Raw genomic sequence first — 922746 nt, 5'->3', positions numbered from 1 at the left:
GGCACCGCCACCGTGGGGTCCGACGGCAAGTGGACCGCGGAGCTCGATACCCTGACCGACGGCTCCCACACCTTGACGGTCACCGCCGAGGACGCCCTGGGCAACACCAACACCACCAGCTCCGGGGCCTTTACCGTCGATACCGTCACCGAAGTGGCCGTTGATACCATTGCCGACACCAGCGACAACACGCCCCAGATCACCGGCACCGGCGAGCCCGATCTCACCATCACCATCATGGACGGCGACACCCAGGTTGGCACCGCCACCGTGGGGTCCGACGGCAAGTGGACCGCAGAGCTGAGCACCCTTACCGATGGCTCCCACACCCTCACGGTCACCGCCGAGGACGCCCTGGGCAACACCAAGACCACCAGCTCCGGGGCCTTTACCGTCGACACCGTCACCGAGGTGGCCGTCGATACCATTGCCGACACCAACGACAACACGCCCCAGATCACCGGCACCGGCGAGCCCGGTATCCACCATCACCATCATGGACGGCGACACCCAGGTTGGCACCGCCACCGTGGGGTCCGACGGCAAGTGGACCGCAGAGCTGAACACACTCACCGATGGCTCCCACACCCTCACGGTCACCGCCGAGGACGCCCTGGGCAACACCAAGACCACCAGCTCCGGGGCCTTTACCGTCGACACCGTCACCGAAGTGGCCGTTGATACCATTGCCGACACCAGCGACAACACGCCCCAGATCACCGGCACAGGCGAGCCCGGGGATCACCATCACCATCATGGACGGCGACACCCAGGTTGGCACCGCCACCGTGGGGTCCGACGGCAAGTGGACCGCAGACCTTGATACCTTGACCGACGGCTCCCACACCTTGACGGTCACCGCCGAGGACGCCCTGGGCAACACCAAGACCACCAGCTCCGGGGCCTTTACCGTCGATACCGTCACCGAGGTGGCCGTTGATACCATTGCCGACACCAGCGACAACACGCCCCAGGTCACCGGCACCGGCGAGCCCGGCGCCACCATCACCATCATGGACGGCGACACCCAGGTCGGCACCGCCACCGTGGGGTCCGACGGCAAGTGGACCGCAGAGCTGAACACACTCACCGATGGCTCCCACACCCTCACGGTCACCGCCGAGGACGCCCTGGGCAACACCAAGACCACCAGCTCCGGGGCCTTTACCGTCGACACCGCCACCGAAGTGGCCGTTGATACCATTGCCGACACCAGCGACAACACGCCCCAGATCACCGGCACAGGCGAGCCCGGATCCACCATCACCATCATGGACGGCGACACCCAGGTCGGCACCGCCACCGTGGGGTCCGACGGCAAGTGGACCGCAGACCTTGGTACCTTGACCGATGGCTCCCACACCCTGACGATCACCGCCGAGGACGCCCTGGGCAACACCAAGACCACCAGCTCCGGGGCCTTTCCAACCTCCACCACCCAAGCTGGCCGTTGATACCATTGCCGACACCAGCGACAACACGCCCCAGATCACCGGCACAGGCGAGCCCGGATCCACCATCACCATCATGGACGGCGACACCCAGGTCGGCACCGCCACCGTGGGGTCCGACGGCAAGTGGACCGCAGACCTTGGTACCTTGACCGATGGCTCCCACACCCTGACGATCACCGCCGAGGACGCCCTGGGCAACACCAAGACCACCAGCTCCGGGGCCTTTACCGTCGACACCGTCACCGAAGTGGCCGTTGATACCATTACCGACACCAGCGACAACACGCCCCAGGTCACCGGCACAGGCGAGCCCGGCGCCACCATCACCATCATGGACGGCGACACCCAGGTTGGCACCGCCACCGTGGGGGTCCGACGGCAAGTGGACCGCAGAGACCGATACCCTCACCGATGGCTCCCACACCCTCACGGTCACCGCCGAGGACGCCCTGGGCAACACCAAGACCACCAGCTCCGACGTCTTTACCGTCGACACCGTCACCGAGGTGGCTGTCGATACCATTGCCGACACCAGCGACAACACGCCCCAGATCACCGGCACCGGCGAGCCCGGATCCACCATCACCATCATGGACGGCGACACCCAGGTTGGCACCGCCACCGTGGGGTCCGACGGCAAGTGGACCGCAGACCTTGATACCCTCACCGACGGCTCCCACACCCTCACGGTCACCGCCGAGGACGCCCTGGGCAACACCAAGACCACCAGCTCCGGGGCCTTTACCGTCGACACCGTCACCGAAGTGGCCGTTGATACCATTGCCGACACCAGCGACAACACGCCCCAGGTCACCGGCACAGGCGAGCCCGGCGCCACCATCACCATCATGGACGGCGACACCCAGGTCGGCACCGCCACCGTGGGGTCCGACGGCAAGTGGACCGCAGAGCTCAATACCCTCACCGACGGCTCCCACACCCTCACGGTCACCGCCGAGGACGCCCTGGGCAACACCAAGACCACCAGCTCCGGTGGCTTTACCGTCGACACCGCCACCGAAGTGGCCGTTGATACCATTGCCGACACCAGCGACAACACGCCCCAGATCACCGGCACCGGAGAGCCCGGCGCCACCATCACCATCATGGACGGCGACACCCAGGTCGGCACCGCCACCGTGGGGTCCGACGGCAAGTGGACCGCAGAGCTGAACACACTCACCGATGGCTCCCACACCCTCACGGTCACCGCCGAGGACGCCCTGGGCAACACCAGGTCCACCAGCTCGGGCCTTTACCGTCGATACCGTCACCGAGGTGGCCGTTGATACCATTGCCGACACCAGCGACAACACGCCCCAGGTCACCGGCACAGGCGAGCCCGGCGCCACCATCACCATCATGGACGGCGACACCCAGGTTGGCACCGCCACCGTGGGCTCCGACGGCAAGTGGACCGCAGAGCTGAATACCCTCACCGACGGCTCCCACACCCTCGACGGTCACCGCCGAGGACGCCCTGGGCAACACCAAGACCACCAGCTCCGGGGCCTTTACCGTCGACACCGTCACCGAAGTGGCCGTTGATACCATTGCCGACACCAGCGACAACACGCCCCAGGTCACCGGCACAGGCGAGCCCGGCGCCACCATCACCATCATGGACGGCGACACCCAGGTCGGCACCGCCACCGTGGGGTCCGACGGCAAGTGGACCGCAGAGCTCAATACCCTCACCGACGGCTCCCACACCCTCACGGTCACCGCCGAGGACGCCCTGGGCAACACCAAGACCACCAGCTCCGGTGACTTTACCGTCGACACCGCCACCGAAGTGGCCGTTGATACCATTGCCGACACCAGCGACAACACGCCCCAGATCACCGGCACCGGCGAGCCCGGCGCCACCATCACCATCATGGACGGCGACACCCAGGTTGGCACCGCCACCGTGGGGTCCGACGGCAAGTGGACCGCAGACCTTGATACCCTCACCGACGGCTCCCACACCTTGACGGTCACCGCCGAGGACGCCCTGGGCAACACCAAGACCACCAGCTCCGGGGCCTTTACCGTCGATACCGTCACCGAGGTGGCCGTTGATACCATTGCCGACACCAGCGACAACACGCCCCAGGTCACCCGGCACAGGCGAGCCCGGCGCCACCATCACCATCATGGACGGCGACACCCAGGTTGGCACCGCCACCGTGGGCTCCGACGGCAAATGGACCGCAGAGCTGAATACCCTCACCGACGGCTCCCACACCCTCACGGTCACCGCCGAGGACGCCCTGGGCAACACCAAGACCACCAGCTCCGACGTCTTTACCGTCGACACCGTCACCGAGGTGGCTGTCGATGCAATATCCGACACCAGCGACAACACGCCCCAGGTCACCGGCACCGGCGAGCCCGGATCCACCATCACCATCATGGACGGCGACACCCAGGTTGGCACCGCCACCGTGGGGTCCGACGGCAAGTGGGCCGCAGAGCTGAATACCCTCACCGATGGCTCCCACACCCTGACGGTCACCGCCGAGGACGCCCTGGGCAACACCAAGACCACCAGCTCCGGTGTCTTTACCGTCGACACCGCCACCGAAGTGGCCGTCGATACCATTGCCGACACCAGCGACAACACGCCCCAGATCACCGGCACCGGCGAGCCCGGGTCCACCATCACCATCATGGACGGCGACACCCAGGTTGGCACCGCCACCGTGGGCTCCGACGGCAAGTGGACCGCAGAGCTCAATACCCTCACCGATGGCTCCCACACCCTGACGGTCACCGCCGAGGACGCCCTGGGCAACACCAAGGCCACCAGCTCCGGGGCCTTTACCGTCGACACCGTCACCGAGGTGGCTGTCGATGCAATATCCGACACCAACGACAACACGCCCCAGATCACCGGCACCGGCGAGCCCGGCGCCACCATCACCATCATGGACGGCGACACCCAGGTTGGCACCGCCACCGTGGGGTCCGACGGCAAGTGGGCCGCAGAGCTGAATACCCTCACCGATGGCTCCCACACCCTGACGGTCACCGCCGAGGACGCCCTGGGCAACACCAAGGCCACCAGCTCCGGGGCCTTTACCGTCGACACCGTCACCGAGGTGGCTGTCGATGCAATATCCGACACCAACGACAACACGCCCAGATCACCGGCACAGGCGAGCCCGGCGCCACCATCACCATCATGGACGGCGACACCCAGGTTGGCACCGCCACCGTGGGCTCCGACGGCAAGTGGACCGCGGACCTTGATACCTTGACCGACGGCTCCCACACCTTGACGGTCACCGCCGAGGACGCCCTGGGCAACACCAAAACCACCAGCTCCGGGGCCTTTACCGTCGACACCGTCACCGAGGTGGCTGTCGATGCAATATCCGACACCAACGACAACACGCCCCAGATCACCGGCACAGGCGAGCCCGGCGCCACCATCACCATCATGGACGGCGACACCCAGGTTGGCACCGCCACCGTGGGGTCCGACGGCAAGTGGACCGCAGAGCTGAATACCCTCACCGACGGCTCCCACACCTTGACGGTCACCGCCGAGGACGCCCTGGGCAACACCAAAACCACCAGCTCCGGGGCCTTTACCGTCGACACCGTCACCGAAGTGGCCGTTGATACCATTACCGACACCAGCGACAACACGCCCCAGATCACCGGCACAGGCGAGCCCGGGTCCACCATCACCATCATGGACGGCGACACCCAGGTTGGCACCGCCACCGTGGGCTCCGACGGCAAGTGGACCGCAGACCTTGGTACCTTGACCGATGGCTCCCACACCCTGACGATCACCGCCGAGGACGCCCTGGGCAACACCAAGACCACCAGCTCCGGGGCCTTTACCGTCGACACCGTCACCGAGGTGGCTGTCGATGCAATATCCGACACCAGCGACAACACGCCCCAGGTCACCGGCGAGCCCCGCACCATCACCATCATGGACGGCGACACCCAGGTTGGCACCGCCACCGTGGGCTCCGACGGCAAGTGGACCGCGGAGCTGAATACCCTCACCGACGGCTCCCACACCTTGACGGTCACCGCCGAGGACGCCCTGGGCAACCCAAGGCCACCAGCTCCGGGGCCTTTACCGTCGACACCGTCACCGAGGTGGCTGTCGATGCAATATCCGACACCAACGACAACACGCCCCAGATCACCGGCACCGGCGAGCCCGGCGCCACCATCACCATCATGGACGGCGACACCCAGGTTGGCACCGCCACCGTGGGGTCCGACGGCAAGTGGGCCGCAGAGCTGAATACCCTCACCGATGGCTCCCACACCCTGACGGTCACCGCCGAGGACGCCCTGGGCAACACCAAGACCACCAGCTCCGGTGTCTTTACCGTCGACACCGCCACCGAAGTGGCCGTCGATACCATTGCCGACACCAGCGACAACACGCCCCAGATCACCGGCACCGGCGAGCCCGGTCACCATCACCATCATGGACGGCGACACCCAGGTTGGCACCGCCACCGTGGGCTCCGACGGCAAGTGGACCGCAGAGCTGAATACCCTCACCGATGGCTCCCACACCCTGACGGTCACCGCCGAGGACGCCCTGGGCAACACCAAGGCCACCAGCTCCGGGGCCTTTACCGTCGACACCGTCACCGAGGTGGCTGTCGATGCAATATCCGACACCAACGACAACACGCCCCAGATCACCGGCACAGGCGAGCCCGGCGCCACCATCACCATCATGGACGGCGACACCCAGGTTGGCACCGCCACCGTGGGCTCCGACGGCAAGTGGACCGCGGACCTTGATACCTTGACCGACGGCTCCCACACCTTGACGATCACCGCCGAGGACGCCCTGGGCAACACCAAAACCACCAGCTCCGGGGCCTTTACCGTCGACACCGTCACCGAAGTGGCCGTTGATACCATTACCGACACCAGCGACAACACGCCCCAGATCACCGGCACAGGCGAGCCCGGGTCCACCATCACCATCATGGACGGCGACACCCAGGTTGGCACCGCCACCGTGGGGTCCGACGGCAAGTGGACCGCAGAGCTGAATACCCTCACCGATGGCTCCCACACCTTGACGGTCACCGCCGAGGACGCCCTGGGCAACACCAAGACCACCAGCTCCGACGTCTTTACCGTCGACACCGTCACCGAAGTGGCTGTCGATGCAATATCCGACACCAACGACAACACGCCCCAGATCACCGGCACCGGCGAGCCCGGCGCCACCATCACCATCATGGACGGCGACACCCAGGTTGGCACCGCCACCGTGGGCTCCGACGGCAAGTGGACCGCGGACCTTGATACCTTGACCGACGGCTCCCACACCTTGACGGTCACCGCCGAGGACGCCCTGGGCAACACCAAAACCACCAGCTCCGGGGCCTTTACCGTCGACACCGTCACCGAAGTGGCCGTTGATACCATTGCCGACACCAGCGACAACACGCCCCAGGTCACCGGCACAGGCGAGCCCGGATCCACCATCACCATCATGGACGGCGACACCCAGGTCGGCACCGCCACCGTGGGGTCCGACGGCAAGTGGACCGCAGACCTTGAGTACCTGACCGATGGCTCCCACACCCTGACGATCACCGCCGAGGACGCCCTGGGCAACACCAAGACCACCAGCTCCGGGGCCTTTACCGTCGACACCGTCACCGAGGTGGCTGTCGATGCAATATCCGACACCAGCGACAACACGCCCCAGGTCACCGGCACCGGCGAGCCCGGATCCACCATCACCATCATGGACGGCGACACCCAGGTTGGCACCGCCACCGTGGGCTCCGACGGCAAGTGGACCGCAGAGCTGAGCACCCTCACCGATGGCTCCCACACCCTCACGGTCACCGCCGAGGACGCCCTGGGCAACACCAAGACCTCCAGCTCCGGGGCCTTTACCGTCGACACCGCCACCGAAGTGGCCGTCGATACCATTGCCGACACCAGCGACAACACGCCCCAGATCACCGGCACAGGCGAGCCCGGCGCCACCATCACCATCATGGACGGCGACACCCAGGTTGGCACCGCCACCGTGGGCTCCGACGGCAAGTGGACCGCGGACCTTGATACCTTGTACCGACGGCTCCCCCACACCCTGACGATCACCGCCGAGGACGCCCTGGGCAACACCAAGACCACCAGCTCCGGCGCCTTTACCGTCGACACCGCCACCGAGGTGGCTGTCGATGCAATATCCGACACCAGCGACAACACGCCCCAGGTCACCGGCACAGGCGAGCCCGGATCCACCATCACCATCATGGACGGCGACACCCAGGTCGGCACCGCCACCGTGGGCTCCGACGGCAAGTGGACCGCAGAGCTGAATACCCTCACCGACGGCTCCCACACCTTGACGGTCACCGCCGAGGACGCCCTGGGCAACACCAAGACCACCAGCTCCGGGGCCTTTACCGTCGACACCGTCACCGAGGTGGCCGTTGATACCATTGCCGACACCAACGACAACACGCCCCAGATCACCGGCACAGGCGAGCCCGGCGCCACCATCACCATCATGGACGGCGACACCCAGGTTGGCACCGCCACCGTGGGCTCCGACGGCAAGTGGACCGCGGACCTTGATACCTTGACCGACGGCTCCCACACCTTGACGGTCACCGCCGAGGACGCCCTGGGCAACACCAAAACCACCAGCTCCGGGGCCTTTACCGTCGACACCGTCACCGAAGTGGCTGTCGATACCATTGCCGACACCAGCGACAACACGCCCCAGATCACCGGCACTGGCGAGCCCGGATCCACCATCACCATCATGGACGGCGACACCCAGGTCGGCACCACCCTGGGGTCCGACGGCAAGTGGACCGAGAATCTCGCGACCTTGACCGATGGCTCCCACACCCTGACGATCACCGCCGAGGACGCCCTGGGCAACACCAAGACCACCAGCTCCGGCCTTTACCGTCGACACCGTCACCGAGGTGGCTGTCGATGCAATATCCGACACCAGCGACAACACGCCCCAGGTCACCGGCACAGGCGAGCCCGGATCCACCATCACCATCATGGACGGCGACACCCAGGTTGGCACCGCCACCGTGGGCTCCGACGGCAAGGACCGCGGACCTTGATACCTTGGCCGACGGCTCCCACACCCTCACGGTCACCGCCGAGGACGCCCTGGGCAACACCAAGACCACCAGCTCCGGGGCCTTTACCGTCGACACCGTCACCGAGGTGGCCGTTGATACTATTGCTGACACCAGCGACAACACGCCCCAGATCACCGGCACCGGCGAGCCCGGATCCACCATCACCATCATGGACGGCGACACCCAGGTCGGCACCGCCACCGTGGGGTCCGACGGCAAGTGGACCGCAGACCTTGATACCCTCACCGATGGCTCCCACACCCTCACGGTCACCGCCGAGGACGCCCTGGGTAACACCAAGACCACCAGCTCCGGGGCCTTTACCGTCGATACCGTCACCGAGGTGGCCGTCGATACCATTGCTGACACCAGCGACAACACGCCCCAGATCACCGGCACCGGCGAGCCCGGATCCACCATCACCATCATGGACGGCGACACCCAGGTCGGCACCGCCACCGTGGGGTCCGACGGCAAATGGACCGCAGAGCTGAGCACCCTCACCGACGGCTCCCACACCCTGACGGTCACCGCCGAGGACGCCCTGGGCAACACCAAGACCACCAGCTCCGGCGTCTTTACCGTCGACACCGCCACCGAAGTGGCCGTTGATACCATTGCCGACACCAGCGACAACACGCCCCAGGTCACCGGCACAGGCGAGCCCGGCGCCACCATCACCATCATGGACGGCGACACCCAGGTTGGCACCGCCACCGGGGTCTGACGGCAAGTGGACCGCAGAGCTGAGCACCCTCACCGATGGCTCCCACACCCTCACGGTCACCGCCGAGGACGCCCTGGGCAACACCAAGACCACCAGCTCCGGGGCCTTTACCGTCGACACCGTCACCGAGGTGGCCGTTGATACCATTGCTGACACCAGCGACAACACGCCCCAGATCACCGGCACAGGCGAGCCCGGCGCCACCATCACCATCATGGACGGCGACACCCAGGTTGGCACCGCCACCGTGGGGTCCGACGGCAAGTGGACCGCAGACCTTGATACCTTGGCCGACGGCTCCCACACCCTGACGGTCACCGCCGAGGATGCCCTGGAACACCAAGACCACCAGCTCCGGGGCCTTTACCGTCGACACCGCCACCGAAGTGGCTGTCGATACCATTGCCGACACCAGCGACAACACGCCCCAGATCACCGGCACCGGCGAGCCCGGCGCCACCATCACCATCATGGACGGCGACACCCAGGTCGGCACCGCCACCGTGGGGTCCGACGGCAAGTGGACCGCAGAGCTGAATACCCTCACCGATGGCTCCCACACCCTCACGATCACCGCCGAGGACGCCCTGGGCAACACCAAGACCACCAGCTCCGGGGCCTTTACCGTCGATACCGTCACCGAAGTGGCTGTCGATACCATTGCCGACACCAGCGACAACACGCCCCAGATCACCGGCACAGGCGAGCCCGGCGCCACCATCACCATCATGGACGGCGACACCCAGGTCGGCACCGCCACCGTGGGGTCCGACGGCAAGTGGACCGCAGAGCTGAATACCCTCACCGATGGCTCCCACACCCTGACGATCACCGCCGAGGACGCCCTGGGCAACACCAAGACCACCAGCTCCGGCGCCTTTACCGTCGATACCGTCACCGAAGTGGCTGTCGATACCATTGCCGACACCAGCGACAACACGCCCCAGATCACCGGCACAGGCGAGCCCGGCGCCACCATCACCATCATGGACGGCGACACCCAGGTTCAGCACCGCCACCGTGGGTTCCGACGGCAAGTGGACCGCAGACCTTGATACCTTGACCGACGGCTCCCACACCCTGACGGTCACCGCCGAGGACGCCCTGGGCAACACCAAGACCACCAGCTCCGGGGCCTTTACCGTCGATACCGTCACCGAAGTGGCCGTTGATACCATTGCCGACACCAGCGACAACACGCCCCAGGTCACCGGCACAGGCGAGCCCGGCGCCACCATCACCATCATGGACGGCGACACCCAGGTTGGCACCGCCACCGTGGGCTCCGACGGCAAATGGACCGCGGACCTTGATACCTTGGCCGACGGCTCCCACACCCTCACGGTCACCGCCGAGGACGCCCTGGGCAACACCAAGACCACCAGCTCCGGGGCCTTTACCGTCGATACCGTCACCGAAGTGGCCGTCGATACCATTGCCGACACCAGCGACAACACGCCCCAGATCACCGGCACCGGCGAGACCGGATCCACCATCACCATCATGGACGGCGACACCCAGGTTGGCACCGCCACCGTGGGGTCCGACGGCAAGTGGACCGCAGACCTTGATACCTTGGCCGATGCGGCTCCCACACCCTGACGATCACCGCCGAGGACGCCCTGGGCAACACCAAGACCACCAGCTCCGGGGCCTTTACCGTCGATACCGTCACCGAAGTGGCCGTTGATACCATTGCCGACACCAGCGACAACACGCCCCAGATCACCGGCACCGGCGAGACCGGATCCACCATCACCATCATGGACGGCGACACCCAGGTTGGCACCGCCACCGTGGGGTCCGACGGCAAGTGGACCGCAGACCTTGATACCTTGGCCGACGGCTCCCACACCCTGACGGTCACCGCCGAGGATGCCCTGGAACACCAAGACCACCAGCTCCGGGGCCTTTACCGTCGACACCGCCACCGAAGTGGCTGTCGATACCATTGCCGACACCAGCGAACACGCCCCAGATCACCGGCACAGGCGAGCCCGGTCACCATCACCATCATGGACGGCGACACCCAGGTTGGCACCGCCACCGTGGGCTCCGACGGCAAGTGGACCGCAGACCTTGGTACCTTGACCGATGGCTCCCACACCCTGACGATCACCGCCGAGGACGCCCTGGGCAACACCAAGACCACCAGCTCCGGGGCCTTTACCGTCGACACCGTCACCGAGGTGGCTGTCGATGCAATATCCGACACCAGCGACAACACGCCCCAGGTCACCGGCACAGGCGAGCCCGGATCCACCATCACCATCATGGACGGCGACACCCAGGTTGGCACCGCCACCGTGGGCTCCGACGGCAAGTGGACCGCGGAGCTGAATACCCTCACCGACGGCTCCCACCTTGACGGTCACCGCCGAGGACGCCCTGGGCAACACCAAGGCCACCAGCTCCGGGGCCTTTACCGTCGACACCGTCACCGAGGTGGCTGTCGATGCAATATCCGACACCAACGACAACACGCCCCAGATCACCGGCACAGGCGAGCCCGGCGCCACCATCACCATCATGGACGGCGACACCCAGGTTGGCACCGCCACCGTGGGGTCCGACGGCAAGTGGGCCGAACAGCCTGAATACCCTCACCGATGGCTCCCACACCCTGACGGTCACCGCCGAGGACGCCCTGGGCAACACCAAGACCACCAGCTCCGGTGTCTTTACCGTCGACACCGCCACCGAAGTGGCCGTCGATACCATTGCCGACACCAGCGACAACACGCCCCAGATCACCGGCACCGGCGAGCCCGGGTCCACCATCACCATCATGGACGGCGACACCCAGGTTGGCACCGCCACCGTGGGCTCCGACGGCAAGTGGACCGCAGAGCTGAATACCCTCACCGATGGCTCCCACACCCTGACGGTCACCGCCGAGGACGCCCTGGGCAACACCAAGGCCACCAGCTCCGGGGCCTTTACCGTCGACACCGTCACCGAGGTGGCTGTCGATGCAATATCCGACACCAACGACAACACGCCCCAGATCACCGGCACAGGCGAGCCCGGCGCCACCATCACCATCATGGACGGCGACACCCAGGTTGGCACCGCCACCGTGGGCTCCGACGGCAAGTGGACCGCGGACCTTGATACCTTGACCGAGGCTCCCACACCTTGACGATCACCGCCGAGGACGCCCTGGGCAACACCAAAACCACCAGCTCCGGGGCCTTTACCGTCGACACCGTCACCGAGGTGGCTGTCGACACCGTGGCCGATACTAACGACAACACGCCCCAGATCACCGGCACCGGAGAGCCCGGCGCCACGATTACGATCTTCGATGAAAATGGCAATAACGTCGGCACCACAATAGTCAACGATCAGGGATCCTGGAGTGCAGAACTTTCAGGCTCCCTGGCTCACGGTGACCACACACTCACTATCACGGCTGAGGACGCCCACGGCAACACTAACCAAGCCGAATCCAATGAGTTCTCGGTGGACCTTGAAGCATCGGCCACAATCGCTGTCAACCCCATCACCAACGACGATGTCATCAACGCTTTGGAAATGGAAAGCACCATCGAAGTTACCGGCACCGTCGGTGGAGACGCCGCCGAAGGCGATGTGGTCACCTTTACCGTTAACGGCAACGACTACCGGGGCACGGTGAATGCTGACGGCACCTTCACCGTAAACGTGGCAGGTACTGACCTGGCCGCGGATACTGAGTTCACCGTAACGGTCACCGGTACCGATAACGCAGGTAATCCCTTTACCGCCTCTACTGAATCCACCCACACCGTGGACATAACGGCAAGCGCACCGCGCCGCGGTGGACAGAACCCGATGTCACAGGCAATGAGGACACAGATATTCCTCTGGACATCTCTGCCGCCCTCACCGACACCGACGGCAGCGAGACCTTGTCGGACATCACCATCGGCGGCGTGCCTGAAGGGGCAACTCTCAGCGCAGGCACCAACAACGGCGACGGCACATGGACCCTGACTCAGGACCAGCTTGACGGCCTCACCATCAAGCCGCCGGCCGACAGCGATGTGGATATTGACCTGACGGTTACAGCTACAGCCACGGAAATCGGAGGCGATACAGAAACTGTCACGAAATCTCTCCATGTTACAGTAACGCCTGTTGCGGATGCGCCTGTGATCGATTTTCAGGTGAGCAGCGACAATGTGGTGAGTGACGGACTGGTGGGACATTGGGTCTTTGAAGAAAATGGTACCCCCGGAGGAACAACCCACGACCTTGTGAATGACCAGGAAGGCACCTTGATCGGTGGTGCGCATTCTGCAGGATCGGACCACAACAACGGTGCCCTGGTCTTGGACGGTGACGGGGACTACGTGGATGTCTCCGGGGATTACACCGAGCCGCTTTCCGGCACGGCGACTCTTTCTGTCTGGGTCAAGCTCCCGGACGGGTATACGGGAGGAGACGGGACCAACACCATTGGGTGGAACTCTCCGAGCATCATCGGCTCCGAGAAACACGGGGGGACAGACGACATCCAATGGGGGTGGATCGACGATGACGGGCAGATCAACATGGGGGTTGGGGACAGCACCGGAGCCGGATCCACCACGGCCGTAAACGACGGGCAGTGGCACCATGTGGTCATGACCCGGGATCATGAAACCGGTGAGACCAAGATGTACGTCGACGGTATCCTTGAGGACACCAGAGTAACAGAGCCCGGCATCAGGGATGGCATGGATCTCAGCGGATTCGGTGCGACCTTCGGATCCGACGGCAACCACACCTACCTGGAAGGCCAGCTCGATGACATCCGTGTGTACGACAGGGTATTGACGGATAAGGAGATCTCCCAGATCCACACCTATGAGTCCAATCAATCTCAGTATGACCTGATCGGCATGGAAGGAGACCCGGTTTCCATTACCCTTGGTGCCCAGCCGACAGACACGGACGGATCTGAGTCCATCACCTCCATCGTGCTCTCGGGTATCCCCACAGGTGCGGTTCTCACCGACGGGACCAACACCTTTACCGCTACGGATGCCCTCCACGAAATGGACGTCACCGACTGGGACCTGTCGAACCTGACCATCACCGCCTATGCCAACTCAGGAGGTTTCGGTGAATCCTATACGCTGACGGCCACGGCAACGTCCACCGAAGCTGACGGGGGAGCCTCGGCATCAACCTCCTCATCCCTGAAAATTTACGTCATGGACTCTGCACCCGTTGCAGTGGATGACACGGACAGTGTCGGCTTCAGGGGCACAGCCACCGGTAATGTCATCCTGGGTGAAGGGGGCGAAGACATGGGGGCCGACGATGTCGATGCCGATGACGTGACTCTCACGTCCATCACCTACAGAGGGGAGACCTATACCTTTGCCGAAGACGGTACCCTGATGCAGGGATCCCACGAGGTTCCGGACAACACCATCTCCGGCCGACACGGAGACCTGCAAATCCATCAGGACGGAAGCTACACCTACACGTCCTCAGAACACTGGCATCCCCACTGGTGGAACCTCGAAGACAGCTTTGACTACACCATCACTGACTCGGACGGCGACAGCTCCACGGCTTCCGTCACCATCCGCCATGATAACCTGTCTACGGTCGCCGACAGCGCCGTTGCCCACGAGGCAGGCCTGCCCGAAGGAACCGAGGCAGCCACCGATTCAGAGACCGTTACCGGCAACCTGTTGGACAACGACATGGGTGTGGACGGCGATGCCTTCATCTCAAGCATCACCAGCGGAGCCCACAGCGACACAGAGGCATCCGGCGGCCAGCTGAGTATTCAGACGGACTACGGCACCATCACGGTATACACCGAATCCGACGGCCTTCACCGAGCCGGTGATTACGAGTACACCCTGGAGCATCCGTCCCAGGGTGACGATGTGGTGGACACCATAAGCTACACGATCTCGGATTCCGACGGAGAACGACTGACCGGATCCCTTACGGTAAACATCCAGGATGACGCCCCGACAGGTGAGACTGTAACGGCAGATATCCATGAAGACGCGGCGGACGTAAAAACCACCAACCTTATTATAGTGCTGGACCGATCCGGCAGTATGGCTTTCGATATGGATGGAAATGAATCTTGGGAGCATGACTTTGATCCGAACAACGTCCGAATGGATGTTGCCAAGGAAGCTCTGTCCGCCATGTTCGATTCCTACGACAACCTCGGCAACGTCAACATTCAGTTTGTCCGATTCGAGAACTCTGCCGTGAAATCAGAGTGGTTCATGGACGATAAAACCGGGGCCAACACATATCTGAACAATATCCACGCCTGGGGCGGAACCGACTATGACGGTGCGCTGGACACGGTCAGGGAGGATTTCGATCCTCCTAAGGCAGACAGCACACTGCTCTACTTCATCTCTGACGGAGAACCCAACCAAGGCGATGAGTGCAACCAAACCGAATGGGAAACCTTTCTCAAGGGCGAAGGAAGCAGCATCGACACAGTCTTTGGAATCGGCATCACCGAGTCTTCAGACCTCGAAGAACTGAAACCCATCGCCTGGCCCAACCCTGCAAACTCGAACGACCCCGACCCACACGTTGTTCAGGTCCACAACGCCTTTGACCTGAAGCAGACCCTGCTTGAAACGGTATCAGAAGGGATCGTCAAGGGCGATGCCACCCTCCTGGCCACCGAAGGAGACGACGGAATCCACCTGGGCGCGGACGGCGGTCACATCCAGTCCATCCTGGTGGACGGTGAGCTCCACACCTACGATCCGAACGGGTCTGCCACGGAAAGCATCTCCACGGCCCGTGGGGGCACCCTCGACATCAACTATGAAACAGGGGAATATTTCTACACCATCAACCCCAAAGACACCATCTCCGGAGAGCAGGAGTCCTTTGTCCTCACAGCCGTTGACGGCGACGGCGACACCACGTCTGTGGACCTCATCATCAATCTGGACTACGTGGCCGCCATTGATGCCAACCACGACACCATCATCACCAACGCGGCCCTGGGGGATGACCTGGCCATCGACTTTTCCGCCCTTCTGGCAAACGACTCCGGGGCAAACAGCATCGATGACGGAAGCATCCATGCCCAAGGCAGTACCCAGCTGACCCAGTCATCCGATCAGGTGACCCTGCACGATCTTTCCGACGGTGATGCCTTCACCTACGACATCTCTTCGGGGGACGTCTCGGACACGGCCAAGGCCGAGGTTGTGGTAGAGGATAGTGCAAATCTTTACGGCACCATCGGCGACGATATCCTTGTGAACACAAGGTCCAATTCCGGTACGTTTTCTATCCAGGCTGATGTCGAAAGGGGCTGGACCGGTGATTCATCAAATCAAATGGGCATCCAGTTTACGAGCAATACGTCCCTGTCCATCCTGGCTGTGACCATCGACCTGAGTGCCGGAGGCGATTTGAATGCGGTGTTTGATCCATCCGACTACTATGATTTCGATAGTTACGGTCCGTTTATTGGAGATGAGACCAGGGGGATCTCCTCCAGCGATGTGAACTTTTCGCTATCCGATGATCACTCAACAATGACCATCACCTTCGAACCGGGAAGCTTTACCTCACAGGACCAATTCCGGTTTGGTATCGACACAGATTTTCTAAGTAGTAACCAATTTGATAAAGGCAATGCTTTCGGCAAGCAGGATGTCGGCATCACGGTCTCTTTGAGTGACGGCAGCGAGGTGTCCGGTACCTATAACCATCATGGCAACACGAGCAGCGTCACCCTGGAAGGCACCACCGACAACGCCCCTGTCCATCTCTACGGCAACGAAGGAGATGATGTGCTGATCGGGAACGACGCCAATGAGATCTTCGACGGCGGCCAGGGCCACGACACCATCCACGCAGGCGGAGGGGACGATACCATTGTCTTTGATGCCCAGGACGCCCATGTGGACGGTGGGGAAGGCACCGATACCCTGAGGATCTCCCAGCAGGTCCTGGACTTCAGCGCCCTGGACAAGGACGCTGTCACCAACATCGAAGCCCTGGATCTTACCTCGGACAGTGCTCAGACCGTCTCCCTGACCTTGGAGGATGTGCTGGACATGACCGGACCGGAGAACGTGCTCCACGTCTCGGGTGGCGACGGTGACCAGATCACCGTGGACCTCTCCAACTCCGGCGACGGGTGGACCCACGACGGCAACGGGCTCTTCTCCAACACCGACGGCACCCAGGTGCAGATCGTCTCCGTGGACGATGCGGACAAGCACATCCCCATCTTCACCGACGACGGCACGGCCATCCAATAAAGCCGTACCTGTCCAACGTGTCTCCGGTGGGTCGTTTTTCAAAAGCGGCCCACCGGAGTCAAAACCTCCCGTCGAACGGGAGGCTTGAATGTTAAGCCTGTCTCTGCGCCTAAAGGCCCCATACCCCACTACCGGTTAGGTTTCTTTTTGACCTTGGTCATCGTTTCGACCATCGGCGTATTTTCATCACCATTTAGTCCCCCAATCCCCTGGGCGCTGCATCCGGCGCCAGGCTGCACCCAAAAAGCCGCACAGGAGCGCGCTCCATTTCAGTGCATCTCGCTTAGCCCGGATATTTCACGCGCCGAGGGGTGAGAAAATCGATCAGAAAACCGTGAATTACATTTTGTGTTTTTAAAGCACCTAACTTTCTGTAATAACCAATTGTAATAGTTCATCATTGTCACACCCAGCCCGTTTTCTCATGAAAGACCCGGGATAGCGCGATGAATCGTTCATATTTATGAAAAGTTATCTACTTTTACTGGTGGGACTGTCGAACTTGGGGAGCCCCCCTGCCCCCTCTTGTGACATCATGACCACACATGCTCAACGTGCCTTTCGGTATAACGGATGCCCCGGGCCCCTGAACATTGACCTGCCGCCAGCCCCTATAGTATTGTGGTGCTTTTGAAAACACAAAGCAGCGACAGGATGACGATGAATAAACCAGAGGTTATTAAGAAACGAACGCGCACGGCTCAAAAGAAAAGCAAGGGACAGGTGGAGGCTGAAATAAGCAGTGCGCTGCTCACGTTTGAAAAAGAGCATATGGGACGCGGTCCGGTGGATGTGAGGAGCCATATCATCGAGGACATGGTGCTGATTCGCTTGAAAGGCGTATTGACACCGGCTGAGCGACATCTTGCAACGGATGACGCCGGTACGCAGCTCATCAAGCAGGTCCGGGCAAAACTTCTGGAAAATTCCTGCGACATTCTGGGGGATGTCATCACCGGCATTACCGGCATCAATGTGGTCAGCTTTCATACAGACATCAGCACCAAAGCGGGAGAGCGGATTATTGTCATTACCTTTGAGCAGGATGTGGAAGAAAAGTTTTCTTACAGCTGATGGTGGCAGTATATAAATAAAAAAACTGCGATGAAAGGCGCCCACCGACTGAGCTCATTCGTACTAAGGGTCCATAAGTGGGGCCTCCGGCCATGCAGATAAAATAAGAATGACACCAAAATGAATCTTCCATATGCTCTGGTCAGAAAAATTAAAGGTAGTTTGGTAGACAAAGATACTGTACCTTCTTTAAAGGGGATCGAGCTTCCAACAGGCGTAACAGTGGTCGCTGTTGGCCTTTTTTTATGCGTAAACCAAAGGCCTTTACTTTACCGGAGGGGCTTGCGAAAGCCTCAAATATATTGAATAATTGGCAATAAACAAAACCAAGAACGTAGAAGCAGGATAATTTCCCTGCCCCCTTTGGACATAAACCGGTTGGCCCTGATGTACGGGGAAAACCCTTGCGCACCTTGGCCCTTTGAATACATCAGCCCAGCCCGGAGATTCCACGAGTCGAGTGCGCCCATATTCAAGGCATCAGAGCTGCAGATGTCGTTGTTTACCTCAAAGCTCTGATAACGCAGAAGATGGGTGCACTCGGCTTGCCCGAAGGGTGTGAAAATCGGGCAGAAAACCGTGAATTACATTTTGTATTTTACAAATGCTTTAATTTTTCACAGTTACCACCTGCAATAACCCTTTATTGCTTTAGCTCAATCGTTTTCGCATGAAATATTCGGGATAGACGAAACGGGAAGGTTAACCAATGGCCGATACAATTTTGTGGGGCACCGGCATAGAGGATGTTGCCGAAGGCATCGGCCCCGGTCAATTGCGGGACATGTCCCGTGTCTGCGGGCCGGATGTTGAATCTCCCTTGCACTGGAGCCGGGCATGCCTCGTTTCGGAAGGCCCCGGAAGCAGATGCTGGGTCTCAGGAAAAAACGAAAACCTGCCTGTGTTTGTGACCGGCCCCTGTGCCTCCAGCATACAGCTCGCCTGGTGTTTCCACAGGAAAAACCTGTTGCCTGAATGGGGATCGGTACTGGCAGCAAGCCAGTGGGCCGGCAAGGGGCAGCTGGGAAGGCAGTGGCATTCACCGACGGGAAATATCTACGGCACAATACGCCTGCCCTCATCGGCCTTGCTGGAGGTGGACTGCCTCCCGCTGCTTGTGGGGTATGCGCTGGTCACAGCCCTTGGAGCCATTGGCGTGACAGTGCAGCTGAAATGGCCCAACGACCTGGTCATGGGCAACAAAAAAGTAGGGGGAATCCTCATCGAAGAAAAGGGGGGCGTGAGGATGGTGGGCGTCGGCGTCAACCTCATCTCAAGCCCGCCCGAAAAGAGCCTTCGCAGCGACAACGCCCTTGCCGCTGCGTGCTTGAAGGACGTTGGCCATAAGGGCCTGTCTCCCCTTTCCCTCTGGCGACACCTCGTGACAACGACACGGGATAGTTTACGTACGTTCACTTCATCCGATCTGCCGGAACTTATGGCAAAGATCCAGCCACATCTGGCATTTGCGGGAGACATGGTGCGGGTTGAAGACTACGCAAACCCGCCTTATGAAGCGAAGATACTCGCTTTATCATCCAACGGCGGATTAAAGCTGCTTACACGCAGCGGAACAACCGTCGTCCGGTCAGCAAGCATCTACCCTCTTTGTATGTTTGACGCAGAAAAGGAGAATCACGTTGAAAGAAACGACATTTAAGCAGGTTGTCCAAGACTTAAAAGGCATGAAAATATTGGTGGCAAACCGGGGAATCACGGCCAGGCGCATCGCGCGCTCCATACGGGAGCTCGGAGCCATCCCGGTGGTAACGGCTACGGATGTGGATAAGACCGCCCCCTTTACCGCCGGCGCCCAGGAACTCATTTTGTTGGGTGAAAACCCCAGGGCCTACCTCAATATCGACCAGATCATCGCCGAAGCCAAAGCAAGAGACATCACCGCGATTCACCCCGGCTGGGGCTTTGCCTCGGAAGATGACATCTTTCCCAGAAAATGCGCCCAGGCGGGCATCCTGTTTATCGGTCCGGAAACCGATGCCATGCGCCTTCTCGGCAACAAGGTGGCGGTGCGAAAACTCGCCCGGGAACTGGGGGTTCCCATCGTGCCCGGCTCCGATGGCGCCGTGACCATCGAAGAGGCAAAAACCATTGTTAAAACCATCGGGCTGCCCGTCATGCTCAAGGCAGAAGGCGGCGGCGGGGGCCGGGGGATCTATGAAATCACCCGTGAGGACCAGCTTGACAGCGCCTTTGAAAAGGCCACTGCCCTTGCCCACGCCACCTTTGGCAACCCCCGCCTGTTTGTAGAAAAAATGTTAACCCAAGTGCGCCATATCGAGATCCAGGTGATCGCGGACAAATACGGAAACGTCTTCGCCTTTGACGAACGGGCTGCACGGTCCAGCGAAATCACCAGAAGCTCATTGAGATCACCCCCTCCCCCTGGGCCGGGATGACCCCTGAGATTCGAAGCCAGCTCAAAGAGTACGCCCGAAAGCTGGTCCGGGAAATCGGCTACCACTCACTGGCAACGGTGGAGTTCCTTCTGGATGCCGACGGCACCCCCCACCTCATCGAGGTCAACACCCGCCTTCAGGTGGAGCACGGGATCACCGAGTGCCGGTACGGGGTCGACCTGGTGGAAGAACAGATCGCCGTGGCCTTCGGACCTGCGCTTGAATGATGAGACCTGCAAACCCAACAACTACGCCATGCAGCTTCGGGTCAACTGCGAGGATCCCCAGGATAACTTTGCCCCCAACGCCGGAAAGATCACCCGGTACATCTCCCCGGGGGGCCCGTCCATCCGCCTGGACTCCTGCATCTCATCCGGCTATGAGTTTCCTTCCCAGTATGACTCTGCGGCGGCACTGCTCATCGCCTACGGCCAGAGCTGGCCCAAGACCCTGGAGGTGATGAACCGCGCCCTCACCGAGTATATTGTGGGCGGACTCAAAACCACCCTGCCCTTCCACGCCAACATCATCAACCATCCCACGTTCAAGGCCGGAGAGTGTGACACCAAATTTGTGTTGAACACGCCGGAGCTGCTTCACTACAAAGACAATGAGCAGGATCTGTCAGGCTGAGCCGACTTGTCTATCTTCTGGCCTTCGGACACAACCCCTTTGTCGAGCTGGGAGACTACAGGGGGCGAGAAGACAAGCGCCTTGGAAGCTTCAAACCGGTGTTGCCGGAGGTCAGGCCCGGCAATGCCCCCTCCCCTTACCCGCGGTGTGACCGAAAGGCCCTGCTGGATTACGTCAGAGACACCGATCATGTTCACTTCACGGACACAACGGCCCGGGACATCACCCAGTCCAACAGCGGCAACCGGTTCCGCCTTGCCGAAGACATGATCGGGGCCGCGAATCTCGACGAGTGCGGTTTCTTCTCACTGGAGAACGGAGGCGGCGCCCACTTCCACGTCGCCATGCTTGCCAACATGACCTACCCGTTCAATGAGGCCCGGGAGTGGAACCGCTTTGCCCCCAAGACCCCAAAGCAGATCCTGGTCCGGTCCACGAACCTCCTCGGGTACAAGCCCCAGCCCCCCAAACTCATGCGGCTGACAGGCGAAATGATTTGCGAGGACTTTGATGTGGTGCGCTGCTTTGATTTCCTGAACCATGTGGACAACATGCGCCCCATTGCCGAGGTGGTCATGAACTCCCCGGGCAACGTCTTCGAGCCCGCTATTTCTCTCTCCTGGGCCAAAGGGTTCGACGTTCCCCACTACATGAATGTCCTTGAAGAGATCATCGCCATGGTCTCCTCCGTCAGCGGCCTGACCAAGGCCCAGGCGGTGAGGAGCTTCATCATCGGCTTAAAGGACATGGCCGGTGTGTGCCCGCCCAGGTTCATGCGGCAACTCGTTACAACCATCAAAGAGCGTATAGATCTGAGCCGGTGATCCATTACCACAGGCATTGCACCGACGGCCTGTTTGTCCCCGCCGTGGGCGAGGCAGCCCTTGCCGGAGCCCATATCGTCGACACTCGCACCGCGCGCGCATGCTGGTGCACGGCCAGGGCGAAGTCCTGTCCACGGCCGCCTACATGGAAGGCGAGCTGGGCCTGAAAACCAATCTTAACAAAGAGATGATCCGTGACACCGGCTTTGTCCTCAAACAGATCATGCCGTATTATGACCGCTACACCGCCCCCTACTTCCAGGGCATCGACCATGACGTCGTCTCCCATGCCATGCCGGGGGGGGCCACCTCCTCCTCCCAGGAAGGAGCCAGACAGCAGGGCTACATCCACCTTCTGCCCTACATGCTTCGTTTCCTTTCTGGAACCCGCAAGATCGTGCGCTACCACGACGTGACGCCGGGGTCCCAGATCACATGGAACACTTCCTTCCTGGCAGTGACCGCCGCGTTCAAGCGAGGTGGCGAAGCCGAAGTGCGGCATCTCATCGATATCATGGATGCCGTGGCAGGCGTCCCCGAAGAGGAGATCGACGAGGTCTACAAAAAAGAGCGCCTGATGCTCTACCGGGAAAGCAACGATGCCTTCCGCAACCTCCTGTCTGGAGGCTTTGGCCGCCTGCCCCTGGGGTTCCCGCCGGACTGGGTGTATGAAAGTGCCTTCGGAGCCGGCTTCAAGGAGGCCCTGGAGCAACGCACCGAAGACTCCCCCCTGGCGTCCATTGCGGACATCGATATCGAGGAAGAGACCCGGCAGCTAAAGGCCCACCTGAAGCGAAACCCCTCCAGGGATGAGCTGGTCATGTACCTCAACCACCCCGGAGACGCCCGACAGGGTCGACGCGGTTCCGGCCAACAGTTGAAACCCCACAGGCTGCCCCTAATAATTTGGTTCGAAGGCCTCAAGGTGGGCTCAGAGCTGAACTTCAAAGACAGCGACGGCAAACCCCATCAGATGTCCGTCATCGACATCTCCGAGCCCGATGACCAGGGCCTGAGTTTTGTGCGCTACACCCTGGATGCCGAAACCTACAGCTATCCGGTGAAGGTCGGTGAAGCCGTCAACGGCAAGGCAGGCGCCGTGGAGATGGCCGACAAAGCCAACCCGGCCCAGGTGGCCTCCCCCACCAACGGCGACTTGTGGATCGTCTACGTCCTCCCCGGAGACATCGTCAAAAAAGGGGAAGAGCTTTTCAACATCACCATCATGAAACAGGAAAAGGCGGTTCTCTCCCCCATGGACGGCGTGGTCAAACGAATCGTCAAATACGCCGACTACAAAGAAGACAAAAAAATGGTGCCGGTACGGGAGGGAGAACTCATCGTCGAACTTGGCACTGTGCAGAGCACCTGCCCCAACTGTTCGGAACCCGTCACCGGAGACGGATTCAAATTCTGTCCTGCATGCGGACATAAGTTAAGCTGATCCCCCTGACCCGGATATGTCTAAAATGCAAAATACAATGTAACTGTTTAGCACTTGAAAAGCTGCCTCCGGCGGCAAGGGTGGCGAAGCCACGGTAGCGAAAACACATTGAAAGCAAATTGCGAATGCGCTTTGCCCCCATGTCACGGCGTAGCCGCAGGCGAAGACGGATTGCCTGACGCGCCGTAGCCCATTGATGATGGTCGAATGGGGACGCATCGACATGGGCGTAGGCGGATTCCGCGGGTCAAAGCGCATCCGCCTTTCAAGCAAACGTCGACCTTGGTCATCGTGAGGCCGCAGGTCTGTTTACTTCCCCTGAGCACCCTTATCCTCTGGAGCGCCGCATTCCGGTGCGGCTCGGGTAGCGACGGACTAAAAAGCCGTCCCATGGTTTCATGGGACGGCTTTTGTTATTTTAGCGGCCTTAATCATCATTTGGGCCGCGACCTGCAAAGAGTCGATTCATCGGCATTCGCAGTGGAAAATCCACTGATTCCTGAACAGCCAGTGCGTATTTCTTATGAATTGATGGAGTGGAGCGACACCTCCGTCAGCACGGTTAGCTGTCGCGCCACTTTTTATCTGAAAGGCTTTAATATCGGATACAAATTTGATTTCAAGCACATTGCTTGTAGCAAAAGACCAGGCCTCACAAATACCTTCTTGCAATTATAAGATCCAAAGAGTAAGAATTTAACAGCTTGGCTATATACGGACAGTCGCTTTTGTATTCAGCATACAGCTGAATGCCCTAGAAAATGATGTGTGAATTTAAAAGTAACAATATTAATAACAACAAACACCGATGACATCCTGCAAGGATGTCTAAAAATGCCAGAAATATAAGAATATGCGACAAATCAGTCCCGTATTCCAGCATATGGTGGATTATGGGACAACGTTGTCGGTTTTTCCCTTTGAGAAGGTATTATGGGACAGATCGGTTCCCAATAAATGGAATACGGGACATGCTGGTCCCATATTCCCGAGGATCTATGGAATATCGGACAATATTGTCCATATTTACCCCTGAGAGGGTGTTATGGGACAAAAATGTCCACTAATAATTGTTATGTATCTTCATGTAACTCTCAAATTGATTTGAAAGTAGATAACTATGCTCACACCAGAAGAAATTAAAATATATAACGAATCCCTTAAAATTGTAAAAAATTATTCCGACGCAATTTTATTAGGCCCATTAAACCAGCTTGGTGGAATTCTTAGTGAAACAATTGGCTTCTGGAGGCTCAAAAATCAAGTTCGCATAATGCTCAAGACCAAAGAATTGTTAGAGGAAAAAAATATAAAACCCGAACATATTTCTCCGAGTATATTTGTACCACTACTTGAAAATGGTGCAAATACAGATGAAGAAAACCTTGTGAATATGTTTTCTTCATTAATGGCGTGCCACCTTGACCCTGAAGCTCAAAACAAAGTACATCCTTCTTATACAAAAATTCTGAGCGAAATGTCTCTGTTGGATGCTCAAGTCATGATTGAGTATCGAAAAACAGCATCGGCAAAACAGTATCGTGACCTGGGTCTTCGAGGTGCGCCATTAGTTGTGTCTTACGTTGCAAAACTTGTAAATAAATCAGCGGAGCAAATATACCTTTCTTGTCTAAATCTCGAGCGCTTAGGTGTAATAGTTAAGACTGGGTTTCGACCACCAGATGATCATTCTGTACCTAAAATTTTTGAGGAAAGTACAGAGCATCAAGAATTTAGAATAACAGAGTTTGGTATTTCATTTTGTGATGCTTGCCATCACAATAAAGAAGATACGAATGATATTTATTGGAAAAAAATACATAACAAATAAATTCAGGGACGCAAAAAGCCGCGCCCCTGATTTAAAACGTTAGAGGCACAAATACTATTATGAATTGTCCACACTGTAATAAGCCTGGAGTAAGTGTTTGGTCAAAAGCTATGGCAGGTACATCCCTTGCTGCTAAGTGTAGAATATGCGGTAAACCATCATCTATTAGTGGCGGTATTTTATGGGGAGTCGGTGCATTATCCCACTTCATTTTCATTGGTGCTGCGATAGCATCATTATATTATTGGAATTGGTTGCCGCTCATAGCCGCACTGGTAGTGTACGTTTTGTTTCACATTTTCTTGGTTAAGTTTGCACCACTTAAGGCAATAGAGGATAAACAAACGTCAAAAACTCAAAAATTCTTTTGGTTATCTGTAATTGCTTTAATTTTCGTGATTTTTTTATTGCGTATGACCTGATAACTCAGTCCTCTAACAAGCGCTTCCACGCCGACCGGGCGCAAGCGCCGTTTTTCTTGCTGTTTCGCCTTTTGTCGGTCGCCATATTTCAACACTTTCGCGCTTCGGCGCCCGTCGGGTGAAGCGCGGCGTTAAATTTTTATCGAGAGAACTATGATTGTTTATCATTACACGTCAGTAGATGGTTTGTTGGGTATTTTAAATTCTCAAAAGCTATGGGCGACTCACTTTGAATATTTAAATGATAGTACTGAATATACATATGCAAAAGACATCATAAGAGAATCCGTTGATCAAATTGATAATGCTCTTGTCCATAGACACAGAGAAATATTTGATATTTGCGTAAGACAAATCTACGATATTTATGATGTCTATACATGCTCATTTTCTAAAAAATCAGATACTCTTAGCCAATGGCGAGGATATTGTCCTTACGAGGGTGGATTTTGTATCGGCTTTGACAGCCAAAGTATAAATACTATTTTTCAAAACTCACTCATGGAATGTGTATATGATTATTCCGAACAGAAAAAAATAGTTGAAAATTTGGCTATTGAATTTTGTTCTAATGTAGAAAAATTAACAACTGGTGTTAAGCTAACATTTCCAGATGAATGGGAATCCATTTTTAAAGTTTTACCAATCAAATCTTATTCCAATGTTCCAACGAAACATCCTTTAGATTTAGAAAAAAATCATATCTTTGTAAGATACGAACTCGCAAAACTATCGGCAAGACTAAAGCATCCAAGTTTTAGTGAAGAATCCGAGATTAGGTATATCAATATTAAAGAGAAAGATGATAACGCAAATGTAAAGATTCGATCTAAAGGTAACTTACTTATTCCATATATCGATTTGTCATTTCCATCGAATTCTATTAAGGAAATACTGATTGGGCCAAGTGTAAACAAAAACTTGAATATAATGCCTTTGAACATATTGAAAAATCATAACAAATATGATTTCAACATTTTAAAATCAACCATACCCTTTAAAAACTGGTAACAATCACAAATTTAACAAATCATTACACCGGATCGGGCTACAGCTGCACTTCGTTGAGCGACTTCGGTTTTCGAACGATTTTTACCTATCCACCGTTGTCGGCCTTCGCCGCCCTCACCGGTGAATTCAATCGTTAAATGACTTAATTTGCATATGAATATAGCCTCAAAAGAAGAAGCTTTAGAGTTTGTAAATCCATATTTCGGTAAACCCGTTAGCCGTGTCTGGCAGGGCTATGGAAGTGCAATCTTCTTAGAAGTTGGGAACCTTACGAATCATAAAGGCGAACTCACTATCATGATCCAGTGGAGTTGGCGAGTAGAAAAAGGTCATGAAATTGCATTTGGAAGTTGGTCGTCAAGAACTCCTGATTTTTCTGAGTACCTTAAGCAGTTAAATGGCCTATCCTAAGATGATTCATTCGAGTCCCGGTTACCAGAAATTGTCGTTGAACTAACCAATCATATATGGGTTTGTTCCTTTTCAACGGTAGAAGTGTCATCCAAGTAATTGGCATTGATGAACCGAAAGCAAACATTAGTGTCTTCAAAAGGTAAGCTTGTATTTGAATAGCGGCATTTAACAATTGCTTTCACGCCGACCGGGTGCAAGTGCGGTTTTTTCAGTCTGCTTCGTCACCCGATTGTTGTCAAATATCAAGCACTTTCGTGCTTTGACCGTTGGGTGAAGCACGCGTTAGCCATTGGATCTCATCATTATGGATTACAAAATTGGTTCCAGAGACTATTTAAAAAGAGCAAAAATATGTATAGATGCAAATAAACTTGAAACTCTATTTTATGCAGCATTCGAACTTCGTTGTGGCGTCGAAGCGGAAATAATGAACAATATCTTGAAGTTCAGAGAAACATATTTCAAAAAAGAAAAAACAAGGTTGGCAAGTTGCCAAACTGGCGAAGAACATATTGAGTCCGTTTTTAGCACTGGAGAAAAGAGAAGAGACTATTTTAGATATTTATAACTTTGATAAAAGCGAAATCCTATTACAAACAAAATATACCCCTGTAAAAAAATCTCTTCGAAAAAAAGCCGAAATGCTTGGAAACTATCTACACAATGCAAAAAAATACAATAATCCTACGTCTGAATACTGGATTGAGTTTCGCAAATTATTGAATCAAGCAGTCTCTGAATTAGAATATGGGAAACTCCGTAGTATTTTAGGCCCTGTATTAATGCATAAAAACAAAAAATATATAGATGTAAAACTGGAAGTTCCAACGCAAAAAGAACAAGATTTTGCTCAGTCAGTTCTACTGAATAACAAAAAAATAATCGCTAACATTCGATACGAATAAGTGGCTAACATGTCATTTCACCGGACGGGCTTACAGCTGCTCTTCGGCGAGCGACTTCGGTTTTCAAACAATTTAACCTATTCACCGGTGTCGGTCTGCGCCGCCCTCGCGGTGAATTCAGCATTTGTAACAATCGGTAATGGAAAAATCAATTAGAAAATATGAAATTGGTGAAGGATTGAGCCAAGATAATTCGACCTTTCCTTATGGAATTCATTATGTTCCAGATATGGAAAAGCCTATATATTTTTGGAGTGGTTACACTTGGCTTTTGAATGGATGTTATTGTTCCGCCAAAAAGGCATTATTTCCTTCATGGAAAGAGCATTTCGTATTGTCAAAATCCGTATGGTTTATTCCAATAGTTGAAAAAATTGCTTCTGGGCAACACGTTTCTATTGATGAAATCGAGAAAGCTAAAGGCAATAAACTCAAATACTTTGATAAAACATTAAAAGTTCAACAAACGCATTGTAAGGGATCGCTGGCGCTCCGCGCCAGTGCCCTGGCTTCACTCGGCGGCCCCACATGCGTGGCGTTAAATGACCAGGGAATCTAAACATTGCCGTATTACATAGATAAAATAAGCCAGTTTCTTCCTTTAGCCATAGAACAATGCCTTTTGGGAAAATGAATGCTTTAGCGTACTTCGGGGAAAAATTGGTTATTTTCAACCTCATCTTCTTGGCGAGTCAGCTCACAACAAGGTATCGAATTTGGAGCAGAGTCATATCCAAATGGTGCAGAACTTAACTCACTTATAGGATTAAAGATCATTCGCGCAAGAGCCTCTGGTTTTGTAGCTTTAGATATTCAATTGGTTTTAGAAAATGGGAAAGCCATCGAATGTTTCTCGGCAACTCATTTTGAGCCATGGGAATTACGCCTGCCAGATGAACGTTATTAGTTGCTGATGGTAATGATTCATAAATATAGCCATTTAACAAGGCTATTTCAGCCGACGCAAAAAGCCGCGCGGCTGAATAGAAACGTTAGCTTTCATTCTCAATATGGAAACAAATCACATAAAATACAAATACGCATTATCCGAATTTGGTATGTGCTATATTGATTCCATAACTAAAAATGACAGAAAAGATTATTCGTGTATCGGATGTGGAAAACCGCTAATACCTGTTTTGGGTGAAATTCAAAGATGGCATGGGAAACTACAAGCACATTCAAGATTGTAATTTTCAATCATATTTACACAGGCTTGCAAAAAAACTCTTCATAGAGCGTTATAATAAATGTCTTTTTAGCAATTTGCCATTTTATATTGAATACGAAGTACCAGTAATCTTCATTATTTAGAACACAAACTTTATGTTAAAAAAGCAAAGAACTAAAAACTTACGATCTTACAAAACAGTTCATTTCAATATTTGAAGAAAAAAAGGATGGCTTCTTAATTCCAGACTTACAGTTACATACAGCAAAAGGTATTAAATTGTATATCGAGATCGCTGTTACACACCAATCTACAACTGAAAAAATAAATTCTGGTGTTAGAATTATTGAATTTTCAATAGAGAATGAGCAGGACTTAGAAATTTTTAAATTTGGATCCAATATCGGTGACTCATGACCAAATTAAATTTTATAATTTCAATCCAAGACCCATAAATCAAAACTTAAAAGATAGTTGTCCCTATTATGTTACTTATTTCTCAGTTTTTTCAAATGGAAAATGCATAATTGGAAATGTTCCAATTTTTGAGTTTGAAAATTTAAAAAACAACCCAAGTAATTACATTACTCAAATTCAAAAAGCATCTTCATCTGTTTTTGTAGAAGAAACAGAAAGAGCCTTTTGTAATGGAATCAGAGTAAAAAACTGTTTTCTCTGTCGTTACCATGCAATAAACACAAGCCTTAAAAAAGACAAACAGAAACCAATATTTTGTAAATATTTCAAAACATCAAAAAGTTCAAATTTCGCTGCAAATTGTGAAATATATTTACCTGACAAAAAAGTATTTAAATTCAACCCAAAAAGCTAACAACGGCATAAAGGGCGACGGCAAAAAGCCGCCGCGCCTTATGCCAAGCGTTATGCATGTAAATAAGGACACATGGAACACAAGTTAAGCAGAGATCCGTTATTTATTAGTTGTTTTTGGGGAGGCCTCATTCTTGGAGGCCTTATATCTCTAATCTTACTTGAATAACAACCTTAGAGTTTGTTTTGAACTACAATGCTTTAGCACATTCTTGGAGATATTTTCTCTTCCAATCCGTACGGTAGCGGAGGATGGCTCTTGCGGCGTTTAGAGCGACTATTTTCAGAAGTAACCAAACTAAATTGCAATTAGAAGAAACTATAAGGCAAAATACATTTAAAAATTTTATAGAGCATAAAAAAGAATTCATGAACGTCTTAGATATGCTTGAGTCTGCACATGCTATTAAAATCGATGATAAAGGATATTTATATAAAAGTGTTTTCCCTGAAAACAATCCTGTTTGTGTTAAGTTCAACTCACAGGAACTTGATTGTGATAGATCTTGGTTAGACTTTAAGTTAGATAAATTTAACATACTAATTGAAACATATAATAAAATCGGTTCCAGAATCTGCTTAGATGACAAATCCTTACTCCACAGGGAATTGCTCGATGGTTGGGAGATTATATTTTTTTAGATAAAATACTTGATATAACGTTCCCAGAAAGCAATGTAGTTTCAAAAAAATACAAAGGCCTATTTTTCGATTCTGACGAATTCAATATGATTCCATCAAATATAAGCAAAAGTTTTTATACAGTATCTGAATACTTTAATCAGCTCTTTGCATTTTCATTACCAAACCGAGATGAAAAAATTAAAATAGCTGGAATAAGAACTTTTGATTCAAGATTTGATGAACAACTCAAAGTTTTTACTACAGATAGCGCATAACAAGGCTATTTCAGCCGACGCAAAAAGCCGCGCAGCTGAATAGCAGCGTTATGTGGTCAAGCCGCTATTTTCTATGGGAAAGACATGTCCATTAAATGAAGACGAAATACAATTTGATTCTTGTACGAATGAAAAGGGTTGGTCAAAATACGAAAAGCCTCTTTTCGATTTTTGGCCATACTTTGATTCATTCAGAGAGGATTTTGATGGTTTTGACTGTGCTGAAGGCTGTGTAAGCTATGTTTGGCGCGACTCGACGAGAGCCTTTGATCATGTACTGATTAATTCCGATGTCAAGAATGTATTTATGGTTCTTGTTTTAGACATCAATCACAAAAAAGTTGTTGGCCATCGTCTCCTAAATTTGAATAAAGAATACGCAATCGGCACATAACAATTGGCTCATGGCCGACCCCAAAAAGCTGGCCACGTCTTTTGTAATTTCAACCGCTGTCCCTATCAGCTTTTTGGGTCGGCATAGCCATGCGTTAGGCAACAGGGTAACTATGATTCGAAAAGTCTTCCATTTTTTTAAACCTCGTAAAGTTTTCGAAAATGTACTACTTGTTAGAATCAAGTACATCATCAAATTACTCTTTAAATCATACAGCTATGGTGCAATTAAAATCATTGGGACACAATATTCTATTTCGATACTGAAAGTTCCAACTGGAAAGAACCCTATAGTTGTAAAACCGGTACAAGACAAAGATATATTTGCTGAATTCTTGAATACATACGAACTCGAATACTTCTTTGTAAAAGATTCATGTAAAATTTACATTCACTACTCCGTGCGTGAGCGTGGAAACTCAAATTACGTATCAGTTCAAGATTTTGTAGAAATGATAATTGCGAAGCTTTTAACCAAGCAAAGTAGCTATCAAGTTTTTGTAAAAGTATTTGATATTGAAACAGAATCTAAAATAATACAAAAATTGGGCTATGCCTAACAAATGCATGGTAACGGACCGCCCTCCGCTGCGCTCCGGGTTCCCTCGCTACGCTCGGCGGCCCCACATGCATAGCGTTAGACAACTACCATGAAATCTATGAAAATAATTAAGATTTTTTTACTTATTTTATATTTCTTACTTAGCCAAGTAAGTCATTCTGTGGCCAATGACTTTTGGATTCGATCTGATGCCTATGTTACTGGGGCATATACAGTTGTCGTGGAAATTGAGACGAACATACCTGATTCTTCAATTTTATCAGCAAATATCGGTCTTAAAGGGCTTAACCCTGAAGGAGTTTTTATCGGCACGAACTACTCGGAGGTTCCTGTCGTGAACAGTCAAGCTAAGGTGATTATCGATGGAGCCAACAGGCCATTTCCAAAAGGTTCTAAGCTGCCTACGGGTGATTATGATGTATCAGTAGTCTTCTTTCCATCATTGCCTGAAAATCAGGATATCGCTTGCGAAGCTAAAATTAATGATCCAATAAGAGCATTATCATCTGTTTTTCTTGAAGCATCAGGAAAGAGCTCTGATGATGCAAAAAGAGCAGCTGAAGCTTTAGGGTGGGCCAAAGCAAATTTATATTATGGCTGCCCACTGGAACCTACTTTTTGGCGTAATAAATATGGCGGCTTTGAACAAGCGGATTGCAGTACAAAAAATCCCGAAGTACTTAAAGTATATTATATTAAATCAATTGATATGTCGCTTTTGGTTGATGTCGTAAAAGGAGAGATTTTGGAGTATGGAACTGGCCTACAATGCAAGCCGTAGAGTGAAACGGTTTTTTGTCTAACAATTACTTGCACGCCGACCGGGTGCAAGTGCGGTTTTTCGGTCGTATTCGTCGCCCAGTGGTTGTCAAATATCAAACACTGTCGTGCTTCAGCACCCGTCGGGTGAAGCATGCGTTATGTTTCAAAAGGAGCACACAATGGATCCAATCATAATCAAACTAATAGCAGCTCTTTTTGGGCAGTGGTCGTTGGCCTTCTTGCCAAACGTAAAAATCTAAACCCTATCGGCTGGGGAATAGCGGGAGCATTATCTTGGCTAATTGCCCTCATTATATTGGCATTTATGCCGTATGTGTGTCCTAAGTGTGGTGGTAAATTATCAAATGCTGACGCTAAATCTGGCTCATGTCCAAGCTGTAATGCTCCTGCCGAAAATGAAGCAGGAGCGCAAAGTTAGGTTGTGAAAAACATAAGAGGAAAAATTTCTTTAGTGGTAAGCATTATAGCCTTTGGTTTCATTTATTTCGGCCTTGATACGACTGCCGACGCAATTGGTGTTCCTACGTATATTGACTTTGATGGAACTATTACAGTCACAAGAGGGTCAGGTCGGTATTCCTAAGTGGAGGACATAGATGGCGAAAGTACAGACGTAGGTATCTATATTACGATCGCAAGCATTATGCTTGCGTGGTGAATTTATCACTGGGTACTGACCGAGAAAGTTAATGGTGAAATATCGAGAGAAAGCCATATAACTTGAATGCATTGGTTGTTAGGAATGATGGAAGTAAGCCATGGTGGTTTCGAGGTTGCTATGCCCCATGTAACGTTGCACGACCTTAGGGTTGACTCCAGCCTCAAGCAGGTGGGTGGCATAACAATGGCGCAATGTATGGATGGATACCCTGCGTTTCATGATGCCCGCGGCATATCGGGCCTTTCGGGAAGTGCGGCAGTTCGATGGACATGACCTTATCGGTGGTGGGGGCTTCTGTGTTCCCACGTCCCCGAGCAGGGAAAATCAGGGTGGGGTTGCGGTGGTTACGCCAGTATTGCCTCAGGACACCCAGTGTGTGTTTCGGCAAAGGCACATAACGATCCTTGGCCCCCTTGCCGCGATGGACGTGAAGCATCATTCGGGCGCTGTCGATATCTGAAACTCGGAGATTGAGGCCTTCGGATAACCTGAGGCCGCATGCATAGACCGTATGATAAAACGCCAGGTTGTGTGGGGTTGTCACATGATTCAATATGCGGAAGACCTCTTCACGGCTGAGGATACACGGCAGTTTTTTTCCCGCCTGGCCTTCAGGTAAGAAAAGTAGATGGAAGTCTTGCTTTAACACATTGGTGAAGAAGAACTTGATTCCGTAATGGGCGATACCCATGGTGGAGGCGGACCACCCGTCAACGTTTCGACGATGAAGAAAGTAGGCTTCAATTTCTTCTTCCGTGATTTTCTCAGGCGTCTTGCCACAATAATCGACAAGCTTGCGAACAGCGCGTGTGTATGCCCTTTGGGTGCTCTTTCCCAAACCTGCCAGTTGCAAAGCGCGCATTGATTTTTCATAATAGTCGTGCATCGTAGTCTCCATTGGTTAGAATTGGTTGAGTTACCGGAAGGCTACGATGTTTTTCTTTCGTTTTAAATATGCTGGTATGCAGGGATATTGATTTTTGATATGCAGGTTGAGGAATGATTTGCCGCGTAGCAGCTTTCTTGAACAAACGATTGAACACCGATCGAGCACAACTCAGTCGGCCGAAGGCTTTCACATTTCAAGCTCAGTCGTGCTACCCGCCCGCCGGATGAAGCGCGGCGCTCGCTATATAAAATATGATTTTCAAACGACATAAAATAATAAAAAAATTTGGATCAAGTATGAAGAGCCCCTTGAAATTGACCATATGCGATCTTAATACATCAGTCCTCGATACATTTAGTGCGGAATTTCAGGATATAAATGAAGTTTCAGTTGTTGAGGGGGATATTACCAAATTCAAGTGTGATGCTCTTATAACTGCTGGAAACAGTTTCGGGGATATGGGTGGTGGAGTCGATAAAGCGATAGATGATAGTTTTAATGGGGAGGCTCAAAAATTAGTCCAGAAAAACATTACAGATACTTTCTTTGGAGAGTTACCCGTTGGAGCGGCCCTAACAGTTTATCCAAATAAAAAAAGGCCAGCATTGATATATGCTCCGACAATGCGTATTCCAGGCCATATCCCCAATACTATCAACCCGTACTTGGCATTGCGAGCTGCGTTGATTGTTGCAATACAAAATAATTTTGAACATGTTGTTTGTTCAGCATTTGGTTGTGGTATTGGTGGGGTTTCTCCTGAAGATTCCGCTGAACAAATGAGGACGGCATTTATTATTATAGCATTCAATCAATGGAGAAAAATTGTTCACCCAGCTCAAGCACCATATGCTATGAGGCAATGTTAGCGGCAAGTAGATCTGAGGTTTTGTTATATTGAAAAGTCGATCGCTAAATGAACAGCTCGAGATAGGTAATCTCTCTGAAGTTATCAATATCGACTTCGACACTGAGACGTTTGTGATTACAGTATCAGTTGATAATTATAGGTTCGATATTGCCTTTTATAGCACCCTCGGCTTTAGAGTCCTTGACGAAGGCGATTTATTAGAATTTTGGCCGCATTGTTCCACAACAAATGGATGGCTTTTTGAAATTGAAAGTGGTGGATGGTTCGACCAAGAAAGCCAACGAAAAGGTTTTTTATCAATGGAAAACGTGAAGTGGCGCAAAACTTTTCATTGGAGGTGACGGTACCATCGCTGTTAACGCGCTTTGTTTTGAAAAACCTGACGTGACGGAAAGTATCCGCTAACAAGCACGTGCTCACGACCGGGCCCACGTGCTTCTTTTTCGGCCTTATTCGTTATCTGAAGTATTCCAAATATCAAGATATCATTCCGTATTCATAGTCCAACATTCGTCATCTTTCCTTACATAAATCGGCGAGATGAGTATGGCACGATACACAAGTGACTCTCAATTCCAGTCGCTTTATATTCTGTCCGCCTTGAGGAACAAATCATTCCAGCCATATTTAGTTTCTTTTCCTTCAGGAGAAACAGTTTTTACGTAGGCAAATTCCCCCTTCACAAACCCGATAGACCAATCATCCCTTTTTCATCTTCACAGCCAACTCCAGGCGATCCCGAAATCCCGTTTTGGCAAAGATCGAAGTCAGATGGGCCTTTACCGTGCGCACGGTAATGGCCATCTTTTCGGCGATCTCCTTGTTGGAGAGGCCTTCGGCTACAAAACCTGCCACCTCTTCTTCCCGTCTGCTCAAGGGCTCCAGGGTATCGGGCAAGGCCTTTTCGGGCAATGTCGGTGTAAGGGAGGCGATCATCCGGGTCACGAACTCAGGGGGCATCCAGACTTGGCCTTCCTTGACGGCCGTAATGGCCTGGGCCAGGTTTTCGCGGTGCATGTGGCGGTTGCCGTAGCCGCGGACACCGCGCCGCAAGAGCCTCATGCCCTGGTCGTACAGAGGCCTTTCGGCAAGGGCAATCATGGGGGGGGCAACCGCATCCAGGTTGTCTTCGCCGCAGGATTTCAAGTCGATGAGGAGCAGGCTCACAGAATTCGGTTCCACATCGGACAGCCCCTCAAGGCCTGTCACATGCACGAAATTGTCGTCATCAAGGGGAAGACCGGCGAGGGATTTCACCCACCGGCTATCGCTACTGCACACACAAATCATGAACTACCTCTCCCCCAACGCATTTTCTTTGGCCCTTAAAATCGGTTTCAACAGATAGGCCATCACGGTTTTGCTGCCCGCTACACGTCCACCCGTCATTCCAACAATAATCTCTTTTTTGTTCTCGTCCGTGCCGAGGTAGTTCCGGTCCGTCTCGATGCGGACCAAGTAGTACTCTTCCCTTCGGTCATCGGTGATGGTGTCCGCGCTGATGTGGGTCACCTGGCCGTCAAGGCCGCCGTAAATGGCAAAATCGTAGGCCGTGATCTTTACCACAGCCTTCAGGCCGGGATAGAGAAAGGCGATATCCGAGGGCTTGATTTTCGCTTCTACCACCAGGGATTCTTCATCCGGGACAATCTCCAGGATGTCCATGCCCGGCTTCACCACCCCGCCCACGGTGTTGATGAGGATCTGCTTGACCGTGCCGTTCACGGGGGACCGGACGCTTGTGCGCTGAACCCGGTCCTCAATGGCCAGGCGGCTCTGGTTGAGGCGCTCGATCTCTGCCATCACCTTGTTGTACTCTTCCTGGGCCTCGCTTCGAAACCGCGCCTCCAGCTCACTGTTCTGCTCTTTGGCCTCCACAATACGGGAATTGAGGGTTTCGACCTTTTTCCGCGCGCTTTCCAGCTCGTGGTTCCTGTCCAGGGATTTTTGCTTGAGCTGAATATACTCCAGCTCCGAGACCAGCCCTTTCCTGTACAGAGGACGCGTGAGCTCCATCTCCCGGGCGATCATCTGAGTGCTGCTCTCCAGCATGCGGATGTTCATCTCTGCTTCGGCCAGTTCGATCTCGCGCTGGCGAAGCCGTTCGCGCATCACCTCGATCTCGCTTTGCTTGCGCCGGGTGTTGGTCTCGTAGAGGCGCTTCTCCTTTGCAAGCAGGTCCTTGACCTCCTGGGCTTCGGCCACGCCCTCCTCAAAGGAAAGAATTCCGGCTTCAGCCGCCAGACGAACGGAGCGGGCCGTGAGTTCGTTGATCACCGAGCTGCTCTCCGCGTAAGAGCTGCCCACGCCCGTGTCGTCGATGGCGATGAGCACCTCCCCTTTGGTCACCTTGTCCCCTTCCCGGACCCTGATCTCCTTGATGATGCCCCCTTCAAGGTTCTGCACCACCTGGATCTGGCGGGAAGGAATCACCTTGCCGATGCCGCGGGTTCGCTCATCCAGGCGCGCAACGCTCATCCACCCGAGAAGGGAAAACACCAGGGCGGCAATGATCCACAAAAAGAAATTTGATTTTTTAGGGTTTCCCGCAAGGACGGCAGCGCTCAAGCTGTTCATGAACTCAATGTCCTGGCTGCTGTATCGCCCGGACCGCCCCAACAGACGGCGCCCCTGGACGCCTTGTTTCCGCACACTCTTTTCGGTTGCCATTTACTGCGCCCCCCCCAGCTTTGCCAGCACCTCGGCCTTGGGGCCATCCATGGCAACGGACCCGTTGTGCATCACGATGATGCGGTCCACCACCTCCAGTATCGAGGGTTTGTGGGTAATGATGACCGTGGTCTTGCCCTGGGTCACCTGCTTTAAGTTGGAAATCACCTGAAGCTCCGTATTGAAATCCATGGCGTTGGTGGGTTCATCCAGCAGGACCAAAGGGGTGTCGTCGATGAAGCAGCGGGCCAGGGCCACGGACTGGCGCTGCCCTCCCGAGAGGCTGGCGCCCCGCTCCCCCACCTGAAGGTCCATGCCCAGGGGGTGACGGTCCGTAAAGGTGTTCACCCTGCCGATTTCGGCCGCCCTGATGATGGCCCGATCGTCCGCATGGGGAGATTTCAGGGTCATGTTGTCCCGCACCGTACCGGAGAACAGAACCACATCCTGGGGCACATAGCTGAAATGATGCCGCAGGTCCACAGGATCGATCTGCCGGACATCCAGGCCATCCACAAAAACCGAGCCCTGGTCTTGTTCGTAAAATCCAAGGAGGATCTTGCTGATGGTGGATTTACCCGAGCCCACCTGACCGATGATCCCCACCCGCTCGCCTGCCTTGATGCGAAAGTTCACGTCCGACAGGGCATTAATCTGCTCGCCCGGATAGGCAAAACTCACGTCCTTGAACTCAATGTCGCCCTTGATATCCTGACGCCGGACAAACTGCTTGGTTGCGGGACGCTCCACTTCCTTGTCCATCAACTCGTTGAGGGATTTGAGTCCGGCGCGCATCTGCTCAAACCCGGAAAGCAGCGCCACCACCTGGGACATGGGGGCAATGGTGCGGGAAGAGAGCATGTTGATGGCGATAAGCCCGCCCATGGAGAGTTCGCCCGCTTTGATGAGGTAGACCCCCACCACGATGATGGCAACGGAGCTGAACTGGGTCAGAAAGGCGGAAAAAAACGGAGATGAAGAAGAAACCGGACATGATCGGGATCGAGGCCTTTTGTCGCAATATCCCCGGTGCTCTCCTCCCAGTGCCACTGCATGGAGCTGCCTGCGTTGAAGGCCTTGATGGTCTCCAGGTTGGCCAGGGCCTCCACCAGGATCCCGTTTTTCCGGGCCGCGGCTTCATGGGTGCTTTCCACGATCCTGTAGATGGGCTTTTTCAAGCAAAGACTCGTCAGAAGGATCAGGACCATGACCGTAAGCGGCACTCGGGCCATCACCGGATGGATCGAGTAGATGACGATCATGAAGAGAACGGCAAAGGGCACCTCGATGAACGCGGTGACCGCGCTGGAGGTAAAAAAGGAGCGGATGCTTTCAAAATCCTTGATGTTGTTGGCAAAGGAGCCCACGGACCGGGGCCTCTCCTTCAGCTTCAGGTTCATGGCCTGTTCAAAAAGAAGGGACGAGAGGATGATGTCGCTCTTCTTGGCCGCTGTTTCAAGGAACGAGGTGCGGATACACTTGATGACCAGGTCAAAGAGATAGACAAGACAGATCCCAGACGCCAGGACCCAGAGGGTCTCCACGGCGTTGTGGGGAATGATCCGGTCGTAGACGTTCATGGTAAACAGGGGCCCTGCCACCACAAACAGGTTCACCAGGAGCGTGCCCAAAAGCACCCGCGCATAGATGCCCTTAAAGCGCTTCATGGTCCCGAAAAACCAATGCCCGTCCGAAGGGCGTCTCACCTCTTCATCATCCCCGGAAGCCCCGTCATAGGTGCGCTTCAGAAAAAAAACATAGCCCAGGTACTCCTCGGCCAGACGCTCGATCTCGATCTCCCGGGGGGTGTCGTCCACCTCCGGCACGATGATCTCGGCCATACCGCTGCCGTGGGAAATCCGCGTCAGAACGCACGCCTTGTCATCTTTGAGCATCAGGATCACGGGCAGGACAACGGCCGGGATTTCGGAGAGGGACCGCTTCTGAAGACGTAGCTGCAAAGCTTGGCTGCTGCCCGGGAGACGTTGGACTTGCCCTTGTCCAGGCTGAAGAGCCGCTGCTTCTCCACCGTGGGGTCAAAGGGCAGCCCCTGAGCCAGGGCTTCTGCCGAGGCGGGTTTGTTGTTTATCTTTGTCAGCACGACCAGGCACTGCATCACCGGGTCTGTGGATATATCGTAACTCATGACGGATTCCCCAACGGTTCGACCTCGGCGATGGCACGGCCCTGGAAGAAACGGATGTTCCTCCTCTCCAGCATCTCCCGTTGGTCCTCTGATTCAATTTTCGATGCCACGAGCCTGATCCCCAGGCTGTCCGCAATGGTGGCAAGGGCATTGAGGGCAACATCCGACACCCCACCCTGCTCTGGATCATCCAGATAATCGGCATCCACTTTCATGTAGTCGGGCTTCAGGTCTTTCAAAAGGGTCAGGGTGGCATCCTGCATCGTGCACTGGTCCAGGCCGAACCCGTAGCCCATGCCCCGGAAAAGCCCGGCAAGGTCCATGCAGATCTCCGGAGAGCTCAGAAGGGTCGCCTCCTGAAGTTCGAAGACAACCCGGTGCCGCACGGGCCGCTGGGCAGACAGAAACTGCCGGAGCCACAGGAACGACTCCCGGTCCCTGCAGAATTCACGGGTCAGGTTGACGGCGAAAACCCCGTGGCGATCCCGGGCGATCTGCTCTGCCACGGCATCAAGCACTACCCGATCCAGTCGGGCCGCATACCCCAGGGTAATAATCATGGGCATGAACTCCCCTGCCTTGTGGAGCACCCCGTCCCCGTCCATCATGGAGACATACACCTCCCGATGAAGCTCGCCGTCGGCCGACACAACGGCCTGGGAGTCCACAGGAAACCGTCCGCTGTCAAAGGCATCTTCGATCATCCGCTTCCACTCGTATTTCCCCGAAAGGCAGGGGGCGGACCGGCCGCTGTAAGTTTTCACCATCCAGGGGGCCCCGGATTTGGAGACAGAAAGGGCGTAATCGACCTTGGACAGGATGCTGCCCACGCGCTCTTCGGCACCGTAGGCTGCCAGCCCTCCGCTGACGGTCACCTCGCCCTTGAAGGTGGGGTGGCCGGAGGTCAGGGCATGGGCTCCTTTGATGATGGCATCGGAAACGGCCAGGGCATCTTCCCGAAGACACCCTGGAAGGGCCACGCCGAACTCCTGGTGGGACAACGGGCGACCCGCGTGCTTCAGGGACCTTTGCGGCACGGACTGATCATCTCCGCAGCCGCTGTCGAGCAACGCACCGGATGCCCACCGGACAGACCGAGGCGCTCCATGCCGTCGAGGCTGAGAATCATCACCGCCCCCACCGAGCCCCCGGAATCGCTCTCCAGAAAATGCCCCAGCTGCTTTACGAAATAGGAACGGTTGTACACCCCGGTATCGGGGTCCTTGAAGTGAAGAGCCTGATAGTCCCAAATCGTTTGGGCTCCGTGAGAAGATGGCCTTCACTTTTTCCACCATGGTGTTCATGGCAAGAACCACCTCTTTGAGTTCCGGGGTACCGGGAAGATTGCTGTTGATGATAAACTCGTGGTTGCTGATGGCCTCGGCCTGGCGCCGGATGTCCGTCAGGGACCTCATGAGATACCGCAGGATAACCCAGCAGACGAAAAGGGCCGCACCGCCCACCAGCACAAAGGTGAGGCAGAGCTGCTTGAAGGTGTCCCAGAGCCGCAGATAGGCGTGTCCCGGATGCCCTTTCACCTTGAGGGTTCCAAAAACGGACCACCCGTTCATGACACGGGCCTCGGCCACCGGCGGGTCCAGGGCCACCATGCGGATAAACAGCTCAGGCACCCCTTCCACGCGCACGGCCTCATGCCGCTCATAGACCGGCACACCGTTTGACCGGATGAGCTCGATGCGTTCGTAGTATCCCCCGTCAAACATGGCGTTCACAGCCGACTTCGTAAACCCCGCGTCGGAAGGTGCGGAACTCAGGGACAGGGCCAGGACATTGGCGGTGTTTTTCGCGCCGGTGTAAAGCTGCATCCCGGTAAAATCACGGGCACGGTCAAAGTTGATCTTCATGACAATGCTCAGCATCACCACAAGGACCACGGTTATCAACACCTGTATCTGTTTGAAAAGACTCATGACCTTCCCCTTTCACGGATCTCCGGATCAACGGCTTTCAGCTTCTTCTGGTTTTTCAAGGGTTTCCTGTTTATCCGCTTGCCCAGGCCCTGCTGTTTCTGAAGGTACAGGTCATCGGCTGTAAAACTGTAGACCGGGATCAAATCGGGACGTTCGGTGGCGGGTTCGATGGTGGTCTTGTAGTTGTCCAGAACGAGGGGAACGGCGCCGGGCGCGGCGTCGTTGACGACAGGGCGCGAACCGATGGCCTTGGCGTCCAGTAAAGACCTTCTCTTCGGGCACCCCCACCTGCACCATGGTCAGGTACTTGGCCACCGCGAAATCCTCGCAGTCGCCCCGCCCCTTTCCCAAAAACTCAAGGCGGCTTGCCCAGTAATCATCACGATTCCACACGGTCCTGTCCGTGGCGTAGGTTACCTGGTTGAAAAACCGGTTGATCTCGGCCACCTTCTGCTCTTCAGTGGCATTCACCAGGCTTTCCATAAGGGCAAGAAGGCCGTTGAGGCGTTTGGTGGCCTGTTCTCCGTAGGTCTCCCGGTAACGTGCGGCTGCATTCTCGGGCACATAGAAACGGTTGGCCTCCCGTGCAGCCACAAGCTGTGAACACACCAGAAGTATCAAAAAGGCTCGACGCACGAAGCCTCCGGTGGGGAAAGGACTCCCCGCCAATTTACGAACGGACCTTTCTGGTCAGCTTGAACTCGGTCCGTCGATTTTTCCGTTTGCCATCCCCGGTGGCGTTGTCCGCCACGGGCTCGCTCTCCCCTTTGCCTGACCAGGAGAGGATCTCACGATTCACACCCAGCCCCACAAGGGCGTCACACACACTACGGGCCCTTTTCCGGGAGAGTTTGAGGTTGTAAGCCTTGGAGCCGTCGGAATCGGTATGCCCCACCACTTCAACGGAAAACCCCTCTGTGGCCTTGAGCTGGTCCGCAACATAGGTGAGCTGCTTTTCAGCCTCTTTGGTCAGTGAACCCGAGTTGCGCTTGAAGCTGATTCCCTCAAGGGCGATGGTCTGCTCCTTCCGGGAGGTATCGATCTTCAGGTCAAAGGCATCCGGTGTCCCGGTCACGATGTACGGGGCCACGACGTCTGTCTCCTCAAACCCCACGGTCTGCATGGCATCCCCGGCGCAGCCCGATGCCGGTGTACTGCTCTTCGGAACGGAGTTGTCGCACTGATCACAGGGGTCGTCCACGGAGTCCTGGTCCCGGTTGTGCTCCAGGTCGTCATCCCCGGCGCATCCCAGGGATGCCTCCAGGGGAAGCCCCATGGCCTTGCGAAGGCCCGGATCGTATTCCCGGAGCATCAGCCCGGTTGTGCCTGCGATCCTGTAGGGTGGCCATCGCCAGGGTGCGCGGACTCCACCAGGGCGGTTTCCGCCGAGTTGTATTCGTTTTCCATGTTGAGCAGGTCAAGGAGGGTGCGGCGGCCTAAGTGGTACTCCTCTTTAAAGGCGGACAGGGTGTCCAGGGAGAGCCGAACATGGTCACCGAGGTATTTTTCCCGCTGCTTTTCAGCCTGAAGGATATTCCAGGCCAGCCTCACGGACTCATTGACGTTGCGCCGTTCGAGGTACGCCCGGTAATTTTCCCCGTGCAGGTTCCTGTTGCTTTTCAGGGTTTCCCCTTTTCTTACGCCGCCGTCAAAGAACGTATAGTTCAGCTTCAGCATGGCCGAGGCCTGGTCTGTATCCCCTTCGTCTCCACCGGTATCGGAACGACGCTGGGCCTTGAGCTCAAGGTCCAGGGAGGGCCAGTACGCGGCCTTTGCTTTTTCCACGGCCTGTTTTCGAACCTGAATATTGGACTGGGAGACCCACAGGGCCGGATGGTTTTTCAGCGCGATATCCACCGTGCCCTCGACGGTCTCGGGAACGAGAAAGGACGGAGCAGGACGCACCATGCTGTCAGGGGAGACAAACCGGCCAAACTGCCTGTGGAACTTGACCACCGCCTGATTCAGGTTCTGCTGCCTGGAGATGTAATTGCTCTGGGCCAGGGCAAACCGGGCCTCGGAGTTTTTGAGGTCGGAGACCCTGTTGAACCCGGACTCGGCCTTTTCCCTGACCTGGCGAAGAATCTGCTTCTGGGTGGCCACGTTCTTTTTGGCCAGGGCCAGCATCTCTTTGGCCTGGAGCACACCGAGGTAAGCCTCGGCCGTATCCAGATAGACCCGGTTGCTGACATTGAGCACTTCGTAAGCGGCCGAGAGGATCCGGGCGTCGGTCTCCCGCACGGTGGCCCGTGTTCTACCGCCGTTGAATAAATTCATCCGCGCATAGACCGTTGCCGTTGCTGCAGTCAACTCCTCGCGCTCGTCGTTGGTATCTTCCCCGTCCGTTACCTCCGGACCCGCGGCAAGTTCTGCGCCGATGGTGGGACGATACCCGCTTTTTGCGATGGATCGCTCAGCAAGAACGCTTTCGTACCTCTGCCTGGCCTCCAGAATTTCCGGGTTTGTGTTTGTAACAATTTCGAGCGCCTGACGCAGTGTCATGGCCTCAGAGACAACCCGCTCGCCTTCTGCCAAAGCGACGGTCGTCAACGATAAAACAAAAACAGCCATCGGGATCACCCGACGGAACAACCTGTTGCGCATGCCTGAACATTCTCCCACCACAGTTTAACTTATTGATTTTAAGACCATCGAACTCCGCTCCAAATCATCACGGAGTATCGCTAGTTTTAAAACCAGCGAACACATATTCAATAAAACAGCACCTGTCAATAGACACATTTACAGCAGTTACGTAACCCCTCGAACCTTTCTTTATTTTTCTATAGTATTAGAAATATCCTTTTAACAATTTCACACAAAAGACTCAAGTCAAAGAGTCATCTAAACAGGAACCTCACAACAAAACCACTGCCGCGGCAAACGGCCACATCACATCCAGACGCCGCACCCGCACGCCGCAATCACCTGCCACCCCTCAGCTACGCTGGAAAACAACAGAAAATGCTTATCCGGCAGCCCCCATTCGGCTGCGTCGCGAAGGCGACAAACCATGGATTTTTTGAGATGCAGCCTTTAATCGCCTTGCCGTATCCCACGGACCCGCGTGAGGTTTTGACATTCCCCCGGTCGGCATGTAAAGTAGAAAAAAATCGACCGCATCTCCGCAATCCCGCCATCTTTAACAGATGCTTAAAAAAAGCCTCCCCCCAACCACCTGCAAACGAGAAGGTAATGACCCATGTCCATGATCTTCCCAGATACGTTTACGCGTCTTTCCGGCACCGAGGTACCCATCTATGTATCTCCGGACACCCCTCACTGGTTCGTTCCCAACACGGCCGGGGACCGGTTGCTTCAGGCTTTGGGCGAGGCGAAAAGCGCCCCCCGGGACAACAAGACAAAGGGCCCCCTGGAGCAGCTCAGGACAGAACAGTTTTTATCCCTTATGCCCCGGGGCAACCCCGCCCCCTACTCCGGGCGCGGAGAGATTCTCTCCCTGAACCGCCTGTCCGAATGCTGGATTCACCTGACGGATCACTGCAACCTGTCGTGTCGTCACTGCCTCTTCTCCTGCTCCCCAAAAACAAGGCAAACCCTCAATTTTGAGGAGATCGAGGCTGTGTACCGGGCAACCGAGCCCTTAGGCACAGAGACCTATTACATCACCGGGGGCGAGCCCCTGCTCCACCCAGATTTTCAACGCATCTGCCGCCTTCTCCTGAGCAAGGAAAACACCCGCCTTGCCATCCTCACCAACGGATTGCTTATTCCGAAGCACCTGGATTTTCTCACCACGCTCCCCACAGACCGGCTCCACTTCCAGATCAGCGTGGACGGCCTTGAGGAGAACCACGACGCCATGCGTGGCCAGGGGGTCTTCAACAAATTACTCGCCGTTTTTGACATGCTGTCCCAGGCAGGACTCAACACCTCCCTTGCCATGGCCGTTCACAAAGGCAACGTCCACCAGATGGCCGATAAGCTGCCGGTCGGTTCGGCATTGCCGACGTCCATTACCTCTGGCTCTTTGCCGCCGGAAAGGCGCGAGACACCGCCCATGTCCCCCCGGAACAGCTTTTTTCCCACCTTATGGAGGCTGAAAAAGCCGCCGCACCATTGGGAATCACCATCGACAACCTCAAGAGCATGGAGGCCCGGGTCTTCTCCTCTCCGGGCATCCGCCACGACCTGGGCAACGCCGGATGGGAATCCCTTGCCGTGGGTCCCGACGGGCACATCTACCCCACCCCGGCCCTCATCGGCAACAAACCGGCATGCTGCGGCCACATGCGGGACGGCATCGAGAAGGTGTGGAGACACAGCAAAGCGCTCAGCGACTTGCGAGGACTATCCGTTGTGAATGACGAAAGCTGCCGCACAAGCCCTTTTCGCTACATCGTGGGGGGCGGCGATATCGACCACAGCTACTATGCAGGCCAACACTACATCGGCCACGATCCTTACATGGCGCTCTACGAAGCCATCGCCGTTCACCTTATTGAAAAGGCGGCGGGTACGGTTGCCGACGCCCATGGCGTGCCCGGCATGCGAATCCAGATGGGCGACCGCCTCACCGAATGCAGCCACGCCGAGGGTGATGTGGCCCTCACCCACTCCAACTGCGTGCTCTCCTTAGCCGGTACCCGGGGCACTGTGGGCGCCTTTTATGCCGATGCGGCCGACGCCCCCAACACCGACATCACCAACCCGGTCTGTTACGAAGAGGAGTTGATCCACCACATCCCGGAGTCTGCCAGGGTGCGTTCCTACGGATTCGGGAAGCCCGGTACCCGGTGCGCGGACCTTGACCGGGGCTAAGCTTATGAGGACTTCCAGCTCCGGGGCCGGGGTGGAGTGCTTTATCGCCGCCAAGATCACCGGTGCAGCGGGGAGCGTCTACGGTATCGACATGCTCGACGACATGCTCTCGCGGGCCCGTAATGCAACGGACGAGGTGGGAAGGCGGCTGGGTTACCGAAACGTGGAGTTTAAAAAGGGATACCTGGAAAGCATCCCCCTGGACCGGGAGACCGCCGACGTGGTGATCTCAAACTGCGTGGTGAACCTCTCCGAGGACAAGACAAAGACCTTTGCGGAAATTTTCCGCATCCTGAAGCCCGGGGGACGAGCCGTCATCTCCGATGTGACCACCGACGCCCCCTTCCCCGCTTCCATCCAAAACGACCCGACCCTTCGGGGAGAATGCATCGGCGGGGCCATGGTGCAGTCCCGCCTCATGTCCATGCTGGAGGCCACCGGTTTTATCAACATCCGAATCATCAAACGCTTCTTCTATCGCGAGGTCCAAGGGCACACCTTTTATTCCCTCACCTACCAGGCCGTCAAGCCCGATGAGACCCGCACGGCTGTTCTCTATCCCGGCCCCTTTGCAGGGGTCATCACCGATCAGGGCAAAATCATCCCCCGGGGCGGTATTCTGGATGCCCCCTGGCCTTCGGCCACCCACTCCGACCCGTCCGCCTTTGTCCTGGACAACGACGGCAACATCACCAACCAGGACGCGGAAAACAGCTGTGCCTGCTACCAGCCTGTGGAAAAGGAACAGAAGCCAGCCCAGCCCGCCGGTGCCACCATCCTGAGCACAGGAAAAAAAGCGTCGGGCTGCATGCGCTGCGGCAAACCCCTTGCCTATCTCGACATGGAGCAGGAAGAGACCTGCAGCTTCTGCGGAGAGACCGCCATGGCCAACGCCCTCTGCGAAAACGGCCATTTTGTCTGCGACCTCTGCCACAGTGAGGACGCGCTCTCCGTGGTCAAGCACCTCTGCCTGACCACCAGGGAGACCGACATCATCACCCTCTTTGACAAGATAAAAAAGCACCCGGCTGTGCCCCTCCACGGACCGGAGCACCACTTTATCGTTCCGGGTGTGATCACCGCAGCGTACCGCAACGCCGGAGGCGCCATCGGAGACGAGGAGATCCTCTCGGCCATCCGACGCGGCGCGGATATCCCCGGCGGCACCTGTGCTTTCTGGGGAGGCTGTGGCGCGGCCCTGGGGACAGGGATCGCCTTCGGCATCATCCTGAAGAGCAACCCGGTGAAAGCCACGGAGCGGCAGATTATCCAGAGGGTCACCGGCCGGATCATCACAGCCTTAGGTGAGCTGGAAGCAGCCCGCTGCTGCCGCAGGGAGACCCTCACCGCCTTCAAGATCGCGTCGGGCCTCTCCACGGATCTGCTGCCCATCCCCTTGCAGGCAAACGGCACCACCCACTGTTTCCAGTTCAATATTAATAAGGAGTGCATCAGGTCCGGGTGTCCCTGGTACGTGGCGGGAAAAAGCGACATCAAGGGAGAGTGGCTGAAGGTGAAAGGATAAAAAGGCCGCCCCATGCGACCCTTAGGATTCGCAGGCAAACCTGAAGGAACCAGCATACTTGAAAACCGGATTCGTGCCGACGCTGATAGCATATCCCACGGACTGTGCTAAGCGATATCACCCTCAAACATTGAATTCGCCGGTGGCCGAATTACCCGGAACCCTATCAATCCATCCCTCATACATATGGCATGAATCACCCGCAAACAAGCTGACACCGTGATGACGGTAAAAACGAAGAGAATCACCGCGTATCGTCTTTTCATGGTTCCCCCAGCCCAATTCCGCGTGAAAACCGAACAGCCGCCAGGTGGCGGCTTCATACCTCATTCAACATAGCAAAAAGCAATCATGGGCGTCTACTCAATCTCGCTATCCCGGGTATTTCATGAGAAAACGGGCCGGTTGTAATAGTGGAAAATGTAATTCACGGTTTTCTGCTCGATTTTCTCACCCCTCGGACTACAGGGCCACACGGAGCCGGCACCCCAGGACCCACAAGGTATCCTCATCGCTGGTGAGGGCTGGATCTTTGATGTATTGAAGAGACGGGGTCACGGCCACCTCCTTTGTCAGCTGATACCGCCAGAACACTTCGGTGGTGTACTGATCATCTGCCCCTTTGAACGACACGTCATTGGGGCGTCCCCAGTTGAACCCGACCCCGATGACACCGCGCATGGGCACCGGCTGACAGCCGATGCCCGCCGATACCGATCGCTCAAGGAGGCTGCCGCTGTGAGTCGCTGTCCCCGGACAAAGGGCAGCCATGTGTCGTCGATCCATCGTTGCCAGGAGAGGTTCACCCCCCAGCCGTCATCCGTTCCGTTTGCACGTTCGTCAATCTGCCAGAGTGTGATGTGGGTGTTGTCGAAGTAGATCTTATCCTTGCCGGGGGTCCAGCCGATTTCAACCCATCTGAAAAAATCACTGTCGTCGATGACGGACTCAAACCCTTCAAACGGATCCCTTGGGTCGGCGTTGGCATCTGCGATTCCGGCCTGAATATAGAGTGAGCTGCTTACCATGGCACCGGCTGCCGCGCCCAGGGTGGCATCATTGGGCAGATCCATGGAGGCGGACCCCGTTGAAAAAACGAAGTTGGCAAACCCCGTCCACGGACTGGAGAGCAGGTAGACATCGATAAAATCCGTGGTGTCCAGAAACCCTCCCACAAACACGCCCTTGCCCTCGGATACATACTGTTTCCAGTAGAGGTTTGTCAGACGTGCCTTCTGGTTGCTGAACGGAGGTTCGATGATGCCCGCATACCCGCTTTCAAACCCCAGGGCGCTGGGCGGAATGTCCGAGTACTTGTGGCGGTTTTCAATTTTCCAGTTCAAGCTGCCCTTGTTGGGCCCCCCGCGGTTCACCAGGTCCCAGTAGCCATAAAACCGCGCAATGCCGCTGGAGGCGCTATCTTCCCCCGGGCTGTCGCTCACGTGCATGAAAAGGACTGAATAGTCGGCCGCCAGATGCAACCCCATCTGTTCTGCCACGCCATCCCGCCAGTCCCTTACCGGAGAGAACCACGCGATTCGTTCCGGGGCTGGATAATAACGCCCTGCTGCTGGTCCAGAGCAATCTGGTTTTCAACCTCATCAGGAGAAAGCCTCGGCCTGAGTTTGCCCCCGGTTGATGCAACGGCGACCCCAAAACCCAGGAGAAGTCCCACAGAAACGATCATCATGACAGTGCACGGTTTTGTCGTCGCCTACCTGGCTTCAACCCCGTTTTTTCACGTAAGGAAAGAAAAACAGATAGACACCTGTTGCCCAGACACCGGCCAGGAGAATGGCGGTGGGCAGAAGAACCCACAGCTTGACATGTTCATGGAAAAAGCTGCCGTCATGGATGCTTTCGATGAGGTCGGAACGCCGCACGGCGACGTGAAGGACTTCACCGGTTTTCGTATCAATCTGGATTTCCCAGCGGTTCTTGGCCCGCACCTTCACCAGGCCTTTTCCGGGTCGCACGTCCAGGCGATCGATATCCTCCCAGCTGTGGATCCCCACGTCCGGAACGGAGGTGGCGATGGCCAGAATCTCATCAAAACTGAGCATCAGCTCATGCCCCACCCCCTTCTGGGTCGCAGGCTGAATCCACTCCAGCTTCTTTTTCATCAGAAGGACAGCACCGCTGAGGACGACGACAAGGACCGGTAAAGCCGTTGCAATGGCGGCCCACCGATGTATCTTCCTGTTCATCACCACGGCTCTCATGTTGCCCCCCTTGCAATGGGGGGATGAAAACGCCGAAGCGTCCGCATCGCCCCATCACCTGCTGTTCAGCTATTGAGCATGTGCCACCGTCGTTCCCTCGTTTTGCAAAAAATCAGCCCATGCAGCGAGTTCGGTATCGATCTCTTTTTCCAGCATATCCACCACATCGTAGGCAGACTGGGGCGGGCGGCCTTCGCTCTGGAACAACACCCAGTGGACCGTTTGAAGCTTGGACAGCAGCTTGGACGGCTCATTGGCGATCTGGGACAGGTTGGCCCCCATGGGGACCAGCTTTCCGATAAACACCGAGGACTCTTTTGCAATGGCCGAATCCTCTCCGGCGTCCTCGGACAGTTCCATGGCGGAGATAATGGTCTTATTGGTTCTCTCGAAAATGTCCCGGATGCGCCACCACAATTCAAAACGGGCATCCGCATCTTTCTGACTCCACGTCTCGTTGGGGTTCATGCGCAGTTCAAACGCCTGATCCTGGGACTGGCCGTCAACCGTCAACCTGGCGGTGTAGGTGCCGGGCCTGGCTTCCACCACAATCCCTGCAGGCGGCTTGCCCGGTACAGAGACCACATCCGGATAATTCATGTCCCAGACCATCCGGTTCAGGCCCGTCTCCCGGCTCAGGATGTCCCCCTCGTAGGTTTTGATCAGCTCACCCTTGCTGTCGGATTCAGGCTGACATCCCGGGCACCTTCTCCGATCAGATAGTAAATAATGGCACCACGGGGCCGGGCACCTCCGGCATCGATGAACCTGCGCTTGCGTTCTCCGTTGACCACCCCGAGTTCGATAAAGGTGTGCCCCATGCGCCCGTTCTGGACAAAGTAGTTCTTCTGGCCCCCTCCCACGCCCCCACCGTAGAGAGCCCACCAGTTGATGCCCAGGCGCGTATGGGTTCGCGGTTTGAACAGATGAGCCGTCTTGGCCTGGATTTCGTCTGAGGTCTGCCGCAAGGGGCTGATGTCATCCAAAATCCAAAAACTGCGCCCAAAGGTGGCGATGCACAGGTCCTCATCCTTGATTTTGATGTCGTGCACCGGTACCGCCGGCAGGTTGAGGTTCAACCGTTTCCAGGTGACCCCGTCATCCAGGGAGGCAAACACCCCCGTTTCGGTTCCCACGAAGAGCAACCCTTTGCGCACCGTATCTTCCCGGATGGTCCGCGTGATCTCCGTCTGAGGAAAATTCTCACTCAAATTCGTCCATGTCTCTCCGTAATCAGAAGTCTTGAAGAGATAGGGCAGGAAATCATTGGCGGTGCGGTACCGGCTGATGGCCACATACGCCGTCCCAGCGTCATGGGGCGAGGCCTCGATCTCGTAGACATCCGAGTCTTCGGGAAGGCCGGGCGGGGTGACGTTGGTCCATTTCCGGCAATTGTTTCTGGTCACATGGATCAGGCCGTCATCACTGCCCGTCCAGAATACACCTTTTTTGACCCTGGAGGCGGCCATGCGGTGGATGGTGTTGTAGGCTTCCTGGCCGGACGTCTCCAGGGATGAAGGAGAGCCTCCCGGCTGCTGCTTTTCCGGGTCATCCCGGGTCAACACCGGGCTGACAACCTCCCAGGTCTGTCCCCGGTCTTTGCTGCGGAACACCACCTCGGCGGCGGTGTACAGCACCTTCGGCCTGAAGGGGTCAAAAAGGACAGGGGCATGCCAGTTAAAACGGTACTTTGCCTCGTCCTGCCCTCTTCCGAAGGTGATCACGGGCCAGACATTGACCTGCTCCCACTGCCCTGTTTTCAGGCTGACCCGCTGGATCGGGCATCCACCGGCGGCAAAGGTGCTCTGGGCCAGGTGATAAATGGTATCGGGGTCATTGGGATCCGGCACCGAAGCACCGGACTCCCCGCTGCCGATGACCGTCACATCAGCTTGCGAAATGCCGCCGTAGATGGACGCGGAGGGGACCTTGTATCCGATAAGGTCCTGGCAGTTTCCATACAGGTTATACGGAAATTCATTGTCCACATCGAGGCGATAGACCTGCTGATTGGGCTGGGTATAGGGCCCGGACCAGGTGACCCCGCCGTTTCTCGTCACCATGGCGCCGCCGTCGTGGGTGACGATCATGCGATCGGGGTCTTCCGGATCAAAGGCCATGTCGTGGAAATCATCCTTGGTCCCGGAACGCTGGGTCCAGGATTTTCCCCCGTCCAGGGATTGCCACATCTTGTTGGAAAGCACCCACAGCTCGTCCCCGTTGTGGGGGCTGGCGTGGAGGTGCATGTAATAGAAAGGCCGCTGAATGATGTTGACGTTATCCGAGACAAAGGCCCACGTCTCGCCGCCGTCCTCGGACTGATAGAGCCCCGGCTGCTCCTTGGAGTCCACAAGGGCACTGATGCGCTCGGGGTTTTTCCTGGAGTGGGCAAGGCCGATGCGGCCTAAGTCGTCGGTGGCCATGCCCGGGTTCCGGGTGATCTCGGCCCAGGTTTCCCCGCCGTCCGTTGATTTGAAAATGCCGGTGTTGGGGCCTCCGGCCTTCAGCCCCCAGGTCCGCCGGAACACCTCAAAGGTTGCGGCATACAAAATATTCGGATCGTGCTCGCACAGCACCAGGTCGATGACGCCGGCCTGTTCATGCTTGAAGAAAACCCGTTCCCAGGATTTACCTCCATCCTTGCTGCGGTACACGCCGCGATGCTGGCTCGGCCCAAAAGGGCTGCCGATGGCGGCCATGTAGACCAGGTCCGGATTGGTCGGGTGCACGCGCACCCGTGAGATGCGCCTTGTCTTGGCCAGCCCGATGTGTGCCCAGGTCTTGCCCCCGTCCGTGGACTTGTAGGCTCCGTCACCCCAGGTGGAGCAATCGCGAAGCTGCGGCTCGCCCGTTCCGATGTAGATGATGTCCGGGTTGCTGGGTGCCAGGGCAATGGCCCCCACCGGCCCCACGTTGATCTGGCCGTCGGTAATGGGATACCAATAGGTGCCATTGTCATCGGACATCCACACCCCGCCCGATGAATGGGCATGATAGAACCGGTTCTTGTCCGTGGGGTGCACGGCCACACCGCAACCGCGAACGCCCACAAAAGGCCCCACACACCGCCACTCCAACGATCGCATCTCCCGGTCCACTTCCAGGTCGGCCTGTTGTGCGAATTCCCCGGGAGCGACAGGCTCAGGCGCCTCACCGGGCCGCCATTCAGCATGGCCCATACCCGACCAGATCATGACGCATACAGCTGTTGCAATGGTAACCACGCGCTTTTTCATACCGCACTCCTTCACTTTGAGTTTAGCGGGCACATTCGAAATAGCAGAACAATAAACCGTTGTTACAACGAGTTAGCGAAAAAAGTTAAGGCATCACAAAAATACAAGCCACCATTTTGGCGCTATTTTTTCACCCTTCTGACGAACCGAGAGAACCCATCTACAGCATTATCAGAGCTTTTATAAAACAACGCTTTCTGAAAGCTCTGATGCCTTGAACAGAGTCCATGAATATGTAAACGAAGGGATAAGGTGAAGAGGAGTGACAAGATGCTCTGCTTTTTTGACATCAGCTCCAAGGGCGCGAACCAATACGACAAAAATACAAGCAACAAAAATACCACGGGTCATCGATGGCGATTTAATCGCCCGGCACAACGGATATCAACATCTTGTAAGGTATGATTGTCTTTTGGATTGGACGGGGAAAGGCAAAAAATCATTATACGCTTTAATTTTGGAAGTTTATCAAAGCGATAATTTTCATACAAGCCATTTTTTGTTCTTCAGTGAAGCGATTTGCCGGGTGCACTCTGTGCCCCCAAATCAAAGCCCTGGATGCGGGTCCCAACACGCACCCTACGGGCCGACGGACTTTTGGGACAATATCATCAGCAACACCCGCAGGCCGGGACCGCCGCAGCGAGTTAGCCGTCAAGGTGGCATACCTTGCCGCTGGAGGCATTGCTTTTTTTAGGCCCTTAGATCATACCGAAAAGGCGTGGAAGAAACAGAGTTATGCTTGGAAAAAGGGCCAGGATCACGAGCCCGGCAAGCATGGCCAAAATGAATGGAATCACGGCCTTGAAGGTCTCCTCCACGGGAATCTCAGCCAGGTGGGTGGTCACGTAAAGGTTGACGGCAACCGGTGGCGTGAACTGCCCGATGGCCAGGTTGAAGGTCATCATAATGCCGAACCAAATGGGGTCCCACCCGAACCGCGCCATGATGGGCAGGAAGATGGGGATAAAGATATAAAATATCGAGATGGCATCGATGAGCATCCCGGCACAGAACAAGATGAGGTTGATGACCAGAAGCACCACATACGGATTGTCGCTGATGGCCAGGAGCGAAGCCGAAATGGCGTCCATGGCCCCCAGGGTGCTTGCCGTCCATGAAAACAATCCGGCAAAAGTGATGATGAGCATCACCACGGCCGAGGCGTTGGAGGCCTCCACCAGGATCTCGTACAGGGCCTTTAAGGTGAGGGTCCTGTAGAGGAAAAAGCCCAGGATCAGACCGTAGAAGACTGCCACCACGGCCGCCTCCGTCGGCGTAAACACCCCGCCGTAAAGCCCCCCCAGGATAATCCCCGGGGCCATGAGCCCCCAGAACGCCTCACGAAAGGCCTGGAACAAGCCCATGTCCGACTCCATGGCCGTCCTGCTGCCATATCCCCTTTTTTTGGAGATCCACCAGGCGGGCAGGATCAGGCAAAGCCCGGCCAGGGCACCGGGGATGGCGCCGGCGGCAAACAGGGTGGTGATGGAGGTGTTGGTGAGAGCGCCGTAGATAATCAGGGCAATGCTCACGGGCACGATAATGGCGGTGGAGCCTGCCCCGGCGATGAGGGCGGCCACAAAGCCGCGGTCGTACCCGTCCCGGATCATGGCGGGGATCAAGATGGCGCCGATGGCCGCGGCATCGGCCGGACCCGAGCCGGAGATACCGCCGAAGAAGACACACACCAGCACCGCCACAATGGCCAGGCTCCCTTTTTTGCGCCCCACAAGGAGGTTGGCAAAGCGCACCAACCGCTCTGAAATGCCGCAGCGCTCAAACAGAAACCCGGCAAAAATAAAGAGCGGGATGGCCAGGAGCTGAAACTTGGCGATACCCGAATAGAAGTTGGGCGAGACCACGGCAATGCCCAAGTCCGCCAGCCAGATGACGACCACCGAAGAGAGCCCGATGGCCACGGCAATGGGCACGCCGGAAAGGAGCAGCACCATGAAAAGAAAAAACAGCAGCAATCCCATGGTCATACTCCTTTGAGTTTCGCCTTTTCGGCGATGAGCACCTGAACGATACGGACAATAACAAGAGCGGACCCTGCGGGAATGGCCAGGGCATAGATCCACTCCGGAAGCTCCAGGGCCTCGGTGGTGATCTCAAGATCGATAAGATCGTAGATGTGAAACCAACTGAGACCCGCAAGGGTGGCAAACAGCACGATGGCCAGGACAAGGCCGCCCATGCGGACCAGGGTGGCCGCCCGAGGGGAGAGCTTTTTTTCGTAATACTGGAGGTTCAGGTGATGGCTCTTCTTGAAAGCCGCGCTGGTACCAAGCATGGTGAGCCAGACCAGGCCGGCCACCTCCAGCTCCTCGGTGAAGGCCAGGGAAAACTCGAAAAAGTAGCGGGTGACGACGTTGGCCAGCCCCAGGACAAACATGGAGCCCAGAAGCAGGGCTCCCAAAACTTCTTCAAAATTGCGCACACAATATTTCAGGGTGTTCAAGGCTTAATTCCCCATGTCCGCTTTGGCCTTCTCCACCAGCTCTTCACCGATGCGGGGGACCCACTTTTTGTACACGGGCTCGGTGAGCACACGAAAGGCCTTCTTCTCTTCGGGGGTGAGCACGGTCACTTCCATGCCGTTTTCCCGCATCAGCTCGTGGGCGGAAAGGTCCGGGGCCACCAGGCCCTTTCTTACGACACCCTTCTGCATGCGACCGGCGTCCATCGCTGCCTGACGGATGATCTCACGGTCTTTTTCCGAGAATTTTTTCCAGGTTTTCTGGTTCACGGTGAACATGAGGGGATCGATGACATACCCCCAGAAAGACACGTGATTATGGAACTGCCAGATCTTCAGAGGAATCTCGATGCCCACGGCGGGGTTCTCCTGGGCGTCCACAACCCCCTGCTGAAAAGCGATCTTGGCCTCGCCCCAGTTCATGTTCACGGGGTTGGCACCCATGGACTTCATGATGTCGATGAAAATGGGGGTACCCACCACACGGACTTTCAAGCCCTTTAAGTCTTCCGGGGTCCGGATGGCCCGCTTGGAGTTGGTGATCTCGCGGTACCCGTTCTCTCCCCAGCCCAGGACCTTAACCCCTTTTTTGGCGATCAGGGCTTCAATGGCTTTTCCCGCCTCCCCTGAGGTCACCTTGTCCAGGGCCTCGTAATCTTCAAAAAAGAAGGGAAGGTTAAACAGGTTCAAAGGCTTCAGGGTAGACGACCAGTTGATGGGGGAGGCAAAGGCAAAATCGGCCACGCCGCGCTTGAGCAGCAGGAACTCGTTGGTCTGCTTGCCCGCCATGAGAGAACCTGCCGTATACACCTTGATGTTGACCCGGCCCTCGGTGCGCTCGCGCACCAGATCGGCAAACAGGGTCGTCCCTTCGCCCCAGGGCATCTTGGGTCCCACCACACAGCTTAATTTGTATTCCTTTTTATACCCCGCCTCGGAAAGAGCCGGGAGCATCAAAAGGCACACAACCGCGATCGTCCATTTTTTAAGCGCTGTCATCATCACACGTGTCCTTAACGTATCCGGTTACAAAAAAAGGGGCCCGGCGGCTTTGACGAGCCTGCCCGCCCCATCACATTTTTCAAGGATTGCGGTTTCTTTCTTAGCCGGGGCCATTCCGGGCTGTCAAGTCACCAGCAGGCTCTATCCCACCGCCCACAGGCCCTCTCGGCCGTTTCGCTTCGAAGAGGCGTTCCCCCTCAAGGACCCTAAGCCTCCCATACGCCCCTGGTGCAACCCACCCGCCAAACCAAGCCCCACAAGCCTTAAACCCTCATGATATCAGTCATATAAAAACATGCCACTCACCAGAATCGCCATGACTGGCGCCCCCTCCCCTCCCACGCCGAAAGGACAAACCACCCCTTTCATGGCAGGCCCTCCGCAATCAAAAATATCTAAAAAAAAATGCCGCCCATCTTCATCTTTTAATGAAAACGAGCGGCACTTTTTTATATTTCATTAATTAAGGACCGCAAGGCAAGCACGTCAGACATGGCCAAAACAAGACAGCAACAGGATCAGGCCCACATGGAGAAAACGCTCCCCAATCCGGTCACCGATTTACTATCGCCGATAACCTGCTTTACCTATGACCTGTTTGGCACCTTGCCTTTTAGTCATTCAACTGAATGTCTTTGCCCTCATGGACCCGCTTCATGTTACGCACTGCGCACATCTTGCCGCACATGGTGCAGCTGTCCTCAAACTCGGGCTTGGAGCTGTTGCGGTAGCTTCTTGCCTTCACGGGGTCCATGGCCAGGGAGAACATCTTTTCCCAGTCCAGGTCGGCGCGGGCCTTGCTCATGGCGTTGTCCCAGTTTCGGGCACCGGGGATCTTCTTGGCGATGTCGGCGGCGTGGGCCGCAATACGCGTGGCAATAACGCCCTCTTTCATGTCCTCCAGGTCGGGGAGACGCAGGTGCTCGGCCGGGGTGACGTAGCAGAGAAAATCCGCGCCGTTGGCCGCTGCAATGGCCCCGCCGATGGCGCTGGTGATGTGGTCGTAGCCGGGGGCCACATCGGTGACCAAGGGCCCCAGGACGTAAAAGGGCGCGCCGTGGCAGAGGCGTTTTTCCATCATCATGTTGCCGGTGATCTCATCCATGGCCATGTGGCCCGGCCCTTCGATCATCACCTGCACATCCTGCTCCCAGGCGCGCTTGGTGAGCTCACCCAGGGTGATGAGTTCCTCCACCTGGGCCGCATCCGTGGAGTCGTTGATGCTCCCCGGGCGGCAGCCGTCACCGAGGCTCAGGGTGAGGTCGTACTTGGTGCAGATCTCCAGGAGCCGGTCGTAGTGCTCGTAAAAGGGGTTTTCGGCGTCATTGAGCATCATCCAGGTGTAGAGAAGAGAACCGCCGCGGGAGACAACACCGGTGAGGCGGTCGTTGCGCTTGATCTTCTCGGCGGTGGCCCGGTTGAGCCCGGCGTGGATGGTGGCAAAATCCACCCCGTCCTCGGCGTGGCGCTCCACCACCTTGAAGAACTCGTCCACGGTGATGTCCTTGATGTTCTTGTCGTAGAAACCCACGGCGTCGTACATGGGCACCGTACCGACCATGGCGGGGCATTCGGAGATAACGCGGGTGCGGAACTCACGGGTCTTGCCGAAGCAGCTGAGGTCCATAATTGCCTCGGCCTTCATGGCAACCGCCGCCCGGACCTTGGCCATCTCCACCTCCAGGTCGCAGCAGTCCTTGGAGATCCCCAGGTTGACGTTCACCTTGGTGCGGAGCCCCTCCCCCACGCCTTCGGGATCGATGACGGTGTGGTTCTTGTTCACCGGAACAGCGATCGTACCCTTGGCCATGCGCTCCATGAGGGTTTCGATGGGCATGTTCTCTTTTTTGGCCACGGTCTCCATGGCGCCGGTAACGATACCCTTTCGGGCCGCGTTCATCTGGGTTGTGTAGCTCATTTTAGTTTCTCTCCATGGCTTTGCGGATGGCTTTGACCCGCTTTGAAATATCTTCGGCTCCGACGATCTCCGTCACCAGAGCAATGGTTTCCGCGCCGTGGGCTTTCACCTCGGCAATGTTGTGTTCCTTGATCCCCCCGATGGCCACAAAGGGGATTTTTTCGTTTTTCACCACATGATCGAGGTAGGTCAGCCCCACGGCGTCGCAGACATCCTTTTTGGTCTGGGTGGTGAAGATGGGGCCGACACCGATGTAATCGGCCCCCGCCGCAACGGCAGCCGCGGCCTGGGCCGGGCTGTGGGTGGAGAGCCCGATGATCATGGATTCCCCCGCAAGCTTTCGCACAACGGGAATGGGCAGGTCGTCCTGTCCCACGTGGAGGCCGTCGGCTTCCACGGCCAGGGCCAGGTCCACATGGTCGTTGACAATAAAGGTGACCCCCGCATCCTGTGTCAGCCTGCGCACCACCTCACACTGCCGGTATCGCTCCAGCATGGATTTGTCTTTTTCCCGGTACTGGATCAGGGTAATACCGGCGTCGATCATCGCCTTCACCACCGTGATGTTGTCCCGGCCCAGGGAGTACTCCTCCCCGGTAATGCCGTAAATATCGGCACCTGCAATAGATCTCATGGTTTCTTATTCTCCTGTAAATAGCGCCCCCCGGCGGCCAGGGGATTTTCCTTTAGCCTTTGGCCTTTGGCCTTCAGCCTTTATCCTTCCCACCATTCACCACCCTACCAATATGAAATCCGCCTGTTTGGCCGCCGCAATGAATACGACCGCAGACATGGGAGGGGCGGCCTCATCCGCTTCAGTGACCCCGTCCCCCACCACATAACAGGTGGGGGTGATCTTCCGGGTCACGATGCGATCGGCATCTCCCCAGCCGCCGATGCCGGAGGCGGCCACGAGAAAGGTCCCGCGCGCCAGGTACCGTTCCACCAGAAGCTGCTTGGACTCCACCCGGTCAAAGGCTTCCACCACGGCATTGAAGTCGAAAAGCCCCCCGATGTTCTCGCCGGTCACCTGCACGCAGTGGGTTTTAACCTCTGCCTCCGGCTCGATGGCGACCAGATTCTCTTTCAGGGCATCCACCTTGCTCTCCCCCACCTGGCGGGCAAAAAAGAACTGCCGGTTGAGGTTGGAGGGCTCCACCCGGTCAAAATCGGCGATGACGAGGTGGCGGAACCCCATGCGCACCAGGTGCATGGCACAATTGGACCCCAGGCCCCCGGCCCCTGCAATACCGATGCAGGCCGAAGAGACACGCTCCATGGGATCTTTCCCCACGCGGCTCACAAGGGACCCTCCGAGGGTGTCCATCAGTGCATCCTCCAGTCCTGGTACACGGGCTGGTACCCGCGCCCCCTTAAGTTGGCGTCCATCTCCACCACGCTCCGTTCGTCATTGATATCGAACTGGCCGGAGCCCTCCTCTTCGGTATGGCTTCCCACGGATGTGCAGGAACCTGCCGACAGGCGGGTAATGCCCAGGGGAAGCACGTTGTCGCGAAACGAAGCGCTCTCCCGGGTGGACAGGGTGATCCCGGCCCGGGGCAAAAAGAGACGGAAGGCGGTCATGGCCTGGACCATACCGGCGTCCAGATGGCTGTTTATAGCACCGGGCGCGGGGGTGCATGCCAGGAAGGAGGGAAAGGCCCCAAAGCCATCTTGGAAGGCTGATCCAGTTGGGCGCGGTGGAGCCCTCTGCGTTTGCCAGTGGTCCAGCACCAAGCCCGCCAAGATTGATCCCGCGCATCCTGGCCCGGGCCCCGCGCTCCAGGGCCTCCAGTCGAAACCTGAAATCCCGCTTGGGTCCGGCCGGGTGCAGGGTCTTGTACAGATCTTCGTTGTAGGTCTCCTGATACACGGTGAGGCTGTCGGCCCCAGCCGCCACAAACCGGGCATACCCATCCTCGTCCACGGGGTAGATCTCAATCCCCACCGACGTAAAGTATTTGGAGATGATGGACAGGCTCTCTTCGATGTAGGCCGGAGTCGCCACGTTGGGTGCCTCGCCGGTCAACAGGAGGATATGCTTGAGCCCGGTCTCGGCAATGGCCGCAGCCTCGAACTCCACCTCTTCCAGACTCAGCTGGCGCCTGTGGATCTTGTTCTTGGCGTTGAACCCGCAGTAAACACACTGGTTGATGCAGTGGTTGGAGATATAAATGGGAGTAAACAACAGGATCTGCCGGCCAAAATGGCGCAGGGTCGACTCGTGGGCTTTTTGGGCCATTGCCTCAAGGAAAGGCACTGCCGCAGGCGACAGCAAGGCCATTAAATGGTCGGTCGAACATCTGTGTGCGTCCAGGGCGGCTTGCACGTCACGCTCCGTGGCTCCGTTGATGCGGGCAAGGGTCTCGTCCGGGTCCAGGGACTTCCATACATCGAAAAAGCCCATCACGCCCTCCCCTGCCCGAGGAACCCGGTAAGGGGGGACGAAGCCGATGCCTCTTTGCGTGTCGAACCAAGGCCTGCAAGGTAGGCGGCACGTCCGGCGTCAACGGCCCGGCCAAAGGCACGCCCCATGGACACAGGATCACTGGAAGAGGCAATGGCCGTGTTGACGAACAGCGGCAGCTCCATCTCCATGGCTTCGCACGCCTGGGAGGGCTTTCCGATGCCCGCATCCACAATAATGGGAAGGGAGATTTCATCGATGAGGATCCGTATCATCTCACGGTTGCATCTCCCGGTTGGTGCCGATGGGAGCGCCCAGGGGCATGACCGCGGCGGCCCCGGCATCCACCATGCGCCGGGCATCCATGAGATCCGGGTTCATGTACGGAAAAACATGAAACCCTTCTGCTGCGAGGATCTCCGTGGCTTTTGTGGTCTCCAGGTTGTCCGGGAGCAGGTAACGCTGGTCGCTGATCACCTCGATCTTGATCCAGTCCCCGCACCCGGCGGCCCGGGCAAGGCGGGCGATGCGCACCGCTTCTTCAGCGTTTCGTGCGCCGGAGGTGTTGGGAAGGAGCACCATGTTCTCGGGAATGTGCTTCATCACGTTGTCGGTCTCCGAGGCAAAATCCACACGGCGCAGGGCCACGGTGATCACCTGGGCGCCGGAAGCCTCGCACACGTCGGGGATCAGGCCATCGGCCGGGTATTTCCCGGTTCCGATGAAAAGCCGGCTTGAAAACTCTCTTCCCCCAATTTGAAAACAATCGTCCATCAGCACCCCCCTCCCACAAATCGCAGGATCTCAAGTTTATCGGTTTCGCTCAGTGTCACCGCCCCGAACCGGGACCGCTCCACCACCTCGCCGTTTCGCTCCACCACGACACTGCCGGGGTGAAGCCCTTTGTGCTCCAGGAACCGCTCCAAGGTCATGTCACCTTGGGACAGGCTCTCTTCGCTGCCGTTAACCATCATAGACACACCTCCTGGAAACCCCGGAAACGCGCATGGTCCGTAAACGCAGACAAAAACCGCGCCACAGGCACACCGAACCAGGGCCATAAGCTGGAGGACAGGTATTCTTGTATGAAGGGGAGATACCAAGGAAAGGGCTTCCAAGGCGCAGGACCGATGATTCCGGAGCGGCACCGAGGCCTGTGAGCCTGGGCCAGGTACCGGACCGCGAGCGGCCAAAAAAAAAGGCCGCCCGCAGGCAGCCTGATACGTGAGGTGTCGGGGGGCTTTGAAGCGCCGCGACAAAAATCGTGTATGTGGCTTCCCTACGGCAGTACAAACTGCGTCAGGTTCAAAGGGTTGGAATATCTCCGTCTCAGCCCGGTTAAGGGCACCCCCAGCAAAGTTACAACTGATTGTGAGATTCTTTTAGCATCATCCGCCCCGCCCGCGCAAGGAAAACCGACGAGTCTGTGGACGAAGGGTTCCGCAACGACTCCCGGGAATGCCTGCAGGTCGTCCAGAGCCTGTTTTCACGGCTCGGCACCCAAGCTAGCCCATGATTTTTCCGACACCGGTGCCCTCCCCATGGGCGGCTGCCGGGTCGGGCTTTCCGAACCGCCCCTGCTTTACCCCATTGACCCGGAGGTACCATTCCAGTATAACTATTGAAGATTTCAAGACTTGGGGCCACTTTTTATCATTTTTCAAAGCACCTTTTCACCCCCTCAGATCCCTGCACCGGAAACCTCCGGATCTCTCGATTTCAGCGCCTTCTCCGTTCCCTTTTGCGTCCACTTTTCCCCTTGCCGCACCCGTTTTCGGAGAAAAAAAGGTTCCCTCATGAGAATTTAAGATTGACAATCGTATGCTTTTGTATATATTCGGTGCCCTTGATTGCTCCTGACGCCGGCCTTTTGTCTGGTCTAAGCAAACAAACCACCATGAGCAAAATCTGGAAAGGCTCGTTAAACCGGGGTAACGTGTGACTTACACCCACCGGACAGGGAATGATACGTCTTCATTCCCTTTTGGGTTGTCATGTGCTGCCTCGATCGTTTTTTCAAGAAGGATACGTGACAATGAAGACCGACTTGCAGAAAGTTAGAAACATAGGCATCAGCGCCCACATCGACTCCGGGAAGACCACCCTGACCGAGCGCATTCTCTTTTACACCGACAGGATTCATGCCATCCATGACGTAAAGGGCAAAGACGGCGTCGGCGCCACCATGGACTCCATGGAACTCGAAAAGGAGAGGGGCATTACCATTGCCTCGGCTGCCACCTACTGTGAATGGAAGGGCCACGAGGTCAACATCATCGACACCCCCGGCCACGTCGACTTCACCATCGAAGTAGAGCGCTCCCTGCGTGTTCTTGACGGTGCCATCCTGGTTCTCTGCTCTGTGGCCGGTGTCCAGTCACAGTCCATCACCGTTGATGCCCAGATGAAGCGCTACAAGGTTCCCTGTATCGCCTTCGTTAACAAGTGCGACCGAAGCGGCGCCAACCCCTTCCGCGTTATCGACCAGCTCAACGAGAAGCTCGGTCACAACGCTGTTGCCATGCAGATTCCCATCGGCCTTGAGGACAACCTCCAGGGCGTGGTGGACCTCATCGCCATGAAAGCCTACTACTTCGACGGCGACAACGGTGAAAACATCCGCGTGGAAGAGATCCCCGCTGAGCTCCTCGACGAGGCACAGGCCAAGCGTGAAGAGCTCATCGACCAGGCTTCCCTCTTCTCCGAGGCCCTCACCGACGCCATCCTCGAAGAGGCTGAGATCACCGATGAGATGATCGTTGACGCGGTTCGCATCGGCACCATCGAGCGCCAGATCACCCCCGTTTTCATGGGCTCCGCTTACAAGAACAAAGCGATTCAGCCCCTTCTGGACGCGGTAACCCGTTACCTGCCTACCCCCGACGACATCACCAACGAAGCCCTGGACCTCGACAACGAAGAGGCTCCCGTGGTTCTCGAAGGGGATTCCGAGAAGCCCACCGTGGCCCTAGCCTTCAAACTTGAAGACGGGCAGTACGGGCAGCTGACATACATCCGTGTGTACCAGGGCTCCCTGAAAAAAGGCGACACCGTAAACAACGCCAAGAACGGCCGTAAGATCAAGATCGGTCGTCTGGTCCGTATGCACGCCTCGGACATGGAGGACATCAACGAGATCCCGGCTGGTTACATCGGCGCCCTCTTCGGCGTGGACTGTGCTTCCGGCGACACCTTTGTTGACTCCGCCGTCAACTACTCCATGATGAGTATGTTCGTCCCCGAGCCCGTTATCTCCCTGTCCATCACGCCCAAGGACAACAAAGCTCAGATCAACATGAGCAAGGCCCTCAACCGTTTCACCAAAGAGGACCCCACCTTCCGCTCCTTCATCGATGATGAGACCAACGAGACCATCATCGAGGGCATGGGCGAGCTTCACCTCGAAGTATACGTCGAGCGAATGAAGCGTGAGTACAACGCTGAAGTGGAAACCGGTCAGCCCCGCGTTGCCTACCGTGAGACCATCACGCGCCGCGCCGAGTTCGACTACACCCACAAGAAGCAGACCGGTGGTTCCGGTCAGTTCGGTAAAGTCATGGGTTACATTGAGCCCCTCGAAGACGAGCAGTTCTCCTTCGAGAGCAAGGTTGTGGGCGGTCGTATCCCCACCCAGTTCATCCCCTCTTGTGAGAAGGGCTTCGAAAGCTGCATGGCCAAAGGGCCCAAGCTTGAGTTCCCCGTTACCGGTATTGCCGTTACCCTTGAGGACGGCGGCTTCCACGCGGTTGACTCCTCGGAAATGGCTTTCCAGGCTGCAGCCAAGGGTGCCTTCAAGCAGGCCTATGAAAGAGCCAAGCCTGTTATCCAGGAACCCATCATGAAGGTTGAGATCGAAAGCCCCAATGAGTTCCAGGGACCATGTATGGGCTTGATTAACCAGCGCCGTGGTATTATCCTTGGTTCTCAGGACGAAGGGACCATGAGCCGTATCGAAGCTCAGGTTCCCCTCGCTGAGATGTTCGGTTTCTCTACCGTTCTGCGTTCTTCCACCCAGGGCAAGGCCCAGTACACCATGGAGTTCAGCACGTACAAGACCGTGCCCTCCTCCGTGTCGGAAGATATCGTTAAGAAAGTGAACGAAGAGAAAGCTGCCAAAAAATAGCCTTGATGGAACACATCACCCGGCAGCATATCCGAACATCCGATTTTTGGTTGGAGGAGACTGCCGGGTTGACACCATGGGGTCATTTTTGAGTTCGAACCTCAGCGACGAGAGAGGATACTATGACAAAAAAAGAATTGATCTTCAGGAACCCCTTCGGTGCACTGGGCATCGATTGCGATGACATGATCAACGGAGGAGAGCTCGGTGCCGTTATGGCTCGTGCCGGTCTCGGCAAGACCTCCCTGGTTGTTCAGATGGCACTCCACGCCATGGCTTGCGGCAAGAAAGTTCTCCACGTCAGCCTGGAGGAACCCGTCAACAAGGTCAGCGTCTGGTACAACGAAATGTTCGCCAACCTGGCGGATCTGAATCGTGTGGAAGAGCCTCAGTCAGCCTACGACGAGATCCTTCCCAACCGCATGATCCTGACCATGAATGTGGATGGCTTCTCCATGGCCCGCCTGGAAGAACGCATCAACGACCTCGTCGAGCAGGACCTGTTCAACCCCGACATGATGATCATCGACGGGTACCCCTTTGAAGAGAAGGGTCGCGAAGACATGGAAGAGCTCAAAGCCCTTGCCTCACGCATGGGTTACTTTGCCCTCTTCACCGTCAAGACCCACCGCCACGAAGCCCTTGCTGAAAACGGCCTGCCCGTTCAGCTCGGCGGCGTGGACGATATCTTCTCCACCCTGCTCCAGATCGTTCCGGAGAACAACACCATCTATGTCAAAGCTGTCAAAGGCTCCAAGGCAGACAAAGAGTCCGCCGTCCTCGACCCTGAGACCATGATTATCCGCTAAGCCAATCCCCTTTAAGGGGATTGTTCTTGGATTACGGACGCAAAAAAGGCACCCCGAACCGGGGTGCCTTTTTTATTTTGATGCCATCCGAGCCTCTTTCACGTCAGGAAAACAATTCCTATACCTCCGCTTCCCCCCAGACCACACAGCGATTCCGACCGAGTTCTTTGGCCCTGTATAGCGCTTCGTCAGCCATGTGCACAAGCTCTGCCTCCCGGGTCCCACCGTGGGGAGTCATGGCAGCCACGCCCAGGCTCAGGGTGACGTGGGTTACGAGGTCGGCCCGTTCATTCGTCACAGCCAGCCCCTCAATGCAGCACCGCATAGTCTCGGCCAGGTGCCGTGCCCCATTGAGGTCGGTACTGGGCAGAATCACCACAAACTCCTCTCCCCCGTAACGCGCCACGAGATCTCCGGGTCGGCGGGCACAGGAGACAAGGGCTTCGGCCACCCGGGCCAGGCAATGGTCACCGGCCTGATGGCCGTGTGTGTCGTTGTAGCGTTTGAAATGATCGATGTCGCAGAGGATCAGGGAGAGTTCCGATTGCTCACGGAGATGGCGGTTCCACTCCGTCACAATGCATTCGTCGAAGTGCCCCCGGTTGGCAATGCCGGTGGTGGCATCCATGATGGACGCCCTGCGCAGCTCTTCGTTGACGCGCTTGAGCTCCTGCTCCACGCGCACGGTCATGGAGATATTGATACAGAACCCGTAAAATCCGTTCACGCGCTCCTTGGCATTGCGGGTCACCTGGCCGTAGCACAAGGCCCAGGTCAGCCCCCCTTCCCGCCTGCGCAGCTGACAGCGAAACCGGTTGAGCTGCTCCCCTTCGTAGAGTTGAAAAAGAAACGACTCGGCCTGGAGCGGATCGGAAAAGAGACAGGAGACATTCTGAAGGCTTTCTGTGAGATGGGTGGGGGATTCATATCCAAGCATCCAGGAGAGTTCGGGATTGACCACGAGAATGCGGCCTTTGATGTCTGCCTGGAAGATACCGATGGGAGAACTGCTGAAGAGGCTCCTGGCCTGGCTTCTGGCCCGGTTGAGCTCATTGACGGCCAGGGTCTGGGCCGTGACGTCCTTGACCATGACGGCCAGGCCGGTTTCACCGGACTCACGGAGGGCGGGCACCGCATACCAGCGACAGAAACACATATCCCCCTGCCGGGTCACGCAGGCCGTGGACACGTCGGAGACGCATGCGCCCCGGAGGCACGCCTTTAAAAAGCCCTTGAGAGTATCCCCCTCCTCCGGAGACGGAACCAGGGAGGTCACCTCACGGCCGATCATCCGAGACGCGTCATAACCGAACAATGCCTCGGCCGAAGCCTCCCACTGAGAAATGGACCCATCGGGTTCCAGCCCGATGCTCGCAACCCCCGCTTTGGCCTGAAGAAGGAGGTGAGCCGGCATGGCACCCTTCCCCTCCCCTCTTCCTGTGGCCCGGTGAAACTCACCGGAGCAGCAACCACCGTCCTTTACAAGCCATTTTTCCAGCACCCTTTCCCTCCAGACCAGGCCCTGCCTGCCGTAGCCCGGGTACACACCCCGAGCCCCGAGCGGTCCCGCCCATAAGGAGTCTGAGAAATAAAACCGGGATTACAAAGCCGGCAGCCGCTCAACGTGTCTGTTTGAACGTTCCCTGTTCAAAAACCACCCAAACCAAGGAAAGACCTACCACAATAACTGCCCCATGGCAAAGAGAGCATAAATAAAGAGGGCGATGCTCAAGCAAAATGAGCACCGCCCCTGCGGATCCCCCATCCCGGCCACAAAGGCATCTCTGCCCAGCAACACGGTAAATCATTAGCCAGCCTGTCCCGCCCCTGTCATGGAGCATGACAAGGGCCTTGCTTACTCGCCCTGTTTTTTCAACCCCCGGGACACGGCATCGGCAATTTTACCGAGGTTTCCAAAGTAATCCTCCGCCAGGGGGTCCAGGGGAACCACCGCCCCGTCAACGGCGGCCGCCACCTTTTCCGCGGTGTGGCGATCAAACTGGGGCTGAACAAAAATCACGCGAACCCCATCTGCCCTTGCCTGGGCAATGTACCGTGAAAGGGCCTTGCCCTTGGGACTCTTTCCCTCCACCTCCACGGCCTTTTGAACCAGCCCGTAGGCATCGGCAAAGTACCCGAAGGCCGGATGAAACACGTAAAGGGTCTCACCTTTAATGGGGGCAAGCGCCCGGGCAATCTCAGCGTCCAGAGCGTCAAGGTCCTGAAGCAGGGCAGCACACCCGGCCTCGTAAACCGATCGGCCGGACGGGTCCAGGGCGATGAGGGCGTCCCGCATGGTCACGGCCTGGATCCGAACCCTGCCCGGGTCCAGCCAGATGTGGGGATCCATGCCTTCGTACTCATCGTGGCGGTCGTGGTGCCCCGATGCCTCGTGGTGATCATGGTGGTGGTGGTGATCCCCGTCATGGTGATGATGGTCACGGGCCATGGCCAGCAGGGGCACCCCTTTTCGGGTATCCACCACCTGAAGGTTTCCGGACATGCTCGTGATCTTGGGCATGAGGTGGGTTTCATAGGGAACCCCCATGCGGAAAAAAAGGTCTGCGCCACCAAGCCCGGCTATCACGGAGGGTTTGGGACGATACATGGCAGGGCTCTCCCCGGGGGTAAGCAGCACCTTTACCTCAACCCGATCCCCGCCGATGCGCTCCACAAAGACCTTTTGGGGCGGAATACTGACAAATGCCGTCACCGCCTTTTCGCCTGCAACCGCCCTTAAGGGCAGACTCAAAAACATCACACCAGCAACCCATTTCACCCACGTTTTCATATTCCCTCCTTAAGGTCTGTTTCTTTTACGGCCGTACCACTTGTCACAAGATTGCCTTCAGTGGTCTTTTTCCATCTCCTTGATCTCCCGGCGCCTGTCATCCTCTGCCTTCTGCAACACAGATTCCACCTCCCGGGCCTGCTCAAGGGCATCTCGCTGCGCATCGTACATCCGGGTGTCCTCCTCCTTCTTCCCGTCACCGGAGCAGGCAACAAAAAGGGCCACCACACACGCAGCAGCCATAATCACCACATGCTTCTTCATCATGTTCGACATCCTTTCCAAAGGGTTGGCGGAAATAAGGCAGGCAAGGGCTGTCTCCGAACCGGGCACAGCCCCTTCAAAACCGGGAACGGCACATCATAACTAGAGTGTGCCATTGCAAAATGATCCGTTCATAGCGAAATGTCAACAGAAAGTCAGGATGAAAAAACAGCGGTGAAAGAACAAAAGCAGAGAGGATTGGAGGGGGAGCCCGCTCCTGGGGCTCCCCCGATTTCAGAGACCTACCGGTGGGAGACTGGGAGTCCTCAGGCCATGGACCCCACGGTATCCGGGACAATCAGCACGGCCTCGGTCTTTGCGAGCACCTCTTCCACGCTGACCCCCGGAGCGGTCTCTTTGAGCAGGAGGCCGCCTTCGACAACCTCCATGACGGCCAGCTCCGTGACGATCAGGTTGGCTTCCTTAACGGCTGTGAGCGGCAGGTTGCACCGCATGAGGATCTTTGACTCTCCTTTGCGGTTGGTGTGATCCGTTGCAATGATTACCTTTTTTGCCCCGGTGCACAGGTCCATGGCGCCCCCCATGCCGGGCACCATTTTTCCGGGGATGATGTAGTTGGCGATGTTGCCCTCCTGATCCACCTCAAGGGTCCCCAGGACCGTGGCGTCGATGTGCCCGCCCCGGATGATGCCAAATGAGGTGGCGCTGTCGAAAAAGCAACCACCGGGAAGAATGGTGACGGGCTGGTTCCCGGCGTTGATGAGATCCGGATCCGCCTCCCCTTCCGCCGGTGCAGGGCCGATGCCGATGAACCCGTTTTCGGATTGCAGGAGCACTTCCACACCGTCTGGGATATAGTTGGCCACCAGGGTGGGCATGCCGATGCCGAGGTTCACGATGTCGCCATCCTTGAATTCCCGGGCAATGCGCCGGGCAATGAGTTCCCTTCCTGTCGGTTTATCAGCCATCTTACACCTCCCCTGCCTGTACAACGGCATCCACAAAAATCCCCGGAAGCATGACATGGTCGGGATCCATGGTCCCGGTGTCCTCGATATGCTCGGCTTCCACAACAACGTACTCGCAGGCCATGGCCATCAGGGGGTTGAAGTTCTGGGCCGACTTGCGGAATATCACGTTGCCGGCCCGGTCCGCCCTGTGGGCCTTGATCAGGGCCACGTCCCCTTTGATGGGGGGCTCCAGCAGGTAAGGCCGCCCGTCCACCTCGATTTTTTTCTTTCCGTTCTCCACCTCGGTGCCCACCCCCGTGGGGGTCAGGATACCACCGAGGCCCACACCGGCTGCACGGATTCGCTCAGCCAAGGTGCCCTGGGGCACGAGAATGGCTTCAATGCGGCCTTCGGTCATGGCCTTGCCGAACTCGGGATTGAGCCCCACGTGGGAGGCGTAAAAGGTTTTCACCGACCCCTGGCGCACGAACTTGCCTGCCCCTTTCCCGGGGACGCCGGCGTCATTGCAGACGATGGTCAGGCCGGTCAGGTTTTTGGCCACCACCGCGTCCACGAGCAGCTCAGGGGTGCCGACGGTCATAAACCCGCCGACCATAATCACATCATCGTTTTTTATGCTCCGGACCGCCTGGTCCAGCGTCTTTACCTTGTTCATCGTTATGCCTCCAAAGGCCGTTAGATATGTCCTCAAAGTCTTGAAGCGTAAGCGTTGTTAAAGGAACATCAGCACCACCGAGGTAACAAGACCTCCCCAGAGCAGGGCCACGGTGCAGTAGCCCATGATGTCCCGGATGGTGAGCCCGGCGATCCCCAGGAGGGGCAGGGCCCAGAAAGGCTGAATCATGTTGGTCCAGGCGTCACCCCAGGCAATGGCCATGGCCGCTTTCCCCAGGGGAACCCCCAGCTCTTGTGCAGCTGGCATCACAATGGGGCCCTGGACGGCCCACTGACCGCCGCCGGAGGGTACGAAGAAGTTGACGATGCCTGCGGAAAGGTAGGTGAAAAAGGGGAAGGTGGTGACCGTGGAGACCTCCACAAACCACTGGGAGATGGAGGCGGCCAGGCCCGAATGGACCATCATCCCCATGATGCCTGCGTACAGGGGGAACTGCAGCACGATGCCGCCGGTGTTCTTGATGGCGTCGTTCATCACGCGAAGGTACTTGGCCGGGGTCTTGTGAAGGATAATACCGGCAAAGAGAAAGATGAGGTTCACGCTGTTGAGCCCCAGCTTGCCGCCGGTGGCAAAGTAGTAGATGATGTATCCGAAACCCATGGCGCCCAGGAGCATGGAGATCACCATGGAGTTCTCCAGCCGTTCGGCAGGTGTCATCTCGGATCGGGGCTTCAGGGGCTCTTCTTCGTGCTCATCGGCAAAGAGGGCAGGATCGACCTCCACCACATCCTCGGCCTTGGGCATCATCATTCGGTTGATGATGGGAAGGGAGGCAAGGAGGATCACGCAGATCAGAAGGCTCTGCCAGGAAAAGATCGTCTCGGATACGGGAATCTGCATGCCCCCGGTGATCTGCGCCATGAAGCCCTTGGCATCGGCCACCTTCAGGGGAATGGACCCGGAGAGCCCGGCGTGCCAGACAATAAAGCCGGTATAGGCCGAGGCCACGAGGAGACCGTAGTGGACCCCCTTGACCTTTTTAACCATCTCACGGGCCAGGAGTGCGCCCACGATCAAACCAAACCCCCAGTTGACCCAGCAGGCCACCAGGGCCACGAAGGTGGTCACCGTGATAGCCTGGGACGGTGTTTTGGCAACCCCTGCGATGGCCTTTAAAAACGACTCCACCAGTTGTGTCCGCGCCAGGGTGTGGCCGGTGACCAGCACCAGCACCATCTGCATGGCAAAGGCGAGGAGTTTCCAGAAGCCCTCCCCCCAGTACTTGACCATGGAGACAGGGGACTGGCCCTGAAAGATCATGCCGAAAATAAAAACGAGAAACGTCAGGATGGCGGCAAACAGAAACGCATCCGGCAGCCAGCGACGGACGATTTTGCTGAAAAAGGCAGCGAGACCTCTTATCATGGTGATTCCTCCCTTGTTGTGATGCGGCCCGAAACACCCTTGTGACGATGCCGCACCCACGGTTAAACCCAACTCTTGCCACAGGGTTAGCACCATGCATGCCAAGCCGTGGACTTCAGCCACAACAATCCTGTTTAATAAGGGATACAGGCATAGCCCAGGTATCTGACCAGGAGGATAAATCGAAAAGGTGTGCAAACTTCGGGAGAGGGCTGTGTAAGGTTTACACAGCCCTGTCAAGCAGAGGAGATCGAAAAGAGATGAACCGTCAGTGTTGTGTCAATCCGTACTTATCAATTTTATAAATCAATGCCTTGCGGCTCATCTTCAGCATATCGGCTGTTTTCACGCGGTTCCAGCCGGTGTCGTCCAGGGCGCGTTTCAGGATGTCCGCCTCCACGGCGTCCATCTTCTCTTTCAGGGAGCTTCCCTGCCCCGGCACCCCAGTCCCTGACGTACCGGGGGTTCCACCCCGGAGAGAAACAGGCAGGTCTTCGGCCATGATCACCCCACCCTGCCCCATGACCACGGCCCGCTCCACGGCGTTTTCGAGCTCACGCACGTTCCCGGGCCAGGGATAGGCCATAAGCTGGTCCAGGGCCCCGTGGGAGATCTGCTGGACCTGTTTACCCGTCTCCTTGTTGGACCGTGCAATAAAATGGTCCACAAGAAGGGGAATGTCTTCCCGCCGATCCCGCAGCGGCGGGATATCCAGCAGGACCACGTTGAGGCGGTAGTAGAGGTCTTCCCGGAAGCTCCCCTGGCGGATGGCCTCGGCAAGGTCCTTGTTGGAGGCCGCGATCACCCGGACATCGGCATCAAGGGTCCGGGTTCCCCCCACGCGTTGAAAGGTCCGGTCCTGAGAAGACTACAGTTTGCCTGAAGGTTCGGGCTCATCTCACTGATTTCATCGAGAAAAATGGTTCCGCCCGCCGCCAGTTCAAACTTGCCGGGATGGGGCCCCACCGCCCCTGTGAAGGCACCCTTTTCATGGCCGAAGAGCTCGCTCTCAAGGAGCCCTTCGGGGATGGCGGCGCAGTTGAGATTCACCAGGGGCCCCTGGCTCCGACGGCTGTTGTAGTGAATGGCCCGGGCCACCAGCTCCTTGCCCGTACCGCTCTCGCCCTGGATGAGCACCGTGGAGTTGGTGGGGGCCACCCGGCCGATGTTTTTGAAGACCTCCTGCATACCGGCCGATGTGCCGATGATGTTGTTGATGGAGTACCGGGTCCTCACCACCCGCCGCAGGTCTTCCACCTCACGGGTCAGGCTCTGGATCTCCAGGGCGCGACGGACATTGAGGATGATTTCCTCGTTGTTGAAGGGCTTGGAGATGTAGTTATACGCCCCCAGCTTCATGGCCTCCACGGCGGTGTCCACCCCGGCAAAGGCCGTGGTCATGATCACCGGCACCTCGGGCCAGGCGTCCCGCATCACACGAAACGCCTCCATGCCGTCCATCTCCGGCATGCGGATGTCCATGAGCACAAGGTCCACCGACTCCGCCTCCATGCGCGCCAGGGCATCCTTGCCGTTGACCGCATCCACACAGGCAAACCCCTCCATTTTAAGGACCTCGCACAGGAGAATCCGAACATGGGCCTCATCATCCACCACCAGCACGCGTTTTTTATCCGTTCCCATGGGCCTCCCCTCTGGTCTTCACAGGCAACACCACCGTAAACCGGGTCCCCTTGCCCGGCCGGCTCTCCACCTCCACCACCCCGTGATGGAGGTCCACAATCTTCTGCACGACTGCAAGACCCAGGCCAGTGCCGTTGCTCCGTGTCGTAAAAAAGGGGTCGAACAGCCGCGGGACCTGTGAGGGGTCGATGCCCTTTCCATTGTCTTCCACCACCACGGCAACGCCCCGGTCAACGACCAGGCTCTCCACACGGACATGCCCCCGGGGTCCCACCGCCTGCAACGCGTTGATCAAAATATTGAGAAAGACCTGTTTCATCTGCTCCTGGTCCACCACCACCTGGGGCAGGCCCTCTCCATAAACGGTCTCGACCTGCACATCCTGGCGGCTGGCGTTGAGATTCACCAGAAGCAGGGTATCGGTCAGGATGCCGTTGATGTCCACGGCCAGCTTCAGGGATTCGGATGGTCGGGCATAGTAGAGAAGCTCCCGGACCATCTTGTTGAGGCGATCTACCTCCGCCGTGACAATGCCCGTGTATTTGCGCCTTGGGTCACCGGCCTCCATCCCGGTTTCAATGAGCTGGACAAACCCTTTGATGGAGGTCATGGGGTTGCGGATCTCATGGGCCACGCCTGCTGCAATCTCTCCCAGTGCAGCCAGGCGGTCTGTTCTCTGCATCTGCTCTTCCAGGCGCCGCCTGGACTCCAGCACTTCTGCAAACTCGTTGACCGAAACGGCAACCTCCCCCAGCTCTCCGCCCATGGGGGCGATGCGGTGGGTGACATCGGTTTCAATGGCCTTTATGCCCCGCTTGATCTCCCGAATCCTCAACCCCACGGCATGGGCGATAAACGCCGTACCGGCAAAGGAAAAAATGATACCGGCGGCAATGGCCACATAAAAACGATAGAGCATCTTGCGGATCTGGTCGTTGATATCGTCCATGAGCTCGTTGGCCCAGATGTAGCCGATGACCTCACCGTCCCTGTTGATGGGGAGCATGCAGTTCATGATCTCACCGCGAACCAGGGCGGCTGTCTGTACCCGTGCCATGCCCGTGGCCATGACAAACCGCCCCTTGTGATCCGCACTGATGCTCTGCCCCACTTTGTGGCCCAGGGTCTTGCTGGGACCGTAGGTGATGATGGCGTCCAGGTCCCGCGAGTAGTACCCCACCCCCACCCCGGGCTCGGACAGGGCCACCCGATCCGTGATCTCCCTGAGCCGTCGGTTCAGGGCACCGATGCGGGCGGCCCGGGAAACCGTGGTCAGGCCATCGGCCTCAAGGATGGATTCGAAGGATCCGGCCAGACTGGCGTCCAGCATGCGGGTCAGGGCAAAGAGCTTGCGCTGCTTTTCCTGAAGCAGGGAGTGTTCTGCCTCGCGCATCAGGACAAACCCGGTGCCGATGGAAGAAATCGCAATGATAATGGAGACAAAAAGAAAGATGAAAATCCGGATGGGTATACGTCTCATGCAAACACAGCCGTTGGGGTAATGGGGGGTTGCCGTTTGGGACGCTTCAGCCTGGAGCCGCAGTCAAAAACGGCACCTTATTTCTATTAAACCCAAGGGCCCTGTGCTTGTAAACACTTTTCACACCCCCATGACCGATATTTGCCCAATAAATACCAGAAATTGTTTTCCTTAAAAAACAACGACTACAAAACTCAACATACAGCCGAACATATGAGCATTGAGCCGACACAGGGAGGCCGTGGCGATATTGACACCCCCCACCAGACCCGGTACGATAGAGAGCTTTACAATCAGGGACCGACCCCATTACCCCGGGCATCCGAAGGGCCTGAGGCCCATCTGGCCTGCGGGAATCGTCGCGTCCCCATGAGCCGGTGTGAACCGAAATCGATTCGCCGGTGAACTTTTTTACCAGAGCAACAACCTCGGAGACCCGACCCGTGCAATCAAAAATATTGATTCTTAAGTTCCCCAAGGAGGCCTCCCCAGAGCCGGTGGTCTGCTACCTTGCCAGAGACTATGAACTGACCTTTGCCATCCTGCATGCCAACATCTTCCCCCGTCGGGAAGGGATCATGGTTCTTGAGCTGAAGGGCACCCGGGAAAACTTCAAAAACGGATTGGAATACCTGAAAAGCAAGGGCATCAAGGTGAGCCGCTCGGATCAGGAAGTGACCCGCGACGAGGCGCGATGCACCCACTGCGGGGCCTGCACCGCCGTCTGCCCCACCGGGGCACTGGCCATCGAACGTCCCTCCATGGAGGTAATCTTCGACCTTGAAAAATGCAGCGCCTGTGAACTCTGTGTTCCCACCTGCCCGTCCAACGCCATGAAGGCCAATCCCAAGGACAAGAATTTCTTCTGATGAACAGCCACACCACAGCCGTCGCAGTAAGCGGCGGCATCGATTCCCTGTATGCGGCCTGGCGTCTCAAAAAGGCAGGCCACAAGGTGGTCGGCATCCATTTTATCACCGGCTACGAGCCCGTAAGGGCGGCGCACCAGGCCGCAAGCCCGTCCCCACGGCTGACCCTTCATTCGGAAAGCTGCCGGGTGGCTATTCCCGCCATGAACCACGTGGCGGAGCAGCTCGACATCCCCATCCACATCATCGACATCAGAGATCGGTTCGAGGCAGAGGTGGTCTCCCATTTTGAAAAGGCGTACCGGGACGGGCTCACCCCCAACCCCTGCCTTCTCTGCAACCCCACGGTCAAATTCGGTTACCTCCTGGACGTGGCCGAATCCTTAGGCGCCCGGGACCTTGCCACTGGCCATTATGTCCGCACCCGCACCGACGAGGATGGTGGCCTTCACCTTTTAAAAGGGGAAGACCCTTTCAAGGACCAGTCCTATTTCCTTGCCATGGTGCCACCGGAGCGTCTTGCAAAGGCCGTGTTTCCCCTGGGAGGCCTGCGCAAGGAAGAGATCAAGAAAGAGGCCGCTCTGGAAGGGCTTACCTCCTTTGCCAAGGGAGAGAGCCAGGATATCTGCTTTATCCAGGACGGCGATTACAAAGCCTTTCTCCTGTCCCGCCCCGGCTTTGCCATGGAGCCGGGCCCCATCGTGACCCCGGACGGCACCGAGGTCGGGCGGCACCTGGGCCTCCACGGTTTTACCGTGGGCCAGCGCCGGGGCATCAACTGCCCGGGCCCTTACCCCTACTACGTCCTGGCCCTGGAGCCCGAGGCAAACCGCCTGGTGGTGGGCAAAAAAGAGGACCTCTTGTCCGAGGCCTGCACGGTGGCCCGAATCAACTGGATCCGCCCACCGGCCAGTGACTCCTTTGAGGCCACCTGCAAAATCCGCTACAGCCACAAGGGAAGCCCCTGCCGCATCGAGCTGGCCCCGAGCCGTAAGGGAGCCACCGTAATGTTCGACTCCCCGCAGTCCGCGGTGACCCCGGGCCAGGGGATCGTGTTCTACGCAGGAGACGAGGTCCTGGGCGGAGGCTGGATTACCCGTTAAAGATCATGAGTTGAGTACAATGATCAACATGACCTCCGGCGGCTCTGCCGGGGGGCAGCTTTTCTGCGACGTTTTTTCCCTTTGCACGCCCGACCAACGGACGATGCAGGGACACGTTGCGCTTTTATACCCAAACACCATCGCCATGTAATCATGGCGACCATCACAGGTCGATATTATGCCACGCTATTTCATCAACACCCTGGGCTGCAAGGTGAACCGGTTTGAATCCGACGCCGTGGGCATGGCCCTTACCTCCCGGGGCTGGCAGGAAACCCAACAGCCCGCAGACGCCGACGTCTGCATCATCAACACCTGCACCGTCACCGGCAAAGCCTCGGTGGAGTCGCGGAACCACATCCGCCAGACCATCCGAAAAAACCCCTCCGCCAAGATGGTGGTCACCGGATGCTACGCCCAGACCGAAGCCGAAGAGATCGAAAAGATCGACGGCGTGGACGCCGTCATCAGCCACACGGAAAAACACAAGCTCCCCGAGCTGATCATCGCTCTCGTTGAAAAAGGAGAGGCCCACTTCTCCGAAGACCGGAACAAGAGCTGCCGGGAGACCGAGTTCAAGGGCATTGACGTAGACGCCCTGGGCACCCGCACCCGCCCCTTGCTGAAGGTCCAGGACGGCTGCAACGCCTTCTGCTCCTACTGCATCGTGCCCCACACCCGGGGCCGCTCCCGCAGCATGCCCATGGCCGAGGCCGTTTCCCGGCTGGCGTCCCTTGGGGCCCGCGGGTATCAGGAGGTGGTGCTCACCGGCATCCACATCGGCTGCTACGGCCAGGACCTCACCCCCCCCACCAGCTTTTACGCCCTGCTCAAGCGCCTGGAAGAGGAAAAAGCGGTGAAGCGGGTCCGCCTGAGCTCCATGGAGCCCATGGAGATCACCGACGAGGTCATTGACATCATCACCGGGTCTCCCTTCTACTGCGACCATGTCCACATTCCCCTTCAAAGCGGGGACGACACCGTGCTCTCCCGCATGAAGCGCCCATACACCACCGAGCGTTTCCGCGAGCTGGTAACCCGGATCCACGCTCTTTCCCCGTCGGCAGCCATCGGCGCGGACGTCATCATCGGCTTTCCCGGTGAGACCGAAGAACAGTTCGAGAACACCTGCGCGTTCTTAGAGTCCCTGCCCCTGGCCTATCTCCACGTCTTTCCCTTCTCCCCACGGGCAAAGACCCCTGCGGCCACCTTTGACGGACGCCTCGACAAAGAAACCATGAAGCACCGCACGGCTCGCGTGCGCGCCATCGGCCAGGCCGCAAAAAAACGGTTCATGGAAGCGGCCGTGGGAACCCGCGCCGAGGTCCTTGTGGAACGGGAGCGGGACCATCAGACGGGCCTTCTCAAAGGGGTGACCTCAAACTACATCCCGGTGCAGTTTGAAGGGGACGACAGTCTCATGAACCAGCTGGTGCCGGTGATTCTGGAGGCCGTCACCCCCGACGGCCACCTCACGGGGAGACGAGAGGAGAGCTGATGATTCGGCGCGGTCTCTTTTCCATGGCGTGTCTTATCCTGCTCCTGGCCGGAACCCTGGCCCAGGCAGCCCCCCCGGAGCGCATCGTCTTCGGGGGAGACGCCCAGTACCCACCCTACGAATTCCTGGATCAGGACGGGAACCCCACGGGCTTTACCGTGGAGCTGACCCGGGCCCTTGCCGAGGTCATGGGCATGGAGATCGAGATTCGCCTGGGCCCCTGGGAAGAGATCATGGAGGCCTTTAAAAAAGGAGAGGTGGATGTGATGCAGGGCATCTCCTACTCCGACGAGCGGGCACGCCGGGACCTGCAGCTCCACCACCTACACCCTGATCCACCACTCCATCTTTACCCGGGAAGAGACCCTGGGCGTGGGCAGCCTCTCCCACCTGGCGTATAAGCAGGTCCTTGTGCAGCACGACGGAATCATGCACGAGACCTTAAGGCAAAGCCCCCTGTCCATCACCCCGGTGCCCGTCCCCTACCAGACCGACGCCCTGCGCATGGTGGCGTCCGGCGCCTACGACTACGCCATTGTGGCCAACCTGCCCGGCCTCTATTACATCCGGGAACACAAGCTCTCCAACATCCGCAAGCGTGGAAACCCAGTGGCGGTGCAGCTCTACTGCTACGCCACCTTAAAGGACAACACCGAGCTGATGGCGCAGATCAGCGAGGGCCTTGCCATCCTGAAAAAAACCGGCCGCCTCCGGGAGATCCACAACCGCTGGCTCGGGGTCCTCTCCCCGGGGATCCCCACCCGAAAGCTTGTCATCGCAGCCGGTTTGCTCTTCACCTTCATGGCCATGGTGGTCATCGGCAACATCCTGTGGTCCCGGACCCTCAAACGGGAGGTGGCCCTGCGCACCCGGGAGCTGGAGACCCGGCAAAAGCAGCTCCTCCAGGCCGATAAAATGACCTCCCTTGGTTTTCTGGTCTCGGGCATCGCCCACGAGCTCAACAACCCCAACGGCCTCCTCCTGCTCAACATCCCCTTGCTGGTGGCCGCCTTCAAGGAGATGCACCCCGTGCTGGAGCAGCACTACAGGGAACACGGCGATTTCAAGGTGGCGGGCCTTCCCTACTCCCGCATGCGAGACGAGATCCCCCTGATCCTGGACGAGACCAACGACGCCGCCCGCCACATCAAAACCATTGTGGAGGACCTCCGGGATTTCTCCAGACAGAGCGACGATGAAAAGGAAGAGACCAACCTCAACACCATCGCCGTCAATGCCCTGAGGCTTGTCCGGCCCACCGTGGAGAAATCCACCCGGCACCTGGGTGTGGAACTCCGTGAAGGCATCCCCCCCATCCAGGCAAACCCCCAGCGCATCGAACAGGTGGTGATCAACCTGCTACTCAATGCCTGCCAGGCCCTGGAATCAACGGAATCCGCCATCCTTTTGAAAACCGACAGCGACCCGGCCAAAGGCCTCGTCACCCTGTCGGTGACCGATGAAGGATCGGGCATTGACCCAAGCATCAGACCTCACCGATCCCTTCTTCACCACCAAGCGGTCGGTGGGCGGCACCGGCCTCGGATTGTCGGTCTCGGCGGGCATTGTCAGAAACCATGAAGGCAACCTGACCTTCAAATCCCAGCCGGGCCGGGGCACCACCGCCACCCTTGAACTCCCCGCCCTGGACAAGGAGTAACCCATGACCGGTGTGTTGACCCAGGATTTCCCCATTCTCCTCATTGATGACGAGCCCTCGTGGCTCCGCAGCTTGGGCTCCTTCTGGAGCGCGCCGGGTTTACCAACCTGCGCAAGCTCAGCGACGGACGCAAGGTGCGCGATATCCTGGCCGAGGAAGAGATCGGAATCGTGCTCCTGGACCTCATGATGCCCGACATCCCCGGTGAAGAGCTGATCTCTGTCATCCGGGAAGAGTCCCCGGACACGGTGATTGTGGTGGTCAGCGGCATGAATCAGGTCAGCCTTGCCGTGCAGTGCATGAAAATGGGCGCCAACGACTACATCGTCAAAACCGGCGCCGAGGAACGCATCGTGGCCACGGTGAGAAACGCCGTGAACCTCTGGGAGCTGAAACGGGAAAACCGGGCCATCCGTTCCACCATCAGCAAGGCCCCGAGCAACCCCGAGGCCTTCAGTCATATCGCCACGGCCAACCGGTACATGATCTCCATCTTCAGCTACATCGAATCCCTTGCGAGTTCGCGCCAGCCGGTCCTCATCACCGGAGAGAGCGGAACGGGCAAGGAGCTCGTGGCCCGGGCCATCCACCGCGTCTGCAACCCACCCGGCCCCATGGTGGCAGTGAACGTGGCCGGGCTGGACGACACCATTTTTTCCGACACCCTCTTCGGCCATGTGCGGGGCGCCTTCACCGGAGCCGATGCACGGCGTGCAGGCATGGTGGAGAAGGCCTCGGGGGGCACCCTTTTCCTGGACGAAATCGGCGACCTCTCCGCCCCTTCCCAGGTGAAACTCCTTCGCCTGCTCCAGGACGGATTTTCTCCCCGGTGGGAAGCGACCACTCGGAAAAGATCAACGCCAGGGTGGTCTGCTCCACCCACGGGACCCTCAAGGTCAAAAGGAAAAGAGAGCAAAGAGCGACGCTTCCGCAAGGACCTCTTCTACCGTCTCCAGACCCACCACATCCATATGCCCCCCTTAAGGGAACGGAAAGACGACATTCCCGTCCTTCTGGACACTTTCCTTGCCATGGCCGCCGAAGAAACCGGCAAGAAGGTCCCGGCCTATCCCCCGGAGCTGCCGGTCCTCCTGGCCACCTATCACTTCCCCGGCAACATCCGGGAACTAAAATCCATGGTCTTTGACGCCGTGGCCCGCCATGGGGGCGGCACCCTCTCCATGGCATCCTTTAAAGAGGCCATGGAAGGACATGCTCCGCACCACCCCGACGCACAGGCTGTCTCCAGGCAAGCGGACGGCAACCCCTTTTCGGGCCTGGACCCCCTGCCCACCCTGGCCGATGCATCCAGCCTCCTGGTGATGGAGGCCATGGACCGCGCCGAAGGCAACCAGAGCATCGCGGCCCGAATCCTCGGGATTTCTCAGCCAGCCTTGAGCAAGCGCATGAAGCAGCTCAGGGAAAAGCAGGATGAGTAAGCAATGGCCCCATCGCCTCCGGGCAGAAAGGGTTTAAGAAGCAAAAAAACAGGAATCGATGCGCGTTCCTTAAAGACCCGCCCCAAAGGGGTATAACCAAAATTATAGCCATAACTTTGGTTATATAAGAAAGTCTTCCCCTGTTTTTTGAGCTTTTCCACAATCTGCCGCCACCATCTATTCCTTTGGTTATAGCCCCTCACGCATATTAGAAGCCCCTCAAAATAAGACATTTCATCCATTCAATCAGTTTGTTACGAAAATTAGTATATCTTGGCACCGACCTTGCTCTTAAAAAAACTGACTCAGCACCGGAGTCACGGTTTATTTGCGTTTTCCGTTTCTCCGGACATCAGGATGGAATGCTGCCCTTAAAATCAATCGGATTTCGAAAGCGCTCACTTGTACACCGTCGTGTCATTGCTTTCCGGGGGTCGCCAGAACTCGTAACGTGTAACAGGCAGGGGGACTTATGAAACTTTGGATGAAAATTATGATCGGTCTTGGCTTAGGTATTGTGGCCGGACTTATCTTTCAGGAAAAAGCGGCGCTGGTAAAACCCATCGGTACGCTCTTTATCAACGCCATCAAGATGCTTATCATCCCGCTTATCTTCTCGTCCCTTATCGTTGGCATGACCAGCCTCAAGGACAGCAAGCAGCTGGGTCGCATCGGTCTCAAGACCCTGGCCATCTACCTTGTCACCACAGCCTTTGCCGTCTGCATCGGCCTTCTGGTGAGTACCCTCCTCCAGCCCGGCGCAGGAATGATGATCGACATGGGACAGGCCGTCTCCGCCAAGCAGGCGCCCCCCTTCATCGACACCCTGGTGTCCATCGTTCCCAAGAACCCCCTGGGCGCTCTCTCCAGCGGCCATGTGCTCCAGGTCATCTGCTTTGCCATCTTCCTGGGCATCGCCATCAACATCACCGGTGAGAAGGCTGAGCCCTTCAAGAAACTCTGCGAATCCGTGGCAGAGATCATGTACACCCTCACCGCCATTGTCATGGAATTCGCCCCCTACGGCGTCTTCGCATTGATGGCCTACGTTGTGGGACAGTACGGCGCATCCACGCTGCTGCCCCTGCTCAAGGTGATCCTGGCCGTCTACATCGGCGCCATTGTCCATGTTATTTTCGTCTACGGTTCCGGCGTCGGCCTTGTTGCACGCCTGAGCCCCGCCAAGTTCTTCAAGGGCATCGTTGACGCCCAGGCCGTGGCCTTTACTACCACGAGCAGCTCCGGCACCCTTCCCGTGACCATCCGCTGCACCCAGGAGAACCTGGGCGTTTCCAAGAGCGTCTCAAGCTTCGTTCTTCCCATGGGCGCCACGGTGAACATGGACGGTACCGCCATCTATCAGGGCGTGGCCGCTCTCTTCGTGGCCCAGGCCAGCGGCATCGACCTGACCATGTCCAACTACATCACCCTGATCCTCGCCTCCACCCTGGCCTCCATCGGAACGGCCGGCGTACCCGGCGCGGGTCTCATCATGCTCTCGGTGACCCTCTCCTCCATCGGCCTGCCCATGGAAGGGATCGCCCTCATCGCGGGTATCGACCGAATCCTCGACATGGCACGTACCAGTGTCAACGTCACCGGCGACGCCATGACCTCCCTGATCGTTGCCAAGAGCGAAGGCGAGTTCGACAAGGAGATCTTCGACGCCACCGAGGCGGTATAGCCTCAACCCAAAAAGGAAAACCCAGGAGCGTCCGGCCCGCGGAGTCCCCATTCCGCGGACCGGGCTTCGAGACCTTGCGGGGTCCCCATCCCGCAACGAATCGAACTATCCCCTCCTGATTTTCATACACATCTCAGAACACTGACACACTTTCTTCTATCCCCATAGAGAAGTGAAAGAGAAAAGGGGCCTTCCCGGGAAACCGGTGGAGGCCCCTTTTCTTTTTTGCACCCTTGCGGCCTTTCTCTATCCCGGACATTTCACGATAACCACCTCATTTATAATAAGATGCCATTGCTTCGATCCGATGGTTTTCTCGTGAACTATTCGGGCTAAATGAATGAAAAGAGAGGGGTAAAGAATAAGGTGGGGAGGTCAAATGGCAGGCGCGGTTGGAAACGTGAGCACCTTACCATTTGACCAAGGAGGTAAACCGACTCAGAGGGCACCCTTGCCGGAGGCAAGGTCTGACCAAAGAGGACTTATAGTTTAAGCAAAATAGAGCATTCAAAATGTGAGTCCAGAAGCATTTTCACTGTATCCCCTTTATGAAAATTTCGCCTGGAAACCTTAAATCCGTCCTTTGACACAAAAAGGACATCCTTGGCAAAGGAGTGGTTCACATCACCCATGGTGACAATCCAGGCATCGATGTAATCAATTTTTCCTGTGTACCATCCTCCGCTTACACTTTTCACGTACGCCATGACGTTCTCACCCTGTGACTTCCGAGCCCAGGCCAGCCCCGGGGAAAAAACCCCGTTCGAATAAAACCCCACAACAAAAAACGCCAGGGCCATGACGTAAGCGACCGATTTCTTCATGATCGTATCCTCTTTTAGAAATCCTTTGCATTGGTGACGACATGGGGGGCTGAGCCCCCATGAAAACCCTGTAACATCAGTCGACAAACCGCCAGTAATAAAGCCCCAGAACTTCTTTTTCGATGGCCATGGACTGCGCGGTTCCGGCCCCGTCATCCTCTCCATAGATAAGGACGTCCGTGGCATTGCCCTTCGGTTGAGAATCGCAGGGGAGTAATAGATATCATCTTTAAACCGCCTGCCCGAAAGCGTGCCGTCGGCATCGTCCACATCCCCGTCGCCATCGGAATCAAAAAAGGGTTCGTCCGGCTGAGACCCATCGCAGGCATTGAGCGTGTAAAACACGGACCCGCCCCCTGCCGTGCAGGGAGACAGCTTGGGAACGATGGAGGCCACGATGGCTTTGCCGTCGAGCAACTGGGTCTTGGTCACCACGCGCTCACCGGTCAACGGCAGGTCCAGGTACCACCCCACATGGTTGCTCGTAAGCACCCGCTTTCACCCACTCTTCGGGCACCAGCCAGTCAATGTCATGGGAAGTAGAGTGGAGCAAGGCAGACGAATCAGATGATGTCACGGACTGCTTTAATAAGGTGGCGTCTGTAAAATGCGAAAGGGTCCGCTCGGCGGCGTTGCTTGTGGGCTGCTGCAATGTTCCCAGGTATCGGGAATCCGGAGATTCCCACTCATCCGCCCAGTCCCAGATGCCGTAGATGCTTTGAGTGTCCGTATTGGATGGATCTTCATTGGCAAGGTAACGACCGGTCCCGAAAATAACCATGACCCCTTTGCGACTCCTGTCACAATGGGACATGACGGCCGGTTTTCCCAAAATGGGCTGTATCTCGCCGTCCTTGTTCTTTGCGGTAAACAGGGGGTGACCACCGTAGGCAACATGCCAGGCCCCGGCACTTGAGGACGAAAGGTCGAACTTCCACAGGTTTCCCAGCATATCCCCTGCATAGACGATATCCACGGTGCCGTTAAAGTCCGTATCAATGGGCACCGGAGAACTCAGGCCATTGCATTTTCCATCGGCGGGCACAGCGCTTCCCTCGTTGGTGCCAATGGCGGTAAACAGAGAACCGTTCATGTTCAGCGCATACAAAACGGCCTTTCCGTTCAGGCTGTCGTATCCGTTGCCGACCAGAATGATGTACTGACCGGTGTTGGCCTTGACGATGGCAGGCGCGCTGTAGCTGAAGCCCATGTCAGAATCCGTATTGCCATAGGCCGGATACTCCCAGATTGCGGGGATCTGATGTTCTGAAATTTTCGTGGGGTTGGTGATGTCCATGCCATAATACCCCCTGCCCCCTTTGCCCAGCCCACCCACCAGCCAGGTCTTTGCGGAGATGCCGTTTTTGATGGTTCGGAGTTGAACGGTGTTGTCCACAAAATAGGTGTGGGTGTACTCGGAATCGGCGAGGTAGGCCAGATTCTCGGTGACAAAGGAAGGAATATAGGCAAAGAGCTCGTTGCCGTCGGCAGAATCAAAGGCGTGAAGCATGCCGTCATTTGCCCCCACGTAGACCACGCCGTTTTCATACGTCGGCGACGAATTCACGATATCACCCAGGATAAGCCCATCCCGGTCGCGATATGTTCCGCCTCGCCTTTTCCCTGCTGGAGTCACCCCGGACAAAATCCAAAATGCCCTGGGCTCTCCTTCTGCACGTCGGACAGGTTGTCGTACCGAAACGCCGTGCCGCCGCTCTCCCCATTGGTGAGGATGCATCGCGATGAGTCCCACCAGGTCAGGGACTTGGCCGCTATCACCTCCTGGGCGTCCCAGGCCTTGGTGGTGGTCAGCTTCCCGGCTCTTGTCCCGTACCCAGGTCAAAGGCTTTCAGGTTCCCGGTCCAGTTCGACGAATCAAAATACCCCTGGTAGAACTCGGTATCCTGTTTGAGTTCCTGGGAGTTCATGCTCACACCCGCCCCGCTGATGACCTGGTTCTGGATATCACCGATCACACTCACCAGGGCGTTCAGGGCTGCTATTCCCGGCTGTCATGAATTTTCCCCGGCCGTTGACCGCTGCATGGAACAAATCATCAATTTTTGTCTTGTCCGATGTGGGGGCGGGCCATGCCAGTTCATCCTCCATGCCCGGGCAGTTCGTCGGACAGTCGTAATCACTGTCTTTCAAGGTTCCCGAAACCCCGAAGGCCACCGTGTAGGTCACCATGTGCTGATGCCGTGCGGTACCCTTAACGGTTGTCGGCACGTTGTCAGCCAGGTCGGTGCGCAGGTCCCTCTCGTAAAAATACATGGCGATGTCAGCAAGGGTGTCAGACGATTCGTCGGCATACGGCACCCCGTCCCAAGTGGATGAATCGGACGTGGAGTTTTTGTCTGCGTTGCCCACAGAATAGTCAAAATCCCCATTCGTAGAGCCCATCGGTCATCACGATGGTGAATGCTTTCTGGCACGTCCCGCCGACCTCCTCGGTTAAAGGGGGACGCCCCGAGCCCTCCTCCCCAGGCCTTGTCGTAACACGCTCTGAACCAGAAGGGCATTTTTCAGCTCGGTCCCTCCTCCGGATTTTATGGCATAAAGCTTTTGCAGCAGGGTATCGGTCAGGTCAGTTCCATCGACATGAATCGATTTTACCCCGGACACCGCCCCGGTGTTGATGGCGTAAAGCCCCACCTTGACCCCGCTGACCTCGCTGATTACTTGGGCTACCGCCGACTTGGCGGCAAGTTCTCGGTTTCGGCTGTACTGATACCAGTTGGCCATGTTCTGAAGGGCAGCCTGGTAATCGGTAACGGCGATGGCCGAAGGCACGGAGTTGAGAAGCGTCAACGAAGCGACCTGATAATAGTTGTCTTCCCCGAAATCCGTCACCTCGTAGTACTTTGCGCTCCCACCACTCAGATTGACGAGATACACCTTGTCACCGGAAGTCTGATAATAGTGGGCATAACTTAAATCCACGTCATCAATCACGGCGAAATTACCGGCAGCATCCATATCACGGGTTCCATCATCAAAGTAGGGATGCTCTCTCGTGCTCTGGGGGTTGGCATTGGTATGCAGAGGCCAGGGCGTGTAGGTCACCTCCGGGTTGTAATAAACCTTGTTGTAACCTTCGGCCCACTGGGTTTTCCAGTACGATTTCGCCTGGGACACGTACTGGGCCCAATTGCTCCCCCAAGAAATCTTGCGATAAAAGACACCCGTCTCGCACATAATATCGAATTTCATATGCTCCCCGAGTCGTCAAGGAGAAACATCACCAACGGGGGCGCCGCCGCAACCTGGGTCGTCAACGGGGCATCAGCGATGTCCACGCACACCGTGCTCGTGCCACAGACCCTGTCCGCGCCGGAACAGTCCTGATCGACACCATCCCCGCAGATATCGATGGCATCGGGGTTGACGGATGAATCCGAATCATCGCAATCACCGCGGCGGAACGACCGACACGGCCCCCTCGGGTATGGTGCAGGCAAGATGCGTGTTATCGGCATCGCCATACCCGTCACCATCCATGTCGTCATAGTAGAGGACCTTGGCCGAATCCGGGGCGTCCTCGTCCGTGAGGCCGTCACAGTCATTGTCCATGTTGTCGCACTGATTGTCCTCGGCACCCGGGTGAATCGCGGGGTTCGTGTCATCGCAATCACCGGACTGGGTCACCCACCCGCCACCGGATGGGAAGCTGTGGTAATGTTCGGGTCACCCCATCCGTCGCCGTCACTGTCCCGGTAATGCGTCGGCCCATCCGGTTCAAACTCCAGAACCAGTCGGTACGCACCGATGTTCTTTTCTTTACCCCGCGAAGCATGGTATAGTACGAACCGGCTGAGCCCAAATACCGCTCAATCCGAAAATTGTCTTTATAGCCATCGTAATTGTCATTCACGATCATCGAATCATTGTTGTTCGTACGATAGAGAAACCCCACGGTCCTAAGGCCCGAATTGGATACAGGGACCACAGAATATATTGTTACCGTCCCGGGGGTATTGACGGAAAACCGGTAGTAATCCCTGTCAAAGACATCAAGCCCGTTCAGTCCTCTCAACGTCAGAATCCCATCCCTCACGATACCTGCATCGGTCAACGTGCCCAGATCGTGGGCATGGGCGATGACATCGGCAAAACCCGTTTCAGCGTCCACCGAAGCGCTCCCCCCCATCACACAAAGGAGCAGGCCACCCAAGCAGCCGGCAAACACCATCGTTGAGCCATCTTCTTACAAACCATCCAAATATTAACGAGCCCCATGCATCCCCTCCGTCAATTCGTCTTTTTACAATAGCCCGCCGCCATCTCGACCTTGCCGGAGGAGAGCACGGAACGTCCGTAAACCACGTATTCCCATTTGAGCGGGGAGGTCATATCCAGGCTGGAGCCAGAAGCCACCCCCATGCGCAAGGCGCAGAATGCGGCTTTTCCGTCCGTATAGAATGTGGACACCGCAGCGTTTGTATCCGACCCTGAGGTCTGCCATGCGTCCTGTTCCGGCTTAAAACGCGTCTCCTCATCGATTCCGTCGGAGAGCCACGACAACCCAGCCGTGGCCGGATCGACGTCATCTGCATGTTCGAGGGCCAGTGCACCCTCCTTGATGGCCGACTCCGCCCGATAAAAATTCCGGGTGTAGCTTTGATCGTTGCCGGAAATCTTGAGTTCGGTCTGGGTTGTTGTCAACGCATTGACTCCCAGCAGAGAAACCAGAAAAAGAACGATCAATACAATGAGGAGGACCGATCCCTCACCGTCCCTATGGGCATACCTGCGACGCATCGAATTCTCCCGATTCAAATAAATGGTCCATGTGCTTGATGGCACAGACACACAATGGCTTTTGGAGGGGTCAAATACCCCGGGCTTTTAAAAACCGATAATCGAAGGAGTGGGCCCTGTCCCCCTCTTTCCATGCAACGGTCACCGTGATATCCCGCCTGTCGGGATCGGTTGTCGGCGAAACAACAACCCATTCCACTCCAAACCCACTAACCTTTTCTGAGCCGTCCGCAAGGTCGGCTGAGCCGAAGTCAAGGGCCAGAAGCTGTTCGGCACGCTCGGAAGCGACCATGGAGGCCTCGGTGATTTTGTAGGCCGTCCCGTTGCCTTTAATGGCAGTAATCTGCATGGATGCCGCCCCCAGGATACCCACCGCGAGAATAAGCAGTGCGACCACTACTTCGATGAGGGTAAACCCGTCAGCAGCCCATGAGGAGCCATGGGAACTCGCGTTTGTGGGCCGACACGGTATCGTCTCCATCATTGATCGCATCACCTTTCTATTTGTCTTTACATATTCCGGCAATTGAAGACCCCCGTAACCATTTGACGATAGACCCCGTCAGAAGAGAAATTCAGGGTGTTTTCCGTATGATCGTCCGGAAAAGGAAGGGCAAAGGCAGTGGGCGTCGGGTAGTCGGCCACGGAACTTTCCGTTCTCGCCACGATGGTTACCCTGATGCTTCGAATGTCATTCAGGTGTTTGGCTTCGGGTGCCCAGGTGGTGCTCCCGCTTTTCAGTACATAGATAAACTGCAGGGTTTCAATATCGTCAGCAATGGGTGCCGCCACCCCGGAAACGGTGCGGACAATGCGCTTTAGTCCGTCGTCTGCAACGAGATCAAATGCCACGGGGATCAGGTTATCCGTTCCTTCTTCAACATAGGTAAAGGTCAACGCACTCTTGGTCGCCCGAGTAAAACCGGGCTGAAATTCACTGACAATATTGCTGCAGTACCCTGCTTTCATCAGCTCCCTGCCCAGGACATAGTGACCGGCTCGCCAATTCTGGCGCATGGCGACAATTTTGTCCTGGGTATTTACCGAGTGCAATTGGCTGATATAAACGGCATAGACCGCCGAGATCACCACAGAGCCGATGGCCAGCGCAATGAGAAGTTCCAGCAACGTAAGCCCGGTGTTCATTGAAAGGGTTGCGGTTGATTGAGGACATTGCCGTTTCTTTCATAATCCCCGCTTCAACTTCACCCCCCCGGCAGCTGCAAGGATCACATTATGAATCTTGACGCCCTCCGTGTTGGTGACGGAGATGATTCCCGAACTGGCAGGAAGCCCTCGGGCGTTAAAACAGGCCTTTTCATCGGGCAATTCCGTCTCCGCGACGGTAATGCCGGACGGCATTTTCCCTTGCTTCACAACGTCCTCCCCGGAGTCTTGAACCAGGTTTCCGTTATCGACAAACACCGTGTACCCACTGTTGCTCCCGGTTGTAAACGCCACGACAACAGATGCATTTTTCGCGATGGCCGTGGAGCGGGCCAGCACCAGCGCCGAGCGAACATCGGCGCTGCCGTTTTTCAACCGGCTGGTTTCAACCCATGCAGCGAACTGCGGTGCAGCCAAAGCAGCAAGAATAGAGACAATCGCCACAGTGACCATCAGCTCTAATAAAGTAAAACCCGTGGTGCCGCCAGTGGCCCTTTCCTCATTCTTAAACAACCCAAACCCATTCATTATAAACGCCTCTCCATCCCGAAAGTATTCCAAGGGCATGCCTTATATTTAATTCGATTATAAAAACAGATATTCACGAGAAACGCACGAAAACTAAGCGTTAAAGAATGTTACTTTGAAAGAAACTTTGTTATTTACCATAACTCAAACCGTCATTACCCATTCGATAGTTCTAAAACTATTATTATAGTCAAACAATTTGTTTGACAATATTTTTCTTACTCAAAAGAGATTCAGATGGCTTACTTAACAAGCCAATGATTGAGTAAATAAATCAAGAGCCGCATATTTCATACGTCTTCGCAGTTAGAAAAAAAAGAAGAAAAAACGGATAGAGACAAGCTCAAGGGTATCGGACAGGCGCACCGGAGCAATGCCTTATTTCTTGCCCGCGTATGGACCATAAAGGAAAGGGACCGGCCAAGGCCGAAGGAACTTCAGGGGTGAAACCACAAAGGTCACGTTTTGGAGAGAAACCAGGCAGACACAGAAAACGCCATAAAAACGGCAGGGCCCCAAGACAATGTTCATGGGGTCAGCCGGATTCACCACGGCCCCGGAGGGCAACGCCTGAGCCTTTGGTGATGGAACATGAAAAACCCGTCTCCCTTGCGGGGACGGGCCACTATATCAACTCAACCGTCACGCGAAACCCATGGCATGAATCGTTTCGCCATACCTGCCTTCGCCGTCAGGTTTCAAGCTGCCCCCCACATTGCTGTTGGGGGCAAACTTGAACCGAGTTGATTACGGTTGCTTTATATACGCTGAATACGAAAGTTGATACCAAGGTGGGAGGGAAGGCAAATCGTTACACGGCTCTACTTGGAAATGAACCGTACCCTTGAGGTTAACCACTTATTAGCACACTACAAGGAATCCACGGCGTGGAGAAGGGCCGTGTTCTCCTCGGCCGTGCCGATGGTGATGCGCACAAAGGGGGTCAGCCCCTCTTTGTTAAAGAAACGCACCAGCACGCCCTGGGCTTTGAGGCCTTCGTAGACGGCTTTGCCGTCGCGGTCCGGGGCCCCTGCAAAGACAAAGTTGGCTTCAGAGGGCAGCACCTTCCACCCCTTGGCGGAGAGGGCCTCGGAGGCTCGCTCGGCCATGATCGGCTGCGGTGTTCGTCAAACCATTCCCGGTCCGCCATGGCGGCCATGCCCGCTTTCTGGGTCAGGGTGTCCACGGGGTAGGAGTTGAAGGAGTCCTTCACCGCATAAAGGGCCCGGATCAGGGCCTCGCTGCCCATGGCCCAGCCAAGCCTGCTTCCGGCGAGGGAGTAGCTCTTGGAGTAGGTCCGCACCACCAGGAGGTTGGGGAACCGGTCGATGAGGGCAACGGCGCTTTCGCCCCCGAAGTCGATGTAGGCCTCATCCACCACCACCACGCGATCTTCTGGCCAGCGCTCCATAAGGCGCGTCACCTCATCCAGAGAAAGGAGCATTCCTGTGGGGGCATTGGGGTTGGGAAAAATAAGCCCGCACCCCTGCTCAGCCAGAAAACGATCGATGTTGACGAGGTAATCCTCGTCCAGGGACACCTTTTTGTAGTCGATGCCGTAGTAGTCGCAGTACACGGGGTAAAAGCTGTAGGTATGTTCAGGGAAAAGAAGGGGCCCCTTCGACGAATCAAAGAAGGCGAAAAAGACAAAGGAGAGGATCTCATCGGACCCGTTGCCAACCATCACCTGCTCCCGCTTGATACCGTGGGTCTCTGCGATGAGGCGGCACAGAGCGTCTGCATTGGGGTCGGGATATCGACGGAGGCTTCCAGATCGCAGAGGGATCGTAGTGCTCGGCCACACCCGGTGCCGGGGCATAGGGGTTTTCGTTGGTGTTGAGCTTGATGTAACTGCGATCCTGGGGCTGTTCGCCGGGAACATAAGGGGTCAGCTTCGTGAAACGTTCGGAGTACATTCTGGTGGGGCTCCCATCTGTCGTCATGGTCGAAAACCTGCCCCGTCAGCCGTCTGGCCAACGGAACAGGTGGTGTCTCGTGCGTTTTAGAGCATCCTTTATAGCACCGACCATACGTCCCGGCAAGGCAACCCCACGGGCGCACGGCCAAAAAGCCCCGGCCCGTCCATTGCCCTGGCCCCCGCGCCCCCATGATTGAAAGAGCAAAGTCTTATCGCTTTTGGATCACATAGGCAAAAAGAGTGCCGTCCTTGCGGGCCACTCCTTTAACATAGACACGGTCTCGACGCTTGAAGCGAGAAAGCTTCGCCTTATTCCCCGACGCATCGAGGAGCTTCGTCTTGGTACGGGTGCCGTCATGGAACCAGGAACCGATCACAAAGGTGGACTCACCGATGAGCATCCACGTGCCGTCGGCCGCGACCTCCATCACTTCCGACTTTTTTTCCACCACCCGCTTATCATCATAGACCCTGGCGTCCGCCCCCGGATCCATTGAAGCAGGCACCTCAAGAACGAGGGTACGGGAATCCCCAGCCCAGGCAAAGGCGGCCGCACCGGCAGTTGCAAGAACCGCCGCCAGGAGAACAACTCCGATTTGTTTCATCATCATGATGTCTCCTAAAGTCTCTGTTTCCAGTAAAAATAATCCACCCGGTCATCCTTGGCAGCATCCCAGCTCATGGGCCCCACCTGGATCTTCGTTCCGTTGAATATGGGTTTGGCGATGGGAAGGTTCCCCGGAAGCTCAGTGGACCGAGTCTTCGGGATCCGCCCCAGGTGGTCACAGCCTTGCCGTCAAAGGCGCTCACCGCGTAAAGGTGCCCGACCCCGCGGGCCCCCGCCCCTGCACACGGATCCGCATCTGAATCCGGCAAGAGCTGCTTTCCGAGGTAGGTGTATAGGTCTGTAAAATACACAACACCTGAATTAACAAGGGCCCTGGAAACCACTTTTTCGTTGGTATTGGGAAGGTTGAGGTACCACCCTTTTTTGGTTTTCAAGACATCTGCGTACGAAGCAGACTCATCGGTGATATTGACCAAGTCGCTGTCCGTCAAGTCGCTGTCCCAGAGGGTGTTCCGAACCCCATAGAACCGGTTTGATTCGGAGCCCAGGGGGTTGGCCCGGTTCCCGGTTCCGAAATAGAGGGTCTCCACCCCGAACACCTCCGCCGGTACCGGCGCATAGAAAAGCTTTCCGGAATTACACGAAAACAAGCGGTTCCGATACGCCCAGGTACCGTCCGGGGCCTTGGCCTCCACCACGCGGCTCCCGTCTCTTACGGTATCCAGCACATCGTCGGCCACCACGAACACCTGCCCTGCCATGTCCCCGGCGTAGACGCGGGTGGTGATGCCGTCGGCGTCGGTATCCACGGCATACAGATCCACGATGCTGTGGGTCATCTTGCTAAAGTTACCATGGTTGACCTTAAGCCCGGTAAAGCTTCCGTCCGAGGCTTTCACGGCAAACAGAGCCCGGCCCATTTCCGGAACGGTGCCGACGCCAGAGCTCGCCTCCTGCTTGACCTGATTGTAGCCCCCGGGCAGGACAAACACTTTGGCATCAGTGGTGGAACTCAGCTTGATACGGCAGTAGGCCGGACGACCCCAGGTTTGTCCCAGGGCTTCGCCCCCTGCCGTTGTCACCTCATATTTCCACTTTGGCTCACTGTACGATGAGATATCCAGGGCGTAATACCTGTACCCGCCCCTGCGTTCCCCCACCAGACGCATTGTGAAAACAGAGTGGTACCGCTCATGAGGCTGCCGTAGGAGACAGAAGGAGACCCGTCCACATAGTAATCGTAATTGTTGTCCGACAGACGATCCAGCCGATCCAGCTGTCCCGGCGGAACAAAGGCCCAGAGTTCTTCCCCGTTGGCGTCGTTGATGGCCCGGAACAAGCCGTCGTTGGAGCCAAAGTAGATCACCGACGAGGTGGTGGAGTAATGCACCACAACGGGTTCGGAGTGAATGATGAAACCGATGGGCCACCGTCCATGAACGCCCTCCTTCACTGCGGTAATGGCATCGGTGGTTACCCCGAGATCCAGCAAATCAGAATTGGAGGCATCAAACCGGTTGGCAATGTTTGTCAGGCTCTTTTCACTGCCCCCCGTAGAACGCAGCAAAATTTCGCGGGAAGTCTGTTCCTGAACTCCAGCGAGCTGCCTCCTTTCCCCCTTCAACACATCGGCGCCGTCGCTTGTCGCCTGTGTCCAACTAGGGACCCGCCGTCTCTTCATGGTGCCGTCTGTGTTGACCGCGTTGTTGCCCAAGGCATCCAGGACATCGCCAGACTCGGAGAGGGTATACTTCTTGAGGTTACCTTTCCAGTCGCCAGCCTGAACGGGTTTGAAAAAGGCAAGGTACGGAGTCGGCTTCTGCCGTCCGGTATCCCGGTTTACCGGCACCACCGGAGCCACGAAGGTGGAGGACTCTTCGTACTTGGTGCTGATGATCTGCTGAAGCTCTCTTCAAATCCGAAGCCCTGGAGGCCGTATGGAGACTCTACTGCTCAATGGCCGCCCGGTTGAGCAGGTGATCGAGAGGAGAAAAACCCGATGGTGTGGGTGATGACATTCTGCTTGGCAAAAGAGGTTCCCGTCCCCATGGAGCTCACCAGGTCCTCGTTGTAAAGGAACATGGCCACGTCATCCAGGAAATCGGTGGTCCCGTAGTAGGAGTCGTCCGAGGGGTAACGATGGACACTTCCGTCGGCGTTGAGATCCCGGCCATCGTTGTCGTAGTCCCCGATGGTCTTGCCCATGTACTTGTTGTTTCCGTAGAGGAGGCTGGACTCGTCGCAGGTGGCCTCTCCATCGGTAAAAAGGATCACGTAGTTCTTCTGGCAGGAGTACTCGATGGGGCTGACGTAATTTGAGCTGGTGTGGCTGAAGTAGCCAGTCTTTCCGGCGAAATAGAGCCCGGCCTCGGCAAGGGCTTCGGCAAGGGGGGTGCCGCCATTGGCTGTGAGGTCATCGACTTTGGAGGAGATGACCGAATCGTCCGTGCCGCAGGAAGAGATGATGTATTCTCCGTTGCAGCTGTTCAGCTTCATCAGACCAAAACGGACCCCGGTGGTCTCGGCGAGGAGTTCCCTGACCACATCCTGAGCAATTTCCAGTCGTGCTCCAGGTCGCCACGGGCCGCTCCAGAAAATTCCTGTAGTTGCCGATGCGCATCCATGTTTTCCACTGTCGCCGACCCGGAGCGAACTGCCACTTTCTGCGTACCCGACGCTCAACAGGGTTGCCTCGATGGCGTCGTTACCGATGTCGTCCACATCATTGCTGTACCACTTCCAGCGAGAACCGGACTTGAAATAGACAGCCCTGCTCGGATGCGAACCCGAGTAGGCCGTGTCCGGATCATACGTATCGCTGACGCCGTCGGAGGGGGCACTGCCTTCGACGGTCTCAGACATACTGCCCGAGGTGTCGAAAATGATCAGCACGTTGGGCTCAATGGTCACGGACTGGGTGCCGTAGATGGCAATATCGTCGGCCAGGGCGGTCAGGGGGCAGGTGAGAACCAGCCAACACAAGATGAGAGCATGCCTGAATTTCATTGTTTCCTCCGTGGGATCAAATTCCCTGCAAATGTTCCACTTTAACCAGCTCTTCCTGCATATCCACGCCGCACTGAAGAACCACGCCCGTCAGCGACGCCTTGGGATTGGCGGCACTGTAAACCGTGGGATCGATGGCTGTGGCGGTGACAGCATACCGCCGCGTGCGGTACACGCCCTTTTCAGAGCCCTTGGGCGCCGGCCCGATATGGGCCACGGAAGGAATGTCGTCGGCAGACGCCGACAACGTGCTTGCCTGCTTGTTGGCCAGCAGCACAATGGCACGCACCTCGATCCAGGCCACGGGATCCCCCGCATCGTTTGTCACCGGAGAGGCAAATTCAACCCCGGCGTTTCTCGGATCGCGGTCCCTTAATGGTAGATGGGTGGAATCCTTCAGGTAAAGCCGGTTCCCGTCCGAGTCCGCCTCGTTGGCATAGATCCGGTCAAATATGGCCACAGCATCGAACAGGCCCGCTTCCGCGTTATAGAAATTACGTTTGCTCACCCTGTCGTTGCCGGCAATCTTCAACTCCGTGACGGAGCTGTTCATGGCCGATATGCAAATAACGGTCACCAGCACAAGAAGCACCAGAACCACGAGCAGGGCACTGCCCTCCTCTCCTGAGGGGTGTACGCCCCGTTTTATGCCCTTCGTCATGCACCCTCCTTTCCGCGCCAGAGGTTTGTGAATGATATGGATGTTCAATGCATTGTCCTCACCACCACCTGGGAGACCCGATGCGTTTTCCCCTCTTCCGTCCAGAGCACCGTGAGGTTCACGGTCTTGCTCATTTTGTCCGAGGCATCGGTCACGACCCAGTTGACGGTATACCCGTCGGCGGTGGCCGTATGCATGTCTTCCGGCGTGTCCGGGTCGTTTGCGGCCAGGTCGCTGTCAACGGTCTCTTCCGTCCACACAGCGCTCATGATCTGCTCCACGCGGTCGCTCGCATAATTGGCGGCTTCCGTCATGGAGCGGGCCTGGGCATTTGCCTTCATGGCATGGACCTGCATCAGGGCAAGTCCCAGAAGCCCCACCAGCAGAATAACCGAAGCCACCATCACCTCAATGAGGGTCATGCCCGCCTCGTCCTGTCCAATGGAAGTGCAGCGCACCGGTTTCGTCATTGGTCTATCCCCCGATTTCTGCAGCGCACCGTTCGCCTCAGGAGGCGACGCCGATACCCGTCATTGTATGGCCCCCACGTACTGGTGTAGCCCCTGTACGTTACACTGTTGGAAAAACCCGAATCTTTGGTCCGGCTGCGCGCCAGAAGCGCCATGCGCACGGCAATGACACGTTCTCGATCCGTTGGGACGGAGACAGTGCTTCCGTCGTCAAGCACGTAGTTGAACTCCAGGGCCTCCATGTTTTCCCCCACAACAACCCGGCTCGTTCCGACGACACGCACCAAATCCTGATCGCCGTCTCCGTCTTCGTCGTTCAGGGTGTAGCTGATGGTTTCAAGGGTCATGGGCAGGGCGGCTTCGCCCGCTTCGTCGGTGTCCCCGTCCCCGTCGTCGTCCACGCCGTTGGCTTCCGCCTCAACCGAGGTGGTGAAAGTCAACGTGGAGGCCGTTGCAGCCGTGATCCCCGCATCGGTCGTTCCCTCGGGGTCGTAGCCCGCCATGCGGATATCAGAGCCCATCATGACCATGGCAGCCCTCAGGTTCTGCTGAATGTCGAGGACCCGTTCCTGGGTCAACCGGGTTTGAACCTGGGTGTTATAGAAAAAATACGCCGCTGCAACGATAATCACGGAAATTGCAACAGCCACGAGCAATTCGAGAAGTGTAAAGCCCTTCCGGCAGGTCATCGCGTTCATCCTGTGCATCCTTACATCATTTCAACCCGGCTGTTGCCGGCGCTGTTGAGAACCACGCGCACCGCTTTGCCGTAAACGTTCGTCATTCGGACCTCACCGTTTCGTCCGGTGGTGAGCCCCCGGCTGTCAAAGTGGGTTTTCAGTTTGTCCAGGGTTCCTGTTCCCCCCAAATCAAACCGGGCACTGCCGATGGTGACCTGATTCGAGAGGCTCCCGGAGGCAATAACCTTTTCGCCGGTGTCCTGGTCCCTGTCCCCGTCTTCATCCACAAAGGCGGCGTAAGTCCCGCTGGGCCCCGTGCCCTCGGAAAAGGCGACAACCACATTGCCCCCCACCTTGATGGCCTCCAGCCGAGCCAGCTGAAAAGCCGAGTGGATGCTCCGGACAGATGCGGAGAGTCGCTGGGACGCGGCCCACTGCTTGAGTTCCGGCGCGGCCAGGCCTGCAAGGACCGTGATAAGCCCCACGACCACCATCAATTCCAGCAGGGTAAACCCCTTATTATTATCCATATGTATTTCCTCGGCCGAAACGACCCTGAGATTCCGAATAACCGACGCCCAATAAGATGAAACGTTTCCAAAGTTTACTTATTAGCCGGTCGGCCCAACGGCTTGAAGCAGAGAGGATCATTGAAATTTTTGACTTAATTCACAAACTCACGCGCAAAGCGTGATCACAGTGCCCAGGCTGATTCGTTGCCGGCGACAAAAGCCCTGTAAAGGCTAATCTTACGTTGAGTCACCATTTATAATTCTACATTTCTAAAATTATCACTATCTCGTAATAAGTCGTTTGACAACACTTTTTTTAAGTCGCAGGGAACAAAAAAAGGCCCACGGTAAGGAAAACCTTTCCGAGGGCCTTTTACTTGTCTGTTTTATTGCATAATCTATCAGGGAGATGTCACCCAAAACCCCTGAAAAACATTGTCTGAACCCACATCCTGATTCACGGCCGTAAGGAAAAGATAGTCGTTCAGCACAAACGGTTGTTTCGCATTAAGTAAAGGACGTCCGTAATAGTCCAGCACCGGTCCCAGGGTTGCCCCGCGAGCTTTATAGAGGCACCGTTTCCCTTCCACGGGGTGATCCGCCAGAAAGTAGAGAGCATCGCCAACGGTTCGCAGGGAACTGACGAGTCCTGTGATCTCCCCGGGTGCCAGGGACGAAAGAGGGGTTGCCTGAAGGCTCCCGGCCGGGAGCTGCCATATGCCCCGGCTCCCCGATACATCGGCAATCACCCACAAGAGCCCCCCGACACCGCAGAGTTCGTCGGGGTTGATCAGGCCACGGTCCTTGCTATCTGCGGGAACGGTCACGGTGTTGTCCGAAACGGAGAATCGAATGAGGCGATGCTCGGCCTGCCCTTCAGGAAGGGCGGAAAAATAGATCAGATCCCCGGTGCGATGATAGTTCTCCGGTGCCTGAAGGACGCCTTGGGGGCTTTCCAGGGGATCACCGGCCTCGCTTTGGCCAGCAGCCAGCAGCCAAAGGCGCGAAGGCCCCGAGCCTCCGGCGACCTGGGCGGCAAAAAGCAAAGATCCCTCCACAGGGTACAACGCCTCAGGGTTTTCGACCCCGAGGACCCGAGCCACCTCACCGCTGCTCTCCCGAACCCGCAGGTCCCCGCCAACCCTGAAGAAAACCCGGTCTCCCGCTGTGGCAAGGGCAAGACCGGCATCGGAGCCTTCCACATACGGCCCCACCACCACGACGTCATCGTTTTCGTCTGTGACGGTCTCGGTGCTGTCCTTGGTTCCGGAGGTTTTCCAGAGTTGCCACTCGTCGCTTTTAACGGCAAGGAAAAAGACCGCATCCGGGCCCGCCGCGAAAAAACGGGGCGAGACAACCGTCTCTCCGTTGCGATCCGTCAACCGCTCGGTGGACTCCAGGGTCCCGCGGGTGACCCACAGGGAGCGGCCGTTCTCTTCGTCCCGGGCCGAAAAATAGAGGCGATCGTCATGGACAAACAGCCCTTCAGGGGCGCTGCCCCCGTAGCCGGGAAAGATATCCGCAAGCACCTCCACCCCACCTTCGGCGTTGAAGGTAAAAAGTTCGCGTCCGTACTCTCCGGAGGTGCCCACCATAACGGCCCGTCCCCCCACGCGCACCATCTGGTCCACATCGGGGTCCACATAAGGGTTCAGGTTATCCGTCAGTCGGGTGCCCGCCTCTGTGCCGTCGCTCTGCCAGAGTTCGCTCCCTCGGACGCCGTCATCGGCCCGAAACCACAGGGTGCCGTCCAGGTTTTTCAACATCTCGGGGTAACTCCCTTTTTCACCGGCACGGATATCCCGGAGCCTGAAGGTGGTGTTAACCTCGCCTTCGCTGAACCAGAGTTCCTTATCGAATGCCCCCTCCTCGGCGGGAAACATCACCCCGCCACCAAAGGGGACCATGGGGCCGATGCCGCTTCCTGCCTCTCCGGACCGGATATCCCGGACAAGGACGGTTCCCTCTTCGGTGCCGTCGCTCTTCCAGAGTTCAAATCCTTCTCCTTGGGTTTGTGCCTTGAAATAGAGCACGCCGTTTGACCCGGCAAGTTGGGCGGGCTGGCTCCCCAGGGACGGCTCCGTCAAGATGTCCTTCACGCAGACCGTGCCTTCACCGGTGCCGTCACTCCGCCAGAGTTCCCGGCCATGTTCCATGGTATCAGCGGCGAAAAAGAGAGTGTCATCGGCCACGGCAAACCCGCCGGGCGCACCGGAAGCTCCCCCCGGAGCGATCTCTTTGAGCAGGGCAGGCCCGGCGTCCCCGTCCACCACCCACAACTCCGACCCATGTCCGGCCAGGGTGGCTCGAAAATACAGGCAGCTCCCGAACACAACCATTTCCTTGGGGCTCCCGGAGGCGTCTCCGGGGTTGATGTCCAGCAAAACGGCGTTGGTGCCCTCCACCCGCCAGAGTTCTCGCCCGGCATCGGAGGTGAATGCGGAAACATAGAGGCGACCGTTGTACGCCGTACCGAACTCGGGGTTCTGCAGCGCCCCCTCCCCTTCGGCCCGAGTCACTTCCTCGGCAGCACTTGCATCATCTCCCTGCCGCCACAGGGTGACCTCTTCTTCCACGGTGCCGTTGGCAGCAAAATAGAGGGCCTCCCCCACGGCCGTAAGGTAAGTGGGGACACGGCCAGGAACCGGCTCGTCATCGTCGTCCTCACTGCCGGGGGCGGGCGCTTCCGGCCCTGCCAACCGGGGTGCCTGACCGGCCCTCATCACCCACAGCGCCCTGCCGTGTGTGCCGTCATCGGCGGAAAAATAGAGGCACGGGCCACACACCGTGAGTTCCATGGGCAAACTGCCCTTGTCCCCGGCATGGATGTCCGCCACCTGCTCAGCCGGAGCATTGCCCTGTTTACGCCACAGCTCCCGGCCATACGCCGGGGAGTAGGCTGAAAAATAGACGGCCCCTTCAAAGGCCGTGAACCCGTCGGGGGAGCTGTGGCGGTCCAGGGCACCGTCAAAGGGAAGCATCCGGGTAGGAAAGGTATGAAACGACCACTCCTTGGAAGCGGCAAGGCTCTCCCCATCGTCGTTGAGTGCTTCCACTTTCCACGTGTAGGTCGTGTTGTCGGACAGCTGGAGCGGGCGATAGGACTGAGCCGTTGTGGACAGGGTCATCACGGTCTGTTTGATTCCGTCCACCTCCGTAGATACCGTAACCCCCCACCGGGACTCCCCTTTGGTTTTGCTGGGACTCCAGGCAAGGGAAAACTCTTTGTTGAGAAGCGTGGCACCATGGACCGGTGACTCCAGGGACACCTCGTCAGAACTCCCGACGGGATCCGATGTCCCCGAGGACCCGCCGCTGCTTCCACAGGCAGCCACTGCCAGGGACATCAAAAACAACACTCCGAATCGTAGGATGAAAGCCATGGTTATCTCCGGAAATGGGGAACAGGTAACGGGCAAAATCAGAACAGGGACGCCACACAACAAACACTAAATCTATTACACAAACAATGTTCGCGAACAAGACAAAAAGAAACAGTACTCTTCCACAAGGAAAACCCGCACCATTGACCATTCATAAAGTTCCCCGCCCGTTGGACATGACAAAGAAACGTCAAAACCCACTATCCTGTTGTGTCTTGCCCGTTTTCACAGAGGAAGCGAGTCTTCTTTTTCTACTTTTTTAAAGCAACAAGTGTTGAATTTTTCATCTAAAAATGTATGATATTTAAAAACAACGAGCCCACCGGTACCACAACACCATGACTGCGACCCGTGTTTGTCGGGGCCGAGGAAAAACCATGCAACCTTCACTGTTTTCCCGAGCCCTGCTCTCCTGCGATTCCTGACCACCCCTTTGGAAAGGAGCACGTTGATGTCAACACCCCGTGGAGTCACACCAGACGCCTTCGACAGTCCCGCCGATTCCCTCAGTTGCCTTATTCCCCGCCCCGCCGATACACCGCCGGATCGGTTTCCCTTCTGGAGAGCCGTTGCTTCCAGAGACGGCACCCGACTTGCCATTCCCATGCGCACCGAACCTGAGGAATGCTGCCTCTACACCTTAAGCATCGACAAAACCGAACCCGACATCTCAGAACCCTTTGTCTCCATCACCGACCTGAGGCCCATGGGAAACCGCGACTTTGCCTACCTCTGCCAGGGCGACGAGGGCTGGACCGCCGTTGCCGCTTCAACCCCCTGGCAGCTCACCGCGGAAATCGCCTGGAACCTTTCGGTCACCGACCAGGACACAACGGCCTGTGAAACCCAGGACCAACGACGCTACACCCCGGTCGTGGACGACACCCCCTGGCCGGAATCCTACGAAAACACCATCTCCCTCACCCTTGCCGAAACAGGCTCACGGTCCGCCGCTGTGGTGCAGACCGCCCCCATTGCCGAAGGCGACCTGGAAACTTTTCTCTCCGGGTGCTTCACCCTGGCAACGGACCAGGGCGCCTGGGCCGGTCGCTACGTAGGGGCCTTCAACCCGGTCCTCTCTGCAGACGGAGCCCTGAGCGCCGTGGATGTACGCCTCAACCAGTACGACTACACCATCTGCGTCAACGACCAGTGCTGGGGAGAAACCTGGCCCTCGGTCTGGGCCCCGGTGGTCCACCCGGAAGGAACCATGGTGTGGGCACCGGTGAAAAGCCCTGAAGGGTGGATCCTGGCCTGTGACGGGGAGCAAGCATGGCCGGAGACCTATTTTCAGTTATGGGAGGTGGCTCTCTCCCCGGCAGGGGACCGCATTGCCGCCATCATCGCCCCGGACTTCGGCAAATGGGCCGTGGTCCTGGACGGCACCCCCTGGAAAACAAAAGTGGACGGATACCTCGCCAAACCCGTGTTCAGCCCCTGCGGAACCCGCCTGGGCTGCTGCGGCCACCACCGCGGCAAAGCCGTCATCCTGGTGGACGACCACCCCATGGGCAATGGGTTCGACACGGCATGGGACCCCATCTTCAGCCACCACGGAAACCATGTGGCCGCCAAGGTCAAACGGGGTGCCTCCAGTTCTCTTAGACGGCATGGAGGTCAAGCGCCCCTACATCTGGATGGCCCCCCCCGCCTTTACCCCGGACAGCAAGCACCTGATGATCTGCGGCATTGAAAAACAAGGCCCCGAGTATCGCTACACACGGGAGTTCATCGTCCTTACATAAAATCGGAGTGATCGCCATGCACTACACCCTCTACGCTTTCATGACCGGCATCGGATTCCAGGCGGCGCTCACGGTCTGCCTTATCGGAACCGCACTGAAGCTCATCCTTTTTTTCAAGCGCGCCGCGCAAAAGGACAGGGCGTTCTTCGCCTTTTACTCATGGAAATACGCCGGGCGTTCCATCCTCTTTCACCTTATCCCCTATGTCAGCCGGACCACCCGCACGCACCCGGTGATGACCGTGGCCACCACCGCCTTTCACATGGCCATCCTCACCCTGCCCTTTTTTTACTCGGCCCACGGGGTCCTCCTGTCGGACAGCAGCTTTTTCCGTCTGCCCCGCTACCCGGAGGCGGTCTCGGACGTGTTGGCCGTCATCGCCCTGTGCGCCCTGCTCTTCTTCCTGGGCCGACGCCTGTTCCTGCGCGCGGTGCGCTACATCACCACACCTGCGGACCACATGCTCCTGGCTTCACTGATAGCCCTGGTGCTCTCCGGCCTCTGGGCCCGATTTCAATGGCCGGGATTCCTCTGGGCCTCCCTCATCCACATGACGGCAGGCAACCTCATCATCGCCGCCATCCCCTTCACCCGACTGAGCCACATCTTCTACATGCTCATCACCCGCGGCTACGCCGGATCCGAGTTCGGCGGGGTGCGCATGGCAAAGGACTGGTAACATGACCGAGACGACCCAACGCCTGTTGGCTATCATGGACGACGGCATTGAAGCCGGGTTGGCCCGATTTGATGAAAAGAGGGTCAAAGAAATCATCCGCACCGTCATCCACAAGGAGGCGAGCCCTCGCCTGGACGCCTACCTCTCCACCTGCGTCCACTGCGGGCTCTGCAGCGAAAGCTGCCACTACTACCTTTCCCGAGACAAAGACCCAGCCTACTCACCGGCGGGCAAAGTCAAAAAAAGCCTGCTAGCCCTGACCCGAAGCAGGCGCATCACGCCCGAAATCCTGAAAGAAGCGGCCATCGTGGCCTTCACCCACTGCAACCTCTGTCGCAGGTGCACCCTCTACTGCCCCTTAGGGGTGGACATCGCCTACCTCATCGCCATGGTCCGGCGCATCTGCTTTCTCTGCGGGGTGGTGCCCCACTACATTCAGGACACGGCCAACAGCCACTCCGCCACCTTCAACCAGATGTGGATCAAAAACGACGAGTGGCTGGACAGCCTCTACTGGCAGGAAGAGGAAGCAAGGGAAGAGCTGCCCGACCTCACCATCCCCGTGGAGCGCGAAGGGGCGGAGATCATGTACTCGGTCATCGGCCCGGAGCCCAAATTCCGCGCCCAGCTCATCTACCAGGCCGCAGTAATCATGGACAGAGCGGGCATCAGCTGGACCTATCCGGGCACCCGGGGCTGGGACAACAGCGACATGTGCATGTACACAGGGGATTACGAGATGATGGGCAGGCTTAAAAAAGCCCACTTCGACACGGCCATGCGCCTCAAGGTCAACCGCATCGTCATGGGCGAATGCGGCCACGCCTTCCGCAGCGTCTACGACACCGGAAACCGGTACCTCGGCTGGAAAACCCCGCCGGTCCCGGTGGTGCACGCCGTGGAGTTCTACCACGAGATCCTCACCGAAAAACGAATCACCATCAAAAAGAAACTCGACACTCCCGTGACCTTCCACGACCCCTGCAACATCGTGCGGGGCAGAGGGCTCCATGAGCTGGCCCGGGAGGTCACCCGCATGTGCTGCACCACCCTCATCGAGATGGAACCCAACCGGGAGCACAACTTCTGTTGCGGCGCAGGCGGCGGGGTGATCAACTGCGGCCCCAACTTCAAAAACGAACGGGTCCTGGGCAACCGGGCCAAGGCCGAGCAGCTTATGGAGGCCAAAGCCAAAGGGGCCGACACCGTCATCACCCCCTGCCACAACTGCCACGGAGGCCTTGAGGACATCATCCACCACTTCGGCATCGACATGAAGATCAAGTTCCTCAGCGACATCATCTACGAAACCATGGAGATCTGACGATGACCCGACTTCTCACCCCCTGCCTTCTGGCACTCGCCCTGGCCCTTGCCCTTACCGGCGCAGCCTTTTCCTCCGTCCTGGAAGAGAGCGTGGACGCCCCCCGCACCCGTCCCCTCTCCCGGTTCGATCACGACACCCACAATGAAGCCGCCGACCTGGAAGAGTCCTGCGCCCTCTGCCACCACCTCTTTGATGACGAGGGAATGCTCCTCCCGGACGAAAGCTCGGAAGAGACGGCCTGCCGGGAATGCCATGATGACGCGGCCAAAGGCGTCCCCAAAACAGAAGCCGCCTTTCACAACCGGTGCAAGGGCTGCCACCTCTCCGTAAAATCCGGCCCCATCACCTGCGGGCAATGCCATGCAAAAGATCAACCTTGAAAAAGGGGCCTCCGGCGGCCCTGCCGGGGGCTAAACTTTTAAAAAGTTTAACAAACAGGTTTTAAAAACAGATTCAGGCCAATCATAATAAAAGGCGCATTCGCAACCTGATTTCGAGGTGTTTTCGCTATCGTGGTTTCACAACCCTTTCCGCCGGAGTTATTCCGGTTAAAGTCAAGCGAATCCCAAAAATTCTTCAGCGTGTTTTTAGAAGAATGAAATGGGCTTCTCCTGCAAAGACGGTTGCCAGATGTTACACATCACGCGAATGCCCCGATAACGCAGGTAGAATGGCTACCTCCATGCATTCGCCTCAGGGTTTCAAGGTGCCCGCACCTTGCCGCCGGAGGCTTGCTTTTGAGCCCGACGTTGACCATCGAATCCATTCCACGTGATGGGCTGTCCCTGCATATACCCCCATGGCCCCTTTCCCCTGCCTGTAGTTTGCGGTTGAACCCCGGGCTGCCCAAAGAGTATAACCATACGGGCGTAGCAAACCATGAGGCCCCCGCATCGCCCTTGCCAATCGCCGTCTTCCCGGGCGCCTCGCCATACCTTGCCGTATAAGGAGCCCTGCATGGAATCACGCGTTCACGAACTCATTGACGCCCTGGATCTCGTCCCTCACCCCGAAGGCGGGTACTACCGGGAGACCTACAAATCGGACCTCTTCTTCGACGCCATGGACGAAGACGCCTCCTTTCCGGGGCGGCGCAGCACAGGGGCCGCCATCTACTTTCTCCTGGAAGGCAGGGACATCTCCCGCATGCACCGCATCAAGGCCGACGAGCTCTGGCACTTCTACGAAGGCACGACCCTCACCGTCCATGTCATCCACCCCGAAGGGACCCTGGAAGACATTCGCTTAGGTGCCGACATCGCCCGGGGCGAAACATTCCAGGCCCTTGTCAAGGCGGGCTGCTGGTTCGGTGCCTCCCTTGAAGGGGAAGGCCACGCCCTGGTGGGCTGCACCACCCACCCCGGTTTCGAGTTCGAGGACTTTGAAATGGCCGAACGAGACGACCTTCTTTCCCAGTGGCCCGAGCACGAGGCGGTAATCCGTAAACTCACGCCATAGCATCCATGATGACTCCTTTTGAAATCCACCTGATTGTCCATGGAGAGATCGGCTGGTTCCTCACGCGCAGGAACAACACGGCCGACCTTCGCCTGGTGCGGGACAGGCGGGCCTCCCTCAAGGACACCCTGGAAGCCCTTGGCCTGCCCCACACCGAGGTGGGCCGCCTTCTCGTAAACAGGGCGGAGATGGGGTTCGATCATGTACCGATGCAGGACTGCCGCGTGGACGTTCACCCTGTTGAACCGCCCTTAGACGTCACCCGACCAACCCAATTACGGCCCGAGGCCTGGGACAAAGTCCGCTTTCTCGTGGACGACAACGTGGGACGGCTCGCAGGCCTCCTGCGTGCCGTAGGCGCGGATGCCCTGCATGTCCGTGGAACAACGGATTCCGACCTTGCCGCCCGCTGCGAGGCCGAACGCCTCATCCTCCTCACCCGGGACCTGGGGCTGCTGAAACGCAAAAACATCCTTTTTGGACGATACATCCGGGAGACGAACCCCTACCGGCAGCTCAAGGAAGTTCTCACCGTCTTCGGCCTGACCCCACCCTACGATTTTTTCTCACGCTGTTTTCTCTGCAATTGCCCCCTTAAGCCCGTGGAGAAAGAGATCGTCTCCCACCGTCTCAAGGCGGAAACCCGCAGGTACGTCTCCGCCTTTTCCACCTGCCCCTCCTGCAAACGGCTTTACTGGCACGGCCCCCACGTCCGGCGTATGCTCGGTAAAATGGCCGATGCAGGCATCGATGTCTCCGGGGCAGGCACCGGCCCCGGAAGGTGAACGCCCCGCGAAGGCTGAAGAGAACCATCAGCAAAATTTATCGTTTGAATGCCAAGAATTTCGACACGTTAAAAACCCACCGATATTTCATCGTTCCCAATCCTCTTTTCCCTTGATTTTTCTCCCCACACCCCCTATTTAACCAAGCTCTTTTCCCAAAAATGAACGATCGCCACGGGCATGGTCCTCATTGCGAAGGCCATGCCCGTTTTGTTGTACCCCTGTGGCACTGATGCGCAGAAGCGAAAGAGAGATTGATGGTTGACCTGATCAAACGAAGCACGAGCAGCGTAAAAAACGATGTCACCTCCGGACTCACCGTGGCCCTGGCCCTGGTGCCCGAGGCGGTGGCTTTTTCCTTTGTGGCCGGAGTCGATCCTCTGGTGGGGCTCTATGCCGCCTTTATGGTGGGCCTTGTCACCTCCATTTTCGGCGGTCGGCCGGGCATGATCTCAGGGGCCACCGGCGCCCTGGCCGTGGTCATGGTCTCCCTTGTCCGGGAGGGCAACGCCCTGGGTCTTGCCATGGCACACCCCGTTGCCAACATGGGGCTGAACTACCTCTTTGCCACGGTCATCCTCATGGGCCTGATTCAGGTGGCGGCCGGGACCTTTAAACTGGGAAAATTCATCCGCCTCATTCCCCATCCGGTCATGCTGGGCTTTGTCAACGGCCTGGCCATCGTGATTTTCCTCTCCCAGCTCAACATGTTCAAGACCGTTGACGCAGGTGTCTCCCAGTGGATGCAGGGCCAGGACCTCATCACCATGGTCTCCCTGGTGCTTGCCACCATGGGCATCATGATCCTCCTGCCCAAGCTTACCCGAAAAATCCCGGCGGCCCTCACCGCCATTCTGGTGATCACCGCGGTCACCGTCTCCATGGGCCTTGATGTGCCCACCGTGGGCTCTTTTATCCGCGACGGCGGAGGCGAAGGCCTCAAAGGAGGGCTTCCCGTCTTCCAGGCCCAGATCTTCAGCCTCATCCCCCGGAACATGGAGACCCTTAGGTTTATTCTCCCCTATGCCGTCATCCTGGCAGGCATCGGTCTCATCGAGTCCCTTCTCACCCTCAACCTCCTGGACGAAATCACCGAAAGCCGTGGCAACAGCAACCGCGAATGCGTGGCCCAGGGCGCGGCAAACATCGTCACCGCCCTGTTCGGGGGCATGGGGGGATGCGCCATGATCGGCCAGTCCATCATCAACGTCAATGCAGGCGGCAGGGGGCGCCTCTCCGGCATCACCGCCGCCCTTGCCCTGCTCTGTTTCATCCTCTTCGGGTCGGCCTACATCGAGCAGGTTCCCATTGCGGCCCTTACCGGCATCATGTTCATGGTGGTCATCGGCACCTTTGCCTGGTCAAGCCTTCGCATCATGCACAAAATTCCCAAATCAGATGCCCTGGTGCTCATCTCGGTGTCCGTGCTCACCGTGGTGTTCGACCTGGCCGTGGCCGTCTTTGTGGGAATCATCATGTCCGCCCTTGTCTTCTCCTGGGAAAGCGCCCTGAGAATCCGTGCCCGCAAGCGAATAAAAGAAGACGGCACCAAGGTGTATGAAATCTGGGGGCCGCTATTCTTCGGTTCCACCAAAATGTTTGTCTCCAAGTTTGACGTTAAAAACGACCCCGACCAGGTGGAGATCGATTTTGTCGAATCCCGGGTATCGGACTACTCCGGCATCGAGGCTATCTCCGGCATCGTTGAAAAATACCACAAGGCGGGCAAAGAGGTCCGACTCAAACACCTGAGCACGGACTGCAAAAAGCTCCTCAACAAAGCCGACGACAAATACCGGTCCATTATCCTGGAAAAAATCGATGACCCCAGGTACCACGTGGTGGCCGACCCCAACGCCTTTCACTAATAAATTACGAGGTGAGCCACCTCGAAAGCATATTGCCATTGCGCTTTGCCCTTCGTTCCTCAGGCCAAAGCGCAATGGCCTTCGGCTCGGGCTACGCCCGACATAAACGCTGATGGTTTGTGCGGACTGACTCACAAGTTTCGAAGTTTCAGGGATTACGTTGTTGCCGATAGTCCATTATCGATGTAACCGCAATGTCTCCGGCGGCAAGGCGAGGCCAACGCATGTAACAATTCAGTTGCCCTAACGGGTCGCTGTGCACACCCAAAAAACGAAGCCTGTTTGTCAAACTTTCCAAAAGTTTTGCCCCCGGCAGGGCCACCGGAGACAAAAATCTAAATGCGTTGGCCCTGGCCGGCAAGATGAACCACCTTGACAACAGATTTTGGATTCGTTTGGGCCATCGGCGTATTTGTCTCCCCCCGCTCCCCCTTATCTCCTGGAGCGTCGCACTCCTGTGCGGCACAGGTAACGACGGACTAAAAAGCCGCACCGGAGTGCGGCGCTCCGTCGGTGGATCTTTCTCGATTTTTTTGAAGCTCGCGGCCCAAACGGTAACCAAAGCCCAAACGCCATTCAAGAAGGGCTATCAAGACCTGTTTATGTTTTTTTAAAAGCTTAGCCTCCGGCAGTGCTGCCGGAGGCATTGGCTGAGTCGAACCCTTTCCCCTGCCTCTCCCATCCCGAAAATGTTCCACCCCGCCTGAATGTTTGTAACTTCCCGCCTTCCGCGAACGAATTATTCATACAGAGAACATCGTTCTTACAAACAAACACAAAACCATAAGGAACCATCCCCATGCGAACGAACCGATGGTTTGCCGTGGCAGGGGCCCTGATTGTCCTGTGGGCCACGGGCTGCGGCTCCGAAGACGAAATGGAAGGGGTAAACATCCAGAAGAACGAGGCCTCCGGCTTTACCCTCATGGACATTTTCGAAGGCGAAGGCGCCCTTGAAGAGGCATGGGATGCCATCGACGGAGAGATGGTCAACGAGCTCTTTGCCGACACGGTAAACGACAACCCCGAGGCCTTCGTCATCTTTGCCTCAGGGGTTGACGACCTCATGACCGTCAACCCCACCCTCATGCCCGACATGTGCGGCAAAGACACCCGGGGCCTCCTGGGCGTCCTCATGGCCCCCTCCCCCGACCACAGGACCGCCCAAGGGCTGGAGACCTTTTATTCGGGAGCGAGGAGACCGCGACGCCGCGCGGGCCTTTTTCCGGTTACCTGGACGATCTTTCAACGGACGTCCCCCTCCGGGACGAAGGGTATACCAACCAGATATTCGCCAGCATCCTGGGCTACTGGCGGGATACCGACACCCCCGAAGAGTTCCTCGACGACCTCCGGGACATGGTCGATACCATCACCGACCCGGACTTCGACGAGGACTTCCATGATTTTTCACGGATCATCGGGAAAACTCCTCATCCGGTCCGACTACCCCATGTGGAAGAATGCCGACGGCACCCTTCTCAACTGCCGGGAAATAGACCCCATGGTCCACGAAAACATGGGGATGGGTAATGTCGTGGCCGGGGTCCATGCCCTGCTAAAAGGCCTTGACGAGGTTATGGGTGATGAGCAGGCACGCCTTTCGATCCATCAAATGATCAACGGGTTGGGGGAGATCTTTGATCCGGGCATCGACACCCCCCGAATGATCCGGAACCTCCTCTGCGGCATCAAAGTCACCGCCTCACCAGGGGGTGAGGTTTACGAGGCTGACGCCACATACCACAGGCATGACGGGGAGATCTACTCCGATGCGGAACTCGGCATTGGCCTGCGGGAGGTGTTTCCCTACCTCATGCAGTATTTCCTGCGAGCCGACAGGGAGATGGGCATGATTTCCGATCTCTTCGGCAACACCCCCTACCCCCTTGGGATCCTCTCCCAAAACCTCCACACCATGCAGTGGGACATCCCGAACGCCCGCATTGAGGAGTCTCTCTACGACATGCTGCGATACGACCTCTGGGGCAGGGACCGCATCACCGACCCCGAGGCCTTCCACACCTCGTTCCTTGAAAACCTGATGTTCTTCGCGGCGTTAGGGGCCCACACCCACTACTTGAGCAGACGGGGGCAAGACAGGGGAAATAACGGACAGCGGCAACCCCAACTTCGACCACGGTCACGGGAAAGGGTGCGGCACCCTCACCGTCAACGACACCCTCTTTGCCATGACCACCCACAAAACCCTGGGCATGGGCATGTACGACATCGCCCTGCAATCCAAGGATTACAACTACATGTTCCGGGGTCGTGCGCCCTTTTATGCGGACGGGCCGGAGATGGACGATTATCGCTTCCGCTACGACCAGAACTACCCCATCGGCCTGATGGTGGCGGGCACCCCAGGGGACATGGGCTCTCAACAAGGGGGCAGACCCAGGCTGGAGGAAGACGGCACCCCGGTACTCAACGGTTATCGCCCCTACGGAGCCACCGGAGTGGAAGACGACAACATCGCCCTCAACACCATGAGCGCGTCGGTTCGCGCGGCATGGCATGCGGAAGGCCCATACTACTATGCCCCCGAGACCCCGCAAACCGTCACCTTCCACAATCGCACCTGGCAGGTCACCCACACCCCCGGGGGCCTTGTGTATGCCTGGATCCACAAGCCCTCTGCAGACCCGGCCACCTGGGAGTACCTCTACCCCGCCCAGTTTGAAGGCCAGACCATGGAAGAGCAGGCAAGCCTTGCCGTGCAGTACGGTGTCCCCACCCACGCCCTCTTCACCTCGGACATCGACCTGAAAGATGGAATCGACAACAGCATCTGGACAGGAAGAAAGCTGGAGATCCTGCTGGGCCCCGACCGCAGGGCCACCATAGACTTTGATAAAAACCAGAAATACTTCCGGAACGACATCGTCTCCATGATCAACGAGGCCTTTGGCGAAGCTGTCTGCTTTCCCCACGACGAGGGCGACGGGGAATACCTTCATATTGTCAGCGACTGCGGCCCCATCCACCTGGACAACGCCGCCTACAACCCCCTGGGGGCTTACTTTAAACATGGCGCGGGGCTCCTGGACGATGTCGACGTGGCTGTCGAAGCATTTCGGGTCTCAGGGGACGCCACCGTCTCCATAGCCGTGGACAGCGCCCCGCCCGTGCCCGTTTCCTTTGAAAACCCCTCCCGGACCTGGACCGCCGACATGATCCTGGACCGGCTGCGTGGCCAAGGGCTCACGGTCCGCCCCTTTGGAACCGGCATCGAGATCCTCGGGGCCAGCCCTGACCCCAGCATCGGACGCATTGACATCACCGATGTGTCGGGACAAGGCGTCATCGATTTCGGGGGCGCCTGCGTTTCCACTGTCACTGGCTACATCCATCGCATGGAGCATTACAAGGACGCGTGGCGTTCCGACTACTACCTGGGAAAACTGGGCGGCACCTACTACACCGTGGGCTACGACGCATCGGGGAACCTTACCATGCCCGAGGTGCAACCGGGTGAGGAGGCGGGGGCCCTCATTGTAAACGAGCTCATCGGCGACAACGACCCAGTGCGGGAGTGCGCCAGCCATGAAGAGGCCCTCTTCCGGAACTACCAGTTCTTTTTTGCCGAACGGAAATTCGTGCTGGTCATGCCCATTCACGTCACCGTCCTGGGGTCTGAAGCGGCCTTTATCTTCCAGGTGATGGAGGCCAACGGATACACAGGGTTCATGAACGGCCGCAAATACCTGGGCAACCAGGTGTGGGCAAAAAAACGAGCCCACGGCCCATCCGAGCTGCCCGGGGACTACCGCATGTGCATCCGGGTGATCAGCGAGGGGCTCATCGGGAGCATCGCCGTCACCGAAGAGTCGGTCTACAACGACACCATCGACTGCGGCGTGGCTTTCAACGCCATTTTTCCCCACAACTCACCGGTTATCTACCGCATGGGCTTTCCACGGGCGCCCCTGATCTGCCACGGCACCGACGCGGAGGGCAACCCGGTCACCGACGCCCTGGTGGGCTCCCGTGAATTCGAGGTGGGCGACGAGATCTGGCAAAATCGCAACGCGATGCTGGTGATCCTCCAGGCCCTGTGGGGCAGCCTGCATCGCCACACCGAGGTGGGGTACGAGTCCACGCGGGGCGGGATGCTCTCCTTCTTCGACATGATGGCCTACCTGCTGAAACCCCTGTTCTACTACCAGAAAGACGCCGGCCAGTGGCCGCGTGAATGCTGGAAACCGCGACTGATTGAAGGCCGTGATTTTCTTTATCCCAGTGCGGGCTTTTACGACGATCAGCCCATGGACACATGGTACGGAAGTGAAGAAGAGCGCGGGTACTACCGCCCGGCAAAGGTTCAAACCCTTATCACCCTGCTCACGGACAGTGATCCTTACGGAGAGATAAACCCGGACGGCACGCCCCTGCGGTGCGACGGGCTCCTTGCCAGGATGACGGAGTACGACCTGGAAAACGGACCTGCCCGCTCTCGCCTCCTCACCGGACTTTTTGCCTTTCTCCAGCGCCTGGGCGATCCCGCCTTTGACGACGCCTCCTCTCCCGCCTGCGCCGACGAAACAAACGCCGCCTGCGAGCGGTGGGGCCCCAGGCGGGATATCCTCTTCGGCCTGGAGCAGATCGTCAGCGCCGTCCGCATGACCAAGGCACCGGCCACGGCATTAAACGAAACCAAAAACGTCCCCATCGTCTTTCCGCCCTGGCTCTTTGCCCAGGGGGACCTGGACGCCCCGACTCACCTTCGGGAAGAGGACCTTCTTCTGGACTGGGGCATCGACCTCATTGTGGGGAAAGACGAAACAGAGGAAGAGGAGGGCCGGGGCCTGGCCGACTACCCGGACGACAAACTCACCGACGCGGACTGGGATGAACTCTACGACACCGTCCACCTGCTGGAAGGGATCCTCCACCCCGGCAGCCCCCACAGCATCACCGGCAACCTTCTGGGGCTCCTTGACTCCGTCATGGCAAAGCCCACCCCCTGCGACAGCTTCGAGCTTGCCGGGACCCTCTACGCCCTGGGGCGCCTGTTTGCGCGCTACGATGCCGAAAGAGGCCAATGGATCCACCAGGGCGACGAAGGATTCGACGATCTCTACAGACTTCTCAAACACAGGTTCCCCGAGATCCACGCCATTTTGGACGACGACACCGGAACAACCTACCACGCCTTTCTGGTTATCCTTGCCGACCTGCTCAAGGAAAAAGGGCTGGTGGAGTGCCTTGTGGACGATGTCACCATCCCCTCGGGCTGGGACAAGATCCTCACCGACCTGTACGCCTTCCTGGGCAAGCCCGTCATCACGGAACACGACCCCTTCTGGTCCACCCTGGCCTCTCTTTTAGGCGACCTGGCACATGCCGTGGACCTGGCCCGGGACGTCACGCTCCTGTGGGATGTCTATGAAAAGTACGGCCTTCAGGTAAACAATTCGGAGCACGCTGCCTTCTATGGTTTTGATGAAAAAGCGGCCTCCGGCGGCGAGGTGAGCCACCTCGAAAGCTGATTGCCCTTGCGCTTCGTCCCTCGTTCCTCGGGCCTAAGCGCAAGGGCCTTATTCTGGCTTCGCCCGGTAGAAAAGCGGATGGTTTGCGCGGGCTGGTCCACACACCTCGAAGCAGCAAGATACGTTGCCGTAACGTCTTTATTATCTTCTGCTTTCAAACAAGCCAAAACCGTTATCAAAACCTGTTTGTCAAACCCAAGGCATCTAAATTGGCAAAAGTTTGGCCCCCGGCACGGCCACTGGAGGCATGCTCTTGCTTTTTAATTCCACCCCACCCTTACAACGACTCTGGAGCAACAATGAAAAAACTGATTGCATGCATGGGAACGATTCTGTTGATGATCACCTTCAGCCGATCCGCCTTTGGGAGCAGCTTCGGCACCACGTATGGGTTTTCCCCACGGGGCATGGCCATGGGCAACGCCATGACCGCCCATGTGGACGACTGGTCTGCGGTCTACTACAACATGGCCGGTTTGGGGCGAACCCTCGCCCGCATCGAACGAGCCGCCGGAACCGGTGAAAAAAGCGGCATCAACCAGATCTCGGTGAACTACCTCCACGCGGTGCCCTCCTTTGACCTCGATATCAACCGCTTCGACCCGGACACCGGAAGCCCCCTGCCCACCCACGGTGCCGACGACCTTGACTTCGGGACCTATGTCTTGGGCATGGCCATGGACCTCAACATCATCTATGAGATGCCGGAATGCATCTCGTCGGCCCGCATGGGACTCTCCATGGGCATCAACAATGATCTCACCGTGGTCAAGATCAACGACATCGACCCGCGCACCCACAACTTCATGCGGTACGGACGGGAAGCCCAGCGGGCGTTGATTATGACCGGGGCGGGGTTCGGGTTCATGGAGGACCTCTTCGGCCTGGGCCTGGGGCTCAACATCTCCTTCGGCGGTTCCGGCACCATCGACCTGTCCGACCTCCAGATCACCGAGGATGAGCAGATCCCCGTGGACAACGCCATCATGGACATCTCCCTGGAGCCCACGGTGGTGGCCGGTTTTTACATCAGCCCCGGAAAAAAATTCGACGCCCTTGAGGGACTGGAGCTTGGTTTTTCTTACAGGCAGAAGTCAAAGCTCGACATCTCCCCGCTGCAGACCGTGGCTGTCCTCGAAACGGGCAATGTCCTCCTCAACCTGAGGCTGGCCCTGCTGGATTACTTCCAACCGGACATCTACACCTTCGGCACCTCCTACGCCTTCTCCGACAGGCTCATGGTCTCCCTTGAGGCGGAGTTCCAGAAGTGGTCCGGGTTCGAAGTCTCCCTCAACCACGAAGAGAACTTCGGGGACGTGCTCCCCGAGCTGGATGACATTGTCGTTCCCAAACTGGGCATCGAATACCGCCTCACCCGGCGGCTGGCGTTTCAAGGGGGCTACTGTTTCGAGCCCAGCTTTATCCCGGACGAAGGCCTCACCGACACCATCAACTTCCTCGACAACGACAAGCACATCCTCTCCGTGGGAACAAGCTACCGCCTTCCAAGCTTCGGCCGCATGAAACGGGACATCAATTTTTACGCCGCCTACCAGCACCAGATCCTCGACGACCGGGAGGTCACGAAAACCGAGCCCACGGGCGTCAACCCCGACTACAGCTTCGGCGGGACGTGCAACACCTTTTATGTGGGCATCACCATCGATATGTAACCGCGCCATCACACCGAAGGGGTTTCGACAGCACAGTGTGCAGGGCTGTTCATTCGTGCCATGGAAAGGAGGATCCCCAGGATGCTCAAGGCTGCGAACACCAGAAACGCATCGTGCATGGCAAGCAGGAACGACTCCCGGGTGGCCTGCTCGACGGCTTTATCTCCCAGGTGCCCTGAGACAACCAGGGTGGCAATCGTCATGCTCACGAGCATGCCCAGGGTGCGCATGGTGGAGACCAGGCTCGATGCCAGGCCGTAATGTACGGGCTCCACGCTCCCCATGACCGTCAGCATGTTGGGTGTGGAAAACAGAGCAAACCCCACCCCCATGACAGCAAGGACCGTAACGATCCGTCCGAAACCGGTGCCGCCGTCCACGGTGGAGGCAAGGGCCAGGCCCACCACACAGATGGCCATACCTGTGGTGGCAAGGGTCGCTGTCTGAACCCGTGTGGCCAGGGCTCCGGCCACCGGCGACAGGGCCGCCTGGAGAAGGGGCTGGCTCACCAAGATCAGCCCTGCGGTGTGCGGAGCCACGCCCTTAACGACCTGAAGGTAAAGGCTGAAAAAAAAGGTGAGGCCAAAGGACGCGGCATAGTTGATGAGGGTCGCCAGGTTGCTGAAGGCAAACACGCGCCGGGAGAGCAGCAGGCGGACATCGAGGAGCGGCGTCTCCTTTTTGTATTCATAGAAAAAAAACAGGGCCAACCCGGCAATACCCAGGGCTGCCATGGCCTGGAACCGAGGACCGGCGGCCTGGTTCACCACCCCCACGATCAGCAGGAACAAAGCCCCCATATACAAAAAACTGCCCAGGGTATCGAACCGCGTCCCCGCAGCCTCCGCCCACTCCCCTTTGAGCTTTAAAACGGTAAGGAGCCAGGCCGCGCTTCCAGCCCCCGCCCCCGCATAAAAAATCCACCGCCACCCCAAGTGCGTGATGAGAAATCCCCCCACCACCGGCCCTGCCGACACCCCGAGGTAGACACAGCCCACCACCGCACCCATGGCCCTGGCCCTTTTCTCCGGCGGAAACACCGAGGAGAGAATGGCCAGGCTCGTGCCCGTAATCATGGCGGCGCCGCTGCCCTGGATAAAACGAAACAGGATAAACAGCGCCACGTCACCTGCCAGGGCCGCCGCCAGGGTGGCAGAGGTAAACAGGAGGATGCCCAGAACAAACACCCGCCTGCGGCCGTAGATGTCCCCCAGGCGCCCGCAAGGAAGCAAAAACAGAGAGACAGCCAGGATGAACACTGTCTCTATCAGCCCCAACTGCACACCGCTCGCACTGAATTCCCCACCGAGAACGGGAAGGGCCACCCCCACCGCAGACATCATAAAAGGCGTCAAAAACTGAACCGTACAGACAATGCTCAAGGTGACCCACCCCGAGGCCTGACCCCGGGCCGTCGGCACCGCTGTTGCACTTTTTCTGTTTTGATATGCTGAATCCATTGGCATCGATCCTTTTTCGATTTTCTCCACGAAAAACCTGCCGATCAATTTTTCTGTCGGGGCTTCGACCCGTTGCGAGGCGTGACTCATGGATGCCTCACACCGATTATGTTCCACAGAGCATGCCAACATTCATTCAGCCATGAATTCAGGCTATTGGGAAAAATCCTCTGATAGTGTGTCGCATACGACGCCCTTAAGGTGCCTGATATACCACCTTAGACAAAAAAAGCCCTGATACGGCACCTTCGAACCGCAAAGGAAACGGGTGGAAAAGAGCCGTGGGTTCCTTCCAACGAAGCGCGTTGCAACATTGCATTTGAACGAGGAAACGGAATCGTATAAGAGATGTAGTCCCACAGAAAAAGAAGCACTAAGGGGAGAGACACATGGATTTATATGACATGACCTTTTTTGGGGAGGCCACCAACAGGATCTGCGGAAGCCTCGACATCCACACGGCCCTGGAGCGATGCTTTCACTACCTCAAGGACTACCTGCCCATCAACGGCCTCGCCATGAACACCTACGACCCCGAAAAAAAAGAGGTCCGGAACATTGCCGTTGTCTCCGACCTCGACAATGGCCGAATCCTCTCCTTTGACCCGGTGAAGCTCACCCCCGAGGCCATATCGTTCATCGAAAATTACCCACCGACTCCCGGCCCGGCCCTTATTCTCAATGTGCCCAACCAACAGGTGGTCGCCAACCTCGTCTGGAAAGCCATGGGTAAGCCGGAGATCTCCCTGCTGTTGCTTCACCCCATTGTGGATGAGGTCAGGCTGGGGGTGGTCTTTATCTTTGCAGAAGGGTTTGACCGCTACGAGCCTGAACACTCCCGGCTGCTGACCCTCCTGCACGACCCCTTTGCCATGGCCTTTTCAAACACCCTCAAGCACCGGGAAGTGGTCAGGCTCACGGAAATGCTGGCCGACGACAACCGGTACCTGGCCCGGGAGCTCCACCACCTGGCCGGAGACCAGATCATCGGAAGCCGACACGGCCTCAAAGAGGTCACGGAGATGGTCCGCCAGGTGGCTCCCCTCTCCTCCCAGGTGCTCCTGCTGGGTGAAACCGGGGTGGGAAAAGAGGTCATCGCAAACGCCATTCACCGCGCCTCGCCCCGTGCGAACAAGCCCTTTATCAAGGTCAACTGCGGGGCCATTCCGGACGAACTAATGGACAGCGAGCTCTTCGGCCATGAGCGCGGGGCCTTCACCGGAGCGCTCCAAAAAAAAAGGGGACGGTTTGAACGGGCCGACACGGGAACCATCTTCCTGGATGAAATCGGCGAGCTGCCGCCCCGGGCCCAGGTACGCCTCCTCCGTGTCCTGCAAACCCGCGAAATCGAGCGGGTGGGGGGCACCGCACCCATTGCCCTGGACATCCGGATCATCGCGGCCACCAACAGGGACCTGGAAGAGATGGTTGCCCGCGGGGAGTTCCGACAGGATCTCTGGTTCAGGCTCAATGTCTTTCCCATCCATATCCCAGCCCTGCGGGACAGGCCCGTGGACCTTCCCGAGCTCATGGACTACTTCATCGAGCGGAAGGCAAAGGAGATGAACATCCATCCGGTACCGGTACCGGCCCCCTGGGCCCTGGCGGACCTGTCCCGCCACGACTGGCCCGGCAACGTCCGGGAACTCGAAAACCTCATCGAACGGGCCCTGATCCTTCATATCACCTCCCCTGCCGGAACCCCGTTGCGATTTCCCGACCTCGATTCACCGGAGACGACGTCTCCTGCAACGCCCCCGCCCCTTCCCGAGGAGACCTCCCTCAACCTGGATGATGCCATCCGCCACCAGATTCGCAGAGCCCTTGAGGCAACCCATGGAAGGGTCAAAGGAGACAACGGTGCCGCAGCCCTTCTTGGGGTCAACCCGAGCACCTTGAGAAACAAAATGAAAAAGCTGGGCATTCCCTTCGGAAAGAGCCTTAAAAAATAGCCTTCCATGGCCAGGGTAAAAACAATCCTTCGGCGAGTCGCTTTTTTGAAAAAAAGCTCCGCAAAAGACTTTCTTACTACCGAAACAGGCAAAATTACTTCGGCTGAACCTGGAAGGCCTGCTTAAAATTTGTTTGTCTAACTTTTCAAAAACTTGGCCCCAGGCAGGGCCGCCGGAGGCTTTTCACCCCCACAAGCCACGGTGTTTCGTTTATCGCTTTGGGTACCCGACGGGCACGAGATAAAGAGGGCTTGCTTCCTTCGGAAGCTTGAGAATCTCTGCGATGCGGTCGTCATGAAAAGCCCCCACAGGAACGGCCCCCAGGTTAAACGCCGCAGCCTGGAGCAAAAGGTTCTGGCAGGCATGCCCGGCCTCCATGTCCACGTAGCGGGTGGCCCTTCCTTTGTATTTGACTGCCACCCGTTCATACACGGCGGCAAACACAAACACGGCCGGGGCATCGCCCACGGCCCCCTGGTTCAGGGCGGCCTTTTGAAGGGCGTGTCGCAGGTCCCCCGGTATCTTCAGGGACAGCTCATGGCGCTGCGGGTTGTACCAATACACCCCCTCGGGCAACACCACAAAGGTCTCCAACGGGTACAGCGCCCCAGACGACGGGGCCGTTCGCAGCCCCCGTACCGCATCCGTCATGCCCTGGGCAGCCCAGAGCAACTGGCCGATCTGAGCCACAGTAAGCGGCTCTTCCGCAAAGGAGCGAACCGAACGACGGGCAGCAAGACTCATGGAAAGGGTGGCCCCTCCCGTGGTGTCCGGTGGGGGAAGCCGGATCACCTCCCCTGTCCCTGCCGCTTGCGCCATCACAACCATGGTCATCCAACCCAGAAGATTCATCTGCGTGCCTCCTTCATGCATGTCTTGGGATATTGTTGTTGATCAGGCAGCGCCGGTGAAGCACAACGCCCTGAAACCAAACGGGGGCCGCGGCCTGTTCGGCCACGCCCCCCTGGTCTTTGTCCTTAAAGAGGATTATCCCTTCATGATGCTTGCCCTAGCCTCAGCGTCTGTGCCTGCCTGAAAATCCGGATCAATGAAAATGCATGGGCGATAGAAGCATCAGGAAAAACCGAAACATCGGGCGGTTCATGCCTTGATGGGAGGGGTCCCCTCTTGGAACTCCTTCAAGATCATTTCCCTGAACTCGGGTGTATCTTTATAGCCGTGGCACTGTGTTCCGTGCTGCACAACGGCTTCAAGCAGCTCTTCCTTTGTGTCCGCCGCAAGGGCGACGGTACACTTCGTGTCGCTCGGATGGTTGCGGCAATCGATGAAATATCGTGACATGGTCCTTATACTCCTGTGCTTTGTGTGACCATGATGCGGGAAACGGTCCAGAATCGGGCCGCCCGCCCTTCCGTACACGAAATGAGAGGCTCAATGAATCGCCTGTGGGTCTTGGCACCGCATGTTGATGCCCCGCATCCAAGGCACCGATTATACAGTACTTCACAGAAAAAGAATCGCTATCAAGAGGCCACCCGTGAGGGGCTCAAAAGGCTTCCGATATTCCGACGTAGAGCCCATGAGAATAGTCTTCGCCAACCGCATAATCGATGCGAAAGTTCAGCCTGCGCTCTTCGCTCAACAGGTACCGCAGCCCCGTGCCTGCACTGGAATAAAAACTGTCCCGACTCAGGTCCCCCGGGTCAAAAAGCACCGCTTCCCCCACAAATCCCACCACGGCCCACTTGGGTCTGCACTGCCACCGATACTCCACCTGAACGCTAATCAGGTGCCGTGCGATGTTCTCACCTGCTATATATCCCCGCAGGTCTGCTCTCCGACCGAGGGTCGACAGATCCGAATAGGGCGTGTCACTCGGCGTGAAGCGCCCGTAGAGACGCCATGCAATAACATGTCCGGGTCGATACTGATCGTATCCGTTAATAAACCCGTCCAAGACGCCGTAGGACTCGTCACTGCCCAAAATGGTGGGATTGAGCATCAACGTGGCCTCGGCATAAATCCCTTCGTAGGGGAAAAAACGATTATCCCGGGTGTCGAAGGAGAGTACCGGCCCCAGGGATGCGCTGAGATCATCGGTGGCATTGACAGCGTCGAGGTACTGCCTCCCAGCCTCGTTGTCCGGAGAATAGCCAATGTCTTTGACCACCCCCCGCATCCCGGCAAAAAAATGCTCTCCAAAACCATACAGAACGTTCAAATGGATCACACGAACGGCGGTGGTAAAATCCGCCCGTTGGGGCAGTTCATCCACATTCAGTTCGCTTTTCACACCGATATCGGCCACGGCGGTCTTGATGCGCCATGCCTCGCTTGGCAACACATTTCCCCCCAAGGCAAGCAAATGGCTCCCCCGATCCGTATAGATACCTGTCAATCCAAGGGAAGACGACTGCACATTCTCATTACCGGGAGCCAAATCAAAGAGTCCCATAAGGGTAGCCCCTCCCCCATTGCCAAAATTGGGGTTGGATACGACCATGGGAGCGGTCACAAATTCAAGATTGTACCTGTCTTCGGGCTCCTCACCACGCAATTCGCCGGGAGCAGTGATGAGTGTTGCCAGCACAAGGAGCAGCCCACGGATGAAGATAGCATGACGCATGTCAACCTTTTCCTTTGAATATGCCATGTAAAGACAATGAAAACAGAGCACCTGGTCTCCGAGTCTCAAACGGAAATGCATCACAAAAAGAAAATTCAGAACGGTATGATCACGCTGGATACAATAGGCAAAAACGATGCCCACATTTGAGCTGCTTTCCCCGAAAAAACGCTACGCGCTGACATCATGGGACCTTATGAAATTCAATCTCACATGCTCAATATCAGTCTGAGGTGATACTCATCTGCAAGCTGTAATCTGTTCTTTTATGTATCACAAATTATGAATGGGCAGTTATTACGATTTTTGTTACACTCATCCTGATTAGGATAGGTCTGGCAAAACAAAGGCCACCAGGCACAAACAAATAGAATTAATGAATAATATGAGGCAGAAACAAACGATCTAAAATCATAAAATAGGCATCCTGTTTCCCTGGTAACAAGCAATCTTGCGACAAACACATCTATGCTTTTCGTCGTGCCATACACCTAATCCTTTTTTCACTTGTCACGATACCTTTACCAAAGGAATAAACCCGCATGCCGCCCACCTTCAGGACTATTGTGTACAGCGTTTCAATTCTCATATGTTTAAGTGGTTTCTGCCTGGCAGAAGTGAAAACCCTGTCTGAGAGCCAACTTGATTCATGCATCGCAGCAGAAGGAATTCGAAATGTTCGGTTTACAGGCACTGAAAGGTCACAAAAGCCCTCTGAACTCAAAAGAGATTTCCCCATCGGGAGCACTCCGTCTCACATACATCATGGTACTGTCCGTTCCAGAATCAATCCCCCTGAACCGGTGCCACCGGAGTCAGGTCATATTACCATCTTGCATCACACCTTAGAGCATCCGACACAGGCCCAGATAAATCTGCCGGAAAACTTCCCCGTCCAGGTAAACCATGAATCGTTTTCTCCTGCGATGCCCCATTATCAACTTTCTACCGGGGGAATGTCCGGTGTTTCTGCCGTAGACTAATTCATTCATTAGCCATCACCCTATTCACCACATCACTAAACGTTTAACAAGGTGACAGCATGCCCAAGAAATACTCTCTCCTGCGGCTCATCCTCGGAGACCAGCTTAATCGCAGCCACTCCTGGTACAGGCAAAAAGACGACGACACCTTGTATGTCATTGCTGAACTGCTCCAGGAAGCATCGTATGTATGTCACCATGTCCAGAAGCTGTGTGCGTTTTTTGCTGCAATGTCCAACTTTACCGAAACGCTCCGCAACGCCGGTCATCAGGTACTGTACTTGACACTGGACGATACAGCGTCCTTTGCAAGCTATACTCTTTGCGGAGCTGCTCAGCCATTTGCTCGAAAAACACCAGGCAACACAATTTGAATACCAACGGCCGGATGAGTACCGCCTGCGAGAACAACTCGCTCAATTTTGCCAATCCGCGGCGATAAAAGCCGTGGGCACCATGGTTTATGATACGGAGCATTTTTATCTTTCAGACGAGGAGATCCATCGCACATTCAGCCGGGGCAAACGGCACCGTATGGAAGCTTTTTACCGAAAAATGCGGGTACGATTTCACATCCTCATGGATGGAGAGGAGCCGGAAGGGGGCAGCTGGAATTATGATGCGCAAAACCGCAACAAATTGAAGGCCGACGACCTGAAGCTGGTGCCCGAACCGTTGCTGTTCGCAAACGATGTCCGGGATATCCTGACGCGAATCAAACGGCACGGCATCCAGACCATCGGGAAAGAATCTCCCCACCTTATCTGGCCGGTCAATGTCCAGCAGGCATCAGAATTGCTGAATTATTTTTGCCATAACGGCCTGGAGCACTTCGGCCGGTTCCAGGATTCAATGACCGGTAAGCTTGGCGCGACAGACATGAAAAGGCAGTTCGGGCTGTTTCATTCAAGGTTGTCCTTTGCCTTGAACAGCAAAATGCTCAGCCCGCAACACGTTGTCAACACTGTCATTGAGCACTACCACACCAGAAAGCCCGAAATGGACCTAGCACAAGTGGAAGGATTTGTGAGGCAAATCCTCGGGTGGCGGGAATTCATTCGCGGTATTTACTGGGCCAACATGCCCGAATACGAATCCTGCAACGGCTTGGATGCGACTCGCCCACTACCTTCCTGGTTCTGGACCGGAGAGACCCGGATGTATTGCCTTCGACAGGCCATCACCCAGTCCCTTGACATGGCTTATGCACACCACATCCAGCGCCTGATGATCACGGGTAATTTCTGCCTTCTTGCAGGCGTAGATCCCGACCAGGTTGACACTTGGTACCTGGGCATTTACATTGACGCCATCCAATGGGTGGAACTGCCCAACACCAGGGGCATGAGCCAATTTGCCGACAATGGCATCGTGGGCTCCAAAGCATACGCGGCCAGCGGAAACTACGTCAAAAAAATGAGCGACTACTGCAGTGACTGCCACTATCGCGTTACAGAGACAACGACCCCAAACGCCTGCCCTCTCAATGCCCTGTACTGGGGCTCATACACAAGCAACCAAGTCGTTCCGGTGGTCCAACCCCAGAAATAAAATGGTGTATGCTGTGTGGGGCAAAAAACCCGAAGACCAGCGGCAGGCGATACTGGAACGGGCAGAAGCCTGTTTGGATGGTATTGAGGAGCTTTGACCCCTCTCCGTTACCATGGAGGCAAGCGGCAAAAGATACACACCGGGCGGCCCCCATGCCTTGCTCGACTCCGAAAACGTCTCCCGCCTACTTCACCCCTTCAATAAATTTAGGTACATGTTTGACCTAATTCCAATCCATGTGTTAAATTTTGGATTTCATTCTGACGCCACAAAAACGTGATCCTGTTGGAAGTCAGCCCCTTGATTTTGAGAGAATGACCGGTGCAAAGGAATATGGTTTATGAAAGGCCTGGAACTCAGTGAGGCGTACTACGCTGCATGTGCCAAAGAGATTTTCGAGCAGACATTCAAGTCCCTCATGGACCGTGTTGCCATCGGGCTCGTTGGACCCGGCTCTGAATGCTTTGGATTTGATGATGAATACTCACGTGATCACGACTGGGGCCCTTCCTTTTGCCTGTGGGTTACCCGAGAGGATTACCAGCGCTACGGCAAAGAGCTTCAGGCCTGCTACAATGCCCTGCCCGAAGAATACATGGGATTTGGCCCACGGGTCGTGAGTCCGGGCGAAGAGGGCCGCGTGGGCGTTATGGCCACCAGCAGCTTTTACGCCCGCTACACAGGGTTGGATCACACACCGGCTTCCATGAAGGATTGGCAGATACCTTCAGAAAATTTGGCCCTTTGCACCAACGGCAAAATCTTTTCAGACCCCTTGGGAGAGTTCTCCTCATGGCGAACAGCCCTTCTTGAGTTTTACCCTGAAGACCTCCGGCTTAAAAAAATCGCGGACTGCTGCATGCTCGCAGGGCAGGCAGGTCAATACAACTGGCAACGGGGTATTTTAAGAAACGACCCCTATGTAACACATACCGCCACGGTAAAATTCTGCACAGAGATCATGCACCTGGTTTACCTCCTGAACAAAGCCTATGCGCCCTTTTACAAGTGGCTGTTCAGAGGCGTTGCCCAGTTGCCGATACTTGGGGCAGAACTCTCTCCCCTGATTGCACAGGTTCTCAACGAACAGTCCCAAAATGACGGCTGGAAGAATCAGCAGGACACCATGGAGATGATTTGCCGGAAAGTCATCGCCGAGCTTCAGGCGCTCGGATTCACCGATGACAACATACCCTTTTTAGCAGATCACGTCCCATCCATCCTCGGCCGCATCAAAGACCCGGAATTCAAACACTTTATGGGGCGTGGAAAAAAAGACGCCCCATAAAAAAGAGATCATCAAACAAATTCTGGAAATCGAATGGGAGATGTTTTCCACAGTCAACGACAAGGCCGCTTCAGACCCACGGAACCAGGGCCAACCCACCTGCCGGGACTTCCCTGACGAATTCAAACTCCACAGGACGGCAAAATTCCTGGCCTGGCCCGAGACCACCCTCCTCAGTTACCTGAAGGATCTCAAAGAGGCAAAACAAACCAATCGCAACCTGATGACCTATAAATACGCCAGGATGGACAACCTGATCCCAAGCGAAAACTGCAGCCCCTATGTTGATAAAATCACGGGGATCATGGTTCAGTGGCAAAAAGAGTTCATGACCAAGTACCCGCGCATCATGGCCGGAGGCCGTGCTTTGACCGGCGGAGAGGCGGGCATCGACTGGGCCTCTTTTGAAAATTACCTGCGTTGCGAGCTGGAGTCCTACTCCGAAAACACACTGAAATCTCTTTTCCTTCACACGGAAACACTGAAAGATGCCGGCAAAAGCATGTCCGAAGAGGTCTATAAAACGCTGGTTCGGGAAAAAGGATACAACAGTTTGGAGGAGGCGGAGGGAAAGCTGTCTACGTAGGGATCAGGCCTGCACAGTCGACAAAATTATTTTTTTGCATGTGTTCAGACATTGTTGAACACTCCTATCTTCATTGGACAAGACATCAAACCGCCCGCACACCTGGCAAACTGCCGATTCACTCAACCCAAAGGGTTCTCCGATCGCCTTCAGCGTGGCTCCTGAATATCTCTTCATCAGGTAGATTTTCATTTTACGGGCGAGCTTCACATCCTCAACATGATCATCTACAACACTGGCTATGACCGAAAATGACGGCCTGCTGTTCAACGCACTCAGAGCAGGCAATTCCCGATCGCTGCGTCGTCCTTCGAGGTACTTCTTGCTACATCCCTCGTAGAACTTTATCCGGCCCCAGAACGGTATCCGCCGATGCATTTCCCAAAGGGTTCGGGCAATGAAGCGCCTGCTCTTCTTTTCAACGAACCTCTCATATTCCCTTCTGGCCTGTGAAACCCGTTTTCCGAAATACCCATGAATGTAATCCGTCTCAAGCCATTCAGGTGACGCCTCTTTGCCGACAAATGCCCTGTAACTCGACCAGGGATAGTCGATCACTGAGTCAACCATGGCCGCCCGGACAGGATTCAAATGAATATATCTCGACAGCTTCAGGGCGTAATCGTCCTTATAAACGAGAAAGGCCTTGTAACGCCCCTGAAACAAGTGCCCTGAACGCTTCCGTTTGATATTGAAATACGTCGTATAAGAGCTGTTCACATGCTTCATGATCTGTGGAAGATTGGCATCGGGCGTCTCAATAAGGAGATGATAATGATTGGTCATGAGGCAATAAGCATGGATGATGGCCCCGTAACGTTCACTGGGCCTCGCCGAGATACTCCAGAAATTTCTCCCGATCCCGCTTGCTCTTGTAGATGTTCTTCTGCCGTCGCCCCGGGAAACGTAATCCGTAAGGGTCGTGCCATGGGCTGCCTTATTTTGAATGTTTCGAAATGGCGAAAGGGGCTGCAGATCGCGTCTATGAGCATAAACAAACTAAATCAAATCATTTTTTATATTTTGTCAAATATGTAGACTTGCCCCCTTATCTCTCCTTTACAAGATATTAAATGTGTGATCCCTATCTCAAGATAGCATTCTGCAAAACGTCCATTTGATCTTTACAAAAATACCCCCGGGCCACAGCATCCGGGGGCATATTGCACGTTTACATTTGACACACGTGAATTCTATGGGTTTACCGTAACTGAAATGTCATCCCACTCTCTTCCGTCGGATGTGAATGAGTAATTATCGTACTGCTGAAATCTGATTCGAAACTCAGAGGTATAACCAAAACTTGCATCATAGCCGTTTCTGATTCGTTCAATTTCCGCATCAAGATCAATGATGGTTTTCCCTGCGCTTCCCACATCTATATCTACGGCATTTAATATACGATACCATTTGATATTATCCATACTATACATCGCATTCATGTGCCCAGTAAACATTTCTCCCATCCAAGAAGCTTTTATCCGAAGATTGAGCATGGAAAAAGCTTAGTGTCACATTATGAAGTGAGTTCAGATCGATTGTCAGTACTGCCTCATTAAGATTGTATTGACCATTGGTATTTACGTCCATCCGCAATCGCCCATTCAAAACATCAATTCTTCCTATGGACGTATCAGACGAATAATAATCCCATGAGTTATTAACGCCGGGCAGGCCGCTGGAAAATTCCTGAAAATAGGGTGGGCGAAGCGTATCGCCTTTCATCCGTAAGGTAAGGCTACGTTGTTGGGTAACGTTAATAGAGTCTGAAAATTCAACGATCCCGGTATGGCAAACTCCCGAAGCAAGCCCTGCAGCATCCCAACACGCGTCGACAGTTGTCGTTTCTCCCGGTGCCAGCTCGCCCTGATTTATACTAAATGTCAGCCATTCTTCTGCTGTCGTTACTGTCCAGTCCACACTCACAGTACCGGTATTCGTTAAAACAAAGGCCTGGCATTCTGCCATTGTTGGATGATCAGCCGGGACTAATATTTCTGCCAGTTCTACCGGATTGATTTTCAAGGCAGATTTTACGCCGGTAATCTGAATAGTATCCCACTCCCGACCATCTGAAGGATAAATATAATTATCATATTGTTGAAACTTCAGTTTAATATCCGCTGAATATGCAAAGTCCGGGTCAAAATTTGAACGTATTCCTGAGATCGTTTCATCGAAAAACGGAATTCTGTCCGCTGCTACTCACATCAAGGCTGGATGAACTTATAATACGGTACCAGGTGTTCCCGTCACTGCTGATGGCAACTCCATCTCCATTAAAATGCCCGGTAAACTGCTCAGGAATTACAGTCACTTCATCACCGTGGTCTGCCTGAAAAAAACTGAGCATTACATCACTTGCACCTTCCAGATCAACTGACAATATTGCTTCATTTAAATTATAGTTACTATTCTGACTGACATCCATTCGCAGCCTTTCACCAACGATCTGAATGCGGCCATACTGGTGAGAAGAATAATACGTCCAACCGGTTTCTGCGTCGGGTAAGTCATCTGAGAAGAAATATTCATAAGGCAGAGTATCTTTCTCTTTATCAACCATTATAGAGATATCGCGTGTTACGGATAGCCCACTTGATGTTTCAAAAAAAGTAATACGTGCACTATAATTACCTGCCTGAAGCGCCTTTGCTGATGACGTCAGACATAGCTGAACATCCTGACTTCCGCCTCCAGTAACCCTCCCTGCATTTACGGATGCCTCGATCCACGGTTCAGAAACCGTGAGTGTCCAGTCAACCGAATTTACAGACTCATTCGAAATTGTGTAAACAGCACATGCAGGAGTAAAAATGCCCCCTTCAATACCGTTGAACTCAAAAGGCTGATCAGGTGAAACATCAAGAGAATAGATTGGTAACACTGTAACAGTCAACGTATCTTCGCCAACACCACCATCATCATCGGAAATCCTCAGAGTAACAACAAAGGTTCCGGGCCTTGTGAAGGTATGCTCTGGTGTCAGTGTACCCACTCGCAACCCGTCGCCGAAATCCCACACGATTGTATGGGTATCGAGACTCCCTTCGTCACTGTACTGTCCGGCAAAGCTGACGGGTGAATACATACTCGTACTGATATGATAGCCTGCGTCAACCAGAGGAGCTGAATTCGTCACGGATACAACTTGGCTGTCACTACCTGACAGCCCGTTATTATCCAGTGCGGTAAGCGTTATCGTATAGTCTCCGTCGTCAGCATATACATGATTAACCGTACCGGTACCCGTAGCGGTAAAGCCATCCCCAAATCCAAAGCTAATGGGTATCGGCAATGTTCGGGTCATAAAGATAATCCAGTTCCACTTCAACCGAAGAGCCTTCAATAATGGTACCATCAGGGTTAACGTGAGTATCTCAATCGGAGGCTGGTTCGACATTGGAAGCACCTGAATATCCTGACGGCTGTATTGTTTTCATAATTATTGTCAGTTTGCTGAGTTGATATCGTTGCTGCAAAATTATGGACACCGCCTGTTTTAGGAGTGACAATGAACTCTTTTTCACCCGATGATCCTGCCTCAACACTTCCGACATAGCAGGTAAATGTGTTTCCAACCCTCTCACAACCCGGAGATGCGCTAACAACATATACATCCTGAGGCAGGGTGCCGGAAATAACAACTCCGGATGCTTTTTCACTACCGGTATTTCCGTAATAAAGGGTATAGTTCAGCTCTCTACCGGCTTCTATCTGGTACGGAAAATCGCTTTGAGTTAACCCAAGGTCCACTTCGGCATCCCGTGGCGTACCTGTAATTAAAAAGTCCCCCCAGTCGCGGCCGTCATCATAAAAAAACGTGGAGTTATCATACTGCTGAAAACGCAGTTTAAATCCAGAGGTATATTGAAACAAAGGATCATAATTACTCCTGACACGAGCCACTTCAGCATCCAGGTCAACGGTAAACGTATTTCCCCTTGAACCGACATCCAGGTCTTCTGCAGAAACAATCGTATACCAGGTTGCTCCGTCTGAAGGATGATACCCCATCACCATTGACTGATCCGGTGAATGTTAAGGGCAACCCATCAGCTTCGTCTCCGTGGTCTGCCTGAAAAAAAGTCAGGAAAACATTTGCAGCCCTGCAGATCAGCAGTCCAGTCTATTTCATTCAGTGTATATGAAAATGGCAAACTCTGATCCATTCTTGAGCGACCCGTTGACAAACTGGAACCGGCCATAACTATTACTCGACTGAAGGTTAAATCCATAATCACTATCGGGGTAAGCCCAATCAAAATGGTGCTGATAGATTGTATCGTCGGGAGTGATAATCTCACCCGGTTCATCACTCAGGGTGAGGCCTACACCATAGAAGACCTGATTACGAGTCCGATAGCCATTAAAAATTAGTTCATCATCATATGTATTATTGATCATACCTTCGCTCGCTACGCGCACATTCAAGCCCAGATACCGGTACCCTTGATGAATCAACTCTCTTATATAAGGTGCGAGCTCTACCTGGTGACTTCCAGCCCAATCCAGAACCACAGATGATATTAACACATCTCCTTCGTTTGAATCCGAGAGATCTGCAACCCCGTTTCCTTTCTATATCCCCAGAATTGAATCTCAGGCCGATTGGAAAGCTTTGTCGCATAAAATTTTAAAAGCGCAGATTCAACTCGGCTTTCAAGCTGGAAAAGCTGAAAGGTCAACTTCAATAATCCCTCTACTTTTTATATCGCTGGTTCTGATAGTTTACATTTCGCCATATAACACGAATCTGTGACGTTGATATTACAGACTCAAATGTATCATCCCCACCTGAATCGTAGACACTCACATTTCCGACAATTGCAGCTTCATACTCTGTTGCGTTCGTTATTACAACCGACAAGATTAAAAAAAGACAAGTGAATAAAAACAGTTTTTTTTTTCATTTGATCCTCTTTAGCCTTCGTTAAAGTTTTTTTACTTACATTCGACGCAAACGAGTTCATGAACATGTGCCCATGACTTATAAAATATATGCTGGCCCGGAATAATCTGGGGAAGCCCGGTTTCGTTGGATTTGAAAAGAAATCACTGACAAAAGTTGAGCAGGAATTGGTCAAGGTGGCACCGGCAGATTCTAAAAAGGCCAAGTGTTTTTTGCAAATCAGTCGTTCTGAAGTGCGCGTTTATAGATCTTGAACGCTAACCATTCAGATCCTCGTTCCCTCAAGAGGTCCAACCGGGGCAAAGCTTTAAAAAAATAGGCAAACAGGTTTTGAAAGCTGCTTCGTATAAGCAAACCCATTAGTTTGACACAATTTTCGATTTAACGAGTAAGCATTCCCTACATAAACCCCAATGTTAAACTCACTTGATTAATCAAACAGTTACTAATAGGGTCATTTTGCACCCGACATTTGATCACCTGTACTAACCGAACATACGGGTCGTTGAAGCATTTACTACGTCGAGTAAACTTCGATCTTATTAGTAAAAAAACGAGAACCGGTAGAAATGACACAACGAACTAAACCACTCGAAAACAAGTGAGACAATCAACGCAACCCGATATAAGCACGTAAAACCCTGCTATTTATTTCAATCAAGGGCATGTAACGGCTCCATTGGGTCTAATTACGAAATGCGGATAATTAAAAAGTGAACGCATCAAAGCCAAATCAACACAAAAAAGAGTTAAGTAGATTGGACCGTCGCAATCTAAATAAGGTTGGAATCTAAGACTGGGAAGCGACTGCTCTCAATTCTCAACCAATTGACAAACAGCTAATTATATACAACTTTTGGCCACCCATCATTATTCACGTTTCCCAAGACGTATTTTTTACAGGAAAGATCACAAAACAACAAGATGAAATTCCAAGCTCTCCCATTAGACACCATGGACCACAACCATCGGCCAAAGAATGAAGGCCCCACCCACCAAACATAACACCATAGCTCAAAAAACATTAGGCCAAAGATCATTCCAAAACAACATGCTGCTCAACAAAAACATCCGTCAACAAAAGGAACTTATTCCACTAAACGACCAGCACAAGTTCAACATAATCCATTCAAAAATAAAAGCAGACTTCCCCTCAGTTTTTCATGCAATCTCATGAACAAAAATACTGGACAAAATGACAGTTGATTGAGGGAAAGAAGGTCTTAAAGAAAGAAACATAGACAGAAGAATTGAATCTCAGATTGACCCACGAAGCCCTTGATAAACAGGCTTCGTGGGGATTTGGGGTCAGGGCTACTGGCTGGCCCAGTCCGCAGGATACGTCACAAACATAAACCGGGCCGAATCCGGGGTGCTGAAGGTGATGGAGGAGTCTTTGGGGATAAAGAGGATATCCCCTTTGCAGGCCGTGACTTTCCGGTCGTCCAGGAGAATTTCCAGGGTGCCGTCGATGATGTAGTCCACCTCGTCGTAGCGGAGGGTCCAGTCAAAGGCAGAGCCTTCCTGCATCTCCATGATGCCGAAGCCGAGACGGGGGCTCTCTTCCAGGGTCGCCACGTCGGTGATAAAGACTTTGTCTCCTTTTTTGCCGGTGTCAAAGGGCTCGGGGGTGACGGTTGCGGCTTTGACGCAAAACACCCCGCTCTCTTTATCGACGATTTTTTCAAACTCACCGGCCTTGCCTGTGAGCTGCTCGGCGACGATCTTACGAATCAGGGCTTCGATATTGACTTCTTGTTTATCCATGACACACTCGCTGCAGTTCATGCACACCGGGGCACCACAAGGGGCCAGGGGCGCGATTTGGTTGTGGGCGCTTGTCCCCGCCATGAGCAATACCCGGTTGTCCCGTAACAGGTCCCGGGCGGCCGGGGTGAGGATGATCTCCTCGTTCAGGTGGAAGACGCCGTCCGTCACGTGGTTCATGACGGTCTCGGTGCCGATCAGTTTCTTCTTCATTTAGTCTCCCTTTCATGACGCCTTGTATGGCGCGAACATGCCGCCCAGGGCACTCATCTCCCGGACACCGCGCTCATCTTCTTGAGCTGCTCCATGATCATGTGGGTCACCGCCTGGACGTCGACGGTATCGCCGGACCGAGCCGGGACGGTGGCCGCATCATCAACGCCGTAAGCCATGCGCCGGATATTAAAGAGGTGCTGGGGACCGACGTTCTCCGAGGTGGCGCTGCCCCCCACCGTGCCGCACCCCAGGGTGAAGGAGGGAGAGAGGTTGGTGGTGATGCCCACGGCGCCCTGGGTGGTGGGGGTGTTGACCAGAAAGCGGGAGACGGGTTTTTTAAGGGCAAACTCGCGGATCACGGTCTCGTTGTTGGAGTGGATCCCCATGGAGTGCCCCATGCCCCCGTTTTTGAGGAGCTTGTAGCAAAGCTCGCAGGCCTCCTGCCAGTCGTTGACCACGTAGAAACCGAGCAGAGCGGTGAGCTTCTCCTTGGAGAAGGGGAATTTGGGACCCACGCCGGGCTCGTCGCAGAGCAGCATGGTGGTGCCGGCGGGCACGTCAATGCCGGCCACCTTGGCAATGTCCGCTGCGCAGCGGCCCACGATGGCGGGGTTCATGGAGCCGTTGGGGCGTTCCATGACGCGCTTGACCTTGGCCAGCTTCTCCCCTTCCAGGAAGTAGCCGCCCTGGGCGATGACGCTGGCCTTGACCTTGTCTGCGATGCAGGCTTCGGTAACGATGGCCTGCTCGGAGGCGCACACGGTGCCGTTGTCAAAGGTCTTGGAGGCAAAAATCTTCTGGACGGCCACGTCCACGTCGGCGCTGCGCTCGATGAAGGCGGGCACGTTGCCGGAGCCCACGCCCAGGGCGGGGGTGCCGGAGCTGTAAGCCGCCTTGACCATGGCGTTGCCGCCGGTGGCCAGGATCATGTCGGAGATCTTCATCAGCTCGTCGGTGCCCTCCATGGTGGGAACGCTGATGACGCCCACGAGGTCCTCTGGAAGGTCCATGGCCTTGAGGACGCTCCGGATCATGTTCACGGTGGCCGTGATGCACTTCACCGCGCTGGGGTGGGGCGAGAACACGATGCTGTTGGCACTCTTCAGGGCGATGATGGCCTTATAAAGCGTGGTGCTCGTGGGGTTGGTGGAAGGAATGAGCCCAGCGATGACCCCCATGGGCATGGCGATCTCGACGATTCGCTTGTCGGTGTCCTCGTTGACGATACCGACGGTCTTCATCCCCCTGAAATAGGCGGCCAGCTTTTCGGTGGCGTGGATGTTCTTCTGGGTCTTGTCTTTCCACTTGCCGAAACCGGTCTCTTCGGCGGCCATCTTGCCGAGTTCTTCGGCCATCTCTGCGCCCACCCCGGCAATGGCGTCCACCAGGGCGTCCACACGCTCCTGGCCGGCCTGTTCAAGGGAGGGCTGCGCTGCCCGCGCCGCTCGAACCAGTGCCCGTGTTTCCTGAATGGAGAGTAAATCCTTGTCTACCATAGTCTGTCTCCCTACCTACGACTCCGATGTCGTTATGTACTGAACAAATGCTTCGAGAAGGTCTTTTTTCCTGGCGTATTTGATTTCGCTCCGTGCCAGGGGAAACCCGGGAATTCCCCGGGCAATCCGCCTCAGTGCGGTAACCTTCTTCTTCTTGAGATCGTCCATGTCCGGGGCAACGGATTCCCCTCCATCGGTTCTCCCGTCACCTGATTTTAAACTTGGCCCCGGCAAAGGGGCCTGGACGGTGTCACACGCCGCCTCTCCCCTGGGCCCTGGGCCCGGGTTTGCGGGAGCACGTTTTTTGGGCCGTGCCCGCTCCCGGACCAACACCTCCTCCAGCCCTTCTGCGGTGCGGGCGATAACGGTCACCGAGTGTACCTCGCCCAGGCGTGCCGCCGCCGTGCTCCCCGCATCCACCGAGGCTTTCACCGCGGCCACGTCCCCTGTCATCAGCACAGAGACGAGGCCACCGCCCACTGCCTGGCAACCCAGGATGGAGACGTCGGCGGTCTTCACCGCCACGTCCCCTGCCTCCACCGCAGGGACAAGCCCCACAGTCTCGATCATGCCCAAGGCCTTACCCTTCATGGCATCCCCCCGTTATCAGTATTTCAAAGGGTTGTCCGCCACGTGCTGAACGGCATCGGCAAAGGCATCGCAGGCTGCTTTGCAGGCGGACTGGCTCCCGGTGAGAAGCGCCCCGCCAAAGTTGGTCTCCGAGGGAGGGCCGTAAACAGCCATCTTCACGTCTGCTGCTTTCAGGGCCGCATCCACCGCATACACCGCCTCGATGGGAGGGGCGATAAGATACGCCATGGCCTCCCCTTCCTGAATTCCCCCTTCGGCAGAGAGAAACGAGCCGGTGCGGGAGATGCAGTGGGCGTAGTAGCAGATGGAGTCGTCGTCGTTGCAGCTGTAGAAACAGGCGTCGTTCTCCAGGAAATCCACGGCCGCGTTGAGGCCGCTCTTCACCTCCGCCGGATTCGGCCCGGAGAGAATGGCGATAAACTCTCCGGCAAGCTTGGTGTTGGCGTTGACAGCCCCGCCGTAGAAACTCTTGGCGTAGGCCACCTTCACGTCTGCCTTTTTGGTGGCCTCGTCAATGGCGGTGTAGCCCACGTCGTCGATATCGCAGGTGAGCATCCCCACGCTGCGATGCCCGTCGGGAAGCGAAAGCTCCCGAACCATGTCCCGGTCCACGTTTGGTATCATTTTTATGCTCAGTACCTTGGACTTCAGGGCATCCCCTTTCATATCTCTCCTCCTTGCCGGTCTGTGCCGGTATCATTCATCGATTGAAGCCACATCTCACCACCATGCGTCATTGCACGGAAACGAATCGGTCGTCGTATAAGCGTCGCAGGAGCTAAATCAGCTCGTCTCACCCTTTTGTTATGCGACATCCTGCAAGGCTTGCTTGCGCATCATGTGTTCGGAAACCCAACGCGTTTTGCCATTTTGATGTTCTCTGAGCATCATCCGGAGACATGATCGTTACGACCTTCGGCGGTGCGCAAGCGCACCCTACCTCACATCACCCGCACCGTCGGCTTCGCGTCACCCGTCACTTAAAAAGACAGGTTGCCTTCATGTCCACTCACGACTGCCGGGTCTCGAACACCAGGGTCTTGATCACCACGGGCACCACCGTGCCTCCGGCCATGGAGCGGCCGATGTCGATGTAGTCCCCTTCGCTCACCTCGATCTGATCCACGCAGATGACCTGAGCCCCGGGGTTCAGGGCCCGAAGGCTCTGCCCCAGGACCTTGCCGCTGTCCTGCTCCATCACCACCACAACGGGGTGACCGGCCCGGATCAGGGGGGCCAGACCGGAGAGCAGCCCCCGGGCGAGCACCTGCACCTTTTTATAGGAGAGGTACCCGCCGCCCTGGATCCCGATGGCAAGGGGCTCCAGGTCCATGGCCTCGTAGAGGCTGGAGACGCTGCGGCCCACGGCCTCGGCCATCTCTTCCGGGGTGTCTGGAATGCCCTCCCCAAAGGGAATGACCACGGGAACGTTCTTCATAGGCAGGCGCTCATCGCTCACCACAATGGTGCTCCCGCTCACATCCACGGTCTGGGCACCGGCGCCGATCACCGTGGCCCGGATGGTCTCGGCAGGACGGATCATCTCCATGCCCTTATCCCGGAACACCTGCCGGACCTGACGGCCCAGCAAGGGACCGATGTCGCCATAGCGGGCAATCTCATCCAGGGTGTCACATGGGGCTGTTGTGTAGGCATGATCGGCCACGCCACCTGAGATCATCACGCAATCCACCTCGTAATCGAGGCGCAGGGGCGTGGTCATCATCAGCGCATCCTCCAGGCCGGTGAGGTGGTTTTGCTTCAGGGCGTTTGCCACCACCTCGGCCATGCGACGGCAAAGGATCTCCAGACGCGACGGGTCCACACGGTCCCCGGGTGAAAGGGAAAGGCCCAGGTCATCCAGCACGCGGGCCATGGGCTCGCTCACCTGAACCACCCGCCCCTCAACCGGGCCCACCCGGAGCAGGCGACCGCCGACATTGATGCAGCAGCTGTCGATGGCTTTGCCGCTCCGGTAAATCCCGATGTTGGCCGTGCCGCCGCCGATGTCGATGTTGGCCACGGTGAGAAAATGCCTGCGGGAGTAATCCGAGGCCCCGGACCCGCGCCCGGCGATCACCGACTCCAGCTTGCCCCCTGCCGTGGCCACCACAAAGTCGCCCGCGTAGCTCGCCATCTCGCCGGAGATGCGGCGGGCGTTCTCTTTTTTGGCGGTCTCGCCGGTGATGATCACCGCCCCGGTGTCGATGTCCGAAGGGGAGATCCCGGCCTTGGTGAACTCTCCGTTGATCAGGCGAAACACCGCATCCGTATCCACGAGGTTGTTCCCGGTAATGGGGGTAAAATGGATGCCGCTGCGGTAGACCACCTCCTTGTCCGTGATCTCCATGCGCGGCACCAGGGTCCCTGGAGCCGTGTTCTTCACCGTCAGCCGGCTCACCACGCACTGGGTGGTGGTGGTGCCGATGTCGATGCCCACGCTGGTCACCACCTCGGCGGCGGAGGACTCCGCCGCACCGCTCAGGTGAGCCGCATAAAGGGACGATATGGTTGAACTCTCTGACATGGCCGCTACGCTTTCATGGCCTCGGACAGGGCCACGCCGCTGGCCTTGTGGGCGAGCATCTGCTTGACCACGGTGGCCATGTGGGCCCCGGCCTCGGCAGGGGGCGTCCCGCCTTTGTGAATATTGGAGATGATGGTCCGATCGGCCTCAACGGTTTTCTCACCGGCCTTGTAGACCATGTAGGCGCTCATGGACTCGGCGGTGATCAGCCCGGGACGCTCGCCCACCAGCTCCACCACCACATCGCAGCCCAGGAGGGCGCCCACCTCGTCCATGACGCCCACGCGGCCGTACTTCACGAAAAAAGGCGTGCCCACGCTCAGTCCCTCGGCCTTGAGCCCCTGGATCAGGGCGGGGACCGTGTCCCCGATGTTGGCTTCAATGGCCGTGGAACTCAGGCCGTCCACCACGATGATCTGCACCTGGGCACCCTTTTCGCAGCGCTCGGAGATCATCTTTTTGGCATCTTCGCTGAGCCGCTTGCCCAGCTCCGGCTTCATGAGGTACTCGTCCTTGTCCTTCACCACAGTCTGGACGCCGAACAACCCGTTCTCGGCCAGGCAGGCATCGGAGACATCCAGAAAAACAGCGTCCACGGCGGCTGCGTGGTCGGCCTGGAAGTGGAGAAACGAGTGGGTCTTCTGGCGCGCGCCGCATCGGCCCATGAGGATACGGGCCGGGGTGGTCTTGCGCATGGCCTCAAGGGCCGCCATGTTTTTGGGGCTGTCCACCTTCACCTCGTCCAGCGGAGGCAGGGTCACGGGGTCTCCGGAAGAGAGGCCGGAGCCGGAGGAAGCCACCGGCGCAGCCCCCCTGTCCCTTGCCGAAGGGGCGCTTTGAAGCACTCCCTGCTCCACCAGCTTGCCGATGACGCTTTGAATCAGTTCCTGTTCGTTCATTGCTCTGTGGTTCCTTTGCTATTTGTCAAACATTGAGGCGTCGCCGGCAGCCTCGGTAAGGCAGCCGTCTTCCATGATACCCATCTTCTCAAGCCAGGTTTCGAACTCGGGGGCCGGCCTGAGGCCCAGGATCTCCCGGGCGGACGCATCATCGTGGAAACTGGTGTCCTGATAGTTGAGCATGCAGTCGTCGCCGCCCGAAACCCCCATGAAAAAGTTGGACCCGGCCATGGCGCAGAGCATGGTGCCGATCTCCTGATCGTCCTGGTCAGCCTTCATGTGGTTGGTGTAGCAGGGGGCGATGCCCATGGGCAGGCCGTGCATCTTGCCCATGAAAAGGTCCTCCAGGTCTGCCCGGATCACCTCTTTGCCTGTGTAGATGGTCTCCGGGCCGATAAACCCGGAGACGTTGTTGAGCATGAAGGGGGCATAGCGCCTTGCCAGGCCGTAGGTGCGGGCCTCCAGGGTCATCTCGTCCACGCCGTGGTGGCAGTCCAGGGAGATCTCCGAGCCCTGGCCGGTTTCGAAATACATCACGTTGGGGCCGGTGGAGGTGGCCCGGTGCAAAGCCAGGTCCCGGGCCTCGCCCAGCATGGCGGCGGAGATGCCGAAGGCATCGTTGGCGGTCTGGGAGCCTGCGATGCTCTGAAACAGAAGGTCCACGGGCACGCCCTTTTCCATGGCCTGCATCTGGGTGGTGATGTGGGCCAGGACAACACACTGGGTGGGCACCTCGTAGAGATCCCTGAAATCGGTAATGGCCCGCATCACCCGTGAGTACCCTTCCACGTTGTCTTCCACCGGGTTCACCCCGAAGCAGGCGTCCCCGGAACCAAAAGAGAGGCCCTCCTTCAGGGAGGCCAGAATCCCTTCGATGGCGTCCGTGGGGTGGTTGGGCTGGCACCGGAACGACAGGGTTCCGGGCAAGCCGATGGTTGTGTTGCAATGGGCCGACACCTTGATCTTCTTGCTGGCGTACACAAGGTCCATGGTGGACATGAGCTTGGCCGCGGCGGCAATCATCTCGCTGGTGAGGCCCCGGCTGATGTTCAGCAGGTCTCCCTGGCGGCGGCTCTTGAGAATGGTTTCCCGCAACTCGGCCACGGTCCAGTTCTTGATGCTCTCGTAGATGGTGGTGTTCAGGTCGTCGTAGATCACCCGGGTCACCTCGTCATCGTCGTAGGGGATGACCGGGTTCTCATAGATGTCCTTGAGCTGCAGGTTGGCCAGGCAAAGCTTGGCCGCAACGCGCTCCGTGGCGGACTCCGCCGCGATACCGGCCAGGGCGTCGCCGGATTTCTCGTTGTTGGCCTTGGCCAGGACATCGCGGACCGATTGAAAGGCAAATACCTTATCGCCGATCTTGCTTCTCAGATTCACGTGTGTATCTCCTTACTTGATTATGGCAAATGCCTTGATAACGCCTTCATACACACGTCACCAAAGCACTCGCCCAGAATTTCAAGGCGCCCCCCTGCCGCCGGAGGCGCGCTTTTACTCGTCCCCCTGCTCCTGTTCGATCTTCACAGCAGCGGGAACCGAAAGAATGTAGGCCAGGCAGAAGCCTGCAATGCCCCCCGCCAGCTTGCCGCTCATGACGGGCAGGATCATGTTGGGCTGGAAGTTGGCGGTAAAGGCGAGATGATCACCGAACATAAAGGCCGCGCATACGGAAAAGGCGATGCACAGGACTTTGTCCTTGGCCCGCATGTCGGCGATGAGGCGGAACATGGCCAGGATGTTGGCGGCGGCGGCCAGGATGCCTGCGGCCCCTTCGCTCTTCAGCCCGAGCTTTCCGCCCACGGCCTCCATGGGCCCGGCCAGATAGTGTTTGATAAGGTAAACCATGGGAAAGGCGCCGCAGAGCATGATGCCGATGTAACCGGCGATCTCAAGGGCCCGGAACTGATCGGCCTCGTCGGCGATAATAGGATCAAATCCCCAGCCACCCAGAACCGTGGAGAAGATGCCGGTGAAGTACTCCACCACGGAAAAGACCAGAACCAGGGTCAGGCCGATGCCCATGGCCCGGCCAAAGACAAGAAACCCCTTGATCATGGCCTTGGGGGCGAGCTTCAGGCCCACGGCAAGGGCCACGCAGAAGATGGTCAGGGGCAGCAGGTTGGCAAAGATGGTTCCGAAACTTAACGAGAGGATATAAGCGGACTCGGCGTTGGCCGAGATCACGCCACGTACGGCAAGATCCGTGACGGAGAGGATGGCGCTGCTTACAAAAACACCCACGGGGATGCTCAGGATCCCGGACATCACCCCCAGGGCCATGTACTTGTGGTCCTTCTTCTCCAGCATGGTCAGCCCCACGGGGATGGAAAAGACGATGGTGGCCCCGGACATGTAGCCCACCACCATGGCCATGATCCAGCTCTCCTTGGTCTGGGCCAGGACCTCGGCCAACTGGTACCCGCCCATGTCCACGGCGATGAAGGTGGTGGCGGCAATGGCAGGGTCCGCTCCGATGGCGGAAAAAAGAGGCCCGAAAACGGTTTTTACAAACGCAGAGATGTACGGCGTGGCCGCCATGATCCCGGCCACGGGGACAAAGATGGGGCCGATGCTGTTGAGGCCCTCGATGAACTCCCGGCCCAGGCCGCTCTCATCGTCCTTGATGTAGGCAAAGGCGCCTAAAACTGCACACCCCATGATAATGTAAATGATAATCGTACCGATGCTTCCCATAAGGCAATTCTCCTGATCTGTGGTGTCACTTCATCATGACGGTTGGTCAGGGCCGGGGGAAAATGACCGAAGGTGCGCTTCCTCTCCCGCGGTCGGAAAATCTTTGTGCCCCGCTCCCTCCATGCTTTAAGCGGCACCCCGGTATCATTCCGGGGTCGGTGCACGCAAAGCCCGGTGCGACCGGCCCCTTTGCCTGTCACGCCGAACGGAAGGCGCCCCTTCCCTGCACACGATCGCCACCCATGCCTGAGGTCCCCGCAACGCATCCATCCCGTTGCAGGTACACCCCTTCCTCAATCAAAATGCATACCAACGCCGAAAAAATGACTTTTTAAGAAGAATTACGAAGAATTAAACTCAGAGAAGAAACAAAGGCGGGTTACCGGCGTTCTATCTGTCCGGCAGGAAAAAGGATGTATCCACTTTTCGTGAACGCTTGTGCAGGGGAAAGGGAGAAAGGGAACGGTTCAAGTCATAGGGGGAAAATAAGCCTCTCGGCGGCAAAGGGCTACAGCCCCTTGACCCCAGGGTCGGGAATGCTCTTTCGCCTTTCGTTGTGGCGCCGTAGCCCGGTGACGTTGGCTGAGTGGTGACACGCAGGCACGGGCGTAGGCGGATTCCTCAGGCTCATCACATTCCCTGACGGGCTTCGCCCGTGTGGAATACGGAACCCTTGCCGGGATACTGTTATCTTTCGTTCCCAGGCTCTGCCTGGGAATGCACCTCGGAGGCTCTGCCTCCACGATCGATACCCACGGATCCTGTGACAAACGCCACCCACGGAATGATTTTGCATACCGGCAAGGCGAAGCCTTGCTATTCACACTCCCAGGCAGAGCCTGGGAGCGATACGATAAAAATCGACCGAAACGGAACGCTGCACTCCAGTGCGGCTTTTTAGTCCGCCGCTACCCGAGCCGCACCGGAGTGCGGCGTTCCAGAGGACAAGGGAGCTCCCAGATAGATAAAATGGACCTCTCCTGCAAAGACAGCTACCCCATGTCACACATCACGCGAATGCCCCGAGAACCATGGCATAATGGCGGCCTCCATGCATTCGTCATAGGGTTTCAAGGTGCCCCCACCTTCTTTCGTTCCCAGACTCCGCTTGGGAATGCCCCCCGGAGGCTCTGCCTCCACGGTTGATACCGACAGACCCCGTGACGTGTGCCACCCACGGGATGATTTTGCATACCGGCAAGGCGAAGCCTTGCTATTCACACTCCCAGGCAGAGCCTGGGAGCGATACGATAAAAATCGACCGAAACGGAACGCTGCACTCCAGTGCGGCTTTTTAGTCCGCCGCTACCCGAGCCGCACCGGAGTGCGGCGTTCCAGAGGACAAGGGAGCTCCCAGATAGATAAAATGGACCTCTCCTGCAAAGACAGCTACCCCATGTCACACATCACGCGAATGCCCCGAGAACCATGGCATAATGGCGGCCTCCATGCATTCGTCATAGGGTTTCAAGGTGCCCCCACCTTCGTTCCCAGGCTCCGCTTGGGAATGTCCCTCGTAGGCTCTGCCTCCACGGTTCGATACCGACAGACCCCGTGACGTGTGCCACCCACGGGATGATTTTGCATACCGGCAAGGCGAAGCCTTGCTATTCACACTCCCAGGCAGAGCCTGGGAGCGATACGATAAAAATCAACCGAAACGGGAACGCCGCACTCCGATGTGGGATTCAGTCCACCGCTACCCGAGCCGCGCCGGAGTGCGGCGCTCCAGAGGACAAGGGAGCTCGGAGGGAATGTAAACAGGCCGATGGCCTAATGATGATGAAAGTCGACGTTTGTTTGAAAGGCGAATGGCAAAGGGCATTCGCAATCTACCTTCAAGGTGGCACACCTTGCCGCCGGAGTTATTGCAGCTACACCGATAATGGACCAGTGGCAACAACGTATCCCGTGACTTCGAAACTTGTAAGTCAGCCCGCAGCGTTTATGTCGGGCGTAGCCCGAGCCGAAGGCCATTGCGCTTTGCCCTGAGGAACGAAGGGCAAAGCGCAATGGCAATATGCTTTCGAGGTGGCTCACCTCGCCGCCGGAGGCTTGCTTTTGCTCCCGAGGTTAACCATAGACACCGTCTTACGCCTGCACGCCCCACCCCATGCGATCCACGCTGTGTTTTTTAAGGAGGGTGTACAGGCGGGTGCGGCCGAGGCCGGAGATGGCGCAAGCCTCTTTGATGGACCCACGGGTGGCTTTCATGAGTTTCTGGAGGTATTTTTTTTCTGCCTTGTTGAGGACCGACTCCCGGTAGGCCTTGTAGGTGGACAACGGAAGATCCGAAACGTCCTCGGCGTCCGCAGCAGGCTTTGGCTCCGATGGCAGGTCTACCGGTACGGCAACGGAGACTGACTCTTTTTCCTCACCAGGGTCTCCGAAGGTTTCGGCCACCGACGATCGGGCCATGGTGATGCGGATCTGTTCGGGCAGGTGCTTGGAGAAAAGCTCGGGCTCGTAATAGGCATCGCTGATGGAGGACTCCAGGGTGTTCACCAGTTCACGCACGTTGCCCGGCCAGTGGTAGCTGCCAAGGGCGGCGATGAAATCCTGGGAGACCCCCTTGGGCTTGATGCCCAGGGAGCCGTACACTTTGGCGCTGAGCTGCTTCACCAGGCCGGGCAGGTCTTCGAGGCGCTCCCGAAGAGGGGGAAGGGTCAGAGAGACGGCGTTGAGTCGATAGAGCAGGTCTTCCCGAAACAGGCCCTGCCTCACCATGTCCGAAAGCTTCCGGTTGGTGGCAGCCACCAGCCTGAAGTCGCTCTCCACCTCCTTTTTGCTCCCCACGGGACGATAGCGCCGCTCCTGGAGCACCCGCAAAAAGGCTTTCTGGAGGTTAAGGTTCATCTCCCCCACCTCGTCCAGGAACAGGGTGCCTCCGTTGGCAAGGCCCACCAGCCCTTCGGCGGCCTTGTCCGCCCCGGTAAAAGAGCCCTTCTCATGGCCGAACAGGGCGCTCTCCACCAGGGTTTCGGGCAGGGCCGCGCAATCCACCACCACAAACCGGTGCCGGGAACGTCCACTGTTGGCGTGGATGGCCCGGGCAAACAGCTCCTTGCCCGTACCGGTTTCCCCGGTGATCAGCACGTTGGAAAGACTCTGAGACGCCTTGGCCACGGTGTCCAGGCACTCCTGAACCTGGTGGCTGTTCCCCACGATCCCCGCCCGCTTGAGGGTCCTGGCGGGCCGGGCCGCGGTGCGGATGTTGTCCCGGTACTGGAGCACCCGGTCCAGAGGCTGGATGATCTTTTTGGGGGACAGGGGCTTCTGGATGTAATCCCAGGCCCCGTTTCGGATGGCCCGCTCCGCACCGTCGGAATCACCCATGCCGGTCATGACGATGATCTCCGGCGGAAAGTCGATCTCCAGAATCTCTTTCATGGCCTCAAGGCCGTTGCCATCGGGCATGCGCACGTCCAGGAAGACCACGTCAAACCCGCCGGAAAGGGCCAGTCGCAGCCCCTCGGCCAGGGTCTGGGCGTAGGCCGCTTCATGGTCCATATGGTGGACAAGGTCGCACAGCATGGTGCACATCTGCAGGTCATCATCTATGATCAATACATTGGACATCTCTTACTCCTCCGGTATCCGGTTCCCACTTCGCCTCCTGCCCGGAGACCTGATCCATCATGCCACCGGCTCGCGGCGCAGCACCCGGGAGACCAGATCGGCCAGCTGTCGCGCCCCGATGGGCTTTTTCATAAAACATCGTATGCCCGCGGCCCGGGCCTCTTCCTCCAAGCGGGATGAACTGAATCCCGTGCAGAGCACCACAGGCAACTCGGGCCTCACGGCCATCACCTCCAGGGCAAGATCGAACCCCGTCATCTCGGGCATGGTCTGGTCCGTGATGACCAGGTCAAAGGCGCCGGGGTCCTGCATGAACCGCCTGCGGGCCCGGATGCTGGAGGTCTCTGCCGCCACGTCGTATCCCAGGTGGGAGAGGATCTCCGAGCTGAAGCTCACCAGCTCCTCTTCATCATCCACAAAAAGGATCTTCCCACGCCCCCGGGACATCGTCACGCGGGCCTCCTCTGGCACCGTTTCTCCGGCGTCGGGGCAGGAGGGGATCAACACGTGAAAGGCGGCCCCCTCCCCAGGCTCGGAGCTCACCGTAACGGCTCCATTGAAGTGCTTGACGATGCCGTGCACCACGGCAAGGCCCATGCCCGTGCCGTCCCCGGTCTGCTTGGTGGTAAAAAACGGGTCGAAAATCCGATCAATCACCTCGGGTTCGATGCCAGGCCCCGTGTCCACAACCGAGAGCTGAACATGGGGCCCTGGGAGCACCCCGGAGAGGCCCCAGGCCTGATCCGTATCCACGTCCACGTTGCACAACGAGACGGTGAGGGTCCCGCCCCTCTCATGCATGGCGTAGGATGCGTTGGTGCACAGGTTCATCAGCACCTGATGCACCTGGGTGGCGTTGGCAACCACGGCGTCGTCGGGGCAGTCGATCTTCTCGCAGATACGGATAGTGGACGGAATGGATGCCCTCAGGAACTTCAGGCTCTCCTTGACGATGGGGGACAGGGAGAGCTGACTCTTCTCCTGCTCGCCGTGACGGCTGAAGGTGAGGATCTGGTCCACAATCTGCTGTAATAATGCTCCTTTGAGGATGTGCTCGATGCGCACGGCCACCCGGTCGTTGCCCTCCACGTCAAACATCTCGATCATTTCGGCGTACCCGATAATCCCCCCTAAGATATTGTTAAAATCATGGGCAATGCCCCCTGCCAGGGTGCCGATGGCCTCCATCTTCTGGGATTGCTGAAGCTTGGTCTCAAGGGTCTTCTGTTCGGTAAGGTCCCGCTCGTTGACCACCACCCCGCTCACGGCCCCCGCCGCATCAAAGCTGGGGTAGAAGGTAAAATCCACAAAACGAAGGCCCCGCTTCGGAAACCCTACCCAGGCCCTGTGCCGGACGTTCTTTCCCAAAAGGCAGGCCTCAAGATAGGGTTTTACGTGCTCTGCAAAGAGGGGCTCACCCAGCACCTCTGCCACGGGCCGGTTGATGAGCTCGTAGCGATCCCGACGCGTGGCCAGCAGGTAGGCCTTGTTCACCGCCTGCATGGAAAGAGCCCTGTCCACCAGCCACATGCAGTCGCTGGAGGCGGCCACCATCTGCTCGTATTTCCGCAACTCGTCTTCCGAGTGCTTTCGCCGCGTGATGTCCCGGGCAATGCCCATGGCCCCCATGGGGCTGCCGTCGAAATCCTTCTGGATGGTGATGTTGAGCTCCATATGAATAAGGGAGCCGTCTGCCTTGATCAGCTGGATCTCATGCAGGTTGGTCCTGCCCTCAAAGGCGCCCTGCTTCAGCCGCTCAAAGTCATCCGACCCGTATCCCGAGGCCAGGAGTTCGAAAAAGGGTACGCCCAGGAAGTCGGTCACATGAAAGCCGGTCCATTTCTCAAAGTTCTGGTTCATATAAACCAGGCAACCTTCCAGATTAGTTCGAAAAATAATATCCGTTGTTCCCTCCACCAGGTTCCGGTAATTGGTCTCGCTCTCCCGGATCCTGCTGTCCCGCAGGGCCACCTGCTCCACCATGGTGTTGAACTCATGGGCAATGACCGAGAGCTCGTTGTTTTTCCTCAATCGCACCCGCCTGGAATAATCCCCTGCAGAGATGCGGTGAAAGGCTTTCTCCATCACCCCCAAGGGCTTTAAGATCTGTCGGTTCAGGAGGATCCAGGTGGTGCCAACCACCGCAAAAAGGGCCGAAAACATGATGGCAAGGTCGGAAAAAATCATCTGCTGGGTCAGTCGCCACACATCGCTGTTGGTAAAGGTCATGACCACCCGGCCGATGCCCTTGCCGTTGTAGGTCACTGTGCGATCAAGCTCCCAGCGGATACGCGCCGTGGCCGGGGCATCTCCCGTGCGGTCTTTGACCACCAGGGTCTTGCCCTGCTCGTCAAAGACCTCCAGGTGGACCAGGCTGCTGTCGTTGGCCAGGATATCGGCAAAGGTCCGGATAAAATCCACGTCGTAGTGCCAGAGGGGCTGCTCCAGGGTCTTCACAGCCCTTTCCATGGTGCTCCCCGCATTTTTCTCCAGCATGCGGGTGTTCCGCACGTAGACCATGTAGCAGTCGATGATGGTCACGATGATGCAGGTGATCCCTAAGACCATGAAAAACGCATAGATAAAATCGGACCGCAGGGAGGTCTGCTTGCCCGACTCGCTGTGAAACGGCCTCATCGCCCCTCCCCGGCCCATTCAGACGGTCTCGTCTTCATGGCCTCGCTCCATAAAAATTTAAAAGCATTGCGATCCCGGGTCTCCAGGATCTGCCAGGGAATCCGCTTCTTCAGCAAGAGCCTCAAGGTGTCCCCGGACGCCGTGTCCGGAAGGGAGGCCACATAGTCTGAAAGCCCTTTGCGGGTCACGGGATAGGTCCCAAGTTCCATGGCAATGGACCGGGTCTGTACCTCATCGGTAAGCAGATAGTTGATCCACTCTTCGGCAATGCGGCGCAACAGGGGCTTCTTTTTCAGGGTATGACTGATGAGCATGGCATCCACCCACCAGGGGGTGCCCTCTTCGGGACATTTTTCGCGATGCGCCATCCGTCAAAGGCGTCGTCCGCCGTTGGAAACATGCACCGCCAGGTGGTGGAAAGGGCCAGCCCCCGATAGTTTTCAGGCTTGTCAAACCCTTGCCAGAACGAAGCGGACTCGGCGGCAAGGTAGTCGATCTTCTCCTCCAGCGGCCTTCCCTTGATGGCGTCAAAGCGGAAAATGTCCGGGCTTCGGTGGCCCAGGGCCAAAGCGGAAATATAGACGTTCAGCTCGTAGTAATCCTTGTGAACCATGAATTTTCTTTTCCAGGCAGGCTCCCAGAACACCCGCCAGCTGGTAGGCTCATTCCGCACCAGGGCCGTGTTGTACGCCAGGGCGTAAGGCCCCTGCACCACGGGCACCGCATACACGTCGCCCCCTTCCATGGCCCAGGGCTGGCGGTAGAGTTCCGGGACGAGGTGCGCATAATTAGGGATGTTTTCCAGCCGAATGGGCAGGGTCAGGCCGTTGGTGGTGAGGTTGTAGCGAAAATCCTTGGGCAGGTTGTGGGCAGGGGAAATCAGGTCCACCTTGTCGTTTCGCAGGGCATCAAAAAAATCATCGGGGTTGGAGGCATACGTAATGGAAAAGGCAAGATCCACGCCGTAGGTTTTCCGGACATGCGTCACAAAGGTGTCCTGAACCGCCTTGGGGGCGTATCCATCCCAGATGAGGAGCCGCAGGGTCATCCGCTCCGGGGAGGCCACGCCATCCCGACCGGCGAACGCAGCGCCGCAACATATGACCAGGCACAAGACGGCTCCCACAGCCGCCACACACCACTTCAGATTCATACCATTCATTCCCCGTTCCCCCGGCGACCTGCACCGATGTGGTCACCTTGATAACACCATAACCCGGGCTTGCCATGGGCTCGTAAATCATCGGCCAGCGACGGGTCTGTTTGCCGCGGCCACACATCCAGCGACACGAACGCCTGGCCTGATCACAGCAAAAAACCTGCCGTCCACCCTTAAAGCCGACACGATTTTCCAAACCGCTTTCATTGCATCGGTTTTTTAACCACACCGGCAAAAAGAATGTTCCCCCTGGACGCACCACTATCCACTATTTGTGAACATTCCGCCAGCCCTGAAGAACATCCGGCCCATTTCTCTCACCTCGACCGGCACTCAGACTCCGCAAATTGAAGCGAAGCAAAAGGAACGAACCCGTCAAACGGGGATCCGGGCCGCCCGCCTACGCAACGAACCCACTGATTTGGTGAGCAATTCGATTTGACATCCAGCCTGCCACATGGGATATGTAGGGTATACGTCAACACGACCCAAAGCTTGCCTGTCCCGCAACACCCAAGTCCAGCAAGTAACACCGATTTTTTTAGAATAGAAGAATGAAGCACCCTGTCCGAGGCCCGGATATGTCACGGGGCGAGTGCACCCATTACCTTCCATTTGTTTCGGGGAGACAAACATGCTGAAGAGATCCCTTCGATCATGTGTCGTGGTTATCGCCGTCACCCTCTGGCCCCTTGGCACCATGGCCTTCACCCCCATGTCCGCAGACGCGCTCAAGGCAGCCACCGGCAGGGCCCTCACGCCCTCGGCGGAACACAGCGCAGACACACTCCTGCAAGCCTATTACGACCTCTTCGACACGTGGGACTACAACCTTTCCGCAACCACCTACGAAGAAAATGAGGCCTTTGCCAACGGTGAAGAGACCGACGAACTCGGCGTCATGGGCTGGGCCTACCGCATGCTCACCCCAGACCCTGCCGGCTCCCCTTCCCTGTTCGACCGCATGGGCACCTTCAATGCATCAGCAGCAGCCCATCGGATCCCCCTTGTGACCATGGACATTCCCCGCCTGGTCATCATCGCACCCAAGACCTCCTATACCGTCATGTTCCGCTCCGATGACAAGAGTGACGACAAGGATTTCCTGACCATCACGCGGGACACCTCCCTCATGGCCCTCCAAACAGGCACCATGGAAGTGGCGGCGCGCTGCAGAGGATAGCCGCGAGTATTTTTCCAGCCCCCTCACACTCCAAAGCGGCTGAACCCATCAGGGAACGCCGCGCCATCAGGAAGAAACCAATCCACGGCTTTCTGCCGTCGGCCTTTCGTATCCCTCTCGCCCCTTAAACGGCTTCACAGGTCGGTCCGTTCGCCTCTCCCACATTGCCCCCCTTGGGCCTGCCATATGAGTCCACCCACCTTCTGTGTTATCAGAGCGTTGAGGTAACAACGACATCAACAGCTCCGATGCCTTGAATATGGGTGCACTCGCCCCGTGACATATCCAGGCTAAAACGCAAAGCACAACGTGACACGTTTTGACTTACTCACTTTTTCGCCCAAGGGTTTACCATACGTACAAAATTGACTTAATTTTATTGTACGCCCATACAAAAACTTCCCATCACCCCCCCCCACCACCCGCACCAACGCCTCCGCAGCCAACAAATATATTCTTTATTACTTTCAATACATTAGAGCAAAGACACACAATTCAGAGCATCACCAAGAAGGGCCACCCAGACGCCCAACTATCCAGAATAGTGGACAAAATCATCTTTCCACCGTTCTAAAATTATTTTCAGTTTTACTTTCAATAAGTTAAAAGCATTCCCTTGCCTTTATACCAAAATAAAATTTGACACGAAATATCATGCATGGCATATGAAAAACAAATCATACAAACTCTATCGACGTTCTAATATTAAAACAGAGTTCACCCCATGATGCGACCGACAACAGCCCCGCATCATGCCGTTTTCAAGCATTCCAAACCAATGAGGTGCATGTGACGGCCGCGTTACCAAAACACCCCCACGATGTGAACTTGTTTTCCATTGCCCCACGTTTTCATGTGGGAATGATTTCCCCCGCAATTGATACGCAATGCCGTCGCCAACGCTGGTTTTAAACACTTTCGTGTTTTGACGTTTCATAACAGGTTGTACCCAGGCATACCACACCACAGCCACCGACAAAGCCAAACCCGGAGCAATCCGGCGACGGAAAGCCACGAGTCCGCATTCCTGAAAAGTGCGGATCGTCGGGCCGCCTCTGGCACCATCTATTCACTTATTTATTTTGGAGGTAATTGTAGATGAAGAAATCAGTTCTTTCCCTCATCGTTGGTGCTGCCATCACCATCGCCCCCATGACGGCCTCTGCCCTCTCCCCCATGTCCACCGACAGCCTCAAGGACGCCACCGGTCAAGCGGGTGTAAGCATCGCCCTTGACAACATCGTGCTGTATCAGTCCGTGGGTGCCACCACCTATACCGATACCGACGGCTACTACGACATGGACGCGGCCAGCGGCAAGGGCGGCGTGGCTGAGGGTGCTGCGGCTTCAGTTGTTATCGGTAACAAAGAAAAGGTAACCACCATCTACGCCATTTTGGATGACACCGATCGCGGCGGCAAGCTTGCCAGGTCTTACAGTTCGGCTTCCCTGCTGAACAACGGCGACGCCTTCGGCGCCATCGGCATTGACCAGGGTGACATCCGTCCCCTGAACATTGACGTGGCCTCCCGCACCCAGGCACTCTCCTCCGGCATGATGTTCAACGCCTCCGGCATTGCCGTGGCCGACCAGGATGCTGCTGTGGCCGCATCCACCACCGACATTGCTGCCGCCGTCCAGGCTGACTTCCTCGCCTCCGGTGCTGGCGACTACGACACCTGGGCTGCCACTGAAGTCTCACCCGGCGTCACCAATTACGATGCCTCCGTCGCAACCTTTGCCGCAGGCGGCGGAAACACCGCAGCCATTGCTTACGCAGGCACCCAGGTCGCCGGTGTTGTCATCGGCCTCCCCACCGTTGAAATCTGCACCACGGCTGATTCCTATGACGTAGGCATCGCAGCCTCCGGCGCTCACAATGACGGCGCCAAGTTCATCCACATCTCCAAGGGCAAGTCCGTTATGGCCATCCTCGGCGGAACCGTTGAGATCGCTGCTCACTAAGGGCCTTACCCGTCTCACGTTTCGCATCGTATGACGCTTGACGCGGGCCCCTTTCACCTGAAAGGGGCTCGTTTTCACGCACCGAGCCAGACAAAGCCAAACCCGGAGCAATCCGGGGACGGAAAGCCAACGAGTCCGCAAGCGGTAAAGCCACCTGAGCAATGCGTGGAGCGGATGGTCGGGTTGCCACAGTGTCTGAGGATATCATGCCCATGACAAAGCCCCTGGTACCAACCGGCACATCCCCGCGCCATTGTTTGCCCGGCATGGCAAAAAGCCTCGCCCGCAAAAGCCATGGCGTCTTCACGTTCCTGGCCGTACTCTTTGCCCTGCCTTGCACTGCCCTGGGGCTGCACCCCCTTTCCAACGACCAGATGAAAAGGGCTACCGCCCAGGCGGGAATCAGCATCGCCATGGATGATGTGGCCATCTACCACCACGTCGACGCCTTCCGTCTCACCGACCCGGACAACCCGTCCGGCACCATGGAATTCCAAAACATCGAATCCCTCACCACCATTGATGTGGGAACCTCGGATGTGAACGGCGACAATGCCATGGGCTGCATCACCCTGGACATGTTCACCGTCTCCGACGCAAACAGCCCCATCAACGGGACTCCCCTGATCTACCTGGCGGGAGAAGATATCGATTACCACAAAGACCTCACCGTCGAATCCATCCTTGTCTGCGGCAACGACATCGGCTCGGCATCCGTCGACAACCTCTCCAAAACGTCTTTTCATCTCACCCTCGGCGCCCACGACGGCCATGGAGTACGGGGCCAGCATCACCATGGACCGGTTCTCCTACGGCACCGGGCCAGGCGACGAGCTGGCCCTCTCCGGAATCACCCTTGCCGGCTCCTTTACGGACAACCCCACAGACACCCCCAGCGATCCGTCCACCTGGCAGGCAGGCGGCGAATTCGTCCTGGGAAACATCGCCTCAGGCAATCCCATGACCATCGACGTGGCAACGGACACCACCGCCTCCTGGGCCGACGACGCCGACGGAAACCCCATCCCCAACCCGCGCCTGGGAAGCGGGTTCATCGCCATCAACATGCCCATGGAGGGATCGTTGCGCATAGAGAACCTGGCATTCGGTGGCAACGATTTCGGGGCCCTGGCCCTGGATAACATCAAGGCCCACAAACTCTACATCGAAATCCCGGGACGGGGGTTGGGGGTACCGTAAGTCAGGTCATAGGTCATAGGTCATAGGGAATAGGGAATAGGAAAAAATAAAAAAACAGTGGTGAAGGGCAATAACAAACACAGGCTCACGGGATCACCCATGCTGAAACCGACTCTTCACATAGCCTTGGCGGGCGTTTTTCCAGCAGTCAGACGAGCTGCCAGGTGGCGTGCGGCAGCCTTTGTGCTCCTCTGGTTTTTCTGTGCTGCAGCCCCGTCCGCGGCCAAGCTGAAACCACTGGCTCCGTCCGAGATGAAAGAGACCACGGCCCAGCAGGGGTTCACCCAGTTCGTCATGGACAACAACACCGCGCGGATGTTCCTGGATATCCACATGGAAACCTACACCACGGTCAATGCCTTTTCCGCCGGTTACTATGAAAAAAACGGCGTCACAGCCTGGGACCAGCAATGGTCACAGGTCTCCATCGGAAACTCAGTAAGTGATGACATGGACATCGACGGCCTCATGTTCATGGCTGATTTCAACAGCTCCACCAACGAACTCCAGCGCGTGGTTTTAGGAAGCAACCGGCTCCAGGGCGATTTGACAGCCACCTTCAACAGCTACTCCGGGACCTACAACACCGCCCTCACCGGCGGAGACTGGGAGGCTGCCGACCTCACCCGGGCCCCGGTGACCGAACCCGCCACCCCGGGGGACCCGGTTCCGTCCACCACCTTTGCCTTCAACTCCGACGGATACGCAGACAAAGACATGGGGCTCTTCTTCATCATCAACATGGAAGGCCCCCAACAGGGCGTCCAGGTGGTGGCCGGATTCGACGAACAATCCCTGACGCCGGGCCAGTGGTGGGACAGACCATAGCAAAAAGGCCCAAAACCAAGGGCGAAAGGCCAAGGGAAAAAAAGAACGCCCGGCGGTTCATGCCACCGCTGCCGGGTAACTTAGTTTTAAAAACAACGCGTTCGTTCACAAACAAACAGATCACGCGACCACACACGAGAACACGGGTTTCACCGCATCACACAAAGGAATGGTTTCATGCACGCTGCCCTGGGCATTATCCTCTGCATCTGCTTTTTTGCCGGGTTCCATCCCCAAGGACCTCCCGCAGGTGAAGCCAGTTTGCCGTGGGAAACGAGCACCAATTCAGGGTGCGCCAGGAGGTCTCCCCCCTCTCCGAAGACCTTTTCAAAAACATCGTCAAGCAGCAGCACGATTACAGCTGCGGGTCCGCCTCCCTGGGCACCCTCCTCAACCATTGCCTGGGGGAAAACCTCACGGAAACCCAGATTATCAACGGCCTCATGAAATTCGGGGACATCGAGCAGATCAAGCGGCTCAGGGCCTTTTCCCTCTGGGACATGCAGCAGTTCGTCGGGGCACTGGGCTATGAGTCCGGGGGGTTCAACGCCGAACTCGAAGACATCAAGGACGCTGAAAACTGGCCCTGCATTGTCCCCCTGGAGCTCTTCGGCTACCGTCATTTTGTCGTCCTCAAAGGAGTGAACAAGGACCACGTCATCGTGGCAGACCCCTGGCGTGGCAACGGAAGCTACACCATCAGCCAGTTTGAAAAGATGTGGTACAAGAGCATCCTTTTTAAAATTTTCCCGGACAAAGGATGCGTGGTTTCCGGCCTGCGCCTGAAGGATGAAGACATGCGATTCATCGATCAGGACATGCAACGGAGCCTCATCATTGACAAGGAAACACCCTTTGACCTCCCCAAAGAACTTGAAACGGATTTCTACGTCGGGCCGTCGCAGCGCTACAAGCCGTGACGCCGATTTTCGCTATTGCAGGGCCCGTAACCGAAGGTCCGCCACTGTTGCCCCAGACCAAGGAGATTCTATTGACGAGGCGCTTACACATACTCCCCTTTCTGATTTTCGCGGTTCTCTTCTCTTCCGTTGCCCTGTGCGAGGAGTCGCAGGAGGTGCAGCAACTCAAAGAAAAGCTCCAGCTCCTCGAAGAGAGGCTCTCACAGATGGAAAAAGAAAACGACGTCCGAAAGGAGCTGCAAAGCACGGAAGAAGAAAAAAAAGGCACCACGGAGGATGTCCTCTCCGCCGCTGGCAGGGCCTACACCCTCATGCGGGAGGGAGCCTTGGGGCTGGAGTACAGCTTCCGTTACACCGGTTACACCTACGACGCCATCGTCGAGGCCTCAAAGGTCGAGCACAACGCCATGCACAGCATCACAAACGCCGTCCTCGTGGAGTACCCCCACAAGGACAACATCACCCTGAGCATGAACGTTCCCTTTGTGTACAAAAAAAACAGTTCGAGCGGGTCGGACGCCAAGGACGTCACCGACCTGGGGGATGTCTCCTTCAGCGCCCAGTGGCAACCGGTGAAAGCCGGAGGAGGTACCACCTCCAAGATCCTCAGCGCCTCCCTCATCGTCCCCACGGGCAGGAGCCCCTACAAAATCGACAGCACCACGGAGATCTCCACGGGTTCGGGGGGCTACGCGGTCTCGGCCGGGTTGAGCCTGAGCAAGCCCATCGACCCCCTGGTGGCCTTTGGTAGCATTCTCTACCAGCACGGCTTCGACATCACGGGCCTTAACTACAAAACCGGCACCCAGGGCGAGGCCGGGATCTACTTAAGCGAAGTCCAGCCCGGCGACACCTACTCCCTGAGCATGGGCATCGGCTATTCACTCTCCTACAAGGTCTCCCTGAACTTGAGCTACCAGTACAGCTACTCCATGAAAACACACTACGACTGGGTGGGCATCGACGACACCCGGTCCGAGTCCACCATGTCGTCCACCTTCAGCGTCGGCACCGGATGGAATTTGTCTCCCAGGCGATCGGTCAACGTCAAACTCAATTTCGGCCTGACCAACAACGACCCTGATTTTTCCGTTTTGGTGCGAGTTCCCTTTGAGTTCGAACTTTAGCCCGGATCGTCCCGGGTCGGGTGCGCTTCCACGCAAGGCACCCCCTACAGGCGCGGAGGAATAATGGACGTGTTCCGTCACAGCAAAAAAGGCCCCTCACCCAGAACAGGCTCCAGGCCGGGCCATACCTGGCGATGCGCCGCATGGATGGCCTGTGCCCTGCTGATTCTCTGGGGCTCCCCTCCCCTGTGCCGCGCCGCCTTCAACGAACAGGTGGCCACCGACGCCCTGGCCCTCTCCCTGGCCAACACCGTCACCGCCGATCCCCCGGGCATCATGTCCATCCACTACAACCCTGCCGGGCTGTCCCTGCTACCCGAAGGCAAGACCTTCGGCAACAGCCTGGTGCTGGCCCGTATCGAGCGTACCGGTCGGTTCAACGCCGACCCCGACTGGCCCGGGCTCATGAGCGGCCAGTGGGGGCCGGACCCCGAAAAATGGCCGGACACCTACTCCAAGGAGACGGACCCCAACAGCAACCACGCCGGTCCCGACCCTCTGGACGGCACCGAGGGCACCAACTCCGCCAACCAGATGTACATCCCCTTTGTGGGCCCGGTGGAGGTCCCGGTGATGCCCAGCCCCAACCTCGGCATCGCCTCCCGGAAAAAAAACAGCCCCTTGACCTTCGGCATTGCCAACTACGTCCCCTACGGGGCCGGTTTTGTCCACGGAGACGAGGACGACGACCCCTACCGGTACAGCGCCAAGAGTGTCTACACCCAGCACCTGGTCTATGCCGCCCCGGCCGCCTCCCTGAGGCTGTCGGACACCCTGTCCGTAGGGGTCTCCGTTGGCTTTGCCCAGCGGGCCATGGGCGTGGAGGTAGACCTCAGGACCCCCAACGAGCTGGTGGCCATGACCCGCGTCATCGGCGACGCCACCAAGGACCTTGAGATCCCCGTGGTCTCCGAACAGACCCTCCCTCCGCCCTGGCTCGGGGGCGGCCTGGGCCCCTATGAGCACGTCCTGAGCCTCCAGCTCGACGAGCTGCGGGACGATTTCGTGCCCTCCTTCAACCTGGGGCTCCTCTGGCGTCCCAAGGATTGGTTCTCCTTCGGTATCTGTTACCAGAGCGAGTCCGTGGCCGAGCTCACCGGGGAGTACACATGGACCTACAGCGACCAGTTCCAGCGCCATGTGGAGTGGAACGGTAAAACCGAGATGACCATGCAAAGCGCAGGCATGCTGGACCTTCCTTTCATCCCTGTGGAGACTCAGACGGGCACGGTCACCGCCACCCAGACCCTGCCCATGCGCGTCCAGACCGGTATCATGGTCAAACCCTTCGACCGCCTGAAAATCCTGGCGGATCTCCACTGGGCCAACTGGTCCGTGGTGGAGGCAGCACAATTGTCGACCCTTCACCTAGCGAATCCAGATCTTACGAATCGCCAAGCTCCTGGGTTACGCCCACGGCGACAATGACTACGTGGTGGAGCGAGACATGAAGGACACCTGGCACTGGAGCGCTGCCATTGAGTACCAGGCCACGGACAACCTCGCCTTCCGCCTGGGCTACGAACGACGCCCCACCTCCCTGAACCAGGACCAGATGGACGCCCTCTACTTTCTCCCGGACGCAACCCTCTACGGGGCAGGCGTGGGCTTGAAACTCGACAAGGGGATCAAGCTGAACCTCACCCTGGGCCTTCTCCTCTCCGACGAACTCAAGCTGGCCAACAACGAGAGCACCAAGCCTGGACTCAAACGGGTACTCACCAAATAGGCAACCACTATGCGGGCCTCCACTATGAGCAGGAGGCGGCCATCTACATGGCCGGGTTCTCCATTGAGATGCCCCTGGAGGTCCAGATGGAACTCCTCCACCACCAGATGGAGACCGTCAAGCACCTGGTTGGAAAACTCAACCCGTTTAAAAAGGACAAAAAGGAGACCCATGAAGAAGTGGAAATACCGTCCCATGAGATGCACTGACAGTCGCCCATGGTTACGGGCCCTTGCGCTGGCCCTCATCCTGAGTCTGCCCGGCGCGCACATTGCCCTGGGCTCGGAGATCCGGTTGAAAGAGACTCCCGTCTCTTTGGGAAAAATCCCGGCCAATGCCAAAATCTTCGGCATCCGGGTCAACCTGCCCGACGCCGATCACCTGGCCTACGCCACCCGGGTCAACGACATCATGGCGGTCTATGTGGACGGTATCAAAGGCCCGGATGCCAAGGCCGTGGCCAAGGGCACCCCCATCTTCAGCCCGTACACAGACCGCGTGGCCTATATCGTCTATGAGGGCGACAAAGCCCGCACCGTGGTGGACGGAGAAAAAGGGCCGGCCTCGACAGATATCAGATCTGAGCTTCTTCAGCCCGGACGGCCTCTCCTGGGCCTGCAGGATCCAGGAGGGAAAAAAGCAGGCCGCCATGGTCAACGGCAACATCGGAGAGCGCTTCGATTTTGTAAGCGGCATGCCCCTGTTCAGCCCCGATTCGCAAAAAACAGCCTTCCTGGCTGCCAACAACAAGGCGTGGTTCGCCGTGGTGGGGGATAAAAAATACGGCCCGTACGAAGGAGTGAGAGACCACCTTCACCCGGACTCACCGGCGTTAGCTTGCGGCCAGGACGAAAGGAAAGTGGGCCCTTGTCTGCGACGGCGCCGAGGGCAAGGCCTACGAAAACATCAGCGCCGTCACCTGGAGCCCGAACTCCAGCCACCTGGCGTGTGTGGCCCAGGCAGACAACATGCTCCTCATTGTTGAAGACAAGAAGGAACACGAACCATACCGAACGGTAAGTGCCCCGCTCTTTACCCCCGACTCGGCCCGTCTCGTTTACTCTGCCCAAAAGGGGAAAAAATGGATGGTGATCACCGATGGTAAAAAGGGCCCGAAATTTGACCAGCTCGGCCCCACCATTACCAGCGCTGACTCGGCCAGGCTGGCTTACGTGGGCATTAAAAAGAACAAACCCGTTGTGGTGGTCAACGACAAAAAAGAAAAAAAATACGATTCCGTGGGCATGCCCGTCTTCAGCCCCGACGGCAGGCACCTGGCATACAGGGCCATGAAGAACAACCGATGGTTCATGGTGCTGGACGGCACCAGGGGCACCCCGTACGACGAGGTGAGCCGACCGACCTTCAGCCCGGACTCCTCATCCGTCGCTTATACGGCCTCCCTGGACGACCGCAGGATCATGGTGGTCGACGGCAAAGAGCAGCCCTCCTTTGACGACATCGGCCCCCCCTGCTTCAGCCCCGACGGCACCACCCTGGCTTACAAGGCCCTGGTGAACAGTCAATGGGGCATCTGCATCGACGGTACCCTCACGGACAACCGGTACGCGGGCTTTCTCAAATCCGTGCCCATCGTCTTCGGGTCCGACACCCGCCTCCACGGCATCGCCCTGAAAAGGGAACCCGAGGCCGAGTTTTTTCGGCTTGAGGTGGAGATAGAAAGGGCTGAAAGCTAAAGGCTAAAGGCTAAGGGCTAAGGGCTAAGGGCTAAGGGCTGAGGATAGCGGACAAAGCTGAGAACGAAAGGCTAACGTGGATATATGATGGACATTCGGTACACACGAGCACTCTTCACAACCGTCATGCTGCTGCTTGTTCTGCACGCAGCCACGGGACGGTGCGCACCCGTGGGAAACATCGGAGACCCTGCCCTGTGGAATGGCAACATGTTGCCGGAGCCGGGCTCCCGCCTGTTGGCGGTCCATGCAACATCCAGGACAACACCCTCGACGACCAGCAGCGAAGGATTCGATGGGACGATCCCAGATCGTCCACCGAAGAGGTGAGGCACTATGAGCAGATCCGCTCATCGGAAAGCACCTTCACCTGCATGGGCCTGCGCATCGGTGCGGTGATGTCCGACGCATGGACCCTTTACGCCCTTACCGGTACCTGCGACACCGAGCTCACCTTCCACTACACAGACACCACCATCAACTTCGGTTTTGATACCAGCAGCGATTTCGAGTCGTCGTCGGATCTCTACTTCGGCATCGGCACCACAGTGCTCCTGCACAAGGGGACCTTTCGCGAGGAGGTGCCCTTTACCCTCGGCATGGATATCACCTACCGGAGGTTTGACATTGAAGACGACAGCTTAAGCGACAACGGTACATTTTATTCCGCCACCCTGGATGAGATTCAGCTTGCCGTGGTGCTCGCCGCCGAGCTCTGGGGGATTCATCCCTATGCCGGAGCACGGATTTCCAGTATCACGGGCAACGAGCGCTACATCAACAAAACCATCCGGAGCTACTGGTACCCCCACGGGTACATCGACTACGAAGACGACATCACCTGGTCAAAAAACGTGAACTGTGGTTGGCGCCTCGGTGCAGCTTCCCGGGGCAGTCTCCCTGACCGTTGAATCACGGCTCGGCGACGAGGAAGCCCTTGGGATCTCCGCCGCCGTTGCCTTCTGACCATGGCCGGTCCCATGTGTCATGCAACCCGTCGGCCCCCGGGCCGAGAACCCAGAACCCGCTCCTTCACGGTGGATCGCATCATGAACCTCAAACACTGCACCTTCGCCCTGCTCCTCCTCTGCACCGCCACCACCCAGGCCCTGGCCTCCGCAACCCTGAGCGCCCTGGCCCGATGGCCCTACACCCCGGTGGCCTCCTTTTTAAACCCGTCCCCCAATGCCGTGACCTCGGGGGACCATGGGAACTATGCCCAGCCCCTTGTCGCATGGTCCGTGGGGGACACCGTCTCCATCCTCCAAAGCGACACCATGGCAACGGTGAGCGCCATGCGTGTGGAAACCAGCACCGTCATCCACGACATCCACTACAATCCCGCCCCTGGCGCGGAAACCCTTTACGTGGCAGCAGGCCAAAGCGGCCTGCTCATCTACGACCTGTCGGGGCTCAACGGAACACCCTCCGCCTCAGCGCCGGTCCTCAAGGGCAGCTTGAGCCAGGCCCCGGGAAACCCGGGCTCACGGCTCATTTCAGAGACCCAGACCCAGGCCGTGCCGCAGATCGACGCCAGGGGCCTGGGGTATCATGACGGGTTTATCTTTCTTGCGGACATGAACTTCGGCCTGCGGGTCATCAACGTCACCGACCCGGAAAACCCCGTGGAAGAGCCCCTGACAACCCAGACCGCAGACCGGATCTCCGGGTACAAGCAACCCGACATCAACGGCACCTACAAAACCACCGGCGGCTATACCAACGCCACGGCATGCCGCTTCGACGGAAAGACCTTCGCCTTGGTCCTCGACTACTACCACGGTCTGCGGGTCTTTGACGTCACCGATCCCAAGGTGATTGCCGACCCGGTGTCCAAGGACATGCGAAGCAATCTCCTGTACGGATCCATCGCCCTGGTCACGGGCCTCTTTGCAGCAGAGGCACCGGACGGAAACCTCTATGCCTACGTCACGGCCATGGACGCCTACGCCGAATATTCCGTGGCCTCCAAGCTCAAGGTCCATACTCCCGGAGCCGCCCTGGGAGCCAGCCCCATCGTCAACACTGGGCGAAGCCTCAGCCCGGGGGATGCAACAGGGATCGTGGTGGCAGATGTCACCGGCTTTCTCGCCGACGGGGACAAGGGCCTTCAGGTCATCGACTTTTCGGCCCCTCCGGTGGACGGCGTGGTACTGGACTACCCCATTATCGGAGCCTACCATACCGACACACGCGGCTCTTACAGCGTGGACCTCATCGGCGACGACGCCTTCATGGCCGCAGCCCAAAACGGCCTGCAGAAAATCGATGTGGCCACCCCTTCCGCCCCGGCCCACATCCAGACCGTCGCCTCTCCGGTGAGCGGGGATGCGGTGTGGTACCATGCCGGATATGTCTATCTTCTGGACGGCGACAGCGGCCTCTTCATCTTTAACGCGGCCGAGCCCTCGGCCCCGTCCCTTGAAGGAATGTACGAAAACGAGGGCCCCGCAAACGACGTGGCCGTCACCGGAAACACCGCCTGCATCGCCGACGGCGCCAAGGGGCTCACCCTGGTGGACGTCTCCACCAAATCCGCCCCGGTCCTCTTCTCCACCACAACCACCTCAGGCACCGCCACAGCCGTGGCAACCTTTGTCTCGGCTTCCAGAACCTATGCCTGCGTGGCCAATGGCGCCGCACAGCCCTATGTGGTTGTCGAGATCACCGACCCGGCATCTCCCGGCACGCCCCGGGCCGCAAACCTCGCTGGCTTTACCCCAGGCACGGCCCGGGATGTGGCCACCATGGGCAACCATGCCTTCTTTGCCGACGAACGGGGGCTAAAAATCGTGGACATCACCAACCCGGGCGCCCCTGTGGTCATTGCGGAAAAGGCCACCCCCGGCACCGCTGTGTCCGTTGCGGTCTTTGCCCACGAGGGCCGCACCTATGCTCTCATCGCCGACCAGGGCCGGGGCATTGCCGTGGAAGATGTGACCAACCCCCTTGCCATTCCGGGAACCGTCGCCCTGATCCCGTCACCAGGAACCGGCAGCTACCAACACCTGGCCGTCCAAAACCAGGTGGCCTTTGCCGCCGCAGGGGCGGGAGGCCTCTTCACCTTTGGCCTGAACGACCCCGAAGCACCCGAGGCCCTTGCCTCCTACACCACCAAAAGCAGCGCCGAGCAGGTCTCTGCCTTTGCGAAAGACGGCACCGTCCACGGGGCCTTGGCCGAAAAGTACAATGGGCTGGTGATAACTGCTCTGAGCCAGACCACGCCCCAGGAACCGGCCCCTCCCATGGAGAGCCCCTCCTCGTCCTCGTCCAGCTGCTTCATCAACAGTGTCGAAGGAGCCGCAGGGTTTTAACATACCTGTTCATTGGATTGGGTTGCGGCCGGGCCGCTCTATATGGATATGAGGCGATATCAACGCTGGAGGGGATGTAAGATCAGGGTTAACGCATTTAGGTTTCGTCGGGGCGGCCCTGCCGGGGGCCAAACGTTTGAAAAGTTTGACAAACAGATTTCGTTTTTTGAGGATGCATCCCTACAGGGCATAGCCCCTCTTCTTTTTTAATTACCGGAACGTTTTTGCGGCTTGTCACGGCGTAGCCGAAGGCGCAGACGGAAGCTTTTTTCAAAAAACGACCCGCCGGAGGCAACTGATTTTTTAAATACGTTGCCCCTGGATGGAAGGTCGGGTGCGCTTGCGCACCGCAAAAAAGAAGGGGAAGAGGCAGACACAACGCCCCACGCGGCTCAAAATGGCCTGCGGCGTGTCAGGGCTTGGCGCCACCCGCCGATCCGCCATGCCTCGCTGCCTGCACTCAGGAGCACCCCGGCGATAACAGCTGTCACCGGGGCCACCATGACCAGGCCGATGCTGCCGATCAAAATCCGGAAGACCTCGGCGGCCACCAGTTTCATGTTGGCGATGCGGGAAAAACTTGTACCCTGGGAGACAAACACCATGAGCATGGTGAGGTAGCCCCCTGAATAGGCGAGCAGAAGGGTTGTTGCCATGGTGCCAATGACCATGCGGCCCACATTGAACCCGGAGGCGATGAGCTCGCGCACCCCGATATCGGGCCGCTTGGCCTTGACTTCCCCCATAGAGACGCTCACGTCCATGGCAATGTCCATGGCCGCACCCGAGGCCCCCAGCAGCACCGCGGAATAAAAAATATGCTGCATGTTCAGGCCGTAACCGCCCTGGACCAGAAGCAGAGTGGAAAAAGGCGTGGTCATGCCCCCTAAATGAAGACGGGCTCCGAAAAAAAGGGTCAGCCCCAGGGTCACGCCCAGGCCGCAGACAGTGCCCAAAAATGCAGAAATCCCCTGGCGGGTGATGCCGGACACGGTAAAGATGATCACCATGGAAAGAAGCACAAGGACCACAAGGCTCAAGGGGAGAGGCGAGGCACCATCGAGGAGGTTGGGGATGTAAAAACACCACAGCACCCCCAGGGCCCCCACAAAGGAGAGCAGGGCCTTTACGCCCACCAGGCGGGAGTAGATCACCAGGGCCGCGGCAAAAACACCGAAGAGGGCCAGCTCCCAGTTCTGGCGATACATGTTGATGGCCTTGGCATCGGTGATGGTTCCATCCACCGCCTGCACGGCAAGAAGGATGCGGTCCCCCGGCGCATAGATCTCATCCATGTCCAGTTGCCCGTTGAGGTGATTGATGGCCCTCACCTGCCGACCTTTAAACTCACCGTCCACTATCACCACGGTGGCGGTCTGTATCCCCACAGCCCCGGCCCCTGCCCTGAGAATCTCCCCGTTATCCACAGAAATGACGGTTCCGGCCGTTTCGCAAACAGGTCGCCCTTTCCCGCCATGCAGCCAGCGCTGGCCACCCAGGCACACCGCCGCCAGGATAATCAGGAGAAGAATCCCCTCCAGTGACCTTTTCAATACTCGCATGGGGCCTCCGGGCCGTTGGGGGGCGGAAAAACCCGCCCCCTTTTTAGCATGGATATGCGTTAGTTCTTCCCTGCCACGTTCTCGGTATGGCCGTAGGGAATTTTAGAGTACTTCTCGTTGGGACCGACGGTCTTGCCCAGCAGGGCCTTGGAGGGATCCACATCAAAGGAGGAGAGCTTGACCCCCATGATGTCCGCCATGATGCGGGGCAGATCCGTGTTGTCCCTGAAGCCGTTGAACTGCTCGGCCTGGTAGCCTGTTGCGGACAGGGCGATGACCGACGAGGTGTGGACATAGGAGGTCCAGCTGATGCGGGCACGCTCGGACACCAGGTGTGCCACGGCGATCATGGTGGGGGTGTAGGCATAGCCGTAGGTGGTCTGCTGCTCGGGTTTGAGGGTCTGGTTGCGATCCTCTACGGCCATGGCCGCCTCCAGCTGCTTGAGCTCCCGGGGGTTGAGGTCGGTGAGACCAAAGTTCTCGGCCACGTAGGCCAGGTAGGCTTTGCGGCGGCTCTTCACATCTGCATACTCCTTGATCATCCCGGGGTACACATAGGCCAGAACGTCTTCCACAGAGGCTTTCACCTTGAAGAGTTCGTCCAGCTTCAGGAAGTAGCCCTTGGAATCGAGGCTGATGCCCATGGCCATGCCGCCGGTTTCATGGTCGGCAGCCACAACGATGAGGGTCTCTTCGGGGTGTTTTTTGTAGAACGCGTAGGCTTCGGCCAGGGCGGCGTCCAGGGCCAGGGTATCGTAAATGGTACCGGCGGCGTCGTTGCAGTGGGCAGCGTAGTCGATGCGGCCCCCTTCCACCATCATGAAGAAGGGCTTCTCCTGGGCAGCCAGGAGCTCAATGCCCTTTGCGGTCAGCTCGGAAAGCGCGGGCATGACGTTCTCTTTTTTCGTGGTGAAGCGGCGGTCAATTTCCATGCCCAGGGCACTGTATCCCAGGGGAGCCAGGACTTTCTCGCCCTTTTTCGGCTGGTAGGCACGGAAGGCGTCTCGGGCCTTGTCACCCACAAAGGTGGTGTACCCTTTGGCCTTGAACTCGGCTACGAGGTCGCGACCGTCCTTACGCTTGGACTTCAGGCCCTCGGTGTTGCCCTTGGCCACGAAGTGACGGAACCCGCCGCCTGCCAGGTAATCGAAACCGGAGTTCAGCTGATCCACGGCAATCTCGTTCTCGTTGCCGCGGCTCATGTTATGGGCGGAAAACGATGCGGGGGTGGCGTGGGTGATGCGGGTGGTGGTGGCCAGGCCCACGGCATAACCGGCGTCGCGGGCAGCCTCGGCAATGGTCGTGACGTTCCTGCCGTCGGGAAGCTTGGCAACCAGGCCGTTGGTGGTTTTAAAACCCGTGGCAAGGGCGGTGCCGCCCGCGGCGGAGTCGGTCACCAGGGTGTTGTCCGAATGGGTGGTTACCAGAGCCGAGGTATCCAGGCTGTTCATCACCAGCTTGGCTTCGGGGTCTTTGGTTTCCATCTTGTAAAAATACTCGGCGGACTGGCGCTGGACAGGCCCCATGCCGTCTCCAATAAAATAAAACACATACTTGGGAGTCCCTGCTGCAAAAGCTGCAGAAGCCATCAGGATCAGCCCGGCGGACAGCACCATGGTGCGGACCGCTTTTTTACCACGTCGATAGAATGTCATGTATGTCTCCATTATGTAGTGTGTTACGGATTGCAGCCGACGGATGATTTCACCTCACCCGCCGACATCTCCTCTCAACATTGTTTCTCCAGTTCTCATCGTTACCATTGTTCACAACCAATGGTAAAAACGACGGGCCACGGATCCCCGCCCACGGCCCGCCTCAACACATCAGGCGTTCATGACAATGACCTTTGCGATCTCCTTCATGGAACAGCGCTTGTCCATGCTGAGCTTGCGCAGCCTCTTATAGGCCGTATCCTCGCTGATATCGAAGGTCTTCATCAACAGGCCCTTGGCCCTGTCCACCAGCTTCCGGGCCTCCAGCTGACCACGGGCTTCCTCAACGTCGCCCTCCAGCTCGGCGATCTCGGCAGCCCGGGCCACGGCGATCTCCACCATGGGAAGAAGGGCCTCCTCCTTCACAGGTTTCACCACGTACCCGATGACGCCCGCTTCTTTGGCCAGGTCCACGCTCTCCTTGCCGGTGTTGGCCGTCACCAGGAGGATTCCCCCTGCTGTCTTTTCCGAGCGGATCATACGGGCGGCCTTCAAACCGTCCAGAAGGGGCATGTTGATGTCCATCAACACCAGGTCGGGCCTGTGCTTGTGGCAGACCACCACCGCGTCCAGGCCGTCGGAGGCTTCGGCCACCACATCGTATCCCGCGCCTTCGAGAATCTCCCGGATGCCCTTGCGGATCAAGGGCTCGTCATCGACTACGACAATTCTGTATTTCATGCCTGTTTCAACACCTTGCGTTATGTCATGCACCACGGGCCGTCGGTACTCGCACCGGCTCCGGGTAATCTGTTTTTGTTTTTGGGTTCATGCTCTCACCGTCCGGTCACGAGCGCGTCATCTCAACGGAGGCGTACCGAAGCACCCCGTCGAAGAAATCCAGCACCCCTTCAAGGGCCGATTCCACGCCGGCTACATCCCCCACCAGCACCAGGGAACCGCCAAAACGGTCCAGAAAACCGATCTCCACAGCGGCCGCCTTGGTGGCGATGTCCGCTGCGATGATCACCCCCTCCGGCGGGGTAATGGTGAGAATGCCGATGGCGTCCCCGGCCTCGTCGTCGAGGCCCAGTTTCATGTAGATCCCCTGCTGGGGGCTTGCGATCACATGGGCCAGGGTCACCTGCTTACCCGGCACATACTCCTGGATGACCCGCTGTTTGTGTTCGTTTGCCTCTGTCTTCACATCATCTCCAAAAATGTTGGCCTTACCCCGGATATTTCACGAGTCGAGTGCACCCATATTCAAGGCATCAGAGCTGCAGATGTAGTGGTTTACCTCAAGGCTCTGATAACGCAGAAGATGGGTGCACTCGGCTCGCCCGAAGGGTGAGAAAATCGAGCAAAAAGCCATGAATTCATTTTGTATTTTTGAAATATCTATTTTTTTACAGTAGCGGCCCCTATGAACACTCCATTACCTCGGTCTGGCCGTTTTCTCATGAAATATCCGGGGTAGAATCAATCCAACATGGTACGGCTGATGATTTCGTCCTGCACCTCTTTGCAAAGTTCCACGAAAAAGGCGCTGTACCCTGCAACCCGAACCATGAGGTCACGGTACTCCTCGGGTGACTCCTGGGCCTTTTTCAGGGTGTCGTTATCGATATAATTGAACTGCATCTGCCCGTTGCCGAAAAGAGAGGCCGTGCGGAGCAAGGCGATGAGCCCGGCCTCGCCCTGGGGTGTCTCCAGGGAGCCTTCCATCAGCTTGAAGTTGTGAGCCATCCCCAGGCTCATGGACTCCACGTTAAGTTTTCCCACGGACTTGATGACGGCCGTGGGGCCCTTGGCGTCGGCCCCCTGGGAGGGACTCATGCCGTCTGACAGGGGCGCTGCGGCGGCCCTGCCGTTGGGGGTGGCCCCCACCATCTCACCCAGGGGGGTGTTGAAGGACTGTGACAGGGTGCCGTGGATCATGCGGGCGTAAAGGGTGGTGAACCCGTTGATGGTTTTCTCGGTGTAGTCCACGATGTCCCGGGCGATGAAATCAGCATAGTCGTCGTCGTTGCCGTATTTGGGGGCCGAAAGGCAATCCCGGCGCACCTCTTCATACCCTTCCCAGTTTGCGTCCATGGCTGCTTTGAGCTCGGCAAGGGAGACCTTTTTCTCATCAAAAACGAGTTTTTTCACGGCGGCCATGCTGTCCACGTAAGTGCCCAGCCCGGCAAAGATCGTTCCGGGCCCTTCGTAGAGGACTGCGCCCCCTGCGGTCACGTCTTTTCCGCTCTGCATGCACCCGTCCACGAACAGGGACATATAGGGGGTGGGCATCATGTCCCGCACCAGGGTCTGATTGATCACCGTTCCCCTGGCTGTGAGGGCCATGATGTGGTCCAGCTGCTTTTTCACGGCCGCATCAAACTGCTCGAAAGTGGTGAACCGGTCCAGGTCACCGGTATCGAGCCCCTGCCTGTCGGGGCCGTAGGATGCCAGCACACCGCGGTTGAAAACAAACTCAATGGCAATGGGCCACTGGGTAAAGCCCCCGGCCGTCCACTGGTGGATCCGGCCGGATTTCTGAGGTTCAACGCAGCCCATGAGGCTGTAATCCCGGGCGTCCTCAAAATCAAAGCCCTTCCTCAGCATCATCTTGATGTGGGCGTCGTCGAAGTGGCAGGCGGGCATGCCGCCCCCGGCCTTGATCACCTCCACCACCTTTTGAAGATACGCCTGGGGGGACTGGTTGTGGATGCGGCAGGCCAAAGAGGGCTGATAGACCCCCACCCTGGCCACGGCGTCCATCACAAGGTAGGTCAAGTCATTGGTGGCGTCCCCGCCCTCGCGCTTCTGGCCGCCCACGCACAGGTTGATAAAGGGCATGTACCCGGCAAAGTACGTGGCGGTGGCCTCCGGGGTGTACCAGATCATCTCCGAGCACTTGATGATGAAGCAGCCCATGAGCTCAAGGGCCAAGGCGTCGTCCAGGGTCCCCGCCTTGAGATCGGCCTCGTAACAGGGATAGACATACTGATCAAAACGGCCCAGGGAGGTGCTGCACTGGTTCTCTTCCATCAAAAAGAGGGACTGGATGGTCCAGATGGACTGGAGCGCTTCCTGAAAGGTCTCGGGCGGATGGGCCGGAACCCGGGCGTTGACCTCAGCGATCTTTTCGAGTTCTGCCTTGCGTGTTTCATCCTGCTCCCTGCCTGCAAGCTCCCTGGCATGGGCCGAAAGGCGGTCCGCATAGATGAGGATGCCCTCGCAGGTTTCAATGGCCGCCTGATAAAAGGATATTTTGTCCTTGTCTTCGGGGGCGTCGCCGGAGAGCTCTGCCAGATGGGCCTCGGCTTCGGCCTTGATGCCGCCGATCCCTTTGGTAAAGAGAATGATATCGTAGCCGGGGCTGGTGTCTCCGCCGCCGCTTGACATGTGATAGGTCAGATCGCTTACGCAGGACTCGGCACCGAACTCCCACAAGCCCTCTTTGCGAAACCAGTCTTCGCAGGCTTCCTCAAGGGACTTGCCTTCCCAGAAGGGAAAAATCTCTTCCCTCAGAATTTTTTTGTCTTCCTCGCTGATCACATACGGGTCCTGGGGACGGGAACCGATGGTGTCGAGCTCATCACGCACCCACTTCCAGGCGGTATCCGGTGAAAAAGCCCCGGCCCTTGCCCTGCCGCAGGGGTGCCCCACAACCAGTTCGTCGTCCTGAATCAGCATGGGTGCTGTCTCACAGGCCCTTTTGAAGCCCATGGCCCTGCGCAGGTTGTTGGGCAGCTCGGGGTACTCTCCGACCACGGCCGTATAGGCCTGGGCACGGCCGATGGTCATGCTCGGCTTAACGCTGAGATATGCCTCTTTCAAGCGCGCAAGGCGCGCCGGAAGCTGGGCTCTCTTTTGACGGGGGTCTGTTGTGGGGTTCATTATCACGTTCCTCGAAAATGGGGGGTACATACCGTAGTGCATGATCCTGATCCGCGATATGCGAATAAACGCATATCGCGGATCAGGATCATGGGGGAACCGCAAGGCTCCCCCATGACGGAAACCGGTCCAAGGAAATAAACCGGTCGGCTGCGTTACACGAGCTGTGCCTTGAGGTCGTCGCTGGGTGAGGGAATGACCACATGGCTGTAGACGGGGCCGGACTCGCCCACCCCTTCGATGCCGGCGGCCACAGAAGCCTTCACCGAGCCCACGTCACCGGTCATGGTGACAAAGGACTTGCCTGCAAGGCCTGCGGCAAAACGAATCTCGATGAGATCAACCTGGCCGGACTTGGCTGCGGCATCGGCGGCAAGGATGCAGGAAGCCACGGTGTAGGTCTCGATGACCCCCAGGGCGTTGATGCGGGGCACGATGGTGGCCCCGGAGAGAGCGGGCAGCACCATGTGGTGAACGCTGGGAATCACGAACCAGTCGATGACCAGCTCCCCTCCCATCTCACGACCCACTTCCACGGAGCTTTTGACGGATCCGGTGTCCCCGGCCACCATGATCAGGTACCGTCCGGGACAGGTGGGGCGTGCCATCACCAGGTCAACGGTGGCGGCCTTGCTCATTTCGTCTGCGGTCTGGATCCCCAGGGCGATGCTGTTCATTTCGACAACACCGATTGTTCTGTAATTCATACATTTACCTCATTGATCTTCACGACGCCGAGCGCTCGGGCGTGACGTGTCGTTTTTTTGCTGCGGATATCTATTCTGGTGCGCACAGTGCACCCTACCTCTCTGGAAATCCTCACCACACCGCCCTCGACGGAGGTCACCACGCCGTCGATGCTGGCGTGGATGCGTGCCCCAAGGGCCCCTTCGGGGATCTCGCCGATGAGGTCGCCTTTGGCAACGCGGTCGCCCTCCTTCACCACGCAGGCGGCGGGAGCGCCGATGTGCTGGGCAAGGGGAATGGCCACGCGCTCAGGCACGAAACGCTCTTCGGGCATGCCGGGGTGGGTGTCGTATTTCAGCACGTCCAGGCGCTGCATCAGACGCTTGGTGGGAATGTAGCGCACGTCGCGCAAGGGGTGGTTTTCCGGCTCTTCGCCGGTGCCGTTCCAGCGGATCCCCTCTTTCATGAGCTCCTTGCGAATCATGGCGTTTACCTCACGGGGCGAAAGGCCCATGGGGCACGCGAATTTCTCGCAGGCACCGCATTCGCAGCAGAGAAGGGCTGCCTTGCGGGCCTCGGGATCGGCCACCAGGGCCGACAGGGAGCGCATGAGCTTGTGGGGTGCGATGGCGTGCCCCAGGAGGTGCCGGGGGCAAAGGTCGGTGCAGTGGGTGCACTGGCAGCAGATCGTCCCGGTGATGCGCTTGATGGACGCCGGGTCCTTGATCTTGCCCTTGACCACGTTGTGCTCGGGATCAAGGACAATGAGACCGCTGGTGGTCTTGGTCACGGGCTGATCGGTATCAGGGAGCACGCGCCCCATCATGGGGCCGCCGTCCACCACGCGGTAGTCGGAAATTTTGGAACCGCCCGCAAACGCCAGGAGGTCGGAGACAATGGTGCCCACGGGCACCTTCACCACCATGTCGCGGCCCACCTCACCGGTGACGGTGACGTAGCGCTCGGTAAGGGGAATATCCTTCATGGCGTTGGCGATGTTGTACAGGGACTCGGTGTTGCTCACCACCACGCCCACCTGAAGGGGAATCCCCGCTTCGGGCACGGTGCGGCCGGTGACCTCACGGACCAGGACCTGCTCGTCGCCTGCCGGATAGAAATCCTTCAGCTCAAAGGCTTCCTGCGGGCAAGGTTGGTCAGTGGTGTCCTTGGCCACAGCGTCCTTGATGGTCTGAAGGGCCTTGGCGTGCTTGCCCTTGATGCAGATGACCCCGCGGGAGGCGCCTGTGGCGTCCAGCACCGCGTTCAATCCCTCGATCATGATATCGAGCTCATGCTCCATGATGTAGGGATCGCTCATCAGAAGGGGCTCGCAGGAGGCACCGTTCACAAGGACCGTGTCCACCGTCGCGTTGATCTTCACATGCGTCGGGAACCCAGGCACCCCGGCGCCTACCACGCCGGCGTTTAACCTTCTCTACAATCTGCTCTCTCATATGACATTCCATTTTTGTTAGTAGGCTTTGCGCAGCAACTGCCGGATGTCCCTCAGGGAGGGGCGCCTCGGGTTGGTGGACGTGCAGGCATCCTCCATGGCATGGCGGGCCATGGTCTCAAGGGATGTCTCGAACTCGTTTCGTCGATGTCCAAATCCCGGATGCGGTTGGGGATGCCCATCTGGCTGTTGAGCCAGCGCACCGCCTCAATGAGGCTCTCGTTGCCCTGCTCCACGGTCTCGCAGGGGAGTTCGAGCTTCTTGGCGATGGTGCGGTAGCGGTCCCGGACGTCAAAGCTGTTGAAGCGGATGACGTAGGAGCAGCACGGCGTTGGCCTTGCCGTGGGGGATGTGGAACAGGCCCCCCAGGGTATGGGCGATGCTGTGGGCCACGCCCAGGCCACTGTTGTTGAAGGCCATGCCTGCCATGCACGAGGCAAGGAGCATGTTCTGGCGTGCTTCCATGTCGTCGCCGTTGCGGTAGCAGCGCAGCAGGTAACGGAACACGTACTTGATGGCGTGCACCGCGTACAGGTCGGTGAAGGCGTTGGCCGGGGTGGAGACAAAGGCCTCCAGGGCGTGGGTCAGAACATCCATGCCCGTGGTGGCCGTCACCGACGGGGGCACGGACCGGGTGAACCGGGCGTCCAGCACGGCCATGTCCGGGACCAGCAGGGGATCGATCAAAGGGATCTTCATCTGCTGCTCGGTGTCGGTGACCACGGTGACCGCCGTTACCTCGGAGCCGGTGCCGCTGGTGGTGGGAATCACCACAAGCTGGGGCTTGCCCTTGGCCGGGTCCGCCTTGTCGGGGCGAAGTACATGATGGCCTTGGCCGCGTCGATGGAGGAACCGCCCCCTAAGGCGATGATCATGTCCGCACCGTCGGCCAGGAGTTTGACCGTGCCCTCACGCACGGTCTCCAGGGAGGGATCGGGCTCCACCTTGTCGTACACGCTGCTGGTGATGTTGGCGCGCTCCAGCCCGCTGATGATGCGGTCGGCAAAGCCGATCTTCACCATGAAGGCGTCGGTGACGATAAAGGCATGTTTGCCCTTGAGCTTCTCCAGGGTGTTGATGGCGTTTTCGCCGTAGCAGATCTGGGTGCGTCCGTTAAATTGTGTCAAAGCTGCGTCCTCCGGTTACTGCGATTCCCAGTCGGCGGGATAGGTGACGTACATGAAGCGTGCGGACTCGGGAACGCTGAAGGCGATGGAGGTGTTTTTGGGGATGAAGATGATGTCCCCTTTGTTGCCCACTACCTTGCGGCCGTCGATGACGATCTCCAGGTGACGTCGATGATGTAGTCCACCTCGTCGTACTTGAGGGTCCAGTCAAAGGAGGTGGCCTCCATCTCCATGATGCCGCAGCCGAGGCGGGGGCTCTCGTCCAGTGTCACGATGTCGGTGAGAAAGACTTTGTCTCCGGCCTTGCCCGTATCAAAGGGCTCGGGCTTGACGGTCTCGGTCTTCACGCAGAGCACACCGCTTTCTTTGTCCACGACTTTTTGAAAGGCCGGTGCCTTGGCGCCACCCATCTGCTCGGTGACCACTTTTCGGATCAGCTCTTCAAGGACTTTTTCATTGATATCCATGCTCGGACTCCTTTTTCTTCGGTGTGGTGTATAGGATAACTCAGGTCGTGGGTGTCCCGGTGCCTGGTTCGTCGTCCCATCAAAGGCGTGCGCGCCCCTTGTGGAACGAAAAGCCACGAATCGGGACCCTGCGGCCGGCGGCATGGGAAATCCCCACGCCGCCGGTCACGGGCGATTTATGCTTCCTGCTTCTTGGGGAGGATGAGCTCCACCTCAGAGTGGGGACGGGGAATCACGTGAACACTCACGAGCTCGCCCACACGATCGGCGGCGGCTGCACCGGCGTCGGTGGCTGCCTTGACGGCGCCTACGTCACCGCGAACCAGGGCAGTGACAAGACCGGAACCAACCTGCTCACGACCCACCAGCTCTACGTTGGCTGCTTTAACCATGGCGTCCGCTGCTTCGATGGCGCCCACAAGACCTTTGGTTTCTACCATTCCCAATGCTTTCATTGTGCGTATCTCCTTTTTTAAAAAAGTAGGTATCCTGCTTTTAAAAAATGTTGCGTTCTACCTTATTATATAGATCCGCTTGCAACATACCGCCGTTGGCTGAGCGTTGCCTGTGATGCCGTACCGGAAATCAAAAGAGCAGCGACGGTGGTTTCAAGTTGATCACGTGGTACCGCCCGAGGGCTTCAAGCGCGCCCCGAGCGATGGTTACATGGGTTTTCAAAAATCAAACGATTGGCCCTTACGGGCGCTTCACCAGGGCGTTGACCACCGAGGTGTCGGGGGACGGAATCACCACCGCCTCCACAAGGGCCTTGCCCAGGGACTCCCGCGCCGCGTCCACAGCTTCCCGGACCGACGCCACATCGCCCGTCAGGACAAAGTAGGACTTCCCGTTGATGCCCTGGCCGGTGACGATGCGGGCCAGCGCCACGGCAGATCGCTTCACGGCCTCATCGGCTGCGGCGATGCCCGATGAAGCGGTGCGGCATTCCACCACGCCGATGGCACCCTGACCCTGCACGGCCAGGCCCCTTTTGAGGGCCTGAAGCACCTGGGGCGAAACGCCCCCGATGGTGTAGCTTCCGGCCAGGGCATAGCCCGCGGCTTCAGCGGCCGTCACCGAGGCGGCCACGGCCGCCCGGTCGCCGCCCACATGGATCATGTACCGACCGGAACATATGGTGCCCGCCTTTGAGGAGGGTCACCTCTGCTGCCTTGACCATGATATCGGCAAGGACCGCACCGGCGGCGATGCTTCGGCTCTCTATGATGCCCAGGGAATCCATGGCCCTTACATCCCCTCCTGAACCTCGACCTCGTCGATGATGCCGACGATGGTGGCATCCACGGGCGCATCAGAAATGGAGCCTGCGTTACGGGCGGAGCTGCCGGTGGCCACGAGGACCCGGTCTCCGATGCCCGCGCCGATGAAGTCAACGGCCACCAGGGAGTCAAGCTCTTCGTTGGTGCAAGCGTCCAGGCGCCTGACCACCATGAGTTTCATGCCGCTTAAGCCGTCTTCTTTTCGTGTGGCCCACACATTGCCGATCACTTTTCCAACGATCATCCTGGTCGCCTCGTAAGGGTTGGGTCCGGCCCAGTGGCCATGACCCGTTGGTTGTTATCCCCGGGTAAGGGTGATGCCGAGTTCCTTGGCGCTCTCCACGGCAAGGGGGGTGACCTGGGCGTCTGCGGGAAGCCAAAGCTCCGTTGCGCCCCTGCGGCCAGCCTCTGCCACGTCCGATTCGGTCACCAGGGGTTTCCTGATCCGGACGGTGTCGCGTTTCGTCATATCCATGGCGGACAGGCCGAAGGAGGCCAGTGCCGCCTCCTGTCCCTCGAAGAGCCGCATGAGGCCTTCGGGGGCGGTATCGGCGTACCGCTTGTATTCAAACTCCATCACTTCCACCGGGTGACCGGCCAGAAGGGCTGCCAGGACCTTTTCCATCAGGGGTCCATCGGCCTTGCCCGCGGCCATGTCCGCCATGTGGCGAGTGGGAGAAAATAGCACAATGCGCCGCAGGCTTCTTAAAGCCCCGGGTCTTCATCCGGGTAGAGAAAGGCGTGCCCGTCGCCCAGCCGCTTTTCGGCGGCCTGGCATTTGGGACAGATCTTCTCACCGATGATGAGTACCCTGGGTGCCTCGTCACGGCCGTCGATCTGCTTGAGAACCTCGGCGGCGATGGCTTTTACCAGTGCTTCCACATCCATGGTGTCTCTCCTATTCGCCCTGTGGCACCGAGCTCAGGGCAATGCCCATGGGGGTCACAAGAAAGGGGTTGGCCGGTTTGTACACTGGGATCCCGAGCTCTTTTTCAAACACGGTCTCCATGTCCGTAAGGCAGCAGGTGCCGCCCACAAGGTAAACGGCTTTTATGTTCCGCCCCTCGATGTGCCCTTTCACGATGGTGGCCATCTTCTGGATCACGGGACGGACCGCGGCAAAGATCTCCTTGTGCCGCCCGTAGTCCCGTTTGATCTCCTCGGCCTCTTCGAAGCTCACCTTGTAAGCGCCGGAGAGGACCAGGGAGAGATGGGTTCCGCCCGTGGCTTCGTCGGCCACGTAGACCACCTTGCCCTTCTCCAGGATGGAGAGGCCGGTGGTACCGCCGCCGATGTCCACGATGACACCGTCTTCAACCCCCAACACGGCGTTGGCCGCCGTGGGCTCGTCCAGCAGGTTGGTCACTTCCATCCCCGCGCCTTCCACCACATAGCCGTGGGTCTTGCAGTCCGACTCGCCGGTTCCGGGAGGCACGGCAATGGCCGCCTTTTCCAGTTCCCGTCCGAGGCGTTCCTCAAGCTGGGCCTTGAGACGCCTGACCACGGTCATGGCGCCCATGTAGTCCACCACCAGGCCGTCTTTGATGACCTGGGCAAACTCCATGGCACAGGCCACGGGCTCCCTCTTGCTGTTCATGACGACCAGCACGATGAAGGCGGTACCCAAGTCCACCCCCACCAGAAGCTCTTCGGTGGGAGAGACCTCCCGTGTGGTGTCGAGGCACGTTTCCAGATCGGCGATGAGCCGATCCACGGATGAAAAGTCCAGCATTACGCCTCCTGGGTGACGCCCACGATACGGCCGGTGGCGTTTTTGCCCAGGCCGCAGCTGTTGGCTTCGTCAAAGTCGATGTGCATGGCCAGTCGGAAGTCCTTGTTCACCCGCACAATGACATCCTTGAACACCGCAGGGCGGGATCCGTCCATGTGGACATCCACCTTCTGGTTGTCGGACACGCCGAAACGGGCCGCGTCCGCAGGGGACATGTGGATGTGACGGGCTGCAACGATGACCCCCTCTTCCAACCCGGCAAGGCCGCTGCCGGAGGTGAGGACGACACCCGGGGTACCGGCCACGTCGCCGGACTGGCGAACCGGTGCCTTGACACCCAGGATGCGAGCGTCGGTGAGGGAAAGCTCCACCTGGCTCTTGGGTCGGGCGGGCCCTAAGACTGCCACGTTGTCGATGACGCCGCTGGGACCGATAAGGCGGACCCGCTCCTTGCAGAGATACTGACCCGGCTGGGAGAGCTCCTTGACGTGGGTCAGGGAACCGCCGAACAGCTCTTTGATATCTTCTTCACACAGATGGACATGGCGACCGGAGAGCTCCACGGGGATGGCTGCGTCGCAGGACGCCGCCGCCTTTTCCGCCGGGGTCTCTCCCATCTGGTCCATGACCTTCTTGATAATGTCTTCTACGATAGTCTGTTGCATCGGATCTCCTAGATGTACATGCCGCCCTTGTCTTTGAGCATCATGATGTAAATGGCGCTGCTCATGCGGTTCAGGGCCTGGACCATGTCGGGTGTGCCCAGCTGAAAGGACTCTTTGAGCACACTGACGGCCGACACCTCCAACTCACGAACCAGGGCTCGCAGGCGGTTGAGCTTCAGAATCATCTCCCCCATGTCGTACGTGGGGAGAAGGTGACCCACCCCGTAGTATTTTTTGGGGTTGTGTGAGTGGGCCCGGAGCTCCCCGTCGGTAAGCCCCAGGATGGGCTTGTCCGGCATGGGGGTGTCCAGGACATCGCGGCGCATGATGTCGCGGGTCCACTCAAGGATCTCAGAAAGATCCGCCACCAATGCCTTTTTACCGGCATCGTGGGCTTTGGCCTGCAGCAGGAGAATCTCCCCCTGGCAGGTATCGAGGCGGCCCCTGAACACAATGCGCGGATGGTCCTTGGGGACCAGCCGGTTGCCCGTGAGCTGGGTCATGTGCTCGGGCTTTGTGTCGTAGAAGCTGCCGTCAACGGCCGACACGTATGTCGGGCCGGTTTTCCCTTCCGCCTCTGTTTTCTCCGGGGCGGCCTCGGGCTGCGAGGCGCATGACGCTTCTTCCCCCCTGACGACCTTGACCCCCTTCTCACCGAGAAGCTGGGATGCGGAGGGGGTCAGGATCTGACCCTCCTCCAGCTTGAAAGTCTCAGGAACGTCCTTTCTGAAGATCTCCCTCAGATAGGTTTCCGATATGACTTTCATGGCTTATTATCCTTCAATTTTGGGGAGAATCAGCTCCACTTCACCGTGGGGACGGGGAATGACGTGTACGCTGACGAGCTCGCCCACGCGGTCGGCGGCTGCTGCACCGGCATCGGTGGCCGCCTTGACGGCGCCTACGTCACCTCGGACCATCACGGTCACGAGACCGGCACCCACCTGGCTGCGGCCGATGAGGGTAACGTTGGCAGCTTTTACCATGGCATCTGCTGCTTCTACTGCGCCTACGAGACCTCGGGTTTCGATCATTCCAAGTGCATTCTGTGAACTCATGATTCTTTTCTCCTAAAAATAAAGTATCTGTGACTATCTGTCGCCGGGGCCCCGCGTAAAGACCTGAAGGGCCCCGGTGCAACATCGTGTTTGGTTCAGGCCGCCGGCAAAGGCGACCTTGTCTTGCAATTAAACAGTGCCGCTCATCTTTTTGAGCTGCTCCATGATCATGTTGGTCACGGCCTGCACGTCCACGCTCTCGGTGGAGGCGTTGCAGGTGGTTGCAGCGGCGTCGTCCAGACCGTAGGCCATGCGACGGATGTTGAAGAGCTGCTGGGGACCGACGTTCTCGGAGGTGGCGCTGCCGCCCACGGTCCCGCACCCGAGGGTGAAGGAGGGAGCCATGTTGGTGGAGATGCCCACGGCGCCCTGGGTGGTGGGGGTGTTCACCAGGAAACGGGAGACGGGCTTCTTCAGCGCGAACTCACGGATCACGGTCTCGTTGTTGGAGTGGATGCCCATGGAGTGGCCCAGGCCGCCGTTGTGGAGGAGCTTGTAGCAGAGCTCGCAGGCTTCCTGCCAGTCGTTGACCACGTAGAAACCGAGAAGTGCGGTGAGCTTCTCCTTGGAGAAGGGGAATTTGGGTCCCACGCCGGGCTCGTCGCAGAGCAGCATGGTGGTGCCGGCGGGCACGTCGATGCCGGCCACCTTGGCGATGTCGGCTGCGCAGCGGCCTACGATGGCGGGGTTCATGGAGCCGTTGGGGCGTTCCATGACGCGCTTGACCTTGGCCAGATTCTCCCCTTCCAGGAAGTAGCCGCCCTGGGCGATGACGCTGGCTTTTACCTTGTCTGCGATGCAGGCTTCGGTGACGATGGCCTGCTCGGAGGCGCATACGGTGCCGTTGTCAAAGGTCTTGGAGGCAAAGATCTTCTGGACGGCCACGTCCACGTCGGCGCTGCGCTCGATGAAGGCGGGCACGTTGCCGGAGCCCACGCCCAGGGCGGGGGTGCCGGAGCTGTAAGCCGCCTTGACCATGGCGTTGCCGCCAGTGGCCAGGATCATGTCGGAGATCTTCATCAGCTCATCGGTGCCCTGGAGGGTGGGAACGCTGATGACGCCCACGAGGTCCTCGGGGAGGTCCATGGCCTTGAGGACGCCGCGGATCATGTTGACGGTGGCCGTGATGCACTTCACCGCGCTGGGGTGAGGAGAGAACACGATGCCGTTGGCGCTCTTAAGGGAGATGATGGCCTTGTAGAGCGTGGTGCTCGTGGGGTTGGTGGAGGGGATGAGGCCCGCGATCACACCCATGGGAGCAGCGATCTCAACGATTTTGTTCTCGGTGTCTTCGTTGATGATCCCCACGGTCTTGACGCCGCGGTAGTAGCTCACCAGCTTTTCGGAGGCGAGGATGTTCTTCTGCTTCTTGTCCTGCCACTTACCGAAACCGGTCTCTTCGCTGGCCATCTTGCCCAGCTCTTCAGCCATCTCGGCACCCACTTTGGCAATGGCCTCCACAAGGGCGTCCACGCGTTCCTGACCGGCCCGTTCAAGAACGGGCTGCGCAGCGCGTGCCGCACGGACCAGGGCTCGGGTCTCCTGAATTGAGAGCAAATCCTTATCTACCATCTTACGTCCTCTCTTACTTCTCTAATGTCTTCATGTATTGAACAAACGCCTCAAGAAGATCTTTCTTCTTGGCATACTTGATCTCACCCCTCGGGATGGAAAAGGTGGGGATCTGCCGGGCGAGGCGCCGCAGTTTGGTCACTTTCAGTTTTTTCAGGTCTGCCATGTCAACGGTCAGGGCATCCTCGGCTCCGCCCTCATCTGCAGGGCTGGGGCTGTCGGTGAGGTCGGGTGTCGCCGTATCGGGCAGTGCCGCGGGCTCCGGTTCCGGTTCAACCTCGGGTTCAAGGATGATCTCCGGTTCCTCGGCCTCGGGGGCCTTGCGCTCGGGAACGCAGGTGGGCCGCTTGGCCTCTTCAATCAAAATGCCGTCCAGGCCTTCTGCGGTGCGGGCGATCACGGTGATGGAGAGAACCTCCCCAAGACGCGCGGCCGCCGTGCTTCCGGCGTCCACCGACGCCTTGACGGCAGAGACGTCACCGGTCATCAGGATGGAGACAAGGCCCCCACCCACGGCCTGGGAACCGAGGATGGAGACATCGGCGGTCTTCACCGCCACGTCACCGGCCTCGATGGCGGGGACAAGACCCACGGTCTCGATGATCCCCAATGCCCTGCCGTTTAGCTTCATGACTCCGTGTGCCTTCATGGCTTACCCCCTCTACTCTACGACGTAGGTGGCGAAAAAGACCTTGGCCTTGTCGGGGGAGCCCCAGACGACCTTGGCGCCGGAGGGGACAAAGAACACATCCCCGGCCTTGGCGGTGAAGGTCCGGTTGTCGATGCTCACGGTGAGGGTCCCTTCGATGACGTAGTCGATCTCTTCGTACCCTTCCATGACCCACTCAAAGCGGGAGGCGTCGATCTCAAGGAACCCGGCACCCATATGGGAGCCGTCGTCACCGCCGACGACCTCACGGAAGCAGGCCTTGGCATCGGGCGTTCCGGTGTCGAGGACTTCCATGGCCACGGACTTGCCGCGGACCAGCTTGACCCCGCCGCCGGTTTCGGCGCAGTAGGGTTCGGAGGCGGCGGTGCCGTCGGTCATGATGCCGTTTAAAAGCCCCTTGTTCATCATGGCTTTCAGGGCCCCGTAGATTGTCTCACAGCTGATCTCGCCCTCTTCTTCCGAGGCGGCGGCGTCACCTGCGGCGGCGCACTCAGGTGCCTGGGCCTTGCACGCGACGCACTCGGCTTCGGTCTTGCCCTCGCACAGCGTCAGCTTGGCGGCTTTTGCGGCGTCTTTTGCCGACGGGGTCAAAATCATCCCCGGTTCGACGCAAAGGGTGGTCTCCCCCTGCTTCACCAGCTTTTCGATATCATCCGCACAAATCAGTTTTTTCATGTGTTTTTCAACCCTTTCATGTATTTGCGCACGTTCCTGTTACCAACCTTGTATAAAATATCCATCCATGGGACCGTTTTTCAGTGTCTCACCACGGTCACCGGAAAATCTGAGTTCTTAATCCACGATTCAATACGGTCCAGATCTGCGTCGGAGAGGCTCGGATCTCCCTGGATGGGATAATCCCAACCCAGCTGCTTGTATTTGTTGACCCCCATCTTGTGGTAGGGGAGCAGGTCAATGCCTTTGAAGTTCTTGTAATCCCGGTACGGCATCAGAAAATCGATGAGGGCACGAATCTCCCCTTCGCTGTCGTTGACGCCCTTAAGGAGCGGCATCCGGATCTGGACGTTGTGCCGGTTGTCCAGCAGGGTTTTCAGGTTGCTTAAAATCATCTCGTTGCGGACCCCGGTCAGTTCATGGTGGCGATCGGAGTCCATGTGCTTCATGTCAAAGAGAAAAAGGTCCGTGAACTCGGCCACCTTCATGAGGGCCTCGGGCTTGGCGTAGCCGCAGGTCTCGATGGCGGTGTTGATGCCCACCTGCTTGCAGACCATCATCAGGTTGGCCGCGGCATCCGGCTGCATCAGGGCCTCGCCTCCCCCTAAGGTCAGGCCGCCTCCGGACATCTCGTAAAAGGAGCGGTCCTCCTCCACGATCTCCAGCAGCTCCGAAATCGTTTTCACATCCCCGACAACGGAGAGAGCGGACTGAAGGCAGGCCTCTTCACACTTGCGGCACCCGATGCACTCGCTGCCCTTGACGAACTCGTGGGCCCCGGTGTCCGGGGAGAGCCTGTGGACACCGGTGGGGCACACCGAGACACATGCCCCGCAGTTGACACACAGGCTCTCCTTAAACAGGACCTGGTGTTTCTTCTTCTGACTTTCGGGATTCGAGCACCACTTGCAGCGCAGGGGACACCCTTTGAAGAACACGATGGTCCTTACGCCGGGCCCGTCATACATGTTGTATTTCTGGATGTTGAATATCAGTGCTTTTCGTTCAATCATGGTTCCGCCTGTGCTGCTCATGGTGCTAAAAATCCCTATGTGTCTGTCAGTCTCGGTGTGATCCCCTTAGATCTCGTGCAACATGGTCCTGCTGATGATCTCGTCCTGAACATCCTTGCAGAGTTCCACGAAGAAGGCGCTGTAGCCAGCCACGCGGACCACGAGGTCGCGGTACTTCTCAGGGGTCTTCTGGGCTTCCAGCAGGGTCTCGTTGTCGAGGTAGTTGAACTGCATCTCCCCGTTGCCCAGCATGCAGGCGGTACGGATCAGGGTGATGACGCCGTTCTCCCCTTCGGGGGTGTCCAGCAGGCCGCTCATCAGCTTGAAGTTGTGCACCATGCCGATGTTCATGCTGTCGTTGGACATCTTGGACACGGACTTGATGATGGCGGTGGGGCCCTTGAAGTCGGCGCCCTGGGTGGGGCTGATGCCGTCTGAAAGGGGCATCCACGCATCACGGCCGTTGGCGGAAGCTCCCAGGAGCTGACCGAAGGGCGTGTTGTTGGAGATGGAGAGGGTCCCGTGGCTCAAGACAGAGTAGAGGGTCTTGTACTTGCGGTGCTCCTGCTCGGTGAAGCTGACGAGGTCGGCGGCGATGAGGTCGGCGTAGTCGTCGTCGTTGCCGAACTTGGGAGCGGCAAGACAATCGGCCTTCACCTGATCGTAGCCCTTGAACTCGGCCTTGAGGGCTTCGTTCATCTGCTCCAGGGTGTACTTCTTGTCGTCAAAGACCAGCTTCTTAATGGCAGCCATGGAGTCGGCGTGGGTGGCCAGGCCGCTCCAGATAACACCGGGGCCGAAGTTGTACATGGCGCCGCCTGCGGAGACGTCCTTGCCGGAATCCATGCAACCCTCGTACATCATGGACATGAGGGGCTTGGGTGCCAGGTCACGGTGGATGCGCTGGGAGATAACGGTGCCCACGCTGGACCACTTGGTGACGTGCTTGATCATCTCTTTGACGGCCGCGTCGAACTTCTCGTAGGTGTCGTACTGGCTCAGGGGGCCGTAGTCGGGGCACACCTGCTTCTCGTACCAGAGGGGCACACCGTGGTTGAGGACCATCTCGATACAGATAGGCCACTGGGTGTAGGCCGTGGAGGTCCACTGGTAGAGACGCCCTGCTTTCTGGGGCTCAACGCAACCCATGAGGCAGTAGTCGCGGGAGTCTTCGATGGAGCATCCCTTGGCCAGCATCATCTTGATGTGGGTGTCGTCGAAGTGGATGGCGGGGAAGCCCATGCCGGAACGGATAACATCCACGATCTTCTTCAGGTACTTGTGGGGGGACCTGTTGTGGACACGGGTGGCCAGGGAGGGCTGGTACACTCGCACGTGACGCACAGCGTCCATGAGCAGGTAGGTGAGGTCGTTGGTGGTCGAGCGCCGCCGGCCACCCGCTACCACACACACGTCGTCGACGAAGGGCTGGTACCCGGCAAAGAACTTGGAGGCGTCTTCGCTGGTGAGCCACATCATCTCGGACATCTTGATGAGCATACAACCGGCCAGGTCAAAGGCTTCGTACTCGGTCATGCGACCGGCGTCGATGTCCGCCTTGAAGAAGGGGTACATGTACTGGTCCACACGGCCGATGGACATACCGGTCTGGTTCTCTTCCACCACCAGGAGGGACTCGATGGTCCAGACCGCCTGGATGGCTTCCCAGAAGGTCTCGGGCTTGTGGGCGGGAACGCGGGCGTTGACCTCGGAGATCTTCAGCAGCTCGGCCTTGCGCTGGGGATTGGTCGCCTTGGCGGCCAGCTCTGCGGCGTAGTCGGAGATGCGCTTGGCGTAGATCATCACGCCTTCGGCGGTGAGGATCAGGGACTTGTAGAAGTAGATCTTGTCAAAGTCTTCGGGGTTCTCGTAGTCCAGCTCGGCCAGCTTCTCCTCGGCATCCTTGACGATGTCGAGCATCCCCTTTTTCATGAGGATCACGTCGTAGCCGGGGTTGGAGTCACCCCCGCCGTTCACGGCGTGGTAGGAGCAGTCGGTGACATAAGACTCACCGGAGATCTCCCACATGCCGGCTTCGCGGTACTGCTGTTCGCAATACTCGTCCACGGACTGGCCTTCCCAGAAGGGGAAGATCTCATCTTTCAGAACCTTTTTGTCCTCTTCGGAAATAAAGAAGGGGTCCTGGGCACGGGTACCAATGGTGTCCAGCTCGTCGCGGACCCAGCGCCAGGCAATGTCGGGAGAGAAGGCACCGCTTCGGGGAGAGCCGCAGGGGGAGCCCACGATGAGTTCGTTGTCCTGGATGACCAGGGGCGCGGTCTCGCAGCAGCGCTTGAAGCTCATGCCGCGGAGGATAGCCTTGGGAAGACCGGGGTTCTCCTTGGCGATCTGGGTCATCACCTTGGCGCGGTGAATGGTAATGGAGGGCACCTGCTTGAGGAAATTCTCCCTCAGCTGTGCGTGACGCTCGGTGGGGCCGTCGGGAATACCGGGGCCGTGGGTTGTAGCGATACCTGCAACGCCAGGGGCTGCCTTGGTGATCTCAGAAGAGATGCCCTCAAACATCTTTTTGAGCGATGCGCGCTCTTGAGGGGTCAGGTTCTTAGTCGCTTCTGCAAGCTTGCTTGAAAATTCATGAAGATCCAAAAGTATTCCTCCCTTATAACTGATCCTCTTCCAATGGTATCTACTTTGCGCCACCGATGGTTCGGATGGCCTCGTCCAGTAGCCTCTGGAAGGTCTGCATATTCACTAAATTGTCCTCTGCCCCATGTGCAACGGTGCCCGGGGAGGGGTTATCGTCGTGTTTGATATCGCTGTCGATCTCTTCCATGCGCCTGACCCCGTAGCCCACCTTGCGGGTGTAGATCAGGTTTAAGGGGGAGACGTTGTCCGAGGTAATGCCGTCCCCCGCCGATCCGCTGCCCAGGGTCATGGAGGGGACCAGGTTCGTGGTGGCCCCCAGGCCCCCGAAGGCAGCCGGTGTATTCACAAGCAGCCGGCCCACGGGTTTTTTCAGGGCAAACTGGCAGATGACATCCTGGTCGTTGGAGTGGATGACGAGGGTGTGGCCGTTGCGCTCGGTCACCAGAAGCTCGATGCACTTTTCACAGGCGTGCATCCAGTCGTCTTCCACGTAGTAGGCCAGCACGGGGCAGAGCATCTCCCTGGCAAAGGGGTCGGTGTCGGAGACGTATTTGCGCTCTGCCATGAGCACGGAAACATCGTCCGGTACCTCAAACCCTGCCCTATGGGCCAGGGTTTTGGCTGAGACCCCGACCATCCCGGGGTTAAGCTTGCCGTCGGGACGGAAAAAGAGAGCGGTAAAGGTCCGGGTCTCCTCTTCGGTCATGAAATAAGCGCCCTTTGCCCGGAGGGCTGCCTTGACGTCCCGGTCAATGCAGCTGTCCACCACAATGGACTGTTCGGCAGACGGCACGATACCGTTGTCAAAGGTCTTGCTGGCGATGATGTCGGCAACGGCCCGGGTGATGTCGGCGGTGCGTTCGATAAACGCAGGCCCGTTGCCGGTACCCCCGTAAATCACCGGTTTCCCGGCCTTGTAGGCTGTCTTGAGCATCCCCGGCACCCCGGTGTTCATGATCAGGGAGGTGCCCTTGTGCCTCATGAGCTCCCGGGTGCCGGAAGCGGTCACCGTGCCCAGGTAGGTCAGGCACCCTTCGGGCAGCCCCTTGGACTCTGCGGCCTCAATGAGGATGTCCAGCACCTTGCCCATGGTCTTGCGTGCCCTGGGATGGGGTGAAAACACGACGGCGTTGCCGGACTTTACGGCAATGAGCGCCGTGTAGATGGTGGTTGAAACCGGGCTTGTCGCAGGACTCAGCGCCACCACGACACCGACGGGAACGCCGATGTCCATCATGCGGTTCTGGGGGTCTTCGCCGATGACGCCCACGCAACGCATGCCCCTCAAATGCTTGCGCGCGTACCCGCACACAAACCGGTTCTTGACGGCTTTGTCCTGACATGAGCCGTAATCTGTTTCTTCATGGGACAACACGGCAAGCGTTTCAGCGTGCTCCTGGGCGGCGTCCGCCATGCACTCGACGATCTCGTCCAGCTTCTCCTGGGAAAAGGTGGCGAGTTTCTTCTGTGCTTCAAACGCATTCTCTGCAAGAATCCGTGCTTCCTGGATGGAGAGTAAATCATTGTCGATGATCGTCATGCTGTCTCTCCCTCTCCTTTGCTTCATGGTCGTCTATCGTAAAAGTCCCCTCTGCCGAGCCCGTCAAAATCAGGGCAGCAGCTTGTCGAGGGCGTACTGGCTGGTAATTTTTGTCAGCGCAGGATGGGGCGTGGGGATCACGCAGGAGCTATGGGGGTCGACGCCCATCTCTTTGACGGCGGACTCGCCTGCCTCAACGGCAGCCTTGACAGCACCCACGTCACCTGAAACCAGAATGGAGATGTAACCCGACGCGGTGTTCTCGTAACCGAGCAGGTCCACATCCGCGGCCTTTACCATGGCATCCGCCGCTTCAAGGGCAAACACGATACCGAAGGTCTCCACCATGCCCAGGGCCTTGGGCCGGGGAAGGTCTTCGGCGTCATCGATCTGGGCATCCACATCGTGTACGGAGACAATATCGCCGACAGCGCTGATGGGACGCGGCATGACGTTGTGCGCGGTAAGGGGTCCGATCTCCTTTGCCGCGGCAGCACCGGCTTCCACCGAGGCCTTGACGGCGGCGACGTCGCCCTTCACAAAAATCGTCACCAAGGTGGAGCCGATGTTCTCGTATGAAATCAATTCAACATTGGCAGCTTTGAGCATCTGGTCGGCGCCGTAGATGGCCGGAACCATGCCCGTGGTTTCGATGAGTCCTAACGCCTCTTCTCCGTAATATCGCATTAAAATCCCTTCCCTGATTTGATCCTTAATTTTGAACGATTCAGCCCTATGCTGGCAGTACCTTAACCCTTCCCCCATAGGGGAAAGTCAATGGTTTTTTAGGCTAAAATGCAAATTGGTCCGGCCAGTTTTCAAATCCGACACCGCCAAGCCTAACCCCTTGGTTTCAAGGAGGATAATCCGTATAAAATAAAACCCTTTCGAGGGTAAAAACCATCATGTGTGCTTAAAAAGCTGATTTTTCAAATGCAAAAAAGAAACCCTGCTTCGTCATAGCCGTTACCCAGGGGGCACCCTCCCCCGGAACAGACCCACTGCCCCGGAGGCGGCAACCTCAAACCCGCTTGCAGGGCCCTGTCCGCTTCGTAAAAAAACGATGCGCAGCCGCCTGTCGCGCAACAAAAAAAAGGGCCCTGCCCCCATGGTATGGGAACAGGGCCCTTAAGGGCCGGCTGAAAACTCAAGCCTTCTATCGGCGACGCGACGATGGAACCGAAGCCACCGACGCGTCAGAGCGTCATCAATCCTTGATGTAGTGGTTGATGGTCTCCGCCCCTTCCTCGTGGGCACGATAGTAGACGCGCAGCTCGTTGTTGGCGTCCATGTCGTAACGGGTCTCCTCAAGGAGGCCGTTGGCCTCGGCGGTCATGATGGCCGCGATCATGTCGGGCTTATTGAAGGCCTTGAAGTTGCTGTATTCACCCTTGAGAGCGGCCATGACATCGTCGGCACACGCCTCTTCAACCGTGGTGAAAAACTTAAGAATCGCGTAGTTAAGGGGTTTCATCTTATTTATCCTCCTTGCCTTTGAGCAGGTCCAGGGGGTTCAGGGCAATGGTAAAGATACCGGCAACCATAACAACAGCTGCGATCCAGGAGATGGGAGCCATGGCCCAGCCATCGAGACCGAAGATCATGCCGAGGACAACCCAGCAGCAGAAGGGACCCCAGAAGGAGAAGGTGCCGTTGCAGGACATTCCGAGGGCGGCACCGCACATGCTGTTGCCTTTGTACCAGAACATGAAGGCGCCGTAAGCAGCAAGACCGGCACAGGCAAACCAGACAATGGATCCATCAGGGTCACGCCGTCACCAGCGCGGCGGTGTTGCCGCCACCGGAAATCATACCGAAAAGGGGAACGAGGATGATGAAGTTGGAGAGGCCGGAGGTGACCTGACGGATGGTGATACCCACTTCGGAATCGATGAGGGCCGTGCCGTAACCGCAGACGCACCCTTCAAAACCCCAGCCGAAAGCGGCAAGGAAACCGAAGAAGATACCAAGGGCCATGCCTTCGGGGGCGTCGCCACCGAGGGTGGGGTAGGCGATCATGACGCTGGCGCCGAAGCAGATGGCAATACCCAGCATCATGCGGGCATTAAGCTCCTGCTTGAACCAGAATCGGGCCAGGATAGCGCCGATGGCGGGGCACAGGGCGCTGATGGGAACCACAATGGAACCGGCTTTCTGAAGACCGATAACATAACAGGTACTTGCAAAGGGACCGCCGATAAGAGCGCCTACCATCATCACCACACCAGGCTTGGTCTTCAGGCAACGGAAAAAGTCGCCGAGCTTGCCTCTGATAATGGCGATCAAAATGGACCAGCAGGCGCTGCAGGAGTCAGTCACTGCCGCGCCAAGGGCACCGAGAAGATAGGTGATGGCAAAAGCGGACAGGCCTGCTGTGTTTGCGCCATACCAATCAATCCAAGGCCCCTTGGACATGCCAAGAGTCATAAAAGCAGTATAAAATCCGTAACATAAGCCGGAGAAGAGAGCAATCAACACGCCCTTTCTCTTAAAATCGGCTGCCATCTTGTTTTTGGCCTCCATCGCGGCCAAATTCTGTGAACCTGATGCTTCAAACATGAATGAACTTTCCTCCCTAAAAACCAAAACTTTTTTGGATAAACCCGGACACGCAAAACATACGTCTGCTGCATGATCAACACGGATTTCAGCTTTTCGAGGACTATAACTGTGCCCCTAAGGGGAATGTCAAAACCTTTTTTACCGAAAAATTGAGCCGTTCCGCGGGGTCCGGGAGAGGCGGGAAATTTCTTCTTCGGGCCACCCTAGTATAATAAAGAGAATGTCCATGTCAGAGGTGCCTCAGCACGTCATGTCACCGCATTTTTTTTGTGACGTCTCCCCAAAAATTTGCTCATTGCCTCCCCATGTCGGAGCCTTTGGCCACCGGCTCCGGACACCGGCCCATGCAATGCCTCCCCCTTTGTTCCCGGCGGCAAGGCGGCATCACCCCACCACAAGCCCGGGTTTCCACAGTCTTTAACCCCGGACTCAGGCTTTTTTAGCGAGAAAAAGGGCCCATTCCGGACACGCCGGGCATCCCCAAGGGAACATCCACCTTTTTTGCACTAAAAATCGGCAATCAGTTGACTGAAAAGGGATACATGGGTATCATCTTTTCCATCATTTTCTACAAAAAGTGTCCCCCGTCATATGAAGGTTTCCTGTTTTTTGTTGGAGTTCGGAACCTTCAGGACAGCGCCGGTCCGACACAGGCAGCCTGTATCATCGGAAACATGTACAGGATTATAACAGCATGGCATACCTTTAAAAGGAACATCGCCGTTTTTTTTGGGTTGGCTGACATGCTGAACGGGGTATGCAAGGGAGGGATCGGTTTCCGACGGCAGGATACGCCGGTCCGGGTCAGGGCTTATGGGAGAGTTCATTCCCCGAGCCTTCATCAAGCCAGAAGGATGGTTCATGAAGTACAAAGACAGATATTCCATTGGCGAAGTCAGCCAGATCTGCAATGTGTCCAAAAAGGCGCTCAGGCACTATGACAAAATCGGACTTATCAAGTCCGAGCGCTCCTGCAACAACAACTACCGGTATTATTCCAACGAATCCTTACTGGCGGTCCGTTAAGTCAGTCTTCACAGATGGGGTTCAAGCTTGATGAAATGAAAGATTTCATCGAGGGCACTGTGGACGCCCGCCCCAGCAGATCTACCTCCGGTCGGGACGCCTTCAACGCGAAGATCGAAGAGTTGAAAAAAGCCCAGGAAGAAATCCGGAGGCAGTACGAGTCCGTCAGGGACTGGCATGACCTGATCTTAGAAGCCGAAATGGTCATCGACAACAACATCCAGGAAGTCGCCGTCAAGTATGTGGAGGCCTCGGACTACCTGTTCCATGAGCAGGTCTTCACCAACGACATTGAGGCATCCATCATCAACATCGAGTTCACCAATTACGTGGAGAAGGTGAACAACGAAATCACCGGACCGGTGATGATCAATTTTTCATCGCTTGAGGACAGGGTCAAAAACAGGCATCAACCTGTCCGGATCATGCAGAAAACACTGAAGGAATGCAAAGAACACGAAAAAATGTCCTTCGGCGGGCAGATGATGATCACCTGTTACCACATCGGGTCCCATAAAAACATCAACGAAACCTACGAAAAGATCTGCAAATGGGCCCGAACGCACAATTACGTGCTGGGGAAAAAATCATACGAGCGGTACGTCACCGATTACTGGACCACCCGAAAGAGCTCCAAATTCGTCACGGAAGTCATGATCAACGTATCGCGCAATTAACCGGGAACGCCCAGCCCCCTGGGCATTCCCGGATCATTCCAAGATACCTTGCCGCGGCCGCGGCAACGCCTCACGTTTTTAAATCTTAAAGGTTTCCACCACCTGCTTCAGGGCAAGGGACATCTGGGACAGCTCTTCGGCATTGCCGTGGACCCTCCTGCTTCCTTCGGAGATGTCTGCGGCATTGGTGTTCACCTCGGAGATTTCCCGGGTGATCTCAGTGATCACCCCGGAGCTCTGGGCCACCATGCCGTTGACCTCCTGGATCCCCTGGGACGCCTGGGAGATATTCGCCGCGATTTCGCGCGTGGCAACAGACTGCTCTTCCACGGCCGTGGCGATGGTCCCTACGATGTCGTTCACCTCGGAGATCACCCGGGTCACCTCTTCGATATCGTCGACACTTTCGCCGGTGACTCCCTGGATCCCGTCCACCTGGGCCTTGATGTCCCGGGTGGCCTCAGCGGTCTGGTTGGCCAGGGCCTTGATCACCACCACGGCAAATCCTTTGCCCGCTTCCCCTGCCCGGGCCGCCTCAATGGTGGCGTTAAGGGCCAGCAGGTTGGTCTGCTCGGAGATCTCGCTGATAGCTTCGGTGACGCTTCCGATGGCGGCGGCGGCTTCACCCAGGCGAGCCATTTTCGTGGAGGCTCCCCCGGCCTGTCGCACGGCTTTCTCCGATATGTTTCGTGCCGTCTCCGACTGTTTCGCCACTTCGCCGATGGTGGCGGTCATCTCCTCGGCAGCGGTGGCCACCATGTCGCTGTTGGCCGAGGCCTGCTCCATGGAAGCGGCCACCCCGTTGATATTGGAGGTCATCTCTTCGGCGGCCCCGGACACGGAGGTGGCTCGTTCTGACGTATTGTCTGCACGGGTGGAAAGGTCTCCGGCCACATCGAGAAGAGCCCCGGACGCCCCTTCCATGGCACCTGCCTGGCCGGACAGGTCCCCTACGATGCGCTGGAGTTTTTCAATGAAGCTGTTAAACCAGGTGGAAAGTTCCCCGATTTCGTCCTGGGTGTTGACGGGCAGGCGAAGGGTGAGATCCCCCTCCCCTTCGGCGATATCGCGAAGGCCCTCCACCACGCCGTTGATGGGTTTCACCACCAGGGCAATGGCGATGAACCACACCACGGCCACCAGCAGGAGGAAACCGGCCAGGCCGATGACGATGCTGGTGTTCCGGAGCTTAACCGCCCCTTCCATCACCTTGGCAAGGGGCACGACGATGCCGATGGCCCAAGGTGTATTGGTCTTACCCACGGTAATGGGCGCAAGCACCTGGAAGGTCATCTGGCCGTCTTTGACCGTTTTCCGCTCCACGGCAAAGACCTGCCCCTCTTCCAGGGCGCTCAGAAGTGACGCCTGGACCTTTCCCGTCACGAGCTCTCTCAGGTTTTTTCCCACCAACTCATCGGCGGGGTGCGCAACGATATAGCCACCGCTGGAAACCAGGTAGCCGTATCCCGTGCCGAAGGGTTTCACCTTCTCCATCATCTTTCCGAAAGTGTCCAGAGCGATGTCTGCGGCCACGATGCCTAAAAACCGCCCCTCCACCATGATGGGGGCCACCACCGTGGCCATGAGCACATCCTTGCCGCCCACCGGATAGACGTAAGGTTCGGTGATAACTTCATGTCCCGTCCTCTTGGGATCCTGGTACCAGGCCTCGGTATCGAAGTTTACCAGGGGCTCCACCTCGATGGTCCCGCTGCCGCGGTTCCAGTAGGGCACGAAGCGGCCCGTATCGTCATGGCCCGGCACACCGATGAACTCGGCGTCGCGCCCGTCCAGGGCGTGGGTGCCCCAGCAGGTGTCGATGGCTATGAGATCGGGATTCTGACGCAGCACGTTCTTAAGCATGGCGTTGATCTGCCCCCGATCCGGGGCGGTGTCGCCTTTTTTGATGCCTTCAAGGGAGTGGGCCACGGTGCGGACCACGTCCATGGCCCGGTCCAGCTCCGATTTGATCATCCGGCCGTGGTTGGAGGCGATCTCAAGGGTCTTCTCCTCCGCCTCGGCACGGGCCATCTTCGAGGCATTGTAAGTAATGTACGAGATACTCACGGAGTAGGATAACAACACCACCCCACAAATACTAAGCAGCATTTTGCCGCGCAGACCCATTTTTCCAAACATCATCAGTCTCCTTCAAATATACTCAAACCACATTTCTATCACGGATACGTCACGGGAAAGCGAGCCGTTAGTCGCTACAAACGGTTTTTATAGATAGGCCCGTGGATACCCGGAGTTATGCCTGACGCGTTTCAAACACCAGGGTCTTGATCACCACGGGCACCACCGTCCCCCCGCAAGGGGGCGGCCGATGTCGATGTAATCCCCTTCCGCCACCTCCAGCTGATCCACGCAGATCACACGGGCGGACGGGTTCAGGGCCCGAAGGCTCTGGCCAAGCACCTTGGCGCTGTCCTGCTCCAGCACAACGATAACGGGCAGTCCGGCCCGCACTGTCCGTGCCAGGCCACCCAGGATCCCCTTTGCAAGCAACTGCACCGTCGGGTAATTGAGGTAAGTTTGCCCCCGGATCCCCACGGCGATCTGTTCCGGGGCCTCTTCTTCTTCGTACTGATTTGCGCTTTGGAAGACCGCCTCGGCGATGTCGTCGGCCTGCTCCGGGATCCCTTCGGCAAAGGGGACCACCACCGGGATGTTCGTCAGCGGCAGCAAGGTGTCGTCTGCCGAAATGGTGCTGCCGCTCACATCCACGGTGCGGGATCCGGCACCAATAACCGTGGCCCGAATCGTCTCGGCAGGCCGGACGAGCTCTACCCCTGCGGCGTCGAAGACCCGACGCACCTGCTGCCCCAGCATGGGGCCGATGTCCCCGTAGCGGGCAATCTCAGAGAGGGTGTCGCACGGGGAAGAGGTGTAGGCGGAGTCGGCCACGCCCCCTGAGATCATGACGCAATCCACCGTGTAGTCGAGCCGGAGGGGGTCGGTCATGAGAAGGGCTGCCTCCAGCCCCCGGGGCTCGGGGTCCCGGAGGACCGATGCCACCACCTCGGCCATGCGGCGGCAGATGATGTCGATGACCACGGGCTCAGCCGCATCGCCGGGCCTAGCCCTTACCCCCAGGTCCTCCAGAATCCGCTGCATGGGCTCCGCCACATGGAGAATCCGTCCCTCTGCGGCGTCCACCTGCATCAACCGACCGCCCACATTGATGCAGCAGCTGTCGATGGCTTTACCGTTTCGGTAGATGCCGATGTTGGCCGTGCCGCCGCCGATGTCAATGTTGGCAACGGTCTTGAAACGGTTTCGGGAGTAATCCGAAAACCGACCTCACCAGGCAATGATCGACTCCAGGTTTCCCCCGGCCGTGGCCACCACGAAGTCTCCGGCATACCCGGCCAGCTCGCCTGAGATCCGGCGAGCGTTCTCCTTTTTGGCGGTCTCTCCGGTGATGATCACCGCGCCGGTGTCAATGGACGAAGGCGACACCCCGGCACGAGCAAATTCACCCTCCACCAGGCGAAACACCTCCTCTGTGTCCACCAGGTTCCCGTGGGTGATGGGGGTAAAATGGATGGCGCTGCGGTAGACCACCTCCTTGTCGGTGATCTCCATGCGCGGCACCAGGGTCCCCGGCGCCGTGTTCTTCACCGTCAGGCGGCTGATGACGCACTGGGTGGTGGTGGTGCCGATGTCAATGCCGACGCTGGTCACCACCTCGGCGGCATCGGACGCCTCCGCGCCGCCAAGATGGGCTGCATACAACGACGCTATTTTGGGGCTGTCGGGCATAAAATGAACGCCTCCCTCCCATGGAATCGGGTTTGTTAAAAAAAGCCTCCGGCGGCCCTGACGGGGGCCAACCGTTTAAAACGTTTGACAAACAGGCCTTATGCAAGGTTTTCCAGGCTTCGCCGAAATCATTTCGACGTTATCGCACCCACGCTTCGTTTTGATCACCCTTCAGGGCGATCAACCGAAGCGTGGGTGCATGAAGACCGTTTTTTGCGGAGCTTTTTTTCAAAAAAGCGACCCGCCGGAGGCAACGCTCCGGGTCCCACAAAAACACCCGTAACTTAGAGGCCCTTGCCTTTCATGGCTTCGGAAAGGGCCACCCCGCTGGCTTTGTGGAAAAGCATCTGCTTGACCACGGTGGCCATGTGAGCCCCGGCCTCTGCCGGGGGCGTGCCCCCTTTGTGGATATTGGAAACAATGGTGCGGTCGGCTTCCACGGTCTCTTTCCCGGCCTTATACACCATGTAAGAGCTCATGGACTCGGCGGTGATAAGACCCGGGCGCTCTCCGATGAGCTCCACCACCACATCGCAGCCCAGCAGGGCACCCACGTCGTCCATGACGCCCACCCGTCCGTACTTCACAAAAAAGGGCGTCCCCACGGAGAGGCCCTCGGCTTTCAGGCCCTGGACCATGGCCGGAAGGGTATCGGCGATGTTGGCCTCGATGGCCGTGGAGCTTAAGCCGTCCACCACGATAATCTGCACGTTGCAGCCCTTCTCGCATGTGTCGAGGATGGTCTTTTTCGCCTCCTCGCTGAGCCTCTTGCCCAGCTCAGGCTTCATGAGGAACTCATCCTTGTCCCTGACCACGGTCTGGACCCCGAAAAGGCGGTTCTCGGCCAGGCAATCCTCTGAAACATCCATAAACACGGCATCCACGGCAGCGGCATGATCGGCCTGAAAATGGAGAAGGGAATGGGTCTTCTGGCGCGCTCCGCACCGTCCCATGAGGATACGGGCCGGGGTGGTCTTTCGCCATCAGCCTCAAGGGCCGCCATGTCGAGATCCACCGTCACCTCGTCCAGGGGAGGCAGGGTCACGGGCGATTCGGCTTGTGCTGCAGCGGTGTCGGCGGCAGGCCCCTCGGCTGACGCCAGGGCCCCCTCTTCCACCAGCTTTTTGATGATGCCTTCAATCAGTGCTTTCTCGTTCATGGTGCCTGCTCTCCTTATTTATCGAAAATGGACGGGTCACCGGCCGCCTCGGTGAGGCAACCCTCTTCCATGATGCCCCGGCTTTCCAGCCAGGTTTCAAACTCCGGCGCGGGCCTGAGCCCCAAAATCTCCCGGGCAGACGCATCGTCGTGGAAGCTGGTGTCCTGATAGTTGAGCATGCAGTCGTCTCCTCCGGAGACCCCCATGAAAAAGTTGGCCCCGGCCATGGCGCAGAGCATGGTGCCGATCTCCTGATCGTCCTGGTCGGCCTTCATGTGGTTGGTGTAGCAGGGGGCAATGCCCATGGGCAGGCCGTGCATCTTGCCCATGAAAAGATCCTCCAGGTCGGCCCGGATCACCTCTTTGCCCGTGTAGATGGTCTCAGGGCCGATAAAGCCGGAGACGTTGTTGAGCATAAAAGGGGCGTAACGCCTGGCCAATCCGTAAGTACGGGCCTCCAGGGTCATCTCGTCCACGCCGTGGTGGCAGTCCAGGGAGATCTCCGAGCCCTGGCCGGTCTCGAAGTACATGACGTTGGGTCCGGTGGAGGAGGTGCCCCTGCAGGCCGCCGCTCTCGGGCCTCGTCCAGCATGGAGACGGAGATACCGAAGGCGTCGTTGGCGCTCTGGGACCCAGCGATGCTCTGGAACAAGAGATCCACGGGCACGCCTTTCTCCATGGCCTGCATCTGGGTGGTCACGTGGGCCAGGACAACACACTGGGTGGGCACCTCGTAGAGGTCCCTGAAATCGGTGATGGCGCGCATGACCCGGGAAAAGCCTTCCACGTTGTCTTCCACGGGGTTCACGCCGAAGCAGGCGTCGCCGCATCCGAAGGAGAGGCCCTCCTTCAGGGAGGCGAGGATCCCTTCAATGGCGTCTGTGGGGTGGTTGGGCTGGCAGCGGAACGACAGGGTGCCGGGAAGGCCGATGGTGGTATGGCAGTGGGCGGAGACCTTGATCTTCTTGCTGGCGTACACAAGGTCCATGGTGGACATGAGCTTGGCCGCGGCGGCAATCATCTCGCTGGTGAGGCCGCGGCTGATGTGGAGCAGGTCCCCCTGGCGGCGGGTCTTGAGAATGGTCTCCCGGAGCTCGGCCACGCTCCAGTTCTTGATCTTTTCGTAGATGGTTGTGTTCAGGCCGTCGTAGATGGTCCGGGTCACCTCGTCGTCATCGTAGGGAATCACCGGGTTTTCATAGATGTCTTTAAGCTGCAGGTTGGCCAGGCAGAGCTTGGCGGCCACGCGCTCGGTGGCGGACTCTGCGGATATGCCGGCCAGGGCGTCGCCGGACTTCTCGTTGTTTGCTTTTGCCAGAACATCTCGGACCGATGAGAAGGTATACACCTTCTCACCGATCTGGCTTCGTAAATTCACACGCACTCCTCCTTAAGTGACTGATTGGCAGGCCCGTCCCCGTTGACGCGCCCTTCACCGGGTCCCCGAATGCAGGGTCCCTTACGTGATGCCGAAAGCCCGGCCTGTGACAGCGGACCTTCGGATTGTATCCAACACCCATGGCCCGGGAGGCACCCCGGGCCATGTTTATCTCTTTTTTTCAGCGCGCTTTAGAATGCCTTCAGTGCGCCGTTCTCTTCGAGGAAGCCTGCAACCTTCGCCGTCTTTTCAATGGCGGAGGGTTTGGGTGCCAGGCGCGCGTCCAGATCCGCGCGGGTGGAGACAAACCCGGGGGATTTTTTGTAGAGGACAGGCTGGATCATCCAGTTGCCGGGAAGGGAGTCTCCCATCTGCTCAACGAGCCCCTTCTGGTACCCCATTTTTTCAAGACGGGTGATCCAGAGGCGGTTCTCAGCGCGGTCCAGCATGGGCAGGTCGTTGGAGCTGTCCCCGCCGATGAGGTAGGGGCGTTCTTTCGTGACATACTTGATGATGTTGGCGCAATTTCTCCCCGAAGTACCCGGTGATGGGGTAGACCACCTGGGTGGTGAGCTCGTAGTTGGAAAGCTCGTCACGGTCCAGGGCAGCGTATTTCGGGTTGTTCTTCACAAGGAGACGGTCCTTGTAAAGCTTGCCGTCACGCTTGTCTTTCAGAAGCACGTTGACGCCGATGACATGGTCCGGGGCAATGGCCACCCCTTTACCGAACTTGGCTTCAAGAAGCTTGTTGAGGTTGGCAGCCACCATCCAGCGCACGGTCCAGACGTTGGATGCAGAGCAGACGTAAACCTCGTACCCGTTTTTCAGGAGGTTGCCGTAGAGGTCCACCATCTCGGGATAGAAGAAGGGCATGCGGTAGCCGTTGATCTTGGTCTCTTTGAGGTCGGCAGCTCCGGAATCCTGCTTGGCGACATTGTTGCCGAAGGCTTTTTCGCTGTAAGGGAGGATCTGGTCGGGGGTCATGCCGGCCAGGATCTGGACCACCCAGGCGTAGCTGTTGGAATAGGGAGTCTTTTCGCCTTTCTGGTGCTTGGTGGCGGAGAGAAAATCTTCGTAGAACTCGGGAAGGTTTTTCACGGTCTCAAGGGAGACCTTCTTGTCCCCAAGGACAAAGGAGGGGGTGATGTCCCGGGAGATCCCGTCCAAGCTCAGCTGACCGGCCTCCACCATGGCGGCAAAGGTGGCTTCGCCGATGTCCCGGCAGATGGTGGTGTTGTCAAAATCGAAAACAGCTTTCTTTCCCTGGAAGGCCCCTTCGGCGATGAGGGTTTCCAGTTTTGCCTTGACCGCCGGATTCCAGTGACCTTCATCCAGCTTGACCACGGGCTTTGCAGGGGCAGTCTTCACATCGGCCTTGACGCCGCAACCGGTGAGCAGTGATCCGCACACGAACAGTGTCCCCACCATCCATGCCATGTGTTTCTTGAACATCATACGTCGAACTCCTTTACGATTGAATATAACAGCAGGCATGCACCCGTCGGATACGGCCGCATGCACATCAGAATCAGCGTTCGTTTTTTCAAAGAGTCTTGGTATTGCCGTGAACCTGAGCCCCGATACCACTGCGGGCATCGGGGCTCAGGTTCACGGGGGGAGGCGTATGAGTCCCCCCGTGAGGCGGACCGGTTCAGGGAAGAGACCGGTCCGCGCATATCTGGGCCGGGCCTTACATCAGCTGGGCTTTCAAATCGTCGCTGGGTGAAGGAATGACCACGTGGTTGTAGACGGGACCGGAGTCTCCCACGCCTTCCACACCGGCAGCCACAGAGGCCTTCACTGAGCCCACGTCACCGGTCATGGTGACAAAGGACTTGCCGGCAAGGCCAGCGGCGAAGCGGATCTCGATGAGATCCACCTGGCCGGATTTGGCTGCGGCGTCGGCGGCCAGGATACAGGCGGCCACGGTGTAGGTCTCGATGACCCCCAGGGCGTTGATGCGGGGCACGATGGTGGCACCGGACAGGGCGGGAAGCACTGTGGGATGGACGCTGGGGATGACGAACCAGTCGATGACCAGGTCCCCTCCCATCTCACGGCCCGCAGCCACGGAGCTCTTGACGGAGCCGGTGTCCCCGGCCACCATCACCAGGTACCGTCCGGGACAGGTGGGGCGTGCCATCACCAGGTCCACGGTGGCGGCCTTGCTCATTTCGTCTGCGGTCTCAATGCCCAGGGCGATGCTGTTCAGCTCGACAACACCGATTGTTCTGTAGTTCATACATTTACCTCATTGTTCTTCACGACGCCGAGCGCTCGGGCGTGACGTGTCGTTTTTTTGCTGCGGATCTATGGCGGTGCACACGGTGCACCCTACCCTCTGGAAATCCTCACCACACCGCCCTCGACGGAGGTGACCACGCCGTCGATGCTGGCGTGGATGCGTGCCCCAAGGGCCCCTTCCGGGATCTCGCCGATGAGGTCGCCTTTGGCAACGCGGTCGCCCTCTTTGACCAGGCACTGCGCCGGGGCGCCGATGTGCTGGGCAAGGGGAATGGCCACGCGCTCAGGCACGAAACGCTCTTCGGGCATGCCGGGGTGGGTGTCGTACTTCAGCACGTCCAGGCGCTGCATCAGCCGCTTGGTGGGCACGTAGCGCACGTCGCGCATGGGGTTGTTCACGGGCTCCTCTCCGGTGGCGGGCCAGCGGATCCCCTCTTTCATCAGCTCTTTTTTGATGAGCATGTTCACCTCCCGGGGGGAGATGCCCATGGGGCAGGCAAACTTCTCGCAGATGCCGCACTCACAGCAGAGGAGCGCTTCCATGCGGGCCTGGGGGTCCTGAACCAGGGCCGACAGGGAGCGCATGAGCTTGTGGGGATGGATGGAGTGGCCCAGAAGGTTTCGGGGGCAGAGCTCGGTGCAGTGGGTACACTGGCAGCAGACTGTCCCGGTGATGCGCTTGATGGCCGCGGGATCCATGACCTTGCCCTTGACCACGTTGTGCTCGGGGTCCAGGACGATGAGGCCGCTGGTCACCTTGGTGACGGGCTGATCCGTGTCGGGCAGGACGCGGCCCATCATGGGCCCGCCGTCCACCACGCGGTAGTCGGAAATTTTGGAACCGCCCGCAAACTCCAGGAGGTCGGAGACGATGGTGCCCACGGGCACCTTTACCACCATGTCGCGGCCCACCTCACCGGTGACGGTAACGTAGCGCTCGGTAAGGGGAATATCCTTCATGGCGTTGGCGATGTTGTACAGGGACTCGGTGTTGCTCACCACCACGCCCACCTGAAGGGGAATCCCCGCTTCGGGCACGGTGCGGCCGGTGACCTCACGGACCAGGACCTGCTCGTCGCCTGCCGGATAGAAATCCTTCAGCTCAAAGGCTTCCAGGCGTCCGGTGGTGTCCTTGGCCACAGCGTCCTTGATGGTCTGAAGGGCCTTGGCGTGCTTGCCCTTGATGCAGATGACCCCGCGGGAGGCGCCGTGGCGTCCAGCACCGCGTTCAATCCCTCGATCATGATATCGAGCTCATGCTCCATGATGTAGGGATCGCTCATCAGAAGGGGCTCGCAGGAGGCGCCGTTCACAAGGACCGTGTCCACCGTCGCGTTGATCTTCACATGCGTCGGGAACCCGGCGCCACCAGCGCCTACCACGCCGGCGTGTTCTTTACCTTCTCTACAATCTGATCTCTCATATGACATTCCATTTTTGTTAGTACGCTTTGCGCAGCAACTGCCGGATGTCCCTCAGGGAGGGGCGCCTCGGGTTGGTGGGCGTGCAGGCATCCTCCATGGCATGGCGGGCCATGGTCTCAAGGGAGGTCTGGAACTCGTTCTCGTCGATGCCCAGGTCCCGGATGCGGTTGGGGATGCCCATCTGGCTGTTGAGCCAGCGCACCGCCTCAATGAGGCTCTCGTTGCCCTGCTCCACGGTCTCGCAGGGGAGTTCGAGTTTCTTGGCGATGGTGCGGTAGCGGTCCCGGACGTCAAAGCTGTTGAAGCGGATGACGTATGGGAGCAGCACGGCGTTGGCCTTGCCGTGGGGGATGTGGAACAGTCCCCCTAAGGTATGGGCGATGCTGTGGGCCACGCCCAGGCCGCTGTTGTTAAAGGCCATGCCCGCCATGCACGAGGCCAGGAGCATGTTCTGCCGCGCCTCCATGTCGTCCCCGTTGCGGTAGCAGCGCAGCAGGTAACGGAACACGTACTTGATGGCGTGCACCGCGTACAGATCGGTGAAGGCGTTGGCCGGGGTGGAGACAAAGGCCTCCACGGCGTGGGTGAGCACGTCCATGCCCGTGGTGGCTGTGACCGACGGGGGTACCGACCGGGTGAACCGGGCATCCAACACGGCCATGTCCGGGACCAGCAGGGGATCCATGAGGGGGATCTTCATCTGCTGCTCGGTGTCGGTGACCACGGTGACCGCCGTCACCTCGGAGCCGGTGCCGCTGGTGGTGGGAATCACCACCAGCTGGGGCTTGCCCTTGGCCGGGTCCGCCTTGTAGGCGAAGTACATGATGGCCTTGGCCGCGTCGATGGAGGAGCCGCCCCCTAAGGCGATGATCATGTCCGCGCCGTCGGCCAGGAGTTTGACCGTGCCCTCACGCACGGTCTCCAGGGAGGGATCGGGCTCCACCTTGTCGTACACGCAGCTGGTGATGTTGGCGCGCTCCAGGCCACTGATGATGCGGTCGGCAAAGCCGATCTTCACCATGAAGGCGTCGGTGACGATAAAGGCGTGCCTGCCCTCAAGTTTCTCAAGGGCGTTGATGGCGTTCTCGCCGTCGCGGTCTCGTTGGGTGCGTCCGTTCATCGATCAAGGCTGCGCCCTCCGGTTACTGAGATTCCCAGTCGGCGGGATAGGTGACGTACATGAAGCGTGCGGACTCGGGAACGCTGAAGGCGATGGAGGTGTTTTTGGGGATGAAGATGATGTCCCCTTTGTTGCCCACTACCTTGCGGCCGTCGATGACGATCTCCAGGGTACCGTCGATGATGTAGTCCACCTCGTCGTACTTGAGGGTCCAGTCAAAGGAGGTGGTCTCCATCTCCATGATGCCGCAGCCGAGGCGGGGGCTCTCGTCCAGGGTCACGATGTCGGTGAGAAAGACTTTGTCTCCGGCCTTGCCCGTGTCAAAGGGCTCGGGCTTGACGGTATCGGTCTTCACGCAGAGGACGCCGCTCTTCTCGTCCACGACTTTGGTAAAGGCCGGGGACTTGGCGCCGCCCAGCTGCTCGGAAACCACTTTTCTAATCAGCTCTTCAAGGACTTTTTCATTGATACCCATGTGAAACTCCTTTTCCGGTGCGATGGTTCGGGGTGATGACAACGGCCGGTGACCTTCCATGCGCTCATGGCCAAGGTCACGGGTCATGCCGCCTCCCGCCGCGTCGGTTCATACAAAGCGGACATCCGTCCCACTTCGGTCGGCATGTCGTTTAGATGGCAGTACATGGCGTCTCTGCCATCGCGTGACTGGGGAAAGGGACAACCGGCAGGTCCTCCCCTTGCCCGGACACGCGAGGGCTGCCGGCGGCACCCCGAAAGGGGCCGCCGGCACACATCCCTATGCTTCGCGCTTCTGGGGGAGGATCAGCTCCACCTCAGAGTGGGGACGGGGAATCACGTGAACACTCACGAGCTCGCCCACACGATCAGCAGCTGCGGCACCGGCGTCGGTGGCGGCCTTGACGGCGCCTACGTCCCCGCGGACCATGGCAGTAACAAGGCCGGAGCCTACCTGCTCACGACCCACCAGCTCGACGTTGGCTGCTTTGACCATGGCGTCCGCTGCTTCGATGGCTCCCACAAGACCTTTGGTTTCAACCATTCCAAGTGCTTTCATTATTCTCTCCTCTTATGTATAGATTGGGTTGTCTGCCCGAAGGCGTTTCCGCACCCTGTGCACCCACGTGCCCAAGGTGCCCTGTCTCGGGCATCACGCCCTCAACACCTAAGCGTTGTTCTTGATTGCCTCGACCACCTTGCAGCACACCGCCTTGACCTGGGCATCGTCGGTGATGCCGTACTCTTTTTTGAGCAGGTCGGCGACCATGGCTGCAAGCCGGTCTTCTTCACACGTCTCGGGCCTGGGGCCGTAGACGATGGTGACGCCTTTGTTGCGTAAAACATCTTTGGCGCCGGGAGTCAGGATCATGGAGCCGTCCATGTAGACGGTACCGTCCACGATGATCTCCTCCACACCCTTTTTAGTTTCGCAGAGTCTCTTGCAGTGCATTTCGCTGGTTCTTGTTGCAAGGCCCCCGCAAAATGGCTACGGGCGCCTCACCAACGCATTGACGACCGAGGAGTCGGGCGACGGCATCACCACCGCCTCCACAAGGTCTTTTCCAAGGGTCTCTCTTGCCGCCGCAACCGACTCTTCCACGGAGGCCACATCACCTGTCATCACAAAATACGACTTGCCGTTGATGCCGTTGCCCGTAACGATCCGCGCGAGACAGGCCGTGGACCGCTTGACGGCCTGATCGGCAGCCACCACCCCCGAAGAGGCGGTGCGGCACTCCACCACGCCGATGGCGCCGCAGTGGGTAACGACGGGGCTGTGCTTCAGGGCATCGAGGACCTCCCGGGAGACGCCTCCGATGGTGTAGCTCCCCGCAAGGGAGTAACCGGCTGCTTTGGCTGCTTTCACCGAGGTGTCCACAGCCTGACGGTCACCGCCCACATGGATCAGGTACCGGCCGGAGCAGATGGTCCCGGCCTTGAGGAGGGTCACCTCGGCGGCCTTGACCATGATGTCGGCAAGGACAGCGCCTGCGGCGATACTCCGGCTTTCTATGAGTCCCAGGGAATCCATGTCCTACAGTCCTTCCTGGACCTCGACCTCATCGATGATCCCGACGATGGTGGCGTCCACAGGTGCGGCGTCGAGGGTGATGGCGGCTCCGCGCCGAGCTGCCCGTGGCCACGAGAACCCTCTCGCCGATGCCCGCACCGATGAAGTCGACGGCCACGAGGGTGTCGAGTTCTTCGTTGGTGCAGGCGTCCAGCCGCCTGACCACCATGAGTTTCATGCCGCTCAGGCCCTCTTCCTTTCTTGTGGCCCACACATTGCCGATCACTTTGCCAATTATCATCCTGGTCGCCTCGTATGCTGATGGAAAGGCCGGGTGGTCATGGCCTCTCCGTTGTTATCCCCGGGAAAGGGTGATGCCGAGTTCTTTGGCGCTCTCCACTGCCAGGGGAGTGACCTGGGCGTCGGCGGGAAGCCTAAGTTCCTTGGCACCCCGCTGCCCTGCCTCGGCCACGTCCGCGTCCGTCACCAGGGGCTTCCTGATCCGGACGGTGTCGCGCTTTGTCACATCCATGGCCACAAGGCCGTATCCGGCAAGGGCCGCTTCCTGGCCCTCGAAGAGCCGCATGAGGCCTTCCGGGGCGGTGTCGGCATGGCGTTTGTATTCAAACTCCACCACCTCCACGGTCTGACCGGCCAGAAGGGCGCGGAAGGCCAGCTCCATGAGCGGTCCTTCGGCCCGTCCTGCGGCCATGTCCGCCATGTGGCGGATGGAGAGGTAGGGCACGATGCGCCTGACGGGCTCGTTGGGCCCGGGATCCTCATCCGGGTAGAGAAAGGTGTTCCCCTTGCCCAGACGCTTTTCAGCGGCCTGGCATTTGGGGCAGCTTCTGTCCCCGATGATGAGCACCCGGTTTTCGTCTCCCCGCCGATCTGCTTGAGAACTTCGACGGTAATGGCTTTCACCAGTGCTTCAACATCCATGGTCTGTCTCCTGTTCGCCCGTGCTCACGGAGCTCAGGGCAATGCCCATGGGGGTCACGAGAAAGGGGTTGGCCGGTTTGTGTACCGGGATCCCGAGTTCTTTTTCGAACACGGTCTCCATGCCGGTAAGGCAGCAGGTGCCGCCCACAAGATAGACGGATTTTATGTTCCGCCCCTTGATGTGCCCCTTCACGATGGTGGCCATCTTCTGGATCACGGGACGGACCGCGGCAAAGATCTCCTTGTGCCGTCCGTAGTCCCGTTTGATCTCCTCGGCCTCTTCGAAGCTCACTTTGTAAGCACCGGAGAGGACCAGGGAGAGATGGGTTCCGCCCGTGGCTTCATCGGCTACGTAGACCACCTTGCCCTTCTCCAGGATGGAGAGGCCGGTGGTTCCGCCGCCGATGTCCACGATGACACCGTCTTCGACCCCCAGGACGGCGTTGGCCGCCGTGGGCTCGTCCAGCAGGTTGGTCACTTCCATCCCCGCGCCTTCCACCACATAGCCGTGGGTCTTGCAATCGGACTCACCGGTACCGGGGGGCACGGCAATGGCCGCCCTCTCCAGTTCCCGTCCGAGGCGTTCCTCCAGCTGGGCTTTCAGGCGTTTCACCACCGTCATGGCGCCGATGTAGTCCACCACCAGGCCGTCTTTGATGACCTGGGCAAACTCCATGGCACAGGCCACGGGCTCTTTTTTGCTGTTCATGACGACCAGCACGATGAAGGCGGTACCTAAGTCCACCCCCACCAGGAGCTCTTCGGTGGGAGACACCTCCCGAGTGGTTTTGAGACACGTTTCAAGATCGGCAATGGTCCGATCAACGGATGAAAAGTCCAAGGTTACGCCTCCTGGGTTACGCCCACGATACGGCCGGTGGCATTTTTGCCCAGGCCGCAGCTGTTGGCTTCATCAAAGTCGATGTGCATGGCCAGGCGAAAATCCTTGTTCACCCGAACGATGACATCCTTGAACACGGCCGGACGGCTTCCGTCCATATGGACATCCACCTTCTGGTTGTCGGACACGCCGAAACGGGCCGCGTCCGCAGGGGACATGTGGATATGACGGGCAGCCACGATCACGCCCTCGTCCAACCCGGCGAGGCCGGTGCCGGAGGTGAGGACAATGCCCGGGGTGCCGGCCACGTCGCCGGACTGGCGAACCGGGGCCTTGATCCCGAGGATACGAGCGTCGGTGAGGGAGAGCTCCACCTGGCTCTTGGAGCGGGCGGGTCCCAGGACGGCCACGTTGTCGATGACACCGCTGGGCCCGATGAGACGAACCCGCTCCTTGCAGAGGTACTGTCCCGGCTGTGAAAGCTCCTTGACATGGGTCAGGGATCCGCCGAACAGCTCTTTGACGTCCTCTTCACACAGATGGACATGGCGGCCGGAGAGCTCCACCGGAATGGCGTCCCCGGCTGCGGGGGCCCCCTGGGTACCGGTGCTGCCCACCTGGGCCATGACCTTCTTGATAATATCTTCTACGATTGTCTGTTCCATCTGATCTCCTACGTGTACATGCCGCCTTTGTCTTTGAGCATCATGATGTAAACGGCGCTGCTCATTCGGTTCAGTGCCTGGACCACATCGGGCTTGTCCAGGTGAAAGGTCTCTTTCAGCGCACTGACGGCCGATACTTCCATTTCCCGAATCTGGGCTCGCAGGCGGTTAAGCCTCAGAATCATCTCCCCCATGTCGTATGAGGGGAGCAGGTGCCCTACCCCGAAGTATTTTTTCGGGTTGTGGGAGTGGGCCCGGAGCTCCGCATCGGTCAAGCCGATGATGGGCTTGTCCGGGATGGGGGTGTCCAGGACATCGCGACGCATGATGTCGCGGGTCCACTCGAGGAGCTCTGCGAGATCCTCCACCAATGCCTTTTTCCCGGCATCATGGGCTTTGGCCTGCAGCAGGAGAATCTCCCCCTGGCAGGTGTCGAGGCGGCCCCTGAAGACAATCCGGGGGTGGTCCTTGGGGACCAGCCGGTTGCCCGTGAGCTGGGTCATGTGCTCGGGCTTTGTCTCGAACTGACCGCCGTCCACGGCCGATACGTATCGGGGACCGGCCGCTTTGGGTTCTTCTCGTTCTTCCCTTCCGCCTCTGTTTGGGGCGGCCCCGGGCTGTGAAGGGCTTGGCTCTTCAGCGCCCCTGACGACCTTGACCCCCTTCTCACCGAGAAGCTGGGATGCGGAGGGGGTCAGGATCTGACCCTCCTCCAGCCTGAAAGTCTCAGGAACGTCCTTTCTGAAGAGATCTCTCAGATAGGATTCCGATATGACTTTCATGGCTTATTATCCTTCGATCTTGGGAAGGATCAGTTCAACCTCGCCGTGGGGACGGGGAATGACGTGTACGCTGATGAGCTCGCCCACGCGGTCGGCGGCTGCGGCACCGGCGTCGGTGGCTGCCTTGACGGCGCCCACGTCACCACGAACCATGACGGTGACGAGACCGGCACCCACCTGGCTGCGGCCGATGAGGGTAACGTTGGCAGCCTTTACCATGGCATCTGCTGCTTCTACTGCGCCTACAAGACCTCGGGTTTCGATCATTCCAAGAGCGTTCTGTGAACTCATGTTGTTTTCTCCTCGTGTTATCGTATGAAAATCGTTCGTTTTAAAAACCTGCCACTGAGCAAAGCAATTTGCTTGCCAGCGTCCTTGGGAAACCGGCCGGAAGCGGCAGGTTTCAAAAACCCCGCAAGGGGTGTGTCACGCCGTAATTAAACGGTGCCGCTCATCTTCTTGAGCTGCTCCATGATCATGTTGGTCACCGCCTGCACGTCGATGCTTTCAGCAGGGGCAGAGCAGCTGGTGGTGGCTGCGTCGTCCAGGCCGTAAGCCATGCGACGGATGTTGAAGAGCTGCTGGGGGTCCACGTTCTGCAATTGTGGCGCTGCCGCCCACGGTCCCGCACCCGAGGGTAAGGGAAGGAGCCATGTTGGTGGAGATGCCCACGGCGCCCTGGGTGGTGGGGGTGTTGACCAGGCAACGGGAAACGGGCTTTTTCAGGGCGAACTCACGGATCACGGTCTCGTTGTTGGAGTGGATGCCGATGGAGTGACCCATGCCGCCGTTCTGGAGGAGCTTGAAGCAGAGCTCGCAGGCTTCCTGCCAGTCGTTGACCACGTAGAAACCGAGCAGAGCGGTGAGCTTCTCCTTGGAGAAGGGGAATTTGGGTCCCACACCGGGCTCGTCGCAGAGCAGCATGGTGGTGCCGGCGGGGATGTCGATACCTGCAACCTTTGCAATGTCCGCTGCGCAGCGACCTACGATGGCGGGGTTCATGGAACCGTTGGCACGCTCCATGACGGCCTTGACCTTGACGAGATTCTCCCCTTCCAGGAAGAAACCGCCCTGGGCGATGACGCTGGCCTTGACCTTGTCGGCGATGCAGGCTTCGGTGACGATGGACTGCTCGGAGGCGCACACGGTGCCGTTGTCAAAGGTCTTGGAGGAGAGGATCTTCTGCACGGCCACGTCCACATCGGCGCTGCGCTCGATGAAGGCGGGCACGTTGCCGGAGCCCACGCCCAGGGCGGGGGTACCGGAGCTGTAAGCCGCCTTGACCATGGCGTTGCCGCCGGTGGCCAGGATCATGTCGGTGATCTTCATGAGTTCATCGGTGCCCTGCATGGTGGGAACGCTGATGACGCCCACGAGGTCCTCGGGGAAGTCCATGGCCTTGAGGACGCCGCGGATCATGTTCACGGTGGCCGAGATGCACTTCACCGCGGTGGGGTGAGGGGAAAACACGATGCCGTTCCCGCTCATCAGGGCGATGATGGACTTGTAGAGCGTGGTGCTCGTGGGGTTGGTGGAGGGAATGAGGCCGGCGATGACGCCCATGGGAGCGGCAATCTCGACGATCTTCTTCTCCTTGTCCTCGTTGATGATACCGATGGTTTTGGTGCCTCGGTAGTAGCTGACCAGTTTTTCGGAAGCGAGGATGTTCTTCTGTTTCTTGTCCTGCCACTTGCCGTAGCCGGTCTCTTCGCTGGCCATCTTGGCCAGCTCTTCAGCCATCTCGGAGCCCACCTTGGCAATGGCCTCAATCAGAGCGTCTACACGCTCCTGACCAGCCTGGGGGAGCGTGGGCTGTGCAGCGCGTGCCGCACGGACCAGGGCTCGAGTTTCCTGAATTGAGAGCAAATCCTTATCTACCATCTTCACGTCCTCTCTTACTTCTCTAATGTCTTCATGTATTGCACAAACGCCTCAAGAAGATCTTTCTTCTTGGCATACTTGATCTCCCCCCTCGCAATGGAAAAGGAGGGAAGCTGCCGGGCGAGGCGCCTCAGTTTGGTCACTTTCATTTTTTTCAGGTCCGCCATGTCGAATCCCGGTGCATCGTCCGCATCGGGAGCCGGTGCCGCTTCCTTCGCCTCGGAAGCTTCCCGGACAGGCTCGGCAACCTGGACAGGGCCGTCGCCTGGCTCCGCCCCAGGGCGGGCGGTGGGTTCAGACGGGGCATTGCAGGGGGCCTTGGGCTCGGGAACACACTTGGGGCGTTTTCCCTCTTCGATCAAGATGCCTTCAAGGCCTTCGGCGGTCCGGGCGATGACGGTCACGAGAGCCTCACCCAGGCGGGCAGCCGCCGTGCTGCCGGCGTCGACAAGAATGCCTTGACGGCGAACATCGCCTTTGGTCGGGATGAAGTACGGGCCCCACCCCCACCGCCTGGGAGCCCATGATGGTGACATCGGCGGTCTTCACCGCCACGTCACCGGCCTCCACGGCGGGAACGAGTCCCACGGTCTCAATAATTCCTAATGCCTTGCCGTTCATAAGGACCTCCCGTGATTAGTATTTCAGGGGATTGTCGGCCACATGGATCACGGCGTCGGCAAAGGCGTCACAGGCTGCCTTGCAGGCAGACTGGCTCCCGGTGAGCAGGCCCCCGCCGAAGTTGGTCTCTGAAGGGGAGTTGAAACTCCACCATCTCCACGTCGGCTGCCTTCAGGGCCGCATCCAGGGCGTAGATCGCCTCGATGGGAGGGGCGATGAGATACGCCATGGCCTCGCCTTCGGGGATGCCGCCCAGGTCGGACAGAAAAGAGCCGGTGCGGGAAACGCAGTGGGCGTAATAGGGGATGGAGTCGTCATCGTTGGCGCTGTAGAAACAGGCGTCGTTTTCGATGAACTCGATGGCCGCGTTGACCCCGCTCTTGACCTCGGCCGGGTTGGGCCCGGAGAGGATACCGATGAATTCACCGGCGAGCTTGGTGCTGGCGTTGTCGGCCCCACCGTAAAAACTCTTGGCGTAAGCCACCTTGACGTCGGCCTTTTTGGTGGCTTCGTCAATGGCGGTGTATCCCACGTCATCGCAGTCGGTGGTGATCATGCCGATGCTTCGGTGCCCCTCGGGGAGCTCCAGGCGCTTGATCATGTCCGAATCCACGTTGGGGATCATCTTGACGCTCAAAACGGTCGTGCGAAGTGCATCACCTTTCATGTGTTCGTGTCTCCTTGGTCTTCCTAAATTTGAAGATCGATGCCGCTTGCTTTCTGCTCGAGCATCTTTTTAACGATATCCGCAATCTGTGCACCGGCCTCAACGGCAGGGGTCCCGCCCTTGTGGATGTTGGAGATGATGGTGCGCTTGGATTCGGAGATCCCTTCGCGGCACTGGTACACCATGTAGGCGCTCATGGACTCGCCGGTGGCCAGGCCAGGACGCTCGCCAACGAGGGCGACGGTTACCTGGGGCTGGGTCACTTCGGAGGCGCTGTCCATGGAGGGCACGCGGGCGTATCGGACGAAAAAGGGCGTGCCCGCTTCGATGCCGAGGTTCTTCAGGCCCTGGAGAGCCGCTGCCATGGTGTCCTTGGCGTTGGTCTCGATGGCGGTGGAGCTCAGGCCGTCGATGACCACAAACTGAACCGTGGGGTTCATCTTGCACTCGGCCTTGGCCTTGGCGATGCTCTCGTCATCGAGCTTGCGCCCCAGGTCCGGACGGGTGAGGTACTCGTCTTTGTCGGCACACTGGGTTTTGAGCTCCAGCAGGCCCCAGTCCTTGATGAACTCGGAGCAGACGTTGTTGAAGACCGCATCCTGGGCCACGGCGTGGTCGGCGCGGAAACGAAGGGAACTTCCGGTCAAGTACCGGGCTCCTGTGCGCCAGATCCCGATACGGGCCGGGGTGGTGGCCTTCATCTTGAGGTAGGCCTCGCGGTTGTTTGGCTCGGGAACCAGAAGCTGCTTGCGAAGGTCGACAGCGGCCAGGTCCTCGCCCACTTCGCAGGAGGCTGCGGCACGAGGCTCGTCTGAAGCAGCCGGAGCCGCATCAGCGCTGTCCATGGTGGTCAGCACCTCGGCGATGATATTTTTAAGTGTGTTTTCTGAAATCACGTCGATCCTCCCTGCTATCGAATGAAAAGGGACGCGTCGCCTGCGCGGCGGGTCATTTTACCGTTTTCCATGAGGCCCATCTTCTCGAGCCAGGCTTCGAACTCGGGAACAGGACGCAGGCCCATAATCTCACGCAGGGCGGGGGTCTCGTGGTAGCCGGGGCACTGATACATAAGCATGATATCGTCGCCCTGGGGTACGGAGATGAGGTAGTTCACGCCCGCTGCGCAGAGGAGCATGCCGAGGTTTTCGATGTCGTTCTGGTCGGCCTTCATGTGGTTGGTGTAGCAGGCGTCCACACCCATGGAGATGCCGGAGAGCTTGCCCATGAAGTGGTCTTCAAGGCCTGCACGGGTCACCTGCTTGGCGTCGTAGAGGTACTCGGGACCGATGAACCCGACCACGGTGTTGACCATGAAGGGGTTGTAGTGACGTGCAAAACCGTAGCAACGGGCTTCCATGGTGAGCTGGTCCACGCCGTGGTGGGCGTCGGAGGAGAGCTCGGAGCCCTGGCCGGTTTCAAAGTACATGACGTTGGGACCTACGGAGGTGCCCTCTTTCAGCATCAGGTCATGGGCTTCGGAGAGAAGCGCGGCGGAGACACCGAAGTCTTCGTTGCCCTTCTGGGAGCCTGCGATGGACTGGAAGATCATGTCGCAGGGGGCGCCTTTACGGATGGCGTCCATCTGGGTGGTGACGTGTGCCAGCACGCAGTTCTGGGTGGGGATCTCATACTCATCCATGATCTCGCGGAACATGGTGAGGATGTTCAGGCAGGAATCCGTGGTGTCGTTCACCGGGTTCAGGCCGATCACCGCGTCACCGGAACCGTAGGAGAGGCCCTCCAGGGTGGAGATGCGGATTCCGTCGGGATCGTCGGTGGTGTGGTTGGGCTGAAGGCGCCAGGCCAGGGTGCCGGGCATACCGATGGTGGTGTTGCACTTGGCGGTGACGGTGATCTTCTTGGCGCCGTATACCAGGTCCATGTTGCTCATGAGCTTGGTGACGGCCGAGATCATCTCAGAGGTCAGGCCGCGGGAGGCACGGAGCAGATCAGCACCGGTGGTCTCGCTTGCAAGGATCCACTCGCGAAGCTCGGCCACGGTCCAGTTTTTCATGGCGCCGTAGATCTTCTCGTTGAGGTCGTCCTGGATGATCCGGGTAACTTCGTCCTCTTCGTAGGGCACCGCGGGATTGTTTCGGATATCAGCCAGGGTGATATTGCTCAGGACCTCTTTGGCGGCGACCATCTCCGTGACGGAAGCAGCGGCAAGGCCGGCAAGGCGGTCACCGGACTTCTCCTCATTGGCCTTGGCCATGACATCATAGAGATCCTTGAACTCATAGACGGCCCCGAAAAGGGTTGTTTTCAATCTCATGTGTACGTCCTTATCTTAAGTAGAGTAAAACGCTGCGTCTTTATTTCCTGCGCACGCCTCAACCAATGACGAGTGCACAGAGTGCGGGATCATGCCTGACGGACATGGAAGTCTCCCATGAGCAGGGTGTTTCGTTGGAGTAAGGAAACAAGGCACACACCTCTTCCGGTAATGCGGCCAAAGTCATCGGGCAAATTGGAGTTTGCAGGCCCCACCCGGTCAAGGTCGGCCTGTTCCCTTACATGACGCAGAAACGGCAAAACACCTGCGCTGCATGGCGCTTCATCAGCCCGGCGCATCTTGCGATGCTGCGGGTCGCCTGCGTGTCGAGTCGCCATTGAGTCGAACGCGTGCGCTCCTTCCGAGCTCGGCGGGGGCGCGGACATGGGCCCGTCCTTCCACCGTGCACTTCTCCCGAACGCCTTTGTAAGGGAATCCGCTTTGGGCGCCCCCGCCAGAGGCGGGGCCGCCATGTCATCATATGTTGCTTCATCGGTCGGCCCCGGCTGTGACAAACCAGGGCCGGCCGATGATGTAAAACCTAGTTCAAATCGTCTTCGGACGGGTCGTAGTCGATGAGGTGGTGCCGACTGTAGACCAGGTAGTAGATGATCAGCAGCACGAAGACGAGGGCTGCGATCATGGTCATCTTGGCGTTGGCCAGGTAGCAGCGCAAAAGCGAGCAGCCCCCCAGGACCGCGTGCTCACGCCGGAGGTGATCCTGCCGCCCGGGGTTCTGTAGGGACGGTAGAGATCGGGTTCCTTGACGCGCAGCACATAGTGGGATGCCGTCATCATGATGTAAGAGATGGAGGCACCGAACACCGCCACCACCAGCAGGCTGTCGCCGTCCACCACAAGGGAGAGGGCAAACCCGATGGACCCGATAACGATGAGCGAGACATACGGGGTCTTGCGCGTCCCGGTGAGGGACAAAAACGTGGGCAGCATGCCCGCACGGCTCATGGCAAAAAACTGCCGGGACGCGCCGTAGATGAGCGAGAAGAAGCTGGCCACAAGCCCGGCCAGGCCCACCACGTTGATCATGCGGCTGACAAAGGTCGGCCCGCCGTACGCGTTGGGAGACTGGATGGCCCCGATGAGGGGGTCTGCCGCGTCACGGATCAGGAAAGCCGAGGAGCCGCCGGGCCCGAAAAAGAGAATCAGGGCGGCAAAGATCAGGAGCGTGGTCATGGAGACGATAATGGCTTTCGGCATATCCTTGGTGGGATCCTCGCACTCTTCAGCTGCCAGGGGCACCCCTTCCACGCCGAGGAAGAACCACATCCCGAAGGGAAGCGCCGCCCACACACCGAGCCAGCCGTTGGGCAGGAAGGTGGTGGCACCGGCCACATCGGCAGCGGGCTTCATGTCAAAGAGGTTGGCCATGTTGAAATGGGGGATCATCGAGACGATGAAGGCCACAAGGGCTGCAACGGCGATGACGGTGACCACCATGATCAGGGTCAGGGCCTCACCCACACCGTAGAGGTGCACACCCACAAAAATGCCGTAAAAAAGGGCCTTGGTCATCCATGTGCCGCCCAGCAGCATGGAGACACCTCCCTGCATGGCCTCGGGGACCATCCCGAGAAGAGAGCCTCCGGCTCCGAAGAGCGAGCCGCAGTACCCGGCAATGAAACATGCAATGGCCGCAGGGGCGATGGCGTATTCCAGAAGAATGGCCGTGCCTGTGATGTAGCCGCCCAGGGGACCGAAGGCCCGCTTGGCAAACTCAGACCCACCGCCCGCAGAGGGCATGATGGTTGCCAGCTCGGCCTCGGAGAGAACCATACTGGTGTACATGACCGCCATGAGGACCGTGGCGATGAGAAGACCGCCCCACCCTGCTTTTTCGATACCAAAGTTCCACCCGGCGAAGTCGCCGGAAATTACGTACGCGACGCCCAGAAAGGAGAGAAGGACCCAACCGGCCGCTCCTTTTTTCAATTCCCTCTGCGCGTAATAATCGTCTTGAACTTTTACAGCACTCTTGCCTGACATAACGCCTCCTTGAAAAACAGTATTCTTGAAAAAATCATCTCGTCGACTTCATCAATAAAACCGTCCGCTCTGTCTCGTCTCTTCTATCGCCCTCCTTGTCTCGTTTGACGGGGCGGTTTGCCCGGCATAGGGCCTCACCGCCTCCGGATGATTCCTGTGGGTTGCGTCGCCGTGTTAGTAGCTGAACAACAGTGTCTTGACGATGACGGGGACCACATTGCCCCCGGCAAGCTTGCGACCGATGTCGATGTAGTCTCCGTTTTCCACCTTCACCGTATCGATGCAAATCACTTCCTTGCGGTCCCCCAGCTTCACCTGGAGGGTCTGGCCCAGGGCCTTGGCCAGGTCGTTTTCCACCACCACGGTGAGGGGAGCCTCCTCCTGCAGCACCGCGTCCATGCCTTCCAAGATGCTCTCGGCAAGGCAGTGGATATCCTGGAACCCGATGTCCCTGGGGCCTTTGAAGGCCAGGGCGGGCATCTGCTTCTCTCCTTCCTGGAGCCTGAACCAGGCCACCTTGTCCCGGATGATCCCGCCCCAGGACTCGAAGGGAAGGGCCTCGTCCTCCCGTGAAAGCTTCAGCACCGGGATGTTCTGGATGGGAAGGGTGGAACAGCTCACAGAGATGGTGCTTCCGCTGATATCCGTGGTGTGGGAACCGGCCCCTACCACCGTGGCGCCGATGGTCTCGGCCGGGATAAGCACGGGGATCTTTTTGCCGATGAGAGAGTGTGCGATGGCCTGGCCCAGCAGGAGGCCGATGTCCCCGTATAAAAAGGAGTCGCAGGTAATCTCGTCTTTCAGGCAGTCGGCAACGCCCCCTGAGATGGTCACGTAATCGATGGTGTAGTCCCGGCGCAGGTCCTTGTCCGTGCAGATGAGGGCCAGATCGTCCGTGGGGGGCCGGATGCCCACCACCTCTTCCAGGAGTTCGCTCATGCGGATGACGATCTTGGTGAGAAAGCCACGGTCAACGGGCTGCCCCACGGCAATGGGCACATGGTTGGCCTCGGCAAGTTTTTGCATCTTCTCGGAGATGTAGGCGATCTTACCGCCGTCCACCTTGATGAGCCGGCCGCCGATGTCCAGGCAGCTGGTGTCGATGACCTCCCCGTTGTCGAAGACGGCGATGTTGGTGGTGCCGCCGCCGATATCAAGGTTGGCCACCACGGCCCCCCGCTTCTTGGACTCACCCGAGGCGTTGGCCCCCTTGCCCGCGATGATGCCTTCAAGGGCAGGCCCTGCCGTGGCCACCACAAACTCCCCGGCAAAATGGGAGAGGGCTTTCTGGACCTCGGCGGCGTTCTCTTTACGGGCGGTCTCTCCGGTGATGATGACGGCTCCGGTCTGGACCTGCTCGGGGATGACCCCAGCCTTTTCATACTCGTGCTTGACGATGAGGCGCACCTTCTCCCCATCGATTTCGGTGTTTGACTTCAGGGGGGTAAAGTGGATGTCGCTTCTGTAGACCACCTCTTTGTCGGCAATGGTGATACGGGGGACGGATATCATGGAGGCTGTATTTTCAATGGTAATCCGGCTGAAAACCAGCTGTGTGGTGGAGGTACCGATGTCGATACCGACGCTTAAGATGCTCTCTTTCATGAATAAACTCCGTCCTTTTCTACGATCCTGACCCGTTCCTGCGGTCCTGAAACAAAAAAAGCCTGAAGATCTCCGCACCACATCCGCGGGTTCTTCAGGCTTCATCGCCTTTAAGGCGCCCCCACCCCATTGTGGAGGCTTCAACTTGTATACGTGTCGGGTTATGCCGATCTTGCCGGCCCCGTTTATGTTCAGCTGGTTTGCGGAATCGAGGGATACTCCGGTCGTTCCTGGCTGGTGGCCTCATCCAGGGGAAAATCAAAGAGCACCTTGGTTCCCCCCTCACCCGATTCCGTGGTGAGGGTCCCGTGGAGCTTGTCTTTCACAATGCTATTGACGATCCGTGTCCCAAGGGCCCCTTCCCGGACCTGGCCCAGGTCAAAGCCCACCCCGTCATCGGTGATGATGATGTTTCCGTAGGTGGACGCCTTGCAGATCTCCACACAGATAGACCCCTTTTCCCGGCCCTTGAAGGCGTGCTTCAGGCTGTTCTGGATCACCTCGTTGGCCACCAGGGCGATGGAGGTTGCCGTGTCGGAGTTGCACATGAAGGTGTCCCCCTGAATAAGGATCCGCACCTCCTTGCCGCCCACCACCGAGTAGTCCACGATGCTGCTCTTGATGCGCTGGAGCATGGTAAGGAGGTCCACGTCATCCACGCCGTTCTGGGCGAGGATCTCGTGGGTGGCCGCGATGCTCAGCACGCGGCTGATGCTCTCGCTGAAGGCGGTCTTTGCCGAGACGTTGTCCACCCGGCGGGATTGCAGCCGAAGCAAGCTTGCGATGGTCTGCAGGTTGTTTTTCACCCGGTGGTGAATCTCCCGGATGGCCACGGATTTAAGGATCAGCTCCTTTTCCTTGGCTTTGGCGTCCGTCTCATCCCTCATCAGCATCACCACACCGGAAACCTTGAAATCCCGGCTCTTCATAACAGCGTACTTCAGGTTCAACACCAGGCTGCCCACCTTGACCTCATTGTGGCTCAGCTGCCTTTTTTCAAGGACATCCTGAAAGACCACCTGGTCCAGGGCCATGTTGGAAAAATGGATCCCTTCCAGCTTGTCCAGATACCCCAACTTCCGATAGATGGTCTCGGCAACGGGATTGACGTAGGTGGAGATCCCGGTTTCGTTGAACATCACGATGCCGTCGCTGTCGTGGTACGGCAGGTTGTGATCCCGGTGACGCGACGTCATCAGGGCTTCCATGAGCTGCTCGGTGGTGCGGGAGAGGACCGAAATGTTGTTCTTGGTCTTCACATGATCGGTGATGTCCTTTTCCGCAATAAGCACCCCGATGACGCGGCCTTCGTCGTTCTTGATGGGCGAGACGTTCTGGCGGACGTTCTTGTTCTCCTGGGTCACGGCCCACATGTCGGAGGTGGGCATCCCCACATCCATGGTCCTTAAGACCGCGGGTTCCTTGCTGCGGTAGGCAAGCTCCCCCACAACCGAGCCCTTGTAGAGGGACTCCTGGCTGTTGGGCTTGGCCTGGGCCACCACCACGGCCTCGTCCGGGTCGCGCGTGATGCAATCGATAAAGATATCGGCACCCGTGCAGTCGGCGATCATGCCGAGGTTCTCCGCCACGGACTTCAGCTTAGCGATGTCCCTGGCGGTGAGGTCGTTGTGTTTGCGGCAAAGTTCTTCGATCATGTGAATTCCCATCGATTTTCGTCCACCGGTCAACCGTTCAGAACGATGACCTTGGCGATCTCCTTCATGGAGCACCGCTTGTCCATGCTCAGCTTACGAATTCGGTTGTAGGCGACATCCTCGCTGATGTTGTAGGTTTTCATCAGGATGCCCTTGGCGCGTTCCACCATCTTGCGGCCTTCGAGCTGGCCCTGGGCCTTCTGCATGTCGCTTTCCATCTTGGCGATCTCGGCGCCCTTAGCCACGGCAATTTCCACCATGGGCAGCAGGGACTCTTCTTTCACGGGCTTAACCACATACCCCATGACGCCGACATCCTTGGCCTGCTCCACAAACTCTTTGCCGCTGTAGGCCGTCAACAGGAGAATCCCCCCTGCGGTGCTTTCATCCCGGATCATCCGGGACGCCTTGAGGCCATCCAAAAGCGGCATCTTGATGTCCATCAACACCAGATCCGGTTTGTGCTTGCGGCACATCTCCACGGCATCGAAGCCGTCAGACGCTTCACCCACCACTTCGTAGCCGGCCCCTTCGAGAATTTCCCGAATGTCCATGCGTGTAATGGGCTCGTCATCCGCTATGACAATTCTGTACCCCATGCTTTCTAAACTCCTGCGTGTCTCGTGTGCTGCCTTAAACTCAAAAATAAGGAGAGGTACCCTGGAATCAGGCCAGCAGCTCCTGCAATTTATCAAGGCCGACGTTCGTCTTTGAACTGGACCGGATAATCTCTTTGACCCCGGCGTTTGCCAGGAATCGTTCCGCCCTCTCCACGTTGCACCCCTCGACATCTACCTTGGTCACGATACCGATGACCTTTCGGGTGAAGATGGAAGAAAACTGCGGCGGAAACAGGCTGCTGATCCGCGTGGCGTCCTGCACCATGGCCACCACGTCGCAATCTGCCGACGAAGTGATCAGGGCGGGATAAAAACGCCTGTTTTCAAGGAACTCCCCGGGGGTGTCAATGAACCGACCGCAGAACTCTACGGCCTGGGTCTTCTTCGATGAAAAGCCTTCGCCGGAGAGCACCTGAATCAAGGTGGTCTTGCCAACCCCGGACTCCCCGATGAGCATCATCTTTTTCTGTTTCGTTTCATCTGCCATGGATCAGGACCTTGTCATTTCAACGGAGGCGTAATGCAGCACCTCGTCAAAGTAATCAAGGACCCCTTTCAGGGCCGACTCCACGCTGGCCACATCCCCCACCAGAACCAGGGACCCGCCGAACCGGTCGAGAAAACCGATCTCAACCCCGGCAGCCTTGGTGGCGATGTCTGCGGCAATGATCACCCCTTCGCTCGGCGTAATGGTCAGGATCCCGATGGCGTCGCCTGCCTCGTCGTCCAGCCCGAGCTTCATGTAAATGCTTTTGTGGGGGCTGGCAATCACATGGGCCAGGGTAACCTGCTTACCCGGCACATATTCTTGAATGACCCGTTGCTTCTGTTCGCTTGCGTCAACTATCACTTCATCCCCCAAAAACAAAAAAAGCCTGTAACGGGAATCTGAAACTTCCAACCCCGATACAAGCATCATCGCTGACATTACACGCCGTTGTGTAACAAAATAAGTTGTTTAGTGCGTACCATAACCACATAAATATTGACAAGCCTTTTTTTCAACACAGACGTCTCGCCTTGATGTCCAGCCCTTAAGAAGAATCAAACACCATAGGTGTACAAGCCTGAATTTACGTACCATTTCTCCGACACAACCATTAACTAACCCGTGACAGGGCCGTATGTATTTCAGCAAAAAAAATCAGCCACACCCCCCATGGGGCAACCCGCGGGCTGCCGAGGCCATCCGATGTGACATCAGGGAGTTAGCCGATAACAAGCATAAGCAATTCACATGCCAACGATTCACTGTATTTTCTTTTCCATCACCCGAGCCAGATATTTTCCCGATAGATACACACCAATCAGCCCCGCACAACAAAAAAAAAGGCCGCGCACGTTTTCGTGCGCGGCCTTTCATAGCCTTACAGCGCCGTGTCCGGAATTTGCGAACAGATGTTACTCACGCGATGGCGAGATTTCTCTCACCACATATTCAGGACACATGCTGTGCTTTAAGCCGGGATCAGGCAGCAGCGCAAACCTCTTCGGAAGCAACGCCGTTTTCCTGCTCCTCTTTCTCCAGAGCCAGAGCCGCGGGAACAGAGAGGAGGTAAGCCAGACCAAAACCGGAAGCCCCGCCGAGGAGCTTGCCTGCCATAACGGGAAGGATCAGGTTGGGCTGGAAGTTGGCGGTGAAGGAGAGGTGGTCGCCAAAGGTGAAGGCGGCGCATACGGAGAAGGCCACACAGAGAACCTTGTCCTTGGGACGCATGTCGGCGATGAGGCGGAACATGGCCAGAATGTTGGCGGCAGCGGCGAGGATACCCGCAGCGCCTTCGCTCTCGAGACCCACCATACGGCCAATCTTGTCCATGGGACCGGCAGCGTACTTCTTGATCAGGTAAACCATGGGGAAGGCACCGCAGAGCATGATACCGATGAAACCGGCAACCTCCAGGGCACGGAAGTTGTCCGCCTCGTCTGCGATGATGGGGTCAAAACCCCAGGAACCGAAGACGCTTGCGAAGAAACCGGTGAAGTATTCAACGATGGAGAAGACAAGCACCAGGGTCAGGGCAATGTTCATGCTGCGACCGAAGAAGAGGAAGCCTTTGATCATGGTGTTGGGAACCATTTTCAGACCGACGGCCAGGGTCACACAGAAGATGGTCAGAGGCATGAGGTTCAGGAAGATCATCTTGAACGTCAGACCCAGTGCGAAGGCAGACTCTGCGTTTACAGAGATCATGCCACGAACCATCATATCGGAGATGGAGAGCATGCTGCAGGAGATGAATACGCCGATGGGAATACTCAGGAGACCGGCCATAACACCGAGTGCCATGTATTTGTGGTCTTTTTTATCCAGCATGGTCAGACCCACGGGGATAGAGAAGACGATGGTAGCACCGGACATGTAACCGACAACCATGGCCATGATCCAGCCTTCACGGGAAAGGGCCAGAACATCGGCAAGCTGGTAGCCGCCCATATCAACTGCGATGATGGTGGTTGCCGCAATGGCGGGGTCAGCACCGATGGCACCGAACATGGGGCCGCATACGCTTTTTACAAAAGCAGACAGGTAGGGGCTGGCGGCAAGGATACCGGCGGTGGGGATGAAGATGGGACCGATGCTGTGGAGGCCTTCGAGGAACTCCTGACCGAGGGGGCTCTCATCGTCCTTGATGTATGAAAATGCGCCCAGCACAGCGCAGATCATAATAATGTAAATAATAAACTGACCAATATTGCCCATGACAAAACTCCTAAATTCTACAAAAGTCTGTGGTGGATCGCCTGCCTGCTCCGCCCAATAGCGTCTGAACGGATATCAAAGGTGCGACCAAAAATTATCCTCTTGTTGTGCAATTACCCGATAATTTTGGCCAAAAAAAAACTTGCAACTGGGTATTCCTCTCCCGGTAGCAAGCTTCATCGACTCTCTTCAGCAGCACGCCATTGTGCCGCCCTACTCCAATTTTTGAGAATCTTTAACACAGATAAACTCACATTGACAAGAGACCTTAGTGAATAATTTTATTTTACAAACAATGTTCATAGTTGGTCCGTTTATTGCTTTAGCCCTTCCCCTATAGGGGAACCCCCTCACAGCCGGGGATTTCAGAGCTCGTTTCATGAAAAAAACCGCATCTCACCATCCCCTTCCTGCCACTGCCCCCCCTTTTTCCGACGTGGGGCCTCTGGCCTTCGTCGACTCGAATCGCCACACGCTTTGCAAGGGCACCCGTACCCACGGTCCGAAACCCGAGGACTACTGAATTGAATAATTATTTGCTACGGAACCCTTATGGCTTTTCATCCACACGAGGCTCGCATATGATAGGAGAAAAACTCACCCGAAACCAAGGTTGGCTCACATGACGAATCACCCGGAAAAACGAGACCATGAGCGCTACCAGGCGCGCCAGACCATTTCCTACCGCTTGGCATCAAGTACCGAGTACAAAAAGGGAACAACCCGCAACCTGAGCAAAACCGGTTTTCTCCTTGAATCCGACGAAACCATCCCCGAAGGGGAATCCCTTGACCTGGCCATACAGATTGACGACACCCCCGTCCATTTCAAAGGCCGATGCATCCACAGCGTAAAGCCAGAGACCGGCCCTGCCCTCTCCGGTATCCTGGTGATGAAGATCAGCACAGCCGGCATGGCCCCCTTTCTCTCTTTCATCGACAGCCTTGAGAAACAGCAGCAAACCAACCGATCCGCCATGGACAACGTTGTCCAGCGCATCGCCTCCGAACACAAAATCATCACCCAATACGTAATGGTCGTCCAGGGCATCCTGGCCGACGCCAAGACGGGGGGCAGCTCCATGGAGCTCGACACCGTCCTTGACCTGATGCAGAAAGAGCTGTCCACCCATTTTTATATTGAGGAAAAACTGCTCTTCAAAACCGGGCTGATCCACCTTCCCGCAAAATTCCATGGCCTCATTGCGGAGTTGACCCATGAGCACTCGGAACTGGAAACTGCCCTGGCCCAGATTATCGAAGCGGTTCAGGGGCTCGGTGCCGATGAAGGGATCCTGCCAAAAGGGCTGGACGTACAGATTGAAGACTACCTGACCGCATTAAAACACCATGCCACAAGGGAACTCATGGAGCTTTTTCCCATTCTGGAATCCAATGAAAAAGCCGTACAAAAGCTGACACAGGCCGTGGGTGAGATTGTGAATGGATAGACGGGGGCTAAGGGCTAAGGGCTAAGGGCTAAGGGCTAAGGGCTAAGGGCAGGATATGCTGGGGGAGTTGTCCGAACAAGGGAAATCGGGCGCGGACACCCTGCGGATGAAAAAAACCGACCGTTCGAATCTCTAAGGTTCGAACACGGCGTCGTCCAGGGGACCGTCCACCTCCAGGTCCCGGAGAAACACGGTCTCCTGGGAGCTGTCTGCGTAAAGCTTGACCACCTTGACGGGGAGCAGAAGCTCCGGATGAACCCACAGCAGATAGGTGACCTCGCTGCCCTCCACCAAAAGCCGGGGACACAGATGAGACTGCACTGATTCGGGCGCAAGACGCGTCACCGAGCCTTCCCGGGCGTATCGCCGCACTGAGCGAATGAGGGCGCCGATATCGGAGCGGTCCACGGTGTGCCCCTTGGGATCGGTAATCAACGGGTTGTTAGGTGACAGGGTAAAGGCCGGCAGGCGGGTGGCAAAGGGACGAAGGGACACCTGGTTTTCACGGGGGTTGTAGATCAGGCGGGCGCCCTTGTGGGGATGGATAAAATCCATGCGGATAAAGCCCGGTTTCTTGTAGGTGTAGACAATACGGTTGCGCTTTGTCTCCCCTTCCGAGTCCAGCAGGGTGACATAGTTGTTCAGGGAATTGAAGCGCTCCTGCATCTGGTCAAGGAGAGGATCCTGTCCACCCCACACCGTCCCTGCATCCCCAAAAAAACACACAAACAGCAAGGCCGGCAGTAACAAAAAAAAGGCGGGGTGTTGGCGTTTCACCCTGCTCTCCTTGTGCACCGGGGAGACCCTCACAGAACGACGGCTCCGCCGCCGCGACACTCTTCCTTCCACGTCGCCTCCCCTCTTCCTGTTGCCATGGTATTTTTGCTCCGGGCGGTGTCCCATCGTCGGACACCCGAGCCCGGCACAGTAGCACAGACAGAATCGGGAGAGAAGACGTTACCTCGTTGGGCCCGTTTTTGTCTGCCACTGCCACCGGCATGGCACAGGCTTCCCATACGGCAAATCAAGTCCGCGCATTGGGCGAATAAAAGCCCTGCCACCCCAGGATCAGAGATAAACAGCCCTGGAGTCACATCCCTTGAAAAAAAGCCCCAGGGCTTGACAAGCCCCGGGGTCCGGGAGCAAGGTGATCTTGTCGCCTCCACCTCTTGCAAGGACGACACCCGATCTGGGGACACCAACGATGACGCAGACCGCCACCGCCGGAGCCGATTGAAAGAGGAAGACTTCCATCAATACGCCGAGGACATATGTCGAAATCAGTTGATTCAAAGCGAAACGTTAAAAAGAAACCCCAAAAAACCCTCAAGGAAAAGAGACAGGCCAAACATGAGAAAAAACTCAAAAAGGCCGCTCACTCAGACATCTAAGAGCCCGGGACCGCAAAAAAGCAACAGGTAGACAGCGCGGACGGTTTGCCATCAGGCCATGACCGACGCCGAGCGGGCACCCCGCGGGGCCATGTCTCCGGCTGCCAGACACCACACTTTTTTTAAGGTCCCACCGCCTGACCCGCCCCCTGATGATGGGTGCACACCCCGTAAGGGGCGGGTACCAGACCCCAGGACACAGATACGGAATCCCCCCATGCTTACGTACAGATCCATCTCGGTAACCGACTGGCCCCGTATTCTTGATATTCAACGTGAAAGCTACTCTCAGTCTTTCGTTGAGAGCCTTGAAGCCCTCCAAAGCCGATGGGTCGTCTCCCCGACCACATGCCTTGTGGCCGAAGGCCCGTCGAATATTTTAGGGTACGCATTGGCCCACCCCTGGAAACAGGGTCACGCTCCGGCCCTGGATAGGCCCCTTGATGGAGGCCTCAGCCCGGAGCTTCTCTATATCCATGATCTTGCCGTTGCCAAATCCGCCAGGGGCTCCGGAGCCGCATCCATTCTGGTTCGCGCCCTTGCCTCCTGTGCTGCCGAGGCAGGCATGACCCGCATGGCCCTCACCTCGGTCCAGGGCAGCGTCCCTTTTTGGGAACACCATGGTTTTGCCCCCACACCCCTTGAAAATTCCCTTGCAGGTTATGGTGCAGATGCCGTTTACATGACCGCCACCATCCCTCGCCACTGACATTCCCGCATTCTGCAAAAAACAGCTACGATTCAGGGTGTTTCAGCCTTCTATGGTTAAAATGGGTGATAAAAGAAGGCCTCCGGTGGCCAGGTGGGTACACCCAACCCTATGGCGAATGCATGGATGCTGACTCCATGCAGCCGTTTGCGGGGCATTCGCGTGGTGTGTGACATGTGGCGGCCGTTTTTGCAGGGGAGGCCCATTTCATTCTTCTGGATACACGATGAGGAGCACTTGAAATGCCCTTGACGTTAACCGGAATAACTCCGGTGGACCTGACGGGGGAAATAAATTTGAGCCCAATATCCCTGCCCCCACCAGCCTGCCCATACACGCGCTAAGGCACCCCATAACAACAAAGGGGGGCCGTAAAGGCCCCCCTTCTTTCGTTCGCTGCGTGATTCGAACCCTATAAAACAGTCAAGGATTTCATGGTGCGGCATTCTTTTCTTCAAGGGAGACAACAACATCGGAATCCCAGGCCAGCCAGTCCCGCCACTTTTCGTCCATCTCCCTGTGCAGGACAAAGTGGTGATCCTTTTTCACCCGCTTTCCCTGTGCCTCCGTTTCAGGAGTGGCAAAGGCGATGCCCCCTGCAATCAAGGTCTCAAAGGATTCGGAGGAGATTTTCATCTTTGTCATGAGGCCGCCCTGAATGCGGATTCCGCTGACATTCCAGAACCGTGTATCGGCGCTGACAAGGTCGGCGAACTGCTCGTATATATTGATATACACATAGACTTTATCCCTTTTTTCAGACAGTTCGGAGCCGGTCACATGCCCCACCTTGACCTGCCTGTAGGTCACCGGGCGATTTTTTTTCAAAGAGCCTAAAGTCTCGCTCTCCAGAACAAGATTCAACCCGGCAGGCTCATGCATGCGGACCGGAGGCTGTTCATACACCCTGAATTTGCGAGCCGGTTTTCCTCGCCCCGGTTCCATCTTCAGGTAAGCCCCTTTGATGATACTGCCGACGTTGCGGATCCCAGACACGGATATCTCTGGGGTCACTACCCAGAGTATAAGAGCCTTTGCGTAAAAGGGCCGCTGATTTTTTTGTAATGCTGGCAGTGGCCACCAACCCCTGCATGTCTTTGGCCAGGAACACATCGGTGACCGTTCCGATGGTGACATTGCGATAGGTGATCTTCGCACCGGTGTTGACGCCATGGTGCTGCGGCATGTAGAGGGTCACCTCGATGTTATCCGCATGGCGGGCATCGTCAATATCCTCATAGAGCGGAAACGATTGATCGGGAGCCACCGCTTTGCCCCCTGCAGGGGTTTCAAACTCGATCCCCCCTGCAAAAATAGACTTGAAGGTTCCGATCTTCAAATTGATGTTGGGCAAACTGGCCTTCAACTTGATGCCACTGACATCCCAGAAATAGGACGTGGTGGTCACAAGGTGTGAGTATTGCTCGTACACAAGGATCTCCACAAGAATCGTCGCGTCCTCTGAGAGCCATGACTTAAGCACCTCACCCACCTGGATTTTCTTGAAAAGAACCGGGGCCCCCTGGTCATGCATACTGGACGCTTTGGTCTGAAGACGAAACGAGTTCCCCGGCGCGCTTTCCATAAGGGCCGGCGGTTCCTTCTCCACGACAAAAAAGGAGGAAATAGCCGTAGCCTCGCCCGGTAGCACACCAAGGTAGCTGCCGGACACAAGGGTATCGAGGCCCGAGATCTGATTAACGGACACCTCCGGGCGAACCACCCAGAACAAGGTGTCCTCAACGATATGCTCCCTGGACGCCTTTTTCATTTCAATGATGGACCTCCTATAACAGGTTCCCGCGAAACGGTCAACCTCTTGACCATGCCTACGGGAAGGCCCTTAAAAAGCACCTGGGTTTTCCCCGGGGTGATCCCCACCGCGTCTTCCATGCGCACAACAATCTCGTACCCGGCCTCACGAACACTCTTAAGCACCAGCCACCCTCCGATCATCAACGCGATAATGGGGAGAATCCACACGGGAGAGATGCTTTTCCTGGTCTTCACGACGGCTTTGTTCATGGTGTTCATTCCTTGACTGAAAGATGACTGTAGAGATAGGCCTGCCCGCCCCTATAAATCAGGATTTTTCATGACGTTCGTCCCAAAGGAGACGCGCGTCAAAGGTCAGGGCCGCAAGCATGGTAAAGGTCACCACCCCGGCAAAAAACGGGGCTCCGATGGCCGCATGGGTGGAGGAAAACTCTCCGAAATTCACAAGCACCGCCATCAACGCAATGACAAAGATATCGAGCATGGACCAGCGCCCGATAAACTCGATAAATCGAAACATCAGGGTTTTTTGACGCCGTTTGCCACGCCACCCCAGCTGCACGGATAACAGTGCCAGGCCCAGGCCGATGATCTTATAGACGGGCACAAGAACCGAAGCGGTAAAGATAACAACGGCAATTCCGTATTCCCCGGAGTGCATAAAATAGATAATCCCGTCCATGATGGTGGAGTATTGAGAGGCCCCGAGAAAATCCACCCGCATGATGGGCAACACATTGGCAGGCACCAGAAAAATCGCGGAAGACGCCACCAGAGCCCAGGTCCTGCTGAGGCTGTCTGGCTTGCGATAATGCAGGTCTGCTCCGCAGCGGGGGCACTCTGGCTCCTCTTCTGTGGCGACATCATCGCCCTTTGTCAATTTCCCGCACTCGTGGCAACACATCAGCCCCGCTTCCATGGCGGTCTGCATCTCGGCGACAGGCCCGGAAATGCACCCATCGCCTTCCAACCCCAACTGTTCGTCTATCTGAAGCCAGAGACTGGATTTATCCAGGACGGACAATGCACAGAGGTTCATGACAACCATCACCAGAAAGCAGAAAAATCCGATATTAAAGGTGATACTTGCCATGGAGTACACCTTGATAATGGTCACCAGGACCCCGATGAGATACACCTCACCCATCCCCCACTCCTCAAGGGACTGAAAGGTTCTCAGGAGCCATGCCTGAAAACGGGGGAAACGTTTTATTCTGGCCAGAGCGGCAAGCAGGAAAAGCAGGGCCGGGTTTAAGAATGGAAGCAGGATCGCCGTGAGAAATACCATAGAAGCCACGGCAATATACCCCTGCCGGTACATGAAGATGCTGTTGTCCAGGATACTGCCGCTGGCCTCCATTCCCAAGGCATTCAGGGTCATGAGCGGCGTAAAAACAGCAGGGACGTACACGAGAAGGACGATAAACGTAAAGGCAAGCGTGCGGTTGAGCGAGTCCGTCTTGGGGGTATGGATTTTTGAACCGCACCTCGGGCAAAAAGCCGTACTGCCCGGCAGGACATCCTCTGTTTCCAAAAGCAAATCACAGCCATGGCACGAGGTTACGTATGGGGAGTTCATCGGTCACCTTGAATTGAAGGCCCCGTGGACGAGGCACATCATGGTGCATCGGTACCCACGGATAAAGGAATGCTCTGCGAAAGGGGGAAAAGCATGACGTCTTGGCATGGACACACATCGTTTTAATTCTACCAAAGATATAAGCATCTTGTCACGTCCCATGATCACAACAGGAGAATGGACGCCCCCCTTTGGCTAATCGTTCCGCCATCGGACTTGAAACTCGATCTCTTCCTCGGCGCCTTCCCGTTCATGTTCCACGGTAAAGGTGGCTCGCACCGGGACGTAAATCCGTTCCCCGGCTATCTGAATCTCAAATTTCTTCCCCGTTTCCAGCGCATCGGCCAGCCGCCTGAGCTTGGCCACGAATTCCGAGGTGCTGTAGGCTTTTTCAATATCGCGTTCTTTACCATGGTGCTCCTTCTATCCATGGATTGTCCCCCTGAAGGTGGCGGGCTGCTCCCCGGCCACCCGATAATCTTTTGCAGGGGCGTCCCATGCCTGTTAAACATGCTATCCTCTGGTCACGTCCCGGGTCATCCTGCACCCCAAAGCAAACGCTTTTTCACAATCTACGGGAAACACATCCCGACGCCGACGCATTTTGGCGTCCACATCCACCCTGTCGCACACGACCTTGTCATGGTCTTCAAACTGGAGAGTATCGTAACAATACTGGGCCTCCGAGGCACCGAATATCATGGCAAGGGTCATCTCAGTGGATTCAAGGGCATATCGCATGCGCATCTCGGTCATCTCCTCTTCCGTGATGTTCATGGTGTAGATGAACCCGGTGGCCATGGTGCGGGAAAAAAGTGTCCGCCAGGGATCCCCATACTCCAGGTAGGGGAACATAAGACGCTCCATAAAGGACCTCATCTCCCCGGTGACCCGCCCAAAATAGATGGGCGAACCCAGGATCAGGGCATCCACATCACGGATAGCGTCCAACACGGGAGCCAGCCCGTCTTTCACCGCACAGGCACCATAGCTTTTGCCATCTTTCTGCTTGCAGGCAAAGCAACTGCGACACCCCTTGTAATCCAGGTCGTAGAGATGAATCAGCTCGGTCTCCGCCCCTTCCGAAGCGGCCCCTTCCAGGGCTTTTTCAAGCAACGTCGCCGTGTTCCATTTCTTCCTCGGACTGCCGTTGACTGCCAGAACCTTCATGGGGCCCTCCTTCGAATGGGTATGGCCCGGCATCCGCAACCCGGCTGCCGGGAAAGCCTTCTAAATTTCGCGAGGATTTCTCTTGCGCCTGTGTCTCTGTGGCACCATCAGGTCATGCCCCGGTACATGCCCGGAGCATCGGGCTCCCTTGGATGGAACCCAAAGGAAGCATAAAAAGGCCCCAGCCCCTGAGACGCCATGAGCCCGACAAAGGCACCGGGTGGGGCCTCGGCACCGATGTACCCCATGACCTTTTGCATCAACTGCGTTCCCAGGCCTTTGCTCTGAAACGACGGATGGACCATCACATCCTGGACATAAAAATAGAGTCCGCCGTCCCCCACAACACGCCCAAGCCCCACCAGTAAACCGTCGTCCTCGGCGACAACGGAAAACAGGGAATGTCCCAAGGCGCGGTCAATGGCCTCATCATCCGGGATGTTCCAACCCACGGACGCCCTCAACGTCTTATACTCTTCAACCGTAGGAATCCTTTGCTGAAAATGCATTGCACTTAGCCCTTTAAAACCATATGACTATGATGAGTCATGGAATATGTGTCGCGCCGAAGTGTAATTCGGAGATAATATGAGATAGCATTTTTTACTTCTTTACCACAAATCAAGCCAGACAGGTCCTAAAAAATATAAAAGCTCAGCATCTTCTTCCACGTCACCACGGTGAGATAAAATGGTTTCTGATTTTTTCTCATTGAATTCTTATCCCTCACACATCATCACCTCACAACTCGCTGAACATATTCACAGGACAGTCCCCCCGGCAACTGACAGCAAACTCCCCACATCATGAAACGGCCCTTACCCCACAGGAGGTTACGATGCAAAAACACCTTACACCGCATGCCGCATGGGCGGTTCTTTTTCTCTCCGCGATCCTGGTATTGGCAACACGACACCCGGCATCCGCCGACTTCGGCCGGAACACCGGCCTGGACTTCATTGTGGCCCCATACCTTATCAAACCCGGCCCCGATACCATGACGATCATGTTCGAAGCGTTTTGCCTCTCGCCGAGCCTCCTTGTTCAGGAGGGAAGGGGAATAACACCTGGAACCGCGTGGAAACCAGGGTCACACCGGTCCTGCCCACCCTCCATAAAGCACGGCTCACCGGGCTCAAGCCGGACACCACCTATCTCTACCGTGTGGAAACAATCTTTCGCAGAAGCCCGGTATACCGCTTCCATACATGGCCCCGTACCGGAGGAGACACCACCGTCGCTAAACTCGTAGCAATCAGCGACAGCCAGGGGGATCACCCGGAACGCCTTGCCGATATCATCACCAACGGAATTATCGCCGTGGAAGGAAATGGCAGCGCGGACACCTGCGCAGAAACCATCTCCGCCCTTCTCGTAACCGGGGACCTGGTGAAAAACGGCGACAACAAGAGCCAGTGGACCGATGAGTTTTTCGCGAACCTCCAGCCCCTTGCCTCCAGGGTCCCCCTGATTCCGGCTCTGGGCAACCATGATATGACGCCCTTCTTCTATGCCTGCTACTTTGACATGCTTCCCGACGGCAGCCTTGAGCACTGCATGAAGCTCTCCCGTTACAACCTGCTGAACACCATGATCCTCACCCTCAACAGCAACGACCTGATCCAGATCGACGCACTACCGGATACAGGGGGACTCCTCCAGCGGGAATGGCTCCTGGACCACCTCTACGACGCCCAGGACGACCCGGCAACGGACTTTGTCCTTACCCAGTTTCACCACCCCTGCAAATCCGAGCTCTGGCCCCCGGGTGAAGCCGAAAGGTCCTGTCGCTTTGTTGCCATGCTCGAACGGTTCACCGAAGACACCGGTAAACCAAGCTTTCACCTTTTCGGGCACACCCACGCCTACTCACGGGGCCAGAGCCGGGACATGCCCCATGTCTGGCTCAATGTGGCTCCCACGGCAGGTGACATCGACTATTGGGGCGAATACGACATGACCGATTACGATGAGTTCCAGAAATCGGTGGATGAATTCGGCTACTGCCTCATCACACTGCACGCAGGAGAACGCCCCGCCGTGCAGGTGGTGCGCAGATCCGGTGGAAACGGCATCCAGTGGTTTCACTACACCGACGACACCATCAGCGATGCCTTCACGATCCGCTACGACAACCAGCCCCCCGAGATGCCTAAGATCTCAGCAACGGAACATGCGGGCGCCCTTCTCCTCCGAGGGACAGCCTTTAGCGACCCGGATGGGGATTCTCACCTGGAGTCCCATTGGCAGCTCCTTGCAGAATCAGGAGAGAAGCCCATGGACATTTGGGGCAACCGCACCCGGGCGGAAAACATCTGGATGGGAGAAAACATTCAGAAAGATGTGGACATCACGACCCATCGGGTAACAGGCCTCTCACCCGGTACCTACGACGCGCGTGTGCGATACAGAGATGAAGGCCTTGTCTGGTCGCCTTGGTCTGAGACGGTATCCCTCACCCTGCCGGACACAAAACAGTAGTAAGGAATATGCCTGCCCGCGTGTCGAATAAACAAAGCCCACCTCGAGATCACGAGGTGGGTCTCATTCTTCACCAAAACGTATGTGAAAGCTCGCTCGCTTCAACTCAGAGGTAAGCTATTTCACCTGGCATCCATATCAATGCTTATGGTCACATGGCTTTGTGAAATCACAGCATCCCAGGTTGCTTGAGCCGCCGATATCTTTGGGCAGTACGTAAAACGTTCTGGTCCAGTGGTCTGCATCAAGTTGTTGAAACCTGCCTTTTTCCTGCGGCTCAAAACGAATTGCCTGCCCGGCGTCAAAACGCTTCAGCGGCACTTCATCCCTCATAACAATAATGCCGCTGACAATGACATGCGGAATCCCCGACGAGGGGAGCGTTCCCGTCTCATAGGTGGCATTGTCGGTGATGGTTTCGGGATTGAACATGGTGATGTCCGCAACCATGCCCTCCTGCATACGGCCCCTGAGCTGCATGGCTTTCAGCCCCATGTCGCCGAGGGGCTTGGCATAGTTGTAGCTGGACATGGACACGGCCTGCATCAGGGGAATGTTGTTTTCCCGGGCCATGCGAAAAACCTTGGCAAAGGAACCTGAAAATCGTGGGTGGACATTGGGCAGCTCATCGTAAGGAGTCTCCCATGTCAGGCCCTCATCGGGAATCATGGGCATGCCGTCGCTGCCGATGGCAACACCCGGCATCTTGATCCAGTCCAGAATGGCTTTTTCGGGCATCTTGAATATCACCACAAGACGAGTGGGCTCTTTCTTCAACATCTCTTCGCGGCTTTCCCGGGTGTAAAACTCACCGGTCGCCACATCCATCAGGGTTTCTTCATATGTGTTGCCGAGCTTTTCAACCCACACCTCCGGTTCAAGGAAGACGGCATTCAAGGCCGTGGAGCCTGCGTGATAGGGATAAACCTCACCCCAGACATTGTAACCCTTTTCACGCATACGGAGCATCAGCTCGTGAACCATGGCGTAACCGGGGTTGTTAAAGTGAAAGGCAATGCCCGGTGACCCCAGAGCCGCTGAGTTGGCAAGCATCTCCTGAATGCCGAGCACTTCTTCAACATCATTTCCCGGCGTGAACCTGAAATGCATCCCGATCTGACGCCCATAATAGCCCCCGAGCCGCTGCAACTCAAAGATCTCGCGCGAAGAGACGCCATCCCGCATGTAGCCCACGGTAGAGCCGATACCGATGGCCCCCTGGCGCAGTCCTTCATCGATAATGGCCAGGATTTCGTTTCCCTGTGCCAGGGTGGGGCGTGTTTCTGACCATCCCTGTTTCACGCGGGACGCGATGGCATCGGGTGTGTGGAGGTATTTCCAGTCCTTAAATCCGTCCAGGACCTCTGCGCGCGCAAATTCGTGGGATACCGAAACCCCAAGGTTTAGCGGTGTATTCCCCTCGATTTTAGTGTAAAAATCAGCCACCTGATTACCGGGAGCCCCCACTTCGAGATCCATGATGGTTGTGCGGCCGTCGCGCACCATCAGGCGGTAGGCATAGGGCTCCAAACAGTGCTGGTGGCCATCGATAAACCCGGGGGCGACAACCAGCCCTGTGGCATCGATTACCTCCTTTCCCTTGATCTCTTTGGGCGTGATCAATCCGATAACCCCATCTTTGATCCCGACATTGCGTATGGCGTCAAACTGGGTTTCCGGGTCCATCACCCGGCCATTGAGGATAACGATATCAAAATCGGTATCGGCCGACATCGGCTTCACTTTGGCTCCTTGTTGGTTAACGCACCCGACCGTCATTCCAACCAGTAGCAAACAGAACATCCGGACAACACGTCTTCTCATGATCATCTCTCCCTGGGAGCTTTTTCATCTTTCACCATAAACGGTGGTCCAACGCAATTCGACGCCTACAGATTCTACGCAGGACGACGAAACAAGAAATTCGCAAAAGCCTTCCTTTCGCGAATTCCCGAATCCTCAGTTAAGCATGGAATTTGACATACGGATTTCAACAACACTTTCAAGACATGGTTGTAGTCATATCCGTTACACTGCCCAAATGATTCTGTCAACAACCAGAGATGTGCCTTGGTCTAGCTCTATTTACCCCTGACACGTGTTGTGCCAGGGGATCATACACTCTCAAAAAAGTGCCGCCACCCCATAGATAACTTGCAGGGCAAGGAGTGAGCGCAATATCAGCTTGTTTCTCGTGGCGAGCTCCATAGCCGGAGTTTCCTTTCTGAGCCTGAGAGCCTACTCGATGGTATTCTTGTAGATCTTTCCGTCTTTCATGATCAGGGCGAGGTGCTCTTCAGGCTTTGTCAAAATACGTATATTTTCCAAAGGATTCCCGTTTATCAGGAGAATATCGGCCAACGCCCCTTCTTCAATAACACCAAGCTTCCCTGGGTAGGGGTTGCGTGGACCGGACAGCGCAAGCACCTCGGCGTTAACCGATGTGGCCTGCCTTAAAATTTCAGCATTGGAGAACCACTGGGTACGGTTGGTAAACTCCGTAACCTGGAGCTTTTTCAGCTCCATAGAGCCCACCATGTCGGTCCCGAACAGCACCTTGGCCTTGTATTTTTTGCAGGCCTTCATCAGGTTGTCCAGTCCCTGCTTGGCCTGCTGCTGGCGATCCCTCTGGGCCGGGGTGAAGCTCTCGGGTGCAGGGCTCATAAAGAGAGCTGTCTGTGCGCTGATATAGACCCCTTTCTTGGCTGCCATCTTTACTGTTTTTTCGCTTATCAGGTTGGCGTGTTCCAGGGTCATGGCCCCGGCTTCAATGGCCATCCTGGTTGCGGCATCGGTGTAGGTGTGCACGGCAACGTAGGTGTTCCACCGCTCTGCTTCCCCGACTGCCGCCTTGAGCTCTTCAAGGGAGTATTCGGCGATATCGAGGGGATCGTAAAGCCCGGAAACGGCCCCGCCGGTAAACACTTTCAGAAAGTGCGCCCCTTTTCGAAACTGCACCCGGCTGGCAGCCAGAACTTCAGGAACGCCGTCAGCAAAGACAATCAATCCCGCATACTCGAGGTCGGTTACTCCGGGGCCACCCATCATTCGGGGCATGGTGGGCGGGGACCTGAAGTCGCCATGGCCGGTGGTCATGCTGAGGGCTGCACCGCCGGAATAGATGCGGGGTCCCGCAAAGTAGCCTTCGTCTACGGCTCGTTTGACACCGAAAACGGTCCCTGCAACATCCCTGATCGTCGTAAACCCCCTCATCAGGGTACTTTCCGCCTCAACCAGGCTGAGGGCGGCCTGATAATCGAGCGGCTTAAACATATGATCCGTCACGCCCATATTCCACTGAAGATGGGTGTGGGCATCGATAAAGCCAGGGGTTAGGGTCCTCCCGTTTCCATCAATCACCTTGGCACCTTCGGGTGCATCGATTTTCTGGCCGATCTTTTTGATGATATTGCCCACCACCAGCACATCTTTGTTGGGAATCAGTTTATCGGTTTTTCCGTCAAACACGTTGACATTTTTAATCAGAACACCAGAGGCGGTTTCCTCGTCATGCGTTTCGGCATTCACCATGCCGGCAAAGCAGAGGAAAAGGGACAGGATCAAGACAGAAACAATCTGTTTTCTCACCGGGGATCTCCTTGTCTTTAGAATGGTTTGAGAAGTATTCGCCTTTTAACGGGAATGGTGACATGGTGTACTTGATTTGTAGGAACAGCGTCAATACCACTTAAGTGGTAGAAGCGATGTTTACCCCTTGCTTTTGCTTCAAAAAGTTGGTGTTTCATTCAAAAGGTGAGTCGATAAATCCCATTTCACAAGCTTTGCTCACGGCACCGATACGGTTTGTCGCATTCAGTTTCTTAAACACATTTCGCAAATGGACTTTTACCGTGGCAACGGAAATTGACAGCTCGTGGGCTATTTCCTTGTTGCTCATCCCTTCTGCCAGATAGGGAAGGAGCTCTGCTTCACGCAGGGTTAAAAGGTCGGAAGAAGGTAGCTTCAGGATGGGACGTTCCGGTTTACAGGGAGGTATGTTGGGAGAGGTTGAAACAGCAGCCTTGCGGCAAGCAGCAAGGGCAACGCCGGCAAAGGCGTGATCGGGGTGGTGAGTCACATAACATTCCAACAGGGGGACCATGGGCTGACCCATGTCTATAAAGGAGCGGATCCACCTGCCGCCCTCAGCCAATTCCAAAGCGGTTCGAAGACTCGCCACCGCCAGGGAGTCCTCTTGCCTTGACCGGTGTAAAATTGCCTGAAGAACCAAAACGTTGATACGCACATTGCTGCGATGGATCCTTCGCATCTCTTCGTCCATTTTGGTCAGTCGCTCGCAGGCCTCTTCACGGCTTGTGTCGGTACCTTCGACCAGCAGGCATTTCACGTGTGTGAGAAGGGGGACATAGAAGAACCACCGAGGCGGGCCGGCGTCGAAGCACGCCTGGTCCCGGAGTTGAAGGGCCTGCCGGACATCACCCCGCCGAAGGCAGAATTCCGTTTCAAAGGAGTGGATCAAGTCCCCTGCCCTCATATGGTCATTTTCACGAAAATATGCCTTTAAGTCGTCCAGGACCTTTTCAGCCTTGGCCTCGTTGCCCTGGGCAAGGTAAATACAAGCAAGGATGCACCCGCCATCGGCAAGATAATTCGGATTTGCCGAATAGGGATTTGACTGAGCTTTAAGAAGGTAATATTCAGCGGCTTCGAGGTTATTGCGCATATACAACGCCGAGCCATAAAAGTAATACGCATAGACCTTGGTATGGCGAAACGGCCCATCATTCACTGAACCCAGGCATGCCTGGGCAGCATCTATTACGCCCGCCGGGTTGGCATTCAGGTAATGGACATAGCTTAGACATATATGCATTCGTGCCCGGATATTCTCTGGTGTAAACGGATGTGACGCGGCCTCTTTGACCACGTTCTCTGCCATGAAACTGTCTCCTGTCATCTGGAACCCGGCAGACAGCCCAAACACAAGAAGGGATCTCACCATATAGGCATCGTCACGAAGATGGACCGACGCACCTTGCCCGCAGGCAACAGCTTTTACGGGATCGCCCTCAAGGACACTTATAAGACCTTGAAGAACAAGCACTTCGCCTTTCAATTCATTGTAGATGCCAGACTCGGGAGAAAGCCCTGCAAGCAAATGTTCGGCTTTCTGGGTGCAGGAATAGATGTCGATATTTCGCCCCAGATCGGTTCCCAAAACAGCTCGTGTTGTGAGCAACAAGGGGTCCTTCTCCAAAACGGCAGCGGGAAATGTCATCAACCAATGGCCAAGCCGCGTAAACTGAGAGGCGTTCATGAGCGCGTGGCGATTGCTCCTCACCACGCCAACCGCAGCGCCGTTGTCCCCGGCAGCCACATAGTGCTGGATGGCCTCTTCAAACAAGCCGTTATCGGCAAACCACCCCCCCACGATACGGTGCAATTCAGCAACCTGCTCTGCGGATCTTTTTCTATTCAGCTCCTTTCTCAAAAAATCTTGGAACAGGTGATGATATCGGAACCAATACCCGCGATCATCCAGACCGACAATAAACAGATTCTGTTGGGTAAGCCATCGGATGAACCCTTCCGCCCGGGTGCACGGAGCCGGTTCTTTTTGCTTGTCGTGAAGTGTTTGGCACAAGGGCGCGCAAAACCGGTCTAAAATGGCCGTGCTTAACAGAACCGAGACCATGTCAGGGCTCAACCGAGAAAGAACTTCGGCAAAAAGGTAGTCGGCAATATGAACGGAACTTCCGCTCAGGATCTCGGCCTTTGACTTCAGGTCCTTTTGCCCCTTCAGGTACAGCCCTGTCAGGCGCAACCCGGCAGGCCAGCCTTCTATTTTTTCTTCCAAGATGGCGGCCGTGGCATCATCCACGGAAAGCTGTCCCATCTGTTTTAGAAAAAGACGAACTTCCTGGGGAGTAAGGCGCAATTCATCCCCGCGGATTTCATTTACAAGCCCGCGCGCTCGCATCCCAGCAACGGACAAAGGAGGATCTTTTCGCGAAAGTATCACAAGGTGCAGCGCCTTTGCCGGGAAATCCATGAGCCCTGCGACCAGGTCGTGGACCCGATGGTCCGTGATGCAATGATAGTCATCCAGCACAAGACAGAAGGGCTCTTTGAGCTTATTCAGGTCATTGAGAAGAGACCGCGTCAGGGTTCCCACAGGCGGAAGGGACTGGGCTTCAAGCAGCGACTCGGTCTGAAAGGCCCCTTGAGGCAAAACAGGTTCAGTTGCGGCCAGAACATAGTACAAAAACTGCTGTAAATCGTTGTCTTCGGCTCCAAGGGAGATCCAGCCGCAGGCAGCCCCTCGTACCCTGGCCCACCGACTCGCAAGGGTGCTCTTCCCGTATCCGGCCGGTGCGATGATCAGGGTCAGGGGCCTTCGGGTTCCTTCATCAAGGCGCAGGAGCAGGCGTTGCCTCGGCACAATGTCCCCCGCCACATCGGCTCTCTGGAGTTTGGTACTCAAGGCAGTGCGTTTTTCATATCTTTCCCAGCGGTTGACAATGCAGATTCAAAGAGTAAAAGGGAGCGTCGTCTTTATGTGGCCGCATCTTACAATTACAGAGAGTTAGCAATAAAAACCCGGCATTAAAAAAGCAAAATGTTACGGCAACATAAACCCCTGACGCGGGCTGCTCTCAGGCCTTCGCCAAGCGCTTTACAGGCCAAACGCGCGAGAGCCTGCCCATTCACTATCCATTACTCACAATTTCCTATTTTCCAACTACCCACCACCAGTCTTTCCTATTATTACTATTTACTCTCCAACCATCCACATCCCAACCCCATTCATTACTTTGCCTTGATCGAAACATCTATTGCAAGCCACATCTGACAGGAGAACAAAAAAAATCACACCATCAGCATTTGGCAAGCAAGAACGTTAACCCTCACAACATCAAAACAAAAAAACCACACTAACTACCTATGATACGTGAATTAAATAGCACCACTGATTATTCATCACTGGAGAGATCCCACCCCATAAAAAAACGTCACCTACCCCAAAAGGGGTAGTCCCAAACACTCAAAAATACCCCTTTTGGGGTATTGACGCTCACACATGAATATCTTACTCAGTACGCCACAAAAAATCCACTTTCACAAATCAAAAGTACTTCTCAGACACCACAGAACCGACTCAAGGGGACGTTATGCAGGCTTACATGAAGAAAAACGTGGCAAGAAAAGCAAAACAAGTTGCGTGCTCTCCTTTTAGCATCATGGCTTATTATTACTTCGGCAATCTCCGCATCAGCAAAGATCCCCGACGCTATCGTGGATACACCGGAAGAACTGCTCACAGTAGAGCAAAAACCGGAGAGCCAGTCCTCCGAGGCCCTCTCAAAAGAACTCTCAAACCCGAACAACCCGCTGGCAAAGTTAACCCTGGAAAGCATCACGACCTTTTATCAGGGGGATCTTCCAGACAGCGACGATCAGGTGGGCAACCTGACTCTCTTTCAGCCGATTTTTCCTTTTCCGCTGACTGATGACGGTACCACCAACCTGTTTGTCCGACCGGCATTCACGTTCCTGACTGGTCAACCTACGTACGACCAAACCCAAGGCACATTCAACGAAACCACAAGCCTTGGTGACATGGGCTTTGACGTGGCGCTGGGACAGACCTATCCCAGCGGCTGGATCCTCTTAGGCGGCATCCAGGGAACGGTCCCGACGGGAACGAAAAGCGAACTCACCGGAGGTCAACTTCGGTTGGGCCCGGAACTGGTTGTGGTTTATATCAACACAACAGGGTTTATCGGTGCGTTTCCTGCACACCAGTGGGATGTTACCGGCTGGAGGGATGAGTCCTTTTCAACCTCCACCCTTGAGCTGTTTGGCGGGCTGTTTCTGGGCAATGGCTTAAACGTACAGACCAACCCGGTGCTCTCTTACAATTGGGAAGATGAACAATGGACCGTTCCGCTGAATATCACGGTCAAAAAAGTCATAAAAATGGGCAATCTTCCAGTGCAGGTCGGAGCGTCCATCGACTATTTTCTTGAAGCAAACGATGACTTTGGACCGGATTGGGCGTTTAGCCTGAGCTTTACACCCATCGTACCTAATTTTGTTTATTCATGGCTGACAGAGTAACGCAGGAAGCATGAAGAGACGCTGCCATCCCTGGCCACAGTAAAAAACTCGCATGTTCTCTCAAGTGCGTTGAAAACGCGATACACCGCCCATCGTACGAATAATACACACACGGCAATTACCCCCATAAAAAGGAAATCATGATGAACATGAACAGCTCCCGGAAACGGCCGCCTCGACACCTCGTGGTGACAGTCCTTTTTTGTTTTGCTTTGCTTTGTTCCAACGCATTCGCAGCGGAATCGTTGCAAAACCTGTACGACACGCCTGCCCCTCCCCCTCCCGGGGTGACCGTGTATATCGCCAAAGAGGTGGTGACCATGTCTCCCACCGTCAAAAAGGCATCCGCCATCGCTGTTCGAGACGGACGCATTATCGATGTCGGAGACAAAGCAACCTTACTTTCCCGATTCGAACATGCCAAGGGGCTGGTCGTGGACAAGACCTTTGCCGATAAGGTCCTGACCCCGGGCCTTATTGACCCTCACCTGCATTTCTGGCTGTTTGCCCTCGTGAGCAACACGCACTTCATTACCCCGGTGAGCTGGCAGCTCCCTTGGGGAGACGTTGAGGGGGTTGTGGGAGAGGCAGCTTACCTCAATCGTCTGAAAGAGCTTGAGAAAAGCCTCAAAAGCCCTGACGAGCCTCTCATTACCTGGGGATACCATGCGGGCTTCCATGGAGAATTAAACAGAAAAAAACTTGATGACATCTCACGCACCCGTCCCATTATTGTCTGGCAACGATCGGTCCATGAATTTTATTTCAACAGCAAGGCTTTGGAGTTCCTGAAAATTAAAGAGTCCGACTGGAAAGGCCAAGGTGAAATGTCGGCCATGGCAAACTGGAAGGAGGGGCACGTCTGGGAAAAGGGCATGTATTTGGTGGTGTCAAAAGTGCTGCCGGTGATCGCATCAGAAGAGAAATTCAAGACAGGCCTGAAGCGCACACTGGACTATGTGCATGCAGGGGGTGTTACCGCAGCCAGCGACCCGGGAGTTCAATTACCGGAATCCATGATTATGCAGATGATCAGCACCCTGGAAAACAGCACCATGCCTTTTGATTACTACCTGATCCCAGCGGGCAACGCACTTTACGACAAAAACGGAAAGGATGCCGACAAGGCCATCGCGGCAGCACGCAAGCAGGTAAGCAAACTGAGCAGCGAACACGTCAAATGGGTACCTGATCAAATCAAATTATTCACTGACGGCGCAATTTTTTCTCAGCTGATGCAGATGAAGGACGGCTACCTGGATGGACATAAGGGCGAATGGATCCAGACACCGGAGGATTTTGCCGACAGTGCCTGGGCATTCTGGAAAGAGGGGTACCAGCTTATTGTGCATCAAAACGGAGACATGGGCATGGAGCTCTGCCTGAACACCCTGGAGGGGCTGTTGCACCGAGCCCCTCGATACGACCACCGTTTTCGCATCGACCATTTTGGCTATTCCGAAAAGCCGCAAGTGCTGCGGGCGGCCGAAATGGGCGCTGAAATCAGCTCCAACCCGTTTTACATCCACATGCTGGGAGAGTTGTACAGCAAGGTCGGTGTCGGCCCCGAGCGCTCCGAAGTGATGGTACGCGGGCGAAGCGTCGTCGATGCAGGGGCCCATCTGTCATTCCATTCAGATTCCCCCATGGCACCGGCCCGCCCCATGCTTCTGGCCTGGGCCGCCGTGAACCGCATCGGTTTGTCCGGCAAAAAAGTCCTTGGGCCCAAAGAAAAGATGACCGTAGAGAGGCTTTCAGAGCCATAACAATCGAAGCCGCCCACGCTATACGCAAAGAAAATGAAATCGGCAGCATCGATATCGGTAAAAAAGCCAATTTTGCCGTCTTTTTTGAGAACCCACTGAAGTCATCCCCTAAAAAATTGAAGGACCTGGCTATCTGGGGAACCGTTTTTGAAGGAAAACCCTACCCTGTAAAAAAGATTGCCAAAGGACTGACCTTCACCCCGGGTGTTCAGCAAAGACTTCTGGAACTTGCCGAAACTGACGCCAACCTGTTTCACCACCAGGGAGATGCCTGCGTCATCAACCAGATGTTCCAGGCATTCCTTGCCATGCAGGATAAAAAGTAATCAATCTATTTGCCCTTGTGGCGGGATGTTTTCTGGTATTCCCGCCACACGTGGGCAATGTGGAGCCCCCTGCTCTATTGGGCGTGAAGGAAACCAGCCACATCGCCTTGTTCGGTTTGCCCGATATTTCACGAGTCGAGGCCCCCTCTTCAACGCACAAGAGTTTCAGACGTGGCCTGTATATTTCAACACACTGATAACGCGGACGATGTGTGCGACCGTCCCACAACACACCATACCCTTCATACACCAGCGGTTCCCGGTAACCATACCAAGAGCATGACCTGGGTCACAGGGCATCCCCTACTCTCCTTGCAAAAACCACACACCACCCCCTACGTTCTTTCTCTCCCTCTGCAAAAACTCTTGAGAGCCTTATAGGATAAAGCAATACAGTACACAAAGAAATACCTATCACCGTATCCAGCCTTCGCTATATTGAGATAAACCCCCGAGTTTTGTTGACAAGGCATTTCAATTTGGTTAGTCATAAACCATTGTTCACAAATTCTACGCATAACCACTAAAGGACTAACCAATGAACAAGATACTTTATATTCTTACAGCTGTACTTTGTTTATACTCTTCACCCTCACTCGCATTCGAAAATAAAAGTTGCGAGACAATACCCCATTGTATTTGCCCACGGGTTTGCGGTTCAGGAGGATATGCTGGGGGTACTTGATTATTTCTATGGTGTGGAAGAAGCGGTTCAGGCAGAGGGAGGCAAGACGTTGACCACCAAGGTTAACAGCATGGACAGCGCGGCCAATAAGGCCAGAGAATTCTCGCGTCAAGTACGCGAATATGTGAAGGCCAACAACCTTGAAAAGGTCAATATCATCGGACATTCCCACGGAGGTGTCTACACGCGCTATGCCATCAGCCTGTTGGGGCTTGATGACGTGGTGGCATCGCTCACCACCATCGACTCCCCTCACAGAGGATCGTCTGGGCCGGATATCGTTCTTGAGCTCTGCCGCGCAGCAGACCTGGCCCTGGGATCATCCCCAAAACAGTCGAACGGATTGTCGGGAAAACCATCACAATGATTTACGGCAGCTTTCTGGGCGACAACGACCACGCGCTACGAACGCCTACAACATGACCACCGATTACATGGTCAACGAGTTCAACCCCAAGGTCCCGGACCATGCGGATGTCTACTACCAAAGCTATGCCGGCGTCATCAAGTACCTCTCCCTTCGAATGCCTGGGCAACGATTCTGTGGCCTGCCATCGGTCTACGAGAAGGCGCAAATGACGGATGCGTGTCTGTCTGGTCTGCCAAGTGGGGAACATATCGTGGACGGGTCAAGGGAGCATGGTGGTCCAATGGTGCAGATCATATGCGAATCATCGGGCACCCCTTTGGCGTAACCCCCGGTTTTGACGCACCTGCGTTATATTGGAGCGTTCAGAAGACCTCAAAAAACGCGGATTTTAGGCACGATTGAACCCGTAAGATCCACGGGAATGTTTGACACCTCCTTCGATGTCTGGATACACGATGAAAAAAAAGGCCACCGGCATAGTTGTCCTTTTCTTAGTGGGGCTTGCATGGTCTGTGTTAAGCCTGCAGACGAGCTCGCCCATCAGCTTTAAACTCAAAAACGGCCATCTCTGACCCTGCGCACGCACGCGGACAGAACGGTGGAAAAGAGGCCTCAAGTTCCCTTTTGCCGTCCATAAGCCGCAAGGCAGAAACAATGGCGGAGGAGCTGGACACAGGCTCGATTTCCCTGAACCTCTTTCGTTTCATCGATAAAGAGTTCAGCGGAAACCCCAAGGACCTTCACGGGTCTTTTGAGCAAATGAAAGAACTCCTGGCATCCTTCATGCCCGAAGAGAAGGCCTCAGAATTCATGGAAGCTTACCGCGCTTATGTGGAATGCGAAATGTCACTGTCGGCGCAAGGCGTTCCGGGCCTCATGTCCGGAGACGTTGACACGGTTGTCGATGCCCTCAGGCAGGTTCAGAATTTCAGGCGTAAACACCTTGGTACAGAGCTTGCCGATACCCTTTTTGCTGCTGAGATAAAGGCACAAGAGTATGCCGTACGACGAGGCGGAATTGTGCATGCCCCGGATTTGTATGGCAGTGAAAAAAAAGCGGCACTGGAGCAGCTCAACCTGAGCATGTGGGACAATGAGGTGTCTCCCGGCGACGCTGACAGGCCAAATTTCGACCTCTATCGCGAGGCGCTCACGATTTATGGAAAAGACCTGTCTGACTTGGATTCCCGGGGTGACAAGGATGCGCTCATCGCGAAAATACGAGCGACATACCTGCCCCAGGATGCTGTCGCGCAGCTGGAAGAACTGGATGGGCAGTTTGAGGAAACCTTGCGGCGGGAAGACGACTATGCGCAAAAAGAAAAACAAATAGTAAGCGACGGGTCCCTGACCGACCAGGAAAAAGAGGAGACCCTTTACCGCCTCCAAAATGACATCTTCGGGCATGAGGCTGACCATTTCAGGGCGCGGCGGCATTTGAGCCGCCTCGACAAGCTTCGGCTTACCCAAAAAAGAGAGAGAGAGAGAGAGGGGGCGCGGCCCAACGACCGGATACCGCTAAAGATGGTGCCTCGTAACCCGAACTTAAGAAACAACCATCTAAAAGAAACATATCATGATTTCAGACACCAATGATAAACATACGCAATCTGAAAAAAGCCGGAATAACCCATTTGTGCGTCATGGTGCAGCATCCACAAGGCGGTTTTTTCAGAACGCACGGACAGTTCCCCTACCCAACGCCACATAGCCCAATGTCATCTGCAGAGGCCTTCGATACTGGGCATCATGCGTTGAATGCCTTACTCCTGATTAGCCTCTCCGAAGAGCCTTTTCCGCGGGCTGGTACCCCGGTACAGTGCCTGGGGACAGTAAAGCAACACACCCACTGCTTTTTAGATCATGGAAAGTGGCCCCCTTTCTGCTGTTTCCCTACTTTACACAACACTTTGGAGGATATGGTATGAAGAGAGACAGATCATCACCACTGCCTTTTCGGTTTGTTGATTTTTTTCCCCTTCGGCACTGGTACTCCTTACCACAACTACCCAGCCGTCGGTAACCAGGCAGAGTGGATGGCCCTGTCTGGGAGCATCCCGAGTGAGTGAACTGTCCCTTCCCGGAACCCACGACTCAATGTCAATAAGCCCCGGTGATATATGGCAAAACCAGACCATGACATTGAACCAGCAATTACACTCCGGTATTCGTGTATTTGATATGCGAACTCGCCATATCAACAACACATCCGAATGCACCACGGAATAATTCCGCAGCCCACCTATTTTGACGATGTACTCAACGATATAGATGCTTTTCTCACAGCGCATCCTACCGAAGCCATACTGTTCCGTTTGCGACCCGAGCATACGGCATCCGGCAACAGTCGAAGTTATACCGAGACCCTGGATGAGTACCTTGCCGATCACGGTTCCCGCCGCTATACCGGCCTTAGCGACAACCCCATGCTGGATGAAATTCGTGGGAAATTCGTTATCCTGCAAGAATTTGTCGGAGACGACTATGGTATTCCGTACGGCAACCTCGATATCCAGGATCGCTACGCCCTGTCTACGAACTGGGACCTTTACGATAAGTGGGAGTCGGTGAAAACCCATATCGACAAAGCGACCAATGGCTGCAGAAACACCATTTACATGAACTACCTGAGTGGTAGCAACGGGGCCTTCCCCTATTTTGTCGCAAGCGGCCACTCAAGCCCGGGGACATCCGCCCCACGCCTGGCGACGGGGTTAACCACCCCGGGCTGGCGACATTCTTATCCTGATTTTCCGCGAACCAACTGCTTTCTCGGGATGTGCACAATTTCGTTTGAAGGTACCAACACCCTGACCGCCGACTACATTGAGCACGGTGGTTTCACGGGCATGATTATGACGGACTTCCCCGGAGAGCGCTTAATCAACAATATCATCAACTTGAACGACCTGTCCGATTATGCGTATACAGAATTTCCCTGGGGGCAAGCCACGGATCAATGTGTCAATCTGTGTGCCGGAGGCACCTGCCTGGTCGAAGGAGATCACTTCTCTGAAGGCGAACCGACACCGAAAAGCGCATTAACCGTTGTCAGTTACAATGTACTGCGCCCTACAGCCGAACGGATTCAACAGCAAATAAACTGGATGAAAGAGACATTTGGGGACCAGGGCCCGGATGTCATCCTCCTGAGTGAAACCGTTCGCGGAAAAAGCTGCGGTGACAGTAGCAACACAGCCCGAGAATACGCCAAGGCGTTTCAGGCCTATTATGTGAACGCCAACGAAGATGGCGCACATGCCGGTATAGACCGGCAATGCCATTGTCTCCCGCTTTCCATGGGCAATGTGGCGAAAGTTCGCTTTAAGGCGCAACACTCTGACTTTGGGGGCAAAGCGGAAACAGACAGTGGCCGTTCATTTGTCACTGCAGATATCAAGGTAGGGGATGATTTGGTTCATGTCTACTCGACCCATTCCGCCTCCCCCTTTTGGCATCGCCGGAGACAAAGCACGCCGTGCTCAACATGCCGAAATGGTCTACCACGCCAAGAGCAAGCCCTTTACTCGGATTCTTGGAGGCGATTTGAATGCCGTTGGTCATATATTCGCCGACCCTTTGGGTCTGCATGACATCTCATTAAATCCCTTTTTTGATGATAACTATACAGATGCGCACGATGATCTGCCGACCCATCGCCGTATCACCTCCGAAGCCGGACTTGTGGAAAACGACTGGACATTATTGCTTGATTTTATTTTCATCAAAGGGGGAAAGGTTCTGAACTCCGACCTATGTGGCCCGGAGTGTCGTGACAGCAGTGTCCTGTCCGACCATGTGCCCATCTGGGCAGACATTGAATTTGAAGAGAGTAACCTGGCATCATTGGGTGGTGGTATCCATATAGCCGATGATTATCGTCTTCCGGTCAAGCATGCTTCTGGCTTTGACTGCATCTGGACGGATGCAGGCTCCGGTGCGGATGACGATGTCTCCATCTGGCGACCCAATACACCGGAAGGATACTACCCATTGGGCGATTACGCTATCGCAAACCACCACCAGAAGGGAAACCCATCGGTGTTGATTGCCAAAGACGATGGTAGTGGGGCACTGGCAAAGCCGCTGTCGTATACACGAGTCTGGACCGACAAAGGGTCCGGCGCAGATGAAGATGTCACTTTCTGGCGTGCTGTGCCCCCGGCCGGCTATCGGGGGTTGGGCCTGGTGGCCACAATTGGGGAATCACCAGGCAGCGACGACATGCGCTGCGTATGGCGCGGATTTTTGACCCAAGGCGGTCATGCCCAGATCTGGAACGACTCTGGTTCCGGTGCAGATGAAGACGTCGCTATTTTCCAGGCTTACGCTTACAGCAGCGAGTATGCCGTTGCGCCGGGAACCTTTCAAGCCACAGGCAGTCATAACCATGCCGGCAACTTCAAAGCCTATCAAACACTAACCCGAGGCAAGATCACATTTTCAGAGGAGACCGAGGTACACTAGAGGGGGTCGCACCATCACTCCGACCGGAGGCATGTCAGTTGGCAACCCATGATGAAACGCTGTTTGGATCTTTTGAGACATAACCCGAATATTTCACGAGTCGAGCACACCCATATGCAACACCATAAAGAGCCTGTCCCTGTTTCTGCTGTCTCTGCGGCGGGTCGACCCCCGCCGCACAAGGCAACTCAAAATGCCTGTCCCCGGATTGCTGCCACACGAGCGGCAGTGTTCACTCACCGCCGCTGGATACGGTTTATCCCATCGTTAAGAAAGGTGGCCTCGTTCCATCAGGGCCTGAGCAGCTGCCCCAACTGTTTTTTTCATTGTTTTTGAGAAAGAGTACCTCTTTAAAGCATACGCCAGCGCCCAGGTACACAGTTTGTTTGACGGTCTCATTGGGCGGCTACCTTGCCCATTTAAAGGGCAAGGCATTTTACCTCTCTCTATGGGGAATTCCAGTAAAGGCCTCTCCGGAAGTCAGATTTTTATTCCGGCAAAGGTAAGCGTAATGCAGTGAGTCTCCATGAAATAAAACCATACCTTTTGAATATCATTTTTACGGGGTCTTCGGGTAAGTCCTTTTCTTTGACCGTAACTACAAAGCTATTAAAATTGCCATACTTCATTGTTATTTCGGTGTTTTTATCTGTGTTATGATTAACGTTTTCGTCTTCTCCAGATATGTTATCTAGCTCAGGCTTTCCGCCTTCCATAATCATCGCCAAGCTTTCAGGCGTTACAAGGTTATCAATCATAGGATTTATGAAAGCCGCAGCTAATGAGGCACCCAAAGCGCCAAAAGGATTATCACTCATGTCTATTGCCATCATGGCATTAAAGTTAGCCTTTAAACTTTCTTTGAGAGCCGGGAAATCGACATATTCAGACAGCGCATCCGCATCTCGATTTTCTGCGGCCTCTTTCATATTATATACAGCCCAATATGGTGTAAAATAAAAGCAAACACTTAATACGATTACAGTCAGCCAGATCAGTACAGATTTAAATCTCTTATTCATCCTATCCCCTTATTTCTCTGCCAATACCTGCTTCACCCAACAGGAATCTAAGTACGACAGTGTTTCATTTTTGACAACCTTCGAGCGACGAAGATGGCCAAAATACATAACGATAGCCCAGTAGAAGACTTGAAATTGCTTAAAAAAGCCGCCACACGGTAAACCATCCCTCTACCTGAACAGCAAAATCAGCATCCCTTCATACCAACACACTCAAACCAAAAGGAAAGCATCGCAGCCTTCCGGTAACTTAACCAAGTAAAAACGAAGGAGACCACGATGCAGGGCTATTATGAAAAATCAATGCGCGCTTTGCAACCGGCAAATGTGGAAAAGATCAGCCAGAAGGCTTATACACGATCTGTCCGCAAGTTTACCGGTTATAACATAAGGAGCCTGTTTCTTACTGCTGTTCCTCCTGTTCCGGCCCCCTTTTTCCCTGCCCACATCTCAAAAGGCTCACCTCGTGAGCCCGAGGTGAGCCTTTGTTTGACAGCGCGTACTATCCTTCAATCTGCGAGACAGAAAAATGAAGAACGACAAGTTAATGGATTGCCTTCGCTCCGCATCAGCCACTACCTCAGTTACAGTCAATCCCCCGGTTTGCAAAGGCTGAAGATCGAACACCAAAATATGACATCACATCAAAAACATCTTCCACTGACATCCGTGTGCTTATGAGGCTCTCACTCCTCAACTCTTCGAATGTCTGACAGAACAAAGCTCTTATCAAAAAAAGCTTGCTCAGGACCATACAACCTGAAAAGCACGAAGAAGTCCTCCCCCTTGAGAACAGGCATGGAGTTAATCTTGCCATTGCAGTCGCTGGACCAGTTAAGGATTGTAGAACCATCACTCTCTCTTGTGATCTCCTGCTCGTTGGAAGCAATGCCCACCCTGTCTGACTCTCTGATGTAGCTGCCATCCTTTGTCGCGTAGGTCAACATGGACCAAAAACGTTTTGCAGGCACTTCAGCTGGGATGACGATGGTGTAGTCATTGTCTCCATTCAACTTATTCCCTTGAACGTCCAGGGCACCTTTTATATAAGTTGTTGATTTGCTCTCAGCTAATGAGGCTGGTGGTGCGAAATAAAAAAAGAATGTTGCTCCTCTGGATTGATAATCATTCCAGTTCGGGCTGACATAGGTTGCCATTGTGCTCACCATTTCCACAGGCACTGGAAGTGCCCACCGTGATTGACCCGGCCAAAGCTCAGGCGCAAAATAAACCACATCGTCCATCATTTCTATATGAAGTTGTTTCGCCGCAGCCTCAAGCAGACTTCTTTGTTTCGGAGAAGGCTCGAAGGGCTTTCCCTTCTCTATACCGAGTGATTTCATCATGCCATAGAAAGCTTTTTCGTCTGCCCTGATAACTTCGCTCTGAATCATAGCATTTGCGGCTTCCCAGAAGCGCATATCAAACTTAATCGTAGCATCGTAGACTTTTCCATACAGATCTATGAATGTTGTCTCCGTCGAAGGCGCTTCCAACGGATAGAACTTAAGTTTTCGAACATATTCCTGATGCTTTTGCATGTCAGCCACTGACGTTGTTTTTGTCAGGGAACGAAATGAGATATAGCCTTTATTTGTTTTCTGCTCAACAACGATAAACCCGTCGACTTGCCCTTGATACCCCTCCGGAACAACAAGGTATTTCCCCCCTTTGCCCTGATCTGCGCCATCCGGACCGACATCTACCATCGGTTTATGCCAGGAGTCCAGAAAAGTCCCAAAAAATGAATTTGTCTCCGTGGCGGGTGGTACTTCCAGAACCACTGGGCCGGTCTTGCTCAAATCATGATACGTATGGATATAGGGTGAATTGTTGTTTCCGGTAACCATGCGAGCACGCCAATCCATTGGCTGACTATAGAAATAAATAGTAAGTTCGTCACCACCGTATGTCTGGAATGCTCCTTGCGCCATTTGGTAGTACATAACTTGAGGCATAATCCAGGTTCCTGCCTCAACGGCCCGCCTCTGGTATCGCTGCTCTAAAATCTCGTCATGGGTTATGTTTGTGGTTGAAGGAAGTTCAGGGCCTGAGGCACAGGCAGCCACAGAAACAAAAAAAGATAATACCATTAAGATCCTTGAAAAAGGCATCTTTTTCCCCATGAATTGACTCCTTCTTTTTTTGTACCTGCTGTGTCAGGTCAGTTATCCCGTTTCCCCATTGGCTTTGCGGCTGATCCAAATCCTATCCAGGTCAATTCTGATACGGAAAATGCGGATGCGTCTTCATCGTTGCAATTTATTGTAATCCTGCCGCAGGCCTGCTTATTCGACCAACTCAATATCGTTCAGCTCGAAGCTTCCGTCGAACAATGCAGGCTTGGGCCCGTAAAAGCGGCCAAGCAGGAAAAAATGCCGATCAGGGTCGGTGCGAAGCCAATTGCCCTTTTTATCTTTCTCCGGCTTGGGGCCGAAATAAATATCGACAGAGCCATCGCCGTTTTTTTTCACGTCTTTCATTGTGGAATCGATGCTGCTCTTTTCAATGTTGCGCAGGTAAGAAGCCGTCTTCAAATCATATGTCGTGACGGACCAGAAGTTTTCTACCGGAACATTGGGCGGCATCACAAGCTTGTAGTTCTTGCTGCCGTCAAGCCATTCGCCATCGGGTGTCTCCGCCAGATCCAGGTAAAAGGTTGCTGTACCATAGTTTTTGATGCTGGTGATGATCGCGTAATAGAGAGCACCCCGGGCCTGATAATCATAGTAGGAAGGAAACTCATAACGCCACTCGGTCTCACGGGACCCGGGCTCCGGCACCAAGCTTGACCATTTTTTGCCTTTCCACATCCATGGATTCAAATTCCGGTGATATTGCTCAATCATGTAATCCAGTGCTTCTGGGCCAGCCTTATCGAATATGGCCTGTCGCTTTGCGTCCGGCTTGTATGCCTCGCCCTTTTTGATCCCGAGGTGCAAGATTGTCATCATCATGGTGAGGTCGCGATCCAAAACAACTTCCTCCTGGATCATCTCATGGATGTGCTGATAAATGGTTCCGTCCATCTTGGGCGTCATCTCAAGCATCTTGCCGTAGACGTCCACGTACTTTGACTTTGTGGGGCTGTCAGCATTTGCTAAAGGATAAATCTTAATCTGCTTCGTGAGTGCCGTTGCCTTGGCCAGGTTGTCCGGGCCTGCCCCCAGCCAGAATGGGACGCAGGACCGCAAAGCCGTAAAAAGTCTCCTGCTCGTAAACCATCGCTTTTGGAAGAAGCTTACCGTCATACCCGGGTGGAATCAGCAAATACTTCGCTCCCAGTCCCCGGTCACGCCCTTTGGCACCCACATCCTCAAGGGGACGCTGCCAGGCATCCATGAGCGTGCCGAAAACGCCCACCCCGTCGGCAGACGCCGGCATCTCAACCACCACAGGGCCATTCTTGAAATTCCAATACATATGGATATAGGGTGTTGTGTTGTTGGGTGTCGCGGTCTGGAACCTCCAGTCCTGAAGCTTTGAGTTATACCCCACATCGTTTGGGCCTACCCCGTTGTCGGCCAGTGAATCCCGGTAAAACTTAAAATTCATCAGCGGCATGGCCCAGACGGCGGCATCAATAGCACGATGGTAGGTCATTCGATCAGCCAGGTTGGCCTTGGATATATCAAACCCCTCCGCCCCTGCTCTGGCGGTAACGGTTACCGCCATCGTCATCAGAAAACCTAAGATCACTATACTGCTTACGCTCCCTGGGCCTTGTTGTTTCATTTTTGGCTCTCCCTCATTTTGATTTACTTGATGTCGAAATGCTCCCGTAACCGCAACGCATATTGGCCCCCGCCGAGCAGACCAATGAAGCGTACCCCAGGCTTCGTACAGAAACCGTGGTTAACACGCTGCAAACCGATGCCATTGAATGTATAGAAGGGCCCATGAAAAACGGATCAAAGAGTAAGGAAGGGAGATCGAAAGGAGACGAAACCAATGTCACGTCAGCAGGCGCGAAACTGCACGCAAAAGGAAATTTATTCCATGGGTTGAAAAGCGCCCCAAAAAGGCCTTGGGTTTCCAAAGAGAATACCACACCATCAACAAAACCCAAACATCCCATTGAAAATATAAGCACCTCATATAGCATGAATTACGATGATTTATCTGAAATAACACCAGCAGCTGGATGGGACGATGGAACCTCTTCGGTGGTTAACCTGTCGATGATGGGGACGCTTCGGGTTTGCCAACCCTACCCATGGCCACGACAGCATCCAGACAGGCGTTTTCGATGGGGCACTCTGGAAAAGAAGATTGCCCTTTGTCACACCTATCCCGTCCCCCCAACAGCCCATTCCATCCATTCGTTATATGCTTAACGGTGCTCCACGAGCGCACCCCGTCAGCACATGCGATGCCCCTGAGGAGCAAAGGGACAAAGCATGTGAAACCTGACGCCCCAAAATGCCCGGTTTCCAGAAACCTCAACGTCTCGTGAATGGCTGTTTTGTTTTTCATGATAAAGGGATGGGTGGCGGGGATGGTGAGGAAATCGGTCATGCCGGCGACAGGAGCCTTGCTTACAGCCACTTTGCCATCGTCGGGACCGGGAATCAGGGCGGAGAGGATAAAATTGATGGTGCGGGTGCCGGTGAGGACGCCCAGGGGGAAAGTCACAGGCCCTAGGGTGGCAGGGAGCTGATGGGGACCGGTGCCGAGCTGGTTTCCGGCGGGGCCGTTGATGAGCGTAAAGAGACGGAGCCGCCCCAGTTTGTCCACCACCTCGCTGCCCTGGTTGGGAGGACTGAGCATGACGGCGCGATATGGCAGGTCGATAAGCTCCTCTTTCACCAGATACCGAAGGACAATCCCGCCCATGGAATGGGTGACAAAGGCGATGGAGCCGCCGTTGGCTCCAGAAAAGACGTTCACCATAGGGGCCACGTGGTCCCGGCAGAGGACCTCCACCGGGTAATCGGTGGAGGGGTAGTCGATGTTGAGGGTCGGATAGCCTGCGGCCTGGAGGGCTTTTTCCATCTTTTCCATGGACGAGGCGGACCGCGCCAGGCCGTGGAGAAGAACCACGCCGCTGGGGCGGGTCGGGGCTGTATCCGCCGGATGAGCAGATGCCGTGGAGAGAATTAAAAGGATACTGAAAAAACAGGCCACGCCATGTTTCATCACTTAACCTCCAAAAAGAATGTTCCCGTGTTAACGCAGGCACAACAACGCAACATAGCGATGCCCCCCTCCCTCGCCTTTAGCCCTTAGCCCTTCGCCTTTCGCCTTTAGCCCTTAGCCTTTAGCCCTTTCCCTTCCTCCCTCGAACAGCACCCATCACCGCCTCTTCCACCACACAGGCCCGCTCGGGAAGCAAGGGATCCACCAGCACCCGCACCGTGCTGCCCCTTTTCTTTCCGTGCCAGCTTTCGTCAGCCACCACCACGGTGGAGCCCTTCACGGCCCTGCCCTCTTCTGTGACGCCGGTAAAGGCGACCTGCATTCGGGTTGCGGTAAAGGGCACGCAGTAAGCCGAAGAAAAGGAGTCCACGGTGCCGTTGATCAAAGCGCCCCGACGGTAGAGCCGCCTTTTGGCGGCAGCACCCGCCCAGGCATAACCCAGAAAAGGAAGGCCCATCATGGCAAAGATGCCACTGATGACGGCAATGGCCCACCCGGGAAAGACCACCGGAGGAAAATCGGGAAGAATGGAATCGCCATTTGACACGAGGGCTGTCACGGCCTGGCCGGGTTTGAGGCCGTAGCCTGCCTCAGCCATGGTCTGGACCGTGTCGATGACAGAAGCACCGTTTTCCCTGTAGCTGTAGGTGATACGCACTGGATTGCGGTGCTCGATGGTGATGCGTGTCACCGGCTTGACATCCACCACCGTGGCGGTAACCGGTCTGCCCTTTTCAAGGAGGGAATCAAAGTCCGGCCCCTTACCGTCCATGGAGGTGATGAGCCAGCTGAGCAGAACAAGGGTAAGGACGGGACAAACCACCAGCATGAGCCCCACCCCAAGGGCACGGGGTCGGTCCAGTAAAAACCGAATAAACAGACCGGCGGACACATGCCGGGAACTCGAACGGTTCATTACAGGGTCTCCTTAAATAAGAATAATGCAACGCCCCCCACGCTGAGGATCGCCAATGCTTTAGGGTTATGCCATCATGGCCCATCGAGGCTCCAGGTAACGCTGCATGCCGAAACACACTCGTATCACAGCTAACGAAAAAGACAAAAGGTGTTCTTTGTTCCAGCGCACATTGAACCCATCTCGCGGCCACAAAAAAAACGCACAGGAACAAAGGTGCTCCGGTGCGTTTCTTTGTGGTGTTCTTATATAAGGTCCAGGGCAACGCATCACCCGAGCTTGCCGCCCGGGAAATCATGTTTCTCCCCTGGCCCTGTCACCTGTAAATCTATACCCTATGACCTGTTTCTTTAGGCCGTATACAGGTTGTTGGACGAAAAGAGGGGGTCGGTGGTGAGGTAGACACCCAGTCGCCTCAGACCGGCCTCGTCGCCGGGTGTGGGCATATGGGTCATGTGCATCTCACAGCCTTTGAACTCCTTGAGCCCTTCCATGGCCAGCTGCACCGCGTGGTTGCTGGTGGCGCTGATGGCCAGGGTGATGAGAGTCTCCTGGAGGTCCAGGGAGAGGTTCTTTTCTCCCAGCACATCGGTCTTAAGGTTGTTCACTGAGTCCACGGTGGCCTGGGGAAGGAGCTGGATCTTGCCGGGGATCTCCGCCAGGTATTTGAGAGCACGCACAATGGCGCTGGCTGCGGCGTGCATGCGGGGAGAGTTGGAGCCGGTGATGATGGTGCCGTCTTTCAGCTTGATGGCGGCACCGCAGTGGAGCCCTTCGTTGCCCAGACGTGGGTCGGACTTGGCTTCTTCTGCGGCTCTTCGTGCAGGACCCACCACGGAGCGATCCTCTTCGGTAAGGTCAAACTCCTTCATCAGGAGTTCGGCGCGCTGAACCGTGTCTTTGTCCACCATGCCCAGGACATACTCACAGCGGTAACGAAGATAGCGCCGGATCAGCTCCTGCTTGGAGGCATCCTTGGCCCCCTCGTCATCAGCGATGGCAAAGCCCACGCGGTTCACGCCCATGTCCGTGGGAGAGAGGTAGCAGGACTCATCGCCGGTGATCTTCTGGAGGATCCTCTTGAGCACGGGAAAAACGTCCACGTCCCGGTTGTAGTTCACCGACTTGGTGTCGTAGGCCTCCAGGTGAAAGGGGTCGATCATGTTGACGTCGGCCAGGTCTGCCGTGGCCGCTTCATAGGCGATGTTCACCGGGTGCTTCAAGGGCAGGTTCCAGACGGGGAAGGTCTCGAACTTGGCGTAACCGGCCTGGATACCGTGCTTATGATCATGGTAAAGCTGGGAAAGGCAGGTGGCCATCTTACCGCTGCCGGGACCGGGTCCGGTGACGATGACCAGGGGCTTTTCGGTCTTTACGTAGTCGTTGACCCCATAGCCCTCGTCGCTGACGATGGTCTCCACATCTGTGGGGTAGCCCTTGGTGAAGTAGTGGGTGTAGACGTTGATCCCGCGGCGTTCCAATTTGGTCTTGAAGAGCACGGCGGCAGGCTGATTCTCAAAGCGGGTGATGATGACGCCCCGCACCTCGATGCCCCACTCGGAAAGGTCGTCGATGATCTTGAGGATGTCGGTCTCGTAGGTGATCCCGAAGTCGGCGCGGACCTTCTTGCGTTCGATGTCCCCGGCGTAAATGCAGATCAGTACCTCGGCCTGGTCTTTGAGCTTCTGCAGAAGGCGTATCTTGATGTTGGGGTCATAGCCCGGAAGCACGCGGGCGGCATGGTAGTCAAACATCAGCTTGCCGCCGAACTCCAGGTAGAGCTTGTTGTCGAATCGTTCAATACGCTTCCGGATCTCACCGGCCTGCTCCCGCAGGTACTTCTCATTATCAAAAATCTGATTTGCACTCATAATCAAAACCTCAAGGGATCGGTTCTCAAGCCGTGATGAGCACGCAGGAATTCTTTAGACACAGCAAAGCTGTGCCGCAATACCGGCATGTATCATTCAAACGACTCTTTCAGGGGGTTGGCACGATGGTCCCAAAAAACGCAGGACCCCGCCGCAACGGAACACTGCATGATGGCCGCTCCGCCACAAGTCACTGCCTGGACGGTGCGGTCGTCTCATCGACTTTGCAAGACGACATCTAAACTCAGCCCGGAACCGGGTTAAGGGGTGGTGAACGGGTTATCTATTGCCATAACGTTTGGGGATTACCATAGGTGGGAGGCAACTGCAAAGAAGATTCTTTGCCTCCCTCCGAGGAGCGTTCCTGTAAAAATCCTGTAGAAAGCCCAATGACGGGCGGTCCGGGGTTTGAGCCTGCAACGGGGAAAAAATGAAAGAGACACCCGGGGCCCCCTGGGCAGGGAAACACCGGTTCTGTAAAGGGCCGATGACGCCACCCGAAAGGGGGAATCCACAGGCCTTCCCCCAGGAAAAATGGATACTTCCGGCGACCATGCCTCCATGACCACGCCCTGGTCCACGGGACGCGCCCTATCATTGACCCCATTTCCAAGCTTGTGCTAACGTATAGTCATCTCAACATATCTCACTCAGCACGTCCCGACATCCCAAACCCGTTCAACCCGCAAAGGACACCCCATGAAGACACGCATGACGGATCTCTTCGGATGCAGGTACCCCATTCAGTGCGGCGGTATGCTCTGGATCGCCAAACCCTCCCTGGCCGCGGCCATCAGTAACGCGGGTGCCCTGGGAAACCTCACCTCGGGAAACTACAACAGCGCAGACGACCTGCGGGCCGCCATCGATGACACCCGGCGGCTCACGGACAAGCCCTTCATCGTCAACATCACCACCATGCCCTCCATCCGCCTTCCCGTGGAGCTGCTCCAGGACTTTTTCCGGGTCTGCTGTGAAAAAAGGGTCACGGCCCTGCATCCCGGTGCCCGGCGAACCGTTCGGGCCCGAATTCATCCCCATGGCCAAAGAGGCCGGGGTCAAGGTGCTGCACAAAGTCGGAACCGTCAAACACGCGGTGCACGCCCAGAAAGTGGGCTACGATGCCGTCACCATCGCAGGGTTCGAGGAGGGGGGCTTTCCCCACATGGACAATGTCTCCACCCTGGTGCTGGTGCCCCGGGTGGTCTCCGAGGTGGACATCCCCGTCCTGGCCGCAGGGGGCATGGCCACTGGCCGGAGCCTGGCAGCGGCCCTTTCGTTAGGTGCCGACGGCATCATGATGGCCACGCGGTTCCTTGCCACCCGGGAGAGCGGGGTCCACGCCAACATCCACAAGGTGCTCATGGAAAAAAAAGAGAACGACACCTCCCTGAACCTCCAGTCCCTCTTGAGCGCCTTCGGCCTTCAGGTCCGGGCCCTGTCCAACACCGTCATGCGCCAGGTGGCGGAGGTGGAGCAGAAAGGCGGGGACCTCACCGACCTTTTGCCCCTCATCTCCGGTGAACGTGCCAAGGCCGTCTGGAAAGAGGGAAACGCTGAAGAAGCCATGCTCACCATCGGTCAGTCCGTGGGGCTCATCGAGGACATCCCCGGTGTTGACGAACTCATCCGACGCATGATCGAAGAGGCCCGGCAGGCCCTTGCTGAAGCCGTAGGTCTCTTGTCCGACCCCGAAGAGACGTTACGCCGGAAAAACTCGGCTTGAGGGGTTTGAGCAGCCCCTTTTGTAAGGGTTCGGACCCTTGTTGCCCCCGACGGAAGCAGGCTGAATGGTATCAGAAAATGCACCTGATTTTTGCGGGAACTGCATGAAAAAGTTATATATGACAGCCACAGCCCTGGTTCTTTTACTGATGACCTCCTGCAGCGTGGGGTCGGCCATACGCAGTGGGGCTCGGACCGTCTACAAAACCGCCGTGGACGAGCGGAGCATCAAGCACATCCTGAACGACAAAAAGCTCACCGCCCTGCTCATGGAAAAAATCCTGGCCGATGATGTCACCATGGTCCTGGATGTCTCTGCCAAGTGCTACTACGGCTACCCCTTTATCGTGGGGCAGTGTGACACCCTGGGGGAGGCCGAGCGCCTCGTGACCATCGCACGACAGGTCACGGGCAAGCCCCCGGTGCCCTACATCCTGAAAAAAGGGGACGAGCGATTCTGCGCCATCACCGACGACCTGCGCATCACCACGGAGCTCAACGCCAGGCTGGTTGCCGACAGCGCGATTTTCTCCACCAACGTGTATGTCAAATCCGTGCAGTGCCATGCCGTGCTCCTGGGGGTGGTCGGCTCGGACAGGGCCGTGCAGGCCGCCGAGTATCACGCCCGCCACACACCGGGAGTCAAAAAGGTGCGCTCCTTTCTTCTGTCCACGGGAACCGGCAGGTCCTGGGAATCTGTCCTGGACACCATCGCCGAAATGGCCATGAAAGATGATGAGGAATTGATCACCGACGATCAATCCGAGGCACCGGCCCCCCAGCCCCCTGGCCAAGCCCCTGTAGAGAAGGCCGTTCCCTTGCCGTGACGTGGCCATCCCCATGTCAACCACCCGTTTTCAATGCGGTACACCCATCGTTTTTTCATTGAATCGCCAGGCCATATCGCGTATGTTTTTTCTTAATCAAACTGAGAAGTTAAAGCAATCCAGCCATTCCATACCGTGACAACAGAGTCGACTCACGGTGTGACCCCGACACAAAAAAGAGCTTTCAAACCCACCGCCCGACCCGGCCATTGCCCTGTCCCCTGGCATCCCCCCCTTATTTCTGCGCCTGCCGGGCCGTCGCACCTAAGTACCACTCAGCATGTTTGGCCAATTTACGCATGACAGAAGTCTCTTCACCCCAAAAGAAGGACAGCGTGCCTCCATGAAAAAAACTGCCTTTGTGTTCACCCGTCTCGTCATCGCCTCATCCGTTGCCATTCTGTGCGTCTCCTGCGCCGGGCACCGGTCTCACCCTGACATCCCGTCAGACAGAATGGTCATCGGCGAGGTGGAACCGGTGACCCTCGTCAAGGCGGGTATCACTCTGCCTGCACGTATTGACACGGGTGCCACCAGCTGCTCACTGGACGCCACGAACATCAAACACTTCGAACGCGACGGCAAAAAATGGGTCCGTTTTACCCTCACCGTAGTGAAGTTACGTGCGCACAAGCTGGATAAGTCGTCCCGAACCGTCAAAATCACCAGGCATGGAAAGGAGAGCCAGAGGCGGCCCGTGGTCAAAATGAAGGCCTTGCTCGGCGGCGTTGCCCTCTACAAGGAGTTTACCCTTACGGATCGTTCAGAGTTTACCTACCAGGTGCTCATCGGGCGCAATTTTCTGGAGGGTGAATTCATTGTCGACGTGACCCTCAAAAACGTCACCACCCCCTTGGGCGAGGAGTAACTCATGAAACAACGTATCCAGATCATCGCCATCATCGTCGTACTCATTGCCCTTGGGGCAGGGGCCGCCGCATACAAACACATCAAGCTCGGCTTTCCCTTTTTCCCGGAGCAAAAAGAGACGGTCTGGACCATTGAGGCGACCATCACGTTCACTGCCCTCGGCGGCCCCGCACAAGTCTCGGTCAACATGCCCAAAACCGACTCGCTCTCCATCACGGGCAGGCAATCCGTGACCAAAGGGTATACATTCGAACGGATGAAAGACCAGGGCGTCTGGACCACCGACAAAGCAGACGGCGATCAGAAAATCTTTTTCCGCACCACGGCATACCGCCATGCAAAGGACGTCAGGCTGAAACCCGGCGCCATGCAAACAACGCCTCCCCTCTCCTTTACGGGCCCGCAGCAGGCCGCTGCCACCAACATTGTATCGGAAGCAAAAAAAACAGAGGACCAACCGGTTGATCTTACCGATACCATCCTCAATGCCCTCAACGATCCCCTGAACGAGGACGCTGCATTGCTCCTCTCCCATGCGGAGGAGCACGGCGGCAAGTACATCCTTGCCAGCGGCCTTATCAACATGGCGGGGGTCAAGGCAAGAAAGGTCAAAGGGCTCAAACTATCAGAAGGAAAGAAAAAACAGACCCTCAAAAGTTACATCGAGTTTCTTGACGGCGACAGGTTAAAGCTCATCAACCCAAGAACCGTCGAAGTTGAAGAACGAAACGAATTTCTTCTCTGGAGATACGGCAACGACGCCATCCTCGATATCACCGGTGGCACTGGGGGAAAGATCACCTTTGCCACCCTTGAAAGGACCGTCTCCGCACAAAGGGCCGCCGTCACGCACGGGAAATTCAACAAACACATGCTCATCGATTTTTCCATCTACAGCCTCCCCGTCTCCCAGCAGAACACCTTCAAGCTCCTGCTGCTCATCCCCATCGGGGCACTCATCGTGGTGATCCTTCGCAACCTCGTGGGAATCCAGACCTCAGGGACCTTCATGCCCATCCTCATCGCCATGGTCTTTCTCCAAGTCAACCTCCTGGCTGGGCTGGCCCTGTTTCTGCTCATCGTCGGGGTCGGCCTGTTTCTGCGCTCTTACCTCAGCAGCCTCAACCTCCTGCTCGTGCCCAGGATTTCAGCGGTTCTGGTCTTTGTCATCATCATCTATGTGGCCATCAGCGTCATCAGTATCAAAATGGGATTCGAAGCGGGCCTGAGGGTCACCTTTTTCCCCATGATCATCATCTCATGGACCATCGAACGCATGTCGGTGCTCTGGGAGGAAGAAGGCCCTCGGGATGTCCTGATCCAGGGGGGAGGCAGCCTCTTTTCCGCTTCCCTTATCTTCCTTGCCATGCAGAGTAAACTCATCGGCCACCTGGCCTACTCCTTTCCGGAGCTGCTGCTGGTGGTCCTGGCCGTGATCATCATGATCGGGAGCTACTCAGGGTACCGGCTCACCGAACTGCGCCGGTTCGAACCCCTTGCCGGAGGGAAATGACCATGTTCTTCACCTCTCCTTCAAAGCTGAAAAAGGCGGGCATTGTGGGCATGAATCGCCGCAACGTGGTGATGATCGCCCAGAACAACCCCAGGCGGCTCTACCCCCTCGTGGACGACAAGCTCAGGACCAAAATTATCCTGGAAAAGGCGGGTATCTCAGCGCCAAAGCTCCTCGGCGTGATCAAAACCCAGGGCAATGTGGGGGAACTGGAAGATTTTCTGGAAGGGTGCCCGGCCTTTGTGATCAAACCGGCCAGGGGAAGCGGCGGGAAGGGGATCCTCGTCATCAGCGGCCGCCAGGGGCGGGATTTCCTGAAACCCGGCGGCGGTCTTGTTACCCTTGCCGAGGTCAAACGTCATGCGTCCAACACCTTGAGCGGCCTTTTCAGCCTGGGCGGCAGCAATGATGTGGCCATGATCGAAGAGATGGTGGAGTTCTCCACTGCCTTTGACGGGTTCTCCTACCAGGGAGTCCCCGACATTCGCGTCATTGTGTACAAAGGATACCCTGTGATGGCCATGACCCGTCTCTCCACCGCAGCATCGGACGGCAAGGCCAACCTTCACCAGGGGGCCGTGGGGGTGGGCATCGATATCGGGACAGGCAAGGCCCTGAAAGCCGTTCAATTCGGCCGCCCCCTCACTCACCACCCGGACACGGGCAAAGACCTCTCCACCTTTGTTGTGCCGGACTGGCCCAAATTTGCAGAGCTGGCAGCCCGGTGTTACGATATCACCGACCTGGGGTACCTCGGTGTGGACATTGTACTGGACAGCACCAAAGGCCCCATGATCCTGGAATTGAATGCCAGGCCCGGCCTTGCCATCCAGATTGCCAACGGCACCGGTATCCAGCCCAGGGTCACCTGCATTGACGGTGAACGCCACACACCTCGAACACCGCCGGAAAGGGCCCTGTTTGCCATGGACACCTTTTCGGCCCATGGCAACGCCCCCCAGCTGCCATCCGAAGCTCAGCTCTGACCCTGCCTCTTTTCCCGACTCCGGGCACCGGTCCTCGACGCCTCTGTGGAGGACCGGTCTCTTTTTAAAACTTGTAATTAAAATTCACGGCAAAGGCATGGATCTCATTGGTGGCGTAATCACCCCGAAGGGTTCCGCGCAGGGGCTCGCTCTCAAGATCAATATTGGCCGCCCCCGCATCAATGAACTCATAGGCCGCCCCCACGGTCATGTCTGCGTTGATATCATACTGAATCCCGGTACCGATCCGTACCTGGCGATCCAGCGGGGCGTCCGGTGTTCGTGTGGTTCTGTCCAGGGGCGAGGTGTCGTAGGCCATGCCAAAGGACCAGAGCCAGGGGTCGTCAAAACGGTACTGGGCTCCCAGGGCAAAATGCCAGGTGTCGTCATAATCATGGTCCTGGGTCAGGCTCGTGGACGTGTTCGAACGAAACGTCAGGGTCTGCTGTCCGAAGGCGCTCCAGTCCTGCCAGCCGACATTGGCCATAATTGCCCATTGGTCCGAAAGCTCAAACACCCCGCTGGCCATGATCGCCTGGGGAATATTCAACCCCAGATCCACGGTGCTCCCTACGAGCCCCAGGCTTTCCAGCAGCGCCTGCAACCCCGGCCCCACATTGGTCAACGTCGCGGAATCCTTAAACTCCATCTCCACCTCCGAACGGTAGGTCAGCCCAAGGCGGAGCTTATCCATGGGCTCCACGAGAACGCCCAGGTTGAAGCCAAATTCGGTGTCGTCCTCCTCAATACTCAGCTGACCATCCGCTCCGGGCTCCAGATTGGCCAGGGCCACCTTCTGGTCCAGCTCTCCGTAGACCAGGCTGATGCCGAACCCCACGGACAGCATATCATTGACCCGGTAAGAGACCCCGGGGTTGACCGCATAGGTGATGAGTTCAGCCTCCTGGATAAAGTAACGCCCGGCCCAGTTGGCACCGTAATCCAGCCCCAGGCCGAAGTAGGACCCGGTGGAAATGCCCAGACTGACATCGTCGTTGAGCTTGTGCACGTAATTAAAACCAAAAATCGGAACAAACCCCCCGGCATCGCCGCCGTCCCCCCCGCCCTTGCTCGACTCATACGAAGAAAACTTGGCTTTGACCTCGAGCCCCACCAAGGCGAGCATAAGCTGGGACCGATCAAGGCGAGACATGCCGGCCGGGTTGAAACTAGCCGTGGAGGCATCATTTGCCAGGGCCGCGCGACCGGCCTGGGCCGTGCCCATATCCGGTGTCCCGGCCTCATAAAGCCAGACCCCCCCGCCAAAGGCCGCCTGTGCCGAAAGAAACAACAACCCAATACCCACCCATAGCCATCCCATAATTTTCATAGCGTCACCTCTGAGGAAATGATGGATTCAAATAAACAATCTCGCGTATTGGCCGAGGAGCAGAGCATCCCATGATCAGCCCCTTAGGCACACCGACCAATCAGTATTGCCATGCAATCGGACACGGTCCGCCTGAACCGGCGCCCGCACAATAAAGTGGGGAGCCAAACGCTTTGTTGATGATTTATCGGGAATACATTCGTGCTGATCGCAGGGATACGATCCAGCCATGGAAATGGCTACAGAAAGAGGTATCGGACAATGGAATGGACAGAACCAGAAAGACGTTGCGGGTCATCCCCCCAAATGAAGAGGGAGTCCATGGCGGCTTGATGGAAACCTACCCGCGGGTGTGGCAGGCATTCCACACGACATCCCGCAGGTAAAAAAAGGGGTAAAACAAACCAACACAGCTTTCACTAATACTCTGTAAATATACGCAATACATCGCCATTATTCAAGCGATAAAACCTATTCACAGGAAACCGGCCGACGGAATCGCCATCCGATGGGCGGTCTCCGACCACACGACCGACCACGCACCTGAGAAGTAATGATCCCCGGCATCAGAAACTTCAACGGCGGTCAGCCTTTCCGAACACCCGTCGAGGGTTTCCCTGTGGGGATACCAGTTATCCCGGGCCGGAAAAAAAAGGGTCACATCGGCTTCCCGGTATTCCAGCTCTGGCATGGCATCGACCCCGGGGATAAAAAGCTCACGGAGGAAACTGCCCATGGGAAAAGAGCCATTGCCCCCGTTTAAGACATGCTCCAGGTTGTGTGCATGCCAGTACTCCGGGTCCAACCAGGCGGTGTCGGCAAGGATGCGTTTGAAATGGGCAGGATCGGCGGCAAGACGGGAGGTTACGAAGACAAACTCCCCGATGGTCCCGGTCTCGTACATGTAAAACAGGGACCTGCGGGAATTGAGCACCGGAGCCGTAAAGAAAAATTCCTTCACAGCGAGCCCGGCAGCCGAGGCCTTGAGCCATGCGAGCCGCACGCAGAGTGCCCAATGGCGGTGAGGGGCAGCCCGGAAATGTCAAAACGGTCCAGGAGGCGCTTCAAATCCTCCCCTGCCGTTTCAAGGGAAAGATACCCCGTGGACCCGCCATGGCCTCGCGGATTGTAGAAAAGCACATGCCAGCCCGCTGACGCAAAGGTCTCCACGGGCATGGCATACATGCGGCAATCGCCCCCCATGCAGGGCCAGAGCACAACGCATCCTTTGGGCTGCGGCGTGCTGCAGGGGCTCCATGCGGCCTCTATGGTCACGCCGCCGGGCATGGGATGGTGGGTCCAGGTCATGTTCATGTCAATACGTGAAGAGCATCAGAAAAAAGAAGGCGTTCATCCATAGCGTCTGTCATCATTATGATGCAGACGCCCCACGGGTCGATTTACGGCCGATTCGGGAACGGCTTTACGACTATCTGGTTATGCGCCGACAAGCAGCCCGCCAACCCCCATGGCGTACACATCCTCGGGCGTGACGTCCATGCCGGCCAAAAGCCGCGGCAGCACCAGATCAAATGCTGTTTTTTCCGAGGCCAGCGCCCCTGCGGGGACTCCCACCACGGCGGTATCCCCCAGGCTCCCAAGGAGCGTCATGGCTCCAGGGAGAACGGGAGACCGTGAAGAGGTGACGGTGACGCCCGCCTTTTCCAGGCCACGCTGGGTGACATCGTCAGGGTCCACGGAAAGTCCGCCCGTGGTGATGATGAGTTTGATCCCCTCCCCTGCCATACGGGTCACCTCGGCAGCGAGCCGGGCAGGCTCATCGGGCACAAAGGCAGACGCGGCAACACCGGCCCCGTAGGTTCCGAGGATGGACTCCACGTAGGGAAGGAACCCGTCCTTTATGCGGCCTTCGTAGACCTCGGTGCCTGTAACAATGACCCCTGCCTCACGGATGATGTAGGGAGCCACATGAAATAGCGGCGTATGGGCAAGGGCCATGCACCGGGCAAACTCGGGCCGAGACAGAAACAGAGGAACGGCCCGGGTCCCGGCAAGGAGCTGTCCCCCGGAAACGGGCGTGCATGAAGGGAGGGTGGACAGAATCACGTTGGCCATGGAGTTGAGCCTGTTGACCCGCTGGGTATCCACATAGAACAGGCCGTCATGCGCCGCCCGGAACTCCACTTTTCCCTCTTTGGGCGGCCCGGCAACCCACCCTCCGCCCAGGGTATCGCCGAAGGCAATGGCCACATCGTCTTCGTGGACAAGGCTCTCCCGATGATTCTGCTCTTCGAGGTAGACCCTGTTTTTTCCCATGCGCTTCAGGACCTCCACGTCGGCATCGGTGATGCGCTGTCCCTTGACGATGGCCGGCCCTTTTTGCTTACGCGGTACGATGAGGGTCATGTCGTGGAGGGCGTGGCCGCCCACGGCCTCTTCCAGGGCAGTGGAGGTCAGGGTCACCTCATCTTCGGTGCTGCGGACATAAAGGGTCGCTTCCCCGGAACAGGCCGGACAGATCTCGGCCCGGTCAACAGAGCGGAACCCCTCGCCGCAAAGGGAGCAGCGGTGGATATGGCTCACGTGCTTTTTCTTGCCGCCCAGAAACGAGGGGTCCAGGGAAACAGGCTCACAGGTAAACAGGGAGATGCCCCCTTCCCTGATCTCATTCATCAACGCAGGGGTGTCCTGCTCTCTTTTGGGCACCAGCTTGAGCAGCCAGGCCTTAAACTGGGGCCACTGATCCAGGATATCGTAATCGGGGGCCACCCGCACGCCCTTGCCGGTATGCTTGTCGTAAAGCGAAAGGGCGAAACGCCCGGTGGGGACAATCTTGAGCCATCCGTTGCCGATGGTACAGGGGGTGAGGAGCTGAACCGCGTCCGGAATACAGGCCCGGGTCTCACTCACCGCATCGTAGAGCCCGCCGTCCGGCAGGCGGGACAACGCCAGCTCCACCATAAAGCCGCCGGCCACCATCCCCGGGGCCACATGACCGTGAAATGCCTTCACCTCATCCACATACCCGTCAAACGAATACCCACGAATTGTCATAAAAAACCTCTCATCAGAACAGGAATTAGAATCATCCACAGAGTCACCAAGGTAGGCCAGAGACATAAAAAAGCATCTTTTGTATACTACCTACCTCGTGCAGACTCAAGGCCAGATTTTTTTACTATACCGCCTCCACCCGGCAAGGCACGTAACGGTGCAGGGGTGTTGCGGCAAAGGAATCCCTGTGGGTATTCTTGGTGAGGCGGTTGACGTTCACACCAGAGGCCTCTCCGTTGTGCACAAGGCCAAACCCATGGGGAATGGCCACCTGGCCTTCGCGCATGTGGTCGGTGATCTCCAGTTCTATCACCTCGGAGGCCGCCTCGGTGGTGATCGTCACCATCTGGCCGTCCGTCAGGTTGAACCGCTCAGCATCCGCCGGATGCATGGCCAGCGTGCAGGGGCGCCTTCCCTCGTTCCAGGCGGGATCGCGCATGAGGGTGTTGCTGTTGTTTGAGGTGTGCCGCCCGGCCATGAGCACAAGGGGGGCCTCCTTCGTTCTTTCAAGGGCTGCGGCCTCGGCCTCGGGGGTGACGGTCTTCACCCACGAATCCATTTCCGGGACATGGAGATGCATCTTCCCGTCAGGGTGCCGGATCTCGGTCAGATTCCCGTCCAGATCCATCTTGCCCACCCACAGGCCGCCGGGGTGATCGACAATGGCCTGGAACACCGCCTCACTCTGGGCAATCTGCGGGGTCAGAAGGGCCACCGGGGCCAGGGCGCGATACCGCACCATGCCTGCAAGGGCCTTTGCGAAATTGATAGGGTTCAAGGCGGTCTGCCAGGCTTTGGGCAGGCCAAACCCGGCCCGGGCCGCGTTCTTCCGGTTGGTCTTGGGCATGGCCAGGGTGATACCCCAGAGGGCCGCCAGGTTGGCTGAGCCCAGCTCTTTCCCTAAGGTTTTGGCCAGCACAAAGGGCAGCACCTTCATGGCTTTTTTGTTTTTGGAAGCAAAACTGAACAGGGCCGCGGCAAAGGTTTTCCGGTCTTTTTTGGCCGCTTTGTACACATAGGCAGGGATCTCGGGGATGTACCCGGCAGCCTCGGCGATGCCGGTGTAGATCTCCCCAACCTCCTTGGGGTCCCCCTTGGCCGTCACCACGGGGGGACGCATCTGAAAATAGACTTCCGGATAGTTCCAGGGAAAAAAGGTGCCATCGTAGGACTCGTAACCGCTCTTGGCCGGAAGCACGTAATGGGCCAACTCGGCCGTCTCCGTCATGGCAAGCTCCGAGACCACCAGCAGGTCGAGCTTTTTGAAAGCCTCCTCGTAGGCCGTGGTGTCCGCGTAACTCCGCAGGGGATTGGACCCGGAACAGAGCACCGCCCGGAGTCGCTCGGGATGATCCGAAAGGATCTCCTCGGGCATGACGTTGGGAGGGTAGGCCCCATTCAAAGCGGGGAACCCGGTCTCCACGGTGCGCCAGTTCTTTTCGTCCCGCTCGTCGGTGTGGCTGCCCAAGGGCACGATGGTACCCGGAATGACGTTGCCGCCTGCCACCCCGCATCGGCCGCACACAGCCGCCAGGAGCATGTAAAGGTAGCTGGTGAGGGTGCTGTGGCGGTTCATGTAAACCCCCAGGTCAAAGTGCATACACCACTTCAGGGTCGCCAGTTTTTCGCACAGGGCAAGGACATCATCATAGGAGACCTCACACACGGCAAGGGCCCCGTTGATATCGAATCCGCGGAACCAGGGCTCGATGTCGGCAAAACCGGTGCAATACGCATCAAGGTAATCGCGTTTTTCCCATCCCTTCTCCAGAATGATGGCTATCATGGCCCTGGCCAGCAGGGCATCGGTGCCGGGCCGCACCGGAATATGCAGGTTGGCCACCCGGGCTGTCTCGGATTTCCGGGGGTCGATAATGGCCAAAAACTTGTCCGGGTTCTTTGAAAACTCCTTCAGCACCAGAGGAGCCCTGGGCATCTGGTGACTCTCCATGCCGTTCCAGCCGATGCCCAGGATCATTTCTGAATGATGCTCGTCGGGAATGGCAAAACGGTTCTGGCGCCCCATCATGCGACCGCAGGCCCAAAAATATCCGGTGAGCTCCTGGCCCAGGGCGTTGTAGGAAAACTATGCATAGGCTTCATGAGGGTCATGCCGAAGGCCGCTTCAAAATGGCAGCCCTGCCCCCCTCCCCCCATGTACGCGTAAGACTTCGGCCCATGCTCGTCCACGATCCCCCGGAGCCTGGAGCCGATCTCGGAAAACGCCTGCTCCCAGGAGATCTCCTGAAACCCGTTTTCTGTGCGCTTCAGGGGCTGGGTCAACCGCCCCTCGTGGTTCTGGTGAAAGGCCACGTTGGCACCCTTCCGGCACATGTACCCCCGGCTCCTCACGTTCTCCTTGTCGGCACGGACCTTCACGATACGATGCCCCTCGGTCTGCACCTCAAGCCCGCAGTTCTGCGCACACAACACACACCCCGTCTTCTTCCACTCGCCCATCTCTCTCTCCTTAGCCCTTAGCCCTTAGCCCTTAGCCCTTAGCCCTTAGCCTATTTTATTTCACATGCGTAATACACAATCAAAAAAAAGAGCATCCGACAAGTAAAAACAGCGTCCAGACACCTCACCGGCATCGGTTTATGAGCAAAGCACGTGCATTGGAAGCAAACCCGAGCCCTCTCCAACCGCAGGGAATCATAGAACCTTGAGCAAAAAAACGGACCGAAGCACCATGTTAAGAAAAATCCACATACACACAGAAGGGAATCAGGCTTTTGAATATATGCGTGGAAGGAATCCGTGATGTTTCCTGTCCATGGTGTTCCGGTCCCTTGCCAGACCGGGCTTCGGTCTTAAGGAACCAAAAAGATGCGGAAAGAGGTGTCCGGCCCCTTTCCGCATCTTCGTAGAAGCCCTTTCATGCCCGCCGAGGTGGACACAACAGTCTAGACAAGTTCAAACACACCGGCAGCGCCCATGCCACCTCCGATACACATGGAGACAATGCCGCGCTTGGCCCCCACCCGCTTCATGTTGGCCAGCAGGGTGGCAGTGAGCTTGGCGCCGGTGCAGCCCAGGGGGTGGCCCAGGGCGATGGCGCCGCCGTTGAGGTTGATCTTGGATTCGTCGAGGCCCAGCTCCTTGATGCAGTGAAGGGACTGGGTGGCAAAGGCCTCGTTGAGCTCAATGACGTCGATGTCGTCCAGGGTGAAGCCGGTCTGCTCCAGAACCTTGGGAATGGCGTACTTGGGGCCGACCCCCATCTCATCGGACTTGCACCCGGCAACGGCGTAGCCCACGAGCCTGGCCAGGGGTTTCAGGCCGAACTTTTCGCAGGCCTCCTTGCTGGCAAGGAGGGTGGCAGCAGCGCCGTCCGTGGTCTGGGAGGAGTTGGCGGCCGTGGCCACCCCGCCGGCCTTGAAGGGGCTGTTCAAACGGGCGATACCCTCTACGGTGGTACCGGCACGGACGCCATCGTCTTTGTCCACGATGAACTCTTTCTTCTCATAGGTCCCGTTTTCGCCAAGCACAAAGTTGTAGGCCGGGGTGGGGACGATCTCAGTGAACCACCCTTCCTCCTGGGCCTTGGCAGCCTTGGATACAGACCGTACGGCAAACTCGTCACACTCCTGTCGGGTGATGCCGTAGCGATCGGCCACGTTCTCGGCCGTCACGCCCATGGAGATGTACATCTCGGGATTGGTGGCGGCAAACTCGGCGTGGGGGCGCGGTTTGTTGCCACCCATGGGGACGTAGGTCATGGACTCGATACCGGCCCCCAGGGTCACCTCGGACCACCCGGCGGCGATGCGTAAATGGGCCAGGGCGATGGCCTCGATGCCCGAGGAACAGAACCGGTTGACGGTGGCCCCGGAGACCGACTCGGGGAATCCGGCCATCTGGTTGGCCACGCGGCCGATGTTGAGCCCCTGCTCCGCTTCGGGAAAGGCGCACCCGCACATGACGTCGTCGATCTCCTTGGGGTCGACGCCGGCCCTCTCCACACAGGCCTTCATGATAAAGGAGAGGAGGTCTTCGGGACGGGTCTCCTTGAACTGCCCTCTCTTGTTTTTGCATCCGGGGGTTCGTACGGATTCAACGATATAAACTTCGCGCATATGTCACTCCTTACCTGGTGTCGTTTTTTTTCATCTACTTGGTCGCTTCACGCAGGCTGCGCTTAAAGCGCACGCCAAGGGTCCCCCTTAGTTGCGCAGGGGAGCGCCTTTCTTGAGCATGTGCTCGATACGGGCGATGGTTTTTTCTTCCTGGGCAAAGTCGATAAAGGCTTCCCGCTCCAGCTTGTACATGACGTCTTCGTCGATGGCCGTGCCCTCCTTGACGGAACCGCCGGAGATGACCGTTGCGATGCGGGTGGCGATGAGAGCGTCGTGCTCGCTCAGGAAACCGCCCTTGAGCATGTTGTAGATCTGGGCGTGGATCATGCCGGTACCGGCCTCACCCATAACGGGAACGGGCTTCTTCACGGGCGGTGCGTACCCGGCATCCACCATGGCCAGGACCTCTTTTTTGGCCTCGCCGATGAGCAGGTCACGGTTCATGACGATGCGGTCTGCCCAGGGATGCATGTGGCCGAGGCTGAAGGACTGTTTGGCGCTCATGGAGTACTTGGCCATGCCGATGGCCATGAAGACCGGCACGAAGAGTTTGGAGAGATCCGTGTCTTTCTGGACAGGATCGGGCAGGGCAAAAACAAACTTCTTCCAGAGGTTGGTGCAACCGCCGCCTGCAGGCAGGAGCCCCACGCCCATTTCCACGAGGCCCATCATGAGGTCGGCGGCACCCACGATCTTGTCGGCTGCGCCGATGCACACCTCGCAGCCACCGCCCAGGGTCATGCCGTAGGGGGCCGCCACCACCGGAACGTTGGCATAGCGGATCTCCTTGATGCCGTTCTGGGCCAGGGAGAGAAACTCGTCCATCTCTGCGAATTTCTTGCCTTTGCACAGCCCCAGCACATAGTCGAGGTCGGCACCGGCGGAAAAAGCCCCGGGCATGCCCCCTGCCTGGTTTCCGATGACGATGCCCGCCGCGTTCTCCTGGGCAAACTCCTTGATTTCGCCCATGAACTCGATGATTTCACGGTTCAGGGCGTTCATCTTGGTGGTGAACTCCACACAGAAGACGTCGTCTCCGATGTCCACCAGGGAGACGGACGGGCAGCTCTTGACCACCTTGCCGTCGGCCTTGCAGGTGGCAAGGGAAAGGGCCGTTTCGCTGAGTTTCACGGGCTGGTAGCTCTCGGTGGCAAAGTCGTAGAAATACTGGCGCCCGTTTTCCACCTTGTAGAAGGAGTCGTTGCCGGCGGCCAGCATGGCCTTGACCTTCTCGGGAACGGGCAGGCCGTCTTTTTCCATGCGGGCCACGGACTCTTTGACACCCACCAGGTCCCAGGTCTCAAAGGGGCCGGTTTCAACGGCGTAACCCCACTTCATGGCGTTGTCGATCTCCACCACGGAGGCGGCAATCTCCGGGATCCGGTTGGCGGCGTAGATGAGGCCGTTGGCCGAGCAGTCCCAGGCAAACTTGGCGCCCTTGTCGTCGCCGTAAACAACGGCCTTGATCTTTTCAGCAGGGGTGGAGGCTGCCTTGGCCGCGGTGAGGCAGGGAAAGTCCGCCTTGACGAATTCTACGTACTCGCAGGTGGCCGGATCGAGCATCAGCTTGACCTTTTTGCCGTCGGCGTTCTTCTCTTTCTTGAAGAAGCCGCCCCTGGTCTTGTTCCCCAGCCAGCCCTTCTCCACCATGGTGGTGACGAACTCGGGGAGCACGTGGGTCTGACGCTCTTCGTCGTCGGGGCAGAGGTCATAGGAGTTTTCCATGACATGGGCCATGGTATCCAGGCCCACCAGGTCGGCGGTGCCGAAGATGGCGCTTGAGGGCCGGCCCATGGCCGGACCGAACAGGGCGTCCACCTCGGCAAGGGTCAACCCCTGCTTCACCACCTCCTGCATGATCTTGCCCATGCCCTGGATGCCGATGCGGTTGCCGATGAAGTTGGGGGTGTCCTTGGCCCAGACAATGCCTTTGCCGAGGTTAATTTCACCGAAACGCTCCATAAAGCGGAGCACCTCGGGGGCGGTCTCTTCCCCGGGGATCAGCTCCAGAAGATGCATCCAGCGAACGGGGTTGAAAAAGTGGGTTCCGAGAAAGTGGGTCTTGAACTCGGGGCTCAGGCCCTCGCTCATGGCCTTTAAGGATGCCCGAGGTGTTGGAACTCACGATGCAGGAGGGCTTTCGGATGCCCTCGATGCGCTTGAAAAGCTCCTGCTTGATCTTCAGGTTCTCCACGACCACTTCACAAATCCAGTCGCAATCAGCCAGTTTGTCGAAGTCGTCGGTGAGGTTACCGATCTCGATGAGCCCTGCGTCTTTCTTGTTGTAGAAAAGCGGGGGCTGAGCCGCCAGGGCACCGTCCATGCCCGCCTTGACAATGCGGTTACGGGCTGCGGGATCGTTTTTCTCTTCATCCGAAAGGTCAAAGGGAACGATGTCCAGGAGCAGGACCTTCACCCCGGCACCGGCGAGGAGTGCGGCAATTCCGCCGCCCATGATACCAGAACCGATAACCGCAGCTTTACTGATCTTTCTAACCATAAATCCCTCCTACGTGTATATTTTGTTGACAATCATGATAGGCGAGTAAAAACAGTTCACACGGTTTTTGGATCCTACGGAGGGAGAGAAGGGGCTGGGAAATGGAAAGCGACGAATGGTCGTATACTCTGACGGCCGACTGTATATTATGACAAACGATGTTTATCACGCAACCACAATGAATTTACATTCACCACCATTCATTCGGAAAAACAAACCAACTTCGGCGCATTGTCATAGAGAAGGAAAGAAACAGATCTATTGCGCGGCACCTCTTTGAAGCAGTGCCGAATCAGGAGAGGCCCTGCTACATCTGCTTGAATAAGTGGGAATAGCTGCGACTGACGGTGAGGATTTCTGAAGAGCCCTTCAGCTTGACGGCAAGGCGGCCGGTGAGGGAGTGACTGATCTTGTCGATGCACCCGGCATTGATGATGGTGCCGCGATGAATGCGCCAGAAGGTCTCGGGATCCAGCTCTTCGCTCAACTCCTTGATGGGCTTTTTGATAAGGGACTCCCCTTCGGCGGTGAGCACGGAGGTGTATTTGGCGCTGGACTTGAAGTAGATCACGTCATTGACATAAATCAGGCGGATGCTGTCCCGGTGCTGGGCCTTGATCCACTTCAGGCAGGGTGCGGGGGCCGACCGGCCCACGGCCCGGATCACCTCTTCGATGGCCGCCGTGAGTTCGGCAGGGGGCGGCGTCTTGGCCACCCGTTTTTTCAGGCGGGTAACGGTTTTTTCCAGGCGGGCATTGGTGACGGGCTTTAACAGGTAATCCATGGCCCCGTTTTCAAAGGCATCCACCGCATACTGATTGAAGGCCGTGATGAACACCACCCGGGTGGAGCCACCGCACCGCGCCGCCACCTCCATGCCGGTGAGACCGGGCATCTTGATGTCGAGAAAGGCAATATCCGGGGCGTGGGCTTCGATGAGCGCAAGGGCGTCCCGGCCGTTTCCGGCCCTGCCGCAGATCTTCAGCTCCGGCCAGATCCGGGAAAGCATGGACTCCAGATAGATGACGAGCTGCTCCTCGTCGTCTGCGATGATGGCTTTAACCTGTCCCATGGGGCACCTCAATGGTGGCCAGAAATCCGTTGGGCCTGTTCCCCCCCAGGCGAAGGCTGGCCTTGCCGTCGTAGAGGGTGTCGAGCCGTTCCTTGATGTCGTCGCCCACTCCCCAGTGGCTGCCTTCGTGGAACCCCAGGCCGGAATCGGCCACGTCGATGCGCAGGGCCCCCGGGCGATGCGAGGCGGTGACACGGATATCCCCCCCTTCAATGCGTGGCTCCAGCCCGTGCCGGACGGCGTTTTCCACAAGGGGCTGAATCAGCATGGGGGGAAAGGGGATGCACCTCAGGGAATCGGGGACGTCAATCTCGTAGGAGAGCCGTTCCCCCATCCTGATCTTGAAGATATCCAGGTACGCCCGGATCATCTCCATCTCCTGACCGATGGTGGCCATCTCCTCCCGGCTCGTGCACAGGGAGATGCGCAGATAGGCAATAAGATCGCTGATCATCACCTTGCCACGGTCTACATCGGTGTCCAGAAGGCTCAATATATTGGAGAGGGTGTTGAAGAGAAAGTGGGGTTCGATCTGGGCCTGGAGCATGCGCAGGTTGGTCTCCACCACCTTTTTCTCGATGGTGAGACGCTTGATCTTCTCCCGCTGGATCCGCTCCCCGGCCTGCCTGATCTTTTCCTGGGAGTTGAGGATAAACCGGAACAGGGAGCCGCCCATGACGGTTAAAATCACCACCTGGACGATGAGTTCGCTCCTCTCCGGGAGGTAGAAAAACAGATCCTTTCCCGAAAAAAACGCCCCCAGGATGATGCCGGTGCAGGCACCGGCCGCCATGGCAAGGGCAGCGCCGGTCATCTGGGCCAGGGGGCCCTTCCACCGGAGGCACACCAGGGCGGTGAAGGTAAAGGCGAAGGCACAGGTCCCCACGCACTGCCCGATGATGAAATTGGTGGCAAAGCCCTCCCCAAACCCCATCATGGTGCTGAGCATCACAATGACGGTCACCGTGAGCACAGCCGACACATACTTACGCGCTATGAGCCTTGCGTGGTCACGCAACACAAACGCCTTTCCGGGTTCAACCTCACGCATCTCGCACCTTGATGTCGGGCCCGGGAAAAAACGGTCGGTCAGGCAATGGGCGGCCAGCCCCTGTGAAGGCCATGGCGCCATGCCAAAGGCAGGTGACAGCGACCCGTTGCCCGGCATGGCGAGGGCTTCGAAGCCCTCGCCTTGAGTCAATCTTGTCTATTCCAATCCGTGTGGCAGAGTGCAGCGGAAAAAATCACGGCGCCTGCAAGGGGTGCCCATGTTTTCCCCGCCGTCCCCAGGAATCAGTTCTTGCCGTCCATCATGGACTGAACGAATTCAAGGGTGCCGCGCACTTCCGGCTTGGTGAAGATGTCGAAACCGGCTCGCCAGGGCTCGCTGGCCAGGCGGCTGCGGATGCTGTCGGCGGTGTCCTGACGCATCATCTTCTTCATGACCAGGAAGGGCCGGTTGGGGGTGTCGATCCAGGAGGTGACGATCTGCTTGGCGCGTTCCACCAGCTGATCCTCTTCCACGATCTCGTCCACCATGCCGATCTCAAGGGCCTTCTCCACGCCCACCATCTCACCGAAGAACATGACGTTGCGGTAGGTGCGGTCGTCGTTGAGACCAAAGCGGACCACGTGGTACTGGGCAATGGACAGGGGCAGGCCGATCTTGATCTCGCTCATGCCCATGCGAATCTTGGGATGGTTCTTGACCAGGCGGTAGTCGGCGGCAAAGGACCAGATGAGGCCGGCGGCGGCGCAGTGGCCGTTGATGGCGGAGACCACGGGCTTTTCGCAGGTGAAGAAATTGGTGAGAAGCTCCTCCTCCTCCTCGAACCAGGCCACGGCCTCTTCGTGGGACTGAAACCCGATAAAATCGGGGAGGTGGAACCCGCTGGAGAAAAAGCGGCCATCCCCGGTCAGGACAATACCCTTCAAGGCGTCATCTTCGTTGACCTTTTTGACGATGGCATCCATCTGGCGCAGGGTGTCAAGGGTAATGGAGTTGGTGGCACCATGGGACAGGGTGATAATGACAATTCCGTCTTCGACTCTTTCCTTAATCATAATTCCCTCCGAAACGACCAATGGTCACAAAATACACAAAAATACCTACATAAACACACAGAACTTTGTTCACCTGCCGCCTGTCGTTTTTTTACAGGCGGCAAAAAATGGATATACCCGACTTGCCCTGAAAAGTCCATCCCGCATTTCGGAAAGCGCTGGCTGTGAGACGGACGTCTCAGGGATTCCGGAGAGAGCCCGCATGGGCCATTTTCATGTAACGCTGCCTCTGATACATCGCTTTTCGCCTGACCTGGTCCACAAACATGGATCGGCGTTCCCTGCCGGGTTCCTCCACCACCATCCGCTCAATTTCCATGGAGAGGCTGTGCAACTCCCCGAGCACCGAGGGGTCTGTGGTGGGAAGCTCTCGCATGAGTCGCTCCATGCGGGTGGCGGCCCGCCCCAACTCAGTGATATAGCCCTCAACGTTTTCGTTTCTAAAGGGGTTTTTAGGGTTCATGCATCCTCTGCAGCAACCTGGTATTTGTCTGGAAGCGTGACGGTAAAGGTGCTGCCCACTCCCGGCCGGCTCGTCACCTCCACGGCCCCGGCAAGTCCGTCCACCAGCTGGCGGACAATGGAAAGCCCGAGCCCCGTCCCTACGATAAACCGCCTTTTATCATCTTTGATGCGGTAAAACTTGTCAAAAATCTTTTCCAGGTGCTTTTCTTCGATGCCGAAGCCGTCGTCGGTGACGGCCACGCAAAGCCCGCCTCCCTCCGGCACGGACACGGACACCGTCACATGGCCCCCGCTGCCCGTATACTTGATGGCGTTGGTGATGAGGTTGCCGTAGATGCTCTCAAGGGCCGTGGGGTCGGCGAAAAGCACGGGCAACTCTTCTTCGGGGAGGGCAAGGGTCAGTGAAACCCCCTGCGCCTGGGCACGGGCCCTTAAAAAGTCCACCATGGCGGTGAGAAGACCCGCGGGTTCCACCTCACGGGGGTGGGTAAACTCGGCCCCCCCTTCGATGCGCTGAAGGTCCAGGAGATCGCCGATGAGGGAGATCAACGCCCCGGCCTTGTCCCGGGCCCTGCGCACCATGCCCCGGTTCTCCTCCCCCAGGGCCGCCCCAGCCTCCTCGTCCACCATGCTGAGCTGCTCACAGATTGCCGTCAGGGGAGAGCGCAGTTCATGGGAGACCTTGGAGACAAACTCGGATTTCATCTGGTCGAAGGTCTTGAGATCGGTGATGTCTGTGAGGGTCACCACGGCCCCCAGGCACTCCCCCTCGGCCGAAAGCACATGCTGGCCCCGGGCAAGGAAAAATCCTTTGTCCACTACCTGGAGCTCGCACGAGGGAATCTTGCCGTCGGTCATGAACACCCCGGTGGAGATGCTGTTGATCCAGAGGCAGAACTCGGCCTCCTCAATATAGCGAGAGATGTGGTCCGGGGACCTCAAGGGCGCCCCCCCGGCAAAGAGGCGCTGGAACACCGAATTCATCAGCACCACCATGCCGAAGGCATTGGTCACCACCACGCCGTTGGGCAGGGATTCCAGAATCGCCGCCACCCGGCTCTGCTCCGTCCCCAGGTCCGCCAGGGTGCGTTCCCGCTCCCGTTTGAGTTCTTCGGCCCGCCGCACCACCCGGATGTGGGCCAGGGCACGACCGGCCACCAGGCGCAGCTGCTCGGGTTCAAAGGGCTTGGCGATAAAGTCGTAGGCCCCGCTCTTCATGGCCATGATGGCAGACTCCACCGTGGCAAACCCGGTCATGATGATCACCAGGCAGGCCGGAGCCGTCTCCCGGATCACGGCCAGCACCTCCATGCCGTCCATGCCCGGCATCTTCAGGTCCAGGAAAATCACCCTGGGGGCCTCCGCGCCCAGGATCTCAAGGCCCTTACCACCGTCCACCGCCGTGAGCACCTCGCACCCCACCTTGGCAAGCGAACGCCGACACCCTTCCCGGATGTCCTCCTCATCGTCGATGATCAAGACCTTGACGGCATCCTCATCCATGGTCTTCATGGCTCCCCTTGTGGCGGGCTGCAGGGAATCTCCACATGGAAGGTTGCCCCGTTCCCTTCGTTGTTGGACGCGGTAATGCTTCCCCCATGGCTCTCCACAATCCCGTATGCCAGGCTCAACCCCAGGCCCGTGCCCTCACCGGCCGCCTTGGTGGTGAAAAAAGGCTCAAAAATCCGTTCGAGAAGCTCCCCGGGAATGCCGGAACCCGTGTCGGACACCTCGGCGAACACGCGGCCGTTTTCGGCCACGCCGCTTTTCACCGTGAGGGTGCCTTCGTTGTCCATGGCATCGGCGGCATTTAAAATAATGTTCATGAACAGGTGATTCATCTGCTGGCCGTCGGCCAGCACCTGGGGAAGGGAGGGGTCCAGCTCCGAAACGATCTCGATGTTCTGGAAGATGGTCTGGCTCTCCAGGAGGTAGAGGGTCCGCCTGATGGCCCGGTTGATGTCCAGGGGGGCCATCTCCCGCCGGGTCTGCCGGGCAAATTCGAGGAGTTCCCGCACGGTGTCCCGACACCGGCCTGCGTCGCGCAGGATCCGGTTCACATCCTGCCGGGCTTCCTCGGGAAGATCGTACTCTTCCAGGAGAAGCCGGGCAAAGAGCAGGATCCCCCCCAAAGGGTTGTTGATCTGGTGGGCGACCCCTGCGGCCAGCTTCCCCAGGGAGGCCATCTTTTCGGCCTGGAGGAGCTGGAGCTGGGTCCCTTTCAACTCGGCCTCCATGCGCAGCACCTCGCGCATGTCCCGGAAAAACCCGATGGTGGCCACCTCCCTGCCCTCTTCGTAGACAATGGCCGCGTCCAGGTTGATGGGCACGCGCGCCCCGTCCTTGTTCATTCCGTCCACCGGAAGGGCCTTGACCATGCCCGGCCCGCCGTATTCCGAGCCGCGCATCTTCTTCATGATCTCCTCGGCCACACCCGGCGGGTAGACCTTGCGGATGTTCATGCCGTCCAGGGCTTCGGAAACGGGAAACCCGCAGATGTCCGAGGCCGCATCGTTGAAGATCACGATGTGTCCCTGCATGTCGGCGGCGATGACCCCGTCCACGGCGCTGTTGATGAGGTTCTTCAAAAACGCGTTGGAACGCATGAGGTCCTCTTCCATCTCCTCAAAGGAGGAGACGTCGTAGTCCAGGAGCACCACATAGGCCACCTCATCCCCGCTGTAGAGGGGGTAGGCATAGTGGCAGGCCTCATGGACCGCCTTGCCGTCCACCGCATCCACCTTCCGAACCGCGCGCATGCCTGTGCGGAAGACCTCCACGGCAAGGCAGGGGCTGCAGGGCAGGTCCCGCCGGTAGAGAAGCTCATGGCGGCCGGCGCTCATGCCGTCCGGCGGAGGCCCGGCCTGAAGTTGGTGGCGATCACCCGAAGATCCTGCGAAACCAGCATGAGGTTTCGCTTCTTCTCCTCAATGGCCCGTATGGTTCCATCTCGTTTGTCCGGATACACAGTGAGTCGGCTCCATCAAAAAAAAGGCCGCGTACAACGGTCTTCCTATTGCATCGCGGCCTTATCATTTATTCCGGTGGTTGTCTGGACACTCACATCATGCACACACCCGCTACTCGACGACAGGCCTGGGAAGCACACCGGCGCGTTCGGCAATCTCCGGCACCCTGTGTTCCCACTCAATGGCCATGAGGTGCACGCCATCCACGCCCTTCATCTCCTTGAACTCCTCGATCTGTTCGCAGGCAATCTTGATGCCCTCTTCGGCCACCTTGCCCTTGCCCGCACCCTGGAGCCGCTTGATGAGCTCGTCGGGGACCTCAATGCCGGGCACCTTGTTCTTCATGTATTTGGCCATACCCACGCTCTTCATGGGGGTAATACCGGCCAGGATGTGTACCTTTTCGGTGAGGCCCATGTCCACGGCCTGCTTCACCCACTCCCGCATCTTGTCCATGTTGTAGACACACTGGGTCTGGACAAAGTCGACCCCGGCCTCCACCTTCTTGGCCAAGCGGTGGACCCGCCACTCAAAGGGGTCGGCAAAGGGGTTGGCCGCGGCGCCGATGAACATCTTCGGGGGCACGTCGATCTCCTCGCCGGAGAGGAAGGTGCCTTCATCGCGCATGGTCTTCACCGTGTTGATGAGCTGGATGGAATCGATATCAAAGACCCCCTTGGCGTTGGGGTGGTCCCCGAACATCTGGTGGTCGCCGGTGAGGCAGAGCATGTTACGGATTCCCATGGCCGACGCCCCTAAGACATCGGCCTGGATGGCCAGGCGGTTACGGTCGCGGCAGACCATCTGGTAGTTGGGTTCCAGACCCATCTCGTTGACCAGCAGCGCGGCGGCCCAGCTGGACATACGCACCATGGCGGTCTGGTTGTCGGTGATGTTCACAGAATCCACATGGCCGACCAGGTGCTGGGCTTTCTCCTTGACATGCTCGACATTGGAACCGCGTGGGGGACCCAGCTCGCCGGTGAATGCAAAGTGTCCTGCTGCGAGAATTTTTTCAAGATTGCTTCCTGATTTCATATCGGCACATTCCTTCGCTGTGTGTTACGTTTCCATGGCCTCGCACAAGAATAGATCAAGCCATATCGACGTGTCTGTTAACCCGCGTGTTTCTGCTCTTTCTCAAAATCTGGAAAGACGCCCTGCTCGCGACAGATGGTGCGGGCAAAGGCGAGCATTTCCGGGATGTCGATGCCGAAGGGACAGTAGCAGCGCGTGCAGAGCACACACCGTTCCCACACCACATCGCGGATATCCTGCAGGGTAGCCCGGTCCACCATCCCCTTTTTCTTGTACAGCACCCCGATGGAGTTGATGAACTTGTAGGAGGGCATGTAGGTGGGGTCTTTGTCCCTGGCGTTGAAGAGAAAGCAGCTCTCGGCGCAGAGGGTGCAATGGGCACAAGCGGCCAGGGAAAGCTTCATCTTCGCCTTTCTGCTGTCGAGCCGTTTCTTGATCAGGTCGGTATCGACCCCGGCTGTGTTTTTTTTGAACATGTCGACTCTCCGTATGGAAGGGAGCCCTGTGGGGGCTACCAGTTTCTGTTGCCACTGCCCAGTGCCCACTCACTCCTGACGGTGAAGCGCACCGCAAAGAAGTAGACCATGTGGACAAATTTCGTAAAGGGCGCCAGGATCAGCATGGCCTCACCGGCCAGGATATGCAAAACGATCATCAGCTTGTAATCGAGGACCTGGTGGTAGGCGAGAAACCCTGTAATGAAGGGTGCCGTGGCCAGAAGCAGCATCAGGTAATCGTACCCGCTGGTGATGATCCGCACCCGGGGCAGAAAGAGCCTGCGGTAGAGAAAAAAGGCGCCGCAGAGCAGGAAGACCACAGTGAGAATATCCGATGTTCTCTCGCTGAGGGAGAACAGGGAGAACCCGATGGCCCGCTCGATGAGGATGTTGTGCCCCAGAAGGGTCAACGGCACAGCCACAAGACAGAAGTGAAACACCGTGGTGACGATGATCATTCCCGGGCTCGTCTTAAAAATGGAGAGCTTCAGGGCATGGAAAAATCCCCCTGCCCCGGCAGGCGGCACCTCGGCCGCCAGGCCAGCCGGACGCTTCAGCTTCGGGTCCTCGACCGAGCGGGAGAGGGAGAGAAACCGAACCACCTGCCAGATGATGCCAGCGAAGAAGATCGCAATGGAAATCCAGACCATCGGACCCCTTATAAAATCATACATGAGAGCCCCACTTTCCTTTTCAATGGGTTGACGTCTGCGTGAAAAGGGACACCCTTTTCACCGGTGCCCGGAGCCGATGACACGCATCGGGTAAAGGCCCCGTGCAACAAGGCATCACTTGTAATAGCGTTTCTCGTATTTGGGCTGGACCACGGTGCGCTGCATCTGGTTCTGCCACTGCATCACCTGCTGGAGCTTCAGGATATCGTCCAGACGGTCCTGGGCCTTGAGCCGCTCATAGATGTCCAGCCATGCACAGGGAATCTCCTGGCTCACCTCGCACATGCCGTTGTTGGTGCCCCCGCAGGGCCCGTTGAACAGCCCCTTGGCGCATCGGGTCACCGGGCAGATACCGCCGGTGTAGGCCAGCACGCACTCACCGCAGGCCCGGCACTTCTCTTCGTACATTCCCAGGCTCCGGTCCACCCCGATGAACATGGTGTTGACCGCCGGGAACACCGGCTTGTCCGGGTAGCGCTCGGCCATGAGCTGCACCCCGGCCCCGCAGGCCATGGAGAGTATGCAGTCGTAGCCATCGGCGATGTCGTCGAGTTCCTGCATCAGATCCATGTTGCACTGACGTTCCACCGTGTAGTTGCCCAACTGTTTGGAGGTGCCGCTCTCCTTGAGCGTCAGCTCAAGCTCGGCATTGAGTTCGTAAACTTCCCGCTGCCCTCCGGCCAGACACACCGATACGCAACCGCCGCACCCCACGGTCAACACCTTGCCGTACGGGGATATGGCATCTGCGATCTCTTCCAACGGTTTTCTCTTGGCTTTAACCACGGTTCCCTCCCAATTATAAGTTGTCTCAACCCCACTTTCGGATGGGGCTGTCATCTGGCATAATCCACAGGCCAACGAATGACCCTTGCCGTCGGCATCGTCCGTTATTCAAGCGTTTTCGGCCTCACATGGCACTCACCGCACATGACCGGGCCGGCTTTTTCCGCCTCATGGCAGGAGATGCACTGGTTGTGATAGGCGTCCATGGGCCCAGTTTTCGCATCGTCGTTGTGGCAGGCGATGCAAGAGACAGCGCTGAGCTCTTCCCGGTTGATGCTGTCGAGTTCCATGGTCTCCTCGGGCTCCGTCTCCATGAGCAGGTCCTCATCGAGAACATTCTCCCCGTCCTGATAATCGTGATGGCAGGAGAGGCAGTCATCGGCCACATCGAAATGCATCTCATGGGGAAAGGAGACCGTGGGCCTTTGCTTGGTTGCCGCCTCCTGGGCCCCGGCAGACGACGCCACGGTAAACAGGGCCAGCACGGCGAGAATGAAAAGCGACGGTACGCAAGATCGTGTTCTCATTTTATCCATGGGATTGTCACACTCCTCGCAGGTATGGATGATCATAATGATGATGGGAGGAAGCACCCCTTCCAGCCATCACAACCAGGTGTCGTCAAAGGAAAAAACATAGAGAGAGAGAAAATGCACGGATCGTGTCCTGAATCGCAACGAGCGACGCCGGGCCCGCCATTCGCGTACACCGTTCAGCCTCAAGCACACCTATCAGACACGTGATACTTTCAATACGCAAATTGACTTCTGATGTCAAGTAACTATAAAACTCAACTTTTGATTTCTTCGTAGCCAATTCGGAAATGCCCTCAAAACAAGAAAGAATTTCATATTCATAACATAAACACCACGTAAGGAACACCTGAACCAATAGCTAAACATTTGTCTTCACGGTCCCTTTGCACGCCTCCCGTTCCAGGCGTGGCCCCGGGCCGCCGACCCCACGCAACAACGGGCAACCCCCTTAAGGCCTGGTGCGAAACGCCGCCCATTATAGACGTCTCCAAAAATTTTACAATCGGACAATTCGCCTCCCCTTTGCTCAACACACCGAGCAAAGGGTCACTCTTCCCCCTCCATCCTGTCGCTTTCAAAGCATATATCGACCAAGCTGTTCCACAGGGGAAATCCCCCCACGCGATGAAACGCCGTGTGATCTATATCACTCGAAATTCACACAACATTCACGTCACACGGACGACTTTCCGGGAAACCATTTTTCATGTTGACATCACTTGATTCCGCTTCCTATAATTTCTAAGTTTGCAGGCGGGGAAACCGCAAGATTGCAACGGAAAGTCCCCCTCGGTACAGAGTGAAAACCGATGGTTATCCGACACACGTCGTCGTCTTCCCCACGGCCTGCACCATGCGTCCCGGGACGTCCCCGGCGACTTGTTTTCATGCAACCGTAAAAAATCGTACCCCGGTCAGGACACCGGCGTGCCCCGAGATTCGAGACCGCCACACCTTGCGCAACCGGAGTTCAGGTGACCTGATCGAATGATTTTTTACGAAGCCGTCATGTCCGGCACAGAAAAAGGAGAGACCCGTGAACACCGCAACGGCAGGCACCTTGCCTCCTGCCCCTCAAAACAAGCCATGGGTTTGGTGTTGTCTCCCTCCTTTTCCGCGCCCCAACATCCAGACCCAAATTCAAGGAACCTTAAACATTATGAAAAAGAGCGCCCTTCTTGTTGCCTTTGCCCTGCTTGCCCTTACGACGGCATGCCAGACCATGTCCACCCAGCGGGTCGAGACCGACAGCGTCACGGATGTGGGGGACAAATGGAACGACACAGACTCCCGACTTGTTGCCGATGAAATGATCGACGATGTACTCTCCCGGCCCTGGCTCAACAAGTTCTACAAAGAGAACAACGGCGAGAACCCGGTGGTCATCATCGGTTCCGTAAAAAACAAAAGCCACGAACACATCAACGTCAAGACCTTTGTCCGCAACCTGGAGCGGGCCCTGCTCAACTCCGGTCAGGTGGAGTTCGTCGCGAGCCGCGGCGAGCGCGATGAAATTCGCGACGAGCGCCTGGACCAGGCCTCCCATGCTTCGGAAGAGACTGCCAAGTCTGCCGGTCAGGAGATCGGGGCGGATTTCATGCTCAAGGGGGAGCTCAACAGCATCGTCAACAAGGACGGGGGAAAATCGGTTCGTTTCTACCAGGTGGACATGACCCTTATCGACCTGGAGAAGAACAAAAAAGTGTGGATCGGGGAAAAGCAGATCAAAAAAGTGATCAAGCAGAGCCGTTTCAAGTTCTGATCTGCCTGCTGCTCCGACATTCCATTGACGACACGCCGCCCGACCCTCCAGTGGAGATCGGGCGGCCCTTCGCCTGGTCGGTCTACGGCCGTACCGGCTGCCCGTTCAGACGCTCCGTGTAATGCTCTCATGAGGAAGGTGTGACCCCCATGAAACGACTTGTTCTCCTTGTGGCGCTGCTCATCGCCACAACAGGCTGTGCCCCGAAATTCGACTACGCCAACCTTGACAGCCTTCTCAAGGCAGGTGACTGCGTCGCCTCCAAAGAGATGATCAAAACCAGGCAATCCGACTACGGCAGCCACGCTCAGCTGCTCTATCACCTCGACTGCGCCATGATCTACTATGAATGCGGCGACCTGAAAAATGCCGCCGCTGAGTTCAGTGAGGCCGATGAGATGGCCCAGGCCCTCTGGACCAAAAGCATAAGCGCAGGGGCCGCCTCCTACCTGGTCAACGACCTGGTCATCGACTACCCCGGCGAAGATTTTGAGCGAGCCCTCATCAACCTGATGGCCGCCTTCACCTACATCCGGGACGGCAACTACGAAAGTGCCCTTGTGGAGTGCCGAAAGCTAAACACCCTTTTGACGGAGTACAACGACCAGTACGAAAAGAAAAACGTCTACAAGGAGGACGCCCTGGGCCGCTACATCAGCGGTATCCTGAGCGAGATGGACGGCGAATACAGTGAAGCCTACATCTACTACTACGAGGCCCTCAGGGCCTACAAAGACTACAACACAGCCTACGGTACCCCCACTCCGCCCTCCCTGTACGCAGACCTGCTTCGCGTGGCGGTTCCCGCAGACCGGCTCAGTGAGGCCAAAAAGCTGACAAAGGGCTTCACCGGCACCACCCCCTCCTACCGGACTGCACGGAAAAAGGGGCGTGTCATCTATGTCCAACTCAACGGAAAGGCCCCGAAAAAGGTGGAGGACAAGATCACCCACATGGCCCCCACGGGCCCCATCTCCATTGCCTTTCCCCGGTATGTCACCTTTCCCAAGGGCTGCACGGACAGCAGCCTGACCCTGAAGGACGACAAGGGCAACACCCTGACATCACCGGCCACCGTGGCTGAAGACATCACCGCCATCGCCGTCAAGAACCTGGACGACAGAAAGACCCGTATCTGGACCAAAACCATTGCCCGCGCCGTGGCCAAACAGGTGGCCGTCCATGCCGCGGCCAAAGAGATCGAAAAAGAGCAGGGCGAGTTTGCCGGTATGCTGGCCCAGCTCGCCGGCCAGGTGGCTGCCAGCGCAACGGAAAAGGCCGACACCCGCTCCTGGCGCACGCTGCCCGGTCAGATCTTCCTGACCAGCCGGTTTGTGGAGCCCGGCGAATACAAGGCCTTTGCCGGCAACTGCTCCGTGGTCGACACCTACCTTGAGACCATCAACGTCAAGGCAGGAGAAACCGTTTTTGTTTTCAACCATACCATGCACTAACCGGCGCTCCGCCCGGGCCCCCGACGCCGGGGCTCCGGGCGAGCCATGATGCCGCTGACCATGCCCGGAGATTTCACGAGCCGAAAGCGCTGAATTACATGGTGCATTATGAACATATGTAAATGCGTCTCACTAACCAGCTGCAATGACATCTTACTTATTTTGGCCTGGTGGTTTTCTCATGAAATATCCGGGCAAGGGAGATACATGACCCCATGAAACAACTGATACCCCTGATACTCGCCGCCTCTCTGGCCCTTTCCGGTTGCGTGGCCTCCTCGCCCACCAAGGCCCGCAGCGGCAGCAGCGCCGACGCCCAACGCGAACGGGCCCGGCAAGCCTTCGACGAACTCGACGGATAAGGAGTTGTCCCCCGGCCCAGACCGCAACGTCCGCACCGGCCCCTGCGCCCCGGCCGACAAAACCGGTGGAGGCCGCCCCCGCCACCGCTCATGCGCCCCAGGTCTCCGAGGCCACCCACCTCATGGCCACAGGCTACGGCCAGTCCCGCCCCGAAGCCGTAAGGCGGGCCAAGGCAGAACTCTCCAACATCTTTGAATCCCGCATTGAAAGCGACATCTCCTCTGTGACCCGGTCTGTCACCGACTCCGGCACGGGGGACACCCTGTACAAAAACGTGCAGTCCAAAATCCGTGTGGCTTCGTCGGTTGAGCTGGAAGGTGTGGAGGTAGGCCCCGTCACCAAAGAGGGACGGGAATATGTGGCCGTGGCGGGCCTGGACAGGGCCCGTGCCGCAGAAAAATGGCAGCGGGACATCAACCGGCTCAACGCCCGCATCACCGTGGAAGAAAAAGCCGCAGCAGCAAGCCCCGGAAAGTTGATGCAGCTGAAACACCTCAACGAGGCCATGGACCTGTTCATCGAGCGGGAAGCCCTGGTGAGCCGCCTCCGGGTCATCAACCGGCCGGCTCACGGGGCCGGGCACAAAGAGTTTGAAGCCCTTGTCTCCCAACTCCAGGAGGTCAAGACAGACTTCCGGATCAACCTGGAGGTCAATGCCCCCAGCGGTCAGGACCTCACCTCCAAACTGGCCAGGAAGCTCACAGAGGCCGGGTACCTGGTATCAGCCAACGGGCGCAGCGGGGATGTCACCCTGCGCATTGCCCTGTCCCTGTCCCGGGTGGAGCTTAACAACCCCAACTTCAAATTCATGCGGGCGACGGCGGATGTCGCCATAATTTCAGTCCGTGACGGGCACCATGGTGGGTAACTTCAACGAAAACAAGCGTGAAGGCCACCTCACCTATCAGGAAGCCGGCGTCAAGGCCACTCGCAGCCTCGCCGGGGCCCTGTCAAAGAAAATCGTCGCCTATTTTAACTGACCCTCGAAAGGAGAACCCCATGACAGACGGCACCATGCGACCCATGGATATCGACGACACCCCGATTTACGGTCCCAAGGGCCTGCTGGTCTGCGGCCTTGATACCAAAGCGGCTGACGCCCTTGTGGCCCTTGTACGCACCCTTGGGTGGAGCGATGTCCCCGTTTCCTTTGCCGGACGAAAGGACCTGAAGACGTCTGTTGGATCCCTTTTTGAAGACCACCCGAACAATCGGGAAGACCTGGGCGGAGTGGCCGTGATCATGGCCGGCATCACAGGCAACCAGCTTCAGCAGCTGATGAAAAGCTGGCGGGAACATGCATTTCCGCGCCCCCTGTGGGCCACCCTCACGGAGACCAGCGAAACCTGGCCTTTGGGTACCCTGCTCAAGCATCTTGCCGAAGAGCAGCGGGAGATGGCCGAAGCGGCCCGCCGCGGCTGATCCCCAGGGACATTAGGACAAAAAAAACCGCTTCGATATCATCGAAGCGGTTTTTTTATGCGTTCATGTACAGGGGCCGTCACCCATGGGTGCCGCAGATGCCCGTGCGGGTCACCGGTTGCACCTTCAGGTCAAAGGCGACCCGATCCACGGAGGCGGTGAACAGATTGGATCCGTAGCAGTCAAAGCGCTTATCCGGGCGCATGCCCACCTTGGTGAGTACGGCCACCGAGGCCTTGTTCTCCGGCATGGCCGCCCCGAAGATCCGGGGCAGCTGCAACCCCTGAAAGCCGTAGGTCACAACCCGCATTGCCGCCTCAAAGGCAAGCCCTCGCCCCTGGGCCGACTGGACCAAGCCGTAGCGCAGGTCGATGAAGGGGGTCTCCGTCACATGCTCGAGGCCGCAGTATCCCACGGGCCCCTCCCCGTCCCTCTCCTCCAGCACAAAGGTCCCGAAACCGTGCTGGTCCCAGTGCTCGAGCCGCCGGTCCACATGGAGGTGAACCTGTTCCATGGGACAGGGGTAATCCACGGGAAGCCAGCGTGTCAGCTCCCCATCGCTCAAAAAACGCCGCATAAACCGCCGGTCCCGCTCCTCCATGGGGCGAAAGAGCAACCGAGAACTGATCAGATCCATACCCACCTTCGAGTCAAAGGTTCCGGGGACCCAAGGCCGACAACACGGCCCCGGGCCCCTCGGCTCGTCCGGGCTTCAGCAGAACATCCGCTCAAAGCCCCGTCTTTTCGTAAACACGGCCATGCCCCGGTGGAAAAGCTCGGGACTGAGCCGTTTCATCCACCACATGACCTTTCCGTCCCACTGGGGGATAACATAAAGCCTTTTTCTCCGCACGGCCTTTTCGATATCCCGGGCCACATCCTCTGCGGTATACCGGGTCTTGGCAAAAAAGCCCTCGGCCACCTTGCGCTGCTGGTCGTCCGTGGAGTGAAACCTCTCCATGAGATTCGTCTTGAAGAAGGTGGGAGCGGCCACGGTCACCCCGATGCCCTTGGACGCAAGCTCCGAATAGAGGGTCTCGGACAGGGAAATCACACCGGCCTTGGTGACGTTGTAACTGCTCATTTCGGGAAAGGAGACAATACCGGCGCTGGAGGCAACATTGACGATGTGCCCGCTTCCCTGGGCCTCCATGAGGGGAGTAAAACGACGGCATCCCCGAATCACCGCCTTCAGGTTCACATCCATGATCCACTCCCACCGGTCTTCGGGGATGGCATCCAGGGTCCCGGCGGCTCCCACACCGGCATTGTTGACGAGGACATCCAGGCCGCCCCAGCACTCCTCAACCGTTTGAGCCAGCTCTTTGAATGCCCCTTCCACGGTGACATCGCACTGCCGGGTCAGTGCTTCGCCGCCCCTTTCGTCAATCAGTCGCCCCGTCTCCTCCAGGGTTCGCGGATCCATATCCGCGATGCAGACCCGCCATCCTTTTCGCGCATAGACAAGGGCCAGCGCCCTTCCCAGCCCGGAGCCTCCTCCGGTGATCACGATTCGCTTCTTCTGAGACATCTCCGCTCCTTTACCGTGCGATTTATATTGAGAATAACCCATTAAAAATCAGAGAGAAATACTTCATCACAAAACGATCACTACCCGGACAAACCACACGGTCCAGCCATCCATAGGCTAAAGGCTAAAGGCTAAAGGCTAAAGACTAAGGGGATCATACACCATGCGCCTGAGGAATCAAGGCATTCGTCACGACGCGTCGCGACAGGGGAGAAAAAGGGAAAAGGTGGTGCCGGAATCCGGCGAAGAGGTAAAACTGACGGTACCCCCGAGGTATCGCTCGGCAAAGAGTTTCATGGAGTAGGTCCCCACCCCGCGGCCGCTGCCCTTGGTGGAAAAGGAGCGCTGAAAAATCCCGAGCTGCACCTCACGGGGAATATAGCCGGGGTTGGACACGGAAAAATAAACGGCATCACCCCATGGGGAGCAGCCGGCATCCACCCGTCCCCCTTCAGGGGTCGCTTCCAGGGCGTTCTTGAACATGTTGATGAGGATGCGCCGCAGAAGGACCGGGTCGGTCTCAACCACGGCATCCCGTGCCTGGGGAGAGAGAACCAGATTGCGGGAGTGGGTGGACTTGTTGCGGGTGTAGAGGCCCAGGCACTGCCTGAGGGTCTCCAGGGCGGAGACTGGCATGAGCTGGGGCTGAAGCTCTCCGGCTTCGGCCTCCAGGAGTTTTTTGTGGGAACGGATCTCATCCAGGAGCCACTGGGAGGCGTAAAACACCGTCTCCATCTCTTCGGTCTCCCCTCCGGGGCCGGAGTTCTCCATGAGCAACTCGGCCGTGCCGGAGATGGCCGCCGCCGTGTTGGAGATATCATGGAAAAAGGTGCGTTCCAGGCTTTTCCTCCGGTTCTCGTCGGAGATGTCCACGGCAGAAAAAACGGTAAACAGCTCCCCGTCCCGCCAGATGGGTGAGGTCCGGACCCGCAGCTCCAGCACCTCGCCCCCCTGGGCCGTGATGACGCACTCCATCACCGACGGCTGTTCGTTCTGGGACGCCAGGATCGACTTGACGGCACCGCAGACACTGCAAAACTCGGTGGTGCCGCAGCCAGCGCCCGAAGAGAGGGCGTTGACGCAGCCCAGGGCCTCCCCGGGCCGCTTTCCGTACACCTGTTCCGGCTCCGTAAGCCCCACGACCTCGACAAACCGTTGGTTGGCACAGACGATCTGCCGGCAGCGGTTGAGAACCAGAAACACCACGGGAAGGGCTTCGGACAATTCACGCATCTCGAAACTGGTGAAAAGCTCGCTCTGGGACCTGATCTCCAAAGGCCCCAGCCTCTCTGCAGAAGCAAATTGCGTCACCGCCTCATTCACCGGCCGCCCCTCCATTCTCGTGGTTAAGGAAAGCCATGCCGCCGGGACCCGGGGAAAAGCGCCTCACCCCGGGCCCCAGGGCACACCATACTTATGTTGCCCGGCCGAACACCACCTTGAAGACATCCCGGTAAGCCTTGGCAAAATGAAAGGTCATGCCAGAGCAGATGTAATCGGGCAGCTCGTCCACGTCCCGCCGGTTGTCGTCGGGCAGGACCAGCTCCCGGATCCCGATACGACGCGCGGCAATGACCTTTTCACGGATGCCCCCCACGGGAAGGACTTTTCCCGTAAGGGTGATCTCCCCTGTCATGGCCAGGGGGCGGTCGATCTTGCGTCCCGTGGCAAGGGAGATCAGTGCGGTGGTCATGGTGACACCGGCGCTGGGGCCGTCCTTGGGCGTGGCCCCTTCCGGCACATGGAGGTGCACAAAGGCCGTATCAAAATAGGCCTTGTCCACACCAAAGTTCTCAATGTGGGAGGAGACAAAGCTGTAGGCGAGTTCCGCCGACTCCCTCATGACATCCCCAAGCTGTCCGGTCTGTTTGAACCCCTTGGCGAGATCGTGGATCTTGGTCGTTGCCGCCGACGGCGGCCCCTCCATGGTACTCCGGCGAGGCCCATCCCGACGATACACCCAGTCCGGCTGGACTTTCTTTCCTGAAAATGGGGGGCCCCAGATACTCGGGGATGTCCTTGACCCCCACGGATATCGGCTTGTCCCCGTTTGACAGGAATCCCACCACTGCCTTGCGGACAATACGGTTCATCTGCTTTTCCAGGTTCCTGACCCCTGCCTCCCGGGCGTATCCGTCGGCAATGTTTCGAATAGCCGCATCGGTGATTTTCAGCTGTTTCTTAGGAATCCCGCTTCGCTCCATGAGGCGCGGCCAAAGGTGCTTGCGGGCGATCTCCACCTTTTCGGCGGTGATGTAGCCCGAGAGCCTTGTCATGTCCATGCGGTCCAAAAGGGGCTGGGGAATGGTGTCCAGCTGGTTGGCCGTGCAGATGAACAGCACCTTGGACAGATCCAGCCTCAGATCGAAGTAGTGGTCGAGGAACTCGCTGTTCTGCTCAGGATCCAGGGCCTCCAGAAGGGCCGAGGCCGGGTCCCCCTGGTAAGAGGCGCCCACCTTGTCGATCTCATCGAGCATGATCACCGGGTTGGAGACACCGGTCTCCTTGAGCGCATGCACGAATTTGCCCGGCAGGGCGCCGATGTAGGTCCGCCGGTGGCCCTTGATCTCGGCCTCGTCGCGCATGCCCCCGACGCTGAAGCGGTAAAATTTCCGTCCCAGGGCCTCTGCAATGGACTTGCCGATGGAGGTCTTGCCCACCCCGGACCCACCAGAAGCATGATGGAGCCCGAAACCTGTTTTTTGTAGACGCCCACGGCCAGAAACTCGATGATGCGATCCTTGACATCGCCGAGACCGGAGTGATCGCGGTCGAGGATTTTCCGCGCGGCCTTGATGTCCAGCTTGTCTTCGGAAGAGACCCCCCAGGGCACAGAGGTGATCCAGTCAAGGTAGTTGCGGCATACCGCATACTCCGGCGACCCTTTTTCAAGGACCTGCATCTTGTCGATTTCGCTCTCCACCCGCTCCAGCACGTGCTCCGGCGGGTCCAGCTTTTCCAGGCGCTCCCGGAACTGGTCGATGTCGGCCGTGCGATCGTCCTTGGCGATGCCCAGCTCCTCCTGAATCACCTTCAGCTGCTCCCGCAGGAAAAATTTGCGCTGATTCTCGTTGAGGCTCTTGTTCACCTCCTGGCTGATCTCACTCTGGAGCTTTAACGCCTCATGCTCTTTTTTCAAAAGGACCAGCACCTTTTTCATGCGGTCCATGAGGGACGTGGTCTCCAGGATATCCTGGATCTCCTTTCCCGGCGCCGTGGTGATGGACGCCCCGAAATCGGCCAGGGGGGGCCGCGTTGGGGCTGGAGCCGGATGGTGAAGACTTGACCTCCTCCCGTACAGGGGGTTCAGGGGGATGATCTCCCGGATGCCCTTGATCACCGCAACCGAGTAGGCCCGGAGTTTTTCCGTGTCCCCCTTGATCTCCACGGGGTACGTCACCCGGACATGGAACGGGGCCTCTTTGGATAAGAAGTCTTCAATGGCAAATCGCCGGACGCCCTGGGCCACCACCTGAAGTTTTTCTCCGTCGGCCATGACGTTGTGAATCTGCGCCACGCACCCCATGCGGAAAAAACTGTCGGGGCCCAAGACCTCTCCGGCATCGGGCCTTACCAGGACAAGCCCCACCAGCCCGTTGCTGTCGTTGATGGCTTTTTCAATGGTGGGCTGCCACTTTTCCTGATTGATGATAAGGGGCTGGGCCTGAAACGGCAGGAAGGGCCGTCCGGTCACCGGCAGGACCACCAGGTTGTCGGGCATGATCTGGTGAGGAATGGCAAGGCTGGAGGTCTGGTCATCCTCGTTCTCGGATACGACTTCAGGAGTAATAGGCTCATCGTTTTCCATGGTCAGGCTCCTTTCACGAATAAGCATCGGTTGTCTGCGTAAGGAAATGATGCAACGATTCAGCGGGACCGTAAAATGGATTGACGGGAGTCGGGCTTTCCTGAGATTTGCCATACCAAGTCTTATGGATCCCGTTTTTCTAATAAAAAAGTAGGCACTCTTGATTTCAACCAGATCGCTGCGTCTGCACAACCCTTTTGCATCTGTAAACTCGCAATGCGGGCATTTGAACTGCAAATAGACCCGGAACCCCTTCTGAAAAACGCCCTGCCTGTTTTTTCCGGGCTTCTCCGGCTGCCACAAAAAAACCCCGCCGCTTTAAAAAAAGCGACGGGGTTTTCAGTAAACGAAATATCTCTGCGAATGCTTTATAGAATGGAGTCCACAAAGCTCGCCACACGGGAGTGGGTCATGCAGGCCCCGAAAAACTCATCGGGAGGCGCCTCGGTGACAAACTGTCCTTTTTCCATGAAGATCACACGATCAGCGATCTCACGGGCAAAGCCCATCTGATGGGTAACGATGATCATGGTCATGCCTTCATCGGCCAGGCCCTTGATGGTGTTGAACACCTCCCCCACAAGCTCGGGGTCCAGGGCGCTGGTGGGTTCGTCAAAGAGCATGATCTTGGGCTTCATGGCCAGGGCGCGGGCAATGGCCACACGCTGCTTCTGCCCCCCGGAGAGGGTCGCCGGGTAGACCCCGGACTTCTCCGGACAGGCCCACCTTCTCCAGCATGTCCTCGGCCAGGATGTGTGCCTCTTCACGGCTCTTGCCCTGGACCGTTACGGGTCCCTCCATGATGTTTTCAAGGACAGTCATGTGGGGAAACAGGTGAAAATGCTGAAACACCATGCCGATCTCGGCCCTTAAGGCACAGATGTTCTTCTGGGTGTCCAGGACCCGTTTGCCCTTCTTCTCCACGTAGCCCACGGAGCGGCCCTCAAAGACAATATCCCCGTCGTCGATCTCTTCCAGAATATTCACCGACCGCAGCAGGGTGGACTTACCGGATCCCGACGGCCCGATGATCACCACCTTCTCCCCGGGCATGACGGACAGGTCCACGGCGTCCACGGCCGTTGTCTTTCCAAATCGCTTGGTGATCTTCGACAGGCTGATGATGGGGGCATCCGCCGGGGTCGGGTTTGATTGGTTATCTGTTTTCATAAGCTCCGACTCGTTTTTCAATTTTCTCGAAGGTCACCGTGAACACGGTGGTAAAAAGCAGGTAGATCATCGCCGCAATAATCAGGACGTTCACGTTGAAATAGGTATTGAACATCTGGTTTGCAGAGCGCATCAGCTCCACCATGGCGATGGTGGAGACCAGGGCGGTGTCCTTGATCAGGGCGATGAATTCGTTGCCCACAGGGGGCATGAGGCGCTTGTAGGTCTGGGGAACGATGACCCGCCGCATGGCCTGGGTATAGGTCATGCCGATGGCCTTGGCTGCCTCCATCTGGCCGCCGTCGATGCTTTCGATGCCCGCGCGGATAATCTCGGCCAGGTAGGCTGAGTAGTTGACCCCCAGGCCGATGATGGCCGAGGTGGTCGGGGAGAGCGTTATCCCCAGGGACGGCAGCCCGTAGTAGATGAAAAAGAGCTGGAGGAGAAGCGGTGTTCCCCGGAAAAACCAGATGATAAACCAGCAGACCCACCGAATGGGCGGCACGCCGCTGATGCGTCCCAGGGCGATGAGAAGCCCTCCCAAAGGCGAAATAACCATGGTGATGAGCACAAGGAACAGGGTGATGCCCGCCCCCTGGATCAGGGACGGCAGAAACATCCTCATGTCGTCGATGAAAAGAACCCACTTGGGCTTTTTGGCCTTGGCAAGGGAGGCCAGCATGTTGGTGGCTTCCACGTGATCAGGGAAAAGGGCCAGCACCTCCTTGCAGGATGCCTCCGCATCATCCGCCATGCCGAGGGCATGGTAGAGTTGAGCCTTCTGGATGCGGCTCTTGACAAAATCCCCGGCGTTGTCGGGGCCCTCCGGGGCCGGGATTCGATCCAGCACCTCCAGGGCAGTCTGGTAGTCACCGGAGGCAATGAGGTTGCTTGCCTCCCTGAACACCTTGTCCGGGTTGATGTCGCCTGCGGCAAGGGCCGCAGTCGGCAGGGCCAGCAGAACCAGCCATATGAAAAGCAGAAAGCCTCTGCGTATCGTGGGTTTCATGGATATGTCTCGCCTTCGTTGGACGGCTGTAACGTGGAAAAACGGCATCAATCTACACAGAGCCCCCATGGTGGTGCCGTTCCCACCAAACAGGAGAGGACGGCATCGCCGCCCTCTCCCCGGAATCTGACTATGGTCGGGTATCCACTACCACTTGGTGGGGTCGGTGATGTCCTCGCCAAACCATTTTTCGGAAATCTTGGCCATGGTGCCGTCGGCGACCATTTCGTCGAGGGTTTTCTGGACAGCAGCGCGAAGGGCATTGTCCTCTTTACGGAAGGCTACGCCAAAGGGCTCTTTGCTGATAAAACCGGGAAGGGTCTTGAAGGAACCTACCTGCTTGGCGATGGCGTCGCGACCGGTGACGTTGTCGATGACAACGGCGTCAAGACGACCGGCTTTGAGGTCCAGCAGGGCCTTGGGGTTGTCTTCGTACTCGTTGATGGCCTTGGGGGCGTTGGGAAGCTTCTTGGCTGCGGTAACGGCAGGGGAACCTTCCTGGCAGCCGACGATCATGCCGCCGAGGTCTTTGTAATCGGTAAAGCGTTTTTCAGTGAAACGAACCACCACAACCTGGCCGTCGAGGATGTAAGGCTTGGTAAAGTTGACCCGGGCGACACGCTCCTTGGTGATGGTCATGCCGTTCCAGATGCAGTCGAACTTGCCTGCATACAGGGAGTTGATCACACCTTTCCATGCTGTGGGCTGCAGAGCCAGCTCGATGCCGAGACGCTTGCAGACCTCGTTGGCGGCGTCGATGTCAAACCCGACAATGGTGCCGTCGGCAATTTTGTATCCCATGGGAGGGAACGAGTCATCCAGGCCGAGCACAAGCTTGCCTTCTTTCTTGACACGATCCAGGGATCCGTCTCCTGCAAAGGCCATGGTCGACATGGCAAACAGACAAATCAGGAAAACAACCGCTCTCTTCATAACATTCTCCTTAAGGTGTAGTGGTTTAATCTGAAACGTATGGGAAATATACGATCAGGCCTTATTTTGCAAGGTATTTTCGTTTTCGGGCCTTCTCGAATCCCTTAATTTTCAAAACAAAAAAGTCATTTTACACCCTGTATTCAGATGCGTTGAAAGCCTTAAAAGAACAAAAAAGGGAGGCGTTTTCACGCCCCCCTTGCCTACCATTTCACCGGGCGACTACTGCGCCCCGCCAAAGGCGCGCAGCCAGCCAACCGCCTCCGCAGACATGGCACCGTACACAACAGACCGGTTTCACGCCCCATCCGCACAGACAGGCCCCCTGAGGTGCATCCGTTAACGTTCAGAATCCGTTTTCTTGGCCATCTCTTCGTCTCTCAGGTCCTTGCGCAGGATTTTTCCCACCGTGGACTTGGGCAGGTCCGATCGAAAGGCAACGGCCACGGGCCACTCTGCACGGCTTGCCCGCGCAGTAGTCGATGAGTTCCTTTTCCGTTGCGGTCTCACCCTCTTTAAGGACAACAAAGGCCTTGGCCGCCTCCCCCCGATGGGCATGGGGAATGCCGATGGTACACGCCTCCTGAACCTTGGGGTTCTCGTAGAGCACCTCGTCGATGTCCCTGGGGTAGACATTGTAGCCCCCGGAGATGATCATGTCCTTTTTGCGGTCCACAATGTAGAAATAGCCGTCTTCGTCCATCCTGGCGATATCTCCGGTGTGGAGCCAGCCGTCACACAGGGTCTCGGCGGTGGCATCCGGACGGTTCAGGTAGCCCTTCATCACCTGGGGACCACGGACGACAAGCTCTCCTATCTCTCCCTGGGGCACCTCGGTTACCCCGTCGGCAATGTCCACGATACGGGCTTCGGTGTTGCTGATGGGCACCCCGATGCTGCCCACTTTCCGGGGACCTCCGTGGAAGGGGTTGACGTGGGTCACCGGCGAGGATTCGGTCATGCCGAAGCCTTCGGCGATCACGGAGCCTGATCGCTTCTCAAACTCGCGGATCACCTCCACGGGCAGGGGCGCGCTGCCGGAAAAACAGCCTTTAAGGCAGGAGAGATCGGTCTTCTCAATGGCGGGGTCATGGACCATGCTGATGTACATGGTGGGCACCAGGGGCGCAAAGGTGGGGCGATACTTCTGAATCGCCTCCAAAAGCTGGGGGCCCTGGGGCTTGGGCACAAGAACAATGCCCCATCCCATGGAGACCGGCAGGTTCATGGCCGTGGTGAGGCCGAAGATATGGAAAAACGGAAGGGCCCCCACAAAGCTCTCTTCCCCCTCTTTCAGCCCCGGGAACCATGCCGTGGCCTGCTGGGCCTGACAGCTCAGGTTCCGGTGGGTAAGCATCACCCCCTTGGAGACACCGGTGGTCCCCCCGGTATACTGGTACATGGCCACATCGTCCCAGTCCAGCTCTGCGCGGAAGTCGGACGGCGCGTGGGAGGCGACCATCTCCTTCCATTTGTAGAGATCAGGTGCCGGGGCAACGGAAGCGGCCATTTTTTTGCGCTTGCCCACCAGGGGAAAAAGCAGGTTTTTCGGGAAGGGGAGGTAATCGCCGATGGAGGTGTAGATGATTTTTTTGATGCCTGTCTTGCTTCGCAGAGCCACCATGCGGTCCGCGAGCAGATCCAGGGTGATGAGCAGCATGGCACCGGAATCGTTAAACTGATGGCTCAGCTCCCGATCGGTATACAGGGGGTTGTTCATGACGGCCACGGCCCCCATGCGCATGATGGCGTAATAGGCCACCACGCAGGGAATCATGTTGGGCAGGAGGATGGCAACGCTGTCCCCTTTCTTGACCCCCATGGCCTGAAAGCAGGCCACCATGGAGCGTACCATGCGGTCCAGCTCCCGGTACGAGACCTTGTACCCCTGAAAGTTCAATGCGGTGTTTTCAGGGAATCACTGGACCGAACGGTCCAGGAAGTCCGAAATAAAAAGCTTTTCAAAATCAAGAAACTCCGGAACCCCTGCTTCGTAGCTGCTCAGCCACGGCTTGCTCTGGTAAGTCACTTTGTCGGTCACGCGTCTGTCCTCCATCTGATTTTCATACTGGCGTTGAAACTCATTTCTCAGAGTGTATGAATTAAGGGAGTGACGATGCGCTGTCAACAGGATTCGAACCTGGCGGTTCACATTATCAAGTTATTTTTATTAAACATCTTTTACGCGCATTAACAACCGATTAAACAAGGCATTTTCTTCGTCGCGGCCATGGGTTCGCCCCTCGGCAAAGATCAATTTCCCCCGGCTGATGGTGCCTGGCCCATAACCTCCTGGCGAAGGTCTTTTCGCAGGATTTTCCCCACCGTGGACCTGGGGAGTTCGTCACGAAATTCCACGGCCACGGGCCACTTGTACTTGGCCAGCTTGCCGCTGCAAAAATCGATCAACTCCTGTTCGGTGGCAGTCTCCCCCTCTTTGAGCACCACAAAGGCCTTCACGGCCTCTCCCCGGTGGGCGTGGGGAACCCCGATGGAGCAGGCGTCCTGGACCTTGGGGTGTTCGTAGAGAACCTCGTCGATATCCCGGGGGTAGACATTGTAGCCGCCGGAGATGATCATGTCTTTCTTGCGGTCCACGATGGAGAAGTAGCCGTCCTCGTCCATCCTGGCGATGTCGCCTGTGTGGAGCCAGTCTCCTGCCAGCGCCTCGGCGGTGGCCTCAGGGTTGTTCAGGTACCCTTTCATCACCTGGGGCCCCCGGATGACAAGTTCTCCAACCTGCCCCACCGGTACGTCGGTCACTCCGTCGGCAAGGTCCACGATACGGGCGTCGGTGTTGCTGATGGGAATCCCGATGCTGCCGGCTTTGCGTGGCCCGCCGTCAAAGGGATTGATATGGGTCACCGGGCTGGACTCGGTCATGCCGAAGCCTTCGGCGATGACAGCCCCTGAGCGCATTTCAAACTCACGGATCACCTCCACGGGAAGGGGGGCACTGCCGGAGAAAAGGCCCTTGATGCAGGAAAGATCGGTCTTCTCAATGGCCGGATCATGCATCATGCTGATGTACATGGTGGGAACCAGAGGGGAAAAGGTGGGACGAAACTTTCGAATGGCTTCGAGGAGCTGGGCTCCCTGGGGCTTGGGAACCAGAACAATACCCGCTCCCATGGCCACGGGAAAGTTCAGGGCGGTGGTCAACCCGAAGATATGGAACAGGGGAAGCCCGCCGATAAAGACCTCTTCCCCGTGGGTCAGCCCGCGAAACCATGAGGTGAGCTGCTGTACCTGATAACTCAGGTTCCGGTGGGTCAGCATGACTCCTTTGGAAACACCGGTGGTGCCTCCGGTGTACTGGTACATGGCCACGTCGTCCAGATGGAGTTCTTCACGGAAATCAGACGGTGCATGGGTGGCCAGCACCTCTTTCCACCGGTACACATCCGGGGCCGGGGCAACGGAGGCAGCCATCTTCTTTCGCTTGCCCACCAGGGGAAAGAGAATATTTTTGGGAAACGGCAGGTAGTCGCCAATGGAGGTGTAGATGATCTTTTTGATGCCGGTGTGCTCCCGCAGGGAGACCATGCGGTCGGCCAGCAGGTCCAGGGTGATGAGGAGCACGGCCCCGGAATCGTTGAACTGATGGGTCAGCTCCCGATCCGTGTACAACGGGTTGTTCATGACGGCCACGGCCCCCAGGCGCATGATGGCATAATAGGCCACCACACAGGGGATCACGTTGGGCAGAAGAATCGCCACGCTGTCCCCTTTTTTAACCCCCATGCCCCGGAGGCAGGCCACCATGGACCGCACCATGGTGTCGAGTTCACGGTACGAGACCTTGAATCCCTGGAAGATCAACGCGGTGTTGTCCGGAAACCTTCGCACCGAGCGTTCCAGAAAGTCAGCAATAAAGATATCTTCAAAATCAATGAATTCGGGAACGCCTGTCTCGTAGCTGCTCAACCACGGTTTGCCCTGGTAAGTCACCTTGCTGGTCACGCCCTGTCCTCCACTCTTCTCACTTGGGGTTAAAATCATCATCGCAAGGCGTATGAATTAAGGGAGTGGCGAAGCGCTGTCAACAGGATTCGATCTGTGGATTCACATTATCAAGTTATTTTTATTAAACATTTTTCACGACCCCTAACGCTCCATGAAACCTGATGGATCCCTTTCAGGGTCATCGGCGTTACTATCGAGAAAAATGGATCAAGCTCCCTTTGCCTCAGCACTTTTTGCCACCTCTTCCTCCCGGAGATCCTTCCTCAGAATCTTGCCCACCGTGGACTTGGGAAGAGAGTCCCGGAACTCAACGGCCACCGGCCATTTGTACTTGGCCAGCTTGTCGCTGCAAAATTCGATCATCTCCTGCTCGGTGGCGGTCTCCCCTGCCTTGAGCACCACAAAGGCTTTCACGGCCTCCCCCCGGTGATTGTGGGGAATCCCGATGGAGCAGGCTTCCTGCACCTTGGGGTGTTCGTAGAGGACCTCGTCGATATCCCTGGGGTAGACGTTGTAGCCGCCGGAGAGGATCATGTCTTTCTTGCGGTCCACAATATAAAAATATCCCTCCTCGTCCATGCGGGCGATGTCGCCGGTGTGCAGCCAGCCGTCGGTGAGGGACTCGGCCGTGGCGTCGGGGCGGTTGTGGTAGCCCTTCATCACCTGGGGTCCCCGCACGAACAGCTCACCAATCTCGCCAACGGGCATGTCGGTCTCTCCATCGGCAAGGTCCACCACCCGGGCTTCGGTGTCCGGTGCGGGAATGCCTACACTGCCCACCTTCCGCTTGCCGCCGCTGAAAGGATTCATGTGGGTCACCGGGCTGGACTCGGTCATGCCGAAGCCTTCCACGATCACCGAACCGGAACGCCTCTCGAACTCCTTGGTCACTTCCAAAGGAAGGGGCGCGCTGCCGGAAAAACAGCCTTTGATGGAACTTAAATCGGTGCGGTCGATGGCCGGATCGTTCAGCATGCCGATGTACATGGTGGGCACCAGGGGCGCATAGGTGGGCCTGAATTTACGAATGGTCTCCAGGAGCTGCGGCCCCTGGGGTTTGGGCACCATCACCATCTCCCACCCCATGGAGACAGGGTAGTTCATGGCGCAGGTAAGCCCGAAAATATGAAACCACGGCAGGGCGGCGATGCAGCACTCCCCTCCCCTTTCAAACTCGGAGAACCAGACGCTGGCCTGCTGGATCTGAAACGAGAGGTTCCGGTGGGTAAGCATGACCCCCTTGGCCGCGCCGGTGGTCCCCCCCGTATACTGAAACATGGCCACATCGTCCAGGTCCAACGTCTCGCGAAATTCCGTGGGGGCGTTGGCCGCCACCATCTCTTTCCATTTTATGACGTCCGGGGCAGGCGCAACGTCCGCAGCCAGTTTTTTGCGTTTTCCCACCAGGGGAAAAAGAAGGTTCTTGGGAAAGGGGAGGTAATCGCCGATGGAGGTGTAGACGATCTCCTTGATGGAGGTCTTGCTTCGCAAGGCCGTCATGCGGTCGGCCAGGAGATCCAGGGTAAAGAGGACCCGCGCCCCGGAATCGTTGAACTGGTGCAGCAGCTCCCGGTCGGTGTACAGGGGGTTGTTCATCACACAGATGGCCCCCACGCGCATGATGGCGTAGTAGGCAACCAGACAGGGAAGAACGTTGGGAAGCAGGATCGCCACGCGATCACCCTTCTCAACGCCTATGGACTTCAACCACGCGGCCACGGATTTGACCATCCGATCCGTCTCCCGGTAGGAGAGCCTGAATCCTTGGAAATTGAGGGCCGGATTGTCCGGGAACTCCCTTACGGAGCGTTCCAGAAAATCGGTAAGGAAGATCTCTTCGTAGCTCACCTGAGAGGGAACACCCTCCCCGTAACTGCTGAGCCACGGTTTATCCTGATAGGTGGTCTCGGTCATGGGTCCTCCATGGAAAGTGGGTTGAGCAGGTCAAAACGCGGTTTATAGAAGCAAACTTATGTTAGCCTCTCGCGGTAACATTATCAACCCAATTCCTCAATTGCCTTCCATTTATAAGCCCTGTGCCCTCAACGCAAAACAGCTGCACCGCCCCAAAACAACGAGGAAAAGTGCAGCTGTTTCATACGTATCGACAGGAGTCAAGTTCACGTCCCCATACCGGAGCATGAAAGGGTCAGCAATGCAAAAACCACCGTGCCGCCAATGACGTGGCCACCTTATCTGTTTTTTCCGCCACGAACATTCGCATGCTCATGCCGCAACGGATGCGTATCATAAATAATTCGTAGCGACTCAAATCGTCCATCGCCCCGGGATATGCCAAATACATCCACACACTCGAACTCAACCACGCGTCCGCCCTGCAGCGTCCACCTGTAATGAAAATGCAGGGCCATGGAGTCATCAGGTTCCGCACGGTCGAACACATGCAAAAGCGTGGTCTCCGACTGACGGGTGTCAGCAAATAACTCCCTGTAAAAATCAGCAGCAGGGACCTTTCCGTACAGGGGGGAATGGACCATGGCATTTTCTGTGAACAGGGCCAGGACTTTATCTAAATTTCCCTCGTTAAGTGCTTCAAGATAGGCTTCACACATCTCTTTCATCGTCAACGTCCTTCTAATACTATTGCACATCCCCGACAACATCAGACCATGGACTTCAGAATTTTATTGGATTCCTCAAGGCCCGCCTCAGCCGATTGGGACCTAAAAAGGACCGGATCTCCGCCATATAGTCCAGCTCCCCGTCGGCTCCCACCATACACCACTGCGGTCTTTTTCAGCAGGCACCCCGAAGGCCTCCACCATCTCGCCCACGTAAGGATTGTCTCCCACCATGGCCGCATACAGGTCCGGGTCCTGGGCAAAAAGACGCCCGATGAGGTCGTTTTTCAACTTGAAGATGGGCGTGGCATAGGACTGAGCGTCATCCGGGGTGACCCCCAATTTTTGAAGGGTCCGCCCCATGGCAATGGTCACCACGTGGGTCAGCCCCTGGGCCAGGGCCATGGCCCGGTCATGGTCTTCGGCGGCCATGCGCGACACCTGGGCCCCGCCCGCTGAAAACTCACCTTCAAGAAACGTTAGCCACCGCTCCCCTCGCCCCGGGGTGAGGATGATGTTCTGGCCGACGACCCCGTCGGTATGGGGCCCGAACATGGGGTGGGTCCCCACCACCTCGCAGGAGGTGGCCGAAAGCATGGCACCGGTGATCTCTTCTTTGAGGGAACAGATGTCAAAGAGGCCCTGCTCCCTGGACATGCGAGGTCCCAGCGCTTCGGCCACGGCAGGGGCCACGTCCATGGGCGTGGCGATCATGATGAGGTCGCAACGACGCGTCAGCTCCTCGGCCGTGGTGGTTGTGTCCACATCCGCCAGGAGCACCCGATGGCCCCGCCTCACAAACCAGGCGTCAAAGAGCCGTCCCATCCCCCCCTTGCCGCCGACGATCCCAAGGGTTACCTGTTCCATGACACCGCCCTCTGCCTTAAGAAATGATCCACCAGAACCAGGGCCACCATGGCTTCGCACACCACGTTCACCCGGGGAACGGCTGCCACATCGTGGCGACCGCGCGTGCGGATGGTGGTGGCCTCTCCACGGGTGTTGATGGTCTCCTGCTCCCGCGTAATGGACGGAATGGGCTTCACCGCAACGCGCATCACCAAAGGCGCCCCGCTGGAGATCCCTGCAAGAACGCCCCCGGCGTGGTTGGAGGCAAACCCGTCCGGGGTGATGGGATCGTTGTTCTCAGAGCCCGTAAGCCGGGCCGCGTCAAAGCCGTCTCCGATCTCCACCCCCTTGACGGCACCGATGCCCATGAGGGCCCCTGCCAGGGCTGCATCGAGCTTTTCAAACACCGGCTCCCCAAGGCCTGCCGGAACCCCGTCGGCGATGATCTCCACCACGCCACCCAGGGAATCGCCCTTCCGCCTCACCTCGTCCACCCGGGCGTCCATGGCCTCGGCAGCCTCGGCATCAGGACAGAGGTAAGGGTTTTCCGCCATGGTCCCGTAGTCGCGCTTCAGGGCCCGCACCCCGCCCAGTTCAATGGTGGCGGCACGTACGGAGATCCCGGCGGCGGCCAGGATCTCCCCTGCCAGGGCCGCTGCTGCAACCCGGCCCACGGTCTCCCGGGCCGAAGCTCGTCCACCGCCCCGGTAATCCCGGATTCCGTATTTTGCGTCGTAGGTGATGTCCCCGTGGCCGGGCCGGTAGAGATCCATGATGTCGGCGTAGGAACTTGACCGGGCATCCTTGTTGGCCACCATGATGGAGACCGGGGTGCCCGTGGTCTTGCCTTCAAAGGTCCCGGAAAGGATCCTCGCCCGATCCGGCTCCTTTCGGGAGGTACTGGTCTTGGCCCCTCCGGGTTTTCGTCGATCGAGCCACGCCTGGACGTGCTCCTCGGTAAAGGGAATGCCTGCCGGGGCGCCGTCGATGACCACGCCCACGGCCTCTCCATGGGATTCTCCCCATGTGGTTATGCGAAACAAACCGCCAAGGGTGTTGCCTGCCATATATCTCTCTCCCTGGTATGCAAATGGGTTCCCACTCGCGTCGGGCATCGCCCGGGTCAAAAATCAAAGTAGCTATTCAAATCAAAAAAGCCTCCGGCGGCCCTGCCGGGGGCCAAACTTTTAAAAAGTTTGATAAACAGGTCTCAAGTGATCATTCATAGGCTCCGCCGAAACAATTCCGACATTTTCTTAGAAACGTTTTTTGCGGAGCTTTTTTTCGAAAAAGCGACCCGCCGGAGGCAACTGAACAGTTACAAATCAAAATAGATACGAACGGCTTTCGAGGTGGCACACCTCGCCGCCGGATACTTGCCTTACGCGTCTTTCACCTGCCGCAGGATCTCTTCGGCCACCTCGTCCGGGGACATGCCGTCGGTGTCGATGACGATGTGGGCGGCCTCCCGGTACAGGGGTTCCCGCTCGGCAAGGACCGAGGCGATCTCATCGGCCACCTGCCCTCCGGTGAGGGAGGGGCGCTGCGAGGCCGTGGTCTCATCGTCGGTGATGCGCCGGGCCAGGGTACGGACCCGGGCCTTGAGCCAGATCACCACACCGGACTCACGCATGAGGCGCCGATTTTCAGGGCTTAAAACAATCCCGCCCCCGGTGGCCACCACTGCCTTTTCCCCATCGGCCACCTGCCTTAGGGCAAACCGTTCCAGCTTTCGAAAGCCCTCCCAGCCATCCCTTTGTACGATCTCATCCACGCTGGCCCCGGCATAGCCGACGATAAACCCGTCGGTATCCACGACATGCCGGTGCATGCGCTCGGCCAGAATCCTTCCCACGGTGGTCTTTCCCGTGCAGCGATACCCTGTCAGGTAGATGTTGTTTCCCATGGCGTATTGCCTCGCTGTCTCTTGGCACCAATGTTTACTGCAAGGTCTCGAACACATCCCAATAGGTGGGAAACGACTTCTTGACGCAACCGGGATCCAGGATGATCTCGGCCGTGGCGAGGCCCGCCACGGAAAAACTCATGGCCATGCGGTGGTCGTCGTAGGTCTCCACGTCGGAGCCTGTCAGGGTGCCGCCGGTGATCTCCAGGCTGCTCTCCTTTGCCACGGCGTCGATGCCCATTTTTCGGAGTTCGGTGGCCACGCAGCCCAAACGGTCGCACTCTTTCTCGCGCAGGTGGGCCACGTTCTCGATAACCGTGGTGCCTTTGGCGTGGGCCGCCACAACAGCCAGGGTGGGCACCACGTCCGGCATCAGGGCCATGTCCACGGTGACGGCGGAAAGTTCGCCCCCGGTGACCGTGGTGCCGTCGTCCTCGTGGGTGACGGTGCAGCCCATCTTCTCCAGGACGTCCACAAGGGCCACGTCCCCCTGGCGGGATTTTTTGGTGACGTTAATCACCTTGACGCTCTTGCCGGTCACGGCCGCAGCCGCCCAGAAGTAGCTGGCGTTGGAGCCGTCGGGCTCGCAGTGGTAGGCTCCGGGACGGTAGCTCTGGTTGGGCGCCACTCTAAACACCTTGAAGTCGTCGTGGGTCACCTCGACGCCGAAGCGGCCCATGATGTCCAGGGTGATCTCCACGTAGGGCCTGGAGACCAGCTCACCTGCCACCGTCACCTCGATCCCCTTCGGGGCATAGGGCCCGGCCAGGAGCAGGGAGGAGAGGAACTGGCTGCTGATGCGGCAGTCCAGGGTCACCTTGCCCCCTTCAAAATGCCCCCCCGTTACTTTTACGGGCGGGCAATCGGTGGGGTTCACGCACTGGGCCGGGACCCCGGCCTGGCGCATGGCCACCAAGAGGTCCTCAATGGGCCGCTCCCCCATGCGCTTGGTGCCGGTAAGCACCGTCTCCCCCTCACCCAGGGCGGCGATGCCCGTAAGCAGCCGCATGGAGGTTCCCGAGTTGGCCAGGTAGATGGGCTCGGCACAGGCTTGAAGCCTGCCGCCGGTGCCGGTGACCACCATGGCCTCCCCGTCGTCTTCAATCACCGCGCCGAAGGCCCTCAAGGCGTCACGGGTCAACAGGGTGTCCTCGCTTCGCAAAAGACCTGTAATCCGGCTCTTTCCATCTGCCAGGGCCGCTGCAATGAGCAGCCGGTGGGAGTAACTCTTGGACCCCGGAAGGGTCACCTCAACCTTATCTCTGCCCATGCCGGGCGTAATCTCTCTCATGGTCTGCCTCATCTGCAATCTGAGAATCTATTTATAAAAATGCCTCCGGCGGCCAGGGGATAATCCCCTGGACCCCAGGTTCGCGAATGCTCCAGCCCTTAGGCCTCGGGTTGTCACATTCGCTGACGGGCTGCGCTGATATTTTTTACAACATCCCTCAGAAAATCCGAAGGGCGCTCATGCCACGGCGTTGCCATTCACTACTCACTACTCACTACTCACTATTCAATGCCTCCAGCACAGTACGCCGCATCAGCTCCACCGGGGCCGTTTGGCCTGTCCAGAGCTCACACTGGGCAACGGCCTGGAAGACAAACATGGCCGTGCCGTCCACCGTGGGGCACCCTTTGGCCCGGGCCGCAGCCAGAAGGGCTGTCTCCAGAGGGTTGTACACGATGTCCATGACCAGGGTCCGGGAGGTCAGGCCCTCCACGGATACGGGCATCGCCTCGGTGCGGGGCTCCATGCCCACGGATGTGGCGTTGATCAGGATATCCACCCCGGCCAGGTCCAGGTCGTCAAGGGCGGTAAACCCGGCGCCAAGGTCCCGGGCCAGGGCCTGCCCCTTCTCTTCACCGCGGTTGGCGATCACAAGGGAACCGCCCCTCTGCACGATGCCATACCCCACGGCACGGGCAGCGCCTCCGGCGCCGATGAGGGCCACCTTTTTCCCGGCGATGGAACCCCTGGTCTCCAGGGCCCGCATGGCCCCTTCCGCGTCCGTGTTGAACCCCACAAGCCTGCCGTCGCGATTAACGATGGTATTCACCGCCCCGATCTTCCGGGCGGTGTCGTCCACCTCGTCCAGATGGGCCATCACCTCGGTCTTATGGGGAATGGTGACGCTTGCCCCGCCCATGTTCAGGTGGCGCATGGCTAAAGCCGCCCCTTTGGCCTCATATAGGCCGAAGGCAAGGTAGACGGCGTTTACCCCGAGGGCGTCAAAGGCGGCGTTGTGCATGGCCGGACCCAGGCTGTGGGTAACGGGATTCCCAAACACCCCGAAGAGCTGCGTTTTTGCATCGATTCCCATGACATCACACCTCCAGGGAGCTTTCATCGGCGCTGCGGTACCCGCCGTGGGCCCCTTTGGCGTAGGAGCCCAGGACCTTGAGATAAAGGCAAAGCCCCTTCATGGTGGCCAGCACCCGCTTCACCCGGGCGTCGTCTTTGTGGCCTTCGATGTCCATGATAAAAAAGTAACTCCAGTTTTCCCGCTTGGTGGGCCGGGACTCCAGCTTCACCATGTTAAGCCCGGCGTCGGCCACCGGCTCCAGGGTTGTAAACAGGGCGCCTGGGATATGGGAGGTCACGAACATCACCGAAGTCTTGTCGTCCCCTGTGGGGCCCTGCTCTTCTTTTCCCAGGACGAGGAACCGGGTTTCGTTCCTGGAAGAGTCCTCGATCTTGGACTCCACCACCCGCAGGCCGTAGACCTGGGCCGCCTTGGAGCTGGCGATGGCCGCGGATTTGGGGTTGGCCGCCGCCTTCAAAGCGGCCTGGGCCGTGCTGCTGCACTCCTCCAGCACCACGTCGGGCAGGTTCCGCTGGAGCCAGCTCCGACACTGGGCAAAGGGCTGGGGATGGGAATAGACCACCTCCACCTCATCGAGGTTCCCCCAAAGGGAGAGAAGGTCGTGGCTGATGGTCTGATAATACTCCGCCGTGATGGTGACCTCCGACTCAAAAAGAAGGTCCTGGGTATGGGTCACCGCCCCTTCAATGGAGTTTTCAACGGGCACCACCCCGTACTGGCAGCCTCCGCGCTCCACTTCCGCGAAGATTTCAGCGATGTTGCGGTAGGGGGCAAAGCGCCCCGAATGGCGAAAGTGGTTGAGGGCCGCCAGGTGGCTGTGGGTGGCCTCCGGCCCCAGGTACGCGATGGTCAGGGGTTTCTGGAGCTCCCTGGACGCCGCCATGATGACGCTGAAAATGTATTGAAGCACGGTGTCGTCCACCGGCCCCTCGTTGAGGCGGCAGATGCGGTCCATGATCAGGGATTCCCGGGACCGGTCCAGAACCTTGCTGTCGTAGCGGCGCTTGAGCTCCCCCACGGCCGCGCTCACGCCCAGCCGCTGGTTGATGAGGGCCACGATCTGGGTGTCGATGCCGTCGATTTTCTCCCGCAGACCGGCCAGCTCTTTTTCAAAGGAGTCCCCATCGGGGTGAGGCTTTTCCATGGTGGTTACTTCTCCGTAATGGTTTCGTCGACCTTGTGACCGAAATGGCGACCGCCCTCTTCATGGTAGGCCAACACGCGATCCCCCGGTGCAAGGGACACCACGGATACGGGCTCACCCTCGGGTGAGGTCAGGCGAATGGTCTCGGCGTTTTGGACGATGGTGGCAACGCCCTTGTCCCCGATACGCGCCTTGATAAGGAGCATGGGGCGTTTCTCGATTTTCAGGCGTCCCACCACGGCGCTTGAAACGGAGCCGTCGTGGTTGACGATCTCCACCTCATCACCGGCCTCCAGCTCGCTCAGGTACCGGGTGCGCCCGCCGGGGACACGGGTGTAGGCATGCACTGCGCCGGCGTTAACCCTGAAGGGCCTCGGCGCCACATAGGGGTTGGAGACGGTCTCGGCATGGACCAGAAACAGGGCGCTGCTTGAATTGCCCACCAGCATGCCCTGGCCTTTCTCCATGTTCAGGCAGGTGTCCACACAGACGCGATCGCCCATGCCGATGTTCTTCACGTCGATGACCTCGGCCTCCACCAGGGAGAGACTCCCGGTCTCGCCCTTGAGAAGCTCCAGGGTCTTTTTCAGCTCCATGGGATCCCGGGTGTCGAGCATCACCTGCTTCACCCCTTTTTCCAGGATGCCGAAGGCCAGCTGGGCCTCGTCAAAGGAGTGTACCAGAGCCGCCACGTCCGCGCCCTTGGCGATGAGGTTCTCCAGGGGGATGATGGTCCAGTCCGTGCATTCCAGGATCACCAGCTTCTGGGCGGCAAGGCGACAGATAGCCTCCTCGTCGTCACCGCTGGTGATGGTGAAGATCTCCACGTCCTTGCCGGGGACCAGATCACCGTCGTCACAGATGGTGACGACGCGGCCCAGCTCCTTGACCTTTTCCGAGCATCCGTCGGGGACCATGATCCCGTCAGCACCTGACTCCAGGGCCGTGAGCACCAGTTCTTTGTCCCAGGGGTCTGCTTTTACCCATATTTTTCTCATCATCAAACCGTCCTTCATGTTTAAATGCATACATTCCGTTTCAGGAAGATATAAAATATCAATACCCTTGCAGGATAGCCCTGCGAATTAGGCGTTGGCAGCGGGTCATCCCTAAGCCGACGCCATTAAGCCATGGACTCCAGGTGATCCAGTGCCTCATCCACGGAGAGGTCCTGATGGATGATCATGTGCATGGCCTTGACGAGGTTTTCCGGGTCACGATGCTGGAACACGTTGCGGCCGATGGAGATACCGGCACCGCCCGCGTCGATGGAGCCCTTGACCATCTCCAGGATCTCCCGGTCGGAATCCATGGTTTCGCCACCGGCGATGACCACGGGCACGTTGCACCCCTCGGTCACTTCACGGAAACTCTCCGGGCTTCCCGTGTAGTTCACCTTGACGATATCCGCCCCCAGCTCACCGCCCACCCGGGCCGCATGCTTGACGAAATTCACATCGTAGCTGTTGGTGATCTTTTCGCCGCGGGCGTAGCACATGGCCAGGAGGGGCAATCCCCAGGTTCGGCAATCCGCGCTGACCCGGCCGAAGTCGTGGAGCATCTCCTTTTCGTCGGCGTCCCCCAGGTTCAGGTGAAGAGAGACGGCGTCGGCCCCGAGCTTGATGGCTTCTTCAACACTGCACACCAGGGTTTTTGCGTTGGGAAAGGGGGAAAGGCAGGTGGAGGCGGAGAGGTGGATGATCAGGCCGATGTCAGGGCCGGTGCCCCGAAGCCCTTCAGCCACAAGACCCTTGTGCTCCACAATGGCGTTGGCGCCTCCGTTGGCGACCTTCTGAATGGTGGATTTCATGTCGATGACCCCTTTGATGGGGCCCACGGTGGTCCCATGATCCATGGGGACGATGATGGTACGGCCGGTGGTTCTGTTGAAAATCCGTTCAAAACGAATCATCTTGCCGATGCTGCTCATGGTGTTCTCCTTCAGCGAATGGCCCCTCTCACAAGAGGCGCCCGAGGGTTTGAAGCATAAAAAAAGGCCGTGAAAGGTATCTTCCACGGCCTGGGTGCTTCTTTTTTGCTGATCTGGAGTGCCGTGGGACCTTGTGTTGGTCTACCCACGGCTGTTTTACGCTTACAAGTGTGTGTGGTTCAGCGCATGCCTGGGTACACCGATGTGATACCAGTAATAAAAATAATAAAATGCGCTGAAAAATCGAAACATTTTTTTTCTCTTTGCCGAATATCTGTACGTTTCACATGCGAAAGGCGGGTGTCGCCTTCCGTCACTTTTAGCGATAAAACTTCGTGAAGAATTAATCTATGGAAATGAGGTTGTCAAGATGTTATTTACCGAAAGATACCGGCCGGGGGTGCTTCCCGGCCCCGGCGAACAGTTACTACAGACAGTAACAATGCGCATATCCGGCCGCTGACCCCTGCGGATCGCGCCCACCATTTTCCCGAGAAAAAAGGAACATAACGAGCCCATGAGACGCTTTTTCATCAACAAAGAGGACATCACGGACACCCACGGCACCATCACAGGAGACGAAGCGCGTCACATGACGCGGGTACTCCGGCTGAAGCCCGGGAGCACCGTCATCCTCCTTGACGGCCAGGGTGGAGAGTACGATGCCGTCATCGACGAAATCCGGGAACAAAGCGTCTCTGTCACCCTCTCCGCCTCCCGGCAGGAGACCCCCTCCTCCGCACCGTCCATCACCCTCTGCCAGGCCTTTTTAAAAGAGAAAAAGATGGACGACCTGGTGCGCCACCTGACCGAACTGGGCATGGCGGCCTTTCAGGCCTTCTTTTCCAGCCGCGTGGTGGCCCGTCCCAAAGGGGACAAGCTGGAAAAACGCGAAGCCCGATGGGAAAAGATCGCCGGAGAAGCCGTCAAGCAGTGCGGACGCACCACGGCCCCTGCCATCTGCCGCACCACCGAGCTGAAAACCCTGCTTGAAGGGCTGCCCTCCGGCCCCCACACCCTGAAGCTCTTCTTCTGGGAAGAGGCCCAGGTCTCCTTTAAAGAGCTGGGCGCCATGAACGCGACCATCACCAACCTCACCCTGATCATCGGCCCCGAGGGAGGATTTACCGCGGAAGAGGCCGAGCTGGCCAGGGAAGCGGGGTGCCTCGTTGCCGATTGGCACGCGCATCCTCCGGGCGGAGGCGCCCGTTGGCCGCCCTCTCCATCGTCCAATACCTGTTCGGGGATATGTAATGTAGCCCGGGAATTTCATGGGAAACACCAGACCGAATCAATAAGGGGACACCCATCCTCACCGTTATCAGATCCTTCGACTCGTGAAATGCCCGGGTTAAGGGCGCCCCTTCACAAACCGCCCTTGACAAGTGACCAATCACCCCTATCTTTAACTGAAGTTCATGTCCTGCGGAACATTGCCGTCCCGGGACTCATCAATTCTTTTGCCGACGAGCCCCTTACCCAGGGGTCATCAAGGGTTGGATACCTATGGATGCCCCGGACCCCGCCGTCACCCGGTCTGGTTGTTCCCGGGCCATCGCAAGTCTTCCAAAAAGGAGACCCCATGGAAAAAGTAGAAAACGGATTGTTCGTTCAGGTCGCATATAAAGGAACCCTTGCCGACGGCGAAGTCTTTGACAGCAGTGAAGGACGCGATCCCCTTGAAGTACAGATGGGAACCGGCCAGTTGATCCCCGGGTTTGAAGCGGCCCTGATGGACCTTTCGGTGGGTGACAAAAAAACCTTCACCTTAGGGCCTGAAGATGCATACGGCGAACGTTCCGATGATCACACCATGGACTTTCCCGCTTCCGACGTTCCCCCGGAAATGAACCCCCAGGTGGGCCAGGCCATTGCCCTGTCCACCCCCCAGGGCCAGCAGGTACCGGCGGTCATTACCCACGTGGACGACGAAAAGGTCAGCGTGGACCTGAACCACCCCCTGGCCGGCAAGACCCTCACCTTTGAGATCGAAGTGGTGGGTATCTCCAAAGAGGCCACCCAGCAGCCCGCGGGAGGATGTTCCCCCAGCGATTGCAGCGGGTGCGGAGGCGGTTGTCACTGATCCGAACCGGGCCCTTTCTCCTATAGGGCCCGTCCGTATAGCAAGCCGATGCCCCGGGGCCACTGGCCGCGGGGCTTTTTTATTTTCTTCTCCCTTTGCTCCCTTCCGCGTCAAGGCCAATCGTTGACGCCTCCCTCCAGAAAGAGTACTATCCTTTCAACATTCCTACGCATTGAACCGTCGGCAACCACCCCGGAGCCCCTCCCCTGCCGGCAGATTCCCCAAGGTCGATCGCCCTTCCAACGACACAGGACTCACTCACACAGAGGTGTGCCATGCTCAGCCAACGGATGAAACTCTATTTTCTCCTGGCCATTGTCAGCTCCATCGCCATCGCATTGGTCGGCTTCGTGTACACAAAAAAAGACCTTCCCCCCTACCCCGGCACCGTCAAATCCATGTACGGCCAGACCCTTTCAAGCAAAAACGCCATTATGGCGGGCCAGCAGGTATGGCAACGGTTCGGCCTCATGGACCTGGGCCACATCACCTAACCGTTCTGCCGGGGGCCCGGACTTCACGGCCCAGGCCCTGCACAACATGGGCGTCACCATGCGGGAAGTGATGGCCCTTCAGCGTTTTCGCACCAGCTATGACAGGCTCCTGACAGAAGAAAAAGGGGCCGTGGACGCGGTGGTTATCAACCAGATCAAAACCAATCGCTACGACAAAGAGAGCGACACCCTGACCCTGACCTCCCTTCAGGTGGCAGCCCTGTTCAAAAACCGCGACTTTTATCACAGGCTCTTCACCGAAGGGGACGAAAACGGCCCCATCAACCCCGGCACCATTACCGACCCTACCCAGCTCCGGGACCTGGCCGACTTCTTCTTCTGGACAGCCTCATCCGCACCCGGACCATACGCCCGGGAGACACCCACACCTACACCAACAACTGGCCCCACGACCCCAGCGTGGGCAACATGGTCTCGGGCAAGTCCCTGGTCTGGTCGGCCATCTCCCTGGTGGCCTTCGGGCTCTGCCTGGGGGGCATGGGTGCCCTCTGCCCCACAAATACGGGTTCAACAAAGGCGCCCAGGGCTATAAGCCGGAGCCTGCCATGGCCCTGGCCGGTGCCCCCATCTCGGCCAGCCAGAAAAAGGCCGCCAAGTTCTTCCTGGTGGTGGCAGCCCTCTTCTTTGTGCAGGTCAACGTCGGGGGGCTCATGGCCCACTACACGGTGAGCCCGGACTCCTTTTACGGCCTCAAGGCCATCGCCGCCTTTATCCCCTACAACTGGGTCAAATCCTGGCACCTGCAGCTGGCGATCTTCTGGATTGCCGTCTCATGGATCGGCATGACCCTGTTCGTGGCTCCCATGGTGGGCAACCGGGAGCCCAAAGGGCAAGGCTTCCTCGTGGATTTTCTCTTTATTGCGGTTCTCATAGTTGCCGTTGGCAGCCTCACAGGGGAAGTCCTGGGCATCAAGGGAATGCTTGCAGACTACTGGTTCTGGCTGGGACACCAGGGGTGGGAATACCTGGAGCTGGGACGACTTTGGCAGATCCTTCTCTTCATCGGCCTCATCCTCTGGCTCTTTCTGGTGGTCAGGGCCCTGAAGGATCACTTCAAGGCAGGCCAGGACAAGTGGGGGCTTCCCAATTTCCTGGCTTACTCCGGGGTGGCCGTGGTGGGATTTTTCAGCTTCGGCCTCACCTACGACCCCCAGACCCACATCACCATCGCCGACTTCTGGCGCTGGTGGGTGGTCCACACCTGGGTGGAGGGAGCCTTTGAGTTCTTCGCGGCTGCGGCCGTTGCCTTTGTCATGGTCAACCTCGGGCTGGTGCGCCTCGAGGCCGGTCTCCGGGCCGTCTACTTCACCGTGGGCCTTGCCCTTTTTGCGGGCATCATCGGGGTGGGGCACCACTACTACTGGTTCGGTGAGCCCTCCCTCTGGCTCGCCCTGGGGTCCACCATCTCCGCCCTGGAGCCGGTGCCCATCCTCCTTCTCCTCTCCGAGGTGTGGCACGGCCAGAGCGCCCTGGTAAAGGGGGGCAGCGACTTCCCTTACAAATACCCCCTGATGTTCCTCATGGCCGCCATCTGCTGGGAGTTTGTTGGGGCCGGTGTCATGGGGCTCTCCATCACCACCCCGGTGGTCAACTACTACGAGCACGCCACCTACCTCACCGTCAACCACGGCCACACCGCCCTGTTCGGGACCTACGGAATCCTGGGTATCGGCCTCGCCCTGTTTTCCATGCGCGGGCTGGTGGAAGACAAGGGATGGAGCCCCACCCTGCTCAAGCTCAGCTTCTGGAGCATCAACATCGGGCTCTTTGTCATGTTCACCGCCACCCTCCTGCCCACGGGGATCCTCCAGGTGCTGGACAACATCAACCACGGGTTCTGGCACGCCCGTTCCAACGCCTTCTGGTCCAGGGACATCATCCAGCTCCTCGGCAACACCCGCATGGTGCCCGATGTCATGATCATCATCGGGTCCGGGGCCTTTCTCCTGTTTATGCTCAAAGCCATGGGGAATCTGAAAAAGGTAACCATCGGCTCAGGCGAGCCCTTTGCGTAAAGTATGCCTTCTATGGTTAAAGTGCATGGAAAAACCTGCCTCCGGCGGCGAGGTGAGCCACCTCGAAAGCTTATTGCCATTGCGCTTTGCCCTTCGTTCCTCAGGGCAAAGCGCAATGGCCTTCGGCTCGGGCTGCGCCCGACATGAACGCTGATGGTTTATGCGGACTGGATCGCAAGCTTCGACGTTACAGGATACGTTGTCACCACTTGCCCTGTGTTGATTTAACCGCACGGCCTCCGGCGGCGAGGTGTGCCACCTCGAAAGCTGGTTGCCATTGCGCTTCGCCCTTCGTTCCTCAGGGCAAATCGCAATGGCATTCGAGTGAAGTTTGTTGAGGTAAAACGTGGCAGGCACGGTGCATGAAAGCCGAAACAAACATACCCAGACAATTCAATTGCCTGGGTATGGGGCTTGCTTCGATCAGGCCCGGTGATTCAGGTCGGCACCAATCAAAAAAACTGTTTATCAAACGTTTGGGCTCCGGCAGGGCCGCCGGAGGCTTTTTTTTTATGATTTCTGCGTGGCAGCGCCCGACTCAAATGCCGCCTGCTTCACGGCTTCGGCAACGCGCTTGCCCACGCGCCGGTCCAGGGCATCGGGGATCACATACTCGGCAGTGAGTTCGTCGTCACCGATGATGCCTGCGATGGCATAAGCGGTGGCAAGGGTCATGGCGCTGTTGATCTCCCGGGCCCGGGCGTCCAGGGCGCCGCGGAAGATGCCGGGAAAGGCCAGGACGTTGTTTACCTGGTTGGGAAAATCGGAACGGCCGGAGCCCACCACAGCGGCCCCTGCGGCCCGGGCGTCGTCGGGCATGATCTCGGGGGTGGGGTTGGCCATGGCAAAGACCACGGCGCCTTCGTTCATAGAGGAGACCATCTCCTTGCTCACCACGTTGCCTGCAGAGACACCGATGAACACATCGGCACCCGCCATGGCGTCGGCAAGGTCACCCGTGCATTTGGCCTTGTTGGTCAGGCACGCCAGGGCCTCCAGGTGGGGCGGGTTGTCCCCGCACTCCCGGCAGAGGATCCCGCTCTTGTCACAGGCCAGGATGTCTGTGACGCCCAGCTCCAGGAGAAGCTTGATGATGGCTCCCCCGGCGGCACCGGCCCCGTTGACCACCACACGCACCTCGGAAAGGTTTTTCTTCACCACCTTCAAGGCGTTGATGAGGGCGGCGGCCACCACAATGGCCGTGCCGTGCTGGTCGTCATGGAAAACCGGAATCTCCAGTTCGGCTTTGAGCCGCTCTTCGATCTCCATACAGCGGGGTGCGGAGATGTCCTCAAGGTTGATGCCGCCGAAGGTGGGGGCGATCATCTTCACGGACTGGACGATCTCTTCCACGTCGGTGCTGGCAAGGCAGATGGGAAAGGCATCCACATCGGCAAACTCCTTGAAGAGAATGGCCTTGCCCTCCATCACCGGCATGGCGGCCTCGGGCCCGATGTCCCCCAGGCCCAGGACAGCGGTGCCGTCGGTAACAACAGCCACAAGGTTCCCCTTGGCCGTGTAGCGGTACACCTCGTCTTTGGTGCCGCTGATCTCCCGGCATGGCTGGGCCACCCCGGGGGTGTACGCCAGACTCAAATCATCCCGGTTCTCGACGGCCACCTTGGAGACCACCTCGATTTTACCCACACTCTTCTCGTGAAGCGCTAAGCTCGCCGCGTTGTAATCCATTTTCAGTTTCCTTCCCCTCCGGTCGGTTCCGCTCCGAAGTGCTCATCATGGGACCGGAGTCATTGCGATCATTGATAGAACAAACTGTCCGAATCCATGGATTCGGGTCTCTCTTTACCTCAAGGTGGGTGCCATGTCCCGCCCTTATTTGCTCCGGCCCGGGGTATTACCATGACCCCGCAGGCCATCCATGAAAGAGACCTGTGAGATCACAGCGTTTTTTTGTCATTCCCGCGCGATATCCGCCGCCATAAAAAAAACGTGTACGATTCAGCTTGCCTCCGGCGACAAGGTGGGGGCACCTTGAAACCCTGTGGCGAATGCATGGAGTTTGCCATTATGCAATCGTTTTCGGGGCATTCGCGTGATGTGTGACATAAGGCAACCGCTTTTGCCGGAGAGGCCCGTTTCATTCGTCTGGAAACACGATTCAAGGCACGTTGAACTCGCTTGACTTTAGAGGAAATACCCCAACGACAAAACACCCCCCGGCATCATTGCCGAAGGGTGTTTTGATGGGGGGATAGCCCGGGAGGTTACCTTACATAATCATCTTCAGCAGGGCGGTTGCCAGGATCAGCATAAAGGCCCCGCCGATTCGTGAGGAGATCTGAGCAAAGGGCATGAGGTCCATGCGCTTGGAGGCGGAGAGAACCGCCACGTCGCCGGTGCCGCCCATGTTGGCCATGCAGAGCCCGCCGGTGATGGCGGCTTCGATGGGGTAGAACCCGAAGAGACGGCCCACAAAACCGGAGCCGATGATGGAGCCCACCACGGTGACGGCCACCAGGACCACATACTGGATGGAGAAGGCGTCGATGACCTGGTTCAGGTTGGTGTAGGCCACGCCGATGCCCACGAGAAGGGCCGGGGTCATGCTGACCATGACGAAGCGGAACCACTGGAAGGCCCCCAGTTCGTATTTACGGGGAAGAATCCCCAGGGCCTTGACCACGGCCACGCTGATAATCATCAGGGCATAGGAGTGCAGGGGAATAAAGCTGCCGAGGAGTTTGCCGAAGACGAAGAAGGTGGTGGCCATGAGCAGGCCGATGCCCATGAGCTGATAATCGATGGAGGTCTCTTCCTCGGTCTCCTCGGCCACGGCGTCCTGATTTTTCATGAGGGTGCCGTTGCCCGTGAGGGAAGGAGAGGATTTGCCGATCCTGTCCAGGATCCCTGCGGCCACGATGGCAAAGGCGTTGCCCAGGGCCAGGGCGGGCACCATGCGGGACATCATGGCCGCAGGGTCGAGGTTCAGGGTGCTGCCGAAGATCTGGGACAGGGGAACCGCCCCTGCGCCCATGCCGCCGCCCATAATGGGAATGGCGATGTAGAGAATGGCCTCTTTAAACCCGTAGCCCATGAGCATGCCCACGGTCCCGGTCATGAGAATGGAGACGAGCACGCCCCCCAGGATCACCGGCAGGTACCTCACCGAGGCGCGTATCAGGAGCTTGCGGTCCATGCCCAGGATACTGCCCGTGATAAGGGCCGCGATGTAAAAGCTCAGAAAGCTCTCGCTCTTCATGAAGCTGGTCATGATCTTCACCGAGGGCTGGGGAAGCACCCCGTAGGTGACCAGGGCGGCAGAGCCGAAGATAATCAGGATGGGTCCACCCCCCAAGTAATCCTTAATGCCGGGGGTGCGGTCACCGATTTCATTGAAAATGGCGCCCAGGGCCATCATCAGGGGCAAGGCCCCCACCATGCCCTTGGGAAGGACCTGGAGATAGGTGGTGAGAAACACCACGCCGGTTAACACGAGAAAAAACGGAAGGGGAATCCCCATGATCTTGTAGTCACGAAGGCCCTGTGCGGGCATGACGGCGGTCGTTGCTGTAGACATCTTCATCTCTCCTAAAATAAAACGTTATTTCCTGATGGCTGCACCGGATTCATACGCCGCCTGCTTGACGGCATCGGCCACCTGCCTTCCCACGCGCCGGTCCAGGGCGTCTGGGATCACATACTCGGCAGTGAGTTCATCGTCTGTGATGATCCCAGCGATGGCATACGCCGCGGCCAGGGCCATGGAGGGGTTGATCTCCCCCGCGCGGGCGTCCAGGGCGCCCCGGAAAATCCCGGGGAAGGCCAGGACGTTGTTCACCTGGTTGGGAAAATCAGAACGGCCGGAGCCCACCACGGCGGCTCCTGCGGCGTGCGCGTCGTCGGGCATGATCTCCGGGGTGGGGTTGGCCATGGCAAACACCACGGCCCCTTCGTTCATGGAAGCCACCATCTCCCTACTCACCACGTTCCCGGCAGAAACCCCGATGAAGACATCGGATCCCACCATGGCATCGGCAAGGTCCCCTGTGCGTTTGTCCCGGTTGGTCCTGCGGGCCAGGGCCTCAAGGTGGGGCGGGTTCTGGGGATCCCCTTCCCGGAGAAGACCGCTTTTGTCGCAGGCGAGAATGTCTGTCACGCCCAGGTCCAGGAGCATCTTGATGATGGCGCCCCCGGCGGCTCCGGCGCCGTTAACCACCACCCGAACGTCGGAGATCTCTTTGCCCACCACCTTCAACGCGTTGATCAGGGCCGCGGCCACCACAATGGCCGTGCCGTGCTGGTCGTCATGGAAAACCGGAATATCCAGCTCCGCCTTGAGCCGCTCTTCGATCTCCACGCAGCGGGGTGCAGAGATGTCCTCCAGGTTGATCCCCCCAAAGGTGGGAGCGATCATCTTGACCGACTGCACGATCTCATCCACATCGCAGGTGGCAAGACAGATGGGGAAGGCGTCCACATCGGCAAATTCTTTAAATAAAATGGCCTTGCCCTCCATCACGGGCATGGCCGCTTCGGGCCCGATGTCCCCCAGGCCCAGGACCGCGGTTCCATCGGTGACCACGGCCACGAGGTTGCCCTTGGCCGTGTACCGGTACACCTCGTCCCGCTCATCGCTGATCTCCCGGCACGGCTGGGCCACCCCCGGGGTGTACGCAAGGCTCAGGTCATCCCGGGTCCCGATGGCGACCTTGGAGACCACTTCGATTTTGCCCACGCTTTTGGCGTGAAGCGCTAAACTCTCAGCATTGTAATCCATCCTGTATCCTTCCCCTTCGGTTCATCCTGCACCGTCATGGTGCGAATGGTTCGTGTGATCCGATGTATTGCAGCCCCCGTACCAAAAAGCATATTTTTTCATATCCCCTTCCGTTCCAGGATGTTGCACAAAGACGCAAAAACCCCGCTTTCTCCAAAGCGGGGTTTTTTCTTGCCGGACAGGAATCTTTCCCGGGGGACAGGAAGCTCGTCCCCCACATCCCTTCACGTCACCGGTTGTTCGTTGCCTCCGGGTTCAAGACCTTTCGAATGGTCCTGGCGAGCTCTGCCCGATTAAAGGGTTTCTTCATAAAGGCACGGATGCCGTGCTCTTCAAGATCACCTGCCGGGGGGCTCCCGGTGCCGTCCTGATAGCCGCTGTACAAAATGATGGGCATCTCAGGGCACAGGGCCCTGATCTCGCTGGCCAGCTCCATGCCGTTAAGGTAGGGCATCATGTGATCGGTCATCACCAAATCAAACCCGCGGGGGTCCGTGCGGACCGCTTTTAAGGCGGCCAGGCTCTCGGTATGGGCCACCACCTCGTACCCCATGCGGCACAGCATCTTCTCGGTGCCGTAAATCATCTGCTCGTCGTCATCCACCAGGAGGACCCGCTCCTTGCCCTTTGGAATCGGCGGTGCCTCCCCCCCGTCCCTGGCGGGCTCTGCGGCGTGGGCACAGGGCAGGTACACGGTAAAAATGGTCCCCCGCCCCGGATGGCTGGCCACGGTAATGGCGCCCCGGTGGCGCTTAACAATGCCGTGGGACATGGAAAGCCCGAGACCCGTGCCGCCCTGCTCTTTCTTTGTGCTGAAAAAGGGATCGAAAATCCGCTCCATGTCTTCGGGGGGAATCCCCTTTCCGTTGTCCCGCACCCTGAGGCGGGAGTAGCGCCCCGGACTCAGGTCCGGGTGGACCAGGGTCGCGTTTTTGTCCAGGTCCACGGCGTCCAGGGTGATCTCGATGATCCCCTTCTGGTTTTCCACGGCATGGGCGGCGTTGGTGCACAGGTTCATGATCACCTGATGGATCTGGGTGGGGTCGGCAAGCACAAGGCCGGACTCGGCCTGAAGGTCCAGGCGAACGTCGATGGTGGCCGGGATGGAACTCTTCAAAAGCTGGCGGCACTCCGTCAGAAGCCTCGCCATCTGCACCGGCTGCTTCTCCTGCTGTTTGTCCCGGCTGAAGGCAAGGATCTGACGAACAAGGCCCTTGCCGCGCCGGGCGGCCTTGAGTACATGGGTCAGGTCTTCATGGGCTGGTTCCCCTTCGGTCACCTCCTCAAGGGCCAGTTCCGTGCAGGTGGTGATCCCACCCAGGATGTTGTTGAAGTCATGGGCAATGCCCCCGGCAAAGGTGCCGATGGCCTCCATCTTGTGGGACTGACGGAGCTGCGCCTCCAGTTTCTTCTCCCGGGCCTCGGCCCGTTTGCGGCGCGCAATGATCCGCATCAGCACCACAATGGTCACGGACTGGTAGGCAAGAAAGCCAAGGGTGGCCCAGATGATGTATTTGTACTGATAGTAGACCGTCACCGGCTCGTTTCGGATCACGCTTCCCCTGGGAAGCCGGTTGTGGGGAATGGAGAAGTGCCGAAGGATCCGGTAATCGAAGATGGGCTCGATGGCGCTGTGGCGAAGGACGGGAATCTCACCGGGGGCTTCCCCGTTCAGGATACGCAGGGCAATGCGCGCGGCCTCTTCGGCCTGCCTTTGGCCGCTGAGCATCAGGCCGCCCAGCACCCCGCTGCCCAGGGTATACTCCCAGGGGGAGTAGACCGGGCACCCGGAGTGGGTAAAAACCAAGGACGTGCTCTCCTGCACGGTGAGCCTCACCCCGTCGGGGGTCAGGTAATAGGAGAGGTAAAGGATCAGGGTCTCGTCGGGAAGGGAGGAAAGGGAGGCCTTCAGGTCATCAATGGATTTCATGGACAGGTCCAGGAAGGTCACGCGCTCTTCATAGGCCGGTATGAGTTCGAGGAGCCGCTGCCGATTGATACGGCTGGAGGTGGAGGCCCCGCTCACATAGGCGACGTAACGCGCCTCCGGATGCATGGTAAGGGCCAGGTCCAGGGTGCCCGCCAGGTCGTAATCTTCGGCAACGCCGGTGTACCCCGCATGGCCGGCAATCATCGCCTTATTAAACCCGTTGATTCCGCAGAACACCACAGGGGTCCCGGGAAACAGTTCATTGCGATGGAGCAGGAGAAAGTTGAGGGCGTTGTTGTCTGCGGCCACGATCACATCAAAGCGCACCGCCTCGTACTTCAAGCGATACACCTCTTTCAAGGTGCCGAAGATCTCCTCCGGGCGATACCGTTTGGTGTCCATGTACTCAAAACTGACCCGAAGGGAACTCCCCCGGGTGTCGAACACCGACCGAAGCCCCTCGGTGACTGAGTCCGCCCACACATACCCGGGATGGTATGAGTTCAGGACCAGTACCTGACGAACAGCAACCGCCTTTGCAGGCTCCGCAGCCTGTGCCTGCCCGCCCGAAAGAAGCAAACACACGACCAGCACCAAGATAAAATTCAGACGCCCCATTCGGTCACCGAGGGGTTTGCATGTAATAAAAAGAGTTAAGACAGCACCCGTCATCCCTTTTCGATCCCTTTTCCCGCCTCATCCAGAAGCCTTCGGACGACCCGCGCCAGCTCTTTTTTGACAATGGGCTTGATCATAAAGGCCTTAACGCCCATCTCCTCCAGGGCCTCTTCGCTCAGCCTGGTGCTGTACCCGGTGCAGAGAATAACCGGTAGGCCCGGCCGGATACGCAGCAGCTCCTCGGCCAGGAGCTCGCCTGTCATGCCCGGCATGGTCATGTCCGTCATCACCAGGTCAAAGTGCTCCGGCCCCGACCGAAACAACTCCAGGGCCTCGACGCTGTCCGTCCTGATCACCGCTGTGTACCCCAGGCGCCCCAGGATCTTGCCGATCATCCTGGCGATGGGCGGCTCGTCGTCAACCACCAGGATCCTCTCGCCGCCCGTGGGCAGGATGCCGTCATCCGAGGGTGGCTCAGGCTCCTCGCGATCCGCCTCGGTGACGGGCAGGTAAACGGTAAACACGGCACCGCGCGGGATGTTGTCCTCCACCTTGATCTCTCCCCCCCACTTTTTGACAATGCCGTGGACCATGGCAAGGCCCATGCCCGTGCCTTCCCCAGGGCCCTTGGTGGTAAAAAAAGGCTCGAAAATGGAGGATTTCACCTCAGCGGGGATGCCGCACCCTGTGTCGGCGACCCTCAGGGTCAGGTAGTTTCCCGGAAGGAGCGAAACCGGAACCGGCGTCCCCCCATACCCCAGGGCCGTGTCAAAGAGCTTTACATCCAGAACCCCGCCGTCCCCCTCCATGGCGCTGGCCGCGTTGGTGCACAGGTTCATGAGAATCTGGTGCACCTGGGTCTCATTGCCGAGGATCCTGGATTCGCTTTCAATATCCCGTGTAATCTCCACCGTGCTCGGGATGGAGGAGCGGATGAGCTTAAGGGCCTCTTCCACAACGGGTTTCACCCGGATGGCCACGGTGGCTTCGTCGCCCTGGCGGGCAAAGGTGAGGATCTGTCGAACCAGCGTCACGGCCCGGGTCCCGGCCAGGTAAATCTCCTGCAGGTGGCCTTCCAGCCGCGTGTCCGGCGTCACATCATCCAGGGCAAGCTCGGCATAGCCCAGGACCGACGAGAGAATATTATTGAAATCATGGGCAATCCCCCCTGCGAGCCCTCCGATGGCTTCCATCTTGTGGGTCTGGCGAAGCTCCTCCTCCATCTTTTTGATCTGCGTGATATCCACCCCGTGATGGAACCTCACCTGCCGTCCGTCCACCCACTGGATGCTCCGCTCGTAGTTGATATAAAAGGCAGGGCCTGGTTGGGCTCTCCCGCCCGGCGCCCGGACGGTGTCCCAGGAATCCCTCCCCGGGGGGAGCTCCCCGGAGGCCCTTCCCTCTCGCGACCGGCCATAAAGAGGGCATGGTACTCCTGCCCGGTGAGCCCCTCTCCGAAACTCTCAATCATGGCCTTGTTCATAAACAAAATCTTGAAGGTCTTCGTATCCGATACACAGATGATGGCGTCCACGCTGTCCAAAACGGTCTTCAAGGTCTTGAGGGACCGCCTCTGGGCCTCCTCCGCCTTGACGGACTCGGTGATATCGGGTGCCGTCTGCCCACCACGCGGACCACCTACCCCGTCGAAAACCAGACGCTCCCGTGGTTCGAATCCACTTCTTCTCCCCTTTGTGGGTGGTGATCTCACCATAATGGGACGACCCAGCTCGACACACTGGGAAAACGCCTTGGCCACAGCCTCCCCGTCGTCTTTGCAGTAACAGGACATTGACGCCGTAAAATGGTCCAGTGTCGGATCCACCTCCAACCCGTGAATTTCATAAAGCTGGTTGGTCCAGAGAAACAGCTCATCGTCCACGTGGAACTCCCAGCCCCCGATGTTGCTCAATCTCTGGGTTTCGTCCAGAAGGGCCCGGTTCCGCGCCAGCTGATGTTCCACCGCCTTGCGCCGCTCCATGTCGTGATACAGGCGCTGTCGCATCTGGTTCAACGCCGATACCAGTTCGTCGATCTCGTCCGGGCATTCGGGGTCGGCCTTCCTGTTGGGCAGCTCCAGGCGCGTGCCCAGCTCCCGGGGCCGTATGGACGTGGCGTACCCTGCAATGGCCGTTATGTGGCGCGTCACCAGGCGGTGAAGGACCGCAAGGATCGCCATGGAGACCAGCAGCGTTTTCAGGGCCTGGGTCACCAGGACCACAAAAAGCCGTTCAAACAGCCGGCGATGGACCCCCTCTAAGGAGGCATAGACGTCCAGCACACCGATGTGCCGCTCCCGGCTCCCGTGGGAAAAGAACATATCGAAGCCCCTGCGCACCCACTGCTCGCCCTCCTTCAACCGACCCGCCGTAAAGAGCACCTCCCCGTTCTCGCGAATCTCCAGGTAGATGAGGTCCCGCATGGTGAGCATGTCATTGAGATGGGTGGTGATCTGAAGGTCATCGAGCTGCCACAGGCTCCCCGACAGACTCTCCAGGTGCCCTTCCCTGACCTGCGTGAACTGGTCGTCCACGGCGCTCAGGTCTTTTCTGTACTCCAGGAACAGGTTGAAGCTGGTCCCGATAAAGGTAATGAGAAAGCTGAAGACAAGGATATAAAACAGCTGCTTTGCAGCCAGGGAACCTTTAAGGCGACGCGAGATGGTCTTGATGCGGTGAAAGGGCATACACACCTCTGTTGGGAGTCAGGATCCCTCGGCATGTGGAGAAACATCCCGGCCACGGGATGCACGATCCCCAAAACATAAGGGGGGATGAACGGGGGTACGAACCGCCGAAGAGACAGACACGGTCAACGGGCGGGGTGCGGAGAAACAAGCAACAGGAAAAGACAGGGCAGAGAAAAGCACATGGTGCGGAAAAAACGGCAGGCTACCCATAGCATGCCGACATCCGCACCATCTGCCATCACGTCAGAGGTGTATCGATAAAACGGATGCCCGCCTTAAGCCGCAGGTCGCGGCCCAACGGGCGTCCGTATGGGCAGGGGTCAGACAACCCCCTGGTCTATCATGGCATCCACCACCTTGATAAAACCGGCAATGTTGGCCCCGGCCACATAGTTGCCGGGCATGCCGTACTGTTCGGCCGCATTCAGGCAGGTGGCATGGATGTTCCGCATGATGTCCTTGAGGCGCCGGTCCACCTCCTCCCGGCTCCAGGAGAGACGCATGCTGTTCTGGCTCATCTCAAGGCCTGAGGTGGCCACCCCGCCTGCGTTGGCTGCCTTGGCAGGGCCAAAGAGGATGTTGTTGTCTTTGAAATAGTGGACCGCCTCCAGGGTGCAGGGCATGTTGGCCACCTCCACAACGGCGCGGCAACCGTTCTTCACAAGGGTTTCGGCGTCCGAGCGGTCCAGCTCGTTTTCAAGGGCCGTGGGCATGGCCACATGGCAGGGGACCTCCCAGGGACGCCTGTCCGGGACCCACTCGCAGCCGAACCTGTCGGCGTAATCCTTGGCGGGCCGCCTATAAACGGTCCAGAGATCGGCCATGTAGGCGAGTTTTTCGCCCTTGATCCCCTCGGGGTCATGGACGTAGCCGTCCTCGTCAGCAATGGTAACCACCTTGCCGCCCAACTCATTGACCTTCTCGATGACATAGGTCCCGACGTTGCCGTATCCTGAGATGGCAACGGTCTTGCCCTCCATGGTCTCGTTTGTGAGCTTGAGCATTTCTTCAAGGAAATAGACGGCGCCGTACCCCGTGGCCTCGGGCCGGACCAGGCTGCCGCCCCAGTTGAGGGCTTTGCCGGTGAGCACCCCGGTAAATTCATTGGTCAGCTTCTTGTACATCCCGAACAGGTAGCCGATCTCCCGGGCGCCCACCCCGACATCCCCTGCAGGCACGTCGGTGTTGGGGCCGATGTGGCGAAAAAGCTCGGCCATGAAGCTCTGGCAGAACCGCATCACCTCGTTGTCCGATTTGCCCTTGGGGTCAAAGTCGGACCCGGCCTTGCCGCCGCCCATGGGCAGGGTGGTCAGGGCATTTTTAAACACCTGCTCAAAGGCCAGGAACTTCAGTATCCCGAGGTTCACCGACGGGTGAAACCGGCACCCGCCCTTGTACGGCCCGATGGCGCTGTTCATCTGAACCCGAAAGGCACGGTTGACCTGCACCTGCCCGTCGTCATCCACCCAGGGCACACGGAACATGATGACCCGTTCGGGCTCCACGATCCGCTCCAGGACATTGTGCCTGCGGTATTCGGGATTCTGCTCCAGGACGGGGGCCACCGACTCCACCACCTCGGTGACGGCCTGGTGGAACTCGGGTTCGTGGGGATCTCTGCTCTTTACGACCTCTAAAATGTCTGGCATATCGCATCTTCCTGTTTGATGAATAAACGAACGCATCAAAACAATGCGTCAGAATTTCGTATTGCGTATTTTTCCAATACAAAAATCCCGATCTTAGAAATGGCGTATGCCAAACAGCGCAAAGGGGTCAAGGAAAAAGGTCGCTGATCATGGCAGGTTGCCGCAACCACGGGGAATACGTGGAAATCTAAAACCGTGCCAAACCAAATGGGAGCCTGTCGGCCACTCTTTCCTTGTTTTTTGGTAATGTTCAGCCCTTTTATTTCACGGCCAGTCTTTTCTTGTCCGCATAGTACTTCATAAACTGAGCCCGCTCGTTGATGGTTGCCGCCTCCTGGGAGAGGCGCCCCCTGAAGTCGGCAATGGTCTGGATCCCCTTGCTGCCCATCCACGTCTCCAGCTCCTCGATCATCACGCCCAGGTGCTTGACCCCGTTCTTGTACAGGGTCGAGACCACCTGCACCACGTCCGCACCTGCCAGGATCTGCTTGACCACCCCTGCGCCGTCATGGACGCCGGTGGAGGCCACCAGGGCGCAGTCCACCTTCTCGGCCATGATTGCGACCCAGCGAAGGGACAGGGCCATCTCCGCAGGCGTGCTGAAAAGGTACGAGGGCACCACCTCGATTTTCTTGATATCCACATCGGGGCTGAAGAACCGGTTGAAAAGCACAAGCCCGTGAATCCCCGTCCGGGAAAGTTTCTGGATCATGGGGCCAAGGTCGGTGAAGTAGTGGGAGATCTTCAGCACCACAGGGATGGAGAGGACCCCAAGAATCTTTTCGATAATCTTGGAGAGAGCTCTTCCTTCTCCTTATACGCCCCTGGTTGAACTGGGTCGGGAAGATGTCCAGCTCCAGGGCGTCGGCCCCTGCCCTTTCCAGCTCCCGGGCAAAGGCGATCCACTCCAGGGAATCGGAATAACAGTTGATACTGGCGATAACGGGTATATCCACCGAGGCCTTGGACTCACGTATCAGGGTGGTGTACCGGTTGAGGTTGTCTTCCCGGACCTTGTACCCGTAGAATTCAATGGGATTTTTCCTTCCATCGTAGTCAAAATACTGAACCGAGGCGTCCGCGGCCTTGGTGTCCCGGATCACCTTGTCGCTTTCAAGGTTGATCTCCTCCTGGAAAAGGGATTTCAACACAATGGCCCCGGCCCCGTTTTCCGCAAGGCGCCTGACCCCTTCCACCGTGCCGGACAATCCGGAGCTTCCCACGACAATAGGGTTCTTGATCGACATTCCCAGGTACGAGGTGGACGTATCCATGCGTCATCTCCTTAGATTTGGTGGTGATCGGACAGGAGCCGTCCCGTCCCGAAGGCCATGGGCCTCGCCCGGGAAGGGCGGCACATGTATTGGAATAAGCACCGCAATGAGGCGTCGGTGATGGAGCATGATGCCCCGGTGGATATGGGGGCGTGCCCTGCCGGGGACAAACGCAGGCGAGATATGGAGAGAAACGAACAGAGGGCACGCGATGTCAGGGGGAGGGTAGCGTAAAGGCGCAACCGTAACCCCTTGGTTGAACAGACTTACATCTTACCCGATGCCAATTGGAGAATCAAGTTGCGGTGCCCGGCCCGACACTGGAAGCTTCAGCCCATCCGTTGACAGAAGCTGGCGGCCTTGATACGAATACATCCATCGCAAACAACAACATTGTTACCAATGCAAAACAAGACACCACGGTCATTGTAACCCATCACCGGCCCCGCCAACCCAAAAGAGGACACACCCATGAAAGCATGCCGACCCGTCTATTGGATGTTGCCGCTCCTGATGCTCGCCGCCGCCACCTGGACCCATGCAAAACCTCTGCGGGAAAAGCCCGCCCTGGTACTCCAGATCACCATCCATAATATGCGCGGCGACTTTCCCATGCGATACAAAGACCGCCTGGGCAAGGGGGGCCTGCGCTACCTGATGACACAGGGGACCCATTACACAAACGCCGGCTTTCCCCATGCCGGAACCGAGCCCACCGTGGGCCATGCAGCCCTGTTCACCGGCACCTCCCCTTCCCGCAACGGCATTGTGGCCGGAAGCTGGTTCGACCGGAACAAAGGACGTGTCATTACCAGTTGCGAGGATGACCGCTACCCCCTTATCGGAAAAACACCGGTAGAAGGAGAAGGCCGGGCCCCCTCGCAGATGCTCGCGGCCACCATCGGTGATGAGCTGACAATAGCCACCAACGGGGGAGCCAGGGTGTTCAGCGTCTCCCTCAAGGATCAGGGCGCCATCCTCCCGGGAGGGCACACCGGCAAGGCGTTCTGGTTCTCCACAACAGACGGTTCCTTTATAAGCAGCAGCTACTATTTCACCCAGTACCCCGACTGGGTTGCGCAATGGAACGCGAAAAAACATGCCGACGCTTACAGAAACAGGTCGTGGCAACTTCTTTACGCCCCATCCACCTACCTCTTCGGCACGGATGACAGGCGCCCCTTTGAGGTGGACATGTTCGGCCTGGGCACGACCTTTCCACACCCCCTCAACGCAGAGCCCTCGCATTTCTACGCCAGCCTTGCCGCCACACCCTTCGGAGACGAGCTCACGGCGGACTTTGCCAAAACCCTGATCAGGGAAGAAAAACTGGGGCAAGGGCCCCGCACCGACTTTCTGGCCGTGGGCTTCTCGGCCACCGGTTCCATCGGACGCCTCTTCGGAGCCTCAAGCCTTGAGGCGGAAGACACCATCCTACGGGTCGACAAGCTGTTGGCCGACCTGTTCCGATACGTGGACAAGGAGATCGGCCTGGACCGGACACTTGTTGTTCTCTCATCCAACCACGGCATGTGCGAGACACCCCAGCACCTGGCAAGTCTCGGCTTTGACGTGGGATGCCTGCCCTCCGGTCCCATAATCCGGGAGGTCCTGGCAAAGGCCCTGAACAAGCGGTTGGGTGTGCCCGAATCAATCGTCCGGCTCTACGACCACCCGTACGTCTATCTCGACGAAGAAGAGATCGCAAAAACCGGAGTCAGCCTTGCCCTGGTGGAGACAACAGCCGCCGAAGAAATCATGAGCATCCCGGGCATTGCCGGAGCCCTGACCCGCACGGACCTTCTCAAAGGGACCGTGGCCCCCACCCCCACCAACATGGCGATCCTCGACAGTTTCCATGCCGGTCGCTCCGGCAACATCCACGTCATCGCTGCGCCATCCACTTACGTTACCGGCAAAACGCCCTCCGCCTTACCCCAGGGCGACGACACCTATGTTCCCCTCTTTTTCGCAGGCTGGGGCATCCCCGCCCAACGTATCACGCGCCCCGTCACCCCCTACGACATCGCCCCAACCCTTGCAAGCGTCCTTGAAATCAAGGCACCCTCGGGCGCTGTGGGGATTCCCCTGGAAGAGGTGCTGAAGGAGGATACGCCTGCTGAAAACTGGATCACGGCAAGCCGCACCGCACTGCCATGAGATAAGGGCGAATGTGTTGACAACCTCGCCTGACCACCCTATACAAACTGCATCACACGATGCGGCTTTCCACAAGCCGTACACGCAGGGGTGGCTTAAGGCCTGAGATCATACCCGTTGAACCTGATCCGGATCATGCCGGCGAAGGGAATTGCGAAGCGCATCGATCTTTCTTTTTGGGGGGCAGTCGCCCCCCTCTCAAGCCCTCCTCAGCCGTTTTTCAACCAATGCATAAGGATTTAGGATTGTGAACGACCTTGCCCTAAAAGCAGCTGAGAACCTATCAAAAATCAGGGAATCCAACCCCCTTGTCCACAACATCACCAACTACGTGGTGATGAACTACACAGCCAACGCCCTCCTTTCCCTGGGGGCCTCGCCGGTGATGGCCCACGCGGAAAACGAGGTGGAGGAGATGGCCTCCTTTGCCGGTGCCCTGGTCCTCAACATCGGCACCTTGAGTGACCCTTGGATCCGGGCGATGATCTCGGCAGGAGCCAGGGCCCGATCCCTGGGCACGCCGGTGATTTTAGACCCCGTGGGCTCCGGGGCCACCACCTTGAGGACCCGCACCGCCACCCGCCTCATCCGGGAAGCGGGGGTCACCCTTATCCGTGGCAACGCCTCGGAGATCCTCTCCCTGCAACAGGCAGGCTCCGGCACCCGCGGCGTGGATGCCGTGGACACCGTTGAAGACGCCGCGGCCATGGCCTCGACCCTGGCAACGGAACTGGGAGCCACCATCGCCATCACCGGCCCGGAGGACATCGTCACCGACGGCGCACGCACGGCAAAGATCCGGGGCGGCCACCCCCTCATGGCACGGGTCACGGGAACGGGCTGCACGGCTACGGCCATTACCGGGGCCTTTGCGGCCGTGGACCCCGACCCCTTTACCGCGGCCTGCTCTGCCCTGGCCTTCTTCGGAATGGCCGGGCAAAAAGCGGCCGAAAAAGCCTCGGCACCGGGAAGCTTTATGATCGCCCTTCTGGACGCCCTTTACACCCTCACCCCCGAGGAGCTGCACACCGGATGCGCCATGGATGTCATTGGCTCTGGCCCAAAGGAACAGCGCCCATGAACCGCCCTTCCGACGTGGACTACGCCCTGTACCTGGTGACGGACCAAAAGCTCTCCAGAGGACGCAGCACCCTGGAGATCGTCCGTGGGGCTGTCTCCGGGGGCGTCACCTGCGTCCAGCTTCGGGAAAAAGAGGCCTCCACACGCACCTTCATCGAGGAGGCCCGCGCCATCAAGGCATGGCTGGATGATAAAGGGGTGCCCCTGATCATCAACGACAGGGTGGATGTGGCTCTGGCCGTGGGCGCCTCCGGCGTCCACCTGGGACAGAGCGACATGCACATCCGCGATGCCAGAAGCCTTCTGCCCCCGGAGGCCCTCATCGGGATCTCTGCGGAATCCCTGGAGGATGCCCTGGCCGTAGAGCGCGAGGGAGCGAACTACATTGGCATCAGCCCTGTGTTTGCCACCCCCACCAAAACCGACACCGCCCCGCCCCTGGGCCTTGACGGGGTGAGGCGAATCCGCGCAGCGGTGGGCATCCCCGTTGTCGGCATCGGGGGCATCGGCCTTGCCAACGCAGCCGAGGTGATGGCGGCAGGGGCCGACGGCATCGCCGTGGTCTCGGCCATCGTGGCCGCAGATGATCCGCAAAAGGCCGCAAGGGGCCTTAAAAAAAAGATTGGATAAAACGAGGCGAGCGGGCGTACGGCTGGGACTGCTGCGCAGGGTAAAACGGGCTTCAGCGCCCTGCTCGGGTAGCCATTGGGGAATAATGGTTACGATTCAGTTTATGCCTCCGGCGGCCCTGCCGGGGGCTAAACTTTTGCCTGATCTTACAACGACGGGTTGAACAAGCAGGGCTTCACAGTTCTTCGAAAATGACGTTTGGGCCTTGATTATCGTTTGGCCGCGACCTTCAAAAAAAACGGGAAAATAGACCGAAACGGAGCGCCGCACACAGGTGCGGCTTTTTAATCCGTCGTTACCCGTGCCGCACAGGAGTGCGGCGCTCCATAAGGACAAGGGTGTTTGGGACGTGATGCAAATAGACCGATGGCCCAAACGATGATCATGTTTGAAGGGCAACTGCGATTTTCTCTGAGGAACGAAGGGTAAGCGCATTGGCTACCGGCTTTCGAGGTGGCACACCTCGCCGCCGGAGGCTCTTTTTATGATGCCTTACTCTATGATGTGATACCTGGCCCGTGCTTCTGATTTGGGCATGCCGTTAAAATGCCACCACTCAAAGGAGAGTGGCAAAAATCCGGCACCCGTCATGACATCGGCCAGAAGCTTTCGGTTGTCGCGCTGTCTTGGGGAAAGTTTTTTGCCGAGTTTTTTCATGGCAAACATGGCGCAGAGTTCAAGCCTGCTCTTGCGAAACGGGGTAAATCCCATGTCCAGCTCCTTGCCCCGGCCGTCCACGATGGTGATGTCCACGGCAATGCCGTAGTTGTGCATGGACCCTCGGGCGGGGTTTGCCACGAATTTTTCAAACCGGGTCCCCTTCATTTTATCGTACATCCTCTTTGAAACGCTCCGTGGGCGCGCCGCATCCAGGATAAGGAGAGAGTACTCCGGATGCCCTCTCTTCAGCCCGTCCTGGGCTTTGGCGAGTTTGGCGGCAACCTCTTTTTGGAGGTAGGCCGTCTTAAGGCCGGAGTAGAAGTCTTCCCGGAAATAATTTTTGAGGGGATCCGAGTTCACCAGGTCCACCTGAATGGTCTCATCCATTTGATTCACGTCCACAAGACCGGCTTGGATAAAGATCTCCTCGATCCCATTTGCGTGGGCCCCGCCCGCGGCCCACAGCATCACCATGCTCAACAGCACATATTTTTTCAAAACAGTCATCCGGCCTCCTTACCACGGGCAGAACGGATCACGCGCAGCCCCATGAGCCCAAGGGCCAGCCCCAAAACCGACATCCAAAAATCGGCCTCCACGGTCCATCGCCAGTCTCCGCGTTCCTTGTGAAACGTATAGGAGGTTTCAACCGTTTTCCCCCGAATATACCCCGTATAATCCAGATACGAATCCACATCGATAAAGCACAGCTGGCCGGTCTCGGTGGTCCCCCACACGGTATACGACTGCCGGGAGGGGGACGCCATGGTGGAAAACCGGGTCCCCCCGCTTCCCCCGGGCCTTCCCGGTTCATACAGCGACATGGTCAAGGTGATGGTCACCGGCCCTTCACCCCGGCAACGGCCTTTGTCGTAACAGGCATACACAACAAGAAAGAAAAGGGGGATCAGAACCACCCCCGCATACCCCAGGATAAACACACGCTGACTCTGCCACACCGATGCCGGTCGCTTCCCGGCCCCCACGTCCATCATTTCCTCTACCACCTGATCCCTCTCCCCCATGACCTTTTGTTCCCCAGGTCGCCTCTTGCCTGTTTCCCCTATGACCTGTTTTTCCTATTTCCCCTATCACCTGTTTTCCCTGTTTCCCCTGCCTTATCAACCTTCTTCCTCACCCCCACCCCCAGCTTCTTCATGCGGCTCCTCAAGGTGGACGGGTGCATCCCCAAAAGCTCGGCTGCGCCCCCCGGCCCCTCCACCTTGCACCCGGAAAGGGACAGGGCCTCGCGGATATGGTTTCTCACGGCCTCATCCATGGACGGGAACCCTTCCACGGCGTTATCCGGCAGACGGGTCTCGGACAAGGAAGCCCTGGGGCTCCCAGAGAAGGTTGTCAAAGGAGAGATGGCGGCCCCTGCCGACGATGAGGGCCCGTTCGATGACGTTCTGGAGTTCCCGGATGTTGCCGGGCCAGTCGTAGGCAGTGAGCTGGCGAACCGCCGATTCGGTGAGCCCGGGCGCTGGTTCCATGTTCAGCTCCCGGGACTTGCGGGCAACAAAGCAGGTGGCCAGCTCAGGGATATCCTGTTTCCTGGCCCTCAATGGCGGCACCCGGATGGGAAAGACGTTGAGGCGGAACCAAAGATCCTCACGGAACCTTTGCTCTTTGACCATGGCAAACAGGTCCCTGTTGGTGGCCACCACCACGCGCACATCCACGGAGACGGGCCAGCTGCCCCCCACCCGGTTGAACTCCAGGGTCTGGAGTACCCTTAGGAGCTTGACCTGGGCGGCAGGGGGAAGCTCCCCGATCTCATCTAAAAAAATGGTGCCGCCGTCGGCCTGCTCGAAGTAGCCCCGCTTCAGGCGGGTGGCTCCGGTAAAGGCCCCTTTTTCGTGACCGAAGAGCTCGCTGTCCAGAAGGCCTTCGGCAATGGCCCCGCAGTTCACCCGGATCATGGGGCCCCTGCTGCGCCCGGAGGCCCGATGGATGGCGTTGGCCACCACCTCTTTGCCGGTGCCGGTCTCTCCCAGGATCAGAACCGGGCTGTCCAGGGCCGCCACCTGATTCACCATGGCCGAAACCTCCCGGAGCCCGGAGTCCACCCCGATCACCTGGCTGTCCCGGTTATGCCCCAGACGATGCTCCAGCTGTTTTTTCTCCGATGAGAGGCGCTCGTTCTCGCACACCAGGTCCCTGTGGTGCAACAGGTTCAGCACCGCACCGATTAGGGGCCGCCGGATAAGCTTCATCAGGGCGACGTCCCTTGCCCCGTAGGCATGGTCACCGCCCACCACCATGCCGAACCCACCCACCAGGGGCGGCACGATATCAAACCCCATGGTCACCACGGAAAAGTCGTTCTTCCGTGAATAGAGGGGTTTTTCCACATGGCTTAAAAAATGGGCATGGATGCTCTTGAGCATGGGGCTGTCCGCACTCTCCAAAATCCGAACCACCCCGTGGGCCTGGTCCCTGATCTCTTTGAAGTGCTCCCAGGAGAGCTGAATGTGCTCGTCGATGAGCCTGCCGCGCTTCACCGTGGCTTCGGCGAGGTACCGCATGGTCTGGGCCGAGGTGTCCAGCACAAAAACGTGGACCAAATCCAGGGGCAGGAACTCTTTGAGTAAAAGAAGGGTTTCATGGAGCGACTTGTCGATCTCAAGGCTGCTGTAGAGGCACTGGGTGATGTCCCGTACCAGCCTGCTCTCGTCCTGTGTCATGGGCTCTCCCGCGAAATACAGTGGATAGTCTAAATACCACCGAAAAGAACTACTACATATCGCGGATATTCACCAGAAACAATCGCAAGGTGGGCGAAAGGCAGGGAAAACGCGCAACCATTCAGTTGCCTCTGGCGGATCGCTTTTTTAAAAAAAAGCTCCGCAAAAAACGACACATGGGGGCGAACTTTCGACGGAACTTGGAAATAATGATTTGTGACCTGGTTGTCTCATTTTTTAAGAATTTTGCCATAGGGCGATAAGGAGGGCCTCGCTGAAATGGCATGCAAGTTGCTGATCACAATAGCACCATCTTCTTGCTACGTTGACCATAGAAGGCTGTTTTTTATGAGCTGAAAGGATAATCATGGCGAACAAATTCGTGAGTATGCGCAACCTGAAATTTACCCTCCACGAGGTTGTGGGCACCGACGCCCCAGCCTCGGGGACCCCAGCAAACGGTCACACCCGAAAATCCATGGACATGGTTCTGGATGCGGCCTTTGACTTTGCCAAGAAAGCCCTGCACCCCATCTTCGAGGAGATGGACAGGAACCCGCCGGAGCTTGTGGACGGCACCGTGGCCGTGCACCGGGATGTCCGCGCCATATTGGAGACCCTTGGAAAAGACGGCTGGATTGCGGCGACCTTTCCCCAGGAGTGGGGTGGGGAGGACATGCCAGCAAGCCTCTTGCACGCCGTGTACTTTATCTTTGCGTCGGCCAACTACTCGGCATCCGTCTATTCCGGGCTCACCATGGGGGCCGCCAACCTCATCCTCACCTTTGGTTCGGATGAGCTGCGCAACCAGTTTCTTCCCCCCATGCTGGAGGGAAAGTGGCAGGGCACCATGGCCCTCACCGAGCCTGAAGCCGGTTCTTCTCTGGGGGACCTCACCACCTGCGCCACTCCCATGTCCGACGGCACCTACCGCATCAAGGGGGAGAAAATCTTTATCTCCGCAGGGGACCACGACGCCGTGGACAACGTGGTGCACCTCATGCTGGCCCGCATGGACGGGGCTCCGGCAGGGGTCAAAGGGATCTCCCTGTTTGCCGTGCCCAAGTTGAGACAAAGCAGGAACGGGGAACTCATATCCAACGACGTCACCGTCACCCAGATCTTCCACAAAATGGGGTACCGCGGGGCTCCCATCACCGCCCTTGCCTTGGGTGACCGGGACGACTGCACGGGCTATCTGGTGGGCGAGCCCAACCGGGGCCTCTCCTACATGTTCCAGATGATGAACGGCGCTCGCCTGGAGGTGGGCATGGGAGCCACAGCCATTGCCACGGCAGCCTACCACGCGGCCCTGGACTACGCCAAAAGTCGAAAACAGGGCCGCCGAATCACCGACGGCCCCGGTGAGGCACCGATCCCCATCATCGAGCATCAGGATGTCAAACGCATGCTCCTGTTCCAGCGGGCCATCTCCGAAGGGGCCCTCTGCCTCATCCTGCAATGCAGCAGATACGAGGAACGCATGCACACCGGGCCTGAAGAAGAGAGGGCAGACCACAAGCTGCTTTTGGAGCTGCTCACCCCGGTGGCCAAGACCTTCCCCTCTGAACTGGGGATCCACTCAACCAGCGCCAGCATCCAGTGCTTCGGAGGGTACGGGTACTGTGAAGACTTTCCCGTGGAGCAGCACTTTCGCGACATGCGCATCCACGCCATCCACGAGGGCACCACCGGTATCCAGGGCATGGACCTTTTGGGCAGGAAGGTGATGATGAAAAACGGAAAAGCCCTTCAACTGCTGGATCGGGAGATAGAATCCACCATGGAACAGGCCAAGGCCTGCCCGGAGCTCCTCGACCATGTTCAGGCCCTTTCCGACGCCAAAAAGACCCTGGCCACCACCACCATGGGCCTGGGCGGCGTGGCCATGGAAAAGGGGCCCGAGGCCTTCCTTGCCAACGCCACCGTCTACCTCGAACTCTTCGGGTACGTCGCCGTGGCCTGGCAGTGGCTGGCCCAGATGACCGTGGCCTCCCAAAAACTCTCTGAACAGAAAATCCGCACGTCGGACCGCCTCTTTTACCAGGGCAAACTGGCGGTGGGCCGCTACTACTTCACCCACGAACTGCCGAAAACAGGCCCGCTCACCGTTACCCTCACCCGGCCACCCGTCTCCCTCGAAACAGAGACGGCCTGCTTTACAGACTGATAAAGGGTCCCCACCCCGTATCGCAACAATCGAAGGAGAACCACATGGAACCGTTTGTTTACAAAAAAGAAGGAAAAATAGGCCGCCTGACCTTCAACCGGCCTGAAAAATACAACGCCTTTGACTTAGAGACAGTGGAGGCCTTTGAGACCTTCCTGGCCGAGCGACGGCACGATGAGGAGACCACGGTCCTTGTTCTGGACGGAGGCGAATCCAAGGGCTTTTGCGCGGGCCTGGACACCGAGGCCTATGCCCCGGAGATCTTCAAGATGACCCCGGTGAAGGCCTACGACGCCCAGGCCCGCATGAGCCGTTTGTTCCTTGCCATGCGCCGCATTCCCCAGCCCGTTATCGCCTGCGTCCACGGAGCGGCCGCTGGCATCGGGTTTTCCCTGGCCATGGCCTCGGACATCCGGATCCTTGCGGAAAACGCACGGTTCTCAGCCGCCTACATCAACATCGGCCTGGGCGGAGCAGATATGGCCTCCAGCTACTTTTTACCCCGGCTCATCGGATCGGGAAGGGCCTATGAATACCTTTTGACCGGAAACTGGATGGATGCCCCCACCGCCCTCTCCCTGGGCTTTGCCTCCCGTGTGGTCCCCAAAGGGGAGATGATCGACACCGCCATGGAGCTGTCCGTTGCCATGACCGAAAAGAACCCCATGGGGGTCCGCATGACCAAGGAGGCCATCAACGCCAACCTCGACTGCGCCGGGCTGGAGGCCGCCCTGCAGATGGAGGACAGGAACCAGATGATGATCGCTTACACCTACAGGATGAAATAAAAACAGGTGGTAACCATTCAGCTTGCCTCCGGCGGGTCGCTTTTTTGAAAAAAAGCTCCGCAAAAAACGAAGAGAGTGAGCAGAAAAATTAGAACAGTCAAAATCGCTGGAATTCATGCCAAAGCTTTCAAGACCTGTTTGTCAAACTTTTCAAAAGTTTGCCCGGCAGGGCCGCCGGAGGCATAAGCTGATTGCCGCACCCCGTCAAAAAAAAGCGGACGCAACCATGCGCCTCACATACCTTATTAATAAGGGGACTCAAAACGATGCAACCCTTTGACACGTCCAGCGGCGAGGTAAATCATCGGCCCCACATGGCCCACGGCCCATGCGGGTTCCGCTTGCTCTCCTGCGCCGGAGAGTCGGCCGTGGTCGCAGTCGCCCAGATACCGGATGCCATGTGCGGGCACGGCAAACTGATTACAAGCGGTCTCCTTGTAGCCGTACTGGACGAATTGATGAACCGGACGGCCCGGGTGTATCTCGGGCCGGGCTTTACCATGAGCAACATGCGCGTTGTCTTTCCCTCTCCCCTCTTCAACACAGGCCCCCTCAAAGGAAAAGGCCGTGTGACCGATTTCGGGAAGCAGGGCGAGGCAGCCGTGGAAGGGATCGTCTTCGACCACGGGCACGGTATCGCCGCCAGGGCAACCTCCCGGTGGGTAAGGCCATGATCGAAAAGGCGTTTTAAGGGCAATGGCCCTTTGCGTCGCTTCATCCCACCAAAAAAGGCGGCACGGCCAGTTTTCGCTCAAGCTTTCATGCACCTCATCGAAGACGGATTCTCTTGTCACTTGTCACGAGTCCGTTTGTCTCCGGCAGGGCCGCCGGAGGCAAACTCTCGTTGAAAAGCCCTTGCCGAAGCTACATCGTCGCCATGGCAAAATCGGACTGCACCTCCCCCAGGATCACGTGGCGCTTAAACACCTGCCTCATCTTGTTGGCGTCCATGAACTGATACGCCACGGGCTGTTCCCCGTCGATCTCCACGGTGACGTTGGGCTCACTGCTGCACATGCCCAGGCAGCCTGCGGCCATAACGCGGATGTCGCTTCGATCGCACGCGTCCATCTCTTCCATCAGGGCATCCATGACGGCCCGGGCACCGGAAGCGATGCCGCAGGTCCCCATGTGCACCGTCACAAGCACCCTGGCCTTTCCTTCACGAAGTGAAATATCCTTGGATACTTTTTCTTTGAGTGCTTTGAGGTCTGCAACAGAGAGCTTTGCCATATCAACGTCTCCTTCCCAATAGGATAATCGTAGGTAATGTAGGTCATAGGGTTCAGATCATAGATCATTGGGGCCAGGGAACCATGCGTCCTGGCCATGGCCCGTCATCTATCATCTGCCCGTTCAGTTCTGAGGGTTTCAAGTTCCTCTTCGATACCGGCTTTCAAGTGCCTGAGCACGGCGGGTTCATTTAAGGGGATCCCTTCCAGCTCCTGCCGAATGGTTCGCGTGTCAAACAGAAATTCGCGCCCATTGTACAGGTGACGATAGAGAAAATCCACCTCCGGGTACCCGGCCATGAGAACTTCCATGGTCATGGCCATATCCCCCAGGGGGGCCCGGTCGATATGATCATACACAAAGGAGCAGAAAACACGGGAGCCTTTTCCCTCCTCGGAGGCAAAGGAAAAACGCCCGTCACACCGTTCGGCCGCGGCCTGGAGCAGGGAGAGCCCCATGCCCACGCGCCGGGTGGTGCGGGAGGTAAAAAAGGGATCCGCCACCTTTGCCTGCTGCTCGGGCGAAAGCCCCTTGCCGTTGTCCGACATGGTGATGGACAGCCAGTTGTTTTCAACATCCTCGTCCACCACAAGGGTCATGAGGTTGCCCCCTGCGGCGATGCCGTTTTCCACCACGTCCAGAATGTGCAGGGAGATCTCTCTCACGCAGACCTCCACGATGACGCCACACCTTGCAGCCCTTCAAAGCCTTGCACGGCCCGTCCGGCCTCACCGCGAAGGGCCATGGAGAGCTCGGCAAAGGCCGGTGCTTCCACGTCCAACAAGGTGATCCAGCGCCCCACATCCTCGGGGTAGTGGGCATCTGAGGCCGTCACCACAGGAAACCCGGCGGCCTGGGCAAGATCAAAGCCTCCGTGAATGCCGGGCAGGGTCACCTCCACGGCGTCCGGGGCAAAATCGGGGGGCATAAAACCGAGCTGGGAGATCACGGAAAAACTGGGCCGATCGATGTGGGCACAGATCACCAGCCCGCCTGATCTTCGCACCGCCTCCGCCACCTCCCTTAGCCCCTGGTCCAGGGCGCCCATGAGCAAATCGGTGCACTCCTCGATAAACCGGCCCTCGGCGTCGGCTTCAATCTGGTACCCGAACACCTCCGGGGTGTTGGTCCCCGACAGGTGGGCATCCAGGTACCCCTGAAACCCGCGGGCCTCTTCAAGGCCTTCAAACAAAGCCACCACATGGACCTCTTCGGCCGTGCAGATCTCGCAGCCGGGAAGCACGCAGAGTTTTTTTCCCCGGGCAGCCTCCATCACGGCGGCGCAATTGCCTGTGCTGTTGTGATCGCAGATGGCGATGAGGTCGAGCCCTGCCTGAAGGGCCCTGTCCACCACCCGCTTGGGATCCATGGAGAGATCCCCACAGGGCGACAGGCAGGTGTGGATATGCAGGTCGGCGGTTACGCGCCTCATGGGCAGCCGAGCCCTTCGCTGTAAAGTTGTCCGGCAAGCTCGTAGGCATTGCCCTTCCAGGTGAGAAGCGGGATCCCTTCGGCTTCGGCCTTGGCACAGGTCTCTTTGTCGGGGGCATTTCCCGAGGCGATGACCACCGCCGCAAACTCACGGAGAACAGCCACGGCCACGATGTTCTGGTGCCCCTGCACGGTGATCCAGACCGAGGCCTGGCCTGCGTGGGCGATCACTTCACTTAACAGGTCGCCGCAATATCCGAACCGAACCTCCCGGTCCAATCCTTTTTCTCCGGCCACAACTTCCAGGCCGTATCGTTCAACCAAGTCCCTGACACGCATGCCCGCACTCCTTGCTGTTGATAAATGTCATCACCTGCTCGCCTGTCATGCCCCTGGCCCGGAGCAGCAGGCAGGCATCCACGGGCACTTCACCACGCACCACGTCCTCTGCAAAGGTGCGACAGTCCGGGGCGCCGCAGGCAGCGCAGTCCCGGCCGTTGATCAGCTGGATCAACCCGTCGATCTTTCGCATCTCCTCAATGGTAAAGGGGGTGCCGGTAAACCCGTCCCCTTCGCTCCCCTTCTGCTCCGAACGCTTGGAAAAAAACCACTCTTTTTCGTAGAGCCTGTTGATGCGATCCCGGTTGAGGCGCTTGCCCGTACCCAGAAGGTTAATCATCCGGAGGCTGGCGCTCTTGGCCAGGTATTTATCGATGGCTGCCAGGGCACCGCCGATGCACCCTTCGGTGCAGGCGCGAAGCTCAATGTACTCCGTGTCGCGAAACAGGCCCATCTCAATTTTCTCAAGCATGCTCACGGTCTCTTCCAGCCCGGAAACAGACAGGGATTTTTCGATATCCGAGGCCACGGTCTCCCCCCCGCTCATGCCCCAGAGAAGGCCGTCGCCGGAGGTGCACTGCTCGAATTCGTAACTGGCAAAGGCCATGGGGATGGCCTCGATGTTTCGCACATGTTCCACCTCTTTTGCCAGTCGGGAATAGATATCACAGATACCCATAGCGTATGGGCCGTCATTGGTAAAGCTCTGATCCGGCAGCGCGGGGTCGTCCCCCTTTTTCGTGGGGCAGGGGTTGATGTAGACCATGTTGATAAACCCCTCGTTGACCCCGTAGTGCTTGCTCAGGATGCGGGTCACCTTTTTGGCCATGATGGCCACGGGGCGCTTGATGGGATGGATGTGGGGGATCAGGCTCGGAAAGCGGGCGTGGATCAGGCGCAGCACCACGGGGCAGACAGGCGAAATCAGGGGCCAGGGAGCCTCTCCGGTGCGCCGGTTCTGACGGACAAACTCTTCAGTGGCAAACTGGAACATCTCGAAAAAATAGGACATGTCCACGGTGTGGTGAAACCCGAGGCGCTTGAGGCCCTTTAAGATATCTTTGGGGAGGACGCCGGGAAACTGGGCGTAGAGGATGGGTGTCACAAGGGCCACGGAGATGTGGCTCTTTTTCAGTCTCGTCAGCTCGGTGGTGGCGGCACGGACGGCGCCCATGGGGCAGATCCTCAGGCAGTTGCCGCAGCCGATGCACGCCTCCTGCTTGTGCACGACCTTGCCGTTCCGGACGCGCAGGGCCTTGGTGGGGCACCCCCTGACGCACCGTGTGCACCCGTCGCACAACGTCACATCAAAGCTGACGTAGCAACCCGCGGCCCCGGCATGTTCGGTGCTCATGGTTCTCCTCCGCCGACGGTGAACCGCATGGTCACGGCCGTCCCCCGGCCCGGCACGGAGTCTACCACAATGTCGTCGGAGTTTCGCTTCATGTTGGGCAACCCCATGCCGGCGCCAAATCCCATTTCGCGAAAGGCGTCGCTGGCCGTGGAGTATCCCTCCTGCATGGCCAGCTCGGTATTTTCGATCCCCGGCCCCGAGTCCTCCACATCCAGCCGGATCTCCTGGGGCGAAATCACCACCTTCAGCACCCCGTCTCCCCCGTGCATCACCAGGTTCATCTCCGCCTCATACCCGCAGATGGAGACCCGCCTGACCAGCTCCGGGCGGAAATTCAGAGACTTCAACGTGTTCTTCACATGGATGGACGCTTCACCGGCGTGGTTGAAATCCCCGTACCGCACCGCATAGGTCCGTCTGAGTCGATTCATAGTTGCATAACTCCAAAAAAGCCTTCATCTATGACACACCCTCGAAAACACATGCGGGGACGGCCCATCCCGCCTTTCCCAGGCAGGCCCGGCCCCAATTGCAAACACTGCAGCCCGAATAGTTCATGAGAAAACGGCCACATCAAGACAATACGATATCATTACAAGCTGTTACCCGAAAAAATTCAGATTTCTGAAATATCCGGCGTAGATCTATCGCTCCCCGTTGTGCCCCGCCATGCCGCTTGAGTAGAGCCTGCCGCAGGCCACAAACATGGAAAGCCGGGTGATCATCAAGGGAATCTCCTCTTTTTGCGCCAGGGCCACCACGTCTCCTGCGGGCTGCTTGCCACGAACGAACACGAGGCCCCCCACGCCGGACACGGCGGCGGTGCGCACGGCCTGCTTCGTGGGCAGGCCCGTCAGTACAACGCCCCCGTCCGCAAAATAGGCCAGGATGTCGCTCATGAGGTCGCTGCCCCGGCAAATCTCAAACTCCCTGTCCAGATGCTGCTCGCCCGAAAGCAGTGTCGCATCCAGCACATCGACGATATCGGCAAGTTTCATGGTTCGACCCCGGTTGATCTGTCGTGGGAGACACCCCGATAAACCGGGATGCCCATATTAAACGCCGTTTCACCTTGAAACAGCAGTCAAGTCCAGGCCGGCAGAGGGAAGACAAGAGGCCCCCCGGCATCTCAATCGGATCATTCACTAACAGAACAAAAAAGAAGGACGGTCAGGCGCAACAGGTCCGGAGGAATGACCTTTCATCCTATATTTCATTGACCTACCACTGTCAATGGAAAGTAATTCCCCGGAAGGTATTCAATTTCTAATGCCAATTCCAATTTTCCCTTGCATTCTCCTCGACAAGCAATTATTCATCTTTAATGATACATAATAAATGACATTGAACGCCCTGAACGGCGTTCATACCGTAAACCACAGTCATCGTATGACAACCTTACTAAATCACACGTAATCGAAGAGCACGGTTCTTCGGCTTGGAGACTTGCCCATGGCTATGGATCACCATCCCGAGCATCCGGATATCACCGCTGAGATGTGGACCCGCATCGACACCATCCTTGATGAGAACAGCCCCGTTCCCGGTTCGCTTATCACCGTCCTGCGCCTCTGCCAGGATACCGTAGGCTACCTTCCACCCATCCTTCTTGATTACATTGCCCAGGGCCTGGGCCTGGCATCGAGCCAGGTTTTCGGTGTGGCCACGTTTTACTCTCTTTTCTCCCTGAAACCCAAAGGGCGAAACATCATCAAAGCCTGCACCGGCACAGCATGTTATGTCAAAGGCATCAAGGAGGTCATGAACCATATCGGCAACAAATACGGTGTTTCCGAAGGCGAAACCATGGAGGACCGCCGTTTCACCCTGGAGGGTGTCCGCTGCCTGGGTGCCTGCGGCCTGGCCCCTGTCATGATCGTCAATGAGGACATCCACGGCAACGTTGACCCCAAAGATGTCACGGGAATCTTGGAGGAATACAAGTAACCGTATCGCCTCGAACGGCCTGACCGGGCAGCCCCTGCCGACGACAGGCCAAAACCCAAACTGCATGACGCCCCTGTCATCCATACCGTGAAGGCAAACGTCCACAAGGGCCCCAGGGCCTTCACAAGCGATTCCAACCCAGGAGAAAGAGATGAGTAAAACAAGAATGCAGCTGATGCTGTGCGGCGGCACGGGATGCCACGCCACCGGCAGCAAGCCTTTCCAGGAAGCGCTCAACGCCGAGCTGATCAACCGCGGGCTCGCAGACGAAATAAAAGTGGTGGAGACCGGCTGCAACGGCTTCTGCGCCGTGGGCCCCGTGATGCTGGTTCAACCCGAAGGAATTTTCTACCAGAAACTGTCCGTGGACGACGTCCCCGAGCTGGTGGAGGAGCACTTCCTCAAAGGCCGCCCCGTCCCCCGTCTCTTCTTCAAAGAGCACATGAGCAAGGAGAAGATCCCCCATATCGACGACATCCCCTTCTTCTCCAACCAGGTCTACCGGGCCATGAAAAACAAAGGGGCCATCGACCCGGAGGTCATCGACGAATACATCGCACGGGAGGGATACTTTGGTTCGGCCAAGGCCCTGAACGAAATGAAACCCGAGGAGATCATCGAAGAGATGCTCACCTCAGGCCTCAGGGGCCGCGGAGGCGCCGGTTTCCCCACGGGCCTTAAGTGGAAATTCGCCAACTCCAGCATCGGGGATGAAAAATACGTCCTCTGCAACGCCGACGAAGGGGACCCGGGTGCCTTTATGGATCGAAGCATCCTGGAATCCGACCCCCACGTGGTCCTGGAAGGGATGACCATCGCGGCCAAGGCCATCGGCGCCAGCAAGGGTTACATCTACTGCCGCACCGAGTACCAGCTGGCCATCCACCGCCTGGAGATCGCCATTGCCCAGGCCAAGGAGTACGGCCTGCTGGGAGACGATATCCTGGGATCGGGATTCAACTTCGACATCGAAATTTACCAGGGTGCAGGCGCCTTTGTCTGCGGCGAGGAGACCGCCCTGATGCGCTCCATCGAGGGCAAACGCGGCATGCCCCGCCCCCGTCCGCCCTTCCCCGCCCAGAAAGGCCTCTGGGACAAGCCCACCATCTTGAACAACGTGGAGACCTTCGCCAACGTGCCCCAGATCATCATGAAAGGGGGCGAATGGTACGCCTCTGTGGGCACGGAAAAGAGCAAAGGGACCAAGGTCTTTGCCCTCTCCGGCGATGTCAACAACATCGGCCTCGTGGAAGTACCCATGGGCCTTCCCATCCGCACCCTGGTCTACGACATCGGCGGCGGCATCCCCAACAAGCGCAAGTTTAAGGCGGTCCAGCTGGGCGGCCCCTCCGGCGGCTGCGTTCCCGAGCAGCATCTGGACACCCCCATCGACTATGAAGAGATCGCCAAGGTGGGAGCCATCATGGGCTCGGGCGGCGCCATCGTCATGGACGACCGCACCTGCATGGTGGACATGGCCCGCTTCTTCATGGATTTCATCCAGGAGGAGTCCTGCGGCAAATGCACCCCGTGCCGGGAGGGCACCCGCAGGATCCTTGAGATACTGGAAAAAATCTGCGAAGGTAAGGGGGAGGAGAGCGACCTCAAAGCCCTGGAAGAACTCAGCGAAGTGGCCAGCAACTCTGCCCTCTGCGGTCTCGGCCAGACCGCCGCCAACCCCGTGCTCTCCACCATGCGTTTCTTCATGGACGAGTACAAGGCCCACATCTTCGAAAAGCGCTGCCCGGCAAAAACCTGCCAGGCTCTCCTCAAGTTCACCGTGGACCCCGACAAGTGCAAGAAATGCGGTCTCTGTTACAAGGCCTGCCCGGCAGATGCCATTGCCTGGCAGAAAAAAGAGGTGGCCGTCATCGACACGGACAAATGCGTGCAGTGCATGAGCTGCTACGACAAATGCCCCTTTGACGCCATCGATTAATGCATAACAGAAGGTGAGATTTTTGGAGATGGAACACAAAGAGAAGAGAGTCGTCATTGACGAGACCCCCCTTCCCTTTTCCGAGGGAGAGACCATCCTTGACGTTGCCCGACGCAACCACATTGATATCCCCACCCTCTGCCACCTCAAGGGGAGCACACCCACCGGGGCCTGCCGCATCTGCATGGTGGAGGTCAAAGGCGCCCGCACCCTCCTGACCGCCTGCACCGTTCCGGTGGAAGACGGCATGACGGTGCGCACCGAGACCCCCGAGATCATCCGCTCACGGCGCATGACCATTGAGCTGATGCTCTCCTCGGGCCGCCACGACGACTGCCTGGTATGCCCCTCATCCGGCGCCTGCCGCCTCCAGGAGCTCGCCTTCCGTTACAAGGTCAAGGGGACCGCTTTTAAAGACACCGGGGTCACCTACCCCATGGAAGCGGTGAACCCCTTTATCCTGAGGGATTTTTCCAAGTGCATCCTCTGTGGGCGCTGCGTCCAGGCCTGCAACGAGGTCCAGGTGAACGAGGCCATCGACTTCGGCTACCGGGGCGCCCGCACCAAGATCATCACCAAAGGCGACCTGCCCCTGAAGGACTCGGACTGCGTCTTCTGCGGGGAGTGCGTCCAGGCCTGCCCGGTGGCGGCCCTGGTGCCCAGGGACGCCCGCATGGTGCCGCGCCTCTCAGAGACCGATGCCGTCCGGACCACCTGCTCCTACTGCGGGGTGGGCTGCCAGGTGAACCTCCACGTCAAAAACAACCGGGTCTGGCACGTCACCGGCTGCGAAGACGCCGCCCCCAACTTCGGGAGCCTCTGCGTCAAGGGGCGGTACGGGTTTGACTTCATCGCCTCGGATCGTCGCCTCACCACCCCCCTCATCAAAGAGGACGGAGCGTTCCGGGAGGCCTCCTGGGACGAGGCTTTGGACCTTACGGCCAGGCGCCTCAAAGAGATCGCCGGTGCCCACGCCGATGCCGTGGGGGTCCTCACGTCCGCCCGCATCACCAATGAAGAGAACTACGTGGCCCAGAAGTTCACCCGCACGGTGCTGAAAACGAACAACATCGATCACTGCGCACGATTATGACACAGCTCCACGGTGGCCGGTCTGGCCGCCTCCTTAGGCAGCGGTGCCATGACAAACCCCATCTCGGATATCGAGAAGGCCGATGTGATCCTCGTGACGGGTTCCAACACCACGGAGACCCACCCCGTCATCGCGGCGGCCGTGAAACGGGCCGCCAAATTCGGCGGGAAAAAGCTCATTGTGGCAGACCCCCGCGAGATCACCTTGAAACAACACGCCCACCTCTCCATGGCCCCCAGGCCCGGCGGTGATATTGCATGGATCAACGGCATGATCCACGTGATCCTTGAGGAAGGACTTCAGGACAAGCGATACATCCTGGAGCGCACCGAGGGCTTCGACGCCATGGCCAAATCCGTGGCTCCTTTCACCCCGGACTACGTGGAAACCATTACGGGCATCCCCAAAGAGACCCTGGTTGCCGCGGCGCGTCTCTACGCCGGGGCGGAAAAGGGCTCCATCCTCTATTGCATGGGCATCACCCAGCACGTCAACGGCACCGATGCCGTAAAAGCCCTGGCCAACCTGGCCATGCTCTGCGGCAACGTGGGTATTGAAGGCGGCGGGGTCAACCCGCTGCGCGGCCAGAACAACGTGCAGGGCGCCTGCGACATGGGGGGCCTGCCCGACGTCTACCCCGGCTACAGAAAAGTCCATGAAGAGGCCCATGCCCAGACCATGGAGAAAGCCTGGGGCGTCACCGGCCTCTCCCGCACCCCCGGCCTCACCGCCACGGAGATGGTGGACGCGGCCATCAAGGGCGACCTCAAGGCCCTGTACGTCATCGGCGAAAACCCCCTGGTCTCCGAAGCCGACCTCACCCACACGGAAAAAGGATTCGGCAACCTGGAGTTCCTCGTGGTCCAGGACATCTTCATGTCCGAAACCGCCCGGGCCGCCGACGTGGTCCTTCCGGCCCTGTGCTTTGCCGAAAAAGAGGGGACCTTCACCAACACGGAACGCCGCGTGCAGCGGGTGCACAAAGCCGTGGACGGCCCCCAAGGGGTCTCCACAGACTGGCAGATCATCTGCAACATCGCCCGCCGCATGGGAGAGGAGATGGGCTTTGGGTCCGCCGAAGCCATTTTCAGCGAGCTGGCAACCGTAACCCCGACCTTCTCCGGCCTCTCCTACCCCCGCATCGAAAAGGAGGGCATCCCCTGGCCCTGCCCCACGGCAGACCACCCGGGCACCCCCCGCCTCCACGTCGGGACCTTTGCCAAGGGCAAAGGCACCTTCCACCCCATCGCGTGGACACCTCCGGCCGAGGTCACGGACGAGGAGTATCCCCTGGCCCTGACCACCGGCCGGGTCCTTCACCCACCACCACCGGCACCATGACCCGGAAATCCAAGGGGCTCAACGAACGCTCACCGGAGTGCTTCGTGGAGATGGAGGGCACCGACGCCAAGGCCCTCGGCCTTGCCGACGGCACCATGGCCACCATCACCTCCCGGCGGGGAGAGATCACCGCCAAGGTCAAGGTCAGCCGCCGCATGGGCAAAGGGACGGTCTTTATCCCCTTCCACTTTGCCGAGGCTGCCGCCAACCGCCTGACCAACGCCAAGCTGGACCCGGTTTCCAAAATCCCGGAGTTCAAGGTGTGCGCGGTGCGCATCGCCCCGGCTCCCGGAGGCCTGGGAGAAACCTGAGACCTTCCAGGTGACAGGTAGAAAAAACCGAAGCCCCATGCCCCTCAACCCATGACCTTCAGAAACCGACCTCCTGCGCCTTGCCGCAGGAGGCGGTTTCATGTAGGCTGTGGGTCTTCAACACAGAATATAGAAGCGATCTGGTGCTCACAGGTGGCCGCTGTTCGGCCCCAAAACCCCGGTTCAGGAATTCAACAGATGATTCCGTGCCCGGGGCTGCGTGCCCCTTGTGGAAGCCCATCGCACCAAACGACAGACCGGGGCGTCACCCCTTGCGGATGACGCCCATTCGTTTATATACCCATTTGTTACCTGAATGTTTCCGCCGGTCCGAGACCTTCCGGCACGGAGTGATGTATGGCCAAGTTAACCATCAACGGCGTCCACGTAGAAGCCGATGAGTCCAAGACCCTGCTCGATGTAATCCGAGAGCACCGCATTGCCGATATCCCAACCCTTTGCCATGTGGAGAAGACCGCTCCCTTCGGGGCCTGTTCCCTCTGCGTGGCCGAAGTGGAAGGCGCCCCCGCCCTTCGACGCACCTGCGCCACCCCCGTTGCCGACGGCATGGTGGTCCGCACCGAAACCGATGCGGTCAAACGATCCCGGAAGACCAACCTGGAGCTCCTCCTCGGTCGCCACACGGCCGACTGCTACGCCCCCTGCCGCCTGGCCTGCCCGGCCAACGTGGACATCCAGGGCTATGTGGCCCTTGCCAAGCGCGGCCTCTACAAAGAGGCGGTCAAGCTCATGAAGGAGACCAACCCCCTGCCCATCGTCTGCGGCAGGGTGTGCGCCAAGCCCTGTGAAAGCGCCTGCCGCCGGAACCTCATGGACGAGCCCGTGGACATCAAAAACATCAAACGTTTTGTGGCCGACCGTGAGCTGGCCTTGGGCGATATCTACGTCCCTGAGCCGGGCAAGGCCACGGGCCGCTCCGTGGCCATCATCGGCACCGGCCCTGCCGGGCTCTCCGCCGCCTACTTCCTGCGCCTTGCCGGACACCGGGTGATCATGTTCGAGGCCATGCCCGAGCCCGGCGGCATGATGCGTTACGGCATCCCCGAGTACCGCCTTCCCAAAAAAGACCTTCGGGCCGAAATCGACGCCATCTTCGCCATGGGCGTGGAGGTGCGCTACAACGTGGCCCTGGGCCGCGATTTTACCCTTGCTGAGCTGCGGGAAGATTTCGACGCCGTCTTCATCGGCCACGGGGCCCAGGTGGGCTCGTCCATGGGCACCACCGGCGGCGACCTTTCCGGGGTCATGCAGGGTGTGGACTTTCTCCGGGAGGTCAACCTGGGCACGGCCAAAAAACTCAGCGGAAACGTCTTTGTGGTGGGCGGCGGCAACACAGCCATCGACGCGGCCAGGACCGCCCTGCGCTACGGCGCGGACAAGGTAACCATCATCTACCGCCGCACCGAAAAAGAGATGCCCGCAGCCATCGAGGAGATCGAGGACGCCAAAGAAGAAAAAATCGAAATCCGCATCCTCACCAACCCCGTGGCCTACACAGGGGAACACGGACGCCTTAACGGGGTCACCTTCGTGAAGATGGAACTCGGTGAACCCGACGCCAGCGGCCGACGACGCCCCGTTGTCATGAAAGACAGCGAGTACACCGAACACGCCGACCATGTCATCGAAGCCATCGGCCAGAAGGTGGTCACGGACTTCCTTGGCGGTATCGGCCTCACCCGGTGGAACTCCATCGACGCAGACGGCGCCCTCTTCTCCACCAACATGGAAGGGGTCTACGCCGGGGGCGACGCCGTCACCGGTCCCAGCGTCATCATCGAGGCGGTGGCCCACGGCCGCAAAGCCGCCTTTGCCATGGACCGCCTCCTCTCAGGACGCGCAGCCAAGGCCGAAGACCGCCTGGGCTTTCACGTGAAAAAGGAAGACTTCGGGGCCCTTTCCGCCGACGACCTCAAGGGAAAACCCCTCCTTCCCCGCCGCCGCATCGAAAAAGCCGACCCCGAGACCCGGGCGGAGAGCTTCACCGAGGTGGAGCTGGGATTCACCGAAGAGAACCTCCTGGCTGAAACCGGGCGCTGCCTTGAATGCGGCTGCCAGGATGTATCAGGGTGCGACCTGAGGCGCTACGCCACGGACATGGAAGCCGACAAGACCCGCTTCATGCCCAAGGAGCCCCTAAAACAAACGTTTTCCGCCCACAAATCCCCCCACGGCATTGAAGAGGTCAACCCCTTCATCATCCGGGACTTCAACAAATGCATTCTCTGCGGATCCTGCGTCCAGGCCTGCAACGACGTCCAGGTCAACGAAGCCATTGACCTGGGCTTCAGGGGCATTGGGGCCAAAATCGTGGCGGGCATCGACCAGCCCCTGAAGGACTCGTCCTGCGTCTTCTGCGGGTCCTGCGTCCAGGCCTGCCCCGTGGGCGCCTTAACCGAGAAGAATGTGGTCTACAGAGGAAAGCCCTGGGACGAGACAAAAACGCGATCAACCTGCGGTTACTGCGGGGTGGGATGCCAGATCGATATCCACGCCAAAGCAGGTAAGGTCACCCGCATCACCGGGTCCGAAGAGAGCGCGCCCAACTTTGGGAGCCTCTGCGTCAAGGGACGCTACGGCTTTGACTTCATCGGTTCGGATGAACGCCTCACCACGCCCCTCATTAAAGAAAACGGAACATTCCGGGAAGCCACTTGGACCGAGGCTCTGGATCTCACAGCCAGGCGCCTCAAAGAGATCTCTGAGGCCCACGGCGATGCCGCAGGGTCCTCACCTCGGCCCGCATCACCAACGAAGAGAACTACGTGGCACAGAAATTTGCCCGCACCGTGTTGAAAACGAACAACTTAGATCACTGCGCACGATTATGACATTCCTCTACGGTGGCCGGTCTGGCCGCCGCATTCGGAAGCGGTGCCATGACAAACCCCATCTCGGATATCGAGAAGGCGGATGTCATCCTTGTTGCGGGCTCCAACACCACGGAGACCCACCCCGTCATCGCCGCGGCCGTGAAACGCGCGGTGAAATTCGGGGGAACCAAGCTCATTGTGGCAGATCCCAGGAGGATCGAGCTTAAAAAACACGCCCACCTCTCCCTGGCCCCTGCCCCGGGCAGTGACCTGGCCTGGATCAACGGCATGATCCGCGTGATCCTTGAAGAGGGGCTCGAAGACGCGGCATACATCGAAAAGCGTACCGAAGGCATCGACGCCTTACGGGAGGCCGTGGCCCCCTATACCCCGGAACACGTCAAAGAACTCACCGGGATTCCCGCAGAACAGCTTGTCCAGGCGGCCCTGGTCTACGCAGGCATGGAAAAAGGGAGCATCCTCTACTGCATGGGCATCACCCAGCACACCACGGGCACGGACAACGTAAAGGCCCTGGCCAACCTGGCTATGGTCTGCGGCAACGTCGGCATCGAAGGCGGCGGGGTTAACCCCCTGCGCGGACAGAACAACGTCCAGGGTGCCTGCGACATGGGAGGCCTGCCCGACGTCTACCCCGGCTACCGAAAGGTCCACGACGAAGCCCACGCCCTTGCCATGGAAAAAGCCTGGAGCGTCACCGGCCTCTCCCGCACGCCGGGCCTCACCGCAACAGAGATGGTGGACGAAGCCATCAAAGGGAGTTTAAAGGCCCTTTATGTGATCGGGGAAAACCCCCTTGTGTCTGAAGCGGATCTGAACCATGCGGAAAAAGCATTCCACAATCTTGATTTCCTCGTGGTCCAGGACATCTTTATGACCGAGACTGCCCAGGCCGCCGATGTGGTGCGCTCCCAGCCCTCTGCTTTGCGGAAAAAGACGGCACCTTCACCAACACCGAAAGGCGCGTGCAGCGCGTGCGCAAAGCCGTGGACGGCCCTGAGGGCGTGCCCTCGGATTGGGAGATCACCTGCGAGATCGCACGGCGCATGGGGACCAACATGAGCGCCCCCATCGGCCGAAGCTATCCATGAGATTGCCTCGGTCACCCCCGCCTTTGCCGGACTGAACTACGAACGCCTCGACGGCGAGGGCATTCCCTGGCCCTGCCCCACGGCAGACCACCCCGGCACCCCGCGCCTCCACGTGGAGCGCTTTGCAAGGGGCAAAGGCATCTTCTTTCCCGTGACCTTTACCCCGGCAGCCGAGACCCCGGATGCCGACTACCCCCTGGTCCTCACCACCGGCCGGGTGCTCTACCACTACCACACCGGCACCATGACCCGAAAATCGGGCGGTCTGAACCAGCAGGTGAGTGAATGCTTTGTGGAGATGAGCCGGGAAGACGCACTGGAGAAATGCCGTGATGCGCAGATGGAAGGCTTCGACGGCTTTGACGCGGAGATCAAAGCTCGGGTGAACCTCTCCGACCGCATGGAAAAAGGGACGGTCTTTCTGCCCTTCCACTTTGCTGAAGCCGCCGCCAACCGGCTCACCAACGCCGCCCTGGACCCGGATTCCAAGATTCCGGAGTTCAAGGTCTGTGCTCTTGCGGATTCGTGGTGAAGGTCAACGAAAGCTGGCCTCCGGCTGCACTGCTGGGGGCCAAACTTTTCCCGATTTAGTGAGTTGAATTTGACATACAGGTCGTTAAAAAACGGCTTGCCGATGACCACACCACCAAAAAGCCCCGCTTTCCTGCCGGGGCTTTTTGGTGTTCCGTGACGCGCCGTGTTGAAGCAGCTCAGGTTTCGGGAACGCAATGACATACGGCCATTTCAGGCCAATCTGAGCTCTCGGTGCCAGGGCCGCCTACCACTCACGCTGATCGTCCGCTTCGATGAGGCAATGGGGAAGCAGTTTTATTAATTTGCCCAGTTCCTCTTCGTTAAAGCAGTTGCGCCTCACATTGAGGTATTTCAAATTTTTCATTTCGCCGTAGTAATCCCAGACCCGCGAAACCGTCGCCATATATGAGAGATTCCAGGTTTGGCAACCGGCAAATCGTCTCCCAGAGGTCACACAGCTGGTTGTCGGACAATTCCAGGTGCCTGAGCTGCTGCAGCCCTTCAAAGGGAATATCGCTGAGATCGTTCTCCCGCATGTCGTTTGAAAAAAAAGTCAGCGACTGGAGATTAGGATACCGATCCAGTCTGGACAATTCATCGGCGATATCTTCGATGAACATATCCCCATAGTGGATACAGTAGACATGTTCCGGCGCTTCCTCCAGGTTCTCCAAAACATGGTACATGCCCGGATTGGGGACCGAACAGAGAATGGATTCCCACACGTTTCGGGGGTTACCGGCAAAGACCGTTCTCCCCTCCCGGGTAACCCCACCGATGGTCTCTGCCAACTCCTGAAACAGCGGCTGCAACGCTTGAAACTGTGCTTCGGATTCAAACGCAAGCTCAATGGGGGAAAAACTTCGACGATACCCTATCTCGGCATCTTCCAAGACCCGCCTTGCCTTATCCACTGCATCAGTCTTCTTTGATAGTGATCTTAGGGTGCCCATCGATATAATCCATCATGGACCCCGCCGCCAACAGGATGGTTTCCGGCCGCATGGCAGCCACCGGATGGGGGCATCGACGTTCATTGCCCTGAGGATGTCTTTGACCTATTTTACGACCGTACAATGCAAGCAGTTTAGCCAGAATTCTCAGCATGTGAAACACCCTTATATTCGATTCATGATCAGCATAGCGGCGTTGTCGCAAGTGCCGGTTAACAGACAAGGTCATACCAGAAATGACCGACTTAAGATAATTCAAATAAGGGCAGGTTTTACCGGACACGCCCAAGCGAATGCCTTGTTAAGGATCAAAGTTACGACACCCGTCGTGCATCCTCCTCACAGCCGGAGGCAGGCTTTTCCATGCTTACTTTGTGATTTGAAGGCAATTTGAGTGACCACAAAAAATCCCCCCGCCCCCACAAAAGACATCCCTGAAAGTACACTATCCCCTCATGACACCACCAAAGCATAAAGAGTGATTGCTTCACATGCCACTGGGTGTCCCGGTGGTATGCGCCAAACGAAAAAAACTGCCCACCGACCCCTCCCCCTTGCCTCCATGCATATTCCCCCTTGCATTTTCCTTTGCCATATGTAAAAAAAACTTTGTTTAAATTGCTGCACAGCAACCGTCACCCGGCCTTTTCGGGCGTGAAGATTCCTTCCGGTGGCACGTTTAATACCGGATTTTTTAAACCCCGCGCACCGACCATCCTTTCAACCTGAGCCGGCTGACAAATCGGGCACGCATCAGGTGGCCGGATCCAAACCCACCACGCCCGTGTATTAAAAAGCACCTTATATTAAAAAGCTATTGTTCAAGGAGGAATCCATGATCAGGGTTGACGATGTCACCAAAGACTACGGCGCATTCCGCGCGGTGGACGGCATCAGCCTGGAGATTCGCAAAGGGGAAATCTTAGGACTTCTGGGCCCCAACGGCGCCGGCAAGACCACCACCCTTAAAATGCTCACCGGCTACTTCCGCCCCACCAGCGGAGAGATCTACTACAACGATACGCCCGTATCCAACCAGCCCTTGGAGCTCAAAAAACGCATCGGCTACCTGCCGGAGTCGGCTCCCCTCTACCCCAACATGCTGGTGTATGACTTCCTTTGCTACACGGCGGACGTCCGAGGCATCCCCAAGGCAAACCGCCTTGCACGCATCAAGGAGATGTCTGCCCTGTGCAGCCTCACGGACATCATGGACAAACCCATCGGCGCCCTCTCCAAGGGCCTCAAGCAGCGGGTGGGACTGGCCTATGCCATGATCAGCGACCGGAACACCCTTGATGGGATGATGATCTCTGGGCTGGATCCCAACCAGATCGTGGAGATCCGAAAAATCATCCGGGACATCGGGGAAACCCGCACCATTATTTTCTCCACCCATATCCTGAGCGAAGCCGAGGCCACCTGCGACCGCATCGCCATTGTCCACAAGGGGAAAATCGTGGCCGACGGCACCACCGATGAGATCCGCACCGGCGGCAACGGCAGCGGCCCCTGCCTGAAGATGGACGTAAAAGGGGCACCGGCCGACGAGGCAAAGACCCTGTTCCAGGGCCTCGGCAGCGTGGCAAAGGTGGAGGCAGCCCAGAGCAAAGAGAACCGCTGCGAGCTTGCCGTTACCTTCAAAAAGGGGCAGGACGGCCGGGAAGCCGTGTACAACGCCGTCAAGGGGACCGACGGGCGTCGATCAGCCGCCCGGCGATGGAAGCCAACACCCTTGAATCCATCTTCCGAACCCTGACGAAGGAGAACTAAAAGCCCATGCAGACCCTTCACATCATGAAAAAAGAGCTGAAAGACTTCTTCACCTCGCCCATCGCCTACATCGTCATCGCCATCTTTCTCTTAGTGTACGGTCTGTCCCTCACTTTTTTGAAACGGCCAGGCAAGCCTGCGGGACTTTTTCGCGCTCTTGCCCCTGATCTTCTCTTTTGTGATCCCGGCGGTGACCATGCGCCTCTTTGCCGAAGAGCTGGCCATGGGCTCCTTTGAGGTGGTCATGACCCTGCCGGTCACCCCGCGGGACATTGTGGTGGGCAAATTCCTCTCGGCCCTGGTCTTTGTCTGCGCCATGCTCACCCCCACCTTTGCCTATGCCGTCACCGTGGCCCTCTTCGGCGACCTGGACTGGGGGCCGGTCATCGGCGGGTACGCAGGGGCCATCCTCCTGGGCGGGGCCTTTGCCGCCATCGGGCTTTTTGCCTCGTCCCTGACGCGCAACCAGATCATCGCCTTTATCCTGGGGACCCTCATCTGCTTTGCCCTCACCCTGGTGGACAAGCTCCTGGTCTTTTTTCCCACGGCCATCTTGGGCTTTTTCAGCCAGATCGGAGCCGATTACCATTTCCGGAACATCGCCCGAGGCGTGGTGGACTCCAGGATCCTCCCTCACTCTGCTTGGCGGCGTGATTTTTCTCTTCCTTTACGGGGCCTCCATCTCAGTGACGGATAAAAACTAAACAAGCCCTCTCGGCGGCCAGGGAATGCTCCGGGGTTCTGCTCCTGCCATCTTTCACATTCGCTGACGGGCCTCGCCCGTGATGTTTACACATATGACCAAAACTTCATCGAATTAGCCTGGCAGTAAATAAAAACCTGTTTATCAAACTTTTCAAAAGTTTGGCCCCCGGCAGGGCCGCCGGAGGCATAACCATAGATAAGGCAACCATGAAAAAAGAAAAATATCTCAAAGGACTGATCTACATAGTGGTGGTGGTGCTTTTGAATGTGGCGGGTGCCACCCTTTTCTTTCGGGCGGACCTCACGAAAAACAAGGTCTACTCCCTTTCCGACGCCAGCATCGAGGCGGTGAAGAACCTTTCGGAACCGCTGACCATCAATGTCTTCTTCTCCGAGGACCTTCCGGCCCCCCACAACACCACCGAAAAGTACCTCGCCGACCTGCTGGAGGATGTGAAATGCCAACCGCTACTTCAACTTTCGATTCTATTCCATCGGCGGGGACATGGAGACCAACCCCACGAGCAAGCGCAACGCGGAGCTGGCGGGCAGCTACGGCATCCGGCCGGTGACATCTTCGAACCGTGGAAAGCCACGAGGTGAAGGTCAAGACCGCGTACATGGGGCTTGTGGTGATCCACGGGGACCTTATTCAGCGTATTCCGGCCATCACCTCCACCGAAGGGCTGGAGTACAAGCTCACCATGTCCATGATGAAGCTGGGCAACAAGATCAGCACCCTGCTTTCCCTTGACGGAAATTGAGCCTGCACCTTCACCTCTCCCGCTCCATGGCGGAAGGGCTCCTCCATGGCTCTGCACCTCCATGACCTGCCGGTCTGCGTGGAGGAGCCGTCACCCAAACTCTCAGCTGGACGCAGCTACGACCGCCTCACCTTCAACCGCTTTGATCCGCAAACCACCGAAGAAAAGCAGACCCTGGCCGAGCGCTACGGGGTGCTCCAGCTTGGGTGGCCGGATCTCTCAGGCGGCAAGATCAAGGCGGGCTCCGGCATCATCGGCATGGTGATGCGATACGGAGACAAATCCGTCACCATCCCCATCCTTGAGGTGAACCGCATTCCCCTTTTCGGCACCCAGTACAAGCTCATGACCGATCAGGAGATGGAAGAGGCCGTGGGCGGGGCCGTGGAGTCCCTCATCGACATCAACGAAAAGGTGGGGTACCTCACAAGCAACGGCACGGCACCACGCTTCGATCGCAACCCCGCCAACCCCATGGCCCCCGGCACGAACGCCCTGAACAACTTCAGCGCCACCCTCTCCCGCAATTACGCGGTGTCCGATGTGGACCTCAAGGCAAACGGTATCCCCGAGGACATCAACAGCCTCATTATCGCCGGGGCCAAGGAGACCTTCACCGACTACGACCTCTTCCGCATCGACCAGGCCCTCATGGCAGGCAAAAACGTGGCCGTGTTCGTGGACGCCTTCAAAGAGATGCAGAATCCCAACCCCCAGATGGCCTTCATGCAGCCCTCCACCTACAGCCCGGTTCGCACGGGCCTCGACAAGCTCCTGGCCCACTACGGGGTTCGCGTTCAAAGCGCCTACATCATGGACGAGAACTGCTACAAGCAAAACCTGCCCAGGCGCATGGGGGGCGGTCAGCAGAACGTTTACTTTGCCCCCATCATCGAAAACGACACCATCAACCACGACGTCCCCTTCATGAACAACATCAAGGGGCTCGTCACCTTAAAGGCCTCACCGGTCATCGTGGACGAGAAGACCGTTTCAGAGCAGAACCTGTCGGCCGCCACCCTCTTTTCCACCTCCGAACGTTCCTGGCTCAAGGAGAGGAACATCTCCCTGAACCCCATGTTCCTCAAACCGCCCACAGACGCGGGCTCCTTTGCCAGCCGTCCCGTGGCCGCCATGGTGGAGGGCTCCTTTACCAGCTACTTCAAGGGAAAGCCTATCCCGGAAAAACCGGCCCCCGCCCCCCCCGAGGGAGAAGAGGCCAAACAGCCTGAAAACAAGGCCGCGGCCATCTCTCAGACAGGCGCCGTGATCGAGCACGGCAAACCGGCCCGCCTCATCGTGGTGGGCTCCCTGGACATGCTCACCAACAGCCTCTTTGATGAGCAGGGAGAAAGCGCCAACGCCACCTTTGTCATGAACCTCATGGACGGGCTCAACGGCCGCGAGGGCATTGCCGTCATGCGAAGCAAAAAGCAGCGGTTCAACCCCATCGACAAGGTGCCGGACAGCGTCAAGACGCCAGTGAAGGCCTTCAACATCGTGGGCCTGCCCCTGCTCGTCGCTCTCTTCGGCATGGCGGTTTACGCCAAGCGCCAGTCCCGAAGAAAAACCATCCGGGCCATGTTTCAATAACACCACCACCACAGGAGGACACCTGACGTGAAAAAAGAAACCATCATTCTCCTTGCCCTCATCGTGGCCCTGAGCGCCTACCTCTTCCTTCGGGACACCGACGGCACCAGCTATGAGCTGCCGGTTCTCGACACCGTGTCCGCAGGGGATGTGGACCGCATGGAGATTAATACACAAGCAGAGACCCTGCTCTTTGAAAAAGAGGGAAATGAGTGGACCGTTGATTTGGAGGGGTTTCCCGCCAAACAGGAGCAGGTCACAAAACTTGTGGAGACCGCAGGGGAGATGACGCTGACAGCCATGGTCTCCGAGGCCGAAAGCTACAACCGCTACGACCTGGACCCGGCGACCGCAAAAAACGTCCGCCTCTACAAAGGCGAGACCGTGCTGCGGGACGTCACCGTGGGCAAAGCCGCCCCCTCCATGGGCCACACCTTTGTGACCATTGAAGGCGACAAAAAAGTCTACCACGCCAAGGGGAACTTCGCCTCCCAGTTCACAACGGATTCGAACCGGTTCATCGACAAGACGGTCTTTAACCTCATCGCCTCCGAGGTGAACGCCCTTGCCGTCACCATGGGAGAGACCGACCTTGCCCTCACCAGGGCCACGGAGCCGGGCGAGGAAGGCGCGCCCCCCAAAACCATCTGGAAAGACCAAAACGGCAACACCCTGTCAGCCGAAAAAGTGGACAAACTCATCGCCTCCCTGTGCCGCCTTTCATGCGACACCTGGCTGATGGAAGAGAAAAAAGATGAGACCCCGGCCCTTACCGTTGTCCTGACAACGGACCGCCCCTACACCCTTGAGCTCTTCGGAGACGCCCCCATGCACGGCACCGCCACCGACCAGAGACTCGGGTTTACCCTCACCGAGGCAAAAGGGGCTGACATCCTGGGCGCGGTACAGGCCCTTGAAGAGACACCCCAGGCCGAGCTGAGCCAGGCCGATAAGTAACCAATGAATGGGCAGGCCGCATTCCGGTCTGAAAAGCCATTGAACAGTTGCCCTTGATTTCCTACCGAAACCGTGATGTTATCGTCACATATCAATGGCGATTAAAAACAAACGGGTGCATGAGGTTCATCACCCCATGTACCCGTTCTTTTTTCGTAACTATTCAGCTCAAAAAAAACAGCCTCCGGCGGCAAGGTGTGCCACCTTGAAAGCAGGTTGCGGATATGGCTAGTCTCCGCCCCTCGTTCCTCGGGTCAAATCACATCCGCCTTTAAAGTAAACGTTCACTCAAAAAGATGTTTTTAAACCTGTTTGTTAAACTTTTTAAAAGTTTAGCCCCCTGCAGGGCCGCCGGAGGCATAAGCGGAATAGTTACCATTTTTCCAACCGCACACACACGAGAGAGGCCCCACATGAGAGCACTCCTGTCCATGCCGCGACGTCTCACCCTTGTCCTGGCGATCCTTGTATTCACCCCCGTCCTTGCCGCAGCAAACGAAGAGCAGCCCATGATGAAAATGCCCGTGGACGGTGCCTGCGAAGAGCCTTACATCCTCTTTGAAGGGGTCTGCGCCATCCCGGCGTTCATGCAGGGCCAGCCCGCCACCATCATGGAACAGATCAAGGCCTTTAAGCTGGCCCATGCCAATGAACCCGCAGAGCCCGAACCGGAGGCGGCCACCGAGTCTGTCCATGAAGACCCCTTGTGCGCCAGGTACAGAAAAATGATCGAAGAGCACTCGAAATCCAAGGTCGCGACATACAACCCCGAAACTGCCGAAATGGAAAAGGCCATGAGCCAGGCCGAAGGGACGTCCATTGAAGAGGCAAGGGAGTACCTGATCAACTTTTGCCAGGAGTGATGAAAAGACGGATCAGGACGTTGGCAAAGGGGGCTCGGAGACCTTACGGCATTCTGCGTACGAGAGATGAGCCCCCATATCGTCCGGTTTTTCAGGTATGGACCGCGTTCCGTTCCAATGCCTCGCATATGATATCCAGAACGTGTGCTGCCGCATCGGGCCGTGCAATCTGTGCGGCTTTTTCCTTCATCTCACCTATTTTGTCAGGACGATCCATAAGCCGCTTGATTTTATGTTCCAAGGACGTCGCATCCAGCGCTTTGAGTGCTGCGCCGTGCTCAAGAAGGTAATCGGCATTTCGCTCTTCCTGGCCTGGAATCGGAGAGATGATGATCATGGGAAGCCCCATGGCCAGGCATTCGGCACTGGTCAAGCCTCCGGGTTTGGTCACGGCAATATCGCTCACGGCCATCACCCGCTCTATGGTGTTGGTAAATCCCATGGGGATCAGTCGTCCCCCATGGGATTCAGATAGCCGGGTAAGGGAGATGAAAAGGTCTTCATTTTTACCTGCAAGGGCGATGACCTGGCACAAGGGGTCCGTCTCTAACATGCGCTCGGTCAAGGTGAGCATATCCCCCAATCCCTCACCACCGGACATCATAAGAACGGTTGGTTTGTCAAGGCCCACACCCAGCTCGGCCGCCCAGGCCTCTCTGTCATGGGCCTCGGCAAACGACGGGACGATGGGAATACCCGTCATGTGTATGTTTGACGGCTGAACACCAAACGCCGCAAGTTTCCACGACGCTTCCTCACAGGCCACGAAATAGCCGTCCATCCGGTTCTGGAACCAAAGCCCGTGAACATCGAAATCCGTCACTTGAATCCAGCACGGAACCTCCATCCGGCCTTTTCTGATTTTTCGTGAAATCAGTCCGGCGGGAAGAAAATGGGTGCAGAGGATCCCGTCGGGATTGATCCGCTCGATTTCATCCATCAATGCCCGGGCACTGAGCCGCTCCAAGGCAAGCCGTACATTTTTCATCTTTGAGTCGTCATTTTCGGCCCGATCGCTTTTGGAAAACATGTATCCCCACAGGGACGGATGGCGTTCAATGATTTTTAAATAGCTCTCCTTATACGCTTTCCTGAACGCTCCCGACACATACTCCATGGCATCCAGATGCACGACCTCCAGCTCCGGGCAATGGAGCAAAGCGGTCTTACGAATCGCTTCGGCCGCACGAACATGACCAGACCCGATGGAAACACTTATCACCAACAGTTTTCTTTTTTTACCCATGATTGTTTTAATACCTTCCCTTAGAAAATAAGCCTTTCCGTCCAATCCAGAATACGACCGAATAACTCGTCTCGATTCACCTCATTGAAATTCTCATGGTAATTCGCCTCGTATGTGGTGACGTCGGCAAGTCCTGGCGGGACATCGGCCATGGCCTGTTGACTCACCGCCGGATCCGCCAGCCTGTCGTCTCCTGCAATCACGCAAAAAATGGGAACCCTCTCCCAGGTTTTCATGCGGGCCACCACCCACTGCTGGGTCTTCTCTGACTCCACGCCCAGACTGGCTGAGACCTTTGTGCTCCTTAAGCCACGTTTCTCGTCGTCAACATGGCGCTTTGTGATCTTTTCATCGTGGGTCAGGTGATGCGTCAATGCAGGGGGCGTAACCGAAAACGTCGGATGCACCCAGGCAACCAGCCTGGAGGCATGGTTCTGCACCTTCGGCACGGCCACCTTGTTCTTCAGCCACGGAGACGAGAGGATATACCCCTTGATGTCCGCTTCTTTCCCCAGGGTCAGCCCGTAATAGAGTGCGATAAGGGCCCCGTTTGAATGGGAGAGGATAAACACAGGCACACCGGGATGGCGCTCTTTCACCCAGCCGATGTAACCATGGATATCCCGCGCATAGGTATCGTATGAATCAATATGAAAAAAGTTTCTGCCCCCAGGATTGTGCTTCGGGTAGGTTCCGTGAAACCTCAGATCCGGGGCGTAGGTGGCAATCCCTTTTGTTTTAAAGTACTCCGCCGCCGTGACCCAGTCTCCACCGTGTGCCATGCCGCCGTGGATCCCGATAAAAATCGCCGTCACCTCTGAGTCGGGAAGCCATGCACGAGAGAGCAACGTTGTCACCTCATCTGCCTGAAAGCTCGCACGTTGTTTCGCCGTAATTCACTGTGTCTCCTGATAGTGGTTGGCCTTTAAAAAAACAGGCAGGTTGGCATCTGATCTTCGTAAAGAGGAGGTATTCCCTTTGCACACCGGCGTCAAGGCCTTACTTAGAGCGAGTGTTTTATAAGAATAATGATGAATGGCTTTCGCTTTTCCAAAGTAACCGATCATTATCTCATGAAATGTCTGCACAAAACGCACCACACCGTAAATACCTTCCGTTACCACCGCTGGGCAATCATATATACGAACTTACTGCCTTGACAAATTGCTGGCGCTGTAACTATAAAGTCCAATCAAGACAGTAATACTGAGTAATTCAAAACATCAAGCCATTACAATAAACACGAAGAAACTAACACACAGGTGATTGCTACACAAAACGTGCAAACACCAAGCAATCCCCCCTCTCTGCCCCCCAACCGAGTAAAAATTGACAAAGGCACTGCTTTTGTATCGTGGGCCAGAATCTTGGCCGTATATGCCCCCCCTTGATCCCCCCCAACGCGTCTTTGCATCAACATGCAATACCGACTTTTCCGTCAAGCTGAAGAGACAGGCTTTATTGATTGTGCCATGGCCTCAGCAGCATACCCCGGGTGTTTTCGCCCGTAAACCTTAGAAATACCAGAGTCAAGGACAGGTCTGACACCATCAACCAAAGGAGAGTAAGTGTATGCGTCACGTAATTGTCGTATTTTTTGTGTGTTTGTTTATGGCTCAAAGCGCCTTTTCCATGGGTTCGCTCACCACGTGGCAGGACCGGTACGCCCAAAAAAACGCCGCGACATTAGAGGACGGGCTATGCGGCTGGAACGTGCTATCCGAAGATTACCGGCAACCCCATGTGCTGGACGGACTCTCCCTTGAATGGGACTATTTCAGCATCCACGATAAAGACGGGAAATTTACCGGTGTCGTGGCCTATCTTGTGGCCGACCCGGAAGGCCACCTGGGGGATCCGGACTATGTCTTTGAGCCCAACCTCATGCCTTCAGGGGCAAACATGGCGTGCTTCGGCAAAGTGGGAAAAACCGGTGCCCGGTATGCCGATTATGTCAATTTCGGACTCGATTTCGAAGCGGGCACCTCGGAGCGATCATTTTTCGCGGAAAAGCCTGGGGAAGAGATATTCGGGAAGATGGTGCCCATGCGAAAGGGAGACGGCAAGCCGGACAGGTTGATCCTTTCGGGCAAAACCGAGCACTTTGAGTGGGAACTTGAAGTCAGCCAGATCTGGGCTGGGGAAAAGGCGCCAGAGGGATTCTCCTACCCCGATTACCATGCACACAAAGACAGGACCTGGGAAGTTGGGAATGACCTCCACCTAAAGCTTGAGCGAACGGAGCACTGGACCGTCAACATGAACTGGCCATCCACCAAAGTCGACGGCTGGATCAGGGACCTGACAACCGGCGAGCGCATGCAGATAGACGGACACGGCTACCGGGAAAACTCATTCGGCAGGTGGGCCTTTGCCCTGGGTGGCTGGGACTTCTTTTTCATGTCCGACCTGAAAAACAAGGTCCAGTTCGGCTTCCAGACCTATCACCACGGCACCGAGGACCTCGATTACCTGGATGTGGACTTTCTGGATAACGGAACGCCTAAAAGCGTTAGGTTCCGGGCAAACCGCGGGGAGCTGGGCTGGCACCACGCATCCTGGGCCTGGAGCCCTGAGGTGTTTCAATGCAGGCCCCTTGCATCCCTCCACGATTATCGGGATCAATGTAGCAGGCACCACGGTGGACTATGTGGACATTGGAGACAATTTTGCGAGCCTTCTTTCTAACGTCACCTGGGTAACAGGTGCCTACCAGATAACCACCATGTTCCCCATGTTTTCAGGGGCCGTCACCCGCACGGGGACAGGAGACGTCGTCGCCGAATTTTTCGGCCGGGGAGGCGGTGAATTTCCCTGCTGAAAAGCCCGGTAGAAAAAAGTGATTCCTGGTGCAACCGGTGCACGAACACCTATAACCGGGACATCGGATACAAATAAAGGATATTTTGAGATAACGGGCAAGCCGGGCACTGGGCATTGAGCGGCTTGCCTCAATCATCACCACAAGACCTATAGTGCAACCCTGGTTGCTGTGCTCACCTGCCAGGGAGAAGCCCAAAGCCAGCTCACGACCTGAAGGAGAAAGGTGGCATCTACCCCGCCACCATCAGCCCGAGGCCGGAAAAAACGGACAGGATCACAAATACAGGGATGACCATGGGAAGCGGTGAGTTCGTGCCCTTGCTGTTTTCCAGCAACATAAAAAGCAAAAGCCCGCTGAGGCAGACAAGGAGCCCGGCAACGGGAGGAGAACAAAACATCAGCACCACCCCCAAACCAAGCCCATACACGATGGCACATATCCCCATGAGAATCCCGACACCTGCCAGGAGAAGATCTGACCTGCTTGACACAACAATGTAAAACGCACCGCAAAAAACGTAGATGGCTGACACCCCATAGGCACTCACCAGGAAAAACGAGGATACAGGGTTGGCCCCTGCTAAAAGCGTAACCCCGTCCAGCGGGTTCTCACCCCTTACCCACAGGGCTGTCCCCACTCCCAGCCCCACGGCACACACATACTCAAGAAGATTCTTCAGCATGGCCCTTTTGATGCCTGTAATTTGGCAGCACCCCCGCTCTTCTAACTGGTCACCTCTGTCTTCAGAAAAATATATGCCCACGTCAAGCAATAGCTTGTCGCAGAAACCACAGCCACAGATTCCCGGCAGGCTGTGCCTGATTTCAGAGCCACGGCCTGCAGGACAAAGGCCCCAAACACGACAAAAAGAAGCCTCTTGCACCATGACGGGAACCAGTAGCCGACCCATCTGGCCAGGCACATGCCGTAAAGATAAAAGAGAACCCGCGATAAGCCAACCTGGATACCAAACAGAAGCAGTCCATAGCCGACAAGGTCATACGCCGTCATTGCCACCCCCTCGGTTTCCCATGGGTTGAAATAAGTAACACCAACACCTCGCCTCCAGCCACGCGTCCTGATCAAGCAAAAAACTGAGTTTGCCCGTTGAGATGCTTTCCGCGGCCAGCACGCTCCCGTGCGATAGGGAAAAAACGCTGCGGGCTGTTTTTCTTCAGGTGCCGGGAGGAGGATGGCTGCCATGCCCATAGAGCCAACCCTTCGCAGACGGAAGCAACGTCTCCCCTGGCCCTCGCCACATGAACGCTAACCCGGATATTTCATGAGAAAACGGCCAAAGCGAAGAAATAGACAATCATTATGGGAGGTTATCGCGAAAAACTGAGGCATCTCAAAACCGCAAAAAGCGCCCATTCAACTTCCCGCTCACTTTCTCACCCTTCGGGCGAGTCGAGTGCACCCATCTTCTGCTTTATCAGAGCCTTGAGATAAACAACGACACTGCAATGCATGCTTTCCGAATATGGGTGCGCTCGACTCGTGAAATATCCGGGCTAAAACACGAAAGAAGTACGTCATGACCAAACGAGTATCCGCGCTGCTGGCCGCCATCCTGCTGGCCATTTTTGTCATCGGGGGCAATCACCCATGTGCCGCCTCCGAGATGCGCCCCATTGTCATCCAGGGTGCCATGGATGTTGAAACACAGTTTATGATCGAGAAGCTCACTGATGTTGAGGAGATAACCATCGGCGGCTGGCGTTTTTTCAAGGGAGCCCTCGAAGGCCGCCCCGTGGTCGTTGCCAAGACCGAGGTCGGCATGACCAACGCCGCGGCATCCACCGTCCTCGCCATTGAGCGATTCAACCCGTCTGCCATCATCAACCAGGGTACCTCCGGCGGCCACGCCCCTGAGCTGCACCGCTACGACATTGTCTTAGGAAAAACAGCCGTGAACTTCGGAAACTTCAGGACGGAACACGGGGACGCCGGAAAGGGTGTGAAGCCCGAAAAATGGCTCCCCATGACCATCACCGTCAATGTGAAGGGAGAAGCAAAAGAGTTCACCGATTTTAAGGGGGATGCCCACCTGTTGGATGTCGCCGAAAAAACCTCTGCAGCCTACAAACACGGCAAGGTCGTCACAGGCGTTATTGGCTCCGCCGACCAGTGGAACCGCGAGCTCGACCGCATCGCCTGGATCCATGCCACCTACAACACCTCCGCGGAAGAAATGGAAACCGCTTCCGCAGCCCAGGTCGCCGAAGCCTACGGCGTCCCCTTCCTTGGCATCCGAATCCTCTCCAACTCCGAACTCCACGACGAAGGGTTCGATCCCAAGGCAGGCATCTACTGCCAGGAGTTTGTGCTGGATGTTGTGAGACGTCTCAAAAAGTAAACTACAATGCCCCGGCTTCAAGGCGGGGCATCTTAAGCATGATGTTTCCAAAGCACTTCAGCCTGCACTATTCTTATGAGACGTCAATTACCCTGACACAGAAATGTAAATGTCACTTTTTTCACAAGGCAAAAAGCATTCCAAAACAAAAGCACTCCATAATTACTTACTCAATTGGGAGAGATTTACCCTCGTAAGATCCAATCACTTAAGATTATTGTAGGATTATCCATAAACGTTAGCTTCTTGAATGATGTGCCATCTAATTTTGTATCTTTCAAAATTATCTTCCGTATAATTACGGAATTTGAGAAATCTGCTTCTGTCAAATCACAATGACCTAAATTCAATCCACTCAAATTGGAATTAGAAAAATTAGCACCTTTTAAATAAGCACTCTGTGCATCAAGAAGTTCAATATTCGAATTTGAAAAATCAGCGTTTTCCAAGTCAGCATCAAGCATAGAAACTCCGTACATATTACAATTACTGAAATTTATATCTTTTGCTTTCGCATCCAAAAAATCAGGATCGCTGAAAAGCCTCCCCTTGGTCTTTGAGCCTGAAAAATTTGTTCGGATAAGAGTTGAATCACTAAAAGATGAACTCTCGACTATAGAACCCTGGACAATTGAGTCCGTTAAATCTGATCCGATAAAATTGGTGTCGTTGATTACAATATTCAGAATTTTACTGTTCATGATTTTACAATCCTGAACTTCCGATTTAATAGAAAAAACACCATCGTCAATCATTATTCCGATTAAATTCGATCTACCCAGTGTGGTTTTTTCAAATTGAATTTTATTGAATATTGATTCATGAAGATCAGCGTGCTTCATCTTACAATCCTCAAAAAAAACGGTACTAAATCGAGATTTTATAAATCTTAACCTCGCTCATTTGACAGGCATTAAAAAAAGTATGGTCCAATGTCGCGCCGGAAAGGTCCGCTTTCTCCAAATTGCATTTTTTAAAAACAGTTTTCGTTAAATTTGAACCTTTAAGATTAGCTCCTGTCAAGATTGCTTCTTTTATTATCATTCCTCTTAAATCTGAATAAGAAAGATCAACCTCTTCACCTTTATAGGTCTCATTGAATTTTTTCTCACTTACCCTTAATATTTTTAAAAAGCATCGTTATCCATATTCTCTCCTCGGGTGCACGAAACGGTCAAAAAAAGCATTAAAACTATAAGAATTAGTTCTTTTTTAATATCCACAGACATCGTTATCCTTCCTTTTCAAAAATCAGGAATGATCCTAAATTCCAATAGCATGCCCCTAAAATCATCTTTTATATACTCCTGATATTGCGGATTATAGGTTTTCGAAACTTTTCTGCCAACCATTCTTTCGATGCTTCAAAAGGATTATTTGTTTTTGATCTTCGGATATTCTTTGACATCTTCAAATCTCTGTTTCCCTAATATTGATCTCACGATCCCAAAAATCTAACTCATTGAATGAATATCTTACAAATGCAAAATCGCTTTCATGTGTTGCAGCATTTTTCAATTTTCTAAAACATTTCTTTCCAATTTCCTGAACAACCCTTTTTTCATAAATATTATCAAAAACACTTTCCTTAACGAATTTAAAAAACTTATTTGAATATTCTTTTGAAACAAGTTGAACCGCACTATCACCGGGCAAAACACCTGTTTTGAGGTAATATACTTTACCCTTGATGGAAATTCCATATGTCCATAATAAGTAAAGGGTTCTGTACTAATAATCTGAATGGGTTTTTCTGTCTCATCCCAATCACTAAATTCTTCATAGCTATTGATATCTTCCAGTTTCATATCATCGATAAATATCTTCTGTTCCTCACACATCACTGCTTTTCTGGGTTTGTTTTTTTTATCATCAGTCACAACAGATTGGATTTTCAGTTTTCCAGTATCATCAAAAATTAGTAGGTTTCCACCAGGCCTATGTCTCTTGGCAGGTTTTCTGACCATATCACCTGCTTGCATATGACAATGAGGACACTCATTTGAGTTTATTGCTTCTTTTTTAGAATCATCTTGCCCAGAATAAAGCTGCTTTGTGTGTAACTCTTTTAGAAAAAATCCCGTTCACAGTAGAACCCTGTGTTGTACTTATTTTCCTTAAAGCAAGCACAAATCATGGGGGCACCCGGTAGGTATTTAGGAAACGGACCACCGCTGGAGGTCACCATAGCAATATGTTCCGGTTCGATAAACTCTGTTCTGATCCTTTCTCCTGCAGCAAGTACAGTTGCATGGTCCTTTTTCTTTTCACCAACTTTCATCACTAAATTTCTGTGACTATGCCCTCCTACAGCGATATGAAGCTTGCCATTTTCAACATCTTTTATCACTTCATCTCGACGGTAATCGAACGTTCCGTAGCACAGTTCAGGTTCTTTCCACGAATAATCATTATTGATCTCTCCTACCGTCACATTGTCTTTAGGACATATTACTGTAGCATGAGTAAATAACATCCTTACCGCTGCAGGACGATTAATCCATGATTTGTAAATAGTAAAATTCTTAACAAGAAAGGGCATTTTCTTTTTTCTATAAGGGTCTGTCAGTTCAACTTCATTTCCATCTTCATCCTCGACTTTTACCGTTATGACATTACCCTGTTTGTCTTTATATTGTAGGGGCTTTTCATACTCATTTTTTTCTCGAAACAAATTGGCTGCGTGATGAAGTGAGCCTGGATGCCTAAAGGGACTTTTTTACCGACCAAATTTTTAGTCACATCGTCAATACCCCCAATACGTGAAATATTTGCTCCTCCCCCATAGAACCATAAACATGCTTTGATCTCCGTAGTCGATTACATAGTCTGGGAATGGGTTAATAAAGAACGTATACCACTCAACACATTTTGATGATGTTTTACTATTAAATACAAATTCTTTATTGTCATTATATCCTTTCCGAAGCAAAGGGCATTTTCATATCGGGTTAGGTTCATATCATACACCCCATTCCAAGTAAGACCGAAAACCGGCCATGGAGCCATCGCATGCTTCACGTCATCATGGTTACCCAACATTGTAAATATCGGTTTTCCATGTTTGGTATAAAGTTCAACAAGAAGCTTGTAAAAAAGAAACCAATTCCGATCTTCCAAATGATTCTCGTTATCTAAGGAAAACCATTCACCTTCAGTTCTTCCCAAACTTTAGATGGTGTTTTATCCTTATCTGAGAAAGTTTGATCTGTGTGGATGCCCTTATTAAAATCAATCAAGTCGCCTGTTACGACTAAGGCATCAGCCTTGCTTAGTAGCTTGCCACTGATACTCGTAAACGACTGGTTAAAATTCGCCACAAGATTTTTTATTGGCTGATAAAGTTCATCATTTTCCACAACCCGCTTATCATCTTTAATTCTAACCTGGCAGTTCTCTGACCTCAATAACACTTGCGACAGACTTGCTATAGAGTTCCATTCGAGTATCGAGATGAATATCGGTAATGTGGCCTATAGAAAGTCGATTTTTCTTTGAAATATATACTGGGTGATATAGCTTAACTAGTACATCCTGTGCTTCCGCCACATCACCTCCAAATTCTGAAAGTCTGGTTTTAACTTCTTTTTTTTTCTTTTTTAAGAAGGTATTTATACCATCCAGTTTCAATTTCCATCAAACTGGGTTTACCCTTTAGACTTTTCATAAAGTTCTTTTTCGAGCCAAATGAAATTCAAAAGTTTTCCGGTGTTCCCCACCGTGCGGCGAACCCGGTTCATACTTTAGATTAACTGCTATTTTATAAAGATACATATACCCTTCCTTTTTGTACATTTCCAGGACCCAGGGGAAGGCATTCATGTGCGCTAATTGAATTTGAAAGTTATCACTTTCAATACTTTCTACATTAATTCGATTATCAGCATTAAAATATGCTTCGGATATTCGTATTAAACTGGTACTGTTCTTTGAATCTTGCAGACTCAAAAAATATTTTTGTATAGATCGAGCATTTTATACCTCGACCTATCTCCAATAGTTGAATTTTGCTTCTTATCCCCATGAAGCATTCCCCATTCCACATATCGAAGATGAAATGCTATTTCAGCCAAACATAAACCATTATTTTTACATGCTACGACCATCTCAACCCATGCATTATCTCCTTCAATCTTAACTAAGGAAGGACACCCCAAGGACGGATATAATATTTTTGCATCACAGGGCTCATGAGAAACTATATACTTCTGATTATTTTTAATATTTACATTTTTTTCTATAGCCATTCCTTAGTCCCCCTACAACATGTGACCTATTATTCTTTTTCTTTCAAATCCATGTTGGGATTTTTTACAACCACTTCTTCCATTTCTGAAAGGTGAACTATCTGCCCTATAGACTGAGTCACCGGAACACGCAGCTTTCGCCGTCAATCTCCACATCAAGCTCAAGTCCTTCCATGGGTTCCCCAAAGGGGTCGAGAAAACGCATTTCCACCTTCCCCTGTTCCGGTATCACCGGTGTCTCATCCATAATATCCTGCACAAGGGGAGCCTGCATCAACGGGGCAGGAGGGGTGTTTTTGTTGTTGTGAATCATGGTGTCAAAGGCTCGTGCCACACCGTTTCCTTCCACCTGGACATCGAATGAAGAGCTGGTGAACTCCGCCTGCTTCTGGATGGTGCCGGATGCCGTTCCTTTCTTGTCTCCAGCCTCGTCGCCGATGCTTTTTTTGAAATTTGACTTGGCGTGCCCCGAGAGGATTACCATCGGCTTTGACCGTTTGAGCACCGCCGTCAAGATCAGACGACATGGCTGTGTTTGCGTATGGAATGGGCACCACCACCGGACCGATCTGTGTGCGGCATATGTCCGGCGAAGCAACCGATGTGCCGCCGCTGCCCATTATGAACCACCGTTCGACCATTTGCACCTACCGTAACGCCCATCGTCAATCCCCCATGTTGAATGTCATGAAAAGAGCCCCCCTCTCACCGGAGTCCGATGAAGAGAGAACCAGACACCGGGCAATTGGTGTCGCTCTTAAACCCGCCCCGGGCCATGGTGCGAGAAGCAAGACACATGGAAACCAGGGCTGAAGCGGCCCCGTGTCTCCGATATTCCGAGCGGGGCAGAAGGGGCATCTTCTTTCTCCCCGTCCATCCGGCTGAAAACCCGCGCATGCATCATGGACATCTCATCGAAACGGTAAGGTTCTCCGTTCAGATCGGTCATGATCGCCCTGACATCCACGGGCCCGTCATCATCCTGCGGCAACAGAGTGAAAACGGTATCGGACAGCCCGGAACCAGCGTGTCTCCCTTCAAGGCAATGGGTCGACTCAAACCCGACGCCCACACCCTCTAAAATCCCCTGGATCGCCGCCTGTCGCTTCTCGGCCCGGGTAAGCCCTTCCAAAAGTACGACCGCTGAGGCCTCTCCAGGGATCAATCCATCCGAATTGATCTCGGTTCTTCAGCCGCTTCATCCGGTTCAACCGGGACAGGTTGGCAAAACCAAGGAAGAGAAAATCCGCTCCGGCCACAAGGGCCTGTTCACACTGGCCAGCCTCAATTGTTTCTGCTGCACGTTCCAACGCCATCAGGCCCGCGGCGTTGCCAGTGGAGGTATAACCTCTTCCCACACGTGAAAGCGTTCCTTGTTTCTCGCGAAAATTGTCCATGGTCTCGTCGGGGAACAGATCCCTCTCTTTTCCGGGAAGAGCGAGGAACAAAGGAACGGCATCTGATTCGCAAAGCCCGGCGTTATCCGCGATATCTTCCAAGGCATCACCCAGCAGCCTGCAAATTCGGTCTTCGGTCTCGTCCACATCCCCATCAAAGACCGGGTGACCCGTCACCAGTCCGTCTTCCCAGTCGTCATAGCCTCCGGGTGACTCAGCATAAAAATTCTGCAGTTTTACAGGGCGTTTCAGGCCCGCACGGATAGACGAGCAGGCGGTCTTCACGTCATGGCCCACCGAGGTGACCATGCCAAGACCCGTAATGGCTATGGAATTGGAGCTGTTATCCGTCATGGCTGACTGTCACTTGTTTCAAATGCTGTCAGGCTGATCCCGGTCTGGAAAAACAGATCTCCATACAATGGAAAACCTGTTTGTGTCTGGCTCGATCAAAAGGGTATCGAGCCGCACATCGGGTTTGTATGTCTGATCACGGAGGATAAATGCCGATGTGAGATTGATACCCGGAAGGTTAAACTGAATTTTTTCGTTATCCGGGTGAAGATTAATAAGGGTCACGGTCTCATCCCCGGCAATCCACTCTTCAAGTGCGAGATCGGAAGAGCCTGTGTTGTAAAACCCGGGGTCAAAATCCTCAGGCAAAAAGGGCATGCGCCGCCGTTCCCACTCCTCGTCATAGGTTCCGCACCGGGATCCCCTGGGCTCCCAGTGGCTACACAAACCCGTATCCTGGAGGACGGTTTGTCTTTCCATGCCTGTATCGAACGATTCGCCCACTCAGGCTTCGGCAACGGATGACCGTCCAATGTTTTTTTTTTGTCCTTGCCATTCAAACCCCGTGCCAACGGGATTTTCCAGGCAATGCCCCTGCTTTTTTGTCTTGTGCGACGTGTCGGCACCACCGAAGGCTCTCTCATAGACAAGGGGCATTTTAAGGAAAGGCAAAGGGGAGGTTTTGGTGACGCTCTCCCAGCCGATAACGCCAGGCACGATCTCCGTACACGCGCACACGCTTTTGATGCGGTCCAACCATCAAAGCGGTATGGAGCTTGCGGACCGCTTTTTTCCCGGGTGCATAGGCATGCCCGTTCAGCACAATATCCGTGCCTTTTTTTTCCGGGACAAGATCTGAGGCGTACCGAAGGCTGCTCTGAGCCCCGGCTTTCCGTAATACTCATCGGCATAGCACAAGGGAAGCTGGTCGGGAGCATCCTGCACAAAGCCCTGTTCGTAGTACAGAAAAGTCCCCTTGATGATGGCAACCGCCTGGCGGGTTCCGTGCTGATCACGAAGGACAAAGGTTTCTGCAGCATAGGGCGTTTTGTTGTGTAAGAGATGCATGGAAAAACAAGCCTTTTATGGTCAACGTCAGGTCTCAAAACGGAGTGTTCAACATTGCCTCCGGCGGCCCTGCCGGGGGCCAAGCTTTTGAAAAGCTTGACAAACAGGTTTTAAAATTTCCCAACACCTTTGGAAACGGTCCGGTTTAAGCAAAATAATCAACACGTTACGATAACGAATCTTAGCCCTTGAAGGCTTGTCGCATCGCTCGTACAAACCACCAGCATATGTTTCGGGCGAAGCCCGAGCCGAAAGGCCGTTGCAATGTGGCCCGAGGAACGAGGGACACATTACAACGGCAGGCAGCTTTCGAGGTGTTTTCGCAATGGTGGCTTCGCCACCCTCGCCGCCGGAGGCAGGCTTTTCCTTGCACTTTAACCATAGAAGGCAAGCTGAATCGATACTCCTGAACCTTTAATTCAACTCAACACTGCCACCTTTGATCTTATTGGTACCCGAGGCCCTGGAAACAATCTCCCTGCCGCGAATCACAATGCGGCCCTCTTTTAATGGAAATGCTGCCCTCTCCGCATCTCAGCACCATCTCCTTGTCGGCTTCGACCACCGTACGCCCATTGCAGGAGGGATCTTCCATGGAGGAGGGCCGGCTATCCGCCTCCATCCAGGCAGACAAGGGTTTCCAAGACGTTTTCAAGGACGCCGACCACGATGGGCTTGTCTGCCCTGCCACCGTCAAACACCAGAAGCACTTCTCGCCCCACGAAGGAGTCCGACAAAAGCTCCAAGCGACTGATCCCTGAAAGCAACCTCGCCGAATAGGCCCCTCCCCGTCATAGGTTACAAGAATCTCACCCGGGTTTCGAGGATTCAATCCGCCCCGTCCTGGGATGGAGCAGAGCAAGGGTCCCCTCGTCGGCTATGCGTTGCCCGGATGGCTTAGTCATGACGGCCCTCTTTTCTGCGCATGGCATGGTTCCATGATGTTTCCCCCGACATACCATTCACCCGCTTCAAACCTGTCGGTGGCTGCCTGGCTCCACGCTTTGTATTTATCCAGTGCATTCAACTGGGCTTCGACAGGCATGCGGAGATCAAAGGAAAAGTCCACCGCGTAACGAATGGCGAGCTCTTCCTAGGCTGCCTCGCGAACCCTTGCAGGAACCGACTCAGAGCCAAGGTTTTCGATCAGGCATTCAGGGGAGAACAGCCTGCCGTTTTTGGATCCGTCTGGACGAATCAAACCGCTCCCCGTGTTCCTGCACCCAGGAATTCCACTCTGCGGCCTGCCTGGACAGCCTCGTCACTGTCTCACCCGGCTCTTTACCGGGAGGCCAGAGCGCCTCCCCCGTGCAGACTTTCTTCTTTCGGCGTCAAACAAAAGATCTTCATCAACGGCCTCCGGGATAAAGACCGTTTCGTACAACGGGGCCCCTGTCACCAGATAAAGGGAAAGAGATGCCGCCTCGGCGTGGTCCTCATGGTCAAGCACCCGGACCATAAATGGAATCGCTGTGACATCACCCAACAGGCCCATGGCAAAAAGAACATCGTTATCAACCGGCATTGTCTTCAGCAGATCTAGGGCCTGCTTGTCTCCGCAAAGCCCACAGCACATGGGCACTCCTAGCAGCATCGATTCATCAACCGCCTGCCCGGAACGGGCTCGGATAAGGGACACAGGAGATGGGTTAAGCTCCCCCACCCTTTCCAAAGCAGTCCGCGTTCAAAAGATGCCGTGGGGGTTTAAGGGGCACAAACTCCCTGAAAATGGTTGCCTTGGTTTCCTCGTCAAGGCTTTCGCTGCCCAGCAATCCCCAAAGTTCGCCAGCCCACCCCTGGCACCTGCGATAACCCGCAAGGCGCGATGCCACCCGTGCTTGGGAAGCGTTAACGGGACTACTTTTCAACAGCAGCTTGAGACAATCCTCTTCGTCGCTTTTTCCAAGATCAACGCACAAAGCGTCGGAAATGGCTTGAAGACGGGCTGTGTCCGATTCATCCACATCGTCGACCAGTTCACAGACATCTCCGTGAAGACCATGACGCACCAAAACCCTTGAAGCAGCGTAACATTCCCCTGCATCGCCTTGCCGGGCCTTCTCACGACATAATGCCAGGGCATCTCCCTCCGATAACCAAAGCATCCAGATGCGCCTCAAGACGCCGCTCAAACGCAACAACGCGTCTCCAGGCCCCCCACTGGCGAGACACAAGGCGATGCCACTGCTCATAGAGCATGGACGACTCCTCGAGATGCTCCGTATAAAAGCTAAGGTTTAAATCCGTTGTCATGCCTTAATTCCCGGTGATGTTCTGGCCTTTGGTCACCAGTTTCCCACTTGCATTGATCTTGATATCCCCGCCGCTGATCAATACGGTGCCGTCTTTTTTCATGGTGATACTCGAACTTCCACAGACAAAGGTAATCTGGTCTTCCGTGGTCAACACGGTTTTTTTCCCCACCATCACGGAGAGATCCGCGCCGACACTCACACCGGTTTTGTCCCCCACATCAAGGGTCAATTTCTGTCCGATGGTTTCCGGTCATATTATTCCCCGATGTCCGTAACGCCGTTGCTCCCGATGCTCAGGGTCCTGTCTGCTCCAATGTTAACCGTTTCGTTTTCTCCCACGCTTTCCTGGCTGTTTTCCCGACGGATACGGTTTTGTTCTCCACCGTACTCTCATCCAGATTCTTGCCCACGGACACCGCCATGTTCTCCCCCACGGATTCTGTGTGGTTCTTGGCAACGCTGATGTCCTTGTTGTTGCCGATGGATTCCTGCTGATCGTTGCCCACGGTTTTGCGGCGGTCGTTGTCCACGGCAAGGGTTTCATCGTGGCCGATGTGCTGGCCTTTGTCGTTTTTGATCTCGATGTTCCAGTCTTTTTCGCCGTGGATGTAGATCTCTTCCTCGCCCTTTAAGTCCTCGAACCGAAGTTCGTTGAACCCGTCGCCGTTGGGGGTGGAGCGGGTCTTGATGGTGCTTTTGGTCTTCTCGGCAGGGAGGGGATACGGGGGCATGTTGGCCCCGTTGTAGACGGCACCGGTGACGATCAGGGCATCAGGTGACCGTCGATGAAGCTGACGATGACTTCCTGGCCGATGCGGGGGATGAACACCGCTCCCCAGCCCGGGCCGCTCAGGGACTGGGCCACACGCATCCAGCAGCTGCTCCGGGCGTCCCGGTTGCCCAGGCGATCCCAGTGGTACTGCACCTTGATGCGGCCGTAGGAGTCGGTGTAGATCTCCTTGCCTTCGGGGCCGGTGACCACGGCGGTCTGGACCCCGCTCACCGTGGGCTTGGTGATGGGGGCCGGTCGAAATGGGATCTCGGAGGGGATGCAGGAAAAGGTATTGGCGTAGGTGTTGCCCTTGCCGTTGGGGGCCAGCTCCTGAAGGGACTGGGGCTGAGTGCCCCGATGGGTGATGCGGGTGAGAAGGTACTCCCGGTTGCTCTCATCGTAGGGGTAATGGGCCAGGGTAAAGAGATGGCCCACGGCAAAGCCTCTGCAAAGGCTCTTGCCCGAGTATTCGTTTTTGTTTAGCCGCGCCCTTTCAAGGCCCACGGAGGCCAGGCGGGTCCCGGTGGCTTCGTCGGTGAGAAGGCCGGGGTAATCGTAGAGTTCCAGATTCTCATAGCTCTCTGCCGGTTTCTCCGCAGACGGCCTGTAAGAAGGGGTCTTAAACGCATAATCCTTAAGCACGTGTTTTCCCGAGACCACGTTTTCGGCCACAAGAAACTCGTTGACGTACTCCATCTGGTCCACCAGCTGTCCCGGCGGGGTAAAGAGCACCTCGGCCTTTCCGGCGATGGGCTTGTGGCACGCCGGAGTGTCTCCGAACACCAGCACATGGTCGGCCTCGGTGAATTCATAGTAAAAGAAAATCCCCTCCTCGGCCAGGAGCCTTGCCACAAAATCCCAGTTGGTCTCCCGGTACTGGACGCAGTACTCTCTGGGAGAATAGGTGCGGTGGGTCCTGAACTCAAAGGTATTGGCCTGCATGCCGCCTGTCTGGAGCACCTCGGCAACAATTTCAGGCACGGTTTTTTCCTGAAAAATCCGAACATCCGAGATAAGGGTCTGCTCCCAGGCTCGGGGAACAAGGGTTACCCCGTAGAGATAGAAGCGCCCCCTTTTCTCCAGCTCTTCAAAACGGCTGACCACCCCGTGGACATACCGCTCCTGCTTTCGACCGATGAGGGTAACAAGCCCCTCTTGCCCCGTAAAATCAGAGCTTAGCCGACGTTTTTCCGAGACCACCGTTGCCTGCACCGAGAAATGATCGGAAACGGCCTCAGCCGCAGAGAGTGTGTATACGTCCAGCTTCGTCCCGTTCAGTGTGCAGTCGAACTGCCGCATGGTTTCGAATATCTCTACCGGTGAGATCATCGTTTTCCTCCCGTGCATGGTAAATGCCTCCGGCGGCCCTGCCGGGGGCCAAACTTTTGAAAAGTTAGACAAACAGGTCTTGAGCAACATTCACGAAAATCTTCGCGGAAGCTCTTCCCCTGAGGAACGAAGGGGGAGGGCTTTCGCAACCTGGGGTCCAGGGGATTTATTCCCTGGCCGCCGGAGGCACGCTTTTGAGCCCACTTTAACCATAGAAGGCACGCTTTTTAACCGACATTGAAGGCGCCCCCTGCATCAGTCTCCAGGGTCATTTCAGAGGGCAGTTCGCCTTCGCTCATGCGCTCCAGAAGTTCCCGGGAAATCAGGGGCAGCACCGTACCGTTCATGATGTGGTCGATATTGCGGGCACCGGTCTCCACCTCCACGCACCGGGCCGCGATCTGGTCAATGACGGAGGGCGCCACGGTCAGGGCGATGTCGTGGGTCTCCCTCAGGCGGTCCGCGACCTTGTTGAGCTTGATGCCCACCACCTCCTGCATCACATCCGCGGGCAGGGGCAAGAACGGGACGATGCTCATGCGGGCCAGAAGGGCCGGTTTGAAATGCTGGCTCAGGGTCGGCCGAATGGCGGCAATCAGCTCCTCGGTCCCAGGAAGGTCCCCGGACTCTACGGCGCCGGAGATGAGTTCCGAAGCCAGGTTGCTTGTCAAGAAAATCACGGTGTTGCTGAAGTTGATGAGGCGCCCCTCTCCGTCGGAGAGAGCCCCTTTGTCAAAGACCTGATAGAAGAGGTTCATCACTTCGTCATTGGCTTTTTCCGCTTCGTCCAAAAGCACCACGGAATAGGGTCTCTGGCGGACAGCTTCGGTGAGGATCCCCCCCTCTCCATAGCCCACGTACCCCGGAGGCGAGCCAATGAGACGGCTCACCGTGTGTTTTTCCTGGAACTCGCTCATGTTGACGGAGATGGTGGAACGCTCGCCCCCGAACAGCAGGTCGGCCACGGCCAGGCCCGTCTCGGTTTTGCCCACGCCGCTGGGCCCGGTGAGGAGAAACACGCCCAGGGGCTGCTCCGGGTCCCCCAGACCGGCCTTGGAGGCCTTGATCACCCGGGAGATGGCCTTGATGGCCTCATCCTGGCCCTTGATGCGAGCCTTTAAATCCTCTTCCATGTGGATGATGGTCCTGGCCTCGTCGTGCATCACCTTGCCTGCGGGAATACCGGTCCAGTCCGAGACCACCTCGGAGACGATGCCGGGATCCACCTCGGTGCGCACCAGGGGATCGGTGCCCTGGATATCGGCAAGCTCCGATGCCTTCGTGTCCAGGAGAGCCTGCAATTCCTCCACGGACAGGGCGACCTCGGGCTCATCCCCTGCGGTTTCTCCCTGGGCTGGGTCGACGGGCAAAGGCGAGGCGTCCATGGCTGCATCGGTCTGGTCTGTGACAGTCCCTTCCGGCTCAGCCCCTTCTGTCTCAAGCATTTCCATTTCGAGTACAGGTGTTCCCTGGGCCACTTGCGCATCCGGAGCCGTTACCCTCTCCCAGTATTGCGTCCTCAGATCGATGAGTTCCGCAGCCAGAGCCTGCTCCATGGCCCAGCGGGCCGTCAGCTCTGTGAGCCGGGTCTCCAGGGCTTCGATCTCTACCTCCACGATCGCAAGCCGTTCGGTATCCGGGTCAGACCCGTAGACTCCGTCCCGGCCCAGGGCCTCTTTTTCGCGCTGCGCGGCCTGGAGCGTTCGTTCGATATCCTCCACGGCCCCCGGCTTTGCCGTGAGCAGTACCTTGACCCGGGCTGCGCTTGTGTCGAGGAGGTCAATGGCCTTGTCCGGAAGATAGCGCCCTGAAATGTAGCGAGCGGAGAGCTCGGCCGCGGCCTTGACCGCATCGTCCCGGATCACCACCCCGTGGCTCTTTTCATAGTTGGCTTTGAGGCCCCTTAAGATCAGGGTGGCGGTCTCCTCCGACGGCTCATCCAGATACACCAGCTGAAACCGCCGGGCCAGGGCCGCGTCTTTTTCAAAGTATTTCTTGTACTCGGACCAGGTGGTGGCGGCCACGGTCCGCAGCTCCCCCCTTGCCAGTGCAGGTTTCAGCAGGTTGGCGGCATCGCTTCCCCCGGCGAAGCCCCCGGCCCCGATCATGGTGTGGGCCTCATCGATGAAGAGGATGATGGGGGTTTCAGAAGCCTTGACCTCCTCGATCACCTGCTTGAGGCGGTTTTCAAACTCCCCTTTGACACCGGCCCCGGCCTGGAGGAGCCCCATGTCCAGCCCCATGAGGGTGACGTTTTTCAGAAAATCAGGCACATCCCCTTCCACGATGCGCAGGGCCAGCCCTTCGACAATGGCGGTCTTGCCCACACCGGCCTCCCCCACCACGATGGGGTTGTTTTTCCGCCTTCGGGCAAAGATGTCCACCACCTGTCGAATCTCCACATCGCTGTCAAGACCGCGATCGACTTTCCGGCCGGGCCTCGCGGAAGTCTCCAGACTCTGCCAGAGCACCGCCCTTGGGGGTGTCAACGGCATCGGAAGGCGTGCCTTTCCCAGCCTCTACCGAGCCTTTGGTTAATGAGGCAAACTCCTTGGCAAGCTCTTCACGGTTGATCCCGAGGAGCAGATCCCCGATCTCCACGGTGGAAAACTGCGTGGGCCGATTTAAAAAGGCGAGCAGGAGCACCCCTGAGCGAATCCGGGGCTCGCCCATCTCCACCGAACCGATGAGCTGGGCCTCCTGGAACCAGTCCATCAACCGGGGAGAAAACACCGGCTTGGCTCCGTTTCCCGTGGAAAATTCCTCCAAGGTTTGGTCCAGATTCCTTCGCAATTCCTCTACCCCCACCCCGCTTTGCGTCAGAATCCGGGAAATATCGGACAAAGGCTCGTCCAGGAGCTGCCACAAAAGGTGCTCCACCGTCACCTCGTAATGGGTTCGGGACACACACACGCCCGCAGCAGCCTCAAGGGCCTTCCTGCAGCATGGGTTCAGCCGGTTCAGCAAGGACTTCATGTCAACGGTGATCATTATCTATTCCCATGGTTGCCATTGAATCGTTACGGGTAAAACCGGGTGACAAGCTCCCCGGCACTCTCCCCTGAAAACAGCCAGGTATCCAGGCCCAGGCTGGCCCACCGCGTATGCCCGGGGCGGGTGGTCTCTTTTTTCGCGTCGTCTTTCATCACCACATCCAGGACAAAGGTCACCGGGGAGGAGAGGTAGAACCGGGTGAGGTCCACCACCAACCGGTAGCCGTCCGTTCCAGGGAGAAACCCTCGGTATGCCTCTTCCGAAATGGGCCCGATACGAATAAGAATGGCCCCCGTGCCGTCCTCAAACTCCGTCCCCAGGTAGCTCGTCTCTCCCAGGATATTACCGGAGAGCCCCAGTACACATTGCTGGTCCGCACCGATGGGCACCTTCTGTTTCAGGGCCTGGACCACCTTCACCGGAAGCCCGCCCAGGGCATCGGTGAGGAGGGTCTTCAATCCCGAAGCCGACCTGTTCTTCTGGGAAAGGAGCCCGCTGTAGCGCACCAGCCCCCAGGGCGTATCCAACCCGGCCCTCAGGGCTTTGCGTCCCAGGCCGGAGAGACTGAAAAACCGGTCTGCGTAAGGGACATCGTCCTCTTCCATCACCTTCATCATGGCCTGGGACCTGGCCCACCCGTCGTAGAGCAGCTCGTAGAGGCGCTGGTTGATGATGTCCAGAAAATCCCGCGCCGCGTCGTGGTCCCACTCCCGCCCCTCAAGGAGGTCTTCGGTGTAAAAAACCGGCAGGGGCGATCCGGTGCCGTAAAGCCCTAAAATATTAGCCTGCTCAGAGCTATCTGACCTGCGGAGGTCTCTTCGTCGCCCTCATCCCCGGCCCGGCAAAGAAAAGGGAGAGGCTGGGCCTGACCCGAAAGACATCCACGGGCCGTGGCCCGTTGATTCGGTCGCCCCCCTCTTCGGCGGTGAGGTTTTTCAAGTGTCGCACGGCCTGGAAAAACGAGAACGAACGCCCCCGGGAGAGGAGCGCCGCCCTTATCCCAGGGCCTCCTCCCCCATTCGTTCCTGCCATGTAAAGACCTCCCCGGTCCCGACTTCGGTGACCACGAGCTGTGTGAATGTATTCAAGGCCGCAGAGAGCCCCAGAAACCGGTCCAGGACCGTAGAAAACAGGTACAGGTCCCCCATGCCGGCAAAATGATCCCTTCGCATGGCCACCCGAAACACGACCCCGCTGACCATCACCCCCCGAAACAGGCGACGGGTGTTCTCGGTCTCCAGCCCCACGATGCCCTCGATGCGTTTTTCGCTTGCCGCAAACACCCGCCTTCCGCCGTGGCCGTCCAGCAAAAACAGGCCCAGCATGGCTTTGAAGTTCTCAAGGCGGCTCAGGCAGAACTGGTTGAGGTTCATCATGGAGATAAGCGGCCACAGAGCGTTGGTCCCCAGGGGAGGCAACACAGCAGAGGTGGGCTTTCGAAGGTTACGAAACGCAACCCCTTCGGGCGACCTGGTGGTTGCCACACTGATGTCCCCTGCCAGGAGTTGCTCCGGGAGAAAACCGTTGGTGCAGAGCACGTCAAAGGAGAGGGACTTGAACTCCGGCATCTCCCTGCCACCGGGGGTGGCGATGGAGATGCTCACGTCCATGGCCTGCCTCACCGGAGAGGTGGTGAGAATTTCGCTGTAGACCACGTCCGTCTCGTCGATGGCCAGGCTGTGAAAGGGCTTCATGGGACGCACCTCGCCACTGCCCGCCATGTACGCAGACACCCCCACAAGGGAGTACACCTGATAGTGGGAAAGATCCGGGGCTGTGGGCCTTACGCGGTATTCGTTTTTTTCAGCCCTGAGGAGCACCGGGTCCGCATCGTGGGAGAACACATTGACCGCCGGGGCCACCGAGAGCATAAACCGGGAGGCGTCCACCCGCAGGGGAACCTCCGGGGCCGCCTCCAGCTCGAACCAGATATCCACCTCTCCGTCGTCCTTGGGCGCCCTCCAATCCGAGAGCCCCGTCAACTCAACAAAAAGAAATTTTTCAGGAAGCACAAAGAACTCTTGAAGAAGGCGGTACCCGTCAAAGGAGGTGGACGGCCAGGGAATCAGGGACTCCCCCTCGGAAAATCCCTTTGGCCTCAAGCTCTCGGGCCCAAGGACAACCCCATCAGGCAGGGAGCCGTCACCCACCACCACCCGTCGCAAACCGGTGAGCAGCAGGCAGTAAAGGTCCGATGCCTCGGCGTACCCTCCGCCGATATAAAACCGCAGGCTGTCGGCTTTCCAGTCATCGCGCCCCGTGGCGGAAAGGGTCACCCGGATACCTGCCGTGCCGTCCGCCGTCTCCTCATACCCCGCCCGAACCACGCTCACCGGAGGCAACACCACATCGGTGCAGGTGCGAAAACGGCAGGCGGTGCCGTCCACGGCCACGGAGTCCACTTCCGCACCGGAGGGAACCGAGGCCACCGCATCCGTCCCTTCCCCGGGTGAAAAGACCATCATGGTGGTGGCCGGAATGGGTCGAAGGTAATGGGGCCATACCTGACGGATGACATTGTGGATAATCTCCGGGAACTCATCGTCGATCTTCTGCCGAATGGACCCGGTGAGAAAGGCGACCCCCTCCAGGAGGCGATCCACATCCGGGTCTGCCGACGGCTCGCCCAGCATGGGGGCAATGGCCGGGTTTTCCCGGGCAAAGGCCGTCCCGATCTCCTTCAGGTGACTCAGCTCATTTTGAAAATAGTAATTAAACAAAAAAATTCCTCATCTCATGAAAATAACCTAAGGCACATCCTCACCATTCACGTGTCTCAATATCCCTTGAATACGCTTTTCACCGATGCCGCCATAATACCCGGCGAAGCGAGATAAAACGGCTTATACGCGGCATGTTACCTGTCTCCCCGTCTGCCCCGGCTTTCAAATGTACCCGGAAAGGCAGGTCGTCAAACGTTCACTCGTTGCGTAAACCATCTATCAACGTAAGCAAGTGATGGTTCACCCTTGATTTCCTCCCCTGTTTCAGGGTAATTATTCTTGGTGGAGAGCCTGCCACCGACATCGGCGGCAGGCTCGGTTCAGTCTGTCCCCGGGACTGTGTTCGCCGCTTCGTTCGGATGCACCGCCTGGAGCCGGGTGATTGCGGTCACCCCACCCCTTGGCGCACCCGCGGCGTCGACAGGCCCGGGAGGCAGACCTCACGTCCGAACGGTCATCTTTCCGTAGGTATCCACCGAACTTTCCAGGATAATATCCTGATCCCCTTCTCCCATATTCAACCGAGCGTCGATCCGAAAAAAAAGGCGCAGTGTCCGGTCATCCTGGAACACAAAGTTGACGTCCACCTGGGAAAGCCGTGGTTCATAGGTTTCGATGGTTCGTGAGATGGTCTTTTCCATGTCCTGAACGGAGTCGGGATAGGTGACCTTCAAATCCGACAGGTCGGGCAAACCGAACTGGCCGTCCATGAGCGTCGTGCCAACCCTTGAGTTAAGCAAAAGCTGGAGATGCTTCACCACGGATTTTACCCGTGTTCCGACATGGTCCCTCGCACGCTCTCCGGGAGCGTCCTGCCATTGCCGAAGGCGTTCAAGAAGTCTCAAATCACTCACATCGCCCCCTCACGTTAGACCGGAATCTTCCATGAATCTTCGGACTCGATCCCATCCACTTCCCAGGTCCACTTGATCTTGGAGTAGGTGAACTTGAGTTCTTCCATGTGACGGAAGGGCTCGTTCTCCGCAAGGAAGGCCATGGGCATGTAGGGCTTCATCTCTACGATGATGGCGTCTTCCAGAACGATGGAGAAGTAATGCTCCTCGGCCCCGGTGGGATCGATGCGAAACTTCTTGAGGATAACGTTGGACAACTGCTCTCCGGTGCAAAGGGCCTGATACAGCTTGGGAGACGACTTGTCGATCTCCTTGACCACGGTCAGGGGACCATGGATACGTTTGCCGCTCGGGAGCCCGGACTGGGGATCCCTTGGAATATGCACTTTGTGATCAAAGGCATAGACCAGCATCGTGTTCTCGCGACCTTCCATATCGCAAGAGCCGTCAATCTTCCCTTGCGTATTTCCGGTCACTTCCATGTGCGATGTCATTGGCATAAGCATTTCCTCCGTTGTTTAAGGATTATTCTTTGTCCAGTTTGCCAACCAGGGACAAAGTAAATGATGCGCCCATGTACTTGAAATGAGGGCACACCTTCAAACCGACCTTGTACCATCCGGGCTCACCCGGAACGTCATCGACGGTGATCTCGGCCTTTCGCAAGGGGCGCCTGCTTCGAACGCCGGGAAGGGGGTTGTCCATGTCTACCACGTACTGCCGGATCCAGTCGTTGAGTTCACGCTGCAGATCCACGCGCTCCTTCCAGACCCCGATGTTCTCCCGCTGGATCACCTTCAGGTAGTGGGCCAGCCTGTTGATCACCAGCATGTAGGGCAGCTGGGTCCCCAGGCGGAAATTGGTCTCGGAGGCTTTGCCTTCGGCGGTGTTGGGAAATTTCTTGGCCTTCTGGATGGAGTTGGCGGAAAAAAACGCGGCGTTGTCGCTGCCTTTTCTCATGGAGAGGCCGATGAAGCCCTCTTCTGCCAGCTCGAACTCCCGTCGTTCGGAGAGCAGCACTTCGGTGGGAATCTTGTTCTGAATGGCCCCCATGTCTTCGAAGTAGTGAAGGGGAAGGTCTTCCACGGCGCCGCCCCCTTTGGGGCCGATGATGTTCGTGCACCAGCGGTATCGGGCAAAGCTTTCGGAAAACTTGGTGGCAAAGGCAAAGGCGACGTTCCCCCAGAGATAACTCTCGTTATCCAGGGAGACATCCTCTTCGTAATCAAAAGATTTCACCGGCTCGGTGTCCTTGCCGTAGGGAAGCCTCAGAAGGAACCGGGGCATCACCAATCCGATGTAACGGGCATCCTCAGACTCCCGAAGGGACTTCCACCGTGCGTACTGGGGGCCTTCGAACAGGGAGCGGAGGTCCTTGATCTGGGAGAGTCCTGCAAAGGAATCCAAACCGAACATGGAGGGTGCCACAGCTCCGATAAAGGGAGCATGGGCCATGGCGGCCACGCTGCCGAGGTAGCCCAGCAGCTTGATGTCCCGGGCCGAGGACCCGAACTCGTAGTTGCCGATCATGGTGGCGTAAGGCTCGCCACCGAACTGCCCGTACTCCTCGGTGTAGACCCTTTTGTAAAGCCCGGACTTGATCACCTCCGGCGAGTCCTCGAAGTCGTCGAGGAGCTCTTCTTTGGTCACGTTGAGGATCTCAAGTTTGTTGTTCTCCCGGAAGTCCGTCCGGTCCACGAGGAACTTCAGGGATCGCCAGAGGGACTCCACCTTCTGGAACGCCTCGTGATGAATGATCTCATCGAGTTGGAGGCTGATCTGGCGGTCCAGCTCCGCGATCATGTCGTCCACCACCGATTTGGTCACCTTCTCGATGCCTGCGTCGGGGGAGGCAATTTTCGCAATAAGCGCATGGAGCCCCTGCATGGTCAGGGCGTAGGCATCGTCCTCGGGCTTGATATGGGTGGACTCGATGATATCGTCCAGAAGGGACGCTCCCTCCAGGGTGGCCTCCGCCTCAGGGGTTTCTACAGATTCCCGTACCTCACTCATGATGATCCTCCTTTAAACATGCGTGCAAAACTTACTCTTCATTGAGTCCGAGTTCTTTCAGGAGCTTCTCGCGCTGGGTCTCATCGCTGATGAGTTCCTGGATGGTGTTGCGAAACTCCGGAATGTTGCTCAAGGGCCCTTTAAGGGCCTGGAGCGCTTCCCGCAGCTTCATGAGCTTCTGAAGCTCCGGCACCTTCTGGGCCACGGCTTCCGGGCCGAAGTCCTTCATGTTCTTGAAATCAAGGCTGACGCTCATCTCCGCGTCCGGGTCCTCCGAGAGCTTGTTGGGAACGCTCAGATCCACCGACACGTTCTGGGCACCCAGCACCTCGTTGAAATTATCCTTGTCGATGGCGATGGAATCCCGGTCTTCGATGCGTTTTTCCCGACCCGATTCGGAAAAATGCCCCAGCACCAGCTGCTTCATGGGCAGCTCCACCGCTTCTTCTGCGTCGCCCACCGAGGTCTTGTAGACGATGTTCACGCGCTCTTTGGGTGCAACGGATGCGTCTTTTGCCATGTCCTACCCCCATTTCCTGTTTAATTAAGGTATTGTTTTGAAGTTATTTTCGCTTGCTCTGCAGGTTCATCGCGTCCACCGTGCTGATCTCCGCGATCATGGACAGGATCTCAGCGGCCCGCGCCGCGTGTTCTTTTCCGGGAAGTTTTTTCATGACGGTGTAGATCACCTTCAGCCCGGCCAGGGCGTGTAACGGGTCCCACTGAATGAGCCCGGATCCCGTGATGTCCGCACAGGCCCGCTCCAAAAGCAGCCGCGCGACTGCCCATCTTTTCTGGCGGTGCTCTGCCAGAAGGCGAATCAGTCCCAGGCGAAACGCCAGGGCTGCCAACCACACGACCGAAGGTGCCGATCCAGCCCCTCCACAGCCTCCTGGAGCTTGCCCTCCTCCCTCGCCAAGACCCGGGCGCGCTGGATCTCATCCGTCACCGTGTCCCCGCCGTCGGCGCCCTCTTTCCGGCATTCATCGTCGGCCTCATGCTGCCCGTCCAGAAAGCCCTGGAGCCCGGCCATCCAGGCCAGGGCCTCGTCCGAGGCAAAGGGCGTGCCGTCGGAAAACCGGAGCCCCTCGATGCCGTCCAGGCGCCGGAGCAGCAGCAGGGTCTCGCGACACACCATGTCGTGGGCCCGCTCATACCGCTTTCCAAGGTGCGACAGGGCGTCGGCGGAAAAGTAGTTCAACGTCAGCAAAAAGGTGTGCTGGGGGTTGTAAAGCTGGCTCTCCGACCTGGAAACCAGCTCCTCCCAAGCCTCCTCATCCTTGAGCTTTTCCAGGTGCTCCGTCACCTGGCGCTTGGGGGGCGGAATCCTCGTAACGCCCCCGTCGGCAGGGGGCAGATCCTTGATGGGCTCCCAGAGGGCAAACCGCAACCAGCGATAGGACTGCGGGCTCTGCATCTCCCCTTCACGAACCATTTTGGAGGCCTGCTTGACCGTCTTGAACAGGGGGGCCATGCTCCGCAGGAGGTTTCCCGCGTCCAGGGTCACCTCTTCGGTGGTAAGTGACGATTCAACTACGGGTTTGGTTGCTTCGGAGGCGCCGCCTCGGGCTCCCGTGGACTTCCTGGGCCGGAGCCACACGCTCCACGGTTGCCGCCAGGGGACCGAAGGTCAGATCAAAATCCGTGTGGTCGTCCAAAAGTCGATCGATCCTGTCCAGGTTCCCCCGGACCCGGCCCACGGCTTCAGCGTCCGCAGTCCCCTTCATGGGACCGGCAAGGGCCTCGTCGGTCTTTTCCATCCACCACTGAACAGCCGAAAGCCTGCCGCCCATACGCCGCATCGGCGGATACATGGACTCCCAGAAGGTCTCCAAAAGGTCCGCGTACACCCCTGTTGCGACCCCAAGGCCCGGCCACCCCTCAAGGTGGACAAGGGCCGCGCACAGATAACTTGCCACCAGAAGATCCTTGGAGTCCTCGGCAAGGATCCCGGTGGCCAGCTTTGACACGGTCTCCCAGGAGAAGCTGTCCCGGGAGGTGGGAGAGCTGAGCTTGTCGATCTCTTCCTGAAGCGCTTCGAACCGCTCCTCATACCGAACGTCTTCACCGGCGGGGGCAGCCTCGCTGATGGGCTCTTTGCCGAGCAGGGCAATCTCTTCCATCACGACGGCTCCTTAGAAGAACCCCACAGGGTATGAAAATCTTCCAGCATCAGGGGGCGCTTCAGGCACATCAGGTAACGATCCGCCTCCGTCCCCCCGATGAAGACCATGGCCGGTTCCAGGGGCGAGCGTTTTTTAAGAAGCCGAAGCAGTTTGGCGGCAGGTGCCAGTGCCTCTTTCATCTCACAAACATCCAGGGGCACGAGAAAATGGTCCTTTCGCGCAAGCCCCTCGATGTTGTTCATCTTGTCCATAAATCCCGACGTTCTCTGATGTCCCTCATGCAATATCAACGTATCCTTTTCCGTTTCCCGCTTCCGGTGAAGCTTGTCCCAACGCGGCTCGGGGCAACCCGACCGCCGCCACCTCTTGCGCCTCCAGCTTGTTGATTGTTGTGGACTGTCGGTCTCCAGGGCCTCCAGGCTTCCACGTTCCCGAGGAGGATAGGGGTAAAAGGTCCCAATGGCGGTTCCTCTCGGCCACGGCCCCGGCCCCCACAATCATCAGAGGATATCGCCTCCCGTGGTTGTCCCGGCTCTCTTTGATCATGCCGCAGACAAGCTCCCCGTTGGGCCCCAAGGCCCAGAACCGCCATGCCACGGCAAGGCCCGGGGCGACCTTGGGGGCCACCCCCTCGTAGCCCGTCTCCATCCATCCGGAGAACCCTTTGAGCAGGGGCGTCGCCTTGCCCAGGCACAGGTAGTCGCCGGCGCTGGGATGTTTGCCGGCGAGATACCAGCTCCATTTCTGTCTCCAGATCAGTCCAACCACGCGACAATAACCTCCGGGGGCTTTCCCGCCACATTGTTCATCATCCGGAGGATGGGCTTGGTTCACTTGGGACTCGACCCGGATATAGCGGACGCCTTTTCGTTTCAGGGATGCGCGCTCTTCGGGAAAATCCCGGATTCGAAACTCGTGGCGACCGTTGGAAAAATCCTTGATGAACTTTGCAAAGGCCCAGCCGCCGGTGTATTTTTTCTCAAGGACCAGATCGCCGACCCCGATGGTGAGGGTCACGGCCCCGCCCTCTTTGGGCGACCAGTTGAACACCTCCTGGGCCCTGTAATTCCGGTTGGTCAGCACCTGGGTCTTGTCCACGCTCTCCAGTTCCAGGGTGGTGATGTGGGGCTGGATGGTGGCCTCGGGGTTGATGTCCGTGGGAAGCCCTTCGATGGTGACTTTGAAAACGGCCTTCTCGGATTTCACCGAGTAGCTGCCGCGGGTCACATAGGTAAACAGGGAGTCGGTAAAGGGTATGCTCCGCCCCGCAACCTCTTTGGCGTAGTACCCTTTTTTGCTCTTCTTCCCGATGAACGGCTTGGCGGGCCCTGCGACAAAGCGCTTGACGGCCCCGCCTTTTCCGAAAAGCAATCCGCTGATGCTCTTCTTATTGTAGACCCCCTGGATCTCCGAGAGCACCGTCTCATCCCACACGTCCTGAAGGTATCGGCCGGCGGTATTGCAGGTGTCGGCCCAGAGGTAATCGAAGGGCCCGCGAAGGAGGGTACGGAACAGGGCCCGGGGTGTTCGGTGGGTCTCCATGACAATTTTCAGGGACTCTTCTCCATGGATGGCCGTGCGCACGGCCGAGCCACCGGAGACCGGGTCTTCGGTAAAGGCGGTCCCTGCCAGGGCAAAGGCACCGGCCGGGGACAGGGCTGCCGTGGACATGCCGGAGAGCCCCTCGGCATAGCGATTGAAAGCGTCGGCCCCGGCGGCTATGGCCTCGGGTACCTGGTCCTCCTTGCCCACCGGACCGGCGACCTTCTTGATCCGGTAGAGGAACCTCGCCCCCTTGCCGGGGACCCTCACATTGGGTGCCCCCTTTTTTTTCTGCGTGGATAACAAAGCATGCTGCCGAATGGCCTCGAACTCAAAGATCGGCTCCATCCACAAGGGGGACTCCTCAACCTCGGACTGAAAAAAGGAAAGCTCCAGGGCCATCTCGCTTAACAGCGAAAAGTAGGGGTTGTCCTGGGTGCCCATCCTCACCAGGGTGGAGATGCTCTCCTCCTTTCCTGTCACGGTCTCCTGCCCCTTGGGAAAATAGGTGGCAAAACGGTGCCACGCCTGGGCATAGGCCTCGTGATACCACGCCAGGAAGGTCGACTTTTTCTGGGCGATATCCAGGGGACTCTCCAGGGCCTGCTCCAACTCCGTGATCATCCCGAACACCTGCTCCCGCCCCTTGAGGGTAAAGGCAGGCCCCACAAAGGGCTCATCGGAAAGGCGATGGCTTCCCTCCCAGAACTCGGCCAGGGTCAGGGAAGGAATCCCCCCCAAGCCGTTGCACCAGGTCACGACCCACGAAAGGGAGAGGTCCTCGTTTTTCATGCCGTAGGAGAGCCAGGAAGCCAGCATGGCCTTTTCCCCGGCCAGCATTTTCGGACTTGCCCAGGTGAGGTAGTCCAGATATTGGGCCGACACCGCCTCCAGGACAGACGGGTTGTCCCAGCGCCCCTCGGGAATCAGAAGGCTCCTGAAATCAGGCTGGGGCAAAGCATTCAACGATTCCGGGGCCGCCCCACGGCTCCTTGCGGCAATGAGGTTGATGCGGCGGATATAGTGGGGAAACACGCCTGCCAGCTCTTCCTCTGAGGTGTCCAAGGAGAAATTCACCACGGCATCGCCCATCTTGGTGTCGTAAAACGCCAGGAAAACCCCCTGGAACCGATCGCAGAACCGAGCCTTGAGGTCCCGCTCCAGGGCGGTGCAATGATCCAGCCCGAAATCGGGGAGCAGACGGCTCTCGTTTTTCTCTTCCACGCTGCGAATAAGCAGCCGGAGCCGCTCCAGGGTGTCGACATCCTCGGCCAGCTCACCCCGCAGAGAGGGGACCATGGCGTACTCTCGCTGCACCTCTCTGACCATGGAAAGGTTCAGGGAGAACGAGTAACTCAAAAGCACGCCCAAGGTCAGGCTGGCCAGGGCCAGACAGGAGAAGGCCATGACCTTGAGGCGCCTTTTGCCTTCAAGGAGGCGCCGTGTGGGTACATGGATGTTCCGATCCGTCGGAAGGATTTTGGAGAAGAGGTCGTGGAGGAAATAGCTGGTGTCCGTTGCATCCTGTTCCCCGTCGGAAGCCCTCCCCTCAAGCATGCGAGCCGCCTCGGGGAACTTGGAAAAAGGACGGCCGGACTGCCGGGCGCTGGAGAAAAAGAGCCCCCTCAAAAACGGAGCTTCCTGATAGACGTTGCCACTGAAGGCGGCGTCCGCAAAGGTCTTGAGTCGGCTTTCGATGCCCTGGAACTCCTCAGGGAAAAAAAGGACCCGGGCCTGGGCACTCTCCGCCCCCAGCGAACGCGCCACCTGCAGACGGTAGTTTCGAAGTTTTTTCGTCACCTGGGCAAAGGACGAAGAGAGATAAAACGCAGCATCGCACTGCATGTCGCCGTTGATGGACCCGAAAACCTGCTCGTACACGGCGTCGGGAAGCTGCTCGCAAAACTCCGTCATGCCCTGGATCAGATCGCACTTGGTCACCAGCAGATAGATGGGGAACCGCGCCCCGATCATCTTCATCAGCTCATTGATGCGATCCCGGATCTTGCGCCCTTCTTCCTCGATTTCATCCCGGGTTCCCGTCAACAGTGTTTTGGCTGATACCGTAACCACAAGCCCGTTCAGGGCTCTTCCGATACCTGGCCAGCTGCTTGAGAAAAGAGTGCCACTCCCGCTTGTCCTGGGACTCGTCCTGGTGGGTGGCGTAGCGCCCTGCCGTATCCAGGACGATGGCCTCGTTGAAAAACCACCACTCGCAGTTGCGCGTCCCGGAAACCCCGGAAACGCGGGGTGGCTGCGCGAGGTTGGTCACAAGGCCGGAGTTTTCGATGGCCGTGGACTTGCCCGTGCCCGATTCCCCCATGACCATGTACCAGGGCAGGACATACAAGGGGTCCCCCTTCACACGGAGGTGGGATTTCTTAAGTTCGGCAACGGACATCTTCCACTGCTTGCGCTGCTCGCTTGCGATGGCCTTGTCTTCGGCGGATGCGCCCTTGGCCACCAGCCCGTTGACGAATTTACGCTCCCGGTAACGGCTCCAGAGAAACCGCATCAGAAAAAAAAGCAGGAGCAGTCCCAGGGCCCCCGCAGACACAGCCGCCCCCGCCCATACGGAATACCCAAGCAATATGGCCACCACGGGTGGCACCAGGATAAGTGTCATCAACAGGCAGAGAATCAGAACCGCTTTCAGAAATGTTCGCATTTATCGCACCAGTCCTGTCAGAACTTCGCTGTTTAAAATAAACCCATAGACCACGAACAATATGCCGCACAGCACCGCAGGGGACAGCACAAGCAGGAAGCTCAGCATCGACGAACCGCTTTTGACCCGGGGCTCCATCCCCACGGGCATCTCCCCCTTGTACGGCGCCGGAAACCATTTTTCCCGACCGTCGGAGGTCAACCGCTCGTCATCGTTCACCAGCCGCCTGCAAAGCCCTGCCTTCAGGTCCTCCAGGGTCTGCTCGTCCTCTTCCATGCCGTATCGTCCGCGAAACCCCGCCATGAGGCAGAGATAGAACACCTCAAATACCTCCCGCCGGGAAGGGTCTGTCTCCTTGAGCCGGGTAAAGAACTCGGCACCGCCCTGGGCGGTTTTAAAATGAATCCGCTGCAGGGACTCCTTCTGCCACTGGGCCTTCCCGCTCCAGCCCGACTGCATGACACGGTCATCCACCCAGCAGAACACGGCGAACCGGGCCCCCTCAAAATCCTCTTCGGAAAATTCGCTGCGTGCCGGATGGCGCCCACACGCATCCACATGCACCATGATGGATGCGCGAAGCTCTTCGTAGGGCGTCTGTATGCTGTCGCTCCCGGCCTTGGGGGCAGGGCATAGGCCACACAGGCCATCAACGGGATAAAACAGTCGCTCAGATGCATGCTATTTCCTCCTGACAATCATGATCTCCACCTTCATATCCGAAGCAAGCCCTTCCCAGTAAAGGGAGATGTGCTTTTCACGTTCCACGCGATGCCAGCGATCGTCCTGGCTGTCGATGCGAAAGTAGGACGAGTTGCCGCGTCGCGGGAGTTCCTGTGGGGGAGAAGCGAGATGCTCCAGGCCAATGCCCGGCAGGGAGCGCTCCACAAACGCGGGTACCGATGCCTTGGACCCCAGCTTGACCCCGATCTTGACCGCTTCGAGGATATGGTCCTGCTCCTCGGGCCCCGTCACCACGAGGTAGTACTGGCTGTTGGCCTCCAGGTGGGGAGGCAGCAGCACGGCATTGAGGTAAGGGTCTTCCCGCTGGAACTCGATAATGTACTCGGGACCGGAGGTGATCTCATCCAGCAGGGCGGAAAGGATCATCCCGGCCTGGGAGTAGCAGTGCCACAGGTTGTCGTGGTCGTAAGCCGGAAGCCCCGCCCCCCCCTCTTCACTCTGTCCCAGGACATTGATGCGCTCAGAAAAAGAGGAGAGCTCTCCGATGGCCTGTCTCAGCACCACGTACAGGTCCCACGGGTGGGCCTCTTTGTGTTCGATGAGGTGTGCAATTTTGGGGATATAGCGATTGAGGGTTCTCAGGGCCAGGAGGAACACCATGTCCCGGGAGCCGAACTCCGCGTTGTGGACGCCCCGCTTCTTCTTGTAACTCTCCAGCTCGTGCCCTTTGTAAGACAGCTGGTCGTAGACATCCTGGACCAGGCCCCAGAGCACCCTGGACCCGCTCAAGGCGTAAACAGGGGGAATAAACCGGGTGGACAGCACGATGTCGTCGCCGTTTCTCTCCAGCATGGCGATGGGAATCAACTCGTAGCCCCCCAGCTGGTCCAGCTCGGAGTGGAAAAAAACCTTGAGCAGCAGGGTCAGGGTTTTCAGCTGGGCAGGCGGGCCGTCCTGGTGCAGGTCCCTCACATTTTCGGGTTCCTCCCGGGCCAGGTAGCGGGTGGTGACCTCCGCGGGAAGCACGCCGGGCCCCAGGGTGGTGACGTTGCCCTGGTACCGGTTCATCTTGCGGACGCCCACATACACCGTCAGGGGCTTGCCGCCGTCCACCCAGGACTCCTGGAACCGCCTGGGCTCCATGAGGGCGTTTTCCCCGATGACGGCGTAGGTACCATCCCGGAACCAGAATGCTCCGGCGTCGATGTGGATGGACGAGCCCGCCACGGCGGAACTTCGGATGGAAACATTGCCCACCCCTGTGAGATGGGGTTGGATATGCCGGTTGTAGGGCGTCAACGCGGATTCGTGATAGCTGTGATTCAATTGCAGGTGCTGCGGCTGGAGAAAAAGCCCCTGGTGCCAGAAAAGTGGTTTTTCCATGCCTATTCTTCCTCTGCCTCTGCGCCGACGTCGACAATCTGATCGGGGCCCAGCACGAAATCCGCCTGCAACTTCCCTGGAACCAGTTTCTTGTTAAAGCTGAGCGCACTCTCTCGCTCAATAAACACGGGGATCTCAAGCAACCGAACCATGCGCTCCTGGGTCAACATGCCGTATCCCGCCACAATCCCCAGGTATCGCGTTCCTTCCGCGCGCTCCATCCGATGGGTCACGTCACTCCCCGGGTAGATATAGATACTCTTTACGGAGGTCACGCTCTCGTCGTACACCTTGCACTCCAACAACTTGGCGAGCCCGTCTTCATCCTGGCAGAGCTGGTTGAAGGAGTTGGGGTCGTTGAGCTGGTAGAGGACAACGTACAGGGTGTAGGCTTTCCCATGCCGTTGGTTGAGCTGGTTGTCTGCTTCGAAGTGAAGGACGATGCCTTCTTGTTCAAGTTTCCACTCCGGTGGTGATACGGGAGAAAATCCGCACCCGCATACGGACCAGGCCAAAAGGGACAGCACGACAAAAAAAGTCTTTTTCACTTCCTAACTCCTTAACCAGATAGGGTTCACACATCAAAAAAAGGCAGGGATATCCCAGGGTATCGCAACTCGGCCTGTCGCGGTTCATCGCAGGCTCGTCTCTCGTGTGGCGAGGCTGCCGGGGACACCACGGAGGCAAGGCCCGGGAACCGGTCGGGTCGGCCGAAACAATCGATTGTCTGTTTATCTTTTCAGGCCAGGCCCCTTAATAAAGACCGGGGTAATTCGCTGCGTGGCCTTGAAATGCATGACTGGAGGGTACGAATGGTCATGGGTCATCCGGAGGCACCATGGCTCCCCGTCGAAGCCCATCACCGTGGGCTCCGCCTGTCAGCCGGAAGTGCATCACCGGAAGTGTGAAGGAAGAAAGCGGCATCAAAGGCATCAGTCAGCTCAAGGGCAATGGGGAGGCGTCCTCGGTGTTCCCTTTGCCGGACCGCACAAAACAAGCGCCAAGCTTTTGAGATCTTACGAACGGTGCCGACCGCCGCCTCTTTGGTGATGGCGACACTCATCTGTCGCCAATAGTGGGTGCTTCTGCCCCATCATGTCGGTGCATGTCTATTTCAAGCATACACTTCACCTTAGCCGTTACTTCAGTTATATTTTTAAGTAAAAACTGTTTTAATTTTACTATATTTTAAAATCATATCGCACAGAGATTAACTCTTCATCGTGTGTGAATAATTTTCATATGACACTTTACATCATTATTCAACAAATAATTACTCTCAAAGTAGAATAAAATAAAACCCAATCATACATCACGTCATTCACAGTCTCAAAACCAGACACATCAATCTCCGACATTCCAGGGCATTACATACATACGCAGTCAATCACAGGAGGATCGCAAACGCCCACACGCCCGTCAAACAGCAGCCGCATGGAAAGTATTTGGCATATTGCCACTGCAACTCGACCCATAGATAAAAAACACTCAAAACGCAGGACACATCGCCTTTATTAATGGCTCATGCGAAAAAAAACTCTAGAACATAGATCGCAGCGATCGAAAGCAGTTCGATAATATCAAATCCATATCGCCATAAACGAAAACAGGCCATGATCTCACCAGATCATGGCCTGTTCGTAAAACACCTGTTGTTTCGTATCCAAAAACCTTATGAAGGCGACCGTCAGCTCGCCACGATCTTCAGGAAGGCCGACAGACTGTCCGCCTCAAGCCTTCCCGCTTTCCACTCTTCAAGGGCCAGGGCAAGCTGATCCGGGCACGAGGTGGCCTTTTTCCCGCAGGTAATCCCCTTCAGACGGGCAATCACCTCATCCACGGACATGCCTTCCACAAGGCGCCCGATCCCCAGGAGATTTCCAGGGCACCCTCCGGTAAACACGAGATTTTCAATGGCGTTGTTCTTGATATCAAAATCTATTTTTTTGGCGCAGACGCCCGAGGGCACGTACGTGTACATGATACATCCATCTCCGATTTTTTTTCCGGAACGCAGATCAAGCCCATGGGGCTTAGCGTTCCTTATAAAGCCACAAACAATGAAAAACGAAAATGACCATACACCGCTCCGCGTCCCATGAAAAGCCCGTTACGCACGGGCAGGCGTTTTTTTGCATCACAGCACACGTCACCGACGCAGACCCCGTCAGTCCAGAGCGTGGTATCGGTCTGCCCAGGGAAAAGCCCGCTCAAGCTGCCCGGCCAGCTTGAACAAGGTCACCTCATCGCACATCCGCCCGGTAAAGAGCATGCCCAGGGGCAGCCCTCTCTCGGTCCAGTGCAGGGGAACGGAAACGCTGGGAAGACCGGAAATATTTCCAAGAACCGTAAAAGCCATACGACTCAACGTGGGTCCGGCAAAATGCTTCACAAGCCCCAGCTTCATGAGCAGACGCCCCGTTTTGACGGGACTGCCCATTTTCAACAGAAGGTCCTCAAATTTTGTGGGCGGCAGCACCCCGAGGGGGTCGGGAGGACCGATGAGGGTGGGAGTGAGAAACAGGTCGTGCCGTGTGAGGAACCGCCCCATGGCAAGTTGCACCTCGTGCCACCCTTTTTTTGCCATCACCAGATCGCAGGCGGAAAAAGACCGACCGATCATGGCCATGTTGAGGGTGGAAGGCTCCAGGGCTGCGACAGCCTTTTTCCCATACTCTTTTCCGGTAAAGGCCACCTCCGCTGCCACATGGGCACAGACCACCATAAAAAAGTCACGCCACAACGCGTCGGTGTTGATGGGGGGATCGGCCTCTTCCACCCGGTGGCCGAGGCCTTCCAGATGCTTGACGGTGGATTCCAGACCCCGCAGCGCCTCCGGGTGCAGGGTGGCGTCGGTCAGGGGGCGGCTGGAAAAGGCAATGTTCAGCGGCCCCGGATCGACCTGGCAGGCGTCAAGGTAGGTTTCATGCCCACGGGCAACCCGGTAGGGGGCTCCCACCTCCGGTCCGGCCGTGGCATCAAGCATGGCAGCACTGTCCCGAACGCTTCGGGTGATGACATGCCCTGCCACGGCACCATCCCAGGCCTCGCCCGATTCCGGCCCCAGGGGATTCAGGCCCCGGGAGGGCTTCAGGCCGAAGACACCGCAACAAGCCGAGGGAAACCGGATGGACCCACCGCCATCGTTGGCCGACGCCATGGGCACAATCCCTGCGGCCACCGCAGCTGCCGACCCGCCGGACGACCCCCCGGTACTGATGCCCCGTTTCCATGGATTGTGAGCAGGCCCTGAGGACTTGGGCTCCGTGGTGATGGTGAGGCCGAACTCCGGGGTGTTGGTCTTTCCGAAGGGCACCACCCCGGCGGCCATGAACCGATTGACCAGCTCACTGTTCTCCCCGGGGACGGCACGGATTCCCCGGCTTCCCTTGCACAAGGGCTCTCCTTCATAATTGTCCATGAGATCCTTGAAAAGAAAAGGCACGCCCGTAAAGGGGCCGTCGGGCAGGGTCCCCGCTGCCTGGGCCCTGGCCCGCTCACAAAAGGTGTGAACGATGGCGTTCAGCTCCGGGTTTATCCGCTCCGCCCTTGAAATGGCACTTTCCAGAAGTTCGCGGGGGTGGACGTCACCTTTCCGTACAAGCTCCGCAAGGCCCAGGCCATCGTATCGGGTGTATTCGTTCAACATGGGGCAACTCCAGTCTCGGGGTTATGATGGTCTTGCGCCCGAACCAACAGGAAAAAACGGTTCTGCTGTCGGAAATCGGACCGTGGTGGCCGAATTGTAAGTCAAGCCATCGAATAAACTTGATTTACTACATAAACTATGATCTTATCAAGTAATACTCGTCCATAGGATGGGTACCGGCCATATTCAGATCGATACATCAGCGTTCCTCCGAGCCTCGGCAACATGCTGATTGTATGAAACAAACAGATCACCATCAGTCATACCCCAACCGCATCCCCGTTTTTTCACCCGGGGACAAAACAGATGAGACCCCCCCATGACATCACGACTCAATCTACCCGGACTCGCATGCTTCCTCCTGGCGGCTTTGGTGTTCTTGCCCTCCCCGTCCATGGCATCGGACGAGGCCGCCATGAAAATGCCGGTGGAAGGCACCTGTGACGCCGCCTATGTTCTCCTTGAAGGTGTGTGCGTCTCCCAAAGCGCCCTGCAGACCGACCCCGTCACCCTGCTGGAGAAGATCAACGCCTTCAAGAAAAACGCCGACGACCCTAGCGCCTCAGTACCGATTTCGGCCACAACCGACGACAACCCCACATGCGCGCGGTACAAAAAAATGATCGACGATTACCTGAAACAGGGCGTCATGACCTACAACCCGGAAACGGGAAAGATGGAAAGCATGAGGGGAGAGGCCGCAGAAGAGGCCATACGCGAGGCCCGAGAGTATGTAGACACCTTCTGCAATGATTGACGATGATGAGGTGCAAAAAATGATTCCAGTCCTTACAACCCCTGGTCAACCATCGGAGGCAGCCATGTTTGAAAACCGCAGCGGCGACACACCGATTTTTTCATGTTACCGATCAGGCGCCATTGTGCTGTTGCAACTGAAGAACGACCTGGTGAACACCATCAGCGAGATTGACATCAAAGAGCTGATGTTCGACTACTTCAAACGCTTTACATCCGACGCGTCGGTAAAAGTGATTATCCTCATGGGTGCCAAGGGGAAAAAAGGAAGAGATGAATACATCGATTTCTACCGGAAGGTAGCCTGCGGCAGCATGAGTTACGACAAGCTGGAGCGCCTCTACTGCGCCCTGAATCAATTTATCCTCAAGCTTGCCACCGTCAACAAATACGTCATCCACGCCGATCGCGGCCAGATCGACACCATCTTTCTCAGCATGGCCCTGGCATGCGACTACCGCATCCTCGCCACGGGAAGTGTCTACCAGAACCCCTACCACAACATCGGACTGGTCCCCAAAGGGGGCCTCGCCTATTTCCTCCCCCGCATGATCGGATCCGCCGCAGCCTCGAAGTTTCTCTTGAGAAAAGACGACATCACCGCCAAGGAGGCCCTGGGCATCAAAATCGTGGATCGCATTGTTCCCCCCGATCGCCTGGAACAGGAAACGGTGAACATGGCACGGTCCATTGCCGAGGTCCCGGCCGAAACTCTCTTTGGTGTGAAAAAGCTCCTGAATCTCTCCCAGGAAGACCTGCAACAGGGTCCTTGAGGTGGAGAGCATCGAACTGCGCCGCATTGTCCGCTCCGACGCTTTCAAGCAAGAACTTTCCGGGGCGTTGGACCGGTTTGGGTTGAGGTATTGAAGGGGCTAAGGGCTAAGGGCTAAGGGCTAAGGGCTAAGGGCTAAGGGCTAAGGGCTAAGGGCTAAGGGAGCATACCCTTACAGGCACGATATGCACAGTGCTTTCAGGGCTCGAACAAAAAAATACCGCCGGGCTTTAACCACAAGGGTTAAGGCCCGGCGGTAACCAACATTCGAGGTCTTTTCCATAGCGTCACGTTGCTCCCAGCTGGCCGCCAGAGGCATGCTTTGGACGCCCCCCCTTATGTCTTCGTCACCGTGGGAAAAAGATCGGGGTCGGTGTGGGGGATGAACTTGGCCCCGCTGAAACGAATCATGAAATCCTGGTCGACGTTGAGTTCCACGTAGGTGATCCGGTCCCTTATGGCATCGGCCTCGTCCATGTAGCGATCCCCGTAGAGCATCAGGGTCGCCCCCTCCAGGGAGCTGTTCCCGATCTTTTCATACCGGTTGCGATCAAGGTCCGGGATCATGCCGATGGAGATGGCGGATTCGGGATCGATGTAGGCCCCGAAGGTCCCGGCCACATAGATTTTTTCCAGATCTCCGAACCCCACCCCCACCTTCATGACAATGGTCTCCAGGATGGTGTACATGGCCGCCTTGGAGCGGATCAGGCTGTCCAGGCTGGCCTGGGAAACGGTGATGGCGCTGCCGGTTCCCGACATATCCTCCGCCACAACAATGAGGGCGGGCAGGCCGTGTTCCATGGTGTACCGATCCTTGCAGGCGGACTCCACGAGCTTTCCCTTGGCATCGATCATGCCCGTTAAAAAAAGGACGGCCGCCAGATCGATAAACCCCGACCCGCACACCCCCAACGGCGGCAGGTCGCCGATGGTGCCCACGGTAAAATCGTCGCCCTTCCTGCGCACCCGATCGATGACCCCGTCCCCGGCGGTCATACCCATGGAAGAGACCCCCCCCTCAAGGGCAGGACCGGCAGCCCCGGCACACCCCACCAGCCAGTCCCGGTTGCCCAGAACCACTTCGGCGTTGGTCCCCACATCCACAAGGAGCGAGGTCTCCTTTTGCCGGTGAATACCGGAAAAAAGGATCCCGGAGATCAAATCGCCCCCAAAATAGCTGCCGATGTTGGGGAAGAAAAAGACGCGCCCCTCCGGGTTGGTATGCTTCAGGAACAGAGACGCCCTGTGGGTCCCCGGGGTGTTGGTCACCGGAATGTAGGGTTCGCGGATGATATGCTCTGCAGGGAGCCCCATAAACAGATGAGTCATGGCGGTGTTCCCCGAAACCGCCACGATGTAAACCTCCTGCACCGAGACCCCAGCCTGGAGACAGAGGGTCTCCAAACCGTCGTCCACGCCCCTGCATACCAGGGTTTTCAACTCTTCGGCCCCTTCGTCCGTGGCCGCATGGTGAATCCGGGTCAGGATATCGCTGCCCAGGCTGACCTGGGGATTGTCCATCACCGTCTCGGAGAGCGTTTCCCGGCTCTCCAGATCCACAAGGCGCATGACGATGCGGGTGGTTCCCAGGTCCACGGCCACACCCAGGGCCCGGGTCTCTCCCCGGGGGCTCAGACGTCCAGGCAACCAGAAGTCGCCCGCCCCCCTGAAACAGAACGCACCTCGCGGAAAAGTCCCATTTCCTCAACAGGCGACTCACCCGTTGAAAAAGAGAAAAGTCCACCGCCGGGCGATTGCCCGTGACGGAGAGCGCTCGAAGCAACCGGTCCATATCCGCGCTGTTATCTGAAAGGGAAGGCATGGAAAGTCGAACCGGCCTCACCCACCCCAACCCATGGTCGTGTCGTGTCATCTGGTCAACCCCGGTTAAATGGTTTTCGTCCCCATGGGACGTCTCTCATCGGTGTGGTGAATCAACGTCGTCATAAAGCAAAAAGACTTATCCCGACGCCCAAAAGGAGGCGTCCCCCGCCTCCCGGCACAGGAGGAGATCCGCCCCCAGCAAAGGCGCCGGATCGTGGAAACACACCGCCCCTTCTGCTCCCATGGTGGCCCAGCGCAGGGCCTTACGGGAAAGCCCGTCCGAAAAAGTCATCAGTGAAAAATGGAGATGGCAGGCAATACGAAGATGCCGCCGTAAAGGATCTGCCAGCGCGGCGAGGGGCTCTCCCCGCCCAAGCATATCGCCCCGGGCCAGGCCCTTTCTCGGGGTCACATGGGCATAAGCGGTAAAAAAAGGGCCTTTGGGCCCCTCGTGGCGTACAAAAAGGGAGGTCCCGATAAAATCGTCGTCGGAGACCTCCCAGACTTCTCCGTCAAAGGCTGCCGGGACACAAGCCCCCGGGCCCAGGGTCCGGGGCTCTCCACCTTCGGAATAGTAACGGCACAGGTCCACCCCTTCATGGGGAAAGGGCCGCGCTTTACCGCTGCCCCACCAGCTCTTCCGCGTCCCGAAGAGCATCGCCTCATGGGCGGCAAACCGAACCTGCCCCAGGCCGTTGGCTCCGGCAAGGCCCTTGAGGTAACGGCACGGGGGCATGCACGCAACCTGCTCAGGAAGCATGCGTAAAGACGATGCGATGGGCCATGAGGTTGATATCCGCAAGGACCCCCTTGACCTCTTTGACCTCACCCAGGAGGCCGCGGAGCACGTACACCCCGTTATCGGCCGGCGTGATGGCGGCCACGTTCTCCATGACCAGCTCTTCCTGATCACCGTGCTTCAGGTACACATTGGATTCGCACATGGTATTGCTCCTTTCAGGTATGTTCAATGGGCAGGGCCGAAAAGACGGGCTGAAACGCAACAAAGGCCGTTTTTTTTAAAGCCTCCGGGATTTACCGCGCAACGCTCCCCGACCCTCCGTAACGCTCCAGCTCCCAGATGATGCACTGGGTCCGGAACTTGCAATAAAGCTTCGGGTCCGCACAGGTAGCACACTCATCGCAAAGATAGCGACCGTACTTGCTGCAGTAATAGCGCCCTTCCCGCTCAGGGTGGCGGGCACACCGTCTCTCGTCGTGATCCGCGGTTGCACTCATGACGTCACTCTACCCCAAGGACTGTGTGATTTCAAGAAAATGAGCCCGAAATCCCAAGTTGTCGATGCCCCCGTCCACACCGGACGATAGCATCGAACCGGAATGAACTCATCAATATAGTTTTACCTTTCAAGGAATAATCATTCAAAAAATATTTGACTTCCTCATGTTATTACATTACTGTTTGTAGCAAAGAACATGATTCACATTCTTCCAATGCATCTCACCTCGAACACCTCCTGAGCAGAGTTTGACGCACCTCTTCTTCAAACGGCCGCTCGACGCCCCGGGTAATGCAACACACCCACACCATACCAACGCACACGGCCCATGACCCAGGTGGTTCTTTCGCCTGATTTCAGGAATACCAACCCACGCTGGCCGCCCATCCAAGGAGGCATTCATGGATGAATGGACCTACGACCCGGAAAAGGCACGGCAATTCGCCGTTGAGGTGATGGAACGCTCCAACCAGAATATTTTTGCCTGCTATCAGTGCCGACGCTGCGCATCCGGGTGCACTGTGGGTGAAGAGATCGGCTTCACCCCGGACCGACTTATCCGCATGGTGATCACGGGCAATCGCAAAGCCGCCCTTGAAAATGCCCTGGTCTGGCAATGCGTTGCTACACCTGCGGCACCCGCTGCCCCAACGACATCCAGGGTGGACGGGTCACCGAAACCCTCAAGAAAATGAGCCGCGAAGACAACCTGGTCCCCATGAGCCCCACCATCGCCTACTTCCACGACTCCTTCGTCACCGGATGCACACGGTGGGGACGGGTCAATGAAGTCCAGTTCATGGGATCCTACGAAATGAAACACATGGCCAAGAACCTCGTCAGCTTCAAGTTCGGTGCCGTGTGGAAAGAGATTCGCCAGCAGACCCTCCTCATGGGTGCCATGCTGAAGCAGCGCCGTCTCCACCTCAAGCTCCAGACGGCAAAAGGCCGCAACGAAGTCCGTTCCTTTTATAAACAAGCCATGGAAAAGAAAAAAAAGAGCAGAAGCACCCCGCAGCCCCGGTAATGGCAGAAGCCATTTCGGGCGGCCCGGGATACCCACCCGGCACGGATATCCAACAACCTTCAACCGGAGGACCCCATGGAGCTGGCTTACTACCCCGGATGTTCCCTGCACCAGTCGTCGCAGTTCTACGACCACCAGACGCGCCTTGTCTTCTCCACCCTGGGCATCGAGCTCACCGAGATCTCCGACTGGAGCTGCTGCGGGGCAACCTCCGCCGGCAAGTTCGATGATTTCCTCGCCGTGGCCCTTCCCGCCCGAAACCTGGGCATTGCCGAGGCCTCCGGCTTCGATGAGATGGTGGTCCCCTGCTCGGGCTGTTACTCCAGCCTGCTCATGAGCCAGGTCCGTTTAAAGGAGAACCCCGCCCTGCTCTCGGAGATCAACCGGGAGCTCACCAGCAAGGTAGACGGCGCCCTCAAGCTGCTCACCATTCTGGATGTCCTGCTCAAGGCCACGGCAAAGCCCGGGGTCAAAGAACAGGTGGTCCACCCCTTAAACGGCATCAAGGCGGCCTGCTACTACGGCTGCATGACACGTTTTGCCTACGACGTGCCCATCTCCGATGATGTGGAAAATCCCAGGGGGATGGAAACCCTGGTGGAATTCTTCGGCGGGGAGACCATGGACTGGAGCTACAAAACCGCCTGCTGCGGGGCGTCCGCCGCCATCAACGACCCGGACACGGCCATGACCCTCATGGCAAAGATCATGCGGGACGCCCTGGCCCGCAAGGCCAACTGCATCGTCACCACCTGCCCCATGTGCCAGCTCAACCTGGACGCCTACCAAGAGCGATTCTGCAATACCCACGGCATCTACGAAAGACTGCCCGTCTACTTCATCACCGAACTCGCCGGGCTGGCACTGGGGCTCCCCATGGACTCCCTCAACATGAAACAGCACTTCATCGACGTCACCGGCCTGATCAAAGAAACCGGCATCCTGGAAGAGACCCGAACGGCCTGACACCTCAACATCCGAAGCAGGCACAGGCACACGCCTTCTACGCGGCTCCGGAACACGACCACTCGAAGGACTTCGACAACAACACCTTCAGACTTCGCACGGACCCGGCACCTGACCTCACACGCACCGGGTTCCCCATGACAGGGAGGCATCCATGACGAACACAAGCTCCGTACTGGTGGTGGGCGGGGGCATCGGCGGCATGCAGGCGGCCCTTGACCTGGCCGACAGCGGTTTCAAGGTCCACATGATCCAGCGGGAATCCTCCATCGGCGGCACCATGGTCATGCTGGACAAAACCTTCCCCACCGGGGACTGCTCCATGTGCATGATCTCCCCAAAAATGGTGGAGGTGGGCCGTCATCCCAACATCGAGATCCACCCCCTCTCCGAGGTGGCGAGGATCGACGGCACCCCTGGAGACTTCACCGCCGTCATTCACCAGAAGGCCCTGTACGTCGACCCCGACAAGTGCACGGGGTGCGGAAGCTGTGAAGAGAAATGCCCCAAAAAGGTCCCCTCGGAATTCGAGCAGGGCCTGGCTCCCCGCAAGGCCATCCATGCCCTCTTCTCCCAGGCCGTTCCCTCCACCCGGGTCATTGACGCCTCCCAGTGCATCTACCTCACCAAGGGCAAATGCCGGGCCTGTGAAAAAGTCTGCACAGCCGGGGCCATCCGCTTTGACGACACGGACAAGGAGTTCACCCTGAGAGCAGGGGCCGTGATCCTTTCCCCGGGCCTTACCCGCCACGACCCCACCATCCATCAGGAGCTGGGCTACGGCAGGTGGCCCAATGTGGTCACCTCCCTGCAGTTCGAGCGCATCCTCTCGGCTTCCGGACCTTTCCAGGGCCACATCACCCGACCTGCCGACGGCACCCACCCGAAAAAAATCGCCTGGCTCCACTGCGTGGGCTCCCGGGATCCCCATAACTAGTTCCGTCTGTCTGCTGCATGTACACCACCAAGCAGGCGGTCATCGCCAAGGAGCACGACAGCGCGGTGGAGCCAACCATCTTCTACATGGACATGCGGGCCCACGGCAAAGACTTCGACCGCTACATTGAGCGAGCCAAAACCGACTACGGGGTGCGCTACATCCGGGCCATGATCTCCGACGTGCGGGAAACGGCCGAAGACGGCAACCTCACCCTGCGCTACGAGCGCCCGGACGGCTCCCTGATCTCCGAGTCCTTCGACATGGTGGTCCTCTCCGTGGGCCTTCAGCCCAGAAAAGACGCCGCGGACTTTGCCGAAACCTTTGGCATTGACACCGACGCCCACCTGTTCCCCAAAACAGGTCCCTTTTCTCCCGTGGCCTCCTCACGGCCCGGGGTGTACGTCACCGGCTGCTATCAAGGCCCCAAGGACATCCCGGAAACCGTGGCCCAGGGCAGCGCTGTGGCAGGGGCAACCATGGCCCTTCTCAGCGAGGCCAGGGGCACGGAGATCACCACGCGCACCCTCCCCCCGGAAACCGTAACCGCAGAGGACGAGCCCCGCGCCGGTGTCTTTGTCTGCCACTGCGGGGTCAACATCGCCCAGACCGTGGACGTCAAATCCGTGGCCGAGATCGCCTCGGGCATTGAAGGCGTTGTCCACGCCGAGGACCTGGTCTACGCCTGCGCCCAGGACAGCCAGGAGATCATCCGGCAACGCATCACCGACAAAGGCCTCAACCGCGTTGTGGTGGCCTCCTGTACCCCCCGCACCCACGAGCCCCTCTTCCGGGAGACCATCCGGGCCGCAGGGCTCAACCCCTACCTCTTTGAACTGGCCGACATCCGGGAGCAGTGTTCCTGGTGCCACATGGGGCAAGGGGAAGAGGCCACCCAAAAAGCCAAAGAGCTCGTCTCCATGAGCATTGAAAAGGCCTTGCGCCTCATGCCCGTGGCCACGGCCACCGTGCCGGTCACCCCCCGGGCCCTTATAGTTGGCGGCGGCATCGCAGGGCTCACCTGCGCCCTCTCCCTTGCCGACCAGGGGTACGGAGTGGACCTGGTGGAAAAAGAGACCCAGCCCGGCGGGCTCCTGGCCGGTGTCTCCACAAGCTGGGACGGGGGCGATGTGGCCGAGTGCATCCGGCAAAGCCTGGAACGCGTGGCAACCCATGAACGGATCACCGTGCATGCCGCAACCGAAGTGGAGACCAGCGAAGGCTACGTGGGCAACTTCACCACCACCCTCACCGACGGAGCCACCGTGGAGCACGGCGCCGTGATCATGGCCACCGGCGGCACCTGGCACGAACCTGCCTCTTTTCTCTACGGAGAAGACCGCCGGGTCATGATCCTGCGGGACCTTGAGGCATCCCTGGAGCAGGCCCCGCCAAAGGACGGGGAACAGGTTCTCTTTATTCAGTGTGCGGAATCCCGGTGCGAGCCCCGTAACTATTGCTCCCGCATCTGCTGCCAGGAGTCCGTCAAACACGCCGTGGCCATCAAAAAAGCCAACCCCAAGGCCCACGTCACCATCATCTACCGCGAAATGCGCACCTACGGCATGCGGGAAATGCTCTACGCCGAGGCCAGGGACTTAGGGGTCCTTTTCGTGCGCTACAGCCTGGACAACATGCCGGAGCTCACCCCGTTAACCGACGGCATCGAGGTCCGCCTCAACGACGAGATGGCCGGGTTCCCCATCCGCTTCGTGGTTCAGCGCCTTGTGCTGGCTGCAGGGCTGAACCCTCACCCCTCCACCGGGGAGATGGCCGAAAGGTACAAACTCACCACCAACAGCGACGGCTTTCTCCTGGAAGCCCACGTCAAGCTCAGGCCCGTGGACTTTCCCAGCGAAGGCTACTACGTGGCAGGCCTGGCCCACGCCCCGAAAAACATCGATGAAACCATCAGCCAGGCCCTTTCTGCCGCAGGCAGGGCAGGGGTGCTCCTCTCCAAAAAAGAGCTGGCCGTCTCCGGGGCCGTGGCCAAGCACAACCGGGACCTCTGCATGAGCTGCCTGGCGTGCGTCCGCAACTGCCCCTACGGCGCCCCCTTCATCGACACCGACGGCAAGGTGAGCCACAACGAGGTCAAGTGCGTGGGCTGCGGCATCTGCGCCGGGGTTTGCCCGGCCAAGGCTTTCCAGGTCAACAGCTTTAAAGACGATCAGATCGCGGCCATGATCGAGGCGGCGGCGCCGGGGAAAGTGGCCAATGGCGAGCAGTAATAAGTAGCAACCCGTTTCCAATGGATATCCAAACACATGGAGGCCCCATGGCAGATTCGGTAACAAACATGGAGACCGAAGCGCACGGCACGGCACCGGCATGGCAGCCCAAGATCCTTGCCTTTGCCTGTCACTACTGTGCCTTTGCAGCGGCCGACCTGGCCGGAGTAATGCGTCTCTCCTACCCCACCAACGTCAAAACCATCCGGCTTCCATGCACGGGCAAGCTGGACCACGGCTACGTTCTCCAGGCCTTTGAACGGGGGTTTGACGGCATCTTCGTGGCGGGTTGACTCCAGGACCAATGCCATTTCCTGGAAGGAAATACAAACGCTGCCAAACGCGTCACCCGTCTCAAGGGTCTCATCGCCCAGGTGGGCCTGGAGCCGGAGCGCCTGGAAATGTTCAACCTCTCCGCCGCCATGGGACCCAGGTGGGCGGAGATCTGCCGTGATTTTACGGAAACCGTACGAGAACTCGGGCCATCGCCCTTCGGAGAACCCCATCAAGGAGACAAGCGATGATCGTCGGACAGCAGAAACCGTTGGAAGAGATCTGGGAGATGGTCAAGGACCAGAAACGCCTGCTCGTGCTGGGCTGCAACACCTGTGTGGCGGTCTGCCATGAGGGGGGAAGCAAAGAGGCCGGGATCATCGCCTCCCTGCTCCGCATGAAGGCAACCAAGGAAGGCGTCACCATGGAGATCACCGAAGGGGGCGTGGAACGGCAGTGTGAAGAGGAGTTTTTCGCCCCCATGCTGGGAGCCATTGCCGACACCGACGCCGTGCTCTCCACGGCCTGCGGCATCGGCGTGCAGTTCATCGCCGCCTTCTGGAAAGACAAACCGGTCTTTCCGGCCCTGAACACCACCTTTTTAGGAGGGGTGGAGACCGAAGGGATCTTTTCCGAGCGCTGCCAGGCCTGCGGAAGCTGCGTGCTCGGACGCACCGGCGGCATCTGCCCCATCTCGCGCTGCGCCAAACGGGTCTTGAACGGCCCCTGCGGCGGATCGGTGGACGGACGTTGCGAGATCAACAAGGACACCCCGTGTGCCTGGCAGCTCATCGTGGACCGCCTCAGGGAGCTGAACCAGATGGATCGCTACGAAGAGCTCTCCCCCATCCAGGACTGGTCAACAGACCGGGCCGGCGGTCCGAGAACCCTGGAACAGGAGGACCTGAAAAAATGAGACCCAAACGAACCCCGCGCACCGCAAGCCGCCTGGAACACGTCCTGGCCCAGGGTCATCTGGCCGTCACCTCCGAGTGCGGCCCCCCCAGGGGCACAGACGGCAACGTACTGGAGACCAAGGGAGCCATGCTCAAAGGTTACGTCGACGTGGTGAACGTCACGGACAATCAGACCTCCATGACCCGGCTCTGCAGCCTGGCCGCCTCCATCCGGCTGAAACAGGCAGGGCTGGAGCCTGTTCTCCAGATGGTCACCCGGGACAAAAACCGCATCGCCCTGCAAAGCGATATCCTGGGGGCCGCCTCCTTTGACATCAACAACATCCTCTGCCTCACCGGCGACCACCAGAGCTTCGGGGACTGCAAGACCGGTCAGAATGTCCACGACCTGGACTCCATGCAGCTCCTCCAGGTGGTCCGGCAGATGCGTGACGACGGCACCTTCATCGGTGGCGATGCCATCAGCCGTCCGCCGGAGATGTTCATCGGAGCGGCGGCCAACCCCTTTGCCGACCCCTTTGAGATCCGCGTCCCCCGCCTGGCCAAGAAAATCGCCGCAGGGGCCGAGTTCATCCAGACCCAGTGCATCTATAACGTCGATAAATTCGAAGCGTGGATGCAAGGAGTCCGGGACCGGGGCCTCCACGAGCAGACCTACATCCTTGCAGGGGTCACCCCCTTTAAAACCGCGGGCATGGCCAAGTACATGCGCAGCCGCGTCCCGGGCATCGACGTCCCCGAAGAGCTGGTCAAACGCATGAGCGACACCCCCAAAGAGAAACAGGCCGACGAAGGCATCGCTATCTGCCTGGAAACAATTGAGCGCCTCAAGGAGGTGGAGGGGGTCTGTGGCTTCCACGTCATGGCCATCGAATGGGAAGAGAAGGTTCCCGAAATTGTTAAACGGGCAGGACTCTATCCCAGGCCGGAGCTGGAGGAGCCCGCACCGATGCCCGCATCGGCGGCCGCCCCCTGACCCGATTATATTGATTGAACATTCAAGAAATTAAGCCAGCTCTGTGTTACCATAACAGAAGCCCCAAGCCACCTGCAGGCGTCAAGACCGAACAACCCCGGAGCATGACCGCAAGGGCCTGCCCTTGCCCCCCATACCCCACATCCTGGCCGGGCGGGAAACCGCCCGGAAAGGCGCGACCGGCCTCGGTGGGATACCACGGATACCGGACCGCACCTGAGCCATCAACCCATGCCGATCAAGGAGGTTGCCATGACTGAAAAGAAGCGTGTTCTTGTGGTGGATGACGAACCCGATATGACCCTCGTCATCAAAAAAAGGCTCGAAAGAGAAGGGTTCCTCACCGAGGTGGCCTACAACGGAAGCGAGGCCATCGCCAAGGTGGAGGCCAACCCTCCAGATGCCATTGTCCTTGACGTCATGATGCCGGAGATGGATGGCTACGCAGTCTGTGACCAGTTGAAAAACGACGAAAAGTACGAGGGCATTCCCATCCTCATGCTCACCGCCGTGGCCGACCACGTGGGCTCCACCCGCTACTCCCATTACGACGGGCGGGCCATGGAGGCCGATGACTACATTCCCAAGGGCCCCGATTCCACCGAAGAGATCGTTGCAGGCGTCAAGCGGCTGCTGATGTAATCCATCGCCACAAAAACGGATTCCCCGGGCAAGCCGACATCGTGTTAACGGCGTTGCCCGGGGTATCTCCGCTGGGGAAACACAAAATGCACCCCCTTTGGGTGTCATGCATGCCATCAGGACACTGCCATGGAGATCAGAACATTCGAACCCAAGGAGAGATGCGGTCTTGTGGTGGTCATCACCGGCTACGGCAAAGGCAAGACCACCAGTGCCATGGGCATGGCCCTGCGGGCCACAGGCCACGGCATGAAGACCTGCATCATCCAATTCATGAAGGGGGATCTCTACTCTGGAGAGTGGGACGGGGTCAAAAAACTCGGCGGCCTCGTGGAACTTACCGCCACCGGCAAAGGCTTCTGCGGCATCGAAGGCAACCCATACTCCCACGCCGAACACCGGAAAAACGCCCAGGATGCCGTGACCCTTGCCCACGACAAAATAGCCTCGGGCCGCTTTGACCTCCTCATCCTTGATGAAATCAACAACGCCCTTCACCTCAACCTCGTGGACCTTGATCAGGTCCATGCCCTCCTGGACAAACGCCCTGCCCTCCTCCACCTGGTCCTTACCGGCAGGGACGCCCACCCCGAAATCATCGACAGAGCCGACACCGCAAGCGAAGTCCGAGAAATCAAGCACGCCTACAGAAAAGGCATTGAACCCCAGCCGGGGGTAGATTTCTAAAGCCTCTGGCCTTGCGTACCGTTTTTCGGTGCGGGAGCCGCACCCTACGCTTCGCAACCCAGGCGGGACCGGGGGGTCCGTGGGACAGGAATCGTTTTCGTCGACGGACAAAAAGCCGATACCTCGGGAGGGTGCACCGTGCGCACCGTCAATTACCGAAGAAAGCGAATGGGTTACGGCGCTTTGAAATGACATTGGCTATAGACCAAAGCCGATGGTCTCGCGTTACGTTTGCGGTGCGGGGGCCGCACCCTACGCTTCGCAACCCAGGCGGGACCGGGGGTTGGCGGTCCCAAGGAAATCGTTTTCTTGTCGTACCAACAAAAAGCCGATACCTCGTTGGGTGCGCCGGTGCGCACCGCCAATTACCAAAGAAAGTGGACGAGTTACGGCGTCTTGAAATGGTGTCGGCGTGGCGAAAGCCGATGGCCTCGCGTTACGGTTGCGGTGCGGGGCGACCTGAAACGTTCGCAACCCAGGCGGAATCGGGGATTCCGTGGAGACAGGGAATCGTTTCTTGTCGTGGCGGCAAAAAGCCGATACCTCGTTGGGTGCACCGTGCGCACCGCCAATTACCGAAGAAAGCGAATGGGTTACGGCGTCGTAGAATGGCGTTGGATGTGGCCAAAGCCGATGGCCTCGCGTTACGTTTGCGGTGCGGGGGCCGCACCCTACGCTTCGCAGCCCAGGCGGGACCGGGAGTTCCGTGGGGACAGGGAATCGTTTTCGCCATGGTGGCAAAAGGCCGTTGTCCCGTAGGGTGCGCCGTGCGCACCGTCAATTACCGAAGAAAGCGAATGGGTTACGGCGTCGTAGAATGGCGTTGGATGTGGCCAAAGCCGATGGTCTCGCGTTAAGTTTTCGGTGCGGGGGCCGCACCCTACGCTTCGCAACTCAGGCGGGACCGGGGGGGCCGTGGGGACAGGGAATCGTTTTCGCCATGGAGGCAAAAGGCCGTTGTCCCGTAGGGTGCGCCGTGCGCACCGCCAATTACCCAGAAAGCCAATGAGTTACGGCGCTTAAGATGGGCTTTGGCGTGGTGATAGCGGTGGCATCGCGTTACGTTTGCGGTGCGGGGGCCGCACCCTACGCTTCGCAGACACGGGGGGGGGGTTGGGATTCATACGATGGAGGAAAAGGCACAAACTCACCAACCCCGCGACTAATTTTCACCCCCGGAGGGTAAAAAAGCAGGCCAAAGGCTTTCGGGTTTTCCCATCAGTTTTGGCCTGCTTTTTTATGAAAATGCTTAATCGGGGATGAGGTCGTAATAGTAGCGCATCACGTCGGTGCGGGTGACAATACCGATCATCCTGCCGTCTTCCACCACCGGCACCCGGCCGATGTCGTGTTTGATCATGAGCCGTGCCGCCTCCAGGGGGCTTTTTTCGGCTTCGATCTCCACCACGGACGGGCTCATGTAGGCTTTGACCGGGGATTTGAGTTGCTTTTCCTTGCGGATTTTTTTGAAGTCGCGTCGGGAGATCACCCCGCCAGGGACCTCTCCCCTGCCGTTGTCGGTGACCGGCACCCCGGTGCAGCCGCGTTCCCGAAGGAGCTCGCCCAGGGTTTCCATGGGGGTGGTGGCCTCCACGGAGACCACGGGAAAACTCATGATATCCCCAAGCTGCACCGAAGCCACCTGGTCGTTCTCCACGAGGTTGCAGAGCATGGTAAAAACGGCATCGGGGTTGTGGAAATCGGATTTGAACTGGGCTGCCCCGGCGCCGGGATGGCCGCCGCCCCCCAGGGTACGCATGAGTTTTCCCATGTCCAGGTTCTCGGCCGTGCTGCGACCGATGATCATGCACTTGCTGCCCTCCCCGTCGTAGAAGACGCCGAAGGCCGCGTCGCTGTTTTCCAGGTCCAGGAACATGTTCACAACCACGGAGAGGTTGGCCACATGGCCCTCGATGGGCACCGCCGCAAAGGAGAGGGTGTACCCGTTGACCTTGCGCCTCTCCGGGTTCTTCATCATCTCAAAGAGCACGGATTTCTGTTTTTCACCGTACACCTGCTTGAGAAAACCGCTTAAAACGGAGAGATCGGCCTTTCGGTCCAGGAGCCAGGCAACGGCCCGGGCATCTTCGGGGGTGGTGGATAGGCGGTAGGCTTCCGGTGTCCTCATAAATGCCGATGAGAAACAGGGTCGCCAAAATGGGGGTAAGGACCATGCGCCGGGCTTCAAGTTCGAGGATCAGGTGGGTGACGGCAGAGCCGTATCCCTCGTTTCGAACCATGTCGGCCTTGATGTCGCCGCCGTGGTGATGGTCCCAGATATGAATGGTGAGATCGTCCCGCTCCTGCAGAGGGGCAAACCCGTCCAGGCGCTTCCAGCTGTTGGTGTCCACCACAATAAGCTGGGTCACCTCATCCAGATTGATCTCCCGTGGGTGGAGGATCTCGAACAGATCCTTGTGAATGGCCATGAAGGCCCGAACATTGGCGTTGACGCTTTTGGGAAGAACCGGAACCGCATCCGGGTAAATCATGGTGGCGGCAATAAGGGAGGCCAACCCGTCAAAGTCGGTCCCCTTGTGGGTCGTCACGATCTGCATGGTATCTCCTGTGCCACAACTCTCCAGTCTTTAGAGGTCGGATTGAATGGTTTCCTTTAGGTTTCGTCCATATCGTACCGACAGCAGAGCCCTTTATGAATCTCCCTCAAGGCCTTGCCGAGCATCCGGCCTCCCCCATGGATCCATGAAAGTTATACCCACTGTATCAAGCATATTGTAAAAAGGATCACGGATTTTTCAACCCCTGCCCCAACATTTCCTCCACAAAAAAGGAAAGCCCGCAGAAACAGCTCCTCCATAAGGATCGTGGATTCCGCCCGGCCCGGCATCCGTCCTCATCCCACTGCGCAAATACGCAACCCACTTTTCATGAGGTATCCTATCCCACCAAGCAATCTCGGTTTAAAGAGGCATTTGGCCCTTGAAACAGCAGGGAGTCTCGAATCACAGCCCGGCCATTGAGGTTTTCCGCAACGCCATAGGCCACTCCCCTTGCGCCCCCCGCCCCCGCCACCCCGAAAAGCCGCTATTTGGTAATAATAATGGTGTTCATGCTGGTGGGTTCATGGTACATAACACACATCGTGTCAACCCGAAGGGAACGACGCGATTGATATTTCAAGGCTGAAATCACGGATCGGGCTTCTGATTTACGCAATCACAAACCCATATCTTGCCGAAAGGCACGGAACGAGACGTTCCCGACAGCCCATTTTCTTACGGTGACCGACCCTTCGGGCGGCCACACCAACATCACAGAGTCAGGTTGTGCACATGAGCAAGATCATCATCACGGTAATCGGAAAAGACCGGCCCGGCATCGTCTCATCGGTGGCCCGGGTTCTTCTGCAGCTGGACTGCAACATAGAAAATGTCAGCCAGACCATCCTTCAGTCCGAATTTGCGGGTCTTTACATTGTCTCCATGCCGGCGGGTACCGATCTGGAAGCGGTCACCGAGGCATTCAACGGCGCCTTTCAGGAAGATGGCCTCCAGGTCCACATCAGCCCTCTGGACGTTAACGCACCCCAGGTCGAGTGTGAAGGCGAGCACTTCATCATCACCACCATCGGACCGGACAGCAAGGGGCTGGTGTACGACATTTCCAACGTCATCGCTGAAGCGGGCGTCAACATCATCAACCTGACGGCCGTGTTCGAAGGCGGGGACAACCCGGAGCGAAACATCATGGTCTACGAGATCCTGGTCCCAGACACCGTGGACCGGCACATTCTCTCCGCCACCCTCAAGGAGAAGGCCGCCAGCCTCAACCTGGCTCTCACCTTCCAGCACAAGAACATCTTCGACACGGTGAACCGCATTTGAGTGTGAACCACCGCCGTCTTTTTACAATGAAGCAAAAAAACATGTCAGGAACAGACCATGCTTAGCGATAACGAACTGATATCCACCGTGGAGATGCTCAAATACGAGCACCTCGACGTCCGTACCGTGACCCTCGGGATCAACCTCTTTGACTGCGCCAGCCACGACCTGGAGACCTTCAAGTCCAACCTGCGCAAAAAAATCACCCGCCTTGCCGGCCCCCTTGTGGCCACCTGCAACGCCATCGGAGACAAATACGGCATCGAGGTGGTGAACAAACGTATCTCCATCAGCCCCATCGCCGTGGTGGCCGCCCCCTTCAACGCCGACCAGATGGTTGAGATCGCCAAAACCTTGAACGACATTGCCGTGGAAGTGGGCGTGGACTTCATCGGCGGCTTCTCCGCCCTGGTGGAAAAAGGCATGGCCAACGGAGACCGGGCCCTCATCGAAGCCATCCCCGAAGCCCTCACCCAGACCGAGCGCATCTGCGCCTCGGTGAACGTGGGCTCCACCCGGGCAGGCATCAACATGGACGCGGTGCTCCTCATGGCCCAGGCCATCAAGCGCGGGGCCGCCCTCACCGCCGACAAGGACGGCCTTGCCGTGGCCAAACTCTGCGTCTTCTGCAACATCCCCCAGGACGTGCCCTTCATGGCCGGGGCCTACCTCGGCACCGGCGAAGCCGACGCCGTCATCAACGTGGGGGTCAGCGGCCCCGGCGTGGTGAAGCGTGCCATTGACCGAGCCGTGGAAGCCAAGCCCAACCTGGGCCTCGGTGACATCGCCGAGATCATCAAGCGCACAGCCTGCAAGGTCACCCGCGTGGGCGAGCTCATCGGCCGTGAAGTGGCCCAGACCCTCGACATCCCCTTCGGCGTGGTGGACCTCTCCCTGGCCCCCACCCCCACCGTGGGAGACAGCGTGGGCGAGATCTTCCAGAGCCTGGGTCTCATCAGCATCGGCGCACCGGGCAGCACCGCCGCCCTTGCCATGCTCAACGACGCCGTGAAAAAAGGCGGCGCCTTTGCCAGCTCACACGTGGGCGGCCTCTCCGGCGCCTTTATCCCGGTGAGCGAGGACCTGAACATCGAAGAGGCCTCCGAAGGGCTGCAACATCGAAAGCGAAGCCATGACCTGCGTCTGCTCCGTGGGCCTGGACATGGTGGCCATCCCCGGTGCCACCTCCGAGGAGACCATCGCAGGGATCATCGCCGACGAGATGGCCATCGGCATGATCAACAACAAGACCACCGCCTGCCGCCTCATCCCCGTGCCCGGCAAAGTGGCCGGAGAAAGCGCCCACTACGGGGGCCTCCTGGGCCACGCCACCATCATCGACGTGAAAAACTGCCAGGGCCGCAACGACTTCGTCCTCCACGGTGGCCGCATTCCGGCGCCCATCCACAGCCTGAAAAACTAAGGGATGGTGTAAAATTTGGCCTCCGGCGGCCCTGCCGGAGGCCAACGTTTAATCCGTCTTCGCCTGCAAAGACGGTTGCCCCATGTCATACATCACGCGAATGCCCAGAACGATGGCATAATGGATGCCTCCATGCATTCGCCATAGGGTTTCCAGTGCCCCCACCTGGCCGCCGGAGGCTGCTTTCGTCAATCGGTGCGCACGGCGCACCCTACCATTCCCCCGCAGCAATCCTGGCTACTGATCCGTAGAGTGCGCCCCCCCCACCGCCTTCGCCGCGCAAATCACCGCCCCTCTCCCCCAAATAAAAAACGGGCACCCCGAAGGGTACCCGTTAATTTGTTTCACAGTCGTTCGAGTGGGTCTATGCCGTATAATTGGCCCACTTCGAATCGATCATGCCTTGCATCTCTTCGATTACCGCATCGGAGAGGGAGCTGAAGCGACGCTGGGTCTGGAAGTACTCGGTGACGGGGGTGCGCTCTTTGCCCACGCACTTAGCAGACTCACCGGTAAGGGAGAACTCGCCCTTGACGATCTCGTAGAGGTCGAACAGGCCGGTGGTGACCCCCAGCTTGCCGATCTTCACGGTGTTGCGGGTGGGAAAGCCCCAGCCCGAGGGGCACGGGGTGTGGACGTGGATGTAGCGGGTCCCGCCCTTCATGGAGGCGGCCTTCTTCACCTTGTCGTAGAGATCCAGGGGGTAGGCGGCCGAGGCCGTGGCCACGTAATCGATCCCATGGGCAGCGATGATGCTCGGCACGTCCTTTTTGTGCTGGAGCTTGCCCTTGATGGGGGTGGTGGTGGTCATGACGCCCTTGGGGGTGGTGCCGGAACGCTGCACACCGGTGTTCATGTAGGCTTCGTTATCATAGCAGATGTAGATGATGTCCTCACCGCGCTCGCAGGCGCCGGAGAGGGCCTGGATGCCGATGTCCCCGGTGCCGCCGTCGCCGGCAAAGGCCACGACATTCAAGTGATCCCGCCCGGTGGCGCGCAGAGCGGCCCGTACGCCGGTGGCGGCCGCGGCCGTGGAGGCAAAGGTGACGTTCACGCAAGGAAGCTTGGTGGAGGCCACGGGGTAGAGCCCCTGGAGAACAGTCAGACAGCTGGGAGGAACGGCCAACACCGTATCCTTGCCCAGGGCTTTCAGGGCGGTGCGGTACACGATGCCCAGACCGCAGCCGGAGCAGGCGCGGTTGCCCGGATTCATGATCTCTTCATCCGTCAGGCTCAAAATCGTTGTTTTCTTGTCATTATCCATGGCAGCCACCCTCTACAGCTTCAGGCCGATCCACCGGGGTTCATCCCCGACAGCGGCTTCTTTGTTGATGGATTCGGTCAGGGCGTCGTACAGGTGCTGGGTCTTGATCTCCCGGCCCCCAAGGCCCACGATGTAGTTGTGCACGAACGGCCGGGTCTCGGCGCTGTAGAGCGCGGACTTGACGTCTGCATAGAGAGCGCCCTGGTTGCCGTAGGAGAGAGCCTTTTCAAGCACGATGACGCCCTTGAACGCGGAAAGGGCCTCGCGCACGGCGGCGTCGGGGAAGGGCCGGTAGACCTTCAGGCCCATGACACCCACCTTGATCCCCTCTTCCCGCATGGCATCCACCACGTCGCGGAGCTGGTAGGAGAGAGATCCCATGCAGAAGGCCACGTAGTCGGCATCCTCACAGCGGTAGGGCTCCAGGAAGGGCTCTCCGCCACGGCCGAAGATCTCGCCGAACTCCCCGTCGATCTTTTCGATCTCGGAAAGGGCCGCGCGCAGGTCCGTGTGCAGGGTCTTGCGGATCTCCATGTAACCGGGGGCCGTGTTGCCGTGGAGGTCGGGCCGCACGTCCGGCAGGGTCACGGTGTTGAAGTTCCGGGGCTTCTCCGGGTTCAGGAAATGGGTGGGCTCAAAGCCGGGCAGAAAGGCGTCCACCTTCTCCTGCTCGGGCACGTCAAAGGGCATGTAGGTATGGGACAGAAGGTAGCCGTCGTAGCACACCATAACGGGGATGCTCACGGTTTCGGCCAGCTTAAAGGCCTTGAGCACCGTGTCGTGGATCTGCTGGTGGTCGGCGCAGTAAAGCTGAATCCAGCCCAGGTCACGCTGGCTCACCGTGTCCTGATGGTCGTTCCAGACGGTCCAGGGCGCGCCCACGCCGCGGTTGGCCACACACATGACGATGGGAAGACGGGCCCCTGCCGCCCAGTGGAGCTGCTCGTTCATGTAGAGCAGGCCGTTGGCGCTGGTGGCGGTAAAGGAGCGGGCCCCTGCGGTGGAGGAGGCGATGCACACGGCCATGGCGCTGTGCTCGCTCTCCACGGGAATGTATTCGGCAGGGAGGTCACCGGACTCGACGAACTCGGACAATTTTTCCGTCAGAGGGGTCTGCGGCGTGATGGGGTAGGCGGCGATTACCTGGGTCCTCGCCAGTTTGACCCCAGTTGCGGCAGCCACGTTGCCTGATTCAATCACATGCATGGTCTATTTCTCCTCCTTGGTAAAGCTCGCCTCGGGCACCATGGAGATGGCCCCGGCGGGACACTCCTCGGCGCAGATGCCGCACCCCTTGCAGTAGGTATAATCAATGGTGGGCGGAATGGTCTTGGTGACCACCGCGTCGGGGCAGTAGAGCCAGCAGTTGAAACACGACGGCTTCCCGGTTTTGGCGGGAATACACTTCTCCGTATCGATGACGGGACGAACCACCCGCCAGGATCCGGTGTTGCCCCCGTCCCCGGGGCCCGGTTCACTGACAGAGATCATGTTGCAGAATGCGTCTTTGGACATCAGGCACCTCCGATGACTGTGCGATCATAAGTAAGGGCGGCCGCCCGGGCGTTCTCCTCGGGCTTCATGACGGAAAACTCGTTGAGGATGGCTTCCCTCAAAAGGTCACGGCTCACCAGACCGGTGGCCTTGGCAAAGGCACCGATGATCCCGGTGTTGACGATGCCGGGGGCCAGGCCGGCCTCCAGGGCATGGGATGTCACATCGGAGATGGAGAGTTTGTGGGCGCCGAAGTCGTAGGTGTCTATGGCTTTCGGGGTGTTGAGGATAATCTGCCCCCCGTCCTTCAGGCCATGGGTGACGTCCACTTCCTCAAGGAGGGTGTGGTCCAGAACCACAACCATATCCGGGGTTTCAATGGGAGAGAGATCGTAGATTTTCTCCCGGGAGATCTTCAGGGACGTGAAAACGGGGGCTCCCCTGCGCTCCGTTCCGAAGGTGGGGGCCATAACCACACCTTTGTAGCCTGCCTTGAACACGGCGTTGGCCACAACCTTGGCGGCTGTGATGGCACCCTGACCTCCCCGGCCGTGCCAACGGATTTCAATGATGTCCTGTCTCATGTTTCACCACTTTCAGCACGTGATGTGCCTTGATCATGCCTGGCACCTGCCCGATAGCGCCCGGGAAGGTGCAGAATATCCAAAGATATCCGACCCGGAATCATTCCGGGCCAGGGGGATACGATACCACCTGCGCCGTCCTTCCGTCTACCCTCGGAAAAGCGTGCTGAATCAGGGAGCTGCCGTATCCTTTCACATTGCTTGGGCTGCCTTTCACTTGACGTTAACGTCAAGATCAATCAAGAAGCAATATCGCAAACCAAATTCCCTTGTCAAGCCCCTTTGCACAAGTTGGTCCGTCCCAGGCCGAAAACTTTGTTAATATGCGTTTTTCAAGGACATTGGCCACATTCTTCTTGATTTACCCCTCGGATACCGCTATCTAAATTTTAAAACCTGTGCGCACTTGCCGCTCAAGGCGTCACCATGCCGAGACCGATTCGACACCCAGCCGTTTGGTCCTCTACCCCGGCCCATGGCCAGAGCCTGTCCGTTCTGCGCATCCGAAACATATTGAGGCACCCGGCAAAGACATTGCGTGACGAGCCGTCCCTGAAAATCATCAATTTTCAAGGACATGATTCAAAATCCGATACGGCTTACCTGTCACTGCAACCCTTGCCCTGCCCCCGACACACGGTTCACTCTGCATGGCGTTTCGCCATACTGATATATCAACCTTCAATGGCCGCGCATGTCACAGCCATTGCCATGACTTTTTTGAGGTCTTCCATGGATATCACCATCAACAAAATCGACACGCCCAAGGCACACCCCGATGAATCCAACCTGGGATTCGGGACCATCTTCACCGACCACATGTTCTGCATGGACTACACCGAAGGCATCGGATGGCACGACGCCCGCATCGTGCCCTACGGTCCCTTTGAGGTGAGCCCCGCCACCATGGTCCTCCACTACGGCCAGACCATCTTCGAAGGCCTGAAGGTCTACAAGAAGGAAGACGGCTCCGCACAGCTCTTCCGCCCCCGCGACAACTTCGAGCGCCTCAACCGTTCCGCCCACGCCCTCTGCATCCCCGAGATCAACGTGGACGACTGCCTGGAGGCCCTCCAGGCCCTCCTCAGCATGGAAAAGGGCTGGATCCCTTCTGCTCCCGGCACCTCGCTGTATGTCCGTCCCTTCATCATCGCCATGGACCCCTACATCGGCCTGAAGTCCTCCCCCACCCACCGGTTCATGATCATCCTCTCCCCGGTGGGCGCGTACTACCCCGAAGGGTTCAACCCGGTGAAGATCTGGGTCTCCCCGGAACACGTCCGTGCCGTCCGCGGCGGCCTCGGCGCAGCCAAAACCGCCGCCAACTACGCGGCCAGCCTCTACGCCACCGAGATCGCCCAGGCCGAAGGCTACACCCAGGTTCTCTGGCTCGACGGCGTGGAGCGCAAATACGTCGAAGAGGTGGGCTCCATGAACATCTTCTTTGTCATCGACGACGAGATCGTCACCCCCGAGCTCAACGGCAGCATCCTGGCAGGCATCACCCGGGACTCCGTGCTCAAACTGGCCCGCCACCAGGGCAAAAAAGTCGCGGAAAAACGCATCTCCATTGACGAGGTGTTCAAGGCCCACGAAGAGGGTCGTCTCCAGGAGGTCTTCGGCTCCGGCACCGCAGCGGTCATCTCCCCGGTCAACAAGATCAAATACGGTGACCGCGAGATCACCGTGGGCGACGGCGGCGCAGGCCCAATCTCCTCCGGCATCTTCAACGACCTCATGGACATCCAGTTCGGTCGTTCCGAAGATCCCCTGAACTGGATCGTTCCCGTGGCCTAAGTCCCTCGCACGGCTGAGGCAGACGCCACCCTTACGACATAAAAAAGGCGGTATCCGATGATTCGGATACCGCCTTTTGGTAACGATTCACTTGCCTCCGGCGGGTCGCTTTTTGAAAAAAACTCCGCAAAAACGTTCCGGTCATCAAGGCGCTTAGCGTCAGTCCTGAGGTGTGAGGCAGTCTGCATAAACCCTCAACGTTCATGTCGGGCGAAGCCCGAGTCGTAGGCCTTAGCGCTTTGCCCTGAGGAACGAAGGGCAAAGCGCTAAGGCAATGGCTTTTCGAGGTGGCTCACCTCGCCGCCGGAGGCTGCTTTACGAACAGTTCCACCAGGGTGCTACTCCGGACATCCACGAGGCCCTTGTCTGTAAGCTTCAGGGCCGGGCTCACCGGCAGGGTAAGGGTGGCAAAGGACATCAGCGGGTTGGGGTGAACAAAGCCGAGCTCTTCCATGGCCTGCTGGATCCGGGCGACCCGGTCGGCAATCTCGGGCATGGGCTCTTCGGAGAGGAGGCCTGCCACGGGAAGGGCCAGGGAGGCCACCACCTCCCCTTTTCGCACCACGCAGATCCCGCCCTGGTTGGGCGCGGACTCCATCTTCATGTCCGAGGCCCGGTCCCCTGCCACCAGCAGGTTGTGGCTGTCGTGGGCATAGGAGGTGGCCACGGCGCCCCCTTGAAAGATGCACCCGGTCATGATCCCCTTGCCTGCCCCGGCCTTTCCGGTGTGGCGCTCGATGACAAGGGCCAGGTTGCAGGGCGCCTCCTCCCAGGACACCCTGCCCTCTTCCACCGGCAGGGTGAGTCGCCCTTCACGGGTGTAGGTGGTGAGGTTGTTCTTCTCCATGGTGCGGCAGCAGACTTTTGAAGCACCCTGTGGGGCCGCCAGCTCAAACAGGGTGTCCGGGAGTTCCTCGGGAAGGCGGATGCCCTCGTTTCGAGAATCCCTCGGGAAAGGTTTCACCACAGCCAGCCTCTGCCGTTTGGCACCAGGACACGGGGACTCCGCCTTTAAAGACCTCCTCCACGGTAAAATCTGCTGACCGGTCGGCCAGGAGCACGGCATCGGCGACCTTGCCCGGTGCAATGGCCCCCCTGTCCCGAAATCCCATGCGGCGAGCCGGGGACCAGGTGGCGGCGATGACAGCCTTCTCTAAGGGCATGCCCGCCTCAAGGGCATTTCTCACCACATGGTCGAGGTGCCCCTTTTCCACCAGAACGTTGGGGGGCACATCATCGGTGACAAAGCAAAAGAGACCCGTCGGTATCGTGGGCCAGGAGGCAGTCGACAATCTCCGGGGTCACGGCTTTTTCCTGGATTTCCACAAACATGCCGTTTGCCAGGCGCTGCTCCAGGCCCTCGACGTCCTGAAGGCAATGATCCGAGTCCACGCCCATGTAGAGCACCTTGGCAAGGTCCAGGCCCTTGTAGGAGGGGCAGTGCCCCTCCACGGCGGCAAAGGGCTGTTCGTTGCGCATGTAGTCGATGAACTCTGCGGCACGGGACGGGCCCATGGCAATGAGTTCCGGGCAGTTCATCACCTCCCCGAGGCAGATGACCTTCGGTTCGTCCCGAAAAAGCCGGTCCAGCTCCTCCAGGCCCACCACGCCTCCGGAGGTCTCCAGATCAGATGAGGTGGCGGGTACGGAGCTGGGAACCCCGTAGTAAACATCCGCCGCCGCCCCCTGGAAGCCCGAATCATCTCCTGGATGCCCCGAATCCCGAAGACGTTGGCGATCTCATGGGGTTCGGAGACCACGGTGGTCACCCCCCGCTCCGCAACGGCCCGGGCAAAGGGCACCGGGGTGCACAGGGTGCTTTCGATGTGCAGGTGGATGTCGATGAGCCCCGGAATCAGGGGTTTTCCCCCACAGTCCCGGGTCTCTTCAGGCTCAAAGCCCATGTCCTCCACCTTGCCGACATACAAAAAGCGCCCCCGGTGAATCACCACGTCGCAGCGGTCCCACCGCTTGAGAAAAACGTTGAACACCAGGGCATCTTTTAACAGGGCATCCACAACCATGGTGTCCGCCTCCTTTTTCTTATCATTTTGCAACGATTCACCCCCACATGCCTCCGGCGGCCCTGCCGGGGGCCAACCTTTTGAAAAGTTTAACAAACAGGTCTTAAGCCATCATTCCAAGGCTCTGACGGAGGCGCGCTGAATGGTTACATCATTTTCATATCAGTGAGTTGCGATGATCCTGAAATAGTAGATCATGAGAAGGGCGATGGCGTAAACCGACCAGTGGGCGTCCCGCACCGACCCGGTGACGAGCTTCAAAAAGGCAAACACCACCAGGGCCGCTGCGATGCCGTTGCCCGCGTTAAAGGAGAAAATGGTCACCGTCACACAGACAAAGGCGGGGATGTACTCCGTCATGTCGCTGTAGTCGATTTTTCGCATGGAGCCCAGCATGGAGATACCGATGTACATCAGCACCGGAGAGGTGGCGCAGGACGGAATCATCAGGGCAATGGGCGAGAAAAAGAGGGTCAGCAGGAAAAAGAAGGATGCGGTCACGGTGGTCAAGCCGGTTCGGCCCCCTGCCTCCACCCCGGCGGAGGACTCCAGGTAGGTGGTGAGCACCGGGCAGGAAAAAAAGGACCCGAAGGCGGTGGCGCCGGAGTCCACATAAAAACATTTGTCGATACCCGGCATGTCCCCTTTCTCGTCCAAATACCCGGCCTGTGCCCCCACGGCAAGGAGGGTCCCCAAGGTGGAGAAGAAATCAGGGATGAAGAACGCCAGGAGATAGGGAAGGTATTTCGGGCTCAGGGCCCCTGTGATGTCGAGGTTGAACATCATGGAATCGATGCCCGACGGCATGGACACCAGGCTCCCAGGAAGCCGGGTCACCCCAAAGGGGATGCCCGCCAGCGTGGTGAGGAGCACAGCAAAAATGATGCCCCCCTTGACCTTGCGGGCAGTAAAGAAGAGCACCAAGAAAAAACCGAGGATGGAGAGAAGGGCCTTGGCCGAGGTGAGGTCCCCGAAGACCAGGACATTCTTGCCCGGATTGGCCACGATGATCCCCGCATGCTTGAACCCCAAAAGGGCAATGAACAAGCCAATCCCTGCCCCCACGGCCACCTTCACACTGGGAGGAATCACCGTCACGATAAACTCCCGGACCCCGAAGACCGAAACGAGGATAAAGATCACCCCGCTGATAAAGACGATGCCCGATGCGATGCTCAAAGGGACACCCCCTTTGAGCAGGGTAAAGGAAAAAATGGCCACGCTGCCAAGCCCCGGCCCCAGCATAAAGGGCCGGTTCGTATAGAGCCCCATGACAAGGGACGCCAACACCGTCATCACCACGGTGACCGTAAAGGCCTCCCCCTTGGGCACCCCGCCCGAGCTGAGCATGCCGGGCACCACCGCGATGATGTACGCCATGGTCGCAAAGGTGGTAAACCCTGCGATGAGTTCTGTTTTCAGATCAGTCCCGAAGTCGGAACACTTAAAAAAGGCGCTGAGCCGCCCTTGGCCTATACCCTGTCCATCCATCCTCACTGTCCCCTTTTCAAACAAAAAATCCTGTCACGTAAAACAAATGAAAAAACGGCCCCTTTGCGCCGAATCCCTCTCGGCAGGGCCGCTCTGGATACACCTCAATGTGGTTTTTCAAAAAAACAAGCCTCCGGCGGCCCTGCCGGGGGCCAAACTTTTAAAAAGTTTGATAAACAGGTCAGGCTTCGCCAAAACAATTCCAACATTTTCGCACCCGTGCTTCGTTTTGATCGCCCTTCGGGGCGATCAAAACGAAGCACGGGTGCATTAGAAACGTTTTTTGCGGAGTTTTTTTTCAAAAAAGCGACCCGCCGGAGGCAACTGAACAGTTACGAAATATCTAAATATTTCCAAGTAACCAGCCGTAATAATAACTTATTAATTTAGCCCAATCGTTTTCTCATGAAATATCCGGGTTAAGCGTACTGCAACTTGACGGATACCTATCCCAAAGCCCGGACCGACGCCCGCTCTGCCAGGGTGCTGCGGATCATCACCTTGTGGCAGGTGGAGGTCACCTCCCCTGCGGCCACGTTGAGCAGGAGCTCGGCCGCACTCTTTCCGGCGTCGGCCATGTGCAGGTCCACAGTGGTCAAGGCAGGGTAGAGAAAAGGCGAGAAGGTGACGTTGTTGCGCCCGATGACGGAGATATCCTCGGGGATGCGGAGCCCGGCCTCCTGAACGGCGGCATAGGCTCCCATGGCCATCTGGTCCGACATGCAGCAGATGGCCGTGGGCGTCGGCCCGGTGGTCAGACGCTCTTTTATCGCCAGGTAGGCGGATTCGGCCTGGTAATCCCCGTAGCAGATATTCTCCCCGCGCACCTCGATGTCCGCCTCGCGGCAGCACGCGTTGTAGGCATCGATCACTCCCAGGGCGTTGACGTCGTTCTCGCGGCCCAGGAGCAGAACGATCTCCCGGTGCCCCTGATCGATCAGGAAAGAAGCCCCAGAGGCTTTGTCCAGGTCCTGGAGGATGACCTGATGAACGGGCAGGTCCAGCGCCGGGATGTTGATGGTGACAAAGGGCTTGCCGCTGTTTTGGAGGGTGGAGATGTTGCGGTGCACCTGCTCGGTGGAGCAAAAGCCTGTGCTGAAGAGAAAATACCCGTCGCATCCCGCGCTGTTTTGAAGCTGGTCTTTCACGATCTCCTCGGAGGAGGCTCCGTTAACGGGCAGAAAGAGCATGCTGTATCCCCTTTCCGAGAGGACCTGTTGAATGCCCGCCAGGATGGCGTTGGTAAACTCATTGACGAACAGGGGAAGTGAAGTGGGGATAATCACGCCGGTGATCTTGGATTCGTGTCGCCCCAGGCTGCTGGCAAAGATGTTTTTGCGGTAATTGAGCTCGTCCACCACCTTGTCGATACGCTCCTTGGTGGAGGCACTGACCCGCGTCGTCTCTTTGTTGTTCAGGTAAAGGGAGACCGAGGCAATGGACACCCCGACCCGTTTGGCGATCTCTTTGATGGTTGCTGCCATAGTGATTCCCCCAATAGGTTAAACGTTCAACCTCACCTACTATGAAGCTTCCGTGCCTGTCAATATCTTCCTGGGGGACAGATCACCGGGGCCGCGACGGCCACTGTTCAAGATGGGGGGGAAAACCCGGGAAAAAACCGGGCTGTGACGGCAGCACGGAGGCGATTAGCGTTCCGGTCAGCGCCGTTTGGGATACAGGAAGGCATAAAAAGGGGGGGGGAAAGGTGACAATCAGGCCAGGTGAGCTGCCAGGCGTCTTCCCAGGCCAAGGAGGGTGAGCGTCGGAGGAAGTCCCCAGGCCTCCGGCACCACAGAGCAGTCGCAGACGTAGAGGTGTTTTCAGGTCGGAGTCCACCATGTGATTGATCTTGACGGTCCCTCCGGGATGGGCGGCCACCTTCCAGCCCGTATAGACACCCTTGGCTCCGGCCTGCCTCAAAATGGCCTTTGCCCGGGACACTCCCGTCTTCATCTTCAGGTGGTCCCCGGGGCCTATGCTCTTCCGAATGCCCCCTTTCCAGGTAAGGCGCCCCCCGAGCTCATCTTTGATCTTGATCCTCACCATGAGGGTATCGGGCCGGGAGAGCATACGGTGAAATTTCAATTTCGGCGCGATCTGGGCGGCAAAGACCGGGGTCGGAAAGTGAAGGTCCACCATGAGATACCCCTCATCTTCCATGTGGACACCCGCGGTCATCTGGGTCTCGCCCTTGCTGCCCAGGCCGTCCACAGAGCCGAAGACCATCACCAGGGGATCAAAGAAAAAATCGTACCCTGCGCTGTAGAGCCCGCTGTGCCGAAGGATATGCGCCGATCCGATGCCCCCCGCGGAGAGGACCACCTTGTCGGCGTAAGCCGAATGGGTTTGAAAGCCTTTTTTGTATATCACGCCGATGGCGGTGTCCCCTTCAAAGATAACCTTCTCCACCTTGGCCCCGTTGACCAGGGTCGCCCCTTGTTCAACGGCTTCATCCACGTAATCGCGGGCAGTCCACTTGGCCCCGTAGGGCAAAGTAGCCGTAGGTACATTTCAGGCAGTCGGGCCGACAGGCCTCCTGATCGATGAGCTTATTGAATTTGTTCCACTCATAGCCCAGGTTACGGGCGCTCTCCATCAGCCTCAGGGAACCGGGACCCATGAGTTCGTCTTTCAGGGGGGCGATGGGGAGTTCCCGCTTCAGCGCGTCCACCTCCCCTCGGATATCAATTCCATAGGACTCAAGCATCTCAAAGGGCGGGTCAAAGGCGGTGGCGCAGTAAAACATGGAACTTCCGCCGGTACATATGCCCCGGACCATACCAAGGAGGGTCTTGTTGCTGAACAGGATATTTCTACCTGGAATACCGGCATTTTTCACCAGTTGAGAGAAGGTCCCCTTGACGGGTTTGTAATCACCCCATTCCAGGATCAGCACATCCTTCCCCTGTGCCGTCAGCTCCCTGGCGACGGTGGCTCCACCCGGGCCGGTTCCCACGACAATCACATCGGCCTGTGTCTTCATGGTTTCCATAACGCCTCCCTGTTAAAATTGTCGACAATCCACAACCGTCATTGATACATAGAGACAAGACACCTGTCAACACTCATCAACACTGTTTATTTTACAGCCTTTCAGGGATTTACAGAGCCATCAACAACTATCGGTCCACCCACCGAAAACAACGCCGCCGCCCACCCTTTCGACCAGCAAAGGATACGCGGCGTGTTCTCATCATCTCAACCGTGACGCCGATGACGCCCCGAAGGATGCCAGGGCGTAAGCCTTTTCCGACGCCACATAGGCCTCCATGGCCTGGACGCCCCTCTCCACATCCCGCGCTTCGAGGCTCTCCACAATGGTTTTGAAATAGGACAGCTTCGCAAGGTATCGTTTACGGTCCACCACCAGGGAGAGGTATTGCAACCGCTGGGCGTTGGGCATCAACCCCTGGAGGATCCTTGCAAGAACCGGGTTTTCCACGGTCTCCAGACCGACGGCGGCAAAACTGAAAATCGCATCATAGACGCCGCCGGCATCCCCCTTTTCAGCCGCGGCCGCCATCTGTTCGTAGGCGTGGACCAACTGCATGCGGTGAGACTCACCGCACCGTTCGATTCAGCGGCGCACCACCAGGCCGTAGAGGACCTGGAGGACATCGGCGTGCCCTTCGATCACCGCCTCGGTCACCCGGCTCACCCGCGCCCCGCACCGGGGCACGATCTCCACCAGCCCCCTTACGAATCGCCTCTCGAATGGGGGAACGACTCACCCCCAATTCACCGGCGATGGCCTGTTCACGGACCCACTCCCCAGGCGCCAGCTCCAGGCGCACGATCTTCTCAGTAAGGTAAGTGGCGATGCGATCGGACAAATTTTCAGGTTTCCCGGCTTCCATGGCCCTCCACTGGAATGGTTGACGTGGTGTGGTGCAATAGATCGTGATGGCACATTGGGCCTTACAGGCGACCTTCCCTCTTGAGCTCTTCATACCAGAGGGGGTGATGTTCCCGAACCGCGTCTGCGCTCATCAAGCCGTCCCTGAAAATCGCCCGCAGCCCGTGGCGGTTCATGGGAATCAGGGATAGATATGAACAGGCAGCAACAGGGAAATAATAACAAAGGAGACGGCATGGACAAACCGGGCCTGCTCCTGAAATGCCTGGGAAAAGAGATCCCGGAACATCAGAACCATCCCGCTTCCGGTGATGGCCGCAACCGCAAGGATCATGAGCCAGGCAAACCCCTTCTGGCCTGTGTTGAACTTGCCGAACCGACCATGTTCCAGGCGCACATAGGTCGTCCACAGCTCCCTCAGCCCCCGGAAGAGCGCACGGGGGCCCCAGCTCTGCTCCGGCCAGATCTTCCATCTTCGCACGGAAGCCAGCATGGTGAGGCAGAAAGGCAGGGCCGTCAAGACAAAGAAGAGCGCGGTAACCCGGTGAAGGATCCTGGCCACCTGCAGGCCTCCGGCCAGACGATCCGCAGGGGTTTCCCCAAGGGCGGGCCCTCCTGCCCCGGCAAAGCTGATGGCATCGTGGGGTGCGGAAAACATCGACGCCAGGAAGCTGAAGTTCGTTGAAAAGACGGGGAGCCCCGTGATGAAAAACAGCACCATAAAATGGATGATGTGTTTGTGAAACCACCGCTGCATGCCACTAAACGCCGTAATATACGTCTCGGTATTACTCTCCATGCTCCTCCTCCCGTACCTTCTTTTTCCGTGCGCTGAGCCAGTGCAGGGAGTGAAGGGCCGCACCGGCGCCGATACCGGCCAGCCCCATGGTCCCCAGGGTCTTGCTGCCCTGCCTGGCGGCCATGGTTCGCTTCACGGGGTTCTCCGGCAACAGGTACGCCTCGGCCAGGGCCTTCGGCGCCAGGGTCAGCCAGCCGGTGCGCCCCACGGTGGCGTTGACCGCCTCCTTGCCGTAGAGCATGTACTCCCCGCCCAGCCTCTCGGCATAGCGGGCCAGGCGCTTTTCCCCTTCGGCGATCACCTCCGCTTCCGACCCGGAGACAAGGGCCCCGGCCGGACAGGCGGAGACACAAACCTGCTGCCTGCCGGATTCCACGCGGTCGTAGCATCCGATGCACTTTTTTGCCGTGTTGGAGACGGGATCGTAGCGGGGCACATCATAGGGGCAGACATCGATGCAGGTCCGGCAGCCGATGCAGGCGGAGGCGTTGATCACAACCTGGCCACCCGGGCGACGCTCAATGGCCCCGGAGGGGCAATTGGCAAGACAGGGGGCATGCTCGCAATGACGACAATGATGAAAGGCCACCACCACCCGGGCCTTGGGATACGCCCCCACCTCCCGCCGGACCGGTGTGAAGTAAAAGGTCTCTGGAAGAAGGGCGTTTGAGGAGCGTTCGATGTGGATGCCCTCATCCCGGGCCATGCGCATGCGGTTTTCCGCCGAGCATGCGCTCATGCAGGCAAAGCAATTCAGGCAGCTGAGGGTGTCGTACAGCATCAGGTGACGCATCAGGAAGCCCTCCGTAATTTAAGGATTACATCCTGGGGAAGATGTCCGGCGACCCCCGGAGAAAACTGAAGCCGTCCGAAATGATTGATATTCAGACCGTCATGGCGAGCAAACCGAAGTTTTTCAGGTGTCTGCATGCACCCCCTGCCGAAGCCGTGGTAGTAGAAGAGCACATCGGGATGAACCGTACGGCTCAGGGAGACCACGGCCCGCTGACGCTCTTCGGGGTAGTCTTCCAGCCACACCTCCACGGTGTCCCCTTCGGACACGCCCAGGTTCCGGGCCCGGGCTACGTTGATGAAGACATTTGCATAGCCCATGTCGTCATGGAGGGGAACCAGCACCGGGTTGTTGCGGGTCTGTCCACCGCAGAACGACCCCAGGGGAGAAAAGCCCGAGGCCGGAATGAACTCGTCGGTTCCCAGGGCCTTTTTCTTCCCGTACCAGCGGCAGGTCAGATGAGGAAACAACGGGGAAGCGTGATCTCTTGCCCCATAGTCCGGATGCTCCGTGGCCAGGCGGTGATGAATACCAGCCAGCCAGAAGCTGTAGACCTCGTGTTTTCCCGTGGGGCTCTTGGGGGCATGGTCCGCCATGGTGCGGGACCCGCCCCAGCTCCCCTTTTCCAGGAGGGCCTCCACGGAGTCTGGCAGGGTCGCGGCCTCGTCCGGGGTAAGCCCTGAGATGCCCTTGAACTGACTGCGCCACAGGGGCATGAGCCCCTCTTTCTCCAGGTGAAGAAAATAAGCATCGTACTCTTCAGGCTCCAGCACCCGTTTGGCGAGCTGGCAGAGGATCCGATACCCATCCCGGCTTCCCAGCACCGGGTCCACCGCCTTTCGATTCACTCCGATGACCGGGATCAGGGATTTGTAGCCGGTATAGAGGGGCTGGTCCTGCTCCAGAAAGGTGCAGCCCGGCAAGATCACGTCGGCAAACATGACGCTGTCCTGCCAGAACGGGGAGACCGCCACGATGGTCTCCACCTCCTTCATCATCTTCACCACATCCGCGCCGCCGGCCGTGCCTCCCACCAGGTCCTGGCCCCAGAAGAAAAGAAGCTCCGGGACCATGGGTTTCTTCTCAAGGAAGGCTTTGACCACGGTGGAGCGGCCCTCCACAGGGCTTGCTGCCCAGCGCCCCGGGTCATGGGCGTTGTGCCAGGCAAGGATGCTCGTGCCGCCGGGCTCCGGCGAGTCCACCGGAAGCCCCCCGAGTCCGGCGTTGCGATTCCTCTGGATTCCCCCCTCCTGCCCATAGAGCCCGAGCAGCAGGTTGAGCATCTGGATGGCCACCTGGGCCCTGAAATCCGTGGTGTGCCGGGTGAAGCGATACCCGATCTCCACAAAGGCCTTTGGAGCCGCGGCGTGGAGCCTGTCCGCCACAGACTCCATGGTTTCTGGGGAGATCCCGCATACGGCGGCCATCTCCTCGGGACTGTTTGCCAGGGCACTCTCCTGAAGAAGCGCCAACGCTGGCCGAACGGTTTTCCCCTCCCAGGCATAGGTCCCCCCGTAAGCCGGAACGCGGGCTTCCCGGGCAGGCCTCACCCTGTTCTCCGCCGTATCGAACACCAGGTAATCCCCCGGGGAATCGCCTTCGCCTTCAAAAAAAGGAAGCAGGGTTTCCGGGTCAATGAGGGCATCTGCGTTGGTTTTGCTTAGGAACCCCGCATCCACATACCCTTTTTTAAAGACAAAATGGATCACCCCGAGCAAAAACGAATAGTCGGTCCCCGGCCGGATGGGAAGCCACTCGGCCGTCGCCTGGGCCATCTCATTGGGATGCCGGGGATCCACAACGGTCAGGGGCAGCCCGTGCCTCAACCCGTCCCCGAACTGAGCGCCCCACCCGTGGGCGATGATGGCGCCCCCTAAGTTCTTGCCGATGACCAGGCCGTAGTCTGCGTGTTCAAAATCGCTGGAATGGGAACCCGGCCCCCCGAAGTTCAAAATGGCCCTGGAGCTGCTGGACACCACGCTGAAGCAGGTGTCCCCGTACCCCACGATATTGGGGCTCCCGAACACGTTAAAAAAGAGCTCATCGTATTTCGCCGCCGAAGTAAAGCGGGAGAAAAGAACCGCCCTGTCCGCTTTTCCAGCGTCTCTCAGAGCCTTCATTTTCCCGGCCACCAGGTCCAGGGCTTCGTCCCAGCTCGCTTTCCTGAATTCGCCCTTGCCTCGCTCTCCGATTCGGATCAGGGGGGTTTTGATGCGATCCTCGCTGTACAGGGCACTCACCGCAGCCCGTGCACGCCCGCAAGTCCCCCAATTTTCATGGACCCTGCTCGCCTCCAGGCGAACCACCTTGCCCTCTTTGACCCAGGCGGTTGCCGGGCAGTGCTGAGCGCACATCTGACAGAGCACCGGAACGCCCTTTTCCCGTGCGTATTCGGAATCCGGCACATGCAGTGACGTGGCCGCCGCCTCCTGCCCTGCCGCCAGTAAAGCCCCGGTGGCCCCCAGGGCCGAAGAGACTTTGAAGAAATCCCTTCTGGACAGCTTCGTTCGTTTATCCATGTGTCTTGGTATCCTCAATAAATGGAGTGCTGAAGCGGCATACACAAAGCAACACAAACCCCAAGGAACGGCACGCCGCCCTCTGTAATCGAAGGCCACCCACATTGACTTGTTCGTTTCCTAACGAGGGATACAGCTGGAAAGAGGCCTCCCGGGTTACACATCGCAAAAAATCGCGAGAAGCAATAGACAGATATTTTTTACTGAGAAAAGCAGAATATGAAGTTTATTTTTTATCTACTCAGGGGCAAAAAAGCAACACCCTTCTTCCGGTGCCATTGAAGCGCCGTCCTCTTTTCGAGAGTGACAAGGGAACAGGTAGAAAGAAGAAATAACGAGAAAGGATGGTCATGGAGGGAATGAATGCACTCGGCCCGCCGGTGAGCGGGTAGCAAAAAAAACGCCCCGTCGTCCTTTGGCCCCCTTAACGGATTCAACAGGGAGCCAAAGCATGGCGGGGCGCTGAAATAAAGGCCCTTTTCGCCGAAACGGCAGAAAGGGGCCAATGACTGTTACTTGTCGCTGTTCCCGTCCCAGATCCCCGGTTCCAGCTGGTCACGAAGCTCGGGGTATTCGTTGGCATCAAAGGTAGGCAGCTTGCCATCTTTGAGCTGCTTGTTGTAATCCCTGGCCAGCTTCACCACCACGCCGGAGAGAAGCACAATGGCCACCAGGTTGGTCAGGGCCATGAACCCCATGGAGAGGTCTGCCATGGACCAGACGATGGGCAGCTCGGCCACGGCGCCGAACATCACCATGCCCAGGACGAGAAACCGGAACACCGTCAGGCCACCGGGGTGGTTTCGCTCAAGGAAGATGAGGTTGGTCTCGGCATAGGAGTAGTTGGCGATGACCGAGGTAAAGGCAAAGAAAAAGATCGCCACGGCCACAAAAGCGTTGCCCCAGTCCCCAACGCCGGAGGAGAGGGCTTTCTGGGTCAGTTCGATGCCACTCATGCCGGAGTTGCTCTCCAGGGCACCGGAGACGAGAATCACGGCGGCCGTTGCGGTACAGATCACCAGGGTGTCGGCAAACACGCCCAGCATCTGGACATACCCCTGGGAGGCGGGGTGGGGAGGATAAGGCGTGGCCGAAGCAGCTGCGTTAGGAGCGGAACCCAGGCCCGCTTCGTTGGAAAACAGGCCGCGCTTGATGCCGTTCATCATGGCCTGGGCCACGGTGTACCCCAGGGCACCTGAGACCGCCTTGTCCCATCCGAAGGCACTGTTGATAATCAGAGAAATCACATCCGGAAGCTTTTCGATCTGGGAGCCCACCACAAAGGGCGAGGATCAAATAGGCAAGGGCCATGAAAGGCACGATGAGTTCGGCCACCCGTGCGATGGTGCGAAGACCGCCGAAGATGACGATGCCGGAGAGGACCACGAGGATTCCCCCCATGACCGCAGGGGACACCCCGAAGGCCACATCCATGGCTTGAGCAATGGAGTTGGCCTGCACAGCGTTGAACACCAGGCCGAAGGAGATGATGAGAAAAATGGAGAAGAGCACACCCATCCAGCGCATGCCCAGACCTTTTTCCATATAGTAGGCGGGGCCGCCGCGGTAGTTACCGGCGTCGTCTCGGGTCTTGTAAAGCTGAGCCAGGGTGCTCTCGGCAAAGGCGCTGGACATGCCCACCAGGGCCACCAGCCACATCCAGAAGATGGCACCGGGCCCCCCAAGGGTGAGGGCCACGGCCACGCCGGCAAGGTTACCGGTGCCGACACGGGCGGCCAGGCTTGTACACAGGGCCTGAAAGGATGAAATCCCGGCGCTGTCCGCCTGACGGCTCTTTTTCAGCACGGAGAACATGTGCCCGAAGTGGCGAAACTGGATGAATCCCAGGCGAAGGGTGAAGTAAATCCCCACGCCGATCAGAAGATAAATGAGGACAGAGCCCCAGATCAAGCCGTTCAGGTTGTTGATGATAGTGTTTAACACGCGTTGCTCCTTGTGAGTTTAACAGGGACCGGCTTCCCGTCGATGGCATGGACAAACAAAAAAACGCACGAGCCCGGGCATTGGCGTCCAAGCCGCCCCGTTCGTGCGTGTATGTGTGTGGGTAATGCCGTTCCCGCTCATTCATACGTTCATATTTCGGCCCGGAATATAGTACGATTCACCCTAAATTGCAATCACGTAAAAGGGATGGAAATCCCTCGCCAAATCAAGCCTTAGCCAAGGTTCCTTCCTTGCTGAACAGACCGGCACCTGGCCCTGCCCCGATGGCTTAACAACAGGCAACCTTACGCTTATTCTCGGTTTCACCCCCACGGACACCCGAAGCAGCACCTCCATGCAACGCCCCGCCTTGCCCTTGGCATGGCCGCCTCCCAGGCACGCTCACGGCCTATTTTACTGACACATGCAAAAAAGACATACCCTCAATTAGAAAAATGGAATACAATAAAAGTTTTCGCACTAAAAACAGACATAGACAACGAGGGACATCGATGCTGGACATGTGGAACGAATCATTGCCGTATATCATTCGCATCCTGACGGCCGCCGCCTTAGGGGGGCTGCTCGGGCTGGAACGGGACATCCACGGACGGGAGGCGGGCCTTCGGACCCACCTGCTGGTCTGCGCCGGGTCCGCGGTGTTCATGACACTCTCCACGGCGGTCTCCACCTTCGGCGTCCTCAAGCCCGAGGCCTTTTCGGGGGTCACGGATCCCGGGCGCATCGCCACACAAATTGTCACGGGTATCGGCTTTCTGGGGGCCGGGGCCATCATCAAGGACGGTCTCTCCGTGCGGGGGCTCACCACAGCGGCCTGCCTCTGGATCACCTGCGCCATCGGTATGGCCGCAGGGGCCGGGCTGTATATCCTCTCCGTGGCCACCACGATCATCGCCCTCTTCTCCCTGTCGGTACTCAATTACGTGGAGCAGTTCTATAAAAAGGATGTCTACCGCAACCTGACCCTCTCCCTGCCCGAAGGGGAAAAGCCGGAAAGGGCCGTCGAGGTGATGAAGAAAAACGGGCTCCGAATCATCTCCACGGAACTTCTGAAAGACTACGACACGGGCGTCACCCGCCTCACCCTGGGGCTCCAGCTCTCATCCCGGGGGAACGTGGACAAGCGATCCTACGATATCATCGACGCCCTGGAGGAGAGCCCCATCATGCTCAACTCCATCAAGTGGTACAAAATTTAACACACCATAGACCAAGCGAGGTGACCATGGCCCCAGACGACCTGTTCGCCGCCCCAACCCTTGCCGATGTGCTCCGGGAAATGGACATTGAATTTCTCGTTGCAGGGGAATACGGCATCACCGTGGACGACGCCGCAAATTTCATCGGCAACGACCACTTCCTCTTTCTGGATGTGCGAACCCGGGAGGAGAAAGACCACCTGGCCTTCTCCTTTGCCCGGCACATCCCCTTGCATGAGCTTCCCGACCGTGTGGACGAACTCCCCCGGGACAAGTTCATCATCACCTTCTGCGTCTCCGGGTTTCGGGCCGCCATGGCCTACGCCTTCCTCCGAACCCAGGACTTCGACGAGATCAAGGCCCTCAAAGGACGCCTGGACGAGCTGGCCGGAGCCATGACCCCAGGACGATTCTACCGCCTGGGGCCATGATGCCAGCTGTGCTCGGGACCTACTCCCCTGAGAATCGCCTTGTCTCTTTCCGTGGGCTCGATCTCTTTATAGAGTGAGGGACAACTTCCGATGGGGTCGGCCACGGAAAACCCGCGGTCGCCCCAGGGGTGGTCTTCCAGGGGACTCAGGACGGCAAGGCCCTCCCCTGTCAATCGCGCATGCTCGGCGTCCACATCCTCCACCATGAAGTTCAGGACCACCCCGGCTCCGCCAAAGACAGGCCTGTCGTCCCGGGGCTCCATAAACTGAACTGTGGGGCCATCCGATCCAAAGCGAAGGCTCAGATACCAGCCGCAATCAAAGGCGATGGAAGCGGCAAAGTGTTTTCGATAAAACGCGCGGCATGCGTCAACATCCGGCGTGCAGAAACAGGGTGAATCGCCTGTCGATTGAGTCTTCTCTCCTTTAAAAACTGTATAGATAGTCCATGCGCCAAGGTGATACGTCACCACCACGGCAAAGGAACCGATTGAACAGAAAAAACCGGTCAGGCCACAGCCCGGCCACATCCGAAACCGGCAGCCAGCACACCGGCATTGCCCAGGATCAACGCGGAAAAAACGAGCAGGCCGGCGCCAAACCCGCCATGGTCCGAAGCCGTGCCCAGCAGCATCGGCCCCGTAAAAAACCCCGTCCCCCAGGCCAGGTAAAACGCACCGGAGACGGTCCCCCTGCGGGAGATCGGAACCGACTCACTCAAAGCGGCCATGGCCGATACGCAGAAAACACCCAACCCGAACCCGGCCATGGCAAGAGAGCTTAAAAGGGCCGGGCCGCTGGCCCAGACGGCAAGGGGCAGGCAACTCCCCGCCAGGATAAGCCCCAGGATCATGGTCGCCACGCGTCCGGCTTTGTCGGACAAGGCGCCGCCCATAAACTGGGCCAGCCCCACGGCAACATAAAACAGGACGAAAAAAAGCGACACAGCATTCTCCCCACCCCCACGGCCCGCCACAAGGGACATGGGAATCACGGTGAGAAACACGCCGTAACCGCATCCGTAGAGAACAACGCCGAAGAAAACAGCCCGCGTCTCCCGGGTGGCCACAAGGGCCCACGCCGATGTCAGGTGCCAGCCCCCGCTTCGGGGACTCCCGGTCCCTTCGTTTTTCTCCACGCCCAAAAGCACCACGATCCCACCCGAAAAACCGGTTGCCGCAAGCAACCAAAAGGCGCCGGTGCCCCCCCAGCTGTCACACAAAAGAAGGCCCAGGAGCCCTCCTGCGGTCAACCCCAGGTGCATGGATGCGTTGTACAGGCCCAGGATCTTCCCCCTGCCTTCGGCCCAATCCATGGAGAGCAGCGCCGGGGCCAGGGCCCAGACAGGCACCTCCCCCACCCCCTGGAGAAACCGTCCCAGATAAAGAATACTCGGGGTTTCGGCCAGGCCGTAGGCCAGGGCCGCAAAACCGCAGACCGCGTACCCGGCCACCAAAAACCATGTGCAGCCATAGCGGTCGGCAAGGGTCCCCATGGGGACCTGAAGCAACACAAAGGGAAGGGCAAAACACGAGGCAAGGCACCCCACGTCGGAATACGATCCAGACAGGGCAGCCATTCGGGCGGAAGACGATGAAACGGTGAGACCGACGCCCACCATCAGAAAAAACACAGAGACATTCAACGAAACAGCCGATTGAAATCGAGCCATACCATCCTCCTTATCCGCTGACATATCAGCAGAAAGTCCACACTCAGAGCGGACGGATGGCCGGGGGCCCGGATTTCACGCACGGCCCCCGTTCTCTTAATCACACCCGGATACCGGGCAAATCAGGAGCCATCGCCACTCACTCTACAGAGAACGCCAAAAAAATTCAGGCTGTCTGCGGAGGAGGCGGAGAGAGAAATCGTATGGTATGTAAAGGCATGTGTCTCCTACCCCGGATATTTCATGAGAAAACAGCCACCCAAAAGGAAAGCAATATGATTTCGGATGGCTACAGTAAAAATGTCAGCTATTTTGAAAATGCAAAATGTAAATCAACGTTTGCTGTTTGATTTTCTCACCCTTCGGGCGAGCCGAGTGCACCCATCTATACCGTTATTCCGACTTTATAAAACCACGACTTCTGCAGCTCTGATGCCTTGAATATGGGTGCACTCGACTCGTGAAATATCCGGGCTACACTGGTAACGGTTTTACAGGGTATTCTTCTTGATTTTGAAACGCGTGTCAATACCGCGTGCAGGCAAGATAAGGGCAAGACCACCTACGGGTCCGGGGATCAGTAGTCATACCACCCCTTGCCGGCCTTGCGCCCCACGCGCCCGGCGTCGAGATGTTCGCGGAAAATCCCGGGGGTCTTGAACCGGTCGCCGTAGGTATCGGTGAGAATGGTATGGACCTTGTCGAGAAGATCCAGGCTGATGTTGTCGCTCAGGCGAAAGGGACCCACGGGGTGACCGAGGCCGAGACGGCATGCGGTGTCGATGTCCTCTTTGGTGGCGACCCCCTCGTCCAGGAGCCTGTAGGCCTCGTTCATCAGCGCCAGGAGGATGCGGTTCACCACAAACCCCTCCACATTTTTCACCTTCACCGGCTCCTTGCCGATGGCCCGGCAGAATCCCATGGCAAACTCTGCGGTTGCCGTGGAGGTGACAAGCCCGGGGATCACTTCCACCAGCTTCATCACCGAGGCCGGAGAAAAGAAGTGGAGCCCCACGAACCGATCGGGGCGGGCCGCGGCGGCCAGTTTCGTAATGGAGATGGATGAGGTGTTGGAGGCAAAGACGCACTCGGGCTTACACAAAACGTCCAGCTCTTCAAAGAGGGCCCGCTTGGTTTCAGGCACTTCCAGGATCGCCTCGATCACAAGGTCCACCTCGTCGAACCCGTCATACATGTCCGTGGCTTCGATGCGGGCAAGGGTATTCTCTTTTTCCGTCCCATCCAGCCTGCCCTTGTCCACCGCACGTGACAGGATCTTGCCTGCAACCGCCTTGCCCCTGTCCGCCAGGTCCTGGCTCACCTCTTTTAAAATGACATCCATGCCGCTTTGCGCGCAACACAGGGCAATCTCAGCCCCCATCATCCCCGCTCCCACAATCCCGACTCGCGTCACCTTGCTCATGGTCTCTATCCTTTCGGAAATCCGGTCTGTTCACAAAAAAACCAACCTTCTGGCCAAAGCTAAACTTCACGTTAACGTAAGCCGACAAACCCGATCACGTCAAGACATATTGTACTCTTTTCGAAACGTCGTTATCAGACAAAGCACGATCGGTCCCCCACCTTTCCATGCCGGGCGCAACAGGGCATCCATGTTCCCTCGCCCATCCCCCCGGAACAGCACCGTATTTTTTCATCACGACGCCCCTTGACCCCACGCGCGAAGTGTCGTAAACCCTCGTCATGAATGCCCGCACGGGGGACGGCATTGTCATGTCCCCCTTGGCGCCGGACCGCCAGTGACCGTGCGGCCGGTATTAATGCTGACTTGCCGTCCGGGTATTGCCCATGCAACCCACCCTCGGTCTCAAGCTCATCCTCACCCCCGGCATCATCGCAGCCGTCACCTACGCGGGAAAACGCTGGGGTGCCCTGGTTGCCGGATGGCTCTCCGCCTTCCCGGTGATCTCCGGCCCCATCCTGCTCTTTCTTGCCCTGGAGCACGGCCCGGCCTTTGCCGGAAACGCAGCCACCGGAACCCTGTCCGGGGTCCTGGCCTTTGTCGCCTTTTACCTGGCCTACGCCTGGAGCGCCACGCGGTTCAACTGGCCAGTTGCCTTGGGCCTTGCCCTTCTGGCCTACACCCTGTCGGCCCTTCTCCTGCTGGCCTGGTTTCCTCCCCTTGGCATCGGCCTTCCCCTTATTCTGGCCGTGCTGTGGTTCTCCCCGAGGCTGTTTCCGGCCACATCCCCCGGGGCACCGACTTCGGTCTCCCACCCCCATGAGCTCGCCTACAGGATGATCGCCGCCGTGATCCTGGTGCTGGCCGTCACCTGGGCCTCAGCCACCATCGGCCCCCGGGCAAGCGGCATTGCCGCCACCTTTCCGGTAATGGGCTCCATCCTGGCCGTCTTCTCCCACCGGAAGCAGGGCACGGGATACGTGGTAAAACTCCTTCGGGGCATGGTCTTTGGTCTCTACTCCTTTGCCGCCTTCTGCATGGCCCTGAACCGAACGATCACGGCCCTTCCCATGGCTGAGGCCTTTTTCCTCTCCCTGGCCGTGGCCGTGCTCGCCCAGGCCATCGCCTGGCGCCTGCTGAAGCAATGAAAAACAACCCCCGGCGGCAAGGTAAAAACCCCGTCATATCCCGAATACCTCTGTAAAATCGAAATCTTGGATGACCCGAACACGGTGCACAGAGTGCACCCTACCGCGCTATCGGCCCTTGAAACGGTGTCATCAAGAACACCCTTGATGACCGAAACGATGGCCCAGAGGCCCCCCATCCCCATTCCCCATTCCCCATTCCCTATTCCCTATTCCCTATCCCCTATCCCCTATTCCCTATTCCCTATTCCCTATTCCCTATTCCCTATTCCCTATTCCCTATCCCCTATTCACTATTCCCTATTCCCTATTCACTATTCACTATTCACTATTTCCTATTCACTATTTCCTGTTTCCCCTGCTTTCCCCGCCCCTACCCCGCCTCCCTCAACGTCATGTTCTTCTCCACCCTCACCACCCGGTTGGTGGCGTCCAGGCAGACCCAGTCCCCGGTGCGGATCACGGCCATGGGGTCGATGTCCAGGCGATCCATCATGGGGATGTTGTTCATGACGGCGCTGATGGCGACAACGGGCTCCGCCTCCCGTACGATCATGCCCAGGGGCCCTGTTTTGAACAGGCAGGCGTAAAACCCGATGAGGGCACCTGTGGTGGAACCCCGCCCTGAAGGAAACACAAGGATCTTGCCGGAAATATTGGCTCCGGCCTGATCGTGCAGGTCGTTGAGCCTGCCGGTGGTAAGGTCGAAGTCCCCCAGAAAGGAGAAGGGCATGCTCAGGACCAGTGCCTCCCCTTCCACGCATCCCTCTTTGATGGTGTGTCCTTTGATGTTCATCGTTCCTCCCATGTTCCGGTAAGGGCCGCATCGATACATTGACCGGTGCTGCCGTAGTACGTATCCATCACCTTTCCCCCGGCCACCTCGCCGGCCCCCCCGCGAAGCAGGTAATGGGCACAACGGGCTGAGTTGGTCGCCACGCGGGATACAGGTTCCTTCATGTGGGCAAAGGGAAACACAGCGATGCACGAATCAGTGATGACGAGGCCTCCGGCCTTTTCGATGGTGTCCACATACCCCATGCGACGGCACAGCTCCAGCACCCCCTCGTTGGTGGCCAGGACCAGCCGCACCCCGTCGAACACCCGTTTCCCGTCCAGTCGCATGGCGATATCCCTGATTTCGCGCATGGTCAGATGGGGACACCCCAGGGCCACCACCTCCACATCCGAGGCTGTGTAATGACAGAGCTGGGCCGCCGCATCTTTCAGCTCAAAGGGCGAAAGGCTCAACGTCATATCGGGCTTGCGGTTGCCCAGGGTCGCCTCAAGGCTCGGGGCCTCCGGCGTGATCCCGGTCAAATGACAGAGGCTCACCGCCCCGGAGACAGGCATGGGAGAAAGCAGGTATTTCAGTTTTTCAAAGGGAACGGTGGGCGGCAGCCCGTCCACCACCACATTCCGTGTTTCGGCCAGTGCGCCGACGTGGTAACCGATCGCGCCCGCTCGGCTTCCGAGAGCTTTGCCGTATCCACTTTCTGGAACTTCACCACCACCTCGGCATAGCGCTCGTCCTTTCGTATGCGCCCGAACTCGGGGGTTCGGCCGGTGATGGCCGAACAGGTCATGGCAATGCCTGAATCCCGGTTTCCCCGGGCCCCGAACAGGGAGTTGTTGATGATGATGCCGGAAGACCCCGCCCAGGAAAAAACGTTGCCTTTTTTCAGTATGTTCCCCATGAGGTAGGGGGCGCAGCTCAAGGTCATGAAGCATCCCAGCCCCTTGTAAAGTTCCACGGCCTTTGCCGTGTCCTGGATCACCGGACCCGCCGAGTCTTCCCGAAGCCCGAGCTCCGTCACCCATCGGGCGGCAAGGGGAGACAGGGAGTGAATGGTGGACAGGGTCGGCACAACATCCACCCCTTCCATGAGCTCCTGAAGCATGTGCACGGGATCCGGCAGAATATGGGCGCTGTCCACCCGAACCAGCCGCTGAGCGTCAAAGGCCTCCCCGTATTCAACCAGAAACGCCAGGGCCTTCTGGACTCCGGGGCCGAACTCGCCCCCCAGCATCTTTCTCTCTTCTTCCGTTAAAAGCATAAAAACCTCGAATTCAGGTATCACAGAACGTTTCAGGTGTGTGCCCGTGCGGGTTGGAGCGCTTCAGCCCCGCAGCACAGGCACGTGGTCCGCCCGAGACCGGTCATGCGGCCCTCGGAGGGATACAGAGAAGCTTCTTTTCAGGTGCCACGTCCCGGATATCCAGGCCCAGGCCCTCCACCAGGCTGTCCACGGTCACGTCCATCCCATTGCTGAAAAAATGGGGGTAATGCTTTTTCACGGAATCGAGAAGATCGTACACGGGGAGGTCGGGAAAGCTTCCGTAATAATGGATGTACTCCATGTGCTTCTCTCCCGAGAGGGTGTAGGCCGGATAGGTCGTGTCATGGATGCCGTCGAACTCCGGGATGTAGTACCCGGATTTTTCGCACAGCCCCAAATCAAAGGAGGGAGTGGCCTTGACCCATTTGCCTTCCAGGAAGATCTCGGCAAACCCGTGAAAGGCAAACACGTCGGTCTGGAGTAGCTCGGTGATTTTCGCGGGGGTCTGGTGGTTGATAAGATCGGCAAACCCCATGCGGGCGGGAATCCCCACGGACCTGGCCGCAGCGCACAGGACCAGTCCCTTGGACACGCAGTACCCGCTCGCTTTTTTCAGGATATTGCTGGCCTTCATGTACAGGGGATTGATCTCGTAGCCGAACAGGTCGTACTTGATATCGTCCCGGACAGCGTAAAACAGACGAATCGCCTTCTCTTGGTCGGTATAGGCTCCCCGGCACGCTTCCCGGGCGTAGTCCGCAATCTCAACGCAGTCAGAGTCAATGAAAAAGGTGGGCTTCAGGTACAGTGAAAACTCTTCGGGTTCTGTCATGGTATCGGTCTCCTGTGATTTGAATGAAGGCTGCGCAGTCTCCCGGGCTGTCCGGTCCGGGAGCTGCAGGGAGTCAGAGCGGGTGCGCTACAGCAACATCGCGATTCACCGGGCAAAGGGGCCCTGGGGCAGAGGCCGGGCGGGACCCTGCCGTCAATCCATCTTCATGTATGTGCCGATCATGCCTGAAATCCCCTTGGCAAGGGGACGGAGCTGGGCCACATCCACCTTGTCCAGGGTGTCGTCGGAGGTAAGAAGGTAATAGGGCTGGCCGATCCAGTGAATGAAGTCGACCCCCGTATACATATGGTAATGCCCGGCCTCACCCGGGGGCACGGGTCCCAGGAGGGTGGAAGGAATCAGCAGGGTCCGCTCCGGTTCGGTGCGCTTCATCATCCGAGATGCCGTGGCAATGGCTTCGTAGTTTTCGTTGACAAAGACGATGGAGAGCCTGCTGCTGCGGTTGCGGAACACCCCGTTGCCCTGCCCGTCGTCCACGTAGTTCCGGGCCGCCAGGTGCTCCAGGTTGATGTCCAGAACGGCATTTTTCAACAGGTCCTCCGCATGGGTATGGGCAAAGGTTCGGGACCCCTTGCCCCCGTAGAAATGCCCCGTGGTGGTGATAAAGAGCAGGGTCTTTTCACGCTGGTCCGGGGGAACCTGGGCCCAGGTCTCTGCCATGGCAAGGACCATGCCCACGCCGGTGCCGTCCTCGGTGGCCCCTTTGAAGGCCGAGTCGTGGTGGGTGCTGATGATGATGGTCTCCTCGGATTGCCCCGGCAGGATCCCGTAAATATTGCGCCCGTGGCCCGGCTCCAGGCTCCCGGTGATGGTCAGGGTGGCGTCGCCCCCGGCCTGGGCAAGGGCCTTGATGCGGTCGTTCTTGTAATGGGAAACATACATGCAGGGCATGGCCTTCATCTTGCCCGCATAGGGGCCCCAGTGGGTGTTGATGTCAAAGGGATGGTCCTTGAGCACCAGCACGAGTCCTGACCCCGGTCGCTGGCGAGCCAGTAGACCGAGTTGGGATTGTTCTCCTCTGTATACTCCGCCGGAAAGTTGCTTCGCACAAAGGTCAGGTCCTGGGTGGTCAGCAGGTTGAAAGACCCGGTGGGATCCGAGGTGTAATACCCGTCGTCATAGAGCATCTGGATGAGCCCCACGGGAAAGGAGGGAAAGGGGCACTGGGCCACCACGATCTTGCCCTGGATGTTGCCCAGCTTGTCGAACTCTTCCCGGGTGCCCTTACCGGCCCAGACCATGGAGCCCGTCACGGACCCACCGTTGGGCTTCTCCCCGTAGACCATGCCCGTGTTCACCGTATAGAAGGCGGGAAACTCCGTCATCACACCGTCCTCTTCCACCTGGAGATTCCAGGACTCGGCCTTGTAGACATCGCACTCAACCTCTTCGACACCCACATTTGCCGCCCCCAGAATCGCCGACATTTCGCCGATGATGTACTCTTCGGCGATCCGGGCCTCAGGGGAGCCGATCCTGCGATGCTCGGTGGCACACACCTGCTCGACATAGGAGAAAATTTCGTCTCCGGAAGGAAGGTAGGCGTCGGTGTCGATGGGCTCGGGCAGGGTCTCTTCCACTTCTGAGGCCGCTTTCTTGATACGCATGAAGTGAGGAATGTCCATGATCACCCGGGTAAGCAGCTCCACGGTGGTCTCCTCCCCGCTGGGCATGAAGAGGGCAGCCCACCCGTTGGCGGGCTCACTGGCCGGGCTGTGGAAGATGTAACGCCAGGCGATGATTTTGTACCAGTAGTACTTCCCCACGTCGGCCTTTGTGTCGTCAAAGGTCGCATCTTTCAATACAGGGCTGATGGGGTAATAAGGCCCTGCCACGTTACGGGCCCTGAACACGCTGTACCCGGTGGCGCGGGCAACGGGGTCCCACTGAAGCCTTACCCTGTTTTCAAAGCGCCCGGAGCTGGCCACGACATTGGCAGGCGAGGCCACCTTGCTCAGGGACTCCAGGCATTCCTGAACAACCTCGGTTCCGGCATCGTCGGCGAAAACCGGCGATACAAAGAAAACAAACAGGGCCAGCGCAAGATGCCACAGGACATTCTTCTTCATGCATTCCTCCTTGAAATTCACAGTATAGTAGGTTGATATTCCTTAAAAAAACGATTCAAACAAAGAGACTGGAGACATTGCCACCGAGCACATCAGCCCCGGATGTTCTGCTCAAGCTGTATCAAGGGATAGAAAAACATCGGTTCGGCGCCTGCTGCCCCGGGCGATACGCATGAGTGGTTTCGCATTCCGAACACTGCTTGGATTACTGCACAGAGTATGCCACCTGTCGCACGCAACAACTCAACCGCGGCAAGTAAGGAGAAAAGGAAAACATTGTTCGTACTCAAACAAAAAAAAGGGCGGGGAATATTTCCCCACCCTTTCTCTGCGAGCCGTCAATTATTCGATTTTTCTTATTGCTTAAATTGCAAAGAGGAGACATTCCGTAAATTGGGGAATTATTCCTCATCCACGGGAGCTATCTTGAATTTCTTAATCTTGGATGCCAGGGTTTTCCGATCGATCTTAAGGACCTGGGCCACCCGGCTCCGGTTCCACTGGTACCGGTTCAGGTGACTCTGAATGATCTCTTTTTCAAACCGCTCCACCTGGGAAGCCAGGGTACAGGAATCGCCACCCGATACGGTATCGACCCTGGCCCTTCCGGGGGCGATGGATGTCTCCCCTCCGGGCATACCCGTAAAGTCGACCTTGTTCAGGGCAAGAAATCGGTTGAGGACATTCTGAAGTTCCCGCACGTTGCCCGGCCAGGTATAGGCCATGAACGACCGCCTGACCTTGGAGGAGATCCGAGGCAGGGGCTTGTCCGTCCCCGCCTTCATGAAAAAATGGTCGATGAGAAGGGGGATATCCTCGGCCCGGTGACGCAACGGAGGCAGGCGGATGGGAATGACATGGATGCGAAAAAAGAAATCTTCCCGCATTTTCCGAATGCGAACCAGCTCTGTAAGGTCCCGGTTGGTGGCGGCCACAATGGAAAAAGAGGCGTGCTTTACCCGGTTGCTCCCGATGGGCGTGTAGCCGCCCCCTTCAAGGGCCCTCAACAGCTTGACCTGCATGTTGAGGCCTATCTCACCCACCTCGTCGAGGAAAAGGGTCCCGCCGTCGGCCAGGTCCAGGAACCCCGCCTTGTCACATATGGCCCCGGTAAAGGCCCCCTTCTTGTACCCGAAAAACTCGCTTTCGATGATGCTCTCCGGTATGGCTCCGCAGTTCACCGGCACAAAGGGTTTGTCGGCCCTGGGGCTCATGTCGTGGATCGCCCGGGCCGCCAGCTCCTTTCCCGTGCCCGACTCCCCTGAAATCACCACGTTGGCAGGGGACGACGCCGCCTGGATGATCAACTCGTAGACCCGCTGCATGGCCTCGCTCTTACCGATGATGTTACCGAACCGCTCGCTCTTCTGGATGGACCGCTTCAGGTAGATATTTTCCACGCTCAGCTGCTGTTCCCTCTCTTTCAGGGCCGCCTCGGCCTGCTTTCGCTGGGTGACATCCCGGGCGACACATTGAAGGAGAATCACCTTTCCCCCCTCGGAGATGGGGTTGCAGGAGACCTCCACGTAAAAGTCGGGTCGGTCCTTGGCCCGGAACCGGAAGTCGTAGGTGGTGGAGGTGGCGTTGCCGGAGAAGGCCTGCTCCAGAAGCACGATGGCTGTATCGAGCTCCTGGGCATTGTCCAGGTACTGGGAGACATGGGTATGGGTCATCTCCTCCGGCGAATACCCGCTGAATTCCGAGACCACCGGGCTGATATAGTCGATCCGCAAATCCGGCGTCAGGCCGAAGACCACGTCCTTGATCTCCTCGGTGAGCATGCGGTATTTGATCTCGCTGCGCCGCAAGGCCTCCTCGGCCTGTTTCCTCTCCGTAATATCCCTGGAGGCTCCGGTAATTCCCACAGGATGGCCGTACTCCGTCAGAATCAGCTTGGTGATGGTTTCGATCCACCGGCTGGTGCCGTCCTTGTGCCAGCATATCGTAGTGGGCACGTGGGCGTTGTACTCGCCCAGAAGTCCGTCCTTGAGCATCTGCTTTGCCCGGAGATAGGATTCTTCGGAGAAAAACTCCTGAAGCTTCAACAGCTTGAATTCCTCCTGGGTGTACCCCGTGACCCGCTTCACCGAAGGGCTCACATAGGTCACGGCAAGATCGAGGTCGGTGATAAAGACGACATCCGTAGAGTTCTCCGCGATCAATCGGAAAATTTCGTCCATGTTTCGTGCCGGAGGGGTGGCGGGCGCCTCGGTCATGCAGCCCTTGATGGCCACAAGGCTCCTGCCCGTCCCGGGAATCATGGAGACCTTGACGGTGCGCTCACGAATCGCACCCTTGCTGTCGATAAGGCGGCACGGGTAGGCCTCCGGCACACCGCCCTGCTGCTCACGACGCATCCTGTGATACCGTTTCAGGGTTTCCATATCCTCCCGGTGAATGAACTGCGAAAGCCCCCCCGCTCCGGCCGCCTCCGCTTCGCTGTACCCGGAGGCCTCCTCGAAAATCCGATTGACCCTGAGGATCCGCATCTCTTCGTCCAGAACCACCACGGCCTCGCCCTGTTTCTCGAACTGTGTCTCAAGGGACTCGGTGCGCTGCCTCAAGGCCACCCCCATGTTGTTCTGGCGGGTCATGTCAAAGGCGGTGCACGTCACCGCCCTCACCTCGCCGTCCCCCCCGCAGATGGGCGATGATGAGACATCCGCCCAGAACACATCACCACCCTTGCAGATGAACCGGCGGGTCATCCGAAGGGAGGCCAGCTCGCCGCGAACCAGTGACATAAAGTTCTTCGCCACCTCCTCATAGTCATCCGGTGCGATGATGTCCCGGATGGAAAGGTTCCTGAGTTCGTCGTCAGCGTAGCCGGAGACTTTTTTCAACGACTCGTTGTATTCGAGAAAGGTCCCGTCACAGGAGAGGATTCCGATGATGATCGGGGTGACGTTGAAAACGGACTTGAATAGTGAGTACTCCTTCATGGCTCCCTTTCGCACATGGTGTTCAAAGTGATACGACTGCACTTCCGGAGTTCGCGCATCGGCCCCGACGAAAAATGATCATGATATGGATACGACGGCTCATTCAAGCCTGGTGACTCATAGAAAAAATGCTGCGTGTGCTGGTATGACGTGTCTTCGATGATATGCCGGGCCACCTGGCGAAGGGCCCTGGCCCGATTTTTTTGTACGACTGTACTATTTTTTACATCTATCTCACTGAAGGGGGGAACGGGGTCCCCTCAAAGGGGCCTCAAAAAAACACTGTTTTTCCTACTATACACCGGCAAATTTACTTTCTGCAAGAAGATTGACACAATTCCTCACACGGAAACACCGCAAGGCATAAACAGAGCTGACTTTACGTACGACCCTGCGTTTAATAAACCGCCATGTAGACGTCATCAACAATACTACTTTTTCGATTTTCCTCTTCAGCCGACCTCATGGTGAAGGGCCATGCCCTGCCCGGATATTTCATAAAAAAACAAACAGCCAAAATGAAAGCCACATGATTTCAAAATGCTATAGAAAAAATGTCAGCTATTTTGAAAATGCAAAATGCAAATCAGGGTGTGTTGTTTGATTTTCTCACCCTTCGGGGGAGCCGGGCTACCCGGCCCGTCGCCGTCCCCACACAGCCTGCAGGGGATCCGCCTCCCGCTTTTGCGGGAAATAGGGATCCGACACCGGCCTTGGCCAGCCCCGGCGGCTTTCCGTGTGATACTCGGTAAACGCCTCTGCGGCACGAAAATATTCAAGGACAAGCCCCATACGCTCAAAGGGATGAATCTCGGGCCAGGGCTGGGTGGCCTTGGGAGGAAACCAGCGATCGGAAAAGGTCAGGGCAAAGAGCCCGCCGGGCCGGAGCACCCGGGCAACCTCTTTGAAAAGAGCCACGGGATGGATGGCATACTCCACGGAAGCAGTGCACACCACGGCATCAAAGGACGCGTCGTCATAGGGAAGCACGGGACGGGCGTTGAGGTCATGGACGGTACGAACCCCCAGTATGGCATTGCGGTCGAGCTCCTCGCCGTTCATCCCCAGCCCCGTGACCCGACAGGACCCTAAAGCGTCCGGCAAATGGGAGTCCCAGGAGGCCATGAGGTCCAGAACGTCCGAGCCGTCGGTGAGCAGACAGCCGTAAAGGGCCCGCACCTGGCCCTCGGCCTCGGCGTCCAGATGCTGCACAAGTCGGGGCGAGGCATAAAATACGGCATCATCCGGCCCCTCCGGCCGTTGCAGCGGGGTTCCGTCCACGCAAAGGTCGGGAGCTTGAAACAGCGCCTGCATACCGGGTCCGTCACCAGTGACGGATTCTGCTATCTCACGGCAACGCCCGGCCATGGACCGGTTCGACTCCTCGACGCGGTGAAGGCGAATGCCCAGGTCCAGGGGAAGCCCTGCCAGGGGGTGGTTCAGATCCAGGGTCACCCGCGTTTCGGTGACCTCCAGCACCTGCATGGGGCGTATGTCCTGGGGAAAAACGCCCAGGGCCCCGGACGCCACACCCCGGGGCAGGAAAAATCCCGGAACAATCCCGAAGGGGAGCCCCTGGGGAGGAGGCGAGACCTGACGGCGTGGGATGGTCCTCACCAGCTCCCCTGATCTCAACGGAAGCAACTCACCGGGTTCAAAGGCATGGCGAAGGGTCTCTCCCACCTGCCAGCCCTTCATGCCGCGGCGCAGAGCCGCCGGGATGATGTCCCGCCACACGTTCACCGCCGGAATAAACAGGCGTTCCGTGTGACAGGCGTCGTCGCTGACCCACTTCAGGATGACCTCCACATCCGCATCCCCTTCAAGGATTGGCTCGCCCATACCATGCCTCCCAAACAAGGAAAAGTTCAGTAAACCTTGAAATAATTATTCCAAGGCGCTATAGCCACCATGGATTCCAGTATATAGCCAATCGCCGGGAGAAGACACCCGGAACATAGCGATACCATAATAAATAAGGATCATCCCACGTGCCTCGCAGCACCTCAGGTGAAACCGGCGGGGCCACCCAATGCATGTCAGGAGGAACCATGAAGGAACTGTTCGACACCATTCGCCTTGGCAACCTTGAACTGAAAAACCGATGCATCCGCTCCGCCACCTGGGAGGGCATCGCCGACGAGAGCGGTCACATCAACGACAAGGTCATGGACCTCTACAGGGACCTCGCCAAAGGTGGGGCGTCAGCCATCATCACCGGCTACGCCTTTGTACTGAAAGACGAGCAGCCCAACCCCAAGATGTTCGGCGCTTACGACGACACCTTCGTGGACACGTACAAGCCCCTCACCGACATGGTGCACGACAACGGCAGCAAGATCTTCCTCCAGCTTGTCTACGGCGGCTCTTTCACCTGGTTCGACACGGAAAACAGGGAGATCTGGGGACCGTCCGCCGTGACCAACAAAATCTCCGGTGTCACCCCCAAGGAGATGACGCCCCTGGACATCCAGACCCTCATCGAGGCCTTTGGGGACGCTGCCAGGCGAGCTGACGGCGTGGAGATCCACGCCGGGCACGGCTACCTCCTCAACCAGTTCCTCTCCCCCTTCTTCAACCGGCGGGAGGATGTCTTCGGCGGAAGCAGCGAAAAAAGGGCCCGGGTCATCTTTGATGTCTTCGAGAACATCCGCAAGAAAACCGCCCCGGATTTCCCCGTGCTCATCAAACTCAACTGCTCGGATTTCATGGGCACCAAAGGGTTCACCTTTGAAGAGTGCCTGGCCCTGTGCAAAAAGCTGGACGCCATGGGCATCGACGGCATCGAGATCAGCGGCGGCCCCGTGTTCCGTGCCCCAAAAACAGAAAAAGAGACCACCTATGAGGTGACTCTTTCCGCAAACGATTCCTATTTCAGCGACTACGCCCGGGTCATTGCCGAAGCCGTGGACACCCCGGTGATCCTCGTGGGCGGCAACCGCTCCACGGCCACCATGGAACAGCTCCTGGCCGACACCGATATCGCCGCCTTCTCCTTCTCCCGGCCCCTGCTCTGCGAGCCCGACCTCATCAACAAATGGCAGGCCGACAAAACCGTCAAACCCCGCTGCACCTCCTGCGGCCAGTGCTTCACCCTCGGCGCGCGGATTTCCTGTATCCAGAACCGGGAAAAGGCGGCGTAGCGTCAAAGCAGCCTCCGGCGGCGAGGTGAGCCACCTCGAAAGCTTATTGCCATTGCGCTTTGCCCTTCGTTCCTCGGCAAAGCGCAATGGCCTTCGGCTCGGGCTGCGCCCGACATAAACGCTAATGGTTTGTGCGGGCTGGCTCACAAGCTTCGACGTCACAGGATACGTTGTCGCTACTTGCCCATTGCCGATTTAACCGCACTGCCTTCTATGGTTAAAATGCATGGAAAAGCCTACCGCGGCGGCCAGGGGATTTTTGGCCTAAGTGGCTTCCATGAGATGGCCCGTCAAGTGCTTTGAAATATGTTTGTCAAACTTTTCAAAAGTTTGGCCCCCGGCAGGGCCGCCGGAGGCGTCTTTAACCTGGCTGCCCCGGAGCCATGGCCAGGCTCCGTGTGGCCACCTGCTGCCGGACGCCCTGGTCGTGGAAAATGCCCAGAAACGCGGTGCCGTTCTTCCTGGCCTCTTCCATGAGGTCACAGACGGTACGTGTGTTGGCCGGGTCCAGGGATGCGGTGGGCTCATCCAGGAGCATCACCGGGTAGGGCACGGCAAACCCGCGGGCGATGTTGATGCGTTGCTGCTCGCCCCCGGAAAAGGTGGTGGGGGACAGCTCCCAGAGCCGCTCCGGGATCCTAAGCCGTTCCAGCAGGGTCCGGGCCCTCTGCCCGGCAAGATCTGACGGCATGCCCCGCCCCAGCATAGGCTCCATCACCACGTCCAGGGCCGAGACCCTGGGAATCACCCGGAGAAACTGGCTCACATACCCGATGGTGGTGTTGCGCACCGCCACCACCTCCATGGGAGTAAGCCCTCCCATCTCAACGACCTGCCCCTGGTGGCGAACCCACACCCGTCCGGTCTCCATGCGGTAATTACCGTAGACCAGCTTCAACAACGTGCTCTTGCCTGCCCCGGACGGTCCCTCAAGGACCACGGCTTCCCCGGGTGCAAGGGAAAGACTCACTTCATCGAGGACCGGGATCGTCACGTTCCCCTGGGTGTGCAGGCAAAAGGTCTTCCTGATTTTCTCTATATTGACAACCCATTCCATACATATACTCCCTGTCATGTTTCCAAAGCGTGTGCCTGCAGGGTACAACCCGGCAAGGTGTACCCCCTTCAAAGCATTTTGAAAATGCGCTTTGCCCCTTGTCCCCTGGAGTGCGGCGCTCCATTTCGGCCGTTTTTTCAACCGTTTTACCCATAGAAGCAGCCGAGGGTATGCGGTAGGGTGCGCTTGCACCGCCGAAAAATGGTAGAGGTCTTAAGAGCAACTCAATGGGCCAAAACCGAAGAGACCAGCAGCTGGGTGTAGGGGTGCTGGGGGTGATTACCAAGAATCTGGTCCGTGAGCCCCTCTTCCACAACGCGCCCGGCCCGCATCACCAGGAGGCGATGGGCCAGGAGCCTGGCCACGGCCAGGTCGTGGGTCACGATGACCATGGAGAGCGAGAGCTGGGTCACGAGGTGCCGCATGATGTCCAGGACCCTGGCCTGCACCGAGACGTCCAGGCCGCTTGTAGGCTCGTCCATGAAGATGAGGCGCGGGTTGGTGATGAGGTTCCGGGCGATCTGGAGGCGCTGCTGCATGCCCCCGGAAAAGTGGGCGGGAATATCGTCCACGCGGTCCGCCCCGATCTCCACCCGCTCCAGCCACGCCATGGCCTTGCGGCGAATCCCGCCGTAGTGGCGCTCGCCGTTGGCCATGAGGCGCTCGCCGATGTTGCCCCCGGCGCTGACATGCATGCGCAGGCCGTCCCGCGGGTTCTGGTGCACGATGCCCATCTCCGTGCGAATCACTCGGCGCACCAGCTGCTCCGGGGAGCGGTTCATATCCACCGCCCCGCAGGCGGCCTGGTAGACCACGGTGCCGGAGGTGGCCCGAAGCTGGCCGGACAGGCACCCCAAAAGGGTCGACTTGCCGGAGCCCGACTCCCCCACGATGCCCAGGACCTCCCCGGGGTGCATGGTAAAGCCCACGCCCTCGCACCCCAACTGCGGCCCGTAGGTCTTGCACAGGTTCGTTACAGTGAGCAGTGCCTCATCGCCCATCTTGCCCCCCTTCCCTGCGTTGCCGGCAGTAATCGGTGTCCGAGCAGACATGCATGGTCCCTCCCTTGTCGTCGGTGATGATCTCATCCAGGTAGCTTTCCGTTGCCCCGCACAGGGCGCAGCTCATCTCCCAGGACTCCACCTCAAAGGGATAGTCCTCAAAATCCAGGCTCCGAACCTCGGTGTACGGTGGCACGGCGTAGATCCGCTTCTCCCGCCCGGCCCCGAAGAGCTGGAGGGCGGGCATGCGGTCCAGCTTGGGGTTGTCGAACTTGGGGATGGGGGACGGGCTCATGACGTACCGGCCCGCCACCTGCACGGGGTAGTCAAAGCCGGTCATGATGCGGTCGTGTTTGGCGATGTCCTCGTAGAGCTTCACCTGCATGGCGCCGTACTCCATGAGGGCGTGCATCTTTTCGGTTTCGGTGCGGCTCGGCTCGATGAAGACCAGGGGCTCGGGCAGGGGCACCTGGTAGACCATGATCTGGCCTTCGGCAAGGGGCGTCTCCGGGATGCGGTGGCGCGTCTGGATCACCGTGGCCTCGTCCGTCCGGGTGGTGGTGGCCGCTCCCGCGGTCTTGGAAAAAAAGGAGCGGATGCTCACCGCGTTGGTGGTGTCGTCTGCCCCCTGGTCGATGACCTTCAGGGTGTCGTCCGGGCCGATGATGGAGGCGGTGATCTGGATGCCGCCGGTGCCCCACCCGTAAGGCAGGGGGATCTCCCGGCTCCCGAAGGGCACCTGAAAGCCCGGGATGGCCACCGCTTTCAGGAGGCTTCGGCGAATCATCCGCTTGGTCTGCTCATCCAGAAAAGCAAAGTTGTAGCCCTCCAGGGGGCCGTTTTGGTCCGTCTCCGGTGCCGTGGTCTCAGTTGGGGATTGCATCGTGGATTCTGTGTCCTTCTCTATGGTCTTTCCGAAGGTCTCGCAAGAGCACCAGCTCGGATTGAAAATCGACGTAATGGGGCAGTTTGAGGTGCTGCACAAACCCCGAGGCTTCCAGGCTGTCGCAGTGGCCGAGGACAAACTCCTCATCCTGGGCGGGGTATGCCACCGTCTCTCCCAGCTCCCGGCTGCAGAGGGTCCTGTCCACAATGGCCATGGCCATGGCCTTGCGCTCGGACCTTCCGAAGGTCAGGCCGTAGCCCTGGGTAAGGGTCGGGGCCTCCCCTTTCGTCGAGGGGCCGGGCGGGGTGATCATCACGCACTCGGTGACGGTGATCTCCCCGATCACCACAGGAAACCCCAGCTCTTCGGGCACCATCTCCAGGGCCACCTCCCCCATGCGGATCTCCCCTGCAAAGGGGTGGTCCGAGGAGCCGAAACCCCGCTGGGCTGAGTAGGCCATGGAGAGCAGAAAGCCTTCGTCTCCCCTACTCAGGGCCTGGAGCCGCACGGGCCGCTCTGCAGGAAACGCCAGGGGCTGGCGGGTCATGTCCCCGGGCTCTTCGTCTCCTTCCTCGTCACCGGCCATGAGCCCTTCGGCGGCCAGAAGGTCTGCCACCCGGGGGCAGGAAACGTCATCCACGGCAGGCTCCGGGGGCGCTTGGGCCACCCGGAGGGTCTTGGCTCCCTGGCGGGGCCGCTCCAGGGAAAAATCCAGCAACCGGTGGGTGTAATCGTAGGTGGGCCCCAGCATCTGGCCCCCGGGCAGGTCCTTAAAGGTGGCCGAGATCCGCCGCCTCATGTGCATGGCTGAGGTGTCCAGGGGCTGGGTAAAGCCGATGCGCGGCAAGGTGGTCCGGTACGCCCTCAACAGAAACACGGCCTCGGCCAGGTCCCCTTGCGCCTGTTTGACAGCGATGGCTGCCAGGCGCCTGTCGCAGAGCGACCCTTCGTTCATCACCCGGTCCACGGCAAGGCCCATCTGCTCTTCGATCTGCTCGACGGTCAACTCCGGCACCGACACATCACCCCTGCGCTCCTCGGCCAAGAGGGCGTGGGCTTGTTCGATGGCCTTCTCCCCTCCTTTTACCGCTACATACATGGCGTCTCTTCCCAGTCTGTTGTCCGCGGCATGGCCGCGATACGGTTGTTGCAGGCAAAAAGGATATCCACCCCCATGGGAAACAGGGCCCGGGCGTTTTTCCGACTGCTCCAGAAATGGTCGGGCAGTCCCCCGGCGTCCAGATCGCAGGACCCGTCGATGCCCGGCCCCATAAGCCGTTTGCCCGGGCGCGCTTCCAGGTGCTCCACCTGGAGGATCAGGGTGGTGGACTGATGGGGGCTCCCCTCGCTGCCCAAACAGAAGCTCTCCAGCCGGGGCATGGACTCCGGCCGGGTGACAAGGGCAAAGTCGGCCTCGGAGACCGAGGTGCCCATGGGAGACCCGCAGTGAAAGGTCACCCACTGAAGGGCCGACGCCCCCCTGGGAAGATCCGTCCACAACGAGGTTTCAAAATCCAGCAGGGTCAGGGCCAGGGCCGTGGTGGCCTCGTCCAGCCCCTCCACCGGGACCCACTCGTCCAGCTCGATGATGCGGCCCGGATGGGCCATGGCATCCAAAACCTGCCGGAAGACCTTCTGGGTACCGAGGGCCGGGTTGGCAAACCCTTCGGCGATCTCGTTTAAATTCATGGCTGTCTGCATCTATTCTCCCCTTACCATGGTGAAAAAATCGACACGGGTGGCATCCGTCTTTTCCGACGCGCGCCGCCTCTCCTCTGCCAGCTCACCGGCCAGGGGTTCCACCACCCTGGCCATCACCTCGCCATGGGCCCTGCTGTCCTGCAGCAAGGCGTCAAGAACCGCAGCGAGCTCCGCGTGACGCCCCCGGGTGCCCCTGACGTAGGCACACCCGCTGAAGCCGGTCTCGGTCTGCACCGCGCATCGGGTGACGGGCACCTCGCCGAAGTTGAAGGGACGCCCCTGCCCCCCGGTGCGGGCCCGCACCATCACCATGGCCGTCTCCGGGGGACGCAGGAAGGTGTATGCCGGTTTGCCCGGCACCTCCTGCCAGGCCGCCTCCAGGGACGCCAGGGGAGCCCGGGCAAGGATCCCCATCCACTGCTGCCGCTCTTGTTGTTCCTGTGTGTTCTGCATCATCAGATAAATCTGCTCCTCAGCTTGCCGCAGGCATAATCCAGAAGGCTGACGCTGACGATGACCATAATCATCATGGTGGCCACCTCCCGGTACTCAAACCCGTTGATCTTGTCGAACATAAGAAACCCGATGCCCCCGGCCCCGCAGAACCCCAGAATGGTTGCGCTGCGCACGTTGGACTCGAACCGCAGGAGGCTGTAGCTCACCACCAGGGGCATCACCTGGGGCAGCACGGAAAAGGAGATCACCTGCAGGTTCCCCGCCCCGCTGGCCACCAGGGCCTCCATCTGGCCGGGGTCGATGGCCTCGATGGCCTCGCTCACCACCTTGCCCAGGATGCCGAAGGTGTGCCAGAACCCAGGGCAAAGGGCCCCAGACCGATGACCGCCACAAAAATCAGGGCCATGACAAACTCGTTAAAGCCCCGGCAGAAGTCCAGGAACCGCCGCACTCCGACGTGGCAGAGCCAGCGAAGGGCCCGGTGCCGCCGCCCCTCCCCCTGGACCAGCAGGGCCAGGGTGTTTTCGGCGGCGCACATGGCCGCCGGAATGGCCAGCACCACGGCAAAGAGGGTTCCCCACACGGCCATGGCGATGGTCTCCACCAGTCCGTGGCCGTACTCCGAAAGGGCCGAAGGCGAGGTCTCCGGCGGAAAAAAGCCCCCCTTCTTGTCCCGGAGGATCTGGCGGTATTCCCGCTCCACAAAGGCCTCGCGCTCGGCTTCGGGTTTCCTGGATAGGAGCTCGTCGGCCAGGGCCTCGGTCTCCTTGTGCATGACCATGCCCAGGGGCATCTCCTTTCCTGCGCGGGCCAGCCGTTTTTTCAGCTCCTCTCCGGCCTCTTCCATGGCAACGATCTTCAAAAGGTTCTCCGCCTGGATCCTGGCGTCCTTTCGGTCGAACTCGGTGAGCTCGCGGCCGAAGAGATAGGTGGCGGCATTCTCACGTTTCTCGATAAAAGCCATGGGGTCGATGCCCACGAACCGGTGAGCCATAGACACGCCGCCCACCAGCCACAAGGGCGAAAAGCCCCCGGGTCACCTGCTGAAAAGGCGTCTTGACCGGCTTCAGGCTCAGTCGTGTGATGACCTGGGTTCCGCTCATTTGGCCGCCATCTTCTTTTTGAGGTATTTCAGGTACCGGATGGTGTCGTAGGTGCTGTCGTCGGCAAAGCCGTACCCCCCGTTCTGGAGATGGGCCATGCCCTCTGTGTCCCCGTTGAAGGAGAGAAGGGCCCCGGCAAAGGCGGCTTTCAGGCTTTCAGGCAGGTCCTTGCGGGCGGCCATGGGGGCCCCGGGGATCAGCTCCGAGGTCCAGAGGACCCGAAAATCATCCAGGGTGGCCTGACCCTTCTGGATCATCCGGTCCAGGTCGATGTTGTTGGTGGCGGCCACCTCCACGGTTCCGTTTTTCACCGAGAGGATGGAGGCCCCGTGGGAGCCGGAGAACTTCACCTGGCGAAAGTAGGCTTCGGGTTTCACCTTCAGGTCCCGGGCAAAAAGGATGTTGGGCACCAGGTAGCCGGAGGTGGAGTTGGGGTCGGTAAACGCAAACACCTTTCCCTTGATCTGGGAAAGGGTCTTGATGGGCGAGTCCTTGCGGGTGATGATCACCCCGTAGTACCCGGGTTCCCCCGCTTTGTTCAGCTCCAGGGCGATGGCCTGGGCGTCGGCCTTCTTGGCGGCCTCCACGTAACTCTTGGGACCGAAGTAGGCAAAATCGAGGTGCTTGTGTGCCATGGCTGTGATCACGCCGGAGTAATCGCTGGCGCTGATGATCTCCACCTCCACGCCCAGGCTCTTCTTCACGTGGTCGGCCAGGGGCTGAAACCGCGACTCCACGGCCGAGCCCCCTTCCGTGGGGATAAAACCGATACGGATCTTTTGGGGCCACTGGGCCTGGGAAGCCGACGCCGTCCCCGAAAGGATCAGGCCGATACACATCACACACACCACGGTCAATCGTCTTGCGTTGTCAAACATGGGATCTCCTTTGTGCTGTTCGTTATGTTACGGATAAATCGTATCGATGCCATTGGCAGCCGGAGGCTGCCTTTTTCAATTCAGGCGCAGGCCGCCAGGGTGGGATCATCGGAGCGCGGGCCGTAGACGTCCCGGATGATCGCGTCGGTGAGGGCCTCCGGCGGGCCGTCAAAGACCATGCCCCCTGCTGAGATGCCGATGATGCGTTTGGCGTAGCGCCTGGCAAAGTCGATGTGATGGAGGTTCACCACCACGGGGATGCCCTGCTCCTCATGGATTCGCCGAAGCAGCCCCATGATGACCTCCGAGCTTTTGGGGTCGAGGCTGGCGATGGGTTCGTCGGCAAGGAAGAGGGCCGGGTTCTGGGCCAGGGTCCGGGCGATGGCCACCCGTTGCTGCTGGCCGCCGGAGAGGGAATCGGCGCGCTGGTAAGCCAGATTTCCGATGCCCACCTGATTGAGGAGGCTGAAGGCCAGCTCCTGCTCTGCCTCGGAGAAGAGCCTCAGCAGTGATCCTGTGTGGGAGAGCAGCGTGGTGCAGAACCGGAGCCGCCCCACCAACACGTTTTCCAGGACCGTGAGCCGCCGGACCAGGTTGAACTGCTGAAAGATCATGCCCACCTGCTGGCGAACCCGACGAAGCTGGCGCCCGGTGGCCCGGGTGATCTCCTCCCCGTTCAGGAACATGTCGCCGCTGGAGGGGTTCACCAGGCGGTTGAGGCACCTCAGGAGGGTTGACTTTCCCGCCCCGGAGGAGCCGATGATGACGATAAAGTCGTCCTTTCGCACGGCAAGGGAGATCCCCTGTATCGCTTCGGTGCCGTTGGGGTACACCTTGCCCAGGTTCCGGGTCTCCAGCACGGTGTCGGCCAGGGTTGGATCAAGCGGCCGGATGGTGTCGCTCATGGCGCGGCCCTCCTTTGGCGGTTTCCGTGACGCAGGCAGGGGTTCCCTGCCCCTCCCCCGATCCGGGGGCGGCGTAGTGCACCATGCGGCCCCCCACCCAGCTCTGGATAATCCGCGCCCAGGGTTCGCTGCGGTCTACCACCAACAGGTCTGCCTTTTCCCCGGGGGCCAGGGTCCCCAGCCCTTTACGGATAAAACGCCCCGGCCCGGAGGTCACAAGGGAGAGGGCGTAATCCGGGGAGGTGTCCAGGGTCTTTGAAGGGTGCCTGGAGCATGCACTCGGGGTAGTAGTCACTGAGCAGGCCGTGGCAGAGCCCTCGCGAGACGGTCTCCGCCGCCTTGAGGTGTCCGCCGGAAGAGCGCCCCCTCACCAAGTTGGGCGCACCCATGAACACCCGCATCCCCTCTTTCACGGCCCGTTTTGCCGCATCCACGGAGAGGGGAAACTCACTGGCCGTTGCGCCCAGGGCCTTAACCAAGCCGACCTTCTCGGGGGTGTCGTCGTCGTGGCTCAAAAAGGGAAGCCCTTCGGCCGAAACCCGCCGGGCAAAGGAAGAGAGGGCATTCCACCCGGCCTCCCGGCCCGCTGTTTTGCGATGGGCCATGCCCACGATCTCCTCATAGGCATCCCCACCGGCTCCGGCGTAGTAATCCACAAAGGCGCCCAGGGTGGTGAACTGTCCCTGGCCCGGAGTGTGGTCCATGACCGAGACCATATCGATAAGGCCCTCGTCCAGAAGCCGGGTAAGGACCTTGCATCCCTCTTCGGCCCCCACCTCGTACCTGGCATGGACCAGATGACGGACCATGGCCCCGGAGGAGCGGTCAAAGGCTTTGACCATGCGAATGATGCGCTCCACCTCCCCCGGGGACCTTAAGCCCAGCTCGTTGTCTGCAAAGCTGAGGGCATGGCAGTAGGTGGTGATACCGCAGGAGGCGATGCGCCGATCCAGGTTGCGCAGAGCAAACTCAAAATCAAAATAGACCCCGGGGCGCATCTCGATGCTCTGCTCCAGGGCGTCGGAGTGGAGGTCCACCAGGCCCGGCATGATCAGCCGTCCCCCGGCGTCCAGGGTCACGGTTCCCCGGGGGGGCTGATCCCCTTCGGTCACCTCGAGCACCCCCTTTTCGCTGAAAAGAACCGATCCACGCTCCAGCAGGCACTCTCCGTCAAACACCGCACCACCGGTGAGGCATATCGTGCTGTCCATAATCTGCTCCTGTTGTGATCTCCGTTTCCGGCAGGATGACGGAAGAGGTCAGCGCCCCGCCGCATCCGGCCGTTCGTCTTCAACTGTCATAAGGAAAATAGAGGGGAAATGTTGGGAAATGACCGCGAAACGGTTAGCACTGTGTTAAACGAAATATCGCCGTGGGCGATATATAAGGAGAGGATCGGAAAAAAGGCTATGCCCTTACCTGGTGATGGCAGCCGGGCACAAAGTGCGTGAGGAGATCGATGAAGTGTGAGACCGAGGCCTCAAGGGAGTCGTTGTTCCGAGGGGTCTGGGTTAAATGTCGAGAAGCGGGGCAAGGGTGTCCGAGTGGCTAAGCCTGGCTTCAATCTGGGCTTCGGTTTCCCGGTTTCTGCGCAGGAGCCTTTTTTTGAGGATCTCGCGATCCGCCTCGATATGGATCACCACCATCTCGGGATAGCGCCGGGCAGCCTCGCCAAGGTAACCCCGGGAGCCATTAACCACCACGCTCACGCCCCGGTCAAGCCAGCCGTCGATTTCGGCGCCGATGCCGTAGCCGTTGCCGTGGCTCTCCCAGGACAGGGCAAACAGCCCGAGCTCCCGCCTCTGGCAGAACTCTTCACGGGACAGGGCCACATGGTTCTCGCCCCCCGCATCTGCAGGACGGGTAATGTATCGGTGGGCAAACAGCACCGGTGCCGAGCCGTTGAGCTCAGAGCGTGCCTCGGTGCACAGGGTATCTTTTCCGGCGCCCGACGCGCCGGTGACGTAAAAAAGTGTTCCGTTTTCCATGGGAAGGTATCCTCTGTTCGGGGTCAAGGCCCGAATGAACGGACCGGGATCTGCATGGATCAGCATGGGCTCCCATGGTGAGGTTTATATTACAATCGGGTGATAAAATCATGTTGCAATGGGCTCATTCGTTTCAATCGTCCTTCAATGGATGTATAATTCGGCACGACCTGCCCGGACGGGCCATGGCAGCCATCACTGTTCAGCCCGCCTTCGGCCTGGCAGAAAACCCAACCCAACAAATGGAAAAAAGAGACCATGACGCATATCATCAAGGCCACCCTCCTCTTCGACGGCAAGGGAGGCACCGCCACCGACCGATACATCACCATTGAAAACGACCGCATCGCAAGCATCTCTGAAACCGCCACCCGCTGGGACTCGGAAGGGATCGTGACCCCGGCCTTCATCGACCCCCACTCCCACATCGGCATGGAACGCGAAGGGGAGCCCTCCCGGGAGGGAGAGGCCAACGACGAAATCGGCCAGATCCTGCCCCTGGTGGACCCGGTGGACAGCCTCTACTTCGACGACCGCGCTTTCTCCGATGCCGTGGACTTCGGGGTCCTGTACAGCTGCGTGGTGCCGGGAAGCGGCAACCTCATCGGCGGCAAGGCCAGGGTGATCCGAAACTTTGCCCGCTACCGGGACGAGGCCGTGATCAAAGACTACGGCTACAAGATGGCCCTGGGCTACAACCCCCGCTCCACCACGGACTGGAAAGGGGATCGCCCCACCACCCGCATGGGGATCTACGCCATGCTCGAAAAGCGCTTTGACGAGGTGCTCCTTAAAAAGGAGAAGGCCGCCCTTGCAAAGGAGAAAAAACTCAACGAACTCTCGGACAAGCAGGCCAAGGGCGAGATCAACGAAACCGACCACGCCTTTGAGGCCGATGTCATCGAACGCGAATACCTCCTCTCCTTCGATCCCGAAGACAGCGCCCTGCTGGAGCTTCTCAGCGGCGAAAAAATCGCAAAAGTCCACGTGCACAAGGAAGACGACATTCTCTATCTCATAAAGCTCGTGGAAAAATACGGCCTCTCCGTCACCTGCGATCATGCCTGCGATGTCTTCCACACCGAGATCTTCAACAAGCTCGCCGAACGGGAGATCCCCGTAGTTTACGGCCCCATCGGCTCCGTGGGCTACAAGGTGGAGCTCAAGCACGCCGTTTACAAAAACACGGCCAAGCTCATGGCCTCCGAAGCCTTTTACACCCTCATGAGCGACCACCCCGTGACCCTTTCAGCCTCCCTCCGGGACGGGCTGAAGTTCTTCCTGATGCACGGCATGGACGAAGCCGAGGCCATCAGCCTGATCACCGGCAAAAGCGCGGCCGTCCTGGGCATCGACGACCAGCTCGGCACCATCGAAGAGGGAAAGCTCGCGAGCCTCCTGGTCTGGGAAAAGCACCCCTTCCATTTAGGAGCGGTTCCTTCCGAAGTGTTTGCGGAAGGGAAGAAAATCAGATAGAAAGCCCCCGCCCCTTTGCCCCGGACTGCCCATTGCAGGCGCAGTCCGGGGCCCACTCCCTGCCGCGAAACACCCCGCCCACACCAGTCTATCAGCAATACCCGACACGCCATCCAGCCAGCCCGTTAGATATCAGGACATGGGCCGTACGAGGCGCCGCCGCGCCGGAAAAACCCGCCAAAATACCCCATGACACAAACTAATTTCCAGACAATCCCCAAACCATGGCAAACCCGGAACCATCAATAATAAATTGAAATAAAAATCGATTTAAAAGATGATCATTGTCTTTTTTTGGAAACATACAGAAAAAATCATAACAACTCAAAATATCTTTTAATCACACCTCCGCCACAAGCGATTGCTCTTGAAAAAACCGTTGAAGCAATTTGACACAGGCTTTCGCCGCCTCTATGGTAGGCATCGTTTTGAACACAACCGAGGGTGAACCACATGACAAAAATTGAAGTGAGGGACCTGGTCAAGATTTTCGGTCCCTCCCCGCGACGGGCATTGTCCATGCTCCGGGACGGGTCTGACAAAGAAGAGATATTGGAAAAAACCGGCCACGGTGTCGGCGTGGGCGGGGTAACCTTCGACGTCAAGGCCGGAGAGATCATCGTTATCATGGGTCTTTCAGGGAGCGGAAAATCCACCCTGGTGCGCTGCCTGAACCGGCTCATCGAGCCCACGGCGGGATCCATCCTCGTGGATGGGGTCATCGCCAAGGTAAGCCATGGGGAACTCCTGGATATCCGGCAGAAAAAATTCGGCATGGTTTTCCAGAACTTTGCCCTGTTTCCCCACCGCACCGTGGCGGAAAACGCCGCCTTCGGGCTTGAAATCCAGGGGGTTGAACGGGAAGCCAGGCTGGAGAAAGCCCACGAAGTCCTGGGCCAGGTGGGCCTGTCCGGCTGGGAGCAGAGCTACCCGGATCAGCTCTCCGGCGGCATGCAGCAGCGGGTGGGCCTTGCCCGCGCCTTGGCCGTAGACCCGGATATCCTGCTCATGGACGAGGCCTTCAGCGCCCTGGACCCCCTCATCCGAAGGGACATGCAGGACGAGCTCCTGGACCTTCAGGACCGGCTCCAGAAAACCATCGTCTTCATCAGCCACGATCTGGACGAAGCCTTGAAAATCGGCGATCGCATCGTGCTGATGAAAGACGGCAAGGTGGTCCAGGTGGGCACACCGGACGAAATCCTCATGGAACCGGCCACCCGTTACGTGGAAAAATTCGTGGAAGACGTGGACATCTCCAAGGTCCTCACGGCCGAATCCGTGATGAAGCGCCCCTTTGCCGTGGGCCATGTGCGCAACGACGGGCCCAGAGCCGCCCTTCGCAAGATGAAAAACGAAGGGATCTCCAGCCTCTTCGTCACCAAGCGGGACCACTCCCTTCTGGGGATCATCTCGGCGGCCGACGCCAAAGAAGCCGCAGAGCGAGGCGACGACAACCTGGAGACCATTTTGCAGCGGGACGTCACCACCGTCCCCCCGGAGACCCCGGCCTCCGAGCTGTTTGAGATCCTCAAGGATCTCCCCTACCCCCTGGCCGTGGTCACGGAGACCCGGAAACTTGCGGGCGTCATTGTCCGCGGGACCCTGCTGGCCGCCCTGGCCGAAGGAGGACGCAGTGCTTGACCTGGACATCCCGAGGCTCCCCATCGGAAAGGCCATCGAAGCTGTCATCGATTTTCTCGTGGCCCATTGTTCCGGTGCCACCAATGTCTTCTCGGACATCATGGAGGCGTTCATCGACTTCATGGTGGACGGTATGCTCTTTTTGCCGCCCTGGCTTTTTATCCTGGGAATCGGGGCCCTGGCCTTTGCCATCACACGCAAGACATCGGTATCGGCCCTGGCCATCCTGGGGCTGTTCCTCATCGTGAATATGGGCCTGTGGAAGGCCACGGTAAGCACCCTGGCCCTGGTGCTCATCGCCACCCTGGTCTCCATCCTCATCGCCATCCCCACGGGGATCCTGGCGGCCTTGAACCGCACCGCCTATCGCATGGTCATGCCCGTTCTGGACTTTATGCAGACCATGCCGGCCTTCGTCTACCTGATCCCGGCCATCCCCTTTTTCGGGCTGGGCAAGGTATCGGCCATCTTCTCCACCGTGATCTTCTCGGTGCCACCGGCCATCCGCCTCACCTGCCTCGGGATCCGCCAGGTTCCGGCAGAGCTCATCGAAGCAGCGGACGCCTTTGGCTCCTCACCGCGCCAGAAGCTCTTCAAGATCCAGCTCCCCCTGGCCACCCCCACCATCATGGCCGGGGTGAACCAGACGGTGATGCTGGCCCTCTCCATGGTGGTCGTGGCCGCCATGATCGGGGCCAAGGGCTTGGGGGGCGAGGTATGGAAAGCCATCCAGCGGCTGCAGCCCGGCAAGGGCTTTGAAGCCGGAATCGGAATTGTCATCGTTGCCATGCTCCTGGACCGCATACTTCAGCAGCTGGGAGCCAAGAATGGAAAACCTGAAGGAGGAAATGCATGATTCGCCGTATCGCGTCCCTTTGTCTCGCCCTGGCTGTTGCCGCTCTCATCGCAACCCCGGCCGCGGCCAAGGAAAAAATCAAAATCGTTTACGTGGAGTGGGCCTGTGCCACAGCCAGCTCCAACGTCATGAAAGCCGTCATCGAAGAGAACCTGGGCTACGACGTGGAGCTTACTCCGGTCTCGGCCCCGGCCATGTACGCGGCCCTGGCCTCCGGTGATCAGGACGCCATGACCACCTCGTGGCTCCCCGTGACCCACAAGGACATGGTCAAACGCTATCAAGGGAAAATCGAAGACCTTCGGCCCCAACTTCCACGGAGCCCGGATCGGCCTCATTGTCCCCACCTACGTGACCATCGACACCATTGCAGAGCTCAACACCAACGCCAAGGCCTTTGACGGAGAGATCATCGGCATCGACCCCGGCGCCGGGGTGATGCTCAAGACCGAAGAGGCCATGGACCACTACGGCCTGGACAAAATCGAGCTTATCTCCTCCAGCGGCGCGGGCATGACCGCCACCCTGGCCAACCGCTACCGCCAGAAGAAATGGGTGGCTGTCACCGGCTGGGTGCCCCACTGGAAGTTCGCCAAGTTCGACCTGAAGTTCCTTGAAGACCCGGACAAGGTGTACGGCGAGGCCGAGACCATCAACACCTTTGCCCGCAAGGGGCTCAAGGCGGACCACCCCAAGGTCTACCACGTGCTGGATACCTTCTCCTGGACCGCCGCCGAGATCGGTGAGGTGATGGCCATGAACACCGTGGACGGCTCCGACGTGTATGAAAATGCCAAAAAATGGGTCGCCGCCCACCCGGATCGTGTCAAGAGCTGGTTGCCGTAACAGATCCAGGAAAAGCCAGCCTCCGGCGGCAAGGTGGGGGCACCTTGAAACCCTATGGCGAATGCATGAAGGGCATCATCATGCCATCACTTCCAAGGCATTCGCGTGAAGGGTGATCGTTGACAACCCGTCTCGAAAAGAGACCTGTTGATTCTTCAATAAACAGACAGATCGGAGCAGGAACGTTTTTGCGGAGTTTTTTCAAAAGCGACCTGCCGGAGGCAAGCTGAACAGCTGGATAAATACCAAAGCCCGCTCAAGGTTCCAAAGAACCATGGACGGGCTTTTGATTTTTGCCTGACACCATCTTCCCTGTTCAGTTGGGCACTTATGCCTGACCCGAGCCCTTCCCCAAAGCCGCTTTCCCAAGCATGGATGCCGCGATAATCACCCCATCCCCAGAAGCACCTGCCCCGACACCCTCTGCCCGTGGATAAGCGCCACCAGAAGCACAGCCAGGGGCGGTGTAAGGTAGCTTAGAAACCCAATAACCGAAAGATTCCGTTGCCACTCCCCGGTTCCACAGGAAAAAGGAGAGCCCCAAAGGCACAAGGCCCACGTAAACCGCCGAGGCAAGGGCCCGGCCCCCTGGTGCCGGATGGGGACCGGTAATGAGATAAAAAGCCGCGGAGATCACGGCGGCGTACACCGTAAAAGCGGTCATGGGACTGCGACAAGTGTTCAGCCTGGGAAGGGCCACGGAAAAACTGCTCCAGACCAACCCGCAGAGCAGGGCCTGGAGATAGCCTTTCATGTAGGCGGCATCAAAGGAGAGATCCGCGTTGGAAGCGATCACAAGACCAGCACCCACCATGCCCATGAGCGCCGTGGCGAAAATGCTCCCTTTGAGTTTTTTGAACGCCAACACCGAAGAGAAGACCACGATCCAAAAAGACCATGTGGTGGCAAGGATGGCGGCTTCGGCCAACGGGGCGTTGTCCATGGCCATGTAGTAGACCCAGTGGTAGCCGAAGATCCCGGCCACCCCCCAGAGGCTGGCGGCAAGCCCCGGAAGGTAAAGCCTCACAGAACAGTACGTCACCACATCCTGGAGGTAGAGATAGAGAGCCGCCGACGTAAAACTGTAAAACATGAGGGACTCGGTGGAGAGGCCGTCAAGGCCCGCCCCCACGGCAGCCGGGAGACTCGCCCAGCATAAAATCGCCCCAAGGGCGTACAGATAAGGAACCACAACCACACTCCCGGACGCGGCGCGCGCGCCTTTAAAAAGGTTTTCTATTATCCGGCTCAGGGCCGGGTGCCATCCATGGGAGACGAGGGTAGCCCGACGGGATACGGCTGTGTTTGAACAAAATTGACATGGGATAAGGGGAGGGGGAGGCTAAGGGCGAAAGGCTAAAGGCAAAGGGCTAAAGGCGAAGGGAGGGGGATGGGGGAATCAGGATGAGCGCTGGTAGGCGCCGGGGGGAAGGCCGTAGCGGGACCGGAAGGCTCGGGTAAGGTGGCTTTGATCGGAAAAACCAGAGGCCAGGGCGCTGTCTGCGATGGACTCTCCCCGTTCCAGCATGCGGCGGGCGTTTTCCAGGCGAAGCTGGGTCAGGTAGGCATGGGGCGCTGTGTAGTTCCCAGGGTTTTCCGAAAAAGGCGGATCAGGTGGTAGGGGGTGCATCCGGCAAGCCCGGCAAGGGTCTCCAAGGTCAGGGGCGTATCGAGATTCTCCCGGAGGCACTCCAGGACCCGGTCGATACGGACATCTCGTGCCTCCGGTGCCTTCGGCAAAGTCCCCAGTCGGCCGTGACGCCTGAAGAGGTCGCCGAAGACCCGGGTCACCCGGGTGGAGAGCTCTAAATCGGGCGCATCGCCGAGCATCAGCTCATGGAGCCGGGCCAGCTCTGTCCAGAGGAACCTGTCGGTTATGGGCCCGCCAGTGAGGCCAAGCCCCTCGGCACCGGAGAGGCCTAACTGTTCGCCCATGGCCTGGAACACCCCGGCCTCCACATAAAAGCTCCGCAGGTGCCGGGCCGTCTCCGAGCAGGGACGGTTGCCATGAACCGCCCCGGGCTCGATGACGCTTATGCTGCCCGGTGTCAGGATGTCCGTGGAGCCGCCAAGGCTGTAGTGCTCCCCCCCGGCCGTGTTCAGCCACACCACATACCGGTCGTGAATATGGGGCTGGAACTCAAAGGGGTCGGTGCAGGAGAGCACCTTGAGGCCCGGGATGCGTTCCGGTCTGTAGACCATGGCCATGGCAAGGGGCTCCTTTGCAAGGCAGGGGTGGGTCAGAGACGAAGCATCAGGCGTGGCTGTTGGCGGTGAGCTCCTTGGCCCACTTGCCTTTGTCGGACTCAACCGGGGTAAAGCCCCTCAGCCGCGAGATGAGGCCATCGGGCTTTTCATCCATGAGGACGATGTTGCTGTAGTCGGCTTCGATGAACGACTGGTCGGCCATGTGGTTGAAAAAGGCCATGAGCTTGTCGTAGTAGGCGTCCACATTGAGAAAGCCGCAGGGCTTTTTGTGGATGCCCAGCTGGGACCAGGTGATGATCTCAAAGATCTCCTCCATGGTGCCGAACCCGCCGGGAAGCGCGATGAACCCGTCGGAGAGATCGGCCATGAGGCCCTTGCGCTCATGCATGGTGTCCACCACACGCAGATCATCCAGGTCGGTGAGGGCCACTTCCATGTCCACCAGGTGACGGGTAATGACCCCGGTGACCTTGCCGCCGTTCTCCTTGACGGTCTTGGCAAGGGTCCCCATCATGCCCAGGCTGCCGCCTCCGTACACCAGACGGATATCGTTGGCGGCCATGGTTTTTCCAAGCTCCCGCGCCCCTTCAAGGTAGGCGGGGTTGGACCCGGGGCTTGCCCCGCAGAACACACAGATATTTTTCATTTTTTCTTCCTTGTATTTCTTTTTTTTTTGTAACTCTTCAACTCAAAAAAGCCTCCGGTGGCCCTGCCGGGGCCAAACTTTTACCAAATTAGATGCTTTGGGTTTGCCAAACAGGTCTTGACAGCTCCGGCATGAATTCCAGCGATTTTGACCGTTCTAATCTTTCTACCGGAACGTTTTTTGCGGAGCTTTTTTTCAAAAAAGCGACCCGCCAGAGGCAAAGATGAGCTGAATCGTTAATTTTTTTTTAACGCGCCCGGGTCCATCATGCCACGTTCAGAACCGTCGCCCCCATGCACCATCGGTTCCGGCCCTTCTCCTTGGCCCGGTACAGGCCGTCGTCGGCGGCCTCGAAAAGGTCCCGCTCGGATCCCATTCTGGTGGGAGCCACGTGGCCACACCGATGCTTGTGGTGACATACCCTGCGACAGAGGAGCGCTTGTGGGGAATGGCAAGGTCGGACACGGCCCCGAGAAGCCGCTCGGCCACATGAACAGCCCCTTCTGCCTCGGTTTCGGGCAGAAGCACGGCGAACTCTTCGCCGCCCACCCGCGCCACCTTGTCCGTGTGCCTCCTGGCCGCATCGGAGATGGCCAGGGCCACTTTTTTCAGGCAGTCGTCCCCCTGGGCATGCCCGCAGGTGTCGTTGTAGGCTTTAAAAAAATCGATATCCAGCATCACCAGGGAAAGGGGCGCCTGGGTCCTGATCCCCCGGATCCACTCCCTTTCGAAGATGACCTCAAACTCCCGTTTGTTAATAAGCCCGGTGAGGCCGTCCGTGGTGGAGAGCAGGCGAAGCTGCTCGTTGGTCTCTTCAAGCTGCTGTTGCAACTCTTCAAGCTCCACCAGTTTTCGGTCGAGCTCCCGGGTCTTTTTGCTCAGGGCATCCTTGTGGCGGAACAATTCGATGAAGACCCCCACCTTGCTCTTGAAGACCCGCTCGTCCAGGGGCTTGAACAGATAGTCCACCGCCCCGCTCTCGTACCCTTTAAACACCTGGGCATCCGCCCGAAACGCCGCCGTGATGAAGATGATGGGGATGTGCTTTGTCTTTTTGTTTCCGCGCATCAGCTCCGCCACTTCATAGCCGTCCATGCCGGGCATCTGGACGTCGAGGAGAACCAGGGCAAAATCGTGGTCCAGGGTAAGCCCCAGGGCCTCCATGCCGGAGGTGGCCCGAACAAGCTCGATATCCGGCTCATCCAGAAGGCTTTCCAGGGTCAGGAGGTTCTCCGGACGATCATCAACGATCAGTATCTTGGCAATTCCCATGACAAACCTTTGTGGTATTGATGGAACATAAACAATCAACAGCCCGTTTTCAGAAAGCCCCCGCACACCACGACGGGGGCTTCATCTTTCTGTCAGGCCAGTGTTTTCAAAAAAGGGCCGATGCGTTCCAGGGGAAGCACGTCCATTGCTGGGTCACCGCCTTGATGGCGGCCCTGGGCATGGCATCTGCCGCGGCGGTCTCCGGATCCTGCACCACCACCAGGCCGCCCAGTGCCTTGACTCTCGCAACACCGGCCGCACCGTCTGAGTTGGCGCCGGTGAGGATCACCCCCACCAGCCCTTTACAGAACACCTCGGCGGCCGTCTCAAACAGCACGTCCACCGACGGCCGTGAGAAGTTTACCCGCTCCTCGGTGGACAGGGCAATGGTCCTGTCCGCCTCCACCATAAGGTGGTAGTTGGGAGGCGCCACATAGACGGTCCCCGGCTTCAGGGGCTCTTTGTCTTCGGCCTCCTTGGCGTGCAGCGCACACCGGATGTCCAGGTGCTTCGGCAGGTAGCTCTCCGTGTTCGGGCTAAGATGCTGAACCACAAGCACCGGCACCCCGAATGATTCGTCCAAAACCGGAAGGATCGCCTCCAGAGCGGCGAGGCCTCCGGCTGAAACGCCGATGACAACAGCTTCAAATGACTTCATGCGTTTCATCCTTTGCCATGGCCTGCCTGCCGGGTTCTCACAGGGCGGACGGACCACGCTTTTTTCGGTATATCTTTTCTCGCTCGGACACGACCTCAAACCGGTCGGCCACGTTTGAAAACCGGATACTCTCCTTGGATCCAAGGCAGAGAAACCCGCCGGGACACAGGCTGTCGTAAAAAAGGTTCAACACCCGGTTCTGCAACTCCCGGTTAAAATAGATAAGAACGTTCCTGCAAAAGATCAGGTTCATCTCCCCGAACACCCCGTCGGTGACCAGGTTGTGGGAGGAGAAGAGCACATGCTCCTTAAGGGACCGTTTCATGATCACGTTATCATAATCGGCCGTGTAGTAATCCGAAAAAGAGCGGTCCCCGCCAGCCTTCTGGTAATTGGCCGTGTACTCACGCACCAGGTCCATGGGGTAGATCCCCTCCTTGGCCTTTTGAAGGATCAGCTCGTTGAAATCCGTGGCGTACACCTGCACGCGGTCGCCCATGCCCTCCTCTTCCAAAAGGATGCACATGGAGTAGACCTCCTGGCCCGCCGAACACCCGGCATGCCACACCTTGGCAAAGGGGTAGGTGCGAAGATGTGGAAAGACCACCTCCCTCACCCGCTTGTAAAACCACGGGTCCCTGAACATCTCCGTGACGTTGATGGAGAGGTCCAGGAGCAGGGTGTTGAAAAAGGCCTCGTCATGGATGGCCCGGTGCTGCATGTCCGAGAACGTGTCCAGGCCCTCCAGGGACCGGCGATGCTCCAGGCGACGCTTGGTATGGGTAAAGGCGTAGCTTCGGAAATCGTAGCCGTATTTCCGGTAGATGGCCTCAAGGAGCATCTGGATCTCAAGGCGTTCGTTTTCGATGCGTTCGGATTCATTCATATCAGTACAACCAGACCCTCAGCATGGATAGAAGTTTTTCCGCGTTCACGGGTTTGGCCAGGTAGTCGCTTGCACCGGCCTCGATGCACTTGCTCCTGTCCCCCTTCATGGCCTTGGCCGTCAGGGCGATGATGGGCAGCCTGGAGAAGGCCTTTTTCTTGCGGATCTCCGTCATGGCTTCGTAGCCGTCCATTACCGGCATCATGATGTCCATGAGGACCGCGTCCACCTTCTCCATGGCCTTGAGCTTGTCCAGGCATTCGATGCCGTTCCTGGCGATGACCACCTCCATGTTGCGCTCCTCCAACACACTGGAAAGCGCAAAAACGTTGCGCATGTCGTCGTCCACCAGCAGGATGGTTTTGCCGCTCAGCACAGCCTCCTTGTCGTGGACCATCTTGAGCATGTTGCGTTTCTCCTCCGGCAGGTTGGCTTCCACACGATGGAGAAACAGGGCGGATTCGTCCAGGAGCCGCTCCGGGGATTTCACCCCCTTGACGATGATGCTCTCGGCGTAGCGGTTGAGTTCTTTTTCCTCATCCCTGGTCAGGTCCCGTCCCGTGTAGATGATGATGGGCACCCGGGTGGAGGTGGGGCTCAAGCGGATCTTCTCCAGCAGTTCAAAGCCCGTCATGTCCTCCAGGCCGAGGTCCAGGACCATGCAGTCGTAGCCCCCTTTGTCCAGCTCCGCAAGGGCTTCCCTGCCGGAACTGACGGCGGTGGTCTCCACGTCTCCGGTGCCGATGAGGGTCTCGATGCTCTCCCGGTGGATCTTGTCGTCTTCCACCAGAAGAAGCCGACTCACGGGCTTGGAGGCAATGTCCTCCAATTTACTCAGGGCGTCTTCCACCTTCTCCATGCTCACCGGCTTGGTGAGGTAGCCCACCGCCCCCATGCGCATGGCATCCAGGCAACTGTCGTTGGCGGACATGAAATGCACCGGAATGTGCCGGAGTTCGGAGTTGCCCTTGAGGCGTTCCATGACGGTCCAGCCGTCGATGCCCGGCAGGCCGATGTCCAGAATGATGGCGCTGGGCTTGTAGTAATCGGCAAAATGGAGCCCGGTCTCCCCGTCTTCTGCCACCACGCACTTGAACCCCCGCTCCCGGGCAAAATCCCGCATGATCCTGGCGGAGTTGAGATCATCCTCAATGATAAGAAGGCTCTTTGCCTCCGGGGTCAGGGTTTTACGGTCGTCCTCCACGTAATCGCTCTCGCAAGGAGGAGAGGCGGCTTAGGGGGCAGTCCGGGACGCTGCAGTCGACAGACGGAGGAATCGGCGCTGGTGAAGAGACCGGTGCGCTCTCCTGCCTTGCGGGTGAGGGCTCCGGCACCGGAGACGGCTCGGCCGCTGCGGACGGTGTCGTCCCCTGGTACGCCTCGGGGAGAAGCACGGTAAAGGTGCTGCCCTTGCCCTCTTCGCTGTCCAGCAAAATCGTGCCGCCCAGCAGCTTGGCCAGCTCCCGGGAGATGGACAGGCCCAGGCCGGTGCCGCCGTACTTGCGGCTCGTGCTGCCGTCTGCCTGCTGGAAGGCCTGAAAGATGGCCACCTGCTTCTCCTTGGCGATACCGATGCCGTCATCTGTAACGGCAAAGGCAAGAACACCTTCGGGCTCCATCTCCGCCCTGGCGAGGAGGTCGGGGCCGGGACGGGACACGGTGAGGGCCACCGAGCCCCGATCGGTGAACTTGAAGGCATTGGTCAAAAGGTTCCGCAGAATCTGCTGGAGCCTCTGGGAGTCTGTGCGGACCATCTCCGGCACGCCCGGGGCAACGCTTAAGCCCAGGGCAATCTGTTTGTCTTCGGCCACATCCTTGAACAGCCGCCGGATATCGCCCATGAGCCCGTCCATGGTCACGTCCTCGATGACCAGCTCCACCTTGCCCGCTTCGATCTTGGAGAGATCCAGGATCTCGTTGATAAGGGCCAGAAGATCGGCGCCGGAGGCATGGACAGCCTTGGCGGACTCCACCTGGCGCTCCGAGAGGTTGCCGTCCTTGTTCTTGGAGAGCATCTGGGAGAGGATCAGGATACTGTTCAGGGGTGTCCGCAGTTCATGGGACATGTTGGCCAGAAACTCGGACTTGTACTTGCTGGCGATCTCCAGGTCCCGGGCCTTCTGCTTGACCACCTCCTGGGCGGCCTCCAGGTCGGTGTTCTTGCATGAGATGGCCTCTTTCTGTTCCTCCAGGGCCCGGGTCCGTTCCTCCAGCTCCTCGTTGGTGACCCGCAGCTCTTCCTGCTGGGCCTGGAGTTCGGACTCGGACTCCTTCAGGGCCTTGGTCTGCTCTTCCAGCTCCTCGTTGGTGACCCGCAGCTCCTCCTGCTGGGCCTGGAGTTCGGACTCGGATTCCTTCAGTGCCTTGGCCTGCTCCTCCAGCTCTTCGTTGGACACCCGCAGGGCCTCCTGCTGCTCCTGAGCCTTTTCCAGAAGATCGTGGATTGTCTGGCGGGACTTGGCGGCGTTGAACAAGATGGCCGCGTTTTCCATGTTCTGCTCGATGAAACGGCGCTGCATATCGGTGAAACGGCTCACCGAGCCCAGAAGCAGCACGCCCACCACCGCACCTTCAAAGGAGACGGGTGCCGCGATAAAATTGGACGGGATGGTCTCCCCCGCCCCGAAGTTCACGGCAGGTGCGCCGCTCTGCATGTCGCTGAACACCAGGATCTCGTTTTCCATGGCGGCCTGTCCCACCATGCCTTCCCCAAGGGCGAATCGGTTGAAGTTGCCGCTGCGGTCGGTGAAGGCATAACTCGCCTTGAGTTCCAGGCCCTTGTCGGTCATAAGGTACAGGGCTCCGAGCTGGGCATCCATGTGCCGGGCCATGAAGGAGGTAAAGCGACGTGCCAACTGGCCGCTGTCGTGTTCACCGCGCAACTTGTCGTCCAGCCCCTCTTTTCCGGATTTGAGCCAGTCCAGATTCTGGAGTTTCCGCGCCATGTTGTTCAGCGCCCTTGCCAGGGCCCCCAGCTCATCCCTCTGGTTGAGCTTGAGGGAGGCATTGAGCTCCCCGTTGGCAATGGCCTCGGCAAACCGGATGTCCGCAATGAGGGGCCGGGTGATGGCGCGGGAAAAAAACAACGCGCCGATACCGATGCAGGCAAGGAGGAACCCGGCCACCAGCCCGATCATCCGATAGATGCCCCTCACCGGTGCGGTGACCTCGTGCCTGTCGATTTTGGAGATGAGGTACCAGTCAAGGCCGGGGATCTCCAGCCGATGGTAGGCAACCAGAACGGCCTGCCCGATGCTGTCCATGTAGGTGGCGTGGCCGCCTTCTATCCCCCCCCGGACTGCGTCATTCCAATACTCTGGCGGGTTCTTGAGGGTCGACCCCACCACGAATTTCCCGCTGCCGATGGTCTTCACATTGCTCCGCAACTCGAAACGATCCGTTTTTGCATTGATCCCGAGAAGAGTTTCTGCCCGGTGCTGCCCATTCCCTGGCGGGCGTCCACAATGTGTGTCACCTGCTCCGGTGAAAACTGGAAAATCAAGACCCCTTTGACGGTGTCGCTGTCGTATCGGATGGGATGCCCCATGAACAGGGACTGAAGCCCCCCGCTGGGCCCGAAGGCAGCAAAATCGGACACAGCCGTTTTGCCGGTGGCCGCCACTTCCCGCCATACAGAGGCCAGGCCGGTCTCCTTGTAGGCACCGTGGCGCAGGTTGGTGCCGAGGTCGTCTTCGCCTGCAACGGAAAAGAGGACATCCCCCTCGTCGGCATCCACCACAAAGATATCGTGGTATCCGTAGTTGCGGGCATAGACATCCATCATCTTGCTGTAGGGCTCAACCTGACGCCAGTAATCGGCGGACCGGCTGTCCAGCCCCACGGCCGCGCCTTTGCGAGACAGGGCCCTTTGGGACTTGAGAACCGCCAGCAGCTCACGGGTCCGCTTGGACTCGGCCATGAACGCGATCCCGGCATGACGATCCGCGAAATACTCCTCGATCTGCCCTTTTCGGATCACCTGCACCGTGCTGAGCTGATCGAAGGACTTGTCCAGCAGAGAATCCGTGGACAACCGGGCCCCGAAATAGCCGATGACGACCAGGGGAACGGCACCGGAGATGATAAAGAGCAGGATAAGCTTGAACCGGATCCGCATATCTGAAAAACGAAACATGTGTACTCCAAAAACCAAATAACAGGCGCCCACAGCCCCCACGTAAAACACTCACACCAGCACACGCCCGGAACCCCACAGGCCCCGTGCCGATACGCACATCACCCCATCTTGAGAAAGCCACGACGACGCAGGCAGAAAAAAACGCGTCGACCCGGCCCGTTTCCTCACTTGGGTTTACAGGTCTTGACATGAAAAAGTCAACCGCTGATACCGGGTGATGCCTTATATTGTCAAGTCCGTAAGACTCCCCGCGGGCATCCCCCACAACCGGTAACGCAAAAAAGCCTATTCTGTCACGGATTCGGGAGAGAATAGGTACCGAGCTCTCGCCTCGGCCTGAACTCGATCACACCCACCTCACGGGCCTCCGCAGTGCCGGTTACGGCGCTTTGACGGCACAGCTCCATGGTCTTCATGGCATCCGGGCCGGAGAGTTCTTTGGAAAGGGTGCAGTGGGGAAGCCATCGTCCGGGAATGTACCGCTGGAATGGAGGGTGGGCGCAGGCATCCAGAAGGCTGTATAACCGTTGCTGCAGGTCAAGAAGGGGCCGGTTCGGGACCGGAGAAAGGATTACGGTGTGCTGCTCCCCGGGAATCAGGGAGATGGCGGGAAATGTGATGGGAAATCGGAAACACTCCTTGGAAAACGCCTTGACCAGGCTTAGAATCATCGCCTCATCAATGGAGGAAAGGACCGCCAGGCTCAGGTGGGGCCGCCCTCCGATCTGCTGGAGAACGGACGGCACCCCGGATGCGGCGAGGACATCCCACGTTCGCCGGATAGCGGCCTCAAAGTCCGGATCAAAGTAAAGTTCGATGGAGTATCCCATGCTGACCTCCAGAAAAAGCGATGTAGACAGATTTTGCGTTGCCTCAACTGACTAAACGGTTGGGCCACAAAAGGCAAACACGGGTTAAAAAAGGCGGAACCCGGCGGTGATCATGAACCGGTGCAGGACGGGATCATCCCGGGCAAAATCTTTGACCAGATTGTACTCCACGCCCACGTACCCCACCTCGTCCAGGTTGAAGCGCAGCCCGGCTGCTCCTGTGGCCCCCGCGCCGAACTCGGAGAGCCCCGGCTCCGGGTTGAGATCGCCGATGATGCCCCCGCCCTCCAGAAAAGGCTTCGGGAGCCAGACCTTTTTCGGGTTAAACTCCACGCCGGCACCGGCCGTGAGGGAGGTCACCGGATCGCTCACCTCGGCCCGGCCCAGGCCGTAAAGTCGAAGCTTGGCACCCAGGAGCGAATAAAATTGATGCCGATAGGAGAGATCCAGACCGAAGGTCCCTGCCCCTGCCTTGCCCGGAGCCGAGGTCCCACCCGTGACGCTGGTGCCGAGCTGCAGAGCGTGGGTCCGCATCCAGGAGTCCAGGGCGTTGGGGCTGTCCCAAACCAGACCGAAGCCACCGAAGGACTGCCCGGCAGCGGCCAGCACGCGTTTGACAAAGGTGGTGCACTGCAAACCAAACAGATTGTAGTTGGGTTTGGACCGGCAGGTTTTCCGCGCTTCCTTCATGGCCGCTGCAAACTGGGCGGCGGTGAGGACAAAGCGCTGGGAGGCTGTGGGTGTGTGGCGCGTATCCGGGTGATGCACGCACCCTTTGACATCTTTGGTGATGTTGGAGCCGTCGTAGCCCCACTGGGGCCAGAACCCGTAGGTCCAGGAGGTCCCCTTGTCGTCCTCCAGCCTCACCCAGGAGTGCCCCACCTTGTGGGTTAACGGAAGCAGAAGGAAGGTCCCCTCTTTGTCCGCGTACACGGTAATGGAAAACTTACCCGTGGCCGGATGTTTGACAGGGTCCGGCTTTGCGCAGTCCTTAGAACAGTCCTTGGGACTGAGCCGGGCCACCACCGAAGCGGTGCCCCGCTGCTGAACCACATGGGTCAGTTCATGGGCCATCACCTGACGCCCCGCAGACGAGTCCGACGGCGGCAACCCCTTGCCCAGCACGATATGGTTCCCCAGGGCAAAGGCCCGGGCATGAAAGGATGAGGCCAGCTCAGCGGCCTCCTCCCCCTTGTGGACCCGGACGCCGGAAAAATCCCGTCCGAAGCGCGGTTCCATATAGCCCGGATCCCGGTGCAGATACCGGAGGACCTCAGCCCCAACGGGCCTGTAAAACAGGCATCCCTCGGCCCGGCAAGGGCCGTTTCAACACCTCCCGGTGACGGCATGGCCGTCACCTGCCGGGCCACCCGATGGGCCTCTTCCTCAGCCCTCTCCCCACCCGCGCCGCCGACGGTCACCGAGGGCAAAGGGGAAGGGCCCCGTGGGCCGGATGCCGTGTGTTCGCCTCCGCGCGCCATCCATTGCTGCATCCCGTGGTTCCCCACGGCCCGCTGCGGCCCTTCCTCAGGGCAGATATTCCTCCCCGGGCCGGGGGCACACTGCCGCCGGTATGGGTCGCCACCGCCTCCTTGACCTCTTTGGCCTGACGTAAAAAAGTACACATATGGAACGCTCTCCTATATCCAACAGAAACCGCGCAGACATTGAAGGATCATCACGCCTTCCACAGACGACATAACGGAGGCTATCTGACGCAGAACCTACCCCTTGAATACACGGTTACGGGCAATACGAAGGCACCTGGCTGGGAAACAACCCCTCCCCCGCGTTGCATTCCCAGAAAATATGCCCCTCGTCGTCCATGGAGGGAACGAACAGAAGCTCCCCCTCTTCCATGTCCACGGTGAGGGTCATGTTGGACGCGTCCACCGACAGATGACTCCCATCCGGCAACGAATCCAGCACCCCGATGTCCTCCAGGGTGGGGATCTCTTCCGTCGTCTTGTAATAGGCTGCCATGGCTTCGCGCACCGGCCGGGTCTCGTGCATCACCGCGGTGGTATGGGCCTTGACCTTGTAGGTGGAAAACTGCGGGACGCTCACGGCAATAGTCGCGAACACAATATAAATCAGGATAATCAGGCTGGTCCCGGCCCCAAGGCGGCCGGCGTAGGGCAGGAAGGCGGCAAATACATAGGCGAGCCCATGGCGCTGTGGATCTTTGGCTTCGGGGGCCACCACCCGGGCCACACGCTTGGAGACCCAGGGATAGCCGGAAATGAGCTCATGAAGAGACATCCAGAAGCCCGACGTCTGCCGACTCTGGCGCAGGTAAGCCTTGAGGTCCATGTCTTTCCATCGCTCAGCCCCCGCGGCCAGAGCGGCCAGGGCCCGTCCCGCCCCTTCCGGCGTCTTGCAGCAGGCCAGGCCGTGCCGGTCGCATGTGGTCTCCCGAGCCCGGGAATAGGCCGCCCCCAGGAGGGGAAGCCAGAGAACCGGCCAGCGAAGCATGGTCCCGGTGAGGTGTTTCATCCTGATGTGCCCGAGTTCATGGCCGATGTAAAATTTCACCCCGTCGTCATGGGCTGCCATGGCATCCACCACATCGGAAAAAAGCACCACGAAATGGGTGCCAAGAAACCGGGTGGCAAAGGCATTGAAACCGCCGTCACCGTTTAAAATGTAGGCTTTCGGAGCCTCCTGGAATTTCAAAAGGTTGCTGCAGTAGACAAACTGGGCGTAAAGGTCGGGGAACTGCTCCTGGGACAGCTCGATGCCGTTGCCCTTGATATGGGCGATGAGGGCGGATTGGGCAAAAAGATAAAACACAAACCCCACAAGCAACACGACCAGCGCGACCCCGACAGTACCAAGGATCAAAAGGCCCCACACCGTAATCCCCAGGACAAGGGTAAGTGTTCCCAGAACGCGCTCGCGCGGACAGACTAGTTCTTCCATACCATCTCCTTTGCTCAGCGGTAACAAGATACAGACTCAAATGACGACACGAATTAAGCAGATGAGAGCGGGTCGATCCGGGCTATGGCTACTTGATGAGTTTGTCGACACCGATCTCCGTCAACATGTCCCGCCGGAAAAAGTTACAGCCAGGGGAAACGCGATAATGATACCGAGCTTGGACGCCCAGTTCCTGTCCAGGGGCCAGAGCAGCTGCTTGTGGTACGCCTCGATTTTGTTCCTGTCCTCCTCCTGGCGGATCACAGACCAGAGCGCCATGACCTTTTTCTGTCTGGCGATGATGGTAAAAAGCATGGGTGAAAGAAACAGGAGCGGCACAAGCCATTGGATCATCTTCTGGCCCATGTCCGAGGCTCCGGTTGCACTCTGGGAAGCCTTGGAGACAATGGGAATGACAAGGGCGGGGGACAGGGCCCAGTAGATCATGTTCAACGCCTGGTTCCAGCGTTCCAGGCCGAACTCACGGATGGATACGTAGAGGATAGAGCCTTCAAGACGATCCCATGCCGCCGGGCAAATGACATGCTGTCGAACCAGACAAACAAGGCAAGATGGGCCCAGATATGAAACAGAGACGCCACCCCCACGACAATGATGATGTATTGCTGGGTATAGGCCAGGCACACAAAGATCAGGTTGCTCCACTTGCCCGGGTTCTTTTCACCCGGATGGCGCCTGAACAACCACGCCTCCGTCCAGGAGGCGTCCTCAACCCGGTGTGTCACCTCCGGCAAGGGAATTGTCCCGTCTGATACCTCGCGCCAGCCTTGTGGCTCGGCCAGGAAACGGCCACCTGTAGACTTGCCGCTGCCCTCTTCCCCCTTCAACAGGTACACCTGGTCGGGCGGGTCAAGATAGAGCCCCACCAGGTCTGCCGTGTCCAAGGCCATGATGACAACGGCCAGCAGGGAGGAGAGAATAAGGATATATTTCCGGTAGCGGTCGATATGGTTTACAAAGTCGTCCCTGCACGCGGGCACCCCGCCGTCGCCGCTGTTCACGACACACCCGTTGGCAAACAGGTCTTTCCATGACGCGATGAACTGGTCCCAGGTCGACCGGTACAGGTACACGACAGGAAGCCAGAACAGGGGGAAGAGAAACCAGTTGGGCTTTTGAAGGTAGCCCTTGTAAATATCCCCCGTGGCCAGGCCGAACAAAACGGAAAGCGGAAGCAGGGTCAGCGAGTACCCCATCAGCGCAAGGAGCAGGACACGGGTTCTGCTTTCAGCAAACCTGCCGATCATGGGGCGCCGCACTCTTTGAAAAAAACCGGTTCCATCGCACGCTCCTTGGAAGGACGAATACAGATACCCTGTTCGCATCCTCGAAACAATGTTCAACAAAACGTCGCTATACTACCCATTTCGTCCCGGCAACGCAAGGGTCATTTTACTACCAGTCGATACCGTTTGGCCCACGATCCGCCGGAGACAATTTTGAGCTGAAGAGGATGCATAAGAATAAGTAACGATTGATGTCGCCCCTGGCAGGCCGTTCCCGCTTGTTCCTACATCTTCATCAATCTGTCCAGCGTTTTTATCACATCATCCCGGTTCTTTTTACTCTTCATCCACGCGGGGAGATTCGTGATGATGGCGTATTTTCCGGCATGATCTCCCCGTTCCCTCAGGGAAGAAGAGATATACTCCCTGAGATACGTCAGATGCGCCATATTGTATGCCCATATCTCATTGCCCCTGACGTCATCAACATACCAGAGCCGCTCCCCGTTGTAGGGATCAAGGGGTCTGCCGCTGAAAAAATCAATGGACCACGAGATGTCCACAACATTGACGGCACCACACTCCGGGCAGGGAGCCTCAACCGTGTTGAAGGGCCTTTGCGGGGTCGATTCACAATTCACCCGTGCGTTCACCCACTTGTGACCACACGCGCTGCAGGGACGACGGCCGAAGCCTTTGACAGGCCCCGACCAGGAGAATTGCTCACACGTCCTGGTGTACGAACACCGGGTGCAGACCACCCGCGTGCCTGTGGGGCACCAGGGGAGCAGATACTCGGATTTGCCCCTGGAGATGGCGTGCCCGTCGCATTCCGGGCACCGGATGTCGATATCCTGTTGAAGAAAGTAGTAAGCGGTGTACCAGGGCTCCGTGAACTGTTTCGAATTCCGGGGAGAGGACATAACCAAAACGCCTTTGAGGTTTCCATACGTAATAAAGGAGGATCAACCCTTCCAGACAAGGGCATGATTGAATCGCCTTTTTTACTCAATCCAAAAAGCTTAAGCAATAAAAAACAGCGTTCAAAATCCAACCGCATTGAACGCCCCACCGGGATCCGAGGTTAGTTTTTCAGCAACCAGCCATTATTGACGGCGGTTTCCAGATTCTGGAGAAACCAGGCGTAGATATCCGGTTCTACGTCTTTTATGAAGGCATGGGCTTCCATGACCTGGCTTTTTGTGATCCCGTGGTCCTTCCATGCCTGCCCATGGCTTGCCAGGTTATGCAGAAAAGGGAGCAACCGGTCCACCACCTTCAACAAGGCGGCTTCCCTGGAGTTCCCGAGTTCCTGCTCGTCCCACAGCTCGGCAAGATCGTTGATGGTGTTTCCACCATGGGCCGCAAGCCTTGCCACGCATTTCCTCTCCAGATCCGGCGCTGCATTTCGCGCGCTGTCGTAGAGAAAGGTATCCCCGGGGTCAATCTCCCCCAGGTCATGGACGAGGGCTAGCTTGATGAGTTTTTCCATGGAGACGTCTCGCTTCAGATGATTGGCCATCAGCCAGCAGGCCATGGCCAGGTGCCAGGAGTGCTCAGCAGAATTTTCAAGGCGCTTGCCGCCGGCAATGTAGGTTCTTCGGTTCACGAGCTTCAGGGCATCGAGTTCCAGCAAAAAATCGGTCAGTGCGTCCATAACTGTCTTTGGTCTCCCCCAATTGGTGTGACGGCAGCTTCCACAGCAATCGTCTGTGTGTAGAATTTCGTGTCCACGGCCATCTTCGGGAACGAAGGGGGCAGCGCAGATGCCGGGATTTCAAGAAACCCGTATTTTTCGTAAAACCGATGGGCTGCCTTAAATGCCGACGTCGTCCCAAGGTAGATACCGTCGATTCCCGTTGAGGCCCCCCATGCCAGAAGGGTTGTGAGCAGGCGTTCCGCCACCCCGTGCGTCGCCCCCCGGAAGGCTTTCCTGACGAACATTTTTCGCAAGGCCGCTTTCCCGCCGCCGATATCCAGCAGCGACACGGTGCCCACAACCTCTTCTTCGCTTACGGCCACCCAGAAGTTGCCGTTTCCTTGTTGATAAAAGGACGGGATCTCCAGCAGATCGGGTTGATGGTAAGGGGTAGATCGACTGCAAATTCCTCTGCGTCGATGGAACAGGATGATCTCCACTATCGTCGCGGAAATATATCTCTGAATAGGGCACGATTTCTGTCATGAATATTTCCGCCTGGTTTCTGATTTTTCCATTTCAGCACCCTCCCCCACCGTACACGGGCGGGCAAACCGGTCAGGGCCGGGGGCAAACCCGGGTAACAAGCCTTTCAAGGGCTGGCCTGTCTCCTCCCATGAGAACGGGGATCATTGGTTTCAGAATCTCTTCGTCAAGGTCCCACCACGCCAGCCGGAGCAGAAGGTCCACGACCTCCTTGTCAAACCGCATGGAAATGTGCCGGGCCGGGACGCCGCCCACCACCTCATAGGGTTCCACATCCTTGGTGACCACGGCCCGTGCGGCGATCCTTGCGCCGTCTCCTATGGAGACTCCCGCCATGATAACGGAACCGTTTCCGATCCACACATCGTTTCCTACCACGATATCGCCTTTGTTGCCCCCCAAGTCATTGACGGCAACATCTTGTTCCCACATATCCCGAAATATGGCAAAGGGATAATTTACAAAGCTCTCGTTTTTGTGGTTGCCCCCGTTGAGGAGGAAAGTAGCACCGGAAGCAAGGGAGCAGTACTTTCCGATGACCAGCTTATCGTTGTTGACGGGGTAATGATACAGCACGTTGGCGGTTTCGAACTGCAGGGGGTCCACCATATTGTAATCGCCGACGATGATGGATGGGTTTATGGTGTTTTTTCTAATAAACAGGTGTGGGTGTCGTTGGGCATGGGAAATATAACGCTGCGATCCATGATTCTCCTTCGCGTGCTTTGAAAATACTCAGGCTCCGGGCCATACGCCAATGAAGGCCCCCGGCCTTTCAAAGCCAGGAGTACCACCAAAAAGAGCAAAAATCCACAGGCCCCTGCCAGGATATTTCCATGCCGTTTTCGCTGAATATGCTCCTGCATCAAGCGGAAGATTACCGCACCTGCCGCCCTCCGGAAGAGGCTTTCATTCTCTGCTGTTCCTCCTTGTAAAATGAGACAATCCGGTCGATCATCCCAAACTGCCGGGAGAGAAGGTCTTCGGTGATGGTCCGGATGCCCCACTTCTTGAAATCGATCTGCAGGCCGTTGCCACCGGGGTCTTCGGCCCCGTCAAGTTCGGAGTAAAACCCGCCTACGGAGACCAGCAGGCGGTGGACATCCTTGATGGCGTCGCAAAGCTCGGACACGTCGGAACCGGAAAACATTCCGGGGATGGGTTGGATCTCGGGCAAGGTCATGGCGACCCTCCTTTTTTGTTAGTGCGGTGTGACGGAAGCGGCATACAACAACGGCTGAAGGCGCTCATCCTGCAGGAGCAAACGCACCGCCGCCGTGCCGTTTTTCTGCTAAATGCCCGGGCAACGCGCATCCTTTCGCAGTCTTTACGGATCCGTGGCCATGGGGACACCCGTGGCGTAGCGCCCACAATCCATCGCCCAAGAAATCACATAAGCAAATCCGGCGATTTTTCTGTGCGCGTGACACGGCTCAAGGAAAATGAGACAGCCCCGGGCATATCGGTGAAAGGCAAACGCACCTTCGGTGAGATCAGGAGAGGAAAAACCCTGACGACAGGGCTTTGAGACATGGCACCGAATTCCGAAGATGCGTCTTCCCGCCTGTTAGTCAGGCACAGGCGCACCCACGGGCCACAAAACGCGGCAACACGGTGTGTTGAAAGGGGTTAACGTGGAATGGGGTAAGTAAAATACGACTTGAAATGGATTGGGGGGTGGTGTAAAAAACCGCTTAGCCATGACGACCTCCTTTTAAGGTTGTTCTGGTTAGGCCTGGCAGGATGGGCCAACATCCTGTCGGGTCGCTCCACACACATGCAATAACTAGTTATTACCGCTCGCCATAAGTTCCTCCTTTGGGAATGTCAACATTTTTTCATCACAAAATGCAGGATGTTGCATCCCGCCACACCGATCACGACCACGGCACCTTTCCCCAGAAAAAATTGTTTGTTTTCATGGCCTGAACGGGCCTGCGAGAGGTTGCCCCGGACAGGTCACGCATCCAGAGCACCCATATTCAAGACATATGCGCTGAAAATACGGCAACCGGCTTTGTATGCCTTGCCAGCTCTTTAGCCTTCATGATCAAAATCGTCAGGGTACTCCCCCTTTTTGAATGCGTCATACCAGATCTGCCTCGTCTCCGGTGTGGACAGCGCCAGCTCTTCCAGCACCTGCACCGTAAAATCCACGGCGCCCAGCCCGCTTGCGGTAATCACCTGCCTGTCCCTGACGACAAGGGCTTCCACATAAAGCTTCGGATCGGTGTGGCCGGAGGCCATTTTTTCCAGATAGACGGGCGAGTTGCTGGTATGCTCCCTGTCCCTGAGATCCCCGCCCGTGCAAGAACCGTGGTGGCCGCGCAAATGGCGGCAATGGGAGTACCGGACGCTTCCAGGCTTTTGAGGAAAAGCTCCAGCTCATCCCTTGGGTACCCCTTTTCCCACAGGTAGCCCCCGGGCAGGATAAACAGGGAGATATCGCCCGGCTCGACCCGGGAGAGAGACATATCCGGGATCACGCGCAACCCTCCCATGGAAACGACAATGCCTTCGGTAAACCCCACGCTTACCACCTCGGGTCCTGCCCAACCGCCGAACTTCGGCAAGGACGTTGCCCAGCTCCCAATCCGCATACCCGTCAAACACAAGCACATACACGCGTTTCATGCACACAAGTCCTTTTTCTTATGCCATCCCGGCCGATGGCCAGCCTGACAGATGGAAAAATGACGCCACCTTCGGGTGGCAACATCAATGCTCCTGGTCCAAGCCTGCCGATGGATGCCATCTTCCAGGCCAGAGGGGTTGCGTTTTTCAAAGCGATCAGTCACCCCTCATCAACTGCAACTCTGATGTCTTGCAGTGTATCGCCCCCGGCTACACCTTTGACATTTCGTTCACGGCAAACAGCGCAACCGCATCTTCCGTTGCCTTCAGATACTCGGCAAGATGGGCGCTGTTCATATGCACCTGCCATAATTCGCGGCTTTCCCATCGTTCGTAGAACAGGAAAACCGCCGGGTTTTCGTTGTCCTGGTGGAGATCATACTGAAGGCAGCCCTCCTCCTTCCGGGTCGGAACAAGAAGCTTTAGCAGCTCCCCCTTGACCAGGCCGATTTGTTCACTTTTTGCCTCGATTCTGGCGACAATGATCAGTTCTTGTGACATGTCAAGCCTCCTTGGGAATAATGCCGGGGCATGCTTTAAAGAAGGACTCGCCCCCCAAAAGCAATGGGTAAACAGCTGAACGTACTCTGCCCGTGGACCATCCCCACTAAAGATACGTTTTAAGAACAACGGCATCGGCACCGTCGGATCGCATATGGTACTGCATGGCGGTGGGTACAAAGCCCAACCTGACCAAAAGGCACAGCATGGCCGCGTTGTCCGCGAACACCAGGGCGCGAACATCCTTAAAGCCCAGAAAGATCGCAACCTCCACGGCGTGCTTCACCAAGAGCCGCCCGAGCCCCTCTCCTTTTCGATGCGGCAGCACGCCGACACCATAAATTTCAAACCCATCCAGCGAATTCACCTTAACGACCAACACGCCCAGGATCTCGCCCAGATCGTCCAATGCGCAGAAATATCGCCCCCCATGCTCTTTGTGGTGTTGAAGCCATGACTCAACGACGTCCGGCTCAAACGGGAGCAGGGTCGGGGATAAATAAGTCAGGTTTTCCAGGGCATTCCAAATCTCAAGGAACACCGGCAGTAACTTGCTTTTTTCTTCGGGGCGGTCCTGGGGGGCAAATTCCTTGATGGTTACAGGCGACATATGATGATCCTTCTTGATAACGATAATGCCAATTGGACGAAAGCACAGAAACAAAGTCCTGACGGGACTATTAATTATCTATGTCCATATAAAAATTGTTATGTAACTTTATTACCGGACCACCTGATTCGCATTGTTACTCTAATATAAATGCACCCTCGTATCGGTTCATCTTTAATTTACTTCAACAAAACTACACCCACCTTCAAATAGTGATTACTCTCGATATCGCGATTCTAAAAAATCCAAGTTCGCTACAAAACCCCAAAACAAAAAAGAGCTTTATCTTAGCAGAACACCACCTAAACATTCATTTTTTACTTGCACTCAACATTTCTCACAGGTATACATCTTCGTTATCTTAGCCTGTTAGAGCACATTCCATTACAGACCACTGTCAAATCACATTGATATTTATCTCATACAGGAGAATGTAATGAAGACCAGATTTATAGTATTGACGCTATCAGCCCTATTACTATTCAGTTGCAAAATATCAGGAAAAGTTTCACATAACAACGAGCCCCTCAAGGGTGTTAAGATTATATTATCTGATGGATTATCGCGCAAGACGATTACCAACATGGACGGGAATTATTCTTTTGAATTCAAAAAAGAGGACGCCACAGGTCAACATTTCACAATAACGCCTGAATTGGATGGATATATTTTCACTCCAGAGAAAAAACAAGTAAAGTTCACAACAGAACAAGAGATAAGCAATATTAACTTTTCAGCAAAAATTGATATTCGACCTGCGCTTATTGATCTATACAACAGCACAGATGGTGATTCATGGAGCAATAACGCGGGATGGAAAGAGCCTCCTCTCGAATCAGACGGTTTCTCAAAACGTGGATCTGAGGAAAACTGGTATGGAATAGAGTTTGATACAACCTCAAGTTCTCCCCTTATTGGAATAGACCTTTCCAACAACGGACTAACAGGAAGCATACCTCAAACAATTTCAACTTTTTCCGAATTGGTATCCATTAATTTAAGCCAAAACAACTTATTGGTAGCTATTCCGGATTCCATCGGATCTATCACACGTCTTGAATCCATTGATTTAAGTTACAACCGACTCAGAGGAACAATACCTTCAACCATTGTAAATCTAAAAAAACTCTCCAGCATTAACCTAAGCCACAACCATCTTTGTTCAGACAATGCTAACACTATAGCATTTCTCAACTGTTTCAATAAATCCGGTCGGGGGACATGCACAAATCGACACGCCCTGCCACCCCATGAGAGATGCATTGATAGATATTTACGATGCAACCAATCGCTGAATCGACAACAACGGTGGGTGGGAAACCAGTGACGATCTTTACAATTGGTACGGCGTCCAATACGACATGTATACGTCGACCTTTTCCCTCAACTTGCAGAATAACGACCTAAGGCATCTACGGCCTCCCTCAGCCAGCTCAGCAACCTCACGTCCCTTAACCTATCATGGAACCAGCTGACGGGAACTCTGCCTGAAAATATCGGCAACATGAGCCAGTAGAGCCTCCACCTTGGAGGAAACCAACTATCCGGACCCATCCCCCAAAGCATCGGAGAGCTCACTGACCTTTACTCTCTCCAGCTTGACAGCAATGAGCTTAAAGGCATTATCCTTCAAGTATCACAAAACTTAAAAACCTTTCACACCTCATGCTTATGCTCAACCACCTCTGCACCACAGATGAGGAGACCGATATCCTTTTTGGATGGCATAAATCCAAGCTGGCGACAAGGCCAGATGGATACCCCCTGCCTGCCCATTCGTGATATTCTCGCGGAACTCTATCAAACCACCAATGGCCCGCAATGGACAAACAACGACGGCTGGGGCACCGATAACGAGATCTTGAGTAATTGGTACGGCGTCCAATACGACATGCATACATCAACCTTTTCACTCAACTTGCAGAATAACGACCTCCAAGGCATGCTCCCGGCCTCCCTAAGCCAGCTCAGCAACCTCGCCCGTCCCTTGACCTCTCATGGAACCAGCTGACGGGAACTCTGCCTGAAAATATCGGCAACATGAGCCAGTTGAGAGACCTCCACCTTGGAGGAAACCAACTATCCGGACCCATCCCCCAAAGCATCGGAGAGCTCACTGACCTTTACTCTCTCCAGCTTGACAGCAATGAGCTTAAAGGCATTATCCCTTCAAGTATCACAAAACTTAAAAACCTTTCACACCTCATGCTTATGCTCAACCACCTCTGCACCACAGATGAGGAGACGATATCCTTTTTGGATGGCATAAATCCAAGCTGGCGACAAGGCCAGATGGATACCCCCTGCCTGCCCATTCGTGATATTCTCACAGAACTGTACTCAAACCACCAATGGCCCGCAATGGACAAACAACGACGGCTGGGGCACCGATGACGATCTTCGTAATTGGTACGGCGTCCAATACGACATGCATACATCAACCTTTTCCCTCAACTTGCAGAATAACAACCTCCAAGGCATGCTCCCGGCCTCCCTCAGCCAGCTCAGCAACCTCACGTCCTTAACCTATCATGGAACCAGCTGACGGGAACTCTGCCTGAAAATATCGGCAACATGAGCCAGTTGAGAGACCTCCACCTTGGCGGAAACCAACTATCCGGACCCATCCCCCAAAGCCCAACGGAGGAGCTCCACTGACCTTTACTCTCTCCAGCTTGACAGCAATGAGCTTAAAGGCACTATCCCTTCAAGTATCACAAAACTTAAAAACCTTTCACACCTCATGCTTATGCTCAACCACCTCTGCACCACAGATGAGGGGACGATATCCTTTTTGGATGGCATAAATCCAAGCTGGCGACAAGGCCAGATGGATACCCCCTGCCTGCCCATTCGTGATATTCTCACGGAACTCTATCAAACCACCAATGGCGCGCAATGGACAAACAACGACGGCTGGGGCACCGATGACGATCTTCGTAATTGGTACGGCGTCCAATACGACATGCATACATCAACCTTTTCCCTCAACTTGCAGAATAACAACCTCCAAGGCATGCTCCCGGCCTCCCTCAGCCAACTCAGCAACCTCACGTCCCTTGACCTCTCATGGAACCAGCTGACGGGAACTCTGCCTGAAAATATCGGCAACATGAGCCAGTTGAGAGACCTCCTCCTTGGCGGAAACCAACTATCCGGACCCATCCCCCAAAGCATCAGGAGAGCTCAGCTTACTCTCTCCAGTTAGACAGCAATGAGCTTAAAGGCATTATCCCTTCAAGTATCACAAAACTTAAAAACCTTTCACACCTCATGCTTATGCTCAACCACCTCTGCACCACAGATGAGGAGACGATATCCTTTTTGGATGGCATAAATCCAAGCTGGCGACAAGGCCGTGGATACCCCCCTGCCTGCCCATTCGTGATATTCTCACGGAACTCTATCAAACCACCAATGGCCCGCAATGGACAAACAACGACGGCTGGGGCACCGATGACGATCTTCGTAATTGGTAGGCGTCCAATACGACATGCATACATCAACCTTTTCCCTCAACTTGCAGAATAACAACCTCCAAGGCATGCTCCCGGCCTCCCTCAGCCAACTCAGCAACCTCACGTCCCTTAACCTATCATGGAACCAGCTGACGGGAACTCTGCCTGAAAATGGCGACACTGGCCCAGTTGAGACCTCCACTTTGGCGGAAACCAACTATCCGGACCCATCCCCCAAAGCATCGGAGAGCTCACTGACCTTTACTCTCTCCAGCTTGACAGCAATGAGCTAAAGGCATTATCCCTTCAAGTATCACAAAACTTAAAAACCTTTCACACCTCATGCTTATGCTCAACCACCTCTGCACCACAGATGAGGAGACGATATCCTTTTTGGATGGCATAAATCCAAGCTGGCGACAAGGCCAGATGGATACCCCCTGCCCTGCCCATTCGTGATATTCTCACGGAACTCTATCAAACCACCAATGGCGCGCAATGGACAAACAACAACAGCTGGGCACCGATGACGATCTTCGTAATTGGTTCCGCGTCCAATACGACATGCATACATCAACCTTTTCCCTCAACTTGCAGAATAACAACCTCCAAGGCATGCTCCCGGCCTCCCTCAGCCAACTCAGCAACCTCACGTCCCTTGACCTCTCATGGAACCAGCTGACGGGAACTCTGCCTGAAAATATCGGCAACATGAGCCAGTTGAGAGACCTCCTCCTTGGCGGAAACCAACTATCCGGACCCCATCCCCCAAAGCATCGGAGAGCTCACTGACCTTTACTCTCTCCAGTTAGACAGCAATGAGCTTAAAGGCATTATCCCTTCAAGTATCACAAAACTTAAAAACCTTTCACACCTAGCATGCTTATGCTCAACCACCTCTGCACCACAGATGAGGAGACGATATCCTTTTTGGATGGCATAAATCCAAGCTGGCGACAAGGCCAGATAGATATTTCCCAGAACATGCCATTCGTGATATTCTCACGGAACTCTATCAAACCACCAATGGCCCGCAATGGACAAACAACGACGGCTGGGGCACCGATGACGATCTTCGTAATTGGTACGGCGTCCAATACGACATGCATACATCAACCTTTTCCCTCAACTTGCAGAATAACAACCTCCAAGGCATGCTCCCGGCCTCCCTCAGCCAACTCAGCAACCTCACGTCCCTTGACCTCTCATGGAACCAGCTGACGGGAACTCTGCCTGAAAATATCGGCAACATGAGCCAGTTGAGAGACCTCCTCCTTGGCGGAAACCAACTATCCGGACCCATCCCCAAAGCATCGGAGAGCTCACGGACCTTTACTCTTCCAGTTAGACAGCAATGAGCTTAAAGGCATTATCCCTTCAAGTATCACAAAACTTAAAAACCTTTCACACCTCATGCTTATGTTCAACCACCTCTGCACCACAGATGAGGAGACGATATCCTTTTTGGATGGCATAAATCCAAGCTGGCGACAAGGCCAGGTAGATACTCCTTGCGAGGAATAGCGTCCTTAAAGCCATTAGGTTGCAAGCAAAGGCATGTCCTGCAACCTAATGGCCACCATTATTAAAACTCAAAACAGATATTTGAATTTCAGGGCCTGGCTCATATATGAAATCAATGGCCAGGGCCGTTTTATGTGTAAAACGCTCAGCCCTTGATCTGCAACTCCGGCGTCCGACACGACCATGCTGAAAACACACGTCATCACACCCGGCCTTATGTATGGGCCTGATATCCAAAAGGACTAATAAGGAGGGACAGGCTCTTTTTTGCCCATCATAAAGATCCTGCCCTCTGCCTTTCTACCTGATTAACGCCTGATTTTTATTTTAGCGGGCGGGCCCTTACTCTTCCCGTTCCACGAGCCCCAGCTGGTTGACACCCCATATGTGCATCATTTCAAGGATCGGGAACACACTTTTACCCAGTTCAGTCAGAGCGTATTCCACACGGGGCGGGACTTCCGGATGAACGGTTCGTATTATCAAGCCGTCCCGTTCCAATTCTTTCAGCTGCTGAGTCAGCATCTTCTGGCTAACTCCAGGAACAACTCGTTCCAATTCCTTGTAGCGCTTGTCCCCATCATGAAGGTGCCACAACATAAGGCATTTCCATTTGCCGCTGAGCACCTCCATCGTGACTTCAACCGGGCAACGATATTCCCGGCCGTTCCATTTAATCATTTCAGAGCCTCAAAAAAAATGTGCCTGTTATCCGCCCATCTGACGGCAATTCGCACCGATTGGTTCGTGTCGAACTGAAAAGTGCCTTCTTGCGCACTCACTCCAATCGCCTTATTTTACATATTGTTACAGAGAACACCACCAAACACAAACCATTATATACAGGAGTACAACAATGACATACCCAAGAACTTTTTCACATATAGGACTATCCGTGACAAACCTGGAACAGGCTGTAGATTTCTACACGAACGTCCTTGGATGGTATGTGATCATGCCCCCCACAGAAATCAAGGCTGATGATTCTGCCATAGGCGTGATGTGTAACGATGTCTTTGGCGAAGGCTGGGGCAGTTTTCGTATTGCGCACCTTGCCACAGGTGACAAGATCGGCGTCGAAATTTTCGAATTTCGAAACTCTGAGCAGAGGGAAAACAACTTTGAATATTGGAAAACGGGCGTCTTTCACTTTTGTGTACAAGACCCGGACGTGGAGGGGTTGGCCGCCAAAATCGTAGAAAATGGCGGAAAGCAGCGAATGCCCGTGCGCGAATACTACCCGGGCGACAAACCCTACCGCATGGTGTACTGCGAAGACCCCTTCGGCAATCTCATCGAAATCTATTCCCACAGCTACGAACTGACCTACTCCGCTGGCGCATATCAGGAATAACTCGCACAATGTCCGCACTTCCGTGCGGGCATTGTTTTATATACGCCTGATACCATGTCCTACTCTATCCAGTATTCACTATAATCAAAATGACATTGGGGACACCCTACTTTTTGCTATCCGGTATAACGGACCCGCCAAAGCCCCAAACGGCGCATTAACCCACCAACCGAACCAGAGAGACAAGAATAAAAGTTCGATTTTTAGGAATCGAACAGCGAAAAAATCAATTATATATCAACACAAAACCAACGCATTATCACTGTGACTTTCAAGGATAGCCTCTATCGGTAAGCCTTCGGAACCTCCCTTCCTCCTTCCACCCTCCCATGGCATCAATTTTGCTATTTTTCAGCACAAAAAAACGTCACCACCACAAAGACAACACCTTTTTGATATGAATCCGCTCCGGCACCGTTTCACCGCGCACAGGGAGACACGAATGCACCGTTTCACATGCATCACCATCATCTTTACGCCTCTGATTTTATGTTGTTTAGCACTTTCGCCACCCCCTACAACATCAGAAACACGCCCAAAAGTCCTTCTCCTTCACAGCTACCACACCTCCAACCCGTGGGACATGTCTATAGAGCAAGGCGTCCTGGACGCCCTGGCGGATGAGTACTATATCCCGGACGAAAACCTCGCCTTTGAGTCCTTCTACATGGACACCAAGCGGCGTACTTCCCGTGAGTGGAAAGAGGATGCAGGTAAAATGGCCCGTGAAGCCATCGGTCGCCTTCGACCGGCAGTGGTCATCGCCCTGGACGACAACTGCCAGGAATACGTTGTCCGGCGGATGAACACGTCAGGTTGTGCGTTTGTTTTTGCAAGGGTCAACCGGGCCCCGGAGGAATACGGAATCATCACCAACCGGGAGAACCCGGAGGGCAACATCACAGGGGCCCTGGAAAGGGAACGGTTCCCTGAAAGCCTGGCCTTTATGAGACGCATCGTTCCAGGCATCAAACGCCTGGCCATTATCTCCGATGCATCCCCCACAGGGGCCCCTGTGGTTCAACGCATCAAAGCCCTGGCCCCGACCCATGGGGTGACGGTTGTCGATTCCCTGGAGACAGACGACTTCACCGCCTGGAAAGACTTTGTCACCAAAATCCAAACCCGGGCCGATGCCTTGGCTGTCGTCGTCTATCACACCGTAAAGGATGACAACGGCACCCATGTGCCTGCTGAAAAGATCCTGGCCTGGACAACCTCCCACAGTAAGCTTCCCGACATGGGATTCTGGCCCTGGGCCGTCTCCCAGGGCCTCCTCTGCTCAGATGCCATCTCCGGCTATGACCAGGGGTACTATGTGGGTACCATCACCTCGTATATCCTTGGCGGTCAGTCCCCCGGGGACTTTCCCGTATCCGCCCCCCGAACCGGCCAACCTTGCATCAACCAGGCACGCGCCGATGAGCTCGGCCTTGCGATTCCTGCCCACCTGACCAAAACAGCCAAGCTGTTTCCCACCATGACGGCTCGATCCCCTCTTTCATCCCCGCCGGACTGATACGCCATTGGCCCCATGCCACGCTTAAAGAAACTGTTCACGGCTTATTCACATGCTGCCATCAAAAAGGAAATGCCCCCATGATCATTTCATGCACTCACTGCGGCAAAACGTACAGCATAAAAGCACAAACACTGCACTCCGACCGCTCCAAAGCCAAATGCCTGGCCTGTGGCAACTGGTTCGTCATCACCAAGCAAAAGGAGCCGGTCGCCACCGCAACATCACCCCTCACGCGTGAAGAAAATCAAATACTGTCAGGGGACCTGTCTCCCGGCACCGAGCCAGAGACGCCGTCTTTCGACACTGAGCCGCCGGCGCCCATGCAGGGCCGGATTTCTCAGTCCAGCCCAGAGGATAAACCGCCCGGAAAAGGCATTGGGCTCACAGGTAAATTTATTCTGTTCTCTATTCTTCCCTTTCTGCTCGTCTGCGCAGGCAGCCTCTGGTACTTCACACAGCTGGTCATGCCGCGCATGGACACCCAGGTCACCGAAACCATGTCCGATGCGATATGGAACATCGAACAAAGGCACCTCCGGGAGCAGAGCCGTTCCAACGCACGGCAGGTCCGCCAATATCTCTTCAGGCACCCGGACCTTATCAACCGCAACTTTAACCGGGACATCTACTTTAAAAAAATCGCCATCAAAAAAATAGGGACCTCCGGCTACACCTTTCTCTACGAACGGCCGCGGCCCGGCGGGATCTGGCGCAGCTGGGCCCACATCGACCCGAACATCGTAGGAAAAGACCTGTCTGAACTGAAGGCAGACCAACCTGATTTCAAAGCCTTCTGGAACATCCTCACAGCAGTCGAGACGAAACCCTCCGCAGAAGGATTTTACCTGTGGCAGGACAAAGGGCAGACCAGCAGATGGTACCTAATCGTCACCAAAGTTCGCGGAACCCCTTATGTGACGGGAACTGCGTTCAAGACCGAAGAGATAGAAGAAAACGTCAGCCTGCTCCGAAAGCAGGCCCGGCAGATCACCACAGAAGCCCTGCAGGGAACCCTTCTGGCCATGGGACTCGGGGCCCTTTTGGCTGCGTCTATCTTCATCTTTTACGGTCGCCGCACCACACGACGGATCATACACCTTTCCGAGGTCGCCGATCGTATCAGCCTGGGGGATCTGACAATTCCCGTCCATGTGGACTCTCGCGATGAGATCGGGGAATTGGCCGAAGCCATCTGCCGCATGCGGAACAGTATCAGTGTGGCCATTAAGCGACTGAGGAGTAAAAACAACCGGTAGCAGCCCCTCATAACGCTCATGAACCCATCCGGTGGGCCTTGCCCGCCGGTTTTCCGGAGACTCAATGATGAGAATAAAAAGTCTGTTTTATGCTCTGGTTGCCGCACTGTGTCTTACTGCCTGGGCAACGGATTCTACCCATTCGAAGCGAGTGCTGATCCTCCAGAGTTACCATGCGGAATACCCCTGGGTAAGGGACGTAAGTCAAGGGATACAGGAAGCCTTGGAAGAAGAGCGTTTCATACAAGGGCACAACATGGATCTGGCCTTCTCTAGGAGTCCGCCACCCAACGCCATCCAGAAGGAATGACTGGAAGCAACAACAAAGCCAGAAGGCCATGGACCTCATCAACAGGCTGGAACCGGATGTTATCATTGCAAGCGACGACAATGCCCTGCGCTACGTGGTCACTCAACCCACAGACACCCATTGGCCCATTGTGTTTACAGGGATCAACGCCGACCCGACAGAGTATGAATGCATCGACAGCCTTATGGCTCCTGGGCACAACGTCACAGGCTGCATGGAACGGGAACGCTTCAAGGGCTCCATGCGCCTTCTGAAACGCGTCCTCCCCGACGCATCGCGTATTGCCGTCATCAGCGACAACGGCCCCACCTCGCGCCCTATCCTGGAACGCATCACAGCGCAGGCCAACAAGGCCCATGTCACCATTGCAGGTATCAAGGCAGCAACAACTTTTCATGAATGGCAACACTTTGTTCGAGACATGCAGGAAATGGCTGATGCGCTGGTTGTGCTCACCTACCATGTGGTGAAAGACGACAGAGGAAATGAAATCGCCCCGGAAAAGGTTTTGCGATGGACATTGGAAAACAACCGCCTGCCTGAGGTGGGATTCTGGAAATGGGCCGTTGAGGACGGCCTGTTGCTCTCCGAGGCAATCTCCGGGTTTCAGCAGGGCTACCACGCAGGCACACTGGCCGCATACATATTAGAGGGCCAGCCGCCAAGTGAATTTGCCGTTACCACGCCTCGCCGGGGTGAACGGTGCATCAACCTGGGACGGGCCAAGTCACTTGGCCTGACCATCCCCGAGGACCTGCAGACATTCACAACCCTGTTCGCCACCCAGCGGGTTCTGCAAAAAGGGAGTAAGTAATAAGAGGGGCAGGCTCTTTTGAAAATCAAGATCACCACCGTTCATGGCACACCGCATCATTCCATGTTCCCAGGTTCTGTCACGTCACCGACTTACCACCGAACGTCAACATCATGCCTGTACTCCGCATTGAACTTCCCCTCTACCCCGAAAGGGGGAGATAAACACACCCTCCTCCCCTTTTTGGGAGATTTACCCATCATCTAACGTTGCCGAATTTTGATAAAACGAATGCTGCCAACGTCCAATACGTTATCGACATGTCCTCGGTCCGCAACTAACACGCCCAAGAAATTATCGACCATCCCAACGATCCTTTTATTCCAGGCAAGAAACCATGAATCTCAACGGTATCGCTGACACGTCCCTTCACCATACCCTAAAATCCATTGCCTCCGTGCAAGAACAAATCGAAAACAAAATTCGTTTTTCGACCATAATCCCCTTCTAAGGAAAGATCATTAATTTCGAAAGATTACCGCACAACATACCCCAAAATAGGTAGAAAAAAGTCATAAAAAATCTCTCTTTGGGGGATTTACGCATCAAATTCATTGGCTTAAAAGAGAGCCATAAGCACCACATCGCCCTCCTGAAATTTTATTGCGTCAGCATTTAGCGAAAAAGACATAAGCGGTTCAATACAGCCAAGTAGATAAAGGGCACCTGAAAACAAAATCAAACGGTTTAGAACTAGATCTTAAAAAAAAGAGAACACACCTTAATTCATTATTCGACGATTTCTACAGGCCCCATTCGCTTTAAGGGTCAGGTCCATCAATCCCGATGCTCGATCCGGGGCGATAATTCATCAACACCATAACGTGAAAGGAGTCAAAAGTCATGAAACGTAACCTGGTTATCTTGAGCAACAAGCATTGGCCCTCCGAGACGCCCTTGAAACAACAGCGTCTCTGAAGAATTCGTCAAAACGGAAAGCCCCCTGGACGTCTCAGGTCTGATGGCCAGCAATCTTTTGTTCGTCGATACCGAATCTTTCGGTGAAGCCGAAGCCATTCGGGATGAGCGCGTAGCCACCGCTCTGAAAAGAGGCATTCCCATCATCATCGAAAGCCCTACGGTCAAAATTCTTACTGAGCTGAGCGGCTGTGGTTCAGACAAGGTCGAGGCAGCACTTATTGTCCAGGGAAGAGGCGAGTTCTACTATTCCATGTCTTACATGGATATAGGCACAACAAGAGAGGACTGCTATTTTGCTGATTCCGAAATTCCCAAAGGACAATACGGAGACGAGAAGTCGCAGTTTAAGCAATCTCTCGGCCTAGTCACCCTACGTAACAACCGACGCTGTTGATATTGAAGGAAAGAGTCCTTTGCGCTCTCAAAAACATTCAGACCGTAGAAAAACTCAGGTGTTACAACAAGACTCACCCTTCCAAAAAAGCGAAATTCCCAATAATCGTAAGTGGTCTCATCACCGGGATATGGAGTGGCAGAGTTGGGTCTTCGCAGACCCTTCAGGTGAAACAGATAAAACTAAATAGACCCAGAAACGACTTCTACTCTAACTCCAACCTGCTTGCTGCCAATAGCCCAGCGAAGGTAAAGGTTCTCAATGCCATGGTGGGTGGTAACTGGGCTTTCGAAGCCGTGGTCACGGCGAACAAATGATTCGAAACCATCATAAGCACAGAGGCTGGGCTCAGGGGTTGACAGGCATTGAGTTCAAACCAGATAGCGATGCGTTCGGAAAAATCCAGCAGCACGTTCCCATCAACCAGGCCAACTCTACATCAATTTCTGCCGGGTATAAATGGGATATTGGCTTTACCGGAGGGGCGGCCCCGAAGGGCCTGAGGGAAGCCTCAGCTTCTCCTACGGCCAAGATTCAGGACACACCAAACAATCAATGGATTACAGAACGTTAACCGAGTCAGTTGAAGACAACGGCATGGTTTTCTATCTCAATGTGAAGATTGTGGGAGGCGACACCGAAATTGATGCGATGAAGCTGTTCTATGAAAATGGGAGTAACGAATTTACAAAATTTTTCTATTTCCATTTCCCGTCCGGGCAACGGGTTCGCGGTTGGCCCACGCTTTCCACGGAACTTCGTAATCCTACTCCGAATGCGTCTGGTTCGCCAACCCCGACGAATCACGAGCGGGAACGATGTCTATGAGAGGCGTACATGGCGTAGCCTACATGTTCCAAACGCAACCCAAGCACAAACCGATTCGAAGGCTGTCGTCTTTACTATGAAGACCGCATGACTGTCAATTTTCAATCTGTCAACTACAATGATCCAGAAGACTAAGTATTAAACCCGTTAGCACACCAAAGCAGAAAGTGGATAAACAGGTATTTTTTGTTTATTCATTTTACTAAAAGATCGGTCCGGCACCCGGCATCTGGCCCTTCACATTTAACAAAATATCCATTTTTGTTTAAATAATTGCCATGTCGGGTGCACTTCGTTTGCATTAGCAAGTGAGATACAGAAGCCACCTGTGAAGACGAGCCTTAGGGGACTGTGGAAGTCATTATTTTACCAGAAAAAAGGCACAAGAGCTTTGAATGTAGACTATTTTAACGTATTACAGGAGAAACTGATAAGATTTCAAGCATTCTTTTCGAAGGAGTTACCCAATCCAAACCACTAACGCATTTAGCACACCAAAAACCTCAAGAGCCGAACCGCTTTACGCAAATGACGATGATCAGTATGACATACACGAACAGCAACAAGGGCTATAAGCTATCAGGCATGGCCGTATTCCCTCGGCGTTGGTACCGCACACCACAGTGCTCACAAAACTTGATTGAAAAAAAGACTCTTATAAGAAAAGACACGTCATCGGTAAATTGTGAATGCTTCGCGCTTTAATGCTTTTCAGAAGTCGATTCATACATACGCCGCCTTTTGCGGTGATGAATTCGAATTTACAGTATCTTGCCGAAATCCGAGGAAGGATTAGCCTGCGCCTTTTGAAAACCAGCTCCCGGATTTCATCAACATGTCCGTCGTCAAATTTTTTTTGCTTCTGTGGGGGCGATTCCGTGTGGGCCCTATCGACTTATCAGCCCAAGCCTCAATGACGCCAACAAAGCCTGATTCTTTTGAAGTGAAAGGAAACCAATAATGAAAACGCCCGTATTAAAAGCTCTTATGACTCTTACAGCTTGCGTTCTGGTATCCACAGGGTGCCAGTCGTCAATCAGCGACAGTTCGTTATCGAGAATTGGTGACAACCAGATTTCCTTTGGCAGTGGAGACAATACCAACAACAGCAGTGTTGCCCCAAACGGGGGAACCGCCAACAATCACAGCAATATCATAACGAACCACTATACGATCAATAACCCAACGGCGAATATCATCGAGAAGAACAATAGCCCAAAGATTGACAGAAGCAACTGTACGTTCCCGGTATTGGGGACCCTGTCTGTCATGGTAAAGCCAACAGATAAAAGTGGAAATTACTGGGATATGTACCGTAACAGTCACCGATGAAGCCGGCGCACCAGATATCGGCTATCTGATCACGTTTTCCGACAACACCCAAATTGCTTACCCCCCAAAGAATAAATCAGGGGAGCATGGATGGGGTAACATCGGTGATATGGAAAGCAGAAACATGTTCAACTATACGTTCAAAGATGTCTTGATCAAATCTGCAAACTTTAACGTGGATATTTTTGATATCGATCAAGATCGAGCCACTCTCATCGCCTCGGGTGAAGGAAAAATCAATGTCCAGCGTGACTTTGATTTAGCCAGCGTAGAAGTTGTCGTACCGTTAAATAAGGACGTCAGGCGTTAAAGGGCTGTCTCTTTTAGGGTCACAACACGCAAGTTCGCCTGTTCCTCTTCCATTACGATATATGTGGCGATACATAATTTTTCAAGGGGATATCAGGAGAAGTATTGCACTGGTCATCAGGACGAGCCTGTCTCTCTTTCTATTTGATCTTCCGGGACACTTCTGGAAAAACGAATTTATACAAATGATGGGATTCATTTGGCCACCCGTCATTGTGTTGCCGTGAGTGACGCAACAACCGGACAGCTCCCAGGGGAAAACCGGCTGCCGCCTTTTAATTCGCAAGCCCCTTTGATCAACACCAGACAATCAGGGGATCCTGAGGTTTTTGATCCCGCTCTCTTCGAACTCACGTGAGTACTTCTCGGCGCATTGATTGATTGCGGTAAATCGGTCGATGGAATCCATTTTTTCTGCCTCTTCCCTACCAACCTCTTCTAAAAAATCACGTTTACCGAGTTCTTGGCACAATGATTCCCAAAAGCACTCATCATCGTACTCATCTATGTAGTGATGAACATCCTCGTCCATTTCAAACCGGTTTGTGGGGAAAAACCCTTCAAGCTGCTTATTATATTCAATCAGACTTTCGTATTTAAAATCTTTGGCAAAGGAATATACTTTTTGAACAAGCTCCTCGTATTTTTCTGTTCCAGCGTCCTTCTCAATTTTTCGAGCGTTCATTACCCAATTGGCAATATATACAAGATCAAGAAGAGCTGCCTGAACTCTTTTTTGGTAAAGTTTATTTTCACGTCGTGAACTCCTGAATTTATTATAATGGCAGGAACCGGATTTTCCTTATGAGCTCACACTCGCACAAATTTCTCAAGATTGTAAAGACTCTTCAAAAAGAAAAAAACAACCCCAGTCCATCATTGAAGAAGGGCTGGGGCGTTTTACGTGTATAGCGGACAGCTTCTATACAGAGGGGGTTATATCCCAGACATCCTGCTCTTTTTTGGAGTCCAGGGTGATGTGCCAGATCCTATTTTTGGTAAAATCGATGCGGTCCAGGTCCACTTTTCGAACCCGCCGGTTGTGTTGCGTATGGAAATACAACTTGTGCTCACTCTGGTCCCAGGCCGTGGTCCAGAGGGTTGTACTCCTCATCCCTTTCAGGTCAACCGTTTCCTCATTGGAGCCTTCCCCTGATCCCAGGGGCAGGTTAAAGTTATCGAGAATCCGAAACACTTCGTAGACGGTTTCACTGGAATGCTTTGTCGGGCGTGCAGTCTGAGTCCAGGCAACGGCCCGGACGAAGCGCGAGGGCGGCGTAAAATCACCGGGCAGCCCGATCATCCCACTTGCTCCGCCTGTGGGATTCACCGCAACACCTTCAAGCTCTTTGCCCGAGGCCTCCTCTGAAGTGAGCTTTACATAGTTCCTCAGGTTGGTCATGTGCCAGTCGTAGGAAGGCGAATTGGTTATCACGCCCAATGGGTTGTCAAAAAAACGAATTTTCCCTTTCAGGCACTCGATAACCACGGACTTGCCCGAGGGTTCGGTGCACTGATCGAATGGACGTTCTCACAGGTATCTCCAGGGCCTCTTCCACTACGGCCACAAGGCGCACCCCTTCCATCCCTTTTTTGACCTCGTCCACGGTGGCGTATTGCGTAAGGATATAGGCGACCACATCCACTGCGGTGATTGTATCCTTTGCATTGACGGGGTCGTAAGCCATGTACTCGGCAGTACCGGGGTGGTAGAACAACCCTGCCGTGAGCCCCTTTTCATTCATGCCGTCTGAGAGCGTATCCTTTTTGAGCATATCCAGGGCAACAACCCCGTACACCGATTCCCAGGCTTTGCCGTTGTTACCATCCGGAGTCAGTCCCCTGAATGCATACCCGCGGGGTACAATGGCCACCCTTGAGTTCAAATCAAAGGCACCCCATTCCATGGAACGACCATAGACGCACGATCCGTCTTCCGCCACCAACCGAACCCCGGTACACGCCTCCGCAGAGGCAAAGCAAAACAAGAACAGCAGCAGGATACCTGTCAACCAACCCGTCAACTTACGTCCGAACATGAATCGATCTCCCGTATTATGGATTTTTATTATCGCCGGTACGGTCACCGGCACACGTGACTGCACACACCTGTTTCACGACCACCCCCCACCAAAGCCAATGCAATGAAACGCCTTTGCGTCGCCCATGCCATGGCTATCCTCCACGGCTTTCCATGCGTTGATCGTGCAGCAGGTAATTGCAGCCAGCATAGACCGCATTGAACTGCCATGATAATTCCCCGAATGGGATATTTTGCGAAACGCCCTGCCTCCATTTCTGGGAAAAACATTTTTTGGTCATATGAACGAGGAAAACCGCAAGGGACACTGATAAATCAAAGCCCTTCAGGTTTCGATAAGCAGGCTCAACCTCCGCTCTCTTTTCAGCGTATCGATGCGGCTGTTAGTCCCGACTTTTTTTTACATATATTTTTCAGGTGTATCTTGACGCTACATTCAGAGACATACAGCGTCTCAGCGGTCTTTGTCATCGGCCAGTAGCGAAACAATTTCTGTTTCGCGTGGCATAAGCAGGTTGACAGGGGGGGGGGAGAACTCTAAAAGTTTTGACTTTATGATAGCTATTTTTTCTTCCTTGCGAAAAGAAAGCATTTCACAAGGAATCAGGCTTGTAAATAAAAAAGAAAAAACGGGACAGGCTCTTCATATCCTGAGTGTAATACTCAAAAAAGAGCCTATGTCAGCTTTTTATCTAAAATCAAATTTTACCGGTGAGGTGAAAGTCCGATGTGACTATTTATTTTGGGAATCCTTAATGGACTGGACCAGGGCCTTAATATGGGCGTTATAACCCTTTATCCTTAAAATCGAAGCGTCGGTCAGGGGAGAAGACGTCGTTTGAGCAACGGCCTGGATGGCTTTCAGGTAACTGGGCAGGATTTCGGACATGATCTTGTGCCCTTTTGGCGTCAGACTGACCATGGCAGAGCGTCGATCGTTGGGGTCGGTTTTTCGATGAACAAGGCCGTCTCGTTCCAACACATCAAGGTTGTGGGAAGAGGACGCCCGGGTCATCTCGGCCACGATTGCAAGGTCAGCGGGCCTCATGATTCCTTCCGGGTGAAGATAAAGCCCCCTGAGCATATCAAAACGCCCCTTGGGTTGGCCGCTGATGGTTTCCGTCAGCAGCTTCAGCATCTCATGAAGTTTCTCCACTTCCAAAAACCAATTCATGGTCGTTTCAAAAAGGGAGTCATCAATGTCTTGCTGTTCACGCACATAAGAAAGTTGTGCTTGGAGCATCTCTTTTTTTATCATGTTGCCGTCCGCCTTTTACAGTTTTTTGGAGCTTCGCCTTGAAGCGCCTATATGTAAAAATCTTAACGGGCGGTGTCAACGAAAGATATCCCGGCCTCCTTGCCGGTCCGTACAGCGATTCAGGTTACGGAGGTTATGACGGCGTATGCGTCAAGGCAAGCTGACCTGCATGATCACGATAAATCCTGTGCAGTTCGGTTGAGGCCTGCATAGACGCACCATCCATGACTCCGTCGCGATTGTGTGCCCCTTTGTCATAAGTCAATCCGTGGGCCAGGGACCTTGAAAGGCACTCCGCAGCCAACGCCGCCATGGCAGCATGGTTTGCCTGGACGGAGCACATCCCACGGCTGGCAGGCCCTGCCCATGCCAACATGAGCTGAGCATGTCGCCGGGCGATGCCAAGTTTTTCCATGGATTCATGGGGCAATGGCGTAGCAAGGGCCAGCCTGATCTGCTCAAAGCAACAGGACGCGTGCCGCTGAAACCGCCCCTTGGGGGACGAGGGATAAAAAAGGGCAATGAGAAGACCGGAAACCAAGGTACCTCCAACCATACACCAGGCATAACTTGTGACCACTGCGAATGAAGCCATGGTCGCGGCATAACTGTAGGCACAACTGTTCATCAGCACCCCCACCAGCATCCCCAAACCCCGAACGCGTGGATTTGGAGCGTGCATGAACCAACCCCAGAACGTAAAAATCGATGCGATCACGAGAAAGAAAAACTCGGTACTGTGGATGACCGGAAGAACAAAAAAAAGAAGCAATGCGCTTAAAACCATTGCAGCGAATTGGATGACAATAACAAAGGGCAGTGTCAGAGCCGGCCCTGCTGTACAGAAAATAATCTGAAGCGTCAAGGGGATGGCGAAGCCCCTCCGGGCCAGCCTGTAAACCGCCACAAAACCATACCAAGGGTTGTTGCTCCTCCGGCAAGCAGTGCTTTCCATGCACTGTGAAAGGGGCCGCCGTAAGGATCCTCCCGCATGGGGTGATAAGCTTTCTTAATGCAGTCGGCTGTGGTGTCCTCAGCAAGGAAGCAGCGCCTGGTTTCATATTCAAGGCGGTCCATGCACTCATGGGCCAATGAAATAAGTTCACACCAGGGCCCCTGGAAGGATTTAGACGGAACAGGCCCGGCATCGTTGTCGTCATGGCGCTGGCATGATGCGTCACCACAACAGGGAAGGTCCGCTCGAAGGGTACCTCTTTGCAAGAGTGCGAAGGTAGCATGCCGAAAGGCTTGGAAATAACATCAAAGGAGGCTGAGGGAGGCTCGGTACAAATCAGGGTAAGATGAGCGGCCAGGTCGTCCAAAATGGCAAGAACGCGTTCATGACTCAGACGTTTTCTACGGAATGCATTTGTGTCACGGCAGGCATGGCGCAGCTCATCCCGCAGCAGGGCAACGCCACCGCAAAGCTCTCCCGGTTGAAGCAAAGGCGAAACGCTACCCTGGGCAACCTGTTCGGCCCGTTGACCGGACAGCGCGGAGAGCTTTTCTATGAGACGACCGAGGTTGTTCCGATAATCTTCACCGGCATATCTCGGAAGAACCACCTGGTGGGAGAGAGCTGCGGCCACGAGGCCTATGGCCACACCGCAGACACGGTCCACGGCCAGATAAAACGCAAGGATCGGTGCGTTGACACGGGTGAGGGTCACCAACCCGGCGGCCACAACGGCCCATCGCCAAAACTGAGGGTGCCGTGTTTCGAGCATGGCGTAGGTCCCCAACATGGCCAGAGAGCCGCAGGCCAGAGCGTACACCAGGCCAGTAAAGCCAACGAGAAGAAGCCCCGCAAGTGTTCCCGCGATATTTCCTGCGAGGCGCTTAAAAAGTTTGTCTGAGACGGCACCATAATTCATCCCCTCAACCACAAGAATTGTTGTGGGAGCCCAATAGGGGTTTTCCAGTCCGAGCCACAGCGAGGCATACAGAGCCCCCGCCACAGCAAGCCCCATACGGAACGCATACCCCGCCTGCCTTATCTGCATGTTGCTCTCCTTGCCCTGTATCAGGATCCGGTGCTGATGGCCACGGATGCCGTGGTACCGGGAATAACCCTCAAGCCCTTGATTGTTGATGAAAAAGTTATCTCCACGGGCACCCTCTGGGCCAGGCGAACCCAGTCAAATACAGCAGGAAGGCTGGGAACGAGTCCTGCTGAGGCAGAAAATTCACTTGGTGAGATGGCACAGCCAATGCTCTTGACCTGGCCCTTTAACGGGGTATCGGGCATGGTCATTAGAGACACCGTGACAGGACTCCCCATGCGGATGGATTCCAGCTGGGTTTCTTTAAATGCTGCCATCACATGGATACTCTGGTCATCCACAACCGCCATCACAGGCTGACCTGTCACCGCGTAGTCCCCGGGGTTGATCCTTACGTTGACAACATGCCCGTTCACCGGAGAGCTTACTTCTGTATAGGAGAGGTCTAATTCCGCCCTCTCAAGGCGAAGGCGGGCGCTTTCGATGAGCACGTTGTCCTCCCCTGTGGCCCCAAGCCGCATTTTTGCTTCCTTCAGTGCGGCCCGTGAGGCTTCAAGTGCAGAGGCCGATTCGTCAAAGGCCATCACCGCATCATCCAGGCTCTTCTGACTGATGCTGTTATGCTTCAAGAGAAACGCGTACCGCTCCTTGTTTCGTTTGGTATTAACGTATGTTGCCTCGGCCGATTTAACTCGGGCCGTGGCAATGTCCACTGTGGCCCTCAGGGTTGCCACCTCCTGCCGTGCCTTCCGAAGGGCGGACGCAGCACTGTCCCGGGCCAGGATATATGGCCTTGCGTCAATTCGAAAAAGGACGTCTCCTTTGCGGACCTCTGCGTTGTCGGTAACCTTTACGTCAGAAATCTTGCCGTTGACCTGGGGCGCCAGGGCTACGATATCTGCTTCCACAAGACCATGGCGGGTCCATGGTCGAAGCTCATATCTGCGGTACGCCGTCAGCATAAGAAGCCCTGAGATAAGAACCAGTCCACCGGTTGCGAGCAGCCGATGAAGGCTGTTTTTTTGTAACTTCATGCACTCTCTCCTTACGGTGTTGTGGTGATAAGGGTCAACAAAGCGCTGTATCCTGCTGCCAGGGCTGTTACCACAAGCATCGGATGCCAGAACCGCTGCATCAGGTTGCATGCCTCTAAGACACGGCGTGTTACCATCGCCCCGGCAAGACCACCGGTGACAATGGGAAGTAGCGGAGGAAAGTAAAGGCCGCAAAAGGGGATCTCCATGAATGAAACGGGCATGGTTTAAACTCCACATATGGGTTCAGGTGCCTTGCAAGGCACTGGGTTTTCATTGTAACACCACGAAAAAGGGGCATAACATGCCCCGGCAGTTCAAAGCAGGAAGGGCATTGACAATGCCCTTCCTGCTTGAGCTGGAGATTTACCCTCCAAAAGGGTGTTCGGGCCTTTCGAAGTCAATGGGCGGCACCTGAATGACGGTTGCAGCCAAAGAGTGGCGCTCTTGTGTTGAACCACCTGTAATCGATCTGTGTTGTGCTCTTCATCCAGGCCCTTCACCAACCAGTCCCGAAGACATAATGCATGATAAAGGGCCATTAGATCAGTGCTCACGCATTGCCTTCAGGGTCGCTTAAACATCACGGAGAACCTAATTAGACGACTGATAATTAGATGTCAAATTATTTTTCAAAACATATTCCAAGCCTGGGAAAAGCAGCAGGTCGACTTGAGAAAGCTGCGAACAACACAGAACGTGTCAAGGGATTACAAGACCGGATAGGACGGATGTTGGGTAATCGTTTATTCGTCGGAGGATTTGGTCAGAGGGCGGGGTACAGGCTTTTTATAATTGTTGTCATTTCGTGTGTCCTTAGCTGTTGCCCCATCAATGAAAGGAACACCAAAACGCTTGCAAAACACTCCAAAAGGGGCTGTTGCTTCCACCACACGCATATCATCAAGAATAGAACGCAAGAAAAACGATAGATCCATACGTGGACAGCGCTTCCATGAGCATGAAGGAGTGAACCTCGCAGACAATCGGTGCTAAAGAAACACAGGGAAATATACACCCGAGTTACCTTGTGTTGCTGTGCCCTTTTTCACCCAAGGTGTATAACACGCCCATGTCGAACCAGATCCCTTTGTCTGTAGCCAGTTCGGCCGTTTCAGCCATGTGCTCTTTTTTAAATTGTAAAAAATCTTTTTCGGAAAGTTGACTTACCAATCCGCGAAAGCCCCCGTTCCATATGATGTACCACCAATCCGAGGCATCTCTTAAATAATACCCACACCCTTTCTGCTCACAGTGTATATTTTGCAATCCTGCGGCCTTAAAAAGAGTGATGCATTGTTTTTTAGTTGAAACGCCTTTCCAGGCCATGCTTGATACTTCAATGCCGTACTTTGCAAGACGATTGAGAAATACATTTACAAGAGGTGTAAAGGCATTATCCGAAAATGTTGTTATAAGCACCGCACCTCCGGGTTTAACTTTACTGGCTATATGGATCAGCTGTTTTGCCATGTCCTGAACAAAAAAAATACTGAAAGAACTCACCGCAACATCGAAATGATTATCCTTGTAATCAATCGCCTGCATATCCATTTCAACAAATGTAACATTCGGTATCCCCAGTTTATTTTTGTTTTCCATGGCCTGTGCGAGCATACCTTCTGAAAAATCTATGCCCGTCACATGTCCATCCGGCAAATCCTTGGCAAGGGCAAACGCAACATACCCAGTGCCCGTGGCCACATCAATGACATGCTCATCTCCCCTCATATTCAATAAAGAGGAGACTTCATCAGGGGCCTCAGAAAAAAACCGCATTGCCGAATGCCCATACCCAGCAGAAATAGCATTAAACGTGTTCTTGTAAGCCTCTTTCAATCCGGGGTTCTCCATCATGAGATCTCCTCGTATCATTAAGGCACAACGTAACCTTAAGGGCACAACAGCAGGTTCTATTGCCGAATATATGATTACCTTTCAGAGAGAGTCCACGGTTTAGTAAAGTAGGTTTCACGAACGTCAAGAGCCTTTGATTTAGCCCAGTTTTCCAACCCCATCCTGTTTATCAGGCACAAATTAAAGACCTTCATATTGTGCGGTAACTCAGCAGCCCTGTCAGCATAAGGGTGCAAATTGTCGCACGGAAATTCGTCACAATCTCCACAAAAATCAACTTCCCTGGTTTTAGAGCATTCATATGCGGCACAGCGATGTGAATCACCGAAGATATGCTTTTGCAATGGTATCTTGCCATCGTGATGTCGACATCCTTTGCACAGCATGATCTCAACAGGCACATTGTATTCTTCGGACATTTTTTCTACAGCGGCTCTTACCTCCTCGTTTTCGCGGGCTAAATAGAAATGGCAATTAAAGCAATCGAGCCCACAGGGCGCAGTCATCTGAAAATAGTCCATAAGTGATCCTCCTCATCGGCTTTGGATTCATTTTGGCAGGAAAGATTATAATCCAGCCAATAAAAATAAAGCATCCCCCATTTGGGGGATATGGATAAGATTTATGAGATGAAAAGAGCCTTTCCAGCCCGGCCCTTTTCGACACGACCAGGCGAAAGACGGGCTGATCATCTGAGTGAGCACACACACCTTTTCATGGTGGAGAGATGGACAGTGTGATAGATAAGGGAACTCTTTTTATGATCTACCGCGAGCGCATCGCTTGATATTATAGGTTATATAAACGATACAGCCTGAAAGGAGAGTTTTTTTGAAAGCAGGTAATAAATTCGTTTTTTGTATGATCGTAGCTTTCACCGTAGGTTGCACGAGCCTTCCCAGGAAAAGCCCTTCGAACTGGATTGGTTATACCGAACGCGGCAAAGCCTCTTTTTACGCCATGAAGTACCAATTCAGAAAAACAGCAAGTGGTGAACGGTTCAATCAGTTATCCAAGACAGCCGCCCATAAAAGGCTTCCATTCGGATCAAAGGTCAAAGTAACAAATGTAAAAAACGGCAAAAGCGTTATCGTCAAAATCAATGACAGAGGGCCCTTTGTTAAAGGGCGCATCATTGACTTGTCCCGTTCTGCATTCAGCAATATCGGCAACACCGCTTCGGGTGTGATCAACGTCAGGATCGAAGTGATCGAATAGCCCATGCCCCCCTACCCGACCATCGGGCGGTTCGCCGATTGGTGTCCACTGGGAACTGTCTTTCTATGTGGACTCCTCAAAATCATCTTGGAGCACACAAAAAAGCATTCCCTGAGACACAACTTGGCTCTGCCATATAAACCGACTATTTCAACAAGGCTAACCGCATACGTTCAGGCACTCCTTTGCAGCCCACCGCCTTGAAAACAGTGTGATTATCCGTGTTGTTCAGTAGTTCATGGGTCACAGCGACGTCAAAACCACGAAAATGCCCCCCATGTCATGGACAAGGGGGGCGCAGCACTGCTTCTACGGTGGGGGTTATTATGATGGGATAAAAAGGGGAAAGGAAAGACGGACATGCGCATCGTTTTTCACCGAAAAACCGATGGCGCGTACACGGCTTCCGAAGTGTGTTGTAAAAGGATGGCTTTCCCACCCTCGTGTCCGGAACGAATCCGGTTCGGTTGGAGGGAGAAAACGCTGGGGTTGGCCCTGAGGACTGCGGGCCAAACCCCAACGGTAATCTGATGTCAAGGTGGAACACCTTGCCGACGGAGGCATCGCTTTTATTCTTTTTTATCGTTCCCAGACTGAGCCTGGGAACGAAAGGTATCCTGATATCAGAGAGTGCCCTCTCCCCTGCCCGCCGAAGGCTTGCTTTTTGCTCCACGTTGGCCGTCGAAGGCGTTTCTTGTTGGCTTTATTTACCTAATCCCGCTCCACAGCCGTCATGTCCACGGTTTTCGGGTAGGTTTCATTGCCGAGGGGTTCCAGGGCATCCAGATCCACGGGGGTGGATTCGGGAGTAAGCCAGGAACCCTTCTTTTTCAGGATATCCACGGCTTTGTTCCAAGGATAGGTGATAACCAGGGTGTCACCTGCGCCGTTGACGGAAAGGCTTGAAGGGTAACGGGTCAGCACCTTGCCCCCGAGCCATACCTGGCTCCCCAGGGGCATGGTTTCAAAGGCGGAGAGGATGTACTTGCCGTCGGTGATGTCGGCCATGTCCGTGCCGAGACCGGCCACGGAAGCGATGACCATGTAGCAGGTGTTGCCCACCATGCAGGCGTCGGCGATGCCGTAGAGCTGTAGGGGATCCAGGATGTCTCCCACGGTGCTGCTGAGGTTACCGGCCACCCAGGTGATAAAATCGTCGTAGATAAAATCCACGGTGCTGTGGATAAAGGGATCGGGATCACCGGCCAGGATCTTGCCGACGTTGAGCACGGAGCAGACACCGCCCAGGTTGGTTGTCCCGGGAAGATAGACCCCGGAGGAGGTGATGTAAACCACACTGAAATCCTCTGCAAAGAGGACCTTGACCTTGCCGTGATAGGAGAAGTCTTCATCTTCGTCTCCGGCGATGGGCGGCAGGGGAACGAGGCCTTCGTCGGTTGCCTCAAAGGGATAGATCTTGTCGGACACCCCGATGAGCAGCCTGCCGTTTGAAGAGACGCCGAAGCCGTAGTTGTAATCCCAGTGGTCTGCGTTCATGGTCAGGTCTTCGCCGAGAAATGCGCCGTCAAACCCCAGGGCCCGGATGCGGACGTCCTGAATCTCGTCGCCTTTGACCATGGCATAGAGTTCGTCTCTCACGGGGTTTACCGCCAGTTTCAAGCCGATGCGGTAATAGTCGGCCCAGAACCGCTTCAGGGAAAAGCTTGCCAGACGGGACAGGGATGCTGCGTCGTAAATTTCCACCTCACAGCTGGTAAAGGCAGAGTTGCGCGTGCCCACCAGAAGCTTGGCGCCGTCGCCGGAAAGGACCATGTCCCAGATGTGGCGCACCTGAAGGGTGTGTGTCTCAATGGCCAGCTCCGTTGCGGTTGGAGAGAGAGAGAGAAAAAAAAGTTGGCCGAACGTTGTCGGGGTCGTTGGTGTTGAGAAGAAGGGTCTTGCCCTGGGTGCCCCCAAGGTTGGTGATAACGGCAGTGTCTTCGCGGCATCCTGCAAGGACCGCTGCGGCGAAAAGCAAAAAGGCCATGAACCATGCATGTTTTTTCATCATACCTCCCTGATATGGATAAACAGTCTGTCCGTGGCCACCGATGCAAGGGTGGCATCTTCGATACCCAAGCCGGATATGTCATCAATGGAGAGAAAATCGATCAAAAAAACGGTGCATTCCATGTTGCCTTTTTGACATGCCTGTTTTTTCAGCGTAACCAGCTGTAATACCATCTTATGAACTGATCGTTTTCCCACGGAATATCCGGGCCAAAGGATCCGGCACCTGCCGTGTGGTGAATCCCGGCGACGTCGCTAACGTGTTGCCATTGACCGGCCGGTTTTCCGTCCCGGACGGCATTCCTGCCGAAGCCAAACATCGATACATTTGATTAACGATGTTTACCACAAAACTGACCCGCGGGTACGAATCTCGTTTGGTCTAACACAACTGGTAAACCACTTGATTTTTTATGTATTCACACAACGTCCTTACCTATAGAGAAAAGCCTTACTTGAAAAACAAGCCGGACAAACGTGATGAAAACAGCTTCTGGAGACCGGCAAACAGACCAAAGACCGGGCCAAAAACTGGCGGCAACCGATCAACGGATCTGCCTGTCACTTTTTGTGTTTCAAAGGGGGATTGAAAAAGCGACTCAAAAGGATAAAAGGTGGGGTAAGGGGTTGGAAACGACGACGCCCATGGAAGGTGCATGGGCGTCGTCGGAAACAAAGAGAGTATAAAGAACCTGTCCCCTGTTTCCATTTTAGTCTTCGAGATGATCACGAAGAAACTTATCAATTTGCCTTTTTGACCGTTCAGTACTCTTGTAAGAGTATTTTTGGGCCAATTCCAAAACATCGGGATCGTCTTCAGAGATCATTCTGTTAACCTGAGCTTTCGATTTGTTACGAAACACACCCTTTACCGTTTTATGAATACTTCTGCTCATATAGTACCGGTTTCCATTTATTGATTATTATGTGTTATTGGCACAGAACGCCAAGCTAACCGGTATTTATCGTGGCGCGAGGCAACAATAATATTTCCGAGTCAGGGCCATATTAAGCATTGTTGTTATGAATTTGCTTGGCAGGAGTCCCTACCACAGTAACATCCGACGGAATACTTTTGGTAACAACGGCCCCCGAGCCAATTACGCATCGTTTGCCAACTGTAACTCCTGGCAATATTACGGCGTTACCTCCAATCCAGCAATCATCACCAATTGTTTTCAATTGCAGATTCTAATCCTTCACGTCGTCTAATAGCATCAACAGGATGGGTTGCTGTATAAACTTGCACATTTGGACCAAATAGAACATTTGATCCTATCTCAATTGGCATTACATCCAGTAAAACACAATTGAAATTGAAAAAGACTTTGCGACCAGAATAAATATTGTACCCGTAGTCACAATAAAATGGAGGCTCAATAATTATGTCTGTCGCTGAGTTTGGTAAAAGCGTGTCCAATTACTTCTTCGATATGTAGAATCATTTCCATATTCAGTGTAGTTGAGCCTGTGAATCAATTCACGAGCTTTCTTTCGCTCATCTAAAAGAGTAGTATCAGAAGCATCATATAATTCCCCCTTCAACATTTTATCTTTTTCACTTTTCATCGCTGATACCTAATATTTTGAACTTAACACATGGCCATGCCGACCCAAAAAGCTGATAGGAACGGCCAGCTGATAAAGCAGCGACCAGCTTTGGCATAGCTCCTAAAGTAATTGTTATATTTAGTAATTTCAACACATGTGGAGTATTCTTTTGTGATTTGAGTCACCTGTGAAACTAAGTGTAAAGCGGCCAAACTCTTTTTGAGATTCTACATCTTCTGTAATTTCTATGCGCCGGGCATGTAAAATTGACATAAGCTCTTCAACATCACGAGAACCGTAAAACCGAAATGATCGAGTGTCTGAGCCATCAGAGATGGCTAAAGTAACATCAATTACACCATCTCGAATTGGATTTTTGATCAAAATTTCAGTCGTCTTCCAATATTCATTAAAGATAATATTCATATGATTTTAGCAACATAACGCTTAAATAAACGGCGTCACGAAGCTGCGTAGCGAGAAACGAGGGGAGCAGCGTTGTGACGTCCGAGTTTATTTTATTGTTCTGCGCTCCTAATTTTTATTATGAAACGCTTCTAAATCGTGCCAAAATTTATCAAGGCCTTTTCTATATTCAAGAGCGATATGAAATCTTTTGCCTTGCCAGTTTTTGACCGAAAAAATTCCATTGTTTTGTCAAAATCCTGTTTTGCCCATTCATCTGTGTGGTGAATATATGGAGTATCAGTTACCCAAAACCGAAGATCCGTTGAAGTTATCCTTAATAAAATTGATACAATTTCACTGTATTTAGTCCACAAACCTCTATAAAGACGGCATATATTCCCCCTGGAATATTCTTTTTTTTCTTTTGCCAAGTCAGTAAGTGTGTCAATGTGAACAATCTATAAAGCATGGGTATAAGAAGAAATTAGGTCGTTTGAGCCTTCAAACATACTTCTTATTTTTTGAAGTCGACGATAATAAGGCGGATGAAAATCAGACCTTAATTTTCCGATGAATTGTCTTGCCGACTTCCATGTGCCGTCTGTTTCTTCAGTTTGTTCTATAAATTTTTCAAGATCTTGTTCTACATAGAGAGTAAGATCAACCATTTTTTCATAAAGATCCAGCTCTTTTTTAAAGCGTTCCAAAATGATGCTATTTTTTGTTGATATAGCTTCTTTAATAACATCTAACTCATGCTTACCTTTGATGCCTGTGAATTTACTGAGGTTATCTATCCCCATTTAAGGAGCAACTCATACATAGAATGTTTCCTTATATGGTACGCAGAACGCCGCGCTTCACCCGACGGGTGCGGCAGAGCGAAAAAGTTTGAAATACGCCGCACGTCAAAATGCTACACCGCTTGAAAAGTAGCACTTGCGCCCGGTCGGTGTGGAAGCTTTTGTTCGGTGCTACTTCGAGCACCGGTACTAAAGATGGTCTATACAATAGACTGTATCTTTGATTCTTTTTTATCACAGTCCTTCCAAATACATATGTTATCTGAAGTGCCCCCACGAGACTTAAGAAGAAGCCCTTTTCTCTTCTCTTCAGTAACTTCAGACTGCCAGTTATCAATGCGCTCGATATGAAATGATGGAGGAATAGAACCGTATATTTATCCCATTCATCTCTGCCCCAAAGTTGATTGCAAACTTTCATTCGTAGAGCCGCATCAAATTTGCCGTATCAAGCTCTTTTAATCCGTTTAGAAAACCTTCTGGGGCTTCACTTAGATAAAATGCTTTTGGTATGTGCTTACATTTACAGTTCATATAGGCACCGAACGCCAAAATCACGGGCCGGGCGCTGAAGCACGAAAGCGGCCAGTGAACGAAAATGGTTGAAAAAAGATACCGCTCAAAAAGCGGCGTCGTAAGCCCGGTCCAGTGTATTTGTTTGTTGGGTCATTCTTCTGGTGGCTCAAATTCCTCTTCAACAAACAAACCAGTTTTTGGATCTCTTCCAAATGCCACCGGAGGCGAAAACTCTAAAAACGGAATAATGCCAGGGTCATAATTACATACAGTATTAACGTCATAAATTGCCCAGTTTCCTGCAACATCAGCGTATTCCTGTGTTCATCTCCCGACATGAATGTCCAACCACTATCAGGATATTCTTTATCTGGATCGGGAACTTGCCGATACATATAACCGACTTTTTCCCATCAACGAGTGCTCTATCAGAAGCGATCCGAGCACCGTCACCTTGCTATATCTTTTATTTGATCTGCACTAAGTTTATAATTTTTCATTTTATGGTAAACCCAACGCGTAAATAACCGGCGGCACGAAGTTGCGGAGCGAGGAACGAGCGGAGCAGCTTTGCAACGTCCGAGTTTATTTTATTGTTGGGCACAAAGTTAATCTGATCCTGTCCACGTTGGAAGTTCACTTCCTAATTTCTTTGAGAGTTGCACTGAAATCATCACGAAGTTTGGTTTATTTTTGCACGGACGAAATTAACCGCCTCAACAGGAGTAAATATTTTAACCAAGTCTCTGAGTTTATGACGATTGCCTATAATACCACCTGGTTGTTTTTTAGACCCTCCATCTCCAGTGATAAGGACCGCTGCATATTTTGCAGCTTCACAAACAATCTTAACATCGTTTCGTTGATTGTCGTCTCGTGCACCATTGGGAAATATCGCTGATTCTACCTGTAAATAGATAGAATTAGAAGACTTAGAGGAGATGTTGTTGTGTAAATTTGGTGGTTCGTTTTCGAATTCTTGGAATGTAGTTACCAGCTATGGCCTCACTACGAGCTGTTCCAGATATATTGATTATGATAACTCCGTCATCGAACCACTTTTCGAGCTGATTTACATAAGGAAGTTTCTGCTTTGCATTAATCAAATTTGTATCGATGTGTAAGACAGGAATTTTAAGCAGTCTTGGGTTCATTTGCATATTCATGGCTGCCCTGTTCCTAAAGGTCTGTGATAGTACAACCATCAGCCTTACCATCGATTATTTGCTTACCAAAATTTATAGAGAGTGTAAATTTATCTGTGTATCTGGCTGTGGTATTAACCTCCTGAAAGGAGAATGTCACCATGGCCAAAAAGCAGAGTCGTATAGATGCACTTTTAGATGAGTTGCTCAAAGATGAAGACCCTAAAGAACTATTTAATAAAGATGGACTTCTTGAGGATTTAACCAAACGCCTTGTGGAACGCGCCTTGGAAGGCGAGCTGACCGATCATCTCGGCTACCAGAAGAATGAACGCCAAAAGAGTCGCTCGACAAACGTCCGTAATGGCAATACAAAAAAGACAATTGTAACGAATCGAGGTTCACTTGATATTGAGGTTCCCAGGGATCGAGATGGTGATTTCGAACCTCAGTTAGTCAGAAAGCGCCAAAAAAGGCTTCCAGGGTTTGATGACAAGGTCATTGCACTATATGCTCGCGGAATGACAGTGAGAGAGATCCAGGGCCATCTCAAAGATCTCTATAGTGTTGAAGTATCCCCGACACTGATCAGCAATGTGACCGACAGCGTCATAGATGATGTTCGCCAGTGGCAGTCTTTTTGGTCAGCTTGGATGCAGTTACTACCCATCGTTTACCTGGATGCAATATATCTAAAGATTCGTAAAGGCAGCCATGTTGAAAATCGAGCTGTTTATCTGGCATTGGGTGTAAACCTTGAAGGTAACAAAGAGCTTCTTGGCCTCTGGATTGGAGAGGCTGAGGGTGCAAAATTTTGGCTTGGCATCCTCACTGAGCTTCAAAGCCGAGGGGTAAAAGATATTTTGGTCGCTTGTGTTGACGGCTTAAAGGGCTTTCCTGAAGCCATTGGGAACGTCTTTCCTCAGACGGAAGTCCAGCTCTGTATCGTTCATATGGTGCGTAATTCTTTGAGATACGTTGGTTGGAAAGAGCGAAAGAACGTCGTAAAGAGTTTAAAGGAAATCTACACTGCACCCACAGAAGAAGCTGGTTTGAGAGCTTTGGATCAATTTGAGCAAGAGTGGGGAGAAAGGTTCCCAATTATCGGCCAAATATGGCGTTCTAAAAGGGAAAATATAGCGCCGTTCTTCCGTTACCCAGAACCGATACGTAAAGTCATTTATACGACAAATGCTATCGAATCTTTGAACGCATCATTGAAGAAAATTACAAAGAAACGGGCAGCTTTTCCAGCAGAGGATTCAGTGCGAAAGGTTCTGTATCTGGCGATATTAAAGGCTTCTGAGAAGTGGTCGCGCCCCATCAGGGACTGGGCTGCTGCTCTCAACTATTTTTCGATTGTATTTGAGGGGAGAGTCCCTCTTTGATTTAAACGCCAGATACACAGTTTATTTGACAGACACAATTTATACAGTGGGATACCGCTTCTTCTTCAGTTTTGTATGCATTACCTGCACTGAATTTTTTTTCCGCAACACTGTCGTCTTTATGTTTCGAAATACAGAGGTGTATAGCCCACTCACTTGAAGTTGTTAACTGCATAGGAGTTGGGTGAATAAGGTATCCCTTATATGATATTACTTCCATTCCGTTCTCCTTGTCATAAGAATGCCCAACATCGCGCAAATCACCGGCGGCAAAAGTTGCAGAGCGAAGCGGAGCGGCTTTTGCCGTCCGAGTGCATTTGCATTGTTATGAATAAGCCCGCTTATAAGAACAGACAAATTCTTCAAATATTGAATAAGGAAAATCACCCTCTCTATGTTCTTTGAAACTCTTTTCTGTCATTAAATCACGTATTTTTTCCATTTGTCTTAGGACACAAATACAGAACAATTTTAATTTAACCTCAAAACGGAGAGTTTCTAGCTTAGGTTTGGATACACTGTTAATCTGTGTACATTCCGTGGTTGTAAAGTTTACCTTATGTTGCTGCTCTGGATTACGCTTAATTGACCATAAATACTACACGGGCTCGTCATGCCACTTAAACTCTGTTTCTGTAGCCCCCTCCAACATTGAAGTAAGCGCATTTAGAAGAACCTCAATAGGGTTTTCAAATATGTGTGTTGGCCCCATATAATAAATCGCACCATCGACATAGATATGGCAAACACTCCATCCATGGTTTTCAAAGTAAAAAAAAATCTATGTCATCTGGGTACTTCATTCTCTATCTCTTTTTCATAACGCCACGCATGTGGGGCCGCCGAGCGGAGCGAGGGTACCTGGAGCGCAGCGGAAGGCGGTCCGACACAATGCGTTTGTTGTGTGATTATTTTGTTTTAGAAATACCTATTGAATTCAATCGTCCAGTACTTTATTAGTGAGTTTCAATAGTTCCTCTTGGTTGCTCGAAAGAATATCTATCCATAATTTCTTTGATGCAGTATTGGGTTCATTCTCAAAATTCTTTACATCAATGTACCACTGTTTGGATAGCATGATCGGTGTAAAGAACCAGCCTGCATATGTTTTGACTTTATATGGTAAAGGGCCATCATTACAATCTTTGGTTTTTGTACTTACTATTTCAAACTTATAAATATGGTTTTCTTCGAGTGTCGTAACGTACCCAAAAAAGGTCATGTAGGCCAAAGCCTCATTAAAAAAACCTGATTGATGAGTATAATTGGAATCTGAGTAATTTAAAATATTAAATCCGAGAACTTATCTGAATTATTGAATTGTTTGAATATTCCAGATTCTTGAATCGGTAGACGGAATAATTGATTGTATCTATCTGTGTCTCCGTCACTTGTAGAATCGATCTTAATTGTTAAACGACTTAGATTTGATAGTAATTGTTCACTCTTCCTGATCAGTCACATGAGGTGAGTATTTTGTATAAGCACAGCTACAACATTGCAAAATTAGGATTAGGGCTACAATTTTCTTTCCCACATTTATCATACCAGAGCCCTTAAAAGGGATTCACAATCAGCTATGACACACAACGTAAAGCTAACGGGCGGCGAAAGAGCGGCACAGACCAGAAAGCGAAAGTGTTTGAAAAATAGAACCGCTTGGGACTGGACAGCTGTAGCCCGGGTCCTAGTTAAGCGCCATGTTATGTGCCGCTAAAAACCATGAAACTATCGTTTTTACAATAAAAAACGATGGCCTCATTTATTTGCTCAATCGATGCTTTTGGATTTTGAAATAATACATTGTCAATTACATCTTGTATTAATTCATCACGATATAATAACCACCAGCCTTTATTTACAACTTTTTGAGGAAAAACTTCTTTGTAGTTCTCTTCTTCGATTATTTGAGGATAATCTCCGATAAAAATCAAATCGTCAACTTTTGGGTGTTCTTCATTTTTATTTTCCCAATAAACACAATAACTATCACTTGAATATCGACTCCTTTCCAAGCTTTCTATAGATCTCATATTCAATAATATCGCTTAACTTAATAAATGAATTCAATTCCATAGTATTTATTCCAAGCACATAACGCTTAAATAACCGGCGGCTCAAGCTCGCGGAGCGAGGAACCAGCGGAGCAGCTTTGTGCCGTCCCAGTTAATTTTTTTGTTATGTTTTAATATGATAGTAAGGATTAAATATTTTTTCTGATTTCACATTTTGTTCCGTTGGAATTTTAGATTTGGACTTGAGTTCAACATAAGCTTGCTGGGAAAGTGTGAAACTTACAAGCATCAAGGCCAATAAAGGAAAACTAATCCAGTTCTGATGCAAAGGTATGCTACTTCATTTCGAACTTGTTTAACTAAATTAATATTTTCTTGGCCAACCAACGCTCGAACAGTTGCTAACTTTTTGTCTTGAGTTTTGCTCCTAACACAGTGTCCCATATCCATATTCGGGCATCAACTTAAATGAACCTAGAAATAATACCTCCACAAAGCATATAAATTGAAGAAAAGCTGAGAATATAAGAATAATTGGTTTTAAAAAGTGAACAGGTAGCAACTTTGCTATTGTTGTTGCAGAGACTCCTAAAACTGTTAAACATAAGCTTAGGCCAAGTGTAACTTTCTTGCCCCAATTCCTTGAGCTCTGGGGCTGCTCCGGCTAATCTATTGGCAATTATTGAATAATCAATGTCAAATAATGCGAATGTTTATCTATTGAAGCACAATCAGCTTTAGGTACAATTTTTTGTTCAAATTTCCATATAATAAGGAAATAGGAATTCTTTGATAGAATTTAAACATTTATTTAGCATGTCAAGCAAATCCATCGGATAATAATTTAGCTGATCTTTTCGATTGGTCGTTCATGGCTTGATAGCCAACCCCATTCACCTGTTGGGTTAATTTCGATGAAATAATAAGCATTTTCACATTTAATCAAATCGATTGCGCCATAGACCAACTTTAAATTCTTTAAGTAACAAGATACATTTATTCTGAATATCCAAAGGCAAATCTATATCAATATATTCTAACTCTTCTTTTTTAGTAGGCGCCAATCATCTGAAATGCCTTTTCCATTTGATAGAATTTGAACGGAATAAAAGAATATTGCCTATGACTGTAACTCGTATATCAATTTTCGGTCTAAATAGCTTTGAGAAGTTAGTGGAGCATAGTAAACATTTTGGTCCGTCAAGCCAGATGGATCTATGTGGGATGTGTATGCAAATAGACAATCATTATTCTAGAAGTAGAGTGTTGAGTCATTTAACAATAATTTTCTTGTCGACTATTTTTAATTTTTGAAAGTCGTTACCGATATGGGTATTTGGAATGAATAAAACCAATTCGAGAGGCAACCATTAATTGATATGGTTTTGATTCCGCAGAATAAGTACTTGCAGGCCAATATTATTAATAAAATGATTCATCAAAAACCATTAAGCCACGAAAAATGCACTCCACTGAGACCTTGATAATTGTTTTTCAGCTAAAGTACTTTATTAGGTGAATTTCCAAGAATACTGGTAATGGATACCAAATAGATGCGATTTCTTTGATTTGTATTTCGGTACCTAATCCGCTCATACAAAGCTCTTTTGAAATAGGATCAATATTAATTCTATAGTCAGTTATGTTTTCTTTGTTTAGCCTGAAATAATTAACACCATCTTCTTCAAGTTGCCTAATAACTAAATCTACTGAAAAATCATATATGCTCGTAAGAATTAAACAAAATTTATTCATGACTCCTTTTGGACCTCACCGGTCTCGACATCGCATTTCTTAGTTGCTTGAACACCGACTCTAGAATCATGTCCAATTAAGACTTCATTGTCTCTCATCCAGATACCTCTTTTATGATTGAATTTGCTTCTTTTCGGCATTTCAGGTGTAGTATAGGGTTTTCTTTTTGCAACATCAATTAATACATGACTTGACATGAGATTCTCCTTTTTTAAACATAACGCTATGCTCAGGGGCGTCAAAAAGTGGAGCGAGGAACGAGCGCAGCTTTTTGGCGTCCCTTGAGCGTGTAGTTAGGTTATTTAGTTGATACGATTTAATGTCTTTTCTGGCCCGCTAGCATCGTCACAAAGCTGTTATCGAAAACAAATTTGGGATGTTTTGAAACAATTGTCATTCCCCCAAAAAGTTGAATGCCCCATAATCATCCCCTTTTTCACTCTATTTTTCCTTTATAACGAACAGTATTGCCGCCTAAAGCATTGTTGATATAAAGACTCGAATTTAAATAGAAACACGAAACATAATCTATGCCAGATTTTGTGGGTGTGAAAACTTTAATACACGTTTTTTGTGATAGGTACTTCCCCCAGTGATACCAAATTAATCCTCGGCCAACATAACTTATAAAATCATAAAGTATTTGTGTATCAAATAGTATTGCTTGTCTATTTTGATCGTTAGGATTTGGTGTTGGAATGCATATATGATGGTGTGAAGAAGCTATTTGTCTATGAAGTTTTTTATTATTCATTAGCTGCTTTGGTACATTTTCATTTAATTCTTTTAAAGCGTTATAGTGAGTAGCACCAAAAGGCAAAACGGTTGACAGATATTGTTCTAACTTTGATTTATTATTATTGCACTCGATACAAGCAGGTACTTTTGGTAAATTATGACGATCAGGTAAATTAAAAAATTTATGGGCAAAAATATGATCTGCTGTTGAACAATTCTCTCTGGGCAATAAACACATTTTTTACCTTTATATTTCTTACTATGTCCCAAAACTTGACAATCCTTTAAGAGACCTAACGTTGGTTGTGGGGCCGCCGAGCGGAGCGAGGGCACTGGCGCGGAGCGCCAGCGGTCCCATACCAACGACTTGTTATAACCTTGCTATGTAATTGATGTGAAAGAAAAAACGATTTGACAGTCTGTTGCTTTTATTGCTTCGTTGACAATTTTAGGCCATATTCCAAATCTCAGTGTCATTTCGAATTGAAACAAAGACGTCATAAGCATCCGCTTTGATGTTGTATTCATCTATGGATCTTTCTGATATCTTTTAATATATTTTGATTCTCTAAATCAATAAGACCCGTAATTTTCTTTGTTTTAAAATGTTCTCCAAATCTTAGATAAGGAATTCGAATTTTCAAATTTTTAGCCTGGTCATCAGACAGGCCCGTAAACCTAAAAATTACGTTTGCCTGAAAATCATAGTTGCGTTCTGGCATTGAACTAAATCACTTCAAATATGGGTTATAACGCTCCGCTTCACCGGGCGCAAAATGCGGAGCGAGGAACGAGAGCAGTGCTTGGCGGTCCGTGTACAAGTAATTGTTATTCCTTATTTTTCATTTATTCTCACCCATTTGCCGTTAACTCAGTTTTTCAAAACGTCCCCATTGGGGATCACCGATTAAACGACCTACAACCCGAACTGATTCAATCCAGTCCTGCTGGCAATGCTCAAGTGGATCAGGAATTGTTTTCCATTCATCTTGATCAATGCCATAATCCTCTTTACACGACTCAAAGGCTATCTCTAAATTTTCAAACCAGTAATCACCTAAAGATGGGCCATCTTCAATGATGTCGTATTCAAACAAGTAAACTCCATCCTCACAGTCATGGATCATTAACCGTTTTATATTTGAACTATTGATTTTTGTTTTTGTAATATATCTCACTTGATTTGAGGGATAACGCTTGAGCTTAGGGGCCGCCGAGCGGAGCGAGGATCCTGGCGCAGCCCCTACAGTGGTCCCTTAAAGCGACTTGTTAGACATAATATTTAACTATCTTAATTAAAATAACTTTCCACGAAGAAAATCCTTATAGCGCTGTGCTCGTTTTAAAACGTCATCGTAGGTCCATATCAAAATTTGAGCCTTGATTAGTCAACAATCTAATTCGTTCTACATCGTCCTGAAAGTGCTGTTGCCTTCCAGCAACTAAAATCATTTTAGGTCTATAGACAGAAGTTTTTAATTTTAACCTTTCCTCAATATATCTTCGATTACTTGAATCATCAAACCACTCTCTGTAGTATTGAAGCTGTCCAATAGCTTCTTGAATTATTTGAGAAAAATAAACACGATTTGTTTTTCGGTCATTGGTTTTAGGGATGGGCGTTTTAATTCAACCAAAGCACTCGAGCCCCCATCAATTTTTTCAAGGAAAAAATCAGGTATTAATTTACTTCCGTCTTCTTTATAAAGTATTGGATGAGGGTGTAATTCTCCAAAATCAATTCCAGAAATTATATGAGGGTGTTTTTCAAAAAAAAGTTGGAAATCGCTTTCTCCTTTTGCACTTGTAGAATTAATTAAATCTTCAAGCTCTTCCAAAATTTGATCAGAATAACCGCACACTGTTTCGACAGGTTGAACATTTGAGCCTCGAAATACAAAAGGACCATACTCGGAAAAAGCATCATCAATACGTCCAATAGCTGTTGAACCAAAAGGACGAATACGAATTTTACCCGTACCATCTAATACAAGAAGCAATTGTTGTTGATCAAATGAAGGGTCTATAGCTGGAATTTTTCCTAATGCATTTTCAAGTGAACGTAGGTAGGTTTCACCACCTGTTGACAAAAAACCATCTCGTAGAAAACGCCTATCACCGAAAAGCGTTTTGATAAGATCAGATGGAACTATTCCTGAACGACCACCTTGAAGGGCGCCAATAATAAGATCAATTTCAGTTAATTTACCGTTGCTTTCAACTATTTTACCTCTTTTATTGAAACGACCATACTTCGTACAAATTTATATCTGCAAAAAAATTCCAAAAAGTACTTTCATAGTCGTATATATGCAAATTTTCGGGTTCTTGTTCTTTAAAATTTGGTAAATTTGAAAGCGTAACATCGCACCGTTCAAATAAATCAATTATTGCTGGTGATCTAGCTATAAGACTCGAAAAAATATCCATATCTGTTTTTAAAAATACTCAATTACCTAATAAGTCCCCTGTCCTTCCAGCTCGTATTATTGCTGAAGCAGCTCTTTCACCAATGGCAACTTTTTACCAAAAAAATAACGACAAGAATCTTCAAGTATCTTTTGCTCTTCGCTTGGTGAGTGCTTTTTATATATAGGCATAGATATTGTTCTCACTTGTCTAACGCCACACTTCACCCTGACGGGCGCAGGGGCGAGAAAGTGTTTGAAAGATGCCGACCGCCGTTAAGTGATACCGCTTGAAAACCGCACTCGCGCCCGGTCGGCGTGCAAGTGTTTGTTAGCTGCTTGTAATACCGATTACCATTAATTCAAGAGCATATTCATAGACGCGTTCTGATAAATCTGTGCTTGACCCAAGTAATTTCATTACCTCATTCCTATGCTTTGTGTAATTTGGATTGTAATAATCATTGAAACTTCCCATCCCCCCATAAACAGATCTAATCGAAGATGATAGATCGCTTAATTCCTTTTGACGGATGAGTTTGATAATGATTTTGCATTTTCAAGTTGTCGTTCAAAATGATCAATCCAAGGACAGTCCTCGTCTAAACGTAAATGAATACACAAATGTTCGAGCGATTGTATTAGTTTATCGAGCTGATTTTTTCGAATAGATAACTGAATTTTCATAGTCCTCGATCATGTTGAATAGCAGCTAACAATTATTAGTGGACATTTTTGTCCCATAACACCTTCTCAGAGGGAAACATGGACATTATTGTCCGATATTCTATGAACTTCCGGGTATATGGGACCACCATGTCCCGTATTGGGAACTGATCTGTCCCATAATACCTTCTCAAAGTGAAAAAGCGACAACGCTGTCTCATAATCCACCATATGCCGGAATACGGGACTGATTTGTCGCATATTCTTATATTTCTTGCATTTTCAGACATCCTTGCATAATGCCTTGACGTTTGTTGTCATTAACATTGTTGACCTTAAACTCACACATCTTTCTCTCGGATATTCAGTTGTATGATCACCCCAAAGGCAACTGTCCGTTTATAGCCAAGCTGTTAAATTCTTACTCTTTGAATTGAACAATTGCAAGGAGGTATTTGTGAGCCCTGCGCCCCAGACAAGGCTGCTTGACAAAGTGCGTGACAAAATTCGCCTCAAGCACTACTCCATTCGGACAGAAGAAGCTTATACAAGCTGGATAAAGCGTTACATTCTCTTTCACGGCAAGAGGCACCCAAAGGACATGGGAAAGAAAGAGATTGAGGCCTACCTGACCCATCTCGCAACAAGACGGAACGTTGCTGCCTCGACGCAGAACCAGACATTCAGCGCCCTGCTTTTTCTTTACAATGAGGTGCTTAAAATTGAAATTGAAGGCGAGATCAAAGCCTTTCGGGCCAAAAAGCCGATGCGCCTGCCTACCGTGCTGACGGTGGATGAAACCCAAAGGGTACTTGCCGGGATGTCCGGCCAATACCTGATCATGGGGCAGCTACTGTACGGGGGCGGATTAAGGGCCATTGAATGCCTGAGACTGAGGGTAAAGGATGTTGATTTCGGGCTTAACCAGATTGTCGTTCGCGACGGCAAAGGGCAGAAAGACCGCATCACCATTTTTCCGGATGTTGCAAAGGAAAGGCTCAGAGAGCATCTGGATCAGAGAAAAGCGCTTCATGAATCAGACCTGGCCGATGATGTGGGCAGTGTCTATCTGCCCAACTCCCTGGCCGTAAAGTATAAAAACGCGGACAAAGAGTGGGGCTGGCAATACGTTTTCCCTTCGTCGGGTCTATCTGTCGATCCGCGGTCAGGGATCAGGCGCCGCCATCACCTCCATGAAAAGACGTTGAATCGGGCCATCTATAAGGCGCGAAAACTGGCCGGGATAATCAAACCGGTGACCTGCCACACCTTCCGTCACTCCTTTGCAACGCATCTCCTTGAGGCAGGCTACGACATCCGAACCATTCAGGACCTTCTGGGCCACAAGGACGTCAGCACCACCATGATCTACACCCACGTTCTCAACAAAGGAGGGCTGGCCGTTCAGAGCCCGTTGGACATCCATCATCAGCGCAAGGTCCATTGAGCCTTTTCGGGCAGTTGCTTCCCTTGAGCCATTCATCAACTCATGCAAATAAAAACATGCTTCCGGCGGATCGCTTAAAAAAAACTCCGCGGTAAAATTTGTAAAGAGCCTGCCCCCTGTTTAGTTTTGATGCTTTTCCTGTTTTACTTTAGCGAGTCCAAGAGAAGCTTTAAAAACTATTTAAACGGTAGGTTAGCTTTTTTGTTTTTTATTGTGCCCTTTTCCTTTAGCCTTGTTTTTACCTTTCTTTTGTCCCTTGCTTGTTCCCCGACACTGTCCGTCAGCTAACGAAAACGATCCTCTCTTGAGTGCATGAAAATCAGCTGAACCCGGCTTGATCCCGAGTTCTTTGGCTATAGCTCCCCATCCTTTATTCTTATTGCTCCTGTATACCTTTACTACACTCTCTGGTTCAGTGTTTGTCATCTTGCCGAGTTGAAGACACATAAACACGTCAGCGGGCAACTCTACAGTTCTGATTATTGTCTGGACTTCAGGATAAGGGACACCGAACTGGGCACTCAACCTGGCGCTGAAATTATCTATGTCGGCTGTGGCCTGAATATTTAGGTTAGAAAGGAAATTATCTAAATCTGCATACGCATTACTAACCGAAAGCATAATAATGAACGTCATGGTCAAATTGATAAACGCTTTTTTCATAATTTTATTTCTTTCCTATATCCGATATTTTAAGTTCATCATTCGACTTAAATATATTGATTGGGCTAAAAATGAATAACATGCCTATCGGACAGTAGCGCCTGCCACGTAAAAAAAGACAAAACCATCCGATATTCATTACAATTCTTGAACCTCAAAACACAACACATGTGGTTTTCACCATCAACATCGCGCTTCAATAAACCACGCACCACATAACGGTGCCATCCCAAACGAGCTCGGGAAATAAAATTCAGCTATTCGCAAAATTTTACTAATATTCATATCTTTTAATCCTCATGAATGCAAGCGTGTTATAACGTTACCCAAACCTAACATTTCATGGATAAACAACCATCCCAAACGCGACGACAAACTGAACCAAGGTTAAAAACCTGTTTACCAAACTTTCTTGTGGCGTCGTAGCGTAGCCCTTGAGCGACAATGCATCAAAAGGCTGGTCCTCGGCAGGGCCGCCAGAGGCAACAGCACGCTGCCTGGTTGCTGTTTTGGGATCATTTTTTGTCAAAAGATCTGGACACGGAGGAAGCCGTCAACGATGTGATGGGCCTGAGGGGTTAGGAATCGGAAGCGACATCGCCCATGGAAGGTGCATGGGCGACGCCGTAACAGAAAGGAAAGGATGAAGGGAGGATGCCTATCGGGTCCCCTCTGGGCTTACCGGGTTTACCTCCCCTGGACGGGCGGGAGCCGGGCTTAGGGTTTCCGTTGCCCCTGGGGCTGTTTGCCTTGCCGGAGCCGGTGCGTGTTTTCGTTTTGGTGGCGGCTTTTTTGCCGGAGCCACTGGATTTTGCCTTGCGGGACCGAGACTCCTGCTTTGCGGTTTTGCGCTTCTCCGCCGATTTCTCACTTTCGAACTCTACCTTTTCTTGCCGCTGCCGGTGCTGCCCGGACGGTAGAGCACAAAATCCGGCACCTCGTGGCCCTGGGTGTAGCCGTCCACATGGGCCACGGGAAGCTTGCGCTTGAGAAAGGCTTCGATGGCCTCAAGGAAGGGCACCTCCTCGGCACCCACCAGGGAGATGGCCAGGCCCTTTTCTCCAGCCCGGCCCGTACGGCCGATGCGGTGGACGTAATCTTCGGGGATCTTGGGCATGTCGTAGTTGACCACACAGGGCAAACCGCTGATATCAAGGCCCCTGGCAGCCACATCCGTTGCCGTGAGGACCTGGATGCCGCCCTCTTTGAACTCCTGGAGGGTTCGGTTCCTGACGGACTGGCTCATGTTGCCGTGGAGGGCGGCCGAGGGAATCCCCCGCTCCATGAGCTTGTCCCGAAGCTTGTTGGCCCCGTGCTTGGTGCGGCAAAAGGCCAAGACCCTGGACCAACGGCCCTTGGTGATCAGGTGGACGAGAAGCGCCCGCTTGCTGGACTTGTCCACGGTGTGAACCCGCTGGTCCACGGCATCTGCTGCCGCTTTTTCAGGGGAGACCTCGATCTGGGCGGGGTTCGTGAGCATCCGTGAGGCGAGCTCGCGGATCTCCGGGGTATAGGTGGCGGAAAAGAGCATGGTGCGGCGCTCTTCGGGCAACAGCTCCAGGATCTGGGAGATCTCCTGACTGAAGCCCAGATCCAGCATGCGGTCGGCTTCGTCAAAGACGAGGAACTCGATGTCCATGAGTTTTACGTGCCGCTGGATGGCAAGGTCCAGCAAACGCCCGGGCGTGGCCACCAGAATGTCCACCCCGCGCTTGAGACGGGTGATCTGAGGATGAATACCCACCCCGCCGTACACCACGGTGCATCGCAGGGAGACACGCCGGGCATAGCCTTTGATGCACTCCCCCACCTGAAGGGCCAGCTCCCGCGTAGGGGCCAGGACCAGGGCGCGGGGATGCCTGCCGTAGCCCTTTTTCTGACCCAGAATTTCTACCAGGGGCAGTGCAAAGGCGTCGGTCTTGCCCGTGCCGGTCTGGGCCCGGGCAAGGATATCCTGCCCTTCGAGGATCACGGGCACAGCCCTCTCCTGGATGGGGGTGGGCTGGGCATAGCCCTTGTCGCTTATGGCTTTCAGCAGTTCGGCACGAAGGCCAAGTCGATCAAATGACATCTCGTTCAATCCTCATTTCACTGTAACTGTTTCTTCAAATACTCCGGCCTGCTTCTATCACGGAAGGCACCCTTGCAGATAGGCTTTTATCTCAGCCGCGTCTTCCATGGCAAGGCACTCGGCCAGGGCCTTTTCCGCGTCCGTGGCGCGGACGGATCGGATGAACCGCTTGGCTTCGGGAATGGCCGAGGGCACCATGCTGATCTGGCGGGCCCCCATGCCCACAAAGAGGAAAATACTCTCCTTGACGGCAGCGGCCTCCCCGCAGATGCACAGGGGTTTCCCTAAATGGTTGCACACCTTAACGATATGGTCCACGGTGGCCACCACCGACGGATGCAGGGCGTTAAAGTGAACGGCCACCTTCTTGTTGTTCCGGTCCACGGCCAGGAGGTATTGCATCAGGTCGTTGGTGCCTACATTCACGTAGTCCACGTACTTCAACAGCCGGTCCAGAATGGACACGGCAGCCGGGACCTCCACCATGATGCCCAGCTTGATCTCCCGGTCATAGGCGATGCCCGCCCGGTCCAGGTTCTCCTTCTCCTCGGCCACCAGGGTTGCCACCCGCCGGATCTCCTCCACGCTGGTGATCATGGGAAAAAGAATCCGGGTGTTGCCGAAGACCGAGGCCCTGAGAATGGAGCGGATCTGCACCCGGAACACATCCTCCAGGTCCAGGCTCAGACGGATGGAGCGCCAGCCCAGGAAGGGGTTGTCCTCCTTGGGGTAGTCCAGGTAGGAGAGGAACTTGTCCCCGCCCACGTCAAAGGTGCGGATGGTCACCGAGCGCCCCTGGGACTTTTCGATGACCCGCCGGTACAGAGCCACCTGCTCCTCTTCCGAAGGAAAGGAGGTGCGCAGCAGAAAAGGAAACTCCGTGCGATAGAGCCCGATGAGATCTGCCCCGTACTGCCTGGCCAGCATCATATCCGAGAGCAGGCCGATGTTGGCCCCGAGCCCCACGGTGACGCCGTCCACGGTCTGGGCCGGGAGTTCCCGAAGGCCTTCGAGTTTTTTGCGGGCCTTGAGCCCCTCTTCCCGGCGCCGGGCGTACTCGTCCCGGATCTCCTGGGAGGGGTTTGCATACACAATCCCGGAGACCCCGTCAACAATGAGGTAATCCCCGTCCCGCACATGGTCCAGAATCCCCTCCACCCCGATGACGATGGGAATCTCCAGGGACCGCGCAATGATCACCGTGTGGGAGGTGCGCCCCCCCTTGGCCAGGACAATGCCCTTCAGGTGCGGCTGGCGAATGGCCAGAAGGTCCACGGGCGATATGTCCGAGGCCACGATGATGGTGTCCCTGGCAAAGGCCTGGCCCGCGTCCCCGCCCATGCCCACAAGATTTGCCAGGACCCGACGCCCGATGTCCAGGACATCGGCGGCCCGCTCGCTTAGATACGGGTCCTCCATGGACTTGAACATCTTCACGTACGCCGTGATCACCTTTTTCAAGGCGTATTCCGCGCTGACCTTCTCCTCGATCTTGGCGATGATCTTCTTTTTCAGGGAAGGGTCCGTCAGGAACATAAGGTGGGCGTCGATGATGGCCCTGTCCTGCTCGGAGAGCCTCCGGGCACTTCTCGCCACCTCACGGATCTGGACTTCGGACGCCTCAAAGGCCTGGTCCAGGCGCAGGACCTCGGCCGACGTGTTCCGCACCTTCATGCGATGGACCTGATTAAAATCCATGGTTTCAAAGGTAAAGTGGGCATGGCCCGCGGCCACGCGATCGGACACCGGCTCTCCCCGAAGGTGGGAAAAGGAGTCCTCCTCTTCGGACTCTCCCTCCTCACCCGGCTCCAGGGAGCCGTCGACCTCTCCCCTCTTCCGCTCTTCCCATAAGATGGTGTAGGCCACCGTGGCCGCCAGCTGGCCCGCGATCTTCTGGAACACCGGGATATCGTCCGGCCGGATCCCCTCCTCGGCCAGGGTCTGAACCACAAGGGCCCCCAGGACCTTGCGGTGGTAGATCAGGGGCACGCCCAGGTAGGTCTTGTATTTTTCTTCGCCGCTGCCCTCGTAATACTTGAAGCGGGGGTGGGCCGAAGGGTTCACGATGAACACCGGTGCCATGGTCTCGATGACCATACCTGTTAGGCCTTCGTCCACATCCATCTCGATGGTCCCCACGGACTCGCGGGTCAGGCCCACCGTGGCCTTCAGGTGCAGGCTGTTGCCGTATGGGTTGTAAGCGTACACCGAACAGACCTCCGTGGCGAATCGCCCGGCGATCATCCCCACGATGCGGTCCAGGGACTGCTCGGGGTTTTCGGAGTCGCTCATGGTCTCAAGGATCTCTTCCAGAATGTCTCGTTTGTCGTCGCGCATAAAATCCCTTTGTACCAAAACGCACAATCTGTCCGGGCAACACCGCGCTCCCATCTGCGGGCGGAGCAGCCCGGATATGTCATGACAAGCCCATCAGGCCAACGCTGCAGGGTATGACCAGTGGGGTAGTGTCAACCAATTCAACCGGCTTAAGCATGCAAAAGGCAGTTCACGTTATTTCGCTGGGTTTTCTCATCCGCCGGGCAAGCCGGGGCAGCTGTGCAAAGAAAAGAAACACCACATTACCACTGCCGCCCGTCCGCCACAAGGGCACCCAGCCTGGTTAATCAGGAATATTGGGAAGGGTCGTGATCTCGCCCTTGTAATTTCGCAGGGTGTATTCTTTGTCGTTTTTCTCCACGTAACTGTAGTAAGGCATCAGCATGATCTTCCCGATGCTGGTGGCCACCACGTACATGGGCTGGGCCAGCCCGCTGGTGTGTCCCCCAATAGATCGCGGTCAGGGTCGAGTTTCTCCACCGGTGTACGGAAATGATCGATGCCCGGGGCGGGTTCGCAGTAGAAGAGGTAGTAGGGACGAATCCGAATGGACAGGAGTTTCTGGTGAAGGGCCTTGAACGTCTCTGTATCGTCGTTGATCCCTTTGAGCAGCACCGCCTGGTTGCCCACCTGGACGCCGCAGGAGAGCAGGTCATACACCGCACGTGCCGTCTGCTCCGTGATCTCCCCGGGGTGGTTGCACTGGGTGTTGATCCAGATGGGCACCCGGTGGTACCCGGAGAGCACCTCTTTTAAGCCCGGCGTAATGCGGTGCGGAAGCACGATGGGGGTGCGGGTGCCGAAGCGAATCATCTCCACATGGGGAATCTCCCGCAGCTTTTCCACAAGCCAGGCGAGCTTGTCATCGGAGAGCACAAAGGGATCACCCCCCGTCACCAGAACATCCCGGATCTCCCCATGATCCCTGATCCACTGCAACCCCTCCTCAATGTCAAAACGAAACCGAACCTCGCGCACCACCACCAGCTCCTTGCGAAAACAGTGGCGGCAGTACATCGCGCACATGTCGGTCACCAGAAAGGCGATACGGTCATGGTATTGTCGGGCGATGCAGTCGGGGCGGGTTTCGCTGGTCAGCCGGTTCTCTTTCCATGCCAGGTAATTTTCCACCCCGAAGCGGTTCTCCTTTTCCAGCACGGACGGAATGATCTGGCGACGAATGGGGCACTCCGGGGTCCTCCGGGTCCATGAGAGAGGCAAAAAGGGGTGGTACCCCACCGGACATTCTCTTTTTCAGCCTCTTCTATTCCTTTTTTCTCCCCAGGAGACACCGTGACATACGCCTGGAGCTTTTCCAGTGTGTTGACACTCTCCTCAAGCTGGGTCACCCACGCTTCCTTCTGATATCCCATGTCACCTCCCTTCCCTGCGGTGAAGAGCAAGTAAAACAAGGTTCAATACCATTGATTATACATGAAACCCGATGCAAAGCCATGAGGCTCTCGCGATAAAAGCGTCCTGCCGTAAGGAAAGGGCAGCAGTACCTCAAACCATGGCCCGGCGCACTGTTCAGAAATGGTGGGTCCGGGCATCGCGCAACCTTTGCCATATCGGATAATCATCGAATACCATTGAACAATCCCTGCCACCATAGTATACATAAACATCATGCACGGGGCTCACCGGCAGTCCCCTTCGCCCTTAAAAAAACCGTTTCCCGGGGCCACCGACCTCTCCTCTTCCTGCCATAAGACCTCCCCCTTGCCCCCAGCGAAACAACGCGTCCCGGCATTTTTGCCTTTCGGCACATCACGCCTTTTCCCTCCGAACCCTTGTTTTAAGGAACTCGCCATGAGCGCCCGAACCGACGTCCTTGAGTTAAAAAACCGAATGTCCCAGTCTATCCTGGGGCAGGAGACCATCGTGGAGCGCCTTCTCCTGGGGCTCCTTGCAAACGGCAACCTCCTTGTGGAAGGGTTGCCCGGCCTTGCCAAAACCCGAGCCGTCAAGGCCCTGGCCACCAACCTGGACGCCGGGATGAACCGCATCCAGTTCGTGCCGGACCTGCTTCCCTCGGACGTCACGGGAACCGAGGTCTACCACACGGTCCAGGGCCAGGGAGAGTTTCAGTTTCAGGCTGGCCCCATCTTCAACAACATCATCCTGGCCGATGAGATCAACCGGGCCCCGGCCAAAGTCCAGGCTGCCCTTCTGGAAGCCATGGAAGAACGCCAGGTCACGGTGGCCGGTACCACCCACGAACTGCCGGAGCTCTTCATGGTCATGGCCACACAGAACCCCATCGAGCAGGAAGGCACCTACCCCCTGCCCGAGGCCCAGATGGACCGGTTCCTCATGCATGTCTCCATCACGTACCCGGATGAAGCAACGGAGATGGACATCGTGAGACTGGTGAGGCGCGAGGCAGGCGCCACCAACGGCAACAGCGCCCCGGCGGAGCCCATCCCCCAGCAGGTGATCTTCGACGCCCGGAAAGAGATCGACGCCGTCCACACGGCCGAGGCCGTGGAGACCTACATCGTGGACCTCATCTCCGCCACCCGGAACCCGGAGCGATACGACGGTGACCTGGAAAAGTGGATTCAGGTGGGGGCCAGCCCCCGGGGCTCCATCGGCCTGGACAAATGCTCCCGCGCCCACGCCTGGCTCGCAGGCAACGACCACGTCACCCCCGAGGACGTCCGCGCCGTGCTCCACGACGTCCTTCGCCATCGCATCATGCTGAGCTATGAAGCCAACGCGGACGGAATCACCGCCGATGAGGTACTTTCCGAGCTGGCAAAAACCGTGGCCGTGGCGTGAAAAGGAAGCCCACCATGAACCGACCCGATACACACCCCGGCGTCTACGCACGCCTGAGCGACCTGATCCGCCTGAAGCACAAGGCCCAGGGGTTCAGCTTTCTGCCCAGGCAACCGGTGCACAGCCTGCTCACGGGCAGGCACGCCTCACGCCTGAGGGGACGGGGTCTGGATTTCGAGGAGATCCGGGGCTACCTGCCGGGGGACGACATCCGCAGCATCGACTGGAAGGTGACCGCCCGCACCCGGAAACCCCACACCCGGGTCTACTCCGAAGAACGGGAACGCCCCGTTCTTCTGGTGGTGGACCAGCGATTGAGCATGTTCTTCGGCACCCGGGTCAACATGAAATCGGTCACCGCCGCCGAAACTGCGGCCCTTGCAGCCTGGCGGGTCATCAGCTCCGGGGACCGGGTGGGCGCGGTGATCTTCAACGACGAAGAGGTCCGGCACATCCGCCCCCATCGAAGCGCCAGAACCGTCATGGAGATCCTCAACCGCATCATCGAATTCAACCACGCCCTGACGGTGGACAGCCGCATCACCCCGAGCCCCGGTGCCCTGGACCGAGCCCTGGAAAAAACAGCCCACCTGGCCCGCACCGACACCCTCATCTGCATCATCAGCGATTTTTCTGGGATCACAGAGGACACCTGCCGACACATCAAGCTCATGGGCCGCCACAACGACATCATCCTCGGCATGATCCACGACCCCACGGCAACGGATGCGGTGAACGCCGGGACCATCGTCATCAGCGACGGCATGCGCCAGGCGTCCCTGGACAGCAGTGATGAGGACAAACGCAACCTCGTGCGGGAGGTGTTCAATGAACGGCTCCACCTCCTCACCGAAGAGTTGACCCGATACGGGGTTCCGGTGCTGCCCATCCACACGGCAACAGGGGCGGCCGAGCAGATCCGCGATTCCCTGGGAGCCCGATGAGCCCAACCCGAACAGGGTGAGGAAAACCAGATGACAGACCCCACAAGCCTGGACAACCTCCACGATATCATCCCCTTTTCGCCCCAACCCCTCTGGCCCCCGGCCCCGGGATGGTACGTCATTGCCTGGATCCTTGCGGCGGCCGCTACCTGGCTCCTGATCACGTCAGCCCTCAGGTGGAAGCGCAACAGGTACCGGCGGGAGGCCCTGGCTGAGCTGGCCCTGATAAATCGAGGCAGCCCCCCCACAGGGGACGAGCTTGCCCCCTTACCGGCCCTGGTCAAACGCACGACCCTTGCCGCCTACGGCAGACAAACCGTGGCCGCCCTCACCGGCGAGCCCTGGCTGGCGTTTCTCGACACAAGCCTCTCCACAACGGCCTTTACCCAGGGAACAGGGCGACTTCTCATCCGCATCCCGTATCAGCCAAAGGCCCCCCTTGACCCGACCGAGGCAAAGAACCTGATTCACCTGGTCGAAACCTGGATAAAAAAACATGAAACGTAACGGTTCAGATCTTAAGAAGCTGCCTTCTATGGTTAAAGGGACCGACAAAAAGCGTGCCTCCGGCGGCGAGGTGAGCCACCTCGAAAGCTTATTGCCCTTGCGCTTTGTCCCTCGTTCCTCGGGCCAAAGCGCAAGGGCCTTCGGCTCGGGCTTCGCCCGACATAAATGCTGATGGTTTATACAGGATAGCTCTCAAGCTTCGACGTCACAGGGTACATTGTCGTTACTTGCTCATTGTTAATTTAACCGCACTGCCTCCGGCGGCCATGGAATGATCCCCTGAACCCCAGGTTGCGGATGCTTTCCCCCTCATTTCTCGGAGGAATGCATACCACCGGAGTGTCCATAAACCCATCTCAGATCTGTTTATATAGCGTTCAAACGTTTGGCCCCCGGCAGGGTCGCCGGAGGCATAAACTGTGTGATTGCGATCATGTAAAGGACAGCCCCATGCTCCAGTTCCACACCCCCATCCTCTTTGCCCTGCTGCCCCTGCCCCTTCTGCTGAAACGCTTTCTGCCGGCATACAGCCAGCGGGAGCAGGGCATCAGGATTCCGTTTTTTGATGAGCTCGTTAAGAAAACCGGGCTCACGGCCTCGTCCGGGGCCGTGGTCCACGGGATGCCCCTCATCCACACCATCCTGGTCTTTGGTGCGTGGATCCTTTTGGTCACGGCCCTGGCACGGCCCCAGTGGGTAGAGGAGGCCGTCACCAAAACCGTTCCCTCCAGGGACCTGCTCCTTGCCGTGGACCTTTCCGGCTCCATGGAGACCACGGATTTCAAAAACAGGGAGGGCAAGGTGGTGGACCGGCTGACCGCCGTCAAGGAGGTGCTCCACGAGTTCCTCGAAGAGCGCGAAGGGGATCGGGTGGGGCTTATCTTTTTTGGGTCCGCAGCCTTTATCCAGGCCCCCTTCACCGAAGACCTGGAGACCTGCCGGATTCTCCTGGACGAAGCCCAGGTCCGCATGGCCGGTCCCCAGACCATGCTGGGGGACGCCATCGGCCTTGCCATCACCCAGTTTGAGCGCAGCGACATGAAAGAGAGGGTGCTCATCATCCTCACCGACGGCAACGATACGGGCAGCCTGGTGCCCCCGGACAAAGCCGCGGACATCGCCAAAGACAACGGGGTGACCATCCACACCGTTGCCGTGGGCGACCCACGGGCGGCCGGTGAGGAGAAATTAGACGAAGCCACCTTAAAGGCCGTGGCAGCCACCACCGGGGGCGCGTTTTTCCATGCCGACGACCGCGACGGGCTCTCGGACGTCTACAAACGGCTGGATGAGATGAGCACCCGGGACCTGGAGACCATCAGCCACCGCCCCAGGACCGACCTCTTTCACTGGCCCCTGGGCGTGCTGCTCTTGGTGAGTTTCCTCTACCACGGCATGTCAGCCTTTTTCTCCAGAACGGCCAGAGCCACGCGCCATTCCCGGAAATCAAAGACGGAGGCGGCACACACATGACGCAGATCATCCACAACCTCCATTTTCTCAGGCCCCTGTGGCTCCTCGCCCTTGTCCCGGCCCTTTGCCTTGCCATCCTGATCCTCAGGCGGCACCACGGCAAAACCCCTTACGAAGGCGTCATCGCACCACACCTCCTTGCCCATCTCCTGACCGGGCAGGACAAAGCCAACCGACTGCGCCCAGCCGGGCTCCTCATCCTCTTCTGGTGCCTTGCCGTCACCGCCCTGGCCGGGCCCTCCTGGAAAAAAGCGCCCTCCCCCTTTACCGAGGACACCTCGGCCCTGGTCATCGCTGTGAAGGTCACGCCTTCCATGACCGCCGAAGACATCCGGCCCTCGCGCCTTACCCGGGCATCCCATAAAATAAGGGACCTTCTGGCCTTAAGGCCGGGCGCACGCACGGCCCTGGTGGCCTATGCCGGAAGCGCCCACCTGGTCATGCCCCTGACCCGGGACGCCACCATCATCACCACCTTTGCAGGGGAGCTCTCCCCGGAGATCATGCCGGAAGAGGGAGACCAGGCAGCCGCAGCCCTTGCCCTTGCTGCAGAACAACTTGAAAAGAACAACCAGCCCGGCTCCATCCTCCTCATGGCCGACAGTGTGGACCCAGGCCAGCTCAAGGCCCTTGAAGCCCATGCCGCCGAACACCGGTTCCCGGTGCATATCCTTGCCGTTGCCGCAGACAAAGGGGTCCCGGTTCCCCCGGACAGCCCCCCTGCCCCGCCCCTGGACGCAAAGAGGATGAAACAGGCCGCAGACGCCGTGGACGCGAGCCTCACCATCATCAGCCCGGACGACCGAGACATCAAGGCCCTGAACCGCCGCATCGAAAGCACCCCCGTGGACGCGGGGCCCCCGGAGGAAGGCGAGCACTGGCAGGACAGCGGCTACGCCCTGGTGCCCCTTTTAACCCTGCTCAGCCTCATGTGGTTCAGGCCGGGATGGCGCGTGAGGTGGCGATAAACGGAAAACCCCAAGGAACCCAAGCCATGACTCCAGGAAAAAAAGCCGCAATCGCCGTTTCCGCCGTCACCGTCATCCTCGCCATAATGGCCCTGGGCGAGACCGGTGGCTCCCTGGTCGGGCTCTTTCTCACCCCGGACCAGCAGGGCCGCCTGCTCATGTCCCGGGGAGACTACGCCACAGCCGCCGAGCGCTTCTTTGATCCCATGGGCCGAGGCCAAGCATACTATCGCAACGGCCAGTTCAAGGAGGCCGCCGCCGCCTTCGGCCAGGTTCCTTCGGAAGAGGGCCTCTTCAATCGGGGAAACGCTCTTCTGATGGCCGGAAAATACGACGCGGCCATTGCAAGTTACGACGGTGCCCTCCTGGCCCGAACAGGCTGGAAAGAGGCTGAAGAAAATAAAAACCTTGCCATCGCTCGGCGGGACAACATGGCTCCCCCTGAAGGAGACCAGGGAGGCATCGGCGGGGACCAGCTTGGGGCGGACGAGATCGTGTTCAGCGACCGTGTGGAAAAATCCGGCGGAGGCCGGGAAGAAACCGTGGAAGGCAGCGCCCAAATGTCGGACAAAGAGCTGAGGGCCATGTGGCTGAGGCGGGTACAGACGCGGCCCGCTGACTTTTTGCGAGCCAAATTCGCCTACCAGAACAGCGTACAAAAACCTTAACCAAGGGATAATCCCCAGATTCGCAAATGCTCCGTACCTTCGCTTGTCGCGCCGTAGGGTGCGCTTGCGCACCGCCGAGAAATCGCAGCGATCACTATCCCCATGCGGGGTCATCTTCGCGCAGCATCGACATGGCAAAAGGCGTTGATTTTTCGAACACATGGTGCGCAAGCACACCCTACGGGATGTCACCGGACAAGCTGTTAAAATAAAGCAGGGCAGCCCAGCGCAACACTCTGTGTTTTGCCCGAACATTATGGGCTAAACCGGTGCGCCCCTCAAAAAGGCAGGTAAAAAACATCCCATGAAAACACACCCCGCAACCACGTTCCCAAGGGTCTCACTGTTACGGCATTGCCGTTTCCTTTTCCTGCTTCTCGCAGGCATCCTTCTTCTGTCATCCCCGGCAGGCGCCCAGGGCCCTTCGGAAAAAATCCGCGTCTCCCTAGCCCCGGAAGGCGAGGTCAAGGTGGGCCAGAGGGTGACCCTCTCCATCGAGCTCATGACCACAGCCCGGTTTTCCGGGTCCCCAGGGTTTGACATACCCGAGATACCGGGGGTTATCGCGCTGAAGCTCAACACCTTCGGCATCAACAGCACGGAAACCGCAGACGGCGTCACCTACAGTGTCCAGGGCCATGAGTTCGCCCTGTTTGCCCAGCGGCCGGGCAAGCGGGTCATTGAACCCTTTGACGTGCGCTTTTATCCCACCGGTCCCGGGGCAGCCCCGCCCCGGGAGGTCACGCTGAAGACCGAGCCCCTCACCCTGGATGCCGTCATGCCCCCGGGGGCCGAAGATCTTTCCGCACTCATCTGCACGGAGGCTGAGCAGCCGAAGCGTGGGACCCGGAACCGGAAGAGGCCCGGGTGGGGGATGCCTTTACCCGCCGCATCACTATGCGGGCCGATGACGTTCCGGGCATGGCCTTCCCGCCCCTTGAGGTTCCCGACATCCGCTCCGTGGGAATCTACCCCAAAGAACCCTTTGTCAACGACAAGACAGACCGTGGGGACTTCACCGGAGAGCGGACCGAGACCATTACCTATGTGTGTGAAGCCAAGGGAACCGTCACCTTCCCGGAGGTAACGGTCCACTGGTGGGACCTCAAGAACGACACCCTCCAGGTAAAAACCCTTCCGGCCGTGAACCTCAAGGTGAAGGCCAACCCCAACCTCCTGACGGGAACCGATGCCCCCCTGCCCCTCTCTTCCTGGAACCGGGCCGTGCCGTGGCTCCTTTTTTCTGGCATCGTCCTCGCGCTGTGCGTTGGGGCGGCGGTAAAATACCGGGCCACATTGGGCGAACGTTTCATTGCATGGCGACAGGCCGAAAAATGCGCGGAGAAGACCTGCTTCAAGGCAATCAAAACAGCCTGCAAGGCCAAGGACCCTGCAGCCACCTACGCGGCCCTGCTCGCGTGGATAGATGCCCTCCCCAACGGCCCGGGCTCCCTCACCCCGGCCCTCATCAGCGACATCACCCGAAACCCGCCCCTTGCCGAACAGGCAAACCGCCTGCAACGGCAACTGTTCCAATCCCCCGGCAGCCAGAAGCTGTTCGATGCCCCCGCCTTTTTCAAGGCCCTTTGCACATCCCGTCGCCGCCTTCTTAAAAAGGAAAAAACAAAAACCTCTAAAAACGGATTACCCGGGCTGAACCCGTCCTGACCGAGGCACAACCGGTTTTCCCACCCATGCCTGCCTGCCGTACCATCCACTATTCATCTTGATTTTATGAAAAAACATTGTAGTATTCCAGAAGCTAAGTTCCACCGAAGCCACAGGCTTCATTCACCACCCCCTGCTGCCTCCAGAGTCCCGCGCAGACATCGTGTTCCTGATCCTCCCGGCCCCTACGTAGAGCAAACATACCCATATCGACACCGACACCGGAACCGCCATGGACGAGGCCCACACCGTATTTACCCGACTGCGACGCTCCATTTCCCATCCCCCCGTGCGCCCGGGAACCGAGCACAAAAGGGGCTGGGCAGGCTATGAAAACCTGGTGCTGCATATCCACCCCAGACGGGTCCCCTTAGCGGCCCTGCGTTTTACCCTCACCTGGGGGTTGGGTGGCATGTGTGCGGTGCTCTTTTCCCTTCTGGCCGCAAGCGGGATGCTGCTCCTCTTTGTCTACGAACCCTTTCCCGATAAAGCCTATCAGTCTATCCTGACCCTGCAAAACGAGATTCCCTTCGGACAGCTGGTCCGGAACATCCACTACATCAGCGCCAACTTCCTTATCTTCGCCGCTTTCCTGCACATGCTGCGGGTCTTTTATACCGGGGCCTTTCACACGGTGCGCCAGTTCAACTGGGTCATCGGTGTGTGCCTCTTTACCGGGATCCTTCTCTCCAACTTCACCGGGTACCTCCTGCCCTGGGACCAGTTGTCCTACTGGGCCGTCACCATCTCCACGGGCATGACCGAGTACATCCCCCTTGCCGGGGGCTGGATCCGGGCCACTCTCCAGGGAAGTGAGGGCACCGGCTCCCACACCCTCATGATCTTTTTTACCCTCCACACCACGGTCCTGCCCGGAAGCATGATCATCCTCATGGCCTGGCACTTCTGGCGCATCCGAAAGGCCGGAGGCGTGGTGCTCCCGCCCGATCCCTCCGACGATCAGCGCCCGACCATGGTGGATACCCTGCCGAACCTCGCGGTAAGGGAAGGGGTGGTGGCCCTGGTTCTCGTGGCCGTTGTCATGGCAATCTCGGTGGCGTTCAACGCCCCGCTGGGGGAAATGGCCAACCCCGGGCTCAGCCCGAACCCGGCCAAAGCCCCCTGGTACTTCATGGGATTCCAGGAGCTGCTGCTGCATCTCCACCCCACCTTTGCGGTATGCATCATCCCCGCGGCCCTGTTGCTCCTCTGCCTGGGCCTGCCCTATCGCAGATACGACACGCCCTCGGGGGGCGTCTGGTTTTTCTCTTCCCAGGGAAAAAAAGCGGGAATCACCGCCGCCCTCACGGCGGGGGTCGTGGTGCCTGCCACCGTGATGCTGAGCGAATACGCCCCCGGCCTTTCCGAATGGTTTCCGGGGCTGCCCCCCGTGGTCACCGAGGGCATCCTGCCCACGGCATCAGCCTGCGTTGCCCTGGCCGTGTTCACCCGGATCATCAAACGGCGCTTCGCCACCACGAACAACGAAACAACCCTGGCCCTTTTTACCCTGGCTGTTGTCTCATTTGCCCTTCTCACCCTCACCGGTGTCTGGTTCAGGGGAGAAGGCATGGGGCTTGTCCAGCCCTTTGCTCACTGACCATCGGAGAAAAACAGATTCCATGACCACGCAGACCACCCACACCGAAGGCCAGCAGCCCACACCGCCACGGCGGAGTTTCCTCAAAACCGTCTGGGCTTTTCTCGGGCTCATGGCCGCCGGCGAATTTCTCTGGATTGCCTCCGGGTTTCTCAGGCCCGGCAAAAAAACCTCACAGGCCGCCCCGTCGGACATGCTCATTGTGGCCGGAAAGCTGGAGGATTTTCCCATGGGATCGGTCACCGCCTTTGTGCGGGGCCGCTTCTACCTTTCCCGACTGGAAGACGGCGGCGTCCTTGCCATCTCCCGCAAGTGCACCCACCTGGGCTGCACCGTGCCCTGGAACGATGACGAGAAAAAATTCATCTGTCCCTGCCATGCCTCGGCCTTTGACAGAAAAGGAAGCGTCATCAGCCCACCGGCGCCGCGGCCTCTGGATATTTACCCCGTGACCATCGAAAACGGCGTGATCACCGTGGACACAAGCAGAACCATCCGCCGCAACGTTCTGGACCCTTCGCAAATCGCCTATGCCTGAGCAGAAACCACCGGACAAGGCCATGCCCTCTGACCTCACCCAAAATCGACCTGAGCACCGACGCTGGATCCAGGCAGGTGTCATCGCTACCCTGGTCATTGTTCTGGCCATTCCGCTCTATGTCCTGAAGGCAGATTACCTGCGCCGAACCCGTCCGGCACCGGCCCCCGCCGACCCTACCTTTGTGGGCAGGCAAGCCTGCATCGGCTGCCACAAGCCCGAGTACGACAAGTGGCGCAACTCCCACCACGACCTGGCCATGGACACGGCCACCGAGGCCACGGTTCTCGGGGACTTCAATGACGCCGTCTTCACCCAAAGCGGTATCACTACCCGGTTTTACAAGGACAACGGCGCCTTTTACGTCAACACCCTGGGGCCGGATGGACAAAACGACGATTTTCAAATCACCCACACCTTTGGTGTCTTTCCCCTCCAGCAGTACCTGGTGCCCTTTCCCGGGGGCCGGTACCAGTGCCTCACCATCGCCTGGGACGTGGAGAAAAAAAAGTGGTACGCCCTTCCCAACCACACGGACGACCCCGACGACTGGCTCCACTGGACCAACGCGGCCCAGAACTGGAACGGCATGTGCGCAGAATGCCACTCCACACATCTCCGCAAGGGCTATGACCACCGCACCGACACCTTCAACACCACCTGGACCGAGATTGACGTGAGCTGCGAGGCGTGCCACGGGCCGGGCTCCGCCCATGTGGCCTGGGCTGAAAAGCCCGAGATGGGCCGGGAAAAAACAGAAAACTACCATTTACTGGTGGACACCCGGGACATCACCCCCGACGCCCAGCTCGCCATCTGTGCCCGCTGCCACTCACGGCGTGCCTCCTTTGCGGATTTTGACCACCGGGACGACGACATCATGGACTGCGTCATCCCCTCCCTTCTCAACGAAGGGCTCTACCACCCCGACGGGCAGATTTTAGATGAAGTCTATGTCTACGGATCCTTTACCCAGAGCAAAATGTACCAGAGGGAGGTCATGTGCAGCGACTGCCACGACGTCCACAGCCTGGACCGAAAGCTGGATGGCAATGACCTGTGCCTCCAGTGCCACCGCAAGGATATCTACGACACGGCCGACCACCACTTCCACAAAGCCGTGGACAAGGGAAAGCCCAGCAAAGGTGATGACTGCATCAGCTGTCACATGCCCGAAAGCCCGTACATGGGCATCGACATGCGAGCCGACCACAGCATCCGGATCCCCAGGCCCGATTTGAGCCTTGCCCTTCAGACCCCCAACGCCTGCAACGCCACAGGCTGCCACGGAGACAAAACAGTTCAGTGGTCCGCCAACTGGACCCAGACATGGTACGGATTAAGGAAACGGGCCCATTACGGCACCACCTTTGCCGAGGCACGGAAAGGCAACCCAAAGGCAAAAAAAGAGCTGATCCGGCTCTCTCAGGATCAACTAAGGCCGCCGGTGGTAAGGGCCACAGCCCTCTCCCTGCTGCAACGCTACATGGATGATGAGGTCATTGGCGTGCTGGAGGAGTCCCTGTCGGACAGCGAAGCCCTGATCCGCCACACCGGCATCGCGACTCTGAACCTCACCGGGCATGAAAAAACCACCCGGCTCATCACCCCGCTGCTTTACGATCCGGTAAAAGCCGTGCGCATCCAGGCGGCTCTGTGTCTGGCCCCCGTCCACAGGGAGCAGCTCGACACCAACCAGAAAATCGTCTTCAACACCGCCATCGACGAATACCGCGAAGCCATGGAATATGCGTCTGATTTCGCATCAGGCCGTTTCAACCTGGCCATCATGCACGATGCCCTGGGCGACACGGACCAGGCCATTGCCCAGTACCGCGAAGCCATCCGCATCGACGGCCAGTTCTTCCCGGCCAAAAACAACCTGGCCATGCTCTACAACCGCATAGGCAACAACCAGGGGGCCGTTGCGCTCTTCCGGGACATCCTGAAAACCCACCCAGAGCGCTACCACATGGCATACTCCCTGGGGCTTTTGCTGGCCGAAGAGAAGCAATACGCCGAAGCCGCAACCTGGCTCCGCCAGGCGGCAGAGGGGCTGCCGGAGCGATCCCGCGTCCATTACAACCTGGGGCTGCTCCTCCAGCACCTGGGGGAAAACGCGGAAGCCGAAGCCTCCCTGCTCCGGGCCCTCGCCCTGGAACCGGACCATGCCGATTACCTCCTGGCCCTGGCCGACCACCTGATCAAAAACCAGCGGTACGATGACGCCGTCCTGGTGGCCCGTGCCATGGTTCAAAAGCATCCGTCCAACCGAACCGGATACGACCTCCTCAATTACCTCCGGCATGTGTCTGCCGAGCCTTCCTCCCCCGGGGCAGCGGAATAAGGCATCAGCCCCTGCGGAAGCAAAAAAAACAGTTCATCACCATATGTTGGTTTACCGTTGATAAACCAAATAAAAAAAGATATTATTTTAAAAACTTACCTCACCCCTTCTTCTCAAGAGCAATCCCCAGCAACAACCAAATCGTCTTTTTGCCGATGATGACCCTTTCGTGGAAAATCGTCGAGTCGACCCCTAACCAAGGAGCAGATTATGAAAACTGGCAAATTGATGGTCGCGGTCATCGCCGCATCCGTTGCGATGGTCCTCGCTGTGAGCCCTGCCTCGGCCGCTAAAAAGCCGAACATCCTCGTCATCATGGCCGACGATGTGGGCGTCCACAATGTCAGCGCATACAGCAAGGGCCTTGTGGGCTTTATGACCCCCAACCTCGACCGCCTGGCCAACGAAGGCATGATGTTCACCGACTACTATGCAGAGCAGAGCTGCACCGCCGGACGCTCCGCCTTTATTACAGGCCAGAGCCCGGTTCGCACGGGGCTCAGCAAGGTGGGCCTTCCCGGTGCAGACCTGGGAATCCAGCCCGAAGACCCCACCCTGGCAGAGCTCCTGAAGCCCCACGGCTACATGACCGGCCAGTTCGGTAAAAACCACCTGGGCGACAAGGACGAGTTCCTGCCCACGGCCCACGGCTTCGACGAGTTCTTCGGCAACCTCTACCACCTCAACGCTGAAGAGGAGCCTGAGCACGAGGACTACCCGAAGAACCCCGATTTCCGTAAAAAGTTCGGCCCAAGGGGCGTCATCAAATCCACGGCCGACGGCAAGATCGAGGACACAGGCCCCCTGACCCGCAAGCGCATGGAGACCGTAGACGAAGAATTCTTAGCCTCCACCAAGGACTTCATCGAGCGGGCCAAAAAAGCAGACAAGCCCTTCTTTGCCTGGTTCAACCCCAGCCGCATGCACTTTTACACCCACCTGAAAAAAGAGAGCCAGGGCGTCACGGGCCTGGGCGTCTACGCCGACGGCATGGTGGAACACGACAAGATGGTGGGCGACCTCCTGGATTTCCTCAAGGCCCAGGGCCTGGAGGAGAACACCATCGTGGTCTACACCACGGACAACGGCCCCCATTACAACGAATGGCCGGACGGCGGTATCTCCCCCTTCCGCGGCGAGAAGAACACCAACTGGGAAGGCGGATACCGGGTTCCGGCCATGGTGCGCTGGCCCGGCAAGGTTCCCCCCGGCACCGTCTCCAACGAGATCATGTCCATGCTGGACTGGGTCCCCACCCTCATGGCAGCCGTGGGTGACGAGAAGGTCTCGGAAAAACTTCTCAAAGGCCACAAAGCCGCCGGCAAAAAGTTCAAGGTTCATTTAGACGGCTTCAACTTCCTGCCCCACATCACCGGCAAGGAGAAAGAAGGCCCCCGAAAGAGCTTCTTCTACTTTAACGACGACGCCCAGCTTGTGGGCCTGCGCTATGACCAGTGGAAGATCGTCTTTGCCGAGCAACGGGCGAAAAAGATCGACGTGTGGCAAGAGCCCTTTGTCTGGCTTCGCGCTCCCAAGATCTTCAACCTCAGGAGCGACCCCTACGAGCGTGCCGACACCGACTCCAACAACTACGGCCGCTGGTACGTGAGGAGCGCGATCTCTTCTCCTCACCCCGGCCCAGCATGTGGTGGGCAAGTTCATCGCAACCCTGAAAGACTACCCGCCACGCCAGAAGCCCGCCAAATTCAATGTGGACTCCGTGATGGAGACCCTATATAAAGGCGGCTCCCACTAAGGGCTGAACTGGCTACCAAACGACAAAAGCCCCTGTCGCAAGCGACAGGGGCTTTTTTTATGTAGCGCCGGGTAAACGGCTTGGCTCACACGTTTTTTTTGAGCAGCAGAAGCTCCTGGACCTCCGTCAGGACAATGGGCCGGGCGTCAAGGTCCACATCGGGCTGTTCCGCCATCTGTTTTGCCAGCTTCGGGTCAAAGGCCATGTCGAAATACCCGAAAGCCCACCCATGAAATTCCTCCGGGCTCTCGAAAACCCACCGGCTTTCAAATGTCTCACTGCGGCGTACCACCCAGTCACTGTCACCGATGGCCCGGCGCACCGCCGCCTTTTCCCGGTCTTCGTTGTGGAGCAGTGCAAACACCTGCCCCATGCCTTCATCATTTAAGGGCTCCAGCACCAGCAGGCTCCCACGGTCCCGGAGCACCCGCCACGCCTCGGCAAGGGCCTTACCGCAATCCCGATGGTGATGAAGTGACAGGCTGAAGAGGATGATGTCAAAGGAGGCGTCGGCAAATGCCAAGGCCTCGCCGGACCCGACGGCAACCTCCGCCCCCGGGACCGTCCCCTTTGCCTTCGCCGCCCTCTCCTCATCCGGTTCAATGGCTGTAATGGAAGAGGTCTCCCTTGCCAGCCATTCGGTCAACCGGCCGTCCCCGCACCCGATTTCCAGAATGTCCCGATGCGCCAGGTCAACAAAGGCCTTGATCTGATCGCGTGTTTTTTCTTCGCTGTTCTGCTCCATGGCCTTCCCGGCTCCTCTGCCCAGGATATGCGCCGATAAGATCACCGCTTTTAATCCTGCCGTTTCTCATGAGATATCCGGGCTACGCCGACAGACGGACCACGGCCTGGTTGAGGCTGTCCAGGACCTCTTTGGCGCTGTCCATGACCTTGCGGCTGTTCTCCAAGTTGCCCCGGGTCTGGGTGGCGGCCTCTTCGATGCGCCCCAGGATGGTTTCACTGGCCTGGTTGCTCTCTGCGGCCTTGGCGGTGATATCGCCCATACCGTCGTTCATCTCCCCTACGTTGACATCGATCTCACGGGTGGAGGCCGACTGCTCTTCGATGGCTGCGGCCACGCCGTTGACGATGGTGCTGATGTTTCCAATCACCTCGGAGATGGCCGTGATTTGCTTTGTGGAGTCGGCGGTGGCGTCCTGAATCCCTTTGACCTGGCCGCGAATGCCGCTGGTGGCCTCGGCGGTCTGATGGGCAAGGGCCTTGATTTCGTTGGCAACAACAGCAAACCCCTTGCCCGCCTCACCGGCACGGGCTGCCTCAATGGTGGCGTTAAGGGCCAAGAGGTTTGTCTGCTCGGAGATTTCGGTGATTACCTCGGTGATCTTGCCGATCTCCCGGGCCGCTTCGTCCAGGCGCTTGATCTCCCGGGAGGCCTCTTCGGAGCGGTGGACGCCCTGGGTGGAGATCTCCATGGCCCGGGCAGACTGACCGGCGATCTCCGTTACGGCACGGGCCATCTCTTCCATGGAGGCCGAGGTGAGCTCCATGTTGTGGGAAGCCTGCTCCACAGCCGCTGAAATGGCAGCGGTGTTCTCGCGCATGGACGAGGCGTCCGACGTTACCCCGCCGATCTGGGTGGCTGTCTCTTCCGAGGCCCCCACCATCTCTTCGGAGATATCCCGAAGCCCCTCGGAGGTACCGGTAAGCTCCGACGCTTTTTCCCTCAGTTCGTTGATCAGCATGGTGATGTCGGCGGCCCGCTCATCAAGCAATACAGAGTTTTCAATGTTCAGGCGGTACGAGGCGTTGGTCTTCTTGCCCACCCCCATCATCCCCAGGATATAGGTCAGGAACACGACACCGATGGCCCACTCACCGTTGAAAGCGGTCCACACGATAACGGGCACCAGCAGGCAGGCCACGTAAGCCACCAGAAGCCTCAGCGCCGGTGCCAGGGAGATAACACACCCCCCCACCAGGCCGCAGGTCATCACCATGGCATAGGTACTGTAGGCTGAGGTGGTCCCGTACAAATGAATGACCAGCATGCACACGCCCCCCCACACAAGGCCGGACACGAGGGTCGATACCAGAAAGAAACGATTCCAGAACAGAGGATTCTCGTTGTAGGAGGTTGCCGCCTTTCGGGCCGCCGCCAGTCTCAGCAGACTCAAAGCGACGATGACGGTGCCGAACATAACGGTGATAAGCGTATGCTCCCTGACCATGGGCGTCACGGCCAGGAGTATGCAGAACACCACGAAAAAAGCCACCACCGAAGGGCCGGAAAATGCGTAGAGATCCTGATACTTCTTCGCATTGACCTGTTCCTTGCGTTCCCGATCCATCTCTTCCACAGACATACATCCCCTCCCTTTTACTGACTTATCTGCACGGCAGCCACCAAAGCCCACCGTATTTACTTACCTTCAAGGGGAACCCGATCAAAACGCTCAAGACCCCTGTCAAAAGCCATTATCACCATTTGTGATATATCTGCCATTCATACTCTTAGAGGGAATAGTTAAACCGTTTTTCAGCAAATATCAACATACCTCTTTTCAAAAGAGAAGCAATCCCGGGTCCAAATACGCGGATTCAATTAGTTTGTATGCATACAATATTTTTTCATGACCTCACACGGCTTCCCAACTCTAATATAAATTGAAGTAACACCCATCATATTTACCATCACGCCGCAATATATTACTTCGTACATCAACCATATTGACAAAGGTAACCATCTTCCGATAGCCTTTTGCCTGGGAAGCGGCGTGATTGCCCCATGCCCCGGGTGCAGCGCCCCACCCGGAAAGGCGGCCTCCCGATATTTCATAAAAAAACGGCCAGACCAAAGCACGAAGATTGTTATTGAAGCTCTGATGCCTTGAATGATTTGGGTGCAACCCGTGAAATATCCGGGCTAACAGCCGACGACAACCCCTGACATGCAAGGAGACCCCATGCCGGATTCCGTGTACAGAAAACTCCAGGAACACTTGAACCAACTTCCCATGGGATTTCCCCCCACGGAAAGTGGTGTGGATATCGCCCTGTTAAAAAAGATGTACGAACCCGAAGAGGCCGAGCTGACGCTGAGCCTCACCCCGGCCCCCCAACGGGCGGATCAGGTGGCCGATAAAACCGGCACCGACCCCGAGGCCTGCAAGGCAAAACTGGACCGCATGGGAAAAAGGGGCCTTCTTATCACCACCACCGTCAACGGTGAACGCCACTACGTGCTGGCTCCGTACATCGTGGGCACCTACGAGTACCAGATTAACCGTCTGGACAGGGAGTACACCGACCTGCACAACCAGTACATGATGGAGGCCATGGGCCTGGAGGTCTTTGGCGGCAAGACCTCCCTCTTCCGCATCGTCCCCGTGGAGAAAAGCGTGGAATCCGTCCAGGAGATCCTCCCCCACGACGTGGTAAAAACCAAAATCCTGGAGGCGGACCGCATCGCCCTCACCGACTGCCTCTGCCGCCTGAAATCCAAAGCCGAGGGCCGCGGCTGCGACCACCCCGTCCGCACCTGCCTCTCCCTGAACCGATGCGCGGATTTTTTCATCGAAAACGACCTTCGGGCAGAAGAGATCAGCAAAGAAGAGGCCCTGGCCATCATGGACATGGCCGATCGCGAGGGCCTGGTCACCCAGACCCAGAACTCGGCAGGGGACCTGGACTACATCTGCAACTGCTGCAAATGCAGCTGCGGCATCATGGCCACCGTGGTGCACCTTGGGCTCCACAACCAGCTCACCAAGGCCTCCTACATAAACACCCCGGACACCGAGGCCTGCACCGGCTGCGGCACCTGCCTGGACCGCTGCATGTTCAAGGCCATCCGCATCATCGACGGCAAGGCCTCCATCCACCCCAACAAGTGCATGGGCTGCGGCCTCTGCACCACCACCTGCCCCGAAGGCGCCGCAAAACTAACCAAACGGACCCCGGAGCAGATGCCCGATGTCCCGGAAAGCGTCCAGGCCATGTACGACCGCATCCAGGCTGAAAAAGGCCGCCCCGAGGCCTTCCACTCCTTTACGGAGATCCAGGATAAAGGCGGGGTATTCTGATCGAACTTCTCACCCTTGGGACGAGCCGAGTGCACCCGTCTTCTGCGTTATCAGAGCCTTTGTAAAACCACGACTTCTTCAGCTCTGATACTTTGAATAGTAGGTGCACTCGGCTCGTGAATTCCGGGCCAAGGCACGCATCATTCCCCTTCTATTTCAGAACCGTTGATCGATACAGCCCCCCTTTTCGCCCCCCCCCATGCATTCCGTGCCAGCGACAGACCACCACAACACACGAGACAAACCGCGAAGAAACAGCCACTTATCCCTAACCAGACACGACAACGGAAAAATATCTCGCCCATTTAGTTGACACCATCAACCTAAGGGCTTATAGTTGATCATAACAACGAAATAGCCCACGTAGTGGTGGGCTGATATTTTAAAAGCATGTAAAATCATGACTCCGAGTCCGCCTCAGGCGACCGGCGCCCCAAATCAGGGCAAAAAATTTTATTCTATTAGTTGACAACATCAATCAAAAGGATGGATTTACCATGAACTCCCTGTCTAAGACCCTTGGGTACTTCGCGTTCATCACCGCCGAACTGACGGTCCTGTTCCTTGGCATCAGTACCATCGTGGCCCTGGTCCTCATGTACATACCCCATGAAAAGCTCCGGTCCTGGCTCTCCCGACGGGGCGTGGTGGGCAATGTCATCGCAGCCATGGTGGGCTCCCTCACCCCGTTTTGCGCCTGCTCCACCATTCCCATGACCCTGGGCATGCTCAACGCGGGGGCGCCCTTCGGGCCGGTGATGTCCTTTGTCATCGCCTCGCCTCTGCTCAACCCCATTATCCTGGCCATGGTGGCGGCCATGATGGGTCTTAAGGCCAGCATCATCTACTTTACCGTCACCTTTGCCGCATCCGTGGTGTTCGGGGTGATCCTGGAGAAAACCGGCGGAGCCGCCCACGTCCGGCACGTTCGCCTGAAAAACGGCATGGCCTCCGGCGGCCAGCAGGTGCCCGCCTCCTTTGGGGGCAAGCTGAAGGCATCGTTTCTTTCGGCATGGTCCGATTTCCGCGGAGTGCTGGTCTACCTCCTCGTGGGGGTGGGCATCGGGGCCGCCATTTACGGCTACCTTCCCCAGGAGTTCGTGGCCCGGCTGGCAGGACCTGAGAACCCCTTTGCCATTCCCGTGGCCGCGGTCATCGGCATCCCGCTGTACATCCGTGCAGAGACCGCCATTCCCATCGGCCTTGCCCTCTCCCAGAAGGGCATGAGCATGGGGGCCGTCATCGCCCTGATCATCGGCGGAGCCGGCATGGCCATACCGGAGATGAGCATGCTGGCAAGCATCTTCCGCAAGCGGCTGGTGGCCTCCGTGGTGGCGGTCATCTTTGCCACGGCGGTCATCGGCGGGTACGTGTTCAACCTGATGCCCGCTTAACCCTTATCTTTCAGCAAGAAAACGCACCAAAAACGTTTCAACACAAAAGGAGACACCCCATGAGCAACGAGAAAAAAAACGGATTGTTCGGAAAACTCTTTGGCAAAAACAAATCTGAGAGCTGCTGCACCATGGAACTCGAAGAGATCTCGGAAACCGAGTCTTCCCAGTCAAAGGAGACGCCGGAAACCCGGCCTGAGACCAAAGAGAAGAAAAACTCCTGCTGCGGATGCTGCTGAGCCATCCCGTGCAGATCAATCACATGAACCCCGAACGCTCCCGGCGATGCCGCCGGGAGCCAACCCTCTGACATCCATTTGTCGTGGATGGAATCAGGACCCTGAGCATGAATCAATTAGACCACACCCTCAAGGCCATGGACCTTCATTTTTTTGCAACCGAAAAGCACGGCATCTCCCTTGCGGCAGCAGCCGACTGCCTTGCCGACAAAGAGCAGTGCGTCTTTCTCGATGTCCGTACCGACGAGGAGACAGCCTACGCCCGATTCGGGGACGCAATCCACATCCCCTTAGAGCAGCTGCCCGACCGCCTGGACGACGTGCCGCGGGACAAAGCCGTTGTGGTCTTCTGCACCTCGGTGGTGCGAGCCAGCATGGCCGCGTTTTACCTGAAGGCCGAAGGCTTTGCTTCTGCCCGGACCCTGCTGGCAAACTCCGAAGAGATGATGAAACTGTTTTCTCCGGCTGAAATCCATCGGCGAAAAGACGCCACCCCATCAAACCGTTCATTCTGAACCATACAATTGAGGCGCATTATGGAAAACATACGAAACTATTTTAGGGAAATGGATTACGAAGCCTTTGGCACCGGAGGGTTTGCCACCAGCCCGGCCGCCCTGCCCGGCCTTATCAAAAACAGGGCCTTTCTGATGGACCTGCGCACCCGCGAAGAGGTTGAAGGGTTCTCCCTTCCCATGGCAGTCCACATCCCCCTGAACGAATTGCCGGACCGTCTTGACGAGATCCCCGATGACGTACCGGTGATCCTTTTTGCCGACGGCCCCTGGCGCCCCAGCGTGGCCATGGCCTACCTCATCGCCAGGGGATTTGACCAGGTCTCCATCATCCCCCAGGGGCTGCCCGAAATGGCCAAACTGCTGAAACCCGGCCCCCTGCATGCCGCAGGCGTACGCGGATCACTGGAGGCCACGCCCGGGTGCGGGTGCCGCACATGCTGCTGATAACCGTTGCCGCCCTGGCCTTTGCCCTGAGCTTCTTCTTCGCCCTGGGCGGGGTGGGCAGTGCCGTGGCCCTGGTCCCGGCCCTCATGGCCGTGGGCGTCCCCCCGGTAACGGCCAGGCCCGTAGCGCTCCTCGTCAACGTGGCGAGCCTGGGCGGGGCCACGGTCCACAACCTTCGAAGCGGACAGCTCAAACCCGGCCCCTGGTGGCCCCTCATTGCCTGCTCCCTTCCGGCAGCACCTTTAGGGGCCTGGGTCTCCACACTGATCCCCCAGACCATCCTCCAGGGAGCCTTCGCCTGTTTCATGATCTTGTCCGGGCTGGTCATTGTCCGCCCGACCCGGGAATCCACAAAACAGGCGGCGGACACATGCCCCCCGGCGGGAAGCGCCTTGCTGGGATCGGTATCGGGGCTCATCTCGGGGATGCTGGGCGTCGGAGGCGGCGGGGTCATCGTGCCGGCCCTTCACGGCATGGGGTTTCGGGCACAGCAGATCGCCATGGTGACGGCCCTTTCCGTCCCCTTCTCATCGTTGACAGGATTTATGGCCTACACGGCCATGGGCTCCCTCTCCCTTGAGACATGCGCGGTGGCATCCGTCGCCGCCCTGGGCGGGGGACTCCTCGGAACCCGGGCCATGCACCGCATCGATCAGAAACGGATCCGCATGGTCCTGGCCCTCTCCCTGATGGTCTCAGGCCTGCGAATACTCTGGAAACTTGCGGGATAACACCCGCAATCACTACCCGGTTTCAAGAACCGGACCTATAGCGGACCGGAACCACCGGTCATTCATCGAATCAGAAAGGAGTAACAAACAAATGACATGCTTCAACCAGGTAAAACGTACGATTCTCTCAACTGCCGCAGTACTCCTCGGAGCCGCCATCTTTTCCACCCAGGCGTCAGCCCATGTGCTTGACTTTATGCACGGGCAAAAGGCCGTGCCTGGAAGCGAACTCTACGCCTTAGGGGAAACAGCCATGGCCCATACGGATGGAAACGTATCCTATTTTACCAACGGCAAGGGACGCGTTCTCAAAGTCCACGCCACAAAGGGTGCAAACGACACCCTTCGCGTCACCGTACAGCGCGTTTATATTCCCAGGAACTATATCGCGGAGACCCACAGCGAAACCGCCAGGGCAGAAAAGCTCTACGATCGATTGAGCCTGGTGGCCCGCAGCAGCCAGGGAAAATACGCCCTTTTGACGGATAAAGACGGCATGGCGGCGTATCAATACGGCAAAGCCGTTGCAGAGAAGCTGGACTCTGAAAAATAACGTCCCCTTTCTTCTTCGTAAGGCGCGTCAGACCCGGTGAGCAGCGTTGCCTCACTGGACGCTGCCACCGAACCAAAAAAGGCACCGACCCAAACTGGCCGGTGCCTTTCCTGTATTATCACGTCCTCATTATTTTCTGGGGCCAGGGCGTCAGCCCCCAAGCCCCGGACTCTCTTCCGGCCCACCCTTACTTGTTGGCGGCACCGAGAAAGCTGCCCAGGGCGGTGAGGATGATCTCCCGCATGGGCGCATCGATCTTCGCAACGATCTCCTCCATACGGGCATGGGCGTTGCGGTTGATCTCCTCCAGGGCGTCCCGGCCTTTGGCCGTGGGCTGAACACAGCAGACCCGCCCGTCCGTCTCGCTGCGGCGCCTTTCGGCAAGCCCCTTCTTCTCCAGCCTGTCCACCACCCGGGTGGCGCCGCTCTTGGTAAACCCCAGCTTCCGGGCAATGCCCTGCATGGAGCAGTCGCACTCCAGGGAGATCTCCTTGAGCGCCCGGATGTCCGCATAGGACATGCCGTGGCAACAGCTGTTGTCCTGGACGTGGATGCCGAAGCGCCACACAATGTCATCAATATACCGCACAAACTGTTCTGTGTTTTCCGCCATAATCGTACCCCTTATTTAATTGACCTTATCAACCAATAAGGCATCTATCCTTCACTGTCAACATACGCTGGGAAAAAACACGGGCGCTGCATAGGGCGCAGACCGAGCAGTTACGCTGTCATCTCCCCTTTCAGACTGGCCTGCATGAGCTCGCGAATCACCTGTGTATCCGAACGGGTACTGAAAAGAAAAAACATTTTGGCAAGGGCCGCCTCCGGGGTCATATCAAACCCGCTGATGACACCGGCCTCCAGAAGGGCAGAGCCCGTGGCGTAGGTTCCCATCATCACCCGCCCTTTCAGGCACTGGGTGCAGTTAACGATCACCACGCCACGATCCGTGGCCTCTTTCAGCACGGCCATGAGTTCGGGGTCGTTATCCGGGGCGTTACCCACCCCGTAGGTCTCCAGAACCAGCCCCTTGATGGGCGGAGCCAGAAGGTTTTTCACCACCGCCGCAGAAATCCCGGGAAAGAGACGCAAGACCGCCACCGGGGAGCTGTAAAGCCGCTGGACCCGCAGGGAGCCCTGCCCCTCGGGCTTTGGCAGCAGCAGGTCCCTGTTGATCTCGATGTCGATGCCCGTGGTGCCCAGAGGGGGAAAGTTGGGGGAATCAAAGGCGTCGAAGCCCCCGGCGTTCCACTTGGTGGTGCGGTTGCCGCGAAACAGGCGGTTGTCGAAAAAAAGGCACACCTCGTGGATGTCCTCCCGGGCCGCCAGCAGCATGGCCGTGATGAGGTTCTCCCGGGAGTCGTTCCGCACCTCGCACAAGGGAATCTGGCCCCCGGTTAAAATCACCGGCTTTTGCAGCCCCTCCAGCATAAAGGGAAGGGCCGAGGCCGTGTAGGCCATGGTATCGGTGCCGTGGATCACCAGGAACCCGTCGTACTCGTCGTGGTGGGCCGCGATGTCCTCTGCAATGTCAAACCAGGCCGAAGGGCTCATGCTCGACGAATCCAGGGGCGGGTCGTACTCATGGATGTGGTACTCCGGCATGGACGGGCTCTTCAGCACGGCCATCTTCGCCATCTGCTCCTTGAGATACCCAGGAGAGGGCTCGTAGCCCCTGTCACCCCACTTTCATCCCAATGGTTGGCCAGTATGGCAATGTAAATTCTTCTTTTCATGTGGTCCTAATCTATGGTCAACGTACGGGAAAGAAAAAACGCCTTCTTCGGATCAAATACACATCCGCCATTCAAACAAACGTCAGCCTTGATCAGCGTTTGGCCATCGGCATCCGTACATCTCCTCCCCCCGAAGCACCTTGTCCCCTGGAGCGCCGCACTCCTGTGCAGCACGGGCAACGACGGACTAAAATGCCGCACCGGAGTGCGGCGCTCCGTTTCCGTTGATCTGTCTCGTTTTTGGAAGGTCGCAGCCCAGACGTCATTTAAGGCAAACGACAAAGCCCTGTTTGTTATAAGGTCAGGCAGAACCCAATCAATCGGTCTCGCCCATCCGGTTGCTGTAGGCGCGTGCCAGGCCCCCTTCGGCGGTTTCACGGTAGGGGCTGGGCAGGTCCTGGCCGGTTTCCCGCATGACGCGCACCACCTCGTCAAAGGAGATGAGGTGGGAACCATCGGAAAACAAGGCATAATCGGCGCAGTTCATGGCCCGTGTGGCGGCAAAGGCGTTGCGCTCGATGCAGGGGATCTGCACAAGACCTGCCACAGGGTCGCAGGTGAGGCCCAGGTGGTGTTCAAGGCCCATCTCGGCGGCGTATTCCACCTGGCGCACGGTGCCCCCCAGGATCTGGGCGGCGGCCCCTGCGGCCATGGCGCATGCGGTGCCCACCTCTCCCTGGCAGCCCACTTCGGCACCGGAGATGGAGGCGTTGTATTTGATGAGGTTCCCGATGAGACCGGCCGTGGCCAGGGCCCTCAAAAAGATAATTTCGTCGGCCTCCACCACCTCCATGAGGTAACGGATCACCGCGGGAAGGACCCCGCAGGCCCCGCAGGTGGGGGCGGTGACAATGGTACCCCCTGCGGCGTTCTCTTCGGAAACGGCCAGGGCGTAGGCGCTGATCTTGCCGGTGCGGCGGAAGTGGTCCCCGCTCATGACGGCTTTCTGGTGCAGGGTCCAGGCCTTGCGGGTGAGACCCAGCACCCCGGGAAGAATGCCTTCGGTGGCAAGGCCGCGATCCAGGGCGGCCAGCATGTGGTGGAGCTTATCCCGCAGGAAATCCCATATATCGGCGCCTTCGCACGCCTCCACATACTGCCAGAAGGGAATCCCCTCTTCCCGGCAGTGGCTCAGGATATCCTCCATGGTGGTGAGGTCATAGGTATGGGAGCTGGCAGGCGGCATGCCGGTTTCGCTGATGGCGCCCCCGCCGGTGCTGTAGACAAGCCATTCGCCCAGGCTGGTCCCATCTGCGTCCAGGGCCTCAAAAAGCATGCCGTTGGGGTGTCCGGGAAGGAGCTCTTCCGGGCGCCAGGCGATCTCCACCGCCTTGGGGGCCAGCCCCTCCGCCACGGCCACATCGGTGAGGTGCCCCTTGCCCGTGGCGGCCAGGCTGGCAAACAGGGTCACCCTGAACGAGGCGGCCTCCGGGTGCTTCCCGCCAAAGATTTCCGCAGCCCGCTTGGGGCCCATGGTATGGCTGCTCGAGGGTCCGACCCCCGTCCTGTAGAGTTCCCGAAGTGATTCCATGGCCTGCCTCCTTTCCTTACATCCCGCAATTCGTGCACATACGCACCGTCAAACAAACAATGCCGTCGGGTAACCCTCGACGGCATTGAATATCTTACACTGCGGATCGACGCCCGGACAAGGCCGGGATCGCCTGATGCACTTTTTTTTCCAAAGGAGGCCCGGTCGGGCCTCCTTTATATAAGGATCTGCATGAAGCTATTTCAGGTTGCGAAGGGCGATGCCGATGCAAAAACAGGCACCTCCCCAGGTAACGCCCAGCCCGAAGACCATCATCAGTACGGCAGATGTTTCCATAACGCTACTCCTTTCGACCCAGCAGGTCGCATTTGCTCAAAACAATGGCCAGGACGGGAAGACATGCCACAACGGCCCAGCCGTAGATACCCAGGGCGCTGGCGGTGTACCCTTCATAGGGGGTGGTAATGTCCCCTGCGCATTTCATGACCATCATGTAGGCAACCACAAAGGTGGTGAAAAACTTGAGGCAAAAAGTCCACCACTGCCCCACGAGGAAGTCAGAGGTACGGTTCATGGATGGACTCCAGGTTGAAGAACCAGGAGAGAAGCACCACCTCCACCAGACCACCGAGGAGAACGGCGTAGGTGTTGATAAAGTGGTCCACGATGTCAAGCACGCCGGTACCGACCGCGGCCCCGGTGGTGTAGATGACGCTCACGGCAAACCCGATGCCGCAGAACAGGGTGGTGGCTGCCTTGCGGCTGATCTTGAATCCCTCCAGGATACCCGCGATGCACGCCTCACAGATGGAGATCATGGAGCTGACACCGGCAAAGAGCAGGGAGAGGAAGAAAAGCACCCCGATGAAACTGGCCCCGGGCATGAAGTTGATGGCCTGGGGAATGGTGACAAAGGCCAGGCCCACACCGGAGGAGACCACCTCTTTGATGGGAACCCCTTTTTGTGCCGCCATGTAGCCCAGCACGGAGAAGATCATGACCCCGGCGAGCATGGAGAAACCGCAGTTGATGAAGGCGGTCATAAAGGCGTTGTTGTTGATGTCCGAATCACCGGACAGGTAACTGGAGTAGGTGATCATGATCCCGAAGCCGATACTCAGGGAGAAGAAGACCTGACCAAAAGCAGCCGCCCACACCTTGATGTCGCCGAGGGCGGAAAAGTCCGGCTTGAAGAGCCAGTTCAGGCCGTCCACCGCACCGGGCATGGTCACCGCGCGGGCCATGATGAGGATAACCATGACAAACAGGGCGGGCATGAAAAACTTGTTGGCCGCCTCAATGCCCTTTTTAACACCGCAGATGAGCACGCCCCAGCATGTCAGCCACACCGCGGCCAGAGGGGCCAGGATGTGCCACTGGATGCCGCCCATGGAAAAGGGGCCGTCCGAAAGATGGAGGTACTCCTTGAAGAAGAAGCCGCTGGTGTCTTCACCCCAGCCGAGGTTGAAAGAGAAGGTAAAGTAAGAGAAGGACCAGGCAATGATCACCACATAGTAGCTTGCAATGACAAAACAGACGAGAAGCTGCCACCAGCCCAGCCATCCCCACTTCTTGTTAAGAGAACGGAAGGTCACCGGGGTGGCCCCGGCGTGTCTCTGCCCCACCCCGAATTCGAGGATCAGAAGGGGAATACCGGCGGTGAAGACCGCAACAAAGTAAGGGATCAGAAAGGCTCCGCCCCCGTTTTCATACACCATGTAGGGAAATCGCCAGATGTTCCCCATGCCGATGGCGGACCCAACCGCCGCCAGGATAAACCCCAAACGGGTTCCCCATTGATCTCGCTGTTTCATGCAACCTCTTTTCCGTCGTGGATATCGATTGTGTATCGTCAAACAAAAAGCCCGCCCTGTCGAATCCACGGCACATCTTTCAGATCCAGACTTTCAATATCCCCCGCCTCAAATTTTAAAAGTTTAAAAAAGGGGATCCAGAAATTTGACGATATACCTAATTCACCGGGGTATGTCAATCATCAAGGAAAAGCCAAAACCGTTGTTACCTCTGTCAACCCCGTGACTGTCAACCCAATCGGCAAAAATGGTTTACCGAGCACCTTGACTGTCCCTTAGGATGCTGATAAGGTGTCTTTTTTCTAAAATTCGGTCAATCAATTGAAATATATAGATGTTATCGAGGTGAACGACAGTGAACAGGATTATTTCCACCCAACCGCGCGTCTCAGCGCTCCTTCCCTTGGGTCTCTTCCTTGCCATTTTTGTGGGGAGCGGGCTCTATTTTCAAAGCGTGGGCACCAGCTTCGCGTTCTACCAGGTGGCAGCTCCGGTGGCAGCCCTGCCCGCCATTATCCTGTCGGTTCTCCTGTCCAGGCAGGGCCTCACAGACACTGTGGAGCGCTTTCTCAAAGGCGCCGGACACAGCAACATCATGGCCATGTGCATGATCTACCTTCTTGCCGGTGGCTTCAGCGCCGTGGCCAAAGCAACCGGCGGCGTAGACGCGGTGGTGGCTGTGGCCATCTCCATCATCCCGGCCTCCTTTCTCCTGCCCGGTCTCTTTGTGGTGGGCGCCCTGATCTCCACGGCCATGGGAACCTCCATGGGCACCATCGCGGCCCTGGCCCCCATTGCCCTGGGCGTGGCCGGTGAAGCGGGCCTCTCCATCGCCCTCACCGCAGGTGCCGTCACCGGCGGCGCCATGTTCGGGGACAACCTCTCCATCATCTCCGACACCACCATCGCCGCCACCCGGACCCAGGGGTGCGAGATGAAGGACAAATTTCGGGTCAACGTGGCCGTTGCCGTTCCTGCGGCGATCATCACCATTGTCCTGCTCCTCTTCCAGGCCAAAGGCACCACCGTGGCCGAGGCCAAGGACGCCTCCTTTCTCCTGGCCCTGCCCTACGCAGCCATCCTGGTGATGGCCGTTTCCGGCATCAACGTCTTTGCCGTGCTCTTCTCCGGCATCATCCTGGCCGGCCTTGCCGGGTTCATGACCACCCCGGACTTCACCCTCCTCACCTTTGCCAAGGAGATCTACAACGGGTTCACCGGCATGCAGGAGATCTTCATCCTCTCCATCTTCATCGGGGGCTTAGGGGAGCTCATGAAGAACAGGCAGCCTTCTGGCCCACTGGGACAGTTGTTGGTTTCCAACGCCATCCGCCACGTGGCCTCAAGCAAAGGCGGCACCGCCATCGCCGAGATGGGCATCGGGATCCTCGTCTTTCTCACCAACCTCTGCACGGCCAACAACACCGTGGCCATCCTCGTCACCGGCAGCGTGGCCAAGAACATCGCCGAAGCCAACGGCGTGGAGCCCAAGCGGGCCGCAGGCACCCTGGACATCTTCGCCTGCATCTGCCAGGGCCTGATCCCCTGGGGAGCCCAGATCCTCCTGGCCGCCTCCATCTTCAAGATTTCGCCCCTTGCCGTGGTGGGCAACGTCCACTACTGCATGGTTCTCTTCGGCTGCACCATGGTGGCCCTTTTCATCCCCGGCAAAAAAGCGAACGTCCCCGCAGGCGCATAAGCAAAAGCACAAACGGATTTAAAATAGAAAACCCCCGGCAGAGTGTTCTGCCGGGGGTTTTCTGTTTGGATAATCTGCGTTTCGTGGCGCACGGCGTACCCCACGGAACACCGAGCGGCATCGCGGGCTGTAGGGTGCGGCTCCCGCACCGGATGGCGCTTCAAGGGGCATTAAATTGGCGACGCAAAAAACAAAGGGCGCCATGACTTCGGTCGGTTTCTATGGATGAGGCGTTTGCGGTGCGCACGGCGCACCCTACGGGACACCGAGCGGCATCGCGGGCTGTAGGGTGCGGCTCCCGCACCGGGTGGCGTTTCGAGGGGCAACAAATCGGTCACGCAAAAAACAAAGGGCGCCATGACTTCGGTCGGTTTCTATGGATGAGGCGTTTGCGGTGCGCACGGCGCACCTACGGAACACCGAGCGGCATCGCGGGCTGTAGGGTGCGGCTCCCGCACCGGGTGGCGTTTCGTGGGGCATTAAATCGGTGACGCAAAAAACAAAGGGCGCCATGACTTCGGTCGGTTTCTATGGATGAGGCGTTTGCGGTGCGCACGGCGCACCCTACGGGACACCGTGCGATTTCGGGGGCATGGGCATTCCCTACGTCCTATGACCTATACCCTATGCCCTATGACCTATTTTCCCTATCCCCTCAATAAATCGCCTTGGTGGATTCAGCGTCAAAGATGTGCAACTGGTTAAGGTTGGCCTCCACGCGCACGGCGTCTCCGGGGCTGACGACCCTGCGGCCGTCGCACTTGGCAAGGACCCTGGCGCCGCCCAGGTCCACGTGGACGTGGGTTTCGTTGCCCAGGGGCTCCACCACATCCACCACGCCGGGGAGTTTCCAGTCGTCCGGGAAGCGGCCTTCACCGCTTTCAAGGGTCAGGTCTTCGGCGCGGATGCCCACCACAACCTCCTGGCCGGGGGCGATCTCTGCGCCCTCTTTTTCCGGGATGGGAAGGCTCACCTCGCCTTCAAATACAAGGGAGAGGCCCCCTGCCACACCTTTGACCACTGCGGGGACCAGGTTCATGGGAGGGCTGCCGATAAAGCCGGCCACAAAGGTGTTCACGGGATGTTCAAAGAGCTCCAGGGGCTTGCCCTGCTGCACGATATGCCCGTCTTTCATCACCACGATGCGGTCCCCCAGGGTCATGGCTTCCACCTGATCGTGGGTGACGTAGATGATGGTTGCATCCACACGGCGATGGAGTTTCTTCATCTCGATACGCATCTGGGTCCTGAGCTTGGCGTCGAGGTTGGAGAGGGGCTCGTCAAAGAGAAAAATATCGGGCCTGCGGACGATGGCCCGGCCCATGGCCACGCGCTGGCGCTGGCCGCCGGAGAGCTGGGAAGGCTTGCGGTAGAGAAACTCTTCCAGCCCCAGGATGGCTGCCGCCTCTTCCACGCGACGCTTGATCTCCTCTTTGGGCCTTTTTTTGATTTTCAGGCCAAAGGACATGTTGTCAAAAACGTTCATGTGGGGGTAGAGGGCGTAATTCTGGAACACCATGGCCACACCGCGATCCTTGGGGGCCAGGTCGTTGATCACCTTGTCCCCGATGGACATGGTCCCGTCCGAAATCTCTTCGAGGCCGGCGATCATCCGCAGGGTGGTGGACTTGCCGCAGCCGGAAGGGCCCACAAACACCACAAACTCCTTGTCCTCGATATCGAGGTTGATGCCGTGCACCACCTCGGTCCTGCCATATCTCTTCACCACATCTTTAATCTGAAGACGAGCCATATCCTGTCCTGTCCTGAAAGCACCCCGTACGGGTCGGAGCTTCTTGTCATCGGCCACCGGCACGGCCCGCTTGCGCCGGCCGCCATGCCATGGAAAAAAGATCCCGCATCTCTCCAAGGGGTCTTAGCAGGAATGGCGCAACCGAAACAATAAAAAAATCACGTTCCCCCGGACCACCCGCACCCCGAGCCCCCCGGAGGGAAAGCAACTGTGCACACGAAATTTTTACCGCCCGAAAACAAGGGAGCGGATTTTAAAATCAATCCCCGCCGCCCCACCCGGTCCCATGCGGCTACAGGGCCCTTCCGGGGCTGATTATGCCTTGACGCTCCCCCAAAATCGCCATACCCTGTCTGCGGCATAACCAGTAGCGGTTACAATCAATCAGGCGTTATTTCAGAACGACCCACGATGAGGAGGAGAAGAGATGGTTCTTCGAAAATGGTTAGCAACACTTACTGCGGCACTGATCCTTGCCCCCGCAGCAGCCATGGCCAAACCCGTCACCATTGAATGGTGGCATGCCATGAGATCTGCTCGCGGCGAAGTGGCCAACGAAATCATCAAGCGATTCAATGAGTCCCAGGACCAGTACCGTGTCGTGGGCACCTTCAAAGGAAACTACGACGAGACCCTCAACGCAGGGATCGCCGCCTTCAGGGCAAAAAAACAGCCCCACATCATGCAGGTGTTCGAGGTGGGCACCCAGACCATGATGCTCTCCGGCGTGGTCTACCCCGTATTCCAGCTCATGAAGGACACAGGCAACGACATCGACTGGTCACGGTACCTCCAGCCCATCCTCTCCTACTACATGAACGCCGACGGCGAACTGGTTTCCATGCCCTTCAACTCGTCCACGCCCGTCATGTACTACAACAAAGAGCTCTTCAAAAAAGCGGGTATCGACACCGTCCCCGTTACCTGGGACGACATGGGCGTGGCCACGGGCAAGCTCCGTGCCGCAGGGGTCGATGCCGGTATGGTCACGGCCTGGCAGTCCTGGGTCCAGGTGGAGAACTACAGCGCCATCCACAACATCCCCTTTGCCACCAAGGCCAACGGCTACGAAGGCCTTGACGTGGAGCTCACCATCAACAACCCCCAGATGGTCAAGCACGTCACCCGCCTCCGGGACTGGGCCAAGGACGGCCGATTCGTCTACTCCGGCCAAAAGTACCAGGGCCCCAAGGCCGAGTTCCTCGCCCAGAAAGCCGGGATCTACATGGACTCCATCAGCGGCATCGCCAAGCTGAAGAAAGCGGCCCAGTTTGACTGGGGCGTGGCTCCCCTTCCCGTGGAAGCGGACATGAAAGAGCCCCAGAACAGCATCATCGGCGGGGCCTCCCTCTGGGTGCTCAGGGGCCACACCAAGGAAGAGTACAAGGCCACGGCCGCCTTCCTGAAGTTCATCTCCACCAACGAGATCCAGGAGTACTGGCACAAGCAGACCGGCTACTTCCCCGCCACCATTGACGCCTACGAGAGCCTCAAGGCCAAGGGCTACTACAAGGCCGACCCCAAACAGGAAGTAGGCATCAAGCAGCTCAAGCGACGGGACCCCACCAAGATCTCACGGGGCCTGCGCCTCGGCAGCTTCACCCAGATCCGCAACATCATCAACGAAGAGCTGGAACTGGTGTGGAACGGCAACAAGACCCCCCAGGAGGCCCTGGACGCGGCGGTCAAGCGTGCCAACATCAAGCTGAAATCCTTTGCCAAAACCTACAAGAGACGGTCCTAACCGTATCTAAAGGTTTAACAGACACCGCCCCGGACCCGGCCCCTGCGGCCGGGCCCGGGGCTTTCGTGCGTTGACGTATTACCCCAAAAGCCACAGGCCCCATGCAAAAACGATCGGTTTTCAACTCAAGGTACCTGCCCTACGTGCTGATCCTTCCACAGGTTCTGGTCACGTTGACTTTTTTTTACTGGCCCGCCGCCCAGGGACTGGTGCAATCCTTTCTCCTGAGCGACCCCTTCGGGATGTCCAACACCTTCGTGTGGTTTGAGAACTTTACGGCGATCTTCACCGATCCCCTCTACCTCAAGTCCATCGGCATCACCATTGTCTTCAGCCTCACCACCGCCTTTGTCTCCATCTCCCTGGGGATGATCATCGCCACCCTGGCCAACCGGGCCACGCGGTGCAAGGCCCTGATCCGGACCATGCTCATCTGGCCCTACGCCGTGGCCCCGGCCATCTCCGGTGTCCTCTGGCTTTTTCTTTTGCACCCATCCTTCGGGGTGGTGGCCCTGGCCCTGAAAAAGTGGTTCGGCTTCAACTGGAACCCGGTGCTCAACGGCAACGACGCCCTGGCCATGGTCATCATCGCCAGTGCCTGGAAAGAGATCAGCTACAACTTCGTCTTCTTCATGGCCGGACTCCAGGCCATTCCCCATTCGCTCATCGAAGCGGCTTCCATGGACGGCGCCTCCCCTTTCCGACGGTTTTTCGCCATCACCCTGCCGCTGTTGTCCCCCACCCTCTTTTTCCTGACCGTCATGAACATCATCTACGCCTTCTTCGAGACCTTCGGGGTCATCCATGCGGTCACCCAAGGGGGCCCGGGCGGGGCCACCAACACCCTGGTCTACAAGGTGTACCAGGACGGATTCGTGGGACTGGACATGGGCTCGTCCGCCGCCCAGTCCGTGATCCTGATGATCCTCATCGTCGGAGTCACCGTGTTCCAGTTCAAATTCATCGAAAAAAGAGTCCAATACGCGGGGTAATAAAGGCACATCATGGTTGAAAAAACACCCATACTCGATTTTCTGACCTACGTTTTTCTGATCCTGGGCATCGTCATCGTCGGCTTTCCCATCCTCTACGCAGGCATTGCCGCGTCCCTGCCCCTGGAAAAGGTCTCCATGGTCCCCATGCCCCTGGTTCCCGGGGATCAGTTTTTCGTCAACATGAAGCTGGCCTGGACCCGCGGGGATCTCTCCACCCAGCTCTTCAACTCCCTGATCATGGCCTCGGGCATCACCCTCGGCAAGATCTCCGTCTCCATGCTGGGGGCGTTTTCCATCGTCTACTTTGACTACAAGCTGCGCACCGTGGCCTTTGTCACGGTCTTCTGCACCCTGATGCTGCCGGTGGAGGTGCGCATCCTGCCCACCTACGAGATGGCCGCCAACCTCTTCGGCCCCCTGCAGCCCCTCTGGGACATGCTGCACCTCAACAGTGTGGTGAGCTGGTTTGCCGGACACGACGTGGAGGTCTCCCTCAACTGGAGCCTTCTGGACAGTCACACGGGCCTGATTCTGCCCCTGGTGGCCTCGGCCACCTGCACCTTCCTCTTCCGCCAGTTTTTCCTCACCGTGCCGGAAGAGCTCTGCGAAGCGGCCAAGATGGACGGGGCCTCCCCCATGACCTTCTTCTGGAAGGTGCTGCTGCCCCTGTCCAAAACCAACATCGCCGCCCTGGTGGTCATTGAGTTTGTCTACGGCTGGAACCAGTACCTCTGGCCCCTGCTCATCACCACCAACCCCAAGATGCAGACAGCGGTCATCGGCCTGCAGAACCTCATCCCCCTGGCCGACGACCTCCCCGAGTGGAACATCGCCCTGGCAGGGGCCCTCATCGTCATGCTGCCGCCCATCGTGGTGGTCCTGGCCATGCAGAAATGGTTCGTCAAGGGCCTGGTGGACTCGGAAAAATAGCCCCGACCTTATCCGTTACAAACACCCAGGGCGCGGCACACCTTACGGTATGCCGCGCCCTGCCTCTTTTTTCTCACACAGCATAAAGGCGACCCCACATGATCACCCTTCCCTTTCACACCAACCGCTACTTTATTTTACGCCACGGACACAGCACGGCCAACGACAAGGGCCTCATTGTGAGCAGCCCGGAAAACGGCATCGGCAACTGGGGCCTTTCGGATACCGGCAAGGAGGAGGTGACCCGCTCCGTGACCCGTGCGCAAGACGAAGGGTTCTTCAATCGCCTCATCAAACCCGTGGTGGTCTGCTCTCCCTTTCTACGCACCATGGAGACCGCCGACATCGCAGCCAAGATCCTCAAGGCGGAACGGTTCTCCGACGCCAACCTGCGGGAGCGCTTTTTCGGGGAGTTTGATTTAAAGGAGAGCGGCCTCTACGAAAAGGGGTGGGCCTTTGACGAGTCAAACCCGGATCACACCGAGTTCGGCGTGGAGAGCGTCAGCTCCGTTGCCGCCCGCATGGTGGAGGTGGTGAAACGCACGGGTCGCCGCTACAACGAAAAAGACATCATCCTGGTCACCCACGGGGATCCGGGCCAGATCCTCCAGTGTGTCTTCGACGGCATCGACCCGGCAAAACACCGCAGCCTCTCCCTCCTGGAGACGGCCGAAATCCGGCCGGTCCCCAGCAGGTAAGATTCACCGCGCACGATGCCGGGGCCCATCAGGCTCCGGCGGCTGCGGGATCTTTCAGGTAGATGGTGTAGGTGTAGGGAGTCTTGGCGGGATACGCCTGGGAAAAAACCGGTGTGAAGGTGTCGGGAATCTCGGGCATGAAAATGTCCCCGGCGGGTGTGGCGTGAATATGGGAGATATGGAGGGTGTCTGCCAGGGGAAGGGTCTCCCGGAAGATTTCACCGCCCCCGGCCACCATGAGCCGCCGCCCCCCTGCGCAGCCCGCCTCAATGGCCTCCTCAAGGGAGGTGCAGACCAGGCACCCGGGGGCTTTGTAGGAGGCATTACGGGTCAGGACAATGATCTTTCTGCCCGGAAGGGGACGCCCGATGGTCTCCCAGGTTTTTCTGCCCATGAGCACGCTGTGGTGGTAACTCACCGCCTTAAACAGGGAGAGTTCCCCTTCGATATTCCAGGGAATATCGGCACCATTGCCGATGATCCCGTTGTCCGCCACCGCAACGACAATAGATATTTTCATGCTTACCATCCCTTCATCACCCGGATAAAGCCCACCGGCACCCTTTACGGGCCCGGGAACATCCCGTGCCGTGTGCCGTGTCTCCCCTATACCACCCGGACCGGGCCGTGTCGAGGAGGCTGGTCCGGGCCACGGGCTACTTGATGATCTGGATCCCCATGGTGTGCATCCGGGCCATGCGACGCTGGCCCTTGTTCCCCCGCGTCACGGACAGCACACGGTTCACCAGCTCCAGCAATTCCCGGCAAAGGGGCCGAAACGAGTGGATGGAGCAGGTCGACGGATCCAGCAGGGTGCCGTAGCGATGCAGCAGGGTGATGCCTTTCACCCCTTCGGTGAGCTCGTCGATGGACTCCACCACCTCTTCGGCGACATCCTGGAAAAGGTCGATGTCCACCACATCATAGAGGATCGAAACAAGCTGCTCCCTGAGCTGCTCGAAGTCGCGGCGCTTTCCTGCGGCCAGCTCCAATGTTCGGTAATATCGTGTCTTCACATGTCTTCCGACGCTATCGGCTAAAATATCCATACGGCCTCCCGTCCGGGGCGAGGTTGTCTGTGATGCATTGGCCGTTTGCACGGCTCGCGGCATCCGTACCGGCATGAACGTCAGCGATGAGTGGGTTACACGAATGGGAGTGGGAAAACAGATACGTTTCAACAAATAATGGTCGCGAAAATATTCAGCGATTGCTCTTCAGGGGCTTGGAAACGCACAAGGCTTTCCATCCCCTCGCTGTCGCGGGCCAAACCGACATATATCGAACGTTGAATGCAAGTGCATGGTGATGGGGGTACATCCGGCGGTCTATATGTACAGTATACGTCGGAAGCGGAGCGTTAAGCAAGGCCGCAAAAAAATCTGCGGACTAACCCGGATATTTCACGAGTCGAGTGCACCCATATTCAAGGCATCAGAGCTGCAGATGAAGTTGTTTACCTCAAAGCTCTGATAACGCAGAAGATGGGTGCACTCGGCTCGCCCGAAGGGTGAGAAAATCAAACAGCAAACGTCGATTTCCATTTTCAAAACAGCCAGCGCCCTTGTTGTATACCCACCCGAAATAATGGTGTTTTTTCTTTGACCGGTTGTTTTCTCATGAAATATCCGGGCTAAAGCTGGCCTTCTCCCCGGCCGAGATGATAACAAAGGGAGCCGAACCGACAACCGCAAGCCGTGGGATAAAAAAGATGACAAGCGACCAGAACGAAGCCGCAGAAAGCCCCAAACCCAAAAAGAGCAAAAGAAAGATAATCCTGCCCATTGCCGCCGTGCTGCTCCTTGCGGGCCTCACCGCAGGGGGCTGGTTTGGATACACCGCCTTTTTCAAATCCGGGTACCCCCGTCAAACCCTGGAGTACGTGGACCTGGACGACAGTGTCCTGAAGTTCTCCTGGGCACGGCTCCCCGATGTCTATCACCGCATGGTCGACGCCAACACGGAGATGGCCCTCATGAAAAACGAAATCAAACGGATCAGGCGGGTGGGCAAGGCCTATCCCAGGCAGGAAAAAATCGTGGCATCGGAGATCAAACGGTGGGAGCGGAACGTGCAAAAACTCTCAGGGCAACTTCGCAGGTTCCAGGGCCAGGTGGAAGCGTTGTACGTGACATTCCGAGTCAACCCGGAAAAGGGGCAGGCCGCCATACGGGAAAAGGGTCCGGCCCTTGCCTCGGCCATGCTGGAGGCCGTCAACGGTGTCCGAAGCCAGACCGCTGCCCTAGAAGCGGCCCAGGTGGCCCCCACGGGGATCAAAGGGGTCATCGAACAGATCAAAAGGCAACTCAATAGCGTTTTCCCTCAGGGTTCCCCCTTCTCCCCGGGCTCTTTTCTTCCTGTGTGGAAAAAAGGAAAAGGAGAGGCCTTGGCCAGATCGTCCACGGATCGCCTTGCCATCTCGGTAAACTCCGAACTGAAATGAAGCACCTTCTTGAATTGCTCATCAAAGGCTTTCCGCTGCTTGACGTAACTGTCGATGGTCTGAGACAGGTGAAGATCAAAAAAATCCCCCATCATGTTGTCACCGTACCGAAGCATCAGGTGAAGCAGGTGAACGGGGAGAAAAAATTTTTTGTTCTTTGCCTCCTCCACAAGGATCTGGGTGAGGATATAGGCCGTCACGTCATCCCCTGAACCGGCCTCCACTACCTTCACATCTTTTCCGCTCCGGATGATCTCGGCAAGCTGCTCCAGGGTGATGTACGAGCTCTCGGATGTGTTGTAGAGGCGCCTGTTGCTGTACTTTTTCACCACCACGGTCTCTTCAGCCATTGTCTCTCCCGCTTGGGTTGTCGGTCGATGAGTTGAAAGGCCCCGGATCGGCGACCCTTTTTTGGTACTATATGCCAGCCCACCGGGGAATGCAATTGACATCGGCGGCCTGTTTCCTTTATTGATAAAAGAGTGTTTTAATAAAATTACTTTGTTTGGTTTAAACAATTTTGTTTTTACCTATCGCAAATTCCTTTATAGTGAAACACAAACGCCCCTTCCCGTCCACTTGAAGCGGCCCGGCACCTAACCCGGATATGTCATGAGAAAACGGCTATACTGAAGCAATAACATGTTCTTGCAGGCGGTTAGCGCAAGAGATTTGACATCTCAAAGACACAAAATGCAATTCACGGTTTTCTGCACGATTTTCTCACCCTTCGGGCGAGCCGAGTGCACCCATCTCCTGCGTTATCAGGGCTTTTATAAAACCACGACGCCTGCTGAATATGGGTGAACTCGACTCGTGAAATATCCGGGCTAAAAGCCCTTTGCCCCGCAGGCGGTACCCTCCCGAGCAACAGACACCATGTCGGGTACCGCGAAACACAGCAGGTCAGGAACCGGATGACGACACAAAGACGACGCAGCCTTCCTCGCGAAAACAATACCATGTCAGCACACTTGGACCCCGGAACAGGAGAAACCCGACCATGGCGAAATCTATCCTGAAACAGCTCAAAGAGCATGAACGTGAAGTCCGAAGACAATTGATTATCAACGCAGCCAAAACCCTCTTCAGCCAGAACTCATTCCACGAAATCGGTATGAGGGATATCGCCAACGAGGCGGGCATCTCCGTTGCGTCGCTTTATCAATACTTTCCAAGCCAGGACGACCTGTTCGTAGAGATCCTCACCAACGATATCAACAAGATCAAATCGCGCCTCTGGGAAAGCCGTCGCGAACTGGACGATATCGCCATCGACATCGTCAATTTCCTTGTGGACAACGAAGATATCTTCCAGATGATGAGCCATTTCATGATCAAGGGCGAGAAAAACCCTGAGACCCTTCGCAAGTTCAACGTCATCCAGGTCCTCTTTCTGGACATGCTGGACAGGGCCCTTGCCAAAGCAGGTGAAGCCCATCCGGTCAGCTATTATTCCCATGCCTTTTTTGCCTCCCTTTTCGGCAACGTCATCACCTTCCGAAACTATCCGTCAAGCGACGCCTCCTCCCACAGGGAAAGCCTCTATCACGTGGCAAGGATTACAGCCAAAGCCTTCCACGACACCCTGGTCACAGAGGAAAAAGCCATAACCTTCTGAGGACGCGTATAAATGCAATGATCGCACATCAAACTTCTTTTATTAGAGTAAACATTGTTATATAATCGATTTTCTTCAGCGCCGACGTACCAACCTTACCGGACAAGGAGAAAATCCGTGACCATACGCCTGACCCTGCTCACAGCTGCCGCCATCTGTCTCCAAGCCGCCACCGCTTTCGGGCTCTGGGACTATGAGCCGCCCGCCGTCTCCACGCCGCCCCTTATGGGTTGCTGGTCCGATGATACCGTCTCCTATGCCGTGGGGTTCGACGGCGCTGCCTTCCGCCATTCAGGGGGCTCCTGGTCGGACATCTCCGACGACACCCTCTCCGGTGCCGTGCTCTTTGCCGTCCACGCCACCCCATGGGGAACCGTGTATGCCTCAGGCTACCGCCTCGGCCCCCCGCTGTTCGACTCCAACAACGACGGAACCATCAACGCCGTCGACACCCAAAGCAAGTACGGCGTTATCTTTCGCTACACCGGATCTACCTGGGAGGAGCTCAACTCGCAGTACGGACCGGAGTCCCCCTATTTTGCCTCCTCCTTTACAGGCCTGTGGGTTGACGAAAACGGCGTGGTCTATCTGTCCGGGGGCAAACAGCGCTCGGCAACCGACACAACACCAGCAGGGGTCCTCCTCTCCTTTGACGGCGCCTCATTCAGCCCCCTGGTCGGTGCATCTCAAGAGCTTCCCAACATGTACGCCATCAACGGATTCGGTTCCAACGCCTATATTTCCAGCGCCGGAGGCCTTGTCCTTGAACTGAACACCGGCACAAACGCACTCACCCCCTTAAACAGCGGCGGGCTGAGCCTCGACTTCCGAGGGGTCTGGCAAACAGCGGACAAGACCCTTTATGCCGTGGCCGAAGCCACCTACGGGTACATCCTCCGATACCACGCCACCAAGGGATGGCAGCAAATGGCCATCGACAAAGAGGATCGCCCGCCCCTGTTGTGCATTAGCGAGGGCAACGGGCTCCTCGTGGCTGCCGGGAGCTACGGCAAGGCGTATTATCTGGACACCGACAACGACGTATGGAAGGAGATGCTCACAGGAACACAGAACGACATCAACTGCCTCAGCGCAGCAGAGGACGGCCTCCTGGCTGCCACCAACACGCCCTCCGGCTCCACCACCACCCCAACGGGCGCCCTGTACCGCATGACGGAAGCAGAGCCGAACACCGCTTACATCCTGGCGGATCAACCCACAGGCATCGGTGTCAAAGTGGACGGCACCTACACCTATGAGGTCATCCTCTACGACTTTGCCCTGGGGGACATCTGGAAGCGGGAGTGGCGTTTCAACACCGGCATACATGACCCTGTGCCCTCTTACGGGGTTCTCTACTCTTCCACCCCGTCAGGGGCCACCACCGCCCTCTACATTACCGGCGAGGGGGGAGAGGAAAGCAACCGGGAGCTGCGCATTCATCCCTGCACCGGATGCACGCCCCACATGGTGGTCTCAGGAGATGTCATCCACCTGACCGTCAACTCCGGGGTCACCACCCAGAACCAGATCAAAGAGATCCTTGAACAGAGCAACGCGGTCTCTGAGGTATACCCCCGACACGGCACCAGCCCCTGGGAGGTCTCATCCAAGGACTACGACAGCGTCCAGCTTACGGGAGGACGCGATAACGAGGACCTCTTCATCAACGAAGAGACCAAAGGCGATGACTACTACCTTGCCGTCCACCGGTTCAAGGGATTGGGAGAGTGGCACCCGGAGCTCACCGTGTATCGGGAAAACATCGCCTACATTGACGGCATGATCAAGCTATGGGGACACAGGACCCAGGAGCCGGGGCCCACCGTCACTATCCAAGACACCGGGGAAACACCGGCGTCGGAGTCTGCAACGGGGGTGCTGGGCGGCCTTATCAATATCACCGCGCCCCCCGGCGTAAAGGGAAACATCGAGGTAAAACTTGCAAGCCCCGCACCCTCAGATGAGGTGACCTCCACCTTCTCTTCTGTGTACAACACCCTTACTGTCCACATCCGTAACGGTACCACCACCATCCAGGCCATCATCGACCACCTGAACACCCTGGACGACACCATTGCGTCGGCGTCCTTTAAATCGGACAACGGCAACATTTCCGACAGCAGCAGCCCCTGGCTTGACGAATACGAAACAAGCGTCACCCTGGCAGGGGGGGCCAACCACGCAGAGGGCGAGTACGACGAGGCAAGCAACACGGTCACCCTCACCATTGACAGCGGCATCACCACCACCACGGACATGGCCATCGCCCTTTCCGAGGTATGCAGGGACCCCGAAGACAAAGAGACCCGAATCTTTGAAAAAGTAAACGATCTGGTTGCCTACAAAATCTGGGACACTGACGAACGAACCAACACAGTGACCCTTACCGGCATCTCCACGGAACCCGCCAGCACCACCGTCCGGGTCTTTTCCCCGGAGGACCTTGATTTCAAGCATACCCCCGTGAGCGCCAACCTCTCGGCAACGGTCACCTTTACAGACAATTCCAACCCGGACCTGGGCATCAACGCACTGGCAATGGGATATCTTCCGTCCCGTGGAGGAAGGCTACGAAAAACCAAGGCCAGCGTCACCAGCGAAAAACTGGTACCGCCGAAGCGTCTGTATCCGATCTCGGAGAGTACGACATCGGTATGCGAGTCACCCTAAAAGACGGGTCAACCCTTTCCAAAGTCAAGGAGGATGCCCTAAAAATAAACGGAAAACACGCCGGTGACTCCAGTCTGGGCGGCGCCAACGGCTGTTTCATCGGATCGTTACCCCGTTTTTGACACAACGATTTATCACACCGACACAAAAAAAGCCCCCCTTACGGAGTCGCTCCGAAGGGGGGCTTTTCATGCAGCGAAAAGTGGGTTTATGCCCTACTGACGCACAAGGCGGCGGTTGGGAAACGCCGTGGACGAACTGCTCCGGCACGGGTTGATGTCCAGGCCGCCCCGTCGGGTAAACCGCCCCACCACCGTAAGGGCCGTGGGGGCCAGGCGAGCCATGATGTCCGTGTAGAGGGTCTCCACACAGTTCTCGTGGTAGCCCGTGTGGGTCCGAAACGAAACAAGGTAGGCAAAAAGCGCGGTCTCGTCGATCCTTTTCCCGGAGTAGGTGATCTCCACCGTGGCCCAGTCGGGCTGGCCGGTCACCGGGCAGTTGGTGCGCAGGATATGGGAGCACAGGGTCTCGTCCGTGACGTCGCCGTCCCCGTGGGCCAGAAGGGAGGCGTCCACCTCGTAGACATACGAATCGGCTTCATGGTGATCGATGCACCGCCCACCTGCGCGTTGCGTTCCCAGGGCCTCGGTGTCGTCGCACCCGAACAGGGAGACCATCACCTCCCCTTCCGCCACCCTGGAAAGATCGCCCGCCATGGCCGTCCTCACCGCCTCAGGGCTCTCAAACCGGCTCATGTTAAAGGAGTTCAGATAGAGTTTCAGGGACTTGGACTCCACAATGCACCGACTGGTGGCCGGAACCCTGATCTCGGCCACCGCAGAGACGGGTTTGCCCTTACCGTCCAGCCAGGAGAACCACGGCCGTCCAGATGTCTTGGCCACAAAAGGGAAGCGCCTTTCCGTCCAACCCCAAAGCCCCCCGGCCCAGGGCCCGCTCCACCGGAAACAGCTGGGACGGGTCGTAGGTAAAGGTGTATCCGATTTTCTTCCCCAAGGGGTTTTCCGTTCTCATACAAACTCCCATCATGGATAAATAAAGCCTCCGGCGGCCCTGCCGGGGGCGGATAAAGCATTCGCAAACAAGTCTGACGATGTTGGTTCACTCGACCGTCACCGTATGGCCCTTTATCGAGATTTATTTTTCAATCACGAAGAACACAAAGACGGTTGAATAGACGTCATTGGCAGCCACGGACGCAGCCCGTCAGCGAATGTGTAAGGGTGAGAAACGATCCCTGGAGCATTCGCGAACCTGGGGTGCAGGGGCTCAGCCCCTGCCCGCCGGAGGCATCGTTTCCAGCTATGCCAGGTATGTCGTCGGATCGAGGCCTTCGTCAAAGCGCAGGGCGTACTTGCGTTCATCGCAGGCGCCGCAGGTGCCGCAATGGGCGGTGCCGCCTTTGTAGCAGGTCCAGGTGGCGGCAAAGTCTACGCCCATCGCGTCCAGATCGCCGATTTCCCGCTTGTCCAGCTGGGCAAAGGGGAAGGCGATGGTCACCTGGCCGTCGGTGCCGAGGTGGATGGCCTTGCCCAGGGCCTCGTTGAACTCGGGGCGACAGTCCGGGTAGATGAAGTGATCCCCTGCGTGGGAGGCCAGGACCACCTGGCGCGCGCCCACGGATTCGGCGTAGCCCGCGGCAATGGAGAGCATGATGCCGTTTCTGAACGGAACCACGGTGCTCTTCATGTTCTCGGAATCGTAGGCGCCGTCGGGCACCTCCTCCCCGGATTGAGGAACTGGAAGGCTTCAAAAAGCTCGTTGATGAAGGGGAGCGGCACCAGAGTGTGGGTCACCCCCAGATGATCGCACATGGCCTTGGCCATGGGAAGCTCGCTGGCGTTGTGCTTGGAGCCGTAGTTAAAGCTGATGGCAACGCATCGCTGGCCTTTGGACAGGCAATGGGCAAGAAGGACGGCGGAGTCCATGCCGCCGGAGAGGACCACAACGGTTTCATACATGGGTCAGATTCCTTTTTTGGTATCAAAGGCGAGGATGTGAAGGCGGCTTGCCATGCGATAGCCCATCTTGACGCAGTGGTCCCAGACCAGGGGCATGGTCGCGATCTGCTCGTCCCGGGTCATGCCCAGGGGCATGAGCCACACACGGTCTTTATCCAGGGCGTGGTCCGCCACAAAGGCGTCAATGAGGCCAAGGGTCTCTTGGCTGGCCACGAACTTGAGGTGCCGCGCGCGGGCAACGCTTGTCCGGTCCACATGCCAGGAGCCGTCCAGGTACTTGGGCGAGAGGATCACCTCCCCCCTGATGTCTTCGGGCACAGGCACCTTGCCCGAGGTCTCGTACTGCACGGTAAGGCCCAGGTCAGACAACACCCGGTCCAGCTCCCAGAGGCCGTCCTCCCACTGGCGCAGGGGCTCGCCCCCGGTAATAACCACAAAGTCAAGCCCACTCTCTTTGGCAGCCGCCGCAAGGTCCACGACTGACATCTCGGTGCCCTCGTCCCAGGCCCCTTTGGTGTCGCACCAGGGACACAAGGGCGGAACACAGCCTGCCAGGCGGATGAAAAAAGCGGGTCGCCCGGTGTGGGGTCCCTCTCCCTGGAGGGAGGCAAACATTTCATGGAGTCTCAGCATGGGCATCGCCTTACGCCGTCACCGTGGCCCAGGAGTCCGGGGTCTCGTAGAGCCGCACCTCTTTCAAGGTGAGCCCGTGGAATTCCGGCGCCTCGGACAGGGTCTTGAAGATATGGAGCACCATATTCTCGGCCGTCACCGGCAGGTTCTCGTACTCGGGAAGCTCATTCAGGTTGGCGTGATCGTAACGGTCCACGATGCGCTCCTTCACCAGGCCCTTGAGCTCAGTGAAGTTCAGGATCATCCCCGACGCATCCAGGGGACCGGCCACCGTCACCCTGAGGGTGTAGGTGTGTCCGTGAAAGGCCGCGCACTTGCCGTAAAGGGCCTTGTTCTCTTCTTCGGAAAAATCGTGACGGCAGAGCTTGTGGGCTGCGTCAAATCGGAACTCTTTGGTAATGGAAAGCATGGGCCACCTTGGTCACCGCCACACGTGCAGGAAGAAGCCCGGCAAACCATCCTGAGATTGGATCAAGAAAGGATTACACGAAGGGGCCACAACCGGCTGCGCGGTCAGTGAGGGAGAATTTATTGTGCGGGATGCCTCTCGTCCGCATGGGCTTTTTTCTTGAAAAAAAAGCCCCATCCATAAAAACCGCCATGGCCAACACCACGGCAGATCAATTCTTTACTATACAACAACGCGCCTTTGTATCACAGCCCGGGCCAATTGAAAACGGGAAAAAGCACGCCCCCGGCGGCGAGGTGAGCCACCTCGAAAGCTGATGTTTTCTGCGAGCTGCTTTATTAGCCCGGCAACTGACGGCCAGGCGATGGCGAGTGAGTTTTCCCCTTCGCGCCTCAGAAAAATCACATTCGCCTTCAGTCGTGTCCGGTTAGCTTTTTGCATTAAATTAATCGTAACTATTCAGCCCATCATCGTCTTCTTGAAGGCAGCTTGTCATGTCTTACGTTCCGGGAACCGTGGACCGTAGGGTGTGCTTGCGCACCATTTGCCTGAAAGACCGCCACCCATCGTCATATCCAAGCAATACGCGGCCTCTGTCACCTCGGCTTCGGTGGGCGATACTGTGCTTCGATGGTGCGCAAGCGCACCCTACCTTTCAACTCGGTTCTTCATCATAGAAAAGGATGACACGACTGATTCGCCTTTGATTTTGATCGGCCTGAATCTGTTTTTTCTATGCCCTCGCCCCTGTTTTTATGGCCCGCCTCACCAGGTCCAGGGCCTTAAACGCAAACACCCGCTTGTTCATGTGGCGATCTTTAAAGGGAGAGACAAACCGGTGCGTCTCGGTGCCCGTTTCCGTGGCAACGCCGATCCAGACGGTGCCCACGGGCTTTTCGTCGGTGCCGCCGGAGGGGCCTGCAATGCCGCTGGTGGCAACACCGATGTCGGCGCCGGAGACGCGCCGCACCCCTTCGGCCATCTCGGCCACGGTCTCGGCGCTCACCGCCCCGCAGGTTTCAAGGGTATGCCCTGAAACGCCCAGCACCTTCTCCTTGGCGCTGTTGGCATAGGTGACGGCCGAAAGGAAGAACCAGTCCGAGCTTCCCGGGACATCGGTAAGGAGGTTTCCGATGAGGCCGCCGGTGCAGCTCTCGGCCACTGCAAGGGTTTTCCCGGCCCCTTTCAGAGAGGCGGCAACGGCCTCGGGCATGGAGAGCCCGGCCTCCGAGACCACATACCCATCCAGGCGCTTCAAGGCTTCTGCCGAGGCCGCCTCCTGGCGCTGGGCCAATCCGGCATCTGACCCTGCAAACGCCCAGATCTTCACCTCGATGACGGGAAAGGAGGCCCGATAGCCCACATGAACCCCGGGGAACCCGGCCTCGATGCCGGAAATCCGCTCCCCCACCACGGACTCGGGAAGCCCGAAGGTGGTGATGGAGGTCTTGACCAGACGGCTCCCCTTGGGCTGCATCCCGGAGATGGCGGGCGTCACCGACTCGGTCATCAAAAATCGCATCTCCCGGGGCACCCCGGGCAGAAACCAGAACCGGGTGCCGGAGAGCTCCAGGGAAAAGGCCGGGGCCGTGCCCACGGGGTTGGGAATGCAGGCAGCCCCCTTGGGAAGGCGGGCCTGCTTGAGATTCGATGCGGGCACCGGCGCCTTGCGGCCTTCAAAGTAGGCGGCAACCGAGGCAGAGGCCACAGGGTCCTCCACCAGGGGAACCCCGGCGGATTCGGCGGCGGCCCGGGTGGTGAGATCATCTTCCGTGGGCCCTAGGCCACCGGTCACCACTGCCACATCGCACCGCCCCGCCACCCGGGAAAAAACCTCTTTCAGGGCGGACAGGTTGTCCCCCACGGAAAGGTGCCGCACCACCTCCACGCCCAGCTCGCACAGCTGCTCCGAAATCCAGGCGGCGTGGCTGTCCACCACCTCCCCTTTGAGAATCTCCTCACCGGTCGTGATCACCATCGCTCTCATTCGTGTCGTCTCCTTTCACCGGTGGCACGGGCCGCCCTTTTAGATGGTGGAGACCCGGCACCTGCCCGCAGGCATCTTATTCGTGCAAAATCACAACGCCGCAGCACGTTGGACTGGGCGCTCCGGTTACTTTATGCCAACCGTGCCGGGGACGCAAACCCCAATAACGGCCCCGAGTTCCCCCACCGGGCATAAGGAACCGTATCCTCCGATTTCGGTTGGTCATCCCCCCGTTTTATGGTAAATTGCCCCTCGTTGGTTGATTCCGGCGTGCATATTTTACCGAACGTTCAATATTTTAGGATTGGGCACCGGTGGCACCCGGCGGACCCCGACTGCTTTACCGGGTCGGCCCAACCCCCCGTTGGGCCGACCCGGTAGAGCGCACAAAACGCGCCACAGGTTGACCATCCGCTGGTCGCATCCCCTCGCGAGGACTTTGCCATTTGAATGTGGAAAACCGCCTGCATGACGGTGCTCCCATTTGACGCAAGCCCCCCTGGCTTTCGAACACAACGGAGATCTTTAGCCGGTGACGCCAATAATAATCAGGCTGTCATTCAACGGAAACAAACGCTTGCAAGGGTTCCAAAAGGTGGACTCCGTGTCCGTATTTTCGCACTATCCTTTGCCTTTTTAGCGAGTTACCGGGAGCTCACTGGAAAATTGTTGCTTGTTTCGACCACATGAAGTATGAGACTATTTTCCCCTGAGGCGTTGTCAAAACGCCCCGAACACTCGTGTTAAGGTTCCGTTTTTAATTTGCAAAATACGATTGATACGGCACGTCGTGCCTTTACATGTATAGTGTTGCGTTACCAGTAATCAAGGAAATAGGCGTATGGCAAAGAGTCTTTACATCAGCACAACCAACGCCAGGAGCGGAAAATCAACCATCGTTCTTGGTATCATGCAGCTTCTCTTGAGGGACCTGCACAACGTTGGCTTTTTCAGGCCCATCATCAACCCCGTGGACGGCGAGCGCGACTACGACACCGATCTGGTCCTCTCCCACTTCTACCTCGGCATGAGGTACGAAGACACCTACGCGATGACCCTGGACGAAGCCAAAAAACTCGTCAATGCCGGCAAACAGAACCAGATGATCGAGATCATTCTCAACAAGTACAAGCAGCTTGAAGAGAAGTATGATTTCGTTCTCTGCGAGGGCATCGATTTCGTGGTGGGCAACGAAGCCTTCACCTTCGACATCAACGCCGTGGTTGCCGCCAACATGGGCTGTCCCGCCCTGGTTGTCACCAACGGGCACAGCGCCACCATCGATGAAATCGTGAGCCTGAACCACCTGGCCATGGAAGATCTCGAGGACAAGGGAGTTGATATCCTCGGCATCATGGTCAACCGTGCAGATGCCTCACAGACCGAGACCATCCTTGAGACCCTCCAGAAGGACATCAAGGTGGACAACTGCTCCTTCCACGTCATCCCGGAAGACAGCAACCTCATGAAGCCCACGGTGGCGGATCTGCAGAAATGGCTGGGCGCCGATGTCATCTACGGCAAGAAGGCCATGGACAAGATGATTGACGGTTACGTCATCGCCGCCATCAGATCTAGACTTCCTCAACTACATCAAGGAAGACAGCCTCGTGGTCACCGCAGGGGACCGGACGGACATCATCCTGAGCGCCATGGCGTCCCGTCTCTCCAATGCCTACCCCAACATCTCCGGCATCCTCCTCACCGGCGGCATCGCCCCGTCCGAGAGCATCCAGAGACTGGTGGAAGGCTGGGAAGGGATCCCCGTTCCGATCCTTCTCGTCAAGGACCCCACGTACCCCACCATGCGGAACCTGAACCACGTGCACGCGCGGCTCGAGTCCAGCAACCCCAAAAAGATCGCCTCCGCCCTGGGCCTCTTCGAAGCCCACGTGGACACCCAGGAGATGCGCAGGAAACTCATCGAGCGCAAATCCGTCAACGTCACCCCCCAGATGTTCGAGTACAACCTCATCCAGAAGGCCAAGAAGAACAAGCAGCATATCGTCCTGCCCGAAGGCACCGGCGAGCGTATCCTGAACGCCTGCGACATCCCCGCGCCGCGCCGATGCCGCGAAGGGCTACCCTCCTGGAGAGTCCGAAAACCCAGCCAACATTCAGCTGCTCCTCCACCCTCCGGCCCCACCATTGTGGAGCCCACCAAGAGCCCGCTCTACGAAGAGTACGTCAACGATTTTTATGAGATGCGCAAGAACAAGAAGGGCATGAACCAGGATGTTGCCCGCGACCTCATGAGCGACGTTACCTACTTTGCCACCATGATGGTGCACAAGGGCCACGCCGACGGCATGGTCTCCGGTTCCGTGAACACCACGGCCCACACCATCAAGCCCGCGTTCCAGATCATCAAGACCAAGCCCGACGCCTCCATCGTCTCGTCCATCTTCCTGATGTGCCTGAAGGATCGCGTCCTGGCCTTTGGTGACTGCGCGGTCAACCCCACTCCCAATGCAGAACAGCTCGCTGAAATCGCCATCGGATCCGCCCAGACCGCCGAAATCTTCGGCGTCGACCCCAGGGTGGCCATGCTCTCCTACTCAACCGGGTCTTCCGGCAAAGGTGCCGAAGTGGAGAAGGTGATTGAAGCGACCAGCATCGCGAAGGAGCGCTGCCCCGATCTGCTTCTCGAAGGTCCCATTCAGTACGATGCCGCCATCGATCCGTCTGTGGCGCGAACCAAACTGCCCGACAGCAAAGTCGCCGGTCAGGCTACGGTCTTCATCTTCCCTGATCTCAACACCGGGAACAACACCTATAAAGCGGTACAACGCTCCTCCGACCAGGTAGTTGCCATCGGCCCCGTACTCCAGGGCCTCAACAAACCGGTCAACGACCTGTCCCGAGGCTGCACCGTACCCGACATCGTCAATACCGTGGCCATCACCGCCGTTCAGGCGCAGGCGGCCAAAGGTCTGGTTCAGGCGACCAGCGCCGCCGCACCATCCACGGGCAGGCGGCCCATAACACGCAGCGCCCTTTGCCCGCTCGGTCCGCAGTTCGAGGAACATCCCCCAGGGTGCCATTCACCCGGGCGTTCCATTCAACGATTTTTCTGTTACAAGGTAAAATTCTATCATGAAAGTATTGGTTATTAACGCTGGCAGCTCATCCCTCAAATACCAGCTCCTCGACATGGAAAATGAAGCCGTTATGGCCAACGGCATTGTAGAACGTATCGGCGAAACCGTGGGCAAGCTTACCCACAAGGCCTTCCCCGACACCGACAACGAGAAAAAAGTGGTCAAGGAAGAAGAGATCAAGGACCACAAGATCGGCATGCACATGGTGCTGGACCTCATCACCGGCTCCGAAGCCGGCGTGATCTCCGACCCCAAAGAGATCGACGCCATCGGCCACCGCGTGGTCCAGGGCGGCGAGTCCTTCACCAGCGCCTGCGTGGTTGACGGCCCCGTCAAGGTTGCCATTGCGGACAACAACCCCCTGGCACCCCTGCACAACCCCGCCAACCTCATGGGCATCGAAGTGGCCGAAGAGCTCTTCCCCGGCACCCCCAACGTGGCGGTATTCGACACCGAATTCCACTCCTCCATGCCCAAGAAAGCCTTCCTCTACGCCCTTCCCTACGACTACTACAAAGAGCTGCGCATCCGTCGTTACGGTTTCCACGGCACCTCCCACAAGTACGTCTCCCGTAAAGTGGCCGAGTGCATGGGCAAAAAGGCCGAGGACATCAACGTTATCACCGTGCACCTGGGCAACGGCTGCTCCATGGCCGCTGTGGAAAAGGGCAAGTGCCAGGACACCTCCATGGGCATGACCCCCCTTGCAGGCGTCATGATGGGCACCCGAAGCGGTGACATCGACCCCGCCATCGTGGCCTACATCGCCGAGAACAAAGGCATGAGCGCTTCCGAGGTAGACTCCCTGCTCAACAAGCAGAGCGGCCTGAAAGGCGTATGCGGCCTCAACGACATGCGTGACATCCACTCTGCCGTTGAAAATGGCGACGAGATGGCCAAGCTGGCCCTCGACATGTTCGCCTACCGCGTCAAAAAATACATCGGTGCCTACACCGCCGTTCTCGGCAACATCGATGCCATCGTCTTCACCGCCGGTATCGGCGAGAACGACGACATCACCCGTGCCCTCATCTGCGAGAACCTCTCCGGCCTGGGCATCGACATGGACTTCGACAAAAACAACGGTCGCAAGGGCGAGCCCACCGCGGTTCACACCGACGCCTCCAAAGTTCAGGTCTGGGTCATCCCCACCAACGAAGAGCTCCAGATCGCCCAGGAAGCCGTGGAACTGCTCAAGTAAGTTCCCGCCTCCCCGTCACATGACGGCGGCATGATCAAAAGAAAAGGCTCGAAAGGACCCCTTGTCCCTTCGGGCCTTTTTTTATGCCCTGCCCGTTCCGCCGGAAGGAGCACTGCGGGGTTGACGCAAAAAAGACGTTGGCATACATACAGATCACTTTGTACAATAAAAGACGCCGTGCCAGAGGGGAGAGTTCCCATGTGGCGCATCGCAAAACCAAACGCCAGGGTCGTCCACCGACGAACGCAGACACACCGATGGGAGGAAACACGTTGAAAGAGCTCTATGTGGTCCTGTTTGAAGGAAAAGTCAGGGAGCGTGAGAGCAAACGGGAGGTCAAAAGCAGGCTGATGGACTGTTTCAACATGGGCCAGGCAGCCATAGACCGCCTCTTCTCCGGGCAGCGCGTCATCGTCTTTCGGAGCGAGGACCGAGCCAAGACCGACAACTTTGCCAAGCGCTTTGCAGAGACAGGCGCCCTCTGCCGCATCGAGGTGGATTTCCGGGAAGAGGCGGAAAAAGAGCCCCCCGTCGAAAGCCCCCAGCGCCCCGAAGAGGAGCACCAAGCCCAGGACGTTCACTGGGAGGACTACGGGGCCACCTCATCCCTGGGCGCCTCCCCCCTGCTGCCCCTGTGGCAGAGCTTTGCAGGCCCCCGCGGGGAGTGGTACGCGGAACGATTCAAGCTCTTCTCCAGGTCAGGACGCACGGCCTTTGCCCCTTCCTGGAACTGGGGCGCCTTTCTCTTCGGTATCGTCTGGCTCATCTACCGCAAAATGTACGGCCTGGCCATTCTCTTTTTCGGTATCTCCGCCGCCGGTATCGTCATTCCCGGGGGCAGCCTGGCTGTCTCCTTCTTTTTCGGGGCCTTTGCCAACTTTCTCTACTTTCTCCATGTCAAAAAAAAGGTCGACGCCATCATCTCCGCCAGCGACCAGGTCGACCCCAACCAGGCCATGGAGACCGCCGGGGGAGTCAATCCCATCTCCAAGGTCCTGGCCATCTTCATCATCATGATGGGTGTCATGGCCTTTATAGGAACCTATCTCTTTGACCTGAGCGAACTCGCCCCCCATATCCAGTAAGGGATCCGGTGCCCGCTTGCGGGTACCGGGCCGTCCGGCCGCCCTTTAACCACCTGAAACGAGGAGCGGCCGGGCCGACACTTCTTCCTTGACAGGAAAAATAAAAATCCCCTAGTCTGATATCAGCGCCATACGGTCCCCTTGCGATCCCATTGCACACCTCCCCGCCTCCCCCGGAAGAATACGCGGCATCCGCCCAGGACGAACCTCTTCCTGACCTTCAAGTTTCCCCCACATTCAATGATACCGCTTCCAGGCCCTTCCCCAACAAGACCCGATGCGCATTGGCACCCCCGCTCCAGGGTGGCTCAGGCCCTCTGTTTTTATCATCCATTCCCCAGGAGGTAAGCATGGCAGCTCAATACGTGGCAGACAGACGGGACATCGATTTTGTGTTGTTTGACCAGCTTGATGCAGAGTCGCTGACGGAACACCCGATATACGCCGATTTCAACCGAAAGACCTTCGAGATGGTGATCAACGAGGCACGGAAATTCGCCCTCAAGGAGCTGCTCCCCACCTACGGCCTGGGGGATCGCCAGGGGGTTCAATTCGATCGGGGTACGGTGACGCCGCCGAGATATCCGCCGGCGCCCCCTCGAGCTGCCGGAGGGGAGTGGCTGGCCCTGTCCGAGGAACCCGAGGTGGCCAGGGGCTGCCCTTTCTCATCAGCAACGCCGCCGGGGAGTACCTCATCGGCACCAACTTTGCCTTCTCCAGCTACGCCATGCTGGGCCACGGCGCGGGCAAAATGATCGAGCGATACGGCACCGAGCACCAGAAAGACCTCTTCATGAAAAAACTCTACTCCGGGGAGTGGACGGGCACCATGCTCCTCACCGAACCGGACGCGGGCTCCGATGTGGGGGTCCTCACCACCTCGGCCACCCCCAACGACGACGGCACCTGGTCCCTTTACGGCACCAAGGCGTTCATCACCTCGGGGGACCACGACCTCACCGACAACATCATCCACCCGGTGCTGGCCCGCATCGAAGGGGCCCCTGCCGGCACCAAGGGCATCTCCATCTTCCTGGTCCCCAAGATCTGGGTCAACGAAGACGGCTCTTTGGGTGAACCCAACGACATCGTCTGCACGGGCATCGAAGAGAAGATGGGACTCCACGGCAGCGCCACCTGCAGCATGTCCCTGGGAAGCAAGGGCACCTGCCGCGGCCTGCTCCTGGGAGAGGCCAACAAAGGGATGCGCATCATGTTCACCATGATGAATGAAGCCAGGCTCGGCGTGGGAATCCAGGCATTCTCCCATGCCTCGGCCGCCTACCTCCTGGCCCTGGAATACGCCCGGACCCGCAAGCAGGGCCGCGCCGTGGAAGAGGCCCTGGACCCCACAGCCCCGTCCGTGCCCATCATCGACCACCCGGATGTCCGGCGCATGCTCATGGAGATGAAATGCTGCGTGGACGGCATGCGGAGTTTTGCCTACTACATCGCCCTGCTCATGGATCACCACCGCATGGGCGCCTCCCCGGATGACCAGGAGATGGCCGATGACCTTGTGGGGCTTCTCACCCCCGTGCTCAAGGCCTACAACGGCATCAAGGGCTACGATGTGTGCACCAAGGCCATCCAGGTGTACGGCGGGGCCGGTTACCTCCGGGACTACACCGTGGAGCAGATCTCCCGGGATTGCAAAATCGCCTCCATCTACGAAGGCACCGACGGAATCCAGGCCATGGACCTGCTGGCGCGGAAACTCGGCATGAAAAAAGGGCAGGTTTTCATGGAGCTGTTGGCCCGCATGAACCGAACCGTCGAAGAGGCAGCCGGACTTGACGCCACCCGGCCCCTCACCGAGGCGGCCTCCAAACTCGTCAGCCGACTGGGTGATTGCGCCATGGCCATGGGAAAGAGCCTCCTTGAAGGCAACCTCCGCACAGCCTTTGCTCACTCCGTGCCCTTCCTTGAAATCATGGGCGATGCGGTCATGGCCTGGATGCTCCTCTGGCGCGCCACAGCGGCTGCCAGAGCCCTTGAGGCCGGGGCCAGAAAAAAGGATATCCCCTTTTACAACGGCCAGATCAAGGGGGCTGAGTTCTTTTTCAGCAACCTCCTGCCCGTGACCATGGGCAAGATGGAGGCTCTCACCGCCCTGGGGGATGCTGCCGTAACCATGGAAGATAAAGGCTTCGGAGGGTAAGAAGCAGGGGAAACCTGCCGACTCTTTTCCATGGCGCCTGTGCTCAATTCCTGTGACAGGCCGGAGCAATGTCTGCTATGGTTCAATCACTACCCAAAAATAAGGAAAATGCCTATAATCAATGTCGTGAGACGTGCTTCAGGCAAGGCTTTCAGCCGGAAGGGACCCGATGAAAATTAACAGAATCAGTGCACCTCAAGAGCGCCTATTACTATTCATCATCGCTGCGGGAACTTTTCTTATTTCCGGCCGATTCGACCTGTTTGAGCGTATTGTGGACATCACAAACGCCTATGAGGCCTTTGAACTCGATGAACTCATCATGGTATGCATCGTGCTGGTGTTCTGCCAGGCCATCCTCCTGCACCGAAGGTGGTTCAGCCTGAAACAGGCCAAAAAGAGCCTTGAAAGCCGGAATATGGAACTCCGATGGGGCCGGCTTCAAGGGCATGTCCATCTGCGCCTCCTGCAAGAAGATACGGGACGACCAGGGCTACTGGCACCAGGTGGAAGCCTACCTCAGCGCCCACTCCGAAGCGCGCTTCAGCCACGGCATCTGCCCGGCCTGCATGGACACGCTCTGCAGGACCATGGACGAAGAGACCGTTCTCCCTCCCGGCTCCAAGCCGCCCCCCACAGATCAACCCTCTACCTCTGCCAAGGATTGACTTAAGTACCACTTTCGATTATGTAGCTTTTTTATAGCAATCAAGCCGCCCGTCGGGCGGCTTGCCACGTTTTACAGCAGGTAGATACCATTATGAGTGTTGCATTACAGGACGAGGAGCCCGGCGTCTCCCCGGTAGAAAAATCCGCGTTGGTCCAGGGCCTCCTGGCCATCTGGCCCATCTGCGTCGGGTACATCCCCCTGGGCCTGGCCATGGGTGTCCTGGGAGAAAAGGCGGGGCTCACCCCCGTTCAGGTCTGTTTCATGTCCCTCTGCGTCTTTGCAGGCAGCGGGCAGTTCATCGCGGTCTCCATGATCACGGCAGGGGCTTCCATCCCCGCCATCGTCCTGACCACCTTTATCGTCAACCTGCGGCACCTGCTCATGAGCTCCTCCCTTGCCGTGCACTACCGGGGAGCCTGTCGCAAGAAGATCACCATGCTCAGCTACGGCATCGTGGACGAAACCTTTGCCGTCAACTTAAACCAGTTGAAAAACGGCCCCTGGGAGATCGACAAGGCCATCGTTGCCAGTTATGCAGCCTTCTTCTCCTGGGTGGCGAGCACCACCGTGGGATGTTTCTTCGGGCGCTTCATCCCTGAAAACGCCTTCGGCCTCAATTACGCCCTGACGGCCATGTTCATTACCCTGCTCATCTACCAGCTCAACGGCCCCATCTTCACCCTCACCGCCGTGATCTCAGGGGTCGTTGCCGTGGGGCTCTCCCTGGTCATGCCGGGCAACGCCTACATCATCATCGCGACCCTTTTCGCCGCCACCGCCGGCGTGCTCATCAAAAAACGGAGGCCCGTCCGTGGAAACCACTAGCTTTGTCCTTCTTATCCTCGGCATGGGTCTTGTCTCCTTCATCCCCCGATGGGTGCCCCTTTTCTTCCTCTCCAAGCGGCAGCTGCCGCCCCTGCTCATCGAGTGGCTGGAGCTGATCCCCGTCTCCATCTTAAGCGCCCTGCTGGTCCCGGCCCTTGTGACCCAGGGAACCCCCAGAGTCTTTGCTCCCTTCTCCATTGAGATGGCCGTGGCCGTGCCCACCTTCATCTTTGCCTGGTACACGAAATCCTTAGGGGGAACCCTGGTGGTGGGGATGCTGCTCTACTGGGGCGCGGGACTGATTATGTAAGGGTGCAGGAGAGGCACTGCCGCACCAGGTTCTCGCTGCTCATGTGATTGCAGGAGATATACCCCACAAGCCCCTTTTTGCCGAACAGGGTCCGCGTGATCTCTGTGGGGGTGCGCCCCTCACCGTGCAGCCCCTTCACCTTGTCGATGAGCTCCAGGTAGTATGCCAGCTTCATTTCCAGCATCCGGTGCCCATCCTCCACAACCCCTTTGTGGGCGCAGAAGAGGGTCTTTACATCGTACTCAAGGACGGTTTTCAGGCTTTCGAGATGCCCGGAGAGATCTTCATCTGCCCTGAACATCCTGACCTTGGGCGCAAGAAAGAGATCCCCTGTAAAAAGCCACTTTCTCTCCGGTTCCCAGAAACAGACATGGTCCGGGGAGTGCCCCGGGGTATGAATGGGCACAAGGGTGTGGCCACCATCGGTTGCTACGGCCTTGGCCAGGGGCTCCGGCGATACCCTGGGAATGCTTCCCCAGAAAACCTTCTGATACATCCGAATGGAAAACCCCTCCCGCAACAAATCAGAGCCTGGGTGCGCATTCAGCAGTTAGCCGGTCATCTGTGAAAGAAAGGCCGCGTTGCCGCTGTGGTCTTCGTGGTGATGGGTAAGAAGGATTTGACGGACCGGCCTATCCTGGAAAAACCGGGCCACGGATTTCCGATCGTTGGGCGGCCCCGTATCGATCACCGTCTCGCCCAGGCAGAAAATATGAACGGTTGAGTTGTCTGCGATGTTGAATTTGCCGACCTTTACGCCGGTCACGGAGTCATGGGTAAACGTGCGGATAACACTCATAGGTCACCTCATTTCTGCTGCATGGACGGTTCGAAGACATCGCTGGCATTGGGAGACGCCTGCTCCATCAGGTGCTGCTTGCTGCCTGCAACCAGCCTGAACAAAAGAACAGAGGGCACCATGACGGCATGGATGTACACAAGGGACAGGGCCAGCCGCATGGGCCCGGGCTCACGGTCCTGCCTCACGCGATGGGGAGTAAAGGCCATCTCCAGGCAACCGGACGGGCAGGCTGACGCGCAGTGACCGCACCCCAGACACCTGTCCGGATCGACCCGAACACCGCTGTCCGACACCTCCAGAGCTCCCACAGGGCAGGCCGACGTGCAGGAGGCGCACCCCGTGCAGGCAGCCGAATCACAGACAGGAAGGTACGGACCGGAATGATAAATGGGCACCCCGTACTCATACCGCATCTTCATGGCAATGCAGCAGCAGGTGCAGCACATGCAGATATTGTTCTGATACGGCTGGATGCAGGACTCCAGGGAGAGGACCAGCCCCTTGTCATAGGCGTTTCGTAGAATCGCAAGGGCATCTGCCCTGGAAAGGCTCTTGCCGCCTTTCATCTCTTTTCGCAGGGAGGCCGTGTGGTTGATGCGCAGGCAGGTATAAAGCGGAGCATCGCAGCTATTCTCCTCTGCCACCGCTCGGCAGGGGCAGGGGTCCACGTACAGGTCGGTGGCCGTTTCGATGACGGCTTCCATCTCTCTTAAGGGAAAGACCAGGGAATTGGTGTGAAGGTAACGGTAGTAAAGATGAAGCCCTTTTTTGACAAACCGGCCCACCACGGGAAGCTGCGCCAGGGTTCCGGTGAAGTGGTAGAACCGGATGGCATCCATGGTACCGGGCAGGTACCGCTTCAGAAAGTTCGTTCGAACCTTGCCGGTGTTGTCCACAACGTCCAATGCTTCGGATGTGTGGAGTCGTCTGGTTGATCCCATCCCATGCCCTCCCAAACATGAATAGTTCATGAATAAGCGCGATACAGACAAATATACCGCCTTGCAACAACGTGTTTCGACCAGGGTCATCACCAACGGCAGTGCATCGGCTGTCGCTGTCAATACCCTGACCCCCAACATATCCGGACAGGAAACGTGAAAGCGTCCCTCCCATCCTTTTAATTTGTTTTGTTACAAACCAAACAACCCCGCCGAGCCCACGGATCAGCTCCGTTTCAGGTTGCCCTCGATCTTGTCCATGAGAAGAAAGAGGATGTCTCTCTCCTCACGGCTCATGTCCTGAAAGAGCCTCTCCTTGAGCCCGCTGGAGATCCGGGCCATGCTCTCCATATGCTTTTCCGCCTGCAACGTCAGGGACACTCGCACCTTGCGCCCGTCGGAGGGGTCCGGTCCTTTTTGAACATACCCCTTGGTTTCAAGCTGATGGATGATGGTGGAGACCGTTGATTTGTCCTTGTAGGACTGTGCGGCAATATCCTTGACGGATACCGGCCCCTTGGTGTGGACGATATAAAGAATATCGCCGAAGGATGGTGGCAGGTCCTTTACCCCGGCCTTTTCCATCTCCTCTTCCAGGAATGAAAAGGCGAGCTTACGGATGACACTGAGTTTGTAGACAAAATGTGAATCTGATGTTTTCATAAATCGTTTTGTACCAAACTAAAAGAAAGGCCGTCAACGGAAAATTCACAAGTTTCCGGTTGCCCCCTGAGCCCCAGGGTTGAAAGCGGCGCCACACGTGGTCGAATCACCACATATCGTGCACCCTCTTTTCCGCACGCGCAATACACCATGATTCAAATATGTCCATCAGGATTTTTTCCCCGCAGCCCAGAGGGCCACCGACCATGGGGCGATCTGTTCACATGACCTGCCCCTGTCCCGGGTACGCCAACGCGGCCCGGGCCCCCGCCACATGGCACCCCTGGGGTCGCCCCCCACCTGTGGAATACTATTTGCTATGCTTATCAAACAGTGTTTATGATACGTTACACGGTTTCAACACCGACGCGCCCCAGATCCTGCATGGTGCCGTCCTGCCCCATACAGGAAACCGCGGCCAGCTCTTCGCCTCCCTTTACACTGCCTTTTTCCGGCAACACAACGCCCCCAGGCCGCACCCGTCGTCCCGTGACGGTGCCCGACACGACCCGACCATGTGTTCTCGCTCTTTTCAACCCCACGGTAAGGATTCCACCATGATCACATCCGTTGATGTCAGCAAGAATGACCTGATGAAGGAGTTGGGAAAGATGAACCGGTTTATCAAGATCCTCAGCCGGTGCAAAAAAGCCTTTATCCATGAAAAAAACGAACAAAGCCTGTTGAATGAAATCTGCCGGATCATCGTGGAGGTGGGCAGCTTTCCCTTCGTATGGATCGGTTTTGCCGAATCCGGCGAAAAAAAACCGATCCTGCCCGTGGCCACCTGCGGTTACGAAGAGGGATTCCTCCGGTCCATTGCCCCCTCCTGGGCCGAGGGCATCGACAACCCGCCCCCCATGGGAACGGCCATCTGCACCGGCAATGTCTGTACCATCCCGGATATCCGGGCCACGGACACGGCCCACTCCTGGCAATACGAGGCGATCTTAAGGGGCTTCGGGTCTGTGGTGGCCTTTCCCCTGATCTCCGACGGCAACACCCTGGGGGCCATCTCCATCTATGCCGGAGACGCCCACGCCTTTGACCCGGAAAAAGTCGACCTGTTGCGGGAGCTTGCCAACGACATCACCTGCGGGGTCCTCAACCTCCGATCCCGGGCAGAAGGCAGCCACATCAAAGAGATGCTCAAAGAGACCGAGGCCAAGTACAGCGGGGTCCTCGAAAACACGGGCACCGGCACCATCCTCATTGAAACCGACAGCATGATCTCCTTTGCCAACGCCACCTTTGAGACCTACAGCGGCTATACTGCCGAAGAGCTCATCGACCGGATGAAATGGTCGGACGTGATCCACGCCGACGACCGGGCCAGGCTCTCCCGTTACCATGTCTGGCGGCGCAGCGAACCGGGACGGGCCCCGGATGTCTACGAATGCAAGATGATCACCAAGGACCGCACCGTCAAAAACATGCTGATGAAGGTGGGCATGATCAAGGGCACCCAGATCAGCATCGCCTCCTTCATGGACATCACCCACGCCAAGCTGGCCGAGGATCGCCTGAAGCAACGGGAATCCCAGCTCCGGGCCATCATCGAAAACTTCGACGGCATGATCTACATCCGGGACAGCGACCACCGCATCGAGTTCATGAACACCCCCCTCATTGAATTCCTGGGAGAAAAGGCCCGCGGAAAGCAGTGCCACAAGGTCATTTACGGCCTGGACACTCCATGCCCCTGGTGTGACAGCCGCGCCCTGCTCAAGGGAGAATCCGTCAAAAAAGTGCTGAAGTGCCCGAAAAACGATCGCTGGTACGACGTCATCTCCCCCATCCACGGCTCCGACGGATCGGTCTCCCGCATCCAGGCCATCATCCGGGACGTCACCGAACAAAAAAACGCGGAAGAGGCCCTTTTGGAGAGAGAAAAAGGCCTCAGGCAGGAGAACATCCGCCTGAAGTCCACCATGAAGGACCGCTACAAGTTCGGAGAGATCGTGGGCAAGAGCCAGGCCATGCAGAGTGTCTACGAACTCATCCTGAAATCCGCGGCTAGCGACGACCATATCATTATCTACGGAGAGTCCGGCACGGGCAAAGAGCTCGTGGCAAAGGCCATCCATGACGCCAGCGACAGATCCGACAAGCATTTTGTGCCCGTCAACTGCGGAGCCATCAACGAAAACATCATCGAAAGCGAGTTCTTCGGCCACAAAAAAGGGGCCTTCACCGGCGCGGACCGAGACCACGAAGGCTTTCTGGACAAGGCCGACGCCCTACCTCTTCTGGACGAGATCGGAGAGATCGGGCTGAACATGCAGGTGAAGCTCCTTCGGGCAATCGACGGGGGCGGGTTCACCCCGGTGGGAAGCAACACCCTTAAGAAACCCAACATCCGCATCGTCTCCGCCACCAACCGGAACCTGTTGGAGGAGGTGAAGAAAAACAGGATGCGGGAGGACTTTTTCTACAGGATCCACGTGATCCCCATCCACCTTAAGCCCTTAAGGGAACGCAAAGAGGACCTTCCCCTGCTCATCGAGCACTTCCTCAAACGCTTCTGCCCCACCAGCAAGGTCCCCCCGGTCACGGGAAAATTCCTGGAGGCCATCACCCACTACGACTGGCCCGGCAACGTCCGGGAGCTCCAGAACGCCCTGCGCCGTTTCATCTCCCTGAAAGAGCTTAACTTCAGCAGCGGCATCACCCCGGCCGGGTCCCCTGGCCAGGCTGGTCCCCCCGACGACTTCACAGACCTGAAAACCGTCATGGATGCCTTTGAAAAGCAGGTACTCACCCAGGTTCTCCAACAATGCCACTGGCACCGCGAACGTGCCGCCGCAAAGCTCAAACCACGGCAGTTCCTAAACACTAAAAAATACGGCCTGATGATCTGAGTTCCCCCCTTCGGGGCTGCCGCCCACGCCGCGGCAGCCCCTTCCCCCTCCCGGCAATACCCCGGACACCTTCCACCCCATAATGCCCGAAGACCCGCCTGCCCCCAAACGCCCTCTGTGTCAAGGCATTGATTCCAAACAACACACCTGCCCCGTGGCATATACACCCCGAAGCACCCTGGACAGTTTTCGCCCCATGCCGCCCACAAGACCCTGTTATAACTATCCATTAACACAAAACCCAAATCATTGGCACGGCTCCTGCTCTTTCCCAGTGGGCAACGGTCCTCGCGATCCCCCGCCCAGGAGGACCGCACCCGAGACAACATCCAACCCCAACCAGGAGCGGCATATGTCTGATTTTGTACAAACACTGGAGATCAAGAGAGAAGACGTTTACAGGGATGCCCCCATCGCCGGATTCGGACAGCGAAAGGCCGAGTTCAAGGGTACGGGCAAAAAAATCGACAACCGGTTCAAGCATCACCGGGACGTCGTCATCGTGGAGGCATGCCGGACCCCCTACGGAGTCATCGGCGGCCAGCTGAAACAGTACGATGCCCCGGAGCTTGGTGCCATGGCCATCAAAGAGGTGCTGAGGCGCATGGAGGGCAAGGTGGCTCCCGAGGAGATCGACTACGTCATCATGGGCCAGGTGGTCCCTGCGGGCTGCGGCCAGGTCCCCGGGCGCCAGGCCACCATCCTGGCCGGACTCCCGGAGTCCGTCCCCTCCATCACCGTCAACAAGGTCTGCTCCTCGGGCATCAAGACCATTGACCTGGCCGCTCAGATGATCCAGCTGGGCCGGGCCGACATCTGCATCGCCGGGGGCCAGGAGAGCATGAGCAACTGCCCCTATGCCCTGCCCAACATGCGGTTCGGCCAGCGCATGGGCCTGCCCAGCGGCGAAACCCGGGACCTCATGGTCTACGACGGCCTGTGGGATGCCTTTTATAACCGCCACATGGCCATCCACGGCTCGGAAACCACCGACGAATTCGGGTTCTCCCGGGAAGAGAACGACGAGTGGGCCCTTCACTCCCAGACGGCGGCGGTGGCTGCCATGGCAGCCGGAAAGCTCGACGACGAGATCTTCCCCGTGGCCTACCGAAACGGCAAAAAGCCCGATGTGATGACACAAGACGAAGGCCCACGCCCCACCACCACCCTGGAGGGCCTGACGCCAAAGCGGCCCGGTTCTTTCGGCCACACAAGCACGGTCACCGGCAAACCGGGGAGCGTCACCGCGGGCAACGCCCCGGGGGTCAACGACGGGGGGGACGTCTGCCTGCTCATGAGCCGGGAAAAGGCCGACGAATTAGGCCTCAAGCCCCTCTTCTCCATTGTGGACTACGCCGAGGTCTCCCAGCCCACCAAAGACATCGCAACAGTCCCGGGGCTTTCCATCAAAAAGGTCCTGGACCAGAACAACCTCACCTGCGACGACGTGGACCTCATTGAGATCAACGAAGCCTTTGCCGCCGTGGCCCTGGTGAGTGCCCGCTCCATTCTGGGCCTTTCCAAGGAGAAGATGCTGGAGAAGGTCAACGTCAACGGCAGCGCCATCGCATACGGCCACCCCATTGGTGCCACCGGGGCCCGCATTGTCATGACCCTGGCCTACGAGCTGAGACGAAGGGGAGGCGGCATCGGCGTCTGCGGCATCTGCTCCGGCCACGCCCAGGGCGATGCCATGCTGATCCGCGTGGAGCCCTGACACCTGTTCACATCCAACCAAACGGAGGTTTTACCCATGGAAATCAAAAAAATCATGGTCATCGGCGCTGGCCAGATGGGTGGCGGCATTGCCCAGGTCGCCGCGCAATCGGGATTTGACACCGTGCAGTACGACATCAACATGGAGCTGGTGGACAAAGGTATGGCGGTCATGGACAAGAACCTGTCCCGCAGCGTGGCCAAAGGCAAACTAACTGAAGAGGAGAAACAGGCCGTGCTCGGGCGCGTCACCTGTTCCACCAGCCTGGAGGATGCCGCGGACTGCGACCTTGTCATCGAAGCCATCGTGGAGAACCTGGAGATCAAGGCAAAGGTGTTCGAAGAACTCGATGCCACGGCCCCATCCCACGCCATCCTGGCCACCAACACCTCCTCCCTTCCCATCACCCGCATTGCCGCCTGCACAAACCGGCCGGAAAAGGTCATCGGCATGCACTTCATGAACCCGGTACCCGTCATGAAACTCGTGGAGATCATCCGGGGCGTCGCCACCACCGACGAGGTGTGCCGCACCATCATCGAAACCTCCGAAAAGATGGGCAAGGTGGCTGTGGAGTGCAAGGACGTGCCCGGTTTTGTCTCCAATCGGGTGTTGCAGGTGATGATCAACGAGGCCCTCTGGGAACTCTACGAGGGCGTGGCAACGGCCGAGGGCATCGACAACATCATGAAGCTGGGCATGAACCACCCCATGGGCCCCCTGGCCCTGGCCGACCTCATCGGCCTGGACACCATCCAGGCCATCCTGGGCGTGCTCCAGGATGGCTACGGGGACCCGAAATACCGCCCCTCCCCCCTGCTGACCCAGTACGTCAACGCGGGCTGGCTCGGCAGAAAAACCGGCAAGGGCATCTACGACTACGCGGACTGACCCGTCACCTTCAGCAAAAAAGGAGTCACCATGGGATTTCAACTCAGCAAAGAGCAGCAGATGATCCAGCAGATGGCCAGGGAGTTCGCCCGGAAGGAGCTGGCGGAAAAAGCCGCCGAGCGGGACAAAACCCATGAATACCCCGCAGACAGCCTGAAGAAAATGGGGGAGCTGGGACTGTTGGGCATGCTTGTTTCCGAAACATACGGCGGGGAAGACATGGGCACCGTGGCCTACTCCCTGGCCTTAAGCGAGATTGCCTACGCCTGCGCCTCCACGGCTGTGATCATGTCCGTGCACAACTCCATCTGCTGCGGGAGCATCGAGCGGTTCGGCTCCGAAGAGCAGAAAGAGACCTTCCTCCGGCCCATGGCACAAGGTGAATTCATCGGGGCCTTTGCCCTCACCGAACCGGAAGCGGGCTCCGACCCCCAGTCCATGAGCTGCACCGCACAAAAAAAGGGGGATGAGTACATCATCAACGGCACCAAGCGATTTATCACCAGCGGCAAAAACGGCGGGGTCACCATCCTGCTTGCCCGCACCGCCCCCACAGGCAGCAAGGGGATCTCTGCCTTTCTCATCACCCCGGACCTGCCCGGCTTTGAGGTGGGGCGGGTGGAAGACAAAATGGGCCAGTGCGCCTCGGACACCGTGGACTTAAACTTCACGGACTGCCGCGTGCCCGCATCGAGGCTGCTGGGCAAGGAAGGAGAAGGGTTCCTTGTGGCCATGTCCGGCCTGGACGCCGGTCGCATCGGCATCGCCTCCCTGGCCCTGGGCATCGGCACGGCGGCCCTGGACGAGGCCAAAAAATACGCAAAGAAACGGGAGCAGTTCGGCAAGCCCATCTCCGAATTCCAGGGGCTCCGGTGGATGCTGGCCGACATGGCCATGGACGTGGAGGCGGCCAGGCTCCTGGTCTTGAACGCCGCCGCCACCAAAGAACGGGGCGAGCCCTGCACGGCCCAGGCTTCCATGGCCAAATGCTACGCCTCGGAGATGGCCCAGCGCGTCACCGGCCAGGGCATCCAGATCCACGGCGGCTACGGCTACACCAAGGAATACCCGGTGGAGCGCTTCTATCGGGATGCGCGCATCACCACCATTTACGAGGGCACCAACCAGGTGCAGCGCATCGTCATCGCCGATGCCCTGATGAAGGACAAGAAGAAAAAACGGACGAGCAAAACAGCGGCGTAAGACCCAAAAGGGGCGGCCCCGCATGCTGCGGGACCGCCCGTGCCATCACCCCGTTCATCGCAAGGAGAGTACGATGGGAAAACCACAACACATCGGTTTGACCGAGGCCGTCGGCCTGATCCGTGACGGCGACATGCTGACCTTCAGCGGGTTCACCATCTGGCGCCGCCCCATGGCAGCCATCTACGAGCTCATCCGCCAGAACAAACGGGACCTGCACCTGGTGGAGGTCAACGGCGGCACCCACAGCGACCTGCTCATCGGCGCCGGGTGTGTCAAGATCTGGGAATCCTGCTGGATCGGCCATGAACTCTACGGCAAGATCGGGGCAAACCTTGCCCGAAAGGCCGAAGCAGGGGAAGTGGTCATCGAAGACTACTCCCACGTCCAGATCCTGGCCCGCATGACCGCAGGCTCCATGGGCCTGCCCTACCTTCCCACCTACGCAAGCCTGGGCACCGACATGCTCAACCCCGCCTACGACCACCTGGGGCAATTGGGACTCCGGGACGGCACCCACGAAAAAATTCCCAAGCTCAAAGCAGCAATCGTGGACGACCCCTTCTACGACAGCCAGCTTCTCCATGTGCCGGCCTGCAACCCGGACTGGTGCATCGCCCACGTGCAGATGGTGGGGGACGAAGGAACCGTCCGCATCGACGGGCAGACTTACTCCGACGCCGAAGCCATCAAGGCCTCGGACAAGGTCATCGTCATCGCCGAGCAGGTGGTCACCGAAGAGTTTATCCGAAGGGACCCCACCCGCAACCTCGTGCCCGGCCACCAGGTCCACTACATCGTGGAACTCCCCTGGGCGGGGCACCCCACGGGATGCTACGGCCAGTACGAGACCGACGGCGAGTTCATCCGCGATTTTTTCAACGCCACCCGCACCCAGGAAGGCCTCGACACCTGGGTGGAGGAGTGGGTCACGGGGGTCGACGACTTTGACGGGTACCTTGAAAAAATCGGTGTCCGGCGGCTGAAAACACTGAAGGCCAACCCGGCCTTCGGCTACTCCACCCGGGTCAAAAGGGGGACACGATCATGACAGCACCCAACTACGTCAAAAACGGCGAATTCAAACCCATGGACCTCCTTGCCGTGGCAGCGGCCCGGGAGGTCAAAGACGGCGACATCGTTTTTGCAGGGACCGGTTTGCCCATGCTGGCCATCATGCTGGCCCAGCACAACGCCTCCCCCAACGCGGTGTGCATCTATGAGGCAGGCAGCGTGGACGGCCGCCCCATCTCTCTGCCCACCTCGGTGGGAGACGCCCGGTGCAGCTACCAGGCCTCCATTGCCTCGGGTCTCACCGACGTCTTCAACCAGCTCCAGCGCGGGGTGGTGGACCTTGCCTTCCTGGGCGGTGCCGAGGTGGACCGCTACGGCAACGTCAACACCACGGGCATGGGCGCCTACGGCATGGTCCCGGAAAAGCGACTCACGGGCAGCGGCGGGAACTCGGACATCAACGGCCTGGCCCGCAAAACGGTCTTTATCATGCCCCAGGAGAAACGAAGGTTCAAAGAGCGCATCGACTACATCACCTCACCGGGGTGGCGCATCCCCAAGTGGCCCTCCGGGGAGCTGGTCCCCAAAAAAGAGGTGTACAACCGGGCCTTTCGCGGAGGGCCGTCGGCGGTGATCTCCAACATGGGGGTCTTCCGGTTCGATGAAAACGGCGAGATCTACCTGGACACCTACCATCCCGGCACCACCCCCGACGAGGTGAAGGCCCACTGCAGCCTGGACCTGAACATCTCACGGGTGAGCGGCGAAACCGAGCTGCCGACCTACGAGGAGCTGGAGCTGCTCTACAACGTCATCGACCCGGAAGGGATCTTCCTTCAGTAGCCGGGACCGGTGCACAAGCCACGCAAAAACGACAGCATGCCGCAGCGATGGCCTCCCTTTGAAGGGCCGAATCGCTGCGGCATGCTTTTCTTTACCACCCGACCGCCCGAGTCCGTTGGGGGCCACTCAATCAAACAAGCGACCCGAACAAAAAACACCATTCAAGCCTTGCAGCAACCCGCGGAAACGGCTACATTTTTCATCAACAATACGTAAACAGATTATCTCGAATTTCGCCCTCGAAGCCATCTTCCGCCCTGCCTGTCCGCCTCTTCCCTCGCATACCCCCACACAAATCAGCAGCCCGCGATTCCCCGGCCACGATTGCTTTCGGTGGCTCCCTTTGCGTCCCTTGAATCACTTGTGAAACCGGGCACCGGCACCCTGCCCGAGCATGCCCCATGGCCTGCCGAGGCGCTTGCCCTGCCCCACCCTTTCCCGGGCCCGTTGCCCGGATCACCACCATTTTTCAAGGAGAACACCATGCCGTCAAAAAACACCACCCTGCTTGAGACCTCCGTGGAGGTTACCAGCCAGAATGAAAACTGGACCCTCTTTGAGGTCACCGTCACCAACACCCTCCCCACCCCCCTGGACGCCGAGGACTGCATCTTGGACGTGGTGGCAGACGCTGCCGTCATCGGAGATTTCAAGTCGGCCTGGGTGGAGCTGGACATGGAGGCCCACGCCGCCACAGCCGGGACCACCCTTACCATCACTCTGGAGGCGGAAGAAGATCCTGTTTTCATCGATCCGGGCGCCTCCTTTGTCATCGGCTTCGACTTCAACCACGGAGACCTAACCGAAGAGGACATCACCTGCACGGCAACAGTGGACGAAGGGGCTGGCGAGACCCCCGGCCTGGACACCCCCTCCACCCGGGGAGCCCTTTTTGTGGGGGCCGACGGGCGCCTCAAGGGCGAGGACGAAGAAGACATCCTCCTTCTGGGCATGAGCTCCCACGGCTACACCTGGTACGGCGAGTTTCTCAACCCCCACAGCATGGAGCAGATCCCATCGGTGTTCAGCGGCAACCTCGTGCGCGTTGCCATGTACACAGCCACGGAGGACGATATGGGGTATCTCGACTTTGTCGATACGGGCCAGGCGAGCCTGCGGGAGGAGGTCAAAACCCGGGTGCAGGAGGCCATCGACGCGGACCTGTACGTCATCATCGACTGGCACCTGCTCTATGACTTCACCTACGGGGCCCAGCCCTTTCCGTCCCGGGACTTCTCCGGGACCGTGGAGATGGGCCCGGAGGAGTGGAAAGGCCATGCCATCGACTTCTTCGAAGAGATGGCCCGAGCCTTTGGGGACAGCCCCAACGTGATCTTCGAGATCTTCAACGAACCGAACTACTCCACACCGGACAACTCGCCGGGCGCCCCCCTGTACGCCTGGGAGGACATGAAAGGGACCGCAGAGGAGATCATCGACGCCATCCGGGAGACGGGGGCGCAGAACGTCATCCTCGTGGGCACGCCGGAATGGTGCCAGCGCCTGGATCAGGTCATCGAAAGCCCCATCGAGGACCGGGAGAACATCATGTACAACCTCCATTTCTACGCCAAAGAGCACCTCCCCGAGCCCGGCCAGCACGTCTTCAACATGTTCCAGGCGGCCATGGACGAGGAACTCCCCATCTTTGTCTCGGAATTCGGCACCACAATGGCCGACGGCGGACAGGGGGTGGGCCCAACCGAAACAGAAAGTTGGCTCACCGCGTTGAACGACCACAGCGTAAGCTACGCAAACTGGAGCCTCAGCAACAAAGACGAGGACTCGGCCGCCCTGGCCACATCGGCGGAACCGGACACCTGGGGAGCGGGCGACCTCTCCCCCTCCGGAGGAACCATCGCCGAACTCTACGCGGCCAGGCCGTCGGGAGGCGTGATAAAGCGGGCTGTTTAGCCCAACACAGCCCCTGCCAACGGGCAGGGGCTGTCACCAGATTGTGAAGCGGAAGGAGAACCGCCAGGAGAGAGGAAGGGGCGGTGGCCACAGGGCAGAATGAGTCGACGAGCCGGGGTCACCGCCTCTTTTTGCGGCCCATGGAGAGGCCGTGCTTTTTGAGCTTTCGTACCACGCTGGACATTAATGCCGGTAGTCCCACCTCCCGGGTGGTCCGGTGCATGGAGACCGCCTGCCTGAGAAGCTCTTTTTCAAAGGCGTCCATCTTTCCCTTGAGGTCTTTCTGTGGCTCGTTGTACCCAACCGTCCTCCCGCGCGGGAGACAGGGGGAGGCCTCGGGCAAGTCGACCTCCCCAAGCACCACGATCTGGCGGGCAATGTTCTTGAGCTCCCGCACATTGCCGGGAAAGGGGTAGTCGTACAACTGGTCGAGGAGACTCTGGGAGGGATAACGGCACAGCCGGTATTGGCAGTTGTACCGCTCGATGTAATGATCCAGGAGCCCTGCGATGTCTTCGGGACGTTGCCGCAGGGACGGGATGGTGAGGGAAAATCCGTTGAGTCGGTAGTAGAGGTCCTCGCGAAAGAGTCCCTGCGTCACCAGGTCTTTAAGGTCACAGTTGGTGGCGGCCACCACCGTGCAGTCCACCTTCTGCACCCGGGTGCTGCCCAGGCGCGTCACCTCAAAGTCGTCTAAGTACTTGAGGAGCTTGGCCTGGAGGGCCAGGGGCAGGGTCCCGATCTCGTCAAGGAACAGGGTCCCGCCGTGGGCCGCCTCAAACAAGCCCTCTTTACCCTGGGCCCTGGCGCTGGTAAAGGCGCCCCCGTCGTACCCGAAGAGCTCGGACTCCAACAGGTTTTCGGGTACGGCCGCGCAGTTCAGCTGCACAAAGGGGTGCTCCCTGCGCCTGCTCTTTTCATGGATCAACCGGGCAAGGAGCCCTTTGCCGGTCCCCGACTCCCCCAGGACCAAAAGGCGTGAGACCCCGGCATCGGCCAGCTTAAAGCTCCGCTTCAACAAACGTCGGTACAACGGGCTTTTGGCCACCACCTCGTACCTGCCGAGGGAGACCACCCCGGGATCCTCAAAGGACTCGCGACCCTTGACCCGGAATATCGGCTCACCTCGGAAAGGGCCGCCTCATCGCTTAAGTGGGATATCTCCTTCTCCTTGACAACGATGCGGACGATCTCACCACGCTCGTTGACATACGGGGTTCCGGTGTTGATGGTGCGCACTCCCGTTCGGAGGGATGCCGCCTGGGTCACTCCCTGGCACCGACTGCGGAAGATGTCATGGGCCACGGAGCGATCGTAGAGGCCATTCTGGATCAGCTCGATATAACACCGGCCGATAAGAGAATCCGCCCGGATGCCCCCGAGCTCCTCGGCTTTTTTATTCACGGCGATCACACGGCCAAAGGCATCCCAGATCCAGATTCCGTCCGAAGACGAATGCAATATGTCCTCCATCCTCACCATCCCTGCATAAAACGAGGCAGGACTCCCCCAAATCCGGCCCATCAAACGAAAAAAATCACAAAAACCCGTTTCAAGACGAGGGCAATATATCTACTTCCGCCCACAGAGTCAATCGCCCTTTCCCCACACGGGAACGTTCAAAACAAAAAGACTAATATATTGATTATATGATATATACTTTCAATACGCCATTTTTCCAAACCCACACCGCCACCCCCTGTCAATTCTTGACAAAAATTATCAAGAATTACTCACATTGACTGTGTGCCCCCATGACCACAGCAAGCCCCTGCCCATCCCCTTGAAAAAAGCAGGGCATTCCGCCCAGCCCATTCAGGGCACAACAGCCCCATGGCTTGTTAGTAAAGGGGCCTGTTTGCATTCCAGGAACGTCCTGAGACAGCTGATGGTTGGAAGGCGATTCTTCGGTTCGGAAAGGGACTGGGGAGGCAGGAGCAGCTTTGAGGTGGCCCCCCGCAGGGGAAACAGCGCGGGGGACCAGTGAAGCGAAAGGGCTAACCCGAATATGTCACGGGGCGAGTACCCAGAGTCACGTCAGTGTTTTGACGTAATCGTTTTCCCGTGAAATACCTGAATTAAAAGATCAACTCATACCCGAGCTTGTAGGTCCGCTCCAGGTCGTAGTATTCGTAGTGCTTTTCCTCGCCTGGGGTGTTGTCCCCCCAGGTCACCACGGTGTCGTCGAACATGTTGTCCACCCCAAAGGTAAGGTACCCCTTCCAGCAAGCCAGTTTTCCGGCAAAATGGACCGGGTTGTAGCTGGGCAGGTTCCTCTCCCGCTCCCGCAAGATATCCACGGCAAGGTTGAGGACCAGCGGTTCGGTGACATAGGACACCCCCACTGAGGTCTGGAACTCAGGGGCGGCCTGGTACTCTTCCCCGTCGGTGTCTTCGGCCGTGGTATCGGCCAGGTAGCCGGCCACATCCAGGGAGACGGCGTCCAGAAACGAGGCCTGGTTCACAAAGGGGTAAAAGGAGGTCTCCCACTCCAACCCCGTGGACTCGTAATCGCCCGCGTTGAACTTTGTGGTCTCCCCGCCCACGGTTTGGGTCTCGATTTTGTCCTCGAAGGTCATGTAAAAACCCGCCAGGCGGACCCTCATGTAGTCGTTGTCGTACTTGATCCCGCCCTCGTAGGTCCAGCCGCTCTCGGGGTCCAGATCCGGGTTACCCGTAAGGGCATCGCCCTTGTAGTACAGGTCGTTGAAGGTAGGTGCCTTGAATGCCTTTCCGGCGTTGGCAAAAAGGTTCGCCAGGAGGAGACCCGGTAGGTGACCCCTGCCGAAGGCAGGAAGATGTCGTAGTCCTTGTTGTCACCGTTTCCATCGTAAATGAGCTGCTCACGGAACCCCAACACCACGGTGAGGGAATCGGCAAAGGTCTTTTTCGTCTGAACAAAGGCTGAAATATCATCCCGGTGGTGCCTGCCGTATTTTTCGCTGTAGTCGGCACCCCGGTAGACGTAGTCTCCTCCGGCGGTCAGCTCCACTCCGGCCAGGGTGGTCCGGTAATCCCCCTGCACCCCGTAGTTGTAGTTCTTGTTGCACTCATCAGTAAAGCTGCTGCCTTTCACCTCCTCCCGGTCCAGCTGGTCCAGGTAGCCGAAGGCCTTGAGCCTGACGTGCTCTTTTTCAAATCGGATGTCGGCAAAATGCTTGGCGTGCTCCTGCTCCGTTTCCTTATCCACACCGCCCGCATTTTTGTTTTTGGTGTACCCGGTGGTACTGAGGCTTCCCAGGTAGTCGACGTAGAGGCCGTCTGCCAGGGTGGCGTTGAGGTTGAGGCCGCCGCTGTCCACAGCGTCCCGCGAGTAATAGTAGTTTTTGGAAGGAGAATCGGGGTAGGTGGTCTGGGAAATCTTGTCCACCGCGTCCAGGTGAGCGTAAGAGACCCCGACGTTCACACGGGGGCTGCTGAGCTCTGCGCTTGCCGTGCGATGCCCGTGGGAGCCCGCCTCCACGGACACGGATGCCCGGGTGGCCTTGGCGTTCTTCTTGGTGATGATGTTGACCACGCTGGCAAGGGCGTCGGCCCCGTACAAGGTGGAAGCCGCTCCTTTCATCACCTCCACCCGCTCGATCTGCTCCAGGGGGATCATGTCCAGGTCGTACCCCTGGCCGGCGGCACCCTGAACAGGGCAGCCGTTGACCAGGATCAGGGTGCCCTTGGAAATCCCCCGGGCCGTGATCTCACTGTTCATGCCGCCGAAAGAGACCTGGGGCCCGTAGGACTTGTAGGAGAAGCCCCCTTTTCGCCTCAGGGCCTGGGCCAGGTTATTGGCCCCTGTCTCCATGAGCTACTCCGATGAGTACATGGTGATAAACCGGGAGCTCTCTTTTTCCCCGGTGGGAAAGCGTTCTGCCGTGACCACGACCTCCCCCAAGGCGTCAGCGTCCTTTGCTGCTGAGGGCGCAACCCCCGCAGAGCATAAAAAAATGGCCGCCACACCCGAACAAGCCAGGTGTTTCACATGACGTTTCAGCATACCTCGTTCCTCACATTCTTTGATGATTAAATCAGCAGGCATGGAGAAAAGAGGCGTGCGTTTCCATCCGGTCCCCATGCATGCCCGGGAAAAGGGCGGCTCGCCCCATTCCCCAAACACCCGCAGCCAGAAAAGCCCGGCCACGGAAAAGCCACATACCGTGCGGGTCTTTTTCTCCCCGGCGCCGCCTGCGCCGGGGAACAAAAAAACCCACACAGATCAAAGCCTGTGTGGGATACCGTTTTCATTCCACAATGCACGTTTCCACCCTTATCCACGAGTGAAAAATCTACCCAGCTATTCAGGTAAGTCTTCTGACTTCCGGATCGATCTACTGGCCGCGCCTTCCCGTTGAGATTCAACAGTGGCGTTGATGCGGCGTTCGTCCCCGGTTACAGCGGCGGGCCCGTTCCTGATTTGCACAGGATTCCTTGTTATGCAGGCCACTGATCGGCCGGCACCTGAATATTATGTCCGAAATGGCCAGGGCCATTTCTACAGGATGAAGAGGTCTACCCTTACCGTCAGCAAGATGTCAACGCATTCGTGCCGTGCCAAGGAAAACAGGCCATGGCAGCCCCGTGATGAAAAGCCTCCCCCACGGCCTGCAACAGGCAATAGCCCGGTTAGCGCTCTCGAACCTCTCGACGGGTAAATAAACCGAGCAGAAACCCGTGGATTACATGTTGCACCTTCGGAGCAACCCCATTTCCAAGCAACCACCTGCAATAACGTTACATTACCGCAATCGGATCATTTTATTATGAAATATCCGGGGCAAGATCTCCCCCTCCTGCGGAGCCACGGTGAATCCCTCCGAGGCCTGAGAAAACCCGCCCGCGCCTATCCCCCCGAAGAAACCGGAAATACACGCGACACCATCGCTTTTACCAATGTTACCTTTCAAGGAGTAGAAATATTGTCCGGATCAAATCCTCACTTTTTTACTTTTTTCTGTTTGACTGTCACCACAAGTTGGGCTATTAGCTCTCGTGATTTTTATAAGATATTTCATAAAACATCATAACCCCTACGAAAGGACACAACACCCCCTGGCCGGGAATCTGGAAAAAAGATCGACGCACAGACAGGCAACCGCCTGCCTGCCATGTTCCCACACGCCTGCCCATTGACTCTTCACGACTCATCACCAACCCTGGGAATCAAAAACCACCTCACCGTACCCCCTGAAGGGTTCCGCGCCTTTTCTTCGGATACGTGTGTCCCGGTTTTTCAACCCTTTGACAGCTTTTCACTAAAATACGTCGGACACCTTCCTGTCTTAAACCATGGCATCGGCACGCTTTTCGACAGCCACCTCGATCTGCGGACTTGTGCGCGAAGTGTGGAGCCACACATTTTTTTTGATCTTCGAAGCACCTCTTGATTAGGAGAATACCCCCATGAACACCCTGAAAACCATGACTCTTCAATCCAAGCTCATCCTGGGATTTACCACGGTACTGGGCCTGCTGGCCGCCACCACTCTGCTGGGAATCGTCACATTGAACGATGCATCCAACGGCTTTACGGAGTACCGGGAAATGGCCCGCAACGCCAACCTTTCCGGCCAGATTCAGGCCAATATGCTCATGACACGGATGAACGTCAAAGAGTTCCTTATCTCTGGGAACGAGACCAACCGGGAAGAGTTCCTGGGGTACTATGAGAAGATGGATGATTTGCTGAAACGGGCAACCGAGAACATCAACCACCCTGACCGTGCCGCAAGAATCCGGGAAATTGACGCTTCCGTTAGCCGCTACAACGAAGCTTTCACCAAGGTGGTGAACCTCCAAAAGCAAGAAGAACAAATCATCGGAGACGTCCTGACCCCCAGGGGCAAGGCCATGGAAACCCTGCTCGCAGAGCTCCTGGAATCGGCCAACCGGGAACGCGACACCGAAGTGACCTATGGGGCAGGGGTTGCCATGGAACACATGCTCATCGGCAGGGTTCACAGGACCGCCTTTTTCGTCAGCAATGCCCGTTCCGATGCCGACCGGGTGGCCTCCGAATTCGACTTGATGCAAGAGGCCCTGGATCACCTTGCAAAGACAGAGGCCCACACCACGGTTCTTTCCAACATCCAAAAAGAGAAAGATCTTTACCTGCAAGGTTTTGCCCAGGCCCTTTCCCTTCGAAACACCCGCAACCAGGTCATTGAGGGCACCCTGGACCGTATCGGCCCCGAAGTGGCAAACCTTATCGATGAAATCAAGCTCGACATCAAGGGGGTCCAGGATCAGATCGGCCCCCGCCTGAAGGTATCCAACCACCGGGGGATCGTCCTGATCATCGTCATGAGCGCAGGGGCCCTGCTGATAGGCGTTCTCGTTGTCATCGGCCTGACCCGCAGCGTCTTGAGGCAGCTGGGCTGCGACCCCGCAGAGATTGCGGAGGTGGCCCGCAACATTGCCGGAGGCAACTTCCTCATCACCTTCACCTACGACAAGAACAACGAGCTCCACGGCGTTTACAAAGACATGGAAACCATGGCCATCAAACTCCGGGAAACCTTCTCCAATATCCGGTCCGGGGTACACACCCTCACCTCCGCCACCGAAGAACTCGGCACCGTGTCGACCCAGATGGTATCCGGCTCGGCCGAGACCTCCGGCAAATCCAACGCCGTAGCCGCAGCAGCAGAGAAAATGAGTGCCAACATGAACTCGGTGTCCGCTGCAACAGAGCAGTCCGCCACAAACATCAACATGGTGGCCGCCGCCCTGGAAGAAATGACCACCACCATCAATGAAATCGGCAGCAACACGGCCACGGCCCGAGGAATCAACGACGACGCGGTTGTCCTCTCCCGCAGGGCTTCCACCAAGGTCGATGCCCTGGGACAATCGGCCCATGAAATCGGCCAGGTCACCGAAGCCATCAAGGAGATCTCCGAGCAGACCAACCTCCTTGCATTGAACGCAACCATCGAGGCCGCACGGGCCGGTGAAGCGGGCAAAGGCTTTGCCGTGGTGGCAGGAGAGATCAAGGAGCTGGCGGTACAGACCTCCGAGGCAACCCACAAGATCAAGACCCGCATCGACGGGATCCAGGGCGCAACCAGTGACGCCATCGTAGAGATCCAGGGCATCTCCGATGTCATCACCAAGTTGAATGAACTGGTTACCACCATTGCCTCGGCCATTGAGGAGCAGTCGGTCACAAGCAAGGAGATCGCCGATAACATTGCCCAGGCATCCAAAGGAAACCAGGACATCACAGAGAGCATCGCCCATAGCGCTGTTGTGGCAGGCGACATCACCCATGACATCAACCAGGTCGACCACGCCGCAGGTGTGATGTCAACCAACAGCACCCAGATCGGCGACAACGTTGACAAGCTGAAAAACCTGTCCGATCAGCTCAAGCAGATGGTGGACGTGGTCAAGTTCTGATAGCGGCAAAAAAAACGAAACGGGAAGACAAGGCCACGCCCCCTACCCGTTTCGTCACCCCCCAGCCCTCAAAAGCAACATCCCGAAAAAGAATAGACACTTCCGACAGAAACACGGTACAAAAGAAAAAGTTGCCGGGCCTGCCGTGCTTGCTTGCACGACACACGCACGACGGACCCGCCGTCACCCCCTCAAACATGCCCATATGACAAGCCCCCTACCCGCCTGCCAAAATCGACGGGATCGGCTCCACAGCCGCCATACATGACGCAACACCTGAAGGACCAAGGAGGATTATGAAAACCCACCGGCTGCTTTTCCTGATTCTGTGCCTTGCCTTTCCGGCCCTTGCCACGGAAACCATCACCGACAAAAGCGAGGCTGAGCCCCCTGCAGCGCCCCCCCCTGCCCATGAGACAAAGCCCATCAAGGAGACCTTCGGGGCCCCCACGGCAAAGCCTTTCAAGATCATTGGCGAGACCGTCGAACCCGGCACCATGAAAACCCTGAAATGGTTCTCTGTCCAGGCGCCGGGTGGGGTGACGGTGGGGACCCCGGTCATCGTCATCAACGGAGCGGAGCCGGGCCCTGTCCTGACACTGACCGCCGCCATCCACGGAGACGAGCTCAACGGCATCGAAATGATCCGCCAGGTGGTGCACAACATCGACCCCAAAAAGCTCAACGGGGTGGTGGTGGGAATGCCCATCGTCAACCTCGAAGGATTCTGGAGGCGGGATCGCTACATCGGCGACCGAAGGGACCTCAACCGCTACTTTCCCGGCAACCCCGAGGGCTCCTACCCCAGCCGGGTTGCCCATGCTCTGTTCACGGACATCATCGACAAATGCGACATGCTCATCGACATCCACACCGGCTCGTTTTTCCGGGAAAACCTGCCCCAGCTCCGCGCGGACTTCGCCATGGACCAGGTGGCCGACCTCACCAAGCACTTCGGCGACCTGACAGCCCTCCAGAGCATCGCCCCGAAAGGCAGCCTGAGAGGGGCAGCCACCGCCTCGGGCATCCCCGCGGTGGTCATGGAGATCGGCGGCCCCTTGAGCCTGGAGCCCGACAAGGTGGCCACCGGCGTCAAGAGCATCCGAACCTTCTTGAAAAACGTGGGCATGGTGGACAAATTCACCTTCCTCCCCTCCCCACAGCCTGTTTTTTACGGCAGCGAATGGGTACGGGCCGAAGCCGGAGGGATCCTCATGAACAAAGTCAAGCTCGGGGCATCCGTCAAAAAAGGGGACCTCTTGGCCGAAATCATCGACCCGGTCACCAACGTGGTACACCAGACCCTCTCCCCTCTCAACGGCACCATCCTGGGGCGTGCCCAGAACCAGTTCGTCAGCCCGGGCTTTGCCCTCTTCCGGGTGGGTATCCGTCACACCCCCGAAGAACTTAAGGAGCAAAGCCGGACTGAGTCGGCCGATACAATGGAATAAAATTTGGACAGCAATCGTCACTGCTCAGCTTACCATTTCCTCCGGAGGCCCATCCGGGGGCAACGTTCGTTCTCACCCGTTTTTTTTGGGGCTGACCGGTACAAAATGTAAAACCCTTCACACCCGATTCACCTCCCCCCCATGACATACAAAAAGAAAGAGACGTACCCGTAGCCGGACGTGCCGCCTCATTGCCTTCACAGATAAGTCTCGATCCGCTGATGACTTTATCCAGACAAGGAGCCTTGACCATGGCCATACTTTCAAAAACAGTTTCCACAACAAAGAAACAATGATATCACAGCAAATCTACATTCAAACCTATCCACCGGAGAACCCATGAAAATTGACGCCCACTACTACGGTATCCTGGCCTTCTGCAGGGCCTGCGGCTTCACCAAAGAGGCCGCGGGAACCATCGCCTATGCCTCCCAGTACGTCGACGACGCCAAGATCAACCACATGGTCCTGGCCAAGAAACCGACGGATGTGGAGCCAGAGACCATCGACGGCAAACCGGCCTTTTTCAACATGGCCACCTGCCACTCTTACGCCCGGCTTGCCACCTACAACTACGATTCCATGACGGGCAACACCTGCGCCTTTCACTTTGTGCCGGGATGCGAGGGGAAAAGCTTTACCCGTAAGCTGAGGTGCAAGGAAAACTCCCCCATCATCAGGCCCATCCTGGAAAAAGCCAAAGAAGAAAACGACCTTGTAAAGTTGGGCATGGTCCTTCACGCCTACGCCGATACCTTCTCACATCAGGGGTTCTCCGGGCTCCTGAGCAAGGTCAACAGCATCGAAAACCTCTCGGCCACCACCAAAATGCCCCTTGTGCCGAGGCACGTCTTTAAAAATCTGCTAGCGCAGCTCCAGAAGACAAAAATGGGGGACACCTTTCGCACCCCTCCACGCCATGGCCCCGGCCTACGGCCACGGCAGGGCCTTGAGCTGCCCGGACGAGCCCCACCTCACCTGGACCTACCACTACGACTACAGCGTACTCTTTCTTCCAGTTCAAACAATCCAAAGCGATCAACCCCGACCGCTTCGAAAGGGCCTTCATGAAGATCCACGGGCATCTTACGGACTACCTTGAAAAGCACCCTGAATACAAAGACCCCGGGGTCGGCCTCACGGACCTCACGCCCCTGTTCGACACCCTCCTCGGCGTGCACACCGACAAAAAACGGATCAAAAACTGGCAAAAAACCATGGTTCGACTCAACCTCATGGACGCCTCGGACCCCATGCTCCGCTACGACCGGTTTCACTGGCTCAAGGCGTCCTTTTCCAATTTCTCGGTAAAAGCCTACGACAAACGGAAGGTGGAAGGTGCCATCCCCGCCCCCGATTTTGCCGAGGGTAACTGGTACCGTTTTTATAAAGCGGTGCACTGGTACAAGGACCATTTTTTCAGGCTCGCGGAAAAAGAAGGGGTGACCATCCCCAGATAAAAAGAGCCCTCCGAAAAACAAAGGTTTGGGTTGCAGAAACCAGTACATGGTGCTATGGTCGCCACCGTTTTTGCCCGGTGGGGTGCATCCGGCAGGGGCCTTTCCCCTTTCCTCATGCATTCTTTTTACCGGGCACGGGCGGTTTGCCCTACGGCAGGCCATCACCACGTGACCATGCACACTCTGCACGACAGAGCAACAGATCACTTCACAGGAACAGGAAATGAACGATTCGGAAGGCGGCAGTCAGCCCGCTCCTGAAAAGACATCACCACGACTCCGACCGCTCTGCGACCCCTCTCCAAAGGCACGCCCCGTCACGCCCTTCGCGTAACATCCGGGTGGCCCTTTCCCTAAGGTGACGCGCGCGGCGCGGAACCCATCAGGGAGGTCCACCATGAAAAACCCGCTCCTCGTCCCTGAGCCATCAACCTTGAATCCGACAACTGTGAGGCCCTGGGCCTCTTTGGAGAGCGGACACCCGCGCGTCATCGCCGACTTTCTCTCCGCCCTCACCCCCGCAGAAGCCTGGCAGGTCCTTTGTGCGGGAGAGCTGTCCTTTGCCGCCGAGATCTTCTCGGAAATGGACGACTGGTTCCAGGCGGACGTTGCCGAAACCCTGAGCCGCCACGAGCTGGCCTGCCTGGTAACCGAGATGTCTCCTGACGACCGGGTGGACCTTCTCGGCCGCATCCCCGAAAACAGGCGACTCCGAATCCTCTCCGCCCTGGCCGTGGCCGAGCGGGAGGACATCCGAAAGCTCTCCTCCTACCACGAGGGCAGCGCAGGCTCGGCCATGACCTCGGACTACGCCACCCTCTCCCCTGACCTCACGGCAGCCGACGCCATCGACAAGCTCCGAAGGGAAGCCCCGGACAAGGAGACCATCTACTATGCCTATGTGGTGGATGAAGAGCGCAGGCTCATTGGATTTGCCTCGCTGAAGGACCTGATCCTGGCCCCGGCCCATGAGCAGGTGAAGGAGATCATGAACGAAGGGGTGATCTCGGTGCGGGCCACGGACGACCAGGAGTTTGCCGCGCGCCAGATCCAGAAGTACGGGCTCATCGCCCTGCCCGTGATCAACGGCGGCGACGCCCTGGTGGGCATCATCACCCACGACGATGCCATCGACATCATCACCCAGGAGCACACCGAGGACCTGGAAAAATTCATGGCCATCCAAGGGAGCCACGACGCTGCCTCCTACCTGCGCACCTCTGCTCTTACCCATTTCAGGAACCGCGTCCTCTGGGTGGTGGGCCTGGCCGCAGCAGGCCTGGTCTCCGGGGGGATCCTCCATCACTTCGAGGCCACCTTAAGCCACCTCATGATCCTGGCCCTCTACATGCCCATGCTGGCCGACACCGGCGGTAACACGGGCAGCCAGTCCGCCACCGTGGTGATCCGGGCCCTGGCGTTGGGAGAAATTTCGGCAAAGGACATCCTCAAGGTCTTGGGCAAGGAGTTCAAAATCGCCCTGATGCTGGCGGCCGTGCTGGCCGGTGTGGCCTGGATCAAGATCCAGCTCCTCTCCGGCGGCAGCCCCATCCCCGGAGGCTTTACCCTGCCCCAGGTAGGGGGCGCCATTGTCCTGGCCCTGTCCGTTCAGGTGCTCACTTCCACCCTGGTGGGCGCCCTCCTGCCCATGGGCGCAGCCGGGCTAAAGCTGGACCCGGCCGTTGTGGCCAGCCCGGCGTTGACCACGGTGGTGGATATCACCGGGCTCTTTATCTATTTCACCTGTGCGCGGGTGCTTTTGGGGGTATAAGGCTGGCGAGGGGGAAAACAGGACATAGGAAAAGCAGGTGATGGGAAAAACAGGTCATGGGTTATAAAAAACGCACAGTAACTATTCAGCTCAAAAAAACAGCCTCCGGCGGCAAGGTGTGCCACCTTGAAGCACATAGACGGCGTCGTCCTTGTTCCTCGGGTCAAATCACATCCGCCTTTAAAGTAAAAATTCACGCAAAAAGATTTTTTAAAACCTGTTTGTTAAACTTTTTAAAAGTTTAGCCCCCGGCAGGGCCGCCGGAGGCATGGGCTGAATAGTTACAACGCACATTCCCTATTTCCTATGGCCGATTCCCTTTTTTTCCTGTCACCTGGCTTGCCTTGCCCATTGCGGCGCTTCATGGTACGCTCCGCATCCTTGAAAAATGACGCATCATCCCGGGATGATCGGCGGCGTGCCTGCCCTTTGCCCCGGCTTTCTGATACACTGAACCACGGACCCTTTCCATGATCCACTTAACCAACATCACCCGGCAGCACGGCAACCAGATCCTCTTTGACAAGGCGAGCCTCCAGATCCTCTCCGGCTCCCGTACGGGCCTGGTGGGCCCCAACGGGGCAGGCAAATCCACAATTTTCCGCCTGATCACAGGGGAAGAGGAGCCCGACGGAGGCGAGATCTCCATCGGGAAAAAGACCACAATCGGCTACTTTTCCCAGACCACCGGCGAGATGGCAGGCCGCACGGCGTTGGAAGAGGTCCTTGCTGCAGCCGGGAACATCGGCGAGCTGGCCGCGTCCATCAGCGAGATGGAAGAGGCCATGGCCGTTCCCATGGGCGACGACGAGATGGCCGCCCTTCTGGAACGCTACGGCAATGCCGTGGAAGAGTTCGAAAACCAAGGGGGCTACGACCTGGAGCCACGGGCTCGGGCCATCCTCACGGGCCTCGGCATCGGACCTTCGGACCATGACCGAAGCGTGGAGGCCTTCAGCGGCGGCTGGAAGATGCGCATCGCCCTGGCGGGAATCCTTCTCATCAACCCGGACGTGCTCCTGCTGGACGAGCCCACCAACCACCTGGACGTTGAGTCCATTGTCTGGCTGGAAAACTGGCTGGTCACTGAGTTCAAGGGAGCCCTGCTCATGACCTGTCACGACCAGGAGTTCATGAACCGCGTGGTTAGCCGTACCGTGGAGGTGGCCAATCGCACCCTCACCACCTACGGGGGCAACTACGACTTCTACTTAAAGGAGCGGGAGATCAGGCGCGAGCAGCTCATGGCAAGCTACCGACGCCAGCAGGAGATGCTGGCCAAGGAAGAGGAGTTCATCGCCCGGTTTGCCGCCCGCGTTTCCCACGCCGCCCAGGTGCAGTCCCGTATCAAGAAGCTGGAAAAAATCGAGCGTATCGAGCTGCCACCGGAGCAGCGGACCATGACCTTCGAATTTGCCGAGCCCCCGCGCTCCGGCGACGACGTGGTGGCCATCGACAACCTGGCCAAGTCCTGGCCCAAGGAGGACGGCTCCGAACAGTCGGTCTTCGGAGGGGTCTCGGGCATGGTGCGCAGGGGGGACAAGATTGCCGTGGTGGGTGTTAACGGCGCCGGAAAATCCACCTTTTTAAAGGTCATGGCAGGCCAGACCGAGGCCTCGGCAGGCGACCTTACCATCGGCGCCAACGTGCACACCGGCTACTTCAGCCAGCACGCCATGGACATCCTCGACCCGCAGAAGAGCGTCTTCGACACCGTGCAGGATGCCCTGCCCACCGCAGGCATCGGGGTGATCCGAAACCTCTGCGCCGCCTTTCTCTTCTCCGGGGACGACGTGCACAAACGCATCGACATGCTCTCCGGCGGTGAAAAGAGCCGGGTGGTCCTGGCCACCCTTCTGGCACGCCCGTTGAACCTGCTAATCCTGGACGAACCCACCAACCACCTGGATATCCAGTCCCGGGAGATCCTGCTGGAAGCGCTCAAAACGTTTACGGGCACCGTGGTCCTCGTGAGCCACGACCGCCACTTCCTGCGCGCCCTGGTCAGCCGCGTATTTGCCATCGACCACGGGGAGATGATCCCCTACGAAGGCGACTACGACTATCTTGGTGAATTCAGACAGGTAGGAAAAAAAATGCCTCCGGCGGGCAGGATTCTCACCCTGCGCCCCCAGGTTTGCGAATGCTCCCGACCTTCGTTCCTCAGGTCGATCACATTCGCTGACGGGCTACGCCCGAGTAAAATAATGGTAGAGTGCGCTTGCGCACCATGATGGAACCCCCAATTCCGTTGGTTTTGCGGCCAAATGGTGCGCAAGCGCACCCTACGGGCCAAGGATTGTCCCCACCTTAATTCTGTTAAAACCGAAGGTGCTTGAAATCCGCTTGACTTTGCCCGGAATAAATAGCGCATAAGACGACTTAACAATTCGAAAGCCTTTGCGCTTAGTAGGTGGCTCACCTGCGCCGAGTTTTTAAGGGCTCCCCGGTCTATCTCTCCCGACACCCGCAATCCATACAGAGGTAATAACAATGGCCAAAGTAAGCTGGAAACCCGGCACCATGATCTACCCCCTTCCCGCCGTCATGGTCAGCTGCGGCGAGACCGAAGCAGAGTACAACATCATCACCGTCGCCTGGACCGGGACCATCTGCTCGGATCCGCCCATGTGCTACATCTCCGTCCGGCCCAACCGCCACTCCTACGAGATCCTGAAGCGCACCGGCGAGTACGTCATCAACCTCACCACCGAAGAGCTGGCCAAGGCCACGGACTGGTGCGGTGTTCGTTCGGGAAAAAAATTCAACAAGTTCGAAGCGATGCACCTCACCCCCGGCAAAGCCGAAAAGGTGAATGCCCCCATCATCAGCGAAGCGCCTTTGCACATCGAGTGCCGGGTCAAAGAGATCGTGCCCCTGGGCACCCACGACATGTTCGTCAGCGAAGTGGTCAACGTCATGGCCGACACCCGCTACCTGGACGAAGAGACCGGGGCCTTTCACCTGGACTGGGCCAAGCCAATCTGCTACGCCCACGGTCAGTACAGGGGCCTGGGAAAAAAAATCGGGAAATTCGGGTTTTCCGTGGAGAAAAAGAAGAAAAAGATGGGGTCGCCCCTGCAAGGGGCGAAAAAAAGGGGGAAGGCGAAAGGGCTAAGGGCTAAGGGCTAAGGGCTAAGGGCTAAGGGCTAAGGGCTAAGGGCTAAGGGCTAAGGGCTAAGGGCTAAGGGCTAAGGGCTACAGGCTAAGGGGAAAAATGACCATGGAGGCTTTGTGACGCAAGGAGAGGTAGCTAATCCGGTAAATGTCACCTCGTAAAATTCAGCCCAATATAGCACAGACCACAGGAATAACGTTGACCGGTCTTGTTGTGGCGTTTGTAGGGTGTGCTTGCGCACCATTTGCTCGGAAAACCAACGTCTTTTGCCTTGCCTATACTGCGTGAAAGCCCAACCCGTACATGGGTTTTCATGACCGTTACGATGTCTCTGCGGTGCGCAAGCGCACCCTGCCTCACATTGCCGGCACCGTCGGCAACACGCTAAAACGAAAGGCCACCGTGTATCCCGCCAGGGACACACGGCGGCCTTTTTGTTTTCAGGTTATCAGGCGCTGGCCCGCCGGGTATTTTCGGCTTTCCTCGGGTACTTCAGGTAGGGAATGATCTGGCGGTTCTTGTTGCCGCCGGTGCCGTCGTAGGTCACGCAGACCACGGGCACGCCGGTGACCGCTTCGATGGTCTCGGTCATGGACTCGGTGACCAGGGAGGCACAGCAGAAGGCCGGGCTGGTCTGGACAAAGAGGCCCACGTCCGGGTAGTGCTTCTTGATGTAGTGGACTTTGAGGATGTTGTCCATGGACTCTCCGGTGTTCTCCATGGAGAGGTTGTACCGGGCCAGGATCTTCTCCGGGTCGTCGGTGTAGGTGTGGTGCACGTCCGGCAGCACCCGCTGGATTCCTCAAATATCGGCGCTCCAGGGTGTTCATGGCCGCCAGAAGGGGCTTGTAGGAAATAAGGCTCATGTATTTGCCTTCGGCAAACCACTTCCTGAAATACTTTTCCGCGATCATCTTGGCGTACTCGTTGTACGGAGTGGTGATGGCCTCGCCGCCGTGGTCTTCGATGACCCGGATCAGGTCCTGGTTCATCACCTTGTTGTCCCGCACGTAAAGGTCCCCGAAGATGGCCACCTTGATGCGCTCTTCCCTTCGGGTCTCGATGCCTTCGAAAAGCTCGGTCACTTGGATGACGGCGCTCTCCTTGGTACGGTATCCGGCCATGGCGTCGCAGAGGATCTCCATGGACCGCTCGGCCACCTTGTCCGTGGCGCCAGGAACCGCCTCGTAGGGCCGGACCCTGCAGATCATCTTCCGCAAAAGCCCCCCGAACAGATAGGCAAAATAGGTGTTCACTCCCGCACGGATGGAGATGTCGATGAAGGAGAGCTCTCCCACAAACACGCCGGCCTCTTCCATGCCCCCGCCATGGGCCTTGAGGTGACTCTTGATAAAATGGGGGTAGAGCTTGATGTTGCAGGCCAGCTCCGAATGGGACATCCAGAGCACGGTGTCGGCCGGGTTGAGCCGGTTCTGCTCCATGCACTCGATGAACCCCTGGGCGATGGCGTTCACCGGGATGCACTGGCCCGTGTTGAACTTCAGGCTCTGCTGGATGGTGGCCGGGGTCTCCTCGATGAGGTAGGTGGTGTACCCTTCCCGCCTTAAGTTCTCGGCCAGGAGGCGGCAGGTGATGGCGTCCCAGTTGGGGATCACCACGTTCTTGTTTCGCATCTCCTTGGTCAAGTCCGGGTTCACCACGGAGTAATCTCCGGAGCCGTCCCTGTGGGCCTGGGTGTAGTGGTTCTTAAAGGAGCGGATGGCCGCCTCGATGCGGGTTTCATACCCCACGCTGGAGTCGTGCTCGTCCAGCTCCAGGATCAGATACGGCTTGTTGTTGGCCTCCATCACCTTTTTAAAGGCATCGATGATAAAGGAGTCCGGGGCGCACTTGAAGGAGGTGACGAACACCGGGTAGATACCGGGGATCCCTGCGGCGGTCTCCGCGGCCTCCAGGATCTTGGCCGCGTAGTTCCAGTGCAGTTCGTCAAGCATGGGGCAACTTTGACCGGGTCTCAGTCCTGGTAAAAGGACTTCACGCCGCGCTCGGCAAAGATATCGGGGATCCGGTTGTTGGCCTGGCGGGACAGCACCGTGTAGGGCCGACCGAGGAGCACCACCGAAAGGTTCTCCCGGGGTTCAAACTCTTTTTCGTAGAGCCCTTTCAGGTTTTTCCTGGCCTCCTTCATGAACTCGGTGGCCTTGTTGTACGCGGTGGATACCTCAAAAAAACTCACGGGCTGTTTTGTCACCTGCTTGAGCATCCGGTAGAGCCGGTACCGGGTATGGAACCCCGAATAGAGGTACTTCAGCGTGGGGGTCAGCAGCTGGGCTTTGCCCCCCAGGGCCGAGGCCGAAAGCACGGCCGGAGAGAACTGGGTGTAGTAGCAGTACTGGCGCCGTCCGCCCTTTTCCGGGTTCTTGTTCTCGATGTAGTAGGGCAGGAAAATAAAATCCGCCTTGTCCACCAGATGGGACACATGCCCGTGCAGGGCCGTCATGGGCGCGCAGAATTCGGCGCCGGTGAGGTTTTTCCCCTCCTTGACCGCCGCCTTGAACCCTTCACTGGTCACCGTGCGGATGGAGAGCAGGGAGAAAAAGCGTTTCCAGAAAGGCAGGTCTTCGCGCAGGTGAAGGGCTGCCGGGATGCCCACGACTTCGGCGTGGCGATACGAGGTGGGCGGCTCCACACGAAGGAGTTTTTTGCGGGCCTTGAGCAGGTCAAACCCTGCTTTGTTGCTGCTCACAAAGGAGGTGGACTCGTAATCGCGGCCGCAGAGGAATCCGTAGGCCACCTTCTCCCCGGCCACATCGGCCACGGTGATCTTGCATTTGTTATTGCAGAGGGAGCACACCTCGGAGGTGACGGCAATATGCTCTTTGTGGAGCCCCGTCCCCCGGAAGGTGGTGGCAGGCGCCCCTTCGTCCAGAAGGGTCAGGGCCGTGCCCAGGGCCCCGGTAAGATGACAGAACTTGGACACCAGGATCTTCTTGTTCAAGCGCTGCTCAAAGGCCGCCACCAGGGCTTTGTTCTTGGCCGTGGCACCCTGGAAAAAGATCACCTCGCCGATGCGCCCCTCTTCCGCCACCTTGATGAGGTAGTTCTCCCTCACCGAATGCAGGGCCGAGGCCAGCACCTCGTCCACGGAAAACCCACAGGCCAGGTAGTGGTTGATGTCCCGCTCCATGAAAACCGTACAGCGATCGCTGCTCATGGGGGCGCGAACCCCCAGGGTCCGGCGGGAGTAGGACCGCACATCGCACCCCAGTTTCAGGGCCTGCTCCTCGATGAAGCTGCCGGTTCCAGCCGCGCAGACGTTGTTCATCACCGAAGAGGTGACCATCCCGTTTTTCAGGGTGGTGAACTTGGCGTCCTGGCCCCCGATCTCGATGATGGTGTCCACCTCAGGGTTGAGCTCGCAGGCGGCCCGGGCATGGGCGGTGATTTCGTCTAAGGCCAGGTCCGCCCCCACGATGCGCCCGATAAACTTGCGGCCCGAACCCGTGGTGCCCGCCCCCTTCCAGTCAAAGGCGACCCCGAGCTTTTTCTCAACCTCTTCCACCGCCTCAAAGATGCCTGATACCGCATCCACAGGGCGGCCTGAGGTGCGGGTGTAAAACCCGGCCACCACCTGTTTTGCCTCGTCCACCACCACCGCCTTGGTGCTGGTAGAGCCGATGTCGATGCCCAGGAACGCGGGCAGGGTTTTCTCCGTCGGCGTCTCGTAGACATCCACCTCAACAAAGCTTTTGAGGCCGTCATGCTCAAAGGGCAGATCGTAGCTTGAAACGCTTGAGAAGTCGGGATAATCCGACAGGTGCAGCTCCAGGGGCGGGTAGTGGTACTCCTTCACAAAGGACTCCTGCTGCTGCACGCCCCCGGGGATGGCAATGGGCTCGGCGTCGCAGGCAATGGCCCCACCGGCCAGAAACTCCAGGGCAGCCCCCACGGCGCCATAGTAAAGGGCCATGTCGTCGGTAACAAAGGGCACCCCGGCAATGGACTCCAGGTGACCGGTCACAGCGCGGTTCAGGGCCACGCCCCCCACAAAAAGCACGGGGTCTTTTTGCTCCCGTGAGGCAAACACGGTATCGGCGATATTTTTGGCCAGGCCGTGGCAGAGGCCGTCACAGATCTCGGCAAGGGAGTACCCCTCCTGCTGGGCATGGATAAGGTCGGTCTTGGCGAACACAGCACACCGGGAGGCGATCTCGGGAAACTCTCCGTTGCTCTCTTCGGCGATGCGGGAGAGCTCTTCAATACCGGAAAGATTGAGGCGGCCTGCCTGCTGGTCCAGAAAACTCCCCGTACCCGCGGCACAGGACGTATTGCCACGGGTGTCCACGTAATTGCCCTTGTCGTCAAAGCGGATCAGGGCAAACTGCTCGCCCCCCACGGACAGCACGTTTCGTGCTTCGGGATGAAGCTGCTTTGCCGCATGGATCAGGCTGATGCGCCCGTCAAACCGTCGATTGGCCTTGATCAGGGATGGGGTGGTATCTGTGGCTGCCACCGCGCCAATGCGGCTTTCTGAAAAGGCCTGCAGAAGGGTCTCCACTGCCGATGTCATCTCACCTTTGTGCTGCAGGCTGACTTTTTTCACAATCTGCCTGTCGGGAGTCATCTCAACGGCGGTGGCCGATACGGATCCGATATCCAATCCAAGAATGTTCAGTGTCATATGTGTGGTCCCCAGCATGAATGGTTCGTTCTGTTCCAACGGGAAAGGGAACGTTAAAACCGGATATGTCTCAGCAACCTTCATTGGAGTAACGTCATACGACGTCAGATTGATCGCTTTCTGGCGAAATATCCGGATTCAGGGCTCGACCACCCCTTTGTTAAGGAAGGATTCTCTTCTCCTGCCGCTTCGGGTATCGCAAGGAGACAGCAAAACGGACAGAGGAAAACCCTGCATGGAGATAAAGGAGGGGGTGCTTGTGTGTTCGAGTGTGAGCCCTGGAGTCTCTGAAATCATCTGCTGCCGACGCCGCCGGTGGTGTGACGGCCGCAACAAAGGGGCGAGCGCGTAAAAAATAGGATCATGGGCCGTACAGATGGTTGCCGCTTAGAATACGTATTCTACACTCCGACACGTACCGGCACAAGCTCTTATCACTCCCCATGGCCCAATCAGAACCCGCCCGCAGGAGCCGCTTCAGAGACAACATTTCAATTTTACCGGAAATCCCAGCCGGTGCAATCGCCCAACAGAAAAAAACCGAATCCCTGCCTTTGAAGGTATGTTTCCAGGCAGGGGTACGTAAAATCATCGGACAGCCCCATGAAGGTGCCGCCCCATCACCAACGAACAATGGCTTGACGAACCGCACCGAAAGGTTGATTTATGGAGAAATTGCCAGTAATATAGAGACATTCGTTTATCAACTCATCATCATCCATTCTGAAATGCCTTCATATCCGTTGCCCGAAGAAACAGAGTAAACATCGCCCTTTTCACCCACGGCAACCCCACGTCCTCTTTTCATGATGCGTTGGTAATCAATGTTCCTTTGCCCTTTGTTCTCCGGTCAGTTTCCCTTTTCGGCAAGGCCCCGTTACGCACATAAACACGATGCATTCCGACACCGTTGAAAGACCGCCTATGTCTACCTGGCCTCCAGGTTTTCCGGCTTTTCCCAGGGGTAACGCCCCCCTTGTGTAAAGCAAAGGGCGGAGCTATAGTCATTGATCATGCCTGCGCACAGACGCAGTCATCCTTGCACAGCGCCCCAGACATTCACCCATCAGCCCATACGCAACGGACATAAAATGCGATGCCCGGACCGGGACCCAACATCAACGAACAATGCCTTGACGTCACCAGCGACCTGAACGTCCTTTCCGACGTGCGCCGCTTTCTGAGAGACGTCTTCGCCGGCATCGCCGACGACCCCGTCAACCGCATGGAGCTGGCTGCCAACGAGGTGGCGGCCAACATCATCCGGCATGCCTACAAGGGAGCCCCCGGCCACACCATCGTCATCCGGGCACAGGTGGGTCCGGACCGCATCTGTGTCAGCTTCTTTGATCACGGTGCCCCCTTTGACCCGGAACAGGTCCCGGCCCCTCTCTTCGACGGCTCCCAGGAAGGAGGATTCGGGCTCTTCATCGTCTCCGAGGTAGTGGATGAGTTTCGATATCTCCCAAGCGCTGAGGGAAATCGCACAACCCTCTGCATCTTTCTGCCATGACCCGTCGCCCAAAGACCCTTGTCCTGTGTCTCCTGATGTTTCTCTGCGCCCCGGAATGCCCGGGGGCCGACACCAACCGCCCACTTTCGGACGAGGAGATCCTTGAGGCGATCGACATGCCGGACGGAACTTTTCTGGGTCATGCCTCCGAGGCCCAGGCCCGGAAGCTGGCCACCCTTTTGTGCAACCACCACAACAGCGCCATGGAGCACCTGGCAACCCTGGAAGACGCCGCAAAACAGAAGGAGGTCAAGCGCCTCATCCGGGAAAACCTCATGGTTGCCCAGCGGATCCTCGGGCACATCGAGAAAACGGCCAAGCACCAGGGCACCGGAGAATTGACCCTTTTTTACGACACCGGCGCCGACAGCTTTGCCGAAAACAGCCTCCAGCACAGGCGCCTGATACGGTTTCTGGACTACCTGGCCCGGGAGAGCAAAGGCCGCTCCATTCTTTTCATCAGCATCGGCAGGGCCTCGACGCCGGGGGAAGCGAAGGAGAACCTGGCCCTCTCCGCCAGGCGTGCCCACTTTCCCAAACGCTTTATCGACCACTACCTTGTAAACACCCCCCACGGGTTTTACGAAATATACGGCACGGGGGAGGCCAACAGCCCGGAAACCGGGAGCCCGGCCATCCACAGGCGCCACCAGCACACCCGCCTCATCGCCTTTTATGCAAAACCGTCCCCCCGGGAGCCTGCGGTGTCCGCCCCCCCACTGTCCCAGGCATCCCAGAACGCCCCGGACACCGCCGTACGTGCCGACACCGCAGAGCTCGCCCCCACGGAATCTGGCACCGGCACTCTCCTCGGCATGGAGTTCGCCTGGATCCCCCCGGGCACCTTCATCATGGGCAGCCCCACAGATGAACCGGGACGGGACCCTGACGAAACACAGAACCAGGTGACCCTGACCCGGGGCTTCTACATGCAGACCACAGAGGTGACCCAGGGCCAGTGGGATGCCCTCATGGAACACAACCCCTCCTACTACAAGGAGTGCGGGGCCAACTGCCCGGTGAACCGCGTCTGCTGGACAGACGTCATGGAGTTTATCCGGCGGCTCAACGCCATGGAGGAGGCGGAAGGATTTTACCGGCTCCCCACGGAGGCGGAGTGGGAATACGCCTGCAGGGCGGGAAGCCCGGAGGCCTTTGCCAACGGCCCCCTGCTGGAGCTTGCCTGCGCCTACGACACCAACATGGACCATATGGGCTGGCACATCGGCAACTCGGGAACCCGTCTCCACATGGTGGGCCTGAAGGCAAAGAACAGCTGGGGCCTCTACGACATGCACGGCAACATCTGGGAGTGGTGCATGGACTGGGAAGGTCCCTACGGCGACCAGCCCCGCATCGACCCGCAGGGACCGTCCATGGGAGACCGTAAGGTCATCCGGGGGGGGAGCTGGAGCAGCGACGACCGGGACTGCCGCTCCGCCAACCGCCTCTTCGTCACCGAGTGCAACCGCAACGCCGGCATCGGTTTCCGGCTGGTGATGGATAAACAAGAGGAATGATTCAGTTGCCTCCCGCGGGTCGCTTTTTTGGAAAAAAGCTCCGCACGTTTGCCCCCCGGCAGGGCCGCCGGAGGCAATGTTGAACTGAATAGTTACAAACAAGAATCATCTTTCACACAACAAAGAAGGGCCCCATGAAGATCCATTCCGAACCCATCAACGACGTCGTTGTGGTGGACATCCTGGCAGACTCCCTGGACGCCGGGAACACCCGTGAATTCAGGGAAGCCATCACCCCCCTGATCACCCCGGGTTCCACCCTTGTCCTCAACCTCGAGACCGTCCGGTTCCTGGACAGCTCCGGGTGCGGGTCCATCCTCTCCTGCCTGCGCCAGCTCAACGCCAATGACGGGGACCTCAAGGTGTGCGGCCTCCAGAAACAGGTACGCGCCGTCTTCGAACTGGTGCGTATCCACCGGATCATCGACATCTTTGAGAACCGCGACGAAGCCATCAGACAGGCGTAAACCCATGCTCGCCTCCCCGGACAGCGACGGCCGTCGGCGAACCGAACTCATCGAGGAACTCTACGGCCTTTACGGCAAAGGGACCCTTCGCATGCGCCTGCGTTTTGCCCGGAAGAAATACGCCTGGGTGACCGTCACCGGTGGGGCCAGGGCCATCAAGCGCGGCTTCGACATCCTGGCCGCCCTTTCCGCCCTCATCCTGCTTTCCCCCCTTTTCCTTGCAGTGACAGTGGCCATCCGGCTCACGGATAACGGGCCGGTGCTCTACTGGCAGAAACGGGTGGGCAAATGGGGGCGGGAGTTCCCCTTCCCCAAGTTTCGATCCATGGTGGTGGACGCAGAGACCGCCAAGGATGCGATTCTGGACCAAAGCGATCACGAGGAGAGCATCACCTTCAAAATGAAAAAAGACCCCAGAGTCACCGGCATCGGCAGGATCATCCGAAAGTTCAGCATTGATGAGCTTCCCCAGCTCTGGTGCGTCCTCAAAGGAGAGATGTCCCTTGTGGGGCCCAGGCCGCCGTTGCCCCGGGAGGTCGCCCTCTACACCCTGGCCGACAGGCGGCGCCTGGACGTCACCCCGGGCCTCACCAGCATCTGGGCAGTGAGCGGTCGGGGAGACATCCCCTTCCACCGCCAGGTGGAACTGGACCTCCAGTACATTGAAAGCCGCAGCATCGCAACCGACCTGAAGATCCTGCTCAAAACCATCCCCGCGGTCCTCTTCGGGCGGGGGGCGTACTGAGATGAAGGCCATTGTCATCGCCACGCGCGGGGTAGACCATGCCCCTGTGCTCTCGGAGCGATTCGGCGCGACCATGCTTCCCCTTCTTGACCGGCCCTTCCTCCAGCACGGGGTGGAATCCCTGGTGCGATGGGGTGCCACGGAAATCGAGTTTGTCCTGAGCCACCGCCCTGAAAAGGTGGAGGCATTTTTCGGCACCGGGGAGCGTTGGGGGTGCCGGTTCCGGTACCATCTCGTGCGGGATCCGGAGCACCCGTACCGCCCCTTGGTGGATGCCCTGGCCTCAGCCCGGAAAGCCCCCCTCATCCTGGCCTGCGGCGAGGTTCTCCCGCTGGTGGAGACGCTGCCCGAAGCCGAAGACGCTCCCCTGGTCCTCATCCACGGAGAGGGGCCCGACATGCAGTGGTCCGGCTGGGCTGTGTTCCCAAGCGGCTTCGGCATGGACATGGAGGTCCCCACCGATGCCGCCGCCCTCGAAGCGGCCCTGCTCAATGCAGGGGCCAGGGAAGAGTCCCTTGCCTCCGTGCTGACGGTCCGGGACCCGGCCACGCTCCTTGGGGCCACCCAAACCCTTCTGGACAAAGGCGTGCCCTACCTCATGCACGACGCCCGGGAGGTGGAGGACAGTGTCTGGCTCTCCCGGGATGTGGGAATCCACCCCACGGCCCGCATTACCCCGCCGGTCTATCTGGACGAGGGGTGTCGCATCGGCAGACTGGCGGAGATCGGTCCCTACGCGGTCCTGGCCAAAGGGTGCGTGGTGGACGAAAAAACGCGCATCCAAGATTCCGTGGTCCTGCCCATGAGCTACATCGGCAAGGAGCTCTCACTGGAAGACTCCGTGGTGGACAAGAACTGCCTGGTCAACACCTCCATCGGCTCGGAACTCACCGTCACCGATGCCTTTATCATCGGCAACCTGGCTGAAAACGAACTCCGGCACCGCCTCGCCAGGATGGGATCCCGGATGGCGGGCCTCCTGCTGCTGGTGCTCTTCGCGCCCCTGCTCCTCATCACACTGATGATCCTTACCCTGTCCAGGGAAGGTCCCTGCCGACCGCACCGGGACGTGGTGAGCCTCCCCGCACTGGCCGACGAAACCCACTGGCACACCTTTGCCTTTGCCACCTGCGAGGCCCAGGGACCGAACCCCGCCACCTGGGAGGCCCGGTGGTGGCACTTCTTCCTTGTCTTTCTCCCCGGCCTCATCCACGTGGCCGGAGGCCGCATGCGCCTGGTGGGCATAGGACCACGAAGCACCGACGCCATCCGGTCCCTGCCCGAAGACTGGCGCCAAATCACCCTCACGGGCAAAGGGGGCCTCGTCACCGAGGCCATGCTCCACTTCGGGCCTTATCCCGATGAAGACGAACTCTACGCCGCCGAAACGGTCTACACCGTCTCTTCAGGTTTTTTCTACGACGCAAAACTCCTGCTCAAATACGCAGGCCAGCTCCTGGGCGTCATCCCACGCCCCGGCTCTTCCTGACCCTGCACATCTCCCCATTCCCCTTCACCTCTCCCGATTCTCTATCCCCCTGTTCCTCCATCGCCTGTTTTTCCTATTTCCTGTTTTCCCTATCACCTGACGTCCCTGTTACCTGCTTTCCCCATTACCTATTACCTGATTTTCCTTCTTTACCTAAGGCCCATGGATAAAACCGTCCTCTTTCCCCTGATCGTCAGCGCCATTCTCCTTGCTTCCCGCTCGCCCCGGGAGGTCTTCATCCTCTCGTTCCTGCCGGCCCTCACCTTCTTCCCCGCCTATTTTAACGTCAAGGTGGTCAGCGGGGTGCCCGAACTCTACTTCTGGTCCGCAGCCCTGGTACCCATCCTGGCAGCCTGGGCCATGAAGGGATTCGACGGGTACGATTATCACTGGATGGACCTGTTTATCTTTGCCTACGTTTTCGCCATCTTCTTTGCCCAGTGGAGTAACAGCACCTACAAGATCTCCCAGAAGATCCTCTTCAACAACCTCATGGGGATCTGTGTTCCCTACATGCTGGTACGGAGCTTCTCCGTGGACCGGAAAGCCCTTGTCTCCCTGATCCGGGCCATGACCGTGGTGGGGGCTGTGGTGGCCTTTTTGAACGCCATCGAATTCCGCATGTTCGTCAACCATTTCGACGAGCATTTACGGCGCCTCTGGCCCACCTACGTGGTCTGGGACACCGGCATGGTCATGAGCCGGTGGGGCTTCAAACGGGCCCTGGGGCCCTTCTCCCACCCCATTGTGGCCGGCTATGTCTTCGCCCTCATCGCCCCCTTGGCAATCTGGTGCTACAACCAGGGCCACTACCCCACCCGCCGCAAAGGCCAGATCATCAGTGAGCTGTCGATACGCTTGGCATCTTCGTCTCCATCTCCCGGGCCCCCATCATCGGATTTCTCCTGGGCCTTGCCGTCATCTACTACGGCTGGAACAAAAACCGCGCCGCCATCCTCACGGTGGTCTCCATCGTCGGGGCGATCCTTTTGATGGTCATCGTGCCGAAGTTCATCGACTACATCGCCGTCACCCGAGCCACGGCCACCACCGAGGCACAAAGGAACGTGGCCTACCGAAAGGAGATGTGGCAGGCCTACAGCGAGGTGGTCATGGAGCGACCCTACGCCGGTTGGGGCCGCTTCTCCGTGCCGTCGGTGAAGGGGATGAAATCCATCGACGCCGAATACCTGGGCGTGGCCCTGGCCTCAGGGGTCATCGCCCTCTTCTTCTACCTCGTCTTTCTCTTCGGCATGCTGATCCGCATGATCCTCTACGCCCAGAAAACAGCCTGGGACGACCCCTGGGGGCGCCTGGGCTGGTGCCTCATCGCGGGCTGGGTCTGCGCCATCTTCTCCCAGGCCACCGTCTATTCCGGAGCCCAGAGCGTCCAGTACCTCTACATGCTGGCCGGCATCGGCCAGATCCTGATCCTCACCCGGCCCCGGGAAACAGCATCGGAAGCCGAAGAGCCGGTGCCAGCCCGCTTCGGTTTTGCCCGCATCATCTGACTCAAGGGCCCGCCGTCCATCGAACCTGTCCCGAAAGGTCCCCCTATGCCCCAGGCTCCTCGCCGCCCTTCCGCAAACCGCGCTCTCCTGGCCGCAGCAATACTCCTTGTCTCGATCTGCGCCTGCGGCCCCAAGCCGTTGGAAATCCCCGACGACACCCCCTTTTCCCGCAGCAGCTTCCGCACAGAGATCCCCTTTGCCGACCCCGAGGTGATCCGGCTCCACGAGGCCAACCTCACCCATGAGTACATCATCGGCTCCGGGGACCTGCTCACCGTGGACGTCTGGAACCGCCCCAAGCTCTCCGGGGAACACGTGGTGGGGCCCTACGGCAACATCACCCTGCCCATGCTGGGGGAGTTCAAGATCGGAGGCATGAACCGGAAAAAAGCCTCCACCATCATCACGGATCTCTACCGGGAGTTCTACGAAGAGCCCATCGCCACGGTAAAGATCATCAAGTACATGAACAACCGGGTCTATGTTCTCGGAAGGGTTGCAAATCCGGGAGTCATTCATTTCAGCGGCCAGGCAACCCTCCTGGAAGCCCTGGCCATGGCAGGGGGCCTTCCCACCCGGGATAAAACCATTTTTCTCTCCAAATGCTACATTGTCCGCGGCAAAAACCAGATCATCTGGATCGACCTGTTGAAGCTCCTGCAGCGGGCCAACCTCAAGCTCAACATCAGCCTGGCCAACAACGACATCATCTATATTCCGGAGTCCATGGACGCCGCGGTCTTTGTCATGGGGGAAGTAGAGAACCCCGGTTCCTACCAGATCCAGACCACAGGCCTCTCCATATTGGATGCCATCAACCTGGCGGGCGGCCCCACCGAGGATGGCCAGACCGACGAAATCCGTCTCATCCGGGAGATGGAAGGGCAGGAGGGAGTCAAAACCATCGACATGGACATGATGCTGGCCACGGGCAACCTGAGCGACAACTTCCTGCTCCTGGACAACGACATCATCTATATCCCGAGAAAAGGAATAGCCACTTTCAACTATTACCTGCGCCAGATCGACCCGTTCCTGCGCACCTTCATCAGCGGTACCATCATCCACGACACCTTGACAGACTGACCCCACGTCCCATGCCCCACGACACCCATCGAGACCGCCCCTGCCATGGAAACACCGGAAAACAAATCTGTCCCGGCCTTTCCCGCCAAGCCCATCGATCCGGTTGGGAGCCTCCTCAACCACCTGCCCATGGTGTGCCTTATCGCCCTGAGCATCCTGGCCCTGGGCGTTCCGGCGGTCTGGCTCAAGGTCAAGCCCGTTTATTACAGCGAGGCGGTCCTGAAAATCGAACCGGTGATCCCCAAGATCCTCTACGGCAAGGAAGAGGCCTCCATCACCCCTTATTACGACGACTATGTGCGGACCCAGATCAACATCGTCAAAAGCTACGCCGTCCTCTCCATGGCCATCGAAGAGGTGGAAGAGACGGGCACAAACTGGAAATTCCCGGATGAAACCATGCAGCAGGCCGTGGACCGCCTGGCCATGCGCCTGGCCATCAAGCAGCTGCGGGACACACAGCTTTTCTCCCTGTCCATGTTCAGCCGGAGGGGACGTGGGCTTGCCGAAATCCTCAACGCCGTCTCAGCGGCCTACATCGAACACACCCGGCTGGAACGGTTCAACAAGGACGGCTCCAGGCTGGGGTTCCTCAAAGGACGGCGCGAAGAGCAGGAGAAGGTCCTGGCGGAAAAGTACGCTGTACTGGAGAGCATCTCGGCCAAGTATGCCGTGGGGATCACCGATGAGAAGAACATCTACGTCTACCTCCAGGCCGTGGTGGACCTCACCCAGCAGCTGGTAAAGGCCAAGACGCGGCGCATCGAGACCCAGACCCGGCTTAGGGAGCTGGGAAATCAGATGGTCAAGCTCCAGCAGCTGGACATCTCGGCAGATGTGGACGACGGTAAAGGACTGGGCCACCGAAACCATCCAGCTCTGCAAAAGCTCAGGACATGCGACTGACCCTGTCCGGGGTCAACGAGAACCACCCGGACAGAAAAGAATACGAAGAGAACCTCACCCGGCTCTACGAGGTCCAGGAGAACCTCCTCAGACGGGCGGGAGGTCAGGAGGTCATCCGGGGCAAGCTCCTCTCCGACCAGCGGAAAAAAATCCTGGAAGAGGAGATGCTCTTTGCCTCGGCCCTGAGCGCTGAACAGCGGCTCATCGAGGAACTCACCGCCGCCGAGCACAAGGCCACGGACGTCAACACCCAGATGATGAAAGCGTCCACCCTCAGGCGGGAAATCGATCGTCTTCAGGACGCCCTGCTCCGCATCGAAGAACGCATCGACCAGATCGAAGTAGAGTCCCGCTCACCGGGCCGGGCCAGCATCCTTACCCGGGCCAAATCCCCGGAAAAGCCCGATACGGGCAAACGGGTCAAGATGGCCGTGGTGGTGGTCCTTCTCAGCTTTTTTGCCGGCATCGGCTATGCCGTGACCAAAGACAAAATTGACCCGAACCTTCGAAGCATCCAGGACATCCAGCGGGTTTTGGGGTTCCCCCCCACCGGTCACATCATGGACGCCGCCCAGGACCAGGGGGCGGCAGAGGATCGCCACAGAATGTGCCTGGACACGCCATTTTCGCGAATTTCCGAACAGTTCAAGGAGATCGCCTTCTCCATCGCCAAGGAGAACACCGAGCACAAATCCCGGGTCTACAACGGCCTCTCCCTCAACGGCAAACAGGGGGTCTCCACCTTTCTCCTCAACACCCTCACCGCCCTGCCCGGCATGGCCAAGAACAAGATCTTCGTGGACCTCAACGTCTGGAGCCCCGTGAGTCGGGACCTCTTTCCCGAAGACACCCTGGGGCTGTGGGACGTTCTGGAGGGCCGCTGTGATTTGCAGGACGCCATCATCACCGACAGCGATTTTCCCTTCCACATCCTCCCCTTCGGCAGCTGGCCGGGCACAGACAAAAGCATCTTCCAGGAGATCGGCATGGCTCCCATGATCGAGAGCCTTCGGTGCGATTACGATTACATCCTTCTGGACTCCTCCCCATTGTGGCTCTCCACGGACGCCCGGTTCCTCACCCACATCTCGGATGTCACCATCCTGGTGGTGGAGTCCGGCTCCGTGGTGGAAAAAGAGCTCGCACGGGCCGTTCATACACTCGACCGCCTGGAGGTCAAGGCCATCTCCGTGGTCCTGAACCGTGTCAGCTTCCAACGGGGCCGGTACTACCGGGAGGCCATGGACAACTACTACCGCCAGGTAAAAACCTCGTTTCAGGGGACGGGATAACGTGAAGACCCTCATCGAAAGAATCCGCCTTCGTTTTTTCATCCCAAGCGGCTTTCCCTACGCCCGATACCTCAAAGAGAAGGGGACGCTGAGGCGCCAGGGATCAGGCTGTTTCATCGCCAAAAACGCAGGGCTGCCGGACGGCTACCTCACCGCCATCGGCGACAACGTCTGGATCACCGACGGCTGCCAGCTCCTCTGCCATGACGCCTCGGTGATCATGCTCAACGCCCGGGATGCCTCCCACCTGGACCGTGTGGCCCCCATCACCATCGGGGACCACGTGTTTCTCGGCAACCGCACCACCGTGCTTCCCGGCATCACCGTGGGCAGCGACGTCATTGTCGGGGCGGGCTCCGTTATCACCCGGGACATCCCCGACGGGGAGGTCTGGGCGGGGAACCCTGCCCGCCGCATCTGCACCACGCAAAGCTATCGGGACCGGATCCACGCGGCCACCGAGTCCCTGCCCTGGTCTTCCCTCCTTGCCGGAGAAGGCCCCCACATCTATGACCCGCACCGTGAAGCCGCACTCCGCAAAGCCCGCGTGGCCCATTTCTTCACCGACGACGAGGCGCACCAATGACCCATTCCCCGCAGCCAGGCCAGGATGTGCCCCAGGCCCCGGACCAGCTCCGCATCGCCGTGGTCAGCCCCGGAGACCCCCGGGACCGGCGCACCTGGTCCGGCTCCACCTACTTCATCGTCAAGGCCCTGGAGCCCCTTGCTCATTCCCTGACCTGGCTCGGCCCCCTGGCCGTGCCCCATCAGCGCCTCAAAAAACGGCTGGCCACCATCCGCCGACACGTCACCGGCCTCCGAACTTACCCGGAGCGCACCGTCAAGGCGTCCCAATACTTCGGCAGGCGCATCGACCGGTGCCTGGACCGGGAAGAGTTCGACCTGCTCCTGGCCCCTGCGGCCAGCGTGGAGGCAGCCCACATCGAAAGCGACATTCCCCTGGTCTACATCTCCGATGCCACCTTTGCCCTCATGCAGGAGGTCTACCCCATTTTTTCGTCCATGGGGAAAGCCGCGGTCACGGAGCACCGATTTGAACAGGCTGTCATCGACCGGGCCGACCTGCTGGTCTATCCGTCCCACTGGGCCGCACGGTCGGCCATGCACTCCTATGCCGCGGACCCGGACAAGGTGCGGGTCATCCCCTTCGGCGCCAATCTGGACACCTCGCCCGTAAGGGAAGCCTGCCTCGGCAGGCACATCAAAGACCGCCTGGAGCTTCTCTTTCTGGCCAAGGAATGGGAACGAAAAGGAGGGGAGATCGCCTTTCATACCCTGCTGGACCTCCTCGAACACGGCGTGGACGCCCGGCTCACGGTCTGCGGCACCGTGCCTCCGGCCCCCTTCCGACACGAACGCATGACCGTAATCCCGTACCTCAACAAAAACATCCCGGAGCAACGGGCCCGCTTCGAGGAGGTGCTGAGCCGTTCCCACCTCTTGCTTTTGCCCACCCCCCCCCGGGCCGAATGGTGTGGTCTTCTGCGAGGCCGCCGCCTACGGATTGCCCGTCTATGCCACGGATGTCGGGGGCGTGGGCACCATCGTGGAAAACGGGGTCAACGGGCACCTTCTGCCCCCGGCGGCAGGCGGGGCCGATTTTTCCCGCCTGATCCGGGAGACGGCCCTGGACCCTTCCACCTACATGCGCCTGAACACAGAAAGCAGGCGGCGCTATGAAGAACGCCTCAACTGGGAGGTCTGGGGACACACCATGGCAACAGAAATCTCACGGATCCTGCCCAAGCCATGAACGACAAAGAAAACATCGCCAGGACCGTCTCCCGGAACTCGTTGTTCACCATCATCTACAACGTCTGGTACCTGGGGAGCCGCCTTGTCCTGACACCGCTTATTCTCTCCTACATCACCATTGAGGAGTACGGGCTCTGGGCCTACTGCTTTGTGGTGCTCTCCTACCTGGCCTTAACCGCCTTTGGCTTTAACAACACCTACATCCGGTATGCCGCCGATTATCGGTCCCGGGGGGAAGACCACAAGGTCAACCAGCTCCTCTCCACGGGCATCGTCTCCATGCTGGGGGTGGGGCTCCTCCTGTTTCTCCTCTTTCTGCCCGCGCTGCCCTTCCTCATCCCCGTCCTCGGCATTAACCCGGAGCTCAGCCGCACGGCCCACCGGCTCTTTGTGGGAACCGCCGCCATCTTCGTCCTCAACTTCAGCCTGGCCGGGTACCAGTGCGTGCTGGAGGGCGAACAGAGGATTGCCCTGGTCCGGAAAATCCACCTGGTTGCCTCGGTGGTGGAGCTCATTCTCCTGCTCCTCTTTTTCCGCCTGGGCATGGGGGTCTTTTCCCTGCTCTGGGCCTATGGTATCCGCTTCGGGCTCATCATCCTTTCCACCATTTTCTTCGCCCACCGGGTGTTTCCTTTTCTCTCTGTGCGATTTCGGCACCTCCGCCTCGAAGCCCTCAAGGCCTTCGGCAATTTCGGCGGCAAGATGAGCCTTTGTAACTCTTTCTCCCTTCTCATCAATTCGGTGGACCGCATCTTTATCACGCGTATGCTCCACCTGGGCCCTGCGGGCCTCTACGAGATCGGGCGAAAGCTCCCCAACATCGGTATGATGCTCCCGTCGGCCGTGGCCGGGACCCTCATGCCCGCGGCCTCTCATCTGGAGGGGAGCGGGCTCCACAGAAAGCTCCGGGGCATGTACCTGCGGGCCACCCGTTACATCATGCTGCTTTCGGCCCTGCCCTACGCCTTTCTCATCTTTTTCGCCCCCCAGATCATCGAGGTGTGGGTGGGACCGGGGTACGACGGCCCGGCGCGGGTGATGCAGATCCTGGCCCTGGGGACCCTCATCAACCTCTTCACCGGCTCCGGCACCGCCTGCGTCCGGGGCATGGGGCTCCCCGGCTACGAAATCCGGTACATGGCCATCTCCGCCGCCATGCTCCTTGCCCTCACCCCGGTGTTCATCCACCTGGCGGGCCTGGAAGGCGCGGCCTGGTCCTACACCCTGGCCCAGGCCACAGGCTCCATCTACTTTTTGTTCGTGGCCAACCGGTTGTTTGAGATCCCCTGGAAAACCTTCATCGGCCAGACCGTGCCCCCGGTGCTGGTCATCTTTGCAGCGGGACTGCCCGGCCTGCTTCTCTGCCAAAATATCTGGGCTTCCGGGGCATTCTCCCGGTGGTCCGGCCTCTTTCTCCTGGCCCTCTTTGGCTGTGTCCACCTGCTCCTGGCCGTGCTGTTGCTGCTTCTGACGCGCCACCGCCTGTTGACCCCGGAAGAAAAAGCCAAGCTGGCTGACATCACGCCCCCGAAACCCATGATCCCGTTGTGGAGCCGACTATGGAGTCCCCCATAAAGCAACATCTCAGAAACATCTCCCTGGGCGTGCTCAGCCGACTGATCCGCTTCGTGTCTCCGGCAAGCCTCGCCCTGCCCCGCCACCTTTACACGGCCCGGTTCATGGCTCGTCTTCCCGGCACCGACCCCTCCACTCAATGCGACGGGCCCGTCCGCGTCATCGGTACCGGACGCATCGCCCTGGGCAAAGGGTGCCGCATCGGCAGGGAGTGCGAGTTCACCACCGAAGAGACAGGAAAAATCATCCTGGAAGACAACGTCCGCATCAACCGGGGTACCACCCTCGCCAGCTATGCCCAGGTCCGCATCGGCACCTTTGCCATCATCGGCGAGTTTACGTCCATCCGCGATGCCAACCACGGCACGGAGATGGGCACCCCCATGCGTCTGCAACCCCACACCGCAACGCCCATCACCATCGGCAGGGACGTCTGGATCGGCCGAGGGTGCTGCATCCTGCCCGGAGTCACCATCGGCGACGGCGCCATCATCGGCGCCAACAGCGTGGTCACCAAAGATATCCCCCCTCACACCCTGGCAGCCGGGGCTCCGGCCACCGTGCTCCGGGAAAGGCAAAAAGGGTCCCCATGAAAGACAAAATCGCATACCTGGCCCCGGAAATTCCTGCCCTGTCGGCCACCTTTGTTTCCGGAGAACTTCTGGAGATGGAGACCCAGGGGTTTTCCGTGTTGCCCATCTCGGTGCACCGCCCCACGTCCCCGGCCACCGGCCGTGAGGCGGAACGACTGGGCCGCGTCACCTGCTACCTTTACGATCAATCAGGGATTTCCCTCTTCTGGTCCCACCTCAAACGGGTGGCAACCCGACCCGTGAGGTACGCCAAATCCATCAACATCCTGGTACGGGACCTGGTGCGGGTGGGGCCCTTCTCACGCACCGCGGCCGGACTCTGTTACCGCTGGGCAAGGGCCTCTCACCTGGCCGACATCCTCGATGCCAACCGATGTGAGCACCTGCACACCCACTTTGCGCACATCCCCACGGACCTGGCCATGTACGCCTCGATCATGGGCGGGGTCCCCTTCAGCTTCACGGCCCACGCCAACGACCTCTTCGAACGGGCCTGGCTGCTGAAGGAAAAGGTCAATCGGGCCGCCTTTGCCGCCACCATCTCCGAGTTCAACCTGCGCTACCTCATCTCTCGGGGAGCACCGGAAGAGGCCATCCACGTCATGCGCTGCGGGGTGGATCCCTCTCTCTTTGAGGCCAGGCCCCCCAAAGAACTGGCCACGCCGCCCCTTTTGGGCAGCATCGGCCGTATGGTGGAAAAAAAAGGGTTCCACCAGCTCATCAAGGCCTGCGCCATCCTCAAGCGGCAGGGCATCGCCTTTCACCTGGAGATGGCAGGCCACGGCCCCATGAAGGAAGCTCTCCAGCAACGGGTGCTGGACCTAGGCCTCTCCGCAGAGGTCACCTTCAAGGGGGCCTTGCCCCATACAGAGGTGCCGGGCTGGCTGACCGGCCTCGACGCCTTTGTGCTCCCCTGCAGGCGGGACGATCAGGGAGACATGGACGGCATCCCCGTGGTGCTCATGGAGGCCATGGCCTCCGGGGTCCCGGTGGTCTCCACGGCCATCTCAGGAATCCCGGAACTCATCGACGACGGCACCACAGGCCTTCTCTGCGAACCGGACAATGAGGATGACCTGGCCGAATCCCTCAAGCTCCTGCTGGCCCACCCCGATCTGCGGAAGAGCCTTGCCGAAAACGGCCGGGGCAAGGTGGAGGCGGAGTTCCACCAGGGAGCAAACACGGCGGCCCTGGCACGGCTGATCCGGCGGGCCTCGTTCCCACGGCCCTTTCCACCCCGTCAAAAAAGGCCCATCGGCAACCCGCCCCGCTACATCGTGGTCTCACCGGTGCGCGACGAAGAAGCGTACCTTCCGGCCACCATCGCCAGCGTCGTGTCCCAGACCATTCCCCCAACAGAATACATCCTGGTGGACGACGGCTCCACGGACAGCACCGCGGACATCATCCGGGAAGCGGCCAAAACCCACCCCTTTATCCGGTACGTCAGGCGATCCAACCGCGGGGAGAGAAAAGTGGGTGCCGGGGTCGTGGAGGCCTTCTACGACGGGTATGCGGCCATCGCCGCCACCTCCTACGACTTCATCTGCAAGATGGACGGGGACCTAACCGTCGGCCGCACCTATTTTGAGACCCTGTTCAGCCGCTTCCGCCAGGATCCCTACCTGGGGGCGGCCAGCGGAAAGCTGTTCCTTGATCTGGGGGACGGCCGGATGGTGGAAGAACGCATCACCGACGAAAGCGTCCTGGGCGGGGTCCTGTGCCTCAGCCGCAGCTGCTTCGAGGCCATCGGAGGGTTTACCCGCCAGGTGATGTGGGACGGCATCACCTTCCACCGGTGCCGCATGGAGGGCTACCGCACCCGCAGCTTCAACAACCCGATTCTGCGGATCACCGACCACCGGATCATGGGATCGTCCCACAAGAGCATCTACCACGGCCGCCTGCGCTGGGGCTGGGGCCAGTACTTCATGGGCACCCACCCCCTCTACATCCTCGTTGCCGGGCTGTACCGTGTCATCGAACGCCCCTTTGTCATCGGCGGGCTTCTCATCATCGCCGGGTACCTCCAGGGCTGGGTCACACGGACCCGTCAGTACAACCACCCCGGCTTCAAGGCCTCCTTAAGGGCCTGGCAGCTCGAGGGGAGGCTCAAGCTGGGCAGGCGCCTGGAGGTGCTGCCGGAGCCCAGCGGCCCCATGCCGACGGACCCCCTGGGCCAGCAGGAGACCGCCGATGCGAACCATCCCTCCTGAAGCGGACAGGCAGCCCTCCGGGACGGCCCCACCCGCCGAGCGCGAGCTCATCTTCCGGCTCATCCTGCCGTTGAGGCTCTTCGGCGAGGTCTTTTTCCTGGGGATTCTCATGGGACGCGAGCCGGTCCCCGGGGCGTCTCCCGAGCAGGGACGGCTCAGGGGGAACCTCACAGCCGCCGCCATCCTGATCCTGCTGTTGTGTGTGGTTCTTTCGGGAAGTTTTTTTCTGCTCTATCTCATCAAGACCCTGCTGGGACTCGACCTCTTTACCGACGCCCACCTCCTGGAGTGACCCATGGCACAAAAAACAGATCTGTCCATCATCATCGTCTCCTTCAACACCTGCGAACTGACCCGGAAGTGCCTGTCCTGCGTGCGGGACCACAGCGGAGAGGTCAGGCGCGAAGTCATCGTGGTGGACAACGCCTCCACCGATGGATCCCCGGAGATGATCGAGGCCGAATTCCCGGAAGTCACCCTCATCCGGCTGCCCGTCAACGTGGGCTTTGCCGGGGGCAACAACCCGGGCATGAAAAGGGCCTCGGGGCGCTACATCCTGCTGCTCAACTCCGATGCCTTCATCGAAGACGGCGTCCTTGAAAAAACCCTGGCCTACATGGACGCCAACCCCCGCACCGGAATCCTGGGATGCCGCCTCACCAACCCGGACGGCAGCCTGCAGCCTTCGGCCCGGAGCCTGCCGGGCCCCATCAACAAATTCTTCCACATTTCAGGGCTTGCCGCGCGGTTTCCCGCATCCCGCATTTTCGGCAAGGTGGACTACACCTGGTGGGACCACAGCACACCCCGCAAGGTGGGCTGGGTGGTGGGGGCCTTCTTCCTTATCCGCAGGCGAACCATGGAGACCATCGGCTTTCTGGACGACGGCTACTTTCTCTACTTTGAGGAGATCGACTACTGCCTGGCCGCCCAGAGGGCTTACTGGGACGTCGTCTTCTACCCCCACGCCTCGGTGGTCCACATCGGGGGACAGAGCACCCTCAAGACCCCCGGGCGCATCTCCACCCACGGGCGCCAGAGCCTTGCCATCCGCATCGCCAGCGAGTGCAGGTATTACCAGAAATGCTACGGCCGGACGCGTCTTTTGGCCGCCATGGCCGTGGAATACCTCTGGAACGGACTGATCCGCCTGAAACACACCCTTTCTCCCACACGGGAGTCGCCGCAGAAAAAAGCCGATGCAGCGGCCATCATGGAGCTGATCCTCAATCACCTGAGAACCTCATCCAAACCGTAAACAAACATCCGGGTTCCCTGAGCGTTACCCGACCCAACCCATAAACACACGTTTTTAAGGATACCATCATGAACCATACGACACGTTACGCCATCCTGGGCCTGCTCCTGCTGGCCCTGCCCACCCCAAGCCCGGCCAAGGAGTCCCCTATCCAGTCCTTTGCCCGGCCTTGTGGATTGCGGGCCCCGTCATGCGGGCGGCCTCTGATGAGTCATCCGCCCTCTTCCAGAGCGATGTCCTGCCCTCCATGAACTCATGGATCAACACCAACCTGGGAGAAAACGTCTCCATCAACGACACCACGAGCATCGCTCTGGACCCATCCAAGCTCAAGCTCTGCACCGAATCCGAAGCCCGTGTCTACTTTGTGGGGGAAGGGGCGGGGTACAAAAACACCCTGGGCTTCAATACCCAGGGGAGCGGCATCAGCTCCGGGGACCCTCAGCTCATCTTCCCCGACGCCACCAGCCGCGTCTCCTCCTACGACCCGGGCCCGGGAAATTCCCAATCACGGAGCCGCTGGTACCCCCTGTACCCCGGGGACTTCGTGGACATCGGAACCCTTGAGGCCGACACCCAGCTTGATTTCTTCCTCATCGCCAACGGCGCCAGGGGCGGCACCATGACCTACTCCACGGATATCTCCACCAACCCCGACGGCATCGACCACGTGGTGGCCTACGCCATGCCCTCCAGCCCCTACCTCCTCGTGGGGTTTGAAGACCTTTACGGCGGCGGGGACCGGGACTTCAACGACCTGCTCTTTGCCGTGGACATCGGAGCGGCCAACGTGGCGGCCCTGGCCTCCGTTCCGGAGCCCGCCACACTCCTGACCCTGGCCTCATTCCTGATCATTGCCTTCACCGTCCACCGGAAAAAGCAGGCCGCCTGACCACAACCAGATGCACGCCGTCAGCATGGCCTCTTGCGAGACCAGGGACGGCGGGCGCCCATCAACCTTTTGCCTGTTGCGTAAAGCCTTTCACACGGAGGCGTCATGAAAAAAAGAAACACAGTGATCTCTGTCGTTGGTGTCCTTGTCCTTCTGATCATCCTGGTGGGCCTCGGCAGCGCTGTCTGGCGCAGCCACGCGCAGGAGAAGCGGGCCATGGAGACCCTGAAACGAGCCGAAGCCCTCCTCACCGAAGAGAAGCCCCTGGAGGCCCTGGCCCTTCTGCGGCGCGTCCTGCCCCAGGATTCCGACAGCCTGCAGGAACACAAGGCAACCCTGGAAATCAGGGCCCACCTCGATATGCGCAATGTTCCGAGGCTCCTGCATCTCTACGACCGACACCCCCACCTCTTCCTGCCCCATGAGGAGGCGGCCCTGTTTGTCTGCCGGGCCTTACTCCAGACAGGCAACAAAGAGCCCTACAATGCCCTGCGTCAGAGCTGGAAAGGCCGGGAAACCAATGCCGGTGCCTGGCTTGCCCTGGACGTGGACGCCCTTCTGGTGGAAGGCAAGCGGGACGCCGCCCTTGCCCTGCTGAACGAGGAACGCGCCGAGGTGGACACCGAGACAGTCCGGCTGATTCGCCTGGCCCTTCTCAGCGCCCCGGACCACTTGGAAGAGGCCTGGGGCTACCTGGAAGAGGCCTCCCTGCTGGCGCCTTACAACAGCGACATCCGCCTCTTCCGCGCCCAGATCCTGGAGCAGCTCGGGAAACCGGCCGAGGCACGGGTGGAATATGTGGCGGCCCACCTCGCCGAACCGGACAACCCACGGGTCAGGGACCAGCTGGCCGAATTCTACCGACGCCAGGGCAACCCGAACCTGGCCCTGGCCACCTGGGAAGGGGGCCTGACCCCGACGGCTCCGGGGTATCTCTGGCTCAAGGCCATGTTCTGGAGTCGCATGGCCACCCCCCTGGACCGGGACTGGACCCAGGCCACCTACCCGGAGGAGCGTCTTACCCCTCTTCTGGTCTGGTTCGGCAGCCTGCCTGCCACAAGCCTGTGGAGCAACGAAACCTTTTTCCAGATCCCCGATCGCAACCTCTTTCTCTCCACCCGCCAGGAACTCTTCTGGATGCGGGTGGTGGACCACCTTGCCCGTGACCAGGAGAACCAGGCCCTGCTCCTGCTGGAACGAAACCCCTTTAAAACCCGCTCCTGGAACCCGGAAATAGAAGAAGCCCTGGTGGCGGCCCTGCGATTTCGAAAATGGGGCACCTTCCCCAGGGAGCCCATGGGGTCGCTGTCCGCCGACAGCCCCCACCCCCTGTTCCGTCAACTGGGCACCGACACTGCCGAGCCCTCTCCGGAGCTGGCCGCCCTCATCAAAAGTCCGGAGGCATTCTCCGCCATCTTCCTTGCCGGTGGCTGGCTGGAGGCGGCCCTTCTCCTTCACCGCATGCCTGAGCTTTCCGAAGATTTTCCGGGGTGGGTCGCCTACGGCCTGACCCAGGCCATCCGTTACAACCGAAGCACTGAAGAGGCCTTGGCCTTTGCCGCCAGGCAGCCCCAGAGCCCGGCACTCACCGTGCTGACCGGAGAGCTGCTCTTGTCCGAGAACCGAATCGACGACGCCATGACACGCCTGGCCGAATTGGCAAAAAGCCCTTCGGATGCAGGATTCCGTGCGGCCTGGCTCAAAACCATGGTCCACCTGGACAGGGGAGAGATTGAGGCGGCCGAGCAGACCCTCTCCGACCAGCCGGGCCTGGCCGATAGCCTTACCGGCCAGGAACTCCTGGCACGCATCGCCATTGCCAAAGACGACCCTGAACAAGCCACACGCATCTACACCGAGGTGATGACAGAATCAGCCGAGGCCAAGGTGTGGCTGGCCAGGCAGGCCTTTGCAGAGAAACGCTGGGATGAGGCGCGCCGCCTCACCACCGAGCTCAACGCCCTGTTCCCAGACAGCCTGCAGTTCCGGGCCAACCTCGCCGCCATTGCGGAGGCCGAAGGAAAAAGCAACGAGGTAACGCCATGAACCGACGTCGCAGCCGTCCTGTCATTCCCACGCTCCTGGCCCTCTGTTTTGTCCTGATCTGGCTTCAGGACACAGGATGGGCCCAGTCCTTCTCCGACACCCTGCCCGTGCTTGCTGCCCTGCCCCTGTTTTACTGGCTGGGCAGGCCCTGGCAGCTTTCCGGGGAGCCGTCGCCTCCGTCGAGTCCCTTTCTTCTTGTGGGCATTGCCCTTTTTGCCCTTGGGCTCATCACCGGTGTGGCCCTGTTTCCCGCCCTGGGCTGGACAGCCTTTCTCTGGAGCTGGCTCTCTCCCCGCCTTGACCCGGCAGCCCGGCGCAGGATGATGAAACTCATGCCCCTTCCCGTCATGGCCTTTCCCTGGCTCCTGCTGGACGGACGCCCCGTGGGGTGGTGGTTTCGCCTGAGCGGCGCCGAAGCCACCGAGGGGGTCTTCACCCTCCTGCAGCTGGATGTCCTCCGCCAGGGAACCCGGCTCCTCGTGGAAAACCTTCCCGTGGACGTGGCCCCGGCCTGCTCCGGCCTCAACACCCTCCAGGCCATGCTCATTGCAGGCATCGCCCTGGCCTACCTGGAGCTGGGCGCAACCCGTCTCTACTGGATCTCCCTCCCCCTGCTCGTGGTGGCGGCCTGGGCAGCCAACACCCTGCGCATCATCGCCATCACCGGCACGGCCCTGGCCTTCGACCCGGAAACCGCCATGGGCGTCTTCCATACCCTGGGCGGGTGGCTGGTCATCGTGATAATGTTCCTGCTCTGCTTTGGAACATTTCGCTTCCTGGCAACCCATGCGCCCCTGCCTGCCGGGGAAGGCGCCCCATGAAACAGCCCCCCGACCCATCCGATGCCGCCAGGAACAAAGGGCTCGGGGCTCCTCGTTCGCCGCCTTCGCCTCGCCGAGGCCACGGTCTTTGCCTACTGCCTGTGGCACGCCCGGGACCTGATTGCCGCATGGCAGCGAAGCCCCCATGACCGCCTGGGCTGGCTGGCCCTGTTTATCTGGGGCCTCCCCATCCTCTTCCGGGGCCGCCACCTGCAACAGGGCCGACCGCTGGGCCAGCCCCACCTCCTTGCCCTGGGTCTTTTTCTCTCCTTCATCGGGGAACTCGGTTCCCTGAACCTTCTCAACCACCTGGGGCTGGCCTCGGCCCTTGCAGGACTGGCCGGCCTCACCCCCCGGCAGCTCCCCTGGCTCCTCACCGCCATCAGCTGGATGCCCCTTCTGGGATGGGTGGGCAGCCATCTGTTTCCTTTCATGATCCTGCCCATGCGACTGGCCCTTGCAACGGCAGGCACCGGTTTCTTTTTCCTTTCACCGGCCCCCCCATCGGAGACTGCGTCGTGTCCAACCTGACCCGTATCCTCCTTCTCCTGAGCGTTGTCATCGCCCTGCTCTTTGGCCTGGCCTCGGCAAAGCACGCCCACCGGGAACAGCCCTCCCGCCTGGACCATCTGCCCATCAACGGATCCGGATACGCAGGAAAGGACATACCCCTTACCCAGACAGAGCAGTCGGTCTTCGGCAACGCCCGTGTGGTCAAGCGTCTCTATCACTTCGGCAGGTTCCCCTTTGTGCTCATGGCCATCGACGGCTCCAGGTACCGTCACGCGGTCCACGACCCCACCTACTGCTTCCGGGGCATGGGCTGGGAGGTGGCGCACCGCAGCCCCATCCCCATGGAAGGGGGGGAATCATGCCTGCTCACCCTTGCAAGGGACGGAAAAAAACGACGGGTCCTTTACTGGTTCACCAACGGGGCCACACGCCACAGCTCCGTGGTCCGATACTGGTTCCAGACAACCCTGAGACGGCTTACCTTCGGCCTTTCCGGGCCGGAGCCCCTCTTTGTCGTCATTCAGCCCGCAGGGGACTCAGCCCCCCCGTGGCACCGGGTCATCCATCACTTCGGGCCGGTCCATGATCTCTGATAAACGAGTCAGCACATCCACCGACATGGCAATAAGCCCAATGCGCATCGTAAAATTCAGCGAATGGCAGATTCTCAGCAAAATCATGGCCATCTCCATCATCAGCGTCGCCCTGCTGATCCTGGTCATCCTGGGGTATTTCATGCCCCTTGCGGAAAGGAAAATGCTCGCTGAAAAAAAAGAGGGGCTCAAAAACGTCGTGGATACCACCTTCGGCATGTTCCAGGAGTACGCCGACCTCATCAGGGACGGAAAAATCAGCAAAGCGGAGGCAAAAAAGCAGTTCGCCCGCCGCCTCAGGCCCCTGCGATTCAGTGAAAACAGTTACTTCTGGATCAATGACGTGGATTCCACCATGGTGATGCACCCCATCATGCCGGAGCTTGAGGGAAAAAACCTCAACGACCGGAAAGATTCCAAGGGCAACCTCCTCTTTCAGGACTTCCTGCGGGTCAGCAAAGCACACGGTGCCGGATACGTGGACTACATGTGGGCCAAGGCAGGAAAAGAAAAACCGGTTCCCAAGCTCTCCTATGTCCGGCTCTACGAACCCTGGGGCTGGATCCTCGGCAGCGGCATCTACATCGATGATGTCTACGAAGACATCAACCAGCTGCGCCTCTTCCTGCTGACCAGTGTCGCCCTGTTCGCAACGCTCACCATCACCCTTGCCGTTTTCATCGGAACCGGTATCACCCGGCCCTTAAAGAAAGTCATCTCAGGGCTTCAGGACATTGCCGGAGGCAAGGGGCGGGCCGGCCTGACCAAGCGCATCGCCATCACTTCCATTGATGAAATCGGCCTGCTCTCCACAGAGTTCAACAGCCTCATGGACGCCATCAACAGCCTGGCGGTCTTCAAAAACGTCATTGAAGAAGACGACTCCCTGGAGGAGGTTTACCAGAGGCTCGGCGACCTTTTCACACAGACCATCGGCATCCCCCGGTGCTTTATCTTCCAGGTCGTCAGTTCAAAGAGCAAACTGGAGCTGACCTACCCCGGCCCCTTTGATCAGGAAGAGATGGTGTGCAGCCAGCTGATCCTGGATGACAATGCTCTCTGCAAGGCAAAGCGCACCGGTCACCTCATCACCTCCTCCCACTTTCCCGCCGTATGCAGGCAATTCACCTGCCAGAGGAGCACCACTACTGCATTCCCATTGTGGTGGGTGGCGCCACCGTTGCCGTGGTGCAGTTTCTCTTCCCGAAACCTGCCGGCCAGGAGGAGAGCAAAGAGAGGGAGACAAAGCTCTTCAAGGCAGAGCAGTACATCAACGAATCCCTTGCGGTCATCGAAACCAAACGGCTGATGAATTCCCTTCAGGACGCGGCCCTCATCGACCCTCTCACCGGCCTGTACAACAGGCGCTACCTTCAAGAATACACGGAGAAAATCGTGGCGGGCGTCCTGAGACGGGGAAAAAACATCGGGCTGATCATGTGCGACCTCGACTACTTCAAGCAGGTCAACGATACCTACGGCCACCATGCAGGGGACCTCGTCCTCCAGGAGACCGCCAAGACCATTGCTCAAAGTGTCCGGGACTCGGATATCGTCATCCGCTTTGGCGGCGAGGAGTTCCTGGTGGTCCTCCTCGACATCAACGACGGCGAGAGCATCGACATCGCGGAAAAAATCCGGTTGAAGGTCCAGCAGGTCAAGTTCAGGCTCCCCGATGGTGTCATTCAAAAAACCATCAGCCTCGGCGCAAGCGAATTTCCCAAAGACACGGACACGCTGTGGAGCTGCATCAAATATGCAGATGTGGCGCTCTACCGGGCCAAGGAAGAGGGTCGCAACCGGTGTATCCGGTTTCTCACGGAGATGTGGACGGAAGATCAGATCTGACGGCAGACCCATGCAACCGCGAGATGAGAAGGATGTGCCCCATGAAATTCACCCAGAAAATCATGCACATGACGCGCAGGTTGAGGCTCCTGGCCGACAAGGGATATTACCCGGCCTACCTGAGGCACCAGGGGGTGCGCATCGGCAAAGATGCCGTGATCCTCTACCCATCCTACATCGACGGCCGCATGCCCTACCTTGTGGAAATCGGTGACAACGTGGTTATCAGCCTGAACGTCACCATTCTCACCCACGACGCCACCAGTGCCTGGGCTGGAGACCTCATCAAGGTGGGACGGGTCACCATAAAAGACCATTGCTTCATCGGAGCCGGAAGCACCATCCTCTGCAACACCACCATCGGACCCAACGCCATCGTGGGTGCAGGCTCCGTGGTGAGCCGGGACATCCCGCCGGACACGGTCTACGCTGGCAGCCCGGCCCGGTTTGTCTGCTCCATGGAGGAGTTCACCCGCAAGAGCCGAGAGGCCGCAACGCACCGCCCCCTTATGGAGGGACGCCATTTTCAGCACCCCTATATCCCCCAACAGCAGAGGGACGCCCTGAAACAAAGCCTGGACGACGGGTTCGGGTATTTTTGTGCGAGGTTGCCGGATAAAAAAGAGGCTAAGGGCTAAGGAAGGGAGTAGGGAATAGGGAATAGGGAGAGGGAATAGGGAGAGGGAATAGGGAATAGGGAATAGGGAAAATAGCGGGATAGCCGGAGCTGTCAAGGGAAACCACACCAACCCGACACAGGCGGAATACCATGTTTGAAAACATCCGGGCGGACCTTGCCGCCCACAAGGGAGACTGGGGATCCCAGGGATTCTGGGCCATGGTCATCTACCGATTCGGGAGGTGGCGATACACCATCGGAAACCGCTGGCTGAGGATGCCCTTCTCCCTGCTCTACAAAATCGCCTTCAAGGCTGTTCAGGTAGTGGCGGGCATTGAGCTGCCCTGTGAGGTCAACGTAGGGAAAGGGTTCCGCATCGACCATTTCGGCGGGGTGGTGGTCAGCGGGTTCGCCTCCTTCGGAGACCATTGCGTCATCCGCAACGGGGTGACCGTGGGACTGCAACGCACCGACGAGCCCGCAGCCCCGGCCATCGGAAACCATGTGGACATCGGCGCCGGAGCCAAGGTTCTTGGCCCCATCACCATCGGCGATCATGTGGAGATTGGAGCCAACGCCGTGGTCATCCGGGATGTTCCCTCCCACGCCATCGCCGTGGGAATACCCGCCCGCGTCATCAAAAAAGGAGGCACCACATGACCCGTCCCCTCCCCAGCATCGGTGTGGTGATTATCGGCATCAACGTCTCCCGGTATATCGACGGATGCATCCGCTCGGTACTCTCCTGCGACTATCCCGCAGAAAAACTTGAGATCATCTATGTGGACGGCGGCTCCGACGACGGGAGCCCGGAGCTGGCCGAAACCTTTGAAACCGTCAAGGTGATTCGCCTGGACCATCCCCACCCCACACCGGGTCGCGGGCGAAACGCGGGGTGGCGGGCGTCGTCCGCGCCCCTTATTCAGTTCATGGACGCGGACACCACCCTGGAGCCGGGCTGGTTTAGGGCGGCCCTGCCGCACCTGAAGGACCGGACCCCTTGTGTCTGCGGTTTCAGGCGGGAACGCCACCCGAAACGCAACAGGTACCACCTCCTCACCGAAATGGAGTGGGGCTACGAAGAGGGGCCCTGCCGCTACTTCGGCGGTGAGGTACTCCTCTACCGATATGCCCTGGAGGAGACCGGCGGCTTTGATGACGAGCTCGTGGCCGGAGAAGACCCCGAGCTGAGCCGCCGAATTCGCAAAACAGGCTGGGAAATCCTGCGGCTTGCGGCCCCCATGAGTACCCCATGGATCAACATGAACACCTTCGGCCAATACCTCAGGCGAGCCTATCGAAGCGGCCACGCTTACGCCGAGATCGGCCTGAAGTTTGCTTCCAGCTCCGACCCCCTCTGGGCTGCGGGAACTCCTTCGAATCTCGGTTCGGGGAGGTCTTCCCCCGGCGCTCATCGCAACAGGCCTCCTTACCGGGTATCCCCTCATGGGCCTTGCGGTGGCCCTGCTCATTGCCGCCAAGCCCTTCTACACGCTGGGCCACATTGCCCGCAGGTTCCGCTGTTCCATGCCCCAGGCCCTTATCTATGCCGGCCACTCTGCCTTTGTGGTCTTCCCCCAGTTTGCCGGGGTCATCCGCTACCTTGCGGGCCGCCTCCTGGGCCGCCCCCTGCACAACACCCTCGGCTGACCCCCACTCACCACTCACCACTCACCACTCACTATTAACTATAAACTATTCACTATTCACTGTTCACAACTCACCAGCCAAAGGTCACCATGCAACCCACCGACACCGTCCTGATTTTAGGAATCCCCCTGGACAACCTCACCATGGAGGAGACTGTCGACCGTATCCATGACATGGTTGCCGCCTACCGCAGCGACGGGAAACCCAGACTTGTCGCCACGGTCAACGTGGACTTCCTCGTCAACACCCTCAGCTGGTTTTCCGGCGCCCCCCGACACCCCGAGCTCCTGGGCATCCTCCAGAACGCCGACCTCGTCACCGCCGACGGCATGCCCCTGGTCTGGGCCAGCCGCCTTTTGGGCAACCCGCTGAAAGAGAGGGTCACCGGAGCCGACCTCGTCCCCAAACTCGCCCTTGCCGCCCCCGGCAAAAAGCTCTCCCTCTATTTTCTGGGAGGACGGGGCGACGTGGCCCAAAAGGCCGCCGAATGCCTGAAAAAGAAAAACCCCGGCATGCTCATCGCCGGGGTGGATTCCCCCTTTGTCCACATTGAAGGGGAGAAACTGGCCGAGGCCGATGAAGGCGACACCGAGGTTATCGAGCGCATCAATGAAGCCGAACCGGACATTTTGCTGGTGGCCTTCGGAAACCCCAAGCAAGAGGCATGGTTCCACCGCAATCGCCATCGCCTCAAGGCGGCCGTCACCATCGGCATCGGCGGTACCTTCGAGTTCATCACCGGCAGCGTCTCCCGTGCCCCGATATGGATGCAGAACGCCGGGCTTGAATGGGTGTACCGCCTCATCCAGGACCCCACGCGCCTCTGGAAACGCTACATCATCGGACTGGTGAAGTTCTCCGTCATGGTGCTGCCCATCATCGTGCAGGATCGGTGGAAAAGGCTCCGGTTTGGCACCCCGAAAAACGACACGCCCGAGCCCCCCGCGCCCCAGGGGGATATCCCCCTTAAAAATGAACTCAACGTGGTCCCCCTGCCAAACGAACTCGATGCATCGGTGGTGGCCGAGCTGAAGCAGCAACAGGAGGAGTGGCTGGCCCACGGCAACGGGCTGGTCCTTGATTTCCGCAATGTCCGGTTCATCGACTCATCGGGCTTGGGGTTTCTTCTGGGCCTTTGGAAAAAAGGCTCTGCCCGGTACGCGGGATTTCACATGGCCGGGGTGCAGCCCCAGGTGATGAAAACCCTCAAGCTCAATCGGGTGGCGTCCCTGCTCTCCGACCACATGGTGGAAGATCTTAAGGAGATCGAAAACTCCCAGCAGGCTCCGGTGCTGCACCGCCCGTTTTACCATACCCTGACATCCTCGGAAAAAAGCCGTGAACTCCAGCTCTACGGAGCCCTTGATGCAGCTCAGATGCAGGAATTCGATACCCAAAGGCTCCTCAAAGCCGTCGCCTCCCGACATCTCATCCTGGATCTGACCCACCTCAACTTTGTGGACAGCACCGGCCTGATCCTTCTGCTCAAAGTTAAAAAAACCGTTGCGTCATCCGGCCACACCTGTCTTACTTGTGGTGTCAATACACATGTTGCCCAAATGCTCCGTGTCACGAGACTGGACCATTTTTTCCCTTCTCTGCAGGACATCCGAAAGGCAAGGGCCGCCCTGGATAAAACCATCCTCTCCTGAAACCGTGCCCCGGGCCCTGCACCCCGGTCCCCAGCCTGAAAACACAGTGACCCCCACAGGCAACAGCCCTGTCTGTTTCGCCTTAACCACGCATGCAAGGAGGTGCCCATGTCCATCATCACAATATCCAGGTCATTCTGCAGCAAAGGAAGCGTTGTTGCGGAAAAGATCGCCACTGCCATGGGGTATGACTGCATCTCGCGGGAGATCCTCCTGGAGGCATCCGAACAGTTCAATGTCCCGGAAATCAAGCTGGCCAGGGCCATCCACGACGGGCCTTCCGTATACGATCGGTTCTCCCACGGCAAGGAGTGCTACATTGCGTTTATCAAGGCGGCCCTTCTCAACCGCCTTAAAAAAGGAAACGTCGTCTACCACGGATTGGCCGGGCATTTTTTTGTTCAGGACATTCCCCACGTCCTGAAGATACGGCTCCTTTCGGACATGCAGACACGCATCGCCGACGAGATGGCCCGGGAACAGGTCACCGAAGAGATCGCCCGGAAACGGATCGCAAAGGATGACAAAGAGCGCTGCAACTGGAGCCATCACCTCTACAAAATCGACACCCGGGACCCCGAACTCTACGACTTGAGCATCAACCTCCGGCACGTCTCCGTGGAGGATTGCGTCACCATCATCCGCAACACCGCTGACCTGGCCTACTTCCGGGAATCCGGCGAAACAAAAAGCAGATTGGAAAACCTGGCCCTGGCCGCTACGGTCCGGGCTTCCCTTGTGAATCGCTATTACAACGCCGAGGTGACCACCCGAGAAGGAAGCGTGGTTATCAAACTGCCCGACCCGGTGACCAAGGTCGACAAGACAAAGGAAGAGATCAGATCCCTTCTGACGGAGATCAAAGGCATCAAGGACATCTACATGGACATCAAGTCCAGCTCCATGCCGCGGACGGCCATGCACAAATAAGCACGGTAAAACCCGCGGACCCGGGTATTTCATGCAAAAGGGAGCACCCGACTCGTGAAATATCCTGGCGGGGATACCCGCCGTTTGCAGGGCGCTGAAAAAAAGCGAAAATTTTCCATTGAAATTACCGTGTTCCGCGCCTATGATGCGCCCCTTGATAGACAAGCAAACTCATTTCTGACCCTTGGAGACGCACAATGCCCATTGTTACCCTGTCCAGTACATCCCAAATAAAACGCAAACTTATCGCGGAACGCATTGCCGAAAGGCTCGGCCACACCTGCATGTCCAGGGAGGTAATCCTCGAGGCATCCGAACAGTACAATGTTCCGGAAATCAAGCTCGCCAAGGCCATCCACGACAGCCCCACCATCTTTGAGCGACTGTCCAACGGCAAGGAACGGTACATCGCCTTTTTCCGGACGGCCCTTTTGAACAACCTGAAACAAGGCTCCATTGTCTACCACGGCATTGTGGGGCATTTTTTCGTCCAGAGGGTTCCCCATGTCCTGAAGGTGAAAATCATCGACAGCATGGAAAACAGAATCAAAGAGGAGATGGAGCGGGAAGACGTGCCTGAAAACGTGGCGAGAAAACGTGTTCTCCAGGAAGACAAGGAGCGCTACAACTGGTGCTCGTCCCTGTACAAGATGGATACCCGGGACCCGGAGCTCTACAACATGGTCATCAACTTAGAGCGCATCTCTGTGGATGACTGCGTGGACATCATCTGCCACACCCTTGAAAAAGAGTCCTTCAAAGATACCGAAGAAGCGGAAAAACAGCTGAGCGACATGGCCCTGACGGCCACGGTCAAGGCAGCCATCGTCCAGAAATACAGCGAAGCCAAAGTGGCTTCCCACAACGGCAACGTGGTCATCACCATGGACCCGCCCGTGGCACAGATCCCCAAAAAGAAACGGGACATCCGCGCCCTGACATGTGGCATCGAAGGGATCAAACACCTAGAGCTGGACCTCAAGGCCAAAACGATTCCGCGGACGCCGATGCATAAGTAACAGGTAAATAGGTCATAGGAAAACAGGTCACAGGCCTATGACCCATAACCTATGACCTTTTTTCCTGCTTTTTAAGCACCATCGCCGTCCGGGCGGGCAGATAGGTATAAATCAGGTGCCCGCCCTTGGCGTCGGGGAACGAAAAGAAACGCTGCTCCTCTTCGATGCGGCCCTGGCCGCCGAAACGACGGGCGTCGCTGTTCAGGTGCATGTTGTAATCACCGGGGCTCACGGACACGGGATGGTCCACCCAGGACTCGGTGGGATGAAAGTTGAAGATATAAACCATGGCTCCCCTTTCAAAGGCGAGCCATTTTTTTATGCGCGAAATCCCCAGGAGCCGGATGGGGGCCTCGCCAAAAAGACCGCCATCCTGGATAAGGGCCGTCATGGCCCGGTCAAAGCTTGCCAGAAATGGGTATTTCAGGTCCGGGTTGTCCACCAGGCTCCACTGCCGCCTGGCATAATGACCGGACCAATCGTTGCCGTGGCGGGGAAAATCGATCCACTCCGGATGGCCGAACTCATTGCCCATAAAGTTAAGATACCCGCCACTGGCTGTTGCAAAGGTGATGAGGCGGATCATCTTGTGGAGGGCCATGGCCCGCTCGATGAGCGGATCGGTATCGTCTTTTCCCATGTGATCGTACATGGCGGCCCCGGCCATGCGAATGGTTCGGTCCCACCAGGGCCTGGTCGTGGGATTCGGCATAGCTGATGGCAGGCTCCCTGTGGCGCCCGTTGGTCAGCTCGTACCAGATCGTGTCGAGGTTCCAGGACTCATCGGTACATTTCTACCAGCTTGGTCCAGAGATCGGGGAGTCCCATGGCAAACCGATAGTCAAACCCGGTTCCCCCGAGCTCCCGGGGAAGGGCCAGGCCCGGCATGCCGCTCACATCTTCGGCAATGGAAAGGGCCGAGGGACGGATCTCGTGGATCAATCGGTTGGCAAGGGAAAGATAGACCAACGCCTCCTCGTCCACCTCGTCCCCGTAGTAGTCGTCATACGACGTAAAGCACCGGCTCATGCCCCGGTGGTGGTAAAGCATGCTGGTGACTCCGTCAAACCGGAACCCGTCCAGGCGATACGTCTCCAGCCAGTACCGGCAATTGGAAAGCAGAAACCGGACCACCCCCTCTTTCCCATAATCAAAACAGCGTGAATCCCACCCCTCGTGGTGCCCCCTGCTGCCGTCGTGAAAGTAGAGGTGAGAGGTGCCGTCCTGGCGGCTCAAGCCCTCCACCTCGTTGCCCGCCGAGTGGGAGTGAACCAGATCGATGATCACCCGGATCCCCATGCCGTGGGCGGTGTCCACAAGGCGCATAAAGGCCTCGGGGGTCCCGAACCGGGATGAGACGGCAAAGTAACTGGTCACGTGATACCCGTAGGACCCGTAATAAGGATGCTCCAGGATCCCCATCAGCTGAATCGTGTTGTATCCCGCCTTTTTGATACGGGGCAGCACATGATCCGTGAAATGGTCGAACCCGGCCACATCGCCCTTCTCCCCGGCCATGCCCACATGGGCTTCGTACACCAGGGGGGGGACGCCCTCTTCGATCATGGGCCGGTTCCGCCACACATAGGGCTCCGGGCGCCATGCCTGGGCGTTGAAAAGAAGGGTCTCGGGATCCTGAACCACCCGATGGGCATGGGACGGAATGCGATCCCCTGATCCCCCTTCCCAGTGGATACGAAACCGGAACAGGGTGCCGTGGGGCATCTCCTCTTCGGGAAGAGTGATTTCCCAGATATCCGACCCGTATCGGCGCGTGAGGGCATACTCGGACCTCTCCTGCCACTGGGAAAAGGTCCCCACAAGATACACGGCCGTGGCATTGGGCGCCCACTCCCCGATACGCCAGGAGCCCCCTTCATACCTCGGGCCATAGACAAGGTGGGTGTCGGCAGCGTCCCTCAGGCTTCCGTGCCGGGACAGAAGCTTTTGGGCAAGGCTCACCTTCTCCAGGCGTCTCACCAGTACCGATCCGTAGGGTTTCAGCCAGGGATCCAGGCTGATGAGGGTCGCGGCCAGTTCTCCGGCATGGTCCAGGCCCGTACAGCTGTACCCGTTTCCCGTTTCGCTACACAATAAAGGGCCGTTCAAGCATCGTCTCATAAAGGTCAATGTACCTGTTCGCCGTTACGGTGTGATTGAAGGTCCTGCGACTCTCATCCATGATGCGGACAATCTGGGATCGTTTGAAGGCCTCGGGTTTCCGCCAGAAGACCATGGCCTCATCAACGGCCCAGCGCAGGCCGGAGGAGTCGTAGGAGTTAAACAGAAACCCGTTGCCCGTGCCCTCCTCGGCATTGAGATGGGTGACGGTGTCGTGGATTCCGCCGGTGTCGCAGGCCACGGGCAGGGTGCCGTACAGGGGACCGATCATCTGGGGCAGGCCGCACGGCTCGAACCTTGACGGCATGAAGAGAAAGTCCGACGCCGCATAGGCCAGCCGGGAGTGACCAAAAGGAGCCAGAGCCACCCTGGACTGCAGGTTAAATGTCCGGGACGACCCCTCAAATGGGAATTTTAAAGGCCCCGTCGGCCACCATCACCACCTGCATGCCGTCATGCCAGTAGTGGGACAGGGTCTCGTAGAGGATCTCCGCAAGGAGACCGCACCCCTTCTGCAAAGGATCCAACCGGGACGGCCAGAAAAAGAGGGGCGCCCTGTGATCCGGCGTGAGGCCCAGTTTCTCCTGGAGATGGATCTTGTTGGACCGCTTGCCCGCCTTATGGCTTTCCGCGGTATAATTCCTGAAAATGGCCGTGTCGGTCTCCGGGTCGCAGGTGTCGTCCGGGGCGTTCAGGATCCCGGCGGCACATCCCGCGTGCCACTTGTTGGCCAGCTCCTGCCGCAGCTGGCTTGTGACCATGTCGTGTCCTCCATGGACAATCTCACGGAAAAAGGTGGGGCTCACCGTGTTGACATAATGGGATGCAAACACCCCGCTCACCAGGTAATCCACGGGGATGGTGTCCCGGGATGCCTCGTAGTTCCCGGGGGGGCGGGTAAAATAGAGGTGCTGCCAGAAATCCGCCGTGTCGATGCCCCGATCTTCGATGGTTGCCATCACCGTCTCCCTGCTGTGGACATTGTGCAGGGTAAACAGGCAGGGAATCCCCACCCGCCTTGCCATGGCGGGAATCAGTCCGGTCATCCAGTCGTTGCAATGGATAAGGTCCGGTTTCACCCTCGGGATCACGTTGTTGATCACCTCACGCTGAAAGGCCAGAGAGATCTTCACGTCTTCCCCGTTGTACCCCGAATAGATCTGATCGAGGTAGAAAAAAGCCCTGTCTTCGGCCAGATGGATCCGGTCGCTGGTGATGGAGTTCCGGATCCGATCCACCTCCTCGTCAAAATCGTTTCGCAACTGATCCCTGAAAATCGCCCGGTAGTTGGGAGTTACCCATGCGCACATCTCCCCCCTGTTCGTAAAGCGCCCGAATAAGGGAAGACGAGACATCCGCCAGCCCCCCGGCCTTGGCGTGCATTTTGTCCGCCCCCTCCCCCATGCCTGCGGGAAGGTATGTAATCTCAGGCGTAACAATAAGCACCCGGGGCGTTTTATTCCGAGATGTGGGCATATTGGTTTTCTCCGGCGGCGGCGAAGGAAGCCACCTGGGCAATGGGTTTGGAATCACGTTTTGGAAACCGCCCTGCCGATAGTGGCGATGCGCAGGGGCAGCATTCAAGCAAAGGTTGGTCAAACCATATCCTCCTGGGCAACGGGGCCGAAAACCTCCGGTGAGGTCCCGGCCCCCTGATAATAAAGGTGTCAATCGCTGCTGAGCAGAGTCTTGACCCGGAGCCACTCACTGACGCTCCAGGCCTGGGCGTCGCAGCCACGAGGGACGTGGGGCGCGTTGCCATCCATGATCTCCGGAAGATGGCCGTAGCACCCGGTCAGGACCTGATGCAGTGGTTCATGAAGCAGGGAGAGGGCTGTTTTTCGCCCCCCATCCCCAAACGCGCAAAACCAGGCCTCGCAAAAGAGTGGGTACAGCCACCCCCATGCGGTGCCGTTGTGGTACGCGGGTTTCCGCTCCCGCTCTTCATCCCCCTGGTACACTCCCTGGTAGGGGCGATGGGGATCGTTGAGGGGCAAGCCTTCCCAGGTAAGGGGCAGGGGATAGGCCACATGCCGGTCCGCAAGACTTCGCATCGCTCCCGGTACCACCAGCTCCCTGCAGGCCTCCACCACCTTTCGGGCCCGGACCGGGTCCTCCACCACCCCCAGGGTAACGGCCAGAAGCTGGTTTGGACGCAGGTGGTCGTCAGCCGCAGCCTGCACCGCAGGCACGGGCGTTTCCGCATGCAGGCAATCGCTGAGCGCCCCTGTGGCGGCGCATGTAAACAGATCCAGGACCGACGTCTGAACATTTCGCGCCAGGGCCAGCCAGGTTTCTCCTCCCTCCCTGTCCATCCGTCCCAGCCCCACAAGGGTCCGGTACCAGAGGGCCTGAATTTCAATGCAGTACCCGGACCGGGGCGTGCACGCAGGATGGTCGGTGTCCATCCAGGTAAAATGGGCGGGACTGAAGACCAGGCCGGACAACGGATCCGTGACAATACCGTTGGGGGTACCGTCTGAATAGTGCCGGGAAATGGAGAGCAGGATCTCCCGCAAGGAGCGCCCCCCCATGTCCAGCTCGAAAAAGCTCTCGTCTCCGACGGCCTCGGCCGCTTCAAAGGCCGCCACGGCAAACCACAGGGGCGCGTCGGTGGTATCCCGGTTGCCCGTGTTCCTCCCCAGGATCATGTTGGGCAGGGTCCCCTTTTCCTCAAACTGCCCGAACTGGGTCAACACGGCCGTAGCGTCTTCGTGACGCCCCGCCGCCAGCAGTCCCCGCACGCAGATGAGGGAATCACGCCCCCAGTCCAGGAACCAGGGGAACCCGGCAATCACCGATTTGTGCCCTTCCCGGTGCACCAGGTATGCGGAAAGGGAACGTTCCATCAACGCATCGGGGGAAAGCTCAAGCTCGCCGTCATCCATCACAGGCCCCGCCCGTGAATAGAGTGTCGAAGCGGCCTCCCCCACAGCCCTCGGCACCACCTGACCGTCCACCACCGTGCCGTCTCCCTGACAGAGCATGGTCTCCATGTACCCGGGACTGAAGAGGTCGGTGGTGGCCCTGAGAGCCGCTCCTGCTCCAGGGGCAGAGGCACCATGTAGTCCCATATGGGCAATGCGTGATAGCTCCCGTCACTCAAAGTCAGGGCAAACCGATGCCCCCCTGCCAGGTCAAAGAAAAATCCTCTTTTTTCCGAAACGATCCTGCTCGGCCACTGGGTTTCCGGGCCGGTGTACGCCTTGGTGGTGTGATGAAAGCTGCGGTCTTCGATATCATGCCTCAGAATCAGACCCACGGGTTCACCGGGCTCAAGCATCCGGGCAAAGGGAGCCGCTGTCCGGCGAAAGCAGAGGCGGGTCCGGTTCTCCCCTTCCACGCCTTCGATGCGCATCTCTACCTGGACCAGCTTGCCGTTGCCCACCGGTACCAGGTAGGTCCAGAGCCCCACCATGCCCTTGCCCGTCCTGAACCTCTCCAGGTACTCCAGGGCCAGGGGAAAGGAGAAGCCGCCGTAGGTCACCCATGCCCGACACCGCGTCCAGACCACCCGCCGGTCTTCGGGGCACGCCGGATTGAGGTTTGCCGCCAGCAGCGCATCGTACTTGCTTGTCAGGCGTTCCCTTTCAACAGGAACGCGGACCAGCGACCCCCTGCCGTTGGACCCGATGACGATGGAGGGAAAAGGATGGTCCCCACGGACAAACTGGAGAGGAAGGTGCTTGGGCTCCCGGGCGGTGAGGTAACGGATGCCGCCGGTTCCGTTGTGTATCCCGTCGGGGGCGTAAAGGGTCAGGCAAAGCCGCCCGTGTTCGGTTTCCCCCCTGTCCCGCCTCGGCATGAAAAGGGCGGTCACCTCCCCGGAGGGCAAACGGATTCCCGTCTCCGCACCGCAGGTCTCTGCCCCCACCTCCCGCACCACCCGGAACGGATGGGGACAACACACCATCAGAAAGTGATCGGGGGGCACCATAACCTCCCTGTGCCGGTCCATGGGCCAGCGCCACACCACGGTCCGCGTCTCCATGGAAAAGGGGTTTTCACGCCTCAGGTACCCTTCTGGGTCCCGGGTAAAGTGACCCACAGCGTCATCAATGGAAAAATCCGAACAGTCTGTCAGGCCATGGTAAAAGGTGTGAACCTTCAGGCAGGCTGCCGCCAGAATCTTTCGGTGCAGGTGCTCAGGCCACACCGAGGGAGCCCGGCCATGGGTGGCCACGGCCTCCACGTCCCCTGCGTCCGGTGTCAGGCAGAGCACCGCCCCAGGAGCCAGGTCCAGGGCAACCCCTCCGGCCCGCGCGGTGACAACCGCCCTCTTCCCGGTGAGCAGATCCCAGAACGGCCCCCGCGACAACGTATCGGCCACCCAGGACGCCTTGGCCGGTGCCCTGCAGTCGGTGTTGGCCACCACCCAGAGGCTTTTGCCCGTTGCGTCATGGTCTCGGCGCACCACCACGGCCTCCTCGGATGCGGAGTCCAGCACCGAAAGTTCCGTGCCTTCGTGGTAACAGGGATGGTGTTTCAGAATCGTTGCGAGACGCGCCAGGTGGTCCACCAGGTTCTCCCGGCTCCCCCAGTTGAGCCCCGAGGACCCGTGCACGTCGATCTTCTCCGTGGCCAGCCACTCCACCCCGTTGGCAAACCCGAAGCTGCCGTTGCAGGAGAGAAGAGCGCACAGGGCGGTCCTGTGGCGGGCGTAGCACGAGGAGACCGCGGCCAGGCGATTGTTGTCATGGGTCTCGGCAAAATTGACCAGGAGGCCGTCCTCCCGAGAGATCCCGGCAAGTTCCCGGAGGTAATTTTCCACGGCCCTTTTGTCTTCGTTCTGGAAGAGTTCGGAGTAGCCCCAGTCAAACCCGCAACGCCCAAGGATCTCCCGGGTGGCGTCGATGCCCCCGCCCAGCCCCTCCAGCAGGAAAATGGTATGGGGATAGGCCGCCCGCACCGTGCGCACCACCTGGATCCAGATCCGCGGGGGGATCATGTACCCGGCATCGCACCGGAACCCGTCCACGCCCCGGTGGCACCAGGTGAGAAAGGCCTCGGTGAGGTGGTCGGCCACCCCGGGGCTGGAGTGATCCAGTTCCGTGAGGTCCGCCCAGATCACCCCCCAGGCACCCGGGGAGACGATCTCGCCGTCGGCCCTGCGGAGCAGCCACTCCGGATGTGCTTCGTGGACCCAGGCAGCCCAGCCCGTATGGTTGGCAGCCAGGTCAAGGATCACCTTTGCGCCCCGCTCGTGGATGGCGTCCGTCAGGTCCGTGAACTGCTCCACAGGGGTCCTTTTGCGATCGAATTCAGCCAGAGAGGGCTCCACACCTGTAAAACTCAGGGCGGCGTACGGGCTGCCGAAACGCCCCATCTTTCCGAAGGTGGTGGGCAAAGGGTTCACCGGCAGGAGCTGGATCACGTTGCAGCCCAGCCTGCCGATGATAAAATCGAGGTGACGCGCAAAGGACCGGAAGGTCCCGGACGGCGGAATCACGGTGTGACCTTCCCTCTCCAAACGGGCTGTGGCCTCGGCACAGGGCTCCGATGCCTCTTGCTCAAGGAGCATGGAGGGGCCGAACTGCCGTAAAAACGCGTTATATATAATGGCGGAGCAGCATGTGGCGGCGGGCTTGGCATGAATCTTCACGTTGCCTCCCTCCACCCAGAGAATCCCCCCCGGCTGCTTCACGCAGCAGGTTGCCTCAAAGTACCCGGCTTCGGTCACCGGCAGGGTGAGGACAAAGCGGCCCTTGCCCGCTGGAAGCATGGGAATGTCCCGCCAGGCGTTTTCCGGGTACGCGGGGCAGGCTTCCTCCACCTCCGGTGCGGTGAACCCCAGGTTTGTGCGCACCACCCCCTCCCCGCATTCCCCCTCGCCCAGGCAGAGATCAAAGACAAGGATCTCTCCTTCGTAGCGTACCAGGGAACTGCCGGGTGTCGGTGTCTGGGTCAGCGGACCGACCGATTTCCTTGTACCGGATGGATTCATAACAGCCTCGGATGCGGAGCGTTGGGTCGCGGGATCGACAGGTTGAAGGTGAACGGGGTGACGGCTCGGCCCGTTGGGCGAGTCCACAAAAACACGGGCAAAAACGCGGGACACATAGCGTTACTGGGCAGGGCTCACCCCCCAGATGTCCCGGGCGTACTCCAGGATGGTGCGATCGCTTGAAAAGGTTCCGGTGTGGGCGATGTTCCTCACCACAAGGCCGGCCCACTTTCGCGTATCAAGAAAACACTGATCCACTTCCTGCTGGATTAACAGGTAAGACGAGAGATCGGCCAGGTGATAATACATGTCCCGACCGTAGAGCAGGTGCTCAAAAATCCAGGTGAACAAGCCGGGATCCTTGGGGCAGAAAAGGTTCCCGGTGAAGGCGTCGAGGATCCGCTTGACGGCCGGATCGTTTTCGTAGATATCCCAGGGGTTGTATTCCCTGCCCTCGCGCAGAGCACGGATCCCGGCCACATCGTGGCCGAAGATGAAGATGTTGTCCCGACCCACCTCGTTCATGATCTCGATGTTAGCCCCGTCACAGGTGCCCACGGTAAGCGCCCCATTCATGGCAAACTTCATGTTCCCCGTTCCCGATGCCTCGGTGCCTGCCGTGGAGATCTGCTCACTCAAGTCTGCCCCGGGGATAATCGTTTCCGCCACGCTCACCCGGTAATCAGGCACAAAGGCCACCCGTAAAAACCTGCGGGCCTTGGGATGGGCGTTCACCACCGAGGCGATGCTGTTGATCAGCTTGATGATCTGCTTGGCCACCTGGTACCCCGGGGCCGCCTTTCCCGCGAACACAAAGGTGCGGGGCACTTCGGGGCATTTATCGTCCTCGGTGATCATCAGGTACTGGTGCACAATGTGAAGGGCCTTCAAAAGCTGCCGCTTGTACTCATGGATCCGCTTGGCATGGACATCGAACAGCGAGTCCGGGTCCACCCTTATGGTGGTGTCGCTCCAGATAAGGGCGGCCAGTTTCTCTTTGTTCGCCCGCTTCACCTGCATGAGCCTATCCAGAAACCCGGCATCCTCCGCCCAGGCTTCCAGGGCCTGAAGCTTGTGCAGGTCGCGGATCCACCCGTCGCCGATGGTCTCGGTGATCAGGGAGGCAAGGCCGGGGTTGGCCTTGAGCAGCCATCGCCTCGGGGTCACCCCATTGGTCTTGTTGTTGAATTTTTCCGGCCAGAGCCTGTAAAAATCCGGCAACAGGTGGTTCTTGAGCAGTTCGGTGTGCAGGGCGGCCACCCCGTTCACCGAGTGGCTCCCCACCATGGCAAGGTGGGACATGCGCACCTGCTTCTCCTCACCCTCTTCGATAAGGGAGACGTTCCGCACCAAATTCTCGTCCCCGGGCCACCTCAGGGTGATCTCTTCCAGGAAACGCCGGTTGATTTCGTAAATGACCTGGAGATGGCGGGGCACCACGAACTCCATGAGGCTCACCGGCCACTTTTCCAGGGCCTCGGGCAGCAGGGTGTGGTTGGTATAGCCGAAGGTCCGCTCCGTGATGGACCAGGCCCGTTCCCAGGGCAGCGCCTTTTCGTCCACGAGGAACCGCATGAACTCGGCAATGGCCAGGGCCGGATGGGTATCGTTAAGCTGGATGGCAACCTTTTCCGGGAACAAATCAAGGTTATCGTAGTTGCGCAGAAACGTCTGGGAGATGTCGCGGATCGAACAGGCCACGAAGAAATACTCCTGCACCAGTCGCAGGAGCCGCCCTGCGTGGAAATAATCCGAGGGATAGAGCACCTTGGAGATGTTCTCCGAGGAGATCTTGTTCTTCACCGCTTCGTGGTAATCCCCGTCGTTGAAGATCTCCACGTCGAACTCCTCCGACGACTTGGCGGAAAAAAGGCGCAGGATGTTCACCGTCTCCCCGCCGTATCCCACGATGGGCATGTCAAAGGGTACCCCCACCACCATCTCCCAGTCCCGCCACATGGGGTTGTAGTCCCCCTTTTTGTCGCGGGTGTGGTCGATGCGTCCGAAAAACGGCACCAGGCACGCCTCTTCCGGCCGCGAAATCTGCCAGGGGTTGCCCCGTTTCAACCAGTTGTCCGACGCCTCCCGCTGGTATCCGTCGCAGAACTGCTGCCTGAAATGACCGAACTCGTAGTTGATTCCGTATCCGTAGCCGGGAATGCCCAGGGTGGCCATGGAATCGAGGAAACAGGCCGCCAGTCGCCCCAGCCCCCCGTTGCCCAGGGCTGCGTCCGTGGTACACTCCTGAACCTCATCCAAATCCACCCCCATCTCTTCCAGGGCCGATTTGAAGGTATCGTAGAGCTTCAGGTTGCAGAGGTTGTTGCCCAGGGCCCGGCCCATGAGAAACTCCATGGAAAGATAGTAGACCCGCTTGACCCGCCCCTGGCTGTAACGTTTTTCTGTTTCAAAAAGCCGCTCGAACAGCCGATCCCGCACCGACAGGGAAACCGCCCAGTACAGGTCCCGAACGGAGGCTTTTTTCCAATCCCGGCCCAGGGTGTACCTCAGGTGATGGATCACCGACGCCTGAAGCGCTTCCTGGGTGTTCATGAGACGCATGCCATCAAAAAGTTTCATCGTATCTGTCCATGGGGTACGGTCAGGGGAGCGCCCCCCTGCCATAGGTGATATGGGTTAACGTCCTGGTTCCTTCGGCACAAACCCCGTGCCGAAGCGACTCATTGCAAGCCGAACGAAAACATGCGGGTTCTGTGGTATCGCATCGCCCGGCAGGGTATGCAGGAATAAAAGCGTAACTGGACCATAATAAGACGAACGGATTTTCGGGGAAAAACGACCGCAGCAAAAGGTGGCTGCCTGGGTATGTCACATCATCTGGATTGGCTTTCCGGGCATGGTTCATGCCGGTCCGACGTGGTCGCCCTGTCGATGGAGGGCAAGGGATCCGAGCTGCCGAGGAAAGCCCTGTACGGGTGGATTGCGCCGTTGCGCTGGAAGTCGGTTCTACAAGTTGTCAGATTATCTCAAAATTTCCCTTTTATTTCAACACAAGGCTTTCCCTCTTCGAGAAAATTGTTTCTGTACACAGAAACAATTCTTGACACCCCTTCCCCTGCCGTGTATAACAGCCGCAACGATGCTTAAAAAACGCATTGAAAAAGAAAGCCTCCCGAAGGGCTGGCTTTTTTAAGTTAAAAAACACCCCTTTATTTGTAGAACTGTCAGCATGGCAACATATAACCGAACCCTCACTCTTGCAGCACCCTTTTTCTGGTGGTGGCGCACCCGCCTCAACGGTATGCCCACGCACCCCTTGCCTTGCTGAACACCGACTTTCATTAGAATCCGACAGGGACCGTGAGCACACCTCACGGTCCTTTTTTATTTTAAGGGCCGAACGCAACGACGTTACCGGCCCTTTTTTTATACCCAGACCCGGGGGCCGCACGTCTCTCATCGATCATTTGCAAGCAAACACCTGCTTAAGGAAAACATCATGTTTCTCACAGAATTCCCTTCACGCGACGCCTTCACCGCCTTGGCCGAGCAAGCCGATGTCATCCCCCTGTGCCGGGAAATCCTGGCCGATCAGGAGACGCCGGTCTCCCTTCTCACGCGGTTCTATACCCCGGACACCCCCCTCTTCCTGCTGGAGAGCGTGGAGGGCGGGGAGCGCTGGGGTCGGTTCAGCTTCCTGGGGGTGTCGGCGCGCATGGAGGTGCGGGTCTTTCTCGATCATGTGGAGACGACAACCGGAGAGACTGTGGCCAGGGTCGCCCACCACGGCAAGCCCCTTGAGATTCTTCGGGACCTCATGACGGGCTGCAAGGCTGCGGAGCTCCCGGAGCTGCCCCGCTTTCAGGGCGGGCTCACCGGGTTCATGACCTACGAGATGGTCTCGTTCTTTGAAAACATCCCCCACGACCACCCGGAGGAGAAGCCCCTGGCCCACTTCATCCTGGCCGACGAGATGATTCTTTTCGACAACATCCGCAACACCATGGTGGCCATGGTGCTCTGTTTCAAAGAGGACTTCCCGGACGCTGTGGCCCTCTACAAAGATGGAGAAAAGCGCCTGGACGCCCTCATGGACAAGGTGGAGCACGGCAACGGCAAGGCCCCGGGTAAAAAACCCGACGTGCCCCTTTCCCCCGCACCGGTCATCTCCCACGAGGCGTATCGGGCCAGGGTGGCCAAAGCCCGGGAAGCGATCTTCGACGGCGAGATCATCCAGGCCGTCATCTCCCAGCCCTTTACCTGCCAGGCGCCCCCCTGCCCCGTGGAACTCTACCGGGCTCAGCGCTACATCAACCCCTCGCCCTACCTCTACTTCATGAACCTGGGCGACACCTGCCTGGTGGGCTCCTCCCCGGAGGTGATGGTGCGCCTGGAGCGGGGCACGGCAACGGTCCGCCCCATTGCCGGTACCCGGCCCCGGGGCGCCACCCAGCAGGAAGACCGACGGCTTGCCGACGACCTCTTAAAGGACGAAAAAGAGCGGGCCGAACACCTCATGCTGGTGGACCTGGGCCGCAACGACCTGGGCCGAGTGGCCACCACAGGCACCGTACAGGTCACGGACCTCATGGTGGTGGAGCGCTACTCCCACGTGATGCACCTGGTCTCCAACATCTCCTGCGACCTCAAGCCGGGCTTGGACGCCTTTGACCTGGTGGAGGCCACCTTCCCGGCGGGGACCCTTTCGGGTGCTCCCAGGTGCGGGCCATGGAGATCATCGCCGAACTGGAAGAGTCCCCGAGGGGCCCCTACGGCGGTGCCGTGGGCTACGTCTCCTTCAGCGGCAACATGGACCTGGCCATCACTATCCGTACCGCCGTCATCGAAGGGGAGACCCTCACCGTCCGCGCCGGGGCCGGTATCGTTGCCGACTCCGACCCGGAGACCGAACGGCAGGAGACCGTCAACAAAGCCATGGCCATCGAAGTGGCCACCCGAAGCTAACGCTTCACCCATGGGCACCAAACGCCCGTAACGTTTTTTAAAGCACAGGTGACACACCATGATTCTGATGATCGATAATTTTGATTCGTTTACCTACAACCTCGTCCAGTACCTGGAGATGGGAGGCGCCGAGGTGACGGTGTACCGCAACAACGCCGTCACCGTGGAGGAGATCAACGCCCTCTCCCCTTCCGGTATCGTCATCTCCCCGGGACCGGGACGACCCGCGTCCGCCGGGGTCTCCATGGACGCCATTCGGGCCTTTTCCGGCCAAGTGCCCATCCTGGGGGTCTGCCTCGGCCACCAGAGCATCGCCGAGGCCTTCGGTGGCACCGTCATCCGCGCCAAGGCCGTGATGCACGGCAAGGTCTCGGAGGTGGAAACCGACGGCGAGGGCGTCTTTGCCGGTATCGCCTCCCCCATGAAGGCCATGCGCTACCACTCCCTGGCCGTGGAAGAGTCGAGCCTGCCGGGCGAGCTTGTGGTCACGGCCAGGACCGCCGACGGCGAGATCATGGGGCTAAGGCACCGGTCCCACCCCACCGAAGGGATCCAGTTCCACCCGGAATCCATCATGACCACCACGGGCAAGCGGCTGATCCGTAATTTTATCAGGCGCGCCGGCTGATATCCCCCACCGTCCATGGCGCATGGTTTGAAGCGGTTGACAAAAAAATACCAATAAAATTTCACGGGCGCGGCCCACAGGAAATGAGACAACTCATTAAGGGGAAAAAATGTTCAGCGACATCCTGAAAAAAATCGTGGCAGGGGAAAACCTTTACGAAAGCACCATGGCCGACGCCATGGAAGAGATCCTTGCAGGCCGGGCCACCGACGCCCAGATCGGCGCCCTCATGGCCGGGCTCGCCGCCAAGGGGGAGACCTTTGAAGAGCTGGCCGGGGCCGCCCGGGCCATGCGCAAAAACGCCACGCGCATCCACGCGGGCGGTGCCTGCTTCGATACCTGCGGCACCGGCGGGGACGGCCTCTCCACCTTTAATATCTCCACCATCACCGCCTTTGTGGTGGCAGCAGGCGGCGTCACCGTGGCCAAACACGGAAACCGAAGCGTCTCCAGCACCTGCGGCAGCGCCGATGTGCTGGAAGCCCTGGGCGTGGACCTGAGCGTCTCCCCGGACGTGGTGGAAGAAGCCATCGCCGAGGTGGGCATCGGCTTTCTCTTTGCCCCCACCTTCCACGGGGCCATGCGCCACGCAGCCGCCGCCCGAAAAGAGACGGGCCTTCGAAGCATCTTCAACATGGTGGGCCCCTTGACCAACCCGGCAGGGGCCTCCCGCCAGCTCCTGGGGGTCTACGCCCCCCACCTCACCGAGATGTTCGCCGAAGCCCTGCGCCTTCTGGGCACCCGCAGAGCCATGGTGGTTCACGGCCACGACGGCCTGGACGAAATCAGCGTCTGCGCCCCCACCCGAGTCACCGAACTCAACAACGAGCTCATCCGCACCACGGACATAGACCCCACGGACTACTTCGGGGAACTGGCCCCCCCGGACGCCCTCAAAGGCGGCACCCCGGAAGAGAACGCCCGCATCGCCCGGGACATCCTCTCCGGCGACGAACGGGGCCACAGGCGCAACGTGGTCCTCATCAACGCCGGAGCCGCCCTCATGGCAGCCGACAAAGCCGACACCCTGAGGGACGGCATCTTCCTCGCCGAAGAGGCCATCGACTCCGGCAACGCCATGGCCAAGCTGGAAGGCCTGGCACGCTATACCACCGAAAACGCATAAGCACGCAAAAAGCCTCCGGTAGCAAGGTGTGCCACCTTGAAAGCTGGATGCGGATACTCTTTGCCCCTCGTTCCTCGGGTCAAATCACATCCGCCTTTAAACCGACATTCATTCACCAAGAGCATTTAAGACCTATTTGTTAAACTTTTTAAAAGTTTAGCCCCCGGCAGGGCCGCCGGAGGCAAAGAGGGTTAAATAACATGAGCGGATTTTTAGAGACCATCGTCACCCATGTGAAGGGCGTGGTGGCGCAGAGCAAAACCAGGGTTTCCATGGCGGACATGCGGCGTGCCGCTGAAGCGCCCCGGGTGGTGAGGCCCTTCCGAAGGGCACTGGAGGAAAAAACCGTGGCGGTCATTGCCGAGGTCAAACGGGCCTCGCCCTCCAAGGGAGACATCGACCTCGACTGGGATGTGGCCCCAGACGGCACGGCGGTATGAGCAGGGAGGGGCCGCTGCCCTGAGCGTGCTCACCGAAGAGACATTTTTCAAAGGCAGCCTCAATGACCTCAGGGCGGCCCGGCAGGCCGTTTCCCTTCCGGTGTTGCGTAAGGAGTTCATTGTGGACCCGTACCAGCTATACGAAACCGCGGCCGCAGGGGCCGACGCCGTGCTCCTCATCGCACGGATTCTTTCCCCCACGCAGCTGGGGGACTTCATGGCCCTGGCCTCGGAGCTTCGCCTGGAAACCCTGGTGGAGGTTTTTGACGAGGCCGACATCGAAAAGGTGGCCCCCTTTGCCCCGCCCCTGGTGGGCATCAACAACCGCAACCTGAAGAGTTTTGAAACAGACACCACCCGGGCCGGGCGACTGAGCGGCCATCTGCCTTCGGGCACCACGGTGGTGGCGGCATCGGGCATCAAAGAGACCGAAGACATCCGGCGCCATCTGAAGACCGGGATCTCCTCCTTTCTGGTGGGGGAAAGCCTGGTAAGGGCCGAGGACTCCGTCGGGTTGCTCAGGTCCTGGTGTGACGTGAAGGATGAAGGGTGAAAGATCGACAGGAACGGAACGTCGCACTCCGATGCGGCTTTTCAGTTCGTCGTTACACGTGCCGCACAGGAGTGCGGCATTCCAGGGGACAAAGGCCTGTTTGTCATTTTTTCTTTAAACGTGGCCGTCGAAGGCAATTTTCGAACTGAATCGTTACAATGGAAAACACCATGCACACCCCTCGCATTAAAATCTGTGGACTGACATCCCCTTCGGAGGCGGCCTTCTGCGCGGAAGCCGGGGCCCATGCCGTGGGCCTGGTCTTTTTTCCCAAGAGCCCGCGCAACGTAAGCCCGCTGCAGGCCCGGGAGATCACCCGGGAGCTGCCGCCCACGGTGGCCTCGGTGGGGGTTTTTGTGAACGCGTCCTTTGAGGCCGTCATGGCCGTTTCCGAGACGGCCGGGCTTTCCGCGGTGCAGCTCCACGGCAACGAGCCGCCGGAGCTGGCAGAGGCTCTCCATGGCCAGGGGCTTACCGTGCTCAAGGCCTTTTACGTCACCGCCCCGCCGCTCATGGAACGTGCTTCGGCGTACCCGTCGGCCACGGCCCTGGTGGAATGGGGCAAGGGAGTCCTGCCCGGGGGAAACGCCCTGGCCTGGGGGGACGAGACCCCGCCCCTTCCCCGGTGCAGCCCCCTGGTCATTGCCGGGGGCCTGGGCCCTGACAGCGTGGCCGATATCATCCGGCGCTTCCGGCCCGACGGGGTTGATGTGAGCTCCGGCGTGGAGACGGAACCCGGAAAAAAATCCTTTGATAAAATACAAAAATTCATACGGTGAGTATGCGGGCCAATGCCAGGTCCCCGGTCCCATAAAGGAGCCTTTTACCCATGACAACGCAAAATCCCCCCAATAACCTGGGCCATTTCGGCCCCTTCGGCGGCATGTACGCCGGTGAGACCCTCATGAGCGCCCTTTTGGAGCTGCGGGAGGGTTACGAAAAGATCAAAACCGACGCAGCCTTCCAAAAGGAGCTGGACAGCCTCCTTGCCACCTACGTGGGCCGCCCCACGCCCCTCTTTTTTGCACGGCGCCTCACCGAGCACGCGGGCGGCGCCCGCATCTACCTGAAGCGGGAAGACCTGGCCCACACCGGCGCCCACAAGATCAACAACACCGTGGGCCAGGCCCTTCTGGCCAAGTGGATGGGCAAAAAACGGCTCATCGCCGAAACCGGCGCAGGCCAGCACGGCGTGGCAACGGCCACCACAGCGGCCCTTTTCGGCATGGACTGCACGGTCTTCATGGGGGAAGAGGACATCCGTCGCCAGGCTCCCAACGTCCGCCGCATGGAGCTGCTGGGGGCCGAGGTGGTCGCGGTCTCCTCGGGGTCGGGGACCCTGAAAGACGCCATGAACGAGGCCATGCGCCACTGGTCATCCACCGTGGAAGACACATTTTACGTCATCGGCTCCGTGGCCGGGCCCCATCCCTACCCCAGCATGGTCCGGGACTTCCAGCGAATCATCGGCCTGGAGACCAAAAGCCAGATCCAAGAAGCAGAAGGCCGGCTGCCCGACCTCATCGTGGCCTGCATCGGGGGAGGCTCCAACGCCATGGGTATCTTTCACCCCTTTGTGGACGACCCCGAGGTGGCCCTCCTCGGGGTGGAGGCCGCAGGGGAAGGCATCGATACCGATAAGCACGCGGCCACCCTGAGCAAGGGCACGGTGGGCGTCCTCCACGGATCCAAGAGCTACGTGCTCCAGGACGACGACGGACAGGTCCTGGAAGCCCACTCCGTCTCCGCCGGGCTGGACTACCCCGGGGTAGGCCCGGAGCACGCCCTGTTTAAGGAGACCGGGCGGGTCACCTACGACTCGGCCACGGACGAGGAGGCGATACACGCCTTTAAAACCATGTGCAAACAGGAAGGGATCATTCCGGCCCTGGAGAGCTCCCATGCCCTGGCCATGGGCATCCGAAAGGCAGGGGAGATGGGCAAGGACAAGGTGATTGTCATCAACCTTTCCGGCAGAGGGGACAAAGACATGGCCAGCGTGGCCGACTACGATGCAAAACGGGAGGGGATGTAATGAAGCGGATTGACGATCGATTTGAAACACTCAAAGCAAAGGGCGAAAAGGCCCTGGTGGGATTTGTCACGGCCTGCGACCCGGACTACGACACCTCCCTGGCCCTCATCAAAGAGATGTGCGATGCAGGCCTCGATGTCCTGGAGCTGGGGATCCCCTTTTCCGATCCCACGGCCGACGGCCCGGTGATCCAGCGCTCTTCGGAGCGGGCCCTTCAAAACGGGGCAACGGTTAGGCGCATCCTGGAATTGGTGGAGGCCATCCGGGACTTTACGGATATTCCCGTGATCCTCTTCTCCTACACCAACCCCCTTCTGGCCTTCGGCTACGACGCCTTTGCCCGAAGCGCGGCCAAGGCCGGTGCCGACGGGGTCCTTGTGGTGGACATGCCCCCCGAAGAGTCGGATGAGCTGAACCGCGCCTTAGAGGCAGAGTCCATGAGCCTTATTCGCCTCATGGCCCCCACCACGGACGGCCAGCGCGCCCCCATGGTGGCAGGCGCCGCCTCGGGCTTTCTCTACCTCATCTCCATGGTGGGAGTCACCGGCAGCGGCGGCCTCGACGCCAACGCCGTGGAAGCCCTCTACACCAGGGTAAAGGCCCTGAGCCCTGTGCCCGTGTGCGTGGGCTTCGGCATCTCTACACCAGACGATGTGGGCGCCATCGCCCGCTTTGCCGACGGCGTGGTCATCGGCAGCGCCTTTGAACGCCTCATCGAAACCAACCTGGACAACCCGAAACTCCCCACCCTCATCGGCGACCAGACCCGAGCTTACAAAGCCCGGACCAGATAAAAAAAAGCAGGCCTCCGGCGGGCAGGGGATAAATCCCCTGCACCCCAGGTTCGCAAATGCTCCGTCCCTTCGTTCCTCAGGGACGGAGCATTTGCTGACGGGCTTCGCCCGTGTTGAATAGGGAAGGTATCGAACAATAAACCGTTTCAGGGTATCTCTCGTTCCCAGGCTCTGCCTGGGAATGAGACACGGAGGCTCTGCCTCCACCATTGAGATCGTTTCACCCAATGATTTTTATCCACGATGCCGCTTTGCTTCACACCGGCAGGTCGGAACCCGGAAACAAAAAAAAGAAAACCATATTGCCATTGCACGTCGTCCCTCAGAAAAAAGTGCAATGAGATTTACACGGACTTGTGCCGCCTCATGGTGCTCTCCGACACCTGTTTGCTCCCTATTCACTACTAACCATTCACTATTTACCCACCAACGCCTTCCCCATACACCCTCACCCCTTCCCCCGGCTCTTTGATCACCGAATGAATCGTTTCGGCAACGGTATCGGCATGGACGGGACGGTAGGCGGCGGGAAGCAGAAACGAAACCGGGGAGAGCAGACGGGCGGCCAGGGATTCCCCGAACCGGGTCTCTCCGCGATCCCCCATAAGAAGGGAAGGGCGCAGGATATGGCAGGCGGCATACCCGAGGGCCGTCACCCGCTTTTCCATCTCCCCTTTGGTGCGAAGATAGTGGGAAGAGGCTGCGGCGGAGGCCCCCACGCTGGAGATCACCACCAGGGTCCGGGCACCACAGCGGAGGCCATAGGCAGCGGCAGCCTCGGTGTAGAGGCAGTCCACCTCAAAGAGCCGCTCTTTGCTCCCCGCCTTTTTTAAGGTGGTCCCCAGGGCGCAGACCATGACGTCCACCCGGCAGGACGGGGCCAGGGAATCCAAGGCGTTAAAATCCGCCACAAGGGAGGTCACCTTGTCATGGGACTCAAGCTCGGAAACGGCCCGCCGCCCCAGAAGCACGATCTTTTCAATCCCGGAGTCGCCAACGGCCCGCCTGAAAAAAGCACCACCCACAAGGCCCGTGGCCCCAGCCATCATCACCTGCATACGCCCTCCTTGTTCGTTTTGGTTAAGGGACAACACAACGCCCCAAAAAGCCTCCGGCGGCCCTTCCGGGGGCCAAACGTTTAAAAAGTTTGACAAACAGGTTTTACGTACATTGTTTCAGGCTACGCTTCCAGGAAAGCCTTGAGTTCGTCTACGCCCTTACGGGTCACAAGACGGGCGGAGCGCTCCATCTTTCGCGCGTTCTCGGTATAGTACTCAAGGGCTTTGAGGGCCTGCTCGATCACCTCGTCGTCGGTGAGGCCCTCGGCAATGACATCGCCGATACGGGGACGCCCACCGGCGTTGCCGCCGAAGACCAGGGTCCATCCGGATTTCTTCCCGAAAATACCCACATCCCGGAGGTATCCTTCACTGCAGTTGAAGGCACAACCGGAGACTCCGACCTTTACCTTGCCTGGAAAAACGCGGTCTGCCAAGGCCTTACCCAGTTTTTCCGAAAGTCCCAAAGAGTCCTGACAGGCGTATTTGCAGCTTCGGCGCCCCGGGCAGGACTGCAGGGTATGGGGCCCGGTCTTCACCCCCACGGGCTTGGGCATGGCTCCCCCGAGTTCCGCCAAAAGGGCCGGGGCCTCCTCTTTTTCAACGCCGTAGAGTTTCAGCCTCTGGGCAGCCGTGATCTTGATGGTTTCCACATTGTATTTTTTCGCAACAGCTGCGATCTCTTCCAGTCGATCCGGGGTGGTCATCCCCAGGGGAGACCCCGGAACGACAACGCCGATTTTTGAATCACTCATGCTCTTCACTGGTCCTGATTTTTATGTTGGATGGATGTCACGCCGCCGGAAAGCCCAAAGGCCCGGCAGCACCTGAATCACGGGTTTTACTACGTCCCACGCACCGTGTATACATCTAAAATTGTTATCATAACGTTCACCCAAACTTTCGGGACCCACGTTCTACCCCCGGTAAGGCGCCTCCCGAAAGCAATCCACAGAAAAAAAGCTCACTCATTCCTCAATTTTCAATCATCCTCAATTCAAGTTCTTTCCTGGAAAACCGATATGAACCGTGGGGCATCACACAGCGCCCACGGGCTGTTCGTTTTGTCACGATTCAGCTCAAAAACAGCCCCTATGATCAAATATGTAAAAAGCCGCCTCTGACGGAGGCAGCTCTGATAGTGACCGTCTTTTAAGGCTTGCCACCATGCAGCCGAAGGCCAGGGCGGATGCGCCGGTTCACCCGGGAGCACCCCGCGGAGACTTTGTTTGTTTTATTTATCTGAATATTTCACCATACGGTCCTCACTCCGGGTTATCTGCCTGGGCCTCTTTTTCCTGGTCGCCCTGGCCCCGGCTTACGGGGGCACCCCCACCCTTCTCTTTCGTCACATTGATGAAACCGACGGCCTCCCGGACAACACCGTCTTCCAGATCATGCAGGACCATAATGGTGCCATGTGGTTCGGCACCCGCAACGGGGTGGCCCGGTACGACGGCGTTACCATGGGGGTCTTCCAAAACGACCTGGACAACCCGAAGAGCCTCTCCCACAACGATGCCGGCGGCGTTATCGAAGACCGGGAGGGCGCAGTCTGGGTTCGCACATGGGGAGGCGGGCTCAACCGCATCGACCCGGATACGGGTGGGACGGCGGTGGTGCTCCGACGCAATTCGTCCAATCCCCGGAGCCTCAGTGAAGACCGGATCCAGATCCACTACGAAGACTCCCACGGGGCGATCTGGGCCGGCAGTTTCAGCTCCGGCCTGAACCGTTTCGACAAAGAGACCGCCGACTTTACCCGGTTTACAGCCGACAACGGGCCTGGGGCCATCAGCCACAACCGCATCTGGTCCATTGCCGAATCCCGGGACCGCACCCTCTGGGTCGGCACCGAACGGGGCTTGAACCGCTTCAACCGGGCCGATGAAACCTTCACCGCCTTTCGGCACGATCCCCAGGTCCCCGCCTCCCTTCCCCACGATCAGATCCGCACCCTCTACCCGGCCGGGGGATCCGCCCTTTGGGTCGGCACCGCCCAAGGATTTCGCCTCTTTGACCCGGACCAGGGCCGTTGCGTGCCCTTTCCCGGCATGGACGGGCTTCCGCCGGAGGCTGACGGCACCATCAACACCCTCTACGACGACGGCCGCACTCTGTGGGTAGGTACCCAAAATCACGGTCTCCTCATCCTGGACCTTGAAACCGGCCGATCCACCCTGCACCAGAACGTGCCGTACCTTGACGGATCCCTCTCCCACAACGACATCCGGTGGATCCTTGAGGACCGTTCCGGCGTCATCTGGATCGGAACCCGCGGAGGCGGGGTCAACACACTGAGCAAAACCCTGTATCGGATGCAGCTCTTCCTGCCCGGGTACTCCGGGAACGACATCCCCAACTCCGTCCATGCCGTGGCCACCGACAGCGACGGAACCCTCTGGACGGGGAGCTGGTACACCGGCCTCAAAAAGTCATCCCCGGGACAAAACCGATACGAAGCAACGGAAAACGGCCCCCCTCCCCTGGGCCCGGGTAGCCTGGACATCAACGCCCTCTCCCCGGCACCGGACGGCTCCCTCTGGATCGGCACCTGGGGCGCCGGCCTCCTCTTCAGAGACCGCCTTACCGGGGCGTACATCCCCTGGGGCGACAAGCCTCCGGCACAGGACACCCGGATCATCACCGCCCTGAGTACAAAAACCTCCGGTGTCGTCTGGGCAGGAACCCGCAACCGCGGTCTGTTCCGCCATGACCTGAAAACCGGTGACGTCAAGCGGTTCGGCAAAGGGCCCGCCTCTCAGCAAGGCCTCAGCAGCAACACCGTCCACGCCCTTGTGGAAGCCAACGGAGACACCTTGTGGGTGGGCACCGATATGGGGCTGAACCGCATCGATCAGGACGGAAAACGGGTCACCCAGTTTCACCACCGCAAAGGAGCGGCAGAGAGCCTGTCCAACAACATCGTCACCTGCCTTGCCACAACCCCCAACGGAGCGGTCTGGGTCGGAACCTACAAGGGGCTTAACCGCCTCAACCCCGAGACCGAAACCGTCCGGTCCTACTTCAAGGAGGACGGCCTCTCCGGGGACATTATAAAAAGCATCCTCTTCGACGGCAGAAGGCGCCTTTGGGTCGCCACGGAAAAGGGCCTCTCCGCCCTGGACATCAAAACCGGGGCCATCTCCCGCTTTCCCATGCCCCTGCGGTTCGTGCAGGGAGCGGCCCACCGCTCCCCGGACGGCAACCTGATCTTCGGAGGGGAAAACGGCTGCCTTCTCTTTGCGCCGGGCGAAATCCCCATGAGCCACCCCACGGGCTCCATTCACATGACCGGGCTTGTGCTCAACGGCACCCCGGTCCATCCGGGAAGCCCCGAAGGCAACCGCATCAACCTGGGGGCTTCCCTGGACAAAACCCAGGGCATCACCCTGACGCACCAGGAAAACAACCTCACCCTCTCCTTTGCCCTCCACGACTTCAACAGCCCCTCGGAGAACCGTTACAAGTACAAGCTCACAGGATACGACGCCTCCTGGGTGGAGGCAGGCAACACCCCCACGGCACGCTACTCCCACCTGCCCCCCGGCACCTATCAATTTCAGGTCATGGCCTCGGGAAGCCACGGCACCTGGAACCGTGACCATGGGGGCCTTGCGATACGGATTACCCCACCGTTCTGGCAGCAGGCCTCCTTTCGCGTAGCAATCTGCCTGGCCCTGGCCGGTTTCATCGTCCTGCGGATCACCACCGCCCGAAAGCGCACCCGGAAGCTGACGCAGCTCGTGGCCCAAAGGACGGAAGAACTTGAGGCCCAGGCCCGTCGGCTGGAAGAACTCTCCCTCACCGACCCCCTTACGGAGTTGCCGAACCGGAGGGGCGTTGAAAAACGAAAACGGGAACTCCACTCCCGGGCCAGACGTTACCAAAGCCCCTATGCCCTGGTCCTGGCCGACCTGGATCACTTCAAGGGGATCAACGATACCTGCGGCCACGACTGCGGAGATTATATCCTTCAGCGGGTCAGCAGGCTCCTTGAGTCCAACCTCAGGGCCCACGACATCCTTGGCCGCTGGACCGGTCAGCAGTTCATCCTCCTGCTCCCGGACACCACCGGAGAAGACGCAGAGACCATGGCGGAACGCCTCCGCAACCGCATCGCCTCCTCCCTGTTCGACTGGAAGGGCACCTACCTCACCGTCACCCTGACCTTGGGGGTCACGGACTGCACTGCCTCGGAGACCTTTGAGCACAATGTCAGCAGGGCCGACGCAGCCCTCTGCAAAGGCAAACACATGGGACGAAACCGGGTGGTCTTTGCAAAGTCGGGATAAACACGAGGCCATCGACCTCCCAGGACGACGGGTTGCTCCATGCCCGTCGGTCCCAAAAAATCAACAGGGCATGGATGCACCACACAATTCCATGCTAATATGAACAAGTTCACTGACGACGCCCTTCCGTGCAAGGGCCCCAACACCGCACACCAAACCTGATCCGTCCACCGCACCTCTTTTATCCAGGCTCCCTGCACCCTTTCGATCCCCCCCTTTGGTTCGATGCACCCGGCCATGCGCCATGCTTCACTGCGTTCCCAAAAAAGATCCATGACATATCCGGACTAACGCCATTCGGCGGAGGTAGCCATGAACACTCAGAAACACGCCATGATCACCAAACTGATGTCAGACCTCAGCATGTCCAGAAGGCGTTTCCTCAAGGCATCTGCTGCCGGAGGCACCCTGCTGGCAACCGGCATGGGGCTGAAACCGGAACTCACGGCCCTTGCGGAGGCTGCGGACACGCCCCCGAAAGAGAAAGGCACCTGGCATGCCGGTACCTGCCAGGGATGCACCTCCTGGTGCTCCAAGCAGGTCTATGTGGTGGGCGACCGTGCGGTAAAGGTCAGGGGGAATCCCCACTCCAAGGTCTGCGTGGGGGCCAGCTGTGTCCGGGCCCACATGGCCCTTCAGCAGGTCTATGACCCGGATCGCATCAAAACGCCCATGAAGCGCACCAACCCCAAAAAGGGGCGCCACGAAGACCCCGGCTTTGTCCCCATCACCTGGGACGAGGCCCTTGACACCCTGGCCGACAAGATCATGGAACTTCGCGATGCCGGTGAAACCCACAAATACATGCTCATGCGCGGGCGCTACACCTACATGCGGGATATCCTCTACGACCGCATGACCAAAATCATCGGCTCGCCCAACAACATCTCCCACAGCGCCATCTGCGCTGAGGCGGAAAAATTCGGGTCCTACTACACGGAAGGGTACTGGAGCTACCGGCAGTACGATGTCACAAAAGCCCGATATGTCCTCATCTGGGGGGCCGACCCCCTTGCCGCCAACCGCCAGGTGCCCTTTTATACCAGTGTGTGGGGAGATGTGGTGGACCGGGCCCGGGTGGCGGTGGTAGAAGAAGTTGGCTTTCGGCAACGGCGGGAAAAGCGGATGAATGGCTGCCCATCGTGCCGGGGCAGGACAGCGCCCTGGCCCTGGCCATCGCCCACGTCATCCTCGCCCGCGGGCTCTGGTCCAGGGAATTTGTGGGGGACTTCAAGGATGGCACCAACCGGTTCGTTCCGGGACAAACCGTGGATGAGTCGACCTTTGACGAAAGATTCACCCACGGGGTGGTCGCCTGGTGGAACCTTGAGGTCAAAGACCGCACCCCGGAGTGGGCAGCCGAGAAAACCGGCCTGCCCGAGGCGCAGATCCTCCGGGTGGCCGAGGATTTCGGCAAGGCAGCCCCCAGGGCCATCTCCTGGGTGGGAGGCGGGCCATCGATGCAGGTCCGGGGCGGATATGGCAGCATGGCCTGCCACGCCTTGAACGGCCTGGTGGGGGCCTGCGACAACGAGGGGGGCACCCTGGTCAGCAACAAGGAGTACACCAAAAAGTTCCCCAAGCCCGATGCCTTCATGGACGAGATCGCCAAGAAAGGGAACACACATGGATCAACGGGGCCGCTTGACGTTTCCCGCCCTGAAATCGGGCAAACCCGGCTCAGCCGTCCTCACCAACAACGCGGCGGACGGGATCCTCAACGAGGACCCCTATGAAATTAAGGTCGCCGTGGGCTACATGAACAACTTCACCTTCTCCTGCACCCAGCCCGACCGCTGGGAACGGGCCGTTGCCAAGATTCCCTTCGTGGCCCACCTCACCACCCACGCCTCGGAATTCTCCTGGTTTTCAGACATCCTCCTGCCCAACACCCATCACCTCTTTGAAAAATACGGGTACGTGAAATCCATCGCCAACGGCTACCGGCATGTCACCCTGATGCAGCCGGTGATCAAGCGCATCGGAGACTACAAGACCGATGAAACCGAGGTGCCCTGGCTGCTGGCGGAAAAACTCTCCCAACGGGGATTCGACAACCTGCTGCGTCACTACAAAGAGTACCGGGACCCGGAAACCGGCAAAGAGCCGACCACCGCCGACGAGTTTTCCCTCTACGCCCTGAAGTACGCCACCCAGTCCCTGTGGGACCCGGCCCAATACAAGGGGGGAGACAGGTTCAACGGCTGGGAGGACTTTCTCAAGACCGGGGTCTGGAATTCCGATCCCTACCCCTACCGCAAGCGCTGGGGGAAGATGAAGACCGCCACGGGAAAATTCGAGTTTTACAGCGTCACCCTGAAAAACGCCCTTGAAAAGCACGCCAAAAACCACAAAACCACCGTCGATGAGGTCCTGACGGCCTGCAACTACGAAGCGCAAGGAGAACACGCCTTTATCCCCCACCACGAAGACCCCTTCACCATCGGCGATGCCGCCACTTACCCCTTTGTGTTCGTGGATCACAAATCGCGGCTGAACCGGGAGGGGCGCTCGGCCAACTGCACCTGGTATTACGATTTCAAGGACCTGGACCCCGGTGATGAGCCCTGGCAGGACGTGGCCAAAATCAACCCCGCCGATGGGAAAAAAATCGGGGTGGAGTCCGGAGACAAGATTCGCATCACCTCCCCCACCGGCACCATCGAGTGCACGGCCAAGCTGTGGGAGGGGATCCGGCCGGGCACCGTCGCCAAATGCTTCGGGCAGGGCCACTGGGCCTACGGCCGGGTGGCCACACGAGTGTTCGGGAAAACCCCCAGGGGCGGCAACAACAACGACCTGATCCCAGCCGAATACGACCGGTTGAGCGGCAGCACGGTCCGGCATGCCGGCACCCGCGTGAAAATCGAACGCATAGAGGAGGGATAACGCCATGCCACAATACGCCATGGTCATCGACCTTCAACGATGTGTGGGGTGTGGAGGCTGCAGCGTCGCCTGCCGAAACGAAAACAACGTGCCGGACGGGATCTACTGGTCCAACAAGATCACCGAGACCGTCGGCACCTTTCCCGATGTCCGGTTCCATTACCTCCCGACCCTGTGCAACCACTGCGAAAACGCCCCGTGCGTCCGGGGTTGCCCCACCGGGGCCATGCACAAGCTTCCCAACGGCATCACCATGCACGACCCGGACAAATGCATCGGCTGCAAGTACTGTGAGTTCAACTGCCCCTACGGCGTCATCTATTTCAACTGGCGCACCCCCCACCCCTCCTGGCGTCATACCGAACCGCTCATCGAAGGCGGCACCTTCTCCCCGTCGGAAGTGACGCAAAAAGCAGGGGGCAAGGCCATCCTACAACCCGGATCGGGAAGAGACCCAGCCCGGAATCCGTCCCAAAGGGGTGGTGGAAAAGTGCACCTTCTGTGATCACCGCGTGCAAAAAAAACTCCTGCCATACTGCGTGGAGGCCTGCCCGGCCGATGCACGGATCTTCGGGGACATCAGCGACCCCAAAAGCAAGGTCAGCAAGCTGCTGGGAAAATTCAAGCCCTTCAGGCTGAAAGAGCACCTGGGAACAAACCCGCGGGTCTTTTACATCCGGGGGTACGACCCGGCCCACTACGAGGCCTCCAAGGGGGGGTACAAATGAACGGAAAAAAAGCAAGCTATGCAATCTGGCTGGGTGGGCTCGGAGCCTGTATCCTGGCGGGCCTGTACACCACGATAACCCTCTTTCGGGAGGGGCACTGGCTTTTTGCCGCCAACGATGTCGTCGTCTGGACCCTTCCCCTGGGCATGTACATCTTCCTGGCCCTCAGCAGCTCTGGCCTCGCCATGCTCTCCGCGTTGCCGACCCTGTTCGGTATGGAGCGCCTGGCCCCGAGTTCAAAACGACTGGTGTTTCTCGCCCTGGCCACCCTCTGCGGGGCCTTTGTTGCCATCGCCCTTGAAATCGGGAATATCTGGAGCATGATCTACTTCATCATCTCCCCCAACCTGGCCTCCCCCATCTGGTGGATGGGCGCCCTTTATACCGCCGAACTCCTGTTCCTCGCCCTAAAGCTCGGGTGCCTTTATACCGGGGACAGACAAAGCGCCCTGAACAAAACCGCAGGCTCCCTCTCTTTTCTCTGTGCCATGGCGGCCCCCATGGTCCTGGGAGCCGTCTTCGGGACCACCGAGTCACGGGCGGTCTACTTCGGCCCCATGCACTCCATCTTCTACCTGGTCATGGCCCTATTCAGCGGCACCGCCCTGTTTCTCCTCCACACCGTGATATGCCACAGGCTGAAAACCGGCCGGTTCTCCCCATATCGCCCCGCTGTGGACGAGGTGTTTTACCGCCTGTTCGCCTGGTCGGCAGGGGCCGCCATTGTCATCACCGGGGTAAGATCAGCTGTCGCCGCGTCAACCGTGATCCCGGAGTTCATGGCGTATCGCACCCTCAACACCCCCTTCGGAAGCCTGTTCGGGTTTCCCCTGGAGGCCATCATCGGCCTGGTTCTCCCCTTTGCCCTGATCATGAGCCCTGCTGTCCGCAAAACCGCCACCGGCACCCTAACGGCGGCCCTGATCGCCTGGGCCGGTTCCCTGGTCATCCACATGAAGATCCTCATCAACGGCCAGCGTTTCCCCATCGGCCCCAAGGCAGAGCAGTTCCCGGAGATTGTCACCTACGCCCCAAGCCCCTGGGAATGGCTTGTGGCCCTGTTTGCCATCTCGGTGATGCTGCTTCTCTACACCCTGGGTGAACGGTATCTCAACCTGGGCACCGATGGCGCGGCCACCCGTTGAAAAAAGCATACCTCCGGCGGCGAGGTGAGCCACCTCGAAAGCTGCTGGTGGTTTGTACGAGTGATACGACAAGCCTTGAAGGGTCAGGATTCGTTATCGTAACTCGTTAATTATCAGCTTTAACCGGACTGCCTCCATGCATTCGCCATACGGAGTTACCATGAACCCAGACGACATCATCCGTTTTGAATCGGTACGCCAAGCAGTCTACAGGGGCCTCTCGGCCTGCTTTTGCCTGCCGGGCCCCCCGCTTGTCCACATACCGGAGACCCTGGTCCGCCTGTTGGCGGCCCAGGATTCCGAAGCCGTGGCTCCCATGGCCCGCATGGCATCCGCCATGGAATCGCTCACGGATTTTTCCGGGCTCCGAGTCGAGTTCACCCGACTCTTTGTCGGTCCGTACGGCCGCCTGGCCCCTCCCTGCGGATCCGGCTACATGGACGAAACCGGCACCATGATGAGCGATTCCGCCATGGATGCCGAGGCCAGGTACCGCAAGGCGGGCCTTGTGGTGGCCGACACATTCAAAGAAGCCCCGGATCACATCGTGGCCGAACTGGACTACCTCAGCTTTCTCGTCGGCAGGGAGATCAATGCCCTGGCCCCGGACACCGAGGAGGTGCCCCAGGCACTTCTCCGTGAGCAAAAAGAGTTCCTCGAAGGCCACCTGGGCCGCTGGGTGACGCCCTTTGCGGAAAACATCATGCGCCATGCAACGTCCCCGTTTTATAAGGACCTTGCAACGGCCACCCGCATTGTCATCCGGGAGAGCATGGACTACCTCAGCATCCCGAGCCTCTCGGAGCATAGTGCCCCCCCTCCCCAGTAACCCACCGCACTAACATCTCATTGTTGTTGGCTGGTCGGTCTCCCAAGAAATATCCGGGCTGGTCAAAGGGCCTCTATTTTCCTTGCCCCGGGCTTTGCCTTCTATGTATATACTCATGGTAAGCATATCAGCAGCCCCGGAGCCTGGGTCTTTCATCCCTTTTTCGCCATGATGCATCCGAAACACCGTCGAGGAGAGACCCCGCCCACCGAGGCATGTCGGCCGGTGATCATCCGCGCCGTCACTCACCTGTTTTGGACAGGGACCCTGCCAAAGGCCCTGAAAACAAGCCATGCGCGCTCTCTTATCTCGATCAACCGTTGCACTCCTGCTCCTTCTTCTCTTTACTGCCTGCGATGAAACAGACACCAGCCAGCCCCTCACCATCAGCGGCCACATCACCACGGACAAGGCCGTGGCCCAAAGCGGTGGAGAGATGTATGCCTCTGTCCTGAAGGGCAGCGGCCAGGAGATGATGTCCCGGGACCTGTCGGACTCCTTCGAGGCCATGACCCGCACAGCCCCGGACGGCAGCTTTACCCTGGACCTCTCCGACACCGGGCTGGCCCCCGGGGACACGGTGACCCTCATCGGCTTTCTCGACCGAAACGGGCATGGGGGGATTCCCACCCCGGACGAGGGCGACGCCATGGGGTTCTTCATGGAAGAAGGGAGCTTCACACCAAGCTACACCCTGAAGCCGGGGATCAACAGCGGGGCCGACATCCGCATCAGCCGACAGGTCTATGACTTCCACAAGGAGATCTCAGGAACCATCACCGGTGGCTACACCGGGCTGATCCACCTGTTTGCCTATGCAGGGGACATCAGGAGCCTTGATTTCTCTGCCCTTGATGTGGACAGCATCATCGGGTACGCAAGCGTTGAAAAACCCGAACATTCCCTGGACTACCGGATGACGATCCTCCCCTACGGCCATGACCTGCCCATTGCCGATGTGACGATCATGGCCATCTTCGACGCCAACGAAAGCGGAAAACTTGATCCCGGCGAGGCTGTGGCCTTCCATTCACAGCACCCCAAAGGCCTGCCCACCTTAGTGACCCTGACCGAAGGGGCTCAGGGCGACATCAACCTGGATGCAGACCACGCCATGGTCCTGCCGGTCCCGGCGGGCGAAACCATCACCCTGTCGGGTCGGGTGGAACCTCCTATCGGCTACGGCAAAGACAGCGCCCCCCTCTTTGTCCTGGTGGCGGAGACAGACGACCCCAACCTTCTTCTCACCCACCCTCTGTCCGTCACCCGGGCCTTTTACCGACTGGATCCGGGGACCGTGGATTTCAACCTGGACGTGAGCGCAACAGGCCTTGCCCCCGGAGACACCGTCATGGTCCTGGCCCTGTGGGACAAAAACTTCAAAGAGGCCCCGGACACCCCCACCTACACCTGTTTTCCCGATGCCAACGCCGGGGATCTTCTGGGCTACTACCAAGACAAAGCCACCCTCACCGTGGCCCACACACTCCATAAAGGAGAGAACACCTTTGTCCCCGAGGCCGGGGGAAACCCCGCCCTGAGGTTTGACGTCAACCGACGGGTGGTTAACCACAGCGCATCCCTGGCGTTCAAGATTCAAAACGGAGGCGGGGTCACCGTCAACGCGGGAGACGCCCTCCTTGTCATCGCCATCCAGAAAGAAGGCCTGACCATTTCCCGCGCCTTTAATCAACCGACCGGATCGCAACGTCGCCATTGACCGTGATGGCCGACATGGGAGATGCCGAGCACACCTACGCCGTCCCGGTCATGGGGGCGTTGCTTGACGAGATCATCAAAACGCCCTTTGCCGTAGAGGAGGTGTATGTCATAGCCGTCCTGGACGCCAACCAAAACGGAAAGCCCGATACCGGTGAAGCCCTGGCATACTACCCGACGATGCTCTCTTTACCGGCCACCACCGATATCAGAGACGGCATCAACACCCTGGATAAACCCGTGACATTTTCCATGTTCACCCTTTAACCAAGCCTGCAAGAAAAACTCCCGGAATTGGAAGGTGTGACAAACCGCAAAGGAAGACAAAACCTGTTTGTCAAATTTTTTTAAAAGGTTGGCCGCCGAGGTTATTCCAGTTAAAGTCACGCGCATCCCAAAAGTTCTTCATCGTGTTTTAGAAGAATGAAATGGGCCTCTCCTGCAAAGACGGTTGCCAGATATCACACATCAAGCGAATGCCCCGATAACGAAGGTAGAATGGCTGCCTCCATGCATTCGCATCAGGGTTTCAAGGTGCCCCCACCTTGCCGCCGGAGGCAAAAAATAAATGCGTTTGCCTTGGCATCAGCCCCGGGCTCCCTTTCCATTTAAGACCACATGGGGTAAAACGTGGGCAGGCCGCTGGCAGCGGGCCTTACATTACACAACATCCCATGGGACCCACTGGCAATGCATCACAATCACGAACTGGAACTGGCCTTTGAATTTGTCCAAGGCACCCAGCGCAATCTTTTCCTCACCGGCAAAGCGGGCACAGGCAAGACCACCTTTCTCCACCGGGTAAAGGATGCGATCCCCAAGCGCATGGTGGTGGTGGCCCCCACCGGGGTGGCGGCCATCAACGCAGGCGGCACCACCATCCACTCCTTTTTCCAGATGCCCTTCGGGCCCCTGCCCCCGGACACCACCATCCAGAACCGCCGATTCAGCAAGAAGAAGATCCACATCATCCAGTCCCTAGACCTTCTGGTCATCGATGAGATCAGCATGGTGCGTGCCGACCTTCTGGACGGTATCGACCAGGTGCTGAGGCGCTACCGGGACCGCACAAAGCCCTTCGGCGGGGTGCAGCTTCTCATGATCGGGGACCTCCACCAGCTGGCCCCCATCATCAAGCCCGACGACTGGGAGCTCCTCTCCCCGTACTACGAAACAGGCTACTTTTTCAGCAGCCGGGCTTTTCAGGAGGCCTCGGTCCTGGGCCTGGAGCTGACCCACGTCTACCGGCAGAGCAACGCGGCTTTTATCAAGATCTTGAACGAGATCCGGGAAAACCGCCTGTCCGAGGACTCCCAGGCCAAGCTCAACACCCGGTACAAGCCCTCGTCCCTGCCGGGCAACAAGGAGGGATACATCACCCTCACCACCCACAACGCCAGCGCCGACCGCATCAACGATGACAAACTCGTCGCCATGGACGCCCCCACCGTTGCCTTTGACGCCGAGGTGAGCGGCACCTTCCCGGAATACGCCTACCCCGCCGATGAGTTCCTGCAGCTCAAGGAAGGGGCCCAGGTGATGTTTGTGAAAAACGACAGTTCAACAAAAAAGGCCTATTACAACGGCAAGATCGGCACCGTCACCGAGATCGACGAGGAGGAGATCCAGGTTCAGTGCGAGGGGGAATCCTCCCCCATCACGGTGAGCCGGGAGACCTGGGAAAACATCACCTACACCCTCAATGAGGAGACCAAGGAGATCGACGAGGAGGTGGTGGGACGTTTCTCCCAGTACCCCCTGCGCCTGGCCTGGGCCATCACCATCCACAAGAGCCAGGGACTTACCTTTGACAAGGCCGTCATCGACGCCGGGGCCTCCTTTGCCCACGGCCAGACCTACGTGGCCTTAAGCCGGTGCAAGACCCTGGAGGGAATTGTCCTGAGCAGCAAGATATCCCCGTCGGGCATCATCTGCGATGCGTCGGTGAACCGATTTACCCGGGATATTGAAGAGCACCCGCCCACAAAACAGGACCTGTCCGAGGCCCGGCGCACCTGCCAGTTCGCCCTTTTGGACGAACTCTTCGGCTACCAGGTTCTTCAAGAAAAAATCAGCCACTGCCACACCACCCTTCACCACCACAGAAAAGCGGTCCAGGGCTCCCTCCTCGATATCCTCACCGAGATCCTCGCAACCACCCTGCCCGAGTTCATCCGCATTGCAGGGGCCTTTTCCAGGCAGGTGGCCTCCTTGATGGAAGACGATCTGGACCTGGAGGAGAACGAGGTGATCCAGGACCGTATCCGAAAGGGCTGCGCCTACTTCTCCGAACAGACCCGCCACGCCGTTGCCGAGCGCCTTGACGAAGCGAGCTTCGACACCGACAACCAGTCCGTGAAAACCCTCATCGGCGAGTCCCTGGTAGCTGTAAGGGAAGAACTCATTGTCAAGGAGATCTGTCTGAAAGGCTGCAGGGAGGGATTCCGGGTGGAGACCTACCTCTCCTGGGACAGGACCCTGGGCTCTTCTTCAAGAAACAGAGCATCACCGCAAGGGCCAAGGCCAAGGTCAAAAGCCTCTCCAGCGAGCACCCCCGGCTCCTGAACCAGCTCCGGGAATGGCGAAAAGAACGGGCCAGACAAGACGATATCAACCCGTCCCGCGTGGCCACCTTAAACTCCCTGGTCACCATCTCCACGGAACACCCGGACACCCTCACCAAGCTGCGCACCATCCAGGGCATGGGCGCCAAGCGGGTGAAAACCTACGGCGCCGAGATCATCGAGATCGTCCGGGCCTACACGGGAAACGGAGAGAAAAAAGCAAGGGCGGGCGTCCAGCAGAGCCTGGACCTGGGGTAAGGCCAATTCAAAAAACGTGCCTCCGGCGGCGAGGTGAGCCACCTCGAAAGCATATTGCCCTTGCGCTTTGCCCGACATGAGCGTTGATGGTTTCTGCGGGCAGGCTCACAAGCTTCGACGTCACAGGATATGCTGTCGCTGCTTGTCCATTGTCGATTTAACCCAACGGCCTCAGGCGGCCAGGCGGGGGCAGTCATTATGCAATCGATCACAGGGCATTCGCGTGATGTGTGACATGTGGCATTTCGTTGGATGTGCTTGCGCACCGTTTGTTCGGGAACCCAACATCTTTTGAGATTTCTATGCTTCGTGAAGGTGACCCGTATATGGGGTTTCATGACCGTTATGATTTTTCGATGGTGCGCAAGCGCACCCTACCTCACATCCTACGCCGTGGGCGACGCGTCACACCCAACATAAAGAGGCGCTTACCCCGCCTCTTTTCATGTTGCATAAGCTGATTAGCGGCCAATCGTATCTTATTTCGTGGCCGAGCCCTTGGACGCCGGAGACCTCCGGATAACAACTTATTTTCTTGCAACCACGGTAACGACCCCGCCCTCCTCGTGACATCCACCGAACCAAAGCCCGCCCCTTCAAGCTGTGCTTTCACCCATGCCCCCGACAGGCGAAGTTTCTCATAGGAACTTGCCTTCAGGGTCCAGCCCCCCTTCCCGTTGGTGTGGACAAGGTCGTGCACGGTTACCGTCTCGGGCCCGTACTCCAGAAAACAGGTCAAAATGGTGTCCTCGTCGCTTTTCACCGGGATAAAACGGTTCACCCCGGTCAGCTCACCCGAGAGGTCCCGAAAGGTCAGGATCAGGGTCCCGGCATCATCCAGGGCCGCCGCCACCTTCCCGAAGAGGTCCGTCACCGCCTCTTTGGAAGGCAGATGGAGCACGGTGTCCGTCATGCACACCGCCAGCTCCACTTTCTCCCCCACATGATCGTCAAAGCATGTGAGGTCCCCTTCCACCGTCTTGACGGGCAATGCCCCGGCATGGTCTTCAAGCTCCCGTAAAAGGGGGCCGCTCAAGTCAATGGCCGTCACCTTGAATCCCAGACGGGCCAGGGGAATGGACTGAAACCCGCACCCCGCCCCGAGGTCCAGAGCAACACCCGACCGCACGGGGCATATGCCGCGGGTATTGAAAAAATCCGTGTTTCGCTTCACTCCTGAGTCAAAGCCTCCGAACATCCACGAATAGACACCTGCCAGTACCCCGTCGTAATGATCTTTCACCGTCGCCATAGCGTTCTCCCAAAAGCAATAAGGTTCAGGGATCCGGCCATATCCCACCCCAACCCGGATATTTCATGAGAAAACAACCACGCCAAAAATTCCTGAAATATCCGGGATAAGGCCCCTTGAGCCATTTCCCCACGGACACGTCTTCCACTGGTTAACCAGTGGAACTGTTGAAAACATTCATTTCTTTCTTTTTTACTAAAAAAGCTTGAATTGGTGCATGAGATATCTATATTTAAAGGTTTTTATTAATTCAGCATATTTTTCAGGAACCAGGCGTATGAAGATTCAATGCCCGGGCTGCAACAAAGCATACCGGATAAATGACGACATCGTATACAAGGTACACAACAAAACCGCCAAATGCACCCAGTGCGGGCAGGTGATCCCCATCGCGGACTTCCTTCTGGAAAAAGAGGCCCTGGCCTCCTTTGCATGCGGAGAGGAGCTCAAGCTTGAGGTGGTGGCCAACCTCAAAAAACTGTACCCCATGCCACACATCCTCTTGAAGGCGCGCAAGCTCCTTGCCGGCAACGGAAACTTCGACGAACTCGGGAGCCTCCTCAACACCGACCCCGCCCTGGCCAGCCGGGTCCTCAAGGTGGCCAACTCCGCCTACTACGGCATGAGCGGCAACGTCTCTTCCCTGCACATGGCGGCAACCCTCCTGGGCAGCGGCACCCTCATGCAGATCCTCCTCATGGTGGGCAACGCCAAGGCCCTGGGACGATCCCTTGACGGGTACGGGTTGGGGTCGGGGCAATTGTGGCGTCACTCCCTTGCCGTGGCCGTCTGCTCCGGGCTCATCGAAAAAAAACAGCCCGGCAGCGACGAAGAAGAGGCCTTCATTGCAGGGCTCATGCACGATTCCGGCAAAATCATCCTCGATTCGTATGTGTTTGAGAGAAAAGACCTCTTCACCCGCTATGCATCCCTGACCCGCGAGCCCCTTTCTGCCGTTGAGCAAAAAATCCTCGGGTTCACCCATGGGGAGATCGGCTACGAGCTGTGCCGCAAATGGAACCTGCCCGACCACATGGCAACGGCCATCCGGGACCACCATCTTCCGGGGGCATCCGAAAACAACCGGCTCGCCCACGTGATCCATCTGGCCAACCGCATGGCCGACCGGGCCCTGGGCACAGCCACCAAAACACCGACACTGCCCAAGGCGTCCCTCTCCATTTTAAACATCACCGAAACCGAAGTGGAAGCCATCATCACCGAGGCCCTGACGACGGTGGAGACCATGGAAGAGGACACCTATTAACCGACATCAGAGCCTGTCCACGTCGAAATCGATGCCGAATTTGCTGACACTGGGTTGCTGGATGGCCTTCACGGAGTCGTCGATGGCGTGAAACTGGCGGTGCAGCTCATCCCCGATCTCATACACACTCACTCGCTTGCTGTTGTCGGTGTCGGGCTCTGCCTCAAAAGCCCGTTTCAGAAGATGCACCAGCAGGCCGCTTCCTCTGTAGTTGTCCACGGACTGCTGGGCGGCCTGGGTTGAGGAGAACATGGTGACCCCCGCCTTGTGGGTAAACGAGGAGATCCTCGCATCATAAAAGCCCGTCATGATGTCGTTTAAGGCCCCGGAGTGGCAGGTGTCGAACACCACGAGCTGCTTCTGGGCCGGAATCTCTTCCAGGGCTGAGATCAAAGTGGATGACGGGAGCCAGCTTCCAGGGTCAAATCCCCCGTCTTCACCTGCGTAGGTGTGTGTGATGATATAAAACTCATCGGCGACCTCACCATGGGAGGCCACGAACAGCAAAAACACATCCTCGGGCTCGGCCGCAGCTTTAACCGTCTCCAGGGCGTGAAGGATCTTCGCCCGGGTGGCGTCCCCGTTGAAAAGCCCCATCACCTCAATACCCCCGTAGACACGAGAAAGATGCTCTTCCACGAGCCCTTTCACCTCCTCGGCGTCGTTCACCGCGTTGGCAAGGTTCAGGGCCTTGTTGCGATACGTATCGATCCCCACCACCAGGGCGTAGACCTTCGGCTTTTTGGGCGAAGCCGTAGAGCGGGCAACCTTTTCCGTCATCACCCCCTGCACCGTATTTTTCCCATTGAAGGCCACCGCCCGGATGGAGTTCTCCCCTGCCGTGGCTTTGACGGAGAGGGTGCCGGTCACCTCGGCGCCCGCCCGAGAAGAGACATGCGCCCCTGCCCTTCGTGGAGACTGCCCGGCCACTCGTTTCAACCCCCGGAGGCGCCGGGGCACCTCGTTGGTTGCAAACACCGGGGCCAGGGCATCTTTACGAAGGACTTGCCCCTGGTCTCCGTGGCTTTCCACATGGAACAGCTTGCCGTTGATGTAAAACCGTATCGCCCCGATACCGCCCCCCGTATCCTTCACCGTATAGCGCACAGCCAGGGTTCCGGGGGTGGTTTCTTCAACGGCCAGCCGGGTAATCTCCGGCGGGGGGCAGTGAATGACCTCATGGATTCGCACCGGAGCCAGGTCGGCCATGGCGTCGAGCCGCTGCAACCGGCCCCGAACGATGTCCGGGCGGTAAAACAGATCGTACACCTGATTCAGCCCGAGCCAGCGAACTCCGCCGCTCCCCGTCTCTCCGTTGACGTGGAGCCACACCTTGGGAAGCAGGGCATAGGAACCGGCAAAATACCCGTCGTCCGCGATGACCAGATAACGTCCGGCCTCGTCCACCACAAAGGTGAAGAGGGGATGCACGGTTGTAAGCCCTGAAGGATTGCGCTCCCCCGCCGAAGGAATGTTCCACAGAAGAATCTCCCCGGAGAGGTCGGAGGTCACCAGGGTGGAGCCTGAAATGGAGACGGAACGCACCGTGGAGGTGTGCCCCACAAATTCATCCCCTCTCCTCCCTCAAAATCATAGGCCACCAGTTTACCCGAGCGGTTGCCGCTGACGATGAGATCTTCGGTGAGCCCAAACGCGTGGGGCACCCAGCCGTCTTCCGGTGGAATGTCCACGTACAGCGCGGTCCGGCCGGACGACTTCTCCTTGAGCCGGTAGATGAGGTCCGGGTTGAAGCTGTTGGTGGGCCCCAGTTCCAGGCGATAGTTATCGTTGGTGACGCTGACCCGGGGAAAGTCCGATGGGTTCACCCCGCCCGTGAGCTTGAGGGTGTTCAAATCCAGGGCGTTTTCCAAATCCAGGCAGTTTTCGTCAAATCCGTCCCCGGAAAAACCTCCGTCGTATTTGCAGCAACGGGTTCCCCAGGCCAGGTAATTGCCGTTAAACGAAACGCTGCGCTTGGGCGCGATGGGAATGTCGGAGCCCACCATTGAAAGCCCTTTGGTTCCGGGCATCGTAAAAGCCCATCGATGGAATGCCCCGTCGTCGTGGCCGATGCCCGCAAGGGTCCCGGAGTCGATGAAGGCCATGGGCCACAGGGGCTGCGTCCTGTGGAGATCCAAAGCGGCCACGCGCCGGTACGAATCGGTTTCGTATACCTCGGCACACATCTCATCGTCCCAGCTCTCCACAGCCAGAAATTGCCCGTCCGGGGAATAACAGAGCTGCGCGATGTTTACGGTTCGGGTGCGGATCACCTGTTTAAAGACCAGCATCTCATCGGCGGGACGGCGGGGATCCAGGCTGAAAATCCAGACCACGTTGTTTGCCCGGCTGGACACAGCCAGCTCCCGGTTATTGGGGTTACAGGCGATATCGCACATTTCAAAGGAATACCTGAAATCGGTGCCGTAAATATCTGAATCGCCCCCCGTCACCGACACCTCATGGCTCACCAGAGTGCCCCCGGCCTTGCCCTTGAGTGTATCGGGATCACTGACATGGATAGACTCATCCAGGCTCACATCAAAGACCACATACCGGCCCCCCAGTTTGAGGAGCTTCAGCTCCACAACAACCCGTCCCTCTGTTGGGATGGTCCGCACCGGAGTGCGTGACGCCATGTCCCAGAGGGTGATCCGCCCTTTCCGGGCCGTGGCAAGGTAGGCATTGTCGGGGCTGATGTCCATGGCCCCCACACGAGCGCCCACAGGGACCTCCGCCTGCAATGCACCGGACACGAAGTCGTAGAAAAGCAAGTTTTTGTCCACCCCCGCCACGAGCAAAGACTCATCGCGGCTGACCGCCATGCTGTCGCACGTTCCGGAGTCATCGGTGATATTCCACAGAAACTTTCGCCTCTCCCGGCCGGTGGCCGAGTCAAAGACCCGTATGGTCTTGTCCCCGGAACAGGTGACGATCTCCTTTCCGGAAGACGTCACGAGCAATTCGTCCACCACCCCGGAAAGAACACCCCGATCAACCTTGAGGTGAAACCGAGGTTCTCCCGAAGCCCGGTGAGAGGAAAAGGGTTTTCTGATATTACTCTCATAATCGACGGCAGGGTTTTTGGCGGGATAACGCGCTGAAATACATCCAGAGACAACAACGGCAGCGGTAAGCAGTACAATAAAACGTCTTATGTTCATCACTTCATCTTCCCCATCATCATGCATGCCCCCGGCACCACTCCAGCCCGGTATCTGCGGGCGTATAAGCAGCATAGAGCGCGACAAAAGGGGCTCAAACCATCCGGATAATAAGGCCAAAGGAAAACCGTACACCAACAGAGGCGGTGATGGCAACTCGCTCCGGAAAGGGAAAGGCATACCAGGCTATCAACAACTCTTCAATGACATTCAAACAGATGCCACCAAGCCCTTGAACGCCCTCTCACCGGCCAAGGGCCGGATGTACCGCACGTTTTGTGCATGACATCCGGCCCATGCAGGTGTATATCTGATTCGATTATTCGAGAAAGAAGAAAACAGAGCCCATGCCCTGCCCGTAAACCCAACCCTGGGATGAAAAAAGCCCCCTGGATCGCCCACAGGAAGAGACATGAACATTACCTGCGCCCATTGCTCAAAAGCCTACCGGATCAGTGACGATCTTGTTTACCAGATCTGCCGCATTCAATTGATGTGCACCGCCTGCGGAAACGCCATCGCCATTGAACCCCAGGTCCTCTCCGAAGAAACCCTTCAGGCCCACCCGTCAGGGGAGGCGCTCCGGCAGGAGGTGGTGGGCAATCTCAAAAAACTCTACCCCATGCCCCACATCCTTCTCAAAGCGCGTACGCTGCTTTCCGGGCAGAAAAACTTCAAGGAGCTCGAACACCTGCTCGGCACGGATCCCGCCCTGGCCGGACGCGTTTTGAAGATCGCTAACTCGGCCTACTACGGCATGAGCGGCAAGGTCTCCTCCATCCAGATGGCGGCCACCGTGCTGGGAACCGACACCCTGCTCCAGATCATCACCCTGGTGGAAGATTCAGAACGCCGCACCCTGGAAGGGTACGGCCTGGACTCGGGCGAACTCTGGAAGCACTCCCTTGCCGTGGCCATCTGCGCAAGACTCATCGAAGAGACCCTCCAGGCCAAAAACGGTGACGACGCCTTTCTGGCCGGATTGATGCACGACGCGGGAAAAATCATTCTGGATACCTACATACAGGACAGGCAACAGTTGTTCAGCAGATACACTCTCCTCACCCGTGCATCCATAACCGCCACGGAAGAAAAAATCCTGGAATTTACCCATGCCGACATCGGGGGAGAGCTCTGCAGGAGATGGAATCTCCCGGAAACCATGGCCACAGCCATCCAATACCATCACACCCCGGCAGACTCCGGGGGCAATCGCCTGGCCTACGTCCTCAACCTCGCAGACCACATGGCAAAGAGCCTTTCAACAGCATCCGACGAACCGCCCGACCACGTAAAAGAGACCCTTGCTTACCTGCCCATCCCGGAGATCGCCTTAAAGGACCTGTCCCGCAAAGCACAGGACGCCCTGGAGAGCCTGGAAGAAGATACATATTAAGCGTAAGGCGACAGGTAAAACAGAAGACGAAGCAAAGAAGAATCTGGAACACCGGTACAAAACGGGAATTTCAGTACAAAAAGGGAGAAAAAAAGAAAACGTTCAGTGAACGTCTGAGGAAGGAATGGAGAGAAGAAGAAAAATGGCGTCCCCAAGGGGATTTGAACCCCTGTCGCCGGCGTGAAAGGCCGGTGTCCTGGACCAGGCTAGACGATGGGGACGCAATATTTTTCTTCCTTCAAGGTTGTGGCGGGAGTGACGAGACTCGAACTCGCGGCCTCCAGCGTGACAGGCTGGCGTTCTAACCAAACTGAACTACACCCCCGTAACCTTGAAAGGGGTTGTCGGGTGGTGCCCAGGGGCGGAATCGAACCACCGACACGGGGATTTTCAGTCCCCTGCTCTACCGACTGAGCTACCTGGGCGCACCAAACGAGAACAGGTTCTAAAGAAATCCGTCGGACGTGTCAACCAAAAATTGCATGATGCGCAAAAAAGGGTCTTGCTGCTCCGGGCTCCGGCCCGCCCGGTGTCTGCATCATTTTGTGCTGGGCAGGTCGAGATTGTCGTAAGTAAGCTTTGAAGGATTGTTCGTGATGCCTTTTTGAAACGGATACTTGGACAAGGAATCCCGAAACGCCGCCACCACACCGCCGCTGGGGGCAATGAGCCACATGTTGTCCGCCATCCATCGAATATACATGCCGGCCTCCTTGGGGGCGGTTTCATAGGGATCGGCCTTCAGGTTCACAATCTCCGGCAGTGCCGACGTTCTCCGCCACGCGCTGAACTGATTACCCGTCTCCAGGGAAAAGTTCAGCTTCCAGTCCCGCCAGCGGACAGCGTTGAGTTCCCCCGAGGAGGAGAAATACAAAAACGATTCCCGGGGCGGCTTCTCGGCTTCCCCTGATAAGTAGGGAAGGAAATTGTACCCGTCCGGATGAATCTTCCACTTTTTCCCGTTGGCCTTGTGGCCTTTTTTCAGCTTGGCGACAATGTCCGGCTCTCCGGCGGCGGCCAGCAGGGTGGGCATCCAGTCCTCATGGGACATGAGGGCGTTGATCTTTGCCCCCGGCTTGATAACGCCGGGCCAGCGGCACACAATGGGAGCACGGAAGCCCCCCTCGTTTGTGGTGCCCTTCTCCCCGTTAAACGGATTGGTGGCTCCGTCCGGCCAGGCCACCTTCTGGGCTCCGTTGTCCGTGGAGTAGATGACGATGGTGTTGTCCGCTATGCCGAGTTCATCAATCTTGTCGAGCAAGGTGCCGATGTGGGTGTCGTGCTCGGTCATGCCGTCGGCAAAGACCCCAACCCCGGTGATGCCCCTGTATTTTTCCTGGAGGCGTGTCCACACGTGCATCCTCGTGGCGTTATGCCACACGAAAAAGGGTTTTCCCGCCTTGTGGGAGCGCTCGATAAAATCGAGGGACCCGGCGAGAAGCTCTTCATCCACGGTTTCCATGCGCTTTCGCGTCAACGGCCCTGTATCTTCGATCTTGCCGTCGGCCGAGGACTTGATCACCCCCCGCGGCCCGAATTTCTCGTGAAACTCCTTCTCCTTGGGATAATAGTAGGTTTCCGGCTCCTCTTCGGCGTTCAGGTGATACAGGTTGCCGAAAAATTCATCAAACCCGTGATTGGTGGGAAGATGGACGTCCTGATCCCCCAGGTGATTCTTACCGAACTGGCCCGTTGCATACCCCTTTTCCTTTAACAGGTCGGCAATGGTCGGAGCCCAGTCGGGAATGCCATGGGTTGAGCCGGGCAGGCCAATGGAGAGAAGGCCGGTTCGAAAAGGGCTCTGCCCGAGAATGAACGCCGCCCTGCCCGCGGTACAGGATTGTTGGGCATAGTAATCCGTAAACAGGGCCCCTTCACTGGCGATGCGGTCGATGTTGGGTGTACGGTACCCCATGATCCCATGGCTGTAAGCGCTGATGTTGGTCTGCCCCACATCGTCCCCCCAGATCACCAGGATATTGGGCGGTTTTGTTTCAGCAAGCCCATGCCCGCCGAAGCCCAGAACCAGCATCATAAGAAAAGCCAGGTGTCTAATGTTCATGGGCGGCCTCCATCGCGTCGAGTTTTTGCAGCATCATCACCCCAGCGGCCGCAAAGAGCAATTCAAGGACCATGTAGAGAAAAAGGAGCCAGTGGGGCATACCATCTACGATCAGGCTCAGGGCCCTGCCCAGGGCAAGTCCGGACATAAACACCACCAGGGTGTAAAGGGCGGGACGGGTAAGGGCTTTGTTGCGAGCCCCCATGACCCAGAACACGACAAACCCGAAGTAAAGACACATGACAGCACGGAATATGTGCGTCAGGTTGACGCTTTCAACCGGTATATCGAACAGAAACCTCAAACTGGCCGAAGGGGCAACCCCGTAAGACAAGGCGATGGGGGTCAGGCCTGCTGCGGCCACGAGCAAAAAAATCTGAGCCATATTCATGTCCCGTTCTCCTTCTGCTATTAAAAAATATGGAAAGAGCCTGAAAGATATGGATACCCCGCCCTTTGGCACCATGTGGTTACAGGGCATTGTTACACGTATACCGGCGTGCTTGGTCTGAAAGGCTCTGCAAAGTAGAAGACACAGGCCCGGCGGATCTGACGGAAAATCTTGATCCTTACATCGCGGCCTGAAAAGGGGTGTGGTTCCGGTGCGGAAAAAACGTACCGAAAAAAACGCGGAAAAGCGGCACCGATAAACCGGTACCGACGCTTTACATCATCATGATATCAACCAGTTGTTTTGTCAAGGAAATCAACCCAAAGCCCATCACGAAGGCCAGAGATAAACCCGTCATTCCGTCAGCCCCTCACTGGATGACATCACTGACAGCCCCCCTTTCCGTTCGCTTATTGACAACAGCGCCTCGGCCTGTTGTATCATAACCTGCAACACGCGTTTCAAGCGCAGCTCCGCACAAGCACCATGATCTCCCCCTGCCAACCCACGCCATGGAGGACACCCATGCCCCATCTCATTCGTCTTATCATGATTTTTTTATTCTCGGCCCTGCTCTGCGGATGTACGGGCAAGCCGGAACCCCAGGAGCCATCCCATAACAAGACACAGGAGACCGGAGTGACGGCCCCCGACCAGGCACCCGGTCATGTCTTTGAGGTGAAGGGGCTGGTGGTTTACAAGGAGGTTGAAGGCGGGTTTTTCGCCATAGAAGGGGACGACGGCAAGACATACGATCCCGTCAACCTGCCCGAGGCCTTTCGGAAAAACGGGATCAAGGTCAGGTTGAGACGGCGCAAAAAAAGAAGACATGGCCGGTATCCACATGCACGGAACGATCATTGAAATCGTCGACATAAGCAAAGCACCGGAGTAGCGGATAAACGGGTGAGGCGCCTCTGGCTCAGGGCCTCACCCGCCCATGGATCAAAACCGGACTGCCGACACTTTTCCTTCAAGATGATCCGCAAGACCTTTCAAGGCATCGACATTGCCGCCCACCAGGGTGCTGGAGTTCAGCATCTCCCTTGCCGCCTGGTCCACCTCGCTGATGTCGTGGGCGATCTCCCCGGACACCGCAGCACTCTGGGAGATGCTCTCCTTGATCTCCTCGGTCCCCATGGAGGCCTGGGAAATATTGTCGGCAATCTCTTTGCTTGTGACGGACTGCTCTTCAATGGCCGAAGCAATGGTTGTCACCAGTTCATTGAGTCGGTCAATGATATCGGAAATCCCCTGAATTTCGTGAATGGCATCGGCGGTGGCGCCTTGAATTCCGTCGACCTGGCCTTTGATTTCCAGGGTCGCACTGGAGGTTTCCACGGCCAGGCTTTTGATCTCTCCGGCAACCACGGCGAACCCTTTTCCCGCCTCACCGGCCCTCGCCGCTTCGATGGTGGCGTTTAGCGCCAGGAGGTTGGTCTGCTGGGAAATTTCGTTGATGGTTTCCGTCACCTTGCTGATTTCGTTTGCGGACTTGCCCAGGGTATCGATCTTTTCTGAGGCCTGCTTGGAAAGAACCACCGCCTCGTCGTTGATGTTCCTTGCCGTTGAGGTGTTCAAGGCGATTTCATTGATGGTGGAGGTCATCTCCTCAAGGGCCGCTGCCACCATGTTGATGTTGGAGGCCGCCTGCTCCGTTGCCGCGGAAACAGATGTCATGTTCACGTTCATCTCTTCTGCGGCGGCGGCCACCGTATTGGACCGATCCGAGGTCTGGGCGGAGCCGGAGACCATCTGCCCCGAGATATCGGTCAACTCCGAGGCAGATGCGGTGAGGGTATGAACCCCGGAGTTGATATCGGTGAACAACTCCCGCAGACTGGCTGCCATGGTTTCCATGTCCTTGTACACCCCTTGGATTTCGTCCTTCCCGTTCCGGTCAAATGCCACCGACAAATCCCCGTTGGCAATGCTGTGGGCCACCTCGGCGATCTGGGCAGGGTCGCAGCCCAGCTGGGACAGAACGCTTCGGGTCAGAAAAATCACCACAGAAATTCCGGCCAGCAACGCCGCAAGACTCAACACCGCAATAAATGTCTGGCCTCTGCGGTTGGATGCCTGGAGCCTGGGACCGATCTCGTCCTGAACACCTTTGATGTCCAGCTTGATCTCCTCAATGGTGGATGCCACGGCAGGACCTATTCGACCCAGCACCCCCGTAACAATGGCGTCCCTTTTCTCCTGTATGGCCTGGGCCCTAGCGTGGCCTTCCATATAGAGCCCAAGGTTTTCCCGGATGGAGGCCACCGCTGTTTTTTGGGCGCTGTCCGAGGTGGAGCGATCCAGGGCATCCAGGTCATCCTGCATGGATGCAAACTCGGCGGTCACTTGCCGGGCATCGTCGTCAGAATGGGTGGTGAAAAAGCGCCCTTCGTAAACCTGGGCAGCCAGCAAGTGCTTCATGGCGTTGCCGGCATGGTAGACGGCACTCGCGGCGTTGTTTCCTTCCGCGGCATCCATGACCTCGGCAAGGAGCGCCTCCACCTTGGGGCCATAGACGTTCAAAGACTCCTTCTCCAGACGGTTAAACGCTTCGGTGAGCGACACAACCTCGCCGAATGCCTGGTGGTATCGTTCCACGTCTTTTTTTATCTGGGCAATTTTGGCGGCGCGCTCGGGATGTTCGATATCCTTTCCCGCTTTTTCAAGAAAGGCATACATTTTGGTGTAGTACGCCTGAAACTCTTCCCGATCGGATTCGCTTCCGCTGATAAGGTACCCTTTGACGCTCATCCGGGCCATCAGCATATTGGCCTGAACACGCCCGGACAGGTTTGTATCGCGAGCCATATCGCGATAGCTGGCAAACCCCTGGGAAGAGGTTCTCAGTTTTGAGATCCCCAAAAGGGACGTGAACGCAAGCAGCGTTAAAATTGTTGCAAATCCAAGGGTGAGTTTGGTTCGAAGTGTCATTTTCTTTACCATAGCCATCGTATCAACATATCCTTCGCAAAAAATTTTTCAGCGACTCCGCTTTTGCATGAAAACCCAAAGGGGGCTTCCGGTACACGGGTCACTGCGTTCAGCGTATACATTCTGTTCATCCACATGAAATCAGGGCCGGCCACTTGCCATGCCCGTATCAACAGGAGCCGATCCTTCGCCCGACAATCCTTTCGTCAAACGCCATGCATGAAAAAGTCCCAAAGCCATTGTGAAATCGGTAAGCAATTAAGTGTCGAACGGGATAAAAGTCACCTTCACTCAATCCCCCGTCCCCCCAATGATCAACATCGCGACAGACCTGGAAGGCGTCCCTCCCTCGGGCGATTGGAAGCCCGTATCCCCGCCGCATTGACGATGGTTCTGCTTTTTACAACATTCATGCCAACCCGTGAATACCCATGGCCGGTGCCCAGGCAAAAGCACCCACATCCAACCTCAATACAATTGAAAAAACGAAAAATTGTTTCTCAAAATCAAAATTAAGCAATGCCGCCCAGGCAATGGGATGTCGCCTGTCACCTGTCTCACACCAGCCCGTACAGCCAGATCTGTATCACGTTTCAAGGGACAGGCCCTTTGCGGCTCAGGAGAGCGAACCCCACACTGTCCAACCTGCAAACGAGGAATCATTTCACAAAAGAAGAGGCGAACAGAAAACCGAAAAATATAGAAGAGAAAAAGAGCCGTGAACAGGACCACCTGCGCATGCAGTCCGCAGGCCACCGGTACCATGGGAGTCAACGCTGCCATTCAGGTACCTTCCGGAAAATGGGTTTTGATTTCCAACGCGATATGGTAGCCTGTATCTGTTTAATTACAGGTCGTTGGCATGCCATTGCACAACAAAAACGAAGCCCATGACACACTCACCGGAACCGCCCTTTGAGCCATCCCCACAACCCGCCCATGACACCCCGCTTCGTTAAGCGCAGAACTCCCTGCGCATGCCGAAACACCCTCCAAAAAAGCGCAAAACAGCCATAACCATGGGGCTCCATCGACGTACCATCGGTACGTCCCCAGTGTCTGAAATGAATCATCAACCGTAACGCATCCACTCAATCGGGAGAAAGGCCATGAACAGATTCTTGATCGTGACGATTATCCTCCTTGTGTCATGCTTATCCGCCAGCATGGTTTCTGCCGGGTCCAAGGGCAAAAAGATCATCCACGATGCGGAGTACGCCATTTTGGAAGCACAAAACGGCAAGCAGTGGGCTGAAGACGACAAGGCCATTGATAAAAAACTCGCGGATCTCCGCAAAAAAAGCGGGGGCAAGCCTCCCAATTTCATTTACATCCTGCTTGATGATGTCGGATTCGGGGAAATCGGCATGGATGAGCTGAGTGTCATTCGCGGTTACAAGACACCCCATATGTCAAAGCTGGCAAAGGAAGGGATGAGCCTCCAGAGAATGTACACGGAACCGTCCTGTACGCCGACTCGCGTGGCCATGATGACCGGTCGCTACCCTTCACGGACAGGAACCACCGAGGCCAAGGCCACCCTTGCAGGGGACGGGTTGAACGCCGAAGAGATCACCATTGCCGAAATCCTTAAAGACGCGGGGTATTTCACCTCCCATGTGGGCAAATGGCACCTGGGTGACATTGAGCAGGCGTACGCCAGCAACCAGGGCTTCATGCACGCGGAATTCCCCATCCATCAACAGGGCCAGCTGGCCATTATGGGGAGGGACACGGAGACGGCCGACATTATCCGCGGTGTGGACCCAAGCCGGCAAAAGCAGACATTTACCCTGGACAAGATGTTTGTCCCGAACCCCGCGCACATGGTGACAGGGGTGGAACTGCGCGACGGAAAGCTCTACGAAGTGGATTTGAAAGCCGGTGAGGAGTGGACCCAGAAAAAATACCGCGAAATGAACGAGCGGTACCAAAAACACGCATTGTCTCAACTGCGCACCCTTGCCGGGCAGAAGAAACCTTTCTTCCTCAATTACTGGCCGCTCTTCCCCCTCTCCTTTGTTCAGGAATTCAGGAGTGAGTACAACACCCTCAACGGCGGGACCATGGCGGACATCCTTGTGGAGGTGGATGAATGGATTGGTGATATCATCCAGGAAGTGGACACCCTGGGCATTGCCGAAAACACCGTCATCATCGTCATGGGTGACAACGGTCCCTTCCTTGCCTATGAAGGGCCCACCGGCCAGAGTGACCGCATCTATCGCGGCGGCAAAACCGACCACCTGGAAGGAGGCGTACGCGTCAATGCCTGGGTCAAGTGGAAAGGTGTGATTGAAGCCGGAAGCTTTGCCGAGGACATCTTCCACGTCAGCGACCTGTTCACAACCCTTGCCCGCCTGGGCAATGCCATGGACGGGATTCCGAGGGACAGGGTCATCGACGGGGTGGACCAGACCGGGATCCTGCTTTTGGGAGAAGGCCACGGGCGTCGCGATTATGTCCACATTTATGAGGGTCCTATACTGAAATCCATTGTCAAAAACAAATACAAGATGCACCTTCCCGCCCCGGGCGACAACCCCATCGCCGCCCCCATCTTCGATCTTTACCGGGATCCCCGGGAAAAACACCCCATCGACGCCATCAAATACGGCCTGGGCGGGGAACATCGCCCGGCATGGTCAAACGCCATATGGCGTTTAAAATGAAGTACCCGGACAGGCCGCCTGTTTATGACATTCCGTACAAGGGAATTGAAAACCTCAGACCCGAAACCAAACAATTACTCGAAGTTTTCATGCTCGGGCTGCCCAAGAAAAAATAGCCTCCCATGTTTAGTTACCCTGCCACGGACACGCCGTTTTTCTGTGGCAGGATTCGGGCAGGGGACGGCACAAAAACAAAACACAAAAAAAAACGCCCCCGGCAACCCTGCCGGGGGCGTTTTTTTTTGAAAGAATGAACAGACAGGCGTTAAACAGTCGAAGCCATTGGCTCGTCGACTGTTTTTAACTCAACGGGAAGGCGTCCCCTTTTGCCGCACCAACGCCAGCACGTTAGGAGCCATCAACAAACCTGCCCCCACCGTGTAGGCCAGCAAATCCATCACATCGAATGTCGATCCGATGACAACCCGGGCCACCCTGTTCTCCTGAAGCCCGAGAATGCCAACCAGATCAAAGTACTGACCCATCTCCACTGCCCAGGCAAAAATCAGTACCCCTGTTACCAGTTTTGCCTTGTCACACACCAGAAAAGACCGGAAAAAAAGATAGAGAAGAACCACGACCAGGGCATCCCCCACAAAGGGCCGGATAAACGCATCCCGGACAAACAGAGCAATCACCAATTCCACCAGAAACATACCGGCAAAAAGAGATCCATAGCGCCAATCAATTTTCAATGTCATATCCATCTGCATAGCGAAGCTATCCACCCCGTCCTCACTGCAAGTTCAACCCACGGTCACCAAACTCAAAGGGCCTTACGATAATCCAAAAACAGTAAAATATCAAAAAAGAAAGGCTCCCCCATTGGCCTCCACCCCTTGTAACATGTAGACAAACGGTGAAGATCCGCAGTGAGCGTAGTAGAATTATATGGACGAAGGATTTACAGGAGGGCGTAAATGCAGCGATACGGGTCTATCTGGGGCATGCGGGCAAGGGACGGGTTAAAGGAACGTGAGCCGAAGGAGAATAAAACGCAGGTCGAGCCGAGCGTGAGAACGAGCACCGTCCCTTGCCATACAAAGGCAAGCAAAACACACATCGTAAAGCCTGCTGGATGTGCGAAGCAGTAAATCGATAAGCAGACTATCTCACACTTCTTTTTTGATGTCCAGACGATTCAATGGCAGACCTGAGATTTTTATTTACATTGGCAATAGAAAGAGTATTTAAAAACTTCTTTTTTGTCTTAAAAACAGAGACATAAAAGACAACAACTCCTTTTCGCGCCTCTCAAAACACAAACAAGCAATATTATAAAAATTCCGAACACCCCTGACGCCACAATCAACCGCTCCCGGGAGTTGCTGTTTCCTCATCACAATGCCATGCCAGCTTCCCCTGCCCCGGTCACCCCCATGGCTGCAACGGGCGGTCTGTCACCCGGTACCCAAAAGAATGATCGGGACGATCGGGCCAACCACCCCCACCTTAACAAAAACCAAACAATTAACCACCGGATTTATCAGATAAAAACTATTGACATGGCGAATCGATGAAATTATGGTGGGGTGTAATAACTAGTTATTAGATGCAGGAAGTCGACCCGACAGGATGTCGGCAAACACCCTGTCAGGCCTAACCAGTACAACCTTTACCGGAGGTCGTCATGGCTAAACGATTTTTTACCCCACACCCACATCCATTTCAAGTCGATTTATCCTCCACCCGCGGAACCCCGCACCCTCTCAACTTGCTTTACTGTCGTTACAAATGGCCAGAAAACACCGGCGTTTCAGAATAACGGGCGGCACGGCGCCCCAACGGGATACCCATTCACATTCTCCGAAAGCCCACGCACGGGCTACTCTTCTGTTCTCTCTCGACATGGCCTCACCCAAGGGGCGTTTTTCTCGTTTCCCGCATGAGAACGGGGCTGAGTATTTTTTCTAATGGTAGTCATGTTTCTTAGCAAAATTTAGATTTCTTTCAGCAACCACCCAGCTCGTCCTAGGGCAAAAAAAGAAGAGCAAAAAAGCGGTGCATTGCATGTTGCATGACTGAACCATCTAAATTTTCCTGAATACCCAGATGCAGCGCCCTGGCCTGATCGTTTTCCCATGCATATCCAGGCCAGACGACATGACACCCTCGGCATCAGCACGGCCATCGGCACAAGTGCATTGCCGCCCCCCGTTTCAATGCCAACAGGCAACACACCCGTGGTGCGCACTTTTTTTGGAGCGTTCCGGCGACTCGGTTCCGCAGGGAAAGCCCGGTCTCCTCACGGGCTGCCATACACCAAGCCCCCATCGGGAGCCCGCTCTCCATGAATACGCACGATTCCCCGGTGAGAGCCCCGTGCGCAGCCGCACAGTCCATTACGCACAATGCATCAAACCAAGGAGCTCCCATGCCCTCATTCACAACCCAGACTTCAACTGTCATGTTCTCACGACCCGAAATCTCAGAACTCTGCGACGCCATCAAGGACATCCATCGCACCCTCCACGCCGTGGGCAGACTGTATTCGGAACTATGCGGCACCGAGGCCCCCGGCGGCAATGGCCTCCAGATAGACTTTAAAAAATGGGGGATTCGCACGATCACCGAAGATCTCCTCAGCCGCCAGTACGATTCCATTGACCGCATGGTTGAAATCTACAGGGAGGAGCAGGAAAAAATGAAGAACACCCGCTGACAGCATCAGCATAAGCCTCCCAAAAAAGGCACCAATTCAGCCCATGCCTCCGGCGGACCTGCGGGGGCATGGGTTTTGGTCAGACCTTGACCACAGAAGGCTGTTTTTTTTGGCTTTGATCCAATCGCTTTCCCATGAAATATCCGGGCTAAATAAAACCGCACCCGAAGATGAATGATCCGGCCCTGCAACCCCACGGGCCTTGCCCAAAACGCCATGCTCACCCTACCAAGTGCGAACCATACATTAAACACGAAACCTTTTTACGCCATGTGTTCCCTGTGCAATCATAAAAAAGCTTCGAACTAAATACATATATCGAACACCCGTCAACCGAAAAAATACCCAAAATAACTCTATTTTTTCGCCATACACACCTGCAAAATGAAATTTATCCTATTGTGTTCAATGGATTTTATATGGTATGAAGGGCTTCCATGATCCATTGAGTTGTAAATAAATTTCGGAAACCATTCCCTCAAAAGAGACGTCGCATAGGCGAATCAGCACGATTTGTTTTACGCCGCAGGAACCAGATGATTGAATACAGAAATGTAAGAAAAGTATACGGAAACGGCCAGGATGCCGTCCCGGCCGTTCGAGACATCAGTCTGCAGATCAAACCGGGAGAAGTCGTTGTCTTTCTCGGCCCCTCCGGGTGTGGCAAGACCACCCTGCTTCGCATGACCAACAAGCTGGAAGAGATCTCCGGCGGGGACATCCTGGTGGACGGCCGCAGCATCCGCGAACTCAACCCCGTTCAGCTCAGGCGCAGCATGGGCTACGTGATCCAGCAGATCGGCCTGTTCCCCAACAAGACCATCTATGAAAACATCGCCATGATCCCCCGGGTTCTCAAGTGGGACAAGGCGAAAATCGACGACCGGGTGGCCCACCTTTTAAAAATAGTCAAGCTCGACCCGGAGACCTACAGCGACAGATACCCCGCCGAACTCTCCGGCGGTCAGCAGCAGCGCGTGGGAGTGGCCCGCGCCCTGGCCGCAGACCCGGACATCCTCTTGATGGACGAACCCTTCGGGGCCATCGACCCCATCAACCGCGATCAGATCCAGGACGAATTCATGCGGCTCCAGGCCCGCCTGAAAAAGACCATCGTCTTTGTCTCCCACGACATCCACGAAGCCATCAAAATGGCAGACCGCATCGCCATCTTCCGGGCCGGTCAGCTGGTGCAGTTCGACACCCCGGAGATGATCCTCACCCAGCCCCGGAACAAATTCGTCTCGGATTTTGTGGGGGCGGACCGCGCCCTGAAGGTCCTGGGGCTGATCCGCGCCCGGGAAGCCATGAACTCCTCGCCGAAAAACGTCATCCCGGCAGAGATGAAGAGCCCGGAAGCCCTGGACCGCCTCATGGAGAAAAACCGGAAGGTGGGAATCGTGGTGGAAAACGGCAAGCCCGTGGGCTACGTGACACCCAAGCTCCTGAAATTCGAAACCGGACCGGTGACCGACGCCGCCGAACCCTTCCAGATCTTCGTAGAAGACGACGAGCCCCTTCGGGAAGTCCTCTCCTCCATGCTCATGGACACCATGGACTTTTACTGCGTGGTGGACGACAACGGCCATTTCAAAGGGACCATCACCTACCAGAACATCCAGGACAAGATCATGGAATTCTATGAAGACGACAGCAACAAGTAGGGGGCTTTTGTGAGCATCATAGACTTTATCCAACAAAACCTGGACCAGACCCTGACCCTGGGGCTGGAGCACCTCTACCTGGTGTTCCTCTCCCTGTGCATCGCCATGGTCACCGGCATCCCCACGGGCATCGCCATCACCAAAAACGATGCCCTGGCCAAAAAAGTGATCGACGTGGCCAACATCCTGATGACCGTGCCCTCCATCGCCCTGTTCGGCATCATGCTGCCCATCCTGGCCCCTTACGGCCTGGGCCTCGGCAAGGTCCCTGCGGTGGTGGCCCTGGTCCTCTACAGCGAGCTGCCCATCATCCGGAACACGTACACGGCCATCAAAAACGTGGATTCAAGCCTTGTGGACGCCGGAAAAGGCATGGGCCTGACCCGGTGGCAGCTTCTCAAAGAGGTGGAGATCCCCCTGGCCGTCCCCGTGATCCTGGCCGGCCTGCGCACCGCCGCCGTCATGAACATCGGCATCGCCGCCATCGCCGCCTACATCGGGGCCGGAGGCCTGGGGGTCTTTATCCAGCAGGGCATCTCCCGGTCCTATGAAGAGATGATCATCACAGGAGCCCTGGGCGTCTCCATCCTTGCCATCCTGGTGGATTCCGGCATGGCCCTCATTGAACGCCGGCTTACATCCAAGGGCCTTAAAATCGAGGCATAAGAAGTCATGACTTTGGCAACAAAACTCTATCGTTTCACACTTTTCGGCATCCTCTTTTTCTGCGGGGTCAAGGCCCAGCAGATCGGGCTCATGGAGTACCTCTCCGACCCCTTTGAGATGGAATATGTCATGGAGCTGGTTCGCCAGCACCTGGTGCTTGTGGGCAGCAGCATGCTCATGGCCACCATCATCGGGCTGGGCGCAGGTATCCTGCTCACGCGGGACCGCATGAAAAGGCACACCCCTGCGGTGATGTACGTCCTGAGCCTGGGCCAGACTATCCCTTCGCTGGCCGTCATCGCCATCTCCCTGAGCTTTCTGGGCATCGGCACCAAGCCGGCGATTTTCGCCCTCACCATCTACTCCATCCTGCCCATTGCCAGAAACACCCTGGCCCAGGATGGGGCCGTGCCCTCGGGCATCACCGACGCGGCCCGGGGCATCGGGCTCACCCCCTTTCAGATTCTTATGCAGGTGGAACTCCCCAACGCCGCCACGGTGATCCTCACGGGCTTTCGAATCGCCCTGGTCATCAACGTGGGAAGCGCCCCCCTGGGCTTTCTGGTGGGAGCGGGGGGCCTGGGAGACCTTATCTTCACCGGCATCGACATGATGATGCCCGTCAAACTTTTGGCCGGAGCCATCCCAACCACCCTGCTGGCCCTTGTGGGCGATTACGCCTGCGAGATGCTGGGCCTGCTGGTGGTCCCCAAGGGGCTCAGGCTTCAAAACAGTTAAACACCCAACACAGGAGACACCCATGCAGACAGCCAAACGCGCATTTTTAAGGCTTGCCCTTGCCGCCTGCCTCGCCCTGGCCTTCACCACCCAGGCCATGGCCGCAAAGGAGATCGTCCTCGGCGGAAAAAACTACACCGAGCAGTACCTGCTCACAGAGCTTGCCAAGCAGATCCTTGAGAGCAAAGGATTTCAGGTCACCGTCAAAAACGGGGTGGGCTCCTCCATTGCCCGCCAGTCCCTGGAAAACGGCCTCACCGATCTCTACTTCGAGTACACGGGCACCGCCTACACCGTCTATCACAAGGGCACCGACCCCGAGGTGATCAACAACTCCCAGAAATCCTATGACTACTGCAAGACAAAGGACGCGGAAAAAGGGTTGATCTGGCTTAAGAAAACGTCCTTCAACAACACCTACACCCTCATGATGCGGGCCGACGAGGCTGAAGCGGCCAACATCAAGACCATCTCCGACTTGGGGGCCCGCTACAAAAAAGATTCCAAGGCCTACACCCTGGCCGTGGGCACCGAGTTCTGGGAGCGCCCGGACGGCATCAAAAAAATGATGAAGGTATACGGTTTCAGGATCTCCGGCTCCCGAATCAAGAAAATGGACGTGGGCATCACCTACCTGGCCCTTAAAAACAAGCAGGTGGACGTGGCCATGGGTTACTCCACGGACGGCCGCATCGCCGCCTTCAACCTCGTCAACCTGGACGACGACATGCACTTCTTCCCCGTCTACAACCCGGCCCCGGTGGTTCGCAAGGACGTACTCGCCAAGTACCCCGAAATCGAAACCCTCCTGGCCCCCCTGACGGATAAGCTCACCGCCGACCAGATGCAGACCCTGAACGCGAAAGTCGACGTGGATCACCAGAGCGTCACCGAAACCGCCTCAACCTGGCTCAAAGCCAACAACCTGCTGTAGGCAAAAGGGCTTCGGCCTTCAGACCTGTTAAACGCAAAAAAGCCCGGTGCGGCATAACGCCACCGGGCTTTTTTTGAATCTTTAACGTACCGGACTGAGGTTTGTGATTTGTAATATAACGTCTTTAGCGAATATTCCCAATCCTGTCCCACCGAACGTTCCGTTTGCGGCCGACGGACCAGTATACCCCGACAACCTTGCCGCGAAGAGCTTCTAGTGAAAGCACCCCCCCAAAACCGGCTGTCATGGCTATTGTCCCGATTGTCACCCATAACAAAGCAGGATCCTTCTGGGACACGCATGGGACCAAAGTTATCCCTTAAAGTCACCTCACGACTAAACATGCGGCTGTCAATATGAATCGCGTAGGCCTCCCAAACCTCCTGCCCGTTCAAAAACAATTTTTTATTCCTGATCTCAACCTCGTCGCCACCCATGGCAACGATTCGTTCGAGGAAATCTTTCTTGGGATTCTCGGGATATTCACACACAATCACATCCCCCCTTTCCGGCTCAGAAAACCTGTAGGCCATCTGATTCACCAAAATATGATCCCCCGGCAAAAGAGTCGGCACCATCGACGCTGAAGGGATGGTGTACGCCTTGACAGCATACGTTCTTATTGGGAGGGCAAGTATCAGACTCGACACGAGAGTCATTACCTGCAGCGCAACCACCTTTTTGTAGGATGTGCCCAGAATCCTTTTCAGGGCCCATAAACCGGCGCACCAACTCAGGATAGGCATCAGCACTTCCACGGCCACCTGATTAAGCTCAAATCGTTGCAGCCCGTATAGAAGAGCCTGGCAACCCAATCCGATAAGCAGCGCGACAACAGAAGCGACAAGGCCTCTTTTAATCGTCAAGTCCTTTATCTTGAGGAGCCTCCCAAAGCCCACCATAAAAAGAACCGAAAAAACAAAGGAAACCATCAAGAATCCAACGGTTATAAAAAAGATCTCCATATCGTCGCAACACCTTTCAATACCTACCCTTTATTCAAGGGGCTCAGGCCCCTCTATTTTTTTCGGTTGTCCCTTACCTCAAAGGACTTCTTCTTGTCCCGCCTCAGATCAAAAAGCCCGATGGCCTCCATCAGATCACTCAACCGTGCGCCATGACCAGTACCTGGGTCAAAGGAGGCATGGTTGCTGATATGGGAACCGACCTTGGAGAGGTTTGCCCACCCGTCACCGTTCTCCGAGCCGGAAATGGCATCACGGAGCAGGTTCATCAGCTTGGCATCTCCCCGCAGCTCTTTGGCATCGACCCGGGTTGTTTTTACCGCCACCTCATCATCCACATAAAGAAAGGTGGAGCACGCATTGATAAACACGGGCGGTGTTTTTCGCTCCCCGAACCCGATCACCGATTTTCCCTCGGAGATGATCCGCGTGGCAAGGGGCGTAAAGTCACAATCAGAGGTCACAATGCAGAAGGTGTCCACCTGCTTGGTGTAGAGAATGTCCATGGCATCGATGGCAATGGCGATATCCGTGGCGTTTTTCCCCTTGGTGAGGTCGTACTGCTGGAAAGGCTGGATGGTGCTGGACGCGCTTTACCACTGGCAGCCCGTGGTCCAATTGCCGTAGGCTCGCCGGATGTTCACCTTCCCGTGCCGCGCAAGTTCCGAAAAAATCTTCTGGATGGACTTGGCCGGTGAATTGTCCGCGTCAATGAGCAGGGCAATGTTCTTGGTATCTGTCACAATGGGCCTCCAATGAGTGGGTTCACAAATCTGCTCAACACCGAAAATCGCCTTATGGATCAGACATCGCCGCCTTCGGCACAATAATAACCGAAGGCAGTCTACCACAACAAAGGGGGTGATGGTGTGTAAAACATCGGAGGACAGGACAGCAAACCCTTCCACAAGTAAAACCCAGAGCATTTACATATATCTTTTACTCATATAAAAAGATATTGAGAAGCAGAAGAAGCGACAACGCTATACATACAGCCACCACACCAACGCAAGGAGACCCATGATGTCGAAAAACTCATTTGTCCCCGGGTTTGACTTCCGGTTGGCCACCCTTGGATTTCTTGTGGCTCTGTTCAGCGCGGGGATCGGCATCGGCGGAGGGACGCTTCTGGTCTCCATACTGACATCATTTTTCGGGTTTGACTTCAAAAAGGCAGCGGGCATCTCCCTGGCGACCATCATCCCCATCAGCTTTGTCGGGGCCGTAAACCACCTGATCCTGCTCCCCGGGCCACCCGCCCTTCGGCTTTACCTTCTCTTTATCCCGGCATGCGTCTGTGGAACGATGCTGGGCGGAAACATGGTGCGAAAGCACCACACAGGGTGGCTGAAGCTTGCCTTTGCCCTCTTCTTGCTCGTGGTCAGCCTGCGGATGCTGAAGATCTGCGATTTTCCCTTCCTGGTCTACACCGGCCTGCATGCCCTTTTGCTGTCACACGAATCCCTTCTCGTCATCCCCGTGGGGATCCTCATCGGCATGATCGCTGTACTGTTGGGGATCGGATGCGGCTTGCTCATTGTGCCCTTTTTCGTGATCGTATTACAGCTCGACATGCACCAGGCCATCCCCCTCTCGTTAACCACCATGTTTTTTCTCTCTACGTCTGCCACCCTCATCCACAACAGACTAAACCTCTACGACAACTCCCCTAGAAAGCACAATGGTTCCGGCCCTGGCCGGTGCGGTGGCAGGCGCCATCATCTCAAGCCACCTGCCGGCGTTTATCCTCAAGCAGCTCTTCGGTGGGTTTCTCCTTCTGATCTCCTGCAACTTTATCCTTCAGGAACTGAAAAGCTACTTGCAACGGAGCCGGCCCATCAAAACCGAATGACCATCCGAAGCCAGAAAGACAGTTTTAAGTGGCAAGGCGAGAAGCGTGCCCCATCTTTTTTCACACGGGATGGGTGAGCCTGTAAGTGAACTGCGACACCACCCACCAGCAAGACAAAGCCGCACAGGAGTGCGGCGCTCCTCACGAGAAAAGCGACTGAGCCTGCCGTCAGCCTTACAGCAACGTTTCATCCCGCAGCCGCTTGACCACCTCCATGGTCGAAAAGGTGCGGTCCATGGTGTAGAGATGGATGCCCGGCACACCGGCTTTAAGGAGGCCCCGGCACTGCTCGGTGGCAAAGTCGATGCCCATGGCAAGGACGGCCTCTTTGTCGTCGGGGTCCACGCTTGTGAGGCGGGCTTCGAGATCGGGGGTGATGGTGGTGCCGCAGACCTTGGCCAGGATCCGGGCCATCTTGACGCTGTAGACGGGCATGATCCCGGGGATGATGGGAACGTTGATTCCTGCGGTGCGGCACCGCTCCACGTAATGGAGATAAAAAGAGTTCTCGTAAAAGTTCTGTGCCACCACGTACTCGGCGCCGTTGTCCACCTTGGCCTTGAGATGTTCGATGTCCTTTTCAAGGCTTTGGGCCTCCTGGTGGCCTTCGGGGTACCCGGCGCAGCCCAGGGTAAAGTCGTAGCGTTTTTTGATAAAGGCAATGAGGTCCGAGGCATAAGGAAAACTGTCCGGGTGCGGGGTAAACCCCTCCTGTTGGGGCTTGTCGCCCCGGATAACAAAGATGGTTTCGATGCCCATGTCCCGGTAGCGGTCCAGCACCTCGGTAATCTCCGACGGTGCCATGCCGTACCCGGCGAGGTAGGCCACGGTGGGGATGGATTTGTCCAGCATGGTCCGGACGGTCTGGTACGACCCGTCCCGGTTGGAGCCGCCCGCTCCGAAGGTGACGGACATGTAATCGCTGGCCCACAGCAAAGAGATCGTCCACCACGGCGCCGAACCCTTCTTCGGCTTTTTCGGTTCGCGGCGGAAAGAACTCCATGGACAGGACGGGGGACTGGGTGTCGTAGAGGTGGGTGACGCGCATGGGATAGGCTCCTGGTACAGGTGGATAATGGAAAAGCTCGGCGGCCTTGCCGGAGAGCCACCCCTTTGAAACGTTGGACAAACAAGAAAAGGTGCCCGCCGGCCTGCTGTCGGGAAAAGTCTTTTTCTGTGATACGAAATTTACTGACGATCTTCAAGGAAGAATAAGAAAAGGTGTCCCGTGAAAGGTGATGGGCATGGGCTTGCAGGTGATATGGCAATACGTGAGGGAGAGTGGAATCACGTCGATCGGCCCGGGAAAGCCGCACCGAAGTGCGGCGCTCCATATTTGACTGCCATGGGCCAAAGACGCTGACGGCCAATGTGCCCGGCCCTTGGGACCCGGCACATTGGCGAAATCGGGTATCAGACGGAAAACTGTGCTGCGGTGTCCCTGAGCTGGGCGGCCATGGTGTTCAGGCCGTCGGCGCTTTGTCGGATCCGATCGCTGCCGTGGGACATCTCCCCGGCCTCGGTGTTGACCGCAGCGATATCCCGGGCGATCTCTTCGGCCACGGCCGAGCTTCGGCTGACGTTGTGCTGCTTTCCCGGATGCCTTCATTGGTCTGATGGACATTGGCGGCGATTTCAGCGGTGGAGGCAGACTGCTGCTCCACGGCGGCGGCGATGGTCGCGACGATCTCGTTCACCCCGTCGATGACCGAGGAGATCTCCTCGATCTCGGTGCTGGAGGCTGAGGCCGTGCCCTGCATCTCTTCAATGCGGGAGCGGATGTCCAGGGTGGCTTCGGCGGTCTGGTGGGCCAGGGCTTTGATTTCGCTTGCCACCACGGCAAACCCTTTGCCCGCTTCACCTGCACGGGCCGCCTCGATGGTGGCGTTGAGGGCCAACAGATTGGTCTGCTCGGAGATGTCGGTGATGGTCTCGGTCACCTTGCCGATGGCCTCTGCCGCACTCCCCAGCTCCACCATGCGGGTGGCTGCGCGCCTTGATTTCTCAACGGCTTCGCCGGAGATGCCGCGGGCCGACTCCGTGTGATCTGCGATCTCACGGATGGTGGAGGTCATCTCCTCGGTGGCACTGCCCACCTGGTTCGCGTTGGTGGCGGCCTGCTCCATGGCCGCAGCCACGGAGACCATGTTTGCGCTCATCGTCTGGGCCGAGGCGGCTACGGTATTGGATGTTTCAAAGGTTTGCCCCGCCCCTGCGGACATCTGCTCGGACACATCTGAGAGTTCCGTGGAAGAGGCAAGAAGGGTATCGGTGCTCTGCTTCATCTCCGTGATCATGGCGGAAAAGGCCCCGACCATGGTGTTGAGAACGCCCCCCAGGCGGGAGATCTCATCGCCCCCTTCTGCACGAAAGACCACGGCCAGATTGCCGGTGGCCAGGATGTTCACCTTCTTTGCCATCTCCTTCAACGGGCTGGCGATGTTGTTGACCACAAACAGGCTGAAGGCCATGGTCAGGAGAAAAAAGGTCGCGGCAATGGCCACCAGGGAGATGACGGCTTTTTGAATGACGGTGCGGCTGAGCATGTCGGAAAACTTGGTCTCATAGGCCTCGATGTTGTCCAGGTAGACCCCGGTGCCGATCCAGTAGTCCGTGCCTGCAATCATCTCGGAGTATCCCAGCTTCAAGGTATCCCCTGCCCCGGGCTTGTTCCACATGAACTCCACGAACCCGCCGCCCCGCCTGGCGTTGTTGTAGAGTTCGCCCACGGAACGCACACCGTTTTTGTCCACCAGGTGTCCCAGGTCCTTGCCTTCGAGCTGATGCTTGATGGGGTGCACGGCATTACGGGTTCCCTTGTAGATAAAGTAGTACCCGGACTTGTCCTCTTCAAAGCGTACGGGATAAATCATCCGACGCATGGCATCGACTTTCTCCTCTTCGCCCTCAATGCCTTCAAGGGCCCTGGAGAGGGCCACAGACACGCTGTGCACCGAAGCCTTGAGCTTGTCCTGCTGGGCCTTGTACAGAACCTCTTTGGCTCCTTCAATACCCACATCCCGGGTGACGCCGATATAGTGGACTGCGGTTGCAGACAACGAGAGAAAAGAGACAGATACCATGATGAGAACAATAATCATCTGGGTCTTGATCTTGAAACATCGAAGCATGAATGGGGGGTCCTTCCGCTGATTGACGTACCAGAACGCGCACGTTATGGAAGAGCCCGACAGCCCCACACCGACGCGAACACATGGATACAACTTCACATTTGAGTCAAATGATTCACAGCACACCGGACCTGACTGTCTGACGGCATGCTCTCCTTGCCAAGCCTGATTGTTGAAAAATGAACGATCCTTATCTCATGAACCACTCAATTTTTCAACGTTTTGATCCCATGGTTTCTCAGGTGGAAACCGCGCGTGGCAACCCGGCAGGATGTGTGCCCCTTGGTGTTACCCTGTCCAGGGGCGCGGGCCTGGCGATAAAATATCCCTGGGCGTGGGTGCATCCTGCCCGAGTCACGGCGTCAAGCTGCGCAGGCTCTTCAATGCCCTCGGCCACCACCGAGACCCCCAGCTTCTGGGAAATGGAAGCAATGGCCGAGATAATGGACAGCCCGTCCTGGTCAATGCGAGAGATAAAGGATCGATCGATCTTCAGGGTGTCGATTTGGTAGCGGTGCAGGTAGGCAAGGGACGAATAGCCCGTTCCGAAGTCATCGATGGCGATACGGACACCTGCCTCCCGGAGCCGGTTGAGGTTGGCCTCGGCCATGGGGCGGCTTTCCATGAAATCGGTTTCCGTAATTTCCACCACAAGATGTGAAGGCGACACCCCGTAACGGGCAAACACCCCCGTAATAAACGGGCAGAGTTCCGGGTCGCCGAGCTGGCTTGCCGTCAGGTTGATGTTGAGGATGCGCTCAGGGAACTCCCGGTTCCAGGCGGAAAGGGTCCGGGCCGCGGCTTCCACCACCCAGCACCTCAGGGCGGTGGAGAGGCCGGTCTCTTCCAGCACGGAAAGAAACGCCCCTGGAGCCAGCACCCCTTTTGTGGGATGGTTCCAGCGGATGAGGGCCTCAAAACGATCCGTGGGGCCCTGCGGCAGGGTCAGGATGGGCTGAAAGTAGAACTCGAACTCATCCCGGTCAAAGGCATCCCTTAACTCCTGCTCCATCTCCAGGCGATGCACCGCCTTTTCGTGAAGGCTGCTGTCAAAAAAGGTAAAGCGCCCACGGCCCGAGCCCTTGGCTTCATACATGGCAAGGTCGGCATTCCGGATCACCGTGTCCGGATCCGTGTACCCGGAGAGATCAAACACCACGCCGATGCTCGCACCGATATGGAGCACCTGGCCGTCGATCTCAAAGGGTGAGGCTGCCGCATCCAGGAGGCGACGGGCAATGCCCTCCACCTCGGAGGCGTCCCGGGTCTCCCGAAGCAGCACGGCAAACTCGTCACCGCCGATGCGCGCCACGGTATCCCTGTCCCTCAGGCACTGGGTGAAGCGCCGTGAGACAACCTGGAGCAGGGCGTCCCCCACGGGGTGGCCCAGGGAGTCGTTCACCGATTTGAACCGATCCAGGTCCAGGAGCATCACGGAGCAATTCTCCCCATCACCATGGGGAGTCAGGAGCTCTTTGAGGCCTTCCACAAAGGCGAGCCGGTTGTCGATGCCTGTGAGGGCATCGTGGTAGGCCTGGTGGGTCAACCGCTTTTCCGCAAGCTTGCGATCGGTAATATCCTCATAGATCAGAAAAATCCCGCCGGACTGGTTCTCCACATCCACCCGGCAGCCTACGATGGAGACGGAAAGGGGTGTGCCGTCCACCCGCATCCTTACCCCCTCGCCGCTGAACCGGCCCCGGGTCGTGATGGTCTCCAGAAGCGTTTGGTAGGCTTCGGCTTCCGTCACCGGCACCGTGTTCATGGGCTCAACCTGCCCTTCAAGGTCGTGGGCTCCGTACCCGAAGAGGTCGCAGAAGGCCTGATTGGCCCGGACAATGCCATGGTTCTCATCCAGCAAAAGGATGCCCTGGGGAGAATGATCGAACAGGCCGGTTAAAAAACGCCCGTGGCGAAGGGAGTTTGCCCGGCTGCTTTCAAGGCTCGCGGCCAGGGCATCGCGGCCCCTTTTCACCTCCACCTGGGTGCGCACCCTGGACTGAACGATCAACGGGGTCACCGGCTTGTGCAGGTAATCGGCGCAGCCAAGGCGAAACCCTTTGGTCTCGTCCGAAGGATCACTGCAGGCCGTCACCATGATAACGGGAATGTGGCGGGTCGCCTCATCGGCCTTGAGCCGCAAGAGCACTTCGTAGCCGTCCATGCCGGGCATCATCACATCCAGGAGGATCAGGTCGGGTCCATGCCCTGCGCGGGCAATGCCAAGCCCCTCTTCCCCGGAGGTGGCCGCCTGGAGGGTGTACTCCTCCATGAGAATCGTCCCGAGGACGTCGATGTTGGACGGGATGTCGTCGATGATAAGAAGGGTCGGTTTCTCCATGTCACTCTCCTGTGGAGGCCTCGGAACACGTGGCGGGCCCTGCAGCGACTATCTGGGTCAGCAGGCCCCGGGCATCTTTGAAGTTGTATTTTCGAAGGCAGGCCACCAGCTGTTCCGCCTGGAGCCGGAACCCTGCATGGCTTAAGGGCTCCAAAAGAGCCTCAGCCTTGGCCCGGGCCATGATATTGCGGGTGGCAATGAGCGATTCAAGCTCCCGGAGGCCCTCTCCAAAGGGGCTGCCTGACCAAGGAGCACTTTCCGATTTGACGCCCGCAGGCACAAGACGTTCCGCTTCCTTCTCCAGAGCGGCGATGCACCTGTCCAGGGAGTCCACGTCAGACAGGGCCATACCGGGCTGCCCTTCCTTGACGGCGGCTTCCATGGCAGAGGCCGCTTCGGCCAGTTCATGGCAATACAGGTTGGCGGCAGCGCCTTTGAGGGCATGGAGCCGTGACCGGGCCTCTTCCCAAGAGCCTGCGGCCAGGGCTTCAGCAATGGAGGCAGGGGTCTTCTCAAAGGCTTCCACAAATCCAGTGACCAGCTCCCCCGCGCGGCTCCGGTCTCCCCTGAGGGCCGTCACCAGGCCTTCAATGTCAGGGACATCGACGGCAGCCGGTGCCTGGGAGGTATCCGAGGGCAACTGTCCGTCCAGAACCCGGAGCAGCTCTCCGGGAGTCACGGGCTTGGTGAGAAATCCCGAGGCACCGGAGGCCATGGCCGCCCTTCGGGTGTCGGGGTCCGCGTCTGCGGTGAGCATCACCACGGGAAGGTCTTCGAGGCCCTCTGAAGCACGGATGGCCTCGGTGAGCTCGCACCCGTCCATGCCGGGCATCTGCATGTCCGCCAGCACCAGGTCAAAGGGGACGCGCCCCAGAAGGTCCAGGGCCTTATGGCCGTCGGCGGCGCATTGCACCTTGAAATGTGCCGCGCCCAGGATCTCTTCTGCCACGTTTCGGTTAAAGGGGTTGTCCTCCACCACCAGCACGCGATGACCGTGTGAGCTCCCTCCAGAGATATCGGAAGGAACCGCCGGTGAAGGAGCTGGGACCAGGGATGACACAATGGCATTGTACAGGGCCGACTGCTTCACCGGTTTTGCCACGTGCCCGGCAATGTCCAGCCCCCGGTGCCAGGACACGTCCCGGTTGTTCAGGGGAGACAACAGGACCACCTCCGGGCGATGCCCCTCGTCCATGGCCTGCAAGTGGCTGATGAGCCGTTTTCCCTGACCGGGAGGCAGGGTCACGTCCGCGAGAAGCAACCCATAGGCTCCTCGGGCCTGGGTGAGGAGCGCCACGGCCTCGGGGACGGACCCTGCCAAATCGTAGGGGAATTCAAAGTCATCCAGATACCCGGAAAGGACACGCCGCGCGGAGTCGTTGTCCTCCAGCAGGAGACACCGGGGCTTGGTCCCGGCCCCGTAGAGAAAGCCCTCGGAGGTTTCGTACGGAGCCTTAAGGGGACAGGTTAAGGTAAATTCACTGCCGCGGCCCTGGGTGGACGCAACCGTGAGCGCCCCATCCATCAACGCCGAGAGTTTTCGGCAGATGGCAAGGCCCAGGCCCGTGCCGCCGTGGTGGCGGGTGGTGGAGCCGTCGGCCTGGGTAAAGGCGTCAAAGAGGGTGGGAAGCACCTCATCAGGGATGCCCTCCCCGGTATCGCGCACCCCAAGGGAGAGGGTTCCGGTTTCCAGGGTCTCCCGCTGAAACCTTGCGGTGACAACAACCTCCCCGGCCTCGGTGAACCGGATGGCGTTTGCCGTCAGGTTGGTGATAATCTGGCCCAGGCGCACGGGGTCCCCCACGAGGGTCTGGGGCACGGTGGCGTCGATGTCGCAGACCAGCTCCAGGGATTTCTCCTGGGCCTGCTGGCTCAAGGTGTCCGTCACCCCTTCCATGAGATCTCGAAGGCGGAAAGGAACAGCTTCCAGTTCCAGCTTATCGGCATCCATCTTGGAATAATCGAGGATCTCGTTGACCATGGTCAAAAGCGTCCTGGAGGCCGAGGCGATAATCCGGAGGTTTTCCTTCGCTCTCGGGGAGTCGGGTTGCGTCAGGAGCACGTCCGCCATGCCCATGATGGCGTTAATGGGCGTACGGATCTCGTGGCTTATGTTGGCCAGAAACGCCCCCTTGGCCTGTCCCGAGGCCTCGGCGGCCAGGCGGGCCTGGTTAAGTTCTTCGGTGCGCTTTTCCACCCGGCGCTCCAACTCGGCCTCCCTCACCTCGATGATCCGCACCATCCAGTTCAGGTCCCGCATGAGGGCCACGATCTCGTTTTCGTCTTCAGCCTCCGGGGGCAGCCGGAAGCCCGTGTAATCCCCCGTTTTCACCCGCTGGCAGAACCGGCTGATACGCGTCACCTGGCGCTTGACCAGCCAATGGAACCCCGGGAGCCAGGGTGCCACAAGGGGCAGGCCAAAGGCGGTAAGCAAGCCCACGGTAAGGGCGTGCTGAAAGGCAGGCAGAACGTGGATGCTGCTGGTCCGGGCCGCCAGCCACACCGCCGCCAGAGGCAGGGTGGCGTACACATAAAGAATAAACTTGTATTTCAGTGCCAGTTTCATGACCACACTCTATACGTTTGGCCCCCGGCAGGGCTGCCGGAGGCATTTTGAGCTGAATCGTTGCAACAGGTTCAAAAAAAGCGATTGAATGCCGTTTTAAAGGCGGATGTGATTTGACCCGGGGAACGAGGGGCAAAACACATCCGCTATCTGCTTAATAAGGTGGCACACCTTTCCGCCGAAGGCTTTTTTGGCGCTGACTCGTTTCTCCAAGCCTTTGGCTTGTTACGCCAGCCTGAACCGGCCCACCACATCCGTCAGTTCCTGGGAAAGGGCTGTCAGGGTCCCTGCGCTCCGGTTCACCAGGCTGCTGCTGCCCGATATCTCCCCGGAGGTTCGGCTCGACTCGGCGATGTCCCGCGAGATGCCCGCAAAGGTGGCGGATGCCCCGGCAATGTTCCGGTCGATCTCCGAAATCCCGGCAGAAACCGACCCCACATGGGCCACAATGGCATCGGTGAGCACCCGCTGCTCTTCCAGGCTTCCTGCGGTGGCCCGAACGATGCCGTCCACCCGGTCCAGGCCGTCGGCAAGGCCATCCACCGTTGCCAGGACCTCTGCCGCCGATCGGCTCACGGCCTCTGTTTTCTGTTGAATCAGCTCGGAAGCCTTGGAAACCTGGGCGGCGAGCTCCTTGACCTCGGAGGCCACCACGGCAAACCCTGCCCCGGCGCTTCCGGCCCGGGCCGCTTCAATGGTGGCGTTCAAGGCCAGGAGGTTGGTCTGGGAGGCGATGTCGTGGATGCCCTCGGCAATGCCCCCGATTTCGCCTGTGGCGGCATCAAAGGCGCGGAAGGCTGAGCGGGCTTCGCCCAGGGCCGATACCGTGTCTTCGGTGATGCCCCGGGCGTTTTCCGCACGGGCGGCCAAGGCCTTGATGGACTCCTTTACCCCGGTGGAAGCGCCGGAAATCTCCCCGGCACCCACGGCGGACTCACCGATGGCATTGCCGATGGCGGCCATGGTGCGCTCCAGGCTCTCCGAGGCCGACGCCGTGGCCGCCACCTTGTCGCTGACGGCTGCCGAGTGGGAAGCCATGTCTTCGGAGGTGGCGGCAAGCTCCCCGGACGAGGCGACCAGGGCCTCGGAGGCCTCGGCACACTTCTCAATGAGGCCGTTTAAATGCTCGGCCATGCCATTCTGGGCCCGGACCAGGTCGCCTATCTCATCGCGCCTGCGTGTCTCCATGCGACCGGCAAGGTCCCCGGAGGCGATCCTGGCGGAGAAATCGCAAAGGTCCTTCAGGGCGCCGGAGAGACGGCGTGAATAGAAAAAGGTAGCAAGGCAACCCAGGACCAGCACTGCGACGCCCACGCCCACGGAGGTGATCTCAATCTGGCGGAGAACAGCTTTCACCTGCCGGGTCTCTTCAAACAGGGCCAAAAAGAACCTGCCACGGCTTGGACCGAAGCCCACGGGCACCGCACGAAGGATCCCGGAAGTCCCGCCCAGAAGGACGTTTCTGTCGGCATGGGAAATGGAGCCACCCAAAACGCCTTCGGGCAGGGTTGAATACCCCTTGGCATCCGAGGAAGCGCGAAGGCGATACGTTCCGCCCAGGTCTTCATAGAGGGCACAACTTCCTGGTCCGCCCCGGAGAAGGGCGGTCACAAAGGCATCGTCCAGGCTTCGCCTGACCACCATGGTCCCGAGAAAACTTGCCTTGTTGTAGACTGGGCTTAAAAAGACCATCTCCGAGACCCCACCCCTCACCCCCATACCGCCAGCAACAGTGCCTTTGGCCATCTTCTGCGCCGGGGCCTTTAAGCCTTCGGCCTCCCCCACCACGCAGTTGCCTTTCCGGTCAAACACCGTCACCCCGTCGTAGGAGAGCACCCGCTTCATGAAGCCGACCCTGGTTTTGAGGTTTTCGTATTTTTTCGTGAACCTGGCCGCCTTCATCAGACGGACAATCTCGCGGTCCCCAGCCATGCGGCCAAGGTCCGCCTCCATGGAGGTGTAGATCGCCGACACCTTCCCCTCCATGGCCGACACCCTGGCGGTGAGCTCTTTTTCCTGGGCATTCATCAGAATGCGCCCGGAGTTGATGTGAATGGGAATGATGATGGATGCCACAGCCAGAATCAGGATGGCGCTGAAAAAAAGGCTGAGCTTGCTTCCGATGTTCATGATCATACTCTCTTTCAAAACACATGGCCCTTTGCCCATGGCACAAGGCCTGAAATGGTAACGACTCATCCCACAGCTGCCTCCGGCGGCCCTGCCGGGGCTAAACGTTTAAAACGTTTAACAAACAGGTCATAAAAAAAGGTACATGAATGCCGCTTTACATGCAGATGTGATTTGACCCGAGGAACGAGGGGCAAATGACATCTGCTATCTGCTTTCAAGGTGGCACACCTTGCCGCCGGAGGCTGTTTTTTGGGGCTGAATAGTTACGACGGGTTTAACAAACAGGGGTTAAAACCCGGCCTTGAGCCAGTCCATGGCAAAGCCCTTTTCCATGAGCTGCCTGCCATGGGCACCCGTGGCAAAGGCCAGGAAACGGGTCGTTGCACCGGACGCATTTTTTCGGCTGACCAGGCTGCGCCGAGCAAGGAAGGGGTACCGACCGTTCTTCTCGGATGCCCGGCACGGGGCCACACCGTCCACGGCCAGGTGCTTTGAGTTGGCGTCAAAGAACATCCTCGGCACCATGGCGACGGCCATCTCGTTGGCCGCAATCTCATCGAGCTGGTTGTCCGTCACCTCTACGTACATCACCGACTCTTCCAGGCGCGCCGTGTTTTTTGTGATGCCGCTTTCCGCAAGGGCCTTGTCCAGCAGGGAGTCGTAACTTGCACCGCACCGCTGCTTATACAAAAGGATCTCCATATCCTTGCCGCCCACCTCTTTCCAGTTGGTGATGTTCCCGGCAAAGATGTCAAGGACCTGTCGGTTTGTCAGGGTATCCACAGGGTTTGCCTTGCTCACGGCCACGGCATAGGCCATGGGATCAAGGGGTGTCTCCACCAGGCCTGCGGCTTTCTCCTCTTCGGTGAGGGGTCTTAAAAGCGTTCCGATGTCGGCGGCGCCCGAGCGAACGGCGGCCACCCCCGCCTCCAGCCCGGCGCAGTCCTCGTTCATGGAAAATGCAAAAGGCGTCTCGCTGCGAAAGGGATTGGGAAGCCCTTCCTGGGTCTCATGGGTGACAACCACGCTGTTGAAAATACACCGCCCGGTCACTGCCACGGTGAGATCCTGTCCGGGCCCGGCAAACAGGTTGCCCGGAAACAACACCGATGCCGCGCAAAGGGCCCCCGCCCCTGCCGCTGTTCGTTTCAAAAAATCGCGCCGTGAACATGTTGCCCCACATGTGCATGATTTTGTCATGATACCTCTCCCTTCCACATTTTCTTTGCTGTATAAATTTTTCTTGGCTTGCCAAACAAATCTGCCTGGCCGAGATAAATATGGAAGGTAAAATTCTTTGTCAATACCAAAATTAGGCAACAACCCATCAACCGGGAATCACCAACACATCATCCGCCAACGGATCCATCAAAATAACAAGGCCATAGACATTCAGTTGCGGATGGTGGGGCTACTCTGTTTTTCCACCCCGCCCCGAGGCGTTGCGGGCCTTTCCCCGCCACAACCGACGTGGCGGAGGCCTGGTTATCCCGTTGCCCCAAGGGGTTCAGGCGCCTTGACAAATGGGGTTCGACCGACTAATACCGTATTTTTTAGGAAAGACAAAATTTATTTATACCAACAAAAAACCGGAAGGATGTTCAGCCCAATGATATCCCACGACACCCTCATGAGAAACCTCCCCGGCATGGTCTACCGGAGGATCAACGACGGCTACTGGAGCATCGACTATGTCAGCGAAGGGGCCCGCAAACTCTTTGGGGAGACCCCCTACCGAATGATCCTGACCCGGCGGGCCAAGCTGGCCAACCTGGTCCATGAGGCATGTGTCGACGAAGTTATCCGGGCATCGGAGCAGGCCATGCATAGGCACAAACCCTATCAGCTCATTTACCGCGTCAATTCGCTGACAGAACGGGACAAGTGGGTCTGGGACCGAGGGGAAGGCATCTACGATGACAAGGGGGTCCTCATCGCAGCCGAAGGGTTCATCACCGATTTTACAGAACACAAGGAGATGGAAGAGGAGCTGCGAAGATTCGCTGAACTGCCAGGTGGCACTCAAGACGGCTTCCATGCCATGACCGGCGCATCCCCTGCCATGCAGGAGCTCTACACCATGATCGAAAAAGCAGCCGAAACCACGGCCCCGGTCATCGTCAACGGAGAGTCCGGCACTGGCAAAGAGCTGGTCTCCCGCACCATCCATGACATCGGCCCCAGAAAGGAAAAAAACTTTGTGCCGGTCAACTGCGGCGCCATTCCGGAAAACCTTATGGAGTCCGAGTTCTTCGGCCACTGCAAGGGGGCTTTTTCCGGGGCCCACTCCGACAGGGAAGGCCTTCTGGACAAGGCCGACGGCGGCACCCTCTTTCTGGATGAAATCGGTGAGATCGGGCTTTCCATGCAGACCAAACTCCTTCGGGCCATTGAGGGCGGCGGATACACCCCGGTGGGGGGGCGGCAGGTGAAGGTCCCGGATATCCGCATCGTCTCTGCCACCAACCGGGATCTTTCCGAGCTGGTGCGCCGAGGAACAATGCGGGAGGATTTCTTCTACAGGATCCATGTGGTCCCCATCAAGGTGCCGCCTGCGGCAGGCCGATGTCCCCTGGTGGACCGCTTCATCAAGGCCTGGCCCGGGGAGACAAAGCCCGGGGCGTCTGAAATGTCCGCCATCATGGCCTACGACTGGCCGGGAAACATCCGGGAGCTGGAAAACGTCCTCAGGCGCTATGCCACCCTGGGACGCCTGGACCTGCCCACCGCCTGCCGGGCCCCGGCAAGCTGCCCGGGCCTGGAGAGGGGCCCCCTCAAAGCCCGCCTTGCCGCCCTGGAAAAGCAGATGATCGAAAGGGCGTTAAAGGAGAACAACCACAATCGCACCGTGCGAGCTGGCCATTGACCGGCGCTCCCTCTACACCAAGATCAAGGCGTACAACATCTCCCCCGGAGAGTAACGGGAAAAAAGCCCCCGCACCGGGGGTTTTCTTCCCGCCACCGTCAAGGGGCCCTCCTTCCAAGGCTTTCCGCGGCGAGGGTGCGCAAAGTCGGGAAGATGGCTTCCCATTGGCAAAAAATCAGGCAAGCCTAAAAATTTACAGTTAATGAAAATAATTTACAGACCTTATGGCATTTGCACTCAGGTTGGCCCGCAATATGCTCTATCTCCCGGTACGCAATTGAACCCCATGGGCCTTTGCCAGCGCCACGAGCCGTCCCACAGATCAAGGCCGGCGCATGCAACGCCCTGCAACCGAAGGAGAGCACCATGTCCGAACCAACCGAAATGCGGAACCTCATCATGATCGGAGACAAGCTGGCCCACACCGCAAGGGCCCTGGGAGTCCTGCCCCGGGCCATGGTCACCAGCCAGATCCCCCTCATCGAAGACTTTTTCCCCGGCATCGACCACCTGGAGTGCACCCGCTGCATCATGACCACCAAGCGACGCATCCTTCACACAGCCGCCAAGCGGGGCGGAATACAAACAATCCTTTTGGAAAAGGACACCGCCGCCAGCGACTACTGGTGCGGGGAAGGCTTCGACCCCTCAGAGATGGAAAACGAGCTCACCTCCGACGGCTACGAGGTATCGGTGGTGGACTTTTCACAGGGAATTCACCACGGCATCCGCGACACAGGCAAGGTCCTTGGCCGGGACAAGCTGGCGGAGCGCTTGATCAGGCACTATGACGCCCAGCTTGAGGAGGTAAACGCCCTCCTGCCCTTGGGGGACAAAAAACGCGTTGCCGCCTTCGTGGGCTTCATGCACCCCATGACCCATGAGAACTTCCTGATCCCACAGGCGTGCGACAGCTTTCTCAATCAAAAGGTCATGGAACCCTTGGGGCTAAAGAACGCCCTGGAGGACCTGGGCCCCCTGGATGAGCTCTCCCCAGCTGAGATGATGCAACGGCTCACCCAAACCGCACCGGAGGTCATCGTGATCACCGGAAACGCCCAGGCAGGGCTCATGGCCATCCGGGACGCGGCAGATGCCGACCCCGCCTTCCGGGAGGTCCCCGCCGTAAAAAACCATGCCGTCCATGCCCTGCCCGCCTGTAGCGGCGGGGAACCTGCGGACTACCCGCAGATCCTCGGCGCATGGGCCCACGCCCTTGGCCACAAAGAGCGTGGAACGATTTGACCCGCAGCGACGGGACACAAAGCAATACCAGGAGATGAACGTGAAAAAGCAGATTTTTAAACTACCCATGATGGTGTGCATGGCCCTCATGGCCACCCAGGCCCTGGCCGAAGAGCCGAACATCCCGGCAAAACCCCAGGATCCCCCGGCTGTTGCCACACGCATGGACAGCATGGTGGTCACGGCCACGCGCACCAAAACCAGCGCCTTTGACGTGCCCGCCTCGGCCTCTGTGGTGGACGCGGATACCATTGAGCAGGACCGACCCGACAACCTGGCCGACATCCTGGAGAGCATTCCCGGCGTGGACATCTCAGGAGACGCGGCCCACGCCCAGCAACCGGCCTTGAGGGGCCTGCCCGAAAGCCAGACCATCATCAAGGTGGACGGGGCCCGTGAAAACTACGTGCAAAAAGCAGGGGACGCCCAGTCCACAATTCTCGTGGACCCGGATCTTTTAAAAGAGGTGGAGGTGGTCCGTGGTCCGGCATCGGTGATGCACGGAGCCGGAGGCATCGGCGGGGTGATCTCTCTTACCACCAAGGACGCCGCCGATCTCTTGAAGCCCGGCCGGAACGTGGGGGCCATGGTCAAGGGCGGTGTCAGCACCGCCGGAGACGAAACCCATGGGACAGCAGCGGCCTTCGGGCGGTACGGCAACCTCGACATCCTGGCCACCGACGCCTTACCGGCGATGTGGAAACCAGCACCGAAGAAGAGGGCAAGAAGACCGTCAAACGGGACGGCAAAATCAAAAACGCCATGGTCAAGGCCACCTACACGCCCACAGATGCCCACACATTCTCCCTCAACGCCACCCGCTTTGATCAGGACATCACCTATAAAAAGGACGATTCCCGTTACCAGGCAGAGCAGGACAAGCTGATCGGCACCTGGCGCCTGACACCGGACAGCCCCCTGGTGGACGCCAAGATCACCGCCCTCTGGTCCAAGCGCGACGAAACCGTGGAGAACAACATCACCGACAAGCTGGAGTTCACCTCCATGGGCATCGACGCCCAGAACATCATGGCATTCAACACCGGAAGCCGCGTCTCCCATCGGCTGGTCTTCGGAGCGGACGCCTACCGGGACGAATACACGCCCAAGGCGGGTGATCCCGCCATGGCCTACACCAACCCTCCCGGACACGGGGAAGACGCCGGAGCCTTCATCCAGGACGAAATCGCCGTGCCCGGCGGGTTCACCCTGATCCCGGCCCTTCGCTACACCTGGTACTCCCGCACCGGCGACAACTCCGAATCCCCGGACGGTACCGAAGACCGTGTTTCCCCCAAAATGACCGTGGACTGGAAACCCGTTCCCTGGGCCGGGTTCCACACCACCTACGCCGAGTCCTTTCGGGCCCCCCTGGTGAGCGAAATGTTCACGGAACTCGACAGCCCCCATCCCTTCAACCCCATGATCCGCGTCAAGGTCCTGGCCAACCCGGACCTGAAGCCGGAACAGGCAGACACCTGGGAATGGGGCGCGCGTTTTGCCTTTGACGGGATGCTCGCCGATGACGACGCCCTGCGCATCAAAGGGGTCTACTTCCAGGAAAAGATCAAAGACCTCATCGACGCCAAAACCCTCCAGATGCCCGCACCTCCGGACTTCGAATTCGTCTCCACCATGGTAAACGTGGAATCCGTCAAGCGGGAAGGCTACGAGCTGGAACTTGCCTACAAGATAAAGAACCTGTCCCTCCTTCTGGGGCACTCAAAAATCATAGGCCGGGACGAAAAAACCAAAGAAAACGCCGGGGAAACACCCGCCACCACCCTGGTGCGGGCCGACTACCTTTTCAAGGCCCTGAACCTCAAGCTGGGCTGGCGCGCCCGATTCGTGGAGAGTTTTGAAAACGGCGACGACGAATACGAGTCCTACGAGGTCCACAGCCTCTCCTCCACCTTCAGGCCCACGTGGTTCCAAAACCGGGACCTGGCCCTTTACCTTAACGTGGACAACCTCTTTGACGAATCCTACGACGCCTACCACTTCAAAAACAGCGGCCCCGGCGGCGCACGGAGCATCAAGGCAGGGATGAGCATGATGTTTTAAAAGGAAAAAGCAGCCTCCGGCGGCCCTGCCGGGGGCAAAACGGTTAAAAAGTCGACCAAACAGGCTTCAACAGTTCTTCTTGAGTAAAGTTTGAAAAAAACGAGATAAATCGACTGAAACGGAGCGCCGCACTCCGGTGCGGCTTTTTAGTCCGTCGTTACCCGTGCCGCACCGGAGTGCGGCGCTCCAGGCGACAAGGGTACTCGGAGGGTGATGCAGATAGGCCGATAACCCAAAAGATAATCAAGGCTAACGTTTGTTTGAACGGCGGATGTGGTTTGACCCGAGGGATCCGCCTACGCCCATATCTGTGCGTCACCATTCGACAACGGCAATGGGCGACGGCGCGACAAGCGAAGGCAAAGGCGAAAGAGCATTCCCGAACCTGGGGTCCAGGGGATTTGTTCCCTGGCAACCGGAGGCAGTCCGGTTAAAGCTGATAGTCAACGGGTTACGTGAATGAGTCCCGGTCTTTCAAGGCTTGTGGGACAGCTCGTACAAACCACCAGCTTATGTATCGGGCGAAGCCCGAGCCGAAGGCGTTTGCGCATTTTCCTGAGGAACGAAGGGAAATGCGCAAACGCAATAAGCTTTTTCGAGGTGGCTCACCTCGCCGCCGGAGGCCTGCTTTTTCCACTCACGTTAACCATAGAAGGCACGCTTTTACCACACAACCCTTCCGGTGAGCCGGAAGCCAGACAAGGTATGTTCATCATGACGTTTCGTATTCCCCGGATTGTGCTCGTTCTTTTTGTACTGACCGTCTCCACGGCCCGTGCGGAAAGCCCGGGCACCGTCTTTTCCCACGCCTTAAGTTCCGGGGGGGCACCAAAATACAAGGCGGGGTTTACCCATTTTGATTACGTGAACCCCGACGCCCCCAAGGGCGGGGCCCTGCGGGATTATGCCATCGGAAGCTTCAACAGCTTCAACCCTTTTATTCTTAAAGGGGAGTGCGCTGCCGGGGTTGATCTGGTCTACGACAGCCTCATGGTAGAGTCCGAAGACGAGGACGGGGTGTACTACGGGCTGCTGGCAGAGGGCGTGGAGATGCCGGAAGACCGTTCCTGGGTCACTTTCCATCTGAGAAAAGAGGCCCGATTCCATGACGGCACCCCGGTGACGGCAGATGATGTGGTCTTCTCGTACAACGCCCTGATCAACAACTTCGGCAACACCCTGAAAAAGTACTACGAAGAGATCAAAGGGGTGGAGGCCCTTGACCCATACAGGGTGAAGTTCACAGTCAAAGACAGGGCGAGCCGGGAACTTCCCGCCATCCTGGCCCAGATCGCCGTCTTGCCGGAGCATGCCTGGCAAGGCCGTGATTTTTCCGCCACCACCCTGGATCTCCCCTTGGGAAGCGGTCCTTACCGCATCGCGTCTTTCAAGCAGGGTCGAAGCATCACCTACGAGCGCGTCAAAGACTACTGGGCCCGGGACCTTCCCGTGTGTCGCGGCATATATAACGTTGATACCATCACCGTCGATTACTTTCGAGACGGCACCGTGGCCATGGAAGCCTTTCGGGCCGGGCTCTACGACTACCGTTTGGAAACCTCGGCCAAGACCTGGGCCACCATGTACAAGGGACCGGCCTTTGACCGGGGCGAGATCAAGCGTGTCATCCTTCCCCACCGGCTTCCCCAGGGCATGGAAGGCCTCGTGTTCAACACCCGCAGGCCGGTGTTCAAAAATCCACGGGTCCGCTACGCCCTCCTCCTCGCCTTTGATTACGATTGGGCGAAAAAGCGGCTCTACTATGGTGAGCCCCGGCGTTTTACCAGCTACTTCTTTAATTCAGATTTTGCCGCCCCTCCCCTTCCGGGCCCTGAGGAGAGAGCGCTTCTGGCCCCGTTCAGAGACGAGTTGCCCGAAGAGATCTTCACCGCCCCCTACCGCATCCCGGAATCCAACGGATCCGGGCACATCCGGGAGCGCCTCATCCGGGCAGCCCAGATCCTCAAGGAAGAGGGCTGGCAGGTAAAAGACAACAGGCTCGTCTACGTCAAGGAGAAGGGCCCCGTAAAGAAGGGAAGCCCCTTTCGATTCCAGTTCCTCTCGGATTCGACGGCCACGGACCGACTCCTGCTGCCGTTTCAAAGGAACCTGGCTCGCCTGGGCATCGAGATGGTCATTCACCGCAGCGACATCTCCCAGTACATCCTGCGCATGCGAAGCTACGATTACGACATGATCAACGCAGGCTTCGGCTGCATGCCGACCCCGGGGGTTGAGATGAAACTGTACTGGCACTCGAAGAATGCCGACCGAAAAGGGGCCAGGAACCTTGCCGGGGTCAAGAGCCGGGCCGTGGATTTCCTGGTGGAAAAAATCCTCTCCGCACCGGACCGCACCTCACTCGTTTTCGCCATGCACGCCCTGGACCGGGTACTGCTACAGGGCACCTACATAATCCCCTTCGGGGCCATAAGCCACTACCGGCTGGCCTACAGGAACCAATTCGACATGCCCCATGTAATCACCGGCAAGAAACCCCAGGCCGTCACCTGGTGGGTACGACCGGACAATGGCGCCACCCCGGCAAGCCCGAAGGAGAAGTGATGGGCAGCTATATTCTCAAACGAATTTTCTACATGATCCCCACGCTGCTGGGGATCCTCACCGTCAACTTTTTTGTGATCCAGTTGGCACCGGGAGGGCCGGTGGAGCAGGTGATCTCCAAGATGCAGGGAGACCGCCGGTCCGTGGTGGAACGCATCTCCGGCCAGGAGGGGGACCTTGTCAGCACACCGGACACCTCCCTTGACCGGGTCAACCGATACAAAGGGGCCCAAGGCATCTCCCCTGAGATGATCCGGGAGATCGAAAAGCAGTTCGGATTCGATAAACCCATCCATGAACGCTACCTGGACATGCTGAAACGCTACCTCTGCTTTGATTTTGGGGAAAGCTTTTTCAGGGACCGCAAGGTGGTGGACATCATCCTTGAAAAAATGCCCGTCTCCATCTCCCTGGGACTCTGGAGCACCCTGTTGATCTACGGGATATCCATTCCTTTAGGCATCCGTAAGGCCGTCCACCACGGCAGCCGGTTCGACGTCTGGTCCAGCACCGTGGTGATCCTGATGAACTCCATCCCGGTGTTTCTCTTTGCCGTGCTTCTCATCACCGTGTTTGCCGGGGGCAGCTATCTCCAGTGGTTTCCCATGCGCGGACTGGTCTCCCCCGGGTTTGCGTCCCTCTCCTTCTGGGGAAAGATCATCGACTACCTCCACCACCTCTGCCTGCCCATCCTGGCCATGAGCATCGGGGGCATCGCAGGCCTCGCCCTTCTCACCAAAAACTCCTTTTTAGAGGAGATCAACAAGCTCTACGTGGTGACGGCCCGGGCCAAGGGGGTGACGGAAAAAAGGATCCTGTTGGGCCATGTGTTCCGCAACGCCATGATCATCGTTATCTCGGGCCTTCCGGCCACCTTTGTAAGCATCTTTTTCACCGGCTCCATGATGATCGAGGTGATCTTCTCCTTAGACGGCATGGGGCTCCTGGGGTTTGAGTCCACCATGCAGCGGGACTACCCGGTGATGTTCGCCAACCTCTACATCGGCCTTCTCATGGGCCTGGCCCTGAAGATCATCAGCGACATCACCTATGTGTGGGTGGACCCGCGCATCTCCTTTGACGAAAGCGAGGCATGACCATGGCATGGATCAACCTGTCCCCCATCGGCAAGCGGCGCGTGCGGGCCTTTCGGTCCAACGGCCGGGCCTTTTACTCCCTTGTGCTCTTTTCCGTGCTCTTTGCCTTGAGCCTCATGGCCGAGGTCATCGCCAACGACGCGCCCCTTCTGGTGAGATTCCAGAAGCACTGGTACCTGCCCGTGATTCAGGACATCCCGGAAACGGCCTTTGGGGGCGTGTTTGAAACCACGGCGGATTTCACGGATCCCCAGGTCCAGGCACTCATCAACGACAAGGGCTGGATGCTCTGGCCCCCCATCCGCCTCCATTACAACACGGTGAATTTTGCCCGCCCCGTCTTCCCGGCCCCGCCCAACGGCCAAAACCTGCTGGGCACCGACGACCACGGCCGGGACATCTTTGTGCGGCTGCTTTACGGATTTCGCACCTCGGTGACCTTCGGGCTCCTCCTCACCCTCTTCAGCTCGGCCATCGGCATCTCCGTGGGGGCTGTCCAGGGCTACTTCGGGGGAAAAATCGACATGCTGGGACAAAGGCTCATGGAGATCTGGTCGGGGGTGCCCCTGCTCTATATCCTCATCATCATCTCCAGCTTCATCGAGCCGGGATTCTGGATCATCCTGGGCATCATGCTCCTCTTCAGCTGGATGGGCCTGGTGGATGTGGTCCGGGCTGAGTTCCTCCGCTGCCGGAACTTGGAGTACGTAAGGGCCGCACGGGCCCTGGGCATCGGGGACCGCAAAATCATGTGGCGGCACGTCCTGCCCAACTCCCTCATCTCGGTGTTCAGCTTTCTGCCCTTTATCCTGAGCGGCTCCATCACCACCCTCACCTCCCTGGACTTCCTGGGCTTTGGCCTGCCCCCGGGCTCCCCGGCCCTGGGTGAGCTTCTGGCCCAGGGAAAGGCCAACCAGCACGCACCATGGATCGGCCTCTCCGCCTTCGTGGTCCTGGCCCTCATGCTGAGCCTGCTCGTGTTTATCGGAGAAGGCGTGCGCGACGCCTTTGACCCAAGGCACCAGATTCGGGGGTGAGCAGCAGGAAAAGCGTGCCTCCGGCGGCCAGGGGATTTTTAGCCTAAGTGGCTTCGCCACCCCTGGACCCCAGGTTCGGGAATGCTCTTTCGCTCTTCGTCCTCAGGCTCATCACATTCCCTGACGGGCTTCGCCCGTGAGTATGCCGACGGCAGTTGTCATCATTGCTTTGTCAGGGTCTCTTTCGTTCCCAGGCTCCGCCTGGGAATGATACACGGAGGCTCTGCCTCCACGTTTGAAATCGCTTCGTGCTGCACACATGTGATCCATATATGTGCTTCTGCTTACCCCCTTCAAGGCGGAGCCCGAGCCGGAGCGCAATGGCTATCAGATTTCGAGGCAGGGCCAACGCATTTAAAAATTCAGTTTTTCCCGCGGGGTCGCTTTTTGAAAAAAGCTCCGCAAAAACGTTCCGGTAATCAAGGCGCTTATCGCCAGCCCCGCAGGGGCCGAAGATAAGCACCTTGATAAATTAAAAAATAAGAGGGGGCTATACCCTGCAGGGGCGTACCCTCAAAAAATAAAATCTCTTTATCAAACGTTTCAAACGTTTGGCCCCCGGCAGGGCCGCCGGAGGCAAATAAAATTCAGGAGAGATCATTGACCCTATCCCCAGTGTTAAACGTTGAAGACCTGCATATATCCTTTTCTGAAAACGGCATGGAAAAAGAGGTGGTCAAAGGAATCTCCTTTGCCGTCAAACGGGGGGAAATCGTTGCCATCGTGGGCGAGAGCGGGGCGGGTAAATCCGTGGCAGCCCAATCGGTCTTGCGGCTGCTGCCTGAATCCGGGACCCGCATTCGGGGCGAGATAACCCTTGAAGACCAACATATCCTGGAGCTGTCCGATAAGGAGATGCGAAGGGTGCGGGGCAAAAGTGCTGGAATGATTTTTCAGGAGCCCATGACCGCCTTGAACCCTCTCCACACCGTTGAAAAACAGATCATCGAAGGGCTCCTGTGCCACACGCGGATTGAACGAAAGGAGGCCAGACAGCAAGCCCTGGAGCTGCTCCATGCCGTGGGTATCGATCAAGCCGAAGAGCGCCTCGGCCATCACCCCCACCAGCTGTCGGGGGGCCAGAGGCAGCGTGTGATGATCGCCATGGCCATTGCCTCAAATCCGGGCCTTCTCATCGCCGACGAGCCCACCACGGCCCTGGACGTCACGGTACAGGCCAGGGTGCTGGCCCTGTTGTCCAGGCTCAAGAAAACACGCAACATGGGCATCCTGCTCATCACCCACGACCTTGGGGTGGTCCGGCACGTGGCCGACCGGGTCTACGTAATGCGAGGCGGCGAATTCGTCGAGACGGGAACCCCCGACGAGCTCTTCAAAGCGCCCCGACATCCCTACACCCGCCAGCTTGTGACGGCCCATGCGACGCCACCAGAGCCACGAAACATGGAGTATGTGAACCCGAAGCCACGACATCAAGGTTCATTTCCATAATAAAGGGGACAGGTTCTTTTTTCAGAAGCGACGTATCACCCGCGCCGTGGACGGGGTCTCCTTCGACATAAAGGCCGGAGAGAGCCTGGGCATCGTGGGGGAAAGTGGCTCCGGCAAATCCACACTGGCCTTGGCCCTTTTGCGCCTGATCCGATGCCGGGGGCGTATCGAGTTTCTGGGATCCCGTCTGGATGCCTTACCCCATGCCGACCTCAACCGCGTCAGACAAAAGATCCAAGTCGTGTTCCAAGACCCCTTTGCCAGCCTCTCCCCCCGCATGAGCGTTCGGGAGATCGTTGCCGAGGGCCTCAGCCACCACGACCCCAAAAATCGTGACACCCACCCACGGATTATTAAAGAGGCCATCACCGAGGTGGGACTGTCCCCATCTATTCTGGACCGCTATCCCCACGAATTTTCAGGCGGCGAAAGGCAACGCATCGCCATTGCCAGGGCCCTGGTCCTGAACCCGGAGCTCATCATCCTGGACGAACCCACCTCGGCCCTGGACCGGTCCATCCAATTTCAGGTCACCACCCTTCTGAAGACTCTCCAGAAAACCCGAAACATCTCCTACCTTTTCATCTCCCATGACCTACGTATCATCCGCGCCCTTTGCGACCGGGTGTTGGTTATGAAGCAGGGCCGCGTCGTGGAGTCCGGGAACACCCGGCAGATCTTTGAGACCCGACACAGCCCTACACCCGGGAGCTCCTGGCAGCAGCGTTGTAAGGGGACAGGTTCATATTCGATTTTTTCGAAAGCTATCCCTTACAACGGTATGCATATCAAAAGGCAGCACAGGCAAAAGTCAGATAAACACCTCACCATCTCAATGGTCAGCCAGCCGTTTCAATGAGTACATTCCCTTGATACCTCTGACTCGTTTTGGAATCTTCTCCCGCGTTGTATGAAACCGATCTTTAAAAATGTCATGACACGCTTGAACAAAGGCCCGGGAACCGATGACTCCAGAATCGGTAAAGTAACGGGTCCTGTACCGAAAATGTCTCACCACGTTTACTTCAAATCCTTTGGCGACTTCGGCATCCAAAATGACCTTCGATATCTTTGCGGCTCCGCTCTTCTCAATGGCGCCCACATGATAGAGGTATTCCCGGTATACCCGAATCTGGCTGGTCCCATCGGCTGTAGGCACCTCCGGCATTCCAAAATCCGACGAAAGAAACCCGTCTGTGTTTCCCGTCTGGATGTGGTAACCGATGGAGCACCATCGGTAATCTTCCGGGCGCGACACAATGCCTGCACGAACGGCGTTGAGATCGATATATGCAAGGCAATGGACCAGGGTATCTCCCTGTTGGACCAGTACGCTTTTGAACCGCTCACCCCAGAGGGTTCCCCGACGTTTTTTCCGCTTATTGTAAAAGCAGGAAAAGCTCTGCTTGATATCTTTGACATAGGCTGAAAGGTTACAGAAGCGTTCTCTGTACTCATCCAGACACCCCTCGGGAAACGCTATGCCCTCCCTGTAGAGAAGCTGGTAGCGCCTCCGGACCTCTTCATCGGAGACCATGGAGCCGGGAAGCACTTCCACAAGCAAGTGAAAGTGATTTCCCATGACGGCATAGCCAAAAACCTCCACACAATAGATACTGGAAAGCCTTTTGATAATGCGCACCAGTTCGTCTTTCTCGACATCACCGAACGGAAGCCCGTCCAGTGCGGTTCGGCTGATCACATGGTATGCGGCTTTCTGACCGGGGTCGGTCACAACCATACGGGGAACACGTGGCATGGCAACCTCCTCACAGGGGTATTGCGGTGTCACATTGAAAGTTGAACTGCACAAAAGATTTTCCATATGAATCAAACAAGATAGCATAGGACCAATCATGCCACGATTGCATTGATCGAGTCCAGCATAAAGAACCTGTCCCCAGATGGATAGCTTGCCATTTTTGTGTTGCTGGGGTACATCTCAAGGCATGGAAAAACCGTTTCACATCCGCGACCTTCTGGACACCCTGCACTTCCTTTCTGTAGACGAAGAGAGAGCCCAAATCTCGAGCCACGGCGAAGTGGACGAATCAAACCGACGTCTGGTCGAAAGCCAGGCCTGTGACGACGACCGGGCCCGCCTGGCACGCTGGCTCTCTGCACGCAGAGAAACCGCAAAGGAAACAAAGCGTCCCGGTGATCTCTTTGTCACGGCCTCCGCCCTTCTCTCGGCTGGCCTGGTCGGTATCGGGGCGATCACAGGCTACGGCGGGGTGTTTTCATTTCTTGCCTATTCAGGGGCAGCCCCGGTCAACGTGCTGGTCTTCTTTGTATTGTTCATCCTCATACAGGCCCTCCTCGCCACCGGAAGCGCCCTGCCCCTGCTCATGAAGATCAAGGCCCCTGAAAGCCTCAGCCCCTTTGGCGTCATGACAGGCCACCTCTTCTCCCGGGCCATGGAAAAGGCAATGAAGCGCCTCCCCGCAGAGCGGCGCACAGAAACCCAGGGGCTGTGGAGGCGACTGCAGGCAGACTCCCGGGCCTTCGGGCGCACACTCTTCTACCTGATATTCTCCCGGGTCCAGCTCTTTGCCGTGGCCTTTGCCATCGGGGCTCTCACCGCCTTTGCCACACGCATCCTCTTCTTTGATACAGCCTTCGGATGGCAAACCACCATAGGCGAAGGTGCAGCCCCCCAGGTGGTCCATGGCCTGGCCCAATGGGTTGCCCTGCCCTGGTCCTGGTGCTTTCCCGACGGTGTGGGCGTCCCGACCCTCGATGCCGTGGCCGGAAGCCGCGTTCTTTTAAAGGAGGGCATCAAAAATCTCTCCGGAGCCCACCTCACCTCCTGGTGGCCCTTCCTCGCCATGGGCCTTGTGATGTATGGACTCCTGCCCCGCCTCTGCCTTCTCCTCGTCTCCCAAAGGGGCCTTAAGCGAGCTGCGAACCGGGAACTTCTGGCCGCACCCCAAGTCCGGGTCCTGCTGGAGGCCCTGTGCGCCCCCTCTCTGACCACCAAAGTGACCGAATCCCATCGGGCCGAAGAGGCCGAAGCCGAACTGACACGGCGCAAAACAGCGACGCCCTCCGACACCACCCAAGCGCCCGCCCCCGAGGCTCCAGGCCCCGGGGTTCTTGTACCCGAAGAGCTGGAAGGCATGATCCCGGACCTCGGGCATCACCTGTCCGGCCTTTTGGCCTCCCCTGAGATCATCCCCGTCTCCATGGAAGAACCCGCCCGGTTGCCGGACCACCACGGTCGCCTCTACCTGGTCCAGGAGGCGTGGCAGGCACCCATCCGGGAAACCCTGGACTGGATTGAAGAGCTTTCCCGGTCGTGCACCGCCCCCCTGACGATCCTTCTCATCGGTGAAGTGGCCGAAGACGCCCTGGCACCGCCTGAAGAGAGCCATGTGCATATCTGGCGCAAGGTGATTGCAGCCCTTGCCCTGCCGGGCTTGAGGGTGGACGTAATCGAGCCTGGGTCAAAGGGCAATGGACCGGAACCCACGGCATAACCACCACGGCCAAAAGAGAACACGCTGCCCTGGTTTGATAAAGCCATCGGCCCCATGATATAAGGCAACCATGACCAACACGACCATCCCAGAATTTGCCATCCTCGGCCATCCCAACGAAGGGAAATCGACCCTGGTCTCCACCCTCACCGAGGACGACACCGTGCGGGTAAGCCCCTTCCCCGGCGAAACCACGGCCAGCCGCACCTACACAGTGACCCTGAACGAAAAGCCCCTCATTCGCTTTGTGGACACCCCGGGCTTTCAGGCACCGAAAAAGACCCTGGCCTGGTTCCGTGCCTATACAGGGAAACCGGAGCGTATCCTTGAGGCCTTCCTTGCCGAACACCAAGACGATAAAACCTTTGCCGACGAATGCGAGCTCCTGGCCCCCGTGGCGAAGGATGGGATCGTGCGTGGCGGACGGCTCCCGGCCCGTGCGCCAGAATGACCTGGCGGAAATGGAGATCCTTCGCCTCACGGGCCTGCCCCGCATGGCGGTGATCAACTGCAAGGGGGCAAACGAAAAACACCTGGCTGCCTGGCGGCAACCCGGCGAAAACCTTCAACGCCGTCCGGGTGTTGAACGCCCACACCGCAGCCGTCAAAGACCGGCTGGACCTGCTGGCGGCCCTCATGACCGTGGACCAGAATCAAGTCGCCCTGACCCATGTGGTGACGGCCCTGAACGAAGAGTGGGGCCACCGTCTCAGGCGAAGCGTCGATGCCATGGCCGAACTGTTCCGGTTTGCCCTCACCCACACGGTGTCTGCCTCCCTTGGCCAGAAGGAATCAAAGGAGGAGGCCGAACACAAACTGGCGCTCCGCTTCCAGGAAGACCTCCGAAAAAAAGAGGCTCGGACCCGGGAACAAATCCGCCGCACCTTCCGCCACAGTCTCTTTGATGTGACCATGCCCGAAGGGTCCGTCCTTCGCCAGGACCTCTTTGATAAACGCACCTTCAAACTCCTGGGCCTCACCCGCACACAGCTGGCCACGGCCGCAGCCACCTGCGGAGGGGCGGCAGGGGCCGTCATCGACCTGGCCGCCGCAGGCCACAGCCTCGGTCTCTTTACGGTCCTGGGCTCCGTTGGCGGCGCAGCCTCCGCTTTTCTGGGCGAAAGGCGCATGGCACGGGCCAAGGTCTCCGGCATTCCCTTGGGCGGCCAGGAGCTCACCCTGGGGCCCTGCCGGAACCTCCAGATGCCTTTTGTCCTGCTGGACCGGATCCTCCTCTACTTCACCCTCATCACCTCCCGGGCCCACGGAAAACGGGATGAGGCGGCCCTGGCCGTGGAAGAGGCCGCCCTTGCAGACGGCGGCGCCTCCCGCCATCCTTCTCCGCATGGACAAAAAGCCCTTCCAGGCCCTCTTCACCGCCGCGGGTAAAAAGGACGCCCCGGGCATTGAGGCCGCCCTTGCGAAAATTCGGGAAATCCTGTTTGCACGCATCAATGGATGATCGACAGCAACCATCCGATACGTCGTTGCCTTCTATGGTTAAAGTCGGGAGCAAAAGCAAGCCTCCGGCGGCGAGGGTGGCAAAGCCACAATAGCGAAAACACCTCGAAAGCTGATTGCCATTGCGCTTTGCCCTTCGTTCCTCAGGGCAAAGCGCAATGGCCTTCGGCTCGGGCTACGCCCGACATAAACGCTAATGATTTGTGCGGTCTGGCTCACAAGCTTCGAAGTCACAGGGTACGTTGTCGCTATTTGCCCATTGCCGATTTAACCGCACTGCCTTCGGCGGCCCTGCCGGGGGCCAAACGTTTGACAAACAGGTTTTGTTTTTTGAGGATGCGTCCCTACAAGGCATAGCCCCTCTTCTTCATTTTTATTTACCGAAACGTTTTTGCGGCTTGTCACGGCGTAGCCGAAGGCGAAGACGGAAACTTTTTTCAAAAAGCGACCCGCCGGAGGCCACTGAATGTTTAAATGCGTTGCCCCTGTATCGATCACGTCGCCCCATTGCCTACCCGGCCCCGGGCTGATAAAGTAAGCCATTGATCCATCGCTTTTTCATCCGGTTTCACATTCCCCACCCCAAGGTTGCCATGAAACGATTTGCCATCACACTCTCCGCCCTTCTGCTGCTCCTCATGACCGCCACCCTTTGTGCGGCCGAAGACAAGGCATGGTACATGGTCGATGAAATCCGCCTCAACGCCATCCGTGTGGAGGTGGGGGGCTGGACCATTGATCCCCCCGACCCGGAGGTGATCAACAAGCGCCTGGAAACCCTTCAGACCCTCATGGACAACGCCTCCTCCTGTGTGGAGACAACGGAAAAAGAGCTCTCCCAGGTGGAAAAAAAGGCGGCAGTGCTGGGGGACCCCGACGCCTCCGATGACTCGGAGCTGGCCAGGCGACGAAGCACCCTTGAAACCGACCGCAAGAACCTGGAGCAACGGCTGGCCATCTGCAGGCTCCTCAACCTAAGCGCCCGGGAATTGCAGAAGCAGATCATCACCTGGCGCCAGAAAAATTTCACCAGCGCCCTGCTGGACAGGCAACAGCCCGTCTGGAAGTCCATCGTGGCCCTGCCCGCCCTCATTGCCTCCCCCCGGACGCTCTACGAGTTCAGGGCCACCGCCCACCCCGACACCAACCTCATGCTGCTGGCCGGATTCTTCCCCCTGCTCCTTTTGCTCCCCCTGATCCTCACCCTGGACCGCCGGATCAAGAGCTGGTCCGCGGAAGACCCGGAGCTGAAACGCCATAAGGCAGCCCTTATGTTCACCCGGCGGCTGCCCGCCATTGCCCTGCTCACCTCCACGGCTTCAGGGTTTTACGCCGGAGGCATCATCACCCTGGCAGCCCCGGTGGGTGCCCTGGCCATCGCCCTGGCCGTCAGCCCTCTAGTGGAGCGGTACTTCAGCAAAGAGACCCTGGGCGTCCCCGCCTCGTTTTCCCTGCGGGTCTTCATCACCCTGGTCCTGCTCATCGAAGCCATCGTCATTGCAGACATCGAAAGCCGCGTTCCCGGCCCCCTGGCCGCTGTGGTCCGAAGCGTCCTCATGCTCCTGCTCCTGGGTGCCTCGGTCCGGGTCCTCTGGGCCCTCTCCCGACACCCCCGTCTCTCCCTGCTCAGGAGCATCCGCATCCCCCTGACCTTCTGCCTCGCCTTCGGGCCCGTGGCAGACTGGCTGGGGTACCGCCACCTGGCAACCTTTGCCACCGTGGGGGTCCTGGGCACCCTCACCGGCGGGCTGGTGGCCTGGGCCATTGTCCTGGGGATCCACAAGGTCCAGGACATCCTCACGGAGATCCCCGCCAAGCCCGGGGCCCTTAAGATGCGCCACACCCTGGGATACGGGCCGGAAGAACAGGTGAAGGGGCTCTTGCTCGTCACCCGCAGCCTCACCATCGTGGTCATCCTGGCCTTCGGCCTGCTTGTCCTGAAAATCTGGGGCCAGACCGCCATCCAGGCCACCACCCTGGGGACCTTCTTCCTTGAAGGGTTCCGCGTGGGCAACATCGTCATCGTTCCGGTGAGGATCATCATGGCCGTGTTCCTCTTCTTCCTGATCCTCAACATCTCCCGGTGGCTCAAGCACCAGATGGGGGAAAAGTGGCTCACCCACACCAACTTCGACAAGGGCGAAAAACAGTCCATCGTCACCCTCACCGGGTACGTGCTCACCGGCTTTGCCCTCTTCTACTCCCTGTCCATCGCCGGGCTGGAGTTCAAAAACCTGGCCATCATCGCAGGGGCCCTTTCCGTGGGTATCGGCTTCGGCCTTCAGAACATCGTCAACAACTTCGTCTCCGGCCTCATCCTCCTTTTTGAACGCCCCGTCCGCCCCGGGGACTGGGTGGTGGTGGGGGAGACCGAAGGGTATGTCAAGCGGGTCAGCATCCGGTTCACCCACATCCAGACCTTTGACCGGGCCGACGTGCTGGTGCCCAACTCAGACCTCATCGCCAACCAGGTGACCAACTGGATGCTGGGGGACCCCTTCGGCCGTGTCATGGTCCAGGTGGGCGTGGCCTACGGCACCGATACCCGAAAAGTCCACGATCTGATGATGCAGATCGCCGAGGAGCACCCCATGGTCCTCACCAACGGCCGCCTGGTCCCCAAGCCCAGGGTGCTGTTCAAGGGCTTCGGCGACAGCTCCCTGGACTTTGAGTTGCGCTGCCATATCCGGGACATCGACTACCGCATGACCGTTCGAAGCGAGCTGCTCTTTGCCATTGACGACGCCTTTCGAAAAGAACACATCGAGATCCCCTTTCCCCAGCGGGTGCTCCACCAGGCCACAGAGCCCCGGGATGAAGAAAAAGACGAGGCCAAGGCAGAAGGCACCGCCCCTTCCCCTGAAGAGTCCCATTGACCCCAGGATCGCCCCTTTGGAAAACCCCTTGATATGCATTGAAAATTTGTAACCCGTCCGTCCCCTGTGGTAGAATAGGAAAATCACACGCCCCCGTGTGACGTGATCTGCCCACCCGCAACACGCAGCCAGATCACCCGTTCACCCCGTTTCTTTCGCCTATGGTCTGATACACCGCCTCCCCCGAGGCACCGGGCCGTGTCCGGCCCTGCATATCGCCACAATCCAGGCCCCCGGCACGTTTCCCAAGGCACCCTATGTTCAAAGACCTGAAAGAAACTACGCAGCATCGCTTAGGCATCGGCTTCGGCACCATCCTGATCCTGATGATCAGCCTGGGCTCCGTTGCCCTGCACCAGATGGGGCAGCTCTCCGACCTCACCCGGAAGATGTACCGCCACCCCTTTCAGGTCAGCAACACGGTCCAGCGGGTGGACTCCAACATTATAAGGCTTCACAACGCCATGAAGGACGTGGCCCTCTCCCGCATTCCCCAGGAACTCCAGATAGCCGTCCTCACCATGCAGGCCCTGGAAGAAGAGATCGAAAGGGACTTTAAGGCCATCAAGCGCCTCTACCTCGGGGAACACGCCATGGTGGATCACGCCCTGGCCCTTTACAAGGAGTGGCTGCCCATCCGCGACGAGATCATCATGCTTGTCAAGGACGGCGAGCCCTGGCGGGCGGCAGAAATCGCCAAGGGCCGGGGTGCCGCCCACATGGAACTCATTACCCAGAGCATGGCCCTGCTCAACGAATCCACCCAGTACGAAGCACAGATCTTCTTCAACCACACCCGAAAGGTAAGGCGCCAGGCCTTTATCCTCATGTACTGGGCCCTGGGCCTGGCCTTCACCGCCGGCCTCTACTTCACCTGGCTGGTGACCCGCTCCGTGGCCTCCCCAGTCCAGGAGATCGTGGAAGTCTCCGACGCCATTGCCAAAGGGGACCTCCACCGCCAGATCACCTACCACTCCGAAGACGAGGTGGGCCAGATGGCCGCAAGCCTGCGGCACATGCTCTCCGGGGTCATCGGCGAGGGCCAGTCCATCAAACGGGGCATCCCCATCGTCCTGTGGACCGCGGACACGGAGCTGAAGATGACCTACATCAACCGGGCGGCCGCCACCCTGGCCGAAGAGCTCACCGAGGTGGAAGCCGAGGGTCTCGTGGGGGATTACCGGGTGGACGAAGTGATGAAGGATGAAGACGGCCTCTGCGGGATCATGGCCAGGAAAAGCCTGCTCTACGGCATGCAAAACGACATGGAGCTCTACTTCCGATGCGCAGACGACGTGCGCTGCCTGCGATGCGTCACCTCCCAGCTCAAGGACCTCACGGGCCAGGTGGTGGGGGTCATGGGGGTGGGCATCGACATCACCCAGCGCATCAAGGCCGAAGAACGCCTCATGGAGAGCGAGGCGCGCCTCGAAGAGGCCCAGCGCATCGCCCACCTCGGCCACTGGGAGGTCAATCTGGAGACCGGCCTGGCCACCTGGTCCCAGGAGTTCTATCGGATCTTCGGCCTGGAACCCGCAGGCGAGCCCATCAGCCGGGAGGGCCTTAAAAAAATCGTCTCCCCCGAGCACTTCGAAATCATCGACCGGATCCTGGGCGCCATTCTCAATGAAGGGCGCACGGTCTTTGAAGAACGCATCACCCTCCCCGACGGCACGACACGATGGGTGGTGGGCAAGGGACTGCTTGCACGCAGCGAAGAGGGAACGCCCCTTTCCGCCTTCGGCACCGTCCAGGACGTCACCGAACAGAAACTTGCCGAAGAGTCCCGGCGGACCCTTGAAGGCGAGCTGCGCCAGTCCCAGAAGCTCCAGGCCATCGGCACCCTGGCAGGGGGCATCGCCCACGACTTCAACAACATCCTGGCAGCCATCCTGGGGTTCTCCGAACTCCTCGAAGACGAGGTCAGGAAAGGGAGCCTCGAACACCAGTACGTGGAAGAGATCCTCAAGGCGGCCAGGCGGGCCCGGGACCTGGTCAAACAGATCCTCAACTTCAGCCGACAGGCGGACCAGACCCTGACCCCGGTGTTCCTGCGGCCCGTCATCGGCGATGCGGTGAAACTGCTCCGGGCCACCATCCCCAGCACCATCACCATCGACATCTCCCTGGGCGAGGAGCCCGAAAAACCGGTGATGGCCGACCCCACCCAGATCCACCAGATGGTGATGAACCTAGGCGCCAACGCGGCCCACGCCATGAAGCACCAGGGGCGGCGCATTGCCATCGCCCTCACCCAGGAGCCCCTCTCCGCAGAGGTCATGGGCCGCCACCCGGACCTGAAGCCTGGGGAATACCAATGCTTCACCATTGACGACCAGGGCTGTGGCCTGGCCCCTGAAACCCGGCAACGCATCTTCGACCCCTTCTTCACCACCAAAGAACCCGGGGAAGGCACCGGCATGGGGCTCTCCGTGGTCCACGGCATCGTCAAGGCCCTTAAAGGGACCATCGAAGTGGAGAGCGTGGTGGGCCAGGGTACCCGCTTTGCCATCTACCTGCCCACGGTGGACGCAGATCCCCCGGACGCCGACGCCCCGGACGAGGCCGCCCTGCCCACGGGGGGAGAGCACATCCTCCTGGTGGATGACGAAGAGGCCATCCTCTCCGCCACGGTCTCGTCCCTGAAGAGCCTGGGCTACCGCGTCACAAAAAGCCAGGCAGGAGATGAGGCCCTGGGCCTCTTCCAGAACGCCCCGGACGATTACCACCTGGTCATCACCGACATGAACATGCCCAACTTAAACGGCGCTCAGCTCTCCGAAAAGCTTCTGGCCATCCGACCGGACATCCCCATCATCCTTTTAACGGGCTACAGCGACCAGATCGACGAACCCCTGGCCAAAAAAATAGGAATTCGCAGCTACCTCCTCAAACCCCTGGCCAGAAATCAGCTGGCCCATGCGGTTCGGGACGCCATGGGCCACGGCGCACACACGGAGGCGTAACCTCGGAAGTCCCAGAAAACAAAGTCCCTTAAGCCCCGGTTGCGGCATCGGCCGCCCGCCCCCACGTCACCTCGGCCCAAAAATGTTCACTTTAGAATCCCACCCCCCCAAAAAACCCCTCAAAAATCTTCGCACCTGAACTTTTTATGTTCGATAGTGAAAATTTTACTTGCTTTTTGCGGCATGCATAGCCTATTGATTAAGTGCGTTGACGACGTTGTTCGAAACTGAACATGCATCAGCACCGTGCAACGACTGAAACCCACCGCAGAAACAGGTTCCGAACACGGGCCACCGCTCTGGAACGGAACCGTCAAACCAAACAAACCGCTTCAGGAGGGCAACATGATCAAGATAGGCATCAACGGATTCGGACGTATCGGCCGACTGGTCTTCAGGGCAGCAGTAAACCGCAACGACATGGAAGTCGTTGCCATCAACGACCTGATCGATGTGGACTACATCGCCTACATGCTCAAATACGACTCTACCCACGGCCGCTTCGACGGCACCGTTGAGGTTGCAGACGGCAACCTGGTGGTCAACGGCAACACCATCCGGGTCACCTCGGAGCGCAACCCCGCCGACCTTGCCTGGTCCGACGTGGGCGCCGACTACGTGGTAGAGGCCACCGGCCTGTTCCTCACCGAAGAGAAAGCCTCTGCCCACTTAAAGGCAGGAGCAAAGAAAGTCGTTCTCTCCGCCCCCTCCAAGGACGCCACCCCCATGTTCGTCATGGGCGTCAACCACACCGATTACGCGGGCCAGACCATCGTCTCCAACGCCTCCTGCACCACCAACTGCCTGGCCCCCATGGCCCACGTCGTTCACAAGGCATTCGGCATCAAGGAAGGCCTCATGACCACGGTCCACGCCACCACCGCCACCCAGATGACCGTGGACGGCCCCTCCCGCAAAGACTGGCGCGGCGGCCGCGGCGCTGGCCAGAACATCATCCCCAGCTCCACCGGCGCAGCCAAGGCCGTTGGCAAGGTCATCCCCGACCTGAACGGAAAGCTTACCGGCATGTCCTTCCGCGTCCCCACCCCGGACGTCTCCGTGGTGGACCTCACCTGCAGCCTGGAAAAGCCCGCCACCTACGATGAGATCAAAAAAGCCCTCAAAGAGGCCGCCGAAGGCGAACTCAAGGGCATCCTCGGTTACACCGAAGACGCCGTGGTCTCCACCGACTTCGTGGGCGAGTCCTGCACCTCCGTCTTCGACGCCGAAGCCGGCATCGCCTTGAGCGACACCTTCGTCAAGCTCATCGCCTGGTACGACAACGAATGGGGCTACTCCTGCAAGGTCCTGGACCTGCTCAAGCACATCGCTGAGTAGGGACTGGTTTCCGGCCCTTATCCGACGCGCCGCAGCCTGGCCCATGGGCTAAGGCGCCCCTTCGGATACATCGGCCGGCCCCATGCGCCGCGGGCTGCCGGGGCCCTTTCCGACCAAAACAAACAACCCATGGAAAGGCCCCGAAAGCCCGAAGGCGCCACATATTTGCCCCCTGTGTCGCCACCATGCCGCGGAGGCAACGAACACAACCGTGACGATGGATGAGGAACCGACGATGAACAAGCTTTTTATTGAAGAGATCGACTGCAAGGGAAAAACGGTGATCGTACGGGTGGACTTCAACGTGCCCGTCAAAGGCGGCGCCGTTGAAAACGACAAGAGGCTTCGGGCAGCCCTGCCCACCATCACCCGCCTTGCGGACAGCGGCGCCAAAGTGGTTCTCATGAGCCACCTGGGTCGCCCCAAGGGCCAGAGAGTGGAAGCCATGAGCCTTGCCCCGGTAGCAAAACGGCTCTCCGAACTCCTTGAAAAGCCCGTGGCCTTTGCCGAAGAGTGCATCGGCCCCAAAGCCCAGGAGGCGGTAAACGCCCTTGCGGACGGCGACGTACTTCTCCTTGAAAACCTGCGATTCCACAAGGCCGAGACCGACAACGACGACGCCTTTGCAGCCGAACTAGCCAAGCTGGCCGACCTCTACGTCAACGACGCCTTCGGCACCGCCCACCGCGCCCACGCCTCCACCGAGGGAATCACCCGACACATGGACACCTGCGCCTGCGGCTACCTTATTAAAAAGGAGCTCGATTTCCTGGGCAGCGCCCTGGCAGAGCCCAAGCGCCCCTTCACCGCCATCATCGGCGGGGCCAAAATCTCCGGAAAAATCGATGTCATCAAGGCCCTGCTCCCCAAGGTGGACACCCTGATCATCGGCGGCGGCATGGCCTGCACCTTCCTCAAGGCCATGGGCCGCGAGATCGGCAATTCCCTGTGCGAAGAGGAAAAACTCCCCCTAGCCAAAGAGCTCCTGGAGCTGGGCAAGGGAAAGATCCTCCTCCCCTCCGACTACCTCGTCACCGACCGCCTGGATTTTGATAACCGGGCCATCGGCTCCGCTGACTTTGTGGCGGAAGACGCCATCGCAGCAGGTCAGATGGCCGTGGACATCGGCCCCACATCCGTGGCTGCCTTTGCAGAGGCCATCGCAGCATCCAAGACCGTGGTCTGGAACGGCCCCATGGGGGTCTTTGAAATCGAGGCATCGGCCAAGGGCACCTTTGCCGTGGCAGAGGCCCTGGTCACGGCCACGGCAAACGGCGGCACCACCATCGTCGGCGGCGGGGACTCCGCAGCCGCCATCGAAAAGGCAGGCCTGGCCGACAAGGTCTCCCACGTCTCCACCGGGGGCGGCGCCTCCCTGGAGTTTTTGGAAGGCAAGAAACTGCCCGGGGTGGAAGCCCTGGGAACACCGACACGCTGAAAAAAAAGCACGGCACAGACACATAATCACTGCGTTTCACCCTGTCAGATGGCTTGAAAAAGGATGAAACACAAAATCCGTTATCCGCGGGCCAAGCCCCGTGAACGTTCATGCAACGCACCCTCGCCGTCTTCCCACGGTGAAAACCCGCGTGCAGCCATACGCCTGAAAAAACCGCAGGGGCAAGGCGAGGGTTCGGAGCATGGACACACCAGGAGTATGTCATGAAACGTGAACAAATGATTCGGCAACTGGAAGACCCCTCACGGGTCTGGGACGTTATCATCATCGGCGGGGGAGCCACGGGCTTAGGTTCCGGAGTGGACGCAGCCTCCCGAGGCTACAGCACCCTGGTGCTGGAGCAGGGCGACTTTGCGGAAGCCACCTCCAGCCGCAGCACCAAGCTGGTCCACGGCGGGGTGCGCTACCTGCAGCAGGGCAACATCGCCCTGGTCATGGATGCCCTGAAAGAGCGCGGCATCATGCTGAAAAACGCCCCCCACCTTGTTTACAACCAGGCCTTTATCGGCGCCCATGCACCGGGTGGGAGCGCCCCTTCTACGGCATCGGCCTGAAACTCTACGACATGCTCGCCGGCAAGCTGGGCTTCGGTCCCTCCAAGCTCCTCTCCAGGGAAGAGACCCTCACGCGCATCCCCACCCTCAAGACCGACGGCCTCAAAGGGGGCGTGGTCTACCACGACGGCCAGTTCGACGACGCGCGCCTTGCCATCACCCTGGCCCGCACCATGGAGAGCCTCGGTCAGTTCCCCATCAACCACATGGAAGTCACCGGGCTGCTGAAGAAGAAAGGCGGCGTGGTGGAAGGGGTCACCGCCCGTGACCGCCTCACCGGCACCGAGTACACCCTGAAGGCCAAGTCCGTGGTCAACGCAGCCGGCATCTTCGTGGACAACATCCGCGCCATGGACAACGAGAACACCAAAAAACTCATCGCCCCCAGCCAGGGCGTGCACCTGATCCTCGACAAGTCCTTTGCCCCCGGGGACACCGCCGTCATGGTCCCCCACACCGACGACGGACGCGTCATCTTCATGGTGCCCTGGCACGACCACGTTATCGTGGGTACCACCGACACCCCCATCAAGGACCCGGTCATGGAGCCTGTCCCCCTGGACGAGGAGATCGATTTCCTCCTCAGCCATGCCGGCCGCTACCTCTCCAGGGTCCCCTCCAAAGGGGATGTCCTGAGCGTCTTCACCGGCATCCGCCCCCTCATCTCCGGGGACGACTCCGACGGCAAGACCTCTTCCCTCTCCCGGGACCACCATCTCACCATCTCCCCCAACGGCCTGGTCACCATCGCCGGGGGCAAGTGGACCACCTACCGCAAGATGGGCGAGGACACCATCGACCGCGCCGCCCAGATCGGCGGCCTGCCCCACCGCGACTCCCAGACCCGGGACCTGAAGCTCCACGGCTGGTGCGTGAACGCCGACCTGAGCGATCCTTTCCACGTCTACGGCAGCTACGAAGGTGAGGTCAAAGAGCTGGCCCAGGAGAACCCCGAGCTGGCCGAGCCCCTGCACCCCGCCCTGCCCTACACCGGCCTGGAAGTGGTCTGGGCCGTTCGCAACGAGTGGGCCTGCAACGTGGCCGACGTGCTGTCACGCCGTACCCGTTCCCTGCTGCTCAACGCTGCAGCCAGCGTCTCCGCCGCCCCCAGGGTGGCCGCCATCATGGCAAAAGAGCTGGGCAAAGATCAGGCGTGGATCGACGAGCAGGTGGAAGCCTACGGGAAGCTGGCTGAAAACTACATGCCCAGATAAGGGGGCCCAGAGGCAGGCCGACACGACTTTCCGGCCTGCCTGACCATCCCGTAACACAGCCCTTGGACGCTCGTAACACAAACCGGGTAACCAAGACACAATATGAACACAGCCTCCCTGAAATGGCCGTCCCCGCCCGCCGCAGGTTTCCATGACCCCTGAAAGGCGGGGCCGGCCATCTCATCAACCGGGAGAGACCCTTTGCAAGCTCAAGGAGAGAACATGCGCAGGACCAAGATTGTCTGCACCATCGGCCCCACCAGCGAGTCCCCGGACGTGCTTCGTAACCTCATTGAAAGCGGCATGAACGTGGCGCGGCTCAACTTCTCCCACGGGAGCCACGACGAGCACATCAAAAAGATCCGTACCATCCGCGAGCTGTCCCGGGAGATGGGCAAACCCGTGGCCATCCTCCAGGACCTCTGCGGCCCCAAGATGCGCACCGGTAAAATCGAGGAGCCCGGCATCGAGCTGGTCCCCGGTGCCGAGCTGATCCTCACCTCAGAAGAGATCATGGGCGGCGGGAACCGCGTCTCGGTCTCCTACAAGGACCTGCCCGAAGAGGTAAAGGCCGGCGACGTGATCCTCCTGGCCGACGGCCTCATGGAGCTCACCGTTAAAGAAGTCAAGGGACAGGACATTGTCTGCACCGTGGTCATCGGAGGCCTTCTCACCTCCAACAAGGGCATCAACCTGCCCACCAGCGTCCTGAAAATTCCGGCCCTCACCGAAAAGGACAAAGAGGACCTGGCCTTCGGCCTTGAAAACGACGTCGATTTTGTGGCCCTCTCCTTTGTGAAGACCGTGGACGACATCAACGAGATCAAAGAGCTCATCGCAGCAGCAGGCAAAGCCACCCCGGTCATCGCCAAGATCGAAAAACACGAAGCCATCGCCAACATCGACGAGATCATGAAAGCCACCGGCGGCATCATGGTGGCCAGGGGCGACCTGGGCGTGGAGATTCCCTTGGAAGATGTCCCGGGCGTTCAGAAGATGCTCGTGGAAAAATCCGTGGCAGCGGGCAAGCCCGTCATCATCGCCACCCAGATGCTCCGCTCCATGGTGGACTCCCCACGCCCCACCCGCGCCGAAGCCACCGACGTGGCCAACGCTGTTCTGGACGGGGCCGACGCCGTCATGCTCTCGGAAGAGACCGCCAACGGCAACTTCCCGGTGGAGACCGTCCGCTACATGAGCCGCATCGCCGCCAAGGCCGAAGAGACCTATCCCCACAAGCAGTTCATGAAGAGCGTCTGCAAAGAGCGCGTCTCCGACTCGGTCTCCTACGCAGCCTGCGTTCTGGCCGAAAAACTCAGCACCAGGGCCATTGTGGCCCCCACCACCTCCGGGTTCACCGCCCGTCAGATCTCCCGGTTCCGCCCCGACTCCCCCATCATCGCCCTCTCCCCGGACGAGGCCGCCATGCGAAGGCTCTGCCTCTCGGGCCGAGCCACCCCAGCCTGGTGGACAGCGCCGAGGGCATGGACGAAATGATCGAGCAGGGAGCCAGCGAAGCTTTAGAGACCGGCCTCGTGGACAAAGGCGACACCATCGTCATCACCGCCGGATACCCCACCTGGGTCCCCGGCACCACCAACATGGTGAAGGTGAAGGTGGCGTAAACCGCTTTTCGCGGTATCGTCTATCGTAATGGAAACATCTGGTGGTGGGAGCCGGGGGTGCCTGCTCATGGGCTCCCCGGCATCTCCCGTCGCCGCTTAATATAAGATAAAGAAGGTATGACATGACTCAGATCACCAACGTGGTTGCACGCGAAATCCTGGATTCACGAGGAAACCCCACCGTTGAGGTGGACATCACCCTTCACTGCGGCGCCACCGGCCGCGCTGCCGTTCCTTCCGGTGCCTCCACCGGTACCCGCGAAGCCCTGGAGCTCCGGGACAAGGACCCCAAGCGCTACCTTGGCAAAGGCGTTCTCACTGCCGTTGAAAACGTCAACGCCATCATCGCCCCGGCCGTCATCGGCCTGGACGCGTCAGACCAGGTGGCCCTGGACGAGGCCCTCATCGAGCTGGACGGCACGGAAAACAAATCCAAGCTGGGTGCCAACGCCCTGCTGGGTGTCTCCATGGCCGCGGCCCGCGCAGCAGCCGACGCCTACAGCCTTCCCCTCTACCGCTACCTGGGCGGCATGGCGGCCTGTGAGCTGCCCCTGCCCATGATGAACATCGTCAACGGCGGCTCCCACGCCACCAACAGCCTGGACATCCAGGAGTTCATGATCATCCCTGCAGGCGCGGGCACCGCAGCCGAAGCGATCCGCATGGGCGCCGAGGTGTTCCACCACCTCAAGTCCCTGCTCAAGGAGAAGGGGCTCACCACGGGCGTGGGCGACGAAGGGGGTTTTGCCCCCAACCTGGGCTCCAACGAAGAGGCCCTGGCCCTGATCATCGCTGCCGTTGAGTCTGCCGGATATGTCCCCGGCAAGGACGTGGTCCTGGCCCTGGACGCCGCAGCCAGTGAGTTCTACAAAGACGGAAAATACGTACTGGAAGCCGAAGGCAAGGCCCTCACCTCCGAGGAGATGGTGGCCTACTACGAACGCCTCGTGGCCACCTACCCCATCGTCTCCATCGAAGACGGCCTGGCCGAAGGCGACTGGGACGGTTGGGCTCTCATGACCCAGCGCATGGGCGAGAAGATCCAGATCGTGGGCGACGACCTGTTCGTCACCAACCCCGCCATCCTCGCCAAGGGCATCGAGCTTGGGGTTGCCAACTCCATCCTCATCAAGCTCAACCAGATCGGCACAGTCACCGAAACCCTGCGCGCCATTGAAATGGCCCGTGCGGCCGGGTACTCCACGGTCATCTCCCACCGTTCCGGTGAGACCTCGGACACCTTTATCTCCGATCTTGCCGTGGGCATCTCCGGGGGCCAGATCAAGACCGGCTCTCTCTCCAGGAGCGACCGCGTGGCCAAGTACAACCAGCTCATGCGCATCGCCGAAGAGCTGGGCGCTGCCGCCCGTCTTTCCCGACCGGCCTTCGTCAAGTAACCGACAGTAACGGGACGTGGATAACAACAGGAGCATCCCGTTGCGGCCGTTGCATGCCGTCCCACCGGAACAGCAAGCCCCGGTGGGACAGCATCTTCCCGGACGACTGCATGGCGCACCTTAGTGTTCACGCCCCGAGAGCAGCCTCCTGCGGCAGGGGCGGCGCTCCACGGCTCACCCAGCAGGTTCTCCTCACCACCAGCAGGGTTCCGTGGCCGCCCCTTGCCGGGCCGCTGCCACCCTTTTTTCGGGATGCAGGCCCCCTGTACAGGGGTAGCTGCCCCATGCCCGAGACGGCCGGAAAATGCCTGGCGCAAGGCGTTTTCCGGGCGTTCAACGGCCATTTTCAGGGGAAAGGCACACATCGGTGCGGATGTGTCCGGCCCCCACCAAGGAGCGTGCAGCCGAGCTGCAACACCCGTCCGCCAGCTGCACGCCCGCCCTTTTCCACGTTCGCTGAAAACGGATCGGTTCCCTGCCGGGCCCCTTTTAGCAGCGTCCCCTTCTCCCCCGAACATCCGGCTTCACCCCTGTTTCCCCCTTTCTGTTCGCGATTTTAAATTTTTCGTTCAAATGTTCACTATCGAACATCAAACCGAACGAAAATTTTCACAATGAAAATGTTCCTCCCCTGAGACCGAACCTGAACACGGGTTACCCTCTTGTCATCCGTTTTTCTCAATAAATGCCAAAGACAAACCCTTTTTTACGCCGCGCCAAATCCCGCCTCAAAATCGCTCATTGCATACCAGTTCCCTTATAAGTCACCAAACATCAACGATAAAATTTTCACATTCGAATATTTTTAACTTGATTTATTTCGGTTTCGAATATACATCAAACAAACAGTGTTTCTCGCGCAACGCTACGTTTGACGGGAAACCGATATGCCCGGCAATGGAGGCGGGCGAAATTCTTGACGTTCTTAAAGAGATGATTTGGAGGAAAGAGTATGTCTAGTTTTCTGGGAGAGCTGATTGGAACATTGATCTTGACCCTGTTCGGATGCGGCGTTGTTGGAGGCGTTGTACTGAACAAATCCAAAGCTCAGGACTCCGGGTGGATCGTAATCACCCTTGGGTGGGGTTTTGCCGTAGCCTTCGCCGTTTACCTCGTGGGGAAATACTCCGGTGCCCATGTTAACCCGGCCGTTACCATCGGCCTTGCCACCATCGGCCTCTTCCCCTGGGCTGATGTTCCCATGTACATCGCCGGCCAGATGATCGGGGCCTTCATCGGCGCTACCCTGGTCTACCTGCACTACTACCCCCACTGGGCTGAAACCGAAGACAAAGACGCCAAACTGGGTGTTTTCGCCACCGGTCCCGCCATCAGCAACCCCATGGCCAACCTCTTCAGCGAGATCCTCGGCACCGCCATCCTCGTCTTCGGCCTGCTGGGCATCGGCGCCAACAAATTCTCCGAAGGCCTGAATCCCCTCATCGTCGGCTTCTTCATTGCCGCCATCGGCCTCTCCTTCGGTGGTACCACAGGTTACGCCATCAACCCCGCCAGGGACCTGGGTCCCCGCCTTACCCACTTCTTCATGCCCATCGCAGGCAAGCGTGACTCCGACTGGGGCTACGCCTGGATCCCCGTTGTCGGGCCCATCATCGGCGGCGTTGCCGGTGCCCTGCTTTACAAGGCCATCGTCATGTAGGAAGATCAGGAGGCCGATTCCGGCCCCTGCTGCACACCGAACAAAAGAGCAAATGAACACAGCGGACGGTTCCTCCGTCTAACCGAAACCACCCTGCGGCTGTCCGGTCCGCAGGGGGTTCCTCGGGGGCCCTCCGCGCACAACCCATACTGAGGAGTCAATCATGGAAAAAAAATACATCATCTCCATCGACCAGGGAACCACAAGCTCACGTGCCATCCTCTTCGACAAAGCAGGCGAAATCCAGCTGGTAACCCAGAAAGAGTTCACCCAGATCTTCCCCCAGCCCGGCTGGGTAGAGCATGACGCCCTGGAGATCTGGTCTTCCGTCCAGTCTGTCCTGGCCGAACTCCTTGCCAACAAAGACGTCTCCGGCGACGACATCGCAGCCATCGGTATCACCAACCAGCGTGAAACCACCGTGGTATGGGACAAAAACACCGGCAACCCCATTTACAACGCCATCGTCTGGCAGTCCCGTCAGACCGCAGGCATCTGCGATGAGCTCAAGGCCAAAGGCCTGAACGACACCGTTCGCGACAAGACTGGCCTGCTCATCGATGCCTACTTCTCCGGCACCAAGGTCAAGTGGATCCTGGACAACGTGGAAGGCGCCCGCGCCAAGGCCGAAAAAGGGGACCTCCTCTTCGGTACCATCGACACCTGGATCACCTGGAAGCTCACCGGCGGCAAGGCCCACGTTACCGATTACTCCAACGCTTCCCGTACCCTGATGTACAACATCTACGACCTTGCCTGGGACGAAGAGCTCCTGGAAGCCCTCACCGTTCCCGCGTCCATGCTCCCCGAGGTTCGCCCCTCTTCCGACGTTTACGGCACCACCGCCCCCAACGCCTTCTTTGGCTACGAAATTCCCATCGCCGGTATCGCAGGCGACCAGCAGGCAGCCCTTTTCGGCCAGGCCTGCTACGAAGAAGGGATGGCCAAGAACACTTACGGCACCGGCTGCTTCATGCTGATGAACACCGGCGAAAAAGCGGTTAAATCCGAAAACGGCCTGCTCACCACCATCGCCTGGGGTGTAAACGGCAAGGTAGAGTACGCCCTTGAAGGCAGCGTCTTTGTTGCCGGTTCCGCCATCCAGTGGCTCCGTGACGGCCTGCGCATGTTTGCCGACGCCAAGGACAGCCAGGCGTACGCCGACCGTGTGGAATCCACTGACGGCGTCTACGTGGTCCCCGCCTTCGTTGGCCTGGGCACCCCCTACTGGGACAGCGACGTTCGCGGCTGCGTCTTCGGCCTCACCCGCGGCACCTCCAAAGAGCACTTCGTCCGTGCCACCCTGGAGTCCCTGGCTTACCAGACCAAAGACGTCCTCTCCGCCATGGAAGCCGACTCCGGCATCTCCATCAAGACCCTCCGTGTGGACGGCGGCGCAACGGGCAACGACTTCCTCCTCCAGTTCCAGAGCGACATCCTGGGCGCAGATGTTGAGCGTCCCGTCATCGTGGACAACCACTGCCCGCGCTGCCTACCTGGCCGGCCTGGCCGTCGGTTTCTGGAAGAACCGCGCTGAGATCGCTTCCCAGTGGAACAAGGACAAGACCTTTGAAGTTGCCATGGACGACGACACCCGCGACAGCCTCTACGCAGGCTGGCAGAAAGCCGTCAAAGCCTCCATGGCGTTCAAGTAACAAACGCCTTGCCTATCCCTGGTTGTCGCCCCGGAAAGACTGCTTGACATGGCCGGTCGATCCGGGGCGTCAACCACCGGGACCGCTGAATCCGTGGCGCCCGTGCAACGCACCTTCCCCTCTTACCCGGTGCAGTGCATTTATAGCATCCCCCTGCCCCTTGCGAACATCGCGGCGCAGGCATCGCCGGGCGCCACACCTGCCAGACCCGAACCACCCCTGAAAGGAGTGTCATGAGAACCCCCTTAATTGCCGGCAACTGGAAAATGAACAAAACCCTGGACGAGGCCATGGCCTTTGCCCGTTACCTGGGGGAAAACCCTGTAAGAGAAGGGGTCGACACCCTGCTCTGCGCCCCTGCCCCCCTGCTTTACCCCCTGGCCGACGCCCTTACCGGAACCGGCGTTGCCGTCGGCGCCCAGAACATGCATTACGAAGCCCAAGGGGCCTTCACCGGTGAGATCTCCGCGGCCATGATCAACGACACAGGCGCGTCCTACGTCATCCTCGGCCACTCCGAACGTCGCCAGCTTTTCGCAGAGACCGACGCCTCGGTCAACAAAAAGACCATCTGCGCCCTCAAGGCCGGAATCACCCCCATCCTCTGCTGCGGCGAAAGCCTGGAAGAACGCGAAGAAGGCCGCACCGCAGACGTCATCAAGGCCCAGGTCGTCAACGGCCTTTTAGGTATTGCCGAGGCCGACGTCACCGGCGTGGTCATCGCCTACGAGCCCATCTGGGCCATCGGCACCGGCAAAACCGCCAGCAGCGCCGACGCCAATGAGGTCTGCGCGGCCATCCGAGGCATCATCGCCGACCTGTACAGCCAGAAGGCAGCCGACGCACTGCGCATTCTCTACGGAGGCAGCGTCAACGCCGATACCATCGAAGGGCTCATGGCCGAAACCGACATCGACGGTGCCCTGGTGGGCGGCGCCAGCCTCGACCCGGCAAGCTTTCACCGTCTGACCACTTTCTGAGCAGGAGCAGTACCCATGAACACACCGGTGACACTTGTCATTCTGGACGGCTGGGGAGAGGGGAAACCCTGCCGCTACAACGCCGTCCAGCATGCTGACACCCCCAACATGGATCGCTTCATGGCCGAAGCCGCCCACACCACCCTTGCCGCCAGCGGCGAGGACGTGGGGCTGCCTCCAGGCCAGATGGGCAACTCCGAGGTGGGGCACCTCAACATCGGCTGCGGCCGTGTCGTCCGCCAGTCCCTCTCGCGCATCACCCATGCCATCGAGGACGGCTCTTTCTTTGAAAATCCGGCCCTGCTTGAAGCCGTAAACCGCGCCAAGGAGCCGGGCAAGGCCCTGCACCTCATGGGTCTCCTCTCCGACGGCGGCGTCCACAGCCACATGGCCCACCTCAAGGGCCTTTTGGACATGGCCGCCCGCAATAAGGTGGAGCAGGTCTTTGTCCACGCCATCCTGGACGGACGGGACACCCCGCCCCAGAGCGCCCTCTCCTTCATCGAAGAGCTGGAGCACACCTTCCACACCATGCGCGTGGGCACCCTGGCCTCCCTGAGCGGCCGCTACTACGCCATGGACCGTGACAACCGTTGGGAGAGAACCCGATACGCCTACGACACCCTCACCGGTAACGAACCGGCCCGGGCCGCAACAGCCGCCCACGCCGTGGAAGCGTCCTACGCCAAGGGCGACACCGACGAGTTCTTCGAACCCCTGCTCCTTGAAGGGACCGAAGGGGCCATCCGCGACGGCGACGCCGTGATCTTCTTCAACTTCCGCCCGGACCGGGCGCGCCAGATCACCCGCGCCTTTGTGGATGATGAGTTTGAAGGATTCCAGCGGGAAAAACGGGACGTCCACTTTGTCTGCATGACCGAATACGATGCCGACATCAAGGGCACCTCCGTTGCCTTCGGGCCCGTCACCCCCAAGCGCCCCCTGGGCACTGTGGTGGCCGAGGCCGGACGCACCCAGCTGCGCATCGCCGAGACCGAAAAGTACGCCCACGTCACCTTCTTCTTCAACGGCGGCGTGGAGGCCGAATCCCCGGGGGAAACCAGGCTCCTGATCCCCTCCCCCAAGGTGGCCACCTACGACCTGAAACCGGAGATGTCCGCCGTCGAGCTCACCGACACCTTTGTGGAGCGCTTCGCAGCCTCCCCGGACGACCTGACCGTACTCAACTTCGCCAACGCGGACATGGTGGGCCACACAGGCGACATGAAGGCGGCCGTCAAGGCCCTTGAAACCGTGGACGACTGCCTGAGCAGGGTGGTTTCCGCCGCCACGGAAAACGGCGGAGCGGTTCTCATCACCGCCGACCACGGCAACGCGGAGATCATGGTGGACCCCATCACAGGAAACCCCATGACCGCCCACACCACCAACCCGGTGCCCCTGATTCTCCTGGGCGCCGACACCCCCTCTTTGCGGGACGGAGGTCGCCTCTGCGACATCGCCCCCACCATCCTGTCTCTCCTGGGGATACCCCAACCCGAGGAGATGACCGGTCAAAGCCTGTTGGCTTGATCCTGAGCCGGGGCGGACCCCAACGCCCCGGCACCCTCCCCGCACATTACCTACCACAAGAACACACCCTTTTTATTTTTTACTTAATTCCTACTACATCAACCCCGCACAATACATAGAAATACACAACAGCATAACAGCACACGCCCCCTTGACAGACCCCTGACAAGTCCAATTGATGGATGATTTCATTGATTTTTAATTCAATATTGGGTAGTATTAAACACACACTAACATTAGCACAGACGCAGCAAGTAAATTTAGCTTATCCAAACATAAGCTACACCATATAATTTTTCTAAATATGAGGTATCTGTTTTTTAGTACACGGTAATACGACGATGCCTTCGGGCCCTGCCGGACCCTTCGGCAACCTGAAATGGGAAAGGGAAAGACGTATGCGTAACACAAAGAAACACGGGTTCACCATCCTGGCCATGATGCTCCTGCTGGCCGCACACCCCGGCCGGGCAGAGGCCGGGAAGATCGAAACATGGGCCAAAGCGCTTCAACCCTCGGCGCTGTCACGGCAGGCCCAACAAGTCGAGCTCGCCTGGTTCGCCCGGACGGCCGCCCCATACAAGGGCATGGAGATGGCGACTGCGCCGAAGGGATCCCCACCCACAAGTGGGAGGCGGCGGTGCTGGCCAAGGCCTTCACCGAGATCACCGGCATCAAGGTCCGGGTGGACATCATCGGGGAAGGTGAGGTGGACGGCAGCGGCCGATGGAGACCGACAGAAGAGCAGTCCAACATCTTCGACCGCAACAATCGGCCACTGCGACAGTGCCCTGGACTTCAAAGCTTTTGTAGGGGAAGGGCCGTCGACTACAACCAGCCTGGGAAGCTGATGACTTCCTCAACCTGGAGTTCGGCCAGGACTACGAGGGCCATCAGCTCCAGCTCCCGGATCAGCAGTTCGCCAACCTCTACTGGTTCCGCTACGACTGGTTTACCAACCCGCAATTCAAAAAAGAGTTCAAGGCACGCTACGGCTACGAGCTCGGGGTGCCCATCAACTGGCAGGCCTACGAAGACATCGCCGAATTTTTCACCGGCAAGACCATCGACGGCAAAAAAGTGTACGGCCACATGGACTACGGAAAAAAATCCCCGGGCCTGGGGTGGCGCTTCACCGACGCCTGGCTCTCCATGGCAGGGGCTGGCGACAAAGGCCTGCCCAACGGGCTTCCCGTGGACGAATGGGGCATCCGGGTGGAGAACAAGATCCCCGTGGGGGCCACCGTGGCCCGGGGCGGTGCCACCAACGGCCCGGCCGCTGTCTATGCCATGGAAAAATACATCCACTGGATGAAGGCCTATGCCCCCCCGTACGGGGAGTACATGGACTTTTTCGTGGCGGGCATTGTTCCCTCCAAGGGCCGCATCGCCCAGAGCATCTTCCAGTACACCACCTGGCTCTCCGAAGACGCCTACACCAACCCGGAGAGCCGGGTAACGGACAGCAAGGGCAACCCCCTGTGGCGCGTGGCCCCCTCCCCCCACGGCAAGTACTGGGAAGAGGGCATGAAAGTGGGCTATCAGGACACCGGCAGCTGGACCATCCTCAAACACTCGGTCACGGGCAAGCACCGGAAGGCGGCTTGGCTCTGGGCCCAGTTCTGCGTCTCCAAGTCGGTGTGCATGAAAAAGTTCCTTGAAAACAAAACCCCCATCCGCAAAAGCACCATCTTCTCGCCCAAACTGGACCGTTACGAAGGAAAATTCGGCGGCCTCATCACCTTTTACCGCTCCCCGGTGGAGAACCGGTGGACGGACACCGGTCCCAACGTCCCCCACTACCCCTCCCTTTCAGCCCAGTGGGCCAAAAACGTGGGCATGGCCGTGGCCGGAGAGATCACCGCCCAGCAGGCCATGGACAACATCGCCCACGCCATGGAGGACCTCATGGCAGCCATGGAGCTTCCCCGGTACTCGCCGAAGCTCAACCCAAAAAAATCCCGCGACTACTGGCTGAACCAGCCCGGAGCCCCCAAGGCGCCCGTGCCGGATGAAAAGGGAAAGACCATGCCCTACGACAAACTCATCGAGACCTGGAAACACAGGGGATAAGGAGGCAGCCATGAAAATGATCTACAAACTGGGCGGAGGGTTCGGCATTGTCATCTTCCTGCTCTTAGGTGTCATCGGTATCTACCAGTACTGCGTCCGCTCCACGGTGAAAAGCGTGGGAAACCTCATGGCGGTGGAGCTGAAAATTGCTGAAAACGCGGCCGACGTCAAATCCCTGCTCATCGAAAGCCGGGAACTCCAGAGCCGCTTCCTCGCCAGCCGGGACGAAGCTGCCCTGGCAACCCTGAAGGAGGGCATCGCACAGCTCCAGGACGAAGCCGACGCCATCAACACCCTGGCCAGACAGGCAGGCTACCTGAAGAGCGCTGAAAAATCCGACCGGGTCAAGGACCTGGCCGAACACTACCTGGCCTCTTTTCTGGAACTTGCCTCGGCCTGGGAGCGCAAAGGGGCCGATGCCCACTCCGGTCTCCAGGGAGAACTCAACAAGGCGGGTGCTATCCTGGAAGAGAAGATGAAAGGCCACCAGGTGGAGACCCTCTACCTCGCCTTTCTGCGGCTCTGGATCTGCGAGAGGGAGTTCAAGCAGACCACCTTTGCCGACGCCAGGGAGAACCTCGTCAACAGCATCGATGCCTATGAAGCGGCCCTGAACCGCTCCACCTGCAGCGCCGAAAGCAAGGCCTACCAGGCCAAGCAGCTGGGCCTTTACAAAGGGGCCCTGGAGCAGCTGGACGACGACGAGTACTTCTACGAAATCATGGTCACCACCCGGGAGAACATCGAAGCCTCCTTAAACGATGTCTACGTGCCCATGGCCGGAAAACTCCTCCTGGCCATCCGCACCCATGAGAAAAGTTACCTCCTCTACGGAGAAGAAAAGGATGCCGAGGCCACCCGCACGGCCGTTACCACCCTCTCGGACCAGCTCAAGGGCGCCGGTATCACCCAGACCCACGTCACCGAGGCCACCGAGCAGCTGGATGCCTACGCCAATGCCTTTGCAGAGGTCCTTGGCGAAGAGAGGATCATCGAAGAGGCCGAGGCCACCATGGGCGCTTCGGCCCGGGAGATCGGCGAGGCCGTGGAGGGCATCTACCGGGAGGCCATGGACATCGCGGGCTCTCGCTCCCGAACCCTTGGTGACTCCGCAGAGACCCTGTCGCGCATCGCCATGGTCGTGGGAGCCGTGGCCGTCCTCATCGGCATGGTCCTGGCCTTTTTCATCACCCGCTCCATCACCGTCCCCTTAAAGCAGGTCATCACCATGGTGGCGGACATCGCCCAGGGCGACGGGGACCTCACCGGTCGCCTCTCCTACGGGGCACGGGACGAAATTGGAGAGCTGGCCACCCTCTTCAACTCTTTCCTCGAAAAGCTCCAGGGCATGATCCGCGATATTGCCGGGGGCTCCGGCACCATCGGCTCGGCCTCCAAGGAGCTGCTCTCCATCTCAGGAGAGATGACCAAGGGAGCAGACGGCATGTCCCATCAGCTCCACTCCGTGGCCACGGCCGCCTCGGACATGAGTGGAAACATCGAGAGCATGGCAGAGGCCCTCAACGACGCCTCGTCCACGGCCCACCTCGTGGCCTCGGCCACCGAGGAGATGACCGCCTCCATCGCCGAGATTGCCGGAAAAACAGAAACCGCCCGCTCCATCTCAGAGACCGCCGTCAGCGAGACCCACCGGGCCAAGGAGCTCATGGAGACCCTGGGCAGAGCCGCCAAGGAGATCGGCGAGGTCTCCCAGACCATCGATGACATCTCCGGCCAGACCAACCTGCTGGCCTTAAACGCCACCATCGAGGCGGCCAGGGCCGGGGAAGCCGGTAAAGGCTTTGCCGTGGTGGCAAACGAGATCAAAACCCTGGCCCACGAAGCCGGGGCAGCCACCACCCGCATCAACGAACAGATCGTGGGCATCCAGAATGCCGCCAAAAACACCACCGCCGGCATGAACGCCACGGCCCAGACGATTCATGAGATCGACCAGATCATCCAGACCATCGGCACCACCATCGAAGAGCAGTCTGTGACGACCCGGGAGATCTCCGGCAACCTGGCCCAGTCCTCCCAGGCCATCGCCCTGGTCAACGACCAGGCCCGAGACGGCGCGCGCTTTGCCGACCAGATCGCCCGGGAGATCACCGAGGTCAGCCACACCGCCGCCACCCTCGTCTCCAGCAGCGACATGGTCAACACCCATGCAGAAGACGTCACCGGCCTGTCCGGCGGTTTGCAGGAGCAGGTGGGAAAATTCAGGATCTGATACAACACACCACATAAAAACAATAAAAAAGCCCCCGGCAACGTTGCCGGGGGCGAATCCTTAATGTATGTGGGGAGGGGATATGCAAGGCAGGGTGCGCTTGCGCACCACCAAAGGGTCACGACACCCATAAAAAGCCATGCACAGGCTCCCCTTGCGAAACACAGAATCGGCAAAAGGGTTGATTTTCCGAACCCATGGTGCGCAAGCGCACCCTACAGAAGCCCACATATCAAGCTGTAATACCAACCGGTTTCCAAATAAACGGAAAGGGCCTCTCCTGCAACACCGGTTGCACCATATCATATCCCACGCGAATGCCCCGATAACACAGGCAGAATGGCGGTCTTCATGCATTCGCCACAAGGTTTCCAGGTGCCCCCACCTGGCCGCCGGAGGCGCTTTTCTTACCCGATGGCACACGCCACGGCTTTGGCCGCATGGATGGCCGCGGTGTCGTAGAGGGGCACCGGGGTATCTGACGGCCCCACCAGCAGGCCGATCTCCCATAGCCCCAGGATCACGGCTTCGGCCCCTTTGTCTTTAAGTTCTTCGATGATCTCCACAAAGCGCTCCCTGGAGGAGGGGTTGATCTCACCGCGGCAGAGTTCCGAGTAGATCACGTTGTGGACATCCCCACGGCCCCGGTCATCCGGGTGCGTCCGCCCTCAAGGCCGAACCTCTGGTTGAGTCTTTCTGTATAAAAATCCTCTTCCATGGTAAAGCGCGTCCCCAAGAGCCCCACCCTGGAGATCCCGTCGGCGGCCAGGGCCTCGGCCGTGGCATCGGCGATGTGAAGAAGGGGAATGGCGATGCGCGCCTGGACCTCTTCGGCCACCTTGTGCATGGTGTTGGTGCAGATCATGAGAAAGTCCGCGCCCGCAGCCTCCACTGAGGTTGCGGCCCGGCCGAAGAAGTCCGGCAGCGTACGCGGCTGCTCCGGCATCCTGAAGGGCCTCCACCTCTTCAAAATCCACGCTGTACAGGCTGATCTTGGCCGAGTGAAGGCCGCCCAGGGCCTCCTTGACCCCTTCATTGATGGCTTTGTAGTAACCGGCGGTGGATTCCCAGCTCATTTTGCGCCGACGATCGGAATCGTTTTCGTGAGTTCTCTTCCTTTCACTTGCCTCCGGCGGCCCTGCCGGGGCGTGGGACCTTATTATTCCCTTTAGTCGACGATGACCTCGCAATCTCCGCCCGCATTTCTTCTGACGGCACCCACAAAGCCGTACACGACAAAACAGAGGGACACCCCTTGCTGGATCGCGAGGATGGGCTTGCCCTGAAGCAGCATCAGAGTGCCCATGCTTCCGTTCATCAGTATGAAAAAAAGCCACCCCACGTGCCTCTCCTTTGCCAGAAGGTAGCTCCCCAGCAGGAACCCCACCATCACCCCCATCTCCAGCACCTGGGAAAGCGAGGTGACGCCGTGGTAATCGTACAGGCTGAACCCCACGCCAAGGATCATGAACCCGTAGGTGCTGACCGTGGCCACCCCGTCAAGGGTTCCGTGGCTCTCTCCGCTGCCCTGGTACACACGAAGCAGGCCCAGCACCATGGCAGGGACGCCTCCGGCCTCTATGGATGCGGCAATCCAGTTGTGTGCTTAAGGATCAAAATCGTCACCCAGGCAGGAACCCCGAGAATGTTGCGATGAGGCCAACCCCACAGTTTCAGCTGGCGAGCCCCACGCTCGCCAGCCCCTTCGGCAAATGAAAACAGCATTTTATTGACGAGGTAAAACGAGCCTCCCCACAGCTGGAGCAGCATGTCCATGGTTCATTGGTCCCTTCTAAAAATTCAGGCTGTCAGAGTATCAGGGGAAGTGGCGGGAGGTGTTGCGGCACGGCCTGCCTGACACGTTTTCTTTTCCTCTTTTCGGTTGAGCAACAGGAGATTCCCCAAAAGAATCAGGGCCACACCGCTGAAGGCATACCCGCTCCACCGGTACCCTTCCCAGATGGTGGAGATCACCAGGGCCACCACCGGAAAGACCAGGGTGGCATAAGCCGCCCGATCCGCCCCGATGCGGCCGATAAGGGAGAGATAGCAGCCAAAGGCCACGATGGACCCGAAGACCGCCAGATAGACCAGGGAGCCCACATAGGCCGTGGTCACCTCAAAGGCAAAGGAACGCCCAAGAAACGCGGACAGCCCCAGCATGAGCGGCTCCGTAGAGCATGCCGAAGGCGTTGGTCTGCACCACGGGGAGCCCTGCTTTCTGGTTGCGGGCGGACAGGATGTTGCCGATGGAGGCAAGATAAGTAGCTGCAAAGCAGAGCATGAGCCCTTTGGCCCCGCTGTCCCCGAAGTGAAACGAGGTAAGCTCCGGCCGGAACACCAGGCCGATACCCACAAGGCCCAACGCGCCCCCCGCCACCACCCTGGCGTCCACGGGGCTCTTGAGAAACAAGGCCCCGTTCACCACGTTCATCACCATCACCGTGGGAAATCTCGCCGCTTCCAGAAGCACATTGCGATGTGAGACTACAGGTAAACAACCATAAGTCAAGGCAAAAAGGAAAACACCCTGGGCGGCCATGGCCAAATGCTCTTTCCACGTAAATCGCATGGGCAAACGCCGCAGGGCGCACCACAGGAGAAGAAGCACCGCGGCCAGGGAAAACCGATAGGTCACCGACACCATGGGGTCGATGCGCCCCAGCTGAAAGGTAATGGCCAGCCAGGTGGAGCCCCAGATCAGAATCGTCATCACATAAAACATTACATTTCGCATAGCATCCATCACGTTGTTGGTCGTAAAAATCGAAAAAAAAGGCCTCCGGCGGCCCTGCCGGGGGCTAAACTTTTAAAAAGTTTAACAAACAGGTTTTAAAAAACCGATATAACTTCGAGGTTATAAAGCAGCTAACATAAACCATCAGCGTTTATGTCGGGCGCAGCCCGAGCCGAAGGCCATTGCGCTTTGCCCTGAGGAACGAAGGGCAAAGCGCAATGGCTATAAGCTTTCGAGGTGGCTCACCTCGCCGCCGGAGGCACGCTTTTTGAGTCCATTACACCAGCGCATGGGCAGCGTCCCCAACGGCCTTGAGGGCCCAGCGGGTCTCCGGTGTAAAGGCGGCGGCGTTGAGGCGCAGGTAGTGCTGGTAGGTGTCGCCGAGGGAAAACAGGGCACCGGGGGCCACGGTGATGCCCAGGGGCTCCACTGCGGCATAGAGTTTCAGGGAATCCACGGCCTGGGGCATCTCCACCCAGAGGGTAAACCCGCCCCAGGGCCGGGTGACCCGGGTGCCTTCGGGGAAGGTCTCCCCCACCATCTCGCCCATGGCGGCCACCCGCTGGGCGCAGGTACGCCTGAGGCCCCGCAGGTGGTGTTCGTAGCCCCCGTTGGCCAGAAACTCTGCCACGGCCAGCTGGGGAGGCAGGGCCGTGGCCAGGGAGGAGACCATCTTCAGGCGCTGCATGCGCTCCTGGAACCTACCCGAAACCATCCACCCCACCCGGTAACCCGGGGCCAGGGTCTTGGAAAAAGAGGAGCAGAGGATCACCATACCGCTCTTGTCGTAGGCCTTGCACACCCCGGGGCGACGGCCCTCAAAGGCGATGTCGCCGTTGATATCATCTTCCACCAAGGGCACCTGGTACCGTGCCAGAAGAGCCACCAGGGCTTTTTTCTTCTCCTCGGAAAGGGACACCCCTAAGGGGTTGTTGAAGTTGGTCACCTGGAGACAGGCGCTCACCCGGTTTCGGGAGAGGGCGCGCTCCAGGGCGTCCAGATGGATCCCGTCCACGGGGGATGAGGGAATCTCAAGGACCTTGAGACCCAGCTCCCGGAAGAGCTGCAGAAAGTTGAAATAGACCGGGGCGCCGGTAACCACAGTGTCCCCGGGCCACCAACCTCATGGCCAGGGAGACCCCTTCCGAGGCCCCGGAGGTGATGAGGATCTCGTCCGGAGACAGGGTCACCCCTGCATTGAGCATATGCCGGGCGATCTGGTGCCTCAGCTTTGGAAGGCCGCTGCCCATGGCGTAGTCGGTGCCGTGGCCCTTGGTGCGCCTCACCTCGGCCGCCATGATCCGTCCCAGTTTTTCAGACGGCAGAATGGCCGGGTCGGGAATGGCTGCCCCGAACTCCCGCCCCTCCTCGGGTCGTTCACATCCCGCATGATGCGGGAGACCATCTCTCCGGCCTCCACGGCTGCGGCATTAAGGATGGGACGCCGCACATCCGGCTCCCGGGGAATCTCGGGAAGCCGTGCGCACACGTAGTAACCGGACTGGGGGCGTGCTTCGATGACCCGCCGGTCCTCCAGCAGGCCGTAGGCGGTCTTCACGGTGTTGATGCTCACCTTCAACCGCTGGCTCATGGCCCGGATGGAGGGTACCTTCTCACCGGGCAGGAACGTGCCCTCCCTCACCATGAGGGCCAGGCGCCCGGCCACCTCCTCGTAGAGGGGCTGCTCCCCTTTTTTCTCTGCAACGTTTGCTTTCATGACGATACCCTACCCCACTTATCCTGAAGGCCTAAAGATACAGTTGGTTTCATTTTCAATGGGCACAGTTTTTCATATCATTCATTCAAAGGACACAGATAAATGCACTCCCCGTCTTGACCGGCGGCCTGTTCTGATCCATCGTAGGCAGGGGATCGCTAAGACCTCCGGCCCTCGCGTGTGGCGCAGCAGTCCTGAATGGTGACACGCAGCCACGGGTGCAGGCGGATCTCATCTACTGGCGAAGGCTTGTTTGAACTGAACAGTGACCAAAAGGAAAAAACATGAAAGAGCACCTTTCCAACACGGCTTTCAGGCTCATGACGGTGGCCTTCCGGGTCAAGGACCTGTTCAGCAGGCGCACGGATATCCTGGCGGAATTCGAGATCATGGAAGGGATGCATGTGGTGGATTACGGGTGCGGTCCGGGCTCTTACCTCAAGGCCGCCTCCCGGCGGGTGGGGAAAACAGGGCTGGTGACGGCCGTGGACCTCCACCCCCTGGCCATCCAGTCTGTCAACGAGAGGGCGTTTCGCATGGGGCTCACCAACGTCATGGGGCTGCTCACCCGGGGGTATGCGACACCCCTGGACGACCACAGCGTCCACATCGTGTATGCCATGGACATGTTCCACATGGTCAAGGACCCCACGGCCATGCTCTCGGACATCCGGCGCATTCTGGTGCCGGAAGGGGTCCTCTACATCGACAGCGGCCACCAGCCCAAAGAGACTGCACGGCAAAAAATCCTCGACTCAGGTCACTTTGCCATCCAGCGATCCACGGACCGTTACTTTCAATGCCGCCCCGAGCCCTGACCGGCACCATGAAGCCGTTGCCTCCGGCGGCCCTGCCTGGGGCGGGGGGCCAAACGTTTAAAAAGTTTAACAAACAGGTTTTAACCAAAAGTCACACAGGGAGTTGTACCATGTCAGACGTCTTGATCACCCGCCTCGACCACGAAGGAGAGGCCGCCGATTTTCTCGCCCTTTTCACCGAATACACCCGCAGCCTGGGAACAGCCGGGACCCCCAGCGATGTCCCGATCCCCGCAAACCTTGTGGAGGCGATCCAAAAACGAAACGACGTGGTGGTCTTCCTCGCCTATGAAGAGAAGCAGCCCGCGGGTTTTGCCGTCACCGTGGAAGGGTTTTCCACCTTTCGTGCCATGCCTTCGCTCAACATCCACGATCTGGGGGTAAGCAGCCGATTCCGCGGCCATGGGGTGGGCAAGACCCTGTTAAACGCCGTCCGCGACGAAGCCGAAAAGAGAGGGTGCTGCAAGCTCACCCTGGAGGTTTACGAGAACAACACCAGGGCCTTTTCCCTTTACCAATCCATGGGGTTTTCCACCCTGTCGGGCAACGACGACACCGAGCAGACCCTGTTTATGGCGAGCCCCCTCTAAGGAGAAAGGTCAGGGGCACATGGACCCGTTTGCCCCAGGAGGTGGCCGAGTGGTCGTGGCCTTTCCAGACACGGTTCATGCAGCTTTCCCCTTCCCGGTACCCTTTTCGGGCCAGGATGTCCCGGACGCGGCTGTGGTAGGGGATGTACTTGGCGTCCAGGGCTTCGGTGCTGATATCGAAGTAAAACCGGTGAGACGCGGGGTCAGGGAGGGTATCTGCCATGTAAGGAAGGGTGGAGCCCTCGTAAAGGGGCCAGTGGGAAGAGAGGCAGCCGGCCCCGCAAAACAGGTCCGGATGCTCGCACACCGCGTACAGAGAGATGATGCCCCCTAAGCTGGAGCCCATGGCAAACCGCGCTTCGGGGCGGGTGATAAGGGGATAGGCCGACTCCATGTGGGGAATCAGCTCTTCGGTAAGAAATCTCAGGTAACGATCCGAGGTGGGGCATTTGCCCCGCCGCCGGATGGACGCTTTCTCCTTTTCGGAGACATACCGTTCCACGGGCTTTTTGGGAACGTACTCCCGCCAGCGATCCGGTGTGTTCCAGATGTTGGCCAGGATCACCGGGGGAATCACCCCGTCCTCGATGAGCCCCCTTGCCGTATCGCAGAGCCCCCAGCCCATGAGGTTGCTTGCGGGCAGGCAGTTGTACTGCCCGTCCTGCAGGTAGATCACGGGGTACCGGGCCCCTCCCCCCTTGTCATAGCCCGGCGGCAGCCACACGTCCACATGGCGCGGCGCCACAAACCGGGAGTCGAACGTGTCGATTCGCTCCAGCATCCTTCCTCCTGCTCACACCTCAACCCATGGGTCGGCACCTCCAAAAAAACGGTGCCTTATCCGGTTACACGATAAAATCTCAGGAATAGATGGAGGTAGCAAAGAAGGAAGGACAATTCAAGGCAATCCATGATAATACACTCAATTTCCAGCAAAATTCACAGTGAGCAAGGAAATTGTCAACCACCGGTCAGAAGTGGCCCCAAAGACGGACACCCCGGGCTTTGCCGCAAAACAAAAGCGCCGCACTGCCGTGCGGCGCTCCACAAAAAAACAGCCATGATGGCCCGCGTTGCTTATCTCACCACAAGGTTGTTCTCCACGCGCTTGACGCCCACGAGGCGGTCGGCCAGGCGAACGGCTTCATCGCGCATGGCTGCACTCTTCAGCACGCCTGTGAGGGTCACCACCCCGTTGTTGACGTCCACATCGATGTGCAGGGCATCCACGTCCGGTGAGGCGATGAGTTCCGACTTCACCTTGATGCCCACCACCTTATCGTCCAGGGCCTGCCCGATGCTGGTGGGGCCCACCTGCAGGAGGTTGTTGACATCCTTGACCCCGGAAACCTTGCGGACCACGGCCTCCACATTGCGCGCCACCCCCTCGTTGTCCACGATGCCGGTGAGGGTCACCACCCCTTCGATGGTGTCCACGTCCACGGAGAAGGTGGGCACCTCCCGGCATTCGGCAAGGGCGGTCTTGACCCGGGCAGTGAGGGTGGCGTCGTCCACCTGGTTGCCGAAGGTACGTTTATCCGAAGCGCTTTTGTAGACGCCTGTGGCGCCGGTTCCCACCACAATCGGGGCGCACCCCGCACACAAGAGAAAAAGAGATACCGCAATCCATCGCATCGGCATACAGCCAAACCCTCCAAAACAAGACATTGCCCGCCGACGGAAGGTCCGGAGCGGACCGACCCACAAGCGTATCGACAGGCGATTCAAACATTCCATCCATACCATGGTGCCTGGATCGTCCCCTGTGACGGAGATCACGCCTGTGGGAACAACCACCATGTCAGCCCGACGATAGCCCACTTTTCAAAAAGCGGCAAGGTCAAGGCTACTCATCCCCGAAGGCCCGGTTGTGCTGCTCCATGACCCGGATAAAGGTGGTGCGTTTGGAGAGCTCCTTGAGTTTGGCCGCGCCCACGTAGGTGCAGGTGGATCGAAGGCCCCCCAGGATGTCCAGCAGGGTGTCTTCCACCGCCCCCCGGTACGGGACCGTCACGGATTTGCCCTCGGAGGCGCGGTAGTCGGCCACCCCGCCGCTGTGCTTTTCCATGGCGTCCCGGGAGCTCATGCCGTAGAAGGTCACCACCTTTTCCCCGTTCTCCTCGAGGATCTGCCCGCCGGATTCGTCGTGGCCCGCCAGCATCCCCCCCAGCATGGTAAAATCGGTGCCCGCGCCAAAGGCCTTGGCAATATCCCCGGCGCAGGTGCACCCGCCGTCGGCAACAATGAGCCCCTTGAGGCCGTGGGCGGCGTCCGCGCACTCGATGATGGCCGAAAGCTGGGGATACCCCACCCCGGTTTTCACACGGGTGGTGCAGACCGACCCCTCTTCCCACCTTGACCACGTCCGCCCCGGAGAGGATCAGCTCTTCCACCATCTCCCCTGTCACCACGTTGCCCGCCACGATCACCTTGTCCGGGAAAAGGTCCCGCACCCTTCGGACCACGTCCACGAAGTTTTCCGTGTACCCGTTGGCCACGTCGATGCAGATGAATTTAAGAAGCGGCAGCACATGAACGATCTGTTTCAAACGCTCCAGATCCGCATCCATGGTCCCGGTGCTCACCATGATGTGGTCGAAGATGGAATCATCCTGGCGCGCCAGAAAGTTTTTGAGGTCCTCCGGCGAATAATACTTGTGAAGGGCTGTCATGGCCCCGTGCTTTGCCAGGGCCGCGGCCATGGCCAGGGTGCCCACCGTGTCCATGTTAGCGGCGATGATGGGCACACCGGACCAGGTGGTCTGGCTGTGCCGGAACAGGTAGGTGCGGTTCATCTCCACCTGGGACCGGCTCTTCAGGGTGGAGCGCTTTGGACGGATCAGCACATCCTTGAACCCGAGTTTCACTTCGTTGTCGATTCGCATGGCACACCTCATCCTTCCGTGTATGGGTTGGGCGATATTGCAAGAGGCCACACGCAGCACGGGCTCGTGCAGCAACGACAAAACCATCTGAAACAACAGCCTGAATAAGTCTATCCAAAAACAGGGAATCTGCCAACAGGATGCGCCGGGCAAGGCAATGAAATGCAAATCGGGGCCGTGGGAGGTATGATACGAAAAAACGTTCCGGGAAGGTCACCGGAAGAGGTCCAGCATGTTGTCATGCTGAGTCACCTCCCCCGGTTGAAGGCGGGTCTCAATGGTTCTCAGAGGTGGAGGCAACCTGCTTTAAAAGGGCGTCGGGAATGTCCCAGCCTTCGGGGTTGTCCTGCACCTTCCAGCGCCTGTGGAACCACCACCACTGGTTGGGGGCTTCCCGAATCCACCCTTCGGCGATGCGGTTCAGGCGCTCGGTGTTGTGGCGGATATTCTCATCCATGTCCTCATAGGGCGTCTCCAGGTGGAAGGCCGGGGAAACCTTGACATGGTGGTGACCGTCTTTGGCTTTCCGGCTGATAACCCCCGGGATGATGGTGGCGCCGGTCTCAAAGGCAAACCGTGCAGGAGCAGGGGTCGTTGCCGCAAGTTCTCCGAAAAAATCGCACACGATGGACCGGTGCTTGGCGAGATGCTGGTCGATGACCAGGGTGACGATCTTGTTTTCCGCCAGCAGCTCCTTGATGTAATTCTTGGTCCCCTTGCGGTTGATGATGATAACACCGGTGTTCTTGCGCACGCTCGATATGAACTGCTCTGCGGCCTTGCTCATCTCTTTGACCACCACGGCGATGGGAGCCCCCCGCATGGCCATGGAACAGCCTCCCAAGTCCACGTTGTCCAGGTGTGTGGCCACCAGGATCACCCCTTTGCCGCGGGCAAGGGCAGCGTCCATGTGCTCCCAGCCGTCGATCTGGACCAGCTTTTTGTTCTCCTCAAGGCTCATATGGGGAATGCGGAGTATCTCCACGATGTACATGGCAAAGTTGGCAAACAGCTCGCGGATGGCCTTTCGCTGCTCGTCTCTGGTGAGTTCCCTGCCCATGGCTCGGTTGATGTTGTGCAGGGCCTCTTTTCGTCGAATCGGGATAAGATAGTACCAGATCCATCCGAGGCATCGGCCAAAGGCCATGGCCACGGGCAAGGGCAGGCGTGAGATAAATCGACTGAATACATTCAACATGTGGTGTGCCTTCTTCACTATAAATAATAGACTATCGTATGTGCTGCGTGTCCTCTGCGGGCACGGCCCGCAGGGGCAAAAAAAATGTGCTTCGAGCATCAGGGCACATTCCGTGCGAAAATGCGGTGTTAAAAAAAACTGAGGACTTATGGGATGATCCCGTCATGTGCTATTTATTCTTGGCATGGCCCAGAGCATCACGCCAGTTCTTCAAGGATCATGCGCATGTGCTCTTTTTCGGCTGCGGCCACCGAGTAAAAAATCTCGGCACCCTCCCCTTCCATGGTGTCGGCAAGGTTGCGGTACATCTCATAGGCAGCCACCTCCACCTCCAGGGCCACCTCGAAGAGGGCCCGCCATCCCAGGGTGCCGTCCTTCATGCGCTCAAAGAGCTGGCTCAGGTTCTCCCCGCCTTCCACAACGGAACCGGGCAGGGTGTTCACCAGGGTCACACAGTCCGGGGCATGGGGGTCCAGGCGCTTTAAGTAGGCGTGGATAAGGTTGATGTGGGAAATCTCCACGGCGGCAAGTTTCCTCACCACCCCCACGGGCCCTTTGCCTTCCATGAGCTTTTCCAGGCGCTGATAAAACCGCCAGGCGCCTTTTTCCAGGTCCATGGCCGCCATGAGCATCCGCGGGAGGTCTTCGTGCTGACGGATCACCCGGATCTTGGGCAGGCCGTAGGCCAGGCGCCCCAGGTAGGCATCCAGACCCCCGGCGAGGTTGAAAACCTCACCCTCCGGCGCAACGTTCGTCTCGTAGATCAGCGCCACGGCAAGGGATTTGGCCCCGCGCTCACAGACAAAGACTGTGGTGCGCTTCGGATCCAGCTCCCCTGCCAGTTTGTTGATGGCAAGGGCCGGGATACATACGGATCCGGGTATGTGTTCCTGCTCAAAATCCTCCTCGCGACGCACGTCCACGAGGGTTACCTCCCCTTCCGGGTGCCGGTCCAGAAAGGCGTCCAGCTCCTCTGGCCATAACTGCTTCATCGTCTTTTCCTCGGTATGCAGATCGCCTCACCTGAAAACTGAGGCATAAAAAAACAATAGATTTACATCGTATCACTTGTTTTTTCAATGCACCCGCTAAAAAAACAATATTTCCTCATGTGCACCCTGCTCACAGACAAACCGGATGCGGCCCCGGAAGGACTTGCCGAGGGGCCGCTTTTTGCTCAGATAAACTGGGTCATGAGCTGGGTGATCACCTCGTCCACGTTGTCGGGGGTGATGGCGTACTGACTGCAGGTGGCCTCCACCTGTTTCATATGGGCCGAGCCCTTCATGCCCCCGATACCGTGGAACAGGCCAAGGCGCCGCCCCACCTGATAGTGCATCTTCTCCACGGGATCCATGGCAAGAAACGCGCGGATCTTATCGCACATCGCCTCCCTGTCAACAGGAAAGCTCCCCTCCACGTCCTGAAAGAGGTTCAGGATGTGGTCGCTTGTGAGGGTGCTGGTTATATCCCCCAGAGATTCCAGAAAAAGAAGGATCTCTTCTGCGGCCTCCACATCGGTGATCTTCTCGAACCGTCCTTCCTTCCAGTCGGTATAGAGCTCGGTATGCCCGGGGATGGCAAGGGTGCGGAGCCGGATGAAGTCGGGGTTGATCTGGGTCAGGGCGTCGGCGGTCTCCAGGGCGTGATTGCGGGACAGCTCCTTTCCCCCCAGGCCGGGCATCACGTACTCGGAAAGTTCCATGCCCGCCTTCTTCACCTTCAGGCCGCCCTGGATATGCATGGCCTTGGTGGAACCCTTTTTCACCCGTTTGAGTACGGCGTCGGAGCCGGATTCCATGCCGATGTGAATCCGGTTCAACCCGGCTTCAGCCATGCGGGCCAGGTGCTCGTCGCTGATCCGGGCCACGGTGTGGGACCTGGCATAGGAGGTGATCCGATAGTTCCAGGGAAAGACGGACCGCATGTACTCCAGGACGCGGATCAGGTCCTCGGGCTTCACGATAAGGCTGTTGGCGTCCTGGAGGAACACCGAGGTCATCCGTCCCCGGGCCCAGTTGGCCGCCGCCTGGAAGGCATGGATCTCCCCACCTTTCACCGTGGCCTGAACCGCCTCAAGGTCGGTGCGGGTTACCCGGCCGTTATTTCTGATCACCCCATGGAGGGGGATCGCATACCGGGCCACCGCGTCGATGTCCCGCATCACGTCCTCCACAGGCCTCAGGGAAAACGTCTCCCCCTTGTAGACCGGGCAGAAGGTGCATCGGTTCCACGGGCAGTTACGCGACACGCGAATCAACAGGCTCGCCGCTTCGCTGGGAGGCCGGATGGGCCCCTGCTCAAATCCTTCATACTCACGGACTGTCTTCATGGTATCCTCGCTTTTCAATCCATCCCGGAAATTTCATGAGAAAACGGCGTCACCAGAACATCTACTCGATTTTCTCAGCTTTACGGGCGAGCCGCATGCACCAGCTGCAGTTCTGATCACTTGAATATGGGTGCACTCGACGTGTGAAATGGTTGCCAGAGTCGTTGTCAATATCTCAAAAGTAGACATCCCTGGCAGGAATGCAATGCGCAGGGCCTATAATTTACAACGATACCTCCAAAAGATGAGCCGGCTTCCCATTCCGTACAAGGCTCGTTTTGACAAACACCCGGGCCTGACATATGATCGCCCTGGTAGGTCATTGCCTTGGGAATACCGGCAATGCCATGGTTTGAATCAAACAATCGGGTACCCATGACGGAAACACACGCTAACCTTCGCAGGTTAAAGCTCATCTGGCCCCTTCTCCTTCTGGTCTTCATCCTTGTGGTGGGTACCGGCGGGACGGCAATTCATCTCTCCCGGTTTTATCGCACCCCGCAAGGTGACCCGGCCACAACGCTCATCTACACCATCAATCGCGGTCAGAGTTTCAACACCACCGCCCGCCAGCTGGTGGAAGCCGGACTCTGCTCTTCCGAGACAAAACTGCGGTTCATGGCCACCGTCTACGGCCTCGACAAGAAAATCAAGGCCGGAGAATACCGCCTGTCCGGTGCCATGACACCCGAGGAGATCCTCACCGTTCTCACCCGCGGAAAGGTCCACCTGCGCAAGCTCACCATCCCGGAAGGTTACACAGTCAAGCAGATTGCCGATGTGGTGGAACAAAGCGGGCTTGGCGAGGCTGCCCTGATCATGGACCTCTGCTTTTCCGAGCCCTTTACCCGTCGCATGGAGCTGCCCGAAGAAGCCCCGTCCCTTGAAGGCTACCTCTTCCCGGAAACCTATCTTTTTGAGAAGGGCACCTCCGAAGAGGCCATTCTCGCCGCCATGGTCGGACGCTTCAAGGCGGTCTTCACCGAAGAGCTGCAGCAGGAGGGCAAGGCCCTCGGGCTTTCTCCCAATCAGGTGGTGACCCTGGCCTCCATCATTGAAAAAGAGACCGGCGCCCCATCGGAGCGCCCCATCATCTCATCGGTCTTCCACAACCGGCTCAAAAAACGGATGCGCCTGGAGACCGATCCCACGGTCATCTACGGCATCAAAGACTTTAACGGCAACATCACCCGAAAAGATCTCCGGCGCAGGACCCCGTACAACACCTACGTCATCAAGGGGAGCGCTCTGACCGATCGCCAGCCCGGGCCTTGCAGCCCTTACGGCAGCCGTCCGGCCCGAGGACACCGGGTACCTCTACTTTGTCTCCAAAAAAGACGGGTCCCATCACTTTTCCCGAACCTTCAAGGAGCACTCCCGAGCTGTACGCAAGTACCAGCTAAACAGATAGTGACACACCCCAGGACACGCACATGGCACAGATTTCCGATATGACACTGGACGAACAGGTGGGCCAGCGGCTCATCGTGGGCTTTGACGGCACCGACCTCACCGATGACCTGAAGTACCTCATCGACACCCTCAAGGTGGGAGGGGTGATCCTCTTTTCCCCCAACATCGACTCCCCGGCCCAGGTGGCCGACCTGTGCCATGCCATGCAGGCGTACGCGGCCCACTGCGGCCTGCCGCCCCTGTTCATCTCCGTGGATCAGGAAGGGGGACAGGTGGCCCGCATGAAAGAGCCCCTCACCCTCTTCCCCGAAGGCGCCCCGGCCCTGGGCACCCCTGAGGCGGCCCGGCACTTCGGGCGCACCACGGGAAAAGAACTCTTTGAGGTGGGCTACAACATGGACATGGCCCCGGTGCTGGACGTCCAGCCCGAGGGGTTTTCCGGCATCATGGCAAAAAGGGTATTCCCGGGTTCGCCCCAGGAAGTGGGCGCCCTGGGGGTTGAGGTCATGGAGGCCCTGGAGACCGAAGGGGTCCTGGCCGTGGTCAAGCACTTCCCGGGCATCGGCCGCACCACCCTGGACTCCCACCTCACCCTGCCCCTGCTGGACACTCCCCTTGAGGTGCTGTCCAGAACCGACCTGGTGCCCTTTGAGATTGCCTTTGCAGCCGGGGCCTCGGCCGTGATGCTCTCCCACATCAAGTACACGGACATCGACGACCAGTGGCCCGCAAGCCTCTCCCCCGAAGTGGTCAAAGGGGTGTTACGGGGCCGCATGGGCTTCAACGGCGTCACCATGACCGACGACCTCGACATGAAGGCCGTCACCTGCGACATGGAGACCGCCGCCCGGCAGATCTTCACCGCAGACGTGGACATCGCCCTGATCTGCCACCGAAGCGACCGCTACGAGACCCTGGCCAAGACCTTCAAAACCATGGCAACTCGCTTTCCCGGCGCCCACGCCCTGGCCGTGGGGCGCATCCTGGCCTTAAAAGAGATCATGACCCGAAAGGCCCCCACCTGATGGCAGGCCTGGCCTATCGCCTAACCCGGGGGTACCTGACCTGGATCTCTCCGGCCACTCCCCGGGCCGTGAGGCTGAGAAACGCCCTGTGCTTTCTGATCCTCATTGCCTGGGCCCCCTTTGGCATTGCCGTTCTCTTTCTCTTTGACGCACCCGGCTCCGAATCAGACCCCATCGCCTGGCTCATGGCTGGCTTTGTCTGGCTCTACCCCCTGCTTTTCCTCATCTCCCTGCCCCTCACCTGGCTGGCCCTGCGCTCCAGAAACATCCCCCGGGCCGCCAAACGCGCCACCCTCCCCCTGTGGTACGCCAAGGCCATGGTCATGACCGGGGTGGGGTTCTATCTCGCCTTAAACAAATAGCGCCATCCAGCGCATCTTGCCCTCAAGGGACCTCCGGCGGCCTTGCCGGGGGCCAAACTTTTAAAACGTTTGACAAACAGTTCTTAAGCAAGCCTTTCCAGGCTCCGCCGAAATAATTTCCACTTTTTCACATTAGAAACGTTTTTTGCGGAGCTTTTTTTCAAAAAAGCGACCCGCCGGAGGCATGTTTTTGCTTTGATGTTTCCTTGCCCCTCACCCGAACGTGGATGAGACAGACGAAGGCCCCAAATCACTTCACGGAAAATTTTTTCCCAGCAGCATGGACTCCATCTTGAATTTCCACCAGCGGTTCGCTCCCCAGTCTCCGTACTGCGCGTCCAGAAACGGGGGTATATCCGTCACACCGTGGACGGCTTTCATGTACCCCCTCACCACGGAATCCACCGGGATCTCGCCATAAAAGCCCAAAAGGGTCATGAGATGAATCCGGGCGTACTCCCCGAATCCTTTGAACTTAGAGATCTGTTCCCCGGCTTCGCCTGAGCTCTACCCCTACAAAAGGGTTTCGAGCCCTGGGTTTGCCACAAAACAGTGGGCCAATGCCTTGAGATAGGCACTCCGGTAGCCCACGGGGGCAAGGGTTTTAAGCTCCTCGGCGCTGAAACGGTTCACCTCGGCAGGGGCGGGAAAGGGGTACCTGCCCGATGGGGCGGGCTCGGTAAAGGCCGTGCTGCACAGGGCCTCGGCCATCTTCCGGGTCAGGGCCCAGGAGCAGTTGGTGGTCAAAAGGGTTTTGGCGGCGTTTTCCCAGGCCGTTGGCGCGGTGAGCAGCCGCCCGGCGCCCTGGGCCACCAGGGTTGCGTGGGCCTCCGAGGTCTTATGGGCCAGGCGTTTGATGGTGGAGGTCTCTCTGTCCAGGGCCAGCATGGTGGTCAGGGCCGTTTTTAAAGCGGCCCTCTCTTCTTCGGCCAGGGGACGGTCCCCGGTCACCTCAACGGCAAGGGTGTCACCGGCCTGGGAGACCAGCAGGTCCACGGGCCGGGCCCCGGTGTGGAGCACATACCGAAGGTATCCCTGAGAATTCCCTTTTCCTCAGCTTAAAGGGACTCAGCTGGCGCCAGCCGTGGGTGAAGCAGAGGGTTTCAAGGGAATAGTCGTCGGGACAGGTCAGGGAAAGGGGCGTTGTTGTCATGGGACTCCGGGCAATGGGTTAAGGGGCAGGGCCCCGGTTACGTGAAAGGCGGCTGCATCAAAGCAGACAATGCCTCCCCGGGGCAAGCCCCTGAAATGCGTTGGCCCTGTTCCGCCGATTGATTTGCCCGGTAAACTGTGCTGTATATAGAAACGGAAAGGGAACATCGAAAAAGAAGGCCGCACTGAAGTCGCCCAAGCTGGTCACAAAACGCCAACCGGGCCACCGTGAAGACTGCCGGAGCCCTCGTCAAAGGGGATTTTCATTATGGGTCAGAAACATTCTCTTCACACCTTTGTCCACCGTACCCTGATTATCCGCCTTGTGGCCTTGGGGATCGGGCTCTCCCTGGTCATGGGCGCCGGGGTCCTTCTCATGGAGCGCGACCGGGTCAGCCGTGAAGCCATTGCCGTGGCCGTGGATCGCCTCGCCCTGTTCTCCGGACGCAACGAAACCCTCCTGGCCGATCCGGACCAGCTGGATGCCGACGCTCTGCACCAGGCCGTCCTCGACTTCAGCGCCACCCGCACCCCCATCCAGTCCGGGGCCTTTGCCTTCATCGGCATTTACGACCTGAAAGGCGCCAAGGTCATCGATTTCTACAATGAAACCCACGACCACTTAAGCGCCGTCAAGGAAGCCCAGCAAGCCTCCCCCCTGTTGATACCCGACAGGGGGGCTCCCCGTTACGAGATTGTCCGCATTGCCGGTCGCCCCTATCTCAAAAGCGCCCTTCCCCTGTCCAACAGCAGCGGCCAGAACGTGGGAATCATCAACGGATTTTTCGCCTTTTCCCCGGAGACCATCAAGGCCTTCCGCATGCGCGGGCTCAGGGCCATGATCGGGGCCATGCTCATTGTCCTTATTACCACGGCCGTGATCTACCCGGTGGTCTTGAAGCTTACGAAGCGCATCACCCGGTTTTCCGTCCGCCTCCTGGAGGCCAACCTGGACACCCTGGAGACCCTGGGCAGCGCCATTGCCCAGCGGGACAGCGACACCAACGCCCACAACTACCGGGTCACCATCTACGCAGCCCGCCTGGGCGAGGAGCTGAACCTTCCCGCCCAGACCATGCGCACCCTCATCAAGGGGGCCTTTCTCCATGATGTGGGTAAAATCGGTGTTCCCGATGAGGTACTTCTCAAGCCCGGTCGCCTGGACGACGATGAATATGAGATCATGAAGACACACGTGGACCACGGATGCGACATCATTGAGCGCTCCACGTGGCTCAACGACGCGTTGGAGGTGATCCGGTCCCACCACGAAAAGATGACGGGCAAGGGCTACCCCATGGGCCTTGAAGGAGACGGGATCCCCATCACGGCAAGGGTCTTTGCCATTGCCGACGTGTTCGACGCCCTCACCTCCAGGCGCCCCTACAAAACGGCCTGGTCCTTTGACGAGGCCATGGAGATCCTGGAGGAGGGGCGGGGCAGCCACTTCGACCCGCAGCTTCTGGACACCTTCGGCCGCATCGCAAAGCCCCTTTACGATCAATACGGGGGCAAGGAGAAGATCTTTCGAGAGGAGCTCGACGAGATCCTCAATACCTATTTTCATGAAGGCATGGACAGCCTGGACTACTGACACACACTGGAGACTCACATGAATTGCCCGAAGTGCACCACCACGGAACTGAAACAGACCGGCTACAACTCACCCTACTTCTGCAAGGCCTGCGGCGGCATGTGGCTTCTGCCGGGAAGCCGTGCCGAAGTGGCCGACATGACCGTCACAGAGGCAGACGGGGAATCGGCCCCGGAGGGACAGGACAGCAAGACCGGCCTGTGCCCCTCCGGCCACGGCATCATGATCCGGGCCAAAATCGAACTCGACGAGCCCTTTTTCCTGGAAAAATGCACGGCCTGCGGCGGGATCTGGTTTGACAAGGGAGAGTGGCAGCGCATCGCCGAGACCAACCTGGCCGACAACTTAAGCGTTCTCTGGTCCTCGTCCTGGCAGCGGAAACAGAGCCGGGAGAAAAACCGGGAGAGCTTCCTTGCCATGAACCAGAACCTTTTGGGAGAGTCCGTCTTTGACGCCATCATGGAACTGGCAGAGCGCCTGAAAGATCACCCCGACCAGGATCGCGCCCTGGCCCTGCTCCGGCAGGAACTCACCCACCCGTAAAACACGGTGCGGGGTGCCGCCACAGGGCTGTTCAGTGTCCTGCAGTTCCCCGCCTCAGCCCGGCTATTTCACGGAAAGCGTTAGGCCTCCCCACAGCAATCGACTGTAATAATGATCTATCGATTCGGCTGGCCTGTTTTTCAAACCAGAAATATCCGGGGCAGGGTATCCTGGATCACAATCTCCACCGCATCCACCGGGCACACCGTGTAACAGTCTCCGCAGACATCGCATCGCGATGGATCGATGACGCATCGGTCCCCTTCCCGGCCAATGGCCGTAAAGGAGCACCTCTCCAGGCAGGCCCCGCACCCCATGCACGCCTCGGTGATGCGCATGCCCTGGAACGGCACCTGTTGCCCTCCGAAACAGAACCGGGTCCGCTCCAGCTTGTGGGGCCGGTTCTCCTTCTCGAAATCAAAATCAAACACCTCCCCCCAGGCCCGGTGCAGGCAAAACGTCGTCATGGCCGGGTACTTCTCGATGTCCTTGACACCCAGCATGAACATCTCGTTTTCTTCAGCCTTTGCCTTGAGGGCCTCCAGGGGGATCTCCCTGACCTCTCCGGTGGCCCTGATGGTGTACCCGGGCTCAAAGGAAGGCATGCCCTCATCGTCATGGGCAATGGTGGTGGTGGGGTACATCCCGCAGATGGACACCAGCCCTGTGTCGTTGAGCTGCTTGTAAAACGCCTTGGTGACCATGGTCCTGAAGTAAAGGCCATCTTCGTCAAAAGCAAACAAATGGGCAATCCGGGTCTGGGGAACGCCCTTGTCCACGGTGGCAAACACAAGACTGCCGATGGCATCGAATTTTTCATACACGTCTGCACGTTTCATCTTCTTACATCCTTTCAGATAAGGGTAACTATTCGGTTCAAAAAAAGCCTCCGGCGGCCAGGTGGGGGCACCTGGAAACCCTGTGGCGAATGCATGAAGGCAGGCATCATGCAATCGTTTTCGGGGCATTCGCGTGGCGTGTGACCTGTGGCAAGCATTTTTGCAGGAGAGGCCCATGTCATTCTTTCCAAAAAACCCGATGAAGGACATATGGGATCCCCCTGGCTTTAACGAGAATGACACCGCCACAAAAGGCCACAGCCCGTAGGGTGCACGGAGTGCACCCTACGAATCGACGCTTTAAAGCGTCACGACCAACGCAACGAAAGCACCTACAAAAAAACGCCCAAAGCCAGAAACACCAGAAAACTGATCACACCGCCGGTCAGAGCAAAGGGCATCTGGGCCCTGACGTGATCCATGCCGTCCACCCCCGCCACCTTGGCCGCCAGGATGGTGGTATCGGAGATGGGGGAGCAGTGATCGCCGAAAACAGCCCCGGAACCGCAGGCCCCCAAGACCAGGGGGACACTGACGTCCAGGGCTGCAGCCAGGGGGATGGCAATGGGGACAAGGATGGAGAGGGTCCCGCCGCCGGTTCCGCTCATAAAGGAGATCAGGGCCCCACCCACAAACACCATGGCCGGTACAAGGGCCGCAGGGACATGGTGGCCGAACCCGGCGAGGTAGGCTCCCGTCCCCAGCTGGTTCAGCAGGTCGCTCAAGGCAAAGGAGAGGGTGAGGACCAGGGCGATCTCAAGGTAGGAGGCCATGCCCTGGACGCACCAGGCAATATAGCCCTGGGTGTCCACCACGCCCCGGACCTTGTAAAAAGCGCCGGTCACAACCAGGGTCAACAGAATACCCGTAAAGATGGAAGCGGAGCCGTCTCCGGTGAGGACCATGAGCCCAAAGACCCCAACGATAAAAAGGCCCAAGGGAAGCAGCATGTTCACAGCCCCTGACTCTGGAACACCCTGGATCATTTCAGACCGGTCCCCGGCATCCGTGTCCCGGTCTTTCCTCCCTGCCGAAGCCACTTTTTTCCTGCCGATAATCGCGCCCCCTGCAATGGCGATGGAGACAATGGAATAGACCTGAAAGGGTATGGCCTGGAGCACCAGGCGAAACGGGTCCCCGGCAATAACCCCAGACGAGACCTGGGCCCCGATCAAAGCGGCAAGAAAGGCCCCTGCCGCGGTGGCCGGAGACAAAAACGCTACGGATGCGGAGGTGGAATCGATGAGGTAGGAGAGCTTTTCCCGGTTTCCGTGGTGGGCGTCAAACAAGGGCCCCATGGCCACCCCACGGACCACAATGGAGACGGTGGTGTCCACAAAGAGGACCAGGCCCAAAAGATAGGCGAGGACCTCCGCCCCCAGAGCGCTCTTGACGGCCCTTTTTTTCAAGGTCAACAGCCGCACAAAGCCCTTCACCCCTCCTGATTGTTCAATGACGTGGACCAGGGAGCCTGTCATCAGCACAAAGAGAATGGCCTTTGCAGACCAGCTGCTTTCAAACACGGCCGCGATGCCGTTGATTCCGGCAAAAAGGGTGCCCTGGGCGACATCCAGAAGAAGCCCCCCGGCAAACACCCCGGCAAAAAGGGCCAGGATGATGTTGCGCGAATAAAAGGTCAGAAGCAGGGTGAGGGTCACCGGTGCCAGCGAGACAATGCCAGGGTTCATGGGTATCACCTTCGTGGGTTGCCGTGGCCTTGGCCTGGAGCAACGCCGATAAAGTTTGATATCAAACTATTTAATTAAAAAAAACGCCCGCAGCCCGCTGCGGGAGCCCTCACTCGCCTTTCAGGGAAAATTCCCGTGAATCCGTTCCAGGAGCTGCACCGTCTGCTCTTTTTCACCTTGGGAAAAGCCCTTGAAGGTGGTGGCAAGCAGCTTGGCCGAGACATACTCGAAATCGGGCTTGAGCTCCTCCCCCTCGCGGGTGAGGCCAATGAGCGTGACCCGGCTGTCGGCAAGGTCCTTGCGCTTCTCCACGTACCCGAGCTTGATGAGCTTATTGATCAGGGCCGTGATGGTCGACTTGTCCCGGCCGATCCTTTCGGCCAGCTCTTTCATGGACAGCGGAGAGTTCTGGAACAGGTTGACAAGGATATCCCCGTGGGACGGGGCAAGCCCCTCGATGCCCAGCTCTTTCAGCTTCGTCAGGATAAATGCGTTGGACTTCTCCCTGGTTTTTGCGATCAGGGCGATGATGTGGTCTGTTTTCACTGTCGGCTCCTTGGCGTCACGTTCATTGGCGGGTAATATAGTTTGATATCAAACCTACGTCAACCCCTTTTCCCTCCCTTGCATTTGTGTCGGCATCCTCCCGGGCTCAGCCCCTTGTTTTATAGGGACCGCGCTCTGAAGGAAACGACATGCCGAGCTTGACCATCCGACTCCGCAGGGTGCTCGGGTTCATGCCCAAAAGCTCGGCGGCCCCGCCGTCTCCGGCAATTCTGCCGCGGGTCTTTTCAAGGACAAGGCGGATATGGGCCGTGACCGCCGCATCCATGGAGAACCCCCTGGGCTCCGATGGCACCGAACCGAAAGAGGCCGCGAGTTCATGCAGACCGGAGCCAGCACCGGGAATCGCAGGGAGCCTCCCTGGGAGAGAATCAGGGCCCGCTCCACCAGGTTCTGCAGCTCGCGCACATTACCGGGCCAATCATAGGCCATGAGGGCATCCAGTTCTCCTTTGGCCATGACAGAGGACGTACCGAGGTTCATCTCCCGGACCTTGGCACGGATAAAGTGATCAAGGAGCAGGGGAATATCTTCCTTGCGCTCACGCAGCGGGGGAATCCGGACAGGAAAAATATTGAGTCGGTACCAGAGGTCCTTGCGAAACCTGCCGTTGGCAACCATCTGGGGCAGGTTGCGATGGGTGGCGGCGATGATCCGTACATCGGCCCGAAGGGTCTCCCCTCCCCCCACCCGTTCAAACTCCCCGCTCTGGATCACCCGAAGGAGTTTCACCTCGCAGGCGGGAAAGACTCCCCGATCTCATCCAGGAACAGGGTGCCGCCGTTTGCCCGCTCAAACCGCCCGGGTTTCATTTCGATGGCACCGGTAAAGGCCCCTTTTTCATGCCCAAAGAGCTCCGAGTCCACCAGGGAGTCCGGAATGGCACCGCAGTTGAGGCGAATCAGGGGGGCTCCCGAACGGCTGGAGAGCTTGTGCACCTCCCCGGCCACCACCTCCTTGCCCGTGCCCGTCTCACCCAGAAGCAGCACCGGCGTGTCTGTGGGGGCAACCTGGGAGACCAGGGAACGCACCTCCCGAAGGCCGGTATCTCCCCCCACCATCACCCCGTCCATCCGGCTCTCCTGCTGGAGGGCCTTGTGGTCCTGCACCAGGTCCATATACCGCAAAGCGTTAGACAACGCGATGGCAAAGGGCTCCTTCACTTCGGTGACGATGGCCCCGTGGCCGGTGTGATAGCAGTCCAGCCCCTCCACGGCAAAGGTAAGGTTGCCGATGAGGGTCTGCCCCACGGTGAGCCCGCAGGTCATGGAGGAGAAGCTGCCGCCGTTTTTTTCCAGAAGGAAGCCGGGGATCACTGTCCTGACCAGGCTGTAGATCTCACGGTTGATGGGGTGGGTGTGGTCCCTGATCCAGGGGGTGGTGGCTGACCGGGACTCCCGCTGCCAGTGGGTGATGCTCTCCCAGGCGGTATCGGAAATGGGAAAGGACTCGTTCACCAGGTGCCCGCCGCCGTCGTAGGCCAGGGCGATGAGACGGGCGCGTTTCCGCTCGGTCTCGTAGCGGGTGATGATAACCCCGTCCAGGGGGAGTTCATCCTTGAGGTACTGATACACATCAAACAGGGCCTTGTCGATATCCAGGCTGCCGCAGATGCAGCGCACAACTTCTCGAAATCGTTCCTCTCTCATCAATGCGATATATCATTTTTAAAACGAAATATCGCATCAAATGACATGACATTTCATTTTCACAAAATCAGGTCATCCCCAACATGCCGAAGTTACCGCACTTCTCCTTCCGGCACGAATATTGATATCCCTTTCGGCCAATGTTTGCAATCCAAATACCCGAAAAGGAGAATAGCCATGAGTTGGAAACAAACCTACGCAGAGCGCCTCACCACACCGGAAGCCATTGCCGCCTCCCTGCCCGAAAACGCCACGGTCTTTGCTTCCCCGGCGGCCAGTTTCCCCCTGGAGCTGATCAACGCCATCACCGGGTCACCCGACATCGGCACCCTGAACATGTACTCCGCCCTCATCATGACCCTTCCGGATTTTCTCTCGCCGGAGCAGCAGAAGAAGGTCAACTACTTCAGCTGTTTCATGGGGCCCATCGAACGCATGCTCCTTGCCCAGGGCGATTGCGTCTCTCCCATCAGCATCCACTTCAGCCGCATGTACGAGCTGAGCCTGCAGGGGGGCTTTGATGCCTCCATCCTGGAGGTCTCTCCTCCCGATGAAAACGGCTACATGAGCCTGGGACCCAGCGGCACCCTGGTGGGCCACGCAGCCCTTACCGCCTCGAAAAAGATCTACTGCCAGGTCAACGACCAGACCCCTTACGTGTTTGGTGACAAGGCCCATGTCCACGTGTCCGAGGTTACGGCCCTGTGCGAAGTGAGCCGCCCCTGCGACGAGCTCCCCGCCACCTCCCCCGATGCCATTGAAGAGACCATCGCGGATCTCATCACCGAACGGATCCCGGACGGGGCCACCCTCCAGCTCGGCATCGGCAAACTCGCCGACGCCATCGGGGACCGCCTGTCAGAGAAAAAAGACCTGGGCATCCACACCGAGCTGCTCACCCCCTCCATGGTAAGGCTCCACGAGATGGGCGTCATCACCGGTGCGAAAAAGGAACTCCACACGGGAAAGATCATCTCCGCCTTTGGCATGGGCGCCGCCAAGGATTACGCTTTCATGCACCGAAACCCCTGCTTTGAGCAGTACCCGGCCTCTTACGTCAACGATCCCAACATCATCGGAGCCCACAGCAACTTCGTATCCATCAACAACGCCCTGGCCGTGGACCTCACCGGACAAGTCTCCAGCGAGTCCATCGGGTTCGCCCAGCACAGCGCCACGGGTGGCCAGCTCGACTTTGTCCGCGGTGCCCGCCTCTCCAAAGGCGGTCAGAGCTTCATCGCCCTGAAGTCCACCTCCGGCTCCGGAAAAAAGCGTTTTTCCCGCATCCAGATGAGCTTTGCACCGGGCACCGCCGTCACCACCCCCCGAAGCGATGTCCAGTGCATCGTCACGGAGCACGGCATCGCCGAACTGGCCCACAAGAGCATCCCGCAACGAGTTGCCGCCCTCATCGCCATCGCCCACCCCGACTTCCGCGAGGCCCTCGCCCGAAGCGCGGTCAAAGCAGGCCTGATCTCGGCCAGCGCCCTGAAGGACGCTGAGCTCGCGGCGTAACGCAAAAAGCCTCCGGCAGGTCGTTCTGTCAGAAAAATCGCCGCAAAAAACGTTCCGGAACCTATTGGAACGCTTGAACCCCGGCAGGGCCACCGGAGGCAAGCGCAACCTGAGTCGTTACCGTATTTTTTTAGTGAGTCAACATCAGGAGAGAGTGATGAAACGACGTTTGTATGCCGCCCTTGCCATGCTGGCGGTCTGTGTCCGGGCCTCCGTGGCCCCGGCGAGCCTCATCGAAAACAACACCGACTTAAGTGCGGAGTGGACCCGCATGCCGGCCCGTGTGGCCGCCACCGACTCCGTGGACGCGGCCCTCTACAACCCGGCCGGTGCCGTCCGCCTCGGCGAGGGAACTTATATCTGGGTATCCAACCAGATCATGCCCAAATCCTTCACCCACAGCAAAGGGGGTGTGGAGCACGAGACAACCACCACCACATGGGCTGTCCCGGGCCTGTTCGTCATGAAAAACGGAAAACGGTGGAGCCTGTTTTCCGGAGCCACGGTCATCGGCGGCGGAGGCACCCTCAACTATGATAACGGAATCATTCTGAACAAGGCTTCGGGCTTGACCGCCACGCAACTTGCCGGGCTCGTGGCCACAAGGGGAAAAGCCCCCGGCCCCATCCTCCCGGAAGAGGTCACTTCGGCCTGGCTGGGGGGATACGTAGGCGGGGCCTTTGCGGTCAATGCCAAGCTCTCTCTTTCCCTGGTGGGACGGGTTGTCAGCGGCAGCAGGGAGTACAAGATCGACGGGGGGAACATGCTGGACTACGATACCTCGGGCACCGGGTTTGCCCCCATCGTCGGTTTGGACTCCCCCGGCCCGTCCTGGAACATCGGGTTCCGCCATGAATTCAGGACAAAAGTAAAGTGGGATGTGGACACCATGAAAGGTTCTCTTGCCCCGGCGTTTGCCAGGCAACTCGGCAGCGAGGGGGACACATACCGAAAGGATTTTCCGGCCATGACGGCCCTCGGGGTGGCCTGGAAGGCATCTGAGGCCCTCACACTGGCAAGCGATTTCAACTACATCTGGCACGAGGAGGTGAACTGGGAGGGTGATGAGGATGCCCTCGACAACACCTTCGAGGCGTCCCTTGCCGCCGAATACGCCCTCAGCGAGACCGTCAAAATCAGTTGCGGCTACAGCTTTGCCGAGTCCGGCATCGGCAAGGAGGACTACTCCCCCACCCTTTCAAAAAACACCTTCCACGGCATATCGGCAGGATTCATGGCAGCGCCCTCGCCGGGGCTCAGGTTCAACGTCGGGGTCACGAAATTCTTCTACATGGATGAAACCGACAGCCACGACGTCACCTATGAAAAGGATCTCTGGATTATCGGTACAGGGATGCAATACACATTCAAATAACCCCTGAAAATCATCCAGCACTCACATCAATCATAGACAGAGCAAAGCGTTTTGGCCAGCTCCCGGATCCGTGCCCTTGCCCTGGGAGGTTCCGATACCTCCACAAGGGGACCGAACCCCAGGATCAAGCTGTACACCCACTCGTCTTCCGGGAAAGGGAAAAAACCCATGGTGGGAGCCGTCCGGCATGGGGTGAAGATGTTCAGAACTGGCGTAATCGGTGATGCGCCCCCTGGCCGACGGGGCGAAGCGAAGAACAAAAAGGGTCCGGGGCCGTGTGTCGACCTCGGGCTGCCCCTTCTCCCTGTAAATAACGGGGTGGATATCCGGTGAAAAACAGTCTCCACTCGTTCCGCACATACCATGCGGGTCAGTTTGAAGATCCGGGAGGGCCTTTCGAAGGCGGCAGAACCCGTAGAGATACCAGGCAGCCCCCTTGATGATAACGGACAGGGGCTCAATCTCCCGCTCGGTGATTTCGCCTGTTGCAGAAGCGAGAACGCACCTGAAGCACCCGCCTTGCTTCCACGGCTTTGTGGACCGTCCTGAAAAGTTCGCGGGTCCCCCTCATCGATGCCCCAGGGTGTGACATCCATGATCAGGGTCTCGTGGGGAAACCGGGCCCCGGCTCCGGAGGCAAGACTCAAAGCTTTCTCGTCCCCCGGAACCCCGAATCCCCGAACAGCTCGTGAAGCCGCCCCACCAGGGATGTGATGGTTTTCAGCTCATCCGGGGCAAAAAACTGCCGGTCCACGGTGTACCCATCCATGATGCAGAGCCCGCCTTCCCACGGTCCGCATAGATGGGCACCCCGGCCCAGCGAATCCATGTCCCGCTGAATGGTCCGCAAAGACACCTCAAAATGATCCGCCAACTCACGGGCCGTGGCTTTTTTCCGATTGATCAGGTAAAGGGTGATGGAAAGGAGCCGATCTGTCTTCATCCAGCTGAACGTCCTCCTGATCGTGGTCTTCGCGGTTTCGTCAAACGAACGAATGACGGTGGGAAACTGACGCTGAAGTGTTTCTTACTTCCACCGACTCAAGGTCGGTAACGTCGTCTTCATAAGAGTCCTTGCCTCCTCCTCGGGCATGCCCGAGGCCACCATATGGGGAACACAGGCCTCAACCATCTCCTCCATGGTGACATCCTGGACGAACGCACCTTTCTGGTAGCAGTAGGTGCAGACCTCACCGGTAAGCGAACCGTCGATTTCGGTTCCCATGAGGTCTTTTTCCGATACGGGCATGCCGCAGCTCTGGCAAAAAGTAGGTGCTGTCATTCTTCCATCCTCCAAATCAATTGATGTGACTACCATGTATGATGAAACATCTTTTCATCGCCTGGATGGAGTATACGGCAGGTATTATGACACCATTGTGTCGTAATTCAATGGGCCTCAAAAAAAACGTTGAAGCCCTGCCCGTCCGAGTCAGCATATCGGGCCTGCAACAACATGGCGACAACGTCGGAAACCCATTCGGCTTGTTTTTTGACCAATAAAAAAACCTCCGAAGCCCAAGGCCCCGGAGGTTTTTTCATGCCTGCCGAATTGAATCGACTTAGCCGAGAACCTTGATCAGCTCCACGGTGAAGCACAAGGTGGCGTTGGGACCGATGGCGTCCCCTGCGCCCTGGGCGCCGTAGCCGATGGAGGCGGGGATCACCAGCTCGTACTTGGCCCCTTCCTTCATAAGCTGAAGGGCTTCGGCCGACCCGATCATCCTGTTCACGGGGAAGGTGGCGGGCTGCTCACGCTTGTAGGAGCTGTCGAAGATGGAACCGTCAAGGAGACGCCCTTCGTAATGAACCGTGACCTGGTCCTTGGCGCTGGGGGTCTTGCCGGTGCCCTCTTCCACCACGGTGTACTGAAGACCGGAGTCGGTGACCACCACGCCCTCTTTCTTGGCGTTTTCGCCGAGGAAGGCCCGGCCCTCGGCGCGGTTCTTCTCGCCGACTTCGTCCTTGGCCTTCTGCATCTCTTCCTGCATGTGCTGCTGGAAGGCCATCATCACCTGCTGCATCTCACCTGCGGGCATGGTGGGCTGCTCGCCTTTCATGGCTGCTCTGAAGGAATCGCAGAAAATATCCGCGTCGATGTCGAAGCCCTTGCGCCGGAAGTCACCGCCGATGCTCTGGGCAAGGATATAGCTCACTTTCTTGAAATCTACGACCATGGGTCTACCACCTTCTGTCTTGTCTTTGGGTTGAGGCCGATGTCTCCGGCCGACATATCGGACCACACACAACCGCATCCCAAGAAAAGCCCCCGTCACCCTCGTGAAAGGCCGCCCGTCCAGGGAAAACACGCTGCATGTCGACGACATAAAAAAAGGGCTGGGATCGAACTCGTCAATCCCAGCCGTGCCGGACAATATCACAGATTTTTTCTTATTGCACGTTGCCCGGAAGAACTCCAGCGACCACGGCCCGAAATGCTAAAATCCCAGGTCCGCGTTGATAAGGATCACCTTCACCCGGCCCTTGGGAAAGGACTTTTCAGTGATGGTCCAGGTGTTGCAGATACGTGCAGGACTCTTGCAGTCCTGGCACACGCCGGTTTTGGCGCAGGGGGTTTTCATGTCCAGGCGCATGGCGTTCACCGGGGCCGCGTAGTTTTTGACGCGGTCCATGGCGGATTCAAGGTCGGGAACGATCTTGTTGCGCCCCACAAGGATCACCACCTCCCTGGGCCCGAAGGTAAGGGCAGCGATGCGGTTGCCGACCATGTCCAGGTTCACGAGGTAGCCGTCTTCGGCCACGGCGTTGGTGCCCGTCACATATATATCGGAGAGAAGGGACTGCCTGCGGCGCTCCCCCACCTCCTCCGGTGTAAAGCCTTTCTTGTCGTAGGTGTCGAGGACATCCAGATCGTCCCGGTTTTTCAGCATCTCATACACCCCGGTGGACACGTGGGTGAGGGAACCGCCCCAGGAGATGCTCTTGGCGTCGGACTTGGCCAGGATCTCTTCTTCCACGATGGTTTTGGCGTCTTCAGGTGCATCGGCGATAAAGACCGTGAAGTTGTTGGCCTCCAGGCGCTCCTTCACGGATTCCAGGCGCAGTCGCCAGTAGGCGTCGATGGGATCTTTCATTTGGGTGTCTCCTTTGCTGTTGTCGGTATCTCGGCGGGTCGTTGCCCGGGGATATCCCATTAGCTATCAGGGAGAAGCGCCCCCTGCAAGAAGAAGACGCCTCCCCGGCCCTTAAGATGTGCTTTGTTTATCGATCATTGATTGTCTCAGAGACCATTTTTACCACAACCTAAAAAGTGCTTGACCTCGTTTCGAGCCGTTGGGTAAGTATAGTTTCTTATGCTTTCGCCGCGGTTCACGGCTGTTTTGAGGGCCCCGGAGCATATCCGTAAGTAATGGCAGTACCCTGGGAGCGGCGGTGGCCGGCACCCGCAGAAGGTGAGGAGTGTGTTATGTGCAAGGACATCAGGTTTCATTCGTTGGAGGTGGCGGTATGACCCGTGAAGCAAGCCGCCCGTTACGCATCTGTATGATCAGTTACCGCAGCAATCCCCATTGCGGCGGCCAGGGTGTCTATGTGAGGAACCTCGCACGGGCCCTCACCGAACTGGGTCACCACGTGGAGGTGGTGGCCGGGCCCCCGGATCCCCTCCTGGATTCCAAGGCCAAGCTCACCATGCTGGACTGCCTGGACCTGTACAACGCGGAAAACCCCTTTCGAACCCCCACGGTGGGAGAGCTGAAGAATCCCATCAACCTCATGGAATGGCTGAGCATCTCAACCATGGGGTACCCGGAGCCCGAAACCTTCGGGTACAGGGCGTACAACCACCTGAAGCACAGGGTCCATGAATTCGACATCATCCACGACAACCAGAGCCTCTCCTACGGCATCCTGGCCCTGAGCCGCCTGGTTCCCACCGTGGCCACCATCCACCACCCCATCACCCGGGACCGCCAGATCGCGGTACGCAGTGTACGAAGTTTCTGGAAAAAGGTGAAGCACCTGAGGTGGTACTCCTTCATCGGCATGCAGAAGCGGGTGGTCAGGCGCCTTCCCAAGTTCATCACCGTCTCGGAGTTTTCCAAGGCAGACATCCACGCCGAGTTCGACGTCCCGGCAGAGCGATTCCACGTGGTGCCCAACGGCATCAACACCGAACTCTGACCCGCTGCCCCACATCCAACGCGAGCCCAACCGGCTCATCGTGACCAACAGTGCGGACCAGCCGTTAAAAGGGCTCTACTACCTCCTCCAGGCCGTGCACGCCATCAGCAAACACCGGGACATCAGGCTCACCGTCATCGGCACCCCCAAAGAGGGAGGCGGCATTGAAAAGCTGGTGAAAAAGCTGGACATGGGCCACCTCATCGACTTTACAGGTAGGGTCTCCAACGAGGAGTTCCGGGAGCATTACGCCAAGGCGTCCATCGCCGTGGTCCCTTCCGTGTACGAAGGGTTCGGCCTGCCCGTGGGCGAGGCCATGGCCAGCGGGATCCCGGTGATCAGCACCACCGGCGGTGCCCTGCCCGAGGTGGCAGGGGACGCGGCCATGCTGGTGCCGCCTGAAAACCCCGAGGCCCTTGCAGAGGCCATCTGCCATCTGCTGGACAACCCCGACAAGGCAAAGGAGCTGGGCGAGGCGGGTTACAAGCGCGTTCAGGAACAGTTTACATGGAAAAACGCCGCCGAGCAGACCGTGGCAGCGTACAGGGAGGCCATCCGTGATCACCGTAAAATTTAACATACTGGACGTCAAACCCGGCTACCGAATCCTGGACATCGGCTGCGGCCCGGGCCGCCACATCAGCGCCGCCTACGAATACGAGAAGGTCACCGCCATCGGCGCCGACCTCTCCCACGAAGACCTGCAGCAGGGCGTCAAGCGGCTCCAGTTCCACGACCACCTGGGCGCTCACAAAGGGGGCTCCTGGGCCTTTACCATGGCCGACATCACCAACCTTCCCTTTGCCGACGACAGCTTCGACATCGTCCTCTGCTCGGAGGTGATGGAGCACATCCCCAACGACGATGCCGCAGCCAAAGAAATCTTAAGGGTCCTGAAACCCGGCCACAACCTGGTGGTGACCGTCCCCCGCTTCTGGCCCGAAAAGATCTGTTGGCTCCTCTCCGACGAGTACTTCAATGCCAACATGGGCCATGTGCGCATCTACAAAAAAAAGCCCCTGGTGAGCCTCATCGAAAAACAGGGGGCCTCCTACTGGAACGCCCACCACGCCCACAGCATCCACGCCCCCTACTGGTGGCTGAAATGCCTCGTGGGCCCCACCCGCACCATGGCTGTGAACCTTTACAAACGGTTCCTGGAGTGGGACATCCTCTCCCAGCCCAAGATCACCAAATTCATGGACAGGCTCCTCAACCCGGTCATGGGCAAGAGCCTGGTGCTCTACTTTACCAAGGACAAATAACGGCGCCACCGGACATTCAACACAATGCGCGATTCCGTAATCACGCCCTTTTTTTGTAACCACTCAGCTTCACCTCCGGCAGGGCCGCCGGAGGCTTTTTTGAGCTTTTAACCCAGCTCCAGGGAGGTCAGGCCGTAGATGCCTGAAAGGGGCAGCGAGGGAGGGTCGCCGGAGTACATGCGCACGGTTTTTTTAACGGGTTCCATGCCAAAGGATTCGGCCAGCTCCATGGCGTTGGGGTTGGCGTCGGGGATATCCATGTAGACCGGGCCTTCGCCGCCGTAGGCTTTCAGGGCGATGTAGAGTCTGTGGGCATGGGAGGGGTTCAGGGCAAACAGGGGCCCGATGCGGAAGCCGTCCCAGGCCTGGCGCAGCACGCCGTATCCGGCAAGGTGGCCGTCCTGGAGGATCCCTAAAGCAATAACGCCGGGGCGCGTGATCCAGGAAGCGAGGAAGGCCTCCCGGCTGGAGAAGAAAAAGGTGGTGTCAAAGGCCACGACCCGGTCAAAGGGGATATCGGTGAGGGGAAGCAGGTAAGGATCGGCCTGGAGCACGCCCCCTGCGCCCCCGCGATAGCGGATCACGTGGTGGGCGGTTTGAAAGCCCATCTTCTGATATTTGGCTTCGCAGGAAGCGGCGGTGTTGAGCCCCACGGTGCAGCCCTCCAGGGAGTCCATTCCCTGGCGCCACACCACGCGCCCCACGCCCATGCCCCGGCAGTCCGGCCTCACAAGGTAAAAGCCAAGGAACCCGAGACGGGCCGCGTACCGAACAGATGAGAGAAGCGCCACGGGCTCGCCGTCCACCTCGGCGATCCAGAAGCCTTCGGGGTCGCAGGCGTAAAAACAGGCCCCGTCGTGAATTCCGGGGTTCCACCCTTCCTGGCCCGCCCATGCAATGGCAATGGCCAAATCTTCCTGATCCATCCGGCGTATGGTCGCCTGTTCCTGACTCATCATGCTCCCTCCGATCTCATCGACAGACCCGATGCCCTGGGTCTGCTCCATGCACGAAGCGACGTGAAACCAGCCACGCTTCCATTGCCTTTCAGTCTATCCCATTTCCCCTCACATGATCAATCGCATTATACACAACACTGGCACAGCGGGACTCCCGGAGGAACTCCAGTGAGCCGATAAAAATCAGGGTGTATCCGAGGAGTTCGGTGCCCTCCTCCACCGCGGTTTTCACCACCGGCATGTACCCGTCCCCCATGATGCCCCGCCAGAGCACCTGGCGCCCGAAGAGCCGGGAGAAGACAAACACGGTAACAAACCCGCCCACCATGAGCCCGAAGCTGGGCTTGCCCACAAACCCATGGAGGGAGTCCAGGAGCGCTTCCCGGTCTCGATACACGGAAGCAGCCGTGAGCAGCGCGGTAAGGCACACAAGGACCTGCCAACCGCCGTCAAAGAGATACCGGTCCAGGCAGAAATCAAACTCGCGTATCCCGGCCATGGCGGCCGCCCCCACCAGCATGGTGGCCACCGGGTTCGGCGAAGGATCCCGGTAGCCTGCGGTCCAGGCACACACCATGGTAAAAAAAAGGGCCGCCACCTGCAGGGCCTCCAGCAGCGAGTCCTCTCCAAAGAGATAGGCGGAAGGCGTGTTCAGGGCTTCCCAGGTGATGCACAGGGCCATGGCCCCGGCAAGGAACGCGTAAAAAAAATAGCGGGCAAAGGTGCCGCTCAACGAAGTCAACGAACAAGGGGATTCCATACTCTGACGCTCACGATTCATAGGTACAACAATTTGACTCGCCTTGGGCGGGTCGCGTTTTTCAATAACTCCATGGAAATCAGGACGCGAAAAGCAGGGAGGAGCCCAACCGCGCTCCTCCCTGCACGCCAAGGAGACTTACTTTCCGAAAGGGTGTTCAGGCCTTTCGAAACCGGATGACGGAGCCGTAAAGGCCCCGTCGTATCGTTACGATGCCCCAAAAGGGGTCTTGCCACGGCACAGGCCGTTTCGATTCGGTGGTTACTTCCCGACCCCGGCAGAGAGGTATCCATCCCCGTTCATATCGGAACTGTTTTCCCTGCCGCCCGGCCAAACGCCGCAGGGGACTTCCGTGGCGTAATCCAACACGGCCAGGGCATCCATGTAGGCATAGAGGGCCTGATAGTAATTGGAATCGGCTGATGTAAGGTAGGTCCGGGCGTCGATGACGTCGGTGGAGGTGGCCACCTGCTGGTCGTACTGCACCCGGGTAATCCGCCAGTTCTCCCGAGCCTGGGCCCGGGACTTCTCGGCGGTGGTGATGTTCTTCAGGGCCACGGTCCGATCCAGAAGCGCGTTTTGCACATCCTGTTTCACCGAGGCCTCGGCATCTGCCAGAGAGGCCTGCACAGACCGCCTGCGCTGGGCCTGCTCTGCTGCGTTGGCACCGGTCTTACCCCAGTTCCAGAGGGTCCAGGATGCCTGCAGGGTGATGCTGGCCGAGTCCGAATGGGTAAAGGCGTTGTCATCGGGAATGGGGCCGTCCCCGGCCTTTGCGTAGCGCCCCACCAGGTCGACCCTGGGATAATAGGGCATCTTGGCCGCCGTCTCCCCGATGTTGCCCTCCCGGATCCCCAGGCGCAGAAGGGCCACCAGCGGTCGCCGCGTCACGGCCAGGGCTTCGAGTTCCTCGCTGCTCTGGGCCCAGATGGGGGGCGCATGCCTGTCGGCAATGGCAAGGGGCTCAAAGGGGTCGCGATGCAACAACCGATTAACCGAAATGCGGGCTTTGTCCGTCTCCGACTCGGCCAGGTTGCGGTTCTGAACCGCCTCTGCAAGGGCCACCTCCGCTTTCAAGAGATCGTTCAGGGGGATCAAACCCTGCTCGTGGTCCCCCACAGCCACGCGCATGGGGGTGGGAGTCGCCTCGTCCTCGGCCACGGTCTGGAGCCGCTTGGCAAGGAGCAGGCGATGGCAGGCCTGCCGCACGCTGAGGGCCAGCTGCTGGAGGGTCTCCCGGCGGTTCAGCTCTTCGGTGTCCACCCCGAGCCGGGCCAGGTCATGGGCCGTCTTCAGGGCGTAGCCCGAAAACAGGGGCTGCACGAGCTGTACATCCCACCCGGCCTCCTCCTTGTAGCCTGCGGGAAAGGTTCCCCACGCGCTCTTCTGGATCGGCTCCCGGTTATGGTTTGTCCAGTAGTACCCGGCCGACAGGGTGGGCAGCCGATCGGCCCGGGCGCTGGTGAGGACCTCCCTGGAGGCCGCCACCTCGGCGTCGGCACCGGTCACGGCCGGGTTGCTTCGCAGGGCTTCGGCCACGGCCTCCTCGATGCTCATCTGTTCCGCGGCTCCGGCAGGCCCGGCCGCACACAGCGCGACACAGGCCGCCCCTAAAAAGAATCCCACAATCCGTTTTGCCATCATGCTGCCACCTCCCCTGCGGTCCTGTCCGTCCGGATCCTGAAAAAAAGTGTGTAGAGCACCGGAATCACCACCAGGGTAAGCACCGTTGCAAAGGCCAGCCCCACCATGATGGTCACCGCCATGGAGACGAACATCACGTCGAAAATCAGGGGGATCATCCCGAATATCGTGGTTACGGAAGCCATCATCACCGGCCGCATGCGGTTCAGGGACGCCTCTTTCACGGCTGCCAGGGGGTCTTTTCCGCCCTTGATGTCTTCATCGATGAGGTCGATGAGCACCACGGCGTTTTTGATCATCATGCCGATGAGGCTGTACGCCCCCAGCATGGCCAGGAACCCGAAGGGCTGGCCGAAAATCAGCAGCCCCGCTGACATGCCCACCAGGGCAAGGGGCAGGATCGTGATGATCATCAGCGGCTGGCGGACCCCGTTGAAGAGCCACACCAGAATCATCACCATGGCCACGAGGCTCACCGGCAGAAAGGCACTGACCCCTTCGTTGCTGTCCTTGGAGAGCTCGTACTCCCCTTCCCACTCCAGGGTGTACCCGGCGGGCAGGGGGATGGCCTCCACCCGGGGCCGGATCTGCTGAAGCAGGGTATCGGAGGTCATGGTTCCCGCAGGATCGCACTGGGCGCGGATCACGCGGCGGCGGTTCCTACCGGATGCCGCGATCTCCAGAAAAAGTCGCTGCCCTCGGTGACCTGGGCCACGGGAACCCCTGCGTCGGAGACACCCCACACCGGCAGGGCCGCAAGGTCGGTCTGGTCCGGTGAGGAGTAGACCACCTTCACCGGGATGAGTTCGTCATGCTCCCGGTAGCTGGTCACGGTCACCCCGTCGGTTCCCCCCAGGAGATCCCGGGCCAGATCCGTTCGCTCCACCCCGGCACGGCGCCCCTTGTTCTGGACATACAGGGCCTCCCAGACCAGGGAGCGTTCCCGCCAGTCGTCTGTGATGTTGATGGCATTGGGGGTGTCGGCCATCACCTCCCGGGCCTGCTCGGCCAGGGAACGCAGCACCGCGGGGTCGGGGCCGGTGAACCGCGCCTCCACCCGGTAGTCGGCCTTGGGCCCGCTGATGTACTTGGTGATGTGGGGCTCACCCTCGGGAAGATACTCGGCAAACCACCGGGCCAGCTCCTCCATCATCCCGCTGATCTCCCGGTAATCCTCCACGTTGATGATCAGCTGGCCGTAGTTGGCCATCTTGGGCTCGGGGTTGACGGCGTTCATGAAACGGGGGGGCCCCTGGCCCACGCAGGTGGCCACGCCCGTGACGCCCTCCATCTCCATGGCAAAGGCTTCGGCGAGTTTCAGGTCCTCGGAGACCATGTCGATGCGGGAGCCTTCAGGGCGTCGGTAGTCCACCACGAACTGGGCGGTGTCGGCATCGGCGAAGAAACGCTTCTCCACGATCCCCATACCGGCCCCGGCCAGGACCAGCAACCCGACCATCAGCCCCAGGGTCACCAGGCGATGGCGAAGGGCCGTGTCCAGCAGTCGCTTGTAGATACGGTATGTGGGCCCGCTGTGGAGATCCTCACCGCCCTTGCCTTCGGGAACGGTGAGAAACCGGTAGCAGAACACCGGGGTCTGGGACATGGCCAGGAACCAACTGAACATCAGGGCAATGGCCACCACCTGAAAGAGGCTGGCACAGAACTCCCCGGTGTTGGTGGGGGCCATGTAGATGGGAAAAAAGGCCAGGCAGGCGATGATGGTGGCTCCCAAAAGGGGCACGGCGCTCTGGCGGGTGGGTTCGGCAATGGCGCTGTGCCGCGTCATCCCCTTTTGCAGATTCACCAGCCCGGCGTCGGCCACCACGATGGCGTTGTCCACGATCATCCCCATCACAAGGATAAGGGCGGCCAGGGAGATCTTCTGAAGGTCGATGCCCCAGACCAGCATCACAATAAAGGTCCCCATGATGGACAAAACCAGGTTGGCGGCAATGATGAGCCCGCTGCGCAGCCCCATGGTCACGAGAAGCACCCCGATGACAATGGCCACGGACTCGGCCAGGTTAAGCATGAACCCCTTGATCTTATCCTTGACGAAGTCGGACTGGTAGTAGACCTTGTGAAGCTCAATGCCCACGGGAAGGCCCTCCATGAGCTCCGTCAGGCGTGCGTTCACCGCCTCCCCCATGGTGACCACGTTGGCACCGTCTGCCGCTGACGCGGCAATGCCGATGGCCGGGTTGCCGTTAAACCGCATCAGGGGTTCGGCAGGGTCCAGATACTCCCGGGTGATGGTGGCCAGGTCCTTCAAGAGCACCTGCTCCTCGCCCTGCCCCTGGATCACCAGCTCCCCGATCTCATCCACCGACCCAAAGGCCCCGGATGGCTGGATACGCACCCGAAGGCTTCCCACGTCCATGGCCCCGGCCGGGGCCATGGTGTTCTGGGCCTGGAGCATGGACGCAATGCGGGACGGTGGGATCCCCAGGGAGGCGCACTTGGCCCGGGAGACATCCACGGTTACCACCTCGGGCTGGATGCCGTAAAAGGTGATCCGCTCCACATCGGGCACCAGCATAAGCTCGCGGCGGATGTAATCGGCGTACTCTTTAAGCTCAGCCAGGGAGTACCCGTCGGCGGACAAGGCCATGAACAGCCCGTACACATCCCCGTAGTCATCCATCACCTCCGAAGGCAGGGCGCCCTCGGGGAGCTGGCCCTGAACGGCCGTCACCTTGCGCCTCAACATGTCCCAGAGCTGCTGGAGGTCGTCGGAGCGGACCCACTCATTTAAATCCACGTAGACCAGGGAGAGCCCGGCACGGGATTCCGAGCGCACCTTGTCCACCTCGTCGGCGCCCTGCACCGCCTCCTCGATAAGCCGGGTCACCTGCTGCTCCACCTCATGGGGAGAGGCCCCGGGATACACGGTCATCACCATGGCCGTTTTCACCGTGAAGACCGGGTCTTCCAACTTGCCCAGGCGAAAATAGCCCCAGATGCCCCCCAGGAGCAGGAGCACCATGGCAAACATCACGGTGGTTTGATTACGTAACGAAAAATCGGGCAACGTCATCCCTTCTTTCCTTTTTTTAGATCAAAACGTGCCTCCGGCGGCCTGCCGGGAGCCAAACGTTTGAAAAGTTCGACCAATCAGGTTGATGCACCCCAAACCGTCTTCGTGCCTCAGGGGAGAATCCGGCGTTGACGGCAGAGGGCGTGTCTCTACATTTCACCGCCCACGTTGGTGGGGCTCACCTCGGGCAGGACCTTCACCTTGCGCCCGTCGGAAAGGCCCCGCACACCGGCGGCGATCACCTGCATCCCCTCTTCCAGGGGGCCGTCGATACGCAGGCCTTTGCGGTCCGCGCCCAGGAGTTCCACCGACACCTGACGTGCCGCCATCTCCTTTTCGTCCACCACCCAGACAAAGCTGCCTTCCTCCACGGTGTTCACCACGGCGGTCTCCGGAACGGCAAACCCTGCCTCCACATCCCTTGCGGTGAGGGTCACCTCCGAGGCCATGCCCGGACGGATGCGGTGCCCCGCATTCTCATTGAGGGTCAGGTAAAGGGGGTAAGAACGGTTGGAGGGGTTGGGATTCTTGGAAAGCTCCTTGACCGTTGCGGCCAGGGTCTCACCGGGCAGGGCGTCAAACCGGCAGGCGATGCCACCGATGCGCTTGACGATGGGGAGCATCCCCTCGGGGATGGCCACCTCCACCTCCATGTGATCCAGGTCCACAAGGGAGATAACGGGCTGGCCCTGGGCCACGGTCTCGTGGTTTTCGATGAATTTTTCATGCACATACCCGTCAAAGGGGGCGATGAGCACTGTGTCGGCCAGGCTGTTCTTTGCCTCTTCCAGATTTTTTTCCGCGGCATCCACACTGGCCCCGGCCACCTCATAGGTGGCGGTGATGCTGTCGAAAGTGGCCTGGGCCGCGGCGCTCTCCGCACGCAGGGTCTTGTAGCGCCGGTACTGGAGCTCCGCCTCTTTCAACTGGGCCCTGGACACGGTCAGGCTGGCGGTGAGGGTGGCCACCTTGACCTCGAAGTCCCGCGGATCGATGCGGGCGATAACCTCTCCTTTCCGCACTTTTTCTCCCCTGTCCACGGCCAGGGTCACCACAGGACCGCCCACCCGAAAGGAGAGATCCACGTCCCTCAGGGAACGCACCGTACCGGGAAAGCGCCACGCGGCGTTCTCGCCGGGCCGACACAACGTCACCGCCTTCACGGGACGGATTGTCTTGTTCTCCTGCACCTTGTTGGCCTGGCTCTCCGAGCATCCGGCCGAGGCCAGGGCCAACATCATCCCTGCCACAAGGGCCGCCGCTCCCCGTATGTTTATCTGTCCTGTTCGTTTCATCATTCCATCGTTCCTGTGTTTAATTGTGAAGGGGCGAGAGTCCCCTAACCCGGATATTTCACAATAACCGACCGCCATAGCATTGCGGCCACCTTGATCCGATCGGTTTCCCATAAAATCTCCGGGTTAGCCCTTTGCCTTCCAAAACGAGACATGCACATGGCCCAAATCCTCCAGGGCCCAGACCAGAAGATCCCGCTGGGCCGCTACACCCTCGGGATCCCGGACCTGAGACCATTCGATGGCCACGGCCCAGTCGTTTTCAATGCGCTCGTTGCGGTAAAGCCTGCAGGCACGTCCGGCCACATGGCAAAATCGTGTAAACAGGTCAGACACCTTGTGATCGCTGCCCAAGTCCGTCAACCTCACCTCTTCCCTGCAATTCATAGTCTGCTCCATTTACCGGGCGAGCGAGTCGGCTCGCCGTTGATCATCCGTATGCGTAGGCATGATGTATCCGGGAAAACACCTTGCCCGCCCTTTGGGCCGACCGCCCTGAAGATGGGGGGGGATCATTGCGACCGGCGCGCTGGAACAGGTGTCGATGTTTTCCCGGACTCCCTGGCGGGAACCACCCGAAGGTGACAGGGGGCTGTTACCAAGCCATCCCCCTCCGCCGTGATTCACTTCTTTACCTTGCCAAAAGCATGCCATATTTTTTACTCATGTATATTCAGGACATTACACACAAGCAAAATCAAAAATGTCATATACGACATTTTCATATGTTGCATACGGCACCCTCTTTCGGTACATATCGTATATGACACTTTTACTGCCGCACCTTCCCATTGCGGCGGACCTTATGGGTGAATCCCGCCTTTTCCATTGGAGTAACGCCATGCCCAGAACCGACGACATCAGCTTTTTCCACCAGGGCACCCTGGCCATCTGCGGAAGTATCGACATCGGCGAAGCCCTGCAGGAGTGCCTGGTCTTTCTGCAACGCTACATGCCGGCCGAAAACATCACCATGGACTATCTGGACACATCCATCCCGGGCATCTGCACCGTGGCCCAGGCGGGCTTTCCCCTGATGGCACCGGGAACCATTGTGGAGATCTCCGACCGTGAGGTGGCCTTCATCGAATCCCAGTGGAGCCAGACCACCTTGAGCAACCGCCCGGAAGACAACCCCGTGGCCCAGCGGGTGGCGGCCCACGTGGGCATCGACTCCGTCTTCTCTTCAGCCGTCCTTCACCTGATGACCAAAAACCAGCGACTGGGGGTGGTGGCGGTGAGCGCCTTGAAGGAGGGGCAGTTCACCGAAGAACACGCCCGGCTCCTCTCCCTGCTCCACGACCCCTTTGCCGTGGCCATGAGCAACGCCTTGAGGTACCAGGAGGTGCTTCGACTTCAGGAGATGCTCAAGGACGACAACCGTTTTCTGACAAACGAACTCCACCGCATGAGCGGGGACACCATCATCGGGGAACATTTCGGGCTGAGGGAGGTGATGGAAAAGGTGCGGCAGGTGGCGCCCCTGGACAGCCAGGTGCTTCTTCTGGGGGAAACCGGGGTGGGAAAGGAGGTCATCGCCAATGCGATTCACTACAACTCGTCCAGATCAAAGGGCCCTTTCATCAAGGTCAACTGCGGGGCCATTCCCGAGAGCCTTCTGGACAGCGAACTCTTCGGCCATGAAAAGGGGGCCTTCACCGGCGCCCTCTCCCGGAAACGGGGACGATTCGAACGGGCCCACGGGGGGACCCTGTTCTTAGATGAGATCGGGGAGTTGCCCCAGGCAGCCCAGGTGAGGCTGCTGCGAGTGCTTCAGACCAAGGAGTTTGAACGGGTGGGGGGCACGGAGCCCATCAAGGCGGATGTGCGGATCATCGCCGCCACCCACCGGAGGCTGGAGAGCATGGTCAAGGAGAACACCTTTCGGAAAGACCTCTGGTTCCGGCTCAACGTCTTTCCCCTGACCATCCCCCCCTTAAGGGAGAGAAAGGCCGACATTCCGGCCCTGGTAAACCATTTCATCGAAAAAAAGAGCCACGAGATGAAGCTGCCCTACCGCCCGGTGCCGGCCGCCTTGAGCGTCGGAGGGCCACCACTGGCCCGGCAATGTCCGGGAGCTGGAGAACATCGTGGAACGGGAGATCATCCGCAACTACTCCGGGGACCGCGACACCCCGTTGCTCTTTGCCGAGGTGGCGGCGCCCCAAGGCCTTGTCCGCGAACCGGCAGCCCCCCTGGCCGAGGAAGGGCCCACCAACCTGGATGCGGTGATCAGCCGGCACCTGAGCCACATGATGACCCGAACCGGCGGAAAAATCCAAGGGGAAGACGGGGCGGCCGCCCTGTTGGGCATCCACCCCAGCACCCTGCGCCACAGGCTGAGAAAACTGGGGATTCCCTTCGGGCGCGGGGCGTTCTGACGGACCCCTTACGCTTCGGCCTGCATGAGGGCCAGGGTGGTGTCCAGCATGCGGTTGGCGTAGCCCCACTCGTTGTCGAACCAGGCCAGGACACTCACGGTGTGGCCGGAGACGCGGGTCTGGGTGCCGTCCACCACGGAAGAACGGGGGTCGTGGTTGTAGTCGCAGGAGACCAGGGGCACCTCGGTGTAGCCCAGGATGCCGTTCATCCCGTTGTGGGCCGCTTTGTACAGGGCCTCGTTCACGGCCTGGGCATCGGTCTTCTCCCGCACCTGGGCGGTGAGCTGCATGGCCGAGACGTTGAGGGTCGGCACCCTAAGGGCCAGGGCTTCAAAGCGCCCCTCAAGGTGGGGGAGGATGCGATCCAGACCCTTGGCAAGCCCCGTGTTCACGGGGATGATGGAGTGGCTGGAGCTCCGGGTCTTGCGGAGGTCCTGGTCATGATAGGCGTCGATGACCGGCTGATCGTTCATCATGGAATGCACCGTGGTGATGACCCCGCTCTCGATGCCGAAGGACTCGTCCAGGGTCTTGATCACCGGCACAATGCAGTTGGTGGTGCACGAGGCGTTGGAGATTACGGTGTGCTCTTTTTTCAGGGTGTCGTGGTTGGTGCCGTACACAATGGTGGCGTCCACGTCCGGTTCGGCCGGACAGGAGTAGACCACTTTTTTAGCCCCGGCCTCGATGTGCTTTTCGGCCATGGCGCGCCGGGTGAAACACCCGGTGCACTCCAGCACCACGTCCACGTCCAGCCGGTCCCAGGCCAGGCGGGAGAGCTCTTTCTGGTAGGTAACGGCAATGGGGTCTCCGTTGACCACCAGGGTGTGTCCCTCGCAGGAGACCTCCCCGTCAAACCGCCCGTGGGTGGAATCGTACTTCGTCAGGTGGGCGATGGACTCGATATCGGAAAGCTCGTTGATCCCCACGATCACCAGGTCGTCCCGGTGACTCGACTCGTAAAGGGCCCGCAAAATACATCGCCCGATACGACCATATCCGTTGATTGCAACTCTGTATGTCATGAAAACCAATCCATAAAAACCTGCCTGCGCCCGGCGCCTTTTCGAAAGCCCCCTTCCGGGCGTCCTGCGCAAACCGTTTTTTTCTTCCGTCACCCCTGATGCCGGCTGTTGTGATGCGTTCGTTACGAAGCGCCTCCCCTTTGCATAAAAACACTGGGGAAAACGCCTTGACAGTTCCGGGTCCGGCCCCGACGGTCGTGTCACCTCCGGGCCGGAAAGGGCTGTACTATACCAAAGTCCCGACCTCAAGTGTAGGGATATATCCCGGGCAGGCGCGCCCGCAAGGCGTCACCCCTCCATGGCGGCGGAGATCACGGCCATAAGGTCGGCATGGGTATAGGGCTTGACGATGGCCGCGCAGAATCCGTGGGCCATGTAATCGGCCATCACCGGATCGTTGGAGTAGCCGCTGGAGACCACCACCCGGGCATCGGGGTCCCGTTGCAGGATGATGCCCGCAGCTTCCAGCCCGCCCATGGCACCGGCCACGGTGAGGTCCGTGATCACCACGTCCACAGGTTCCGGCCCGCCATGGCGTTCCCTGTAAACGGCCACCGCCTCTTCACCGCTGGCGGTGAGCAGCACCTCATAGCCCATGGAGACCAGAAGGCCCTCCACCACCTCCCTGACCATCTCTTCATCATCCATCACCAGGATCCGGCCCCGCCCCAGGGCCTGGGGCCGGGGTTGCGCCTCAAGAGGCTCAGAAAGAACCTCCTCCGATGCGGGCAGGTAGAGGGTAAAACAGGTCCCCCGGCCGGGGGTGGACGCCACCTCGATATGCCCGTCATGCTTGGACACGATGGAATGGGTGGTGGCAAGGCCGAGGCCGCTTCCGGTTTTCTTGGTGGTGAAAAAAGGATCGAAGACCCGGTCCCTGATCTCCTCCGGGATGCCGGGCCCCTCGTCGCAAAAGGTGAGTTTCACATACCGGTCGCCCTTGAGGGGAAGGAGCCCCACCTTCTCCGCCTTGATGGAGTGGTTCTCCGCGGCGATGGTGATGACCCCGCCCCGGGGCATGGCCTGCACCGCGTTGAGGATCAGGTTCTGGGCCACCTGGCTGATCTGGCCCGCATCGATCTCCGCAGGCCAGAGGTCGTCGGCAAAACGGGTTTCGCAGCGCACCCGGCTGCCCCGAAGCACGAACCCGGCGGACTCCCGAACCACATCCACCACCGAAGCCACACGGATGACGGGCGCCCCGCCCTTGGAGAAGGTCAAGAGCTGCTGGGTGAGGTCCTTGGCTCGGTCGCAGGCCTTGAGCACATCCGTCAGGAGCCGATGGGTCTCGGAGGCCTCCTGGCAACGGGTCCGCGCAAGGCTCACCCCACCCAGAACCGCCGTAAGGATATTGTTGAAATCGTGGGCGATGCCCCCGGCAAGCACCCCCACAGACTCAAGCTTTCTGACCTTGAGGAGTTCATCTTCCATGCGGTTTTCGTCGGTGACGTCCCGGAACACGAGGACCACCCCCACAATGGTGCTGGTGCGATCCATGATGGGCGCCCCGCTGTCTGCGATGCTGCGCTCGGTGCCGTCTTTTGCGATGAGGGCCGTATGATTTGCCAGGGTGATGATGTTGCCCGTTGCCAGGACCTTATCCACCGGGTTTTCGCACGGCTTGCGGGTCTTCTCGTTGATGATGCGGAACACCTCGGCCATGGGGCGCCCGACGGCCTCGTTCTGGGTCCAGCCCGTGAGCTTTTCAGCCACCTTGTTCATCAGGACCACATGCCCGGAGACATCACTGGTGATCACCCCGTCCCCGATGCTCCGAAGGGTCACGGCCAGGCGCTCTTTTTCCTCGGAGAGCTTCTCCTCGGCCTCTTTCCTGGCGCTGATATCCCGGCCCACGGAGACCACGCAGGCCTGGTCCGTAAGGCGGGCCACCTTCAGGGAGACCTCCACCCAGAAAGCCGTTCCGTCCTTTCGTCGGCTCTGCCACTGGACCACCCGGGGGTCTCCCTGTGCCACCTGCCGAAACAGGGCCATGGCCTTGTCCCCGGTGGAGTCCCTTCCCGGAGAGAAGGGTCTCAAAGCCCACCCAGGTCTGATTAGCACCCATATCCCAGCATGGCAAGTCCGGGCTTGTTGATGTCCACCACCGCACCGGTTTCGGCGTCATGGAGGATAATGGCGTCGTTGGGGGTATTGAAAATCTCCCGGTAACGCCGCTCACTTTCCCGAAAGGCCCGCTCCGCCTGGAGCCTTTCGTCGATCTGGCGACTCAGGATATCGTTGGCCTTGGAGAGCTCCTCCGTGCGCCGGGCCACCTTCCGTTTCAACGCCCAGCTCCACAGCAGAAACAAAAGGGCCACAGCCACCAGGGGGCCCACCACCATGGACATGTGGACCAGGAGCTCCTTGCCGTTAAACTCCCTGGGCCGGTAAGCGCCGAACCACTTGGCATGAATCTCGTCGTACTGCCCCGAGGCCTTGATGGCGCTGAGCCCCTCGTTGAGCAGAGAGAGCAGACGCTGGTCCCCTTTTCTCACGGCAAAGCAGAAGGCGCGCTGTAAAATGGGAGGGCCCACGGGCCGGATGGCCTCCAGGCCTTCGTCCTTGATGATCATGAGCCCCTGGAGCCGGGAGACAAGGGCCGCATCCCCCTCCCCTGCCGCCAGGGCCTTGAGCACGTCGTGCATGTTCTCCCGCACCACGATCTCCACCGGTTCGCCCCTCTGAAGCAGATAATCGTGCCCGATGTCTTCTTTCTGAACGATGACCCGCCTGTGCCGGGTATCGTCAAGATCCCGGATGGGACTGCCCTCGGGGACAAACACGGCGTAGGACGCCACGTTATGAGGCGAACTGAAGGCAAAATGCCTCAATCGTTCCGGGGACCTGAACATGCCCATGAGCACATCCACCTCCCCGACCTGAAGGGCACTGCGGGCCTCATGCCAGGGCATGAGCCTCAGGCTGGTGAGAATCCCCATTTCCCGGGCCACGGCCCGGGTGATATCCACATCAAAGCCGGTGGGGGTACCCTGCTCGTCAAGGTACTCATACGGAGGGTAGCTGTTGTCTCCCCCGAAGATCAGATAGTCTGCCTCGCACTACGACAACAACAATCCAGCTCCGCACACCATACCGACAACCAGCCGCACCACACAGACCCGGAAGTTAAAACCCAGCACCGCACCCCCCTGTTTCGTATGTCACCATGCAGGCATGGTCGTCACGTCACCGACACACAGAGCACCCAAGGCCCCGGCCGCACAACCCGGAACAGCCTCCGAACGGCCAGGCACAAGCCGAGACAGCCGGAGGAACAAATCGCATGTTTACGCTTTGAATTACTGATCGCACGATTGAAGGAAAAACTGAAGGATTTAAAACAGAAAAATCTTCGGAAGGGGGTGTCGAAGCGCCCTATGCAAAGGGTTTTTCAGGCACATCCCCCGCAGAGCCAGCAGCGGGAGAGTCAAGGTGATTTCTGCTTCGGCAGCAGACAGGGTCCTCCCCCCAGGGAAAGGGAACGGCAAAAAGCACACCGACGAGGCATAGGGCGAGCACCAGGGCACAGACCCAAAGCCCCGTGGAGAGAATCCTCAAACAGAGCGGCCCCCAGGGGAAGCACCACAAGTGAGCACCCGTATGCAAGGCGCCCCAGCAGGCTCTGGAGGGAAAAATAGGTGCTTCGCTCATGGCGTCCGAGCAAGGGGGCAAGCTCGGCATTCACCAGGGGCGTTGACACCGCGCGGGAAGCGGTTCGGCCCACCAGCATCAGGGCCACCAGCGGATGCACCACAAGGGCCATGGCCCCGATGAGCACCACCTGGAGCAGGGCACAGGCAAGCAGGGTCCGCCGCACCACACACCGATGATGAATCCGACCGGCAAAGCGCGTCATAAAGGCCCCCAGGCCCATGGTCAGGGCCAGGTGCATACCGGAAAGGGGCGGTACCAGGGACGGCCCCACCCCGGACCACGCCAGGGCCTGCTTCAGGTAGGGTTGGTAAAACTCATAGGGAATATGGAGAAGCACGGTCATGGCAAGGGCGTAGAGGGTAAAAAAGCGAAGGCGGGGCCCCCGGGCTTTCCGCAGGACATGGCGAAGCTGGGGACCGAAGGACGCCGCCACCTTCCCTTTGGCCCCTTCGGGTTCCGCCATGGTCATCACGATCCCCAGCGAGATCATTGCCGTGGCACACGACAGCCCGTACACCCACCTCAAGTGACCGGCGGCGGCCAGCCCGCCCAGGAGTGCCGCCCCGCCACCGGCCAGGAGGCTGTATTTAAGGGCCCGCCCCTCCAGGGAAGCGTACTCGGCCTCTCGGCCCAAGTCCTTGAGACTCTCGTAGTGAAGGGCCGTGTCCGTTCCCGAAGCCGACGCAAACCCTGCGGCCAGAAAAAGCTGGGCCGCGGCAAACTGCCAGAAGGTGTGGCCGGTCAAAAAAAGAAGGTAGGCCAGGCCCAGGCAGCCGGAGGAACACATCAGGGTCCGCCTTCGCCCAAAGCGATCAGCGAGATATCCCGAAGGGACTTCGGCCGCGGCAACGGCTACATAATAGACAGCTTCCAGGTGCAGGGCCTCGGACAGGCTGAGCACCGAAGAGAAATAGAGAAAAAAGACCGGCCCCCAGAAGTAGCCATCCCTGAAAAAAAGATACCAGGGATATCGCGCAATGTTTGCCGTCAATGCCTCGCTTCGCTCTGTCATAGCCGTCTCACAGATATTTCGATATTTCTGCCAGCTCAGCCTTGATGTCACCGGCTGAGCGTTCTTTCAACGCGTGATCGTCCAGGCAGTGGTCGATATGATCGCGCACCAGGGCCTGCTTGGCGTTGCCCACGGCCCTGTAAACCGCCTGGAGCTGCCTGGCCACCTCCACACAGGGCGCCTCGCCCTCAATCATGGCTACCACCTTGGCCAGGTGCCCCCCGGCCCGTCTCAGCCGCTTGGCGATTTCATCATGATTTTTATGACGTGATGCGTCAGCCATTTGGCCCTCCTGTCATGGCGTCCGTGGTTCACAACCTATCCCCGGGGTGGGGATACATACACAACTACTTATTTTTCATATTCATTGCAAGAAACAAAATACATAGCATTAGCGCGCGTTACCTGTAAAGCAACAGAAAAACCCACGTTCACGGGAAAAGCCTTTCGTTCTTTTGGCCAAAAAGGGTACAATACCAACACGTAAGGCCAAGCCGTAACAACCGACGCCATAACGCCAACCCGGACAAAACATCCCCTTAAGACCTGAGTCCCTGACGGCACTCCGGGATCAAGCCATACCTCGACCGCTTCGCTTCAGCCCTGCAAAAAAACTTATGTACGCTTTCAGGAGCACCCTCTCCCCTCGCCCTTTTTGTTCCCACCCCTGCTCTTCCTGCTCCTTGCCTGAAACAAACACGCCAGCCCACAGGAGGCTTTCATGAACCCACGTTTTGTTTCAATCCTTGCGGCCCTTGTCTTCCTGGCCCTGGCAGGTTGCAGCTCCAGCTCCGATTCGTCAGACGCCAATTTCGGGGACCTCACCGTCCAGCTCACCGATGCCCCCTCCCCGGACTACAAAGCCGTCTACATCAGCGTCAATCAGGTGGAGGTCAACCGATCCGCCACCGATGAAAACGGGTGGCAGGTGGTGGACATCGTCAACGAAACCATCAACCTTCTGGATTATACCGGGGGGCTCTTGAAGTCCCTGGGCACTCGGGAGATGCCTGCCGGAGTGTACAATCAGGTGCGCCTGGTCCTGGCCAGCGCCCCGGATGAGCAAACGAACATCCTTGGATCGCTCCACCCCTTTGCACACTACGTGGTGGAGTTCGACGACTCCATTCACCAGCTCACCGTCCCCAGTGAGGACAGCAGCGGTGTCACGCGGACCAAACAATTCATCATCGACACAAACGCCAACGTCGAGCTGATCCTGGACTTTGAGACCATCGAGATGATAGATCCGTGGTACAGGGGGGCAACACCGGGCAATGGTTCTTGAAATCGATCCTTGAGGTGCTGGATACCCGGGAAATTGCACTCATATCCGGCTCCGTCACCGACAGCCCCACACCGGGCACGGCCCCGCACAGTCCGCTTTGGTGCAGACCTACGACGGCTTTGCCACCGACCCCAAAAACAGAGTCATCACCATTGGCTCCACCCTCACCGATGCGGCGGGTTCCTATGTCCTCAGGATCCCGGAGAGCACGTACAATCTCGTTGCCTACAATGACAACGAATTCAGCCCATTGTGCCGCCGCATCACCGCCCTTACGGGCACCCCCCTCACCGAGGATTTTGCATTGACCGGAACCAACCCCGCAGGCACATTAACCGTTAGAATCACAGGATTTAACGCCGGGAATGAAGAATCTATCACGGTGAGCGTACGCAGGGACGCCCCCTGTGGGACCGGCTTGCCCAATTTCATCGAACTGCTGTCCGAATCCTACTCTGCCGATGGTGCACTACAATATCACCCTACCCCCAACAACTACACGGTGGTGGCCTTCGGCGACCCCATCTCCTCGACCATAAGCAATACCTGGGAGATCACATCAGGGGGCAACAGAATTTTCGTAATAACCGGTCTCCACCGAATTGTCAGACACTCAGCTCCCGCTCCAGCTCGTCCAGAAATGACTCCATAACGCCATGGCGACGTTCCGCTTCCCGCCGCGCCGCGCCAGTATGCAGTGTATCTTTGAGGGTCAGGAGCTTGGCGTAAAAATGGTCCACGGCATAGGCCCGATCGTCCAGCTCCCTGTGCCTGCTAAAGGGGTCCTCCGGATGAAACATGGCCGAGTCCATGACCCCGCCCGTTAAAAAGCAGCGGGCTATGCCCAGGGCCCCAATGGCATCCAGCCGGTCAGCGTCCTGGACCACCCGGGCCTCCAGGGTCTCCGGTGTTTTTCCCAGGCTGAAGCTGTGGGCGTGGATGGCGTGATGCACGGCGGAAAGCGTGTCCCCGGAAACCCCGAGCCCCTTTAAAAACCGCACCGCCTCATCCGCCGCCAGGCGGGACGCAAAAGCCCTGTCCGGCGAATTCTTGGGCACGCTCACACAATCATGGAGCCACGCTGCAGGCACCACCACACCAAGATCCGCCCCTTCCGCTTCCCCGATGCGCCGGGCCATGGACACCACCCGTTTCACATGGCCCAGGTCGTGGGCCCCGTCCTGAACGGCTCGCCCTTTAAGAAACGCTTCACACGCTTTTTCCATCATCTTCTCCTTAAAAATGCCCCACACGTGCACAGGTTCAAACACATGCGTATGAGAGCGCCCCCTTATGTGAGTGTGACGCGTTACCAACGATGTAGGGAATATGCGGTAGGGTGCGCTTGCGCACCGCCGATAAATCGTAACGGTCATGCCTCCATATCCGGCTGACCTTCACACAGCATCAAAATATCAGAAGGCGTCGGTTTTTCGAACACTTGGTGCGCAAGCACACCCTACAGGGGATCGCATACCAGGATGTTAAAGTCACGCGAACCGCCCCCCTTCATCGGGTTCCAGATACCCCCACCTTGCCGCCGAAGGCTGCTTTGATTTTTTATGGCGCCCAACAAAAAACCCGCGACTCGGCATGAGTCGCGGGTTTGTTTTTTCATCTGGCGTCAAGGTGGCCCTGACTTAGCCGAGGTACTCGAACAGAGAGCTCAGGGCCTCGTCCAAGTGTTCCGGCTTGGAGCCACCGGCCTGGGCCATGTCGGGACGGCCGCCACCGCCGCCGCCAACGATGGCTGCGGCTTTCTTGACGATGTCACCGGCTTTGTAGGTTTTGGTGAGGTCTTTGGTCACCAGGGCAAGCAGAAGGGCTTTTCCGCCGGACTCGGTGCCGAGGAGAACAACGCCGGAGCCGATCTTGTCGCGGAAACGGTCGGCCAGCTCGCGGAGCTGGGCCGGGTTTTCCACGGAGACCTTCTTGGCCACGGCGCGGACTCCGTTCACCTCTTTGATGTCGTCATCGAGGCTTTCGGCGGCTTTGCCTGCCATCTGCATCTTGAGCTGCTTGAGCTCTTTTTCAAGAGCCTTGTTATCGGCCAGGATCTTTTCCAGGCGCTCGGAGAGTTCTCCGGGCCCGCTCCTCGACCATGGCTGATGCCTCGGCAAGGGTGTGGAGGCTCTTCTGGGTGCTTTCGATGGCCGAAGCACCGGTGAGGGCCTCGATACGCCGCACGCCCGAAGCGATGCCGGAGTCCGAAAGAATACGGAAGGCGCCGATGTCGCCGGATGCTGCCGTGTGGGTGCCCCCGCAGAACTCTTTGGAGAAATCCCCCATGGAGACCACGCGGACCCGGTCCCCGTACTTTTCGTCGAACAGGGCGGTGGCGCCGGTCTTCATGGCCTCTTCAGCGTCCATCTCTTCCACGCCCACGGGCACGTTCATGCGGATGCAGTCGTTGACGCGGGCTTCGATGGCATCCAGGGTGGCGCGGTCCACCGGGGCAAAGTGGGTAAAGTCAAACCGGAGGCGCTCCGGGCCCACCAGGGAGCCTGCCTGCTTGACGTGCTCGCCGAGCACCGAGCGAAGGGCGGCATGGAGGATGTGGGTGGCGCTGTGGTTCAGGGCGGTGGCGGCGCGTTTATCGCAATCCACGGCCAGAGTCGCCATGAGACCTGCCTTCACCGCTCCGCTCTCCACGCGGCACTTGTGGATAAAAAGGCCTGTGGGGTCCTTGATGGTATCGAGGACGGTCAGCTGAAATCCTTCCCCTGAGAGGGTCCCGCAGTCGCCCATCTGGCCCCCGGACTCCCCGTAGAACGGCGTGGCTTCCACCACAACCTCCACGTCGGTGCCCGCAGCCGGAGCCTCCACCTCTTCACCGTCCACGGCCACCACCAGGATTTTGGACTCTCCGGTAAGGCCTGCGTACCCGGTGAACTCGGTTTTCACACCCGCTGCAGAGAGCTTGCGGAAGGCTTCTCCGCTCCGGGTAAAGGCCACGCTGCTGCGGGATTTTTCCCGCTGGGCTTCCATGGCCTTGTCAAACCCTTCCAGATCCAGGGTGATGGTGTCGTCGGTGATGACATCGCGGATGATGTCCACGGGAAAACCGTAGGTATCGTAAAGCTTGAAGATCACATCCCCGGAGAGAACTTTCGCCTCAGACGCCTTCACGTCCTCCAGGGCCTCTTCCAGAAGCCTCAGGCCGTTGTCGAGGGTCACGGAGAAGCTCTCTTCCTCGTTTTTGATCACGCTGGTGATAAAGGCTTCGCTCTCTTTGAGCTCAGGATAGGCGTCGGCCATCATCTCCATGACCACGCGGCTGGTGGTGTGGAGGAAGGGCTCGGTGAGCCCGATAAAACGACCGTACCGGATGGCGCGGCGCATGATGCGGCGCAGCACGTAGCCCCGGCCTTCGTTTGCGGGCATGACCCCGTCGCTGATGAGGAAGGTGGCGGCGCGGCTGTGGTCGGAGATGACCTTCATGGCGATGGCGGTGTCGCCCCCGTCCGTCATCTTCTTGCCGGAGAGCTCCTCCACCTTGCCGATGATGGGGGTAAAGAGGTCGGTGTCGTAGTTGGTATCCGCGTTCTGCATGATGCTGGTGATGCGCTCAAGGCCCATGCCGGTGTCGATGCAGGGGTTGGGAAGGGGGGTAAGGGTCCCCTCTTCGTCCCGCTCGTACTGCATGAACACGAGGTTCCAGATCTCCAGGTAACGGTCACAGTCGCAGCCCACGGCGCAGTTGGGGTTGTCGCAGCCGAAGCGCTCCCCACGGTCGATGTGGATCTCGGTGCAGGGGCCGCAGGGCCCGGTGTCGCCCATGGCCCAGAAGTTATCGGCTTCGCCCAGGCGGACGATGCGGTCTTCGGGCACGCCGATCTTCTTGTTCCAGATTTCAAAGGCTTCGTCGTCATCCAGGTAGATGGAGACCCAGAGCTTGTCCACGGGAAGCTTGTACCCGTTGGTGAGAAGGTCCCAGGCAAAGGTGATGGCCTGCTCCTTGAAATAGTCGCCGAAGGAGAAGTTGCCGAGCATCTCGAAAAAGGTGTGGTGGCGAGCCGTGTACCCGACGTTTTCCAGGTCGTTGTGCTTGCCCCCGGCGCGAACGCACTTCTGGCTCGTCACGGCCGTTGTGTAGTCCCTCTTCTCTTCGCCGATGAAGGTACGCTTGAACTGCACCATGCCCGCGTTGGTAAAAAGGAGAGTGGGGTCATCCGACGGCACAAGAGACGAGCTCCTGACGTTCCGGTGGTTGTGCTTCTTAAAGTAGTCGATAAAGAGTTTTCGCGCTTCGCTGCCTTTCATCACCTTGCTCCATGGCAGGGCCCTTGGCCCCGGGTTGGACCGTTACGGTCCCTTGTGGTAAATGGTCAAAATCGACGTTCTCGAAAATAGGGTTCCCTGGGATCGACCCGCCTGGGAGGGTCGCCGGGCTTTTTCGAGGCCACCAAAAATAATATACACAAATAAACAGCAAAAGGGCCTGCGCCTGATCAGGCGCAGCGCCCTTTTTTCAGTTTATCAAATGATTCCTTGCAGAACCACCCTATTATGCGTCCGCCGCCTCGTCCGCGGGGGCTTCGGCAATGCCCAGGGCTTCTTTGACCTTGCCCAGAACTTCGTCGTACAGCTCGGTGTTTTCGGCAAAGAACTTCTTGGCGTTTTCACGGCCCTGGCCCACGCGCTCTCCGTTGTAGGAGTACCACGCGCCGCTCTTTTCCACGATACCGGCTTCCACACCGATGTCGATGAGCTCTCCGGTCTTGGAGATGCCTTCGCCGTACATGAGGTCGAACTCCGCCTCTTTGAAGGGAGGCGCCATCTTGTTCTTCACCACCTTCACGCGGGTACGGTTACCCATGACCTCGGTGCCGTCTTTGATGGCGGACGAACGACGGATCTCCATGCGCACGGATGAGTAGAACTTCAGGGCGTTGCCGCCGGTGGTGGTTTCGGGGTTGCCGAAGACCACGCCGATCTTCATACGGATCTGGTTGATGAAGATCACGGTGGTGTTGGTGCGACCGATGGTGGCGGTGAGCTTACGAAGGGCCTGGCTCATGAGGCGGGCCTGGAGGCCCATGTGGGCATCGCCCATCTCCCCTTCGATCTCGGCGCGGGGCACCAGGGCCGCCACGGAGTCCACCACGAGCACATCAACAGCGCCGCTTCGGACCAGCATGTCGGCGATCTCAAGGGCCTGCTCACCGGTGTCGGGCTGGGACACGAGCAGGTCGTCGCAGTTGACCCCCAGCTTCTGGGCGTACACAACATCCAGGGCGTGCTCGGCATCGATGAAAGCTGCAATGCCCCCGCGTTTCTGGGACTCAGCCACAATATGAAGGGTCAGGGTGGTTTTCCCGGATGATTCGGGGCCGTAGATCTCAATGACGCGACCCTTGGGCACACCACCTACTCCCAGGGCCTTGTCCAGGGCGATGGAACCGGTGGGAATAACGGGCACTGACGCCACTTCCCGGTTCCCAAGCTTCATGATGGCCCCTTTACCGAACTGGCGTTCAATCTGACCCATGGCCGTTTCAACGGCCTTATCCCTGTCAAAGGACGTGCCCATGCGCTCCTCCTTGGTCCTCTTTTCGGTCCGCTGCAGACAACCGAAAGTCTAAGGTATAATATCTATCTTGATTTACTGATTTTTTTACATAATTGAGACGAAAAGACATTTTTCGAATTTCTATCGATATATCACTCTTTGATCCATTATGCGAGCCCTGAAATAAACCGCCACCCCCTCCCGATTCCAGGGCTCCGCCCCCCGGCCCTGAGATTTGGTATTGATAAATCAGAACCCTTACTATAAACTTACGAAATCAATACCTTTTACACCTAAAATCTAACCCAGGGCATTGCCATGCCATCCTTGCCCGCCGACCTCATCACCCCCTGCCTGTTCACCACAAATAAAACCAAGGAGACCCTCCAAAATGAACACAAAAATCGCAGCCTATGCCGTGGCTATTTTTGTTTCAACCGCACTTCTGGGGTGCCAGCCCGGCAGCCAGGGAAGCAAAACCTACAAACCCGGCCAGGCCCAGCAGGCCATGTCCGTTTATTATGGCACAGTCCTCAATGTGGCCGATGTGCAGATCCAGCATGAAGAAAGCGGCGCAGGAGCCGTGGGAGGTGCCGTGGTAGGCGGGATTGTGGGCTCCACCATCGGCGGAGGCAGCGGCAGCACCCTGGCCACCACCGCCGGAGCCCTGGGCGGAGCTGCCGCGGGAAGCGCAGCCGAGCGCTCACGGGCCATGCGCCCCGGGGTTGAGATCGAGCTGGAACTCGACGACGGACGCATCATGGTGGTTGTCCAGGAGAAAGACGACGAATACGTCGTGGGGGACAGGGTCCGTCTCATCGAAAGCGGGGACGGCACGATGCGGGTCCGACAGTAACGTCAACGGCAAGCCTTGGATACCGCCAGAAACATCAAGGGCCCTGCAGCATAAACTGCAGGGCCCTTTTGCGCTCTCAAACAAAAACAGGAAGGGACACCGCCTCCGTCAAAAAACACTGGGCACCCAGCCAAAAAGCCCCGAAACAGCCCCCACATAACGAGCAACAACAACACTGTGCGCAGGTACATTGAAAACAAGGCCGAGAATCCCTGAAAAATAAAGATGCATCACCACGCCTTCAGGCGCATACCGGATGCCTTGCCTCCAAAAACGGACCGGCACCACAACACCGGCAAAAACAAGCCCCCAGAACAGCGCCGTTTCACAAACCGACACCACAGGAACAGCCATCAACACCCGGGTCATATCCACCATGCCCCGAATATCAAAAAACAGATATATTGCGCCGTACATACACTGGGACATGACATACGCCAGGAGCCCCACCTCAACAGCGTAAGATATAGTGGTACGTACAAGACCCGCAGCGCTCAACAGCAGCACCCCCACCGCCCCTGCGGAAGCCACCACAGCGCCCCAGAACACCACCCAGCCAGCGAACTCTGCCCATGTCACCGACGCAAAGACCAAAGCCTTACCGAAAAAAAAGGCTCCAACACCAACGCCTCCCATGGAGACAACATACAGCACCGGGACCATAACCAAGATCAAGGCGTTCAAAGGGTTCAGGACATAGCCTCTTGAATCCTCGGAGCCCGCATAATACGCGAAAGTCACCCACACGCTGCATGCCAGGGGCCTGAAGAACCCTGCGTAGAGAACCCCGGCAATCAGAAGCCACAGAACAGCCGCCCTTCCCCCTGAAGCGGTACCTCTCAACACCTCGTCGCCCAGGCTCATAATGTCCGGGTGCTTGAGCACATAATAAGCGGCACCAAGGGAGGCCGCACCCGAGGCCCCAAAAAGGAAGCGTCCCACCAGACTCTTCCCTGCCCCAAACATGGCCTCGGCCCTGTCCAGGCGAGCCTCGCCGAACCGCGCAGCAAACCCCGCAATAAAGATTCCATACATAAACACACGCGGGCCCCTGACCGAATAGTGAAAAAGGCTCAGCAGATAACCACTGGCGGCATACGCCACGCCCCCCACCAGAAAAAGCGACAGAAACCCAAGGCCCGGCGGCACGGGTCCATGGCCGCTCTTAGTTGAAACGTCACCACCATCCCCCGCCATGCCCCTTTCCTCACATCGGGACGCGCCCCCCAGACCAGTGCCGAGCAGCACCATGATCTTGTAGATGATGCCCATGACGACATCTATTGCCGACCAAAAAGGCACACAGGAAAGGTGCCCATGTCGTATCTTCCTCAGCGTATCCACCGTGTATCCCCTCATCCAATAAATAACCGACGGTTCTTGCTCACCACTACGGCGATAATCAGTTGTTACGGAACATCCGGGCTTAACGCCTTTGCAAGTTGTTGACAAATGCCCTTCAACACCCGGATGACGAGGACCATGGGGCACTCGGCTCGCCCGAAGGGTGAGAAAATCGAGCAGGAAACCGTGAATTACATTTTATACCTTTGAAATATCTAATCTTTCGTTACAACAACGACTTGGAATAACTCTCTATTATTAGAGATGGTCCGTTTTCTCATGAAATACCCGGGCTAAATTTCAATGGGACTATTCCACAGTTCTGTGCTTAATTGAGAGGGTCCCTCTCAACCAGCAGCGTTAGCTGAAAATAAAACATGCTGCTATGTGATTTGGTAACAAGAAGGGTCCATCATTTTTGGGAATAACGAGTCTTACAGAGGAGTAATCATGGATTTTACTGCCGCAGCCTCAACGCATACCAAATTCAACTGGAGGGTCCGTTCCCTGGCTTCCGATTTCATACTCGAGGATACTTGGGAGTTTCCATATGAATTCAGCGCAAAGGACGGGGTCGATTTACATTTGTTCCAGAAATCCGCCATTGAGCCCATGATGAAGGACATTTACGATGTCTCCTTAGCGGGAATGCTCTTCAGGGTACGAAAGGTTGTAGGCGCGTTATTTCGTATCGATAACAACTTGAACAATCACCCCATTCCGGGCTGCAGAGAAAAGAGCCTTCGGGATCGTTTGCAGGAGAGGGACCTTGAAAAAAACACTCCGCAGCGCGCGATGGACATCTCAACGCGCGACTATATGGACTTCAGGCCAGTGTATACCTTCGAGGACGAAACGCTCCATGAGCTCTCCAATTCCACCGAGCATGCGTTGATGCACTATGCCTGGTCTCCTTCGGGAGAAGGAAAGTGGAAGGTCCGCCTTGCAGTGTACATCAAGTACAGGAGCAGTTTCAGCGCGCTTTACATGAGATGTATCCGACCATTCCGCCACTACGTGGTCTACCCCCACATTTTCAGAAAGTGCATGGAACACTGGGAAGCACGATCCAATATGAAGGAGTCGCGTCTTGATGACCAGAAGGGTTAAAGCTTCGTTTTGCCCATCCTGATTGTATAAAACGTTGTCAGGTCGCGATGGTTATGGGGAAAGGGGTAACGACATGATCGTTGCTTACCCCGCCCTAAAAGGTATGCGAATCCGCCGCTTCGCATACGGCTTTCCGATGCCGAAAAAGACATAACCCACCTTGCTCCACCAGCTCCCTTCCATATCAACGACATCTCAGATAAGCCATTACCGGCCATGGCCTATGCAGGCGACCCTCAACACCACATGCCAATACAAACCTTCACCGAACCAGAACCTTTTCCGTTTGACATCCATAAACCCCTCATGTAATGACAATTCAATAAATCCAGAATAATTGTTGGCAAAGGATATGATGCCGATTGCCTTTTTTATGTGCAGTTCATGATCAGCCGATGGGATATCCCCTCTTCGACAATGTATTCTGGCAGACATACAGGGGCCCAAGCAGAAAAAAACACATTCCCTGGGAATGCCGTGATGAAGTAACCCGAACACCGTGGGCAACACGCTGGTGACTCACCACGCAGCCTGAGGGTTTCATTTGGTTTCTTCGATATTTGCTTCGGCCCTGACTTCAGGTACTGAATAAAATCAGTATAACAAGGAATCCTGTGAAAATCAGGAACGGGCCCGCCGCTGTAACCGGGGACGAACGCTGCACACAGCCACTGCCACACTGTGACGGGAAGGCGCAGCCAGTAGGATGATCCGGGAGTCAGAAGACTTACCTGAATGGAGATGTGTTATCACTTTATGGCACCAAAGTGATGACGTTGTTGTGGTATGAAAAACGGTAACCCACACAGGAGAGATCCTGTGTGGGTTTTTTATTGCCTGAGCACATACCGGAGGTATCGGCACCCGCCAGGCAATAAAGCACGTCACACGATGTTTTGATATCACTCCTTTGCCGCCATTCAGACACCATGCGGGCTACGTTTTAAACAAACCGTGTGTAAAGGGTGTGCTGTATGGACTCCGAATTAAGGCATCAACGTTCCGACGACATCGTTTCAGATCATATGGACCTTGAACTGAGGCGGCCCGAAAACGGTGAGCAGGGATGGACCAAAGAAATCCCCCTAAGGCCCGGGCTCTCCTTGATTCTTACCAAGGCAACCTATGCCGAAGGCGTGACCTCCCGTTTCGAAATGGAGCGGTCCCCACTGCTCTTTTGCTTTGTACTCTCAGGAAGCGGCCGATCCATAGTCAACCTGGGGAAACCCAAGCCGACAATCATCCAGGCAGAGACAGGCACATGCACCGTATCCTGTTTTCCAAATTCCCAAGGGTACAGCCAATTTCCCCCTGAAAAACCCGTTCACATGCTCCACATCCAGGTCGACCCGGTCGTGTTGGGCATGTTCTCCCGGGGGGATATGGAGCAAGCCCCCGCCGATCTCCGGGCTGTTATGGAGGGGTGCCCCAAGACCCACTACCACTATGCGGGCTCCATGCCCCCTGCCATGCAAACCGCCCTTCACCAGCTTCTCAATTGCCCGTATCAGGGCCTGATCAAACGAGTCTTCCTCGAAAGCAAGGCCCTTGAGTTGATATCGCTTCAACTTGAACAGGCTGCCATTGCCAGACACAGCATAAAAAAAACCGCTCCGCTTCGCCCTTCCGATATAGACCGTGTCCATGAGGCCATGGGCATTATCGTCGAGAATATGCAGACCCCGCCATCACTGCTGGAGCTTGCCAGTCGAGTCGGGCTGAATGATTTCAAGCTCAAGCACGGGTTCAGGCAGGTCTGTGGGCAAACGGCCTTCGGCTATTTACATGAGCATCGGATGGAGAGAGCCCGCCAGCTTCTGGAAGAGGGCAACATGAATATCAAGGAGATATCGTATCAGGTTGGCTATATGGACGCGGGGCGATTCTCCGATGCCTTTAAAACCAAATTCGGCATCAGGCCGAGCATTTACCGAAACAACACGTGCTTCAGCGCCATGCCTTAAGCCCCCTTCTTTCCCGGAAGCCTGAGCCCCCTTTGCTTTGGGCCCACGCACGGCTGAAGTAAAAATCAGGCAACAGCACACCGAGGAAGACTGCCTCCTTTAAAGCCGATTCCGTCCAAAAATCCATCCAGGTCATGCAAGAATCCGTTTCGGTCATACCACCCCCATTTCACCCCATGAACAGCGGCGCTATATTGCGGCAATACCATTACATGATGGCTTTATTTTTATCGTTTTTCACCCTTCAAAGGAGCCGGGTGCCCACCCTGATGATCCGTCATCAGCGCCTTGTGGCAACGAGGCTGCAAGGGCAACTCAGATGCGCTGAACTGCGGTTTGCCCCTTAAGTTCAGGCCCATCACTCGTAACAGATTCAGCTTTAAGGAACAGGTCATGAATAGAAACAGAGATCGATTTCCAAAGGGTTTTATGGCGTCGCTGCTCGTTGTACTGGTGGCTCTATCCCCATTATCAGCGTCTTTGGCGATGGCACAGGAGCAGAAAGCAGAACCGTCACCTTTTCGGCTTGAGCCCGTAACGGTTACGGCCCAAAAAGTGGAAGAGCATGTTCAGGATGTCCCCATGAGTCTGTCCGTCTTCACCGGCACCGACATTGAGGACTCCGGCAGCAAGGACATGAGTGATCTTGTTCGCTATGTCCCCAACCTGTTCATGAACGAATCCTCGGCGGAGAATCTATTGGTTTTAAGGGGTGTCTCCTCCTTTACAACCTCCATTTACTCTCCCACCGGGTTTTATGTGGACGGGGTCAATTTCCCGCTGCACTACATGTACAACACCGAACTGCTCGACCTTGAAAGGGCTGAGGTTTTGCGGGGCCCCCAAGGGACCCTGTACGGTCGCAACAGTGAATCCGGCGTCATCAACCTTGTGACCAGGCAGCCGGACAATGAGTTCAAGGGAAAGCTTTTCACCGAATACAGCAGCTACGACTCCTGGCGGGCCGGGATGAACGCAAGCGGCCCCATTATCGAAAACACCCTCTATCTGGGCGTTGCGGCTCAAGCAAGTATCTCCGACGGCTTCATCACAAACACATGCAACGGCGATGATAAAAGCGCTGAAAAAGACCAGAAGAACGGCCGCGCCACCCTGAGGTGGACCCCCACGGATCAGTGGGACCTGTCCTTCACAGCCGATTTCATGGACACCGATGACCAGCAGAATTCCTACAGGTACCGCACAGGACCGTATGCAACGGATTATAACACCATCAGCCACAACGACGCCGATGAGTACTCCCGCCAGGAAGGCAACGGCCAGACACTGAACATGAAGTATTCCGGCGAGTCCTTCAACATGACGTCCGTCACCGGGCTACGGAACTATTCCCACAGCTACAGCACCGATATGGACTGCACCAATGACCTGGGCCCCCTCAACTGGGGGGCTTCGCCCAACAAATACAGCATCGACCACATGAGCCAGGAGGTCAGGCTGTTCTCCCCGGACAACCAAGGGCCCTTTCAATGGCTCGCGGGAATATACGGGTTCAAGGAAGAAACTGAAGTAACAAGCGAAAGAAAAGCCTGGGCCATGAAGGCCGACACCGATATCGACATCGACGGGTATGCAGGATTCGGGCAGTGCACGGTCACGGTGTTGGATAAAATGCACCTGACGGCAGGCCTGAGGTTTGACCATCAGCAACTGCACGGAACCATGACGGGCAAAGGCGGGGCCGGGGTCATCGATCAGGACAAAAAGCTGGATTACAATGAGTGGCTCCCGAAGTTCTCCATCGCCTATGACCTTACCGGCAATGTCATGGCGTATACCACGGCGTCCAAAGGGTACATGGTCGGCGGGTACAACTATGGCTACATGCCCAGCGATAAAGAGGCGTTCTATTATGATCCCGAATACACCTGGAACTACGAGGCAGGTATCAAAACATCGTGGCTGGATGAGAGGCTCATTGCCAACCTGGCGGCCTTTTACATCGATATCGACGACAAACAGGTGGTGGAGTGGTCCTTTGCCGCAGGCACGTCCATAAACAACGCGGCAAAGGCCCATTGCATGGGCGTGGAACTGGAAGTTCAGGCCCGCCCCCTTCCCGGCCTGGACCTGTTCTCCGGCTTTGGGTACGTCAAATCAGAGTTCGACGACTGGAAGGCCCTGCAACAGGACGGCTCTTTTTATGATTTTGACGGAAACAGCCTCCCCAATGTCCCGCAGTACACCTACAACCTGGGCGCATCCTATTTCCTCGAAAATGGATTGTTCACAAGGGCGGAACTCCTCGGCACAGGTGAATTTTACGGAGACCCCAAAAACTACACCAAACAGGAAGCATACGAGATCGTAAACCTTCGCTTTGGGTACGAAGCCGAGAGCTGGAAGGTGGAAGTCTGGAGCAAAAACCTGCTGGATGAAGAATACGTCACGGCTCTGTTCGACAACAGCGCCATGGGCCTTGGCGAGCTGGTCCAGGATGGCGACCCCAGAACAATCGGCATTACGACCAGTTATTACTTTTAAACACCGACGTCTCTGGACGCAAAAAGTAAGTTGCCGTTTTCAACGCGATATTCTTGCCCTACAAACAAGCCGGGTGCCCCTCTTTTCCACCTACCGGAGCACCCGGCCCTCACAATCCCCAGGCCAGGCAAAGGCCTCGCATTTGGCTTTCCACGTAACGATAGAGACTTACATAAGGAGCGGCATCATGCCCTATTCCCCGAAAATAGACGCAGATTTTAGCACGCTGTATGAAATAATGACGGGCCCGGTTCAATCAAAGCTTCTGTTCGTCGGCATGGAGCTGAAGGTGTTTAATCAGCTGAAGGACCCCAGATCATCCCGTGAGGTGGCTGAGGCCCTGGGAACCCACCTCGAAAATACCAGGCTCTTTTTAAATGGCCTCACAGCCATGGGCTTGGTGACAAAAAGCAACCATCTATACAAGAACACGCCTTTTACACAAACCTCCCTTGTGGAAGGGAGCCCGACTTGCTTCAGCGACATGCTCAGGCAAATAGCGTCCATGCGGGAACGTGCCATTGCCGATCTTTCAGCGCTGGTCAAAAAAGGTCCTCCCCTGCCCTCAAAAGAGACAGACATGGGAGATGAAGAGGTCTGGGCCCGGTATGCCGTGTCAATGGCCAACTACCAGAGAGCCGGGGCAGCTCAACAGGCCGTTGAGATTGTCTCGGCCATTCCGGAATTTTCCTCTTTTAAAACCATGCTGGATTTAGGGGGTGGCCCCGGGATCATAGGGATAGCCCTTGTCAAAGCACATCCCACCATGAACGGGGTCATCTTTGATCAACCGGCCGTTGCCCGTATTGCTGAGCAGTTCATCAAAGAGCACCACATGGAAAATCGTATCACGACCATGGGGGGTGATTACAACGAGGACCCCATTGGCGGAAAATACGACCTGATATGGGCAAGCACGACACTCAATTTTGCCGAACCGAACATTGACAGCCTCATGCAAAAAATATATGAATCCCTAAATCCAGGAGGTTACTTTGTCAGCATCGCCGATGGACTGACCTGTGAACGCACACAGCCCGGACACTATGTGCTGGACCAGCTTCCCTCAGCGCTCATGGGCCATGATTTCGGTATGAACCAGGGCGTTATCGCAGGCGCCATGGTCCGTACCGGCTTTCAAACAGTCCGCAGCCAGACCATTCAAACCCCCATGATGCCCATGGAATTGGACATTGCCAGAAAGGCCTTATACCCATCATGAAGCACCCAACGATCCAGTTTAAAATGACCCTTTTGTTTGTCATGTACATGCTGCAGAACATCTATACCGGCTTAACCTGGGTTCTGCTGCCAATTCTCATGCGGAAGCAGGGGTTCGGTCTCAGTGAAATCGGCTTTTCTGTTTTGGTATACAGTCCCTGGGCCTTAAAATTTCTCTACGCATCACAGGTTGACCGCTGGCACTTTCCCTGGCTGGGGCGCCGTAAAAGCTGGTTTGCCCCTTTCATGATCCTGACCTGCCTTGCATTGCCCGTTCTGGCGTTTCTGGATCCCCAAACCCAGCTTGACAAAGTACTCATGGTGGTGTTTTTCCTCAACCTGTGCACATCCACCGCAGACATTGCCGTCGATGGATACGCCACGGATATCTTACAGCCCCATGAAATGCCCATGGGCAATACCATACAGATGTCTGGCTATTGGACCGGGATGCTCATCGGATCAAGCTTTTTCATAAGGCTGTATGAATCATCGGGCTGGAGTCATACCTTCATGGCGCTCACCGGACTCTACTGCCTGTTGACCGTGCCTGTTTTGCTGCATGGCGAGATCAAGCCCCTCACCTGGCAAAAACAGACCAACGTGCCGAGGACAACTGCATTAGAGTGCCCTGGCATTTGTCAGGACCGGGTCATTCCTGTATGTCGTGATGTTCCTGATAATCAGCTCACTGATCATGCGGGCGGGAAGCCAGCTCCGGTTTCCTATGCTGGTGGACAAGGGATTCAACACAGATGATATCGGCAAGCTCATGATGTACTTCGGCACTCCCATGTCCATTATAGGGTCTGTTATCGGAGGGGCCTGTATCAAGCGGATGGGCGAAGGGAAGGTGTTTGTTGCGGGATGCCTCATGTCGGCGGTCGTGGGTTTGTGGTCCGTAGGGTTGCTCAAACTTCAACACCCATCCATCCATGAGGCATCCGTGATGTTTGCCGTTGAGTACCTGATGATGGGCATGATGATGGTCCTGGCTTACAACCTGATCATGAAAGTCAGCGCTGGCCACCAGTCCGCCACAAACTTCGCCGTGCTATGCGCGTCCAATCATATCATTTCGTTTATCGTGATGTCCGCCATGGGCGTGTTGTGCGACCAGACCGGATACATCATCCTCTTCTCCGCACTGACGGCCACGGCCCTTTTGCTCATCATTCCCGGTCGAGGGTTGATTCTCAACCGAATCCTTTCACCACCCGATGAATCCTTACACGAAAAACCCATGAAGATGGCTGGGTAAGGATTCAGGAAAAGGACAAAAAGCAATGCCTCCAGCGGCAAGATGAGCCACCTTGAAAGCTGGTTGCCCCTGCGCTTTACCCCGCGTCCCCCGGGTTAAAGCGCAGCGGCATTCGTTGCACATTTATCTTGCCCCTGAAAGCAAAGCGCATAACCAGCCGAGAGATTAACCGGTTGACTCCATTGTGTAAGCCGTCATTCCGTAACAGGCGGGTAAGGCATTGTTTCCAGTGCATTCTGTGCCCGTTCCATGGCCGCTTCATGGCGTTCCGGTATCCCCTGATTCCACGCATTCAACCTGGCCCCGCCTTTCAGGCTGGAGTATGAGCTCGCGCCCCCCTGTACCGTGGAACTTCCCACGTTCCTGGCAGAGTCAACGGTAACAACAACAGTACCCGACGTAGAATCCGTGAACCCAGATTTTATTTGTTCTTTGTCCCAGGTTACGACTCCGGCACCAACACCACGGGCACCTTTTAGAATACTTTTCCCTATATTCAGGGCAGCACTGCCCAGCCCCTTTGTCACCTCGACACCTCCGGAAGCAATGTCAGCCCCCGCATGAATGCTATCTTTTCCCAGCCTGAAAATGCCACCGGATAAACGGCCAACAACCCCAAGCAGAATTTTATCCATTTGCACTTTGGGAGCATTGAGGGGGCCCGTAATCTTGATGGTATTATACTTCACATTTCTGTCGGTCAGTATCGAGGAGTTAAGGTGCAGCGACTCTGTGTTGACCGCAAGCCCGATGTCGGCATCAAGGCCGGTGGCTCCTATAGCCTTCCGTGTTGCCGATGGAACCATGGCACCCAATGTGTCCAGCTTGAAACCTGTCACCCGAACCTGGGAGTTTATCAGGGGGAAACCGACCCCGACATGGCCAATTGCCCCTAAAAGGCCCAGGTATGCCGTTGGATGATCTTCAGGCTGGCTAAGCGCAAATGATCCCGAGACAGAGGCCGGTGGACTCTCTTCCCTGGTGTCAAACAAGCGCAACCCACTGACGTTGAGTTCAATGTCTTTTATCGGTAAAGCGATGCCTTTTTTGGGCAGGGAATCATTCTGATACGTCAGAGCCCCGTCTTCCAGCCGGGCTTTTTTAAACATGATAACCGGCCGCTTGGTTTCGGCGGAGGGCTTGCTGAGCGCCACCTCCGTAATCTGTTCATCCGCTTTGCCCCTCCGCCCCTTTAACCTCCCGATCAACCGTTTAAGTATGCCGGGTTCCTCTTTTGGCGGCTCAACAATGTCCGGTTCTTCCACCGACCCGCCAAAGATCTGCCCCAGGCGCTGCCAATTGGATGTGCCGTCTTCCCGGACAATCAGGGATAACGAAGGCCCCTTTACCCGGACACTCTCAATCACCATTTCCGGTGCCCCAAAATCTAGCCCGTCACTGTGAATTTCCAACCTGTCCAGGCCGGCAAACGGCTCCATATCAAAGCCGGGTGGTTGGTCCACCCTGAGCCCACTCAAGGCAAACATGATCTTGCCGCAAAGGATATCCCCCTGCATCACATCACGGAGCTGCAGGTCATCCACAGCCAGATCAAGTTGCAACTCAGAGGACCATTGCTGCTTCGAAAGGCCATCGATAAGTGAAATGCGGATGTTTTCAAAACGTATGGAATCTATGCCAATAGAGGGAATGGACACCCCACTCTCATCAGGGTCCACAGGGGGATCGGTATCAGGTTCTGCATCTGCTTTGCCTGGCATCACGATATTCTGAACACTCACGTTTCCCTCGTCATCACGTATGACGACGATGGACAGATCTTTCAGCACGAGCTCTTCTGCAGTAAGAGAGCCAACAAGCAGCGAGATCAGCTTGACGTCCAGCACCAAGGTCTCAAGATGCAGAAGCGGTGTTGATCCGAACTGTTGTCGGGAATTGATGGTAAACCCCTTGACTTCCACGCGCCCCTCTGCCAACTCAACATCAATGGCATCAAGGGACCCGCCACCTGCCAGATAGGTATTCAGGAGTTTATGGATCTGGGTGTGCGCAATTGAATTGATGTTCATGTTCAGGATGCTCAGCGCAATGATCACAACCAGCGTTAAGCCTGTCAACGCTACCCACCACCACTTAAATCGGTAATTTTTTTTGTTGTGTGTGCTCATCACAGGCAGTCCCATAGGGTCGGCATAGACAGCACCTGTCATCATCCGACCATTCCCGACGTATTGATGTTTGATTAACTGAAGGCTGGTTATTTTCTGGCAGCAGCAGAACAAATCACGCAAAACCCAGGCTCTGTCTCAGAACACACTGGATTCGTGCAGGGCGAAGCGACGTGCAAGTGACCCGATGTTCTCCGTTCATTTCATGAACGCAAGCCACACGGGTTGGGTTGATATGAGCTTATGCCCATTTTTCCTATTATAGCGCCACGACATGCCTTTTGCCATTGGAAAACAAGCCGTTAAAACAGATCCCACGACGGCAAATGCCCCTGCGGAGATTAAGCATAGTTCTATTTGGAAAGACGTCAGAAAGGCTCTGTAAAGAAAGAAGGATGCTGTCAGATCTGTGGTGCAGAGCATTGCAAAATCTGATCAAGAAGACGTGGAATCTGTCCTCCCTAACCCGGATATTTCACGAGTCGAGTGCACCCATATTCAAGGCATCAGAGCTGCAGATGTCGTTGTTTACCTCAAAGCTCTGATAACGCAGAAGATGGGTGCACTTGGCTCGCCCGAAGGGTGAGAAAATCAAACAGCAAACGTCGATTTACATTTTGACTGATTGTTTTCGCATGAAATATCCGGGCTAACCACCCCGGGACCACATGATCCCGGGGCGGGTTGGGGGGGGGCGTAAAGAGGGCTTCCGGCTGGAGCCCTCAATTAGAAATGATGCACGTAACGCACATTGTATCGGTTGCCTTCCGTTCGGTTTTCAGCGCCCGATTCAAAGTAAACGTTGACGAGAAGGTTATCATCCTTGCCCAGATGGAGCACACCGCCAGGGCCGATGGCAAAGACCTTCTCGGCAGTGCCGTCGATACGTTTGCCATCATATTCTGTATCTTGATACTGGTTGAGATAATATCCGTTCAGCCCGAGCCGAAGCCGACCGGGAATCACCTCATAGGCCGTTGTAAAGTTCGCATGGAAGGCATCCCCGGCCCGGGTCTCCGTCACACCAACCAATCCATCGTTGGGGTCATCGTTTTTAAAGTTATAAAGATAGTGAAGCCGAGCTGAAACGGTGAGCTTTGGCGTCAGAAAGGCGGTAAATGCCCAATAGGGGTTGAATGTATAGGTGTTGGAGCCTGGGTTCAGTTCCTTGTCAGAATCATATTTTCCCGTGGGAAAGGTAACCTGAAGCTCAATCCGGTGCATAAATTTCGGCCCATTGGCCCCCATGATGGGATCCCACTGAATAAACGGCCCCACAAGAACATCTCCGAGCCCGGTGCCATTGTCTTCAGGAAAGGGCGCATCCATGGCGTAAGACATATCCAGCCCCACCACCGGGATCATCACATTCACACCCCATTTGCCCCCCAGGAAAACAGGCTGATCCGACTGATAAATAAACTGAGACATGGATATCCAGATATCAAGATTCTCATCGGCACCGTCCGGCAATGCCGCATCCCCCTGGGCATTTTTCAGTGAATCAGACTCGTAGTATTGCACATACTGAGAGTAATAAAACCCCGGCCCCGATGGCGGCCCCCCGTCCAGAAAGCTTGTGAATCCCAGGTTCACACTTGGCATATCATACGCCATCGCCCCACCAACGGTTGCGAGCAGCCCCACAACCATCCCAACGAACCCTACCAACAATTTACCTCTCACAACCCCTCCTCAATCCCAAAATATGAGTCACATAGACCACGGAGCGCCAACCGCCCTCAAAAACACGTCCGAGCAAAAGATGCCAGCCATTTGTTTCTACACACAGAAACAAAGAGCCCATTTTGTAGCAAGACTTTCGCATAATCGCAAGCTCGATTTTTCATTTCACGAACAAAGATCGGGCGAGCCCACGTAGCGGACTATAGTTTTGAAACAACTTGAGTAAAAAGAGTTGAATTCTCTAATGGCGGGTGGACGGGACCAGGGTAGGCACGTCCCAAACCGGATATTTTATGCAAGGGCAAGGCATCAGATGAGCACGCTCCGCTTTGCCGATCATACGCGTATAGGGCTATGACAGGTTGTGGAGGGGGGCCGGTGCGGGTGGCGGGTTATTTCTATGGATTTTGAAATGAATAACCGTGGAATATAACGACAAAAAAACTATTGACACTCCGAGAGGATGAATTTATGGTGGATCGTAATAACTAGTTATTATCATTGAAAGGCGACCCGACAGGATGCGGACACATCCTGCCAGGCCTGACCAAAACAACCTGCAAAGGAGGTCGTTATGGCTAAGCGGTTTTTTACACCAGCCCCCGATCCATTTCAAGTCGTATTTTCCTTCATGCGCGGCATCCCGCGCCACGTTTACCACCATCATTGCCGATTCAAATGGCCCATGAACACGTGCGTTTCTGACTGACGGCGGGGAAAACGCCCCTTCGGAATTCTGCGCGTCTTCGAGCTGCACTGGCAATGAAGGAGTTCTGCCTCTTTTCCTCCTCACCTCACCGAAGGTGCGTTTTCCCTTTCCCGATGCCTGAAGGGCTCTTTTGCCTTTTGGGGCAGCCTTGTCCCTTTTCCCGATTTTTTTGGGGGAAGGAATCATCAGGGCACAGGGGCAAGGCCAGAGGGGGTAGGTCATAGCAAAATAGACCCTGCGTTCTATACGCTGCGGTTCCGGTGTATCGGTGCATTTGGCTTTTCAGGTACAGCCATAAGTGCAGATGACCTCGGACGAATGCTATGGCCTATTCCCGACTTCTTGAATGCCCCCCCTGTTTTTCTATGCCCTTCTTTCCCTATCACCTAATTCATTGGGAGTTCACCATGACCACGTCACCAGGAATGTTCGAAGGCTCCGAAATTTCGGAACTGTGCGACTCCATCAAAGACATCCACCGTCTGTTGAAATCAGTGGGGGCTTTTCACGCGGAACTGGATGAGGCAGAAGCGCCGGGTGGAAACGGCCTTCAGATCGACTTCAAAAAATGGGGAATCCGAACCATCACCGAAGACCTCCTGGCCCGGCAGTATGCCAAGATTGATCGGATGGCGGCAATTTATAAGGAGGAGCAGGAGAAAATGCGGGGAAGGTGATGGCGCTTTTGGCATTGGATTGGCACACTTTGATTTGCCCGGCCTACCCTCCTCCACGGTGGATTATTCCATGCAAATCAAACGCAAAAAAGGGCACCCCAATTGAGGTGCCCTTTTTTTAGCCGACTTTAACTTATGACGTTTCTAAAGAGGCAGCCACCGCTTTGGTCAAGGCCTAGGATGGTTGGCGGTATAAAAGTTCGGGCTCAACACCCCTCACCTCCTATGCCCAACGGGCTGCAGAAAAACTGCGTAAGGATGGGCTTCGGGTGGGCGTGATGGATGTCTATGCGATGAGCAACAGATTCCACAAGGCTGATTTTTATTACAACAAGACCTCCTTTCGGTTTCCGGTGGCCAATTTTCCCACAGCCCGGAAATTATCAAGGGGGCCTTTGCTGCCTTTGCCGAGATTTACCGGGAAGACCTACCTTTCAAAAAGCTGGGGGTCCATATGCGGGAGCTGACCCAGGAAAAACCAGAGCAACAACTCCTCTTTGATAAAGTTGACCGGGACCAGTCTTCGGCCCTGATGAAAGCAATGGATGCGGTGAATGCCAACATGGGACGCCGTACCGTGAGTTATGCATCATCCGGACTCTCCACTGACCTTTCAGAGCCCAAAGCATGGCGCACTCAATTCAACCACAAGTCCCCTTCCTATACCACTCGATGGAATCAACTTCTTCGAGTGACCTGAACCCTTCCATCTGGCCCGTTTTACATTTTCAATGTTTGCATACCGGGTCTTTTTTATCCTTCCTTGCAATTATGTCCATCAAGGAGTAAGAATTTAATTCTGTGATGATAAATGGCTGATATATCGTTGACTATCCAGTCAATAGAAGTTGCCGATTTTGAGATCATGGATTTCGATTGGGACATTGTTCTCTTCTGTACACAGAACAGCATGGCAGGATGTCCGAAAAAACATGAATTATACGGATTATCAGACATTTTTGTCGGATAATCCTTGAGTCAAGGGTAATATCCGGCAGTTTTGTCCTTATTTGTCCCTGAGAGGGGATTATCGGACAGAAATGTCGGATAATAATTGTTGGGCAACTTAGGAGTCTTCTTTAATTGGAGCAATATTATGATTCCAATATATGAACAAGGTTTGGGTAACGGTATAGGACATGGTTTAGACTCTTTTTTAAATCGTTTTGATACGATTTGCTCTGAACATAAAAAAGAAGGAAGGGCTAAAGCATTTGCTTTCATTTTTTATGATTTTACGGATGAGGCAATTCGCCATATTCTTCAAAATCAGGGGTGTGTTTGCAAAGCTTGATCGGTTATCTGGCAACGAACTGAGCGTATTCTACCTTCACACAGATACAGGCACACGCCACGCTACAGTATACATTCAATATTAATTTTCTTGCCGCTTTAGGTGTAGAAGACCGAGCTTCACTTCCTTGCGTGGTGTTTTTTCGTTATGATAATGATCTAATCAGTGATGTCGAAATAGCTCAACTGGAGAGCGCAGATCTCATACACGGATTCAAAGAACTTTATGAAGCGATATCGTCCTACATCCAAAGAAAGCCAAAGCCGTCAATACAATCAAAGGCTATCGTGTGGCTTAAGAACGGTACAAAATTTATAGGTATTGAGACATTCAGAGCTGGATTAATAAAAGGTTTAGAATTTTTGTTTTAATTATATGAGTACGCCCCAACTACTCGCTGCAAGGGACGCCAAAAAGCTGCGCTCGTTCCTCGCTCCACTTTTTGACGCCCCTGAGCGTAGCATTTATACGGTGGGCGTGGTCAGTCTGATTTCGACCCAAAGCGGACATTTGTTAATCTTAATGTCACGAAGAAAGCACTATAGGTAGGTTAAAATCGAATCGAAGTTTGAGCACCGCACACTCATAGAGCCGCCAAAATGTCTAATAACAAATACTTACCCTATACACTTGATGAAATGCTGGCTGTGATTAGCCTTCTCAAAGACTCCTCCCTTGCAGATATGTCAGACACCAAAGTTCAGATCGGCCTCCACAAACATGATGAACGGGAGCCTGTTGAATACATGGAAATTGAATGCGCATAGCTTTCGTATTCGAGAAGCCCTCGAAGGCCACCTTGAAACGAATCTTTCTGGTCTCGTAGCGAAGAAGCCACCACACAGACGGTATGGTCAATGCGACGCCAAAGAAAACTCGGCTTATTACGCAGCGCTGGATATCGAAACAGCGCCTCTGGAAGATGATGCAGAGGAAGGAAAAGTTTATCAGGTACTGGAGTTGTCACCCAAAAAAGACATTGGACTCGATACCGTGATTGTCGGCTGGCTCAGACTACCGAAGGCACAACTCAGCGCCGCCACTGCTAACAGCTCTGCACGACAACCAGCTCAGGCAGCGAGGGAACTAATAGAGAAAACAGCACCTGAAGATGCTACCAAACAAATTGTGTTTGATGCTTTTATTGCCGACCAGTTTCGAAAGATTGTTTTAAATAATGGAGAATATCGCGCAACTGCGTTGTACAGCTCTCTTATGCTGGAAGATGACAGATTTGAGCAAATTCTCTATCCCAGCGTGGCAAATTTCGGCGGCTGGAACGTTGCAATTCGTCCCAACCTCGTAACCGAGTGTTCGGAAATATCTTCTGTGCAGTTGATCCAAGTTGATAAAGACCTGGGTACGGGATGTATGATTGCACAGTCGTTGGACGCGGTGATCTATCTGGAAGCAAAATCACTTGGACTTGCGGCGACGATTACGTTTTCGAAAGGTGGAGAATCTCCCTTCTTCCGAGACACAATGCGAAACCCATTCAGCAAACTCTCCTATGAACGGCGGGTAGAAAAAGCACTTCGTTCGCTTCCTAATGGTGCGGGAAAAAAACACTTTCTTTATGTACTGGATGTCCATGTGTCAGATTATGATGGACCTATCACAACGGATGAATATGTATTCAATGAGTTTGATGACCAGTCATTGTCCGCGCTTCACGATCTGCTTGAAGTTTGCGACCTAGATGTTCGTAAAGGGATCGGTAAAAACGCAAAATACCTTTGGCAACGATCGTTCTCTCAAAACTCGACCATGTAGAACGTCATTTACAAGACAGATTTAGTGAAGAGTCTCGCCGGAACACCAAGATCTGTTTTATGCAGTTACCAAACTCAATATAAAGACTGGGGAAGCCGATATCGGGCGACAGAAAATAGCTTGAACATAACTGTGCAGTCAATCAATGAAATATAAAACTTTGCCATGTGTAATCCCGAAATATTTGACCCGGTTTTCATGCATTTATTGCTATGTTCCATATGTCCGCTTCTGGCCGAATTTTGACACCGCGAAGATGTTACAGGTAACGTATAACAAGTTGCTGCACTCGGAAAAATTACTCGCTGCGCCCCTAATTTCCGGTGAGTAAGGCGTTATGTGTATAGAAAGTGAGATAGTTAATACGAATAAAATCTATAAGTTTTTACTTGATGTCCTAAATTCATGGCTCACTGTTGTTTTCATCATTGGTTTTGTTTGCGTTAGTTTTTACCTTGGACAACAGAAAACTGATATGAACCTATTTGCAGCATCCGGTGCTGTGATGACCGTCTTTGGCTTGTTTTCTACAATTCGTTTCACTACTATTGAAAAATTCTTGAACCAAGAAAACATTATTGCCAATAGTACTGGCCTTACTGGTGGTCCTTTATCTCCAGAAGAAGCTGAAAAAATACGAAACAACATCAAGAGAGAGCAAGAGTTCGTTTAGAAAAAGAACTACGAAGTGAAATCAAAGGAATAACACTTACAATTGTTGGCACAGTCATTTGGGCTTATGGCTCATATGTCCCTGTATTTTAGTACAAACAATGAAGAGCACATAATTGTGGAAGGGGTCAGACCTACACATTTGACAAACAGAAATAACCTATAGCGTTTGTGTCCTAAATTAATAAGCATACAATATTTCAAAGCAGTTAAGAGATAGGACTGATGGTATAGTGCCTGAAGCGTGATGCACTGCTCTTCGGATCCTCCAATTTCTCATTCCGGCAGAAGTCTAAATTCACGAAATAATTGAAAAAGGTTGTGTCAAATGTGTAGGTCTGACCCCAAGACCCCAGGTTAGATTTTGATGAGCATAAACTACTTAACAATCTCTAACTACCTAATTTAAATTACACCACAGAGAGTTATTCAATGAAAAATACAGTATTTTCAATTTTCACAATGCTACTATGTTGTCTTTTCCTTTTTGCGTGTAGTGAAGACCACAAAAGCTTTGAAGACATTCAGAGTGAAAACAACCAAAAAACAAACGACTTTAAAGAATGGTGGCATGAAAGTTTAAAAAGTGCACCGACGGCAAACCAATGGATATGAATTTTTGAACAATTTCTCTCAAAATGAAATAGAAATAATATATGCTTTTTATAGTAGAGAGGTTATGAATTCAGCTTCGTATAGTCCTAAAAGATTTAATTCTCTTGGAAAAGAGTTAGCTGAAAGATTTGGCGTTAATTATAAGATATTTGAAAATGCTGATTCTTTTATGGCACTGAAGTATATACCTTACCTATCCAAAATTACTAAAGATTTTTTCAAGCTAAATATGAGCACCATAATCCCGGACTATTACAGCCCCATTCAAACGACAGCTTTCGTTGGAGACTATACATTTTGCTGTACACTTAGCTTAAATATTTGTCGAAATAGTGATGACTTAGAACGTCAAATCTATGAACATATCGACTATTTAAAAAGATCTCTCCCTTCAAAAATCAAAGGCTTTAAAATTTTTGATATTAGATATAATTGCAAATACAGGCACTACTGGATCATTTGATATTGGTTACATATGGAGAAGGGAAGGAAATTTGTTAATGAGGAAAAAAAGCTCAAGTGGCACGTATGGTGGGTACAGAACACCTAAAGAAAATAAATATTGGCATGAGCCATCATGGAATAATCATCAAATTCTTTATAATGATCCAGCCTTAATTTCAAAAATATTCGAAAAAATCAATTCTGAATTCCATTTCACAATGATTTTCGGATGAAGGGGTCAAACCTACACATTTGATATTTTTGATCTCTTGAAATGATGACTGATGACTCTTGGAACTATATCTAATACCAGTCGAGATAAATGGAGTGGAGATAGGGAAGCCTTGACATCGGAAAAAGTTTAAAATTGGTTCTATACAGTGACGTTGTATCCTGACCACACACACGACACTCACTCCAAACCCACTACCTGCTTCAGAAACGTCAGACGCATGGGAAGGTGATGGCACTTCCGGCACCAGATGGGCACGCTCCGCTTTGCCCATCCTACCTGTATCTGGCGGTTGTAGGTTGCTGAAGGTATTGATTGATGCGTCGAAGGGTTAGGGACTGAAAGAGCCCTCACCACCCTTACCTTAAAACAAACCGTTACAGGTTTTGAAACGTCAGGCGCATGGGAAGGTGATGGAACTTCCGGCACCAGATGGGCACGCTCCGTTTTGCCCATCCTACCTGTATCTGGCGGCTGTAGGTTGCTGAAGGTATTGATCGATGCATCGAAGGGTTAGGGGCTGAAAGAGCCCTCACCACCCTCACCTTAAAACAAACCGTTACAGGTTTTGAAACGTCAGACGCATGGGAAGGTGATGGAACTTCCGGCACCAGATGGGCACGCTCCGCTTTGCCCATCCTACCTGTATCTGGCGGCTGTAGGTTGCTGAAGGTATTGATCGATGCATCGAAGGGTTAGGGGCTGAAAGAGCCCTCACCTCAAAACAACCCGTTACAGGTTTTGAAACGTCAGACGCATGGGAAGGTGATGGCACTTCCGGCACCAGATGGGCACGCTCCGCTTTGCCCATCCTACACGTATCCAAGATTGATTATTTCATGACCACCAAACGCAAAAAGGGCACCCAAATTTGGGTGCCCTTTTTTAAATCTGTTTTCAATCTGTACCCCTCGGGACAAAGGCCTGAAAACATTATATATGTGGCGGAAGCACATGGGAATCGAACCCACCCGGGACGGTGTTAACGCCCCACACCGGATTTGAAGTCCGGGAGCATCACCAGAACGCTGCGTGCTTCCATGCGTTTCAGTGTGTGTTTTCGTGCGAGACCTTACCCGCAATATGGTGACGTTGTCAACGTTTTTCAAGGGCCCTGCCGGGCTTTTTTCCCGTTGAAACGCGGCCGCCCATCGGGTAATGTCGAGGGATATTGTTAAGGGAGCTGAAGGGCCCTGCCCGACAGGATGCTTCTTAAACCATCGAAACAGCCCGCCTTACCCGAGCAGTTCAAAAGCCCGACGACGTTGTACCTCGCCGCCCCAGGCTCTTTTTTCTGTGATACAAACCATCCACATGGGAGCATGACATCCATGATCAATACAGACAGACTGACCCAACGATTCATCCGCTTTGCCGAAACCGACAGCCCCTCACGCAATGAAAAGGCCATGGCCGACATGCTGGCAGAGGAGCTCAAGGCCCTGGGTGCCGAGGTCTCCTTTGACGACGCCCACACAACATGCGGAAGCCAGACCGGCAACATTTTTGCCCGTTTTTCCGGCACAGCGGACGTGGACCCCATGCTGCTGAGCGGTCACATGGACACCGTGGTCCCCGGTGAGGGCATCAAGGTGGTCCTTGAGGACGGTGTGTTCCGAAGCGCAGGGGAAACCGTGCTGGGCGGGGATGACAAAAGCGCCCTGGCCATCATCCTGGAGGTGATGGAGACCCTCATCGAAAAAGACCTGCCCCGCCCCCCCGTTGAAATTGTCTTTACGGTCTGCGAAGAGATCGGCCTTTTGGGGGCCAAGCATTTCGACACCGAGGCGTTAAAATCAAAAATGGGCTACATCCTGGATTCCAAGGACACCGAGGCTGTGGTGACCAATGCCCCCTTTGCCGTGCATTATACGGTTACAGTCCACGGATTGTCTGCCCACGCCGGCATGGAGCCAGAAAAAGGGGTCAGCGCCATTGCCGTGGCATCGGACGCCATCACCCGCATCACCTGCGGCCGCATCGACTCAGAAACCACCTGCAACATCGGAAAAATCGAAGGGGGCTCTGCCACCAACATCGTGCCTGACTGTGTGGAGATCATCGGTGAAGCCCGAAGCCACAGCAAAGAAAAGCTTGATGCCATCGTGGAGAGCATCCACACCGCCTTCCGTGAGGCCGTGGTCCGTGCAGGGGGAGGCGATGACGAGACCCTGCCCAGCTTTGACATCGATGTAAACGAAGACTTCCCCGGCACCAGCGTGCCCCACGACCACGCCGTGGTCGCCCTGGCCCAGAAAGCAGGCAAGGCCCTGGGACGCACCATTGTCACCCAGCGCGTGGGTGGCGGCTCTGATGCCAACATCTTCTTCGGTAAGGGCATCACCGCAGGGGTCCTGGGCACGGGCATGACCGACGTCCACACCGTCAACGAGTCCATTACCCTGGCAGACATGACCGCATGTGCCGAGCTTCTCTGCACCATTCTCGGCAACCACGCCAAGCAGGGAGCCTGATCATGCACCTTCACATGGACTGTTTTTCCGGCCTCAGCGGAGACATGGCCCTGGGCGCCCTCATGGACCTGGGGGTGCCGGTGGACTGGCTCAAAGAGCAGCTCACCCCGCTCCTTGAGGACCGGTTCGATATCACCTGCGAGCAGGTTCTCAAACGGGGGATCCATGCTGTAAACGTGACGGTGCACGATCACAGCCACAGCCACCACCACGGAGACCATCACCACCATCACGCCCTGGATTACCGAAAAATCCGGACTCTCATCCAGGGTTCCCCTTTAAAGGATGCGGTAAAAGAGCGCGCCCTTTGCGTGTTCCACCGCATTGCCGTGGCCGAAGCCAAAATCCACGGCTGCGACATCGACACCGTGCACTTCCACGAAGTGGGGGGCATCGATGCCGTGGCAGACATTGTTGGCGTGATCCTGGCCCTGGATTACCTGGGCGTCACATCCGTCAGCTGCTCTCCCCTGCCCCTGGGAAGCGGCACGGTGACCTGCGCCCACGGCGAGCTTCCCGTGCCCGCCCCGGCCACCCTGGAGATCCTCAAAGGAATCCCCGTCTACGGAAACGACGCCGGGTGCGAGGTCCTCACCCCCACGGGCGCGGCCCTGGCCGCCGAGCTGACCGACCACTTTGGCCCCATGCCCGAGCGGGTGATGGCCGCCGTGGGCTACGGAGCGGGAAAACGCGAGACCAAGGGCCTCCCCAACCTTGTACGCATGGTGCTGTGCGAGACGTCCGAGTCGGCCGACACCGTGGTGGAGCTCTCCTGCAACATCGACGACATGAGCCCGGAGATCCTCGGCCATGCCATGGAGACCCTTCTACATGCCGGGGCACTGGATGTCTGGTTCACCCCCATCCAGATGAAAAAAAACCGGCCCGCCAGCCAGCTTTCCTGCCTCTGCCGGGAAGAGGACCGAAAACACCTCACGGAAACGATCCTTTCCGAGACCACCACCATCGGAGTCCGCTGGCAGCGCCGAGCCACGCCCCGACCCGAAAGGCCATCACCCTGGCCTGTCCCTCCGGGGAGGTGGCCGCCAAAGAGGTGACGCTCCCGGGTGGTTCACGCCGGATCACCCCGGAATACGAAGCCTGCAAAGCCCTGGCCGAACAAAAGGGATGCTCCCTGGCTGAGATCTACACCGAAGCCTTGGGTGCAGCCCAGGCCCTGCTGAACTAAACGATGCCTCCGGCGGCCCTACCGGGGGCCAGGCTTTAGATACGTTAGACAAACAGGTTATACAAACATCACAAAAGGACTGACATGATGCGGCTCTCTGACAAGCACATTCTCTTACTTGCCACGGGCTTCGGCTCCGGCAAAGCTCCCTTTTCCCCCGGAACCTTCGGCAGCGCCGCCGCCCTGCCCTTCTGCGTCCTGATCTGGCTCTCCGGCCTTGCCTTTGGTACGCCCTTTTCGTTTCTCCTCGTCACGGCCCTGGTGATCTTCTCTGTGGTGGTGGCCGAAGAGGCCGTGAAACTCCTGGGGGAAAAAGACCCCTCCTGCGTGGTCATCGACGAGTTTGCAGGCATGTTCGTCACCTTTGCAGGGGTTGCTCTTACCTGGAAAGTGGCCCTGGCCGGGTTCCTTCTTTTCCGCTTCTTCGACATCCTCAAGCCGGTTCCGGTGCGCACCCTGGAAAAACTCCTGCCCGGCGGCGCAGGGGTGGTCATGGACGATGTGGCCGCTGGTGTCATGGCCGGCCTTGTTCTTCAGATCGGAATCAGGGTGTTGGGATAAAAAAACAGTAACTATTCAGCTTAGGCCTCCGGCGGCCCTGCCGGAGGCTAAACTTTTTAGAGGATGTCCCATAGGGCCAAATCCTCTGAAGAGAAATTACATATTTTCAAAATCCGGATCGTTGTCTTTTTTGCAGGATTCCCTGAGCCGATTGATCTCCTCAGCCTTTGCCTCCAACATATGAATATACGGGTCGTCAACCGTAATGTCGGGAACTGTCAACGCTGACGCAGATATTTTTCCTGATAAACCCCGGACAGCCTGTAACGGCTTATTTGCTCCAACTTTTTTATGGTAAGAGAGTAAGCCGCGCCCTTCACAATGGAAGTGACCTGCCATACAGGTGCACTTGAGAACGCTTGAAGGAGCACGATTGACTTATCAGATAGCAGTAGAAGTGTGGAGGTGCCTAAATCACCGACAACCTGTGACCCTGGGCCATACGAACAGCACACAATGGCACGAATATCTGTTTGAAATGGATTAGAGACTTTCCACTTAACAGGGCTGTACGAGTTTAAAACCAAAACCACCGGCCTGGAGTTTTTTTTATGGACAGGTTTACAGAAAGATCTTTACTTGAGCTTTCATAGAGCCCTGCAAATGGAGTTCGGCACTCTTTGCAGATACTCTCTTCCAAGCGTTCCTTGATCTCTTTGTAGGATAGCCTTTGAACGTTTTCGAAAAACCCACCGAAAACTCCGTTGTATGCCAATTATTGACGTATTCGACCTCTACGAGATGTTTTCCCGGCTCAAAATTAAGCAGGCATTCCTTTTTTGAGCCACCAGTGTATACGACAGCCCCATCAATGATAAGACGCGTCTTTGACCAACCCTGATTCACAGCAATTCGTTTAGTCTCTTTTTCCGAAACATAAATATACCCCACCCAGTACGCCCCGAAATTTTCCGAGCTGATGCCATGAAAATCATCATAAATGTAGTTAATACTGATATCTTCAACAGCCTCCTGGGCAATGCAATGCCCCGGGTTGTTCGTGTCTATGTAAAATGCGGGAAAGCCTTTCTCAGGAACAACACCCGCAGGGTTTAATTTTCGCCCCCATGTAGAATTGGCTTTGGGGTAATCCCTGGCTGATTTAATATCCTCTTCACACGAGGTCCTTCTTCGTGACTTGATGATATCTTTTTTATAAACCTCATCCGCTTTCCCACAGTCAAGTCGATAGCCAACACCAAAAGGATTTGTCTTGTAGTCGCACAACGAAAGATATTTGCCGTTATCTTGACGCATAAAAAAATCCAACGATGAAAGATCTGCCGGGTACTCACCGTGTGATTGATAATAATAATCAACGGCATGAAGCACCTGCCGTGAAAGCCGTCCGCGATTCTTCTTTCTGTTCGCCTCAGGAGTAAAGTCTTGTGTATACTCCGCCATACGTTGTGCTTTTTCATTAATGGCTGCCGTGGCTACCTGTGTATTAAGATATTCTGACTCAATGCGCTTAAACGTACCTATCGCACTTTCAATATCTCCGTTATCCCACTCGATAATAGCCTGATTCAAAAGGGTCCGGGCCTCTTTCTCTGAGTTCCCGCATCCACATAGGCACAAGGCAGCTACCAATACGACTGACATTTTTTTCCACATAGCATGTCTCTTTCAGTTATTGATTCATAAGCACCCACCACCACGATCGACACAAAACAAAGGGCATTTCATAGTCACAGAGAACTATTCAATCATCAAATCAGAATTTAACGTTCACCACGCACACTGTCAAGCACTTCACTATAAGTACTTATAGTGCCTTCTTTTCAATATCTCACCCAAATCACGTCAAATATTTCCGGTATCCGATGCATAGTCTCTTCGTTGTTTTTTTCCTTCGCCTTTTGCCAGTTCTTATCTTCCCCTGCAAGGACTAATTTGGCATTTCGGGGTGAAAACCATTCTGATATGATGAAAAAATAATTCGAACGCCATGCGCCGATGACGACGCAGCTGTAAACATATAAATCGGTGGAAACCCTTGATTTCCCCGCAAAGGACCGACCATGAAATCACAACTCGACGCCACGGATCGCACCCTGATCAAACAGCTCAGCCTCGACGGCCGCATGCCGGTGAACAAGCTTGTGGAGCACTTGGGCGTCACCCCCCCCACCCTCTACTCGAGGATGAAGCGTATGCTCAGCTCCGGGGTTCTCAAGATCGCCGGGCTCATCGATATTTTTAAAACCGAAGACCTCATCATGGCCATTGTGGCGTTCAAGATCGTCGACGGCACCAAACTTGAAGAGAGGCTGGAGCAGATCTCCAAACTCAAACAGGTCCACTCGGCCATGGTGGTCACAGGACGCTTCGACATCTTCATCGAGGTGGTGGTCCCGGAAATGCCCGCCCTTTATGAGTTCATGACCAAGGACCTTCCCGCCCTGGGGGACATCGAGTCCTGCGAGTCCTTTGTGGTGATGAAGGCCAAGAACAAATGGGTCCTTCCCAAAAGCACCAATGACTGGTTTGACCAAGTGTGAATCCTTCGGCACCAACATGCACGGAGCAAGGCGGATCGTTTGACACGATCCGCCTTTTTTTGTGCCTCAAATCCCTTCCGGTGCCCGGAGCCCAGGGCCCTGCCCCCCATCCCCTGAATGATTCACCCTGCGGGCGTCCTCATTTTTCCGTTGACAGACAAGGCCCTTCAGCGCAATATTAACTACCATGGTAGTTAATAATATTATCCCACAAATCACAGCCCTGGGATTTTCCGAATACGAAGCCAAGGCCTACGTGCACCTTCTGGCGGTGCAACCGGCCTCTGCGTATGAACTCTCCCAGGCATCAGGTATTCCGTCATCCAAGATCTATGAGATCCTGGGGCGCCTTGTGGAAAAACGCGTTGTCTTTGTGGAAGGCGAAGGACGCAAGAAAAAATACGTGGGCACACCGCCCGAGGAGTTCGTGGAGAGCAGGCGCCGCTTTTTCCACCGAACCTTCGACACCCTTGAAGAGGGCCTCAAGCAGCTCTCGGTCAAGGCCGACGACGTCTCCTTCATCTGGAACATCACAGAGTACGACGTGCTCATCGACAAGGCCGAGCGGATGATCGAAGGCGCCAAAGAGAGCCTGCTGCTCTCCACCTGGCCCGACGAAGCGGCCACCCTGGAGCCAGCCCTGTCCCAGGCCGAAGCCCGGGGGGTCCGCATTGCCACCGTCCACTTCGGAGAGATTAAAACAGCGGCAGGCCGCATCTTCGAGCACCCCATCGAAGACACCCTCTTCGAAGAGAAAGGGGGGCGGGGGTTTGTGCTGGTGACAGACGCCACGGCGGCCATCGTGGCCACCATCACCAACACCAACCGCGTGGAGGGGGCATGGAGCCTCAACCAGGGGTTCATCACCCTGGCCGAGGACTACATCAAACACGACATCTACATCATGAAGATCGTCCGCCGCTTCGACGGCCTTCTCCATGACACCTTCGGAGACCGCTATCACCACCTGCGGGATATATTCAACGACACCGATCTGGCGTAACACGTTTCAAAAAACACCCAACGGGAAACCAAGGAGACTTCCATGCAGATATACATCGACGGCAACTGGGTTGGAAAAGAGGACGCAAAAATCTCGGTCTTTGACCATGGGCTTCTTTACGGAGACGGGGTTTTCGAAGGCATTCGCATTTACAACGGAACCATCTTCCGATTGAAGGAGCACGTGCGCAGACTATACGACAGCGCACGGGCCATCCTGCTCACCATCCCCATGAGTGAAGAAGAGATGGCGGAGCTGTTGCTTGAAGCCGTGACCAAAAATGAAAAAACCGACGGGTACATCCGCCTGGTGATTACCCGGGGGGTGGGCGACCTCGGCATCAACCCTGCCACCTGCCCTGAGGCGTCCGTCATTGTCATCGTGGACGACATCAGCCTCTACCCTGAAGAGCATTACACCAAGGGAATCAAGGTAATCACCGCCTCCACCCGCCGAAACAGCCCGGACGCAGTAGACCCGAGGATCAAGTCCCTGAACTACCTCAACAACATCATGGCCAAGCTGGAGGCCCAGCAGGCCGGGTGCCTGGAGGCGATCCTCCTCAACCGCGAGGGCAAGGTGGCCGAATGCACCGGAGACAACATCTTTTACATCCGGGACGGGGTACTCCTGACCCCTGCTTCCGATCAGGGAGCCCTCAAGGGCATCACCCGGGACGCCGTCATTGAGGCAGCCAAAGGCATCGGCATGGAGACACGGGCAACCCCGTCCACCCTGTACGATCTCTACACTGCCGATGAGTGCTTCCTTACGGGAACCGCCGCCGAGATGATCCCCGTCACCACCATCGACGGCCGGACCATCGGAACCGGCACCCCCGGCCCCGGCACGGCCAGGGTACGGGAAGCCTTCCAGGCTCTGATCCGAAACGAGTGCTGACCGTACTCGACCCGAGACCTGTCCAGGCGACCCCGGACAGATCTCGGTCGCTTGCTTTATGCATCGCTCCGGCATGTTTGCCCTGCCGGAGCGATCCTCCCTCCTCCGACGCATGTTCAGGCATAACCGCCAGCCCCTCTTCAGCCCATACAGAAGGCTGGTTGCCCGTATCCAGACCATGACACAAAAACCACCAGGAATAACGGTTTGTTGCGCCTACCCCATCGTGGCCCCATGAACTATCAGAGCCGAAAGGCCATGGTATAACCGCGCTTCCCACTGTCCGTTCCACTACCCATCAAATCATGTAACTCATTACACACTTTTCTTCCGTCCCCCGTTAACCTTTCCTGATCATAGGCATTTATCACCCATCTTCCGTGGCATATATTTTGCTATATTACCCCACAAATGAGTCAACCAACAGGCCTTCCATACATAGCAAGGAAGGCCTTGCTCATTTACTACCCACTGCCTGAAACGGAACACTGACAAACACTAAAAACCATTCACCGGCAAAGGGGCTTGACTGCCCTTGCCCATGGACACACGAAGGGACCAGACCCAATGAGCAGACCGATCCGGATTTTATGCTTCCTCTTTTCCATGCTGCTGACCTGCGGCTCCGCCATGGCGACACCGTACACCTTTGAAATGGGTGATGCCTCATCCATCGACGTCTCCAAAACCACCCAGGGGCTGACCATGTGGGCCGAGATCTATCAGTCGGTTTCATCCCAGGCTTTTTTACTGGAGCCGGGAGAATCCTTCAGCTTCAAGTTTGCACACATGGGAACACACGAAAGCTGGATCAATGAGGATGACCTCAAGGCCATGGAGGTCACGGCGTACATGGATTTTGACCTCCCGGACATCACCCAGGATATATCCGGAGAATCCACCGGATTTTCGGGAAAATTCGAGTTCAAGCAAGGCTGGCAGGTCATCTGGGATGACCCTGTGTATGTGGACTTTGGAAACGGAGGGCGATTCGCCATCGAACTGAGCGACGCCACATTCTCAAGCTCCATGTGGACAGGCCCCCACGGCCCCTGCTGGAGCGAAGGCGACGCCGACATCTTTGCCACGGTCACCCTGGAGACAGCCCCTTCCCCGACAACGGCCCCGGTTCCCGAACCGGCCACGGCTGTTCTCCTCGGCCTCGGAGTGGGCCTCCTGGGGATAACCCGGCTTAAAAGAAAAAAAGCATCCGGGAACTGATCCTTTTTAAGGATGCAGCAACTCCGTAATAAAAAAGCCTCCGGCAACACTGCCGGAGGCTTTTTACTTGTAGGGTTTTGAAACCACGCCTACCCCGAGCCTGCTCCTCCCGGGCGGTTCAGCACCAGCTGCAGGTTCGCCAGGGATCGTTCGGCAAACTGGGCTTCACAGCAGGCAAGATAGAAGAGCCACTTGCGCTTGAACACCTCATCGAACCCCAGGGCGGCAAGCTTGTCTGCGTTGGCAAGGAAACGCTCTCGCCAGGCCTTGAGGGTCCGGGCATAGTGGGGGCCGATGTTCTCAAGGTGCTCCACGATGAGCCGTGACGATCGGGTCATGGCCCGGGAGAGCACGGAAAGGGACGGCAAGTGGCCTCCGGGGAAGACATGGCGCTGGATCCAGTCCTCGTGGGTCCGATACGCATCGTAGCGCTGATCCGGCACGGTGATCACCTGGAGCACCACGAGCCCCTCCGGGGTCAACAGCCTGTCGCACTGCCGGAAAAAAGTCCCCAAGAACCTGTGGCCGACGGCCTCCAGCATCTCGATGGAGACGACCCTGTCAAACGCCCCGGACATCTTCCTGTAGTCTTTGATGAGCAGGGTGATGCGATCCTCCAAGCCCTCTTCCCTGACCTTCTGAAGGGCAAAGGCGTGCTGAGCTTCGGACAGGGTAATCCCTGTGACCCGGCACCCGGTGCGCTTCACCGCCTCCACCGCAAAGGAACCCCACCCGAACCCAATCTCCAGCACATGATGGTCCCGTGAAATCCGCGCCTTGTCGATCAGATGGTGCAGCTTGCTCCTCTGGGCGGCTTCAAGGGTCTCGCCCGGCTCACTGTGGAGCGCCGCCGAATAGGTCATGGTCTCGTCTAAAAACAGGGCAAAAAAATCGTTGCTCAGGTCGTAATGCTTTCGGATATTCCTTTGACTGCCCGTCAGGGTATTGTGGCGGGCCCGGTCCAGCAAACGCCCCATGCCATGGGCCAGCCAGGCCAGGGGCAGCTGGGAATCCGTCGCCGTGTCCATGTTGCGGATAAGGATTCGAATCAAGTCTGCCGGGTTATCACTTGTCCACATCCCCTCCATGAAACTCTCCCCGAAGCCGATGTCGCTGCCCAGGACCACGCGCGGATAAAACCTGGGATCTGCAATGCTCAGGTTGGCCTGAAGAGATGAGGATGTATCACCATACACCCTTTGAATGCCACCCGACGGACCCTTCATGGCACCCGGAAAACGAACCGTCACGCACCCGTTTCCGATACGGCGGAGCAGCCCGAGAACCTGTTTTTCACAGAGTCGTTCCAAAATCGTCCCCCCCCTGTGCCGAATGGTCATGGAACTTTTGGGGACAGGGCGATCGAAAACAGGCAACTTCTTACCGGCAAAGAGGCGCAGGGCTTCCCTCAAAATGCGCGGGACGGTTTTCCACGGCATCACGGGACGTGAGACCAGGGTCCGCAACTGATTTTTCTGCGTCAGGGGAATGCTCTCTCCCTTGAGGGAGGCGGACAGGACCTTATCCCCGTCACGCATCAGGTGAATCTTGATGGACAGCTTTCCATCGGGTGACGAGATATAAAACCGGTAGGTCCCCTCCATGTTATTAAATGGAGAGACATGAAAAGCCTTGGGGGCCGTGTATTCCACAGGAAAGCCCGATGCGGGGCCGGCGGACACCTCCTCGTCTTTGGTCAACAGGTACAAATGCCTGTCCCCGAAGGTGTTGTTGACTTCCGCCACGATACACACCGGTCGGCGGTCTTCGGCGAGGCAATAATAAAAACTCACGGGGTTGAACACACGATTGAAGTAACTTGGTGAGGTGATGAGCATGACCTGCCGAACCGTGTCATGGCAGCCTCTCTCCTTAAGATAGCGGTACAGCTTCTCCTTGATGCTCCCGGACCCGCTATCCAGGTACCTGTCATCGTAAAGGGATACCGGGCGACGTCGGTTGTACCCGAAAAAAGGCAAACGTCGGTCTAAGGACTCCAACTCATCAAGATCAAAACAGTACAGATACACCGGATACCGGAATCGATGCGCCACCGGTTTCAGGCGAGCATGCTCGACAACTCCTTTGATGATGCATGAATTCACAGTATTCCCCCCAATTCCGAGGCCACGTCCACGGCTGACCGGACAGCGTCCTCGTGAAAACCGTATCCGAAGTAACTTCCGCAGAAATAGGTATCCCGCTTCCCGTTCAACGCCTTGAGCCCCTCCTGGGTGGCAACAGACTCAAAGGTAAACAACGGATGATCGTAGAGCAGCTCCCTGTGAACGGATGAAACCGGAATCTCCTTTGCAGGGTTCAGGGTGACGCACCAGGTCTCGTGTGTCTTCAAGTGCTGCAATCGGTTCATGAAATATGTGACTGTAATGGGCTCTCCCTGCCCGGAGCCCGCCTCACGGATATAGTTCCAGGAAGCCCGGGCCCTGGCCCGCGACGGGAGCAGGGAAGCATCGGTATGGAGAATCACCCGGTTGGAGGCATAACGCCAGGGTGAAAGCAGCCGGGTCTCCTCCTCGGAAGGATCTTCCAGCATCCTGAAGGCTTCGTCCGCATGAGCAGCCACCACCACCCGGTCAAAGGTCTCCGGGTGCGCCCCTTCCGCCGTGACCATCACTCCTGATTCCGTCCGCCGAATGCCCGTGACGGGCGTCCCCTCCACCACCCTTCCCGTAAATCCGTTCAAAAAGGCCTTCACATAGCTGTGGCTGCCCCCGGACACCACCGACCACTGAGGGTGCTCGGTCAAGGTTAACAACCCGTGGTTCTCATAAAACCGTGCAAAGGTCTCCATGGGGAACTCGGCCATCTGAGCATCCGGTGCCGACCAGATCGCAGCTGCCATGGGCAGAACAAAACGATCGACAACCTCACGGCTGACCCCTTCCCCCGTCAGGTACTCCCCGAGGGTAACACCTGCAAGGCGCCCATCTGCCAAATCCTTTCGTATGGCCTGCATCAGAGCACGCACGCCCCATAAAAATCGCCAAAACGACGGCCTCAACACATTTTCCCGCTGGGCAAACAGTGTGTTGAGGCTGGTGGAGGCATACTCCAGACCGGTGCGCCGACAGGTATAGCTGAAGGACATATCCGTCTCCACAAGGGGCACCTTGAGACGGGAAAGAAGCTTCGTGAAAAGAGGATACGTCCTGTTGTTCATCACGATAAAGCCCGTGTCGACAGGCGTTCCGGCGTCGGGTCCCCGGTCGATCACCACCGTATGGGTGTGACCGCCGATATACCCGTTCCTTTCATAAAGGGTTACCTTGTGGTGGTCTTGCAACAGGCAGGCCGCTGTGATCCCGGACACACCGGCACCTATGACGGCAATGTTGAGCGGAGGATTCATGGGCGGGTCCTTTCTCGAAGGCGAAGGAAAAGTTGAATAATTCTAAATCACTGACATCAAAAATGCAACATCTGGAAAAGCAAAAGCCCACCCCAACACCTTGCCCCTGCCAAACCGAGATGCCTTTGAAGTTACGTCAAAGATTTACTTTTCTAGTTTTACTGTATATAGCCATATACAGAGGCGCTTTAGGGGTCGCTGGCCACCGGATAGAGGTTTAACGGTGATGCCGCGCACCCCGGCAGAAGGAAAGCTCGCCCTCACTATCAGGGAATAAAACCAAACCAAATGAAAAAAAACCGATGCCGCAGGGGCCACGTGAGCCACCTGCGACGGCAGGGCTGCGCATGCAGGCTCAGGGGATATCACCATGCCCATGAGCTATGTGTTATGGGAAAGAACAAGTGTGCCGGGCAAATGCTATTTTCATCTCGCCACATCGACATAACGATCCATGGCAAGAGACACAAACACTTGTCACGATACAACTCAGTGTTTTCCACCCACTGCCCTGACCGCCGAACATCATCATCGCCCAAGGTAACAGAAAGCTCCTCATCCAACGCTTCACACCTAAGCCGATCACGATTTTTCGAAGGATTCCTTCGAGATAGGAACACAACTTTTTTTTTAATTAATCCCAGCGTGGTGAACACGTACGGACCTGAAAACTCTACCGAAGCATGGAGCAGTGTAAGCTTCCCCTCCCAACGTCACCACATGTGCGGCGTAAAGAGACAGATGGAATCGCGACAACGGCAATACAAGGCATTGCATTACCGGCTGACCTGTTTACGGGGTGTTTTACAATCCGAATTCAATCCGAAACCCATGCGTGCACCGCGTTGGGGTCTATCCATGACAAAGGAGAACGTACCATGACCGCATCGCAAGCAGTATTGACCCTCAACTTGCCGTCACGCAACGTCAACAAAAAATCAACAAAACAGTTAAAAGGAAAGGAGGTAAGCAAAAAACACCTGATCAACGCTCTCAATCACATCAACTTCAAGGAAGAGAGCGTTACCCTTGTGTTTACAGAGCCATACAATGATACATCATTCCGCATCGAAGCATACCCCATGCCCGTGTTGAGCGATTACCCCACCTTCAAGCCCCTGCAACCCCTTCCCCAAGGGGTTTTCCCGGAGCACCTTACCGGCCTTATCATCCCCGATGGAAACGGCGAAATTCACGCGATTCCCCTTCTGCGAGCTGCAAGCTCAACAGGGCTGAGCATCGTCTTGCCCAAAACAGGCCAACGGGTACAGGGTTCATTCAGGGACATCCGGGTTCATTTCCTGCAAAGGGGAATCAAATTCAAAGGGAGCCTGACGTCCCTTGAGCCCGATGCCATCGAAATCACACTCTCTCCCTTGAGTGCCCACTATCTCAGTGGGATCACCCCCGAAGAGACCCTGAACCTCACGTTTTGCAAAAAAAAGATCCCCCTTTTTCAAACCGAAGCAAAATTTCTGAGAATGGAATACCATGGAGAGAGCGTCATTATAAACTTAAAGCCAGCAAAATCGATACCTGATCCCCACACTGGTCAATGTTTTGGAAAAAAGTCATTTGAAATGATTCCTGCTCCTGACTTTGTATTCTCTCACCCCTTGACAGAAACCGTGTGTACAGCTGTTATTGATTCGCTTTCGGCAGTAGATATGCACCTTACACTCCACCAAGAAACCCCTCCTCTTATCCCTGGAATGTTACTGAAAGATGCTGCAATTACACTTGGCGACCTCTATAGATTACCATTAACGGCTCAAGTAACAAAATGCTGCACTCAAAAGTACAAAACTAAAAAAGAAGAAAAATGTCACATCTCATTTCTGGAGATGTCACCTGAAAACCATAGAAAACTCCAGACCATGGTTCATAAAGCAGAAAACAGAGATATTCGGATATGTTATCCATTAGAAGAGGATGATTTATGGCGTTTTTTTTTTGAAACAGGCTTTATTTACAAAAATAAATACAGACTATTTCTTGAAAACAAGAAAAATATAAAGAAAACCTATGAAACAATCTACTCGACACCATCAAATGTTACTTGTCATGTTGCGTATCAAGAAAATGGAAGAACAATGGGACATATTTCAATGCTCAGATATTCAGAAGGAGCTTGGCTTGTTCATCACCACGCAGCTTTAAAAGGTGCATCTATAAGAGTTGGACTTGGTGTTCTTAACCAAATTGGAAACTACATTATTGCATCGCAATATATCCAACCTGACTGCTTTAAATATCTAATATGCTATTTTAGGCCGGAGAATCATTTTCCTAACTTTTTTTTCGATGGCTTTAGAAAGAAAAAAAACGACCCTAAAATCTGTTCCTCGGACTTATTTGCATATGTCTATTTTAAAAGCGAGAGTAATGATGATACAAAATTCCCAGACGAATGGAAACTAAATGAAGCGACCGAAAAAGACCTGACTGAACTGGAGGCATACTACAATCAGACATCTAAAGGTATGTTAATTGAAGCTTTAGATCTTTTTCAAAGGCAAGCCCCTTTTGAAACTCTAAGAGAGCGATACAACCATGCAGGGTTAAACAGGAACCGGCAAATATGGGCCATTCGTCACAAAAACGTAACCGCAGCCATACTCATAGTAAACACATCCGATATCGCTCTTAACATGTCGGAACTTACCAACTGCATAAAGGTCTGCATTGTCAGACCAGACTTACTCGACAAACACACACTCACTAACGCACTAAATATACTCATAAAGAATTACAAGACACACCGAACACCTGTGCTTATTACCGTCTTACACTGGGTCGATCAGACTGGTTTCCACTATCAAAAACGATACCATTTCTGGGTACTAAACAATCGTTTTTTTGATGACTTCATGCAACACGTCGCCGACACAGCACCTTTATCCCATAGGTCACGCTAAACACTAAGTCCAAGATCAACATGCTTTCCATTTGAGACATCGAAAGCACTTAAAGAGTAACATAATCAAGCAATTTAAAGAATTCCAATCAAACTCATTGCAGTACGAGTTCACTGATAATATCGTAGTTTCCGCTTTGGCTAAGTAGCCCGCATGAAGCTTCAATGTCTACAGAATTAAATAGGACAAGGAACAAATGATGTACTCAAAATACCAATCAGAAATTGTTCAAATCCAATCAACAGCTCTTGAAATCCCCTTAAAAACAACAGTTCGCCACGCCAGTGCATCGCGAAAAAACGGCGAAAGCATATGGGTGCAAGCTCGCAGAAGAGAACTCACAGGGTACGGCGAAGGTTGTCCCCGCTCTTACGTTGCGGGAGACGATCTGGAAACGAGCCTGGCATGGGTCTCCCAGAAATTCGCAGACGATGCTCTCTCTATTCGCAACATTGAAGATATCACCCGGTGGGTAGATAATAACAACGCGCTTATTGATACCTACCCATCGGCCTGGTGCGCTGTGGAAACCGCACTCCTCGACCTTTTTGCACAGGAACGTTCCCAGTCGGTGGAGAAACTCTTAAGCCTTGCCGAACCCGAACTGTCCACCCGGTACTCTGCTGTACTTGGCAACGAAAAGCCCTGGAAATTTAAAGGACAGATCGATCTCTACCTCACCAAGGGAATGACGGACTTCAAGGTAAAGCTCTGCGGAGAGATGGAAAAGGACCAAGAAAAACTGACTATTTTAGAGACACTGGCAAAGGAACACCAGGCCGAGGGAATCAGGATACGACTGGACGCAAACAACCTTTGGGAGGAGGACCTGGCCGGAGCCGTCTCCTACATCAACCAACTCAAGGGCGATTTTTTCGCCGTTGAAGAACCTTTAAAGGCGAAAATGCCAAAGATGCTAAGCCAGTTTTCTGTAGAGACGGGACTCCCTGTCATCTTGGATGAAAGCCTCTGCACCATAGGAGAATTAGAAAGCTATCGCGACCTTCCCGGACAATTTATCGCCAACATCAAAATATCGCGTGTAGGCGGGTTGCTAAGGACCAAAGCACTCATGGACACCCTGCACTCCATGGGGTGGAAAATCATTATCGGGTGCCATGTCGGAGAAACATCCATACTCACCCGATGCGGACTGATTGCGGCATCCATGGCCGGAAAATCCCTCATTGCCCACGAGGGGGGCTTCGGAGACTACCTGATGGACCGTGAGCCTGCTTTCCCCACCCTGACTTTCAGCAGAAAGGGCACCCTCAACCTGCGCCGGCCCTACTTCCTGAAAACGGCCCGGGGCTTGGAATGCGTCCCACCGGATACATGGAGCAAGGGCCTGGGCGTCAAAGGAAGAATGCCTAAACAGATAAATGACGGGTCCCCCCGCATCGCAACCCTAACAATGCCCGACGGGTACCCTATTCACTACCGAATCTGGGGAGAAGACAAGGGGAAAGACGTCGTTCTTATCCTCCACGGAGGGATGAGTCACTCGGGCTGGCAGGCTCCTTTGGCCGAGGCGTTACGAAATCGCCGCGACAACATCACGATCATGGCTGCCGACCGGGAAGTTGCAGCGATTGAAACCGTGGTGACTTGGGAACCATCCACCACGTCATTGACGATGTGGTTCGGCACGTGACCTTCCTTCAGAAGCACTTTGACCGCGTACACCTTGCTGGGTGGTGCCAGGGTGCACAATACGCAACCATCGCCGCAGCAAAGCTTACAAAAAAAACGGACAGCCTGATTCTTATGACACCGGGATTCTTCTGGAACGAGCGGTTCCGTTCGGTGATTACCATTTCTGAAAATGTGATGATGGACATGATTTTTTAAAATTTAACCTCAGCACCAAATCGGATGGTTCCGTAGCTTTCCCATCCCTATGGAGCCTGCGGACTTCACCATGAATGAGTCGTGGCTTGATTATATTGAGGGCGACACACTCAAAACGACAAAAATCACACTTAAATCAGCCAACATTATGGATGAAATTCAAAACCTTGCAATTTCAGCAATTCGAGAACACACATGCCCAACCATTGCCATACTCGCAAATCATGATCGAATTGTAGACAACAAGAAAATCGTTTCTGTCATAGGCAACCAGTTTGATACCAACACAAGCAACACACTCAAATTCATCGATACGGCTCATGCATTGCAATTTGAAAAGCCACAACAGGTAGCTCAATTTATCGATGAATTTCTAAACAAAATTTAGCCATAGAGAACCAACACCACCCACCTCCTGCAAAGGCGTTGTAATGCCTTTGCAGGAGAATAAAAAATAATTCATCTAATCTCTTGCATTGACTATTTCCACCACTGGCATACCCAATCCTCGGACATTATCAGTTTAATACCTGGGGAATTAATGTTTATCGGCATTGTTCATCAGAAGCCTCTCAAGCAAGAAATACTTGACGAGATGACGAAAGGCTCATAAATATAAAATTTACTGACCTGTAACAGAAGATAATATTAAGTTTCATACCACTTTTAATTCTTGAGTAATACCGATACAACATCAAATCTGGAACACACATCAACAGAGTCACAAAAAACGACAATGTTCTACTTCACTCAAGAATGTTTTTTTTATATGCGTATGGTAAGATAATAATTTCGAAGTTGATTTTCACGATATCTTCCACGACTATTTTTTTGAAACCAATGAACGGTCACGATAAGCCATGCTTGAAAAGCAAAAAAATAAAACGTACCAATTAACAGAGTCCATTTGCCCACACACCGGGCTGACAACATATACCTGCCCTGAATGGACCGACCTTATTTTCGGAGAAAGTTATTTATTTTCTTTGAAAATCATTGGGGATTGTATTTTATTCGTCAAAATAAACGGCTTTTCGACCCTCGACGTCGTTGCAGAATCGACGGACTTTACCAAAAGTATTATCCACGCTTATTTGCCCAAAGAAAAAGAGCTATTTTATATTGGTGACTTTACAGGCGTCACCGGAGTGACAAAAGAGGCCAGAAAATATTATATCAATTATTTAAACAACCTCAGACAACTCAAAACCTTTGTACTATGCTCTCCATCCCCCATAATGATGCTTGCAGCCAACCTTACGCGGCAGTTTAGAATCATCAAATTCGGCCTTACTGTTGAAAAAAACTATTCCGCTGCCGTAAAGCAAGCAGCATGGAGAGCACAAGCTTTTCATGGCACGGCAAATGTTAAAAAAAATACTATCGAAGATATTCGTTTAACTGAAAACCAAGAAAAAAAGCCTTATGGCCGGAAGATAAATCGCATAATTCAATCCACTTTCCCATTCTTTCAAAAAGCAAAAGAAGAATTTATTCCACTCAAACGCTTTACCCGAAAGACTTGGCAAGCTTCATTTCCAGAATACTCTGTTCAATACGAACTGATTAACGACAACATAATTCACAAAATTTCCAAAGGATATCTCAGCGCTGAATATGTGTTGCCTGTATACGAGCTGCAAGAAAAAATATTCAAAAGCTGCGGGCTCTCTGGGCACCCATATTACCTTGTAAATGACATCAAAGAACTCAAGGGGTCATCCCTGAAGGCAAGGAAAAAACACTCTCGCTTGTTTGCCGAGTGGATTGAGAAATACCCAGAGATATGTCAAGTGATTGTTTATGGTGCAAACCGGCTTTTGCGGGCAGGATTAAGTGTCGCAGTTTACAACAGTCCATTTTCGTTTGTGTTTGCCGATAGCTTCAATGAGGCAATGGAAACAATCCAGCAACATAAAGAAAATAAATCTTTCGCAACATCCGGTCTTTTTACGAAAAAAGTGGGCCGAAAAAACGCGGTTAAACACTATGCCGATGAACTCAACGGTTTTTTAGGCAACATCAACTGGGAAGTCGAAGGCGGTAAAGAATTAACTGAGCCCAAGGACGATGAGCACCCTTTTAAAACGGTTTATGATGCCATCGCTTTAATCAAGTCGGACATTGATGAACTGTTCCGAGATCGGACCATGGCCCAGGTGGCACTGAGGGAGAGTGAAGAGATCGCGCGGGCCCTGCTCAACGCCACCAGCGACCTGGCCTTGCTTATCCAGTCCGACGGCACCATCATCTCCGTCAACAAGGCTTTTTCCGCATTTATGAAACAAAATCAAATCACGCTGAAAGGGGCCCGAATCGCTGACTTTTTCCCAGAAGCCATGGTTGACACAACCACCACCCATCTCAAAGGGGTACTCATGACAGGGGAACCGGCTCTTTTCGAGAGCCAGTTAAACGGGCTGTACTACCAGAACACCATCTACCCTGTGTTCAACTCCGAAAAAAAAGTGGATCGCCTGGCGCTCTATTCCAGGGACATTACCGGTTTAAAGTTGGCCCACGAGCAGATCCATTTGCTGACGCAAGAGCTCATCAAAGCCCAGGAAAACGAACGACGGCGCATCGCGCGGGACCTCCACGACAATGTAGCCCAAGACCTGGCGTCCCTTATCATCCGAAGCGACACCCTCTTTGAAAATCACAAGGACATCCCCTGGGATGTGAGAAAACGCAATAAAAAGTTCTCTGAAATCCTGAAGAATACCATTGCTTCCATACGGGACCTTGTCTATGACCTGCGGCCACCTGGCCTGACGGACATCGGCCTTGTGAAAACCATCGACCAGTACTGCGTCGAATTCAGCGGTAAAACGGGTATTGCGGTAGACCTCTACACCGCAGGCCTTGAGAGAATCAAGCTTGATACCGACACCAAGATCAACCTGTTCCGAATCATCCAGGAGGCCCTGAACAATGCCTCCAAACATGCAGAGGCCAGCATCATCAAGGTGCGTTTGCTCTGTTCCCACCCGGACATCATCCTCCGCATCGAAGACAACGGTCAGGGCTTTGACCCCGAGGTAAGAATGGTGTCTGCCCTGAAAGAAAAACGAATGGGCCTTAAAAGCATGGAGGAGCGGGTCAACCTCCTCAGCGGGACCCTGACCCTCCACTCCCGTGAGGGGTCGGGCACAAGAATCCTGGTAAAATGCCCGGCAGGTCTCACCATTGAAGAGGATGAGGACCTATTCGAAGAAAGACCCCGGGAGCTCTCCCGATAAAAAAAAGCGGGAACGACCTTTGTGAAAAGCTCGTTCCCGTCTCTTGAAATTCGCGGGTGTATGCCCTCTCTCCGGGCAAGACCGGCCTTATGGCCCGACACTGCAGAGTTCACCGTTGCATCAGGCCGTTTTTTTTTGCCGATCTCACAGCCTCCGGGCAAAACCGTCCCGGTAGATTTCGTGCTTAAGACTCGTCGGAGGGGGTCTCCTTGGGTGGTGCCGGCATGGGGTTACGACCAAAGCCAGCTCCCATGCCACCTCTGCATCGCCCTCCTCCGCCGCCACCACGACCGCCTAAGCCGCGACCACCCCGGCCACCGCCTCGGCCACCTTGCTGAATTCCCTGATTGCTACGTGCGCACGGGCCGGTTCCCCAGCCGGTTTGCGGTCCTTGTCCATTGGGTCCTGTTCCATCACCTCGAGGCATGGCGTCCTCCTTTACATTGATGTTGTCCTTTTCCGCGTCCATCCCTTCTCCGTCGCCTCCTTCCGCAACCCGGCATCCGAAAATGATCGGGTACTGTTCCGGTGTCAAGGCGCACTGCGAGAAGAGCGTCCGCATCGCCTGCGAGAAAATCGTGGGTCACAATCCCCCCTGCCTCCAGCATCATCCGGATCGGCCGGGAAACAGCCCCGCAGATCAGCTCCGAGACCCCCGCCGTTACCAGCCAGTGGATCTTTCCCGCTGGATCCTCAGGGACCCTCTCCATGGTCCGGCGTACCACATGGTTCCCCTCCAGCTCCACGAGGAGCAGGGTGGTTCCCACATCAAACACCGGTGCTATCCGATTCTGCCATACGCAGAGAGCGATTATCATCGCAGACCTCCTTTCTTACCCGGAGAAAAATGCATAAACGATGCCAAAAGGTTTTCCCGTTCTCAACACATCGATATCATGCATCATAGTTTCAAAACCATCTTCACACAGGCCTGCGGCAACTGTCGCAACCTTGCATCACCCCCTGTTGCAACCGTCGCAATGGTGCAACAGGCCATACAGGATAGGGCAAGCCATGCCGTTCGCCCGTACCGAATGGTTGCCCTTTTTCCTTGTGACCACCGGCCCCATTTTTCTATGTCCGGTGTCCTGTTTCCCCATACCTTGCCAGTTTGCGGATGAGGGTGCTCCGATGAATACCCAAGATCTTGGCGGCCGCCGTGCGATTCCCGTCGGTACGGGACAGAGCGTCACGAATCATGCGAATCTCCGCTGCATCCCGGCCTGACGCACCAACCCTTCCTGTTTTTTCGCCTTCAGGAGTCTCCATGGCGGCCTTCCGGCAATATTTCATTGGTGCACAGCCCGCGGCCCGCTCGATGCGGTTTTCAAGCTCCCGAACGTTTCCCCGGCCAGTCGTGGGCCAGGAGCCGTTCCATGGCCACAGGATGAATCCGCATCTCTTCGTGCCCGGCAAGTCGCCCAAACCGTCGGGCAAACCGGTCGGCCAGATCGGGGATATCCTCTTTGCGTTCGCGCAGAGGGGGCAGATGAAATTGGATCTGACATCCAGCCGCCACAACAGATCCTCTCGAAACAGCCCCCGTTGAACCAGGGATGACAGGTCCTGATGGGTCGCGGCAAGAAACCGCGCATCGGTGCTGTCGGTCCGCCCCGTCCCCAGGGGCTCGTAGGTTCGTTCCTGCAACAGCCGCAGCAGCCTCACCTGAAAGGCCGACGAGATGTCTCCGATCTCATCCAGAAAAAGGGTTCCTCCCCCGGCCTGGGCAATGCGGCCTTGCCGCTTGCGATCCGCACCGGTGAAAGCCCCCTTTTCATGCCCGAAAAGCTCGTTTTCAATGAGGGTATCGGGGAACGCCGCACAGTTCAGGGCAACAAAGGGGGCTGAAGCCCTGGGGCCCGCCCCGTGAATGGCTCGGGCCAGCACCTCTTTGCCGGTACCGGACTCCCCGGTGATAAGCACCGTACTCCTGCTGGCCGCCACCTTGGGCAGTATGGCGAAAATCTGCTGCATCTTCGGACTGCGGCTTGTGAGGTCCCCGAATCGCCGCATGGCCTCCCGGATCCGATCCGTTCCCACGGACTCCCGAAGGTCCCGAAAGGTCTCGGCAGCTCCCAGGACCTTGCCATCGGCGTCTCTCAAAATGGCCGTGGAGAGTCGCACCGGAACCCGCTCCCCATCGGCATCCACAAACCAGGCAGGGATATCCAGAAGCGATTTGCCCTTTTCCATGGTCTGTCTCAACGGACAGGCCGACTGACAGAGGCTTGCACGCAACACCTCGCAACAGGGCCGCCCAAGCGCCTCCTCACGATCCACACCGGTAATGGCTTCGGCTGCGCGGTTGAAACTGGTAATTCGCCAGGCTTCGTCCACGGTGAACACGCCGTCGGAAATACTCTCCAAAATGGCAGAGGTCATGGGATCTGTGGGGTGTGATGAATTCATGGTAACCTTATAAGGATAAAAAACAGTCCTTGGAAACTGAAACGTCGGCGCCGTGGGTAAAGGATCGGAGGCCGTGTGCCCTCCACTCCCGGCAGCAATTATGAGCATATACTCAAAATATACCCGCAATGCTCCCTTTGCAAGGGCATATGGTATGGAAAAGCCACCCTAATCCAGATATTTCATGGAAAAACGATCAACCCAATTCGATAAGGAGATGTTGCTGTGAGTTATCTTTGGAAAAATGCCGGGCGCGATTCATTCCCGGGAATCTTCTCCGTTGCCCGCCCCTTGGGCTGCCTTGGGGTCCAGGGCCTTTGCAATGGCGCCCCCCAGGGTTTTGAGCGACAGGAGTGCATCGGACAGATCCACGTCCTCCTGATGGGCCTGGGGCACAGCGCGTCCCACTTGGAGTGGCGGTGACTCAGGCTGAAGAGAGGGGTTCTCCAAAAAGGCCAGGCGACCCTGGCTGCTTCCCACAACAATATCCAGATCGGTGTCACCGTCCAAATCCAGGGCGGCAGGCATGGTGGCAATCCCCACGGACAACGCCGCAAAGGGGCACCGGGATGGCTCCCTGAGCACAAAGGTCAGGGGACCGCCAGATGCCGTGGTATTTTCAATCCATCGGAGCCCCCCGCGGATCTCGCCGGACACCACGTCCAGATCGCCGTCACCATCCACATCCAGAACAGCTGGACTGGAGTTGTCCCCAACATCAATGCCGAAGAAGGGATTCAGCCGCCCCATCATCTCTGCATAGACGGGCACCCCTTCCTCAACAAGCAGGTTCCGACAATAGCGAAACGTGCCGGACCGATCGCCGAAAATCAGGTCCGCATCGCCGTCTCCGTCGAAATCGCCGAAGGCCGGTGTGCCCTGCCATTCGGACGAAATGCCCGCAAAGGGATTTTCTTCCTCGGGCACCATCTGGAAGTCGGGAGCCACAGGGCTCCCCTGATTTTTCAGAAAGACCATTCTGTTCAGGTAAACCGATGACACGCGGGTGTCCATGGGACGAAAATCAAACCAGACGGCATCGGTATCTCCGTCATTGTCGATATCGGCAAGGGCCACACAAGGGGTATCGCTTTCATAGGACATGGTGACGGCATCCAAAGGATTCGCGGAAACACCTGAAGCTCCTCCCCCCATAGCGGCGCAGGCCAGGGCCGTCACCCGCTTTCCATACGCCCCCACATACAGCTCGGCCCACCCGTCGCCGTTCAGGTCGGCGGCCGTTGGTGACAGGTTGCGCCCCAGATTACGGCTGCAGGAAGGGATAACCGTGTCGCTGAACCGGTCCCAGGAGATGAATGTAGCATCCGGCACCTCGCTTCCCGCAGCATTGGGCGCGCCAGCGCAAAACACAAAGAGGCAGGCCACCATCACCCATGATCTAGTCCAACACCCCATGGCCCGGGGTGTACTGGACCCCACGGGCACCCGACGACAACACTGCGAACTCATACGCATCCCCACGAAAAAAGAGACTACCGAAGGGAAACGGGCCCAGGCCCTCACCGGCCACGCACCCCGTCCGTATAGACGAGAGCCATAAAAAAAGCCCATCCCATGGGGATGAGCCGAAATCACCCGGGGGGCAACCCGGCTGTCTTGACCCACCAAGACCCGTGGCTTTCCGTCCCCGCCTCACGACGGGTTTGGCTTGTTTCCCTTTCCTGCACACAAACTGCCGTGGCCCGACGTACCAGCGTCGGATTTAACGTGCTTCACCCGGCAGTTACAACATATACCGCCCCCCGTGGATTCATCCTTAGCACACCCCCGAGGAACGGACAATTTCTATTTCTACCACTCTATCCACTGCATGGCACGTCCGACAATGGCTGTCATTGCCGGAAGATAGCCCAAACGGCCACAGGGCAGCAACTCACTTCGTGTTCCACACCGAGGCCAGGACCTCCCGAACAGCATGAAAATCCGTCCAGGGATGGAACGGAAGGCAATGGGCCTCCATGTGCTCGGCCAGCTGCCGTCGGGCAAAGACCCGATCAGCCGTTTTGGCCATGTTGTAATCGGTAATGCCGTCGCCGATGGCCACGGACTCATCAAAGGTATAGGCAGCCATGACATCGGCCTTGGCCAGAAGCTCTGTCTCGCCGGGGAAATCGCTGACAACCTTTAAAAATGACCCGTTGACCTCAAGGTCCGGGGCATAGACAGCCGCGACCTTGTGGGCCAGGTCCCCAAGCTTTCGAAGCACCAGCCCTTTGAGCCCGCCGGAGATAACCACAAAGGGCACCTCCCGCTCGGCAAGCCAGTCGATAAGCTCCTCCAGCCCGGGTCTCATGGGAACCGTCTCGCAATGGTCCAGCATGGCCGGGTACTGCGAAGAGGGAATGGTCTCCAGGATCCTGGTGAGTCCCTCCCGAAGGGTGATGCTCCCGTCCATAACCCCGGGAAGCCAGGTTTTCACCGCCTCGGGTGCAAAGGTTTTGCATACGCTCACAAACCCGTCTTGCTCGGTGATGGTGCCGTCAAAATCGCAAAAAACAATACGCTGTACCAAAAACTGCCTCCCTGAAAATCTCTTTTTCGCCATAACACCAAATCGACGAACCCAATCCTTCACCCTTAGCCCTTAGCCTTTGGCCCTTTAGCCTTTTAACCCTTTGCCTTTAACCATTTGACCTTATTTTTCACCCTCTCGCCTCTCCCCCCTCTTCCTCCCGGGTCAGGGCGGAAAGGATCAGGCCCGCAAAGGAACCGGTTTTGGACTCAAAGAGCCATCCCATGTGGGAGCCGCATCCCCGGCAACCTGCCAGTCGCCACCGATACCCCGCAAACCAGGAGAATTCAGCGGACGAGTCCGAGGAGAAGCTGCAACCCGGAGCCGAGGCAAAGCATCCGATCTCGTAATAGAGCCCGTGGGGATTGGCAAAGCCGTGGGGTTACCTCCCACCTCCATGCGGTCGTTATCCCGCGTAATGGGAAACCCGCAGGTGGCGCAGACAATGACCACCCCGCCACCGGAGTGGCCCACCGCTTCGGTGGCGAGCCCCTTCTTGCGCGCGGGCTCCCAGGCCTTCCCGGTACGCCCTCCCTTTTTCCTCGGGCAATCCCTGGTTTCCATGGGAATAAAGCAACCTGTGCCCGCAGGGCAGGACAACGCCCGGGGAAACTCCCCGGCATGTGCAGGCGGATGTGTAGGCATCATGGCCATCGGCTCCTCATCGTTGGAGATACATGGGTTAACGGTCTACTTTACTCCGGACCGTTGCTGCTTAAAAGTCAAAAAGCGAGGTGTCCGCAAGATGGGAAGGGACCACGTGCCCCATCCCGTGAAAAATTTTCTCCACACGGCCGGGATGCTGTTTCCGCCACCCGGCAAGGATCTCTTTGATCTCGCGCCTTTTTTCGTTTTCACCTGCCCCGCACAGGTCCTTTGGCGCTGTTTCATACCCGGCAAGGCGCTGGTACCGGACGATATCCGCCTCAGCCACAAAGGCCATGGGCCGAATCACGGTCAAATCCCCTTTGCGTGTGACCAGCTTCGGAGGCATCCCCTTCATCATCCCCCCATAAAAAAGGTTGAGCAAAAGGGTCTCCACCATGTCGTCCATGTGATGGCCCAGAGCAAGGTGGGAAAATCCGTTGGATGCCGCGTGGGCATAAAGGGCGCCCCTCCTGAGCCGGGCGCAGAGGGCGCACATTTTTTTGCCGTCCGGGCATTTCTCCTGAAGGGTCTTCCATATATTCTGGCGAATCACCTCAAAGGGAAGGTCCACACCGGCCATGTGCCGGTGCAGAAACGATTCATCAAAGCCCGGGAACCCGTGGTCAAGGAAGACCACGGCCATCTCAAAATGCTCTTTGCACTGCCGTCGGTAAGAGACCATGAGATCCACCAGGGCCAGGGAATCCTTCCCGCCGGAGAGGCAGAGCATGACGCGGTCCCCTTCCCCCACCATGTGATATTCCCGAACGGCCCTGGCCACCCGCCAGGCAAGATGGCGCCGGAGTTTATCCCGCTGCTTTGGTTTCCTGTCCTCACCCATGAACCGCCGACATCTCCTTTACCGACCGAAGGGCCTCATCCACGGCAACGGGTTCCCGCTGGTGGTTGGCAGCCATAAGACGCTCACCGTCGCGGAACAGCACCACCCCTTCCAGGTATCCCACCTTGCCCCAGGTTTCATGGGCCAGCTGCAGGGCATACTCTTTAACGGCGAACAGATTCCAGTCATGGGTCACGGCCACGGTCAGGCCCGGAGCCCCTTCAGCAAGGCGCGCATCCGCAAAGGAAAGCATGACGGAGGCGGCATGGTCTGCAGGCTCCATCACCTCAGTGGGAAACGCCCCGTCCATCCAGCGCCGGATAAACCCGGTGAGGTCGTATTCCAGAATCAGGCCCACGGTGCGCTCGAAATCCTTTACATAAAATGGAGAGAGGGCCTCTTCGAGGGTATTGAGGTTATCCGCCGTGCAGCCGCTTCCCCGCTGCAGGAGGTAGGCGGTTTCAATGCACCGGCCTATGTAACTGGAGCACGGGGTGACGGGCATCTCTGCCCCGAGGCCTTGCCCAAAGGCCAGGGATGCCTGTTTGCCCTCGTCCGTCAGCCCCATAAAGGGCTCCAACCTGGGGTCGTCGCTGTAATGGCGTGCCGAATGCCGCATCAACACCACCTGGTTTGTCACCCCTTCATCCCGGAGGCGGCGCACCACCTCAACCGTCGCCCGGCCAAGCTCCTCATTACCCATATTCACTCCCATACACATTGAAACACCATGATTGTCAACCGCCCTCCACCCATGGCAACCCCTTCCCGGGATGCCCCGGGACAAATCCTTTTCCGCCGAGCATATGAATTTTAGAGCAGGAAATCAATTGCCAAGGGGCGCCTTGTCCCCGGAAGGCTTTCGGTAAAAAGCTGTTCCCCCGCATGATTTTCATATTGCATACCAAAAGCCTTGATGGGGGACAAACCCCTTGACAGGCAACCCTCAAACGATATAACCACACGTGGGTATGGGAAATCGTGACAGTTGCATCCCCGGAAGGGAACCGCATCGTGCATGACAGAAACCATCGTCACACGTTGGTCTCCCGGTATCGGGACTTGAAGTCGAGAAGATCTTTTACACTCAATGCTTGACAAGGATAACATATCCGTATATCTAAAAAAACTTTGTGTAAGAACATCCGTCACGGAGGCACAAAATCCTTCTTTCAAGGGGCGACGGCATACATCATGTCGTAGCCCATCCGCGTTGCAACACACCATGCTGTTGCAATCGTGGAATTAAGGGAGGCCGAGCCGTGGATGTCCGAAACAGCCACACAGACCAAGGATATCGTCAGCTGAGCTATGAATTGTATCGACGCCATTGAAGGAACGGCCAAAAAGGTGATCTCCGATTTTTATGCCATGCATGAATCCGGAGAGATGGATGACACCGAGTTTGCACGGAGCACACGGGTCCTCATCGACGGAACCGGCGAGTTCGTGGTGGACAACTGTGAAATCACGCCCAATCCCGAGTTGCTGAAAACCGTTTTGTTCGAATACGCGCGGGATCTTTGGAAACGTTCCCTCAAAGCCAAGGAAGAGGACAGGAGCGCCTCCTCCGTGGACCAGGGATACGACGATTATTATTTTGACTATATTTTCAGACACGGCACCTACCCCGATTAGGGGACGTCGGGTCTAAAACTCACCATATGTATTATCAATGCCCGCAAGTGGGGCATTCAAAGCAGCAAAAATTTCAGGAGTATGTTGGTATGACACTTACAAAAAACGACATTGTGATGCGCGTAAGCGAGATGGGATTTTCAAAGCAGCGTTCCGTAGATATCATTGAGAGACTGCTGGCCATCATGAAAGACACCCTGGCCGTAGGCGAGGATGTCCTCATCTCCCGTTTCGGCAAGTTCTGCATCAAAACCAAGGGTGAGCGAAAGGGCCGCAACCCCGCCACCGGAGCCGAAATGATCTTACGGGATCGCAAGGTAGTGACCTTCAAGTGTTCCGGTAAACTCCGCGACAAAATCAACGGTGACGACTAACCTCAACCGCTGATCCCAGATGCAAAAAAAGGCGACCCTGAAAAGGGTCGCCTTTTTTAGTTTGTGCTGATTTTATTAAGACGGATTTAACAAAAAAGCCGTGGTCGCACGTGGATTTCAATAGGTCTCGCCAGCTTACCGCCGGAGGCTCCCTTCTGGGCTGAGTAGATACGAGCGGTTCAGCTCTTTTCTCCGGCACGTCGCCTTGCAAACTGCATGGTATGGAGCCTTGCATACTCCCCGTCCCTTGCAAGCAACTCGTCGTGCTTGCCCTCTTCCACAATCTCCCCTTTGGAAACCACCACAATGCGGTCGGCGTGCTGGATGGTGGAGAGCCGGTGGGCAATAACAAAGGTGGTTCGTCCCTTCATGAGGTTCTCAAGGGCATCCTGCACCACCTTCTCTGCTTCTGTGTCCAGGGCACTGGTGGCCTCGTCCAGCAGCAGGATAGGAGCATCCTTGAGCAGGGCCCGCGCAATGCAGAGGCGCTGCTTCTCGCAGAGACGGCTCCCAAGCTCACCGATACGGGTATCAAAACCATCGGGCAGGCTCATGATGAACCGATAGGCATAGGCCGCCTTGGATGCCGCCACGATGTCCTCCCAGGTGGCATCGCTGTTGCCGTAGGCGATGTTGTCCCGAATGGACTCGTTAAAGAGAATGGCGTCCTGGGTCACCATGGCGATGCGGCTGCGCAGGGAAGCCAGGGTCACGTTGCGGATATCGACGTCATCAATGGCGATACGCCCTGACGTCACGTCGTAGAAGCGCGGAATAAGATTGATAAAGGTGGATTTTCCACCCCCGCTCATCCCCACCAGGGCAATGACCTCTCCGGGGTCGGCGCTGAGGTTGATGCCCTTAAGCACCGGATCTTCCCCATAGGAAAAGGTAACATCCTCAAAAGCCACCCGGTGGGAACTCGGTGAAAGCTCCACAGCCCCCGGACGATCCGTGATCTCCGGCTCCATCTCGATGATCTCAAACACCCTGTCCAGGGCGGCCAGCCCCTCCTGAACGGTGTTGTTGAGCTTGCTGAGTTTTTTCAAGGGTTCATAAAGCAGCATGACAGCCGTCAAAAAGGAGAGAAAGGTTCCGGTGGTGGAGGTGCCTTTGATCACACCGTGGCCGCCGTACCAGACCACCGCCGCGATCCCCAGGCCACCGCAGACATCCGTCACGGGCGAGGAAAGTGCCTTGGCCTTCACCTTTTTCATCTCAAAACGGAACAGGTCCCAGGATTTTTTGTAAAATCGCTGCTTCTCGTACTCTTCCCGTCCGAAGGCCTTGATGATCTTGGCCCCTGCAAAGGTCTCATGGAGAAAAGTGTTGAGTTCCCCCACCGACTGCTGGGTGCCGGTGCTCACCTTGCGGACCCGCCTGCCCAGCTTCACGATGGGATAAAAAGCCACGGGTACCACCACCAGGGCCACCAGGGCCAGCTTCCAGTCCCGGTAGATGATCACCCCGGTAAGGCCGATGATGGTGAACACATGCTCAATGGCGGCGGTCACCGAGGTGGAAACCATGGCCTGGATAAGGGTGACGTCGTTGGTGATGCGGCTCATGAGGACCCCGGTCCGCTCCTTCTGGAAAAAGGAGAGGGACAGGTCCTGGATGGTGCCGTAGAGTTCGTTCCGCAGGGTGGTGATGATGGTCTGCCCCACGTTGTTCATGAAGTACTCTTTGGCAAGGACATCCCGGCGCACCATCCAGGTAATACGAAGGTCACCACCTTGAGCATCACACCATTCTGGGCGATAAAGATATCATCCAGGATATTCTTGATCAGAAAGGCCAGGGCCGCGGTGGAGCCCGAGATCAAGGCCATGCAGACCATGGAGATCCCCAGCTTTGCCCAGCTGTTGCGGATAAGCCTCAGAATTTTGCGATGCCGTTCACCGGCGGTCAATTCCTGAAATAGTTTCATAGTGATAATGTATCTTACCTTAGGCCCGCCCCTTTCGGGCGAGCAGCACACCGCACGTCAACGAAACGGCATGGATGGATCAACAGAGAGGCTCACCCCGCCGGGAGTCACGGGGTGATCAATGACAGGGCTGCTTGGATGAGAAAAACCTTGGCGGTGCCTTACTTCCCACCGAGGACGGGACAGGACGACGGAGAGCCGTCCACCACCACAATGGTCATGTTGTTCTTATCGGCATAGGCCACCATGGCGTCGCGGTCGAAAACAACGGCATGGCCCGCTTCCAGCACCAGCCCGGTAACCCCGGCCTCTTTCATGGTCTGAAGGGTATTCAGGCCCACGGCCGGTACGTCGAACCGCATGTCCTGGGTGGGCTTGCTCACCTTGACCAGAACCGCGTCGCCTGTTCCCAGGCTGCCCCCCCGGCGAATGGTGGCGTCGGTGCCGTCGATGGCCTCCACGGCCAGCACCGAGCCGCCGCCCATGACGATGCACTGCCCCACATCAAGGCGGCCGATCTCCTTGGCGATATGCCAGCCCGTGCACATGTCCTTGGCCTGGGCATCGGTGGGGCGTTTCCGGGTCCAGAGTCCGGCGTCGGCCAGGATCTCCGGTACCAGAAAGGTGGACGAACGCACGGCCAGCCCCTCTTTTTCCAGGAGCCGGGCAAAGGCGCTCAGCAGGGTGTCATCGTTGGTATGGCGCATACGGGCGAGGAAGGCCAGGGCCTTGGTGTCCGGTCGGATATCCCGAAAGACGTTGGTCTTGGTGACGCCGCCCACAAGGACCACTTCCTCCACCCCATGGGCCCTGAAAAAGCGGATCAGTTTTTTTACCTGACCGATGTGGATCCACTCGGTCTCCTCGCAGAGACCCTCCACGTCGGCCAGTGCTTCGTTTTTAATCGCTGCGGCGTAAACCCGGTAGCCCTTCTCTTTTGCTGCGCGCGAAAACAGCAGGGGAAACTGGCCGTTGCCCGCAATGATCCCCACCTTCATGGCGTGATTCCTTTCCGGTGCCCGGTCAGCCGTGCCGGTGCCGTGTCTGCCGGGTGTCATCGTTAGCGGGTGATCCCTCGGCTGGAGTTCTGAATAAAATCGACGAAAGCCACGACCTCGGGAATCTGGTTCACCTCGGCCCGGACCCGCTCGATACCCTCGTTAAGGGTCAGCCCGATGCGGAACAGGAGACGGTAGGTACGCTTCAGTTCGGTGATGGTGGCCTCGGAAAAGTCGCTTCGACGCATGCCCACCTTGTTGAGCCCGTGGAGGGTGGCGCGGTCCCCGGCGGAAATCACATAGGGGGGAATGTCTTTCACCACCACAGACTTGCCGCCGATGTAAGCGTAATCCCCCACGCGGACAAACTGGTGGATGGCGGTGAACCCGCCGATGTTGGAAAAATCCCCGAGCTCGCAGTGGCCTGCCAGGGTGGAGTTGTTGGCAAGGATCACCCGGCGCCCGGTCTTGCAGTCATGGGCCACGTGGCAATAGGCCATGAGAAAGTTCTCGGCCCCCACCTCAGTGATGCCGCCGCCCACGCCGGTTCCCCGGTTGATGGTAACAAATTCGCGGATCACGGTGCCCCGCCCCACCTTGAGATGAGTGACCTCGCCTTTGAACTTCAGGTCCTGGGGAGCCGCTCCCACGGAGGCGTATTGGAAAATCCGGCAGTCCGGGCCAATGCTGGTGTGCTCGTCGATGACCACATGGGAGGCGATCTCGGTTCCGGCCCCAATGGAGGTGTTGCCCCTGACGATGGTGTAGGGACCGATGACGACATCGTCGTCAATCTCTGCCGTTGGGTCAATGATGGCTGTCGGGTGTATGTTTGTCATGGCACGTCCTTATATATTGTGCACACCAAATCGGTGCAAATGCTCTCACAGTTCGTTTGATCGGTTCTAATATCACGGTACAAGGCACCGAAGGTCCCCACCAGTGTATACCTTACGCGGGAACCTCGCAACGGGAAGCAGCAGCCGGCCCCGTTTCCCAGGGCCTTTACTCGCCGGATTCAAGGCGGGAAACCCGCTTTTCGAGGCGGGAAACCGTACGCTTGAGCTCGGGAAGTTTGGGCATGAGGCTGATGAGCCTCAACCACAGCTTGTGGGGCATGGCCGGTGTCCCGGAGACCACTTCTCCTTCGCCCAGGGACTTGACCACCCCGGCGTCGGGACCGACGATGGTGTTGTCGCCGATATGAATATGGCCGGAGATCCCGGCCTTGCCGGCCAGAATCACATGGTTGCCCACCGTGGTGCTGCCGGCAATGCCCACCTGGGCCACCAGGAGGGTGTCTTCCCCCACTTCCACATTGTGGGCCACATGGACCAGGTTATCGGTTTTGACCCCGCGCTTGATCCAGGTCCGCCCGGAGGTGGCCCGGTCAATGGCGTTCAGGGCCCCGATCTCCACGTCGTCGTCGATCTGAACAATACCGGTGTGGGGGATTTTCCGGTAGCTCGTCCCTTCCGGGGCAAACCCGTACCCGTCGCTGCCGATGACGCTTCCGGAATGAACCGTGATCCGATCCCCCAGAATGCAGTCGTGGCCGATGGTAACGTTTGATTTCAGGGTGACACCGTCGCCGAGGCGGGCCCCCTCTTCCACGACCACCCCCGGAAAAATGCGGCACCCCGCACCCAGGGTGACGTTGTCGCAGATCACCGCGCCGGGCCCGATCTCAACGGGTCCACCGAAGGTGACCTGCTCACCGATAAACGCCCGGGGGCTCACCTTGTGGGTTACGTCCCCTTTGGGAGCAAAAAACTCCATGACCTTAATGAAGGCCACCCGGGGGTTGTCCACTACAATGAGTGCCTTGTCGCTGTCGTCCCGGGCTTCGGGCACGAGCACCGTGCCGGCACCGGTCTCCGAGAGCCGTTTCAGGTAGCTTGCATCCCCTGCAAAGACAACCTGGTCTTCTTTTGCGTCTTCAAAAGGCGCCGGAGCCGTGACAACCCGGGAGCCGTCACCAATGATGGTTCCTCCCAGCATGTCGGCGATTTCTTGAACGGTCCGCTTCATCTTACCTCTTTTCGTATGCCTTATCGTACAGGCCGATGAGCCTGCTTGTCATGTCCATGGATTCGGGGGCGTAGAGCACCTCTTTTTTTTCAACAATCAGCAGGTAGCCCCCTTTGCGACCGAGCCGGTCAATGATCCCGGCCAGGTCCGATCCGGAACTCCGCCGCCTGCGGTTCGATATCTTCAAAAAGGCGGCTGTACTTCCTGTCCGCCGCCTTGAACTCGCCTAAAAGCGTCTCCAGCTCCTTGCGCTTTTCGCCCACCTCGCGGGTGGTGGCGGAAAGCTCAAGGTTCTCCAGTTCACCCTGCAGAACCCCGATGCGCTTTTTCAGGCGCCCGAGTTCCGCCGTGCGTTCTGCCTGTTTGGTTCGAAGGGCTTCGGCAGCCTCACGCCCTGCTTTGGACTCTTTGAGCACGCGCTGGAAATCCACCACGCCGATTTTTGCCACGTCCGCGGCCTGAACGCTTCCCCCCAGAAGAGCAAGGAAAGCCAATGCCATCAGGCATCTGGTCATGCATCGCATAATAACCCCCGTTTGATTCCGCAGTATGCTTTGGCTCTAGAACGCCGTGCCCATGGTGAACTCCCAGCGTCCCGATCCTTCGTCGGGCTCGGGATCCACGATGTAGCCCCTTTCGAAGCGAATGGGACCGATGGGCGAGTACCAGCGAAAGCCAAAGCCGTAGGTGTGACGAAGGTCCGAGAGATCGATGTTTCCGTTCTCCTCGTACACGTTACCCGCATCGGTGAAGATCAGGGCCACCAGGCCGTCCACCCCGAACAGGGGGGCGATAAGTTCGGCGTTGAACTGCACGTACTTTTCACCGCCGATGGTCTTGCCTTCATCGTCCTCCAGGTGCACATCCTCAAAGTCGAAGCCGCGCAGGGAGTTGATGCCCCCTAAGTAAAACTTCTTGTAGTCAGGAAGAAACCCGCCGCTGTTTTCATGGACAAGGCCCCCTTCACCGTGGAGCATGCCGATGAGCTTCCAGGCAACGGGAAAGAACCAGCTGGACTCGGCCGTGTACTTGGAGTAGCTGATGTCGCCCCCCAACGGCCCACCGGTGTGCTCCACCCTGAGGGTGTGGTTGAAGCCCCGGGTGGTCTGGGCGTTGTACCGTCGGTCCCTGGAATGAGGGTCGGACAGAGGCTGAAGGCGGCGCTGCTGAGGGTGTTCTCGCCCTCCATCTCCTTGATCTGATCCGACGCTGTGGCGTCGATGTCGTCGATGGTGTTTTTCTCAAAGGTGTAGGAGACAAAGGCGCGGGTGTAGTCGTAGACAGGGTAACCCAGGGTCAGCCCGCCACCGACACTCTCTTTGTCGTAGGAGGTGTACTCGTCGTCCCACTTTTTCAATTCATACTTGGAGTAGAGGGGAATGTCAAAAAGCCAGGGCTCCACAAAGCTCAAGGTAAACTTGTTGCCGGTTCCGCCGAACTGGGCCTTCAGGTCCAGGGACTGGTCCCTGCCGAAAAGGTTTCGCTTGGAGATGGAGGTGGTCCCGAAGAGCTTGTCCTCGCTGCTGTAGCCCATGCCAAAGGTAAAGGTCCCGGTGGGTTTTTCCTTGACGTCGATGGAAAGGTTGACCTTGTCCGGGTCCGTGGTGTCCAGGGTGTTGACCTTGACGTCGCCGAAGTACTGAGGACGATGAAGCCGCGGCCAGTTCTCCTTGAGCCTTGCCCCCCGGTAGAGTTCCTGCTCGTAGACCTTAAGCTGGCGGCGGATCACCTTGTCCCGGGTCACGGTGTTGCCGGTTATGATGATCTTGTCGAAGTAGACCAGGCCCCCTTTGGTGACCCGGTAGGTCACATCCGCCACCTTCTCTTTGCGGTTGCGCCGGATGTCGGGGACCACCGAGGCCCGGGCGTATCCCTCGTCGCTGTAAGTATCGGTAAGGGCCACCACGTCGTTCTGGACCTTCTCGCGGTTGAGGAACTCATCCTGCTCCACGGTCAACCTCTCGAAAAGCGCCTCCTTGGTGTCCAGGATATCGCCTGAAACATCCACCTTGCCCAGGGAGTACCGGATGCCCTCTTCAATCTTGATGGTGACAAAGATCCACTTGCCCTTGTACTCCACCACGGGGTCTGCGATGCGGCAGTCGATGAAACCATTTTTCTGGTATTCGGCGTTGATCACCGCCATATCGACGTTCAGGTCCGCCATCTCCAGGGTGCCTGAGGAGGTCAGCCAGGAGAAGAACCCCTTCTTTTTGGTTTTGATCATCTTTCGGATCTTTTTGTCCGAGAAAAAGTCGTTGCCCTCCACGGAGACCTTTTTGATCCAGATCTTCTCCCCTTCTTCCAGGGTGAATTCAAGATCCGCCTGGTTGTTCTCCACGTCGATGAGCCGGTAGCTCACCTTGGTCTTATAATAATGTTTTTCGTTGTAGAGGCTCTCGATCTGCTTGATGGAGGTGTTCAAGGCGCCGGTGTTGAAGATGGCCCCCTTGGAGAGGGTGATGTTCTCCTTGATCTTCTCGTCGTCGAACACATGGTTTCCGGTCACCAGGACGTTTCGGATGGTGGGTTTCTCCTTCACGCGGAAGACCACCGTGGCCGTGGCGTCATCATGGTGCTCGGCCACCACCTTGATGTCCTCGAAATATCCCATGCGGTAGATGGCTTTCATGTCCCGGGTGAGGGCGTCCTTTTTCAGGCGATCCCCGGCCTTGACACGGACCACGCGAAGCACCGCGTCGGACTCGATGCGGCGGTTCCCCTCCACCTTGACATCGGCCACGGTCTCAAAGCTGAAAATACGGGAACCGATCTTTACGGCCAGATCTCCCACCGTGGAGATGAGGGTTTCCACGCCCATGCCCTCGCTGGAAAGGGGTGTGGTGGTTGCGCGCCGTACGTCAAACAGCTTGGCATCCAGCTTGAAGGTATCCCCTGTCTGGGTCATGGTTCCCCAGACCACATGGTCGACATTCTCGGATGTTGCCAGGGTCGAAAGGCGAGCGGTGTTTACGGCCCCGTCTTCTCCCACGGCCCCCAGCAGGGGCCCGGCGTCCACCATCTCGCCTCCGTCCCGCTTGAGCTGGCCGGAAAGAGTTGCAGGGATCTGATCGGAAAGGTACGAAAGATCTGTATCAGAAACCACGCGAAACGGAAGAACGGCGATTCGTTTCGCCGCCTCTTCAGCCCGAACGGGATCGGCTCCGGCCATCACCACGATCATGATCATCAGAGAAAAGAAAAGTGATCTGGTCAGTCGAGTCATCATGCTGTTTTCCTTGTAATCAATTCCGTTCAACGAGTTGCCCCCCTTCCAGGGTTACCTGGCGGTCCATGTAGCCGGCCAACTCCATGTTGTGGGTCACCACCACAACGGTCATGCCGGTTTCACGGTTCAAATCGTCGAGCAACTCATGGATCTGGCTGCTGTTCTTACCGTCCAGGTTACCGGTCGGCTCGTCAGCCAGAAGAATCGCGGGCCGTCCCACCACCGCTCGTGCAATGGCCACGCGTTGTTGTTCCCCTCCGGACAATTCCCCCGCCCGATGGTGAAGCCGCTTGGAAAGCCCCACCCGGTCGAGGATCGCTTCGGCGTCCTTAACGGGTGCTTCTCCCTTTTCCCCTCTGATCAGCCGGGGCAACATCACATTTTCCAATGCTGTAAACTCCGGCAACAAATGATGAAACTGGAACACAAAGCCGATGGTTCTGTTGCGAAAATCCGCAAGGTGCTTGTCGTCCGACGCAAACACATCAACCCCGTCACAGACAAGCCGTCCGGCGTCGGGCCGGTCCAGGGCCCCTACGATATGCAGCAGGGTCGATTTTCCGATGCCGGACGCTCCGGTGACGGCAATGCGCTCGCCGCCCACCATGGAAAAATCCACGTCCCTGAGCACGTCCAGGGACACGCCTCCGGCGCTGTAGGACTTGGAAATGCCTTCCAGGGTCAGGCTGGCGCCTCTCTTGGAATCATCCATAACGTATCGCCTCCACCGTGTTCTGCCTGGAAGCCTGCCAGGCAGGGTACAGGTGGCCAGAAAACAGATGCAAAAGGCCGAAGCGGAGATGGCCAGAACATCCATGGCCTCCAGCCGCACCGGCAGGGTTGAAAAGATGTAGACCTTGGGCAGGTCGATGAACTTAAAGTGCTTCAGGACAAAGCAGAGCGCCACCCCCAGGGCCACCCCGATGGAGGTGCCCACCATGCCGATGAGGGTCCCCTGGTAGACAAATATCCGCATGATGCTGCCGTCCGTGGCGCCCATGGCCTTTAAGATGGCAATATCCCGCGTCTTCTCCATCACCATCATGATGAGGCTGCTGGCAATGTTGAAGGCAGCCACAAGCACGATAAGAATCAGGATCACGAACATGGCCGCCTTTTCAAGCTTGAGCGCTGAAAAAAGGCTGGCGTTCATCTGCATCCAGTCCCGGGCCCAGTACACGGGTCCCAGCTGCCCGAGGACCCCTTCGCGAACCTCATGGGCCTCATAGGGAGCATCGATCCAGACATCTATGCCCGTCACCTTGTCCCCCAGGCGAAAAACGGACTTGGCGTCCTCAATGTGAATGTAGGCAAAGGCGCTGTCGTATTCGTACATGCCGGAATCAAAGAGACCGGCCACCCGGAACCGCCGCATGGAGGGCACGTGCCCCATGGGGGAAATCATCCCCTTGGGAGAGATCAGGTAGATCATGTCCCCTTCCCCTACGCCGAGATTCAGGGCCAACTCTTTGCCCAGCACCACCCCCGTGGGCGCTCCCCTGGAGGGGGCTTTGCGGGCGAGCTTTTCTTCAAGGAGTTCCGGGTCAAACCCTTCGACCTGGGTCACACCGGCATCAGGGTCCACCCCGCGGACCACGGCACCGGACACGCCGTAACCGGAACGCAGCATCACCTGGCCGTAGACAAAGGGGGCGGCCACCGTCACCCCGTCTACCCCCTGGATCACATCCTGAAGGTTTGCCGGGTCGGCAATGCCGCCGCCACGTTTCATCACGGTAATATGGGACTGGAATCCCAGGATACGGGCCTTGAAATCCTTCTCCGCCCCGGTCATCACGGCAATCACCACCACGAGGGCCATCACCCCCACGGCAACACCGGCGACCGACAGCAAAGAAATCAGGGAAATAAAGGCTTGCCTGCGCTTGGCCTTCAGATAGCGCAAGGCAATGAGGAGTTCATACGATATGGAAAGGGGCGATCCGATTCGGCTCATTCAACCATCGTTTTACAGGAGGTATTAAAAAAACCGTCGGCAGGGCTCTGCCCCGCCGACGGCGTCTTATCATGACTTTTCGATCCGCTTCATCAAGGGGAACAGAATCACCTCACGAATGGACGGAGAGTCGGTCAGCAGCATGGCAAGCCGGTCGATGCCGATGCCCTCACCGGCCGTGGGAGGCATCCCGTACTCCAGGGCTTCGATGTAGTCGCTGTCCATGTTGTGGGCTTCTTCGTTGCCCGCTTCCTTGTCCGCCACCTGCTGGAGGAAACGGTCGCGCTGGTCTTCCGGGTCGTTAAGCTCGGAAAAGCCGTTGGCGATCTCACGGCCCGCGATGAACAGCTCAAAGCGGTCGGTGAGTTCCGGGTGGACGTCGCTGCGCCTTGACAGGGGCGACACCTCCACGGGGTAGCCGGTGATGAAGGTGGGCTGGATCAGGTTGGGTTCCACCAGCTCATCGAAGAGCTTGGTGATCACCTTGCCCATGCGATCCGCCTTGGTGATGTGGATGCCCTTGGACTCGGCAAAGGCCAGGAGGCCCTGGTGATCGTCCAGGATCTCTTTGTCCACCCCGCCGATCTCCACCAGGGAGTCCAGGAGGGGAATGCGTCGCCACGCCTTGCTGAAGTCGATGGTGTTGCCCTGGTACTCGATGACCGGCAACCCGGTGGTCTTTTCGGTCACATAGGCAAACATCTCCTCGGTGAGGTCCATGAGGTCTTCGTAGTTGGCGTAGGCCTGGTAGAACTCGATCATGGTAAACTCAGGGTTGTGCCGGGTGGACACCCCTTCGTTCCGGAAGTTACGGTTGATCTCGAACACACGCTCGAACCCGCCCACAACCAGTCGCTTCAGGTAAAGCTCAGGGGCGATGCGAAGGTAAAGGTCCATGTCCAGGGCGCGGTGATGGGTCACAAAGGGAGTGGCCTCCGCGCCGCCGGCAATGGGCTGCATCATGGGGGTCTCCACCTCGAGGTAGTCCCGTTCGAGGAGGAACTCGCGCACAGCCTGGACCATGCGGCTTCGCCTGCGGAAGATCTCCTTGACGTCCTGGTTCATGATCAGGTCGACATAACGCTGGCGGTAACGTTTTTCCGGGTCTTTGAGACCGTGGAATTTCTCGGGCAGGGGGCGCACGGACTTGCACACAAGGGAGAGGCAGGTGGGCTGAAGGGTCCACTCACCGGTACGGGTTTTAAAAAGGGTGCCGGTCAGACCGAGGAAGTCGCCGATATCCATCTTTTTAAAGAGGTCGTAGGCCTCGTCACCCACCTTGTCTTTGGCCACAAAGGCCTGCATCAGACCGCTGCGGTCCCGGAAACGGACAAAGGAGGATTTGCCCATGCGGTTGATGGCCATGATACGACCGGCCACGGTAAAGACAGCTCCCTCTTCGCCGGTATTCTCCGGCTCGGCTTCGATGAAGGCCTTGATATCGGCCACAGTATGGGTTACCCGCAGGTCATTGGGGTAAAGGTTGATGCCCCGCCCTTTCAGCTCTTCATTCTTCGCTCGTCTCTGCTCAACGACGTCCTGTGCGCTTTCTTTGCTCATTCTTTTGCTGCTCACTTTATTGATGGCCCCGTAAAAAAACAGCCCTGCCCCGGCACATCCGATGCCGGGGTTGCCCCTTCCATAGCAGGATAGGGAGAACCATTCGCAGCATATTTTTTTACGGTCGCATCATCATTAGATTATGTTCAGAAGCCGAGGCTTCGGATATTTCCTGGTTCGAAACCGCTTTGGTCCCCAGGTGCCCCCGGCCGCACGGGCCGCACCTCCGCCCTCGAATCAGACGGTTTTCAAGACAGCTTTGCCCGGATTCGACCAAAGGTCCCTAACCTAACCAATTTCATTTGCCGCTGTCAACAGCGGTCCCGAAGTTCCCGGGGCGATGGGGTTCCGGAGTCACAGGGAAGCGAAAGCAGAAACTCCGCCCCCTCCCCGGGACAGCTCACAACACGAATCCCGCCGCCGCTCTCTTCCAGGAGCCTGTGAACAATGGAAAGCCCCAGGCCTGTGCCCTCTTTTTTGGTGGTAAAAAAGGGGTCAAAAATGTGCTTTACGATATCCGGGTCGATGCCCACCCCATCATCTTTCACGGAGAGTGCCACTGCGTCCCGGCTCTTCCTGTAGCCGGACACAATGACGGTCCCGCCGCCTGAGACGGCCTCGGCAGCGTTGATAAGCAGGTTGAGCATCACCTGGCGCAAATGCCCCAGATCCATGCGGACCGTCAGACCCTCCACCACCAAAACCTCCACACCCACATGATGCCCGTACCGTACGTCCTGCTCCAGCAGGGCCACGGTCTCCTCCACCACTGACGCCACCAGGATGGGCGCCGGACTGCCGGAACCGGGCCGTGCAAAAAGGAGAAACTCCGTCACCAGCCCCGAAAGCCGGGCGGTTTCGCGCACGGCAATCCCCATAAGCTTTTCATGGTGGGGCTCCCATCCTTTCTCCCCTTTGAGCATCTGGATGGAGCCGGAAAGGGAGGCCAGGGGATTTTTGATCTCATGGGCCAGGCCGGCAGCCATTTCCCCGATGATGGCCATCTTCTCCACCCGCTTGACCTGTTCTTCCATCACCGCCAGATCCGCCCGGGCCCGGGTCTCCTGTTCTGCGATGTATCCGCTAACCAGACAGGTAACGAGGCAGGCGAGAAACAGCACCGAGGTCCGATAAAAGACGACCTGTCCGGTAAAATCCTGTGCAAAGGGAGAGGACTCAAAGCCCGGGGGCGCCAACATGCCGTAATGCTGAAAATTCACCAACACCCCAAAGGCAATGCAGGAGACGGCCGCGGTAAAATACCCGCCCATCCGTCCCAGGATGATGGTGCCGCAGATAATGACAATGGGATAGAGAAAGAGAAAGGGGCTGTAGAGAAGCCCTGTGAGGTAGGCTATGGCGGAGACGACGAGAACGTCTCCGAAGATCTGGATCCCGCCGAAGGCCTCTTCATGCCGGAACCATCGGAAGGTCGCCAGGTAGAGAAGGTTCACAAGAAACACGAACCCCGCCACCACATACAGAGAGGTGAGGGGCTCGACAAAAAACGAAAGGCGCTCTCCTGCCCGATAGACAAGGATGGCGCCAAGGGTCAGCATGGCAAACAGAGCCCGTCCGAGCATCAGCCACCGGAGTTTCCGCACAAACTCCGTATCCCCCGCACGCGCACCCTGTCCCCGGCGATCCGGTGGAGTCCCCACGGCGCCCGTGGCCATCAGCCCACAACGCTGGCCAGTTTGAAAATGGGAAGGTACATGGCCACGACCAGCCCCCCGATGACTACGCCCAAAAAGACCAGCATAAAGGGCTCAATGAGAGAAGTCAGGTTCTCCACGGCCTGGTCCACTTCGTCATCGTAGAAATCCGCGATCTTCTCCAACATAGTATCCAGGGCACCGGTGGACTCCCCCACGGCGATCATGGAGCAGACCATGGAGGGAAAAATCCCGCTCTCAATGAGGGGATCGGCCATGGTGCGGCCTTCGGAGATTCCGGCACGCACCTCGTAGATGGACTCTTCGATGACCACGTTGCCCGAGGTCTTGGCCACGATATCCAGGGCATCCAGAATGGCCACGCCGGAGTTGAGCATGGTCCCCATGGTACGGGTGAACTTGGAGACCGCCACCTTTCGAATCAGGATCCCGAACACGGGAATTTTCAGAAAGGTCCGGTCAAGAACCTTCCGCCCTTTGGCCGTCTTGCCGAACTGCTTGTAGGCGATGACCGCAAGCACGATACTGACCAGAATATACAGAATTTTCCCACGGACAAACTCGCTCATGTTGATGACCACCTGGGTGGGCAGGGGCAGCGCCGCGCCAAAATCTGAAAACATCGTCGTAAAAGAGGGAATGACAAACACCAGAATCACAGCCACCACCAAAACGGCGATGACCATGGTAACAATGGGATAGGTCATGGCGCCCTTCACCTGGCGCTTGAGCTTCATCATTTTTTCCATGTAGTTGGACAGACGGCGCAAAATGATGTCGAGGATCCCCCCGGCCTCTCCGGCAGCCACCATGTTGACGAACAGGTCGTCGAAGAGCTTCGGATGCTTCTTCAGGGCCGAGGCAAAGGTCTGGCCGCCCTCCACATCTCCCTTGATCTCCTTGATCACCTTTTTAAAGGTGGGATTCTCCTGTTGGTTCAGCAAAATCTCAAGACACTGGATAATGGGAAGCCCTGCGTCGATCATGGTGGAAAACTGCCGTGCAAAAACAATGATATCGTTTTCCTTCACCGCGGGCTGCAGGAAGGTGACGTTCTCCAGGATATCTTTGGGTTTCTGCTTGACCTTGCCCGGCACAATGCGCAGTTGCGTAAGGTTTGCGCGGACCGCCTCTTCACTGCGGGCTTCCATTTCCCCTTTACGGGTTTCGTTTTTTCTGTTCTTCCCTTCCCAGAGATAAACAGGCATCGTCAACCTCCTACAAAAACTGGAGAGCGGGTTGGCATCAACATGCCCTGAACGGGCATGGGCGTGGCATCGAAGCGACCTTGCGGTTGGTTGGATGGGCCAGGGAACACAGCAGGGCCGCCTGCCATGAACCCATCATTCCTGAGACAGAAATTCAGGAAACGAAAACGCGGTTATGATTTCATTAAATGTTTTTCCCCATTTTATCAATCAATTTTTGGTTTGTCGCCGCTTTACAAGGGCTTGTAAAACATTCCCCGCGCCTGGATTTCCTGCTGGATCCGCCCTGTGCGCATCAGTGTTTCCAATGCCTCATCCACCTGTTCCAGTAAAACGCCAAGGCTCTCGGCCAGGTCCTCTGCCGTGCAGGGGCGCCTTTGCACCATCCCCAGAATCCGTGACGCCACATCCGCGTCGCTGTCTCCGCCCGTTGAACGGGGGGTGTACGCTCCGATAACCTCTCCGGATCCCAGGGCCTCGGTAATGATTTTCAGCCGCTCCGGGTCCGCCGGTTTCACCCAGGACTCGGTACCGGGACGATCCAGGGTGTTCACCTGAACACGGTCCGGGCCGATGCGCTTCACCACCTCGGCAAGCCGCGCCACCTCAGCATCATCGTCGTTAACGCCGGGCACGATGAAGACCTCGATCCACAACTCACCTGAAAATTCCTGCCGGAACGCGATGAGCCCCTCGGCCATGGCTTTGGGGTCCAGGGAAGGATGGGGCCGGTTAAGGGCATGAAACACCTTTTGGTTCGATGCCTCAAAGGAGGCGACGACCAGATCCGTTCGGGCGGCGTCGCGCCTCACATCCTCCCGGTCAAAAAGAGTGCCGTTGGTGAGCAGCACCACACGGACACCGGGGCAGCGGGATTTGATATGGTCTGCAATCTCACCAAGATCTTCGTGGAGGGTCGGCTCCCCTGCCCCGGAAAACGTCACGGCGTCCGGGGGCTCATGGGTGGCGAGATACCGGTCGAGTTCCGCCATCACGGCTTCTTTCGGCACCAGGGCGGAGCGCTTGACCGTAAGCCTTGTGGTGGCCCCGCTTTCACAATATACACAATCCAAAGAGCAGGTCTTTGACGGCACCAGGTCCACGCCCAGGGAAAGACCCAGGCGGCGGGAGGGCACAGGCCCGAAAAGATAGACATACGGTTCTTCTGTCATGGAACGTCCTCACTTCCTGAAAAATATGAAAAGGCCACCGACGCCCGGCACCGGCCTTGACCTGACGGAGGCACTTGGTTATATCATGCTCATGCGCGTCGCGACCCGCGAAGCTAAACAAATTTCTCGCGCGATTTCAAGGCCGCCGGTCACGTAACCGGACGCGCCCTCGCAGCGTGACCCGTGTTCAAGGCTGTTGCATTCTCGCACACCCGGGAGCAAGACGCAAAAACGACGACCAGAACAGGAGCCGACTGCCGCCCGGCAGCCAGCCCAGGCCGTGAACACCTTCCGCAACCCGCATGCCGGGAACCCCGGTTCCACTCTTCCCGGCCACCACAGACGTTTAAAAGGGGAGCCCGTGCACGAAACCAACCCAGCCAGCCAGGACGGCCTGACCGTCATCACCACCCACATCAACGCTGATTTTGACGGCATCTCCTCGGTCCTTGCCGCCCATAAACTCTACCCCGATTCCGTGGTGGTCCTGCCCAACGCCGGAGAGAAAAAAAACCTGAAAAATTTTTTCATCAGCTCCCTGCTCTATCTGTTCAACATGAAACGGAGCACCGACATTGCCGGCAAGCGGGTCAGCCGGGTGGTCCTCGTGGACACCCGGGACCTTTCCCGTTTAGGGGAGGTGGCCGCCATCATTAACGAGCAGGCTCCGGAAATCCACATTTACGATCACCACCCCGACCTGCCCGACGCCCTGTCCGGAGCCCTTGAGGTCATCCGCCCCACCGGCGCCACCGCCACCATCCTCACCGGACTCATCCGGGAACGCGGCATCGAGCTCTCCAAAGAAGAGGCCACCATCATCTGCCTGGGGATCTACGAGGACACCGGATCCTTCACCTACGCGTCCACCACCCCGGAAGACTTTGAAGCCGCGGCATGGCTCGTCTCCCTGGGTGCCAACCTGGACATCGTCTCCAGCCTCATCGCAAAGGAGCTGGACCCGGCCCAGGTGGCCCTCATCAACGAGATGCTGAACCGATCCGAGCGACGGATGATCAACGGGGTGGAGGTCACCCTGGTCACCCTGGCCCTGGAAGAGTATATCCCGGACCTGGCGACACTTGTGCAGAAAATGATGCGCATGGAGAGCCTGGGGGTCCTTTTCGTCCTGGCCGGCATGGGCAACCGTATCCATGTGGTGGCCCGAAGCTGCCTGCCCGAGGTGGACTGCGGGGCCATCTTATCCGATCTCGGTGGGGGCGGCCACCCCTTTGCCGCCTCGGCCTCCATCCGCAACATGCCCCTGGCCCAGGTGGAGGAGAGGCTCGGCGCCCTGCTCGCCGCCCGGGTCAAACCCATCCGGACGGCCCGTCACCTCATGAGCGCCCCGGCCATCACCACCGCACCGCTCCTGCCCCTGTCCGAGGCGTCGCGGCTCCTGACCCGTTACAGCATCAACGCCCTGGTGGTCACCACCTTCGACGACGAGAGCGAGCAGCTCCTGGGCTACATCACCCGCCAGGTCATTGAGCGGGCCCTCTCCCACAACCTGGGAGCCTGCCCCGTGCAGGACTTTATGTTCTCCTCCGTGGCCACGGCCAGCCCGGACACCGACTTCAACACCCTGGTGGATCGCATCATCGGCGACAAGCAGCGGCTCCTGCCCATTATAGAAAACGACCGCGTGGCAGGGGTGGTGACCCGCACGGACCTGCTCAACCTGTTGGTCTACAGCAAGGAGCACGCCCGCCCCGAAGGCAGCGAAGTCAGCGCCCCGCCCCACTACCCGAAACAGAAACCCGTGGTCTCCCTCATGCGGGAACGCCTCACCGGAGAGATCCTCGACCTCCTCAAACAGATCGGACGCGTAGCCCACGACATGGGCTACGGGGTCTTTGTGGTGGGCGGATTTGTGCGGGACCTGCTCCTGCGAAGGCAAAACGACGACATCGACATCGTCATCGAAGGGGACGGCATCACCTTTGCCAAGGCCTTTGCCGAGATGATGGGGGCCCGCATCAACACCTACACCAAATTCGGCACCTCGGTGATCATCTTCCCCGACGGGTTCAAGGTGGATGTGGCCACGGCCCGCATGGAGTACTACCCCTCCCCGGCCGCCCTGCCCGAGGTGGAAACCAGCTCCATCAAGCTTGACCTGTACCGCAGGGATTTTACCATCAACACCCTGGCCATCCGCCTGGATCCCGACGGGTTCGGCACCCTCACCGACTTTTTCAACGGCCAGCGGGACATCAAGGAAAAACGCATCAGGATCCTGCACAACCTGAGCTTTGTGGAGGACCCAACCCGGGTGTTCCGGGCCATCAAGTTCGAGCAGCGTTTCGGGTTCACCATCGGCAAGGTCACCCGGGAGATGATCAAGAACGCCATCCACCTGGACGTGTTCCGGGAGCTGGGGGGCCTTCGGGTTTTCAACGAGTTCCGACAGATCCTGGAAGAGGAGAACCCCATCCCGTCCATCCTGCGGATTTTCGACCTGGGCCTCATGGAGATCATCCACCCGGGCATCACCCGGCACAACGAGCTCATCGACCAGCTGGACGAAGCCAAAAAAGTCCTGGCCTGGCATGACCTCATGTACACGGACGAACCCATCGAACGCTGGATCATCTACTTTTTGACCCTGCTGGCCCCCTGCGACCGGGAGGTTTCCGAGGTGGTGGCAAGGCGCCTCATGCTGCCCCCAAAACACCGAAAAATCCTCACCGAGGAACGATTCCATGCCAGGGGAGCTTACATCTGGCTCACCCACGGCCTGCCCGCCGCCAACAGCGACCTGCATCGGCAGCTCTCCCCCTTGAGGACCGAGCTGCTCCTGTACGTCATGGCCATTTCAAAGGACGAGGCCATCAAAAAAGCCATCTCCCATTACATGAGCCAGCTCCGCCACATCAACCTGTCCATCAGGGGCCGTGACCTCAAGACCCTGGGCCTCAAACCCGGCCCCCGCTACGGTGAGATCCTGGCAGACACCCTGGCCGCCAAACTCGACGGCCAGCTCAAGGACAGAGACGACGAGCTGGCCTTTGCCGCCGGCTACCTAAAGGGGTGACCCGCCCGAGACAAACCGATTGACGTTTGATCTTTCCCCTTTTTTCCGGCATAGAAGGGGGGCACCCGGTGGGCCAGCCCCGCCTTGAGGATTAAAAAAGAGACACCGTGTGACCCCGCCAAGGGGCCGCCTTATTGACTGCATAGATACCCGGTGTTCCGCACCCCTTGCGGAACACCACCCTAAGGATGAACGCGATGAAAGAGACCGTACTGACAGGGATACAAACCTCCGGCACCCCCCACCTCGGCAACTACGTCGGGGCCGTCCGGCCCGCCATCGAAGCGAGCCGCAGAACCGATGTCCGCTCCTTCTATTTTCTGGCGGACTACCACTCCATCATCAGCTCCCACGACCCGGAAAGACTCAGGCAGTCCAGCATGGAAGTGGCGGCCACATGGCTTGCCACAGGCCTGGACACCGACAACGCCGTGTTTTACCGCCAGTCGGACATCCCCGAGATCCCGGAACTCACCTGGGTCCTCACCTGCATGACGGCCAAGGGTCTTATGAACCGCGCTCACTCCTACAAGGCAAAGGTCCAGGCCAACGAAGAGAACCGCACCGGTGACCCGGACAAAGGGATCACCATGGGGCTCTACAGCTACCCCATCCTCATGGCCGCAGACATTCTCATGTTCAAGGCCCACAAAATTCCCGTGGGAAAAGACCAGATCCAGCACATTGAGATGGCACGGGACATCGCCGCCCGCTTCAACCACCACTACGGCGAACACTTTGTGCTCCCTGAAGCCATGATCGACGACTCCGTGGCCGTCCTTTCCGGCCTCGACGGCCGCAAGATGAGCAAGAGCTACAACAACACAATTCCCCTTTTTCTCCCCGAGAAAAAGCTGCGCAAACACATCATGAAGATCAAGACCAACTCCCTGGAGCCCGGTGAGCCCAAGTCCACCGAAGGGTGCACCCTCTTTGAGATCTTCCGGGCCTTTGCCTCCGAAGACGAAGTTGCCGATGTGAAAAAACGCTATGAAGCCGGTATTGCCTGCGTACTAGTTCCTCTTCGAGTACTTAAACGAAACCCTCTCCCCCTTCCGGGACACCTACGACCGGCTCATCGCCAACCCCGGAGACATTGAGGCCGAACTCATCAAGGGCAGGGACAAGGCACGTGAGTACAGCGTCCCCTTCCTAAAGGAAATCCGGGAAGCCGTGGGGTTCACCCCCCTGGGATAACCCCGCACACGGAAACAGGAACGCCATGAACCGACTCTTCGGTACCCGCTACGCCGTCAAGCTCGATGTCTTTGAGGGCCCCATGGACCTTCTGGTCCACTTGGTCATCAAAAACGACATGGATATCCTCGATATCCCCATCGCCATCATCACAGAGCAGTACATGGCCTATCTGGAAATGCTGAAGAGCCTGGACATCGAATTTGCCGGTGATTTTCTCCTCATGGCGTCCACCCTCACCCACATCAAGTCGCGCATGCTCCTCCCCCCGACAGGGGGCGAGGAGGATGAAGACCCCCGTATGGAGATTGCGCGGCCCCTGCTGGAGTACCTGCGCATGAAACGGGCTTCCGACGCCGGGACCGGAGATGCTCGGCACCGCCCCCGGGTTTTGCTCGCCAGGAGCGGGAGCCCACGCCGGAACCACCTGCAGGGGAAGACCGGCTCGTGGAAGCCGACCTCATGGACCTGGTCAACGCCTACAAAGAACTCATGGCAGGACGCTACCGGGATCATGCCGTGGACTTTTCCACGGAAAAGCTCAGCGTCCGCCAGCGAATCGAAGAGGTGGCAGCAAAGCTGGCACAGAAAGGATCCGTCCTGTTCACCGACCTGTTCCATCCCAAAGAGTCCAAGGCCGAGTTGGTGGTCACCTTCCTGGCCATTCTGGAGATGGCCAAACAGGGCCGCCTGCGGATCATGCAACACGTCCAGAGCGGTATCATCCGCGTTTTTGCCCCCATGCCGGAACCTCCGGCCCATGAGGAGACAGCCCTCCATGCCCCAGCCAACCCTTAAACAGATCGTCGAGGGCCTCCTCTTCTCCGCCCCCCACCCCCTGTCCATGGACAAGCTCCGTCGCCTGGTCCCGGAAACGGAAAAAGAGAGGGTGCCGGAAACGGTCCGTGAACTTGTGGCCGAATACACCGCCCGGGACGGCGGCGTCCACCTTGTCCGGGTGGCCGGAGGCTACCAGTTCCGCACAGCGGCTCGCCGGGCTGGACCGCCCGGACCGACCAGGCCCCGTCCCTGAAGCTCTCCAAGGCCGCCCTGGAGACCCTGGCCGTCATCGCCTATCGCCAGCCGGTGATCCGAAGCGAGGTGGAGTACCTGAGGGGAGTGGACTCCGGAGGAATTATCCGAAGCCTCCTGGACATGCGACTGATCCGGGTGGCCGGGCGCAAAGAGATCCCCGGGCGTCCGCTGATCTATGCCACCACACGTCACTTCCTGGAACTCTTTGGTCTCAACAGCGTGGACGACCTGCCCTCCCCGGAAGAGCTCGGTGCCCTGGACACCCCTTCTGCCGATGAGCCGGACCCCGCGCCCTGAACACGGCCCGCCCCTTGACAGCCCTTTTATTCCAGAGGCTGACATTCATTTTTGTTCATCGGCATGGGCACAACTTTCCCCCTGAAGTGTCCTTTTAAAGTTTTCATTGACAGAACTTCCCCCGGCAACATAATCTTTTAGTCCCGTCAGACGTCCATTTACCGGGATTGCTTCCGCTCAAGATGCCTCAGGGTCGAGCCAAAAGCGCCCCATGGGGGTCGTGCCCCGGGCCACGACGCGGAGCATACCATACACAGGGAAAAGACATCAGGGACTTAAACGTGGCACAGACTCTCTTGATATTCGGGTAAAAAACATATGAGACTATCCAGCAAAAGCAGATATGCCGTCAGAGTACTTCTTGAACTCGCGCGCCATAAAGAGGGCGATCCCATTCAGGTGGGCGTCATTTCAAGGCTTCAGGACATCCCCGTTAAATTCCTGGAGCAGATCATTCGCGACCTTAAAAAAGACGGGTACATCACCAGCTTTCGAGGGCCCAAGGGCGGATACAAGCTCATGGCAGACCCCGAGGCCATCACCTTCGGTGAAATCGTCCGAAAATTCGAAGGCGAGAGCGATCTCGTGGAGTGTGTCGCAGACCCCGAAGGGTGCAAACTCTCCGACGAATGCAGGGTGCGCACCGTCTGGGCCGATGCAACGCGCAACCTGTACGAATCCCTGGACAGTATCACCATCGCGAGCCTTCTGGAAACGTCCGGCGGCAACCTCAACGATGCCTGTGATGCCTCCCACTTCAAGCGTGAAGAGTTTTATTGATCACGCCGTCGTCCGTTTCCACGACACACGCAGGCCGTGTCAGGCCTTGAATAAGACTGAAAAACCCGGCTTTCGCCGGGTTTTTTTGTCTCGATCCGTTGCGTCAATTCAGCTCAAAGGAAGGCGGTAATTTCCAGCCCCGCCATCAAAACGAATAGCCTTTGTTATCGGGGTCAAAATCATAGCTGCTCAACCCCACGTTGAGCTGCAGGTCCCGGAGCGGGTACACGCCGATAGGGTGTTGTTCCAGTCATAATTCTCGATCTTCACGAGAAGCTCAGAATCCGCGTCATAATAGCTGACGGAACGACGACAATAGTAATCAGGAATCGTCAGGGCCTGTCCTTCCCTGATATCCTGCGGCGTGTCCACGCCCTTGTTCACCGAAAGAATCACGAACATGTCCTGATCGTATCGGTCCGCGACATCCCAGAGGGTCTCCCCTTTTTTAACTGTGTGGACAGCCCCTTTCACCTCTTCCGGGAAAAACGCCTCCACGACCACCACCTCACGGCCGTCCAGGCTCTGACGGCCCCGGTCCATCACACGGACTTCATTGCGGTTCAAGCCTTTCTCCAGGTCGCGGAGAACGACTTCCGTGGTAAAAACGATGCCTGCATGGAATATCGGGTGATGCTGCCCCTCCATGGCCATCTTGCCCGTGGGATCCACGTTCACCGTAACCAGCCCCAAAAAACCGCCCTTATGGGCCTTTAGACGGTCTTCGTTTTCCCCTTTGACGTACAGGGCCTCCTGCCCCTTGTTGACCTTTCCGATCCATTGCATATACACCCGACCCGGCTGGGCGTATTTAAAGAGGATCTCCTCTTCCGGGCCAAGGCTGCCTTCGAACTGCTCCCGCTTCACAAGGACCGCCGTGTAATCGGAAAGAGAGCGACTCGTCTCAAGGGATCGCTTCACCCGGGCCAGAGGGTCGGCCACCATGACCTCCGCACACACCCCGCTGCCGAAAAAGAAAAAAGCCGCAACGAAAACGACCGCCCCACCCCAGCCTGCAACGCTCCTTCTGCTTCTATTCATCCCCTTCTCCCTTTGGTTGCCCGTACCATCATGGTGATTTTAGGCGCCCTGACGGACGCCCTGTCGTCATGTTCACATTACGTAACATTATTCACCAGTAGAGCACAAGACACCAAAAGCAAAAGAAAAAAAGGCTATTAAAGCAGAATCCGCCCCAGCGGTCACACCGAGTCCAACGTCCTTCACCAGGGTATCGACTTCCGAGGTGTGTAAAACAGGGCTTAATGCCATCTCGGGGTACAGCTCATGGGCCCGGTTGCCAGACTGGCGGCCCAAAATGGCTGAGATGGCGGTGGTGAGCACCGGACTGTGCCGACCGGTGGCAAGACAGACGGGACAGTCGATTTGCCCGTAATCCGAAAGGGTCAGGGGGGTGGAGACCGCGGGCCTTGAATCCAGAAGCACTCTGCCTACCCCCGATGAAAGGGCTTTGCGGGCACCGTCCGGAAGCAGGTGAAAGCCATCCGTACCCGTAAGGCTGTTGAAAAACTCCCGGGCGGCACCCTCGTCATCTCCACGGTCGTGAAGCTCCGTAATACGACCGATCAGGGCCCTGCCGTCGTGTTGAAGGGGGTGACCCGTCTCGTCGAGGACATGGTTACACATGGGCTCGAAGAGCACCAAGCTCTTGACGGCCCCGGGGAACATAACCGCATAGCACAGGGCCACGGCCCCTCCGTAAGAGTGGCCCACCAGGTGACAGGGACCACGGGTCTGCAAATGGCCGTACACAAGCCCATGGACCCTTTCGGCCTCGGCCTCCATGGAGTGAGGTGTTCCTCCGGGTCGGGAAAGGGCGCCTCCCCATAACCCGTCAGGTCGACGGCAACGGGGCGATGGGTCGGCGTAAGCTCGTCAAAAAGAGTACGCCACTGGCGCCGGGTGTTCATGGAGCCGTGGAGAAGTACCACCGTCTGTTCCGGCGGCGTCGTGGGGAACAACGTGCAGCATCCGGCCTCCCAGGTTGTAAGAAAAGGGTAACTGTTCAGTTGCCTCCGGCGACCAGGTGGGGACACCTGGAAGCCCTGTGGCGAATGCATGAAGGCAGCCGCGAGTTGCACTCGCGCCTCCCCTAATTCGGTAGATTTCGCGTGGGGTATGACATGTGGCAACCGTTTTTGAGAGGCCCATGTCACTCTTCCGGCACAGGGGAGTGGGCCCCGTTTTGGATTTCCTTTACTTACGGAATAACTCCGGCGGATCGGTTTGTCAACTCACCCGTGGGCTACATAATCTTTTCATCGGCGGCAAAGGCTTCTTCGGCGTCGGTTTCACAGTCCCGGGTCTGCCCTTCCTTGCGTGCGGCGGCCTGCTCGTCGTACCACTCCCCGGCGATGATCAGGGACATCACCTCGTTGGTCCCCGTCCAGATGGAGGCGAGCCGCAGGTCCCGGACAATTTTTTCCACCGGATAGATGGTTGTGTACCCGATGCCCCCCATCACCTGCATGGACTTATCCGCCACGGTCTGGCAGGCCTCGGTGACAAATTTTTTGGACTCGGAGACCAGGCGACGGATGCGGGCCGGTTCCACGGCCTCGTCCACGGCGCGGCAGGTGGTGTAGATCGCACGTCGGCCTGCGTCGAGGAGCATGGCCGCCTCGGCCACCTGAAAGCTCACCCCCTGATAGCGGTTGATGGTCTTTCCGAAGGCCCGTCGTTTGGTGGTGTACGCTGTGGCCACTTCCAGGGCGGGGCGTGCGGCGCCGATGGTCATGGCGGCCGTACCGAGCCGCTCGGGAATCATCATGGTGTTGAACACGGCAAAGGCACCGTTGAGGCGTCCCACGATGTTCTCCTTGGGGACCTTGACCCGGTCGAAGATAATGCGGACCCCCGGCACCCCATGAGCCCGTAAAGATACTCCACCTTCACACCGGGTCCGCGATCCACGATAAAGCAGGTGAGGGCCTTATGGGGCTCGGCCCCTTCGTCGGTGCGGGCGTACACAAGAAAATAGTCCGCCCCTTCACCGCCTACGATGAACCGCTTCTGGCCGCTTAAAAGAAAATGGTCGCCCTTGTCCTCGGCCGTGGTGTTGGTGCCGAAAAAATCGGAACCGCCCCGGGGCTCGGTGAGACACTCGGCCGCGGCAGCCCCTCCCCCTTTAAGAAGGGGTTTCACGTATTTTTCCTTCTGGGCGTCGGTGCCGTGGAGAATGATGGCATCGCACACCAGCTCCGCCCCCACGCCGAAGGTGCAGGCCATGATGTAGCCCAGTACCCCCACCTCCTCCATGACCATGGCTGTGGTCACCCAGTCCAGACCCCGCCCTCCCCAGGCCTCTGGGTAGCGGCATCCCATGAGGTTGCGCTGCCCCGCCTCCTGAAGAAACTCTTTGGGAAACTGCACCTTGTCGTTGTCCATGTCGATGAGCAGCTGCCTGGGCACCGCCTTGACAAACTCCCGCACCTCGTCCCTTAACGCAAGGGCTTCCGGGCTCAACAGGTAATCGAACATTGCCCCTCCCTTTGGATTGATTTCATCGTCACCAACCAACCTGAACAGCTATGGACGTAAGGCCTCCGGCGGCCCTGCCGGGGGCAAACATTTATAAGGCTTTAAAATGATCTCGTCATCTCTTCAGCTCCTGCAGGCGAAGCTCCAGGGCCTCTTTCATGGCCCGTATATCCTTTTCCATGAGATCCAGCTCCCGTTTGCGCTCCCTGACCTCCTCGATCTTTCTCTCCGCATAGGCAAGGCTCATTTCGATCTGCCACTCATTCCAACTCCCGTGCTGGCAAGGCCGATGATCTCAGCGATCTCTTCCAGGGAACACCCAAACCGTTTGCCCCTCAGAATAAGCTTCAGGCGGGCCCTGTCCTTGGCCGTGTAGACCCTCTGGTTCCCGGGGGTTCGAGCCGGGGAGATCAGCCCCTTTTCTTCGTAGTACCGAATGGTTGAAGCACTGAGTTCCAGACTTGATGCCAGTCCTCCTTATATGGTATATTGCTGGCCTTCCGAACGGCTACTCTCAAACCTTTCTTCTCTTAAAGTTAACTTTAAGTTAGCGGGACACACCATCCCTTGTCAAGCCCTGTTTACCATGGTAAACACCGACCCATACCCTGTATCAAGCACCACGGCCCCAAAGGCCTTACCCATCGTGCTTTGACAGACTCTCTTCCCCCACAGGTTTCACATTTTTGTAAGAGTGTGCCATAATGCCGCCCATCAAACCATCAGAAGCCCTTAAGCGCTTCCGATTCAACCCGCAGGGCTGCCTGCGCAACAGGAGATTGTCATGAGCATCAACCGATTTATGGACGAAGTCATTTCACGGGGAGCGGAAGCGGTTTTGCCCCACAACCTGGAGGAGGAATGGCTTGAACGCGTTGATCGCGGCAAAAACTTTTTCTTGCCATGGCGGTTCTGAGCTAGGACTCCGACGAAGAGCCCTTCGGAGACGAGAACTCCATGATGCTCCTCTCCGCCGTCACCGAGTTGACCCAGGCCCAGAAAGATTATACGCCCGACGAGGAAGATGATCAGGTGGACGAAGGCCTCTTTTTCGAGAATCTCTCCTGCTACTCCCTGTCCATCCTTTTTGAGGCCATCCGCCAGCAGAGCGAATTCACCTTCGACCTGCCGGACACGGAGACCATCTTCGACAGGGACCGCCTCTATGCCATCGAACAGGAGACACCCGTTATCACCGAAATCCTCAACGAGCTGGTCCTGGGTGTGAAGCCCGACGAGGCCTCAGACGAGGACGCGTAACCCGAATAGTTCACCGACCCGCAACACAAAAAGGGGACCAGGCACATGTGGCCTGATCCCCTTTTTTTTGTGTCGCGTGTCTGTGCGGAATCTTCCCCGGATCAGCTGCGTCCGCGGCGCCCCATGGCCTGGCACTCCGCCAGGTAGTTCTGGACGCGGATAAAGGGGGCGTAACGTGCGTCCTCCTCCTTGATATGCGCGGGAAGCCACGAGATCACATAGGCCAGCGCGTCCTCGGACACCTTTGCGGGATCTTCGGAAAAGAGGCGACGGAACCCCATGATCTTTTTGATGAACCGCTTGTGCTCACGCTTGTGCTGGTTCAATTCGGGGTATTGCTTTCCCACCAGGATACGCTCCTCTTCGGTCGTTGAAGTGCATCCTGGCAAACTCCATGATATCGGCAAGGGCTTCGCCGATATTCTCAAAATCCTCTTCTTTTTTCCGTTTCACAGCGGTGAGCTCCTGGAGCTTCATCGCTATTTCCATAAGGCGCTGATTGCGCTCGTCGATCAATGGAGTTCTGACCCGCAGGAATCATCCCAAGCCAGTCCTTCCATAGGGTACCTGTCTCCTTTGCACCGATCGGTTTGTCTGTGATATGGGGATCGGACGCTCTGCCCGCAGCGTCTCCGCCGGGTCAGGTGCGGTATCATTCGTGAGTATATAAGACGATCTGGTTACTGTTTTGGATATATAGCATCGAAATTGCGAGGGGGACAACCCATTTTCACAACCCCGTTTCGAAGGTGAGCCCGGTAGGCGTCGCCTCCCCTTGCAACCACCTCTTCCAGAAGCGAAATCTGCGCTGAAATCTGATCAGTATAGACATTACGGTCCATCCGCAAGCCCTCAAAGTCGCGTCCCGAAAATGATCCAGCACGCCCTTGCCGTCCCCGTCCACCATCTCCCCTAGGCCCTTCCGGCAAAATGCCGGGGTGTTCATCACAAGATCCCGTTCACTGAAAAAGGCCTCTTTATCCGCCTCGCGAAGCTCCTGGGCCAAAAGCAGAATCTTCTCAGCATACCGGCAATCGGCCATTTGACCGCCCAGGTCAGCCGCTTTCAGCAGCTCCCCCATGTACCGGCGCTCTCCGGTGTCGAACCGGATGGAGCGCATGTCGGCCTCAAGCTCGGTGCATGCAAGAAGAGACCGTGCAAAGCCACAGGAGGCCCGGTCCCATCCATGGCCGACGAGATACGCCCCGAGCATCTCCATACCACGCGGGACATGCCTTTTGGTGAGTTCCGCCCCCGTGATTTCGGGGTCATCCACGCCCCGGATCAGCCCCGCGTCGTGAAAAAGAGCCGTCACCAGGCAGAGAAGCCCCTCTTCCGCTGTCACCCGGTGGCCGTCGAGCACCGCACCGTGAAGAAGGCGAGCCATGGCAAGCGTCACGGTGACCACGTGGGTCAGGTTGTGAATGGCTTCTCGGAGGGGCAAATATCCCGGCCACTCTCCCCGATAAAGACGCTCCACATCGTCCCAGGACTCATCCAGAAAGACCTCGTTGCCTCCGGGCCACATCAGCCGAAACAGATCTCTCACCTCGTTGTGCGCTGCCCCATGGGATTCCATGGTGACCAGATCCACTGTCATGGTGTGTGCCTCCCCTTGCCCGGCTGGATGCCCTCCACTTTTTCAAGGAGGCGCCCGGCATTTTCTACACCCTCTCCGGCCTTGGCATGCTCCGGATTCAAGATAAGGCTCTTTCGCCACTCGGCAATGGCGCCGGTAAGATTTTCCTGAAGAAACAGACGAACCCCCTTTCGATAATGGCTCTCCGCTCTGGCTTTCAGCGTCCGGTTCAGTTGCGCCGCCAGCGCCTCTTTCCCGGGGAAACCTGAATCCACGCCCTCCAGCACATCCCGGCACGTCACAAAGGGGATCTGTTCCAGACAGCCTGTGCCTCGCGAAGGCGCTGGGTATTTGTGCGAACCTTCTCCATCACGCTGCCGTGCCTGGATGGCAAGGATCTCCTTGATTTGTGGTTTTTCGTTCTGAAGGCATCCACCCGGCCATGGCCAGCGCCTCCCCGTAGGCCCCGCCGGAACAATGCTTCAGCCAGGTTGTGGGCTGCGGTGTTTTTTAAATACAGGGCTTCCTCATCCCCGGCTAATAGCCAGGCATCCTTCGGAAACGGCCAGCAGGGAACCCCAGGCCTCGCTCCTGTAATCCCTGCGCGCCTTTGCAATGGAACGGCCGTAGCTGAACTGGGCGGCCACCAGGGAGGCCTCCACTTCGGGCAACCGAAGCAACTCTCCAGCGACCAGGTCATCGCCGTAAAGGGCCGCCACCAGGGGAGCAAGCCGGACGTTCTTATACACCCGAAGGGCCATGTCCGTGGCGGATTCCCCTTTCCTCACGGTGCAGGGAACCACCAGGTGTCGGGACAGGGTCCCGCGAAGGCGCTCCTTGGCCCCTCCATGGCCCGGGTCCATGCGCAACACCATGAGGAGGTGCCGAATCCCCTCGTCCGTATCGCCCCGATTCAGAGCCGTGTCCGCAGCCGCGAGCTCTCCCTGGATGTGCTCACGGCGAAGCGCGTGAAGGGAAGCGAGCTTCTCACGGGACACTGCCGCCGACGCCTCCCAATACCGAATGGCCCCCACGATATCCCCCCGGGCCTCCAGGGCCAGGGCGCGCTCCTGCAAGGCATCGGGAAAGGGCACCTCGGAACGGGGGACCATGGGAATCCCGCAGCCCCCCAGAATCATCAGGCAGGCCGCCACCCAGAAAATACGACACGACCTCACCATGCCAACCTCGCCTCCCTGAAGGTATCAAGATAACGGTCCAGGGGCTCTTCAGCCCCGCGTCCCCCCACATCCATACGCACGATGCTCAGGTTGTCGCAGAAAAAAGGATTTCCTCCGTCTCCCAGGACAAAGATCCCTTTGGTCCCCAAAGAGACCATCACCGAGGCCAACACGCTGTTGCCGGTGCCGTCCGGATACGCGGCAAACCGAACGGGTTCCCCCGTATGACTCTCCAGGCGTTCATGGGAGGAGGTGATGGATTTCTTGACACGGCGTGTGTAACCCACCAGGCTCTCCTTGGGCGCAGGGGACGAGAGCCCCCTGGCCTCAGCCGGAAGCAGGGCGGGCTCAAGTCCGCCTTGCGCAAGTTGCGCCACCTCCTCCCACGTCAGCTGCCCGGGCGCCCCCACCTCGGAGTCGTCCAGTAGAGCCCGGTAAGCTTCATATGGCCGACCTTTGCCAGGAAGTCTCTGAACCCCTCGGCATCGCGAACCTCAAAGGCAAGGAGCACAGCCCCCTTGGAAACCGACCTCTCCATGCGGATAAATCCGAGAAAGGCCTCGGGCGTCAACAGGGCAGACCCCATGGTCTTCAACTGGAGCAGGTCGTCCTGCAAACGTTTCCCGACGGATTCAGATGGTGCCGTGCTCCCCATCAATCCACCGATAGGTCAAAACCGGCACGGCCTGGTAGCCGTCCGATCGGATTCCCAGATCATAGGCAGGGGTTGTGGGAACAAGCAAAGGGGTGTTGGCAGGCGTCAGCCCGGGCGGGTTCAGGGCTTTGACGGCCGGAAGGCCCGCGTCCCCCCCGCCGAAATCAGCAGCTACTTTTTCAAGGCTCTCTCCGGGGCCGGGTTGCACCACCACATATTCCCCGGCATCGTGGTGCCAGGGACGCGCCGTGCAGGCACTCCCCAAAAAGAAAAGTGCCAGCAGCACAACCCACAGCCGTCGTTCGGATTTAATTTCCATAATCGCGTATCCCCGTCACCCGGTACACCTCCACCAGCCCGGAGCGCCCCTTGACCTTCTGGGGCACCAGGGACTCCACCTCCAGCATGTCCCTGTGCCTCTCCATGACGCTGCTTCCCACAACGATCTCACCGCCCTCGGCCAGGGCGTTAATGTATGCGGCAACATTGACCGTGTCCCCGATGACCGTGTACTCCATCTTTGCCTGGGAGCCGATGCTGCCCGCCACAACCACTCCGCTCTTGATGCTGATCCCCACCCGGGAGAGAAGCGGGTTCCGGCCAGACTCGCCGGCCTGGCGAAACGCCTGCTGCATCTCCACGGCAGCCCGGACACACCGTTCCCATGGTCTCCGGATCTCGAATCGAGAAATCCTCAACACGGCCAGCACCGCGTCGCCGATGAACTTGTCCACATACCCCCCATGCTTGAGGATAATGGAGGTGGCGATCTCAAAGTAGCTGTTAAGTTCTTCCACCAGCACCTCCGGGGCCCGGGTTTCGCGAATACACTCCACGTCGGGCAGACACGGCGGTGATCCTCAACCCCTCGAGCCAGCTGTTCCTGGTCTGCATGATCAGCTCCAACACGTCGGCCCCCACGTACTTGCCGAAGGACTCCCGCATCATGGTCTGCTTGAAAAGCTCCTTGCCCATGCGGTTGAAGGCCGTGGCCAGACGGCCGAGTTCATCGTTGCTGACGGCGTCCTGACCTATGGCCTGGAACCTCCTTGGCAAACTCCTGGGTGGCCTGCGGTTCACAAGGCCGGAGATGGGCTTGGAAAAACGACGGCCGAACAGCACCGCCACCACCAGGCCGATAAGGCAGATGATCATGGTGCTGATGACAAGAAAGGCCCGCTCGTCCAGGAAAAGCTGGTCGATGAAATCAATGGAGAGCCCCACGTGCACCTCGCCGAGTCGCTTCTCCTTGAACACGATGGGAGCACTCATGTTCAAAACCTGCCCCGCACCTTCGGCGCTGACGGTGAAGAGGTCACCTCGCCCCGGGAGCCCACCGGTCCGGTGGGCGGGTAGCGCACCATGGTGTTACCGATGCGGGACGAATCGGTATGGGCCTTGATCACCTCGTTGTTGTCAACGATGAGGGCGTACAGATGGCCGTCCACCCCTTCGGCGTTCTGGATCAGGGCGTTGAGGGAAAGGATGTTGTCTTCAAGGAGGGGGATCTTGGCGTTGCTGGCAAAGTAACCGAGGCTCACCATGCCCAGCTTCACCGCGTGATTGTAGAGTTTTTCCTTCTGGCGCTCCAGGATCACGTAGCTTAAAAGCCCCACGGTCAGGAGCATCACCACGGTCATGGTCACCGAGAGCTGAAGCCAGATGGGATCCTGCGGGGGGGCCGGGAATATCTCCCGGTGAGGGAATCGCCGATGCCACGGATCAGCTTGCGAGTATTGTCTTTTTTTAACAGGGAGGTGACATGGATACGGTAGTGCTCGTTGACTGCCGTGACGATCTCCTCCTCCGTGGCGTAGGAGAGCTCCACGATGACCTTTCCCAGGGGAACGGCCACCCCTTGCTGAAACAGCCGGTCTCTCTGCACGTCCAGGGCAGTCTCCAGCTCGGCGGGCGTGATCACGTCACGGGTGGTCAACACCTCCCCCATGATCATGTCGTCGCGATTGCGCCGGGAAAACAAACGGCGAAATAAGCCCTGCTGATGAGCCGGAGGGTCTTCAACATAAGGATGGGCTCCGTCGTCCATACATGAATGTGGGAATAACACAAAACGGCGTGCGGGCTCATGAGGCCGTCACCGGGAAATAAACCAAATAGTAATACGATACATCTTAAGGGTGCAAGGACTAAGGCCCCGGGATCATGCGGTCCCGCACGTCTCCCGGGCTTCCAGCATGGACAGCAGGCGTCCGTGGATTCCCTCGAAGCCGCCATTGGACATCACCATGAGGAGGTCTCCTTTCCGGGCGTTGGCCCTGCAAAAATCAACGATGGCCCCAGCGTCAGGAAAACAGTGTGCCTCCTTACCCGAGGCCGAAAGGGCACTCACCAGGGCATCGGAGGAGAACCGCTCCCCTTCGGGGACCTTCTCCGGGTTGGGCGGGGTGCGCACGCACACAAGGTCCGCTGAGTCAAAGGCCGTGGCATAGGCCTCCTGGAACACATTGCGCATGCTCGAGTTGGTGCGGGGCTCGAAGATAGCCACAAGCCGCCGGTCCGGGTAAAAAGAGCGCACCGCCCCCAGAGTGCTGGCAACGGCCGTGGGGTGATGGGCAAAATCGTCCATGACCAGAATGCCATCCTCTTCTCCACGGATCTCCTGACGACGCCTGACCCCTTTGAACGTGGCAAGGGCGTCTGCCACCTCGCGCCGATCCAGGCCGAGGCGATGACAGGCCGCGATGACGGCGACGGCGTTCTCCACGTTGTGGCCCCCGGGCATGGGCAGGGTATACTCCCCGTAAAGCTCCCCTTGGTAAAAAACGCGGAAGCAGGTGGCCGGTGCCGTGGCTGTCAAGACTTCGGAACGCCAGAGGGGGTCTCCGCTAAGTCCGTAGGTCAACACCTCGCAAGGAGCGTCGGCCGTCACCTCGGCCACGTGTGTGCCGGGTCCGGCCACCACAGCAGCCCCGGGACGGTGGCGGCCCATGAATTTTCCAAAAGACCCCATGACATCGGCAAGGTCGTCATAGATATCGGCGTGATCAAACTCCACGCTGGTGAGGATCGTCACCTCGGGGTCGTAGTGCAGAAACTTGGTTGCCATTAAAACGCGTGTTTTGTACCTTTGTCCCCTTCCACCACCAGAAACTCGCCCTTGCCCACCTTGCAGTTGCGGGAAAAATTCTGCAGCACCCCCCCGATCATAAAACTGGGGTCCTTGCCCGCATGCTCCAGCACCCAGGCCATCATGGACGATGTGGTGGTCTTGCCGTGGGTCCCTGCCACCACCACCGTGCGCTTTCCACGGCCAAAGAAACCTGCCACGGCCTCGGGAAACGAGCAGTAAGGCAGGCCCCGCTCACCTAAAGCCAAGGCCTCCGGGTTGTCCTTGCGGATGGCGTTGCCCACCACCACCAGGTCGGCATCCCCTAAGTGCTCGGCCTTGAACCCCTCCAGCAGGGTAATCCCGTTGTCGGCGAGCAGATCGCTCATGGGCGGGTAGATCCCGTTATCGGAACCGGTCACCTCAAGGCCCATCTCTTTAAGCATCAGGGCCAGGGCCCCCATGCCCGTGCCGCACACGGCAATGAGATGCACGCGCTTCACCCCTTCGGGGATTGTGTTCAACGAGGATTTCAGGTGATGTGGGGGTGTCTTCTGCATCATATCTCCAGGTTAGCGAGTGCTTCGTTTTTTTGATTTGAACCTAATTTCAAGACGATCTTAAAAGCAGGTTGCGGATGTGATGTAACCGGAGGAACGAGGGGATACTACGGCACCGGCCTTACGATTTTTCCTGAGGTACGAAGGAAAAATCGCAAGGGCAATACACTTTCGAGGTGGCACACCTCGCCGCCGGAGGCATGCTTCAGGCTCTTTCCCTGCCTATCCGGCCAGTTCGCCCAGCACCTTGGTTGCGGCGGCGATGGTGGTGTCGATGTCCTCGTCGGTATGGGCAGCCGAGACAAAGGCGGCTTCGAACTGGGAGGGCGCAAGGTAGATGCCCTCTTCGAGCATTCGGTTGTAGTAGGCGCTGAAGAGATCGAGGTTGGAGGTCTTGGCATCCTCGAAGTTGGCAACGGGTCCGGCGGTGAAGTAGAGGCCGAACATGGAGCCCGCGGTGTCGGCGGTGCAGGGGACGCCTGCTTTGGCGGCGGCACCTTTCAGGCCGTCCACCAGGCGGGTGGTTTTTGCGGAGAGGGCCTCGTAGAAACCGGGCTCCCGGATGGCTTTCAGGGTCTCGATGCCCGCGGCCATGGCCAGGGGGTTACCGGAGAGGGTCCCGGCCTGGTAGACGGGGCCGCTGGCGATGTGGGCCATGATGTCGGCTCGGCCGCCATAGGCGCCAACGGGAAGACCACCGCCGATGATCTTGCCCATGGTGGTCAAATCCGGGGTGATGCCGTAGAGGGACTGGGCGCCGCCCAGGGCCACGCGGAAGCCTGTCATGACCTCGTCCACGATGAGCAGGGCTTCTGCGCTTTTCCGGCCTCTTCCTTAAGACCTTGAGAAAATCGTTCTGGGGCTTGATAAAGCCCATGTTGCCCGCGATGGGCTCCACGATGATACAGGCCACCTTGTCCCCCATGGAGGCCATGACCTCACGCACCTTGTCGATGTCGTTATAAGGAATGGAGAGGGTGTGCTTGATGGTGTCTTCGGGCACACCGGGGCTGCCCGCGATGTTGTAGGTTGCCACACCGGAACCGGCTGCCACGAGAAAGGAGTCGGCGTGGCCGGCAGCAGCTGATCAACGACTACCACGTCCCGGCCTGTGAAGCCGCGGGCAAGGCGGATGGCGCTCATGGTGGCCTCGGTGCCGGAGTTCACCATGCGCACCACGTCCACGGAAGCCACGGTGTCGATGACCAGCTCGGCCAGCTCGATCTCCATCTCGGTTGGGGCGCCGAAGCTGGTTCCTTTTTCAATGGCGTCTCGCAAGACCGCATTCACCCGCTCCGGGGCGTGCCCCAGGATCATGGGGCCCCAGGAGCCCACGTAATCCAGATATCCGTTGCCGTCGGCATCATACACCCGGGCGCCCTTGGCGCGTTCAATAAAAAGGGGATCCCGTCCAACGGACTTGCAGGCCCTTACCGGGCTGTTCACACCACCGGGGATCACGACCTGTGCCCGGTCAAAAAGCGCTTTTGATGTTGTATCCATACGCGTTCAAAGCTCCTTGTGTTATGATGCGATGGCAAAAATCAGTGCCCTGACTTTTTTAGGGCCATCATGGAAATCAAAATACGGGGTCGGAGCCGCAGGCAAAAGGGAGCCCGGCTCGTCCTTAGAAACAGACTCTCTTGACTTACCATCAACGGCTTAAAATGCAACAGCCATTTTCAATTCGTGGTGGGAGCGGCAGGGACACATCGGAAACGTGACATCATGAGCCAGATCAAAGCAGCCAAGGCCTTCGCAAAAATGCTCTCCTACACCCTGGGGGTAGACCCGTATGAGTTCGGGCTTGTCCCCGATGAAGAGGGATACGTCAAAATCAAGGAACTCCTCAAGGCCGTCACCGAAGAAGAGGGGTGGCGACACATCCGGGAGGGCCACATCAAAGAGGTGTGCCTCACCGTCTCTCCCTGCCCTGTGGAGGTAATGGAGAAGAAAATCCGCGCCGCAGACCGGAGCCGCCTGGAACTCCCCCGCTACGAAGCCGAAATCCCAGGCGAACTCTACGCCGTCATCCGCCGCAGGGCCTGGCCCAGGGTCCACGCACGGGGCATCGCTCCCACGGACGATTCCCTCATCCGCCTGACAACGGACAAGGCCTTTGCCAGACGCCTCGGAAAACGCATCGATCCCGCCCCGGTCATCCTCACCGTCCATGTGCCCATGGCCGAAGACGACGGCATTGTCTTTCAAAAGGCCGCCGACCACCTCTACCTGGCCCACGAACTCCCGGCCAAAGCCCTCTCCGGCCCGGGCCTTCCCAAAGCCGACGAACCCAAGAAACAAACCGCCAAAAAGAAACCCAAGCCCCAGATGCAGCCCGCCCCGGGCAGCGTCTTTCTCGACTCCGACGACCTGCCGGCCACTCCCCACAAACAAAAGAACGGCAAAAAAGACAAAGAGAGCTGGAAAGAGAATAAGAAACGATTTCGACGGGAAAAGGGCCGGTTCGACAACAGGTGAGCGTGTGCCCTATGATCAACGTGGCTGGAAAAACAGGCCTTCTTATGGTCAAAAGCGCCGGAAGCATGCCTCCGGCGGCCAGGGGATGATCCCCTGGACCCCAGGTTGCGGATGTCCTCGCCCTTCGTTCCTCAGGGCGAGGACATCCGCGAAGGCTTTGAGAAAATTGGGCAAAACCTGTTTGTCAAACCCGGTTTTATAAATCAGGCTAAAAGTTCGGCCCCCGGCAGGGCCGCCGGAGGCAGATTTCCCTATCCCATACACATGCTGACCCCATGACAGCAAATGAATACGCCTTGCCGTTCACCACGGGCGAAGCCCGTCAGCGAATGCGATGGACCTGAGGAACGAAGGTCGGGAGCATTCGCGACCTTGGGGTGCAGGGGATGTATCCCCTGCCCGTCGGAGACACGTTCCATTAAGGTGTGTTTTCTGCCTGAAAGGCTTTGAGCATCTTGCCGGTGGAGGCAAAGGGGGTGGAGCGTTCAAAGCGTTCCAGCTTGAGGGCCCCGGCATCGCAGGCAAAGGTGCAGACGCCGCAGCCGATGCACGCCGTGGGATCGGCCACGGCTTTTCCGGCCTCCTCGTCCAGGGAGAGGGCCCCGAAAAAGCAGCGATCCAGGCACTGGCCGCACATGACGCAGTCGTCGTTTGCCTTGGGCACAAAATTGGAGGGGGAGATGGACTCGGGGTTGTCCCAGCGGGTCCGGCCCCTTACCTGGGAGCAGCAGCACTCGCAGCAGAGGCAGATGGTGGAGCTCTCTTTTTCCACGTTCTCGGTGTTGGGCACCAGTCCCAGGCGAATCATCTCATCCATGTAAGAGAGGACCTGCTTCCGGGTCACGCGCTTTCCAAGGCCGATGCTCTCGAAGTGAAGGGCGGTAAAACCGATCATGATGCAGCTGCCGATGGGGAACTTATCCCGGCACTCCCGGTCTCCGGCCTTTTCAGCCCGGGTCCGGCAGGGACAGGGCACCATGACAAAATCCTCGGTGGACAGGCTCTCAACAAAGCTGTGGGCCTCCTCCGAGGTCATGACCTTTTCCCCGCACCGGATGGCCTCTTCCACGGGGATGGTCCTGAACACGGGGCTTCCCGCTTCGCTGGTTTCGTAGTAGCGACCGTAGCCCTTGTCGATGAAAAAATCACGATAGAGGGTGATGGCCTCAAGGTCGTCTTCCCTTAAGTCGCTGTAAAAATGATGGAGGTTCAAGAGAACGGGAATGGGAGGAAGGCAGAACATGGTGCCCATGCCCACCAGGGCGTTCTTGATATGGGCCGATTCGATGCGGCGCCCCACCTCATCCACGGAAAGGCCGGAGGCTTCGGCCACCTGCTCAAAGGTAACAAAGGCGGGAAGCACATCCAGGTGCCGGACCACCTCCGCCTCTTCCGGGGTGTACACAAGCTTGAGGTATTCAATAAACGAAGGGGTGAACTCGCCCTCGACCCGGGGAACCCTCATGGGATTCCGATTCATCCTCTCTGCGATGATGATGTATGCATCCTTGCCCATGGAACCGCCTCCTTGTAGGTTTATCTGGAATGCACCGGCCCTTGCCTTCAGGGTGTCCCGGCACGACGCCACCAACGGTCCCACATCATACATGAAAAATCAATACTACACATGTAAAACAGTCAACACAAATTCGCGACATGTGCTATAACGAGCCTGCCTGCCCAGCAACCATCACAAGACTGGAATCTGCCATGAAACGTCACACCCCATTCATCGTCCTGCTCCTTCTTTTTCTCACCGGCTGCGCCAACGGGCTCTTCTACCACCCGGACAACCGGCTCTACCAGACACCGGACCGCCCTTACGAAGAGGTCACCTTTGAAAGCCTCGACGGCACCCGCCTCACGGGCTGGTTCATCGCCTCGTCCCAGGCAGATCCTTTCGGAACGGTCATCCACTTCCACGGCAACGCGGCCAATATCTCCAACCATTACGGCTTTGTCGAGTGGCTCCCTGAAGCGGGGTTCAACCTCTTCCTTTTTGATTACAGGGGGTATGGGGATTCTGAGGGAAAACCCGGCAGGCGGGGTGTATTCGAAGACTCTGTGGCGGCTCTTAAGTACGCGGCCTCACGCCCGGGTGTAGACCCGACCCGCCTCATCGCCTTTGGCCAGAGCCTGGGCGGTGCCAATGCCGTGGCTGCGGCGGCGGCAACACCGGACGTGCCCCTGAAGGGGGTGGTGGTGGACAGTGCGTTTTTTTCCTACCGGTCCATCGCGCGAGATAAAATCGGGCTCATTCCTGTTCTGAAGTGGCTCAAGTGGCCCCTCTCTTTTGTCATGGCCACCAACGGCCACAGCCCCGGGCCGGTCATTGAACGCCTATCCCCCACCCCGGTACTCATCATCCACGGTACCAAGGACCGCGTGATCCCCTACGACCACGGGCGTCGCCTTTACGACGCCGCCGCCTCCCCCAAGACCATGTGGGAATGGTCAAAGTCCACACCGATGCCCTCATGACATGGCGAGACATCTACAGGGAAAAGCTCGCCGCAACACTGCGAAATCTCGCAGAAGGAAAGCCAGCCCTTGAATAAATCTTTTTTTTTACATATATTGTCGTCGTAGCTTTACTCCCCCCTTGCCGCAAAGCGCGGTAAACGTATTTTACTTGCGGCACGTTCACCTACCATTTCATTTCAGGAGAGAACCATGAAAAAGTGTATTATCACGTTGGGTATTCTGTTTATGTTGGTCGGTACCACTTACGGCAAAACGGTATCTGAAGATTGTGGATGTGGTTTGGGAAGGGTAGCAATAGGAGAAAAAGAAGGGCTGGGTTGGAACCTTCTGGGCACCTTCCTCAACAGCCTCTGCGGCAACCAGACCTTCGGCATGTCATCCGGCACCCTGGAGTGCGGTGAGCCCACAAAATTCGCCATCGACCAGCGCATCAACACCTTTGTGGCGGGCAACATGGACAGCCTTGCCATGGACATCGCATCAGGCGGGGGCGAGTCCCTTAGCGCCCTGGCCGAAATCGCCCAGGTAGACCCCGCCCTCAGGGAGCCCCTGGCCACTGAGCTCCAGGCCCGTTTTGACACCATCTACCCCGACGCCGACGTCAGCTACGTCCAGGTGGCAGACGCCCTTCGAGAAGTATTTGCAAGCATCTAAGCCATGGCCCCAATGCCTCGGCACCAAGTAAAACCGGCATCCCGCGGCACATGCCCGCGGGGTGCCCGCACACAGCCCGACGCCCTTTCAGCCCCTCACCGTATCCAGGGCCTGTCGCACCTGGTCCGCAAGCTCGCCCATACTCACCGGCTTTTTCACGATACCAAGCACCCCCAGGCCCTTGGAGGCCCGTTCCTGGGCCGCGTCTTTAAGCCCGGTGCAGAGAAGCACCGGCATGAGGCACCCCATCTCGCGCACCCGGGCCACAAGTTGAAGGCCCGTCATCTGGGGCATGGTCATGTCCGTCAGCATGAGCTGCACCGAATCCGGATCGGCGGCAATAAGGTCAAGGGCCTCCAGGCCACTTGACGCCACCGAGACCCGATAACCCAGCCGTTCAAGCATCATCCGCTCCACCATGCACACCTCCTCCTCGTCGTCTACAACCAGGATGTGTTCATGGCCCTCGGGGGCGGGGGAAACATCCGAGACGTCCTCTTCAACGCAGGCCGACTCCATGTAGGGGAAGGTGGGACTCAGGGCGCCCCCTAGCCAACCCCGAGGGTGCTCTCTACGTCGATCTCCCCCCCGTGGTTCTCCACAATGCCGTGCACGACAGCCAGGCCGAGCCCTGTGCCCTTCTCTTTGGGCTTGGTTGTAAAATAGGGGTCAAAAATACAGTCCAGAACGGCTGGTTCGATGCCCCCCCCGGTGTCGCGAACGGTGAGGGAAACACCGGAAGCCCCGGGCTTGCCCCCCGGAGCCAGGGTCACCCAGATGCAGCCGCCCCTTCCCTCCATGGCATGGTAGGCATTGGTCACGAGATTCATCACCACCTGATGGATCTGGGTGGCGTCTCCCATCACGGGGAGAATCTCTCCGGTGACATGCACCCGCAGGTCGATGGTTGCCGGCAGGCTGGCACGCACCAGTTCCATGACCTCGGTGAGGACCTCTGGAATCATGACGGGCTCAAAGACCTGATCTCCCTTGCGACTGAAGGCAAGGATCTGGTTCACCAGTTTTTTGGCTCGCAACGAGCTTGCATGGATCTTGTTCAGGTATCGACCGTGGGGGCTCGACGCGGAGATCTCCTCCTGCATCATCTGCACATACCCCATGATGGGGAAAAGAATATTGTTGAAATCATGGGCAATACCGCCTGCCAGGGTGCCGATGGCCTCCATCTTCTGGGAGCGGATCAGGCTGATCTCCATGGCTTTTTTCTCTTTTTCGCTCTCCAGGCGTTCCATCTCGTTGGCGATGCCCTTGGCCAGGATGGCCACCACCTCCTGGGTCCGCTTGGGAATGGAAAAGCGGGTCCTCGACATGGCGCACATCACCCCGATGATCTTTCCGTTGTGATTTCGCAACGGTGCAAGCCCAGAAAACTTTGCCCAGCTCAGCTGGCGAAGCATGGAGTTGGCCGGAAACCGATCCCGGACCCCTTCGGGGTAGATGCAGACCCCCTCGTTCATGGACTCAAAGCAGGGGGTCCCCATGAGCTGATAGGTCATGGAATCCTTCATGTACCCGTCCTTCACCATGGCCAGGGTCTGGACCATGTTGTCCTCGCGGATCTCACCGATAATGGCAGTGTCGCACCCTAAAAAGGCGCAGAGCTGACGAACAGCGCCATCGAAGAAGTCCTGTTCCACGCGCCCTGCAAGGGTCTCCACCAGGGCCTTCATGGCGGTATCCTCCTGCTTTGCATCGGTGATGTCCGAGGCCATGCCCGCGATCTTGGAGTCCCTGTCACCGGCCTCTTCGATGCTGAAGCCCCTGAAGCGGAGCCACCGCAGCCGCCCCTTGACATCCCGCATGCGGAATTCAATGGACTCCATCCCCTCCTGGCCGGATTGCAGGCGAACCAGGTAGGCAAAAAAGGACTCCCTGTCCTCCTCATGGATGGCCTCACGGATCAGGGTGGGGTTGCGGCGGACCTTTGACGGGGACAGCCCCAGAATATGCTCCACAGCTGGACTGATCTCCTGGATCTCCCGCGTGGCCATGGATCCCACGCAGAACACCTCCTCCATGTGTCGGGTCAACCGACGGAACCTCAGCTCGCTTTTGGCCACCTGCTCATCGGCACGCCGCCTGTGAAAGGCAATGACGGCCAACACGCAGGCGAGAAAGGAGAACACGCCGATGCCACCCAGGGCAACACGGGTGTAGAGCCCATAGGAGCTGTCCCACGGCTCGACATTGCGATAGCGGTCCACGCCGTTGGGAATCAGGGAAAGAGACATGCCCCTGGCCTCCATGGCCTCCGGGTCCACCACAAAACGATGGGGGCTCTCAGCCTCCACGGGAATCTCAAAGGCCGGCGTGCCGGACAGGATCTCAAGGGCCATCTCCGCGGCCCGTTTCCCCTGGTCGAAATGGCTGATGAGCTTGCCGCCGATCACCCCTTGCCCCATGCCGTGATACCAGAGGTGATACAGGGGAGACGCAAGGTTCTCCGTGACCAGAGACAGGGCATGGTCGAAATCGATGCGGCGCCCGGTGCGGTCCACAAAGGCGGACAGCAGCAGCACTGCGTCCCTGTTGTCAAAGGTCTTCAACACCTCTGCCAACTCATCAAAGCTCAGGTTTTCAAGGGAAAGCATGGAGAACTGGACGGACTTGAACTCCCGGGCCGCGGCATGGAAATGATCCAGCACGCCCTTGACGCTTACGGTGTTGTCCGCGATGGCCACGATACGCCGGACATCCGGCTGCAACCGGGCCATAAGGGAGAGGGTCTCGGAGAGGGCAACCGACTCCACCACACCGGTCACCAGCGGATTTTCGTTCTGTTCGAGGGCAAGCCGCCGGTTGTTCACCCCGAAAAAGACCATGGGAATGTTCTGGAACAGGTCGTTCTGATGATCCAGAACGTAATGAAGGGCGTTGTCGTCCCCCACCAGGATGAGATCGTAGGCCGGGAGGCGCGACAGTTTGAAGGTGAGAAGGTTATGGAAATGGGCTTTGATTTCCGGGGGGTCGAACCGCTTTGTGTCGATGCACTCGATATCAAAATGGATGGATCGGGAAGAGAAGACAGAGCGGATCCCCTCCACCTGTCTGAAAAAGGTGGGATAACTGGGATGGTACAGAAAAAGCTGCCGAGGAACAACACACTCCCGGCACCGCGCACCGTATCGGCGGCACAGACAGTTGACACCTGACTGCCCCCCCACAGACACACGGCCGCAACGGCCAGCACCACCGCATTGAGCCCCCGCAACAAACAGCAACACCCTCTCCAGGGCCCTGGATATGTCCTCACGCTACTCCCCCCAGCCAGCGGTCATTTTCCGGTTTGTCGCTCCCCGGCCTCAACCGGGGCACCGCCGTTCACATCAAAACGCCTTTCCATGATATCGTCCCGCCACTGCGGTTTCTTTATTTTTTCATGGCAACAGGGTCCGCCGCCGTCCGGACCGACACCTTTAAGGTGCCGCCCGGAACGGCGCGCAACCTTACCTGCGCTTCTTTTTTCTCTTTCGGCTTTTTTCGAAAGCTTCGTTCTCTGCGATGAGTTCCTCTGCCGACAGCTCATTGGAAAAATGCAGGGTCCGGGCGTAGTCGGTTTTTCCCACGTGAAGCACCTCGACCTCTTTACCGATGAATTCCTGGATCTCTTCCAGGCGTTCCTTCTCCTCCTTGCTGCAAAAGGAGAGGGCCACGCCCTTATTCACACCGCGACCGGTCCGGCCCACCCGGTGGACGTAATTCTCCGCCACCTCGGGCAGGTCGTAGTTGATCACGGCGGTGACGTCCGGAATATCGATACCGCGCGCGCTCACATCCGTGGCAATGAGCATCCGGCACGCCCCGTCCTTGAATGCCTTCATGGCCTCAAGGCGCTGCGCCTGCTCTTTTTCCCCGTGGATGGAGACGGCGTCAATGCCCACGCGCCCCATGGCCTTTGCCACACGCTCGGCCCGCACCCGGGTGCGCACGAACACCACTAGCTTGCTCTCGGGGTTGTCCCGCACATAGCGTTCCAGAAAAAAGCGTTTGTCGTCCATCTCCACGAACATCACCGCATGGGAGACGTTTTTGGAGACCGGGTCCTCGGGGGAGAGCTGAATGCGGATGGCCGAGCTCTTTACCTGGGAAAAGGCAAGTTTCTTGATTTTTTCATTGATGGTGGCCGAAAAAAACAGGGTCTGGTGCTTTCGGGTGATCTTCTTTTTAACGAAACGGATGTCGTCGATGAACCCAAGGTCCAGCATCCGGTCCGCCTCGTCCAGCACCAGGGTGTCGATGCGGTTCAGCCGGATATAGCCCTGGCTGATGAGGTCAAACATGCGGCCCGGGGTGGCCACCAGCACGTCGATGCCGTCCTGGAGTTTCTTGATCTGGGCATCCTGCTCCACCCCGCCGTACAGGGCAAAGGTCTTGACCTTGGTGTGGCGGGAGAGACTGTCGAACACCTCGCCGATCTGAGCGGCCAGTTCCCGCGTGGGCACCATGACGATACAGCGGATACCGTATGAGCGCTTGCTGCTCTTCCCCCGCTGGATCCTGTCGATGAGGGGAATGGCAAAAGCCGCCGTCTTACCCGTGCCTGTCTGGGCGATGGCCAGGACGTCCTCTCCCTTCTGAATGGAGGGGATCGCCTTGAACTGGATGTCCGTGGGCCGCTTAAAGCCGAGCTGGGCCAGGTTCTTCTTGATATCGTCGGATATATAGTATTGATCGAATTTCATTCGTTTCCCTTCGGGTCATGGTGCCTGCGGGGTACACGGTTCCCACAGCCACGGAATTCTCGGCTCGTCAGAGGGTTTGCCACAGGTACGCTACCTGTGGATATACTGGCCCGTCAATGCGGCGGTTTTTGCCCGCCCAGCCATGGGCTGGCGTATGTTACCGAGGCCCCGGCCCATATTCTGTTTTGCCGTTTCGGTTCATCCACTTACATGCGAATCGTAAAAATAGCAACACCCGATCATGCGGTTCCAGGGGGCAGTTCACTGCCAGGGAATACCATTTATCTTTCTTGATAGCGACTAGTATTCATGGTACGGATTACCGGGACAGTCTGAAATCAGGTTTCGAGGTGCCTTGCTCCTTTTCAGGCAAAGGGAGAAACCGCGTCCCCGGCCCCTGTAACAACCACACGCAATCAATGGAAAGAGAACACGCAGATGAAAAAAGTCGGAATCATTCGTTGCCAGCAGACAGAGGACATGTGCCCCGGCACCACGGATTTCAAGGCCGCCACCCAGGGAACGCTGGCCTTCGAGGAGACGGGCCCCGTCGACATTGTCGGGTTTGTCAGTTGCGGAGGCTGCCCCGGCAAGCGGGCCATCTCCCGGGCCAAGATCATGGTGGATCGAGGCGCCGAGGCCATTGTCTTTACCTCCTGCATCTCCAAGGGGAACCCCATCGGCTACCCCTGCCCCCACTACGCAAACATGAGGGACGCCATCATCAAAAAGATCGGACCGGACGTCCAGATCATCGAATACACGCATTAACCCGTTTTTCAGCAACCCAAGCAATTCGAGACACCGGGCCAGAACCACGAGGCCACGTATCCCTTCCTCCCGAAACGTGTCCCTCGCGAGACAAAAAACCCCGGGCAGTTCGCCTGCCCGGGGCTTTTTTTATCTCAACCGGGCAGCAGCCCCTGATCGGCTCACCCAAAGGGAGAGACAATCGTGCATTCAATATTCCCCACTTTTCAGCCATTTGACTTTGCCACCATGGACGAACAGCCACCTTCACACAGGCGTGCCCATAGTATAAAATACAAACCCTTTACACCCGAAATCGCCCCACCAGATCGGACACCTCGGTGGCCAGGCCCGACAGGGCCTCGGCGCTGTCGCTCACCCGGGTGCTGCTGGCCGAGGTTTCACCGGAGATGCGGTTGATCTGGGAAATCTCGTCGGCAATGCTGTTGGAGACCAGGGAGCTCTGTGCCACGTTTTCGTTGACCTCCTGAATGCCCGTGGAGGCCTGGGCCACGTTCCCGGCGATCTCCTGGGTGGTGACGGCCTGCTCTTTGACCGCTTCGGCGATGGTGGTGACAATGCCGTTGACCTTGTCGATGACCTGGGTGATCTGACCGATCTCCCCGGCGGTCTCGGCCGTAGAGTTCTGAATCCCTTCGATGTGGCTGCGGATCTCCTGGGTAGCCCCGGCGGTCTGACCGGCCAGGTCCTGCAATTCGTCGGCTACCACGGCAACCCGCAGCCGGATCTCCGGCCCGGGCCGCTTCGATGGTGGCATTGAGGGACAGAAGATTGATCTTCTCGGAGATCTCGGTATCGACCTCGGAAACATGGCGGATTTCTGGGTCCAGACCCAGGGTGTTCATTTTGGCGGCTGCGCTCCCTGCCTGATTCACCGCTTCCCGGGTAATGGTGTGGGAGGTGTCGGAGTGCTCGGAGATCTCCGAGATGGTCACCGTCATCTCCTCAGCCGCGGAAGCCACCATGCTCATGTTGGCGGAGGCCTGTTCGGTGGCGGCAGCAATGGACTGCATGGTGGCGCTCATCTCCTCAGAGGAGGCCGACGCCGTGCCGGACTTTGAAGAGACCTCGTCGGCCCCTTCGCTCATCACATGGGAGATCTGGGCAAGTTCGGTGGACGACCCGTTGAGTTTTTCCGCGCTTTCGGACACCAGCCGGATGATCTCCTGCACCTTGTTGATAAAGGTGTTGAACCAGTGGGAAAGCTCGGCCAGTTCGTCCTTCCCCTTGACGTTGAGGCGCACCGTCAGGTCTCCCTCGCCGTCGGCAATATCCTTCATTCCCGCGGCAATATCGTTAATTGGCCGCGTGATGGAGCGGGCGATCAAAAAGCCCACACAGACGATGGCGGCAACCCCGAGCAGCACCACAACCCCGATGAGGGTCTTGAGCTGGCGAACGGCGGCAAAGGCCTCATGTCCGTCAATCTTGGAGATCATGATCCAGTCCAGGCCGTCGATACCCAGCTTTCCGTAGGAGACCAGTTGCTGCTCCCCCTTGTAGGTGTAAGTCCCTGCCCCGCTCTCCTGGGCAGAGGCGTCGTCCAGGCAGGCGAAAAAGGCCTGCTCACCGGCTTTGCCTGTCCGGGTGTCTGTTCGGAACACCGCCCCCTCCCCTGTGCGGGCCACAAGAAAGGATTCCCCGGTCTCTCCCATGCCCTCACGCCTCATGGCGATGCTGTTGAGCTGGCCGTTATCAAGTTTCAGGGCAACAAGCCCCGTGACCCGTGTCTCCTGGGTCATGTTATCCACAACGGAAATGGGGGCAAGGATAAAGGCAATGGACTGATTGTCCGCAGGGGCATACGGCATAAAGTCCGTGGTGGCCAGCCCTTTGAGCCCCAGGGCAAAGGCCCGCCCGAGATGGGTTTCGGCCAGGGGGCCCTCCAGCACGGACTTGCCAAGATCCGGGGCCTTCCGGGCCGAGTAGACAATGCGGCCGTTGGCCTGGATCAGCAGCAGGTCGTTGTACCCGTACTCCTGGACGGCAAGCTTCATGGACTCCCCGTATCGGGTGTCGTAGAAGTCGTAGCCATCCATGTTGACGTTGCCCTCTTCGTCAAACAGCATGGGAAAGCGGTTCAGGGCCTCGGACAGGGCGTAGTTCTTGGACAAAACAGAGATGTCTCCCAGGCATCCGGCATAATACTCCCGCACCTGGGCTTTTTTAATCTCCTGGACAATTTTCAATTTTTCAAAGGATTGCTCTGAGAGGGATTCACTCGACTTCAAAACGGAAACGGAACCGATGACGGCCAGGGGCACAATACCGACCAACAAAAACGTAATCAGTATTTTGGTCCCAATCTTCAGTCTGTCCAAAATCATCCTGCATGTCCTTTCTCTGCATGGGCTCCGGCCCGGCGCTTGCCCGGACCAGACCGTTGAAATACCAGTCAAACACACCGACAAAACCCATTGAAACCCGGTCAAAAAACAGCCATGCAAAGAAACGCCATGGAAAACCGTTTACGGCGCCATGCCATCCCACGACAGGTGTCCACTCTGCTTTTGCATCAGCCCGAACTTTATCAACAATACTGACTGCGACCTTTTTGATTCCGACACACACCATCCATGGGTTCATTGCCCTTGATGATACCCCATAAGCTCCGTATGTCAATGTTTTCAGAGGACACAAAGCAAAAAACGCAAAGACAAAATTAAGGAAAGAATATCGGACAGGAGATATACCTAACCCTGAGGTGAAAAACCGGATAGGGATGCGGGCGCCTGAAAGGAAAAAACCGGTGCCTCCGGCGGCAAGGTGAGCGGCGCCTTTTAAAAAGCGCACCGCCGGAGGCATGACCGATGTGGCTGCAGGGACTTGTTGCCTGGATGAGGCATCCGGATCAGAGGCGGTCCATGACGGCCTGGGTAAAATCCGTGGTGCCGTGGGAGCCCCCCAGGTCGCGGGTGGTGCGGTCCCCTTCCTCGATGACGGCGGTGACGGCCCGTCGAATGGCCTCGGCCTTCTCCTGCATGCCCAGGTACTCCAGCATCTGAATGAGCGGGTCGCGCCAGGAGGTGGGGTTGGCCAGGTTCTTGCCCGCAATATCCGGGGCACTGCCGTGGACGGCTTCGAACAGGGCCGCGTTGTCACCGATGTTGGCCCCGGGGGCCATGCCCAGCCCGCCGACGAGGCCGGCGCACAGATCGGAGATGATGTCGCCGAACAGATTGGTGGTGACAATGACGTCAAACTCCTCCGGGTTCATGACCAGCTTCATGCAGGTGGCGTCCACGATCATCTCGGCGGTCTCGATGTCGGGGTACCCGGCGCTGATCTCCCGAGCCACGTCCAGGAACAGGCCGGAGGTGGACTTCAGGATGTTGGCCTTGTGGACGATGGTGACTTTTTTCCGCTTCTCTTTTCGAGCCAGCTCATATGCAAAACGGACAATGCGCTCGGCCCCCTCACGGGTCACCAGGCTCATGGCCTCTGCCGTGCACCCGTCTTCCGACACGGTCTGGCCCAACCCAGAATACATGCCCTGGGTGTTCTCACGCACGGTGATGATATCGATGTCCTCGTAGCGGGCCTGGGTGCCTTTAAAGGAGATCACCGGGCGCAGGTTGGCGTAGAGGTTGAACTGCTTGCGCAGGGTGACGTTGATGAGAGGTGAACCCCTTGCCGATGGGGGTTGTCAGGGGCCCTTGTGAGGGTCACCCCGTTCTTTTCAATGAGGTCCAGGGTGCGCTGGGGCAGGAGCTCTCCGTGCTTTTCCAGGGCTGCAAGGCCCGCGTCAGCAAACTCATACTCAAAATCGCATCCGGCTTTGTCCAGAATCTGTAGTGCCGAATCAATAATATGAAGTTAGACCCGTCTCCGGGGATCACGGTGGCTGCCGTTGTGCATCGAATATTCCTTTCTTGGTGCCGCCCCTTCAGGGCGGCCTATGGGCAATGACGGATTTGAAACCGGGGGATAACGCCAGATAAACAGGTTGCTTTCATCGGGCGGGACCTTTTGTACAGGAGATCTCCCCCGATCTCAAGCTCTTGCCGCAGAAAACACGGCTCGCACCCGAAACAGGGCGTCACCCCCCCACAGATCCCATGCCCCATCATACACCCCCCGCAGACGTTTTCAACCAATGGCGGTTTTCATCATTTTTTCAATGGGTTTCAAAACACAACCCACCCTGGCCACCCCTTTTTCATTCCACCCTTGTCGAATGAAGGATCTTATGGTAATCCTCTTTCGATACCACAAACATTTTCCCACATACGGGCAACGCCTTGAAAACACGATAATATTGTCGCATAACGTCGGTTAAGGCAGCACCACGGGAGACCTGGGTTGGTCTTGTTCGGCGAGCACAATTCAAACGTCGTTTCTGACAAAAACTACGGTTCATAACCAAAAACATATACCCACTAAAACAGAAGAGACACTGCATGACACCTAACGGCACACTCTCAGGACATACGGGCGCAGGCTTTGCGTCCCTGCCCCGGACTCCGGGACAGATTTTCTACAGGATTCCCTACCTCTTTCTCCAGAAGGCCAAAGACCGCGTTCAGGAGGCCTGGGAATCTGTGGCACCGGTCATCGACACCTTGAAAAAAGAGTCGCGGGACCACGCCATCAAAGGCGAAGAGGTGGCCTCCTTTACCTGTGAAGACGGCTCCCGCGTGGAGATCAGCACCACCGTCTCCGACCTCTGGATCAAGGCCGAAGCCTCTGACCCGGTTCCCTCTTCTCCCTTCCAGAAAATCGACGAGCTCATCAAGGGGCTGAAAAAACCCGCGTACAAATACATCTGCGACAAGGGCCGCGCCCTGGCCTTCCCCCTGGTCTCGGGCACCTGGAGCGACACCGTCAAAGGCTTCATCGGCCTTGACGCCGGTTCCATCTCCATCAACATCGCCTTTGTGGATGAAGCGGGCGTGGTCTTTGAGACCGACTACACCCTCACCGAAGGGGACGTCATCAACAACATCAAAAAAGCGTTCTCCCGCCTGTCGGCTAAGCTTCCGGCCAACATCGACATCCTGGGCTCCGGGGTCACCGGCAGCGGCCACGAGATCTCCTCTGCCCTTCTGGGGGCCGACGTCTACGAGACCGAGCTGGACGCCCACGCCGAAGCCACCCTCCATCTTCTCCCCGACACCCAGGTCATCTTCGATATCGGCGGCCAGGACTCCAAGGTGATGTACATCGAAGACGGCGAGCTCGATGAAGCGGGCATGAACAAAAAATGCGGCGCAGGCACCGGCTCCTTCCTCGACGCCCAGGCCGACCGGCTGGGCATTCCCATCGAAAAATTCGGGGAGACGGGCCTCAAGGCCAAAAAGCCCTACAGCTTTTCCAGCATGTGCACGGTCTTTGTGGGCCGCGACCTCATCGCCGAGCAGGCCAAGGGCAACACCAAGGAGAACATCATCGCAGGGCTGCATCGCTCCCTGGCCATGAACTTCTACGCCACCCTCGGCATCAACAAAAAACACCTCAAGACCCCCATTGCTTTCCAGGGAGGCGTGGCCTCCAACATCGGGGTGAAAAAATCCCTGGAGGACCTTCTCAGCGAAGCCCGGGGCGAAAAGGTCGAACTCTACGTCCCCATGCACCACAAGGTGATGGGTGCCATCGGCATGGCCCTGTTTGCCCGGGACGAAGTGGAAGACAGGGGCTCTTTCCGAGGCATTGAGACCATCCAGGGGATCACCTCGGAGTTCACCGAATGCACCCGTGCCCAGGAGCTGGGCTGCAACAAGGCCATGTTAGGACCTGGTTCACCTGTCCAGGGGCGGGGGAGATGACTTAACCCTCTACGCCTGCGACGCCTACGCAGCCACTCCCATGGCCTCCTCGGCCGAAAGGTCGGCCCAGTGAAAAAAATAGGATGGTTCTGCACCTACACCCCCCTGGAGATTCTCCACGCGGCAGGCGCTCTTCCCGTGGGCATCAAATCCGATTCCGGGGCCGAGCATGAAGACGTGGTCCTGGGGGACTCCATCTGCTCCTACGTCCGCTCTTCCATGGGAGGCGCCCTCACCGGGGCCTACGACGCCCTCTCCGGCGTGGTCATCGCCCACTCCTGCGAGTGCATGCGGCGCCTGGCCGACGGCTGGCTCTATCGCCAGGACGAAATCAAACCGGCCATGCTCCACCTCCTGATGCCCAAGGTGGTCACCAACGCCAGCGTCTCCTTTTTTGCAGGGGGCCTGCGGCGCATGAAAGAGGATGTGGAGGCCCATGCCGGCCCCATCACCGACGAGGCCCTGCGGGCCTCCATGGCCCTCTTCAACAAAACGCGGGCTCTGTTCCGCGAGGTGGACGCCTTGAGAAAAGAGGA

At 57.5% G+C, this 922746-nt stretch carries 863 protein-coding genes, 4 tRNA genes, 54 pseudogenes and 7 riboswitches (2 of these 928 cut by a window edge); of the genes and pseudogenes, 378 read left to right on the top strand and 543 right to left on the bottom strand.

Annotated features, from left to right (window positions below; genetic code table 11):
* The 40 genes and pseudogenes from ACOYW1_RS10335 to ACOYW1_RS10140 all read left to right on the top strand — a co-directional run.
* A pseudogene (locus tag ACOYW1_RS10335) lies at nucleotides 1-390 on the top strand (Ig-like domain-containing protein); its annotated part reaches 360 nt to the left of the window's first position; the annotation flags it as partial.
* Nucleotides 317-601: pseudogene (locus tag ACOYW1_RS10330) on the top strand (Ig-like domain-containing protein); the annotation flags it as partial. The pseudogenes ACOYW1_RS10335 and ACOYW1_RS10330, both read left to right, overlap by 74 nt.
* Nucleotides 602-677: 76 nt before the next feature.
* Nucleotides 678-1454, top strand: coding sequence for an Ig-like domain-containing protein (locus ACOYW1_RS10325; protein WP_482422728.1), 777 nt, complete (start codon nucleotides 678-680; stop codon nucleotides 1452-1454).
* Nucleotides 1444-1680 (top strand): annotated as a pseudogene (locus tag ACOYW1_RS10320) (Ig-like domain-containing protein); the annotation flags it as partial. The gene ACOYW1_RS10325 and the pseudogene ACOYW1_RS10320, both read left to right, overlap by 11 nt.
* A 124-nt stretch (nucleotides 1681-1804) precedes the next feature.
* Nucleotides 1805-2743, top strand: a complete 939-nt coding sequence (locus tag ACOYW1_RS10315) for an Ig-like domain-containing protein (RefSeq protein ID WP_482422727.1) — start codon at nucleotides 1805-1807, stop codon at nucleotides 2741-2743.
* Nucleotides 2733-3002, top strand: coding sequence for an Ig-like domain-containing protein (locus ACOYW1_RS10310; protein ID WP_482422726.1), 270 nt, complete (start codon nucleotides 2733-2735; stop codon nucleotides 3000-3002). The genes ACOYW1_RS10315 and ACOYW1_RS10310 overlap by 11 nt, the downstream gene beginning before the upstream one ends.
* Nucleotides 2992-3486, top strand: a pseudogene (locus ACOYW1_RS10305) (Ig-like domain-containing protein); the annotation flags it as partial. The gene ACOYW1_RS10310 and the pseudogene ACOYW1_RS10305, both read left to right, overlap by 11 nt.
* Nucleotides 3487-3514: 28 nt before the next feature.
* Nucleotides 3515-4699, top strand: coding sequence for an Ig-like domain-containing protein (locus ACOYW1_RS10300; protein WP_482422725.1), 1185 nt, complete (start codon nucleotides 3515-3517; stop codon nucleotides 4697-4699).
* Nucleotides 4585-5508 (top strand): annotated as a pseudogene (locus ACOYW1_RS10295) (Ig-like domain-containing protein); the annotation flags it as partial. The gene ACOYW1_RS10300 and the pseudogene ACOYW1_RS10295, both read left to right, overlap by 115 nt.
* Before the next feature lie 137 nt (nucleotides 5509-5645).
* Nucleotides 5646-5750: pseudogene (locus ACOYW1_RS10290) on the top strand (hypothetical protein); the annotation flags it as partial.
* A gap of 40 nt (nucleotides 5751-5790) precedes the next feature.
* A pseudogene (locus tag ACOYW1_RS10285) lies at nucleotides 5791-8352 on the top strand (Ig-like domain-containing protein); the annotation flags it as partial.
* Nucleotides 8353-8405: 53 nt separating this feature from the next.
* Nucleotides 8406-9293, top strand: coding sequence for an Ig-like domain-containing protein (locus ACOYW1_RS10280; protein ID WP_482422724.1), 888 nt, complete (start codon nucleotides 8406-8408; stop codon nucleotides 9291-9293).
* A pseudogene (locus tag ACOYW1_RS10275) lies at nucleotides 9175-9567 on the top strand (Ig-like domain-containing protein); the annotation flags it as partial. The gene ACOYW1_RS10280 and the pseudogene ACOYW1_RS10275, both read left to right, overlap by 119 nt.
* Before the next feature lie 52 nt (nucleotides 9568-9619).
* Nucleotides 9620-10348: an Ig-like domain-containing protein gene (locus ACOYW1_RS10270; RefSeq protein WP_482422723.1), complete on the top strand. Its 729-nt coding sequence runs from the start codon at nucleotides 9620-9622 to the stop codon at nucleotides 10346-10348.
* Entirely contained in the window at nucleotides 10314-10895 is a 582-nt protein-coding gene (locus tag ACOYW1_RS10265; RefSeq protein WP_482422722.1) for an Ig-like domain-containing protein, read from the top strand. Before ACOYW1_RS10270 ends, ACOYW1_RS10265 begins: the two co-directional genes overlap by 35 nt.
* Before the next feature lie 77 nt (nucleotides 10896-10972).
* Nucleotides 10973-11650, top strand: a pseudogene (locus ACOYW1_RS10260) (Ig-like domain-containing protein); the annotation flags it as partial.
* Nucleotides 11651-11738: 88 nt separating this feature from the next.
* Nucleotides 11739-11825, top strand: a pseudogene (locus ACOYW1_RS10255) (hypothetical protein); the annotation flags it as partial.
* A 16-nt stretch (nucleotides 11826-11841) separates the two neighbouring features.
* Nucleotides 11842-12435: an Ig-like domain-containing protein gene (locus ACOYW1_RS10250; RefSeq protein WP_482422721.1), complete on the top strand. Its 594-nt coding sequence runs from the start codon at nucleotides 11842-11844 to the stop codon at nucleotides 12433-12435.
* Complete coding sequence (locus ACOYW1_RS10245) at nucleotides 12432-13271, top strand: Ig-like domain-containing protein (protein ID WP_482422720.1); 840 nt, start codon at nucleotides 12432-12434, stop codon at nucleotides 13269-13271. Before ACOYW1_RS10250 ends, ACOYW1_RS10245 begins: the two co-directional genes overlap by 4 nt.
* The gene (locus ACOYW1_RS10240; RefSeq protein WP_482422719.1) at nucleotides 13187-17542 is read left to right on the top strand and encodes a LamG-like jellyroll fold domain-containing protein; all 4356 of its coding nucleotides are present in this window, start codon (nucleotides 13187-13189) and stop codon (nucleotides 17540-17542) included. The genes ACOYW1_RS10245 and ACOYW1_RS10240 overlap by 85 nt, the downstream gene beginning before the upstream one ends.
* A 660-nt stretch (nucleotides 17543-18202) precedes the next feature.
* The gene (locus ACOYW1_RS10235; protein WP_092214495.1) at nucleotides 18203-18616 is read left to right on the top strand and encodes a Na-translocating system protein MpsC family protein; all 414 of its coding nucleotides are present in this window, start codon (nucleotides 18203-18205) and stop codon (nucleotides 18614-18616) included.
* 709 nt (nucleotides 18617-19325) lie between these two features.
* Nucleotides 19326-20276: a biotin--[acetyl-CoA-carboxylase] ligase gene (locus ACOYW1_RS10230; RefSeq protein WP_482422718.1), complete on the top strand. Its 951-nt coding sequence runs from the start codon at nucleotides 19326-19328 to the stop codon at nucleotides 20274-20276.
* Nucleotides 20277-20301: 25 nt separating this feature from the next.
* A pseudogene (locus ACOYW1_RS10225) lies at nucleotides 20302-21260 on the top strand (ATP-binding protein).
* The gene (locus ACOYW1_RS10220) at nucleotides 21253-21666 is read left to right on the top strand and encodes a hypothetical protein (RefSeq protein WP_482422717.1); all 414 of its coding nucleotides are present in this window, start codon (nucleotides 21253-21255) and stop codon (nucleotides 21664-21666) included. The pseudogene ACOYW1_RS10225 and the gene ACOYW1_RS10220 overlap by 8 nt, the downstream one beginning before the upstream one ends.
* A gap of 98 nt (nucleotides 21667-21764) precedes the next feature.
* The gene (locus tag ACOYW1_RS10215) at nucleotides 21765-22490 is read left to right on the top strand and encodes a hypothetical protein (protein ID WP_482422716.1); all 726 of its coding nucleotides are present in this window, start codon (nucleotides 21765-21767) and stop codon (nucleotides 22488-22490) included.
* A 100-nt stretch (nucleotides 22491-22590) separates the two neighbouring features.
* Nucleotides 22591-23934, top strand: coding sequence for a zinc ribbon domain-containing protein (locus ACOYW1_RS10210; RefSeq protein ID WP_482422715.1), 1344 nt, complete (start codon nucleotides 22591-22593; stop codon nucleotides 23932-23934).
* A gap of 390 nt (nucleotides 23935-24324) precedes the next feature.
* Entirely contained in the window at nucleotides 24325-24612 is a 288-nt protein-coding gene (locus ACOYW1_RS10205; protein ID WP_482422714.1) for a hypothetical protein, read from the top strand.
* Nucleotides 24613-25054: 442 nt separating this feature from the next.
* Entirely contained in the window at nucleotides 25055-25765 is a 711-nt protein-coding gene (locus ACOYW1_RS10200) for an Abi-alpha family protein (RefSeq protein ID WP_482422713.1), read from the top strand.
* Between the two features lie 110 nt (nucleotides 25766-25875).
* Nucleotides 25876-26187, top strand: a complete 312-nt coding sequence (locus ACOYW1_RS10195) for a hypothetical protein (protein ID WP_482422712.1) — start codon at nucleotides 25876-25878, stop codon at nucleotides 26185-26187.
* A 153-nt stretch (nucleotides 26188-26340) separates the two neighbouring features.
* Nucleotides 26341-27198, top strand: coding sequence for a DUF2971 domain-containing protein (locus ACOYW1_RS10190; protein WP_482422711.1), 858 nt, complete (start codon nucleotides 26341-26343; stop codon nucleotides 27196-27198).
* A 153-nt stretch (nucleotides 27199-27351) separates the two neighbouring features.
* Entirely contained in the window at nucleotides 27352-27609 is a 258-nt protein-coding gene (locus ACOYW1_RS10185) for a hypothetical protein (protein WP_482422710.1), read from the top strand.
* A gap of 307 nt (nucleotides 27610-27916) precedes the next feature.
* The gene (locus ACOYW1_RS10180) at nucleotides 27917-28180 is read left to right on the top strand and encodes a hypothetical protein (RefSeq protein ID WP_482422709.1); all 264 of its coding nucleotides are present in this window, start codon (nucleotides 27917-27919) and stop codon (nucleotides 28178-28180) included.
* Nucleotides 28125-28517, top strand: coding sequence for a hypothetical protein (locus ACOYW1_RS10175; protein ID WP_482422708.1), 393 nt, complete (start codon nucleotides 28125-28127; stop codon nucleotides 28515-28517). Before ACOYW1_RS10180 ends, ACOYW1_RS10175 begins: the two co-directional genes overlap by 56 nt.
* A 139-nt stretch (nucleotides 28518-28656) precedes the next feature.
* A complete protein-coding gene (locus tag ACOYW1_RS10170; RefSeq protein WP_482422707.1) occupies nucleotides 28657-29076 on the top strand; it encodes a hypothetical protein in 420 nt (139 codons plus the stop codon).
* A 1018-nt stretch (nucleotides 29077-30094) separates the two neighbouring features.
* Nucleotides 30095-30520, top strand: coding sequence for a hypothetical protein (locus tag ACOYW1_RS10165; protein WP_482422706.1), 426 nt, complete (start codon nucleotides 30095-30097; stop codon nucleotides 30518-30520).
* A 251-nt stretch (nucleotides 30521-30771) separates the two neighbouring features.
* Entirely contained in the window at nucleotides 30772-31161 is a 390-nt protein-coding gene (locus ACOYW1_RS10160; RefSeq protein ID WP_482422705.1) for a hypothetical protein, read from the top strand.
* On the top strand, nucleotides 31140-31418 hold the full coding sequence (locus tag ACOYW1_RS10155) for a hypothetical protein (protein ID WP_482422704.1): 279 nt from the start codon (nucleotides 31140-31142) through the stop codon (nucleotides 31416-31418). The genes ACOYW1_RS10160 and ACOYW1_RS10155 overlap by 22 nt, the downstream gene beginning before the upstream one ends.
* A 404-nt stretch (nucleotides 31419-31822) precedes the next feature.
* A complete protein-coding gene (locus ACOYW1_RS10150) occupies nucleotides 31823-32371 on the top strand; it encodes a hypothetical protein (protein ID WP_482422703.1) in 549 nt (182 codons plus the stop codon).
* Between the two features lie 90 nt (nucleotides 32372-32461).
* Complete coding sequence (locus ACOYW1_RS10145) at nucleotides 32462-33154, top strand: hypothetical protein (protein WP_482422702.1); 693 nt, start codon at nucleotides 32462-32464, stop codon at nucleotides 33152-33154.
* 132 nt (nucleotides 33155-33286) lie between these two features.
* Nucleotides 33287-33574: an FmdB family zinc ribbon protein gene (locus ACOYW1_RS10140; RefSeq protein WP_482422701.1), complete on the top strand. Its 288-nt coding sequence runs from the start codon at nucleotides 33287-33289 to the stop codon at nucleotides 33572-33574.
* A 318-nt stretch (nucleotides 33575-33892) separates the two neighbouring features.
* Here the strand turns inward: ACOYW1_RS10140 and ACOYW1_RS10135 are convergent, their stop codons facing one another.
* Nucleotides 33893-34036: a tyrosine-type recombinase/integrase gene (locus ACOYW1_RS10135; protein WP_482422700.1), complete on the bottom strand. Its 144-nt coding sequence runs from the start codon at nucleotides 34034-34036 to the stop codon at nucleotides 33893-33895.
* On the bottom strand, nucleotides 33978-34703 hold the full coding sequence (locus tag ACOYW1_RS10130; RefSeq protein ID WP_482422699.1) for a site-specific integrase: 726 nt from the start codon (nucleotides 34701-34703) through the stop codon (nucleotides 33978-33980). Before ACOYW1_RS10130 ends, ACOYW1_RS10135 begins: the two co-directional genes overlap by 59 nt.
* Before the next feature lie 299 nt (nucleotides 34704-35002).
* On the opposite strand from ACOYW1_RS10130, the gene ACOYW1_RS10125 reads away from it, so the two are divergent.
* Together ACOYW1_RS10125 and ACOYW1_RS10120 are read left to right on the top strand one after the other, a co-directional pair.
* Nucleotides 35003-35575 carry a macro domain-containing protein gene (locus ACOYW1_RS10125; protein ID WP_482422698.1) on the top strand — a complete coding sequence of 191 codons (573 nt, stop codon included), beginning with the start codon at nucleotides 35003-35005 and terminating at the stop codon, nucleotides 35573-35575.
* A 112-nt stretch (nucleotides 35576-35687) separates the two neighbouring features.
* Entirely contained in the window at nucleotides 35688-35918 is a 231-nt protein-coding gene (locus tag ACOYW1_RS10120) for a hypothetical protein (protein WP_482422697.1), read from the top strand.
* 358 nt (nucleotides 35919-36276) lie between these two features.
* Here ACOYW1_RS10120 and ACOYW1_RS10115 read toward each other — a convergent pair whose 3' ends face one another.
* The 9 genes from ACOYW1_RS10115 to ACOYW1_RS10075 form a co-directional block, all read right to left on the bottom strand.
* On the bottom strand, nucleotides 36277-36834 hold the full coding sequence (locus ACOYW1_RS10115) for a helix-turn-helix transcriptional regulator (RefSeq protein ID WP_482422696.1): 558 nt from the start codon (nucleotides 36832-36834) through the stop codon (nucleotides 36277-36279).
* Between the two features lie 36 nt (nucleotides 36835-36870).
* Nucleotides 36871-38247, bottom strand: coding sequence for an HlyD family type I secretion periplasmic adaptor subunit (locus tag ACOYW1_RS10110; RefSeq protein WP_482422695.1), 1377 nt, complete (start codon nucleotides 38245-38247; stop codon nucleotides 36871-36873).
* Nucleotides 38248-39297 (bottom strand): ATP-binding cassette domain-containing protein, encoded by a 1050-nt coding sequence (locus tag ACOYW1_RS10105; RefSeq protein ID WP_482422694.1) that lies wholly within the window; start codon nucleotides 39295-39297, stop codon nucleotides 38248-38250. It abuts the gene before it with no gap.
* Complete coding sequence (locus tag ACOYW1_RS10100) at nucleotides 39198-40208, bottom strand: ABC transporter transmembrane domain-containing protein (RefSeq protein WP_482422693.1); 1011 nt, start codon at nucleotides 40206-40208, stop codon at nucleotides 39198-39200. The genes ACOYW1_RS10105 and ACOYW1_RS10100 overlap by 100 nt, the downstream gene beginning before the upstream one ends.
* Nucleotides 40148-40393, bottom strand: coding sequence for a cysteine peptidase family C39 domain-containing protein (locus ACOYW1_RS10095; RefSeq protein ID WP_482422692.1), 246 nt, complete (start codon nucleotides 40391-40393; stop codon nucleotides 40148-40150). The genes ACOYW1_RS10100 and ACOYW1_RS10095 overlap by 61 nt, the downstream gene beginning before the upstream one ends.
* Nucleotides 40390-42324 carry a bifunctional diguanylate cyclase/phosphodiesterase gene (locus tag ACOYW1_RS10090; RefSeq protein ID WP_482422691.1) on the bottom strand — a complete coding sequence of 645 codons (1935 nt, stop codon included), beginning with the start codon at nucleotides 42322-42324 and terminating at the stop codon, nucleotides 40390-40392. Before ACOYW1_RS10090 ends, ACOYW1_RS10095 begins: the two co-directional genes overlap by 4 nt.
* A 111-nt stretch (nucleotides 42325-42435) precedes the next feature.
* Nucleotides 42436-42960 (bottom strand): transglutaminase-like cysteine peptidase, encoded by a 525-nt coding sequence (locus tag ACOYW1_RS10085; protein ID WP_482422690.1) that lies wholly within the window; start codon nucleotides 42958-42960, stop codon nucleotides 42436-42438.
* A gap of 34 nt (nucleotides 42961-42994) precedes the next feature.
* Nucleotides 42995-43636, bottom strand: a complete 642-nt coding sequence (locus ACOYW1_RS10080) for an OmpA family protein (RefSeq protein WP_482422689.1) — start codon at nucleotides 43634-43636, stop codon at nucleotides 42995-42997.
* A complete protein-coding gene (locus tag ACOYW1_RS10075) occupies nucleotides 43636-44826 on the bottom strand; it encodes a TolC family outer membrane protein (RefSeq protein ID WP_482422688.1) in 1191 nt (396 codons plus the stop codon). Before ACOYW1_RS10075 ends, ACOYW1_RS10080 begins: the two co-directional genes overlap by 1 nt.
* Before the next feature lie 700 nt (nucleotides 44827-45526).
* On the opposite strand from ACOYW1_RS10075, the gene ACOYW1_RS10070 reads away from it, so the two are divergent.
* Genes ACOYW1_RS10070 through ACOYW1_RS10060 form a run of 3 tightly spaced genes read left to right on the top strand, consistent with a single transcriptional unit; the run spans nucleotide 45527 to nucleotide 48631 of the window.
* A complete protein-coding gene (locus tag ACOYW1_RS10070; protein WP_482422687.1) occupies nucleotides 45527-46648 on the top strand; it encodes a radical SAM protein in 1122 nt (373 codons plus the stop codon).
* Nucleotides 46645-47106 (top strand): hypothetical protein, encoded by a 462-nt coding sequence (locus ACOYW1_RS10065; protein WP_482422686.1) that lies wholly within the window; start codon nucleotides 46645-46647, stop codon nucleotides 47104-47106. The genes ACOYW1_RS10070 and ACOYW1_RS10065 overlap by 4 nt, the downstream gene beginning before the upstream one ends.
* Before the next feature lie 4 nt (nucleotides 47107-47110).
* Nucleotides 47111-48631 carry a DUF5714 domain-containing protein gene (locus ACOYW1_RS10060; protein ID WP_482422685.1) on the top strand — a complete coding sequence of 507 codons (1521 nt, stop codon included), beginning with the start codon at nucleotides 47111-47113 and terminating at the stop codon, nucleotides 48629-48631.
* A gap of 462 nt (nucleotides 48632-49093) precedes the next feature.
* On the opposite strand, the gene ACOYW1_RS10055 is transcribed toward ACOYW1_RS10060, so the two are convergent.
* The 15 genes and pseudogenes from ACOYW1_RS10055 to thiS form a co-directional block, all read right to left on the bottom strand.
* Entirely contained in the window at nucleotides 49094-49195 is a 102-nt protein-coding gene (locus ACOYW1_RS10055) for a hypothetical protein (RefSeq protein WP_482422684.1), read from the bottom strand.
* Between the two features lie 8 nt (nucleotides 49196-49203).
* On the bottom strand, nucleotides 49204-50130 hold the full coding sequence (locus ACOYW1_RS10050; RefSeq protein WP_482422683.1) for a carbohydrate porin: 927 nt from the start codon (nucleotides 50128-50130) through the stop codon (nucleotides 49204-49206).
* Nucleotides 50131-50355: 225 nt separating this feature from the next.
* Complete coding sequence (locus tag ACOYW1_RS10045; protein WP_482422682.1) at nucleotides 50356-50853, bottom strand: PepSY domain-containing protein; 498 nt, start codon at nucleotides 50851-50853, stop codon at nucleotides 50356-50358.
* A gap of 69 nt (nucleotides 50854-50922) precedes the next feature.
* The gene (locus tag ACOYW1_RS10040; protein WP_482422681.1) at nucleotides 50923-51453 is read right to left on the bottom strand and encodes a hypothetical protein; all 531 of its coding nucleotides are present in this window, start codon (nucleotides 51451-51453) and stop codon (nucleotides 50923-50925) included.
* A 62-nt stretch (nucleotides 51454-51515) separates the two neighbouring features.
* On the bottom strand, nucleotides 51516-54089 hold the full coding sequence (locus tag ACOYW1_RS10035; protein WP_482422680.1) for a WD40/YVTN/BNR-like repeat-containing protein: 2574 nt from the start codon (nucleotides 54087-54089) through the stop codon (nucleotides 51516-51518).
* A 701-nt stretch (nucleotides 54090-54790) separates the two neighbouring features.
* Nucleotides 54791-56071 carry a TRAP transporter large permease gene (locus ACOYW1_RS10030; protein WP_482422679.1) on the bottom strand — a complete coding sequence of 427 codons (1281 nt, stop codon included), beginning with the start codon at nucleotides 56069-56071 and terminating at the stop codon, nucleotides 54791-54793.
* A 2-nt stretch (nucleotides 56072-56073) separates the two neighbouring features.
* Nucleotides 56074-56553, bottom strand: coding sequence for a TRAP transporter small permease (locus ACOYW1_RS10025; protein ID WP_482422678.1), 480 nt, complete (start codon nucleotides 56551-56553; stop codon nucleotides 56074-56076).
* A gap of 3 nt (nucleotides 56554-56556) precedes the next feature.
* Complete coding sequence (dctP, locus tag ACOYW1_RS10020; RefSeq protein WP_482422677.1) at nucleotides 56557-57573, bottom strand: TRAP transporter substrate-binding protein DctP; 1017 nt, start codon at nucleotides 57571-57573, stop codon at nucleotides 56557-56559.
* A 613-nt stretch (nucleotides 57574-58186) separates the two neighbouring features.
* Nucleotides 58187-59491, bottom strand: a complete 1305-nt coding sequence (gene thiC / locus ACOYW1_RS10015) for a phosphomethylpyrimidine synthase ThiC (protein WP_482422676.1) — start codon at nucleotides 59489-59491, stop codon at nucleotides 58187-58189.
* A gap of 1 nt (nucleotide 59492) precedes the next feature.
* The gene (gene thiE, locus ACOYW1_RS10010) at nucleotides 59493-60125 is read right to left on the bottom strand and encodes a thiamine phosphate synthase (protein ID WP_482422675.1); all 633 of its coding nucleotides are present in this window, start codon (nucleotides 60123-60125) and stop codon (nucleotides 59493-59495) included.
* 96 nt (nucleotides 60126-60221) lie between these two features.
* A complete protein-coding gene (gene thiF, locus ACOYW1_RS10005) occupies nucleotides 60222-60818 on the bottom strand; it encodes a sulfur carrier protein ThiS adenylyltransferase ThiF (protein WP_482422674.1) in 597 nt (198 codons plus the stop codon).
* Nucleotides 60818-61075, bottom strand: a complete 258-nt coding sequence (locus ACOYW1_RS10000) for a hypothetical protein (RefSeq protein ID WP_482422673.1) — start codon at nucleotides 61073-61075, stop codon at nucleotides 60818-60820. Before ACOYW1_RS10000 ends, thiF begins: the two co-directional genes overlap by 1 nt.
* Nucleotides 61076-61307: 232 nt before the next feature.
* Nucleotides 61308-61733 (bottom strand): annotated as a pseudogene (locus ACOYW1_RS09995) (radical SAM protein); the annotation flags it as partial.
* 164 nt (nucleotides 61734-61897) lie between these two features.
* Nucleotides 61898-62672, bottom strand: a pseudogene (locus ACOYW1_RS09990) (thiazole synthase).
* Nucleotides 62672-62872, bottom strand: a complete 201-nt coding sequence (gene thiS / locus ACOYW1_RS09985) for a sulfur carrier protein ThiS (RefSeq protein ID WP_180141344.1) — start codon at nucleotides 62870-62872, stop codon at nucleotides 62672-62674. The pseudogene ACOYW1_RS09990 and the gene thiS overlap by 1 nt, the downstream one beginning before the upstream one ends.
* 285 nt (nucleotides 62873-63157) lie before the next feature.
* A riboswitch (TPP riboswitch) is annotated at nucleotides 63158-63260 on the bottom strand.
* A gap of 673 nt (nucleotides 63261-63933) precedes the next feature.
* Between thiS and fusA the strand changes: the two genes are divergently transcribed.
* Nucleotides 63934-66021 carry an elongation factor G gene (gene fusA, locus ACOYW1_RS09980; protein WP_482422672.1) on the top strand — a complete coding sequence of 696 codons (2088 nt, stop codon included), beginning with the start codon at nucleotides 63934-63936 and terminating at the stop codon, nucleotides 66019-66021.
* A 122-nt stretch (nucleotides 66022-66143) separates the two neighbouring features.
* Nucleotides 66144-66830: an AAA family ATPase gene (locus tag ACOYW1_RS09975; RefSeq protein ID WP_180141340.1), complete on the top strand. Its 687-nt coding sequence runs from the start codon at nucleotides 66144-66146 to the stop codon at nucleotides 66828-66830.
* Between the two features lie 118 nt (nucleotides 66831-66948).
* Here the strand turns inward: ACOYW1_RS09975 and ACOYW1_RS09970 are convergent, their stop codons facing one another.
* The 9 genes from ACOYW1_RS09970 to ACOYW1_RS09930 all read right to left on the bottom strand — a co-directional run bounded on the left by ACOYW1_RS09970 (nucleotide 66949) and on the right by ACOYW1_RS09930 (nucleotide 75982).
* Entirely contained in the window at nucleotides 66949-68244 is a 1296-nt protein-coding gene (locus ACOYW1_RS09970; RefSeq protein ID WP_482422671.1) for a sensor domain-containing diguanylate cyclase, read from the bottom strand.
* A gap of 441 nt (nucleotides 68245-68685) precedes the next feature.
* A complete protein-coding gene (locus ACOYW1_RS09965; protein ID WP_482422670.1) occupies nucleotides 68686-69621 on the bottom strand; it encodes a metal ABC transporter solute-binding protein, Zn/Mn family in 936 nt (311 codons plus the stop codon).
* Between the two features lie 57 nt (nucleotides 69622-69678).
* Nucleotides 69679-69888 carry a hypothetical protein gene (locus ACOYW1_RS09960; protein ID WP_482416534.1) on the bottom strand — a complete coding sequence of 70 codons (210 nt, stop codon included), beginning with the start codon at nucleotides 69886-69888 and terminating at the stop codon, nucleotides 69679-69681.
* A 263-nt stretch (nucleotides 69889-70151) separates the two neighbouring features.
* Nucleotides 70152-70814, bottom strand: a complete 663-nt coding sequence (locus ACOYW1_RS09955) for a 3-oxoacid CoA-transferase subunit B (protein WP_180141331.1) — start codon at nucleotides 70812-70814, stop codon at nucleotides 70152-70154.
* Between the two features lies 1 nt (nucleotide 70815).
* The gene (locus tag ACOYW1_RS09950) at nucleotides 70816-71472 is read right to left on the bottom strand and encodes a CoA transferase subunit A (protein ID WP_482422669.1); all 657 of its coding nucleotides are present in this window, start codon (nucleotides 71470-71472) and stop codon (nucleotides 70816-70818) included.
* Between the two features lie 57 nt (nucleotides 71473-71529).
* Nucleotides 71530-72858, bottom strand: a complete 1329-nt coding sequence (locus tag ACOYW1_RS09945) for a short-chain fatty acid transporter (protein ID WP_482416536.1) — start codon at nucleotides 72856-72858, stop codon at nucleotides 71530-71532.
* A 268-nt stretch (nucleotides 72859-73126) separates the two neighbouring features.
* Nucleotides 73127-73699 (bottom strand): AAA-type ATPase lid domain-containing protein, encoded by a 573-nt coding sequence (locus tag ACOYW1_RS09940; protein WP_482422668.1) that lies wholly within the window; start codon nucleotides 73697-73699, stop codon nucleotides 73127-73129.
* Nucleotides 73660-74502, bottom strand: coding sequence for a sigma-54-dependent transcriptional regulator (locus tag ACOYW1_RS09935; protein WP_482422667.1), 843 nt, complete (start codon nucleotides 74500-74502; stop codon nucleotides 73660-73662). Before ACOYW1_RS09935 ends, ACOYW1_RS09940 begins: the two co-directional genes overlap by 40 nt.
* Nucleotides 74489-75982, bottom strand: coding sequence for an ATP-binding protein (locus ACOYW1_RS09930; RefSeq protein ID WP_482422666.1), 1494 nt, complete (start codon nucleotides 75980-75982; stop codon nucleotides 74489-74491). Before ACOYW1_RS09930 ends, ACOYW1_RS09935 begins: the two co-directional genes overlap by 14 nt.
* A 443-nt stretch (nucleotides 75983-76425) precedes the next feature.
* Here ACOYW1_RS09930 and ACOYW1_RS09925 point away from each other — a divergent pair, with 443 nt between their 5' ends.
* The 7 genes and pseudogenes from ACOYW1_RS09925 (at nucleotide 76426) to ACOYW1_RS09895 (ending at nucleotide 84235) form a co-directional block, all read left to right on the top strand.
* On the top strand, nucleotides 76426-76851 hold the full coding sequence (locus tag ACOYW1_RS09925) for an NIL domain-containing protein (protein WP_482416539.1): 426 nt from the start codon (nucleotides 76426-76428) through the stop codon (nucleotides 76849-76851).
* Nucleotides 76851-77954 (top strand): tRNA 2-thiouridine(34) synthase MnmA, encoded by a 1104-nt coding sequence (gene mnmA / locus ACOYW1_RS09920; protein WP_482422665.1) that lies wholly within the window; start codon nucleotides 76851-76853, stop codon nucleotides 77952-77954. Before ACOYW1_RS09925 ends, mnmA begins: the two co-directional genes overlap by 1 nt.
* 178 nt (nucleotides 77955-78132) lie before the next feature.
* Nucleotides 78133-79452 carry a tRNA (N(6)-L-threonylcarbamoyladenosine(37)-C(2))-methylthiotransferase MtaB gene (mtaB, locus tag ACOYW1_RS09915; protein ID WP_482422664.1) on the top strand — a complete coding sequence of 440 codons (1320 nt, stop codon included), beginning with the start codon at nucleotides 78133-78135 and terminating at the stop codon, nucleotides 79450-79452.
* Entirely contained in the window at nucleotides 79452-79853 is a 402-nt protein-coding gene (locus ACOYW1_RS09910) for a transporter substrate-binding domain-containing protein (protein WP_482422663.1), read from the top strand. Before mtaB ends, ACOYW1_RS09910 begins: the two co-directional genes overlap by 1 nt.
* A 28-nt stretch (nucleotides 79854-79881) precedes the next feature.
* Nucleotides 79882-81112, top strand: a pseudogene (locus ACOYW1_RS09905) (ATP-binding protein).
* 59 nt (nucleotides 81113-81171) lie between these two features.
* Complete coding sequence (locus tag ACOYW1_RS09900) at nucleotides 81172-82551, top strand: sigma-54-dependent transcriptional regulator (RefSeq protein WP_482422662.1); 1380 nt, start codon at nucleotides 81172-81174, stop codon at nucleotides 82549-82551.
* Between the two features lie 484 nt (nucleotides 82552-83035).
* Entirely contained in the window at nucleotides 83036-84235 is a 1200-nt protein-coding gene (locus ACOYW1_RS09895; protein ID WP_482422661.1) for a dicarboxylate/amino acid:cation symporter, read from the top strand.
* 482 nt (nucleotides 84236-84717) lie between these two features.
* Here the strand turns inward: ACOYW1_RS09895 and ACOYW1_RS09890 are convergent, their stop codons facing one another.
* The 24 genes and pseudogenes from ACOYW1_RS09890 to ACOYW1_RS09775 form a co-directional block, all read right to left on the bottom strand.
* The gene (locus tag ACOYW1_RS09890; protein WP_482422660.1) at nucleotides 84718-85494 is read right to left on the bottom strand and encodes a hypothetical protein; all 777 of its coding nucleotides are present in this window, start codon (nucleotides 85492-85494) and stop codon (nucleotides 84718-84720) included.
* A 4-nt stretch (nucleotides 85495-85498) separates the two neighbouring features.
* Nucleotides 85499-86626 carry a pilus assembly protein gene (locus ACOYW1_RS09885; RefSeq protein ID WP_482422659.1) on the bottom strand — a complete coding sequence of 376 codons (1128 nt, stop codon included), beginning with the start codon at nucleotides 86624-86626 and terminating at the stop codon, nucleotides 85499-85501.
* A 65-nt stretch (nucleotides 86627-86691) separates the two neighbouring features.
* The gene (locus tag ACOYW1_RS09880) at nucleotides 86692-86838 is read right to left on the bottom strand and encodes a hypothetical protein (RefSeq protein WP_482422658.1); all 147 of its coding nucleotides are present in this window, start codon (nucleotides 86836-86838) and stop codon (nucleotides 86692-86694) included.
* Between the two features lie 29 nt (nucleotides 86839-86867).
* Nucleotides 86868-87041, bottom strand: a complete 174-nt coding sequence (locus ACOYW1_RS09875) for a hypothetical protein (protein WP_482422657.1) — start codon at nucleotides 87039-87041, stop codon at nucleotides 86868-86870.
* Complete coding sequence (locus tag ACOYW1_RS09870; RefSeq protein WP_482422656.1) at nucleotides 87025-87462, bottom strand: hypothetical protein; 438 nt, start codon at nucleotides 87460-87462, stop codon at nucleotides 87025-87027. The genes ACOYW1_RS09875 and ACOYW1_RS09870 overlap by 17 nt, the downstream gene beginning before the upstream one ends.
* Before the next feature lie 51 nt (nucleotides 87463-87513).
* The gene (locus tag ACOYW1_RS09865; RefSeq protein WP_482422655.1) at nucleotides 87514-88272 is read right to left on the bottom strand and encodes a vWA domain-containing protein; all 759 of its coding nucleotides are present in this window, start codon (nucleotides 88270-88272) and stop codon (nucleotides 87514-87516) included.
* Nucleotides 88269-88538, bottom strand: a complete 270-nt coding sequence (locus ACOYW1_RS09860) for a MopE-related protein (protein ID WP_482423699.1) — start codon at nucleotides 88536-88538, stop codon at nucleotides 88269-88271. Before ACOYW1_RS09860 ends, ACOYW1_RS09865 begins: the two co-directional genes overlap by 4 nt.
* A complete protein-coding gene (locus ACOYW1_RS09855; protein ID WP_482422654.1) occupies nucleotides 88471-88707 on the bottom strand; it encodes a putative metal-binding motif-containing protein in 237 nt (78 codons plus the stop codon). The genes ACOYW1_RS09860 and ACOYW1_RS09855 overlap by 68 nt, the downstream gene beginning before the upstream one ends.
* Nucleotides 88691-89191: a hypothetical protein gene (locus tag ACOYW1_RS09850; RefSeq protein WP_482422653.1), complete on the bottom strand. Its 501-nt coding sequence runs from the start codon at nucleotides 89189-89191 to the stop codon at nucleotides 88691-88693. Before ACOYW1_RS09850 ends, ACOYW1_RS09855 begins: the two co-directional genes overlap by 17 nt.
* 119 nt (nucleotides 89192-89310) lie before the next feature.
* Nucleotides 89311-89820, bottom strand: coding sequence for a PilX N-terminal domain-containing pilus assembly protein (locus tag ACOYW1_RS09845; RefSeq protein WP_482422652.1), 510 nt, complete (start codon nucleotides 89818-89820; stop codon nucleotides 89311-89313).
* A gap of 70 nt (nucleotides 89821-89890) precedes the next feature.
* Complete coding sequence (locus tag ACOYW1_RS09840; RefSeq protein ID WP_482422651.1) at nucleotides 89891-90304, bottom strand: type IV pilus modification PilV family protein; 414 nt, start codon at nucleotides 90302-90304, stop codon at nucleotides 89891-89893.
* Between the two features lie 26 nt (nucleotides 90305-90330).
* Nucleotides 90331-90966 (bottom strand): prepilin-type N-terminal cleavage/methylation domain-containing protein, encoded by a 636-nt coding sequence (locus ACOYW1_RS09835; protein ID WP_482422650.1) that lies wholly within the window; start codon nucleotides 90964-90966, stop codon nucleotides 90331-90333.
* A 39-nt stretch (nucleotides 90967-91005) separates the two neighbouring features.
* Nucleotides 91006-91515 carry a GspH/FimT family pseudopilin gene (locus tag ACOYW1_RS09830; RefSeq protein ID WP_482422649.1) on the bottom strand — a complete coding sequence of 170 codons (510 nt, stop codon included), beginning with the start codon at nucleotides 91513-91515 and terminating at the stop codon, nucleotides 91006-91008.
* Nucleotides 91516-92384: 869 nt separating this feature from the next.
* Complete coding sequence (locus ACOYW1_RS09825; RefSeq protein ID WP_482422648.1) at nucleotides 92385-92624, bottom strand: aminotransferase class I/II-fold pyridoxal phosphate-dependent enzyme; 240 nt, start codon at nucleotides 92622-92624, stop codon at nucleotides 92385-92387.
* Between the two features lie 14 nt (nucleotides 92625-92638).
* A pseudogene (locus ACOYW1_RS09820) lies at nucleotides 92639-93334 on the bottom strand (pyridoxal phosphate-dependent aminotransferase); the annotation flags it as partial.
* A 308-nt stretch (nucleotides 93335-93642) separates the two neighbouring features.
* A complete protein-coding gene (locus ACOYW1_RS09815) occupies nucleotides 93643-94044 on the bottom strand; it encodes a hypothetical protein (RefSeq protein ID WP_482422647.1) in 402 nt (133 codons plus the stop codon).
* A 67-nt stretch (nucleotides 94045-94111) separates the two neighbouring features.
* Nucleotides 94112-95083: a hypothetical protein gene (locus tag ACOYW1_RS09810; RefSeq protein WP_482422646.1), complete on the bottom strand. Its 972-nt coding sequence runs from the start codon at nucleotides 95081-95083 to the stop codon at nucleotides 94112-94114.
* The gene (locus ACOYW1_RS09805; protein WP_482422645.1) at nucleotides 95080-95862 is read right to left on the bottom strand and encodes a hypothetical protein; all 783 of its coding nucleotides are present in this window, start codon (nucleotides 95860-95862) and stop codon (nucleotides 95080-95082) included. Before ACOYW1_RS09805 ends, ACOYW1_RS09810 begins: the two co-directional genes overlap by 4 nt.
* Nucleotides 95863-95954: 92 nt before the next feature.
* Nucleotides 95955-97007, bottom strand: a complete 1053-nt coding sequence (locus ACOYW1_RS09800) for a vWA domain-containing protein (RefSeq protein WP_482422644.1) — start codon at nucleotides 97005-97007, stop codon at nucleotides 95955-95957.
* A gap of 16 nt (nucleotides 97008-97023) precedes the next feature.
* Nucleotides 97024-97668 (bottom strand): PilX N-terminal domain-containing pilus assembly protein, encoded by a 645-nt coding sequence (locus ACOYW1_RS09795; protein WP_482422643.1) that lies wholly within the window; start codon nucleotides 97666-97668, stop codon nucleotides 97024-97026.
* A gap of 44 nt (nucleotides 97669-97712) precedes the next feature.
* Entirely contained in the window at nucleotides 97713-98138 is a 426-nt protein-coding gene (locus ACOYW1_RS09790) for a type IV pilus modification PilV family protein (RefSeq protein ID WP_482416555.1), read from the bottom strand.
* Complete coding sequence (locus ACOYW1_RS09785; protein WP_482422642.1) at nucleotides 98135-98836, bottom strand: PilW family protein; 702 nt, start codon at nucleotides 98834-98836, stop codon at nucleotides 98135-98137. Before ACOYW1_RS09785 ends, ACOYW1_RS09790 begins: the two co-directional genes overlap by 4 nt.
* 11 nt (nucleotides 98837-98847) lie before the next feature.
* Complete coding sequence (locus tag ACOYW1_RS09780; RefSeq protein ID WP_482422641.1) at nucleotides 98848-99348, bottom strand: GspH/FimT family pseudopilin; 501 nt, start codon at nucleotides 99346-99348, stop codon at nucleotides 98848-98850.
* 383 nt (nucleotides 99349-99731) lie between these two features.
* Entirely contained in the window at nucleotides 99732-102713 is a 2982-nt protein-coding gene (locus ACOYW1_RS09775; protein ID WP_482422640.1) for a hypothetical protein, read from the bottom strand.
* 451 nt (nucleotides 102714-103164) lie between these two features.
* Between ACOYW1_RS09775 and ACOYW1_RS09770 the strand changes: the two genes are divergently transcribed.
* The 7 genes from ACOYW1_RS09770 (at nucleotide 103165) to ACOYW1_RS09740 (ending at nucleotide 110575) form a co-directional block, all read left to right on the top strand.
* Complete coding sequence (locus ACOYW1_RS09770) at nucleotides 103165-104406, top strand: hypothetical protein (RefSeq protein WP_482422639.1); 1242 nt, start codon at nucleotides 103165-103167, stop codon at nucleotides 104404-104406.
* A gap of 68 nt (nucleotides 104407-104474) precedes the next feature.
* Nucleotides 104475-105137: a TmcC family electron transfer complex membrane anchor subunit gene (locus tag ACOYW1_RS09765; RefSeq protein WP_482422638.1), complete on the top strand. Its 663-nt coding sequence runs from the start codon at nucleotides 104475-104477 to the stop codon at nucleotides 105135-105137.
* Nucleotide 105138: 1 nt separating this feature from the next.
* Nucleotides 105139-106461: an electron transfer complex ferredoxin TmcB gene (gene tmcB / locus ACOYW1_RS09760; protein WP_482416561.1), complete on the top strand. Its 1323-nt coding sequence runs from the start codon at nucleotides 105139-105141 to the stop codon at nucleotides 106459-106461.
* A gap of 2 nt (nucleotides 106462-106463) precedes the next feature.
* Nucleotides 106464-106844 (top strand): cytochrome c3 family protein, encoded by a 381-nt coding sequence (locus tag ACOYW1_RS09755; protein ID WP_482422637.1) that lies wholly within the window; start codon nucleotides 106464-106466, stop codon nucleotides 106842-106844.
* A gap of 577 nt (nucleotides 106845-107421) precedes the next feature.
* Nucleotides 107422-107922, top strand: coding sequence for a cupin domain-containing protein (locus ACOYW1_RS09750; protein ID WP_482416563.1), 501 nt, complete (start codon nucleotides 107422-107424; stop codon nucleotides 107920-107922).
* A gap of 5 nt (nucleotides 107923-107927) precedes the next feature.
* Entirely contained in the window at nucleotides 107928-108707 is a 780-nt protein-coding gene (locus tag ACOYW1_RS09745; RefSeq protein WP_482422636.1) for a Mut7-C RNAse domain-containing protein, read from the top strand.
* A gap of 257 nt (nucleotides 108708-108964) precedes the next feature.
* Nucleotides 108965-110575 (top strand): SulP family inorganic anion transporter, encoded by a 1611-nt coding sequence (locus ACOYW1_RS09740; RefSeq protein ID WP_482422635.1) that lies wholly within the window; start codon nucleotides 108965-108967, stop codon nucleotides 110573-110575.
* Nucleotides 110576-111820: 1245 nt separating this feature from the next.
* Here ACOYW1_RS09740 and ACOYW1_RS09735 read toward each other — a convergent pair.
* Nucleotides 111821-111979: a hypothetical protein gene (locus ACOYW1_RS09735; protein ID WP_482422634.1), complete on the bottom strand. Its 159-nt coding sequence runs from the start codon at nucleotides 111977-111979 to the stop codon at nucleotides 111821-111823.
* Nucleotides 111980-112767: 788 nt separating this feature from the next.
* Here ACOYW1_RS09735 and ACOYW1_RS09730 point away from each other — a divergent pair.
* Both ACOYW1_RS09730 and ACOYW1_RS09725 read left to right on the top strand, forming a co-directional pair.
* A complete protein-coding gene (locus ACOYW1_RS09730) occupies nucleotides 112768-116070 on the top strand; it encodes a hypothetical protein (RefSeq protein WP_482422633.1) in 3303 nt (1100 codons plus the stop codon).
* Nucleotides 116071-116369: 299 nt separating this feature from the next.
* Complete coding sequence (locus ACOYW1_RS09725; RefSeq protein WP_482422632.1) at nucleotides 116370-117743, top strand: OmpP1/FadL family transporter; 1374 nt, start codon at nucleotides 116370-116372, stop codon at nucleotides 117741-117743.
* An 8-nt stretch (nucleotides 117744-117751) separates the two neighbouring features.
* Here ACOYW1_RS09725 and ACOYW1_RS09720 read toward each other — a convergent pair whose 3' ends face one another.
* Complete coding sequence (locus ACOYW1_RS09720; protein WP_482422631.1) at nucleotides 117752-119203, bottom strand: MFS transporter; 1452 nt, start codon at nucleotides 119201-119203, stop codon at nucleotides 117752-117754.
* A 389-nt stretch (nucleotides 119204-119592) separates the two neighbouring features.
* Between ACOYW1_RS09720 and ACOYW1_RS09715 the strand changes: the two genes are divergently transcribed.
* A complete protein-coding gene (locus ACOYW1_RS09715; protein ID WP_482422630.1) occupies nucleotides 119593-121155 on the top strand; it encodes a sigma-54 interaction domain-containing protein in 1563 nt (520 codons plus the stop codon).
* A 210-nt stretch (nucleotides 121156-121365) separates the two neighbouring features.
* Here the strand turns inward: ACOYW1_RS09715 and ACOYW1_RS09710 are convergent, their stop codons facing one another.
* The 3 genes from ACOYW1_RS09710 to ACOYW1_RS09700 form a co-directional block, all read right to left on the bottom strand.
* On the bottom strand, nucleotides 121366-122007 hold the full coding sequence (locus ACOYW1_RS09710) for a SagB/ThcOx family dehydrogenase (RefSeq protein ID WP_482422629.1): 642 nt from the start codon (nucleotides 122005-122007) through the stop codon (nucleotides 121366-121368).
* 249 nt (nucleotides 122008-122256) lie between these two features.
* Complete coding sequence (locus ACOYW1_RS09705; RefSeq protein ID WP_180141268.1) at nucleotides 122257-122457, bottom strand: DUF1059 domain-containing protein; 201 nt, start codon at nucleotides 122455-122457, stop codon at nucleotides 122257-122259.
* 205 nt (nucleotides 122458-122662) lie between these two features.
* Entirely contained in the window at nucleotides 122663-123886 is a 1224-nt protein-coding gene (locus ACOYW1_RS09700) for a BamA/TamA family outer membrane protein (protein WP_482422628.1), read from the bottom strand.
* Between the two features lie 898 nt (nucleotides 123887-124784).
* Here ACOYW1_RS09700 and ACOYW1_RS09695 point away from each other — a divergent pair.
* From ACOYW1_RS09695 to ACOYW1_RS09680, 4 genes are all read left to right on the top strand, one after another.
* Nucleotides 124785-125099, top strand: a complete 315-nt coding sequence (locus tag ACOYW1_RS09695) for a cryptochrome/photolyase family protein (RefSeq protein ID WP_482422627.1) — start codon at nucleotides 124785-124787, stop codon at nucleotides 125097-125099.
* Entirely contained in the window at nucleotides 125068-126276 is a 1209-nt protein-coding gene (locus ACOYW1_RS09690; RefSeq protein WP_482422626.1) for a cryptochrome/photolyase family protein, read from the top strand. The genes ACOYW1_RS09695 and ACOYW1_RS09690 overlap by 32 nt, the downstream gene beginning before the upstream one ends.
* A 340-nt stretch (nucleotides 126277-126616) precedes the next feature.
* Nucleotides 126617-127564 carry a DUF4037 domain-containing protein gene (locus ACOYW1_RS09685; RefSeq protein ID WP_482422625.1) on the top strand — a complete coding sequence of 316 codons (948 nt, stop codon included), beginning with the start codon at nucleotides 126617-126619 and terminating at the stop codon, nucleotides 127562-127564.
* The gene (locus tag ACOYW1_RS09680; protein WP_482422624.1) at nucleotides 127542-128150 is read left to right on the top strand and encodes a DUF4125 family protein; all 609 of its coding nucleotides are present in this window, start codon (nucleotides 127542-127544) and stop codon (nucleotides 128148-128150) included. Before ACOYW1_RS09685 ends, ACOYW1_RS09680 begins: the two co-directional genes overlap by 23 nt.
* Before the next feature lie 3 nt (nucleotides 128151-128153).
* On the opposite strand, the gene ACOYW1_RS09675 is transcribed toward ACOYW1_RS09680, so the two are convergent.
* The 17 genes from ACOYW1_RS09675 to ACOYW1_RS09595 form a co-directional block, all read right to left on the bottom strand.
* Nucleotides 128154-129011, bottom strand: a complete 858-nt coding sequence (locus ACOYW1_RS09675) for a transposase (RefSeq protein WP_482423698.1) — start codon at nucleotides 129009-129011, stop codon at nucleotides 128154-128156.
* 332 nt (nucleotides 129012-129343) lie between these two features.
* Complete coding sequence (locus ACOYW1_RS09670; RefSeq protein WP_482422623.1) at nucleotides 129344-129574, bottom strand: hypothetical protein; 231 nt, start codon at nucleotides 129572-129574, stop codon at nucleotides 129344-129346.
* A gap of 1 nt (nucleotide 129575) precedes the next feature.
* Nucleotides 129576-130175 carry a BACON domain-containing protein gene (locus tag ACOYW1_RS09665; protein ID WP_482422622.1) on the bottom strand — a complete coding sequence of 200 codons (600 nt, stop codon included), beginning with the start codon at nucleotides 130173-130175 and terminating at the stop codon, nucleotides 129576-129578.
* A 148-nt stretch (nucleotides 130176-130323) separates the two neighbouring features.
* Nucleotides 130324-131511, bottom strand: a complete 1188-nt coding sequence (locus tag ACOYW1_RS09660; protein ID WP_482423697.1) for a PKD domain-containing protein — start codon at nucleotides 131509-131511, stop codon at nucleotides 130324-130326.
* Between the two features lie 5 nt (nucleotides 131512-131516).
* Nucleotides 131517-132173, bottom strand: coding sequence for a DUF11 domain-containing protein (locus ACOYW1_RS09655; protein WP_482422621.1), 657 nt, complete (start codon nucleotides 132171-132173; stop codon nucleotides 131517-131519).
* 2203 nt (nucleotides 132174-134376) lie between these two features.
* On the bottom strand, nucleotides 134377-135042 hold the full coding sequence (locus ACOYW1_RS09650; protein WP_482422620.1) for a hypothetical protein: 666 nt from the start codon (nucleotides 135040-135042) through the stop codon (nucleotides 134377-134379).
* 53 nt (nucleotides 135043-135095) lie between these two features.
* Nucleotides 135096-136541, bottom strand: coding sequence for an acetaldehyde dehydrogenase (acetylating) (locus ACOYW1_RS09645; protein ID WP_482422619.1), 1446 nt, complete (start codon nucleotides 136539-136541; stop codon nucleotides 135096-135098).
* A 15-nt stretch (nucleotides 136542-136556) separates the two neighbouring features.
* The gene (locus ACOYW1_RS09640) at nucleotides 136557-137132 is read right to left on the bottom strand and encodes a BMC domain-containing protein (protein ID WP_482422618.1); all 576 of its coding nucleotides are present in this window, start codon (nucleotides 137130-137132) and stop codon (nucleotides 136557-136559) included.
* 15 nt (nucleotides 137133-137147) lie between these two features.
* Nucleotides 137148-137798 carry an ethanolamine utilization microcompartment protein EutL gene (gene eutL, locus ACOYW1_RS09635; protein WP_482422617.1) on the bottom strand — a complete coding sequence of 217 codons (651 nt, stop codon included), beginning with the start codon at nucleotides 137796-137798 and terminating at the stop codon, nucleotides 137148-137150.
* A gap of 343 nt (nucleotides 137799-138141) precedes the next feature.
* Nucleotides 138142-139659: an ethanolamine ammonia-lyase reactivating factor EutA gene (locus ACOYW1_RS09630; protein ID WP_482422616.1), complete on the bottom strand. Its 1518-nt coding sequence runs from the start codon at nucleotides 139657-139659 to the stop codon at nucleotides 138142-138144.
* 5 nt (nucleotides 139660-139664) lie between these two features.
* Nucleotides 139665-140558 carry an ethanolamine ammonia-lyase subunit EutC gene (gene eutC, locus ACOYW1_RS09625; protein ID WP_482422615.1) on the bottom strand — a complete coding sequence of 298 codons (894 nt, stop codon included), beginning with the start codon at nucleotides 140556-140558 and terminating at the stop codon, nucleotides 139665-139667.
* A gap of 18 nt (nucleotides 140559-140576) precedes the next feature.
* Nucleotides 140577-141938 (bottom strand): ethanolamine ammonia-lyase subunit EutB, encoded by a 1362-nt coding sequence (locus ACOYW1_RS09620; RefSeq protein WP_482416590.1) that lies wholly within the window; start codon nucleotides 141936-141938, stop codon nucleotides 140577-140579.
* Nucleotides 141939-142052: 114 nt separating this feature from the next.
* Entirely contained in the window at nucleotides 142053-143255 is a 1203-nt protein-coding gene (gene eutH / locus ACOYW1_RS09615; protein ID WP_482416591.1) for an ethanolamine utilization protein EutH, read from the bottom strand.
* 2091 nt (nucleotides 143256-145346) lie between these two features.
* Nucleotides 145347-146834 carry a sigma-54-dependent transcriptional regulator gene (locus tag ACOYW1_RS09610; protein WP_482422614.1) on the bottom strand — a complete coding sequence of 496 codons (1488 nt, stop codon included), beginning with the start codon at nucleotides 146832-146834 and terminating at the stop codon, nucleotides 145347-145349.
* 57 nt (nucleotides 146835-146891) lie between these two features.
* Nucleotides 146892-149471 (bottom strand): hybrid sensor histidine kinase/response regulator, encoded by a 2580-nt coding sequence (locus ACOYW1_RS09605; protein ID WP_482422613.1) that lies wholly within the window; start codon nucleotides 149469-149471, stop codon nucleotides 146892-146894.
* Complete coding sequence (locus tag ACOYW1_RS09600) at nucleotides 149468-149785, bottom strand: hypothetical protein (protein ID WP_482422612.1); 318 nt, start codon at nucleotides 149783-149785, stop codon at nucleotides 149468-149470. Before ACOYW1_RS09600 ends, ACOYW1_RS09605 begins: the two co-directional genes overlap by 4 nt.
* On the bottom strand, nucleotides 149764-150624 hold the full coding sequence (locus ACOYW1_RS09595; RefSeq protein WP_482422611.1) for an ABC transporter substrate-binding protein: 861 nt from the start codon (nucleotides 150622-150624) through the stop codon (nucleotides 149764-149766). The genes ACOYW1_RS09600 and ACOYW1_RS09595 overlap by 22 nt, the downstream gene beginning before the upstream one ends.
* A 640-nt stretch (nucleotides 150625-151264) precedes the next feature.
* Here ACOYW1_RS09595 and ACOYW1_RS09590 point away from each other — a divergent pair.
* The 14 genes and pseudogenes from ACOYW1_RS09590 (at nucleotide 151265) to ACOYW1_RS09525 (ending at nucleotide 164593) form a co-directional block, all read left to right on the top strand.
* Complete coding sequence (locus ACOYW1_RS09590; RefSeq protein ID WP_482422610.1) at nucleotides 151265-151813, top strand: hypothetical protein; 549 nt, start codon at nucleotides 151265-151267, stop codon at nucleotides 151811-151813.
* 970 nt (nucleotides 151814-152783) lie between these two features.
* Nucleotides 152784-152870: riboswitch (cyclic di-GMP riboswitch) on the top strand.
* A 41-nt stretch (nucleotides 152871-152911) separates the two neighbouring features.
* Nucleotides 152912-153778: a DUF6160 family protein gene (locus tag ACOYW1_RS09585; RefSeq protein ID WP_482422609.1), complete on the top strand. Its 867-nt coding sequence runs from the start codon at nucleotides 152912-152914 to the stop codon at nucleotides 153776-153778.
* Nucleotides 153779-153863: 85 nt separating this feature from the next.
* Nucleotides 153864-153969, top strand: a riboswitch (cyclic di-GMP riboswitch).
* Nucleotides 153940-154317 (top strand): annotated as a pseudogene (locus ACOYW1_RS09580) (DUF6160 family protein); the annotation flags it as partial. Its footprint overlaps the riboswitch before it by 30 nt.
* 232 nt (nucleotides 154318-154549) lie before the next feature.
* The gene (locus ACOYW1_RS09575; RefSeq protein WP_482423896.1) at nucleotides 154550-154978 is read left to right on the top strand and encodes a hypothetical protein; all 429 of its coding nucleotides are present in this window, start codon (nucleotides 154550-154552) and stop codon (nucleotides 154976-154978) included.
* A 183-nt stretch (nucleotides 154979-155161) separates the two neighbouring features.
* Nucleotides 155162-155806, top strand: coding sequence for a hypothetical protein (locus tag ACOYW1_RS09570; RefSeq protein ID WP_482422608.1), 645 nt, complete (start codon nucleotides 155162-155164; stop codon nucleotides 155804-155806).
* Nucleotides 155807-156072: 266 nt separating this feature from the next.
* Entirely contained in the window at nucleotides 156073-156726 is a 654-nt protein-coding gene (locus ACOYW1_RS09565; protein WP_482422607.1) for a C39 family peptidase, read from the top strand.
* A 71-nt stretch (nucleotides 156727-156797) separates the two neighbouring features.
* Nucleotides 156798-157853 carry a transporter gene (locus ACOYW1_RS09560; RefSeq protein ID WP_482422606.1) on the top strand — a complete coding sequence of 352 codons (1056 nt, stop codon included), beginning with the start codon at nucleotides 156798-156800 and terminating at the stop codon, nucleotides 157851-157853.
* A gap of 63 nt (nucleotides 157854-157916) precedes the next feature.
* A complete protein-coding gene (locus ACOYW1_RS09555; protein WP_482422605.1) occupies nucleotides 157917-159281 on the top strand; it encodes an OmpP1/FadL family transporter in 1365 nt (454 codons plus the stop codon).
* A gap of 19 nt (nucleotides 159282-159300) precedes the next feature.
* Complete coding sequence (locus ACOYW1_RS09550) at nucleotides 159301-159582, top strand: outer membrane protein transport protein (protein ID WP_482422604.1); 282 nt, start codon at nucleotides 159301-159303, stop codon at nucleotides 159580-159582.
* 47 nt (nucleotides 159583-159629) lie between these two features.
* Entirely contained in the window at nucleotides 159630-159791 is a 162-nt protein-coding gene (locus ACOYW1_RS09545) for a hypothetical protein (protein ID WP_482422603.1), read from the top strand.
* Nucleotides 159778-160359, top strand: a complete 582-nt coding sequence (locus tag ACOYW1_RS09540; RefSeq protein ID WP_482422602.1) for a hypothetical protein — start codon at nucleotides 159778-159780, stop codon at nucleotides 160357-160359. Before ACOYW1_RS09545 ends, ACOYW1_RS09540 begins: the two co-directional genes overlap by 14 nt.
* Before the next feature lie 191 nt (nucleotides 160360-160550).
* Entirely contained in the window at nucleotides 160551-161279 is a 729-nt protein-coding gene (locus tag ACOYW1_RS09535) for a hypothetical protein (RefSeq protein WP_482422601.1), read from the top strand.
* Between the two features lie 197 nt (nucleotides 161280-161476).
* Nucleotides 161477-162190 (top strand): hypothetical protein, encoded by a 714-nt coding sequence (locus ACOYW1_RS09530; protein WP_482422600.1) that lies wholly within the window; start codon nucleotides 161477-161479, stop codon nucleotides 162188-162190.
* 138 nt (nucleotides 162191-162328) lie between these two features.
* Nucleotides 162329-164593 (top strand): hypothetical protein, encoded by a 2265-nt coding sequence (locus ACOYW1_RS09525; protein ID WP_482422599.1) that lies wholly within the window; start codon nucleotides 162329-162331, stop codon nucleotides 164591-164593.
* Nucleotides 164594-164985: 392 nt separating this feature from the next.
* Here ACOYW1_RS09525 and ACOYW1_RS09520 read toward each other — a convergent pair whose 3' ends face one another.
* The 30 genes and pseudogenes from ACOYW1_RS09520 to ACOYW1_RS09375 form a co-directional block, all read right to left on the bottom strand.
* A complete protein-coding gene (locus ACOYW1_RS09520; protein ID WP_482422598.1) occupies nucleotides 164986-166155 on the bottom strand; it encodes a YibE/F family protein in 1170 nt (389 codons plus the stop codon).
* Nucleotides 166156-166214: 59 nt separating this feature from the next.
* Complete coding sequence (locus ACOYW1_RS09515) at nucleotides 166215-167810, bottom strand: alkaline phosphatase (protein WP_482422597.1); 1596 nt, start codon at nucleotides 167808-167810, stop codon at nucleotides 166215-166217.
* Between the two features lie 171 nt (nucleotides 167811-167981).
* Nucleotides 167982-168551: an ANTAR domain-containing response regulator gene (locus ACOYW1_RS09510; protein WP_482416606.1), complete on the bottom strand. Its 570-nt coding sequence runs from the start codon at nucleotides 168549-168551 to the stop codon at nucleotides 167982-167984.
* A 106-nt stretch (nucleotides 168552-168657) separates the two neighbouring features.
* The gene (locus tag ACOYW1_RS09505; RefSeq protein ID WP_246317792.1) at nucleotides 168658-169017 is read right to left on the bottom strand and encodes a BMC domain-containing protein; all 360 of its coding nucleotides are present in this window, start codon (nucleotides 169015-169017) and stop codon (nucleotides 168658-168660) included.
* Between the two features lie 275 nt (nucleotides 169018-169292).
* On the bottom strand, nucleotides 169293-171698 hold the full coding sequence (gene cutC, locus ACOYW1_RS09500; RefSeq protein WP_482422596.1) for a choline trimethylamine-lyase: 2406 nt from the start codon (nucleotides 171696-171698) through the stop codon (nucleotides 169293-169295).
* Between the two features lie 155 nt (nucleotides 171699-171853).
* The gene (locus tag ACOYW1_RS09495) at nucleotides 171854-172405 is read right to left on the bottom strand and encodes a BMC domain-containing protein (RefSeq protein WP_482416608.1); all 552 of its coding nucleotides are present in this window, start codon (nucleotides 172403-172405) and stop codon (nucleotides 171854-171856) included.
* Nucleotides 172402-173766 carry a 4Fe-4S dicluster domain-containing protein gene (locus ACOYW1_RS09490; RefSeq protein WP_482422595.1) on the bottom strand — a complete coding sequence of 455 codons (1365 nt, stop codon included), beginning with the start codon at nucleotides 173764-173766 and terminating at the stop codon, nucleotides 172402-172404. The genes ACOYW1_RS09495 and ACOYW1_RS09490 overlap by 4 nt, the downstream gene beginning before the upstream one ends.
* 269 nt (nucleotides 173767-174035) lie before the next feature.
* A pseudogene (locus ACOYW1_RS09485) lies at nucleotides 174036-174936 on the bottom strand (iron-containing alcohol dehydrogenase); the annotation flags it as partial.
* Nucleotides 174937-174980: 44 nt separating this feature from the next.
* Entirely contained in the window at nucleotides 174981-175097 is a 117-nt protein-coding gene (locus tag ACOYW1_RS09480) for a hypothetical protein (protein WP_482422594.1), read from the bottom strand.
* Nucleotides 175097-175432 carry a cupin domain-containing protein gene (locus ACOYW1_RS09475; protein ID WP_482422593.1) on the bottom strand — a complete coding sequence of 112 codons (336 nt, stop codon included), beginning with the start codon at nucleotides 175430-175432 and terminating at the stop codon, nucleotides 175097-175099. The genes ACOYW1_RS09480 and ACOYW1_RS09475 overlap by 1 nt, the downstream gene beginning before the upstream one ends.
* 176 nt (nucleotides 175433-175608) lie before the next feature.
* The gene (gene eutM, locus ACOYW1_RS09470; RefSeq protein ID WP_180141182.1) at nucleotides 175609-175887 is read right to left on the bottom strand and encodes an ethanolamine utilization microcompartment protein EutM; all 279 of its coding nucleotides are present in this window, start codon (nucleotides 175885-175887) and stop codon (nucleotides 175609-175611) included.
* 241 nt (nucleotides 175888-176128) lie between these two features.
* A complete protein-coding gene (locus ACOYW1_RS09465; RefSeq protein WP_482422592.1) occupies nucleotides 176129-176551 on the bottom strand; it encodes a BMC domain-containing protein in 423 nt (140 codons plus the stop codon).
* Nucleotides 176496-176675 carry a BMC domain-containing protein gene (locus ACOYW1_RS09460; RefSeq protein ID WP_482422591.1) on the bottom strand — a complete coding sequence of 60 codons (180 nt, stop codon included), beginning with the start codon at nucleotides 176673-176675 and terminating at the stop codon, nucleotides 176496-176498. Before ACOYW1_RS09460 ends, ACOYW1_RS09465 begins: the two co-directional genes overlap by 56 nt.
* A gap of 5 nt (nucleotides 176676-176680) precedes the next feature.
* Nucleotides 176681-176956, bottom strand: coding sequence for a EutN/CcmL family microcompartment protein (locus tag ACOYW1_RS09455; protein ID WP_482422590.1), 276 nt, complete (start codon nucleotides 176954-176956; stop codon nucleotides 176681-176683).
* A 54-nt stretch (nucleotides 176957-177010) separates the two neighbouring features.
* Nucleotides 177011-177400 carry a hypothetical protein gene (locus tag ACOYW1_RS09450; RefSeq protein WP_482422589.1) on the bottom strand — a complete coding sequence of 130 codons (390 nt, stop codon included), beginning with the start codon at nucleotides 177398-177400 and terminating at the stop codon, nucleotides 177011-177013.
* A gap of 17 nt (nucleotides 177401-177417) precedes the next feature.
* The gene (locus ACOYW1_RS09445) at nucleotides 177418-177600 is read right to left on the bottom strand and encodes a hypothetical protein (protein ID WP_482422588.1); all 183 of its coding nucleotides are present in this window, start codon (nucleotides 177598-177600) and stop codon (nucleotides 177418-177420) included.
* A gap of 10 nt (nucleotides 177601-177610) precedes the next feature.
* Nucleotides 177611-178444, bottom strand: a complete 834-nt coding sequence (gene eutJ / locus ACOYW1_RS09440; RefSeq protein WP_482422587.1) for an ethanolamine utilization protein EutJ — start codon at nucleotides 178442-178444, stop codon at nucleotides 177611-177613.
* On the bottom strand, nucleotides 178444-179109 hold the full coding sequence (locus ACOYW1_RS09435) for a phosphate propanoyltransferase (protein WP_482422586.1): 666 nt from the start codon (nucleotides 179107-179109) through the stop codon (nucleotides 178444-178446). The genes eutJ (ACOYW1_RS09440) and ACOYW1_RS09435 overlap by 1 nt, the downstream gene beginning before the upstream one ends.
* 8 nt (nucleotides 179110-179117) lie before the next feature.
* Nucleotides 179118-179876, bottom strand: a complete 759-nt coding sequence (locus ACOYW1_RS09430) for a hypothetical protein (RefSeq protein ID WP_482422585.1) — start codon at nucleotides 179874-179876, stop codon at nucleotides 179118-179120.
* A gap of 6 nt (nucleotides 179877-179882) precedes the next feature.
* Entirely contained in the window at nucleotides 179883-180167 is a 285-nt protein-coding gene (gene eutM, locus ACOYW1_RS09425) for an ethanolamine utilization microcompartment protein EutM (RefSeq protein WP_092215742.1), read from the bottom strand.
* Nucleotides 180168-180296: 129 nt separating this feature from the next.
* Nucleotides 180297-181739 carry an acetaldehyde dehydrogenase (acetylating) gene (locus tag ACOYW1_RS09420; RefSeq protein ID WP_180141170.1) on the bottom strand — a complete coding sequence of 481 codons (1443 nt, stop codon included), beginning with the start codon at nucleotides 181737-181739 and terminating at the stop codon, nucleotides 180297-180299.
* A 13-nt stretch (nucleotides 181740-181752) separates the two neighbouring features.
* Nucleotides 181753-182388, bottom strand: a complete 636-nt coding sequence (locus tag ACOYW1_RS09415) for a BMC domain-containing protein (protein ID WP_482422584.1) — start codon at nucleotides 182386-182388, stop codon at nucleotides 181753-181755.
* 12 nt (nucleotides 182389-182400) lie between these two features.
* Nucleotides 182401-183084, bottom strand: coding sequence for a cupin domain-containing protein (locus ACOYW1_RS09410; protein WP_482422583.1), 684 nt, complete (start codon nucleotides 183082-183084; stop codon nucleotides 182401-182403).
* A gap of 80 nt (nucleotides 183085-183164) precedes the next feature.
* On the bottom strand, nucleotides 183165-184097 hold the full coding sequence (gene cutD / locus ACOYW1_RS09405; RefSeq protein ID WP_482416617.1) for a choline TMA-lyase-activating enzyme: 933 nt from the start codon (nucleotides 184095-184097) through the stop codon (nucleotides 183165-183167).
* A gap of 66 nt (nucleotides 184098-184163) precedes the next feature.
* Nucleotides 184164-186704, bottom strand: a complete 2541-nt coding sequence (cutC, locus tag ACOYW1_RS09400; RefSeq protein WP_482422582.1) for a choline trimethylamine-lyase — start codon at nucleotides 186702-186704, stop codon at nucleotides 184164-184166.
* A gap of 40 nt (nucleotides 186705-186744) precedes the next feature.
* Nucleotides 186745-188244, bottom strand: a complete 1500-nt coding sequence (locus ACOYW1_RS09395) for an aldehyde dehydrogenase family protein (RefSeq protein ID WP_482422581.1) — start codon at nucleotides 188242-188244, stop codon at nucleotides 186745-186747.
* 69 nt (nucleotides 188245-188313) lie between these two features.
* The gene (locus ACOYW1_RS09390; RefSeq protein WP_482422580.1) at nucleotides 188314-188931 is read right to left on the bottom strand and encodes a BMC domain-containing protein; all 618 of its coding nucleotides are present in this window, start codon (nucleotides 188929-188931) and stop codon (nucleotides 188314-188316) included.
* A 520-nt stretch (nucleotides 188932-189451) separates the two neighbouring features.
* Nucleotides 189452-189718 carry a hypothetical protein gene (locus ACOYW1_RS09385; RefSeq protein ID WP_482416620.1) on the bottom strand — a complete coding sequence of 89 codons (267 nt, stop codon included), beginning with the start codon at nucleotides 189716-189718 and terminating at the stop codon, nucleotides 189452-189454.
* Between the two features lies 1 nt (nucleotide 189719).
* Nucleotides 189720-189953: a hypothetical protein gene (locus ACOYW1_RS09380; RefSeq protein WP_482422579.1), complete on the bottom strand. Its 234-nt coding sequence runs from the start codon at nucleotides 189951-189953 to the stop codon at nucleotides 189720-189722.
* A 58-nt stretch (nucleotides 189954-190011) separates the two neighbouring features.
* Nucleotides 190012-190563, bottom strand: a complete 552-nt coding sequence (locus ACOYW1_RS09375) for a hypothetical protein (RefSeq protein WP_482422578.1) — start codon at nucleotides 190561-190563, stop codon at nucleotides 190012-190014.
* A gap of 1104 nt (nucleotides 190564-191667) precedes the next feature.
* Here ACOYW1_RS09375 and ACOYW1_RS09370 point away from each other — a divergent pair.
* Together ACOYW1_RS09370 and ACOYW1_RS09365 are read left to right on the top strand one after the other, a co-directional pair.
* Nucleotides 191668-191832, top strand: a complete 165-nt coding sequence (locus ACOYW1_RS09370; RefSeq protein ID WP_482422577.1) for a MerR family DNA-binding transcriptional regulator — start codon at nucleotides 191668-191670, stop codon at nucleotides 191830-191832.
* A gap of 35 nt (nucleotides 191833-191867) precedes the next feature.
* A complete protein-coding gene (locus tag ACOYW1_RS09365) occupies nucleotides 191868-192509 on the top strand; it encodes a GyrI-like domain-containing protein (RefSeq protein ID WP_482422576.1) in 642 nt (213 codons plus the stop codon).
* A gap of 78 nt (nucleotides 192510-192587) precedes the next feature.
* On the opposite strand, the gene ACOYW1_RS09360 is transcribed toward ACOYW1_RS09365, so the two are convergent.
* The 36 genes and pseudogenes from ACOYW1_RS09360 to eutH (ACOYW1_RS09185) form a co-directional block, all read right to left on the bottom strand.
* Nucleotides 192588-194576 (bottom strand): methyl-accepting chemotaxis protein, encoded by a 1989-nt coding sequence (locus ACOYW1_RS09360; protein ID WP_482422575.1) that lies wholly within the window; start codon nucleotides 194574-194576, stop codon nucleotides 192588-192590.
* Nucleotides 194577-194798: 222 nt separating this feature from the next.
* Nucleotides 194799-196277, bottom strand: a pseudogene (locus tag ACOYW1_RS09355) (ethanolamine ammonia-lyase reactivating factor EutA).
* 284 nt (nucleotides 196278-196561) lie between these two features.
* Entirely contained in the window at nucleotides 196562-197230 is a 669-nt protein-coding gene (eutC, locus tag ACOYW1_RS09350; protein ID WP_482422574.1) for an ethanolamine ammonia-lyase subunit EutC, read from the bottom strand.
* A gap of 220 nt (nucleotides 197231-197450) precedes the next feature.
* Nucleotides 197451-197966, bottom strand: coding sequence for an ethanolamine ammonia-lyase subunit EutB (gene eutB / locus ACOYW1_RS09345; protein ID WP_482422573.1), 516 nt, complete (start codon nucleotides 197964-197966; stop codon nucleotides 197451-197453).
* Nucleotides 197900-198814 carry an ethanolamine ammonia-lyase subunit EutB gene (gene eutB / locus ACOYW1_RS09340; RefSeq protein ID WP_482422572.1) on the bottom strand — a complete coding sequence of 305 codons (915 nt, stop codon included), beginning with the start codon at nucleotides 198812-198814 and terminating at the stop codon, nucleotides 197900-197902. Before eutB (ACOYW1_RS09340) ends, eutB (ACOYW1_RS09345) begins: the two co-directional genes overlap by 67 nt.
* Before the next feature lie 191 nt (nucleotides 198815-199005).
* Nucleotides 199006-199263 (bottom strand): hypothetical protein, encoded by a 258-nt coding sequence (locus ACOYW1_RS09335; RefSeq protein WP_482422571.1) that lies wholly within the window; start codon nucleotides 199261-199263, stop codon nucleotides 199006-199008.
* Nucleotides 199247-200269, bottom strand: coding sequence for an HAD family hydrolase (locus ACOYW1_RS09330; RefSeq protein ID WP_482422570.1), 1023 nt, complete (start codon nucleotides 200267-200269; stop codon nucleotides 199247-199249). Before ACOYW1_RS09330 ends, ACOYW1_RS09335 begins: the two co-directional genes overlap by 17 nt.
* A gap of 235 nt (nucleotides 200270-200504) precedes the next feature.
* Nucleotides 200505-201056 carry a BMC domain-containing protein gene (locus tag ACOYW1_RS09325; RefSeq protein ID WP_482422569.1) on the bottom strand — a complete coding sequence of 184 codons (552 nt, stop codon included), beginning with the start codon at nucleotides 201054-201056 and terminating at the stop codon, nucleotides 200505-200507.
* A 92-nt stretch (nucleotides 201057-201148) separates the two neighbouring features.
* Nucleotides 201149-201856, bottom strand: coding sequence for a 4Fe-4S dicluster domain-containing protein (locus ACOYW1_RS09320; RefSeq protein WP_482423696.1), 708 nt, complete (start codon nucleotides 201854-201856; stop codon nucleotides 201149-201151).
* A 51-nt stretch (nucleotides 201857-201907) separates the two neighbouring features.
* Nucleotides 201908-202488 (bottom strand): annotated as a pseudogene (locus tag ACOYW1_RS09315) (electron transport complex protein RnfC); the annotation flags it as partial.
* A gap of 10 nt (nucleotides 202489-202498) precedes the next feature.
* On the bottom strand, nucleotides 202499-203602 hold the full coding sequence (locus tag ACOYW1_RS09310) for a 1-propanol dehydrogenase PduQ (RefSeq protein WP_482422568.1): 1104 nt from the start codon (nucleotides 203600-203602) through the stop codon (nucleotides 202499-202501).
* Nucleotides 203603-203624: 22 nt separating this feature from the next.
* Nucleotides 203625-204164 (bottom strand): cupin domain-containing protein, encoded by a 540-nt coding sequence (locus ACOYW1_RS09305; protein WP_218951026.1) that lies wholly within the window; start codon nucleotides 204162-204164, stop codon nucleotides 203625-203627.
* A 192-nt stretch (nucleotides 204165-204356) separates the two neighbouring features.
* Nucleotides 204357-204635: an ethanolamine utilization microcompartment protein EutM gene (eutM, locus tag ACOYW1_RS09300; RefSeq protein WP_152004558.1), complete on the bottom strand. Its 279-nt coding sequence runs from the start codon at nucleotides 204633-204635 to the stop codon at nucleotides 204357-204359.
* 108 nt (nucleotides 204636-204743) lie between these two features.
* Nucleotides 204744-205028, bottom strand: coding sequence for a hypothetical protein (locus ACOYW1_RS09295; RefSeq protein WP_482422567.1), 285 nt, complete (start codon nucleotides 205026-205028; stop codon nucleotides 204744-204746).
* 36 nt (nucleotides 205029-205064) lie between these two features.
* Complete coding sequence (locus ACOYW1_RS09290; protein ID WP_180141134.1) at nucleotides 205065-205610, bottom strand: BMC domain-containing protein; 546 nt, start codon at nucleotides 205608-205610, stop codon at nucleotides 205065-205067.
* 28 nt (nucleotides 205611-205638) lie between these two features.
* The gene (locus tag ACOYW1_RS09285; RefSeq protein WP_482422566.1) at nucleotides 205639-205890 is read right to left on the bottom strand and encodes a EutN/CcmL family microcompartment protein; all 252 of its coding nucleotides are present in this window, start codon (nucleotides 205888-205890) and stop codon (nucleotides 205639-205641) included.
* 54 nt (nucleotides 205891-205944) lie between these two features.
* Nucleotides 205945-206457, bottom strand: coding sequence for a hypothetical protein (locus ACOYW1_RS09280; RefSeq protein ID WP_482422565.1), 513 nt, complete (start codon nucleotides 206455-206457; stop codon nucleotides 205945-205947).
* 63 nt (nucleotides 206458-206520) lie between these two features.
* Complete coding sequence (eutJ, locus tag ACOYW1_RS09275; RefSeq protein WP_180141128.1) at nucleotides 206521-207372, bottom strand: ethanolamine utilization protein EutJ; 852 nt, start codon at nucleotides 207370-207372, stop codon at nucleotides 206521-206523.
* A 2-nt stretch (nucleotides 207373-207374) separates the two neighbouring features.
* Nucleotides 207375-208037 carry a phosphate propanoyltransferase gene (locus tag ACOYW1_RS09270; protein WP_482416630.1) on the bottom strand — a complete coding sequence of 221 codons (663 nt, stop codon included), beginning with the start codon at nucleotides 208035-208037 and terminating at the stop codon, nucleotides 207375-207377.
* Nucleotides 208038-208045: 8 nt separating this feature from the next.
* A complete protein-coding gene (locus tag ACOYW1_RS09265) occupies nucleotides 208046-208819 on the bottom strand; it encodes a hypothetical protein (RefSeq protein WP_482422564.1) in 774 nt (257 codons plus the stop codon).
* 6 nt (nucleotides 208820-208825) lie between these two features.
* A complete protein-coding gene (eutM, locus tag ACOYW1_RS09260) occupies nucleotides 208826-209110 on the bottom strand; it encodes an ethanolamine utilization microcompartment protein EutM (protein WP_092210417.1) in 285 nt (94 codons plus the stop codon).
* Nucleotides 209111-209256: 146 nt separating this feature from the next.
* Nucleotides 209257-209379 carry a hypothetical protein gene (locus ACOYW1_RS09255; protein ID WP_482422563.1) on the bottom strand — a complete coding sequence of 41 codons (123 nt, stop codon included), beginning with the start codon at nucleotides 209377-209379 and terminating at the stop codon, nucleotides 209257-209259.
* Entirely contained in the window at nucleotides 209327-210700 is a 1374-nt protein-coding gene (locus tag ACOYW1_RS09250; protein WP_482423695.1) for an aldehyde dehydrogenase family protein, read from the bottom strand. Before ACOYW1_RS09250 ends, ACOYW1_RS09255 begins: the two co-directional genes overlap by 53 nt.
* 14 nt (nucleotides 210701-210714) lie before the next feature.
* Nucleotides 210715-211104, bottom strand: coding sequence for a hypothetical protein (locus ACOYW1_RS09245; protein WP_482422562.1), 390 nt, complete (start codon nucleotides 211102-211104; stop codon nucleotides 210715-210717).
* Between the two features lie 7 nt (nucleotides 211105-211111).
* Nucleotides 211112-211321: a BMC domain-containing protein gene (locus tag ACOYW1_RS09240; RefSeq protein WP_482422561.1), complete on the bottom strand. Its 210-nt coding sequence runs from the start codon at nucleotides 211319-211321 to the stop codon at nucleotides 211112-211114.
* Nucleotides 211322-211388: 67 nt separating this feature from the next.
* Nucleotides 211389-211988, bottom strand: coding sequence for an ethanolamine utilization microcompartment protein EutL (gene eutL / locus ACOYW1_RS09235; RefSeq protein ID WP_482422560.1), 600 nt, complete (start codon nucleotides 211986-211988; stop codon nucleotides 211389-211391).
* A 23-nt stretch (nucleotides 211989-212011) separates the two neighbouring features.
* Nucleotides 212012-212884: an ethanolamine ammonia-lyase subunit EutC gene (gene eutC / locus ACOYW1_RS09230; protein ID WP_482416631.1), complete on the bottom strand. Its 873-nt coding sequence runs from the start codon at nucleotides 212882-212884 to the stop codon at nucleotides 212012-212014.
* A gap of 14 nt (nucleotides 212885-212898) precedes the next feature.
* Nucleotides 212899-214263, bottom strand: coding sequence for an ethanolamine ammonia-lyase subunit EutB (locus tag ACOYW1_RS09225; protein WP_180141115.1), 1365 nt, complete (start codon nucleotides 214261-214263; stop codon nucleotides 212899-212901).
* Between the two features lie 541 nt (nucleotides 214264-214804).
* On the bottom strand, nucleotides 214805-214939 hold the full coding sequence (locus ACOYW1_RS09220) for a hypothetical protein (RefSeq protein ID WP_482422559.1): 135 nt from the start codon (nucleotides 214937-214939) through the stop codon (nucleotides 214805-214807).
* Nucleotides 214909-216267, bottom strand: a complete 1359-nt coding sequence (gene eat, locus ACOYW1_RS09215; RefSeq protein WP_482422558.1) for an ethanolamine permease — start codon at nucleotides 216265-216267, stop codon at nucleotides 214909-214911. Before eat ends, ACOYW1_RS09220 begins: the two co-directional genes overlap by 31 nt.
* Nucleotides 216268-216441: 174 nt before the next feature.
* Nucleotides 216442-217872, bottom strand: coding sequence for an ethanolamine ammonia-lyase reactivating factor EutA (eutA, locus tag ACOYW1_RS09210; protein WP_482422557.1), 1431 nt, complete (start codon nucleotides 217870-217872; stop codon nucleotides 216442-216444).
* A gap of 191 nt (nucleotides 217873-218063) precedes the next feature.
* Nucleotides 218064-219527 (bottom strand): sensor histidine kinase, encoded by a 1464-nt coding sequence (locus tag ACOYW1_RS09205; RefSeq protein ID WP_482422556.1) that lies wholly within the window; start codon nucleotides 219525-219527, stop codon nucleotides 218064-218066.
* A 29-nt stretch (nucleotides 219528-219556) separates the two neighbouring features.
* Nucleotides 219557-220126 (bottom strand): ANTAR domain-containing response regulator, encoded by a 570-nt coding sequence (locus ACOYW1_RS09200; protein ID WP_482416635.1) that lies wholly within the window; start codon nucleotides 220124-220126, stop codon nucleotides 219557-219559.
* Nucleotides 220127-220193: 67 nt separating this feature from the next.
* Nucleotides 220194-220634 (bottom strand): EutP/PduV family microcompartment system protein, encoded by a 441-nt coding sequence (locus tag ACOYW1_RS09195; protein ID WP_482416636.1) that lies wholly within the window; start codon nucleotides 220632-220634, stop codon nucleotides 220194-220196.
* 3 nt (nucleotides 220635-220637) lie between these two features.
* The gene (locus tag ACOYW1_RS09190; protein ID WP_281374493.1) at nucleotides 220638-220997 is read right to left on the bottom strand and encodes a BMC domain-containing protein; all 360 of its coding nucleotides are present in this window, start codon (nucleotides 220995-220997) and stop codon (nucleotides 220638-220640) included.
* 618 nt (nucleotides 220998-221615) lie between these two features.
* Nucleotides 221616-222851, bottom strand: a complete 1236-nt coding sequence (eutH, locus tag ACOYW1_RS09185) for an ethanolamine utilization protein EutH (protein ID WP_482416637.1) — start codon at nucleotides 222849-222851, stop codon at nucleotides 221616-221618.
* A gap of 622 nt (nucleotides 222852-223473) precedes the next feature.
* Between eutH (ACOYW1_RS09185) and ACOYW1_RS09180 the strand changes: the two genes are divergently transcribed.
* On the top strand, nucleotides 223474-224301 hold the full coding sequence (locus ACOYW1_RS09180) for a hemerythrin domain-containing protein (protein WP_482422555.1): 828 nt from the start codon (nucleotides 223474-223476) through the stop codon (nucleotides 224299-224301).
* 132 nt (nucleotides 224302-224433) lie between these two features.
* Here ACOYW1_RS09180 and ACOYW1_RS09175 read toward each other — a convergent pair whose 3' ends face one another.
* Nucleotides 224434-225078, bottom strand: coding sequence for a LolA family protein (locus ACOYW1_RS09175; protein WP_482422554.1), 645 nt, complete (start codon nucleotides 225076-225078; stop codon nucleotides 224434-224436).
* An 831-nt stretch (nucleotides 225079-225909) separates the two neighbouring features.
* On the opposite strand from ACOYW1_RS09175, the gene ACOYW1_RS09170 reads away from it, so the two are divergent.
* A complete protein-coding gene (locus tag ACOYW1_RS09170; RefSeq protein ID WP_482422553.1) occupies nucleotides 225910-226401 on the top strand; it encodes a GNAT family N-acetyltransferase in 492 nt (163 codons plus the stop codon).
* Between the two features lie 432 nt (nucleotides 226402-226833).
* Here the strand turns inward: ACOYW1_RS09170 and ACOYW1_RS09165 are convergent, their stop codons facing one another.
* From ACOYW1_RS09165 to ACOYW1_RS09135, 7 genes are all read right to left on the bottom strand, one after another.
* Nucleotides 226834-227265 (bottom strand): MlaD family protein, encoded by a 432-nt coding sequence (locus tag ACOYW1_RS09165; RefSeq protein WP_482422552.1) that lies wholly within the window; start codon nucleotides 227263-227265, stop codon nucleotides 226834-226836.
* Between the two features lie 34 nt (nucleotides 227266-227299).
* Nucleotides 227300-228172, bottom strand: coding sequence for an MlaD family protein (locus tag ACOYW1_RS09160; RefSeq protein ID WP_482422551.1), 873 nt, complete (start codon nucleotides 228170-228172; stop codon nucleotides 227300-227302).
* Complete coding sequence (locus ACOYW1_RS09155) at nucleotides 228169-228426, bottom strand: MlaD family protein (RefSeq protein ID WP_482422550.1); 258 nt, start codon at nucleotides 228424-228426, stop codon at nucleotides 228169-228171. Before ACOYW1_RS09155 ends, ACOYW1_RS09160 begins: the two co-directional genes overlap by 4 nt.
* 58 nt (nucleotides 228427-228484) lie before the next feature.
* Nucleotides 228485-229756 (bottom strand): paraquat-inducible protein A, encoded by a 1272-nt coding sequence (locus tag ACOYW1_RS09150; protein ID WP_482422549.1) that lies wholly within the window; start codon nucleotides 229754-229756, stop codon nucleotides 228485-228487.
* Between the two features lie 195 nt (nucleotides 229757-229951).
* Nucleotides 229952-230152: an amphi-Trp domain-containing protein gene (locus ACOYW1_RS09145; RefSeq protein ID WP_482423694.1), complete on the bottom strand. Its 201-nt coding sequence runs from the start codon at nucleotides 230150-230152 to the stop codon at nucleotides 229952-229954.
* Between the two features lie 117 nt (nucleotides 230153-230269).
* Nucleotides 230270-230926: a flavodoxin family protein gene (locus ACOYW1_RS09140; RefSeq protein WP_482422548.1), complete on the bottom strand. Its 657-nt coding sequence runs from the start codon at nucleotides 230924-230926 to the stop codon at nucleotides 230270-230272.
* 107 nt (nucleotides 230927-231033) lie between these two features.
* Complete coding sequence (locus ACOYW1_RS09135; protein ID WP_482422547.1) at nucleotides 231034-231378, bottom strand: GNAT family N-acetyltransferase; 345 nt, start codon at nucleotides 231376-231378, stop codon at nucleotides 231034-231036.
* 625 nt (nucleotides 231379-232003) lie between these two features.
* Here ACOYW1_RS09135 and ACOYW1_RS09130 point away from each other — a divergent pair.
* Nucleotides 232004-233407 carry a metallophosphoesterase gene (locus ACOYW1_RS09130; RefSeq protein ID WP_482422546.1) on the top strand — a complete coding sequence of 468 codons (1404 nt, stop codon included), beginning with the start codon at nucleotides 232004-232006 and terminating at the stop codon, nucleotides 233405-233407.
* Between the two features lie 138 nt (nucleotides 233408-233545).
* Here the strand turns inward: ACOYW1_RS09130 and ACOYW1_RS09125 are convergent, their stop codons facing one another.
* The 3 genes from ACOYW1_RS09125 to ACOYW1_RS09115 all read right to left on the bottom strand — a co-directional run bounded on the left by ACOYW1_RS09125 (nucleotide 233546) and on the right by ACOYW1_RS09115 (nucleotide 239852).
* The gene (locus tag ACOYW1_RS09125; RefSeq protein WP_482422545.1) at nucleotides 233546-235231 is read right to left on the bottom strand and encodes an amidohydrolase family protein; all 1686 of its coding nucleotides are present in this window, start codon (nucleotides 235229-235231) and stop codon (nucleotides 233546-233548) included.
* Nucleotides 235232-235645: 414 nt separating this feature from the next.
* On the bottom strand, nucleotides 235646-236995 hold the full coding sequence (locus ACOYW1_RS09120) for a metal-dependent hydrolase family protein (protein ID WP_482422544.1): 1350 nt from the start codon (nucleotides 236993-236995) through the stop codon (nucleotides 235646-235648).
* Nucleotides 236996-237149: 154 nt separating this feature from the next.
* Nucleotides 237150-239852, bottom strand: a complete 2703-nt coding sequence (locus ACOYW1_RS09115) for a winged helix-turn-helix domain-containing protein (RefSeq protein WP_482422543.1) — start codon at nucleotides 239850-239852, stop codon at nucleotides 237150-237152.
* Between the two features lie 734 nt (nucleotides 239853-240586).
* Between ACOYW1_RS09115 and ACOYW1_RS09110 the strand changes: the two genes are divergently transcribed.
* From ACOYW1_RS09110 to ACOYW1_RS09075, 8 genes and pseudogenes are all read left to right on the top strand, one after another.
* A complete protein-coding gene (locus ACOYW1_RS09110) occupies nucleotides 240587-241489 on the top strand; it encodes a hypothetical protein (RefSeq protein WP_482422542.1) in 903 nt (300 codons plus the stop codon).
* A 140-nt stretch (nucleotides 241490-241629) separates the two neighbouring features.
* A pseudogene (locus ACOYW1_RS09105) lies at nucleotides 241630-243356 on the top strand (amidohydrolase); the annotation flags it as partial.
* A 15-nt stretch (nucleotides 243357-243371) separates the two neighbouring features.
* On the top strand, nucleotides 243372-243581 hold the full coding sequence (locus tag ACOYW1_RS09100) for a hypothetical protein (protein ID WP_482423895.1): 210 nt from the start codon (nucleotides 243372-243374) through the stop codon (nucleotides 243579-243581).
* A 554-nt stretch (nucleotides 243582-244135) separates the two neighbouring features.
* The gene (locus tag ACOYW1_RS09095; RefSeq protein WP_482423693.1) at nucleotides 244136-244633 is read left to right on the top strand and encodes an esterase/lipase family protein; all 498 of its coding nucleotides are present in this window, start codon (nucleotides 244136-244138) and stop codon (nucleotides 244631-244633) included.
* A gap of 52 nt (nucleotides 244634-244685) precedes the next feature.
* A complete protein-coding gene (locus tag ACOYW1_RS09090; RefSeq protein WP_482422541.1) occupies nucleotides 244686-244961 on the top strand; it encodes a hypothetical protein in 276 nt (91 codons plus the stop codon).
* A 329-nt stretch (nucleotides 244962-245290) separates the two neighbouring features.
* On the top strand, nucleotides 245291-246232 hold the full coding sequence (locus ACOYW1_RS09085) for a lipase secretion chaperone (protein WP_482422540.1): 942 nt from the start codon (nucleotides 245291-245293) through the stop codon (nucleotides 246230-246232).
* A 617-nt stretch (nucleotides 246233-246849) separates the two neighbouring features.
* Nucleotides 246850-248229, top strand: a complete 1380-nt coding sequence (locus ACOYW1_RS09080; RefSeq protein ID WP_482422539.1) for a hypothetical protein — start codon at nucleotides 246850-246852, stop codon at nucleotides 248227-248229.
* Nucleotides 248183-249103, top strand: a complete 921-nt coding sequence (locus ACOYW1_RS09075; protein ID WP_482422538.1) for a Vps62-related protein — start codon at nucleotides 248183-248185, stop codon at nucleotides 249101-249103. Before ACOYW1_RS09080 ends, ACOYW1_RS09075 begins: the two co-directional genes overlap by 47 nt.
* A gap of 488 nt (nucleotides 249104-249591) precedes the next feature.
* Here ACOYW1_RS09075 and ACOYW1_RS09070 read toward each other — a convergent pair whose 3' ends face one another.
* The gene (locus tag ACOYW1_RS09070; RefSeq protein WP_482422537.1) at nucleotides 249592-250125 is read right to left on the bottom strand and encodes a DUF2939 domain-containing protein; all 534 of its coding nucleotides are present in this window, start codon (nucleotides 250123-250125) and stop codon (nucleotides 249592-249594) included.
* Nucleotides 250126-250404: 279 nt separating this feature from the next.
* Here ACOYW1_RS09070 and ACOYW1_RS09065 point away from each other — a divergent pair, with 279 nt between their 5' ends.
* Nucleotides 250405-250806: a hypothetical protein gene (locus tag ACOYW1_RS09065; protein WP_482422536.1), complete on the top strand. Its 402-nt coding sequence runs from the start codon at nucleotides 250405-250407 to the stop codon at nucleotides 250804-250806.
* A 5-nt stretch (nucleotides 250807-250811) separates the two neighbouring features.
* Here the strand turns inward: ACOYW1_RS09065 and ACOYW1_RS09060 are convergent, their stop codons facing one another.
* The 6 genes from ACOYW1_RS09060 to ACOYW1_RS09035 form a co-directional block, all read right to left on the bottom strand.
* Nucleotides 250812-252251 carry a DUF1254 domain-containing protein gene (locus ACOYW1_RS09060; RefSeq protein WP_482422535.1) on the bottom strand — a complete coding sequence of 480 codons (1440 nt, stop codon included), beginning with the start codon at nucleotides 252249-252251 and terminating at the stop codon, nucleotides 250812-250814.
* A 162-nt stretch (nucleotides 252252-252413) separates the two neighbouring features.
* A complete protein-coding gene (locus ACOYW1_RS09055; RefSeq protein WP_482422534.1) occupies nucleotides 252414-253175 on the bottom strand; it encodes a DUF1214 domain-containing protein in 762 nt (253 codons plus the stop codon).
* A 64-nt stretch (nucleotides 253176-253239) separates the two neighbouring features.
* Nucleotides 253240-253860, bottom strand: coding sequence for a DUF1254 domain-containing protein (locus ACOYW1_RS09050; protein ID WP_482422533.1), 621 nt, complete (start codon nucleotides 253858-253860; stop codon nucleotides 253240-253242).
* Between the two features lie 435 nt (nucleotides 253861-254295).
* On the bottom strand, nucleotides 254296-255264 hold the full coding sequence (locus ACOYW1_RS09045; RefSeq protein ID WP_482422532.1) for an esterase/lipase family protein: 969 nt from the start codon (nucleotides 255262-255264) through the stop codon (nucleotides 254296-254298).
* A gap of 121 nt (nucleotides 255265-255385) precedes the next feature.
* Nucleotides 255386-256180 carry a hypothetical protein gene (locus ACOYW1_RS09040; protein WP_482422531.1) on the bottom strand — a complete coding sequence of 265 codons (795 nt, stop codon included), beginning with the start codon at nucleotides 256178-256180 and terminating at the stop codon, nucleotides 255386-255388.
* 350 nt (nucleotides 256181-256530) lie between these two features.
* The gene (locus tag ACOYW1_RS09035) at nucleotides 256531-258051 is read right to left on the bottom strand and encodes a DUF1846 domain-containing protein (RefSeq protein WP_482416655.1); all 1521 of its coding nucleotides are present in this window, start codon (nucleotides 258049-258051) and stop codon (nucleotides 256531-256533) included.
* A 699-nt stretch (nucleotides 258052-258750) separates the two neighbouring features.
* Between ACOYW1_RS09035 and ACOYW1_RS09030 the strand changes: the two are divergent.
* A pseudogene (locus ACOYW1_RS09030) lies at nucleotides 258751-258909 on the top strand (nitronate monooxygenase); the annotation flags it as partial.
* On the opposite strand, the gene ACOYW1_RS09025 reads toward ACOYW1_RS09030, so the two are convergent.
* Entirely contained in the window at nucleotides 258885-259040 is a 156-nt protein-coding gene (locus tag ACOYW1_RS09025; RefSeq protein WP_482422530.1) for a hypothetical protein, read from the bottom strand. The pseudogene ACOYW1_RS09030 and the gene ACOYW1_RS09025 overlap by 25 nt on opposite strands.
* Before the next feature lie 14 nt (nucleotides 259041-259054).
* Here ACOYW1_RS09025 and ACOYW1_RS09020 point away from each other — a divergent pair, with 14 nt between their 5' ends.
* From ACOYW1_RS09020 to ACOYW1_RS09000, 5 genes are all read left to right on the top strand, one after another.
* A complete protein-coding gene (locus tag ACOYW1_RS09020; protein WP_482422529.1) occupies nucleotides 259055-259777 on the top strand; it encodes an NAD(P)H-dependent flavin oxidoreductase in 723 nt (240 codons plus the stop codon).
* A gap of 103 nt (nucleotides 259778-259880) precedes the next feature.
* Nucleotides 259881-260603, top strand: coding sequence for a BON domain-containing protein (locus tag ACOYW1_RS09015; RefSeq protein WP_482422528.1), 723 nt, complete (start codon nucleotides 259881-259883; stop codon nucleotides 260601-260603).
* A 343-nt stretch (nucleotides 260604-260946) separates the two neighbouring features.
* On the top strand, nucleotides 260947-261471 hold the full coding sequence (locus ACOYW1_RS09010) for an ATP-dependent zinc protease family protein (RefSeq protein ID WP_482422527.1): 525 nt from the start codon (nucleotides 260947-260949) through the stop codon (nucleotides 261469-261471).
* A gap of 3 nt (nucleotides 261472-261474) precedes the next feature.
* Nucleotides 261475-262986, top strand: coding sequence for a UUP1 family membrane protein (locus tag ACOYW1_RS09005; protein ID WP_482422526.1), 1512 nt, complete (start codon nucleotides 261475-261477; stop codon nucleotides 262984-262986).
* A 2-nt stretch (nucleotides 262987-262988) separates the two neighbouring features.
* Entirely contained in the window at nucleotides 262989-263972 is a 984-nt protein-coding gene (locus ACOYW1_RS09000) for an alpha-L-glutamate ligase-like protein (RefSeq protein ID WP_482422525.1), read from the top strand.
* A 64-nt stretch (nucleotides 263973-264036) separates the two neighbouring features.
* On the opposite strand, the gene ACOYW1_RS08995 is transcribed toward ACOYW1_RS09000, so the two are convergent.
* The 20 genes and pseudogenes from ACOYW1_RS08995 to ACOYW1_RS08900 all read right to left on the bottom strand — a co-directional run bounded on the left by ACOYW1_RS08995 (nucleotide 264037) and on the right by ACOYW1_RS08900 (nucleotide 284988).
* Nucleotides 264037-265302 carry an OmpP1/FadL family transporter gene (locus ACOYW1_RS08995; RefSeq protein ID WP_482416661.1) on the bottom strand — a complete coding sequence of 422 codons (1266 nt, stop codon included), beginning with the start codon at nucleotides 265300-265302 and terminating at the stop codon, nucleotides 264037-264039.
* 475 nt (nucleotides 265303-265777) lie between these two features.
* Nucleotides 265778-266263 carry a hypothetical protein gene (locus ACOYW1_RS08990; RefSeq protein WP_482422524.1) on the bottom strand — a complete coding sequence of 162 codons (486 nt, stop codon included), beginning with the start codon at nucleotides 266261-266263 and terminating at the stop codon, nucleotides 265778-265780.
* On the bottom strand, nucleotides 266260-266610 hold the full coding sequence (locus ACOYW1_RS08985) for an alpha/beta hydrolase (protein ID WP_482422523.1): 351 nt from the start codon (nucleotides 266608-266610) through the stop codon (nucleotides 266260-266262). The genes ACOYW1_RS08990 and ACOYW1_RS08985 overlap by 4 nt, the downstream gene beginning before the upstream one ends.
* Nucleotides 266611-266739: 129 nt before the next feature.
* On the bottom strand, nucleotides 266740-268317 hold the full coding sequence (locus tag ACOYW1_RS08980) for an FmdE family protein (protein WP_482422522.1): 1578 nt from the start codon (nucleotides 268315-268317) through the stop codon (nucleotides 266740-266742).
* 124 nt (nucleotides 268318-268441) lie between these two features.
* Nucleotides 268442-270346 (bottom strand): molybdopterin-containing oxidoreductase family protein, encoded by a 1905-nt coding sequence (locus ACOYW1_RS08975; protein WP_482422521.1) that lies wholly within the window; start codon nucleotides 270344-270346, stop codon nucleotides 268442-268444.
* Entirely contained in the window at nucleotides 270343-270777 is a 435-nt protein-coding gene (locus ACOYW1_RS08970) for a molybdopterin-dependent oxidoreductase (protein WP_482422520.1), read from the bottom strand. The genes ACOYW1_RS08975 and ACOYW1_RS08970 overlap by 4 nt, the downstream gene beginning before the upstream one ends.
* A 446-nt stretch (nucleotides 270778-271223) precedes the next feature.
* The gene (locus tag ACOYW1_RS08965; RefSeq protein ID WP_482416665.1) at nucleotides 271224-272396 is read right to left on the bottom strand and encodes a thiolase family protein; all 1173 of its coding nucleotides are present in this window, start codon (nucleotides 272394-272396) and stop codon (nucleotides 271224-271226) included.
* A gap of 87 nt (nucleotides 272397-272483) precedes the next feature.
* A complete protein-coding gene (locus tag ACOYW1_RS08960) occupies nucleotides 272484-274487 on the bottom strand; it encodes a 3-hydroxyacyl-CoA dehydrogenase/enoyl-CoA hydratase family protein (protein WP_482422519.1) in 2004 nt (667 codons plus the stop codon).
* 70 nt (nucleotides 274488-274557) lie between these two features.
* Nucleotides 274558-274851 (bottom strand): annotated as a pseudogene (locus ACOYW1_RS08955) (3-hydroxyacyl-CoA dehydrogenase NAD-binding domain-containing protein); the annotation flags it as partial.
* 352 nt (nucleotides 274852-275203) lie between these two features.
* Nucleotides 275204-275968 carry a LytR/AlgR family response regulator transcription factor gene (locus ACOYW1_RS08950; RefSeq protein ID WP_482422518.1) on the bottom strand — a complete coding sequence of 255 codons (765 nt, stop codon included), beginning with the start codon at nucleotides 275966-275968 and terminating at the stop codon, nucleotides 275204-275206.
* On the bottom strand, nucleotides 275955-277019 hold the full coding sequence (locus ACOYW1_RS08945) for a sensor histidine kinase (RefSeq protein ID WP_482422517.1): 1065 nt from the start codon (nucleotides 277017-277019) through the stop codon (nucleotides 275955-275957). Before ACOYW1_RS08945 ends, ACOYW1_RS08950 begins: the two co-directional genes overlap by 14 nt.
* Before the next feature lie 242 nt (nucleotides 277020-277261).
* Complete coding sequence (locus ACOYW1_RS08940) at nucleotides 277262-278032, bottom strand: enoyl-CoA hydratase/isomerase family protein (RefSeq protein WP_180141041.1); 771 nt, start codon at nucleotides 278030-278032, stop codon at nucleotides 277262-277264.
* A gap of 178 nt (nucleotides 278033-278210) precedes the next feature.
* On the bottom strand, nucleotides 278211-278495 hold the full coding sequence (locus tag ACOYW1_RS08935) for a hypothetical protein (protein WP_482416669.1): 285 nt from the start codon (nucleotides 278493-278495) through the stop codon (nucleotides 278211-278213).
* Nucleotides 278492-280009, bottom strand: coding sequence for a sensor histidine kinase (locus tag ACOYW1_RS08930; RefSeq protein WP_482422516.1), 1518 nt, complete (start codon nucleotides 280007-280009; stop codon nucleotides 278492-278494). The genes ACOYW1_RS08935 and ACOYW1_RS08930 overlap by 4 nt, the downstream gene beginning before the upstream one ends.
* Nucleotides 280006-281340, bottom strand: coding sequence for a two-component system sensor histidine kinase NtrB (locus tag ACOYW1_RS08925; protein ID WP_482422515.1), 1335 nt, complete (start codon nucleotides 281338-281340; stop codon nucleotides 280006-280008). The genes ACOYW1_RS08930 and ACOYW1_RS08925 overlap by 4 nt, the downstream gene beginning before the upstream one ends.
* Nucleotides 281341-281577: 237 nt before the next feature.
* The gene (locus ACOYW1_RS08920) at nucleotides 281578-282504 is read right to left on the bottom strand and encodes a methylenetetrahydrofolate reductase (RefSeq protein WP_180141035.1); all 927 of its coding nucleotides are present in this window, start codon (nucleotides 282502-282504) and stop codon (nucleotides 281578-281580) included.
* 77 nt (nucleotides 282505-282581) lie between these two features.
* Entirely contained in the window at nucleotides 282582-282980 is a 399-nt protein-coding gene (locus ACOYW1_RS08915; RefSeq protein ID WP_482416673.1) for a 4Fe-4S dicluster domain-containing protein, read from the bottom strand.
* Nucleotides 282981-283015: 35 nt separating this feature from the next.
* Complete coding sequence (locus ACOYW1_RS08910; RefSeq protein WP_482422514.1) at nucleotides 283016-283651, bottom strand: hypothetical protein; 636 nt, start codon at nucleotides 283649-283651, stop codon at nucleotides 283016-283018.
* Between the two features lie 138 nt (nucleotides 283652-283789).
* Nucleotides 283790-284461: a methylenetetrahydrofolate reductase C-terminal domain-containing protein gene (locus ACOYW1_RS08905; RefSeq protein ID WP_180141029.1), complete on the bottom strand. Its 672-nt coding sequence runs from the start codon at nucleotides 284459-284461 to the stop codon at nucleotides 283790-283792.
* 104 nt (nucleotides 284462-284565) lie between these two features.
* Nucleotides 284566-284988, bottom strand: coding sequence for a cytochrome c3 family protein (locus ACOYW1_RS08900; protein ID WP_482422513.1), 423 nt, complete (start codon nucleotides 284986-284988; stop codon nucleotides 284566-284568).
* Nucleotides 284989-286156: 1168 nt separating this feature from the next.
* On the opposite strand from ACOYW1_RS08900, the gene ACOYW1_RS08895 reads away from it, so the two are divergent.
* The 6 genes from ACOYW1_RS08895 (at nucleotide 286157) to ACOYW1_RS08870 (ending at nucleotide 289998) form a co-directional block, all read left to right on the top strand.
* On the top strand, nucleotides 286157-286759 hold the full coding sequence (locus ACOYW1_RS08895) for a penicillin-binding protein activator LpoB (RefSeq protein WP_482416676.1): 603 nt from the start codon (nucleotides 286157-286159) through the stop codon (nucleotides 286757-286759).
* 149 nt (nucleotides 286760-286908) lie between these two features.
* A complete protein-coding gene (locus ACOYW1_RS08890) occupies nucleotides 286909-288213 on the top strand; it encodes a COG3014 family protein (protein WP_482422512.1) in 1305 nt (434 codons plus the stop codon).
* Between the two features lie 215 nt (nucleotides 288214-288428).
* Entirely contained in the window at nucleotides 288429-288575 is a 147-nt protein-coding gene (locus ACOYW1_RS08885) for a hypothetical protein (RefSeq protein ID WP_482422511.1), read from the top strand.
* Nucleotides 288576-288640: 65 nt separating this feature from the next.
* On the top strand, nucleotides 288641-289444 hold the full coding sequence (locus ACOYW1_RS08880; RefSeq protein ID WP_482422510.1) for a hypothetical protein: 804 nt from the start codon (nucleotides 288641-288643) through the stop codon (nucleotides 289442-289444).
* A complete protein-coding gene (locus ACOYW1_RS08875; protein ID WP_482422509.1) occupies nucleotides 289434-289556 on the top strand; it encodes a hypothetical protein in 123 nt (40 codons plus the stop codon). The genes ACOYW1_RS08880 and ACOYW1_RS08875 overlap by 11 nt, the downstream gene beginning before the upstream one ends.
* 19 nt (nucleotides 289557-289575) lie before the next feature.
* Complete coding sequence (locus ACOYW1_RS08870; RefSeq protein WP_482422508.1) at nucleotides 289576-289998, top strand: DUF3783 domain-containing protein; 423 nt, start codon at nucleotides 289576-289578, stop codon at nucleotides 289996-289998.
* 79 nt (nucleotides 289999-290077) lie between these two features.
* Here the strand turns inward: ACOYW1_RS08870 and ACOYW1_RS08865 are convergent, their stop codons facing one another.
* From ACOYW1_RS08865 to ACOYW1_RS08755, 23 genes and pseudogenes are all read right to left on the bottom strand, one after another.
* The gene (locus tag ACOYW1_RS08865; protein WP_482422507.1) at nucleotides 290078-290635 is read right to left on the bottom strand and encodes a GNAT family N-acetyltransferase; all 558 of its coding nucleotides are present in this window, start codon (nucleotides 290633-290635) and stop codon (nucleotides 290078-290080) included.
* Between the two features lie 75 nt (nucleotides 290636-290710).
* On the bottom strand, nucleotides 290711-291529 hold the full coding sequence (locus ACOYW1_RS08860; protein ID WP_482422506.1) for an SDR family oxidoreductase: 819 nt from the start codon (nucleotides 291527-291529) through the stop codon (nucleotides 290711-290713).
* 189 nt (nucleotides 291530-291718) lie between these two features.
* Nucleotides 291719-292804 (bottom strand): sensor histidine kinase, encoded by a 1086-nt coding sequence (locus ACOYW1_RS08855; protein ID WP_482422505.1) that lies wholly within the window; start codon nucleotides 292802-292804, stop codon nucleotides 291719-291721.
* 139 nt (nucleotides 292805-292943) lie between these two features.
* A complete protein-coding gene (locus ACOYW1_RS08850; RefSeq protein WP_482422504.1) occupies nucleotides 292944-293372 on the bottom strand; it encodes a S16 family serine protease in 429 nt (142 codons plus the stop codon).
* A complete protein-coding gene (locus ACOYW1_RS08845; protein ID WP_482422503.1) occupies nucleotides 293323-294189 on the bottom strand; it encodes an AAA family ATPase in 867 nt (288 codons plus the stop codon). The genes ACOYW1_RS08850 and ACOYW1_RS08845 overlap by 50 nt, the downstream gene beginning before the upstream one ends.
* Before the next feature lie 482 nt (nucleotides 294190-294671).
* Nucleotides 294672-295250, bottom strand: a pseudogene (locus ACOYW1_RS08840) (LON peptidase substrate-binding domain-containing protein); the annotation flags it as partial.
* A gap of 455 nt (nucleotides 295251-295705) precedes the next feature.
* Entirely contained in the window at nucleotides 295706-295999 is a 294-nt protein-coding gene (locus ACOYW1_RS08835; protein WP_482422502.1) for an ATP-binding cassette domain-containing protein, read from the bottom strand.
* Nucleotides 295950-296507, bottom strand: a complete 558-nt coding sequence (locus ACOYW1_RS08830) for an ATP-binding cassette domain-containing protein (RefSeq protein WP_482422501.1) — start codon at nucleotides 296505-296507, stop codon at nucleotides 295950-295952. The genes ACOYW1_RS08835 and ACOYW1_RS08830 overlap by 50 nt, the downstream gene beginning before the upstream one ends.
* Nucleotides 296494-297516, bottom strand: coding sequence for an ABC transporter permease subunit (locus ACOYW1_RS08825; protein WP_180141008.1), 1023 nt, complete (start codon nucleotides 297514-297516; stop codon nucleotides 296494-296496). Before ACOYW1_RS08825 ends, ACOYW1_RS08830 begins: the two co-directional genes overlap by 14 nt.
* Nucleotides 297517-297663: 147 nt before the next feature.
* Nucleotides 297664-298449, bottom strand: a complete 786-nt coding sequence (locus ACOYW1_RS08820) for an amino acid ABC transporter substrate-binding protein (RefSeq protein ID WP_482416686.1) — start codon at nucleotides 298447-298449, stop codon at nucleotides 297664-297666.
* A 346-nt stretch (nucleotides 298450-298795) separates the two neighbouring features.
* The gene (locus ACOYW1_RS08815) at nucleotides 298796-300349 is read right to left on the bottom strand and encodes a long-chain-fatty-acid--CoA ligase (RefSeq protein WP_482422500.1); all 1554 of its coding nucleotides are present in this window, start codon (nucleotides 300347-300349) and stop codon (nucleotides 298796-298798) included.
* Between the two features lie 18 nt (nucleotides 300350-300367).
* Entirely contained in the window at nucleotides 300368-300490 is a 123-nt protein-coding gene (locus tag ACOYW1_RS08810; RefSeq protein WP_482422499.1) for a hypothetical protein, read from the bottom strand.
* Nucleotides 300491-300702: 212 nt separating this feature from the next.
* Complete coding sequence (locus tag ACOYW1_RS08805; RefSeq protein ID WP_482422498.1) at nucleotides 300703-302412, bottom strand: long-chain-fatty-acid--CoA ligase; 1710 nt, start codon at nucleotides 302410-302412, stop codon at nucleotides 300703-300705.
* A gap of 210 nt (nucleotides 302413-302622) precedes the next feature.
* Nucleotides 302623-304329 carry a long-chain-fatty-acid--CoA ligase gene (locus tag ACOYW1_RS08800; protein ID WP_482422497.1) on the bottom strand — a complete coding sequence of 569 codons (1707 nt, stop codon included), beginning with the start codon at nucleotides 304327-304329 and terminating at the stop codon, nucleotides 302623-302625.
* A 278-nt stretch (nucleotides 304330-304607) separates the two neighbouring features.
* Nucleotides 304608-304997, bottom strand: a complete 390-nt coding sequence (locus tag ACOYW1_RS08795) for a nuclear transport factor 2 family protein (protein ID WP_482422496.1) — start codon at nucleotides 304995-304997, stop codon at nucleotides 304608-304610.
* A 102-nt stretch (nucleotides 304998-305099) separates the two neighbouring features.
* On the bottom strand, nucleotides 305100-305864 hold the full coding sequence (locus tag ACOYW1_RS08790; RefSeq protein ID WP_482422495.1) for a prephenate dehydrogenase/arogenate dehydrogenase family protein: 765 nt from the start codon (nucleotides 305862-305864) through the stop codon (nucleotides 305100-305102).
* Nucleotides 305852-306913 carry a chorismate synthase gene (gene aroC, locus ACOYW1_RS08785; RefSeq protein ID WP_482416691.1) on the bottom strand — a complete coding sequence of 354 codons (1062 nt, stop codon included), beginning with the start codon at nucleotides 306911-306913 and terminating at the stop codon, nucleotides 305852-305854. The genes ACOYW1_RS08790 and aroC overlap by 13 nt, the downstream gene beginning before the upstream one ends.
* 314 nt (nucleotides 306914-307227) lie before the next feature.
* A complete protein-coding gene (gene aroL / locus ACOYW1_RS08780; RefSeq protein ID WP_482422494.1) occupies nucleotides 307228-307752 on the bottom strand; it encodes a shikimate kinase AroL in 525 nt (174 codons plus the stop codon).
* Nucleotides 307753-307786: 34 nt separating this feature from the next.
* The gene (gene aroA, locus ACOYW1_RS08775) at nucleotides 307787-309043 is read right to left on the bottom strand and encodes a 3-phosphoshikimate 1-carboxyvinyltransferase (RefSeq protein ID WP_482422493.1); all 1257 of its coding nucleotides are present in this window, start codon (nucleotides 309041-309043) and stop codon (nucleotides 307787-307789) included.
* Between the two features lie 214 nt (nucleotides 309044-309257).
* On the bottom strand, nucleotides 309258-310076 hold the full coding sequence (locus ACOYW1_RS08770; RefSeq protein ID WP_482422492.1) for a shikimate dehydrogenase: 819 nt from the start codon (nucleotides 310074-310076) through the stop codon (nucleotides 309258-309260).
* A 4-nt stretch (nucleotides 310077-310080) separates the two neighbouring features.
* Entirely contained in the window at nucleotides 310081-311223 is a 1143-nt protein-coding gene (gene pheA / locus ACOYW1_RS08765; RefSeq protein ID WP_482416695.1) for a prephenate dehydratase, read from the bottom strand.
* Between the two features lie 5 nt (nucleotides 311224-311228).
* Nucleotides 311229-312224, bottom strand: coding sequence for a 3-dehydroquinate synthase II (locus tag ACOYW1_RS08760; RefSeq protein ID WP_482422491.1), 996 nt, complete (start codon nucleotides 312222-312224; stop codon nucleotides 311229-311231).
* A gap of 122 nt (nucleotides 312225-312346) precedes the next feature.
* Nucleotides 312347-313153, bottom strand: a complete 807-nt coding sequence (locus ACOYW1_RS08755) for a 2-amino-3,7-dideoxy-D-threo-hept-6-ulosonate synthase (protein ID WP_180140989.1) — start codon at nucleotides 313151-313153, stop codon at nucleotides 312347-312349.
* A 517-nt stretch (nucleotides 313154-313670) separates the two neighbouring features.
* Between ACOYW1_RS08755 and ACOYW1_RS08750 the strand changes: the two genes are divergently transcribed.
* From ACOYW1_RS08750 to ACOYW1_RS08735, 4 genes and pseudogenes are all read left to right on the top strand, one after another.
* On the top strand, nucleotides 313671-315236 hold the full coding sequence (locus ACOYW1_RS08750; RefSeq protein WP_482422490.1) for an RsmE family RNA methyltransferase: 1566 nt from the start codon (nucleotides 313671-313673) through the stop codon (nucleotides 315234-315236).
* A 275-nt stretch (nucleotides 315237-315511) separates the two neighbouring features.
* Nucleotides 315512-315730, top strand: a complete 219-nt coding sequence (locus tag ACOYW1_RS08745) for a hypothetical protein (RefSeq protein ID WP_482423894.1) — start codon at nucleotides 315512-315514, stop codon at nucleotides 315728-315730.
* Nucleotides 315731-315755: 25 nt separating this feature from the next.
* A pseudogene (locus tag ACOYW1_RS08740) lies at nucleotides 315756-316283 on the top strand (hypothetical protein); the annotation flags it as partial.
* A gap of 13 nt (nucleotides 316284-316296) precedes the next feature.
* Nucleotides 316297-317766, top strand: a complete 1470-nt coding sequence (locus ACOYW1_RS08735; protein WP_482422489.1) for a cbb3-type cytochrome c oxidase subunit I — start codon at nucleotides 316297-316299, stop codon at nucleotides 317764-317766.
* A 510-nt stretch (nucleotides 317767-318276) separates the two neighbouring features.
* Here ACOYW1_RS08735 and ACOYW1_RS08730 read toward each other — a convergent pair.
* The 8 genes from ACOYW1_RS08730 to ACOYW1_RS08695 all read right to left on the bottom strand — a co-directional run bounded on the left by ACOYW1_RS08730 (nucleotide 318277) and on the right by ACOYW1_RS08695 (nucleotide 330144).
* A complete protein-coding gene (locus tag ACOYW1_RS08730) occupies nucleotides 318277-319455 on the bottom strand; it encodes an NAD(P)-dependent malic enzyme (RefSeq protein WP_482422488.1) in 1179 nt (392 codons plus the stop codon).
* A gap of 541 nt (nucleotides 319456-319996) precedes the next feature.
* The gene (locus ACOYW1_RS08725) at nucleotides 319997-321304 is read right to left on the bottom strand and encodes a 2-hydroxycarboxylate transporter family protein (RefSeq protein ID WP_180140979.1); all 1308 of its coding nucleotides are present in this window, start codon (nucleotides 321302-321304) and stop codon (nucleotides 319997-319999) included.
* A 24-nt stretch (nucleotides 321305-321328) separates the two neighbouring features.
* Nucleotides 321329-322504 (bottom strand): NAD(P)-dependent malic enzyme, encoded by a 1176-nt coding sequence (locus ACOYW1_RS08720; RefSeq protein WP_482422487.1) that lies wholly within the window; start codon nucleotides 322502-322504, stop codon nucleotides 321329-321331.
* 229 nt (nucleotides 322505-322733) lie between these two features.
* The gene (locus tag ACOYW1_RS08715) at nucleotides 322734-325019 is read right to left on the bottom strand and encodes an ATP-binding protein (RefSeq protein WP_482422486.1); all 2286 of its coding nucleotides are present in this window, start codon (nucleotides 325017-325019) and stop codon (nucleotides 322734-322736) included.
* An 83-nt stretch (nucleotides 325020-325102) separates the two neighbouring features.
* Nucleotides 325103-326332 carry an ATP-binding protein gene (locus ACOYW1_RS08710; RefSeq protein WP_482422485.1) on the bottom strand — a complete coding sequence of 410 codons (1230 nt, stop codon included), beginning with the start codon at nucleotides 326330-326332 and terminating at the stop codon, nucleotides 325103-325105.
* Nucleotides 326314-327738, bottom strand: a complete 1425-nt coding sequence (locus tag ACOYW1_RS08705; protein ID WP_482422484.1) for a hypothetical protein — start codon at nucleotides 327736-327738, stop codon at nucleotides 326314-326316. Before ACOYW1_RS08705 ends, ACOYW1_RS08710 begins: the two co-directional genes overlap by 19 nt.
* A 323-nt stretch (nucleotides 327739-328061) precedes the next feature.
* Nucleotides 328062-329390, bottom strand: a complete 1329-nt coding sequence (gene gdhA / locus ACOYW1_RS08700) for an NADP-specific glutamate dehydrogenase (protein ID WP_482422483.1) — start codon at nucleotides 329388-329390, stop codon at nucleotides 328062-328064.
* Between the two features lie 259 nt (nucleotides 329391-329649).
* Entirely contained in the window at nucleotides 329650-330144 is a 495-nt protein-coding gene (locus ACOYW1_RS08695) for a beta/alpha barrel domain-containing protein (protein WP_482422482.1), read from the bottom strand.
* 991 nt (nucleotides 330145-331135) lie between these two features.
* On the opposite strand from ACOYW1_RS08695, the gene ACOYW1_RS08690 reads away from it, so the two are divergent.
* From ACOYW1_RS08690 to thiE (ACOYW1_RS08680), 3 genes are all read left to right on the top strand, one after another.
* Nucleotides 331136-332824 (top strand): alkaline phosphatase family protein, encoded by a 1689-nt coding sequence (locus ACOYW1_RS08690; protein ID WP_482422481.1) that lies wholly within the window; start codon nucleotides 331136-331138, stop codon nucleotides 332822-332824.
* Between the two features lie 76 nt (nucleotides 332825-332900).
* Nucleotides 332901-332992: riboswitch (TPP riboswitch) on the top strand.
* 79 nt (nucleotides 332993-333071) lie between these two features.
* A complete protein-coding gene (gene thiM, locus ACOYW1_RS08685) occupies nucleotides 333072-333905 on the top strand; it encodes a hydroxyethylthiazole kinase (RefSeq protein WP_482422480.1) in 834 nt (277 codons plus the stop codon).
* Complete coding sequence (gene thiE, locus ACOYW1_RS08680) at nucleotides 333902-334534, top strand: thiamine phosphate synthase (RefSeq protein ID WP_482422479.1); 633 nt, start codon at nucleotides 333902-333904, stop codon at nucleotides 334532-334534. Before thiM ends, thiE (ACOYW1_RS08680) begins: the two co-directional genes overlap by 4 nt.
* Before the next feature lie 492 nt (nucleotides 334535-335026).
* Here the strand turns inward: thiE (ACOYW1_RS08680) and ACOYW1_RS08675 are convergent, their stop codons facing one another.
* The 4 genes from ACOYW1_RS08675 to ACOYW1_RS08660 are packed head-to-tail and all read right to left on the bottom strand — an operon-like array spanning nucleotide 335027 to nucleotide 337881.
* Entirely contained in the window at nucleotides 335027-335701 is a 675-nt protein-coding gene (locus tag ACOYW1_RS08675; protein WP_482422478.1) for a M15 family metallopeptidase, read from the bottom strand.
* The gene (locus ACOYW1_RS08670; RefSeq protein ID WP_482422477.1) at nucleotides 335698-336201 is read right to left on the bottom strand and encodes a hypothetical protein; all 504 of its coding nucleotides are present in this window, start codon (nucleotides 336199-336201) and stop codon (nucleotides 335698-335700) included. The genes ACOYW1_RS08675 and ACOYW1_RS08670 overlap by 4 nt, the downstream gene beginning before the upstream one ends.
* Nucleotides 336202-336257: 56 nt before the next feature.
* Nucleotides 336258-336521: a helix-turn-helix domain-containing protein gene (locus ACOYW1_RS08665; protein ID WP_482422476.1), complete on the bottom strand. Its 264-nt coding sequence runs from the start codon at nucleotides 336519-336521 to the stop codon at nucleotides 336258-336260.
* Nucleotides 336496-337881: a sigma-54 interaction domain-containing protein gene (locus ACOYW1_RS08660; RefSeq protein WP_482422475.1), complete on the bottom strand. Its 1386-nt coding sequence runs from the start codon at nucleotides 337879-337881 to the stop codon at nucleotides 336496-336498. Before ACOYW1_RS08660 ends, ACOYW1_RS08665 begins: the two co-directional genes overlap by 26 nt.
* Before the next feature lie 367 nt (nucleotides 337882-338248).
* Between ACOYW1_RS08660 and ACOYW1_RS08655 the strand changes: the two genes are divergently transcribed.
* The 3 genes from ACOYW1_RS08655 to ACOYW1_RS08645 all read left to right on the top strand — a co-directional run bounded on the left by ACOYW1_RS08655 (nucleotide 338249) and on the right by ACOYW1_RS08645 (nucleotide 341513).
* Entirely contained in the window at nucleotides 338249-340051 is a 1803-nt protein-coding gene (locus ACOYW1_RS08655; protein WP_482422474.1) for an acyl-CoA dehydrogenase family protein, read from the top strand.
* A gap of 44 nt (nucleotides 340052-340095) precedes the next feature.
* Nucleotides 340096-340839 carry an enoyl-CoA hydratase/isomerase family protein gene (locus tag ACOYW1_RS08650; RefSeq protein ID WP_482422473.1) on the top strand — a complete coding sequence of 248 codons (744 nt, stop codon included), beginning with the start codon at nucleotides 340096-340098 and terminating at the stop codon, nucleotides 340837-340839.
* Between the two features lie 266 nt (nucleotides 340840-341105).
* Nucleotides 341106-341513, top strand: coding sequence for a hypothetical protein (locus ACOYW1_RS08645; RefSeq protein WP_482422472.1), 408 nt, complete (start codon nucleotides 341106-341108; stop codon nucleotides 341511-341513).
* Nucleotides 341514-341703: 190 nt separating this feature from the next.
* Here ACOYW1_RS08645 and ACOYW1_RS08640 read toward each other — a convergent pair whose 3' ends face one another.
* The 7 genes from ACOYW1_RS08640 to ACOYW1_RS08610 form a co-directional block, all read right to left on the bottom strand.
* Complete coding sequence (locus tag ACOYW1_RS08640) at nucleotides 341704-342072, bottom strand: (2Fe-2S) ferredoxin domain-containing protein (RefSeq protein ID WP_180140954.1); 369 nt, start codon at nucleotides 342070-342072, stop codon at nucleotides 341704-341706.
* Between the two features lie 104 nt (nucleotides 342073-342176).
* The gene (locus tag ACOYW1_RS08635; RefSeq protein ID WP_482416715.1) at nucleotides 342177-342737 is read right to left on the bottom strand and encodes an ATP-binding protein; all 561 of its coding nucleotides are present in this window, start codon (nucleotides 342735-342737) and stop codon (nucleotides 342177-342179) included.
* On the bottom strand, nucleotides 342734-343504 hold the full coding sequence (locus ACOYW1_RS08630) for a PHP domain-containing protein (RefSeq protein WP_482422471.1): 771 nt from the start codon (nucleotides 343502-343504) through the stop codon (nucleotides 342734-342736). The genes ACOYW1_RS08635 and ACOYW1_RS08630 overlap by 4 nt, the downstream gene beginning before the upstream one ends.
* A complete protein-coding gene (locus ACOYW1_RS08625) occupies nucleotides 343501-343842 on the bottom strand; it encodes a DRTGG domain-containing protein (RefSeq protein ID WP_482416717.1) in 342 nt (113 codons plus the stop codon). Before ACOYW1_RS08625 ends, ACOYW1_RS08630 begins: the two co-directional genes overlap by 4 nt.
* Complete coding sequence (locus ACOYW1_RS08620; protein ID WP_482422470.1) at nucleotides 343820-345196, bottom strand: [Fe-Fe] hydrogenase large subunit C-terminal domain-containing protein; 1377 nt, start codon at nucleotides 345194-345196, stop codon at nucleotides 343820-343822. Before ACOYW1_RS08620 ends, ACOYW1_RS08625 begins: the two co-directional genes overlap by 23 nt.
* On the bottom strand, nucleotides 345193-345627 hold the full coding sequence (locus tag ACOYW1_RS08615) for an ATP-binding protein (RefSeq protein WP_180140943.1): 435 nt from the start codon (nucleotides 345625-345627) through the stop codon (nucleotides 345193-345195). The genes ACOYW1_RS08620 and ACOYW1_RS08615 overlap by 4 nt, the downstream gene beginning before the upstream one ends.
* Before the next feature lie 213 nt (nucleotides 345628-345840).
* On the bottom strand, nucleotides 345841-346194 hold the full coding sequence (locus tag ACOYW1_RS08610; protein ID WP_482416719.1) for a DRTGG domain-containing protein: 354 nt from the start codon (nucleotides 346192-346194) through the stop codon (nucleotides 345841-345843).
* Between the two features lie 454 nt (nucleotides 346195-346648).
* On the opposite strand from ACOYW1_RS08610, the gene ACOYW1_RS08605 reads away from it, so the two are divergent.
* The 7 genes and pseudogenes from ACOYW1_RS08605 (at nucleotide 346649) to ACOYW1_RS08575 (ending at nucleotide 356305) form a co-directional block, all read left to right on the top strand.
* Nucleotides 346649-347143 carry an NADH-quinone oxidoreductase subunit NuoE family protein gene (locus ACOYW1_RS08605; RefSeq protein ID WP_180140939.1) on the top strand — a complete coding sequence of 165 codons (495 nt, stop codon included), beginning with the start codon at nucleotides 346649-346651 and terminating at the stop codon, nucleotides 347141-347143.
* Between the two features lie 151 nt (nucleotides 347144-347294).
* On the top strand, nucleotides 347295-349082 hold the full coding sequence (nuoF, locus tag ACOYW1_RS08600; protein ID WP_482416720.1) for an NADH-quinone oxidoreductase subunit NuoF: 1788 nt from the start codon (nucleotides 347295-347297) through the stop codon (nucleotides 349080-349082).
* A gap of 28 nt (nucleotides 349083-349110) precedes the next feature.
* Nucleotides 349111-351827 (top strand): annotated as a pseudogene (fdhF, locus tag ACOYW1_RS08595) (formate dehydrogenase subunit alpha).
* Nucleotides 351828-352184: 357 nt separating this feature from the next.
* Nucleotides 352185-354644, top strand: coding sequence for an FAD-dependent oxidoreductase (locus tag ACOYW1_RS08590; RefSeq protein WP_482422469.1), 2460 nt, complete (start codon nucleotides 352185-352187; stop codon nucleotides 354642-354644).
* A gap of 83 nt (nucleotides 354645-354727) precedes the next feature.
* Nucleotides 354728-355528, top strand: a pseudogene (locus tag ACOYW1_RS08585) (molybdopterin oxidoreductase family protein); the annotation flags it as partial.
* 119 nt (nucleotides 355529-355647) lie between these two features.
* On the top strand, nucleotides 355648-355773 hold the full coding sequence (locus ACOYW1_RS08580) for a hypothetical protein (protein WP_482422468.1): 126 nt from the start codon (nucleotides 355648-355650) through the stop codon (nucleotides 355771-355773).
* A 112-nt stretch (nucleotides 355774-355885) separates the two neighbouring features.
* A complete protein-coding gene (locus ACOYW1_RS08575) occupies nucleotides 355886-356305 on the top strand; it encodes a molybdopterin oxidoreductase family protein (protein WP_482422467.1) in 420 nt (139 codons plus the stop codon).
* 322 nt (nucleotides 356306-356627) lie between these two features.
* Here ACOYW1_RS08575 and ACOYW1_RS08570 read toward each other — a convergent pair whose 3' ends face one another.
* Entirely contained in the window at nucleotides 356628-357200 is a 573-nt protein-coding gene (locus ACOYW1_RS08570; RefSeq protein ID WP_482422466.1) for a hypothetical protein, read from the bottom strand.
* 25 nt (nucleotides 357201-357225) lie between these two features.
* The gene (locus ACOYW1_RS08565; RefSeq protein ID WP_482422465.1) at nucleotides 357226-357543 is read right to left on the bottom strand and encodes a hypothetical protein; all 318 of its coding nucleotides are present in this window, start codon (nucleotides 357541-357543) and stop codon (nucleotides 357226-357228) included.
* Nucleotides 357544-358095: 552 nt separating this feature from the next.
* Here ACOYW1_RS08565 and ACOYW1_RS08560 point away from each other — a divergent pair.
* From ACOYW1_RS08560 to ACOYW1_RS08525, 8 genes are all read left to right on the top strand, one after another.
* Complete coding sequence (locus ACOYW1_RS08560) at nucleotides 358096-359019, top strand: ABC transporter ATP-binding protein (RefSeq protein WP_482422464.1); 924 nt, start codon at nucleotides 358096-358098, stop codon at nucleotides 359017-359019.
* Between the two features lie 20 nt (nucleotides 359020-359039).
* Entirely contained in the window at nucleotides 359040-359270 is a 231-nt protein-coding gene (locus ACOYW1_RS08555) for a hypothetical protein (RefSeq protein WP_482422463.1), read from the top strand.
* Complete coding sequence (locus ACOYW1_RS08550) at nucleotides 359230-359730, top strand: ABC transporter permease subunit (protein WP_482422462.1); 501 nt, start codon at nucleotides 359230-359232, stop codon at nucleotides 359728-359730. The genes ACOYW1_RS08555 and ACOYW1_RS08550 overlap by 41 nt, the downstream gene beginning before the upstream one ends.
* Before the next feature lie 215 nt (nucleotides 359731-359945).
* The gene (locus ACOYW1_RS08545; protein ID WP_482422461.1) at nucleotides 359946-360341 is read left to right on the top strand and encodes a DUF7088 domain-containing protein; all 396 of its coding nucleotides are present in this window, start codon (nucleotides 359946-359948) and stop codon (nucleotides 360339-360341) included.
* Nucleotides 360338-360502, top strand: coding sequence for a hypothetical protein (locus tag ACOYW1_RS08540; protein WP_482422460.1), 165 nt, complete (start codon nucleotides 360338-360340; stop codon nucleotides 360500-360502). The genes ACOYW1_RS08545 and ACOYW1_RS08540 overlap by 4 nt, the downstream gene beginning before the upstream one ends.
* A 45-nt stretch (nucleotides 360503-360547) precedes the next feature.
* Nucleotides 360548-362095: a Gldg family protein gene (locus tag ACOYW1_RS08535; protein ID WP_482422459.1), complete on the top strand. Its 1548-nt coding sequence runs from the start codon at nucleotides 360548-360550 to the stop codon at nucleotides 362093-362095.
* 27 nt (nucleotides 362096-362122) lie between these two features.
* A complete protein-coding gene (locus ACOYW1_RS08530) occupies nucleotides 362123-363052 on the top strand; it encodes a DUF4340 domain-containing protein (RefSeq protein ID WP_482422458.1) in 930 nt (309 codons plus the stop codon).
* 413 nt (nucleotides 363053-363465) lie between these two features.
* The gene (locus ACOYW1_RS08525; RefSeq protein WP_482422457.1) at nucleotides 363466-363915 is read left to right on the top strand and encodes a hypothetical protein; all 450 of its coding nucleotides are present in this window, start codon (nucleotides 363466-363468) and stop codon (nucleotides 363913-363915) included.
* A 91-nt stretch (nucleotides 363916-364006) separates the two neighbouring features.
* On the opposite strand, the gene ACOYW1_RS08520 is transcribed toward ACOYW1_RS08525, so the two are convergent.
* Nucleotides 364007-365161: an MGDG synthase family glycosyltransferase gene (locus ACOYW1_RS08520; protein WP_482422456.1), complete on the bottom strand. Its 1155-nt coding sequence runs from the start codon at nucleotides 365159-365161 to the stop codon at nucleotides 364007-364009.
* A 20-nt stretch (nucleotides 365162-365181) separates the two neighbouring features.
* Entirely contained in the window at nucleotides 365182-366009 is an 828-nt protein-coding gene (locus tag ACOYW1_RS08515; protein WP_482422455.1) for an alpha/beta fold hydrolase, read from the bottom strand.
* Between the two features lie 784 nt (nucleotides 366010-366793).
* On the opposite strand from ACOYW1_RS08515, the gene ACOYW1_RS08510 reads away from it, so the two are divergent.
* The gene (locus ACOYW1_RS08510) at nucleotides 366794-367849 is read left to right on the top strand and encodes a hypothetical protein (protein WP_482422454.1); all 1056 of its coding nucleotides are present in this window, start codon (nucleotides 366794-366796) and stop codon (nucleotides 367847-367849) included.
* Nucleotides 367850-368214: 365 nt separating this feature from the next.
* Here ACOYW1_RS08510 and ACOYW1_RS08505 read toward each other — a convergent pair whose 3' ends face one another.
* Nucleotides 368215-368667 (bottom strand): hypothetical protein, encoded by a 453-nt coding sequence (locus ACOYW1_RS08505; protein WP_482422453.1) that lies wholly within the window; start codon nucleotides 368665-368667, stop codon nucleotides 368215-368217.
* A gap of 855 nt (nucleotides 368668-369522) precedes the next feature.
* Between ACOYW1_RS08505 and ACOYW1_RS08500 the strand changes: the two genes are divergently transcribed.
* The gene (locus ACOYW1_RS08500) at nucleotides 369523-370344 is read left to right on the top strand and encodes a 5'-methylthioadenosine/S-adenosylhomocysteine nucleosidase (protein WP_482422452.1); all 822 of its coding nucleotides are present in this window, start codon (nucleotides 369523-369525) and stop codon (nucleotides 370342-370344) included.
* A 185-nt stretch (nucleotides 370345-370529) separates the two neighbouring features.
* Here ACOYW1_RS08500 and ACOYW1_RS08495 read toward each other — a convergent pair whose 3' ends face one another.
* The 38 genes and pseudogenes from ACOYW1_RS08495 to ACOYW1_RS08310 form a co-directional block, all read right to left on the bottom strand.
* Nucleotides 370530-371186: a pentapeptide repeat-containing protein gene (locus tag ACOYW1_RS08495; RefSeq protein WP_482422451.1), complete on the bottom strand. Its 657-nt coding sequence runs from the start codon at nucleotides 371184-371186 to the stop codon at nucleotides 370530-370532.
* Between the two features lie 25 nt (nucleotides 371187-371211).
* Nucleotides 371212-371469, bottom strand: coding sequence for a pentapeptide repeat-containing protein (locus ACOYW1_RS08490; protein ID WP_482423692.1), 258 nt, complete (start codon nucleotides 371467-371469; stop codon nucleotides 371212-371214).
* A gap of 389 nt (nucleotides 371470-371858) precedes the next feature.
* The gene (locus ACOYW1_RS08485) at nucleotides 371859-372311 is read right to left on the bottom strand and encodes a hypothetical protein (RefSeq protein WP_482422450.1); all 453 of its coding nucleotides are present in this window, start codon (nucleotides 372309-372311) and stop codon (nucleotides 371859-371861) included.
* Between the two features lie 101 nt (nucleotides 372312-372412).
* Nucleotides 372413-373018, bottom strand: coding sequence for a hypothetical protein (locus tag ACOYW1_RS08480; RefSeq protein WP_482422449.1), 606 nt, complete (start codon nucleotides 373016-373018; stop codon nucleotides 372413-372415).
* Between the two features lie 460 nt (nucleotides 373019-373478).
* Nucleotides 373479-373703, bottom strand: a complete 225-nt coding sequence (locus tag ACOYW1_RS08475; protein WP_482422448.1) for a hypothetical protein — start codon at nucleotides 373701-373703, stop codon at nucleotides 373479-373481.
* 22 nt (nucleotides 373704-373725) lie between these two features.
* Entirely contained in the window at nucleotides 373726-373974 is a 249-nt protein-coding gene (locus ACOYW1_RS08470; protein ID WP_482422447.1) for a hypothetical protein, read from the bottom strand.
* A 314-nt stretch (nucleotides 373975-374288) separates the two neighbouring features.
* Nucleotides 374289-374591 carry a hypothetical protein gene (locus tag ACOYW1_RS08465; RefSeq protein ID WP_482422446.1) on the bottom strand — a complete coding sequence of 101 codons (303 nt, stop codon included), beginning with the start codon at nucleotides 374589-374591 and terminating at the stop codon, nucleotides 374289-374291.
* 118 nt (nucleotides 374592-374709) lie between these two features.
* Nucleotides 374710-375075 (bottom strand): PAAR-like domain-containing protein, encoded by a 366-nt coding sequence (locus ACOYW1_RS08460; protein ID WP_482422445.1) that lies wholly within the window; start codon nucleotides 375073-375075, stop codon nucleotides 374710-374712.
* A gap of 43 nt (nucleotides 375076-375118) precedes the next feature.
* Nucleotides 375119-375211, bottom strand: a pseudogene (locus tag ACOYW1_RS08455) (hypothetical protein); the annotation flags it as partial.
* Nucleotides 375212-375646: 435 nt separating this feature from the next.
* Nucleotides 375647-376342, bottom strand: coding sequence for a hypothetical protein (locus tag ACOYW1_RS08450; protein ID WP_482422444.1), 696 nt, complete (start codon nucleotides 376340-376342; stop codon nucleotides 375647-375649).
* An 18-nt stretch (nucleotides 376343-376360) separates the two neighbouring features.
* A pseudogene (locus ACOYW1_RS08445) lies at nucleotides 376361-376999 on the bottom strand (DUF2169 domain-containing protein).
* Complete coding sequence (locus ACOYW1_RS08440; protein WP_482422443.1) at nucleotides 376941-377105, bottom strand: DUF2169 domain-containing protein; 165 nt, start codon at nucleotides 377103-377105, stop codon at nucleotides 376941-376943. The pseudogene ACOYW1_RS08445 and the gene ACOYW1_RS08440 overlap by 59 nt, the downstream one beginning before the upstream one ends.
* Nucleotides 377099-377350, bottom strand: a complete 252-nt coding sequence (locus tag ACOYW1_RS08435; protein ID WP_482422442.1) for a hypothetical protein — start codon at nucleotides 377348-377350, stop codon at nucleotides 377099-377101. The genes ACOYW1_RS08440 and ACOYW1_RS08435 overlap by 7 nt, the downstream gene beginning before the upstream one ends.
* Before the next feature lie 608 nt (nucleotides 377351-377958).
* Nucleotides 377959-378123, bottom strand: a pseudogene (locus tag ACOYW1_RS08430) (DUF6484 domain-containing protein); the annotation flags it as partial.
* A gap of 488 nt (nucleotides 378124-378611) precedes the next feature.
* The gene (locus tag ACOYW1_RS08425) at nucleotides 378612-379013 is read right to left on the bottom strand and encodes a hypothetical protein (RefSeq protein WP_482422441.1); all 402 of its coding nucleotides are present in this window, start codon (nucleotides 379011-379013) and stop codon (nucleotides 378612-378614) included.
* Complete coding sequence (locus tag ACOYW1_RS08420; protein ID WP_482422440.1) at nucleotides 379000-379542, bottom strand: hypothetical protein; 543 nt, start codon at nucleotides 379540-379542, stop codon at nucleotides 379000-379002. Before ACOYW1_RS08420 ends, ACOYW1_RS08425 begins: the two co-directional genes overlap by 14 nt.
* A 64-nt stretch (nucleotides 379543-379606) precedes the next feature.
* Nucleotides 379607-379834, bottom strand: a complete 228-nt coding sequence (locus ACOYW1_RS08415) for a hypothetical protein (RefSeq protein WP_482422439.1) — start codon at nucleotides 379832-379834, stop codon at nucleotides 379607-379609.
* Between the two features lie 64 nt (nucleotides 379835-379898).
* Nucleotides 379899-380336, bottom strand: coding sequence for a bacteriophage T4 gp5 trimerisation domain-containing protein (locus tag ACOYW1_RS08410; RefSeq protein WP_482422438.1), 438 nt, complete (start codon nucleotides 380334-380336; stop codon nucleotides 379899-379901).
* 32 nt (nucleotides 380337-380368) lie between these two features.
* Nucleotides 380369-381706, bottom strand: coding sequence for a type VI secretion system tip protein TssI/VgrG (gene tssI / locus ACOYW1_RS08405; protein ID WP_482422437.1), 1338 nt, complete (start codon nucleotides 381704-381706; stop codon nucleotides 380369-380371).
* A gap of 227 nt (nucleotides 381707-381933) precedes the next feature.
* Entirely contained in the window at nucleotides 381934-384108 is a 2175-nt protein-coding gene (tssH, locus tag ACOYW1_RS08400; protein WP_482422436.1) for a type VI secretion system ATPase TssH, read from the bottom strand.
* Nucleotides 384109-384115: 7 nt separating this feature from the next.
* Nucleotides 384116-384697, bottom strand: a complete 582-nt coding sequence (locus tag ACOYW1_RS08395; protein WP_482422435.1) for a Clp protease N-terminal domain-containing protein — start codon at nucleotides 384695-384697, stop codon at nucleotides 384116-384118.
* Nucleotides 384698-384726: 29 nt separating this feature from the next.
* Nucleotides 384727-385479: a type VI secretion system baseplate subunit TssG gene (gene tssG / locus ACOYW1_RS08390; protein WP_482423691.1), complete on the bottom strand. Its 753-nt coding sequence runs from the start codon at nucleotides 385477-385479 to the stop codon at nucleotides 384727-384729.
* A gap of 216 nt (nucleotides 385480-385695) precedes the next feature.
* Entirely contained in the window at nucleotides 385696-387420 is a 1725-nt protein-coding gene (gene tssF / locus ACOYW1_RS08385; protein WP_482422434.1) for a type VI secretion system baseplate subunit TssF, read from the bottom strand.
* Nucleotides 387421-387863: 443 nt separating this feature from the next.
* Nucleotides 387864-388277, bottom strand: coding sequence for a type VI secretion system baseplate subunit TssE (gene tssE, locus ACOYW1_RS08380; protein WP_482416743.1), 414 nt, complete (start codon nucleotides 388275-388277; stop codon nucleotides 387864-387866).
* Nucleotides 388278-388291: 14 nt separating this feature from the next.
* Complete coding sequence (locus ACOYW1_RS08375; protein ID WP_482416744.1) at nucleotides 388292-388777, bottom strand: Hcp family type VI secretion system effector; 486 nt, start codon at nucleotides 388775-388777, stop codon at nucleotides 388292-388294.
* A gap of 25 nt (nucleotides 388778-388802) precedes the next feature.
* Nucleotides 388803-390290, bottom strand: coding sequence for a type VI secretion system contractile sheath large subunit (gene tssC, locus ACOYW1_RS08370; RefSeq protein ID WP_180140893.1), 1488 nt, complete (start codon nucleotides 390288-390290; stop codon nucleotides 388803-388805).
* Nucleotides 390291-390321: 31 nt separating this feature from the next.
* Nucleotides 390322-390810, bottom strand: a complete 489-nt coding sequence (tssB, locus tag ACOYW1_RS08365) for a type VI secretion system contractile sheath small subunit (RefSeq protein WP_482416745.1) — start codon at nucleotides 390808-390810, stop codon at nucleotides 390322-390324.
* A gap of 43 nt (nucleotides 390811-390853) precedes the next feature.
* Nucleotides 390854-391147, bottom strand: coding sequence for a hypothetical protein (locus tag ACOYW1_RS08360; protein ID WP_482422433.1), 294 nt, complete (start codon nucleotides 391145-391147; stop codon nucleotides 390854-390856).
* Nucleotides 391111-391797 carry a type VI secretion system domain-containing protein gene (locus ACOYW1_RS08355; protein WP_482422432.1) on the bottom strand — a complete coding sequence of 229 codons (687 nt, stop codon included), beginning with the start codon at nucleotides 391795-391797 and terminating at the stop codon, nucleotides 391111-391113. Before ACOYW1_RS08355 ends, ACOYW1_RS08360 begins: the two co-directional genes overlap by 37 nt.
* A 22-nt stretch (nucleotides 391798-391819) precedes the next feature.
* Nucleotides 391820-392413 (bottom strand): type VI secretion system ImpA family N-terminal domain-containing protein, encoded by a 594-nt coding sequence (locus ACOYW1_RS08350; protein ID WP_482423690.1) that lies wholly within the window; start codon nucleotides 392411-392413, stop codon nucleotides 391820-391822.
* Complete coding sequence (locus ACOYW1_RS08345) at nucleotides 392413-392667, bottom strand: hypothetical protein (protein ID WP_482422431.1); 255 nt, start codon at nucleotides 392665-392667, stop codon at nucleotides 392413-392415. The genes ACOYW1_RS08350 and ACOYW1_RS08345 overlap by 1 nt, the downstream gene beginning before the upstream one ends.
* Nucleotides 392668-392692: 25 nt before the next feature.
* Nucleotides 392693-396031 carry a type VI secretion protein IcmF/TssM N-terminal domain-containing protein gene (locus ACOYW1_RS08340; protein WP_482422430.1) on the bottom strand — a complete coding sequence of 1113 codons (3339 nt, stop codon included), beginning with the start codon at nucleotides 396029-396031 and terminating at the stop codon, nucleotides 392693-392695.
* On the bottom strand, nucleotides 395985-396626 hold the full coding sequence (locus ACOYW1_RS08335) for a hypothetical protein (protein WP_482422429.1): 642 nt from the start codon (nucleotides 396624-396626) through the stop codon (nucleotides 395985-395987). The genes ACOYW1_RS08340 and ACOYW1_RS08335 overlap by 47 nt, the downstream gene beginning before the upstream one ends.
* On the bottom strand, nucleotides 396627-397229 hold the full coding sequence (locus ACOYW1_RS08330; RefSeq protein ID WP_482423689.1) for a DotU family type IV/VI secretion system protein: 603 nt from the start codon (nucleotides 397227-397229) through the stop codon (nucleotides 396627-396629).
* Between the two features lie 78 nt (nucleotides 397230-397307).
* A complete protein-coding gene (tssK, locus tag ACOYW1_RS08325) occupies nucleotides 397308-398693 on the bottom strand; it encodes a type VI secretion system baseplate subunit TssK (protein WP_482422428.1) in 1386 nt (461 codons plus the stop codon).
* Nucleotides 398694-398695: 2 nt separating this feature from the next.
* Nucleotides 398696-399241 (bottom strand): type VI secretion system lipoprotein TssJ, encoded by a 546-nt coding sequence (tssJ, locus tag ACOYW1_RS08320; protein ID WP_180140884.1) that lies wholly within the window; start codon nucleotides 399239-399241, stop codon nucleotides 398696-398698.
* 1139 nt (nucleotides 399242-400380) lie between these two features.
* Nucleotides 400381-400674 (bottom strand): TIGR03905 family TSCPD domain-containing protein, encoded by a 294-nt coding sequence (locus tag ACOYW1_RS08315; RefSeq protein WP_482416751.1) that lies wholly within the window; start codon nucleotides 400672-400674, stop codon nucleotides 400381-400383.
* 186 nt (nucleotides 400675-400860) lie between these two features.
* Nucleotides 400861-402342, bottom strand: a complete 1482-nt coding sequence (locus tag ACOYW1_RS08310; protein WP_482422427.1) for an amidase — start codon at nucleotides 402340-402342, stop codon at nucleotides 400861-400863.
* Nucleotides 402343-402661: 319 nt separating this feature from the next.
* On the opposite strand from ACOYW1_RS08310, the gene ACOYW1_RS08305 reads away from it, so the two are divergent.
* Complete coding sequence (locus ACOYW1_RS08305; RefSeq protein WP_482422426.1) at nucleotides 402662-403099, top strand: hypothetical protein; 438 nt, start codon at nucleotides 402662-402664, stop codon at nucleotides 403097-403099.
* A gap of 64 nt (nucleotides 403100-403163) precedes the next feature.
* Nucleotides 403164-403871: an enoyl-CoA hydratase/isomerase family protein gene (locus ACOYW1_RS08300; protein ID WP_482422425.1), complete on the top strand. Its 708-nt coding sequence runs from the start codon at nucleotides 403164-403166 to the stop codon at nucleotides 403869-403871.
* A gap of 335 nt (nucleotides 403872-404206) precedes the next feature.
* Here the strand turns inward: ACOYW1_RS08300 and ACOYW1_RS08295 are convergent, their stop codons facing one another.
* From ACOYW1_RS08295 to ACOYW1_RS08275, 5 genes and pseudogenes are all read right to left on the bottom strand, one after another.
* On the bottom strand, nucleotides 404207-405520 hold the full coding sequence (locus ACOYW1_RS08295; protein ID WP_482422424.1) for an ASKHA domain-containing protein: 1314 nt from the start codon (nucleotides 405518-405520) through the stop codon (nucleotides 404207-404209).
* Nucleotides 405521-405581: 61 nt separating this feature from the next.
* Nucleotides 405582-405665 (bottom strand): annotated as a pseudogene (locus tag ACOYW1_RS08290) (hypothetical protein); the annotation flags it as partial.
* 168 nt (nucleotides 405666-405833) lie between these two features.
* Complete coding sequence (locus ACOYW1_RS08285; RefSeq protein WP_482422423.1) at nucleotides 405834-406433, bottom strand: M23 family metallopeptidase; 600 nt, start codon at nucleotides 406431-406433, stop codon at nucleotides 405834-405836.
* Nucleotides 406434-406446: 13 nt separating this feature from the next.
* Complete coding sequence (locus tag ACOYW1_RS08280) at nucleotides 406447-406641, bottom strand: CooT family nickel-binding protein (RefSeq protein ID WP_180140876.1); 195 nt, start codon at nucleotides 406639-406641, stop codon at nucleotides 406447-406449.
* A gap of 91 nt (nucleotides 406642-406732) precedes the next feature.
* The gene (locus tag ACOYW1_RS08275; RefSeq protein WP_482416757.1) at nucleotides 406733-406936 is read right to left on the bottom strand and encodes a hypothetical protein; all 204 of its coding nucleotides are present in this window, start codon (nucleotides 406934-406936) and stop codon (nucleotides 406733-406735) included.
* A gap of 403 nt (nucleotides 406937-407339) precedes the next feature.
* Here ACOYW1_RS08275 and ACOYW1_RS08270 point away from each other — a divergent pair, with 403 nt between their 5' ends.
* From ACOYW1_RS08270 to ACOYW1_RS08225, 10 genes are all read left to right on the top strand, one after another.
* Complete coding sequence (locus tag ACOYW1_RS08270) at nucleotides 407340-407633, top strand: hypothetical protein (RefSeq protein ID WP_482422422.1); 294 nt, start codon at nucleotides 407340-407342, stop codon at nucleotides 407631-407633.
* A complete protein-coding gene (locus ACOYW1_RS08265) occupies nucleotides 407555-407965 on the top strand; it encodes a hypothetical protein (RefSeq protein ID WP_482422421.1) in 411 nt (136 codons plus the stop codon). Before ACOYW1_RS08270 ends, ACOYW1_RS08265 begins: the two co-directional genes overlap by 79 nt.
* Before the next feature lie 75 nt (nucleotides 407966-408040).
* Nucleotides 408041-408931, top strand: a complete 891-nt coding sequence (locus tag ACOYW1_RS08260; protein WP_482422420.1) for a CoB--CoM heterodisulfide reductase iron-sulfur subunit B family protein — start codon at nucleotides 408041-408043, stop codon at nucleotides 408929-408931.
* 154 nt (nucleotides 408932-409085) lie between these two features.
* Nucleotides 409086-409868: a 4Fe-4S dicluster domain-containing protein gene (locus ACOYW1_RS08255; protein ID WP_482422419.1), complete on the top strand. Its 783-nt coding sequence runs from the start codon at nucleotides 409086-409088 to the stop codon at nucleotides 409866-409868.
* A gap of 17 nt (nucleotides 409869-409885) precedes the next feature.
* On the top strand, nucleotides 409886-412099 hold the full coding sequence (locus tag ACOYW1_RS08250) for a CoB--CoM heterodisulfide reductase iron-sulfur subunit A family protein (RefSeq protein ID WP_482422418.1): 2214 nt from the start codon (nucleotides 409886-409888) through the stop codon (nucleotides 412097-412099).
* Between the two features lie 20 nt (nucleotides 412100-412119).
* Nucleotides 412120-412623 (top strand): hydrogenase iron-sulfur subunit, encoded by a 504-nt coding sequence (locus ACOYW1_RS08245; RefSeq protein ID WP_482422417.1) that lies wholly within the window; start codon nucleotides 412120-412122, stop codon nucleotides 412621-412623.
* Nucleotides 412620-413288: a methylenetetrahydrofolate reductase C-terminal domain-containing protein gene (locus tag ACOYW1_RS08240; protein WP_482416761.1), complete on the top strand. Its 669-nt coding sequence runs from the start codon at nucleotides 412620-412622 to the stop codon at nucleotides 413286-413288. The genes ACOYW1_RS08245 and ACOYW1_RS08240 overlap by 4 nt, the downstream gene beginning before the upstream one ends.
* The gene (locus ACOYW1_RS08235; RefSeq protein ID WP_482422416.1) at nucleotides 413285-414265 is read left to right on the top strand and encodes a methylenetetrahydrofolate reductase; all 981 of its coding nucleotides are present in this window, start codon (nucleotides 413285-413287) and stop codon (nucleotides 414263-414265) included. Before ACOYW1_RS08240 ends, ACOYW1_RS08235 begins: the two co-directional genes overlap by 4 nt.
* 252 nt (nucleotides 414266-414517) lie before the next feature.
* Complete coding sequence (locus ACOYW1_RS08230; protein WP_482422415.1) at nucleotides 414518-414907, top strand: response regulator transcription factor; 390 nt, start codon at nucleotides 414518-414520, stop codon at nucleotides 414905-414907.
* Nucleotides 414908-415036: 129 nt separating this feature from the next.
* Nucleotides 415037-415594: a cob(I)yrinic acid a,c-diamide adenosyltransferase gene (locus ACOYW1_RS08225; protein WP_482422414.1), complete on the top strand. Its 558-nt coding sequence runs from the start codon at nucleotides 415037-415039 to the stop codon at nucleotides 415592-415594.
* A 1249-nt stretch (nucleotides 415595-416843) separates the two neighbouring features.
* On the opposite strand, the gene ACOYW1_RS08220 is transcribed toward ACOYW1_RS08225, so the two are convergent.
* Both ACOYW1_RS08220 and ACOYW1_RS08215 read right to left on the bottom strand, forming a co-directional pair.
* Entirely contained in the window at nucleotides 416844-417470 is a 627-nt protein-coding gene (locus ACOYW1_RS08220) for a CBS domain-containing protein (protein ID WP_482423688.1), read from the bottom strand.
* A 127-nt stretch (nucleotides 417471-417597) separates the two neighbouring features.
* Entirely contained in the window at nucleotides 417598-418152 is a 555-nt protein-coding gene (locus ACOYW1_RS08215; RefSeq protein ID WP_482422413.1) for a DHH family phosphoesterase, read from the bottom strand.
* Between the two features lie 735 nt (nucleotides 418153-418887).
* On the opposite strand from ACOYW1_RS08215, the gene ACOYW1_RS08210 reads away from it, so the two are divergent.
* Nucleotides 418888-419439, top strand: a complete 552-nt coding sequence (locus ACOYW1_RS08210) for a glycine cleavage system transcriptional repressor (RefSeq protein WP_482416765.1) — start codon at nucleotides 418888-418890, stop codon at nucleotides 419437-419439.
* Between the two features lie 57 nt (nucleotides 419440-419496).
* Nucleotides 419497-421113: a DUF711 family protein gene (locus tag ACOYW1_RS08205; protein WP_482422412.1), complete on the top strand. Its 1617-nt coding sequence runs from the start codon at nucleotides 419497-419499 to the stop codon at nucleotides 421111-421113.
* A 113-nt stretch (nucleotides 421114-421226) separates the two neighbouring features.
* Here ACOYW1_RS08205 and ACOYW1_RS08200 read toward each other — a convergent pair whose 3' ends face one another.
* From ACOYW1_RS08200 to ACOYW1_RS08185, 4 genes are read right to left on the bottom strand one after another with little or no spacing between them, the layout of a single operon-like run.
* Nucleotides 421227-422126, bottom strand: a complete 900-nt coding sequence (locus ACOYW1_RS08200; protein ID WP_482422411.1) for a thiamine pyrophosphate-dependent enzyme — start codon at nucleotides 422124-422126, stop codon at nucleotides 421227-421229.
* A 12-nt stretch (nucleotides 422127-422138) separates the two neighbouring features.
* Entirely contained in the window at nucleotides 422139-423332 is a 1194-nt protein-coding gene (locus ACOYW1_RS08195; RefSeq protein WP_482416767.1) for a pyruvate ferredoxin oxidoreductase, read from the bottom strand.
* A gap of 3 nt (nucleotides 423333-423335) precedes the next feature.
* On the bottom strand, nucleotides 423336-423641 hold the full coding sequence (locus tag ACOYW1_RS08190; RefSeq protein ID WP_218951021.1) for a 4Fe-4S binding protein: 306 nt from the start codon (nucleotides 423639-423641) through the stop codon (nucleotides 423336-423338).
* Nucleotides 423641-424204, bottom strand: coding sequence for a 2-oxoacid:acceptor oxidoreductase family protein (locus ACOYW1_RS08185; protein WP_218951020.1), 564 nt, complete (start codon nucleotides 424202-424204; stop codon nucleotides 423641-423643). Before ACOYW1_RS08185 ends, ACOYW1_RS08190 begins: the two co-directional genes overlap by 1 nt.
* Before the next feature lie 732 nt (nucleotides 424205-424936).
* On the opposite strand from ACOYW1_RS08185, the gene ACOYW1_RS08180 reads away from it, so the two are divergent.
* A complete protein-coding gene (locus tag ACOYW1_RS08180) occupies nucleotides 424937-426001 on the top strand; it encodes a branched-chain amino acid aminotransferase (RefSeq protein ID WP_482422410.1) in 1065 nt (354 codons plus the stop codon).
* A 292-nt stretch (nucleotides 426002-426293) separates the two neighbouring features.
* On the opposite strand, the gene ACOYW1_RS08175 is transcribed toward ACOYW1_RS08180, so the two are convergent.
* The 5 genes from ACOYW1_RS08175 to ACOYW1_RS08155 form a co-directional block, all read right to left on the bottom strand.
* Nucleotides 426294-426965: an adenine deaminase C-terminal domain-containing protein gene (locus ACOYW1_RS08175; RefSeq protein WP_482422409.1), complete on the bottom strand. Its 672-nt coding sequence runs from the start codon at nucleotides 426963-426965 to the stop codon at nucleotides 426294-426296.
* Nucleotides 426892-427233 carry an amidohydrolase family protein gene (locus ACOYW1_RS08170; protein ID WP_482422408.1) on the bottom strand — a complete coding sequence of 114 codons (342 nt, stop codon included), beginning with the start codon at nucleotides 427231-427233 and terminating at the stop codon, nucleotides 426892-426894. Before ACOYW1_RS08170 ends, ACOYW1_RS08175 begins: the two co-directional genes overlap by 74 nt.
* Nucleotide 427234: 1 nt before the next feature.
* The gene (locus ACOYW1_RS08165; protein ID WP_482422407.1) at nucleotides 427235-427540 is read right to left on the bottom strand and encodes a hypothetical protein; all 306 of its coding nucleotides are present in this window, start codon (nucleotides 427538-427540) and stop codon (nucleotides 427235-427237) included.
* A complete protein-coding gene (locus tag ACOYW1_RS08160) occupies nucleotides 427540-428025 on the bottom strand; it encodes an amidohydrolase family protein (protein WP_482422406.1) in 486 nt (161 codons plus the stop codon). Before ACOYW1_RS08160 ends, ACOYW1_RS08165 begins: the two co-directional genes overlap by 1 nt.
* 162 nt (nucleotides 428026-428187) lie before the next feature.
* Nucleotides 428188-429516, bottom strand: a complete 1329-nt coding sequence (locus ACOYW1_RS08155) for an NCS2 family permease (protein ID WP_482422405.1) — start codon at nucleotides 429514-429516, stop codon at nucleotides 428188-428190.
* On the opposite strand from ACOYW1_RS08155, the gene ACOYW1_RS08150 reads away from it, so the two are divergent.
* A complete protein-coding gene (locus ACOYW1_RS08150) occupies nucleotides 429493-429906 on the top strand; it encodes a hypothetical protein (RefSeq protein WP_482422404.1) in 414 nt (137 codons plus the stop codon). The two genes, ACOYW1_RS08155 and ACOYW1_RS08150, sit on opposite strands and share 24 nt — an antisense overlap.
* A gap of 56 nt (nucleotides 429907-429962) precedes the next feature.
* Here the strand turns inward: ACOYW1_RS08150 and ACOYW1_RS08145 are convergent, their stop codons facing one another.
* The 9 genes and pseudogenes from ACOYW1_RS08145 to ACOYW1_RS08105 form a co-directional block, all read right to left on the bottom strand.
* The gene (locus ACOYW1_RS08145) at nucleotides 429963-431000 is read right to left on the bottom strand and encodes a LacI family DNA-binding transcriptional regulator (protein WP_482422403.1); all 1038 of its coding nucleotides are present in this window, start codon (nucleotides 430998-431000) and stop codon (nucleotides 429963-429965) included.
* 82 nt (nucleotides 431001-431082) lie between these two features.
* Nucleotides 431083-431976 carry a GMC family oxidoreductase N-terminal domain-containing protein gene (locus ACOYW1_RS08140; protein ID WP_482422402.1) on the bottom strand — a complete coding sequence of 298 codons (894 nt, stop codon included), beginning with the start codon at nucleotides 431974-431976 and terminating at the stop codon, nucleotides 431083-431085.
* Entirely contained in the window at nucleotides 431969-432511 is a 543-nt protein-coding gene (locus tag ACOYW1_RS08135) for an NAD(P)-binding protein (protein WP_482422401.1), read from the bottom strand. The genes ACOYW1_RS08140 and ACOYW1_RS08135 overlap by 8 nt, the downstream gene beginning before the upstream one ends.
* 201 nt (nucleotides 432512-432712) lie before the next feature.
* Nucleotides 432713-433096 carry an FCD domain-containing protein gene (locus ACOYW1_RS08130; RefSeq protein ID WP_482423687.1) on the bottom strand — a complete coding sequence of 128 codons (384 nt, stop codon included), beginning with the start codon at nucleotides 433094-433096 and terminating at the stop codon, nucleotides 432713-432715.
* A 133-nt stretch (nucleotides 433097-433229) separates the two neighbouring features.
* Nucleotides 433230-433376 (bottom strand): annotated as a pseudogene (locus tag ACOYW1_RS08125) (GntR family transcriptional regulator); the annotation flags it as partial.
* 180 nt (nucleotides 433377-433556) lie between these two features.
* Nucleotides 433557-434174: a cytochrome b/b6 domain-containing protein gene (locus tag ACOYW1_RS08120; protein WP_482422400.1), complete on the bottom strand. Its 618-nt coding sequence runs from the start codon at nucleotides 434172-434174 to the stop codon at nucleotides 433557-433559.
* On the bottom strand, nucleotides 434164-434967 hold the full coding sequence (locus ACOYW1_RS08115) for a 4Fe-4S dicluster domain-containing protein (protein ID WP_482416776.1): 804 nt from the start codon (nucleotides 434965-434967) through the stop codon (nucleotides 434164-434166). Before ACOYW1_RS08115 ends, ACOYW1_RS08120 begins: the two co-directional genes overlap by 11 nt.
* Nucleotides 434967-437486 carry a molybdopterin-containing oxidoreductase family protein gene (locus ACOYW1_RS08110; protein WP_482422399.1) on the bottom strand — a complete coding sequence of 840 codons (2520 nt, stop codon included), beginning with the start codon at nucleotides 437484-437486 and terminating at the stop codon, nucleotides 434967-434969. Before ACOYW1_RS08110 ends, ACOYW1_RS08115 begins: the two co-directional genes overlap by 1 nt.
* Before the next feature lie 512 nt (nucleotides 437487-437998).
* Nucleotides 437999-439301: pseudogene (locus tag ACOYW1_RS08105) on the bottom strand (alanine/glycine:cation symporter family protein).
* Between the two features lie 641 nt (nucleotides 439302-439942).
* Here ACOYW1_RS08105 and ACOYW1_RS08100 point away from each other — a divergent pair.
* The gene (locus ACOYW1_RS08100; RefSeq protein WP_482422398.1) at nucleotides 439943-440650 is read left to right on the top strand and encodes an MgtC/SapB family protein; all 708 of its coding nucleotides are present in this window, start codon (nucleotides 439943-439945) and stop codon (nucleotides 440648-440650) included.
* A 26-nt stretch (nucleotides 440651-440676) separates the two neighbouring features.
* Nucleotides 440677-441081, top strand: a complete 405-nt coding sequence (locus ACOYW1_RS08095; RefSeq protein WP_180140833.1) for a rhodanese-like domain-containing protein — start codon at nucleotides 440677-440679, stop codon at nucleotides 441079-441081.
* Here ACOYW1_RS08095 and ACOYW1_RS08090 read toward each other — a convergent pair.
* The 3 genes from ACOYW1_RS08090 to ACOYW1_RS08080 all read right to left on the bottom strand — a co-directional run bounded on the left by ACOYW1_RS08090 (nucleotide 441063) and on the right by ACOYW1_RS08080 (nucleotide 444176).
* Nucleotides 441063-441611 carry a VOC family protein gene (locus ACOYW1_RS08090; protein WP_482422397.1) on the bottom strand — a complete coding sequence of 183 codons (549 nt, stop codon included), beginning with the start codon at nucleotides 441609-441611 and terminating at the stop codon, nucleotides 441063-441065. The two genes, ACOYW1_RS08095 and ACOYW1_RS08090, sit on opposite strands and share 19 nt — an antisense overlap.
* Nucleotides 441590-442753, bottom strand: a complete 1164-nt coding sequence (locus ACOYW1_RS08085; RefSeq protein WP_482422396.1) for an MFS transporter — start codon at nucleotides 442751-442753, stop codon at nucleotides 441590-441592. The genes ACOYW1_RS08090 and ACOYW1_RS08085 overlap by 22 nt, the downstream gene beginning before the upstream one ends.
* A 577-nt stretch (nucleotides 442754-443330) precedes the next feature.
* Nucleotides 443331-444176, bottom strand: a complete 846-nt coding sequence (locus tag ACOYW1_RS08080) for a 3-hydroxyacyl-CoA dehydrogenase family protein (RefSeq protein WP_482416784.1) — start codon at nucleotides 444174-444176, stop codon at nucleotides 443331-443333.
* Between the two features lie 386 nt (nucleotides 444177-444562).
* Between ACOYW1_RS08080 and ACOYW1_RS08075 the strand changes: the two genes are divergently transcribed.
* Nucleotides 444563-445324 carry a hypothetical protein gene (locus ACOYW1_RS08075; RefSeq protein WP_482422395.1) on the top strand — a complete coding sequence of 254 codons (762 nt, stop codon included), beginning with the start codon at nucleotides 444563-444565 and terminating at the stop codon, nucleotides 445322-445324.
* A 373-nt stretch (nucleotides 445325-445697) separates the two neighbouring features.
* On the opposite strand, the gene ACOYW1_RS08070 is transcribed toward ACOYW1_RS08075, so the two are convergent.
* From ACOYW1_RS08070 to ACOYW1_RS08035, 8 genes are all read right to left on the bottom strand, one after another.
* Nucleotides 445698-446120, bottom strand: coding sequence for an aconitase X swivel domain-containing protein (locus ACOYW1_RS08070; protein ID WP_482416786.1), 423 nt, complete (start codon nucleotides 446118-446120; stop codon nucleotides 445698-445700).
* Nucleotides 446117-446734: an aconitase X gene (locus tag ACOYW1_RS08065; RefSeq protein WP_482422394.1), complete on the bottom strand. Its 618-nt coding sequence runs from the start codon at nucleotides 446732-446734 to the stop codon at nucleotides 446117-446119. The genes ACOYW1_RS08070 and ACOYW1_RS08065 overlap by 4 nt, the downstream gene beginning before the upstream one ends.
* A complete protein-coding gene (locus ACOYW1_RS08060; RefSeq protein ID WP_482422393.1) occupies nucleotides 446695-447381 on the bottom strand; it encodes an aconitase X in 687 nt (228 codons plus the stop codon). Before ACOYW1_RS08060 ends, ACOYW1_RS08065 begins: the two co-directional genes overlap by 40 nt.
* 103 nt (nucleotides 447382-447484) lie before the next feature.
* Entirely contained in the window at nucleotides 447485-448216 is a 732-nt protein-coding gene (locus ACOYW1_RS08055; RefSeq protein ID WP_482416788.1) for a transglutaminase-like domain-containing protein, read from the bottom strand.
* Between the two features lie 153 nt (nucleotides 448217-448369).
* A complete protein-coding gene (locus tag ACOYW1_RS08050) occupies nucleotides 448370-449194 on the bottom strand; it encodes a M28 family metallopeptidase (RefSeq protein WP_482422392.1) in 825 nt (274 codons plus the stop codon).
* On the bottom strand, nucleotides 449134-450306 hold the full coding sequence (locus tag ACOYW1_RS08045) for a hypothetical protein (protein WP_482422391.1): 1173 nt from the start codon (nucleotides 450304-450306) through the stop codon (nucleotides 449134-449136). Before ACOYW1_RS08045 ends, ACOYW1_RS08050 begins: the two co-directional genes overlap by 61 nt.
* A 401-nt stretch (nucleotides 450307-450707) precedes the next feature.
* Nucleotides 450708-453248 (bottom strand): PAS domain S-box protein, encoded by a 2541-nt coding sequence (locus tag ACOYW1_RS08040; RefSeq protein WP_482422390.1) that lies wholly within the window; start codon nucleotides 453246-453248, stop codon nucleotides 450708-450710.
* Between the two features lie 630 nt (nucleotides 453249-453878).
* Nucleotides 453879-455090: a methyltransferase domain-containing protein gene (locus tag ACOYW1_RS08035; protein ID WP_482422389.1), complete on the bottom strand. Its 1212-nt coding sequence runs from the start codon at nucleotides 455088-455090 to the stop codon at nucleotides 453879-453881.
* Nucleotides 455091-455299: 209 nt separating this feature from the next.
* Here ACOYW1_RS08035 and ACOYW1_RS08030 point away from each other — a divergent pair, with 209 nt between their 5' ends.
* Nucleotides 455300-456391, top strand: a complete 1092-nt coding sequence (locus ACOYW1_RS08030; RefSeq protein ID WP_482422388.1) for an NADH:flavin oxidoreductase — start codon at nucleotides 455300-455302, stop codon at nucleotides 456389-456391.
* 361 nt (nucleotides 456392-456752) lie between these two features.
* Here ACOYW1_RS08030 and phnL read toward each other — a convergent pair whose 3' ends face one another.
* The 13 genes from phnL to phnN all read right to left on the bottom strand — a co-directional run bounded on the left by phnL (nucleotide 456753) and on the right by phnN (nucleotide 466366).
* Entirely contained in the window at nucleotides 456753-457448 is a 696-nt protein-coding gene (gene phnL / locus ACOYW1_RS08025) for a phosphonate C-P lyase system protein PhnL (RefSeq protein WP_482422387.1), read from the bottom strand.
* Between the two features lie 224 nt (nucleotides 457449-457672).
* The gene (gene phnK, locus ACOYW1_RS08020; RefSeq protein WP_482422386.1) at nucleotides 457673-458449 is read right to left on the bottom strand and encodes a phosphonate C-P lyase system protein PhnK; all 777 of its coding nucleotides are present in this window, start codon (nucleotides 458447-458449) and stop codon (nucleotides 457673-457675) included.
* Nucleotides 458439-459332, bottom strand: a complete 894-nt coding sequence (locus ACOYW1_RS08015) for an alpha-D-ribose 1-methylphosphonate 5-phosphate C-P-lyase PhnJ (protein ID WP_482422385.1) — start codon at nucleotides 459330-459332, stop codon at nucleotides 458439-458441. The genes phnK and ACOYW1_RS08015 overlap by 11 nt, the downstream gene beginning before the upstream one ends.
* Complete coding sequence (locus ACOYW1_RS08010) at nucleotides 459316-460434, bottom strand: carbon-phosphorus lyase complex subunit (RefSeq protein ID WP_482416796.1); 1119 nt, start codon at nucleotides 460432-460434, stop codon at nucleotides 459316-459318. The genes ACOYW1_RS08015 and ACOYW1_RS08010 overlap by 17 nt, the downstream gene beginning before the upstream one ends.
* The gene (phnH, locus tag ACOYW1_RS08005) at nucleotides 460425-461036 is read right to left on the bottom strand and encodes a phosphonate C-P lyase system protein PhnH (protein WP_482422384.1); all 612 of its coding nucleotides are present in this window, start codon (nucleotides 461034-461036) and stop codon (nucleotides 460425-460427) included. Before phnH ends, ACOYW1_RS08010 begins: the two co-directional genes overlap by 10 nt.
* Complete coding sequence (phnG, locus tag ACOYW1_RS08000) at nucleotides 461037-461492, bottom strand: phosphonate C-P lyase system protein PhnG (RefSeq protein ID WP_482422383.1); 456 nt, start codon at nucleotides 461490-461492, stop codon at nucleotides 461037-461039.
* Entirely contained in the window at nucleotides 461492-461815 is a 324-nt protein-coding gene (locus ACOYW1_RS07995) for a PhnE/PtxC family ABC transporter permease (RefSeq protein WP_482422382.1), read from the bottom strand. Before ACOYW1_RS07995 ends, phnG begins: the two co-directional genes overlap by 1 nt.
* Nucleotides 461812-462492: a PhnE/PtxC family ABC transporter permease gene (locus tag ACOYW1_RS07990; protein ID WP_482422381.1), complete on the bottom strand. Its 681-nt coding sequence runs from the start codon at nucleotides 462490-462492 to the stop codon at nucleotides 461812-461814. The genes ACOYW1_RS07995 and ACOYW1_RS07990 overlap by 4 nt, the downstream gene beginning before the upstream one ends.
* Nucleotides 462493-462591: 99 nt before the next feature.
* Complete coding sequence (gene phnD, locus ACOYW1_RS07985) at nucleotides 462592-463473, bottom strand: phosphonate ABC transporter substrate-binding protein (RefSeq protein WP_482422380.1); 882 nt, start codon at nucleotides 463471-463473, stop codon at nucleotides 462592-462594.
* Between the two features lie 80 nt (nucleotides 463474-463553).
* Nucleotides 463554-464378 carry a phosphonate ABC transporter ATP-binding protein gene (phnC, locus tag ACOYW1_RS07980; protein ID WP_482422379.1) on the bottom strand — a complete coding sequence of 275 codons (825 nt, stop codon included), beginning with the start codon at nucleotides 464376-464378 and terminating at the stop codon, nucleotides 463554-463556.
* Complete coding sequence (locus ACOYW1_RS07975) at nucleotides 464353-464595, bottom strand: hypothetical protein (RefSeq protein ID WP_482422378.1); 243 nt, start codon at nucleotides 464593-464595, stop codon at nucleotides 464353-464355. The genes phnC and ACOYW1_RS07975 overlap by 26 nt, the downstream gene beginning before the upstream one ends.
* Nucleotides 464564-465589, bottom strand: coding sequence for an alpha-D-ribose 1-methylphosphonate 5-triphosphate diphosphatase (locus ACOYW1_RS07970; protein ID WP_482422377.1), 1026 nt, complete (start codon nucleotides 465587-465589; stop codon nucleotides 464564-464566). Before ACOYW1_RS07970 ends, ACOYW1_RS07975 begins: the two co-directional genes overlap by 32 nt.
* 300 nt (nucleotides 465590-465889) lie before the next feature.
* Entirely contained in the window at nucleotides 465890-466366 is a 477-nt protein-coding gene (phnN, locus tag ACOYW1_RS07965) for a phosphonate metabolism protein/1,5-bisphosphokinase (PRPP-forming) PhnN (RefSeq protein ID WP_482422376.1), read from the bottom strand.
* Between the two features lie 258 nt (nucleotides 466367-466624).
* Here phnN and ACOYW1_RS07960 point away from each other — a divergent pair, with 258 nt between their 5' ends.
* The 5 genes from ACOYW1_RS07960 to ACOYW1_RS07940 all read left to right on the top strand — a co-directional run bounded on the left by ACOYW1_RS07960 (nucleotide 466625) and on the right by ACOYW1_RS07940 (nucleotide 471188).
* The gene (locus ACOYW1_RS07960) at nucleotides 466625-467842 is read left to right on the top strand and encodes an amidohydrolase family protein (RefSeq protein WP_482422375.1); all 1218 of its coding nucleotides are present in this window, start codon (nucleotides 466625-466627) and stop codon (nucleotides 467840-467842) included.
* Between the two features lie 453 nt (nucleotides 467843-468295).
* Nucleotides 468296-469486, top strand: a complete 1191-nt coding sequence (locus tag ACOYW1_RS07955) for a quaternary amine ABC transporter ATP-binding protein (protein ID WP_482422374.1) — start codon at nucleotides 468296-468298, stop codon at nucleotides 469484-469486.
* Complete coding sequence (locus tag ACOYW1_RS07950; protein ID WP_482422373.1) at nucleotides 469479-470342, top strand: ABC transporter permease; 864 nt, start codon at nucleotides 469479-469481, stop codon at nucleotides 470340-470342. The genes ACOYW1_RS07955 and ACOYW1_RS07950 overlap by 8 nt, the downstream gene beginning before the upstream one ends.
* Nucleotides 470339-470743, top strand: a complete 405-nt coding sequence (locus tag ACOYW1_RS07945; protein ID WP_482422372.1) for a glycine betaine ABC transporter substrate-binding protein — start codon at nucleotides 470339-470341, stop codon at nucleotides 470741-470743. Before ACOYW1_RS07950 ends, ACOYW1_RS07945 begins: the two co-directional genes overlap by 4 nt.
* Nucleotides 470694-471188 (top strand): glycine betaine ABC transporter substrate-binding protein, encoded by a 495-nt coding sequence (locus tag ACOYW1_RS07940; RefSeq protein WP_482422371.1) that lies wholly within the window; start codon nucleotides 470694-470696, stop codon nucleotides 471186-471188. The genes ACOYW1_RS07945 and ACOYW1_RS07940 overlap by 50 nt, the downstream gene beginning before the upstream one ends.
* Before the next feature lie 328 nt (nucleotides 471189-471516).
* Here the strand turns inward: ACOYW1_RS07940 and ACOYW1_RS07935 are convergent, their stop codons facing one another.
* From ACOYW1_RS07935 to ACOYW1_RS07820, 24 genes are all read right to left on the bottom strand, one after another.
* On the bottom strand, nucleotides 471517-472380 hold the full coding sequence (locus ACOYW1_RS07935) for a DMT family transporter (protein WP_482422370.1): 864 nt from the start codon (nucleotides 472378-472380) through the stop codon (nucleotides 471517-471519).
* Nucleotides 472381-472587: 207 nt separating this feature from the next.
* Nucleotides 472588-472716, bottom strand: coding sequence for a helix-turn-helix domain-containing protein (locus ACOYW1_RS07930; RefSeq protein ID WP_482422369.1), 129 nt, complete (start codon nucleotides 472714-472716; stop codon nucleotides 472588-472590).
* 29 nt (nucleotides 472717-472745) lie between these two features.
* Nucleotides 472746-473396 carry an AraC family ligand binding domain-containing protein gene (locus tag ACOYW1_RS07925; RefSeq protein WP_482422368.1) on the bottom strand — a complete coding sequence of 217 codons (651 nt, stop codon included), beginning with the start codon at nucleotides 473394-473396 and terminating at the stop codon, nucleotides 472746-472748.
* Nucleotides 473397-473442: 46 nt separating this feature from the next.
* Nucleotides 473443-474042, bottom strand: a complete 600-nt coding sequence (locus ACOYW1_RS07920; RefSeq protein ID WP_482422367.1) for an LOG family protein — start codon at nucleotides 474040-474042, stop codon at nucleotides 473443-473445.
* Nucleotides 474043-474318: 276 nt separating this feature from the next.
* On the bottom strand, nucleotides 474319-475314 hold the full coding sequence (locus ACOYW1_RS07915; protein ID WP_482422366.1) for a GGDEF domain-containing response regulator: 996 nt from the start codon (nucleotides 475312-475314) through the stop codon (nucleotides 474319-474321).
* Nucleotides 475315-475420: 106 nt separating this feature from the next.
* Nucleotides 475421-475972 (bottom strand): chemotaxis protein CheB, encoded by a 552-nt coding sequence (locus ACOYW1_RS07910; RefSeq protein WP_482422365.1) that lies wholly within the window; start codon nucleotides 475970-475972, stop codon nucleotides 475421-475423.
* Between the two features lie 37 nt (nucleotides 475973-476009).
* Nucleotides 476010-476858 carry a CheR family methyltransferase gene (locus tag ACOYW1_RS07905; RefSeq protein WP_482422364.1) on the bottom strand — a complete coding sequence of 283 codons (849 nt, stop codon included), beginning with the start codon at nucleotides 476856-476858 and terminating at the stop codon, nucleotides 476010-476012.
* Nucleotide 476859: 1 nt separating this feature from the next.
* Entirely contained in the window at nucleotides 476860-478062 is a 1203-nt protein-coding gene (locus ACOYW1_RS07900; protein ID WP_482422363.1) for a response regulator, read from the bottom strand.
* Nucleotides 478046-480232 carry an ATP-binding protein gene (locus tag ACOYW1_RS07895; protein WP_482422362.1) on the bottom strand — a complete coding sequence of 729 codons (2187 nt, stop codon included), beginning with the start codon at nucleotides 480230-480232 and terminating at the stop codon, nucleotides 478046-478048. Before ACOYW1_RS07895 ends, ACOYW1_RS07900 begins: the two co-directional genes overlap by 17 nt.
* Nucleotides 480229-480993: a hypothetical protein gene (locus ACOYW1_RS07890; RefSeq protein ID WP_482422361.1), complete on the bottom strand. Its 765-nt coding sequence runs from the start codon at nucleotides 480991-480993 to the stop codon at nucleotides 480229-480231. The genes ACOYW1_RS07895 and ACOYW1_RS07890 overlap by 4 nt, the downstream gene beginning before the upstream one ends.
* A 296-nt stretch (nucleotides 480994-481289) precedes the next feature.
* Complete coding sequence (locus tag ACOYW1_RS07885; protein WP_482422360.1) at nucleotides 481290-481826, bottom strand: 2'-5' RNA ligase family protein; 537 nt, start codon at nucleotides 481824-481826, stop codon at nucleotides 481290-481292.
* Between the two features lie 84 nt (nucleotides 481827-481910).
* Nucleotides 481911-483065, bottom strand: coding sequence for an eCIS core domain-containing protein (locus ACOYW1_RS07880; RefSeq protein WP_482422359.1), 1155 nt, complete (start codon nucleotides 483063-483065; stop codon nucleotides 481911-481913).
* Between the two features lie 504 nt (nucleotides 483066-483569).
* Nucleotides 483570-484748 carry a M48 family metallopeptidase gene (locus ACOYW1_RS07875; RefSeq protein ID WP_482422358.1) on the bottom strand — a complete coding sequence of 393 codons (1179 nt, stop codon included), beginning with the start codon at nucleotides 484746-484748 and terminating at the stop codon, nucleotides 483570-483572.
* A 120-nt stretch (nucleotides 484749-484868) separates the two neighbouring features.
* Entirely contained in the window at nucleotides 484869-485195 is a 327-nt protein-coding gene (locus tag ACOYW1_RS07870) for a hypothetical protein (RefSeq protein WP_482422357.1), read from the bottom strand.
* A 2-nt stretch (nucleotides 485196-485197) separates the two neighbouring features.
* On the bottom strand, nucleotides 485198-486016 hold the full coding sequence (locus tag ACOYW1_RS07865) for a hypothetical protein (protein WP_482422356.1): 819 nt from the start codon (nucleotides 486014-486016) through the stop codon (nucleotides 485198-485200).
* A 263-nt stretch (nucleotides 486017-486279) separates the two neighbouring features.
* Nucleotides 486280-486918 (bottom strand): hypothetical protein, encoded by a 639-nt coding sequence (locus ACOYW1_RS07860; protein WP_482422355.1) that lies wholly within the window; start codon nucleotides 486916-486918, stop codon nucleotides 486280-486282.
* Nucleotides 486919-487079: 161 nt separating this feature from the next.
* A complete protein-coding gene (locus ACOYW1_RS07855) occupies nucleotides 487080-487652 on the bottom strand; it encodes an HD domain-containing protein (protein ID WP_482422354.1) in 573 nt (190 codons plus the stop codon).
* Nucleotides 487640-488134 carry a GNAT family N-acetyltransferase gene (locus ACOYW1_RS07850; protein ID WP_482422353.1) on the bottom strand — a complete coding sequence of 165 codons (495 nt, stop codon included), beginning with the start codon at nucleotides 488132-488134 and terminating at the stop codon, nucleotides 487640-487642. Before ACOYW1_RS07850 ends, ACOYW1_RS07855 begins: the two co-directional genes overlap by 13 nt.
* A gap of 118 nt (nucleotides 488135-488252) precedes the next feature.
* A complete protein-coding gene (locus ACOYW1_RS07845) occupies nucleotides 488253-488789 on the bottom strand; it encodes a CatB-related O-acetyltransferase (protein WP_482422352.1) in 537 nt (178 codons plus the stop codon).
* Nucleotides 488790-489057: 268 nt separating this feature from the next.
* The gene (locus tag ACOYW1_RS07840; protein ID WP_482416821.1) at nucleotides 489058-489363 is read right to left on the bottom strand and encodes a hypothetical protein; all 306 of its coding nucleotides are present in this window, start codon (nucleotides 489361-489363) and stop codon (nucleotides 489058-489060) included.
* Between the two features lie 854 nt (nucleotides 489364-490217).
* Nucleotides 490218-490364 (bottom strand): hypothetical protein, encoded by a 147-nt coding sequence (locus ACOYW1_RS07835; protein WP_482422351.1) that lies wholly within the window; start codon nucleotides 490362-490364, stop codon nucleotides 490218-490220.
* On the bottom strand, nucleotides 490361-490780 hold the full coding sequence (locus tag ACOYW1_RS07830; RefSeq protein WP_482422350.1) for a DJ-1/PfpI family protein: 420 nt from the start codon (nucleotides 490778-490780) through the stop codon (nucleotides 490361-490363). Before ACOYW1_RS07830 ends, ACOYW1_RS07835 begins: the two co-directional genes overlap by 4 nt.
* Before the next feature lie 244 nt (nucleotides 490781-491024).
* The gene (locus tag ACOYW1_RS07825) at nucleotides 491025-491315 is read right to left on the bottom strand and encodes a putative quinol monooxygenase (RefSeq protein ID WP_180140736.1); all 291 of its coding nucleotides are present in this window, start codon (nucleotides 491313-491315) and stop codon (nucleotides 491025-491027) included.
* Between the two features lie 106 nt (nucleotides 491316-491421).
* Nucleotides 491422-491925: a GNAT family N-acetyltransferase gene (locus ACOYW1_RS07820; protein WP_482422349.1), complete on the bottom strand. Its 504-nt coding sequence runs from the start codon at nucleotides 491923-491925 to the stop codon at nucleotides 491422-491424.
* 436 nt (nucleotides 491926-492361) lie between these two features.
* Between ACOYW1_RS07820 and ACOYW1_RS07815 the strand changes: the two genes are divergently transcribed.
* The 9 genes and pseudogenes from ACOYW1_RS07815 (at nucleotide 492362) to ACOYW1_RS07775 (ending at nucleotide 496741) form a co-directional block, all read left to right on the top strand.
* Complete coding sequence (locus ACOYW1_RS07815; protein ID WP_482422348.1) at nucleotides 492362-493252, top strand: peptidase associated/transthyretin-like domain-containing protein; 891 nt, start codon at nucleotides 492362-492364, stop codon at nucleotides 493250-493252.
* Between the two features lie 117 nt (nucleotides 493253-493369).
* Nucleotides 493370-493441 (top strand): annotated as a pseudogene (locus ACOYW1_RS07810) (hypothetical protein); the annotation flags it as partial.
* A gap of 237 nt (nucleotides 493442-493678) precedes the next feature.
* A complete protein-coding gene (locus ACOYW1_RS07805; RefSeq protein WP_482422347.1) occupies nucleotides 493679-493936 on the top strand; it encodes a hypothetical protein in 258 nt (85 codons plus the stop codon).
* Complete coding sequence (locus tag ACOYW1_RS07800) at nucleotides 493933-494319, top strand: hypothetical protein (RefSeq protein WP_482423686.1); 387 nt, start codon at nucleotides 493933-493935, stop codon at nucleotides 494317-494319. The genes ACOYW1_RS07805 and ACOYW1_RS07800 overlap by 4 nt, the downstream gene beginning before the upstream one ends.
* 126 nt (nucleotides 494320-494445) lie before the next feature.
* Nucleotides 494446-494583, top strand: a pseudogene (locus tag ACOYW1_RS07795) (hypothetical protein); the annotation flags it as partial.
* Nucleotides 494525-495133, top strand: a complete 609-nt coding sequence (locus ACOYW1_RS07790) for a hypothetical protein (protein ID WP_482422346.1) — start codon at nucleotides 494525-494527, stop codon at nucleotides 495131-495133. The pseudogene ACOYW1_RS07795 and the gene ACOYW1_RS07790, both read left to right, overlap by 59 nt.
* 285 nt (nucleotides 495134-495418) lie before the next feature.
* On the top strand, nucleotides 495419-495676 hold the full coding sequence (locus tag ACOYW1_RS07785; RefSeq protein WP_482422345.1) for a hypothetical protein: 258 nt from the start codon (nucleotides 495419-495421) through the stop codon (nucleotides 495674-495676).
* Nucleotides 495677-495881: 205 nt separating this feature from the next.
* Complete coding sequence (locus tag ACOYW1_RS07780) at nucleotides 495882-496175, top strand: hypothetical protein (RefSeq protein WP_482422344.1); 294 nt, start codon at nucleotides 495882-495884, stop codon at nucleotides 496173-496175.
* 311 nt (nucleotides 496176-496486) lie between these two features.
* Nucleotides 496487-496741, top strand: coding sequence for a hypothetical protein (locus tag ACOYW1_RS07775; RefSeq protein WP_482422343.1), 255 nt, complete (start codon nucleotides 496487-496489; stop codon nucleotides 496739-496741).
* A gap of 508 nt (nucleotides 496742-497249) precedes the next feature.
* Here ACOYW1_RS07775 and ACOYW1_RS07770 read toward each other — a convergent pair.
* Complete coding sequence (locus tag ACOYW1_RS07770; protein ID WP_482422342.1) at nucleotides 497250-497588, bottom strand: winged helix-turn-helix transcriptional regulator; 339 nt, start codon at nucleotides 497586-497588, stop codon at nucleotides 497250-497252.
* A 175-nt stretch (nucleotides 497589-497763) separates the two neighbouring features.
* Here ACOYW1_RS07770 and ACOYW1_RS07765 point away from each other — a divergent pair, with 175 nt between their 5' ends.
* From ACOYW1_RS07765 to ACOYW1_RS07730, 8 genes and pseudogenes are all read left to right on the top strand, one after another.
* Entirely contained in the window at nucleotides 497764-498261 is a 498-nt protein-coding gene (locus ACOYW1_RS07765) for a lactoylglutathione lyase family protein (protein WP_482422341.1), read from the top strand.
* A 583-nt stretch (nucleotides 498262-498844) separates the two neighbouring features.
* Nucleotides 498845-499780, top strand: a complete 936-nt coding sequence (locus tag ACOYW1_RS07760) for an ABC transporter substrate-binding protein (protein ID WP_482422340.1) — start codon at nucleotides 498845-498847, stop codon at nucleotides 499778-499780.
* An 80-nt stretch (nucleotides 499781-499860) separates the two neighbouring features.
* Nucleotides 499861-499953: pseudogene (locus ACOYW1_RS07755) on the top strand (zinc-ribbon domain-containing protein); the annotation flags it as partial.
* 303 nt (nucleotides 499954-500256) lie between these two features.
* Nucleotides 500257-501039 carry a HAMP domain-containing protein gene (locus ACOYW1_RS07750; protein WP_482423685.1) on the top strand — a complete coding sequence of 261 codons (783 nt, stop codon included), beginning with the start codon at nucleotides 500257-500259 and terminating at the stop codon, nucleotides 501037-501039.
* 338 nt (nucleotides 501040-501377) lie between these two features.
* Nucleotides 501378-502163, top strand: coding sequence for an ABC transporter substrate-binding protein (locus ACOYW1_RS07745; protein WP_482422339.1), 786 nt, complete (start codon nucleotides 501378-501380; stop codon nucleotides 502161-502163).
* Between the two features lie 961 nt (nucleotides 502164-503124).
* Nucleotides 503125-503478 (top strand): hypothetical protein, encoded by a 354-nt coding sequence (locus ACOYW1_RS07740; protein WP_482422338.1) that lies wholly within the window; start codon nucleotides 503125-503127, stop codon nucleotides 503476-503478.
* Nucleotides 503479-503791: 313 nt separating this feature from the next.
* Nucleotides 503792-504052: a hypothetical protein gene (locus ACOYW1_RS07735; protein WP_482422337.1), complete on the top strand. Its 261-nt coding sequence runs from the start codon at nucleotides 503792-503794 to the stop codon at nucleotides 504050-504052.
* Nucleotides 504053-505597: 1545 nt separating this feature from the next.
* On the top strand, nucleotides 505598-505948 hold the full coding sequence (locus ACOYW1_RS07730; RefSeq protein ID WP_482422336.1) for a hypothetical protein: 351 nt from the start codon (nucleotides 505598-505600) through the stop codon (nucleotides 505946-505948).
* A 309-nt stretch (nucleotides 505949-506257) separates the two neighbouring features.
* On the opposite strand, the gene ACOYW1_RS07725 is transcribed toward ACOYW1_RS07730, so the two are convergent.
* The 10 genes and pseudogenes from ACOYW1_RS07725 to ACOYW1_RS07680 form a co-directional block, all read right to left on the bottom strand.
* Nucleotides 506258-506632 carry a hypothetical protein gene (locus ACOYW1_RS07725; RefSeq protein ID WP_482422335.1) on the bottom strand — a complete coding sequence of 125 codons (375 nt, stop codon included), beginning with the start codon at nucleotides 506630-506632 and terminating at the stop codon, nucleotides 506258-506260.
* Between the two features lie 237 nt (nucleotides 506633-506869).
* On the bottom strand, nucleotides 506870-507436 hold the full coding sequence (locus ACOYW1_RS07720) for a linear amide C-N hydrolase (protein WP_482422334.1): 567 nt from the start codon (nucleotides 507434-507436) through the stop codon (nucleotides 506870-506872).
* Nucleotides 507396-507986, bottom strand: a complete 591-nt coding sequence (locus ACOYW1_RS07715; RefSeq protein ID WP_482422333.1) for a linear amide C-N hydrolase — start codon at nucleotides 507984-507986, stop codon at nucleotides 507396-507398. Before ACOYW1_RS07715 ends, ACOYW1_RS07720 begins: the two co-directional genes overlap by 41 nt.
* A 735-nt stretch (nucleotides 507987-508721) precedes the next feature.
* Nucleotides 508722-509246 (bottom strand): MarR family winged helix-turn-helix transcriptional regulator, encoded by a 525-nt coding sequence (locus ACOYW1_RS07710; RefSeq protein ID WP_482422332.1) that lies wholly within the window; start codon nucleotides 509244-509246, stop codon nucleotides 508722-508724.
* Nucleotides 509247-509379: 133 nt separating this feature from the next.
* Nucleotides 509380-510111, bottom strand: coding sequence for an FUSC family protein (locus tag ACOYW1_RS07705; protein ID WP_482422331.1), 732 nt, complete (start codon nucleotides 510109-510111; stop codon nucleotides 509380-509382).
* A gap of 565 nt (nucleotides 510112-510676) precedes the next feature.
* Nucleotides 510677-511216, bottom strand: a pseudogene (locus tag ACOYW1_RS07700) (FUSC family protein); the annotation flags it as partial.
* A 53-nt stretch (nucleotides 511217-511269) separates the two neighbouring features.
* The gene (locus ACOYW1_RS07695) at nucleotides 511270-512283 is read right to left on the bottom strand and encodes an HlyD family secretion protein (RefSeq protein WP_482422330.1); all 1014 of its coding nucleotides are present in this window, start codon (nucleotides 512281-512283) and stop codon (nucleotides 511270-511272) included.
* A gap of 11 nt (nucleotides 512284-512294) precedes the next feature.
* The gene (locus tag ACOYW1_RS07690; protein ID WP_482416834.1) at nucleotides 512295-512507 is read right to left on the bottom strand and encodes a DUF1656 domain-containing protein; all 213 of its coding nucleotides are present in this window, start codon (nucleotides 512505-512507) and stop codon (nucleotides 512295-512297) included.
* Between the two features lie 799 nt (nucleotides 512508-513306).
* Nucleotides 513307-514140: a class I SAM-dependent methyltransferase gene (locus ACOYW1_RS07685; protein ID WP_482422329.1), complete on the bottom strand. Its 834-nt coding sequence runs from the start codon at nucleotides 514138-514140 to the stop codon at nucleotides 513307-513309.
* A gap of 74 nt (nucleotides 514141-514214) precedes the next feature.
* A complete protein-coding gene (locus tag ACOYW1_RS07680) occupies nucleotides 514215-514661 on the bottom strand; it encodes a DUF3795 domain-containing protein (RefSeq protein ID WP_482422328.1) in 447 nt (148 codons plus the stop codon).
* Between the two features lie 310 nt (nucleotides 514662-514971).
* On the opposite strand from ACOYW1_RS07680, the gene ACOYW1_RS07675 reads away from it, so the two are divergent.
* Nucleotides 514972-515358, top strand: coding sequence for a septal ring lytic transglycosylase RlpA family protein (locus tag ACOYW1_RS07675; protein WP_246317781.1), 387 nt, complete (start codon nucleotides 514972-514974; stop codon nucleotides 515356-515358).
* 711 nt (nucleotides 515359-516069) lie between these two features.
* On the opposite strand, the gene ACOYW1_RS07670 is transcribed toward ACOYW1_RS07675, so the two are convergent.
* From ACOYW1_RS07670 to ACOYW1_RS07635, 8 genes and pseudogenes are all read right to left on the bottom strand, one after another.
* Nucleotides 516070-517149: a hypothetical protein gene (locus tag ACOYW1_RS07670; RefSeq protein ID WP_482422327.1), complete on the bottom strand. Its 1080-nt coding sequence runs from the start codon at nucleotides 517147-517149 to the stop codon at nucleotides 516070-516072.
* 16 nt (nucleotides 517150-517165) lie between these two features.
* Nucleotides 517166-517369 carry a hypothetical protein gene (locus ACOYW1_RS07665; protein WP_482422326.1) on the bottom strand — a complete coding sequence of 68 codons (204 nt, stop codon included), beginning with the start codon at nucleotides 517367-517369 and terminating at the stop codon, nucleotides 517166-517168.
* Nucleotides 517366-517566: a hypothetical protein gene (locus ACOYW1_RS07660; protein WP_482422325.1), complete on the bottom strand. Its 201-nt coding sequence runs from the start codon at nucleotides 517564-517566 to the stop codon at nucleotides 517366-517368. The genes ACOYW1_RS07665 and ACOYW1_RS07660 overlap by 4 nt, the downstream gene beginning before the upstream one ends.
* Nucleotides 517567-518376: 810 nt before the next feature.
* The gene (locus ACOYW1_RS07655) at nucleotides 518377-518550 is read right to left on the bottom strand and encodes a DapH/DapD/GlmU-related protein (protein ID WP_482422324.1); all 174 of its coding nucleotides are present in this window, start codon (nucleotides 518548-518550) and stop codon (nucleotides 518377-518379) included.
* A gap of 201 nt (nucleotides 518551-518751) precedes the next feature.
* On the bottom strand, nucleotides 518752-518916 hold the full coding sequence (locus ACOYW1_RS07650; protein WP_482423684.1) for a maltose acetyltransferase domain-containing protein: 165 nt from the start codon (nucleotides 518914-518916) through the stop codon (nucleotides 518752-518754).
* A gap of 150 nt (nucleotides 518917-519066) precedes the next feature.
* Nucleotides 519067-519345, bottom strand: a complete 279-nt coding sequence (locus ACOYW1_RS07645; protein WP_482422323.1) for a hypothetical protein — start codon at nucleotides 519343-519345, stop codon at nucleotides 519067-519069.
* Between the two features lie 440 nt (nucleotides 519346-519785).
* Nucleotides 519786-520130 carry a hypothetical protein gene (locus ACOYW1_RS07640; RefSeq protein ID WP_482422322.1) on the bottom strand — a complete coding sequence of 115 codons (345 nt, stop codon included), beginning with the start codon at nucleotides 520128-520130 and terminating at the stop codon, nucleotides 519786-519788.
* A 666-nt stretch (nucleotides 520131-520796) separates the two neighbouring features.
* Nucleotides 520797-521044, bottom strand: a pseudogene (locus ACOYW1_RS07635) (immunity protein Imm33 domain-containing protein); the annotation flags it as partial.
* A gap of 908 nt (nucleotides 521045-521952) precedes the next feature.
* On the opposite strand from ACOYW1_RS07635, the gene ACOYW1_RS07630 reads away from it, so the two are divergent.
* Nucleotides 521953-523179: an IS256 family transposase gene (locus tag ACOYW1_RS07630; protein ID WP_482422321.1), complete on the top strand. Its 1227-nt coding sequence runs from the start codon at nucleotides 521953-521955 to the stop codon at nucleotides 523177-523179.
* Between the two features lies 1 nt (nucleotide 523180).
* Here ACOYW1_RS07630 and ACOYW1_RS07625 read toward each other — a convergent pair whose 3' ends face one another.
* The 10 genes from ACOYW1_RS07625 to ACOYW1_RS07580 form a co-directional block, all read right to left on the bottom strand.
* Nucleotides 523181-523399: a CV_2116 domain-containing protein gene (locus ACOYW1_RS07625; RefSeq protein WP_482422320.1), complete on the bottom strand. Its 219-nt coding sequence runs from the start codon at nucleotides 523397-523399 to the stop codon at nucleotides 523181-523183.
* A gap of 717 nt (nucleotides 523400-524116) precedes the next feature.
* The gene (locus ACOYW1_RS07620; protein ID WP_482422319.1) at nucleotides 524117-524401 is read right to left on the bottom strand and encodes a hypothetical protein; all 285 of its coding nucleotides are present in this window, start codon (nucleotides 524399-524401) and stop codon (nucleotides 524117-524119) included.
* Nucleotides 524402-524882: 481 nt separating this feature from the next.
* Nucleotides 524883-525212 (bottom strand): DUF7716 domain-containing protein, encoded by a 330-nt coding sequence (locus tag ACOYW1_RS07615; protein ID WP_482422318.1) that lies wholly within the window; start codon nucleotides 525210-525212, stop codon nucleotides 524883-524885.
* Between the two features lie 1476 nt (nucleotides 525213-526688).
* Nucleotides 526689-526949, bottom strand: coding sequence for a hypothetical protein (locus ACOYW1_RS07610; protein WP_482422317.1), 261 nt, complete (start codon nucleotides 526947-526949; stop codon nucleotides 526689-526691).
* On the bottom strand, nucleotides 526946-527146 hold the full coding sequence (locus ACOYW1_RS07605) for a hypothetical protein (RefSeq protein ID WP_482422316.1): 201 nt from the start codon (nucleotides 527144-527146) through the stop codon (nucleotides 526946-526948). Before ACOYW1_RS07605 ends, ACOYW1_RS07610 begins: the two co-directional genes overlap by 4 nt.
* Nucleotides 527147-527385: 239 nt before the next feature.
* Entirely contained in the window at nucleotides 527386-527925 is a 540-nt protein-coding gene (locus ACOYW1_RS07600; protein WP_482422315.1) for a hypothetical protein, read from the bottom strand.
* 628 nt (nucleotides 527926-528553) lie between these two features.
* On the bottom strand, nucleotides 528554-528784 hold the full coding sequence (locus ACOYW1_RS07595; protein WP_482422314.1) for a hypothetical protein: 231 nt from the start codon (nucleotides 528782-528784) through the stop codon (nucleotides 528554-528556).
* A gap of 253 nt (nucleotides 528785-529037) precedes the next feature.
* Complete coding sequence (locus tag ACOYW1_RS07590; protein WP_482423683.1) at nucleotides 529038-529253, bottom strand: hypothetical protein; 216 nt, start codon at nucleotides 529251-529253, stop codon at nucleotides 529038-529040.
* Nucleotides 529253-529777, bottom strand: coding sequence for a Shedu immune nuclease family protein (locus ACOYW1_RS07585; RefSeq protein WP_482422313.1), 525 nt, complete (start codon nucleotides 529775-529777; stop codon nucleotides 529253-529255). Before ACOYW1_RS07585 ends, ACOYW1_RS07590 begins: the two co-directional genes overlap by 1 nt.
* A gap of 649 nt (nucleotides 529778-530426) precedes the next feature.
* Entirely contained in the window at nucleotides 530427-530630 is a 204-nt protein-coding gene (locus ACOYW1_RS07580) for a DUF6966 domain-containing protein (RefSeq protein ID WP_482423682.1), read from the bottom strand.
* Between the two features lie 588 nt (nucleotides 530631-531218).
* Here ACOYW1_RS07580 and ACOYW1_RS07575 point away from each other — a divergent pair.
* The gene (locus ACOYW1_RS07575) at nucleotides 531219-532208 is read left to right on the top strand and encodes an integron integrase (protein ID WP_482422312.1); all 990 of its coding nucleotides are present in this window, start codon (nucleotides 531219-531221) and stop codon (nucleotides 532206-532208) included.
* A gap of 192 nt (nucleotides 532209-532400) precedes the next feature.
* On the opposite strand, the gene ACOYW1_RS07570 is transcribed toward ACOYW1_RS07575, so the two are convergent.
* From ACOYW1_RS07570 to ACOYW1_RS07550, 5 genes are all read right to left on the bottom strand, one after another.
* Nucleotides 532401-532871: a hypothetical protein gene (locus ACOYW1_RS07570; protein ID WP_482422311.1), complete on the bottom strand. Its 471-nt coding sequence runs from the start codon at nucleotides 532869-532871 to the stop codon at nucleotides 532401-532403.
* A gap of 880 nt (nucleotides 532872-533751) precedes the next feature.
* On the bottom strand, nucleotides 533752-534942 hold the full coding sequence (locus ACOYW1_RS07565) for a DEAD/DEAH box helicase (protein ID WP_482422310.1): 1191 nt from the start codon (nucleotides 534940-534942) through the stop codon (nucleotides 533752-533754).
* Between the two features lie 57 nt (nucleotides 534943-534999).
* Nucleotides 535000-537279, bottom strand: a complete 2280-nt coding sequence (gene ptsP / locus ACOYW1_RS07560; protein ID WP_482422309.1) for a phosphoenolpyruvate--protein phosphotransferase — start codon at nucleotides 537277-537279, stop codon at nucleotides 535000-535002.
* A gap of 283 nt (nucleotides 537280-537562) precedes the next feature.
* Nucleotides 537563-537697: a hypothetical protein gene (locus tag ACOYW1_RS07555; RefSeq protein ID WP_482422308.1), complete on the bottom strand. Its 135-nt coding sequence runs from the start codon at nucleotides 537695-537697 to the stop codon at nucleotides 537563-537565.
* On the bottom strand, nucleotides 537658-538518 hold the full coding sequence (locus tag ACOYW1_RS07550) for a KamA family radical SAM protein (protein WP_482422307.1): 861 nt from the start codon (nucleotides 538516-538518) through the stop codon (nucleotides 537658-537660). The genes ACOYW1_RS07555 and ACOYW1_RS07550 overlap by 40 nt, the downstream gene beginning before the upstream one ends.
* 573 nt (nucleotides 538519-539091) lie before the next feature.
* Here ACOYW1_RS07550 and ACOYW1_RS07545 point away from each other — a divergent pair.
* The 12 genes and pseudogenes from ACOYW1_RS07545 to ACOYW1_RS07490 all read left to right on the top strand — a co-directional run bounded on the left by ACOYW1_RS07545 (nucleotide 539092) and on the right by ACOYW1_RS07490 (nucleotide 552516).
* Nucleotides 539092-540063, top strand: a complete 972-nt coding sequence (locus ACOYW1_RS07545) for an AAA family ATPase (RefSeq protein WP_482422306.1) — start codon at nucleotides 539092-539094, stop codon at nucleotides 540061-540063.
* A gap of 14 nt (nucleotides 540064-540077) precedes the next feature.
* A complete protein-coding gene (locus ACOYW1_RS07540) occupies nucleotides 540078-541007 on the top strand; it encodes a DUF58 domain-containing protein (RefSeq protein WP_482422305.1) in 930 nt (309 codons plus the stop codon).
* Nucleotides 541008-541037: 30 nt separating this feature from the next.
* Entirely contained in the window at nucleotides 541038-541514 is a 477-nt protein-coding gene (locus ACOYW1_RS07535; protein ID WP_482422304.1) for a DUF4381 domain-containing protein, read from the top strand.
* A 450-nt stretch (nucleotides 541515-541964) separates the two neighbouring features.
* A complete protein-coding gene (locus tag ACOYW1_RS07530; protein WP_482422303.1) occupies nucleotides 541965-542987 on the top strand; it encodes a VWA domain-containing protein in 1023 nt (340 codons plus the stop codon).
* Complete coding sequence (locus ACOYW1_RS07525) at nucleotides 542984-543955, top strand: VWA domain-containing protein (protein ID WP_482422302.1); 972 nt, start codon at nucleotides 542984-542986, stop codon at nucleotides 543953-543955. The genes ACOYW1_RS07530 and ACOYW1_RS07525 overlap by 4 nt, the downstream gene beginning before the upstream one ends.
* 26 nt (nucleotides 543956-543981) lie before the next feature.
* Nucleotides 543982-544623, top strand: a complete 642-nt coding sequence (locus tag ACOYW1_RS07520) for a hypothetical protein (RefSeq protein ID WP_482422301.1) — start codon at nucleotides 543982-543984, stop codon at nucleotides 544621-544623.
* Between the two features lie 304 nt (nucleotides 544624-544927).
* Nucleotides 544928-545380, top strand: a pseudogene (locus tag ACOYW1_RS07515) (hypothetical protein); the annotation flags it as partial.
* 110 nt (nucleotides 545381-545490) lie between these two features.
* A complete protein-coding gene (locus tag ACOYW1_RS07510; protein ID WP_482422300.1) occupies nucleotides 545491-546291 on the top strand; it encodes a BatD family protein in 801 nt (266 codons plus the stop codon).
* Between the two features lie 232 nt (nucleotides 546292-546523).
* Nucleotides 546524-547891 (top strand): cytochrome b N-terminal domain-containing protein, encoded by a 1368-nt coding sequence (locus tag ACOYW1_RS07505; protein ID WP_482422299.1) that lies wholly within the window; start codon nucleotides 546524-546526, stop codon nucleotides 547889-547891.
* A gap of 22 nt (nucleotides 547892-547913) precedes the next feature.
* Nucleotides 547914-548429, top strand: a complete 516-nt coding sequence (locus ACOYW1_RS07500) for a QcrA and Rieske domain-containing protein (protein ID WP_482422298.1) — start codon at nucleotides 547914-547916, stop codon at nucleotides 548427-548429.
* Nucleotides 548430-548451: 22 nt separating this feature from the next.
* Nucleotides 548452-550776 (top strand): tetratricopeptide repeat protein, encoded by a 2325-nt coding sequence (locus ACOYW1_RS07495; RefSeq protein WP_482422297.1) that lies wholly within the window; start codon nucleotides 548452-548454, stop codon nucleotides 550774-550776.
* Nucleotides 550777-550986: 210 nt separating this feature from the next.
* Complete coding sequence (locus tag ACOYW1_RS07490) at nucleotides 550987-552516, top strand: arylsulfatase (RefSeq protein WP_482422296.1); 1530 nt, start codon at nucleotides 550987-550989, stop codon at nucleotides 552514-552516.
* 101 nt (nucleotides 552517-552617) lie between these two features.
* Here ACOYW1_RS07490 and ACOYW1_RS07485 read toward each other — a convergent pair whose 3' ends face one another.
* Both ACOYW1_RS07485 and ACOYW1_RS07480 read right to left on the bottom strand, forming a co-directional pair.
* Nucleotides 552618-553277 (bottom strand): class I SAM-dependent methyltransferase, encoded by a 660-nt coding sequence (locus tag ACOYW1_RS07485; RefSeq protein WP_482422295.1) that lies wholly within the window; start codon nucleotides 553275-553277, stop codon nucleotides 552618-552620.
* Between the two features lie 82 nt (nucleotides 553278-553359).
* Nucleotides 553360-554859: a methyl-accepting chemotaxis protein gene (locus tag ACOYW1_RS07480; RefSeq protein ID WP_482422294.1), complete on the bottom strand. Its 1500-nt coding sequence runs from the start codon at nucleotides 554857-554859 to the stop codon at nucleotides 553360-553362.
* Between the two features lie 600 nt (nucleotides 554860-555459).
* Here ACOYW1_RS07480 and ACOYW1_RS07475 point away from each other — a divergent pair.
* The 7 genes from ACOYW1_RS07475 (at nucleotide 555460) to ACOYW1_RS07445 (ending at nucleotide 560457) form a co-directional block, all read left to right on the top strand.
* Nucleotides 555460-556578, top strand: a complete 1119-nt coding sequence (locus tag ACOYW1_RS07475) for an ATP-binding protein (protein ID WP_482422293.1) — start codon at nucleotides 555460-555462, stop codon at nucleotides 556576-556578.
* Between the two features lie 497 nt (nucleotides 556579-557075).
* The gene (locus tag ACOYW1_RS07470) at nucleotides 557076-557972 is read left to right on the top strand and encodes a permease (RefSeq protein WP_482422292.1); all 897 of its coding nucleotides are present in this window, start codon (nucleotides 557076-557078) and stop codon (nucleotides 557970-557972) included.
* Between the two features lie 59 nt (nucleotides 557973-558031).
* On the top strand, nucleotides 558032-558211 hold the full coding sequence (locus ACOYW1_RS07465) for a hypothetical protein (RefSeq protein WP_180147390.1): 180 nt from the start codon (nucleotides 558032-558034) through the stop codon (nucleotides 558209-558211).
* Between the two features lie 107 nt (nucleotides 558212-558318).
* On the top strand, nucleotides 558319-558726 hold the full coding sequence (locus tag ACOYW1_RS07460; RefSeq protein ID WP_482422291.1) for a rhodanese-like domain-containing protein: 408 nt from the start codon (nucleotides 558319-558321) through the stop codon (nucleotides 558724-558726).
* 21 nt (nucleotides 558727-558747) lie between these two features.
* Nucleotides 558748-559173 (top strand): rhodanese-like domain-containing protein, encoded by a 426-nt coding sequence (locus tag ACOYW1_RS07455; RefSeq protein WP_482422290.1) that lies wholly within the window; start codon nucleotides 558748-558750, stop codon nucleotides 559171-559173.
* Complete coding sequence (locus tag ACOYW1_RS07450) at nucleotides 559164-559904, top strand: sulfite exporter TauE/SafE family protein (RefSeq protein WP_482422289.1); 741 nt, start codon at nucleotides 559164-559166, stop codon at nucleotides 559902-559904. The genes ACOYW1_RS07455 and ACOYW1_RS07450 overlap by 10 nt, the downstream gene beginning before the upstream one ends.
* A gap of 91 nt (nucleotides 559905-559995) precedes the next feature.
* On the top strand, nucleotides 559996-560457 hold the full coding sequence (locus tag ACOYW1_RS07445) for a hypothetical protein (RefSeq protein WP_482422288.1): 462 nt from the start codon (nucleotides 559996-559998) through the stop codon (nucleotides 560455-560457).
* A gap of 187 nt (nucleotides 560458-560644) precedes the next feature.
* Here the strand turns inward: ACOYW1_RS07445 and ACOYW1_RS07440 are convergent, their stop codons facing one another.
* The 6 genes and pseudogenes from ACOYW1_RS07440 to ACOYW1_RS07415 form a co-directional block, all read right to left on the bottom strand.
* The gene (locus ACOYW1_RS07440) at nucleotides 560645-561070 is read right to left on the bottom strand and encodes a MarR family winged helix-turn-helix transcriptional regulator (RefSeq protein WP_482416872.1); all 426 of its coding nucleotides are present in this window, start codon (nucleotides 561068-561070) and stop codon (nucleotides 560645-560647) included.
* Between the two features lie 110 nt (nucleotides 561071-561180).
* A pseudogene (gene ansA, locus ACOYW1_RS07435) lies at nucleotides 561181-562128 on the bottom strand (asparaginase); the annotation flags it as partial.
* Between the two features lie 384 nt (nucleotides 562129-562512).
* Nucleotides 562513-563727 (bottom strand): L-serine ammonia-lyase, iron-sulfur-dependent, subunit alpha, encoded by a 1215-nt coding sequence (locus ACOYW1_RS07430; protein ID WP_482422287.1) that lies wholly within the window; start codon nucleotides 563725-563727, stop codon nucleotides 562513-562515.
* 198 nt (nucleotides 563728-563925) lie between these two features.
* Complete coding sequence (locus tag ACOYW1_RS07425; protein WP_139163969.1) at nucleotides 563926-564024, bottom strand: MetS family NSS transporter small subunit; 99 nt, start codon at nucleotides 564022-564024, stop codon at nucleotides 563926-563928.
* A gap of 4 nt (nucleotides 564025-564028) precedes the next feature.
* Entirely contained in the window at nucleotides 564029-564262 is a 234-nt protein-coding gene (locus ACOYW1_RS07420) for a hypothetical protein (RefSeq protein WP_482422286.1), read from the bottom strand.
* Entirely contained in the window at nucleotides 564246-565502 is a 1257-nt protein-coding gene (locus ACOYW1_RS07415; protein WP_482422285.1) for a sodium-dependent transporter, read from the bottom strand. The genes ACOYW1_RS07420 and ACOYW1_RS07415 overlap by 17 nt, the downstream gene beginning before the upstream one ends.
* 355 nt (nucleotides 565503-565857) lie before the next feature.
* Between ACOYW1_RS07415 and ACOYW1_RS07410 the strand changes: the two genes are divergently transcribed.
* Complete coding sequence (locus tag ACOYW1_RS07410) at nucleotides 565858-567201, top strand: Na+/H+ antiporter NhaC family protein (protein WP_482422284.1); 1344 nt, start codon at nucleotides 565858-565860, stop codon at nucleotides 567199-567201.
* A gap of 655 nt (nucleotides 567202-567856) precedes the next feature.
* Here ACOYW1_RS07410 and ACOYW1_RS07405 read toward each other — a convergent pair.
* On the bottom strand, nucleotides 567857-568954 hold the full coding sequence (locus ACOYW1_RS07405) for an ABC transporter ATP-binding protein (protein WP_482422283.1): 1098 nt from the start codon (nucleotides 568952-568954) through the stop codon (nucleotides 567857-567859).
* Nucleotides 568955-569381: 427 nt separating this feature from the next.
* Between ACOYW1_RS07405 and ugpB the strand changes: the two genes are divergently transcribed.
* The 4 genes from ugpB (at nucleotide 569382) to ACOYW1_RS07385 (ending at nucleotide 573321) form a co-directional block, all read left to right on the top strand.
* Nucleotides 569382-570698: a sn-glycerol-3-phosphate ABC transporter substrate-binding protein UgpB gene (ugpB, locus tag ACOYW1_RS07400; protein WP_482416878.1), complete on the top strand. Its 1317-nt coding sequence runs from the start codon at nucleotides 569382-569384 to the stop codon at nucleotides 570696-570698.
* A 101-nt stretch (nucleotides 570699-570799) separates the two neighbouring features.
* Nucleotides 570800-571690 (top strand): sn-glycerol-3-phosphate ABC transporter permease UgpA, encoded by an 891-nt coding sequence (gene ugpA / locus ACOYW1_RS07395; RefSeq protein ID WP_180144479.1) that lies wholly within the window; start codon nucleotides 570800-570802, stop codon nucleotides 571688-571690.
* A 12-nt stretch (nucleotides 571691-571702) separates the two neighbouring features.
* Entirely contained in the window at nucleotides 571703-572623 is a 921-nt protein-coding gene (locus tag ACOYW1_RS07390; RefSeq protein ID WP_180144476.1) for an ABC transporter permease subunit, read from the top strand.
* 98 nt (nucleotides 572624-572721) lie between these two features.
* The gene (locus ACOYW1_RS07385) at nucleotides 572722-573321 is read left to right on the top strand and encodes a histidine phosphatase family protein (RefSeq protein ID WP_482422282.1); all 600 of its coding nucleotides are present in this window, start codon (nucleotides 572722-572724) and stop codon (nucleotides 573319-573321) included.
* A 28-nt stretch (nucleotides 573322-573349) separates the two neighbouring features.
* Here the strand turns inward: ACOYW1_RS07385 and ACOYW1_RS07380 are convergent, their stop codons facing one another.
* From ACOYW1_RS07380 to ACOYW1_RS07370, 3 genes are all read right to left on the bottom strand, one after another.
* Entirely contained in the window at nucleotides 573350-573841 is a 492-nt protein-coding gene (locus tag ACOYW1_RS07380; protein ID WP_482422281.1) for a dihydrofolate reductase, read from the bottom strand.
* A gap of 136 nt (nucleotides 573842-573977) precedes the next feature.
* Nucleotides 573978-574337, bottom strand: coding sequence for a hypothetical protein (locus tag ACOYW1_RS07375; protein ID WP_482416881.1), 360 nt, complete (start codon nucleotides 574335-574337; stop codon nucleotides 573978-573980).
* A 1306-nt stretch (nucleotides 574338-575643) separates the two neighbouring features.
* A complete protein-coding gene (locus tag ACOYW1_RS07370; RefSeq protein ID WP_482416883.1) occupies nucleotides 575644-576114 on the bottom strand; it encodes a polyhydroxyalkanoate synthesis regulator DNA-binding domain-containing protein in 471 nt (156 codons plus the stop codon).
* A 653-nt stretch (nucleotides 576115-576767) separates the two neighbouring features.
* Between ACOYW1_RS07370 and ACOYW1_RS07365 the strand changes: the two genes are divergently transcribed.
* Complete coding sequence (locus ACOYW1_RS07365; protein ID WP_482416884.1) at nucleotides 576768-577385, top strand: TetR/AcrR family transcriptional regulator; 618 nt, start codon at nucleotides 576768-576770, stop codon at nucleotides 577383-577385.
* Nucleotides 577386-577502: 117 nt separating this feature from the next.
* On the top strand, nucleotides 577503-580058 hold the full coding sequence (locus tag ACOYW1_RS07360) for a hypothetical protein (protein WP_482422280.1): 2556 nt from the start codon (nucleotides 577503-577505) through the stop codon (nucleotides 580056-580058).
* 215 nt (nucleotides 580059-580273) lie between these two features.
* On the opposite strand, the gene ACOYW1_RS07355 is transcribed toward ACOYW1_RS07360, so the two are convergent.
* The 7 genes from ACOYW1_RS07355 to ACOYW1_RS07325 all read right to left on the bottom strand — a co-directional run bounded on the left by ACOYW1_RS07355 (nucleotide 580274) and on the right by ACOYW1_RS07325 (nucleotide 585057).
* Nucleotides 580274-580960 (bottom strand): NADPH-dependent 7-cyano-7-deazaguanine reductase QueF, encoded by a 687-nt coding sequence (locus ACOYW1_RS07355; protein WP_482422279.1) that lies wholly within the window; start codon nucleotides 580958-580960, stop codon nucleotides 580274-580276.
* Entirely contained in the window at nucleotides 580914-581090 is a 177-nt protein-coding gene (locus tag ACOYW1_RS07350; protein WP_482422278.1) for a hypothetical protein, read from the bottom strand. Before ACOYW1_RS07350 ends, ACOYW1_RS07355 begins: the two co-directional genes overlap by 47 nt.
* A 288-nt stretch (nucleotides 581091-581378) precedes the next feature.
* Entirely contained in the window at nucleotides 581379-581795 is a 417-nt protein-coding gene (locus ACOYW1_RS07345) for a 7-cyano-7-deazaguanine synthase (RefSeq protein ID WP_482422277.1), read from the bottom strand.
* Complete coding sequence (locus tag ACOYW1_RS07340) at nucleotides 581762-582037, bottom strand: 7-cyano-7-deazaguanine synthase (protein ID WP_482422276.1); 276 nt, start codon at nucleotides 582035-582037, stop codon at nucleotides 581762-581764. Before ACOYW1_RS07340 ends, ACOYW1_RS07345 begins: the two co-directional genes overlap by 34 nt.
* A 3-nt stretch (nucleotides 582038-582040) precedes the next feature.
* Entirely contained in the window at nucleotides 582041-582670 is a 630-nt protein-coding gene (locus ACOYW1_RS07335) for a 7-carboxy-7-deazaguanine synthase QueE (RefSeq protein ID WP_482422275.1), read from the bottom strand.
* Between the two features lie 10 nt (nucleotides 582671-582680).
* Nucleotides 582681-583079, bottom strand: coding sequence for a 6-pyruvoyl trahydropterin synthase family protein (locus ACOYW1_RS07330; RefSeq protein WP_180144435.1), 399 nt, complete (start codon nucleotides 583077-583079; stop codon nucleotides 582681-582683).
* Between the two features lie 733 nt (nucleotides 583080-583812).
* The gene (locus ACOYW1_RS07325; RefSeq protein ID WP_482422274.1) at nucleotides 583813-585057 is read right to left on the bottom strand and encodes a CinA family nicotinamide mononucleotide deamidase-related protein; all 1245 of its coding nucleotides are present in this window, start codon (nucleotides 585055-585057) and stop codon (nucleotides 583813-583815) included.
* Nucleotides 585058-585907: 850 nt separating this feature from the next.
* Between ACOYW1_RS07325 and ACOYW1_RS07320 the strand changes: the two are divergent.
* From ACOYW1_RS07320 to ACOYW1_RS07295, 6 genes and pseudogenes are all read left to right on the top strand, one after another.
* Nucleotides 585908-586408 (top strand): annotated as a pseudogene (locus tag ACOYW1_RS07320) (AAA family ATPase); the annotation flags it as partial.
* A gap of 268 nt (nucleotides 586409-586676) precedes the next feature.
* Nucleotides 586677-588182, top strand: coding sequence for a phosphate acetyltransferase (pta, locus tag ACOYW1_RS07315; protein WP_482422273.1), 1506 nt, complete (start codon nucleotides 586677-586679; stop codon nucleotides 588180-588182).
* Nucleotides 588163-589368 carry an acetate/propionate family kinase gene (locus ACOYW1_RS07310; RefSeq protein WP_482422272.1) on the top strand — a complete coding sequence of 402 codons (1206 nt, stop codon included), beginning with the start codon at nucleotides 588163-588165 and terminating at the stop codon, nucleotides 589366-589368. The genes pta and ACOYW1_RS07310 overlap by 20 nt, the downstream gene beginning before the upstream one ends.
* Nucleotides 589369-589640: 272 nt before the next feature.
* Complete coding sequence (locus ACOYW1_RS07305) at nucleotides 589641-590453, top strand: DUF2628 domain-containing protein (protein ID WP_482422271.1); 813 nt, start codon at nucleotides 589641-589643, stop codon at nucleotides 590451-590453.
* Between the two features lie 350 nt (nucleotides 590454-590803).
* Nucleotides 590804-591208 carry an acyl-CoA dehydrogenase N-terminal domain-containing protein gene (locus ACOYW1_RS07300; RefSeq protein ID WP_482422270.1) on the top strand — a complete coding sequence of 135 codons (405 nt, stop codon included), beginning with the start codon at nucleotides 590804-590806 and terminating at the stop codon, nucleotides 591206-591208.
* Complete coding sequence (locus ACOYW1_RS07295) at nucleotides 591181-592614, top strand: acyl-CoA dehydrogenase family protein (protein WP_482423681.1); 1434 nt, start codon at nucleotides 591181-591183, stop codon at nucleotides 592612-592614. Before ACOYW1_RS07300 ends, ACOYW1_RS07295 begins: the two co-directional genes overlap by 28 nt.
* Nucleotides 592615-592825: 211 nt before the next feature.
* Here ACOYW1_RS07295 and ACOYW1_RS07290 read toward each other — a convergent pair whose 3' ends face one another.
* Nucleotides 592826-593071 (bottom strand): hypothetical protein, encoded by a 246-nt coding sequence (locus tag ACOYW1_RS07290; RefSeq protein WP_482422269.1) that lies wholly within the window; start codon nucleotides 593069-593071, stop codon nucleotides 592826-592828.
* On the opposite strand from ACOYW1_RS07290, the gene ACOYW1_RS07285 reads away from it, so the two are divergent.
* The 3 genes from ACOYW1_RS07285 to ACOYW1_RS07275 all read left to right on the top strand — a co-directional run bounded on the left by ACOYW1_RS07285 (nucleotide 593064) and on the right by ACOYW1_RS07275 (nucleotide 594419).
* Nucleotides 593064-593282 (top strand): hypothetical protein, encoded by a 219-nt coding sequence (locus ACOYW1_RS07285; RefSeq protein ID WP_482422268.1) that lies wholly within the window; start codon nucleotides 593064-593066, stop codon nucleotides 593280-593282. The genes ACOYW1_RS07290 and ACOYW1_RS07285 overlap by 8 nt on opposite strands.
* A 92-nt stretch (nucleotides 593283-593374) precedes the next feature.
* Nucleotides 593375-594109 (top strand): AzlC family ABC transporter permease, encoded by a 735-nt coding sequence (locus ACOYW1_RS07280; RefSeq protein ID WP_482422267.1) that lies wholly within the window; start codon nucleotides 593375-593377, stop codon nucleotides 594107-594109.
* Nucleotides 594096-594419: an AzlD domain-containing protein gene (locus ACOYW1_RS07275; RefSeq protein WP_482422266.1), complete on the top strand. Its 324-nt coding sequence runs from the start codon at nucleotides 594096-594098 to the stop codon at nucleotides 594417-594419. Before ACOYW1_RS07280 ends, ACOYW1_RS07275 begins: the two co-directional genes overlap by 14 nt.
* Here ACOYW1_RS07275 and ACOYW1_RS07270 read toward each other — a convergent pair.
* The 4 genes and pseudogenes from ACOYW1_RS07270 to ACOYW1_RS07255 all read right to left on the bottom strand — a co-directional run bounded on the left by ACOYW1_RS07270 (nucleotide 594412) and on the right by ACOYW1_RS07255 (nucleotide 597331).
* Nucleotides 594412-595218 (bottom strand): annotated as a pseudogene (locus tag ACOYW1_RS07270) (MBL fold metallo-hydrolase). The gene ACOYW1_RS07275 and the pseudogene ACOYW1_RS07270 overlap by 8 nt on opposite strands.
* A gap of 8 nt (nucleotides 595219-595226) precedes the next feature.
* On the bottom strand, nucleotides 595227-596162 hold the full coding sequence (locus tag ACOYW1_RS07265; protein ID WP_482422265.1) for a 4Fe-4S dicluster domain-containing protein: 936 nt from the start codon (nucleotides 596160-596162) through the stop codon (nucleotides 595227-595229).
* Nucleotides 596163-596387: 225 nt separating this feature from the next.
* Nucleotides 596388-596825, bottom strand: coding sequence for a MarR family winged helix-turn-helix transcriptional regulator (locus tag ACOYW1_RS07260; RefSeq protein ID WP_482422264.1), 438 nt, complete (start codon nucleotides 596823-596825; stop codon nucleotides 596388-596390).
* A gap of 347 nt (nucleotides 596826-597172) precedes the next feature.
* Complete coding sequence (locus ACOYW1_RS07255) at nucleotides 597173-597331, bottom strand: hypothetical protein (RefSeq protein ID WP_482422263.1); 159 nt, start codon at nucleotides 597329-597331, stop codon at nucleotides 597173-597175.
* A 51-nt stretch (nucleotides 597332-597382) separates the two neighbouring features.
* Between ACOYW1_RS07255 and ACOYW1_RS07250 the strand changes: the two genes are divergently transcribed.
* The 7 genes from ACOYW1_RS07250 (at nucleotide 597383) to ACOYW1_RS07220 (ending at nucleotide 607268) form a co-directional block, all read left to right on the top strand.
* A complete protein-coding gene (locus ACOYW1_RS07250) occupies nucleotides 597383-599686 on the top strand; it encodes a sigma 54-interacting transcriptional regulator (protein ID WP_482422262.1) in 2304 nt (767 codons plus the stop codon).
* Nucleotides 599687-600038: 352 nt separating this feature from the next.
* A complete protein-coding gene (locus ACOYW1_RS07245; protein ID WP_482422261.1) occupies nucleotides 600039-601403 on the top strand; it encodes a thiolase family protein in 1365 nt (454 codons plus the stop codon).
* 36 nt (nucleotides 601404-601439) lie between these two features.
* Entirely contained in the window at nucleotides 601440-602294 is an 855-nt protein-coding gene (locus tag ACOYW1_RS07240) for a 3-hydroxyacyl-CoA dehydrogenase family protein (protein ID WP_482422260.1), read from the top strand.
* Between the two features lie 30 nt (nucleotides 602295-602324).
* Nucleotides 602325-603497 (top strand): acyl-CoA dehydrogenase family protein, encoded by a 1173-nt coding sequence (locus ACOYW1_RS07235; protein ID WP_482416906.1) that lies wholly within the window; start codon nucleotides 602325-602327, stop codon nucleotides 603495-603497.
* 73 nt (nucleotides 603498-603570) lie between these two features.
* Entirely contained in the window at nucleotides 603571-604548 is a 978-nt protein-coding gene (locus ACOYW1_RS07230) for a CoA transferase subunit A (protein ID WP_482422259.1), read from the top strand.
* Nucleotides 604545-605354, top strand: coding sequence for a CoA-transferase subunit beta (locus tag ACOYW1_RS07225; protein WP_482422258.1), 810 nt, complete (start codon nucleotides 604545-604547; stop codon nucleotides 605352-605354). The genes ACOYW1_RS07230 and ACOYW1_RS07225 overlap by 4 nt, the downstream gene beginning before the upstream one ends.
* A 483-nt stretch (nucleotides 605355-605837) precedes the next feature.
* Nucleotides 605838-607268: a glycoside hydrolase family 5 protein gene (locus ACOYW1_RS07220; protein WP_482422257.1), complete on the top strand. Its 1431-nt coding sequence runs from the start codon at nucleotides 605838-605840 to the stop codon at nucleotides 607266-607268.
* 118 nt (nucleotides 607269-607386) lie between these two features.
* On the opposite strand, the gene ACOYW1_RS07215 is transcribed toward ACOYW1_RS07220, so the two are convergent.
* The 4 genes and pseudogenes from ACOYW1_RS07215 to ACOYW1_RS07200 form a co-directional block, all read right to left on the bottom strand.
* Entirely contained in the window at nucleotides 607387-608343 is a 957-nt protein-coding gene (locus ACOYW1_RS07215) for a sigma-54 interaction domain-containing protein (RefSeq protein ID WP_482422256.1), read from the bottom strand.
* Nucleotides 608283-608741 (bottom strand): PAS domain-containing protein, encoded by a 459-nt coding sequence (locus ACOYW1_RS07210; RefSeq protein WP_482422255.1) that lies wholly within the window; start codon nucleotides 608739-608741, stop codon nucleotides 608283-608285. The genes ACOYW1_RS07215 and ACOYW1_RS07210 overlap by 61 nt, the downstream gene beginning before the upstream one ends.
* A gap of 605 nt (nucleotides 608742-609346) precedes the next feature.
* Nucleotides 609347-611064, bottom strand: a pseudogene (locus ACOYW1_RS07205) (TonB-dependent receptor plug domain-containing protein).
* A gap of 3 nt (nucleotides 611065-611067) precedes the next feature.
* Nucleotides 611068-611256: a hypothetical protein gene (locus ACOYW1_RS07200; RefSeq protein ID WP_482422254.1), complete on the bottom strand. Its 189-nt coding sequence runs from the start codon at nucleotides 611254-611256 to the stop codon at nucleotides 611068-611070.
* A 287-nt stretch (nucleotides 611257-611543) separates the two neighbouring features.
* Nucleotides 611544-611736, bottom strand: a riboswitch (cobalamin riboswitch).
* Nucleotides 611737-612659: 923 nt separating this feature from the next.
* Here ACOYW1_RS07200 and ACOYW1_RS07195 point away from each other — a divergent pair.
* From ACOYW1_RS07195 to ACOYW1_RS07165, 7 genes are all read left to right on the top strand, one after another.
* A complete protein-coding gene (locus tag ACOYW1_RS07195) occupies nucleotides 612660-614657 on the top strand; it encodes a methyl-accepting chemotaxis protein (RefSeq protein WP_482422253.1) in 1998 nt (665 codons plus the stop codon).
* 296 nt (nucleotides 614658-614953) lie between these two features.
* On the top strand, nucleotides 614954-616108 hold the full coding sequence (locus tag ACOYW1_RS07190) for a succinylglutamate desuccinylase/aspartoacylase family protein (protein ID WP_482422252.1): 1155 nt from the start codon (nucleotides 614954-614956) through the stop codon (nucleotides 616106-616108).
* Nucleotides 616109-616447: 339 nt separating this feature from the next.
* Nucleotides 616448-617179 carry a DUF6765 family protein gene (locus tag ACOYW1_RS07185; RefSeq protein WP_482422251.1) on the top strand — a complete coding sequence of 244 codons (732 nt, stop codon included), beginning with the start codon at nucleotides 616448-616450 and terminating at the stop codon, nucleotides 617177-617179.
* Nucleotides 617146-617568 (top strand): DUF6765 family protein, encoded by a 423-nt coding sequence (locus ACOYW1_RS07180; RefSeq protein WP_482423680.1) that lies wholly within the window; start codon nucleotides 617146-617148, stop codon nucleotides 617566-617568. Before ACOYW1_RS07185 ends, ACOYW1_RS07180 begins: the two co-directional genes overlap by 34 nt.
* A gap of 397 nt (nucleotides 617569-617965) precedes the next feature.
* Entirely contained in the window at nucleotides 617966-619339 is a 1374-nt protein-coding gene (gene mgtE, locus ACOYW1_RS07175; protein WP_482422250.1) for a magnesium transporter, read from the top strand.
* Between the two features lie 470 nt (nucleotides 619340-619809).
* Nucleotides 619810-621573: an ABC-F family ATP-binding cassette domain-containing protein gene (locus ACOYW1_RS07170; protein WP_482422249.1), complete on the top strand. Its 1764-nt coding sequence runs from the start codon at nucleotides 619810-619812 to the stop codon at nucleotides 621571-621573.
* A gap of 259 nt (nucleotides 621574-621832) precedes the next feature.
* A complete protein-coding gene (locus ACOYW1_RS07165; RefSeq protein WP_482422248.1) occupies nucleotides 621833-622471 on the top strand; it encodes a flavin reductase family protein in 639 nt (212 codons plus the stop codon).
* A 426-nt stretch (nucleotides 622472-622897) separates the two neighbouring features.
* Here ACOYW1_RS07165 and ACOYW1_RS07160 read toward each other — a convergent pair whose 3' ends face one another.
* Together ACOYW1_RS07160 and ACOYW1_RS07155 are read right to left on the bottom strand one after the other, a co-directional pair.
* Nucleotides 622898-624412: a hypothetical protein gene (locus ACOYW1_RS07160; protein WP_482422247.1), complete on the bottom strand. Its 1515-nt coding sequence runs from the start codon at nucleotides 624410-624412 to the stop codon at nucleotides 622898-622900.
* A 20-nt stretch (nucleotides 624413-624432) separates the two neighbouring features.
* Complete coding sequence (locus ACOYW1_RS07155; protein WP_482422246.1) at nucleotides 624433-627099, bottom strand: acyl-CoA dehydratase activase; 2667 nt, start codon at nucleotides 627097-627099, stop codon at nucleotides 624433-624435.
* Nucleotides 627100-627542: 443 nt separating this feature from the next.
* On the opposite strand from ACOYW1_RS07155, the gene ACOYW1_RS07150 reads away from it, so the two are divergent.
* The 32 genes and pseudogenes from ACOYW1_RS07150 (at nucleotide 627543) to ACOYW1_RS06995 (ending at nucleotide 657629) form a co-directional block, all read left to right on the top strand.
* On the top strand, nucleotides 627543-627863 hold the full coding sequence (locus tag ACOYW1_RS07150; protein WP_482422245.1) for a hypothetical protein: 321 nt from the start codon (nucleotides 627543-627545) through the stop codon (nucleotides 627861-627863).
* 332 nt (nucleotides 627864-628195) lie between these two features.
* Nucleotides 628196-628612 carry an ATP-binding protein gene (locus ACOYW1_RS07145; protein WP_482416922.1) on the top strand — a complete coding sequence of 139 codons (417 nt, stop codon included), beginning with the start codon at nucleotides 628196-628198 and terminating at the stop codon, nucleotides 628610-628612.
* The gene (locus tag ACOYW1_RS07140) at nucleotides 628609-630132 is read left to right on the top strand and encodes a formylglycine-generating enzyme family protein (RefSeq protein WP_482422244.1); all 1524 of its coding nucleotides are present in this window, start codon (nucleotides 628609-628611) and stop codon (nucleotides 630130-630132) included. Before ACOYW1_RS07145 ends, ACOYW1_RS07140 begins: the two co-directional genes overlap by 4 nt.
* Before the next feature lie 134 nt (nucleotides 630133-630266).
* A complete protein-coding gene (locus tag ACOYW1_RS07135) occupies nucleotides 630267-630599 on the top strand; it encodes an anti-sigma factor antagonist (RefSeq protein ID WP_482416924.1) in 333 nt (110 codons plus the stop codon).
* Nucleotides 630600-630603: 4 nt separating this feature from the next.
* Nucleotides 630604-631344: a sugar transferase gene (locus ACOYW1_RS07130; RefSeq protein WP_482422243.1), complete on the top strand. Its 741-nt coding sequence runs from the start codon at nucleotides 630604-630606 to the stop codon at nucleotides 631342-631344.
* Between the two features lies 1 nt (nucleotide 631345).
* On the top strand, nucleotides 631346-632833 hold the full coding sequence (locus ACOYW1_RS07125; protein ID WP_482422242.1) for a GlgC family sugar phosphate nucleotidyltransferase: 1488 nt from the start codon (nucleotides 631346-631348) through the stop codon (nucleotides 632831-632833).
* Between the two features lie 162 nt (nucleotides 632834-632995).
* Nucleotides 632996-633826, top strand: coding sequence for a hypothetical protein (locus ACOYW1_RS07120; RefSeq protein WP_482422241.1), 831 nt, complete (start codon nucleotides 632996-632998; stop codon nucleotides 633824-633826).
* Nucleotides 633709-634344 (top strand): O-antigen ligase family protein, encoded by a 636-nt coding sequence (locus ACOYW1_RS07115; RefSeq protein WP_482423679.1) that lies wholly within the window; start codon nucleotides 633709-633711, stop codon nucleotides 634342-634344. Before ACOYW1_RS07120 ends, ACOYW1_RS07115 begins: the two co-directional genes overlap by 118 nt.
* Nucleotides 634345-634389: 45 nt before the next feature.
* A complete protein-coding gene (locus ACOYW1_RS07110; RefSeq protein ID WP_482422240.1) occupies nucleotides 634390-635430 on the top strand; it encodes an SLBB domain-containing protein in 1041 nt (346 codons plus the stop codon).
* Nucleotides 635431-635475: 45 nt separating this feature from the next.
* Nucleotides 635476-636336, top strand: coding sequence for a GumC domain-containing protein (locus ACOYW1_RS07105; protein ID WP_482422239.1), 861 nt, complete (start codon nucleotides 635476-635478; stop codon nucleotides 636334-636336).
* Nucleotides 636327-637628 carry a hypothetical protein gene (locus ACOYW1_RS07100; protein ID WP_482422238.1) on the top strand — a complete coding sequence of 434 codons (1302 nt, stop codon included), beginning with the start codon at nucleotides 636327-636329 and terminating at the stop codon, nucleotides 637626-637628. Before ACOYW1_RS07105 ends, ACOYW1_RS07100 begins: the two co-directional genes overlap by 10 nt.
* Nucleotide 637629: 1 nt before the next feature.
* The gene (locus ACOYW1_RS07095; protein WP_482422237.1) at nucleotides 637630-638214 is read left to right on the top strand and encodes an acyltransferase; all 585 of its coding nucleotides are present in this window, start codon (nucleotides 637630-637632) and stop codon (nucleotides 638212-638214) included.
* A pseudogene (locus ACOYW1_RS07090) lies at nucleotides 638211-638801 on the top strand (glycosyltransferase family 4 protein); the annotation flags it as partial. The gene ACOYW1_RS07095 and the pseudogene ACOYW1_RS07090, both read left to right, overlap by 4 nt.
* Nucleotides 638802-639123: 322 nt before the next feature.
* Nucleotides 639124-639402 (top strand): glycosyltransferase, encoded by a 279-nt coding sequence (locus ACOYW1_RS07085; RefSeq protein WP_482422236.1) that lies wholly within the window; start codon nucleotides 639124-639126, stop codon nucleotides 639400-639402.
* Nucleotides 639399-640979, top strand: coding sequence for a lipopolysaccharide biosynthesis protein (locus ACOYW1_RS07080; RefSeq protein ID WP_482422235.1), 1581 nt, complete (start codon nucleotides 639399-639401; stop codon nucleotides 640977-640979). The genes ACOYW1_RS07085 and ACOYW1_RS07080 overlap by 4 nt, the downstream gene beginning before the upstream one ends.
* Entirely contained in the window at nucleotides 640964-641572 is a 609-nt protein-coding gene (locus ACOYW1_RS07075; protein WP_482416933.1) for an acyltransferase, read from the top strand. The genes ACOYW1_RS07080 and ACOYW1_RS07075 overlap by 16 nt, the downstream gene beginning before the upstream one ends.
* Nucleotides 641569-643788: a glycosyltransferase gene (locus ACOYW1_RS07070; protein ID WP_482422234.1), complete on the top strand. Its 2220-nt coding sequence runs from the start codon at nucleotides 641569-641571 to the stop codon at nucleotides 643786-643788. Before ACOYW1_RS07075 ends, ACOYW1_RS07070 begins: the two co-directional genes overlap by 4 nt.
* Nucleotides 643769-644080: a hypothetical protein gene (locus tag ACOYW1_RS07065; RefSeq protein ID WP_482416935.1), complete on the top strand. Its 312-nt coding sequence runs from the start codon at nucleotides 643769-643771 to the stop codon at nucleotides 644078-644080. The genes ACOYW1_RS07070 and ACOYW1_RS07065 overlap by 20 nt, the downstream gene beginning before the upstream one ends.
* Before the next feature lie 3 nt (nucleotides 644081-644083).
* Nucleotides 644084-645046, top strand: a complete 963-nt coding sequence (locus ACOYW1_RS07060) for a glycosyltransferase family 2 protein (RefSeq protein WP_482422233.1) — start codon at nucleotides 644084-644086, stop codon at nucleotides 645044-645046.
* A gap of 190 nt (nucleotides 645047-645236) precedes the next feature.
* The gene (locus ACOYW1_RS07055) at nucleotides 645237-645938 is read left to right on the top strand and encodes a DUF4114 domain-containing protein (RefSeq protein ID WP_482422232.1); all 702 of its coding nucleotides are present in this window, start codon (nucleotides 645237-645239) and stop codon (nucleotides 645936-645938) included.
* A gap of 105 nt (nucleotides 645939-646043) precedes the next feature.
* Nucleotides 646044-647984 (top strand): tetratricopeptide repeat protein, encoded by a 1941-nt coding sequence (locus tag ACOYW1_RS07050; RefSeq protein WP_482422231.1) that lies wholly within the window; start codon nucleotides 646044-646046, stop codon nucleotides 647982-647984.
* The gene (locus ACOYW1_RS07045; protein WP_482422230.1) at nucleotides 647981-648805 is read left to right on the top strand and encodes an exosortase/archaeosortase family protein; all 825 of its coding nucleotides are present in this window, start codon (nucleotides 647981-647983) and stop codon (nucleotides 648803-648805) included. The genes ACOYW1_RS07050 and ACOYW1_RS07045 overlap by 4 nt, the downstream gene beginning before the upstream one ends.
* Nucleotides 648806-648826: 21 nt before the next feature.
* A complete protein-coding gene (locus tag ACOYW1_RS07040) occupies nucleotides 648827-649336 on the top strand; it encodes a hypothetical protein (RefSeq protein WP_482422229.1) in 510 nt (169 codons plus the stop codon).
* The gene (locus ACOYW1_RS07035) at nucleotides 649324-649911 is read left to right on the top strand and encodes an exosortase-associated EpsI family protein (RefSeq protein WP_482422228.1); all 588 of its coding nucleotides are present in this window, start codon (nucleotides 649324-649326) and stop codon (nucleotides 649909-649911) included. Before ACOYW1_RS07040 ends, ACOYW1_RS07035 begins: the two co-directional genes overlap by 13 nt.
* 25 nt (nucleotides 649912-649936) lie before the next feature.
* Nucleotides 649937-651220, top strand: a complete 1284-nt coding sequence (locus ACOYW1_RS07030) for a cache domain-containing protein (RefSeq protein ID WP_482422227.1) — start codon at nucleotides 649937-649939, stop codon at nucleotides 651218-651220.
* On the top strand, nucleotides 651220-651759 hold the full coding sequence (locus tag ACOYW1_RS07025; RefSeq protein WP_482422226.1) for a GGDEF domain-containing protein: 540 nt from the start codon (nucleotides 651220-651222) through the stop codon (nucleotides 651757-651759). Before ACOYW1_RS07030 ends, ACOYW1_RS07025 begins: the two co-directional genes overlap by 1 nt.
* 41 nt (nucleotides 651760-651800) lie before the next feature.
* Nucleotides 651801-652397, top strand: a complete 597-nt coding sequence (locus ACOYW1_RS07020) for an acyltransferase (RefSeq protein ID WP_482422225.1) — start codon at nucleotides 651801-651803, stop codon at nucleotides 652395-652397.
* A 131-nt stretch (nucleotides 652398-652528) separates the two neighbouring features.
* Nucleotides 652529-653038 (top strand): serine O-acetyltransferase, encoded by a 510-nt coding sequence (locus ACOYW1_RS07015; protein ID WP_482422224.1) that lies wholly within the window; start codon nucleotides 652529-652531, stop codon nucleotides 653036-653038.
* Nucleotides 653035-654066 carry a glycosyltransferase family 2 protein gene (locus tag ACOYW1_RS07010; RefSeq protein ID WP_482422223.1) on the top strand — a complete coding sequence of 344 codons (1032 nt, stop codon included), beginning with the start codon at nucleotides 653035-653037 and terminating at the stop codon, nucleotides 654064-654066. The genes ACOYW1_RS07015 and ACOYW1_RS07010 overlap by 4 nt, the downstream gene beginning before the upstream one ends.
* 51 nt (nucleotides 654067-654117) lie before the next feature.
* Nucleotides 654118-655680, top strand: a complete 1563-nt coding sequence (locus ACOYW1_RS07005; protein ID WP_482422222.1) for a WecB/TagA/CpsF family glycosyltransferase — start codon at nucleotides 654118-654120, stop codon at nucleotides 655678-655680.
* A 108-nt stretch (nucleotides 655681-655788) separates the two neighbouring features.
* Nucleotides 655789-656610, top strand: a complete 822-nt coding sequence (locus tag ACOYW1_RS07000) for a cytidylate kinase-like family protein (protein ID WP_482416947.1) — start codon at nucleotides 655789-655791, stop codon at nucleotides 656608-656610.
* Between the two features lie 197 nt (nucleotides 656611-656807).
* The gene (locus ACOYW1_RS06995; RefSeq protein ID WP_482422221.1) at nucleotides 656808-657629 is read left to right on the top strand and encodes a cytidylate kinase-like family protein; all 822 of its coding nucleotides are present in this window, start codon (nucleotides 656808-656810) and stop codon (nucleotides 657627-657629) included.
* Between the two features lie 49 nt (nucleotides 657630-657678).
* Here ACOYW1_RS06995 and ACOYW1_RS06990 read toward each other — a convergent pair whose 3' ends face one another.
* The 7 genes from ACOYW1_RS06990 to ACOYW1_RS06960 form a co-directional block, all read right to left on the bottom strand.
* Nucleotides 657679-658341, bottom strand: a complete 663-nt coding sequence (locus tag ACOYW1_RS06990) for an alpha amylase C-terminal domain-containing protein (protein ID WP_482422220.1) — start codon at nucleotides 658339-658341, stop codon at nucleotides 657679-657681.
* A 68-nt stretch (nucleotides 658342-658409) separates the two neighbouring features.
* The gene (locus ACOYW1_RS06985) at nucleotides 658410-659738 is read right to left on the bottom strand and encodes an alpha-amylase family glycosyl hydrolase (RefSeq protein ID WP_482422219.1); all 1329 of its coding nucleotides are present in this window, start codon (nucleotides 659736-659738) and stop codon (nucleotides 658410-658412) included.
* Nucleotides 659716-660117 carry a hypothetical protein gene (locus tag ACOYW1_RS06980; protein ID WP_482422218.1) on the bottom strand — a complete coding sequence of 134 codons (402 nt, stop codon included), beginning with the start codon at nucleotides 660115-660117 and terminating at the stop codon, nucleotides 659716-659718. Before ACOYW1_RS06980 ends, ACOYW1_RS06985 begins: the two co-directional genes overlap by 23 nt.
* A 34-nt stretch (nucleotides 660118-660151) precedes the next feature.
* Nucleotides 660152-661060 (bottom strand): glycogen/starch synthase, encoded by a 909-nt coding sequence (locus ACOYW1_RS06975; RefSeq protein ID WP_482422217.1) that lies wholly within the window; start codon nucleotides 661058-661060, stop codon nucleotides 660152-660154.
* A 357-nt stretch (nucleotides 661061-661417) separates the two neighbouring features.
* Nucleotides 661418-662737, bottom strand: coding sequence for an amylo-alpha-1,6-glucosidase (locus ACOYW1_RS06970; protein WP_482422216.1), 1320 nt, complete (start codon nucleotides 662735-662737; stop codon nucleotides 661418-661420).
* Entirely contained in the window at nucleotides 662638-665694 is a 3057-nt protein-coding gene (locus ACOYW1_RS06965; protein WP_482422215.1) for a glycogen debranching enzyme N-terminal domain-containing protein, read from the bottom strand. Before ACOYW1_RS06965 ends, ACOYW1_RS06970 begins: the two co-directional genes overlap by 100 nt.
* A 120-nt stretch (nucleotides 665695-665814) precedes the next feature.
* A complete protein-coding gene (locus ACOYW1_RS06960; RefSeq protein WP_482422214.1) occupies nucleotides 665815-668274 on the bottom strand; it encodes a glycogen/starch/alpha-glucan phosphorylase in 2460 nt (819 codons plus the stop codon).
* 880 nt (nucleotides 668275-669154) lie between these two features.
* On the opposite strand from ACOYW1_RS06960, the gene ACOYW1_RS06955 reads away from it, so the two are divergent.
* The 8 genes from ACOYW1_RS06955 to trpA all read left to right on the top strand — a co-directional run bounded on the left by ACOYW1_RS06955 (nucleotide 669155) and on the right by trpA (nucleotide 676196).
* Entirely contained in the window at nucleotides 669155-670651 is a 1497-nt protein-coding gene (locus ACOYW1_RS06955) for an anthranilate synthase component I family protein (RefSeq protein ID WP_482422213.1), read from the top strand.
* A gap of 27 nt (nucleotides 670652-670678) precedes the next feature.
* Nucleotides 670679-671248 (top strand): anthranilate synthase component II, encoded by a 570-nt coding sequence (locus ACOYW1_RS06950; RefSeq protein ID WP_482422212.1) that lies wholly within the window; start codon nucleotides 670679-670681, stop codon nucleotides 671246-671248.
* Nucleotides 671249-671357: 109 nt separating this feature from the next.
* A complete protein-coding gene (trpD, locus tag ACOYW1_RS06945; protein WP_482422211.1) occupies nucleotides 671358-672374 on the top strand; it encodes an anthranilate phosphoribosyltransferase in 1017 nt (338 codons plus the stop codon).
* A gap of 200 nt (nucleotides 672375-672574) precedes the next feature.
* On the top strand, nucleotides 672575-672814 hold the full coding sequence (locus ACOYW1_RS06940) for a hypothetical protein (RefSeq protein ID WP_482422210.1): 240 nt from the start codon (nucleotides 672575-672577) through the stop codon (nucleotides 672812-672814).
* Nucleotides 672786-673367: an indole-3-glycerol phosphate synthase TrpC gene (locus ACOYW1_RS06935; protein WP_482422209.1), complete on the top strand. Its 582-nt coding sequence runs from the start codon at nucleotides 672786-672788 to the stop codon at nucleotides 673365-673367. The genes ACOYW1_RS06940 and ACOYW1_RS06935 overlap by 29 nt, the downstream gene beginning before the upstream one ends.
* Nucleotides 673368-673537: 170 nt before the next feature.
* Nucleotides 673538-674146, top strand: coding sequence for a phosphoribosylanthranilate isomerase (locus tag ACOYW1_RS06930; RefSeq protein ID WP_482422208.1), 609 nt, complete (start codon nucleotides 673538-673540; stop codon nucleotides 674144-674146).
* Between the two features lie 50 nt (nucleotides 674147-674196).
* Entirely contained in the window at nucleotides 674197-675402 is a 1206-nt protein-coding gene (gene trpB, locus ACOYW1_RS06925) for a tryptophan synthase subunit beta (RefSeq protein ID WP_482422207.1), read from the top strand.
* Nucleotides 675402-676196 carry a tryptophan synthase subunit alpha gene (gene trpA, locus ACOYW1_RS06920; protein ID WP_482422206.1) on the top strand — a complete coding sequence of 265 codons (795 nt, stop codon included), beginning with the start codon at nucleotides 675402-675404 and terminating at the stop codon, nucleotides 676194-676196. Before trpB ends, trpA begins: the two co-directional genes overlap by 1 nt.
* 419 nt (nucleotides 676197-676615) lie before the next feature.
* Here trpA and ACOYW1_RS06915 read toward each other — a convergent pair whose 3' ends face one another.
* Both ACOYW1_RS06915 and ACOYW1_RS06910 read right to left on the bottom strand, forming a co-directional pair.
* Complete coding sequence (locus ACOYW1_RS06915; RefSeq protein WP_482422205.1) at nucleotides 676616-677254, bottom strand: NAD(P)H-binding protein; 639 nt, start codon at nucleotides 677252-677254, stop codon at nucleotides 676616-676618.
* Nucleotides 677255-677376: 122 nt separating this feature from the next.
* A complete protein-coding gene (locus ACOYW1_RS06910) occupies nucleotides 677377-678009 on the bottom strand; it encodes an NAD(P)/FAD-dependent oxidoreductase (protein WP_482422204.1) in 633 nt (210 codons plus the stop codon).
* Nucleotides 678010-678483: 474 nt separating this feature from the next.
* Between ACOYW1_RS06910 and ACOYW1_RS06905 the strand changes: the two genes are divergently transcribed.
* From ACOYW1_RS06905 to ACOYW1_RS06855, 11 genes are all read left to right on the top strand, one after another.
* Complete coding sequence (locus tag ACOYW1_RS06905; RefSeq protein WP_482422203.1) at nucleotides 678484-681549, top strand: two-component regulator propeller domain-containing protein; 3066 nt, start codon at nucleotides 678484-678486, stop codon at nucleotides 681547-681549.
* 312 nt (nucleotides 681550-681861) lie between these two features.
* Nucleotides 681862-683055: a molybdopterin-dependent oxidoreductase gene (locus tag ACOYW1_RS06900; protein ID WP_482422202.1), complete on the top strand. Its 1194-nt coding sequence runs from the start codon at nucleotides 681862-681864 to the stop codon at nucleotides 683053-683055.
* Between the two features lie 120 nt (nucleotides 683056-683175).
* A complete protein-coding gene (locus ACOYW1_RS06895; RefSeq protein WP_482422201.1) occupies nucleotides 683176-684438 on the top strand; it encodes a molybdopterin dinucleotide binding domain-containing protein in 1263 nt (420 codons plus the stop codon).
* 4 nt (nucleotides 684439-684442) lie between these two features.
* Complete coding sequence (locus tag ACOYW1_RS06890) at nucleotides 684443-684943, top strand: 4Fe-4S dicluster domain-containing protein (RefSeq protein ID WP_482422200.1); 501 nt, start codon at nucleotides 684443-684445, stop codon at nucleotides 684941-684943.
* A gap of 7 nt (nucleotides 684944-684950) precedes the next feature.
* Nucleotides 684951-685166 carry a hypothetical protein gene (locus ACOYW1_RS06885; RefSeq protein WP_482422199.1) on the top strand — a complete coding sequence of 72 codons (216 nt, stop codon included), beginning with the start codon at nucleotides 684951-684953 and terminating at the stop codon, nucleotides 685164-685166.
* A complete protein-coding gene (gene nrfD / locus ACOYW1_RS06880; RefSeq protein ID WP_482422198.1) occupies nucleotides 685163-686311 on the top strand; it encodes an NrfD/PsrC family molybdoenzyme membrane anchor subunit in 1149 nt (382 codons plus the stop codon). Before ACOYW1_RS06885 ends, nrfD begins: the two co-directional genes overlap by 4 nt.
* Nucleotides 686312-686471: 160 nt before the next feature.
* Nucleotides 686472-687140, top strand: a complete 669-nt coding sequence (locus tag ACOYW1_RS06875) for a TorD/DmsD family molecular chaperone (protein ID WP_482422197.1) — start codon at nucleotides 686472-686474, stop codon at nucleotides 687138-687140.
* 292 nt (nucleotides 687141-687432) lie between these two features.
* Nucleotides 687433-688860 (top strand): hypothetical protein, encoded by a 1428-nt coding sequence (locus ACOYW1_RS06870; RefSeq protein WP_482422196.1) that lies wholly within the window; start codon nucleotides 687433-687435, stop codon nucleotides 688858-688860.
* A 5-nt stretch (nucleotides 688861-688865) separates the two neighbouring features.
* Complete coding sequence (locus ACOYW1_RS06865; protein WP_482422195.1) at nucleotides 688866-689126, top strand: hypothetical protein; 261 nt, start codon at nucleotides 688866-688868, stop codon at nucleotides 689124-689126.
* Between the two features lie 423 nt (nucleotides 689127-689549).
* Nucleotides 689550-691424 (top strand): ATP-dependent DNA helicase, encoded by a 1875-nt coding sequence (locus tag ACOYW1_RS06860; RefSeq protein WP_482422194.1) that lies wholly within the window; start codon nucleotides 689550-689552, stop codon nucleotides 691422-691424.
* Entirely contained in the window at nucleotides 691325-691681 is a 357-nt protein-coding gene (locus ACOYW1_RS06855; protein ID WP_482423678.1) for an HRDC domain-containing protein, read from the top strand. Before ACOYW1_RS06860 ends, ACOYW1_RS06855 begins: the two co-directional genes overlap by 100 nt.
* A 379-nt stretch (nucleotides 691682-692060) precedes the next feature.
* Here the strand turns inward: ACOYW1_RS06855 and ACOYW1_RS06850 are convergent, their stop codons facing one another.
* Nucleotides 692061-692933, bottom strand: coding sequence for a class I SAM-dependent methyltransferase (locus tag ACOYW1_RS06850; RefSeq protein WP_482422193.1), 873 nt, complete (start codon nucleotides 692931-692933; stop codon nucleotides 692061-692063).
* A gap of 277 nt (nucleotides 692934-693210) precedes the next feature.
* Here ACOYW1_RS06850 and ACOYW1_RS06845 point away from each other — a divergent pair, with 277 nt between their 5' ends.
* Entirely contained in the window at nucleotides 693211-694200 is a 990-nt protein-coding gene (locus ACOYW1_RS06845) for an HDOD domain-containing protein (protein ID WP_482422192.1), read from the top strand.
* Nucleotides 694201-694206: 6 nt separating this feature from the next.
* Here the strand turns inward: ACOYW1_RS06845 and ACOYW1_RS06840 are convergent, their stop codons facing one another.
* Nucleotides 694207-695763 (bottom strand): caspase family protein, encoded by a 1557-nt coding sequence (locus tag ACOYW1_RS06840; RefSeq protein ID WP_482422191.1) that lies wholly within the window; start codon nucleotides 695761-695763, stop codon nucleotides 694207-694209.
* Nucleotides 695709-697157: a WD40 repeat domain-containing protein gene (locus tag ACOYW1_RS06835; protein WP_482422190.1), complete on the bottom strand. Its 1449-nt coding sequence runs from the start codon at nucleotides 697155-697157 to the stop codon at nucleotides 695709-695711. The genes ACOYW1_RS06840 and ACOYW1_RS06835 overlap by 55 nt, the downstream gene beginning before the upstream one ends.
* A 619-nt stretch (nucleotides 697158-697776) precedes the next feature.
* Here ACOYW1_RS06835 and ACOYW1_RS06830 point away from each other — a divergent pair.
* Nucleotides 697777-698760, top strand: coding sequence for an HDOD domain-containing protein (locus ACOYW1_RS06830; protein WP_482422189.1), 984 nt, complete (start codon nucleotides 697777-697779; stop codon nucleotides 698758-698760).
* 143 nt (nucleotides 698761-698903) lie between these two features.
* Here the strand turns inward: ACOYW1_RS06830 and ACOYW1_RS06825 are convergent.
* The 5 genes from ACOYW1_RS06825 to ACOYW1_RS06805 form a co-directional block, all read right to left on the bottom strand.
* Nucleotides 698904-698981, bottom strand: a tRNA-Glu gene (locus tag ACOYW1_RS06825).
* A 26-nt stretch (nucleotides 698982-699007) separates the two neighbouring features.
* Nucleotides 699008-699085 (bottom strand) — tRNA-Asp (locus tag ACOYW1_RS06820).
* Between the two features lie 24 nt (nucleotides 699086-699109).
* Nucleotides 699110-699185 (bottom strand) — tRNA-Phe (locus ACOYW1_RS06815).
* A gap of 113 nt (nucleotides 699186-699298) precedes the next feature.
* A complete protein-coding gene (locus ACOYW1_RS06810; RefSeq protein WP_482422188.1) occupies nucleotides 699299-700822 on the bottom strand; it encodes an arylsulfatase in 1524 nt (507 codons plus the stop codon).
* Entirely contained in the window at nucleotides 700812-701213 is a 402-nt protein-coding gene (locus tag ACOYW1_RS06805) for a DUF4345 domain-containing protein (RefSeq protein ID WP_482422187.1), read from the bottom strand. The genes ACOYW1_RS06810 and ACOYW1_RS06805 overlap by 11 nt, the downstream gene beginning before the upstream one ends.
* Before the next feature lie 525 nt (nucleotides 701214-701738).
* On the opposite strand from ACOYW1_RS06805, the gene ACOYW1_RS06800 reads away from it, so the two are divergent.
* Nucleotides 701739-702077, top strand: a complete 339-nt coding sequence (locus ACOYW1_RS06800; protein WP_482422186.1) for a hypothetical protein — start codon at nucleotides 701739-701741, stop codon at nucleotides 702075-702077.
* Nucleotides 702078-702158: 81 nt separating this feature from the next.
* Here ACOYW1_RS06800 and ACOYW1_RS06795 read toward each other — a convergent pair whose 3' ends face one another.
* Nucleotides 702159-704147, bottom strand: coding sequence for a HAMP domain-containing methyl-accepting chemotaxis protein (locus tag ACOYW1_RS06795; protein ID WP_482422185.1), 1989 nt, complete (start codon nucleotides 704145-704147; stop codon nucleotides 702159-702161).
* A gap of 1109 nt (nucleotides 704148-705256) precedes the next feature.
* Here ACOYW1_RS06795 and ACOYW1_RS06790 point away from each other — a divergent pair.
* Entirely contained in the window at nucleotides 705257-706819 is a 1563-nt protein-coding gene (locus ACOYW1_RS06790) for a sulfatase-like hydrolase/transferase (protein ID WP_482422184.1), read from the top strand.
* Between the two features lie 305 nt (nucleotides 706820-707124).
* On the opposite strand, the gene ACOYW1_RS06785 is transcribed toward ACOYW1_RS06790, so the two are convergent.
* Nucleotides 707125-707520, bottom strand: a complete 396-nt coding sequence (locus ACOYW1_RS06785) for a ribosomal maturation YjgA family protein (RefSeq protein ID WP_482422183.1) — start codon at nucleotides 707518-707520, stop codon at nucleotides 707125-707127.
* A gap of 1673 nt (nucleotides 707521-709193) precedes the next feature.
* Here ACOYW1_RS06785 and ACOYW1_RS06780 point away from each other — a divergent pair.
* From ACOYW1_RS06780 to ACOYW1_RS06760, 5 genes are all read left to right on the top strand, one after another.
* Complete coding sequence (locus tag ACOYW1_RS06780) at nucleotides 709194-709481, top strand: hypothetical protein (RefSeq protein WP_180144150.1); 288 nt, start codon at nucleotides 709194-709196, stop codon at nucleotides 709479-709481.
* Nucleotides 709482-710017: 536 nt separating this feature from the next.
* The gene (locus ACOYW1_RS06775; protein WP_482416982.1) at nucleotides 710018-711145 is read left to right on the top strand and encodes an ABC transporter ATP-binding protein; all 1128 of its coding nucleotides are present in this window, start codon (nucleotides 710018-710020) and stop codon (nucleotides 711143-711145) included.
* A 9-nt stretch (nucleotides 711146-711154) separates the two neighbouring features.
* Nucleotides 711155-711811: an ABC transporter permease gene (locus ACOYW1_RS06770; protein ID WP_180144146.1), complete on the top strand. Its 657-nt coding sequence runs from the start codon at nucleotides 711155-711157 to the stop codon at nucleotides 711809-711811.
* Nucleotides 711812-711817: 6 nt separating this feature from the next.
* A complete protein-coding gene (locus ACOYW1_RS06765; RefSeq protein WP_482422182.1) occupies nucleotides 711818-712549 on the top strand; it encodes an ABC transporter permease in 732 nt (243 codons plus the stop codon).
* A gap of 22 nt (nucleotides 712550-712571) precedes the next feature.
* Nucleotides 712572-713483, top strand: coding sequence for a glycine betaine ABC transporter substrate-binding protein (locus ACOYW1_RS06760; protein ID WP_482422181.1), 912 nt, complete (start codon nucleotides 712572-712574; stop codon nucleotides 713481-713483).
* On the opposite strand, the gene lepB is transcribed toward ACOYW1_RS06760, so the two are convergent.
* The 3 genes and pseudogenes from lepB to ACOYW1_RS06745 form a co-directional block, all read right to left on the bottom strand.
* Nucleotides 713426-714448, bottom strand: a complete 1023-nt coding sequence (gene lepB, locus ACOYW1_RS06755) for a signal peptidase I (RefSeq protein WP_482422180.1) — start codon at nucleotides 714446-714448, stop codon at nucleotides 713426-713428. The genes ACOYW1_RS06760 and lepB overlap by 58 nt on opposite strands.
* A gap of 53 nt (nucleotides 714449-714501) precedes the next feature.
* Nucleotides 714502-714717 (bottom strand): OST-HTH/LOTUS domain-containing protein, encoded by a 216-nt coding sequence (locus ACOYW1_RS06750; protein ID WP_482423677.1) that lies wholly within the window; start codon nucleotides 714715-714717, stop codon nucleotides 714502-714504.
* Between the two features lie 78 nt (nucleotides 714718-714795).
* Nucleotides 714796-715191 (bottom strand): annotated as a pseudogene (locus ACOYW1_RS06745) (NYN domain-containing protein); the annotation flags it as partial.
* Nucleotides 715192-715468: 277 nt separating this feature from the next.
* Here ACOYW1_RS06745 and ACOYW1_RS06740 point away from each other — a divergent pair.
* On the top strand, nucleotides 715469-716377 hold the full coding sequence (locus ACOYW1_RS06740; RefSeq protein ID WP_482422179.1) for a sulfite exporter TauE/SafE family protein: 909 nt from the start codon (nucleotides 715469-715471) through the stop codon (nucleotides 716375-716377).
* Nucleotides 716378-716474: 97 nt separating this feature from the next.
* Here ACOYW1_RS06740 and ACOYW1_RS06735 read toward each other — a convergent pair whose 3' ends face one another.
* The 6 genes from ACOYW1_RS06735 to ACOYW1_RS06710 all read right to left on the bottom strand — a co-directional run bounded on the left by ACOYW1_RS06735 (nucleotide 716475) and on the right by ACOYW1_RS06710 (nucleotide 727671).
* The gene (locus tag ACOYW1_RS06735; protein WP_482422178.1) at nucleotides 716475-717236 is read right to left on the bottom strand and encodes a methylenetetrahydrofolate reductase; all 762 of its coding nucleotides are present in this window, start codon (nucleotides 717234-717236) and stop codon (nucleotides 716475-716477) included.
* A gap of 527 nt (nucleotides 717237-717763) precedes the next feature.
* Nucleotides 717764-719431 carry a methyl-accepting chemotaxis protein gene (locus tag ACOYW1_RS06730; protein WP_482422177.1) on the bottom strand — a complete coding sequence of 556 codons (1668 nt, stop codon included), beginning with the start codon at nucleotides 719429-719431 and terminating at the stop codon, nucleotides 717764-717766.
* A gap of 238 nt (nucleotides 719432-719669) precedes the next feature.
* The gene (locus tag ACOYW1_RS06725) at nucleotides 719670-721772 is read right to left on the bottom strand and encodes an EAL domain-containing response regulator (protein ID WP_482422176.1); all 2103 of its coding nucleotides are present in this window, start codon (nucleotides 721770-721772) and stop codon (nucleotides 719670-719672) included.
* Between the two features lies 1 nt (nucleotide 721773).
* A complete protein-coding gene (locus ACOYW1_RS06720) occupies nucleotides 721774-724338 on the bottom strand; it encodes a response regulator (protein ID WP_482422175.1) in 2565 nt (854 codons plus the stop codon).
* Between the two features lie 225 nt (nucleotides 724339-724563).
* Nucleotides 724564-726468, bottom strand: a complete 1905-nt coding sequence (locus ACOYW1_RS06715) for a methyl-accepting chemotaxis protein (protein WP_482422174.1) — start codon at nucleotides 726466-726468, stop codon at nucleotides 724564-724566.
* A gap of 291 nt (nucleotides 726469-726759) precedes the next feature.
* Nucleotides 726760-727671 (bottom strand): substrate-binding domain-containing protein, encoded by a 912-nt coding sequence (locus ACOYW1_RS06710; RefSeq protein ID WP_482422173.1) that lies wholly within the window; start codon nucleotides 727669-727671, stop codon nucleotides 726760-726762.
* Nucleotides 727672-728080: 409 nt separating this feature from the next.
* On the opposite strand from ACOYW1_RS06710, the gene ACOYW1_RS06705 reads away from it, so the two are divergent.
* From ACOYW1_RS06705 to ACOYW1_RS06665, 9 genes and pseudogenes are all read left to right on the top strand, one after another.
* Nucleotides 728081-729337 (top strand): sigma 54-interacting transcriptional regulator, encoded by a 1257-nt coding sequence (locus ACOYW1_RS06705; RefSeq protein ID WP_482422172.1) that lies wholly within the window; start codon nucleotides 728081-728083, stop codon nucleotides 729335-729337.
* A gap of 366 nt (nucleotides 729338-729703) precedes the next feature.
* Nucleotides 729704-730582: an ABC transporter substrate-binding protein gene (locus ACOYW1_RS06700; RefSeq protein WP_482422171.1), complete on the top strand. Its 879-nt coding sequence runs from the start codon at nucleotides 729704-729706 to the stop codon at nucleotides 730580-730582.
* Nucleotides 730473-731096 (top strand): annotated as a pseudogene (locus tag ACOYW1_RS06695) (TonB-dependent receptor plug domain-containing protein); the annotation flags it as partial. The gene ACOYW1_RS06700 and the pseudogene ACOYW1_RS06695, both read left to right, overlap by 110 nt.
* Nucleotides 731097-731278: 182 nt before the next feature.
* Entirely contained in the window at nucleotides 731279-732646 is a 1368-nt protein-coding gene (locus tag ACOYW1_RS06690) for a TonB-dependent receptor domain-containing protein (RefSeq protein ID WP_482422170.1), read from the top strand.
* 705 nt (nucleotides 732647-733351) lie between these two features.
* The gene (locus tag ACOYW1_RS06685) at nucleotides 733352-735211 is read left to right on the top strand and encodes an extracellular solute-binding protein (RefSeq protein ID WP_482422169.1); all 1860 of its coding nucleotides are present in this window, start codon (nucleotides 733352-733354) and stop codon (nucleotides 735209-735211) included.
* The gene (locus ACOYW1_RS06680) at nucleotides 735211-736308 is read left to right on the top strand and encodes a microcin C ABC transporter permease YejB (RefSeq protein ID WP_482422168.1); all 1098 of its coding nucleotides are present in this window, start codon (nucleotides 735211-735213) and stop codon (nucleotides 736306-736308) included. Before ACOYW1_RS06685 ends, ACOYW1_RS06680 begins: the two co-directional genes overlap by 1 nt.
* Nucleotides 736305-737345, top strand: a complete 1041-nt coding sequence (locus ACOYW1_RS06675; RefSeq protein WP_482422167.1) for an ABC transporter permease — start codon at nucleotides 736305-736307, stop codon at nucleotides 737343-737345. Before ACOYW1_RS06680 ends, ACOYW1_RS06675 begins: the two co-directional genes overlap by 4 nt.
* 600 nt (nucleotides 737346-737945) lie before the next feature.
* Nucleotides 737946-738797 carry an ATP-binding cassette domain-containing protein gene (locus tag ACOYW1_RS06670; RefSeq protein ID WP_482422166.1) on the top strand — a complete coding sequence of 284 codons (852 nt, stop codon included), beginning with the start codon at nucleotides 737946-737948 and terminating at the stop codon, nucleotides 738795-738797.
* 46 nt (nucleotides 738798-738843) lie between these two features.
* Nucleotides 738844-739656, top strand: coding sequence for an ATP-binding cassette domain-containing protein (locus tag ACOYW1_RS06665; RefSeq protein WP_482422165.1), 813 nt, complete (start codon nucleotides 738844-738846; stop codon nucleotides 739654-739656).
* Here ACOYW1_RS06665 and ACOYW1_RS06660 read toward each other — a convergent pair.
* Nucleotides 739630-740556, bottom strand: a complete 927-nt coding sequence (locus tag ACOYW1_RS06660) for a transposase (protein WP_482422164.1) — start codon at nucleotides 740554-740556, stop codon at nucleotides 739630-739632. The two genes, ACOYW1_RS06665 and ACOYW1_RS06660, sit on opposite strands and share 27 nt — an antisense overlap.
* 190 nt (nucleotides 740557-740746) lie before the next feature.
* On the opposite strand from ACOYW1_RS06660, the gene ACOYW1_RS06655 reads away from it, so the two are divergent.
* The 19 genes and pseudogenes from ACOYW1_RS06655 to ACOYW1_RS06565 all read left to right on the top strand — a co-directional run bounded on the left by ACOYW1_RS06655 (nucleotide 740747) and on the right by ACOYW1_RS06565 (nucleotide 767300).
* Nucleotides 740747-742276 (top strand): DUF2868 domain-containing protein, encoded by a 1530-nt coding sequence (locus ACOYW1_RS06655; RefSeq protein ID WP_482422163.1) that lies wholly within the window; start codon nucleotides 740747-740749, stop codon nucleotides 742274-742276.
* A 70-nt stretch (nucleotides 742277-742346) separates the two neighbouring features.
* Nucleotides 742347-742727, top strand: a complete 381-nt coding sequence (locus ACOYW1_RS06650) for a GTPase (protein WP_482422162.1) — start codon at nucleotides 742347-742349, stop codon at nucleotides 742725-742727.
* A gap of 86 nt (nucleotides 742728-742813) precedes the next feature.
* Nucleotides 742814-743665, top strand: a complete 852-nt coding sequence (locus ACOYW1_RS06645) for a DUF3482 domain-containing protein (RefSeq protein WP_482423676.1) — start codon at nucleotides 742814-742816, stop codon at nucleotides 743663-743665.
* Nucleotides 743666-744330: 665 nt separating this feature from the next.
* The gene (locus tag ACOYW1_RS06640) at nucleotides 744331-746613 is read left to right on the top strand and encodes a mechanosensitive ion channel domain-containing protein (protein WP_482422161.1); all 2283 of its coding nucleotides are present in this window, start codon (nucleotides 744331-744333) and stop codon (nucleotides 746611-746613) included.
* A gap of 257 nt (nucleotides 746614-746870) precedes the next feature.
* Nucleotides 746871-749579, top strand: coding sequence for a response regulator (locus ACOYW1_RS06635; protein WP_482422160.1), 2709 nt, complete (start codon nucleotides 746871-746873; stop codon nucleotides 749577-749579).
* Nucleotides 749580-749924: 345 nt separating this feature from the next.
* Nucleotides 749925-750917 (top strand): type I glyceraldehyde-3-phosphate dehydrogenase, encoded by a 993-nt coding sequence (gene gap, locus ACOYW1_RS06630; RefSeq protein ID WP_180144117.1) that lies wholly within the window; start codon nucleotides 749925-749927, stop codon nucleotides 750915-750917.
* A 235-nt stretch (nucleotides 750918-751152) separates the two neighbouring features.
* Nucleotides 751153-752355, top strand: coding sequence for a phosphoglycerate kinase (locus ACOYW1_RS06625; protein ID WP_482417007.1), 1203 nt, complete (start codon nucleotides 751153-751155; stop codon nucleotides 752353-752355).
* A gap of 224 nt (nucleotides 752356-752579) precedes the next feature.
* Nucleotides 752580-752930, top strand: a complete 351-nt coding sequence (locus tag ACOYW1_RS06620; RefSeq protein WP_482422159.1) for an FAD-dependent oxidoreductase — start codon at nucleotides 752580-752582, stop codon at nucleotides 752928-752930.
* Nucleotides 752931-752941: 11 nt separating this feature from the next.
* Nucleotides 752942-754144 carry a glycerol-3-phosphate dehydrogenase/oxidase gene (locus ACOYW1_RS06615; RefSeq protein ID WP_482422158.1) on the top strand — a complete coding sequence of 401 codons (1203 nt, stop codon included), beginning with the start codon at nucleotides 752942-752944 and terminating at the stop codon, nucleotides 754142-754144.
* A 222-nt stretch (nucleotides 754145-754366) separates the two neighbouring features.
* A pseudogene (pyk, locus tag ACOYW1_RS06610) lies at nucleotides 754367-755769 on the top strand (pyruvate kinase).
* 122 nt (nucleotides 755770-755891) lie between these two features.
* Entirely contained in the window at nucleotides 755892-757166 is a 1275-nt protein-coding gene (gene eno, locus ACOYW1_RS06605) for a phosphopyruvate hydratase (protein ID WP_482417010.1), read from the top strand.
* A gap of 952 nt (nucleotides 757167-758118) precedes the next feature.
* A complete protein-coding gene (locus ACOYW1_RS06600; protein ID WP_482417011.1) occupies nucleotides 758119-758826 on the top strand; it encodes an MIP/aquaporin family protein in 708 nt (235 codons plus the stop codon).
* 163 nt (nucleotides 758827-758989) lie between these two features.
* The gene (gene glpK / locus ACOYW1_RS06595) at nucleotides 758990-760363 is read left to right on the top strand and encodes a glycerol kinase GlpK (protein WP_482422157.1); all 1374 of its coding nucleotides are present in this window, start codon (nucleotides 758990-758992) and stop codon (nucleotides 760361-760363) included.
* Nucleotides 760275-760481: a hypothetical protein gene (locus ACOYW1_RS06590; RefSeq protein ID WP_482422156.1), complete on the top strand. Its 207-nt coding sequence runs from the start codon at nucleotides 760275-760277 to the stop codon at nucleotides 760479-760481. The genes glpK and ACOYW1_RS06590 overlap by 89 nt, the downstream gene beginning before the upstream one ends.
* 233 nt (nucleotides 760482-760714) lie before the next feature.
* Nucleotides 760715-761461: a triose-phosphate isomerase gene (gene tpiA / locus ACOYW1_RS06585; protein WP_482422155.1), complete on the top strand. Its 747-nt coding sequence runs from the start codon at nucleotides 760715-760717 to the stop codon at nucleotides 761459-761461.
* 15 nt (nucleotides 761462-761476) lie between these two features.
* Nucleotides 761477-762994, top strand: coding sequence for a 2,3-bisphosphoglycerate-independent phosphoglycerate mutase (gene gpmI, locus ACOYW1_RS06580; protein WP_482422154.1), 1518 nt, complete (start codon nucleotides 761477-761479; stop codon nucleotides 762992-762994).
* A gap of 398 nt (nucleotides 762995-763392) precedes the next feature.
* Entirely contained in the window at nucleotides 763393-763845 is a 453-nt protein-coding gene (locus ACOYW1_RS06575) for a hypothetical protein (RefSeq protein ID WP_482422153.1), read from the top strand.
* A gap of 157 nt (nucleotides 763846-764002) precedes the next feature.
* Nucleotides 764003-765067, top strand: coding sequence for a type 2 periplasmic-binding domain-containing protein (locus tag ACOYW1_RS06570; RefSeq protein WP_482422152.1), 1065 nt, complete (start codon nucleotides 764003-764005; stop codon nucleotides 765065-765067).
* A gap of 10 nt (nucleotides 765068-765077) precedes the next feature.
* Entirely contained in the window at nucleotides 765078-767300 is a 2223-nt protein-coding gene (locus tag ACOYW1_RS06565) for a methyl-accepting chemotaxis protein (protein WP_482422151.1), read from the top strand.
* A 407-nt stretch (nucleotides 767301-767707) separates the two neighbouring features.
* Here ACOYW1_RS06565 and ACOYW1_RS06560 read toward each other — a convergent pair whose 3' ends face one another.
* The 9 genes from ACOYW1_RS06560 to ACOYW1_RS06520 all read right to left on the bottom strand — a co-directional run bounded on the left by ACOYW1_RS06560 (nucleotide 767708) and on the right by ACOYW1_RS06520 (nucleotide 771754).
* Nucleotides 767708-767923: a hypothetical protein gene (locus ACOYW1_RS06560; RefSeq protein WP_482422150.1), complete on the bottom strand. Its 216-nt coding sequence runs from the start codon at nucleotides 767921-767923 to the stop codon at nucleotides 767708-767710.
* Complete coding sequence (locus ACOYW1_RS06555; protein ID WP_482422149.1) at nucleotides 767920-768246, bottom strand: aspartate/glutamate racemase family protein; 327 nt, start codon at nucleotides 768244-768246, stop codon at nucleotides 767920-767922. Before ACOYW1_RS06555 ends, ACOYW1_RS06560 begins: the two co-directional genes overlap by 4 nt.
* A gap of 222 nt (nucleotides 768247-768468) precedes the next feature.
* Nucleotides 768469-768858 (bottom strand): hypothetical protein, encoded by a 390-nt coding sequence (locus ACOYW1_RS06550; RefSeq protein WP_482422148.1) that lies wholly within the window; start codon nucleotides 768856-768858, stop codon nucleotides 768469-768471.
* A 20-nt stretch (nucleotides 768859-768878) separates the two neighbouring features.
* On the bottom strand, nucleotides 768879-769076 hold the full coding sequence (locus ACOYW1_RS06545; RefSeq protein WP_482422147.1) for a hypothetical protein: 198 nt from the start codon (nucleotides 769074-769076) through the stop codon (nucleotides 768879-768881).
* 24 nt (nucleotides 769077-769100) lie between these two features.
* A complete protein-coding gene (locus ACOYW1_RS06540) occupies nucleotides 769101-769463 on the bottom strand; it encodes an EamA family transporter (RefSeq protein ID WP_482422146.1) in 363 nt (120 codons plus the stop codon).
* The gene (locus ACOYW1_RS06535) at nucleotides 769420-770013 is read right to left on the bottom strand and encodes a DMT family transporter (protein ID WP_482422145.1); all 594 of its coding nucleotides are present in this window, start codon (nucleotides 770011-770013) and stop codon (nucleotides 769420-769422) included. The genes ACOYW1_RS06540 and ACOYW1_RS06535 overlap by 44 nt, the downstream gene beginning before the upstream one ends.
* Before the next feature lie 301 nt (nucleotides 770014-770314).
* On the bottom strand, nucleotides 770315-771139 hold the full coding sequence (locus ACOYW1_RS06530; RefSeq protein ID WP_482422144.1) for an aminotransferase-like domain-containing protein: 825 nt from the start codon (nucleotides 771137-771139) through the stop codon (nucleotides 770315-770317).
* Complete coding sequence (locus ACOYW1_RS06525) at nucleotides 771069-771335, bottom strand: hypothetical protein (protein WP_482422143.1); 267 nt, start codon at nucleotides 771333-771335, stop codon at nucleotides 771069-771071. The genes ACOYW1_RS06530 and ACOYW1_RS06525 overlap by 71 nt, the downstream gene beginning before the upstream one ends.
* Nucleotides 771320-771754, bottom strand: coding sequence for a GntR family transcriptional regulator (locus ACOYW1_RS06520; RefSeq protein ID WP_482422142.1), 435 nt, complete (start codon nucleotides 771752-771754; stop codon nucleotides 771320-771322). The genes ACOYW1_RS06525 and ACOYW1_RS06520 overlap by 16 nt, the downstream gene beginning before the upstream one ends.
* 284 nt (nucleotides 771755-772038) lie before the next feature.
* Here ACOYW1_RS06520 and ACOYW1_RS06515 point away from each other — a divergent pair, with 284 nt between their 5' ends.
* On the top strand, nucleotides 772039-772572 hold the full coding sequence (locus ACOYW1_RS06515) for a class I SAM-dependent methyltransferase (protein WP_482417021.1): 534 nt from the start codon (nucleotides 772039-772041) through the stop codon (nucleotides 772570-772572).
* Between the two features lie 110 nt (nucleotides 772573-772682).
* On the top strand, nucleotides 772683-773162 hold the full coding sequence (locus ACOYW1_RS06510; protein WP_482417022.1) for a GNAT family N-acetyltransferase: 480 nt from the start codon (nucleotides 772683-772685) through the stop codon (nucleotides 773160-773162).
* Here the strand turns inward: ACOYW1_RS06510 and ACOYW1_RS06505 are convergent.
* From ACOYW1_RS06505 to ACOYW1_RS06480, 6 genes and pseudogenes are all read right to left on the bottom strand, one after another.
* A complete protein-coding gene (locus ACOYW1_RS06505; RefSeq protein ID WP_482422141.1) occupies nucleotides 773143-773943 on the bottom strand; it encodes an alpha/beta hydrolase in 801 nt (266 codons plus the stop codon). The genes ACOYW1_RS06510 and ACOYW1_RS06505 overlap by 20 nt on opposite strands.
* A 296-nt stretch (nucleotides 773944-774239) precedes the next feature.
* On the bottom strand, nucleotides 774240-774803 hold the full coding sequence (locus ACOYW1_RS06500; RefSeq protein ID WP_482422140.1) for a BON domain-containing protein: 564 nt from the start codon (nucleotides 774801-774803) through the stop codon (nucleotides 774240-774242).
* A gap of 205 nt (nucleotides 774804-775008) precedes the next feature.
* Nucleotides 775009-776047 (bottom strand): annotated as a pseudogene (locus tag ACOYW1_RS06495) (GMP reductase).
* 274 nt (nucleotides 776048-776321) lie between these two features.
* Nucleotides 776322-777245 (bottom strand): lysophospholipid acyltransferase family protein, encoded by a 924-nt coding sequence (locus tag ACOYW1_RS06490; RefSeq protein WP_482422139.1) that lies wholly within the window; start codon nucleotides 777243-777245, stop codon nucleotides 776322-776324.
* A gap of 197 nt (nucleotides 777246-777442) precedes the next feature.
* Nucleotides 777443-778237: a rhodanese-like domain-containing protein gene (locus tag ACOYW1_RS06485; protein ID WP_482422138.1), complete on the bottom strand. Its 795-nt coding sequence runs from the start codon at nucleotides 778235-778237 to the stop codon at nucleotides 777443-777445.
* A 185-nt stretch (nucleotides 778238-778422) separates the two neighbouring features.
* Entirely contained in the window at nucleotides 778423-779577 is a 1155-nt protein-coding gene (locus ACOYW1_RS06480; RefSeq protein ID WP_482422137.1) for a radical SAM protein, read from the bottom strand.
* Between the two features lie 375 nt (nucleotides 779578-779952).
* On the opposite strand from ACOYW1_RS06480, the gene mltG reads away from it, so the two are divergent.
* The 3 genes from mltG to ACOYW1_RS06465 are packed head-to-tail and all read left to right on the top strand — an operon-like array spanning nucleotide 779953 to nucleotide 782377.
* Nucleotides 779953-781032, top strand: coding sequence for an endolytic transglycosylase MltG (mltG, locus tag ACOYW1_RS06475; protein ID WP_482422136.1), 1080 nt, complete (start codon nucleotides 779953-779955; stop codon nucleotides 781030-781032).
* Complete coding sequence (locus ACOYW1_RS06470) at nucleotides 781011-782015, top strand: glycoside hydrolase family 3 N-terminal domain-containing protein (RefSeq protein WP_482422135.1); 1005 nt, start codon at nucleotides 781011-781013, stop codon at nucleotides 782013-782015. Before mltG ends, ACOYW1_RS06470 begins: the two co-directional genes overlap by 22 nt.
* Nucleotides 782015-782377: a hypothetical protein gene (locus tag ACOYW1_RS06465; RefSeq protein ID WP_482422134.1), complete on the top strand. Its 363-nt coding sequence runs from the start codon at nucleotides 782015-782017 to the stop codon at nucleotides 782375-782377. The genes ACOYW1_RS06470 and ACOYW1_RS06465 overlap by 1 nt, the downstream gene beginning before the upstream one ends.
* Before the next feature lie 255 nt (nucleotides 782378-782632).
* On the opposite strand, the gene ACOYW1_RS06460 is transcribed toward ACOYW1_RS06465, so the two are convergent.
* Together ACOYW1_RS06460 and ACOYW1_RS06455 are read right to left on the bottom strand one after the other, a co-directional pair.
* On the bottom strand, nucleotides 782633-782815 hold the full coding sequence (locus tag ACOYW1_RS06460) for a hypothetical protein (protein WP_482422133.1): 183 nt from the start codon (nucleotides 782813-782815) through the stop codon (nucleotides 782633-782635).
* A gap of 75 nt (nucleotides 782816-782890) precedes the next feature.
* The gene (locus ACOYW1_RS06455; protein WP_482422132.1) at nucleotides 782891-783397 is read right to left on the bottom strand and encodes a DNA glycosylase family protein; all 507 of its coding nucleotides are present in this window, start codon (nucleotides 783395-783397) and stop codon (nucleotides 782891-782893) included.
* Nucleotides 783398-783797: 400 nt separating this feature from the next.
* Here ACOYW1_RS06455 and ACOYW1_RS06450 point away from each other — a divergent pair, with 400 nt between their 5' ends.
* Nucleotides 783798-785123, top strand: a complete 1326-nt coding sequence (locus tag ACOYW1_RS06450) for an HD-GYP domain-containing protein (RefSeq protein ID WP_482422131.1) — start codon at nucleotides 783798-783800, stop codon at nucleotides 785121-785123.
* Between the two features lie 18 nt (nucleotides 785124-785141).
* Nucleotides 785142-785666 (top strand): TFIIB-type zinc ribbon-containing protein, encoded by a 525-nt coding sequence (locus tag ACOYW1_RS06445; protein ID WP_482417034.1) that lies wholly within the window; start codon nucleotides 785142-785144, stop codon nucleotides 785664-785666.
* Nucleotides 785667-785806: 140 nt separating this feature from the next.
* Here the strand turns inward: ACOYW1_RS06445 and ACOYW1_RS06440 are convergent, their stop codons facing one another.
* The 6 genes from ACOYW1_RS06440 to ACOYW1_RS06415 form a co-directional block, all read right to left on the bottom strand.
* Nucleotides 785807-786505, bottom strand: a complete 699-nt coding sequence (locus tag ACOYW1_RS06440; protein WP_482422130.1) for a 4Fe-4S binding protein — start codon at nucleotides 786503-786505, stop codon at nucleotides 785807-785809.
* A 332-nt stretch (nucleotides 786506-786837) separates the two neighbouring features.
* Nucleotides 786838-788193 carry a Na+/H+ antiporter NhaC family protein gene (locus ACOYW1_RS06435; protein ID WP_482422129.1) on the bottom strand — a complete coding sequence of 452 codons (1356 nt, stop codon included), beginning with the start codon at nucleotides 788191-788193 and terminating at the stop codon, nucleotides 786838-786840.
* Nucleotides 788194-788313: 120 nt separating this feature from the next.
* Nucleotides 788314-788739 (bottom strand): MarR family winged helix-turn-helix transcriptional regulator, encoded by a 426-nt coding sequence (locus tag ACOYW1_RS06430; protein WP_482422128.1) that lies wholly within the window; start codon nucleotides 788737-788739, stop codon nucleotides 788314-788316.
* Between the two features lie 106 nt (nucleotides 788740-788845).
* A complete protein-coding gene (locus tag ACOYW1_RS06425; RefSeq protein WP_482423675.1) occupies nucleotides 788846-788968 on the bottom strand; it encodes a hypothetical protein in 123 nt (40 codons plus the stop codon).
* A complete protein-coding gene (locus ACOYW1_RS06420; RefSeq protein ID WP_482422127.1) occupies nucleotides 788929-789474 on the bottom strand; it encodes an AAA-type ATPase lid domain-containing protein in 546 nt (181 codons plus the stop codon). The genes ACOYW1_RS06425 and ACOYW1_RS06420 overlap by 40 nt, the downstream gene beginning before the upstream one ends.
* A gap of 11 nt (nucleotides 789475-789485) precedes the next feature.
* Nucleotides 789486-790406: a sigma 54-interacting transcriptional regulator gene (locus ACOYW1_RS06415; protein ID WP_482422126.1), complete on the bottom strand. Its 921-nt coding sequence runs from the start codon at nucleotides 790404-790406 to the stop codon at nucleotides 789486-789488.
* Between the two features lie 177 nt (nucleotides 790407-790583).
* Between ACOYW1_RS06415 and ACOYW1_RS06410 the strand changes: the two genes are divergently transcribed.
* Nucleotides 790584-791921, top strand: a complete 1338-nt coding sequence (locus tag ACOYW1_RS06410) for an acetyl-CoA hydrolase/transferase family protein (RefSeq protein WP_482422125.1) — start codon at nucleotides 790584-790586, stop codon at nucleotides 791919-791921.
* Nucleotides 791922-792078: 157 nt separating this feature from the next.
* Nucleotides 792079-793296: an OmpP1/FadL family transporter gene (locus tag ACOYW1_RS06405; RefSeq protein WP_482422124.1), complete on the top strand. Its 1218-nt coding sequence runs from the start codon at nucleotides 792079-792081 to the stop codon at nucleotides 793294-793296.
* A gap of 26 nt (nucleotides 793297-793322) precedes the next feature.
* On the opposite strand, the gene ACOYW1_RS06400 is transcribed toward ACOYW1_RS06405, so the two are convergent.
* The 6 genes and pseudogenes from ACOYW1_RS06400 to ACOYW1_RS06375 all read right to left on the bottom strand — a co-directional run bounded on the left by ACOYW1_RS06400 (nucleotide 793323) and on the right by ACOYW1_RS06375 (nucleotide 796391).
* Nucleotides 793323-793466: a WCX domain-containing protein gene (locus ACOYW1_RS06400; RefSeq protein WP_482422123.1), complete on the bottom strand. Its 144-nt coding sequence runs from the start codon at nucleotides 793464-793466 to the stop codon at nucleotides 793323-793325.
* A gap of 229 nt (nucleotides 793467-793695) precedes the next feature.
* Nucleotides 793696-793779, bottom strand: a pseudogene (locus ACOYW1_RS06395) (WYL domain-containing protein); the annotation flags it as partial.
* Nucleotides 793780-793939: 160 nt separating this feature from the next.
* The gene (locus ACOYW1_RS06390; RefSeq protein ID WP_482422122.1) at nucleotides 793940-794239 is read right to left on the bottom strand and encodes a helix-turn-helix transcriptional regulator; all 300 of its coding nucleotides are present in this window, start codon (nucleotides 794237-794239) and stop codon (nucleotides 793940-793942) included.
* An 84-nt stretch (nucleotides 794240-794323) separates the two neighbouring features.
* Nucleotides 794324-794578: a zinc ribbon domain-containing protein gene (locus ACOYW1_RS06385; protein ID WP_482422121.1), complete on the bottom strand. Its 255-nt coding sequence runs from the start codon at nucleotides 794576-794578 to the stop codon at nucleotides 794324-794326.
* Nucleotides 794579-794858: 280 nt separating this feature from the next.
* On the bottom strand, nucleotides 794859-795473 hold the full coding sequence (locus tag ACOYW1_RS06380; RefSeq protein WP_482422120.1) for an FKBP-type peptidyl-prolyl cis-trans isomerase N-terminal domain-containing protein: 615 nt from the start codon (nucleotides 795471-795473) through the stop codon (nucleotides 794859-794861).
* Between the two features lie 261 nt (nucleotides 795474-795734).
* Nucleotides 795735-796391 (bottom strand): lactate utilization protein, encoded by a 657-nt coding sequence (locus ACOYW1_RS06375; RefSeq protein ID WP_180144044.1) that lies wholly within the window; start codon nucleotides 796389-796391, stop codon nucleotides 795735-795737.
* A gap of 373 nt (nucleotides 796392-796764) precedes the next feature.
* Here ACOYW1_RS06375 and ACOYW1_RS06370 point away from each other — a divergent pair, with 373 nt between their 5' ends.
* From ACOYW1_RS06370 to ACOYW1_RS06360, 3 genes are read left to right on the top strand one after another with little or no spacing between them, the layout of a single operon-like run.
* The gene (locus tag ACOYW1_RS06370; RefSeq protein ID WP_482422119.1) at nucleotides 796765-797439 is read left to right on the top strand and encodes a glycosyltransferase family 4 protein; all 675 of its coding nucleotides are present in this window, start codon (nucleotides 796765-796767) and stop codon (nucleotides 797437-797439) included.
* A gap of 40 nt (nucleotides 797440-797479) precedes the next feature.
* On the top strand, nucleotides 797480-798016 hold the full coding sequence (locus ACOYW1_RS06365; protein ID WP_482422118.1) for a glycosyltransferase family 4 protein: 537 nt from the start codon (nucleotides 797480-797482) through the stop codon (nucleotides 798014-798016).
* Nucleotides 797997-798704 (top strand): class I SAM-dependent methyltransferase, encoded by a 708-nt coding sequence (locus ACOYW1_RS06360; protein WP_482422117.1) that lies wholly within the window; start codon nucleotides 797997-797999, stop codon nucleotides 798702-798704. Before ACOYW1_RS06365 ends, ACOYW1_RS06360 begins: the two co-directional genes overlap by 20 nt.
* A gap of 107 nt (nucleotides 798705-798811) precedes the next feature.
* Here ACOYW1_RS06360 and ACOYW1_RS06355 read toward each other — a convergent pair whose 3' ends face one another.
* From ACOYW1_RS06355 to ACOYW1_RS06310, 10 genes are all read right to left on the bottom strand, one after another.
* Nucleotides 798812-799663: a GNAT family N-acetyltransferase gene (locus ACOYW1_RS06355; protein WP_482422116.1), complete on the bottom strand. Its 852-nt coding sequence runs from the start codon at nucleotides 799661-799663 to the stop codon at nucleotides 798812-798814.
* Nucleotides 799664-799751: 88 nt separating this feature from the next.
* Nucleotides 799752-800423: a hypothetical protein gene (locus ACOYW1_RS06350; protein ID WP_482417046.1), complete on the bottom strand. Its 672-nt coding sequence runs from the start codon at nucleotides 800421-800423 to the stop codon at nucleotides 799752-799754.
* Nucleotides 800424-800684: 261 nt separating this feature from the next.
* Entirely contained in the window at nucleotides 800685-802067 is a 1383-nt protein-coding gene (locus ACOYW1_RS06345) for a TolC family protein (protein ID WP_482422115.1), read from the bottom strand.
* Nucleotides 802064-802714, bottom strand: coding sequence for an efflux RND transporter permease subunit (locus ACOYW1_RS06340; protein WP_482422114.1), 651 nt, complete (start codon nucleotides 802712-802714; stop codon nucleotides 802064-802066). Before ACOYW1_RS06340 ends, ACOYW1_RS06345 begins: the two co-directional genes overlap by 4 nt.
* Nucleotides 802711-805107, bottom strand: a complete 2397-nt coding sequence (locus tag ACOYW1_RS06335) for an efflux RND transporter permease subunit (protein WP_482422113.1) — start codon at nucleotides 805105-805107, stop codon at nucleotides 802711-802713. The genes ACOYW1_RS06340 and ACOYW1_RS06335 overlap by 4 nt, the downstream gene beginning before the upstream one ends.
* A 149-nt stretch (nucleotides 805108-805256) precedes the next feature.
* Complete coding sequence (locus ACOYW1_RS06330) at nucleotides 805257-806405, bottom strand: efflux RND transporter periplasmic adaptor subunit (RefSeq protein ID WP_482422112.1); 1149 nt, start codon at nucleotides 806403-806405, stop codon at nucleotides 805257-805259.
* A 123-nt stretch (nucleotides 806406-806528) separates the two neighbouring features.
* Nucleotides 806529-806789, bottom strand: a complete 261-nt coding sequence (locus ACOYW1_RS06325; RefSeq protein ID WP_482422111.1) for a hypothetical protein — start codon at nucleotides 806787-806789, stop codon at nucleotides 806529-806531.
* A 385-nt stretch (nucleotides 806790-807174) separates the two neighbouring features.
* On the bottom strand, nucleotides 807175-807348 hold the full coding sequence (locus ACOYW1_RS06320; protein ID WP_482422110.1) for a hypothetical protein: 174 nt from the start codon (nucleotides 807346-807348) through the stop codon (nucleotides 807175-807177).
* Nucleotides 807349-807380: 32 nt separating this feature from the next.
* The gene (locus ACOYW1_RS06315) at nucleotides 807381-807572 is read right to left on the bottom strand and encodes a hypothetical protein (protein ID WP_482422109.1); all 192 of its coding nucleotides are present in this window, start codon (nucleotides 807570-807572) and stop codon (nucleotides 807381-807383) included.
* A gap of 16 nt (nucleotides 807573-807588) precedes the next feature.
* The gene (locus tag ACOYW1_RS06310; RefSeq protein ID WP_482422108.1) at nucleotides 807589-807954 is read right to left on the bottom strand and encodes a hypothetical protein; all 366 of its coding nucleotides are present in this window, start codon (nucleotides 807952-807954) and stop codon (nucleotides 807589-807591) included.
* Here ACOYW1_RS06310 and ACOYW1_RS06305 point away from each other — a divergent pair.
* Together ACOYW1_RS06305 and ACOYW1_RS06300 are read left to right on the top strand one after the other, a co-directional pair.
* Nucleotides 807859-808281 (top strand): annotated as a pseudogene (locus ACOYW1_RS06305) (sigma-54 factor interaction domain-containing protein); the annotation flags it as partial. The gene ACOYW1_RS06310 and the pseudogene ACOYW1_RS06305 overlap by 96 nt on opposite strands.
* Nucleotides 808282-808492: 211 nt before the next feature.
* The gene (locus ACOYW1_RS06300; protein ID WP_482422107.1) at nucleotides 808493-808783 is read left to right on the top strand and encodes a helix-turn-helix domain-containing protein; all 291 of its coding nucleotides are present in this window, start codon (nucleotides 808493-808495) and stop codon (nucleotides 808781-808783) included.
* A gap of 8 nt (nucleotides 808784-808791) precedes the next feature.
* On the opposite strand, the gene gap (ACOYW1_RS06295) is transcribed toward ACOYW1_RS06300, so the two are convergent.
* From gap (ACOYW1_RS06295) to ACOYW1_RS06275, 5 genes are all read right to left on the bottom strand, one after another.
* Nucleotides 808792-809808, bottom strand: a complete 1017-nt coding sequence (gene gap / locus ACOYW1_RS06295) for a type I glyceraldehyde-3-phosphate dehydrogenase (RefSeq protein ID WP_482422106.1) — start codon at nucleotides 809806-809808, stop codon at nucleotides 808792-808794.
* Nucleotides 809809-810096: 288 nt separating this feature from the next.
* Nucleotides 810097-811869, bottom strand: coding sequence for a hybrid sensor histidine kinase/response regulator (locus ACOYW1_RS06290; protein ID WP_482422105.1), 1773 nt, complete (start codon nucleotides 811867-811869; stop codon nucleotides 810097-810099).
* Nucleotides 811863-812849 (bottom strand): transporter substrate-binding domain-containing protein, encoded by a 987-nt coding sequence (locus ACOYW1_RS06285; RefSeq protein ID WP_482423674.1) that lies wholly within the window; start codon nucleotides 812847-812849, stop codon nucleotides 811863-811865. The genes ACOYW1_RS06290 and ACOYW1_RS06285 overlap by 7 nt, the downstream gene beginning before the upstream one ends.
* 386 nt (nucleotides 812850-813235) lie before the next feature.
* Entirely contained in the window at nucleotides 813236-814474 is a 1239-nt protein-coding gene (locus ACOYW1_RS06280; protein ID WP_482422104.1) for an MFS transporter, read from the bottom strand.
* 7 nt (nucleotides 814475-814481) lie between these two features.
* Nucleotides 814482-814757 carry a metal-sensing transcriptional repressor gene (locus ACOYW1_RS06275; protein WP_180144013.1) on the bottom strand — a complete coding sequence of 92 codons (276 nt, stop codon included), beginning with the start codon at nucleotides 814755-814757 and terminating at the stop codon, nucleotides 814482-814484.
* Between the two features lie 438 nt (nucleotides 814758-815195).
* Here ACOYW1_RS06275 and ACOYW1_RS06270 point away from each other — a divergent pair, with 438 nt between their 5' ends.
* Both ACOYW1_RS06270 and ACOYW1_RS06265 read left to right on the top strand, forming a co-directional pair.
* Entirely contained in the window at nucleotides 815196-815762 is a 567-nt protein-coding gene (locus ACOYW1_RS06270) for a DUF4382 domain-containing protein (RefSeq protein WP_482422103.1), read from the top strand.
* 100 nt (nucleotides 815763-815862) lie between these two features.
* Nucleotides 815863-816414 carry a hypothetical protein gene (locus tag ACOYW1_RS06265; protein ID WP_482422102.1) on the top strand — a complete coding sequence of 184 codons (552 nt, stop codon included), beginning with the start codon at nucleotides 815863-815865 and terminating at the stop codon, nucleotides 816412-816414.
* Here ACOYW1_RS06265 and ACOYW1_RS06260 read toward each other — a convergent pair.
* From ACOYW1_RS06260 to recA, 4 genes are all read right to left on the bottom strand, one after another.
* Nucleotides 816368-816991: an HD domain-containing protein gene (locus ACOYW1_RS06260; protein ID WP_482422101.1), complete on the bottom strand. Its 624-nt coding sequence runs from the start codon at nucleotides 816989-816991 to the stop codon at nucleotides 816368-816370. The two genes, ACOYW1_RS06265 and ACOYW1_RS06260, sit on opposite strands and share 47 nt — an antisense overlap.
* 411 nt (nucleotides 816992-817402) lie before the next feature.
* On the bottom strand, nucleotides 817403-817882 hold the full coding sequence (locus ACOYW1_RS06255; protein WP_482422100.1) for a DHHA1 domain-containing protein: 480 nt from the start codon (nucleotides 817880-817882) through the stop codon (nucleotides 817403-817405).
* Nucleotides 817806-820025 carry an alanine--tRNA ligase gene (gene alaS / locus ACOYW1_RS06250; protein ID WP_482422099.1) on the bottom strand — a complete coding sequence of 740 codons (2220 nt, stop codon included), beginning with the start codon at nucleotides 820023-820025 and terminating at the stop codon, nucleotides 817806-817808. Before alaS ends, ACOYW1_RS06255 begins: the two co-directional genes overlap by 77 nt.
* 244 nt (nucleotides 820026-820269) lie before the next feature.
* Entirely contained in the window at nucleotides 820270-821295 is a 1026-nt protein-coding gene (gene recA, locus ACOYW1_RS06245; RefSeq protein ID WP_482422098.1) for a recombinase RecA, read from the bottom strand.
* Nucleotides 821296-821665: 370 nt separating this feature from the next.
* On the opposite strand from recA, the gene ACOYW1_RS06240 reads away from it, so the two are divergent.
* Complete coding sequence (locus ACOYW1_RS06240; protein WP_482417058.1) at nucleotides 821666-822130, top strand: glycine zipper 2TM domain-containing protein; 465 nt, start codon at nucleotides 821666-821668, stop codon at nucleotides 822128-822130.
* 108 nt (nucleotides 822131-822238) lie between these two features.
* Here the strand turns inward: ACOYW1_RS06240 and ACOYW1_RS06235 are convergent, their stop codons facing one another.
* Nucleotides 822239-823621: a hypothetical protein gene (locus tag ACOYW1_RS06235; protein WP_482422097.1), complete on the bottom strand. Its 1383-nt coding sequence runs from the start codon at nucleotides 823619-823621 to the stop codon at nucleotides 822239-822241.
* A 303-nt stretch (nucleotides 823622-823924) separates the two neighbouring features.
* On the opposite strand from ACOYW1_RS06235, the gene ACOYW1_RS06230 reads away from it, so the two are divergent.
* The 6 genes from ACOYW1_RS06230 (at nucleotide 823925) to ACOYW1_RS06205 (ending at nucleotide 831535) form a co-directional block, all read left to right on the top strand.
* The gene (locus ACOYW1_RS06230) at nucleotides 823925-824584 is read left to right on the top strand and encodes a DUF2867 domain-containing protein (protein WP_482422096.1); all 660 of its coding nucleotides are present in this window, start codon (nucleotides 823925-823927) and stop codon (nucleotides 824582-824584) included.
* A 562-nt stretch (nucleotides 824585-825146) separates the two neighbouring features.
* A riboswitch (cobalamin riboswitch) is annotated at nucleotides 825147-825333 on the top strand.
* A gap of 225 nt (nucleotides 825334-825558) precedes the next feature.
* Nucleotides 825559-826548 (top strand): helix-turn-helix transcriptional regulator, encoded by a 990-nt coding sequence (locus tag ACOYW1_RS06225; protein WP_482422095.1) that lies wholly within the window; start codon nucleotides 825559-825561, stop codon nucleotides 826546-826548.
* 393 nt (nucleotides 826549-826941) lie between these two features.
* Nucleotides 826942-829053 (top strand): TonB-dependent receptor, encoded by a 2112-nt coding sequence (locus tag ACOYW1_RS06220; RefSeq protein ID WP_482422094.1) that lies wholly within the window; start codon nucleotides 826942-826944, stop codon nucleotides 829051-829053.
* Nucleotides 829007-830275 (top strand): methyltransferase, encoded by a 1269-nt coding sequence (locus ACOYW1_RS06215; protein ID WP_482422093.1) that lies wholly within the window; start codon nucleotides 829007-829009, stop codon nucleotides 830273-830275. The genes ACOYW1_RS06220 and ACOYW1_RS06215 overlap by 47 nt, the downstream gene beginning before the upstream one ends.
* Nucleotides 830272-831033, top strand: a complete 762-nt coding sequence (locus ACOYW1_RS06210; RefSeq protein ID WP_482422092.1) for an MFS transporter — start codon at nucleotides 830272-830274, stop codon at nucleotides 831031-831033. Before ACOYW1_RS06215 ends, ACOYW1_RS06210 begins: the two co-directional genes overlap by 4 nt.
* A gap of 187 nt (nucleotides 831034-831220) precedes the next feature.
* Nucleotides 831221-831535: a hypothetical protein gene (locus ACOYW1_RS06205; RefSeq protein ID WP_482422091.1), complete on the top strand. Its 315-nt coding sequence runs from the start codon at nucleotides 831221-831223 to the stop codon at nucleotides 831533-831535.
* A gap of 194 nt (nucleotides 831536-831729) precedes the next feature.
* Here the strand turns inward: ACOYW1_RS06205 and ACOYW1_RS06200 are convergent, their stop codons facing one another.
* A complete protein-coding gene (locus ACOYW1_RS06200; protein ID WP_482422090.1) occupies nucleotides 831730-833709 on the bottom strand; it encodes a DUF748 domain-containing protein in 1980 nt (659 codons plus the stop codon).
* A 681-nt stretch (nucleotides 833710-834390) separates the two neighbouring features.
* Nucleotides 834391-835350 carry a SphA family protein gene (locus ACOYW1_RS06195; RefSeq protein ID WP_482422089.1) on the bottom strand — a complete coding sequence of 320 codons (960 nt, stop codon included), beginning with the start codon at nucleotides 835348-835350 and terminating at the stop codon, nucleotides 834391-834393.
* Between the two features lie 1116 nt (nucleotides 835351-836466).
* Here ACOYW1_RS06195 and ACOYW1_RS06190 point away from each other — a divergent pair.
* The 6 genes from ACOYW1_RS06190 (at nucleotide 836467) to ACOYW1_RS06165 (ending at nucleotide 841553) form a co-directional block, all read left to right on the top strand.
* Nucleotides 836467-836736 carry a hypothetical protein gene (locus ACOYW1_RS06190; protein WP_482422088.1) on the top strand — a complete coding sequence of 90 codons (270 nt, stop codon included), beginning with the start codon at nucleotides 836467-836469 and terminating at the stop codon, nucleotides 836734-836736.
* Between the two features lie 454 nt (nucleotides 836737-837190).
* Nucleotides 837191-837436 (top strand): DUF4113 domain-containing protein, encoded by a 246-nt coding sequence (locus ACOYW1_RS06185; RefSeq protein ID WP_482422087.1) that lies wholly within the window; start codon nucleotides 837191-837193, stop codon nucleotides 837434-837436.
* Nucleotides 837437-837832: 396 nt separating this feature from the next.
* On the top strand, nucleotides 837833-838030 hold the full coding sequence (locus ACOYW1_RS06180; protein WP_482422086.1) for a hypothetical protein: 198 nt from the start codon (nucleotides 837833-837835) through the stop codon (nucleotides 838028-838030).
* A 738-nt stretch (nucleotides 838031-838768) separates the two neighbouring features.
* Nucleotides 838769-839803: an RES family NAD+ phosphorylase gene (locus ACOYW1_RS06175; protein WP_482422085.1), complete on the top strand. Its 1035-nt coding sequence runs from the start codon at nucleotides 838769-838771 to the stop codon at nucleotides 839801-839803.
* 337 nt (nucleotides 839804-840140) lie between these two features.
* On the top strand, nucleotides 840141-840476 hold the full coding sequence (locus ACOYW1_RS06170) for a hypothetical protein (RefSeq protein ID WP_482422084.1): 336 nt from the start codon (nucleotides 840141-840143) through the stop codon (nucleotides 840474-840476).
* A gap of 618 nt (nucleotides 840477-841094) precedes the next feature.
* On the top strand, nucleotides 841095-841553 hold the full coding sequence (locus ACOYW1_RS06165) for a hypothetical protein (protein WP_482422083.1): 459 nt from the start codon (nucleotides 841095-841097) through the stop codon (nucleotides 841551-841553).
* Nucleotides 841554-842708: 1155 nt separating this feature from the next.
* Here the strand turns inward: ACOYW1_RS06165 and ACOYW1_RS06160 are convergent.
* A tRNA-Sec gene (locus ACOYW1_RS06160) sits at nucleotides 842709-842806 on the bottom strand.
* A 291-nt stretch (nucleotides 842807-843097) separates the two neighbouring features.
* Here ACOYW1_RS06160 and ACOYW1_RS06155 point away from each other — a divergent pair.
* The 4 genes from ACOYW1_RS06155 to ACOYW1_RS06140 all read left to right on the top strand — a co-directional run bounded on the left by ACOYW1_RS06155 (nucleotide 843098) and on the right by ACOYW1_RS06140 (nucleotide 845990).
* The gene (locus ACOYW1_RS06155; RefSeq protein WP_482422082.1) at nucleotides 843098-844240 is read left to right on the top strand and encodes a M20/M25/M40 family metallo-hydrolase; all 1143 of its coding nucleotides are present in this window, start codon (nucleotides 843098-843100) and stop codon (nucleotides 844238-844240) included.
* A 2-nt stretch (nucleotides 844241-844242) separates the two neighbouring features.
* Nucleotides 844243-845298, top strand: a complete 1056-nt coding sequence (gene larC / locus ACOYW1_RS06150) for a nickel pincer cofactor biosynthesis protein LarC (protein WP_482422081.1) — start codon at nucleotides 844243-844245, stop codon at nucleotides 845296-845298.
* Nucleotides 845295-845429 (top strand): hypothetical protein, encoded by a 135-nt coding sequence (locus ACOYW1_RS06145; protein ID WP_482422080.1) that lies wholly within the window; start codon nucleotides 845295-845297, stop codon nucleotides 845427-845429. Before larC ends, ACOYW1_RS06145 begins: the two co-directional genes overlap by 4 nt.
* Before the next feature lie 84 nt (nucleotides 845430-845513).
* Nucleotides 845514-845990: a phosphatidylglycerophosphatase A family protein gene (locus tag ACOYW1_RS06140; protein ID WP_482422079.1), complete on the top strand. Its 477-nt coding sequence runs from the start codon at nucleotides 845514-845516 to the stop codon at nucleotides 845988-845990.
* 561 nt (nucleotides 845991-846551) lie between these two features.
* Here ACOYW1_RS06140 and ACOYW1_RS06135 read toward each other — a convergent pair.
* Nucleotides 846552-847523, bottom strand: coding sequence for a hypothetical protein (locus ACOYW1_RS06135; RefSeq protein WP_482422078.1), 972 nt, complete (start codon nucleotides 847521-847523; stop codon nucleotides 846552-846554).
* Between the two features lie 491 nt (nucleotides 847524-848014).
* Here ACOYW1_RS06135 and ACOYW1_RS06130 point away from each other — a divergent pair, with 491 nt between their 5' ends.
* From ACOYW1_RS06130 to ACOYW1_RS06115, 4 genes are all read left to right on the top strand, one after another.
* Nucleotides 848015-848494 (top strand): Lrp/AsnC family transcriptional regulator, encoded by a 480-nt coding sequence (locus ACOYW1_RS06130; protein ID WP_180146003.1) that lies wholly within the window; start codon nucleotides 848015-848017, stop codon nucleotides 848492-848494.
* 187 nt (nucleotides 848495-848681) lie between these two features.
* Entirely contained in the window at nucleotides 848682-849497 is an 816-nt protein-coding gene (locus tag ACOYW1_RS06125) for a TrmB family transcriptional regulator (RefSeq protein WP_180145999.1), read from the top strand.
* A 42-nt stretch (nucleotides 849498-849539) separates the two neighbouring features.
* On the top strand, nucleotides 849540-850397 hold the full coding sequence (ilvE, locus tag ACOYW1_RS06120) for a branched-chain-amino-acid transaminase (RefSeq protein WP_482422077.1): 858 nt from the start codon (nucleotides 849540-849542) through the stop codon (nucleotides 850395-850397).
* A gap of 567 nt (nucleotides 850398-850964) precedes the next feature.
* The gene (locus ACOYW1_RS06115) at nucleotides 850965-851618 is read left to right on the top strand and encodes a PEP-CTERM sorting domain-containing protein (protein WP_482422076.1); all 654 of its coding nucleotides are present in this window, start codon (nucleotides 850965-850967) and stop codon (nucleotides 851616-851618) included.
* Between the two features lie 89 nt (nucleotides 851619-851707).
* Here ACOYW1_RS06115 and ACOYW1_RS06110 read toward each other — a convergent pair whose 3' ends face one another.
* Nucleotides 851708-853723 (bottom strand): DUF1365 family protein, encoded by a 2016-nt coding sequence (locus ACOYW1_RS06110; RefSeq protein ID WP_482422075.1) that lies wholly within the window; start codon nucleotides 853721-853723, stop codon nucleotides 851708-851710.
* On the bottom strand, nucleotides 853720-854988 hold the full coding sequence (locus tag ACOYW1_RS06105; protein ID WP_482422074.1) for an NAD(P)/FAD-dependent oxidoreductase: 1269 nt from the start codon (nucleotides 854986-854988) through the stop codon (nucleotides 853720-853722). The genes ACOYW1_RS06110 and ACOYW1_RS06105 overlap by 4 nt, the downstream gene beginning before the upstream one ends.
* A gap of 878 nt (nucleotides 854989-855866) precedes the next feature.
* Here ACOYW1_RS06105 and ACOYW1_RS06100 point away from each other — a divergent pair.
* The 5 genes from ACOYW1_RS06100 to ACOYW1_RS06080 all read left to right on the top strand — a co-directional run bounded on the left by ACOYW1_RS06100 (nucleotide 855867) and on the right by ACOYW1_RS06080 (nucleotide 862999).
* Nucleotides 855867-857906, top strand: a complete 2040-nt coding sequence (locus tag ACOYW1_RS06100; RefSeq protein ID WP_482422073.1) for a hypothetical protein — start codon at nucleotides 855867-855869, stop codon at nucleotides 857904-857906.
* A 196-nt stretch (nucleotides 857907-858102) separates the two neighbouring features.
* Nucleotides 858103-859560 (top strand): enolase C-terminal domain-like protein, encoded by a 1458-nt coding sequence (locus tag ACOYW1_RS06095; protein WP_482422072.1) that lies wholly within the window; start codon nucleotides 858103-858105, stop codon nucleotides 859558-859560.
* The gene (locus ACOYW1_RS06090; protein ID WP_482422071.1) at nucleotides 859557-859757 is read left to right on the top strand and encodes a hypothetical protein; all 201 of its coding nucleotides are present in this window, start codon (nucleotides 859557-859559) and stop codon (nucleotides 859755-859757) included. Before ACOYW1_RS06095 ends, ACOYW1_RS06090 begins: the two co-directional genes overlap by 4 nt.
* A 70-nt stretch (nucleotides 859758-859827) precedes the next feature.
* Nucleotides 859828-860145 (top strand): alpha/beta fold hydrolase, encoded by a 318-nt coding sequence (locus ACOYW1_RS06085; RefSeq protein ID WP_482422070.1) that lies wholly within the window; start codon nucleotides 859828-859830, stop codon nucleotides 860143-860145.
* Nucleotides 860146-860617: 472 nt separating this feature from the next.
* The gene (locus tag ACOYW1_RS06080) at nucleotides 860618-862999 is read left to right on the top strand and encodes a PAS domain-containing sensor histidine kinase (RefSeq protein WP_482422069.1); all 2382 of its coding nucleotides are present in this window, start codon (nucleotides 860618-860620) and stop codon (nucleotides 862997-862999) included.
* A 184-nt stretch (nucleotides 863000-863183) separates the two neighbouring features.
* Here the strand turns inward: ACOYW1_RS06080 and ACOYW1_RS06075 are convergent, their stop codons facing one another.
* From ACOYW1_RS06075 to ACOYW1_RS06045, 7 genes are all read right to left on the bottom strand, one after another.
* Nucleotides 863184-863426 carry a DUF5320 domain-containing protein gene (locus tag ACOYW1_RS06075; protein WP_482422068.1) on the bottom strand — a complete coding sequence of 81 codons (243 nt, stop codon included), beginning with the start codon at nucleotides 863424-863426 and terminating at the stop codon, nucleotides 863184-863186.
* Nucleotides 863413-863817 (bottom strand): NifB/NifX family molybdenum-iron cluster-binding protein, encoded by a 405-nt coding sequence (locus ACOYW1_RS06070; RefSeq protein ID WP_482422067.1) that lies wholly within the window; start codon nucleotides 863815-863817, stop codon nucleotides 863413-863415. The genes ACOYW1_RS06075 and ACOYW1_RS06070 overlap by 14 nt, the downstream gene beginning before the upstream one ends.
* A 256-nt stretch (nucleotides 863818-864073) precedes the next feature.
* Entirely contained in the window at nucleotides 864074-865408 is a 1335-nt protein-coding gene (locus ACOYW1_RS06065; RefSeq protein ID WP_482422066.1) for a sigma-54 interaction domain-containing protein, read from the bottom strand.
* A 258-nt stretch (nucleotides 865409-865666) separates the two neighbouring features.
* Nucleotides 865667-866878 (bottom strand): FG-GAP repeat domain-containing protein, encoded by a 1212-nt coding sequence (locus tag ACOYW1_RS06060; RefSeq protein WP_482422065.1) that lies wholly within the window; start codon nucleotides 866876-866878, stop codon nucleotides 865667-865669.
* Between the two features lie 129 nt (nucleotides 866879-867007).
* Nucleotides 867008-867087: riboswitch (cyclic di-GMP riboswitch) on the bottom strand.
* Between the two features lie 215 nt (nucleotides 867088-867302).
* A complete protein-coding gene (locus ACOYW1_RS06055; protein ID WP_482422064.1) occupies nucleotides 867303-867941 on the bottom strand; it encodes an HAD-IB family phosphatase in 639 nt (212 codons plus the stop codon).
* Nucleotides 867942-868656: 715 nt separating this feature from the next.
* Nucleotides 868657-869430, bottom strand: a complete 774-nt coding sequence (ttcA, locus tag ACOYW1_RS06050) for a tRNA 2-thiocytidine(32) synthetase TtcA (RefSeq protein ID WP_482422063.1) — start codon at nucleotides 869428-869430, stop codon at nucleotides 868657-868659.
* The gene (locus tag ACOYW1_RS06045; RefSeq protein WP_482422062.1) at nucleotides 869423-870133 is read right to left on the bottom strand and encodes a histidine phosphatase family protein; all 711 of its coding nucleotides are present in this window, start codon (nucleotides 870131-870133) and stop codon (nucleotides 869423-869425) included. Before ACOYW1_RS06045 ends, ttcA begins: the two co-directional genes overlap by 8 nt.
* A gap of 608 nt (nucleotides 870134-870741) precedes the next feature.
* On the opposite strand from ACOYW1_RS06045, the gene ACOYW1_RS06040 reads away from it, so the two are divergent.
* Together ACOYW1_RS06040 and ACOYW1_RS06035 are read left to right on the top strand one after the other, a co-directional pair.
* Nucleotides 870742-871068 carry a hypothetical protein gene (locus ACOYW1_RS06040; RefSeq protein ID WP_482417095.1) on the top strand — a complete coding sequence of 109 codons (327 nt, stop codon included), beginning with the start codon at nucleotides 870742-870744 and terminating at the stop codon, nucleotides 871066-871068.
* An 89-nt stretch (nucleotides 871069-871157) separates the two neighbouring features.
* The gene (locus ACOYW1_RS06035; RefSeq protein ID WP_482417096.1) at nucleotides 871158-871442 is read left to right on the top strand and encodes an integration host factor subunit alpha; all 285 of its coding nucleotides are present in this window, start codon (nucleotides 871158-871160) and stop codon (nucleotides 871440-871442) included.
* 179 nt (nucleotides 871443-871621) lie between these two features.
* On the opposite strand, the gene ACOYW1_RS06030 is transcribed toward ACOYW1_RS06035, so the two are convergent.
* From ACOYW1_RS06030 to ACOYW1_RS05970, 13 genes and pseudogenes are all read right to left on the bottom strand, one after another.
* Entirely contained in the window at nucleotides 871622-873118 is a 1497-nt protein-coding gene (locus ACOYW1_RS06030; RefSeq protein WP_482422061.1) for an ABC transporter ATP-binding protein, read from the bottom strand.
* Nucleotides 873115-873372 (bottom strand): hypothetical protein, encoded by a 258-nt coding sequence (locus tag ACOYW1_RS06025; protein WP_482422060.1) that lies wholly within the window; start codon nucleotides 873370-873372, stop codon nucleotides 873115-873117. Before ACOYW1_RS06025 ends, ACOYW1_RS06030 begins: the two co-directional genes overlap by 4 nt.
* A gap of 161 nt (nucleotides 873373-873533) precedes the next feature.
* A complete protein-coding gene (locus ACOYW1_RS06020) occupies nucleotides 873534-874430 on the bottom strand; it encodes an LpxI family protein (protein WP_482422059.1) in 897 nt (298 codons plus the stop codon).
* 2 nt (nucleotides 874431-874432) lie between these two features.
* The gene (gene lpxA / locus ACOYW1_RS06015) at nucleotides 874433-875209 is read right to left on the bottom strand and encodes an acyl-ACP--UDP-N-acetylglucosamine O-acyltransferase (RefSeq protein ID WP_180145922.1); all 777 of its coding nucleotides are present in this window, start codon (nucleotides 875207-875209) and stop codon (nucleotides 874433-874435) included.
* Between the two features lie 166 nt (nucleotides 875210-875375).
* Complete coding sequence (lpxD, locus tag ACOYW1_RS06010) at nucleotides 875376-876401, bottom strand: UDP-3-O-(3-hydroxymyristoyl)glucosamine N-acyltransferase (RefSeq protein WP_482422058.1); 1026 nt, start codon at nucleotides 876399-876401, stop codon at nucleotides 875376-875378.
* Nucleotides 876402-876529: 128 nt separating this feature from the next.
* A complete protein-coding gene (locus ACOYW1_RS06005) occupies nucleotides 876530-876901 on the bottom strand; it encodes an OmpH/Skp family outer membrane protein (protein ID WP_482422057.1) in 372 nt (123 codons plus the stop codon).
* 60 nt (nucleotides 876902-876961) lie between these two features.
* On the bottom strand, nucleotides 876962-877477 hold the full coding sequence (locus tag ACOYW1_RS06000; RefSeq protein WP_482422056.1) for a BamA/TamA family outer membrane protein: 516 nt from the start codon (nucleotides 877475-877477) through the stop codon (nucleotides 876962-876964).
* 86 nt (nucleotides 877478-877563) lie between these two features.
* Nucleotides 877564-879222 (bottom strand): annotated as a pseudogene (gene bamA, locus ACOYW1_RS05995) (outer membrane protein assembly factor BamA); the annotation flags it as partial.
* A gap of 424 nt (nucleotides 879223-879646) precedes the next feature.
* Nucleotides 879647-881587 carry a lipoprotein-releasing ABC transporter permease subunit gene (locus ACOYW1_RS05990; protein WP_482422055.1) on the bottom strand — a complete coding sequence of 647 codons (1941 nt, stop codon included), beginning with the start codon at nucleotides 881585-881587 and terminating at the stop codon, nucleotides 879647-879649.
* 69 nt (nucleotides 881588-881656) lie between these two features.
* Nucleotides 881657-883147, bottom strand: coding sequence for a lysine--tRNA ligase (lysS, locus tag ACOYW1_RS05985; RefSeq protein ID WP_482422054.1), 1491 nt, complete (start codon nucleotides 883145-883147; stop codon nucleotides 881657-881659).
* Nucleotides 883148-883458: 311 nt separating this feature from the next.
* Entirely contained in the window at nucleotides 883459-884823 is a 1365-nt protein-coding gene (locus ACOYW1_RS05980) for a two-component system sensor histidine kinase NtrB (RefSeq protein WP_482422053.1), read from the bottom strand.
* Nucleotides 884823-886031, bottom strand: coding sequence for a type II secretion system F family protein (locus ACOYW1_RS05975; protein WP_482422052.1), 1209 nt, complete (start codon nucleotides 886029-886031; stop codon nucleotides 884823-884825). The genes ACOYW1_RS05980 and ACOYW1_RS05975 overlap by 1 nt, the downstream gene beginning before the upstream one ends.
* Nucleotides 886032-886264: 233 nt before the next feature.
* Entirely contained in the window at nucleotides 886265-887203 is a 939-nt protein-coding gene (locus tag ACOYW1_RS05970; RefSeq protein WP_482422051.1) for a radical SAM protein, read from the bottom strand.
* Between ACOYW1_RS05970 and ACOYW1_RS05965 the strand changes: the two genes are divergently transcribed.
* The 8 genes and pseudogenes from ACOYW1_RS05965 to ACOYW1_RS05930 all read left to right on the top strand — a co-directional run bounded on the left by ACOYW1_RS05965 (nucleotide 887202) and on the right by ACOYW1_RS05930 (nucleotide 893549).
* Nucleotides 887202-887360, top strand: a complete 159-nt coding sequence (locus tag ACOYW1_RS05965) for a hypothetical protein (RefSeq protein ID WP_482422050.1) — start codon at nucleotides 887202-887204, stop codon at nucleotides 887358-887360. The two genes, ACOYW1_RS05970 and ACOYW1_RS05965, sit on opposite strands and share 2 nt — an antisense overlap.
* Before the next feature lie 204 nt (nucleotides 887361-887564).
* Nucleotides 887565-890240: a CBS domain-containing protein gene (locus ACOYW1_RS05960; protein WP_482422049.1), complete on the top strand. Its 2676-nt coding sequence runs from the start codon at nucleotides 887565-887567 to the stop codon at nucleotides 890238-890240.
* A 197-nt stretch (nucleotides 890241-890437) separates the two neighbouring features.
* The gene (gene trpS / locus ACOYW1_RS05955; RefSeq protein ID WP_482422048.1) at nucleotides 890438-891340 is read left to right on the top strand and encodes a tryptophan--tRNA ligase; all 903 of its coding nucleotides are present in this window, start codon (nucleotides 890438-890440) and stop codon (nucleotides 891338-891340) included.
* A 122-nt stretch (nucleotides 891341-891462) separates the two neighbouring features.
* Nucleotides 891463-891720: pseudogene (locus ACOYW1_RS05950) on the top strand (segregation and condensation protein A); the annotation flags it as partial.
* A gap of 164 nt (nucleotides 891721-891884) precedes the next feature.
* Nucleotides 891885-892235: a segregation/condensation protein A gene (locus ACOYW1_RS05945; protein ID WP_482422047.1), complete on the top strand. Its 351-nt coding sequence runs from the start codon at nucleotides 891885-891887 to the stop codon at nucleotides 892233-892235.
* Nucleotides 892216-892470 (top strand): SMC-Scp complex subunit ScpB, encoded by a 255-nt coding sequence (locus tag ACOYW1_RS05940; RefSeq protein WP_482423673.1) that lies wholly within the window; start codon nucleotides 892216-892218, stop codon nucleotides 892468-892470. The genes ACOYW1_RS05945 and ACOYW1_RS05940 overlap by 20 nt, the downstream gene beginning before the upstream one ends.
* Nucleotides 892359-892769, top strand: coding sequence for an SMC-Scp complex subunit ScpB (scpB, locus tag ACOYW1_RS05935; RefSeq protein ID WP_482423672.1), 411 nt, complete (start codon nucleotides 892359-892361; stop codon nucleotides 892767-892769). The genes ACOYW1_RS05940 and scpB overlap by 112 nt, the downstream gene beginning before the upstream one ends.
* Before the next feature lie 318 nt (nucleotides 892770-893087).
* Nucleotides 893088-893549 carry an RrF2 family transcriptional regulator gene (locus tag ACOYW1_RS05930; RefSeq protein ID WP_482417110.1) on the top strand — a complete coding sequence of 154 codons (462 nt, stop codon included), beginning with the start codon at nucleotides 893088-893090 and terminating at the stop codon, nucleotides 893547-893549.
* A 189-nt stretch (nucleotides 893550-893738) separates the two neighbouring features.
* Here the strand turns inward: ACOYW1_RS05930 and ACOYW1_RS05925 are convergent, their stop codons facing one another.
* The 6 genes and pseudogenes from ACOYW1_RS05925 to ACOYW1_RS05900 form a co-directional block, all read right to left on the bottom strand.
* The gene (locus ACOYW1_RS05925; protein WP_482422046.1) at nucleotides 893739-894590 is read right to left on the bottom strand and encodes a DUF1571 domain-containing protein; all 852 of its coding nucleotides are present in this window, start codon (nucleotides 894588-894590) and stop codon (nucleotides 893739-893741) included.
* Nucleotides 894591-894677: 87 nt separating this feature from the next.
* A pseudogene (locus ACOYW1_RS05920) lies at nucleotides 894678-895364 on the bottom strand (alpha/beta fold hydrolase); the annotation flags it as partial.
* Between the two features lie 451 nt (nucleotides 895365-895815).
* Nucleotides 895816-896379 carry an acyl-CoA dehydrogenase family protein gene (locus ACOYW1_RS05915; RefSeq protein WP_482422045.1) on the bottom strand — a complete coding sequence of 188 codons (564 nt, stop codon included), beginning with the start codon at nucleotides 896377-896379 and terminating at the stop codon, nucleotides 895816-895818.
* On the bottom strand, nucleotides 896337-897050 hold the full coding sequence (locus ACOYW1_RS05910) for an acyl-CoA dehydrogenase family protein (RefSeq protein WP_482422044.1): 714 nt from the start codon (nucleotides 897048-897050) through the stop codon (nucleotides 896337-896339). Before ACOYW1_RS05910 ends, ACOYW1_RS05915 begins: the two co-directional genes overlap by 43 nt.
* Before the next feature lie 115 nt (nucleotides 897051-897165).
* A complete protein-coding gene (locus ACOYW1_RS05905; protein WP_482422043.1) occupies nucleotides 897166-897297 on the bottom strand; it encodes a hypothetical protein in 132 nt (43 codons plus the stop codon).
* Nucleotides 897294-897488 (bottom strand): MerR family transcriptional regulator, encoded by a 195-nt coding sequence (locus tag ACOYW1_RS05900; RefSeq protein ID WP_482423671.1) that lies wholly within the window; start codon nucleotides 897486-897488, stop codon nucleotides 897294-897296. Before ACOYW1_RS05900 ends, ACOYW1_RS05905 begins: the two co-directional genes overlap by 4 nt.
* Nucleotides 897489-897834: 346 nt before the next feature.
* On the opposite strand from ACOYW1_RS05900, the gene ACOYW1_RS05895 reads away from it, so the two are divergent.
* Both ACOYW1_RS05895 and ACOYW1_RS05890 read left to right on the top strand, forming a co-directional pair.
* A complete protein-coding gene (locus ACOYW1_RS05895; RefSeq protein ID WP_482422042.1) occupies nucleotides 897835-897966 on the top strand; it encodes a hypothetical protein in 132 nt (43 codons plus the stop codon).
* Between the two features lie 41 nt (nucleotides 897967-898007).
* A complete protein-coding gene (locus tag ACOYW1_RS05890) occupies nucleotides 898008-898310 on the top strand; it encodes a hypothetical protein (protein ID WP_482422041.1) in 303 nt (100 codons plus the stop codon).
* 101 nt (nucleotides 898311-898411) lie between these two features.
* Here ACOYW1_RS05890 and ACOYW1_RS05885 read toward each other — a convergent pair whose 3' ends face one another.
* The 16 genes from ACOYW1_RS05885 to ACOYW1_RS05810 form a co-directional block, all read right to left on the bottom strand.
* Nucleotides 898412-898657, bottom strand: a complete 246-nt coding sequence (locus ACOYW1_RS05885) for a bacteriohemerythrin (protein ID WP_482422040.1) — start codon at nucleotides 898655-898657, stop codon at nucleotides 898412-898414.
* Nucleotides 898617-898787, bottom strand: a complete 171-nt coding sequence (locus ACOYW1_RS05880) for a hypothetical protein (protein WP_482422039.1) — start codon at nucleotides 898785-898787, stop codon at nucleotides 898617-898619. The genes ACOYW1_RS05885 and ACOYW1_RS05880 overlap by 41 nt, the downstream gene beginning before the upstream one ends.
* 253 nt (nucleotides 898788-899040) lie before the next feature.
* Nucleotides 899041-899910, bottom strand: a complete 870-nt coding sequence (locus ACOYW1_RS05875) for a hypothetical protein (RefSeq protein ID WP_482422038.1) — start codon at nucleotides 899908-899910, stop codon at nucleotides 899041-899043.
* Entirely contained in the window at nucleotides 899907-900164 is a 258-nt protein-coding gene (locus tag ACOYW1_RS05870; RefSeq protein WP_482422037.1) for a hypothetical protein, read from the bottom strand. Before ACOYW1_RS05870 ends, ACOYW1_RS05875 begins: the two co-directional genes overlap by 4 nt.
* A gap of 252 nt (nucleotides 900165-900416) precedes the next feature.
* On the bottom strand, nucleotides 900417-901070 hold the full coding sequence (locus ACOYW1_RS05865) for a hypothetical protein (RefSeq protein WP_482422036.1): 654 nt from the start codon (nucleotides 901068-901070) through the stop codon (nucleotides 900417-900419).
* On the bottom strand, nucleotides 901064-901447 hold the full coding sequence (locus ACOYW1_RS05860) for a polysaccharide deacetylase family protein (RefSeq protein ID WP_482422035.1): 384 nt from the start codon (nucleotides 901445-901447) through the stop codon (nucleotides 901064-901066). Before ACOYW1_RS05860 ends, ACOYW1_RS05865 begins: the two co-directional genes overlap by 7 nt.
* 11 nt (nucleotides 901448-901458) lie before the next feature.
* The gene (locus ACOYW1_RS05855; protein ID WP_482422034.1) at nucleotides 901459-901686 is read right to left on the bottom strand and encodes a hypothetical protein; all 228 of its coding nucleotides are present in this window, start codon (nucleotides 901684-901686) and stop codon (nucleotides 901459-901461) included.
* 16 nt (nucleotides 901687-901702) lie between these two features.
* The gene (locus ACOYW1_RS05850) at nucleotides 901703-902044 is read right to left on the bottom strand and encodes a hypothetical protein (RefSeq protein WP_482422033.1); all 342 of its coding nucleotides are present in this window, start codon (nucleotides 902042-902044) and stop codon (nucleotides 901703-901705) included.
* On the bottom strand, nucleotides 902034-902522 hold the full coding sequence (locus ACOYW1_RS05845) for an adenylate/guanylate cyclase domain-containing protein (RefSeq protein WP_482422032.1): 489 nt from the start codon (nucleotides 902520-902522) through the stop codon (nucleotides 902034-902036). The genes ACOYW1_RS05850 and ACOYW1_RS05845 overlap by 11 nt, the downstream gene beginning before the upstream one ends.
* Nucleotides 902509-902997: a hypothetical protein gene (locus ACOYW1_RS05840; RefSeq protein WP_482422031.1), complete on the bottom strand. Its 489-nt coding sequence runs from the start codon at nucleotides 902995-902997 to the stop codon at nucleotides 902509-902511. Before ACOYW1_RS05840 ends, ACOYW1_RS05845 begins: the two co-directional genes overlap by 14 nt.
* 2 nt (nucleotides 902998-902999) lie before the next feature.
* A complete protein-coding gene (locus ACOYW1_RS05835) occupies nucleotides 903000-903365 on the bottom strand; it encodes a hypothetical protein (RefSeq protein WP_482422030.1) in 366 nt (121 codons plus the stop codon).
* A gap of 2 nt (nucleotides 903366-903367) precedes the next feature.
* Nucleotides 903368-903673, bottom strand: a complete 306-nt coding sequence (locus ACOYW1_RS05830) for a hypothetical protein (RefSeq protein ID WP_482422029.1) — start codon at nucleotides 903671-903673, stop codon at nucleotides 903368-903370.
* 213 nt (nucleotides 903674-903886) lie between these two features.
* Nucleotides 903887-904792, bottom strand: coding sequence for a glutamate ligase domain-containing protein (locus ACOYW1_RS05825; protein WP_482422028.1), 906 nt, complete (start codon nucleotides 904790-904792; stop codon nucleotides 903887-903889).
* A complete protein-coding gene (locus tag ACOYW1_RS05820; RefSeq protein ID WP_482422027.1) occupies nucleotides 904792-905355 on the bottom strand; it encodes a Mur ligase domain-containing protein in 564 nt (187 codons plus the stop codon). Before ACOYW1_RS05820 ends, ACOYW1_RS05825 begins: the two co-directional genes overlap by 1 nt.
* A gap of 219 nt (nucleotides 905356-905574) precedes the next feature.
* A complete protein-coding gene (locus tag ACOYW1_RS05815) occupies nucleotides 905575-906159 on the bottom strand; it encodes an aminotransferase class III-fold pyridoxal phosphate-dependent enzyme (RefSeq protein ID WP_482423670.1) in 585 nt (194 codons plus the stop codon).
* Nucleotides 906160-906186: 27 nt separating this feature from the next.
* The gene (locus ACOYW1_RS05810; RefSeq protein WP_482422026.1) at nucleotides 906187-906855 is read right to left on the bottom strand and encodes an aminotransferase class III-fold pyridoxal phosphate-dependent enzyme; all 669 of its coding nucleotides are present in this window, start codon (nucleotides 906853-906855) and stop codon (nucleotides 906187-906189) included.
* Nucleotides 906856-907080: 225 nt separating this feature from the next.
* Here ACOYW1_RS05810 and ACOYW1_RS05805 point away from each other — a divergent pair, with 225 nt between their 5' ends.
* Nucleotides 907081-907833, top strand: a complete 753-nt coding sequence (locus ACOYW1_RS05805) for an RNA 2'-phosphotransferase (RefSeq protein WP_482422025.1) — start codon at nucleotides 907081-907083, stop codon at nucleotides 907831-907833.
* Between the two features lie 418 nt (nucleotides 907834-908251).
* Here the strand turns inward: ACOYW1_RS05805 and ACOYW1_RS05800 are convergent, their stop codons facing one another.
* Entirely contained in the window at nucleotides 908252-909349 is a 1098-nt protein-coding gene (locus ACOYW1_RS05800) for an ATP-binding protein (RefSeq protein WP_482422024.1), read from the bottom strand.
* Between the two features lie 194 nt (nucleotides 909350-909543).
* Here ACOYW1_RS05800 and ACOYW1_RS05795 point away from each other — a divergent pair, with 194 nt between their 5' ends.
* Nucleotides 909544-910314: an alpha/beta hydrolase gene (locus ACOYW1_RS05795; protein WP_482422023.1), complete on the top strand. Its 771-nt coding sequence runs from the start codon at nucleotides 909544-909546 to the stop codon at nucleotides 910312-910314.
* Nucleotides 910315-910506: 192 nt separating this feature from the next.
* Nucleotides 910507-910971, top strand: coding sequence for a DUF3015 family protein (locus tag ACOYW1_RS05790; protein ID WP_482422022.1), 465 nt, complete (start codon nucleotides 910507-910509; stop codon nucleotides 910969-910971).
* Between the two features lie 87 nt (nucleotides 910972-911058).
* Here the strand turns inward: ACOYW1_RS05790 and ACOYW1_RS05785 are convergent, their stop codons facing one another.
* From ACOYW1_RS05785 to ACOYW1_RS05775, 3 genes are all read right to left on the bottom strand, one after another.
* Nucleotides 911059-911490, bottom strand: coding sequence for a response regulator (locus tag ACOYW1_RS05785; protein ID WP_482422021.1), 432 nt, complete (start codon nucleotides 911488-911490; stop codon nucleotides 911059-911061).
* 29 nt (nucleotides 911491-911519) lie between these two features.
* The gene (locus ACOYW1_RS05780; RefSeq protein ID WP_482422020.1) at nucleotides 911520-914036 is read right to left on the bottom strand and encodes a sensor histidine kinase; all 2517 of its coding nucleotides are present in this window, start codon (nucleotides 914034-914036) and stop codon (nucleotides 911520-911522) included.
* A 402-nt stretch (nucleotides 914037-914438) separates the two neighbouring features.
* Entirely contained in the window at nucleotides 914439-915674 is a 1236-nt protein-coding gene (locus ACOYW1_RS05775) for a DEAD/DEAH box helicase (RefSeq protein ID WP_482417126.1), read from the bottom strand.
* Between the two features lie 438 nt (nucleotides 915675-916112).
* On the opposite strand from ACOYW1_RS05775, the gene ACOYW1_RS05770 reads away from it, so the two are divergent.
* Nucleotides 916113-916445 (top strand): CGGC domain-containing protein, encoded by a 333-nt coding sequence (locus ACOYW1_RS05770; protein WP_180145826.1) that lies wholly within the window; start codon nucleotides 916113-916115, stop codon nucleotides 916443-916445.
* A 283-nt stretch (nucleotides 916446-916728) separates the two neighbouring features.
* Here ACOYW1_RS05770 and ACOYW1_RS05765 read toward each other — a convergent pair whose 3' ends face one another.
* The 5 genes and pseudogenes from ACOYW1_RS05765 to ACOYW1_RS05745 all read right to left on the bottom strand — a co-directional run bounded on the left by ACOYW1_RS05765 (nucleotide 916729) and on the right by ACOYW1_RS05745 (nucleotide 920049).
* Nucleotides 916729-916896 carry a hypothetical protein gene (locus tag ACOYW1_RS05765; RefSeq protein ID WP_482423893.1) on the bottom strand — a complete coding sequence of 56 codons (168 nt, stop codon included), beginning with the start codon at nucleotides 916894-916896 and terminating at the stop codon, nucleotides 916729-916731.
* 45 nt (nucleotides 916897-916941) lie between these two features.
* Nucleotides 916942-917202: pseudogene (locus ACOYW1_RS05760) on the bottom strand (hypothetical protein); the annotation flags it as partial.
* A gap of 421 nt (nucleotides 917203-917623) precedes the next feature.
* Nucleotides 917624-917884, bottom strand: a pseudogene (locus ACOYW1_RS05755) (HAMP domain-containing protein); the annotation flags it as partial.
* A gap of 778 nt (nucleotides 917885-918662) precedes the next feature.
* Complete coding sequence (locus ACOYW1_RS05750) at nucleotides 918663-919250, bottom strand: hypothetical protein (RefSeq protein WP_482422019.1); 588 nt, start codon at nucleotides 919248-919250, stop codon at nucleotides 918663-918665.
* Between the two features lie 46 nt (nucleotides 919251-919296).
* Nucleotides 919297-920049: an isocitrate/isopropylmalate family dehydrogenase gene (locus ACOYW1_RS05745; RefSeq protein WP_482423669.1), complete on the bottom strand. Its 753-nt coding sequence runs from the start codon at nucleotides 920047-920049 to the stop codon at nucleotides 919297-919299.
* 796 nt (nucleotides 920050-920845) lie between these two features.
* On the opposite strand from ACOYW1_RS05745, the gene ACOYW1_RS05740 reads away from it, so the two are divergent.
* Together ACOYW1_RS05740 and ACOYW1_RS05735 are read left to right on the top strand one after the other, a co-directional pair.
* Nucleotides 920846-922210: an acyl-CoA dehydratase activase gene (locus ACOYW1_RS05740; RefSeq protein WP_482422018.1), complete on the top strand. Its 1365-nt coding sequence runs from the start codon at nucleotides 920846-920848 to the stop codon at nucleotides 922208-922210.
* Between the two features lie 69 nt (nucleotides 922211-922279).
* Nucleotides 922280-922746, top strand: partial view of a 2-hydroxyacyl-CoA dehydratase subunit D gene (locus tag ACOYW1_RS05735; RefSeq protein ID WP_482422017.1) — the beginning only. It continues 577 nt past the right edge of the window; only the first 467 of its 1044 coding nucleotides appear in the window; it begins with the start codon at nucleotides 922280-922282; the stop codon falls past the right edge of the window.

Source organism: Desulfoluna sp. CYM3A (assembly GCF_056829965.1).
Note: the sequence above shows the minus strand (reverse complement) of the source record. Positions and strands in the feature narration are given on the sequence as shown.

What these genes read in the sequence shown, in the direction of transcription:
- ACOYW1_RS10280 (WP_482422724.1), top strand. Translation starts at nt 8,406, where the DNA reads ATGCAATATCCGACACCAGCGACAACACGCCCCAGGTCACCGGCACAG.
- ACOYW1_RS10270 (WP_482422723.1), top strand. Translation starts at nt 9,620, where the DNA reads ATGCCCTGGAACACCAAGACCACCAGCTCCGGGGCCTTTACCGTCGAC.
- ACOYW1_RS10235 (WP_092214495.1), top strand. Translation starts at nt 18,203, where the DNA reads ATGAATAAACCAGAGGTTATTAAGAAACGAACGCGCACGGCTCAAAAG.
- ACOYW1_RS10230 (WP_482422718.1), top strand. Translation starts at nt 19,326, where the DNA reads ATGGCCGATACAATTTTGTGGGGCACCGGCATAGAGGATGTTGCCGAA.
- ACOYW1_RS10210 (WP_482422715.1), top strand. Translation starts at nt 22,591, where the DNA reads ATGCTGGTGCACGGCCAGGGCGAAGTCCTGTCCACGGCCGCCTACATG.
- ACOYW1_RS10205 (WP_482422714.1), top strand. Translation starts at nt 24,325, where the DNA reads ATGGTTTCATGGGACGGCTTTTGTTATTTTAGCGGCCTTAATCATCAT.
- ACOYW1_RS10200 (WP_482422713.1), top strand. Translation starts at nt 25,055, where the DNA reads ATGCTCACACCAGAAGAAATTAAAATATATAACGAATCCCTTAAAATT.
- ACOYW1_RS10195 (WP_482422712.1), top strand. Translation starts at nt 25,876, where the DNA reads ATGGCAGGTACATCCCTTGCTGCTAAGTGTAGAATATGCGGTAAACCA.
- ACOYW1_RS10190 (WP_482422711.1), top strand. Translation starts at nt 26,341, where the DNA reads ATGATTGTTTATCATTACACGTCAGTAGATGGTTTGTTGGGTATTTTA.
- ACOYW1_RS10185 (WP_482422710.1), top strand. Translation starts at nt 27,352, where the DNA reads ATGAATATAGCCTCAAAAGAAGAAGCTTTAGAGTTTGTAAATCCATAT.
- ACOYW1_RS10180 (WP_482422709.1), top strand. Translation starts at nt 27,917, where the DNA reads ATGGATTACAAAATTGGTTCCAGAGACTATTTAAAAAGAGCAAAAATA.
- ACOYW1_RS10170 (WP_482422707.1), top strand. Translation starts at nt 28,657, where the DNA reads ATGGAAAAATCAATTAGAAAATATGAAATTGGTGAAGGATTGAGCCAA.
- ACOYW1_RS10160 (WP_482422705.1), top strand. Translation starts at nt 30,772, where the DNA reads ATGGCTCTTGCGGCGTTTAGAGCGACTATTTTCAGAAGTAACCAAACT.
- ACOYW1_RS10150 (WP_482422703.1), top strand. Translation starts at nt 31,823, where the DNA reads ATGGCCGACCCCAAAAAGCTGGCCACGTCTTTTGTAATTTCAACCGCT.
- ACOYW1_RS10145 (WP_482422702.1), top strand. Translation starts at nt 32,462, where the DNA reads ATGAAATCTATGAAAATAATTAAGATTTTTTTACTTATTTTATATTTC.
- ACOYW1_RS10140 (WP_482422701.1), top strand. Translation starts at nt 33,287, where the DNA reads ATGCGTTATGTTTCAAAAGGAGCACACAATGGATCCAATCATAATCAA.
- ACOYW1_RS10135 (WP_482422700.1), bottom strand. Translation starts at nt 34,036, where the DNA reads ATGAAACGCAGGGTATCCATCCATACATTGCGCCATTGTTATGCCACC.
- ACOYW1_RS10130 (WP_482422699.1), bottom strand. Translation starts at nt 34,703, where the DNA reads ATGCACGACTATTATGAAAAATCAATGCGCGCTTTGCAACTGGCAGGT.
- ACOYW1_RS10125 (WP_482422698.1), top strand. Translation starts at nt 35,003, where the DNA reads ATGAAGAGCCCCTTGAAATTGACCATATGCGATCTTAATACATCAGTC.
- ACOYW1_RS10110 (WP_482422695.1), bottom strand. Translation starts at nt 38,247, where the DNA reads ATGGCAACCGAAAAGAGTGTGCGGAAACAAGGCGTCCAGGGGCGCCGT.
- ACOYW1_RS10095 (WP_482422692.1), bottom strand. Translation starts at nt 40,393, where the DNA reads ATGAGTTACGATATATCCACAGACCCGGTGATGCAGTGCCTGGTCGTG.
- ACOYW1_RS10090 (WP_482422691.1), bottom strand. Translation starts at nt 42,324, where the DNA reads ATGAGTCTTTTCAAACAGATACAGGTGTTGATAACCGTGGTCCTTGTG.
- ACOYW1_RS10080 (WP_482422689.1), bottom strand. Translation starts at nt 43,636, where the DNA reads ATGCTCCGGGAATACGATCCGGGCCTTCGCAAGGCCATGGGGCTTCCC.
- ACOYW1_RS10075 (WP_482422688.1), bottom strand. Translation starts at nt 44,826, where the DNA reads ATGACACTGCGTCAGGCGCTCGAAATTGTTACAAACACAAACCCGGAA.
- ACOYW1_RS10070 (WP_482422687.1), top strand. Translation starts at nt 45,527, where the DNA reads ATGTCCATGATCTTCCCAGATACGTTTACGCGTCTTTCCGGCACCGAG.
- ACOYW1_RS10060 (WP_482422685.1), top strand. Translation starts at nt 47,111, where the DNA reads ATGAGGACTTCCAGCTCCGGGGCCGGGGTGGAGTGCTTTATCGCCGCC.
- ACOYW1_RS10045 (WP_482422682.1), bottom strand. Translation starts at nt 50,853, where the DNA reads ATGAGAGCCGTGGTGATGAACAGGAAGATACATCGGTGGGCCGCCATT.
- ACOYW1_RS10040 (WP_482422681.1), bottom strand. Translation starts at nt 51,453, where the DNA reads ATGAATTATCCGGATGTGGTCTCTGTACCGGGCAAGCCGCCTGCAGGG.
- ACOYW1_RS10035 (WP_482422680.1), bottom strand. Translation starts at nt 54,089, where the DNA reads ATGAAAAAGCGCGTGGTTACCATTGCAACAGCTGTATGCGTCATGATC.
- ACOYW1_RS10030 (WP_482422679.1), bottom strand. Translation starts at nt 56,071, where the DNA reads ATGGGATTGCTGCTGTTTTTTCTTTTCATGGTGCTGCTCCTTTCCGGC.
- dctP (WP_482422677.1), bottom strand. Translation starts at nt 57,573, where the DNA reads ATGATGACAGCGCTTAAAAAATGGACGATCGCGGTTGTGTGCCTTTTG.
- thiC (WP_482422676.1), bottom strand. Translation starts at nt 59,491, where the DNA reads ATGAGCTACACAACCCAGATGAACGCGGCCCGAAAGGGTATCGTTACC.
- thiE (WP_482422675.1), bottom strand. Translation starts at nt 60,125, where the DNA reads ATGAGATCTATTGCAGGTGCCGATATTTACGGCATTACCGGGGAGGAG.
- thiF (WP_482422674.1), bottom strand. Translation starts at nt 60,818, where the DNA reads ATGGACACCCTCGGAGGGTCCCTTGTGAGCCGCGTGGGGAAAGATCCC.
- ACOYW1_RS10000 (WP_482422673.1), bottom strand. Translation starts at nt 61,075, where the DNA reads ATGACCGCCTTCCGTCTCTTTTTGCCCCGGGCCGGGATCACCCTGTCC.
- thiS (WP_180141344.1), bottom strand. Translation starts at nt 62,872, where the DNA reads ATGATGGTTAACGGCAGCGAAGAGAGCCTGTCCCAAGGTGACATGACC.
- fusA (WP_482422672.1), top strand. Translation starts at nt 63,934, where the DNA reads ATGAAGACCGACTTGCAGAAAGTTAGAAACATAGGCATCAGCGCCCAC.
- ACOYW1_RS09975 (WP_180141340.1), top strand. Translation starts at nt 66,144, where the DNA reads ATGACAAAAAAAGAATTGATCTTCAGGAACCCCTTCGGTGCACTGGGC.
- ACOYW1_RS09970 (WP_482422671.1), bottom strand. Translation starts at nt 68,244, where the DNA reads ATGCCGGCTCACCTCCTTCTTCAGGCCAAAGCGGGGGTTGCGAGCATC.
- ACOYW1_RS09965 (WP_482422670.1), bottom strand. Translation starts at nt 69,621, where the DNA reads ATGAAAACGTGGGTGAAATGGGTTGCTGGTGTGATGTTTTTGAGTCTG.
- ACOYW1_RS09960 (WP_482416534.1), bottom strand. Translation starts at nt 69,888, where the DNA reads ATGATGAAGAAGCATGTGGTGATTATGGCTGCTGCGTGTGTGGTGGCC.
- ACOYW1_RS09955 (WP_180141331.1), bottom strand. Translation starts at nt 70,814, where the DNA reads ATGGCTGATAAACCGACAGGAAGGGAACTCATTGCCCGGCGCATTGCC.
- ACOYW1_RS09950 (WP_482422669.1), bottom strand. Translation starts at nt 71,472, where the DNA reads ATGAACAAGGTAAAGACGCTGGACCAGGCGGTCCGGAGCATAAAAAAC.
- ACOYW1_RS09945 (WP_482416536.1), bottom strand. Translation starts at nt 72,858, where the DNA reads ATGATAAGAGGTCTCGCTGCCTTTTTCAGCAAAATCGTCCGTCGCTGG.
- ACOYW1_RS09935 (WP_482422667.1), bottom strand. Translation starts at nt 74,502, where the DNA reads ATGGGAACGGATAAAAAACGCGTGCTGGTGGTGGATGATGAGGCCCAT.
- ACOYW1_RS09930 (WP_482422666.1), bottom strand. Translation starts at nt 75,982, where the DNA reads ATGAGACGTATACCCATCCGGATTTTCATCTTTCTTTTTGTCTCCATT.
- mnmA (WP_482422665.1), top strand. Translation starts at nt 76,851, where the DNA reads ATGAACAGCCACACCACAGCCGTCGCAGTAAGCGGCGGCATCGATTCC.
- mtaB (WP_482422664.1), top strand. Translation starts at nt 78,133, where the DNA reads ATGCCACGCTATTTCATCAACACCCTGGGCTGCAAGGTGAACCGGTTT.
- ACOYW1_RS09910 (WP_482422663.1), top strand. Translation starts at nt 79,452, where the DNA reads ATGATTCGGCGCGGTCTCTTTTCCATGGCGTGTCTTATCCTGCTCCTG.
- ACOYW1_RS09895 (WP_482422661.1), top strand. Translation starts at nt 83,036, where the DNA reads ATGAAAATTATGATCGGTCTTGGCTTAGGTATTGTGGCCGGACTTATC.
- ACOYW1_RS09870 (WP_482422656.1), bottom strand. Translation starts at nt 87,462, where the DNA reads ATGGGCTCTACGAATGGGGATTTTGACTATTCTGTGGGCAACGCAGAC.
- ACOYW1_RS09865 (WP_482422655.1), bottom strand. Translation starts at nt 88,272, where the DNA reads ATGAAATTCGATATTATGTGCGAGACGGGTGTCTTTTATCGCAAGATT.
- ACOYW1_RS09860 (WP_482423699.1), bottom strand. Translation starts at nt 88,538, where the DNA reads ATGCCGATAACACGCATCTTGCCTGCACCATACCCGAGGGGGCCGTGT.
- ACOYW1_RS09845 (WP_482422652.1), bottom strand. Translation starts at nt 89,820, where the DNA reads ATGCGTCGCAGGTATGCCCATAGGGACGGTGAGGGATCGGTCCTCCTC.
- ACOYW1_RS09840 (WP_482422651.1), bottom strand. Translation starts at nt 90,304, where the DNA reads ATGATGGAGACGATACCGTGTCGGCCCACAAACGCGAGTTCCCATGGC.
- ACOYW1_RS09835 (WP_482422650.1), bottom strand. Translation starts at nt 90,966, where the DNA reads ATGAACACCGGGCTTACGTTGCTGGAACTTCTCATTGCGCTGGCCATC.
- ACOYW1_RS09830 (WP_482422649.1), bottom strand. Translation starts at nt 91,515, where the DNA reads ATGAATGGGTTTGGGTTGTTTAAGAATGAGGAAAGGGCCACTGGCGGC.
- ACOYW1_RS09825 (WP_482422648.1), bottom strand. Translation starts at nt 92,624, where the DNA reads ATGGCCGAGCGAGCCTCCGAGGCCCTCTCCGCCAAGGGGTGGAAGGTG.
- ACOYW1_RS09815 (WP_482422647.1), bottom strand. Translation starts at nt 94,044, where the DNA reads ATGATGATGAAACAAATCGGAGTTGTTCTCCTGGCGGCGGTTCTTGCA.
- ACOYW1_RS09800 (WP_482422644.1), bottom strand. Translation starts at nt 97,007, where the DNA reads ATGAAATTCAGGCATGCTCTCATCTTGTGTTGGCTGGTTCTCACCTGC.
- ACOYW1_RS09795 (WP_482422643.1), bottom strand. Translation starts at nt 97,668, where the DNA reads ATGACGAAGGGCATAAAACGGGGCGTACACCCCTCAGGAGAGGAGGGC.
- ACOYW1_RS09790 (WP_482416555.1), bottom strand. Translation starts at nt 98,138, where the DNA reads ATGACGAAACCGGTGCGCTGCACTTCCATTGGACAGGACGAGGCGGGC.
- ACOYW1_RS09785 (WP_482422642.1), bottom strand. Translation starts at nt 98,836, where the DNA reads ATGAACGCGATGACCTGCCGGAAGGGCTTTACACTTCTCGAATTGCTC.
- ACOYW1_RS09780 (WP_482422641.1), bottom strand. Translation starts at nt 99,348, where the DNA reads ATGGATAATAATAAGGGGTTTACCCTGCTGGAATTGATGGTGGTCGTG.
- ACOYW1_RS09775 (WP_482422640.1), bottom strand. Translation starts at nt 102,713, where the DNA reads ATGGCTTTCATCCTACGATTCGGAGTGTTGTTTTTGATGTCCCTGGCA.
- ACOYW1_RS09770 (WP_482422639.1), top strand. Translation starts at nt 103,165, where the DNA reads ATGTCAACACCCCGTGGAGTCACACCAGACGCCTTCGACAGTCCCGCC.
- ACOYW1_RS09765 (WP_482422638.1), top strand. Translation starts at nt 104,475, where the DNA reads ATGCACTACACCCTCTACGCTTTCATGACCGGCATCGGATTCCAGGCG.
- tmcB (WP_482416561.1), top strand. Translation starts at nt 105,139, where the DNA reads ATGACCGAGACGACCCAACGCCTGTTGGCTATCATGGACGACGGCATT.
- ACOYW1_RS09755 (WP_482422637.1), top strand. Translation starts at nt 106,464, where the DNA reads ATGACCCGACTTCTCACCCCCTGCCTTCTGGCACTCGCCCTGGCCCTT.
- ACOYW1_RS09750 (WP_482416563.1), top strand. Translation starts at nt 107,422, where the DNA reads ATGGAATCACGCGTTCACGAACTCATTGACGCCCTGGATCTCGTCCCT.
- ACOYW1_RS09745 (WP_482422636.1), top strand. Translation starts at nt 107,928, where the DNA reads ATGATGACTCCTTTTGAAATCCACCTGATTGTCCATGGAGAGATCGGC.
- ACOYW1_RS09740 (WP_482422635.1), top strand. Translation starts at nt 108,965, where the DNA reads ATGGTTGACCTGATCAAACGAAGCACGAGCAGCGTAAAAAACGATGTC.
- ACOYW1_RS09735 (WP_482422634.1), bottom strand. Translation starts at nt 111,979, where the DNA reads ATGGAAGTCCTCGTCGAAGTCCGGGTCGGTGATGGTATCGACCATGTC.
- ACOYW1_RS09730 (WP_482422633.1), top strand. Translation starts at nt 112,768, where the DNA reads ATGACCACCCACAAAACCCTGGGCATGGGCATGTACGACATCGCCCTG.
- ACOYW1_RS09725 (WP_482422632.1), top strand. Translation starts at nt 116,370, where the DNA reads ATGAAAAAACTGATTGCATGCATGGGAACGATTCTGTTGATGATCACC.
- ACOYW1_RS09720 (WP_482422631.1), bottom strand. Translation starts at nt 119,203, where the DNA reads ATGGATTCAGCATATCAAAACAGAAAAAGTGCAACAGCGGTGCCGACG.
- ACOYW1_RS09715 (WP_482422630.1), top strand. Translation starts at nt 119,593, where the DNA reads ATGGATTTATATGACATGACCTTTTTTGGGGAGGCCACCAACAGGATC.
- ACOYW1_RS09710 (WP_482422629.1), bottom strand. Translation starts at nt 122,007, where the DNA reads ATGAATCTTCTGGGTTGGATGACCATGGTTGTGATGGCGCAAGCGGCA.
- ACOYW1_RS09705 (WP_180141268.1), bottom strand. Translation starts at nt 122,457, where the DNA reads ATGTCACGATATTTCATCGATTGCCGCAACCATCCGAGCGACACGAAG.
- ACOYW1_RS09695 (WP_482422627.1), top strand. Translation starts at nt 124,785, where the DNA reads ATGCCCAAGAAATACTCTCTCCTGCGGCTCATCCTCGGAGACCAGCTT.
- ACOYW1_RS09685 (WP_482422625.1), top strand. Translation starts at nt 126,617, where the DNA reads ATGAAAGGCCTGGAACTCAGTGAGGCGTACTACGCTGCATGTGCCAAA.
- ACOYW1_RS09670 (WP_482422623.1), bottom strand. Translation starts at nt 129,574, where the DNA reads ATGGATAATATCAAATGGTATCGTATATTAAATGCCGTAGATATAGAT.
- ACOYW1_RS09660 (WP_482423697.1), bottom strand. Translation starts at nt 131,511, where the DNA reads ATGGTACCATTATTGAAGGCTCTTCGGTTGAAGTGGAACTGGATTATC.
- ACOYW1_RS09655 (WP_482422621.1), bottom strand. Translation starts at nt 132,173, where the DNA reads ATGGTGATGGGGTATCATCCTTCAGACGGAGCAACCTGGTATACGATT.
- ACOYW1_RS09650 (WP_482422620.1), bottom strand. Translation starts at nt 135,042, where the DNA reads ATGAAGAAGAAACTGATCGGCACCGAGACCGTCATGAACCACGTGACG.
- ACOYW1_RS09645 (WP_482422619.1), bottom strand. Translation starts at nt 136,541, where the DNA reads ATGGTAGACAAGGATTTACTCTCCATTCAGGAAACACGGGCACTGGTT.
- ACOYW1_RS09640 (WP_482422618.1), bottom strand. Translation starts at nt 137,132, where the DNA reads ATGAAGGGTAAGGCCTTGGGCATGATCGAGACTGTGGGGCTTGTCCCT.
- eutL (WP_482422617.1), bottom strand. Translation starts at nt 137,798, where the DNA reads ATGAAAGGGGATGCCCTGAAGTCCAAGGTACTGAGCATAAAAATGATA.
- ACOYW1_RS09630 (WP_482422616.1), bottom strand. Translation starts at nt 139,659, where the DNA reads ATGTCAGAGAGTTCAACCATATCGTCCCTTTATGCGGCTCACCTGAGC.
- eutC (WP_482422615.1), bottom strand. Translation starts at nt 140,558, where the DNA reads ATGAACGAACAGGAACTGATTCAAAGCGTCATCGGCAAGCTGGTGGAG.
- eutH (WP_482416591.1), bottom strand. Translation starts at nt 143,255, where the DNA reads ATGGGAAGCATCGGTACGATTATCATTTACATTATCATGGGGTGTGCA.
- ACOYW1_RS09610 (WP_482422614.1), bottom strand. Translation starts at nt 146,834, where the DNA reads ATGTCCAATGTATTGATCATAGATGATGACCTGCAGATGTGCACCATG.
- ACOYW1_RS09605 (WP_482422613.1), bottom strand. Translation starts at nt 149,471, where the DNA reads ATGAGGCCGTTTCACAGCGAGTCGGGCAAGCAGACCTCCCTGCGGTCC.
- ACOYW1_RS09600 (WP_482422612.1), bottom strand. Translation starts at nt 149,785, where the DNA reads ATGCTCATCAGTCATACCCTGAAAAAGAAGCCCCTGTTGCGCCGCATT.
- ACOYW1_RS09595 (WP_482422611.1), bottom strand. Translation starts at nt 150,624, where the DNA reads ATGAATCTGAAGTGGTGTGTGGCGGCTGTGGGAGCCGTCTTGTGCCTG.
- ACOYW1_RS09590 (WP_482422610.1), top strand. Translation starts at nt 151,265, where the DNA reads ATGCTGAAGAGATCCCTTCGATCATGTGTCGTGGTTATCGCCGTCACC.
- ACOYW1_RS09585 (WP_482422609.1), top strand. Translation starts at nt 152,912, where the DNA reads ATGAAGAAATCAGTTCTTTCCCTCATCGTTGGTGCTGCCATCACCATC.
- ACOYW1_RS09575 (WP_482423896.1), top strand. Translation starts at nt 154,550, where the DNA reads ATGGAGTACGGGGCCAGCATCACCATGGACCGGTTCTCCTACGGCACC.
- ACOYW1_RS09555 (WP_482422605.1), top strand. Translation starts at nt 157,917, where the DNA reads ATGGACGTGTTCCGTCACAGCAAAAAAGGCCCCTCACCCAGAACAGGC.
- ACOYW1_RS09550 (WP_482422604.1), top strand. Translation starts at nt 159,301, where the DNA reads ATGAAGGACACCTGGCACTGGAGCGCTGCCATTGAGTACCAGGCCACG.
- ACOYW1_RS09545 (WP_482422603.1), top strand. Translation starts at nt 159,630, where the DNA reads ATGGCCGGGTTCTCCATTGAGATGCCCCTGGAGGTCCAGATGGAACTC.
- ACOYW1_RS09540 (WP_482422602.1), top strand. Translation starts at nt 159,778, where the DNA reads ATGAGATGCACTGACAGTCGCCCATGGTTACGGGCCCTTGCGCTGGCC.
- ACOYW1_RS09535 (WP_482422601.1), top strand. Translation starts at nt 160,551, where the DNA reads ATGCTCCTCATTGTTGAAGACAAGAAGGAACACGAACCATACCGAACG.
- ACOYW1_RS09525 (WP_482422599.1), top strand. Translation starts at nt 162,329, where the DNA reads ATGAACCTCAAACACTGCACCTTCGCCCTGCTCCTCCTCTGCACCGCC.
- ACOYW1_RS09520 (WP_482422598.1), bottom strand. Translation starts at nt 166,155, where the DNA reads ATGCGAGTATTGAAAAGGTCACTGGAGGGGATTCTTCTCCTGATTATC.
- ACOYW1_RS09515 (WP_482422597.1), bottom strand. Translation starts at nt 167,810, where the DNA reads ATGACATTCTATCGACGTGGTAAAAAAGCGGTCCGCACCATGGTGCTG.
- ACOYW1_RS09510 (WP_482416606.1), bottom strand. Translation starts at nt 168,551, where the DNA reads ATGAAATACAGAATTGTCGTAGTCGATGACGAGCCCTTGATCCGCAAG.
- cutC (WP_482422596.1), bottom strand. Translation starts at nt 171,698, where the DNA reads ATGAACCCCACAACAGACCCCCGTCAAAAGAGAGCCCAGCTTCCGGCG.
- ACOYW1_RS09495 (WP_482416608.1), bottom strand. Translation starts at nt 172,405, where the DNA reads ATGAATTACAGAACAATCGGTGTTGTCGAAATGAACAGCATCGCCCTG.
- ACOYW1_RS09475 (WP_482422593.1), bottom strand. Translation starts at nt 175,432, where the DNA reads ATGGATATCAATGAAAAAGTCCTTGAAGAGCTGATCCGAAAAGTGGTC.
- eutM (WP_180141182.1), bottom strand. Translation starts at nt 175,887, where the DNA reads ATGAAAGCATTGGGAATGGTAGAAACCAAAGGTCTTGTGGGCGCCATC.
- ACOYW1_RS09465 (WP_482422592.1), bottom strand. Translation starts at nt 176,551, where the DNA reads ATGATCCATGTGGGCGGCGACCGGGCGGCCGTGGCCGCCTCGGTGACG.
- ACOYW1_RS09460 (WP_482422591.1), bottom strand. Translation starts at nt 176,675, where the DNA reads ATGGATTCCCTGGGCATCATAGAGAGCCGAAGCATCGCCGCCGGTGCG.
- ACOYW1_RS09455 (WP_482422590.1), bottom strand. Translation starts at nt 176,956, where the DNA reads ATGATCGTTGGAAAAGTGATCGGCAATGTGTGGGCCACACGAAAAGAA.
- ACOYW1_RS09445 (WP_482422588.1), bottom strand. Translation starts at nt 177,600, where the DNA reads ATGGATGTGGAAGCACTGGTAAAAGCCATCGCCGCCGAGGTTCTCAAG.
- eutJ (WP_482422587.1), bottom strand. Translation starts at nt 178,444, where the DNA reads ATGCTGGACTTTTCATCCGTGGATCGGCTCATCGCCGATCTGGAAACG.
- ACOYW1_RS09435 (WP_482422586.1), bottom strand. Translation starts at nt 179,109, where the DNA reads ATGCAACAGACTATCGTAGAAGACATTATCAAGAAGGTCATGGACCAG.
- ACOYW1_RS09430 (WP_482422585.1), bottom strand. Translation starts at nt 179,876, where the DNA reads ATGAAAGTCATATCGGAAACCTATCTGAGGGAGATCTTCAGAAAGGAC.
- eutM (WP_092215742.1), bottom strand. Translation starts at nt 180,167, where the DNA reads ATGAGTTCACAGAATGCACTTGGAATGATCGAAACCCGAGGTCTCGTA.
- ACOYW1_RS09420 (WP_180141170.1), bottom strand. Translation starts at nt 181,739, where the DNA reads ATGGTAGATAAGGATTTGCTCTCAATTCAGGAGACCCGAGCCCTGGTC.
- ACOYW1_RS09415 (WP_482422584.1), bottom strand. Translation starts at nt 182,388, where the DNA reads ATGAAGGCACACGGAGTCATGAAGCTAAACGGCAGGGCATTGGGGATC.
- ACOYW1_RS09410 (WP_482422583.1), bottom strand. Translation starts at nt 183,084, where the DNA reads ATGAAAAAACTGATTTGTGCGGATGATATCGAAAAGCTGGTGAAGCAG.
- cutD (WP_482416617.1), bottom strand. Translation starts at nt 184,097, where the DNA reads ATGATTGAACGAAAAGCACTGATATTCAACATCCAGAAATACAACATG.
- ACOYW1_RS09395 (WP_482422581.1), bottom strand. Translation starts at nt 188,244, where the DNA reads ATGACGATCATCGACAATGATTTACTCTCCATCCAGGAAGCACGGATT.
- ACOYW1_RS09390 (WP_482422580.1), bottom strand. Translation starts at nt 188,931, where the DNA reads ATGCGATATTACGGAGAAGAGGCGTTAGGACTCATCGAAACCACGGGC.
- ACOYW1_RS09385 (WP_482416620.1), bottom strand. Translation starts at nt 189,718, where the DNA reads ATGAAACCCCTTAACTACGCGATTCTTAAGTTTTTCACCACGGTTGAA.
- ACOYW1_RS09380 (WP_482422579.1), bottom strand. Translation starts at nt 189,953, where the DNA reads ATGTTCTGGTACAAAGGCAACAGCATGTGCGGTGCCGCCCTCGGAATG.
- ACOYW1_RS09370 (WP_482422577.1), top strand. Translation starts at nt 191,668, where the DNA reads ATGAAGTACAAAGACAGATATTCCATTGGCGAAGTCAGCCAGATCTGC.
- ACOYW1_RS09365 (WP_482422576.1), top strand. Translation starts at nt 191,868, where the DNA reads ATGAAAGATTTCATCGAGGGCACTGTGGACGCCCGCCCCAGCAGATCT.
- eutC (WP_482422574.1), bottom strand. Translation starts at nt 197,230, where the DNA reads ATGGGACGGTGCGGAGCGCGCCAGAAGACCCATTCCCTTCTCCATTTT.
- eutB (WP_482422573.1), bottom strand. Translation starts at nt 197,966, where the DNA reads ATGTACTTCGAGACCGGCCAGGGCTCGGAGATCTCCCTGGACTGCCAC.
- ACOYW1_RS09335 (WP_482422571.1), bottom strand. Translation starts at nt 199,263, where the DNA reads ATGCTGGACCGCGCTGAGAACCGCCTCTGGATCACCCGTCTTGAAAAA.
- ACOYW1_RS09330 (WP_482422570.1), bottom strand. Translation starts at nt 200,269, where the DNA reads ATGATGTTCAAGAAACACATGGCATGGATGGTGGGGACACTGTTCGTG.
- ACOYW1_RS09325 (WP_482422569.1), bottom strand. Translation starts at nt 201,056, where the DNA reads ATGAACTACAGAACAATCGGTGTTGTCGAGCTGAACAGCATCGCCCTG.
- ACOYW1_RS09320 (WP_482423696.1), bottom strand. Translation starts at nt 201,856, where the DNA reads ATGGGCCGCGTCCTGCCCGACACGGATCAGCCCGTCACCAAGGTGACC.
- ACOYW1_RS09310 (WP_482422568.1), bottom strand. Translation starts at nt 203,602, where the DNA reads ATGAACGGACGCACCCAACGAGACCGCGACGGCGAGAACGCCATCAAC.
- ACOYW1_RS09305 (WP_218951026.1), bottom strand. Translation starts at nt 204,164, where the DNA reads ATGACCCGTGACCTTGGCCATGAGCGCATGGAAGGTCACCGGCCGTTG.
- eutM (WP_152004558.1), bottom strand. Translation starts at nt 204,635, where the DNA reads ATGAAAGCACTTGGAATGGTTGAAACCAAAGGTCTTGTGGGAGCCATC.
- ACOYW1_RS09295 (WP_482422567.1), bottom strand. Translation starts at nt 205,028, where the DNA reads ATGCACTGCAAGAGACTCTGCGAAACTAAAAAGGGTGTGGAGGAGATC.
- ACOYW1_RS09290 (WP_180141134.1), bottom strand. Translation starts at nt 205,610, where the DNA reads ATGGATTCCCTGGGACTCATAGAAAGCCGGAGTATCGCCGCAGGCGCT.
- ACOYW1_RS09285 (WP_482422566.1), bottom strand. Translation starts at nt 205,890, where the DNA reads ATGATAATTGGCAAAGTGATCGGCAATGTGTGGGCCACAAGAAAGGAA.
- ACOYW1_RS09270 (WP_482416630.1), bottom strand. Translation starts at nt 208,037, where the DNA reads ATGGAACAGACAATCGTAGAAGATATTATCAAGAAGGTCATGGCCCAG.
- ACOYW1_RS09265 (WP_482422564.1), bottom strand. Translation starts at nt 208,819, where the DNA reads ATGAAAGTCATATCGGAATCCTATCTGAGAGATCTCTTCAGAAAGGAC.
- eutM (WP_092210417.1), bottom strand. Translation starts at nt 209,110, where the DNA reads ATGAGTTCACAGAACGCTCTTGGAATGATCGAAACCCGAGGTCTTGTA.
- ACOYW1_RS09255 (WP_482422563.1), bottom strand. Translation starts at nt 209,379, where the DNA reads ATGGCTTACGGCCTGGACGACGCAGCCACCACCAGCTGCTCTGCCCCT.
- ACOYW1_RS09250 (WP_482423695.1), bottom strand. Translation starts at nt 210,700, where the DNA reads ATGGTAGATAAGGATTTGCTCTCAATTCAGGAAACTCGAGCCCTGGTC.
- ACOYW1_RS09240 (WP_482422561.1), bottom strand. Translation starts at nt 211,321, where the DNA reads ATGAACGGCAAGGCATTAGGAATTATTGAGACCGTGGGACTCGTTCCC.
- eutL (WP_482422560.1), bottom strand. Translation starts at nt 211,988, where the DNA reads ATGAAAGGTGATGCACTTCGCACGACCGTTTTGAGCGTCAAGATGATC.
- ACOYW1_RS09225 (WP_180141115.1), bottom strand. Translation starts at nt 214,263, where the DNA reads ATGAGATTGAAAACAACCCTTTTCGGGGCCGTCTATGAGTTCAAGGAT.
- eat (WP_482422558.1), bottom strand. Translation starts at nt 216,267, where the DNA reads ATGTCAGGCAAGAGTGCTGTAAAAGTTCAAGACGATTATTACGCGCAG.
- eutA (WP_482422557.1), bottom strand. Translation starts at nt 217,872, where the DNA reads ATGAAAGAGAGCATCTTAAGCGTCGGTATCGACATCGGTACCTCCACC.
- ACOYW1_RS09205 (WP_482422556.1), bottom strand. Translation starts at nt 219,527, where the DNA reads ATGATCGAAGAACTTTGCCGCAAACACAACGACCTCACCGCCAGGGAC.
- ACOYW1_RS09200 (WP_482416635.1), bottom strand. Translation starts at nt 220,126, where the DNA reads ATGGGGTACAGAATTGTCATAGCGGATGACGAGCCCATTACACGCATG.
- ACOYW1_RS09195 (WP_482416636.1), bottom strand. Translation starts at nt 220,634, where the DNA reads ATGGCAGATGAAACGAAACAGAAAAAGATGATGCTCATCGGGGAGTCC.
- eutH (WP_482416637.1), bottom strand. Translation starts at nt 222,851, where the DNA reads ATGGGCAATATTGGTCAGTTTATTATTTACATTATTATGATCTGCGCT.
- ACOYW1_RS09180 (WP_482422555.1), top strand. Translation starts at nt 223,474, where the DNA reads ATGACGAATCACCCGGAAAAACGAGACCATGAGCGCTACCAGGCGCGC.
- ACOYW1_RS09170 (WP_482422553.1), top strand. Translation starts at nt 225,910, where the DNA reads ATGCTTACGTACAGATCCATCTCGGTAACCGACTGGCCCCGTATTCTT.
- ACOYW1_RS09160 (WP_482422551.1), bottom strand. Translation starts at nt 228,172, where the DNA reads ATGAAAAAGGCGTCCAGGGAGCATATCGTTGAGGACACCTTGTTCTGG.
- ACOYW1_RS09155 (WP_482422550.1), bottom strand. Translation starts at nt 228,426, where the DNA reads ATGAACAAAGCCGTCGTGAAGACCAGGAAAAGCATCTCTCCCGTGTGG.
- ACOYW1_RS09150 (WP_482422549.1), bottom strand. Translation starts at nt 229,756, where the DNA reads ATGAACTCCCCATACGTAACCTCGTGCCATGGCTGTGATTTGCTTTTG.
- ACOYW1_RS09140 (WP_482422548.1), bottom strand. Translation starts at nt 230,926, where the DNA reads ATGAAGGTTCTGGCAGTCAACGGCAGTCCGAGGAAGAAATGGAACACG.
- ACOYW1_RS09125 (WP_482422545.1), bottom strand. Translation starts at nt 235,231, where the DNA reads ATGAGAAGACGTGTTGTCCGGATGTTCTGTTTGCTACTGGTTGGAATG.
- ACOYW1_RS09090 (WP_482422541.1), top strand. Translation starts at nt 244,686, where the DNA reads ATGACCACCGATTACATGGTCAACGAGTTCAACCCCAAGGTCCCGGAC.
- ACOYW1_RS09085 (WP_482422540.1), top strand. Translation starts at nt 245,291, where the DNA reads ATGGCGGAGGAGCTGGACACAGGCTCGATTTCCCTGAACCTCTTTCGT.
- ACOYW1_RS09080 (WP_482422539.1), top strand. Translation starts at nt 246,850, where the DNA reads ATGCACCACGGAATAATTCCGCAGCCCACCTATTTTGACGATGTACTC.
- ACOYW1_RS09070 (WP_482422537.1), bottom strand. Translation starts at nt 250,125, where the DNA reads ATGAATAAGAGATTTAAATCTGTACTGATCTGGCTGACTGTAATCGTA.
- ACOYW1_RS09065 (WP_482422536.1), top strand. Translation starts at nt 250,405, where the DNA reads ATGCAGGGCTATTATGAAAAATCAATGCGCGCTTTGCAACCGGCAAAT.
- ACOYW1_RS09060 (WP_482422535.1), bottom strand. Translation starts at nt 252,251, where the DNA reads ATGGGGAAAAAGATGCCTTTTTCAAGGATCTTAATGGTATTATCTTTT.
- ACOYW1_RS09055 (WP_482422534.1), bottom strand. Translation starts at nt 253,175, where the DNA reads ATGCTTGAGATGACGCCCAAGATGGACGGAACCATTTATCAGCACATC.
- ACOYW1_RS09050 (WP_482422533.1), bottom strand. Translation starts at nt 253,860, where the DNA reads ATGAAACAACAAGGCCCAGGGAGCGTAAGCAGTATAGTGATCTTAGGT.
- ACOYW1_RS09045 (WP_482422532.1), bottom strand. Translation starts at nt 255,264, where the DNA reads ATGAAACATGGCGTGGCCTGTTTTTTCAGTATCCTTTTAATTCTCTCC.
- ACOYW1_RS09040 (WP_482422531.1), bottom strand. Translation starts at nt 256,180, where the DNA reads ATGAACCGTTCGAGTTCCCGGCATGTGTCCGCCGGTCTGTTTATTCGG.
- ACOYW1_RS09035 (WP_482416655.1), bottom strand. Translation starts at nt 258,051, where the DNA reads ATGAGTGCAAATCAGATTTTTGATAATGAGAAGTACCTGCGGGAGCAG.
- ACOYW1_RS09015 (WP_482422528.1), top strand. Translation starts at nt 259,881, where the DNA reads ATGAAAAAGTTATATATGACAGCCACAGCCCTGGTTCTTTTACTGATG.
- ACOYW1_RS09010 (WP_482422527.1), top strand. Translation starts at nt 260,947, where the DNA reads ATGAAAAAAACTGCCTTTGTGTTCACCCGTCTCGTCATCGCCTCATCC.
- ACOYW1_RS09005 (WP_482422526.1), top strand. Translation starts at nt 261,475, where the DNA reads ATGAAACAACGTATCCAGATCATCGCCATCATCGTCGTACTCATTGCC.
- ACOYW1_RS09000 (WP_482422525.1), top strand. Translation starts at nt 262,989, where the DNA reads ATGTTCTTCACCTCTCCTTCAAAGCTGAAAAAGGCGGGCATTGTGGGC.
- ACOYW1_RS08995 (WP_482416661.1), bottom strand. Translation starts at nt 265,302, where the DNA reads ATGAAAATTATGGGATGGCTATGGGTGGGTATTGGGTTGTTGTTTCTT.
- ACOYW1_RS08985 (WP_482422523.1), bottom strand. Translation starts at nt 266,610, where the DNA reads ATGACCTGGACCCACCATCCCATGCCCGGCGGCGTGACCATAGAGGCC.
- ACOYW1_RS08980 (WP_482422522.1), bottom strand. Translation starts at nt 268,317, where the DNA reads ATGACAATTCGTGGGTATTCGTTTGACGGGTATGTGGATGAGGTGAAG.
- ACOYW1_RS08975 (WP_482422521.1), bottom strand. Translation starts at nt 270,346, where the DNA reads ATGATGGGGCGCCAGAACCGTTTTGCCATTCCCGACGAGCATCATTCA.
- ACOYW1_RS08970 (WP_482422520.1), bottom strand. Translation starts at nt 270,777, where the DNA reads ATGGGCGAGTGGAAGAAGACGGGGTGTGTGTTGTGTGCGCAGAACTGC.
- ACOYW1_RS08965 (WP_482416665.1), bottom strand. Translation starts at nt 272,396, where the DNA reads ATGCGCGAAGTTTATATCGTTGAATCCGTACGAACCCCCGGATGCAAA.
- ACOYW1_RS08960 (WP_482422519.1), bottom strand. Translation starts at nt 274,487, where the DNA reads ATGAGCGAGGGCCTGAGCCCCGAGTTCAAGACCCACTTTCTCGGAACC.
- ACOYW1_RS08950 (WP_482422518.1), bottom strand. Translation starts at nt 275,968, where the DNA reads ATGGGACAGGTTAAAGCCATCATCGCAGACGACGAGGAGCAGCTCGTC.
- ACOYW1_RS08945 (WP_482422517.1), bottom strand. Translation starts at nt 277,019, where the DNA reads ATGCGTGAGGTTGAACCCGGAAAGGCGTTTGTGTTGCGTGACCACGCA.
- ACOYW1_RS08940 (WP_180141041.1), bottom strand. Translation starts at nt 278,032, where the DNA reads ATGATTAAGGAAAGAGTCGAAGACGGAATTGTCATTATCACCCTGTCC.
- ACOYW1_RS08935 (WP_482416669.1), bottom strand. Translation starts at nt 278,495, where the DNA reads ATGAACCCTAAAAACCCCTTTAGAAACGAAAACGTTGAGGGCTATATC.
- ACOYW1_RS08930 (WP_482422516.1), bottom strand. Translation starts at nt 280,009, where the DNA reads ATGAAGACCATGGATGAGGATGCCGTCAAGGTCTTGATCATCGACGAT.
- ACOYW1_RS08925 (WP_482422515.1), bottom strand. Translation starts at nt 281,340, where the DNA reads ATGAGCGCCGGCCGCCATGAGCTTCTCTACCGGCGGGACCTGCCCTGC.
- ACOYW1_RS08920 (WP_180141035.1), bottom strand. Translation starts at nt 282,504, where the DNA reads ATGAAATCAGGAAGCAATCTTGAAAAAATTCTCGCAGCAGGACACTTT.
- ACOYW1_RS08915 (WP_482416673.1), bottom strand. Translation starts at nt 282,980, where the DNA reads ATGTTCAAAAAAAACACAGCCGGGGTCGATACCGACCTGATCAAGAAA.
- ACOYW1_RS08910 (WP_482422514.1), bottom strand. Translation starts at nt 283,651, where the DNA reads ATGGTCTGGATTTCCATTGCGATCTTCTTCGCTGGCATCATCTGGCAG.
- ACOYW1_RS08900 (WP_482422513.1), bottom strand. Translation starts at nt 284,988, where the DNA reads ATGAGAACACGATCTTGCGTACCGTCGCTTTTCATTCTCGCCGTGCTG.
- ACOYW1_RS08895 (WP_482416676.1), top strand. Translation starts at nt 286,157, where the DNA reads ATGAAAAAGAGCGCCCTTCTTGTTGCCTTTGCCCTGCTTGCCCTTACG.
- ACOYW1_RS08890 (WP_482422512.1), top strand. Translation starts at nt 286,909, where the DNA reads ATGAAACGACTTGTTCTCCTTGTGGCGCTGCTCATCGCCACAACAGGC.
- ACOYW1_RS08885 (WP_482422511.1), top strand. Translation starts at nt 288,429, where the DNA reads ATGAAACAACTGATACCCCTGATACTCGCCGCCTCTCTGGCCCTTTCC.
- ACOYW1_RS08875 (WP_482422509.1), top strand. Translation starts at nt 289,434, where the DNA reads ATGGTGGGTAACTTCAACGAAAACAAGCGTGAAGGCCACCTCACCTAT.
- ACOYW1_RS08870 (WP_482422508.1), top strand. Translation starts at nt 289,576, where the DNA reads ATGACAGACGGCACCATGCGACCCATGGATATCGACGACACCCCGATT.
- ACOYW1_RS08865 (WP_482422507.1), bottom strand. Translation starts at nt 290,635, where the DNA reads ATGGATCTGATCAGTTCTCGGTTGCTCTTTCGCCCCATGGAGGAGCGG.
- ACOYW1_RS08860 (WP_482422506.1), bottom strand. Translation starts at nt 291,529, where the DNA reads ATGTCTCAGAAGAAGCGAATCGTGATCACCGGAGGAGGCTCCGGGCTG.
- ACOYW1_RS08850 (WP_482422504.1), bottom strand. Translation starts at nt 293,372, where the DNA reads ATGAGGGAGTCGGCGGAACTCGCCTACAGCTTTGTCTCCTCCCACATT.
- ACOYW1_RS08830 (WP_482422501.1), bottom strand. Translation starts at nt 296,507, where the DNA reads ATGAAAACAGATAACCAATCAAACCCGACCCCGGCGGATGCCCCCATC.
- ACOYW1_RS08825 (WP_180141008.1), bottom strand. Translation starts at nt 297,516, where the DNA reads ATGAAACCCACGATACGCAGAGGCTTTCTGCTTTTCATATGGCTGGTT.
- ACOYW1_RS08820 (WP_482416686.1), bottom strand. Translation starts at nt 298,449, where the DNA reads ATGAAGAGAGCGGTTGTTTTCCTGATTTGTCTGTTTGCCATGTCGACC.
- ACOYW1_RS08800 (WP_482422497.1), bottom strand. Translation starts at nt 304,329, where the DNA reads ATGACCGAGACCACCTATCAGGATAAACCGTGGCTCAGCAGTTACGGG.
- ACOYW1_RS08795 (WP_482422496.1), bottom strand. Translation starts at nt 304,997, where the DNA reads ATGAAAGAGATGTGTGAAGCCTATCTTGAAGCACTTAACGAGGGAAAT.
- ACOYW1_RS08790 (WP_482422495.1), bottom strand. Translation starts at nt 305,864, where the DNA reads ATGGAACAGGTAACCCTTGGGATCGTCGGCGGCAAGGGGGGGATGGGA.
- aroC (WP_482416691.1), bottom strand. Translation starts at nt 306,913, where the DNA reads ATGGCAGGCAACACCCTTGGCGGTTTGTTTCGCATAACCACATGGGGA.
- aroL (WP_482422494.1), bottom strand. Translation starts at nt 307,752, where the DNA reads ATGGGAAACAACATCTACCTGACAGGGTATCGCTGCACGGGAAAGACC.
- aroA (WP_482422493.1), bottom strand. Translation starts at nt 309,043, where the DNA reads ATGAGAGAGATTACGCCCGGCATGGGCAGAGATAAGGTTGAGGTGACC.
- ACOYW1_RS08770 (WP_482422492.1), bottom strand. Translation starts at nt 310,076, where the DNA reads ATGGGAATCGATGCAAAAACGCAGCTCTTCGGGGTGTTTGGGAATCCC.
- pheA (WP_482416695.1), bottom strand. Translation starts at nt 311,223, where the DNA reads ATGGAAAAGCCTCACCCCGATGGGGACTCCTTTGAAAAAGAGCTGGCC.
- ACOYW1_RS08760 (WP_482422491.1), bottom strand. Translation starts at nt 312,224, where the DNA reads ATGATGAGAAAAATATGGGTAAAAGCAGACCCCTGGGACAAAGAACTG.
- ACOYW1_RS08755 (WP_180140989.1), bottom strand. Translation starts at nt 313,153, where the DNA reads ATGAGCAGCATCGGCAAGATGATTCGTTTTGAACGGATTTTCAACAGA.
- ACOYW1_RS08750 (WP_482422490.1), top strand. Translation starts at nt 313,671, where the DNA reads ATGAGACGCTTTTTCATCAACAAAGAGGACATCACGGACACCCACGGC.
- ACOYW1_RS08745 (WP_482423894.1), top strand. Translation starts at nt 315,512, where the DNA reads ATGCTCAGCCAACGGATGAAACTCTATTTTCTCCTGGCCATTGTCAGC.
- ACOYW1_RS08735 (WP_482422489.1), top strand. Translation starts at nt 316,297, where the DNA reads ATGGCCCTGGCCGGTGCCCCCATCTCGGCCAGCCAGAAAAAGGCCGCC.
- ACOYW1_RS08730 (WP_482422488.1), bottom strand. Translation starts at nt 319,455, where the DNA reads ATGGATTACAACGCGGCGAGCTTAGCGCTTCACGAGAAGAGTGTGGGT.
- ACOYW1_RS08725 (WP_180140979.1), bottom strand. Translation starts at nt 321,304, where the DNA reads ATGTCTACAGCAACGACCGCCGTCATGCCCGCACAGGGCCTTCGTGAC.
- ACOYW1_RS08720 (WP_482422487.1), bottom strand. Translation starts at nt 322,504, where the DNA reads ATGGATTACAATGCTGAGAGTTTAGCGCTTCACGCCAAAAGCGTGGGC.
- ACOYW1_RS08705 (WP_482422484.1), bottom strand. Translation starts at nt 327,738, where the DNA reads ATGCCCTTTCACCGCATCAAGACCATCTCGCGTCGCCTTAAAGGTTCC.
- gdhA (WP_482422483.1), bottom strand. Translation starts at nt 329,390, where the DNA reads ATGCCAGACATTTTAGAGGTCGTAAAGAGCAGAGATCCCCACGAACCC.
- ACOYW1_RS08690 (WP_482422481.1), top strand. Translation starts at nt 331,136, where the DNA reads ATGAAAGCATGCCGACCCGTCTATTGGATGTTGCCGCTCCTGATGCTC.
- thiE (WP_482422479.1), top strand. Translation starts at nt 333,902, where the DNA reads ATGAACCGCCCTTCCGACGTGGACTACGCCCTGTACCTGGTGACGGAC.
- ACOYW1_RS08675 (WP_482422478.1), bottom strand. Translation starts at nt 335,701, where the DNA reads ATGACTGTTTTGAAAAAATATGTGCTGTTGAGCATGGTGATGCTGTGG.
- ACOYW1_RS08660 (WP_482422475.1), bottom strand. Translation starts at nt 337,881, where the DNA reads ATGACACAGGACGAGAGCAGGCTGGTACGGGACATCACCCAGTGCCTC.
- ACOYW1_RS08655 (WP_482422474.1), top strand. Translation starts at nt 338,249, where the DNA reads ATGGCGAACAAATTCGTGAGTATGCGCAACCTGAAATTTACCCTCCAC.
- ACOYW1_RS08650 (WP_482422473.1), top strand. Translation starts at nt 340,096, where the DNA reads ATGGAACCGTTTGTTTACAAAAAAGAAGGAAAAATAGGCCGCCTGACC.
- ACOYW1_RS08645 (WP_482422472.1), top strand. Translation starts at nt 341,106, where the DNA reads ATGCAACCCTTTGACACGTCCAGCGGCGAGGTAAATCATCGGCCCCAC.
- ACOYW1_RS08640 (WP_180140954.1), bottom strand. Translation starts at nt 342,072, where the DNA reads ATGGCAAAGCTCTCTGTTGCAGACCTCAAAGCACTCAAAGAAAAAGTA.
- ACOYW1_RS08630 (WP_482422471.1), bottom strand. Translation starts at nt 343,504, where the DNA reads ATGAGGCGCGTAACCGCCGACCTGCATATCCACACCTGCCTGTCGCCC.
- ACOYW1_RS08625 (WP_482416717.1), bottom strand. Translation starts at nt 343,842, where the DNA reads ATGCGTGTCAGGGACTTGGTTGAACGATACGGCCTGGAAGTTGTGGCC.
- ACOYW1_RS08620 (WP_482422470.1), bottom strand. Translation starts at nt 345,196, where the DNA reads ATGAGCACCGAACATGCCGGGGCCGCGGGTTGCTACGTCAGCTTTGAT.
- ACOYW1_RS08615 (WP_180140943.1), bottom strand. Translation starts at nt 345,627, where the DNA reads ATGAATCGACTCAGACGGACCTATGCGGTGCGGTACGGGGATTTCAAC.
- ACOYW1_RS08610 (WP_482416719.1), bottom strand. Translation starts at nt 346,194, where the DNA reads ATGAAACTTGCCGATATCGTCGATGTGCTGGATGCGACACTGCTTTCG.
- ACOYW1_RS08605 (WP_180140939.1), top strand. Translation starts at nt 346,649, where the DNA reads ATGGCTATGGATCACCATCCCGAGCATCCGGATATCACCGCTGAGATG.
- nuoF (WP_482416720.1), top strand. Translation starts at nt 347,295, where the DNA reads ATGAGTAAAACAAGAATGCAGCTGATGCTGTGCGGCGGCACGGGATGC.
- ACOYW1_RS08590 (WP_482422469.1), top strand. Translation starts at nt 352,185, where the DNA reads ATGGCCAAGTTAACCATCAACGGCGTCCACGTAGAAGCCGATGAGTCC.
- ACOYW1_RS08560 (WP_482422464.1), top strand. Translation starts at nt 358,096, where the DNA reads ATGATCAGGGTTGACGATGTCACCAAAGACTACGGCGCATTCCGCGCG.
- ACOYW1_RS08555 (WP_482422463.1), top strand. Translation starts at nt 359,040, where the DNA reads ATGCAGACCCTTCACATCATGAAAAAAGAGCTGAAAGACTTCTTCACC.
- ACOYW1_RS08550 (WP_482422462.1), top strand. Translation starts at nt 359,230, where the DNA reads ATGCGCCTCTTTGCCGAAGAGCTGGCCATGGGCTCCTTTGAGGTGGTC.
- ACOYW1_RS08545 (WP_482422461.1), top strand. Translation starts at nt 359,946, where the DNA reads ATGAAAAAAGAAAAATATCTCAAAGGACTGATCTACATAGTGGTGGTG.
- ACOYW1_RS08535 (WP_482422459.1), top strand. Translation starts at nt 360,548, where the DNA reads ATGGCTCTGCACCTCCATGACCTGCCGGTCTGCGTGGAGGAGCCGTCA.
- ACOYW1_RS08525 (WP_482422457.1), top strand. Translation starts at nt 363,466, where the DNA reads ATGAGAGCACTCCTGTCCATGCCGCGACGTCTCACCCTTGTCCTGGCG.
- ACOYW1_RS08520 (WP_482422456.1), bottom strand. Translation starts at nt 365,161, where the DNA reads ATGGGTAAAAAAAGAAAACTGTTGGTGATAAGTGTTTCCATCGGGTCT.
- ACOYW1_RS08510 (WP_482422454.1), top strand. Translation starts at nt 366,794, where the DNA reads ATGGGTTCGCTCACCACGTGGCAGGACCGGTACGCCCAAAAAAACGCC.
- ACOYW1_RS08505 (WP_482422453.1), bottom strand. Translation starts at nt 368,667, where the DNA reads ATGCTGAAGAATCTTCTTGAGTATGTGTGTGCCGTGGGGCTGGGAGTG.
- ACOYW1_RS08500 (WP_482422452.1), top strand. Translation starts at nt 369,523, where the DNA reads ATGACCAAACGAGTATCCGCGCTGCTGGCCGCCATCCTGCTGGCCATT.
- ACOYW1_RS08495 (WP_482422451.1), bottom strand. Translation starts at nt 371,186, where the DNA reads ATGAAGCACGCTGATCTTCATGAATCAATATTCAATAAAATTCAATTT.
- ACOYW1_RS08485 (WP_482422450.1), bottom strand. Translation starts at nt 372,311, where the DNA reads ATGGTCAGAAAACCTGCCAAGAGACATAGGCCTGGTGGAAACCTACTA.
- ACOYW1_RS08465 (WP_482422446.1), bottom strand. Translation starts at nt 374,591, where the DNA reads ATGGCTATAGAAAAAAATGTAAATATTAAAAATAATCAGAAGTATATA.
- ACOYW1_RS08460 (WP_482422445.1), bottom strand. Translation starts at nt 375,075, where the DNA reads ATGGTAATCCTCTCGGGGCACGCCAAGTCAAATTTCAAAAAAAGCATC.
- ACOYW1_RS08450 (WP_482422444.1), bottom strand. Translation starts at nt 376,342, where the DNA reads ATGACGGATAACAGCTCCAATTCCATAGCCATTACGGGTCTTGGCATG.
- ACOYW1_RS08435 (WP_482422442.1), bottom strand. Translation starts at nt 377,350, where the DNA reads ATGCATCTCTTACACAACAAAACGCCCTATGCTGCAGAAACCTTTGTC.
- ACOYW1_RS08420 (WP_482422440.1), bottom strand. Translation starts at nt 379,542, where the DNA reads ATGAGCAGTGGCATCGCCTTGTGTCTCGCCAGTGGGGGGCCTGGAGAC.
- ACOYW1_RS08410 (WP_482422438.1), bottom strand. Translation starts at nt 380,336, where the DNA reads ATGCCCCCGTATCCCCTCCCTGCCGAGAAGACCAAAAGCACCATCAAG.
- tssI (WP_482422437.1), bottom strand. Translation starts at nt 381,706, where the DNA reads ATGATCTCACCGGTAGAGATATTCGAAACCATGCGGCAGTTCGACTGC.
- ACOYW1_RS08395 (WP_482422435.1), bottom strand. Translation starts at nt 384,697, where the DNA reads ATGATCACCGTTGACATGAAGTCCTTGCTGAACCGGCTGAACCCATGC.
- ACOYW1_RS08375 (WP_482416744.1), bottom strand. Translation starts at nt 388,777, where the DNA reads ATGCCAATGACATCGCACATGGAAGTGACCGGAAATACGCAAGGGAAG.
- tssC (WP_180140893.1), bottom strand. Translation starts at nt 390,290, where the DNA reads ATGAGTGAGGTACGGGAATCTGTAGAAACCCCTGAGGCGGAGGCCACC.
- tssB (WP_482416745.1), bottom strand. Translation starts at nt 390,810, where the DNA reads ATGGCAAAAGACGCATCCGTTGCACCCAAAGAGCGCGTGAACATCGTC.
- ACOYW1_RS08350 (WP_482423690.1), bottom strand. Translation starts at nt 392,413, where the DNA reads ATGGAAGAGATTGCCCTGCTCGGCAAAGAGCCCATCAGCGAGGCTGCC.
- ACOYW1_RS08345 (WP_482422431.1), bottom strand. Translation starts at nt 392,667, where the DNA reads ATGGACAAGATGAACAACATCGAGGGGCTTGCGCGAAAGGACCATTTT.
- ACOYW1_RS08335 (WP_482422429.1), bottom strand. Translation starts at nt 396,626, where the DNA reads ATGCGAACATTTCTGAAAGCGGTTCTGATTCTCTGCCTGTTGATGACA.
- tssK (WP_482422428.1), bottom strand. Translation starts at nt 398,693, where the DNA reads ATGGAAAAACCACTTTTCTGGCACCAGGGGCTTTTTCTCCAGCCGCAG.
- ACOYW1_RS08315 (WP_482416751.1), bottom strand. Translation starts at nt 400,674, where the DNA reads ATGTACACGTACGTGCCCTCGGGCGTCTGCGCCAAAAAAATAGATTTT.
- ACOYW1_RS08310 (WP_482422427.1), bottom strand. Translation starts at nt 402,342, where the DNA reads ATGTTGAACGAATACACCCGATACGATGGCCTGGGCCTTGCGGAGCTT.
- ACOYW1_RS08305 (WP_482422426.1), top strand. Translation starts at nt 402,662, where the DNA reads ATGACATCACGACTCAATCTACCCGGACTCGCATGCTTCCTCCTGGCG.
- ACOYW1_RS08300 (WP_482422425.1), top strand. Translation starts at nt 403,164, where the DNA reads ATGTTTGAAAACCGCAGCGGCGACACACCGATTTTTTCATGTTACCGA.
- ACOYW1_RS08285 (WP_482422423.1), bottom strand. Translation starts at nt 406,433, where the DNA reads ATGCCCCCGTGCCGTTACCTCAAGGGCCTTGCCGGAGCCAACGGCCTG.
- ACOYW1_RS08280 (WP_180140876.1), bottom strand. Translation starts at nt 406,641, where the DNA reads ATGTGCGAATCCAATGTGTACCTGAAGCACGGTGATCAGGAAGAGCTG.
- ACOYW1_RS08275 (WP_482416757.1), bottom strand. Translation starts at nt 406,936, where the DNA reads ATGAGTGCAACCGCGGATCACGACGAGAGACGGTGTGCCCGCCACCCT.
- ACOYW1_RS08270 (WP_482422422.1), top strand. Translation starts at nt 407,340, where the DNA reads ATGGATGAATGGACCTACGACCCGGAAAAGGCACGGCAATTCGCCGTT.
- ACOYW1_RS08265 (WP_482422421.1), top strand. Translation starts at nt 407,555, where the DNA reads ATGCGTTGCTACACCTGCGGCACCCGCTGCCCCAACGACATCCAGGGT.
- ACOYW1_RS08260 (WP_482422420.1), top strand. Translation starts at nt 408,041, where the DNA reads ATGGAGCTGGCTTACTACCCCGGATGTTCCCTGCACCAGTCGTCGCAG.
- ACOYW1_RS08255 (WP_482422419.1), top strand. Translation starts at nt 409,086, where the DNA reads ATGACGAACACAAGCTCCGTACTGGTGGTGGGCGGGGGCATCGGCGGC.
- ACOYW1_RS08250 (WP_482422418.1), top strand. Translation starts at nt 409,886, where the DNA reads ATGTACACCACCAAGCAGGCGGTCATCGCCAAGGAGCACGACAGCGCG.
- ACOYW1_RS08240 (WP_482416761.1), top strand. Translation starts at nt 412,620, where the DNA reads ATGATCGTCGGACAGCAGAAACCGTTGGAAGAGATCTGGGAGATGGTC.
- ACOYW1_RS08235 (WP_482422416.1), top strand. Translation starts at nt 413,285, where the DNA reads ATGAGACCCAAACGAACCCCGCGCACCGCAAGCCGCCTGGAACACGTC.
- ACOYW1_RS08230 (WP_482422415.1), top strand. Translation starts at nt 414,518, where the DNA reads ATGACTGAAAAGAAGCGTGTTCTTGTGGTGGATGACGAACCCGATATG.
- ACOYW1_RS08225 (WP_482422414.1), top strand. Translation starts at nt 415,037, where the DNA reads ATGGAGATCAGAACATTCGAACCCAAGGAGAGATGCGGTCTTGTGGTG.
- ACOYW1_RS08220 (WP_482423688.1), bottom strand. Translation starts at nt 417,470, where the DNA reads ATGTTCCTGGACCTGGAAAACAGCGACGCGGCCTTCGGCGTCTTCTAC.
- ACOYW1_RS08215 (WP_482422413.1), bottom strand. Translation starts at nt 418,152, where the DNA reads ATGCAGATCGTGACGACCCACAAGGGGACCGACTTTGACGGGTTGGCC.
- ACOYW1_RS08210 (WP_482416765.1), top strand. Translation starts at nt 418,888, where the DNA reads ATGAGCAAGATCATCATCACGGTAATCGGAAAAGACCGGCCCGGCATC.
- ACOYW1_RS08205 (WP_482422412.1), top strand. Translation starts at nt 419,497, where the DNA reads ATGCTTAGCGATAACGAACTGATATCCACCGTGGAGATGCTCAAATAC.
- ACOYW1_RS08200 (WP_482422411.1), bottom strand. Translation starts at nt 422,126, where the DNA reads ATGGATAATGACAAGAAAACAACGATTTTGAGCCTGACGGATGAAGAG.
- ACOYW1_RS08195 (WP_482416767.1), bottom strand. Translation starts at nt 423,332, where the DNA reads ATGCATGTGATTGAATCAGGCAACGTGGCTGCCGCAACTGGGGTCAAA.
- ACOYW1_RS08190 (WP_218951021.1), bottom strand. Translation starts at nt 423,641, where the DNA reads ATGTCCAAAGACGCATTCTGCAACATGATCTCTGTCAGTGAACCGGGC.
- ACOYW1_RS08185 (WP_218951020.1), bottom strand. Translation starts at nt 424,204, where the DNA reads ATGAGACAGGACATCATTGAAATCCGTTGGCACGGCCGGGGAGGTCAG.
- ACOYW1_RS08180 (WP_482422410.1), top strand. Translation starts at nt 424,937, where the DNA reads ATGGATATCACCATCAACAAAATCGACACGCCCAAGGCACACCCCGAT.
- ACOYW1_RS08165 (WP_482422407.1), bottom strand. Translation starts at nt 427,540, where the DNA reads ATGAACTGCCCGGAACTCATTGCCATGGGCCCGTCCCGTGCCGCAGAG.
- ACOYW1_RS08160 (WP_482422406.1), bottom strand. Translation starts at nt 428,025, where the DNA reads ATGGTTGTGGATGCCCTGTTAAAAGATGCCCTGGTGTTCAACGTTTTT.
- ACOYW1_RS08155 (WP_482422405.1), bottom strand. Translation starts at nt 429,516, where the DNA reads ATGGATGGACAGGGTATAGGCCAAGGGCGGCTCAGCGCCTTTTTTAAG.
- ACOYW1_RS08145 (WP_482422403.1), bottom strand. Translation starts at nt 431,000, where the DNA reads ATGGCAGCAACCATCAAAGAGATCGCCAAACGGGTCGGGGTGTCCATT.
- ACOYW1_RS08135 (WP_482422401.1), bottom strand. Translation starts at nt 432,511, where the DNA reads ATGGAAACCATGAAGACACAGGCCGATGTGATTGTCGTGGGAACCGGC.
- ACOYW1_RS08120 (WP_482422400.1), bottom strand. Translation starts at nt 434,174, where the DNA reads ATGGAGAGTAATACCGAGACGTATATTACGGCGTTTAGTGGCATGCAG.
- ACOYW1_RS08115 (WP_482416776.1), bottom strand. Translation starts at nt 434,967, where the DNA reads ATGCGTCACCTGATGCTGTACGACACCCTCAGCTGCCTGAATTGCTTT.
- ACOYW1_RS08110 (WP_482422399.1), bottom strand. Translation starts at nt 437,486, where the DNA reads ATGGATAAACGAACGAAGCTGTCCAGAAGGGATTTCTTCAAAGTCTCT.
- ACOYW1_RS08100 (WP_482422398.1), top strand. Translation starts at nt 439,943, where the DNA reads ATGCTGGACATGTGGAACGAATCATTGCCGTATATCATTCGCATCCTG.
- ACOYW1_RS08095 (WP_180140833.1), top strand. Translation starts at nt 440,677, where the DNA reads ATGGCCCCAGACGACCTGTTCGCCGCCCCAACCCTTGCCGATGTGCTC.
- ACOYW1_RS08090 (WP_482422397.1), bottom strand. Translation starts at nt 441,611, where the DNA reads ATGTGGCCGGGCTGTGGCCTGACCGGTTTTTTCTGTTCAATCGGTTCC.
- ACOYW1_RS08085 (WP_482422396.1), bottom strand. Translation starts at nt 442,753, where the DNA reads ATGGCTCGATTTCAATCGGCTGTTTCGTTGAATGTCTCTGTGTTTTTT.
- ACOYW1_RS08080 (WP_482416784.1), bottom strand. Translation starts at nt 444,176, where the DNA reads ATGAGCAAGGTGACGCGAGTCGGGATTGTGGGAGCGGGGATGATGGGG.
- ACOYW1_RS08075 (WP_482422395.1), top strand. Translation starts at nt 444,563, where the DNA reads ATGCAACCCACCCTCGGTCTCAAGCTCATCCTCACCCCCGGCATCATC.
- ACOYW1_RS08070 (WP_482416786.1), bottom strand. Translation starts at nt 446,120, where the DNA reads ATGAACATCAAAGGACACACCATCAAAGAGGGATGCGTGGAAGGGGAG.
- ACOYW1_RS08060 (WP_482422393.1), bottom strand. Translation starts at nt 447,381, where the DNA reads ATGCTTTTAACGGAAGAAGAGAGAAAGATGCTGGGGGGCGAGTTCGGC.
- ACOYW1_RS08055 (WP_482416788.1), bottom strand. Translation starts at nt 448,216, where the DNA reads ATGACAGAACCCGAAGAGTTTTCACTGTACCTGAAGCCCACCTTTTTC.
- ACOYW1_RS08045 (WP_482422391.1), bottom strand. Translation starts at nt 450,306, where the DNA reads ATGAAGAAGAATGTCCTGTGGCATCTTGCGCTGGCCCTGTTTGTTTTC.
- ACOYW1_RS08040 (WP_482422390.1), bottom strand. Translation starts at nt 453,248, where the DNA reads ATGAAGGAGTACTCACTATTCAAGTCCGTTTTCAACGTCACCCCGATC.
- ACOYW1_RS08035 (WP_482422389.1), bottom strand. Translation starts at nt 455,090, where the DNA reads ATGGGCGAGCCAATCCTTGAAGGGGATGCGGATGTGGAGGTCATCCTG.
- ACOYW1_RS08030 (WP_482422388.1), top strand. Translation starts at nt 455,300, where the DNA reads ATGAAGGAACTGTTCGACACCATTCGCCTTGGCAACCTTGAACTGAAA.
- phnL (WP_482422387.1), bottom strand. Translation starts at nt 457,448, where the DNA reads ATGGAATGGGTTGTCAATATAGAGAAAATCAGGAAGACCTTTTGCCTG.
- phnK (WP_482422386.1), bottom strand. Translation starts at nt 458,449, where the DNA reads ATGGGCGATGAGGCACTGCTCACTGTAACGAACCTGTGCAAGACCTAC.
- ACOYW1_RS08015 (WP_482422385.1), bottom strand. Translation starts at nt 459,332, where the DNA reads ATGCAATCCCCAACTGAGACCACGGCACCGGAGACGGACCAAAACGGC.
- ACOYW1_RS08010 (WP_482416796.1), bottom strand. Translation starts at nt 460,434, where the DNA reads ATGTATGTAGCGGTAAAAGGAGGGGAGAAGGCCATCGAACAAGCCCAC.
- phnH (WP_482422384.1), bottom strand. Translation starts at nt 461,036, where the DNA reads ATGCAGACAGCCATGAATTTAAACGAGATCGCCGAAGGGTTTGCCAAC.
- phnG (WP_482422383.1), bottom strand. Translation starts at nt 461,492, where the DNA reads ATGATGCAGAACACACAGGAACAACAAGAGCGGCAGCAGTGGATGGGG.
- phnD (WP_482422380.1), bottom strand. Translation starts at nt 463,473, where the DNA reads ATGTTTGACAACGCAAGACGATTGACCGTGGTGTGTGTGATGTGTATC.
- phnC (WP_482422379.1), bottom strand. Translation starts at nt 464,378, where the DNA reads ATGAGCGACACCATCCGGCCGCTTGATCCAACCCTGGCCGACACCGTG.
- ACOYW1_RS07970 (WP_482422377.1), bottom strand. Translation starts at nt 465,589, where the DNA reads ATGGACAGCACGATATGCCTCACCGGTGGTGCGGTGTTTGACGGAGAG.
- phnN (WP_482422376.1), bottom strand. Translation starts at nt 466,366, where the DNA reads ATGGAAAACGGAACACTTTTTTACGTCACCGGCGCGTCGGGCGCCGGA.
- ACOYW1_RS07960 (WP_482422375.1), top strand. Translation starts at nt 466,625, where the DNA reads ATGACGCATATCATCAAGGCCACCCTCCTCTTCGACGGCAAGGGAGGC.
- ACOYW1_RS07955 (WP_482422374.1), top strand. Translation starts at nt 468,296, where the DNA reads ATGACAAAAATTGAAGTGAGGGACCTGGTCAAGATTTTCGGTCCCTCC.
- ACOYW1_RS07945 (WP_482422372.1), top strand. Translation starts at nt 470,339, where the DNA reads ATGATTCGCCGTATCGCGTCCCTTTGTCTCGCCCTGGCTGTTGCCGCT.
- ACOYW1_RS07930 (WP_482422369.1), bottom strand. Translation starts at nt 472,716, where the DNA reads ATGCTGGAACGGGGAGAGTCCATCGCAGACAGCGCCCTGGCCTCTGGT.
- ACOYW1_RS07925 (WP_482422368.1), bottom strand. Translation starts at nt 473,396, where the DNA reads ATGGCCATGGTCTACAGACCGGAACGCATCCCGGGCCTCAAGGTGCTC.
- ACOYW1_RS07920 (WP_482422367.1), bottom strand. Translation starts at nt 474,042, where the DNA reads ATGAAAAATATCTGTGTGTTCTGCGGGGCAAGCCCCGGGTCCAACCCC.
- ACOYW1_RS07915 (WP_482422366.1), bottom strand. Translation starts at nt 475,314, where the DNA reads ATGGGAATTGCCAAGATACTGATCGTTGATGATCGTCCGGAGAACCTC.
- ACOYW1_RS07910 (WP_482422365.1), bottom strand. Translation starts at nt 475,972, where the DNA reads ATGAAGTCATTTGAAGCTGTTGTCATCGGCGTTTCAGCCGGAGGCCTC.
- ACOYW1_RS07905 (WP_482422364.1), bottom strand. Translation starts at nt 476,858, where the DNA reads ATGAATGAATCCGAACGCATCGAAAACGAACGCCTTGAGATCCAGATG.
- ACOYW1_RS07890 (WP_482422361.1), bottom strand. Translation starts at nt 480,993, where the DNA reads ATGTTTCGTTTTTCAGATATGCGGATCCGGTTCAAGCTTATCCTGCTC.
- ACOYW1_RS07885 (WP_482422360.1), bottom strand. Translation starts at nt 481,826, where the DNA reads ATGGGATACTCCATCGAACTTTACTTTGATCCGGACTTTGAGGCCGCT.
- ACOYW1_RS07880 (WP_482422359.1), bottom strand. Translation starts at nt 483,065, where the DNA reads ATGGAACCGCGCTTCGGACGGGATTTTTCCGGCGTCCGGGTCCACAAG.
- ACOYW1_RS07875 (WP_482422358.1), bottom strand. Translation starts at nt 484,748, where the DNA reads ATGGAAGAACTAGTCTGTCCGCGCGAGCGCGTTCTGGGAACACTTACC.
- ACOYW1_RS07870 (WP_482422357.1), bottom strand. Translation starts at nt 485,195, where the DNA reads ATGATCTACTGGGCCCTGTCCCCCGCCCTTGTCATTCCCATTGTCTCC.
- ACOYW1_RS07865 (WP_482422356.1), bottom strand. Translation starts at nt 486,016, where the DNA reads ATGATCGGCAGGTTTGCTGAAAGCAGAACCCGTGTCCTGCTCCTTGCG.
- ACOYW1_RS07860 (WP_482422355.1), bottom strand. Translation starts at nt 486,918, where the DNA reads ATGTCCTCTCCCCGGAATTCGAAACAGTTCACGGAGCCCTGGTACACC.
- ACOYW1_RS07855 (WP_482422354.1), bottom strand. Translation starts at nt 487,652, where the DNA reads ATGGACGCACTGACCGATTTTTTGCTGGAACTCGATGCCCTGAAGCTC.
- ACOYW1_RS07845 (WP_482422352.1), bottom strand. Translation starts at nt 488,789, where the DNA reads ATGGTGGACCCCCTGCAGTTCGAAACCGCCAACGTGCTGTATCATTAC.
- ACOYW1_RS07840 (WP_482416821.1), bottom strand. Translation starts at nt 489,363, where the DNA reads ATGACCTTGCCCGAGATCCAACCCATCCCCGGAATGTTTTCCGGTTCC.
- ACOYW1_RS07830 (WP_482422350.1), bottom strand. Translation starts at nt 490,780, where the DNA reads ATGCGGATTGGGAGCTGGGCAACGTCCTTGCCGAAGTTCGGCGGTTGG.
- ACOYW1_RS07825 (WP_180140736.1), bottom strand. Translation starts at nt 491,315, where the DNA reads ATGTCACAAGAACTGATCATTGTCGCCAGAATCGAGGCAAAAAGTGAA.
- ACOYW1_RS07820 (WP_482422349.1), bottom strand. Translation starts at nt 491,925, where the DNA reads ATGTCGCCTGTAACCATCAAGGAATTTGCCCCCCAGGACCGCCCCGAA.
- ACOYW1_RS07815 (WP_482422348.1), top strand. Translation starts at nt 492,362, where the DNA reads ATGAAGACCAGATTTATAGTATTGACGCTATCAGCCCTATTACTATTC.
- ACOYW1_RS07805 (WP_482422347.1), top strand. Translation starts at nt 493,679, where the DNA reads ATGGATACCCCCTGCCTGCCCATTCGTGATATTCTCGCGGAACTCTAT.
- ACOYW1_RS07785 (WP_482422345.1), top strand. Translation starts at nt 495,419, where the DNA reads ATGCATACATCAACCTTTTCCCTCAACTTGCAGAATAACAACCTCCAA.
- ACOYW1_RS07780 (WP_482422344.1), top strand. Translation starts at nt 495,882, where the DNA reads ATGGACAAACAACAACAGCTGGGCACCGATGACGATCTTCGTAATTGG.
- ACOYW1_RS07775 (WP_482422343.1), top strand. Translation starts at nt 496,487, where the DNA reads ATGCATACATCAACCTTTTCCCTCAACTTGCAGAATAACAACCTCCAA.
- ACOYW1_RS07770 (WP_482422342.1), bottom strand. Translation starts at nt 497,588, where the DNA reads ATGATTAAATGGAACGGCCGGGAATATCGTTGCCCGGTTGAAGTCACG.
- ACOYW1_RS07765 (WP_482422341.1), top strand. Translation starts at nt 497,764, where the DNA reads ATGACATACCCAAGAACTTTTTCACATATAGGACTATCCGTGACAAAC.
- ACOYW1_RS07760 (WP_482422340.1), top strand. Translation starts at nt 498,845, where the DNA reads ATGTCTATAGAGCAAGGCGTCCTGGACGCCCTGGCGGATGAGTACTAT.
- ACOYW1_RS07750 (WP_482423685.1), top strand. Translation starts at nt 500,257, where the DNA reads ATGGACACCCAGGTCACCGAAACCATGTCCGATGCGATATGGAACATC.
- ACOYW1_RS07745 (WP_482422339.1), top strand. Translation starts at nt 501,378, where the DNA reads ATGGACCTCATCAACAGGCTGGAACCGGATGTTATCATTGCAAGCGAC.
- ACOYW1_RS07740 (WP_482422338.1), top strand. Translation starts at nt 503,125, where the DNA reads ATGGCCAGCAATCTTTTGTTCGTCGATACCGAATCTTTCGGTGAAGCC.
- ACOYW1_RS07735 (WP_482422337.1), top strand. Translation starts at nt 503,792, where the DNA reads ATGATTCGAAACCATCATAAGCACAGAGGCTGGGCTCAGGGGTTGACA.
- ACOYW1_RS07725 (WP_482422335.1), bottom strand. Translation starts at nt 506,632, where the DNA reads ATGAACGCTCGAAAAATTGAGAAGGACGCTGGAACAGAAAAATACGAG.
- ACOYW1_RS07715 (WP_482422333.1), bottom strand. Translation starts at nt 507,986, where the DNA reads ATGTTCGGACGTAAGTTGACGGGTTGGTTGACAGGTATCCTGCTGCTG.
- ACOYW1_RS07710 (WP_482422332.1), bottom strand. Translation starts at nt 509,246, where the DNA reads ATGATAAAAAAAGAGATGCTCCAAGCACAACTTTCTTATGTGCGTGAA.
- ACOYW1_RS07695 (WP_482422330.1), bottom strand. Translation starts at nt 512,283, where the DNA reads ATGAAGTTACAAAAAAACAGCCTTCATCGGCTGCTCGCAACCGGTGGA.
- ACOYW1_RS07690 (WP_482416834.1), bottom strand. Translation starts at nt 512,507, where the DNA reads ATGCCCGTTTCATTCATGGAGATCCCCTTTTGCGGCCTTTACTTTCCT.
- ACOYW1_RS07685 (WP_482422329.1), bottom strand. Translation starts at nt 514,140, where the DNA reads ATGATGGAGAACCCCGGATTGAAAGAGGCTTACAAGAACACGTTTAAT.
- ACOYW1_RS07680 (WP_482422328.1), bottom strand. Translation starts at nt 514,661, where the DNA reads ATGGACTATTTTCAGATGACTGCGCCCTGTGGGCTCGATTGCTTTAAT.
- ACOYW1_RS07665 (WP_482422326.1), bottom strand. Translation starts at nt 517,369, where the DNA reads ATGATGAAAAAACATGCATGGTTCATGGCCTTTTTGCTTTTCGCCGCA.
- ACOYW1_RS07650 (WP_482423684.1), bottom strand. Translation starts at nt 518,916, where the DNA reads ATGTTGAAGGGGGAATTATATGATGCTTCTGATACTACTCTTTTAGAT.
- ACOYW1_RS07645 (WP_482422323.1), bottom strand. Translation starts at nt 519,345, where the DNA reads ATGAATATTATCTTTAATGAATATTGGAAGACGACTGAAATTTTGATC.
- ACOYW1_RS07640 (WP_482422322.1), bottom strand. Translation starts at nt 520,130, where the DNA reads ATGGGGATAGATAACCTCAGTAAATTCACAGGCATCAAAGGTAAGCAT.
- ACOYW1_RS07630 (WP_482422321.1), top strand. Translation starts at nt 521,953, where the DNA reads ATGGCCAAAAAGCAGAGTCGTATAGATGCACTTTTAGATGAGTTGCTC.
- ACOYW1_RS07625 (WP_482422320.1), bottom strand. Translation starts at nt 523,399, where the DNA reads ATGGAAGTAATATCATATAAGGGATACCTTATTCACCCAACTCCTATG.
- ACOYW1_RS07620 (WP_482422319.1), bottom strand. Translation starts at nt 524,401, where the DNA reads ATGACCTTTTTTGGGTACGTTACGACACTCGAAGAAAACCATATTTAT.
- ACOYW1_RS07615 (WP_482422318.1), bottom strand. Translation starts at nt 525,212, where the DNA reads ATGAGATCTATAGAAAGCTTGGAAAGGAGTCGATATTCAAGTGATAGT.
- ACOYW1_RS07610 (WP_482422317.1), bottom strand. Translation starts at nt 526,949, where the DNA reads ATGAATAAATTTTGTTTAATTCTTACGAGCATATATGATTTTTCAGTA.
- ACOYW1_RS07605 (WP_482422316.1), bottom strand. Translation starts at nt 527,146, where the DNA reads ATGTCAAGTCATGTATTAATTGATGTTGCAAAAAGAAAACCCTATACT.
- ACOYW1_RS07600 (WP_482422315.1), bottom strand. Translation starts at nt 527,925, where the DNA reads ATGTGTTTATTGCCCAGAGAGAATTGTTCAACAGCAGATCATATTTTT.
- ACOYW1_RS07570 (WP_482422311.1), bottom strand. Translation starts at nt 532,871, where the DNA reads ATGAAAAAAGCGTTTATCAATTTGACCATGACGTTCATTATTATGCTT.
- ACOYW1_RS07565 (WP_482422310.1), bottom strand. Translation starts at nt 534,942, where the DNA reads ATGTCATTTGATCGACTTGGCCTTCGTGCCGAACTGCTGAAAGCCATA.
- ptsP (WP_482422309.1), bottom strand. Translation starts at nt 537,279, where the DNA reads ATGCGCGACGACAAACGAGACATTCTGGAAGAGATCCTTGAGACCATG.
- ACOYW1_RS07555 (WP_482422308.1), bottom strand. Translation starts at nt 537,697, where the DNA reads ATGTACGTGGTGGCCACCAGCATCGGGAAGATCATGCTGATGCCTTAC.
- ACOYW1_RS07545 (WP_482422306.1), top strand. Translation starts at nt 539,092, where the DNA reads ATGAGCGCCCGAACCGACGTCCTTGAGTTAAAAAACCGAATGTCCCAG.
- ACOYW1_RS07540 (WP_482422305.1), top strand. Translation starts at nt 540,078, where the DNA reads ATGAACCGACCCGATACACACCCCGGCGTCTACGCACGCCTGAGCGAC.
- ACOYW1_RS07535 (WP_482422304.1), top strand. Translation starts at nt 541,038, where the DNA reads ATGACAGACCCCACAAGCCTGGACAACCTCCACGATATCATCCCCTTT.
- ACOYW1_RS07530 (WP_482422303.1), top strand. Translation starts at nt 541,965, where the DNA reads ATGCTCCAGTTCCACACCCCCATCCTCTTTGCCCTGCTGCCCCTGCCC.
- ACOYW1_RS07525 (WP_482422302.1), top strand. Translation starts at nt 542,984, where the DNA reads ATGACGCAGATCATCCACAACCTCCATTTTCTCAGGCCCCTGTGGCTC.
- ACOYW1_RS07520 (WP_482422301.1), top strand. Translation starts at nt 543,982, where the DNA reads ATGACTCCAGGAAAAAAAGCCGCAATCGCCGTTTCCGCCGTCACCGTC.
- ACOYW1_RS07505 (WP_482422299.1), top strand. Translation starts at nt 546,524, where the DNA reads ATGGACGAGGCCCACACCGTATTTACCCGACTGCGACGCTCCATTTCC.
- ACOYW1_RS07500 (WP_482422298.1), top strand. Translation starts at nt 547,914, where the DNA reads ATGACCACGCAGACCACCCACACCGAAGGCCAGCAGCCCACACCGCCA.
- ACOYW1_RS07495 (WP_482422297.1), top strand. Translation starts at nt 548,452, where the DNA reads ATGCCCTCTGACCTCACCCAAAATCGACCTGAGCACCGACGCTGGATC.
- ACOYW1_RS07490 (WP_482422296.1), top strand. Translation starts at nt 550,987, where the DNA reads ATGAAAACTGGCAAATTGATGGTCGCGGTCATCGCCGCATCCGTTGCG.
- ACOYW1_RS07485 (WP_482422295.1), bottom strand. Translation starts at nt 553,277, where the DNA reads ATGGAGCAGAACAGCGAAGAAAAAACACGCGATCAGATCAAGGCCTTT.
- ACOYW1_RS07480 (WP_482422294.1), bottom strand. Translation starts at nt 554,859, where the DNA reads ATGTCTGTGGAAGAGATGGATCGGGAACGCAAGGAACAGGTCAATGCG.
- ACOYW1_RS07475 (WP_482422293.1), top strand. Translation starts at nt 555,460, where the DNA reads ATGCCGGATTCCGTGTACAGAAAACTCCAGGAACACTTGAACCAACTT.
- ACOYW1_RS07470 (WP_482422292.1), top strand. Translation starts at nt 557,076, where the DNA reads ATGAACTCCCTGTCTAAGACCCTTGGGTACTTCGCGTTCATCACCGCC.
- ACOYW1_RS07465 (WP_180147390.1), top strand. Translation starts at nt 558,032, where the DNA reads ATGAGCAACGAGAAAAAAAACGGATTGTTCGGAAAACTCTTTGGCAAA.
- ACOYW1_RS07460 (WP_482422291.1), top strand. Translation starts at nt 558,319, where the DNA reads ATGAATCAATTAGACCACACCCTCAAGGCCATGGACCTTCATTTTTTT.
- ACOYW1_RS07455 (WP_482422290.1), top strand. Translation starts at nt 558,748, where the DNA reads ATGGAAAACATACGAAACTATTTTAGGGAAATGGATTACGAAGCCTTT.
- ACOYW1_RS07450 (WP_482422289.1), top strand. Translation starts at nt 559,164, where the DNA reads ATGCTGCTGATAACCGTTGCCGCCCTGGCCTTTGCCCTGAGCTTCTTC.
- ACOYW1_RS07445 (WP_482422288.1), top strand. Translation starts at nt 559,996, where the DNA reads ATGACATGCTTCAACCAGGTAAAACGTACGATTCTCTCAACTGCCGCA.
- ACOYW1_RS07440 (WP_482416872.1), bottom strand. Translation starts at nt 561,070, where the DNA reads ATGGCGGAAAACACAGAACAGTTTGTGCGGTATATTGATGACATTGTG.
- ACOYW1_RS07430 (WP_482422287.1), bottom strand. Translation starts at nt 563,727, where the DNA reads ATGGAATCACTTCGGGAACTCTACAGGACGGGGGTCGGACCCTCGAGC.
- ACOYW1_RS07425 (WP_139163969.1), bottom strand. Translation starts at nt 564,024, where the DNA reads ATGGAAACATCTGCCGTACTGATGATGGTCTTCGGGCTGGGCGTTACC.
- ACOYW1_RS07420 (WP_482422286.1), bottom strand. Translation starts at nt 564,262, where the DNA reads ATGAACCGTACCTCTGACTTCCTCGTGGGGCAGTGGTGGACTTTTTGC.
- ACOYW1_RS07415 (WP_482422285.1), bottom strand. Translation starts at nt 565,502, where the DNA reads ATGAAACAGCGAGATCAATGGGGAACCCGTTTGGGGTTTATCCTGGCG.
- ACOYW1_RS07405 (WP_482422283.1), bottom strand. Translation starts at nt 568,954, where the DNA reads ATGGCTCGTCTTCAGATTAAAGATGTGGTGAAGAGATATGGCAGGACC.
- ugpB (WP_482416878.1), top strand. Translation starts at nt 569,382, where the DNA reads ATGGTTCTTCGAAAATGGTTAGCAACACTTACTGCGGCACTGATCCTT.
- ugpA (WP_180144479.1), top strand. Translation starts at nt 570,800, where the DNA reads ATGCAAAAACGATCGGTTTTCAACTCAAGGTACCTGCCCTACGTGCTG.
- ACOYW1_RS07390 (WP_180144476.1), top strand. Translation starts at nt 571,703, where the DNA reads ATGGTTGAAAAAACACCCATACTCGATTTTCTGACCTACGTTTTTCTG.
- ACOYW1_RS07385 (WP_482422282.1), top strand. Translation starts at nt 572,722, where the DNA reads ATGATCACCCTTCCCTTTCACACCAACCGCTACTTTATTTTACGCCAC.
- ACOYW1_RS07380 (WP_482422281.1), bottom strand. Translation starts at nt 573,841, where the DNA reads ATGAAAATATCTATTGTCGTTGCGGTGGCGGACAACGGGATCATCGGC.
- ACOYW1_RS07370 (WP_482416883.1), bottom strand. Translation starts at nt 576,114, where the DNA reads ATGGCTGAAGAGACCGTGGTGGTGAAAAAGTACAGCAACAGGCGCCTC.
- ACOYW1_RS07365 (WP_482416884.1), top strand. Translation starts at nt 576,768, where the DNA reads ATGGCGAAATCTATCCTGAAACAGCTCAAAGAGCATGAACGTGAAGTC.
- ACOYW1_RS07350 (WP_482422278.1), bottom strand. Translation starts at nt 581,090, where the DNA reads ATGAGAACGGAAAACCCCTTGGGGAAGAAAATCGGATACACCTTTACC.
- ACOYW1_RS07340 (WP_482422276.1), bottom strand. Translation starts at nt 582,037, where the DNA reads ATGTATGAAACCGTTGTGGTCCTCTCCGGCGGCATGGACTCCGCCGTC.
- ACOYW1_RS07335 (WP_482422275.1), bottom strand. Translation starts at nt 582,670, where the DNA reads ATGCTGAGACTCCATGAAATGTTTGCCTCCCTCCAGGGAGAGGGACCC.
- ACOYW1_RS07330 (WP_180144435.1), bottom strand. Translation starts at nt 583,079, where the DNA reads ATGCTTTCCATTACCAAAGAGTTCCGATTTGACGCAGCCCACAAGCTC.
- ACOYW1_RS07325 (WP_482422274.1), bottom strand. Translation starts at nt 585,057, where the DNA reads ATGGTGATCACGACCGGTGAGGAGATTCTCAAAGGGGAGGTGGTGGAC.
- ACOYW1_RS07310 (WP_482422272.1), top strand. Translation starts at nt 588,163, where the DNA reads ATGAAAGTATTGGTTATTAACGCTGGCAGCTCATCCCTCAAATACCAG.
- ACOYW1_RS07300 (WP_482422270.1), top strand. Translation starts at nt 590,804, where the DNA reads ATGGCAGCTCAATACGTGGCAGACAGACGGGACATCGATTTTGTGTTG.
- ACOYW1_RS07295 (WP_482423681.1), top strand. Translation starts at nt 591,181, where the DNA reads ATGCTGGGCCACGGCGCGGGCAAAATGATCGAGCGATACGGCACCGAG.
- ACOYW1_RS07285 (WP_482422268.1), top strand. Translation starts at nt 593,064, where the DNA reads ATGTCCATCTGCGCCTCCTGCAAGAAGATACGGGACGACCAGGGCTAC.
- ACOYW1_RS07290 (WP_482422269.1), bottom strand. Translation starts at nt 593,071, where the DNA reads ATGGACATGCCCTTGAAGCCGGCCCCATCGGAGTTCCATATTCCGGCT.
- ACOYW1_RS07280 (WP_482422267.1), top strand. Translation starts at nt 593,375, where the DNA reads ATGAGTGTTGCATTACAGGACGAGGAGCCCGGCGTCTCCCCGGTAGAA.
- ACOYW1_RS07265 (WP_482422265.1), bottom strand. Translation starts at nt 596,162, where the DNA reads ATGGGATCAACCAGACGACTCCACACATCCGAAGCATTGGACGTTGTG.
- ACOYW1_RS07260 (WP_482422264.1), bottom strand. Translation starts at nt 596,825, where the DNA reads ATGAAAACATCAGATTCACATTTTGTCTACAAACTCAGTGTCATCCGT.
- ACOYW1_RS07250 (WP_482422262.1), top strand. Translation starts at nt 597,383, where the DNA reads ATGATCACATCCGTTGATGTCAGCAAGAATGACCTGATGAAGGAGTTG.
- ACOYW1_RS07245 (WP_482422261.1), top strand. Translation starts at nt 600,039, where the DNA reads ATGTCTGATTTTGTACAAACACTGGAGATCAAGAGAGAAGACGTTTAC.
- ACOYW1_RS07240 (WP_482422260.1), top strand. Translation starts at nt 601,440, where the DNA reads ATGGAAATCAAAAAAATCATGGTCATCGGCGCTGGCCAGATGGGTGGC.
- ACOYW1_RS07235 (WP_482416906.1), top strand. Translation starts at nt 602,325, where the DNA reads ATGGGATTTCAACTCAGCAAAGAGCAGCAGATGATCCAGCAGATGGCC.
- ACOYW1_RS07230 (WP_482422259.1), top strand. Translation starts at nt 603,571, where the DNA reads ATGGGAAAACCACAACACATCGGTTTGACCGAGGCCGTCGGCCTGATC.
- ACOYW1_RS07225 (WP_482422258.1), top strand. Translation starts at nt 604,545, where the DNA reads ATGACAGCACCCAACTACGTCAAAAACGGCGAATTCAAACCCATGGAC.
- ACOYW1_RS07220 (WP_482422257.1), top strand. Translation starts at nt 605,838, where the DNA reads ATGCCGTCAAAAAACACCACCCTGCTTGAGACCTCCGTGGAGGTTACC.
- ACOYW1_RS07210 (WP_482422255.1), bottom strand. Translation starts at nt 608,741, where the DNA reads ATGGAGGACATATTGCATTCGTCTTCGGACGGAATCTGGATCTGGGAT.
- ACOYW1_RS07200 (WP_482422254.1), bottom strand. Translation starts at nt 611,256, where the DNA reads ATGCTGAAACGTCATGTGAAACACCTGGCTTGTTCGGGTGTGGCGGCC.
- ACOYW1_RS07195 (WP_482422253.1), top strand. Translation starts at nt 612,660, where the DNA reads ATGAACACCCTGAAAACCATGACTCTTCAATCCAAGCTCATCCTGGGA.
- ACOYW1_RS07190 (WP_482422252.1), top strand. Translation starts at nt 614,954, where the DNA reads ATGAAAACCCACCGGCTGCTTTTCCTGATTCTGTGCCTTGCCTTTCCG.
- ACOYW1_RS07185 (WP_482422251.1), top strand. Translation starts at nt 616,448, where the DNA reads ATGAAAATTGACGCCCACTACTACGGTATCCTGGCCTTCTGCAGGGCC.
- mgtE (WP_482422250.1), top strand. Translation starts at nt 617,966, where the DNA reads ATGAAAAACCCGCTCCTCGTCCCTGAGCCATCAACCTTGAATCCGACA.
- ACOYW1_RS07170 (WP_482422249.1), top strand. Translation starts at nt 619,810, where the DNA reads ATGATCCACTTAACCAACATCACCCGGCAGCACGGCAACCAGATCCTC.
- ACOYW1_RS07165 (WP_482422248.1), top strand. Translation starts at nt 621,833, where the DNA reads ATGGCCAAAGTAAGCTGGAAACCCGGCACCATGATCTACCCCCTTCCC.
- ACOYW1_RS07160 (WP_482422247.1), bottom strand. Translation starts at nt 624,412, where the DNA reads ATGCTTGACGAACTGCACTGGAACTACGCGGCCAAGATCCTGGAGGCC.
- ACOYW1_RS07155 (WP_482422246.1), bottom strand. Translation starts at nt 627,099, where the DNA reads ATGACACTGAACATTCTTGGATTGGATATCGGATCCGTATCGGCCACC.
- ACOYW1_RS07150 (WP_482422245.1), top strand. Translation starts at nt 627,543, where the DNA reads ATGGCCCAATCAGAACCCGCCCGCAGGAGCCGCTTCAGAGACAACATT.
- ACOYW1_RS07145 (WP_482416922.1), top strand. Translation starts at nt 628,196, where the DNA reads ATGCCCGGACCGGGACCCAACATCAACGAACAATGCCTTGACGTCACC.
- ACOYW1_RS07140 (WP_482422244.1), top strand. Translation starts at nt 628,609, where the DNA reads ATGACCCGTCGCCCAAAGACCCTTGTCCTGTGTCTCCTGATGTTTCTC.
- ACOYW1_RS07135 (WP_482416924.1), top strand. Translation starts at nt 630,267, where the DNA reads ATGAAGATCCATTCCGAACCCATCAACGACGTCGTTGTGGTGGACATC.
- ACOYW1_RS07130 (WP_482422243.1), top strand. Translation starts at nt 630,604, where the DNA reads ATGCTCGCCTCCCCGGACAGCGACGGCCGTCGGCGAACCGAACTCATC.
- ACOYW1_RS07125 (WP_482422242.1), top strand. Translation starts at nt 631,346, where the DNA reads ATGAAGGCCATTGTCATCGCCACGCGCGGGGTAGACCATGCCCCTGTG.
- ACOYW1_RS07120 (WP_482422241.1), top strand. Translation starts at nt 632,996, where the DNA reads ATGGATAAAACCGTCCTCTTTCCCCTGATCGTCAGCGCCATTCTCCTT.
- ACOYW1_RS07110 (WP_482422240.1), top strand. Translation starts at nt 634,390, where the DNA reads ATGCCCCAGGCTCCTCGCCGCCCTTCCGCAAACCGCGCTCTCCTGGCC.
- ACOYW1_RS07105 (WP_482422239.1), top strand. Translation starts at nt 635,476, where the DNA reads ATGGAAACACCGGAAAACAAATCTGTCCCGGCCTTTCCCGCCAAGCCC.
- ACOYW1_RS07100 (WP_482422238.1), top strand. Translation starts at nt 636,327, where the DNA reads ATGCGACTGACCCTGTCCGGGGTCAACGAGAACCACCCGGACAGAAAA.
- ACOYW1_RS07080 (WP_482422235.1), top strand. Translation starts at nt 639,399, where the DNA reads ATGAACGACAAAGAAAACATCGCCAGGACCGTCTCCCGGAACTCGTTG.
- ACOYW1_RS07075 (WP_482416933.1), top strand. Translation starts at nt 640,964, where the DNA reads ATGGAGTCCCCCATAAAGCAACATCTCAGAAACATCTCCCTGGGCGTG.
- ACOYW1_RS07070 (WP_482422234.1), top strand. Translation starts at nt 641,569, where the DNA reads ATGAAAGACAAAATCGCATACCTGGCCCCGGAAATTCCTGCCCTGTCG.
- ACOYW1_RS07065 (WP_482416935.1), top strand. Translation starts at nt 643,769, where the DNA reads ATGCGAACCATCCCTCCTGAAGCGGACAGGCAGCCCTCCGGGACGGCC.
- ACOYW1_RS07060 (WP_482422233.1), top strand. Translation starts at nt 644,084, where the DNA reads ATGGCACAAAAAACAGATCTGTCCATCATCATCGTCTCCTTCAACACC.
- ACOYW1_RS07055 (WP_482422232.1), top strand. Translation starts at nt 645,237, where the DNA reads ATGCGGGCGGCCTCTGATGAGTCATCCGCCCTCTTCCAGAGCGATGTC.
- ACOYW1_RS07050 (WP_482422231.1), top strand. Translation starts at nt 646,044, where the DNA reads ATGAAAAAAAGAAACACAGTGATCTCTGTCGTTGGTGTCCTTGTCCTT.
- ACOYW1_RS07045 (WP_482422230.1), top strand. Translation starts at nt 647,981, where the DNA reads ATGAACCGACGTCGCAGCCGTCCTGTCATTCCCACGCTCCTGGCCCTC.
- ACOYW1_RS07040 (WP_482422229.1), top strand. Translation starts at nt 648,827, where the DNA reads ATGCCGCCAGGAACAAAGGGCTCGGGGCTCCTCGTTCGCCGCCTTCGC.
- ACOYW1_RS07030 (WP_482422227.1), top strand. Translation starts at nt 649,937, where the DNA reads ATGGCAATAAGCCCAATGCGCATCGTAAAATTCAGCGAATGGCAGATT.
- ACOYW1_RS07025 (WP_482422226.1), top strand. Translation starts at nt 651,220, where the DNA reads ATGAATTCCCTTCAGGACGCGGCCCTCATCGACCCTCTCACCGGCCTG.
- ACOYW1_RS07020 (WP_482422225.1), top strand. Translation starts at nt 651,801, where the DNA reads ATGAAATTCACCCAGAAAATCATGCACATGACGCGCAGGTTGAGGCTC.
- ACOYW1_RS07015 (WP_482422224.1), top strand. Translation starts at nt 652,529, where the DNA reads ATGTTTGAAAACATCCGGGCGGACCTTGCCGCCCACAAGGGAGACTGG.
- ACOYW1_RS07010 (WP_482422223.1), top strand. Translation starts at nt 653,035, where the DNA reads ATGACCCGTCCCCTCCCCAGCATCGGTGTGGTGATTATCGGCATCAAC.
- ACOYW1_RS07005 (WP_482422222.1), top strand. Translation starts at nt 654,118, where the DNA reads ATGCAACCCACCGACACCGTCCTGATTTTAGGAATCCCCCTGGACAAC.
- ACOYW1_RS07000 (WP_482416947.1), top strand. Translation starts at nt 655,789, where the DNA reads ATGTCCATCATCACAATATCCAGGTCATTCTGCAGCAAAGGAAGCGTT.
- ACOYW1_RS06995 (WP_482422221.1), top strand. Translation starts at nt 656,808, where the DNA reads ATGCCCATTGTTACCCTGTCCAGTACATCCCAAATAAAACGCAAACTT.
- ACOYW1_RS06990 (WP_482422220.1), bottom strand. Translation starts at nt 658,341, where the DNA reads ATGCCGAATCCCACGACCAGGCCCTGGTGGGACCGAACCATTCGCATG.
- ACOYW1_RS06975 (WP_482422217.1), bottom strand. Translation starts at nt 661,060, where the DNA reads ATGTGCGCATGGGTAACTCCCAACTACCGGGCGATTTTCAGGGATCAG.
- ACOYW1_RS06970 (WP_482422216.1), bottom strand. Translation starts at nt 662,737, where the DNA reads ATGCTCTGTCAGGGAGACGGCACGGTGGTGGACGGTCAGGTGGTGCCG.
- ACOYW1_RS06965 (WP_482422215.1), bottom strand. Translation starts at nt 665,694, where the DNA reads ATGAATCCATCCGGTACAAGGAAATCGGTCGGTCCGCTGACCCAGACA.
- ACOYW1_RS06960 (WP_482422214.1), bottom strand. Translation starts at nt 668,274, where the DNA reads ATGAAACTTTTTGATGGCATGCGTCTCATGAACACCCAGGAAGCGCTT.
- ACOYW1_RS06955 (WP_482422213.1), top strand. Translation starts at nt 669,155, where the DNA reads ATGTTTCTCACAGAATTCCCTTCACGCGACGCCTTCACCGCCTTGGCC.
- ACOYW1_RS06950 (WP_482422212.1), top strand. Translation starts at nt 670,679, where the DNA reads ATGATTCTGATGATCGATAATTTTGATTCGTTTACCTACAACCTCGTC.
- trpD (WP_482422211.1), top strand. Translation starts at nt 671,358, where the DNA reads ATGTTCAGCGACATCCTGAAAAAAATCGTGGCAGGGGAAAACCTTTAC.
- ACOYW1_RS06940 (WP_482422210.1), top strand. Translation starts at nt 672,575, where the DNA reads ATGAGCGGATTTTTAGAGACCATCGTCACCCATGTGAAGGGCGTGGTG.
- ACOYW1_RS06935 (WP_482422209.1), top strand. Translation starts at nt 672,786, where the DNA reads ATGTGGCCCCAGACGGCACGGCGGTATGAGCAGGGAGGGGCCGCTGCC.
- ACOYW1_RS06930 (WP_482422208.1), top strand. Translation starts at nt 673,538, where the DNA reads ATGCACACCCCTCGCATTAAAATCTGTGGACTGACATCCCCTTCGGAG.
- trpB (WP_482422207.1), top strand. Translation starts at nt 674,197, where the DNA reads ATGACAACGCAAAATCCCCCCAATAACCTGGGCCATTTCGGCCCCTTC.
- trpA (WP_482422206.1), top strand. Translation starts at nt 675,402, where the DNA reads ATGAAGCGGATTGACGATCGATTTGAAACACTCAAAGCAAAGGGCGAA.
- ACOYW1_RS06915 (WP_482422205.1), bottom strand. Translation starts at nt 677,254, where the DNA reads ATGCAGGTGATGATGGCTGGGGCCACGGGCCTTGTGGGTGGTGCTTTT.
- ACOYW1_RS06910 (WP_482422204.1), bottom strand. Translation starts at nt 678,009, where the DNA reads ATGAGTGATTCAAAAATCGGCGTTGTCGTTCCGGGGTCTCCCCTGGGG.
- ACOYW1_RS06900 (WP_482422202.1), top strand. Translation starts at nt 681,862, where the DNA reads ATGAACACTCAGAAACACGCCATGATCACCAAACTGATGTCAGACCTC.
- ACOYW1_RS06895 (WP_482422201.1), top strand. Translation starts at nt 683,176, where the DNA reads ATGGATCAACGGGGCCGCTTGACGTTTCCCGCCCTGAAATCGGGCAAA.
- ACOYW1_RS06890 (WP_482422200.1), top strand. Translation starts at nt 684,443, where the DNA reads ATGCCACAATACGCCATGGTCATCGACCTTCAACGATGTGTGGGGTGT.
- nrfD (WP_482422198.1), top strand. Translation starts at nt 685,163, where the DNA reads ATGAACGGAAAAAAAGCAAGCTATGCAATCTGGCTGGGTGGGCTCGGA.
- ACOYW1_RS06875 (WP_482422197.1), top strand. Translation starts at nt 686,472, where the DNA reads ATGAACCCAGACGACATCATCCGTTTTGAATCGGTACGCCAAGCAGTC.
- ACOYW1_RS06870 (WP_482422196.1), top strand. Translation starts at nt 687,433, where the DNA reads ATGCGCGCTCTCTTATCTCGATCAACCGTTGCACTCCTGCTCCTTCTT.
- ACOYW1_RS06865 (WP_482422195.1), top strand. Translation starts at nt 688,866, where the DNA reads ATGGCCGACATGGGAGATGCCGAGCACACCTACGCCGTCCCGGTCATG.
- ACOYW1_RS06860 (WP_482422194.1), top strand. Translation starts at nt 689,550, where the DNA reads ATGCATCACAATCACGAACTGGAACTGGCCTTTGAATTTGTCCAAGGC.
- ACOYW1_RS06850 (WP_482422193.1), bottom strand. Translation starts at nt 692,933, where the DNA reads ATGGCGACGGTGAAAGATCATTACGACGGGGTACTGGCAGGTGTCTAT.
- ACOYW1_RS06845 (WP_482422192.1), top strand. Translation starts at nt 693,211, where the DNA reads ATGAAGATTCAATGCCCGGGCTGCAACAAAGCATACCGGATAAATGAC.
- ACOYW1_RS06830 (WP_482422189.1), top strand. Translation starts at nt 697,777, where the DNA reads ATGAACATTACCTGCGCCCATTGCTCAAAAGCCTACCGGATCAGTGAC.
- ACOYW1_RS06810 (WP_482422188.1), bottom strand. Translation starts at nt 700,822, where the DNA reads ATGAACATTAGACACCTGGCTTTTCTTATGATGCTGGTTCTGGGCTTC.
- ACOYW1_RS06805 (WP_482422187.1), bottom strand. Translation starts at nt 701,213, where the DNA reads ATGAATATGGCTCAGATTTTTTTGCTCGTGGCCGCAGCAGGCCTGACC.
- ACOYW1_RS06800 (WP_482422186.1), top strand. Translation starts at nt 701,739, where the DNA reads ATGCCCCATCTCATTCGTCTTATCATGATTTTTTTATTCTCGGCCCTG.
- ACOYW1_RS06795 (WP_482422185.1), bottom strand. Translation starts at nt 704,147, where the DNA reads ATGACACTTCGAACCAAACTCACCCTTGGATTTGCAACAATTTTAACG.
- ACOYW1_RS06790 (WP_482422184.1), top strand. Translation starts at nt 705,257, where the DNA reads ATGAACAGATTCTTGATCGTGACGATTATCCTCCTTGTGTCATGCTTA.
- ACOYW1_RS06785 (WP_482422183.1), bottom strand. Translation starts at nt 707,520, where the DNA reads ATGACATTGAAAATTGATTGGCGCTATGGATCTCTTTTTGCCGGTATG.
- ACOYW1_RS06780 (WP_180144150.1), top strand. Translation starts at nt 709,194, where the DNA reads ATGCCCTCATTCACAACCCAGACTTCAACTGTCATGTTCTCACGACCC.
- ACOYW1_RS06775 (WP_482416982.1), top strand. Translation starts at nt 710,018, where the DNA reads ATGATTGAATACAGAAATGTAAGAAAAGTATACGGAAACGGCCAGGAT.
- ACOYW1_RS06765 (WP_482422182.1), top strand. Translation starts at nt 711,818, where the DNA reads ATGACTTTGGCAACAAAACTCTATCGTTTCACACTTTTCGGCATCCTC.
- ACOYW1_RS06760 (WP_482422181.1), top strand. Translation starts at nt 712,572, where the DNA reads ATGCAGACAGCCAAACGCGCATTTTTAAGGCTTGCCCTTGCCGCCTGC.
- lepB (WP_482422180.1), bottom strand. Translation starts at nt 714,448, where the DNA reads ATGGAGATCTTTTTTATAACCGTTGGATTCTTGATGGTTTCCTTTGTT.
- ACOYW1_RS06750 (WP_482423677.1), bottom strand. Translation starts at nt 714,717, where the DNA reads ATGAACCTGCTCCGTGATGCCATTTCCGGCTCGGAGAACGGTGACGGG.
- ACOYW1_RS06740 (WP_482422179.1), top strand. Translation starts at nt 715,469, where the DNA reads ATGATGTCGAAAAACTCATTTGTCCCCGGGTTTGACTTCCGGTTGGCC.
- ACOYW1_RS06730 (WP_482422177.1), bottom strand. Translation starts at nt 719,431, where the DNA reads ATGCTTCGATGTTTCAAGATCAAGACCCAGATGATTATTGTTCTCATC.
- ACOYW1_RS06725 (WP_482422176.1), bottom strand. Translation starts at nt 721,772, where the DNA reads ATGGAGAAACCGACCCTTCTTATCATCGACGACATCCCGTCCAACATC.
- ACOYW1_RS06720 (WP_482422175.1), bottom strand. Translation starts at nt 724,338, where the DNA reads ATGAAACTGGCACTGAAATACAAGTTTATTCTTTATGTGTACGCCACC.
- ACOYW1_RS06715 (WP_482422174.1), bottom strand. Translation starts at nt 726,468, where the DNA reads ATGAACATCGGAAGCAAGCTCAGCCTTTTTTTCAGCGCCATCCTGATT.
- ACOYW1_RS06710 (WP_482422173.1), bottom strand. Translation starts at nt 727,671, where the DNA reads ATGACAAAATCATGCACATGTGGGGCAACATGTTCACGGCGCGATTTT.
- ACOYW1_RS06705 (WP_482422172.1), top strand. Translation starts at nt 728,081, where the DNA reads ATGATATCCCACGACACCCTCATGAGAAACCTCCCCGGCATGGTCTAC.
- ACOYW1_RS06700 (WP_482422171.1), top strand. Translation starts at nt 729,704, where the DNA reads ATGTCCGAACCAACCGAAATGCGGAACCTCATCATGATCGGAGACAAG.
- ACOYW1_RS06685 (WP_482422169.1), top strand. Translation starts at nt 733,352, where the DNA reads ATGTTCATCATGACGTTTCGTATTCCCCGGATTGTGCTCGTTCTTTTT.
- ACOYW1_RS06680 (WP_482422168.1), top strand. Translation starts at nt 735,211, where the DNA reads ATGGGCAGCTATATTCTCAAACGAATTTTCTACATGATCCCCACGCTG.
- ACOYW1_RS06675 (WP_482422167.1), top strand. Translation starts at nt 736,305, where the DNA reads ATGACCATGGCATGGATCAACCTGTCCCCCATCGGCAAGCGGCGCGTG.
- ACOYW1_RS06660 (WP_482422164.1), bottom strand. Translation starts at nt 740,556, where the DNA reads ATGCCACGTGTTCCCCGTATGGTTGTGACCGACCCCGGTCAGAAAGCC.
- ACOYW1_RS06655 (WP_482422163.1), top strand. Translation starts at nt 740,747, where the DNA reads ATGGAAAAACCGTTTCACATCCGCGACCTTCTGGACACCCTGCACTTC.
- ACOYW1_RS06650 (WP_482422162.1), top strand. Translation starts at nt 742,347, where the DNA reads ATGACCAACACGACCATCCCAGAATTTGCCATCCTCGGCCATCCCAAC.
- ACOYW1_RS06640 (WP_482422161.1), top strand. Translation starts at nt 744,331, where the DNA reads ATGAAACGATTTGCCATCACACTCTCCGCCCTTCTGCTGCTCCTCATG.
- ACOYW1_RS06635 (WP_482422160.1), top strand. Translation starts at nt 746,871, where the DNA reads ATGTTCAAAGACCTGAAAGAAACTACGCAGCATCGCTTAGGCATCGGC.
- gap (WP_180144117.1), top strand. Translation starts at nt 749,925, where the DNA reads ATGATCAAGATAGGCATCAACGGATTCGGACGTATCGGCCGACTGGTC.
- ACOYW1_RS06625 (WP_482417007.1), top strand. Translation starts at nt 751,153, where the DNA reads ATGAACAAGCTTTTTATTGAAGAGATCGACTGCAAGGGAAAAACGGTG.
- ACOYW1_RS06620 (WP_482422159.1), top strand. Translation starts at nt 752,580, where the DNA reads ATGAAACGTGAACAAATGATTCGGCAACTGGAAGACCCCTCACGGGTC.
- ACOYW1_RS06615 (WP_482422158.1), top strand. Translation starts at nt 752,942, where the DNA reads ATGCTCGCCGGCAAGCTGGGCTTCGGTCCCTCCAAGCTCCTCTCCAGG.
- eno (WP_482417010.1), top strand. Translation starts at nt 755,892, where the DNA reads ATGACTCAGATCACCAACGTGGTTGCACGCGAAATCCTGGATTCACGA.
- ACOYW1_RS06600 (WP_482417011.1), top strand. Translation starts at nt 758,119, where the DNA reads ATGTCTAGTTTTCTGGGAGAGCTGATTGGAACATTGATCTTGACCCTG.
- glpK (WP_482422157.1), top strand. Translation starts at nt 758,990, where the DNA reads ATGGAAAAAAAATACATCATCTCCATCGACCAGGGAACCACAAGCTCA.
- ACOYW1_RS06590 (WP_482422156.1), top strand. Translation starts at nt 760,275, where the DNA reads ATGTTGAGCGTCCCGTCATCGTGGACAACCACTGCCCGCGCTGCCTAC.
- tpiA (WP_482422155.1), top strand. Translation starts at nt 760,715, where the DNA reads ATGAGAACCCCCTTAATTGCCGGCAACTGGAAAATGAACAAAACCCTG.
- gpmI (WP_482422154.1), top strand. Translation starts at nt 761,477, where the DNA reads ATGAACACACCGGTGACACTTGTCATTCTGGACGGCTGGGGAGAGGGG.
- ACOYW1_RS06575 (WP_482422153.1), top strand. Translation starts at nt 763,393, where the DNA reads ATGCGTAACACAAAGAAACACGGGTTCACCATCCTGGCCATGATGCTC.
- ACOYW1_RS06565 (WP_482422151.1), top strand. Translation starts at nt 765,078, where the DNA reads ATGAAAATGATCTACAAACTGGGCGGAGGGTTCGGCATTGTCATCTTC.
- ACOYW1_RS06555 (WP_482422149.1), bottom strand. Translation starts at nt 768,246, where the DNA reads ATGCCGGAGCAGCCGCGTACGCTGCCGGACTTCTTCGGCCGGGCCGCA.
- ACOYW1_RS06550 (WP_482422148.1), bottom strand. Translation starts at nt 768,858, where the DNA reads ATGGTGCTGGGCCTGCTTCGTGTGTACCAGGGCAGCGGAGAGAGCCAC.
- ACOYW1_RS06545 (WP_482422147.1), bottom strand. Translation starts at nt 769,076, where the DNA reads ATGGACATGCTGCTCCAGCTGTGGGGAGGCTCGTTTTACCTCGTCAAT.
- ACOYW1_RS06540 (WP_482422146.1), bottom strand. Translation starts at nt 769,463, where the DNA reads ATGCTGGGGCTGTCCGCGTTTCTTGGGCGTTCCTTTGCCTTTGAGGTG.
- ACOYW1_RS06535 (WP_482422145.1), bottom strand. Translation starts at nt 770,013, where the DNA reads ATGACGATTCTGATCTGGGGCTCCACCTGGCTGGCCATTACCTTTCAG.
- ACOYW1_RS06525 (WP_482422143.1), bottom strand. Translation starts at nt 771,335, where the DNA reads ATGGCGGCCGAGGTGAGGCGCACCAAGGGCCACGGCACCGACTACGCC.
- ACOYW1_RS06520 (WP_482422142.1), bottom strand. Translation starts at nt 771,754, where the DNA reads ATGAAAGCAAACGTTGCAGAGAAAAAAGGGGAGCAGCCCCTCTACGAG.
- ACOYW1_RS06515 (WP_482417021.1), top strand. Translation starts at nt 772,039, where the DNA reads ATGAAAGAGCACCTTTCCAACACGGCTTTCAGGCTCATGACGGTGGCC.
- ACOYW1_RS06510 (WP_482417022.1), top strand. Translation starts at nt 772,683, where the DNA reads ATGTCAGACGTCTTGATCACCCGCCTCGACCACGAAGGAGAGGCCGCC.
- ACOYW1_RS06505 (WP_482422141.1), bottom strand. Translation starts at nt 773,943, where the DNA reads ATGCTGGAGCGAATCGACACGTTCGACTCCCGGTTTGTGGCGCCGCGC.
- ACOYW1_RS06500 (WP_482422140.1), bottom strand. Translation starts at nt 774,803, where the DNA reads ATGCCGATGCGATGGATTGCGGTATCTCTTTTTCTCTTGTGTGCGGGG.
- ACOYW1_RS06490 (WP_482422139.1), bottom strand. Translation starts at nt 777,245, where the DNA reads ATGTTGAATGTATTCAGTCGATTTATCTCACGCCTGCCCTTGCCCGTG.
- ACOYW1_RS06485 (WP_482422138.1), bottom strand. Translation starts at nt 778,237, where the DNA reads ATGAAGCAGTTATGGCCAGAGGAGCTGGACGCCTTTCTGGACCGGCAC.
- ACOYW1_RS06480 (WP_482422137.1), bottom strand. Translation starts at nt 779,577, where the DNA reads ATGAAGACAGTCCGTGAGTATGAAGGATTTGAGCAGGGGCCCATCCGG.
- mltG (WP_482422136.1), top strand. Translation starts at nt 779,953, where the DNA reads ATGACGGAAACACACGCTAACCTTCGCAGGTTAAAGCTCATCTGGCCC.
- ACOYW1_RS06470 (WP_482422135.1), top strand. Translation starts at nt 781,011, where the DNA reads ATGGCACAGATTTCCGATATGACACTGGACGAACAGGTGGGCCAGCGG.
- ACOYW1_RS06465 (WP_482422134.1), top strand. Translation starts at nt 782,015, where the DNA reads ATGGCAGGCCTGGCCTATCGCCTAACCCGGGGGTACCTGACCTGGATC.
- ACOYW1_RS06460 (WP_482422133.1), bottom strand. Translation starts at nt 782,815, where the DNA reads ATGACCCTTTTGGGCTTTTATGGCGAGATCCCGGTGGATTCCGTGGTG.
- ACOYW1_RS06450 (WP_482422131.1), top strand. Translation starts at nt 783,798, where the DNA reads ATGGGTCAGAAACATTCTCTTCACACCTTTGTCCACCGTACCCTGATT.
- ACOYW1_RS06445 (WP_482417034.1), top strand. Translation starts at nt 785,142, where the DNA reads ATGAATTGCCCGAAGTGCACCACCACGGAACTGAAACAGACCGGCTAC.
- ACOYW1_RS06440 (WP_482422130.1), bottom strand. Translation starts at nt 786,505, where the DNA reads ATGAAACGTGCAGACGTGTATGAAAAATTCGATGCCATCGGCAGTCTT.
- ACOYW1_RS06435 (WP_482422129.1), bottom strand. Translation starts at nt 788,193, where the DNA reads ATGAACCCTGGCATTGTCTCGCTGGCACCGGTGACCCTCACCCTGCTT.
- ACOYW1_RS06415 (WP_482422126.1), bottom strand. Translation starts at nt 790,406, where the DNA reads ATGAGAGAGGAACGATTTCGAGAAGTTGTGCGCTGCATCTGCGGCAGC.
- ACOYW1_RS06410 (WP_482422125.1), top strand. Translation starts at nt 790,584, where the DNA reads ATGAGTTGGAAACAAACCTACGCAGAGCGCCTCACCACACCGGAAGCC.
- ACOYW1_RS06405 (WP_482422124.1), top strand. Translation starts at nt 792,079, where the DNA reads ATGAAACGACGTTTGTATGCCGCCCTTGCCATGCTGGCGGTCTGTGTC.
- ACOYW1_RS06400 (WP_482422123.1), bottom strand. Translation starts at nt 793,466, where the DNA reads ATGGGTTTTTTCCCTTTCCCGGAAGACGAGTGGGTGTACAGCTTGATC.
- ACOYW1_RS06390 (WP_482422122.1), bottom strand. Translation starts at nt 794,239, where the DNA reads ATGAAGACAGATCGGCTCCTTTCCATCACCCTTTACCTGATCAATCGG.
- ACOYW1_RS06385 (WP_482422121.1), bottom strand. Translation starts at nt 794,578, where the DNA reads ATGACAGCACCTACTTTTTGCCAGAGCTGCGGCATGCCCGTATCGGAA.
- ACOYW1_RS06380 (WP_482422120.1), bottom strand. Translation starts at nt 795,473, where the DNA reads ATGGTCGTAGATTTCAAGAAAGTGAGCTATATCCTTGCCCAGAGCATC.
- ACOYW1_RS06375 (WP_180144044.1), bottom strand. Translation starts at nt 796,391, where the DNA reads ATGAAAGATCCCATCGACGCCTACTGGCGACTGCGCCTGGAATCCGTG.
- ACOYW1_RS06370 (WP_482422119.1), top strand. Translation starts at nt 796,765, where the DNA reads ATGACCCGTGAAGCAAGCCGCCCGTTACGCATCTGTATGATCAGTTAC.
- ACOYW1_RS06355 (WP_482422116.1), bottom strand. Translation starts at nt 799,663, where the DNA reads ATGATGAGTCAGGAACAGGCGACCATACGCCGGATGGATCAGGAAGAT.
- ACOYW1_RS06350 (WP_482417046.1), bottom strand. Translation starts at nt 800,423, where the DNA reads ATGGAATCCCCTTGTTCGTTGACTTCGTTGAGCGGCACCTTTGCCCGC.
- ACOYW1_RS06345 (WP_482422115.1), bottom strand. Translation starts at nt 802,067, where the DNA reads ATGATGGCAAAACGGATTGTGGGATTCTTTTTAGGGGCGGCCTGTGTC.
- ACOYW1_RS06335 (WP_482422113.1), bottom strand. Translation starts at nt 805,107, where the DNA reads ATGACGTTGCCCGATTTTTCGTTACGTAATCAAACCACCGTGATGTTT.
- ACOYW1_RS06330 (WP_482422112.1), bottom strand. Translation starts at nt 806,405, where the DNA reads ATGATGAAACGAACAGGACAGATAAACATACGGGGAGCGGCGGCCCTT.
- ACOYW1_RS06325 (WP_482422111.1), bottom strand. Translation starts at nt 806,789, where the DNA reads ATGAATTGCAGGGAAGAGGTGAGGTTGACGGACTTGGGCAGCGATCAC.
- ACOYW1_RS06315 (WP_482422109.1), bottom strand. Translation starts at nt 807,572, where the DNA reads ATGCCCACGTGGGCCGCCACCCGCTGGGCCACGGGGTTGTCTTCCGGG.
- gap (WP_482422106.1), bottom strand. Translation starts at nt 809,808, where the DNA reads ATGACATACAGAGTTGCAATCAACGGATATGGTCGTATCGGGCGATGT.
- ACOYW1_RS06280 (WP_482422104.1), bottom strand. Translation starts at nt 814,474, where the DNA reads ATGACAGAGCGAAGCGAGGCATTGACGGCAAACATTGCGCGATATCCC.
- ACOYW1_RS06275 (WP_180144013.1), bottom strand. Translation starts at nt 814,757, where the DNA reads ATGGCTGACGCATCACGTCATAAAAATCATGATGAAATCGCCAAGCGG.
- ACOYW1_RS06270 (WP_482422103.1), top strand. Translation starts at nt 815,196, where the DNA reads ATGAACCCACGTTTTGTTTCAATCCTTGCGGCCCTTGTCTTCCTGGCC.
- ACOYW1_RS06260 (WP_482422101.1), bottom strand. Translation starts at nt 816,991, where the DNA reads ATGATGGAAAAAGCGTGTGAAGCGTTTCTTAAAGGGCGAGCCGTTCAG.
- alaS (WP_482422099.1), bottom strand. Translation starts at nt 820,025, where the DNA reads ATGAAAGGCAGCGAAGCGCGAAAACTCTTTATCGACTACTTTAAGAAG.
- recA (WP_482422098.1), bottom strand. Translation starts at nt 821,295, where the DNA reads ATGGGCACGTCCTTTGACAGGGATAAGGCCGTTGAAACGGCCATGGGT.
- ACOYW1_RS06240 (WP_482417058.1), top strand. Translation starts at nt 821,666, where the DNA reads ATGAACACAAAAATCGCAGCCTATGCCGTGGCTATTTTTGTTTCAACC.
- ACOYW1_RS06230 (WP_482422096.1), top strand. Translation starts at nt 823,925, where the DNA reads ATGGATTTTACTGCCGCAGCCTCAACGCATACCAAATTCAACTGGAGG.
- ACOYW1_RS06225 (WP_482422095.1), top strand. Translation starts at nt 825,559, where the DNA reads ATGGACTCCGAATTAAGGCATCAACGTTCCGACGACATCGTTTCAGAT.
- ACOYW1_RS06220 (WP_482422094.1), top strand. Translation starts at nt 826,942, where the DNA reads ATGAATAGAAACAGAGATCGATTTCCAAAGGGTTTTATGGCGTCGCTG.
- ACOYW1_RS06215 (WP_482422093.1), top strand. Translation starts at nt 829,007, where the DNA reads ATGGCGACCCCAGAACAATCGGCATTACGACCAGTTATTACTTTTAAA.
- ACOYW1_RS06210 (WP_482422092.1), top strand. Translation starts at nt 830,272, where the DNA reads ATGAAGCACCCAACGATCCAGTTTAAAATGACCCTTTTGTTTGTCATG.
- ACOYW1_RS06200 (WP_482422090.1), bottom strand. Translation starts at nt 833,709, where the DNA reads ATGATGACAGGTGCTGTCTATGCCGACCCTATGGGACTGCCTGTGATG.
- ACOYW1_RS06190 (WP_482422088.1), top strand. Translation starts at nt 836,467, where the DNA reads ATGACCACGTCACCAGGAATGTTCGAAGGCTCCGAAATTTCGGAACTG.
- ACOYW1_RS06185 (WP_482422087.1), top strand. Translation starts at nt 837,191, where the DNA reads ATGCGGGAGCTGACCCAGGAAAAACCAGAGCAACAACTCCTCTTTGAT.
- ACOYW1_RS06180 (WP_482422086.1), top strand. Translation starts at nt 837,833, where the DNA reads ATGATTCCAATATATGAACAAGGTTTGGGTAACGGTATAGGACATGGT.
- ACOYW1_RS06170 (WP_482422084.1), top strand. Translation starts at nt 840,141, where the DNA reads ATGTGTATAGAAAGTGAGATAGTTAATACGAATAAAATCTATAAGTTT.
- ACOYW1_RS06155 (WP_482422082.1), top strand. Translation starts at nt 843,098, where the DNA reads ATGATCAATACAGACAGACTGACCCAACGATTCATCCGCTTTGCCGAA.
- larC (WP_482422081.1), top strand. Translation starts at nt 844,243, where the DNA reads ATGCACCTTCACATGGACTGTTTTTCCGGCCTCAGCGGAGACATGGCC.
- ACOYW1_RS06140 (WP_482422079.1), top strand. Translation starts at nt 845,514, where the DNA reads ATGATGCGGCTCTCTGACAAGCACATTCTCTTACTTGCCACGGGCTTC.
- ACOYW1_RS06130 (WP_180146003.1), top strand. Translation starts at nt 848,015, where the DNA reads ATGAAATCACAACTCGACGCCACGGATCGCACCCTGATCAAACAGCTC.
- ACOYW1_RS06125 (WP_180145999.1), top strand. Translation starts at nt 848,682, where the DNA reads ATGGTAGTTAATAATATTATCCCACAAATCACAGCCCTGGGATTTTCC.
- ilvE (WP_482422077.1), top strand. Translation starts at nt 849,540, where the DNA reads ATGCAGATATACATCGACGGCAACTGGGTTGGAAAAGAGGACGCAAAA.
- ACOYW1_RS06115 (WP_482422076.1), top strand. Translation starts at nt 850,965, where the DNA reads ATGAGCAGACCGATCCGGATTTTATGCTTCCTCTTTTCCATGCTGCTG.
- ACOYW1_RS06105 (WP_482422074.1), bottom strand. Translation starts at nt 854,988, where the DNA reads ATGAATCCTCCGCTCAACATTGCCGTCATAGGTGCCGGTGTGTCCGGG.
- ACOYW1_RS06100 (WP_482422073.1), top strand. Translation starts at nt 855,867, where the DNA reads ATGACCGCATCGCAAGCAGTATTGACCCTCAACTTGCCGTCACGCAAC.
- ACOYW1_RS06095 (WP_482422072.1), top strand. Translation starts at nt 858,103, where the DNA reads ATGATGTACTCAAAATACCAATCAGAAATTGTTCAAATCCAATCAACA.
- ACOYW1_RS06085 (WP_482422070.1), top strand. Translation starts at nt 859,828, where the DNA reads ATGAATGAGTCGTGGCTTGATTATATTGAGGGCGACACACTCAAAACG.
- ACOYW1_RS06080 (WP_482422069.1), top strand. Translation starts at nt 860,618, where the DNA reads ATGCTTGAAAAGCAAAAAAATAAAACGTACCAATTAACAGAGTCCATT.
- ACOYW1_RS06075 (WP_482422068.1), bottom strand. Translation starts at nt 863,426, where the DNA reads ATGCCTCGAGGTGATGGAACAGGACCCAATGGACAAGGACCGCAAACC.
- ACOYW1_RS06070 (WP_482422067.1), bottom strand. Translation starts at nt 863,817, where the DNA reads ATGATAATCGCTCTCTGCGTATGGCAGAATCGGATAGCACCGGTGTTT.
- ACOYW1_RS06065 (WP_482422066.1), bottom strand. Translation starts at nt 865,408, where the DNA reads ATGAATTCATCACACCCCACAGATCCCATGACCTCTGCCATTTTGGAG.
- ACOYW1_RS06060 (WP_482422065.1), bottom strand. Translation starts at nt 866,878, where the DNA reads ATGAGTTCGCAGTGTTGTCGTCGGGTGCCCGTGGGGTCCAGTACACCC.
- ttcA (WP_482422063.1), bottom strand. Translation starts at nt 869,430, where the DNA reads ATGGGTGAGGACAGGAAACCAAAGCAGCGGGATAAACTCCGGCGCCAT.
- ACOYW1_RS06045 (WP_482422062.1), bottom strand. Translation starts at nt 870,133, where the DNA reads ATGGGTAATGAGGAGCTTGGCCGGGCGACGGTTGAGGTGGTGCGCCGC.
- ACOYW1_RS06040 (WP_482417095.1), top strand. Translation starts at nt 870,742, where the DNA reads ATGAATTGTATCGACGCCATTGAAGGAACGGCCAAAAAGGTGATCTCC.
- ACOYW1_RS06035 (WP_482417096.1), top strand. Translation starts at nt 871,158, where the DNA reads ATGACACTTACAAAAAACGACATTGTGATGCGCGTAAGCGAGATGGGA.
- ACOYW1_RS06030 (WP_482422061.1), bottom strand. Translation starts at nt 873,118, where the DNA reads ATGAACAACGTGGGGCAGACCATCATCACCACCCTGCGGAACGAACTC.
- ACOYW1_RS06025 (WP_482422060.1), bottom strand. Translation starts at nt 873,372, where the DNA reads ATGAAACTATTTCAGGAATTGACCGCCGGTGAACGGCATCGCAAAATT.
- ACOYW1_RS06020 (WP_482422059.1), bottom strand. Translation starts at nt 874,430, where the DNA reads ATGACACCCGGCAGACACGGCACCGGCACGGCTGACCGGGCACCGGAA.
- lpxA (WP_180145922.1), bottom strand. Translation starts at nt 875,209, where the DNA reads ATGACAAACATACACCCGACAGCCATCATTGACCCAACGGCAGAGATT.
- lpxD (WP_482422058.1), bottom strand. Translation starts at nt 876,401, where the DNA reads ATGAAGCGGACCGTTCAAGAAATCGCCGACATGCTGGGAGGAACCATC.
- ACOYW1_RS06005 (WP_482422057.1), bottom strand. Translation starts at nt 876,901, where the DNA reads ATGGCATTGGCTTTCCTTGCTCTTCTGGGGGGAAGCGTTCAGGCCGCG.
- ACOYW1_RS05990 (WP_482422055.1), bottom strand. Translation starts at nt 881,587, where the DNA reads ATGAGCCGAATCGGATCGCCCCTTTCCATATCGTATGAACTCCTCATT.
- lysS (WP_482422054.1), bottom strand. Translation starts at nt 883,147, where the DNA reads ATGAGCAAAGAAAGCGCACAGGACGTCGTTGAGCAGAGACGAGCGAAG.
- ACOYW1_RS05980 (WP_482422053.1), bottom strand. Translation starts at nt 884,823, where the DNA reads ATGGCCACGGGCGCCGTGGGGACTCCACCGGATCGCCGGGGACAGGGT.
- ACOYW1_RS05975 (WP_482422052.1), bottom strand. Translation starts at nt 886,031, where the DNA reads ATGCCTGTTTATCTCTGGGAAGGGAAGAACAGAAAAAACGAAACCCGT.
- ACOYW1_RS05965 (WP_482422050.1), top strand. Translation starts at nt 887,202, where the DNA reads ATGGAACGTCCTCACTTCCTGAAAAATATGAAAAGGCCACCGACGCCC.
- ACOYW1_RS05970 (WP_482422051.1), bottom strand. Translation starts at nt 887,203, where the DNA reads ATGACAGAAGAACCGTATGTCTATCTTTTCGGGCCTGTGCCCTCCCGC.
- trpS (WP_482422048.1), top strand. Translation starts at nt 890,438, where the DNA reads ATGAAAGAGACCGTACTGACAGGGATACAAACCTCCGGCACCCCCCAC.
- ACOYW1_RS05940 (WP_482423673.1), top strand. Translation starts at nt 892,216, where the DNA reads ATGCCCCAGCCAACCCTTAAACAGATCGTCGAGGGCCTCCTCTTCTCC.
- ACOYW1_RS05930 (WP_482417110.1), top strand. Translation starts at nt 893,088, where the DNA reads ATGAGACTATCCAGCAAAAGCAGATATGCCGTCAGAGTACTTCTTGAA.
- ACOYW1_RS05925 (WP_482422046.1), bottom strand. Translation starts at nt 894,590, where the DNA reads ATGAATAGAAGCAGAAGGAGCGTTGCAGGCTGGGGTGGGGCGGTCGTT.
- ACOYW1_RS05910 (WP_482422044.1), bottom strand. Translation starts at nt 897,050, where the DNA reads ATGTTCGATTACCTGTTGAGCCCGGAAGCCCTTGCGTTAAGGGACGAG.
- ACOYW1_RS05905 (WP_482422043.1), bottom strand. Translation starts at nt 897,297, where the DNA reads ATGAGCCTTGCCTATGCGGAGAGAAAGATCGAGGAGGTCAGGGAGCGC.
- ACOYW1_RS05895 (WP_482422042.1), top strand. Translation starts at nt 897,835, where the DNA reads ATGAGCATCAACCGATTTATGGACGAAGTCATTTCACGGGGAGCGGAA.
- ACOYW1_RS05890 (WP_482422041.1), top strand. Translation starts at nt 898,008, where the DNA reads ATGATGCTCCTCTCCGCCGTCACCGAGTTGACCCAGGCCCAGAAAGAT.
- ACOYW1_RS05880 (WP_482422039.1), bottom strand. Translation starts at nt 898,787, where the DNA reads ATGAAGCTCCAGGAGCTCACCGCTGTGAAACGGAAAAAAGAAGAGGAT.
- ACOYW1_RS05875 (WP_482422038.1), bottom strand. Translation starts at nt 899,910, where the DNA reads ATGACAGTGGATCTGGTCACCATGGAATCCCATGGGGCAGCGCACAAC.
- ACOYW1_RS05865 (WP_482422036.1), bottom strand. Translation starts at nt 901,070, where the DNA reads ATGGTGAGGTCGTGTCGTATTTTCTGGGTGGCGGCCTGCCTGATGATT.
- ACOYW1_RS05850 (WP_482422033.1), bottom strand. Translation starts at nt 902,044, where the DNA reads ATGGAAATTAAATCCGAACGACGGCTGTGGGTTGTGCTGCTGGCACTT.
- ACOYW1_RS05840 (WP_482422031.1), bottom strand. Translation starts at nt 902,997, where the DNA reads ATGAGTGCTCCCATCGTGTTCAAGGAGAAGCGACTCGGCGAGGTGCAC.
- ACOYW1_RS05835 (WP_482422030.1), bottom strand. Translation starts at nt 903,365, where the DNA reads ATGACCGTGGTGATGCTCCTGACCGTGGGGCTTTTAAGCTACGTGATC.
- ACOYW1_RS05830 (WP_482422029.1), bottom strand. Translation starts at nt 903,673, where the DNA reads ATGGGGGAGGTGTTGACCACCCGTGACGTGATCACGCCCGCCGAGCTG.
- ACOYW1_RS05825 (WP_482422028.1), bottom strand. Translation starts at nt 904,792, where the DNA reads ATGGCAACCAAGTTTCTGCACTACGACCCCGAGGTGACGATCCTCACC.
- ACOYW1_RS05820 (WP_482422027.1), bottom strand. Translation starts at nt 905,355, where the DNA reads ATGATGCAGAAGACACCCCCACATCACCTGAAATCCTCGTTGAACACA.
- ACOYW1_RS05810 (WP_482422026.1), bottom strand. Translation starts at nt 906,855, where the DNA reads ATGGATACAACATCAAAAGCGCTTTTTGACCGGGCACAGGTCGTGATC.
- ACOYW1_RS05805 (WP_482422025.1), top strand. Translation starts at nt 907,081, where the DNA reads ATGAGCCAGATCAAAGCAGCCAAGGCCTTCGCAAAAATGCTCTCCTAC.
- ACOYW1_RS05800 (WP_482422024.1), bottom strand. Translation starts at nt 909,349, where the DNA reads ATGGGCAAGGATGCATACATCATCATCGCAGAGAGGATGAATCGGAAT.
- ACOYW1_RS05795 (WP_482422023.1), top strand. Translation starts at nt 909,544, where the DNA reads ATGAAACGTCACACCCCATTCATCGTCCTGCTCCTTCTTTTTCTCACC.
- ACOYW1_RS05790 (WP_482422022.1), top strand. Translation starts at nt 910,507, where the DNA reads ATGAAAAAGTGTATTATCACGTTGGGTATTCTGTTTATGTTGGTCGGT.
- ACOYW1_RS05785 (WP_482422021.1), bottom strand. Translation starts at nt 911,490, where the DNA reads ATGGAGTCGGCCTGCGTTGAAGAGGACGTCTCGGATGTTTCCCCCGCC.
- ACOYW1_RS05775 (WP_482417126.1), bottom strand. Translation starts at nt 915,674, where the DNA reads ATGAAATTCGATCAATACTATATATCCGACGATATCAAGAAGAACCTG.
- ACOYW1_RS05770 (WP_180145826.1), top strand. Translation starts at nt 916,113, where the DNA reads ATGAAAAAAGTCGGAATCATTCGTTGCCAGCAGACAGAGGACATGTGC.
- ACOYW1_RS05750 (WP_482422019.1), bottom strand. Translation starts at nt 919,250, where the DNA reads ATGCCTCCGGCGGTGCGCTTTTTAAAAGGCGCCGCTCACCTTGCCGCC.
- ACOYW1_RS05740 (WP_482422018.1), top strand. Translation starts at nt 920,846, where the DNA reads ATGACACCTAACGGCACACTCTCAGGACATACGGGCGCAGGCTTTGCG.